We start from the raw sequence: 894798 nt of genomic DNA on the forward strand, positions 1-894798 counted from the left end.
TTGCCAATCTGATCTCCGTCAGCGCCGCAAACGGAGAGGAGATGGAGCGGCAGATCAACTGGCTGCTGATCCAGAATCCGTCCTTCATTCACATCGCCGTCGCACCGGATTTCATCATCGACAACATTTATCCCAGGCTACCCGGCAATGAGCAGATCGGCCGCGACGTGCGCGCAACGCTGTTTTCACGCCAGGCAATGACGCCGGCGGCCGGCGATCAGTCGGCGCGCTTCTATGGCCCTGTCAGCATCGACGGCCGGGACGGCTTTGCCATATTCTTCCCGGTTTTCGTCAAGGAGAACGGCCAACGGCGGCTCTGGGGGGCGGTCGAGCTCGTCATCGACCAGCAGATGTTCTACGAGGCGACCGGGCTGATGCCGGCGCGCGACCGCGAGAACCGGGAACGTTTTCCGCATCTCAACCATCTTTCGATCGCCATCCGGGATATCGGCTCACCGGCGAGGGCCGCGACAACAGCGCCCTTCTTCGGGTCGTCCGAGATCGACGACAAGGATCCGATGCGCCAGAAGATCGGCTTTGCCGGCGGCAAGTGGGAACTCTCCGTCGTCCCCAACAGCGGCTGGAACGCGATACCGGAAAACCGAACCGAGCTGCGACTGATCGTCCTTGCCGCCGGCTGCATCATCATCATCCCGATCTTCTTCGCGACCCTCCTGCTCGGCGAGCGCAATCGCAACATCACCGAGCTGGAGATGCGCGAGACGAAACTCAAGGAACTGTCGCAGCGGCTCGATCTGGCGCTGGAATCCTCGAATATCGGTATCTGGGAACTGCAGGATCATTCGAGCAGCCTGCTCTGGGATGCGCGCGCCGCGGCCCTGCACGGCAAGCCGGCGCAGGAGGGCAGCCGGGCGCTCGACGAATGGCTGGCGGCCATCCTGCCCGAGGACCGCGACATCGCCGAAGTGCATTTCTTCAGCTGCAGCATTGCCGGCACTACCTGCACGGCGCAATACCGCATCCTGCTTGCCGATGGCGGGATCCGGCATCTCCGCTCGGTCGGCGCCTTCTATACGGATGCCGGCGGCGTCAGCAAGACGATCGGCATCGTCTGGGACGTGACCGCCGATGCCGAGACGACCGACACGCTGCGCAAGGCGAAAGACATGAGCGAGGTCAAGAATGCCGAGCTGGAGCTGGCGCTTGAAGAGCTTTCCAGCCGCGAGGGGCAGCTCGCCGAACTGTCGAGCCGGCTCGATCTGGCGCTCAATTCCTATCAATGCGGCATCTGGGAAGCGCGGCCCGACCGGGGCGGCTCGATCTGGAACGAGCGCATGCACGAGCTCTACGGGCTTGCGCCGCGCAACGGCTTCATGACCGAGGAGACCTGGCTTGGCTGCATCCACCCCGAGGATCGGGGGCTGGCGCTCGAAAGCGCGCGCCACTTCAAGAAGAACGGCGATACCCACACCCTCGTCTGCCGGGTGATCGTCGATAACGGCACGGTGCGTTATGTCCGCTCGGTCGGCAAGGTCCACCAGACGGGGGCCGGCGAGATGAAGATCATGGGCATCGCCTTCGATGCCACCGAAGACGTGCTGATGACGATCCGGCTGAAGGCGGCCAAGGACGAGGCGGTCGCCAAGAATATCGAGCTCGAGCTTGCCAAGAACCGGATCGAGCACAATTCGCTGCACGACCCGCTGACCGCGCTCGCCAATCGCCGCAAACTCGACATCGCCCTCGAAGAGCTGACCAATGACGGCCGCCGGCAGCGGCAGAAATTCTCAATCCTGCACATCGACCTCGACCGCTTCAAGGAGATCAACGACACGCTCGGCCACGCCGCCGGCGATGCGATGCTGGTGCATGCCTCGAAGGTACTCGCCAAGAATGTCCGCGGCAGCGATATCGTCGCGCGCATCGGCGGCGACGAATTCGTCATCCTCGCCGTCGATGTCGGCGACGCGGAAATGGCGGAGCTTTCGACGCGGATCATCGAGGAGATGCGCCAGCCGATCGATTTCCAGGGGTTTGCCTGCCGCTGCGGCGTGTCGATCGGCATCGCGCTTGCCAACGGCATTCATGTCGATGCGCGCAAGGTGCTGATCAATGCCGATATCGCCCTCTACCGCGCCAAGAGCATGGGCCGCAACCGCTTCGAATTCTTCAACCACAATCTCCAGGCCGATATCATCAACACCAAACGCACCGCCGACGAGATCCTCGCCGGCATCGACAATGGCGAATTCACCGCCTGGTATCAGCCGCAATTCTCCGCCCGGACGATGGAGCTGACCGGGGTGGAGGCTCTGGTGCGCTGGAAGCATCCGTCCAAGGGGTGGCTGGCGCCCGATAAGTTCCTGCGCATCGCCGACGAGATCAATGTCGTGCAGATGCTCGACCGGATCGTGCTGGAAACGGCGCTGCGCGACAGGATGCGCTGGACGGCGCTGGGCATTGCCGTGCCCAAGGTCTCGGTCAATGTCTCGGCGCGGCGGCTGCATGACGGCAGCCTGTTGGAATCGCTCGCCGATCTGCATATCCGTCCCGGCGAACTTTCCTTCGAACTGGTGGAATCGATCTTCCTCGATGAGAGCGAGGATGTCGCGTCGCACAATCTCGAGCGCATCAAGGCGCTCGGTATCGATATCGAGATCGACGATTTCGGCACCGGCCATACGTCGATCGTCAGCCTGTTGAAGCTGAAGCCGAAGCGGCTGAAGATCGATCGCCAACTGGTGCAGCCGATCGTCGGCGCCACGCAGGAGCGGGCGCTGGTCCGCTCGATCATCGACATTGCCCGCTCGCTCGGCGTCGAGACGGTGGCCGAAGGCGTGGAGACGGCGGCCCATGCCGAACTGCTGCGCGATCTCGGCTGCGATATCCTGCAGGGCTATGCCTTCTCGCGGCCGCTCTCCTTCGAGGATTTCACCACCGAGGCCACAGGAACGGGATGGCGGCTGGCGTCCTGACCGCCTTCCTTCGATATGGACGGAACAGCATTTCGGCCGCTGCCGGTTTGACGCAAAGAAAGGCTTTTGCCTCGATGGCTTTTTGGCCTATGAGTGTCGCGCCTTTTCAAGCAATGGCGCGACCGGCTTTAGCGCGCCACCGTGGGAACACATGTCGCACAATACATTCGGTCACCTCTTCCGCGTAACCACCTGGGGCGAAAGCCATGGTCCGGCGCTCGGCTGCGTCGTCGACGGCTGCCCTCCGGGGCTGCGCTTCAAGCTCGAGGACCTGCAGGTCTGGCTCGACAAGCGCAAGCCCGGGCAGTCGCGCTTCGTGACGCAGCGGCGCGAGGACGACTTGGTGAAGGTGCTCTCCGGCGTCATGCTCGACGCCGACGGCGAGACGATGACGACGACAGGCACGCCGATCTCGATGCTGATCGAAAACACCGACCAGCGCTCCAAGGATTACGGCGAGATCGCCCGGCAATATCGCCCCGGCCATGCCGACTTTACCTATGACCTGAAATACGGCATCCGCGATTATCGCGGCGGCGGCCGTTCCTCGGCGCGCGAGACCGCAGCACGGGTTGCCGCCGGCGGCATCGCCCGCCTCGTCGTGCCCGGTGTGACCGTGCGCGGCGCCCTGGTGCAGATCGGCAAACACAAGATCGACCGGCGCAACTGGGATTGGGATCAGGTCGAGCAGAACCCGTTCTTCTCCCCCGATGCCGCGATCGTGCCGGTCTGGGAGGAATATCTCGACGGCATCCGCAAGACGGGCTCGTCGATCGGCGCCGTCGTCGAAGTGGTCGCAGAAGGCGTGCCCGCCGGCATCGGCGCGCCGATCTATGCCAAGCTCGACCAGGACATCGCCTCGCTGCTGATGTCGATCAACGCCGTCAAGGGCGTCGAGATCGGCAATGGTTTTGCCGCCGCCGAAACCTCGGGCGAAGACAATGCCGATGAGATGCGCATGGGCAATGACGGCGTGCCGATCTTCCTTTCCAACAATGCCGGCGGTATTCTCGGCGGGATATCGACCGGACAGCCTGTTGTGGCGCGTTTCGCCGTCAAGCCGACCTCGTCGATCCTGACCGAACGCCAGTCGATCGATGCCGACGGCAAGAATGTCGATGTCCGCACCAAGGGCCGGCACGACCCCTGCGTCGGCATCCGCGCCGTGCCGATCGGCGAAGCGATGGTCGCCTGCGCCGTCGCCGACCATTATCTTCGCGACCGCGGCCAGACCGGCCGTCTGAAATAGGAGCGCCCCATGTCTTATGATCAGAAGCGCGTCGTCGACGCCATCCGGGCCTTCGAGGCCGGCGAGATCGTTGTCGTCATGGATGACAATGACCGCGAGAACGAGGGCGATCTGATCGTCGCCGCCGTCCATACCACGCCTGAAAAAATGGCCTTCATCGTGCGCCACACCTCCGGCATCGTCTGCGCGCCGATGCCGAAGGAGGAGGCCAAGCGCCTCAACCTCAACGCCATGGTGGCGGAAAACGATTCGGCCCACACGACGGCCTTCACCGTCTCGGTCGATTTCAAGCACGGCACGACGACCGGCATCTCCGCCGACGACCGGACGCTGACGGTGCGCAACCTCGCCAATCCGAATGTCGGTGCGGCCGATTTCGTCCGTCCCGGCCATATCTTCCCGCTGGTTTCGCGCGAAGGCGGCGTGCTGATGCGCTCCGGCCATACGGAAGCGGCCGTCGATCTCTGCAAGCTTGCCGGCCTGCCGCCGATCGGCGTCATCTCCGAACTGGTCAATGATGACGGCACGGTCACGCGTGGCCCGCAGGTGGTCGATTTCGCCGCGCAGCACGGGCTGAAGCTCGTCTCCGTCGCCGATCTCATCGCTTATCGCCAGCGCAAGGAAACGCTGGTCGAGCACGGCACCAGCTTCGACATCGACACACCCTTCGGCAAGGCCAAGGCCCATACCTATGCCCTGCCCTGGGACCCGATGCAGCATCTTGCCGTCGTCTTCGGCGATATCCGCGACGGCGTCGACATTCCGGTGCGCCTGCATCCGGAGAATGTCGCCGAGGATCTCTTCGGCAAGAACAGCCCGGTCGATTTCTACATGAAGAAGATTTCCGAGGAAGGCCGTGGCGTCATCGTCTATCTGCGCGAGGGCTCGGTCGGCGTCGGCCACCACGACAACGGCCGCAAGGCCCGCAACCAGGGCCGCGAAGCCCATGCCGAAGCGCAGACGCGCGACAGCGAATGGCTGGAAATCGGCCTCGGCGCCCAGATCCTCAAGGACCTCGGCGTCAGCTCGATCAAGCTGCTCACCAGCCGCGAGCGCCACTATGTCGGGCTGGAAGGTTTCGGGATCAAGATCAGCAAGACGGAGATTTGCTGAGGGGAGACTTCCCTTCTCCCCAGCGGGGAGAAGCGGAATTGTGGCGCCGTCTCGGTCCCTTTCTCGTCGGTACGAGCAGATATATCGAACGAAGTTCGACTACCCTCTCCACCCCTCCAGCAACACCACCTTCTCCACGCCCGCAAACCGCGCCACCCGATCCAACTCCGCTTCCAGCCGCTCCAGCCGCCCCACTGCTGCCTTCACGCCCGGTTCCAGCCAGAGCCGCCTGACGTCGAGCGTCGATTTCTTCCGGTCGGCCTTCATGTCGATGCGGCCGATCAGCCGGTCGCCTTCGAGCAGCGGGAAGACGTAATAGCCATATTCGCGCTTCGGCTCGGGCACGAAAATCTCGATGCGGTAGAAGAAGCCGAACAGGCGTTCGGTGCGGTTGCGGTCGCGGATCATCGGGTCGAAGGGGCTGAGCACGCGGATGCGCGGCGGGGCGCCGGGGTAATTGTCGAGCGTCGAGAGGAAATCGGCAAAGGCCCAGGAGGGGCGCGGCTTGACCCCGAGCGCCGGTTCGATCAGCACCTCGATCAGTTCGTCGCGATGGGCGGCGACCCAGGCTTTGGCCTCGTCAGGCGAGACGAGGTTCCAGAAGGCCGATATCTCGCCATGGGTGGCAAAGCCGAGGCGGCTGAGCGCGCTGCGGCAGGCCCAGTCGATAAATTCCTCGCGGCTCACCTCCGGCTCGCGGAATTCGGCCGGAATGACGCGCTCGGTGAGATCATAGATCTTCTGGAAGTTCGAGCGGCCGGCGATGGCGAACTTGCCGGTGTGCCAGAAATATTCGAGCGCCGTCTTGTTCGGATGCCAGTTCCACCAGCCGCCGGAAACATGGCCGTCGGCCTTGATGTCACGCGCCAGGATCGCGCCGTCGCGCTCCACGCGCTCATAAGTCTCCGCGAAGGCCGCCTCGAAGCCTTCGCCGCGCCATTTGCGCCAGCGCTCGACGATGACCTTCTCCTGATGGCGGAACTTGTGTTTCCAATAGACGAAGAAGGCGCTCGGCAGGATCGAGGCGTCATGGGTCCAGTGCTCGAACAGCGTGCCGTCCTTTTCGAGCAGCGCGGTCAGGTGCTCGCGCCTGTAGGTTTGATTGCGCGAAAATAGGATCTGGTGATGCGCCCGCTCGACCGTCTGGATGCTGTCCACCTGGACGAAACCCAACTCACGGATGAGCTGCAGCAGGCCTGATTTGGTCAGGGCGCGGTTCGGCGGCGCGCTCAATCCCTGCTTGGCAAGGAAGACACGGCGAGCGTCGGCATTGGAGAGCAGATTCGTCATGGATGCATGATAGCGCGGAAAATCTTCCTAGCCACCCGATATAGCGATTTGCTCTTCATCACCCTCGCTTACCCGTATAGAAGCGCTGCTGTCGGGTTGCGCCAGCGGCTGCCCCTCACCCTAACCCTCTCCCCGCTCGCGGGGAGAGGGGACGTGCCCTGCGAGAGGCTGGTGGGGAATGGAGAGGTCGCGGCATGGTCCCTTCGCCCCGTTTACGGGGGTCCGAAGGACGGGTCGAGACGCGTGGCTCGACCCCGGTGGGGTGCCGGCAGGCGGATGAGGGGCCGGCATCGGCAATCTCCTCCGATGAAAGATGCGAGGGATTGGGTTGGACATAGAATTCGAAGGTGCCGGGGTCAGATTCGGAACGCGGGTGGCGCTGGAGCCGCTGACGCTCGGCATCAGCGGCAAACGCATCGGCGTCATCGGGCTCAATGGCTCGGGCAAGACCACGTTTGCGCGGCTGATCAACGGGCTGACCAAGCCGACGGTCGGTCGCGTCACCGTCAACGGTCGCGACACGGCCGATGAGAAGGCTGCCGCAGTCGACGTCGGCTTCATCTTCCAGTCGCCGCAGAACCAGATCATCCTGCCGATCGTCCGGGACGACATCGCCTTCGGGCTGAAGCGGCACGGTTTCAGCAAGGCGGAGATCGAGGCGAAGGTCGATGGCGTGCTCGCCCGCTTCGGGGCCGAAGCGCTCGCCGACCGCCGGGCGCACGAGCTTTCCGGCGGCGAGCTGCAGGTGGCGGCCCTCTGCTCGGTGCTGGTGACGGGGCCCGGCATTCTCATTCTCGACGAGCCGACCAACCAGCTCGACCTGAAGAACCGGGCGCTGGTCGAGCGGATTATCGCCGGGCTGCCGGAAAGCGCCATCGTCATCACCCATGATCTGGATCTGATCGCCGATTTCGAACGGGTGCTGCTGTTTCATGAAGGGCGGCTCGCCGCCGATGCGCCGGCGGCTGAGGCGATCGCCCGCTACAGGGAGATCGCCGCCTGATGCAGTCGCTCTATGTCGAAGGCAACAGCCCGATGCACCGGCTTTCGCCGCGGGTCAAGCTCGTGTCGCTTGCGGTCTTCGGCATCGTGCTGTTCATCAGCCAGAACATCGCCCTGCTTTCCGGCTTGGTGGTGCTGACGGCGGTTCTCTACCGCACCACCGGCCTGCCGCTCGGCGAGGGCCTGCGGCGGCTGCGGCCGGTCTTCCTGACGATTGCGGTCGTGGCGCTCTTCAATCTCCTCTTCAATCCCTGGCAGGCGGCACTCGTGCCGGTGCTGCGGCTGACGGCGTTGATGCTGCTTGCCGCCACCGTGACGGCGACGACGTCGATCACCGAGTTCATCGACGAGGTGACGGCGCTTGCCCGCCCGCTCGAACGCACCGGCTGGGTGCAGGCCGACGATATCGGCCTGGCGCTGGGGCTGGTGCTGCGTTTCGTGCCGGAGATCGTCGGCCGTTATCAGGCGATCCGCGAGGCGCATAAGGCACGTGGGCTGAAGGTCCGGCCGACGACGCTGCTTGCGCCGCTGATCATCCTGACCCTTAAGGATGCGGATAATATCGCCGCGGCGATTGACGCGCGCGGAATTCGGCGGCATGTGAGTTAACGATTGATAAACACGGAATTCATGATGAGCACTCGCGACCTCGTTCTTACCGCCCTCTTTGCCGCGATCATCGTGGCGCTTGGCCTGCTGCCGCCGATCTCGCTCGGCTTCATTCCGGTGCCGATCACCGCCCAATCCCTCGGCGTCATGATGGCCGGCGTCGTGCTCGGCGCCCGGCGCGGCGCGATTGCCGTGCTGATCGTGCTGGTTCTGGTCGCGATCGGCCTGCCGGTGCTTTCCGGCGGCCGCGGCGGGCTTGCCATCTTCGCGTCGCCAACGGCCGGCTTCCTGATCGGCTGGATCTTTGCCGCCTTCGTCACCGGCTATCTCAGCGAACGGCTGGTCAACGAACAGCAATCCGGCCTAGTGCAGACGGTGAGCTTCTTCCTCACCGCCATGGCCGGCGGCATCGTCGTGCTCTACGCTTTCGGCATCACCTATCTCGCCACCGTCGCCGGCTTCGGCTTCACGAAAGCCTTCGTCGGCTCGATGGCCTTCATTCCCGGCGACGTGATCAAGGCCTTCGTCGCAGCCCTGCTTGGCCGCGCCGTCATGGTCGGCTATCCCCTGCTGCCGTCGCGCGCCTGACGCATAGACCGGCCTTGTCTGGTGAATACCCCAACGGCCCCTTCGGGGGCCGTTGCGCTTAAAGACATGGAGCCCTTCACCAGAAGTCGCTTCCGGTCCGGATGAATGCGGGAACTTCCAAACCTTCTTTTCATTTGTCGCAACGAACATCCGTGAAGGAGAAATCATGCGAGGCGACCAGCAGGAGGAGATGACTGCCTGGTTCCGGTCGCTGGATCCTGTCCAGCCGAAGGACATGGTCGGCCTCTGGAGCGGCGTCGGCATTCCGTCGGATCATCCACTGGACGGCGTGCTCGAGAATCTTAACTGGTTTGGCAAGCGCTTCCATTCCGACATGCGGGCGGACGCCCTGCTCTTCACGTGGAGACCGGGCCGACTGGTGGCGCTGGAGCCAAGCTTGTTACCCATCAGGCTGGCGATCAAGATGGCGCCCTTTGGCCGGACATTCGTCGCGCGCAGCTGGTTCTCCTACCTGCAGAAGATGCTTCGAGCGAGAGGCACGACCGCTTCGTTACGGCTTCAGGCCTTTGACGGTATCGAAACGGCTGCGATGATCTACGACAAACAGCCGATCGTGGACTACTTCCGGAGGATTGACGATGACGAGATTGCCGGAATGATGTGTGTGCGCGACGACCCTCGGCGATTCTTCTTCAAGCTCCGGAAAGTGACGGACTGAGGTATGCAGCAAACGCCTGGCGCCTGGATAATCTTTCCTCAATCCAAAACAGGCTGAACATGCTATGAAAGCAGGGAAGAGGACGAGATGACCGTCATCGATCGAAATCATGTTCAAGTCCGGGGCGATGGCCAGCGTGCGATGATCTTTTCGCATGGATTCGGGTGCGACCAGAATATGTGGCGCTTCGTAGCTCCGGCTTTTGAAGGCGACTTCAAGACAGTACTGTTCGATCATGTTGGCGCGGGACGATCCGATCTCACGGCTTATGATGCCGGAAAGTATTCTTCATTGTTTGGTTATGCGGATGACCTCGTGGAAATTTGCCGCGCGCTTGGCCTGACGCAAACAGTCTTCGTCGGGCACTCCGTCAGCGCGATGATTGGCGTCATCGCGTCGCTGGAGGCACCGGACCTGTTTGAAAGCCTGATCCTTGTCGGGCCGTCGCCGCGCTATATCAACGACGATGACTATATCGGCGGCTTCAGCGCGGCCGAGATAGACGAACTCCTGACATCGTTGGACGACAATCACTTGGGGTGGTCTGCCGCCATGGCGCCCGCCATCATGGGCAATCCGGATCGACCGGAACTTAGCGAAGAGCTGACAAATAGTTTTTGCCGCACCGATCCTGAGATCGCCAAGGCATTCGCGCGGGTGACCTTCACCTCAGACAATCGCCGCGACCTTGCCCGGGTCACCGCCAGAACGCTGGTCCTTCAATGCCGCGATGATATCATCGCCTCCGAAGAGGTCGGCGAATTCGTCCATCAGCAGGTCCCGAATAGTCAATTGGTCGTGCTCAACGCAAGTGGCCACTGCCCTAACCTCAGCGCTCCCGACGAGGTCATCTCTGCAATCCGGCGGTTCGTCTAATGAGCGGTCCCGACACGCAGATCTCCATGCCGGCGGAAGACCTTGAGGACTTATACGAAAACGCGCCATGCGGCTATCTCTCGCTGCAGCCGGACGGGCGCATCGTCAAGGTGAACAAAACGCTGTCGACCTGGATCGGCATCCCTGCCGAGCAACTCCTCGGCAAACGACTTCACGACCTCCTCAACACCTCGGGCCGTATATTCTACGAAACCCATTTTGCGCCTTTGCTGCGCATGCAAGGGTTTTTCAACGAGGTTGCCCTCGATCTTGTGGCGGCGGACGGCAGAAAACTGCCTGTGCTCGCCAATGCCATGGAAAGACGTGCAGAAGACGGTGCCCTGCTTTTCACCCGTGTGACGATGTTCCAGGCTGCCGAGCGTCGCCGTTATGAACGGGAGCTGGTCGAAGCGCGCGCGGCGGCAGACACGGCCGGTGCCATCGTCAAATCCCAGCTCAACTTCGAACAGCAAACCGCCGAGTTGCGGGAGCAGTTCATCGCCATCCTTGGGCATGACCTGCGCAACCCGCTTGCCTCGATTGCCGCTGCGGGGCGTATGTTGCGAAAGGAAGAGCAGACCGATCGCTCGACTAAAGTTCTCGATTTGATGCAGGGCAGCGTCGTTCGCATGTCTGGTCTGATCGACAATGTCCTCGACTTCGCGCGTGCACGATTGGGTGGCGGCATCGTGCTCGACAGGCGAGCGGAGGAGCTCGAGCCGATCCTGCGGCAGGTCATCGAAGAACTCCGCTATAGTCACCTCGACCGCAGGATTGAGGTGAGCATCGAATTAGACGGCCCTATAAGTTGCGACAGCAGCCGGATTGGCCAGCTGGTGTCCAATCTCTTGGGAAATGCCCTGACCCATGGGACGCCGGACGAACCGGTGCGGCTATCTGCGGCAACCGTCGACGGAAGACTGGAGCTCTGGATCGCCAACGGCGGCGCTCCTATTTCCAGCGATGCGATGGCACGGCTTTTCCAGCCTTTCTTCAAAGGCGAAGCCGGCACAATTCAAAGAGGATTGGGGCTGGGTTTGTATATCGCTTCGGAAATCGCCCGCGCCCATGGCGGGGCGATCACGGTCAGTTCCGGTGACAACGAGACACGCTTCACCTTTGTGATGCCCTTGGATTGACCGGGGCACAGCCGCGCCGGAATCCGGGCAACAAAAAACCGCCTTGAGGCGGTCGGGCATTCTATCGATTTCAGTTTGATTTAGTCTCCTCCTCCACCATCTCCGCCACCGCCGTCACAGTCGCCTGAGGCGTCGAACCAGCCTCCACCTCCATCGCCGGAGCTTCCTGAACTGCCCGACCTACGCTTGGTGTTTGCGGTGGTCTGAGCAGTGCGCCCTCGTGCTGCCCCGGTGATCAGGGCAAACAGGACAAAGCCTGCGATAAGCATGGTAGTCATAAGAAATATACTCAATCAGTCTCCTTCGTTTGTTTCAGGAAATCTTGTTTCCCGATTAAAATAGTAGATTATTTTCTCGCTCTCGAAAATAGCCTGAATATGAAACTTTCATGACATCCTGGGGCACGTCAAGCGTGGGCTGTTGCATCAGCGGGCAAGGACCGCATTCACCGAATCGTCCGTCGACTGATCAATGAGAACATGGAGAGGCCGTTCGATGTGCGTTTCGATGACCCTGGATCATCGCCGGGATGGACCGGGCATTGAGCCGATGGGAAGGGCGATCACGATGGCAGCAAGCAGCGCTGCGACGAGGATGCCGACACAGGCTGGCCAGCCCATGTGATCATAGATCTGGCCGAGGATGAGGCTGCCTGCGAGACCCCCGGTGTAATAGGACGCGAGGTAAATTCCGCTGGCGCCTGCCTTGTCCGTGACCGCACGTCGGCCAACCAATCCGGTGGCGATCGCCTGGGCGAGAAATGTCCCTATTGCCACAAACGCCAGTCCGGCCAACACCAAAGTCAAGCTGACACTCAGAAGCGCCGCGAGGCCGACAATGGCGAGCCCAAGCGTCGAGATGATCCCGAGTTTTGCTCCGATTCGGACCGCGAGCTTGCCTGCCATCGGCGTGGTCAGCATCGACGGCAGGAATACCAGATAAACGAGGCCGAGCGTCATCGGCGACAGGCCGAGAGCCACGAGTTGGAAATTCACATAGGTGAAGGTTCCGATGAAGACGAAAAGGATGAGGAAGCCGATCGCGAAGACGCGGCGCAACTCACCATCGGCGAAATGATAAGTCCAGCGGCGCATATCGAATGACCCGTCATCGCTGGTCCGCATCACGGCCGACGTCTTTTTGAGGGTGAGCCGGACAAGCAGCGCGCCCGCGATGTTGAGGGCCGCGAAGGTGAGGAAGTTGATTTCAAGCCCACCGAAACCGGCTACGACGGCGGAGAGGATGCGGCCAAAGAAGTTACTCGCAACATTGCCGGTGACATAGGCTCCCAAGGCGCCTGCCGCCTGGGCTGGCGAGAAGTGTTCCGATAGATAGGCAATGGTCAGCGTGAAGGCTGCCGACATGCAAAGGCCCTGGACGATACGGAGGACGGCAAAAACCGTCAGATCATCGGTAAAGGCGAGAGCTGTCGTGGGAAGTGAAAGCAGCGCAAGGCTGATCCAGATACCGCTACGGCGATCGATCCTACGACCGAAGAAGGCTATGGCAAGCCCGGCGACGGCCATGCCGAAAGTGCTGGCATTGACGGCAAAGCCCATGGCGGCGCGGCTGACCTGGAATTTCTCGACAAGCGCGGGCAGGATCGCCTGAGCCGCAAAGAGATCAACCAATGTCAGGAAGGAAATCAGCGCGATGACGGCAAAGCGCCAGCCATTAGCCGCTGCTCCGAAATTCGTGCGCGAAGGATTGAGGACATGCTCGATGCCGGTCATGGCGATCGCTCCAACGGTTGGATGAACTGTTGCGGCATCTCCGCTCTGGCGTGACCGGAGACGCCTTTCAGTGAGCCGGGAAGCGACTCACATGGATTCGTGCTTTTGCTCTTCCGAGGTCAGGATGTCGGCGGAGTAGAGGATAGCCGGCTCGCTGCCATTGTTCTTCCACCAGTGAGACAGCATGCCGAATTCCGCAGTCACGTCGCCGGCCTTGTGCTCGATCGGCACTTTGCAGGTGCTGCGGTATTCGGTGATCGAGCCCGAAACGATCAGGATGTTGGCTGGGCGAGCCTCATGCGAATGCCACGGCACGACGCCGCCGGGCTGCACAACCAGCTTGCGCATCCGCAGCGCACTGTTCTTCCAGGCATCGCCCTTGGAGGCGAGATCGATCGACGAGATGACCTCGTCGGTCACGTCCTTCGGCATCATTTCGCCGGGCTGCATACCATTTTCGGCGACCTGGTCGGCCGGGCATTCGCCGGCATAGGCTTGGCCGGTCGAAATGGTGGTGAAGGATGCGAGGGCGAGGACGGTGGCGAGCGTCACGCGCTTGGCATTGAGTTCGAATTTCATCAGAGTTCTCCTTGTTGGGCCCGGATGAAGCGTTCGCGCCGGGCATGACAAGGAGCATGGCGAACTCGATGGCGAATGAGAAATACCGCCTAATTCTGAATTCCATAGCCACAGCCTATCGTGAAACGCAGGATGTGTGGAAGCCTCCGCATCACTGGGATACGGACCACAATTCATTGGATTTTTTATGCTTTCAATGCATCCGAGCAGGTAGCGTCGCCCAACCATAGGATTTGACGGCGCTGACAAAGGCGGCGACGGCGGGTGAGAAGCGACGGCCGGCGACAGTCACCAGGCAGACCTCTCGCGTCACCTCTGGATCGGTCACGGGGCGGACCTGGAGGCCTGGCACCACGGCACTGTATTCGGGAATAAAACAGATGCCGAGGCCGCCGGCGACAAGGTTCTGAATCCAGTCCTCGCGCTCGCTCGAATAAGAATCCTGCGTCTTCACACCCTGCGCGTCGCAGAGATCCGAAAGGTAATCCCAGTATTCGCAGTTCACGCGCCTGAGATAGACTTCGCCGTCAATCGCCGAGATGGGGATCGCATCATATTGAGCCAGCCTGTGCCCGGTCGGGAAGGCGAGCATGAAGCGCTCGCGGAAGAGCGGCGTGATGTCGAAGCGATCGGGGAATTTCTCGGCCGTCGACATCAGCGTCACATCGATGTCGCCCTGTTCGAGCAGTTCAGACAACTTAGACGGGATACCTTCGACGAGCTGCAACTGGATTCCCTTGTGGCGCATGTTGAAGTCGGTCAGCAGGCCTGTGAAGCGGCGCGGTCCGATTGTGCACATGATACCGACCTTGAGATGGGCATTGTTGAGACACAGAAATTTCGAGGCCTCGGATTTGACGCCCAGAAGTTCATCCTGCACTTGCTGGAAACGTGGACGTAATAGATTGCCGAGATCGGTGATGTGGGTGAGGTTCCGTTCGCGACGAAAAAGCAGACCGCCGACCTCGTCTTCGAGCTGCTGGATTGCGCGGCTCAGCGCGGGTTGGGTGACGTTACAGTTTTGCGCGGCGCGCGTGAAATTGCGCGTTTCGCAAACAGCCAGAAAATACCGGATGTGATGGATATCCATATCCGCCCCCAAGTGATTAAGATAAATGCCGATGCATCTATTCTGGTCCCGCGCGCCATCTTCTGCCAATGCCACTGAATTATCAATTCCATTAGACAGCGGCATTTCTCTTTCGATGACGGCCGCGCCATTTTGAACGGAAAGCCACAACTCGTGGCGCCCAAGAAATGGAGAATGCGATGCTCAAATTGCTTGATAGCGAAACCGAAGCCCTGGCCGGCCGCAAGATGCTCGAGGGCCGCACCGCGATCGTGACAGGCTCCACCAGCGGCATCGGCCTCGGCATAGCCCATGCGCTGGCAAGGGCGGGCGCCTCCGTCATGCTCAATGGTTTCGGCAATCCGGTCGAGATCGAGACACTGCGCGCCGAGATGGCCGAGGGCAATGATGTCGATGTCGCCTATGACAGCGCCGACATGTCGAAGCGCGATGCGATCCTGATGATGGTGGAGCGAGCGCACGCCCGGTTCGGTCAAGTCGACATTATTGTCAACAATGCCGGCATCCAGCATGTCTCTCCCATCGGCGAATTTCCGCCCGAGAAATGGGAGGCGATCATGGCGATCAATCTGTCTGCCGCGTTCCATCTTGTCCAGGCCACGTTTGACGGCATGTGCGAGCGCGGTTATGGCCGCATCATCAATGTCGCCTCCGCTCACGGCCTTGTCGCTTCGCCTTTCAAGTCGGCATATGTCGCCGCCAAGCATGGCCTTGTTGGCTTTACAAAGTCGATTGCGCTGGAGGGTGCCGAGTTCGGTGTGACATCGAATGCGATCTGCCCCGGCTATGTCTGGACGCCGCTTGTGGAGCAGCAGCTCGACGCCCAGGCGAAGTCGCACAATATCGCGCGCGACGCGGTGATCCGCGACGTGTTTCTCAAGAACCAGCCAACCAAACGGTTCGCGACGGTCGAGGAAATGGGCGCACTCAGCGTCTTCCTCTGCTGCGATCTCGCAGGCTCCATCACCGGCACGACCATTCCCGTCGATGGTGGCTGGACGGCGCATTGAAAATCTCAACACGAACAAATCGGGGAACGAGAACCATGAACAAGCACGCAGGTGTGAAGACAATAATCGCCGACAGCGCGGTTGTCGCCTCCTCTGAGCGAGAGCCGCGTATGCTCAATCTGGCGCTCCAGGGCGGAGGCGCGCATGGCGCGTTCACCTGGGGCGTGCTCGACCGGCTGCTCGACGAACCGAACCTCTCCTTCGAAGGCATTGTCGCAACCAGCGCCGGCGCGATGAATGCCGCTGTGCTGGCCTATGGCCTGGCTGAAGGCGGGCGAAGTGGGGCGCAGACCGCGCTCGCCAATTTCTGGCGGCGCGTCAGCCATGCATCGGCATCCGGGCCTTTGCAGCCGACGATCTTCGACAAGATAACCGGATCTCGGGCGCTGGAATTCTCGCCGGCCTTCATGATGTTCGACATCGTAACGCGGCTGATGTCGCCTTACCAGTTCAACCCGTTCAACTTCAATCCGCTCAGGCAGGTGCTGGAACAATCGGTCGACATGAATGCGATCCGGATGGCGCGCTGCCCGGTGAAGCTCAGCATCTGCGCCACCAATGTCCGGACCGGCAAGGTCAAAGTGTTCGGCAATGACGAGCTGTCGATCGATGCCATCATGGCTTCGGCCTGTCTGCCTTTCCTGTTTCAGGCGGTCGAGATCGAGGGCGAATCCTATTGGGATGGCGGCTACATGGGCAATCCGGCGATCTTTCCGCTGATCTATGGCTGCGACACGCCGGATGTGCTGGTGGTCCATATCAATCCGATCGAGCGGGCCGAAGTGCCGCGCACGGCCTCCGAGATCCTGAACCGCATCAACGAGATCAGCTTCAATTCGTCGCTGCTGCGGGAAATGCGGGCGGTGGCATTCGTCACCGATCTGGTCGATGCCGCCCCGGAAAATTCCAGGAACCTGAAACGCATCTTCGTGCATGGCATTTCCGATGACGAGACGATGAAGAGCCTTTCCGTGTCGAGCAAGCTCAATGCCGATTGGGGGGCGTTGGTCGATCTGCGCGACCGCGGCCGGGAATGCACCGACATGTGGCTGCTCGCCAACTACCAGGACATCGGCAAACGATCGACAGTCGACATTCGCGAACGATATCTCTGATTCTACGAGGAGTTCCCTCCGCGTCGCCGGTTCCGGTCCGCGCTCGTTCCCTCGCGGTACGCCACCTCCCCCCGTCGTCCGCGGGGGTTATTTTTTGCCTTCTCGCCAGCCGCCGCCGCGCATAGCGCCAGCCTATGAAAACCATGCCGCAACAGCATTTCAAACATCGCCGGCAATGCGGGAAAGTAATTCCAGTCAAGCCGGAAACCGGTTTGATCTAACTCAACCAGGAGACATTTCCATGAACTCGACCCGCATCCTCATCGGCTCCGCCCTTGCCGCCATCACCTCCATGGCTTCCTCCAGCGCCTTTGCCGGCCCTGCCGCACAGCCCGAATTCTCGTTCGAGAAGTGCTACGGCGTCGTCAAGGCCGGCCTCAACGATTGCCAGACGGCCACCCATTCCTGCGCTGGCACCTCGACGGCCGACAACCAGGGTGATGCCTGGGTCTACGTGCCGGCCGGCACCTGCGCCAAGATTTCAGGCGGCGCGATCGAACCCAAGGTCTGAGGCCCTTCCGAGCTTCATTCAACCCATATGAAGGAGTGACCAATGTCCAAGATATTTCCCAATCTTCCAGTACCGGATGCCGCGGGCATTGGTCTGCGCTCCCCGCATATTTCCGATATGATCTCCCGCCGGCCTTCGGCGGGATGGCTGGAGGTCCATGCTGAAAACTACATGGGCGATTCCGCCGCCGTCGATGCTTTGGAAAACTTACGCGAGACCTATCCGTTGTCGGTGCACGGCGTCGGTCTCTCACTGGGCAGCGCTTCGGGCCTTGATCGGGACCATCTGGAACGGTTGCGGAGCGTGTGCATCCGGTTTCAGCCAGGATTGGTCTCGGAACATCTGGCCTGGAGCGTTGCCGACGGCGCCTATCTCAACGATCTCCTGCCGCTCCGTTATGACGACGATGCGCTCGATATCGTCGCGGCCAATGTCGACCAGTTGCAGGACAGGCTGCAGCGCCGCGTCTTCATCGAAAACCTATCGGCCTATATCGCCTTCGCCAATTCCACGATGACCGAGGCGCAATTCCTCGCCGAACTTGTCAAGCGCACCGGTTGCGGCCTGCTGCTCGACGTCAATAATGTCTATGTCTCGGCCTGCAATCTCGATTTCGACGCCAAGGCCTTCATCGACAACCTGCCCGCCGATGCCATCGGCGAAATCCATCTCGCCGGCCACGCGGTCAACGAGGTCGAAGGCGACATCGTGCTGATCGACGATCACGGCTCGCGCGTGCCACCGGCCGTCTGGTCGCTCTATGCGCATGTGCTGCGCAAGATCGGCCCGCGCCCGACGCTGATTGAATGGGACACGGAGGTTCCCGCGCTCGATGTGCTGCTCGGCGAAGCAATGTGGGCCGACATGATGGCCGCCTCGATCGGTTTCGAGAAGCGTGGCGCGCCGCAGATCGCCCAGCAGCCGGACCGCCGGTTCCACGGCATCGAGCTGCCCTCCACGAGCAATCTCGCACGCGGCGCCATGCCTGCGATCTCGGCCTTGACCACGATCACACCGTCGGTTTTCGCGAGCAACTCCGTCACACGGAGGGCGCGTTATGCTGTCTGAACTCGAACTGCAGCACGCCGTCGCGGATGCTATTCTTAACCGTCGAGGGCCGGATCTCGGCCCCTCATTCGATACGGGCGGCCGCTTCGATCCGATGCGCCGCTTCAACATCTACCGCAACAACACATTCGCATCGCTGAGCGCCACGCTCGTGTCCGTCTTCCCTGTTGGCGTCAGCCTGATTGGAGAGCGGTATTTCCGCCATATTGCCGCGAGCTTCATTCGCGTGAGCCCGCCGTCCGAAGCGCGGCTGGTACGCTATGGCAGCGACTTCGCCGACTTCCTCGGCCGGCTCGAAGACCTCAAGCCTATGGCGTTCATCGCCGATACGGCGCGGCTTGAATGGCTGATCGCCGAGGCGCTCGATGCGCCGGCGCTGCCGCCTGCGAATATGGCTGAACTCTTCCGGAGTGGCGAAGACACCATGCCCGACCTGATCCTCCAGCCGTCTTTGCGACTGCTCTTTTCCCGCTGGCCGGCGCTCGACATCTGGTCGGCGCACCAGGCAAGCGGCGATCTCGAACAGCTTAGCGACATCAGAAGGCAACCGCAGCGGATGGCGTTGTGGCGGAACCGGGACAGCGTTCGTTTTCTCCGCCTCAACGGTGCCCATTACGCCTTTCTGCAGGCGCTGAAGAGCGGCCGCGGACTTGAACATGCCGTCAAGAAAGCCGCCGCGCGCGATCCGAATTTCGACCTCGTCGCCTCGCTCGGCGGTCTATTTGCCGACGGACTCGTCACGCGCGTCCGCCACCTACCTGCAAACATCAACTGACAAGGAATGGATCGATGACCATGATGACCCCGACATCCATGCCCGAACGAGGCGGTTTCGCCGGCCTTTATTCGCAGGCACTCCAGCTAGCCTCATCCGTGCCGCTTTCGACGGTGCAGCTCGTCTCGCGGCTCGCCGTGGCGAACGTGTTCTGGCAATCATCGCAAAGCAAGCTCGCCTCCTGGCCCGTCACGGTCCAGCTCTTCGCCTTCGAATACCGCCTGCCGGTGCTCGATCCCGGTGTCGCAGCCCTGCTTGCCACGGCCGCCGAACTGTCGGGTGCAATCCTGATCTTCTTCGGCCTCTGCTCGCGTCTCGCGGCACTAATGCTGCTCGGCGTTGTCGCTACAATCCAGATCTTCGTCTATCCCACCCATTGGGGCGAACATCTGACCTGGGCGGCTCCGCTGCTGCTGATTTTCGCGCGTGGCGCGGGCATCATCTCGCTCGACCATCTCGCCGGCCGCTTTTTCTCGCGGGAGCGCTGAGCCATGCGGATCGAAGCCGAGGGCGCGATGACGGGCGGTGCGCCGAACTTGGTCCGCCCAATGCCCGGGAATGGCCGCCCGCGCGTGGTCATTCTCGGCGCCGGCTTCGGCGGGCTTGCCGCAGCGATGACGCTCAAGGGCATCCAGGTCGACATCACCGTCATCGACCGTCGCAATTATCACCTCTTCCAGCCGCTGCTCTACCAAGTGGCGACTGCAGGCCTATCCCCCGCGCAAGTCGCGATGCCGATCCGCCGCATCCTGTCGCGCCAGAAGAATGTGACGGTATTGATGCAAAGGGTGGAGCGGATCGAGAAAGCCACGCAGGTTGTTCACACCACCGAGCGCGCCATCCCCTACGACTATCTTGTTGTCGCCACGGGCGCCCGTCATGCCTATTTCGGACATGAGGAGTGGGCCGAATGCGCGCCGGGCCTGAAGACAATCGGCGACGCGACGGAGATCCGCGCCCGGATTCTCTCCGCTTTCGAACGCGCCGAAGTCACCCGGGATGATCAGAGGCGCGAGGCGTCACTGACCTTCGTTGTGGTCGGCGGCGGCCCGACAGGCGTCGAAATGGCCGGTGCGATTGCCGAACTTGCCCGCAAGGTCGTGGTTCGCGACTTCCGTCACATCAATGCCGCTTCCGCACGCGTCGTCTTGGTCGAAGCTGGCAGCCGTATCCTACCCACCATGCCGGCCTGCCTTTCGGCAAAGGCGCAGCGTCAGCTTGAAGGCCTGGGCGTCGAAGTGTTGGTCACGGCTGCCGTCACCCATTGCGATGGCGAAGGCGTCATCCTCGCCGACGGCCGCCACATCGGCTCGGCATGCGTGCTTTGGGCCGCAGGTGTCATGGCATCCAAAGCGGCCAAATGGCTCGACGCCGTGGCCGACCGCGCCGGCCGGACCGTGGTCGACGAACGGCTGAATCTTCCCGGCCACGACAACGTCTTCGTCATCGGCGATACCGCGGCGGCGAAGAACGAAGATGGCCGCCCCGTGCCAGGCATAGCGCCAGCTGCCAAGCAGATGGGCGAGCATGCCGCGCATGCCATCCGGGCGCTCATCGCGGGCAATCCAGTCGAGCCATTCCGCTACCGGCATTTCGGCAATCTCGCCACGATCGGCCGCAAGGCGGCGGTCGCCGATTTCGGACGGATCAGGCTTTCCGGCGTTTCGGCTTGGCTGGTCTGGAACCTCGCCCATCTCTGGTTCCTCGTCGGTTTCCGCAATCGCCTCGTGGTTTTCATGGATTGGGGCCTGGCCTACCTTCGCTACGAGCGGAGCGCCCGCCTCATCACCGACCGCCATGAGCGCTGATTTCCTTCCCCGCGTGAAGATGGGCCGCGCAGTCACCATGCTGCTGCTGCTTGCCGTCATCTCGACGGCGGTCCTGGTACATCTGATCTGGCAACGCACGGCGAGTGCCAATGTCGACAATGTCGTGGCGGCCCTGGATGCGCAGAGCACTGGGGCCGTTCGCAATGAACTCGCCTCGCAACTCGCACTCGTATCGAGCACGGCGGAAATAATCCGCTCCGTCTTCTTCCAGGGCGCCATCAAGCCCGATGACGAGGTCAAGCGCGAGTTCTTATTTCTCTCGCTGCTGCGTGAGCAGCCGGCGATCGCCTGGATTGGGTTCGGTTTCACCGATGGGCGCTTCTTCGGCTCACATGCCGCCCCCGATGGCCGGATCGAGATGGTCGAAATCGGCAAAGCCGCGCCCGGCAAACCTCGAACATTGCGCCGTGACCGATACAAGCCGATCCCCGGTGACATATTCTTCGAAGAGCGCGTCAAGACAGAGAGCGCCTATGTGACGGAGGGCGCGTCCTGGTATCGTAAGGGCAAAGACAGCACCGGTCCTGCATGGACCGTCGTGGACATATTGCCAAGCGGTTTCGAGCCTTCGATCGTTCTTTCAAAACGGGTCGAAGCCTTTGGGCGGCTTGAAGGTGTCGTCATGGTAGCGGTCAGCCTGCGACAGCTGTCGCTGACGCTGCGGGATCTCAACATTCCTTCCGAGAGCAAAGTCTATGTGCTCGCGAAGGACGATGTGGTCCTCGCCACGTCTGAACCGTCGGACGGCGTCATGGCCGCCCATCTCGCCGATTTTCCGAAGACCGACGCGCTTTCTGCTGCCGTCGCAGCCGCGCGCCGAACGCATCCTCAAAGCGTCTTCCGCACGCTGCAAAAGAGTGCCGCCCTCGGGCCAGTCTTCATTTCATCCAGCGCGTTGCCTTTTGAAGACTGGCGGCTGCTGACGGCCATTCCACGCTCCACCTTTGCCGGCGATATCGATGAAAACACCAAGCGCGTGCTCTTCATCGTCGCTGGCATCGCGCTACTCGCCGCTGTCACCGCGATTATTTTCGCCCGCCTGCTTTTCGCCCGGCCGCTCGCCCGCCTTGCCCAACAGCTGCATGCGGTCGAACGCTTCGAACTCGGTGCCGTCAGTCACACGCCCACCGTGCTGGTTGAACTCAATGACTTCTCCGTCGCGCTGAAACGGATGTCTTCGGGGCTATCGGCCTTCGCCCGCTTCATGCCGCTCGATGTCGTCAGGCCGCTCGTCAACGGCGGCATCGAGCCCAGGCCCGGCGGCAAGCTCACCGAGATCACCGTTCTCTTCGCCGACCTGCCGGGCTTTACGGAGATGACTGAGGAACTCGGCGCCGGTGTCGAACCACATCTCACCCGCTTCCTCACGCTTTCCATCGCCGCGATCCACGCCGAGGGCGGCACGGTCGACAAATTCATCGGCGACGCTGTGATGGCGATCTGGAATGCCCCGAACGACGAGCCCGATCACGCGTCGCGTGCCTGCCGTGCCGCTGCCGCGATCCGTGACGCGATGCATGCCATCCCGCCGCTCGCGCCCCAGCATGACGCAGTGCGGGTCAGGATCGGCATCAACAGCGGGACGGCACTCGTCGGCAATATCGGCTCGGCCGAACGCCTGAGCTACACAGCGATTGGCGATGCCGTTAACCTCGCAAGCCGCCTGGTCGGCGTCGCCAAAGACAAAGACGTTGAAATCGTGTTGAGTGGCGAGACGTGGGAACGGGCCGACAGGCGGCTCGATGCCCGCTCGCTGGGAGAGACGGTGGTGCGCGGCAAATCGCAACCGGTGCCGATCTTTACGCTGGACCGGAAATCGCCCCCGATTTGAGGGAGGAGGGATCATGGAAAGTGCATCTTCCCTTATTGGCCTACTCGCCTGGCTGCAGGTCAAGCATTTCGCCGCCGACTATCTCTTGCAGCCGACCTGGATTCTGCAGGGCAAGGGCGACATCCGCCATCCGGGCGGCTATTTCCATGCAGCGATCCACGTCGCAGGCACCCTTCCGGGATTGTTTTTGTTCGGGCTGGATAGCGTGACGGTCGCGGTCTTGGCGCTAGGCGAATTTCTAATTCACTTCATCATCGATCACTCAAAGGCCGTTCACTCGCGCCGCCATCCGGCTGCCATGACAACCCGTCCTTACTGGGCCGCGCACGGAGCGGATCAGTTGTTGCATCATTTGACCTACACTGGGATCTTGGCTGCTGCGATGTGACACAGAGTTTTGGTCGATCCTACAGATCATTCAAATGTCTGCTGTCAGTGCGATCCGGACGAGGATGAATACCCTCTCTTACCGCCGCCAGGCTCGAACCCTGCGCTGCCTAAAGTTGCAGCGCAGGGTCTCGGGCTGCCTCTTCAAGCCGCCGTACTTTGCGGAAAGAGCACGGCTTGTGGAGTTGCTTTGACTCCAGCCACGATCACGGGGTCCCGATAGAGGCGAGGTAACGGTATTCCAAGCCTGGAATGTAGCTTTGCGGCCGAACTTGGCAGGAACGGCAGGAGGCAGCGGGCAATGATCGCAAGGCCATAGACCTGCTCGGCCAGGCAAGCGCCGAGACGAGCAGTGGTCGCCTTCCGATCTTCGGCCGTGAGATCGGCAAGCAGGGCTTTCGCATCCGCCCACGGCGCGCGTTGTGTAAACCGCCTGTTCGCCTCGCCGATAAAAGCAAAAATATCCGCGAGGCCGACATGGAGCTCGTAGACATCGAAGGCTTCAGCCACCTTCCCCGGAAGGCGGGCAGCCTCGTCCACGAATGCGCTGTCCGGCACGAGCGGAACGATGCCGTCGAACGCAGTGGAGAGAAGGGCAAGCACCCGGTTGGCAAGATTTCCGAGCTGCCCGGCGAGCTCGCCCGACCACGCGGCTTGGAGACGCTCGGTCGAGAAGTCGCCATCGTCTCCCGAGCGTATATGGCGGAGCAGGTAATATCGCAGCGCATCCGGCGTTGCGTAGGATTGAATGATGCGTTCCGGATCGATGCCGTTGCCGGCCGACTTGCCGATCTTCCGGCCGTCCACCGTGACGTAGCCGTGTACGAGGATCGACGATGGCGGCGGCAGACCTGCGGACAAGAGGATGGCCGGCCAGTAGATAGCGTGGAACTTGGAGATGCCCTTGCCGACCACGTGGATGCGTTGGCCGCCGTTCCAATAGCGCTGCAAGAGGGTTTGATCGGACCCGTGGCCGAGACCAGTGAGATAGTTCGCCAGGGCATCGAACCAGACGTAGACGACCTCATCTCCATCGGGGACGGGTACACCCCAACCTCGCGCCCGCTCCGAACTGCGCGACACGCTGATGTCGGTCAGGCCACGCCGCAGCAGGGCAAGGATTTCGTTGCGCCGATGAGCCGGGACGATGCGAAGCTCGCCGGTCTCGACCAGCTCGATGAGCCGGTCGCCGTAACGGGAAAGACGGAAGAACCAGTTCTCCTCGCGGACGACCTCGAGGGCAATGCCATGTTCCGGGCAGCGCCCGTCATTGAGTTCCGATGGCTCGTAGAATTGCTCGCAGCCGACGCAGTAGAGGCCCTCATAGGCCTTGCGATAGAGATCGCCATTTCCCGCGCATGCCCGCCACAAGGCGTGGACGCAGGCAGCATGCCTTGGATCACGGGAGGTGCGGACGAATTCCTGGTTGGAGATATCGAGCCGGCCGCCAAGGCGCTCGAACCTGTCGGCGTTGGCATTGACGAAGTCCCTCACCTGCAGTCCCGCGGCCTCCGCCGCCCTGACATTCTTCAGGCTGTTGTCGTCGGTTCCGCACTGGAACCTGACGTCATGGCCGAGAAGCCTGAAATGACGGGCATAGGCATCGGCCTGGACGAGTTCGAGGGCAAAGCCCACATGCGGCGCGGCATTGACGTAGGGGATGGAGGAGGTGATGTAAATCTCGTTCATCGGCGTTTCCTTTCGAAGGCTGTTGTTGCCGGCGAGACGGATCGACCCATGAAAAAACCGCCTCGAGGGCGGTCGCTGGTGCATTATGGACGCACGAAACCCGCCACGCTATGAGCGCGGCATCATCATCACGAAAGTGCTGATCGCGTTGTTGTCCATGCCATTTTCTAGCATCACGGGCGATTTCGAACAAGCGCTCCGTTTGAGCCGCGGCACTTTGCAACCCGCCTGTTGAACGCCCGGTTTGGCGGCGCTCATTCGACGATCGGCGAACCCGCGGATCCGCATTCCTTCACGAACCATTCGGTAAAACGGCGCACCGGCTTTTTCGCCCATGAGCTGGTGATCAGGTAATATCCCTGGGTTTCTGCCGTCGAGATGTCCGAGAGAACGACGAGGTCGCCGCGATCGATCTCTCGCCGAAACACTTCGACCGGGCATAATGCCACCCCATGCCCGGCGATCACCGCCGTGGCAAGAATGTTGAAGTCCTGAAATATCGGCCCCCGAACCGGCTCGGGCGCCTTTACGTCGGTCTTTCGGAACCATTCTTTCCAGCCGTCCACGGATTCGTCGTGCAGCAGGTCGGCCGCAGCGAAGGGAACGCTGTCGACAGCCCAATTCCGCTTGGCCAGATAATGAGGGCTGGCCACCGGCTGGTTGCGGCGGGAGAACAGCAGGCGGCTCTCCCGTCCTCCCGACAGGTCCTCTCCCATGGTAATGAGAACATCCAGGCTTTCGTCGTCGAAGCGCTCTTCCGCTTTTGCATAGACGATCCTGACGTCGAGGTCGGGATCGCTCTCCCGGAAGGACGGAAGTGCCGGCACCAGCCAGCGTGACGCGATCGAAGGAATGCATCCGACGGTGATCGAACGCATATTGTGGTCCCGGCGCATATTGCCCGTTGCGTGGGCGATAGCGGCCAAGGAGCCCGAGATCGCCAGATAATATTCGCTGCCCGCCGGGGTCAGCGCAACGCCGCGCCCGGATTTCTGCAGCAGCTTGCGTCCCAGCCATGCCTCCAGATGTTTCAGCTGATGACTGATCGCCGCATGGGTCACATGCAGTTCGTCTCCGGCCTTTGAGAGACTCATGAGCCGGGCAGTCGCTTCGAAGGCTCTCAAGGCGTTCAGCGGCGGCAACTGCATATGTTCGAATTCCTCACATCACCGGCAGAATTTATCATCCGGAAAAAATGTCAAATCTATTCAGATCTATCCCAGGGGAGCGCAACGAATTCAAACGCTACATGTAACTTATTCTAACAGATTTCGCAATTTTGATCATTTGAAGCAAACGGCGATTTCGATGCCTAATGGATCATGGAGATCGGAAACCTCCATCATTGACGAGGAGAAAGAACATGTTTGTGAGAAGCCTGAAAGACGTGGAGCAGACCGAGCGCTTCGTCGATTGGGGCAATGGCACGAGCCATCGCCTGCTGACGAACGATGACGGGATGGGATTTACGGTCTGTCACACCGTCGTTCGCGCCAATACGCAAGCCCTGCTGCAGTATCGCAACCACCTGGAGGCCTGCTATTGCATCCAGGGAGAAGGCGAGGTCGAGGATATGGACGGGAACGTCTTTCCCATCCGCGTCGGCGACATCTACGTCCTCGATCAACATGATCGCCACTATCTCAGGGGCGGCAAGGACAAGGACCTCATTCTCGTCAGCGTCTTCAATCCGCCATTGAAAGGGACGGAACGTCACGATCTGAACAACAGAAGCGGTTCCGAATACTGAGGCCCGGCGACGCGGCTGGGCGCTGCGATTTCCTGAGCGGTTTCAAGACCTTCACCATCATTGCCGTATTGGTCTATCCTTGGCGAACGGTTCGGCGATGTGATAGCAAAGGGTGGGAATTGCACGCTTCCGCTGCGGCGTGCCCACATTGGATGGAAGGGCGTGCTGCCGTGATCCGCACAAAGATCGATGCGCTGTGGTTCAAGCGCTGCTGCGCCTTTCACCTGCAGTTTCTTCCCGGTCGCGAGACGCTGTCAAAGCTTTGTGTCTTGCAAGACGGCATCGAGCGGGACAGCGCCGCCTCACTCTCACGCGTCCCGGCCACAAGCCTGCACATGACGGTCGTCACCCTGATCAACGCGGCGGCCCAATTCAGCATTCCAAACGACGAGGTCTGGAAGCGCAACGGAGGAAGATGGAAGGAGATCGTCGCGAAACTGATCGAAGAGACCCCATCGTTTGATCTTCATTTTGATAAGGTGGCGGTTTCGGAAGCCGCTGTCTTCGTCAAAGCGGAAGAACCGGCGGAATTGCGCCGGCTTCGTTCGGCCATTTCACAGGCCATCGGCTTCGAAGAGTGGCATCCAAGCCCGCCTAATATAGCGCATATGACACTGTTCCGGTTTTTTGCCGAAGAGCCGGTGCCGACGGTCAGCTTCGACGCCGGTTGTTTGCCCATAGGCGTGCGGGCTGGATCCCTCACCTTGCTGGAAGAGCGCGTTTATCCAAATGTCGAAACCAATATACTCAGCGCACCGCTCCTCCGCGGCAAAAGCGCGGAATGACAGGCTTTAATCCAGAAACCCATAGAGCCAGTCCCGCGTCTCCTCCGGCAGAGACACCGGCTGCTGATCCTCGCGAGCGCGGGCCTGCCAGATGATCTCCACCTCGGCGGCGCGTTCCTCCCCGGTATCGATCGAGACGATGAAGCCGATGGAGCGCACGCCGATCTTGTCGACGGCGGCGATAAAAAGGGCCGGCTCGTCGTAATGCAGCGGGCGATGGAGAACGCAGGTAATCTTGCTGGCGCTGTAGACCGGTTCGTCCTCGACCTCGGGCCGCGACGACCAGAAGCTTGCAATGACGGATTCGGCATAAGAAATATAGGAGGCCAGGAACATCCGGCCGGTCATATCGACATCGCGAAACGGCACATGTATTTCCGTCACACCCGGGCGTTTAGACTGACTCATCAACAACTCTGCCTACAAAATTCCCCGTCTATGACAGTAGCACGCGGTTTTTCGAAGTAAACGGCTGAGATGACAGGAATTTATAATGCCGCCGGCGGCGAGATGGCGCCGCAGGAGCGCTTGTTGAAATCGTCGGGCGACGCCCCATCTGCTGTGGAACATGACATAAGCGACCGATAGAGTGTCTCCATGAGCACCCGTCTTTATGAACATCCGATCTTCCTGGAACATGTGACGCCCGCCGGCCATCCGGAGCGATCGGACAGGATCCGCGCCATCAATGTCGCGCTCGAACATCCGAACTTCGAGCGGCTGGAGCGTCGGCAGGCGCCCGAAGCGAGCGAGGATGCGGTGCTGCTGGCGCATCCGGAGGAACATCTGAAAGCCGTCATGCGTGAGATCCCCGACGAGGAGGATCGGATCAACCAGCTCGAAGCCGATACCTATGCCAGCCCCAAAAGCCTGCAGGCGGCGCTGACCGGCATCGGCGGAGCGATGGCGGCGGTGGACGACGTCTTTTCCGGCGCCGCCGACAATGTCTTCGTCGCCGCCCGTCCGCCGGGCCACCATGCCGAGAAGATGACGGCGATGGGCTTCTGCTTCTTCAACAATGCAGCGATCGCCGCCCGTCATGCGCAGAAGCGGCATGGCGCCGAGCGCGTCGCCATCATCGACTGGGACGTGCACCACGGCAACGGCACCCAGGATATCTTCTGGGACGACCCCTCGGTGCTGTTCTGCTCGACGCATCAGATGCCGCTTTATCCCGGCAGCGGCGCCAAGGACGAGAAGGGCAAACACAACACCATCGTCAATGCGCCGCTTTCGCCGAATGTCGGCAGCGACCATTTCCGCGAGGCGTTCAAATCGCGCGTGCTGCCGGCCGTCGCCGATTTCAGGCCGGATCTTATCATCATCTCCGCCGGCTTCGACGCGCATCACCGCGATCCTCTGGCGCAAATAAACCTGACGGGCGAGGATTTCGACTGGGCAACCGGCCGCGTGCTCGAACTGGCCGACCGGCACGCGAAGAACCGGGTCGTCAGCCTGCTCGAAGGCGGTTATGATCTCGAGGGGCTCGCCGAATCGGCGGGCATGCATATTCTGCGAATGATGAAGGGTTGAGAATGACTGACAGCGCCAAGCCGGAGGTATCCGGCCTTTCCTTCGAAAAGGCGGTCGCCGAACTCGAAAGCATCGTCGCCCGGCTGGAACGCGGCGACGTGGCGCTGGATGAATCTATCGAGATCTATGAGCGCGGCGAAGCGCTGAAGAAACATTGCGAGACGCTGCTTTCGGCCGCCGAAAACCGCATCGAGAAGATCAGGCTCGACCGCGCCGGCAAGCCGCAGGGCGTCGAACCGCTCGATGGGGCCTGAGGGTCAGAGCAAAGCTTCCTTTTGGCGCTTGGCGATCGGCTCGCGGCCGATCTATGATCCCCTTTCGATATTAAGGGGACAGAAACATGACGGACAGATTGAAGGGCAAGGTCGCCATCATCTCAGGCGGCGCGACCGGCATGGGCGGTGCCGCCTCGAAGCTGTTTGCGGCGGAAGGCGCGCGTGTCGCGATCATCGACCGCAATGGAGAGGCGGCAGCCGAGACCGTCAAGCAGATCCGTGATGCCGGCGGCGAGGCCGACTGCTGGACGGCCGACGTCTCCGATGAAGCTGCGGTCAATTCAGCCGTCGCGGGCGTCGAGGAACGCTACGGCGCCGTCACCGTACTTTTCAACCATGCCGGCACGATCGTCATCAAACCCTTCCTGGAAACGACGCTTCAGGAATGGGACTGGCTGCACGCCGTCAATGTGCGTTCGATGTTCCTGATGACCAAGGCGGTGCTGCCGAAGATGATTGCGGCGGGCGGCGGGTCGATCGTCTGCACCTCGTCGATCTCGGCCGTCGCCGCCACGCCGATGGAAGTGCTTTACGACACGACCAAGGGCGCCGTGCATATGTTTGCCCGCGCCATCGCGGTGGAATTTCGCGACCGCAACATCCGCTGCAACGCCGTCTGCCCAGGCTTCATCCGCACGCCGCACGGATTGCGCGAAGTCGCCGACCTGCAGGCGCTCGGCGTCGACGTTTCTGATGCCGCTATCGCCGCGCAACAGGGTCGGATCGGCGAGCCCGAAGACGTGGCGCGCGCCGCGCTTTATCTCGCCAGCGACGAGTCGAATTTCGTCAACGGCGCCCATCTGTTCGTCGACAACGGCTTTACGGCAATCTGAGACGGGCCGGCTCAGCGCGTGATTGGACGCGCGGCGCTCCAAGCGCTATCTGTGGGCAGTGCAAAGCTGCATCATTCAAACTGCTGCTGCGGCGCCTCAGATCGGAGAGTTCCATCATGTCCTTCTTTCCCGGTAAAGATCCCCTGCCCGGCGATGCCTTCGCCTGTGATGCGATCGAGAATCTGATCATTCCGCGCACCAGCGATATCGGCGGCTTCCAGGTGCGCCGCGCCCTGCCGACGCGGCAGCGGCGCCTCGTCGGGCCGTTCATCTTCTTCGACCGCATGGGGCCGGCGATCCTGAAGCCCAACGAGGCGCTCGATGTGAAGCCGCATCCGCATATCGGGCTGTCGACGGTCACCTATCTCTTCGACGGCGAGATCCGTCATCGCGACAGCCTCGGCACCGAAAAGGTCATCCGTCCCGGCGATATCAACCTGATGACGGCAGGCCGCGGCATCGTGCATTCGGAACGCACGCCCGACAATCTGCGCGGCCATCCGCTGCTGATGTCGGGGCTGCAGACCTGGCTGGCGCTGCCCGACGACAAGGAGGAGATCGATCCTTCCTTCGCCCATACGGAAAAGACCGACATGCCGCTGATCGAGACGCCAGGCGTGCGCGGACGCGTCGTCATCGGCTCGTTCGAAGGCATGACATCGCCGGTCGGGGTTTTCTCCGACACGCTCTATGTCGATCTCAGCCTGCAGACGGGCGCAAAGTTTCCCTTCGGCGCCGCGCATGAAGAGCGCGCCGCCTACGTGCTGTCAGGCGAGGTCGTCATCTCGGGCGACCGCTTCGCCGCCGACCAGCTGCTGGTTTTCCGGCCCGGCGATCCGATCACGCTGGAAGCCGGTACCGACGGCTGTCACCTGATGCTGTTCGGCGGCGCGGCGCTGAATTCGAAACGCTATATCTGGTGGAATTTCGTCTCCTCCTCGAAGGAGCGGATCGAAAAGGCCAAGGAGGAATGGCGCACCGGCCGTTTCGATATCGTTCCCGGCGATGAAGAGGAATTCGTGCCTTTGCCGGAAGGCTGACGGCACTCGGGCCCATCGCAAGGAGACTCCGGGGCTTGTAGCGCCGGCGACTGCCCGAATCAGCCCGCCGCGAAATACCGCGTCAGCGCGCCCTTGGTGCGGTTCACGTAGCCATCCTGCCAGTTGTCGTCGACGTTGAGAAAGCCCGACCAGCCCTTCTTGCCCTGGCGCTTCAATTCCGCCTCGACGGCGCGGAAGCGATAGTGGTCATAGACGTCGAGAATGTGGACGGAATAGGCCTCGGCGAGCGCCCGGTCGCCTTTGACGATCAGCATGTTCTCGTCATTGGCGTAGGAGGCCTTGAAGCCGAGATTGTGGCTGCCGAGGACGACGACGCATTCGTCCGACAAGGGATCGATCACCAGCACCTTGTCGTGAATGATGGCGCCGACCTTCTTGGCCGTCAGTTCTTCGGCGCCGAAATCCACCAAGAGCTGCCGGTCGTCGATACGCGAGGCCCGGACGATCGAGACATTGGCCTCGTCGAACGTATGCGGCGAGACGGCGTCGGTATCGTCGTCCTCATCGTCGGGATCGTTCTCCTTGCCGGGGACGTAATTGGGCATGGCCTGCGGGCTGGAAACGGCGCCGGTGATGATCAGCTTCTGATCCTTGAGGCCGATATCGATCGCCTCGCCGACAATGCAATCCCTGCCCGACTGGCCGGGATAGAAGGCAAGAAACAGCACCGCGTGCTCGGCCCGGCGCATCAGGCGGTAAACCTCACGAAGATCGGGCGGAATTGCCTTGCCCTTTCTGCGGCCCTGCATGTTCGGCGAGAACCAGGTTTCAACCGAAGTCCCGCTGCCTGTGGGCACAATGGAAGGTGTCTCGTTCGAGCGCCGGAATTCCTTGCTCTGCTGGTTGTCGGGCATGCCGTCATCGAATTCGACGGGCGCTTCCAGCGTCGCATTGTCTTTCAGCATCCGCTCCCAATAGCCGACATAGGCCGCGGCGACCGCATCGTTGCGGACGATCAAGGCGTTGTTGGACTGGCCGGCAAGCCCGGTCGCAGTCCAGTTGGTGCTGCCGGTGAAGACGCTGCGCGGAGCGCCATTCGGAGGCATGTGCACGACGAATTTGTTGTGGCCGATCTGGCTCGAATTGTTGAACATCCGGTGGTGGATCTCGACGCCGGCCTCGATCAGCGCCTTGCGTGCGTGGGCATTGCGCACATCCCAATCGTCTCCGACCTTTCCCGTATTGGCGAGGATGATGCGCAGCTTGTGCTTGTTGGCAAGCAGCAGGTCGAGCAGTTCCAGGTCCTCCAGCTCATAGAGGGCGACAAGGAAGCGGCCTGGCGCATTCATGAAGTCCCTCAGCATCGGAATGACATCGCCGGCCAGATATTTGCGGATGCCGTTTTCAGGATTGGAAATCATGTCGATCAGCTCGTTCGGCCGTTTCACGCCGTCCTCCAGCAGGACGTTGCGCAGCCACTGCGCGGCGAGAATGCCATTGGTGAAGGTCGACTCGAACTGGCCGCGCTTGCGCGTTACATGAACCGGGTTGGTTGAGAAGGCCGGCCCGAGATAACCGAGCGGCCGCGGCGGTCCCTCATAGGCCTTGACCGCAATCTTCTCATAAGTGCCGTTCTTCTTGATCGGCTTGCCTTTGTCGTCCCGTTTGTTGATCTCGACGAGCGCAGGCGTCGGATCGGGGGCGGCCTGCATGCCCGGCTTCAGGTCGCCGAGCGGGCGGATCTCGTAACGCACGCGGACCTCGTCCGGCCGCCGTTTCATTTCGTTGCGCCGCTTGCGCAGCGTCAGGTCGCGCCAGGACAGCTTCTGCACCGGCCAGAGCGACGTCGTCTGCGGCAGCCAGTGCGGATTGCGCTGGCCCTTGAAGGCGACCCAGGCGGCGCAGGTCACCCGATCCTCGCTGCCGTCGGCTTTTTTCGCCACGTTTCCCTGCTCGTCGAGATAGACGCGGACGACTTCGAAGCCAAGGCATCCGTCGATCTTGGCGTCGATGTCCCAGGCCACGAAAGCGACCTCGTTGTTCACATAGGCATGCGCTGCAACAATCGTTCCCATGGCCCGTCTCCCCAGTGAGCGCGGCAAGATTGCTACCATTCCGTGTCATATTCAAGCCGCTCGCCGGCGCTTCGCGCATTCGCTCGGCGGGGCGGAAAATCAGGCCGGGAGCAGGTCAGGATCAGGCGAATGCAACTCACAGAAATAGAATGTGATATCTCCCGAAACCGCTCACACATTTTTCCGCCATGCTCTAAGGTGAAAACCTTCGGTTCCTGAAATCACTTGTTTTGCCTCGTTCTAATCGAATAAAGCGGTACAAGGAAAAGTAAGAAAGAGCGCCCGCCCGTGACACAACTGCCGAAGACCCCCCTGCTCGACCAGGTCATTTACCCCGCCGACCTGCGCAAGCTCGAGGATCGCGAGCTGCCGCAGCTTGCCCGCGAAGTCCGGGACGAAATGATCGATGCGGTATCGCGCACCGGCGGCCATCTCGGCGCCGGCCTCGGCGTGGTCGAGCTGACGATCGCCATCCACAGCGTCTTCGACACGCCCAATGATCGGCTGATCTTCGACGTCGGCCATCAATGTTATCCGCACAAGATCCTGACCGGCCGGCGCGACCGCATCCGCACGCTGCGCCAGGAAGACGGGCTGTCCGGTTTCACCCGCCGGGCCGAGAGCGAATATGATCCTTTCGGGGCGGCGCATTCCTCGACCTCGATCTCGGCCGGCCTCGGCATGGCGATCGCCGCCGATCTCGACAAGAACGACCGGCGCGTCATCGCCGTCATCGGCGACGGCGCGATGTCGGCCGGCATGGCCTATGAGGCGTTGAACAATGCCGGCGCGCTCGATGCCCGCCTCATCGTCATCCTCAACGACAACGACATGTCGATCGCGCCGCCGACAGGCGCAATGAGCGCCTATCTCGCCCGCCTCGCCTCGGGGCGCACCTATATGGGCTTCCGCGATTTCGGCAAGAAGCTGACGGCCTATCTCGGCAAGAACATCGATCGCGCCATCACCCGTGCCGTCGAGCATGCGCGCGGCTACGTCACCGGCGGCACCATGTTCGAGGAGATGGGCTTCTATCATATCGGCCCGATCGACGGGCATTCCTTCGATCACCTGCTGCCGGTGCTGCGCAATGTGCGCGACAATGGCCGCGGGCCGGTGCTGATCCATGTCGTCACCCAGAAGGGGAAGGGCTATCCGCCGGCCGAAGCCGCGGCCGACAAATATCACGGCGTCAACAAGTTCGACGTCATCACCGGCGCCCAGGCCAGGGTCAAGCCGAATGCGCCGAGCTATACCAGCGTCTTTGCCGAAGCCCTGGTTAAGGAAGCCGCCCTCGACGACAAGATCGTCGGCATCACCGCCGCCATGCCGAATGGTACCGGCCTCGACAAGCTCGCCGACGCCTTTCCGTCGCGCTGTTTCGATGTCGGCATTGCCGAGCAGCATGCCGTGACCTTCGCCGCCGGCCTGGCGGCCGAGGGCTACAAGCCGTTCGCGGCGCTCTACTCCACCTTCCTGCAGCGCGCCTATGACCAGGTCGTGCACGATGTGGCGATCCAGGGACTGCCGGTGCGCTTCCCGATCGACCGCGCCGGCTTCGTCGGCGCCGACGGGCCGACCCATGCCGGTTCCTTCGACACCGCCTTCCTGACCACCCTGCCCGGCTTCGTGGTGATGGCGGCGGCCGACGAGGCCGAACTCAAGCATATGGTGCGCACGGCCGTCGCCTATGACGCCGGGCCGATCTCCTTCCGTTATCCGCGCGGCGAAGGTGTCGGCGTCGACATGCCGGCGCGCGGCGAAATCCTGCAGATCGGCAAGGGCCGTATCGTCAAGGAAGGCACCAAGGTAGCGCTGCTCTCCTTCGGCAGCCGGCTTGCCGATTGCCTGCTTGCCGCCGAAGATCTCGATGCCGCCGGGCTTTCGACGACGGTCGCCGATGCGCGCTTCGCCAAGCCGCTCGACCACGACCTGATCCGCCAGCTCGCCCGCCACCACGAGATGGTGATCACCGTCGAAGAAGGCTCCGTCGGCGGCTTCGGCAGCCAGGTGATGCAGTATCTCTCAAGCGAGGGCCTGCTCGACAACGGGCTGAAGATCCGCTCGCTCGTGATGCCCGACATCTGGATGGAACAGGCCAAACCCGAAGCGATGATCGCCCATGCCGGGCTGGACCGCGCCGGGATTGTTTCGACGGTGTTCAGGGCGCTCGGGCGCGGGGTTGCGGTTGGGGTTGCTGGATAATGATTAGTGAGGGTGTGCCGTGAGGCCCCCTCATCCGCCCTACGGGCACCGACCGGGGTTGAGCCACTGGTCTCAATCCCGGTCGGTGCCCGTAGGGTCGGATGAGGGGGCCGCGGGCCGCACCATGGCTATCTCATCATCAAAAAAGGCAGCGCATCTCTGCGCCGCCCTCAGCATTTTTACGCCCCTTCCGAGAGCCGCGCTCTCAGAACTCCGTCCAGTCTTCCTGAACCGCAACCGCAGCAGCCGCTTGCCGGCCGCCGAAGGCCTTGGTGACCTTGTTGGCGAGCGCGCGGGCCGGAGAAGCGACCGGGCGGGCGTTCGCAACGGCCGCGCGTGGTGCGGCATCCGGCCTCGCCTGGCCGAGCTTGAACTGGCGCAGCAGCTCGTCCAGCGCGCTTGCCTCCTGGGCGAGCGCATGGCTTGCCGCCGTCTGTTCCTCTACCATGGCGGCATTCTGCTGGGTGCCCTGGTCCATGTTGTTGACAGCGGTGTTGATCTCCTGCAGGCCGATCGACTGTTCGCGGGTGGCGGTGACGATCGCGCCGACGTGGTGATTGATCTCCTGCACCTCGGCGACGATGGCCTCCAGCGCCTTGCCGGTCTCGCCGACGAGGGAGACGCCGGCAACGACCTGTTCGCCCGATGTGGTGATCAGCGCCTTGATCTCCTTGGCCGCCTTGGCGGAGCGCTGAGCAAGCTCGCGCACTTCCTGAGCGACGACGGCAAAACCCTTGCCGGCTTCGCCGGCGCGCGCCGCTTCGACGCCGGCATTCAAGGCCAGAAGGTTGGTCTGGAAGGCGATGTCGTCGATGACGCCGATAATGTTGGAGATTTCGCCCGAGGATTTTTCGATCTGCTGCATGGCGGAGACGGCCTTGCGGACGACTTCGCCGGATTTTTCGGCGCCGAGGCGGGTGCGCTCGACGAGATTGCCGGCATCCTCGGCGCGCTTGGCGCTGTCGCGGACGGTGGTCGTCACCTGCTCGAGCGCTGCGGCGGTCTGTTCGACGGCGGCAGCCTGCTGTTCGGTGCGGTGGGCGAGATCGTCGGCGGCCGAGCGGATTTCGCCGGCGCCGGCATTGATCGCCGAGGCGTTGTGGCCGACCGATTGCAGGGCTGCCTGCAGCTTTTCGACGGCATGGTTGAAGTCATTGCGCAGGCTGTCATATTGCGGCGCGAACGGCGTCTGGATACGGCCGGCCATATCGCCATTGGCAAGCTCGGCAAGGCCGCCGGCCAGGGCGTCGATGGCATGGCGGATCTCGCCTTCCTCGCGGGCTTTCTGCTCGTCGCCTGCCCGGCGCTGGCGCTCAGCGTCGCCACGCATGCGATCGGTTTCGCCGGCAAGGCGCAGCTTCTCGATCGCCGCCTGCTTGAAGACCAGCACCGACTGGGCCATGCGGCCGACTTCGTCTCCGCGCTCGGTCGCCGGGACCTCGATATCGTTCTCACCGCCGGCGAGGCGATCCATGGCCCCGGTCATGCCGACGATCGGGCGGACGATGGTGCGCGACATCAGCCAGGCGAGCACGGCGGCGGCAAGCGAGGCGACGATACCGCCGGCCAGCAGCGTCGTCTTCAGATCGCTGTTGGCATCGGCGCGGATTTCAGCGAGCGCTTCGGACTTCTCGCGGGCGCTGGCCTTGATCTTGGCCGAGGCCTGGCGGAAGCCGTCGAGCTGGCCCTTGGTGGCGTTGACGCCGATCTTGACGACCTCTTCGATCGGCATGTCGGTTTCCTTGCGCGCCTTGGTCTGCGGCTCGGCCAGTTCATGGAAGTAGAGATCGGCGGCCTTCTGCATGCCGTCGATCATCTCAACCAGCTGCGGCTCTGCCGCGGCCGTCTGCCTGGCGGCGGCGATCGCCTTCAGCATGCGCTCGCGGTTGGCGAAGACATCGCCATAGGTGCTGTCGCTGCGGAAAAGGATGAAACCGCGCAGGTTGACGGCCTGCTCGAGCATTGCCTGCAGCGCATCGTCGATCTGGTTGACGAGCAGCTCCGATTTTTCCTGCTCGGCGGAGGCGGCCGCCGATGCCGTCGCCTTGGAATAGACGAAGGCGGAAACGGCGACGAAAATAAGAATGAGGGCTGCGAAGGTGGCCGCGAGCTTCCCGTTCAAGGATATGTTTTTAGCGGACATCGGTGAATTTCTCCTGACGACAGTCGACGCGGTGAAGACGGGTCGCGCGTGAGGCGCAACCGCAAGACCTTCTGAATTGAGACCATGATCGGCGTTGAAACGCTTGCGCCGTCATGGCGCCGAGCGGTCCGGACGAACCGCTGCAATCCAAGCGAAGCTATGCGGGCGAGCTTTAGATTTGCTTAAATTAGGCGTCGCCGCAGCGGCGCGAACCATGATTAAAGTTGCTTAAATCAAGGCTGCTTCGGTTCCGCTTCCGGCGGATTGAGGATGAGGATGTCGAAATCCTTTGCCGGATCGAAATCCTCTGCGGTCATCCGGAAGGTCGTCGGGCCGATCTTCTCGACATTGCTGCCGCAGAAGCTGATGAGACTGCCGGGCTTGCCCTTGTCGACCGTCAGCTGGAAGCGCCGGATCGGTCCCGCCCAGTTGGCGCCGGTCGACAGCACGTAGGAGATCCAGCTTTCGGTATAGTTGGCGCCGCCGGCCTCGGCTTCGCCGGCACGCTGCTGGGCGACCCTGACGAAGTCCGCGTCCAGGCAGTATTTGCGGGAATATTCCTCGAAGCGCTCACCCTTCGGCTGGCCACCTTCGAGAAAGCTGATGGCGACGGTGCCGCCGACCGCCGGCTGATAGCGGTGTTCGACGCTGACCTTCTTCCTGGCGGGAAAGGTGGTGCGCCACCAATAGGTCGAGCGCAGCGTCCAGAGCGGCACGAGATCGGCGTTCGTCATCGGATAGATCAGCCCGCGGGCGATCCAGTCCTTCCGGACGGTCTGGGGAAGCTTGGCGAGCGCGTCGCGGGTCTTCTGGCTGTAAGGCAGGACGGGAATCTTGTTTTTGGCGAACTCGTCGGTGACGTCGATACCGAGCGAGACGACACGCTGCTGCAGCTTTGCGGTGATCGGCCTGCCGTCCTGCACAGTGGAGAAATGCAGGAAATTGTCGCTGTCATAGTCTGAAATGGCGGAGTTGCTGTCGACCTGACCTGATATATCGGGCATCGGGAAGGCGACCAGGCTTTCGACATCCTTGTCCGATGTGTTCTCGAAGATATAGTCGACACGCACCTGCGAAGCGGAGATGAAGAGATCCTCTTGCACCATGCTGACATCGTCGGACTGGGCAAAGATCAGCCCGCCGGTCTTGACCTCGGCCATGGTGTCGTTCGCCAGCGCCGGCGATGCGATCCCCGCGGCGACAAGAAGAGTGAAGAGCTTCAGCATAAAACACCCCCGTGTCCGCGGCCCGCCCCGTCATCGCCGCCGCAGGATTATCGCCGAAAGCTTTCGAGGGTCAATGACGCGGTCTGGAACAAAATGCTTGCAACCGGCGGCTTTGCCGGTCATTCACAGCCGATGTCCGATCAAAACAGCCAACGCCTCGACCAACTTCTCGTCTCCCGCGGTCTCTTCGCCAGCCGCTCGCGGGCCCGCGACGCCGTGCAGCGCGGCACCGTCCGGATCGCCGGCCAGGTGGTGACGAAGGCCGGTGCGCTCGTCGGCGACGACGCTGCCATCGAGATAGACGACCCGGCGCAGGACTATGTCTCGCGTGCGGCGCTGAAGCTTGCCAGCGCCCTCGAGCATTTCCGGCTCGATCCGGCCGGCCATCACTGTCTCGATATCGGCGCGTCCACCGGCGGCTTCACCGAGGTGCTGCTGCAGCGCGGTGCCCGGCATGTCACGGCGATCGATGTCGGCCATGGGCAGATGCATCCGCGCATTGCAGCCGATCGGCGCGTGACCAACAAGGAAGGCCTCAACGCCCGCAACCTGACGGCTGACGATATCGGCGAGCCCGCCACATTCATTGTCTCCGACGTCTCCTTCATCTCGCTGAAGCTGGCGCTTGCGCCGGCTCTCGATCTTGCGAAAGCGGGTGCGGTCGCCGTGCTGCTGGTCAAGCCGCAGTTCGAGGCGGGGCGCGAGGCGATCGGCAAAGGCGGGCTGCTGAAGGATCCCTCGTCGGCGCCCGCCGTCGCTGCGGAACTCGCGCGCTGGTTCACCGAGGACAGGGGCTGGAACAGCCTCGGCCTCATCCCCTCCCCGATTGCCGGCGGCGACGGCAATCAGGAATATCTTCTGGCAGGATTGAAACCGTGAGCACCGAAACCGTCACGATCGAAAAGCTCGGCGCCCAGGGCGACGGCATTGCCGGCAGCGCCGGCGGGCCTGTCTATGTGCCCTTCTCGCTCCCGGGAGAAACCGTCGCCATCGCCCGCGTCAAAAGCCAGGGCACGATCATGTCGATCACGACAGCCTCGCCCGACCGGCGGGAGCCGCCCTGCCGGCATTTCGGCCCGGATGGCGTCAACGGCACCTGCGGCGGCTGCACGCTGCAGCATATGGCAGATAGCCCCTACCGCGCCTTCAAGCGCCAGCTGGTCGTCGATGCGCTGAGATCGAAGGGGCTGACGCCTGAGGTCGGCGCGATCGTGCCGGCCCGGCCGGGCGAGCGCCGGCGCGTGGTGTTTGCGGCGCGCAGGACTGAGAAGGACATGCTGATCGGCTTCAACCAGGCGGAAAGCCATCATATCGTCGCGATCGAGGAATGTCCGATCTCGTCGGCAGGGCTCGTCGCCCGGCTGCCGGCGATCCGGGCGATCGCTTCAGCACTCGCGACCAATGCCGAACCTTTCCGCGTCTCCGTGCTGGAAACGCTGTCCGGCCTCGACATCGCGGTCGACGAGGTGAAAAAACTCTCCGATGCGCAGCGGCGCAAGGCGGTCGAGGTCGTGCTCAGCCTGCGCGGCATCGCCCGTGTTTCTCTGAACGGCGAAATCCTTATCGAGCCGTCGAAGCCGCTGATCGATTTCGGCGGCGTCCAGGTTTCACCGCCGCCGGGCGGCTTTGCCCAGGCGACCAAGCCGGCGGAAGAGGCGATGGCCGAGCTGGTGCTTGCCCATGCCGGCAAGGCCAAGCGGATCGCCGATCTCTTTGCCGGCGCCGGCACGTTTTCGCTGCGGCTGGCGCGGATCGGCCGCGTGCATGCCGTCGAAGCCGAGGCAAAGGCGCTCGCCGCCCTCGATCACGCCGCCCGCAACACGCAGGGGCTGAAGCCGGTCAGCATCGAAAAGCGCGATCTCTTCCGCCGCCCGCTGATGACGCAGGAGTTCAAGCCCTATGACGCCGTCGTCTTCGACCCGCCGCGCGCCGGTGCGGAGTTCCAGTGCAAGGAGCTTGCCCGCTCCGGCGTGAAGAAGATCGCCGCCGTCAGCTGCAACCCGCTGACGCTGGCGCGCGACCTGGCGATCCTCGTCGAGGGCGGTTATCGGATCACCGGCGTGACGCCGATCGATCAGTTCCTCTGGACCTCGCATGTCGAGGTGGTGGCGACGCTGGAGAAATAGGGGTGCCCGTCGGAAAAACCAAACGACGCAACCCTTACTATACCGGCCCGGTGTCCGATCACTTCGACGGCACATACTTCTTCAATCCCGACGGTATTGAGCCGCTTGGTTTCCGCGATTTGCTGCGGTGGCAATTCGGTGGTGGCCGTGCGCGTTGGCCGAACTCGGTCCCAAGCCCATATGCGGCGGCCAAGCCCGATCCACGCGTCGACGGTGGCGATCTGCGGGTGACGATGGTTGGGCATGCGACCATGCTGGTACAGGTCGCCGGGCTCAATATCCTCACCGACCCGGTGTGGTCGGAGCGCGTCAGCCCCTTCACCTTTGCCGGGCCGAAACGCGTCGTCCGACCGGGCATCGCATTCGATGATCTGCCGCCGATCGATCTCGTGCTGATCTCGCACAATCATTATGATCATCTCGATCTCGCAACGCTCAAGCGGCTGCATGCGAAGCATCGGCCGCGTGTCGTGACGCCACTCGGTAACGACACGATCATCCGCCGTGCCGTGCCCGATATGGAGACGATATCGATGGACTGGGGCGAACGCATCTCGCACGCCGGCATCAGCATCGATGCGGAACCGGCGCATCATTGGTCCGCCCGCGGCGGCACCGATCGCCGCATGGCGCTCTGGGCGTCGTTCGTTTTGTCGACTCCGGCCGGAAAGATCTATCACGTCGGCGATACGGGCTTTCACCACGGCATCAATTATAAAGCCGCACAGCAGAAGCATGGCGGCTTTCGCCTCGCCATTCTACCCTTCGGCGCCTATGAGCCGCGATGGTTCATGAAAGGCCAGCACCAGAATCCTGAGGAGGCGGTGATCGGGATGACGTTGGCCAATGCGGCCTATGTGGCGGGGCATCACTTCGCGACGTTCCAACTGACGAATGAAGCGGTCGACGCGCCGACGAGGGCATTGCAAGACGCAATGCGCGAGCATGACATTCCGCCGGAACGGTTCCGGCCGCTCAGGGCCGGCGAGGTCTTCGATGTGCCGGCGGTCTAAAGCCCGTCGCGCCAAGCCTGATTCATCTGACGCGGTTTAGCGGCGCATGAAGGCCTCGAAGGCGGCCCGGGCCTCGGCGCTTTTGAGACGGGCGGAGAAATGACGGGCCTCTTCGTCGATGCGGGCGATGATTTCGTCCCTGTCGCCGCGGACGAGATCGCGGGCGATGCGCAGCGCCTGCGGCGGCTTGGCGGCAAGGCGGGCGGCGGTCGTCAGCGTCACAGTATCGACCTCGCCGGGTTCGACCACCTTCCAGATGAGACCGGCGTCCTTCGCGTCGGCGGCCGAGAAGGCCTCTCCGGCCGCCAGCAGGGCGAAGGCGCGCTGATGGCCCATCAGGCGCGGCGCAACCAGGCTGGAGCCCGCCTCCGGCACCAGCGCCAGATCGACGAAGGGTGTACGGAACTGGCTGCGGTTCGAGGCGATCGTCAGGTCGCAATGGAGATGGATGGTCGTGCCGATGCCGATCGCCAGACCGTCGACGCCGGAGACCACCGGTTTTTCGGCCTTCACCAGCGCATAGAGGAAATCGAGGATTTCCTGCTCCAGGCCGCCGCCGCCGACCGCGGCGGCAAGGAAGTCGTTCAGATCATTGCCTGAGGAAAAGCAGCCCTCGGTGCCGAGAAAGGCTATGGCGCGGATGGCGGGATCGGCATCGGCCGCCTTCAGCGCATCGGCCATTGTCCGGTACATGGCACGGGTGATGGCGTTCTTCTTCTCCGGCCGGTTGAAGCGGATGAGCTGGACGCCTGGATGGGCGGACGGCTGCTCGACGATGATGTGATCGGTCATTGGATGTCCTCAGAGGTCTTGGGGTCGCCTCAGGCGAGCAGGATGCGGGCGGCGGCTAGGCTTGCCGCGCCATTGACCACGCGGTCGCCAAGGGCTGCGGTCTCGGCCAGCAGGTTTTCGGCGGCGAAGCGGCAGAGCGCGACGCGGCCCTCGCCCCTGCCATCGCTGCTTTCGGCGAGAGCGCCCTTGGCGAGATAGCAGCCGGTGAGCACGAGGCCGAACAGGCGCTGATAGGGTGTCGCACCCGAGAGCGCCTCGACCGCCTTGCCATCGGCCAACATCTTGATGAGCCAGGCGGTCGCCGTTTCGAGATCGGCAATACCGGCGTCGAGCCTGACGGCGGTCTCGCCGAAACCATCGAGATTGGAGCGGCGGACGCTGTCGGCGATCCCCTTCAGTTCAGCGATGAAACCCTCGACCTGATCGCCGCCCGAAAGCGGCAGCTTGCGGGTGACGAGGTCGATCGCCTGGATGCCGTTGGTGCCTTCATAGATCGGCGCGATGCGGGCGTCGCGGAGGTAACGCGCCGCACCCGTCTCCTCGATGAAACCCATGCCGCCATGCACCTGAATGCCGAGCGAGGCGACGTCGACGCCGGCATCGGTCGAAAAAGATTTGGCGATCGGGGTCAAAAGCGCGGCGCGCTCCTGCCAGTGGCGGCTGACGTCGCCGGCCCGGTGGGACATGTCGATCGCGTGGGCGCAGGCATAGGAAATGGCGCGCGCGCCTTGCGTCAGCGCTTTCATCGTCAGCAGCATCCTGATGACATCGGGATGTTCGACGATCGGGCTCATGCCGGCCCCGCTCCAGCCGGGCGCCTTGCCCTGGGTGCGCTCCTTGGCATAGGCGAGCGCCTTCTGGGTGGCGGCCTCGGCGATCGCCACACCCTGCATGCCGACGGCGAGACGGGCATTGTTCATCATCGTGAACATGCAGGCGAGCCCCTTGTTCTCCTCGCCGACCAGCCATCCGACAGCACCCTTTTCGTCGCCGAACCGGCCGTCGCCGTAGATCATCGTACAGGTCGGTGAGCCGTGGATGCCGAGCTTGTGTTCCAGCGAGTGGCAGAACAGATCGTTGCGGGGCCCAAGCGAGCCGTCGTCCTTCACCAGGAATTTCGGCACGAGAAAGAGCGAGATGCCGCGTGTGCCGGCCGGCGCATCCGGCAAGCGGGCCAGCACCAGATGGATGATGTTGTCGGCCGCGTCGTGCTCGCCCCAGGTGATGAAGATCTTCTGGCCGAAGAGGCGGTAGCTGCCATCGGCGCGCCGCTCGGCGCGGGCTTTGAGCACGCCGAGATCGGAGCCGGCATGCGGCTCCGTCAGGTTCATGGTGCCGGTCCATTCGCCGGATACCATCCTTGCCAGATATGTCTCCTTCAGCGCCGCACTGCCATGGGTGCTGACCGCTTCGATGGCGCCCATCGTCAGCGTCGGGGCGAGCGCGAAGGCCATGGAGCCGGAATTCCACATTTCCAGCGCGGCGACGTTCAGCATATGCGGCAGGGCCTGGCCGCCGAAAGCTTCGGGCGCCGTCAGACCGTTCCAGCCGCCGGCGATCCAGCTGCGGTAGAGATCGCGCCAGCCATCCGGTAGCCTGACCTCGCCGCCTTCCATACGGGCGCCCTGGCGGTCGCCGATGTCGGCGAGCGGCGCCACTTCCTCTGTGGCAAAACGTCCCGCCTCGGAGAGGACGGCATCGACCAGATCTTCGCCGAGATCGCCGAGAAGCCCTAGTGAAATCGCTTCGCCCATGCCGGCTACATGCTTCAACGTGAACGCGATTTCCTCGACGGGCGCCTTGTACATTGTTTCCTCCGCAGGACCGGCCTGCATCCCGCGCAAAGCCCTCCGGGGCAAAGGGCTAATTGATTTTTACGTAAACGTCAATTTCGATTTGCCGATCTGCCATGCCATAATTCCACTGAAACGGCGCCGAGCTCTTGCACCGTCGCACAAATAGCCGTCATGAAGACTCATTAGGGGGAAACCTCAGAAAACGACATCGCCTTCGCAAAGGATCGGCGACCAATGGATACATTGCCCGTCAACATCCCAGGTTTCGTCTGGGCCTATCGCTTCTCGCCGGGTGAAAAGACCGCAGTGCGGCTGAACAACAGCGCGACGGTGGTGGATCTGACCGCCGACAATTGTTTCTACTGGCTGCACCTCAACCTTGTCGACGCGCGTGTGCCGGCATTGCTCGACACACTCACCGGGCTGACGGAGGACGCGAAATCGGCGCTGACGACGCGCGACACGCATGCGACCATCACCGTCGACGAGCAGATGCTCTACGGCACGCTCGTCGACTGCCAGCGCGATTTCGCTGAGGATACCAGCAATCTCGGCTGGCTGCATTTCGCCATGTCCGACCGCTTCATCATCACCACCAGGCTGCAGCCGCTGCGCAGCGTCGAGCGGGCGCGGGCGCTGATCGAGAAGAACCCGGGCAAATTCTCGCGGCCGGTCGATCTCTTCGAACTGCTGGTGATCGAGTTTCAGCGCACGCTGATCGCCATTGTCATCGAGCTTACCGATGAGCTGAACCTGATCGAGGATTTCGTCTACGACAATGCGCCGCGCGACGAACGCCGGCGGCTGGCGCCGGTGCGGCGCACCGTGGTCAGGCTGCACCGGCATCTGCGCACGGTGCTGGCGCTGATGCGCCGCGCCGCGGCGGCCGACGAGGACGAGATGCCCTTCGGCTTCGACGACGTGGCGCGGCGGCTGACGAGCCGGCTGGAAACGGTCGACCACGATATCTATGCGCTGCAGGATAGGGCGCGCCTGCTGCACGAAGAAATCGATTCGAAACAATCCTCCGAGACCAATCGCCACCTCTATCTGCTGTCGATCATGACCGCTTTCCTGCTGCCGCCGACCCTGGTGACCGGTTTCTTCGGCATGAACACCGCCAACCTGCCCTTCGCCGTCGGCGACTACGGCACCGAATACGCCGTCGCCCTCATCGTCGCCTCGATCGCCTTTGCCTGGTGGCTGCTGCGGCGGGTGGATATTCTTTGAATCTGAGAGGTGGGGTGGGCGCTGCTGCCCCTCATCCGCCTGCCGGCACCTTCTCCCCGCTTGCGGGGCGAAGGGAATATGCCGCGCCCTCTCCGTCCCTCGTCAACGTCTAGCAGGGCACGTCCCCTCGCCCCGTCAGAACGGGGAGAGGGTTAGGGTGAGGGGCAGCTTTCGCGGCTTCGTCCATCCGATGTCTGGCCTCGGCGATGGCGGGCAATCTCAGCGATCGACGCTCGGGTGATCCCGGAACGGTTCTTGCACGGTTACTAATACATTTACCGTGGGGAGGCCTAATGTCATGAAATGGTGCATATCCGAAGAGTTCGTCCCTCTGATGTTCGTTGTGAGTGGGCCGGAAAAATACAAGCTCGTCGCAAGCCTTGTGCAGGCCGCCGAGATGCTGACGGTTGGCTGGCCGATCGACGATGGAGACGAATATCTCATTGCGATCAGGGCGTGCCGGGATGCGATTCGTGGGGAAATTCCGGCTCAGGACGCGCGAGCAGCGCTTATCCGTGCCGCCGACGAAGCTGGCATGTCGGTCATCACCGCCGTTCACTGACCGGCGGGCGTGGGGACTCGGCTTGGTCGACCTTGCGGATAGTCGCGCTCTTAAAAAACGGAGCCGGTTGACGGAAGCGTCCAACGACATAGTCGCGGCGCAATCGTGTCTCCCGCCACAGGCGCTGCTAACCAGGATATCTCACGGAATTAGGCGCAGGGCTCCCCCACCCTCCGTCATCCTCGGACACGTTGGCCTCCATCAGCAGCGGGCATGGATCCTCGGCTCAAGGCCGAAGATGACGGAGGGTGGGGTGATGTTCCGGCCAACTCCTCCGCCGAAGCAACTCGCGTCGCGCTTCCCTTACCTCACCTCAATACGGCGAATAGCACTGCTGGCGGGGGCCGTTATAGGGCTGGAAGGTGTTGTCGTAGGCGCGATAGGACCGGTAGCGGTTGGCGCACCAGGCGACGTGGCTTGAACCCATGCGGGGCGCGGGCTCGACGTAGCGCGGCTGGGCGACGATGGCGCCGCCGATGACCGCGCCGGCGCCGAAGGCGGCGAGCGGATACCAGTAGCCGTTATAATGGCGATATCCCGGGCGGTAGTAGGAATATCCGCGATAGCCGCCGTAATAGCCGGGCCGGTAATAAGCACCGGGGCGATAGCCTGGCCGGTAATAATCGCGGCGATAGTAGCGGCGGTATTGGACGCTCTCGACCGCGGAGGATTTTTCCACCTGCGGGGCGGTCGGCATCTGGATTGCCTGCGACGGCACGAAGCCCGTCAGAACGACGGTGGCAGCCAGAACTGCGGTCGCGATCTTGTTACTCAAACCGAACATTCTTCTCTCCCATTCCACAGCGATAACCGCCTGCTCAGCAACGCTTTCGTGCCGGAATGGTTCCGAAAGCGGCCGGGGGCCGGCTGCTTTCGTATTTTTAAAGAAATCGATCTGAACCGGGCATTAACCGGGAGGTCGCCCGGAACGGGCGACATGCCTCAGGCGACGGCGGAGATTTTCGCCTGGTCGCCCTGCAGGCGGTTCACCATGAAGTTCGAATACCATTCGAGGAACTGCATGACGCCGCCCTCATGCAGCGAGGAATAGGGGCCGGGCTCATAGGCCGGCGAGTGAATGCCGAAAGCATTCTCCTCGACGATGCGGCGATCCTGGTCGTTGGTCTCGGTCCAGACGTGGGTCAGTTCCTCGAGGTTGTAATCCACGCCTTCGACAGCGTCCTTGTGGACGAGCCACTTGGTCGTCACCGCCGTCTCGTTGGCGCTGAGCGGCAGCACCCGGAAGGAGATGGCGTGGTCGCCGAGCAGGTGGTTCCACGTCGTCGGGTAGTGGAAGAGCAGCATGGTGCCGATATGGCTGATCGAGATATCGTCGGCGAGCGGACGCTTGACGGCGCGCTTGCCCGACATGGTGTAGCTCTCGGCATCTTCGATCAGCGGCATGCGGGCGGTGCGGAACTGACCGTCCGGCGAAATCTGGAACCTGCTCGGCAGGCCGGCGGCCTCGCAGCGCGCCCAGTGGCCGGCAATCTCCGGATCGTCGGCGCCGCCATCCGTGCCGGTGACGCTCGGGGCTTCGGGATAGGTGCGGCAGAGTTCGGGGTGATTGGCGGCGCAGTGATAGCACTCGCGGTTGTTTTCCCAGACGAGCTTCCAGTTGCCCTTCTCGATGATCGTGCTCTGGAAGGCGACCTTGCTCTCGCTGATCCGGTGCGGCGCGACATAGGGCTCGATCTTGTTGCGCACCGGCTGGAAGTCCGGGGCGGTGTCGGCAAGGCAGATGAAGACATAGCCTGCGACGACTTCGCAATGGACGGGTTTCAGATTGAAGCCGGTCTTGTCGAAATCATCGCCCATATGGCGGGCGAAGGCGAGCTTGCCTTCGAGATCGTAGGTCCACTGGTGATAGGGGCAGACCAGGCGCACGGAGGAGCCGTGCTCCTTGGTGCAGACGCGCGAGCCGCGATGACGACAGCTGTTGTGGAAGGCGCGGATGACATTGTCTTTGCCGCGGACGATGACGACGGGATAGCTGCCGATCTGGACGGTGAAATAGGCGCCCGGCTTCGGCAGCTCGCAATCATGACCGATGAACAGCCAGTCGCGATAATAGATCATCGCCATATCGAGCTGGAAATAGTCCTCGTCGATGTAGAATGGCCGTTCGAGGCTGAAGCCCTCACGGCGGTTCTTGAGCTGACGCAAAACGTTGCTGCGAATATCCATCTTCATGTCCTCGTGCACCCGGTGGAAGCGCGCCCGCTTCCTTCTCCTTCGGGAGAATTGTTCATGGCAACCATTTAATCATCTGGCATCTCTGCCGCTCGGTTGTAATGCGACATCGGCTTCGAAATTGACGACAGGATGCGGCAGGGCTTAAATCCGCCCATCCGGTCGATCGCATCGGCCGACTCTGCAGGCAATTATCGTCAATTGCGACATGGCGTAAAGAGCCGATCCACAAAGAGGCCGGCGGCCCAATAGCGACCGCCATCGCGTTTGCGACATCGGCCGATATCCGCCCTCCACGTGAGCGGCACCCCGCACCATTTTAACACCGCCTTAAGCATACGGTCCTATCCTCATCATGATCCGAGACCGACGAAGCACGCGAACCATGGCCAAACTCCGTTATTTCGACGCTAGAGATGCAAGCAGATTGCCGGAGCGGCAGCCGATAGCCGCGCATTCCGAATTTCTGCGCACCGGCCGCATCCCCCGCGAGCGGCGGCACTGGCTGGCCGAGGAAAAGCGCTATTTCACCCATGACGAGGTCGCCGCCAAGACCGGCCGCAAGCTGCAGGTCGCCGGCGAGAAGACGCATCAGCACATCAACGGCTTTCACCACTCGATCCAGTTTCCGAAGATGATCTTTCACCGGACGCTGGAGGACAGCCCGCATCTCGGCTATTGCCACGTCACCGCGGCACGGACGAAGTTCGCCCGTTACGAAGAGGTAAGCTGGGCCTTCTACATCGCCAATTTCTATTCCGACATCGGCGAGAACGACAATTTCTTCGAACGGATCGATGTCGGCTATTCCCGCATGTATTTCGCCGTCGCCATCAAGGCGGGCGAGAACTCCCAGGAAAAGATGACCATCGACCGGTCGGTGCGCGGCAACGGCCTGCTGTTCCGCACCGATGACCCGCAGGCGGCGATCCGCAACATCCTGCTGCTCGGCGCCCGCAACGAACAGCTGCGCGAAATCATCCGCCAGCTGTGACGCGCACGCATGCGTGAGGCCAACAACGCGATTGATCGCAAGCAGCGGAAAGCCTAAGGACTGCCGGGACCAAAGCATCGGGCAGCACATGGCACGCATCATCGACATAGAGGCAGACAGGCGGGCAGCACTTGAGGCGGCCTCAGCCGCTCTTGCCGACGGCTTTGCCATCGCCATCCCGACCGAGACCGTCTACGGCCTTGCCGCCGACGCCACCAATCCTGCGGCGATCACCCGCATCTACGAGACCAAGGGACGGCCGCGCTTCAACCCGCTGATCTGCCATATGGCCGATCTTGCCATGGCCGAGCAACACGCCGAATTCGACCCCGTCTCGCGGGCGCTCGCCACGGCCTTCTGGCCCGGACCGCTGACCCTGGTGCTGCCGCTGAAACCGCAAAGCCCGATCCATTCGCTGGCGACCGCCGGGCTCGACAGCGTCGGGGTGCGTGTGCCGAAGGGTTTTGCCGGCGCCCTGATCGGCGCCTTCGGGCGGCCGCTCGCCGCCCCCAGCGCCAATACTTCAGGCGCGATCAGCGCGACGAGTGCGGCCCATGTCGAGGCCGATCTCGGGGCGAAGCTCCCGTTGATCCTCGATGCGGGCCCAAGCACCGTCGGCGTCGAATCGACGATCGTCAAGGTGGAGGGCGACCGGGTGAGGCTGCTGCGGCCCGGCGGCCTGGCGGCGCGCGAGATCGAGCGCGTCGCAGGCCGGCCGCTGCTGAGGGCGAAGACGGCATCGGCGGCGATCGAAGCGCCGGGCATGCTTGCCTCACACTACGCGCCCGGCGCTTCGGTGCGTCTCAATGCGACGACGGTCGAACCCGGCGAAGCGCTGATCGCTTTCGGCAGTGCCGCGGTCTCCGGCGCGGAGGCTGCGCGGATCGTCCTCGATCTCAGCCCGGACGGCGATCTGGCGGAGGCTGCGGCCAATCTTTTCGACTATATGAAGCGGGCCGATGCCAGCGGGGCGTCGAGCATCGCCTTCTCAGCCATTCCCGACGAGGGGCTCGGCGAAGCGATCAACGACCGCCTGCAGCGGGCGGCGGCTCCGCGCGACTGACAGATCCGATCCGATCGACGAAGGACCGACCCGATGAGCAGCACCGGCATTTCCACCGAACTTCTCGACCGCTTCGCAGCCATCGTCGGCGACAAATACGCGCTTGCCGGCGAAGCCGATCTCGCACCGCATCTGATCGAGAACCGCGGGCTCTATCATGGCGCCTCCCCTCTCCTGCTCAAGCCCGGCTCGGTCGAAGAAGTCTCCGATATCATGAAGCTGGCGACGGAGACCGGGACGGCGATCGTGCCGCAGACCGGCAATACCGGTCTCGTCGGCGGCCAGACGCCGCGTGCCGGCAAGTCCGATATCATCCTGTCGCTCGAGCGCATGAACCGGATCCGCGATGTCGATCCGGTGGCGAACGTGCTGGTGGCCGACGGCGGCGCCATTCTGGCCGAGGTGCAGAAGGCGGCCGAGGCGCATGGGCGGCTGTTTCCGCTGTCGCTCGGCTCGGAGGGCTCCTGCCGCATCGGCGGCAATCTGTCCACCAATGCCGGCGGCACGGCGGTGCTGGCCTACGGCAATATGCGCCAGCTCTGCCTCGGTCTCGAAGTGGTGCTGCCGACCGGTGAGATCTGGGATGGCCTGCGCCGCCTGAAGAAGGACAATACCGGCTACGACCTGCGCGACCTTTTCATCGGCGCCGAAGGCACGCTCGGCATCATCACCGGCGCGGTGCTGAAACTGTTTCCCCAGCCGCTCGGCCATCAGGTGGCATTCGCCGGGCTGAATTCGGTGGCGGATGCGCTTGCTCTCTTCAACCTTGCCTCCAGCCTCTGCGGCACTTCGCTCACCGGGTTCGAGCTGATGCCGCGTTTCGGCGTCGAGATCACCACCCGCCACATCGACGGCGTGCGCGATCCGCTTGAGGCGGCCTATCCCTGGTACGTGCTGATCGACATTTCGACGTCGGATTCGGCGGAGACGGCCGAGCGGATGATGAACGGCGTGCTCGAACAGGGTTTTGAGGCCGGGCTGGTGCTCGATGCGGTGATTGCCGCATCGGTGGCGCAGCAGAAGGCGATCTGGCACATGCGCGAGAGCATGTCGGATGCCCAGAAGCCGGAAGGCGGCTCGATCAAGCACGATGTTTCCGTGCCGGTGTCGCGGATCCCGCATTTCATGGCCGAGGCCGAAGAAGCCGTCATGGCGGCGATGCCCGGCGCCCGCATCTGCGCCTTCGGCCATATGGGCGACGGCAATATCCATTACAATATTTCCCAGCCGCTCAGTGCCGACAAGGCCGCCTTCATCGCCCGCTGGCGCGAAATGAACCACATCGTGCATGGGCTGGTGCTGGCCCATGGCGGCTCGATCTCGGCAGAGCACGGCATTGGCCAGCTGAAGCGCGACGAATTGGCGGCAATCCGCCCGGCCATCGAAATCGAGCTGATGCGCCGCATCAAGCGCGCCTTCGATCCGGCTGGTATCATGAACCCTGGGAAGGTGGTCAGCCTCGACGTGTGAGGGTAGTGGTCGGGGTCGCCCCTCATCCGCCTGCCGGCACCGACCGGGGTCGAGCCACGGGTCTCGACCCGTCCTTCGGACCCCCCGCGCGCGCGGGGCAAAGGGGCGAGCCGCGACCTCTCCGCTCCCATCAACCTCGCGCGGGGCACGTCCCCTCTCCCCGTTTTTACGGGGGTCCGAAGGACGGGGCGAGACGTGTGGCTCGACCCCGGTTGCGTTAGGGTGAGGGGCAAACTATTGAAACTGAAGAGCAATTAAGACGACTGCGTGCCGCCGCCGGTCAGGATCTGCAGGGCAGGCGATTGCTGGGTGCTGTTCTGGACGTCGTACATCGCGGTGAAGCGGCGCAGCAGCTTGTCGACCTTCTTCGGGTCCTGGAGATCCTCGAGCTTGACGAAGCGGTTGAGGAGGTCGGCCTGTTTGGTGACGTCCATGCCCGACATCTGCGAAGGCAGGCTGTAGGCCGTCGTGATGACCTGATAGAGCGCCTTGTCGCCGAGGATCGAATAGATCGAGGTGATGCTCGGGGCCTTGCGGCTGAAATAGAGCGCCAGGCGCACACCATCGTTGCTTTCGCCCTGCTGGGCTTCCAGCGTCTGCTGGACGTAGAGCTCCTGGGTGTGGTCCTCGGCCGCCTTGTTCTGGATGGTGCCTATCTTGGCGCGGGTGAGATTGCCGTCCTTGTCGAAGTTGAAGGCAGCGACGATATCCTGGAAGCGTGCATCGGCCTTGGCGTTCAGGTAGCTCTTCTTGTCGTCGGGATCGGAGGTGAAGATCTTCTTCAGCGTCGCCTTGTCGTAATCCTTCGGGTCGAGATTGTTCGCCTTCAGCACCAGATCGGTCAGACGGCTGTCGTCGAGGAAATCGTCGAGCGATTTCACCTTCGCCATGCCCTTGGCGAAATAATCCACCTCGGCCGTCGCGTCCTTCGATGCCTTGTCCTTTACCGGGCCGGCCTTCAGCAGCATGGTCATATGCGCCTTGTAGTCGGTGGCGTATTTGGCCATGGTCGCGTCGGGCAGCGCCTGGAAGGGTGACGCCGCCTTGCCGTCGGGGCCGAAATTGAAGGCGCGGGCAAGGTTGGTGATGCGCTCATCCTTCAAGGAGGCGATATAGCCGTCCGGGTCGTAGGCATCGCTCGTCAGGATCTTGCGCATCATCGAGCGCGGCACTTCCTGGTCGGTCAGGCCGAAGGCCTGCAGCGCCACATGATAGGGATCCGGCAGATTGTCGTTGCTCTTCTTGAAATCGGCCGCGGAATTGGTGCGCAGGAAATCGTTGACGGACTTGATCTCGGCAGTATCGAGCAGACTGGTGCTGTCGGCCATCATACTCGAATAGTTGGAGGCAACCTCGTCGATCGCCTCGTCGCGCTCGTCATCATAGCGCGCCATATAATTGTCGTTGGTGGTCTGCGCCTGATCGGCCGTCTGGACCGAGCTTACGACCGGCAGCGATCCATCGGCGGCGAAGTTGAAATCGGCGTTGAGATCGGCATAACCGGCGGCTGAAGCGGCAGTCGCATCGGTCAGGAAGCTCTTCAGATCGGCGTCCGAGATATTCAGCGGTAGATTATAGGTGCTCTTCAGGAAATTGGTGATGGCGGGATCGGCGATGAGATCATCGACATTGGCGATCGTCGCCATCCGGGCGGAATAGTCGTCGGTGCGGGCACCGGCAGCAATTTTCGTGTTGGTGATCTGTGCCGCCGTCTGCGCCGACATGCCGTCCTCGAGCGTGCCGTCCGCCTTGAAATTGAAGGCGGCGGCGACGTCGGCATAGGTGCCGGTGCCGCTCTGATCGGTCAGGATGGCGCGAAGAGCGACATCGGTGACGGTGGACGGGATGCCGTAGGCATTGCGCACGAAGTTGTTGAGCTTCTGGTCCGACAGCAGCTGATCGACGTTCGAGATCCCGGCGATGGTCGACTGGTAATAGACGGCGGCACTGTCGGCCTTGCTTGATGTGCTGGCGCTTTGCGCGGCCGTCTGCGAGGCATAGAGGGTGGCGACCGAACCGTCCGTCTTGAAATTGAACAGATCGTGGACGTCGCTGTAGCCCTGGGCGCTGGCGGCGGCGGGATCGACGAGGAAGGTCCGCAGCGTCGCATCGGAAACGCTGTCGGCGATCTGCATGCTGGTTCTGAGATAGCTGACCGCAACGGGATCGGACATGATGTCGTCGACATTGGTGACATTGTCGATCATGGCGTTGAAGTGGGTCGCGTTCGCCGCCGATTTGTCGGTGGTCGATTTGCGCTGCGTGTCCGTCTGGATCACCGAACCGTTGATCGATCCATCCGCCTGGAAGTTGAAATCGGCATTGAGATCGGCATGGCCTTGGGCGGCGGCATAGGCGGAGTCGGTCAGGATGTTCTTCAGATCGGCATTGCTGAAATCCGTGCCGAGACCATAGGCATCCTTGATGTAGCGCGCCATGTTTGCGTCGGCGAGCAGGTCGTCGACATTGGTGATGCCGCTCGATTGCGAAGTCACCTTATAGTAGTTGGCGGTCTGCGACGCCGCCGACGACAGCTTGTTCGCCTGGTCGACCGTCCGGACGCGCGCCGTGTTCGAGGTCGAACCATCCGACTTGAAGTTGAAGGCGTTGTAGACATTGGTGAAGCCCATCAGCTGGGCATAGCCCGGGTCGGTCAGGACCGTCCGGAGTGCCGCCGCAGTGAAGTCGGCGCCCATGCTGTAGGCCGTCGTGATGTAGGAGGTCAGGCGTTTGTCGGCGACCAGGTCGTCGACATTGGTGATCGTGCCGATCTTGGCGGTGTAATAGGCCTTGTTGTAGTCGGCCGCCGTCTTGTTGACGTAGACGACATCCGAACCGACCGAATTGTCGATGATGACGGACTGGGAATTCAGCGTGTAGGCCTCGATGACCGAAGCTTTCTGCGCCGCGGTCTGGGCCGTGCCGGTGACCGTGCCGTCGGCGTTGAAGCTGAACTGGGCGGCAAGCGCCTTGTACTTGTCGCCGCCCTGCGTGTTGACGACGCTCGTGGGGTCGCTGAGATCGCTCGTCAGCACCTGACGCAGAAAATCCTTCGACGCATAAGTGGGATCGATGTTGAAGGTCTTCAGCACATAGGTGCGAAGCCTTGTGTTGTTGACCAGATCGTCGACGGTCTGCACGCTGTCGATATTGTTGCCGTAATAGGTGCTCTCGGCGGTCGCCGCCTTATCGGCGTCGACGAAGGACTGCTTGTAGAGGCCGATGAGATCGTCCTCCTGCGCGTCCGTCTGCACGTCCTTGTCAGGCGCGTTGAAATTGAAGGCGGCGGCGAATTCGCGGTAGCGCGTATCGGACAGCTTGTTGGCGTAGCTGTTGGGGTCGGTGAGATCGCTTTCCAGCACCTTCTTCATGAAGGCCTTGGCGTAGGTCATATCTTCAAGGCCATAGGCCTTCATCGCATAGCTGTAGAGCTTGTAATCGCCGAGGAAGTCGTCAACATCGGTGACCTTGTTGATATGGTCGGCGTAATACTGAGCGTCCTTCTTGACCGTCGCCTGGGACGCGACCTTGTTCAGGCTCGACGTCATGTCCTTCGACAGGATCGTGTAAGCGAGGGAAGCCGTGATCATCAAACGCGCCCTTTTCGGCAAAATCTCTAAAAGAACGAACTGCTGGTAAGCATATTTTGCCACAGAAAGCTTACCTGAGACTTACCTCGGGATGCACCACTTCAGCACACCATCACGTTCACCTTCCGGAAACCCTGCCGGATTCGGTTTTGATAACCATCAGAGGAGGCAAAGTTTTCTTAACCGCAATTTTTAAGCTGTACGGAAGGGCGGGTGCCTATTGTCGGCCATAGAGGACGAAAAGTCCCAAGGAGAAGAGCGGAAATCGGCTCTCAGGTAAGACAAGGGTAGAATGACATGAACAATCCGGTAATGAAGCCCGCCTGGGCTGGCACGACGTTACGCCTCGATCCGTCCCGCTTTCCGCAGCAGGTCAGCTACGCCATCCATGATTGTTCGGATGACGTCAACATCACCATAGACGAACGCGGCGCGGTCCTGCGCAAGGTCCTGCCCTCCAGCGGCCTGCCGCTCTCGATTGCGCTGCCGAAGCGCGTCTTCCAAGGTGTCGCCGCCCGCGCCATCGACCATGGCGACGGCGAGGTTACCGTCACGCTCGAGCTTCACCACGCCGATCCGGAACTCTGCATTCCGCTGCTCGTCGCCCATGATCTCAGCGATATCGCCGCCGACTGGCGCGGCTGGTCGGAAGCCTTCCGCATTCCGATGCTGATGGTCGAGGCCGACGGCGTCGCCCGGCCGCTGGAAGACCATATCGGCGCCTTGCGCACCAGCGATCTCAAGCCGCGCCGCCGCCATTCCTACTTCGCCAACCGCCGCCCGCGCTTCCTCGTGCGCCGCACCACCGGCCAGTTGGGCGTCGCCATGCGGATCGAAGGTAAGGAAATCATCGCCCGCAACTGAACGAAATCGCGACACTTCGTCTTCGCAAGCATTTGAAACCCGGCGCCCGCGCCGGGTTTGCCGTTTTACCATCGCCCCAATCAGGGGCCCCAATCAAGGGCCCAATCAGGGAATGGCGAAGAGCAGCGAGATGAAGAGGCCGAAGAAGATGATCAGGCCGACACGATTGTTCGACTTGAAGAGCGCCAGGCATTGGGCGGCATCGTCGATATCGAGCCGGACGATCTGCCAGGCGAACATGCCGGCGGCGCCGAGCAAGGCCAGGAAGGCGATGAGATTGGCGCCGGCGAGCGCGAAAGCGGCAAACATCAGCACCAGCGTCAGCCCGTAAAGGCCGATCAGCCATGCCCTCGTCCTGTCGCCGAAGAGGCGCGCGGTCGAACGGACGCCGATCAGCTCGTCGTCCTCCTTGTCCTGATGGGCGTAGATCGTGTCGTAACCGATCGTCCAGGCGACCGAGGCGGCGTAGAGCAGGACGGAAGCAAAGGAAAGCCCGCCCAAAATGCCGGCCCAGCCCATCAGCGCGCCCCAGGAAAAGGCAAGCCCCAGGTAAAATTGCGGCCAGTCGGTGAAGCGTTTGGCATAGGGATAAAGCGCGACGATGCCGAGCGACAGCAGGCCGAGGAAGACGGTGAACCAGTTGAACTGCAAGAGCACGAAAAGCCCGACCAGCGCCTGCAGGCCGATGAAGATCTTCGCATGGGCACGCGTAACGCGGCCGGAGGGCAGCGGACGCGAGCGCGTGCGCGCCACTTCCATGTCGATCTCGTGGTCGACGAGATCGTTATAGGTGCAGCCGGCGCCGCGCATGGCGACCGCGCCGATGAAATAGAGCAAAAGGTGAGACACCAGCAGGCTGCCGGAATAAAGCCCCTCACCGATCGCCGCGTTGGCGGCAAGGGTCGCCGACCAGAAACACGGCCACATCAGCAGCTGCCAGCCGATCGGGCGATCCCAGCGCGCGAGCTGCGCATAGGGCCAGAGCCATGGCGGCAGAATCCGGTAGACCCAGTTGTCGGAAGGTGCGTCGGAGACGCGGTCGTTGAAATCGCCGGAATCTTGCATGCCGCCATCTAGCGACCGGCCGGCGATCCGGTCAAGAAGCGATCTCTTTGTCTTATGCATGTCGTTATCCCGGAACCGCTACGCACTTCCGGGCGACATGCACTGGATGTTTAATGCATGTCGTTACCCCGGAACCGCGGCACACTTCCGGGCGACATGCATTGGATCACTGCAGGGAGAAATTGAACTTGTAGGTCGCCGAGACGCCGATCACGATCTGGTTCTTCGAGCCGCGGTCACGCACCAGGCTGCTGTCGGCGGCGGGACCGGCCAGCCGCTTATATTCGAGGAAAGAGCTTGCCGAGAGATTTTCGGTCGCCTTCCATGTCAGCGCTGCGCCGGCGCCATAAGACTGCATGCCCGCCGACGGCTTGTAAGGATCGAGGCCGCTTGCGGCGGCGTGCTTGGCGCTGACGCCGTAATAGGCGTCGTAATAGCCCCTTGTCGCAAATGTCGCGCGCGGGCCGCCCGACAGCTGCAGGTCGGGCGCGATATCGGTGAAGGCATCGACGGCGAGATCGGCGACGACGCCGTCATGGGAGCGGATACCCTGGCGAACCTCGGCGCGGGCGCGCAGGAAATCGGTCGGGTAGACTTCGACGAAGCCGCCGGCCTCGGCACCCCACTTGACCTTCCTCAAGCCCTTCAGGTCACTGTCGTCACCGGCATCGCGCGACGGCACGAACTTGCCGACGATGCCGGCACGGAAGGCGCCCTTGTCGATGAGGGAGAAAGAGGGGTTGTCGTTGCGCGAGGAAAAGCGCGGGCCGGCGCCCTGGCGGCCGACCGAAATCAGCGGGCTGAACTTGAATTCATTATGCGACGAGCCTTCGAATTTCGGCGCCGAGAAGCCGGCGACGCCGACGTTCAGATACCAGTCGCCCGACCAGAAATGCTGGCCGCTTTCCTGCGCCGCCGCTGAACCAAAGGATAAAAGGGCAATAGCCAAAGAGATCGATACGACTGATCGATGAGACACGTCCGCACTCCAGAAAACGCAAAAACAAAGCCGCGGAGAGCGGCGTTGGCTACATTTATCGTGAGGTCGTTACCCCAATGTTAACCACGGCGAAGGGCGCTCATGAAAGTCGTGCCGTGCGGCCCCCTCTTCCGACCCTTCGGGCCACCTTCTCCCCGCTGGGGAGAAGAGGGAGATTGTTGCTTCGTCATCGACTCCGATTGGAATCCTGTGCCTTGAGGAGACGGTTCATTTAGCCAGTGCCGGCGCGCCTTGCTCCCTCTTCTCCCCTGCGGGGAGAAGGTGGCCCGAAGGGTCGGATGAGGGGCCACACGGCTGATGGCATCCTATCTCTGGTTCCACCGGCGGATGACCGGCTCCGTCAGATCATGTTCGTAGCCGAGCACGCTGATGCTGGCCGTATCCAGCACGAAATGCGCACCGCCTTGCGGCGGCAGGCCGAGCCAGCGGGCGGCGAGCACGCGCAGGAAATGCGAACTCGAGAAGATCAGGATGGTGCCGGTGGCCTCGCGAAGCGCATGAATGACGGCGTCGGCGCGGGCGCCGACATCGGCGGCGAACTCCCCGTTCGGGCAGCCGTCGCGAAAGAGCTGCCAGCCGGGGCGCTCCGCCAGGATCGCCTTGGTGGTGATGCCTTCATAGGTGCCATAGTCCCATTCGGCGAGATCGTCGCGGATCACCGCACCCGATCCGAAGCCGGCGAGCGTGCAGGTTTTGCGGGCACGCGCCGACGGGCTCGACCAGACGGCGGAGAAGGCGTGGCCGGAAAGCCGCTCGGCGAGCTCGCGGGCGGCGGCCTCGCCATTCGCCGTCAGGGGAATATCGCTGCGGCCGGTATGGCGGCCGGACAGGCTCCATTCGGTTTCACCGTGGCGCACCAGATAGATTTCGGGAAACGCGGTGCTCATCGGCATGTCCTTTCATCACATCCAGCTTCTGCGCTCAGAACGTCACCTTCTCAAGCGGCGGGCGCCTTGCCTCGAACTCCTTCAGCCTGGCTTCGTTGCGGGCGATGTAACTGCGATTGTCGGGAACGGTGAACTGGTTCTTGGCGATCTGGATCTGCAGGATGAAGAGCTCGTCCCAGCGGAAGCCCATTTCCGAGCCGGCCAGGTAGAATTCCCACATGCGGAAGAACTGCTCGTCGTAAAGCGCCACCGCTTCGGCCTTGCGCGCCACGAAACGCTCGCGCCAATGGCGCAGCGTATAGGCATAATGCATCGGCAGGATTTCGACGTCCCTGACCAGCAACCCGGCCTTTTCGAGCGGCGGCACGACTTCGCCGACGGAGGGGATGTAGCCGCCGGGGAAAATATACTTCTCGATGAAGGCGTTGGTGCCGAAGCTCGGCTTCGGGCGGGCGATCGAATGCAGCACCATGACGCCGTTGTCGTCGAGCAGATCGGCTACCTTGCGGAAGAAATTGGGGTAATTCCCGATCCCGACATGCTCGAACATGCCGACCGAGACGATGCGGTCGAACTTCCTGCCGGTCATGCTGCGGTAATCCTGCAGCTCGAAGCGCAGGCGCTCGGCAAGGCCGCGCTTTTCGGCGCGGCTGCGGGAAACCTTGAGCTGCTCTTCGCTGAGCGTAATGCCGGTGAAATCGGCGCCCTCGGTCGCCTCCGTCAGATACATGCCCATGCCGCCCCAGCCGGAGCCGATTTCCAGGATGCGCTGGTTCGGCTCGAGCAGCAGCTTGGCGGCGATATGGCGTTTCTTGGCGAGCTGCGCCTCGTCGAGACCGATGCCGGCCGGTTCGAAATAGCCGCAGGAATATTGCCAGTCCTCGTCGAGGAACAGATCGAAGAGCTTGGCCGACAGGTCGTAATGATGGGCGACATTGTGCTTGTTGCGATTGACCGGCACGCGGCTCTTCAGCTGCTGCCAGGCAATACGGCCGACGAGCAGTGCCGCCATTTTGAAATCGAAGATTTCATTGGTGGTGTTCTGCTTCACCAGCGACAGGAAATCATAAATATTGCCCTGTTCGAGAATGAACCGTCCCTGCATGTACATTTCGCCGAGCTTCATCGTCGGGTCGCGGCGGATGGCGTCCTCGGCCTCCTGATCGGCAAGCCGGGCGACCACCATGTCGCCGGTGCCGTCGCCGATCATATAGGTATCGCCATTGGCAAGGGTAAGTTCCAACGAACCCTTGCGGATGATTTGCTGGACGATCGAAAGGAAAGCCGACGCCATGGACGCCTCGCAAATGTGACAGGATGGTCACATCAACTTAGGCGATCTCTTTCGCCTTACAAGCGCCGGATTTAGCACTCTCGAAATAACGCTGCCAAATTGTTGCATTTTTGCCGATATGGCGGCTAAACCCTTATTTTCGCTTCATGGCTTCGGCAAGGGCGGCGCCGAAGGCACCCTGACTCTCCGGCTTGGGAGCAGTCGGCCGGCGCTCGTTCTGCGGCCGTGAGCCCTGGTTTCCGTGAGAATCACCACGCGGCGGTGCGGCAGAACCGTCGTCGCGCTTCATCGACAGAGCGATGCGCTTGCGCTTGGCGTCGACCTCGACGACCCGCACCTTGACGACATCGCCGGCCTTCACGACCTCATGCGGATCCTTGACGAAGCGATCGGCCAGCTGCGACACATGCACTAGGCCATCCTGGTGCACGCCGATATCGACGAAGGCGCCGAAGGCGGCGACGTTGGTCACCGTGCCCTCCAGCATCATGCCGGGCTTGAGGTCGGAAATTTCGTTGACGCCCTCGGCGAATGTCGCGGTCTTGAAGCTCGGGCGCGGATCGCGGCCGGGCTTTTCCAGTTCCGAGATGATGTCCCTGACGGTCGGCAGACCGAATTTCTCGTCGATAAACTGGCGCGGATCGACCGATTTCAGCATGGCGCTGTCGCCCATCAGCGCGCGCAGATCCCGGCCGCAGGCGGCGACGATCTTCTTGGCGACGCCATAGGCTTCGGGGTGGACCGAGGAGGCATCGAGCGGCTCCTTGCCGTTCGGGATGCGCAGGAAGCCGGCGCATTGCTCGAAGGTGCGGCCGCCGAGCCGGGCGACCTTCAACAGATCACGGCGCGTCTCGAAACGGCCCTCGCTGTCGCGGTGGCGGACGATGGCGTCGGCGATCGAGGGCCCAAGGCCGGAGACACGGGCGAGCAGCGGCGCCGACGCCGTGTTGAGATCGACGCCGACGGCATTCACCGCGTCTTCGACCACCGCATCGAGCGAACGCGACAGCTTCTGCTGGTCGACGTCGTGCTGATACTGGCCGACGCCGATCGACTTCGGCTCGATCTTGACGAGTTCGGCGAGCGGATCCTGCAGACGCCGCGCAATCGAGACGGCGCCGCGCAGCGACACGTCGAGATCGGGAAACTCGGCCGCTGCGGTTGCCGAAGCGGAATAGACCGAGGCGCCGGCTTCCGAGACGATGACCTTGGTGGGCTTCGGCGCCGGCAGTTCGGCCAGCATGTCGGCCACCAGCTTTTCGGTCTCGCGGCTGCCGGTGCCGTTGCCGATCGAAATCAGCTCGACATTGTGCTTGCGGATCAGCGAGGCGACCTCGACCTGCGCGCCGCGCACGTCGTTCCGCGGCTGGAAGGGATAGACCGTCGATGTCGCCACCACCTTGCCGGTGCCGTCGACGACGGCGACCTTGACGCCGGTGCGGATGCCGGGGTCGAGGCCCATCGTGGCGCGCGAGCCGGCGGGTGCGGCGAGCAGCAGGTCCTTGAGATTGCGGGCAAAGACATGGATCGCCTCCTCTTCCGCCCTTTCGCGCAGCTCCCGCATCAGGTCGAGCGATAGCGACATGGAAAGCTTGACGCGCCAGGTCCAGCTGGCGACCTCCATCAGCCAGCGGTCGCCGGGGCGGCTTGTCCCGATCTCATAGGCCGTGGCGATCATGCGTTCGACCGGCTTGTTCGGCGAGGCGGTCTCGGCGTCGGCCTCGATCGTCAGCGTCAGCACCTCCTCGTTCCAGCCGCGCAGCATGGCGAGCGCGCGGTGGCCGGGGGCACTCGCCCAGCGTTCGGAATGGTCGAAATAATCTGAAAATTTTTCGCCCGCCGCCTGTTTGCCGTCGACGACCTTGGCTTTCAGCAGCGACGCCTGGCGCATATGGGCGCGCAATCTGCCGAGCAGGTCGGCATTTTCGGCAATGCCTTCGGCGATAATGTCACGCGCGCCTTCGAGCGCCGTCTTCACATCGACGACATCAGCGGTGATGAAGCCTTCGGCGAGCACCGCCGGCTCCCTGATGCGCTCGGCAAGGATCGCCTCGGCAAGCGGGCCGAGGCCGCGTTCGCGGGCAATTTCAGCGCGGGTGCGCCGCTTCGGCTTATAGGGCAGATAAAGGTCTTCGAGCTCGGCCTTGGTTTCGGCGCCGGCCACTTTGCCCATCAGCTCGTCGGTCATCTTGCCCTGGCCGGTGATCGATTCGACGATCGCGGCGCGCCGGGCTTCGAGTTCACGCAGATAGACCAGCCGTTCGGCCAGATTGCGCAGCTGCGTATCATCAAGCCCGCCCGTCACTTCCTTGCGGTAGCGGGCGATGAAAGGCACGGTGGCGCCTTCGTCGAGCAGCTCGATGGCGGCTTTGGCCTGTTCGGGCCGGGCATTGATTTCGGCCGAGATGCGGGCTGCGAGAAAACGGAGGTCAGCGGCCATAGGGTTTCCTGGGGATTTCCTGTTTCGACGAAAGTTGCGGGACCATAGCGGCGAAAAGCGGCAAGGCAATGCCCGACTGTGGTTTTCACAGCGGAAGTTGAAGGATGGAGGATCATCGCCATTGTGCCGCGTGGCCCCCTCATCCGACCCGACGGGCCACCTTCTCCCCGCTGGGGAGAAAAGGGGAGCAAGCGCTTGCCTCTCTTTCCACTGCAGACGTTTCTAGGAAAAGAGACGTTGCCACGATTCCCCTTCTCCCCAGCGGGGAGAAGATGCCGGCAGGCAGATGAGGGGGCCATGCGGCAACACGCCTGCCAGGTCGCCCCACCCCATCGCCCTCTTCCGTTTTTGCGGTTGTGCAGATGCGGCATTCTTTGATAGCAGAAGCAACGTTTTGGATCGCCCTGCCCGCGGGCGCAAGGAAAAGAGTGACATGCCAAACCTTCTTCTCGAACTCCGCTCCGAAGAGATTCCGGCCCGCATGCAGCGCAAGGCTGCCGGCGACCTGAAGAAGCTCGTCACCGATGCGCTTGTCGAAGCGGGTCTGTCCTATGAAGGCGCGCGCGAATATTGGACGCCGCGGCGGCTGGCGCTCGACATTCATGGCCTGACGGCGCGCTCGGCCGATGTGCGCGAGGAGCGCAAGGGGCCGCGCACCGACGCCAACGAGAAGGCGATCGAAGGTTTTCTGCGCGGCGCCGGCCTTTCGTCGGTTTCCGAGGCGCAGGTGGTCAGCGATCCGAAGAAGGGCGATTTCTACGTCGCGGTCATTTCGAAGCCCGGCCGCGCGGCCGAAGAAATCGTCGCCGAGGTAATGCCCGGCATCATCCGCGATTTTCCCTGGCCGAAGTCGATGCGCTGGGGCAAGGCCTCCTCCGCGCCGGGGGCGCTGCGCTGGGTGCGGCCGCTGCAGTCGATCGTCTGCACCTTCGGGCCCGAGCATGAGGAAACCGTCGTCATCCCCTTCGAGATCGACGGCATCACCGCCTCAAACGTCACCTACGGCCATCGCTTCCATGCGCCCGAGGCGATCACCGTCCGCCGGTTCGACGATTATGCCGCGAGCCTGGAAAAGGCAAAGGTCATCCTCGATGCCGAGCGGCGCAAGGACATCATCCTGCATGACGCCCGCGACATCGCCTTCGCCAACGGGCTGGAGCTTGTCGAAGACGAGGGCCTGCTGGAGGAAGTCTCCGGCCTCGTCGAATGGCCGCAGGTGCTGATGGGGTCCTTCGAGGAGGATTACCTGTCGATCCCCTCCGAGATCATCCGGCTGACCATCAAAACCAATCAGAAGTGCTTCGTCACGCGCAAGCAGGGCGAGGACACGCTGTCGAACCGGTTCATCCTCGTCTCCAACATCCAGGCGCATGACGGCGGCAAGGAAATCGTCCACGGCAACGGCAAGGTGGTGCGGGCCCGGCTTTCGGACGCGCTGCATTTCTGGAAGCGCGATCAGGGCGACCTGCCGGATCTGGAGACGCTGACGGCGTCGGCCGCAAAATTCGGCCTCGACCTGCAGAAACCGCTCGACCAGCGTATGGCCAAGCTCGATGCGCTCGACGTGACCTTCCATGCCAAGCTCGGCACGCAGGGCGCACGCGTCGCCCGCATCCGCGTGCTGGCGGAGGAACTGGCAAGGACCACCGGCGCGGATGCGGCCCTCACCGATCGTGCCGCCGTGCTCGCCAAGGCCGATCTGCGCACCGAAGCGGTCGGCGAATTCCCGGAGCTGCAGGGCTTGATGGGCCGCAAATATGCGGCGCTGCAGGGTGAAAACGCCTCTGTCGCCGCAGCGGTCGAGGACCACTACAAGCCGCAGGGCCCGTCCGACCGGGTGCCGGAGGACAAGGTGGCGATCACGCTGGCGCTTGCCGACAAGCTGGATACGCTGACAGGCTTCTGGGCGATCGACGAAAAGCCGACCGGCTCCAAGGACCCGTTTGCGCTGCGGCGGGCAGCCCTCGGCGTCGTCCGGATCCTGCTGGAGCGAAGGGTCCGCCTGCCGCTTCTGGCGACCACCAGGGATGGCGATCTGCTCTCCTTCTTCCACGACCGTCTCAAGGTCTATCTGCGCGATCAGGGCGCTCGCCACGATCTGATCGACGCTGTGCTGACGCCGGATGCCGACGACCTGCTGATGGTGGCGCGCCGCGTCGAAGCGCTGACGGCCTTCATCACCTCCGAGGACGGCAAGAACCTGCTTGCCGGCACCAAGCGCGCAACGCAGCTGCTCGCCGCCGAGGAAAAGAAGGGCACGGTCATCGCCGACGGCGTTTCGCCGGCACTCCTGAAGCTCGACGCCGAGAAGGAGCTGTTTGCCGCCATCTCAAGCGCCTCGAAGGATGCTGCGGAGGCTGTCGCCGGAGAAGATTTCCGCTCGGCGATGGAAGCGCTCTCCAAGCTGCGCGGCCCGGTCGACCGCTTCTTCGAAGACGTGCTCGTCAACGACGAAGACGCCGCCATCCGCGCCAACCGCCTCGCTTTGCTGCGGCTGATCCGCGAAGCGACGGGAACGGTGGCGGATTTCTCGAAGATTTCGGGGTGAGAGCCGGGTTTCGGCTGGGTGCTTGAGGGTGACGCAGCGCTTGCGGCCGTGGGTCCTCGGGTCAAGCCCGAGGACGACGGAGGGTGGGGAAGCCTCTGTGGCAAGGGCTGCAAGCGCGTGGTGATTTTGTAGAAATTGCCGCCTATTATTTTACGCGATCCCCACGCAAAGCCGCCTACGCATTTTGCTGGAATCGATCCAGGCGTCTCGCCTCCTGCCGATCGCGCGCCCCACTCTCCGTCATACTCGGGCTTGACCCGAGTATCCATGCCGCACGCGCTCCGCATGACTTTTGGCTGGGGTCGCCTTTCAAAACAACACGGCCGCCGGAGAACCGACGGCCGTGTTGTTGCATACGAATGCCTGTCATCCCCGCGCCGTTTAAGCAGCGCGGCGACCCTGATGCGTGGCCGGGGCAGCGCCGCTGACGCGGAAGCCGCGGATGAGGTCGATCAGTTCGTCGGTGTCGCTGGCGAGCGTTTCGGCCGATGCCGTGGTTTCCTCGGCCATGGCGGCGTTCTGCTGGGTGGCAGCGTCGAGCTGGTTCATCGACGATGAGATCGAGCGCAGCGTCGTGTCCTGTTCCGAGGCGCTGTGGGCGATCTTGGCGACGATTTCGTTGGCGGCCTTGATCTGGTCGGAGATGCGCTTCAGCGCCTCGCCGGCCTCGCCGACCAGGCGGACGCCATGGTCGACCTGGCTGGAGGAGCGGGCGATCTGGTCCTTGATCTCCTTGGCGGCAGCGGCGGAGCGCTGGGCAAGCTCGCGCACCTCCTGGGCGACGACCGCAAACCCCTTGCCGGATTCGCCGGCGCGGGCCGCCTCGACGCCGGCATTCAGCGCCAGCAGGTTGGTCTGGAAGGCGATCTCGTCGATGACGCCGATGATCTTGGTGATCTCCGACGACGACTTCTCGATGCCGCTCATCGCTTCGATCGCCTGGCCGACGATCGCATCGCTGTGGGTGGCCTCGGTGCTGACGGAGTGGACGCGCTTGCTCGCCTCATGGGCGCCATCAGCCGTCTGGCGGACGGCGACGGTGAGTTCGTCGAGTGCGGCGGAAGTTTCCTCCAGGCTCGCGGCCTGGCGCTCGGTGCGCTGCGACAGCTCGTTGGAGGCGCGGCGGATCTCTTCCTTGCTGGTGCCGATATCGCTGCCCTTGGCGCTGACCTTGGCCATGGCGGCTTCGAGATGCGACAATGCATCGTTGAAGTTGTCGCGCAGGGCGGCATATTTCTGGCCGAGATCGGCGCAGCGCACGGTGAGGTCGCCGCGGGCGATCATCTCCAGCGCCTGGCCGATCGTCGCCACCACACGGGCCTGCAGGGCTGTCTCGTCCTGCTGCTGGCGCTGATTGTTTTCGCGCTCGTTTTCCAGCGCCAGCTGCTGGGCCGCCTCGCGATCGGACATCTGATGGCGTTCGCGGATCTTTTCCTGCAGCGACTGCGTGGCTTTCGCCATCATGCCGACTTCATTGTTCATGGTCGTATGCGGGATGGCAATGGAAACGTCCTCTTCGGCGACAGCCTTCAGCGCGGCGTGGACGTTGTTGAGAGGCCCCGATATGCCGCGGATGACGACGTAGGCGGCCGCCATGGCAAGGAAGAACAGAACGATGCTGCCGGAGAGCGCGGTCAGGATCGTGCTGTCTATCTGCGCATCGAGATCGTCCATGTAGACGCCGGTGACGACGACGACTTTCCAGGGGTCGAAGGCCTGCCCATAGGCCGTTTTGCGGTAATCGCCGGCCGGCTGGCCCGGTTTGCTGGTGGAATAAAATTCGACGAGACCGCCGCCCTGCTGGCCGAGCTTGACCAGTTCTTCGCGATAGAGCTTGCCCTTGCTGTCCGCCTGCCCCTTCAGGTTCTGCCCGACTTTCGCGGCGTCGTAGTGAAACATCATCTGGACATCGTAGCTATAGCCGAAGAAATAGCCGTCCGGATCGTATTTCATTCCGTTGACGGTGGCATAGGCCTGCTTCTGGGCATCCTCCAGAGTCATTTCGCCCGCGGTGACCTTGGCCTGGTAAAGCTTGAGAACGGAGACGGCCGACTGAACCTCGGCGCGGAGCATGTCATAACGCTCCTTGTAGATCGCATCGACCGAGGAGCGGATCTGCAGGGAGGTGGCGACCGCAAAGGCGATCATCAGGCCGACGACCAGCAATACAAGCTGCTTCGATATTTTCAGATTTTTCATGACGCCTCGCAACGGGAATGGTGGGTGCATTCCGGCGCGGTCTTCTACCGCCTGTGCGAGCGCGCCAAACAAGACGACGCGTCTACCGCTGCTAAAAACAACATGCTGCGACCGGGTAAGTAACCATTAACGCTCACCCCATAAGAAATCTTTAATTTAGCTGTTCTCGACGGGGCTTTCCCTAAAAATCCAGGGGTAAAATTGCATTCGATTTTACCTGCCGTCAAAACGTGAATGCACCCTCGCTGCTCATCGAGGGTGCATTCGGTCCACCGGTGGTGGAACCCCAAACGATCGAAACCTTGATCAGGCGGGGGCAGGGAACTTTGTCTTCAAGCCGGACGCAAAACGGGAATTGTTTCAGAAACGCAGCTCGAATTCGGAAACGTTCAGCGCTGCCGGTTGTTCCGCCATGCCGGCCACAACAGGCTTGGCATCGCCGCCGATGACGGCCGCGGTGGTCGCGCTCATATCGATGCCATCCGCGGAAGGGGCTGAAGGCGTGGCGGCGATCATTGCTTCCGGGGTCGCCTTGCTGACGAAGACGACGGGCGAGCCGCCCATCCAGCCTTCGGTGCGATAGATCTTCTTTTCGCCGCCGACATCGCGGACTTCGCTCGCCTGGAGGACGCCGGGCTTCAACTCCGGCACCGTATAATCCTTCTTGACGAGTTCGGCCTGGAGCGGCGGGCAATCGGCACAGCGTTCGGTGACGATGCTGCCGTCAGTCCGCGGCGCGGTCTTGCCGACCACCTCGATCGAGGATGCCATTGCCGACCCTGCCATCAGCAGGATTGCCGCACCGAGGAAAATCTGACGCATCAACGCACCTCCGTCTTACCGTAGGAGCGGTATAGCGCAGCTTTGTTTCCATCCCGTCAGGGGAAAAGGTAAAATTTTAAAGAACGCGGCAATTTATACTCTACAGCGCCGCGCGTCTTTTCAGACGCGCAAAGGACGCTGTAGCACTCTGAATGCTGCATAATTTTGTCCTTAAATCGATTCCGATTTAAGGAATTATGCAGTGCCTGCGGCCGTTTCGCGCTCGATCGCCCGCCAGCCGATGTCGCGCCTGGAGAAGCCGTTTTCCCACGTCACCCTGTCGAGCAGCGCATAGGCGCGGTCCTTGGCCTCGGCGACCGTGCCGCCTGACGCGGTGACGTTCAGCACGCGGCCGCCGGTCGCAACCAGTGCGCCATCCTTCAAACCCGTGCCGGCATGAAACACCTTCTCACCCTCGCCTGCCTCAGGCAGCGAGAGGATCGGCGTGTTCTTTTCATAGGCGGCGGGATAGCCCTTCGAGGCCATGACGACGGTGAGGGCCGGATCGTCGCTCCATTCGGCGCTCACCTGGTCGAGCGTGCCGTTGGCGGTGGCCAGCAGCAGCGGCAGCAGATCGCTCTTCAGCCGCATCATCATCACCTGGCATTCGGGATCGCCGAAGCGGACATTGTATTCGATGAGTTCCGGCCCCTTCTCCGTAATCATCAGCCCGGCGAAGAACACGCCGGAGAAGGGATGACCGCTCTCGGCCATGCCGCGGATCGTCGGCTCGATGATTTCCTTCATGGTGCGCTCGACCATTTCGGCGGTCATGACCGGCGCCGGCGAATAGGCGCCCATGCCGCCGGTGTTGACGCCGGTATCGCCCTCGCCCACCCGTTTGTGATCCTGGGCGGTTGCGAGCGGCAGCGCGTTCTTCCCGTCGCAGAGGCAGAAGAAACTCGCCTCCTCGCCGTCGAGATAGGCTTCGACGACGACTTCGGCGCCGGCGGCGCCAAAGGCGCCCTCGAAGCAGTCGTCGACCGCGGCCAAGGCTTCATCCAGCGTCATCGCCACCGTCACGCCCTTGCCGGCGGCAAGCCCGTCGGCCTTGACGACGATCGGCGCGCCCTGATCGCGAATATAGGCTTTGGCCTTCGGCGCATTGTTGAAGCGCTGATAGGCGCCTGTGGGAATGCCGTAGCGGGCGCAGATATCCTTGGTGAAGCCCTTGGAGCCCTCGAGCTGGGCGGCAGCGGCGGAGGGACCGAAGACCGTCAGGCCATCGGCGCGCAAGCGGTCGGCAAGGCCGGCGACCAGCGGCGCTTCCGGGCCGACGACGACGAAATCGATCGCCTTCTCCTTGCAGAAAGCGGCGACCGCTTCATGATCCTCGGTATTGATGGGCACGAGGACGGCGTGTTCGCCAATGCCGGGATTGCCGGGTGCGGCATAGAATTCGCTCAGCAACGGCGATTGCGCCAGCTTCCAGGCGAGCGCATGCTCGCGTCCGCCCGATCCGATCAACAGAACCTTCATGCGCCACCCTTTCCTTTTGCCTCTGGCGGTTAAGGGCCAAGGGCCGAAAGGTCAAGCGGGAAAGCTTACCAGCCCCCGCCTCCCCCGCCGCCGCCGCCCCCGCCGGACGAGCCGCCGCCGGAAAAACCGGAGGATGAACTCGACGGCGGCGGCGAGGGAATGGTCGAAGCGATGGTCGAGGCCATCGACGAGGAGAAGCCGCCGACACGGTCGGAAAAGCTGCCGCTGTTGAAATCGCCGGAATACCAGGCCGGCGCATAGGCCGCGGCGGCACCGGCGGCAGCGGCCGCAAGCCAGGTTTCGAAGGTGCGCGACCAGGGTTTTTCGACGCCGAGCGCCACCGCGTAGGGCAGCAGCGTCTCGAAATGCTGCGGCGACATCTCAGGTGCACCAGCCGTGTTCATCCGGTCTTTCTCGGCCAGTGTCAGATATTGGCGCAGGCCGTCTATACCGTCCATCATCCTGGCGCCGAGCGGCGTCGGTGCGCCCATGATGAAGAAATACAGGATGTTGAGCAGCACGATACCGCCGACGGCAAAGAGCATCGGCGTTTCGTGCAGCTTCACCAGCGAGGAGGCCAGCGCCAGGACCATCGCCGACAGGATGCCGATGCCGACGAAAACGCCGATCGCCGCAGCGATGATGGCAATGATCTTGCCGAACAGCGAACTGCCGCGATGCAGCGACCGGACGAAGCCGGCAACGAAAACCGCAACGAAGACCGAGATGGCGGTTGGGATCAGTATCAGCGCGATCGTGTCCGGCTCCAGCGACCCAAAGACGAACAGCGTCACCAGGGCGGCGGCGCTGAGCGCGATGCCGCCTATGGTATAGCCGAGGTTGGCATTGTAATATTTGCCGCGGTGTTCCTTCTCGATCGCCGAACGGAAGGACTGGCCGACGGATTTCACCCGCTCGCCATTGGCCTTGTCGATCGTCAGCGTTCTGCCTTCGCCGCCGGCGACCCTCAGCAGCTCGATCTCGCCGGCCTGGAATTTCTCCTTGCCGAGCGCTTTGCCGCTGCCGCGGATGACGATCGAATTCTTCAGGTCTTCGAGTTTGACGTAACCACGGACCGCCAGATTGAGCGCCGTGGCGGAAAGCGCCGTCCAGCCCCCGCCGGAGAAGCCCTTATTGTCGATGTAGTTGACCAGCGCCGGCGAGATGCCCTCGGGCGCGTCCCAGCGCGGCACGACGACGCCGCGGGCGGGATCGCGGCCGACCTTCAGCCATGATCTGAGATAATAGGCGAAGACCAGGATCAGGCCGCCGAAGCCGATGAAATAATTGCGGTTGTCCTTCAGCCACCAGGTGCTTTCCATATCGGCGCTCGGCGGATCGATCGACCCCTTCGGCATGCGGATCGCAAAGGTCAGCCCTTCGTTGGCATCGAGCGGCGCGGTGGTGGAAAAGACGAGGCCGGCCCCGGCTTCGCTGACGCGGGCATTCTTTCCCGTCGCCCCCTGCCGACCGGTGAAAAAGGTCGTCTCGGTGGCAGTGACACCGGGCGGCAGCTGCACCGTTGCCGTCGCCGAGCGGATCGGGAAGATCCAGCCGTTGCCGGTGACGTTCCAATAGAGTTCGTCATGATCGTCGAAATAGCGGATCTGACGATTTGTCTTGTAGGTGAAGACATAGCGGTGGCGGCCCGGCGTTACCGTCACCTCGGCGGAGCCGGCATAGATGCGGATGCCGCCGTCAATCGATTCCGTGTGCCAGGGCTCGTCTGCGCCGTCGCGGATGACCGCCACCATGTCGAAATCGACGCTGCGGCGATGGCCCCCGGCATCGGTGAAATAGAGCGGGAAATCCCGGAAGATGCCGTGATTGATCCGATTGCCCTCGGCATTGACGGTGATCGTTTCCGTCACCGTCATCGCGCCGCTCTTTTCGAGCGTGATGGCGGAGGCGAAGCTGTCGATCACCTCGGCGGCAAAGGCCGCCGGAGCGGCGAGCATCAGCAGCAGTGCAAAACAAAACCCGAAAAACCGACGACCCATCCCTGTCTCCCCGCCGGCAGCCTCGGCTGCTTCTAGTCAATCCTTGTCCCGATAGGTCACGCCGAGGGCGGCGAGCGTCCGCCAATAGGCGGGGAAGGTCTTGCCGACACAATCGGGATCGAGAATGGTGATGCCGTCGATCTTCAACCCGGCAAGCGCGAAGCTCATGGCGATGCGATGATCGGCGAAGCTGTCGATCTCGGCCGGCAGGCGTTTTCCCGCAAGGGCCGGATCGGACCTTACGATCAGATCGTCGCCCTCTTCACGGGCAAGGCCGGGAAGGATGCGGTTGAGGCCGGAGGAAAGCGCCCGGATGCGGTCGCATTCCTTGACGCGCAGATTGGCGATGCCGACGAAGCGGACCGGCGTCTCGTTGAAGGCGGCGAGCACGGCCAGCGTCGGAACCGCATCCTGCATCTGCGAACCGTCGATTTCGGCGGGCAGCTGCGGAAAACGGGCAATCATGTCGTAGGCGCGGGCATCCGGTTGCGAAAAGGCGTCGGCGGGAACACCGAGATCGATCGCGCCGCCGGTCAGCACTTCGGCGGCCCAGAGATAGGTCGCAGCCGAAGCATCGGGCTCAACGATGAAGTCGGCGGCGCTGTAGCCGGTCGGCTCGACGCGCCAGGTGACGGGGCTGGTCTTTTCGACCTTGGCGCCGAAGGCCTTCATCGCCGCCGTGGTCAGATCGATATAACCGAGCGCGCCGATATCCTCGCCGACGAGTTCGATATCGACCGGCCGGTCGCCGCCGGCCGCCATCATCAGCAGCGCCGAGACATACTGGCTGGAGAGGCCGCCATCGATGCGGATGCGGTCGGCCTGGAAGCGGCCGGTGCCTTTGACGGTGACCGGCGGGCAGCCGGTTTCCGATGTCGCGTCGACGCCGAGCGTGCGCATTGCCTCGACCAGCGGGCCGATCGGGCGCTTGCGCATATGTTCGTCGCCATCGACGATCACCGTGCCATCGACCAAGGCGGCGGCCGCCGTCAGGAAGCGCGTCGCCGTGCCGGCATTGCCGAGGAAGAGCGGCGCCTTCGGCGGCTGGAGCCTGCCGCTGCCGGTGACGACGAAGGTTGTGTCGTCGGGTTCGTCGATCGAAACGCCCATGGCGCGCAACGCATCGGCCATATAGCGCGTATCGTCGCTCTTCAGCGCCCCGGTCAGCCGGCTCGTGCCCTTGGCAAGGCCGGCGAGTAGCAGCGCCCGATTGGTGATCGACTTGGACCCCGGCGGCATGGCGCGGCCCGAAAGCGGCCCGCCCGGCGGGATGATCGTGAGTTTGGCTGTGGGTGTCATGCTGTTCTTCCGTCCATGGGGCAAGCCTTATCGGCCGCTATCTGCCTTTGCTCTTAATCGCTTTCTTGCAAAGGCAAAATGCCGGATCGTCAGAATTTCACGCTGGGAACGGCGCGATCGGCCTCGTTGGTGATTTCGAAATAGTCCCGCTTGGCAAAACCGAACTGGCCGGCGACGAGATTAGAGGGGAAGCTTTCGACCTTGACGTTCAGGTCGCGGGCCGCACCATTGTAATAACGCCGCGCCATCTGCAGCTCGCCTTCCATGGTTTCGAGCGAGGCCTGCAGCTCGGCGAAATTCTGGTTGGCCTTGAGATCGGGATAGGCTTCGGCGAGCGCGATGACCCGGCCGAGCGCCTGGCCGAGCAGCCCTTCCGCCTGCGCCCTACCGGCGACATCGCCTGATGGCACCGCCTGCGCCTTGTTGCGGAGCGCAACCACCTCTTCGAGCGTCGACTTCTCATGGGCGGCATAACCCTTGACCGTCTCGATCAGGTTCGGGATCAGATCGGCGCGGCGCTTCAACTGTACATCGATGCCCGACCAGGCTTCTTCAGCCATCTGCCGGGAGCGAACCAGGCCGTTGTAGATGAAGACGATGTAGAGTGCGATGACGACGATGATAGCGAGTATCACATACATGCAGATGGGCTCCCCGATTTGATGATTGCACGTTAGTGATTCGGCATGACAAAGTCATCTTGGCGAAACAAGTCTTTGCAGCTTCGGCGAGACTTCGATGAATACCCTTAAGGGGTTATCAGCCAATCAGGAGCATAAGCATCCATTTTCTGGCTTTCTCGCCAGAGATTGAAGCGTTCAGTCCAACGATGTTCGATGTCGAGCGCAATGGCGAAAGGCAGATAATGCTCGTAGCATTCGGCCGACATTGCAGGGCCATCTATCTCGCCGCGCAAATAACGGTTCAAAACGAACATGTTATTGCGGATCTGCCGCTGCTTCGCCGTCGGTATGCGCAGCATCGCCAAGACGGCGATCACGCCGACAATGTGCAGCAAGATCGCCATTAGATATGGCCACTGCTCGCTGATCACCTCAGTCGTGCCGATATAGACAAGTGCAACAATGACCATCATCGGAAGACCCACTATCAAACTCATCGCCTGTTTGAACTGTTCGAAGGTGCCGGTGGCCACCGGAAACCGCTCTGGATGGCGGAACATCGCAACCACGAGAAAAACAGTGAGCAATAACCCTGAGATGGCCGCGGAAAAAAGAAAAAGGCCCGAGAAAGAGGCGACGGCAATGCCGAGAGCCAAAATGGAGGCTGCAGCCGCCAAGCTCCACCGATCTATGCCTCTGATCTTCTGATATTCCTCAGTGATTGTTCTGTGCAATTCATCTCTCACATCAGGCCGGGCATTTTTAACTCTGCGCCGATCGCCGACATACGGTTCCTTTGCAATGCCGCCGAATACCAAGCGCGTCGCAGCTGGAAGATCATACCATTTGGCGCGACCCGCCTTGCCCTTCCTTCGGTCTTGCTTTGGCAATAAGTCCGAGGCCTCGGCATCCTCACCCAGGCTGGAAATGCGAAGCGTCCGCTTGACTGCGAGATGGCAGACAGACGCCATGAAAGCCGCTTTTGCCGCATCTGCTTTCCAGTCTCGAAACAAATAGGCTGCCAGAGCGGGAGATATGCTTTCCGTCACTTTGGTGTCGACGGTTATCAATGGTGCAGGCACAAGCCATGACGGTCGAAATTTGAGGATAACGACCAGACCGACGATCAGCGGCCCTAAAATACTTAGGAATGGGAGAAAGTGATCGGAAAGCCACCACTGTACCCGCTTGCCGCTCGTTAGGGTCACAAAGGTCCCTGCGGGATAGTCAATCTCGATATCAGGCAGGACACGATCCCCTTTACCTGCTGGAATAGACACCAAGATCTCATTCGGTGTGCTGCGCCTGACGTCATAGGCCGCCGCCCGATTCTGTTGCGCGGGCCGTACCGTTCCGCCCGGCGGCAGCCTCAAGGTAAGCGTTTTTTTCGCTCCCTGGCCGTGCACGCGGCCCATATAGGCCGGCAGGAAGAGAACCTCGCGGTCGCCCTCCTGACGAACGAGGCGCCCGAGCCAATAAGCGATCTGGATCTTTGTAAGGCCGGTGGGCAGATCTGCAGAGCAGCCTTTGCAGTGCTCCGCTCCGATATAAATCGAGTGGCCCGGCACATTATTTTCCCGGAAATAGTATTCGTCGTCTCCGTCACGCCGGGCTGCGGCCAGTTTGAAATCTCGCCAGTGAGCACCACCTGACGCATCGGTGAAACGTTGAGGGATATCAACATAAACGCCGCCGTAATTTGCCGCCCTCTTGACCAGGATGTCGAAACTTTCGGACACGAAGGCGGTGCCGTCAGTGGAGACTTCGATCGTGGTGTTTGCCGACTGGACTGTGAACTCGTTGTCAAAATCGCTGCATGATGTCAGCAGGACAAGAATTGCGCATGAGACAAGCCACGAGAAAAAGCGCAGCATCCTGGCTGCGCGGTTTTCAAACGCGATTTTAAAATAAAGAATACCGCTCTTCAAAAGACAGACCGAATCTATACCTGATCGAAACGGCGATAAGATAGTGGTCGAGCGGTTCACGCAAAAGAAGCATGGTCTCGGAAGCAGCGAAATTTTTCGAGGCGGCTTTTACGCCGCCTCTTTCGAGAGATTGACGCCGCCGGCGTCGGTCAGCAGGAAGGCTTCGCCGCAGGCCTTGGCGAGCGTGCGCACCCGCAGGATATAGCTCTGGCGCTCGGTGACCGAGATGACGCCGCGGGCATCCAGCAGATTGAAGACGTGGCTGGCCTTGATGCATTGGTCATAGGCCGGGAAGACGCATTTGTGCAGGCGCTGGTTGGCGTTGTCGGCAGGCGCGCCGGCATCGAGCAGCGCCCGGCATTCCTTCTCGGCATCGACGAAGTGGCGATGCAGCATCTCGGTATTGGCGAATTCGAAATTGTGGCGCGAATATTCCTGCTCGGCCTGCAGGAAGACGTCGCCATATCTGATCTTCTCGTCGCCCTCGCGGCCGTTGAAGTTCAGGTCGTAGACATTGTCGACGCCCTGGACATACATGGCGAGGCGTTCAAGGCCATAGGTCAGTTCGCCGGCGACCGGCGCGCATTCGATGCCGCAGACCTGCTGGAAATAGGTGAATTGCGAGACTTCCATGCCGTCGCACCAGCATTCCCAGCCAAGGCCCCAGGCGCCGAGCGTCGGGCTTTCCCAGTCGTCCTCGACGAAACGGATGTCGTGCAGCAGCGGATCGAGGCCGATCGCCGCCAGCGAACTGAGATAAAGCTCCTGCAGGTTGGGCGGGTTCGGCTTCAGGATGACCTGGTACTGGTAATAATGCTGCAGGCGGTTCGGGTTTTCGCCATAGCGGCCGTCGGACGGGCGCCGCGACGGCTGCACATAGGCTGCCTTCCACGGCTTCGGCCCGAGGGCGCGCAGCGTGGTGGCCGGGTGGAAGGTGCCGGCACCGACTTCCATGTCGTAGGGCTGCAGCACCGCGCAACCCTTGTCCGCCCAGTAGCTATGCAGGGTCAGGATCAGCGCCTGGAACGAGCGCGTCGGGTTCATATGGTCTGGGATGGCTGACATGGGATGGCACCGCTGGCTTGATAGATCGGCGCGACAGGTGCCATGGAGGGCGGCAGGGGTCAAGGGTTTTGCGAGAGTGGGGGCGCTGTGTGGAGAGAGCCTCTGCCCCTCACCCTAACCCTCTCCCCGTAAGGACGGGGAGAGGGGACTTGCCATACGAGAGGTTGGCGTAGAACGGAGAGCGTGCGGCACACCACCTTCTCCCCGCATGCGGGGAGAAGGTGCCGGCAGGCGGATGAGGGGCCGCGCCGAACGCGTGGCAAGCGGAACCGAGACCTATTCCTCATCCCGCTTCAGCCGGTATTCCCCGGTCACGGGATCCTTGACCAGCGTGCCGATCGCGCCGGTCTGGCGTTCCTTTTCGGCGCGGCGGGATTTTTCGGCGAGCTTGCGGGCATCGGAGACGAAGCGGCGGTAGAGCCACCAGGCCGAGAAGACCAGGACCAGGATCGTGATAAGCTGCGCCATTCCCCTCTTCCGCCTTCCTCAAAGCCCGAAACGGCTCCACAATGCTCTTTCTTCGGCCGCTTCGACAAGCCCTGTCGCAAGACCCGATGCTGCCCCTTCGAACGAAACCGGCGACACACCCGGAATTCTGCGGCCGAACAGGCCGCGGCCGGCGGTGACGAGCTCCAGCTTGGTCTTCTGGCCGTAGCGCCGCTTCAATTCCTGACGCATGTCGCCGAGGCCGTCGACGAGGCCGAGCTCGAGGCCGCGGGTGCCGCTCCAGAACAGGCCCGAGAAGACCGCCGCATCGTCCCTCAGCTTGCCGGCGCGGCGCTCGCGCACCATCGAGATGAAGACCTGGTGGATTTCGAGCTGCAGGCTCTTCAGGTACTCGATGTCCTTTTCCTTTTCCGGCTGGAACGGATCGAGGATCACCTTGTTTTCGCCGGCGGTATAAACACGGCGCTCGACGCCGATCTTTTTCAGGAGTTCGGGAAAACCGAAACCGCCGGAGACGACGCCGATCGAGCCGACGATCGACGTGGCATCGGCAATGATCTCGTCGCCGGCGAGCGCAATCATATAACCGCCTGAGGCGGCGACGTCCTCGACGAAGACCAGCACCTTCTTCTGCTTCTCGCGGGCGAGCTCGCGAATGCGGGTGAAGATCAGGCGGGACTGGACGGGCGAGCCGCCCGGCGAATTGATCGAGATGGCGACCGCCGGCGCGTCCTTGACGGCGAAGGCCTTTTCCAGAACCGGAGCGATATTGGCGAGATTGAGGGCCGGCCGAAACGGGCCGCCGCCGCTGACGATCGCGCCCTGCAGCCGGACGACCGGGATGGTGATGCCGTCCTTGCGGAACCGTTTCGGCAGCAGCTTTCTCAACAATCCGGCCATTTCCAATCCTTCGCTTCGGGTCGCACGATCGTCAATCCGCGATCGGCATCCATGTATGCGCTGGAACGACAAACGCAATGGCCGCGTTCTCGAAAACATCGGATTGATTTTCTTGTTGCGAATGACTTGCATTATCATTCTAATCCGGCATAGTGCAATCGAGATAAACAGGTGGAAATCGCATGGACGCCCTGAATCCGAATGCAACACGCGGCTGGCGGCACGAACGCGGCGAGGCGTCGCTATCGGATGTCTACCGCACCGTCGGAACCGGGCGTCACAGTTCCAGATGGCGGCGGGCGGCGGCTTTCGCCGGGCCGGGCTATATGGTCGCGGTCGGCTACATGGACCCCGGCAACTGGGCGACTTCGCTCGCCGGCGGCTCGAAGTTCGGTTATGCGCTGCTGACCGTCGCGCTGCTTTCCAACCTGATGGCGATCGTGCTGCAATCGCTCTGCGCCCGTCTGGCGATCGCGTCGGGCCGCGACCTCGCGCAGGCTTGCCGCGACGCCTTTCCGAAATGGGTTTCGGTGCCGCTCTGGGCTTTTGCCGAGATCGCCATCATCGCCACCGACATTGCCGAGGTGATCGGCACGGCGATCGGCCTCAACCTCTTGATGGGCATCCCGCTCGAACTCGGCGTGCTGATCACAGCGCTCGACGTCTTCGTCATTCTCTTCCTGCAGAAGCTCGGCTTCCGCTGGGTGGAGGCCTTCATCATCGCCCTGCTCGGCGTCATTGCGATCTGCTTCGGCGTGCAGATCCTGCTGGCCGACCCGCAATGGGGCGCCGTCGTCACCGGCTTCTTCCCGACGACCGAGATCGTCACCAATCCGGAGATGCTCTATCTGGCGCTCGGCATTCTCGGCGCGACCGTCATGCCGCACAATCTCTACCTTCATTCCGGCATCGTCCAGACGCGGGCCTATGGCCATACCATTCCCGAAAAGAAGGAGGCGCTGACCTATGCGACGATCGACTCGACGGTGGCGCTGTGTTTCGCGCTGCTGATCAACGCTTCGATCCTGATCCTGGCGGCGGCCGCCTTCAATGCGCATGGCAAGACCGATGTCGTCGAACTCGGCGAGGCCCATTCACTGCTGTCGCCACTGCTGGGCCTCGCCATCGCGCCGACGCTGTTCGGCATCGCGCTTCTGTGCTGCGGCCTCAACTCGACGGTGACGGCAACACTTGCCGGCCAGATCGTCATGGAAGGCTTCCTCAAGATCAGGCTGCCGCCATGGATGCGCCGGCTGATCACCCGGGCGATCGCCATCGTCCCGGCGGCAATCGTCACCATCTGGTATGGCGACCAGGGCACGGCGCAGCTTTTGATCCTCACGCAGGTGGTGCTCAGCCTGCAGCTTTCCTTCGCCGTCTTCCCGCTCGTGATGTTCACTGCCAGCAAGGCCAAGATGGGCGAACTCGTAGCACCGCGCTGGCTGAGCGGCATCGCCTATGTCATCGCGGTCGTCATCGCCGGGCTGAACGTCAAGCTGCTTCTCGACTTCGTCACCGGCTAGCTGCTAAGGATCGAAGCCGGGCATAGGCGGCCCGGCCATTGTTGAAATCGTCGACGAGAGGGGAGAACTTGTGGCTCCCCTCTTCGTGCATGATGAGGGCCGCGCGCAGCGACAGCCGCGCCCGCGAGCCCTTGATACCAGTCACCAGGATCCGCACGGCGTTTTCGCCGGGGCGCGGATGGATGGCGGTGATTTCGATGCCGCCGAAGCGCCGTCCGCAGGCAGTAACGATCTCGGCGATCGATTCGGGTCTGGCGATCAGCGACAACTGCCCGCCTGGGATCATGATCGCGCCCGCCGTGCGGATCCAGCGTTCGAATAGGCCGTCGGTCATCGCATGGGCTTCGGCCTTCAGCGCATCCGGCGTGCGCCGGTCACCGGCGTGGTTGAAGGGCGGGTTCATGATGACGTGGTGGAAGCTCTCATCGAGGAGGCCGGCATCGTTGCGCGCCTTGGCCGTCAGCGTCACATCGGCCTCGACGACGCTGACGCGGGCGGCAAGATGGGCATTTTCGGGCAGGAGGATGCTGCGGCGGGCATAATCGGCCATTTCGGCCGAACGCTCGAAGAGCACCACCTCAGCATCGGCAAGCCGCGAGGCGACGGCAAGGCCGGCCGCACCGGCGCCGGCGCCGAGATCGGCGACCCTGACCGGCCGGTCGTCGGCGACGAGGGCGGCAAGCAGCATCGCGTCCATGCCGGCACGATGGCCCCTGCCCTTCGGCTGCACCAGATGGAAGGCGCCGCGATGGAAGGCATCGATGGTTTGGGCAGGCTCGCCGGTCATCGCCTGCTCACGTCCTGTCGCGCAATTCGCCGCCGAGACCGGCGTCGATCAGGATGCGGCGCGCCTGATCGGCCATCTCCTCATCCACCAGCAGACGGCGCGGCAGCATGCCGAGCGAACCTTCCAGCACGCTCATGCCCTGATCGGCAATGAAGCAGTGAATTCCGGCATCCTTCATCAAGCTCTCGGCAAAGGACAGCAGAACGGGGTCGTTGGCGCGGATAAGTTCATGCATTTGCCGTCGTTTTCCTTCCAATTTCGCCCTGCGCGACAATTCACCCCTTGCCGCGTCCATCGCCCCTTTCTATTGTCAGATGCAAAGAATGAACAGGAGTCCGGGTCGTTGGGCGTGGTCATACCGCTTGAAGAAAGCAAAAACAAACTGGCATCCATCAAGCCATTGGTCGATCTCACCAGGGCGGATATGGAGCGGGTGAACCAGCTCATTCTGTCCAAGGCCGGCTCCGACGTGCAGATGATCCCCGAAGTGGCGAACCATCTGATCTCCTCGGGCGGCAAGCGGCTGCGGCCGATGCTGACGCTGGCGTCCGCCTCGCTGTTCGACTACCGGGGCGAAAACCACGTCAAGCTCGCCACCTCGGTCGAGTTCATGCACACCGCAACGCTGCTGCATGACGATGTCGTCGACGAAAGCGACCTGCGCCGCGGCAAATCGACGGCGCGGATGATTTGGGGCAACCAGGCAAGCGTGCTGGTCGGCGACTTCCTGCTCGGCCAGGCCTTCCGCATGATGGTCGATGTCGGCTCGCTCGATGCGCTCGACGTCCTGTCTTCCGCCGCCTGCATCATTGCCGAAGGCGAAGTGCTGCAGCTTTCCGTCGCCAAGAACATGGAGACGACCGAGGACGATTATCTTTCCGTCATCCGCGCCAAGACGGCGGCCCTCTTTGCCGCCGCCGCCGAAGTCGGGCCGATCGTCGCCGAGGCAGGCAAATCCGGCCGCAACGCGCTGAAATCCTACGGCATGAATCTGGGGCTCGCCTTCCAGCTCGTCGACGACGCGCTCGACTACGGCGGCAAGGCGGCCGATCTCGGCAAGAATGTCGGCGACGATTTCCGCGAGGGCAAGATCACTCTGCCGGTCATTCTCGCCTATCGCCGCGGCACCGAGGACGAGCGCGCCTTCTGGCGCGATGCGATCGAAGCCGGCAACAGCACCGACGCCAACCTCGAAAAAGCGCTGGGACTGATCACCAAATACGGGACACTCGCCGACACGATCGGCCGGGCCGTCCATTACGGCACGATCGCAAGGGACGCGCTTGCGCCGCTTCCCGATACGGTATGGAAATCCTCCCTGATGGAAGTGATCGACTTCTGCATCGAGCGCGTCAATTGATCAAACGTCCTTGATCGCAGGCTGAATTTCTTGCGGCGCCGCTTCAAAAAAGCCATCCTGTTGTGAATCAGTGAGCACAACTGATTTTTGCGGCCGGCACATTGTCGGGACGCTGTCGAAGAAAGGTTTCCTAATGCGGCAGAGATTTGCCATCCGTCTTCTTACGAGCGCAGCGCTTGCCGCTGTTCTTTCGCTCAGCGGTGTCGGCGGCGTGAGTGCCGAGGATGCAGCCAAGCCGGGCGATGCGGAGAAGACCGATAGCTTCAATGCCGACAGCGTCACCACTTTCTCCGGCGCCTTCCTTGCGGCGCGCACGGCCGATGTCGATCATGACTATGAAACGGCGATCGAACTCTACAAGAAAGCGCTGCAGATCGAGCCCGGCAATCCCGAGATTCGCCAGCGGCTGATGATCTCGCTGCTGCTCAACGGCGACATCAAGGAAGGCGTCAAATATGCCAACGACCTGAAGGCAGACCCTTCCGTCGAGCGCATCACCACGATCGTGCGCGGCATGGATGCCGTGCGCCGCGACGACTACAAGACCGCCGAGGCCATCCTCAAATATAAGGGGCCGAACGATCTCGACCGGATGATGAACGACCTGCTGCTCGCCTGGGCCCGGGTCGGTGCCGGCCGCGGCAAGGAAGCGCTCGCCATGGTCGAGAAGATGAAGGGGCCGGACTGGGTCCGCATCTTCCAGAATTACAATGCCGGCGCGATCGCCATCGCCACCGGCGACGTCAAATCCGCCCGCAAGCATCTGAACGATGCCGTGCTCGACAAGGAAGGGGGTGCGACGGCGCCCGATACCTTCATGCGCGCGGTGATGGCGCTTGCCCGTCTCGAAGCGACACAAGGCAACAAGCAGAAGGCGCTCGACGCCGTGTCCGTCGGCGACAATCTGCTGCCGAACTATGCGCCGCTGAACGCGCTGCGCGACAGTATCGAAAAGGATGAGAAGCAGGAGCAGCAGGTCAAGACGGCTGAAGAAGGCGCTGCCGGCGTGCTGTTTTCGGTCGGCGGGGCGCTGAACCGCGACGGCGCCGAGGATATCGTCTCGCTTTATCTGCAGACCGCCAATGCGCTCGACCCGAACAGCGCCGATACGCTGGTGCTGCTCGGCGGCATCGCCGAGAAGCAGAACCAGATGGACCGCGCCATCGCGCTCTACAAGAAGGTGCCGGAGAATTCGCCGATGCGGCGCATCTCCGAGCTGCAGCTCGGCCTCGCCCTTGCCCAGGGCGGCAAGGTGGACGAGGCGCGCAAGCACCTGCAGGCGTTGATCGCCTCCGACCCGAAGGACATCCGCAGCTATCTCGCCTATGGCAGCGTGCTCTCCGACGCCAAGGACTATGAGGCGATGGCCGCCAATTACGACAAGGCCGTCGAAGTGATCGGCCCCTTTCCCGGCCGCCCCAACTGGAGCGTCTTCTTCCAGCGCGGCATCGCCTATGAGCGGCTGAAGAAGTGGGACCAGGCGGAGCCGAATTTCCGCAAGGCGCTGGAGCTCAATCCCGATCAGCCGCAGGTGCTGAACTATCTCGGCTATTCCTGGATCGACATGAACCGCAACCTCGATGAAGGTCTCGGCATGATCAAGAAGGCCGTCGAGCTTCGCCCGGACGATGGCTACATCATCGATTCGCTCGGCTGGGCCTATTTCCGCCTCAACCGTTTCGACGATGCCGTCGACGAATTGGAGCGGGCAGCCCAGATCAAGGCCGGCGACGCGACGATCAACGACCATCTCGGCGACGCCTACTGGCGCGTCGGCCGCAAGCTCGAGGCCGTCTATCAGTGGAACCGGGCGCTTGCCTCCGAGCCTGAGGCCGCCGAAATTCCGAAGATCAAGGACAAGGTCGCCAACGGCCTGCCTCCTGTCAGCGACGATGCCAAGGCGGCCGACAAGAAGCAGCCGGATCCGGCTCCGGTTACCCCGCCGCCGGTCGACAAGAAATCCTGACGGGCGGCAAACATGCCTGAAGAGGGCCTGGCCGAGGCTTTCGGCGTCACCGAAGCGGCGCGCGCGAAAATCAACCTCGCTTTGCATGTGACGGGCCAGCGGCCGGATGGCTACCATCTGCTCGATATGCTGGTGACCTTCGCCGATTGCGGCGACCGGCTGGGCTTCCTGCCCTCACAGGCAGACGCCTTCACCCTGTCGGGCCGTTTCGGCGAGACGCTTGCCGGCGACGGCGGCACCAATCTGGTGCTGCGGGCCCGCGATCTCCTGCGCGAGGAACTCGGCGCCCTCGCCTTCCCTGTCCATATCCACCTGGAAAAGAACCTGCCTGTTGCCTCCGGCATCGGCGGCGGCTCGGCCGATGCGGCCGCAACGTTGCGCGGGCTGATGCGGCTGTGGGGCATGACCCTGCCGGTGGAGACGCTTGCCGGCCTGGCGCTGAAGCTCGGCGCCGATGTGCCGATGTGTTTTGAAAGCCGGCCGCTGGTCGCCCGCGGCATCGGCGAACAGATCGAAGCCGTGCCTGGTCTGCCGGCCTTTGCCATGGTGCTCGCCAATCCGCTGAAGGGCGTTTCGACGCCCGAGGTCTTCCGCCGGCTGGCGGCAAAGAACAATCCGGCTCTGAGCCTCGCTCCGGCTCTTGCCGGCAGTGCCGACTGGCTTGACGTGATTGCTGCTGCCCGCAACGACCTGGAGCCGCCGGCGCGCGAAATCCTGCCGGAGATTTCGGAGATCGCGGCGATACTGCAGGCGCGCGGCGCCCTGCTCACCCGCATGTCCGGCTCCGGCGCCACCTGTTTCGGCATCTTTGCCACCATGGCGGCGGCGCAAGAGGCGGCGGCCGCTCTTCACGGCGAGCGGCCCGGCTGGTATGTCCAGGCGACGGAAACCGTTTCGGGAGGCAGGTGATGGCAGGTCTGGACGAAAAGCGGCCCTTCATCGCCGTCGGCATTGCGATTCTCACCGTCTCGGATACGCGCACGCAGGAGACGGACAAGTCAGGCGATACGCTGGCGGCACGGATCGCCGAAGCCGGTCACCGGCTGGTCGACCGGGCGATCGTACCTGACGACCGGGACACAATCGCCGCGCAGGTGAAGGCCTGGACCGAACGAGACGACATCGACGTCGTTATCACCACAGGCGGCACCGGCTTTACCGGCCGCGATGTGACGCCCGAGGCGCTGGAACCTTTGTTCGAAAAGCGCATGGACGGCTTTTCCGCCGTTTTCCACCGCATTTCCTATGAGAAGATCGGCACGGCGACGATCCAGTCGCGCGCCACGGCGGGCGTTGCCAACGCCACCTTCATCTTCGCCCTGCCGGGCTCGCCCGGCGCCTGCCGGGATGCCTGGGACGGCATTCTGAAAGGGCAGCTCGATTACCGCAGCGTTCCCTGCAATTTCGTCGAGATCATGCCGCGTCTGGACGAGCACCTGAAACGCGGCGCCAAGACATAAAGCATGTCGCGCAAAAGTGTGCCGCGGTTTTGCTGCAACGACATGCGAGAAAATAAAGAGCTAAAGCGCGGCGAGCGAATCTGAAAGATCGCGACGCGCTTTAGGCTGCTTGCTGCCGGCATTGGCTATGTGGCAAGCCCCGGCAGAGCGGGCATCGTTTCCCAGCTGTCACCCGACAGCAGGATACAGCTGATGCCGTGAACATCCGTGACCACGAGCGTCCAGGTTCCGCTTTCGGCGGCATAGACCTCGAGTACGGCGTTCTGGTTGACCAGTCCGACCGCTGTCAGCTTTTCAGCGAAGTTCCTGTCGAGGAAATTGACGACATCGGATCGGCCTGCGCAACTGAGCATCGTCTGAGATGCTGCCGAATGCGGATGCGCGATCACCAATGTCGGCAATATGACGGCCAGCAGGCCGTAGACCATATTGCGTACGCCGTAGATCCTACCGCGTGGCATGACGCACCTCCTTTCGCCGGGCCCCCGGCAGAAGAGGAGATTGTCGCCGACCTGTTCTGCCGTCCACCGGCACCCATGGCGATCCGATACGAAGCGAGGCGCTTCGGCGGCGCCATGGGCGAATTATAGCGCGAAATCCTATTGGGCGCCATCTTTGTGCGATGGAGACCGGCGACTCACATCTTGGAGAAAACCCCTCCCCAACCCCTCCCCACAAGGGGGAGGGACTAAGCTGTGGTGTCCGGCAGCGATGAAAAGGCGAGGTCTTGCTGGGCTGCTGCCGTTCGACAGACGGTTACGGGAAGCGGTGCGGCAGGTAGCCCCTCCCCCTTTGTGGCGAGGGGTTGGGGAGGGGTTTTTGGGCGGTGGAAACCGGCCAGCCGTGGGATGGCCGAGACCTTACCGCGCCGCGCGCGCCACCCAGGAGGGAATCAGTTCGCTGGCGAGCTTGCGCGGCTTCTGGCCCTTGGCGAATTCGGTAAGAGCCATGCCGCTTCTGGCAGTGGCCAGCGCCTGGTTCTTCGGCATCAGCAGACCGAGCTCCAGCGGCGGCACGGCGCGGCCGACGCGCTTGAGAAACGGGCGCCGGTAGCCGCGCGAGGCGGTGAAGCGGGCCGGCAGCTTGTTCAGTGCGATATATTCGGCGATCTCGTCGATCCAGCCGGCCTGAGGCCGGGCGCCCGGCTCGACGAAGAGCAGCCATTCGCCGCGGGCGGAGCGGACGATGTCCTTGATATCCCATTGCGAATGAAAGCGGCAGCCGGCGGCGTCGGCGACCCGCGAGGTGCCGTCGCGCGAGCCGTGATCGAGCACGATCACATCGCTGACGAGTCCCTCCACGGCACCTGCCACCAATACCGACAACGTCTGGGCCAGCTCAGTTTCCTGATCCCGGCATTCGAGAATAACCGTCAACATTGCTCATTCATAATGCGCCGCACAAATTTTTGCCAGCGGCGTTTTCCGCATTTTGTTCTTGCATTGTTCTTGTTTTGCGGATAGGAATTTAATCATCAAAACGGGCGGAAGCGATGGCTTTTGCCGCGGGAGAATCCGATGAGAGAGCAGTCCCTGGCAGGGCAGGCCGCATTCGCGCCTGCCAATACGGCAGATATTGCCGATGCGATGATCGTGTCTTCAGGACTGAGGATCGAGGTCGACCGGCGCCGCGGGCGTGGGGCGGGACTGAACCCGACGGGACGGTTCGAGGCGCTGCAGCGCGAGACCTTCGACGATGGCTGGCAGACGCTGGAAGAGCTTCCGCCGTTCAAGACCGACGTGCAGATCGAGAAGCCGCGCACCGCCATCACCCGCAACGAATCGCCGGACATTGGCTTCGACCGCTCGATCAACCCGTATCGCGGCTGCGAGCATGGCTGCATCTATTGCTTCGCCCGGCCGACGCACGCCTATATGGGGCTTTCGGCGGGGCTCGATTTCGAGACGAAGCTGTTTGCCAAGCCGGATGCGGCAAAGCTGCTGGAGCGTGAGCTTGCCAAGCCGGGCTACAAGGTGCGGGCGATCGCGATCGGCACCAATACCGACCCCTATCAGCCGGTCGAGAAGGAGTGGCGCATCATGCGCGGCATTCTCGAAGTGTTGAACAAGGCGAACCATCCGGTCTCGATCGTCACCAAGTCGGCGATGATCCTGAGGGATCTCGACATTCTGCAGGAGATGGCGGCGAAGAACCTGGTGCGCGTCGGCATCTCCGTGACCACGCTCGACCGCAAGCTTGCCCGGACGATGGAGCCGCGCGCCGCCACGCCGCCGCGGCGGCTGGAGACCATTCACACGCTGTCGGAAGCAGGCATCCAGACGGCTGTGATGGCCGCACCGCTGATCCCGGCGCTGAACGATCACGAGCTGGAGCGCATCCTCGAATCGGCCAAGGCTGCCGGCGCGGCCGAGGCGAGCTATGTCATCCTGAGGCTGCCGCTCGAGGTCAGCCCGCTCTTCCGCGACTGGCTGCTGCAGCATTATCCCGATCGCTACCGGCATGTGATGTCGCTGGTGCGCTCGATGCGCGGCGGCAAGGATTACGATGCCGAATTCGGCAAGCGCATGAAGGGCGCCGGTCCCTATGCCTGGCAGATCGCCCGCCGTTTCGAAATGGCTGCAAGACGTTTCGGCCTGACGCGACGCGGCATGCCGCTGCGCGACGATCTGTTCGTGCCACCGGATGGCAGCGGCGTGCAGCTGTCACTGCTCTAGACTTTGTTTTTACGCAATTCTTGGCAAAAGCGCTTCGCGCTTTGCCTGGGGAAAACCGCGGCGCACTTTTCCTGGAATTGCTTGAAGCTTGCGCATCGGCCCATCGAAAAACCGCCCTGTTTTCGAGCTCCGAGCGCAATTCCCGCGGATGGCATTGACCGCCACCATCCGCCGGACCCGGTCCCCGAGCGCCGCCCTGATCGGGGACTTGCGGGCAATCGGGTTGGCGTGCGAGGTTCAGCCGCATGAGACCTCGCACGCCACCCGATTCTCCCCAGCTTTTCCAAGCGGTTCCCCTGGTGCCGGACTTCCGGCTGGAGCTCAAAGCCCGCAAAGCCGGCCACTGGCCGGTCGCCGGCGCCGACGAGGCGGGCCGCGGGCCGCTGGCAGGGCCTGTTGTCGCCGCCGCTGTCATCCTTGATCCGAAGCGCATCCCGGAGGGTCTGAACGACTCCAAGCAGCTTTCGGCGCAACGGCGCGAGGAACTGTTCGTGCAGATCCTGGCGACCGCCACGGTCTCCATCGCCTCCTCCAGCTCGACGCGGATCGACGAGACGGATATCCGCAAGGCAAGCCTCGACGCCATGCGCCGCGCCATCTGCAGCCTCGCCGTTCCGGCAAACTACGTGCTGACCGACGGGCTCGACGTGCCGCCCGGCCTCGATTGCCCCGGACAGGCGGTGGTCAAGGGCGACGCCCGCTCGGTCTCGATCGCCGCCGCCTCGATCGTCGCCAAGGTGACGCGCGACCGGATGATGGCGCGGGCGCATCATGTCTTTCCGGATTACGGCTTTGCCGCCCATGTCGGCTACGGCACGGCGCAACACCGCGCCGGCATCGAAAAGCTCGGCCCCTGCTCCCTGCACCGGATGAGTTTTCGGCCGCTGCGCAAGGTCGAGGATGGTCCTGAGATGGACGAGCTAATTTCGGAATAGTGCGCTTTCAGTAGAAAACCGGGCATGCCGAACACAACGGGCTAAAGCGCGTCGCGATCTTTCAGATTCGCTCCTTGCGCTTTAGCTCTTTATTTCCTCGCATGTCGTTGCCGCGAGAACCGCTGCACACTTTTGCGCGACATGCTTTAGGTTAAGGAAGTCGGCGCGTCTCGATTCCCTCTTCTCCCCAGCGGGGAGAAGAGGGAATCGAGACGTCGCGGCATATCTCCTTCGCCCCGTTTACGGGATCCGAAGGACGGGTCTCAAGACCCGTCGACCCTGGGGCAGTCGGTTTATCTGCAGCTGATCCTCGGCACGAGACCGCGTCATCTGCAAAAGAAAAGGCCGGGACATGCCCGGCCTTTTCCTATTCCATGCGATACCGCTCAGTTGAGCCGTGTCTTGACCTGGCCGACGGCGTTGCCGAAGAGTTCGGACTGGACCTTGCCGTCCGCCTGCTTGGCGAGCACCGTTTCGGCGGCAGCGATTGCGAGATCGACGGCGGCGGAACGGACCGCCTTCATCGCCTCGGCCTCGGCCTGCTTGATCTTCTGCTCGGAAAGCGCCGTGCGGTTGGCGACGAATTCTTCCGTCTTCTTCTTCGCCTCAGTGGTCAGCATTTCGGCTTCGCGCTCGGCGGCGGCAACGATATGGGCGGCTTCCGCTTCCGCTTCCTTGCGCTTGCGCTGGTATTCGGCGAGCAGGTGCTGGGCCTCTTCGCGCAGACGCTTGGCTTCGGCCAATTCGTTACGGATCTGGTCGGCGCGGTCGTCGAGGGAGCGCGCCATCATGCCCGGAACCTTCAGGTAAACGACCAGCGCCAGGAAGAGGACGAGGCCGACAAAGGCGAAGAAAGTGGCGTCAAGGTGAAAAATATCCATCGATCAAGCCTCCTTCTTGGCGGCCGCGACGGCGGCGGCGACATCTGCCTGGGCAGCGGTGCCGCCGATCAGCTGTTCGACGACCGCAGCCGCCGTTTCCTCGGCAATGGTGCCGACGTCGGCGAAGGCCTTGGCCTTGATCTCACCGATGCGGAGCTCGGCAGCCTTGATCTTTTCCGACAGGCTCGCCTCGACAGCGCGGCGGTCCTCCTCGGCCTTGGCCTTGGCGGCGTCGCGTGCGGCGGAGCCGATCGCGTTGGATTTGGCGCGGGCAGCAGCCAGTTCACCTTCATAGGTCTGGACAGCGGCGTCGGCTTCCGCCTTCAGGCGGCCAGCTTCTTCCAGATCCTGGGAAATGCGCGTGTGACGCTGATCGAGGATCGCCCCGATGCGCGGCGCGATGACCTTTTGCATGAGCAAATAGAAAACGCCGAACGTGATCACCAGCCACAGCAGCTGGGATGCGTAGGTCGTCGAATCGAAAGGCGGGAACGGGCCGCGGGCGTGTTCGCCTTCGGCAACACCGGTCTCGGTATGGACCTCGCCTGCGGCCGGAGCGGCGTGCGCATCCGTGCCGGTCGCTGCCGCCGGTGCTTCTTCAGCGTAAGCCGGGGTCACAAAAAACATGCTCACCTCCAGGTGGACTGCAAATGCAAAGGATCACGGCGTGCGATCGCAGGCCGTGATCCATCTATTCGCCGATATCAGACGGCGAAGAGGAGGAGGAGAGCAACGAGCAGCGAGAAGATGCCCAGAGCTTCCGTAACGGCGAAGCCGAATACCAGACGGCCGAACTGGCTGTCAGCGGCAGACGGATTGCGCAGAGCGCCGGAGAGGTAGCTGCCGAAGATGTTGCCGAGGCCGAGAGCCGTACCGGCCATACCAAAGCAAGCCAGGCCTGCACCGATGAACTTTGCTGCTTCCGCTTCCATGTTGAACTCCTTTGAAATGGTTGTTGCGGCGAATGACTGACGCCCTGGAGACGTCGTTGTCGTTATCCTTAGTGCCCGCCCGGATGGATTGCGTCGTTGAGGTACATGCAAGTCAGCACCGCAAAGACGTAAGCCTGAAGGAAGGCGACGAGGAACTCGAGACCGGTCAGGGCGACGGTCATGATGAGGGGAAGAACTGCGCCGCCGACACCGACTGCACCGAGGGCTCCAAGCGAGGCGACGAAGCCTGCGAACACCTTCAGCGTGATGTGACCGGCGAGCATGTTGGCGAAAAGACGAACGGAGAGCGAAATCGGACGGGACAGGAAGGAAATGATTTCGATCGAGACGACCAGCGGCAGCAATATGCCCGGCACGCCCGAGGGCACGAAGACATTCAGGAAGTGGAAACCGTGCTTATAGAAGCCGTAGACGAGAACCGTGCCGATGACGAGGATCGCCAGCGCGAAGGTGACGATGATCTGGCTGGTGATCGTGAAGAAATAGGGGAACATGCCGAGCAGGTTCGCCGTCAGCACGAACATGAAGAGCGAGAAGACCAGCGGGAAGAATTTCATTCCCTGCTTGCCGGCGCCTTCCTTCAGCATGTTGGCGATGAATTCATAGGACATTTCCGCGACCGACTGCGAACGGCCCGGCACGATGGCGCGGTTCGAGGTGGCGAAATAGAGGAAGCCGGCGGCAACGGCTGCCGAAGCGGCCATGAAGAGCGATGCATTGGTGAACGAAAAATCAATTCCGCCGATTTCGATCGGCACAATCTTCTGGATCAGGAACTGATGAGTCGGATCGTTAGACACCGCTTGTTCTCTCTCTTTGGCCCGCAGGACGCGGGATCATTGCACTGGACCGGGAACCGGTCCTTATTTCTTGTCGTCCTTGTCGTCCAGGGGATGGGCCACCACCCCCGCAGAACGCAGCACGTTCAGAACGCCGGCACAGAATCCGAGAAGCAGAAGAACGATCATCCCCCAAGGCGCCGTGCCAACAAAACGGTCGAAGACATAGCCAAGGACGGCACCGACGACGATCGCGGAAATGAACTCGCTGGAAAGCTTCATCGCCTGGGCATAACCTTTGCGGCTTACCTCGGAACGAGCTTCGTTTGCCTCTTCCACTTTCGCCTCGACGCGCTTGGTCGCGAGTTTCGCTTCCAGTTGCGCACGGCGCTTCTCAAGACTTTCCTCGCGGTCATCCGCCATGGATCTCTCCTCGCCTGCCCGTCGCCCGCACTCCCGCTACCCCGGTCATTCGGACCCCGGACGCGAAGGTTGAAACCCTTCCGGCCCGTTCTGAAGTCGCGCGCAACATAGTTTTAGGGATTGGTATAGTCAAGGCGTAGACAGTTTCTGTCCAGCCAGAAAATAATCGTGTCAAATCAAAGAGATAATCTGAATTTCGGCCGATCTCTTAAATTCGATGGAAAGAATCCGCTTTTAAGCCCGGCAAATCGGCTTGCCCAAGCGATTTATCTCAGCTCCAGCCGCCGCCATAGGTGCGATAGAAGACGTGAAGACCGATGCGGCCGACCTTTTCCATGGTCTTTGCCCATTTCGGCCTGACATAGACGGCATGGTAATGAGTCGCCGAGCCCACCTGCGGCAGCCAGATCTTGCCTGATGTCACCGCCATCGCCACATCGCGGGCCATCCGCCAGTGATATTGTGAGTTCACCCTGTCCTTGATGCTGTCGCAGGCGAAGGAAAACTGGCAGCGGTTGCGCCAATCCTCGTTCTGGTAGACGACGCCGCAGATGGTTTTCGGATAGGACGGGTTGCGGACGCGGTTGAGGATCACCTGGGCGACGGCCGCCTGGCCCTTCACCGATTCTCCCCGCGCCTCGAAATAGATGCCGGAGGCAAGGCACTGCTGTTCGCGGGCGGAAAAGACGCTCGGCGCCAATATGCTGGCGGCCCAGGCATGGTCGCGCGGGCCGATCTCCGGAACGAAGCGGCCGTTGTCCTGATCGGTGAGGATCGAATCGAAGGGCGATTGGCGGGAATAGTCGGGTGCGGCCGGCCCGTAGGCAGTCGCCAGGACATCGGCCTTGTCGCTGGTGACGAGGCTTGCCAGCATTGCCGGCACGCCATTATCGGTCACCACAGGCTGCTTTTTATAGAAAGATGTGGCGATCTCGATTTCCTTGCCCTGGATCTTCGGCTTGACGAAGGCCGACCTGTCCTTGAGATCGAAGCTCGGGGTGAAGAGCATCTTCGTGCGCTCGAGGATCGAGCCGGCGGAAAAATCCTTCGGCGGCTGCATCTTCTCGACGGCGACGACCCGGCCTTTCTTCGTGCCGCGGTTGACGCGATCCTCGTCCGGCGTGTCCTCGTGGCCCTTGTCCTTGGCGGCGTCCTTGTCCTTGGCAGTGCCCTTGTCCACGGCAGAGAAAGCCACCTTGCGGCCATCCGGCAGCACCATGCCGGCGCCTGACGAGATCGAGCCCGTCACTCCAGGATCGGCGAAGGCCAGTTCGGCCTGATGGATGGAGCCGGCCGGCGAATTGGTCAGCACCATGCGCCAGTTCTCCCCTTCCCGATCGAGACCGGCCAGCATGGCGGCGAGATCGGCATGAGAGGCGACGCTCGGGAAGATCAGCCAGCCGGCGAGCCCGAAGATAGCGGGCGACACCCAGTTCTCGGGAAGAAGACGCAGCTTGCTACGGGAAGAGCTCTTTCGACGCAACACCAACTCCGGGCATGGAACGCGGGAACATTCCATCGAAAATCTCTCATTAACCTTGACGTCGGGTTAACGGGGCGTGCCGGAATGTGGCTATGCGAAGTTTTGGATGTTCTAATGTGGCTGAAATTTTGTGGGGATGGAGTGTATCTGTGCCCTTGCAAAGGCCCCTCCCCAACCCTCCCCACAAGGGGGAGGGACTAACCCGGGGCACCGCCTCGCTCCTCCCGAAACGTCGAAGAGGTGGAAAGCCCGTGCTACAAGTTAAGCCCTCCCCGTTGTGGGGAGGGGTCTTAAAGGGCGGTGCAACCGCTCCCTCTTCCCACCCGTCAAATAATCACATGCGACCCCAGTTCCACCACGCGGTTGGCCGGCAGGCGGAAGTAGTCCGAGGGGTTGGCGGCGGCGTTGGCAAGCGCGATGTAAAGCCGGTCCTGCCAGTAGGGCATGCCTGATTTGGCGTCCGGCACCAGCTTGCGGCGGCCGAGATAGAAGGAGGTCGACATGATGTCGAACTTCAGTCCCGTCTTGCGCAGCGTCGCGAGCGCCTGCGAGACATTCTGCGATTCCATGAAGCCGAACAGCAGTTCGACGCGGGCGAAGCGCTCGGAAATCTGCTCGACCTTGTAGCGGTCGTGGCTCGGCACGCGCGGCTTGTTGACGGTGCGGATCGTCAGGATGACGTTGCGGTCGTGAAGCACATGGTTGTGCTTGAGATTGTGCAGCAAGGCGGCGGGGGCCGATTCCGGATCGCTGGTCAGGAAGATCGCGGTGCCCGGAACCTGGGCCGGCGAATGATCGCTCTTGCGCTCGATCGCGCTGACGAAGGAAGGCAGCGGAATATCGGTGTGGCGGGTCTTCTCCATCAGGATCGCGCTGCCGCGGCGCCAGGTCCACATGACGACGGTAAAGGCCGTGGCGATCAGGATCGGGATATAGCCGCCGTCGTGGATCTTCAAAAGATTGGCGCCGAGGAAGATCAGTTCGAGCATGACCAGCGGCGCGAGCGCGATCACCGCCACCGGAAGCGACCAGTTCCAGCGGGCGCGAACGAATTCGAAGGCCATGATCGAGGTGACGACCATCGCACCGGTAACTGAGATGCCATAGGCGGTCGCCAGCGCGTCCGAGGTCTTGAAGCTCAGGACCAGGAAGATGACGCCGATGAACAGCACGGCATTGACCGAAGGCACGAAGATCTGCCCGGTATTGGTTTCCGAGGTGAAGAGGATTTCCATGCGCGGCAGGAAGCCGAGGTTGATGCCCTGGCGCACCATCGAGAAAGCGCCGGTGATGACCGCCTGGCTGGCGATGATCGTTGCGGCGGTCGCCAGGATGACGACCGGCAGCAGCGCCCATTTCGGGTACATCAGATAGAAGGGATCCGACATCGTCGCCGGATTGCCGAGAACGAGGGCGCCCTGCCCGAGATAGTTCAGCGTCAGCGCCGGGAAGACCAGCAGGAACCAGGCCCATTGGATCGGGCGGCGGCCGAAATGGCCGAGATCGGCATAGAGCGCCTCCGCACCCGTCACCGTCAGGAAGACGGCGCCAAGCACGACGACGCCGTAAAAGCCCTCATGCAGCAGGAAGCTGACGGCATAATAGGGATTGAAGGCGGCAAGGATGCCGTAATCATCCGAAATATGGGAAATGCCGGCGGCGGCCATGACGAGGAACCAGACGGCGGTGATCGGGCCGAAGAACCTGGCGACGGCGCCGGTGCCGCGCGATTGCACGACGAAGAGCAGCGCCAGGATCACCACCGAAATCGGCACGATATATTCCGAGAGCCTCGGTGTGACGAGCTTCAGGCCCTCGACGGCCGAGAGCACCGACAGCGCCGGCGTGATCATCGCATCGCCGAGGAAGAGGGCAGCCCCCATCAGGCCGAGCAGCATCAGGATCGCGGTATGGCCGTTGGCGGTCTTCATCAGAAGGGCAAGCAGCGACAGCGTGCCGCCCTCCCCTTCGTTGTCGGCGCGCAGCAGGAAGAGCACATATTTGATGGTGACGATGATCGTCAGCGCCCAGATCATCAGCGAGATTAGGCTGATGACCTCGAAGCGGGTGAGGCCGTCATGGGCCACGGGCTTCAGCGCCTCGCGAAAGGCATAGAGCGGGCTGGTGCCGATATCGCCGTAGACGACGCCGACGGAACCGAGCGCAAGATAGAACAGCTTTTTCGGCGTCATCTGGGATTCGTTCGGATGGCTCTCTTCGGACATGAAGTTGCAACAGGCTCCTCAGAGCCAGCCTTTCCAGCGGAAAAAGAAAAAGGGGATGACGGCTGATATTACCATCAGGGCCAGCGAATAGGGATAACCCGCGGCCCAGGCCAGCTCCGGCATGACCTGAAAATTCATGCCATAGACGGAAGCGACCAGTGTCGGCGGCAAGAACACCACCGAAGCGATCGAGAAGATCTTGATGATCGAATTCTGCTCGATGTTGATCAGACCGAGCGAAGCGTCGAGCAGGAAGGTGATGTTGCCTGCAACGAAGGCGGCATGCTCCGACAGCGACTGGATATCGCGCGAGACGGTGCGGCAGAGTTCCTTCGTCTCGCGGTCCTGCTGGACCGCGGGGATCGTGTGAAAGAAGGTCAGCAGACGGGACAGCGAGCCGAGACTGTCGCGCACCTTGCTGATCATCCGGTGATAGCCGGCGATATCGCGCAGCTTCTCTTCAAGATAGTTCGAGGGCTTGCGCACCTTTTTTGCCCGGTCGCCGAAGACATGCATCGACAAGATGTCGATGCGCGAGACGGAGACTTCGAGGATCTCGGCGGTGCGGTCGACGATCGTCTCCAGCAGCTTGGCGAGAAGGGCAGCGCCGCTGCGCCAGTTTTCCGGCAGCCGGTGCAGGGCGGCGATGAACAGCGCAAAGGATTTGGGATGGGCGTAGCGGATGGTGACCAGCCGGTTTCCGGCCAGGATGAAGGCGACATCGGTCAGCGTCGGTGCGTCGGTATCGGCCTTCCAGAGGAGCGAGGCGGTCATGAAGACGGCATCGTTTTCGACGTAGAGACGAGCAGAGGGCTCGATATCCTTGAGATCATCACGGGTCGGCACTTCGATGCCGAGAACCTTCTCGACATAGAGCTCCTCGTCGCGGCTCGGCTCGATCATATCGATCCAGACGACATCCTCAGGGAAGGATGCGGCATGCGACAGATCGCGGATCTCGACCGACCTGCAATTGGAACAATAAGCGGTGATCACCGGCAGCCCTTCCATGCGGCCGAAAGCGCGGCAGTGCGAGGCTCGCTCGTCCCAGGTCCCAACGGAAACGGATCAAAAAAGCTCATAGAACTCCGGCTGCATCCAACCTCAAAGGCCGGCATGCGCATTGTGCTCCACCGCATCGCAGCGACCAATCCTTCGATCGACAAGACAACTCCGAACTTGCAGGCGGGCCGAAATCTTCCAAACGAGGACGGCCGTCATTGAGCATCTGCAGCAAACGCCATCATGGCGCCGCGGCATATGCAGCAAAGCCGTGAAATAATCAAGACATCTTCCGTGAAGCGCGGCTTTTCACCACGTTTCCCCCACAATTTGGGGCGTCGGCAATCGTGATTCGGCGGCTGCGTGCACCAACCGGAACTGCCGCACAGTTCCGGGTCACGCGCCTTATTCGAAGACGATCGTCGGTGCCGGACGCTGGGTTTGGCCGCCGACCTGCTCCCAGACCTTGGCGGCGATGCCGCGATAGATGCCGGCGACGACGCCGTTCGGCTCGGAGGCGACGAGCGGCGTGCCGGCGTCGGAGGTTTCGCGGATGTTCATCGTCAGCGGCACTTCGCCGAGGAAGGGCACGCCGATGCGCTCTGCCTCCTTGCGGGCGCCGCCATGGCCGAAGATATCGTAGCGGGTGCCGGTGTCCGGCGCGATGAAATAGCTCATATTCTCGACGATGCCGAGCACCGGCACCTCGACCTTGCGGAACATGTTGAGGCCCTTGCGGGCATCGATCAAAGCGAGGTCCTGCGGCGTCGAGACGATGACGGCGCCGGCAAGCGGCACCTGCTGGGCCATGGTCAGCTGCGCATCGCCGGTGCCGGGCGGCATGTCGACGACCAGTACGTCGAGCTCACCCCAGGCGACTTCGCGCAGCATCTGCAGAAGCGCCGACTGGACCATCGGCCCGCGCCAGATCATCGCCGTCTCCTCGTCGACGAGGAAGCCCATCGACATGACCTTGAGGCCGTAATTCTCCATCGGATTGATGATGCGGCCGTCGATCTGGGTCGGACGGCCGGAAATTTTCAACAGCCGCGGCATCGAGGGACCATAGATATCGGCATCGAGAATGCCGACGCGAAGGCCGTTGGCAAGCAGGCCGAGCGCCAGGTTGACGGCGGTGGTCGACTTGCCGACCCCGCCCTTGCCCGAGGCAACGGCGATGATGGCGCCGATGCCGGGAACGCCGATCTTGCCGGCCCGCGGCGGCTGTTGCTGCGGCGCATGGGCGTGGCCCCGGTGATCATGCCCATCATGATCGTGGCCGGCATGATCGTGGCCGGCATGGCCGTGCGGCGGGTTCGGCATGGGGCGGGCAGCCGGAGCGGCCGTGGCGGCTTTCTTGTCTGCGGTCAGTGCGACGAGCGCGCCCTTGACGCCGGGCATGGCCTTGACGACGCGCTCGGCGGCGAGCCGCATCGGCTCGAGCTCTTTGGCGCGATCGGCCGGAACGGTGATGGAGAAATAGACCTTGCCGTCGGAGATGAAGACATCGGAAACCATGCCGAGCTCGACGATATCGTGCTCGAGATCCGGTCCGCGCACGGTCTTCAGCGTTTCGAGAACCTGTTCCTTGGTGACGTCGGTCATTCCACCCTCACTGCTTCTTCTTGCAGACCAGAGCGCCGCGCGTCTTTCAAGACGCGCAAAGAGCGCTGTAGCACTTTGAATTGCTGCATGATTTCAGCCTTCATCGAACCCGATCAAGACTGAAATCATGCAGTAGAGATAGTGGAGACGGGCGCCTTCGCCAAACAAAATCATCGGCGGGAAAATCGTTTTGGCGGCTTGCAAAAGGCGCCGGGGAGAATGGGCAATCCGTTGCGGCCATCAAGTCCGCCGGGCTTTCGCCCTGATGGCCGCAACGGCCTCCCCGAGAACCGGCGCAATCCGGGGCGAACTAGCGCAAGCCGACAAAAAGGCCAGCGAAAAATGAAGGGGAAAGGCCAAATCGCGCGCAGCCGTGCAAGAGGCGGTGCCAAAACGCAACAGCCGCCGCCGACGCCGAAGGCTTGGGAAAGCGGCATCGGCGTCGGGCAGCGGAGCGCGGCCGCGCCATTTCCTGGCGCTGGTCCAAGTCCCCTCTGGGCCTTTGTCAAAAGAGAAGCAGAAAGCGTGCCAGACGGAAAATCGGCGGAAATGGCACAAATGCGGGCTGGGACGGCCGCCAGCGGGTCAGCATATGCCCAAGCGCTGGGCGGCCGGCGAAAACCCGCCGCGCCTTTTGCATTTTATTTGATCAGGCCGATCCGCAGCGCCTTGGCCACCGCCTGAGTCCGATTGACCGTATCGAGCTTCTTGGTGGCGCGGTTGAGGTAATGGTTGACCGTGTGCTCGGAAAGAGTGAGGATTTCGGCGATTTCGGCACTGGTCTTGCCGGCCGCCGTCCAGTTGAGGCAATCGATTTCCCGGTCGGTCAGCGTGTCCGTCATGCGGGTATCGAGATTGCGGATCTCGGCGAGCCTGTCATAGACATGGATGGAGATATAGCAGAGTTCGCGCATCTCCGCCGGGCTGAAGGGCTCGCGGTCGCCGGCGAAAGAGATGGCGCCGCGCAGGCCGGATGGCTCATGCGTCGGGAAATAGGCGCCGCGCATCATCCTGAAACGTTCGAACAGCGAGGCGACGAGCACCGACTTGCCGTCGTCGCGCGACCAGTTCTCGCGCGACATGTCATAGAAGAAGGGCCGTGCGGAGGTTCTAAGCCGCCTCAGAACCGGGCTGTTCACCAGCAGGCTCTCCTGGTCGTAGAGCGCCAGAAGCTCCGCCGGCCAGCTGGTGATGACGGTGCTGCCCTGGATATCTAGAGAGGTGACCGGCGGCAGGTTGAGAACCAGGAAGGCGCGGCTGCGATAGGCTTCCGTCACGCGTTTCAGGAAGCGGAAAATATCGAACTGGGTCTTCAGGCCGGCTATTTCCTGGATATAGTCGTCGTCTTCCGGGGATGTTTGCGACAAGGGTGCCATCACATTTCTTCATCTTCGGCACAGCGGCCGGCTCGATTGCATCGGGGAATGACGATCGCTGGTTGGATCAAACGGAGTCGGCCAGCGCATGCAGCGTTCGGCCGGCAAGTGGTTAATCGATTTCGCGGACTATTTGCAGTTGTCGTGATTCGCCGGCAAATCTCAATATCGCCCTCATCATAAGCATGCTCCCTGATTGCATTAGCGCCGCGGGCCCAGCCGGATGCGCATGCCTTCCATGATCCTCCCAGCTGCCAGCTGAACTGGAACGGCCCATTGGCGTAGAAGTTCCATCGACAGACGATAGGCGGGGCCGGTAATCGAAATGCCACCAATAAAGGTCCGATCCTGCGACCAGACGGGGGCGGCGACGCAGCGGATGCCGGCCTCATGCTCCTCGCGGTCGAAGGCATAGCCCTGATCGGCGATCTCGCGGATTTCGGCAAGCAGCGATTCGGCCGAGACATGGGTCGAAGCGGTAAAGCTGGTGAAGCGCAGCCCGGCGAGGAGATCGGCGAGGAGATCAGCCGGAAGCAGCGAAAGGGCGGCCTTGCCGACGCCGGTGCAGTAACAGGGCGAGGCATTGCCGATCTGCGAATACATCCGCACCGGCTGACGGCCGTCGACCTTGTCGAGATAGATGATCGACTGGCCCCTCAAGACACCGAGATGCACCGTCTCGCCGGTCGCCTGCTGTAGCTCGGCGAGGTGCGGCTCGGCAATCAGCCGGAATTCGTTGCGTGCCCAGCTGCGCGCGGCGAAATCGAGCAGGCGCAGGCCCGGCGCATAACGGCCGTCGCCATCAAGCTCAAGCAGCCCTTCCTCCACCAGATGGCTCAGCTGGCGATGCAATGTGCCGCGCGGCTGGCCGGCAAGGGCCAGTATATCAGTGAAACGCAGCGGCGCATCCGCATGGGTGACGAGATCGAGCAGAACCATCAGTTTGCCGAGCGTGCCGGTCTCGCGCGTCTGCGCCATGCTTTCGCTATTTGAAGTCATCGTCTCGTCCGCCCTTGACAGCATGGTCAGCATAATTCGATAATTCCACATAGTCAAATTAAGTTCCAAATAATGGAACATATAGAATATCAAAGGGCGATCGCGATGCCGGCACAATTTCCGGAGTTCAGAGACCGAACCGTGCTGGTGACCGGCGGCGGATCGGGCATCGGCGCTGCGATCGTCGAAGGCTTTGCGCGCCAGGGCGCCAAGGTCTCGTTCATCGACATCGCCGAGGCGGCCGGCGGCGCGTTCGCCGAAAGGCTGTCGCGGGAGACGGCGCATCCGGTCTCCTTCCACCATGCCGACCTGCGCGACATCGAGGCGATCCGGCGCACGGTCGATACCGTCGTCGCCAGCTCCGGGCCGATCCGGGTGCTGGTCAACAATGCCGCCTGGGACGACCGCCATGAATTCGACGCGGTGACCGAGGCCTATTGGGACAACAACCAGGCGGTCAACCTGCGGCATGTGTTCTTCACCTCGCAGGCGGCAGCACCCTCGATGCGGGCGGCCGGGGGCGGAGCGATCATCAATATGTCGTCGATCGCTTTCAAGCTGAACATGGGCGGTTTTCCCGCCTATGCGGCGGCGAAGGCGGCGGTCGTCGGGCTGACCAAGAGCATGGCGGGCCGGCTCGGCCCGGAGAATATCCGCGTCAACTGCATCCTGCCCGGCATGGTCGTCACCGAACGGCAGATGCAGCTCTGGCTGACCGAGGAGAGCATCGCGCGCTCGGTGGAGCAGCAGTGCCTGAAGGTCGCGCTCAAGCCCGACGCGATCGTCGGTCCCTGCCTGTTTCTTGCATCCGACTGCGCGGCCGGAATGACCGCCCAGTCCCTGATTGTCGATGGAGGCATTCTATAATGGCTAATCCCGCTTATGTCGCGGTGGACTGGGGCACCAGCAGCTTTCGGCTCTGGCTGATCGGCCGGGACGGCGGCATTCTTGCCGAACGCCGCAGCGGCGAAGGCATGACGAGTGCCGCAAAAACCGGCTTTTCCCAAGTGCTGTCGGGCCATCTCGCCGCCGTCGAGGCGCCTGAGAACCTGCCGGTGATCGTCTGCGGCATGGCCGGCGCCCGGCAGGGCTGGGTCGAGGCCGGTTATATCGACGTGCCGGCGCCCCTCACCTCGGTCCTGACGGCGGCGGTCTCCGTGCCGGGAGAAAGCCGCGATATCCGCATTCTGCCGGGCCTTGCCCAGCGGAATGCCGCGACACCCGACGTCATGCGCGGCGAGGAAACCCAGCTTCTCGGCGCGCTCGGCACCGCAAGCTCGGGCGCCCAGGCGGTCTGCATGCCCGGCACCCATTCGAAGTGGGTGCATGTGGGCGACGGCAAGGTCACTGGCTTTTCGACCTTCATGACCGGCGAACTCTTCGACGTCATCAGCAAACACACGATCCTGTCGCATGCCGTTGCCGGCGCCGAGGCGCAGCCGGCTGATGCAGCGGCCTTCGAGGCGGCGGTATCGGCCGCTTTCGCGCGGCCCGCGCTTGCCTCCAATCTGCTGTTTACCGCCCGCTCGGGCCAGCTCCTGCACGGGATCTCCGCCGCATCAGCGCAAGCCCGGCTCTCCGGTACGCTGATCGGCCTCGAAATCGCCGGCGCACTGCAGAATGCCGCCAACTCAGGCATCACCCTGGTCGCCTCGGGGCGCCTGCAGGCGCTCTACGAACAGGCCTTCAGAACACTCTCCCTGACCTTCACCGCCATCGATGCGGACGCCGCCGTGCGCCGCGGGCTTTCGGCCGCCGCCGAAGCCATCTGGCCGAATTGAGAAAGCCGACACGATGAACCGTATCCCCTTCCCCGACATGAAACGCCCGCTGATCGCCATCCTTCGCGGCATCCGGCCCGACGAGACCGAAAGCGTCGTCGGCGCCTTGATCGACAACGGCCTGACGGCAATCGAGATCCCGCTGAATTCGCCGGAACCGTTCAAATCGATCGAGATCGCCGCCAAGATGGCGCCGGCCGAGGTGCTGATCGGCGCCGGCACGGTGCTGACGGTCGAGGCGGTCGACAGCCTGCATGCGGCCGGCGGCACGCTGCTCGTCACGCCGAATGTCGAGCCCGAGGTGATCATCCGGGCGCGCCAATACGGCATGGTGACGATGCCCGGCGTCTTTACGCCGACAGAGGCGCTCGCCGCAGCGCGGGCCGGCGCCACCGGTCTCAAATTCTTTCCGGCAAGCGTGCTCGGGCCCTCGGGCATCACGGCGATCCGGGCGATCCTGCCGCCGGAGCTGACGATTGCCGCCGTCGGCGGTGTGTCGGACAAGAATTTCGGCGATTATACCAAGGCCGGCATCTTCGCCTTCGGCCTCGGCACCAGCCTCTACAAGCCGGGAATGACCGCGGCAGAGGTTGCCGAGCGCGCCAAGGCGACCATTTACGCCTATGATGCAGCCATTGGGAGCGTGAGCGTATGACCGATATCTACGAGTTCGAGGGCAAGACCCTCTGCAACACCAATTCCGTTCTCGGCGAAGGTCCGACCTATGATCCGGACAGCAACACTGTCTGGTGGTTCAACATCCTCGGCAAGGAGCTGCACGAGCTCAATCTTTCCAGCGGCGCCAAAAAGGTGCATCCGCTGCCTGCCATGGCGAGCGTGCTTGCCCGTATCGACGCCGGACGGCAGTTGATCGCGACGGAGGAAGGGCTTTTCGTTCGCGATGTGGCCAGCGGCAATCTCACCTTCTACGCCGCGCTCGAAAACGACAAGCCGGAAAACCGCTCCAATGACGGCCGTACCCATCCTTCCGGTGCGCTGTGGATCGGCACGATGAGCAAGCGGGCGGAAAACCAGGCCGGCGCCATCTATCATGTCGCCGGCGGCAAGGTGACGAAGATCTTCAACGGCATCAGCATCCCGAATTCGATCTGCTTCTCGCCCGACGGCACCTTCGGCTATTATACCGACTCCCGCCTCAACCGGCTGATGCGCGTCATGGTCGATCCGCAGACCGGCCTGCCCACAGGCGAGCCGATCGTGCTGGTCGACAGCGCCAACGAGCCCGGCGACATCGACGGCTCGGTGGTCGATGCCGACGGTTATATCTGGAATTCGCGCTGGGGCGCCGGCGTCGTCGACCGTTACAATCCCGACGGGCTGCGCATCTCGCGCTACAAGGTTCCCGCCGTCCAGCCCTCCTGCCCCGCTTTCATCGGCGTCAATGCCGACCGGCTGGCGGTGACGACGGCCTGGGAGGGCCTCGACGAGGATGCGCGTTCTGCGCAGCCCAGCGCCGGCGCGCTGCTGGAACTCGGCATCGACGTCAAAGGCGTGTTCGATCCGGTCTATGTGATCTGACCGGGCGATCCGCGCCTGCCCGTCCGCGGCCATCAGAGGCGTTCCCGACCGGGAGCGCCTTTTTTCGTTCTGGCGGGGTTTCGCGATAAAAGTTCCGTGAAAATCGAGAAATTTTCCGTGTTTTCAACCGGAACCAATCGGCGCACCAGTCATTGTCCTTTCGAACCGGCGCGGCAATAAACATCAACATTGCCGGGTCAGCGACCACTCTAGGACATGAAGGTAGGTTCGAAATGACACGCAAACTCTTGACGACCGTTGCCGCTGGCGCGCTGTTTGCCACGGCTTTCGCACCGGCGGCATTCTCGCAGGCGGCGCCGCAGCCGGCGGATCCGGCCGCGCCGACGCAGGCCGCTCCCGCCGATCCGGCAGCCCCGAAGCCGCCGGTCACCCCTGACGTCACCAAGCCCGCAGGCGATGCCGCACAGGCTCCGGCTCCGGCACCGACGGCAGACACGGCACAGGCCGGCTATATCACGGAGCAGGCTCCGGACCAGGTCAGCGCCAACACCTATATCGGCCAGTCGGTCTATAACGGCAACAATGAAAGCATCGGCAGCGTCAACGACCTGATCATGAAGAAGGATGGCGGCCTGGTTGCTGCGATCGTTGGCGTCGGCGGCTTCCTCGGCATCGGCGAAAAGAACGTCGCCGTGCCGATGGACAAGATCACCATCGCCCAGAATACCCAGGACGGCAGCGTCAAGCTGACGACCAGCGAAACGGCTGAGTCGCTGAAGGCCGCCCCTGAGTTCAAGACGCTGGCCATGCAGTCGGCCGAAAAGGCTCCGGCTGCGCCCGGCACCGATACCACGGCAACCGGCTCGACTACGCCCAAGTAGGCAGGGCTGACGCAAATTGGCGCCAACCAGGCTGGGGCCCAGCAAACCGCGCGCGCGGTAGTATAGCGTAGGTGATGGCGCTCCTAGGGGCGCCATCGCTTTATGCCGCGCCATTCGTGAAAGCGTGATGTCATCCGAAAACCGCTCACACTTTTCGGCATCATGCTCCAATGCATGTCGCCCGGAAGTGTGCAGCGGTTCCGGGATAACGACATGCATCAAAACAAAGAGCTAAAGCGCGTCGCATGCGACGCGCTTTATGCGCTGACACGCTCCACCATGGCCGAATCGTAGTAATTCTCGTGCAGGAAACGCAGCGTGGCGATGCCATCGGCCGGGCGGCCGAAGTGATAGCCCTGGCCCATGCCGCAGCCGAGCGTGCGCAGTTTCACCGCCTCGGCATAATCCTCGATGCCCTCGGCCACGACTTCCAGTTCCAGGCCGTCGCACATGGTCAGGATCGCCTTGATGATGTGTTCGGAGGCGCGGTCGGAATTGATGCGGGAGACGAAGGCGCGGTCGATCTTGATCTTGTCGAAGATGAAGTCGCGCAGGCGCCCGAGGCTCGACTGGCCGGTGCCGAAATCGTCGAGCGAAATGCGCACGCCGGCGGCGCGCAGATCGGCGATGATGCGGTGGGCGGTATCGGCCGAGCTCATCACCGCCGTCTCGGTAATCTCGAGCTCCAGGCGATGCGGATCGAAGCCGACGCGGCCGAGGATCGACAGCACGCTGCCGCTCGTGCCCGGATCCATCAGCTGGGCCGAGGAGAGATTGAAGGACAGGAAGAGTTCACGCGGCCAGGAGAGCGCTGCTTCCGCCGCCTTGCGCAGCAGCGCTTCCGACAGCGCATCGATGAAGCCGCGCTCCTCGGCGAGCGGCACGAAGACGCCTGGAGAGACGAAGCCGAGATCGGGATCGTTCCAGCGGGCAAGCGCCTCGAAGCCGACGACCTGATTGTTGGAGAGCGAGACGATCGGCTGGAAATGCACGTCGATCGCGTCCGATATGATGGCGTTTCTGAGCGCCTGCTCGAGCTGCGTCGCGCGCTTCATTTCCTGGGCGATCTCGCGCGAATAGACGGTGATCTGGCCGCGGCCGCGGCGCTTGGAACGGTAGAGCGCGGTTTCGGCACTCTTCAGCAGCTCCTCGCAATCTTCTCCGGCGAACGGGTAGATGGCAAAGCCGAGGGAAGCGGAGAGACGGACGTTGCGGTCGCCGAGATCATAGGGGGCCGACAGCACCTCGCGGATCATCTGGCCGAATTTCTCGGCACTCGCCCGCTCGAAGATCAGCGGCAGCACGAAGGCGAATTCATCGCCGTCATGGCGGGTGACCAGCGCGCCATCGGGAATGCAGGCCCTAAGGCGATGGGCGACCTGGCAAAGGATTTCATCGCCGGCGGCCGAGCCGAAGAGATCGTTGATCGGCTTGAAACTGTCGAGATTGGCGATGCCGATGGTGAAGGGGGCCGGATCGCTGGCCCGCTCGGAAGAGATCTGCAAGACCTTCTCCCGCATGCGATTGCGGTTCCCCAATCCGGTCAGCGGATCGGTATAGGCCATCGCCTGAAGCTCATTCTGACCGACGGTCGAGAAAGCCATGTCCGCCGATTTCATCATCCACCCGAGCTTTCCCGCGCCATGCAAAGAATGACCGGCATGTCTTAACAATTTGATAGTAAATCAGCAGGCATTGACGCTGAATCACCCCAGAATCCGGGAGTTGACGGCTGGTCCGGCCAAAGTTCTTGGTTTTTTGGCATGCCGTTAGCCCGGAACCGCTGCACACGTCCTGATGACAGGCATCAGCCGCGCGCCCGCATCACCTCTTCCATCAGATGCCTCTGGAAGACGGCCTCGAGCATATCCGGGCTGACCGGTTTCATGATGACATCGTCCATGCCTGCTTTGACGCATTCGGCGCGGTCTCGTTCGAAGGCCTGGGTGAGCACGCCGATGATCGGGGTGTGGCTTCCGCCGCCGGTTTCCTCCATCTGCCGGATCAGGCGGGCGGCTTCGAAGCCGTTGAAGCCCGGCAGCGAAATATCCATCAGCACGATCTGCGGCCGGTGCTCGGCCCAGAGGCGCACGGCCTCGTCACCGGTCGCCGCGATCATATGGCGATAACCGAGGCCTTCGAGGATCTGCGAAAAAACGATCTGGTTGATGTCATTGTCTTCGGCAACGAGAACCTGCAGGCCGACGACCTCGTCGGAAATGCTGATTTCCCAGTCCGTATCCGCGCCAGTGCTGCTGTTGCGGCTGTTGCGGTTGAAGTGGCGGGCGATCTGAAAGGTGAGCTCGTTGGCAATCTGGAAACCGTCCATGACCAGCGCCGGGATGCCGTATTGCTCGGCGAGTTCGAGGCAGCGCATGCCCATCTGGTTGTCGATGATCAAGAGATCGAGCGAGATGCCGGAGGAGGTGGCAATTTCCAGGAACCGCTCCTCCTCGTCCTCGCCGCGGACCGAGCAGGATTCGAAACCGTATTTCGACAGCGTCCGCAGCGCGGCGGTCTCGGCGGCGAGGTCGGCGGTGACGACGAGAACCTTGCGGCCGGAGAAATTCTCCGGAACGATCGCTTCCATCGCCGCCGGCTCACGGCGCTCGACGGCGCTCGGCACCGGCACATAGGCGCGGCGATAGCTTTGATTGCTGGAGGTGGTGATCGCCGATGCCCGGCCGAACTCGTCGAGATCGGCGCCGTCGCGCGGCAGATCCTGCATGGTCGACACCAGGAAATAGCGGCCCGGCTTGCCGATGCGGTGTTTGCGGCTGACAATGTCGCGCTCGATGCCGTCGCGGGAGATCTGCCGCTGGCGGGAGACGGACATCTCGCCGGTCTCCAGCACATGACGGTCGCTCTCTTCGAAGCGCTTGGCGATCTCTTCCGAAAAAAGATCGCTGCTCTTGCGCCCGAGCACTTCGTCGGCGGTCGTCTGATATTTCTCGCAGAAGGCGAGGTTGACCGCGACATAGGTGAGGTTGCGGTCCTTGACGAAAAGCGGGAAGGGCAGATTGTCGAGAATGTCCTCGGTGAGCTGCACCCGCTCCAGATCCGAGCGCCATTGCTCTTCGCGCTTCTTATCCTCGGAAATATCGGAAATGATGGTGACGCCGTAGCCGCCGGGCAGCCTGCGTTTGACGAACCGCACCCAGCTGTCGGCGCCATGGCGCTCGACGGCTTCGAAGCGCTCGCGCCAATGCGAGGCGATTTTCTGCGACAGCCAGTCCTCGCGGCTCAGCGAGCCGCGCTGCTTCACGTCATATTGCTGGCGAATGCCGGTGTCGTAGACCGCCCCGAGGAAATCGCGAAGCCGCGTGCCTGATTTCAGCATCTCCAGCGGCAGCGGGAAGAATTCCAGCGTCTGGCGGCTGGCGAAAATCAGATGATCGTTCTTGTCGTAGATGATGAAAGCTGCCGAGAGGCTGTCGCACACCACATCGAAAAGCGCCGTCTGCAGATCGGCCCCGGCGGAAATCCCGTCGGTTTCCGATGATGGGTCCGCCTTTTCGAAGCCGGCACTCATGCAATTGCGTCCCACATCTGTTCGATTTCGAAAACTTCCGGAGGTATATGAATAGAAATGCCATTTTTATGTTAAAACCGGCTTAACATTACCTATCCCCGAATTTGGCGAAGGCCGGAACTACGCTTTGGGAAAGTATATCGAAAGCCCTTCCCTCCGCCCCACGAATCCTCGAAAATAGCCCATGGCCATCAGACAGCTTTCCGAAACGCTCATCAACCAGATCGCCGCCGGCGAAGTCATCGAACGGCCGGCGAGCGCGGCCAAGGAACTGATCGAAAACGCGCTCGATGCGGGTGCCACGCGCATCGAGATCGCCACGGCGGGCGGCGGCAAGGCGCTGCTGCGGGTCAGCGACAACGGCTCGGGCATGGACGCGGCCGATCTGGAGCTGGCGGTCCGGCGCCACTGCACCTCGAAACTATCGGACACGCTCGATAATATCCGCACGCTCGGCTTCCGCGGCGAGGCGCTGCCCTCGATCGGCTCGGTCGCCAGGCTCAGCATCGCCAGCCGCAGGCGCGACAGCGCCGGCGGCCACGAGATCGCCGTCAACGCCGGCAAGATCGCGCATTTGCGCCCGGCCGCCGCCAATCCCGGGACGATCGTCGAAGTGCGCGATCTTTTCTTCGCGACCCCCGCGCGGCTCAAATTCCTGAAGACCGAGAAGGCCGAGGCCGGCGCCATTACCGAGATCGTCAAGCGCATGGCGATCGCCTTCCCGGCCGTGCGCTTCGTGCTGTCCGGCTCCGACCGCACGACGCTGGAATTTCCGGCGACCGGCGACGACCATCTGGCGCGCATGGCGCAGGTGCTCGGCAAGGACTTCCGCGACAACGCCATCGCCCTCGACGCCGTGCGCGAAGAGATTTCGCTGACCGGCTTTGCCGGCGTGCCGACCTTCAATCGCGGCAACTCCGCCCATCAATATGCCTTCGTCAACGGCCGGCCGGTGCAGGACAAGCTGATCCTGTCGGCAATCCGCGGCGCCTATGCCGAGACGATTCCCTCCGGGCGCCATCCGGTGGTGGTGCTGTCGATCACCCTCGATCCCGCACTCGTCGACGTCAACGTGCATCCGGCCAAATCCGACGTGCGCTTCCGCGACCCCGGCCTGGTGCGCGGCCTGATCGTCGGCGCCGTCCGCGAGGCCCTGGCACGCGACGGCAGCCGAGCGGCAACGACCGGGGCGAGCGACATGCTGCGCGCCTTCCGTCCCGGTTTTCAGTCCTACGCCCAGCGGCCGCAGACGGCATGGTCGGCCGAGACCTCGCCCTCCCGGCCCTACCAGCCGGCAAGCGGCCTCGGTGAACGGCCGCAGGCCTCTTTCGACGGGCTGTCGATGCCGACGGCGCGGGCCGAGCCGCAATTTTCGCCGCAGCCGGCAGCAGCCGACACTATAGCCCGTTACCCGCTCGGCGCCGCGCGGGCACAGATCCACGCCAATTACATCGTCGCCCAGACCGAGGACGGGCTTGTCATCGTCGACCAGCATGCCGCCCATGAGCGGCTGGTGTTCGAGGCGATGCGCAAGGCGCTGCATTCGAAGCGGCTGGCCTCGCAGGTGCTGCTCATTCCGGAGATCGTCGACATTCCGGAAGAGGATTGCGACCGGCTGATGCAGCATGCGGGCGAGCTTTCCGAGCTTGGCCTGGCGATCGAACGTTTCGGCCCCGGGGCGATCGCCGTGCGCGAGACACCGGCCATGCTCGGCGAGGTCGATGCACATGGCCTGATCCGCCAGCTTGCCGACGAGATCGCCGAATGGGACACGGCGTCGGGCCTGTCGGCCAAGCTCGAATATGTGGCGGCGACCATGGCCTGCCACGGATCGGTGCGCTCCGGCCGGCGGCTGCGGCCGGAGGAAATGAACGCGCTGCTCAGGGAAATGGAAGTGACGCCCGGCTCCGGCCAGTGCAATCACGGCCGGCCGACCTATATCGAATTGAAGCTCAGCGATATCGAGCGGCTTTTCGGCAGAAGCTAAAAAAGCTGGAAAAGCCGCCTCTGCCGGAGTATGGCAAACGCATGAGAGGCTGCAGGGAACGGAGCGCATGAATTTGTTCGAAGGGCACGGAAACCGCGAGGCGAAGATCCGCTATCTCGATGGCGATTTCCAGATTCTCTCGCCCGGTTCCTATGTCGTCTGCGCAATGACGGGAAAACAGATCCCGCTCGACGAACTGCGCTATTGGAGCGTCGCCCGCCAGGAGCCCTATGCCGACGTGATCTCGGCGATCGAAGCCGACAAACGCGCTGGCGTGCTGCCGAACCAGCGGCGCTGAAGCGCGGCCGCGTGCGAGAGGCCGCAGGTCCGGCCCGCCCCACGAAGCACGGGCCGTTTGCTAGGCAACAGCAAGGTCGATATGCGCTCTCTGCAAATTGCACAGAGCGGCAACGGTTTACTTGAATTGCGCCATATTCTCGGGCGTCACGAGCGCGGCGCCGGAATCGATCAAAGACTCCACCGTCTCTCCGCGAATCGATTTTACCAGCGCTTCCACACCGAGTTCAGCCATCTTCGTGGGGAATTGCGCCACCGAAGCATCCTCGACTCCGCTCTTCAGCGCTTCCTCTTCACCACAGCAGAAGTCGAAACCGACCAGCACAATCTTGTCATTGGCAGTGCCGGCGTTCTTGATGGCGCGCGCAGCGCCAGCAGCGGGCGGGCCGCAAGCGGCATAAATGGCCTTGAGGTCCGGGTTCTTCGTCAGCAGGTCTTCGGCGACACTGATCCCGAGTTCCTCAGTGCAGTTTGTTGCGCCTTTCCCGACGATCTTGACGTCAAGGCCCTGCAGCCCTTCAAGCATGCCCTTCACACGGTCATCAAGCGCTGGCACACCGGGCACACCCTCGAGAATCCCGAGCGTATCGCCCGCTTTGAGAACCGTTTTGAGATATTCGCCCGCGATTTTGCCCGCGGCAAAATTATTGGTCGTGGCAAGCGCCGTTCTGCCTTTCCAATCCGGAATATTGTTATCCATCAGGACGACCTTGACGCCGGCGGCCACCGCCTTGTCCAGAGCCGTGGACACGGTAGGATCGACGGGCGTGAGGGCGATGCCCTGCACGCCTCGTGTCACCATCGACTCGATCTGTGCAATCTGGCCCTCGATGTCAGTTGCGGACGTCCCCTGGCCGTAGATGATCTCGACGCCGGGATTTCTTTTTGCATAATCTTTGGCTGCGTTCTCCATTGTGGCGAAGAACGGTACCGGGAATTTGGTTATAAAGCCGAGCTTGACCGGCTCCTGCGCCAAGGATGGGACTACAGCGACAGCCAGAAGCGCAAGAGCTCCCAGCAGGGATTGCGGTTTCATCATAACACCTCCCATGTTTCGATCGCCCTCCTCTAGAGCGATCTCGTTGTCCACTGCCCTATCGAAGCAGTGATCTCCCTTAAGCCTCGGCGCCTACAATCATCGCGACAAGGTCCTGCTTGTTCGCTTCGGCTGGCTTCAGTTCACCCACCTTGCGACCCTGCCGCAGCACCACGGCCCGATCGGCGATTTCGACGACATGTTCCATATTGTGCGTGATTATGATCACGGCATTGCCTTCGGCTTTGAGCTGATTGACAAGGTCAAGAACTTGGCGAGATTCTCGCACGCCGAGGGCGGCCGTTGGCTCGTCAAGGATCACAAGCTTGCGCGCAAAAACAATGGCGCGCGCGACCGCGATCGCCTGTCGCTGTCCACCAGACATCAGCGCGACCGGCGCGTCGAACCGCGGCAGCTTGACCTTCAGGCGATCGATCACACGCGCTGCTTCCCGCTTCATCACGCCGGTATTGAGGAAGCGGAGCGGGCGCGGCAGCCAGGAAGGGAAAGAGATTTCTCGCCCGCAATAGAAATTCTGCACAGGGGTCAGATTGTCGAAAAGCGCCAGATCCTGATAGACGGTTTCAATGCCGGCGCGGCGGGCCGCCGCCGTTGAATGGAGCAATACGGGAGCACCATCCACGAGGATCTCTCCTTCGTCGAGGCTATGAAGCCCACTAATGCATTTGACGAGCGTCGACTTGCCGGCGCCGTTGTCACCCAGAAGAGCGGTTACCTCGCCTGCATATGCATCAAAGCTTACATTTTTCAGGGCATGAATGGCGCCAAAGCGCTTCTGCGCATTTCGAACCGAAAGGACCGGTGGAGCGGATGCAGCGTTCATTGCACTCTCGCCGATTGAAGCACACGCGCGCGCGCCTCGAGATGGTTACGAAGCACATCGGCCTCAACGGCGATGACGATGACGAGACCGATCGCGATCATTTGAAAGAACACGTCGACGCCGAGAAGGTTAAGGGCGTTGCGGATGACGCCGATTAGCACGGCGCCGATCAGAGCGTGGCCGAGATGGCCTCGTCCGCCGAGGAAGCTGGCACCGCCGATTATCACCGCCGCAATCGTATCGAGCTCCAAGAGATTGCCGTAGATCGGCGAGGCGGCGCCGGTTCGTCCCGCCAGCAGCACCGCGCCGGCGCCGGCACAAAAGCCTGAGATAATGTAGGTCGAGAGCAGAACGCCCTTTACCGGTATACCCATGCTTCTGGCGGCATTCGGCGAGCCGCCGACTGCATAGATCCATCGGCCACAGACCATTGACTTCGTCAAAATCAGAAAAAGAAGCCCGAAGATCCCGACGGCAAGGAAGGAATTGGGCACACCAAACGTCGTACCGCCGCCGATCGCAGTAACTGCATTGGGCATCCCGCGCATGGTGGTGTGGCCAGGGGCCAGTGCAAGTGCAAGGCCACGGCAGATACTCAAGGTCGCGAGGGTAATAATGAAGGGGTGTGGCAGCCTGCCATAGACAAATACCACGCCGTTTACCGCCCCGATTGCAGCACCCGAAAGCAGCATGGCCATAATGACGGCGATCGAGGCATCAACCTGCTGGTAGACCAGTCCGCCGATGACTGTCGCGAGCGCGAGATTCGAGCCGACAGACAGGTCGACACCGCGGGTCAGGATAACGAGCTGCTGCCCCATCGCCACCAGAGCAATCACCGCCGTCTGCGCCAGGATGTTCCCCAGGTTGCCGGGCTTTAGAAAAGCCGGCGTGATCAGACTGACGACGGCGATGAGGATGATGAGGATCAACAATGGGCCTAAGCCCAAAAGCTTCAGTCCTAATGTGATGCCAGATTGTCTCGGGTGGAAGGTTGCACCTTGCGAACCTCCAGGTCGGGACGAATTCTGAGGCAGAATCCCAGAGTCTTCCAAATTTCCCGAGCCTCCCTGGTTTTTTATACATAAGAAACATATGATACACGTACGTCAAATTGTTTCTTATGGATATCTAAACATGCCGGGAGTTGTGCGATGAGGACGGATACGACCTTTAAGCGGGCCTTCAATGATATGATCGATATCATTCGGACATCCGGTCTTGGGGAGGAATTGCCGTCCGAAAACGCACTGCGCGCCCAGCTTTGCGTGAGCAGAACGACGGTGCGGAAGGTGCTGGCGGCGATGTCCGCACGTGGGATCATCATATCCGAAGCGCATAGGCGGATCATACGGGAGCGGCCGCGGCAGATAGAGCGTTATCCGAAGGAAGAGACCTTAGCCATTTCGGAACAGGTCGAGACGAGTTTCATGGAATGGATGCTGCGCGGCGATGCCTGTCCGGGCACAGAAATCAATGAGGCTGAATTAGCTCGGAAATTCGGCGTCGCGACAACCATAGTCCGTGAATTTCTCAATCGATTTCAGAAATATGGGCTGATCGAGAGGCGTCAGAATGCAGGCTGGGTTTTTAAAGGGTTCACCGCGAGTTTCGCACTCGAACTGTTCGAAATCAGAGAAATGTTCGAAATGCGCTCCGCACGTCTCTTCGCTACCCTGCCCGACAGCTCACCCATCTGGAAGCAGGTGCGTGCAATACGAGCGGCGCATTTGGAACTGCTCGCGGACATCGATGCCCGGTTTCAGGATTTCTCGGAACTGGACAGCCGCTTCCATCGCCTGATTGTGGCTGTCGCGCCAAACCGCTTTATCGAAAGCTTCCAAGACGTGATCGCCATGGTCTTCCACTATCACTATCAGTGGAACAAGCGGGATGAACGCGCTCGGAATGAGGTCGCCATTGGGGAACATCTCGCGCTGATCGATGCCCTCGAAAGCCGCAATATCGCGTTGATCAATCACGCTTGTCGGTCGCATCTGACCTCCGCCCGCGAAACTTTGCTTCATTCGATCGTGTAACACATTGCGATTGGGGGTAGCAGAAAGCCCGACGAACCGGCGAACGAGAGGCCGGCGATCCATAGCCTCCGCAAACCAACGCGAGTTCGCGGCAGTCCTTTAGAGCGGCCCAGCCTTTCCGGGCATCGCTTTAACGCCGGCCTTCATCTCCCTTAGGCGCCGCTCGCGGCAGGCAACGATCGCCCGGTCGATGATCAGGCTCGGGGCGAGGTGATCCTCGAACACCATGTCGACCTCGATCACCCGGCACTTTTCCGCGAGCTGTGCCGCCTTGCCGGGATGGCCGGAAAGGCGGACGAAATCCTTTGAAGTGGTGACGATCAACAAGCCCTGACGCTCGGCGGTCGTCAGGATGTCGTCGATCTCGTCCTCGGTCAGGTGCTCGTGGTCGCCGAAGGACTTGGCGACGGCGATTTCGGCGCCGCGCGATTCGACCGTGCGGAAGAATTTGGCGGGATCGGCGATGCCGGCAAAGGCGAGCACCTTCATGCCGGCGAGCGTGTTGTCGCCGCGCACTTTCAGCGATGCGGTGAAATAGGGCTTTGCGGCGCGCGCCGCCATGCGGACGATCCTGTCGGCGGCATTGCCGCCGCCGACCTTCAACAGCGCCGTTGCCGAACGCAGCTGCTGGCGGATCGGTGCGCGCACTGGGCCGCCGGGCACGATATGGCCGTTGCCGAGGCCGCGGGTCGCGTCGATGACCAGCAAGGCATAGTCGATCGCCAGCCGGGCGCTCTGGAAACCGTCATCCATGATGATGAGATCGGCGCCCTCCGCCACCAGACGCTGTGCCCCGTCGACGCGCCGGCGGGAGATCACCGTCAGCGCCTCCCGGGCAAGCAGCAGCGGCTCATCGCCGACGGCGACCGCCCGGTGATGATCGGGATCGACCACCGTCGTCACATCGAGCGAGCCGCCGTAGCCGCGGCTGAGAAAACCCGGTTTCAGCCCTTTCGCCTTGGCGGCGCGGGCGATGGTCAGCGCCGTCGGCGTCTTGCCGGCGCCGCCGACGGTGAAATTGCCGACGCAGATGACCGGAATGGCAACGGAGGCGCGGCGCGCATGGGCCATGCGATGGCCGGCGATACGACCGTAGAGAAAGGAAACCGGCAGCAGCAGCCAGGCCCGCCAATCGGCTTTCCTCCACCAGAACGGCGGCGCTTCGGATATCATCTTGCCGTCCCGCTCCCCTGCCCGCCTTTATCGCGGCCAGACCCCTGCTTTTCTCGACAGGCCGGATTGAGAAGCCAAAACCGATGAAAATGCAAGTCTTTACCGACCGAAGCATGTCGCGCAAAAGTGTGCGCGGTTTTGCGATCACGACATGCGTAAACAAAACCTGAAGCGCGACGCGCTTCAGGCGGGCTGCAGATCCGGCAGCAGCGTCTCGATGGCGGTGATATCGTCGAGCACATGATGGGCGGCCGCGGCAAGGGAATCGCGCGAACCGGTGCCGGTCAGCACCGCAATCCGCAGTCCGGTGCCGGCATTCAGGCCCATGTGCAGATCGTGATTGTTGTCGCCGACCATCGCCACTTCCTCAGGCGAAAGACCGGTCGCGGCGCAGAAGCCGAGCACCATGCCCGGCTCCGGCTTGACGCCGAAACCACTGTCGTAGCCGGCGATGTAATCGACATAGCGGGCGAAACCGAAACGTTCCGCCGTCTGGCGGATCGACCGTTCATTGTCGCTGGAAGCGACGCCGAGCTTGAAGCCGCGGCGATGCAGCCTTGCGAAGAAGCCGGCGAGGTCGGTCACCGGCACGGAAAATTCGGCAGCGCTGGAAAACAGCTCATCGAGGCGGACCGTCAGTTCGCCGACATCGACCATCGAGCCCGCGGCAACCAGGCCCTCGGCGATCTGGCGGGTATTGCCGGCGGCCAGCAGGCTGTCGGGAACGATATGGCCGGTCACAGGATCCATGCCGCAGGCCGACAGCAGCCGGTCGGCGAGAAGCGGGTCCCCTTCGGCGGCGATGCGGGCCAGCTCGCGGTTCACAGGCAGCCAGCTCTCGTCATAGTCGAGCAGCGTGCCGTCCTTGTCGAAGAGAATGCCTTTGATAACGGATGCTGCCGCCATGCTTTATCCTCAGACCTGGGCCACGGCCTTGGGCAGCAGCCGCGCCTTCACCGTCAGCGGATTGATATAGGGTTCCAGCCCCTTGACGGTAGCGGTCAGCGCACCGCGCATCTCGTGCACGGCGGTGATGCCGGCCTCGATCATGTTGCGGCGGGCTTCGTCATTGGTCAAAAGGTAATGCACGCCCTTGGCCAGCATTTCGGTGTCGCGCACCATGCGGGCGCTGCCGCTGCGGGCAAGCTTCTGATAGGCGTCGCGGAAATTCTGCACATGGCCGCCGGAGAGAACGGCGCAGCCGAGCATGGCGGGCTCCAGCGGGTTCTGGCCACCTTCGGCAAAGAGCGAACGGCCGACGAAAGCGATTTCCGTCAGCCGCAAATAGAGGCCCATTTCGCCGATCGTATCGCCGAGGAAAATATCGACATCGGCCGACAGGACGTCGTCACGGGTGCGGCGGGCGACCTTCAGCCCCTGCTTGACCAGGGCCGCCTCAATCTCGTCGCAGCGCTCGGGGTGACGCGGCACGATGATCGTCAATTGACGATCGCGCTCCCTCAGCGCCCGATGGACGATGGCGGCGGCATTCTCCTCGCCGTCGAAGGTCGAGATCGCCGCCCAGGTCTTGCGGTCGCCGATCTGCTTCTTGTAGCGGGCAAGGACCGCGCCGTCATAAGGGGGTGCGTCGGTATCGACCTTCAGATTACCCGAGGTGATGACGGGAACGGCGCCGAGATCGCGGAAACGTTCGGCATCGATATCCGACTGGGCGATGACGAGGGCGAGATTCTCGAACAAGGCTTCGGCGATGGCCGGGCGGCGGCGCCAGCGGGCAAAGGAACGGTCCGACATGCGGGCATTGATCAGGATCTGCGGAATGCGGCGGCGGCCGAGTTCCAGCACCGTTGCCGGCCAGATCTCGGATTCGGCGATGATGGCGCAATCGGGCTGCCAGTAATCGAGGAAGCGGCTGACCGAGGGCTTCAGGTCGAGCGGCACATATTGGTGGATCGCTTCGCTGCCGAGCCGCTCGGCGGCGAGCCTGGCGGAGGTGATGGTACCGGTGGTCAAAATGACATGGATGTCGCGGCGGCGGATTTCACGGATCAGCGGGATGACGGCATTGGTTTCACCGACACTTGCGGCATGGAACCAGACGAGCGGGCCCTGCGGCCGGTTGGCGCTCGGATAGCCGAAGCGCTCCAGCCGGCGCGCCCGGTCTTCCTTGCCCTTGGCCGTGCGGTAGGTGATATAGAGGCCGACGACAGGAGAGGCCACGGTTCCCGCCAGACGGTATGCGCTCAGACCGAAGCGCGCCATCCGGGAGCTCATCGCGCCAGTCTCCGATCCAAGATCGACATCAAACCCATTCCCTCATTATCGTTGCGGCCGCAATGGCCGATCAATTTGTTCAGAATGCGTCAAACAATCCGATCGACGGGCGCCCGATGCACGAAGGCCGCCCGCCGAGCGTCGATCGGCCGGCCGCCCTGCCAGGGTCGGTTGCTTCAGGCCTTTTCCTGCGGATCGAGCAGACGATGCATATGGACGATGAAGTAGCGCATATGCGCATTGTCGACCGTCTGCTGCGCCTTCGACTTCCAGGCCGTCAGCGCCGTGGCATAATCCGGGAAAATCCCGACGATATCGAGGCCCTTCAGATCGCGGAACTGGACGTCATCGAGGCTTTCCAGTTCGCCGCCAAAAACGAGATGCAAAAGCTGCTTCTTGTCACCGGAGTCAGTCATTTTTTGTTCTCTTTCTGCTATTCTCCTCCGCCACCCCATCTGCGGGATTTTGACGGAAACGTCAACTGTCTCGTCGTCCCGCAAAGGCCGCGAGAAACTCGCCGATGCGGGGCGTGGGCGCTGCGCAGAGGACGTTGTGGGTCACGTCGGCGCTGTTGTAGACGATCGGCCTGTCTTCGAGGTCGACGAGGCCACCGCCGGCGCGGCTGAGGATCAGATCGGCGGCGGCCAGATCCCAATCATGCGAATTGCCCTTGACGAAGGTGCCTTCGAGACGCCCGTCCGCCACCATGGCGATGCGATAGGCAAGCGAGGGAATGTGTTTCTGGCGGCTGACCCGGTCGCGAAATTCCGGCGGAAAGGTCTTCAACAGGTCCTCGCCGACTGCCAGGCGGCTCGTCTCCTCCGGTCCGGCGGCGGAGACGGTGACGGGCACGCCATTTTTCGTCGCCAAGCCGCCGTCGACCGCCTCATAAAGCTCCTCAAGCGCCGGCGCATAGAGCACGCCGGCGACCGGCCGGCCGCGATGAACGACCGCCACGCTGACGCACCAGACCTTCTGCCCGCCGAGAAAGGCGCGCGTGCCGTCGATCGGGTCGACGATGAACAGCGTCTCATGCGAGAGGCGGCCGGCATCATCGTCGGTTTCCTCGGACAGCCAGCCATAATCCGGCCGGGCCTTGCGCAGAATGGTTTCGAGCGTCTTGTTGGCGGCAAAATCGGCGGCGCTGACGGGGGAGCGGTCGCCGTTTTTCCACCAGACCTCGGGAGACTGGTTGAAGAAGCCGAACGCAACCGCACCGGCCTCTTTGGCAGCATCGGCAATCAGCGTGAGATCGCTCTGCCAACGGGCCTTATCCCTATCATTCATCCCGTCAATCCGTTTCCTGCCGTCCGTTTCTCACTGACCATTTCTTATTGGCCAGCCAGCGTCATGCCTTCGATGGCGAAGGTCGGGGCCGCGACGCCGAACTTGCGGTCGATGTCGTTTGCCGGCGTCAGGCGCATGAACATCTCCTTGAGGTTCGAGGCGATCGTCACCTCGGAGACCGGGAAGGTCAGTTCTCCGTTCTCGATCCAGAAACCGGTGGCGCCGCGGCTGTATTCGCCGGTGATCATGTTGACGCCGTGGCCGATCAATTCGGTGACATAAAAGCCATTGCCGACGCTGCGGATCAGGTCCTCCGGCGTGACGTCGCCGGGTTCGAGCGCAAGGTTGGTGGAGGACGGCGAGACGGCGGTGCCGCCGCGCACGCCGCGGCCGTTGGTCTGAAGACCGAGTTCGCGCCCGGTCGAGGTCGACAGGAACCAGTGCTTGAGGACACCGTCCTCGATCATCACCAGCCGCTCGCCCGATACGCCCTCGCCGTCGAAGGGCCGTGAGGAGGGGCCGCGCACGACCAGCGGATCGTCGGTGATCGACAGGCCCGATTTCAGCACCTGCTGACCCATCCTGTCGCGCAGGAAGCTCGACTTGCGGGCGACGGCGGCGCCATTGATCGCGCCGGCGATATGGCCGACGAAACCGCGGGCGACGCGCGGGTCGAAGATGACGGTGACGTCCTTGCCGGTCGGCACCTGGCGCGGATTGATGCGCTTGACCACCCGTTCGCCGGCGCGGCGGCCGATTTCGGCGGGATCGTCGAGCTCTGCATAATAGAGGCGGCTGTCGTAGTCATAGTCGCGCTCCATGCCGGTGCCTTCGCCGGCGATGACGCTGACGGAATGGCCGAAACGCGAGGCCATGTAGCTGCCTTCGAAACCGTGCGAGGTGGCCAGAACCAGGCCGCCCATGCCGGCCGAGGCGCCGGCGCCGGAGGAATTGGTGACACCCTTGACCGCAAGGGCAGCCGTCTCGGCGGCAAGAGCCGCCTCGCGCAGCATCTCGGAGGAGACCGCGGTGGTATCGAGCAATTGCAGGTCGGGATAGGATTTCGAAAGATTCGCCTCATCCGCCAAGCAAGCGAAAGGGTCTTCCGGCGAGACTTTGGCCATGGCGACGGCGCGTTCGGCAAGCGCCTGGAGATCGAAGCCCGGATTGGCCGAAACGCTGGCGACGCGCTTGCCGATGAAGACGCGCAGCGAAAAATCGTCGCTTTCGGAGGATTCCGTGCCCTCGACCTTGCCGAGGCGAACGCTGACCGATTGCGAGCGTGACCGGACGACGACGGCATCGGCGGCATCGGCCCCCGCCTTCCTGGCCAGATCGATCAATTGACTTGCGCGGGAAAGAAGTGTCGAGGAATCGATTTCTGAGGACATGATTTGGCCTTTCCTTCGGCTTCCATTTATTGTGCACTCTTCCAAGCATCAAGGCCGCCGCCGCCGATTCTTTGTCGGGGCTGCCGGCCTGTTCCCGCCACCCGAAAGAAATCGCCCTGATGTCCGCGCCCAATGCCTTTTTTTCCGAAACGATCCTGTTGCTCGGCGGAGCGGTGGTCGCCGCGCCGATCTTCAAGAAGCTCGGGCTCGGCACGGTGCTCGGCTATCTCGCCGCCGGCATCGTCATCGGCCCGGTTTTCCACGGCATCACCGACGGCGAACAGATCCTTGCCGTCGCCGAGCTCGGGGTCGTCTTCCTGCTGTTCATCATCGGGCTGGAATTGAAACCCAGCCGCCTCTGGCAGATGCGGCGCGATATTTTCGGCCTCGGCACGGCGCAGGTGGTGGTGACCGGCCTGGCGCTGACTGCGCTCGCCTGGTTTTCTGAAGTGCTCGACTGGCGCGGCAGCATCGTCGCCGGCTTCGGCCTGGCGCTGTCTTCGACGGCCTTCGCCATGCAGATCCTCGAGGGCGACGCCGACGTCAACACCAGATATGGGCAGCGCTCCTTCTCGATGCTGCTGTTCCAGGACCTGGCGATCGTGCCGCTCTTGGCGCTGATCACCGTGCTCGACGGCGGCGGCAAGGGCAACCATGCGCCGCTTGCCGATTTCGCGGTCGCCGTCGGCGCGGTCGCGGCGATGGTCGTCGCCGGGCGCTACCTGCTGACGCCGCTCTTCCAGGTCATCGCCCGCACCGGCGCCCGTGAGGCGATGATCGCCGCCGCCCTTTTCGTCGTCATGGGATCGGCGAGCCTGATGCAGCTTGCCGGGCTTTCGATGGCGATGGGCGCCTTCCTCTCCGGCGTGATGCTGGCCGAATCCTCCTATCGGCACGAGTTGGAGGCCGACATCGAGCCTTTCCGCGGCGTGCTGCTCGCCATCTTCTTCATCGCCGTCGGCCTGTCGCTGCAGCTCGACGTTCTCGCCGACAATGCCCTCTTCGTCATCCTCACCGTGCCGATCGTCATGGCGGTCAAGGCGATCATCATCTACGGGCTCTGCCGGATTTCGGGGTCTCCGCATGACGATGCGATCCGCATCGCCTTCCTGCTGCCGCAGGGTGGCGAATTCGGTTTCGTGCTGTTTACCGCGGCTGATGTCACCGGGCTGATGTCGACGAGCACGGCCTCGCTGCTGGTGGCGATCGTGACGCTGTCCATGGCGCTGACGCCGATCGGCGCGGCCCTTTCGAAGCGGCTGCTCAGCGGCGACGAGCATGAGGAGCTGGACGAGGATTTCGAGGGCGCCGGCGCCGACGTGCTGATGGTCGGCTTCTCCCGTTTCGGCCAGATCGCCGCGCAGATTCTGCTTGCCGGCGGGCGCAGCGTCACCGTCATCGAATTTTCGGCGGACCGCATCCGCCAAGCCTCCTCTTTCGGCTTCCGCATCTATTTCGGCGACGGCACCCGCAAGGACGTGCTGCGCTCGGCCGGCATCGACCGGGCAAAGATCGTGCTCGTCTGCACGCAGAAGAAGGAGGTCACCGACAAGGTGGTGGAGCTGGTGCAGGCGGACTATCCGCACACTAGGCTCTACGTGCGCTCCTACGACCGCATCCATTCGATCGAACTGCGCAACAAGGGCGTCGATTACGAGCTGCGCGAAACGCTGGAATCCGGCCTGCTGTTCGGGCGGCGGACGCTGGAGGCGCTCGGCGTTTCCGAAGTCGACGCCTATGAGATCGGCGAGGATATCCGCAAGCGCGACGAAGCGCGGCTGGTGCTGCAGGTGTCCGAGGGGTTGCAGGCCGGGCGCGACATGCTGTTTTCCCATCCCGTCCGCCCCGAACCGCTGGTCAAGCCGAAACGCGCCGCCGATCCCTTCGAGGACGATCCGCTGGCGGGAACGGTCGATGCGACGGCGGAGGCCTGATCGCCGCCTAGCGGTCGGCGAAATTGACGCATTGAATATGAACCCGGCGGCGTTTATCAGCGGGCGATCGGAGAGGGACAGTTGATCAGACGGGCGAGACAGATCGAGCAATGGGCACTGCGCATCCTGTGCGCGGCCGCGCTCGTTCTTGTCGGATTCGCCCATCAGGCTCCCAACGCCGCCGCCGGCGATCCCGGTCCGGCTGAATTCGCTGAATATGTGCTGCCCGATGGAACGCTGCCGACGCTTTGCGTCACCGTCAGCGACAAGGCCGACCAAGGCCAGCACGACAAAACCCATTCGCATGGTTGCGAGGCCTGCCGGATCGGCGCCTCGACGCTGCTGCCGGCGCCGATGGATGTGGCGGGCGCTCCCATAGGCTTTGCGGTCGCGGTCGAATTGCCGATCCGGGCCGAGGTCTTTCATCGCCGGCTTTTCCCGCCCAACTCAGGTCCTCGCGCTCCCCCTTCCGATCCGCTCCTGACCTGAACCTCGTGTTGCGGCAGGCGCCGTGACGCGCCTTCAACGCCGGCTGAACTGCGCTCCCGCAGTCGGCCACGGATACGGATCCATCTTCATGTCGACTATCACTGCCGCCGAACCGGCGCAGCACGCCGCCAGCGGCGTTTCGCTCTACCGCGCCATCTGGCGCTGGCATTTCTTTGCCGGGCTTCTGGTCATACCCTTCATGCTCAATCTGGCCGTGACCGGATCGCTCTATCTCTTCAAGGACGAGATCAACAACAGCTTCTTCGGCTACCGTTATACCGTCCAGCCCTCCGGCCAGGCGCTGCCGGCCGAGCGGATCGTGGAAATCGCCGCTGCCGCGGTGCCGGGCGCGGCCGCAACCTCCTACAAGGAGCCGGCCGGACCTGAGCGATCGGCCATCGTCACCGTCGCCGGCGATGCCGGCGCGACGCTGGTCTTCGTCAACCCTTACGACGGCAAGGTGCTCGATGTGGTCGGATCGACCGAGGAGTTCAATTACGTCGTCAAGCGCATCCACAGCCTGGCTTATTTCGGCGGTATAACGAACCGGCTGATCGAGATCACCGGCGGCTTTGCCATGGTGCTCGTCGTCACCGGCATCTATCTCTGGTGGCCGCGCCGGCAGACGGGCGGCGTCGTCAGCGTGCGGGGAACGCCGGGCCGCCGGGTTTTCTGGCGTGACCTGCATGCGGTGACGGGCGCCTTCGCCGGTGTGCTGATCTTCTTCCTGGCGATAACAGGCATGCCGTGGTCGGGCTATTGGGGGGCGAACGCCAATGCCTGGCTGACCGAACACGGACTCGGCTATCCCGTCCAGCTCTGGGACGACGTGCCGAAATCGCAGAAGGTCACCGAGGACATCCTGCCGAAGAGCGGCTGGATCGTCGAGAAGGCGCCGGTTCCGCTTTCCGATATCGCTAGAGCGCAATCGGCCAAGCCGATCGGCCTCGACAAAGCCGTGGAGATTGCCAAGCGGCTGGGCATGGCGCCGGGCTTCGATGTGGCCATTCCCTCCGACGAGACGGGCGTCTATACCGCCTCGCTCTATCCCGACGATCTCACCGACGAACGCACCATCCATATCGACCAGTATTCGGGCAAACCGCTGATCGATATCGGCTTCGATCAGTATCCGTTCCTCGGCAAGGCGATCGAGTGGGGCATCAATGTCCACCAGGGACAGGAATGGGGGCGCTTCAACCAGCTGCTGATGCTCGCAACCTGCCTGGCAATTATTCTGAGCTGCGTGACCGGTGTCATCATGTGGTGGAAACGGCGCCCGGCGGGCCGGCTCGGCGTGCCGCCCATGCCGCCAAAGCGCTCGGTCTATTACGGCCTGTGGCTGATTACCGGGATCTTTGCCATCGCCTTCCCGATGAGCGGGCTCGCCATCGTCGCCATGATCGCCTTCGACCAGATCGTCGTGCGCTTCGTGCCCGTGCTGAAACGCGTTCTCGCCTGAGGAGACCAAAAGATGAAGACGATCATTGCTCTTCTTGCCTGCGTGTTGCTCGCATCCATGGCCTCCGCAGACGACGATCCGCAGCAGGCGATCCCGGCCAGGCTGAAGCTGATGTTCGAAACGGCGGACAAGCCCCTGGACCTCACGCCGGTCGTCGCCGTTCAGGCCGATTGGGCGATCGTCGGCTGGCGCCAGGACGGGCGCGGCGGACGCGCCCTGATGAAAAAGGCGCATCATGGCTGGAACATCTATCTCTGCAGCGGCGACAGTCTGAAGGATGCCGGTACGCTGGAGAAGATCGGGCTTTCCGCAAATGACGCGGCCGCGCTGGCTGCGAAACTGCGGGATGCCGAGGCGAACATCGATTCCTCCACGCTTGCACTGCTCTCTAGCTTCGAGGGCACGGTCATGCTGATGAACGAGGCATCGAATGACGCGGGCGGCGGCCATGAGGGCCACGCCCAGTAGCGCTTCAGCGCTTCAGCCGCGCTTCGATTTCCCGGTCGAGGGCGAATTTCAGCTCGTCCTTGACGCCGGCGGACATGGCCAGGACCTCGCGGGCCTTGAGAAAATCCATGACGCCGGTGCGGCCGACGGCCGGGCGCAGGAAGATATGCGGCTGGCAGAGCTTCAGCTTCAGCGTGATCGCCGTCTGCATCATCAGCTGGCCGGAGCCGAAGATGCTCTCCATGCGGTTCGGAATATGGGTGCCGTCGCCTTCCGGCGCGCCGACGACATCGATGCCGACGACGATATCGGCAAGATCCATCAGCGGTTCATAGGGCACCGGATTGCTGATACCGCCGTCGATCATCACCCGGCCGCGCAGGCGCACCGGCATGAAGACGGCAGGGATAGCGGAAGAAGCGGCAAGCGCCGGAAACAGCTCGCCTTCTTCGATGATGACTTCGTTCTGCCCGTAATAATCCGTGGTGATGACCTTCATCGGCACCAGCAGATCCTCGAAGCGGGCCGGCAACTCGGCCGGCAGAAAGGCTTTCAGGATCCGCTCCAGATTGAACTGGCCGATGCGGATGCCCTTGGCCACCGCATCGCGCACCGTCGCCGGCCGCAGGCCCCAGATGCGGGCGACGACCGCCGTCTTGTTGCCGACGGTCGTCAGCGCATGTTCGCGGATTTCGGCCCCCGACATGCCGGCAGCCATGCCGGCCCCCATGATCGCGCCCATCGACGAACCCGATATCGCCACCGGGCGGATGCCGAGTTCGTCGAGCGTCTCGATGATATGGATGTGGGCAAGTCCGCGCGCGCCACCGCCGCCGAAAGCGACGGCGACCGTCGGAAGGTCGCTGATCGCAGGCAGTTTCGGGCTGATAATCTCTGCCTGCTGCACGCCCGCCCCCGCTTATTGCGGCTGATACCGGAAGAAATGCACCCTCGTATCGCCAAAGATGCGGCTTTCCAGGAAAACATAAGAAGGATGCACGGAAACGACAATATCGGCGCGTTCTTCGAGCACCGCGATCGCGCCGGGCCTGAGCCAGCCGCCCTGGGCGGCCGCCGCCATCGCCTTTTCGCCGAGGCCCTTGCCATAGGGCGGGTCGGCAAACAGCACATCGAAAGCTTCGAGATTGCCGACGCTGCCGAGATCGGTCGCATCGCGGCGCAGGATGCGGGTGCGGCCGTGCAGGCCGAGCGCATCGATGTTTTCCCAGAGCAGCGCCCTGCCCTCGACGCTGTTTTCGACGAAGAGCGCATGACGACAGCCGCGCGACACGGCTTCGAGGCCGACGGCGCCGGTTCCGGCAAAAAGGTCGAGAATCCGGGTGCCATCGACGCACTCAGGATAGGCATGGCTCAATATATTGAACAGGCTCTCGCGCGTCCGGTCGGCAGTCGGCCGGATCTCGTTGGATTTTGGCACGGCGAGAGGCCGTCCGCGAAATTCACCGCCGACGATCCGCACCGCGCGTCATTCCCTTTCCTTTTCCACCACCTCTGGACGGCCCGCCCGCGGGCCTGTCGCCGCCCGGTCTGTCGCCGCCTGATTTGGCGTCCTTCGGCTTACCGGAAAAATTCTTGGCCGCGCCCGGCTTGGCGCCAAAGCCCTTGCCGCGCGGCTTATCGCCCGAAGGCCGGCCGCCCGCAGATTTGTCGCCGAAGGATTTCTCGCCACGCGGACGCTCGGAGCGGCCTTCGCCGGCAAAACTTCTGGCTGCGCGCGGACGTTCATCACCGTCGTCGCGCGGCCTGCGTTGACCCCGCGGCTTATCGCCGAAGGAGCGGTCGCCACGCGAAGGACGATCCCCGAAAGGCCGGTCACCGCGCGGACGCTCCGAACGGGCCTCACCGGTGGAGGATCTGGCGGCACGAGGGCGTTCGTCACCATCGCCACGCGGTTTGCGATCCCCGCGCGGCTTGTCGCCGAAGGGCCGGTCGCCACGCGAGGGACGATCACCGAAAGGCCGATCGCCGCGCGGACGCTCGGGACGGCCTTCACCGGCAGAGCTTCTGCTACGCGGACGTTCGTCACCCCCTTCACGGGGTCTGCGGTCGCCGCGGGCCGCGCGGTCACCAAAACCGCGCTCTTCACGGCCCGGACGATCCCCGAACGGACGCTTGCGGCCGCGGCCTTCGCCTTCATCCTTGCGATTGGGCTGCTCGCTCGAGCGGATCCATTCGCCGTCCTCTTCGCGCACCCGATTGATCTGTGTGCGCGGGCGATCCTCGATATGGTGGGAACCGGTGCTTTTTGCCGGCACCTGCTCGCCGCGCCGGCGCGCGGTCTGCTCATTCTTGGCAGCTTTCGCCGCAGCTTTTTCGCCGAGCGGCCGGGCGCCCGGCGCCATCCAGACATTGGCGCTGCGGCGCTGGCCGAGCGGCTGGGGACGTTTCGGCTTGTCGTCGTCGAAGCGGCCGCCATCGCGGCGGTCGTCATCTCTACGCCCGCCACCGCGGCGATCGTCGCGCTTGGTATCGAGGCGGCTCAGCGCCCGTTCGCGCTTGTCCTCGTCGCGGCGCGGACGCTGCTCGCGCCTTTCCGGTACTGGGGCTTCAGCCTCTTCCTCGGCGGCAACCGCCGGCGCGTTATAGATCGGCGCATCGAAATTCGCCTTGGCTTCCTCGATCAGGCGCGGGCCGAGCTGGTCGCGAAGCGTGCGGCCGCGCACTTCGATGACATGGCCTTCCGGTAAGTCGCCGAGCTGGAACGGGCCGTAGGAGATGCGGATCAGACGATTGACGTCGAGGCCGAGCGCGCCCATCACGTTCTTGATTTCGCGGTTCTTGCCTTCGCGAAGACCCATGGTGATCCAGACGTTCGAGCCCTGCGTGCGGTCGAGCGTCGCCTCGATCGAACCGTAGAGCACGCCGTCGACGGCAATGCCGTCCTTCAGCTTGTCGAGAGCGTCCTGATCGATGTCGCCATGGGCGCGGACACGGTAGCGGCGCAGCCAGCCGGTCGCCGGCAGCTCGAGCGCACGGGCAAGACCGCCGTCATTGGTCAGCAGCAGCAGGCCTTCGGTGTTGATATCGAGACGGCCGATCGACATGACGCGCGGCAGTTCTTCCGGCAGGTTGTCGAAGACGGTCGCGCGGCCTTCCGGATCGGCATTGGTGGTCACCAGCCCGGCCGGCTTGTGATAGAGCCACAGCCTGGTGCGCTCAATGCCGCGGATCGGCACGCCGTCGACCTCGATGCGATCGGCCAGCGTGACGTTGACGACCGGAGTGTCGAGAACCGCGCCGTTCAGCGTCACGCGGCCTTCCATGATCATGCGCTCGATGTCGCGGCGGGAGGCGACGCCGGCGCGCGCCATCACCTTGGAAATGCGTTCGGCCTTGGCCTCGCCTTCGGTCTCGGCCGCGATCGCAGCCTTTGCCGGCTTCACGCCGCCCGACTTCGCGCCGGCCTTCGGCCTGTCGTCGCGTGAAAAGGGCTTTGCGCCCGGGCGTTTTGGCTTGTCTTTGGGTGTCATTTGTTGTTTGCCTGCCTTTTGGGCCTGTCTATCAGGTCACGCATCTGCGGTTAAGTGGAAATTCGTGCGATCGTGAAGACAAATCGTTTCATGGAAATGGCGCTCGAAGAGGCGCGTGCCGCCGGAGAACGCGGCGAGGTGCCGATCGGCGCCGTCGTAGTCATCGACGATATCGCCGTTTCACGCTCGGGAAACCGCACACGCGAGCTCAATGACGTGACCGCACATGCCGAAATCGCCGCAATCCGGCTGGCCTGCGAAGCGCTCGGACAGGAGCGCCTTGTTGGCGCCGATCTCTATGTGACGCTCGAGCCTTGCACCATGTGCGCGGCAGCCATCTCGTTTGCGCGTATCCGCAGGCTCTATTACGGCGCCGAAGACCCGAAGGGCGGCGGCGTCGACAATGGCGTGCGATTTTACGCGCAGCCGACCTGTCACCACGCCCCGGAGGTCTATTCCGGCTTCAACGAGGTGCAATCGGCGGAGATAATGCGGACGTTTTTTTCGCAGAAAAGAGAAGTGCCGTAGCCTGAGGCGCGTCGCCATCTTCGACTGTCGCGCTCGTAACTGCCCCTCACCCTAACCCTTGCCGGGTCGAGCCATGGGTCTCGACCCGTCCTGCGGACCCCCGTAAACGGGGCGAGGGGACGTGCCCTGCGAGATGGTGGCGAGGGACGGAGAGGTTGCGGCATATCCCCTTCGCCCCGCAAGCGGGGAGAAGGTGCCGGCAGGCGGATGAGGGGCTGGCCTCGCCGGTCTCCTGGGGCGGCGCCTCAGCGGCTAGACAAGCCGCTATTGCAGGAAGTTCCACCACTGCTTGCCGCTATTGGCGATCGCCGCGTCCTTCTTGCGCTTCTTCTGCTTCTTCAGCTCGGGCTCGCCGACATCGTCGAGCTTTGCCGGGTCGTCGACGGTGCGGTAGCCGGGCGGCGGGTCGGAAATATAACGGCGCTGATCGACGTAGGAGCCCTTCTGCAGGGCGCGGGCTTCGCGATAGGCCTTGGTCTGGGCTTCCGTCGTGCGCCGGCCGCCTTCGATGGCGGAGCTTGCCAGCGGCGAGCGGTAGTTCGGATTGTCGGAATTGGCGTCGGCCTCGGAAACCAGGCGGGCGCGGGTTTCCTCGGGCGATTCAATCCATTGCGGATTGTCCTTGTTGGCGACCGTCGGCTGCGGCGCCACAAGGGTCTCCCTCTGCGCCTGGGCCGGCAGCACGAGCGTCGGGCGCGGCGTGTACTTGACACCCTTGTTCTTCGGGTCGGGCCCGGTCAGCGACACGGACTGGCCGAGGTCGTCGGTCAGCTGCTCCATGGCTGTTTTGTCGGTGCCGTAGGTCGGGCTGCTGGCGCAGCTGGACACCAGGGAGCATCCCGCCATGACAACAGACAGGCAGGCGCCCATACGGAACCAATGCGTTGCGAACATGAAAACCCTTCCAGCCACCGGTGCAATCGTTGCCCAACCGGACAACCGTCCCCCTGACGCAAAAATCCGGCCATTTTCAGGCAGCTTTTACCGGATGAACCGCGAAAGCGCAATTCACCCGGCAATATTCTTCACTTGTGCAGCGCAAGCTCGCGAAGGGCGGCAGCGTCACGGGCCGAGACATCGGGATATTCGGGATCGGAACCGACATCCCTGGTGATGCGCCAGGAGCGGGCGCATTTCTCGCCCTCGGCAAGCTTCGGCACGACGCTGACCAAGGGCACCTCGGCAAGGCGGAAAGCCTCCGCCGGGCCTTCGCCGGCCGCAATCTCGATGGCCGAGGTGATGCAGACTTCGGTGAAGTCCTGCCCCTCGAGCGCCTTGATGAGCTCCGGATCGGCGATGTGGACGACGGGAGCAGCTTCCAGCGAGGAGCCGATGCGCTTGTCCTTGCGCTCGATTTCCAGAGCGCCGGTGACGACCGAGCGGACGGCGCGGATCTTCTTCCACTTCTCGGCCAGGGCATCGTTGCGCCATTCCTTGGCAACCGGGGCAAACTGCTCCAGATGCACGGAAACGGCGGCGGGGTTGCGCGACAGCCAGGCTTCCTCGGTGGTGAAGGGCAGCATCGGGGCAAGCCAGGTCACCATGCAGTCGAAGATCCGGCGGATGACGTGCAGGCTGGCGCGCCGGCGCAGGCTCGACGGCGCGTCGCAATAGAGCGCGTCCTTGCGAACATCGAAATAGAAGGCCGAAAGCTCGACATTGGCGAAATCGATCAGCGCGCGGGCGATCTTCTTGAAGTCGAAGGCATCGTAATTCTCGCGCACCAGCTCGTCGAGTTCGGCAAGCCGGTGCAGCATCAGCTGCTCCAGCTCCGGAAGATCGGCAAAGGCGATCTCCTCACCCTTGTCATGAGCAAGCGTGCCGAGCATCCAGCGGATGGTGTTGCGGAGCTTGCGATAGGCGTCGACATTGGTCTGGATGATCGTCTTGCCGACGCGCAGGTCGTCGGCATAATCCGAGGTCATCACCCAGAGGCGCAGGATGTCGGCGCCGGCATCCTTCATCACTTCCTGCGGCGCGGTGACGTTGCCCTTCGACTTCGACATCTTCTCGCCCTTCTCGTCCATGGTGAAGCCATGGGTGAGGACGGCGTTGTAAGGCGCGCGGCCGCGGGTGGCAGCCGATTCCAGGAGCGAGGAATGGAACCAGCCGCGATGCTGGTCGGAGCCTTCGAGATAAAGATCGGCCGGCCACTTCAGGTCAGGGCGGTCTTCGAGCGTGAAGGTGTGCGTCGAGCCGGAATCGAACCAGACGTCGAGGATATCCATGACCTGCTTCCAGCGGGAATGGTCATGATCGTTGCCGAGGAAACGTTCCTTGGCGCCATCGGCGAACCAGGCGTCGGCGCCCTCCTGTTCGAAGGCTTCGAGGATGCGGGCGTTGACGGCGTCATCGACCAGGACCTCGCCCTCATCGTCGGCAAAGACGGCGATCGGCACGCCCCATGCTCTTTGACGGGAAAGAACCCAGTCCGGGCGGCCCTCGATCATGGCGCGCAAGCGGTTCTGGCCGGCGGCGGGCACGAAGCGCGTGTCGTCGATCGCACCCAGCGCGCGCGAACGCAGCGTCGTGCCGTCGGCAAGGGTCTTGTCCATATAGACGAACCATTGCGGCGTGTTGCGGAAGATCACCGGCTTCTTCGAGCGCCAGGAATGCGGATACTGATGTTTCAGCCGGCCGCGGGCAAAGAGCGCGCCGCGGGCGATCAGCGCCTTGATGACGCGGTCGTTGGCATCGCCCTTCTTGCCGTTGTCGTCGATGACGCGGGCGCCCTCGAAGCCGGGGGCGTCCGACGTGTAGAAGCCGCCGTCATCGACCGGGAACGGGATTTTGGAGTCGATGCCACGCGCCTCAAGCGTGCGGACGGCCGACATCCAGGCATCGAAGTCTTCGCGGCCGTGGCTGGGTGCCGTGTGCACGAAACCGGTACCGGCATCGTCGGTGACGTGATCGCCATCGAGCAATGGCACGGCGAATTCATAGCCGCCGTCCAGACCCTTGAAGGGATGCGCGCAGGCCATCGCTGCGAAGTCGGCCGCAGAGACATCGCTCAGGCGCTTGTACTGCAGCTTTGACTTGGCGAAGGATTCCTCAGCCAGTTTGTCGGCAAAGATCAGCTTTTCGCCGGGACGCGGACCAAAATCGTTCTCGGCAGCCGTTACCTCGTAGAGACCGTAGGAGACACGCGCGGAAAAGGAGACCGCGCGGTTGCCGGGGATCGTCCAGGGCGTCGTCGTCCAGATGACCACGAAGGCATCTTTCAACGCAGCCGGGCCCTCGACGACGGGGAATTTCACCCAGATCGTGTCGCTCTCGTAGTCCTGATACTCGACTTCGGCCTCGGCCAGTGCCGTGCGCTCGACGACCGACCACATGATCGGCTTGGAGCCGCGATAAAGCTGGCCGCTGGCGGCGATCTTCAAAAGTTCGCCGGCGATGCGCGATTCCGCGTGGAAGTTCATCGTCGTGTAGGGATTGTCGAAGTCGCCCTCGATGCCGAGACGCTTGAACTCTTCCGCCTGGGTCTTGATCCAGCCGGTGGCGAATTCACGGCATTCCCGGCGGAATTCGTTGACCGGGACCTCGTCCTTGTTCCTGCCCTTCTCGCGATACTTCTCTTCGATCTTCCATTCGATCGGCAGGCCGTGGCAATCCCAGCCGGGCACGTAATTGGCGTCGTAGCCGCGCATCTGGAACGAGCGGTTGATGACGTCCTTGAGGATCTTGTTCAGCGCGTGGCCGATATGGATGTTGCCGTTGGCATAGGGCGGGCCGTCATGCAGCACGAACTTTTCGCGGCCGGCGGCCGAGGCGCGCAGTTTCTTGTAGAGCCCCATCTCCTGCCAGCGCTTGACGAGCTCCGGCTCCTTTTGCGGCAGGCCGGCGCGCATCGGGAAATCGGTTTCGGGCAAATAGAGGGTTTTCGAATAGTCGATCTTTTCGGCGGTGTCGGTCATATCGGGACAATCGTTTCTGGCGGCCCAGGAAGGGGCGCAACGGCGTGAAAAAGCTGGTGACGGAAGCGCTCGTAAGCAAGCGCCAAAAACCCGGACCTCCCGGCCGCTTAGCGCGCGCGGAAGGCCGGGCCGATAATTCGCATCGTCATCGCCAGCCGAAATTTCGTCATAGCGCCGGTTCATAGGCGTTTTTGCCCGGAAAAGGAAGAGCAGAATTCGTGGGGCCGCAATCGGCACCGATGGCTGGAATTGCCGGCGATTGACCTCTCAAGAAAGTGGAGAGGCTGGAAAACCCTTGTCGCCTGCAGTATGATCTGACTATCTGACCAGCAGGCGGAGACGCATGAAAAAAATCACGAAACAAAGCTGGAAGCTCGAAGAGGCGAAAGCGCGGTTCAGCGAGGTGGTTCGCCGGGCCCACAGCGAAGGACCGCAGCGGGTGACGGTTCGCGGCCGCGACAGCGTCGTTGTCATCAGCGTCGAAGAGCTCGACCGGCTGACCAAGGCCGAACCGAAAATGCCTTTCGTCACTTTCATGGAGAGCCTCGATCTCAAGGATCTCGATCTCGAGCGGGAGGCCGATTATGGACGGGATGCCGAGCTGTGATCGGCTGGCTGCTGGATACGAATGTCATATCGGCGCTGATCAATCCGAACGGCGCCCCCTCCGTCAAATCCTGGGCTGCGGCTCAAGACGAAGAGCGGATGTTCATCAGCATCCTCACGCTGGCGGAATATGACAAGGGCATCGAGAACCTGCCCGAGGATGACCAGAACCGCTATCGGTATGTTGCTGCACGCGATGCGCTGGAAGAGAGGTTTTCTCGACGCGTTCTTTCGCTCAGCGACGCAACCGTCAGACATTGGGGCGTCATTTCGGGACGCGTGAAGCTGCGGACCGGGCATGCGCCGTCGGTGGTCGACACGATGCTCGCTGCCACCGCCATCGAGCACAATCTCTATCTGGTGACGCGAAACGTCAGGGATACGCGCTTCTCCGGCGCCGATGTCTTCGATCCGTGGACGAGCGATCCCGCTCAATTTCCCTTGAGCCGGAGATAGCCGATCACAGCCACGCTGACGGCGACCTCAGGAAAAACAAAGCTTCCGGTCGAGTTCGCCGAGCGGCGCCACACCCGACAGCAGCGTCCTCGCCTCCTCCTCGTCGCGCTTGATCTGGGCGACGAGCGGATCGAGGCCGTCGAATTTCAGCTCGGGCCTGAGATAACCGAAGAAGGAGACGGCGCAGCGCTGGCCGTAGAGATCGCCGCTGAAATCGAAAAGATAGGTTTCGAGCAGCGGCGCACCGTTTTCCGTCACCGTCGGGCGGCGGCCGTAGCTCGCGACGGCGTCGTGCAGCGTGCCCTCCTGGCGGCGGAAGCGGACGGCGTAGATGCCGGCGGCGAGTTCCACCTCCGGCGGCAGGCGCATGTTGGCAGTGGGAAAGCCGAGCTGCCGGCCGAGCTTCTCGCCGTCGATCACCTCGGCCTCGACCGTATAGCGGTAGCCGAGCATGCCGGCGACTTCGCTGACGCTGCCTTCCTTCAACAGCGCGCGGATATGGCTCGAAGAGACGACATCGGCGTTTTCGTCGCGGAAGGCATCGATCAGGGTGACGCCGAAACCATAGGTCTGGCCGGCATTCATCAGGAAGGCCGGACCGCCCTCGCGGCCGCGGCCGAAATGGAAGTCGAAGCCGGTGACGACCTCGGAGGCCCCGAGCCAGTCCTTGAGGATCGAATGGATGAAATCATCGGCCGAGCGCTGCGAGAACTCGTAATCGAAGGGATATTCGATGACCGCGTTGAAGCCCAGCGTTTCCAGGATGCGGGCCTTCAGCGGCGCGGGCGTCAGGCGGAAGACCGGGGTCTCGGGCCGGAAGACCGTGCGCGGATGCGGCTCGAAGGTCAGCACCAACGCGGGGATGCCGCGCGCCTTGGAGATTTCGAGCGCGCGGCTGAGCACCGACTGGTGGCCCCGATGCACGCCGTCGAAATTGCCGATGGCGATGACGCCGCCCTTGAGATGGGCGGGCAAGGGTTCCCGGGTTTCATTGCGGTGGAAGACGGTCATCGGCTGGCTTCTCTTTATGCGAGGCGTGGCATCCACCACTTCGGCGCGGCTTTTTCCCGATCGAGATAGGCGTTGAGGATCGCCTCGTCGGTCTCGCCGTTCAAGGTGTATTCCTTGGCGTGGATACCGCCGCTGATGTAAAGAAGGTCGAGGCCGTAATTCAAGGCGCCGCGCACATCGGTCGGCATGCCGTCGCCGATTGCCAGCACCCGCTCGGTGGGGAAATCGCCGCGAAGCTCGCGGGCCGCGGCGAGCGTCGCCTCATAGATCGGCCGGTGTGGCTTGCCGGCGATGCGGGTTTTGCCACCGAGCTGCTCGTAATAGGCGGCCATGGCGCCGGCGCAGGGGATGATGCGATGGCCGCGCTCGACGACGAGGTCGGGGTTGGCGCAGATCATCGGCACCTCGCGGGATTTGAATTCCAGAAGCATGTCGGTGTAATCTTCCGGCTTCTCGGTCTCGTCGTCGAAAAAGCCGGTGCAGACGAGCGATTGCGCTTCGCCTGATGGCACCCGCTCGACGCCGATGCCTTCGAGAAGCGCCTTGTCGCGCTCGGGGCCGAGCAGAAAGACCGTCTTCGGCCCTTCGGCGATCAGCCGGCGCGTGACGTCGCCTGAGGTGACGATACGGTCATAGGCGCTGTCGGGAACGCCGATCTGACGCAATTGCTCGACCACCTGCCAGGAAAGACGCGGCGAATTGGTGATCAGGACGACGGCGACGCCGCTTGCGCGCGCCGCTTCAAGGGCAGCAGCGGCCTTCGGAAACGGCTCGACGCCGTTGTGAACGACGCCCCAGACATCGCAGAGCACCACGTCATAATGACCTGTTATCTCCGAGAAGTTTTCTATCCGCCTGGCCATTCCGATTTCCCGATTTGCTTCAGTCACCGGTGACATTGCAAAGGCGCAAGGCGATGGCAAGGCATTTTCTTCGCGGCCGGCCCGTGGCAGCGGGTTTCGGCGGCAATCTCAGCAATTCTCCGGCCTCTTCACAATTCCGGCACAAAAATTCGTGATTGCTCTCATTGACTCCTCTTGGAGCCATCCCTAAATGCTCGTCGCTAGCACTCGCCGCAAGGGAGTGCTAACATCTATCCATGTGGGCCGCTCCGGCCCGCGAATGTCATTCGATCGAGGGATTAGACAATGGCAAGCACCAACTTCCGCCCCCTTCACGACCGCGTCGTTGTTCGCCGCGTTGAGTCCGAAGCCAAGACCAAGGGTGGCATCATCATTCCCGATACCGCCAAGGAAAAGCCGCAGGAAGGCGAAATCGTCGCCGTCGGTTCCGGCGCTCGTGACGAGTCCGGCAAGGTCGTCGCACTCGACGTCAAGGCTGGCGACCGCATCCTGTTCGGCAAGTGGTCCGGCACCGAAGTCAAGATCGACGGCGAAGACCTTCTGATCATGAAGGAAGCCGACATTATGGGCATCATCGGCTGATCAGCCGCTGGCCTTTCCGACGTAGCCGACGGGTCCCAAAACCCGGACACTCGAATTGAGGAGTTTCAATCATGGCATCTAAAGAAATCAAGTTTGGTCGTACCGCGCGCGAAAAGATGCTGCGTGGCGTCGACATTCTCGCCGATGCAGTCAAGGTAACGCTCGGCCCGAAGGGCCGTAACGTCATCATCGACAAGTCCTTCGGCGCTCCGCGCATCACCAAGGACGGCGTTTCCGTCGCCAAGGAAATCGAACTCGAAGACAAGTTCGAAAACATGGGCGCCCAGATGGTCCGCGAAGTTGCTTCGAAGACCAACGACATCGCCGGCGACGGCACCACGACTGCAACCGTTCTTGCCCAGGCGATCGTTCGCGAAGGCAACAAGGCCGTTGCAGCCGGCATGAACCCGATGGACCTGAAGCGCGGTATCGACCTCGCTGTCGCTGACGTCGTGAAGGATCTCCAGGCCAAGGCCAAGAAGATCTCCACCTCTGAAGAAGTTGCACAGGTCGGCACGATCTCGGCAAACGGCGACAAGCAGGTCGGTCTCGACATTGCTGAAGCCATGCAGAAGGTCGGCAACGAAGGCGTCATCACGGTTGAAGAAGCCAAGACCGCCGAAACCGAACTCGAAGTCGTCGAAGGCATGCAGTTCGACCGCGGCTACCTCAGCCCCTACTTCGTGACCAACCCGGAAAAGATGATCGCCGACCTCGAAGACGTCTTCATTCTCCTTCACGAGAAGAAGCTCTCGAACCTTCAGTCGATGCTTCCGGTTCTCGAAGCTGTCGTCCAGACCGGCAAGCCGCTCCTGATCATCGCTGAAGACGTCGAAGGCGAAGCTCTTGCTACGCTCGTCGTCAACAAGCTGCGCGGCGGTCTCAAGATCGCTGCCGTCAAGGCTCCTGGCTTCGGCGACCGCCGCAAGGCCATGCTCGAAGACATCGCCATCCTGACCGGCGGCACCGTGATCTCCGAAGACCTCGGCATCAAGCTCGAGAGCGTCACGCTCGACATGCTCGGCCGTGCGAAGAAGGTTTCGATCTCCAAGGAAAACACCACGATCGTCGACGGTTCGGGCGCCAAGTCCGACATCGAAGGCCGTGTTGCCCAGATCAAGGCCCAGATCGAAGAAACCACCTCCGACTACGACCGCGAGAAGCTGCAGGAACGCCTTGCCAAGCTCGCTGGCGGCGTTGCCGTCATCCGCGTCGGCGGCTCGACTGAAGTCGAAGTGAAGGAAAAGAAGGACCGCATCGACGACGCCCTCAATGCGACGCGCGCTGCCGTTCAGGAAGGCATCGTCCCCGGCGGCGGTATCGCTCTGCTGCGCTCCTCCACGAAGATCACCGTCAAGGGTGCAAACGACGACCAGGAAGCCGGCATCAACATCGTTCGCCGCGCCCTGCAGTCGCTGGTTCGCCAGATCGCTGAAAACGCAGGCGACGAAGCCTCGATCGTTGTCGGCAAGGTCTTGGACAAGAATGAAGACAACTACGGCTACAACGCCCAGACGTCCGAATTCGGCGACATGATCTCCATGGGTATCGTCGACCCGCTCAAGGTCGTTCGCACCGCGCTGCAGAACGCTGCTTCTGTCGCATCGCTGCTGATCACCACCGAAGCCATGATCGCCGAACTGCCGAAGAAGGATGCCCCTGCCGGCATGCCTGGCGGCATGGGCGGCATGGGCGGAATGGACATGATGTGATAGGTGAAAGGCCTTTCACAGCATCGTTCATGAATCCGCCCATCATCTAAGATGGTTCAGCGCGTCAAGCGCGCTGAACTGGCGGAATGGACATGATGTGATAGGCCAAAGCCGTGACTGACATCCATTCCGGCATCCGGAATAGGAAGGGCGGCCCTCGGGTCGCCCTTTTCTTTTGCGCTCAAAGCGATTCGGTCCGTTGCGCGCAATTTTATGGCGCGTTGCCGGCTCCTGCCCCGGAAGCTTGCGCGAAGCTTGCCTTGCCGCGCTTTTTCGGGCCGCCGGTCTCCGCGGGAAGTTGCATCGTTGCGGCACCATTCCCCCCCTCATATCGCGCGGAACCGCATCCAAAACCCGCAAAATTGATGTGTCGGCGCGGCTTTCCCGCTGGATAATGCGAGAATGGCGGCATCCCAGGAAAAACTCCGATCCGAACACCCCTTAAAAAGCCGTTGCCGTTTGTTCAAAAGCTCCTATAAATCCGCGCTGCAATTGAAGCGCGCCTACTAAACGGGCGCGAAAGACAATCCTTGACGTTCCGCGGGCCCGATGGCCGTGGCAACGATTGCCTGCAAAAGCACGGGCATCATGCCTGCTGCTGCGTGATCCTGTTTTTGTGTTTACCGAGCGTGCGGCGGAGGAGCTGCATGCAAACGGGGGAACGCCTTGTTTAAGATCGCCAAAGCCAATGCAGCCGTACCTTTGACACCCGGCTCGCTGGAGCACCACAATCAAAATGACGAGATGGTGGCTCAGTTTTCGATTTCCGAAACCTGGACCGGAGATTTGTCGAGCGGCATGCTCCGCCTCGGCGAATGGAGCGCGATGCTGCACGGCCTTTCCGCACGGGACTGCGGGCTCTTGAGCCTGATCCGCTGCTATGACAGCAAGGACCGCGCCCATGTCCTGGAGCTGTTCGAGCAGGCGGCCACGCTCTGCTCCTCCTTCTGTTTTTCGACGACGATCATCATGCCGAACGGCCTGCGCCAGCCGCTCTTCTGCATGGGCGAGTCGAACGGGCTCGAGGAAAAGTACAGCGGCAGCATGGTCGGCGTCTTTATCTTTCCGCGCTTCAAGCTTGAGGGTGCACGCCAGGTCACAAGCCGGCTATAGAGGCTGGAACTGCCCCTCACCCTAACCCTCTCCCCGTTTTACAGGGAGGGGACGTGCCCTGCGAGAGGTTTGTGGGGAACGGAGAGCTTGCGGCTAGCTTCCTTCGCCCCGTTTACGGGGAGAAGGTGGCGGCAGCCGGATGAGGGGCCGGCATCGGCGATCTCCTGGCGGTCAGCTATTCGGGCTTGACCGGAATGTTCAGCCCCGTCTGGCTGGCCGGGCGGGCGATGCAGCGCTGCAGCCAGTCCATGACGGCGGGGAATTTTGCATAGTCGAGAAGCTCGCGGCCGCCATAGAAGATGTCGGCGCCGCGAACCCAGGTGAAGGTGGTGATGTCGGCAATCGTATATTGATCGCCCATGATCCACTGCCGGCCCTTCAGCCGGTCGTCGAGCACGCCGAGCAGCCGCTTGGATTCATCGCGATAGCGATCCACCGGATAGGAATTGTTGGCGACCTTGTCGGCGGCGAATTTGTGGAAATGTCCGAACTGGCCGAACATCGGGCCGATGCCGGCCATCTGGAAGAACACCCATTGAATGCATTCGTAGCGGCCGGCGGCATCCTCAGGAATGAGCCTGCCGGTCTTTTCCGCGAGATAAAGCAGGATGGCGCCGGATTCGAAAAGGCCGATCGGCTTCCCGCCCGGGCCGTTCGGATCGATGATCGCCGGAATGCGGCCGTTCGGGTTGAGAGATTCGAATTCCGGCGATTTCTGCTCGTTGGCGGCGAAGGAAATATAGTGCGGCTCATAGGCGAGCCCGAGCTCTTCGAGCGCGACGGACACTTTCAAGCCGTTCGGCGTCTGCAGAGAGTAGAGCTGGATGATGTCGGAATTTCTAGCCGGCCAGCGCGCCGTGATCGGAAATGCGGACAGATCTGCCATCGGATTCTCCTTGTTATCAGCCGACCATAAGAGACCGGGCGCGCCAAAGGCAAGCGGCGGCCGGCAGCGCATCGTTCCATATTATTGAACGAACTGTCCGCATCTGTTTATCTTTCCATAACGCGGGAAAAGAGCGACATAGGAGGCATCCGAGGTCCACACGGTGCCGGGGCACCAAGATCTCCAGAGCCATTCAACGGAGGCAGCATCCATGTCGAACGCCATTATCCTGATTGCCCGCATTCTTCTTTCCTTCATGTTCATCCTTTCCGGCTTCATGAAGCTCACCGATCCTGCCGGTACTGCGGGCATGATCGCTGGTGCCGGCCTGCCGGCAGCAACCCTGTTGGCCTATGTCGCAGGTCTTTTCGAACTGCTGGCCGGCCTTGCGGTTCTCACAGGTTTCCAGGTGCGCATCGCCGGCTGGCTGCTCGCCGCCTTCTGTGTCTTCACGGGCGTTGCCTTCCACCTGCCCTACGCAAGCGGCACGGAACTCGTGAACATTCTCAATCAGATCATGGTCATGAAGAACATCACGCTGGCCGGCGCGTACATTCTGCTCGCCACCGTCGGTGCCGGTGCCTATTCGATTGACGCCCGCCGCGGCGCCTATGCGGCCGCCTGATCCAGCAGACATCCTCCCAAACATGCAAAACCCGCCGTCTTCCGACGGCGGGTTTTTGCTTGTGGCCTGATGGCCGAAATCAGAGGGCGGCGCGCACCGCTTCGATAATCGCCTGCACGACGGGTTCGTCGGCATGGCTCTCCTTGCGGGCGCGCACCAGGCAGGCCTGCGAATGCAGGATGACGCCGTCCTGGAGCACCTTCAGATGGTTGGCACGCAGGGTCGAGCCGGTGGAGGTGATGTCGACGATGATATCGGCCGAGCCGGAGGCCGGCGCCCCCTCGGTGGCGCCGAGGCTCTCGACGATGCGATAGAGCTGGATGCCGTGCTGGCTCGAAAAGAACTGCTGAGTCAGCCGCCAATATTTGGTGGCGATGGCGAGGCGCCGGCCGTGCCGGGCGCGGAAATCGGCGGCGACGTCGCCGAGATCGGCCATGGTCTCGACATCCAGCCAGATCTCCGGCACGGCGACGACGACATCGGCATGGCCGAAACCGAGGCGGGCGCAGAATTCGACGCGCTTGTCGACCTCGGCAAAACCTTCCCGCATCAGATCCTCGCCGGTGACGCCGAAATCGACGGTGCCGTTGCCGAGTTCCCGGGAAATCTCGGAAGCCGAAAGGAAGGCCACCTCGACATCGTCCCAGCCTTCAACGCGGCCGCGATAGGAGCGGTCGTTGCCGACGGCCGTGATCGTCATGCCGGCCCGCTCGAAGATCGCCGAAGCGTCGTCCTTCATCCGGCCTTTGGAAGGAAGCGCGATGGTGATGGTCATGCGGCTGCCCTTTCGGTTTCGATGCGGTCGAGCCAGAAGGAGAAGCCGACGGCCGGAATGCGGTCGGTTGCGCCGAGGAAAGTCAGGAGCTTATCGAAGCGGCCGCCGCCGGCCAGAACCGCGCTCGAGCCCTCCGCCGTCACCTCGAAGACGAGACCGGTGTAATAATCGAGCGGCCGGCCGAAGGCGGCGCGATAATCCAGGCAGGACAGATCGACGCCGGCATCAGCAAGGGCGCCGACGCGACCGTTGAAACGGGAGAGTGCATTGCCGAGCTTCAGGCCGGCAGCATCGGCAAAACCAGCGAGCGCCGCCGACGCGTTGACGAGCGGCACGTGCAGCGACAGGAACTCTTCCAGCACATGGAAGGCCGCATCGTCGAGACGCGTCTCGGACAGGATGAGCTTTTCCTTGAGCCGCCGGGCAATCTCCAGCGGCGAGCGGCTGGCATTGGTGGAATAACCCGTCGCCTGCATTTCTTGCTCAAGATGGGCGACCAGCGCCTGCTCGTCGCCTAAGGCAACAAGCCTCGCGATATCGTCGTCGAGGCCGGTGACGAATTGCGGGCTGACCAGGCCGGCCAGCAGCGCTTCCAGCTGCGTCATGTTGCCGAAGGCATGGATCAGACGCTTCTGCCAGCCGAGCGGCAGGCCGAGCGCCTGGACGACCGCTTCGAACACCGCCTGGTCGCCCAGCGTCACCGACAGGCGCCGGCCGGGCAGCAGGCGCGCAAGAATGGCGGTGGCGTCACCGATGGCGCGGGCGTCGGCGCTCGGTATGTTGATATCGCCGAGATCCTCTATGCCTGCCTGATAGAATTCGTTGGCGCCGTCGCGGCGCTGGCGGAAGACTTCGCCGAGATAGGCATAACGCTTCGGCGTGCCGGTCGCCGTCTCGATGTGGCGCAGACAGACGGGGATGGTGAACTCAGGACGCAGGCAGAGGCTGGCGCCGGTTTCGCTCTCGGTCATGAAGATGCGCCGGCGCAGATCCTCGCCGGCGATATCGAGAAACGGCTCGGCCGGCTGAATCACCGGCGTATCGATGCGCTCGGCATTGCGGGCGGTAAATTCGGCCAGCAGGTCGGCCGAGAATTCGGGGAGGTTGATCAGGGGCATAGGCTGAACTTCCCTCTTCTCCCCAGCGGGGAGAAGATGCCCGACAGGGCAGATGAGGGGGATGAGGAGTGTAAACGACGAACGTCCTGAGCGGCGAGCGAAGGACAGCTTCTGCCATGCCGCCCCCTCATCCGACCCTTCGGGCCACCTTCTCCCCGAGGGGAGAAGGGGAGATTCTGCTCAAACGTCGTCATCAGTGTCACCGGCTTGGGGCGGGATCATAGGGAACTTCGAGGCCGAGGGCAGCCCTCTTCCGATCCTCAGCCTGCGCCGCAAGGATCTCCCTCACCTTGGCGACCAAGTCGGCTTCCGGCACCGTTTCCTGTGCCACACGCGCTTCGCGCCAGCTGGCATTGTCCTCGATCTCGCCGGAGAGCCGCTTGCCCTCGATCAGATCCTTGATCTGCACCACGCCGGTTGCGCGTTCGTCGCCGCCCTGGATGATGGCGACGGGGCAGCCGCGGCGGTCGGCATATTTCAGCTGGTTACCGAATTTCTTCCAGTTGCCCTGGAACATCTCGGCGCGGATGCCTGCGGCGCGCAGCGCTTGCGTCATCTTCTGATAACGGCCCATCGCCTCGACATCACCGTCCATGACGGTCACCAGCACCGGCTCGATCACGTCGCTCGCGCCGAGCTTGCCGAGGTTCTTCAGCGCCGTCATCAGCCGGGAGACGCCGATCGAAAAGCCCGTCGCCGGCACCGGCTGGCCCATGAAACGGGAGACGAGGCCATCATAACGACCGCCGCCGGCGACCGAGCCGAAGACGACCTTCTCGCCCTTTTCGTTGGTGACGTCGAAGAGAAGCTCGGCCTCATAGACCGGGCCGGTATAATATTCGAGGCCGCGCACGACGGAGGGATCGATCTTGATGCGATCGGAGCCATAGCCGGCGCTCGCAACCAGCGCGCCGATAAAATTCAGTTCTTCGACGCCTTCGCCGCCCTTCGACGTTCCGGCAACGAGTTCGGCGAGTTGGGCAGCACTTTCGGCATAATCCTTGATGCCGACGAAGAACAGCACCTTGTCGATCTGCGCCTGGTCGAGGCCGGCGCCCTTGGTGAAGTCGCCGGATTCATCCTTGCGGCCGGGACCGAGCAGCAGGGCAACGCCCTCAGGCCCGAACTTGTCGAGCTTGTCGATGGCGCGCAGCACGTTCAGCCGCTGGCCGGCCTTGTCGTCGCCGCCGAGGCCGATCGCCTCCAGCACGCCGTCCAGGACCTTGCGGTTGTTGACGCGGATGACATAGTCGCCGCGCTTGATGCCGAGCGCTTCAAGCGTATCGGCCATCATCATGCACATTTCGGCATCGGCCTGAACACCCGGCGCGCCGACGGTATCGGCATCGAACTGCATGAACTGGCGGAAGCGGCCCGGGCCCGGCTTTTCGTTGCGGAAAACGTAGCCGGCGCGATAGGTGCGGTAGGGAAGCTGGATCTCGTTGAAATTCTCGGCGACGTGGCGGGCGAGCGGCGCCGTCAGGTCGTAACGCAGCGACATCCACTGCTCGTCGTCATCCTGCAGCGAGAAGACGCCCTCGTTCGGCCGGTCGCTGTCGGGTAGGAACTTGCCGAGCGCATCGGTATATTCGAACAGCGGCGTTTCCACGGGGTCGAAACCATAATGCTCATAGACTTCCCGGATCTTTGCCGTCATCTCGTTGACGGCGCGGATATCGCCGGCCGTGCGGTCGACGAAGCCGCGCGGCAGGCGGGCCTTGAGCTTTTGCGGTTTCTTCTGCTTGTCGTTCATTTCCGGGAATTCCGCTCACTGTGACAGTGGCGGTGTCCTAGCGGATTGGGCGAAGAGCGGCAAGGGCGAAGGGCCTTGATGTCGCTGCCAGAATCGATTGAACAGGGTATCCATCCGAAACGCGGGATATGCATCATGATCGCTGAAGCGCTTCTTTATGCCGCGACATGGCCGCTGACCGGCAAGGCGCATCGAAAGTTCATCCGCTATTCCGTCAATCTCTGGTCGCGGGCCGGGCGCTGCGCCCGGGATTGGGCCGAACATGAGACGATGAGCCGGAACGCGATCCGCGCGGCGACAGCCGGTCTCAGGCAGAAGCGGACCGCCGTCGTGCTCGGCTCCGGCCTGCTGCGCGACGTGCCGATCGAGGCTTTAGCGCACGAGTTCGACACCGTCGTGCTGGTCGATCTCGTTCATCTCGCCTCGGTGCGCCTATGGCTTGCGGCCAAGGGCTATCGCAATGTCAGGCTGATCGAGCGCGATCTCTCCGGCTATGACGATCTCGCCGCCGGCAGAACGCCCGAACCGCTCGGCTTCCTGCGCACTGTGCCCTATCTCGATTTCGTGGTTTCGGCCAATCTCCTGTCGCAGATCGGCCGCGGCGTGAAACGGCGCTACGAAGCCGAGGCCACCGGAATGCCTGTCGACACGGTGGAAAGACTGATTGCGGCGCATCTGGCCAGGCTTTCGGGGCTCTCCTGCCGCCATTGCCTGGTGAGCGATATCGCCTATGCCGTCATCGACCGCAACGGCCGGACGCATGAAGAGGCCGACCTGCTGCACGGCGTCCCGCCGCCGCCGTCAAAAGCAGCCTGGACATGGCCAGTGGCGCCGCTCGGCGAGGAGAGCCGGGATTACCGGATCGAGCACAAGGTGATGGCCGCCTGGTGACAGGCAATGACGATGCGGTCACCGAATGTTCACGGTCAGCCGGATTGGCTTCCGGCCGGCATTCCCCTATATGAAGGACCATGCGCACGCTCGCCCTCGTCACGATGGTTCTCAGCTGGCTGGTCTACAGCGCCATGTCCGCTTGGGCGGGCTGTCCGACCTGTGCGTCGATGAATGCGCCCGTTGCCGCTGAAGCCACGATGCACCACCAAACGGCCAGCATGCATAGGCCTGATGCGGCGGGCAAGGCCGATCCCGCGAAAGACCCCTGCTCTACCGGCAACGCCGCGCATATACCGCTTTGCAGCGCCTGTCTGCTGCTGCCGACGGCCATCATGGTCGTCGACAGCGCAAAGCCTGTTTTCGCCTATCCTATCCCGGCGCTTGCCCGCGCCCTGGATGACGATCGGCCCGCTCCGCAGGCTCCCCCTCCCCGACTGTCCTGACGCCACGCTTAAATCACGCAGAAACGAGCGGCTTTAGCCGGCCCCAAACCTATTGTCAGACAGAGGAAGGAACTCTCATGTCTCTGAAAATCGTCGCACTCGCCGCAATGCTCGCTATCCCGACCATCCCCGTCCTGGCCGAAGACATGTCCATGGACATGAGCAAGCCGATGGGCAGCCACGATGCATCCAGCCATGCCTTCACCGAGGCGAACGACAAGATGCATAAGGATATGATGATCGAGTATAGCGGCGACGCCGACGCGGATTTCGTCCGCGGCATGATCCCGCACCATCAAGGCGCGATCGACATGGCGAAGATCGAGCTTCAATACGGCAAGGATCCTGATATCCGCAAGCTGGCCGAAGGGGTGATCAAGGCGCAGGAGGCCGAGATCGCCGATATGAACGCCTGGCTCAAGGCCCACGGCAAGTAACCGATCATTGCTGGAGGGGAGCGCCTGATATCAGGCGTTCCCAGAGGCTGCTAACAACCACTGCAACACCCACGACGTCATCCTCGGCCTTGTGCCGAGGATCTGCTGCGATCGAATTAAACGATTGGAAAATATATGTTTTCCCGTCAAACGATTGCCGTGCTCAGATGCTCGGCACAAGGCCGAGCATGACGGAGGAGAGGTTGTCAACAAAGTAGGGAACACCTGATATAAGGCGTTCCCTAGTGGTTCGGGCGATCTCAATCCTTCGGCTCGAAATCCGCCGGCCGGCGGCCGGCGCTCTGTCGCGACAGCATCCAGCCCGGATATTCCGGAGCAAGCGCGCTCACCTCGTCGAGCTTCGTCATATCGTCGCCATCGAGCTTCAGCTTGACGGCGGCAAGATTCTGGTCGAGCTGGTCGACATGCTTGGCACCGATGATGACGGTGGTGACGAAAGGCTTGGCGAGGATATAGGCGAGCGCCACGGTGGCGACGCCCACACCGTGCTTTTCGGCGACCTCACGCATGACGGCGACACAGGCCCAGGCCTTGTCCTTGTCAACAGGCGGGAAGTCGAAGCTGGCGCGGCGGCCCTCGCCGTTGCCGGGCGCGCCGGGACCGTATTTGCCGGACAGGAGACCGCCGGCGAGCGGCGACCAGACCATCAGCCCGAGCTTTTCCTCCTGCATCATCGGCACGATGTCGCGTTCGAGATCGCGGCCGGCGATGGAATAATAAGCCTGCACCGTCTCGAAGCGGGCAAAGCCGCGGCGCTCGGAGAGGCCGAGCGCCTTGGAAATGCGCCAGGCCTGCCAGTTGGAGACGCCGATATAGCGCACGAGGCCGCGGGAAACGAGATCGTCAAGAGCGCGCAGCGTCTCCTCGATCGGCGTCACCGTGTCGGTCGCGTGGATCTGATAGAGGTCGATATGATCGGTCTGCAGGCGCTTAAGACTCGCCTCGACGGAATCCATGATATGGCCGCGCGAGGCGCCGCGGTCGTTCGGCTTGTCGCCCATGACGCCATAGACCTTGGTGGCGATGACGACGTCCTTGCGGGGGATGTCTAGGTTCTTCAGCGCCTGGCCGAGCAGCCTTTCGGATTCGCCGGATGAGTAGACGTCGGCCGTGTCGATGAAGTTGACGCCTGAGGCAAGCGAGCGCTCGACGATCCGGTCGGCCGCATTCTGGTCGACATCGGCGATGGCGCCCCACATGGTGCCCTGTTTGGCTTCGCCGAAGGTCATGGTGCCCAGGCAGATTTCCGAGACGAAAAGCCCCGTATTACCGAGTTGATTGTAACGCATGGTCGAAAAAATCCTTTGTGTCTGCCGCAAGAGGGGCTTGCGAACTGAAGAACTTCATTTTTTGATTATTGGCCTGCGCGTGACAGGCACAGCCGTGGCTGGCTGCAAGGTGAGGCACACTCGATGTAGTGCAGCGGCGGCGCTTTTCAACGCCGCGCCCTGCCGCGGCGGAGATGAGCGCCCTTGTCTCGACACAGCCCTTGTCTCGACGCAGGCGAGCGATAGATTGCCGGCCATATCTCGATTAAAGAGTTAGAGCATGATGTCATCCGAAAACCGCTCACACTTTTCGGCATCATGCTCAAAGGTACGCATATGACGACGCGACCACTGACCACGATCGGCTTCGATGCCGACGACACGCTCTGGCAGAACGAACAATATTACCGGCTGACGGAAGCGCATTTCACCGGGCTTCTTGCCGATTTCGCCGAAGGGCCGAAGATTTCCGAACGGCTGCTGGAAGCCGAAAAGCGCAACCTTCGCCATTACGGCTTCGGCATCAAGGGTTTTACGCTGTCGATGATCGAAACGGCGATCGAGATCACCGAAGGCAAGGTGCCCGCCGGCGTGATCGCCAAGATCCTCGATACCGGCCGCGATCTTCTTTCCCATCCGGTCGAAACCATGCCGCATGTGCGCGACACGCTGGAAGCGCTTTCCGGCAAATATCTGCTTGTGATGATCACCAAGGGCGATCTGTTCGACCAGGAGCGCAAGCTTGCCCAATCCGGGCTCGGCGACTTCTTCGATGCCGTCGAGATCGTTTCCGACAAGACCGCCGTCACCTATCGCCGCATCTTCGCCAAGGTCGGCGACGGACCGGAACGGGCGATGATGGTCGGCAATTCGCTGAAATCGGACATCGTGCCGGCGATCGCCGCCGGCAGCTACGGCGTCTTCGTGCCGCACGAACTGACCTGGGTGCTGGAACATGTGGACGAGCCGACGGAGGCGCCGCGCTTCCGCAAGATCGGCCATCTCGGCGAATTGCGCGACCTGATCGACCGGCTGGCATAGCCGGACGCTCCCCCTATTGCTGTTTGGCAGGCGCCTTCGGAAAGAGCGACGGCGGCTGCGGTTCGGCCGGCGGCTGCGGCTGCTTCGGGGCAGCGGCCAAGGGCTCGATCAGGATGCTGAAGGGAGCGCCGAGACCGCGGCGCGGCGAGACCTTGGAATAATAGGGACGCAGCAGCCAGGTGGTATTTTCCTTGACCGTCGTCTCGAAGCTCATGCCGTCCTCGTCGGTGCCGAAGAAGGCCTCGTCATCCGGTTTCGACAGGTCGAAGATCGCCAGGAAGGCAAATTTGCTCTTGGTGGCAAAGCCGATCTTCACATGCTGGCCGGCGCGCACCGGCAGCGTGTAGACATGGCCGTTGCCGAACTTCGTCCAGCCTTTCAGCTGCATGGTGACGGCCGGGAACTGCAGCTTCTCCAGCTTTTCGCCCGGGTCGAGCTGCGGCGTCTGCGCCAGCGCGGGGATCGTCAGGAAGAAAAGGGCAGCGGCTGCGATCAATGTTCTCACGGATGCATCTTCTTTCATGGTCGGACCAGCACGGCGCGCATCGCCTCGACCTCGGGCCGGCAGAAGCAGCCCTCCAGATGATCGTTGACGAGACCCATCGCCTGCATGAAAGCATAAACTGTGGTCGGGCCGACAAAGGTCCAGCCGCGTTTCTTCAGATCCTTGGAAATGATCACCGATGTCGGCGTCGTCGGATTGGCGACGATATGCTCGCGGTCGACCACGCCGGGCCGCTCGTTATGCCCCGGTTCGTAACGCCAGAAATAATGGGCGAGCGAGCCGAACTCGTCCCTCAGCGCAATGGCGCGCCTGGCATTGTTGATGGTGGAGACGATCTTGCCGCGATGGCGGATGATGCCGGCATCGGCAAGGCAGCGAGCGACGTCCTCGTCGCCGAACAGCGCGACCTTGTCGAAATCGAAGCCTGAGAAGGCGGCGCGGAAATTCTCGCGCTTGCGCAGGATCGTCAGCCAGGAAAGACCGGACTGGAAACCTTCAAGGCAGATCTTCTCGAAGAGGCGGATGTCGTTCGTAACAGGGCGGCCCCATTCCTCGTCATGATAGCGGAGATAGTCGGGCAGATTGGCGTGCCAGTGGCAGCGGCTCCTGCCGTCCTCGCCGATGATGATGCCTGTCTCGCTCATGTCCGCTTCATTCCCGGGTCCGTCTGTTCGCCGGTCCGCTTGGTTTTCCGGTCATGATTCCGGCTTTACCATTTGCAAACCGTCTTTCCAAACCGAACGGTAACCCTGACGAAAAGTTTATCCGGCCGGTCGGGTTTTCATGAATCGATCTTTACCATTCGCTGGCGGATTGGGTGGCAGCGTCTTTCCCGGGCGGGGACATCTCCGCCCGGGCGGAACATCTCCGCCAGCGCATTTTCGGCCATTTGTAGAGAGTCCGTCCGATGATGAAACAGCTTGTTCTTGCCGCAGCCGTCTTCGGCATTTTCTCCGCGGCCGCCCTTGCAGACGACCGCTACGCCACGCGCCCGCCCGTCGTGCTCAGCCCCGACCTGACCGCGCCCTGGATCAACCAGCTCGGCGGCGGCGCGGTTCGTCCCGTCGTCTATCAGCGGCCGGTCGTCCGGCAGCCGCAGCGCGGGCTTTTCCAGCGCCGCGTGCTGCGCCAGGCGCCGCAAGTCGCACCGCAGACCGTCTCGGCGATCAATCCTGGTATACCGTCGATCCGCCATCCGATCGAGCCGCAATTCCTGCCGCAGATGGTCGATTACGACACTGAGGAAAAACCCGGCACGATCGTCATCGATACCAACAACCGCTTCCTCTATCTGGTGATGGACGGCGGCAAGGCGCGCCGTTACGGCGTCGGCGTCGGCAAGCCCGGTTTCGAATGGGCGGGCGCCCACAAGATCACCCGCAAGCAGGAATGGCCGGACTGGACGCCGCCTTCCGAAATGATCAGCCGTGAAGCCGCCAAAGGCCACTACCTGCCGGCGCGGATGGATGGCGGCGCGGAAAACCCGCTCGGCGCCCGCGCCATGTATCTCGGCTCGACGCTTTACCGCATCCACGGCACCAACGCGCCCTGGTCGATCGGCAGCGCCGTCTCCTCCGGTTGTATCCGGTTGCGCAACGAGGATGTCGTCGATCTCTATGACCGCGTCAGCGTCGGAACCCGTGTCGTCGTCATGTAACGGCACATACGATATCTTGGAAGCCGCAAGAACAGGCGGCTTCCTTTCCCGAAAATGCTTTATCCGGCCGAGCCGATCTTGAATCGGGCAGAAGTTCATGTAGCTTCAGGCGGATTTGCTTGAGGGGAATCGATCATGATCAAATTGATGCCAGGTCTGGCCGCGGCCGGACTTGTCCTGTCCTTGATGTCCACATCCGCCTTTGCCGCGCCTGCCGGCTCCGACAATACGCAGCGCCCGGCGCAAGCCGTGCGTGTGGCGCAGATGCCGAAATATGTGAAGCCGCAGTTCAAGCGCAAGAAAGTGCGGCTGGTGACGACGGAAGCGGCCGGCACCGTGATCATCGATACCAACAACAAATATCTCTATCTCGTCGAAGGCAGCAACCGCGCCACCCGCTACGGCATCGGCGTCGGCCGCGACGGCTTCGGCTGGTCGGGTATCGTCAAGATCGGCCGCAAGGCCGAATGGCCGAGCTGGACGCCGCCGGCCGAAATGCGCCGCCGCGAAGCCGCCAAGGGCCACATCATTCCCGCTTTCCAGGAAGGTGGCGAGGACAATCCGCTCGGTGCGCGGGCCATGTATCTCTATCAGGGCGGCCGCGACACCATCTTCCGCATCCACGGCACCAACCAGCCCTGGACGATCGGCCTCAACATGTCTTCCGGCTGCATCCGGATGATGAACCAGGACGTGACGCATCTCTATGATCGCGCCCCCGTCGGCACCAAGGTAATCGTCATCGGCCCCGGCAACAGGCAGGGTAAGGTGGCATTCGAGGACCGGGGCATCGACGTGCTGCGGACGATGTTCGGCGGCTGAGCAACACTGACGAAAAAAACGAAGGGCGCTTTTTGACGCGCCTTTTGTTTTGCTTAGACTTTGCGGCGGAAAACTGGCAAAGCTGCCCAAGAGTCGACTTATTTAAATATTGGGGCCATTCAATGACATATGCGCTGCGTTCCTCAGCATCCCTGCTTGCGGGCATTGCGTTTTTCACGATCTGTTCGGCAGCCTCCGCTTCGGCGGAAGACCTGCAATTTTCTGTCTATGGCGGCTATCAGACCGCACCGCACAGCGGCGTCGATCTCTCCGACGGCACGCATTTCACCGCCGGCTGGGAAGGCAAATCCTTCGGCGCCCCGCCTTATTACGGCGGTCGCGTCACCTGGTGGCTGGAGAATTTCAACAAGCCGAACTGGGGTATCTCGCTCGATTATACCCATGACAAGGTCTATGCCGACGACGATACGCTCGCCAAGACCGGCTGGTCGCATTTCGAATTCACCGACGGCCTGAACCTGCTGACGGTGAACGGCCTCTATCGCTTCCAGGATCCGAGCCGCCGCTGGACCCCCTATCTCGGCGCCGGTGTCGGCGTGAACATTCCGCATGTCGAAGTGATTCGCCCCGAAGGCAAGACCTGGGCTTATGAATTCGGCGGCGTGACGCTGCAGGCCCAGGCCGGCGTCGACTTCAAGGTGACCGACCGCTGGTCGACCTTCGTCGAATACAAGGGCACCTATTCGCGCGTCGACGTTCCGATCGACAGCGGCGTGGACCTGAAGACCAACATCTTCACCAACGCCGTCAATGTCGGCGTGTCATTCCACTGGTAATCGCCACTGGTAATCGAGAATTCCGGCTGCGGCGCTATTTCGTGCCGCAGCTGACCTTACCCTCGGCGGCATAGGGTTTGTCCCCGCCTTCGATCTTCAGGGCATAGGTGCCGGTAAAATTTGCAGCCGGCTTGCCGCGTTCGCCGGCAACCACCACCAGATCCAGCGTTGCACCGCCTGTGTCGTCCTCGCCGCCGTCGACGACCTCCAGCAGCAGCTCGCCGTCACGCGACCAATGGTTGGTCAAGTGCTGCGATTCGAACACGCGTTTTCCGAACACGCTCGATTGCGCCTGATCCTTGACGACAAGCGCGCCGCGGAAATGGTTGAGCTTGTGGCCGGCATCGCTGGCGAAACCGCTTTCGAGCGTGAAGCGCGCCTGCGCGTCATCGGCAGAACAGAAATAGCGGCTGTCGGCATGGGCAGCGCCCGCCGCACCGAGCAGTCCGGCAAATACGATCATTCCCCGCCACATCGTCTAAACTCCCGAGACAGGCCCGACAGGCCTTTCACGTCAGCCTAACGGCAAATCTCTTAATTTTTCCGGCACAGCGCCGCCATAAGCCCAATCGAGCAGCTCGACCGTATGCAGGATCGGCATGCCGGTGCCGGTGGCGATCTGGGTGATGCAGCCGATATTGCCGGTGGCGATGATATCGGCCTTGGTGGCTTCGATGTTCTTGACCTTGCGTGCCTTCAGGGCCGCCGAGATCTCCGGCTGCATGATGTTGTAAGTGCCGGCAGAGCCGCAGCAGAGATGGCCTTCGGCGGGATCACGCACGGTAAAGCCCGCCGCTTTCAGCAATTGCTTCGGCGTCAGCGTGATGCGCTGGCCGTGCTGCATGGAACAGGCGGAGTGATAGGCGACCGTGATGCTCTTCGGCATGTGCGCCGGCAGGTCGAGGGTTGCGAGATATTCGGTGATGTCTTTCGCGAGGCCCGAGACCCTCGCCGCCTTGGCGGCATAGGCGGGATCGAGGCGTAGCATATGGCCGTAATCCTTGATCGTCGTGCCGCAGCCCGAGGCGGTGATGATGATCGCGTCGAGCCCCTGCCCGTCGATCTCGCGCATCCAGAGATCGACATTGGCCCGCGCACTGGCGAGCGCCTGTTCGGCGCGGCCCATGTGATGAACGAGCGACCCGCAGCAGACCTCGCCTTCCGGCAGCACCACCTCGACGCCGAGCCGGGTCAACAGCCGGATCGCCGCCGCATTGATGCCGGGATCGAGCACCGGCTGGGCGCAGCCGGAAAGCATCGCCACCCGGCCGCGCCGTTCCGTTTCGGGCAGGTAACTGCCGGGCTTTGCCAAGGCCGACGCTGCCGGAATGTGGCGCGGCGCAAGCGCCAGCATGGCGGCAAAGGGTTTGAGTGCCGCCCCCCGCATCAGCCCGGCAAAGGGCCGACCGAGGCGGGCGAGATTGAGCGCCAGGCGGAACCGGCCGGGATAGGGCAGCACGGCGGCAAGGATGGCGCGCGTCAGCCGGTTCATCAATGGGCGCTTATAGGTCTTTTCGATATGGGCGCGGGCGTGATCGACCAGATGCATGTAATCGACGCCGGAGGGACAGGTGGTGACGCAGGCAAGGCAGGAGAGACAGCGGTCGATATGGGTGACGACCTCGGCATCGGCCGGCCGGCCGTTTTCCAGCATGTCCTTGATCAGGTAGATGCGGCCGCGCGGGCTGTCGAGCTCATTGCCGAGCGTCACATAGGTGGGACAGGTCGCGGTGCAGAAACCGCAATGGACACATTTACGCAGAATCTGCTCGGATTCGGCGACATCGGGGTCGGAAAGTTGGGCGGGGGTGAAGTTGGTTTGCATCTAGCGGGGCCTCCGCTCCAGGGGCGTTGTGCTTGGGGCACCCCCCTCTGTCCTGCCGGACATCTCCCCCACAAGTGGGGAGATTGGCTGGGATTGACGGCCTCCCCAAACAACGAAAGCGCTGTGACTGCGATACGCCAGATAGGAAGCGATCGTCCAACCTCTTGCCGATCTCCCCCCTTGTGGGGGAGATGTCCGGCAGGACAGAGGGGGGTACTCCGCGCACAGACTCATCTTCTCACCCCATCTTCCCCGGATTAAAAATCCCCGCCGGATCGAATTTCTCCTTCACCCGCTGCGACAGCATCGCCACCGCCTCGGGCTCCGGATGAAACGCCGCGGTTGCCGCCCTCGCCTGCCCCGTTGCGCGGATCAGCGTCGCATGGCCGCCGCCGAGCGCCTTGATGTAGCGGCGGACCAGCTCGCCCTCGGGACCGGCCTCCATGCGCATCCAGACGAGACCGCCCTGCCAATCATAGAAGGCATCGACGCCGGCTTCGAGGCGGAGCGCGGCGACCAGCTGATGGCCGGTGCCGGGGGCGACCGAGACGCGCCAAACCGGCCGCGCCGTGCCGTCGGCATAGGGCAGCACCTCGCGGATTTCCCGCCAGAGCCTGCGGCTTTCCGGTTCATCCAGCCGTGTCACCGCTGCGAAGACCGACATTGCCGCCGCAAGCTTTTCGATGCGCACATCGACCGAACCGGCGAGGCCTTCGATGCGCAGAACCGTCGCCTCGCCTTCCGGCAGCTTGCCGGCAAGGAATTTCCAGGTCACCGTCAGCGGCAGATGCGCGGCACCCGAGACTTCGACCGGCAGCGCCATCGCCGCCGCCATGGCGTTTGCTGCCTCTGCGTCGTTGAGGCCTGACAGAAGCAGCGTTCGCTCGGTTTTCGGACGGGGCGGCACGCGGAAGGTGACTTCCGTCAGAAAACCGAGTGTTCCGTACGAGCCGGCGATCAGCTTGACCAGGTCGAGGCCGGTGACGTTCTTCATCACGCGGCCGCCGGCCTTGATGATCTCGCCTTTGCCGTTGACGAAGCGCACACCGAGCAGGCTGTCGCGGGCAGCCCCCGCAATGATGCGACGCGGGCCAGAGACATTGGCGGCAAAGACGCCGCCAATCGTCGGCTCGCCTGACCTCGCCATAATCGGGCGATGATCCATCGGCTCGAAGGCAAGCATCTGGCTACTTTCCGACAGCGCCGACTCGACCTCGGCAAGCGGCGTACCTGAACGGGCTGTCATGACCATCTCGCCGGGATTGTAGGCGACGATGCCGGAAAGCCTGGTCGATCGCAGCCGGTCTTCGGCTGCAACGGCATTGCCGAAGCCCGAGCGCGTATCGCCGCCGCAGATCGCAAGCGGCCGGTTCATCTCCTGATGTGCGCGGACGATCGCCGCCGCCTGTTCCTCGCTCGTCGGCATCAGATCGATCATGCCGCGGGGCGTCCTTCCAGCGGAAAGACTTTCGAAGGATTGAGAAGCCAGCCGGGATCGAAGGCGGCGCGCGCCGCCATCTGCTGGGCGAGATCGACTTCCGAATATTGATGCCGCATCAGGTCGCGTTTCTCGATGCCGACGCCATGTTCGCCGGTGAGGCAGCCGCCGGCATCGACGCAGAGCTTGAGGATATCGTTGCCTGCCGCCTCGGCGCGGGCGGCATCCTCGGGATCGTTGGCGTTAAAGAGGATCAGCGGATGCATGTTGCCGTCGCCGGCATGGAAGACATTGGCGACCCGCAACCCGTAGTGATCGATGATCTCCGCGGTTCTCTTCAGCACATGGGACAGCTGGCTGAGCGGCACGGTGCCGTCCATGCAGATATAGTCAGCAATGCGGCCGGTGGCGCCGAAGGCGGATTTGCGGCCCTTCCAGATCAGCGCCGCCTCGGTCGCCGACTGGCATTCGCGCACCGTCTTGACGCCGTGCCGGCGGGCGATCTCGACAATGTCCTTCAAGGTCGCGTCCATTTCCGCTTCCGAGCCTTCGACCTCGACGATCAGGAGCGCGCCGACATCGAGGGGATAACCGGCATGGGCAAAGGCCTCGCAGATCTCGATCGCCGGCTTGTCCATGAATTCGATCGCAACCGGGATGATGCCGGCGGCGATGACATCGGCGACACAGGCGCCGGCCTCTTCCGACGCTTCGAAGCCGAAGAGCACCGGGCGCGCGCCCTCCGGCTTGGCGATCAGCCGCACGGTCGCCTCGGTGACGATGCCGAGCTGGCCTTCATGGCCGCAGACGAGACCGAGCAGGTCGTAGCCGGCCGCATCCAGCGCCTTGCCGCCGAGTTCGATCACCGTGCCGTCGACCAGCACCATCCTGACGCCGAGCAGATTGTTGGTGGTGACGCCGTATTTCAGGCAATGGGCGCCGCCGGAATTCATGCCGATATTGCCGCCGATGGTGCAGGCGAGCTGCGAACTCGGATCGGGTGCGTAGAAAAATCCGTCCGCCGAGACGGATTCCGAGATATTGAGATTGGTGACGCCGGCCTGCACCACGGCAGCGCGATTGGGCAGATCGATTTCGAGGATACGGTTCATCTTCGACAGGCCGAGCACGACGGCATCTTCCTGCGGAATGGCGCCGCCGGAAAGCGAGGTGCCGGCGCCGCGCGGCACGACGGGAATGCCGTAGCGGTGGCAATAACGCATGATGGCCGAAACCTCGGCCGTGGTGCGCGGCAAAGCGACGGCGAGCGGCAGGCGGCGGTAGGACACGAAAGCATCGGTCTCGAAGGGAACCAGCTCACGCGCCTCATGCACCAGGCATTCCGGCGGCAGAAGATCTGTGAGATCGGCGACGATCTGAGCACGGCGGGCCAGGACGTCTGCGCGGGGTTTGAGAAACGGAATGGCGTCGGACATGGCGCTCTCAGGCCTCTGACATCGTGACGACGGGAAATGACGGCCGCAAACCTCCTGCCGCCGATAAATCGGCTTAGCACTTTCCCGAAAGGGGCGCAAATGCTAAGCACTTATGCCAAAAGGGGAAAAAATCGAAAACCGCATGACCAATCTCGGCGATCTCGAAATCTTTGCCAAGGTCGTTTCGACGGGCAGCATGTCGCTTGCCGGGCGGGCGCTCGGCTTCTCCCCGGCCGTCGTCTCCAAGCGGATCAAGCGGCTGGAGGACCGGCTCGGAACCCGGCTATTGCAGCGCACGACGCGGCAGATCTCGCTGACGGAAGCCGGCCAGGGTTTCTACGACCGCGTTCTCGGCATTCTCGCCGGTCTGGAAGAGGCGGAATTCTATATTTCCGGCCGCTCGGCGCAGATGCACGGCACGCTGAAGATCTCGGCGCCGACCTCCTTCGGGCGCATGCACATCGCGCCGCATCTGAAGGCGTTCATGCAGGCGCATCCGGAGCTGGCGATCAATCTGGTGCTGACCGACGAATTCAGCGACATCGTCGGCGGCGGCTTCGATCTGGCGATCCGCATCGCCGAACTTACCGATTCGAGCCTTGTCGCCCGCCGGCTGGCGCCGGTGCGCCGGCTGCTCTGCGCCTCGCCGGATTATCTCGCGGCACACGGCAAGCCGAGGCACATCGACGAACTGAAACACCATCGCTGCCTGCCGGCGCATAATGGCGATACCTGGCGGCTGAACGGGCCGGACGGGATGCTCAGCCTGCGGCCGGAGGGCATGCTGATCAGCAATTCCAGCGAGGTGATCCGCGAGGCGGTCATCTCAGGTCTCGGGATCGCGCTGCGGTCCACCTGGGATATCGGCGAAGAGCTGAAGGCCGGCCGGCTGGTGCAGGTGCTGCCGGCCTATGAGGGCTCGCACAATGTCGCGCTTTCGGCCGTCTATCCGAGCCGGCAGTTCCTGCCGGCCAAGGTGCGGCTGTTCATCGACTATCTCGCCGAGCTTTACGGGCCTGTGCCCTATTGGGAGCGCTGACGGCAGGCGCCCGTTTCAGCGCGAGAGATCGAGATAGGCGTTCGCCACCATCGCGTCGATATCGCCGGGCACAGGCACGACGCAGGATTCGGGGCCGACCTTGCCCCTGGCGATGCGTTCCAGGCAGCGGGCCTGCAGGGTGAAGCCGAGATCCATCGATTCGACCGTGTTGCCGAGCGGCCGCGGGCCGGCGAGATTGACCATGTGACCGCCGCCGAGCACATGGAAAGAGCGGCCGTCGCTGAGATGGAAGGTCTCGATGTGATCGGCCTCGTAACGATCGATGCCGATGACATCGGGATGGCGGCGGAAGGCTTCGACCTCGATTTCATGCGGGAAATGACCGCCATTCATCAGGATCGCGCCGTCCTTCAAAAGCGGCAGGTCGGCTGCCGTGATGATATCGGCAAAACCGGTTACGGTGACGAGAATATCGGCCGAGCGGATCGCCGCCTCGCGCAGCGGCGTCGCGAAACCGTCGAGATGCGCTTCGAGCGCCGTTACCGGATCGATATCGACGACGCTGACGGTCGAAAAGGCATTGCGGAAACAGGCGGCCGTGCCCTTGCCGCAGGCGCCGTAGCCGAACACCGTCACACGTTTGCCGTTGGTCGAGCGGTTGGTGAAGCGCAGATAGCTTTCGAACAGGCTCTGTCCGACGGCATGCCTGTTTTCGGCGAACTGCTTGATTGGGCTGTCGTTGATGACGAGGATCGGCATGGCGAGGCGCTCGCGCAGCGGCAACAGGCGGGTGCGGCCCGAGGTGGTTTCCTCGGTGCCGCCGCGCAGATCGGCATAGGGGTTTTCCGCCGCGATGGCGAAGAGATCGCCGCCATTGTCGAGCAGCAGATCCGGCCTTTCGGCTATCACCGCTTCGAGGCTGCCATGGTGGGCGGCCGGATCGGTCGTCTGCGTGGCGAAGACCGTAAAACCCTGCGAACGCAGAAACTCGACCGTCGAAGGCTGGGTGCTGTTGAGATTGCCGGTGCAGACGAGGCGCGCCCCGCCGGCGCGAAGCGTCATCAGCAGCGCCACCGTCTTCGGCTCCAGATGAATGCCGGTGCCGATCGACAGTCCCGCGAAGGGCCGCGTCCGCTCGAATTCGGCTGCCGTCGCCTTCAGCAGCCGGCAGCTGCCGCCGATCCAGTCGATGCGCGTCGCGGTCTTTTCCATTATCTCATCCCTGTTGCCGATATCCCGCTATTTCTAGCGATGCCGCAGGGCGGCAAACATGGAGGTTATTCTGATGTTGGAGCAGAAAAACTGCCCTTTCCGCGCCCGGATTGGCGCAGCCAGCCGGACAAAGCGGCGAAAGCCGGACGTTTTGCGTCCGGCGTGCGGCAGCAGAGGCTGTAGCCGGACGGACGGGCGATGAAACCATAGGGCGCGACCAGTTGCCCGCGCTGAAGATCGTCCTCGATCGAGGCGCGCGGCGCAAGGGCGATGCCGAGCCCGGAGCGGGCGGCAGCGAGCGCCAGCAGCAGATCCTCGAATTCTTGGACGCGGGAAAAGACGACCGGCTGGGTGCCGCTTTCGGCAAACCATTCGTCCCAGAGTTTTGGAACGCTGCGGCTCGCAAGCATGGTCAGCCGACCCATCGCCGCCGGGCTCTCCGATAGGGTCGCTGCAAGTGCCGGCGTTGCGACCGGACCGAACTCGTCTTCCATGAAACGCACCGCAGTCACGCCGGCAGCCGGCCGGTATTCGCCGCCCATGATCACCGCGTCCAGTTCCGGGTGCATCTGCAATGGTTCGACGACGGTCATCGGTACGATATCGACCGCCGTATCGCCGAGGTTCGCCTGCATGTCGGCAACGCGCGGCATCAGCCACCAGACCGCGAAAGCGGAGGGCACGCCGAGCCGGATGCGACCCGGCACGATGCCCGAGAGCTCGTAAGCGGCGCGTTGCAGAATGTCGAAAGCCGCGCTCGATGCTGCGGCGAAAGCGCTCGCCTCTGCGGTCGGGACCAGCCTGCGGCCGTCACGAACAAAGAGCTTGCGGCCGAAGTGACCCTCCAGCGTGGCAATCTGCTGGCGCACGGCGCCGCGCACCACCTTCAGCTCTTCGGCGGCCTTCAGAATGCTGCCGTGGCGGCAGACGGCCTCGAAGGCGCGGACGGCATTGAGCGGTGGAAGACGCATGAGGACCACGATCAGAAATGATAGTGGATCACTTGATCTTGCCATTGAAGGAAAGGCAAGACCACGCCATATTGTACAGCTGTGCAATGTGACGCATTCGAGACAGGACGTGACGGATTTCTGAGCCTGCCCCAGCTCGATTTCCCTTATTGAACGCCGATCAAATCCCGTTTCGGAACGTCCGCGGCTTTGGATTGTGTAAGCTTTTCGTGATACACGTTTATGAGTGATTCCTAACAACCACTGCGAAGGTGACCCGACAATTGACTCTTCTCGCCCGATTGGCATCCGATGTGCAACTGATGTTCCGGCGTCCGCCGCGACAGCAATATGGTGCGATCTGCTATCGGGTGAAAAAGAAGAGTGACGATGTCGAGGTGATGCTAATGACCAGCCGCGACACCGGCCGCTGGGTCATTCCCAAGGGCTGGCCGATGACGGGTAAATGCGCTCATGAGGTCGCAGCACAGGAAGCCTTCGAGGAAGCCGGCGTCCGCGGCGCGGTCGAGACGGAGACGCTCGGCGCTTACAGCTATTCGAAAGTCCTGCGCGACGGCGTGCAGGTGGCCTGCAAGGTGCAGGTCTATGCGCTCGAAGTCACCGACATGGCGAAGAATTTCAAGGAAAAGGGCGAACGCCGCATCGAATGGGTCTCGTTCGACGAGGCGGCCGGGCGCGTGCGCGAGCCGGAACTGCGCGGCCTTTTGCTGGCCTTCAAGCGAAAGATGACCGAGAGGCTTTCGGCCAAAGCGGTAAAGCAGGGACCGGCAGGAAAGCAAATTCCGGCGGAATGAATCCTGCCATCTTGCGCTGCTAGAAAAGTGGCGTAGAAGCAGATTTCATCGCCTGGGAAAAGAATGCCGCCACGTCCCACAGTCCTCACGAAACGCACGCTCGACAAGGACCTCGCCAAGATCACCCATGCCGAGGACGCGGCGAAGCATGTCCTGCGGCGGCTGGTGGCGCCTGGTCTCGGGCTGATCTTCGTCGGTCTCGCCATGCTTTTCGCCGGCGTCTACGTGTTCGACCGGCCGGGAGCGGTGCTCGTCGTGGCGGCGGCAGCCCTTGCCGGCTACATGGCGATGAACATCGGCGCCAATGACGTGACCAACAATGTCGGCGCGGCCGTCGGCGCGCGCGCCATGACGATGGGTCAGGCGCTGGTCATTGCCGCGATTTTCGAGGTTCTCGGCGCGACGATCGCCGGCGGCGAGGTCGTCAAGACGATTTCCTCCAATATCGTCGACGCCGTCCAGGTGCCGCAGGCAGCGCTCGGCTGGATCATGATGGCGGCGCTGATGGCCGCCGCCCTCTGGATCAACCTCGCGACCTGGATGAACGCGCCGGTTTCGACCACCCATGCGATCGTCGGCGCGGTGATCGGCGCCGGCATCGCAGCCGTCGGGCCGGAACCAGTGAACTGGCAGGTGATGCTGGAGATCACCTCGAGCTGGATCACCTCGCCGCTGATCGGCGGGCTGATCGCGGCCGGACTGCTCTATCTCGTCAAGACCCTGATCATCTATCGCGACGACAAGATCGCGGCGGCTCGGCGCTGGGTGCCGGTGCTGGTCGCGGTCATGGCCGGCGGCTTCATGGCCTATATGGTGCTGCAGCTGTCGCCCAGCGGGAAATTTCCGTCTCTCACCATCATCCTCATCGGCATCGGGATCGGGCTGGTCAGCTGGCTTATCGCCCGGCCGCTCGTGCTCGCCCAGGCGCACAATCTCGAAAACCGCAACAGCTCGCTGCGGGTGCTGTTCCGGCTGCCGCTCATCGGCTCGGCGGCGCTGCTTTCCTTCGCGCATGGCGCAAACGATGTTTCGAACGCGGTCGGGCCGCTTTCGGCGATCGTCCACTCGGTCGGCATCGGCGGCGGTGACGGCATTGGCCATCCGCCGCTCTGGGTCATGCTGATCGGCGCCTTCGGCATCTCCGTCGGCCTGCTGCTGTTCGGGCCCCGCCTCATCCGCCTCGTCGGCGAGGAGATCACCAAGCTCAATCCGATGCGCGCCTATTGCGTCGCGCTGTCGACCGCCTTCACCGTCATCGTCGCCTCCTGGCTCGGCCTGCCGGTCAGCACCACGCATATCGCCGTCGGCTCCGTCTTCGGCGTCGGCTTCTTCCGTGAATGGTATACGCGCCATTCGAAGCGCCGCATCGCCTATATCAGGCGCAGGGTCGAGAGCTTCGATATCGACGAACCGGAGGAGCCGAACGTCCACGAGACGCGGCGGCGCTATCTCGTGCGCCGCTCGCATTTCATGACGATCATCGCCGCCTGGATCGTCACCGTGCCGGTTTCGGCAGCGCTTGCGGCGGGGATTTATTGGGTTATGTTCGCGCTCTTCGTCTAGAACAGGATGCCGTCCGAAAACCACTCACAGTTTTCGGCATCATGCTCTGAAACCCGCGAGTTTTAAATGCGCGCCAATTTCCGCATGCAACGGCTTTTCGTCGACGCGCCGCTTTCTGCCGGCGCCACCCTTGAGGCGAGCGCCGACCAGTTCAACTATCTCGCCAATGTGCTGAGGATGGAGGAAGGTCACGAGCTCCTACTCTTCAACGGCCGTGACGGCGAGTGGAAGGCGACCCTCACCTTCCCCACGCGCAAACGCATTCATCTGAGAGCAATCGAAGAGACGCGGCAGCAGCCGGCGCCCTGCGATCTCTATTATCTCTTCGCCCCGCTCAAGGTCGGCCGCATGGATTATCTGGTGCAGAAGGCGGTGGAAATGGGCGCCGGTCGGCTGTTGCCTGTCATGACCCAGCACGTGCAGGGCAAGATCACCAATCTCGACAAGCTGCGCGCCAATGTCGTCGAAGCGGCCGAGCAATGCGGCGTTCTCGGCATTCCCGAGGTGGCCGAGCCGGTGAAACTCTCCGACCTGCTCGACCGCTGGCCGAAGGAGCGCCGCATCATCTATTGCGACGAGGGCGATGCCGGGCAAAACCCGCTGCCGGTGCTGTCGGCGATCCGGGAAAAGCATCTCGCGCTGCTCGTCGGGCCGGAAGGCGGCTTTTCCGAGGAAGAACGGACGCGGCTTCGAAGCCTCGATTTCGTCACCGCCATTCCGCTCGGACCGCGCATCCTGCGGGCCGATACGGCAGCCGTTGCGGCACTCGCCGTGGTCCAGGCGGCGATAGGCGACTGGAGCTGACGAGAAAAACGGGTGGACATGGAAATTGCTGTTATTTTTTTGATGCGTCATTGAAAGAATTTCACTTGCAACATACGTGGCTTGGGTCCTAATCACCCTTCCAGCTGCCCGGCCCCCTGGGCGCCTTTTCGAATGCAGGTACCCCGCATGGCCCGCGACACCACCGACCAGACGCCGCTCTCTTCGGTTCAGGATCTGACCGATTATATCGCCGCCGGCAACAAGCCGCGGGAGCGCTTCCGGATCGGCACCGAACACGAGAAATTCGCCTTCTTCCGCGCCGACAACAGCCCGGTTCCCTATTTCGGCGATGCCAGCATTTCGGCCCTTTTGACCGGCCTGCAGGCGAAAAGCGGCTGGGAGCCGATCATCGACGGCGGCAACATCATCGGCCTTGCCGAGCAGAACGGCATGGGCGCGATCTCGATCGAGCCCGGCGGCCAGTTCGAACTCTCAGGCGCGCCGCTGGAAACGATCCACGAAACCTGCAGGGAATCGAACCAGCACCTGGCGACGGTGCGCGAAATCGCCGAGCCGATGGGCATCCGCTTCCTCGGCATCGGCGGCAGTCCGAAATGGACCTATGCTGAAACCCCGCAAATGCCGAAATCGCGCTACGAGATCATGACCCGCTATATGCCGAAGGTCGGCAGCCAGGGTCTCGACATGATGTACCGCACCTGCACGATCCAGGTGAACCTCGATTTCTCCTCCGAAGCCGATATGCGCCAGAAGATGCGCGTCTCGATGAAGCTGCAATCGCTGGCGACCGCCCTCTTCGCATCCTCGCCCTTCACCGAGGGCAAGCCGAACGGGCTACTCTCCTGGCGCGGCGATATCTGGCGCGATGTCGATAACCGGCGCGCCGGCCTGCTCGATTTCACCTTCCGCGACGACTTCGGTTTCCGCGACTATGCCGAATGGGCGCTCGACGCGCCGATGTATTTCATCGTCCGCGACGGCCACTATCACGACTGTACCCACGTCACCTTCCGCCAGTTCATGAACGGCGCGCTGAAGGGCGAGGTCGCCGATCCGGCGCCGACGATGGGCGACTGGACCAACCATCTTTCGACGCTCTTCCCTGATGTCAGGCTGAAGCGTTTCCTCGAAATGCGCGGCGCCGACGGCGGCCCATGGCGGCGCATCTGTGCCTTGCCGGCCTTCTGGGTCGGCCTCCTCTACGACGATGCCGCGCTCGACGCCGCCGACGAACTGACGAAAGACTGGAGCTTTGCGGAGGTCGAGGCCCTGCGCAATGCCGTTCCGGCGCAAGGGCTGAAGGCCGAGTTCCGCGGGCATCCGCTCTTCGACACGGCGCGCGACGTGATCGGCATATCAAAGGCCGGCCTCAAGGCGCGCGGCAAGCTCAATCGCGAAGGCCAGGACGAGACGATCTTCCTGGCGCCGCTCGACGAGGTGCTTGCCAAGAAGGCGACGCTCGCCGAGGATCTGCTGTCGCTCTATCACGGCCGCTGGAACGGCTCCGTCGAGCCGGTGTTCGAGGACTATCAGTACTGAGCCTGCGCCGATTTCGCTCCAATTCGGAAAACCGCACGGCGCTTTTGCCGGAAGGGCTTTAAGTTCTTATGGCAAAAAGCCGTTTGCACATTATCGTTTCCGGATATAGTGGCGTTACACGCGTCACGACTCGGGGAAAGGGACCTCCATGCTGCCACTCTTCGACATGATGATGCAGGCGCAGAACGGCGCGGCGATGGAGGCGATCGCCCGCCAGTTCAACCTCGCGCAGGAACAGGCGACCAAAGCGATGGCGGCACTGATGCCGGCCTTCTCAGCCGGCCTGAAACGCAGCACCAGCAACCCTTACGATTTCGTCGGGCTGATGCAGGCCGTCTCCTCCGGCAATTATGCGCGCTATTTCGAGGATATGAACAGGGCCTTCACGCCGGAGGGCATTTCCGACGGCAACAATATCCTTGCCCAGCTTTTCGGCTCGAAGGAGGTTTCGCGCGCGGTCGCCGCCCAGGCCGCACAGATGACCGGCATCGGCCAGGATATTTACAAGCGGATGCTGCCGGTGCTGGCCGATACGCTGATGGGCGGGCTCTTCAAGCAGACGACCGGCCAGATGGCTTCGCCGGTCAACCCCTTCGTCAACACGGCGATGGGCGAGACCATCCAGCAATGGCTCGAAAGTACCGGCTTCGCGCCGAAGCCGAAAGCCGCGCAGCCGAGCATCTTCGACAATCCCTTCACGCAGGCGATGCAGCAGATGTTTTCGATGCCGAAGGCCGAACCGGCACCGCAGCCGAACCCCTTCCTCGACAATCCCTTCGCCAAGGCCTTCCAGGAGATGATGGCCGGGCTTGGTCAGCCGCCGGCAGCCAAGCAACCGGCTGCCAAGACGCAAGAGGCGCCGAAGGAGGAGGCGAAGGTCGCTGCCGACAGCTATAGCGAGATATTGAACGCGATGTTCGACAGCGGGCTGGAAGTGCAGAAGACCTACCAGAGGAACCTGGAAGCGATCTTCGAAACCTATCGGCCGAAGCCGCCTGAAACCAAGGCATAAAAAAACCCGGAGATGGCTTGGGAAAGCCGATCACCGGGTCAAGCGGCAGGGCTATTGGCTATCACCCTGCGGGGAAACTCGACGCTCCTATTCGTTGTAGGAGCGGAAGAGCTGCAGGCGCCAGCGATTGCGCGCCGAGCGCGTCAGATGTTCCGAAGGGTCCTCGAAAAAGGTCGAGGCCAGGAACGCGGAGGTCAGGTCGGCCCTGCTCAGGCCGATATCCCTCAGCTGACTGTCGTTCAGATCGTGCAGCGTGTTGATCTCCATGCGATTGCGGAACCCGCGAAAGAGTGAGACCAGCGGAGTGAGGCCTGCGACCAGACGCTGGAAAAGCGTCGGGGCGAGCTTGCCGCAGTCGAGTTCTGTTGTCCGGTTTGTCATAAGCATCGAACTCTCCTTTCTCGAGGGCACGCAACAACCCACCCCTCCCGCGAGGTCGTGCGGGAAGGGATAAGGCTGAATTCTGCTTGGACAGGCAGGGCGTCTGTCCTTCACTTTGCTTGATTTGCATCCCGAAGATGCCAAAGAGCTATTGATCAGTCCAACGAATGTTTCTAATGATTATCATCAGCTATCTTTATGGGTGACACCATGTCCGCGCCTCTTGATCTCGACCAGTTGCAGACTTTCATCGCCATCGTCGATTCCGGCAGCTTCACCAAGGCCGCCGACCGGGTCTACAAGACCCAATCCGCCGTCTCCATGCAGATGCGCCGTCTCGAAGAGCGCATCGGCAAGCAGCTGTTCATCAAGGATGGACGCGGCAACCGGCTGACGGTCGAGGGTGAAAAACTGCTCAATTATGCCCGACGCATCATCCGTCTCAACAATGAGGCGATCGCGGCCTTCGACGACAACAGGCTGGAGGGGACGTTGCGCATCGGCACGCCCGATGATTACGCCGACCGCTACATGCCCGAAATCATCGGCCGCTTCGCCAAGACGCATCCGAATGTCGAGCTCTACATCGTCTGCGAGCCCTCGGTGGATCTGGCCGAGCGCATGCACAAGGGCGAACTCGACATCGCCCTCGTCACCCACAATCCGCGCGAGCGCATGTCCGATGTGGTGAGAACCGAGCCGCTCTGCTGGGTGGGTTCGGCCAACCATCCGATCCGCGACGACGCGCCGGTGCCGCTTGCCGTCGGCCGGCGCGATTGCCAGTGGCGCCAGCTTGCCTGCTCGGCGCTCGATGCGGTGGGGCGCGAACACCAGATCCTGTTCACCAGCTGGTCCTGCACCGTCGTCGCCGCCGCCGTGCTTGCCGGCATGGCGGTCTCGGTGATGCCGGAATCGGCGCTGCGCACCGGCATGAAAGTGCTGAGCCAGGCGGACGGCTTTCCGGCGCTGCCGCCGGTGCAGATCGGCATCATGAAGCGGCCGGGGGTTTCGCTGTCGCTGATGAACGCGATCACCGCGCATATCACCGCCTGCCTCGACAACATCACGCCTGCCGTCGTCGACGACACGCTGGAGGCGGATGTCAAATCCGCTCAGGCCCGCCTTTATCCGCGGCTGAAGGCCGCCAATATGGTGCCGAGCTGGTAAGAAGGAAGAGGTAAGAGCCCTCAGGCGGCGCGCTTCGCGGTCGCGGCGAAAAGGGAGGCGCGGATGACGCGTTTCCACTCATCGAGCATGCGCCGCGCCAGGGCCTTGTCACTGACGGCGGCAAGCCGGATGACGGCGCCGATCAGGTGGCTGACCAGGTAAGTGCGCGCATACATTTCTTCGTCGCAAAGATCGGGAGCCAGCTTGCGCACGGCCTCCTGAAAGATGCCGGCGACGCGGCCGCTATGCTCGATGTTCAACTGCAGCAGATCCTGGTCGGTCTCCGTTCCCATCCAGACGCCGAGATAGACGGGATCATCGTGGTAGGACTCGTAATACCAATCGATCATGTCGCAGACGAGGTCGAGCGCCTGGTCGAGCGTCTGAACGTCGGCAAACATCGCCGCCGTCTTCGTCTGGATCGCCGAGGCGTGCTGGTCGAACAGGGCTTTGACGATCGCCGCCTTTTCGGGAAAATACTGGTAAACCGAGCCGATCGGCACTTTGGCGGCGACGGCAAGCTCCGTCATCCGCATGGCGCTGACGCCCTTTTCGGCAATGATCCTGGCGGCGGCAGCGAGAATGACATCCAGCCTCTGGATACTGCGCTCCTGCTTCGGCTGCCTGCGCAAGCCGATCCGATCCATGCTTTCCACGCCCATGTCGTTCCCATTCTTATCGTTCGCGCGGGGGCCAGGCATCATGCCAAATCAGCGCGTCGGGCGGGTATGACATTGCAGGTCTTCATCAGTCGTAAATGAAAACGCCCGCATTTTAACGACCGGCAAAAGCGTATAAAAAACGGGACTCTAGGCGTGCTCCATTGAGTTGCATTTACATCTTGAAGCGGTAAACGGTTGCGAAATTCCGGCTGGAAAGGTGCAGGCGTCGCCACCCTTCGTTGCGAAGGAATGACGGGTTCGGCGGATTTTAGAATTTCATCGACAAGGCCGCCCTGACCCCATGCTGCTGCGCATTATCGGCGACCTGGCCGGAATAGCCGATGCCAAGGGCAGAGCCCTCGCTGAGGTCGAAGTCAAGCCCGACGTCGAGAACGAAGGCGTTCTCCGCCAGCGCCACACCGGCGACGGTGAACGCCTCTCCACCTGCGAAAGCCTGCGTCGATACTGGAACGATGTCGCCGGCTGCATGCCGCCAGCCTGCCATGCCGCGCAGGGTGGCGTTCGTCCGGCCCAGGCGGATATCCATATCGGTACGCAGGCCAAGCGTTGTTATGGTGGTGCTGGTCGTGCGGCCGGCGCTGTCGAGCGCGGCGGCCCCGCCCTCTTCGGTAAAACCCGCCGTTCGAACACCGACATGAGCAAGATTGGCGAAGGGCTCGAAGGCGGCCGCCGCCGTCTCGAACCGATAGCCCAGCTCCGCAAAGGCCTGCAGCGTGCCGGCATCGTAGCTTGCTTCCAGCCTGTCCTCGAAGCTGCCGATGACGACGCGGCGGCTGGTGTCGATCTGATGCCAGGTGTGCGCCAGGCCGGAGCGGAAGGTGAGATCGCCCCATTGCGTGCCGGCGTAAAGACCGAGGTGATAATCGTCGCTCGATCCCGAGGACGCGCGGTGGCGCGGATCGAAGCCGGAATTGCTGTAACCGGCCATCAGGCCGAACCGGATGTCATCGAAGCTGGTGTCGACGCCGGCGAGAAAACCGCCGGTCTGGTGGTTGAGGGTGGCGGCATTGCCATCCGTGCGTATCTCGCTCCCGCCGCCGAAGGCCGTGCTCCAGAAAACCGGCGCGTCGGAAGCATCGGCAGCGGTCAGTTCCGGCGCGCCCGGCCAGAAGGCCTGGATCGGGACCGCGGTGGCGCCGGCATTGGCGAAAGCCGACCGCAGGCGTTCGTTGGCGGCCTCGCGGACAAACAGGCTCTGCGTGATCAGCGCCGTTTTGATCGAGGCGTGGATTTCGCCGGAAAGCGCGTCGAAGCTCGCTTGCACCTCGGAGTCGTCGTCGGGCAAGGTGACGATGGCATCGTAGATGTCATTGCCGGAGCCGAGCGACTCGGCGGCCTGCGCCGCGGCAAACTGGTTGCGGGTCGCCGCCATGTCGCTGAAGCGCACATCGTTGCGTGCGATTTCCAGATAGACATTGTTCGGATCGTAAGAGAGGTCGGCATCCAGAAAGGCATAATTGGAGGTGACGGCGCCGAATGTCCCGTTGATCCCACCGCTCGCGGTCAGGATCGTATAGGTGGAGAACGGCTTGTAGTCACCATTCATGCCGATGTGGCTAACGGTGGCGCCGTTCAGAAACGCGGTGCCGGTGACCGAGATCAAATCGCTGGCGGTGCCGGCTGGATCGACCTCGACCTCATAGGTGGCGCCCGCATCGAAAGTGAGGTTGCCGCCGACCGTCAAGGTCCCGATCGAGTTGCCGGGCGCAATGGTGACGCCGGCGCCGGCAGTCAGCGCACCAACATCACCAGACCCGCCCAGCCTGCCGCCGGTCATCGTGAGGATGCCGCCAAGGCTGCCGTTGACGATGAGGCGGCCACCCGAAACCGTGGTCGTGCCTGTAAAGGCCGAACTGTTGCCGGTCAGGCGCAAGGTGCCGCTGCCGAGCTTGGTCAGGTCGCCGCTGCCGGAGAATATGCCGCCATAGATGCTGTCGCTCGCCTGGTCGATGGTCAAGTCGGCGCTGCCGATCGCGATCTCGCCACCGCTTCCCGAAAGCTGCCCCATGGTCAGGTCGAAGCCACCGAGATCGAGGATACCGCCGTTGACCGCATAGGCGCGGTTCTGCACAAAGGCGCCGGCGCTGCCCGCCAGCAGGGTGCCGGCCTCGACCGTGGTCACGCCGGTGTAGATGTTGGTGCCGGACAGCGTCAGGGTGCCGGCGCCCTGCTTGGTGAGGCCGCCGGTCCCCTGCAGATCCGTCGATATGCCGATGGCAAAGCCGTTGGTGTCGATAAAGGCGCCGCCGGCATCGAAGATGACCTCGCCGGCGCTGAAACCGCCGAGGAAATTTGCCTCATTGCCCGTTGCGCGCAGAATACCGCCGTCGAAGACGAGGCTGGCATCACCGGCGCCGCTGTCGATATAACCGGTCTCCAGGACGCCACGCCCGTTTCCGGCGCTTCCGGCGATGTTCACCGTTCCCGTCGCACCCGAATCGTCGGCGATGACGACCCCGGAAGCCGAAATCAGGCCGCCGTTATCGATCGTCACGCTGCCGGAGCCGAATTCGCCCACATACAGCTCATTGGAATTGATCCAGCTCGATCCCGTACCGGTCACGCTGACCACGCCGCTGCCGTTCGTACTGAAGCCGACATAGCCAAAGCTGCTGGTGACCGAGCCGCCGTTCGAAATGGTCAGCGATCCCGCGCCGGCCTCGCCTACCGAGACATCGTTGATATTGCTCCAGAGCGAGTTCGCGCCCGTGACGATGACCTCGCCGACGGCGCTGGAATCATTGCTGATAAAACCGGATGCGCTGCTGACCGTCCCGCCATTGGAAATGATCAGAGTGCCGGTGCCGCTGTCGCCGATAGTGAGATTCTGGGAATTGGTCCAGGTCGAGCCGCTACCGGTGACCGTCACCGTGCCGCTCGCGCCGGAGAAATAGCCGATATGGCCGAATACGTTGTCGGCCGCGGCGCCGTCTTCGATGGTCAGCGCCCCGGTGCCCTGATGGCCGACATAAAGGTCGTCGGAATTGCTCCAGGTCGAGCCTGCCCCCGTGACCGTCACCGTACCGCTGGCGCCGGGATCGGCACCGAGCACGCCGGCATCGTTGCTGACTTCGCCGCCATTGCGGATGATCAGGGCTGCATCGTCACCATTCTGATCGCCAATGACAAGGGTGTCATTGATCGTCCAAGGAGCCGGCTGCGTGCCCGTGCCGGTGCCGCCCGGATCGTTGCCGTCGACGATCTCCGTGTCGCTGCCGGTAATGACCTGCTGCGCCCGTCCCGGCTCTGCTGCCAGCATCAGCGCCAGCGCCGCGGTGCTCGCCGATCCCGCAAGCCGCAGCATGGCCATTCGATGGAGCGCCGCCCCGCCTATCCTCTCGTCCATCTTCGCTCGCAAATCGTCCCTGCCACTATTCGCTCGCGTAGAAATAGGTCAATTGATTTAAATATTGGTAACCATGTTTCTGAATTGTTCTTCGGCCGCTGAAGAATAGCGGTTTCCCATCCAGTCCACCCTTGGAAACCGGCGCAGGTGCGCATGACTATATTGTCGGCAGACGACAGCACCGCCGGTCTTTTCAGACGCGTGAGGGATGCTGTAACATTTTGAATTGCTGAATAATTCTGACCTTGAACCGATTCCGATCCGCGGTTGGCCGGTAGCGCGGGGGGCACTATCCCATTGCCATCCAGGCGGCGAGCCAGACCCACATGGCGGCGAGCGAGAGGCAGCCTGCGGCAAAGAGCGGGCTGCGGTAGCGGAGGTCGTTGCTGCTGACATGCACGGCGGCATGGGCGTACCGCAGGGCGACGAAGAGCCAGGCGAGGCCGACGGCGACGATATTATCCGCCTCGGTGACATAGAGAAGAATGCAGCAGGCGTAGAACAGCACCGGCAGTTCGAACTGATTGGCGAGGCAGTTCTTGACGACGAGGCTTTCGGCCGGCTCGTCACGATTTTCGCGGTAATCCGATTTCGCGATGCTGCCGGCGCGGACCATTTTTGCGCGCCGCAGTCCGAGAAGGGCATAAAGACCATAGACCAGGGCCACATGGGCAAGGAGTGGCCAGAAGATTTGATAGCCGGTCATATGGGCGCCCGAGTCCTTTTCCGCGTCAGCATTCGCAGCGAGCAGTAGCCGAAAGGGAAGCCGGATACCAGCGCCCGCGAAAGCGCGCTCAGTCCCGGCGCGCGGAGAGCCAGCGGAGAATGGCAAGCCGGGCGATAAGGATGAAGCAGATGGCGAGGCTTGCGAATTTCAGCCTTGTCATCCACGGCAGCATTTGCGCTGCGAGATTTGCGGATCCACTGTCGCCGAAGGCGATCAGGCTGGCAATATTCTCGCCGTAGTCGGCAATGCCGTAGAGGAACGGCAGCAGGTAGACCGCCTTGGCGGCGAGCGGATGTTCCGATCGGCCGAACCACGCGCCTGCGGGACCAAGCTTGACGAAGGCGAGGAACAGCAGCGCCGTCAGCAGGGCCGGAAAGATCAGTTCCGGCCCGAAATACATGGCTCTGAGCAGCCGGGTCGCCGTCTCGTTCTCATCGAGCAGCTTCTGCATGTGGAAGACGGCCGCTTCGTCGTAACCGGCGAAATAGGTATCGAGCACCGCCTGCCCGGTTTCGTGCTTGAAGGGCACGACAAAGCCGAAGGTCGTCCAGGCGAGCACGGCAAGGCAGAGGGCTGCGAGCAGCGCGACGATCCAGAGAGGAATCCCGCTGCCCGCTTTCATAATCAGAGGCCGGCGCCCGGATAGTTCGGGCTTTCGCGGGTGATCGTCACGTCGTGGGCGTGGCTCTCGCGAAGGCCGGCGCCGGAGATGCGAACGAACGTCGCCCGCTCCTGGAAATCCTTCAGATCCTTGCCGCCGACATAACCCATGGCCGCCTTGAGACCGCCGGCAAGCTGGTGGACGACGGCCGAGACCGGCCCCTTGTAGGGCACCTGGCCCTCGATACCTTCAGGCACGAGCTTCAGCGTGTCGCGCACTTCCGCCTGGAAATAGCGGTCGGCCGAGCCGCGGGCCATGGCGCCGACGGAGCCCATGCCGCGATAGGCCTTGAAGGAACGGCCCTGGTAGAGATAGACCTCGCCCGGGCTCTCATCGGTGCCGGCCAGCAGCGAGCCGATCATGACGGCGGAAGCGCCGGCGGCGATCGCCTTGGCAAGATCGCCGGAGAATTTGATGCCGCCATCGGCAATCACGGGCACATCCTGAGCCTGTGCTGCCTGAACCGCCGACATGATGGCGGCGAGCTGGGGAACGCCGACGCCGGCGACGATGCGCGTCGTGCAGATCGAGCCCGGGCCGATGCCGACCTTGACGGCATCCGCACCGGCATCGATCAGCGCTTTCGTGCCGTCATAGGTGGCGACGTTGCCGGCCATGATGCGCACCGAGTTGGAGAGCTTCTTGACCCGGGTGACGGCATCCAGCACGCGCTGCGAATGGCCGTGAGCGGTATCGACGACCAGCAGGTCGACGCCGGCATCGATCAGCCGCTCGGCGCGCTCGAAGCCGTCATCGCCGACGCTGATGGCGGCGGCGGCGCGAAGCCTGCCCTGCGCATCCTTGGAGGCGTTCGGGTTCAGCTGCGACTTCTCGATGTCCTTGACGGTGATCAGGCCGACGCAGCGGCCTTCGGTATCGACGACCAGCAGCTTCTCGATGCGATGCGAGTGAAGCAGGCGCTTGGCCTCCTGCTGATCGACGCTCTCCTTGACGGTGACCAGATTATCCTTGGTCATCAGCTCGTGGATCTTCTGCTCCGGATCGGAGGCGAAGCGGACGTCGCGGTTGGTCAGGATGCCGACGAGGCGGCCCGACTTCTCGACGACGGGAATGCCGGAGATGCCGTGCGACTTCATCAGCGCGAGCGCTTCGGCAAGCTTTGCCTCCGGGCCGATGGTGACCGGATTGACGACCATGCCGCTTTCGAACTTCTTCACCTGGCGGACTTCTTCGGCCTGCTCGACCGGCGTCAGGTTGCGGTGGATGACGCCGAGGCCGCCGGCCTGGGCCATGGCGATCGCCAGACGGCTTTCGGTGACGGTATCCATGGCCGAAGACAGGATCGGGATGTTGAGATCGAAATCCCGGGCGATGCGGGTCGCGATGTTCGTCTGGCCGGGCATGACCTCGGAGTGGCCGGGCTGCAGCAGCACGTCGTCGAAGGTAAGCGCGTCCGCGCCGGTTGCCGTTTCTATGATGCGTGCCATGGCCAAATTCCTTCATTTAAGAAAATGCAACCTGGCCCGGAAACGAATCGTCCGCCCCGGCGGTGTGCATGAGATTGCTTGGAAGTTGGCGAGGGCTGGTAACACGTCTATGACAAGAAGGAAATAGCAAAAAGCCCGGCCTGTCCGCCGGGCTCGTCATGGGTGCCATGCATCTAAAGCGCATCGCGTCAAAATTGGTTGATGCGACGCGCTTTAGCTCTTTGTTTGCGCATGTCGTAATCCCGGAACCGCCGCACACTTCCGGGCGACATGCGGTAGATCAGATGTCGAACTGATAGGTCTTCGGCACGAAGCGATAGCCGCCATCCTGCCTCTCGGCAAAACCGACCGCCGGGAACGGCATGTGATAGCCGAGGAAGGCGATCTTCTCGGTCGCGATCATGTCGAAGACCTTGCGGCGGGCGACCGCGGCCTGCGCCTTGTCCATGTCGAAGCGCACTTCCCAATCCGGGCGCAGCAGCGACAGGATATAGTGATTGGCCGTATCGCCGGTGAGAACCAGGTGCTTTCGTTCCGATTCGACGTGGAACACCATGTGCCCCGGGCTGTGACCGGCCGCCAGCATCGCCGTCATGCCGGGCGCGACGCTGTCGCCGTCCTTGATGAAGGTGGTCTTTTCGGCAAGCGGCGCCACATTGGCGAGCACGGCCTTGTGGCCGCCCTCGGCCGGCGTGCCCTCGCGCGCCTTGCTCGACCAGAAATCATATTCAGCCTGACCGACGACATAACGGGCATTCTTGAAGGCGGGCGCGCCGTTTTCCATCAGCCCGCCGATATGGTCGCCATGCAGATGGGTGAGCGCGACGACGGTGACGTCGTCGGCCGAGTATCCCGCCGCCTTCAGGCCGTCAACGAGCTTTCCGAGACCGCGTGCGCGGCCGGCGGCGCCAAAGCCGGTATCGACGAGAATGACGTCCGAACCGGTATCGATGAGAACAGGCGCATAGCCGTTCACCAGCTTGTCGGTCGGCAGGAAGTTTGCGCTCAGCAATGCCCTTACGGTTTCGGGGTCCTGATCGGTGCCATAGGTTTCATGCGGGTTTTCGGAGATGTTGATGCCATCACTGATGACGGTGAACTTATAGGAACCGAGCTTGAATTGATTGATCTGCGGCGCAGGCGTTAAATCCATTTTATTCGTTTCTCCCGTCGCGGCCGCTTCGGCCCTCTCTCTTAAAATAACCGGCGCCGCGAGCAGGCCGAGGCCTGCGGCAAAAAGGGTGCGCCGCTTTATTCCCGACGACATTGCCATATGTCCATCCTTCCATGACGTGCGGTGCGTCGCCGCACGGCCCCCGATGTCGATTCCAGCCGGATTTCTTCTTTCGGCGGAACAGACATATCTCAATCTTGCCACCCGACGTTGTCGGACAAGCCGTCTCACGCAGACGTGAAGCAAACGTGTCTCCGAGGCGGATTGAGGGATTGGCAGGCTTGTGAAGTGGGACTAAACAGCACGGGCCTTCCCAGCTCCCATCCGCAGCCCATCAAGGCCTCCCGCCTATGAACCGCATCGTTCCGCTGATCCTCGCCGTCGCTCTCTTCATGGAACAGATGGACTCCACCGTCATTGCGACGGCGCTGCCGGCGATCGCGGCGGATCTGAATGTCGGGCCGATCACGCTGAAGCTGGCGCTGACCTCCTATATGGTGGCGCTGGCGGTCTTCATCCCGGTCAGCGGCTGGATGGCCGACAGGTTCGGCGCCAAGAAGATCTTCCGCCTTGCCATCGCGGTCTTCGTCATCGGCTCGATCTTCTGCGCCATCTCGTCCAATCTCGTCGAATTCGTTTTCGCCCGCTTCCTGCAGGGCATGGGCGGGGCGATGATGACGCCGGTCGGCCGTCTCGTGCTGGTGCGCACGACGAAGCGCAGCGATCTGGTTTCGGCCATGGCGCTGCTGACCATCCCGGCGCTGGTCGGCCCGCTCACCGGCCCGCCGCTCGGCGGCTTCATCACCACCTATTTCAGCTGGCACTGGATCTTCCTGATCAACGTGCCGGTCGGCATCATCGGCATCTGGCTGGCGACGATCTTCCTGCCGGAGGTCGAGGCGACGGCGCCGCCGAAGCTTGATTTCACCGGTTTCGTGCTCACTTCGTTTTCGGCCGCGGGCGTCGTCTTCGGCCTGTCGGTGGTCAGCCTGCCGGCCCTGCCGCCGATCATCGGCGTCACCGCCACCGTGATCGGCCTCGTCTGCGGCGTCCTGTATGTGCGTCATGCGAAGCGCCACCCGGCACCGATCCTCAACCTCGACCTGTTCAAGAACCCAACTTTCCGGGCCTCGACGCTCGGCGGCACGCTCTTTCGCATCTGCGTCGGCGCCATGCCCTTCCTGACGCCGCTGATGCTGCAGCTCGGTTTCGGGCTGACGCCGTTCCAATCCGGCCTGATCACCTTTGCAGGCGCCATCGGGGCGATCACCACCAAGTTCATGGCAAAGCGCGTCTTCGCCGCCATCGGCTTCCGCACGACGCTGCTTTGCGCCGCCATGGTGACGACGCTCGTGACCGTCGTCACCGGCCTGTTCACGCCGGCAACGCCGCATCTCGTCATCATCGGCGTGCTGCTCATCGGCGGCTTCTCGCGCTCCTTCATGTTCACCGGCGTCAATGCGCTTGCCTTCGCCGATATCGACGATGCCGAAGCGAGCCAAGCGACATCGATGAGTTCGGTGATGCAGCAGGTCAGCCTGGCACTCGGGGTTGCGGTTGCCGCCGCGATCCTGGAAAGCTCGATCTATATCAGGGGAGAAGCATTGCAGGTCGCCGACTTCCATCTCGCCTTCTACATCATCTCAGGACTGACCGTCATCGCCACCATTCCCTTCGTCAGAATGGACCGCAATGCCGGCGCACTGGTTTCCGGCCACCGCTCCAAGGTGGTGACGGTATCGACTGTTGAAGCCGAGCAGCCGGTCAAATAGGTTCAAGTTGCTACAATGTCCCTTGCGCCTCAAAAGGACGCGCGGCGCTGTCGTTTTATTCCGGATTTTCGCAAACGGCAGAGAGCTTGTTGCCGTCGAGATCGCGCACATAAGCGGCATAGAAATGGGCGTGGTAGGGGCGAAGGCCCGGCCCACCTTCATCGACGCCGCCTGCCGCAATCGCAGCCGCATGGAAAGCATCGACGGACGCCCGGGTTTCGGCCGCGAGCGCGACCATGGCGCCGTTGCCTGATGTCGCCCGGCGGCGATTGAAGGGCGTCACCACCCAGAAGCGGCAGCGCGTATCGCTGTCGGCGGAATAGCCGATTTCCTCTTCCGAATAGTGCTGGCGGCGATAGCCGAGCAGAGGCAGCACGGCATCATAAAACTGTCCTGCGCGATAAAGGTCGTTGGTTCCGAGCGTGATGTACAGAAGCATGGGATCAGCAGTTCAACTCTTGAGACCGTCATCATCGGTCCGGACCGGCTGAAGATCAAGCTTTCTCAGCGTCGCCTTCGACCTTGCGCCCCTTGAAGCCCTTGGCCAGCAAAAACATCTCGACCGATTCGGCGCGTGAGGCATTCGGCTTGACATGAACGACCTGGCGGAAGTTCTGCTTCAGCATAGCGAGCAGCTCACGCTCGGTGCCGCCCTGGAAGGTCTTGGTGAGGAAATGTCCGCCCTCCCCCAATACCTCGACGGCAAATTGCGCCGCGACTTCGCAGAGATGCATGGTGCGCAAATGGTCGGTGCGGTGGTGGCCGGTGGTCGGTGCTGCCATGTCGGAGATGACGAGATCGGGCGTGCCGCCGACGGCCTCCAGCAGCTTTTTCGGCGCAGTCGGATCGAGGAAATCGAGCTGCAGGATCTTGACGCCGGGCAGCTGGGCCATTTCGAGAAAATCGATCGCCGCCACGCGGATATCCTCATCCGTCGAGCCGGTGACCTTGGCGGCGATCTGCGACCAGCTGCCGGGGGCAGCACCCAGATCGATGATGCGCTTGGCGCCGCGCAGGATATGGTGCTTCTCGTCGATCTCCAAAAGCTTGAAGGCGGCGCGGGCACGATAGCCTTCCAGCTGGGCGCGCTGGACATAGGGATCGTTGATGTGGCGCTGCAGCCATTGCCGGGAAGAGGCCTTCATCTTCTTGTTCTTGACGCGCTGGCCGAGCTTGCGGCCGGTGCGGTTTCCCGCGATCGGTGCTTTGGTCATGCCTTTTTCCCTATCTGGCTCGCTGGCCGCGGCGGTTGCGGTTGCGCCGCCACACGCCGTCATCGGCCATCATGTCGGTGAGCAGCCCTTCCCTCAAGCCGCGATCGGCGACGCGCATGCGCGGGCTCGGCCAGCGGCGGCGGATCGCCTCGAGGATGGCGCAGCCGGCGAGCACCAGATCGGCCCGATCCGGCCCGATGCAGGGATTGGCGGCGCGGCTTTCGAAATTCCAGGAGAGCAGTTTTGCCTGCATGGCGGAAACCTCGTCGTCGGACAGCCAGATGCCGTCGACCTTGCGCCGGTCATATCGCGGCAGGTCGAGATGAACGCCGGCAAGCGTCGTCACCGTGCCCGATGTGCCGATCAGATGGAAGTCGCCGGTCTGGGCGACCTCGATTTCCGGGCAATCGAAGCCTTCGAGCATGCCGCCGACTTCCCGCACCATGCCTTCGAAAGCTTCCGGCGTGACATCGCGCCCGCCATGACGTTCCGACAGCGTCACGACACCGACCGGCAGCGAGGTCCAGTGGGTGATGTGATTGGCGAGGCGACTGTAACGATTGTCGCCGATGCGGATGACGGCGATCTCCGACGAGCCGCCGCCGATATCGAAGAGCACGACAGAGCGGGTCTCGCGCCCGACCAGCGAGGAGCAGCCGGAGACGGCGAGCCGCGCTTCGGTCTCCCGATCGATGATCTCGAGCGCCAGGCCGGTTTCGGCGACGACGCGGGCGAGGAACTCCTCCCCATTGATCGCCTGGCGGCAGGCTTCGGTGGCGATCAGCCGCATGCGGCGGATCTCGCGGTTTCTGAGCTTGGAGGCGCAGATCCTCAGCGCTTCGATCGCCCGCTCCATCGCCTCGTCGGACAGACGGCCGCTGGCCGCCAGGCCTTCGCCAAGGCGCACGATGCGGGAAAAGGCGTCGACCACCCGGAATTGCCCCGGGCGGGTCGGCTGGGCGATCAGGAGACGGCAATTGTTGGTGCCGAGGTCGAGAGCGGCATAGAGTTCGTCCGGCCACGCATGGTCGCCGGCCTGGCGATCGCCCTGATGACCGGCGCCCTGATAACCGGAATGGGCATGGCCGTCCTGGCGCCCCCTGCGGCCGGTATTTGCGCTGTTCTGTGCCTCGCGCGGCTCGGCGCGCTGCACCGTCTCTTCGGCGCGGCGTTCCTGCTGCGGCGGGGAAGGTTTTGCCGTCGTCAGCGGCCGGCCCTGAAGACCGCGCTTACCGCGATGTTTTCGGCGGTTGCGCCGGCTCGGCGCGGATTCACCTTCGGCCCGGGCAGCACTGCCCGCCGCCTGGGTCTGCTCCATTGCATGGGTATTAGATGAACCGTCCTGCGCAGCGCCCTGGCCGCCACGACGGCGACGCTTTCGCTTGCGGGCCGGATTTCCGGCCGCATCTTCCATCGGGCGCGCAGACTGCCCGGCATTGCCGGAAAGCTCATGCGAAGCGGGATGAGCCGCGTTGCGGGATTGCCCGCCACGCTTGCCCTTGCGGCGCCTGGACTTCTTGCCGTCCTTGCGCCCTGCCGCCGACGCCCCGTCAAATTGCGGCTTTGCGCCGCCTTCGGGGTCTTCCACGTTGTTTTTCCATCGCGCCGCGCAAGTCCTGAGGTATGCAGCAGGCGCTCATTCGATTTTTGCGTTGCGGCAAGAATATCAGCGCCCGCCGAAATCGCCAAATTCTTTTTTGGGAGAGGGATTTGCCGCGGCTTCACCTCTTCCACGACAGCACTGAATTTTTTCAAAACGGGTATTTGCAATCCGCCCGCTTTTGGTTATAAGCGCCGCACAGCAGCCAAGCCATGCTTCGGCGGCAACTGCTGGGGAATAGTTCAATGGTAGAACGACGGACTCTGACTCCGTTAATCTTGGTTCGAGTCCAGGTTCCCCAGCCAATCGCTTTTTATCACCAAATGCAAATCTTTGACGAGCATGAGCGGATGCTGGCCGCAACAGCTTGCGGAATTTCAGGAAGCTAGGGGCGTAGCGAACGACGACCGGACAGCCGCCGTTTCGATAATCCCACCCCTGGTTCATGGACAGCAATCGGCGCGCGCCTGACATCAACAGTGGTGAAGTGCTCGTAGAGACCGGGCAGGTCGCCCACGTGAATGCGAAACTGTCCCCGACGCCTCACCCGGCACCGCAGATCATCAGCACCCACAAGACTGAGGCTGGGATCGTAAGAAATTCTGCCGGCTGCGAGCATGTCCAGGAACAGGTGAAAATCGGTGCCTTCGCCGATCTGGACAAGATGACCGTAGTGGAAGGCACGGCAACCATGCCAACCACCGCGCACATAAGGCACATAGGCCGCCCGGGCATGCTTATGGCCCCAGTGCTCCGCCAGCTTGGTAAAGTGCCAGATCGCCGCCGGCAAGCCATCATCCGCCGACAAAACCAGCGCGCCCAACGGATCGAACCAACGAGCGATATGCCGACGATTCCGAATAAGATGTAACGTCAGTCCGGTCTTTGTATTCCGCTGTCCGACGAAATGATCGGTATAGAGATTGAGTTTGCCTGGATACCCGTTCGACGCAGCGTAGCCGAAGCGCCGGATAAATGCTTCTGGCCCCTCTTCGCGATAGAAGCCGCCGGTCGGCCCGACGGACAGAAGACTAAGGAGTGCATTGCCAGGCTTGGAAAAGTCCCGAACGCCATGCGCCTTAATCTCCCAGCCCTCGAAATCGGGCGCGGGTCGCCCGTTGGGCCGTATGCGCAGCAAGGCTTCAAGTGCATACCCGCCGGCATTCGTTCCGTGGTGATGGATCGATTGGCCGTCGTTCCCCAGGCGCATTCCTGCGATCGGACCAAGCCGGTGGATGCGATGCAGTTCGCCAAACAGTCTCTCGGAAAGAATCTCGTCGATTGTTCGCGATCTTAAATCACTCAGTCCTGCGCACACGGTGAAGTCGGAGGAAACGGTGTCCCATTGGTCTATCGTAAGGGTGTGCATAGGCTAGCTTTAGCCTATTGGGACAACGAGAACAAGAACATAATAAGAACATTTGGATTTTGCGGTGCCCACTCGATCAAGCAGTTCGAGAACCTCGCTAAGTTCGGCAAGTCTATAAGGAAAGCAATGCCATTGTGCGCAGGGCATGGGCGCCCGGTTGAGAGACCGACGGGCGAGCTTAACGAGTGTCCGTCGCCGGAGCTATTCGCTGGAATGGCCATTTGGGCCGACGGCGAAAATATACCTTAGGAATGGTCCTCTGTGGCCTGAATTAGACCGCGGGATCGGATCTGCTTTCGAACTCCAGAAACCAGGCGTAAGTGGCTGCAATGCCATCCTCGAGCGAGATGCGCGGCTTCCAGCCCATATCCTGCAGTTTCTGATTGCTCATCAACTTGCGCGGCGTGCCATCGGGCTTGGAAAGATCATGAATGATCTCACCCTCGTAACCGACAACGCGGCAGACCAAGCGCGTCAACTCGATAATTTCGAGATCTGTCCCCGAGCCGACATTGACGTGCTGCGCACCGGAATATGTCTTGAGAAGAAATACCAGTGCGTCGGCGCAGTCGTCGACGTGCAGAAACTCGCGGCGCGGGGTTCCGGTGCCCCAGACCACCATATGCGGGTCTTTGCGAAGTTTCGCGGCGTGCGCCTTGCGGATAAGCGCCGGCAGCACATGGCTGGAATTCAGGTCGAAATTATCGCCCGGGCCATAAAGATTGGTCGGCATGGCCGAAATATAATCGCGGCCGTATTGCTTACGATAGGCCTCGGCGAGCTTGATACCGGCGATCTTGGCGATCGCGTACCATTCGTTGGTCGGCTCCAGCGCACCGGTCAACAGAGCCTCTTCAGGAATCGGCTGCGGGGCAAGCTTGGGATAAATGCAGCTTGAACCCAGAAACAAAAGCCGGTCCACTCCCCCCCGATGGGCGGCTTCGAAGATGTTCGCTTCGATAATCAGATTGTCATAGATGAATTCTGCGGGATAGCTGTCATTGGCGAGGATACCGCCAACCTTGGCAGCGGCGAGAATGATCGCGTCGGGTCGGTTTGCTTCAACAAATTTCTCGACCTCGTCCTGCCGCTTCAAATCGACCTCGCGACGCGTGGCCGTGATGACGTTGCAATCTTCGGATTGAAGCCTGCGCACAAGAGCACTGCCGACCATACCGCGATGACCGGCAACCCAGATCTTCTTGTTGGACAAGTCGTACACCTAGATCTCTTTCCGGCTGTTTTGCGCCTTCCAGTGCTTGACATCCTCGCGCACCATTTCGGCGGCGAGCTCCCGAACCGGGGTCTTGTGCTGCCAGCCCAGCTTCTGACGGGCCTTGGTCGGATCACCCAGCAGAAGATCGACTTCCGTCGGGCGGAAATACCGCGGATCGATTTCCACGAGGCACACGCCGGACGCCGAGTCATAGCCCTTTTCGTCTACGCCGGAGCCCTTCCATTCCAAAGCGATGCCCACGTCGGCAAACGCCCACTCGACAAACTGGCGGACACTCGTCGTCTCGCCGGTCGCCAAGACGTAGTCATCCGGCTTGTCCTGCTGCAGCATGCGCCACATGCCCTCGACATATTCACGTGCATGGCCCCAGTCGCGCTTGGCGTCGAGATTGCCGAGGAAAAGCTTATCCTGCCGCCCCAGATGGATGGCAGCCACCGCCATCGTGATCTTGCGCGTGACGAAGGTTTCGCCGCGAAGCGGGCTTTCGTGATTGAATAGAATGCCGTTCGACGCGTGCATCCCATAGGCCTCGCGATAATTCACGACGATCCAGTAGGCATAGAGCTTGGCTGCGGCATAGGGAGAACGCGGGTAGAAGGGCGTTTTTTCGCTCTGCGGCACTTCCTGCACAAGACCGTAAAGTTCCGAGGTCGATGCCTGGTAAAATCGGGTCTTTTCCTCGAGCCCCAGGATGCGGATCGCTTCGAGCAGCCGCAACGTCCCGATACCGTCGGCATCCGCGGTATATTCCGGCGTTTCGAAACTGACACCCACATGGCTCTGGGCGGCGAGATTGTAGATTTCATCGGGCTGCGTCTGCTGCACGATCCGCAGGAGGTTGGTCGAGTCGATCATATCGCCGTAGTGGAGGATGAAGCGCGGATGTGCTTCGTGCGGATCCTGGTAGATATGCTCGATGCGGCCGGTATTGAAAGACGATGACCGGCGCTTGATACCATGCACCGTATAGCCCTTGCTCAGAAGCAATTCGGCCAGATAGGCACCATCCTGACCAGTCACCCCAGTAATCAGTGCGGTTTTTGTCATTTTCACATCGTCTTTCGATACAATCTTCGGGACGTGTTTATGGAAACGGCCGAACTAGCGCAACCCCCATGACCGACAGCTAGGCCGGCGAAATGAGCATCGTCGCTCTCTTTTGTTGACGTGGGACTGGCACAATGAGACTAGAACTCTCCAAACTGTCAGATCTCCAAGGGGGAAAATATGATCCTGGTGACGGGGGGAGCGGGTTTTATCGGTGCAAACTTCGTGCTCGATTGGCTTGCGCTTCATGATGAGCCGATCGTCAACCTCGATGTGCTGACATATGCCGGCAATCTGGAGAATCTGGCCTCCGTCTGGAACAACCCGCGCCTTCTCTTCGTCAAAGGCAGCATCTCGGATTACGACCTCGTTGCGGAACTGCTCCGGTCCCATCGTCCCCGTGCGATCCTGAATTTCGCGGCCGAAAGTCACGTCGACCGATCGATCCATGGCCCCGAAGAATTTATCCAGACGAATATCGTCGGCACTTTCCGCCTGTTGGAGGCTACACGTGGATTTCTTGCCGCACAGGATGAAGCCTTCCGAGAGAGCTTTCGTTTTCTTCATATATCGACGGACGAAGTCTATGGTTCGCTTGCTCCCGCGGAAGCGGCCTTCAGCGAAGATCGCAAATACGAACCCAACAGTCCTTATTCCGCGAGCAAGGCAGCCAGCGATCATCTGGTTCGCGCCTATCATCACACCTACGGCCTGCCGGTTCTGACGACGAATTGTTCGAACAACTATGGCCCCTATCATTTTCCAGAGAAGCTGATTCCCCTGGTCATCCACAATGCCCTCGCGGGCAAACAGATTCCGATCTACGGAGACGGAATGCAGGTGCGCGACTGGCTCTTCGTCAAGGACCATTGCAGCGCGATCCGACGTGTGCTGGAGAATGGAAAAGCCGGGGAAACCTACAATGTCGGCGGCAGGAACGAGCTGACCAACCTGTCGGTGGTCAATACGCTCTGCGAGATCCTCGACGAATTGAGGCCGCTGCCCGACCGGGCAAGCTACAAGTCTCAGATCACTTTCGTGCGTGACCGCCCCGGCCATGATCGCCGTTACGCCATTGATGCGGCCAAAATCGAGCAGCAACTGAACTGGCGCCCAAGTGAAACGTTCGATACGGGCATTCGCAAGACTGTCGAATGGTATCTTGCGAACAGTGCCTGGATAGAAAACGTCACGAGCGGCAACTACCGCCAATGGATCGATCGTCAGTATCGATAGGCTGGAGGACGAGACTCACCCGTCGCGAAGGCGAGTCCTCAATACCTGATAAAACGATGCAGGAACCGTTTAATGGGCAGGGGTACATAACGCTGCACCCATCTGCGGATCGCCACAGCACGAACAGGACGAAGGCCGCCGGAAAAGCCGGGGGAAATCGCCCTGATCGCATCCAATGCCCGCATCAGGGCGCGCTCGTAAGCTTCGTAGGCAGCGACCGGTTCCTCGCATACGGAGGTGTAGAAAGTCGACAGTCGATTGAAGTCGCCATTGGCCAGCAGTTGGAACTGGTGGAAGTGATAGAAGATCAGCGGTGAGCCGTCGACCTCGATCTGGCCGGACGCATCCTGCGTAAAATGCATCTTTTCGTAATTCCAGGGAGCAACGCCGGCGCCCGGATGCTCAATTATATGGCAGTGCGGATAGAGATCCGGCCATTCGTCCAAATATTTCTGGTCGCCCATTTTGCCGTCTTCGAGGCGGTAGTAGCACCATTCGATGCATTGCTCGCGCCAGCGGTCCAGGCAGCGCATTCCCTCCTCGTCGCGTCGGAAACTCACCCATTCCACGCAAAAGCGGCCGTTCACCTCCCTATCCTGCAGCCTCGGGGCAAAACGATGTTCAATAATCGCGATGGAATTATCGCCGATTTCATCGAAGATGGGTTGGATCGGGGAGTAGAACAGCAGATCGGAGTCGAGATAGGTGATGAAATCGATCTCCGGATGATGCTGCAGCACGAAGGTCGGGAGGCAAGGAGACAAGGTCCAGCAATATTCGGCGACGCCACGCGATTTCTTGGCCTCCAGGAGTTCCGGCGTCTCCAGATCGGCAAGTGGAATGCAGGTGATATAGCGCCTCTTGGAGGCCGTCAGTATCTCCTGCGCCTGCGGATCCATGCAGAGCACAAAAATATGCGCGTCTGGGCACCATTGGACGAGGCTCTCCATCATGGCCATGCCCTTGATGAGATAGCCGCTGTCGAAAAGGGTACAGAAGTAGGTCGTCATGACTGGGATTGTTTCCTGCACAAATAGGTGCGGTTTGCATTGCCCTTGCTACTGTCACGCGGATCCGCGCTCTCGTTCAGCGTGAAGGTGGCCTGCACTTCCAGGCCGTGAACCCGAAAGCTGTCCAATAGCTCCTGCTCGGAAAAATGGATTTCCATGGTCTCGACACCATAGGCCTGCTTGCGGAAATACTTGGTCGGTTCACCATAGACGACGGGAGTGCGGTGAAAGATGACATAGTCTTTGGCGACACGGGCGCTTTCTGCGATCGCCGCGTCATAGTCGGCAATATGCAGCAGGCAGCATCCCGAAACCACGACATCAAAAGCATCGTCCTGATAGCTGAGCCGCGTTGCATCCTCCACATCGAACGACAGCGCCGGATAGATGCGGCGCGCCATGTCGATGAATGCATCGGAATAATCGCAGCCGTGGTACCGCAACGGCAGGCCATTTACTTCAAGGACCTCGGAGTAATATCCGCTGGAGCAACCGATTTCGAGCAATGAACCGGCGGCCGGGGGATTGTCGATCTTACGCAGCGCAGCGGTAAAGACATCGAATACATCGATAGAAGCGCCGCCGCGATAGTCCTTCAACTGGCGTTCGACGAGCGCTCTCTGGCGTGCAGGCAGATCACTCGCTTTCCACGATGCGGCAAGGCGCGAGCTTTCGCTGTCTCGCCGAGCTGAATCGATCTCTACATAGTGGGAGGATACCGATGCCGCCGGCAGCAGCTGTTCACGCAATCGCTTCAGCTGGCTCTTCAACACCGGAAAGCGGTTGAGCGTCGTACGAACAAATGACATCAGCCCTGTTTCTCCAGATGTCTCTCGAGGATCGGCATCAACTCTTTCATTCTCGACTTGTAGGTGTGATCCTTCAACGTCCTGGCCTGACCTGCCTTGGCGATGGCATCGGCCTCGTCAGGGTGGTCTATATAGTAGCGGATGAGTTCCACAGCTTCCTCAGGACTGGAATAGGCGACCACTTCCTTGCCTATGTCGAAAATCTCACTGAGATTATCTTTGCGGTCGGTGATGAGCAGCGATCCGACACCGGTCGCCTCGTAAAGCCGCATGTTGTTGGCATTGGTCTCGGCAACATTGATATGCCGGTTGATGGTGATCCGGCTGCGCGCCAGGGCGCGGTACATATCCGGGCCCCAGACTTCCCCGTTATGACGTTGTCGAATGGGAGATGAGCGCGGAAGCGTCGCTGCGCCATAGCCGAAAAACTGTATCGGCGTGGTCTCGGCAAGATGTTCGAGCAACGGGATCGCCTTGCCATGATGACGGCTTATGCCGCCGACGAAACTCACTGGCACATCGCGTGGAACATCGCCGAGGATATCAAGCACCCGAGTATCGAAGCCGATCCTGAAATATTCGGATTTAATGCCCATCTCATGAAAACGCGGCACGAAATGCGGGAAGGATGTCAGAATGAGATCATAGGGCCGCAGAAAGCCATCCGGGGGCAGCGGACAAGCGATCTGGCCGACGATCAATGGCACAGTCTTTTTCAACTCCATCAGAGCATGAGGCGGAAAAAAGCTGAGATCCTGACAATAGAGGACATCCGGCTTGAATGCTCGAACCCGCGCCATTGCGACCTCCAGCAAGCCGGGGAGCGCTGCCAGGCGTGCGCCGATATAAGGCAACCTGAAAAAGCGATGCGGCAATTTCATTGCCCATGGGCTGAATGGTTCGTTGTTCTCCCGCGCCCAAGCCGATTGCAGCGGAACGCAATTGCCGACGATATCGATGACATCGCAGCCAAGCTCTTTCAGGTGGCGCGAATAGAAATCTGATGTGCCGAACGCAGCCTCGAGCAGAGCGTCCGTCTGCTTTTGGGAAGAGGCCGACCTCAAATCCCGATTGCGACGATAGTGCATCGTCAGGAATCGGGAATAGTAGGTATCGAACACGGCAATCCGCATGACGCTAATCCTAGTTCTTTGTCGCGGAGAGCCGGAGTTCGACCAGGAGACTATCGCCCTGCCCCGTTGCATCCAGAGCCCGGTTGACAAGACCCATCATGGCGCCGGCAAGGCGTGCGCCACGCGTAACCGCGACATTGCGGAGCTTTCGAATAAAGCTCGGGGACTTCTGAGAGCTGCCGCTTTCCGACCATGTGCCGGACGCCCTACCCTCCTGCCGCTGTTCCCGAGAAGTCCTGAGCTGAAGCACCGACCAGAGGTTGGGCGTGATCGTCCTGATGCGCGCGACATCGTAACCGGACTTTCGAGCGAGCAGCGCAAAGGACGTTCGATTGAAATGATTCTGATGGTACGGAATGTGCCAGTTGATCCAGCGTTCCTTCCAGACCTTGCGATGAAAGGAACCGGTATTCGGGAAAGCCAGTATGACGCGTCCGCCACCGTTCAGACGATTCTTGAGAGCCTCTAGCATCGCAAGCGGATCGGGCACGTGTTCGATGACCTGGTTCAGCACGATAAGATCGAATTTCTGATCTGCGAACGGCACGTCATAGATATTGCCGATATGAACGCGCAAAGCATATTTTTCAGCAATTGTCCGAACGTTCGGGTCGGCCTCGACGCCCCAGCATTCCACGCCGAGCTTTTGCATCTCCAGAAGCGAGAGACAGGAACCACAGCCGATATCCAAGACCTTCTGCCCAGACCTGGCAAGATAGTGCCCCTGGTTGTCGGTTCCGGCCATCCACCGGCGGAGCCTGGCAAGGGGTCTCTCGACGAGGCCGGCCTCCTTTTCCAGCGCATCAAAGTCGATCTCCCGACGTGGATAATAATTGCTGTAGAGCGCGGGCAGGTCTTCTTCCGTCAGCCGCGGCGCGGTCGACATGTGACCGCAGGAAACGCAGCGGTCTATCGAATAGACGCCGGGGCAGCCGTATCGATCATCGCTGATGCGCTCGATAAAGGTTTGCATTTTCGATCCGCACGCGATGCACTGCTGATGCTGGCCGCCGCTCATATCGTTTTTTCCTTTCGTTTCGCCAATGACCTCCACGTTGAAAACGCGCGGCTGCAGGAGAAATACGCCATACGGATCGGCGCTGTCATGCGTTGCACCGGCGACCCGACAAGCGAGTAAAAAATAAGACGCTGAAACACGTTGTGCGCCGAACGTCTGCCAAACAACCGCTTTCGCCATGAAAGGCTGGACGCGTCGTTCCCATATACCGGAGGCGAATAGACGATTGCCTGGCTGCTGACAACCAAAGGCACTCCCGCACGCGCGAAGCGCATGGCAATTTCGTAGTCGGCCATGTAGTGCGGCAGAAGGTTCGGCCGCATTCCACCATGTCTGCGAAACAGGAGCGCCGGGTAAAGCGTTCCTCGGCCACTCAAAGCATCGACGCGATACTGGCTGGCGGGCGACTGTTTTTCCGTTTCGCTCAACTCCGAAAGCAGATCCCAGACGGCAAGCCGATTGATGTTGACCTTGGCCCCAATACTGACAAGAGGTGGATCCCGCCCCTCTTCATGGATGACGCTTCCGACCGCGGCTCCGCCGTTTTCTTTGGACGACCGCACCAGAGCTTCAACAAAATTACCGTCAAACCAGGTGTCATTGTTGAGAAACAGAACATAGTCGTCGGGTTGGCAGGCGGGAAGCACATGTTTTAGTCCTTCTTCGATGGCGCCGCCCCACCAGAGATTGCCGTCCCCTCGGATCTCGGTCACATCGCTCTGCGATTGCAGGTACTTTGCGGTTCCATCGGTCGAACCGTCGTTGACGATGACAATCGTCATGGCGTCAAAGATTGTCTGGCTCCTCAGAGCTTCCAACACCTTTCGGGTATGCTCGAGGCGATTGAAAACAGGGATAATAACGTTCACGCGCATTGCGAGACTTCCAGCTTCTCGAGAAACCAGCCAACATACGGCCATTCGTGCTGCTGAGGCGCTGGTGTAACGCCAATGCCCCAACGCTTCAATTCTTGCAAGGGCGGCGGCATCACTGAGCCAAATGTCCCGGCCGGCTGGAAACGATCCAGCACCTCATAACCATGCTTGGCAAAGCTGTCCTGCATTGCATTCGCGTTCAAGAACCAGACCGGGTAGCTCGCACTGTAGATCCACGTGGGCACATGCTGCACGAAAGGTGCGGCTGCGACATCGAACTGCGCCGCTGTCCTGTCGATGAGTATGAACTTGATGCCCTTCGACAGAAGACCTTCGAGATATTCAAGAGGATATTCAAGGTATTGGAGAACGCCGGAGAGCAGAACGACGTTGGGCTTCACACGATCAATCGCCTCATCCAGACTGTCGGAAAAACTCAACCCCTCATCTTCAAATTCCGTTCGACCCGCGCTCACAAAATGCGGCTGCTCGACGACACACCATTTCAGTTCCGCAAGATGCGCCAATGCCGAGCGGTGCTGAAAATAAGAACTTCCCAACGCACCCCCGAAATCAACGACCCTCAACTGGAGATCGGACCGGGATGCAACATAGAGAAGCCAGGCAAGCAACGGGTGCGAATAGCTTTTTTCCGTGAAAACGACAGTGTCTCGCTCATATGCGGCGCGGCCCTGAACAACGGCGCGTGTCGCCTCAACAACTTTGGCAAGAATGGCCGGCGCATCATATCCATCCGCAGCAGCCATTGCCGAGCGCCAATCTTTATGAGGCCCATCGAAAACGACGTTGTGACGCCGAAATTCGCTCCAAACATCCTGTTCGCGGGCTTGCGGCGATTCCCGCGTTACCTCAAGCAAACAATGAAGTCCCGGGAGCGAAAAATTAATCTGCCTCATTCTTCAAACCAGGCTTCGAAAGGCCGTCGATCAAATTCGTCCAGCGCCCCACCGGGCGTGGAATTGACGATGCGGATACCATTCGCTTTCGCTATGTTTGCGATGGCTCGATATTGTCGCCACAGCCGTGCCAGCGTTTGAAAGTCGTCGTGACGGTTCGTTCTCAAGGTGCCGTCCGCATTTGCGGTACTATCCATGCCCTTTTGGACCTTGAGGTCGAATGCGTATTGGTAGCTCGACGACAAGAAATGATCATGGTCGACGCCGAGCAGGATGATCTCTTTAAAACCAAGATACATCGCGATCATCAAGGCCATCACCGGCACCGACTCGACACCCGGCACCGGTCGAGAAATATCGACGATTTCGTCCGTTCGCTTATCGTCGAAGCTTTCGCCCAGCACCAGATAGCGAACCGTTCGCCCTGCAAACAGATTGTGTTTCCGAACGAGCTCCGCTTCAGTGGAGCTGAGGAACAATTCGGCAGCTCCCAGATGTGAATGCATCTCGTCAAACCAGCGGATCACGTCCTCTGACGTCATCAATCCGTAAGTAATCTGCGGAACACAATGATAACGAGATTGGAACTTGTCGAAATCGGAATGCAGGTAGCCGTTGGAAACGGTGACAACGTTTTGGCCTTGAAGCCGCGACAGATCCAAGCCCTTGACGCTCGGGCCATTTCCTAAGATGAAACAGCGTTGGCCGGCGTGCAGACCGGCAAGCTGTCGATTTCCCGCCAGGGATCTCGCAACATCAGCAGAGATTTTGTGACGACTATTGAGCCTGCGCCTTAACTCATGCACACCATAGGGAAGCAGCATGGAGCCAAAGGTCAAAACCTTTCTCAGGGCTGCAGCCACTTCACCACCTCAAACACTTCGGCATATTTCACGCCGATCCGCTGACCGGCATTCTCCGCTTCGTTCCGGAAGAAGCTCACCCATTTCCGCCCTGTGCGCTCCATTTCGGATTCATGGGCAAGGATCGCTTTTTCCTTCTGGTCCCAATGGGCGGTGATGTCGACGTAGAAATTCCCTCGGAAATCGACCGTCGAATGATACCAGTTGCTGCGATACATCAGAAGGCGCGGCACATGGCGGCAGCTGTGCAGCGACGCCCGCGACAAAGCAAGATGGTCATGGTGAATGTCTCCGACCCAGTGGGTGTAGACCATATCGATCTTCAGATCCTGCACGAGCTTCAGGATCTCGATATTCAGCGGATCGACGAATTCGATCTGCAGCGTCTTGAACTCGCCGCAATACATCTTGTGCACGCCGAGAATTTCCATCGCGGCATCCGCTTCGGCTCTGGCGACCTGGCTGCTGCGCACGGACTGGTCATACTGATTGGAAAAGCCGGATACGGTTGCAACATAGACGTAAACCGTGTCGCCGTTTGCCGCGTGGCGTGCCAGGGCACCGCCACAGCCGAGCTCCACGTCGTCAAAATGGGCACCGATCGCGAGAATATTCATTTGCAACTCCAGAGCAGATCACGCGTGCCTGCAATACCACAATTCAGCAGTGTGTCGAGGATACTGAGATAGGGCATGAATTCGCCGAAAGGCTGTGGATAAACCGGGTGGACGAAATGCTGCCATTCGATTTCGATTCCGGCTGCCTCGAATAGTTCCGGCTGCATGTAGCCGCGTGCCCCGAGACCCGAGAGATAACGTGTTGCTCCCACCTTACGCAGCAGTTCGATCAGCAATTCGTTCTTATGCCCCTCCGGGCTTAACGTACTCGACCGCACTGTCGGCATCGTGATCTCGAGCATGTCCAGGATGCCTTCCAGGAAATGCATGTTGAAATCGGCCAGCAGATCTAGCCGCTTGCCGTAGAGGGCCTCGATGCGCGGAGACACCTCACTCCAACCGGCGGACTTCCGATAGTTTTCACGAAGCAGGGAAAGGTTCTGGTCGATCCATCCGTTGCCCGGCGCCAATTCCACCTCGTTGATCGGCGTGCCGAGACTCGGTTTTTTGATCCCAACAGTGAGCCACCGATCACCTTGCGCCGTCTTGATCTTATCGCGGTGCGTCCAGCTTTTGCTCGTGCCATGGACGAACTGAACGTGATCCAGAACGATGTAGAGATCGGCGTTCAGAAAACGCTGAAAGAAGCCGAGATATGATGCGAAGTCCGGCTGATGAATAACCGCTGTCATGGTCATGCAGCCAAACTTTCGAGCAACGCGGCGACGCGACCGACCCCACCGAGGTCGACCTTGGTCATGGCAGTCTCGCTCATGCGTCTGATGGGAATCGCCTTTTCCAGGATGCCGAGATCGAATGCCGAGTGATGTCCGGCAAAGAACGCGGCGCCCAATTGTTCAAGAGCGCGGCCGACCGGGATTTCGAAAGGTTCATTGGCGATCACCACGCACGGCAAGCCAGCCGCACAGGCTTCGAAGGGCGTAACGCCGCCACCGGTAATGGCCAGGTCGTGCCGATACATCTCTGCCGCAAGCGACGGCACCTGGCTCAGCAGTTTGAACCGGTTCGGCACGGCGGCGGAGACGGCCTCTTCAAGCTCCGCCATGTGCTGGAAGCTCGGGCCTGTGACGATGGTGACGGGAAAAGGTTTGCTGCTCAGCCATTTGGCGACGCGGACCGTCACGCCATAGGTATCGGCGCCTCCGAGCGTCACAAGTACCGAGGCAAGGTTTTGCCGAACTCTGCGATATCTAGCGATTTCAGGATTGAGTATCATGTACTCTACCCCCAGCCTGATATCCTTGCCCTTCAGATCCTCCGTCTTTTCGAAGAGGAGAGCGCAGATATTCACGTCGGCGAGTTCCGCGCCATCGCCGCGATCATCAAAAGTGACGAGCTTGGCGCCCAAACGCTTGATCGTTTCGCTGTGAGACCGACGCGTATCGAGGCGGTCGTTGATCCAGATCGGGGACGGAACGCCGGGGTCTACGAAACCCTGCTCCCATCCCGTCACAGTGGCGAGATCGTAAAGAGCGACGTCGAAGCCGCGCTCCCGAATAATTGTCAGCGAACTCGGATGATCATTCGCCAAGAAACGGACAGAATGACCGCGCGAACGCACTTCGGCGGCGAGCGTCAACGACCGAAACAAATGCCCCATACCGCGTGCATGCGAACTCTCTATGCAGAAGACGAACATAGCCTGATCGCTTCCTCCGTCCCAAGCCAGTTCGCGCCCGCCTGCGCGGCGAGAGCACAGGCACGTCTCCAGTCTTCCTCGGTATCCACCGTCAGGCGCAGGTTCGGAGAAGTTTTGGCCGAGGGAATATCGAGCTGGCCGATCTTGAACAGCTCGGGCCGATCGGTGAAATACTCGTTCACGTGTTCGCGATGGTGCGGCAGCTTGCCCTCGCGATGACTGCGCGACAGGGCTTCGAACGTAAATATCTCGGCGCCGACGCCAATGGGCAGCTGGCCAAACGCGTGCGTGTAGTCGAATCCCTGCTTCTGATGCAGGTCGATCAGCCTTTCCAGCTCCTCGATATCGGTGAACGGATTGTCCGCGGTCAATCGCACGATATCCGACATTTCAAGCGATCTCGCACATTCGAAATAACGATCGAGAACATCGGCTTCATCGCCGCGAAAGCAGCTTACGCCCTGCTCGAGGCACCAAGTTTCGATAACATCGTTCTCGCCGGCCGATGATGTCGCGACGACAATCTTGGCCGGCCGCTTCAACATCTGAAGCCTGCCAAGGACATGTGCGAGCAGGGGCTTGCCGCAAATGTCACGAAGTACTTTTCCCGGTAGCCGCGTCGATCCCATCCGCGCCTGGATGATGATTCCAAGCGTCACGCCAGATCGCTCCACTGGAGGACGGCGTCGCCTTCGAGGTCCCTTATCAGCCGTCGCCCGGCAAGAGTTTCGATATGCTTAGGCTCGATTCCTGTCCCCGGCCGCTTCACCGAGATGTCGCCGGCGGAGATGACGTCACCGGCTTTGAGCGGTCGATTGAGAACGACGCTCTTGCGGTTGTTCAATCTGGTCGTCGCCTCACTCGCTGCCGGCTCTTTGCGACCACTGCCTTTCATGATCTCGAACGCGCGTATCGCATCGACAAGCCATTTCATCTCCGCAGGATCAGCCGAAAGCATGTGATCGGGACCGTCGGCGGCCTTGTCATAGGTGAAATGCCGCTCGATGACGCGGGCGCCCATTGCGACCGCACAAAGGCTTGCGACAGGGTTCAACGTATGGTCGGAATAGCCAACGTCGAGTTCCGGGAACGCCTCCATCATCGTTTGCATTGCGCCCAGGTTCACATTTTCCGGATGTGTCGGATAACTCGTGATGGCATGCAGCAGAATGAGCTTGTCGTTGCCCGCGTCCTTGATTGCGGCAACGGATTCCCGCACTTCTTCGAGCGTCGACATCCCGGTCGACAGGATGATCGGTTTACCCGTTTTTGCCAGATAGCGGAGAAAGGGAATGTTGACCGCGTCGTCGGAACCAACCTTGTGGGCTCCAACGCCACACCTCTCCAGCAGGTCGACATCCGTCTCATGCGAGGGAGAGGAAAACCAGTCCAGCCCATGCTCCTCGGCATAGCGGAAAACCGCTTCATGAAGCTCGTGTCCGATCTCATATTTACGGAAGAGTTCGAATTGCGAGGTAACGCCGGTGTTTTCCATATCGAACATGGCATTGCGGCTCGACAGCGTTTCCGCCCGATAGGTCTGGAGCTTGACGGCATCCACGCCTGACGCCTTTGCCTCGTCGATCAGGCGCTTCGCCTGATCAAACGTCGTAAAGTTGCCGCCGATCTCGGCTATGATATAGCAGCGATCAGGCCGGTAGTTGCGGAACATTCGTCACTCCCTGTAATTCACGAGCGGCAAAATTGCCTGGCGCCCTGGTGGGTGCCCTGGCCCAATCTGCCGCCTATCGCCCGATTTCCTGGTTCCGGTCGACGTAATTCCGGACAATGACCTGTCTGCCGCAAATCTGTGCGGTTTCGTCGTTGGTCTCTCTCGGCAGGTAGCACCTGCGGCAGACCTCGCTCTTCAGGAAGCCCTGCGGTTCCTTGTGCAGAGCACGGACGGCGTTCATTTTTTCGCCGTGCCATATCTGGTGCACGGTTTCGGTGTTCGCATTGCCGATAACCTCGCGGTTTTCTTCGTCGTTCGAGCACTTCATGACCAATCCATCGGCACCGATCACCAAACGCTGGTATTGCTGCGGGCAGGTGAAGTTGTCGAGATAGGCGATGTCTGAATCGTTGCCGAGGTAATCAATCAGCGGATTGAAGGCGACGAGATCCACGTGGGGCGCGAAGGTGTCGTAATAGAGATCGGGGTTTTCCCGGATCGCCGGCCAGATGCCCTGTACCTTGATGACAGGACGGTGGAGGCCGCGCTCGTCCTTGTACTTCTTTATGTCTTTGATCTTGTCGAGCAAGGCCTGAAACTTGATCGGCTTGCGTATCTTCTCGTAGGTCTCGCCGGTGCCGTCGATCGAGACGGTGATCCAGTCGATGCCGGCATCGACGAGCTGGGCGAAATAATCTCTGTTGAGCTTGAAGCCATGCGTGAGGGTCGAGACTTCCTTGATGCCATGATCCTTGGCATAACGCACGCAGTCGGCGAAGCGCTTGTGCAGCGTGGCTTCGCCGCGCAGCGACAGACGGATCGCCGGAACCTTGCCGCCGATCTCATCGATGATGCGGCAATAGAGGTCCCAGTCCATCCGGGTCGTGTTGACGCTCTTCTTGAATTCGTCGCTGATCGTATAGCACATCGGGCAGCGCAGATTGCAGATCGACGCCAATTCGAGATCGACCAGCAGCGGATAGTCCGAAACCTGCTGGTTCAGGGCATATTCCGACCACTTGCGACGGTAATCCGCGTATTCGGCTTCCCAACCCTCGCCACGGTATCTGTCGAACGCAGCTTCGCGCTCGTCCGTGTCCATCGAGTAGTTGCCTTTGTTGATCGGAACGTAACGCTCGTTCAATTTACGACTCCTTCATCATCACGCGGATGCCGGCGGACAGATCCCATTCCGGCCGCCATCCGAGAACGGCGCGAGCCCGCGTAATATCGGCCCGCACGTCAGCTATTTCATTCCGCCGAACGGCGCAAGACGACACTACTGGTAGATCAGTGCCGGCCGCTTGCTGCAAGATATCGATGATTTCTTGCACCGAATACGACGTTCCGGAGCCGATATTGATGCAGTGGTAACCTTCCAACACATCCATGGCCTTGGCAAAGGCGCTCAAGACATCGTCAACGAAGATATAATCTCGCCGCGGACTGAGGTCCATGACCTGTATGTCCTGCCTCGCCCGTATCCGGTTCAGAAGCGTCGGTATCAGGAACTCCGGGCGCTGCCCAGCCCCATATATATTGAAAAGCCGCAATACCACCACCGGTATTTGCTCGTGTGTGGCAGCGAACTCACAGAGTTGTTCGGCAAGATGCTTGGAAAGAGCGTAAGGGTTGTTCGGCTTGACCGGATCGCTTTCCTGGATCGGCAGCCGCTCCGGCACTCCGTACACATAGGCGCTTGCGAAGACGAGCTTGGCCTTGTGCCGCTTGCACCAGTTCAAAGCATGCTGTGTACCGAGAACATTGGCGGCCATGAAGCTCGGGCCTTGTGACCAGCTGTCGGGAACGAATGTCCTGCCGGCCAGATGAAACAGCGTACGCGCCGGAGGGAGCTCCTGCCACATCCCTTCCTCGCTTATGTCGCCATGCGTCCGGTCACGTGCAAGCACATCGAAGCCGTCCCGCCCAAGCCTTTCGACCAGACGCTTCCCGAGAAAACCGCCAGCTCCGGTGACGATCGCATCAACCATTCAAGAACCTGGACTGCATGGTTTCGAACTGCTCGATCGCCAAGGCATAATCGTCAGGACGTCCGATATCGAGCCAATAGCCTGCAAAATCGCGAACAGTGGCAGGCTTTCCTGCCGCTAGAAGATCGAGCATCAACTGGTCAAAGCCGTAGGCACCGCGTTGCGGTATGTGCTCGACCGCCCCCGACGACACCATATAGACGCCCATGCTGACCTTGTATTCGGCCGTCGGCTTCTCTCGAAAGCCGGTCAGCAGCCCGCTCTCGCTGGTGTCGAGCACGCCGTAATCGATGCGATGCTGGCGTGTCTTGGACGAAATCGTGAATATATTGCCGTCGCGGACATGCGCGTCATGAAAATCGGCATAGTTCAGGTCCGTCAGAATATCCCCGTTCATCACCAGGAAATTTTCCGGCAAATCCTTGATCAGCCGGAGCGGCCCCATGGTGCCAAGCGGTTCGTCCTCGAGCGAATAATCAATACGCACGCCCCATTTGTCGCCATCCTGGAAAAAAGCTTTGATCAGCTCGGCCTGATGGTTGACGGCAAGCGTTATGTGCTGGAATCCGCCTGATATCAGCTGGCGAATGATGACTTCAAGGATAGGATAATCGCCGATCGGCATTAGCGGCTTGGGAAGCACGACGGTATAGGGCCGCAGCCGCGTTCCCATTCCTCCTGCCAGAATGACTGCACGCCTAGACATTGAAGATATCCGCCTTATACCTCGTCAGATTATCAGGCTGACGCAGCCATTCGATCGTTGCTCTGAGACCATCTTCCAGGGTGAAACGCGGCGAAAATCCCGTCAGAGACTTGATCAGGCTGTTGTCGCAGCACAAACGTTCCACTTCGCTGTTTACAGGACGCAAACGCTGTTCGTCGCATTCGATCTCGATGCCGACGCCGATGATGTCGGCGATCAGCCGAACGGTATCGCCGATCGATATCTCGCTGCCGGAACCGATATTCACCGTCTGGCCGACCGCTTCATTGCTGGCTGCGAGGGCCAGAAAGCCGTCGCATGTATCCTGTACGAAATTGAAGTCCCGCGTGGGCGAAAGCGCACCAAGCTTCAGCGTCGTCCGCCCGCTCAGCAGCTGCGAAATTACGGTTGGAATAACCGCCCTTGCCGATTGTCTCGGGCCATAGGTGTTGAAAGGCCGTGCGATCGTCACCGGCAGATTGAAGCTCGAATGATAGCTGTAAGCGATCGCATCGGCGCCGATTTTGGACGCCGAATAGGGCGACTGCGCCTGCAGGGGATGGCTTTCGCTGATCGGCACAAAACGCGCCGTCCCATAGACTTCGCTTGTCGAGGTCTGGATCACTCTTCCGACACCGGCGTCGAGCGCGCCTTGAAGAACGTTCAGCGTCCCATGCACATTGGTGTCAACGTAGCTTGAGGGAGCCTGATAGGAATAGGGAATCGCGATCAGAGCGGCGAGGTGAAAGATCGTGTCGACACCTTTGGCGACGGAGCGCATCTGGGCCGGATCGCGAACGTCTCCGAGGACCACCTCGAACTTGCCGCGGTATTCGGACTGATCGAGCCAGCCCCAGCTGGAAAACGAGTTGTACTGGCAGAGCGCGCGGACTTCTACGCCCGATCTCACCAGCGTCTCGACAAGATGAGAGCCGATGAACCCATCTGCTCCGGTGACAAGGGCCTTCTTCATTTCAAAACACCTTCAGAATCGCGCTGGAAGACCTTCTCAACCTCCCAAGGCAACTGTATCGCCGAAATCGACGGCTTCCGCTGTTGACCGAGCATCTGGATAATTCCGACATTATCCTCCACGTCAAACCGAATACCCTCGGCGACGGAATATATCGAGAATCGACTCGATATGCCCAAGCGCACGTAAAACGTGCCGGTGTTGAGGAGATATCCGGGAAATTTCACCCGGGCTCGGTAATAACCGGCAGGCCGGGCGTCCAGGCGGCTGACGTCGAGCTCGGGATCGGAAAGGCTGACGAGGGGCGTATAGCCGTCCTCCATCATGATCTGCATCCCGACCGAGAGGCCGGAAAGGGGCTCTCTCAACTCGTATTCCACCTCGACAGAGAAGCCTTCAGACAGTTCCAGCGTTCCCGAAACCTCATCCTTCTCGTTCAGCACCGCAACCCGGCAAATGACCGCCTTTCCGTCGACGTCCTCGGGATTGACCGTGTAACTTGCCGTGCCGCCGAATTCCGGGCGATCGAGATAGGCTTTTATCACATCTGCGGTATCGCCCATTGCAGCGACCTTGCCGTCGGCCATCAAAATCGATTTCGGGCAGATGCTGCTGATCGCCGTCATGTTGTGGCTGACGAAGATAATCGTTCGGCCGGCCTTCGTGACCTCTTGCATCCGCCCCATGCATTTGTTCTGGAAATTGACGTCGCCGACGGCCAATACTTCGTCGACCAGGAGTATTTCCGGCTCGAGATGCGCCGCAACGGAGAAGGCCAGGCGTACATACATACCGGACGAATACCGCTTCACCGGTGTATCGATGAATTCACCGATCTCGGCAAACTCTACGATTTCATCGAATTTCGATCTAACCTCGGAACGGCTCATGCCGAGGATCGCGCCATTGAGATAGACGTTCTCCCGGCCGGTGAGTTCCGGATGAAATCCGGTGCCGACCTCAAGCAGGCTGGCAATTCTGCCTCGTATGCCGATGAAACCCGAATTGGGCATGGTGATACGCGACATCACCTTCAACAGCGTGGATTTTCCGGCCCCGTTCCTGCCGATAATCCCGACGATCTCGCCGTGCCCGACCTCGAAAGAGACATCATCCAGCGCATGGAAGATATCTCCCTTCAGCCGCGACTGCGCGCCGCGGTGGGACGTATGATCGGATACCGAAACGTTCGGATCCGGAAGGTTGCGCCACTTTGCCCACCAGCTCTGAAGGTCGCGATAGAGGGTGCCGTGATTGATCACGCCAAGACGATAGAGCTTGCTGACGTGCTCCGCTCGAATAACGATGTCGTTCATCAGACGGTATCCATCGCGTTGGCTTCCGCCCGCGAGAAAAGTGCCAGCCCGCATAGGGTGATTGCGATCGTCACCGCAAGATTGGCGAGGCAAAGACCGACGGGCAAGGCGGGAGCGTCGAATAGCGCCCAGCGGAAAGTTTGAACCGGCGTCGTCATTGGATTGAGGTAATAGAACCAATGATACCGTTCCGGGATCTGGCTGAAGGGGTACACGATCGGCGTACCATACATCCAGAGCTGCGTCATGAACCCGACGGCGTAGACAAGATCGCGGAAACGCACCGTCAGCGCCGAAACGACAAGCCCGGCACCAATGCCCAGCACGGCGATATAGAGCAGCACCAGAGGCGTCAGAAACAGGAACCAGTAGTTCAGGGCCAGATCGGGATTGGCAATTTTCAACCCGATGGAAACCGTCAACAGGAGAAGGAACTGGATCGCAAAGGCGACAAGGCCGCTCATCGCGACGGATAGCGGCACCACAAGTCTCGGAAAATAAACTTTTCCAAACAGATTGGCATTCTTCGAGAAGACCTCGGAGTTATTGGTCAGACAGGCAGAAAAATAGCTCCAGATGATCGTGCCCGACATGTAAAACAGGAAGGGCGGAAGGCCATCCGTGGAAAGATTGGCAATTTTTCCGAACACGACATAATAGGTCATCGCCGTCAACGACGGTTGGATAATGTACCAAACGGGCCCGAGAATGGTCTGTTTGTAAAATGTCGTGAAATCCCGCTTGAAGAACATCCAGACGAGATCGCGATATTGCCAGACAAGGCCGAGATCCGGCGTATTGCCCCTGGAAGGCTTGATCACGATATCCCAATCGTCGTCCGCACGTGCCGAGGCCGGTCCTTTCAGGTGCTCTGTCATGCCGCCAACTTCAGCTTTTCCGGGAGTGCCGCAAGAAGGCTGCAGACGCGCTCGATCTCGTCTCTGCTATGCCCGGCTGAGATGGGCAGGCTCAGCTCGGTGGCATGCAGCTCATCGGCAATAGGATAATCGCCGGAAAGAATGCCTTGCATTGCCTTTTGCCGATGCGGCGCGATCGGATAATGTATCTCGGTCTTGACCCCGTTATCGAGCAGCCACTGACGCAATTCATCACGGGCCGGGTGCCGTATCCCAAAGATATGAAACACGTCATACTCGGCAGGTCGACGAAGCGGCTGCGCGAGCCATTTGGGCAGATTGGCAAAATAGATTTCGGCCAGTGCCCGCTTATGTTCAGTCACCTGATCGAGGTGACGCAGCTTGACCCGCAGGAATGCCGCCTGCATCTCATCAAGCCTTGAATTTACACCGATGTAGGCGTTTTCATATTTTTTCTTCGAGCCGTAGTTGCGCGTGTATCGCAAGCGATCTGCAAATTCGTCATCATCCGTGACGATCGCGCCCGCATCTCCGAGAGCTCCAAGATTCTTGGTCGGATAGAAGCTGAAGCAGCCGGCAATTCCAAAGGTGCCCGTCAGCTTGCCGTCATAGCGCGCGCCGTGAGACTGCGCGCAATCCTCGATCACCTTGAGACCATGTTCGTTTGCAAACGAGGCGATCTCGGTCATGCGGCAGGCTTTGCCGAAAAGATGCGTCACACAGATTGCCTGCGTGTCGCGAGTGAGCGCCGCGGCAAGGCGCTCCGGATCGATATTGAAGGTTTCGCGTTCGGGCTCCACCAGAACGGGTTTGTGGCCGGCGCGAAGAATTGCCAGAATAGTGGCTATATAGGTATTGGAGGCAACCATGATCTCGCTGCCTTTCGGCAGGTCGAGCGCTTCGATCGACAGGATCAGCGCATCCAGACCATTAGCCACGCTGATGCAATGCTTGCTTTCCGCAAAGGCGGCGAACTCGGCCTCGAACGAGGAGACTTCATTGCCAAGTATGTACCACCCGGAACGAATGACGCGGGAAGCAACCGCTTCCAACTCTTCCATCAGCGCACGGTTGGCCTGCGCAAGACTTTCATACTCAATCATCTCAGAGCCGTTCATAGGGGGTGTCGATGTAGTCGTCCTTATCATATCCGCGAGAGGCAAAAACGAGCAGGATTGAACCTGGACCAAAGGTCATTTGGTGCCAATCCCTCGGCTCTACCAGCAGGCACTGGTCCGGTGACGACAAGGTGATCTCTTCCCGGGCCTTTCCATCGTCCATCAAAATCATCACGCTTCCCGAAAGCGCCACCAACGCCTGACGAGTCTGGTGATGACGATGGCCACCGCGTGTATGTCCGTCGGCTCCATAGATCCAGAAGCTCCGGACGACCGGAAATGGCAGTATTCCGTCCATGACGGTCAGCGCGCCTCGTCCGTCGGACATCGTCTTTAACGTAAGCAGGGTAAAAGCAGACAAGATTGGTTTTCCAGTTTTGCCGGTTCAGCCGGTTGGGAAATGCGGAGCTGGCTCCCTCACCAGGCTGATGAGGTATCGACCGTAAGAGCTCTTTTCAAGTGGAGCTGCCAGCCTTAGCAACTGCTCGGCATCTATGTATTCCAAATGAAAGGCGATTTCTTCGGGGCAGGCAATCTTCAGCCCCTGGCGCCGCTCGATGGTAGCAATAAACTGACTGGCTTCAAGAAGCGAATCGTGCGTGCCCGTATCAAGCCAGGCATGCCCCCGCCCGAGGACGGCAACATTAAGCCTGCCGGCCGACAAATAATGCCGATTGATATCGGTAATTTCGGTTTCACCGCGCGGTGAGGGTTTCAAACCGGCAGCAATGTCAACCACGTCATTGTCGTAGAAATACAAACCCGTCACCGCGTAAGAAGAGCGGGGTCTGGATGGCTTTTCCTCCAAAGTGAGGACTTTGCCCTGACCGTCAAATTCCACCACGCCATACCGTTCGGGATCGTGGACTTTATACGCGAAGATCGTCGCTTCATCCGATCTCGCGGAAGCCGCGGATAAATCATGAGTCAGGAGGTTGCCGTAAAAAATATTGTCTCCCAGCACGAGGGCAGTTGCCTCTCGCCCTATGAATTCCCTGCCGATCGAGAATGCCTGGGGAATTCCCTCCGGCGCGGCCTGCACGGCATATTGAAGGTTTAATCCCCATTGGGCGCCGTCACCCAGCAGCTGTTCAAAACGCGGCGTGTCCTGCGGCGTAGAAATAATCAGAATATCCCGGATACCTGCCAGCATCAGCGTTGACAGGGGATAGTAAATCATCGGCTTGTCAAAAACCGGAAGAAGTTGCTTGGAAATGGCGAGGGTCGCGGGATGGAGCCGAGTGCCCGAGCCACCGGCGAGCAAGATGCCCTTGCGCAGCTTTTTCTTCGAAGACAAGAGACCTCCTGCAACCTGGTAAATCCGCATTCACGAGCCTGTCGTGATGACGATCGCTGTTCGACACTGCTCACTACAGATAGATTGATCGGCATGCAATGCACTTACCGAGACGCGAAGTGGCCCAATCGCGCATCAATCCTGTCTTGATGGAGGATAATCTGCCGTACTGGATTGCGACGCGGCCTTTCCGTCTGCTACGGGTTGGCTAGATTTCGCCCCTTAGAATGTGAGCAAGACACCCGTCAAAATGGCTGCAGACACTGCCGATCCACGTCCTCCCCGGATAAGCCTCATCACTGTTTGCTGGAACGCCGAGCGGACCATTGCCGATACGCTGCGGTCCATCGACGCTCAAACCTACCGCGATTTCGAGCACATCATCGTCGACGGCGGCTCGAGCGATTCCACGCTCGCCATCATCGCTTCGGCGCCGGCGGAAAATCGCCGCGTACTTTCGGGACGGGATGGAGGTATCTATGAGGCCATGAACAAGGGGATTGGCCTTGCGAGCGGCGACATCATCGGGTTCCTGAATGCGGATGACACTTTCGAGAGCAGCGGCTCTCTCGAAACTGTGGCCGCCGCGCTGGACGATGAAGCCTATGACGGCTGCTATGGCGATCTCATATACGTTTCCAACCAGCATACCGATCGCAAAGTCCGTTATTGGAGATCCTGCGCGTTTGAACCCGGTTCTTTTGGACGCGGCTGGTGTCCGCCGCATCCGACATTCTATATACGGCGCCGCATCTATGACCGGTTTGGGACGTTCGATCTGCGTTATCGACTGGCGGCCGACGTCGAGCTTATGATGCGATTTCTGGAAGTCGCACGCATCAAAACCATTTATATCCCCCGCGTATTGGTCAGGATGCGCTTGGGGGGCGCGACAAACAAAAACGTCCAAAACATATCGCGTCAGAACAAGGAAGTGCTGCGCGCGCTTGCCGAGCACGGCTTCAGGGTCTCGACTCCAGTGTTCTGGGCATCGAAGCTTGTAAACCGCCTTGGCCAGTTCCTCACACGAAATCGATAGCAGGGCTCCATCAGCGTCAAGGCGCGTCGTGTTCCGGCGGCGGACGACACTTTTGCCCTCACCGGGGCATCGGAGGCCGCCTCGCGAACTGAATATCCACTTTGCGAATAATCCCGCCACGCAATCGACTTGCGGTGCAGAAGCGTTAACGCATTGGATGCTTAGTTTGGTCGTGGAAATCCAAACGCCCAACTGGCTGCCTGTGCCAGGGACTTCCGTCGACGGCACAGCTGAGCGGTCTGTCGAGAGGTCCGAATGCAATCGAATGAGTCGATTGTATCTTTTCAAACAATGATCCCAAAGCCGATGGGGACCGTCGTGGCAGGCTGGTCAGAGGACACCATGGCTTACACCAACGTCGAGCAGAGCAGGCAAACATGAAAGCAGATCCGATCCCGTCGACGAGCAGGCTCGCGAAGGTTCGGGCGTTCATGTCCATACCTCTGGAAAAGCCGGAATTGCTCAAGGCGCAATACCGGGCCTTTTCTTATCAGCTGCCGCTCATGTATGTGATCCTGCTGACCAATACATGGGTGCTGGCGGCGACCCATATGTCGGTCGCGCCAACCTGGTTGGCCGTCTATATCCCGATCGTGCTGACATTGGTCTGCGCGGTCCGCCTTATGGCCTGGTCGCGCTCCCTGCGGGTTACACCGACCCATGAGGTCGCCGCACGGGCGCTGGCACGCACCAATCGCCTCGCCAGTATTATTGCCGTCGCCTTCACCGGCTGGGCTCTGCTGTTATTTCCTTACGGCGACGCCTATGCCAAGAGCCATGTGGCCTTCTACATGGCGATCACCGTTATCGGCGTCATTTTCTGCCTGATGCATCTGCGCCCGGCAGCCTTTACCGTCGCGGCCATCGTCAACGGCGCGTTCTTCATCTTTTTCGCCCTGTCGGGCAACTCAGTCTTCATCGCCATCGCCATCAATACCGGGCTTGTTTCCGGCACCATGCTGGTCATCCTCCTCATTCAATACCGGGATTTCACCCGGCTGATCGAGGCGAAGATAGAGACCGAGGCGCTCAGCAACGAGAATTTTCGGCTTGCCAATCTCGACAGCCTCACCGAGCTTCCCAATCGTCGCGCGTTTTTCTCCCATCTCGGGGAAGCTTTTACCGAGGCCGAGACCACCGGGCAGACGCTTGCGGTCGGCATCATCGATCTCGATGGCTTCAAGCCGGTCAACGACCTCTACGGTCACGGCATCGGCGACAAATTGCTCTACGAAGTCGGACAGCGTCTGGCCGGGCTGTGCGCGCAGAATATCCATCTCGCGAGGCTCGGCGGCGACGAGTTCGCGCTGATCATCTCCAGGCCTTCAAGTGAGACCGAACTGCTGGCCCTTGGAGAGAGCCTGTGCACCGCGCTGCGGGTGCCATTCGTCTTTGCCGAAGCCGCCGTCCAGATTTCATGCTCTATCGGCTTTGCGGTTTATCCTGAAAACGCCAAGAGTGCTGCGGATCTTTTCGAGCGCGCCGACTACGCGCTCTATCACGGCAAGCGGAGCAAACGCGGCAAAGCCGTTCTCTTCTCCTCGGACCACGATGCGGAAATCCGCCGCGATGCACGGATCGAACAGGTGCTGCAGATGGCCAATCTGCAAGAGGAACTCAGCGTCGTGTTCCAGCCGATCGTCGATGTCCGATTGGACGAGACTATCGGCTTCGAGGCGCTGGCGCGCTGGACGAGCCCCGTCCTTGGAAGCGTCTCGCCGGTGCAGTTCATTCCAGTCGCCGAAAGGGCGGGCTTCATCAATCGCCTGACGCGGCCGCTGCTGGAAAAAGCGCTCACTGTCGCGGCCGATTGGCCGGCCGGCATTCGTCTTTCCTTCAATTTGTCGGCGCAGGACCTGACCTCGCCGGAAGGCTTGCTGCATCTCATCAGCATTATCCACGCCAGCCGTTTCGATCCCAAACGTCTCGATCTCGAGATTACCGAGACAGCCTTCGCCGCCGATTTCGGTCAGATTCAAAGCGCGATCACCACGTTGAAGGCGCTCGGCTGCGGCATATCGCTTGACGATTTCGGCATCGGCTATTCCAGCCTTTCTCGGCTTCACGCCCTGCCGCTCACCAAGATCAAGATCGATCGCACTTTCGTGACCGATCTGCATCGGAAGCCGGCCAGCTATAAAATCGTCAAATCGCTGCTGGCGCTCGGTCGCGACATGGGCCTCGACTGCGTCATCGAAGGCGTGGAAACCCAGGAAGAAGTGACAGCCCTCAGAGAGCTCGGCGGTTTCCTGATCCAGGGCTATTTCTATTCGCGGCCGATACGAGAGGCCGACATCCCTGCGTTTTTGAATTTACAGTCCAACCTGTCGGTCCCAAATCGCGCTCGCCTTCACTGACCCGGCCAGCCTGTCAGCTCCGACTGTACGTAAGACATAGCTTACGCATCAATCCTCCCCCGCACTCCATCGGCAATCGCCGTCATCCTATCGGCCGCCGCATGGCCGATCAGCATGAAGGCGTGCGTACCGTTCGACCAGTAGACGACGTTCATACCCTTGCGGCTTTCGACATCCGGCGCCTTGGGGCCGGCATCGGAGCGGACGATGCAGAGCGCCATCGGCCCGGTTTCCGGGTCGAGATAGGCGATCTGGGCGAGCGGCTTGCCGTCATATCGCAGGAGCAGGGCGCGTTTGAAATCGATGCCCGGAAGCGCGACGGCTTCGGGGGAAAGCGACAGGCCGAGTTTTTCGTCGAAGGCGCCGAGCTGGGCCGCCTGGACGTCTCCGCCGGGCACAGGGCCGGCCAGCGTTTCCGGCGTATAGAGCGAGATATAATCGGCGACCACGGCACGCCATTCGCTGTTTTCGTCCTTTGTCGAAAAGCCTTTGCCGATGCCGAGGACGGCGCGGTCGATCGCGATGCCGGCAACCAGCGAGGCGGCAAGCGCGCCGAGGAAACGGCGGCGGCCGGCCAAGGCCTGCGTCGAACCGGGTTTTGCGCCCTCACGCGGGATGGCGGCGAGCATCATCTCCAATTTTTCACGCGGGGCCTGCGACAGCAGGGGGGCGAAGGCTTGTTCGAACGGCAGGCTGGCGCGCGCCAGGAATTCCAGTCGTTCGGCGACAGCCTTGTCCTCGTTCGCCAGGGTTTCGATGCGCGCGGCCTCTTCAGCCGTCAGTTCGCCGTCGATGAAGGCGGTCAGTTCCTCGTCGGAGGGAATGGTGTATTTCGTGATCATTGCCGTCCCCTTTCCGTACCGTTGCCGGAGAGCCTGGCGCGGGCAGACGCCAGCCGGCTCATCACGGTCCCGATCGGAATATCCAGTATGCCCGCAACCTCGCGATAGGAAAGCCCTTCGACATAGGCGAGGAAAACCACGGTTCTCTGCGCCTCGGGCAGCGCACACACCCGTCTCAGCACCTGGCCCGCCATCACATGGGTCTCCGTGTCGTGCGCGCCGTCGAAGGTCAGTACCTCGCTGGCATCGACGAAACCCTGGCCTTCACGCACCCGACGGGAGCGGATTTCGTTGAGCCAGATCGAATGCAGGATCGAAAACAGCCAGCGGTCGAGCCGGGTGCCGGGAACGAACTGATCGGCACGTTCAAGCGCGCGCAGGCAGGTCGCCTGCACCAGGTCATCGGCGACATCGCGCTGATGCGAGAGAACGAGACCATAACGCCAGAGCCTTGCCAGATTCTCCGTCAGGCCGCTCCTGATATCCGCTGCGCTGGCGATGGCCGCCTCCGACGATCCTGCATTCTTCGAAACCGCCGGATGAACCGGCGATTCCGTTCTCGCGCGACTATAGGCAGGAAATGAGGTACGCGCGACCGACATTCTCACATGCCTTTCTGGCTCCATCTACCCGCCCACGCCGGCAATCAGATCTTCGACGGATCGAGGATGGCGGCGTTCAGATCCTGATACTCCTCGCAGGCCGTGCCGCAGATCGCCTTTATCGTCGTCAGCTGTTCCTTGGCGAGATCGAGCCGGCCCTTGATGACATAGGCTTCGCCGAGATATTCGCGGACCTTGGCGTATTTCGGATCCATCTTCACCGATTGGAGGTAATAGGAGATGCCTTCGTCGGTGCGGCCGAGTTTGCGGGTGGCATAACCGCGATAGTTCAGCACCTCGGCGCTGTTCTGATCCTTGACCGTGTCGAGCACGGCAAGCGCCTCCTCATAACGGCCGGCCTTGGCCAGCGAATAGGCATAATCGGTGCGGTTCTCGTCCGAGACGTTGGCGCTCTGCTGCTTGACGCATTTCTTGGTCTTCTGGTCGTAGATCTCGCCCTTTTTGCAGGTCGGCATCGTGCTGTTGTCATTGCCGACCGCAAAGACCGGGCCGGAGACGAGGGAAGCGGCAAGGCAGCCGCCGAGAAGGATGGAAGCGAAACGGGCTGTCATGATCGTCATGGGATAACTCCTGGAAAGTGACGTTGCGAGGAGAAAACACCGCTGCCCCGGGCTTTATTCGGCAGGCTCTCTATTTTCGTCATCACGGCTTCGTGAAGCCACCGAGGCCGAATAGATCGTCGAAACCGAGTGTTCTCAACGTTACGCCGGGAACGACAAGGAGAATTTCGTGACAGATAGCGTAAAACTCGTCAGCCTCGCCGTCGCCGCACCCGAACATGTCATTTTCCAGCAACAGGCGCTCGAAGCCTCCGCCCGGCTGTTTGCCAACCGCTTCGAGGATTTCAAGCACCTTGCCCGCGTCTTCGACAGTGCCGGCATCAAGAAGCGCCATGCTGCCCGGCCGCTTGCCTGGTTCGACGAAGCCCATGGCTGGCAAGACCGGATGGAGGCCTATGCGGAGGTGGCAGGCAAGCTCTTCGTCGAGACCGCCAGCTCGGCCCTTCATCAGGCAGGGCTCGAGGCCGGCGATGTCGACTGTGTCGTCACGGTCTCGTCCACCGGTTTTACGACGCCGAGCCTCGATGCGCAGATGGCCCGCCGGATGGGTTTCAGGGCCGATATCGAGCGGGTGCCAGTGTTCGGGCTCGGCTGTGCCGCCGGTGTGTCGGGCTTTGCGATCGCCTCGCGGCTGGCGCGAAGCCGGCCGGGCGCCGTCGTGCTCTTCATCTCGATCGAGCTCTGCACACTGGCCTTCCGGCTGGACGAGCTGACGCGGCCGAACATCATCGCGACGGCGCTGTTCGGCGATGGTGCCGCCGCCTGCGTGCTGCGATCGGGCGAAGGCGGGCTGGCGGAAGTGGAATCGACCGGCGAGCATCTCTTTCCCGACACCCTCGATATCATGGGCTGGAAGATCGACGACGGCGGCTTCGGCATCGTGCTGGCGCAAGCCCTACCGCCCTTTGCCGAAAAGGAACTCGGCCCGGCGGTGACGGCCATTCTGGCAAGAAACGGGCTGACACCCGACGATATCGGCCGCTTCATCTGCCATCCCGGCGGCACGAAAGTGCTGGCCGCGATGGAAAGCGCACTGTCGCTGACGCCTGGCTCCCTCGATCACGAGCGCGGCGTGCTTGCCGACTACGGCAATATGTCCTCGCCGACCATTCTCTTCGTGCTGGAGCGGGCGATCCGCGCCGGATTGCCGGAGCGCGCCGCGATGATCGCCATGGGGCCGGGTTTTTCGGCAAGCTGCGTGACGCTCAGGAGGCTGGCATGATGTGGCCGTCGATCGCGCTGCTTACCTTCGTGACGCTGCAGCGGTTTGGCGAGCTCGTGCTCGCCCGGCGCAACACCGCTGCCCTTCTTGCCAGAGGCGCCAGGGAAGTGGCGCCGGAGCACTATCCCGCCATGGTGGCGCTGCATGCCGGCTGGATCGTCGGCCTGTGGCTGCTGGCGCCCGGCAGGCCGGTCGAGCTCTTCTGGTTTGCCGTCTTCATCGGGCTGCAGGCGCTGCGGCTCTGGGTGCTGGCGACGCTGAAAGACCGCTGGACGACGCGCATCATCATCCTGCCCGGCGCGCCGCTCATAATGTCAGGCCCCTATCGCTTCCTCCGGCATCCGAACTACGCGATCGTCGTCGGCGAGATCGCCGCCCTTCCTCTCGCCTTCGATCTCCCCTTTTACGCGATCGGCTTTTCGCTGCTCAACGCGTGCGTTCTTTATGTCCGCATGAAGGCCGAAAATGCCGCACTGAAAAGCGCAGTGATTATGAAATGAATGCGATTTTTCGTTTGCGCCGCAGTATCGGCGGGAGCATTTTCACCCCGATAACGAAACGGAATGCAGGGGAATGACGAAAAACGCAATCGTGCTCGGCGCCGGCATCGTCGGGGTGTCGGCGGCCATCCATCTTCAGCGGCGCGGCCGGCAGGTGACGCTGATCGACCGCAAGGATCCGGGCAGCGAAACCTCCTTCGGCAATGCCGGCCTGATCCAGCGCGAAGGTGTTGCGCCCTACGGCTTTCCTCAGCAGCTCGGTCTTCTCATGCGCTATGCGCTGAATAACCGCATCGACGCGCATTACCACCTGCGCACGCTGCCGAGCCAGCTCGCCTTTCTCGCCCGCTACTGGTGGAATTCCAATACACGGCGCCACGCACTCATCACCCGGGCTTATGCGCCGCTGATCGAAAATTCGATTCCCGAACACAAGGATCTGATCAAGGCCTCGCATGCGGAAGCCCTGATCCGCAGGGATGGCTGGATGAAGATCTTTCGTACGGAAGCCAAGCGCGATCAGGCCTTAGCGGAGGCCGCACTCTGGCAGAGTGAATTCGGAGTGGAATATGACAACCTGACGTCGGCCGACATCGCCCGCATGGAGCCTGACATGACAGGCGATTTTGCCGGCGGCATCCGCTGGCGCGATCCCTGGTCGGTGCTCGACCCGCATGCGCTGACATCGGCCTATCGCGGCTATTTCGAAAGCCTCGGCGGAAGGTTCGTCACAGGTGACGCAGCCTCATTCGGCCCGTTCGGTTCCGGCTGGAAGATCATGACTGCGGAAGGCGCGCTCGAAGCCGACGATGCGGTGATCGCGCTCGGTCCCTGGGCGGCGCTCGCAACGCGACGGCTCGGCTATTCCTTGCCCCTCGGCGTCAAGCGGGGCTATCACATGCATTATGCCGCCAAGGGCAATGCCGTGCTCAACAACTGGATGCTCGATGCCGAACGCGGCTATCTCCTGGCGCCGATGCGTCGCGGCATCCGGCTGACGACGGGAGCGGAGTTCGCAACGCTCGACGCGCCGAAGACGCCGGTCCAGCTCGACCGGGCCGAAGCCGTGGCGCGGACGATCTTCCCGCTCGGCGACAGGCTCGACCCTGAACCCTGGATGGGCGCGCGTCCCTGCACGCCGGATATGATGCCTATTATTGGCAAGGCGCCGCGTCATCAGGGCCTGTGGTTCGCCTTCGGCCATGCTCATCATGGGCTGACGCTGGGACCGGTGACGGGCCGTGTGCTGGCCGAACTCATCACCGGCGAGACGCCGTTCATCGATATTGCGGCCTATTCGCCTGAGCGTTTCAACCCGTGACGCCGAGAGCAACGAGGCCTTCGAGGGCCGTTGCTTCGATACCTTCCACGGTGTCGTCGATATCGACGGTGACGACACCCTGTTCGCCTGTCGGCGCCTCAAGCGTCGCCAGCTGGCTTTCAAGCAGCGAGACCGGCATGAAATGACCTTTGCGCTCGCCCATGCGCCGCGTCAGCAACGCTTTTGAGCCTTCGAGATAGACGAAGACGAGATTGCCGCCGGCAGCAGCCCGCAGCCGATCGCGATAGATGCGTTTCAGCGCCGAGCAGGAGACGATGATGCCCTCGCCCTTCTCCAGCGAGGCCTTCATCTCTTCGCCGATGCGATCGAGCCAAGGCATCCGGTCCTCGTCGGTCAGCGGAATGCCCTTCGACATCTTCTCGACATTGGCGGTCGGATGCAGCGCATCGCCTTCGACGAAGGAGATGTGCAGGGCCTCGGCGAGCTTTTCGCCGACGGAGGATTTGCCGCAGCCGCTGACGCCCATGACGATGATCGCGTGGGGTTTGTTCATCCGCTCCGACATGATCCCTCCTTGGCGTTCCTTCCCGCTCAATCCAGCGGGAAATGACAGGCATATTGTTGCGCACCCTCTCCCCTTAATTCGGGCGAGACTTGGCGACAATGCTCCTGCGCCTTCCAGCAGCGCGGATTGAAGTGGCAGCCGGACGGCGGCTTCAGCGGCGACGGCAATTCGCCCTGCAGGCGGATGCGGTTCTTGGCGCGTTCCGGATCGGCGATCGGTGTGGCCGACAGCAGGGCGGCGGTATAGGGATGGCGCGGCCGGGCGAAAACCTCGGCGGCCGGACCGGTTTCGACGGGACGGCCGAGATACATCACCATCACCTCGTCGGCGATATGGTGGACGACGGAGAGGCCGTGCGAGATGAACAGATAGGCAAGCCCCATCTCCTTCTGCAGGTCCATCAACAGGTTCAGCACCTGCGCCTGGATCGACAGGTCGAGGGCCGACACCGGCTCGTCGAGCACCAGCACCTTCGGCCGCAGCATCAAAGCGCGGGCGATGGCGATGCGCTGGCGCTGGCCGCCGGAGAACATATGAGGATAACGGCCGTGATGCTCCGGACGCAGGCCGACGCGGGCCATCATCTCCTCCACCTTGCGGCGGCGGGCGGCGGCGTTGAGATCGGTGTTGATCTTCAGCGGCTCTTCGAGGATCGCGCCGACCTTCTGGCGCGGGTTGAGCGAGCCATAAGGATTCTGGAAGACGATCTGCACCTGGCTGCGCAGGCTGCGGTCACCGACATGGGCGGGCTTGCCGTCGATCAGCAACTCTCCCGCTGTCGGGTTCTCGATCATGGTGACCAGGCGGGCGAGCGTCGACTTGCCGCAGCCGGATTCGCCGACGACGGCGAGCGTCTTGCCGGACTGCAGGCTGAAGCTGACGCCGTTCAGCGCCTTGACCGTGGCATCGGCTTTGAAGAGGCCGCGGTTGACGGTGTAGAAGCGGGCGAGATCCCTGCCCTCGAGAACAGCGCCCGTCATACCAGGTCTCCTGCAGTTTCAACGGCCATGACACCGGGATGCCCGAGCGGCTTGCCGTCCTTCAAAGGATAGTTGCAGAGCGCCAGCCCGAGCTCCGGCCCCTGGCGGACGACGCCGCGTTCGCATTCGACCGTGGCGTAGCCACAGCGCGGCGCGAAAAGACAGCCCGTCGGGCGGCCGTGCTGACCGGGAACGACGCCGGCGATGGAAGGAAGCCGCTGACCGACTTCGGCGCGTTCCGGCAGAGCGGCGAGCAGCGCTGCGGTATAGGGGTGATGCGGGTCGCGGAACAGCGCCTTCACCGGCTGTTCCTCGACCTTCTGGCCGGCATATTGCACCTGCACGCGCTCGGCGGTTTCGGCGACGACACCCATGTCGTGGGTGATCAGCACCAGCGCCATGCCCTGCTCCTTCTGCAGGCGCACGAGCAGATCGAGGATCTGCGCCTGGATCGTCACGTCGAGCGCAGTCGTCGGCTCATCGGCGATCAAGAGCTTCGGATTGCAGGCGAGCGCCATGGCGATCATGACACGCTGGCTCATGCCACCCGACATCTGATGCGGGAAGTTCGACAGGCGGTCTTCCGGCGCCGGGATGCCGACGAGGTTCAAAAGTTCGATCGAGCGTTCGCGGCGCTCCTTGCGGTTGAGGCCCATATGGACGCGCAGGGTCTCGCCGAGCTGGAAACCGACGGTGAAGCACGGATTGAGGCTCGACATCGGCTCCTGGAAGATCATCGCCATGTCCTTGCCGACGATCCTGCGACGCTGTCGTCCGGAGATCCCCCGCAGATCCTGGCCGTCGAACTGCAGGCGGTCGGCGGTGATCTTCGCCGTCCAGGGCAGAAGCCCCATCAGCGCCAGCATGGCGACGGATTTGCCCGAGCCGGATTCACCGACGACCGACAGGATTTCGCCCTTGTCGCAGGCAAGCGAGACACGGTCGACGGCGCGGAAGAGACCGGACGAGGTCTGGAACTCGACGGTCAGATTTTCGATTTCGAGAAGTGGCATCACGACCTCTTCAGCTTGGGGTCAAGCGCATCGCGCAGGCCGTCGCCCATCAGGTTGATGGCAAGAACGGTGATGAGGATGGCAAGGCCCGGGAATGTTACGACCCACCACGCGCGCGAGATGAACTCGCGGGATTCGGCGAGCATCGTGCCCCATTCGGGTGTCGGCGGCTGGGCGCCCATGCCGAGGAAGCCGAGGGCGGCGGCATCGAGGATCGCCGCCGAGAAGGCGAGCGTCGCCTGGACGATCAGCGGCCCAAGACAGTTCGGCAGGATCGTCTTGAACATCAGGCGGAAAGTGCCGGCACCGGCGACACGCGAGGCGATCACATATTCCTTCTCGCGCTCCGATATGACCGAGGCCCGCGTCAGGCGGACGAAATGCGGCTGGTTGACCAGCGAAATCGCAATCATCGCATTGGTAAGGCCCGGGCCGAGCACCGCCACCAGCACGAGAGCGAGCAGCAGCGACGGGAAGGCCAGGATGATGTCCATCAGTCGCATGATCGCCGTATCGATCTTGCCGCGGAAATAGCCGGCGACGAGGCCGATCAGGACGCCGCATACGACCGAAAGCGTGACGACGACGACGCCGATGAAGAGCGAGAAGCGCGCGCCGTAGATAAGGCGCGAGAGGATATCGCGGCCGACGGCATCCGTTCCGAGCGGGAAGGCGATGCTGCCGCCCTCCATCCAGGATGGCACGGCCAGCAGCGCCTGGCGGTTCTGCTCGTTCGGCGCATGCGGCGCAAAGATCGGCGCGAAGACTGCGACGACCAGGATGAGGATGAAAACGACGAGGCCGATGACGGCGCCCTTGTTGCGGGAGAAATAGTGCCAGAATTCCGCAGCGGCGGATGGCTGGACTGATTTGACGGTGACGGTGCTCATGAACCGCTCCTAGTGACGAATGCGCGGGTTGATGAAGCCGTAGAGGACATCAACAATCAGGTTGACCATCATGATCACGCCGGCGATCAAGAGAAGCCCGCCCTGGACCACGGCGTAATCGCGCTTGAAGACCGAATCGACCATCCATTTGCCGATGCCCGGCCAGGAGAAGATCGTCTCGGTGAGGATGGCGCCGGCCAGAAGAACGCCGATCTGCAGACCGATGGTGGTGATAACAGGGATCATCGCATTGCGCAGCGCGTGCACGCCGACGACGCGCAGCGGCTTCAGGCCTTTCGAGCGCGCGGTACGGACATAATCTTCGCCGAGAACCTCGAGCATCGCCGAGCGCGTCTGGCGCGCGATGACGGCAAGCGGGATGGTCGCCAGCACGATGGTTGGCAGGATGAGGTAGCTGACGGCCGAGGAAAACGCCCCCTTCTGGCCCGACAGCAGGCTGTCGATCAGCATGAAGCCGGTGACCGGCTTGAAGAAATACATCAGCGAGATGCGCCCGGAAACCGGCGTCCAGCCGAGATAGCCGGAGAAGAAGATGATCAGCAGCAGGCCCCACCAGAAAATCGGCATGGAATAGCCGATCAGGGCAACACCCATCACGCTCTGATCGAACCAGGTGCCTCGCTTGACGGCGGCAAAGATGCCGGCGGGCACGCCAAGACAGACGGCGAGGATGATGGCACAGAAGGAAAGTTCCAGCGTCGCCGGAAACAACGTCAGGAATTCGCCGAGAACGGGCCGCTTGGTGACGATCGAAGTGCCGAGATCGCCGTGCAGCACTTTTACGATATAATCGAAATATTGCACATAGATGGGCCGGTCAAAACCGAGATCGTGCATGATCTGGGCGTGGCGTTCCGGCGCCATGACACGTTCACCCGACAGAAGCATAACCGGGTCGCCGGGAATGAGGCGGATGAACGAGAAGGCAATGAGTGAAACGCCGAGAAATGTCGGGATCAGCACCGCGAGGCGGCCGATGAAAAAACGCAACATAGCAGGTTTTCCAATAGTTTCCGGCGGTCAGGGGAGCCTGACCGCCGGCCGCACCCGGCGTTGACCGGGCAGTTTACAGATTTTTTATTATTCGGAAATGTCCACACCGTCGAAGCGGTGAATTCCGAGCGGGTCCATGAAGAAGCCCGAGACCTTCTTGCTCATCGGAACGAAGACCAATGAGTGGTTAATCGTATTCCAGGGAGCTTCCTTCTTGAAGATCAGCTGAGCCTGTTCATAGGCCTTCGTGCGCTCGGCGACGTCGGCCGTCTGCTTGGCCTTCGTCATCAGATCGTCGAATTCCTTGTTGCACCATTGAGCGCGGTTGTTGCCGCCGACAGCGTCGCAGCCAAGCAACGTATCCATGAAGTTGTCAGGGTCGCCGTTGTCGCCGGTCCAGCCGAGGATGACGGCACCGTCGCGGTTCTTGTCGGACGAGAGCTTCAGATATTCGGCCCATTCATGGGTGACGATTTCCGCATCGACGCCGACCTTGGCCAGGTCGGCCTGCATCAGTTCTGCGGCGCGGCGCGCGTTCAACATGTACGGACGCGAAACCGGCATCGCCCAGATCTTCATCTTCAGATCCTTGACGCCAGCATCTGCCAGCATCTTCTTCGATGCATCGGGATCATACTTGTCGTCCACGACGGCATCGTTATAGGACCACATCGTCGGCGGGATCGGGTTCTTGGCAACGGCCGCAGCACCCTGGAAGACGGCGTCGACGATCGCCTGCTTGTTGATCGCCATGTTCAGCGCCTTGCGGACTTCGGCCTTGTCGAAGGGAGCAATCAAGGTGTTGTAAGCGAGATACGAAACGTTCAGGCCGGCCTGCTCGAGCACGGTCAGGTTCTCGTCCTTCTTCAGTTCCGGCACGTCAGCCGCATTCGGATAGGGGATCAGGTGGCATTCGCCGGCCTTCAGCTTCTGCGCGCGGACGGCGGCGTCAGAGGTGATGGCGAACACCAGATCGTCGATCTTTTCCTTGCCCTTGAAATAGGTTTCGTTGGCCTTGTAGCGGATGACGGCATCCGGCTGGTAGGCGACGAAGGTGAACGGGCCGGTGCCGAGCGGCTGCTGGTTGAGCTGCGCCATCTTGCCGTCGGCGGCGAGCTTGTCGGCATATTCCTTGGAGACGATCGAGGCGAAGTCCATCGCAAGATCGGCGAGGAACGGCGCTTCGGGATGGTTGAGCGTGAACTTGACGGTGAGGTCGTCGACCTTCTCGATCGACTTGATCAGATCCGGGAAGCCCATGCCGGCGGCGTATTCGTAGGAACCGCCCTCGACATATTTGTTCCACGGATTGTCGGATTTCAGCTGGCGCTCGAAGGAGAACACGACGTCGTCGGCGTTGAAATCACGCGTCGGCGTGAAGAAGTCGGTGGTCTGATACTTGACGCCGGGATGAAGCTTGAAGGTGTATTCCGTGCCATCGGCCGAAACGCTCCAGCTGTCGGCGAGGCCGGGTTCGATCTCGGTGCCGCCATGCTTGAATTCGACCAGACGGCTATAGACCGTGCGCGACGAGGCGTCGAAGGTAGTGCCTGCCGTATAAAGGCTCGGGTCGAAGCCTTCCGGCGAGCCCTCGGAGCAATAGACAAGGGTCTTGGACCAGGCCGACGTTGCCATGACCGAAATCAGGGCCGTCGCTGCCAGCATGACAGAGATCTTTTTCATAATATTGTTTCCCGGTTGTTCTTTTTTGATGTCTGGAGACCGCAGATATGCATCCCGATCGACGGTCGATGGAACGACATTTATCTACTGAAAGCAACGGGCTACGGAGAAAATTTTTCCAGTTGGACAATTTTAGAAATTTTCAATCAAAAATCGGCCTCATTCGGACATATTCGGATAAAAACGACCGGAATTTCGTCGTATTTTGGATAATTGCGCCTCTTATGCGTGTCGCGATCGATCGGATTCGCCTGCCACGCTGGAGATATTTATCTCTTGCCGTGCCGGCGAAACGCGACAAACAAAAACCGCGATGGCCGGGGCCACCGCGGTTTTACAATTCTGTCCTGCTCGTTAAATTCAGGCGGCCGGCGCAACGATTTCGGGTTTGCGATAGGGCTGCTCGCCGGTAATTCCGAGAAGGAAATTGATCTGCGGACGGGCCTTGACCAGGTCGTCGATCGAATATTCCGAAAGCACGGCGAAGAAGGCGTTGAGCGCCTTGCGCAGCGCCGAATTCAGGCCGCAGCTGTCGACCAGCGGGCATTCCACCATGCCGTCATCCTCGAAGCATTCGGCCATGGCGAAACTGTCTTCCGTCACCCTGACGACGTCGAAGAGCGTGATGTCGGCGGCCGGTTTGCCCAGGCGCACGCCGCCATTGCGACCGCGCACGGTTTCCACCAGACCCGCCTTGTTCAGCGGCTGGAGGATCTTGAAAAGAAAGAGCTCGGAAACACCGTAAGCCTTGGCGATTTCCGGAATCCGGCTCAGGTGCCCGTCGTTGGCAGCACAATACATCAACATGCGAACCGCATAGTTGGTCTGCTTCGTCAACCGCATGCCATTCTCCTGACTCGTGCCTGTTCAGACCTATATAGGCGGTTTGGTAGTTTTGAACAATTCCAAAATATGAAATTCGCATTCAGCTTATGAGGCCAAATGCCGCGACGTCAATCCTGCTGCAGAATCCGGTCATATTCCAGAATTGCCTGCTTGCGTTCGGGGGTGCCTGGATGGGTGGAAAGCATGCTGGTGCGGGCATAATCGCCGAGCTTGGCTTCCAAGATCTCAAATAAAACGGGGGCCCAAAAGGCCCCCGAATTCTAGTCGTCAATCAGGCAGGTCACTTCATCGTCGGCATGACGAATTCAGCGCCGCTCTTGATGCCGGAGGGCCAGCGGGCGGTGACGGTCTTGGTCTTGGTCCAGAACTTGATCGAATCCGTGCCGTGCTGGTTGAGGTCGCCGAAGCTCGATGCCTTCCAGCCGCCGAAGGAGTGGTAGGCGAGCGGAACCGGGATCGGAACGTTGATGCCGATCATGCCGATATTGATGCGCGAGGCGAAATCGCGGGCGGCATCGCCGTCACGGGTGTAGATCGCAACGCCGTTGCCGTATTCGTGCTTCATCGGCAACGACAGTGCCTCTTCGTAATTGTGGGCGCGAACGACGGAGAGGACGGGCCCGAAGATTTCGGTCTTGTAGATATCCATCTCGGGCGTGACGTGATCGAACAGGCAGCCGCCGACGAAATAGCCGTCTTCATAGCCCTGGAGCTTGAAGTCGCGGCCGTCGACGAGCAGCTTGGCGCCTTCCTCGACGCCGCGGTCGATCAGACCACGAACGCGGGTATAGGCGTCCTTGGTGACCAGCGGGCCCATATCGGCCTGATCGTCGGTATAGGGGCCGATGCGCAGCGACTCGATCTTCGGGATCAGCTTTTCGACGAGGCGGTTGGCGGTTTCCTCGCCGACCGGAACGGCAACCGAGATCGCCATGCAGCGCTCGCCGGCCGAGCCGTAGCCCGCGCCCATCAGCGCGTTGACGGCCTGATCCATATCGGCATCCGGCATGATGATCATGTGGTTCTTGGCGCCGCCGAAGCACTGGGCGCGCTTGCCGTTCATCGCCGCCGTGCCGTAGACGTAGCGGGCGATCGGCGTCGAACCGACGAAGGAGACGGCGCCGATATCGGGATCGGTGAGGATCGCGTCGACGGCGCCCTTGTCGCCATTGACGACGTTGAGGATGCCGGCCGGAAGACCGGCCTCGATCATCAGTTCGGCAAGACGGATCGGCAGGGAAGGATCACGCTCGGAGGGCTTCAGGATGAAGGCGTTGCCGCAGGCGATTGCCGGCGCGAACATCCACATCGGGATCATGCCGGGGAAGTTGAAGGGGGTGATGCCGGCACCGATGCCGACCGGCTGGCGGATCGAATACATGTCGATCGCAGGACCCGCACCCTCGGTGAACTCGCCCTTGGCGAGATGCGGAATGCCGCAGACGAACTCGCAGACCTCGAGACCGCGGATGACGTCGCCCTTGGCGTCCTCGATCGTCTTGCCGTGCTCCCTGGAGAGCATTTCGGCAAGCTCGTCCATGTGCTTGTTCAGGAGTTCGACGAATTTGAAGAAGACGCGTGCGCGGCGCTGCGGATTGGTCGCAGCCCATTTCGGCTGCGCGGCCTTGGCGTTTTCGACTGCGGCGCGCAGTTCCTCGACGCTTGCGAGCGCGACCGTCGCCTGCACTTCGCCGGTCGCCGGATTGTAAACGTTGCTCACGCGGCCGCTGGTGCCGGCGACTTCCTTGCCGCCGATGAAATGACCGATCTCACGCATGGGATGCTCCTCCTGTTTTTGGGATGGCCTACGATCGCACTTCAATTTGCACAAATCAATGCGCTGATATAAGGAACCGTTGTGCGTAAATTATAGCGCTGCCGTTGCATCAGGCGCTGCTGCTGCCCCCAAACTTGGAACGGCACGCGGACAAGTCAAACCCTGAGGGGAGGTCAAACCGATGAGCTGCAAACCTGTCGTCAGAATGGCGGAGCTGGAGATCGATCCGGATAGGCTTGACGCCTATCGCGCATTGCTCACTGAGGAAATCGAGGCATCCGTCAGGCTGGAAGTCGGCGTCCTTTCCCTGAATGCCGTTGCCATCAGGGACGCCCCGAACCGGGTCCGTATTCTCGAGGTCTATGCCGACCAGGAGGCATACGAGGCTCATCTGCGGACGCCGCATTTCCTCAAATACAAGGCCGAGACGGCCGGCATGGTGACATCGCTGACGCTTCTCGACGTCGATCCGATCGCAATGCGGGCCAAGCCATGAACTGGGACGACGTCCGGATTTTCCTCGCCGTCGCCCGCACAGGGCAGATCCTTGCCGCCTCGAAGCGGCTGGGGCTCAATCACGCCACGCTCTCGCGCCGGCTGACCTCGCTGGAAGAGGCGCTGAAGACACGGCTTTTCATCCGCCGCACCAATGGCTGCGAGCTGACGGCCGAAGGCGAAGTGTTCCTGGCGTCCGCCGAGCGTATGGAAACGGAAATGCTCGCAGCACAGGCCAGCCTCGGCCACACCGATACGGCGATTGCCGGGACCGTGCGCGTCGGCGCGCCGGATGGATTCGGCGTTTCCTTTCTGGCGCCGCGCATAGGCCGGCTGATCGAGCGCCATCCGGCGCTGAAGATCCAGCTGGTGCCCGTGCCGCGCTCGTTTTCGCTGTCGCAACGCGAAGCCGATATTGCCATCACGCTGGAGCGGCCCGAACAGGGCCGGCTCGTCTCCTCGAAGCTCACCGATTACACGCTCGGCCTCTATGCCTCGCGCGACTATCTCACCTCCCGGGGCGCGCCCTGTGATATCGAGGCGCTGAAGGCGCATCCGCGCATCGGCTATGTCGAAGACCTGATCTTCACCGCCTCGCTGAACTTCTCCGGCGAAGTGATGCGCAGCTGGGACGCCGGCTTCGAAATCTCGACCGCGATCGGCCAGACGGAGGCGGTACGCTCCGGCGCCGGCATCGGCATCCTCCACGATTATATCGCCCGGCAATATCCCGAACTTCAGCGCATCCTGCCTGAGATTTCCATCCGCCGCGCCTATTGGACGACCTATCACGAAACGGCGCGCGACCTCGTGCGCGTCAGGAGCGTCGTCGATTTCCTGCAGGAACTCGTCGGTGCCGAACGCCACATCTTCCTCTAGGAGGTGGTGGACACGTGCTTGGCCGGGCCGTCGTTCTCATCCGGGTTCGGAACCGGCGCCTCGTCGGGCAGCCGATCCGGCTCCGGCTCCTTGATCGGCGGCACCGGCTTCCAGCCGGGCGCCGGCATCGGCGGCTGATCGGGAATGGGTTCGTTGGGCACGGACATGGCCGCCTCCCTTCTGATGTTTTATCGTGGATGATGTTCGGCCGGCTATTTGTCCGGCTTCAGCGATTCGGCAGCCCGCATCGGCATGCTGTCGATGATGGCGAAGAGCTCGCCATCGGTAATCGGCTCGCTGACCTTGAGCTTCACCGTGCCGTCCTTGCCGAGAAGGAAGGCCGCGAATTCACCGACCTCCGGCGCATCGAGATCCCGGCGGATCGCTTCGCCGTCGAGACCGTCGGCGGCGCCGAAGAGCGGTCGCACGCCTACGCCCGATATCTTCAACACCACTAGGTCACGCTCGTCGAGGGCCGAGCGGTCGGCCAGCAACTGATTTTCCTGCCGGGCGGCGCGGGAATTATCCCTGTCGGCAAAAACAACGAAGACGCGGTTCGTCCACTGGAAGGCAGCCAAGCTTTCGACCGGCGCATAAGCGCTGTTGGTCTCGTCGATTTTCGTCGCGCCGTAGAGAAGGGTTTTCGACATGCATATTCTCCCGTCAACTGAAGAACGGCGCGCGGCGGCATGGGTTCCATCGAAACGATAGGAGGCGGATTTTCGTTTGATCGTGTGGGGGAAATGGTACGGTTGGGGGGTCTCGAACCTCCGACCTCAGGTGCCACAAACCTGCGCTCTAACCAACTGAGCTACAACCGCATAAATCACGCTTGGCGCGACGGGGGTCACATACGAGGACTTGGCGATGAATTCAAGCCCCATTCCTCGTCAATATACAAAAAGGCTGGACGCGAGGTCCAGCCTTTTGTCTGCGATCGGTCAAGACCGATCAGGCGACCTTGAAGGAAGCCATGGCCTTTTCGGCGGCGTCCTTGGAGGGCTTTGCCAGCTTTTCGGCAACCTGCTTGGTGGTTTCCTGCATCGACTTCGCCTGCTCGACAGCCAGTTCGGCCTGCTTGCGCAGGAACGAGGTCTGCAGCTCGAAGAATTCGGCCGGGGACTTGACGCCGAGCAGCGCTTCCAGGTGCGAGAGCGAGCTCTCGGCGTTGACACGCAGAGCATCGATCGCCTTCAGGCCGATCTCGACAGTGCCGGCCTGTGCCGTCTGGACGGTGGCTTCAAGCGTCTTGCCGGCTTCCTCGCCGGCGGTCTTCAGCTTGGCATAGGCGTCCTTGGACTGCTGAGCGCCCTTTTCGGCGAAATCACGGAAGGATTCCGCGAACTTGGAGGGGTCGAAAGAAGCGATTGAAAAAACGTCGTCGGTCTTTATGGTAGCCATGGGTCGCATCCTTTGGGCTGAGGCAGTCGCTGCCTTCGGTAGTTGGGATGAAGCTTATATAAGACATTTCATTGTGCATTGCAACAATTATTGTGCGGCGCACAAGACGTTAACCTTGCCGGCCGAAAACACCCTGCACTTCTGGACCGGCATGCGCCCCGCAGTTATTAATAAGCCGTTAATTTAAGAAGGCCGACAGCGACAAGGTTCGATCATGCCCGCAGTCCAATATCCGTTCATCGATATCGCCGTGCATGCACGGGTGCGGGAACGCTTTTCACGCGGCGAGGCGATGGTGCTGTTTTCGGCCGACCTTGCCCGGCTGCTCTGGGCGAATGGTGCGGGTGCGGAGCTTTTCGGCCATTCGGCGGTCTATGACCTGCTCGATCAGGGCGTCGACCACACCGATATCACCTTCCGCCAGCTGGAAACGGCCGCGCGCCAGCTTGCCGATATCGGCGACACCAGAAGCCTGATGATCCGCGTCGCCAAGGGCTTTCAGCGGGCGCAGGTGCAGGCTGCAGCCGAACTGATCCGGCTTTCCCAGGGTGAAAAGGCGATCCTGTTTTCGGTGCCGGTCTCGGCAAAGCCGCTTGCTTCCGGCGCCTCGGCGGCGCAGATGCTGCAGGGGCTTGATGATCCCGACACGCATATGGCCGTCATCGGCGCCGACGGCGAAGTCATCGCCGCCTCGCCGGGTTTTGCCTCGCTCGGGATTTCCGAGCAGACCGCAAAGACCCTGATCAACCTTGCCGGCGCCCATCCCGACCGGCTGGTGAAACGACCGGTCGCCACCGGCAGAGGCAATCTCCCGGCCGCCGTCGGCAAGCTCAGCGACGAGCCGGCGCTCAACCTGCTCTTTGCCGTGGAGACGGCGATCGGCCATCTCGACCCGATCGACGCCGCCGCGGCGTCCGATCCGATCGATACGCCCAAGCTCGACTTGATCGATGCGCCCGCGCTCGACTCGCTCGATGCGCCCGCCCAGAAAGACGCCGTGCCGCCGGCCGAGGGGTTCGGCGACGAACCTGTTGCCGCCACGGGCTTCACCGAGATCATCGAGGCGGTCTCGGGGATCGAAGACGTCGAGGAGACGCTCGCGGACATCTCCGGCGAAAACGACCCGCCGGCGGAGACGGCAGCGGCATCCGCAGACGAGGTTGTCGAGGAAACCGGTCTCGCCGGATATGCGGAGCCGGAGAGCGACGGCGGCGTGCTCGACATCAGCACGCATGAGGCCAACGCGCCTGCCGCGATTATCGAGGACGACCTGCTCTCGATCACCGACACGGTAGAAACCGCGGCAGAAGAACCGCCTGCCGAGGCCAGCGAAGCGCCTGTCGAAGAGGCGCCGGCAGCGATACATGAAGAGCCCTTCGTCGCATCGCCTGCAGTCCCCGACGCCTCCCCTGCGCCTGAGCTTGCGGCTGCGCCCGGCTTCGTCTTCAGGCCGAACAGCCGCGCCACGCGCTTCGTCTGGAAGATCGATGCCGAGGGCCGCTTCAACGAGGTCAGCCACGAATTTGCCGAGGCCGTCGGTCCCCATGCATCCGAGATTATCGGCTCCGCCTTCGGCGATGTCGCCGCCCTCTTCAATCTCGATCCCGACGGCAAGCTTGCCGAGGCGCTCGCCCGCCGCGACACTTGGTCGGGCAAAACCATCCTCTGGCCGGTCGAAGGCACCAGCCTCGTCGTTCCGGTCGATCTGGCGGCGCTGCCGACCTATACCCGCAACCGCGACTTCGACGGCTTCCGCGGCTTCGGCGTCGTGCGGCTTTCCGATGCGCAGGAAGATCCGCTGGCGCTCGGCCTGACGCTCGGCCCGGATGGCGTCGGCCATGATGCGGCAAGCCTCGGCCCGGTGCCGGAAACTGTTGCCGAGGCAATACACGAGGTGCCGGCAGCGCATGACGGGACCGCGAGCGAGCCCGCCCTGATGGATGAGGTCGAGGACCAGGCGCCTGCGGCAAGCGAGCTGCCGACGGAGACGGAGACAGCGCCTGCGGCGATTGCCGCCGAGCAGGCGGACATTGAGCAGGAGCCAGGCGAGCAGGCATCCGTCGAGCCGCCGTTCCAGGAAAGCACTGCGGAGAAAGCAGACGATAGCGCCGATGTCGGCGATACCTCCGCCGTCGAACCAATAGCGGAAACGTCGAACGAGCCGCCGGCGCTTCGCATTTCGGAAACGCCCAATCGCCGTTTCTCCGACAAGATCGTTCAGCTCCATAACACCAGCGCCGGACTGACGGCCGCCGAGCAGGCGAATTTCCGCGAGATCGCCAAGCGGCTCGAAGCCTTCGGCGCCAGCAAGGACGAACCTGCCGCGCCGGCGCCGATCGAACCCTCCGTGACCGAAACGGCGAGCTTCGAAGAGGCTGCCGGACCCGAAGAGGTCGAGGCGGAAACACCCATTGCCGACGAGGCGGACCTGCCTTCGCCCGAGGACATCGCGCCGCAGGAGGCGATTTTCGAGAATGCCGCCGACGCGCAGCGCGAGGACGATGCCGCCGAGGAGCCCGATGTCATAGACGAGGACGAGGCGACGGAAGGACTGGAGGAGACGGTCAGCCAGATCGAGGTTCTGACAAGCTTCATCCCGCCGCGCGTCAAGATGACCGACGGGCTTTCGCTGGGAACGGTCGACCAGCTGCCTGTCGCCGTGCTCATCCATGTCGGCGATGCGCTGATCCATGCCAACCCGGAATTCATGCGGCTGACCGGCTACACTTCGCTCGACGCATTGCGCGAAGTCGGCGGCATCGAAGCCCTGCTGCAGCGCCGCGAACTCGAGGAGAAGGCCGCGGGTTCCGGCACCATGATGCTGGTCAAGGCCGACGACAGCCTCGTTCCGGTGACGGCGCGGCTGCAATCGGTGCGCTGGGAAGACGCCAATGCATTGATGCTGGCGCTGATGCCGGTGGAAGGCAAGGAAAGCAGCCGGTCGGAAGCGCGCCCAGAGCGCATGGTCGAAAAGGTCGCCAAGCTTCAGGTCGAAGTCGAGGAATTGCGCTCGATCCTGGAAACGGCGACCGACGGCGTCGTCGTCATCGGCACGGAGGGCGACATCCGCTCGATGAACCGGTCGGCCAGCGCGCTTTTCAATTACGACGAGCAGGAGACGCGCGGCAAACCCTTCGTCATGCTGTTTGCCCATGAGAGCCAGAAGGCGGTGCTCGACTATCTGAACGGCCTCTCCGGCCATGGCGTCGCCAGCGTGTTGAACGACGGACGCGAAGTGATCGGCCGCGAGGCCGCCGGCGGCTTCGTGCCGCTGTTCATGACGATGGGCCAGCTCACCTCCTCCAACGGCTATTGCGCCGTCATCCGCGATATCACCCAGTGGAAGCGCACCGAGGATGAGCTGCGCAACGCCAAGGGTGCGGCCGAAACCGCCAACGCCCACAAGACCGATTTCCTCGCCCGCGTCAGCCACGAGATCCGCACGCCGCTCAACGCCATCATCGGCTTTTCCGACATGATGGCCGGCGAACGCTTCGGGCCGATCGGCCATCCCCGTTATATCGAATATGCCAACGACATCGGCCGGTCCGGCCGGCACGTGCTGGATATCGTCAACGACCTGCTCGATATTTCGAAGATCGAGGCGGGCGAGATGGATCTCGATTTTGCCGCCGTCGGCCTCAACGAGGCGGTCTCGGAAGCCGTGGCACTCGTCCAGCCGCAGGCCAACGGCCAGCGCGTCATCATCCGCACGGCACTGTCGCATGCGGTGCCCGAGGTTGTGGCGGATCTGCGCTCGATCAAGCAGATCGCCCTCAACATCCTGTCGAACGCCATCCGCTTCACTCCGTCAGGCGGACAGATCGTCGTTTCCACCTCCTATGAGGCGAATGGCAGCGTCGTGCTGAGAGTGCGCGATACCGGCATCGGCATGACGCGCAGCGAACTCGACCAGGCGATGAAGCCGTTCCGGCAGGTCTCCTCGACTCAATCGCGCCATCGCGGCGACGGCACCGGGCTCGGCCTGCCGCTGACCAAGGCGATGGTCGATGCCAACCGGGCGGTGTTCTCGATCAATTCGGCGCCGAACGAGGGCACGCTCGTCGAGATCACCTTTCCGTCGCAGCGGGTGCTGGCCGGTTGAGCATAAAGAAAAGGCAGCCGAGGCTGCCTTGAATTTGGTGCTGTTCAACAAGAGCTCAGTCGATCACCATCATGTATCGAAAGCCCGCTGCATAATTCCTTAAATCGGAATCGATTTAAGGGCAAATTATGCAGCAACTTAAAGTTCTACAGCGTCCTTTGCGCGTCTGAAAAGACGCGCGGCGCTGTAGGGCTCCAGGCCGCCTCGTTCATACACGGCCCCCAAGTTAGCTTTTACATTTGACAAACCTTTCTTAACGAAAGGTTTCCATGACAGTGCATCGATAAGTGATTGAAGCTTGTAACGTCCGATCGGCGATCAATCCTTGAGTTCCTCCAGCCCGGCAAAGAGCCGCAGCGCCTCGGGATTGGCAAGTGCCTCCTGGTTCTTCACCGGCCTGTTGTGAACGACCTCGCGCACGGCGAGCTCGACGATCTTGCCGGATTTAGTGCGGGGAATATCGGCGACCGCGATGATCTTCGCCGGCACATGCCGCGGCGAGGCGCCGGTGCGAATGCGCGTCTTGATCGCCTTGATCAGATCCTCGCTCAGCGTCACACCGGCGGCAAGCCGGACGAAGAGGATGACCCGCACGTCGTCCTCCCACTCCTGGCCGATGCACAGCGCCTCGGCCACCTCCGCCATCTGCTCCACCTGATTGTAGATCTCCGCCGTGCCGATGCGCACGCCGCCGGGATTGAGCGTCGCATCCGAACGGCCGTGGATGATCAGGCCGCCATGCTCGGTCCATTCGGCGAAATCGCCGTGGCACCAGACATTGTCGAAGCGGTCGAAATAGGCGGCGCGGTATTTGGCGCCGTCGGGGTCGTTCCAGAACATCACCGGCATCGACGGGAAGGCCTTGGTGCAGACGAGTTCGCCCTTCTCGCCGCGCACCGGTCTGCCGTCATCGTTCCAGACATCGACCGCAAGGCCGAGGCCCGCCCCCTGGATCTCGCCGCGCCAGACCGGCTGCAGCGGATTGCCGAGCACGAAGCAGGAGACGATATCGGTGCCGCCGGAGATCGAGGCGAGCTGCACGTCTTGCTTGATGCCCTCATAGACGAAGCTGAACCCCTCGGGCGACAGCGGCGAGCCGGTCGAAGTCATCAGCCGCAGGCTGGAAAGATCGTGGCTGTTGCGCGGCGTCAGCCCGCTTTTGCGCACCGCATCGATATATTTCGCCGAGGTGCCGAAGATCGCGAAGTTCTCGGCCGCGGCATAATCGAACAGCACGTTGCCGTCAGGCGCAAAGGGCGAACCGTCGAACAGGCAGAGCGTGGCGCCGCTGGCAAGGCCGCTGACCAGCCAGTTCCACATCATCCAGCCGCAGGTGGTGAAGTAGAACAGCTTCTCGCCGGCCTCCAGGCCGCAATGCAGCCGCTGCTCCTTGAGATGCTGCAGCAGCGTGCCGCCGGCCGAATGCACGATGCATTTGGGCACGCCCGTCGTGCCTGAGGAAAACAGGATGTAGAGCGGGTGCGAGAAGGCGAGCGGCGTGAACGCGACCTCCTTTGCCGCATAGGGCGCGACGAAGGCTTCCAGCGTCGAAGCGCCGGGCGTTGTGCGCGCCACCGCTTCCGCATCGCCGGCGTAGTGGACGACGATCGTCGGCACACCCAAGCTCTTTGCGACGGTTGCGACCTTGGCGCCGACATCCTGCAGCTTGCCGGAATACCAATAGGCATCGCAGGCGATGAACAGCTTCGGGCCGATCTGGCCGAAACGGTCGAGCACGCCCTGCTCGCCGAAATCGGGAGAGCAGGACGACCAGATGGCGCCGATCGAGGCGGCGGCGAGCATGGCGGCGACGGTCTCCGGCATGTTCGGCATCATCGCGGCGATACGGTCGCCCTCGCCAATGCCCTGCGCCTTGAAGGCCTGCTGCAGCTTCGACACCAGCGCCCGCAGCCGGTCCCACGACCAGCGGTCCGCAGCCTTGTCCTCGCCACGGAAGATGATCGCATCACCCTCGCCGCGCCCCGAGAGCAGGTTCTCGGCGAAGTTCAGCGTCGCATCGGGAAAGAAGCGCGCCTCCAGCATGCGGTCGCCGTCGATCAGCACCTCTGCGCCGCGCTCTCCCTTCACGCCGCAGAAATCCCACACAGTCGACCAGAACTTCTCCCGCTCGGCCACCGACCAGGCATGCAGATCCGCAAAGCCGGAAAGCGAAAGCCCGAAATCGGCATTGCAGCGCGCCATGAAGGCATGGATCGGGCTTTTTGCAACGGCGTCCGCCGAGGGCACCCAAAGTGGTCTGTTATCCTGCATTCAATCCTCCTCCCCAATGCCGCCTTTATATCATGCTGCATTGCATTATAAAGTGCGGAACCGACGCGATCCCAGCCTCCGCATTCGCAAGCACGATGCATAGCTTCAAAGTGCCGCAGCGTCTTCGGCGCGTCTGAAACCATGGGCGTCACGGTGGGGGATTTGCATATGCCGGATATTTCCTATATCCGGCGAAATCAGCGCTTAACGGGATAACCGGCGGAATTGCCGGCGGAGATCATGAGCACGTCAAGACATCGCAGGTGGCGCAGGAAGATCGGACCCGTTTCGCGCTGGCTTCCGGCCTTCGCCCGCCTGTCGACGGTGTTCCTGCTGATCGCGCTGGCGCTTTTCGTGGCGCTCCGGGTCGCCGCACCCTATCTGATCACCACCGGTTTCGTGCGCTCGGGCATCGAGGACGCACTGTCGAAATGGACGGGCTACCACGCCGAGATCAAAGGCACGCCGGTTCTCGAATTCTGGCCGACGCCGCGCATCACGCTGAACCAGATCACCATCCGCCAGCCGCGCGACAGCGGCGACAAGCTGCTCGGCAGCATCGACAGCCTGTCGGCCGATTTCAGCCTCATCGATGCGCTGAGAGGCCGCACCAGCTTCCACGAGTTCCACCTGGTGCGCCCCAACCTGGCGCTGACGCGCGACGACAAAGGGCTGATCGACTGGAGTTATGCCGGCCTGCTCGCCCGCGCGATCAGCGGCGTGCGTTATGAAAACGGCGCCGAGGTGCTCGACCCCGATCTCGATGCCGAGATCGGCGCGGTGACGGTCGAAGACGGCACGCTTGCGGTAACCGACATCAAGACCGCCAAGACCTATCGTTTCGACAGCGTCACCGCGGATATCGCCTGGCCGAGACTTTCCGGCGCGATCTCGGCTGTTGTCATCGCCCGCATCAACGGCGAAGACCTGAAGGTCGATTTCGCCTCGCGCCAGCCGCTGCTCGTCTTTGCCGGCAGGAATGCCGAGACGCGGACGTCGCTCACATCGAACCTCTTGACGGCCCGCTTCCAGGGAATTGCCAACATTGCCAGCCTTTCGGCGCTTTCCGGCAATATCGCCGCCAGCATTCCCGATATGCCGGCACTTCTCAAATGGTCGGGCAAATCGATCCCCGGCATCGCAACGCTGAAGAGCGCCTCGCTGGAATCCGACATCATGTCGTCGGGCAACGGGCTGCGCTTCAACAATCTCAGCCTGTCGCTGAACGAAGCGAGCGCCACCGGGGTGATGGACCTTTTGACCCAACCCGGCAAACGGCCGAAGATCGGCGGCACGCTCGCCTTCGACCAGATGAACCTCAAGCCGTTCCTCGACGCCTTCGCGCTCAGGCTCGCCGCCGGCGAGGCGGAGGAAATCTCCGCCGGCATAAACGGGCCGCTGCGGCTGCTCGATGTCGACGTCAGGCTTTCGGCGCGGCGCGCGCAGATGGGTCTCTTTGCGCTTTCCGATGTCGGCGCCAGCATGATCGTTGCAGGCGGCGAAGCGAAATTCGACATCGGCGACAGCCGGTTCGAAGGCGGCGAGATGACCGCGCATCTGGAAGCAACCCAGCGCGACTTCGACGGCGGCGGCAAGCTGCAGTTGTCGATCCGCGATGCCGACTTCGCAGCCCTCGCCGAGCGCCTGCAGTTGAAGGGACCGTTGCCGCTGGCGACCGGATCGCTCGACCTCGACCTGCAGTCGCCGAAGGCAATCTGGACGACCGGTCTTGCCGACGTCACCGGCCGGCTGCACTTCTGGACGAGGGAGGGCACGATCCCCGGCATCGATGCCACGGCGCTGAGGGCGCAGGCAGCCGAAAAACCGTTCTTTCCGCTGAGCGCTGCGGCAGGCGGCGCCTTCGCTTTCAACCAGCTGAACCTGCAGGCCGACTTCGCCAACGGCTCCGCCGAGATGCACGACGCCCGGATCGCCGGCGCGGCCGAGACGCTGACGCTGTCCGGCGTCGTCACCTATCAGTCGAACGGGCTGGCGCTGTCCGGATCGCTGGAGTCGACCGATCCGGCCAAGGCGGCGGATCTGCCGCTTCTGCCGTTCTTCATCGGCGGCTCATGGCCGAACCCGGTGATCTCGCCGGTGCCGCTCTTCGGCACCACACCGCACGCGCAGTAGACCGTTTTCCTCGGTTCATCAGGCGCCAGCGGCGGCCGCACGCTCATCCCGCTGGCGCTGGATTTCGCGGCGCTTGGTGACGAGCGAAGCGCAGATGACGCCGACAGCGACGATGCCGATCAGGATGGTGCAGACCGCGTTGATCTCGGGCGTCACGCCGAGGCGGACCTGGCTGTAGATCCGCATCGGCAGCGTGGTGGCGCCCGGACCCGAGGTGAAGCTGGCGATCACCAGATCGTCGAGCGACAGGGTGAAGGCAAGGATCCAGCCTGAGATCACGGCCGGCGCGATGATCGGCAGGGTGATCTCGAAAAAGGTGCGCACCGGCGGCGCGCCGAGATCCTGCGCCGCTTCCTCGATCGACCGATCGAAGCTCAAGAGCCGCGACTGCACGACGACGGCGACGAAACACATGGTCAGCGTCGTATGCGCCAGCGCGATCGTCCAGAAGCCGCGGTCGAAGCCGATCGCGACGAAGAGCAGCAGCAGCGACAGGCCGGTGATGACGTCGGGCATGACGAGCGGCGCGTAGATCATGCCCGAAAACAGCATGCGGCCGCGAAAGCGGGTGTAGCGCACCAGCGTCAGCGCCGCCATCGTGCCGAGGATGGTGGCGAGTGTCGCCGACAGCAGGCCGACACGGATCGTCACCCAGGCGGCGTCGAGCAGGCCCTGGTTCGAGAGCAGCGACACATACCATTTGGTTGAGAAGCCGCCCCAGACGGTGACGAGCTTCGATTCGTTGAAGGAGAAGATCACCAGAAGCACGATCGGCAGGTAGAGGAAGGCAAAGCCAAGCGTGACCGAGACAATGTTGAAACGGGTCCATTTCAGCATGGCTTATTTCCCCCGCTCTTCGGCCTTGGCCTGGGCGTTCTGAAAGAAGACGATCGGGATCACCAGGATCATCAGCAGGATCGTCGCGACCGCCGAGGAGACCGGCCAGTCGCGGTTGGCGTTGAACTCGTTCCAGAGCGTCTTGCCGATCATCAGCGTCTGCGAACCGCCGAGCAGGTCGGGAATGACGAACTCACCGACAGCGGGAATGAAGACCAGCATGCAGCCGGCCACCACACCGGGGATCGACAGTGGAAAGGTGACGCGCCAGAAAGCCCGGATCGGCGTGCAACCGAGATCCTGTGCGGCCTCGATCAGCGTACCATCCATCTTTTCCAGCGCCGAATAGAGCGGCAGCACCATGAACGGCAGATAGGAATAGACGATGCCGATATAGACGGCGGTCGTGGTGTTGAGGATGATCAGCGGGCTGTCGATGATGTGCAGCGACTGGAGAAGCTGGTTGAGAAGCCCTTCCGGCTTCAGGATCGCGATCCAGGAATAAACCCGGATCAGGAAGCTCGTCCAGAACGGCAGGATGACCAGCATCACCAGCGTCGGGCGGATCGTCCGCGGCGCCTGCGCCATGCCATAGGCGATCGGATAGGCGATCAGCAATGTGAGGAAAGTGGCGATCCCGGCAATCACCACGCTTGAGATATAGGCATTGAAATAGAGCGCGTCGTCGGTGAGGTAGGCGTAATTGTCGAAGGACAGTTCTCCGATCTTGCTCCAGAGCCCGGCCCAGCCGTCGGCAAGCGAGAAGACCGGCTCGTAAGGCGGCATGGCGATTGCCGTCGTCGACAGCGAAATGCGGAAGACGATGAAGAACGGCGCCAGGAAGAAGAGCAGCAGCCAGGCATAAGGGATGGCGATGACGAGCCGATTGTAGAGGCCGGAGGTGAGCTTGCCCATGATCTCAATCCTTCAAGAGAACGCCGGCGTTCTCGTCGAACGAGATCCAGACTTCCTGGTCGTAGGTGAAGGGGTCGTCGACGGAGCGCTGCGCATTGAGGGACGAGGCTTTGACGATCTTGCCGCTCTGCAATTTCACATGGAAGACGGTCATATCGCCGAGATAGGCGATATCCCAGAGTTCCCCGCTGGCGGCGTTGACCGAAGCATTGGCGGGCGCTTGACGCAAGACCCGCATCTTTTCCGGCCGGATGGCGAAGCCGACGGCGCTGCCTGACGGCGGTGTCTCGGACGCGGCGACGCGCACGCTGAAGCCGCTGTCGACCGATATCTCGACGGTGCCGTTGCCGGATGAGGCGACCTTGCCGTCGAAGATGTTGACGTCGCCGATGAAATCCGCAACGAAACGGGAATTCGGCGCCTCGTAGATCTCGGCCGGTGTGGCCACCTGCACGACCTTGCCGTGGCTCATGACGGCGATGCGGTCTGCCATGGTCATCGCCTCTTCCTGGTCGTGGGTGACGACGACGAAGGTGAGGCCGAGGCTCTGCTGCAGATCCATCAGTTCGAACTGGGTTTCCTCGCGCAGCTTCTTGTCAAGCGCGCCGAGCGGTTCGTCGAGCAGCAGCACCTTCGGGCGCTTGGCGAGCGAGCGGGCCAGCGCCACGCGCTGGCGCTGGCCGCCGGAAAGCTGGTTCGGCTTGCGTGAAGCGAACTGCTCGAGCTTGACGAGCTTCAGCATCTGCGCGACGCGGTCGGTCATCTCATCCTTCGCCATGCCGTCCTGTTTCAGGCCGAAGGCGATATTCTTCTCGACCGTCATATGCGGGAAAAGCGCATAGGACTGGAACATCATGTTGACCGGCCGCTTGTAGGGCGGCGTCCCGGCCATGTCGGTGCCATCGAGAACGATCTCGCCCGCGGTCGGCTGCTCGAAGCCGGCGAGCATGCGCAGCAGCGTGGACTTGCCGCAGCCCGAAGCGCCGAGCAGCGCGAAGAACTCGCGGTGATAGATATTCAGCGACAGATCGTCGACGGCGGTAAAATCGCCGAAGCGCTTGGTGACATTCTTGAAAGCGATGAAGGGTTTTGCAGAGGGATCGGTCCAGGGCGCGAAAGCGCGGCGGATATTGCCGAGAGACTTCATATTATTCCCCGAATACAGGTTTTTCCGGCCTCCACCCGGGCCGGTAATTGAAAGGCCCGGACGTTTCCGTCCGGGCCCAAGGCTGCATTACTGGCCGGTGACGACCTTCGTCCAGAGGCGCGTCCCCAGGCGCTGCGTTTTCGGATCCCACGGCTTGACCGTGAAGAGGTTCTTCATCACCGCCTCTGTGGGATAGACGGCCGGATCTTCCAGAATGTCCTTGCTGACGAACTGCTGCGAGGCCTTGTTGCCGTTAGCATAGAAGGTGTGGTCGCTCGCCTTGGCGATGACCTCAGGCTTCATCATGTAGTTGAGGAATTCGTGGGCTTCGGCGACGTGGGGCGCATCGGCGGGGATGGCCATCATGTCGAACCACATCTGGGCGCCCTGCGGGGGAACCGAGTAATTGACCTCGACACCATTCTTGGCTTCGGCCGCGCGGTCGCGCGCTTGCAGCATGTCGCCGGAATAGCCGAAGGCGATGCAGATGTCGCCGTTGGCAAGCGCATTGATATATTCGGAGGAATGGAACTTGCGGACATAGGGGCGCATAGCCGTCAGCAGTTCTTCGGCCTTCTTGAAATCCTCAGCCTTGGTGGAGTTCGGGTCGAGGCCGAGATAACGAAACGCCGTGGTGATGACGTCCTTCGGCGTGTCGAGCACGTAGATGCCGCAATCCTTGAATTTTGCGGCGACCTTCGGATCGAAGATCACTTCGAGGCCGGGCTTGGCATCGGGACCGAGGATTTCGGCGACCTTCTTGACGTTATAGCCGATGCCGTCGGTGCCCCACATGTAATCGACCGCGTGTTCGTTGCCCGGGTCGTATTCGGCGGTGCGCTGTTGGATCACATCCCACATGTTGGACAGGTTCGGCAGTTTCGACTTGTCGAGCTTCTGGAAGACGCCGGCCTGGATCTGGCGCTGCAGGAAGTCGGCTGTGGGAACGACGACGTCATAACCGGTGCCGCCGGCAAGCAGCTTGGTTTCCACGGTCTCGTTGGAATCGAAGGTGTCGTAGACGACCTTGATGCCGGTTTCCTTGGTGAAGTCGGCAAGGATGCTGTCGTCGATATAATCCGACCAGTTGTAGACGTTGACGACGCGCTCCTGGGCAAAGGCCGGCGCGGCGGCAAGGAGCGCTGCAACGGCGGCGGCCGTCACGCTTGGAATGATTGACCTCATGACTTCTCCTGTTTGTTCAAAGAGCCCGCACCCCCGGACGTCTTTTCCCTCTGGTTTTGCATGCAGACTAAGAAGGAATTTCACAGCCCACAAGCGCAAAATCCTGCGCCTTCAATGATTTCACAATCACTGGAAATCGAAGGCGCTGAGCCCCGCCACCATCTCGTCGAGCCCGAGCGGCCGCGTCACCGGCGGCTCGGCCCGGGAAAGGCAGCCGCGCCGTTCGCAGAGGCGACAGGCGGGGCCGATCGCCACCGGCTCGAGCGCCGTCGCCTGGCCGTAGATCAGCGCCTCGCCAAGCGCGGCGTCGCAGCCGATCAGCAACGCGGTGCGCCGCAGCCTTTCACCGAATTCGACGCTAGGCCCCTCCAATGTGCGGGCGACCGTCAGGAACGAGGCGCCATCCGGCATGACCACGGTTTCAGCCAGGATCTGGCCCGGCTGCAGGAAGGCGGCGTGGAGATTGAGCTTCGGACAGCCGCCGCCGAAGCGGGCCTGCGGAAAACCCTGGGCGCCTGCCCGCCGCAGCCGGTGGCCCGCGGCATCGATCTCGATCAGGAAGAAGGGAATGGCGGCGGCACCGGGGCGCTGCAGCATCGTCAGGCGCGCGGCGGCATGGCTGAAGGAGACGCCGAAGCGGGCGCGCAGAATGTCGATATCGTAGCGCGTCGACTTCGCCGCGGACAGAAAGGCTTCGTAGGGCATGGCCAGCGCCAGGGCGGCGATGCGGGCAAGCTCGAAGCGGGCAATGCGGCGCGCCTCGGCCGAGGAGAGTGCGAGATCGTCGAGTTCGGCATCGATGGCCGGCGACAAAGCGAGGGTCGCCGCCTCGACTGATATCTCGTGCGCGCGGTCGGCCGGCGACAGACGCTCCGAGATGAAAAGCCGCATCGAGTGGCGATCGAAGCGGCGGCGCAGATCCGGCATGACGTGCACCGGCAGCACCCGCACCGCGATGCCGCGCTCGGCGCGCAGCCAATCTTTGAGACCGGCGGCCAGATCGAGGCCGCCGGGAAGTGTCGCGGCAAATGTCTCCGCCGCCGTCTCGATCCGTCCGAAATAGGCAGACCGGCGTTCCAGTGCTTCGCGTACCTCGTCAAGCGGCAAGCGGCCGGCGGCGACGGGCGCATGGCCCTCGGCGGCCATCAGCGCCGTCAGATCGGACAGTCTCGCCGCCTGCTCGCGATAGGCGCGGTAGAGCTTGATCATGCCGCTTGCGGCATTGGGCGCGGCCTCGGCCACCTCGACCAGTTCCTGGTCGCCGGGCAATTCGCCCGCAAGCAGCGGATCGGCAAAGACTTCCTTGAGCTGGCCGAGACTGCCGCCGGTCTGCCCGCGCAACTCCTCCAGGTCGACCCGGTAGACGGCCGCGAGCTTCAAGAGGAGCTGCACCGTCAGCGGCCGCTGGTTGCGCTCGATGAGGTTCAGATAGGAGGGCGAGATTTCAAGCGCCTCGGCCATGGCGGTCTGGGTCAGCGCCAGCGCATTGCGGATGCGCCGCAGTTTCGGGCCTGCGAATATCTTCCGTTCCGCCATGTGACACCCTTTGACAAGTCAGCGGCGCCAATCTTTACAAAATTTTACAAATTCACAGCGCCGCTCTGTCAATCCTCGTCATCTTAACCTCTTTCCCGCCAGCAAATCAAAGGTTTTTCTGGTCATGCCGGGAGATACTGTCAATCTTGTCATCAACACCCGCAATATCGTTTTTTCGTGAGGAGATCAGCATGACCGATTTTTACAAACTTGTTCCCAATGCATCGGCAGGCCGTTTCGACGGCATCGACAGGCCGTACTCGGCCGCTGACGTGCAGCGGCTCAGGGGCTCGGTGGCGCTCACCCATACGCTGGCCGAAATGGGGGCGGACCGGTTGTGGCGGCTCTTACACCAGGAGGATTTCGTCAATGCGCTCGGCGCGCTTTCCGGCAACCAGGCCATGCAGATGGTGCGCGCCGGGCTGAAGGCGATCTATCTCTCCGGCTGGCAGGTGGCGGCCGACGCCAATACGGCATCGGCGATGTATCCCGACCAGTCGCTTTACCCCGCCAATGCCGGGCCGGAGCTTGCCAAGCGCATCAACCGCACGCTGCAGCGCGCCGATCAGATCGAAACGTCAGAGGGCCAGGGGCTTGCCGTCGACACCTGGTTCGCGCCGATCGTCGCCGATGCCGAAGCCGGCTTCGGCGGGCCGCTCAACGCCTTCGAGATCATGAAGGCCTATATCGAGGCGGGTGCGGCCGGCGTCCATTTCGAGGATCAGCTCGCCTCGGAGAAGAAATGCGGCCATCTCGGCGGCAAGGTGCTGATCCCGACGGCCGCCCATATCCGCAATCTCGACGCCGCCCGGCTTGCCGCCGACGTCATGGGTGTTGCGACGCTGGTCATTGCCCGCACCGACGCGGAAGCGGCAAAACTGCTGACATCCGATATCGACGAGCGCGACCAGCCCTTCGTCGATTATGATGCCGGGCGCACGGTCGAAGGCTTCTATCAGGTCAGGAATGGCATCGAGCCCTGCATCGCCCGGGCTGTGGCCTATGCGCCGCATTGCGATCTCATCTGGTGCGAGACCTCGAAGCCGGATCTCGATCAGGCGCGCCGTTTTGCCGAGGGCGTGCACAAGGTCTACCCCGGCAAGCTGCTCGCCTATAATTGCTCGCCGTCCTTCAATTGGAAGAAAAACCTCGACGAGGCGACGATCGCAAAGTTCCAGCGCGAGCTCGGCGCGATGGGCTATAAGTTCCAGTTCATCACGCTCGCCGGCTTCCACCAGCTGAACTACGGCATGTACGAACTGGCGCGCGGCTACAAGCAGCGGCAGATGTCGGCCTATTCCGAGCTGCAGCAGGCGGAATTCGACGCCGAGGTCAACGGCTACACCGCCACCAAACATCAGCGCGAGGTCGGCACCGGCTATTTCGACGCCGTGTCGCTCGCCATCACCGGCGGCCGCTCGTCGACCACGGCGATGCACGATTCAACCGAACATGCGCAGTTCAAACCGGCTGCGGAATAACCTGAAGAGGAGGAGAAGACCATGGCATCCATTTCACGCGTCCGGGAACGGGCCGAGGAGCAGTCGACCAGCATGAGCGAGGATCAGCAGACGACGATCCGCATGCTCGCCAACGACCTGCATCGGCTGAACCAATCGGTCATGAAAGCCGTCGAGGCCGGCGTCTCGGTCGAGCTGGTGCGCTCGGCCCGCCATCACGGCGGCGACGGCAACTGGGGCGACCTGCTGATCCCCGTCGTTGTCACCAACCGGCATTGAAGAGAACGCCCGCGCATCCTAAGAAATGCGCGGGCGCTTCATCGTAATTTCAGCCGCGGCTCGGCCGTTTTCCGGCAAAGAGATCGGCATAACTTCTGATCAGCTTGGTCATGCGGTCGGCGACGGTGCGGATCTCCGGGCGATGGCGGTCCTCGGCATTCATGACGATCCATTGCGCGTGGCGCAATTCCGGGAGCTCGCCGCCAAGGCGCTGCAAATCGGGATGGAGATCGCCGACGAAACAGGGAAGCACGGCCTTGCCGGCGCCGGCGCGCACCAGATCCGGCAGCGACCGCGGCCGGTTGACGGTGGCGACGATATTCGTTGCGGCATGGGCATGCGGCCAGCGCAGATAGGCCGATATCGCCTCCTCCTCGGCAACCGCAATCCAGCGTTCATCCGTCTCGGCGGCGTTGCGTCTGATATAACAGGCATAGGCCACCTCGCCGAGCCGGCGGGCGGCAAGATTGGCCTCCTCAGGCTCGAAGGCGCGAATGCCGATATCGCTCTCGCGGTAGGCAAGGCTCGCCCGCGCCTCGCCGATGGTCAGCGAAATGGCAAAGCCATCGCCCGGCATGCGGATGGCGGCGAAATTCTCCGTCAGCAGCCAGGCGACCCAGGTGCCGGCGGTAATCCTGACGGTCGTACCGCCCTCGCCCGATTGCCGCCACGCCTCCACCTTGCGGGCAGCGGCCTCCATCTCCTGCAGGTGATCGAGCAGCGCCTGGCCGTCCTGCGTCAGGCGGTAGCCGGTCTGGCTGCGCGAAAACAAGGCGCGGCCGACCTCCTGTTCGAGATCGAGCATGCGCCGACCGACGGTCGCGGGGCTGAGCCCGCTTGCCGTGCTTGCCCCCGTCAGGCCGCCGAGGCGGGCGACCTGCAGGAAAAGTTGGTAGGAATCCCAATTTGCATTTTTCATGGATGAAAAACATAGCGGGATTTTCCCTGTTTATGAAGAGATATTCGATGCCTAAATCAGGAGATGTCTTCTACAGAAAGGACATCGCCATGATCGACTTGATCACCATCGCAGGCACCCAGGGATATCGGCACACTTGTAAGCCGGGCAGAAGCAAGAGCGACGAGGATCGCTTCTATGCCGAGTTCGGAGACAACGGCCTCGTCAACTTCGCCGCCTGGCTGACCTCGCTTGATCTCAATCTCAGACTACGCCGCAAGGCTGCGGCGCAATCCGGCGGCAGCTGCGGCTGCGCACCTCAGGCGACCTTCCTCGTCGCGAGGTGAGCGGCCGCGGGCTCCGCGACAATGCGGAAGCGCTCGATCAGGGCCATCAGCGTATCGGCTTCGCCGGCAAGCAGGCGGCTTGCCTGCGTCGTCTCGGCCACCATCGAGGCGTTCTTCTGGGTCATCTGGTCCATGGCGTTCACCGAACCGTTGACCTCCTGAAGTGCTGCCGACTGATCGCGGCTTGCGGTGGCGATGGTCTCGACATGGCCGCTGATCGCGATGATCTCATGGCTGATCGCGGCAAGGACGCTGCCGGTCTTCTGCACCAGTTCGGAGCCCACCGTCACCTCGCGGCTGGATGTCTCGATCAGCGACTTGATTTCGCGCGCCGCATCGGCCGAACGCTGGGCGAGCTCGCGGACCTCCTGGGCGACGACGGCAAAACCCTTGCCCGCCTCGCCGGCGCGGGCCGCCTCGATGCCGGCGTTCAGCGCCAGGAGGTTGGTCTGGAAGGCGATATCGTCGATCACCTCGATGATCTGCTCGATCCGCTGCGAAGCCTCTTCGATGCGCTCCATGGCGGCGACGGCATCGCCGACGACGGCGCCGGAATTGTCGGCCGTCTTCTTGGTCGCGGCCACGACATTGTTGGCTTCGCGCGCGCGCTCGGCGGAAGAGCGAACCGTCACGGTGATCTCCTCCACCGCGGCGGCCGTCTCCTCGAGGCTTGCCGCCTGCGCCTCGGTGCGTTTCGACAGCTCGCCAGTGGAAACCGAGACGGCGCCGCTGTTGCGCTGGATGGTCGAGGCGCTGTCGCGGATGCCGGAGAGCGTATCCTGAAGCCGCAGCAGCGAAGCGTTGAAATCGACACGCAGCTGCTCCAGCCGGCCGACGAAGGGCGTGCCGATCGTTTCCGAGACATCGCCCTGCGACAGGCGTCCGAGGCCGGCGGCAAGCTGGTTGACGGCAAAATCGATCTGGCTGTCGAACGAGCGCTTGTCCGCATCGTTCCTGGCGCGTTCGGCGTCGCTCAAGGCGCGCTGTTCGGCCGCCTGGGTTTCCAGGTCCCGCCTGGCGCGGGCGCTGTCGCGGAACAGCGCCAAGGCCCGGCCGATATCGCCGAACTCGTTCTTCTTGGCCACGCAGGGGATCGCGCCTTCGAGATCGCCCGAAGAAATCGCGTGAACGCTCGCGGTCAGCGCCTGCAACGGCTTCACCGACAGGCGGATTGCATAGAAGGCGAGAACGCCGACGATGAGCATGACGACGGCGCCGACACCGAGCACCAGCATCTGCAGCTCATACATGCGCTGGTAATAGACCTCCATCGGAATGCCGATGAAGAGAATGCCGACATTGGCGTTCGATGCGTTCTTGATCGGGAAATAACCGGTCATGAACTTGCGGCCGAAAAGCTCGGCCTGGCCGTAATAGGCTTGCCCCTTGGCGAGAACCGGCTGGGCGGGGTGCTCCGCCACAAGCTTGGTGCCGACGGCGCGCTCGCCGTTTTCCTTCTTGACGTTGGTGGATATGCGGACGTAGTCGCCGCCCTGTTTCTGGAAGATGGTCGCGACGCCGGCGATCGACTGCGCAGTGCGGTCGACCAGCGAATGATCGGCAAGGGCGGGGATGGCGTCTTCCGTGACGGTTGCGAGCTGGTTGTCCTTCAGCTCGACCTTTGCCGCCGGATCGGCCGCGCCATAGAGCACGGCCATGGCGCGGGTGGCATCCCTGGCGTCGGCAACCGCGCCGTCCATGACATGGCGGCTCAGATTGTAATAGGTCACGCCGACAATGGCAGCGGTGCTGACCGTCAGCAGGCACAGCGTGATCGCAACGATCTGGCGGACGATCGACGTAGAGAAAAGGCGCAGCATCAAAACCCCCGGCAGACAAACCAAGGCTAAATTAGAGGAAAAGCGTTAAGGAAAATTTTCCGTAAATCAGCGCCGAAAGCTGCCCCTCACCCTAACCCTCTCCCCGTAAAACGGGGAGAGGGGACGTGCCTTGCGAGGGCTTGACGAGGAACGGAGAGGTGCGGCGACTCACCTTCTCCCCGCGCGCGGGGAGAAGGTGCCGGCAGGCGGATGAGGGGCAGGCGGCATACTCCTGAGCCGGATGTCCACGACCCGGACAGCAAAAGAAACGACCCCGAAAGTCCGGGGCCGTTCGAATAAGACATGGTCGATGGACAATCAGGCGGCGCGGTAGACCGGCGCGGAGGACGCTTCGCCGTCGATCTTGAACTGCTGGATCAGCCTGCGCAGGGAATCGGCCTCGTCGGCCAGTTCGCGGCTGGCGGCGGTCGTCTCCTCGACCATGGCGGCATTCTGCTGCGTCATCTGGTCCATCTGATTGACCGTCGCATTGACGCTCTGCAGCGCATTGGACTGGTCGTGGCTGGCGCGGGCGATCATCTCGACATGCTGGCTGATCGTGACGATCTGGGCGCTGATCTTGGCAAGCACCGTGCCGGTCTCCTGGACGAATTGCGAGCCGGAGCTGACCTCGTTGGTCGACTTGTTGATCAGGCCCTTGATTTCCTGCGCCGCGGCTGCGGAGCGCTGGGCCAGTTCGCGGACTTCCATCGCCACCACCGCGAAGCCCTTGCCGGCTTCGCCGGCGCGGGCCGCCTCGATGCCGGCGTTCAACGCCAGGAGGTTGGTCTGGAAGGCGATCTCGTCGATGACGCCGATGATCTGCTCGATCTGGCGCGAGGCCTCCTCGATGCGGCCCATCGCGTCGATCGCATTGCTGACGACGACGGCGGAATCGTCGGCGCTGCGCTTGGCCTGGCGGACGATCTGGTCGGCATCCTTGGCGCGTTCGGCCGAGGAGCGGACGGTGACGGTGATCTCATCGACGGCGGCCGCGGTCTCTTCGAGCGAGGCGGCCTGCTGTTCGGTGCGCTTGGAGAGATCCTCGGCCGACTGGGCCATCTGGTTGCCGTTGCCCTGGATCAGTTCGACATTGTCGCGGATCTGACTCATCGTCGCCTGCAGGCGCATCATCGAGCCGTTGAAATCCTGGCGCAGCTGTTCGAGGCGGCCGATGAAGGGCGTTTCGATCGTCGTCGAGATATCGCCCTGCGACATGCGTTCGAGGCCGGCAGCGAGTGCATTGACGGCGAATTCGATCTGGCGATCCATCTCGCGCTTGTCGGCGTCGTTGCGCTGGCGTTCATGTTCGGCAGCGGCGCGTTCCTCGTCGCTCTGCTCCTCGATGCGGATCTTGGAGATGGCGTTTTCCTTGAAGATGCCGAGCGCGCGGGCCATGTCGCCGATTTCATCGTAGCGCTGCTCGCCGGAAATATTGGTCTCCAGCGCCCCTTCGGCGATGCGGCGCATGGCGGCGGTGATCTGGCTGATCGGGCGCTGCAGCGTCAGCACCAGCGCAATGCCGCCGAGGATCGAGAGCAGGATGCCGAGACCGGTGGTCATGACCGAGATGCTGTTTGCCTGGGTGCGCTCGGTGCCGGCCGTCTGCTTCTGCAGCTCGGCGAAATCGGTGAGCTTCGTCCAGATCTGGTCGAGCTCCTGGCGGGCCGCGGCATAGGCCGTGACGCGTTCGCCGATCGTATCGACGATCTTCGAGCCGCCGCCGGAGATGGCGTCGAGGGCCGGCTGGATCGCGCCGGAAATGCCTTCGGCAAAGCCCATGCCCTTGGCGCTGGTGGTCAGCACCTGCATGTCCTTGCCGAGCGTGCCGGCCTGCTGCTGCAGGCGCACGAGGTTGTCCTTGCTCGAATTGGAGAGGAAGTCCGACAGCACGATCTGCAGCGCATAGACGGAATTTTCCAGGCGCCGCGTATCCTGAAGGACGGAGTTGGTCTGGCCGATACGGCCCTCGAGATCGGCGAAACGCTGTGTCGCCTCGCGCATCTTCTGCGTCGCGGTCAGCTGCGTATAGGTCGAGGTCTGGCGGAAGCGCGAAACGAGACGACCGAGTTCGGTAATGTTCTCATCGGTCGGAGCGGGCATCGCGGCGATCGCCTTGATGCTGTCGATGGTCGCTGCCAATGCGTCGATGACGTTCTTCTGGTTGGTCGGAACCGAAATGGCGATCAGCCGCTGCGATTTGACGATCGCAGGCATCTGTTCGTTGATGTAGGCGATCTTCTCCTGCGGCGTCTGCGGCTTGCTGTAGCCGCTGGCGACGGTGCCGAGGAAGTCGCCGCCCTTCAGCAGACGGTCGGCCGTGCGCAGCGTGATGGTGGCGGCGCCCTCGTCCTGCTGAAGCGCGGTCTGCAATTCCTCGGCCTGGTAGGAAACCGTGAAGCGGGTGCTGATCAGGCTCTTTTGCGCCGCGTCGATCTGCTGATGCAGCGCCTGCTCCTGTTCATGCAGCGCCCAGAGCTTGTCGACGACGCCCGAAATGTCCTTGGTGCGGCTCGAAGCTTCTGCAAGGCTATCGCGGCCGGCAGCCTCCTCACCCACCTGATTCAGAGTCGCGTCGAGCACGCCCTGCTGGGTCTTCAGGTCCGTCAGCAGCTTGTCGCGCGCCTGCTGGCTGGTGATGCGCAGGAAATCGTCCATCGAACCGTAGAGATCCTTGAACCCGCTCAGAGACTGCAGCACGCTGTTGGATATTTCCATGCGGCCCTGCAGCAGTCCGGAAGCGTAAAGGCCCGTCAGGCCCACCGCAGAAATGGTGACGACGAAAGGCAGAACGAAGATCAGGACCTTCGTCTTGATCCTGAAGCGGGAAAGAATCTTGTCAATCAACATGGCGTTCCGGGCCTTTCATACACCACTCCTCCCGCAGGCGGCCATCTGGCGCCAGCCGGGTACACATCGAGCTGTTCTTTAATTTACATTGGGGAACCCGGAAGCCAGGCGGCAGTCATTGCCAGTTCATGTCCAAACAACTTGGAGACGCCCAAATAATCGCGGGCAATTGTGTCAGATTAGATATTAATTTTCGGATAAGCGGTTGCGGCGGATTGAGCCAAGGCGGTGAAATAGTTGCAATTTTGTAAGCCGTTACGCCGCGGGGCGGCAGGCGCGTGCGCAAACATTCGTTGCAGGCCTGAAGACAGGCTCAGAGGAAGTGCGAGGCGAGCAGCGCGAGGCTGGCGGCGGAGGCGCCGGCTGCGAGCATCAGATAACGCAGGGCGACCATGCGGGCGTCGGGCTTTGCCTCGGCGATTGCAATGGCGCGGGCGCGTCGTGTGTTTCCGGTCATGCTCGAAACCTCACTTCTGTCTGATACAACAATCCAACAAAACGGCTTGCTGGTAAAGCTTATTTAGGAAGAGCTTCGCAGACCGCCAATTGAGACAGGATGGCGCACCTCTCTTAAGAAGTCTTGAATCGGTATTACTAATATATAGCGCAGCGGTCCCGGGCGACATGCAGAAAACATAAACCTCAGGCGCATTCGCCGGCGGCAAATCCGGAGGCCCAAGCCCATTGGAAATTATAGCCGCCGAGCCAGCCGGTGACGTCGACGCATTCGCCGATGAAATAAAGCCCGGGCACGGCCTTGGCCTCCATGCTGCGGGAATCGAGCGCTGCGGTATCGATGCCGCCGAGCGTCACTTCGGCGGTGCGGTAGCCTTCAGAGCCGGAGGGTTTGACCGTAAAGTTCTGCGCCGCCGCGGCGAGGCGCAGCAGCGCCTTGTCAGGCAGGTCGGCCATGTTGCCGGAGATCTTTTCGCGTTCGACGAGAAACTGGGCCAGCCGCTTCGGCAGGAGGTCACTGAGCGCCGTCTGCGGCGACTGGCGGCCATTCACCTGCTTTGCCGCCTTCAGATGTGCTCCAATGTCGATATCCGGTTCGATCGCCAGGACGATCTCGTCGCCCTCGCGCCAATAGGAGGAGATCTGCAGGATGGCGGGTCCGCTGAGGCCGCGATGGGTAAACAGCAGCGCTTCGCGGAAGGCGGTCCTGCCATGGCGGATTTCGGCCGGGGCGGAAATGCCGGCGAGCGGAGCGATGGCTTCGAGCAGGCCGGGATCGAGGGTCAGCGGCACGAGGCCGGGGCGGGTTTCGAGCACGGGCAGACCGAACTGCTCGGCGAGGCGATAGGCAAAGCCGGTGGCGCCCATCTTCGGGATCGACTTGCCGCCGGTGGCGACGATCAACGACGACGCTTCAAAACGATCCTCACCGGTCGAGACGCGAAAACCCGCCTCCACTCTTTCGACGGCCGATATCCCGGTGCCGAGATGCAGCTGCGCGCCGGCGCTGCGCATCTCATCGAGCAGCATGCGGATGATGTCCTTGGCGCTATCGTCGCAGAAAAGCTGGCCGAGCGTCTTCTCGTGCCAGGCGATGCCGTGACCGTCGACCATGGCGATGAAATCGGCGGGCGTGAAACGTGCAAGCGCCGACTTGCAGAAATGCGGGTTGGCGGAGAGGAAATTCTTCGGCCCGGCATGGATATTGGTGAAATTGCAACGGCCGCCGCCTGATATGCGGATCTTCTCGCCAGGCGCCTTGGCATGGTCAAGGATGACGACCGAGCGGCCGCGTTTTCCGGCACGGATGGCCGCCATCATGCCCGCCGCTCCGGCGCCGATGACGATAACGTCGCTTTTGCGTTGCAAACCCGTTTCCCCGATCAAACCCGCGTCTTCTTTTTCCATCAAAGGGCGAAAGTCAACGTTCTCAACCCCTCGCCAATTGGCAAAGTCTGGTTATGATGGCGCCACGATCAACGCAAACCGGTGTGTCATGTCCCCAAAAAAGACGACGCTGAAGCCTGCCAGAAACGTACCCGCCTCGAAAAAAACTCCCCCGGAGCCCGGATCCCTGCGCGGCGTTGCGAACTGGAAGGAAGCAGCGCGGTGGCTGAGGGACAGGGGCATCGAAGACATCGAATGCATCACGCCGGACCTTGCCGGCGTTCCGCGCGGCAAGATGATGCCGAGCTCGAAATTCACCTCGAACACCTCGCTGGCGCTGCCGTCGGCGATCTACCGGCACACGATTTCGGGCGAATATCCCGAGGAGACCGAGAGCTTCCGCTACGAGCCGCGCGACAGCGACCTGAAGCTGATGCCCGATCTTTCGACGCTGTCGGTCGTGCCCTGGGAGACCGATCCGACGGCGCAGGTGATCTGCGACATCGTCGATTCGGACGGCGGCGAAGTGCCCTATACGCCGCGCAACGTGCTGAAGCGGATCATGAGCCTCTATCACGATCGCGGCTGGAAGCCGATCGTGGCGCCGGAGATCGAGTTCTACCTGGTCGCCAAGAATGACGACCCCGACTATCCGCTGCATCCGCCCAAGGGCCGGTCCGGCCGCTCGATCCTCGGCGGCCAGGGCTATTCGATTGCCGGGATCAACGAGTTCGACGAGTTGATCGACGACATCTATCATTTCTCCGAGAAGCAGGGCCTCGAGATCGATACGCTGATCCATGAAGAGGGACCGGCGCAGCTCGAGATCAACCTGCGCCACGGCAATCCGATCGAGCTTGCCGACCAGGTGTTCCTGTTCAAGCGGACGATCCGCGAGGCGGCGCTGAAACACGATATTTATGCGACCTTCATGGCCAAGCCGATGCAGGCCCAGCCGGGTTCGGCGATGCATATCCATCAGTCGGTGGTCAATATCGAAACGGGCAAGAACGTCTTCTCCAATCCGGACGGATCGGCCTCGAAGGAGTTCTTCCATTTCATCGGCGGCATGCAGAAATTCGTGCCGAGCGCCATGGCGATGCTGGCGCCCTATGTCAATTCCTACCGGCGCCTGCAGCCGGACATGTCCTGCCCTGTTAACAATGCCTGGGGTTACGACAACCGCACGACCGCCTTCCGCGTTCCGGTGTCCGATCCGCAGGCGCGTCGCGTCGAAAACCGGCTGCCGAGCTCGGACGCCAATCCTTATCTGGCGCTTGCCGCCTCGCTCGCCGCCGGCCTGCTCGGCATCATGAAAGAGATCGAGCCGACGGCGCCGACCGAGGATTCGGCCAATGAAGGCTCGATCGACCTGCCGCGCGGTTTGCTGGAAGCCGTGGCGCTGCTCGAGGACGAGCCGGCCTTCGAGGAGATGTTCGGCACGCAGTTCATCGGCCTTTATGCCGGCGTCAAACGCGGCGAGTTCGAGACCTTCATGCAGGTGATCAGCCCCTGGGAGCGGGAATTCCTTCTGCTCAACGTGTGAGGGACCGCCATGGCATCGCAGGAGACGTGGCAGAGCCCGATCTCGCCGGGCCTATCCTGGTATCAAGCAACAGTCGGGGAGCGGCCCACCTATGCCGCTCTCGACGGCTCAAGGACATGCGACGTCGCCATCATCGGCGGCGGCTATACCGGCCTGCAGGCCGCCTATCATCTGGCCAAATCAGGCGTCTCGGTGGTGCTGATCGAGGCCTGCCGCTTCGGCGACGGGGCGTCCGGGCGCAATGGCGGCCAGCTCGGCACCGGCCAGCGATGGTGGCCGGAAGAGCTCGAGCAGAAAATCGGCTACGAACGCTCGAAGGCGCTGTTCGATCTCGCCGAAGCGGCCAAGCGCCATCTCATCGATTTTGCCGGCGAGCACCAGATCGAGATCGATTATGTGCCCGGCCAGCTCAATGTCGCGCACAAGGCGAGCTACGAACGCGACTTTCGTGAGAATGCCGAGATCGCCGCGCTGCGCTACGACTATCCGCACATCAGCTTCATGGACGAGAAGGAAACGCAGGAGCGGCTCGGCTCGAAGCGCTTTTATTGCGGCGTGCGCGATGTCGGCACCGGCCATATCCATCCGCTGAAGCTGCTGATCGGCTTGGCGCGGGTTGCGGCCAATGCCGGTGCTGCGATCTTCGAGATGACAAAGGCAACGGCGATCCGTCAGGGCGGCGGCAAGGTGACGATCGAAACGGACAGGGGAACGATCACCGCCGAGCGCGCGCTGATCGCCTGCGACGGCCATATCGACGGCCTCGAACCGGTGACGGCAAGCCATGTCATGCCGATCCGCTCCTTCATCGGCGCCACGGTCCCGCTCGACCGGCATCCGCAAGTGCTGCCGGGCGGCGAGGCCGTCGCCGATTCGCGCTTCGTCGTGCGCTACTTCCGCAAATTCGGCGACGGCCGGCTGCTGTTCGGCGGGCGCGAGGCCTATACGGCCGACAATCCGCGAGACATTTCGCAGCATATCCGCCGGCAGATCGCCGAGATCTATCCAGCCCTCAAGGATATCGAGATCACCCATGCCTGGGGCGGCAGCGTCGGCATCACCATGCCGCGCCAGCCCTTCGTGCGCGAGGTCATGCCCGGCGTCATCTCGATCGGCGGTTATTCCGGCCATGGCGTCATGCTGTCAAACTACTGTGGCAAGCTCTATGCGGAAACGGTGCTTGGAAAATCCGGCGATCTCGACCTGTTCGAATCGCTCGATATTCCGGCCTTTCCCGGCGGTGCCAGCATGCGGGCGCCGCTGCTTTTTCTCGCCTTGTCGTGGTTTGCGCTTCGCGACAAGTTTTAGTCCGATTGCGGATTTCCTCTTCCGGAAATTCGCACTAAAACCGGTGCCTGACAAATTCATTGCACTGCACACTGGCTTTTTTAAATCGATTAGATTAAAAGGGCCGCCAACCAGCATGATTGAGAGACAAGCTCATGAGCAGCCAGATCATTCCCGTTGAGCCTTTTGATTACGTCGTCTTCGGCGGCAGCGGCGACCTTGCCGAACGCAAGCTTCTGCCCGCGCTCTACCATCGCCAGATCGAGGGCCAGTTCTCCGAACCGACTCGGGTGATCGGCGCTTCGCGCAGCCCGCTTTCCCATGAAGAATACCGCAAATTCGCCAAGGACGCGTTGAAGGAGCACCTGAAGAAGGGCGAGTATGACGAAGCCGAGGTGGAGAAGTTCTGCGCCCGTCTCTATTACGTCTCAGTCGACGCCCGCACGGACACCGGCTGGGATGAGCTGAAGAAGCTGCTCGACGAAGGAAAGGAGCGCGTGCGCGCCTTCTACCTCGCCGTCGCGCCCGGCATCTTCGGCGATATCTCGCAGAAGATCCACGACCACAAACTGATCACCAAGTCGACCCGCATCGTCGTCGAGAAGCCGATCGGCCGCGACCTCGCCTCGGCGCTGCAGCTCAACGACACGATCGGCCGCGCCTTCAAGGAAGAGCAGATCTTCCGCATCGACCACTATCTCGGCAAGGAGACGGTGCAGAACCTGATGGCGCTGCGCTTCGCCAATGCGCTCTACGAGCCGCTATGGAACGCCAACTATATCGATCACGTGCAGATCACCGTGGCTGAAGCCGTCGGCCTCGAGGGCCGTGCCGGCTATTACGATACGGCCGGTGCGCTGCGCGACATGGTGCAGAACCACATCCTGCAGCTGCTCTGCCTGACTGCGATGGAAGTGCCCTCGTCGATGGATTCGGAAGCCGTTCGCGACGAGAAGCTGAAGGTGCTGCGGGCGCTGAAGCCGCTCAACGCCTCCAATGTCGAGCAGGCGACGGTCCGCGGCCAGTATCGCGCCGGCGCCTCGGGCAGCGGCCCGGTCAAGGGCTATCTCGAAGAGCTCGAAGGCGGCGTCTCGAACACCGAGACCTTCGTCGCCATCAAGGCAGAGATCAACAACTGGCGCTGGGCCGGCGTTCCCTTCTATATCAGAACCGGCAAGCGCCTGACCGGACGCATGTCCGAGATCGTCATCACCTTCAAGCCGATCCCGCATGCGATCTTCGACCAGGCGGCCGGACGCATCGTCGCCAACCAGCTGATCATCCGGCTGCAGCCGGACGAGGGCGTCAAGCAGTCGCTGATGATCAAGGATCCGGGCCCGGGCGGCATGCGCCTGCGCAACGTCTCGCTCGACATGAGCTTCGCCCAGGCCTTCAACGTCCGCAATCCCGACGCCTACGAGCGTCTGCTGATGGACGTGATCCGCTCCAACCAGACATTGTTCATGCGCCGCGACGAAGTCGAGGCCGCTTGGAGATGGGTTGATCCGATCCTCAAGGGTTGGGAAACCACCGGCCAGCAGGTGCAGGGCTATACGGCCGGCACCTGGGGGCCGAGCCAGGCCATCGCGCTGATCGAGCGTGACGGCCGCACCTGGCATGACGATATCTAGGACGGAACCGATGGCATCAACCCTGCATTCCTTCGCCAGCCCCGCAGATCTCGCCGGCAGCCTCGCCGACAAGGTCGCCGACAGGCTTTCGGCGGCGATCTCAGCCCGCGGAACGGCATCCATCGCCGTTTCCGGCGGCTCGACGCCGAAGGCCTTCTTCCAGGCGCTGTCGACGCGCGCCATCGCCTGGGACAAGGTGACGATCACGCTTGTCGACGAACGCTTCGTGCCGGCCGACAACGCGCGCTCGAACCATATGCTGGTCGATGCCAATCTCTTGCAGAACAAGGCAAAGGCGGCGCGTTTCGTGCCGCTTTACCAGCCGGCTGCCTCCGTCGAGGAGGCCGCGCGGCTTGCGACTGAAAAGAGCGCCGAGATCGGCATTCCCTTCGACGTCGTCATCCTCGGCATGGGCGGCGACGGCCACACCGCCTCGTTCTTTCCCGGCGGCAGCAATCTTGCCGCGGCGCTGGACGCATCGACGCCGCGCGGCATCATTACCATGGAAGCGGAAGGGGCCGGCGAGCCGCGCCTGACCTTCACTTTCTCCAGTCTTCAGGATGCCGCACTCCTGGTTCTCCATATCGAGGGCGAAGGCAAAAAAGACGTTCTCGCCAAGGCGGAAGGCAGCGGTGACGAGGCAGACATGCCGATCCGCGCCATTCTGCGCCGGGCCACTTCCCCGGTCGAGATCTACTGGGCTCCCTGATCGGCCGTCAATCCGGATCGACTATCAGGCCAGAGCCGCCGAAACAGACAAGACAACGAACAAGGCAGGGATCTTCCATGTCCGCTCACGCACGCATATCTGCGATCACCGACCGCATTGTCGAACGCTCGAAACCAACCCGCGAGCGTTATCTGGAGCGCCTGCGCGCCGCCGCTTCCAAGGGCGTCCAGCGCTCGGTGCTCGGCTGCGCCAACCTTGCCCACGGCTTCGCGGTCTGTTCCCCCGCCGATAAGGATGCGCTCGCCGGCGACCGCATTCCCAATCTCGGCATCATCACCGCCTATAACGACATGCTCTCGGCTCACCAGCCGTTCGAGACCTATCCCGGTATCATCCGCGAGGCCGCCGCCGAGGCCGGCGGCGTGGCGCAGGTGGCGGGCGGCGTGCCGGCGATGTGCGACGGCGTCACCCAGGGCCAGCCGGGCATGGAGCTTTCGCTGTTCTCGCGCGACCTGATCGCCATGTCGGCAGGCGTCGGCCTGTCGCACAACATGTTCGATGCCGCCCTCTTTCTCGGCGTCTGCGACAAGATCGTGCCGGGCCTCGTCATCGCGGCATTGTCCTTCGGGCATCTGCCGTCGATCTTCGTTCCCGCCGGGCCGATGACGACCGGCCTGCCGAACGACGAGAAATCGCGCGTGCGCCAGCTCTTCGCCGAGGGCAAGGTCGGCCGCGCCGAGCTCTTGGAGGCGGAATCGAAATCCTATCACGGCCCCGGCACCTGCACCTTCTACGGCACCGCCAATTCCAACCAGATGCTGATGGAGATCATGGGCTTCCATATGCCCGGCTCCTCCTTCATCAATCCCGGCACGCCGCTGCGCGAAGCGCTGACTCGCGAAGCCGCCAAGCGGGCGCTGGCGATCACCGCGCTCGGCAATGAATTCACGCCGGCCGGCGAGATGATCGACGAGCGCTCGGTCGTCAACGGCGTCGTCGGCCTGCATGCGACCGGCGGCTCGACCAATCACACGCTGCACCTCGTCGCCATGGCGCGCGCGGCCGGCATCCAGCTTACCTGGCAGGACATTGCCGAACTTTCGGAAGTGGTGCCGCTGCTGGCCCGCGTCTATCCGAACGGGCTTGCCGACGTGAACCATTTCCAGGCGGCCGGCGGCATGGGCTTCCTGATCAAGGAACTGCTGAAGCACGGCCTGGTGCATGACGACGTGCGCACGGTCTTCGGCCAGGGCCTCCAAGCCTATACGGTCGATGCCCGGCTCGGCGAAAACCGCGGCGTGTTGCGCGAGCCGTCGCCGGAAAAGAGCCATGATCCGAAGGTGCTCTCCAGCATCGAGACGCCGTTCCAGGCGAATGGCGGGCTGAAGATGCTGCGCGGCAATCTCGGCAAGGCGGTGATCAAGATTTCGGCCGTCAAGCCGGAGCGTCACGTCATCGAGGCGCCGGCGATCATCTTCCACAGCCAGCAGGAGCTGCAGGACGCCTTCAAGGAAGGCAAGCTCAACCGCGATTTCATCGCCGTCGTGCGCTTCCAGGGGCCAAAGGCGAACGGCATGCCGGAGCTGCACAAGCTGACGCCGCCGCTCGGCGTGCTGCAGGATCGCGGTTTCCGCGTGGCGCTCCTGACCGACGGGCGCATGTCGGGGGCCTCAGGCAAGGTGCCGGCGGCAATCCACGTCACGCCCGAGGCGGTCGACGGCGGGCCGATCGCCCGCATCCGCGACGGCGACATCATTCGCCTGGACGCGATCAAGGGCACGCTCGAACTGCTCGTCGATGCGGCCGATCTGGCCGAGCGCGAGCCGGTGACCGTCGATCTCTCCGACAATGAATTCGGCATGGGCCGCGAGCTTTTCGCACCGTTCCGCCGCGCCGTCGGCGCTTCGGATCAGGGTGCGAGCGTGCTCTTCCACCACTGAGCGTGGTCGCTGCAGACAAAACAAAAACCCGCGGGCGCGCGAAGCACCCGCGGGTTTTTGTTATCCAGTCTTAAGTCCGTCAGGCGCGGATATCGAGCACGTAGTCGCGATGTGCCGGATGGGTGCTGTAAACGAAGATCTTGTTCAGTTCCTTCTGCGTCAGCAGGCGCAGGAACCGGACTTCGATCGTATTGTTGGCGTTGACCTTCATCAGTATGCAGCCGACCTTGGTGATGCGGGCATCCGGAATATCCAGATAGAACTGCTTCGGCAGATTGAACTGGGTGAGGATCGCGAGCGTCGCGCTGCTCATCGAGATCCGGACGATATCGCAGCGGCGCGAAGCCGCGTGCATGACGCCCTTTTCCGTATATTCGATGCGCGCGGCGTTCATCGTGTCCTCCATCTTGAACCGCTGCTCGCGGTCATACATGAAGGATTCTTCCTTGCTCAGGAAATGAGATTTTGGCTGTGACGGATTGGAAGCGGCCACTTGCTTATCCCCCTCATAAATTGACTGGGAAAAGGTAGCAGCCGATCTTTAACAGAAAGTGAGAATCCGATCCGCCAAGTATAATTCTCGGGATTATTACCCCAAAAATGGCCGCCTCATTTCCGGTAGCTATGGCCGGTCGCGTCAAACAGATGCAACTTCTGCCTGTCGGCGGCAAAACGCATCTTCTGGCCCTTCTTCACATCGTAGATGCCGGGCAGCTTGACGACGATCGGCTCGCCCGGAACCAGGCCTTCGATATAAAGCAGCGTGACTTCGCCGAGCGCTTCGACGATCGACACCTCGCCCTCGAAAAGATAATCGGCGCCGTCGGCAATCCTCAGATCCTCAGGACGAACGCCGAAGCTTGCCGGCTTGCCGGCTTCGGAAGCGCCGGTCGCCACATCGAGGGTCACCGACATGCCGCCGGTCAGCGTCACCGTCGTCTGATTTCCGGTTCCGGCGACCGTCGCCGGGATGATGTTCATGGCCGGCGAGCCGATGAATTTGGCGACGAAGAGGTTGGCCGGGCGCTCATAGAGCTCCAGTGGCGCGCCGACCTGCTCGATATTGCCGGCGGAGAGAACGACGATGCGGTCGGCGAGCGTCATCGCCTCGACCTGGTCGTGGGTCACGTAGATCATCGTCGTATCGGCCATCTGTTCGTTCAGCCGGGCGATCTCGATGCGGGTGGCGACACGCAGCGCGGCATCGAGGTTGGAGAGCGGCTCGTCGAACAGGAAGACCTTCGGATCGCGGCAGATGGCGCGGCCGATCGCCACGCGCTGGCGCTGGCCGCCGGAAAGCGCCTTCGGCAGGCGGTCGAGATATTTGGTCAGCTGCAGGCTCTCGGCCGCCGCCCGGACGCGGCGTTCGATCTCCTGCTTGCTTTCGCCGGCGATCTTCATGCCGAAAGCCATATTGTCGAAGACGGTCATGTGCGGGTAGAGCGCATAGGACTGGAAGACCATGGCGATACCTCGCTTGGAAGGCGGCACGTCATTGACGAGATGGCCGTCGATATACATCTCGCCGCCGGTGATCGCCTCCAGACCGGCGATCATGCGCAGAAGCGTGGATTTGCCGCAGCCGGACGGACCGACGAAGACGATGAATTCGCCCTGCTTGATATCGAGGTCGATGCCGTGGAGAACGTCCACGGAACCGTAGGATTTGCGGATATCCTTCAGCGTCAGTCCAGTCATGTCTCTCTCCCCTGCTGATCTTTACGCGAGACGGGCGAAATACGCCCCCCAGGCCGGAATATCGATCTTGTCGCCATAGTTGTTGCTGATAAAGCCATGCCCCGTCAACGCCTGCCATTCTCCCGCGGGCAAAGTGACGCCGGTTTCGGCCGGGCTCATGTTGAAGATGCAGAGCAGCTGCTCATTGCCGTATTCACGGGTGAAGACCAGGGCGTCGCCCTGCGGCTCCTCGAATTCGATCTCACCCTTGGCAAAGGCCGGGTGCAATTTGCGGAAGGCGATGAAGCGGCGATAGTGCTCGAGCACCGAGGCCTCGTCGCCCTGCTGGACGTTGACGGCGCGCAGAATATGCTCGACCGGCACCGGCAGCCAGGGCTTGACTGTGGAAAAGCCGCCTTGGGCGACGTGACTGTCCCAGACCATCGGCGTGCGGCAGCCGTCACGGCCCTTGAATTCCGGCCAGAACTGGATGCCGTAGGGATCCTGCAGATCCTGATAGGCGAGATCGGCCTCGGTCAGCGCCAGTTCCTCCCCCTGATAGAGGCAGACGGAGCCGCGCAGGCTCAGCAGCAGCGAGGCGTAGAGCTTGGCGAAGGCGTCGTGATCGGCGACCAGCCCGCCCCAGCGACTGACATGGCGCACGACGTCGTGATTGGAGAAAGCCCAGCAGGCCCAGCCGTCGGGTGCGGCGGCTTCGAAATCCTGCATCACCTCTTCGACGCGCTCGGCCGTCAGCGGATCGGGCGCCAGGAACTCGAAGGCGTAGCACATGTGCATCTTGTCGTTGCCGGAGGTATATTCGCCGACGATTTCAAGGCCGCGCTGGCTGTCGCCGACTTCGCCGACGGCGGCGATTGCCGGGAATTCTTCGAGAACGGCGCGAAAGCGCTTCAGGAAGGCAAGGTTCTCCGGCCGGTTCTTGTCGTAGATATGCTCCTGGAAATTATAGGGATTGACCGCCGGCGCCGTCGAGGCGTTGCGGCGCTCGGGGGCGAGCGCCGGATTGTCGCGCAACAGCGGGTCGTGGAAATAGAAGTTGATGGTATCGAGGCGGAAGCCGTCGACGCCACGATTGAGCCAGAAGCGCACGACATCGAGCAGACGGTCCTGCACCTCAGGATTATGCAGGTTCATATCCGGCTGCGAGGTCAGGAAGTTGTGCAGGTAATATTGCATGCGCGTCGGATCCCACGCCCATGCCGAGCCGCCGAAGATCGATAGCCAGTTGTTCGGCGGCGTACCATCCGGCTTGGCGTCGGCCCAGACATACCAGTCGGCCTTGGCGTTGGTTTTGCTGGAGCGGCTCTGCACGAACCAGGGGTGCTGATCGGAGCTGTGCGAGATGACGAGGTCGATCATCACCCGGATGCCGAGGCGGTGAGCCTCCGCGATCATCGTGTCGAAATCGACCAGCGTGCCGAAGATCGAATCGACATTCTCGTAGTCGGACACGTCATAACCGAAATCGCGCATCGGCGAGGTGAAGAAGGGCGAGATCCAGATCGCATCGACGCCGAGGCTTGCCACGTGCGGCAGGCGGGCGGTGATGCCCTTGAGGTCGCCGATGCCGTCACCGTTCGAATCCTGGTAGGAGCGCGGGTAGATCTGATAGATCACCGCGCCGCGCCACCAGTCCTTGTCGGGGGTCGAGATCGATTGGGGAGCCACGTTCATGGGATATCCTGTCTGAAGTCACGTTCGGAAATGGTCAGCCTCCCTTGACCGAACCCGCCAGCAGGCCGCGCACCAGATAACGCTGCAGCCCGAAGAAGACGAGCAGCGGCACGATGATGGTGACGAAGGCCGAGGCCGTCAAAATCTCCCAGTTGCCGCCGCGCGAGCCGAGCAGCGCGTTCAGGCTGCCTGTGAGAACGAGGTGGTCCTTGTCGGTGCCGAGGAAGACCATGGCGACGAGCAGGTCGTTCCACACCCACAGGAACTGGAAGATGGCGAAGGAGGCGAGTGCCGGGAAGGACAAAGGCAATACGATGCGGGTGAAGATCTCGAAGTCGCTGGCGCCGTCGACGCGGGCGGATTCGATGATCTCCTTCGGCAGGCCGGCGATATAGGCCCGCAGGAGATAGATGGCGAGCGGCATGCCGAAGGCGGTGTGGGCGAGCCAGATGCCGGGATAGGTCTTCGACGGCTGGCCGAGCATGGTGCCGATCTCGTTATAGAGGCGCAGCAGCGGGATCAGCGACATCTGCAGCGGCACGACGATGAGGCCGACGACGAGCGCGATCAACAGCGCACGGCCGGGGAACTCCATCCAGCTCAGCGCATAGGCGGCAAAGGCGGCGATCAGGATCGGGATGATCGTCGCCGGGATCGTCACGGTCAGCGAGTTGATGAAGGACTGGCCGATGCCCTCACCGGTCAGAACCGTGTTGTAGTTCTGCAGCGTAAACTCCGGCGGCGCGGAGACCGAGACATAGATGCGCCGCGGTCTTTCGTCGGGCGAGAAGGCGGCGTTCTTCATGTAGCGGTAGCTGCCGTCGCTGTTGATCAGCAGGCTTTCGCCGTCGCCGAGATCGGCGGTCTGACCGGCTTCGAAGGCCGCCGGCTGCTGCACGCGGTTGCCGAAGGCTTTTACCGAGCGGCCGGTCTGGCCCTCAAGCACGTTGCCTGCGATGACGTAGGTCGCACCTTCCTGCTGCTGCTGGTCCGGCGTGCCCAAGCGGACGGCGACGGTCTGGGTCGAGCCGACGAAGGACGTCCACCAGCCGGAGACGACGATCTGGTCCTTGTCGCGCAACGCGCTGACGAAGATGCCGAGCGTCGGGATCAGCCAGACGATGACGATCAGGAGAACGGCGGCGTGAACGAAAAGACGGGCGGGGCCGATCTTGAAGTAGCTTGCGGCAGCGGTCATCTCAGTGGCCCTTCAGTTCGCGATTGGCGCGGCGCACGTTCCACACCATGATCGGCGTGACGGCGAGCATGATGATGAGGGCGATGACAGCACTTCGGCCAGAATCGCCGCCGCCGCGGAACATCCAGTCGAACATCAGGTTGGCCAGCACCATCGTCTGCCACTGGCCGTTGGTCATGGTCAGCACGATGTCGAAGACCTTGAGGACGAGGATGGTGATCGTCGTCCATACCACCGCGATCGAGCCCCAGACTTGCGGCACCATGATGCGCCAGAAGATCTGCCAGCCATTGGCGCCGTCGATGACGGCGGCCTCGATCGTCTCCTCGGGAATGCCGCGAAGGGCGGCCGACAGGATGACCATGGCAAAACCGGTCTGGATCCAGATCAGGATGACCATCAGGAAGAAATTGTTCCAGAAGGGAACGGAGATCCACACCTCGGGCGTGCCGCCGAAGGTCTGGACGATGGCGTTCAGCAGGCCGATCTGGACGTCGTTGCCGCCGCGATATTCATAGATGAACTTCCAGATGACCGAGGCGCCGACGAAGGAGATCGCCATTGGCATGAAGACGATGCTTTTGGCGATATTGCCCCACCAGATACGGTCGGTCATTACGGCGATGACCAGGCCGAAGAAGGTGCAGGCGGCCGGCACGACGGCGAGCCAGAGGATGTTGTTGAAGATCGACTGGCGGAATTCGCGGTCGCCGAGCGCCCATTTGTAATTGGCGAGGCCGACGAATTGCTGCCCGGCGCGGTCGTGGAAGGAGAGGATGAAGGTCGCAACGACCGGATAGACGAGATAGACGACGAGCAGGAAGAGCGCCGGCCCGATGAACAGCCACGGCCGGATGAGGGCACGGCGGTTGAGATTGCGCGAGGCGGCGCGGATGTCGCCATCCTTGACCGGCAAAGCCAGATCCAAAATCTTGTTGGAAAAATAGAAATAGCCCGAGCATGCGAAAACGGCGACGACCACGACGCCCAAAGCGGACACTATCTGCAACAGCATTTCGTCCCTCCCCTGCTTCCCCTGATCTTATTGCGACCGGTTGCTGTTCTGACGGTTCAGCGCCGGTCATCGTCAATCTGTGTGTATTACCCAATCGCAATATATCCTGTGATGGCCGGGCTCTTTGCGAACCCGGCCAGTCATCCAGGCCATGCCGCCGGCAAGCCGGCGGCATAATTTTTGGGATTACTTGATGCCGTCCCAGGCGCTCTGGATTTCGCCAGCGGCATCTTGAGCCGACTTGCCGCCGACGAAATCGACCATGCCCGTCCAGAAGGCGCCGGCGCCGATCTTGCCCGGCATCAGGTCGGAACCGTCGAAGCGGAAGGTGGTGGCCGAGGTCAGGATCTCGCCTTCCTTCTTCATCTGCGGGTTGGCATAGGCCTCGGTGCTGACAGCCTTATACGGGGTCAGGAAGCTCGACTGCGCCATCCAGACCTCATGCGCGATCGGGGTCTTCAGGAAGTCGATGAAGGCGCGGGCCGTCTTCGAATCCTTGGCGATCGAGACGAGCGTGCCGGCGCCGAGAACCGGCTTGCCGAGTTCGGGATGCGAAGCATAGGTCGGCATGTAGAAGAAGTCGGCATCCTGGCCGAGCTTCGTGCCCTCAGGGAAGAAGGACGGAATGAACGAGGCCTGATGGTGCATGTAGCACTTCGGCGGAACGGAGAAGAGACCCTTCGGGCTGTCGCGGAAGTCGGTCGAGGCCACGGCCGCGACGCCGCCATTGACGTATTTCTCGTTCTTGGCGAACTTGCCGAATTCGTCGATCGCGGCAACGACGGCCGGATCGGTGAACTTCAGCTCGTTAGTCGTCCACTTGTCGTAGGCCTCAGGCGGCTGGGTGCGCAGCATGATGTCCTCGACCCAGTCCGTCGCCGGCCAGCCGGTGGCGCCGCCGGAACCGAGACCGATGCACCAGGGAACGCCGCCATCCTTGACGATCTGGTCGCTCAGAGCATGCAGCTCTTCCATGGTCGTCGGGATCTTGTAGCCGGCTTCCTCGAAGTTCTCAGGAACATACCAGACGAGCGACTTGACGTCGGCCTTATAAGGGAAGGCATAGAAGGCTTCCTTGCCGTCCTTGCCCTTATAGGTGCCGTAACCGACCCAGCTGTCGCCGGCGCCGTAATTATCCTTGATCCACTTGGAGTTTTCGTCGCCGAGCGGCGTCAGGAAGCCCTTGCTGGCAAGATCGGCAAGGAGGCCCGGCTGCGGCAGAACGGCGATATTCGGCGGCGAGCCTGCCTGGGTGTCGATGACGATCTGCTGTTCGTAGTTTTCCGAAGAGGAGTATTTGACATCGATGCCGGTCGCTTCGGTGAAATAGGCAAGAACGCTCTGGAAGAACGCCTCGTCCTCGCCGCGCCACGGCCCGAAGATCGTCAGCGGCTGACCCTTCAGATCGGCATGTGCGGCCTTGAATTCGTCATAGCTCTTCCAGTTGAATTTGGAATCCTGTCCCGGGGCAAATTTCAGATCGGCCGCGGACGCAGCACCGGCAAAAAGCGCTGCCACGGCAACGCCCATCAAAAATGTCTTTTTCATGTGATCAACCTCCCATCACAATCCCAACCCGCGCCGAATTCCCTTTAAAAGAAATTTCAAAGCGCTTTGACACCCAACTCATTCCACTTTCGGTGGAACGGAGTCAAGTCATTTCACGAAAACCGGCTGTAGACACCGCCGTTATCACGGCGTGAGCAGCGGCTATCGGGAAATATGGAGCGATTTTTCTTGAGTCAAGCGCGCCAGATGCTACATAATTGAAAGCGCTTTGGGTGCCACTGGGAGGCGGCAGACCTTTTCAACACGGCTGATGGGCGGGCCGGGAGGAAGCATAGCAGGTGAATCTCAAACAGCTATCGGAATTGCTGGGGCTGTCGCAGACGACGGTGAGCCGAGCGCTCAACGGCTATCCCGAGGTCAACGAGGCGACCCGGGAGCGCGTGCTGCAGGCCGTCAAGGAAACCGGATACCGGCCGAACAAAGCGGCGCAGCGGCTTGCGACCGGCAAGGCAGGCTCGATCGGCCTCGTCATGCCGACGGCGCCCGGCCACCAGTCCGACGTGCATTTCGGTGAATTCCTGGCCGGGCTCGGCGAAGAGGCGGTGCGCCACGACTTCCACTTCGTCATCATGCCGGCCGACCCGGACGACGAGGTTGCCGCACTCCGGCGCCTGGCGATCAGCGGCAATGTCGATGCGCTGTTCGTCGCCTATATGCGCGGCCACGATCCGCGGCTCGCCATGCTGAAGTCGCTGTCCATGCCCTATGTCGTCCACGGGCGTTCCTTCGGTGCGGAGCCCGATTATCCCTATCTCGACATCGACAATGAGGGCGCCTTTTACGATGCGACGCGGCTTCTGCTGCAGCTCGGCCATACGCGCTTTGCGCTGATGAACGGGCAGATGCATCTCGATTTCGCCATCCGCAGGAAGAACGGCGTCCTATCGGCCCTTGCCGAGCGCGGCCTGGCGCTCGACGAGGATTGCATCAGCCATACGTTGATGACGGACGAGCAAGGCCTGTTGGCGATGGAACATTTTTTGCAGCTGCCGCAGCGGCCGACGGCCATCCTCTGTTCCAGCACGGTGCTGGCGCTCGGCGCAATCCGCGCGGTCAACCAGGCGGGATTGCGGCTCGGCGAGGATATATCGCTAATTGCCCATGACGACGTGCTGCCGCTCTTGAAGCCTGAAAACTTCTCGGTGCCGCTGACGACGACGCGCTCCTCGCTGAGGGCCGCCGGCGTTCGCATCGCCCAGCGGCTGATCGGCACGGTGAAAGAGGCCGGCCCCTTTCCCGAACAGGAACTTTGGAAGACCGAACTGATCGTCCGGGCTTCGACCGGCCCTGCCCCGCAGTCCTAAAGCGCGTCGCGATCTTTCAGATTCGCTCCTTGCGCTTTAGCTCTTTGTTTTTACACATGTCGTTTGCGGCAAAATCGCTTAGCGCTTTGCCTGGCAAAACCGCTGCACACTTTTGCGCGACATGCTTTAACAATCAAAATTGTGGCGGTGTCTGCCCCGCGGCGCGATGCGCGGCGATGACCGTGTTGGCCATCAGCATGGCGATGGTCATCGGGCCGACGCCGCCGGGAACCGGGGTGATGGTGCTGGCGACTTCGGAGACCTCGCGGAAGGCGACGTCACCGACGAGCCGGGTCTTGCCCTCGCCCCTTTCGGGGGCTGCCACGCGGTTGATGCCAACGTCGATGACCGTCGCACCCGGCTTGACCCAATCGGCCTTGACCATCTCCGGCCGGCCAACGGCGGCCACCAGAATATCGGCGTTGCGGCAGACCTCGGCGAGGTTCCTGGTTCTCGAATGGGCGATCGTCACCGTCGCATTGGCGTTGAGCAGCAATTGCGCCATCGGCTTGCCGAACAGGTTGGAGCGGCCGATGACGACGGCGTTGAGGCCGGAGAGATCCTCGCCATGGGTGCGGCGGACGAAGACCATGGCGCCGGCCGGCGTGCAGGAGACCAACCCGGTCTTCAGGTCGCCGATGGCGAGCTTGCCGGCATTGGCGATGCTCAGGCCGTCGACATCCTTTTCCGGCAGGATCGCCTGGATGATCGGCTCGCTGTCGAGCGGCTTCGGCAGCGGCAGCTGCACCAGGATGCCGTGGATCGACGGATCGGCGTTGAGGGTGGCGACAAGGGCTGCCAGATCCTCCTGCTTCGTCTCGGCCGGCAGCGTGTGCTGGACGGATTTGAAGCCGCATTCCTTGGCCATGCGGCCCTTGGAGCCGACATAGGCGTGGCTTGCCGGATCGTCGCCGACGATGACGACCGCAAGGCCGGTGGTGACGCCGCTGCTCTTTTCCAGCGCTGCCGTCGCACTCTTGACCGTCTGAATGACCGATGCAGCTACATTCTTGCCGTCGATTACTGTCGTCACGCGTCTCTCCGCCCTGTTTCGCGCCAATCTATGGATAGTCGGCGAGCGTCAAATGCCCGCTAACGCCCTATCCTGTCGGAAAGCAGCAAGGCAATATCAAAAATGCAAGGAAATGATCGTTCAGCGCAGCGGCTGCCGCGCTTCGAGGCCATGAACAAGAAGCCGGTCGCGCAGGCCGGAGAGTTCGGAGCGCAGCACCTCCATCTCGTCGGCCGCGGTCGGGACCGGTTGCGGTGCCGGCGGCGGCGAAGACAGCGATGGGGATTCCTCTTCGGGAGCTGCCATGGGTTTACGCCGACGCAGCAGGAAGGCTGCAGCAAGACCGGCGGCGAGACCCGCGGCAGCGCCGGCCAGCGAGCGGCCGGTCAGGCCGTCGGGCGCCGATACCGCCGTTGCCCGAGCCGGGCTGATGAGAGAGATATGGCCGTCGGCAACCGTTCCCGTCGAGGCGGACGCTGCATCTTCCAGGCGCGAGCGTGCGGCGGTCGCCTTCTCGCTGAGCTCGGTCAGCCGGGCGAGATCGACGCCGGTATCCCGGCTTTGCGCGATCAGCGTGTTGCGGCGGTCGTTCAAGCCCTTGCGCGCATCGACGGCCGCCTTCGCGGCGGCGTTGGCGGCCTGGGCAAGACGGGCAAGCTCCTTGCCCATATTCTCCTTCAGACCATCGGTTTCGGCCTGCTGCTGCAGCAGGCGCGGATGGCGCGGGCCGAGCTCGGCCGACAGCTGCGCAAGCGCCGTCCTGGCAACCGCATATTTGTCGCGCCAGTCCTGCAGCGCCGGCGAGAGCATGTCGGAAGGCAGCGAACCGTCGAGCACGCCGGCAAGTTTTGCGGCTTTCAACCGGTCGGCCTGCGCCTTGGCGCTGAGGATAGTCTGGTCGGCTTCTTTCAGATCGGCATCGAGCCGGTCGATCTGGCGGCGAAGATCGACCGCCACCTTGACGTTGCCCTCGCCGCTCTTTGCCGTGAAGGCCGTCAGTTCCGCTTTCGCCTCGTCATAGGCCTTGCGCAAGGCCGCGTCGGTTTCGGCGCTGCCGCCGGGGCCGTCCGCCGGGGAAACCGCTTCGGCAAGCCTTGCGGCGATGCGCATGGATTTGCCGCTGTCGCCGGTCGTCACCCGCACGCGGATCGTGCCGGCGGCAGCATCGGGCAGGATCTCCACGGCATGTTTCAACGCCGCCTCGGCGCGCGAGGCCGGATCGGCGGCTGCCCCGGTCGCCGAGAGCAGATCGAGCGCAACGCCAAGCGCATTGGCCCTTTGGCCGGCAAATTCGGGATCGTGATCGAGTTTCAGGGCGGCGACCGCCGAAGCAACGACCCGCGCCGAGATCAGCCCTTTCGCCGCGGCCTGCGTGAAGGCGGCCCGGCTTGCGGCATCGGTCTTCACCGCAAGCGTCGCTTCGGCGCGGTAGAGGGTTGGCGAAGCCGGCATCAGCGCCGGCAGGCCGGCGCCGATCATCGTCGCAGCGGCGACCGTCACCGCAAGAGCACTGCCGCCGACGCGCCGCCGCGGCGCTGGCGGGCGGGGCTCGGCCGCTTCCTGCCGGATCGCGGCCAGCGGTTCGGGCGAGATTATCGGCTGGATGACCGGAGCAGCCGGTTCTTGACGGCGCGGCTGTTCGTGAGGAAGCGGATGGCCGATGTCGTTGGCGGCCCGTAGGCGATTGCCGAGGATGGTTTCGATACGATCAACCAGCGGCTCCGTGCGCGCCGCCTTCGCACGCTGCTCTTCCAGCGCGCGGCCGATGGCGCGCAGCAGTTCGGCCTCGGGCGGAGCGATATCAGGCCGGTTCGACCGGGGCAATCTGGGGGGCACACCATAACGATCGTCATGGGCGCGCACCGACGCGGGCGCCGCCGGCCGGGCGGCCGGGCGATCGTGAAAGCTGCTTCTGGCCCTGATATCGTACATTTGCGCCACATCTCATGCACATGATGGCCGAATTTAATCATCCGCACGGATGCAGATGATTAAGCCAGTCTAAATATTCATGGCAAAGAAATGGTTAATTGCAGCGTGTAAGAACTGAGCATAGCGCCTCGAATCGGAACCGATTTGAGGCTGTCTATCGCTTCAGCTTGCTTTCTTGTGGTCTGACCGCGGCTGCAGCGCGGTGGCGGGCTCTTCCGGATGGCTGAGGATCCTTTCACGCCGCTGGAAGCGATAGCGCAGCACATGGAAGAGAAAGACCGGGATACCGATGACGTAGCGGCGCCAGAGGCGCGTCGGCTCCTGCAACAGGCGATAGGCCCATTCCATACGCATCATCCGCACCGTCTTCGGTGCGCGGGGAACGGCGCCGGAAACGAAGTCGAAGAGGGCGCCGACCGTCAGCACCAGGCGCGCATGATCGGCACGGATATTGTCGTGGACCCATTTCTCCTGCAGCGGCGTTCCCATGCCGACGATCAGGATGTCGAGCTTCTGACGCTCGATCTCCTCGGTGACCTCAGTGGAATCGACCTTGTCGAAATAACCGTCGGAAACGACGACGAATTCATGCCAGGGCGTATGCCTGCGGAAATTTTCCGCCGCCGCCTCGACGACCGAACGCGTGCCGCCGATCAGGCCGATGCGGCGCGGAGCCTCCATGAAGGTCAGGAAGGCCGGCACGAAATCGGTGCCGTTCAGATTGGCGGGGAACGGCGAACCATGGGCGATCTGCGATGCGATGTTGAGGCCGATGCCATCCGGCAGCACCAGATTGTGCGACATGATCCGGTAATATTCGTCGTCGCGCAGCGCCGTCAGCATGTTGTGGGCGTTGACGAAGCAAACCACGGTCTGGCCGACGGGAATGGAGGCCAGCTCGTTGATGAAAACGAGGGCATCGTCCCAGCCGAGATCGCAGACCGGCAGATCGAAGATCGTCCGCCGCGATGCGAGCACCGCGAAGTTTGCAATCAGATTCATTCCTACCTCCTGCCGAGGGTGCTGCATGCGCCCGACATCCCGGAAAACAAGCCCATCATTGCGCAGCGCAGGTTCCTGGAAGAACCGGCCGCGTCACGCCCGGACGGCGTCGCTCCGATCTCGGAAGGCGGCACTGCCGGGCTGTGACACCTGTATAACAGGACGGCTTCAAACAACCCTTAGGAAAATCCCTTGAATTTCCATGCTCGTATAAGTGGTTTATTAACCACGTGCGCTAAAGCGCGTCGCGATCTTTTGGATTCGCTCCTTGCGCTTTAGTTCTTTGTTTTTACGCATGTCTTTGCGGCAAAAGCGCTTCGCGCTTTTGCGCGACATGCTTTAACGAAAAACGGCGCCTTGCGGCGCCGTTTTCGTCGATGCTATTCTGAATATTAGTGGGCGGCCGGCGCCGGCGCTTCGCCGGCCGGTGCGGTCTCGACGATCTTGACGGGTGTGCCCACTTTCTTCGGCTGCCCGGCGGAGCTTTCCTTGACGTCTTCCTTGGAGAGATAGTCGAGCTGCTCCAGCATCACCTCGGCGACATAGTCGCCGCCGAGACGCTCGTTCATGCCCTTCTTGATCTCTTCGCGGAAGACCTTCGGATCGAAGGATTTGATATGGGCGATATCGACCATCTTGTTGCCGACGAGCAGGCTGAAAAGCTCGTCCGTGGTCATCTCGGCCAGCGGCAGCGTGACGCCCTTCAGCATCTCCTTGTTCATCATGAAGGAAACGCGGCCGAGGAAGTAGCCGGTGATCGCGCCGTCACCGATGATGGGGACGGTGATCGTTTCGCCCTTCACCAGTTCGAGCGCGCTCTGCTTGGAATCAGTGGCCGCAGGCTCCGGCGCGGTCGCCAGATACACCGAGAAATAGACCGAAGCCAAGGTGATGGCGCAAACCCAGACACCGGTAAGGACGAGCTTGATCATCAGTTTCCACGCGCGGCGAATTGTTCCTGGGAATAGGTGCCGTCGGCATCGGCGTCCTGAACGGCGTTCTTCAGCAGGTCGGCGACAGCGCGAACCGCTTCGAGATGCGCCTCGACCCGACGGGCATTGAGAACCAGCTTCTTCTTCAGCCCATGCAGCTGATCGAGATGAGCAGCGGCAAGCTCGGCCGGATCGGTGTCGCGGAACAGCATCGACAGCTCATAGAGGCAGCGGCTCTTATGCGCATTGGAGACCTTGAGATCGAACTGCGGATCGCTGCCGATCCGGGTGTTCTCATTGTCGATGATCATTTCGAGGCGTCCGAGAACGGATTTGATCCTGTATTCGTTCGAAACTATTTCCATTGTACCCTCGGTTATGCGTCGCTTGGAGCATGATGCCGAAAACTGTGCGCGGTTTCGGATCGCAGCATGCTCTAACTCTTCAATTGAGAAGCGGATTCAGATTTCAGGCCAAGGGGCCTGAAATCATCCTGTTCTATCGGTCTTGGCTTCGGCGGTCGGCGTGCCGAATGTCTTGCGCTGGAAGTCGTCGATCATGCTGAGCGCAGTGTTGCGGTCATCGTTATCGGTCGAGGCATTGACGATCTTGCCTTCCTGCCGGCGCAGCTGCTCGCTGTACATCTGCTTGGCGATGCCGATGCCGTCGCCCTTGGCCATGGTGTTGCCGAGCTGTTCGGCCATCATGCCTTTCCAGATATCGCCGGTGGCGCCCTTGCCGTAGACGTCCTCGCTTTCGCTCGGCAGCATGGACTTGACGAAATTCTGCAGAACCATGGCCTCGAACTTCCGGTAGCTTTCCGGCACTTCCTCGGCCTTGGTGCGGTTCTGGATGTTGTTGAGGCCGCTTTTCTGGCCGATATGATCGAGAACATCGACCGTAGTGGAGAAGCCCTTGCCGTTCTCGGCGAGGCTCGTTGCGGCAAAGGCCGCACGATTTGCCTTCAATTTTTCCTGGGCCGCCTGAACCTCCATGGGGTCGGCAGCTTTGACAACGTCCAGGACCAGATCACTGGGGGGCGAAATAGCCACGTTACAATCCTCTAATTTAAGATCGTAACGACTATGGGTTTCGAAGCTTGCTGGAGGCTGGCGTTGCGAATTGCTGATCGATGACATCGTAGACGGCATTGTCGTCGGCCTCGCGGCGCTCGGCCTCGAGGGCTTCTTTCATGCCTTCTTCGAACCGGTCACCCTTGGCGCGCTCACGCGCCAGCCGCATTTCGTGGACCTGCTGCATGCCGGTCAGCTGCAGGTCCTTGATGGAGAGCCTGCCGAATCGGTCGGCGTAATTTTGCGAGAAAGCGTGATGGACCGGGTCCATGGAACCGAGCGCGACGATGACGTCGTCCATCTGCGCATTGACCTCGACGCGCTGGCGGCTGGTTTCGGCCAGATCGTTCTCGGCCATCCTTTCGATATGCCGCTGCACCGAGAGCAGTCGTTTGAGCTTCTGGGAGCGGTTCTTTTCGACCATCGTCTCAACGCCCGATATAGATTGAGCCGAAGGACTGGCCGAACTGGCTGACCAACGCCGCAATCGAGAAATAGATCAGGAAGAGCCCGCCCATCAGCAGATAGGGCGTGGAGATGAAGTAGACCGGGATCTGCGGCGCCAGCTTGTTGATGAAGCCGATCGAGACGTTGAAGATCAGGCCGTAGATCAAAAACGGACTCGACAGCCGCAGCATGATGTAGGTGGTCTGCTCCAGCGTGTCGGTAAAGGAGATCAGCGTCGCGCGCATCTGCATCAGGCCGCCGAAGGGCATGGTCGTGTAGGAATCGATCAGCGCGCGGAAGACGATGTGATGGAAATCCATGATGAAGAGGATCATGATGCCGGCAAAGGTGATAAAGGCGGAAAGGCTGGTCTCCGGCGAATCTTCGACGATGTCGGCCGAGCCCGGCTGGGTATAGCCGACCATCGTGGCAAGGATCGAGGCGGCGAACTGCATGCCGAGCGTGTAGATCCTCGCCAGCATGCCGTACATCACACCGATCAGCGATTCGCTGAAGATCAGGCCGATATAGGTTCCGGAACCGGTGTGAACGGCCGGATAGACAGTATCCCAGAGCAGCGGCACGACGGCGATCGAGAGTGCGACGGCGATGAAGACGCGCAACTGTTCGGGCACGCGCGCCGAGGAAAAACCCGGAAGAGCCAGCACACAGCCACCGATCCGGCAGAAAACCAGGAACAGCGCGAGAACGGTCCCTTGCGGGTCTGTTATCATGAAATAGAGCCCAAAATCTTTATCTCGATGCCCTTGGCCAGTTCGACATGCGACAGGACCGGCAGCGTGGCGAACAGCCGTTCGATGATCATGCGCACATAGGAGCGTGTTTCCGGCGAGGTGACAAGTGCGAATGGCAGGCCGCGATCCATGAACTCACGGATAACTTTGGTGGCCTGTTCGCTGAACTCCTCCAGGCTGCGCGGATCGATGTCGAATTCGATCACCTCGCCCTTGGTGTCACGCTTCAGCGCCTGGTGGAAAGCGAGATCCCATTTGCTGCCCAACCTCAGCACGCGCAACACGCCATTGTCGGCGAGGTCGCCGCAAAGCTGCTGGGCCATGCGGATGCGGACATGCTCGACGATCTGCTCGGTCTTCCTGACATGCGGGGCGAGTTCGGCCACCGCTTCGAGGATGAGGTGCAGGTTGCGGATCGAGACGCGTTCGGCCAACAGCAGCTTGAGCACCGCCTGCAGACCCGAATAGGACATGTGCGACGAGCAGATCTCGTCGGCGAGCTTCTTGTATTCCGGGTCGAGCCGGTCGATCAGCACCTTGACGTCCTTATAGGACAGAAGCTGCGGCAGGTTGTTGCGGATGACCTCGCTCATATGGGTCAGCACGACGGAAACATTGTCGATCGGCTGGAAGCCCTCGCGTTTCAGGTCGTCGGCGAAGTTTTCGAGGATCGAGACGGCCGGCATGCCGAAAGCGGGTTCGCGGATTTCGTCGCCGGGGATGCTCGGCCGGCGGCCGGCGCCGGTAACGACGAGAACTTCGCCGACGCGCAGCAGATTGGAGGCGACCGTCGTGCCGTGAATGCGGATCTGGTAGGACTTCTCGGCGATGGCGATATCGTCGGTGACCTTGATCTCGGGCACGACGAAACCGTATTGCGTGGCGAACTTCTTGCGCATCTTGCCGACGCGGAAGGCGAGTTCCTGGTGGGCGCCGAGCAGGCGGGTCGAGACCATCTTGCCGAGTGCGAGCTCGATCTCGGAGGTGCGCAGCACCGACTTGACCGAATCCTTTTCCAGCTCCTTGTTCTGGACGACCTTCTTTTCCTCCTGCTCGCGGCGAAGCTTGTTTTCAGCCTCGACCTGACGCGGGATGAACCAGGCGCCGAAGGCGAGAAGACTGCCGAGGATCACGAAGGGGACGAATGGCAGGCCCGGCATCAAGGCCAGGACGAACATCAGTACGGCCGAGACCGAGAGCGCGCGGGGATAACCGCTCAACTGGTTGACGACAGCCTGGTCGGTGGAGCCGGTGGTGCCGCCGCGCGAGACGAGGAGGCCGGCGGCGAGCGAGACGATGAGGGCCGGCATCTGCGAGACGAGGCCGTCGCCGACGGAGAGCTTGACGAAGACGTCGGCTGCTTCGCCGATCGGCATGCCGTGGCGGAAATAGCCGATGATGATGCCGCCGAAGACGTTGATGGCGGTGATGATCAGGCCGGCGACGGCATCGCCGCGCACGAATTTCGAGGCACCGTCCATCGCACCGAAGAAGGAGCTTTCCTCTTCGAGTTCCCGGCGCCGGCGCTGGGCTTCCCTTTCATCGATGATGCCGGCCGAAAGATCGGCGTCGATCGACATCTGCTTGCCGGGGATGGCATCGAGGGTGAAGCGCGCGCCGACTTCGGCGATACGCGTGGCGCCCTTGGTGATGACGATGAAGTTGATGGTGATGAGAATCAGGAAGACGATCAGACCGATGACGAAGTCGCCCGACATCACCAGGCTTGCGAAACCGGCGATGACGCCGCCGGCCGCATCGTGGCCTTCATTGCCGTGGGACAGGATGACGCGCGTCGTCGCGATGTTCAGCGCCAGCCGGGTCATCGTCGCGATCAGCAGAATGGTCGGGAAGGACGAGAAATCGAGCGGTTTCTGGATCCACAGCGCGACCATCAGGATCAGCACCGAGAAGGCGATCGAGAAGGCCAGTCCCATGTCGATCAGGAATGGCGGGATCGGCAGGAAGAGAATGCAGATGATGCCGATGATGCCGAGGGCAAAACCGATATCGCGCAGGCTCGGGGCGACTTTCGGAAGGGGGAGTGCAGGTGGTTGCGCCATAACAGTTCCGTCTCTTCATGAGAGGAGGCGGACTCGGTCCGCCCAATTCGGATCGAGAGTTAAATGGCGAAGCTTGCGCGAAGGTGGCTCAGAGTGGTTCAGCTTTTCATCGAAGCGCAGAACCGCTCTTAGCTTTGTTTCCACGCAATCCCCGGCAAAAGCGCTTTGCGCTTTGTCTGGCAAAACCGCTGCGCACTTTTGCTGGAATTGCTCTAGAAGCCGGACTGGATGCGCGAGAAGACCAGATTGGTGAAAATCGAGACCTGCGAGCCGACGAAGGGGGCGGTGACGCCGACGGTGATCAGCACCGCGACGATCTTCGGCACGAAGGTCAGCGTCGCTTCCTGCACCTGGGTCAGCGCCTGTATCAAGGCGATGATGAGACCCACCACCATCGCGGCGATGACGGCGGGACCGGCAGCAATCAGGACGGTCCAGATCGCGGCCTGGAACAGATCCAATGCATCAGCTTCATTCATCTGAAGGCAACCTCATATCGCCTTGAAGCAGCCCCGCCGAGGCCGGGCCGCTATTGATTGGTGTCACAGGCGCGTCGGCGCCGCGGTATCAGCTACTGCTGCTGTCGCTGGTCGTGGTCGGCGCCTTGTCAGCAACGGTGATTCCCGCCTGCACGAGTATCTTACCGCCATCCGTGGTCGTCGCAATGATGCCGTCGGAATAAACCTTGACGGATTCGATGGTGCCTTTGACGGTGCCGTCGGCGCTTTCCATGTATTTGCCGACGTAGCTGCTGGCCTGGGTGAGGCTCGAGCTTGACAGCAGCGTATCCAGCTTGGTGTTGGTCTGGATCGTCTGTTCGACCTGCGAGAAGCTTGCCAGCTGTGACATCTGCTCGCTGGCGTCGACCGGATCGGTCGGATCCTGGTTCTTCATCTGCGCGATGAGCAGCTGAAGGAAATTGTCGTAGTTCAGCGTCGCTTTCTGCTGGGCGGAACTTGTCGTGCTTGTCGTGCCCGTTGAGGTCACACTCGATGTTGCATCTACCGCCATGGTGCGATCTCCCTGCGAATCTGCTCGACCATCGTCGGCGGCATCTCGTGGTTGTTGAGGATATTGTCTTCGATCGCGTAGAGGCCGCGGATCGCCTTCAACGCATCGAAAGCACGGCCGGTCGAGACGAGCGCATCGATGCGCTTCAGTTCGGCGAGAATTTCCTCGTTTTTGAAGCAGGTGAGCAGCATGGTGATCGACTTGCGGAACATCGCCGTCGAGTGGTCCTTGCCCTCGGGATTGATGAGGATCATCTGCGCGATGAAATAGAGCTGACGCAGCGGCGTGGTGGCGCCTTCCGGCTGGAGGACGTGGTTTTCGAGAAGGAACGTCACATCATTCAGGAATTCCAGCGCGACCTTGCGGTCGACACGCAGGACGGCGCCGTTGATGAAGATTCTTTCTCCGGCTTTCAGAGAAATGCGAAGTGTACTTTTCATTTAAGTCCATCCCTGATGATGGTGGTAACGTCGATGATGCCCTGATAGTTATTCGACAGACGTTTTCGGATTCTGTCGCACTCCTTCAATATCCAGATCGCGATCGAGATGAGATTGGCCCTGAGCTCGATCTCCAGCTGGTTGTCGGGATGTTTCAGATCCTCGATGAAGCTGATCCACACCCGGCGCGTATAAAACAGGGCTTCGATGGCTTCCCGGCCGTATTTTTCCTTGTCGCGCGCCAACGACAGCAGATCTATGGACCGGTCAAGAACCTGCCATTCCCGCTCTTTCGCGTCGGCCACCGAGTCCTGCATGACTTCGGCATAAGAGAACTGATACATTCATGCATCCTTCTTAATCTTGCGCGCCTTTGCTCATCAAAGGTAGTTTACGAGACTCAACTGCTGGATCTTCGAGACGATCGTGTAAGCCGTTTCAAGCTGCGTTTCCAAAGTCTTGACGAGGGTCGATGCCTCGTAGGGATCGACGCCCTGGAGATCGACCAGCTTGTTCTTGATGATGTTCGACTGGGCGTCGAGGGCGTCGTTGGACTTCTTGACGCGCTCCTGGGAAAGGCCGAGCTGGCTTGCCTGGGTCACCAGGCCGCTGGTCGCCTTGGTGGTGTAGCTGATGGCCTGCTTGGACACCGCTGTCATTGCATCGCTGCTGAGGTTCTGGCCGAGCAGAGCCGAGGTCATCACCGAGGCGAGCGCCATGTAGCGCATGCCTTCGGAATTGGCGTTGGTCGAGGATTCGATCACTTCGGAATTGCTGATGCGGCTCGTCATGTTCTGGCTCGATGCCTGCGACCAGCCGGTCGTTGCATTGGTCCAGTTTGCCTGGCTGAACATCGGTTCCACCGTCCCCGTGATGAAGGTTTCCATCTCGGCGCCTGTGAGAGCGCTGACCGCCTTCGGGGGGGCGAGACCGGCTGCATAACTGTTCAGTGCCGTGACGATGGCAGCACTCGTCGCCGTTGTCTTGTCGGTCAGCGGCTGCACGTCGGTGTTGATGCCGGAGAACAGATATTCGCCGTTCACCATGGTATTGGCCGTGTCCATCATCGTGGACAGCGCGCTGGTCGCCGACTGGATGGCGACGGTGACGCTGCCGGGATCGTGGCTGCCCTGGAGCGCGGTCAGCTTCGAAACGAGGCCGTCGCCGACGTCCTTCATCTTCGAAAGGCCAAGCTGGGAGGATTCCATGCGGGCGGTGACGAGCGAATTGCTTGCTTTGATCGAGTCGATCCGGTCGGTCTCGCGGGTGAAGTCGACGCTTCTTGCGGCATTGCCGCCGAGTGAGACGCCGATATCCGCATAGACGCCCGTCGTTGCTTCCATCGTCGCCTTGGTCATCTGGTTCTGCCCCTGACGGATCGTCAGTCGCATCGCATTCTGAATGGCCGAACTTGAAATAAATGAGCTCTTCATGGCTTAACTCGCAATATCCAGCAATGACTTCAGCATTTCATCGACGGCATTCAGGATCTTCGTCGCCGCCTTGTAGGACTGCTCTATGTCAAGGAGCAGCGTCAGCTCCTCGTCGAGGTTGACGCCGGTTTCATTGGAATAGGCTTCGTCGGAGCGCGACAGCGCCGCCGAGCTATTTTCCGCCGCGGTCGTGGCATTGCTGCGGTACTGCTCGAGCCAGCCGAGGGAATTGGTGGCGTATTCCATGATGCTGACATTGGAATCGATGCCCGTCGTCGCGTCGAAGCCGGTCGTCGTTCCAACTGCGGGGTCGAAATCGATGTCGGAGCCCAGCGCCGTATAGAGGCGATCGAGGTCCGTCGTATAGCCGCTGAGGTGGGTAGGATTGTTGACCACCCCGCCGGCGTTGACGCCGCCATCGCGCAGGCGCATCGGATCGCCACCCTGCGCGGTGATCACGCGGCTGCTGACGGTGATGGTCGAGGCCATGCCGGCAACCGCGGTGGTACCGGTATCGACCGTGCCGCCGCTCCAGGTGAAGAGACCGGGCACATATGCCGGGGTGCCCGACGTGCTCTGCTCCTTGAAGAGCGAGACCAGGCCGCGGGCGATTTCGTCGAGCTGCTTCTGGAAGTTGGGAGCGATCTCGTCACGGACCTGCAGGAGCGACTGGAGGCTTCCCTGTGCCGTCGTCGTCGACCCGCTGCCGCGTGGCAGCGCCACACCGTCGATATAGACCGAATTGCCAGTTACCGTGGCGTTGTAAACATCCTGAGACTTGAACGTCACCTTGCGCGGAACCGTCTCGAAAAGGATCGTCCCGTCGGACGTGCTCAGCACCATGTCGTTGTTGTCACGCGTCGTCGCGTTGACGCCGACAATCTGCGAAATCTGCTTGAGAGCCTTCTCGCGTTCGTCGAGAGCACCTGAGGCATCCGCGCCCGAGGCCGTGGCGGTCTTCACGGCGTTGTTGGCCTTCTCGAAGTCGCTGAGGAGCGTATTCAGCTTATCGACGTCGGTGGCGATCTGCTTGTCGGCGGTGGCGCGAACGTCCTGAACGGAAGTCGATGCATTGTTCAGCGAATTCGCGACGTCCTGGGCGGCGGTGATGGCGCCCTGGGCAGCGACGGTGCTGCCCGGCGTCGTGCGGAAGGCCTGAAGCTTCTGCTGAAAAACACTGAGATAGGTGGATGGCGACGTTTCGTAGTCGTTGCCACCCATGATCGACTTGAGATCTTCGAGACCCCCCAGCAATGCCTGTTGGGCGCTGTCTTGCGAGGAGGTCTTCAGGTACTGGCGCAGCAGGGCATCTTCCTGTGCCCGGTCGATCTTGACGACCTGCGCGCCGTTCAAGGACGTGGTGAGCATCGCCTGCCGGCGCACGTAATCTTTATTGCCCGCATTCGAGATATTGTTCGATACGACGCTGCTCTGCGTGCCGGTATTGTTGAATATTCCCTGCGCGGTATTAAGTGCGGATGTGAGCGACATAGCTTACCCGTTACCCTGCTTATCTCTTGAGGTTGACGAGGACGTCCATGATGTCGGACCCCGTCTGGAAGACCTTGGAATTGGCGGTATAGCTGCGCTGTGATTCGATCATCTCGGTCAGCTCGCCGGCGAGATCGACATTCGAACCTTCGAGAGCGCCCGATTTGATCGTGCCGAGGCCGTTGGTCTGCGGAAAGCCGGTGACGGTGACGCCCGACTGGCCGTTGGCGCTGTAGACGTTGCCGCTCATCAGGGTCAGCTTGTCGGGGCTTGCGACATTGGCGAGTGGAATGCGGTAGAGCGGCTTGGTGCTGCCGTCTTCATACTTGGCGTAGACGATGCCGTCGCCGTCGATCGTGACGTCCTTGACCGGGCTGGCGGCCTGGCCGTTCGGCGTGCCGGTGCCGGCAAAGGCCGCGCCAAGCTGGGTGAAGCCTGAGAGATCCATGTCGATCGACAAGCCGGTCACCGGGTCGACGATAGTAGCGGAACCGGTAGAGTTGGTGATCTTGCCGGTGGAGTCAAAGTCCAGCGTGGTCGTGGCGACGGCGCCGCCGGCCGTGGTGTAGGGGAAAGAGGTCGTGCCGCCGGTCGCCGCATCGGCGTTGCGGAAGATCGCAACCTCCCAGGTGCTGGCGGTACCGGTTGCCGGCGGCGGTGTCGTAACCGAGGTCTTCGTGAAGTAGAAGTCGTACATCACCTTGTTGCCGAGCGTGTCGTAGGCGACCATCGAGAACTTCTTGGTATCGGTTGTCGGGGTGCCGGTAGCGCCGTTGTCGCTCGGAAGCGTCGCAGGAGCGACCGGAGCAACGTTAGCGTTGGAATCGAGGTTGCCCTTGAAGACGCCTGAGGTCGAGGCGATGGCGGTCAGGCCTTCCTGGTTGACGTTGACGGGAACGAGGCCGTCAAAGCCGTTTACGACGACAGCGGGAGAACCGGAGTTGTAGGAATAGCCCATCAGGCCGAAGCCGGCGGCGTTAACGAGATTACCTTCGTCGTCCTTCGTGAAGTCGCCGGCGCGGGTCAGGACCGGCGTGCCGTCGGCGCCCTGGACGATGAAGAAGCCGTCGCCCGAGATCGCGAGGTCGGTGGTCGAGGTAGTGTAGGAGATGTCGCCCTGATCGGAGACGGCCTGGCGGACGGAGGTCTGAACACCGCCGGAATTGTAGTTGCCGCCCGAGGAAGGCAGGACCAGCGACGAGAAGCTCGTCGACACGGCCTTGTAGCCGGTCGTGTTGACGTTGGCGATGTTGTCGGAAACGGTGCTGAGGCGGTTCGCCTGCGCGTTCATCCCCGAGACTGCCGTCTTCATGCTGCCGAAAATGCTCATCTGAAAACCTCGTTTTACCTGTTAAACTCGAGAGTATTTGTCGGGCCTTGCGTGAAGCTGTCTGTCATGGCGGGCTGCGAGGCCAATATCGAGGTTCAGCCGGGCGCCGCCGCCCGGCCGAGAAAATCAGGCCCAATCGATGCAGTAGCCAAGGAAGCGCTTGGAATCGACCGGATCGACGCCGAGCTTTTTGCGCAGCTTCTTGCGCAGCTTCGAGATATGGCTTTCGACGACGTTTTCCTCGACCTCTTCATCGAAGATGCCGTAGATGGCGTTGAAGATCTGGGTCTTGGTGACCCGGCGACCGCGATTGGCGATCAAATATTCGAGGATGCGGCGCTCGCGCCGGGGAAGCGCGAAGACTTCGCCGTTGATCTCGGGGTCACGACCGTCCGAGAAGACGCGGATCCCGCCGATTTCGGTGTAGTTGGCGATCGCCTTCAGCCGGCGCCGGATCGCAGCCGCCCTTGCAAGGATTTCGCGGGGATGCACCGGTTTGCGCACCACGTCGTCGACGCCGCAATCGAACAGTGCAAGGGTGTTTTCGAGCGAGGGCTGGTCGCTGACCGCAATCACCGGCGCCATCGACCGATCCCGGATCGCCCGGGGGAGTTCGAGGCTGCGCTGGCCCTGACCGATCAGGAAGGCCTCGACTGCCGCAATATCAGAATCGGCAGCGGTCTGGACCCACTCACCGAATTCCGTCGGATCAAAGCCGGTGGAGGGAATGCCCTCACGGCCAAACAGAGATGTGTATCCATCTTTCACGAGCTCACGCTCATCAACCACGACGATCATTCGTCCGCCTCCGAATCAGTGTGGCACTTCGATGATCTATGGGTACGAATCGCACGAATCGGCGACAACTCGTTAAAGTTAATGGCAGAAACTAATAATTGATTAAGATCTGGGTAGCGATTTGATCTATATCTAGTGGGTCCAGCTATTTATGCACACCAAAATTTCGTGGAAAAGTTAACGGACCCTTAATTATGACTTGCGCAGGGGATTTGTGCCGGATTCCTGCCATATTGTGACACAGTTTCGTCACAATAGACGACTTCCATCTTTGGTTGAATCATTTTTGGCAAAAGTTACTCGCATTGGGAGTCCACTTGCCGTAGCCGGTGGCGACCAGATTGGCGATGACGCGGCAGACATATTGCTTCTGCGCGGGGTCGTTGTTGGGGCCTGCATGGTATCTGGCTACCGCCATCGTCCATGTCTCGTGACGATCATGCAGGTTGCGGAGGAATTTTGCCGCATATTCGACGTTGCGATGCGGGTCGAACATATCCTCGGCCGAGCCGAAATTTTCGCCATGATAGTAGTGGTTGATCTGCATGCAGCCGATGTCGATGAGCTTGGCGCCGCTGCTGCGGGCGACATCGAACTGCCTCATGGCGTCCTGCTCGGAGGGCGGAAAGATCGCCTTGCCTTCGACGTTCATCGCATAGGGATAGAGCGAGCCCTTGCGGCCGGTCTCCGTCAGGCCGACCGAATAGAGGATGCCCTCAGGGATGCCGTATTTGGCAGCGGCCGACTGGATTTCGCGTTCGCAGGCGCCCGTGGAGGCTTTCGCCTCAGAGGTAAACACCGCCAGTGCCGCCGCTGCGGCCAGCAGAAACGTCTTCAATACCGGTCTCACCTGCGCCATTGAAGCCTCCATCCGCCCGCTGTGCCGTCTGATTGTGACGCTCGCGCGCCTCGCCGCCTTGCCCCTGCTGGGGCAGCGACTGCTGCTGGGAGGCCTGGCTTTGGCTGCCTGCCTGGTTGCCGGCATCGCTGCGCTCGACCGGCGCCATGCTGATGGTGACGTTGTCGACCGCATAGCCCTGGCTGCGCAGAGCTTCGAGAATCTTGCCGTGATCTTCCTTCATCTGACGATAGGCCGCGCCGGTTTCGACCTTGAGGTCGACGTTCAGGGCGTCGCCGGACAGACGCATGGTCGCCGTCACCATGCCGAGATCGAGCGGGTTCATCTGGATCTTCAGCGTATTGACCACCTTGCCGGTGCTCGTCCATTCCGCCGCGTTGGAGAGCGCCGAGCTCGGTTCCATGGCGCGCGCCCATTCAGAATCGCCAGAGAGAGCGGCGGTGACGGCGGCCGAATTCGAATTCTGCGCCAGGCCGATATAACGGCGTGATTCGAGCACCGAGATGTTTTCGACATTGGCCTTCTTCCCGCCGTCCTTAGGCCCGGCCTCTTCGGTGCCGAGATGAACATCCATCGACACGCCACGGCCATCGGCACGGCTGAGCCTGAATGTTCTACCCTCAGTGGCTTCGGCATTCTCCGATCCGGGAACCTTGACATCGTCGGTCTTGCCACTCTCGACGCCGGTGACGGCCGCCAGGGCGTCGGACGCATGGCCGCCTGCCTTGGCTTCGATGCCCTCGATCTTCTTGTCGGCCGGCTTGACCTCATCGGCTTTGGCGGATGAATGGGCGCCTGCTGCCGCTGACAAAGCGACCGCGCCGTCGGCGAGATCCTGCTTCAGCAGGCCCAGGACATCGGAAATGGCCCCGTCCTCATCGCCACTGTCCTTGCCGGTATCGGTTTCCAACGCCTCGGCCTTGGCGTGCTTGCCGCCTTTGGCTGCCTGAACGACCTCCTCGGCCGAGCGGTCTTTCGCATCGGGCTTGCTCAAGGCAAGATCCGCCGGCATTTTGACCGCAGCCTTTCCAGGCTTTGCCGCGGCTTTTTCTGTATTGGCGATGGTTTCCGGCTGCGCTTCAGCCTGCGCCTTCAACGCGGCGTCGCTGAGATCGATCAACGGCTTTGCGCCGCTGCGGCTGCGGATCGTCCGCGCCATGTTCTCGGCGCCGGCATCGACAACCACGTCCTGATCCGGCTGCGCATCGCTGGCCGCGTCATTGGCGTCCCCGCTGCTTGCCTTGGCAAGGGCGTCGGAGAAGCCGTTCTTTTGGCCGCCAGCGTCGTCCTTACCCATCGGCCGCGCAGATTTCGCAGCCGCGGCGGACTCCGCGCCGGCGGCGGCGCCCAAGACGCTCATATCCATCATTGTTCGTTGCCTTCCTGCGCCAGAAGACCGTCGATCTCGTCGAGCTTGGACCGATTGGTCGTCACAAATGCGTTGAATGAGGGGTCGGTATCCTGGCTCTGGCCAGTCGATGCCACACCTCCCGGAACAGGCTCGGGAAGCGCGCCTGGCGCTCCCGGTTGCGGAGCTATAGCCGCAGCCTTTTCAGAAGTGATTTCTTGATTGGAAGTGTTAGGGTCCGAGGCTTGCGTCAGGCTTGCCGGGTCGGGAGCGCGCAGGATCTGCTCGGCGACCGATCGCGCCGCTTCCTGCAGCGCCTGATCCCGCGGCGACAGCGCGTTGCCGGCGATGCCGCTGACATTCTTCGCCGCCCGGTCGATATCCTCTGTGGTAAGGCCGGCCATGCCGCCATAGAAATCCGCCAGCGGACCGAAGGCATTGTCGGTGCCGGCGCCAAGCGACTGCACACGCTCGACCGCCATGTGCGCCAGCTCGGTCTTGCCTGATATCGCGGCAGCGCGGGCGATGCGCAGATAGACCTCGCGCTGGCGCGGCGCGTCCATGAAGGACAGAATGTCGATGACTTCCTGCGGCTTCACCGCGTGATCATGGCCGACGACGAGCGTCACGAAAAGATCGGCGAACTGACTGGCATAGGGCGAATGCAGGAAACGCCTGACATAGCGCTGCGAATAGGCCATGCCCCTGTCGAGCATCCCCTTGTCGACGCAGATGGCGACCGAGCGGCGCAACGCGGCTTCCTCGACGATCGTGCCGGGTGCGGCAAGGCGCGCCTGGTCGTAGAGATCCAGCGCGTCCGTCGGTTTCGTCGCGATCAGCACGTTGCCGCCGATCAACGCAAGGTAGGGGCCGATCTTCTTGTCTCGGTATTCCCTGGCCGTCTCCTCCAGTGTCTTGGCGACGAGCAGTCCCTTGCCGCTCAGATATTTTCTAAGGACATCGGTGACACGATTGTCGAAATAGCCGTTGACGTCGTGAGCGATCAGATATTCGAGCGTCTGCGGATTGCCGCCGCTCATCGCGTAGATCAGCGCGGCATCGACATTGCGGTCGTCATCGAAGACCGACGTGTCGACGGTGCGCAGCCGCTCGTCGATCGTGCCCAGCATGAAGCGCTGCATCTCACCGGCCGAATGATCGCCGGAGACGACGGAATCCTGCACGAACTGCAGCGACCGCAGCATCTTGTACGGCGCAAGATCGTCCGGATCCTGCGCCTTGCCTGCGGCCGGCGACAGCATCGCCAGGCCGAGGGCCACAAATCCGACATAGCGATGCTGCCGACGCGCCATCCTGTTATCCTCGATCCGCCTGCACCAGAATCTCGATCCGACGGTTGGTCGCGTTGAACGGGTCGTCCGGCAGCTTCAGCCGACGGTCGGCAAAGCCCGAGACCTGGGAGATGCGCTTCTCGTCGAGTCCGCCGCGCACGAGCATGTAGTAGGCGCTCTGGGCGCGATCCATCGAAAGCCGCCAGTTCTCGTTCTGCGTGCCCTTATACTGGCGCCCGTCCGTGTGGCCGCGGATGGCGACCGCGCCACCCCTCTCCTTCAGAATGGCGCCGATCTTTTCCATGGCGAGCACCATCTCCTGGCGGGGAACCGCGGAACCGATATTGAACATCGAATCGTCGCTCTGGTCGGAGATGCTGACCAGCAATCCGCCTTCGGATGCCGTCACCGTCAGGCCTTCGGCAAGTTTGCCGGCAACGCCGCCGATCTGCTGGGCGATCTGCTCCTGCAGCTGTTCGGCTTGCTTCTGCTGCTGCTCGGTTTCCGATGCGTTCTTGTCCGCATCCTGCTGATGGTCGGCGTCCTTCTGCGCTTCGGCCTTCTTGTCGCCAGCCTTCCTGTCATCAGCCTTCTTGTCGCCGGACTTCTTGTCATCCGGCGCCTTGCCGTCCTTGGCCTCGGTCGCGCTCTTGTTTTCCTTGGTTTCCTGGGCAGCGGCCTTCTGATCGGTGGTCAGCGGTATCGGCTTCATATCCTCGACCTTGGCGACCTCGGTTGCCCCGCTCTCGGCCGCCTGCTCGTCGTTCTTGCCGGGAGGCGCGGACTTGCCGGCTGTCGTGACCTCCACCTGCTTCGTCCAGAAGTCCGGATCGAAGGGATCACGATAGGCCTCGCCGCCATCGGCGCCGGTGGCCGGACCGGAATCGGCGGCACCACCATCACCCTTGGCGCTGACATTGGCCTGCTGGCCGACTTCCTGGGCGATTTCGGCCAGAACCGAATAGGGATTTTCGAAGAAATCGGCCTCGGAATAATTGGTCTGGTCGCCTGATGTCGATGTCTGGTCGTCACCGTCCGCCGAGGCCTTGCCGTCGTTCGGATTTTCTTCCTTCTGTTTCGACTTCTCCTGCTTCTCCTCGCCTTCGGCGTTGTCGACGGGCTTCTTCAGCCCCTTCTCGGTCGGCTTTTCGTCGGAGAGCTTGATCGGATTGAAATAGGTCGCGACCGAGGCCTTGGTTTCCTCGTTGGCGGCATTGACCAGCCACATGACCAGGAAGAACGCCATCATCGCCGTCATGAAGTCGGCATAGGCAATTTTCCACGCACCGCCATGGGCGCCATCGTGATCGCCACCGCCATGTCTCTTGACGATGATGATCTCGTTCTTGCCGTGGTGGTGGTTTTCGCCTTCGCTCATTCGAGAACTTTCTTCAAGCTGGCTGCCCAGGCGGACATGCGGGTGACGATGACGGATTCGCCGATTTCGACGGCAAGATCGATATCGTCAGTCTCAATGTGTCGAACCGCCCCGGCATGTTCGCCGAGTTCGGCCGTCAATAGTTCGAAAAGCCGGGTCGGCCCGCGGACGACGATCGGTCCGGCGGCCCCCTCGATGATCGCGTCGCGCAGCAGGACGGCGAGGCTCTCGGTGGCCCTGGCAGCGAGCGCTTCGGCCATAACGGGCGCGATCGCCGCGGCGGCGCCGGCACTGACGAGCTGCGCGACCTCTTCGGCGATATCGCGGATGCGGGAGGCAATGACCGCCGCCGCCTCGACTTCGTAGCGAAGCTTCAGCTCCTCGAGCTCACGCGCATGAACCTCGGCCAGTGTCTGCGCCTCGAGTTCGTATTTCTCGGTCAGATCAGCGGTGGCTGCGGCATGCCCTTGCGCATAGGCATCGCGGCGCTCCTGCTCGACGTCGATTGCCGGTTCGCTCGGCATTTCGGGAAAACCGTCGCTGCCGAAATCGTCCATCTCGATGATCGGCGCTGAGGGTTCCGGTTCACCGAAATCCTTCAAATACCGGGAAAGCGTAATGCTCATAAAAAACCATCCAGTATTCGGGAGACATGCAGCATATCCACCCCCGCTCAAAATGACCTTGCGCACCGGCATGCCGCTTCGAACGGGCAAGGGCTTCACCTTGCGCCGGCACGAATTCGGACGATGCCTTCATGCCGGAAACTAGGAAGTCAAACTTGCGCGAGGATGAATGGCGCCGCCATCCGCGATCGCGCCCGCCTTTATTCCAGCAGAATCAGAATCTTGCTCGACGCCGTATTGAGGATCGAAATCGCTTCGACGGCCATCTGCTTCTGGGTTTCGATCGCCTTCTGCCGGATCGAAGCCTCGTCCATGTCGGTATCGACGAGCGCACCGACGCTCTTGTCGATCGAATCGGAGAGATCGGCCGTATAGTCTATCTGATCGTCGATGCGCGTCTTCATCACGCCGATGGATGCGGCTGTCGTCGTCAGCGTGGCGAGCAGCGATTCAGTCACATCAAGCATGTCTGTAAGTTGCGCATCGGTCGTGGTATTGCTGATCGCTATTTCCGTCCCCGTCGCCGGCGTGGTCGAGTTGGCGTTCAGCAGGTAGTAGTTGCGCGCCGTCGCGCCACTGTTGTTGACCGCATTGGCATCGACCGCCTTGGTGAACAGGCCGCCGCTCGCATTGTTCTTGTCGATGAGAATGGTCTGCGACGATGGGAAATCGATGGTCCGGGCCTGATACTCGCCGGTCGGGGCGCGCACGAAGCTTGAGATGACAGACCATGTCGGGGGTGCTGTTGTATTGCCGTTCAGCAGCCAGTTCTCACCGGCAAACGAGGTCGACTCGACGATCGTCTGCAGCTGCTCCTTGTATTCGCCGATCTCGGCATTGATCTTGTCCTTGTCGGTGCCCGGCTCTCTTGCGGCGACCAGCTTGGCGCGGATCTGGCCCATCAGATCGATCGCCGAATTCATCGCCGTATAGGTCGCGTCCACCTTGGCAGCCCCGAGACCGAGCGCATCACCGATCGTCCCGAGATTGGTGCTGTCCGAGCGCATGACGGTCGCGACCGACCAGTAGGACGCATCGTCGGCGGCCGTCTCGATACGGTATCCCGAGGACACTTGCTGCTGGGTCTGGCTGGCTTCTTTGTTGATGCTGCGCAGCACCGCAAGCGCATTCACCGCGGCCGCGCTGGTAATCTTAACGGTCATCGACAGGGTCTCGGAATAAGGTCAAGGGGCAGGCCGGAATGCCGGCGGCGACTGACGTGGCGTCATGCCTCCGGCAGAGTTTCTACCGGCGTGTCGCAAAAGCAAATCAACTGAAAGCGAGGTTAACTCGATATCAACCTGTTGGGCAAGAGCGCAGCACTGAAGGCGCCGCGCCGATGGTGATGGCGGGCAAGCCATTGATATAAAATAAAGAACCGCGCCGTTTCGGGCGCGGTCCGGGAGGCTTTCTGCTTGCTGCCTGACGATGGCGCAAGATTCGGTCCAGCTTCAGTGCCTGGTTTAGCTGCGGAACAGCGTGAGGATGTTCTGAGCGCTGGAGTTGGCGATCGACAGCGACTGGATCGCCAACTGTTGCTGTGTTTGCAACGCCGTCAGCTTGCTCGATTCCTCTTCCATATTTGCGTCAACGAGGCGGCCGACGCCCGAGTCGATCGAGTCGCTGAGTGCTCCGACGAAGTTTTCCTGCAGTTCAATGCGCGTGGAAATAGAGCCGAGCTGCGATGCAGCCTTGGTCATCGCTTCCAGGCCGGCCTCGATCGACGTCAGGGCCATGGAGATCTCAACAGAGCCGAAGGTGCTGATGTCCATCGAGTAGATCGAGCCGATCGTGCCGTATGAGGTGCCGATAATGCCGGAGCTCGTCTCGATCGTGCCAGTCGAGGTCATGCCGAAGAGAACGTTGCCCGTAGAGCTCGTGTCCAGGATATAGTCAGTCGTCTTGACCGAGACATTGCCGCTGCCATCGCGCACGAAGGTGGAAACCACGCTCTTGGTGCCATCGGCGCCGGCAACCCAGTTTTCACCGGAGAAGGAGGCCGATTGGGCGATGCTGAGCAGCTGCTGCTGCAGCTGGCCGATTTCTTCTTGGACCTTGGTCTTGTCGACGCCCTTTTCGGTCGCGGCAACGATCTTCGCCTTGATTTCGCTGATGATGTCGATGGCGCTGTCCATGGCGGAGTAGGCGGTGTCGACCTTGGCGGCGCCGAGACCGAGAGCGTCGGAGACGGCCGAAAGTGCCTTGTTATCAGAACGCATGGTCGTTGCGATCGACCAGTAGGCGGCGTTGTCGGCTGCCTTTTCGACGCGGTAGCCCGACGATACGCGGTTCTGCGTAGATTCGAGGCCGTCATTGATTCCGCGGAGTGTCTGAAGAGCGGCCATTGCCGCAACGTTCGTCAAAATGCTGGTCATGAAATGATTGCCCCTTGTCGGCAGTTGATAAAAAGGGACATTCCGGAAAGCTACCGGGAACGGGGACCAGCCTCATGCCTGTTAACCGGTTCTTAAATTTGGTTAACCCGCCGTCTCGTTGACCTGAGAAAACAGCATTATGGTTAATCAACCGTTAACGGACATTAGAAAAAGCCGCGCTCCATCGAAGCGCGGCTCGTTTCTGACGTGCCCGCCGGAGACCGGCGGGCCAATATTTCTGCGGGTTATTAGCCGCGGAACAGCGTGAGGATGGTCTGCGAAGAGGAGTTTGCAATCGACAGCGACTGGACGGCCAGCTGCTGCTGGGTCTGCAGGGCGCTGAGCTTGGAGGATTCTTCTTCCATGTCGGCATCGACGAGACGGCCGACACCCGAGTCGATCGAGTCGCTGAGAGCCGACACGAAATTTTCCTGCAGTTCGATGCGCTTGGAGATCGAGCCCAGAGCAGCGCCGGCGCTGGTCATGGACTTCAGAGCCGCTTCGACGTTGGTCAGAGCCGTCTGGATCTGGCCGAGTGTGAAGTTGGTGATGTCCATCGCGTAGACAGAACCGGTCGCACCATTCGACGTGCCGAGGATACCCGTGGAGGTTTCGACCGCACCGCCGCTCATGCCGAACAGAACGTTGCCTGCAGAGCCGTCGTCGAGAACATAGTCGGTCATGACGACCGAAACAGCGTTGGAGCCGTCACGGACGAAGGAGGCAACGACGTTCTTGGTGCCGTCAGCGCCGGCAACCCAGTTTTCACCGGAGAAGGAAGCCGACTGAGCGACGCTCAGAAGCTGCTGCTGCAGCTGGCTGATTTCTTCCTGGACCTTGGCCTTGTCGACGCCGTTTTCAGTGGCGGCAACCAGCTTGGCCTTGATGTCGCCGACGACGTCGATGGCGCTGTCCATGGCGGAGTAAGCGGTGTCTACCTTGGCAGCGCCGAGGCCGAGAGCGTCGGAAACGGCGGAAAGTGCCTTGTTGTCCGAACGCATGGTCGTTGCGATCGACCAGTAAGCAGCATTGTCGGAAGCCTGGCCGACGCGATAGCCTGAGGAAACGTGAGCCTGGGTTGTCTGGAGACCCTGGTTGATGCCACGGAGAGTCTGGAGGGCTGCCATTGCAGCGTTATTGGTGTTGATGCTCGTCATAGTTTGTTTGCCCCTTGTTGGCAGATTTTAAAAAGGGACATTCCGGATTTTCGGCCGGCCCACAGCGATCAGCATCATGCCTGTTAACCATTCTCGTTAAGGTTAACTCGCCGTTTCGATGGGCCTAGAAAACAGCAAGATGGTTAAGGAAAGCTAAATTCAAAATGGAAATAGCGTAAAAATATCTGACACTTAGAGGGATTTTCATTAACCTTATGTTAAAACATTTCGCGGCCGGGGATGACCCGGCCGCGAAACTTCAAAGCCTCTTGCCGACCGCTCTTAGCGGAAGAGCGACAGGATGTTCTGCGAAGAGGAATTCGCGATCGACAGCGACTGGATCGCTAGCTGCTGCTGGGTCTGCAGGGCGCTGAGCTTGGAGGATTCTTCTTCCATGTCGGCATCGACGAGACGGCCGACACCCGAGTCGATCGAGTCGCTGAGCGCGGACACGAATTCGTCCTGGTTGTCGATACGCTTGGAGAGCGAACCGAGAGCAGCACCGGCGCTGGTCATGGACTTCAGAGCCGCTTCGACGTTGGTCAGAGCCGTCTGGATCTGGCCGGCGGTGAAGTTGGTGATGTCCATCCCGTAGATCGAACCGGTCGCACCATTCGACGTGCCGAGGATACCCGTGGAGGTTTCGACCGAGCCGCCGCTCATGCCGAACAGAACGTTGCCTGCAGAGCCGTCGTCGAGAACGTAGTCGGTCGTGGTGACCGAAACGGCGTTGGAGCCGTCGCGGACGAAGGACGAAACGACGCTCTTGGTGCCGTCGGCGCCGGCAACCCAGTTTTCACCGTTGAAGGAAGCCGACTGAGCGATGCTCTTCAGCTGTTCCTGCAGCTGGCTGATTTCTTCCTGGACCTTGGCCTTGTCAACGCCGTTTTCAGTGGCGGCAACCAGCTTGGCCTTGATGTCGCCGACGACGTCAATGGCGCTGTCCATGGCGGTGTAAGCGGTGTCGACCTTTGCAGCACCCATGCCGAGAGCGTCGGAAACGGCGGAAAGTGCCTTGTTGTCCGAACGCATGGTCGTTGCAATCGACCAGTAGGCAGCATTGTCGGAAGCCTTTTCGACGCGGTAGCCCGACGAAACGTGGTTCTGCGTCTGATTGAGACCCTGGTTGACGTTGCGCAGCGTCTGGAGAGCGGCCTGTGCGGAAGAATTGGTGTTAATGCTTGTCATAAATCTGTCCCCTGGAAACTAGATACAAAAAGGAGGACATACCGGACTATAGTACCGGCGATGACGGACCAGCTTCATGCTACTCGGCGCCTTTTTTTGTTTGGCCCAAACCCGTCATGTCCAGGGCAATCTCGCAGCCAATGCTTGCCAACTTCTTAAAAATGGAGGCCTCGTGCCGGCTCCTTACATCGCATAGTTAATGCCGGCTGAATCCATTCCTTCGCATGCTAACATACCGGGAAAGAAACCGTTTTCTCTCATTACGGGAGGCGCCTTCATGAGGCGCACCGGTTTCAAGCAAGCTTCGAATGGCAGTGTGGCAGGTGCCGGGATAGCATCATCGGATCGATCCCCCGTTTTCGGGAGGACGGCTCGTGCGTGCGTCGGCGATCGACAGCCATGCCAGAACATTTCCTTCACGGAGTTGGGTTTTGAACAGCAAAGTTTCGTTCTCTGCGGCATCCAGAGATTACCAGGCGGGCCGCTACACACAGTCCTTGGCGACGCTCAACCAGCTCATGGATATCCAGCAGGACGCCAAGACCTACGCGCTGCTGGCCAAGAACCTCGTGCAGCTCGGCTTCAAGGCTGATGCCGCGAAAGCCTATGGCCTGGCCGGCAACTGCGAAGGGCCGAACGCCTACGAATACCAGAAACAGGCTGCCAAGCTGCACTATGAGATCGGCAACGAGGATGATGCTCTGCTGATCGCCATGCGAAACCTCGCCAAGGCACAGGACGACGCGGAACTCGCTTTCATCATCACCGCGATCTATCTGAAGCGCCAGCAGCGGGATATCATTCGCCCGTTCAAGACGGTGCTGTCACAGAGTTCCAATCCCGATCATATGCGCCTGGCAGCCCTGCAGCTGAGCGACGATCTGAACGACGCAACCAACCAGAGCCTCTCGCGCAACCTCTTCAAGCGGTTTCCAGGCAATCTCGCATTCCGTTTCCTGCATCTGGTTTTCGCCCGCGAATTCAATGAGTTCGAAGAGGCCAGCAAACATCAGGCGGTGATCGACGCTGCACTGGCAAAGGGCGATGTCGAGATCCTGCGCAAGGACAACCCGTTCTATCATCTGCACTGGTGCGGCAACGAGGATTTCAACCGCTATGCCACGATCGGCACCACCCCTCTCAACCCGGAACGGGTGGCCTTCCGCCGCAACCAGCCGCACACATGGTCGAACAAGATCCGGATCGGCTACATGTCGTCGGACTTCTGGGATCGCCACGCGACGATGAAACTCCTGCAGCGCATCCTCGAACTGCACGACAAGGACCGGTTCGAGGTGACGCTGTTCTGCCATACGGGTCCGGAATACCTGAAGCATAATGTTACCGATCGCAGCCGCTGGGGCCGGATCGTCGACGTTCACGGCTTCTCCGACCAGGCGGTTCTGGCAGTCGTGCGTGAGCATAATATCGACATCATGGTCGACCTGAAGGGCCATACGTCAGGCAGCCGCGCGGCGGCCTTCAACATGCCGCTGGCACCGGTACATGTCGGCTGGCTCGGTTTCCCCGGCAGCACGGTCAATGTCGATCTCGACTACGTCATCGGCGACCATTCGGTATTGCCCGAGGCGGCCAAGCCCTTCTACCACGAGAAATTCTGCCGGCTGCCGGAGAGCTATCAGCCGAACGACCCGATGCACCGCCCGACGCCGCGCCCCGTCACCCGCGAGCAGCTCGGCCTGCCGGAAGAGGCCTTCATCTTCGCCTCGTTCAACGGCAACCGCAAGATCACGCCTGAGGTCGTCAACAGTTGGTGCCGGATCCTCAAACGGGCGCCGAACAGCGTGCTCTGGCTGATGGCGAACACGCCGCGCAACCAGGCGAACCTGTTGAAGCACTTCCAGACGGCAGGCATTTCGCCCAAGCGCATCATCTTCTGCCCGCGCGCGCCCTACGAACAACATATCGACCGTCAGCAGGCGGCCGACCTCGGCATCGATACCTTCCCCGTCAACGGCCACACGACCACCTCGGAGCAGCTCTGGGGCGGCCTGCCGGTTCTGACCGTCAAGGGCACCAACTTCGCCTCACGCGTCAGCGAGAGCCTGCTGCGGGCCATCGACCTGCCCGACCTCGTCGCAAGCGACCTGCAGGCCTACGAGGATCTCGCCGTCGAACTGGCGCAGAATCCCGGACGGATCGCGCAGTACAAGGCGCATCTGAAAGAGAAGCGCTATATCGCGCCGCTCTTCGACGCCGAACGTTTCTGCAATCATCTGGAACAGGCCTACGAAATCATGGCCGAGCGCGCCAAACAGCATCTCGAACCCGAGCACATGGACATTGCGGCGCTGCCGCCGCGCACGGCGCCGTTCGCGGCTGAGTGAGCTTTTCAATCGCCATGAAAACCCCGCCGGAGCGATCCGGCGGGGTTTTCTCGTTGGCGAACAGAGGCGAATAAATGCGCGGCGGCCGGTCAGTTGAACGAGCGCACCAGACTGCCGACGAGCAGGTTCCAGCCGTCGATCAGCACGAAGAAGAGAATCTTGAAAGGCAGCGAGATCGAGGTGGGCGGCAGCATCATCATGCCCATCGCCATGGTAATCGTGGCGACGATGAGGTCGATAACGAGGAACGGCAGCACGACGAGGAAGCCGATCTCGAAGCCGCGGCGGATCTCGGAAATCATGAAGGCCGGGATCAGCACGCGGTAGTCGATCGGACCTGATGTCTGGATATTCTGCCCGCGTTCGCGCGCCAGATCGACGAAAAGCGCCAGATCCTTGTCGCGGGTATTGGCCGCCATGAAGGTTCGGAAGGGTTCGGCGATGCGCTGGACGGCCTCGGTCTCGTTGATCTGGTTTGCCAGCAGCGGCTGCACACCGTTCTGCCAGGACTGATCGAAGGTCGGCGACATGACGTAGAAGGTCATGAACAGCGACAGCGACAGGAGGATCATGTTGGAGGGAGTCGAGGAGAGGCCCATGCCCGAACGCAGGATCGAGAAGGCGATGACGAAGCGCGGGAAGCTCGTCACCATGATCAGGATGCCCGGCGCGACCGAAAGAATGGTCAGCAGGCCGAATGTGCGGATGATCCAGGCGGCGACGGAGCCATCGACCGGCACGTTCAACAAGTCAGTCGGCAGCTGCTGTGCCACCGCCAGTTCCGGTACCGCCATCATGGCGGCAAGGAAAACTATGAGACGAATCATTCGATGACAAATGTCCTGAACATGACCTTCGATACCCGCCCTTGCGAGCGAAGGTCAACACGTTCCTGTATGTCATCCTTGAGATATTGAAAGCCCCGCGGCCCCTCGATCTGCTGAAGGGAAACGGTCCTGATATAAGCGAGGATATCCTGGTGAATATCCTCGGAAACCTTGACATCCGGCGGCCCGTTGAACAGCAGCGCGACCTCGAGTCGGACCCAGTTTTCCGAGGGGTAAGCGAGGTTCGAGGTGATCGGCTCGAGCTGGACGACGTTGTTGGCCTCGGTCGAGATATGGGCCAGGCCCTCCTCGGCCTTTTTCTTGGCCTCGGCGTCCTTGGCCTGCTCGGCCTCCTTGGCGCCCTTGATGTTGGGCGCGACGATCGTACCGACCGCCCAGCCGCCGCCGGCGCCGAGCAGCGTCAGGACGGCGATGCCGATGATCGTCATCAGCGTGGCGGATTTCTTCTTCGGTTGACCTGCGCTTGCGTCTGACTCTGCCATCGTCGTTCAGCCTCAAAGCGGCGAGAAAAGATCGACGGCCTGTTGGCCGCGCGGAGGCTGCTGCACTTCCATCAGGCGGCCGCGGCCACCGTAGGAGATGCGGGCTTCGGCGATCTTGTCGTAAGAGATCTGGTTGTCGGCATTGACGTCCTGCGGACGAACGATACCGGCGACGTTCAGGATACGCAGTTCCTGGTTCAGTCGAACTTCCTGCGAGCCCGATATCACGAGGTTGCCGTTTTCGAGAATGCCGGTGACGACGGCGGCGACCAGAAGGGTGATCTTGTCGGTGCGCTCGATCTTGCCCTTGCCGTCGGTGCTGGTGTCGGAGCCGTAGGTCAGGTCGGTCTTGGACTCCGGCGTCCAGCCGAAGATCTGGGCGTTGACGTCCCAGTTCATGCCGCTCGAATTCGTGCGGCTGCGGTTGGTCTCGTTGTCGAAGGAGGCCTTGTCGTTGATCTGGATGTCGACGGTCAGGATGTCGCCGACGTTGAGCGCGCGCGCGTCCTTGAAGAGGGCCGCCTGCGAATCGCTCCACAGCGAATACCCCTGCGCCACCGCGCGCGGCTGCTTCGGATAAAGCGCCATCTGCGGCGTCTGGCCATAGGCCAGGCCGCTGCCGATCGGGCTCATGGCGGGCGCGCGGCCGATCTCGCTGACTGCCGTCGGAGACTGGCAGCCTGCAAGGAGTGCGAGGGCGGCGATCGCGGCCGGGAAACGCATATTCATGAAGGATCCTTCGACGTATTGGGATCGGACGCACTGGCGATGACGCTGGCGATGGCCGCGGCCTTCTTCGCGTCCATTTCGTTGAGGATGAGGCTCGACTGACGCGGTCCGAGCCGCATGATCACGGCGGAGGCCACCTCGATGTTCATATCCTGCAACTGGAGTGCCGCGGCATCCGGCTTCATCTTCTTGTAGATCTCGGTGAGGCCGGCTTCGGCCTGCTTCAGGAAATCGTCGCGCCGCTTTAGCCAGTCCTGGTATTCGGCCTTACGCTTGTCCATCTCCGCCACGCGGGCGTCGATGTCGGCGCGAAGCTTTTCCAGTTCCTGCTTCTGCAGCAGGTAGCGCTGGTCGCGGGCGGGGTCGGCGATGTTGGTGCAGAACTGCTTGACCTCGTCCTCAGAGGTAATGTCGCCCGCCGGCGCATGCTCCTGCGCAAAGGCGCCCGGGATCGACAGAAGGACCAGGCCTGCTGCCGGCAGCGCCAGCCGGCGCAGCAATTGCAGGACCGTCATGTCTTTGATGATCTTTATCATTGCAGCACAAGCTCCGCCTGCAGGGCGCCCGCCGACTTGATGCCCTGGAGAATGGCGATGATGCCATCCGGTTTCACGCCGATATTGTTGAGGCCGGCGACGAGGGTCCTGAGGTCGGGACCGTCGATGATCGCGACGCGCCCGCCGGTCTGCTCGGCCGCGATGTCGGTCTGCGGCTGGACCGCGGTCCGGCCGCGCGAGAAGGGTTCGGGCTGGATGATCTGCGGCGTCTCGGTGACCTGCACCGTCAGGGTGCCGTAGCTGACGGCGACTGGCGAGACGCGGACATCCGAGCCGATGACGATCGTTCCGGTGCGCTCGTTGATGACGACCTTGGCCGGCGTATCGGTTTCGACGATGAGATTTTCGATGTCGGCCATCAGCCGGGTGAGATCGGCCTGGCGCGGCTTCTGGATCACCACTTCCTGCGAATCCTTGGCTTCGGCGACCGGGCCGCCGAAACGGGCCGAGGCATAACCGTTGACGATGTCGGCGATGCGGATCGCCGTCGAGAAGTCAGGGTTGCGCAGCTGCAGGACGAGATTGACCGAGTCCTTGAAGCGGGACGGCAGTTCCCGTTCGATGATGGCGCCGCCGGGCACGCGGCCGGCGGTGGTCACACCTTCGGTCACGGTCGCAGCCTGGCCCTGGGCCTGGAAGCCGGTGACGATGGCCGCGCCTTGCGCGACGGCGTAGATCTGGCCGTCGGCGCCGGAAAGCGAGGTCATGACGAGCGTGCCGCCGCGCAGCGACGTCGCGTCGCCGAGCGAGCTCACCGTCACGTCGATGCGGCTGCCGGGGCTTGCGAAGGGCGGCAGGTTGGCGGTGACCATGACGGCCGCCGTGTTCTTGGCGTTGGACTGACCGCCCTGCGTCGAGATGCCGAGATTCTGCAGCATCGCCCGCATCGACTGCTCGGTGAAAGGCGAGGCGCGGAAGCCGTCGCCGGTTCCCTGCAGGCCGACGATCAGGCCATAACCGATCAACTGGTTGTCGCGGCCGGCCTGAAGGGAGGCGATATCCTTGATGCGGGAGGTCAGCGCCCAGGCGGGCGCGACGTCGGCCAGGCTCATGGCGAGAACCGCGACAAGGGTCAAGAACCGGAAGAACAATTTCATTTTGCCCTCACATGGACCGTGCCGTCCGCAAGCACCGTGCCGCTGACGATGACGCCGGAATCCATATTGCGCGCGCGGATCAGCTGGCCGGTGGCACCGTCTTCGAGCGGCGAGCCGGCGGCTGATATGGTCATCGCACCGAGCGAGAAGACGAGGCGGATCGAAGATCCGCGTGTTACCGTATAGGGCTCACGCAGACCTGAAACCGAAATCGTGCGGCCCGGCAGCAAGGTGCGCTTGGAGACCAGGCCTTCGACCTGGGAAATGGATTTGGCGAAATCGCCGGCGAGGTTGGGGTTGGTGACCTCGACCTCCTGAAGCTGGCTGGCCGACAATGTGTCGCCGGGGTAGATGATCGTCGTCGGGACGACGGCATAACCCATGCCGGCGTCCACGTCCGCGGGCGAGAAAATGCCCGCGACTGCGATCGTGGCTGCCGCCACCCATCCTGGGATGTGTCCTGCCCGGCAAAACATCATGTTTCGGCCCTTCCCTTTACTTCAGGTTCTTGCTGACGATGGAGGCCATTTCATCAGCGGTGGTGATCACCTTGGAATTCATTTCGTAAGCGCGCTGGGCCGAGATCAGCTCGGTGATTTCCTTCACCGGGTCGACGTTCGAGGCTTCCAGATAACCCTGCTTCATATAGGCGAAACCTTCCTCGTCAGGATTGCCGACGACGGCTTCGCCGGAGGCAGCCGTTTCCTGGAAGAGATTGTCGCCGATCGGCTGGAGGCCGGCCTCGTTGACGAAGTCGGCAAGGGTCAGCTGGCCGAGCACGGTCGCGTCCGTCGCACCCGGCAATTTGGCCGAAACCTGGCCGGAGCGGCTGATCGTCAGCTCGGTCGAGCCCGTCGGAATGGTGATGCCGGGCATGACCTCGTAGCCGTCGATGGTGACGAGCTGGCCCTGGTCGTTTTTGTTGAAGGCGCCGGCACGGCTGTAGAGCGTCGTCCCGTCGGTCGACTGGATCTGGAAAAAGCCCTTGCCGATCAGCGCCACGTCGAGATCGTTGCCCGTCTGGGTCAGTTCGCCCTGCAGATGCAGGTTGCGGACCGCCGACGTCTGGACGCCGAGGCCGATATTGGCACCTTCGGGAACGACGGCCTGGTTGGCGCGGTTGGCGACACCCTTGGCGCGTTCGGTCTGATAGAGAAGATCGGAGAATTCGGCGCGCGCGCGCTTGAAACCCGTCGTATTGATGTTGGCGATGTTGTTCGCGATGACTTCCAGATTGGTCTGCTGGGCATCCATGCCCGTTGCTGCAATGGCGAGCGCTCTCATGTGTTCGTCCTCAAATCAGTTACATCTGCATCTTGGTGACTTCGAGAAAGGCCGAAACGACCTTGTCGCGGATGGCGATCGCCGTCTGCAGCGTCTGCTCGGCCTGGAGCATGGAATCGACGACTTCACGCGTCGTCGCCGTGCCCTTGATCCCGGCAAAGGACATGCTTTCCGCACCCTTCAGGCTGGTGACCGCGTCGTTTGCCATATTGCCCATGACGGAGGCGAAGCTCACGCCGTTGGCCGCACCTGCAGTACCCGGCATGGTGGCCGCGGACGACGAGGCGGAATTTTCGGTGTCGACGGCGCCGAGCGCGCGGGTCATCGAAAGATTGCTGACATTCTGGACGCTGTTGATCATTATTATTGGCTCTTCAGGAGATCGATCGTGGAGGAGATGAGATCGCGGGTCTGCTTGATGGTCTGCAGATTGGCGTCATAGGAGCGGTTGGCTTCGCGCATGTCGGCCATCTCGACCAGAATGTTGACGTTCGGCAGCTTGACGACGCCCTTCTGATCCGCAGCCGGATTGCTGGGGTCGAATTCGGTGCTGAAGTCACCGTCGTCGACGCCGACCTTCTTGACGTCGACGGTCTCGACGCCGCTGACGCGATCCATCTGCTGGCCGAAAGTGATCGTCTTGCGGCGATAGGGGTCGGCACCAGGTGTGTCGCCGGTCGAGCGGGCGTTGGCGATGTTTTCCGAAACGATGCGCAGGCGCGTCGACTGCGCCTCGAGCCCGGAACCGGCGATTTTCATTGCTGCAGAAAGCGGATCCATGGCTTTTACTTCCTGACGGTCATCAGCATCATGCGGTTGAAGGAACTGACCAGCGAGGTGTTCAGATCGTACTGGCGCTTGATATCGCCGGACTTGGAGAGCTCCTCGGCCAGGCCGACCGTGTTGCCGGATTCCTGGACGCCGATTTCCTGGTCGAGTGCGGCATCCTTGACGTCGATATCGCCGCTGGCGCTGAAATCATTGCCGCTTAGATGGGCCGGATTGGTGCGCGTCATGGTGATGTCGGATTTGTCGAGCACCGCGTCGAAGGGCGTGACGTCCTTGGCGCGGAACTTCGGGGTATTGGCATTCGCGATGTTGCCGGCAACGACCTGCTGACGGATCGTCAGCCATTCCGCCTGTCGCGAAGCCAAGTCGAAAAGTTGGATCGGTTGCATGAGACTCTCCGTTTTTACTGTCCCGAACCTAGTGCGGTAATCTTGCGTGGGACTTACGGGAAATCAGGTTTAGAGGCGCTCTTCAGGGGTAGGCCCCGCGCACAAAAAACCGGGGCCCCGGCCGGTTTTCGGCGGAGCCCCTGTTGCCTTCCGGTCTGGCCGGCAGGTTCAGTTGTTCTGGTAGGTTTCACCCTTGGAGGTGACGATCATCCACTTGCCCTCGCGCTGTTCGATTGTCGCAAGGCGGCTCTGGTCCGGCAGGATCGAGCCGACGCGTACCACATACATGCCGGAGGTATCCTCGATCAGCGCCCGGCCGTTGGAAACGTGCAGCAGGCGGAAGGACGACTTGCCGGGGAAGGGCTGATCCTCGAGGATGGGGCGGCCCTCACGCTCCTTGCCGAGGTCGGAGACCGTCGCCGTCGTCAGCGGATCGATCGGCGGCGCCTTCTTGTCCGGCTCGTTCTTGTTGACCATGGCAAGCGGCGAGACGCTGAAGACGTTGCGGGCCGGCCAATCCGGCAGTTCGCGCGAATTGTCGCTGGCGGCGACGTTGATGCCGAATTTGTCTTCGTTGAAGAACACGTACCAGGGGAAGAAGGCGGAGGCGCCGGCCAGCGCCAGGCCCGCAAAGGTCAGAAACCGATCCAGGCCGGCGGCCTTTCTGCGCTGCTTCGGGGAAGCGATGCGTTCATCGTCGAATTCAGCCACGTCTATCTCCTCTGGATGGCTCCGCCCTGATTGCCGATGCCGGCGGCAGCCTTGAGGGCGCCGGCGAGATCGGCAAAGGCATCGGGCGAGTCGCGATCGCCCGGCGACTGTTTCAGGACGTCGTAAATGATCGGCACCTGCTTGACCGCCATATCGAGATCGGGATCGGCGCCCTGGCGGTAACCGCCGATCAGGCGCAGGTCGCGCGTTTCCTCGAAACGGTGGATCAGCACCTTCAGCCGCGACACCAGCTTTTCCTGATCCGGCGTCCAGGCCTTGCGGGCAAGACGCGAGATCGAGGCGAGCGGATCAATCGGCGGATAGCGCCCTTCTTCGGCGAGGCTGCGCTGCAGGACGATATGGCCGTCGAGGATGCCGCGCGTCGAATCGGCGATCGGGTCGTTGTGGTTGTCGCCGTCGACGAGGATCGAGATGATCGCCGTGATGGTGCCGGCGCCTTCGGGGCCGGGACCGGCGCGCTCCAACAGGCGCGGCAACTCGGTGAAGACGGAAGCCGGGTAACCGCGGGCGATCGGCGGCTCGCCGGAGGCCGTTGCCACCTCGCGGATCGCATGGGCGAAACGCGTGACGCTGTCGACGATGAAGAGGACGTTCTCGCCCTTGTCGCGAAAATGCTCGGCGATGGTGACCGCCGTCAGCGGCGCCATCTTGCGCAGCATCGGGCTCTCGTCGCTGGTCGCGACGACGGCGATCGCCTTCTTCATATTGCTGCCGAGCGTATCCTCGATGAATTCGCGCACCTCGCGGCCGCGTTCGCCGACCAGCGCAATGACGACCTTGTCGAAGGCATCGGCGCGGGCGAGCATGGACAGAAGCGTCGACTTGCCGACGCCGGAGCCGGCGAAGATGCCGAGACGCTGCCCGAGGCAGAGCGGCGAGAAGATGTCGATGGCGCGCACGCCGGTCTTGAAACCGGCCTCGACCCGCTTGCGGGTCATCGAGGGCGGGGCGGTATTGGAGATCGAGCGGCGGTCGAGGCCCTCGGCGAGCGGCCCCAGCCCGTCGATCGGCTCGCAGAGCGAATTGACGGTGCGCCCGCACCAGCTGTCCGACGGCGAGATGCGGAAGGCGCCCTTGCGGATGACCGTATCGTGGATGCCGATCGGCTCGCCCGGCTCGATCGGGCAGACATAGATCAGATCAGGCTCGACGCGAACGACCTCGCCGAGATGGATGCCGGTCGCCGATTTATGGGCGACGAACTCGCCGAGGCGAACATGGCGGGAGAGACCGCGAACCGTATAGTGGCCGGCGGCGATGGTCTGCACCCGGCCGCCATGGGCAACCGAGAACTCCGGCGATGCGTATCGCTCGACGAGGCCCGCCAGATGCGCCAGCTTCGGGGAAAGGCCGTCCTCGGACAGTAGCGTAGCGCTCATGCTTAGCGACTACCCCCAAGCGTCTGGACGGCTTCCTTGAAGGAATCCTCGCTGTCACGCATCAGCGACGAGACGCTTTCGAAAGCGCGGTTGACTTCGATCAGCTGGGTGATCTCGCGCATGGCGTTGACGTTGGAGTTTTCGAGATAACCCTGCTCGACACCGACATTGAAGCGGTCGACGACGGCGCGCGGCTGGTCGGTGGTCATGATGCCGCTGTTTTCGTAGCGCAGATAACCCTTGCTGATATCGGCCTCGAACAGCCCGAGCGAACCGACCTGGCGGTCGCCCTGATAGATGATGCCATCGGTGCCGACTGCCGGCTCGCCGCCTTTGGAGTTGAGCTGGATCGGCGCGCCGCCGGCGTCGAGAACGGGATATCCGCGGATCGAGACCAGTTCGCCGGTATCCTTGAGCGTGAAGCGGCCGTCCCTCGTCAGCACGCGGCCGGCCGGTGTATCGAGCGAGAACCAGGCATCGCCCTTGATGGCAAAATCAAGCATGTTGCCGGTGTGCTGCAGCTCGCCGTTCGACTCGTTCAGATAGTCGTTGCCCTGAGAAACGAAGGCGACCTTGGTGTTCAGCTTGTTCTTGGTCGCCGCCACCATCTCGTCGAACTTCACCTCGGTGGCGCGAAAACCGGTCGTGTTCACGTTCGCCATGTTGTCCGCAATGGTGGTCAGGCGCTTTTCGAGGGCCATCTGCGACGACAGAGAAACATAAAGACCGGATTGCATGTCGGTAGGCTCCAAGCATTGGCGATGAACGGAACGAAAAGCCGGGCGTCGTCTCATGGGGTTCGGCCGGGATTTCGCTGAGGCGGCATCTCAGAAACGGGTGCGGGCACCCATTCGTCTCCTTTAGACTGACGGCAGATGCTTGCGCGAAGCTGGCACGCGGAAATGCCTTGAGCGGGCCCCGTTCATCAGCCTCACGCAAGGCAGAAACCCTAACCCTCTTAGAGAAAAGTAACGTTCAGATTGGGCTGACGATGAATATCATTATCGGATTTATAGTGACTTGCGGCTGTGTCATCGGCAGCTTCATGGCTATGGGCGGCCACGTGGACGCGCTGTTCCAGCCCTTCGAATTCGTGATCATCGGCGGCGCCGGTCTCGGCAGCTTCATCATGGCGAACCCGATGAAGGTGGTGAAGGATTCCGGCAAGGCGCTCGGCGAAGCCTTCAAGCACGCCGTGCCGAAGGAGCGCAACTATCTCGATACGCTCGGCGTGCTCTATTCCTTGATGCGCGACCTGCGCACCAAGTCGCGAAATGAAATCGAAGCCCATATCGACAATCCGGCAGAATCGACGATTTTCCAGTCGGCCCCCACCGTTCTGAAGAACAAGGAACTGACGGCGTTCATCTGCGACTACGTGCGCCTGATCATCATCGGCAATGCCCGCAGCCACGAGATCGAAGCGCTGATGGATGAAGAACTCAACACCATCATGCACGACAAGATGAAGCCCTACCATGCGATCCAGATCATGGGCGATTCCTTCCCGGCGATCGGTATCGTCGCGGCGGTTCTCGGCGTCATCAAGGCGATGGCCCACATCAACGATTCGCCCGAAGTGCTCGGTCACCTGATCGGCTCGGCGCTGGTCGGCACCTTCCTCGGCATTCTCCTGTCCTACTGCGTCTGCTCGCCGCTGGTCTCCCAGATCAAGATCGTCCGCAACAAGCAGCACCGCCTCTACGTCATCGTCAAGCAGACGTTGCTTGCCTACATGAACGGCTCGGTGCCGCAGGTCGCTCTCGAATACGGCCGCAAGACGATCTCGGCTTACGAGCGCCCGTCCATCGATGCGGTCGAACAGGAAATGATGAACCCAGGCGGCGAGAACAAGGCGGCTTAAATGACCATGAGCAATGCTTCGCACGACAAACCGGCAATGGATCCTGCCCTTCTCGCCAAGCTGACGGGCGGGCTTGGCGACAGAGGCAGGGTCGCCAAGATCTGCAGCTCCTTCGGGGAAATCTACAGCGAATTCTTTCCCGACGTCATCAAGAGCGAGACCGGCCTCGACGTGACGGTCAATTATCTCGGCTGCGAGATCGGCTATAAGAACCATCTGATCGACGACCTGAACTCGAACGTCACGCTCGCCGACGTGACGCTGCGCAACTGGTCGCAGAACGTCACGCTTGCCTGCGGCAACGGTTTCGTCATCACGCTGATGGAGCACCTGCTGGGCGCCACCGCCGATACGATCGAGGAGCCGGCCGACCGGCTGCTGTCGATCATCGAAATGGACCTGGCGGTGATGGTTTTCGACAAGATCGCCAAGGTGCTGCGCTCGGCCGTCAACGCGCCCGGCGGTTTCGAACCGAGCCTTTCGGTCCCGTACGCCCTCGAGATGCGCGCCCGGCCGCCGGAGGACCGCCCGGACGAATTCGCCGCCGCCATCAATATGTCGATCACGCTTGCCGGAATCACTTCCGAATTTTCGCTGATGGTTCCGCAGACGGCGCTGCTCAAGACCAAGGTGACGCCGCCGAAGCCGAAGCGCCAGTCCGGCGGCAGCTCGGCGGAATGGACCGAACAGCTCGGCGACCAGGTCCGCCGCTCGCATGTCACGCTCGAGGCCAAGATCAGGCTGCAGGACCTGACCTTGCGCACGATCTCGAAGCTGATGGTCGGCGATGTCATTCCCTTCCGCGATCACGGCGACGTGCGCGTCGAGGTCAGCGCCAACAGCAAGGAATTGTATGTGTGCGAGTTCGGGCGTTCAGGCGAAAACTACATGGTCCGCGTCAAGGACACGATGAACTCGGATGACGAACTCATCCGTCATTTAATGAATTAATCGGTTCTCTGGCTTCTGGGCTGCAAAGGCAGTTTGAGGCAAGTTTCAACTGGAATAGTGATTTCATGGCTACGAAGAAAACACAGCAGAACAGCGACCTCTCCCTGGATATGCCGGGCAGCGAAGCGGATCTCGACCAGGCGATCGACGATCTGCGCGGCGTGCTGAAGCAGGATGCCGATGGCGACCTGCCGCAGTTTGGCGACGACCTGCAGAACGACGCCTTCGCAGCAGGAACCGATCTGGCGGCTTTCGGCGGCGAGATTTCGGACAGCCCGTTCGGCGGCGACGATTTCGGCGGCGATTTCGGTGCCGGCAATGCCGGCGCGGCTGCCGGCATGGATTTCGGCAGCAGCCCTTCCTTCGAGGCGTCGCCGGCTCCGCTCGGCAGCGCTTTGAATTCCAATTTCGAACTGATCATGGACATTCCGATCGATGTCCAGATCATGCTCGGCACCAGCCGCATGCAGGTCTCCGGCCTGATGAACCTCAATGAAGGGGCGACGATCGCCCTCGACAAGAAAATCGGCGAGCCGGTCGAGATCATGGTGAACGGCCGCAGGATTGCCCGCGGCGAGATTACGGTGCTTGATAACGACGACACCCGATTCGGTGTGAAACTGATAGAAGTTTTGAGTACGAAAAAAGCCTGATCCCTGTGTGGGACGGAGAGGTTAGACCATGATGGACTTTGACGATTTCGGCGGCGCGCTAGCCGGGAAACCGTTGACCCAGGCTGAAAAGGCGGCGGCAGTTCTTCTCGCTATGGGAAAGGGCGTCGCCGGCCGGTTGTTGAAATATTTCACCCAGGCCGAACTGCAGACCATTATCGCATCCGCCCAGTCGCTGCGCGCCATTCCGCCGGACGAGCTCCTGATGCTCGTCTCCGAGTTCGAAGACCTCTTCACCGAGGGCGCCGGACTGATGGACAACGCCAAGGCGATCGAAGCCATTCTGGAAGAAGGCCTGACGCCCGACGAGGTCGACAGCCTGCTCGGCCGCCGCACGGCGTTCCAGGCCTACGAAACCTCGATCTGGGATCGCCTCAGCGAGGCGGAGCCGACATTCGTCGCCCAGTTCCTACTGCGCGAACATCCGCAGACCGTTGCCTATATTCTTTCGATGATGCCTTCCAACTTCGGCGCCAAGGTGCTGCTGCAGCTCCCCGACAACCGCCGCGCCGACATCATGAACCGAACCGTCAACATGAAGACCGTCAGCCCGAAGGCTGCGCAGATCATCGAGAACCAGGTGATGACGCTGCTTGCCGAGGTCGAGGCAGAGCGCAATGCCGCCGGCTCGACGAAGGTCGCCGATCTGATGAACGAGCTCGACAAGCCGCAGGTCGACACGCTGCTCACCTCGCTTGAATCGATCAGCCGCGAATCCGTCAACAAGGTCCGCCCGAAGATCTTCCTGTTCGAGGACCTCATGTACATGCCGCAGCGCAGCCGCGTCTTGCTGCTCAACGACATTTCGACGGATGTGCTGACCGTCTCGCTGCGCGGTTCGCCGCCCGAGATCCGCGAATCGGTTCTCTCCGCCATCAGCCCGCGCCAGCGCCGCATGATCGAATCGGATCTGCAGAGCGGCATGGGCGGCGTCAATCCGCGCGAGATCGCCATTGCCCGGCGCGCCGTTGCGCAGGAAGCGATTCGCCTGGCCAATTCAGGCCAGATCGAGCTCAAGGAGAAGGAAGGCGACGCTTCGGCGGCCGCCTAATCCTCCGAGACTGTTGACAAATCCGGCGTGCGGCAAAGCGGCCGTTGATCGCCGTGTCGCACGCGACTACCCTTCAAGTGATTGGCTGCGCTTTAAAGCGCGTCGCGGAGAACCTCGGTTCCGGCGACGCGCTTTAGCGCTTGTGTTGATGCATGTCGTCATCCCAAAACCGCTGCACACTTTTGGGCGACATGCATTAGCTGCGGCCTATTTCTTTGACGGAGGGCCGCGTCTTGGCAGACGATGACAAGGACAGCAAAACAGAAGCCCCGACCGCGAAAAAGCAAACCGACGCGGCTGAGAAAGGCAACGTGCCGTTTTCGCGCGAGCTGTCGATCTTCGCGACCATCCTTGCCACCTATATCTATCTGGTGTTCTTCCTCCCCGACAGCGTCGGGCGCATGACGGAAACCCTGCGCGACATCTTCGAGCAGCCCGACCAGTGGAAGATCGAGACGGGGCCTGATGTCCTTTCGCTGTTCGTCAGGCTCGGCTGGGCCACTGCGGCGCTGCTGGCGCCGGCCTTCATTCTGTTCATGGTCTTCGGCATCGCCTCCTCCGTCTTCCAGAACCTGCCGACGCCGGTGCTCGAACGCATCCGGCCGCAGGCCTCGCGCATCTCCCCCGCCAAAGGCTGGGGACGGCTCTTCAGCCTGCCGGGCCTCGTCGAGTTCGGCAAATCGCTGTTCAAGGTCGTCGTCGTCGGGGTCATCCTGTTTTTCGTGCTGAGGAGCGAATATTTCAGCTCGATCGACGCGATGTTCTCCGACCCGCAGACGATCCTGGTGCGGATCTCGACGGCGATGCGCAAGATCATCATCGTCGTGCTGATCGCCACCGCGGTCGTGGCGATCGCCGACGTCTTCTGGACGCGCCATCACTGGTTCACCGAGCTGAAGATGACGCGGCACGAAATCAAGGAAGAAAACAAGCAGGCGCAGGGCGACCCCTTCGTCAAGGGCCGGCAGCGCTCGCTGATGCGCGACCGCGCGCGTCGGCGCATGATCTCCAATGTGCACCGGGCGACGCTCGTCATTGCCAACCCGACGCACTATGCGGTGGCGCTGCGCTACGCGCGCGAAGAAAACGACGCGCCGGTGGTGCTGGCCAAGGGCCAGGACCTCATTGCGCTCAAAATCAGGGAGATTGCCGAGAAAAACGGCATCCCGGTGTTCGAGGATCCGCCGCTTGCGCGCTCCATGTTTGCGCAAGTCTCGATCGATAGTGTCATACCGTCAGTCTTCTATAAGGCCGTTGCGGAGCTGATCCACCGGGTCTACGCCGCAGACGCCAAGAACAAACGGGTAAGATAAGCCTAATGAAAAAATGCCCCCACTCTACCCAGCGTGAAAAAATCCTCGCAGTCGCGATCAGCCCGGTCGCCACGGAACTGCGCCTTCTGGATGCTTCTGACCTTATTTCGCTGCTGCGCTTCGAGTATTACGGCAATCTTTCCGATCTCGTCGCTTCGGCGGCAGAGCTTTTCTTTCATCCGGGCACGGTGAATTTCGGCCTGGGCGGCAACTATACGCTGGAGTGGGGCGGCAAGCCCGAAGTCGTTCTCGATCTCGAAATCAAGCCGCGCGGCGTCACCGTCTATGCGCAGCTGACGCTTGCCGAAGATCACGCCGGCATCGAGATCAACCATATCGCGTTCCAGGATCCCTCGGCCGATCCCGACGAGAACACCCGCTTCCTGGAAAAGAGCCTTCGGGAATCGCGATACAACGTCAACCAGCCGCGGGCGCTGGCGAGCTGACCTTTCATCAAGACAAGAGAGCTTTCATCGGCCTTTTCGAGAGCAGATCCATCCGCTTCAGCTGAGCCGAGCGGAGCTCAGCTGAAATCGCAGAGCGGAGCTCAGCTGATATAGCCGAGCCGGATCGCCTTGGCGATCGCCTGGATGCGATTGACGGAATCGAGCTTGATTGTCGCCGAGCCGAGATAGGCGTTCACGGTGTGCACGGAGAGGCCGAGCTTGTCGGCAATCTCTTCGCTGATACGGCCGTCGCCGGCAAGCTGGAGACAGGCGATCTCGCGTTCGCTAAGGGCTTCAGCGGCGGCCGTGCGGCGTTCGTCGAGCGAGAGCAGATCCATCATGATATGGCAGCAGCGACCGTGCAGCTCGACGATGGTATCGCTCGAGGGATCGAGCTCATCGCCGGTGAAAACGATGAACCCGTTGCCGACGGCGCCGAGCCGCACCGGAAAGGCAAGGCCGGAAAAAGGCACGATACCGTCCTGCAGCCGCGTCATGAACGGCGCGAAGTCGGCAGGACCAGGTGCGGCACGGTCGTAACCGCCGGCCCATGAGAGCGGCAGCAACGACTTGTCGATATGGTCGAGAAGGATATCGCCGTAGGCATCCGTGAAGGCTTTGCCGAAACCGGCATTGGAAGACCCCCAGTTCTCGAGCTCGCAGACGAGGCGCTGCTTTGCCGGAAGACCTGCGCCGCTGACGCGGAAGATCGCGAAGCCCTGAGCATCGGCGAGCTTCTGCATCGCAATCAGCCGCGGAAAAAGATCGGACCGGCTGGAAATCCTGTTCACACGCACCATGCGTAGCTGCTCGGCGCTGCTCATCGTCCTGGCTGATGGATGCGCCATGGATTCCCCCTATACGAGATTGTTGCGGACGGCGAAGGCAATGGCCTCGGACCGGGTCTTGGTCGCCGTCTTGCGCATCACGCTGGTAATGTAGTTGTTGATGGTATTGCGGGAGATGCCGAGGATCATCGCGATCTCGTCGCTGGTCTTGCCCTCGGCGATCCAGAACAGGCATTCCAGCTCGCGGTCGGTCAATTCGAAATCGCGATCGACCCTCGTCCCGCCGCAGCGCAGGAAACTCGCGACATAACCGGCAAGCAGGCCCACATCCCGCAGGCGCTCCGGCGACAGGATGAAGCCCTCGCCGAACAGGAACATCAGGGCCAGCCGCGACCGGCCGACATTGAACGTTACCGAACAATATTGGCGGCTGGCGCCGTCCGGCACGTCGGCATTGTCAGGCATAAGAGCAAAATTCGGCTGGAAGACCTGCATGCATTTTTCCAGCTCCGTCGAACGGGCATAGCCGCGAACCAGGTCATTGGCGATATCCCTGACCAGGTCAAAAGGCCAATCCGACGAAACAATGAAATCGAGACCGCTTTCCTGGATGAGATCGCAGCGCGCCAGAAGATAGTGCGAAGCACCGACATACTCCGTCAGCGCGCGCAGTCCAGACTGCAACCTGCCAGTGTTGGCGACGCCGTGCAGGCGCTGGAGGAGTTGATCACGCGGCAACAGATCCGGCACTACCGCGCTCGCGAAATTCGACATTTGCCTCTCGCCTTTGCTCGCCTGAATTACATCCATATCCATTGGCAATGTCCTGCGGCTGAGGAACGATCAAACTCGGTGCAACAGCAATTTTTCTGCAAGGGATTCAATTCAAGTCCCGCTCGAATCCCATTTCGAATCACCCAAGGGTAAGCCAGCCGATGCAAATCACCATCTCCGACTTCTAGGGATTTACTTACGCTGCCGGCCATGCACTGATTCGATGATCATTTCCAGCCCTGAAGCTATTGGGAAGGCTACGGTGATTCTGGCTGTATCGCAACTTCATTCGCGTTTTACGCGAGTCCGGGAGCCAACAACTTTCCCGTTGGATGAAAGGACGCTGGATACCGATATGAAAAAGGCCGGTTGCCCGGCCTTTTGTCTTACGCTGCTTCGTCGATCGCCCATTTCCGGAGGATTTTCGCGGCGCGTTCCTCGTTGATCTCGACCATGCGGGAGAGCTTGCGTTCCGGGCCTTCCTTGACGCGGCGGTTGAAGTTCCCGTCGTCGTCGCCGAGGCTGAGCAGATCCTCGGTGCTGTCGAAGCCGAAGTCGGATCCGAAGCCGTCCATGAGGGCTCCTCCGGGGGCGCCGGCTGCCGGCGCGAAGTCCGGAAGCTCGAGGCCGGCCGCCTCCGGCGTGGCGTCGCCGAGAACCGAAGAGCTGCCGTTGCCGCTGACGCTGCGCACCAGAGGCCGCAGGCCCATCCAGACCACCACGAAGGCGACCGCGACGAAGGCGAGCGAGTTGATGATGCCGGCAAGGTTGCGGCTCAGCATGTCCATGACGCGGACACCGCCGGTGGCGTCTTCGAGCAGCTGGTTCTCGAGGAAGTCCATCGCCGTGACGGTGACGACGTCGCCGCGCTTGGCGTCGATACCGGCCGCCGAAGCGACGATCGTCTTCATTTCGGCAAGATAGGCATCGATCTTGGCCTGGTCGGCAGGCTCGCCGACCATCTTGGCAATGCGGCCCTTGTTGACCACCACGGCGATCGAAAGCTTCTCGACCTTGTAGCTGTTGCGGGTCGTCGCCGTCGTCCGGCTGTTGATTTCGTAGTTGGTCTGCTCTTCGCGCTTGTCGGACTTGTCCTGCGATTCAGGACCGGCCGAACCGCCGGCCTCGGGGGCCGCCTGCGGAATGTTCTGCTCGACGGTGGCCGCGCTGTCGGACTGCTTCTGCTGCGACTGCTGGGCTTCCTTGGTCGAGCGGACCGAGCGTTCGACCTTGGATTCGGGATCGTAGGTCGTTTCCTGGATCTGCTGGGCGTCGGTATTCAGGTCGGCGGTGACGCTGGAGCGGAAGTTGTCCATGCCGAGGAAGGGTGCGAGCGCCTTGTCGACGTTGGATTCGACTTCCTGCTGGACGTTCTGGACGATGTTGAGCGAGCGGTTCAGCGAGCTGTTGCTGGCTTCGTCGCCGGACGCGAGCAGCTGACCGGCGGAATCGAGGATCGTCACGTCATCGACGTCAAGCCCCGGCACGGCCGAGGCGACGAGATGGCGGATCGAGGTCGCAGCACTCCGCCCGGTGGTGGCGCTGGCGCGAATCATGACGGAGGCGGTCGGCTTCTGCTCCGCCTTCCGGAAGTTACCGACTTCAGGCATGACGATATGGACGCGCGCGGCCGTGATACCCGAGATCGACTGGATGGTGCGGGCGATTTCGCCTTCCAGCGCGCGAACCCGCGTCACTTCCTGCATGAAGGAGGTCAGGCCCAGCGAGCCGACATTGTCGAAGAGTTCGTAACCGGCATTGGCGCTGTTCGGCAGGCCGCGCTCGGCAAGCATCAGGCGGGCCTTGCCCGTCATCCCCGCGGGAACGCTGATGCTGGAACCATCCGTGCCGACCTGGAAATTGATGTTGGCTTCGGCAAGCGCCATGCTGATCTGGTTGAGATCGGGCGAATCCAGACCGACATAGAGCGTTTCCTGTGCCGGCTTGTTGACGAAAAGGGCGGCCGCAAGGACGATTGCGATGGAGACGGCACCGACGCCTCCGAGAATCATCAGGCGTGTTCGGCCAAGGGAACCGAAGTTCTTAAAGATCTGAACTAATTGATTTAACAGATTCATTCTGTTCTCGCACGATTCGTCAAAGACAAAGCAGGCTTATTGCCTCATCTGACGAATAATCGGCGAAACTTGCGCGAGCGTTTCGTGAAGGGGCGCGCGGCCCCTGAAGGGTTAGAAGAAATCGAAGTCGCCGGCCGCCTTGCTCAGGGGCTGGGAATGGCCGTGGCGTGTGGCGCCGCCCAGCGCCTTCTGCATCTCCGCCAGCTTGACGAGGCTGAGCGCGGTCGCGACGTCGACTGCCCAGCCATGCGGGATTTCGCCGGTGATGGTGTCGATGAACTCGGCAAGGCCGCGCGATTTCTGCACGGCGAGATCGATGCCCTGCATGACTTTCATGGCATCCGGCGAATTCAGGATTTCGGCGCCGCCGAGATCGAGAAGCTGCGGCTCGATGCGCTCGATGAGATAGGCGACGTCGTGCAGTTCGGAAACGATGCGCATCAGGATGTCGCTCAACGCTTCAACAGGCGCAGGCGGCTCCATCACCGGGTTAAATGTCATATGAAAATCCTCGCCATCAAAAAAATTCGATACTGGTTTCGACGGGCTTCGGCGGAGCGGCGGGGCGCTGCTCGAGGGCGACGGTTCTCTGCGTTTCGGCGCCGGTCAGGGGGTACTGCCGGGCACGACCGGAGACCGGCCAATATTCGAGCTTGCGTCCATGGTCTCCGCCTGTGGAGGAGCCGACCACCGGAATGCCTTCATCCCTCAGGAACTGCATGGCGAAGGCCGCGTTCTGCTCACCGACATTGGAGAATGTCGAGATCGTCTTCGCGCCGCCGAAGATCTTGGCCTCCAGCCGGTCGCGCCGGGCGCCCTGCTTCAGGAGACCGTTGATCAGCAGTTCCATCAGATGCACGCCGTAACGCGTGGCATCGCCGCCTGAGGTCGGCGACGTCGCCGAACCGGGCAGCAGGAAGTGGTTCATGCCGCCGATACCGGCGACAGGGTCTCTGAGGCACGCAGCCACGCACGAGCCGAGAATGGTCGAGAGGACCGCATTCGGATCGCTCAGAACCTTGTACTCGCCCTGAATGATGTGCACGCGGCGGGCTGCCCCCTCAGTGATCATTTCAGGGCTCCAAACACGGCTTCGATGGCCGCTTTCATCTTCTCGATCGTGAACGGCTTGGCGAGCACGTTGTTGGCGCCGAGCTGGGCTGCCTTCTGCACCAGTGCGCGGTCGCCCTGGGCGGTCAAGATGATGAAGGCCGCCTTCTTGGTGTTCGGGTTGGTGCGCACGGCCTGAAGGAAGCCGATGCCGTCCATCTTCGGCATGTTGAAGTCCGAGATCACCAGATGGTGCGGCTGCTCGGCCATGATCTTCATGCCCTGCTCGCCGTCGCCTGCGGACGTGATCTGCTTGAAACCAAGCTGGGTCAGCGCATCGCTGAGCAGCAACCGGCTCGTTACCTGATCATCGACGATCAGAACTTTGATTTTCTCCGCGATCGACATTTATTCGGTCCCTTCCTTTCGGGCGGCTGTCATTTTCAATATTTCTTCACCGATGGCAGACAGGGGCAACTGCTGCTCAACGGCGCCAAGTTCATGAGCAACCCTTGGCATTCCGTAAACGACACAGGTTTTTTCGTTCTGGCCGAGTGTTCTGGCGCCGGCGTGGCGCATTTTCAACAATCCGGCGGCGCCATCGCGGCCCATTCCGGTCAAGATCACGCCGACGGCGTTGCGGCCAGCCAGCTCGGCGACCGAATCGAACAGCACGTCGACCGATGGGCGGTGGCCGTTGACCGGCGCCCGGTCGACGAGACGGCAGCAGGGCGCCGAGGCGTTGCTGACCTGGAGATGACGCTCGCCGCCCGGCGCCAGATAGATCTTGCCGATTTCGAGACGGGCGCCATCGGTCGCTTCCTGCACCACCGGCGCACAGAGGCGGTTCAGCCGTTCGGCGAAGCTCTTGGTGAAGGTCGGCGGCATATGCTGGGTGATGACGGTCGGCGGGCAATTGGCCGGAAATTTCTGCAGCACGGCGATCAGCGCCTCGACACCACCGGTCGACGAGCCGATCGCGACGATCTTGCGGCCGACGCGGAAATCGGCGACGGAGGGCGGAGGCGCCGGGGCGGCAACCGGCTGGGAAAACTGGCGCTGCGTGCGCGCGGCTGCCTTGACCTTCTCGGCGAGGTCGCCGAAGGGCCGGGGTTCGCCCGGCGCCGGCTTGCCGACGCAGTCGAAGGCGCCGATCTCGAGCGCTGCCAGCGACGCCTCGGCGCCGCGATGGGTCATCGTCGATACCATGATCACAGGCATCGGACGCAGCGTCATGATCTTTTCGAGGAAATCGAGGCCGTTCATATTCGGCATCTCGATGTCGAGCGTCACAACGTCGGGGTTCAGCCGCTTGATCGCCTCGCGCGCTTCCAGCGCATCGCCGGCCTGGCCGATAACGTTGACCTCGGGATCGGAACTCAGGACGGCGGTGATCAGCCCCCGCATCGTCGGGGAGTCGTCAACGACGAGAACCCTTGCCGGAGCGCTCATGCCTTCCTCCCGTGACCTTTGGCGGTGTAGCGATAGGTCGTGATGCCGATATTGTCGAAGACGTGTTTCGCCTCGCCCGACACACGCTCGGAATGGCCGATATAGAGATGGCCGCCCTCCGGCAGCAGGCCAGCGAAACGCTGCCAGATCTTCATCTGCGTCGGCTCGTCGAAATAGATGACGACGTTGCGGCAGAAGATGACGTCGAACTTGCCCTTGAACGGCCATTGCGCCATCAGGTTGAGCTCATTGTAGGTGATCAGCCGCTTGACGCGGTCGTCGACCTGGAACTTCCTGCGGCCCTGCACCTCGACTTCGCTGAACCATTGCTTGCGCATGGCGGGCGAAACGGTTTCGAGCGCGTTTTCGTCATAGGCGCCGGCCCGGGCGATCGCCAGGATCTTCGGGTCGATGTCGGTTGCCAGGATCTTGAAGTCGTAATCGGCGACATTCGGCATCAGCGACAGCACGGTCAGCGCGATCGAATAGGGCTCCTGCCCGTCGGAGGAGGCGGCCGACCAGATGCGCACCCGGCCGCCCGATTTCGCCCGCTGCAGAAGTTCCGGCAGGACATGGTCGCGCAGGTGGTCGAAATGATGGTTTTCGCGAAAGAAGCGGGTAAAATTGGTCGTCAGATGCGACAGCATCTCGCGGCGCGGCGCAGCGCCCGCCGGCGAAGCGACGAGATCGCAATATTCCCGGAAGCCCGACAGGCCGAGATTGCGGATATGCTTCGACAGGCGCGAATAAACCAGCGACGCCTTCGTCTCGTTGAGGAAGATGCCGGCATCCGAATAGATCATCGCGGCGATCTCGGTGAGATCGCGGCGCGTCAGCGGATATTCTCCGCTTGCCAGAACTTCGTCGGCTCCCTGCCTCTGATCTTTTGCGCCCATTGCGTTCATGCGGCTTCGCTTTCGGTCTCGGAAAAGAGGGATTCGAGTTCGATCAGGCAGATCATGCGCTTCTCGATGGCGAGAATGCCGCGGGCAAATTGACGCTCGAGGTCGGAGGAGATCTCGGGCGTCGGCTGGACGGTTTCGTCGGTCACCGTCAGGATATCGGATACGGCGTCGACCAGCAGGCCGACGACCTTGCGCCGGACCTGGGCGACGATGATGACATGACGGGCGGTCGGGTCGGCCGGCTTCATGCCGAGCCGGGCGGCAAGATCGATGATCGGCAGCACCGCGCCGCGCAGGTTGATGACACCGAGCATATAGGCAGGCGAATGCGGCATCGCGGTCGCCGGGGTCCAGCCCCGGATCTCACGAACCGACATGATGTTCACGCAAAATTCCTGATCCCCGATGCGGAACGCGATCAGCTCGCGATCCCCCTCGTTCAGATTTTTTACGGCGTACGACATTCCCTTACCCTACCGCTGCTAACGACATTTCTGCTTTGAGCGACTGGCCGCGCGAGGCGCCGACAACCGCGTCGACATCGAGAATGAGAGCGACGCGCCCGTCACCGAGAATGGTGGCGGCGGCAATGCCCGGCACATGGGTGTAATTGGCTTCCAGGCTCTTGATGACCACCTGGCGCTGACCCTGGATGGCATCGACCATCAGGGCGCGCTGGCCGCCGCCTTCGGATTCCACCAGAAGCGCCACGCCCTCGACCGGGTTGGCCTGGGTCGCGCGGAAGTTCAGGATGCGGCCGACATCGACCAGCGGGCAGAAAGAGTTGCGGATCGAGATCAGCCGGTGGTTCGCACCGAAGGAGTGGATCGCGGAGGCTTCCGGCTGCAGGGTTTCGACGATTGCCGTCAGCGGCACGACCAGGGTCTGGCCGGCGACGGTGACCACCATGCCGTCGAGGACGGCGAGCGTCAGCGGCAGGCTCATGGTGAAGACCGAGCCGTGGCCAGGCTTGGAGGTGATGTTGATGCGGCCGCCGAGCGCCTGGATCGAACGCTTGACGACGTCCATACCGACGCCGCGGCCCGAAATGTCGGAAATCTTGTCGGCCGTCGAGAAGCCCGGCAGGAAGATCAGGTTGTCGATTTCCTCGTCCGACAGGTTGGAATCGGCCGGAATGAGGTCGTTGTCGATCGCCTTCTGGCGGACCTTCTCGCGGTTGATGCCGGCGCCGTCGTCGGCAAGCTCGATCAGGATGCGGCCCGAACGATGCTTGGCGGTCAGGCGGACGGTGCCTTCGGTGTTCTTGCCGGCGGCTGCGCGCTTTTCCGGCGTTTCGATGCCGTGGTCGACGGCATTGCGGATCATGTGGGTCAGCGGCTCGGCCAGCTTGTCGATGACCGTCTTGTCGACTTCGGTGTTCTCACCTTCAGTGATCAGACGGATCGACTTGCCGGTCATGTCGGCGATTTCGCGGACGATACGCGACATGCGCTGGAAGACCGGCTTCACCGGCTGCGCGCGGATCGCCATGACCGAGTCCTGGATCTCGCGGGTGAGCTGCTGCAGCTCTTCGAGGCCCATGTTGATCGAGGAGGTGCCGGTCGTGTCGTTCTCGATGACGCTCTGCGACAGCATCGCCTGGTTGATGACCAGTTCGCCGACGAGGTTGATCAGGCGGTCGACACGGTCGAGATCGACGCGGATCGTCTGGCCGGCGCCGGCGGCATTGTTCTGGGCGGCGGCAGCGCTGGCAGCGGCCGCTGCGGCGGCTGCCGATTCCTTCTTCTCGACGCGGGCGGCGGCTGCAGCCATCTGCGTCACATTGGAGGCAGTCTCGGCAGCGGCAACGGCGGCGGCGGTCTCGGCGGCGGCGCCGGAAACGTCTTCGGCTGCGCCCGATTCGTCCAGGATCGACAGGTCGAAGGGAACCGGCACCATCGGCAGTTCGTCGTTGCTGGTCGCCTCAGCCCGTGCTTCCTCGACCGCCTTCACCGTCAGTTCGCAGTCCCATTCGGCGAATTCGAAAACGGTGCGAATGGCGTCCTCGCCCTTGTCCGTCTTGATCGTGACGTTCCAGAAGAAATAAGCGCCTTCCGGATCGAGTTCATCGAGGCCCGGCAGAGCATCGCTGTTGCAATAGATGGTCATTTCGCCGAGGCGCGAGAGATCGCGCAGCAGCAGCGTGGCGTCATTGCCCTTGGAATAGAGTTCGTAGCGCGGCTTGAAGATGACTTCATAGGCCGGCATGGCCGAGCCCGCATCGCCTTCGCCGCCAAAATCGTCGAAGGAAAAGGGCACCGGCTGGAAGCCGCTGTCGTCGGTCGGTTTGGGAGCGTGCGCGGCAGCGGCCGGAGCGGCCTTGGCTACGGGTTTTGCGGCAGCCTTCGGCGCCGGCGCTTCGGCCAATGCCGAGGGAGACGGCAACTCACCATTGGCCAGCGCCTCGAGTTCCTTGACGAGGCCGCGGCTGCGGCTTTCATCGACGCTGCCGCCGTCGCGCGCGGCATTGGTCAGGTCGGCGAGCACGTCGGCCGACTTCAGCATCACCTTCAGGACGTCCTGGTTCGGCTCAAGCTTGTTGGATCGAACGCAATCGAGAGTAGTCTCGAAAACATGGGCGAAGGCAACCAGATCATCAAGGCCGAAGGCGCCGGCGCCACCCTTGATCGAATGCACGGCACGGAACACCGCATTGACGGTTTCCGGATCGCGATCGCCATCATTCATTTTCAGAAGACCGGATTCCAGCTCGGCGAGCTGTTCCTCGCACTCCTGGAAAAAGATCTCTTTGATTTCGTTCATATCCATAGGAGAAAATCCTGATTTAAGCGGTTACACGCTCAATGGCATCGATCAACTTGGCCGGGTCGAAAGGCTTGACGATCCAGCCCGTGGCGCCGGCCTGGCGGGCGCGATTCTTCTTTTCCGCGTCGCTTTCGGTGGTCAGGACCAGGATCGGGATCGCCCGATATTTCTCGTTGCGGCGGACACCTTCGATGAAGCCGAAACCGTCGAGGCGCGGCATGTTGATGTCGGTCACGATGACGTCAGGATTGGACTCTTCGAGAACCTCGAGACCCTCGACGCCGTCTTCCGCCTGGATCGTCTCGAAGCCGGCATTGTTGAGCGTCACGAGAAGCATGTTTCGGATGGTGCGGGAATCATCCACGGTAAGAACTTTTTTCTTCATTGCCGAATCTCCTTGGCAAGCAGGTGATCAATATTGACGCCCACCAGCTGCATGGTTTTCTGAAATGCGTCGGACACCTTGGAAAAGGTGAATGGCTGCTTGTCCTGCTCCCAGGTCTTCTCGGCGGACATCAGAACCTGGGCGCACAGAGCACCGATCCGCTCGACGCCTGAGGCGTCTATCGACAGACCGCTGCCCCTGAGGGAGAGGAGTTTATCGCGCAAGGCGGAAGCCTCATTGAGGTCGAGCACCGCTGTCAGATCCAGCGTCTTGCCACTCTTCTTTGCTACCATCAGCTTTTCCTTGTCCCCTTGTCCCCGGCTCGAGAAGACGAGCTGAGGCAATCATCCGATAGGTTAGTAAACATTCCGCCCACCTCCGACGCTTGCGAAGGGCTGCGGAAGGCTAAAATCATCATTTTCATATTCATCTTCGGCCACGTCAGGACGGGCGGCGGCTTCGATGGCGCGCCGCGGCGTCACACGAACCGCAGCCGGGCGCCCGGCATTGGCGTTTTCCCGGGCGATGCGGAATTCGCGAATCGTCTGGCCGAGCTCGAGAATGACGGTGTGGAGGTGGTCGGCGCCTTCGGCCGAGCGCTCCGCAAGGCCGGCGCTATCGGCCACCTCGCCGCCCAGACCCCTGACGTCCGACGTGACGCTGTCGAGGCTGGCGGCATGTTCGCCGGTCCGGGTGGCGATGCCTGATATGGCGGCATTGATGTCGGTGACCTGGCGCACGATGCTGCCGATCGAATCCTGTGTGCGGCCGACCATCTGCACGCCGGCGTCGACCTGCGCCTTGGTCGTCGTCACCAGCGTCTTGATCTCCCGGGCTGCTTCGGCGGACCGCTGGGCGAGCGCGCGGACCTCCTGGGCGACGACGGCAAAGCCGCGGCCGGAATCGCCGGCGCGGGCCGCCTCGATGCCGGCGTTCAGCGCCAGAAGATTGGTCTGGAAGGCGATCTCGTCGATCGCGCCGATGATCTGGCCGATCTTTTCGGCCGACTGCTCGATATCGGCCATGGCGCTGATCGCACGGCCGACGACCTCGCCGCTTTCCTCGACGGCGGCGCGCGTCGAGGCCGCGGCCTGTTCGGCGGCTCGGCTGTCGGCGGCGCCGTCGCGCACACTGCCGGCGATGCCGGCAAGGGCGGCGGCGGAAAGCTGCAGCCGGTCGGCCTGGCCGGACGCCGTGCCGGCGAACTGCCGGGACAGGCCGGCAAGCGAACCCGTCGCCGCTTCGGCCTTCAGCGTGCGCTCGGTGATGGCGGTGAACTCGGCCTGGAGCCCATCCAATGCGCCGTTCAACGCGGCGGCGATCGCGGCATGGGCGCCGTCGACGGGGGCGCGCCGCGTCAGGTCGCGGGCGGAAAGGCCTTCGACGACATCGCCGAAGATCCTGGCGATCTCGGCCTCGTTGTCGGCGCGCTGTTCGGCGAGCGCGCGGCTCTCAGCCGAGCGCTGGGCGTTGAAGCGCAGCGAGACGGCGATTTCCACATCGACCATGACGATGCGGATGATCGCGGTCATCAGATCGGAGATTTCGCGGGTGCGGCGCTTGGCGGACGGCAGCAGCGGGCGGCCGGCAATTTCCTCGGCGAGACCGGAAACGACATGCTCCAGCATGACGCCATGGCCGGCCACGTGCCAGCGCGGGTCGAGGCCGATCTTGCTTTCGGTGTCGGAGAGAACCTTGACACGTTCGGCATAGAGGCTGTCGAAGCGGGCATCCGTCAGCACGTCCCAGTGCGAGGACTGCAGATCATGCAGGCGCTCGACCTGGCGCTCGCTGTCGAAATTGCGCGCCGCGTCCGGGAATGACTGGAACCTGTGGAAGAGATCGCGCAGACCTGCCTTCAGATGCGCTTCGAGGGCCGGCCGGTTGCGGCGCACCAGCTCGCACTGGTCGGCATCGAGACCGGCAAAGCGCAGGCGGTCGCGCAAGCTGCCTGCCTGCGCTCCACGAGCCTGATCTGATGGCATGTCCTGCCTCAACGCCTGTCCCCAACCCACTGTCCAGGCGGATGCCCGGTTAAAAACTTTTGCAGCGTCCGGTAAACGCAAAGCCTGGAGACGGTTCTCACCACCGGTTACAACCGGCGGGTCGAAGCCCCCTGATCAGCTATAGTTCGGAGCTGTCTGAAGAGATGGATACCGGATCAACCCGGTACGGCGGGACGGCGTCATGCCTGGTGGGAACGAGTGCATCTTCCCATTCCGACGTGTAAACCAATGTTTATGGTTAATTCCTTGCTTGAAGGTTAATAAGCCCTTCGCAGTGCAGGCTTTTGACGCAATTCAAGGCCGCCCACAGCAAATACTGCGGCGGAGTTGCACGGCTGCTACAAGGCACACGCAAGCTCCGTGTTATAGGCCGGTCGATAACCAAGACATGACGTCGACAAGGACAGAGCAATGATTGTTCTCGGATTGGGTGCCTGCTTGATTGCAATGACGCTGCTTGCCGCCGTCGCCCGCCTCGATTTTCTCGCGGCAAACCGCGATATCCGCGCGCTGCGGGTGTTCTAAAACCCTCACCTGCCCGTTGGCAGCCCGGCACCTTTGGTGTATCGCACTGGCGCCTTTCATGTCAGCGGAACACTTGGTTCATGTCCCCCAGATCCGGTCTCCTCATCGTTCTCGGCTTCACGCTCTGGCGCGTTGTCACGCTGCTTTTCGATCGGACGGACCTTTTCGTCGACGAGGCGCAGTACTGGTTCTGGGCGCAGAATCTCGATCTCGGCTATTATTCCAAGCCGCCGATGATTGCCTGGGTGATCCGCGGCGTGACCGAGCTTTCCGGCTCCAACGCCATCTACTGGATCAGGCTCTCCGGACCGCTGATCCACATGGCGGCGGCACTGGTTTTGATGAAGGTCGCAAAGCGTTTCGTCGGTCCGGAGATCGAAGGCTGGACGGGCGCCACCTATATTACCCTCCCGGGTGTTGCGCTTTCCTCGGTGTTCTTCTCCACCGACGTGATACTCCTGTTTTTCATCGCGATCACCTTGCTTGCCTATTTCGGCCTGACGCAGCGGCGCTCGCTCGGGCTGGCGCTGGTCATGGGCCTTGGCGTCGGCCTCGCCTTCCTGACGAAATATGCCGTGCTGTTCGTCGTTCCGGGCGGCGCGCTTGCCCTTCTCCTCATTCCGGCGGCGCGCATCGCCATCCGGGATTTCATCATCGCGGTTGCGGTCGCGGCGGTCGTCGCCCTGCCGAACCTCTGGTGGAACCTGCAGCACAACAATACGACGGTGCGGCATACGCAGGACATCGCCCATTGGAGCGACCTCGGCATCAATCTCCGTCGCGGGCTTGAATTCTTCTCCGCGCAATTCGGCGTCGTCGGGCCGATCATCTTCTTTGCCATGCTCTGGGCGGTCTATCGCATGATCAGGGGCAGGTGCGACGATCGGGAAAAGATGTTGATCTGGCTGTCGATGCCGGTGGTGGTGCTGATCACGCTGCAGGCAACGGTCGCCAAGGCCTATGCCAACTGGGCCGTGACCGCCTATGTCGCCGGGACCATCCTCGCCGTCTGGCTGCTCTATCGGTTGTGGCCGAAGGGGCTGAGGCTGTCGCTCGCCATCAACGGCATCGCCAGCCTGCTCTTTCCGCTGGCGACGATCTTTCCGCAGCAATTGCTGCTGCCGAACGGCGACGCGTTGATGAAGCGCTATCTCGGCCGCGCCGAGGTCAGCCGCGAGGCCGCCGCACTCGCCGCCCAGGCCGGCACCGACATCATCGTCACCGACAATCGCGACATGGTCGCCGATCTTTTCTATACGCTGCGCGACGCATCCTACAGGATCTATGCGCGGGCGCCCGCCGGCCTTCCGGAGAGTTATTACGAACAGGAATTCGCGCTGCCCGCCGACATTACCGGCAAGGTGCTTTTCCTGACGGACGGTTCCCTCACCTGCGCCGCCGAGACGCCCGAAATGCTGAAGACCTGGCAGCCGACCGAAGGCTATTACAGGGGCAAGTCGCTCTCGGTCTACAAAGTCTCCGCCGCCTGCCTGGCGCCTTGAGCCCAGCGATTCGGATTTAGGGAATTATGCCGTGGGCAGGCAGAGGCCGGTGCCCGCCCCTTCGATCTCGACGAATCTGACGCCGCCTTCCTCGAAGGCGAGGCGCAGCTGCGCCTCGGTCGCGCGGTGGATGTCGTGGTGGCGCCCCTCGTAATCGCGGATGGTGCTGCGCGAGACGCCGGCTCTTTCGGCAAGATCGGTCTGAGTCCAGTCGAGCAGGCCGCGCGCCGCCCGGCAGAGAGCCGGGGTCAGAATTGTTTCCCTTGCGCCTTGACCCATGATTACAACTTGCCCATATTGGTCGATATAGACCATATATGTCATATTACAAACAGGATTTCCAGATCGGGAGACAGCAATGCCGCACGATACGCCCTTGATTTCGACAATCGTCGGCGGCCTCGTGCTGGCTTTCATCTTCGGCGCGTTTGCCCATCGGCTGCGCATGCCGCCGCTGGTGGGCTATTTGATTGCCGGCGTGCTGGTGGGACCGCATACGCCGGGTTATGTGGCGGATCAGAGCCTGGCACCGGAGCTTGCCGAAATCGGCGTCATCCTGCTGATGTTCGGCGTCGGGCTGCATTTCTCACTGAAAGACCTGCTGTCGGTGCGCGGCATCGCCGTGCCCGGCGCGATCGCCCAGATCGCCTTTGCGACCCTGCTCGGCTGGGGGCTTGGCGCCTTCCTGGGCTGGCCGACCGGCGGCAGCCTGGTGTTCGGCCTGGCGCTTTCGGTCGCTTCAACCGTGGTGCTGTTGAAGGCTCTGCAGGAGCGGCGCCTGGTCGAGACGGAGCGCGGCCGCATCGCCGTCGGCTGGCTGATCGTCGAGGACCTCGCCATGGTGCTGGCGCTGGTGCTGATCCCGGCCGCGGCCAGCATCGGCGGTGAGGGCCACGCGCCTGTCGAGCCGCTCTCGGCCGGGCTGAACCGGTTGTTCGGCCTCGATCTCGGTATCGGCGGCATGATCGCCATGACGCTGGTGAAGGTGGCGCTGTTCGTGGCGCTGATGCTGGTCTTCGGCCGCAAGCTCATTCCCTGGACCATGCACCGCATCGCCCATACCGGGTCGCGCGAGCTCTTCCGGCTCGGCGTGCTGGCGATCGCGCTCGGCGTCGCTTTCGGCGCGGCAAAGCTCTTCGGCGTGTCGCTGGCGCTCGGTGCCTTCTTTGCCGGCATGGTGCTTGCCGAAAGCGAGCTCAGCCATCGCGCCGCCCAGGAAAGCCTGCCGCTGCGCGACGCCTTCGCCGTGCTGTTCTTCGTCTCGGTCGGCATGCTGTTCGATCCGAACATCCTGATCGACAAGCCGCTGCCGATCCTCGCCACCATCTTCATCATCGTCATCGGCAAATCCGTCGCCGCCCTGCTGATCGTGCTCGCCTTCAAGAAGCCGCTCGGCACGGCGCTGACGATTTCGGCCAGTCTCGGCCAGATCGGCGAATTCTCCTTCATCCTCGCCGCCCTCGGCGTCGAACTCGGGCTGCTGCCGGAGGAAGGCCGCGATCTGATCCTTGCCGGCGCCATCATCTCGATCATCCTCAATCCGCTGCTGTTCTTCCTCTGCGACCGCCTGCGGCCGCTGCTCGAAGGTGCAAAACGAGAGGAAGCCGTGGTGGAATCCGCTCCCTCCGCGGATGCGGCGGCCGCTCACGAAGAGGTGCCGCCCGAAGACGACGAGGTGCATCCGACTGCTCTCAGCGGCCACGCCATTCTCGTCGGCTATGGGCGGGTCGGCAGCATCGTCGGACAGAATCTCAAATCGTCGGCCACACCTTTTCTCGTCATCGAGGATTCCGACAAGCGCATCGGCGAGCTGAAAGCTCAAGGTATCGAAACCCTGATGGGCAATGCTGTGATGCGGGAAACGCTCGACCTTGCCAATCTTTCCGGCGCCCGCAGCATTGCCATCGCCATCCCGAACGCCTTCGAGGCCTGCCGCATCGCCGAGCAGGCGCGCAGCGTCAATCCGTCGATTCTCATCGTTGCCCGCGCCCATTCCGACGCCGAGGTCGATGAATTGAAGCAATATGGCGCCGACACCGTCATCATGGGCGAGCGTGAAATCGCGCTTGGCATGGTTGACCGGCTCGCCCAAGTGCATCATGACAGTGTGCCCTATGAAGACGGGCATGGGCCTGATACAATTATCGTGGCGGATGAGCCTCCGCCGCCAAAAGAATGAGAGATTGGCGCGCTTTTGAGCCGATGCGGGAGTGACATAGCCGGGACGGAGAAGGTGGAGCTGGAGCAGCACCATCTGACCAGCCGTGTCGCCGTTTCCCTTGTTGTCGCCATGCTTGCCTATCTCGGCCTACTGTTCGGCGGCAATCTGGTCATTTCGCCGGCCGCCGCCGTCAATACGCTTTCCTCGTCCGGCCGCGATCCGCAATCGCCGCAGCTGACCGCGCGTGATGCCGTGCGCGGCGTGCTTGCCACCGAGCGCAGGCTTGCACCGAAGCAGGCCGCCCATGACGGCGGATCGGCCGCCCTTGCCGCGGCCCCGGTTGTCGATTTCGCCGGCTGGACCATGTCAGCCGCGTTTCCGGCATTTGAAGCTCCGCTTCATGCCGCGGTCTCCAGGACCCACCAGCCGCGCGCACCGCCGACTGCTGCCTGACGTTTGCGCCGAGGCGCTCCCGACATCTGACGACATGCCGCCAGCGCCCGCGCGCCGGCCACCGATTATCTAAGGAATACAACATGCGTACTTCACCATGGCTGGTGTTCACCTATACGGTGATCATCCTTCTCGGCATATTGATCGCTTTGCCGAACGTCCTGCCGCAATCCGTCCTTCAGCGCGTGCCGGCATGGCTGCCGCATGAACAGGTGTCGCTCGGTCTCGACCTTCGCGGCGGCTCGCATCTCGTTCTGGAAGTCGACGAAGCGGATCTGACCAAGGAGCGGCTGCAATCGCTGCTTCAGGACGCGCGCCGCGTGCTGCGCGAAAAGGGCATCCAGCCGAAGGCCGTCGTCCGCAGCCAGAACCAGATCGTCGTGACACTCGCCGACGCCACACAGAGCGATGCCGCCGTCACCGAACTCAAGACGCTGGCCAACCCGATCAGCACCGGTCTCAGCGCCGGCCAGGCGGATCTGGATGTCACGGCGAACGGAGCGACCATTACCGTCGGCTTCTCCCGGGCCGGCATCTCCGCCAATGTCGATAACGCCGTCCAGCAGAGCCTTGAAGTCATCCGCCAGCGCGTCGACCAGGTCGGCGTCTCCGAGCCGACGATCCAGCGCATCGGCGCCAACCGCGTGCTCGTGCAGCTGCCCGGCGCACAGGATCCGACGCGGCTGCGCCAACTTCTCGGCTCGACGGCGAAGATGTCGTTCCACATGGTGGCGCCGAACAACCAGCCCGGCCCTGGTATCACCATGATGCAGGACGAGGAAGGCCGGTCCTATGCTGTTCTCGACCGTGTCGAAATCTCCGGCGACCGCCTTTCGGATGCCCGCGTCAGCTTCGACCCGAACACGCATGAGCCGGTCGTCAGCTTCCGCTTCGACAGCGCCGGCGCCACCCGCTTTGCCGATATCACCCGTCAGAATGTCGGCAATCCCTTCGCCATCGTCCTCGACGACAAGGTGCTGAGCGCACCCAATATCCGCGAACCGATCACCGGCGGCTCCGGCCAGATCTCCGGCAACTTCTCAGCCGACAGCGCGACGACGCTTGCCGCCATGCTGCGCGCCGGCGCCCTGCCCGCCAAGCTGACGGTCATCGAAGAACGCACCGTCGGCGCCGACCTCGGGGCCGATGCCATCAAGATGGGCATCTATTCCGGCATCGTCGGCTTTGCTCTCGTCGCGCTCTTCATCTTCGTGCTCTATGGCACCTGGGGCGTGCTGGCGAATATCGCGCTGCTGATCCACACGATCCTGACCTTCTCGGCCCTGACGCTGGTCGGTGCGACGCTGACGCTGCCGGGCATTGCCGGTGTCGTTCTCGGCATCGGCCTTGCGGTCGATGCGAACGTCCTCATCAACGAGCGTATTCGTGAAGAGACCCGCAAGGGCAAGGGCGCCTTTGCCGCCATCGATACGGGCTTCAATCGTGCCTATTCGACAATCATCGACGGCAATATGACCGCCCTGATCGCTGCCGCCATCCTGTTCTTCTTCGGTTCCGGGCCGGTTCGCGGCTTTGCCGTGACCATGGCGCTCGGTCTGATCATCTCGATGTTCACCTCGGTCGCCTTCGTTCGCGTCGCGATGATCGAGATCACCCGCCGCCGCAAGTTCAAGGTGCTGAACATCCGGCCGTTGATCCCGTTCAGCCCCTATGACAAGCACATCGAGTTCATGAAGGCGCGCTTCTTCGGCCTCACCGTTTCGGCGCTGCTGTCGATCGCCTCCGTCGTGCTCTTCATTCATCCCGGTCTCAACTACGGCGTCGATTTCCGCGGCGGCATCCAGATGTCCGTCAAGACTCAAGGGGCGGCCGATCTTGCGAAGTTCCGCGAAGGTCTTGACAGTCTCGGCCTCGGCGAAATCACGCTGCAGTCCTTCGGCGACAACAGCAGCATTCTCGTTCGCGCCCAGCGGCAGGAGGGCGGCGAAGAGGCGCAGACGGCAGCGGTGACCAAGCTGAAGGCGGAAGTCACCAAGATCGATCCGACCGCCACCGTCGAAGGCACCGACGTCATCGGCCCGAAGGTCAGCGGCGAGCTTGCCTGGGCCGGCATCCTGTCGGTGGTGATCGCCAGCTTGGCGATGCTGATCTACATCTGGGTGCGGTTCGAATGGCCGTTTGCCGTCGGCGCCATCGTCACGCTGGTGCTCGACGTCACCAAGGCGATCGGCTTCTTCGCGATCACCGGCCTCGACTTCAACCTGACGGCCATCGCCGCCATCCTGACGCTCGTCGGCTACTCGGTGAACGACAAGGTCGTCGTCTATGACCGCATGCGCGAAAACATGCGGCTCTACAAGTCGATGCCGCTGCGCGAGATCATCGACAAGTCGATCAACGAGACCCTGGCGCGAAGCCTCTACACCAATGCGACGGCCTTCCTCGCCCTGGTGCCAATGGCGATCTGGGGCGGCAGCGCCGTCTCCAGCTTCGCGATCCCGATGGTCTTCGGCATTCTCGTGGCCGGCGCCTCGTCGATCTTCATCGCGGCACCGATCCTGCTCTTCCTCGGCGACTGGCGCCGCCGCCACGCCAAGGCGGCACCGGCAACCGATGGCGCCGTCGACATCATCCCGCCGGAACAGGGCCGCCCGCGCAAGTCGGCGAGCTAAAATCCGCGTGTTGACGCATCCTTGAAGAGGGCGCCGGTTGCAGAGCCGGCGCCCTCTTTCTATTGTCGATGATTGCAAGGATGAAATCTTGCAGCGATTCAAAGGATTACAGCGTCCTTGGCGCGTTGAAAAAGAAGCGCGGCGCTATAGCAGAGATCGGGAAACCGCCAGATGTCATCAAACCCGACGAGACGACCGGAAGAAAACGATAGCAGTGAGGAGCGCATCAGGCGTTTTCTCGCAACCGCCTCACACGATCTGCAATCGCCGCTGCGCCATATCGCCATGTATGCCGAGCTGCTGCTCGACGATCTCGAGGAAACGCTCGACGGCGAACAGCTTCAGAGCCTGCGGATGATCATGGAAAAGGCGCAAGCCGCACAGCGCCTGACCAAGGCATTGATGAACCTTGCCGGCGGAGCACCTCAGGTGACGCCCGAAGAGGTCGATCTGCAGGCGCTGGCCGAAAATATCTGGGGTGAGCTGATCGACGAAACCGCGGTCGGCGATGCGACGCTGGAAAGCCAGGGCCTGCCCTCCATCCGCACCGACCCGGCCCTGCTCGGCCTGGTGCTGCGGCATCTGCTGACCAATGCGCTGACCTGGCGCAGCGAAGCGCCGCCGCATGTGGCTATTGCAGCGGAGCGAATGGGAGCGGATTGGTTCATCCGGATTTCCGACAATGGGACGGGTATCGATCCGGCCTACCGGGAGCGGATCTTCGAGCCGTTCTGGAAATTGCCGAAGGCGGGAACGGTGCCGGGCGCCGGTCTCGGATTGACGACGGCGCGGGAGTTTCTGGCAGCGCTTGGCGGCGATCTCAGCCTCGAACATTCGGATCAAAGCGGCAGCCGCTTCCTCATCCGCCTTCCCGTCGCCTGAGCTTAACGCACGCGCGTTCTCTCAGATGCTGTAATCGTCCTTCCAGAAATCCGGGACGTCATAGGTCACATATTCGCGGATGATGTGCTGCAGCGTCTGGGCGTCGATTTCATCCTTGCCGATGCGGAAATCGACGCCGTAATCGGGGAATTCCTGGAAATAGCCGCCCGAAATGTCGGTCGAGACGACGCCGATCGGGCCGGTGTAGCCGATGCCGCGCAGTTCCGGCACGGTTTCGCGGAAATCGGCGTTCGGCAGAAGGCGATTGTCGAGCAGGATGAGATCGAAACGCGCCAAGCGGATCTTTTCCAGCGCGTCACCGATCGATGGCGAATATTCAACCTCGACGGCCGGCTCGGAGAGATCGGCGATCTTCTTCTTGAGCGCCCGGAATTCGATGAATTCGTCGTCGACGAAGAGAACCTTCACGGCATTCTTTCGCACAGTTTCGGTGGTCATCGACTTAATTTCCTCAATCCCGAAACCGGCTTCACGTGACCAAGCCGTTGCGCAACGCGATCGCCACCATATGAACGCGGTTCACTGCGTCAAGCTTCCGCGCAGCCGCAGTGATGTGCGAATTGACCGTATGCTCGGAAAGACCGAGGATGATGGCGATCTCAGCCGACGTCTTGCCTTCGCTCGTCCATTTGACGATTTCCTGCTCGCGCTGGGTCAGCCGCCCGGACATTTCCGGCGTCAGGATTTCCTCATAAAGCTTGTCGAAAATCCGCATGGCGTCGAGAAGCATGTCGGCGATCTCACTCTGATCCGGCTCCTGACGTTCGCCGCTGAGCACGAGGCAATAGCGCCGCCCTTCCGGGGTGAACAGCGGGATGAACAGAAAGACCCCGCTCAGGAACTCGTTGAAAACCAGATCGGAGCGAAAATCTTCCGGCCTTGCGCTCCTGCCATGAACCGGCGTTGCCAGAAACTGGGCGGACTTTGCCCGGACGGTCCCGAGCGCTTCCTTCAACGACGTGATGAAAAGGCCGACGCGCCGCTCGGCGACATTGGTGATGACGATATCGCGTTCCCCGAAAGGGGCCGAAGCCTCGGAAATGCGGGCAAGCGCGAAATTATCGAAGTTATAGTGCTGTGCTGCCGACTTCAGCAGCCGGAAAAAATCGGTGCGGTTGATGGCCCGGCTCAGCTCCGGTCCGGCATGAAAGGGAATTGCCGGGGCGTTGTTCATTCCCACTCTTCCTCTCCTCGATGCCTCCGATCCCGAAATCTTGGGATATACGTCTTAGACGCGAAGAGCTACAAAAATTGCGAGACGGTTGATGACGAATATCGAAACGGGGACTTTCGATGGTCAAAGGCGGAAATCATCAATTATCTCAACTACAGGTGATACACGGGCAGACTTTACTGAGGGGCAGTAGTTCTTACCTGGGTGTCGTATTCTTCCTGCATTCAACATCCATGAATGCAGGAAGGCAGTGCCAGACGTAAGCGCGAGAGAGCCGACAGACCCATTTGGCTAAGGGGTTGGCTGATGTTCGTGGCGGCGAACGCGGGTCGATCGGCTCTCTCAGCGCTTATTCTGCGTATCATTTCCTTCGCTTCGGTTGCATCTTGTGATGCGTCCTCGACCTTGTCAATTGCGGTTTGTCATATGGTTGGGACAGAGGAGGGGGAACAGGCTGGCGGGCTTTCGCCACTTCCTACATCTCAAGATTGAGAATAATCCTGGCGAGGTCAAGCGGCTTCTCCAGATAGGCATCGGCGCCGGCCTCAAGCGAGCGCGCGCGGTCCTCGGCAGCGTCCGAGCCGCTGCAGATGGCCAGCCGCATTGCCTTGAACCGATCGTCTAGGCGCAGCCTGCTCACCAGTGCGATGCCACTGTCGAGCGGCATGTAGAGATCGGCGACCAGCAGTTCCGGCAGCGCCCAGCCTTCGGCCGCGCGCTGCTCCAGCGCCGCCAGCGCCGTCTCGGCGGTCGAAAAACAGAATAGATCGACATCTATCTGCTGCTTCCTGCGGATATAGTCGAGATAGAAGAGATCATCCCTGCTGTCGTCGACGTAAATTATGGTAGGCATTCAGCACCGTGATTGGATATTGTTCGAATGAACCTCGTTGTCCTTCGACCTCACGATATCGCGATTTCGCGAAAATTCGATCCATCTTATCGAAAAATCATTTCGCAAAAAGCGCGGCACCGCCCTCGCCTACCTATTGAGTATTCCTCGATTTCGGAAAAAATGGCCGCGCGAACCGAGGAGGACATGACGGGTGCAGGATAAGGGCAACGTGGACCTGCAGGACCAGCGGAGGCGGCGGCGCTACCGTGGCTTTGCGATTGCGGTCGGCTGCCTGATGTTCCTTCTCGGAACGAGCGCCCTTGCCGGCTGGCTGCTGCAGATCGAGGCGATCATTTCCCTGGTTCCCGGCTTTCCGTCGATGGCCTTCAACACCGCGCTCTGCTTCGTGCTGTCCGGCCTGGGGCTTGCCGCCTCGACGCTGGCTGGCCGTCGCTTTCTGATAGCCGCAACGATCATGACAGGCTTTGCTGCGGCGATCGCGGCGGCCCGGCTCGTGGAAATCGTCACCATCGGCCGGACGTTCCACAATATCGACCTGTTGATCAACCGCTTCGTCGTTCCGCCGGATTTCATCGCGCAGATCGGCGGCGGCATGGGCCCGAACACGGCGCTGGTCTTCCTGATCGCCAATCTTTCGCTGCTGCTCTCTATCCACGTCGAGAGGAAAAGCCAGGTGGTGCAGGAACTGACGAGCTACGTCGTCATCACCCTCGGCATGATCGCGCTCGCCAGCTACGTCACTGACGCCGAACAGGGTTACCGCTGGGGATCCTATGCGGCGATGGCGCTGCATACGGCGGTCGGCATGGTGATCTTCGGCTCGGGGCTTCTCGCGCGCTCCTGGTGGATGCAGCCGGCAAACCGGGCGCAGATTCCGCTCTGGATCCCGGCCGCGGTCTGCTTCACCGGCCTTCTCGTCGATCTCTACACGCCGCTCGGCGTTGCCAACGGCATTCTCTATGTGCCGCTGGTGCTGACGGCGCTCTGGTTCGGCAACAGGAACGCACCGCTTTTCTTCGCCTTTGCCTGCACCGTGCTGTTGATGCTCGGCTTCTTCGCCGTCAGGCATGACGAGGCGGCATTCTGGCAGGAGATCGCCAACCGCACGATTACGGCTGCGACGCTCTGGCTGATCGCCATCCTCGTGTTTTATTTCATGCGCAACAACCACAACCTCGAAACCGAGCGCGTCCGCTTCGGCGCGCTGGTGCGCGGCACGCCCGATGCCGTCATCGTCATCGACGAGAGTGGAACTATCAGGAGCTTCAACCCGGCGGCCGAAAGCATGTTCGGTTACTCCCTGCAGGAGACGATCGGCCGGAATATCAAGATGCTGATGCCCGAACCCTACCATTCCGAGCATGACGGCTATCTCGCCCATTACCGGAAGACCGGCGAGGAGCGTATCATCGGCACGACGCGCATGGTTTCCGGGCGACGCAAGAACGGCATCGTCTTTCCGATCGATGTTTCCATCAGCGCCGTCTCCACCGGCGATGCGAAGATCTTCGTCGGCATCGTGCGCGATATCAGCGAGCGCGCCCGGCAGGAAGAGCGGATGAAAACCACGCTTGCCCAGCTCGAGGCCTATACGGCCGAACTCGAGCGCAGCAACCACGACCTCGACGAATTCGCCTATATCGCCTCGCATGATCTCAAGGAACCACTGCGCGGCCTGCACAACCACTCGCGATTCCTGCTGGAGGACTACGAAGACAAGCTCGACGACGACGGCGTGCGCCGGTTGAACCGGCTGGTGCGCCTCAGCCAGCGCATGGAAAAACTCGTCAACGACCTGCTGTATTTCTCCCGGCTCGGGCGGCAGCAGCTGGCGGTCAAACGCAGCGATATCGGCCTGATCGTCAAGGATGTCGTCGCGACGATGGAACTGCTGCTGGAGGAACGCCATGCCAAGGTCATCATCGACGGCCAGTTGCCGGATGTGGTCTGCGACGCGCCGCGGCTGACCGAAGTGTTCCGCAATCTCATCACCAATGCTATCAAATACAACGACAAGCCGGCGCCGCTGGTGTCGATCGGCTATCTCGAGCGCTACGTCGGCCAGGACGGCACGGTTGCCCGCAACGTGTTTTTCGTCCGGGATAATGGAAAAGGCATACCCCAGGAATTCCATGAGGATATTTTCCGCATTTTCAAACGGCTGGAAAAGTCGCAGGATTCCGACGACGGCACCGGAGCAGGCCTCACCTTCGTCCGCAAGATCATCGCGCGGCACAATGGCGATATCTGGCTGGAATCCGAGGTCGGCACCGGCACCACATTCTACTTCACCCTGGGAAAAAAGCGCGAGGGGCAGAATGCAGCAGCGTGACACGCAACCGATCCTGATCGTCGAGGACAGCGAAGACGATTTCGAAGCAACGATGCGCGCCTTCAAACGCACCAACCTGCGCAACTCGATCCGCTGGGCGGCCTCCGGCCAGGAAGCGCTCGACATGCTGACCGCCATGGTGCCGAAACCGGGGCTGATCCTGCTCGATCTCAACATGCCGGGCCTTGACGGCCGCAAGACGCTGGAGGCGATCAAGTCGAACGCCGGCTGGCGCAAGATCCCGGTGGTGATCCTGACGACCTCCGACGACGAGCGCGATATCGAAGGCTGCTACGCGCTCGGCGCCAATACCTATGTGCAGAAGCCGGTCGATCTCGACGGGCTGTTCGCGGCGATCCAGCGGCTGAAGGAATACTGGTTCGAAATCGCCATCCTGCCGCTCGAGGACTGACAGATTGGCGGAAGACTGCAGCATTCTCATCATCGACGACAATATCGACGATCGCGAGGTCTATCGCCGCATATTGAGCCGCGTCTCCAGCACCGTCTATAACGTCCTGGAGGCGGAGACGGGCGAAGAGGGTCTTGCGCTGAATGGCCGCAAACGGCCGAACTGCATCCTGCTCGACTATTCGCTGCCGGGTCGCAACGGCCTCGGCGTCCTTGCCGATATCCTGGAGAGCGATCCCGCCGCCAATGTCATCATGCTGACCGGCCAGGGCAGCGAAACCGTCGCCGTCGAGGTGATGAAGAGCGGCGCGCGCGACTATCTGACGAAGGATTCGCTGTCGCCCGAAACGCTGCATCGCTGCATCCAGAACGCCATCATGCACGGCATGCTGGAAGCGCGGCTGGAGCAGAAGCGGCAATCGCTCGAGATCTTCACGCGCGCCATGGCCCATGATCTGAAGGAGCCGCTGAGGACGATCAAATCCTTCAGCCGCATCCTGGCCGGTTCCGCAGCACTTCCGGCCGACGACCGCGAACTGCTCGACTATGTGCTCAGCGCCGCCGACCATATGGAAGACCTGATCGTCAAGGTCTCCGGTTTCACCAGGCTCGAGGCCTCCGGCGGACCGGAGCTCACGCCGGTCTCGCTCTCTGCCGTGCTCGATCAGGTGGAGGACAATCTGCGCCAGCAGACCGAAAGCCGCGGCGCCGTCATCATCCGCGGAGCGCTGCCGGAGGTCATGGGCGATGCGACGCTGCTGACCCAGCTCTTGCAGAACCTCGTGTCGAACGCCATCCGCTATTGCGAGCAGAAGGTTCCGGAGGTCACCATCTCGGGCGAAGCCCATGGCGAATTCTGCCGCCTCACCGTGCGTGACAACGGGCCCGGCATCGATCCTCAGCATCGCGAACTGATCTTCCAGCCGTTCAAGCGCCTCGTCGGCCGCGGCATCGAGGGCACCGGGCTCGGTCTCGCCATCTGCCGCCGCATCGCGCAGCTGCATGGCGGCTCGATCTGGTGCGAGGCGGAGAACGGGCCGGGCGCCACCTTCATTCTCGACGTGCCGCTCGCCGGGACGAGGCCCGAAGCCCCCGCGGCAGCGGCCGTCCCGCACAGCGGCAAAGCGGCGGAACAGCCGGGCGAAGGTGCGGGCAGGCTTGCCGAAGTGCTGTTGGTGGAGGACAGCCCGGCCGACATCCAGCTTCTGAAGATCAAGCTGATGCGGCGGGAGAAGGTGGATTTCAACCTGCATGTCGCCACCAACGGGCGCGAGGCGATGCGGCTGCTGGAAGAACGCGCCGGCATTGCCGATGTGCCGCAGATCGACCTGATGCTGCTCGACATTAACATGCCGATCATGGACGGCTTCGAGGTGCTGCGTGCGCTTTCCGCCGATATCCGCCTCAACCGGATTCCCGTCTGCGTTCTCAGCACCTCAAGCGATGAGACCGACAGGCAGCGGGCCAGAAATCTCGGTGCGCGCGCCTATATGGTCAAGCCGCCGACCCTGCAGCAACTCGAAGAGGCGCTCGAATATGTCGACCATTTGGAATTGCTGCAGCGCGGCGATTCGCTTGCACTTTGTGCGGAACAAAACTAAGCGATGGTCATTGGCAACGGTATGACCTTCGCAGCTTTCATACTCGCGCTCCTGACGACGCCGCTTCAATCAGGACAGCTCTCGATGGTATCAGGCATACATCACGTGACGGCCATCACCCGCAAGGTGCAGGCGAACGTGGACTTCTATGCCGGATTTCTCGGCATGCGGCTGGTCAAGCAGACGGCCGGCTACGAGGATGTGACGCAACTTCATCTCCTCTACGGCGATGCCGTGGGAACGCCGGGTTCCCTCCTCACCTTCCTCGCCTGGGAAGACGGCGCGCCCGGCCGGGCCGGCTACGGCCAGATCAGCGAAGTCTCGCTGTCGATCGACCCCGCCAGCATCGGCTACTGGCTGACGCGCGCCATGAGCTTCGGCCTGCGCTCGGAAGGACCGGCCGACGAATTCGGCGAGCCTGTGCTCCGGCTGAAGGACCCCGACAACATCATCCTCAAACTCGCCGGCGCAAAGCACCTCACATCGCCTGATGTCTGGGACGGCGCCTCGATCCCGGCCGAACACGCCATCCAGCGCGTGCGCGGCGCAACCATGCTGACGGAGAAACCGGCTGAGAGCCGCAGCTTCATCGAGAGCCATTTCGGTTACCGCTTCCAGGCCAATCGCGGCACGATCGACAGGCTGGTTTCGCAGTCCGGCGACGTCATCGACGTGCGCGATGCCCGCGGCTTCTGGTCCGGGGCGCCGGGCACGGGCACGGTCGATCACGTCGCCTTCCGCGCCGCCGACGAGGAGACGCTGCTTTCGTTGCGCAAGGCCCTGGAAGCCACCGACGCATCGCCGACCAACCTGCATGACCGCAAATATTTCCGCTCGCTCTATGCCCGCGAGCCCGGCGGCACGCTGATAGAGCTGGCCACCGACAAGCCGGGCATGACCGTGGATGAGGAGCAGGCGGCGCTTGGGACGAAGCTGTTCGCGCCGCCCGAAGCGATCACCAATCTCCACGACCTGAAGGTCGTGCTGCCGCAGTTTGCAATGCCCGGCCAGCCGCGCATCAATTACCGCGAGCTGCCATTCGTCCATCGCTTCTATACGCCGCCGGATCCCGACGGCAGCGTCTTCGTGCTGCTGCACGGCTCCGGCGGCAACGAGACGACACTGATGCCGCTCCTCAACAAGGCGGCACCGCGCGCGACGCTGCTCGGCGTGCGCGGCCGGGCGACGGAGGAAGGCTTTCCGCGCTGGTACAAGCGCATTACCCCCTTCTCCTTCGACCAGAACGACATCAAGACCGAGGCGGAGGCCTTCGCCGCCTTCATCGAGGGCGCCGTCAAATCCTACGGGCTCGATCCGCAGAAGACCGTCTATGTCGGCTATTCCAACGGCGCCAACCTGTTGAACTCACTGCTCTACCTGCACCCGAACCTGGTGCACAAGGCGGTGCTGCTGCGCTCCATGCCTGTTCTCAGCGACTATCCGCATGCCGACCTCAAAGGCACCGACCTGCTCGTCATCAGCGGCAAGACGGATGCCTACGGCAAATATGCGAGCGAGCTGGAAGAACGGCTGAAGAGTTCGGGCGCCACGGTCGATTCCGACGTCATTCCCGGCGGCCACGATCTCGGCGATGCCGATGTGCCGATCATCCAGAAATGGCTGCTGCAGGAAAACCGCTAAAGCATGTCGCGCAAAAGTGTGCCGCGGTTTTGCGGCAACGACATGCGTAAAAGCAAAAGCGAAAGCGCGTCGCATGAATCAAGTTTGACGCGGCGCGCTTTAACGATCAGCCTCGGCGGGCGACCATGATGCCGGCAAGCACGACCGCGCCTCCGAGCGCCTGCATGGTTCCGATCGCCTCGTTCAGCAGTGCCCAGGCAAGGATTGCCGCGACGACCGGCTGCAGCAGCAGCGTCAGCGACGAGAAAGCCGGCGGCAGATAGGCCAGCGCATAGGTGATCGCCACCTGCCCGCCGGCATGGCTGATAAAGGCGAGACCGAAGAGGATCGACCAGCCATAGAGACTTGCCGGCAGCATATGCCCCTCATGAATGAGAGCGACCGGGAAGATGAAGACGGCAGCCGAGGCGGTGCTCCACAGCATGATGCGGATCGTATCGAACCGGCTGCGCAGCCTGCCGATCGCCAGGATATAGCAGGCATAGAAGAAGGCGGCGATCATCGCGATACCGTCACCGCTAAGGTCGCCATTGCCGATGGCTGCCGGCCCGCCCTTCAGAATGACGACGCCCGCCAGCGCCAGGACAAGTCCGAGCAGGAAGACGCCGCTCGTCCGCGCCCGGAAAAAGACAAAGGCGATCATCGTCACGAAGACGGGCGCGAGGTTGGCAAGCAGCGTCGCATTGGCAACCGAGGTCATGGTCAGCGAAAGGTGCCAGGCGGCGAGATCGAGCGACAGCATGAGGCCGGGAAGGATCAGCATGCCATAGTCGGAAAGGCTCTGCGGCTTCGGGCCTGCATTCTTCTTCATCAGCGAGACGATAAAGATCGGGATCAGCGCCAGCGCCACGCGCCAGAAGGCCGTCGCCATCGGCCCGACCTCGGACAGCCGGACGAAAATCGGCGAGCCGCCGATCGCCGCCCCGCCGAGAATGAGGGCTGCAAGGGCGAGGCGATTGGAAGGCGAGGCTTCGGAAAGGGTGGAGGCAGCCTGCGACATGATCTCGATATTTCTGGTCGCCCAAAGGCGATGGAATTTTGGCTGGCGTGTGCGTATCAGAAGTCGATCACAAACGACAGCCGACAAGCGACATGGGAGCGCAAAATCAGGCCGGACGCGTCTTTGTCGCCAGCAGCTTTTCAGCAATCTCGGTGGCGACGAAGAAGGCATGCTCGGTCACCTGCGGCAGCCCCATCAGCTCGCCGAAAGTGCCGCGCGCCAGCGGGCCGGAGATCAGCAGCGACGGGTCCGCTTCTCCCGACTGGCCGATCGCTTGCGAATGCCCGGTGCAGGCAAGACCGAGGCCGGTGGGATCGAGCGACAGGTGCCCGTTTGCGGCAAGGGCTGCGAGCCAGGGCTGGGTATCGAGAATGCCGCCATGGGCCGGGCCGGTGGTGACGATGACGGCGTCATAACTCCGCTCCAAGGGCTGGTGCCGATGACGCGGCTGCAGGGTGCATAGGATAAGCTCGCCTTCGATACGCGCATCGGCGACCGAGCCGGCAAGGATTTCGAGGCGGCCGGCGGCAACCGCCGTGTCGAGCACGGCCTCGACCTGCGGCGCGATCCGGAACCGGTGCACGTCCCAATAGGGACGCAGATGGCGCACGAGACGGCGGCGCTCGGCAACCGGCAACGCCTGCCAGAGATCATATCCCTGCGCCCGTACCTGATCGAGCACGCCGTGCCAGCTTATGCCCTGCGCCTTCGCCGCCTCGATGGCGGCGCGGATCGCGGTCAGCAGGGACACGGCAGAATGGGCCGCATCGGAAATGAAATCGCCGAAGAGCGGCTGCGGCACCGGCGCATGCCCGCGCGAACGCAGGCCGCGGCGCGAAATCGCCGTCACGGGACCGTCGTGGCCGCGCTGGGCAAGCGAGGCGATGACATCGGCGGCCGTCAGGCCGTTGCCGATGACCAGCACCCGGTCATGCGGGCGGATGACGTCGAGCGCGCCTGATTTGGTGGTATCGGCGACAAAACGCGGATGGCCCGCAAGCCGGCTCGCCAGCCGGCCGGGGGCTGCCGGCGGCGGATGGCTGGTGGCGATTGCGACGATTTCGGCCTGCGTCACGCCGCCCTTATCGTCGCGGATCGACCAGCGGCCGGAACGGCGCTCGACGCCGGTCACCGCGGCGCGGCAATGACGCACGCGACCGTCTTCCAGCAATGGTTTCAGCAGAGAGGCGACATATTCGCCGAACAGCCGGCGCCTGGGGAACAGCAGGCCTTCCGGCCGTTTTGCCTCCGGATCGTCGGCAACGGCGTCGCGGGCTTCGATCCAGGCCTGGAATTCGCCCAGTTCGTCGGGCTGCAGGCTCATCTTGGCGGCTGGGACATTGATGCGGTGAGCCGGATCATCGGTATCATAAGCCAGGCCGCGGCCGAGCTCGGCGCGCGGCTCGAAGACCAGGATGACGGGATGCGCGTCGCGCGTCGCCCGGGCGAGATGATAGGCGACGCCCGCGCCGGAGACACCGCCGCCGATAATGGCGACGACGGGCGGTTCGGGCGTCGGAGAAGGCTTGGAATGCATGGCGGCCGGGATACTGCTTCGATACCCGAGCATAGAAGCCGGGCATGGGCCGCGCAATCCTCCGCCGGCAATTGTCTATAAATATTGTGCAGATTCAATCTAGAACAGGATGATTTTAGGCCCGGTCGGCCTAAAATCTGAATCCTGTTCTACATTAAAGGGTTAGAGCATGATGTCGTCCGAAAACCGCTCACACTTTTCGGCATCATGCTCTATGCCGATATCGTCATCGAAAAATCGGGATTGCCGCGGATCGTATTGCTCACCGTGCAGATCTCATCCTCGGCCGCATGGACGATCTTCTGCCGGGTTGCCTCGTCGATATCGCCCTTGATCGAGAAGGCGATGTTGAATCTGGCAACACGCGAAAGGCCCTCGGTCGCCTTCTCACCGGTGACCTCGGCGGTGATCTCGCTGATCCTGTCGAGAACACCCATCTGGCTGGCGGCCATGCGGGCGCTGAGCACGAGGCAGGCCGAGAGCGAGGCATAGAGCAGGTCGAGCGGATTGAAGCCCGGCTGCGACGGTGAGGTGACGATATCGATCTCGCCCCTGGTGGCGGAGGTGACATGCGGAAAACCGGTGCGGCCGAGAGCGGCGGTGGCGCCGGTCGGGCGGGGACGAGCCTTGAGATCGACCATGATGAAATCCTCTCGTGAACATTCTGCAGATGACAATGTCAGCCCGGCGCCGCACCGGGCAATGGCTGCCTGTCGGTTTCGGAACCTTTCCATCCGTCAGCAGTTGATTACACCTGAACGAAATCAGTGACAAAGGTGGATTGCGATGGCGCATGTCCGCAGAATGGATCGCCAGGGCGGGCGCATGGACGCCCGCGATCGGCTGATCGTCGCGCTCTATGCCCAGCTCAAGGCCGAGCGGGAAACACGCGAGACGCTGGAATGGGCGATCCGCAACGGCGCCGTCTCGCAGGAGGTGCTGGAGGCGATCGCTACCGATCCGGTTCCCGTCGTCACCAGCGAGGATATCGCTTCGGTGGAGAAAATCATCGCCCTCGACGAGGGGCGCAAAACCAATCGAAATTAGAGTATGATGCCCTCATGCTCCCTATCCAATTGAGAAGAGGAGATCCGAAATGGCCGATATCACCTATCAGGTTGTGCCGCATGACAATGGCTGGGCTTACAAGCTCGGCGATACGCTCTCGGAAACCTATGCCACTGCCGATGAAGCGATCGTCCATGCCAGGGACGCCGCATCACGCCAGAAGATCGGCGATGGCGACGCGCTGCTCGCCTATCCCGCGCCCGACGGCCGCGGCTGGGCATTTCAGGAACTCGAAACCGACAAGAGCAACAGTCGGCTCTGATTTGCGACGGAGGATGGAATGGCCGCGCGGGCAAGCTGGAAAGGTCATCTGAAAGTCGGCGACCTTGCCTGCGCCGTCGGGCTTTACACCGCCGTTTCCTCCTCCGACCGCGTCTCCTTCAACATCATCAACCGCAGGACCGGCCATCGGGTGGAACGGCAATTCATCGACAGCGAGACCGGCAAACCGGTCGAGCGGGACGATCAGGTCAAGGGCTACCAGATGGAGAACGGCGATTACATCCTCATCGAGGGCGACGAAATCGCGGCCCTCATGCCGGAAAGCGACAAGGTGCTGAATATCAAGGCTTTCATCGCCTATGATGGTATCGACAAGCTCTATTTCGACCGTCCTTACTATCTCGCGCCCGTGGACGAGCATGACGAAGAGGCGCTGGCGCTGATTGCCAGGGGCATGCGCGACGGCAAGGTCGCGGCGCTTGCCGAAGCCGTGCTTTTCCGGCGCAACCGGACGCTGCTGATCCGCCCGCATGACGACTATATCGTCGCGACGATGCTGAACTTCGACTACGAGGTGCGCTCGGCCGACAGCGTCTTCAACGACATTCCCGATATCAAGTTCGACAAGGAGATGCTGGAACTCGCAGGCCATATCCTCAAGACTAAGCAAGGCAGCTTCGAGCCGAGCGAATATGAGGATCGTTACGAGGCTGCCCTCGTCGAGCTGGTAAAGGCAAAAATCGAGGGCCGGGCACCGCCAAAGAAGAAACAGCGTCCGGAACGTAAGGTCGTCGACCTGATGGAGGCGCTGCGGCAGAGCGCCGGGATAAGCGGCAAGGACACCACAAAGAAGGTGCGGGCGAAGAAGGCGCCGGCGCGCAGCGACGGCCGCAGCAAGAAGGCGAGCTGAGATCGCTCTCGAAACCTATCGGGTCGAAATGCCCTCTTCGCCTAACGCGGCTTGCGCCCGTCTTCCGCGGCCAGGCTCTTCTTCAGCGCATCCATGATGTTGATGACGTTGCCGGTCGATTTCACCGGTGCGGGCTTTTTCGCGGGCGCAGCCTTCTTCAGGCTCTTCTGCTTGCCGCGAATCATCGACTTCAGGCGCTTCTGGATCGGATCCTGCACCATGGCGGGGCTCCAATCCTTGGTCTCTTCCTTCACCAGCTGTTTCATCAGCGCCAAAAGCTTGCTGTCGATCTCGGCCGCGCTGTCGAGTTCGGCCGTCGGTTCACGCACCTCGTCGCCATAACGCAGGGTCCAGAGAATAATGCCCTTGCCCTGCGGTTCCAGGAGCACGGCACGCTCGCGCCGATAGAGCACGAGGCGGGCGATGCCGACGACGTCGTTTGCCTTCATCGCTTCGCGGATGACACAGAAGGCTTCCACCCCGACCTTGTCCTCGGGCGCCAGAAAATGCGGCTTGTCGTACCAGATCCAGTCGATCGAGCCGCGCGGCACGAAACTGTCGATATCGATGGTGCGGGTGCTTTCGAGCCCGACCTCCTCGATCTCTTCGTCTTCGAGCAGGATATAGTCGTCCTCGCCGCGCGGATACCCTTTCACCTGGTCCCTGTCGGGGACCGGTTTATGGGTGACGCTGTCGACGTAGCGGCTTTCGACGCGGTTCCTGGTCTGGCGATTGAGAACGTGGAACCGCACCTTGTTGCTTTCGGTCGTCGCCGGCGTCAGCGAAACGGCGGCCGTCACCAGCGAAAGCTTGAGATAGCCCTTCCAGAATGTCTGACGTGCCATGTCTGTCTCCCCGGACACGGTTGGACATGCCATCAACGGCGGGTTCGGTGTTTGGTTCCGAAAATTGGGTTCGCCGTAAAATCGCCTGGGTAGTGCCAATAGTCCAGAGTCGATCGGACGGTTAACGGCGCGACATGATGACATGATTATATCGGCTGGATTCGCGGAATGAGTTCGCTTAAAGTCGCGCCGCATGGCGAAGTGAGACGTGCCGCCTCAAGAAGCTTGGGGCCACTGGTCAAATTGCCCTGGCCAAATCGCTCAGCGAAACGGGCAGTTTGGGAAACTAGGACGACGTTATCGAAACCGCCAAAAACGAATTCGTTCTTCGCGAGCGGAAGCCGAGGATGCGCAGATCAGTTCCCGCCTCCGTTCAATCGAATACCGGCATCGCCTTGATCGTGGCGAACAGCCGGGGTTCTGCAGATTGATTTATATGAGCCTTTGATGACGATAGAAAATGCAGCTTTGGCAAGACACCACTATCCGGCGGGCTACCACCGGCAGTCTGTGCCTCGGTGGCGCGTCCGGCGCGATGTGCTGGCAAAGCTGGTCCTTACGATAGCATTTTACGCGTCTCTATGGCGAGCGACAGGCATGTGGTACGGCCTGCCTGCAAACTTCGACGACGGCGCCGCGGTCGACCCGCTGCCGATGAAAATATTGCTCTACGGCCTTATCCCTTTGTCAGGATTATATTTTCTGTTGGAACAGAAACAGTTCCTACGGGTCTTTTCAAGGTTTTCGCCGTTCATCGTGGTTGTCGGCATTTCCTGCCTGACATCGATCGTCTTCTCCATCGACAAGACCGCATCCTTAAAGGGATTGGCTGCGGTCATCGTTCTCGCCATCCCGCCTCTTCTGTACCGCGCGCGCTACGGCAATGTCGAAGCCTTCCGAGTCCTCGGGCGCTTTGCGATTGCCGCCGCATTCATCAACGTTCTCTACACGGCAGCTTTCCCACAATTCGCCATCATGCGCGGCAGCTATGCGGGCATGGTCAAAGGCGCATTTTATCATAAGAACACGTTGGGGCAGTTTTGCTCGGTCAGTTTTGTCTGCCTGCTATCGACGGAGAAACTCGGCCGGCTTCGTTACAGTACCCTGGTACGCTGGGCTGCAATGCTCTGCCTTCTCGCCTTGATTGTGGCAACGAAGTCCTCGACGGCTGTCGTCTTGACGATGTTCGGCAGCATGATGCTGTATGGCATTCGCGTTATTCACATTTACCCGAACCGTCTTTTTCGTTCCTTCGTCGTTTTCCTGTTGTTCGTGATCGTCGGGTTCGGCGCCAGCTTCGTTTACCTCGGCGTGGCTTCAGCGGTTGCAGAAGCATTCGGCAAAGATATTACTTTCTCCGGTCGCACCAATATCTGGGAACAGCTATTGCCATTGATCTGGGATAGGCCCCTAACAGGTTATGGGTTTGCGATGTTTCGTCAGCCCGATGTCATGGAAGAGTACGTCAAGGTTACCTTCGATGCACGATCGACCCATAACACCTATCTTGAGCTAGCGCTCAATATCGGCATTCCAGGCGTTACCGCATGGACGTTGTTTGCGCTGACCCGCGTGTTCCGGAAGATGACAATCGTCGACCCCGATCCGGCAGAATCCGGCGCCAGGCGAAAGGAGATTGTTATCATCATCCTCATCATGCTTGGAGCCATGACCGAGGCAGGCATGATGCTGGCACCTTTCATTTGCTGGCCACATATGGTCATCGCACTCTCGGAACTGCGTCCCAGGTTGCGAACAAACCGGAATCAACGCCAGCCTTGAGGGAAGGTGTGCTCGACGTCTGGCGGTAGAGCGCCTCATTCCGTCGTTCTTGTCGCATCGGTCAATATCGTCGGCCGCCGGATGGGCATGCGAGCAGCCGTTCAAATCGAGAAATACCGCTTCTGCCAAGGCAGCATGTTTTCCTGCCATGCGCGCGGCGTGAAATCGTCATACGCGGTCTCAGCGATCGCCAACATCCAATTCTGCTCCTTGCGGGCCAGCAAGACGCAGGACAATTCCATGCCGGCTTCGACCGTAATGGAAGGCCGGTTGGCGCCCGGTATGTCGATCCCCTTGTCACGCCACTGGATGCGGATTTCGTCGGGCTCGGATGTCCATTCGCCCGAGGAAACGGAAGCCTTTCCGTCGGGCTTGACGCGAAGCGGCGGCGGCGTGACGTTCAGAAAGCTGCCGTCGTTGAAATAGTTGCCGTCAATTTCGCCGGCAGTCGCCTCGCCGTTTCCCTTCAAGAGAATGCCCTGCTTGCACCGCAGGAATATGTTGCGCCGAAAGCTTCCGGACCATGGTCGATTGGCGAAAAAGGCGATGTCACAATCGCTGATGACGTTGTCGTGGATATTCATATCTTTGCGAAATGCCTGATTTTGATCCGAATAACCGCTCAAACTCACGCCGCGATTGCTGTTCTCGATCCTGTTGTCATAAACATGGTGGCCGGCATGGCTGACTTGGTCGCCGACTCCGTAGCCGAAGGAATAATCGTTCATCCTGCCGTCGCGCATGATGTTGCTGCGCACCACCGCATCGTCGCCGATCGATGAAAATGAAAAATTCTTCCCGCCGATGAAATTATATTCAACCAGGTAGTTTCGGGTCCTGCCGCAAACCAACGCCCCCTTGTTCGAGGCGCTGCTCGGCCTCTGGAGAAAAAGGTTGCCCCGGACCACCACATTGGAACTTATGTTGCTATCTTTGTTTTGGTAGGCGAATTGGCAACAATCCGCTCCCTGGCCGGGCGCCGCACCGACGCGGTTGTTTTCCAGCAAAACATTCGACGTCATCGTCAGGTAGATGCCGTCGCCATTCACATTTTCCGTTTCGCAGCGCCTGACGACAAGATTCTTGCCGTTGTGAAATTTGAAGCCGCGGGGAGAATTCTTGACCACCACGTCTTCGACCACCGTATCGGAAAACACCTGATAGGCGACGCCGATATCCTCGGCACCGTCGATGACCTGCCGCCGTGTGGATGCTCCATGAATTTTCTTTCGCAAGATGGCGGGCATCAGATCTTCCTTCGATAGGCTTGCCGCCCACAATAGGGAGCGGTGGTGTGGCGGATGTTTGAATATCCGAAAATTATCTTAACCTGAACGGCCGCTGTCGCGTTCGGCCGGCCGGTACCGGGCTCGTCACACGTTCGCCCGATTTTTCCTGCATGGCGTTCTGGCAACGCCGCCGCTGCGTTTCAGCAGCCAATTTTAATCGCCCGTCAGGCCGCCCCTGCGCTCCCTCGCTGGGTCTTTCTCTCTGCGCCGAAAGCGCTTTTAAGGCGAGTAGTTTTCATTTTACCCTGACTGCGGTTGCATCTGGAGCGGTCTCGCGGTACGAAATTCCGGGAGGCCAAAAACCGAGGCCGAAAATGATTACGCATCGTCAAGATATCGACGGCCTGCGAGCCGTAGCCGTCATTTTTGTGATTCTTTATCACTGTGGATTTGATCGCATTCTCCCCGGCGGATTTATCGGGGTGGACATTTTCTTCGTGATCTCGGGGTATCTGATTACGAAAATCATTCTCGCTGAAGCGAGCGAAGGCCGATTTTCGATCGGCAACTTCTATAGCCGTCGAGCCAAACGAATTCTTCCCGCTGTCGTGGTCATGTATGCTGTTGTGATGGCGGTTTCGTATTTTACGATGCTGCCTGACGAAAGCCTGCGGGTCTTTAAATCAGTTACCTCTTCCGCACTTTTTGCTTCAAATGCCTACTTCTATCTGACGACTGGATATTTCGACGATTCCGCGGAATTCAATCCAGTCCTGCACACATGGTCGCTGTCGGTCGAAGAGCAGTTCTACGTCATCTTTCCGCTGATCGTCATGGCGGCGAGCCGGTATGGGCGCAGAGCAACCGGGATCGCCATAGCGGGGCTTTTCGCAGTCAGCATCATTGCTTCCATCATCACTGTTCCAATCAATCGCTCTGCAGCTTTCTATCTTGTGCAATATCGCGCGTGGGAACTGCTGGTAGGCTCTCTCATCGCAGCACCGGCATTGACGAAATTCGCCGATATGCGGATCAACAGCGCGCTTTCGGCAATCGGCGCCTTGGCGATCTGCCTTAGCGCACTGCTATTGTCGAAAACCTCCGAGTTTCCCGGGTTGCTGGCCTTACCGGCAACAGCAGGCACGGCCCTGATCATCTGGACGGGGCCAGGCACGTTGGTCAGCAGGCTTCTCTCATTGAGGGTCGCCACCTCTATAGGCTTGATCTCGTATTCCCTCTATCTGTGGCACTGGCCGATTTGGGTGTTTTCGAACCAATACGGGGCGTGGGAGCATGGCTGGCAGTTGGTGCCGGTCGCCTTGAGTTTTGTCGCCGCATATTTCTCGTGGCGATTTATCGAAACGCCCTTCCGAACGATGCGATACCGGCCTCTGGTGTCCGTCGCCGCCGGGGCTGCCTCGATTGCTTCAGTAGCAATGCTGGCATTCGTCGGGCAACTCGCCGCCGATCAAATGAAGGACGACAACAAGCTCGTCGAGCGCGTGGCGGAATTTGCCGATTACGACCCCTCGAAAGCCTTCCGCAGCGGAAAATGCTTCCTCACCTCAAACGACGGTATCGAAAAATACGATCGCGATGCCTGCCTGGCTCTCTCAAATACTCAGCAAAACATAGCGCTCATCGGTGATAGTCACGCCGCCCACCTGTATCCCGGCTTGAAGGCGCTGCCTGGGATCAACGTCCTTCAAGCGAACGCATCAGGATGCCGTCCGACTCTCGAGGCCGAGGGCGAAGAGCGCTGCCTGGAACTCATGAACTACGTATTCAAAGAGTTTTTGCCGAGCCACAAGGTCGATGTTCTGGTGTTGGCGGGACGCTGGACGGCAGATGACGCCAAACTCGTCAGAAAGACGGTGGACTACCTATCCCCCTTTGCCAAAAAGATCGTCGTCTTCGGACCGGTGGCAGAGTATAAATCTTCCTTGCCGCGGCTGCTCGCTCACAGTCTCTACGACAGGCAGCCATTCAAGGCCGCCGATCATTTGGCGCCTCGCCAGCACATCGGTATGGACATTCGGGACGCATTGGCCGGAAGCGGAGCACTCTACATCTCCACCTATAAGACGATGTGCAACCCAGACTGTGTCGTGTGGACACAAAGCGGGGACCCGGTGCAATTCGACTACGGGCACTTCACCGCTGATGGCTCCCGGCTGCTGATTTCGAAGGTTAAACAGGACCTCACCGTTCAACGGTAAGGTCCCAGCCGATATTGCGCGTTTTGAAACTGTCTCGATGAGGCAGGCCGTCTGTGTTCAGGCCATAAATCGCCCATCCCGCAGAAACGACAGGGCCTGGTTCCACATGGTCTTGTTGACGGGCAGGAAAGTGTGGGTGGCGGCAATGACGATATGCGCCGCCGCGCCGTCGAGACGCGTGCTCTCCACCGACACCTTGCCATCGTTCGGAACCCTGAGGCCGATAATGAGCGAAGAGACCGGGTCGATGGTCCGGTTCCCTGCGATGATACCAAGTTCGTAGTCGACCGTGCCGAACAGCTCGGTCATTGCGGTTTGATCGGTGATCAGCTGCTGCCCCGCCGGTCCATAGAACTTCCTGTAGAGCGGCCAGGCCTTGAGGAAATCGGCGATCTCACTGCCGTTGTTCGGCGTTCCGACCATGATCACTCTGCCAAGGTTGGGCGGGCGATCGTTCCTGAGAAAAGCGCGGATGATGAGCCCACCCATCGAATAGCCGACAAAATGCACACGGCCGTCGCCTGACTCCTTGGCAGCCGCGTCGATCTGCGGCCGAACGATATCGACGAGGTCGCCGATCGAAAACCTGGTGGAGGGGTAACCGACATTCACGACCCGATAACCGTTGCCGGACAGGAAGGCCGCGAGCTTCTCCATGCTTTTCTTCGTCCGGGCAATGCCGTGAAAAAGGATGACCGTGTCGTTCATCAGATGTCCATGCCGAATAGCCATAGATTCGAAAGCTTGGTTGTGGCGTAGGAATTCCTTAAATCGGAATCGATTTAAGGATAAGTTGTGCAGCATTCAAAGTGCTACAGCGTCTTTCGGTTGACGCTGCGCCAAGAAAGAAATGCGGGGCCTGTGACGACCAGCATCAGACATATCGCCAAGCTTGCAGGAACGTCGGTCTCTTCGGTCTCGCGGGTGCTCAACAACAGCGGTTACGCCTCGCCTGAGCTCAGGGACCGCGTCGAGGCGGCGATCCGAAAACTGAACTACACACCCAGCAAGGATGCCCGCATGCTGCGCGGGGCACCCAGCCGAATGATCGGACTGATGCTGCCGTCGATCGACGTGCCGTTCTTCGGCATCCTCGCCCACGCCATCGAACAGGAACTGTTTCAGCACGGCTATCAGACGCTGATCTGCAGCACGGCGGAAAATATGGATCACGAGGCGCGCTATATTTCCATGCTGCTCGCCCAGCGCGTCGACGGCGTCATCGTCGCCAGCGCTTTCGGCAGCATCGAGCATTTCGAAGTGCTGCGGGGCGCCGGCATTCCGATCATCGCCATCGACCGCGAGCTGAACGGCATCGCCGACGACGCTGTCATGGCCGATCACGAGGAAGGAGGACGGCTGATGGCGCGACATCTGATCGGCCTCGGCCACCGGGCGATCGCCATCGTCGCGGCGCCGGCCCACAGCCAGCCCATCCAGCTGCGCCTCCAGGGCATCACGGCGGAAATGGCAAAAGACGGCATCGCGCCTGCCGCCGTGGCGATGGCGGAAGAGCACAGCTTTGCCGAGGCCTACCGGCTGGCGCGTGAATTGCTGGCGTCTCGACCCGATATCACCGCGATCATCGGCACCACCGATATTTCCGCGATTGCCGCAATACATGCCGTCCAAGATCGCGGATTTTCCGTTCCGAACGACTATTCCGTCGTCGGATTCGACGACCTGCCGGAGGCGGCCTACGTCTTTCCACGGCTGACAACGGTCGCGCAGCCGATCCGCAATGTCGGGCAGCAGGCAGCACGACTGCTGGAGGTGCTGATTGAGGACCAGCAAACGGGGGATGGATCCCGACAGGCTGCGGTGGTCAAAGTGCCGGTCACGCTGATCGCGCGCGATTCCACCGGCCCCGTGCGCAGCGCAAAAAAACCGCTTTAAAAGCGGTTGCGCAATTCCCGGCAAAAGCGCTTCGCGCTTTGCCTGGGAAAAGCGCTTCGCGCTTTGCCTGGAATTGCTTTAGGGCCGGACGATCACCTTGATCTCGCCCGGCAACGGCGCGTTGCCCACCACGTCGGCGACCTCTTCGAGACCTATGGTTTTGGTGACCAATGCGTCCAGTTCCAATGCCCCGTTTGCCACCAGTGCCGCAGCGCGCGAATGGGTGAAGGGGTTGAGGTAGGCAGGCCTGATGTCGACTTCGTTGACGAGCAGATCGAAGGGTAGAACCGGCACCTCGACACCCGCCGGCGTCACGCCGAAAAGCACAAAGGTGCCACCGCGCCGCGCCATCCTCAGGCCGCTTTGAAGCGTGTCGCTCACGCCGGCGCACTCAATGACCACGTCCGCGCCGCCTCTGGTAACCTCCCGAACGGACGCGACCGTGTCCGAAGAATTCGGGTCGAAGGCGTGCGTCGCCCCCAGGCGCAGGGCGGCCTGGCGTCTCGATTGCTGCCGCGTGATCAAAATGATCTCGCCAGCCCCCGCCAGACGGGCCAACTGCACCATCAGCAGGCCGATCACGCCGCCGCCGAGGATCGCGACGCTGTCGCCCGGACGGATCCCTGCCTTGTCGATGGCGTGGATGCAGCAGGCCAGCGGTTCGGAGAAGGCGCCGTGGACGGGATCGAGGTCGGCCGGCAGGATGAAGGCCTGCGCATGCGGCACCACCACATATTCGGCAAAGCCGCCATCCCGCGTCACGCCGATGGCGGTCAGTCTCTCGCACAGGTTCGGCCGCGCCCGCGTGCAAGCAGGACAGGTGCCGCAGGCGATATTCGGGTCGACCGTCACCAGCTCGCCGCCGGCAAAGCGGGTGACGCCATCGCCGATCTCTTCGACGATGCCGCAGAATTCGTGGCCCAGCGTGACCGGGATCGCGGTCGGATATTCGCCCTTGTACATGTGGCGATCGGAGCCGCAGATGCCGGCGGCAGCAACCCGGACAAGCAGCTCGCCACGCCCGGCAACCGGTTTCTCAACGCTGCGCATGGTCAAAGACCCGATCGATTCCAAGCGTAGAGCTCTCATTCCACTCCTCCAGACCTCAAGCTCGATTGTCTATTCCTGCCTATGAAGCGAAGCGCTCAGCTCATGACATTGCCGCCATCGACATTGTAGCACTGGGCCACGATGTATGCTGCATCGGGCCCGGCCAGGAAGGCCGCCATGGCGGCTTGTTCCTCGGCGGCGCCAAATCGTCCGGCGGGAACGGCGGCGGCCACGCGGGCCTTCACCTCGCCGGGTCGCAAGCCCTCCCGGCTGCCGAGTTTTGCGTCGACGACGTCCCACATCGGCGTATCGACGACGCCGGGAGCGATGGCGTTGACGTTGATGCCGTAACGGATCAGCTCCAGGGCACAGCTTTGCGTGATGCTGATGACGGCCGCCTTGGAAGCGCAGTAAGCCACCGCCGGTCCTTCGCCGCGCCGGCCTGCCTGGGAGGAGAAGTTGATGATGCGTCCACCGGCCGCTCTTTCCACCATGTGCCGGGCGACGGCCTGCGTCATGAAGATCAGGCCTTCGATATTGACCTGAAACACCTTTGCGGTCCGTTCCCGGGATATTTCCAGGATAGACTCGACCTCGTAGATGCCGGCGGCGTTGACCAGGATGTCGATCTTGCCGGCAGCGGCAATGGAAAAACGCACGGCCTCTTCGATGCTGTCCTGGCTGGTCACATCGAGCGCCACACCCCAGGCATCAGCGCCGATCGCCTGCGCTACCCGCGCGCATTTCCCGCCATCGAGGTCCGCGACCACGACCCTGGCGCCTTCGGCGGCGAAGCGTTGGCAGACCGCCTTGCCGATGCCGCTGGCGCCGCCCGTGACCAATGCCACCTTGCCGGAGAGCCGCCCGTTTTCCGTAGATGTCATCGCGCTGTCTCCCCGGCTGCATGCAAACCGGCAAAGCCGCCGTGCGCGGCTGCCATGGTGAATAGCGTCATCTGCTCCTCCCTTTTGACTGCCTGGCATCGGCTAGGCGGGGTTCGTCTCCTTCGCCTCCCGGAGGAGGACAGACATGTCGGGAATGCCGTCGGTGGCCGTCGCGCCCGTCAGGCAATACGCAGCCGCAGCATGGGCGACAGTGCAGATATGCTCGACCGGCCAGTTCTCATGCAGGCCGTAAAGCACCGCGGCACAGAAGGCGTCTCCGGCCCCGACCGTGCTGACGATGTCACCGGGATCGACGGGTCGTGAACGCGTCATGATCGGGACGGCGCCAGGCGCGAACCAGAAACAGATCTCCGGCGCGTGGATGATCGCTCCCTTGGTGACGCCTGCGGCCAGCAGCCGCTCGCCGGCTTTCAAAAGCTCCGCCTCGATCAAATCTCCGTTCGCATCGCGAACGGCAACGCCGGTTGCCCGGCCCGCCTCCATTTCGTTGATGATCAGGAAATCGCAGAAGGGCAGAGCGACGCCGACCTTGGCCGCAAATTCCGGGTCTTCGCTCGAGACGAAATCCACGCAGGTCGTCAGCCCCGCGCGGCGTGCGGCGTCGAGCAAGCGCGAGGCTCCCGACAGACCGTCGGGGCCTATCCGGTCGAGACCCGGCAACAGCATGAGATAACCGAGATAGAACAGCCGATATCCGGCTTCGGCGAAGGCCGCGGGTGAGACGCGTTTGTCCGTGACCGCATCGTTGGCGCCGCCATGATAAAAGAAGGTCCGGTTCTCACCGGGCACATTCATCACATGCGTATGCGCCGTCACCCGGTCGGCAAGCGCGGTGAGACCGCCGATATCGACGCCGGCCGCCGCAAGCCGGGCCTTGACGATCTCTCCATCCGGATCGGCGCCGATGCATCCCGCCGCCGCCAGCCTTCCGGGAAATCCAAGCGAGGCCAGATCGGTGACGACATTGGCGGCCCCGCCTCCGACGCCGAGATCCTGATGCAGGATATGGGCGAGATTGCCCTGTTCGGGCCAATAGGACAGGGTGTGGACGCGATCGACGATGAAGTTTCCAGCACAAACGATACCGCCCTGCTTCAGCCCGCCCTGATGGTGAACCTCCTCCCCGGTTCGCATCAGCGGCCTCCCTCGTTCCACAACGGCCTGAGCGGCGGCTCGTCTTCCTCGATCGCGGCAAAGCGGCCGATCGGCTCCAGAAAGAAATTATCGCTGTTGTCGTCGTTGACCTGGCTGACTTCGCCGACGAGGACGGGTCCGCCGCCTTTCCGGCCGTAGAAGCGATGGTAAAGCCCGGTGCGGATCGTTACGCTCCGGCCGGGCTCAAGGACCAGCGGCTCCCATGCGGCGAGCCGGCGCGGCAGCCCGTCGACCGGAACCGTCACGTCATCCTTCAGCACATGGCCATCGGCATCGGTGGCGGCGAATTCGATGACGAGATCGCCCCCGGCGCGATTGATGATGTCTTCCATCTTGGCCGCATGCCGGTGTGTCGGCGTGACCTGTCCTTCCTCGACGAAGAGCAGCTTTTCGGCATAGGTCCGTTCACCCTCGACGCCGACGATGCCATTGCGCAGGCAGAACAGCACGAGGCCGCATTCGGCAAACCGGTTCGAGCCGAAATCGGTGACATCCCACCCGAGTTGGTGAGCGCGCAGATAGGCCGAGGCTTCGGGATGCGCGGCAAAGTCCGCCGCCGTCCAATAGCCCCATGCCGGTAGGGACCAGTGCCAACGATCGAGGATCGCGTTTGCCCGCTGCAATGCCGCGTTGATCTCGGAGCGCTGCATCAGACTGGCGCCCCGGCATACTCCACCGGCACCACGATGTCCTCGCGACCGGATTTGAGGGCTGCGGTCAGGACCGCATGATGCGCTTGCGCTTCCGCCGGCGTCGCGCAGCCGAAGCCGTTCGCATTGCCTCCGGCAAGCTCATCGACGAAGGCCGCCCACATCTGCTGGATGGCATCGGCAAAACCGAATTCGAAGATCTTGCCCGTGATGGCGGGAAACAGCGAGCCATAACCGAGATCCTCGGTGCTCCAAGCCTGTGCGCCGCCATTATAATCCATCCACTGCCACTGACGCGGCGACTTCGTGCTGAAGAATGCGCTCTTCTTCATGCCGAGAACGCGGATGTACCAAGTGTTGGATTCGCCGGGCGCGATGCGCCAGGTTTTCAGCACCATCGGAAAATCCTGATCCCCGGTGCGCACGCGGCTGCTGATCGTGGCATTGTCCCAGGTGGTGCAAGGCAGCATGCCGTCTTTGCCGTCAGGACGTTCGGTGACCTTCTTGACCAGTTGCGCGTGCAAGGTCGTCGGGCGCCAGCCGAGACGCAGCGGCACATGCAGCACATGCATGCCGAGATCCCCCATGCAGCCATAGTCGCCGTTGATCTCGGCCATGCGCTTCCAGTTGATCGGCTTTTGCCGGTCGATGTCCGAAGAGTGCAGGAAACCCGCCTCGACTTCGAGGATCTCCCCCATCTCACCGCTTTTTGCGAGCGCGATGACCTTCTGTGCCCCGGGGAAGAACGGCATTTCCGACGAGCAGCGGACCAGGAGTTCGGGATGCTCGGCGAGAACCGCCATGATTTCCCGGTTCTGAGCGGCGTCCATGCCGAAGGGCTTTTCGCCGAGAAGATGCTTTCCGGCCTTTATGACGTCGATATAGAATTGCTGGTGCAGCACATGCGGCACAGCGCAATAGACGGCATCGATTTCGGGATTGGCCAGAAGCTCCTTATAGTCGGCAGTGAACTGGCGAACACTCGGCACATGATCCCTGAACCAGTCGAGCAGCGCCGTGTTGGTATCGCAGACGGCGACGATTTCCGGCCGCGCCTTGATATCGGCCAGATGCAGCCAGCGCGCCGCGGCGCTGGCGAATTCGCGCCCCATCAGACCGCAGCCGATGACGCCGAAGCGGAATATTTTCGCCATGATATGTCCTCCCCGGACGCGCGTCAGCCAAAATGCAGAGCGGCCTGCTCGACGGAAGCCTTGTCATGGACGATCGCCATCAAGGCCCGCGTCATGCCGCCGGGATTGTGATGCTGAATGACGTTGCGGCCATAGACGATGCCACGGGCGCCCTGCTCCATCAACTGCTTGGTACGGATCAGGATTTCCTGATCGGAAACGCGACCGCCGCCGCGCACCAGCACCGGCAGGCCCTGGGCGATCTCGACCACGCGGTGATATTCCTCGACATTGTCGCATGGGTCGGCCTTGATGATGTCGGCCCCGAGTTCGGCCGCCTGGCGCACGAGCGGCAGGATCTTGTCGATCGCGCCATCGACCATATAGGCGCCCTTGGAATTGTCCTGCATGACGAGCGGCTCGACCATCAGCGGCATGCCATAGATCTCGCATTCGCGCTTCAGGCTGTTTACGTTGCGCACGCAGGCCCGATAGACGTCCGGCTGGTCCGGCAGCATCAGAAGGTTGACGACGACACAGGCGGCGTCCAGCGCAACGCCCTGTTCCACCGGTCTGTCGATCATTTCGGAAAACAATTGAGACGGCAGGGGATTGCCGTAGATATTGGCGATGTCGGTGCGCAGCACCAGCGCGGGGCGATGCTTGCCGGGAATGGCCTGCAGGATGGGCGCGGTTCCCGGCGGAAGCTGAATGGCATCCGGGCCGGCCTCAGCGATCACCTCGATGGCCGTCTTCATATTCTCGATGCCGGCGAGGAAGGTCCGTTCATTGAACATGCCGTGATCGATGGCAACGTCAAAGCAATTTCCGGACACGCCGAAAAGTCGGTTCAACCGCGCGAATTTCATCAAGCTCCTCCCAGATGTGGCAACGTTTCCATATTCGAATAAACGGCACGGAATTACGAGTCAAGAAAATGTGGTAACGTTTCCATATTCGTTCTTCCCGAAGAACTACCAGCAGGTGAACCCCGCATCGACGTTGACGATCGCTCCGGTCATCAGGCTGGCGGCGCCTGAAGCGAGGAAGAGGACCGCGCTTGCCACCTCCTCCGGCGTTCCCATCCGCCCCATCGGCGTGTCGGCAAGCCAGAGCGGAATGCGCTCGCGATTGGCTTCGACGGCCACCACCATCGGTGTCTCGATGTAGGTGGGCGCAACGGCGTTTACCCTGATGCCGTGCTGCGCCCATTCGGCGGCCAGCGAGCGCGTGAGGTGATGGACCGCCGCCTTCGAGACATTGTAGGCCGTCTGAGGCTGTGGCCGGTTGCAGATGTGCCCCGACATCGAGCCGAGATTGACGATGGCGCCGCGCTTCATCGAGACCATGTGGCGGCCGAAAGCGCGTGAGCACCAGAAGACGCCGTTGAGATTGACGTCCATCATGCGCAGCCAATCCGCGTCGCTGAGATCCTCTGCCGGGATGCCGCTCTGGCCAATCCCGGCATTGTTGACGAGGATCGTCGCCGGCCGGCCGGCGTCGACAAGCTCGGCGGCGATCGCGTCCATGCGGGCCGCGTCGGTAACGTCGCCCAGCCGGACGTCGATATCGTAGCCCTTGTCGCGCAACGCCAGCGCTTGCCGGGCGTCGGCCTCGCTGCGTTCGATGACGACGACGGCAGCGCCCGCCTCCGCCAGCGCCTCGGTGCAGCAGAGCCCGATCGCGCGCCCTCCGCCGGTCACCACCGCACGCTCGCCATCGAGGCGAAATTTCTGCAGGTAACTCATATCAGGCTCCTTCAGATGTCGAATGCGCTGGGAAGCACCACGATATCGCGGATGGTGACGTTGCGCGGCCTGGTCAGCATGAAGATGATCGCGTCGGCGACTTCCTTCGGCTCGATCAGAGCGCCGGCCTCCTTGGCCTTGCGAAGGTTTTCCTCCGGCCAGTCCGCAAGCAGAGCACTGATCACCGGCCCTGGAGACACCGAGCCGACGCGAATGCCGTTTTTCAGAAGCTGGCGCCGCATCGTCTGGACGAAGCAGGTCATCGCCCATTTCGACGACGAATAGACCGGCTCCCATGGAATTGCCGAATGCCCGGCGACGGAGCTTGTGACGACGATGTCGCCGGTGCCGCGCTCGATCATGTGCGGAATGACATTGTGAACGTTCTTGATGACGACATTCACGTTGAGATTGAGCATCCGATCGATCGTGTCGAGGTCGGTTTCAACAAGGTCGCCGCCGATATAGGTGCCTGCATTGGCATGCAGGATATCGAGCCTGCCCGTCTTCGACAGGACGCCCTCGAGCAATCCCGCGCACTCGTTCGGATTCAGCAGGTTGATCACCAGCGGAATAGCGCGCTCGCCGAGCCGGCGGCAGGCAGTCTGGAGCGCCTTTTCATCCCGGTCCACCAGCACGACCGTTGCGCCGGCGGCAAGCATTGCCTCGGTCGAGGCCAATCCTATGCCTGAGGCCGCACCCGTGACCGCCGCGATCTTCCCATTCAATTCCGTCATCGTTTTCTCCTCCTATCTTGATCCCGATTGCTCAATTCTTCCCGACGCCGCAGGCCGCGTGATAGTCGGCGAGGCTCTTCGTCACTCTCCAGATCAGAACCTCTTCCGGATCGAGCGGCGCGTCTGCGAAGTGCTGCGCGGCCGGCATATGCTGCCAAAGCAATGGCAGCGGCACCGATTGCCCCCGAAGGGCCTCGCACAGGCGCCGGACGGCATCCTGCGCTTCAGCTGACGCCCAGTAGTAACGGATGCGGTCGGAGAGCGAGTAATGCCGCAGCCAGCGCATCCCGGCCTCTGTGCCGTGGTAGTGACGGCGCCAATTGCCCGGCTGATCGAGCATCAGCGCTTCCATCGCCGCATAGACCGGACGCTGGCCGTAATCGGGCAACAGGTCGGAAGCGATCGCATCGAGCGCATAGAGCGCCTCGCGCAAGACGAAGGTCAGTTCGGGACCGACTTTCAGGATGGGAAACCCGTCCTTCACCAGCGCGGCCAAAGGCTGGGTGCCCTGATAATCCGTCGAGTGGGCCTCGAAAACGAATTGCGGCTCCTCGGTCAGCACCGATTGCAGCGCCTCTATCTTGCTGCTGTCGTAAAGGATGACGTTGTGATTGCCGAACTCGACACCCGGCTGAACGACCAGGCCGATGGCGCGTCCGAACGCTTGCCCGAGTCCGGCCTCCGCAAAGATCCGGCGGTGGACGTCGATCGTCTTCAGCGCTGCCGCGGCAGCGGTCGGTTCGATCGTCGTCAGCGCATGATCGGCCCCGCCCGGCGGCGGCACCTCGGTGCCGATGACGTAAACCGGCATTGCGCCGCCGGTCTTCCCGGCCGAAGCCTCGGCGACTGCGGCAAGCCGGGCGGCGCGATGGGCGGTGGTTTCGTCGTCGAGCGCCATCGGCTCGCCCAGGCAACCCATCGAGGCGTCGAGGTGAATCTTGCGGAATCCGGCGTCGACATAGGCGGCAACCATTTTCTCCGCCTCGGCCATGGCCTCCTCCGCCGGGCGATCCCGCCACGGATTGGGGCCGAGATGGTCGCCGCCGAGAACGATGAATTCTTCGGGGCAGCCCTCCTCCGCCGCTATCGTCATGACGAGGGACGCGAAATCGCTCGGCGTCATCCCGGTATAGCCGCCGAGGTGATTGACCTGGTTGCAGGTTGCCTCGATCAGCACGGTGCTTTGCTGTTGCCGCCCGTGCCGGAGTGCTGCGCGCAGCACGATCGGATGGGCAGAGCATACCGAGGTCACGCCCCGGGGATGGCCTTCGATCCTGCGCCTCGCCAGTTCGTCGAGATGCACCCGCATCACGGCCGCCTTTCCGTTGACGCGATAAACGCATCGAGTTCCGCACGGGTGCCCGCGCCTTCCATCGGGCCCAGCAGCGTCACGTTGCGGGCGCCGGCGGCCGAGGCATAGGTCAGCGCCTGCTGCGGAGACATTCCGAGCCGCCGGCAGGTGAGATAGGCGCCGCCGAAGCAGTCGCCGGCGCCGGTGGGATCGACTTCCTGAACTAGAAATGCCGAGGCGTCGATGCGCTCTCCCTGGTGGGCGAAATAGGTTGCGCCGCCGGCGCCGCGCTTCAGCACGATCTCCTTGACGCCAAGCTCGAACAAGCGGCGGATCGCTGCCGCTTCGCCTTCGACACCTGCGGCACGCTCAAGCTCCTCTCCGGACGGCAGAAGCAGATCGGCGGCGGCGACAAGCTCGGCAAAGCGGCGCTCGGTATCCTCGTCCAGCTTCAACTCCTTGCGAATGTTCGGATCGACCGAGAGCGTTCCGCCGCGCGCCTTGACGATGTCGACCGCCTTGTCGATCACCGCGCGGGCACTCGGAACCGACAGCGCGGAGCCCATCACGTGAAGATGTCCGCTCCGGTCGATCAGATCGCCGACCACTTGGGACCAGCCGAAGCGCGCGGCTGCCGAGGTGGCGATGTTGTAGACGAAATCTCTGGAGCCATCCTTCCGGTAGCGAACGAAAGCGCTTCCCGAGGGATAGTCGGGATCGATCGAGATCGCCGAGATATCGACGCCGTCGCGTTTGAGGCGATCGGTATTGACCCGGCCGAAATCGTCGTCGCCAACGGCGCCCACCATTGCCGCCTTGCCGCCGAGCCGGCCGCATTGCGAAATGAAAATCGCCGGCGCGCCGCTCGCAAACGGACCGACGAGCGGCTGGGCTTCGCGGAACCCGTCTCCAACCGTCGTCGCGACGATCTCGACGAGGATTTCCCCGACGCAAACCGTCGGACCAAGCGCGTCCGGAGCCAATATTGATGCCATGTGCAATCCTGCTTTCGATCCCTGTTGTCTTTAACTCAGCGCCGATTGGGCCGGCGCACCGTCCTCGCTGCCGAACTCCTCGTTCTCAAGCGACAGAAAGCGCTGGTGCAGCATGCATGCCGCCCCGAAGGCGGAACCGAACTCCGCATCATCGTCCACGACGATCTCCGGCGTGGGGAAAGCGATGTTCTGGCCTTCCGACATGTGGACCGCCACGCGGGCGGCCACCATCGGATAGAGGGATGCCACCGAGCCGCCCAGCACGATCCTGTCCGGGTCGAGCAGACGACAGGCCTGCAGCAATGCATAGGCGAGATGGCGCGACCAGGTTTCGGCGATATTGACCGCGGCCGGGACACGATCGCGAACGTCGCCAAGGAAGTCCTGCAGATCGGCGCCCTCGCGCCCGACGGCCTCGCGATACTGCCTGATCAGCACCTCGCGACCGATCAGCTGTTCGAACTTCTGGCCGCCGCTTCCCGGCACCAGCGTGTGGCCGATTTCTCCCGCCAGGCCGTGACCGCCGCGAAACAGCTTGCCATCGATCATGATACCGCCGCCGACGCCCGTTTCCATCAGCAGGAACAGAGTCACCCCTGCGGCGCCGTGGCGATAGCTGTCGCCGATCGCAAAGGCGTTGGCGTCGTTTTCGACCGCGATCGGGACGGCGGCCGGAAAGGCGGCCAGGAAGGCGGATCGGCCGATCTCCTTCAACGGCACATCCCGCCAGCCGATGATCGGCGCCAGGGTGACGAATCCATCGGGCCGGATATGGGCCGGCGTCGATATGCCGAGACCTTTGCACCTTTCGATCATGCTTTTCGCCATGGCGCCGATGATGAGCTCGATACCCTGCGCCACCGCCTCCTCCACCGTCGAAGAGGGCGTGTCGAACGCCATTTTCCGGCACACCCGAACGTCGGCGGAGAGATCGACGACGGCTGCCGATATATGCTCGACGCCGATCTCGATGCCGACGAAGAAGGCGGCGTCGGGAACCAGTTCGAGCATGATGCCGGGACGGCCGGCACGGGAATGTTCCAGGCGCGGCTTGCCGCTCTCTTCCGACTCCCGGACGAATCCGCCTTCCGTCAGTTCGCCGACGATCTCCCCGGAGGATGAGCGGTTCATGCCGAGCTTGCGGGCGAGATCGGCCCGGCTGAGGCTTCGGTGGGCGTAGATCGTCTGCAAGGCGGCGACGATGTTGTTCTGCCGGATCCTGCGCGGCGAACTTCCGATGGAGACGGTGTCGTTCATATGTCAATTCCCTTCAAGCCGCCCACCCTTACACGACTGGAACAGGCTGTCAGAAGGATAATCAGGGCCGCGCGTTTGTGGCGCGGCGACGCTTGGCCTCGTCATATTTCAGCTCGATGTAGCGCTTCGCGTGGGCGGCAAGCGGATCATTATCCTCCCAGGTATCGCGCCAGATCGCGCAGGCGAGCGACAGGCCTTCATCGACGACCGCCGTCGAGAAGCTTTCGAACACGACGTCTCTGTCGTAGCCGATGTCGAGCAGGGCGTCGAAGATCCGATCGAAGTCGATGACGCCGTCGCCGAGATAGCCGCGGTTGCTTTCGCCGATGTGGAAGTAACCGATCTTGTCGCCGGCAAGACGGATCGCGGCGGCCGGATTGGCTTCTTCGATGTTCATGTGGAACGTGTCGAGATGGAGACGAACATGCGCCGATCCCGTCTCGGAGATGAATTTGAGCCCCTGGGCCGTGGTGTTCAGCAGGTTGGTCTCGAAGCGGTTGACCACCTCCAGCACGAGATCGACATTCGCCTGCCTGGCGACCTCGCCGGTCGCGGCGATCGCGGCGACGCTGTTGTCCCAGCCCTTCTTCGTCGGCTGACGATTGTACTTGGTGTGCGCGGAATAAAGAATCCCGCCGAGCTTGTTGCCGCCGATATCGCGGACCGCGCGAACGGCATCGGCCAGCGTCTGCCTTCCCGCGGTCACCGCTGCAGCGTCCTCGCTCGATACGTCCTTGTCGAGCGGCAGCCCCATGGTCACGCCGATTTCCACGTCGAGAGACCGGGCCAGTTTTGCCAGCCGGTCGAGATCGAACCTCTCGGGGCGCAGATAGGCAAATTCGATGGTGCGATATCCGTGTTCGGCGGTCTTGTTGAGGGCCATCTCCAGCCCTTCCTGCGTTTGGCCGCCTGTCCATACAAATGAATGGATACCCAATCGACGCATAGGTCCTTCCTCCGCGATATGCCCTGTGAATGCGCACAGTGCTATGCCATTTAGTTTGGTAACACAACAAATAATTTTGAAGGCCCCTTTTTGTTGCCGCGCAAAAAATCTTTGCAATGCAGCATTTTATCCCGACTACCCTTGCGCTTCGACCTTTAAGGGAGATTACTTCTGCGAAAATCAAAGGGATAGGCCTATAATTTGCATGTTTAGACAACAAATATTGCGCTGCTGGTTTTTTTGTCCTACACAAGCACCGGCGAAATCATCTCGCTGCTATCTGGGAGGATTGGAAAATGCATTATGCTTTGAAGGCTAGCGCGCTTGCGCTGACGCTCGGCCTCGCCACGACGGCTTCGCCGGCCCGGGCTGATTTCTGGTCCGACGCCGGGGCCAAATACAAGGGCGTAACGCTGCACGGCGTCACCGAAAGCACCCCGCCGTCGAACTACATCAAGAACGTGCTCGCTCCGGAATTCGAAAAGAAGACCGGCATCAAGGTCGAAATCGAGACGACGTCCTGGGATCAGATGTACGACAAGGCCATCAAGGACATGGAAGCCAAGACCGGCATCTACGACATGGTCTATATCGAGCAGGACATCATCTATTCCTATCTGGCCAGGAATTTCCTCGTCGACATCACCAAGACGCTGAAGGACCAGCCGGATCTGAAGGCGCCGACCTATGACGATACGAACTTCACCAGCTTCGCCGATTACTTCAAGGACGCGAACGGCGATCTCTTCGGCACGCCGATGGAAGCTTTCCTGAAGACCTATCTCTATCGCAAGGACCTCTTCGACGATCCGAAGATCAAGGAGGCCTTCAAGAAGGAAACCGGCAAGGACCTGAAGCCGGCGACCACCCACGAGGAATACACTGAGATCGCCGAATTCTTCACCAAGTACGGCAAGGACAACGGCCTGGAACTCTGGGGCACGACCGCTCAGGCCCATACCGGCCATCCGGCATCCTGGTACGAATTCTTCGAATCCATCGTGCCGACGTTCGGCGTCTATAATTGGGGCATCGACGCCAAGAACTATTATGCGGCGACGGTCGAACACGGCGGCACGATGAACGGCGACAAGGCAAAGGCCGCACTGAAATATTGGCTGCACCTGCGCGACATCGCTCCGCCAGAATCGACGCAATCGACCTGGACGGAAACGGCGACGACCTTCGCCGCGGGCCGCGTCGCCCAGGGGCTGATCTATGGTGAGAATGCAGCGTGGATTGCAAGCGATGCCGCGCAGTCGAAGGTGGTGGGAAAGGTCGGGTTCGCCCTGCCGCCGCTCGAGCCGGGCGTGCTGGACGATGCGAAAGCCGGAAAGGGCTATATCGGCTATTACGACGGCGGCGCCTTCGGCGTGCCGGTCACATCGAAGAACAAGGAAGCGTCGCTGCTGTTTCTCGAATTCATCGGCCAGAACGAAGTACAGCCCGACTGGGCCATCGCCGCGCCGCGTATCACCAACAAGGCGACCTTCGACGATCCCAAGGTGAAGGAGATGGATACCAAGCTCGGCGGCTTCTACACGATGCTGAAGGACGAGGGCAAACTCTTCGCCGGCGCCCCTCCCTACCCCTTCCATGCGCAGGTGCGTGAAGCCACCGCGCCGATCTTCTACGACATCCTGACCGGCAAGATCGCTCCCGATGAGGGCCTCGACCAGATGGCGGCCAAGGCCGAAGAGGAGCTCACCTCGCTCGGCTATCGCAAATAAACATCCTCCCCAACTGACGGGTCGTTTCGACGACCCGTCATCTTTCGCTCCCTGGATGGGGCGGACGTCCACATAGCGTTCAACGGGGGATAGCAATGCATTCGCAGAAGCTCGGGTGGCTATTGCTGTCACCGACCATAGTGATCCTCGGGCTGTTCGGGATCTTTCCGTTCATCTACGTCCTCTGGGTCTCGTTCCATGCATGGAACCCGTTCGCGGCCAACCCCGGCATGGTCTTCAACTGGGCCGACAATTATCGACGGCTCGTCTTCGACGCCCAATTCCTGGCATCGCTCGGCATCACCCTGGCATTCGTCTTCTTCGCGGTCGTGTCGGAGCTGGTCCTCGGCTACATCCTCGCCCAGGCGCTGCTCAAGGATTTTCCTGGAAAAGCGGTGTTTCGCACGATCCACACCCTGCCGCTGATCATGGCGCCGATCATCGTCGGCTCCGTCTGGAAGCTGATGACCACACCGTCGATCGGCATCATCCCCCATCTTCTCAGGAGCTGGTTCGGCTACGATCTGAATATCGGCCAGAGTGCTGCCGCGGCCTTCACCGTCACTGTCATCATGGACATCTGGCACTGGACGCCGCTCGTCACCCTTTCGCTGATTGCCGCGCTGGTCTCGCTGCCGCCGGATCCGTTCGAGCAGGCGCAGATCGACGGCGCGGGCAAGAGCCAGATCTTCTGGCACATCACGCTTCCGCTGATCCGCCCGGCGCTCATCGCCACGGTGTTCATCCGGCTGATGGATGCGCTGCGCACCGTCGACGAGGTCCTGATGCTGACCGGCGGCGGCCCGGGTTCATCGACCCGCTACATCGGCGTCCATATTTTCAGGGAGGTCTTCCCCAAGACGAACTACGGCTACGGTTCGGCGATCTCGGTCATCGTCCTCTACCTCACCATCGTCGTCTGCTGGCTGCTCTATGTCGGCCTGATTGCGCCCCGCGTGAAGAGAGGCTGACGCGATGAAGACGCAGAACCCCTGGCTGCCGGTCGTGCTGTGGATCCTGATCAGCCTCGCGACCCTTTTCCCGATCTACTGGCTGTTCGTCATATCGGTGAAACAGCCCTTCGACCTGTTCTCGACGCCCGACGTCGTTCTCCGCAGCTTCTTCTGGAAGAACTACCAGGATGTGCTGACCAATCCGACCTTGCGCCGATACATGCTCAACTCGATGATCATTTCGTCGGGCAATGCGCTGCTCGTCACGACGCTCGGCTTTTTTGCCTGCTACGCGCTGACGCGCTTCGACCTCGCAGGCAAGGAAAGCATCTTCTTCTGGACGATCACCAACCGCATGGCGCCTCCGGCGGTCTTCCTGCTGCCACTTTTCCTGCTGCTGACGCAGGTCTACAAGATCGGCGATTTCTCGCTCGCCGATTCCCGGCTGGGCATGATCCTGGTCTACTGCTCCTTCAACCTTCCCTTCGCCATCTGGACGCTGCGCCCGACGGTCGAAGGAATTCCGAAGGAGTTGGACGAGGCGGCCTATATGGATGGCGCCAGCCCATGGACCGTCCTCTACGACATCGTCTTTCCCCTGGCGCGGCCCGGACTGGCGGTGACGCTGATCCTGACCTGGGTGTTTGCGTGGAACGAATATCTGCTGGCCGCGACGCTCACCAACTTCAATGCGCGAACCCTGACCACCGGCCTGTCGGAATATGTCACGACCACAGGCACGGCCTGGGGCATCATGGCCGCGATCTCGATGCTGACATTGGTCCCGGCGCTCATCGTCTTTTCGGTGGTGCAGCGCCACATCGTGGCCGGCCTGACCTTCGGCGCGGTGAAAGGGTGAAGCCATGACCTCTCCATCAGAAAACAACCCACGCAAGCCGGGATTTCTGCCGATCGAAACGAACTGGTTCGACCGGCTGTTCATCTCGGTGGTGATCTGGGTGGCGCTGTCGCTGTTCTGGATGCGGTTCATCGAGCCGTACGGGCTTTCGGTATGGTGCGCCGCGGCCATCTCGGCGGTCCTCGGCGCCTATATCGTCTGGAAGGGATGAGCCGATGGCTTCCGTCAACACACACGCCGCGCTGTTTTAGGGAGGAACGACATTGGCAAACGTACAGGTTAGCGACGTCACCAAGAGATATGGCGCGCTTCAGGTCATGCACGGCGTCAGCGTCGACATCGAGGACGGCGAATTCGTCGTGCTGGTCGGCCCCTCCGGATGCGGCAAGTCCACCCTGCTGCGGATGATTGCCGGTCTTGAGACCGTCAGCGGCGGCGACATCCGCATCGGCGGCCGCGTCGTCACCAACGCTCCGCCGAAGGAACGCGACATTGCGATGGTCTTTCAGAGCTACGCGCTCTACCCCCATAAGACGGTGGCCGAAAACATGGGCTTTCCGCTGAAGATGGCCAGGCGCCCCAAGGCGGAGATCGACGAGAAGGTCGGCAGGGCGGCAGAGATCCTCGACCTGACGCGCTATCTCGACCGCTATCCGAAGCAATTGTCGGGCGGGCAGCGTCAACGCGTGGCGATGGGCCGCGCCATCGTCCGCGATCCGCAGGTCTTCCTGTTCGACGAGCCGCTGTCCAATCTGGACGCCAAACTTCGCGTCACCATGCGCGTCGAAATCAAGGAGCTTCACCAGCGGCTGAAGACCACTACCGTCTACGTCACCCACGATCAGATCGAGGCCATGACGATGGCGAGCAAGATCGTGGTGATGCGCGACGGCAGGGTCGAGCAGGTCGGCAAGCCGCTCGATCTCTACGATTTCCCGGTCAACCTCTTCGTCGCCGGCTTCATCGGCAGCCCATCGATGAACTTCCTTCAGGGCCGCGTTACCTCACGCGACGGCCGGAAGGTCGTCGTCACCGACCAGGGCGTCGCCCTGCCCCTGGACAATACCAATGCCGATGACGGACGGGCCGTGACCTACGGCATAAGACCGGAGCATATCACCATCGGCGACGATGGCGTTCCCGTCGAGGTATCGGTGTTCGAGCCGACGGGTTCGGAGACATTGATCTTCGGCCGTACGCAAGGTGTACCGATCGACGCCTTGATCCGCGAGCGTATCGAGGTCGATCCCGGACGGACGGTGTATTTCCACATCGATCCCCGGCGAGCACATATCTTCGATCGGGAAACGGGCCAGAGACTGTAAGGGAGACGACCATGGACTTTAACGGAAAGACGGTCATCGTGACCGGTGCCGGCAAAGGCATCGGACGCGAAATTGCAAGGATGGTCGCCGAACGGGGTGCGCAGGTCGTCGCGCTGACCCGCGGTGCCGCCGACGTCGACGCGCTGCGTGGGGAAACCGGCTGCCGCGCCATCCAGGTCGATCTCGCCGACGCCGAGGCGACGAGGACGGCGGCGATCGCGGCCCTGCCCGCGGATTTCCTCGTCAACTGCGCCGGCACGACCGAATTGCAGCCGTTCCTGGAGACGACAGTCGAAGCGTTCGACCGTCTTGTCGCGGTCAACACCCGTGCGCCGATGATCTTGGCGCAGGAATATGCCCGTTTCCTGATCAAGCAGGGCCGCAAGGGCGCCATCGTTAACGTCTCGTCCGTCGCCTCCTTCATCGGCATCCCCGACCACGCCGCCTATTGTGCCTCGAAGGGCGGATTGGACGGCCTGACGCGGGTCATGGCAAAGGAACTCGGGCCGCACGGCATCCGCGCGAACGGCGTCCACCCGACAGTGACGCTGACGCCGATGGCGGTGAAGGCATGGAGCGATCCGGAGAAGGCCGCCGGGATGAAACAGCGCATTCCGGTCGGCCGCTTCGCCGAGCCGACCGATGTTGCCGAGGTTGTTCTGTTCCTGCTCTCGGATGAGGCGGCGATGGTGAACGGCATATCGATGCCGGTAGACGGCGGTTACATGATTGCTTGAGATCAACAGCGCTGCGTAAACGCGCAAAAGATCTACTGCACCAAGCGGCGCAACTGATCCTGATCGACGAAATGATCCGTCACGCCGGCCTCTTTATCAGGATGGCTGAAAACAAGACCATCGGCATCCTCAAGCTCCAGCGCTTGCTCAGCATTCATGATCCCGAGCGGCTGGCGCTCATACTCGGACTCAAGCGCCGCCTCGACGATGGCTTTTTTCTTGCGCATGTCCATGTCCTCCGTTCCTCCAGAGGTAACGGACGGCCGGACTCGCGGTTCCCATCGGGGTTTCACGATATGAGACCAGCTGAAACGAACACCCGACGGGCCGACATATCCAGGCCTGCCGCCGAGCCGCGCAGCCGACAGAGCAGCTGTTTGATCCGGATTTTCCCGTTCTATCCAAATTACGCAGGCAATATCGGCGGCCCTTCGGCACAAGCATTCTTTGTTAACTTGTGAACTGCACTTAATGGCTCCGGTCCATCGAGCAATGTCTCGATGCGCTGAATGCGCTTCGGCGCCGCTGCCGAACTCGTCACGCCACGAATGAATCATGGCGCTTTCCCCCGATGCCCATAAATGCACGACGTCTGGATGCTGCTCTCGAGGGGCAGCCGGACAGGCTTGCTTCCAACGACTGAGGTAAATGCATGATCTCGAGCCGCCTGCTGGTTATTGGCATGCGAGCGGTCGACGCAATCGGGTTGTCGATCATCCAGGCCGGATCGCCCAAATGAGCGGCACCGGGATGAGCGCGTTGTTAAGGATCGTCTTCAGACCAAAGGGGAAGCGGAAAACACGCCATACTCTCGCGTCGCGGGCGTTGCGGATGGCGGCACTGCGCATCGCGCTGGTCTGCGCCTGTGCGGGCGGCGTATCTTATTTTATCAATCATTCCGCGCTTGAGCGGTCGGTGCGCTCGCAGCTCTCTCTTTCGACGGAACAGGCTCTGCAGCGCGAGTCTCTGCCATTTCGCGAAGTGAAGGATCTTCAGAAGAATTTCCTCGCCGAGTTCGAGAGGATCTACGCGATACCGGAAGCCCGGCAATCCTTGGCCCGGGATTTCGACGATATTTTCTATCGCCATGAGGATGGATCCTACACCCAGCGTCCGGGATTGTTCGAAGGCGGGCCTTTGCCTGACGGGCGCAGATTTCCCGACATGTCGGCAACCTACGCGCCTGACGTGACGCCTGAGGCGGACGTGAAGACGCGGTTTGCGCTGTCCTATCTGCTCTCCTATCAATTCGGCTCTGCCGCCAAGGGCCGCCTCTTCAATTTCTATGGCGTGGTTCCGGAAAAAGGCTTCCCGATCTATCAGGCGGCCGACATCGCCAAGGTTTTCAAATATGAAGGCCCGGATGCGCTGAAGCTCGAAACCTTCGAATTTTACTCCCGCGGTTTCGGCGGGCCTCAAAACGATACTTTCTTTACGCGCATCTATTGGGACCCGTCCAATAGTGCATGGATGACGACGATCGCGACACCCGATGCGCCTGACGCTTCGGGCAAACATCGCATCATGGCCTGTGTCGACGTGCTGCTCGACGATCTGATGAAACGAACCGCCAATCCGACGCTGCCGGGGGCGCGGGCGACGATCTTTACGGCCGATGATCAGGGAACTCTGATCTTCGACGGCAAATACGCCGATGCGATCACTACCAGCGCCGGCGAAGCCTCGATTTCCTCGCTTGAAATCGCCGACTACCAGCCCTTGCTAAAGGCAAGCCAGTCGATCGAAGCGGGTTCGGTGTCGCTCATCGAGAGCACCAGCGAAATTACCGCCGTCGGCCGGATCCCGGATACGCCCTGGGCGCTTGCCGTCCATTATCCGAAATCCCTGATGCGGCCCGCCATCCTCACCAATCTCGGGATCGTCATCGCGGTCGGGCTGCTCACCCTGTTCGTCGAACTCTTCATCCTCCGTTCGATCCTGCAAAAGCAGGTCGCCGAACCGCTGGTGAGATTGATCCACGCCACGCAGCTGGTCGGCCGTTCCGGCGTTACCGTTGCCAACGACGCCCTGCCCACGCACTCCGACGACGAGATCGGCGAGCTTGCCCGCGATTTTGCGTCGATGGCCGCGCGCGTTCACGCAGCCCATGAAGCGCTTGAGGGAAAGATACGGGATCGAACCTCCGAGCTGGAGCGGCTCAATCAGAAGCTCCTGACGATCAGCCAGACGGACGAGATGACTGGTGTGGCCAACCGCCGTCGCTTCGACGAGGTTCTCGCAAGCGAGCTCGCCGGGCTTGGGCAAGGTCAGGACCTGCTGATGCTTGCCATGGTGGATGCCGATTGGTTCAAAGGCTACAACGACCGATACGGCCATCCGGCGGGAGACGCCTGCCTGAAGGAAATCGCCGGGGTGCTGGAACGCAATACGCGAAGCAAACAGGATCTGGTCGCCCGCTACGGCGGCGAGGAATTCGCCATCATTGCGCGGATCGCCTCGGCCGGCAACGCGCCCGTCATCGGACAGGCTCTCTGTTCGGCGATGGCGACCGTCAAGCTGGCGCATGAGGGATCGCCTTTCGGGCACGTGACACTCAGCGTCGGCATTGCGCTGGCGGCGGCGGATCAGAACATCTCTCCTGAGGCGCTGTTGCTCGAAGCCGATCGAGCGCTTTATCGTGCCAAGCAGGCAGGGCGAAATCAAGCCGTCGTTGCCGAGCCTTCCGCTGACACGCAGATACAGCAGATAGGCGCCTAAAAACTCTAGCTCGGGGAGGCGTCGGGGCCACCGGCGGCTCTTTGAATCAAGCGGGCAACCACTTCAGTGCGGTTCTGCGCCTGCAGCTTGCGCATGATGTGTTGCAGATGCATCTTCACCGTATGTCCCGACAAATTGAGTTTTCCGGCAATGACCTTGTTTGAACAGCCGGATTGCAACTCCGCGAGGACATCGGCCTCCCGGGGCGTGAAATCGGCAAGCGCCAGGTACTGCGTCCGATCATCCAAGCTTTTTTCGGCCTCGTTTCTGGTCGGACCATGCTCGTTTGAGCCGTTTGCGGCAGTTCCCAAAAGCTGCGGGAAAAATGTTCCTCCTGCCAGAACGAGACGAAGACCGGCAAGGGCGATGTCGATGGGAAGTGACGTCGAGAAAAAGCCGCGGATGCCGATCTTCAGCGCCTGACGGGCTATGATGGCGTCATCCGTACCTGAGAGCAACGTGATAGGAACCTCAGGAAAACGTGCAGCAATCGCGGCGAGATCATCCCGCAGGCTGGCGCTCTCGACATCTCTGCCGGCCAGATCCAATGCGATCAAACGCACCTCGGCTCCGAGCGCTCGATCGAGACTCTCGGTCGAGATCAAATCGATAAAGTTCCACCCGGCGAGCTCACGCTCAAGAAGCTTCACCACGGTCGTGCGCGCCAGTGTAGAATGCTCAATAATGATCACAGTTGGTGCATTGCGCCGGCGCTTTATTCCAGCACTGTCGGACACTTGCGTGCTCCCCAGAATATGTGCAACCCAACAGTTATTCATCCTATTCCAGTTCTCACGACATGTCATGATAAAAAGCGAGTGTATTCTCGTGATCAACCGTCGAATCTCTCATGATAATTCTTATAGTCTATAAGATTTCATCGATAGATAACTGGGATCGCAGAACACATTTAAAAGCTTGTTCATCGATATCTTCTGGTTTCACTTGTTGCCTAAGATTTTCCGGCTTTCGCCGCATTCACGTACGGCGAGCATGTCAACAAAACTTCCAAAGGCACTGAAAAGGCAACCGATCCGCTAGAAATCTGTCCAGCAAAGAGCTGCCGGATATACCGATCCGTCGATCGGCATGGCTTTATCTTCCTATCTCAATTCAAAGCAATCGCAGACCTCGACAGCAAAACGGCAAAAGCGAAAAGCAACAAAAGCCTGAGATCGCCTATGACCCGTTATGATTACTGAAAACTGCGCCCTGAAGACGCATTAATGCCAGTTAGCATCGGTCGGCAGCACCGCGCCGGCGCCGACCGATGCGATTGCACGCCATGTCGGCCCAGGAGACGAAAGCCGGGCAGAGGAGGTGATTCAACATATGGCTTGAAAAAGGCACGAAGAACAATCTCGTGCGGTTGGGTCTGCGCAATACAGATGGGGAGACTATCCCTAGCTATGCATGAAACTCAGAATGTCGTCTACGAGAGCCGAATGGGCGTCCGTGAGGTTACCCTCTCCGCCATGGCCTGCGATGCCGGCCAGCTGAAGCGCGTGCTGGTCGTAGAGAACATGATCGGTCTGCTGGGCGTCCGCCGTCCCGCCGGCGGGAACGGCAATATTGATGGGATGGAAATAGCCGACATTGACGTCGACCATGCTGCCGGTTGACGATCCAACGCCGCCGCCACCGCCGGCATGATTGCCGGTAAAAATCGTGTCCGACGAAAGGTTGAAGCCGCCGCCATTGCCGCCGATGCCTGCGATCTGCACGGTGCCCTGATCGAAAATGACATTGTTTGTCTGATGGGCCTCCGCCGAGCCGCCTGCGGCGCCGATGGCGATGTTGATCGGCGAGAAGATGGCAATACTCACGTCGACCATGCTGCCGACGAAATATCCATCGCCGCCGTGGCCGGCATAAAAATCGCCGGTCAATGTCAGCGCCGTTCCCGGGCTCATCGACGAGCCATGGCCCGCGACATTATGGTCTCCGCCCGAACCGCCCATGCCGCCGATCTGGGTTGCGCCCTGCAGGAACATTGCGTTGTTCGATTGCTCGGCGTGAGCCTCCGCGCCGGGGCCTGCAGCCACGGCAGTATTCACGGGGGCAAACAGCGCGACTTCGGTGCTGACCAGCCCACCGTAGAAGACCCCGTTGCCCCCGGTGCCGGCATGATTGCCGCCATCGCCGCTGCCGATGGCGACATTGCCGCTGCCGCCATTGCCGCCGATCCCGGCCATTTCGGTGGGATGCTGATTAATGAGCGCATCGTTGCCCTGGAAAGCACCGGCACCCGAATGAGGTCCCGCAATAGCCGCATTGGACGGCATGAAGACGGCCAGCGCATTGCTGCTGATCACGCCTTCGCTGATCCCGTCACCCCCGCTGCCGGCTGAATTGTGACTTGAACCGGAAGCGACATCCAATGGAAGCCAGGTCGGCACCAGTGCCAGATGCCCCGCGGCCACATTGGAGGCGAGGTGTTGATCGGTGCCCGTCTTGGGCAGGTCTTCCAATAAGGGCCGAGTTTCCGCCATTGCCGTCTCCATTCGCGGCCGACCGCACGTCCACCGAGCATGCGGCGCTATGCAGCCTGAATTGTTCCGGCATTGTGCCTCCGAACGTGGGAAAAGCAGAGCCTGCAATTCGTCTACATCCTGTCGGCTAGCTCTATAGCCATTTGGCTGTCATATCAGCAGCGCCGGTTGTGCGCGTTTGCGAGCCTAAATTCGCCTTTGAATGAGAGGCGCTGGCGTCGCTTCGACGAGGTCACAGACATGACCATGACACCCTGCACCAAATCACCAAGCATCAATCAAAATAACGCTCCGCCATTCCAAGTATACATCCGAAGGAATGCCGCCGAATATCTAGATAGGCCACAGATTAAATCGCGGGCAATATTCGCCGGCGGTTGTATTGGCTGCGGTGACATGCTGGACGCAGGCCGCAGGGGGACGCCGTCAAACGAAATCAGACGCAACGAAGTAGAAGGAGTGACATCAATGCCTATTCCACAAGTATCCGACACGATTCACCTCAATCACCCAGATGCAGGTGACGCCAATGCCGGCAACGGCGGTGAGGGCCACAATGATGGAAACATCAACTACAACCCGGTTGCCTATGTCACGCCCGTGCAGACGGTCTCCGGAGCAACGACCGATCTGCACAACGGCGATCACGTTTGGCAGACGGCAGCTTGGGACGCCGGCCATGGCGGACCCGGTGGCTTTACCCAGGCCCAGAACGGCTTCCTGGCGGCAATCTCGAACAGCGGCGCCGGCGGCGCGGGCGGAGATTCCAACTCCAACGGCAGTCAAGGAAACGCAAGCGGCGGCGACACGGCTGCGGTAGCCGCGGCAACGACCGCGACCCAATATACGCAGCTTGTGGCCGATCAGCATGCCACCATCCTCGCAGGCGTCGGCGGCAACGGCGGCAATGGGAACAATGCTCTGGGCGGCGACATCTCGTCAGCTCTGGTTCACACCAATCCCGACACGACGACGGTGAACAATTCCCTCGATCACTTCATCAATGCCTTCGGCCATATCGACGTCGACCATCTCGGCTCCTAACCTCAGGCCCTGAAGGTCGCCGGTTTCGGCCGGCGACCCTCCTCAATTGCCGAACCTGCAAGCAGCCTCCTTTTGTCAGTATCAAGTGCAGCAGCGAGATCTGATAATGACAACGATTTCCATAAAGCCACCGCGGCCGCCGACACAGCTCGTTGTTGCGCTTCGGGCTTGTGCCGGAGCCTTCGGGTTGGTCTTCCTTTATAGCTGCGGCTACAATCTCTTTCTTCTCGCGCCTTCCCTCTATCTTCTGCAGATCTATGACAGGGTCATGTCGAGCCGAAGTGTCGACACGCTCGTGATGCTGACGATCATCATCGCCGCCGCCGTGTTGGTCGGGTCCACGCTGGATATCGTGCGCAGGGCAGCTCTTTCGCGCATCGGCAGCTGGCTGGACCACAGGCTCCGGCCCATGGTGCTCACCGCATCGTTCGAATATGCCGCCCGCGCCGATACGGGAGCCGCCACGGAGTGCTACAGGGATCTCGCCGCATTGCGCCAGTTCCTCGATTCACCGGCCAGCTCGCTGTTTTTTGACGTTCCCTGGGCGCCGGTATTCCTGCTTCTGCTCTTTCTTGTTCACCCGCTGCTTGGGACCATCGGTCTTCTGTGCGCAGTTGCGCTGCTGCTGTTTGCGTTGCTGACGGAACTGGCGACGCGAGAGCCGCTTGCCCACGCCAATCTTGCCCTTTCGAGGAGCTATCTGCGATTTGCGACGGCGCTGAAAAACCTCGAGGTGATCCGGGCCATGGGCATGCAGGACGGCGCAGCGCTGATCGTCTACCGCGATGCGGAATTGGCAAGAAGGGCCCAGGACATCGCGATGCATCGCACGGAGATCATAATAGGTTGCTCCAAATCGATCCGCACACTGGCGCAGATCCTGATGATGGGATCGGCGACATGGCTGGTGCTCGCAAACAGCGGCAGTCCCGGGATCATCTTCGTCTCAAGCCTGCTGCTCGGGCGCGGGCTTGCCCCTATCGAGGGCGCAATAGGGGCATGGCGCTCTTTTGCCTTTGCGCGCAACGCCTTCAATCGCTTGAACAGAATGCTGATAACAGTCGCATCGGAACGCGATGACCGCATCGTGCCGCTGCCGGAACCCAATGGCCTCCTTCTCGACAATGTCAGCTATATCAAGCCATTCGCCGATCGGCCGATATTGAGTGATATCACCTTGCGCCTGGCACCGGGCGATTGCATAGCGCTCATCGGTCCGTCGGGATCGGGAAAATCGACACTGGGTCGCGTCATGGCAGGCGTTGTGCCGGCAACGAGCGGATATGCGCTTCTCGGTGGGGTCGATATCTCGGCTCTGCGCCTTTGCGGGGGGGCCGGCCACGTCGGATACCTGCCGCAGGACATCGAACTCTTCGGCGGCGCAATCAAGGATGTGATCGGCCGGCTGGATGGCGCAGATCCCGGCAAAGCGATCGACGCCGCAAAGCTGGTTGGATTGCACGAGGCGATCATGCGGCTGCCGCAGGGCTACGAGACCGATATCGGCGAAGGTGGAAGCCTGCTCCTTCGGGCGCAGCGCCAACAGCTCGGACTGGCACGGGCGGCCTATGGAAATCCGTCTCTGATCGTCCTCGACGATCCGAATTCCAGCCTGGACTACGACGGCGAACGCATGCTGTTTACGGCCATCGAGCGCATGAGATCCCGGGGGATGACCGTCGTTATCATCACGCACCGGATGGGGATCCTGCCGGTCACCAACAAGATCGCCATCATGCGCAACGGGACGGTGGCTGCCTTCGGCGACAGCGAGCGGATCTATGAAACCTATCTTCAACCGCCGTCTCGAACGGGAACCTAGGGAGGAGGGACGCTGCCATGACCCTTGTTCCACTGGACGCCACACCGGCGAGATCTTCGAATTCGTCAAGGATGGGCGAGTTGTTCCCTCGACGCTCGACAGCCAGGCAGCAGGCCGCCTATGCGCCGGTGATCGAACAGAAACGGCGCGGACCCGCCGCCCCTTCGCCCATGCCGGGGCTCAGAGGCGTTGTCTGGACGGGCAACCTGCTGATCCTGGTTTTCATTGTCGGATTGGGAATCTGGTCGGTTCTGGCGCCGCTGAAAAGTGCCGCGATCGCATCGGGCGTTATCGAACCGGAGTTCAGCCGCAAGACCATTCAGCATTTGGAAGGCGGAATTGTGCGGCGGATTCTCGTCAGAAACGGCGATGCGGTGATGGCCGGGCAAATCGTGATAGAACTCGACGACACGAAGTTCCGCTCGGAGCGCGACAGCATTCAAGGGCAGCTTTGGGACGCCGAAGGAAGCCGCGCCCGCCTGTCCGCGGAGCAGACGGGCGGCGATCATGTCGCCTATCCCCAAGATCTCAGGGCAGCAATCGACAAATATCCTTCGGTCAGCGCTATCCTGATCGGGCAACAGAAAATCTTCGAAGCCCGTCGCCGGGTCGTGCAGGCGGAAATTCAGATCGCCGATGAAAAAATCGCGCAGGTGCGGCAGGAAATCGTCGGACTTGGCGCGCAGAAAGCGGCTCTGGCCGACAGAGCCGCAATCTCGAGCCAGGAACTGGAGCAGGTGACCGCCCTCAACGCCAAAGGGCTGGAAACAAGGAGCAGGCTTCTCAACCTCCAGCGGGAAAAAGCAGACATCGATGGCCAGCAAGGTCAAATCGAGGCACAGATCTCTCGCGCCTACCAGGTGATCAGCGAGACGCAGGCCGATCTCGCAAAGCTCGAAAGCGACCGGCTGAGCGAAGTCGCCCAGGGTATGCGCGCTGCGGAAAGCCAGATCATGCAATTGCGCGAGCGCTTGCGGGCGATCGACGATCAGCTATCGAGGACCGATATCCGGGCTCCCGAAGACGGAACGATCATGAACCTGCGCATCCACACATCAGGCGGAGTGATCGGCGCGGGCGAACCGCTCGTCGATCTTCTGCCACGCGCCGATCGCCTGATCGTGTCCGCCCATGTCAGACCCGAGGACATCAATCTCGTCCATGCGGGGCTGGAGGCACAGGTTCACCTCCTTCCATACAATCAGCGGCGCGTTCCACTGCTGAAAGGGCGGGTCGAGTATGTGTCAGCCGACCGCCTCACCGACACGCAGAGCGGCCAGCCCTATTTTGCCGCGACGATCCGCGTGACGGACGAGCGGCTGGCGAAAATGCGTGATGTCGAACTGGTGGCCGGCATGCCCGTACAGACATTGATCGAAACCGGCAAAAGCAGCGTCGCGCTCTATGCTGTCAGGCCACTGCTCGACAGTTTCAACAGAGCATTTCGTGAGGACTGAAGCGGTGATGGGCAAGAGAAAATTCGACGACGATCAGATTACGGGCATTCTGAAGGAGCACCAGGCCGGGGTGACGGTGGCAGATGTCTGCCACAGATATGGCATCAGCGAGCCGACTTTCTATCGGTGGCAATCCCTGCAGCACGGAAATGTCGGCCTTCATGCCAGAAGGCTGAGAGCCCTGGAGGAGGAGAACCAGAAGCTCAAGAAGCTTCTGGCCGAATCCATGCTCTCGGCGGCAACGCTGAGCGAGATGCTGGCGAAGACATCGAAGGGGCGAAACTAGAGCCTTTCCTGGTCAGATTGAAGCATTCTGTTGGCTCAAACGGAGTCGGATGGTCGACCGGCCGGCGCGCGTCGTAGCCCGGCTCTACGGCCAAGCCGGCCGGTCGATCAGCCGGCCCGTTTCAGCCAACCCGAAGGGGCGGGCATCTTTTCGCCAGGATCAGAGGCGATCGGCTCGGACGTACCTGGAGGTATGCCCTTCGCCAATCGCCTCTGCCCTGACGAAAACCTGCTCCGGCAGAATGCTTCAATCTGACCAGGAAAGGCTCTAACCTCAGAGGTTGGTCACCTTCCGGCCCTCTCAGGAACGCAGTAGGATATTTTTGGGCGAGAGCGCCTTGATGGGATCTGAACCTATGGGCCGTTCCCGAACAGGCGTTTGGAATCAGCGCCCCTGACCATCCCGAACGGCAGCACGTTATCATTTTCAAACTGAGCTGCCGGCGCGGGGCGTCCGATGTAATATCCCTGCAGCTGGTTGATTCCGTACTGCTGCATCAGTCTCTGATGCTCAATGGTCTCGACGCCTTCGATGAGGATTCGCACGCCGCGATTGCGCAGCAGGCTGATGATGTCGAGCAGCATCCTCTTGCCTCTTTCGGTGCTGCAGTCATGGAGGAAGGAGCGATCGATCTTGATGGTGTCGAATTCTATGAGGCGAAGCCAGGAGAGACCGGCGAACCCCGTGCCGAAGTCGTCGAGCCAGACCTGAGCGCCCAGCTTTCTCAGGTCGCTGATGCAGCGAACCACATCCTGGTCGATTTCCAGCTCCATTCCTTCGGTAATTTCGAAAGCAAGCCGAGCGCCCGTCACGCCGAATTCTGCGAGTGTGGCTGCGACATAGCTGGCGAAACCCGGCATCTTGAGTTCAATCGGCGAAACGTTGACGCTGGCGACTTGCACCAGGTCGGTTGCCAACAGGTCCCGGCAAACAGTGCGAATTGCCCATCGGCCGAGTTCGATGATCGACCCTGTCCTTTCCGCAACCGGTATGAAGATGGCAGGCGCCACGGGCGTTCCATCCAGCATCCTCAAACGCATCAAAGCTTCAACAGCGTCGGTCTTGCCTGTCTGGACGTTGCGGATCGGCTGATAGACGAGGGAGACAAGACCGTGTTCAAGCGCGATCTTCAGGGTCGTGGCGATGTCCTCGCTGTCGTCGCTGCAATGCGGATCATCAGGATCGAAGACCACGAGGCTGTTGCGACCCGTCGCCTTGGCGGCATAAAGCGCCCGATCCGCTTCATGAATGACCTTGTCGACCTGCTTGGTCTGGTCCCGCGTATAGGATAGGCCGACACTCACGGTGATGACAGTCGTCCCGTCTCGCCTGTGCTCGTGGGGCCAGGCCAATGCTCGGACGGCAGCACACATTGCTTCTGCGAGTTCGGTCGCTCTTTCCAAACTTGGCATTGGTGTGACGACCAGGAATTCCTCACCACCGTATCGCCCGATGACCGCGCCCCAGGACGAGGCCACGCTCTGGAGAAGCTCGGAGACAGCCACAAGGCACCGGTCGCCTTCCTGATGGCCGTAACAATCGTTATAGCGTTTGAAATAATCGACATCGATAAGCAGAACGGCAAAGCGCGCCCTATGATCCTGCCAGCGCTGCCAATGATCACGCAGACGTTGATCGATTGCCCGGCGATTTTCGAGGCCCGTCAACGAGTCCGTGTTTGAGAGGTGCAAAAGTGCCTTGCCCCTCTCGTCGGCAGCGGCTTGCTGCAAACTGGCTTCAAGCGCATTCAGGAAGACTTTGTAGCGCTCCCTATTGAGCTGAAGGTTCACGTACGAGGTAAAAATAAAGCAGGAAATACAGAACGCGCCGAGGATCAGCTTGTGGAGAAGCAACATCGGCACGAACAAATAGAGGGCGCCGATGAAGATGAGCACGTTCGTTGCGGAGGCGGCAAGCGCAACCGGAAAACGGAAACTGAAGAACAAGTTGACGCTCATCATAAAGATCGCGCCAAAAACCATATAGTAGGAGAACGCGTCCCTGATCGTGGTCATCTGGCCGGTCAGAAGCCAGACAAGATAGGCTGCCAGCACGGACACCGCCGCGGCCATGTCGATCGTATCGGCCTTTGCTTTGCAGTAGAGCAAGAGTTCCAGCATGCAGAGCGCAGTGACGCCAACCGCCAACCGGCCAGCGATCGTGTACCGGACGACATCGCCGATAAAAAGATAGTCCGTGAAAGAGTAGGCAAGGTAAGTTGCTACCGCGATCCAGAGGCCCTTGCGCGTCGCGCTCGTTCGGCCGCTCTCGCTCTCCTGCTTATAAAGGAGACGCAACTGTTCTGGCGACAGTGCCGGCCGCGCGGCGGCGACTGCGGTCTCGGCTAACACGTGCATCATGCCCCTGCCACCCAAAATCTTCCAGCAGTTGCCCCACGCAAACCGCTAGCTGAAGCTGGGATAGCCCTACACAGACCCCTCATCAACCGATAACGCTCGAACGATCCCAAAGCGGGCAGAGTATCTCTTCGGTTCACTAATATTTTCTAAAGCTGAGACGTGCATTGGGGACAGTGCAACCTTGACGCTTGACTTCATGAGAATGCTTAAGATTTTATGCAATCTTTTAAATCTCCATTCACCGATGAGGTTTTCGTGGCTCAGCCCCTCTTTTCCCTTGATGGCCAAAGCTTGATTACACCGCAGTCCGTCAGCAATAGGTTCGCCTCCCCCAGCAAGGATAATGAAACAGACCGCCTGCGAATTGTGGAGGCTGAGTTTGTCATTGTCATCAACATTGCAATGCAGCGGTTCGCCGCGGGCAAGGACCTGCCTGAAGCAGTCAGGTGGCTGATCGGTCAGCTCCACGACATCCGGCATAAATGCGGCGCTGCGGTGTGGCAGCAGCTCATCCCGCTTATTCAGGCCCATCCCTCGGCAGAGATTCTGCAGCAGTGCCCGTTCACGCGTTGGTCTTTTGAAAAACCTCGCGGCTATTCCGGTGATGCCAGTCTTATAGACTTTATCTATGGGCACCCGGCAGTGGCCGAAGAAGTGGCCAGATCCACCCCTCTCGGTCTGAATATCTTCGAATACACGATCAACGCTCCCGGCCCGGTCGCCGTGAGGGAACGCCGCGACACCCTGACCCGCTACGTCGATGAGACCGCTGCGCGGACGGGTTCGGATACCGAGATTCTGGCCATCGCCGCCGGTCACCTTCGCGAAGCGGAGGCATCGAAAGCACTTGCAGAAGGCCGCCTCAAACGCTGGGTTGCTCTTGATCAGGACCCCGAAAGTATCGGCTCGATCTCCAGCCAATTCCACGGAACGTCTGTCGAGCCTATCCATGGATCTGTGCGCGGCCTACTGGCGCGAAAGCATCAGATCGGCACCTTCGATCTGATCTACGCAGCAGGGCTGTACGATTACCTCACGGATAAAGTGGCAATCCGACTCACGCAGATTTCCATGGAAATGCTGAAACCGGGTGGCGTCTTTCTATTTGCCAACTTCTCCGACGAGATGGCCGATGACGGATACATGGAATCCTACATGAACTGGGAGCTCCTCCAGCGCTCCGAGGCCAACATGTGGCATATTGCCAACAGTAGTGCGGCGGCAAACGCGGTCGATAACACGGTCTGGTTCGGTGCCAACCGCAACATCATCTACAGCGCCATCAGGAAACTGTCGTAAGCCTCGATGGGCCGGGCCGTTCAACTGTCACGTGAACGCGACGCCAATGCCGCCCGGTAACTGGCCCCCGCCGCCTCGCTTTATATCGGCCCGCCATTGAGCGGGCCGTTTGCTTTTAAGGCCCTCGCTACCACATTCCGCTTTGCTACCAGTATGCGACCACGGACCACAAAACGGAGCATTCGCCGGCCCAAAAAATCAGCTAATTGCAAGGAAATCAAAGTGGTGCCCAGGACCGGAATCGAACCAGTGACACGCGGATTTTCAATCCGCTGCTCTACCAACTGAGCTACCTGGGCAACCTGCTTCCGATGGTTCTTTTTAGAAAAAGAACCGCGGAGCCTTGGTGCGCCCCGGAAGCGAGCGGGGTTATAGCATCTTGTTCGGCCATGGCAAGCGGTCAAACGACACTTTTTTGACGGTCTTGCGCATTTTGCGGATTCATGAGGAAAAATAAGAGCTTCGCTGGCCGAATTCTCTAGTTTTCCTCATCGGGATATTCGGCCTTCGTTTCGTCGTCGGCAACGGGAATCGCGTAGGCGCCGGCCAGCCAGCGGGAGAGATCGACCTCGCGGCAGCGGTTGGAGCAGAAAGGGTAATGTTCGCGGTGTGAGGGTTTGCCGCATTCGGGGCAAGGGCGCGCCTTGCGCAGCGGTTCGACCTTGGCGGCGGCTTTCTTGTCTTCGGGCATGATCGGTCCGTCCTAATTCAGGAGTCGGCCTTCGGGCTTCAGCCCTCCGGCCACCGGCTATGCACGTCGAAGCCTTCGCCGGTCAGAAGCACAATGGTTTCATAAAGCGGCAGGCCGACGACGTTGGTGTAGGAGCCGACCATCTTCTGCACGAAAGTGCCGGCGAGGCCCTGGATGCCATAGGCGCCCGCCTTGCCGCGCCACTGGCCGGAGGCCAGGTAGTTTTCGATCTCGAAACCGGAGAGCCGCTTGAAGCGCACCTTGGTCTCGACGATCTTCTGGCGGATCTTGCGATCCGGCGTCACCAGGCAAACGCCGGTATAGACGAGATGGTTGCGTCCCGACAAAAGATGCAGCGAGTTCAACGCCTCGTCGGCGAACTCGGCCTTGCCGAGAATGCGCCGGCCGACGGCGACCACCGTATCGGCAGACAGGATATAGCTGCCCTTCCAGGTGATATCGCCCTTGATGGCGGCAAGGGCCGCTTCCGCCTTCTCGGCCGAAAGCCGGCGCGCCAGCGAACGCGGATGCTCCGACTTCTTCGGCGTCTCGTCGATATCCATCGGCATCAGGCGCGAAGGCTCGATGCCGGCCTGGTTGAGCAGGTCGACACGGCGGGGCGAGCCCGAGGCCAGAATGAGCTTGTATTTCAGCGCCATGGAACCTCGACCATCGGCAGACGGGGGGAGCCCCCTTGCAAAACCTTGGGCAAGCTTACTTGAAACGGTAGGTGATGCGGCCCTTGGTCAGATCGTAGGGCGTCATTTCCACGAGCACCTTGTCGCCGGCAAGAACACGGATACGGTTCTTGCGCATGCGGCCGGCGGTGTGGGCGATGATCTCATGTTCGTTTTCGAGCTTCACGCGGAACGTCGCATTCGGCAGAAGTTCGGTGACGATTCCAGGGAATTCGAGGACTTCTTCTTTCGGCATATAGTGGTTTTCTTCCTGTGGGTTGAAGAGGCAGCGCAGCGCGCGCCCTTAAAATTTGGGCGGAAACTACACAATCAACGAAGGTTTGTGAACCTTGTTGATCAGGCTTTCCTTTATTTGTTTTCATGCCGATTGCGCGGCAATGCCATTTCGTTTGAGCAGCCGGCTTTCGATGAGGCCGGCCAGGTGATCGCGGACCTCGCGGTAGCTCTCCAGAATCTGCTCGCGCGTGCCGCTGACGACGGTCGGATCCATGGTCGGCCAGTAGACGACATCGATCGCATTCGAGCGGGTCAGCTCGAGGGCGGCATGATGAGCCTGCGGCGACAGCGTGATGATCAGATCGAAATAATCGTCCTCGAGTTCCTCAAGCGTCTGCGGCAGGCGGCGCCCGAGGGAAAGCCCGATCTCATCGAGCACGACATCGACGAAGGGATCGCGCTCGCCGGCGCGAACGCCGGCGGACCTTATATAGGTATTACTCGGCAGAATGCTGCGGGCGATGGCTTCGGCCATCGGCGAGCGGATGGCGTTCATCCCGCACATGAAGAGGATGGCGCCCGGCCTCTTTCCCTCCTCGATGTCGGCGGCGCGATCCATGGCCGTCATCCGCGCCAGTAGAGCACGCAGACCAGGGTGAACAGGCGCCGGGCGGTGTCGAAATCGACCTCTATCTTGCCGGCCAGCCTGTCCTTCAGCGTCTGCGAACCCTCGTTGTGGATACCGCGCCGGCCCATGTCGATCGCCTCGATGCGGCTTGGCGTCGCCGAACGGATCGCTTCGTAATAGCTCTCGCAGATCATGAAGTAATCCTTGACGATCCGCCGGAAGGGGGTGAGCGACAGGATATGGGTGGCGACATTGCCGCCTTCCTCGGTGGTGATGGCAAAGACCAGCTTGGAATCGACCAGCGAGATGTTCAGCCGGTAAGGCCCGCCGGCATGGCCGATCGGCGCAAAGCTGTTTTCCTCGATCAGATCGAAGATGGCGACGGCGCGCTCATGCTCGACATCGGGCGTCGAACGGCCGATGGTATCGTCGAGGACGACGTCGCAAAGCCGGAAATCGCCCACCGCCATCCCTTCACCTTTCGAGGTTGAGGCGGATCGCGACCGATCGCGCATGGGCATCGAGGCCTTCGGAGACGGCCAGCGCGATCGCCGCGGGGCCGAGGGTGCGCAGCTCGCCCGGCCCGAGCCGCAGGATCGAGGTGCGCTTGACGAAATCGAGCACCGAAAGGCCGGAGGAGAAGCGCGCCGAACGCGCCGTCGGCAGCACATGGTTCGACCCGCCGACATAATCGCCGATCACTTCGGGCGTATGGGCGCCGATGAAGATCGCGCCGGCATTGCGGATGCCGTCAAGCAGCCGGTCGGGATCGGCGACGGCAAGCTCCAGATGCTCGGCGGCGATGCGGTTCGCCAGCGAGATGGCCTGCTGCAGATCGGAAACGAGGATGACCGCGCCGAAATCGCGCCAGCTTATCGCCGCCGTCTCGGCGCGGTTCAGCGTCTTCAACTGGCGTTCGACCGCCTGCTCCACCGCCTTGCCGAATTCGGCATTGTCGGTGATCAGGATCGCCTGGGCGCTGACATCGTGCTCGGCCTGCGCCAGGAGATCGGCGGCGATCCAATCCGGATTGTTGTCCTTATCGGCAATGACAAGCACTTCGGAGGGGCCGGCGATCATATCGATGCCGACGGTGCCGAAGACATGGCGCTTGGCGGCAGCGACATAGGCATTGCCGGGGCCGGTGATCTTGGCGACCGGGGCGATGGTCTCGGTGCCATAGGCAAGAGCGGCGATCGCCTGGGCGCCGCCGACACGATAGACTTCGGTCACACCGACAAGCTTGGCGGCGGCAAGCACCGCCGGATTGACCGCCCCGCCGGTGGCGGGAACGGCGATGACGATGCGATCGACGCCGGCAACCTTGGCCGGCACGGCATTCATCAGCACCGAGCTCGGATAGCTCGCGGTGCCTCCCGGAACGTAGAGACCGACCGCTTCGATCGCCGTCCAGCGCGAACCGAGGCCGACGCCGAGATCGTCCTCGTAGATATCGTCCTTCGGCAGCTGCCGGCGATGATGAGATTCGATGCGCAGCGCCGCGAGCTTCAGCGCCCCCAGCACTTCCGCAGGCACCGCCTCGACGGCCGCGTCGAACTCCTCAGGCGTGACGCGCATCGGCACGGTGGCGAAATCGATACCGTCGAACTTGCGCGAATATTCGGCAAGCGCCACATCGCCGCGGGCCCTGACATCATCGATGATGGCGCGAACGACGGTGTTCACATCCTCGGAGACTTCACGCTTCGTCGTCAGAAAGGCGGCGAAACGCTGCTCGAAACCTTCCGATGCCTGATCCAGCCAGATTGCCAAGGCCGATATTCCTTCTCAACTCGAAACTGCGATGTTCAAACGTCAAGCGTCAAACACTCATTGTTTTATGCATGTCGTTATCCCGGAACCGCAGCACACTTCCGGGCGACATGCATTAGCGGTGACGAGGCTTGGAGGAAGCCTCCCAGGCACCGCCGATATCGGCGAGCTGCACCTCGATGCATTCGACATCGAGCGCAATCGAGGCGGTGCCGGACAGCGACAGCTCGATCGTGCCCTCCGGCCCCTCGCCCTTCTGCTCGAAACGCAGCGCCAGCAGCGACAGCACCTCGTCGCGTTTGCCGCGGTCGATGCCGAGCGAGCGCACGGCCAGCACCCGCTTGAACACCAGGGCGGCGCGGCGACGCTCGAAACCCCGGCGCTTGCGCTCGGCACCTTCCCAGACGAAACGATTGACGGCAAGGGCGAACTGCGCGTCGCGCGGCGACCAGTCGATATCACCGACCTTGAAGACGCTGTCCTGCATATGCGCGGAAATGATCGCGAGGTCCTCGTCATCGAGCGCAACAAGCTTCAGGTCGGTCATTCAGGCTTAATCCCCAGCAGGCACCGCCGGAATGGCGATGCATAGACAAGGGAAATAAGATGCTGCGGGCAATTACGCAACCGGGATGAGCGCTGCTTACTCGCTGATGCGCTCGACGACGGCGCCGCAGCGGGTCAGCTTTTCCTCGAGCCGCTCGAAACCGCGGTCGAGGTGATAGACGCGGGAGACCGTGGTTTCGCCCTCGGCGGCAAGGCCGGCGATGACGAGCGAAACGGAAGCGCGCAGATCGGTCGCCATGACGGGCGCGCCGCGCAGGCGCTGGACACCCTCGATCTTCGCCGTCTGGCCGGACAGCGTGATCCTGGCGCCGAGGCGGGCAAGCTCCTGCACGTGCATGAAGCGGTTTTCGAAGATGGTCTCGGTGACGTGCGAGATGCCGGAGGAGCGGGTCATCAGCGCCATGAACTGCGCCTGCAGGTCGGTCGGGAAGCCCGGAAAGGGATCGGTGACGATATCGACCGGCTTGATGCCGGCGCCGTTGCGCCTGACGCGCATGCCGTTGTTGGTCGACGAGATGTCGGCGCCGGCGCGGCGGAGCGTCTCCAGCGCGGTGTCGAGCAGCGCCACATCGGTATTTTCGAGCACGACGTCGCCGCCGGCCATGGCAACCGCCATGGCATAGGTGCCGGTCTCGATGCGATCCGGCAGCACGCGGTGGCGGGCGCCGGAGAGCGAGGTGACACCTTCGATGGTGATGGTCGCGGTGCCGGCGCCCGAGATCTTGGCGCCCATGGCGTTCAGGCAGTTGGCGAGATCGACGACCTCAGGCTCGCGGGCGGCATTGCCGATGACCGTCGTGCCGCGGGCAAGCGTTGCCGCCATCATCAGCACATGGGTGGCGCCGACGGAGACTTTCGGGAAGGTGTAGCGCGCACCGATCAGGCCGCCATTCGGCGCCTTGGCGTTGATGTAACCGGCGTCGATTTCCATGGTGGCGCCGAGCGCCGTCAGGCCCTCGATGAAGAGATCGACGGGACGCGTGCCGATGGCGCAGCCGCCCGGCAGCGACACGCGGCAGTGGCCCTCGCGCGCCAGCAGCGGGCCGATGACCCAGAAGGAGGCGCGCATCTTCGAGACCAGCTCGTAGGAAGCGGTGGTATCGACGATGGTGCGGCAGGTGAAATGGATCGTGCGGGCGTAGGAATCCTCCTGGCGCTCGCGGCGGCCGTTGACGGCGACATCGACGCCGTGATTGCCGAGGATGCGCATCAGCAGTTCGACATCGGCCAGATGCGGCACGTTTTCCAACGTCAGCGTATCGCTGGTCAGAAGCGAGGCGATCATCAGCGGCAGTGCGGCATTCTTGGCGCCGGAAATCGGAATGATGCCATTCAGCTCATTACCGCCGACGATTCTGATACGATCCATGTGCGCTTACGGGCCGCGCCCGCCTTTCCTGAAAATACTGCCTTGGAATAGGAGTGGGGTGTTTAGGGGATTTTTCGAGACGCTTCAATTCGCGACGGACGGAACATTACGATTCGTCCATTTTTGCGGCGGGCAGTCCACTTGTTTCGTCGGCCTGGCCCGAACGGCGGGCGCGCACCTGCTGTTTACGCCTTGAAAGATTTTCCCGCAGTTTTTCGGCGGCGCGCTCGCGGCGCAGTTTCGCCTGTGCCTCGATTGCCTCTTTGCGGCTCTGCTGGCCGGTTTCGGTCTTGTCGTTCATGTCACAGGATTAGCCGAATTCGCGCCGATCCAAAAGGCCCTTGCATCCCAATCCACGCGAAGTTGGAATTTGCTGCTTGCGCTTGCCGCCAAGCTGTGGCAATAGCCGCCCCGTTCCCGCGATTTGAGCCACCCGGCTCGCACGGGTCCTGGTCCTGCTGCCGTAGCTCAGTGGTAGAGCACACCCTTGGTAAGGGTGAGGTCGGTGGTTCAATCCCACTCGGCAGCACCAGTTTTCTCTCTCAGGTACCGACATCATTTCTCGCGCGCTGGGCTCGCCCCTCATCCGGCTGCCGCCACCTTCTCCCCGCTCGCGGGGCGAAGGGACCATGCCGCGACTTCTCAGTACCTCTCCAGCGTCTAGCAGGGCACGTCCCCTCTCCCCGTTTTTTACGGGGAGAGGGTTAGGGTGAGGGGCAGCCTTCGGCGCGAACCGGACGGCGTTGCAGCAAAATTCTCTGCACGCCCGCAACCGCGATCCGTGCTGCCCCCGCTGACATTTCGCCTCAGCAGCAACAGACGATTCACCATTGTTGGCCGTGAAAATCACGCTAGAATGGCTGTTATGGCGGCGGCTCCGCGGAGGAATAGGGAGGCGCTGCACCCTTTGTTTCTGTCGACAATCGTGGAGGAGCATTGATGGCAACTGAAAAATGGGACAGCCCGGTCAAGGTCGGTTTCGAAGATGCCGACGCGCGAACGGTCAGCGGGCCGTTCGATGCGCTGAAATGCCTGGCGGATTTCTGGCCGAACTCGCGGGGGCTGCGTTATATCAAGGCGCGCAGCACCTGCCGGGCAGCACTCGATGGGCGCAAGAGCGTGGAGGAAGCACGAGCCGAATTCCTGGCTGCGGCCGAAGAGGCGAAGCTGAAGTTGCATTAGAGCGCCCAAGCGTCCGACAGGACGCGGAAGCACGCTCCGCCACGATGAACTGGGTCCTTCGGCCGGCATTTCCGTAAACGGAGTGTGCCGGAACGGTGCGACGCTTTAATTTACTTAACCCTGCATCGAACCTATGGCGGGTTTTGGTGCAACGGGCGTTGTGCCCGGGATAAGTCTATTCATAAAAGACACGCAGCCATCATGATGATGGTCAGAGGCTCGTCACCTCTGCGGGAACGCAGGCGAGCCTCGTTTGGGCAGGACTATTTTCAGCAGTCCGCGCCACCCTCACTTTCCACCTCGATATAACCGACGCCGATGATCGTGCCATCGCCGGCGCGGATGAAGGAGGGGAGATACTGCGGTTCTGCCGGCGTGCAGGCGATGGCGCCGGTATATTCATTGAGGGCGACCTGGTCCTTCGGCAGCGCCGAATAATTTGTGCCGGTTTCCAGCGAGGCATAAGCGGAACCGGCAAAAACGCCGGCCGATATCATGGTGATGACTGCCAAGAGGCGAGGAAGCGACTGCATGAGGGGTCTCCAGCGTTTCGATCCGGCATTTCAACCCGCGGAAGGGCACTTGGTTCCCTCAGCGCCGCAACAGGCGACTATGGACATAACTTCGGCCGACGATGCTCTCGGCGATCGCGACCGCCCGCTCGACATCGCCGCGCCGGCGCACGAAACCGTCGAGAATGACATAGGAACCGAGCATGCCGACGGTAATCTCCTCAGCGTCGAGATCTGCGGCGGCATGAAGAGCGCTCTCCACCGAAGCGCGTGTCGCCGCATCGCCATGGCCCTGCCGGCCGGGTTCGTCATGGTCGGGGAATACAGGAAACCCGGTCACTGAAGCGTCTCCTGAAGTTGGTATGTCAGGTTAACGCCGCAACAGCGCTTTCGTTGCGGTCCGCCGGTCTCGACCGGATATTCGCGCGCATTTCTACAGGACCCGGTGTGGCCTGCCCTTGGCGGAAGGTGCCGCGCTTTCCATATTTAGTCGCAGCCGAAAGAGGGATGACGACAATGAAAGTGCTGCTGCCCGCTTTGTTTGCCGGGGTCTTGCTCGCCGGTTGCACGTCAGCCGATACGCCGGCGCTGGATCCCATTCCCGGCAGCATCACCTATGGCGGCCAGCCGCGGACGAAGCTCACCAAATCGCCGGTCGGCAGCGCCGTCCACCACCAGTTCTACGACGGGACCGGCCAGCGCGTCGAGGAAACCTACATTCTTCAGCCGGATCGCAGCCTGAAGCTGGTGCGGCGCGTGGTAGGGCCGGATTTCCCCGATTGAGGCACCCCTCCTGCGCCAGAATGCTTGACAGCGGCTGAAATCGCGAACATTCAAGGAACATCTAATCTTTCCGCAGTGATTCTGCGGAAGCCCGACCGGACGGCTGGATGTATCTCGAAAAGCTCAATCCCCAGCAGCGCATGGCCGTCGAGCATGGCACGCTCACCGACGGCAGCCATATTGCCGGGCCGCTGCTGGTCATTGCCGGCGCCGGTTCGGGCAAGACGAATACGCTGGCGCATCGGGTCGCCCATCTGATCGTCAAGGGCGCCGATCCGCGCCGCATCCTGCTGATGACCTTCTCGCGGCGGGCCGCCGCCGAGATGGCGCGCCGCGTCGAGCGCATCTGCCGCGATGTGCTGGGTGCAAATGCCGGTATCATGGCCGATGCGCTCAACTGGTCCGGCACCTTCCACGGCATCGGCGCGCGGCTGTTGCGCGATTATGCCCAGCAGATCGGCCTCGATGCCGATTTCACCATTCACGACCGCGAAGACAGCGCCGACCTGATGAACCTCATCCGGCACGATCTCGGTTTCTCCAAAACGGAAAGCCGGTTTCCAGCCAAGGGCACCTGCCTTGCCATCTATAGCAGGGCGGTGAATTCGGAGACGGCGCTCGACCAGGTGCTGCGCGACGCTTTTCCCTGGTGCGCGGCCTGGGAGAAACAGCTGCGCGAGCTTTTCGCCTGCTACGTCGAGGCCAAGCAGAGCCAGAACGTGCTCGATTACGACGACCTGCTGCTCTACTGGGCGCAAATGGTCGGCGAGAGCGTGATCGCCGAGGATATAAGCAGCCGCTTCGACCATGTGCTCGTCGACGAATATCAGGACACCAACCGGTTGCAGGCCTCGATCCTGATGGCGCTGAAGCCCCAAGGCCAGGGGCTGACGGTCGTCGGCGACGATGCGCAGTCGATCTATTCCTTCCGGGCAGCGACGGTGCGCAACATTCTCGACTTTCCCGCCGCCTTCAGCCCGCCCGCCAATATCGTCACGCTCGACCGCAACTATCGCTCGACGCAGCCGATCCTGACAGCCGCCAACGCCGTCATCGATCTTGCCTCCGAGCGCTTCACCAAAAATCTGTGGACCGAGCGGCAATCCTCCGAGCGGCCGCGCCTGGTCACGGTACGCGACGAGGCCGAGCAGGCACGTTATGTCGCCGACATGGTGCTCGACAATCGCGAGGAAGGCCTCAAGCTCAAGCAGCAGGCGGTGTTGTTCCGCGCCTCGCATCACAGCGGGCCGCTGGAGGTCGAGCTGACCCGGCGCAACATTCCCTTCGTCAAATTCGGGGGGCTGAAATTTCTCGACAGCGCCCATGTCAAGGACATGCTGGCCGCCCTTCGCTTCGCGCAGAACCCGCGCGACCGGGTGGCGGGCTTCCGGCTGATGCAGATCCTGCCGGGTGTTGGGCCGTCGACGGCGCAGAAGGCGCTCGACCTGATGGCCGAGGACGCGAGCCCGATAACGGCGCTGGCCGAAATGCCGGCGCCGCCGCGCTCCGGCGAGGACTGGACGGCATTCGTTTCCATGCTGCAGGAGATGAAGGCGGGCAAGGCCGGCTGGCCGGCGGAAATAGAGCTGGCACGGCAATGGTATGCGCCGCATCTGGAACGGCTGCACGAGGATGCGGCGACCCGGCAGGCCGATCTCCTGCAGCTCGAGCAGATTGCCGGCGGTTATGCCTCGCGCGAACGTTTCCTCACCGAGCTGACGCTCGATCCGCCGGATGCGACCAGCGACCAGGCCGGCGTGCCGCTGCTCGACGAGGACTATCTCATCCTCTCGACCATTCATTCGGCCAAGGGCCAGGAATGGACGAGGGTCTTCATGCTGAATGTCGTCGACGGCTGCATTCCGAGCGATCTCGCCGTCGGCGCCAGCGCCGAAATCGAGGAGGAGCGCCGGCTGCTCTACGTGGCGATGACCCGTGCCCGCGACAGCCTCGACCTCGTCGTGCCGCAACGCTTCTTCACCTACGGGCAGAATGCGCAGGGCGACCGGCACGTCTATGCCTCGCGCAGCCGCTTCATTCCGGCAACACTGCTGCAATTCTTCGAGGCCTGCAGCTGGCCGCAGGTGAAATCGGAGACCGCCGCGCAAGCGCATGTGCGGCAGATGCGCATCGATGTCGGCGCCCGCATGCGCGGCATGTGGCGATAAATCGAGTATCGTCTCAGAGAGATAGTGGCGGTTCGGCCGGTTTCAGGAAACGCTCGACCATTGCCGCCTCGACGGCCTCGACACTTGCCGGCGACCATTTCGGATTGCGGTCCTTGTCGATGACGGCGGCGCGGATGCCTTCGAAGAAATCCGGATTATCCAGCATCTGCAGGCAGGCGCCGAGTTCGCGGCCGAGGCACTCGGCAAGCGAGGCGCTGCGGCGGCCGGCTCTCAGCAGCGCCAAAGCGAGTTTCAGGCTGGTCGGCGAACGTGTCAGCAGCACCCGGCGGGTCTCGGCGGCGAAGTCGCCCTCCTCCCCGGCAAGGGCTGCCAGGATCTGCTCGACGCTGTCGAAACGAAAGGCGCGATCGATCATCGCCGCATTCTGCCTGAGCCGGCTTTCTCCGGCAGGCTCCGCAAGCCCCCGCAAGAGGGTATCGACATCGCTGGACGCGCTGCCGCGCGGCAGGGCCGACAGCGCCTCGATCACCGCGCCGAGCCGCGACGAGGCGATCTGCAGATCGGCAAGCCCGGCATGGATCGCGTCGGCGGCACCGATATCGAGCCCGGTCAGGCCGAGCCATGTTCCGGCCTCGCCGGGCGCCTTCGGCAGCAGCCAGGTGGCGCCGACATCGGGGACATAGCCGATGCCGCTTTCGGGCATGGCAAGCCGAGTGCGCTCGGTGACGATGCGGTGGCGGCCGTGCGAGGAGAGGCCGACGCCACCGCCCATGGTGATGCCGTCCATCAGCGCGACATAGGGTTTGGGATAGACGGCGATCAGGTGGTTGAGGCGGAATTCTTCCCGCCAGAAGGTTCCGGCGAGGCCGTCGCCGGCGCGGGCGCTCTCATGCAGGGCGCGGATATCGCCGCCGGCGCAGAAGCCGCGTTCGCCCTCGCCCGTCGCCACGACACTCGCCACTGCGGCATCATCGGCAAAGCCATCAAGCGCGTCGGTGATCATCCGGATCATCGGCAGCGTCAGGCTGTTCAACGCCCGCGGCCGGTTGAGCCGGATGATGCCGGCAGTGCCCTGCCGCTCGATAATGACTTCGCCGTCCTGCATGGTTCACCTCATCTGTTACGACTAGGAATAGCCGACGATGCGGCATGGCTCCAGTCGATTTAAGGTCGATTCAGGCAGACAGCGAATCCCGGGCGGAGGCCGCGGCCTCGCAGCGGGCGGCGTAATCGATGGCAAGCTCCAGCGGCAGCGGCCGCGAGAAGTGATAGCCCTGCGCCAGGCGAACGCCCATCGCCTTCAAGCCCTCGGCGATCGCCTCGCTTTCGACGCCTTCGGCGACGGAGGCAATGCCGAGATTCTGGCAGAGACTGGCGACCGAACGGGTGATGTTCATGCAGCGGGCGTCGCGATCGAAATTCATCACGAAGGCCTTGTCGATCTTCAGCTTGTCGAAGCCGAGACGGTGGATATGGCTGAGGCTCGAATAGCCGGTGCCGAAATCGTCGAGCGCGATCGAGATGCCGGCAGCGCGCAGCATTGAGATGACCTGGTCGGCGGTGTCGAAATCGGAAAGCAGCGCCGTCTCGGTGATCTCGAACTCGATGCGCCGGGGATCGATGCCGGAGCGGTTGATCATGCCAAGCAGCGCCATCGAGGTCTCGTGGTCGCAGATATCGCGCGCCGAAAGATTGAAGGAGAGTTTGAGGTGGCGGGGAATGATCGCCAGCGCTTCGAGAGCCTTGGCAAAGAGGATGCGCGTCATCCGGCCGATCACGGCGGTGCGCTCGGCGGCGGGAATGAAAGCTTCGGGGCTGATGCGGCCGAAGCGGGCGCTGTCCCAGCGAGCGAGCGCCTCGTAACCGACGACACGGCCGCTCTTCAATTCGACGATCGGCTGATAGTCGAGTTTCAATTCCCGGGCGAAATCGCCTGCCTGCAGCTCGAGTTCGATCAGGTAGCGCTGCGTCAGGATCTTCTCGTGCTCGGCTGAAAAGAATTCGACGCCGCTGCTGCGCTTGCTCTTGACCTGGTAGAGGGCAAAATCGGCTTTCTCGTAGAGATCTTCGGCGGTGTATTGGCCGGCGTCGGGATAGACGATGCCGCAGGAACCGAAAACGCGAACCGAGCCATCGGGGATTTCGAAAGGATCGCGGACGGCGGCGCAGAGCGCCTGGCCGAGATCGGCGATTGCCTGGCGTGTCATCGAACAGGGGAAGATGATGCCGAATTCATCGCCGCCGAGACGGGAGACGATGCCCTCTTCGCCGACCAGCGCGCTGAAACGGCGGGCGGTCTCCTTGAGCACGAGATCGCCGGCGGCATGGCCGAAGACATCGTTGACGGGCTTGAAGCCATCGAGATCGAGAATGCCGATGACGGGTGGCCGAGACGGGTGCTTCTGCAGCCGCTGTTCCAGCGAGAGAAAGAAACTGCGGCGGTTGGCAAGGCCGGTCAGCTGGTCGTGCAGGGCGTTGCGGCTGTTGACGAGGTTCAGCTCTTCGGCTTCCGCCCGCTTCTGCTTCAACTCCTCGGTCATTCGCACGAGGCCGACGAAGTTCTGGAAATAGCTGTCGATCACCCGGAGAAAGGGCAGGATCAGGAAAAGACCGCTGACGGCGGTCGCGACGAAAACCGGATTGCCCGAGAACATGAAGGTCACGACCATGGCCGAGAAGGTGATAACAGTGGTCAGCACCGCCGCCAGCGGCAGATGCATCAGGCAGAAGATGCAGGAAATCCCGGTGACGACCAGGAAATAGGCGATCTGGCCCTGCTGGTACGCATCGCCATATTGATAGAGCGCGATCGCCCAGCCGCCGAAGGCAACGCACAGGATGCAGGCGCCCGCTATGGTGACCTTCATCAGCCGGTAGGCCCGCTCGGCAGTGATGTCCTTGCCCCTGGTCTCCCACCAGCAGAGCCGGAAAATACAGACGATGCTCAAGCCGACCGGAATATAACAGGAGAGCCAGAGAGGCGCGGATTGGAGATGGGTGATCGCCACCGCAAGGGCATTGATGATCAAGAGAACATAGAGAATGGGGATCTGCGACGACAGGGCCTGGAACTGCGCCGTCAGAAAAGTCGGATTGTCTTTTTGCAGCCTCAGCGAGGCTAGAAAGTTCCTCATCTTCTCTTGTTTCCGTTGGCCGGGGCCAGGAGATGCTCGATTTTTCCCTATTCACGTCATGTCATGCAGGTCCCGCAGGCACGGGGATGGTCAACGGGCCGATGCGCGCTCTCGCCGGAAGCGCTTCAGAAGGAAGCGGCTGCGAGTGCCCGGTGGATGCTGTGCAGGTCGTCGACATTTCTGTTCGCCAGGAAGAGTTCCCAGTCGAGCGAGCTTTGCACGATGGTTTCCAGCGAATCGTGCCTGGGCTTCCAGCCGAGCACCTGCCGGGCGAGCGAAGCGTCGGCGACGACGCTCGCCGAATCGCCGGCGCGGCGCGGCGCCATGTGGATCTTGAAGGAATGGCCGTGCAGGCGGGTGACCATGTTCAAGACGTCGAGCACGGAATAGCCGCTGCCATAACCGCAATTGGCGACGAGCGAACCCTTGTCCCTGCGCAGGTGCTGCAGCGCTTTCAGATGGGCATCGACAAGATCGGTGACATGGATGTAGTCGCGCACGCCGGTGCCGTCATGGGTGGGATAATCGATACCATAGACGCTGACGCTGTCGCGCCTGCCGAGCGCTGCCTCGCAGGCAACCTTGATCAGGTGGGTGGCGCCTGAGGTCGACTGGCCGGCGCGGTGATCGGGATCGGCGCCGGCGACGTTGAAGTAGCGAAGCGCGACATAGTTGAAATCATAGGCGGCGGCGGCATCGCGCAGCATGAATTCGGTCATCAGCTTCGACTGGCCGTAAGGATTTTCCGGATTGAGGACGGCCGTCTCCTTCACCGGCAGGTCGCTCTTCTGCTGACCGTAGACGGCCGCCGTCGAGGAGAAGACGAAGTTGCGGATGCCGGCCTTGATCGAGGAGCTCAGCAGCGCGCGGGTCTTTCCCGAGTTGTTGTCGTAATAGGAGAGCGGATCGGCGACCGAGACCGGGACGACGGCGGAGCCGGCAAAGTGGATGATCGCCTCGATGTCGTTCTCGATGAAGATCTTCTTCAAGATGTCGGGATCGGCGACGTCGCCGAGATAGAAACGCGCCGCCGGCGCCACGGCCCAGCGAAAGCCCGTGGAGAGGCGGTCGAGCACGACCACATCCTCACCCGCATCGAGCAGCGCCCAAACCATGTGACTGCCGATATATCCGGCGCCGCCCGTCACCAAAACCGCCATGTCCCGCATCCCTGCCTTGTTTTATAGCAGGGGCATCAGGCCCGGTTTTTCTTTCCAATTTTCTTATCGAATGGCCGTTCGAGGCCCTTTGAACCGGTATGTTTGGACTTGTGGTTAGAGGCGGATTTCAGGCTTTGCTCAAGTTTTATCGATCGGGCGATTCCGGCACGAAATCGCGGCATTCGCGCCTGATGGCTGCCCCTCACCCTAACCCTCTCCCCGCTTGCGGGGCGAGGGGACGTGTCCTGCGAGAGGCTGGCGGGGGACGGAGAGGTTGCGGCACATCCCCTTCGCCCCGCGAGCGGGGAGAAGGTGGCGGCAGCCGGATGAGGGGCAGCCCTCACCTATCTCCTGGACCGTGGATGACGCTCCTTTTCGCAACAGGCCGGACCGATGTCAGCGCTTGAGGATATAATCGCAGAGACGCTCGGCGGCGACCGCCACCTGGGCGGGGTCGCGCAGAAAACAGGCGCGCAGGAAGAGTTCGCCGCCGGCACCGAACGCGGTTCCGGGGGCAAGGCCGACGCCTGTCTTGTCGACGATGTCGATGGCAGCGCTGCGGCTGTCGGTGACGCCGTCGATCTTCAGGAAGGCGTAAAGCGCGCCGTCCGGCTTCAGCGTTTCGACACGGTTGGTGGCGACAAGCGCATCGCAGAGGATATCGCGGGAACGGGCCGCCTTGGCGATATTGGCGCGCACGAAATCGTCGCCCTGATCAAGGGCTGCGACGGCGCCCTTCTGCATGAACTGGGCGACACCTGATGTCGAATACTGGATCAGGTTTTCGAGCACCTGCCCCATCTCGGGCGGGGCGACGATCCAGCCGACGCGCCAGCCGGTCATCGACCAGTTCTTCGAAAAGGAATTGACGAAGACGATCTTATCGTCGGGCTCCATCACATCGAGGAAAGAGGGCGCCCGGCCGCCGGCAAAATAATAGAGGGCGTAGATTTCATCCGCCATGATCCAGAGGTCGTGCCGGCGGGCCAGCGCCAGCATATCGGCCAGATCCTTTTTCGTCGCCGTCCAGCCCGTCGGGTTCGACGGCGTGTTGACGAAGATGCCCCTGGTCTTCGGCGTGATGGCGGCTTCGACGCGGTCGAGATCGACCGCCCATTTGCCGCCTTCGAACTGCAGTTCGACGCCGACGGAGCGCGCACCCGCGATCTCCAGGGCTGCGGCGATATTCGGCCAGGCGGGGGTGAGATAGACGAATTCGTCACCCGGCGAGGTCATCGTCTGCACGGCGATCTGGATCGCCTGCATGCCGGAGCCGGTGACATAGAAATGCTCGACCGGAAGCCAGTGTCCGAAATGCCTGAAGTAATAATCCGAAAGCGCCTGGCGAAGCTCGGGAATGCCGCGCTGCCAGGTGTAGAAGGTCTCGCCTGAAGCAAGCGCGTCCATCGCCGCCCGGCTGATGAAATCCGGCGTTGGCAGGTCGCCTTCCCCCACCCAGAGAGGCAGCAGGCCTTCGCGGCCGCGGGCATAATTGACGACTTCGACGATCCCGCTTTCTGGCGCCGCCAAGGCGCGCGGGCTGAGGCTCTTCACAATCGACATGCATATCTCCGGTTTCCGCCTTCATAGAGGATTTGCGCCGGCAAATCCCATGATATCCAGTGATGGCACATCGATTTTCGTGATGAATGAGTCCGGCCGGAACGGATGGGCTCCAGCTCGGATCAAGCCGTCGGGCGTGTGGCCAGAAGATCGCGGATTTCCGTGAGCAGCTGAACGTCTGCCGGCGGCGGGGGCAGTTCCTCCGGTGCGGCCTTTTCCTTGCGCTCGACCTGGGCACGCAGGGTGTTCACGCCCTTGACCATCAGGAAGATGATCCAGGCAAGGATCAGGAAGTTGATGAGCACGGTGAGGAAGCTGCCATAGGCAAACACCGCCCCTTGCGCGCGGGCGGCTGCCAGTGTCGGCGCGTTGACGGCCGAGGAGAGCGGCAGGAAATAATTCGAAAAATCGAAGCCGCCGAAAATGGCGCCGACGATCGGCATGATGAGGTCGTCGACCAGAGATTTGACAATGCCACCGAAGGCGCCGCCGATGATGACGCCGACCGCCAAATCCATGACATTGCCGCGGGCGATAAAGGCTTTGAATTCGTTGAGCATCGGATCCGTCTCCCTTCGATCCATTTCAGAGAGTATGCGATGGATTTCATTAGCTACATCTTCATTGCGATTAATCAATCGGCAATCGCAATTATTTGGCAATACCCCCGGTGGTCTTTGACTTAAGGCCTAGACGGGCGGGAATTTTCAACGCCTCTGAAATGACTTAAGCTGAAAGGGTTGCGGGAGGTCCCGGCGGGTTTTCCGCCGGCGGAGGGTCAATGCTTCCAGGCTGGGTCATATTCGCGTCTGCCTTCGGCTATCTGCTCCTGCTTTTCGCCGTGGCAAGCTATGGCGACCGCAAGAAGCGCGGCCCGGGTGCGCTCGAAGGCGGATGGCCGGTGGTCTATGCGCTGAGCCTGGCGATCTACTGCACCTCCTGGACCTATTTCGGCAGCGTCGGGCTTGCGGCACAGCGCGGCCTGGAATTTGCCGGCATCTATATCGGCCCCATCTTGGTCTTCACGCTCGGCATGCCGCTGCTTCGCCGGATCATCGAGCTCGCCAAGGCCGAAAAGCTCACCTCGGTCGCCGATTTCGTCGCCGCCCGCTACGGCAAGAATCCGACGGTCGCCACCATCGTGGCGCTGATCTCGCTGATCGGCACCATTCCATATATCGCGCTGCAGCTGAAGGCGATCTCCAGCACCGTCAGCGCCATGGTCAATCCGTCCGATTACGGCATCGGCAGCGGCAATCTCTACTTCCTCGACCTCCCGCTCGTGGCAACGCTGGTGCTCGCCTGCTTCGCCATCATGTTCGGGACCCGGCATACGGATGCGACGGAGCATCAGGACGGGCTGATCCTGGCCGTCTCGATGGAATCCGTGGTCAAGCTCGTCGCCTTCCTGACGGCCGGCGTCTGCGTCATCTGGTTTCTCTTCGACGGCCCGAGCGATCTCTGGCAAAAGACCGTCGACAACAGCCTCGTCATGTCGGCGCTCAGCTACCACACGCCGATCAGCCGCTGGATCACCCTGATCGCCCTGTCGGCCTTCGCAATCATCCTGCTGCCGCGGCAATTCCACGTGACGGTCGTCGAAAACCGGACGCCGAAACAGCTGAAACTCGCGGGCTTCCTGTTTCCCAGCTATCTGATCGCGATCAATCTCTTCGTGCTGCCGGTGGCGATCGGCGGCCTGCTGACCTTCGGCGGCACGGGTAACGCCGACTTCTACATGCTGTCGCTGCCGCTGGCCGGCGAGATGCCCGTGGTGTCGCTGATCACCTTCATCGGCGGTTTCTCGGCCGCAACGGCGATGGTCATCGTCGATTCCGTGGCGCTGTCGATCATGGTGTCGAACGACATCATCATGCCGATCTTCCTGAGGCGCAAACTCGCCGGCCGCGCCAGCCAGCGCGACAATTTCGCCAAGACGCTGCTCAACATCCGCCGCAGCGCCATCTTCGCCGTGCTGCTGTTCGGCTATGCCTATTACCGCTCGACCGACAGCACAGCCGGCCTTGCCTCGATCGGCCTGCTTTCCTTTGCGGCGATCGCGCAGATCGCCCCAGCGCTGTTCGGCGGGCTGATCTGGCGGCGGGCCAATGCACGCGGCGCGATCCTCGGGCTGACCTCGGGCTTCGTCATCTGGGTCTACCTCTTGTTCCTGCCTTCGCTCGGCGGCCCCGATTATTCCTATGTGGCGAGTGCCGTGCTCGGCTTCATCTTCCCGGGCACCACGCTGTTTGCCGCGCCCGACGCCGATCCGCTGGTCAATGCGACGGTCATGAGCCTGCTCGTCAACACCGCCTTCTTCATCGTCGGCTCGCTCACCCGCAATGCGAGGCCGCTGGAACGCATCCAGGCCGGCATCTTCGTCAAGCGGCATTCACGCTCGCAATTCGCCACGCGCGGCTGGAAGACCCGCATCAGCGTCGGCGATCTCAAGGCGGCGATCTCGCGCTATCTCGGCGAGGAGCGCATGCAGCGCTCGTTCACCACTTACGAACAAAGCTCCGGCCGCAAGCTGGAGGACGAACAGCCGGCCGACATGGCGCTCATCCATTTCAGCGAGCAGCTGCTCGGCAGCGCCATCGGCTCGTCCTCGGCCCGGCTGGTGCTGTCCTTGATCCTGCAGAAGACCGAGGACGCCTCTTCCGACACCGCCTGGCTGCTCGACCAGGCGAGCGAGGCGCTGCAATATAACCAGGATATGCTGCAGACCGCCCTTTCGCAGATGGACCAGGGCATTGCGGTGTTCGACAGCTCCAACCGGCTGACGATCTGGAACCGGCGCTTCCGGCAATTGCTGGATCTGCCGGAAAGTGCCGGCCAGGTCGGCTTCCCCTTGGCCGATATTGTCAAAACACTCAGCGAGCGCGGCGACATCGCGCCCGGCGATCTCAGCCAGACGGTTCGGCATTTCCTGACGCTCGACAAGCCCTTCGCGCTGGTGCTTGGTGGCGGTGAGCGGATCATCGAGGTGCGCTCCAACGCCATGCCCGACAAGGGCATTGTCGCCACCTTCACCGATATCACCCAGCGCGTAAACGCCGATCAGGCGCTGAAACAGGCAAATGAGACGCTGGAGCAGCGCGTCGCCGAACGCACGGCCGAGCTGACCCGCGTCAACCACGAACTCGGCGAGGCGCGGGCCGCTGCCGACGAGGCGAATATCGGCAAGACCCGTTTCTTCGCCGCCGCCGGCCACGACATCCTGCAGCCGCTGAACGCCGCCAGGCTCTATTCCTCGGCGCTGGTCGAGCGCATGGCGCAATCCGACAACAGCCCGATCGTGCGCAACATCGATTCGGCGCTGGAATCGGTCGAGACCATTCTCGGCGCCGTGCTCGACATCTCCAGGCTCGATACCGGCGCCATGCGGCCGCGGCTTGCTGCCGTCGCACTTTCCGACCTGCTGAAACGGATCGAAACCGATTTCGCGCCGATCGCCCGGGAAAAACAGCTGAAGCTGGTGGTCATGCCGACCTCGCTGCGCGTGCGCTCCGACCCCAACCTGCTGCGCCGCCTCGTGCAGAATCTCGTTTCCAACGCCATCAAATATACGATCACCGGCAAGGTGCTGGTGGGCGCGCGGCGGCGCGGCAATCAGGTGATCATCCAGGTGATCGATTCCGGCATCGGTATTCCGCCATCGAAATTCCGCACCGTGTTCAAGGAATTCGCCCGGCTGGATGAAGGCGCGAAAACCGCCTCCGGCCTCGGGCTCGGCCTTTCGATCGTCGACCGCATCGCCCGCGTGCTCAACCATCCTGTGGAGTTACACTCGACGCATGGCAGGGGCACGGAGTTCCGCATCGCCATGCCGCTCGACGTCTCGCGCCCGGCCGAGGCGGCAGCGGCCATTGCCCCCACCGAGCGGCCGGTGCAGCCGCTGAAGGGGCTGAAGATCCTCTGCATCGATAACGAGCCGAAGATCCTCGAAGGCATGCGGCTGCTGCTCAGCGGCTGGGGCTGTGAGGTCGCGGCGCTCGATTGCCTCGCCGACGTGATCGCAAGCGACGGCCGTGACGGGCCGCCGGATCTTATCATCGCCGATTATCATCTCGACGACGGCACCGGCATTGCCGCGATCCTGCATCTGCGCCGGCAGTTCGGCGCCGACATCCCCGCTTTGCTGGTTACCGCCGACCGCACGCCTGAAGTGCGCAGCGAGGCCGAGCGGCAAGACATCGCCGTTCAGCACAAACCGGTGCGGCCGGCGGCGCTGCGCGCCTATATCACCCAGATTTCCGGTCTCAAGCGCGCCGCCGCCGAGTAAGATCAGCCCGCGCGCATGACGCGCGCGACCAGATCACGCACCCGCGCGCCATCCGGCACGTCGCCGAACAGGATGCGGTACATGATCGGCGCCACGACCCGATCCATGACGTCGTCGACATCCGGGAAACCCTCGCCGCGGGCCTTTGCCCTCTCGGCGATGACGACGATCTGCTGGCGGGTATATTCTGAGCATTTGCAGGCATTGGCGCCGGCTTGGGCCGCGAGCACGTCGCGGATCATTTCGCGGCCCGGCCCGGAGGACATTTCCTCGGCATATTGCTCGGCCCAGGCTTGAAGATCGGCCCTGCCGCTGCCGGCGTCGACCGGCTGCATATCCGGCCGCAGCCGTTCGACGGCGACATCGGCAAGAAGCTGTTGCAGGTCGCCCCAGCGGCGATAGATGGTCGAGGGCGTCACACCGGCGCTGGCGGCGATCAGCGGGATCGTCACCTCGGCGCGGTTCATCTCGGCCAGCAGCTCGCGGACCGCCTTGTGCACCGATGCCTGAACCCGGGCGCTTCTGCCGCCCGGACGGAGATTCTCTTTAACTGCCATGCCTGCAACTCGAACCTTCTATCCCGGAACCTTCCGGGCGACACGCATTACACACTCATGGTTCAAAATCTTTGACAGAACCATAAACGCAAAGAATTTGCCTTTAGCATGCATTCGCCCTACATGGAGCTAACGCAACGGCTTAGCTTTAAGAGGGCTTATATATGGTCGCCGCCGCCAAATCCACCGAGAATGCGCCGCACCCCTCGATCGGTTTTCATGCGCTGACGCTCGCCACCTTCTTCGGTGCTTCCGCGGCGCCGACGCCGCTTTACCGGATCTATCAGCAGAATTTCGCGCTCTCGCCGGTGCTGATCACAGTCGTCTTCGCCGTCTACGCCTTCGCGCTGCTGGCAGCACTGCTGACGGCTGGTTCCATCTCCGATCATCTCGGCCGCAAGCCGGTGATCTTCTTCGCGCTCCTGCTCGAAATTGTCGCCATGGCGCTCTTCGTCGTCGCCAGCGGCCCGGGCTGGCTGATCGCGGCGCGGGTCGTCCAGGGTGTTGCGACGGGCATCGCCGGCGCCTCGCTCGGCGCCGCTCTCGTCGATGTCGACCGGGCAAAGGGACAGATCGTCAATTCGATCGCGCCGCTCTGCGGCATGGCGGTGGGCGCGGTCGGCACCAGCGCCCTGATCCAATACGGCCCCTTCCCGATGCATCTCACCTATGCGCTGCTGCTTCTCGCCTTCACGCTGCTGGCGGCCGGCATCTGGCTGACGCACGAGACCGGTGGCACACGGCCGGGCGCTTTCGGCTCGCTGATCCCCAGGATCACAGTTCCCCAGCAAGTGAAGCGGCCGCTGTCGCTGGTGACGCCGATCAACATTGCCAACTGGACGCTTGCCGGCTTCTATCTCTCGCTGGTCCCGTCACTGGTCGCCAGCACGACCGGCAGCGGCGCGCCGCTGACCGGCGGAGCCGTTGTGACTGCACTGATGGTGAGCGGCGCGATCGCCGTCTATCTCAGGCGCAGCAGGTCGGCTTCGGCCAATCTCGGCTTCGGCGTGTCGGCCAAGACGCTCGGCATTCTGATGGTCGTTGCCGGCGTGCATCTCGCCAATGTGCCGCTGCTGCTGATCGGCACGGTCTTCACCGGCGCCGGTTTCGGCACCAATTTCCTCGGTTCGATCGGCACCATCATGCCGCTCGCCAAGGCGGATGAGCGGGCCGGGCTGCTATCGGCCTTCTACGTGCAGAGCTATCTCGCCTTCAGCCTGCCGGCGATCCTTGCCGGGTTCCTGGCGAAATCGGCCGGTTATGCGCTGACGACGGACATCTATGCGACTGTAATTCTGCTGCTGATGGGCGCCGGGCTGCTGGGGCTTCGCGCCGGATGGCGGAAGGCGGCCGTCTGAGGACGGCCGCCGTAATCATCCATGGATCCGTCCCCGTTCCGTTGGACGGATCGGATCAGAAATCCTCCCAGCCAGGGTCGGCGGGAGCTGCCGCCTTCGAACCGCCGCCAAGCGCGGCCGCCAGCGTCTTCTTCAACGCACGGGCCGGCGAGGGAACGGGGATCGTCGCATGCGACGATACGATTTTCGGAGCGGCGAGCGGACGCGGCGCGTTCGAACGCGACATTGCCGTCATGCCCGTGCCCGCATCGAGGCGAAACTGACCCAACCGTCCGGAGAGAGCCGAGACCTCGGTCGCAAGCGTGTGGGCTGCCGCATTCGACTCCTCGACCATGGCGGCATTTTTCTGCGTCGCCTGGTCCATCTGATTGACGGCGGTGTTGATTTCCTGAAGGCCGGTCGACTGCTCGCGGGCGGATTGGACGATCGCGTGGACATTGCGGTCGATCTGCTGCACCTCCTGAACAATCCCCTCCAGGGCATCGCCGGTCTCACGCACCAGGGCAACGCCATGGCGCACCTGGCCGCCCGAGGCGCCGATCAGCGCCTTGATCTCCTTGGCCGCGCCGGCCGACCGCTGCGCCAGCTCCCGGACCTCCTGAGCGACGACGGCAAAGCCCTTGCCGGCTTCACCGGCACGGGCCGCCTCGACGCCGGCATTCAGCGCCAGCAGGTTGGTCTGGAAGGCGATCTCGTCGATGACGCCGATGATATTCGAGATCGACTTGGAGGACTGTTCGATGTCGTTCATCGCTTCGACGGCCCGTTGCACGATCTGGCCGGAGCGTTCGGCATTTTCCTTCGTGCGAACGACCATCGATCCGGCTTCTTCGGCACGCGCCGTGGAATCCTTGACGGATGTGGTGATCTGCTCGAGCGCTGCGGCCGTTTGCTCGACGGAGGCAGCCTGCTGTTCCGTCCGGCGCGCAAGATCGTCGGCAGCAGAACGGATTTCCTCGGTGCCGCTTTGGATGACCTCGGCATTTTGCGAGAACGACACCAGCGCCGAACGCAGTTTGACGACCGACTCGTTGAAATTGATGCGGGTCTCGTCAAGCGTCGCGGCGAAAGGATGCTCGAGCGCGCTCGTCATATCGCCTTCGGCAAGTTTGGCCAGGCCAAGCGCCAATTCACCGACGGCGAATTTGACGTCCGCTTCCTGGGCCTGGTCGATCCGGGCGCGCTCGGCACGCTCCCTTTCCTGCAGCGCGCGGTTTTCTTCCGCCTCGGCCTCCAGCCGCGCCCTGTCGCGATTGCTCTCCATCAGCGCCTTCAGCGAGCGCGCGAGATCGCCGATTTCGTCCTTGGCGTCGCCGTCCTTCAGGGGCACATCGAGTTTGCCTGCGGCAATCTCGGCAGTCTCGGCGATGACGCCGGAAATCCGGCCGACGAAGCGGCGGGCGATAAGCCACACGGCAAGGCCGAGCAGCACCGCCGCCAGGCTCGTCGCGACGATGGCATCCCGCACCACCGCATAGAGCGGCCCGAAGAGTGTTGCCTTCGGGACCGACACGATCGCATACCAATTGGGGCTCTCGGCAAGCTTGACGGCGATGGCGATCGCCAGCGAGACGCTGCCGTCCTCGTTGATCACCTCATGCTCAACACCGGGCTTGGCGATCAGGCGGTCCCAATCCGCCGTCTTTGCCCCCGTCTCGGAAAGGCTTTTGCCGATGAGGCCCGCATCCGGATGACTGACGATCTTGCCGGCGCTGGTCACCAGGCCAAGGAAGCCCGCCCCCATCGGGCGGCTGGCCGACAGCGCCTTGGCGGTGTCCTGCAGCGAAAGATCGAGGCCGGCAACGCCGACCGCTTTGCCGTCGATGACAATCGGCTTCGTGACGGAGGTCATCAACACGTCTTTTCCATCGATCGCATAAGAATAAGGCTCGATGACAAGGGTTTTGCGCTGCGTGAACGGCAGCTGATAATAGTCGCCCGGCCCCGCCGTTGCGTAATCGGTCAGCGCGGTATGGGTGATCTTGCCGCCGCTGCGCACCCAGTAGGGCACATAGCGGCCCGTCGCGTCGTATCCTTCCTTGCCGACATAATCCTTGTCCTTGCCGTCGAAAGCATTCGGCTCCCACCCGGTCCAGGTCGCCAGGATTGCAGGGTTGGCCTGCAGCATGTTGAGCAGGACCTTGTCCGCCTTGGCGCGATCGGTGTCTCCAAGCTCCTTCATCGTCGTCAGCACGGCGTCAAGTCCGTTGACGATATGCACGGTGCCGCCGATATCCCGTTCGACTTTCAGCGCCTCGGCTGTCGCGATCTGGCGCATCTGTTCGATGCTGCCGCTGCGGATTTCGGTATAGGACCGATAGAAAATGACGCTGGAAGCGACAATAACGGCAATGACGCCGCAGGCCGCCACAGAGAAAAGATTGCGACTTGTCGTAGACTTGAAAAGCATGTTCCCGCTCGCCCCGCGCTGTACTGACGCACGCCTTAAGTCCAATTCGCCGGCGCGTTTAGACAATCGTCATCCAGCAAAAACTGAAGGCCCCCGATATTCATGCTGGCAAAATTTGATTAAAAGAAAGTTCTTATGCTCTGAAGCACCGCCGCGCTCCTTCAGATCCGCGCCCCGCGCCTTAAGTCTTTATTTTCTCGTATGTCTTTGCCGCAAAATCGCTGCAGGGTCTGCCCGAGATGCTTGAGCGGCGGCAGAATTATTCGACGGAGCCCGCAGTTTGCGGCTTGAGATCAAGCAGCGCGCGGCCGCTGCCGTCCATGGCGAAGGGCACCGAGGCGTGCTGATGGGCGACCAGCCAGCGGCCATCCCGCTTGACGAGGCCGAGCGTCTGGCGGAACCAGAGATCGACCTCGGCGCCATCGGTCTTGGTCCCGGTCATGCGCATCAGACCACTCCAGAAGGCGACATCGCCGCCGAGCGTCAATCTGGCATCGCGCACTTCGCCGCCGATCGGGCCTTCCCAGCTATCGAACCATGCCTGCAGGCCGACCGCGTCCCTGCCATTGCTGACGAGCGGCGGCGCCAGCGAAAACTCGACGGAATCCTCGGCCTCATAGGAAAGCGCCTCCTCGGCATTTTTTTCGCCGATCGCCTTGGCCCGCATCATCAGCATGGCGATGACCGCCTCTTCTTCGTGCCTGAGATTGGCTTCGTCTTTCACGATCATTCTCCTTTTCCACTACGGCCAGAGGACGAACGAGAGGAGGATGATCCGACAACCGCCGCACAATTTGCTGATTGCTTCAGAGATAACTCGTCACTTCAGGCTCGTTCCACCAGGCATCGTGCCTGCCGTCGTAATAACGGACTGGTAAGGCTGCCAGTTCCTCAGGGGTGAGATCGTCGAGGCAGGCGATGTTGATCGAGACATAGGCGCCACCGATCGCCTCGACATAGCCGTCGCCGAAGGCGGGCACACCGCAGGTGCGGCAGAAGCGGTGGTGACCGCTCATCGTGTTGAACTGGTAGTCCGATGTCTCGGCCTCGTCGCACATCAGCCGGAAATCCTCCGGCTTGACGTTGGCGCCCCAGTAGCGCCGCTTCGTGCAGATCGAGCAATTGCAGCGGCCGGTTCCCTCTTCGAGGTCGATATCCACCTCGTAGTGCACTTTGCCGCAATGGCAGCTTCCCTTGTAGGTCTTCTTCATGATGCGCTCCTCCTTGCCGTTGCATCCGCTTCCTGCATATGACAATATGTTGTCACTATGGATGAGATACAAAATAGACAACATGTTGTCAAACAAAATCGACCGGAGCGGACAATGGAGGGGAATGCCTTTTCCGCTTTCGCAATCACCGCCCTTCGCCTCGCCGGCCATCTGACGGCGGCCGGCGACCGGCTGGCAAAGCCCGCAGGACAGACGAGCGCGCGCTGGCAGGTGCTGGCCGCGGCAAGGCGCGGCGACATGTCGGTGGCGCAGATCGCCCGCGCGCTCGGCCTCGCCCGCCAGGGCGTGCAGCGGCTTGCCGATGTGCTGGAGGATGAAGGGCTGATCGCCTATGCCGACAACCCGCAGCACCAGCGCGCCAAGCTGGTGCGGCTGACGGCGGAAGGCGCCGCCCGGCTCGGCGTTATCGAGGTGGCGCAGGCCGGATGGGCGAATGGGCTGGGTGCTGCGTTTACGTCAGCCGAACTCGATGCGGCGCGGGCGGTGATGACGCGGGTGATGGAGATGCTGGAGAGTGGTGAGGCGGCTGGCGGCTGAGATCGCACTATGAGCGCGAGCATAGCGACCAGCCAGATACGAAAAAAGGTCGGGTTAACCCGACCTTCCCTTCCATCTCAACGAACCGTGCCAGTACATCCGTGGTCACGATCCGGAGATGATATTCAAAAAGCCTTAGAGGCTTAGGCCGCCTGGAGGCGGTCTGCCGACATCTTGCCGGACTTGTTGTCGCGGACGAGCTCGTAAGACAGCTTCTGGCCATCCTTGAGATCGCGCATGCCGGCGCGTTCAACGGCCGAGATGTGGACGAAAACGTCGGCAGCGCCGTCATCCGGCTGAATGAAGCCGAAGCCCTTGGTTGCGTTGAACCACTTTACGGTACCAGTGCTCATGACGATATCCTTTTCGAATCGCTCATAGAAGATTGCCGCGCGAACCGAAGCACGAGCGACGATGAAAACCGATTTTGGAGGAAGTTCGCCAGGAACGACGCGAGCGCCGTTTCAAAGTTCATCTAGCAAGATCGATGCGAGAACGTTTAATCGGGAATTGTGTCCGTGACAAGGCGCACGCCAAGGGAAAGTCGAATTCAGCTTGGTGGAGCATTTTTTGCACGTCGTGCCGTGTAAGCCCCCCTCTGCCCTGCCGGGCATCTCCCCCACAGGTGGGGAGATTGGCAAGTTGCCAAACCTTCCCGCCTCTCTTCCGTTTCGCCGGGCTGGACGCCAGTTGTTTGGGGAAGCGGGTACACCCAGCCGATCTCCCCACCTGTGGGGGAGATGCCCGGCAGGGCAGAGGGGGCCCCGCACGGCACGACAGTAAAGGTAGCCCGCCCTAAAACGACTTACGCCGCCGCCCCCATCTTCGCATAGGGATCAAACCGCCCATAAAACGTCTCGCCCTTGGCAGCCATGTCCTTCAGCAGCGGTGTCGGCTTGAAGTGATCTCCGTAAGCCGCCGCTAACTTCTCCGCCAACTCGACGAAAGCCTTCGCGCCCATCCCGTCGATATAGCTGAGTGCCCCGCCGGTATAGGGGGCGAAGCCGAAGCCGAGGATGGAGCCGACGTCGGCTTCGCGCGGGTCGGTGACGATGCCTTCCTCGACGGTGCGGGCGGCTTCCAGCGCGATGGTGACGAGGAAGCGTTGCTTGAGGACGGCGATGTCGACGTCATCCGCCTTCTTCTGCGGGTAGAGGCTCTTCAATTCGGGCCAGAGCGACTTCTTCGCCGGTTTCGGCGGGTAGTCGTAGAAGCCCTTGGAATTCTTGCGGCCGAAGCGGCCCTCCTTTTCCACCATGCGGGAGATCAGCTCCATATGCCTGGGGTCGATGGCCTTTTCGCCGAGATCGGCGGCCGTGGCCTTGAGGATCTTCAGCGAGAGGTCGATCGCGACCTCGTCGTTGAGCGCCAAGGGACCCACAGGCATGCCGGCCATCTTGGCGGCATTTTCGATCATCACAGGCGGCACGCCCTCGATCAGCATGTCGTAACTCTCAGACATGTAGCGCAGCACACAGCGATTGACGAAGAAGCCGCGGGTGTCGTTGACGACGATCGGCGTCTTCTTGATCGCCGCGACATAATCGAGCGCGACGGCCAGCGCCTTGTCGCCGGTTTCTTTGCCGAGGATGACCTCGGTCAGCATCATCTTCTCGACGGGCGAGAAGAAGTGGATGCCGATGAAATCGGCCGGGCGCCTGGAATTCTTCGCCAGGCCCGTGATCGGTAGGGTCGAGGTATTGGAGGCGAAGATCGCGCCTTCGGGCAGCACCGCTTCAACAGCTTCGATGACCGTTTTCTTCACCTCGCGATCCTCGAACACCGCCTCGATGACGAGGTCGGCGGTGGCGAGATCGGCATAGTCGGCCGAGGGCGTGATGCGGGAGAGCAGCGCTGCGGCCTCGTCCTGTGTAAACCGCCCCTTACCGACGGAATCCTTGACGAGGCCTTCGCAGACGGATTTGCCCTTGGTGGCAGCTTCCATGTCGCGGTCGATCAGCGTCACCGGGAGACCGGCGGCGGCGGTGACATAAGCGATCGAAGCGCCCATGAAGCCGGCGCCGACGACGCCGACATGTTTCAGTTCCGTCTTGGGAATGCCGGCGGGGCGGCGGGCGCCCTTGCCGAGTTCCTGCATGGAGATGAACAGCGAACGGATCATCGAGAAGGCTTCGCGGGTCTGCAGCACCTCGGTGAAATAGCGCTGCTCGATCTTCAGGCCGGTATCGAAGGGCACCTGCAGGCCTTCATAGACGCATTTCAGGATGGCAAGCGCGGCCGGGTAGTTGCCGGAGGTTTCGCGGCGCAGGATCGCGGGTGCGGCCGGCCAGAGCTGGGCGGAGGCCGGCGTCCAGATGCCGCCGCCCGGCAGCTTGAAGCCCTTCTCGTCCCAGGGGGCGACCGGCTTCAGCCCGTCCTTGATCATCTGCTTGGCGGCGGGGATCAGCTGATCAGGCTCGACCACCTGATGCACGAGGTTCATCGCTTTGGCGCGGGAGCCGCTCAGCGACTGGCCCGTCGTCATCATCTGCAGCGCATCCTGGGCGTTGGCGAGCCGCGGCACGCGCTGGGTGCCGCCGGCGCCGGGGAAGATGCCGACCTTGACCTCGGGCAGCGCGATCTTGACGCTCTTGGCATTGGAGGCGACGCGGCCATGGCAGGCGAGCGACAGCTCGAAAGCCCCGCCCATGCAGGTGCCGTTGATCGCCGACACCCAGGGCTTGCCTGAGGTTTCGAGCTTGCGGAACAGGCCGGACATGCGGCCGACGAGACCGAAAAGCGTCTGCACCGCCGTTTGCGGGCTCTTGGCCTTCTCGTCCTGATAAGAGCTGAACATCGACTTGATCATCGAGAGGTCGGCGCCGCCGGAGAAGGAGGATTTGCCCGAGGTGAAGACGACACCCTTGACGGCAGCGTCGGCGGTCGTGGCGTCGATGATGGCATTGAGCTCTTGCATCACCTCTGATGTGAAGACGTTCATCGATTTGCCGGGCATGTCCCAGGTGACGAGAGCGATGCCGTCGGCGTCGGTTTCGAGCGTGAAATTGGTATAGGTGCTCATCTTGGGGATTCCTCTCCCTGAATTCTCTTGCGGTGAAACCCTCCCCGAGAAGGGAGGGTTCATATCCGATCAAACGCGTTCGATAACCGTTGCCGTGCCCATGCCGGCGCCGATGCAGAGCGTCACGAGCGCGGTGTTCAAGTCGCGGCGTTCGAGCTCGTCCAGCACCGTGCCGAGGATCATCGCGCCGGTGGCGCCGAGCGGATGGCCCATGGCGATGGCGCCGCCATTGACGTTGATCCTGTCGTGGTCGATGTCGAAGGCCTGCATGTAGCGCAGCACCACGGCGGCGAAGGCCTCGTTCAGCTCGAAGAGGTCGATATCGGCAAGGCGCATGCCGGTCCGCTTCAACAGCTTCTCGGTGACATCAACAGGCCCGGTCAGCATCAGCGCCGGGTCGGAGCCGATATTGGCAAAGGCCTTGATGCGGGCGCGCGGCTTGATCCCCATGCTCTCGCCGCCCGCCTTCGAGCCGAGCAGGACGACGCCGGCGCCGTCAACGATGCCGGAGGAATTACCGGCATGGTGGACATAGTTGATGCGCTCGATCTCGGGATGGGCCTGGATGCCGACGGCTTCGAAGCCGCCCATCTCACCCGGCATCTGGAAGGACGGGTTGAGCGAGGCGAGCGCCTGCATGTCGGTGCCCGGGCGCATATGCTCGTCCTTTTCGAGGATCGTCAGGCCGTTCTGATCCCTGACCGGGACGACCGACTTGTCGAACCAGCCGTTTTCCCAGGCGTTGGCGGCGCGCTTCTGGCTCTCGACCGCGTAGGCGTCGACATCGGTTCTGGAGAAACCGTATTTGGTGGCGATGAGATCGGCCGAGACGCCTTGCGGCATGAAATAGGCCGGGAAATTCACCGAAGGGTCCATGAACCAGGCGCCGCCGGACATGCCGAGGCCGACGCGCGACATGCTCTCGACGCCGCCCGCGATGACGATGTCGTCGGCGCCCTGGGCGATCTTGCCCGCGCCGAAATTGACGGCGTCGAGGCCGGAAGCGCAGAATCTGGAAATCTGCATGCCCGGCGCCCGGGTGGAGTAACCGGCTTCGAAGGCGGCGGCCTTGGGGATGACGGCGCCGGCATCCATCACAGGATCGACGCAGCCCATGATGATGTCGTCGACGGTTTTGGTGTCGAGCCCGTTGCGGTCACGGATCGCTTCCAGCGTCTTGGCCGCCAGGCGGACAGACGGCACCTCATGCAGGGCGCCGTCCTTCTTGCCGCGGCCGCGCGGCGTGCGGACGTGATCGTAAATGAAAACCTCGGTCATTGTCTCGTCTCCCTGGCGGCGCGGCGGCGCCGGTGAATTTCAACTCCCCTTCTCCCCAGCGGGGAGAAGGTGGCCGAAGGTCGGATGAGGGGGCGCTCGCGGCAAACTCGGCCTTGCTTGCGCGCGGCCGTTCGCTCCTTCGTCGCTCACCCCCTCATCTGTCCTTCGGACATCTTCTCCCCCCTGGGGAGAAGGGGACACAATCAAAACGCTTCCGCGGCCAGCTCCATCATCGTGTCGGCGCCGGCTTCGATGCGGGTCTTGCGCAGTGCGGTTTCCGGCATGATGCGTTCCATGAAGAAGCGGGCGGTCACTAGCTTGTTCTTCAGGAAATCCTCGCGGGCTCCATCGCCTGAAGCAAGGCCGTCCTCGGCGGCTTTCGCCATCTTTGCCCACATATAGCCGAGAACGACAAGGCCGAAGAGATGCATGTAATCGGTCGAGCCGGCACCGGCATTATCGGGCTTGGCCATGGCGTTCTGCATGAACCACATGGTCGCGGCCTGGACATCGTTCAAGCCCTTCTTCAGATGCTTGGTGAAGAAGGAGAGCTTCTCGTTGCCGCGGTTCTCCTCGCAGAAATCGCCGATCTCCTTGAAGAGCGCCATGGCGGCGCGGCCGCCGTTCAAAGCGAGCTTGCGGCCGACGAGATCGAGCGCCTGAATGCCGTTGGCGCCTTCATAGATCATGGCGATGCGGGCATCGCGGACATACTGGCTCATGCCGTGTTCTTCGATATAGCCGTGACCGCCGAAGACCTGCTGGGCCATGACGGCATGATCGAAGCCCTTGTCGGTCATCACGCCCTTGAGGATCGGGGTGACGAGGCCGAGAATATCGTCGGCCGTCTGGCGCTCCTTCTCGTCGGTGGCGCGGTGGGCGATATCGGACTTCAGCGCGGTCCACAGCAGAAAGGCGCGGCCGGCTTCGTTGAAGGCGCGGATGGTCATCAAGGTCCGGCGAATATCCGGATGGACGATGATCGGATCGGCCTTCTTGTCCGGCGCCTTGGGGCCGGACAGCGAACGGCCCTGAATGCGGTCGCGGGCGTAGGCGGCGGCGTTCTGATAGGCGATCTCGGAAATGGCGATGCCCTGCAGGCCGACCATCAGGCGGGCCTCGTTCATCATCACGAACATGGCGTTGAGGCCGCGGTTCTCGGCGCCGATCAGGAAACCGGTCGCCTCGTCGTAATTCATGACGCAGGTTGCGTTGGCGTGAATGCCCATCTTGTGCTCGATCGCGCCGCAGGTGACGGCGTTGCGGGCGCCGAGCGCGCCGTCCGTGCCGACGAGGAATTTCGGAACGATGAAGAGCGAGATGCCCTTGGTGCCCTCGGGCGCGCCCTCGATGCGGGCAAGCACCAGATGGACGATATTGTCGGCGAGATCATGCTCGCCGGCGGAGATGAAGATCTTCTGGCCGGATATTCTATAGCTGCCGTCGGCCTGCGGCACCGCCTTGGTGCGCAGCATGCCGAGATCGGTGCCGCAATGCGGCTCGGTCAGGTTCATGGTGCCGGTCCAGGCGCCGTCCACCATCTTCGGCAGATAGGTGGCTTTCTGCTCGGCCGAACCGTGAACGAGGATCGCGGCGATCGCGCCCTGCGTCAGGCCCGGATACATCATCAACGACATGTTGGCGGCGGACGTATATTCGCCGACGGCGGTATGCAGCGTATAGGGAAGCCCCTGCCCGCCGAATTCCTCCGGCACCGCAAGACCGATCCAGCCGCCATCGCGATAGGCTTTGTAGGCATCCTGGAAACCCTTCGGCGTCGAGACGCTGGCATCGTCGTGGCGCGTGCAGCCTTCCTGGTCGCCGGAATAATTCACGGGAAAGAGAACTTCTTCGGCGACCTTTCCAGCCTCGCCGAGGATCGCCTCGATCATGTCAGGCGTCGCATCGGCAAAACCCGGCAGATTGTTATAACGTTCGAGGCCCAGTACGTCGTTCAGGACGAAGAGCGTATCGTTCACCGGGGCCTTGTAGACTGGCATCTCTCAAATTCCTCCCATTCGGCTGCCGGGTCGTGCCGGCCTTGGGAACCGTCTTACAAAATATTGACGTTTGCGTAAACGTCAAAATCGACATCTTTGCCGCCTTTCGCGAAAAAAATTGTAAGTGCCAATCTGCGGCTGCTGAAGAGGCTGACAGGACGTCATCTCCCCTTCCTTGTCCATCGTGGTACAGCGTATAAGCAGAAGTGTCTTTCAATCCGCAATTCAGGATGGCTTGAGATGATCAGTTTCGAGGCGATAAGGCAGCGTGCAGAGCAGCGGAAGGGCGGCGCGGCAGCGCTGCAGGCAATGCTCGACAAGCATCGGCCGGATCACGAGAAACTGCGCGCCATGCCCGACGACCGTATCCTCGCCGATATGACCCGGCGTATCTTCTACAGCGGCTTCGTCCAGAAGGTGATCGATGCGAAATGGCCGGGTTTCGAAGCGGCGTTTTCCGGTTTCGATCCGGCAACGCTCAATATCGCGCCCGACGACTATTGGCATGAGCTGACCTCGGACGAACGGATCATCCGCAACGGCGCGAAGATCATGTCGGTGCGCGCCAATGCCGCTTTCGTCAGGGAGCTGGCGAAGGAACATGGCAGCGCCGGCGCCTTTCTCGCCGACTGGCCGCGGGAGGACCAGATCGGCCTTCTCGACCTGTTGAGCAAACGCGGCAGCCGGCTCGGCGGCATGACCGGGCAATATTTCCTGCGCGGCATCGGCCGCGACAGCTTCGTCGCCACGATGGATGTGCTCGCCTGCCTGAGATCGGCCGGCGTGCCGCTGTCTGCCACCGGCACGGCGAAGAAGGACCAGCCGCTGATCCAGCAGGCCTTCAACGACTGGGCCGAGGAGACCGGCCTTTGCTTCATTCATCTGTCGCGCATCAGCGCCTATTCGATCGATGCAGGCGGGCCGCACTGAGATTCAGCCGGAAGTGAGCGCCTGAGGCCAAACAACTTTCGCGGCGGAGGCGAACAGGATAGGCTTCGGATCGTCGGAACCGAGAGGAGGACAGCGATGCCGCGCCTGGACCACGTCACGATCGAAACACGCGATGCGCCTCGCATGATCGGCTTCTTCAAGACCGTGCTCGGCGTCGAGGAAGGCTACCGGCCGCCCTTCCCCTCGCCCGGCCACTGGCTCTATCTGGACGACCGCCCGGTCATCCATCTCAGCCTGACATCGCGCGGCAGCGATTTTCCGCTGGGGATTTTCAACCATGTCGCCTTCAGCCTTTACGAATTCGCCCCGGCACTGGAGCGCATCAAGGCGAGCGGCTATCGCTACGAATATTACGATATCCCCGACACCGATCTCGGCCAGGTCTTCGTTTACGGCCCCGAAGGCGTGAAGATCGAGCTGCAATATAAGCGGCCGAGCTGAACGCGCCGGCGCCCGCCGATCCGGCGAATTGGCCGGCAATTGCCGGCAAAAACGGCGTTCGCAACACAAACGTTAAAAAATTCCCATCGATATTAACGGCTTGTTTACCACGTTTCGTGAAAGGTGCGGATTGAGCAGTAGCAATCCGCACTCCTTCTCCCAGTCTCGCGTTTGTCAGGGATGCCGCTACATCGTTCAGCTTGAGGAAAGTCTAATTGACTAACTTCTGATGAAGGATGCTCCGGCCGGCGTGAAGACGCGGGCCACAGACGGAAAAGCCAAGGATCGAGCTCTGACGAGAGGTCGAGCAGTCGAAGCGAGCAAGAAGATGAACGGATCGCGATCAAATCCTTCCCGGCAGTCCGACAGGACCTCGCTCGATGCGCTGAACCGCACGATCGAAGGTCTGGAGGCGCGCATCGAAGGGCTGATGGGCAGCGGGCGCGAACAGCGGCCGCGCACGGCACCAGCCGAGCGCGATCCCTATGCCGGCTCCAATGCTCAGCGCCCGGCAAGGGCGCCGCTCGAACAGCGGCCGGATCCGCTCGCCGAAATCCGCCAGCGCCAGCGCGCCCTTGAAGCCGGCCGCGAGCGGCCCTACACACGCGAGCCGGCCCCGCAATTGCGCGAACCCGCGCCGCGCGCCGCCGCCCCGCAGCCGGCAGCAGCCTTCCGCGCCGGCGACGATACGATGACGGAGATCGCCCAGGCGCTCGTCAATCTGCGCCAGGACCTGAAGCGCGACATTTCCGAAGGCGTCACCCGCGAGATGAGCGCGCTGCGCGCCGAACTGCGCGAGATCAAGACCAATGCCGGAGACGGCCGCTTCGCCGACGACATGCGCGCCGATATGGGCCGTCTTGCCCAGAGCATCACTCAACTGACCGGCCGTTCGAGCGCCCCGGAGGCCGCCGGCCTGCGCGAGGATTTCGAGGAGCTGCGCTCGCTGATGGACGGGCTGGCGCGCGAGGATTCGCTGCGCCATATGGAAAACCGCTGGGACGGCTTCGAAAGCCGGCTTGCCGCACTCGATACCGAGGGGCTGCAGGAAGAGCTGGTTTCGCTCGCCTACCGGCTCGACGACATCAAGCGGCATATCGGCGGCATGGGCGAGAGCCCGGCGGTCAGGGCGCTCGAGGACAAGCTCATTGCCATCGCCACGGCGATGGAGCAGTTCGGCAACATGATCCAGCCGCACGACCGGGTGATGTCGGAACAGTTCGCCGCCATGGACATGCGACTCGACGAGATCAGCCGGGCGATCGCCGCCAGCGGACGCGCGGCCGCCACCAACGATCCGGCGCTGATGCAGCGGCTGGAGGGCCGGCTTTCGGCGCTGGCCGATCAGATCGACCTGATGAGCCACGATGCGGCCAACCGCGTGAACCCTGATGACGAGCTGGCGATGCGGCTGGAGGCGCTGACATCCCGCGTCGAGGAGCTGACCAAGGCGGAAGCGACGTCGCGGCTCGACGAACGGCTGGAACATCTGTCCTATCTGCTGGAGCACACGCAGAAGGCCGCGCCGCAGCCCGATCTCACCGGACCGCTTTCCGACATTTCCCGCAAGATCGACGCGCTCGAGAACGGCGCCGTCAACGACGTGCTGGCGCAGCGGCTCGATCATCTCGCCCGACGCATCGACGAGATGGCCTATCAGCAGCCGGCGCCCGTGGCGGCGGTCGACGACGGCGCCTTCCGGCGTCTCGAAGGACGGCTGAGCGACATCGCCGCCCGGCTGGAAGAGAGCACGGCGGCAGCTCCGACCGATCCGCACGCGCTGAAGAACCTCGAAGACCAGATCGCCAATCTTTCGGCGCTGATGAGCGAGCCGCGCGAAAGCGCTGCGATCCCCGCCGATCTCGACCGGCGGATGGGCGCGATCGAAGATTATATGGCGACCAGCGACGAATATATCATCGAGGCGGCGCGCCAGGCGGCTGAGGCCGTCGTCGAGGCCTATTCGCGCAATGGCGCCGCCCAGGGCGGCGTGCCCGCCGCCGACATGTCGGCGCTGACGGCGCTGGCCGAGGATCTGCGTCACCTCGAGGATATCAGCCGCGACAGCGAGGAACGCACCCACAAGACTTTCAAGGCGCTGCACGAAACGCTGGTGCATATCGCCGACCGTCTCGACGGCATGGAAGAGCGTGGCGGGCGGATGAGTGCCCAGATGCCGGTGGCCGATGTCGATTTCGATGTCGATCCCTATGCGCTGATGGTAGCCGAGGCCGAGATGAACAGCGCGCCGGCCGCTGCCGTGACAGCGAAAGCCTCTCCTGTCATCCGCACCGCCGAGGTCGCCGAACCTGCCGCCCCGGCGCAAGCCACCGCCATGAGCGGAACGAGCGCGATCGCCATCGAGGCCGCGACCAGGACGCCGGAGGCTGCCGCGCCAACCCAGGCCCTGGCTCAGGCGCCGGCAAAGGCCGGCCTGCTTGCCAGTCTCGGCAAGCGGCTGCGGCCGGGCAAGAAGGCTGAGAACCGGGCAGCCGAACGCCCGATGATCGACCCCGCGCCGTCGATCGACCCCGCCGACGTGGTGCCGACGGATGCGGCCAACGAACTGCTCGAGCCGGGCTCCGGCGCACCCGACGTGAAGAAGATCCTCGAGCGCGTCCGCGCCAGCCAGAGTGCCGCACGCGGCAAACCTGCCGCCGAAACCGATCGCGCCGATTATATCGCCGCCGCCCGCCGTGCGGCGCAGGCTGCCGCGATGGAGGTGGACGCCAATCCGAAGCAGGCTGGCAAGGCCGAGAAGAAGGCAGCCGACAAGGCCGGCAAGATTTCCGACAAGACGGATAAGACAGGCAAGACCAGCGCCTTTTCGCGCTACCGGCGGCCGATCCTGCTGGCGGTCGGCGCCGTGCTGCTCGCGATCATGGCCTTTCCGCTCGCGAGAACGCTGACGAGCGGCGAGCGCGCGCCGCAGCCGCCGGCCGAGGTCTCGGCCCTGACCGGCGCGACTGAGAACCCGCAGCCGGCCTTGCCTGAAGCGCCATCCGCCCAGCCGGACAGCAATGCGGCAGAAACGGCCGCCCCCGCAGCGGAGGTGACGCCGCCCGCCGGCGAACAGGCACAGCCGGAGGCAGCCCCGCCGGTTGCCGGCGATCATCTGACCGACGCGACGCCGCTCGACGGCGAAGGGGCCGCGACGCTTACCCCCGGCGCACCGCAGGAGACGTCGGGCTTCGTTGCCAATACGCCGGCGGCAAGCGCGCCGCAGGCGGCGATCACCGTTCCCGACACCATCCAGCCGAAATCGCTTGCCGATGCGGCACAGGGCGGCGATGCGCTGGCGCTGTTTGAAATCGGCGCGCGCTATTCGGACGGGCGCAACGGCATCACCGTCGATCAGAAGCAGGCCGCAGGCTGGTACCAGCTTTCGGCCGACAAGGGCTTTGCGCCGGCACAATACCGGCTCGGCAGCATGTACGAGAAGGGCAACGGCGTCGAACGCGACATCGCCAAGGCCAAGGGCTTCTATGAAGAGGCGGCAAACCAGGGCAATGCCAGCGCCATGCACAATCTCGCCGTGCTCTACGCCTCCGGCGCGCTCGGCCAGCAGGATTATGCGACGGCCGCCTCATGGTTCACCAAGGCCGCCAACCTCGGCATCACCGACAGCCAGTTCAACCTGGCGATCCTCTGTGCGAGGGGCAACGGCGTTCCGGCGGATCTCGAGGAATCCTACAAATGGTTTGCGATCGCCGCCAAGGCCGGCGACAAGGACGCGGCGCAGAAGCGCGACGAAGTGGCAAACGCCATGAAGCCCGACCAGCTCGAACGCGCCCGCGCCAAGGCCGATCTCTGGAAGCCGGAGCCGCTCGACCACCGCAGCAATACCATCGACATTCCCGACGAATGGGCGGGAACGGGCCTGAAGACGGCAAGCGTCGACATGAAGAAGGCGATCCGCAACATCCAGGCGATCCTCAACAATAACGGCTTCGACGCCGGAACGCCGGATGGCGAAATGGGCGCCAAGACGGTCACCGCGATCAAAAACTTCCAGAAGTCGATCGGCCAGGAGCCGGACGGCAAGGTGACCGACGCGACCGTCAAGGCGCTGCTCGAACACAACAAGCAGGGAGCCAAGGCGATCTGAGAGGCGCCGCGGCGTCTGGTTTCCCTATTCTTCTCTCGGCATCCGAAGGACGGGGCGGTGCCCTTTGGGCGGATGGGCTTTCTCCGCCTTGGCAGAAAGTTGGGTGAAACGGCTACTACAATCTCCCTCATTCCTGTGCTCGTCACAGGAATCCAGTGCGCCCAAGTCCTTGGGCGCGAAAGACTTTTCCCCTTAGGATAGTGATTCATTCACGGCGCGGACGCGCCGTGGCTGGATTCCTGTGACGAGCACAGGAATGAGGGAAGAGAGTGTGGGACCGGCACCTTCTCCCGCACGCGGGGGAAGGGACGTGAGCTCTCCCTCCCTCACTGGCATCTCGCGAGGCACGCCCCTTGCCCCCGGGGGCAGCCGTCGTGTGCGAACCCCAAGACTCGGGCCGACTTTGTCCGCAATCCGAGCCTGGCGGCACTATGCCGCAAGGCTTTTTCCACTTTTTGCCCCTGCCCGTCATGCAATCTGAAAAAAGCCGGATTATGCGGGACATATCCATCCGCGCATCCGGCGAATCTTCTGCCACCGATCTCCATCGCTCGATCCAGGGCCGATCGAAAGCCTCTGGCAACGATTTCACAGTATGGTGCGCATTCGAACGGGGACGTGACAAAAACCGCCCGGCAGGAGCGGTCATCATTCGGGGTCGGCTGTGACAATCTATCTGCCCATCGCAGAATTGTCGGTGAACATCTTCATCATTCTCGGCATGGGAGCGGCCGTCGGATTCCTGTCTGGAATGTTCGGCGTCGGCGGCGGCTTTCTGATCACGCCGCTGCTGATCTTCTACAATATTCCCCCGGTCGTTGCCGTCGCCACCGGCGCCAACCAGGTCGTGGCGTCGTCGATCTCGGGCGCGATCACCCATTTCCGGCGCGGCACGCTCGACGTCAAGCTCGGCACGGTGCTGTTGATCGGCGGCCTCACCGGGGCCACGGTCGGCATCTGGATCTTCTCGCTGCTGCGCGCCGTCGGCCAGCTCGATCTGATCATCTCGCTGATGTATGTCATCTTCCTCGGCACGGTCGGCGGGCTGATGCTGCTCGAAAGCATCAATGCCATGCGGCGGGCGGCGCGCAACGAGCCGCCGGCGCCGCGCAAGCCCGGTCACCAGCACTGGGTGCACAGACTGCCGCTGAAGGTGCGCTTCAAGAAATCGAAGATCTTTCTCAGCGTCATTCCGATCGTCGCGCTCGGTTTTGCGATCGGCATCCTCACCTCGATCATGGGCGTCGGCGGCGGCTTCATCATGGTGCCGGCGATGATCTATCTCTTACGCATCCCGACCAATGTCGTCGTCGGCACCTCGCTGTTCCAGATCATCTTCGTGACCGCCTATACGACGATCGTCCAGGCGGCGACGAACTTTTCCGTCGACATCGTGCTCGCCTTCATCCTGATGGTGGCGGGCGTCGTCGGCGCGCAATACGGCGTGCGCGTCGGCCAGAAACTGCGCGGCGAACAGCTGCGTGCCCTGCTCGGCCTGCTGGTGCTCGCAGTCGGCCTGCGTCTGGCGATCGCCCTGGTGGTGACGCCGGCCGACGTCTATTCGGTGGTGATGGGGGCCGGCAACTGATGCGCCTGCTGGTCGCCATCATGACATTGCTTTGCCTGCTGCCGGCGGTTGCCGGGGCGCAATGGCTGCCGGGGCAGTCAACCGAAGCGGTCCGTGAAGGGCTGGAGATCGGCACGTCGACCAGCGAAATCGCCATCACCTCGGACTTCCACGGCGCCGATCTGACCATCTTCGGGGCACTGTCGAATACCGACCAGCTGCTGCTCGCCATCGGCCAGTATGACGTGGTCGTGGTGCTGGAGGGCCCGCGCCAGGATGCGACGGTGCGCAAGAAGGAGCGCGTCTTCGGCATCTGGGTGAATACCCGCTCGATGACCTTCGAATCCGTGCCGCACTCCTATTCGATGTCGAGTTCGCGGATGATCGACGACCTGACGACGCCACTCGAGCTGACCGACCAGGGGATCGGCATCGATCACATTCCGCTGACGCCGGTCGGCTTCGTCGGCGACGGCAGCAATCTCGGCGAATTCCGCGATGCCTTCCGGCGGCTGCAGCAGGGCGGCGGCTTCTACGACCGCAACCCGAGCGGCGTGCGCTTCGTTTCCTCCAACCTCTTCAAGGCGAGCCTGCGCCTGCCGGCAAACATTCCGAACGGCGTCCATACGGTGCGCGCCTATCTCTTCAAGAGCGGCATTCTGGTGACCGAGGAATCGCTGCCGCTGCGCGTCATCAAAACCGGCATCGAGCAGATGATCACCGACGCCGCCCATGGTCAGCCGATCCTCTACGGCTGCGCCTCCGTGCTGCTCGCCCTCATCACCGGCTGGGGCGCCAGCCTGATCTTCCGCAAGGATTGATCCGTCGGCTCCTGGGCTGAAGACCCCTCCCCACAAGGGGGAGGGACTTGGATGCCGCGCCGACATTATTCCTTTCGCCGTCTCATCCGTGGAAGCGTTGATGTTTTCGTTGGCGGTGCCGCGCATAGCCCTCCCCCTTGTGGGGAGGGGTGGCGGCGGCTCCTCAGAAAACTTCGTATTCGACTAAAAACCGGTCTTTAACATTTACGAGTTAGTAATCTCTCGGAAACGAGAGGTTTTGTCATGCGTACTCGTGTCATTCTGACCGCCATGGGTCTCGCGCTGCTTGCCGGCTGCGCGACGGCGCCGAAGCAGACGCGGAACATTTGCGCCGTCTTCGATCAGCGCGACGGGCTTTTCTCCAGCTGGCAGAGTGCGGCCGAGCGGACGGAGAAGAAATACGGCGTGCCGGTGCCGATCCTGATGGCGACGATGTACACCGAATCCGGCTTCCAGCCCTATGCGCGGCCGCCGCGCACCAAGCTGTTCGGCTTCATTCCCTGGACCCGGCCTTCGACCGCCTATGGCTATTCGCAGGCGCTCGACGGGACATGGGACCATTATCAGTCGCAGACGGGGAACTGGACGGCACGGCGGGCGAACTTCGCCGACGCGATCGATTTCATCGGCTGGTACCACGCCCAGAACAGCGCCGAGACCGGCATTCCGCTGAACGATGCCTATAATCTCTATCTTGCCTATTATTCCGGTCCGACGGGATACAAACGCGGCGACTGGCGCTCGAACGGGCAATTACAGCAGACGGCGCAGAAGTTCGCGCGGATGGCCGGGACGTATCAGCAGCAGTTGCGGGGATGTGATTAGCGATGATTGGGGGCGTGCCGTGGCTACCCCCCTCTGCCCTGCCGGGCATCTCCCTCACAAGGGGGGAGATCGGCAAAAGGCCAGCTCGCCGGTCCCTCTCCGACGTCGCGCGGAACGCCAGTTCGTCTTTACTTGGGGAAACCATCGCGCCCAGCCAATCTCCCCACTTGTGGGGGAGATGCCCGGCAGGACAGAGGGGGGTAGCCACGGCACGCCCTACCCGAATAGCGATCGCTACCCCCGCAAATTCCCATACCTGACCGAATAAATCCGATCGCGCCCCAGCAGGTGGGCGATCAGCGCCTCCCTGTCGAACAGGCCTTTCATCGCCTGATGGCCGAGATCCAGGCCGCCGCTCATGACGCCGAAGGCCGGCATCAGCAGGCGGGCGCCGTCGGTGGCGAAACAGGGGCGGCGGATGGATCTGTCGCGGCGGCGCACCGTTGCCGACGGGTGCAGGTGACCGGCGATTTCGCCGCTCTGCAGGCCGGTCCTCGGCTCGTGGCGGAAGGTCAACCCGGCATAATGCATCTCGTCGGTGCAGCTACCCGGCAGACCGACGACGCCGTCGGGATCATGATTGCCGTTGATCCAGATCCATTCGCGGCCGCGCGCCATCGCGACGATCAAGGCGCGGAAATTCTCCGGCAGATGCGCGGAGCCGATGCGGTCGTGGAAATTGTCGCCGAGCGAGACGACGAGCTTCGGATCATACCGCGAGATGACGGCGGCCAGCACGGTCAGGGTCGCCAGCGTATCATAGGGCGGCAGCATCATGCCGCGGCGGGCGAAGGCGGCGCCCTTTTCCAGATGCAGATCGGAGACGACGAGCAGGCCGGCATCGGGCAGATAGAGGGCGCCGAGCGGATCGCAGACGGCGGCAATGCCGTGGATCGATGTCTCGATGCCCGGCACCGCGGCCAATCCTGAAATGTCGCGCGCGAGCGCCAGGCGGTTCATCACGGTCGTTATTCCCAAACAGGTCTCAGGCCAGCGCTTCGGCGATCAGATCGTCCGCCGCTTCGGCGAGCAATGCGTCATGGGCCTCGCCCGGCACCGCCTCGCGTCCGATCTCCAGCATCACCGGCACGGCGAGCGGAGAAATATGATCGAGCGGGCGATGGGTGATGTGGCCCCTGATTCGCATCAGCATATCGCCAAGTCGGCTTATATCCAAAAGTCCGGTCGCCGCATCCTGCCGCGTCGCCTGCAAGAGGATGTGATCCGGCTCGTGGCTGCGCAGCACGTCATAGATCAGATCGGCCGACACGGTAATCTGGCGGCCGCTCTTTTCCTTGCCGGGATGGCGGCGTTCGATCAAGCCTGCAATCACGGCGCAATTGCGGAAGGTGCGTTTCAACAGGAAGGATTCGTTGAGCCAGGCCTCGAGATCATCACCCAGCATGTCGGCGTCGAAGAGGTCGGAAAGGTTGAGCCGGCCGTTGCCGATCATCAGGCCCATATCCTCCAGGCCCCAGATGGCGAGCGAATAATCGGTGGCAACGAAACCGAGCGGCTTGGTGCCCGCCCGGTCCAGCCGGCGCGTCAGCAGCATGCCGAGCGTCTGATGGGCGAGACGGCCCTCGAAGGGATAGGCGACCATATAGAAGCGGCTGCCGCGCGGGAAGGTTTCGATCAGGAACTCGTCGCGCTTCGGCAGCATCGACTTGTCCTGTTGCAGCGACAGCCAGTCGCGCACCTGATCCGGCAGTTGGCGCCAGCGGTCGGGATCGGCAATCATCGCCCGCACCTGTTCGGCGAGATAAGTCGACAGCGGGAATTTGCCGCCGGCATAGGAGGGGATCTTCGCATCGAGGGAAAAGGCCTGCGAGGCCAGGCATTCATTTTCGCGGATGCCCTCGAAGCGCAGCACCTTGCCTGAAAAAATGAAGGTATCGCCCGGCGACAATTGCTCGAGGAAATATTCCTCGACCTTCCCCAGCGTCGCGCCGCCGCGGCCGATCCGGCCGCCCTCGCCGCGCTTGACCATGCGGATATTCAGCATCGGGCTTTCGACGATGGTGCCGAGGTTGAGGCGATATTGCTGGGCGACCGCGGGATTGGAAACGCGCCAGCGACCCTCCTTCGTCTTGCGGATGCGGGCATAACGCTCATAGGTCCTGAGCGCATAGCCGCCGGTTGCGACGAAATCGACGACGCGCTCGAAGGTCTCCCAGGTGAGATCGGCATAGGGCGAGGCGCTGGTGATCTCGTCATAAAGTTCCAGCATGTCGAAGGGTTCGGCGCAAGCCATGCCGAGCACGTGCTGGGCGAGCACGTCGAGCGCGCCGCGGCCGACCGGCGGGGTATCCTGGGCGCCGAGATAATTGGCGTCGAGGGCGGCCTGGCACTCCATGACCTCGAAACGGTTGGCCGGCACGAGGATCGCCTTCGACGGCTCGTCCATACGGTGATTGGCACGGCCGATGCGTTGGGCAAGACGCGACGCCCCCTTCGGCGCGCCGACATGGATGACGAGATCGACATCGCCCCAGTCGATACCGAGATCGAGTGTCGAAGTGGCGACGACGGCGCGAAGCCGGTTTTCGGCCATCGCCGCCTCGACCTTGCGGCGCTGGGCGACATCGAGCGAACCGTGGTGGAGGGCGATCGGCAGGTTGTCGTCATTGATCGTCCAGAGTTCCCGGAAGAGCATCTCGGCCTGGCTGCGGGTATTGACGAAGAGCAGTGTCGTCTGGTGGTCGAGGAGCTTGGTGTAGACATCGGGAATGGCATATTTGGCGGAATGGCCGGCCCAGGGAATGCGCTCTTCGGTGGACAGGATCGAGATATTGGGCTTGGCGCCGCCTTCGACGACGACGAGGCCGGCATGATGCTCCCTGCCCTCCTGCCCGCTACCCTCCTGTTGGGCGACCAGCCATTTCTGCAGATCCATCGGTTCGGCGACGGTCGCCGACAGGCCGATGGTCTGGAGGCCGGGGGCAAGCCTGCGCAGGCGGGCAAGGCCGAGCGACAGCATATGGCCGCGCTTGGAGGTGACGAGCGAATGCAGCTCGTCGAGCACCACATATTTCAGATCCTTGAAGAAGCGCTCGGCCTCGCGGTTGGCGAGAAGCAGCGCGACCTGCTCGGGCGTCGTCAGCAGAATATCCGGCGGATTGAGCTTCTGGCGCTGGCGCTTGGCGTTCGGCGTATCGCCGGTGCGGTTTTCGACGGTGACCGGCAGGCCCATTTCCGCGACCGGCTTCATCAGATTGCGCTCGATGTCGATCGCCAGCGCCTTCAGCGGCGAGACATAGAGCGTATGAATGCCGGTGAAGGCGGAGCCCGGCGGAATGCGGCCGCGGCGGGTGAGATCGGTGAGCGACGGCAGAAAACCGGCAAGCGTCTTGCCGGCGCCGGTCGGCGCAATCAGCAGCGTGCTTTCGCCGGCCTCGGCGCGGGCAAGCAGCTCCAGCTGATGGGCACGCGGCCGCCAGCCCTTTTCCGCAAACCAGCGGGCAAAGGCGGCAGGCAGCAAAGGGCGGGCTTCGGAATCGATCTGGTCCACGCCCTGAAGGTAGTGAAAGCTCAGGGAAAGAGAAGAGCGGCCCTCTCCTCAGACTGCGATATACCGGTCCTTGCGGTGGTTGATGGCGAGCGTGAGGTTGAACACGATGGCGCCGAGCACGGAGCAGGCGATGATCGAGGGGCTGGCGACCAGGAAGGAGAGCGCCAGGATGATGCAGTCGAAGCCGAGCTGGACGAGGCCGGCGCGCCAGCCGAGACGATCCTGGATATAGAGGGCGAGAATGCCGATGCCGCCGAGGCTGGCACGGTGGCGGAAGAGCGCCAGCATGCCGGCGCCGATGACAAGGCCGCCGAAGAGCGCCCCGGCAATAGGATTGACGTGCCCGATGCCGATGAAGCCCGGCACGAATTCGGACAGCACCGAGGTCAGCGCGATGGCGGCGAAGGTCTTGATGGTGAAGGCAGGCCCCATGCGGCGGAAGGCGAGATAATAGAAGGGCAGGTTCACGGCAAAGAAGCAGAGGCCGAAGCTGAAGCCGGTCGCGTAATGGGCGAGGAAGGCGAGACCGGCCGTGCCGCCGGCAAGCAGCCCCGCGCCGGAGAGCAGCGATACGCCGAGCACGGCGAGCATGCTGCCGGCGACGATGCCCTGGGCGTCGTCGAACAGCGAGTGGCGGTCGGCGCTGGAGTTCAGAAGGCCTGTGAAGGCGTTGGCTGCCATGATCTTCCCCTGTCGTTTTTCCCGTTTCTATCCGCCGTCGGGAGAAAGGCAAGCCGCCAGCCGTAAGGTCTGCTCTTGACAGCCGATATAATCATGGATATCTTTTATCCACGATTAGGAGATTGCCTCGATGAAGATGAGCGATGGCGTCGAGCAGGCCATTCACAGCGTTGCGATGCTTTCCGGCCTTTCCGAGGGCGGCGTGCTGTCGGCCGCAGCCCTGGCGGAATTCCACGGTGTGTCGACGAGCTATCTGCTGAAACATCTGCAGGCGCTGTCCGGCGCCGGCATCCTCGATACCGTGCCGGGGCCGAAAGGCGGATATCGGCTGGCGAAGGCAGCGGAAGAGATTTCGCTGCTCGATATCCTGCTCGCGGTCGAAGGACCGGCACCGGCGTTCCGCTGCGCCGAAATCCGCCAGCGCGGGCCGAACCCGGTTTCCGACCGCTTCTTCGCCAAGCCCTGCAACATCAGCGCGGCGATGCTGCGGGCCGAACGGGTCTACCGGGCCGAACTCGCCAAGACCAGCATTGCCGATCTCGGCATCGAATTGAATGCCCTCGACGATGGATCGATCGCAGCCCGAGGCTGCGCCTTCCTTGAAATCCACGAACGCAAGACGGCTCGCTGAGCCCTATCAAAGGAGAAAGACATGCAACCGCGTTTCAATTTCGCCAAAGCCGCCCCCGATGCCTACAAGGCGGTCGCCGCACTCGAGCAATATGTCCAGACCAGCGGGCTGGAGCGCCGCTTCATCCACCTGATCAAACTGCGCGCCTCGCAGATCAACGGCTGCGCCTATTGCGTCGACATGCATGTGAAGGAAGCCCGCCATGACGGGCTCAGCGAGCAGTGGATCAACCTGATGTGCGTCTGGCGGGAATCGCCGATCTATGACGCCCGCGAACGCGCGCTGCTCGGCTGGGTCGATGCGGTGACCAACCTTGCCAAGTCAGGCGCACCGGATGCCGATTATGAGGCGCTGAAGGCGCATTTCTCCGAGGAGGAAATGACCAAGATCACCGTGGCGATCGGCGCGATCAACATCTGGAACCGTCTTGCCGTCGGCTTCCGCTCGCAGCATCCGATCGATGCGGCGGTGAAAGCGGCTTGAGGCCGTCGAGGCCACACGGCACCGCGTAGAACCAGGAAGTGTGACGTGTCATCCGCTGCATCGACGGCGAGTTTGGCAAAACAGGCCCCCACTCTCCGTCATCCCAGGCCTTGAGCCTGGGATCCATGGCCCCGTCTGACGGCGGCCGGCGTGGATCCTCGGGTCAAGCCCGAGGATGACGGAGTGTGGGGTGGTTTGTGGCGCAGGACAGCGAGGAATCGGGGCGGGGTAGCGATTTTTACGTGGGGCTTCACAGATCTATCTGCCCTACGGGCGCCTTTATGATGGCATCCCCAACAACCGACCCGATAAATTCGGGTCGGTTGAATATACGGTCACTCGTAATTCGGAGTGGCTCTCACGGCAACGGCGTCAGGCGATGAGCCCGAAAGGTCGATGCTGTTGAAGAGGTCGCGGACGACTTTCGCGATTTCCTCTGCGGAAGCGCCCTTGGCGTATTCTTCCTGCATGCGGCGTCTCACAAGCTTTTCCAAATCTGACATAACTCACCTCATCAAATCCGGCGCAGGAAGAAGTATCGCGCCGGGACTGGTCACAGGCAAGTTACGTTTTGTTTAGAATGGGTTACGGATTTGTAATGTCAGAGCTTGGCGTGTGTCGCGGGCCCTGAGAGAACTGCCATTTATCCGGTTCGGGCAGGGCGATTAGCGATGGCGTGCCGTGTGGTTTGCCCCTCACCCTAACCCTCTCCCCGTAAAACGGGGAGAGGGGACGTGCCCTACGAGATGTGTGCGAGGGACGGAGAGGTTGCGGCCATCCTCCTTCGCCCCGTTTACGGGGAGAAGGTGCCGGCAGGCGGATGAGGGGCAAATCACACGCGGATACGGGGCTTGGGACACCACCCTACAGCGCAATGTACCTGTCGGCGCGGTGGTTGATGGCGACGAAGAGGTTGAGGACGACGGCGCCGAGGACGGAATAGAAGACGGTGGGCGGCGTGGTGACGAGGAAAGCGGCGGCGAGGACGCAGAGGTCGATGGCGAGCTGGACGAGGCCGGCGCGGATGCCGAAGCGCTCCTGCAGATAGACGCCGAGAATGCCGACGCCGCCGAGGCTGGCGCGGTGGCGATAGAGCGCCAGCGCCCCGAAGCCGAGCAGCAGGCCGCCAAGAAGGGCCGCCCAGGCCGGATGGATGCTGGAAATGGAGAAGAAGCGCGACTGCACATCAGATAGCACCGAGGTCAGGCCGATGGCGATGAAGGTCTTGATGGTGAAAGCCATGCCGAGTCGCTTCCACGACAGCCAGAAGAACGGCAGGTTGAGCAGGAAGAAGGCAAGGCCGAAATTGACGCCGAAAGCATAATGCAGAAGGAAGGCCACACCGGCGGTGCTGCCTGTCAGAAGCCCGGCGCTGGCGAGTACGTAGAGGCCAAGGGCCGCGACGAGGCTGCCGGAGAAGATGCCCTGCACGTCTTCGGCCGGGGCATGGCGCGTGGCGCTGGTATTCCAGAAGCCGAGGGCATTGATGAGCTGTGTCATGTCGCCAGTCTCCAACAGCAGACGCGTTCGGGAACACGCCCGGGAAAAACCGGACGCGGTGGATTTTCGAATGTGAAATGAACAGGATCGCCCGGCGTCTTATCGCCGCGCTCTCTGCGGATATCCGCGCAATATCAGTCTTTTCGTGCGCCGATCAAGCGGAATAGGTAAGCAATGCTGTCCTATTTAAAAATCGCAAGAAACATTCGCTCAGGCCGGCTTGCGCGTAAGGAACAGAATGCCGGCAACCGGTTTGCCGCCATCTTTGCGAATGACCGTCTTGACGATGTCGAGAATTTCGAAGCCGTGGCGGGCAAGCAGCATCTTCACATAGGCTTCCGAATGGGCATACCGCAGCGACGGCGCCAGGTGGAAACCCCCGCTGTCGCCTGCATCCTCGACGGAAAAGGCGATGTCGGCGCCTGATGCGGCGAGGTCTTCGATGATGGCAAAGACGCTTTCGAGATTGCCGAGATACATCAGTACGTCGGCTGCCGTCACCAGGTCGGCGCGATGGCGCGCGGCATCGGAAAACAGGCCGGAGAGATCTGGCGCAAGCGAGAGATCGGCCTGGGCGAGGTGATCATACACCCCCTTCTCGGCGGCTTTGGCCAGCATGTTCTGCGAGAGGTCGAAGCCTTCGAGGCGGTCGACGCCGGCGCGTATTTCCGGGCCGAGCAGGCCGGTGCCGCAGCCGAGATCGACGGCGCATGCGTAATGCCTGCCGGTGGAAGCGACGAGGGCTGCGAGCTTTTGCGGGACGGTGTAGTCGAGTTTTTCGACGAGCGCCGATTCGAAACGGTCGGCATAGTCGTCGAACAGGCGCTCGACATAGCGGCTCGGCGGCCGGTCGGGTGTCGCGGCGTCGCCGAGAAGGGCAAGCTTGAGGGCAGCGCCGAAAATGTCTTCAGGATCGAGGGCAAGCGTGTTGCGATAGGCTTCGATCGCGGCTTCGCCCCTGCCCGCCTTTTCGCGATAGCTGGCAAGGCGATACCAGCCGGCCGCCCAGCCGGGCACGAGTTCGAGGGCCTGCTCCATCAGCTCGGCCGCGGCTTCCGGCTCGCCGCCCTCGTCGAGCATGCGGGCATAATCGGCGCGGCGGTCGGCAATGACGTCGCCTGAGGAAAGCTGGTGGGGCTGCATAATTAGACCTTGGTTTGCCCGCATTTGGCGGCGGCCACAAAAAAACTCAAGTCCTATTTCAGAGGCGAAGCGGCCAATTCCGGAAAGGGCTTGCGGGCAGAACGCGGCAACCTTATTCCAAGGGCAAACAGGAGATGGCGCATGTCCGATCAGGTGAACAGGTTCCTCGGCGATTCCTTCGCCCGCACAGTGATAAAGCTTGTCGTCGTGTCGCTGATCGTCGGTTTCGTCATGACCGTCTTCGGCCTGACGCCGTGGAACATCATCTATGGATTCCGGGATTTCATCCTGGAAATCTGGCATCGGGGTTTTTCGGCGCTCGGGCGCGTCGGCGACTATCTCCTGCTCGGGGCGACGATCGTCATCCCGCTCTTCGTCATCCTTCGCCTTTTCAGCTATCGCCGGTAACATGACATCGATCGACCTTTCCAGGCGCAGCCTGCTCATCCTTTCCGGACTTTCGCTTGCCGCCGGCATTGCCGGCTGCACCACCACCCCGCGCCTTGCCGGCACGCCCTCGAACGGCGAGGACGAGACGGCGAGCGTGCTGCCGCTCGTCAACCAGCTGCGGGCGAAGAACGGCCTGCCGCCGCTTAGCTCCGATCCGGCGGCGAGCACGGCCGCGCTCTTCCAGGCCAAACGCATGGCGAGCGCGGGCAAGATGGCGCATCTGATGGGGCTGACCGACAGTTTCGGCGCCCGCGTCAAGGCGAGCGGCGTGCGGCTGCCGGCGGCTGAGAATATCGCCTCCGGCCAGCAGAGCGTCGATGCGGTGGTGACCGCCTGGATCAACTCGCCGCATCATCTGGAAAACATGCTCGGGCGTTATGACGGCCTCGGCGTCGCCGTCGCCCATAATGCATCTTCCCGCAACCTGCCCTATTGGGCCATGGTGCTTTCCAGCTGAGGCGATTCGGCCTCGAGATCAGGCCGTCATGGACACGCGCGGTAACGACAACAGGTTCGCTTTCGAGGTGACGCACCGGCTGGTGCTGTCGATCGCAATACCGATGACGCTCGGCTTCATGACGACGCCGATGCTCGGGCTGACGAATACTGCCGTCGTCGGTCATATGGGCGACCCGCAAGCGCTGGCGGGACTGGCGATCGGCGCCATGCTGTTCGATCTCATCCTGGGCAGTTTCAACTTCCTGCGCGCCTCGACCACCGGGCTGACGGCGCAGGCCTACGGCCGGCGCGATCAGCACGAGCAGCAGGCGGTCTTCTCCCGGGCGATGATTTCGGCGCTCGGCAGCGGGCTGGCGCTGCTCTGTCTTTCGCCGCTGCTGATGGCGGCCGGCTTGCGGCTGATGGGCGCGCACGGAGCGATCGCGGAGGCGACCAGCACCTATTTCTCGATCCGCATCCTCGCCGCGCCGGCAGCGCTCGCCAATTACGCCATCCTCGGCTTCGTGCTCGGGCGCGGACAAGGCAAGATCGGGCTGCTGCTGCAGGCGATCATCAACGGCATCAACATCCTGCTGTCGATCTATCTCGGCCTGACGCTCGGCTGGGGCGTGGCCGGCGTCGCCTGGGGAACGATGGCCGGCGAGACGGCCGGCGCGCTCACCGGGCTGTTCATCGTGCTCAGCGGCTTTGCCAAGGCCGATCGGCCGGCATGGGCGGAGATCTTTTCGCGGCACCGGCTGGCGGAGCTTTTCGCGCTCAACCGCGACATCCTGATCCGCACCTTCGTGCTGATCGGCGCCTTCACCATCATGACGCGGATCGGCACCAGCTTCGGCGCGGTGACGCTTGCCGCCAATGCGGTGCTGATGAATTTCGTGCTGCTCTCCAGCTATTATCTCGACGGGCTGGCCAATGCCGCCGAGCAGATCACCGGCCGGGCGGTCGGCGCGCGCTACCGGCCGGCCTTCGACCGCGGGCTGAAGCTGACGATCCTGTGGTCCTTCGGACTGGCGGCGATCGTTTCCGCCTTCTTCTTCCTCGCCGGATCCTGGCTGATCTCGGTGCTGACGACTTCGCCCGAGGTGCGGCAGGCGGCAGCAACCTATCTGCCCTGGGCGGCGGTGACCGGGCTGACCGGCGCGCTCGCCTTCCTGATGGACGGGGTCTTCATCGGCGCCACATGGTCGGCCGAGATGCGCAACCGGATGCTGATGTCCTTTGCCGGCTATCTCCTGATGCTCGCCATCTTCGTGCCGCTCTTTAACAATCACGGCCTGTGGCTTGCGATGAACGCCTTCCTGCTCTTCCGCGGCTTTTTCCTCGCAGTGCTGGTCAAGCCGCGCGCCGATCAGACTTTTCGCGCTGCCCAGTAATCGAGCCTGCTGTCGCGCAGCTCGCGGATCGAGCCGGCCTTTTCGCGATCCAACAGTTTCGAGAGGCCGCGAACGATATCGCCGGGCAGGCCCGGGCCTTCATAGACCATGCAGGAATAGAGCTGGACGAGATCGGCGCCCGCCCTGATCTTCTCCAGCGCGGTTTCGGCCGAGGAAACGCCGCCGACGCCGATGATCGGCAGCGCGGGGCCGACGCGCTTGCGCATCCTGGCAAGCACCGCCGTCGATTTTTCGAACAGCGGCACGCCGGAGAGGCCACCCGCCTCCTTCGCCTGGCGCTGATCCTTGAGGCCGTCGCGCGACAGCGTGGTGTTGGAGACCATCAGCCCATCCAGCGCATGCGACAGCGCTTCCGCCGCGATATCGTCCATGCCTTCCTCGGTCAGATCGGGGGCGATCTTCAGGAAGACCGGCACCTTGCGGCCTGAGGTCGCCGCCATTTCGTCGCGCGCCGCCAGCACTGATGACAGCAGTGCGGCAAGGCTTTCGCGCGCCTGCAGGTCGCGCAGACCAGGCGTGTTCGGCGAGGAGATGTTGGCGGTGAAGTAACGCGCGACCGAATGGAAGCGGCGGATGCCGGCGACGTAGTCGGCGATGCGATCCTCGCTGTCCTTGTTGGCGCCGATATTGACGCCGACCATGCCCTTGCCGCTCAGCGCCGCAAGGCGCGCGAAAGCAGCCTCATGGCCTTCATTGTTGAAGCCGAGGCGGTTGATGACCGCCTCATCCTCGACCAGCCGGAAGATGCGCGGGCGCGGATTGCCGGATTGCGGCTTCGGTGTCACCGTGCCGATCTCGGTAAAACCGAAACCGAGCTTCAACAGCGCCTCCGGCACCTCGGCATTCTTATCGTAGCCTGCCGCCATGCCGAGCGGATTTTCGAAGGTGAGGCCGGCGACGGTCTGGCTGAGGCGCGGATCGGGCGTGATCTGGCAGGCCGGCACCAGGCCGGATTTCAGCGCCGCGATCGACATGCCGTGCGCCGTCTCAGGATCGAACAGGAAGAGACCCTTGCGGGCGAGACGCTTGAAGGGATCGATCATGGCTGCAGCTCCGGAAAGACATGGGCGCCGGTCTCGTCGAGCGGCAACGGCGCTTCCCAGCGCACGGCCGCCAGCGGCAGGTCGGCATAGAGATGCGGGAAGAGATCGCCGCCGCGCGAGGCTTCGAACACCAGCTTGTCGCCGAAGCCCCCGCCATCGACGGCAATCAGCAACAGGCCGGCCTGGCCGGCAAAATGCAGCGCCGCGGTCTGCTTGACCTGGCCTGCCGTCGAGAAATGGATGAAACCATCCTTGAGATCGATGCCGGCGCCATGAAAAATGCCGGTTTGTCTGGCTTGCTGCCAGAGCGTTTCCGTCACGATCTTGTAAAGGGTCGGTGTCACGCTCATCATGGCCTCGCCATTGCTGGTCCTCGATCACCAGCGCTTTGCCGGAAAGAGGCGGCGATGTCCACGCCCCGGCAGTTAAAAACAGAGCTACCACAGGCAAAATCAGGAGGATGAGACGATGAAGATTTCGGTTCTGACACTTGGCGTTCTTCTCCTGCCGCTTGGCGCCGCGGCGGCCGAGGCCGATGCAAGCCGGTTCCAGCTGGAAAGGAGCGGCGACCATTTCGTCCGGCTCGACCGGCAGACCGGGGCGATGTCGATCTGCCAGGACAAGGACGGCGCCCTCGTCTGCCGGATGGCGGCCGACGAGCGGGCGGCCTATGAGGACGAACTCGACCGGCTTTCCGAGCGGGTGACGAAGCTGGAACAGGGCGGCCTCATCCAGCGGGCGCTGCCGAGCGATGCCGAGGTCGACCGGTCGATCAGCATTATGGAAAAGATGATGAAGAGTTTCATGGGGATGGTGAAGGAGTTTCAGACCGAGGAAAACGCCAATCCCCTTCCGCAGAAGACCTGATCTGATATAGTCGCATTACTAGGCATGCATGAGAACGCCGAGGGGACGGCGGCGCATGCGGGCACGATCGGGCTCTTGGGAGGGAGTTTTCGATGCAGGAACAGACCATCATCATTGCGGACGATCATCCGCTGTTCCGCGATGCGTTGCGCCAGGCCGTCATCGGCATGGAAGGCCGCCAAGCGATCGTCGAGGCCGGCGATTTCGCGGCCGCCCGCAAGGCGGCAGGCGCCCATGCGGAGGCCGACCTGATGCTGCTCGACCTCGCCATGCCCGGCGTCAGCGGCTTTTCCGGCCTGATGGCGCTGCGCTCGGAATTCGCCAGCCTGCCGATCATCATCGTCTCGGCAACCGACGACGCGACGACGATCCGCCGGGCGCTGGAACTCGGCGCCTCCGGCTTCATTTCCAAATCCGCCGGCATCGACGACATTCGCCGCAGCATCCAGACGGTGCTTGCCGGCGATATCGCCACGCCGGAAAACTACCGCGACGGCCAGGAACAGGATCCCGATGTCGCCGACCTGATCCACCGCCTGCATACGCTGACGCCGCAGCAGAGCCGGGTGCTGACCATGCTCGGCGAAGGGCTTTTGAACAAGCAGATCGCCTATGAGCTCGGCGTCTCCGAGGCGACGATCAAGGCGCATGTCTCGGCGATCCTCTTGAAACTCGACGTCGACAGCCGGACGCAGGCGGTCATCCAGCTCGGCAAGATCAACATGGCGATGGTTGCCTGAAGCGCTTGCGATAACAGGACTTTATTCCTCCCTTGCCTTTACTCGGGCGGCACGGTCGGCTAATATTCCGGCCGGCTGACGCGCGGATGAGCCGCGCACGGAATCGGGCGCCTATGCTGTCACACGACCAGATCTGGGGAGCGATCGACAGGCTTGCCGAGCGGCACGAGCTGACGCCATCCGGTCTTGCGCGGCGCGCCGGGCTCGACCCCACCTCCTTCAACAAATCGAAACGGCTTTCCGCCGACGGGCGGCTGCGCTGGCCTTCGACGGAATCGATCGCCAAGGTGCTCGACGCCACAGGGGCGAGCGTCGAGCAATTCCTTGCCTTCCTGCAACCGGATGCCGGTTTTTCCAGGAAGCCGGCCGGGCAGCTGGCCGGGCAGCCCGACGGCGCGGTTTCGCCGGAAGGCAGCTCTATTCCGCTGCTCGGCTTTGCCCAGGCCGGCGCCGGCGGCTTCTTCGACGATGGCGGTTTTCCGGCCGGCCAGGGCTGGGACGTGGTGGAATTCCCGGTGGCCCCGTCGCAGAAATCAGCCGTCTATGCGCTGGAGGTGCAGGGCGAGAGCATGATGCCGCTCTACCGCGACGGCGATGTGCTGATCGTCGAGCCCGGCGCGCAGGTGCGCCGCAACGACCGCGTCGTGGTGCGCACATGCGCGGGCGAGGTGATGGCCAAGGTGCTGCTGCGCCAAAGCCCGCGCTCGATCGAGCTGATGTCGCTCAATCCCGAACATCCCAACCGCACCCTCGAGCTGTCCGATGTCGATTGGATCGCCCGCATCATCTGGGCCAGCCAATAGGAAGATATTCCATGCGCCCTGCCGCCGTCTTCACAGGTCTCATAGGGATGGCGGTGGTGGCCGGTCTGCTGATGGCTGGGGAAGCAAGGCTGCGGGGCGGCACGGCCGGGGACGAGACCATGTCTGCCGAGGAGACGGCGACTGCTGTGGATCCTGCCGCTACCGCCGGCGAACCGGCTGTGATTTCGGACGACCGTGCCGAAGTGCTCGCCCAATCTGCGGAATCGGCGGCGCAACCGCCGGCGCCGCCCTCCCCGGGACCTGCCGACGGCACGGCGCCCCAACCCGCAGAGAGCGAGCCGCGGACCGAGACGGCCGCCGGACAGCCGGCAAGTCCCGCCGTGAAAAAGCCGATGGAGCTGGCGCGGCCGGCAGTCGAAAATGCCGGCCTTCTCTCCTTCGGCGAGCGCAAGCTGCAGCTTGCCGGCGTGGTGCCGACGCCGGCCGACCGGATATGCGGGCCGGCTGGCCGGCAATGGCCCTGCGGCATGATGGCCAAGACCGCGCTGCGCCAGCTGTTGCGCAACCGCAGCATTGCCTGCGATCTTGATGCGGCCGAATGGAAGGAAACGGCGACCGCCGCCTGCCGGCTCGGCACGCAGGATCTCGGCACATGGCTTGCCGAAAACGGCTGGGCCGAGGCAGAGGCGGGTTCGCCGCTTGTGTCAGCCGCAGAAAAGGCCAGGCAGGCGGGAAAGGGTCTTTACGGCGAGGATCCGCGCCGGAGATGACCGGCGGCCTTGACAGGGAGCCGATCCCTTGCAATGCCGGCTGCCAATTCCCACTCTGGGCTGATCGAAAAAGGAATCAGAGATGAACAAGCCGCTTTCCGCCCATGATGCGCTGATCTACGTGATGGTGATGGCCTCAGCCGTCGACAGCACGATGAACGACCGGGAGATGACGAGGATCGGCCAACTGATCGGATTCCTGCCGGTTTTCAAGGATTTCGATGATGACAGGCTGATATCGATCGCACGCGACTGCGCCTCGCTGCTGGCAGGGCCTGAGGGCCTCGACGTCGTTCTCGAAACCGTGCGCGACACCCTGCCGGCAAAACTCTACGACACGGCCTATGCGCTGGCCGTCGAGGTGGCCTCCGCCGATCTCTCCGTGAAAGCCGAGGAACTGCGGCTGCTCAGCTTGCTGCGCGACCGGCTCGGCCTCGACAAGCTCACCTGCGCGGCGATCGAGCGCAGCGCGATTGCCCGCTTCCGCAAGGGCTGACCTTCAAGAACGCTCTGTTTTATGCATGTCGTTATCCAAAACCGCTGCACCGTTTTGGGCGACATGCACGTCAGTAAAGCCCGTAGGGAAAATAGCGCAGATAGATTTCCTGGAGACGGCCGTTGCGCGACAGCGTGGCGAGCGCGTGGTCGATCGCTGCCGTCAGCACGCTGTCCTTCTGCCGCAGCATGATCGTCATGCCCTCGCCGAGGAAATGCTCGGAAAGATAGGGACCGTCGAACAGGGCGCAGCATTTGACCGAGGCCGGCGAGGAGACCCAGAAGGAAAGCTGCAGCGCATCGGCAAAGGCGGCATCGACCTTGCGCTCCTTCAGCGCCGCAAGCAGGGCATCCTTGGTGTCGAAGGCTTGGGCCTTGATCGCCGGGAAGAAGGCGGCCAGCATCGCCTCGTGCACCGTGCCCTTGACCACGCCGACCGGATGATTGGAAAGCGCGGCAGCCGTCTTGCCGTCGAACGGCACGGCGAGATTGCGCACGAAGCGGGCCGGCAGCATCAGATACGGCCGGGAGAAAACGAACCGCCGGCGCAGCTCCGGCGTCACGGCAAGACCGGCGATCACGGCATCGCCCTGCGAGGCGGCGAGCGCATCCTTGAGGTCGGCAAAGGGGATCGCCTGAATCTGGCACTTGTCCGAAATCTCCAGCTCGCTGCAGATTTCGCGAGCGAGATCGACGTTGAAACCGGAAAGCTTGCCGTTCTGATCGGTGAAATTGAACGGCGGAAAATCGACCGAGGTCAGGAAGCGCAAGCGGACCAGCGAGGAGAGATCGGGCTTCGCCAGGCGCTCGCGGGCGTCGAAAAGCAGCGGCAACGACGGTGCTGCCTGCTGGGCGGAGGCGGCAAGGCCGGAGAACAATGCGCCCAGAAACAGGCCGAACGCGAGAAGAGCCCTCAGAATCGGAAATGCCTGTTTGGATTCGATCATCGTGGTCTCGGAGTTAAGCGCGAAGCGTTGCCGCGAGATGTAACAGAGTCAGGCCGGACGGGGAATATCCATGGGACGGATCGTGCGCATCCGCCCCTCATCCGCCTGCCGGCACCTTCTCCCCGTTTTACGGGGAGAAGGGGATTTGCCGCGACCTCTCCGTCCCTCGCTAACGTCCCGCGGGGCACGTCCCCTCGCCCCGTTTTTACGGGGGTCCGAAGGACGGGGCGAGACCAGCGGCTCGACCCCGGTTGGGTTAGGGTGAGGGGCAGCCAGCCTTCGGTGCGGTGGCAACCGTGGCCCTCCTTATCCCCAAAAATCACCGCGGCGCCGCCCGGCCGTTAGCGCGGAATTAAAGAATATCGCCTCTATTTGTGACGACGACACGGACCCGCCGGCCGATTGCATGATGCATGCGTCAATCCCGCAATAATCCCTGAGCCGCGACACCGACGCAGCGCTCCGTTTGCAACAATTGATTTCAAAGAACCGGGCATCGACGCCCGGTCAACCGGGTGACATTTCCATGTTGAAGCATCTGAAAATTCGCACGAAAATCATATCGGTCGTGGCGCTGCTCGGGCTGATCACGATGGCCGGGGTGGTCTATGTCATCGCCGAGTTCCGCCATGCGGATGCCGCCTACAGCGCCTTCATCGATCATGAAGCGCTGGCCTCGATGCAGAGCGCGCGCGCCAGCGCCTCGGTGGTGGCCTCGGTGCTGCAGGTGAGCCTGCTTGCCGACATGAAGCCCGATACGCCGGCGTTCCAGACGACGCTCGCCACGCCGAGCAAGCTGCCGCAGGCCCGTGACCGGATGAAGGAGGCGCTGGCGCTGGTGCCGAGCCGCAAGCCGGCGATCGACGAAATCCAGGCCGGCATCGACGAGATCGAAACGCTGGCGAACAAGATCATCGAGCAGAGCAAAGCCAAGGACAGCGCCGGGGCGCTTGCCAATGTTGCCCTGATCAATGCCAAGCTCAATGCGCTGACGCCGAAGATGATCGCCAACAATGATGCGATGATGGCGATGCTCAACGACGGCGGCGACGCGCTCTCGGCTTCGGTCAACGGGCGGATCGTCTTCTGCCTCATTCTGATCGGCATCGCCGTTCTCGGCGCCATCGGCTTCAGCGTCGTGGTGGCCCAGATGGGCATTGCCGGCCCGATGACGCGGCTCAACCTGCGCATGACGCGGCTTGCCGAGGGCGATACCGCAAGCGATGTCGGCGGGCTCGACCGCGGCGACGAAGTCGGCCAGATGGCGAAGGCCGTCTCGATCTTCCGCGACAACGCGATCGAACGTGCCCGGATCGAGGCGCGCGCCGAAGCCGACCGCAGCCTCGGCGACGGCGAGCGCCGCGAACGCGAGGCGCAGCGGACGCGTGAGGCATCCGAACTCGAAGGCGCGGTGACCGCGCTCGGCGACGGCCTACGCCGCCTTGCCGCCGGCGACCTCGCCTCGCATATCGACCAGCCCTTCGTCGCCCATCTCGATGCGCTGCGCGAGGATTTCAACAATTCGGTCGAGAAGCTCAACGAGGCCCTGCATACGGTCGGCGCCAATGCCCGGGCGATCGGCGCCGGCGCCAACGAGATCCGGTCTTCCGCAGACGAGCTCTCCCGGCGGACGGAACAGCAGTCGGCCTCCGTCGAAGAGACGGCGGCAGCACTGGAGGAGATCACCACGACGGTGCGCGACGCCGCCAAGCGTGCCGAGGAGGCGAGCCAGCTCGTCGCCCGCACCCGCCTCGGCGCCGAAAAATCCGGCGAGATCGTCCGCAAGGCCGTCTCCGCCATGCAGCAGATCGAAAAGTCCTCGGGCGAGATCTCCAACATCATCGGCGTCATCGACGACATCGCCTTCCAGACCAATCTTCTGGCCTTGAATGCCGGCGTCGAAGCCGCGCGCGCCGGCGAAGCCGGCAAGGGTTTTGCGGTCGTCGCCCAGGAAGTGCGCGAGCTTGCCCAGCGCTCGGCCAAGGCGGCAAAGGAAATCAAGGACCTGATCACCAATTCCGGCACACATGTGCAGACCGGCGTCTCGCTGGTCGGCGAAACCGGCAAGGCGCTCGATTCGATCGTCCAGGAAGTTCAGGAAATCAACCAGCACGTCCACGCCATCGCCGAAGCCTCGCGCGAACAGTCGATCGGGCTGCAGGAGATCAACACCGCCGTCAACACCATGGACCAGGGCACGCAGCAGAACGCGGCGATGGTCGAGCAGTCCACGGCCGCCAGCCACAGCCTCGCCACGGAAGCGGCAGCGCTGAACAGCCTGCTCGGCCAATTCAGGCTGACCGGCACCGGCAGCGCTGCCGCCGCCGCCCCGATCGCCTCGACCCGGCCGTCGGCCACAGCCCCCCGCGCCGCCGCGCGCCCAGTCGCCAAGGCACCCGCAATCCGCGTCGCCCGGGAAGGTGCGGCCCGCCCGACCGCCTCGCCCGCCCGCGCCCTCGGCCAGACCCTCGCCAACGCCTTCGGCGCAACCAACAGCGCGCCGAAAGGCCAGGATGGAGACTGGACGGAGTTCTGAGGTAACAATACCCTCAGCGTTCGGCGCCTGCCCCTCATCCGGCTGCCGCCACCTTCTCCCCGCTTGCGGGGCGAAGGGGGGTGTGCCGCGACCTCTCCTTTCCTCGCCAAAGTCTCGCAGGGCACGTCCCCTCTCCCCGTTTTACGGGGAGAGGTTTAGGGTGAGGGGCAGCCAACTCGGGCGCAAGCCGAAGTCCATCCTCTTCTCTCAAGCTTCCCCCTAACCCGGCCGCCAACCCACCTCGACGAGGATATTCCCCGGCGCCGTGCAATAAAACAGCCAGCCGCCGCGCATGGCGGCCGGCGGGCCGGAGAGTGCCGCGCCGGCGGCGACGAGCCCGGCATGGACCGCATCGACATCCGCCCTTTCGGGCAGGATGAAACCGATATGATAGGTCTGTCGCCCTATCTCCACCTGATCGGCGGTGCCGAACTTGGCGACGGCGTGGCTGAGGACGATTTCGAGGCCGGCATCGTCCTCCAGGATCGCCAGGCCGTGGTTGCCGCGCATATCCTTCAGCGTCAGGCCGAAATGGCGGATGAAGAAATCCGCCGTTTTAGCAATATCGGGTATGTGAAAATCGAGATGGTTCAGGCGCATGACAGTCTCCGTTCAAAAAAATCCCGGGACTGCCTTTTGCCGTCTCCGCACGCCGCCGGGATCCCGCATCTGATGCGGATCACGTCGCGGGTTCTCGTGCCATAGGCCACGGAGCAGAGCTTCTTGAGAGCGCTGATGACGCTCCGACGGAAGGGATCGGGCTTACCTCAACCGATCCTGCCTTTTTCGACCATGCCGATCTAGCAGACGGCGCAGGTTTCGGCAATGGAAGCGCTGACGCGATCACGCCTTTCCAAGCGGTGCTTCTCGAAGGATTGCAACTGGCCATGCCGTTTGCATGATGCGCCTGCGCCAACAGAGAGTAAGATCGCATCGCTCGGCGCATCGGAAGGGATGGACATGAAACCCGCACTCATCGGCCTGATCGGCATCCTCATTCTCAGCGGGTGCAACAGCGTTTCCTATTATGGCGGCCCCGGCCTGGAACCGATCCCGGGAAGCATCACCTATAATGGCCAGCCACGCAGCAAGCTCACCAAATCACCTGTCGGTTCGGCCTTCCCGCATGATTTCATCGACCAATACGGCCAGCAGGTGGAGGAAACCTACATCATCCAGCCCGATCGCAGCCTGATCATCGCGCATCGGAGATACAAGCCGATCCGGTTCTTTGGGGATTAGAAGAAGGCAGCTGGAGCGGGTGAAGGGAATCGAACCCTCGTATTCAGCTTGGGAAGCTGCTGCTCTACCATTGAGCTACACCCGCGATGCGCTGAGATTTCCAACAGATGGGGGCCGCTGTCAAGTCGCGTCGAGTGCTGCCTGTCAGATGCGGAAGTGCTTCGAGAGTTTGAGGCCCTGGGCCTGGTAGTTGGAGCCGAGGCCGGAGCCGTAGAGGCTGGTCGGTTTTTCCTGCATGTGTTCGTAGACCAGCCGGCCGACGATCTGGCCGTCTTCTAGGATGAAGGGTACTTCGTGGCTGCGCACTTCGAGCACGGCGCGGCTGCCGCGGCCGCCGGCCGGCGCGTGGCCGAAGCCGGGGTCGAAGAAGCCGGCATAATGGACGCGGAATTCGCCGACCAGCGGGTCGAAGGGGGTCATCTCGGCGGCATAATCCGGCGGCACGTGCACGGCCTCGCGCGAGACGAGGATATAGAACTCGTCGGGATCGAGGATCAGTTCGTTGCGGCCGCGGCTATAGAGCGGTTCCCAGAAATCGAAGATATCGTGCTGATCTTTCTCGTCGACATCGACGACGGCGGTGTGGTGCTTGCCGCGATAACCGATCAGGCCGTCCTTGTCTCCGCTGAGATCGATCGACAGCGCGATGCCGCCGCCGGATACGTTCGGCTGTTTGCTGGCAACCAGCGTCTCGCTTTCATGCAGCTTCAACAGTTCCGGCTCGCCGAGCAGCGAATGGCCGACGCGGAAGCGGATCTGCGACAGGCGCGAGCCGCGGCGCACGACGATCGGGAAGGTGCGCGGGCTTATTTCCAGATAGAGCGGGCCGGCATAGCCCGCCGGGATCTTGTCGAATTCCTGGGCGTAATCGGTGATGACGCGGGTAAAGATATCGAGGCGGCCGGTCGAGCTCTTCGGGTTGGCCGAGGCGGACATGTCGGCCGGCAGTGCCAAGCTCTCCATCAGCGGCACGATGTAGACGCAGCCGGTTTCGAGCACCGCGCCTTCGGAAAGATCGATCACATGCAGGCTCAGCCGGTCGAGCTTGTCCGAGACCAGATGCGAGGGGCCGGGCATGAAGGAGGCGCGCACCCGAAAAGCCTTGGCGCCCAAGCGCAGGTCGAGGCTTGCCGGCTGGATCTGGTCGCGGTCCAGCTCCCGTTCGGAGATCAGACGCCCCGTTTCGAACAGCGCCGAGATCGCGCGGTCCGCCAGAATTCCCGTTTCACGAGCCATCATGCCTCATCCATCATTTTGCCGCCGACAAAACCAAATACGGGGAATTGACGCAAGCCGCCAACAGCAGTATTGCAGAATTATCCCGTGGTGATTTGGCCGGTCGGCTTGCAGCCACGTTAAACAAGTGGCTAAAAAGACCGGGTTGAAACCGGTCTGCTTTTGCGGCCGGTTTTTTTGTTATGTGAAGGTGATGGCATGAGCAAGACCTGGCGCCCGGCAACCCAACTCGTCCACGGCGGAACCTTGCGTTCGCAATATGGCGAGACGTCCGAGGCAATCTATCTCACGCAGGGCTTCGTCTATGACACGTCGGAAGCGGCCGAAGCCCGCTTCAAGGGCGAGACGGACGGCTACATCTACGCCCGCTACGGCAGCCCGACCAACGACATGTTCGAAAAGCGCATGTGCATGCTCGAAGGCGCCGAAGACGCCCGCGCCACCGCTTCCGGCATGGCGGCCGTCAGCGCGGCCATCCTCTGCCAGGTCAAAGCCGGTGACCATATCGTTGCCGCGCGCGCCCTCTTCGGCTCCTGCCGCTGGGTGGTGGAAACATTGGCGCCGAAATACGGCGTCGAATGCACGCTGGTTGACGGCCGGGATCTTGCCAACTGGGAAAAGGCGATCCGGCCGAACACCAAAGTGTTCTTCCTGGAAAGCCCGACCAACCCGACGCTCGAGGTGGTCGATATCGCAGGCGTCGCCAAGCTTGCCAACCAGATCGGCGCCAAGGTGGTCGTCGACAATGTCTTTGCGACGCCGCTCTTCCAGAAGCCGCTGGAACTCGGCGCCCATATCGTCGTCTATTCCGCCACCAAGCATATCGACGGCCAGGGCCGGTGCCTCGGCGGCGTCGTTCTGGCCGACAAGGCGTGGATCGACGAGAACCTGCACGACTATTTCCGCCATACCGGCCCGGCCATGTCGCCGTTCAATGCCTGGACGCTGCTGAAGGGCATCGAGACGCTGCCGCTGCGCGTCAGGCAGCAGACGCAGAATGCGGCGAAGATCGCCGATTTCCTGGCCGAGCAAGGCAAGGTCGCCAAAGTGATCTATCCCGGCCGCAAGGACCATCCGCAGGCCGATATCATCGCCAAGCAGATGACCGGCGGCTCGACCCTCGTCGCTTTCGAGCTGAAGGGCGGCAAGGAGGCGGCCTTCGCGCTGCAGAACGCGCTCGAGATCATCAAGATTTCCAACAATCTCGGCGACAGCAAGAGCCTGATCACCCATCCGGCGACGACGACCCACAAGAACCTGTCGGAGGAGGCGCGCGCCGAACTCGGCATTTCCCCGGGCACCGTCCGCCTTTCGGCCGGCATCGAGGATACCGACGACCTGATCGAGGATTTCACCAAGGCGCTTGCCAAGGTTTCGGCCTGATCACACCAATGGCGGCCGGACCTCGTTTGGGGTTCGGCCGTGCCGGCGTTCGGAAGTGAAATTAACGCTGACAATTAGGCTTAACGATCGAAACACCTTCGATCATGACCGTTTTATTCACGATCATCGTTCCGTTTCTTGACGGACAGGCCCTCTTATAAGATACGGGTAACATATCTTGACTAAGGTGCAAGGCATGTATCGCGCCCTCACAAAAGATATCGAAGTCGTCGTCGAGCCATTTTATCTGGAGGAGCAATCCGATCCGGACGACGATCGTTACGTCTGGGGTTACCGGATTGTCATCAGCAACAATTCCGGCATCGCCGTGCGCCTGGTCAACCGCTACTGGAACATCACCGACCAGAACGGCGTGGTGGACGAGGTGACCGGCCCCGGCGTCGTCGGCGAACAGCCGCGGCTCAGCCCCGGCGACACCTACGAATATTCCTCCGGCTGCCCGCTCGACACGCCCTCCGGCCTGATGTTCGGCCATTACCAGATGGAGACGGATGAAGGCGAAATGTTCGATGTCGACATCCCTGCCTTCTCGCTGGATTCACCGGGGCTGCTGCGCGTGCTCAACTGACGGGTTGCTTTGTCAATTCGAACACGAACGCCGTGCTTGCCGCATGGGTCCTCGGGCTTGCCCAGTCATCAATCTGCTAAAGGTCAAAAGGATCCGAGGCCTGGGTGCCTGGCTTTGCTTCGAACGGATCTTTTGATTGTGGCGGCGCCGGCTGTTTCATGACCGCATCGTTTACCGCCTTTTGGCAGGCGAGCAACTCATCCGCTGCCCTCTCGGAATCTTTCAGACCGAGGGCAACAATCTCTTTTCCGTTAAAGCGGGCGCGGAAACTCAGTTTACCAGAGAACTCCTCAATCAAGTCGGCATCGTCGGTATCGATCCACAATGATTTGAGGCCGTCGAGATCCAGGCCTCTCGCATCAGCCGTCCATTGAGTCTGGTCTAACGAGAGTTCGATGGGATAATGCTTACCTTTCTCCAAGGATTTCCAGTTCGGATTTCCGAGCAGAATGTACAGAGGTTTGTCCTTTTTTCGGAAATTGAAGCCAAGACGAAAAATGGTGTCGTCATCAAAGGACGTCAGAACAAAACAGCCATTGTCTAAAGTCGGGTCGACGGCCACGGGATCGTGTCCCAGGGAGTGGTGTAGCTTAGACGGCCACGGCTCATCCCAGAGGGCCGGATGAGTGTCAGCTTGCTGCTGGCAGGCTGATGAGTGGATCATCGCTCATCGTAGCGATTGTCTCAAGGGTCATATAGCGAGATCGCTGGACGGCCCATTCATCATTCTGTTCGAGCAGCAGCGCACCGACCAGGCGCACGATGGCGTCGTCGTTGGGGAAGATGCCGACGACCTCTGTCCGCCGCTTGATCTCGCCGTTCAATCGCTCAATCGGGTTGGTCGAGTGAAGTTTGGCCCAATGCTGCTTGGGAAAGGTCATGTAGGCGAGTACGTCTTGCTCAGCGTTGTCCATCAAACTGGCAAGCTTCGGGACCTTTGGCCTGATCTGGTCGGCGACGTTGCGCCACTGAGTGCTTGCCGCCTCCGGCGTGTCTTGAGCGAAGGCCGTGGCAATGAAGGCGGAGACGACGCGCCGTCCGCTCTTTCCAGCATGGGCCAAAGCATTGCGCATGAAGTGGACCCTGCAGCGCTGCCAGGTGGCGCAGAGCACCTTCGATACTGCGGCTTTGATGCCCTCATGGGCATCGGAGACGACGAGCTTGACGCCACGCAGACCCCGCCTGGTCAGCTTGCGCAGGAATTCCGTCCAGATCGCCTCGGCCTCGGACGTGCCGATCTCCATGCCGAGCACTTCGCGTCGGCCGTCGGTGTTGACGCCGACGGCGATGATGACTGCAACAGAGACGATGCGCCCGCCACGCCGGACCTTCAGGTAGGTAGCATCGATCCACAGATAGGGCCATTCGCCCTCGATAGGCCGGTCGAGAAAGGCCTTCACCTTCTCGTCGATCTCCTCGCACAGCCGGGAGACCTGGCTCTTGGAAATGCCCGACATGCCCATCGCCTTGACGAGGTCATCAACCGAGCGGGTCGAAACGCCCTGGATATAGGCCTCCTGAATAACCGCCGTCAGAGCCTTCTCGGCCATACGGCGTGGTTCAAGGAAGCTCGGGAAATAGCTGCCGGTACGAAGCTTGGGAATGCGCAGCTCGACGGTGCCCGCCCGCGTCTCCCAGTCTCGGTCGCGGTAGCCGTTGCGCTGGGCAAGTCGAAAGCCATTCTTCTCGCCATAGCCCGCACCGGTCTTCGTGCCGACTTCCAGCGCCATCAGTTTCTCGGCAGCAAAGCCGATCATCTCGCGCAGCAAATCGGCGTCAGCGCTCTTCTCAACGAGTGAGCGTAGGTTCATCATGTCGTCGGTCATCGGTGGAGTCCTTCAGGTTGGCTCTAAGCAACCCGACCCTACCGGAAATCACCGATGGCTATGAAATCCAGCTACACCACTCCCTGGGACACGATCGGCCACGGTCCAGCCCCCGACCTCTTTCCATTGGATTGCCTTATCATCAGCCAAGCCAATTTGTGGCATCGCAGCCATGAATGCGACTACGAAATAAAAAATGCGCATGAAGTCCCATCCCCGAACCAGTTGGATAAATGGTGCACAGTGACTACCAAAAGTCGAGTCACCGTGCTGCATCATCGCTAATCTTTTGTATTTGTTCTGTGCGTGCTCAACCGAGCCTACTCAGCCGGCTGAAGTTCGACCGGCTCGAAGCGGTAGGTGGTCGAGCAGAATTCGCAGGTGACGGCGATCTCGCCGTTTTCCTGGCTGGCCTCGATCTCCTCGGCCGTGAAGCCCTTCAGCACGCCCTTGATCTTGTCGCGCGAACAGCTGCAGCGGTCGAAAACGGCGCGCGGTTCGTAGACGCGCACGCCGCGTTCGTGGAACAGGCGAAACAGCAGCCGCTCGGTGCCGACAAGCGGGTCGGTGAGTTCATCGGCGTCGATGGTCTCGACCAGCGAGCGCGCTTCGGTCCACGCGTCGTCCTCGCCATGCGGGCGGTCGCCGTTATCGCCGTCGCCGCCGTGGAGGTCGGGGTGGCGCATGCGCTCCGGCGCCTCAGGCAGGAACTGGGCGACAAGGCCGCCGGCCCGCCAGCGGTGGCGCGGCTTGCCGGCCTCGTCGCGATCGAGCAGTTCGGCGGCGGCCAGCCGCACGCGCGTCGGGATCTGCTCCGACTGGCGAAAATAGACGCCGGCAATCTCCTCCAGCGAGGTGCCGTCGAGCGCGACGATGCCCTGGTAGGGCTGGCCGAACTTGCCTTGGTCGATGGTGAAGGCGAGCACGCCCCGGCCGAGCAATTGCTCCGGCTCGGTTTCCCCAGCTTCAATGGCCTTGTTGAGCAGCGCCTGGTCGAAACGGGCATAGGCGCGGACATTTTCCGGCGTCGAGAAATCGGCGACGAGAAGATCGACCGGGCCATCGCCCTTGGTCTGCACGGTGAACTTGCCGTCGAACTTCAGCGATGTGCCGAGCAGCACCGTCAGCACCACGACTTCGGCAAGCAGCCGGGCGACGGGTGCGGGATAATGATGGCGCTCGAGGATGGCGTCGAGCATCGGGCCGAGCTGGACGGCGCGGCCGCGCACATCCAGACCCTCCACCTGAAAGGGGACGACATGGTCATCGCCGGCGAAATCGAACTGGCCGAGGGCGGCTGCAGCTTCTGCCATGGATTCACTCCTAGTTTTCAAGCGAAAGGACAGGGTGCCCTTCGCTCGCGCGGCCGCGCGTTGTTCACACGCGGCGTCCGATTATGGTTCAGATCGCGCCCAGGCACCAAGCAAGAATCGACTTCTGCGCATGAAGACGGTTTTCCGCCTCATCGAAGACCACGGATTGCGGGCCGTCGATCACCTCATCCGTCACTTCCTCACCGCGATGCGCGGGCAGGCAATGCATGAACAATGCATCGCTGCCGGCCTTCGCCATCAAGGCCGCGTTGACCTGGTAAGGCTGGAAGACGTTGTGACCCCGGGCCCGATGTTCCTGATTCATGGAGACCCAGGTATCGGTCACCACGCAATCGACGCCTTCGACCGCACGGTCGGCATCATGGCAAAGCATGATTTCGGCGCCCTCATTGCGGGCCCAGTTCAGATAGTGATCCTTGGGCTCAGAACCAAGGGGCACGGCCATGTTCATGCGGTAGCCGAAACGCGCGGCACCCTCGACCAGCGAATGCAGCACATTGTTGCCGTCGCCGGTCCAGGCGATGGTCTTGCCCTTGATCGGGCCGCGATGCTCTTCGAAGGTCATGATATCGGCCATGATCTGGCAGGGATGGGTATCATCCGTCAGCGCATTGATGACAGGCACCGTCGCATGCTCGGCAAGCTCCTGGAGCCTGGAATGCTCGGTGGTGCGGATCATGATCGCATCGACATAACGCGACAGCACCTTGGCGGTGTCGCCGATCGTCTCGGCGCGGCCGAGCTGCATCTCAGTGCCTGATAGAAACAGCGTTTCGCCGCCGAGCTGGCGCATGCCGACGTCGAAGGAGACGCGGGTGCGCGTCGACGGCTTTTCGAAGATCATCGCCAGCATCTTGCCGGCGAGCGGCTTGTCGCCCTTGCCAGCCTTGAAGGCCTGCTTGCGGGCGAGCGCATCGTTCATGATGGTTCTGAGGTCGGCCGAGGTGACGGCCGATAGATCGAGGAAATGTTTAGGAGCCATGTTCTTACCTGTCGTGCGCCCGCGGGCGCAATCCTTTCAAGCCGTCTTCTTGACCTTGGAGGCGCGGATGCTCTCGGCGGCGCGCTCGATGCGGGCAAGGCCCTCGCGGGCTTCCTCGGCGGTGACGACGAGGGGCGGGAGAAGGCGGATGACGTTGTCGCCGGCGGGCACGCCGAGCAGATGCGCGGCGCGGATCGCCTGCAGCAGTTCGGCCGAGGGAATAGCAGCCTTGACGCCGAGCAGCAGCCCCTCGCCTCGGATATCCTCGATCACATCGGGATACCGATCCTTCAGCGAGGCCAGCCCCTGACGGAAAACGAGGGCGACGTCACGCACCTGCTGGAGGAAGCCATCGGCTAGGATGATGTCGAGCACGGCGCCGCCGACGGCCATGGCCAGCGGATTGCCGCCATAGGTCGAGCCGTGCGTGCCGGCCTTCATGCCCGAGGCGGCCTCCGAAGTGGCCAGGCAGGCGCCGAGCGGGAAACCGCCGCCGATGCCCTTGGCGACCGCCATGATGTCGGGGGTGACGCCCGACCACTCATGGGCGAAAAGCTTGCCGGTGCGGCCGACGCCGGTCTGGACCTCGTCGAGGATCAGCAGCAGGCCGTTTTCGTCGCAGATCTGTCGCAGCGCCCTCATGAATTCGGGGGTGGCGGGGCGCACACCGCCCTCGCCCTGCACCGGCTCGATGAGGATTGCCGCGGTGGCGTCGGTGATGGCGGCCCGGACCGCGTCGATGTCGCCGAATGCCACCTGATCGAAGCCCGGCGCCTTGGGGCCGAAGCCTTCGAGATATTTCTCCTGGCCGCCGGCGGCGATCGTCGCCAGCGTGCGCCCATGGAAGGCGCCTTCGAAGGTGATGATATGGAAGCGCTCGGGATGGCCCTTGGAAAACTGATAGCGGCGCGCCGTCTTGATCGCGCATTCGAGCGCCTCGGCGCCCGAATTGGTGAAGAACACCTTGTCGGCGAAGGTCGCGTCCGTCAGCCGCTTGGCCAGGCGTTCCTGGCCGGGGATCTCATAGATGTTGGAGAGGTGCCAGACCTTGTCGGCCTGTTCCTTCAAGGCGCCGACCACGTGCGGGTTGCTGTGGCCGACCGAGGTGACGGCAACACCGGCGCCGAAATCGAGATAACGCTCGCCGCCTTCGGTGATCAGCCATACGCCCTCGCCTCGCTCGAACCGCAGCGGGGCACGAGAATAGGTGTCATAAAGCGGCGCGGCTTCGGCCATGGCGCGGGTCTCCCGATCAGCGTTATCTAGCAACGGACTCCGGCTAAGAAAACCAGGCCCGAAAAATCAAAAATGCCGCCTTGCGGCGGCCAGCGGTACTATTTCCTTTTCGCGCTGCAATGTCAACAAAACTGCGGCCTTAGCGCATGCAGCAAGCTTGTGCAGCGGTGTTTTCGACCTTCAACAGGCAATATTGCAGAAATGACACGCCGGGGCAGCAAGTTGGGGAAAACTCCGAATTCGATTCATCCGGATTCATGCGACTCTTGTCACGGAGTCAGGCTCACACTAGGTTAAAGTTCAATTACTAGACTGCATGCGGCGGAACTAGTCACCAAAATTGATCAGGCGTTTCTTGTTTCGGAGGCTTCCGGGACAACGGTGAGGGATTCTGCCATCACCAACGCGAAAGGTGGAGACAGGGCATGAACTGGACAGACGAGCGGGTCGAGAAACTCAAGAAGCTTTGGGCCGAAGGACTGAGCGCCAGCCAGATCGCGGCACAACTTGGCGGTGTCAGCAGAAACGCTGTGATCGGCAAGGTACACAGGCTGAGCCTTCCCGGCCGCGCCAAGGCCGGCGGCACGGCCGCCACGGCGCGGACGCCGAAACGCAATACATCTGCGCCGCGCGCGCCGAACTACGCCTCCCGGATCGCCACCCGCACCGTCACCCGCCAGCAGGGCGCGACGATGCTGAAGGAAGAGATCGAGATCGAAACGGTCGAGGAAATGGAATACGTGCCGAAGGGCAACGTGGTCGTGCCGATCTCGCGCCGCCTCGGCCTGACGGAACTGACCGAACGCACCTGCAAATGGCCGGTCGGCGATCCGCTGAAGGACGACTTCCACTTCTGCGGCTGCGAGTCCCCTGATAATTCGCCCTATTGCAGCTATCACCAGAAACTCGCCTACCAGCCAATCAACGAACGCCGCCGGGCGGCAGCGCGGGCCAGCTGAGCGGGTAAGGCATTGCCGGAATACGAAAACGGGCTGAAAAGCCCGTTTTTTTGTGTGAGTGTGTTGGGTGTGGCTGCCCCTCATCCGCCTGCCGGCACCGACCGGGGGGGCGAGCCACATGTCTCGACCCGTCCTTCGGACCCCGCTTGCGGGGAAAAGGGATATGCCGCAGCGTCTCGATTCCCTCTTCTCCCCAGCGGGGAGAAGGTGCCCGTAGGGCGGATGAGGGGGCCGGCGAAGCCGGTCTTTCCCAACAACGCCCGTGCGGGTTTCGACCGTGCTTAGGGCGTTCGCCGTTGATATGATGGGATAGGTGATGACGGGAGGGGGTGCCGTGTGGGCCCCCTCATCCGCCCCTTCGGGCCACCTTCTCCCCGCTGGGGAGAAGAGGGAGCAAGCGGCAATCTCTCCGTTCCCGGCAACCTCTCGCGGGGCACGTCCCCTCACCCCCGTTTGCGAGGCTCAGGCTTCCATCGAATAGCCGGCGCCGCGGACGGTGCGGATGACGTCTTGCATGTTGGAGAAGTTCAGCGCCTTGCGCAGGCGGCCGACATGGACGTCGACGGTGCGTTCGTCGACGTAGATGTCGTGGCCCCAGACGCCGTCCAAGAGCTGCGAGCGGGAAAAGACCCGGCCGGGCGACGACATCAGGAATTCCAAGAGGCGGAATTCGGTGGGACCGAGGCGGACTTCGCGGCTCTTGCGGTGGACGCGGTGGGTTTCGCGGTCGAGTTCGATATCGCCGCATTTCAGCACGGTCGACAGTACCTCGGGGCGGGCGCGGCGCAGCATCGCCTTGACGCGGGCGACGAGTTCCGGGGTCGAGAAAGGCTTGACGACATAATCGTCGGCGCCCGTCGACAATCCGCGGACGCGCTCGCTCTCCTCGCCGCGCGCCGTCAGCATGATGATCGGCAGGCGCTCGGTTTCCGGCCGCATGCGCAGGCGCCGGCAAAGCTCGATGCCGGAGACGCCGGGCAGCATCCAGTCGAGGATGAGAAGGTCGGGCGTGCGCTCCTGAAGCCTGATTTCGGCCTCGTCGCCACGAAGGATGGTATCGACCTCGAAGCCCTCAGCTTCGAGATTGTAGCGGAGAAGCACGCTCAGGGCTTCCTCGTCTTCAACAACTGCAACTCTCGGGATCATGCGTGTCGGTCTCCTCGCGCTTGATCCTTAAACCGGGGGTGATTTAAGCAATGCATCCTGCGCAAATTCACAAAAAATGGCTGCGACCTCTTTGCGCGCCCCAGATGGGCGCGCACGCAATGGTCTGGTTTAGGCGGTTATTCGGTGACCGCGCCGACGGTGTTGGCGCTGTCGTCCTTCGGACGGTCACCTTCCGGCTGCGCGCCGGTCGCCATGTAATAGATGGTCTCGGCAATGTTGGTGGCGTGGTCGCCGATGCGCTCGATATTCTTGGCGCAGAAGAGAAGATGCGTGCAGCTGGTGATGTTGCGCGGATCTTCCATCATGTAGGTCAGGAGCTCGCGGAACAGCGAGGTGTACATCGCGTCGATCTCGTTGTCGCGCTCGCGGATCGCACTCGCCTTGTCGGCGGCGCGCGTCGTGTAGACGTCGAGCACTTCCTTGAGCTGGACGAGCGCCAGTTCGGACAGATGCTCGAGGCCGCGGGCGAGCTTGCGGGGAACGCCGGTGCTCTGCACGGCGATAACACGCTTGGCGGTGTTCTTGCCGAGGTCGCCGACGCGTTCGAGATCGGCGGCGATGCGGATCGAACCCATGATTTCGCGCAGGTCGGCGGCCATCGGCTGGCGGCGGGCGATGGTGATGATCGCCTTGTCGCCGATCTCGCGCTCGGCGTGATCGAGGATCACGTCGTCGGAGATGACCTTCTGGGCGAGCGCCGTGTCGCCGTTGACCAGGGCGCGAACGGATTCGGCGACCATCTGCTCGGCCAGGCCGCCCATTTCGGAAATCCGTCTGGACAGGAACTTCAGATCATCATCATAGGCAGAATAAATATGTGTCGATGCCATGGGGCTTTGTCCTCGAATAACGGGAAGGCTTCGGATGACCGCAATCAGCCGAAGCGACCCATGATGTAGTCCTGGGTGCGCGGATCGTCGGGATTGGTGAACATCTTGTCGGTGTCGTTCTCCTCGACGAGATTGCCGAGGTGGAACATGGCGGTGCGCTGCGAGACGCGCGCGGCCTGCTGCATGGAGTGGGTGACGATGACGATCGTGTAGTTCTCGCGCAGCTCGTGGATCAGCTCCTCGACCTTGGCGGTGGCGATCGGGTCGAGCGCCGAGCAGGGCTCGTCCATCAGGATGACTTCGGGGCTGACGGCGACGGCACGCGCAATGCAGAGGCGCTGCTGCTGACCGCCGGAGAGGCCGGTGCCGGATTCGTGCACGCGGTCCTTGACCTCGTTCCAGAGGCCGGCGCGCTGCAGGCTGGTCTCGACGATCTGGTCGAGATCGGCCTTCGACTTGGCAAGGCCATGGATGCGCGGGCCGTAGGAGACGTTTTCATAGATCGTCTTCGGGAACGGGTTCGGCTTCTGGAAGACCATGCCGACGCGGGCGCGCAGTTCGACGACGTCGATATCGGGATCATAGATGTCGTCGCCGTCCAGCGTGATCTTGCCGGCGACGCGGCAGCCGTCGATCGTGTCGTTCATGCGGTTCAGGCTCCGCAGGAAGGTCGACTTGCCGCAGCCCGACGGGCCGATCAGCGCGGTTACGGTGTTTTCGCGGATGTTCAGGTTCACATCGAAAAGCGCGCGCTTCTCGCCGTAGTAAACCGAGACATCCTGGCCGATCATCTTATACGGGACGTTGCTCATCTTCTGATCCAGCGCCTTTTCAACTGCAGCTTCCGTCAACATGTTCATGATCTGTAACTCCGTTTACCAGCGGCGCTCGAAGCGACGACGCAAGAGGATGGCGCCCATGTTCATGACGATCAGGAACAGGAGCAGGACGATGATGGCACCCGAAGTACGCTCGACGAAGGCCCGTTCGGCCTCGTTGGCCCACATATAGACCTGCACCGGCAGGGCCGTCGAGGGATCGAGCGGTGTCGTCGGCGCGTTGGCGACGAAGGCGACCATGCCGATCAGGAGCAGCGGCGCGGTTTCGCCGAGCGCATGCGCCAAGCCGATGATCGTGCCTGTGAGGATGCCGGGCATGGCGAGCGGCAGAACATGGTGGAACACCATCTGCATCTTCGAAGCGCCGAGGCCGAGCGCTGCGGCGCGGATCGACGGCGGCACGGCGCGCAGAGCCGCGCGCGTCGCGATGATGATCGTCGGCAGGGTCATCAGCGTCAGCACCAGGCCGCCGACCAGCGACGCCGAACGCGGCAGGCCGACGAAATTGATGAAGACGGAAAGGCCGAGCAGACCGTAGACGATCGACGGGACGGCGGCGAGGTTGTTGATGTTGACCTCGATCAGATCCGTCAGCCGGTTCTTCGGGGCAAACTCCTCGAGATAGATCGAGGCGGCGACACCGATCGGCAGGGAGAGCACCAGCACGATCAGCATCAGGTAGAGCGAGCCGATGAGGGCGACGCCAAGGCCTGCAGCCTCCGGACGGCTGGAATTGCCGTTGACGAAGAGGCCGGTGTTGAACTGCTTGTGCAGAGCGCCGCTCGCCTTCAGCTCGTTCATCCAGCCAACCTGCTTGTCGTTGACTTTGCGGTTCTTCTCATCGACCGAAAGGTCGATCTGGCCCTTGTTGGCGCTATCGACATTGGCGTCGGCAAGCACGGTGACATTGACCGTCTTGCCGATGATCGACGGGTCGGCGACGACCATGTCGCGCAGCTGGATCGGCGCGCCCTTGGAGAGCATGGCGGCTGCATCGCGCACGTCGGGCTTGCTCGAGGCATTGATATTCAGCTGCTTGACGATCGCATCGCGCAGCAGAACCGGGTAATTGGCGGCGATCAGCACCGAAGGGTCAGTCGCACGCTTGTTGCTGGGGTCGATCGTCTTCTCGGAGAATTCGATCGGCAGGGTGATCGCCGTCTGCTGGAAGGCGGTGTAGCCTTTGCCGATCACCGTCCACAACAGAATGAACAGGAAAACGAGACCGAAGGCGATGGCGGCGATGCCATAGGCCTGGAACCGGCGCTCGGCGGCGTAGCGGCGCTTGATGCCGATATCGCGGCGCGCCGGCGCCTTGGAGATGGTGACGCCTGATGTGGGAGAAACAATATCCGTCATTCGTACTGCTCCCGGTATTTGCGCACGATGTAGAGCGCATAGATGTTGAGGCAAAGCGTGATGCAGAACAGGGTGATGCCCAGAGCGAAAGCAACCAGCGTCTGCGGCGAGGTGAACTCGAGGTCGCCGGTCAGCTGATTGACGATCTTGACGGTCACCGTCGTCATCGGCTCGAAGGGATTGATCTGGATGCGGGCGGCGACACCGGCGGCCAGCACGACGATCATGGTTTCGCCGATGGCGCGCGAGGCGGTCATCAGAAGCGCGCCGACGATGCCGGGAAGAGCGGCCGGCAGAACCACCTTCTTGATGGTTTCGGAGCGGGTGGCGCCGAGACCGAGCGAACCGTCGCGCAGTGCCCGCGGCACGGCGGTGATGATGTCGTCCGACAGCGAGGAAACGTAAGGGATCAGCATGATGCCCATGACGATGCCGGCGGTCAGAACGCTCTGCGCCTGGATGAAGTTGGTGTAGCTGCCGGAGAGCAGGCCGCTGATCTGAGCCGAGAAATCGCGCAGGAACGGGCCGACGGTGACGAGCGCGAAGAAGCCGTAGACGATGGTCGGAATGCCGGCGAGCACTTCGAGCAGCGGCTTGGCGATCCCGCGCAGCTTCGGCGAGGCGTATTCGGCCATGTAAATAGCGGCGAACAGGCCGACCGGCACGGCAACCAGCATGGCGACCAGGCCAATATAAAGCGTGCCGAGCAAGAGCGGGATCAGGCCGAACTGGCCGAAGGATGAGCTGCCGGCGCCGGCGAAACGCGGATCCCAGACGGTGCCGAAGAAGAAATCGGCGGCGGGTACGGCGGCAAAGAAGCGCGCGGCTTCCGACAGCATCGAAAGCACGATGCCGATCGTCGTCAGGATGGCGATCGACGAGGCAAGCAGCAGGCCCCAGAGCATGACGCGCTCGACCCGGTTGCGGGCGCGGAAGCGGGGCGCGATGGCGCGCAGCGCATAGAAGGCGCCGGCAACGGCGAGAATGAAGACCACCGCCGTCATGGCGAGGCGGCTCGTTGCGCTCATGGCGTTGAGCGTCTTGGCGGCGCCGAGCATGTAAGGCAGCGGCTGGCCGGCAAGCGGCACGCCCTTTTCGCTGAGCTTGGCCTGCAGTGCCGCCGGATCGGTGCCGACGGCTGCGGTCTCCTCAGCGGTCAGCATCGTCAGGCCGCGGGCGAGCGTCGCTACCATGGAATAACCGAGATCCTGCTCGACGGCGGCCTGCGCCTTGACCTCTTCAGGGAAGTGGCTGCGAACCGAGGACTGGATGATGCCGGGGCTGACCGAGAGCCAGACGCAGATGACGATGAGAGCGGGAAGAACCGCCCAGATCGCCGCATAGGCGCCGTAATAGGCCGGCCGTGAATGCAAGGCAGAGGATTTGCCGCCGGCAAGTGCCGAGGCCCGGCTGCGCGCGACCAGATAGGCGGCGGCACCGATCACCACAAGGCACAAAAGTATGATGGATGTGCTCATTCGTTACGTCCCCAGGCCCGCAGCCCCAAAAAGCCCAATCATGCGGAATGAATTTACCCTGCAGCACCGGAAACGCCGGCACGCAAAGGGATAAGGCAATGCCGGCGCGGGCTTTGCAGCGCCGCGCCGGCAAAGTGATTACATGGACTTGCCGGCTTCGACGTCCTTGCGGATCGCGTCGCGCTCGGCATCCGGAGCGGCAACCAGGCCGTATTCGACGAGCGGGCTGTCGGGGCCGATCATCTGGTCGGATACGAAGAAGTTGACATATTCCTTCAGGCCCGGAACGGCGCCGAGATGTGCCTTCTTGACGTAGAAGAACAGCGGGCGGGAAACCGGATAGGTGCCGTTGGCGATCGTTTCCGTCGACGGAACGATGCCGCTCATGGTCGCAACCTTGAGCTTGTCGGCATTGTTTTCGTAGAAGGAGAGGCCGAATACGCCGACGCCGGTCTTGTTGGCAGCGATGCGGGCGAGCGTTTCCGGATAGTCGCCGTCGATGTCGACAGCAGCGCCGTCCTTGCGGACTGCGACGCAGGCCTTCGTCTGAGCGGCCTTGTCGGAGATTTCCTTGGCGATGACGTCGAGAGCACCCGAAGCCTTGCAGCCGGCAGCGAGAACGTTCTGTTCGAAGACTTCGCGGGTGCCGTGCTTTTCGCCCGGGATATAGGCAGCGATATCAACAGCCGGAAGCTTCGGGTTGACGTCCGACCACTTCTTGTAGGGGTTGGCGACGAGCTTGCCGTCGACGACGACCTGGGCTGCGAGGGCCTTGTAGATGTCTGCGGGAACGTAGGCAACGTCCGGGTTGGACGAGTCGGTTGCGAAGACGATGCCGTCATAACCGATCTTGACTTCCTGAATGTCGGTCACGCCGGCAGCCTTGCAGGCCTCGGCTTCGTTCTTGTTGATCGGACGCGAAGCGTTGGCAATGTCGATGGTGTCTTCGCCAACGCCCTTGCAGAATTCCTTCAGACCAGCGCCGGTGCCGCCGGATTCAACGACCGGCGTCTTGAAGTTGGTGAAGGTTTCGCCGAAGGACTCGGCAACGATCTTTGCGTAAGGCAGGACGGTGGACGAACCGGCAACCTGAATCTGGTCACGGGCGACGGCAGCGCCAGCGAAAGCGGCGGTTGCAGCGAGCGCGGCAACGGTGAGCTTGAAGGTGTTCATTAGAAATCTCCCGCATTGGGCTTGTGTGAGTGCGGCCTTTCGAGAGGCCCTCGCAGTGCCTTTTTTCATCGGCGGGACTCTCTTAGCGCTGTAAGCACCGTCCTTTTATGTCAAATCGGTGAAACATTTGTGACAGGTTAAGTTGTTGATATTAAATAATTAATTTAATACACGTCGAGCGGATGCGTCCGCAAGGATCTGAACTTTGGCCGCAGATCTACTTTTCATTGTAAATCCATTAAGCACACCATAAAGTGAAGGGCTCTTGCATCCTTTCATTCAGATCATACCGTGTGTCTGCCCCTCATCCGCCTGCCGGCACCTTCTCCCCGCGCGCGGGGCGAAGGGGATATGCCGCAACCTCTCGGCCCTCACCCACCTCTCGTAGGGCACGTCCCCTCTCCCCGTCAGAACGGGGAGAGGGTTAGGGTGAGGGGCACTTTCCTATCCGTTTCTCAGAACCGCACCGTAAAATCGGTGCCCTTGCCGACCTCGGATTTGACGATCAGCCGCGCCCGGTGGCGGGTGAGGATGTGCTTGACGATGGCGAGGCCGAGGCCGGTGCCTTTTTTCGAGCGGCTGTCCTCGATGCTGACGCGATAGAAGCGCTCGGTCAGGCGCGGCACATGCTCGGCCGGAATGCCCGGTCCCTTATCGACGATGCTGACCTCGACGGGCTCACCGGCGCCGTTCTTCAGCCAGACATCGACGATCTTGCCCTCCTGGCCGTATTTGCAGGCGTTTTCCATCAGGTTCTCGAACACCTGGACGAGCTCGTCGCGGTCTCCCAGCACCTCGACCTTGCCGTCGGGCAGATGCAGGTCGATATCGACGCCGACATCTTTTGCCAGCGGCACCAGCGAATCCCGGACATGGCCGAGCAGCGGCACCAGATCGACCTTCTCATCCGGCGCGATATGCGATTTCAGCTCGAGGCGCGAGAGCGACAGCAGGTCGTCGACCAGCCGGCTCATGCGCGTCGCCTGATCGAACATGATGGCGAGGAAACGCGCCTGCGCCTTCAGATCGTTTTTCGCCGGTCCCTGGATGGTCTCGATGAAGCCGCGGAGCGACGCCAGCGGCGTGCGCAGCTCATGGCTGGCATTGGCGACGAAGTCCGAGCGCATGCGATCGATGCGGCGGACCTCTGAAATATCGCGGAAGGAGAGGATGAAATAGCGCTCATGCGGCCCGCCTTCGGCCGAAAATTCAATGGGCGCGCTGCGGACGATATAGACGCGCTCGGAGGGCAGCCGCTCGGCATGCTCGATCTGGTTCGGGGCGTTGGTAGCGATGGTTTCGCGCACCATGTCGAGCACACCGGGCGAGCGCATGCGGCCCGATATATGGGCGCCGAGCGCCACCTCGCCGAAGGCCTTTTCGGCCGCCCGGTTCTGGAAGAGCACCGAGGCATCGTCCGACAGCACCATGACCGGGATATCGAGGCCGGCGAGCGTGGCGGACACTTCAGGCAGGCGGCTCGGCGGCACCTCCGGCGCAATCTCCACCGGCTCAGCGGGTTCGTCCTTGATGACGGGCGCCTCGTTGAAAAGCGCGGTGACGATCATGATAAGCAGGAGGCCAAGCACAACCCACTTGTTCATGCCGGCGGCAAGCGCGGCGAGCGCGCTGACGATCGCCGCCAGCAGCACCGGCCGCTCGCGCCGGATGCGCGCCAACAGGCTTTTTCTCCACGGAGTTTCGTCTTGCAAGTGCCCTCGCGGCGTCGATTCGTGTTTCTTATATTGAACTCTGCCTGATAGCGGCAATTCATGACAGAAATTTTCGGTCGGCCGCGTCTCAAGCGAAAGGCCGCAGCCGAAACCCGCGAAAAATGATCGGCGAATGCGAGAGATTTGATTTTCAACGGTAAATATGTTCGCCTGCAGGAAAGAAGCGATCGGGCTTAAGGAGGAGCATATGGCCGAGACCGTCGAAAGCAGGGCCGTGGAGCTGGAGATCCGCGGAAAGCAACGTATCTTCGATGTCGACGATCCCATCCTGCCGGACTGGGTGGAGGAACACGCGCTTGCCTCCGGCGACTTTCCCCACAAGAAGAAGCTGAAGGAAGAGGACTATGTCGAGCAGCTGGAAAAGCTGCAGATCGAGCTCGTCAAGGTGCAGTTCTGGCTGCAGGCATCAGGCAAGCGGGTGATGGCGCTGTTCGAAGGGCGCGATGCGGCCGGCAAGGGCGGCGCGATCTCGGCCTCCTCGGAGAATATGAACCCCCGCCTTGCGCGCGTCGTGGCGCTGACGAAGCCCACCGATCGCGAACAGGGACAATGGTATTTCCAGCGTTATATCGCGCAGTTCCCGACCGCAGGCGAATTCGTGCTGTTCGACCGCTCCTGGTACAACCGCGCCGGCGTCGAGCCGGTCATGGGTTTCTGCACGCCGCAGCAATATGAGGATTTTCTCAAGCAGGCGCCGCAGCTCGAAAAGATCATCGCCCATGAGGGCATCTTCTTCTTCAAATTCTATCTCGATATCGGCCGCGAAATGCAGCTCAAGCGCTTCCACGACCGCAGGCACGATCCGCTGAAAGTCTGGAAACTGTCGTCGATGGACATCGCCGCACTGACGAAGTGGGGCGATTACAGCGAAAAGCGCAATCGCATGCTGAAGGAAACCCATACGGATTTCGCGCCCTGGACGGTGATCCGCGCCAACGACAAGCGGCGCACGCGCCTCGAACTCATCCGCCACATGCTGAACAGGATGGATTATGACGGCAAGGACGAGAAGGCGCTCGGCACGGTCGATAAGGAGATCATCGGCTCAGGGCCCGGCTTCCTGAAGTAGGCGGCGAGCCGGCGCCGGGCCGCCAGTTACTGGGACCGAGGCCATCGGCTTCGCCGAGGCTGGGGCCACCGGCTTTGCCGGGGCCGGGGCTACCGGCTTCGCCGGAGCCGGATTATTGCCCCGGCAGGATGCGGACGGCGAAGAGGTTGATGCCGCGCGCCTTGCCGTCGAGATCGCTGTTGATCGTCAGCGTGCCCGGCGCATTCGGCGCCAGCGAGCGGTCGAATTTCACCTGCAGCAGCGCATCCGATTTTTCGCGGGTGACGTTGAAGCGGTGGCGGGCGCAATTGCCGAGCGACTGGAAATTGCACTCGACGGTGACCTGCGTCGGCTCGTCGGTGGTCGATTGCAGCGTCAGCGCGATGGTCGAGGATTTGCCGGCAAGCTGCTGCAGCACCGAGGCGGGCACGCTGATCGAGATATTGCCGTCGGCCGCACCGCTTTCGGAAATCAGGCGGACGGCGGGGCCGTCATTCTCGGCGATCTTTTCGGTGCGCGCCCGCGGGCCGCTCTGGATCTTGTCGGCATCGTCGGGCTTGAACAGCGGTATCCAATCGGCCGAAAAGCTGTTCTGCGGATCGATGGTCACCGGCTCGTCGGTGTGAGGGGCCACATTGCCGGCGCTGTCGTCATTGCCGGTGAAATCCTCGGGCTGGGTGCTCGCCGGCGGATTGGCGACGCTGGTGTCGCGCTCCGCAGCCGTCATCAGCAGACCGGATGTATGCGCCCACCAGGCGCCGATGCCGATGAAGGCAAGCAGCACGCACCAGACGAGAAGCCTGGAAAAGAATTTGCGCGGCTTGCGGCGGCCTGCCGCCCGCTCCGGGCGAAAATCCATGTTGGTGGCGCGCTGACCGCGGGCAAGCCGCTCCTCGCCGACCGGGGCGGCAGCCAGATGGTCGGCACTGCCGGCACGCACGTCGTCGAGGCTGAAATCGTCGCCGCGGCCGTGGGTCACCTCGGGAGCGCGGGTCTCGCCTGCGGCCGCAGGGCTGTCGATGAGGTTGTCGATATCGCCGACATCCCCCTTTTGAACCGGCGGCGTCGGCATTTCCACGACGGGCGGCACGGGCACTTCAGGCGGCCTCTGGCGCGGGTGCAGCCGATCGCGCTCCTCGCTTTCGATGGCGTGGATGGTGGTTTCCAGGCGATGGCGATGATGGGCAACGACCTCGGTCTCGGTGATATCCTGCTTGCGCAAGCCGGCTTCAAGCGCCTGGCGGGCCGACTGATAGATCCTCGCTCGAACCTCCGGATTGTCGCGATCGGAATTATCGAGCGCTGTTCTGATGGCCGTTTCTAATCCGCTCACCTCAAGTCCTTCACCTTGAACCCGGCATCGGACTGCAATCCCCGCCGTTCTCCATCGAAATTCGGTAGCGGCAAGCGCGGCAAACCGCAAGCCTTGCAGGCCCGGTTGCAGCGGATCGGCGGGGATAATCGCCAGGTTTCGCCGCTTGCGGACCTTATTCTACCAGCTTTGTCAGCCGCATATATTCGGGCAGAAATCGACGAAGGCGTGGCGGCCGCTCTTTTATCGGCTTTTCTTCTCTGTTATGAGATTGACGTTTTCGTAAACGTCAATGGATGCATGAACCATGGCCCTGCCCCCGATCCTCCGGGATAAATTGAGACTGCCGGTCATCGGCTCGCCGCTGTTCATCATCTCGCATCCGGCGCTGACGCTGGCGCAATGCAAGGCGGGTGTCATCGGGGCGTTTCCGGCGCTGAACGCCCGGCCGGAGAGCCAGCTCGACGAATGGCTGGCCGAGATCACCGAAGAACTCGCCCGTCATGACGCCGCCCATCCCGATCGGCCGGCGGCCCCCTTTGCCGTCAACCAGATCGTCCACATGTCGAACAAGCGGCTGGAGCACGACCTGTCGCTCTGCGTCAAATACAAAGTGCCTGTCGTCATCTCCTCGCTCGGCGCCGTGCCGGAGGTCAATGCCGCCGTGCATTCCTATGGCGGCATCGTGCTGCACGACATTATCAACAACCGCCACGCCCATTCGGCCATCCGCAAGGGTGCGGACGGACTGATCGCGGTGGCGGCCGGCGCCGGCGGCCATGCCGGCACGCTCTCGCCCTTCGCGCTCGTCCAGGAAATCCGCGAATGGTTCGACGGGCCGCTGCTGCTCGCCGGCGCGATCTCGACCGGCGGCGCCATCCTTGCCGCGGAAGCGATGGGCGCCGATATGGCCTATATCGGCTCGCCCTTCATCGCCACTGAAGAAGCGCGCGCCACTGAGCCCTACAAGCAGGCGATCGTCGAAGGCGCTGCCGGCGATATCGTCTATTCCAACTATTTCACCGGCGTGCACGGCAACTATCTCAAACCCTCGATCGTCGCCGCCGGCATGGACCCGGACAACCTGCCTGCCGCCGATGTCTCGAAGATGGATTTCGAACAGGCGGTCGGCGGCGCCAAGGCCTGGAAGGACATCTGGGGCAGCGGCCAGGGCATCAGCGCCATCAAGGCCGTCGAACCGGTTGCCAAACTCGTCGACCGGCTGGAGGCCGAATATAAGGCCGCCCGCGCCCGGCTAGCACTCTGAGGGCAGTCTTCCACACCCCGCCCTCTTTTTTGCCAAAGCCATGACAGGGCGCTTGAAATCTTCGGACAATGGCTGTATCAGCGCCATGCAAATCGCGGGCCGCATGCTTCGGCCGTGAAATGCCGCTTTAGCTCAGGTGGTAGAGCACATCATTCGTAATGATGGGGTCGCAGGTTCGAGTCCTGCAAGCGGCACCATTTTTTCCTCAATCGCGTGCTAACAACCTCCATTATAAGCCCCATTTAATATCCTGCGTCCACCTTTAGCTACGTTTGGGCGCTCGGCAGGCAAGCTTCGACAGGTGGTGGGCATCTTCTCTCAACGCGGTCGGGCTGCCCTTCAGTTCGCATGAGCGGCTGGATGTCGATCGAGCGCGTGCAGGCCAGCAATTAGGAGGATTTATGCGGATATCGCTTTTGAGTATGGTAGTTTTCACCTTTGCTATGTCCTCGGCACAGGCCGAGGATTTCCCTCTCGCCTCATGTGCTGGGTGGGACGGAACGCTGGTCAGCAGGACCGGCACCGATTCACGCGCTGCGGTTATGGAAGGGAACGTCAATCAGGCCAACTTTCAGGAATATTGCGAGCGAGATCCGGGATACGAGACGGTCGCACATGGCGGGAAACTGACTGTTGAGCAGTGCGTGGCGATGTATCTGCAGGAAAATGGCAAAGACACCTACCGTTCCACCGCCGATTGCCGCAAGGGCACCCTGTCCTTCGTTCCTCCTGGCGGAGAACCGCTGCGGGCCACTTTCCCATTACCGGAGGATGCAGATGTGTCGTGCTCCTCAGGCATGCTGCCGCTGATCAAGCAGTTCACGATGCTTTGCCCTAAGGCGGCGCGAAAGTTTAAAATGCTGGAGGGCGAATGAGTGTCCTGCGTAGGCTATAAGTTCATCGAGCTGCCGGGTAGGCATAGACGGTCGGGATGGTCACGATCAGCGCCCCTAGTATGATGAGCAGGTGAAGCGGCCGCGCGACCAATTCCGCTCGGAACAATGCCGCCGCCGAGCCGGTTCTCCCCTTGAGACAAACGAGCATGGAGAACATCATGTCCTGCAAACTCATCGCAATATCCCTCCTTTCCATCGGCCTTGCCGGCTCGACCATGGCGCAGACGGCTGGTGGTGCAAATTCCAGCGGGCGGCTTTCGGTGGCGCCTGTTATCGGCGGCTCGGGAAGTTCCGGCTCAGGCTCGGCGGGCACCGGATCCACCGGCCCTGGTTCGGCGGGCAGCGGTTCCGTCGGCACGGATCCCGGCACCACCGGCAGCACGAGCGGCAATGGCGGCGTCGAACTCAATAGCGGCCGCAGCACGATCAATCCCGGCGGGGTCAATCCTGATCTCAAGCCGACGCCGGGTTGCACCGCCGGCTCCGGGGATACCGGCTCGGGCGGCGAGGCCTGCCCGCAGTGAGGATAGGGCGGATGTCCGCCTGATTGGATAAGGGCCTGGGGCTGGGCGCCGGGCCTTCGTTTCGCTGCCGTCAAACCGCATAAGACAACGGTTGCCGTGAGAACTGCTTTACCGGCCGGTTTCCAGGACGTAATAGTACCGCATCCCTCCGCAAGCGGCGATCGCCCTGCCCAGCCTGCCGTTTTCCGGCATCTGCGGAGCACCCGAAGAGGATCGTCATGTCGAATGCAGCGCATCGCTCGAACCGCGTGCTTGTCGTCGCCACCATCATGCTCGCCACTTTCATGGTGGCGATCGAGGCGACGATCGTGGCGACCGCGATGCCGCGCATCGTCGGGGAACTCGGCGGCTTTTCCTATTACAGCTGGGTGTTTTCGGCCTTTCTGCTGGCGCAGTCGACGACGACAGTCATCTACGGCAAGCTTTCCGACATCTTTGGGCGCAAGCCGGTGCTGATCGGCGGCATCCTGATCTTCCTCGTCGGCTCTTTGCTCTGCGGGCTTGCCTGGTCGATGATGTCGCTGGTGCTGTTCCGGCTGCTGCAGGGGCTCGGCGCCGGCGCCATCCAGCCGGTGACGACGACGATCATCGGCGATCTCTTCAAGCTCGAGGAGCGCGGCCGCGTGCAGGGCTTCATGGCGACCGTGTGGGCGACCTCGGCCGTCGTCGGGCCGCTGGCCGGCGGCATCATCGTCGACAATATCTCCTGGGCCTGGATCTTCTGGATCAACCTGCCGATCGGCATCATCTCGATCATCGCCTTCATGCTCTTCCTCAAGGAGGACGTGGCGCACAAGCAGGCAAAGATCGATTACCTCGGATCGGTGCTGTTTTCGATCTCGATCGTGGCACTTCTCGTCATGCTGACGGAAACCGATGCCAGCGCCTGGATCCTGCTGTCGCTTTTCGCCGTCTTCGTGGTCTCGGGCATCCTTTTCCTGGCCCAGGAGAGGCGGGCGCCGGAGCCGATCATCTCGATCCCGCTGTGGAGCCGAAGGCTGATTGCGACCAGCAATGCGGCGACGCTGCTGGCCGGCATGGCGCTGATCGGGCTTTCGACAATCCTGCCGCTCTATGTGCAAGGCGTGCTCGGCCGCTCGCCTCTTGTCGCGGGGTTCACGCTCACCATGCTCGTCGTCGGCTGGCCCTTGGCGGTGATGCTCTCCGGCCGTTTCTACAGTGTCTTCGGCATCCAGCGCACCTTGCGCGTCGGCAGCCTGATGTTTCCCTTCGGCGCCTGTTTCCTGTTGTTCCTGACCCCTGACAGTTCGCCGATCGTTGCCGGTGCCGGCTCCTTCTTCATGGGCTTCGGCATGGGTCTGATCAGCCTCACCAGCATCGTGCTGGTGCAGGACAGCGTCGAATGGTCGATGCGCGGCAGCGCCACCGCCTCGATCATCTTTGCCCGCAGCCTCGGCAACACGCTCGGCGCCACCGTGCTCGGCGCCATCCTCAATGCCGGCATCAATCACTATGCGAGCGGCGAGGCGGCGGCCGGTCTGCATGAGGCGCTGAACCAGCCGACCGGGCTTTCGGCGCTTGCCGCCGACCCGGCAATCCGCGCCGTCTTCAACGCGGCGCTGCATTGGAGCTTCTGGGGCGTGGTGGTCGTCGCGGTGCTGACCTTCTTCACCACCTGGCTGATCCCGGTCGGGCACGGCCGGAAAAGCGAGGGCGCGGCCGTCGCAAGCGAGGCGGCCTCGCATTAGGCGGTTCAGCCGATGCCCGGACGCGTGACCCGGCTGACGGGCGCAGCAGCCGGATCCTCGGCGCAGGTTTAAAGGCAATATTGGACTTACGAGAGGAACGCTCATGCACAAAGGATCCTGTCTGTGCGGCGCTGTAACTTTTGAGATCGAAGGCGATCTGCAAGCGCCGGACGCATGCCACTGCTCCAAATGCCGAAAACAATCCGGGCACTTTTTCGCTTCAACCGACGTGCCTCGACGTCAGATCACGATCCGGGGAGGCGAAAGTGTCACCTGGTATCAATCCTCGGAAAAGGTGAGGCGTGGATTTTGCGCGGTATGTGGATCATCGCTGTTTTGGGATCCACCGCATCGAGACTGGATTGCTGTCGCGATGGGTGCATTTGATAGCCCGACCGAAACCCAACTTAAAATGCATATCTTTGTCGCGGATAAAGGCGACTACTACGACATTGCAGACGACCTCCCCCGGAATCAGCAATAGAAGCGTGAAGCTGCGTATCCGACAAGCGGGGGCACTCCGCGCACCCGACCAAGCCGACGTCAGTGTCTGTTCCGCGGCTCCCCCGTCTTGTTCGAGGCCGTGCCGGCCTTCGGCACGGCGCGGCGCTTCTCCAGAACGCGTGACAGCAAGTTCCGTTTTCTCTTGCGCTTGATGAGGTCGATATCGCTGACGAGCTTTGCGCCGCCCTCGCGCCGTTCCAGGGTGATCTTGCGGCTATGGAAGACTTCGAGCTCGGCGCGATGCGCGACGCTGATGATGGTCACCTCCGGCAATTCATGGATCACCATCTGCATCATCTTATCCTGGCTCTTTTCGTCGAGTGCCGAGGTCGCTTCATCGAGCACGATGATATCGGGCGTATGCAGCAGCAGGCGCGCAAAGGCGAGCCGCTGCTTTTCGCCGCCCGACAGGGTCTGGTCCCATGGCGCGTCTTCCTCGATCTTGTCGTTCAGGTAAGCCAGTCCCACCTTGTCGAGGGCCGCCTTGATCTCATCGGACGTCCAGCTATCGGCAGCGCCGGGATAGGCGACTGCGCGGCGCAGCGTCCCGGAAGGAATGTAGGGTCGTTGCGGCAGCATGAACAAGCGGCGGTCGGCGTGGAAATTGACGCTGCCGTCACCCCAGGGCCAAAGACCGGATATGGCCCGCACCAGCGTGCTCTTGCCAGAACCGGATTCTCCGGAGACGAGCACCCGCTCGCCGGGCTCGATCGCCACCCGGGTTTCCGTGACCACGGCGGTGCCGTCGTCGAGCGACACGGAGAGATCGTTCAGGCTGAGCATCGCCTCGCCTTCCGTTTCGCCGCGCTTGATGCGGCCGAGCGCGTCGCTCTGTTCGGCCCGCTCCAGCCCGTCGAGCGACATCATCAGCGAAGCGACGCGCCGGGCACAGGCGTTCCAATCGGCAAGACGGGGATAGTTGTCGACCAGCCATCCGAACGCGCCCTGGACGATGGCGAAAGCAGAGGCTGCCTGCATGACCTGTCCGAGCGTCATGCTGCCTTCGAGAAACTTCGGCGCGCAGAGCAGGACCGGCACGACCGGGGCAATCAGCATGGAGCCATGCGACACCAGCGTCGTGCGCATGTGCTGGCGGGCAAGCAGCGCCCATTGCCCGAGCACGTTGGCGAAGGTTTTGTCGAGGTCGTTGCGCTCCTCCTCCTCGCCGCCGAGCAATGCGATGCTCTCGCCGTTTTCCCGCACATGCGTCAGCGTGTAGCGAAATTCGGCCTCCGTCTGGTTTTTGGTCTCGGAGACCTGGACGAAATGGCGGCCGATCACCGCCATTGAGCTGGAGGTGATCGCGGCATAGAGGACCGCGGTGACGACGAGAAAGCCGGGAATGGTGACGGTGAAACCGGCGATCGGCAGCGTCAATGCGCCGCCGATCGTCCAGAGCACGACGATGAAGGTCGAGGCCGCCAGGAATGCGGAAATGACGCCGGCGATGAAATCGACGGGGGCCTCTGTGGCAATGCGCAAATCCTCGGAAATGCGCGCCTCGGGGTTCTTGTGGTCGCCGCCGATCAGGTTCAGCTGATAGTAACGGCCGTTTGCCAGCCAGCGCCCGATGACCGCGGTCGTCAGCCAGGAACGCCAGCGCCGCTGGATCATCATGCGAAGCGCAACCTGTGTGGTGACGACAGCGACGGTGCCGAGCACCAGCGGCACGAAGACGGCGCTGAGGAAATAGACGGTGCCGGCATCGCGTTTCTCGATGGCGTCGAAAATCGATCGATTCCAAAGATTGATTCCATATTGGAAGCCGACATTGATGCCGATCAGGGCCAGCAGCCCAAGTGTGCACGGCCAGGCGAGCCTGTCGCCACTGCGGCCCCAATAATGGCGGGCGCTGATCCAGAAACGCTTGAGCAGATACTTCTTGCGCGCCTGCTCGGCCTCCTCGGGCGTCAGCTCCAGACCGGGCTCAACGACATCTGGCGGGGGGACTTCTGGCGGTGGGACATCTGGCGGCGGCACGGCCTCGGCAGTCGATGGCTTCTCCTCGGCCGCCGTCTCGGAACCCTGCGGTTCGGTATCGTCGACCGATTTCGGTTTAAGTTTTGCGCCGCTCATAAGCACGATAACGGCTTATGGATCAGAAGGTTTCATGATGCGTGTGTGGAAGGCGGTGTTTGGCGTTGTGCCGTGCGGCCCCCTCATGCGCCCTCTGTCGCCATCTGCGGCAGGGATTGCAGCAGGGTCTGGCGGGCGGAGCGCAGGTGGATGCGGCAGGCTTTCTCGATTGCGGCCTGGTCGCCGGATTCGAGGGCGGCGATATAATCCAGATGCTCGTGGATGGCGCGCTCGTTGCGTTCGCGGGCGGCGGTCTTGTTCCACTGGTAGTGATAGTGGAAGACGATGGCGATGGCGTCGTAGAAGTCGGCGATGAAGCGGTTCTTCGAGGCGCGGTGGATCAGCAGATGGAAGCGTTCGTCGAGGACGGAGAAATCCTTGAAGCGCTGATTGATATCGGCAAGCATGGCGTGATGTTCGTCGCGGATGGCGGCGAGATCGGTCCAGGCCTGGCTGTCCCGGGCAAGCCGGCCGAATTCGGCGGCGGAATGCAGCTCGAACATCTCGCGCACATCGGCCAGTTCGAGGGCGAATTCGCGGGTGAAGCCTTTCAGCGTCCAGTGGCTGTTCGGCCGTTTCTCGATCAGACCGAAGCGGGAGAAGCGGATCAGGAATTCGCGCACGCTCGTCGTGCCGGTGCCGATCTCGCGGGCAAGCTCCAGCTCGTTGATCTGCATGCCGGGGGCGGCATCATCGGCGAGGATGCGCTGCATGAAGCTGCGCTCGATGATATCGTGCAGGGAGTCGGTTTCTTCGGAGGGAAAGAGGTCGCGATCGGTGGGCTGGCGCAGCACGATCTTCTGGCGCTTGTTCCAGCGAATGATGCCTTCCTCGCTGAGACGGGTGAGGATGGCGCGGGCCGTCGAGCGGCTGACGCCGAGCTGGGCGGCGATCTCCGGTTCCGAGGGCAGTGCCGTATCCGTGCGCAGGGCGACGGCATACCTGTTGTAGGCTTCCTTGAAGACCGTATTCTGCCTTGCCACCAGACCCCGCTTTCCGCCCTCGTGCCCGCTGCCCGGCTCTAAAGCAGGGCAAACCGACCGGGGCTTGTTCAAACGACCTTAACTGATTTCCGGCCGCCTGCGGCTCATTGCCTCCCTCGTCCACAGGATCAATATTCCCGTTGACTTGAAAATGTTTATTGTAGATAAAAAACAAAATCAATGCACATCCGAAAACCGTTTACACTTTTCGGCATCACGCTCTGGGAGAAGAGACTTGGACAAACTGCCTTGGATCATCCTGTCGGCCGGTGACAATGTCGCGGTCGCAACGGCGGCCATCGCACCGGGTTCGACGGTTGCCGGCATCAAGACCTCCGAGAAAATCGACCCCGGCCACAAGGTGGCGATTGCGGATATTCCGCTTGGGGCTCCCGTGGTGAAATACGGACAGGCGATCGGCCGCACCACGGCCGAGGTCAAGGCCGGCCAGCACGTGCACAGCCACAACCTGCATTTCGAAAACGACCGGCTGGCGGCGACCGCCAATTCGGCGCCGGAAACGGCGACTGATGAAGACAAGGCGCGCACCTTCATGGGCTACCGCCGCGCCGACGGGCGGGCGGCGACGCGCAATTATATCGGCATCATCGCCAGCGTGAACTGTTCCACCACCGTCTGCCGGGCGATCGCCGACGAGGCGAACCGGACGATCCTGCCGCATTACGAAGGCATCGACGGTTTCGTGCCGATCGTGCACGACCAGGGCTGCGGCATGAGCTCGACCGGCGACGGCATGAACGTGCTGCACCGGACCCTTGCCGGCTACACCAGGCATGTCAATTTCGGCGGCGTGCTGATGATCGGCCTCGGCTGCGAGGTCAACCAGTTGACGCTTTACGGCCAGAGCGGTGCCGGCGCTTCCAAGCGGCATTTCAACATTCAGGATGCCGGCGGCTCGCGCCGCGCGGTCGAGCGCGCCATGGGCATGCTGCGCGAAATCGCCGCCGATGTCGGCAAGGAAAAACGCGTGCCGATGTCGGTCGGCGAAATCATCATCGGCCTGCAATGCGGCGGCTCGGACGGCTTTTCCGGCATCACCGCCAATCCGGCGCTGGGTGTCGCGGCCGATCTCTTGGCAGCGGCCGGCGGCACGGCGATCCTGTCGGAAACCTCGGAAATCTACGGCGCCGAGCATCTGCTGCGCAGCCGCGCCGTCAGCGATGACGTGGCCAGGAAGCTCGACGAGAAAATCGCCTGGTGGGAGGATTACGTCGCCCTGCATGGCGCCTCGCTCGACAACAACCCCTCGCCCGGCAACAAGCGCGGCGGCCTCACCACCATCCTGGAAAAATCGCTCGGCGCGGTTGCCAAGGGTGGGCGCTCGCCGCTGACGGCGGTCTATGGTTATGCCGAGCGGGTCACCGCCCCCGGCCTCGTCTTCATGGATACTCCAGGCTACGACCCGGTCTCGGCAACCGGCCAGGTGGCCGGCGGGGCGAATATGATTGCCTTCACCACCGGCCGCGGCAGCTGCTTCGGCTGCCGGCCGGCGCCGTCGCTGAAGCTTTCCAGCAATTCGGCGCTCTATGCCTCGATGGAAGAGGACATGGACATCGATTGCGGCACCATCGCCACCGGCGATGCGACGATCAGCGGCAAGGGCCGCGAGATCTTCGAGCTGATCGTCGACACGGCGTCGGGCAAGAAGACCAAGAGCGAACTCTTCGGCTACGGCGACAATGAATTCGTGCCCTGGCATCTCGGCGCAACGCTCTGATCTGAAATAGAAAATCCCAAGGCTTGACGAGGAAGCATGATGAAGACGAGACGCATCGGCAAGACCAAGCTCGAGGTGACCGAAATCAGCTTCGGCGCGGCAGCGCTCGGCGGTCTTTACCGCGCCTGCCCGCGCGAGGTGGCGATGGACACGCTGCAGGCGGCCTGGGACAGCGGCATCCGCTATTTCGACGTGGCGCCCTGGTACGGCCTCGGCCTTGCCGAACGCCGGGTCGGCGATTTCCTGCGCGACCAGCCTGATGGTTCCTACGTGCTGTCGACCAAGGTCGGCCGGCTGCTTCGGCCGGTGCCGACCGGCACCGTGCCCGATTACAGCTATGTCGATCCGCTCTCCTTCGATGCCGATTATGACTATTCCTATGACGGCATCATGCGCTCGGTCGAATTCAGCTATGCCCGCCTCGGCCTCAACCGCATCGACATTCTCTACGTGCACGATATCGGCGGCTATACGCATGGCGCGGCGAAGAATGCGGTCTATCAGAAGCAGCTGCTCGATTCCGGTGTGAAAGCGCTCGAGGAACTGAAATCCTCAGGCGCGATCGCCGCCTTCGGCCTCGGCGTCAACGAAGTGCCCGTCTGCCTCGACGTCATGCGCAACGCCGATCTCGACTGCATCCTGATGGCCGGCCGCTACACGCTGCTCGACCGGTCGGCAGTCGCCGAGCTTCTGCCGCTCTGCCAGCAGAGGGGCACGTCGCTCGTCGTCGGCGGCGTCTTCAACTCCGGCATTCTCGCCACCGGGCCGGTGCCGGGATCGCATTTCGACTATATGCCGGCCGATGACGAGGTGCTGGCCAAGGTCGGCGCCATGGAGGCGATCGCCAAACGCCACGGCGTGCCGCTGGCCGCACCCGCCCTGCAGTTTCCGCTGCGCGAACCGATCGTCGCATCGGTGCTGATCGGCACCGCCAAGCCGTCGAGCCTGATCCGCAACATGGAGATCGTCGAGCCACGGCTTGCCGATGAGATCTATGCCGAATTCGAGCCCTATACGCTGGTCGCGCCGCCGCTCGGCGCCGAAGCTGTCCGGGTCTGAGGAGACACTATGCTCAAAGGTATTCATCCGCTGCTCGGCCCCGATCTGCTCCACGCGCTGAAGACGATGGGACATGGCGACGACATCGTCATCGCGGACGCCAATTTCCCCTCTGGTTCGATGGGCCCGCCGGTCATTCGCGCCGACGGCGTCAGCGCCACCGACATGGCCGAGGCGATCCTCGCCCACATGCCGCTCGACACTTTCGTGCCGGAGACAGCCTGGCGGATGGAGGTGGTCGGCGACCCGCACGCCGTGCCGGAGGTCTGCGCCGAGTTCCAAAAGATCGTTTCCCGGCGCGCCGGCAAGTTTGCGATTGTGCCGGTCGAGCGTTTTGCCTTCTACGCGATGGCTCGCAAGGCTGCCTATATCGTCGCGACGACGGAATTCCGGCTGTACGGCAACCTGATTTTGAAAAAGGGCGTCGTGCATCCGCATGAGGTCGATCTCGGCCGGTAGCTATTTTAGGCTATCGTTGTATTGGAATAAAATCAGTTGCTTGGGAGGAGTTTGCCAAAGCAAAAAAGCCGGATCGGCACTCTTGCAATTTGATTGCGCCTCGGCTAGCTTCTCCCTGCAAATGTTTTTTATCGATAAAAATCGTCCGCCTGCGTTCAGCGGCCGATTTATTCGGAGGAGAACGCATCCTGAGAGGAGAACCCTTATGACCATCGTGAAATCCCTTCTGTCGCGCCGCGCCTTTACCGCGCTCGCCGGCGCTGCCGTCATCGCCACGGCGATGCCGGTCACGTCCTTTGCCGCCGACGTGACGATCCCGATCATCGTCAAGGACACGACGTCCTTCTACTGGCAGATCGTTCTGGCCGGCGCCCGCAAGGCCGGCAAGGATCTCGGCGTCAACGTGCCGGAACTCGGCGCCCAGGCGGAATCGGACATCAACGGCCAGATCAGCATTCTGGAGAACGCCGTTGCCGGCAAGCCGGCCGCCGTCGTCATTTCGCCGACCGAATTCAAGGCGCTCGGCAAGCCGATCGATGAAGCTGCCAAGTCTGTTCCGATCATCGGCATCGACTCGGCCGCCGACTCCAAGGCGTTCAGCTCGTTCCTGACGACCGACAACGTCCAGGGCGGCCGCATCGCCGCCGACGGTCTGGCCGCCGCCATCAAGGAGATGACGGGCAAGGAAGAGGGCGAAATCGTCATCCTGACCAATCTTCCCGGCGTCGGCTCGCTGGAGCAGCGCCGTGAAGGCTTCCTGGATCAGATCAAGACCAAGCATCCCGGTCTGAAGGTCATCGCCGACAAGTATGGCGACGGCCAGGCAACGACCGGCCTCAACATGATGACCGACCTGATCACCGCCAACCCGAAGCTCGTCGGCGTCTTCGCCTCGAACCTGATCCTGGCACAGGGTGTCGGTCAGGCGATCGCCGAAAACAAGCTTGGCGACAAGATCAAGGTCATCGGCTTCGACAGCGACGACAAGACGGTCGGCTTCCTCAAGGACGGCGCCATTGCCGGCCTCGTCGTCCAGGACCCCTACCGCATGGGTTATGACGGCATCAAGACCGCGCTTGCCGTCTCGAAGGGCGAGAAGGTCGAAGCCAATGTCGACACCGGCGCCAACCTCGTCACCAAGGCGAATATGGCCGATCCGAAGATCGACGCACTGCTGAACCCGAAGATCAAGTAAGTACGACAGAGAGGCCGCGCCGGTTTTTAAAAACCGGCGCGGCTTTTTCCATCATGCTATGGTTTGCACGGGTGGAAATGAGGCGACCAAGAGGAGGAGAGGTCCATGATCGGACTGGAAGAGGTCAGTCATCGCCATGATGACAGCGCCACGCTGAAAGAGGCCAATCGCATCCCCACCGGATCGCCCATCCTCGAGCTCAAAGGCCTGCAGAAGAATTACGGTCATGTGCAGGCGCTGAAGCCGGCGACGCTGACCTTCCTCGCCGGCGAAATCCACGCCATCGTCGGTGAAAACGGCGCCGGCAAATCCACTTTGATCAAATTGCTGACCGGCGTCATCACCCGCACGGCCGGCGAGGTGCTGTGGTGCGGCCAGCCGGTGGGACTGTCGACGCCGAACGAGGCGATCGCCCGCGGCATCAACGCCGTGCACCAGGAGGTCGTGCTCTGCCGACACCTGACGGTTGCCGCCAACCTCTTTCTCGGCGACGAAGTCAACCGCTACGGCCTGATGCGCAAGAAGCAGATGGAGAAGCTGGCGCAGGCCGTGCTCGACGATCTCGGCTTCGGCCTGCCGGCCGGCGCGCTGCTCAGCTCGCTGACGATCGGCCAGCAGCAGCTGGTGGCTACGGCGCGGGCGGCGATGCGCGGCACCCAATTCCTGATCTTCGACGAACCCACAGCCTATCTCACCCGCCAGGAATCGGCGCAGCTCTTCAAGCTGATCCGCCGGCTGCAGGGCGAAGGCGTCACCATCGTCTATATCAGCCACCGCATGGAAGAAGTCTTCGAGCTTGCCGACCGCGTCTCGGTGCTGCGCGACGGCACCCATGTCGGCACGCGGCTGATCGGCGAGACCAATGACGCCGAGCTGATCGCGCTGATGATCAACCGCTCGATCGAACAGATCTACCACAAGGAAGAGATTGCCATCGGCGAAACGATCGTCGAGGTCCGCGGCCTTTCGGGCCCGGGCTTCGAAGACGTGTCGCTGAGCGTCAAGGCTGGACAGATCGTCGGCCTCTACGGGCTGATCGGCGCCGGGCGCAGCGAATTCGCGCTCGGGCTCTACGGGCGCCAGCCGACGACGGCAGGCGACATCCAGTGGATGGGCAAGCCTGTCGATATCAAGAACGAACGCACCGCGATGGAGCTCGGCATTGCGCTGGCGCCGGAAAGCCGCCGCGACCAGGGGCTTTGCCTCAACCTGCCGATCGGCCTCAACATCAACCTGCCGGTGTTCGGGCGCCTCAGCCATGGGCCGGTCATCAACCACGCGCGGGAATCGGCCAATGCCGACAGGCAGATCCGCGATCTCAGCATCAAGACGCCGAGCCGGCGTGTGCCGGCCTCCAGCATGTCGGGCGGCAACCAGCAGAAGATCGTCATCGGCAAGTGGCTGAGCCATGGCGCCAGGCTGTTCATCTTCGACGAGCCGACCGTCGGCGTCGACGTCGGCACCAAGGCGGAAATCTATAGGCTGTTCGCCAAGCTGCTGAAGGAGGGCGCCGGCATCATCCTGATCTCCTCCTACCTGCCCGAGGTCTACGAACTGGCCGACCGGCTGCACGTCTTCCGCGGCGGCAGGATCGTCGCGAGCCATGATTTCCACGCGGCGACGCATGAGGAAGTGCTCAGCGAAGCGATCGGCGTCTGAGCACAAGCAATTCCAGCAAAAGTGCGTAGCGGTTTTGCGTCCGGAAATTGCGTGAGAACAAAGAGATAGAGAATTTCCGCCATTCGGAAAAACGAAAATTCTCTAAGAGGGAGAAAATTCATGACTGCCACCCCCACCGAAATCGCAGCACCGCCGCCGCGCCGGAAAATGAACATCCTGTTCGGCCTGACCCTGATCGGCCTGCTGGTCTTCCTCTGGGTCGTGCTCGGTCTTGTCACGCCCAGCTTCTGGACGCCGCTCAACATTTCGAACCTGCTGCGTCAGGGCGCGATGACGGCGATCCTGGCGCTCGGCCAGACCTTCGTCATCATCACAGCCGGCATCGACCTTTCGGTCGGCGCGATCGTCGGCTTCTGCACCGTCATCATCGCCTGGCTGCTGCAGGCGGGCGTGCCGCTCTGGGGAGCGATCGCGCTGACGCTGCTGATCGGTGTGGCGATCGGCGCCTTCCACGGCTTCGGCATCGTCCATATGGGCCTGCCGCCGTTCATCATCACGCTCGCTACGCTGACATCGCTGCGCGGCATCGGCTTGCTGATCACCAACGGCTCGACGATCAGCATCACCGACGAGAGCTTCAGCAATTTCGCGCGGGCCGATTTTCTCAGTATTCCGAGCCTGTTCTGGATGGTCATCCTGGTGGCGGTGCCCTCCTTCGTCTTCCTGCATCTCAGCCGCTGGGGCCGCTATCTCTTCGCCGTCGGTTCGAATGCGGAAGCCGCGCGCCTTTCCGGCGTCAACGTCAAGGGCATGATCTACCTTGCCTATATCCTCTCGGCCGGCTTTGCCGCCTTCGTCGGCGTGCTGCTCGCTTCGCGCATCGCCATCGGCAATGCGACGCAGGCCGACGGCTGGGAACTGCAGGCGATCGCCTCCTCCGTCATCGGCGGCACCAGCCTGTTCGGCGCGGTCGGCTCGGTGCACGGGCCGCTGATCGGCGCCTTCATCCTCGCCACCATCAACAACGGCGCCAACCTTCTGAACGTCAACTCCTTCTGGCAGCGCATCATCACCGGTCTCTTGATCATCGTGATCGTCTTCTTCGACCAGCTGCGCCGCCGCAAGAGCAATTGAGCGGCGAGCAGAAGATCGCCGCCTACCCGCCCCTCATCCGCCTGCCGGCACCTTCTCCCGGCTCGCGGGGAGAAGGGACCAGGCCGCAACCTCTCGGTCCCTCGCCAACGTCTCGCTGGGCACGTCCCCTCGCCCCGCAAGCGGGGAGAGGGTTAGGGTGAGGGGCAAATCTCGCGACACAGAGTAAAAACGAAGAATCGAGATCCGTCATGAAAGCAGTCGTTTGCCGGGAGCCCGGCGTGCTCGAGATCGCCGAACGCCCTTCGCCCGCCGCACCGGCGCCCGGCTGGGTGCGGTTGGCCGTCAGCCATGTCGGCATCTGCGGCACGGATTATCACATCTTCGAGGGCAAACATCCTTTCCTCGAATATCCCCGGGTGATGGGGCATGAGGTCTCGGCGACGGTGCTGGAAGCCGGCGACGGCGTTGCCATGGCGGTGGGAACACCCGTCATCGTCAATCCCTATCTCTCCTGCGGCCAATGCGTCGCCTGCATCAAGGGCAAGCCGAATTGCTGCACCAATATCAAGGTGCTCGGCGTCCATACGGACGGCGCCTTCTGCGAGGAGATCTCGGTTCCCGCAGGCAACCTCTACGCCGCCGAGGGCCTGAGCCTCGAAGCGGCGGCAACCGTCGAGTTCCTGGCGATCGGCGCTCATGCCGTGCGCCGATCGATGACCGGCGCCGGTGCCAGGGCGCTCGTCATCGGCGCCGGCCCGATCGGGCTCGGGGCGGCGATCTTCTCGCGCATTGCAGGCCATGACGTGACGCTGCTCGATACCAGTGCCGAGCGGCTGCAGATGGCCTCGGACCGTTTCGGCTTCATCTCCGGCATCGTCGCCAACGAGCAAACGGCGGACGCCGTGCGGGAAAAAACCGATGGCGATGGTTTCGACGTGGTCTTCGATGCGACGGGTTACGGCCCTTCGATGGAAAAAGCCTTCTCCTTCGTCGCCCATGGCGGCGCACTGGTGCTGGTCAGCGTCGTCAAGGACGAGATCCGCTTCTCCGACCCCGAATTCCACAAACGCGAAATGACGCTGATCGGCAGCCGCAACGCCACCCGCGCCGATTTCGAGCACGTGGCCGCTTCGATCGCCAAAGGCCTGGTGCCGGTGGACAAGCTGATCACCCATCGGACGACGCTTGCCGATGCACCGCGCGATCTCGCCCGCTGGGCGCATGAGAAGAGCGGGCTGATCAAGGCGGTGATCAGGGTTGGTTAGGGAGGGTTAGCGCCCCGTTTCGCCGAGTTGGATCGGCGGGACAAGCCCCTCATCCGCCTGCCGGCACCTTCTCCCCGCTTACGGGGCGAAGGGGGCGAGCCGCGACCTCTCCGTACCCCACTAACCTCGCGCAGGGCACGTCCCCTCTCCCCGTCAGAACGGGGAGAGGGTTAGGGTGAGGGGCAGCTGTTGAGCGCTGTGTTTGCGTCGGCGGCGCTCGCTAACCCACCGCCGCAATCACCCTGCACATCTCCCTGACCACCGCGACATCCGTCCTATTGCTGCTTTTCGCCTCGAAACCGAAGGCAACCGCACGGGGGTCCGCGCTTTCCACAGGCGAGCTGCAGGATCCATGGATCTCGCGGGCACCGGTTGCCTGCAAGATCGCCCTGGCATTGGCGGGGCGGATGCCGCTGCCGGGCATGATGGATATGCGGCCGGCCGCCTTGGCCGAGAGGCGTTTCAGGGTTTCGATTCCGTCGGGCGCCTTCAGCGCGCAGCCGGAAGTCAGGATGCGTTCGCAGCCGAGTTCGACCGCCTGTTCCAGCGCCTGATCGGCATCCGGCACCAGATCGAAAGCCCGATGCAGCGTCGAGCCGAGGCCTGAGGCATGCGTCCTCAGGCGATGGATCAGTGGCATGTCGAGCGTCCCGTCCGACCGGTTGGCGCCGATGACGACGCCGGTGAGGCCTGCGGCGCGCACGGCATCGATATCGAGCAGCATCGCTTCCTCATCTTTCCTGCCGAAGATGAAGGGACCGGCATGCGGGCGGATCATTGCGTAGACGGGAATGGGGGCGCGAGCGGCAATCCGCATCAGGCTCGGCAGCGGTGTCAGGCCGCCGAGCTCCAGCGCCGAGCAGAGTTCGATGCGGCCGGCGCCGCCTTCAATCGCGGCAGCGAGGCCGTCGGCGCTATCCACACACACTTCCAGCAGGACGGTCACGCGGCGCTCTCCCTGGCTTCGGCGCGCGCCATGGTCTGCGCGACGGCTTCCGATGTAAGTCTCGCCGCCGCTTCGATGATGACGGCGCAGGCATCGGCGGCGGCTTTGCGATGGTTGAAGGCGACGTGATAGGACATCGGCAGATGTTCGTCGAGATCGACGATGCGCACCTTATCGGCGATCGGCATGGCGCTGACCCGGCCGAGGAAGGAGACGTAACCGTGATTGGCGACGAGGTCGACGATGACGGGCAGCGAATCCGCCGCGGTGATATCCCGGCTGCGCCAGCGCCGGTTGGGCGCCCGCTCGTCGCTGAAGGCCATCGCCGCGTGGCCGAGGCCGGTGCGCGGGCTCGGCATGCAGATGGCGTGGCCGGCGACGAGGTCGGCGACTGTGGTTCCGGTACTATCAGGTGGCGCGATCACCACCATATCGGTCTGCAGCAATTCGCGATGGCGAAAGCTCTCCAGGCCGAAGACCGAATCCAGGATTGCCACATCGATGCGGCCGCTCTTCAGCGCCTCGCGCAGATCGTCGGCGGTCATAGAAACGAGCGAGATCGCATTGTTGCTGCGCCGCGCATTCCACTCGGAGACCAGCGAGCCCAGGCAGCGCGCCACCCAGCTTTCCGAGCCGGTGGGGATGATCGAGCCGATGCGCAGCGAGCGGGCGGCACGGCGATACCGCTCGTCGGCCGACGACTTCAGATCGTTCCACGCCTGGCTGATCGCCGTGAAAATCTGGTAGGCGCCCCTGCCCTCCTCCGTCAGCACCGAGCCCTGCGCCTGCCGCTCGAACAGGCGGTGACCCAGAAATTTCTCCAGATTGGCAAGCTGAAGCGAAAGCTGCGGCTGACCCAGGCGAAGGCGGCGGGCGGCACGGTTGATGCTACCCTGATCGGCGACTTCGAGAAAACGCTCGATGGTGACGATCTTGACGGGGATGCGGGCTGCCCAGGCCGCAGAGACGTCGGCGGCCGCGGCGGCCTGACCGGTGAATTGACCGAGTTCGCCGACCGCAGCGGTGATCGGCGTCAGGCCTTCCAGCACCCCGCCGCTGGCAAGCAGCGTCACCAGTTCACCGGAGGCGCGTTCCGTCAGCTTGATCGCCAGCGCGGTCTCGAGATGGCGGATCGCCGTCGAGACGGTGGAAGGCGACAGCTCGAAGCGGCGCGCGATCTCGCGGACCGAGCCTGACGTCAGGACATGGTGGCTTATGAACAGGGCGCCGAGATGCAAATCTCTCCCTCCGGAAAGCGCTGGAAAAACCGGACGATATGATGTGTTCACGAAAAAAGATATCCCTGCATCGGCAGAGCCGGATTATCGTTTCCGTCATAAGAAATCCGGGCGGCGGAAATTCCGCGGAAGAGCCAGGGAATACCGTGGAAACACGCAAGGGGACAAAAACAAATCGCGCCGGCCCTGGAAAAGGGAATGCGTTTCCGCGCCTGGACACGTATTCGCCGCCATAATCGTGCCGCGACGGCAAATACTGGAGGGGGCTTGCATCGATTTTTCGAGCGCGCACGCTATTTCCATGACGCACGCAATTCCGGCATGGCGGCCCAAGGGGTCCACGGTGCCGGCGGATTTTCTGCGCGCGCAGGCCTCCCGCCGAGGTTTGCGCCATATTCAACGGTGTCAACGAAGGGGACTTTCCATGCTGAAGAAACTCGCACTCGCCGTCTCGCTCTCCGCCTTCGCGGCGGGTGCGGCCCATGCCGCGGATGTCGTCGTCTCGTCGAAGATCGACACTGAGGGCACGCTGCTCGGCAATGTCATTGCGCTTGCGCTCGAAGCCAACGGCATCAAGACGCAGGACCGCATCGCGCTCGGGGCCACGCCGGTCGTGCGCAAGGCGATCACTGCAGGTGAAATCGACATCTATCCCGAATATACCGGCAATGCCGGCTTCTTCTTCAACAAGGCCGACGATGCCGCCTGGAAGAATATCGACCAAGGTTACGAGTTGGCGAAGAAACTCGATTACGACGCCAACAAGATCGTCTGGCTGACGCCGTCACCGGCCAACAACACCTGGGCGCTCGCCGTGCGCAACGACGTCGCCGAGCCGAACAAGCTGAAGAGCCTCACGGACTTCGGCAAATGGGTTGCCGGCGGCGGTGCCGCCAAGCTTGCGGCGTCTTCCGAATTCGTCAATTCGGCCGGCGCGCTTCCCGCCTTCCAGACGACCTACAGTTTCCAGCTGAAGCCCGACCAGATGGTAGTGCTCTCCGGCGGCGACACGGCGGCGACGATCAAGGCGGCGGCCGACCAGACGAACGGCGTCAACACCGCCATGGTCTACGGCACGGATGGTGCGATCGAAGCGGCCGAACTGACGGTTCTCGAAGACGACAAGAACGTGCAGCAGGTCTATGCGCCGACGCCGATCATCCGCGAAGAGGTGCTGAAGGCCAATCCGAAGATCGAGGAAGTGCTTTCGCCGATCTTCAAGAGCCTGACCGCCGACGAGCTGCGCAAGCTCAACGCCAAGATCCAGGTGGACGGCGAGCCGGCAAAGTCCGTCGCCGAAGCCTATCTCAAGGAAAAAGGCTTCCTGAAGTAATCATCGCTCGCTCCGCCCGATTGCGGGCGGAGCCTCCCTTTGCTGATAGGGTTGGCCGGACGGGACTGGTCAGACAGGGTTCGATTGATGGAAGAAACCTCAGCGGTCCGCAGGCTGGACCGGCTCGGCGTGGTTCTGGTGGCGGGCGGCATTGCGGCGACGGCACTGATGCCCTTCATCTACGTCAAGGCGAACCGCATCGCCGCCGGCAAGCCGATGCTGCTGACGCAGCTTCTTCCCCAGCCCTCCGTCGTCATCCTGACCGCGCTTCTCATTCTCACCGCCTTCGCCGCGCTGTTTCTCCGCAGCGCAATGGCGCGGCTCGTCATCGCCACAATCTGCCTCGCGGCGCTGGTCGTTGCGATCGGCCTCACCTCGACTGCGGCGACGCCGCCCGGCAGCACCGTGGCGCGCATGACGCCCGGCGGCGGTTTCTGGGTGCTGTTTGCGGTGATCGGGCTCGTCATCTCCGATGCGCTGGTGAAGATAAGGCTGGCGCCGTGGATGCGGGTCGCAGCGCTTGCGGCCTATACGGCGCTGCTCTTCATCTCGCTTTCCTCCGGCCTGCTCGACAGCCTGTCGATCATGAAGGAGTTCTCGACGCGGGCGCCGCAATTCGAGACGGAGGCGATTTCGCATCTGCTGCTCGCCTTCGGTTCGCTTGCCATCGCCATCATTCTCGGCCTGCCGCTCGGCATCCTCTGCTTCTGGGTGCCACGGCTGCGGGCCGTCGTGCTGCAGGGCCTCAGCCTCATCCAGACGATCCCCAGTCTTGCCCTCTTCGGCCTGTTGATGCTGCCGCTCGGTTATCTCGCCACCCATGTGGCACTGGCCGCCGCTATCGGCATTCGCGGCATCGGCACGGCGCCGGCGCTGATTGCGCTGGTGCTCTATTCGCTGCTGCCGATCGTCGCCAACACCGTCGTCGGCCTGCAGGGCGTCGACCCCTCGGTGCGCGATGCTGCGGCCGGCATGGGGCTGACGCGCCGGCAGATCCTTGTCCGTATCGACATGCCGCTCGCCTTTCCGGTCATCCTCACCGGCATCCGCATCGTGCTGGTGCAGGCAATCGGCATGGTGACGATCGCCGCGCTGATCGGCGGCGGCGGCTTCGGCATCTTCATCTTCCAGGGCCTCGGCCAGACGGCCATGGACCTCGTGCTGCTCGGCGCCGTGCCGACCGTCTTCTTCGCCTTCTCATCGGCCGTCATCCTCGATGCGGTCATCGACAGCATCCGGGGGCCTGCCGCATGAGCATGATCGAAATCCGCAACGTCACCAAGCGTTATGGTGCCGCCACCGTCGTCGACAATGTCTCGATGCAGGTCGAAAAGGGCTCGATCACCGTCATCGTCGGCACGTCGGGTTCCGGCAAATCGACACTGATGCGGATGATCAACCGGCTGGTGCCGATCACCGAAGGCGAGATCTTCGTCGGCGGCCAGAATGTCATGGACGTCGAGGTGACCGAGCTTCGCCGCCGGATCGGCTACGCCATCCAGGGGCACGGCCTTTTCCCGCATCGCACCGTGGCGCAGAATATCGCCACCGTGCCGCAGCTTCTCGATTGGGATTCCACACGTATTGCCAGGCGCGTCGAGGAACTGCTCGGGCTGTTCAATCTCGATCCGGCGACCTTTGCCGAGAAATATCCGCATCAGCTTTCCGGCGGCCAGCAGCAGCGCGTCGGCGTCGCCCGGGCGCTCGCCGCCGAGCCGGAACTGCTGCTGATGGACGAGCCGTTCGGCGCGCTCGACCCTGTTATTCGCGGCAAGGCGCAGGACGACCTCCTGGCGATCCAGAAGCAGTTCGGCACCACGATCATTCTCGTCACCCACGACATGGACGAGGCCTTCCATCTCGGTAACCAGATCGCCGTCATGAGCGAGGGCCGGCTGCTGCAATGCTCGACGCCGGAAAAGATCCTCACCGAACCCGCCGATCCCTTCGTCCAGCAATTGACCGGCACCTCCGACCGGGCGCTGAAGCTGATGTCGCTGCTGCCGCTGAAGGAGAGCATGGAGCCGGCCAAGAGCGGGCTTACCTATACCCTGCCGCAGTCGCTCAGTCTGCGCGACGCGCTCGCCGAAATGATCTGGCAGGGGGTCGACGAGGCGGCCGTGCAGGACGGCGAAAAAGCGCCGGTGGGATCGATTTCGATGACGCGGCTGCTCGAACTGGGCCGCAAGGCATGAAACTCGTTGTCGCCAATCTCTTCCGGCTGGCCGCACTCGCCCTGCTGCTCATCCTGCTGTTCAGGACCGAGTGGCTTTCCTTCCTCCTGATGCCGCTGACCAGCAACAATGCGCCGGCCGTCTATACGCAGAACAGCCTTGCGTCGCTGGCCGCCGGCCATCTGCAGCTCGTCGTCGGATCGATCGCCTGCAGCGCCGTACTCGCCGTGCTCGGCGGCATCTTCGTCACCCGCGAAAGCGGCGCCGACTTCCTGCCGCTGTCGCGGGCGATTGCCAATGCCGGGCAGACCTTTCCGCCGGTCGCGGTGCTGGCGCTCGCCGTCCCCGCCACCGGCTTCGGCGCCATGCCGACGCTGATCGCACTGTTTCTCTACGGCCTGCTGCCGATCTTCGAAAATACCGTCGCCGGCCTGAAGCAGGTGTCGCCGCAGGTGCTCGATGCGGCCGACGGCATGGGCATGAGTGCCACCCAGCGGCTGTTGCGCGTCGAGCTGCCGCTCGCTTTGCCGCTGATCCTCGAAGGGCTGAAAGTCGCGACCGTCATCAATATCGGTACGGCGACGATCGGCTCGACGGTGGCGGCAAAGGGCCTCGGCGAGGTGATCATTGCCGGGCTGATTTCCGACAATACCGCCTTCATTTTGCAGGGCGGGCTGATCGTCGGGCTGATGGCGGTGCTGATCTATGACGCCATGGGTCTTGTCGAAGCGGCGATCACGCGAAGAATCGGCTTGTGCGCGGCGTGAAAGGACCGCTACCACAGGCGTGACCGAAAGAATGGGAGGCAGAATTGGCGAAGATGATCCACTCCATGATCCGCGTTCTCGACGAGACGCGTTCGGTCGATTTCTATCGCAAGGCTTTTGGCCTTTCGGTTGCCGATCGCGTCGATTTCGAAACCTTCACGCTGATTTATCTCAGCAATGCCGAGACCGGCTTCGAACTGGAGCTGACCGTCAACAAGGGCCGCACCGAACCCTACGATCTCGGCAATGCCTATGGCCATCTCGCCGTGTCCGTCGAAGAGGTGGCGATCGAGCGTGAACGGCTGACGAAGCTGGGGCTGAAACCGGGTGAGTTGGTGGAGCTCAACCGCGACGGCAAGCTCTTCGGCCTGTTCTTCTTCATCAGCGACCCAGACGGCTACAAGATCGAAGTGCTGCAGCGCCACGGCCGGTTTCTCTGACGCGCCGCGGCGCCCCTCCTAAAGCCACCCCACCACAATTTCGAGCGGCATAAATCAGGAGCCTGCCATGATCGAGAAGACCGCGCTCAATTCCGGCTGGACGCTCACCTGCAACGATACAGGAAGGCCCGGCCTGCCGGAAACAATCGCCGCGACGGTGCCGGGCTGCGTGCATCTCGACCTTCTCGCCAACAGGCTGATCCCCGATCCCTATATCGACATCAACGAGATCACCAATGACTGGATCGGCAAAACCGACTGGACTTATCGCTGCACATTCGAGGCCGCGCCTGACGACGACAGGGTGCAGGAGCTCGTCTTCGACGGGCTCGATACGGTCGCGGTGATCGCGCTGAACGGCGAAGAGATCGGCCGCAGCTTCAACATGCACCGCACCTATCGTTTCGATGTTTCCGGGCTGCTGAAGGTGGGGGCCAACGACCTCGCGGTCAGCTTCCGCTCCGCCTATGCCTATGGCGCCGAGATGGAGAAGCATTACGGCTACCGTCCCAACAACTATCCGGGACCGGGCAATCTGATGCGCAAGATGGCCTGCAATTTCGGCTGGGACTGGGGTCCGACGCTGGTGACAGCGGGCCTCTGGAAACCAGTCAGGCTGGAAAGCTGGCGTCGGGCGCGGCTTGCCGAAACACGGGTGTCGGCCACGCTTGCCGGCGGTGACGGGCTGGTGAAGATCCATGCGAAGGTGGCGCGTCATGGCGACAGGGCGGCGTGCCGGCTGGTCGCGACGATCGGCGGCGTGACGACGGCGGTGGCGATCGGCGCCGGAGAAGACACCGCCGCCCTCGAGCTTCGCCTGCCCTCGCCTAAACTCTGGTGGCCGCATCATCTCGGCGCGCAGCCGCTCTATCCCCTGACACTCGAACTGATCGACGATGCCGGCGGCGATCTGCTCGACACCTATCAGCGGGAGCTCGGTTTCCGTTCGCTGAGGCTCGACACCTCGGCCGATGCGCATGGTTCGGCCTTCACCTTCGTCATCAACGACGTGTCGCTGTTCATCGCCGGCGCGAACTGGATTCCGGACGATTGTTTCCCCTCGCGGGTGACGGCCGAGCGCTATGCCGCCCGGATCGAGGAGGCGAAGGCCGCCAATATCCACATGCTGCGCGTCTGGGGCGGAGGCATCTTCGAGCGCGACGAATTCTACGAGGCCTGCGACCGCATGGGCATGCTGGTCTGGCAGGACTTCCTCTTTGCCTGCGCCGCCTATCCGGAGGAGGAACCGCTTCGAAGCGAAGTCGAGGCCGAGGTGCGCGACAATGTCGTGCGGCTGATGCCGCATGCCTCACTGATCCTCTGGAACGGCAACAACGAAAATATCTGGGGCTTCGACGAATGGGGCTGGCGGCCGATCATCAAAGCAGGCGAGAGCTGGGGGCTGGGCTATTATCTCGACCTGCTGCCGAGGCTCTGCGCCGAACTCGACCCAGACCGGCCCTATTATCCCGGCAGCCCCTATTCCGGCTCGATGGAGATCGAGCCCAATGCCGACGCGCATGGCTGCAAACATATCTGGGACGTGTGGAACGATGTCGGCTACGAGGTCTACCGCAACTATATCCCGCGCTTCTGCTCCGAATTCGGCTGGCAGGCGCCGGCCGCTTGGGCGACGATCGAAGAAAGCGTGCATGACGCGCCGCTGACGCCGCAATCGAACGGCGTCTTCCATCACCAGAAGGCGACGCAGGGCAATGACAAGCTGATCCGCGGCCTCGCCGGCCACCTGCCGGAACCGAAGACGATGGATGACTGGCACTTCGCCACCCAGCTCAACCAGGCCCGCGCCATCCGCTTCGGCATCGAGCACATGCGCTCGCATCGGGCGATCTGCAAGGGTGCAGTGGTCTGGCAGTTCAACGATTGCTGGCCGGTGACCTCTTGGGCTTCCCTCGATTCGGCCGGGCGCCGCAAGCCGCTCTGGTATGCACTGAAGGCCGCCTATGATCCCCGCCTGCTGACCATCCAGCCGCGCGGCGACGGGCTTTCGGCTGTGGCGGTCAACGAGAGAACGCTGTTCTGGCGGGCAAAGATCGCCGGCAAACGCCTGAGGCTCGACGGTACGGTGCTGGCCGAATTCGAATTCTGGCGCCTGCTCTGCGACCGCTTCGAGGCCAGGGAATTTCCGCTGCCCGAAAATATCGTCAGGCCTGGCTTACCGAAAGACGAGGTTGTTGTCGTCGAGATGCTCGACAGGCGGGCTTTCCATTATTTCGTCGAGGATATCGAACTCGCTTTGCCGGCGCCGCGGCTGAGCGTCGATGTCGCGGCGATCGAGGGCGGATTTGCGGTTACGGTGACGGCTCAGAACTTCCTCAAGGATCTCTGCCTGATGACGGACCGGCTGGATCCGGATTCCGTGGTCGATTCGATGCTGGTGACGCTGCTGCCGGGAGAGAGCCATGTGTTTGCGGTAAGGACGGCGAAGGTGATTCGGGCCGAAGACATCGTCCTCGGCACGGTACTGCGGTCCGCCAATGATCTTGTCGCAGGTCCGCAATAAACGCGGCCGCAACGTCTCGACTCCCTCTTCTCCCCTCGGGGAGAAGGTGCCCGTAGGGCGGATGACGGGGCCGAAGACACCGGCCTATCGAAGATAGGAGCCATGCGGACAGCGGCTGCATCGTGAACGTGATAAAGGTGCTGGAAAACGGCGTTGGCATTGGCGTGCCAGAATGGGTTCTACGTGAGGGGTGCGCCGTGTGGCCCCCTCATCCGCCTGCCGGCACCTTCTCCCCGAGGGAAGAAGAGGACATGACGTGAGCTCCCAGTTCCTCGCAACCTTTGTAAGATACGGCTACCACGCACCAAAAGGCCCCGCATCGCACGGGGCCCTTCCAGTTCCGCCTATCGGACGACGTTACATCCAGTAGGGCGGCACGCCGTAATAGTCATACACTCGGCGGCCATTATCGTTGTACCAGGTGTCGTCATCGTCCGCATAGCTCGGGGCGCCTTCGATCTGTTCCTTGGTCAGGTCGATGCGATAGCCGTCCAGCTGGGTGTCGTAGTTCAGCTTTTCCCAGGGCAGCGGGTAGTGGTCGTGGCCGATGCCCAGGAAGCCGCCGAAGCTCAGCACGGCATAGGCGACGCGGCCGTCGAGCTTGCCGATGATCAGGCGTTCGATCGAGCCGATATGCCTACCATCGGGGCCATAGACACGGGTGCCTTCGACACGGTCGCTGGCGATCAGCGAGTGGGTATCCTTGGCATTCGGGTCACGGCTGGTGGCGCCGGTATCCTGATTCAGCATTGTGCATCTCCTTTTGGTTTTCTCGGATTGGGTATGGAAGATCAACGTCATGGCGGGTTCAAAGTTCCCCATCTCCGGCAGGATTGCGCGACCGGTGAATGTTGACGTTTACGTCAAGGTTAGTATAGCTTCAATTCGGCTTGAACCATTCGAGCAATGGCATAAGCTGCCGGACTGGAAGATGGAGGATCTTTCGGTCGATCTGCCGACCGATCGTCGGCGCGGCGGCCGCAAGGGAGAGAGACACGATGAACAGCATTTCCGTCCATCCGAACGGAGCCAAGCCCGAGAAACCCTGGCTTGCCGCCTATCCGGAGATGGTTCCGGCCGAGCTTCCGCCGCTGGAACATGCCTCGCTGGCGGAACTGCTCGAAAAATCCTGCGCCCGTTACGCTGACCGGACCGCCTTTTCCAGCATGGGCAAGGCGATGAGCTACCGCGAGCTGGAAAGCCAGACGCGCAAGGTCGCCGCCTGGCTGCAGAGCATCGGCCTCAAGAAGGGCGACCGCGTCGCGGTGATGATGCCGAACGTGCTGCAGAACCCGGTCGCCACCTACGCCATCCTGAGAGCCGGTCTCGTTGTCGTCAACGTCAACCCGCTCTATACGCCGCGTGAACTCGAACATCAGCTGCGCGATTCCGGCGCTAAGGCGATCTTCGTCCTGGAAAATTTTGCCCGCACGGTGGAGCAGGTCCTGAACAAGACCGACCTCAAGCATGTCGTCATCACCTCGCTCGGCGAAATGCTGGGGCTGAAGGGGCTGATCGTCAATTTCGCCGTGCGCAAGGTGAAGAAGCTCGTTCCCTCCTGGTCGATCCCGCAGCACAAGAGCTTCGGCCAGGTGCTGCGCGAAGGGACGAAAAAGACGCTGCAGCCGGTGACGCTTGCCGGCAGCGACATCGCCTTCCTGCAATATACCGGCGGCACGACCGGCGTTGCCAAGGGCGCGGTGCTGACGCATGCCAATCTGCTTGCCAACAAACTGCAGCTGTCGCTCTGGCTGCGGTCGGCCTTCGAGCGCAAGAAACAGCCGGAGGTGCTGAATTTCCTTTGCGCCCTGCCGCTCTACCACATCTTCGCGCTGACGGTGAATTCGCTGATGGGCATGTCGCTCGGCGCCCGCAATATCCTGATCGCCAATCCGCGCGACATTCCCGGCCTCGTCAAGGAATTCGGCAAGTCCGATGTCCACATCTTCCCCGGGCTCAACACGCTGTTCAATGCGCTGATGAACAATGCCGATTTCGCCAAGCTCGACTTCTCCCCGCTGATCATGTCGCTCGGCGGCGGCATGGCCGTGCAGCGCCCGGTCGCCGAACGCTGGCTGAAGATGACGGGCATGGCGATAACCGAGGGCTACGGCCTTTCCGAAACATCGCCCGTCGCCACCGCCAACCGCTTCGATTCGCCCGAATTCACCGGCTCGATCGGCCTGCCGATGCCTTCCACCGATCTCGATATCCGCGACGAGGACGGAAAATCGCTGCCGCTCGGCGAGGTCGGCGAGATCTGCATCCGCGGGCCGCAGGTGATGGCCGGCTATTGGCAGAAGCCGGAGGAGACGGCGCGGGTGATGACCGACGACGGCTATTTCCGCTCGGGCGACATGGGTTTCATGGACGCACGCGGCTATACCAAGATCGTCGACCGCAAGAAGGATATGATCCTGGTGTCCGGCTTCAACGTCTATCCGAACGAGATCGAGGAAGTCGCCGCCATGCATGCCGGCATTCTCGAGGCGGCGGCGATCGGCGTGCCGGACGGGCATTCCGGCGAGGCGGTCAAACTCTTCGTCGTCAGGAAGGATCCGAAGCTGACGGAAGCCGAGGTGAAGGCCCATTGCATCGCCAATCTCACCAATTACAAGCGCCCGCGCTTCATCGAATTCCGTACCGAACTGCCGAAGTCGCCGGTCGGCAAGATCCTGCGCAAGGATCTGCGCGGCTGAATTTGACGAATTCAAAGTGTTATAGCCTCCTTCGTCTTTCAGACGTGCGGCGCCCTGTAATGAAATCAGCAGCCATCCGCTTCCTGCAGATGGCTCAGGCTGCGGGCAAACCATAAAACCCGCGACGTCATCCTCGGCCTTGTGCCGAGGATCTCGCCGGCCCCCATTAAGCCTCTGAAAATAAACGTTTTCCTGTCAAGCAATGATTGTGCTCAGATGCTCGGCACAAGGCCGAGCATGACGGAGGAGACTTTTTTCCCGCAGGTGGCTTTTTTCATATTAGAGGGGCGGCTGAACTTGATTTGGCCCCGATAAAGCGAATAGTTTCCGCAACCCTTTCCGCCTCCAAAGGAGCCTCCCCATGAACGCCATCGTCGAACAGCTGAAAAGCACTGCCGCCGCCACCAAGGCGACCGATCTCCGTGCGGCCTTCGCCGCCGATGCGCAGCGCTTCTCGCGTTTTTCCGTTTCGCTTGACGATCTGCTGATGGATTTTTCCAAGACGGCGGTGAATGACGACATCCTCAAGCTGCTGGTCAAGCTCGCCGAAGACGGCGGCGTCGAGAAGAAGCGCGAGGAGATGTTCTCCGGCAAGGCAATCAATTTCACCGAGGATCGCGCCGTCCTGCACACCGCCCTGCGCAACCGCTCCAACACGCCGGTCCTGGTCGACGGCAAGGACGTGATGCCCGATGTCAATGCGGTGCTCGCCGCCATGGGCAAGTTCGCCGACGACGTCCGCTCCGGCGCGCTGAAGGGTGCCACCGGCAAGGCGATCACCGATGTCGTCAATATCGGCATCGGCGGCTCGGATCTCGGTCCTGTCATGGCGACGCTGGCGCTTGCCCCCTTCCATGACGGTCCGCGTGCGCATTTCGTTTCCAATATCGACGGCGCCCATATCGCCGATATCCTGAAGCTGGTGCAGCCGGAGACGACGCTGTTCATCGTCGCCTCGAAGACCTTCACCACCGTGGAGACGATGACCAATGCGCAGACGGCGCGCAAATTCATCGCCAAGGCGCTCGGTGAAGCGGCCGTGCAGCATCACTTCGCCGCCGTCTCGACGGCGCTCGACAAGGTTGCCGCCTTCGGCATCGACAGCGCCCGCGTCTTCGGCTTCTGGGACTGGGTCGGCGGCCGCTACTCGATCTGGTCGGCGATCGGCCTGCCGCTGATGATCGCCGTCGGCCCGGAGAGTTTCGGCAAGTTCCTCGATGGCGCCCATGCCGTCGACAACCACTTCCGTCAGGCGCCGATTACCGAGAACCTGCCGATGCTGCTCGGCCTGATCGGCTTCTACCATCGCAATGTGCTGGGCTATCCCACCCGCGCCATCCTGCCCTACGACCAGCGCCTGTCGCGCTTCCCGGCCTATCTGCAGCAGCTCGACATGGAATCGAACGGCAAGGGTGTGACCATCGACGGCACGCCGGTCGAAGGCAATTCCGGCCCGGTCGTCTGGGGCGAGCCCGGCACCAACGGCCAGCACGCCTTCTACCAGCTGATCCACCAGGGCACGAGCATCATCCCGGCCGAGTTCATGATCGCCGCCAATGCCTTCGAGCCGGAGCTGCGCCATCAGCACCAGTTGCTGATCTCCAATGTGCTCGCCCAGTCGGAAGCGCTGATGAAGGGCCGCACCTTCGCGGAAGCCAAGAAGCAGCTGACCGACAAGGGCATGGACGACAAGAAGGCCGAATTCATCGCCCCGCACCGCGTCTTCACCGGCAACCGCCCGTCGATCACCTTCGTCTACGACAAGCTCACCCCTTACGCGCTCGGCCGCCTCATCGCGCTTTACGAGCACCGCGTCTTCGTCGAAGGCGTGCTCTTCCGCATCAACTCCTTCGACCAGTGGGGCGTCGAGCTCGGCAAGGAACTGGCGACGGGCCTGCTGCCGGTTGTCGAAGGCAAGGAGAGCGCGGCAGGCCATGATTCCTCGACGCAAGGGCTGGTCGCGGCGCTGTCGAAGCTGGCGAAGTAAGCGCTCGATATTGCCCCTCACCCTAACCCTCTCCCCGTTCTGACGGGGAGAGGGGACGTGCCATGCGAGAGGTGAGTGGGGAACGGAGAGGTTGCGGCATTGTCCCTTCGCCCCGTTTACGGGGAGAAGGTGGCGGCAGCCGGATGAGGGGCGAAGCGCGCTCCGGCCTTACAAACCAAGCTCATGCACCAGAGCGGATTGGCGCCAACATGGTCATTGCGGCCCGCAAATGATGAACTGAAAGCGGCCGGCCTGGGTGTATTCCTGGCGATAGGCCCTGCGGCACGAACCGGATTGAACGTTCTTCTAATAGAAAATTTTAGAAAGAATTCTTTCAATCTGATGGAATCGCCCTAGATTTAAGCAAATTCTGTGCGGAAATTCTCCGTTGTCCCCGTTGGCATCTGCACCGGCCCGCTCGCGTCCGGGTCGGCTCTGTCGATGTCGGCGCCTTCACCGTATGGTCCCTGCCCAAGTTCAGGAGATGCCTCAAGACGCTCGTCACACAGCGTTTTCATGTCCCATCTTCACAAAAGGAACCCCATGAGCCGTCTTATCGTCGTTTCCAATCGCGTTCCCGTGCCGAGCAAAGATGGCGGTGCGGCGGCCGGCGGCCTCGCCGTCGCGCTGCAGGCAGCCCTGCAGGAGCGCGGCGGCATCTGGATGGGATGGTCGGGAGAGTCGAGCGGCGACAGGGAACCCGGCGCGCTGTCGCTGCAGCAGAGGGGCAACATCACCTATGCCCTGACCGATCTCACCGACACCGACGTCGAGGAATATTATCGCGGCTTTGCAAACCGCGTTCTCTGGCCGATCTGCCACTACCGCCTGGATCTCGCCGAATATGGCCGCAAGGAAATGGCCGGCTATTTCCGCGTCAACCGTTTCTTTGCGCACCGGCTGGCGCCGCTGATCGAGCCTGATGATATTATCTGGGTTCACGATTACCACCTCATTCCGCTCGCCGCCGAACTGCGGCAGATGGGGCTGAAGAACCGGATCGGCTTCTTTCTGCACATTCCCTGGCCGCCGGCCGACATTCTCGTCACCATGCCGGTGCACGAAGAGATCATGCGTGGGCTCTCGCATTACGATCTCGTCGGCTTCCAGACGGACTATGATCTCCAGAACTTCGCCGGCTATCTCAGACGGGAGGGCATCGGCGACGACCTCGGCAATGGATTGTTCGATTCGCACGGGCGGATCTTCAAGGCCGGCGCCTATCCGATCGGCATCGAGACCGCAGCGTTTGCCGCATTCGCCGAAAGAGCGGCAGACAACGTGATGGTCCAGAAGACCCGGCGCAGCATCGAAGGCCGTGACATGATCATCGGCGTCGATCGCCTCGATTATTCGAAGGGCATCATTCAGCGGCTGGAAGCGTTCGAGCGCTTCATCACCGGCAATCCGGCCTACCAGAACAAGGTGACGTTTCTGCAGGTCACGCCGAAATCGCGATCGGAAGTGCCCGAATACGAGCAGATGCAGAAGATGGTCGCCGAACAGGCCGGCCGCGTCAACGGCGCCATCGGCACGGTCGACTGGGTGCCGATCCGCTACGTCAACCGATCGATCAGCCGCAACGTGCTCGCCGGGCTTTTTCGGCTGGCGACGATCGGGCTGGTCACGCCGTTGCGCGACGGCATGAACCTCGTCGCCAAGGAATATGTCGCCGCCCAGGATCCGGATCGCCCTGGTGTCTTGGTGCTATCGCGTTTCGCCGGCGCCGCACGCGAGCTGAAGGGCGCGCTGCTGGTCAACCCCTACGATGTCGAAGGTACCGCCAATGCGATTGCGCGGGGGCTCGCCATGTCGCTTGAGGAGCGCCGCGACCGCTGGAGCATGATGATGGAACATCTGCTCTCGCACGACGTCTCGCTCTGGTGCGAAAATTTCCTGCGGGACCTCGTGGCTGGTCCCGAACTTCGGCCGTAGCGTGGGTCCCCTTCTCCCCGCGGGGGAGAAGAGGGAACCTAGACGTCGCGGCATTCCTCCTTCGCCCCGCAAGCGGGGAGAAGGTGCCGGCAGGCGGATGAGGGGCCTGGAGCTCACGGCCGGGGCCGACGCTGGCCTATTCCTTAAAGCCCGATCTCATGCGCCCAGGGCGGGTTGGCGCCAGCGCGGGAGACGGTGACGGCGGCGGCTTTGGCGCCGAGTGTCAGGGCGTTGCGCACCGCCTGTTCGTCGAGCGAGGCGACCTGCGGCTTGGTCAGCAGGCCATCCCTCTTCAAGGACGCCAGCACTCCGGCATCGAAAGTATCGCCGGCGCCGACCGTGTCGACGACCGTGACGCGTTCGCTCGGCACCGTCACCTTGCGATCCTTGGTGTAACCGGAAGCGCCTTCCGCACCCTTGGTGATGACGACGAGCTTGGCGCCCTCGGCGATCCAATGGGCGGCGAGCGCGTCGTGATCGCCTGCAAGACCGAACCAGTCGAGGTCTTCGTCGGAGAATTTGACGATGTCGGATTTGGCGGCCATGCGCTTGATGCGGGCCATATGCGCCGGCTTGTCCTTGATGAAGCCGGGGCGGATGTTCGGATCAAGCGAGATGACGCGTTTGCCAGCCTCGCGGTCGAGTAGCGCTTCATAGGTTTCGCCACAGGGGCTCGGGATCAGGCTGATCGCGCCGAAATGCAGCGCTTCGCAATCATCGCCGAGGGTTGGCAGGTCAGCCTCGGTGATCATGCGGCCGGCCGTGCCCTCATCGTAGAAGGCATAGGTCGCCTGGCCGTTGACGAGCTTGACGAAGGCGATCGTCGAGGGGCGCTGCGTGATGGCGCAGGGGCTGTAATCGACATTGGCGGCCTTCAGCGTCGCAAGCAGGATTTCGCCCATCATGTCGTCGGCAATGCCGGTGAAGAAGGCCGTGGGGATGCCGAGGCGGCCGAGCGCGATCGCGGTATTGAAGATCGCGCCGCCGGCATAGGGGGCAAAGCCCTTTTCGCCAAGGGTCGTGTCCCTCGGCAGCATGTCGATCAAGGCTTCGCCGCAGCACAAAATCATCATATTCCTCCCAACAGCACTGATAGGTTCATCAACCGATTAAGCGAGCTTTTGTCAACTGGCTAGAGCGAAAGCTCACTGACGCCACCATTCCGTCCCGACCAAGCGAGCGGCGCATCGAGGAAGGCCTCGACTTCGTCAAGCGTCTTGGCGTCGAACAGCTTCTGCGCCTTGGCGACTTCAAGCATATTGCGCCAGGTGGCGATGTGATGCAGCCTGACCTTGCCGTCGGTAAAGCGCTGCTGGCCGAAGATGTCGTAGAAAAACAGCGCGATGCCGTGATCGACGATGCCGCCGGCGGCGCGGACGGCATCGATGAACTTGAACATGCTGGTTCCGGCCGTCGTCAGGTCCTCGATGACCAGCACGCGCGACCCTTCCGGCATATTGCCTTCGATCTGCGCATTGCGGCCATGGCCCTTCGGCTGTTTGCGGACATAGATCATCGGCAGACCGAGGCGATCGGCAAGCAGGGCGGCGAAGGGGATCCCGGCGGTCTCGCCGCCGGCGATGCAATCGAACTGCTCGAAACCGGCATCGCGCAGCAGCGTGCTGGCGGCGAAATCCATCACCGTCGAGCGGATGCGCGGGAAGGAAAGCAGCTTGCGGCAATCGATATAAACAGGGCTCGCCATGCCGGAGGCGAGTTTGTAAGGCTGGGCGGCATTGAAATGCACCGCCTTGATCTCCCAGAGCATCTTGGCCACCAGTTCGGCCATGACGGCGCGGTCGGGAAATGTCGTCTGGATCATGCGGCTCTCCTTCAGCTTTGCGTCTCCGGCAATAGCAGCAAGAGCCCATCGTTTCCAGACGCAAGGCGAGCCTTACAGCAAGAGACGGCCGATATCGGGCCCCTGCATCTTCTTGAAGAGCGCAATCGCCGCATCGCCCGCTTCCGCATCCAGCGAAACGGCATAACGCACGGCGGCGGCAAGCAGCTGCATCGTCAGCCGGGCGATCGCAAGAAGCTCGCCACGGTCACGCTCCGGCCACAGGCGGGCGAGCACGGCGAGCAATGCCTGGGCATGGAATTCCATATCCTCTGCATCGACCTGCTGCAGCAGCTTGTCGGTATGGGTCGCATGCCAGATGTCGCGCATGACAGGCTCGCGCCGGAAAAAGGCATAATATTCGTCGGCGATCGTGGCGAGCGCGCCGGCGAGCGCCGCCGGATCAGTGACCTTCGCCAGTTCCGCTTCCACGCAGCGCCTGCCCTCCTCGTTGAAGCGCTCGGCCAATGTCCGGATGATCGAACTCTTATCGGGGAAATATTGGTAGAGCGCGCCGAAGGAAAGACCGGCCTTTTCGACGATCTCGCTCATCTTCAAGCCGTCGCTGCCACGGCTTTCGATCAGCTCGGAGGCGACGGCGAGGATCTTTTCGAAGCGTTCGCGGCCGCGCTGCTGGCTGGGAATGCGGCGCGGCTGGCCGGTATGCTGCTGGCGCCTGCGTGTTGCGACCGGCTGTTGCGACATCGTCTCTCCTTCGACGGTTGACAAGGAAAATAAGAGAGTTTATCTGATTTTGCAAATGGGAGAGTTTCTCTTATTTTAAACCCTCGGAAGGAGCTTCGACATGCAGATCGTCCTCATCCTTTCCCTCGTCGCCGCGGCGATCGGCAGCGGCCTCGTCGCCGGCATCTTCTTCGCCTTCTCGACCTTCATCATGACCGCCTTCTCCCGCATCCCGCCGGAACAGGGCATCGCCGCGATGAACTCGATCAACGTGACGATCGTCCGCTCGCCCTTCATGGCGCTCTTCGTGCCGACGGCAATCCTCTGCCTCGTCATCGCGGTGCTGGCGCTGATGAACTGGCGCGGCGGGGCATCAACGCTGATGCTGGCGGGTGCGGCCCTCTATGTCTTCGCCTCGTTCCTCTCGACCATCGTCTTCAACGTGCCGATGAACGATGCGCTGACGAAGGTCAGCGGCAGCGGGGCGGAGGCGGCCACGCTCTGGGCGACTTATCTGAGGGACTGGACGTGGTGGAACCATGTTCGGACCCTGGCCTCGCTGCTCGCCTCGATGGCCTTCGTCCGGGTGTTGATGATGGTGTGAGAAAGCGGCGCCGGTGGCTGCCCCTCATCCGCCTGCCGGCACCTTCTCCCCGCTCGCGGGGCGAAGGGGGATAACCGCAACGTCTCCGTCCCTCGCCAACGTCTCGCGTGGCACGTCCCCTCGCCCCGTTTACGGGGAGAGGGTTAGGGTGAGGGGCAGCCACTGGTACAAACCCTACAATGCTACGCCTGCTCGCAAAAAACGATGCGGTTGCTGAACGGGTCGATGACGGTCATCTCCAGTCCCCAGGGCGCCTCTTCCAGGCCGGGCTTCATGTAGCGGTAGTCCTTGCCGGCGAGTTCGGCGTGGTAGGCGCGCACATGGGCGACGCGGACGAAGGCCTTGGCGCCGGGGCTGGCGTCGCCGGAATGTTCGCTGAGGTGCAGCGCCATTCCGTCACGCGAGACCTGGCAATAGAGCGGGGAGTTTTCCTCGAAGCGGTGCTCCCAGTCGAGATGGAAGCCGAGGAAGCCGCAATAGAATTCCATGGCCTTCTCGACCGAGAAGATGCGGAAGATCGGCATTGGCGGTTCGATGCCGACAGCCGAGCGGGAAGCACTCGCCGCATCGATCTTGGCCGAGAGGATATTCCATTGATCGAGCCCGAACTGGCGGGCGACGATTTCGAGGGTCTCGCTATGGGTCAGCGTAATGTCGCGGTCGGCAAGCGCCTGCCGCAAAGTCTTTGCCATGAGTTTGGCATCGCGAAAATCGCGCATATCTCATCCTTCCGTTGGCGGCAAACAGGACGATCAGTGCCCGCGTCTGCTGACCCGTTCGCCATCGATCGCCAAACGGCAAGGGATGTGAAGGACGGTAACTGGATGCATTCACCATAACGCCAGAGTGTCAAACGTCGGGCGTCGCGGGGCGGCTGGCCGCATCCGGCCAGGGGCGACATTATGAGAGGAGCCGTCAGGAATCAAGACGCCGTGCGCGCCACCTCGAGCGGAACCGCCTGCAGGTGGCCGGCCAGCTCGACCCGGTTGCGGCCGCCCCGCTTGGCGGCGTAAAGCGCCTTGTCGGCGGCACTCAACATGGCATCGAAATCCAGGCTCTTGGCGCGTCCGGGCGCAACGCCGACGCTGACGGTGCATTTCAGCACCTGGTCATCGATCGGGATCTCGCGCGCCTCGAAATCCCTGCGGATGCGCTCGGCCGCCAGTTCCGCCCGGCCGGGCATGGTCTCCTTCAACACCAGCGCGAACTCCTCGCCGCCCAACCGTGCGGCAGTATCGCCGGGGCGGCGATTGGCTGAGAGTTCGGCGGCGAAGACCTTGATCACGCGATCGCCGGCCGCATGGCCGAAGCGGTCGTTGACGGATTTGAAATGGTCGATATCGAAGACGATGACGGCGGTGGTCGAGCCCATCGGGCGCGTGCCGTATTGATCGAACAGGGCGCGGCGGTTGAGCAGCCCGGTCAGCGGATCGGTGATCGCCTCGAGCCGATGGCGGGCGGCAAGCCGCCACTGATGCAGCGCCAGCGACAGCGCGCCGATCCCGGTCATGCCGGCGATGCAGACGGCAAGGCTCAGATCCTCGGCCCAGTTGCTCGGCGCCTTGCCGAGCACCAGCTTGCCGTCGGAAATCAGCACGGCGGCGCAGAGCACGAAGGAGATCGCCGTCAGCGTATAAAGTGCCGAGATGCCGAGGATCGGCGCCGGCGCTTCGGCGCGGGCGAGCCAATATTGCCGAGCGGTGGCAAAGAGCAGCAGGGCAATGGCGAGATTGTCAGCGATGAAGGCCAGGCCGTCATAACCCGACACCAGCGGCACGATGGAGAAGACCATCGCCGCCAGGGCGCGGATCGCAATGCCCGGCAAGGGCAGGCGGCCGGTGAGAAACTGCCGGCCGGCACCCCAGATAGTGGCGAAACCGGCATGAAACAGCACGAAATTGGCAATGCCGAAGCCTATCTCCGGCCTGTCCACATAGGCGCTGTAGACAAAAATGCCGCTGACGACGAAGACTAGGCCGACGGTGGCGGTGAGCAGCACGGTTTCGGCCCGGCGGACAAGCCAGCCGCCCATCAAGGTCACGGCAAGGCACGCCGTGGACACGCCGAGCGCCAGCAAGAGGGAGTTATAGTCAAGCATCATGCTTTTTCAGTCTCCGCGACCGCGGCCACGCCGGATAATATTGGCAACCTATGCGATCGGAAGTGAGGAATGTCTTACGCATTCCGTTAAAAAATGATGCACTGCACAGGGAAATGTTAGGGCGGTAACTTCGAGGCGAAGCTCGCGCATGAGGCGCCCCTCATCCGGCTGCCGCCACCTTCTCCCCGTAAACGGGGCGAAGACCAACCTCTCGCGGGGCACGTCCCCTCGCCCCGTTTTTACGGGGAGAGGGTTAGGGTGAGGGGCACTTGAGGCTTGGCGCTTACGCCACCACCCGCCAATGCAGCGGAAACATCGGATCGAACACCGTCACCGTACCAGCGCCGGTTTCGATCCTGGCGGGGAAGACGACCGGCTCGGCCTGCTTTGCCAGCGTGATGCGTTCCTCGTTCGGTTGCAGCCCGTACCAGGCCGGGCCGTTCAGCGAGGTGAAGGCTTCGAGCTTGTCCAGCGCGGCCTCCTGCTCGAACACATGGGCAAGGCAGCTCATCGTGTTGATCGAGGTGTAGATGCCGGCGCAGCCGCAGGCGCATTCTTTCAGCGGGTCGACATGCGGGGCGGAATCGGTGCCGAGGAAGAAGCGGGCGTCACCGCTGACGGCGGCGGCGCGCAGCGCCAGCCGATGGTTCTCGCGCTTGGCGACCGGCAGGCAGTAATAATGCGGGCGGATGCCGCCGACGAGGATGGCGTTGCGATTGATGATCAGGTGATGGGTGGTGATCGAGCCGGCGAGATTTGATTTGGCCGCCTTGATGTAGTCGATGCCATCCGCTGTCGTCACATGCTCCATCGTCACCTTCAGCTCCGGCAGGCGGCGGCGCAACGGATCGAGCACGGTGTCGATAAAGACCGCTTCGCGGTCGAAAATATCGACCTCAGGCGTCGTCACCTCGCCATGGACGCAGAGCGGCAGGCCGATCCTGGCCATGCGCTCCAGCACCGGCATCGCCTTTTCCATGTCGCGCACGCCGCCATGCGAATTGGTGGTGGCGCCGGCCGGATAAAGCTTGACGGCGGTGATCAGGCCGCTTTTGGCGCCCGCCTCGACATCGTCGGGGCTGGTATGCTCGGTGAGATAGAGCGTCATCAGCGGCTGAAAGCGATGACCGGCCGGCATGGCTTTCAGGATGCGCTCGCGATAGGCCGTCGCGTCCGCTGTGGTGACCACCGGCGGCACCAGATTGGGCATGATGATGGCGCGGGCGAAGGTGCGGCTCGTATCGGCGATCACGCCTTCCAGCATGGCGCCGTCGCGCAGATGCAGGTGCCAGTCGTCAGGGCGGCGGATGGTGATCGATTGCATGGCAGGCCTCCGAAGCGATGCGTCTGCGGCCTCGAATAACACTAAAGCGCGTTGCATTGAAATCGATTCATGCAACGCGCTTCAGCTCTTTGTTCATGCATGTCGTCGTCGCGGCATCATGCCAGCGCGATCTCCAGCGTCACATCGGCCGGGCGGCGGTTTTCGAGGATCAGCCGGCCGTTCGGCAGGTCGTTGTCGTAAACCTTGGCGCTGGCGGCCTCTTCGCTGAGATTATATCCGCGCCAGCGCGCCCAGAGCCGCTCCTCGAGCACTTCGATCGGCGGCGCCAGCATGATTGAAAAGTCGAAGACGCCATCGAGTTCGGCCCATTTTCCCTGCGTAAACAGCAGGTAGTTTCCCTCGACGATGATGAAGCGGTCCTTCGGGTCGATCGGCCGGGCCGAGGCGATGGCGAGTTCGCGCGAGCGGTCGAAGACCGGCGCCAGAACCTCCTGGTCGGCCCGCCGGACGGCGGCGATGATATCGAGGAAGCCGCGGACATCGAAGGTTTCAGGAATGCCCTTGCGGGCCAAAAGGCCGCGCTCGATCAGGATGGCGTTATCCATGTGGAAGCCGTCCATCGGCAGGACCGCAGCACTTTCGCCTCTGGCTTTCAACGCCGCCGCCAGATTGTCGGCCATGGTCGACTTGCCGGAACCCGGCGGGCCGGCAATGCCGATGAGGAAGCGTCTGCTATCGCCGGCGCGGCTGAGAACCTCGCCGGCGATTTCCTCGGTGCTGACCGTCATGCCGGAACCGGCTCCGTCGGCACCGCCTTGGCGCCGGTCATGAAGGCGACGGCGTCGGACATGGTGTATTCCTTCGGGTCGATCACCGTCAGGCGGCGGCCGAGACGGTGGATATGGATCCGGTCGGCCACCTCGAAGACATGCGGCATATTGTGCGAGATCAGCACGATCGGCAGGCCGCGGGCGCGCACGTCGAGGATCAGCTCCAGCACGCGGCGGCTTTCCTTGACGCCGAGGGCGGCCGTCGGTTCGTCCATGATGATCACCTTGGAGCCGAAGGCGGCGGCGCGGGCGACCGCGACGCCCTGGCGCTGGCCGCCGGAGAGGGTTTCCACCGCCTGGTTGATGTTCTGGATGGTCATCAGGCCGAGCTCGGAGAGCTTGTTGCGCGCCAGCTTTTCCATCGCCGGCCGGTCGAGCATGCGCAACATCGAGCCGAGCACGCCCGGTTTGCGGATCTCGCGGCCGAGGAACATGTTGTCGGCGATCGACAGCGCCGGCGACAGAGCCAGGTTCTGATAGACGGTTTCGATACCGGCCTCGCGCGCTTCCATCGGCGAGCGGAACTGCACCTGCTTGCCTTCGAGGGTGATCACCCCCTCGTCGGGGGTGACGGCGCCTGAAATCGCCTTGATCAGCGAAGACTTGCCGGCGCCGTTATCGCCGATGACGGCGAGGATTTCGCCCGGGTAAAGATCGAAATCGGCATTGTCGAGCGCGGTCACGCGGCCGTAGCGCTTGACGAGACCGCGGGCGGTGAGAAGGGGTTCGCGAGCCATGATTACACCGAAACCTTTCTGATCCACTGGTCGATGGCGACGGCGGCGATGATCAGCACGCCTGTCAAAAGGACTTTCCATTGCGGGTCGGCGCCGAGCATATTGAGGCCCATCGAGACGACGCCGACGATCATCGCACCGAACAGCGTGCCGAGGATGGAGCCGCGGCCGCCGAAGAGCGAGATGCCGCCGATCACCGTCGCGGTGATCGCCTGCAGGTTATAGTCGGTGACCGCCGAGGACGGCGAGATCGAGCCGTTGCGGCCGATCGAAACCCAGGCGGCGAAGGCGGCGATGACACCCGAGATGGTGTAGACGGTGAGCAGCACCTTCTTGGTCTGGATGCCGGAGAGCTTGGCGGCTTCAGGATCGTCGCCGACCGCATAGACGTGCCGGCCCCAGGCGGTGTGATTGAGCACATACCAGAGCAAGAGGACGAGCAGCACCATGGCGATGACGCCGAGGGTGAGCACGGCGCTGCCGAGCCTGAAGCTCGCAGCGAAAAGATGCAGCAGCGGCGCCTGTTCGTCGACATCGGTGTCGCGGATCGTCTCATTGGCGGAATAGATGAAATTCGTCGCCATGACGATATTCCAGGTGCCGAGCGTGACGATGAAGGGCGGCAGTTTCATGAAGGCGACGAGGAAGCCGTTCAGCAAACCGCAGAGGCCGCCGACGAGGAGGCCGCCGATCACGGCGATCGGCGTCGGTACGCCGTAGGTGATGGCGACATTGCCCATGATGACAGCCGAGATCACCATGATGACGCCGATCGAAAGGTCGATGCCGGCGGTCAGGATGACCAGTGTCTGGGCGGCGCCGAGAATACCGACGATGGCGATTTGCTGCAGGATCAGCGTCAGCGTATAGGACGAGAAGAACCGTCCGCCGATCGTTGCCCCGAAGATGATGATCGCCAGCACCAGCACGATCAGCGGCACGGCGGCCGGCGTCGAGTGCAGAAAATGCTGGGCGCGCTTGATCAGCGAGACATCCTGGTGCTCGAAGGAGGCGACATTCTTGTCGCTGCCATCGAGGACGCGTTCGAATTCCTGAGTTCCGGTCATGGTTCCTCCTCCGCATCCGCGCGCCGAACCCGCGCGGAGGCCGTCACCCTATTCATCCGTTCGTTGCTTAGCCGGGGGGCGACGGCACATCGTCCGTCGAAAACGGCCGGGGATCAAGCCCCGGCCGTTTCTCTTTCAAGAGATCGGGCTCAGCCCCAGCACTTGTCGGTGCCTTCCTTGGTGTCGATCGACTTGACGCCGGAAACCGGCTTGTCGGTGACGAGCGAGACGCCGGTGTCGAAGAAGGACTTGCCTTCGGTCGGCTTCGGCTTTTCACCCGAGTCGGCGAACTTCTTGATCGCCTCGATACCGAGCGACGCCATCAGCAGCGGGTACTGCTGCGAGGTGGCGCCGATGACGCCTTCCTTGACCGACTTGACGCCCGGGCAACCGCCGTCGACCGAGACGATCAGCACGTTCTTTTCCATGCCGACGGCCTTCAGCGCCTGATAGGCGCCGACAGCGGCCGGCTCGTTGATCGTGTGGATGACGTTGATACCAGGATCCTTCTGCAGAAGGTTTTCCATGGCCTTGCGGCCGCCTTCTTCATTGCCGTTGGTCACGTCATGGCCGACGATGCGCTTGTCGTCTTCGTCGCCGATCTTGTCCGGGTTCTTCGGATCGATGCCGAAGCCGATCATGAAGCCCTGGTCACGGAGAACGTCGACCGTCGGCTGCGACGGTGTCAGGTCGAGGAAGCCGACCTTGGCGTCCTTGGCCTTGTCGCCCATGGTTTCCTTGGCCCACTGGCCGATCAGCTTGCCGGCGAGCAGGTTGTCGGTGGCGAAGGTGGCGTCGGCGGCATCGGCCGGCTCGAGCGGCGTGTCGAGCGCGATGACCAGCAGGCCGGCGTCGCGGGCCTTCTTGACCGCGGGCACGATGCCCTTGGTGTCCGAAGCCGTCAGCAGGATGCCCTTGGCGCCATCGGCGATGCAGCTTTCGATCGCGGCCACCTGGCTTTCGCTGTCACCGTCGATCTTGCCGGCATAGGACTTCAGCGAAACGCCGAGTTCCTTGGCTTTGGCCGTCGCACCTTCCTTCATCTTGACGAAGAAGGGGTTGGTGTCGGTCTTGGTGATCAGGCAGGCGGAAACATCCGCCGCCATGACAGGAGCGGAAAAGGCGACACCAAGCGCCAGCGCGCCGAAAGCGAGAACAGATTTCTTCATGGAACTCCTCCCAGAGTTTGCCGGCGCCGCCCCTGCGGGCCGGAATTTTAAGATATGGCACTTCGCCGTGGAGTGTTAAGCTTCCAAAGCCGTCCCGTGCCCTTGACGAGGGCAATTAAGAGCGAAAAGAAATCGCCTTGTCAATAAATAAATCCAATTGAATTATTAATTCGATGTGGCATGCTCCGTTCAAATCGGGCATAGGCCAACGATCGGGAGGAGCGGCCATGTCGACCTTGGATGGACCGGAACACACGCCGGTCCCGCCGCCAATTCTAAATCCGGCCGGAGGTGCGAACCAGGTCAGGGTCCGGGCCTATAATGAACGGCTCGTGCTGTCGCTGGTGCGCCTTTACGGCGCGCTGTCGAAGGCCGATATCGCGCGCCGCAGCGGCCTGTCGGCGCAGACCGTCTCGGTCATCATGCGGGTGCTCGAGAAGGAAGGGCTGCTGTCGCGCGGGGCGCCGGTGCGCGGCCGCGTCGGACAGCCGTCGATCCCGATGCACCTCAACCCCGACGCCGTCTATTCCTTCGGCCTGAAGATGGGCCGGCGCAGCGCCGATCTGGTGCTGATGGATTTCGTCGGCCGCATCCGCATGCAGCTGCACCGCACCTATGCCTATCCGCTGCCGCATGAAATCCTCGCCTTCGTCACGGCAGGCATCGAGGAGATCGAAAGCCGGCTCGACGACAAGCAGCGCGGCCGCATTGCCGGCCTCGGCATCGCCGCCCCCTTCGAGCTGTGGAACTGGGCCGAAGAGGTGGGCGCGCCGCCCGGCGCCATGGAGGTCTGGCGCGAGGTCGACCTGCAGGCCGACATCGTCGCGCGCGTCTCCCATCCGGTCTTCATGCAGAACGACGCGACCAGTGCCTGCGGGGCCGAACTGGTGTTCGGCGTCGGCCCGTCCTACCCGGATTTCGTCTATTTCTTCATCGGCTCCTTCATCGGCGGCGGCATCGTGCTGAACTCGGCGATCTTCTCCGGCCGCACCGGCACGGCGGGCGCGATCGGGCCGCTGCCGGTGCGGGGCAAGAACGGCGAGACGATGCAGCTGCTCGAAATCGCCTCGATCTTCGTGCTCGAAAACATGCTGCGCGAACGCGGCATCGATCCCGAGCCGCTGTGGTATTCGGCCGACGACTGGGTGGATTTCGGCGAGCCGATGGAAACCTGGATCCAGGACAGCGCCAAGGCGCTGGCGCAGGCGATCGTCGCGGCCGCCTCGATCGTCGATTTCAGCGCCGCCGTCATCGACGGCGGTTTTCCCCATTGGGTGCGCAGCCGCGTGGTGCAGGCGACGATCGACGAAGCCGCCAAGCTCGACCTGCAGGGCGTCGTCATGCCCGAAATCATCGAGGGCGCGGTCGGCGCCCAGGCCCGCGCCATCGGCGGCGCCAGCCTGCCGATCTTTGCGCGTTACCTCACAGACCAGAACGTACTCTTCAAGGAGGTAGACCATGCTGAAGGGACTTGATCCGCTGTTGAGCCCGGAATTGCTTTTCACGCTGCGCGCCATGGGCCACGGCGACGAAATCGCCATTGTCGACGGCAATTATCCGGGTGTCGAACATGCCCGCCGGCTGATCCGGCTCGACGGCCATCATCTCGTGCCCGTCCTCAACGCCGTGCTCAGCGTGCTGCCGATCGACGATTTCGTGCCGGAAGCCATCTTCCGCTCGACCGTCAAGGCCGAGCGCGACAAGCTCGATCCGGTGCACGAGGAAATGATCGACTGCTGCGCCCGCCACGAGCCGCACCGCCAGGTGGTGCCGCTGATCGGCCCGGATTTCTACACCAGGGTGAAGGCTGCCCATGCGGTGATCCAGACCAGCGAGCCCCGGCTCTACGCCAACATCATCCTGCGCAAGGGCGTGATCTATCCGAAAGAGCCGGGCGCCCAGGCGGCCGCCGGGGTGGATCCGTTCGTCTATTAGGATGGATGCATCCGGGCACGGATGACCATCCAAGAAACAGGCGCTAAGAAAGCCTCATCCTGAGGCACCCCGCAGTGACCTCGAAGGACGAGGCGGATGTGCCGGCGTTCGAGGCATGCAAGGAGCAGCGTTGGAAGGTGTCCTTCGAGGCTTCGGCCTTTGGCCTACGCACCTTCAGGATGAGGGACGTAGGAGGATGCCGCGGCTCCATCGCGAGCGGCCTGCCCGTCAAGCGCGACATTCCAGAGAGCCTTATCCTGAGGTGCCCCGCAGGGGCCTCGAAGGGTGAGGCGGGTGCGCCCACGTCCCAATTGCGGACAAGCTATCCGTTTTGCGCAGCGAAACGCCTGTCGTCTGATCAGGACAACGCGCCATTAACCTTGGAAGCTCACAACGATCTTGCGGACTTGTCGGCGCTGCGCGTTTCGGCAATTTCTGCAATGCTTGAAAGCATATCGGGGACGATGCGGTTCTGCGAGCTGGCCATGAGGGCTCTTCACACAACAGGAGCCTGTTCTATGCCTCGCATCCAAGCAACCAGACCCCAGATGGAGATACTGGCCTGGCTCTCGATCTTCCTGCTTCTCTTCTGCCTATCCTGGCGCTTCGATTGGCATGAGGGGCTCGATGGGTTCATCGAGCGGCATCACGACTATCCGCTGGATCACGCGCTTCTTGCCCTCAATATCTCCGGGTTTCTGGGGCTCGTTTATTCCGCGCTGCGAATCCGGGATCTTTCCAGCGAGGTCAATCGCAGACTGCAGGCCGAAAAGAACGTCGACTGGATTGCCTGCCACGACACGCTGACCGAGCTGCCCAACCGCAGATTTCTGGATTCGATATGCGCGCAGGCGATGGCCGAGCAAAGAGCGCACGAAAGCTATGCCGTGTTCAGCATCGATCTCGACGGCTTCAAGAAGGTCAATGACCTGCTGGGACACGATCACGGCGATGCGGTGCTGAAGACGGTTGCGCAGCGGCTTTCCGCCCTCTTTCCCCGCGAGCATGTTTTCCGCCTTGGCGGAGACGAGTTCGTCATTCTCTCGCGGCGAACCGGAAATCCCGATCTTGCCGCTTTGGCGGACCGCATCGTCAGCGTGATCGGCAAACCGTTCACCTTCAATGGTGTCGCCGTCGACCTCGGCGCCAGTGTCGGTTTCGCAGTTTATCCGGAGGATGGCAACGACCTCGCTCAAGTCATCCGGCATTCGGACTGTGCGATGTATGTGGCGAAAAAGCAGGGGCGCAATCTGGTGAAGTCCTTCCTGCCTTCGATGCAGGACGAGTTGGCGAAACGGATTCGAATAGAAAGGGATCTGCGCGCGGCGATCAGGAAGGCGGAGATCGTTCCCTATTACCAGCCGCTGGTGGACCTGAAGGCGAACAAGATTATCGGCTTCGAGGCGCTGGCACGCTGGAAGACGGCTTCCGGCGCATTCATCCCGCCGAGCGAATTTATTCCGGTGGCGGAGGAAGCCGGCCTGATCGTCGAACTGACGGATCAGCTGCTTCGCAGCGCCTGCACCGATGCGCTTTCCTGGCCAAGCGAACTCGTCCTGTCCTTCAATCTTTCTCCGATCCAGCTGAGCGACCGGTTGCTGGGCCTCAGAATTCTCAAAATACTGGGCGAGGTCGGGCTTCCCGCGCACAGGGTCGAGCTCGAGGTGACGGAGAGCGCCATCATCCAGGACGCCGTCACGGCGCGAATCGTTCTCGACGATCTGGTGAATGCCGGGGTCAGGATTGCGCTCGACGACTTCGGAACGGGCTATTCCAGCCTCTCGCAGCTCTCCAACTACCGCTTCGACAAGATCAAGATCGACAGGAGTTTCGTCGCCTCGTTCGAGACCAACGACAAGCAGGACAAGGTGATCAAGGCCATTATCGCTCTCGGCGCCGGACTTGGCGTGACGATCACGGCCGAAGGCATCGAAGAGGAAAGCCAGCTTCAGCGGCTTCAGGATCTCGGCTGCGACATCGGCCAGGGATATCTGCTCGGCAGACCGGCGCCGATCGAGGAAATCACCGCGGATCAGATCGGCACCAGGATTTTGCAGCGCGGTTGATGGGGCAGGCACGCCGCCCTCTCTCCGGGTGGTTGCTGAGCGGCCGAGCGGGTTGCCGTTGATCGGTGCCATGCAGAGTGGCCGTTGGCACAGCACCTTCCGGCGACACAAGCGCGACCTCCCTCCGCTCTCATCCTGAGGTGCCCCGCAGGGGCCTCGAAGGACGAGGGCGGCCACCGGCGTCTTCTCGGCAAGCCTCCGGCCTGCGCACCTCATCAGGATGAGGGCTGAACGCTCAAATCTCCCCCGCCGATGGTCCCCAGACATCCGTCAGCGCAAAGCCTGCGGGATGCGGGTCGAAGGGGTCGAGAGCCACCTGGGTCAGGCCGAAGGTGAAGCCGCGGCCGGTGATCGTCGGGATGACGGCGGGGCGGCCCGCCACCTCGGTCACCGCCTGCAGCCCGACCTCGAACTCGGAGCCGATGATCGATTTCGAGGTGAAGACATCGCCGACCTTGGCCCTACCGCGGGCATGGAGCGCGGCGAGATTGGCGGAATTGCCGGTGCCGCAGGGTGAGCGGTCGGCCCGGCCCGGCCACATGGTGGTGCAGGTGCGCACCGTGCCGTCGGTCTCGGTATCGCGGAACATCACATAGGCGACGCCTGAGATCGCCGGGATCTCGGGATGGACGACCTTGATGTCGCGGTTGATCAGTTCTTTCAGGATCATGCCGGCCTGGACGAGGCCGGCGGCATTGGCCTTCTCGATCGTCAACCCGATCTGGCCGACATCGACCAGCGCATAGAAGATGCCGCCATAGCAGAGATCGGCTTTGATCCTGCCCCAATGCGGCGTGTCGATCTCGACATCAAGCTGATGCACGAAGGACGGCACCATGGTGAGCCTGACCTTCTCGCAGCGGCCGTCGCGGCAGGTTGCCGTCGCCTTGACGAGGCCGGCGGCGGTTTCGAGCGTCACGATCGTCTCCGGCTCCTGCATCTCGACGATGCCGGATTCGAGCAGCGCCGTCGTCACGCAGATCGAGTTCGAGCCGGAGCTCGCATGCGCCTGGTCGGGCTGCAGGATGATGAAGGCGGCGTCCGCTTCCGGATGCCTTGCCGGCAGCAGCAGGTTGACCGAGCCGATCGGCGCGCCGCGCGGCTCCAGGCAGAGGAAGCGGCGCAGCTCGTCGCCCTTCGGATCGGTGTTCAGCCAGTGCAGCTGGGCGGCGATGGTTTCACCGGGAATTTTCGGGACGCCGCCGATCGCGACGCGGCCGATTTCGCCTTCGGCATGGACATCCAGCAGCTGGATCGTGCGCTTCCATCTCATAGAAGAAACTCCGGTTCAGAGGTGACGGGCGACGCCGCCATCGACAGTAAATCCTAATATCGGTCTATGCGGAACGGGGTGATGTCGAGGGACGGTTTGAGCCCGGTCACCATATCGCCGATCAGCCGCGCTGTCGTTGCGGCATAAGTCAGGCCGAGATGGCCGTGGCCGGTCGCATAGAAGACACCCGGCATCTTCGACGACGGCGAGATGATCGGGATGGTATCGGGCAGCGCCGGGCGATGGCCCATCCAGTCCGTCGCCTCTTCGAGCTTCAGGCCGGGCAGCGCGCGCTGGGCATGGCGCACCAGCACCCGCGGGCGGCGGAAATCCGGCGCCGCGTCGAGGCCGGCGAGTTCGACATTGCCGCCGACGCGAATACCGCCCGCCGTCGGCGTCACCATGAAGGCGCGCGCCGGCCAGATTACCGAATAGCGCATGGAGATGCCCGGCTTCATGATCTGGGTGTGATAGCCGCGCTCGGTTTCGAGCGGGATCGGCTCGCCGAGCTTTTCGGCGAGGAAGCGGGTGTGGACGCCGGCGGCAAGCACGACGGAACCGGCCTCGATGCGGCCGCCATCTTCGAGGAGAACGACGGCGGTGCCATCGCCCTTGCGCTCGATATTCCGCACGGTGCCGGAGACGAAGGCCGCACCCGCAGCTTTGGCCGCCTCGGCGAGTTTGACCACCAGCTGATAGGGATCGCGGATCGACTTGTTGTCGGGCAGCAGCACGGCCTTGGCGATCGAAGGCGAAAGGGCCGGCTCACAATATTGGATGGCGCCGTCGCTCAACACTTCGAATTCGAGACCGTAGCGCTGCATCATGGCGATATGGCCGCGATCGGCGGCAAATTCCGCCTCGGTCTCATAGATCGCCAGACACCCCTCCTCGGTCATCAGCTCGGGCGCGCCGATTGCCTCGAGCATCTGCCTGAAATCGCCGAGCGCCTGTTGCGACAGGCTCATGCCGGCATCCTCGATCGCTCGGAGGCGCGACGGGCGGCCGGCGGCAAGGAAGCGCAGGAACCAGGGCAGCATCTTCGCCGCATAGGAGGGCCGCAGCCAGACCGGACCTTCCGGATCGAGCAGCCAGCCTGGCATTTTCCTCCAGGTCGAAGGGCCGGAACCGGCGGCGAAATCGAGCGCGATGCTTGCCATATTGCCGAATGAGGTGCCGCGCCCCGGCTCGCCCTTGTCGACCAGCGTCACCGCAAGCCCGCGCCGCTGCAGTTCGAAGGCGATCGAGGCGCCGATCACGCCTGCGCCGACGACAACCACGCTTTTCTTCGTCTCATCCACCATGCATCAACCCACCCAGACGGCAGACAGAATTGCCGCTCGCCACTCTGATATATCAGATCCGTGGTGATGCCTATGGAATTTTTACTGGCTTTCCGGCAGGCCGGCGCCGACGCTGTCGCCGACCGAGCCGACGGTATTGTCGACCGACCGGCCGAGGCGCTTCAGCTGGGCATCGTAATTGCGGCGGGTGCGCGGATCGAAGATGGCGATCGGCGTGCTGACGGCGACGCTGACGGCACTTCCGGCCGTCTGGGCAGCGCCCATCGCTACCGCGCCGACGGCTTCGCCGAGGCCGACATTGGAATCGGTGATCGTCTGGCCGGCGATCAGCCGGTCGCCGATCAGCTTCACCACTTCGGGGCTCTCGGCGAATTTGCCGTGGTTCAGCCGGTCGCCGCCCTTGAGCTTGGTGAGATCGAGCACGGTGATGCCGGCCGCCTCGAGCTTGCTGCGATAGGGTTCGGCGGAAGGATCGATCTGGCCGAGGCGATCGACATTGCCGGAGATGCGCCGCGACAGCGCCAGCGCCCGGTCGTCCCTGGAGACGAAGATGGTGAAGTGCGGCTTGTCCTTGCCGAGGCTGACGAACTGGCGGCCGAAGACGTCGACATCGAGATCCGGCGAGGCGAGGATGACATTATTGATCTTCGACGCGACGTGGCCGTTGCGGATCGCCATTTGTCTCAGCGCTTCGACGGTGAGCCAGGTGCCCATCGAATGCGCCATGATGGTGACGTCGCTGACGGCGGGATTGGCGGCGGTGCGGGTCAGCAGTTCTTCCAGCGCATCGCGGGAATAATTGGTGCTTTCCTTGTCGTAATTGTAATCGAAGATGCTGGCGCGCGAGGGCCAGGTGAAGACGACGGGCGCGACGTCGGCATGCGAATCATGGACGATCTGCGCGAAGCGGTAGACGGCATCCTCATAACGATTGTTGAAACCGTGCACGAAGATCAGCACCCGGCGGCTTTTCGGCATATGGCCCTTCAGCCAGCTCTCGCCCGCCCGCTCGCCTTGGAGCGGATCGACGGACACGGTGACGAAATCGCGTAAGGGATCGGCCGGCAGCCGCTTTGGCCATTGCACCTGGCCGACCTTGCGATTGGCCTCCGGCGGGATCGAGACATCGACGGCATTGACGGTGAGCCCGGTGCCGCGTTCGCCTGAAAAAAGCACGGCGGGATTGTCGTCGGCCGCGCGCGTCGTAGCGACGAGAAGATCGACCTTCGAGGTGCCGGGCGGCACGCTGCCGGCCGCCTGCATGACGCCCACCGGCCTGCCGCCGCAGCCGGCAAGCGTAAACGCCGCCAGCAGAAGACCTGTCAGAGCCGCCCGCGGGCCGCGCCATTTGCCGATCATGATCAAACTCCAACCGGTTCGCGCACCGACAGGCGGCGCCCGTTCAAATAGGCTGACGACGGCTGCGGAGTCAAATTGCGTAGAAGGAAGAGCTTGATTGGGAAAACGAAAAGAGCCTGGCGCGGGAGGAGGTGCGCCAGGCTCTTGATCCTGACTGACAACTGGGAGGAGGAGTGTTGTCAGTCCGATGTAAGAGCGCTGGGAGGAGGAGTGCGCTGCTTACGAAGATAGTGATACCCCATTCATTTGATCGGGAATAGCGAAAATACCGCAATGCAGCAATGCGCTGGATGCAAGGCTTGCCCTGAAATTAACAGGTAGTCGCCTTATTTTTTAGCATGTTTGACCAGGTGGTCAAAATTGTGCGGAAAGTTTAGCCTGCGAGGAGGTTGCCGCCCGCCCCTCATCCGCCTGCCGGCACCTTCTCCCCACGCGCGGGGGAGAAGGGGATATGCCGCGACCTCTCGGTCCCTCGCTAACGTCTCGTGTGGCAGGTCCCCTCGCCCCGTTTACGGGGAGAGGGTTAGGGTGAGGGGCAGCGCTGAGCACTACCAGCGATTACCAATTCGCCCCGCTCAAGCCGCCTTGAACACCTTCCGGCCCTCGGCATCGAGCGCCGAGAATTCCTCGTCCGACAGGGTGATATCGACGGCCGCGACGTTTTCTTCGAGGTGCTTGACCTTGGAGGTGCCGGGGATCGGCAGCATGACGGGGCTGCGCTTCAGCACCCAGGCGAGCGCGATCTGGCTCGGCGCGGCATTGTGTTTCTTGGCGATCGTATCGAGCAAGGAGCCTGGCTTGGCGAGATCGCCGGCGGCGAGCGGGAACCAGGGGATGAAGCCGATATTGTGTTGGGCGCAATAATCGAGCACATCCTCGCTGGTGCGGTCGACGAGATTGTAGCGGTTCTGGACGGTCGCCACCTTGAAGTGTTTCGAGGCCGCCTCGATGTCGGCAACCGAGACTTCGCTTAAGCCCGCATGGCGGATGAGACCGGCATCGAGCAGCGATTTGATCGCATCGAATTGCTCCTTGGCCGGCACCTTCGGATCGATGCGGTGCAGCTGCCAGAGGTCGATCTGTTCGAGCCCGAGATTGCGCAGGCTCTTATGCGCCTGCTGGATCAGATATTCCGGGCGGCCGACCGGCAACCAGATATCGGGGCCGTGCCGCGTCAGGCCGCCCTTGGTGGCGATGACGGATTTGCCGCCATAGGGATGCAGTGCCTCCTTGATCAGCCATTCGGAAATATCGGGGCCATAGGAATCGGCGGTATCGATGAAGTTGACGCCAAGTTCCGGCAGGCGTTTCAGCGTGCGGATGGATTCGGCGTGATCGTCGGGCTCGCCCCAGATGCCTTTGCCGGTGACGCGCATGGCGCCGAAACCGAGGCGGTTGACCGCGATCTCGCCGCCGATCTTGAAGGTGCCTGACTTGGCTGCGTTATGACTGGACATGATCTTTCCTCTCCTGGTCAATGAAATCGTTAAAGTCGGTGGAGCGGTCAGGTGCCGCCCGGTTCACCTGCCATGGCGGGCGCCTGGCCGAAAGCGATGCGGGCATGGTGATGATCCGCTCATCATCATGGGGATGTTGAGAATGTGGCCGTTGTGACGCTTGCACATATAGGAGGACGCCGCGGGGCCGGACAGGGATGGCGCTGAAAATGCCGCAGGGCGCGCGGATTCATCGATACGCATCAATGCCCGGTCTTCGCCGCGTCGCCGAATTCCGCCAGGATCGTCCACAGCTCGGCGAAGATCTCACGGGCGAGATCCTGCGGTGCTGCGCCCGGCGGGCGCTGCTGCCAGAGTTCGCCCCCGACGCGCAGCGCGCCGATGACGACCGCCGCCAGCACGCGCATGCGCGACCGCTCCCGCGGATCATTTCCCTTGCGCAGAAGCAGCGCCTCGGCGAGCTTCTGCTCCAGCCTGGCATATTTCAGCTGGTCGCGGGCCTTCAGCGCCGGCGTGCGATGGATGAGTTCGCCAAGCGCCAGGCCGCGTTCGTCGACGGAGGCGACGACGGTGGCGGTGATCGCCGCCTCGACCACGGCCACCGAGGATTCTTCTGCCGGTCTTGCGGCGATCGCCGCCATCAGCCGATCGGCGAAGCCATCCTGCCAGGCGAACACCACCTCTTCCTTGGAGGGGAAATAATCGAAGAAACTGCGCTTGGAGACGTCGGCCGCCTCGGTGATGTCCTCGATGGTCGTGGCCTCGAAACCGCGCTGGAGAAAGAGGGTCATAGCCGCCTGCTCGATGCGCTCGCGGGTCTGCCGCCGCTTGCGTTGCCGCCTGCCTTCCGTCGCTGCCGTCCGCTTGCTGTCAGCCATTTCAGCCCGGCATCATCGTTCGGCCGCCGGTTTCGTTGGAAAAGGCGGCGATATCGTCGAGTTCGGCTTCGCTCTCACGATAGCTGAAGCGCTCGCGCGACAGCTCAAGCGGTTTGCGGCGGGAAATCCTGTAGACGGAGGCCGGCGGCAGGTTGCGCACCGTGCCGCCGATGCGCACCGCCTTCAGGCCGAGACGGTCGAGGATCGGCCGCGGCACCGGGCAGCGCGGCCCATAGGTAAATTGATAGACAGCCCCGCCCGGCCGCATATAGGCGAAGGCGCCGGCCAGGATCGAGGCGATCTTGCGCGGCGACATGGACAAAAGCGGCAGGCCGCTGACAACGGCGCCGACCGGCTCACCCTCGAAAATATCGGCATGGGCGAGTTGGGCCGCATCCATCTGCAACACGCGCGCCATCGGGAAACGCGCCTGCAGCGCGGTGATGAATTCCGGGCCGTACTCGATCAGGGTCAGATCCGCCTCGCTGACGCCGCGCGCCAGCAGCGCCCGGGTGAAGACGCCGGTGCCGGGACCGAGCTCGATGATCGGCCCGTCAAGCGCGGCAATTTCACTGGTCATGATCCTGGCAAGCGAATCGCCCGACGGTGCGATGGCCGCGACGCGAAGCGGGTTGCTGATCCAGGAGCGGAAAAAATGCAGGAAATCGGAGCATGCGGCCTTTGCGGTCATGACTATCCCACCTGTCTGAAATTCGATTGATTATGAAAAGCGACCATCGCGGCGAGCATGGCAATTCCAAGGCAGGCGCATCAAACACCCGCCCGACCAGGCGATCGACGCGAATTTTTCGGTTGAAACTCGATGTTTGCTTGTACTTATTGCATCTTTGCATTTGATGCGAGATTTAAGAGGCGATGCCAAGCAGAGATGACAACTTCTTTCGCCCTTCGGCGCCGCAGGCCCCTCACCCTGACCCTCTCCCCGTAAACGGGGCGAGGGAACGTGCCGTGCGAGGCGCTGGTGAGGGACGGAGAGCTTGCGGCATATCCCCTTCGCCCCGTTTACGGGGAGAAGGTGCCGGCAGGCGGATGAGGGGCTCTCCCCTTGACCATCACCCTCGCACATTGAGGCTGACGACCTTTCCCGCGTTCATGAATCGGCGGGATCGAAGGCGAACCGTCACAGCGCGGCCGCTCGCGATTGCGAACGGCCGAGCGCCTCGTCAATAATTGCAGCCGGAGCTGCTCGTCGGGTTGAAGCCGAGCTTGCAATCCATGTTGAGGGGCTTCTTCGGGTTCGTCATATAAGGTGTCGAGCGCGTGCTGTCCGCGCGCTCGCCGATCGAACCGGTCGTGCGCCTGTCATGTTCAACCTTGGTTTCCTGGGCAACCCGGCGCGCAGTTGCGCCGTGCTCCGTCGCGCTCGACTGGGAGGGGGCTGCCGCGGCTGGAAAGGCCGCGAGGCCGAGGATCGCACCGAGGGCCGCGGCGGTCAGGCCGGTCTTGAAGGTGGTGGTCATAATCGTCTCCTTGGGAGGATTCAGGGACTTTACGCCCCGGAGTTAGGAAGGCGATCTGTCACAATCCACGGCGCCAAAGCGGAGGTCACGGATATATGAGCGGCCCCATGACCGAGAAAAAGGCGGCTCGTCGCCGCCTCTTTCATTTGCCGGCTCAATAGCCGTTATCGCAGGGCATGCTGCCGGGACCGATCGATCCCGAAAACGTGGGGTTGCACATTTCCGGGGCCGCCGGTCTGTTCACCGGCTGGCGGACGATGGAGCCCGTGGTGCCGGGCTCGACGCCGAAGGCGGCAAGCGGATACCAGTAGCCGTCGGAATGGCGGCGGGTGCCGGGGCGTTCGGTGCGGAAGCCCTGATAGCCATGCCAGGACCCGGCATGTGGTTTATATTGCATCATTTTTACGACTTGGACATCGGGCGGTCGGACCGCCTGGACGGGGGCCGCCTGCACTGGAGCAATCGAAGCGAGGGCGAGAAAGGCGCCGAGCGCTGTGGTGGAAGAGGTAAGTCTGGGCATCTTCATGATAAACCCTCCTTCGTGGATTTACCTGATGAAAATGCCTTTCCCAACGGCGGAGTTCCCCGTTCACATGCAACTTCCAAAACTCGTGATTGCAGGCGATCCGGCGTGAGAAAATCGCCGAAAAACGTGAAAAGTCGCGATCGGCGGAAGGGCTCAAGCGGCGCTCGGGCGGAATTACGAATTCTCTGTTCTCAATTCGCGTATAATGTCCGGTAGCCCTGGCCGGAGAGGCAGGCGACATATTGCCGGTGGGCCGCGGCGCGCGCTATCGTTTCCGCCTCCAGCTCGTCGGCCCCGGCATAGCCCGTCAGCTGGGCGCGCAGCTCATACCGTCTCCTCGCCTCACGATACATGGCGTTGCCGTCAGTCATGCAAATGCCATGCGCAACAGCAGGCGGATTGACCGGCACGCCGATTGCCAGGAGCACCGGATCATTGGCATGGTCGATGCAGCCGGCAAGCGCCGTCATCATCGTCAGGACTGCCAGGGCCCGAAAAATTCCCACCATCATGCATTCCTCCGGCCGCAGCGCCTCTGAGATCATCAGACCTGCGGGTACATCAGCAAGGTTGCGCGAAACTAGAATTACAGCTGCATTTTTGATTTGAGGTGTGCTGCCTTGCTGCGGCTTGGTGTGCCCGTCGCCAAAACGACCGTGTGACGCATGAAGGTTCAATTCGCCGTCGTACAAGGCGGGTTTGCGATCCGGCGAATTTCCTGGATCGACCACCGGATCAATTGCTGATGTCGGGCTCTGAGCGCGGCCTCTTTTTTAGGGGTCGCATATCAACTGGAATTCTATGGACTGCGCTTTTAGATTTCGAACGAAATCTAATGTTGACTTAGATGACAAAAGACCTCTAAGTAGGTCCAGTTGCGAACGCTATTCGCGGGGCCTAGCCATGAATCGTCCCTCTTCTTCGAACATAATTCCGGTCCAGCAGCAAGAGGTTCGACTTGGCGTGCTGGATGGCCCAATCATCCCAACCATTCTCAGTCTTGCAACACCAACGATCCTAGTCCTCGTGATCCAGACACTCGTGGGCGTGGCAGAGACCTATTTCATTAGTTTCCTGGGCACTGACGCACTTGCCGGTGTCAGTTTGGTCTTCCCGATACTGATGCTCATGCAAATGATGTCGAACGGTGGGATCGGAGGCGGGACGGCTGCAGCCATTGCACGCGCTCTAGGGGCAGGTCGTCGAGGAGATGCCGACGCGCTGGTTTGGCATTCTATCGTCCTTGCCTGTGCTCTTGGGGGGATTTTTACTGCGCTTGCGCTTCTATTTGGATCGACCCTTTTCCGATCCATGGGAGGGGAAGGCCAAACGCTCACTGCGGCGGTCACCTACTCATCCGTGGTATTTTCGGGCTCCGTTCCGATCTGGATCACAGCGCTCCTCTCATCCGCTTTGCGTGGAGCGGGCAATCCAAGAATCCCGGCCTTGGTGATTTTTGGGGGGACGATTGTGCTTCTTCCTCTGTCTCCAGCCCTTATATTTGGCTGGGGCCCCTTCCCGATACTTGGTATAGCCGGTGGCGGGCTTGCCATCGTGGTCTATTATTTGATCGCAGCTGTAGCCCTTGTATTGTATCTAAGATCGCCAAACACATTTCTGAAATTGAAGGTTGTTCCTCTGGAACGACGACTGTTCGGCGAGATACTCGGCGTAGGCCTGCTCTCCGCGATTGGAACCGTCCAGGTCAATTTGACCGTAACCTTCGTCACCGCCGCCGTTGGCCATTTTGGAGTTGACGCATTGGCCGGTTACGGCATTGCCTCCCGTCTCGACTACCTCCAAATTCCTGTGATCTTCGGGCTCGGGACTGCGATAGTAACGATGGTAGGCCTCAACATCGGCGCCAACCAAATCGAGCGGGCTCGCCGTATCGCATGGATCGGCGCTTTTCTCGCGTTCGGATTTTCGGGGATAATTGGCATTATTGGGGCGCTTTGGCCGGCGGTCTGGATGAGAATCTTCAGTGATGACCCCGACGTTTTGAACCAGGGTTCCCTATATCTGAAGACGGTAGCGCCTTTCTATGGGTCCGTCGGTCTGGGTCTCGCCCTTTATTTCGCCAGCCAAGGTGCAAAGAGCGTCCTGTTGCCGGTGCTTGCCGGAACCGTTCGAATGGTAATTGCAGCCTTCGTAGGATGGTCTGCCGTCCAATGGTTAGGTGTTGACCTTGTCTCACTCTACGGCATCGTCGCGTTTGCTGCGCTCGTATACGGGGCACTCACCGCTGCGGCCATTTACTGGGGAAAATGGACGCGTGACGCGGTATCCCTACTCGAGCACGGTAAATCGCCTTGAACGGCAGGATCCACCAAGATAAGGGCGATCAATGAACGAGCTTCGGAGCCTTGCCGCTTGGATCATCGACAAGGGCATTTGCAGCAGCAGCATCGAGGAAATTCTCCTGGGCTCAAGCAAACGACTTGTCGCACTCGGATATCCCGTTATGCGCCTGTCGATTTTGATGCCGTCACTTGATCCAACGCAACGCGGATTTTCTATATCGTGGTCATCGTCCACAGGTGTTTCCACCGAAATAACAACTCATGGAACTGCCGGCCAAGAGTCGTTTGAACGGTCCCCCGTCTTTTATTTGCTTTCGAATGAACTCCAATTCGCTCGGTGGAAGCTATCCGAGGGTGCAGATAAGCACCCTTACCCAATTCTTTCCGAGTTGCGTGAACAAGGTGCAACCGACTACGTGCTGAAATTGATCTCATTCCCCGGCGAGGCGGTGCTCGTTGGCATGGGTTTTTCGATGGCAGCAGACGGTCCCCAGGGGTTCTCACAAAAGCAGATCGACGACCTCGATATGTTTTTACCCGCGTTGGGTCTGGCATGTTACCGCATTGCTGCAACCCGAACCGCTACAGAAATGCTTGCTGTCTATACGGGTCCACGAACGAGTGGCAGGATTTTGAGCGGTCAGACCGCGCGCGGTGAGGGCACTGCTATCTACGCCGCAATTCTCCTGGCTGACCTCAAGAACTTTTCCGCATTGAGCGAGGTCTACGGTGCCAACCGGATCGTGGCATGGCTTAACGAACACTTCGAGGCAATAGGCGGTGCCGTCGAAGCTAATGGCGGCGAGATATTAAAATTTATGGGCGACAGCGTCCTATCCATTTTCCCGGCCGATCTCGATATGCCGGCAAACGCGTGTAAAAAGGCCTTTGTCGCGGCTCAGATGGCCCATACCGCCAACGACAATCTCAACCGGAGGCGATTGGCAGCAGGCGGCCCGGAGCTCTTGGTCGATGTGGTTTTGCATGTGGGTGAAATCTTTTATGGAAACGTTGGATCGCCTCGACGTCTCGATTTCACAGCCATCGGGAAAGCCGTTAACGAAGCCGCACGGATCGAGAGACTGTGTGACGCGGTAGGGCGAAGACTTTTGGTCTCAGAGAGCTTCGCAAACCATTTCGAGGACGTCTTCGAGAAAGTAGGAACGTTCACTCTGCGGGGCATCGCCGCAGCCGCCGATGTATACGGAATAATGCCTCACCTGGCCGATGGACGTTCGCTTTCAGCTTCGGAAGCCGATGTTGAATCTTGACCGGGCAACTTTTCGTAGGCTGTGAGCGAGCGATATTTGCGGCGAGCTGTTTGCTAAATGACTCGCTCCCGCTGCTTTCAACAATATGAACTAGCCCCCGAGTCTATCTTCCGTCCCCATCTGCCGGCACCGCCTCGGCGGCGCCGGCAGCACCGATCGAGCCGAAGATCGTTGATCTGGTACACGGGGGCAAGATCGAGATCGATTGGATTATTACCCAGGAGAAGGGCGAGCATCGGAGAGAGGTTGTCCTGGCCATCCCCTCCGGTGCCAGCTTCTCCTACCGTGCGCATGTCCTCGTCCGTATTCTCAGACCAGCCGTGGACAGCGCGGATGTAGTTCGCTTTCGGTTCAGTTACCATGAAAGACAGGGGGACGACCTTCCGATTGCGCGGCCAGGCCTTCGATGAAGTCCTTGGTACGATAGAGTGCAGCATACTGAGCGCCGAGCTGCGAGAACGCCTCGGCATCACCAGAATCAACGGCCAAATGCGCTGAAGTCAGAGTCGCCGCCACGCCGAGCGGCGCATTGGCTGCAATATTGGTGGCGATCTCAATCGCGCGATCGAGGGCACCTTGGGGCGTCTTGACCATCTCCTGCAGGGTGCCCATCCGGTACGCCTCTTCGGCGGTCCAATGATCTCCACTGAGCATGTATCGCATCGCATTGCCCCAGCCAGCTTCACGGACGAAGCGTACGGTCGAGCCGCCACCAGGGAAGCGACCATGCGCGTTTTCGTCCTGACCGAAATTGGTTTCGGCTGCGGCGACCCGGATATCCGCCGAGAGGAACAATTCGTGGGCTAAATTCCAGGTATCACCGTGAACGGCGGCAATCAGCGGCTTCTTGCGCTGTGTTGGGCCGTAGTTGAGAGGATTGATGACGTGGGTCAGGCCGGCGAGGGGGCCCTCGCCGTTCGCGACGGCTCTGTATGCTTCCACGTCGATGCCGCGTGAAAACCGCTCGCCGTGGCCAAACAAGATCGCTGCTCGCAACGACGGATCGTGGTCATAATCATAAAGGGCTCTCGCCAATGCCTGAAAGGTTTCCGGATCGACCCGATTTTCGATGGCGGGGCGATTGAGGCCGAACAAGGCCACTTGGCCGCGGCGTTCGATGGTTAATTTGGCGCCAGAGCCAAGGCGCACCTCCACCAGCGTCGTAGCTTGTGCCGGCTGCACGGCCGCAGTCGATTGCGTGGGTTGAGTTTGCTGGGTCCGCTCTGCACCGAGGACAGACGTGGCCGCTGTGGTCACGGGGACAATGGCAGCTATCGTTGCGGTCGCCTTGATGAGATCGCGACGCGCGATGATCGGCTCGTTCTTCATTCTCGATTCTCCGTATTTCGTGGCCATACGGCCTGTGTGCCTGTTGGTCGCTTGTTGGCCGGCTACCCGCCGACGGAGGGGCACGCTCAAGGAGGCGGCGCGTGGGAGGCGGCGCGTGGGAGGCGGCGCGTGGGAGGCGGCGCGTGGGAGGCGCAAGAGAACAGGGCCTGGAAGGGCAAAGTCTGTAAGGACCGCATTCGCTATCCCGCGCCCTGGTCTCACCAGACGAGTGCCGAGTGGTTCGCACCAGGGCTCTTCAATCGCAGAGGAAATGGGTGGGCGGCTTCAGGCCGCCCACCGGACAATGCCACTGCCGACATATTGGCCTGGCGCTCCGCAAGCAGGCTTAGTTCGGTCCGTCAAGAAACGTATCCACTTGCGAGACGAAGAGCGTGTCGTGCTGAAACAGCGACCCGTGACCGGAGTCTGGATACAGGCTAAGCTGAGCGTTCGGGATGCGCTGAAACAGCGTAACGGACTCAAGCGTCGGGGCAATGAGATCCTTGCTTCCGTTCACGATCAGCACAGGTTGTTTGATTTGCGCAAGCTGCTCGGAGTTCTCCGGCATGCTGCCCCAGGTAACGAGAGCTTTGGCTTGCGCGCCCATGGTCTGTTCAGACGCTGGAGCCTCGGGGTCAACTGAGTGGTTGTTGATGTTCTTCAAGTACTCGTCGGCTTCTGCCCTACCCAGTTCAGTGTCGGTGAAGAACAGAAGGGCACGTAGCGGACGTCCGGTCTCCCCGCTGGTTTTGATTGCCGTTGCAATCACCTTGGGAAGCTGCCTGAAGCCTGCCGAACCTTGTGGTGCCGAACCGACCAGGACTGCCTTTCTGATCAGTGATGGCTTTTCTATCAGAAGCTGTTGAACTATGGAGCCCCCGAGAGAAAAGCCGAGTGCGTCGACCTTCTGCAGCTTTAGGGCCTCTATCAGTTGCACAGCGATCTCGGCCATGCCCGCCACACTGTCCGGAGATTGTCCTTCGGACGCTCCGACGCCCGCATTGTCGAATATGATGAGCTCCCGCCCCTTCGCCAGACCTTCTACAGTTCGTCGGTCCCAATCATCCATGGTGCCGGTAAAGTGCTGGAAGAGAACAAGGGGTGGCTTGGCACCGCGGTTGCCGATCGTTCGATAGGCGTAGCGCGTACCACCGACTTCGACATATTTGTTTTCGGTCGTAGTGTAGTCAGAGGCTAGAACGGGTTGGGCGGAAGCGACGCTGCCGATGACGGTCGCCGAGAGGAGCATCGCGGATAATATTAAGCGCTTGATCATTTCGCACCTTACTTTTGTTTTACCGACGCGGGCGCGTTAGCGAAGAAACTCGAGAGCTTGCTGCACGAACAACTTGTGGTGCTGGAAGATTCCGCCGTGACCCGTGCTCGGGAAAATGCTCAGGCGGGCATTGGGCAGGCGCTTCGCGAGATCGAAGGAATTTACCGTGGGCACCATGATATCCTCGTCTCCGTTTGCGACGAAAACCGGATGTTCGACGGTGCTCAGATCGGTTGCTTCACTCCCGCCCCAATTGTCGATGGCGGCGATCTGTGCGCCGATCGTCTCATCCCGGGCGGGTGCATCCCGATTCTCCGTGCGCTCTTCCAGGCGCGACAAGAATTCGTCGCCGGCTGCCTGCCCTTCGGCTGTTTCTGTGAAGAACAGAAAGTGCTTCGGATGTTTCCCGGTAGCTCCAGCCTTCTGAAATGCATTTTGGATCAGGGCCCCGACACCCGAGATGCCCTCGCCTCCGGCCGGCCCCGTTCCGGCAAGAATGATCTTACGAACGAGCCCCGGCTCGCGTTGGACGAAGGCCTGCGCAACGAAACCTCCAAGCGAAAAGCCGAAGAGGTCAACCTTTTCAATCCCTAACGCATTCACAAAGGCAACCGCGTCCACCGCCATCTCGTCAACAGTTGCCGGTGCAATGCCGTCAGTCCCACCCAGGCCGCGGTTGTCGAAAAGAATAACCGGGTGGCTGGCTGCAATTCCGTCAATCAACCGGGGGTCCCAGTCATCCATCACGCCAGTCAGATGATGCAGGAAAAGAACGGGCACACCGTCCTTCGGGCCAAGCGTGCGGTAAACGAACTTCGTTCCATTTACATCAGCGTCCTTGGTTTCGGCAGTAGCAAAGGTCGTCATCGGCATGGCCTCTTTCAAAACACGTCGGCGCCAACGGATGTTGGCTTAAGATAACGATCGTGATATAACGATCGTTATGCTATCAGCGTGCAGCATGTCAAGATGTGATTGGAGCAAGCAATGAGATACCCACCCGACCAGAAGGCGAAAGCACGGGCCGCGATGGTGGAGGCTGGAGCAAAAGCTCTTCGACGCAAGGGATTCAACGGGATCGGAGTCGACGGACTTGCGTCTGCCGCAGGTGTGACATCAGGTGCGTTCTACTCAAATTTTCCCAATAAGGAGGCACTGCTGCAGGAGGTCATTGAGACTTCTCTCGGAGAACCATTTGTCGCCTCGCAGGGAACGGTCCTGGAGCGTCGACAGAAGCTGAAAGAATGGATGGCGTTGTATTTCAGCGTTGATCATCGAGACAGTCCGGACACGGGATGTGTAATGCCCGCCCTGAGCGTGGATGTGGCCCGTGCGAGCCACGATGTCCGCGTCGCCTATACGGAACGGATCAATTTCCTTGTTGCGAAAATCGCCGAAGTTGTGGAAGGCGACACCCGCGAACGCGAACGGAAGGCGTGGAATATCATCGCATTGATGATCGGTTCCGTTTCCGCTGCACGCGCTATGTCCAACCAACAATCTGCGGAGACCGTTCTTGGCTTCGCTCTTGCATCGGCGATGGCTCAGATCGAGTGAGCCGTGGACATGACGGGGTCCAAAATCCCGCAGATGCTCTGCCGATTGGCGTGCGGCTCTCGGAGGGACAGTTCGGGACAAGGCAAACCGACGTCGAATGTTTAAATATTGCTTAAATATTATATTAATGCTTACTTATGGTCACAGACGCTAATCTCTCCGGGGGAGGAAGATTATGGCTTCGCCTTGGGTAAACGACGCGCTGTCGCATGCGCAATCGGCGTTTTCCAACAAGATCAGCACTGACATTCTCGAAGTTGGCGGCGGCTCCCGCACGCATATCCCATTGCAGGGAGCGAGATATACGGTCCTCGATATCTCGAAGGAGCAGCTCGAGAAGAACCGGGACGCTTCCGAGCGGATCCTTGGCGATGCGCAAACCATAGACTACGGAGATCGCCACTTCGACGCCTGTGTCTTCTGGGACGTCCTCGAGCATCTGGAAAGCCCGCGGGCCGCCTTGCTCAGAGCCCATGACACCCTGTCTCCCGGCGGCCTGGTGTTCGTCAAGGGCCCGATCCTGAGCTCGGCCAAAGGGATCTTCACCGACCTCACGCCCTGGTGGACCCACGTCCTGTTCTATCGCTATGTGCTGCGGCAGAAAAATGCGGGAAAGCCGGGTTATGCCCCCTTTCGCGTCGAGCACGCCGCGGAGGCATCGCATTCGGAGATTGCCGGGACATTGAAGGAGCTCGGCATGGATATCGTCTTCGTCGGCGAATATGTGTCCACGCAGGTGCATGCGCTCAAGGACCGGATTCCCCCGCTTTATTGGCTTTATGAGGCTTTCGGCCTTCTGCTTCGCACAGTTTCGGCCGGAAGGATCGGCGGGCGGGAGACGGAGTTTCTGATCGTGGCGAAGTGCCTGCGTTAAATCACTCCCACCAAACTCTATATAGCACTTCGGAATCCCGAAATTGGCTGCGGCATTGAAATCCTTCACTCTTTCCTGAGGGTCACAGCTCACGAAGCGCGGCGGATTTCGGAATCCCGAAGCGGTGGGATTTCGGGATTCCGAAGTGGCGTTTTTTTCTTCCGGCCGACGCGCCCGCGTTTGTCGGCGGCAAGCTTGCGGTCGGTCTCCGACCATTTCCGGCACCTTTCCACCGTGCATTGTTTCCACTCGTCGGTGGCCGGCGCGCCTTCATGATCGCCGACGAATGTCAGCGTGAACCGGTTGGGATGCGCCACCCCGCTGCCTGCCCGGCCGCGGCGAACTTTGATCAGCCCCTTATATGCCAGTTCATCAAGCGCATCGGCGACATATTCGCCGGTGACGCCGTAGGACACGAACTGGGGATGGGTCACGACAAGCTTGCCGTTTTCCCAGGCGGCATGGGCGGTGTGTTCGATGACGATGCGGAAGAAGGCGCGGCAGGCATTGGCGCTCAATGTCGTGAATGCCGGCGATTCCAGCAACTGGATCGTCAGCCATTGCCAGCGAAGGCTGCCGTCATCGCTCCCGCCTGGCGGAGCGGTATGCTTGCGCACCATCGCCCGCGTCTTCCCGGCATTGGTTCGGCTTTTGTCGCGCGGGTTGAATTCCACCATCAGCCCCTCGCCCTCGTTGCCGGCCGATCCTTCGACAAGACGCCCACCTTGCGAGGCCGGGAATTCTGCAGGCGGCGGCCGAAGCGCGTCCGGACGATCATTTCGCCAACGGGAAAAAATTTGCTCGACATTCAGCATTCCATGGTTGCAATTGCGTGCAACCTATCGCAAGCACGATCCACAGGCTAGGAAAATATTCTTAGTTTTGATCTTATGTCACCGAGGCCTTCCTGCTAGGATCTCGGCAGGAATGTCAGGGGCCAGCCAGCATGAAATCGCCGCACTGGAAAAGACTTGTCTGGTTTTATGTCTGCGCCGCGCTCTCCGGTCCGGCATGGTCCGAGGATGGCGTCACGATCACCGGTTATGCGCCGGCGACCGGCGTCGAGCATGGCTACAGCGTTCAAAAGGCGACTGAAAGCGACATGTCGTTCTGGTTCGACAAGCCAGGCGCCTCGGTCACGGCGCGCGGCGCATTTCACCCACGCATGACGGTTCTATCGCGGGATGAAAACGGCATGCGGGCCCGCTGGTCCCTCAACGCGGCGCTGCCGGAAGACACCGCCGGCCCCGCCGACAGCTATCAGATGAACCTGCTCTATCAGAATTCCCTGGCGGCCTATGGCACCAGCACGCTCGACCTTGAAACTGATTTGAACGGCTTTCCCAGCAATCTGTTCGGCGTCGATCGGATCCTGGCGCATATGCGGGAGATGGCCGCCAACGGACCGGGCGGGGCCGCCGCGCCCGCGGAGAACGGGGTCCCAGGGAACGCGGCCAATGGCATCATCGGCAAGATAGAGCAAAACCCGCTGCTGATCGTCACCGCCTTGGCGCCGGAGGCGCAGCTGCTTGCGACAGGGCAATTCTATCAGGATCAGGTCATGCAGATAGGCCAGGCCGCGGCAGCGTCGCGGACCGAGGATTATGGCGGCGTCGATGTTCCCGTGACGTCGACCTGGACACTTGAGTCCACCGACGCGGCCGCGCGCATGGCGACCCTTTCCCTGTCGGAGGACGTCGATCCAGCGGCATTCAGCCAGTCGCAGGAGCCGGCGATCGCAAAGATGATGGCGGCCTTTCCCGAGCGGGTAAAGAACCTTACCGCCGATCAGATGGCGTCCATCCAACGTGCCGGCAAGACCCGAAACGCCAAATTCGTCGTGTCGCTGGACGATGGCTCGGCGGTCGAAGCCACCGAGATCGTCAGCGTGACGACCGGTGGGTTCACGCTCAGCACCTACACTCACATATTGCGAGACGATATGCCGGCACGCTTGCCGCTCCCCGCCGTGCTGACGGCCAAGGTCTTGCAGACGCCCGATCTGCATGTCGAGCCGCTGCCATCTGAAAAGGCCGGGCCGGGCATCCTCGATGAGCTTTCCACGCCGCCTTCACCGCCGGCATCGCAGGAGACGGCGGTAGCGACGGGCAATGACGGGGCCGAGGCGATCGCGCCTGTCTCGCTCGAGGTGAAGAGCGCCGAGGTCGGCCGGTCCCCCGTGTCTTACGACCGGGGGCTGAATATCGTGCTCACTCCTGAGAGCACCGCCAAATTCCGCGATTTCACGCAAGCCGCATTGGGGCGGCAAACGCAGTTGCTGGTCAACGACAAGGTCGTCATGGAACCCTGGATGCGGGAGCCGATCATGGATGGCCGCATTGTTCTGGCGGGAACGGATGGGGAAGATCTGGAGGCGATGGCCGAACAGTTGAGGGCTCCGGGCGCTTCGATCGTCGTCCGGCTGCGCCCATGAGGGTGCGCCACCCCATGTCATGGCCTATCCCATATCATGGATTGACCCATCGACAGGCTGCAAGCGCGCCCGTCTCGTCATAGGTCAACAGCGCCCTTCGATTGCCCTGCCGGCGCAACTCGAACCAGTCCAGTGTCCGAGCACGAAAGATCAACAGGCCGAAGTGCGGTTTTCCCTCGGCTTGATCCGCAGGCTTCGGCAGAACCGCCTCATCGATGACATCAGAGGCACACTCGTCCCCGGGGGGACCGCCTGTGTAGGTTGTCCGCGTCCAGGTGGAGAGCCTGTCCCAGGCGGCGTTCGCCAGATCGCTGCCTGCGGCGTGCAGTTCGACCATCCCCTGCAGCCGAAACTGCAGCCGCGTCTGCGTGGAGAAGCCGAGGATGGTGACATTCGGATTTGCCGAAAGCTCAAGCCATTTCGGGCTGCGGCTATCGGTGTGAAATTCCAGAACCCGTGATGGACCGTCGGCGCGCCGCAAGACCACCATGCGCGCCTGCGGCCTCGCCTCTGAATCCACGGAGCAGAGGTTCAAGAACCGGAAACCCGACTGCGGGCTTGCCGCCGCCGTTTCAAGCTCCCGCCATGCGGAAGCGTCTATAGCCGCGAGGTTCGGCGGGATGGCGTCATGATCTGCTTCCATGGCCTGGCTCAGACGGAACGGGTAATGCCGCCGTCGACGCGGATGTTCTGGCCGGTGATGTAGCCGGCGCCGTCGGAGAGCAGGAAGGCAACGGTCGCGGCGATTTCCTCGGCAGTGCCGTAGCGGCCCATCGGCACGCTGTCGCGCCGCTCCTCGGTGGCGGGCAGGCTGTCGATCCAGCCGGGCAGGACGTTGTTCATGCGGATGTTCTTCGCCGCATAGGTGTCGGCGAAAATCTTGGTGAAGCTTGCCAGCCCCGCCCTGGCGAAGGCCGAAGTGGGAAACATCGCCGACGGTTCGAAGGCCCATGCCGTCGAGATGTTGACGATGGCGCCGCCGCCCTGGGCCTCCATGATCGGCGTGACCAACCGGATCGGCCGCACGGCGCTGAGGAAATAGACCTCCATGCCCTTGTGCCAGTCTTCGTCGGTAATTTCGAGGATCGGCGCGCGCGGGCCGTGGCCGGCGGAATTGACCAGCGCATCGATCCGCCCCCATCTCTCCATCGCCAGGTCGACGAGCCGCTTCACATCGTCATTCACCAGGTTCGAGCCGGTGACGCCGACACCGCCCAATTCCTTGGCGAGCGCCTCGCCCTTGCCCGACGAGGAAAGCACCGCAATGCGATAGCCGTCCGCAGCCAGCTTCTTTGCGGCGGCAGCACCCATGCCGGAACCGCCTGCGGTGATGAGAGCGACTTTTTCTTTAGACATCGGAACCTCCAACGATTGATTTGCCTGGCACTATGCCAGAGATAAGGCCGAGTTTCGCGCCAGAAAGAAACATGCCAGACTGTAGAAAATCTACTGGGAATGCGCCGATGATCCCGCCCCGCCACAAGCTGCCGCCGCTGAATGCGCTTCGCGCCTTCGAAGTCTCAGGCCGCAGATTGAATTTCCGCGCCGCCGCCGAGGAGCTGGGAGTGTCTCAGGGTGCGGTGGCGCAGCAGGTGCGCGCGCTCGAAGATCAACTCGGGCTGATGTTGTTTCAGCGCCTGCCGCGCGGCCTGGCGCTGACCTCGCAGGGCACGACCTATCTGGCGGATGTGACCCGCGCCTTCGATACGCTCGGTGAGGCGACCGGGCGGCTTCTCGCCCGGCCGGACGCCGTGACGATCAGCGTCACACCGACGGTCGCCGCCAAGCTGCTGATCCCCCGTCTCGCCGAGTTCAAGGCGGCCCTTCCCGACGTGGAATTGCGAACGGTCGCCACCGAGGCGCTGTCCGACTTCGACCGCGATCAGGTGGACATTGCGGTGCGACTGACCCGCGGGCCTTTTCCGACCTCGCTGGAAACGCGGCTGCTGTTCCGCCAGCAACTGGTCGCCGTCGCCAGCCCGCACTTGGTCAAGCACCTGCCCCTTCCGCTGACGGCCGATGAGCTTCGCAAGCTGCCGCTTCTGCATGACGCGGTCAGTCCCTGGCCGCTCGTGCTGCGATCGCGCGAGAAGCTGCCGGGCGCCGTGTTCAACCACACCACGCTGGCGCTGGATGCGGCGCTGGCCGGCCAGGGCGTCGCCTTGGCCTGCCGGGCGTTCGTGGCGGCGGATCTCGAGGCCGGGCGGCTGGTGCAGGTGATCGATGAGACGACGCTGATCGAACCGGACTATTTCCTTATCCGCAAACGCTCGTCATCGCCACGAAGGGCGGTCGATGCGGTGTGGCATTGGTGCGCGGCGCGGCTGTCGCTGGGTTAAACCCATAAACCGACGCCAAGTCGGATTTCAATCATTGGGTTCAGGGATCAGGCGTATCAGCGTTCCGTTAGACGCCGCGCCGCTGATTGTCGTTGATATCTGCCGAAGCGGTCCGCGAGCGATGAGCATCTCTGGCGCAAGGTGTTTTCCAGGCCCCGGATCGGCAAAGGCTGAAAACGCGTGATCCGAGTCGAGCATCGCCATGAATGATGTCGCGACGATTGCTTCGCCGCAGGCGGCGCATCGAAGAATGTACGAACCGAGGTGCACGATCGATTCTGTTTCGTCCAATCCGCACGATGGGCAAGCCAACATATTGTTCATTGGTTCACTCCAGTCCTATGACGCGGCGGCCAGAACGATGGCGATGACGAGCAGCATGGGGCCCATCCACTTGAAGTGACGAACCAGAGGCGGTTTGGCCGAGTAGCCGGGCAGCGGCAGATAACCAAGGCCCACCGAGGTCATCCACAGGCCGGCGCAAAACATGATGATTTCATCGATATAGGCTGCGATCATGGCTCTCCCGCCGTCGTAAGAACACTGTGACGCTCTGCCTCGACAAGCGGAGCCGCTCTATCCTAGCCGGACGGCGACCTCCAATTAAACATTTGGCGGCGCCTTCGAAAAGACCAAGGGCTAAACTCAAGGTGGTACAGCCTCTGCGAATCCCGTAAGCATCTGAAACTCGCGACGAATGCGACCAAGCCAATTCGGGAATAACACATGCGCAACGCCCAATTCATTCGCTTCACTGCCTTCTCGCTCAGCATCGCTTTTGCGACATTCCAGACTGAAAACCTCATGGCCGGGCCGGCCAATGAAAAGTTCTTCGATGCCGCCCTGTGCAAACCGCCCTATTCGATGACATCGGCAACGGAAATTTATGATGCCGCGGAAGCTCTGGCCAAGCCGGACACCTCGTCGCTCGGTGCGGCGATCTACAAGATCCCGAGCCAGATCGGCCGCGACGGCTTCAAGTCGACGGAGGTTTTCTTTGCGAGCAATGCGGTCGGAATTCTGGTCGAAGGCCAACGCGCTGACGATCTGGCGAAAAAATACGGGTTGAAGCCGGAGAGTTCGGACCTGCTTGGAACATCCACCAAGGGCTATTCGCGCGAGCTTCCAGCCGATCAGCAGCCCGAACCGGGACTTGCCGGTCCCGGAAAAGTCCGGATTGTCGCCCGCCAAGGGGACGCCTTGCCGGGCAAGACATTGCTGGCGTGCGAATTCGCCCAAGATTTTTGAAAGGCGCCGCATAGGCCTGCAATCGGCTTTGCTCGAAAAAAGCAGCTCGTTCAAGCCGTCGTCTCGCCACGCGGGATAAACCGCCTTATGTGAGGATGCGGCAGAGGGCACGCAGCGGAGATCCTGAGACAATGCAAACCATTTGGAAGAAGCCGGTGACGTTAGCCCTTGAAGGCCCGGATCAGTGGGTGGTCATCCAGACGACCCAGGCCGCAACATGGGCGTTGGTCGAAGACTGGCCGACCGAAGAGGGTCCGGCGCTCGATCGGGCTTGCGCGGTTTGCGCGGATGTCATGTCGGGCAAACGAAACCGGGAAGAGGCGCGGCAGGCCTTCATCGAGGCTGCGATCGAAGCCGGAATCCCGATCAAGGAGTAGGGCCAGGCATTTGGACGCTGTTGGGCTTGATGCCTCCACCGAGAGGCGCGAGCCGGCGGCTTCCGGCACTGGGGCGGCTTTTGTCCTGCGGGTTGAACTCCCCTATCAGCCCCTCAGCTTGGCTGCCAGCGCCGCCTTCCGAGAAACGACAGAAGAACTCGTTTTTCACAGATGCGGAGGGAAAGACCGACCCAAGCGCCGACATCGCCAATCGCCACAATATTCTTCGGAATTCAACATTCCATGGTTGCAACGGCAAGCAATCTAGCGTAAGAACATTCCATGAACTAGGAAAAAAATCTTAGGGCATTTTTGAGGTCACCTGATCCCGTCAGACGGTGGCAGGTAATTGAACGTGGTGGAGGGCAGGATGCGAAAGGTCGGCATGAGGAAGAAGGGCGCGATGGTCTATGGCCAGCGGCTGCTGGCATTGGTTTCGATCCTGCTGGGAAGCGCCGTCCAGGCCTTTCCCTGCGATCAGCCGGTCGTGATTTCCAACTGGTCGTTCTGTGCGACCGGCAATGTGAGCGCTGAGGGCGGCGCCGCTGATTGGAAAGTCGTTCCCGCATGGACTCGCGAGGACGCCATAAGCGCGTATTTCGGAAACGACCCGCGGCTCTTGGCAAACCACGGACTTTGCAACGCCAAATTCCGTCGGGTCGTCCTCTGCCAGCCGGGATGGCAAACGGGCAACCCGGATGAGTGCTCATATCTGGTTTGCAGCGGCTATTACTCATCCTTGATCGGAAAGGAAGAAAGGGAAGCTTATGAAAGAGACTTCCCAGCCGAGCAATAGTTTGTCGCTTCGCTGCCTTGGGGGCACAGACTGTAACGGCTATCGCGGCGACCTTTTCATCCGCCTGTATTCTTGAACACGAGGCATTGGGTGAAGCGGTTGCCGCTTTCCACTGCATCAGACCAATTCACCATAATTTCCCCCTCGAGCGTCATGACCTCAGACAAAGCTCGTCCGAGATCCCAGACAAGGGGAGAGAATTGTTCGTTGGTCAGATTGTCGGCCTGAACGACAAGATAGGCATTCGTCCTCATGCGCTGGCAGATCCGGCCGTATATTTCCTGCATGCGTTTCAGATAAACGTCATAGCCGTCATAATCGGGATCGCCGTTGTAAAGCGGGTTCCATTTATGCCAATGGGGCATGTATGGCGGCGATGTGATGCAAAAATCCATTTCGGGAAGGCCGAAGGCTGCCAGCTGCGCGCTATCACCGCAGAAGAGATGATCTTTTGCCGTGATGCGTTCCCTGACCCATTCATATCGCTGCCGATCGGCTTCTATCCCATAAGGCAGCCTACCCCTCTGCTCGCAGACGAAGAACGTCGTTCCCAAGCCGACAAAGGGGTCGAAGACCGCGTCTCCTGGTTTTGTAAACCGATCAAGCAATGCCGACACCAAAGCGCCGGGGAACCTGATTTCATCGCCGTTCTGAAAGTCCGGCAAGGGAAATTGATGTTGGTTGGAGACCGTCAATAATTCTGAAATTGCCACGGCAAACTCCCTCTCCGCAGACAACTGCCACTGGGCAAAGTTCGTCCGCTGGAACTATGGGAAAAACTGCTGGTCAGCTACGCACAGTATCAGAGGCACACGTCAGATGACGTTCCCTTTCGGGAGCCAAGCGGAGTTAAGGCTGATAAAAAGGAAATGGCGCACCCGAAGAGATTCGAACTCCTGACCCCCAGATTCGTAGTCTGGTGCTCTATCCAGCTGAGCTACGGGTGCGTGCAAGTGCGGCGGTGCCGCTTGCGTGGGCGATCCTCTAAAGCGTCCTTCGGGACAATGCAAGAGCATTTCGGAAAAAATCGCGCGTTTCATAATTTGCGGCCACGGCTTTTGAAATCCTGTCACTTTTCGATATGCGTCCGGCTGCGGTAATCCTCCAGCGAAACCGGGCGATCGGGGATCTCGATGCGGAACTGGGTTCCAACCGTCGGCTTTTCCACAAGCGCGATCGTGCCGCCATGAGCGAGCACCAGCTCGCGGGCGATCGTCAGGCCGAGGCCGGTGCCGCCGGAGCGGGCGGAGCCGCGGAAAGCGGCAAAGAGGTTCTGGCGCGCCTTCAGCGGCATGCCGGGGCCGGTATCATCCACGGTGATGCTGACGACGCTGCCGACCCGCTGGGCGGCGACGGTGATGCGCCTGACCGCGCCTGGGGCACCCTCGCCCGGCGCCGTCAGCGCCTGCAGCGCGTTTCGGCAGAGATTGTGGATGACCCGGAACAGCTGCTCGCCATCGGCATCGACCTTGAGATCGGCGGCGATCTGCTCCGAGAATTCGATGCCGCTTTGCGGATCGATCGCCAGCATGTCCTTGACGTCCTGGGTGAGCTCCAAAAGCGGGATATGGCGGCGGCGCGGGGCGGATTCGCTCGCCTTGCCATAGGACAACACCTCGGTGGTATAGCCGACGGCGCGGTCGATGGTGCGCAACAGCTTCGGGGCGAAGCTTTTCACCATCGGATCGTCGACGTCGACCAGCCGGTCCGACATCAGCTGCGCCGAGGCCAGGATATTGCGCATGTCGTGATTGATCTTGGAGACGGCGAGGCCGAGGGCGGCGAGGTTTTTCTGCTGCTTCAGCGTCTTTTGCAGCTCCATCTGCATCGAGGTGAGGTTGCGGCCGGCGACCGCCAGTTCGTCGCGGCCACCGTCACCGATATAGATATGGGCGGGGTTCTCGGGATCGGAGGAGAATTGCTGCATGCTGCCGGTCAGCCGGCGGATAGGGCCGATGAGGATGCGGTTGATCGCAAAGAAGATCAGCGTCGCGGTGAAGAGCGCGATCAGCACCGACAGCAGGAGAACGTTGCGGGAATAGGCAAACATCGCCGTGCGCAGCTGCCTGTCCTTCATCACCACCTCGACACCGGTATTGGTGTCGCCGACAGGGCCATAGACGCGGATCATCCTGCCGCCGCCAAAGATCAAGGTGTCGAGCGCATCACGTATCGCCGTTGCCGGCGGCACGTCGGTGAGATCATAGGCTTCATCGACCGAGGTCGGCATATCGGTCGTCGCCAAGAGCCGCGAGGTGCCGTCCTTGCGCAGCACGATCGCCTTGGTGCCGGTCGCCTCCAGCGTTTCCTTCTGGAGCGCGCGCGGCAGCTCGACCGGCTGCAGCCCATCGATGACGATGGCCGCGGCAGCGGCCGTGTTCAGCCTGTCCTGCAGCCAGCGTATGCGCATGCTGGCGACCGAGGGAAAGAAGATCAGGATTTCGGCGAGCATGATAAAGACGACGGTGAGCCAGAGCAGCTTGCCCGACAATCCGCCGAACATGCCGCCGAACATGCCGGCAGACGGGCATGGCGCCCTGGCGGTCTCGCCGGCCGCGGGGGTTTCCGCCGAAGGATTGTCGCCCTGATCTTGTACCGGCATTCTCGTCTCGCCCGATCGGCAGCACTGCAGCCGCCCTCACCGTTGGGTCTCTATATTAGACCAAAAGGCTCCGCTTTCAAATCTTTGCGAGCAGCGTCATGTCGTCACAAAGAAACGCCGCCCGAGAGGCGGACACGGCGGTTTCATTTATTCTCTTCGGTTCGTGCTGGGGGCCAGCCCCTCATCCGCCTGCCGGCACCTTCTCCCCGTAAACGGGGCGAAGGGGATATGCCGCGACCTCTCCGTTCCTCACAAGCGTCTCGTGTGGCACGTCCCCTCGCCCCGTTTTTACGGGGAGAGGGTTAGGGTGAGGGGCAGCTTTCGGCATTCGAGGCGATGGTCAATAACAGATCAGAACTCTTCCCAGCTCTGCTCTGCCACAGCCGCATTGCCGCCGAAGGCGCGGGCGACCTTGGCGATCGCGCGGCGGGCGGGAGAGGCGACCGGCCGTTGCGGTTCGTTGCGGACAAGCGCCACCGGCGCCGGCGCATGATCCGGCAATTTGAAGCGGGCAATGAGGCTGACCAGCGCGCCGGCTTCGGCCGACAGCCTGTGCGTGGCGGCGGAGGTCTCTTCCACCATGGCGGCATTCTGCTGGGTCACCTGATCCATCTGGTTGACGGCGGTATTGACTTCCTTGAGGCCGGTCGACTGCTCGGTCGCAGCCGTGGCGATCGAATGGATATGGTCGTTGATGGCGATGACCCGGGTGCCGATTTCCGCCAGCGCCTCGCCGGTCGCTTGCACCAGCTTGACGCCGACCTGCACTTCGTCGCCCGACTTGGTGATCAGCGCCTTGATGTCCTTGGCGGCGGTTGCCGAGCGCTGGGCAAGTTCGCGCACTTCCTGGGCGACGACCGCAAAGCCCTTTCCGGCCTCGCCGGCGCGCGCCGCCTCGACGCCGGCGTTCAGCGCCAGCAAATTGGTCTGGAAGGCGATCTCGTCGATGACGTTGATGATCTGGCTGATCTCGCGCGAGGCCTGCTCGATGCGGCCCATCGCCTCGACGGCGTTGCGCACGACGACGCCTGATGCGCCCGACTTGTCCTTGGCTTCGGAGACCATGACGGTCGCTTCATGCGCCCGCTCGGTCGAGTTCTGGACGACGGCGGTGATCTGATCGAGCGCTGCCGAGGTCTGTTCGAGGGCGGCCGCCTGCTGCTCGGTGCGCTTCGACAGGTCGTCGCTGGCATTGCGCAGCTCGGCGGTGTTGCCGTTCATCGCCTCAGTCGTCTCGCGCACTTCGCGCATCGTCGCCTGCAGGGTCACGAATGTATTGTTGACGTTCTGCTGCAGCTCGGCGAAGGCGCCCTGGAAACTGCCGCGCATCGTCTGGGTAAGGTCGCCTTCGGCAAGGCTCGCGATGACGCGGCGGGTCTCGCCGATGCCGGCATCGACGCTCGACAGCAGCGTGTTGATGTTGCCGGCGAACTGGTTGAGGTTCTCGTCCTCATAGTCCTTGCTGATGCGGTGGCTGAAATCGCCGGCCGCAGCCGCGGCGACGACGACCGACATGCTCGACTGCAGGTCGTCGCTCTTGGCGCGCATGGCCGCCTCCTGGGCGTTCAGGCGCTTGACGGCAAGGCCGTTCTGCTTGAAGACCGCGACCGCTGCGGCCATCTCGCCGATTTCGTCCTGGCGCCCGGCAAAGGGAACTTCGGCTTCGAAATTGCCGTCGGCGACCGCCTTGATCGCATGGGTGACGCGCTTAATCGGGCGGCTCAGATGGCTCGTGCCGATATAAAAGCCCATGCCGATGCCGGCGGCGATGCCGATGCCGGTGATGCTGAGGACGAGCATCAGCACCCAGGAGCGGAAACTTTCGATCTCGGCGTTGACGGTCTGCAGCGCGGCCTTGTCGATGGCGACGACCGCGTCGATCTCCGCCTGGAACGCCTTGCGGTTGGCGCGGTTGGCTTCATTGTTGCCCTGGGCGCTGGCGGCCTCGGGGCCGACTTCGGTGCCGAGGCGGGCCGTTTCGGCGCGGAAGGTGCGGAATTCCGCGGCGCGGGCGGCAAGCTTGGCGAAATCGCCCTTCTCCTCCTCCGGCACCAGCGGCGTCCAGCCCGCGATGACCTTGTCGATCTCGTCGAGGCCGGCCAGCAGGCCCTTGGCGAAGTTCGGCGTATCCTTGATCGTCTTGGCCGCATAGATGCCGCGCGATTCCATCACCACGGCGGTGACGAAACGGTTGAGGCGTTCGCCGGCATAGGCGCGGGCGGCAGCCTGCTCGTAAGCCGTCAGGTTGCGGCTATATTCGTGCATGGCCGACAATGCCGTTGCGCCGATCAGAAGCGCGACGGAGCCCATCACGCATACCAGCAGATTAATTTTGCCGCGGATCTTCAATGCACTGTCTCCTACCTACGCCACTGCCTGGAAAGCAAATTGCCAGCCGACGGTCTGAATATCGGCGAAATTTATTAAAGTTCGATTGCCAATATTTACGATTATGGCTGGGGAATATTATCCATGCCGCTCCTGGCGAGGGCGCGAAAAGCCCGGAAAACCGGGCAACCGATCCGCAGCGGCGACCAAGCACAACCACTCGGCGCAGGTCGAATTTCTTAACACCAGAATGCGAAAATACTTGTCAAGCCGGGGCGCCAAGTGAAATTATCCGGTATAATTGACTTTCACCGGCTTCATCCGTATAAGCCGCCGCACGTCCGGTCACTCAGGCCTTTCATGGCCCGCCCGTTCGAAAAACAACGCTCCTTGCATTATGCAAATTCAAGAAGGGCCGCACTCCGCGGTGTTTAAATAAATGAAGCGTACCTACCAACCATCCAAGCTTGTTCGCAAGCGTCGCCACGGCTTCCGTGCGCGCATGTCCACGAAGGGTGGCCGCAAGGTCATCGCCGGCCGCCGCGCGCAGGGCCGCAAGCGTCTTTCGGCTTAAGGCCGGGTTGCCCGAGAAGAGATGGCGGGCGAATTGACGACCAATGAAGAAAAACACACTGTCGGGCGGCTGAAAAGCCGCCCGCAGTTTCTTGCCGTGCGCGAGGGCGAAAAACGCCGCGGCGGCCTCTTCCTTCTCGAAGTCCTCGACCGGAAGGAACCCGACAGCCAAGCCCGCGTCGGTTTCACAGTCACCAAAAAACATGGCAACGCAGTCGAACGCAACCGTATGCGCCGCCGCCTGAAAGAGGCGGTGCGGCTTCATGCGGGGTTTGCAATGCAGCCCGGACACGACTATGTGGTTGTCGCGCGCAGGGACGTGCTTGAGGCGTCCTTCAAAGAATTGGCCGCGGAACTGAAATTTCGCGTGGAAACCAGGCCGAAACCCCGGCGCTCCGGAGACGGACGCCCCAGGAACGTATGATGGAAAAAAACCGCAATTACTTCATTGCGATCGCTCTCTCGGTGCTGATCGTCCTCGGCTGGCAGTTTCTCTATATGAATCCGCGCATCGAGGCCCAGCGCAAGGCGCAGGAAGCCCAGAAGGCGCAGCAGAAGACCGAACAGGTGCAGCAGCCCGCGGCCGACGGCGCGACGCCGGCTCCGACGAGCGGCACGGCGCCCTCCGGTCAGGCCGTCGCCACGGCGACGCTCGAACAGGCGCTCGCAAAGAACCCGCGCGTTGTCATCGATACCCCTGCACTTTCCGGCTCGATCAACCTTGCCGGCGCCCGGCTCGACGACCTGAAGCTCAAGGGCTATCACGAGACCGTCGACGACTCGAGCCCGACCATCACCCTGTTCAGCCCGGCGGAAACCAAGGACGGCTACTTCACCGAACTCGGCTATATCGGCAGCGATGCGACGGGCAGCGTTCCCGGCGCCTCGACGCTCTGGACCGCGCCCGAGGGCGCCAAGCTTACCGACAAGACGCCGGTGACGCTTTCCTACACCAATGACAAGGGCCTGACCTTCACCCGGACGATTTCCGTCGACGAGCGCTACATGTTCACCGTCGCCGACAAGATCGAAAATACCGGCCAGGCTCCTGTATCGCTGTCTTCCTACGGCCGTGTCACGCGTTACAACAAGCCGACGACGCCCTCGGTCTACGTGCTGCATGAAGGCTTCATCGGCGTCATCGGCGACGACGGCCTCGTCGAAACCAAATATACCGCCGTCGAGAAGGAAGCCGTCATGCCGGCGAAATCCACCGGCGGCTGGCTTGGCATTACCGACAAATACTGGGCCGCGACGATCGTTCCGCCGCAGACGTCAGCCTATGAAGCGCGCTTCTCGCATTTTGCCGATGGCCAGCCACGCTATCAGGCCGACTACAAGGACGATGCCTTCACCGTCGCGCCGGGCCAATCGATCGAGCTCAAGAACCTCGTCTTCGCCGGCGCCAAGGAAGTGCCTGTCATCGACGGCTACGAGGCCAGCTATTCGATCCCGAAGTTCGACCGGCTGATCGACTGGGGCTGGTTCTATTTCATCACCAAGCCGATGTTCAAGCTGATGGACTTCTTCTATCGCTTCTTCGGCAATTTCGGCGTGGCGATCCTGTGCACCACCATCGTCGTCAAGGCGGCGTTCTTTCCGCTCGCCAGCAAGCAATATGCGTCGATGGCGAACATGAAGCGCATGCAGCCGAAGATGGAGGAGTTGAAGGCGAAATTCGCCGACGACCGCATGGGCCTGCAGCAGGCGACGATGCAGCTCTACAAGGAAGAGAAGATCAATCCGATCGCCGGCTGCTGGCCGGTGGCGCTGCAGATCCCGATCTTCTTCTCGCTCTACAAGGTGATCTACATCACCATCGAAATGCGGCACGCGCCGTTCTTCGGCTGGATCAAGGACCTTTCCGCCCCCGATCCGACGACGATCGTCAATCTGTTCGGCTTGCTGCCCTTCGAAGCGCCGACCATTCTGCATCTCGGCGTCTGGCCGCTGATCATGGGCGTCACCATGTTCGTGCAGATGCGCATGAACCCGACGCCGCCCGATCCGACGCAGGCGATGATCTTCAACTGGATGCCGCTGGTGTTCATGTTCATGCTGGCAAGCTTCCCGGCCGGCCTCGTCATCTACTGGGCCTGGAACAACACGCTCTCGGTCGCGCAGCAGTCGGTGATCATGAAGCGCCAAGGCGTCAAGGTCGAGCTCTTCGACAATCTGAAGGGCCTGTTCCGACGAAAAACGGCGCCGTCGAAATGACGCAGCTGCCTATTGCAGCAGGTTAATGTGCTACAGAAAAGCCCCGCTCCGGCGGGGCTTTTCTGTTCGTATCGGTGAGCAATCACCCTGCACCGACGCGGCTTCAGGCAGCGCGCATGGAAAGCTCGATATCTTCGGAAAACGGCGTCGACATGTAACCGCGGCCAGGCGCGCGCACGTGGCCGAGGTATTCCGGGCAGGCGTCGGCATCGTCGGCGATGACAATCGCTCCCTGCCGGAGGCGACCTTCCAGGATGTGCAAAATCTCCAGATAGAGCGGCTTTGCGCCGTCCATTAGGACCAGATCTATGCTGCCGGGAAGATCGGCGCCGAGGGTTTCAAGCGCATCGCCCTGCCGAAACTCGACGAGATCGGCAAGCCCGGCCGCCGCAAGGTTATGCCGTGCTCTGGAGATCTTGTCGGGCTCGAACTCGGTGGTGATCAGCCGGCCGCCGCCGTTATCGCGTAATGCGGCGGCGAGATAGAGCGTGGAAATGCCGAACGACGTGCCGAACTCGACGATCTCACGTGCTCCACTGGCGCGTGCCAGCATATAGAGCAACTCGCCGGTCCGGCGCGACACGGGCAGCCACAGGTCCTTTATCAGGCCGTAGAAATTGCGGTATTCCGTCTTGCTGTGGAAGAGGCGATCCCGCTCCTCCTGCGACAGTGCCGCCAGGCCGGGGCTCGTCGCCTTGTCGGCCTCTTCGAACAAATGCTCGAGCAGCGGCGCGAGCGGTGCGGTCGTTAACGTGGTCATGGCAAATCCTTTGTCGAGAGCGTTGTTGTGCCGATCGAAAAAATACGATTAATTCGTCGCATTCGCTAATCGCATCCGGGAGCCTGGAAATGGCCGATCGCCCAAGCTCTGAAATTTCCTCACGAAAACAGCCCAAACAGGCGCGGTCGAACGAGCTCGTTTCGGCCATTCTGCAGGCTGCTGTTCAGGTTTTGGCGCAGCAAGGCGCGCACCGCTTCACCACCGCGCGCGTGGCTGAGAAAGCAGGTGTCAGCATTGGGTCGCTCTACCAATATTTTCCGAACAAGGCGGCGATCCTGTTTCGGCTGCAGAGCGACGAGTGGCGCGAGACCACCGGTCTTCTGAGTGAGATCCTCAACGACCGATCGGAGCCGCCGCTTCGCCGGGTGCGCAGATTGGTTCAGGCTTTTATTCGCTCGGAGTGCGAAGAGGCCGCCGTCCGTGTGGCGCTCGGCGACGCCGCTCCGCTCTACAGGGATGCGCCGGAGGCCCGGGACGCGCGACAGGCTGGCGATCCGGTGATCGAGGCGTTCCTGAGGGAGGTGCTTCCCGCCCTCCCCGAGGCAGCCCGCGTGCTCGCCGGCGACGTTATGATGACAACGCTGACGACCGTCGGAAAGGATTTCTCCGAAAGACCGCGGAAGAGCGAAGATGTGGAAGCCTATTCGAAGGCAATGGCCGATATGCTGTGCGCCTACCTTGTCAGCCTGGGCGCACGATGAGACGCAGAGCCGTCGGCCGCAGGGACCGCAATGGGCTCTGTTAACCGCCTCAAAGCTTGACATCTCCCCTCAAAACCACGAAGCCCGGTGAAGAGACAGAACCCGGAGATTGCAGAGCCCGCATGCCCGAAACCGAAAAGCCGCTCTTCGGCCACCCATGGATCTTCATCCGCGGCGTACCCTCGCTCAATTTCCTGCCGCCGGAAGGGCCGCTTGAGGTGGCCTTCGCCGGCCGTTCCAATGTCGGCAAATCGTCGCTGATCAATGCGCTGGTCGGCCAGAAGGGGCTGGCGCGCACGTCGAACACGCCGGGGCGAACCCAGGAGCTCAATTATTTCGTCCCGGACGGCTATTCCGGCGAAAGCGGCGACATGCCGCCGATGGCGATCGTCGACATGCCGGGCTACGGTTATGCGCAAGCGCCGAAGGAGCAGGTCGACAAGTGGACCAAGCTGGTTTTCGACTATCTGCGCGGCCGCGCGACGCTGAAGCGCGTCTATGTGCTGATCGACAGCCGCCACGGCATCAAGAAGAACGACGACGACGTGCTCGATCTGCTCGACAAGGCGGCCGTCTCCTATCAGATCGTGCTGACCAAGACCGACAAGATCAAGGCGCCGGCCGTGCCGAAGCTGCTTGCCGAGACCGCGGAAAAGATCCGCAAGCGCCCGGCCGCCTATCCCGGCGTGCTGTCCACCTCCTCGGAAAAGGGCGACGGGCTGGACGATCTGCGCCAGGCGATCGGCGAAACCGTCGGCGTCGCCCGCTGGAAATAGAGCGGCGCTAGATGCGCTCAGCGCTCGCCGATAGCTGCGGCAATGTTCGGCGACGCGCGAATCCGGCCAGTTCCGAAGCTCCTTCCCACATTTTCGGATCCGCGGCTTTTCAGTCGGCCGAGTCCCATTTGGTGCAAAGGCCACCGACGCATCCGAAGGTTGAATCGACCAGCCATGAAAAACTAACGGTTGACGACGCGGGTCCTTTGCGCTACATGACAACTATCGAATTTTGCTTGCTGGCTTGGTTATCGCGCGATTAGCACCGCGGCCTGAACGAACTTCCTTTCAAAAATCGCTATCACCATCCGTATCGCCCTGGCGCTGCGGTTCTTCAATATTGCTATGAAAGGGTTCATCATGACCACTGGCACCGTTAAATGGTTCAATTCCACCAAGGGCTTCGGCTTCATTCAGCCTGACAATGGCGGCGCTGACGCGTTCGTTCACATCTCCGCCGTCGAGCGCGCCGGAATGCGCGAACTCGTCGAAGGCCAGAAGATCGGCTTCGATCTCGAGCGTGACAACAAGTCGGGCAAGATGTCCGCTTGCAATCTCCAGAACGCTTAACTCGATATCTGCTTTCCTTTGACCACGGATGTACTGGCACTGCCGGAAGCACGTTATCCATGCAAGGCCAGGCGAACTGCCTGGCCTTTTTGTTTTCTCTCGCCCATCGAACTCTTAGTATCGGACCCGACATGACAGAGACATACAGCAAATCCCGCCAGCGGGCGGAGATTGCCTTCGGCAACGTCCAGAGCCAGTTCTTTGCAAAGAACAAGGCGGCCGAGGAACTCGAATCCGACGTCCAATCGCAACAGGCAAAGACCTTGCGGCTTCGCGAGGCGCGGCTTTCCAGGGAACGCAACGACCGGGCAGCAACAACGGCCGCGCTCGTTGCAAAACGCACCCGGGCCGGCTGACCTCACACTGCGCTCACCGTGAACTCATCCTGAAGGAAGCTTGAATGGCGGACGATATCAAGGAACTCCAGTCGATCAATACGGCTTGGCAGATCGCCATTCAGGAGATTCTCCGAATGGTTATCAGGGACATGTATCATGGTGGCGGCGAGGCTTCGTTCAGGACGCACATCAAGCGTATCGAAGAGGCAGCGGTGGACAGCATCTACACGGACTTGCGGCTGCGCGGCACGGATGAATGGACGGAGGTCCTGGTCAAGGAACGGGCGAGCAATTTCGTGACGACGCTGCTGACCTCGTTTACCTATGACCGGGCATAGCCTTGCCGGGTTTGGCCCCACGGGTTCGGATGCTTATCATCGCATAATGAAACTGCTTGCGTAAGCGGATCAGCGGCGATTGCACTTGCGTCCCCGCAGTATTTGAAGCAACCCTCCATCCCAGGCGGTGCAATAGCAGTCCGCGTGCGCGAGTAATGAGATGACCGATAGCAAAGACCAGCCGCTGTCGCCGGAAGGCGTCGGCAACCTGCCCCATCTGGCCGAAGCCCTTGACGACGATCGGTTTCGACACTTTCTCGATCACGTCCCTTTTGCCGTGGCCGTCTCCGAACTCGGCGACCGCGAGGCGCTGATCTATGTCAATCTCGAATTCGAACGGCTGACGGCGCTGAGCGCAAAGCAGGTCGAGGGAAAGACCTGGTCCGAGATCGAATTGAATTCCACCGCCATTTCGGGAGGAGCGACGCTCACGGCCGCCGTGACCTCTGCCGAGGAGTATATTGGCGCGTTCTCGCTGGTGGCCGAACCCGAGAGCACTGCCATTATCGATGTCTGGTCGAATACCATCGTCAACGATGATGATACCCCGCTGTTCCGATTGGTGGCCTTTGCGGCGCGCAATGAGGCGGCGGCCGATCAAAGCTTCGGTGAACTGCTGACGGAGAAGGATGTCCTTCTGCGCGAACTTCAGCATCGCGTGAAGAACAATCTTCAGATGATCACAGCGCTGATCCGGATGGAGGCACGCAATGCGCAACAGAGCGAGGAAAGCGAAAGGTTTGCACGGCTTGCCGGGCGGATTGAGGCCCTGGCGCTGCTGTATCGCTCGCTGTCGGACGAAGAGAAAGGTGCCACAGTCGATCTTGGAACCTATGTGAGCCAGATTGCCGCCTCGGTGATGGCGGCTCACGCCGTGGAAGGGATCCGGCTGGACATGAAGGTCGACACCTGGCCGGTTTCGGTCGATGTCGCGATGCCCGCCGGCTTGGTCATCAACGAACTGCTCACCAATACGCTCAAACATGCCTTTGTGGGACGTGATGGCGGAGAAATCACGCTCCGTTGTGTCGTCAGCGATACAGGGTGCAGGATCACCGTCGCCGATAACGGGGTCGGGCTTCCTCAAGATGTGACTTGGCCGCACCCGGGTAAACTAAGCGCAATGATCGTACAGTCGCTGAAACAGAACGCCCGCGCCAAGGTCGAAGTCACCTCGTCTCCCGACGCCGGCGTGAGTGTCTCGCTCGTTTTCCCAATAGCCGAAGCGAGCCGATAGCCTCATCGCGGGAAAACTGGTCGGAAATCACAAGGCAAGTCATTCTCATCTACTTTCGGGGCGCCCCGAGGAGCGCCCCGGGCCCTGCCAAGATGGGCGGGCTTACATCTTCGGCAGCAGCACCTTGTCGACGACGTGAATGACGCCGTTCGACTGTTTGACGTCGGCGATCGTCACATGCGAGACGCCGCCGTTTTCGTCGGTCAGGGTGATCTTGCCCATGCTTTCCTTGGCTTTCAGCACGCAGCCGCCGACGGTCTTGATGTCGTGCTCACCGCCGTCATCCTTGATCATCTTGGCAACCGTCTTGGCCATCGCGTCGGCGGCAACGACATGGCAGGTCAGAACCTTGGTGAGCGTCGCCTTGTTTTCCGGCTTCAGCAGCGTCTCGACGGTGCCCTTCGGCAAGGCGGCGAAAGCTTCGTTGGTCGGCGCAAAGACGGTGAAGGGGCCCTTGCCCTCGAGCGTGCCGACCAGGCCCGCCGCCTTGACGGCTGCGACCAGCGTCGTGTGATCCTTGGAATTCACGGCGTTTTCGATGATGTTCTTGGTGGCGAACATCGCCGCACCGCCGACATCAGGGTTCTTGGCGGCGGCAAAGGCGACGGCGGACAGGGCGGTGGCGAGCGCGAAGCCGCGCAATAGGGACTTGATCATGATTTTCTCCTCACCGGACACCATCCGCGGGCCTTATGCCTGAGCGTCGTCCGGACATTTCGAACTACGGAGGTTCGCGCCGAAGAGTTTCAGGCGGGAGAATGATTTTATGCGGCGCCGATTACGACCGGCGCCCGATCATGGCCGGCGTAAAGCGCCGCTTGCGATCACCGGACCGGTCGCCTGGCCGGTCGGCGAGCCGCCGAAGGGTTCGAGGCTGACGGCAAGCGTTGCGCCGTCGGCGAGATGGCCGCGCAGATCGGCGGGAATGACGAGTTCGCCGCTCTCGCCCGGCTGGAAGACGCCGAGCGATTTCGGCAGGCCGCTGCCGGGCACCAGCCAGAGTTCCAGCGACTTCTCTTCCGGCTTGCCGGCGGCGACCGGCACGATCTTCAGCCGGCCGCTCTGCAGTTCATAAGAGGCAAGAAGATTGATGGCGCTGTTCTGGCCGGAAAGTGAGGCGACGAGCGGTGTCGGCCCCTGCGGCTCAGGCACCACGCCGGAGGCGAAGATGACGGCGCTGACGGCGACGACGATGCAGGCAAAGCTCAGCGAGCGCCAGAAAACCGCCGAATTCCAGAGCCCTTGCGAAAAGGATGCAGGTTTTTCAGCATCGCCGAACAGCCGCGCCTCGATCCGCTTGAAGGTTTCCCGGCTTGGCGCGGCGGTTTCATACTCGTCATTGAAGGCGGAAAGGTTGGTTTCCCAGCGGCTGACGATGGCGGCGAAGGGCCGATCGTGGCGCATGCGCTCTTCCACCACCCGCCGGTCCTGCAGCGACAGGACGCCAAGCACATATTCGCCGGCGAGAACCTCGTCGCGGGAGCGGTCTCCCTTGCTTTTGTCGGGCGATGTCATCGTTCCAAGCACTCTCTCAGTTTCAACAGGCTGCGCCTGAGCCAGGTCCGCATCGTGTTCAGCGGCACACCAAACTGATCGGCCAGTTCCTGATAGCTCAGCCCTTCGACATAAGCCCGTTTCACCGCGACCGCACGATCAGCTTCCAACTCTTCCATGCAGGTGTCAATCCGCCTTCCTTCATCCTTCGTCACCGTCTGCATTTCCGGGTCGGGTGCGGCGTCGGCAAGATCGTAGGCGCTGTCCAATTCGTCGGCGACAGGCTTGCGCGTCCTCAAGATATCGATCGACCGGTTGCGGGCAATCGCCGAAAGCCAGGCCGAGGACGAACCGGTGGCTGCCTGGAAACTTCCGGCCCTTTGCCAGATGCTGATATAGACTTCCTGCAGGGCTTCTTCGGCTTCCGTGCGATCCTTCAAGATACGCAGGCAGATGGCGAAAAGTTTCGGTCCGGTCTGATTGTAAAGGGCAACAAAGGCCCTGCGGTCGCCGAGCGCGACGCGGCCGATCAGGTCTGCAATCTCATCGCCTTGCATGCCGTTCCTCATATCACGCTTGCATGCGCCGGACGCGAAACACCACCGGCTCCGGGCCAGATACGAAAAACTATTGCCCTCTGGATTATTCCCTCTGTCGGAAACTTGCGATAAAAGGCCGCGAACAATTCCGCGGGGTCCCCATGAACGAGTCCGAAAGCGAACTGCAGGCACGGCTGCTGGCCAAGGCACTGCCCTTCATGCAGCGTTACGAGAACAAGACGATCGTCGTGAAATATGGCGGCCACGCCATGGGCAATCCCGAGCTCGGCAAGGCCTTTGCCAGCGACATCGCGCTGCTGAAGCAATCGGGCGTCAACCCGATCGTCGTCCACGGCGGCGGCCCGCAGATCGGCGCCATGCTGAACAAGATGGGCATCGAATCGAAATTCGAGGGCGGGCTGCGCGTTACCGACCAGAAGACGGTCGAGATCGTCGAGATGGTGCTCGCCGGCTCGATCAACAAGGAAATCGTCGCGCTGATCAACCAGACCGGCGAATGGGCGATCGGCCTGTGCGGCAAGGACGGCAACATGGTCTTCGCCGAAAAGGCACGCAAGACCGTCAAGGATCCGGATTCCAACATCGAGCGGGTGCTCGATCTCGGCTTCGTCGGCGAAGTGGTCGAGGTCGACCGCACGCTGCTCGATCTGCTCGCCCGCTCCGAGATGATCCCGGTGATCGCACCGGTCGCGCCCGGCCGCGACGGCGCCACCTACAACATCAACGCCGATACTTTCGCCGGCGCCATTGCCGGCGCGCTGAACGCCACCCGGCTGCTGTTCCTGACCGATGTGGCCGGCGTGCTCGACAAGAACGGCCAATTGATCAAGGAGCTTTCGGTCGCCGAAGCCCATGCGCTGATCGCCGACGGCACGATCTCGGGCGGCATGATCCCGAAGGTCGAGACCTGCATCGACGCGATCAAGGCCGGCGTCCAGGGCGTCGTCATCCTGAACGGCAAGACCGCCCATTCCGTCCTGCTGGAGATCTTCACCGAGCACGGCATCGGAACGCTGATCGTTCCCTGATCGAGGCTGCGCCCGGCCACGAAGGGCGCATCTTCCTTAAGTCAGCGTATCGGCCCGAAATCGAATGCGATTTACTCTGCGCTCGAAATGCCTAAGCAAACAGTGTCGGAACAGGATAAGACAGCGCTAGGGACGGCATGTCGTCCTTGGCAAAATATCGAACCGATTTTGTCTCGGTGTCCGTCCAAGCGCCGCCGCCTTTTAGCACTTGGCATTTGAACAGTGTCACCACGTACTCGACTTGATGACCATTCGGGTAGATGTACCTAAATCCACGTCCGCCGAAAACGCCGAGAATGCTGGTCAAGGAGACAACAAGACCAGTCTCTTCCATAACCTCGCGAATGACGGCTTCCTGCGGCGTCTCGCCAGGCTCGATTGCACCAGCCGGTAGGCTCCATCCTTCTCCTGAAGCCTTCTCTTGCAGGAGAAGATTGCCTGCATCGTCATGGATGACGGCGGCCACGGAAGGGACCAGAAGTAAGCGGTTTCCAATCAAACCGCGAAGTTCCATGATATGGGATGTCATTCAAGGTGCTCTCTTTCAAAGAGTTCCAGCGTCCTTCACGACCCGAAAAGACAAGCGCGCTGTAGAACATTTCTGATTTCTCTCCAGTCACGGAAATGCTCTTGCCCTCAAAGCTGGCTCTAAATCGCCGCCCGATGCTCAAGGCAATTCTTTCGCCCGGGCGCGCGCCTGGCTTTCCTTCTTGATCGGTCGGCCGACCGGGCAGACCTCCTGCACGAAGCCGTTGAGCGTATTGACGAGATTGTTCTCGATCAGGGAATAGTGGACGAACTGGCCCTGCTTCTCCCGTTTGATCAGCCCCGCCGTTTCGAGGATGGAAAGATGCTGCGAAACGGCCGGCTTGGACATGCTGAAGCGGTCGGCGATCTCGCCGGCGGTCAGGCCCGATGCCGAGAGATAGGCGAGAATCTTCCGCCGTGGCGCACTGGAAAGCGCGTGGAATACCCGCTGGGCAGCGCTGACGGAGCTGCCTTCTGCAGTGTCGTCGAGAGTGTCGTCTTCCAAGTCCGGTCTCCGTGCCTGTGACATTATCGCGTCGATCCGTCAATGAATTAAGCAATTAATGTATTGCTTAATTATTTCGATCGGTGCAAAGTAATTAGGTAATTGCTTAATTAATGAATTGGCGGGCGATGTTCAAGTGGAGAATGCGCCCGATAGGAAGGAGTTTGCCATGAGCAGCATTTCCACCGGGCGCATGATCGACGATAGCAGCGATGCCGTGACGGGCAGAGTGGTCTGGATGCCGGCAAAGTCGATCTGGATCACCGCCATGACCCTGATCGCCATTATCGGCGGACCGCTGACCTTCACCTGGAGCGCCTTTGCCGTCTTCATCCTGCTGACCGCCATCACCATCTGCCTCGGTCATTCGGTCGGCATGCACCGGCTGCTGATCCACCGCTCCTTCAGCACTCCTCTGTGGATCGAGCATTTTCTCGTCTATCTCGGTGTGCTGGTCGGCATGGCCGGCCCCTTCGGCATGATCTACGCACACGATATTCGCGACTGGGCGCAACGGCAGAGAGACTGCCATGACCTCTATGCCCATCGGCGGTCTTTCTTCACCGACGCCTTCTGGCAGATGCATTGCGCAGTGGCGCTCGATCATCCGCCACGCTTCGTTCTCGATGAGCGCGAGCGGCGCGACCGCTTCTATCGCTTCCTGGAGGCGACATGGATGGCGCAGCAGATCCCCTTGGCACTCGCGCTCCTGGCGCTTGGCGGACTGCCGTGGGTGGTCTGGGGTATTGCCGTGCGGGTATCGGTATCGCTGACCGGACACTGGCTGATCGGTCATTTCGCGCATCGGGCTGGTCATCAGGGCTGGAGCGTCGATGACGTCGCGGTGCAGGGTTATAACCTGCCGCATTTCGGGCTGGTCACCTTCGGCGAGAGCTTCCACGGCAACCATCACGCCTTTCCGGAATCGGCGCGGCTCGGCATCGAGCCGGGGCAGTTGGATCTCGGCTGGTATTTCATCCGACTGCTGGCGGGGATCGGCCTTGCTTCGGCGATCAAGCTCCCGCACATGATCGTACCAAGACGCGGGTTGAGACGTGTTGAAATCGCCGGAGACGCTGGTGGGGCTCATTCTGCGGACAGCTTGAGCGGTACCGCAGAATATAGCGCGGCGTTCAAGAGAACCTCGCCCTGAGGTGCCCCGGAGGGGCCTCGAAGGGCGGGGCGGGCGCGCTGCTGGGCGATGCATGCAAGGAGCAGCGCTGCAGCGTGTCCTTCGAGGCTTCGCCCTGCGGGCTACGCGCCTCAGAGCCTGTGAATGTTTTGTGGCGGTGTCGATGGGATTGTGATTCTGTTGGGTGGTTGATTTGCTTGGGGGATGATGGTGAGCGACGAGCTGTTCGAAGGATTGCCGGTGCATGGATCGCAGCGCAGTGCTCAGGCGGGGCGCGGGGCGGCGCGCATGCGCGAGCCGGTGCGCGATCAGATCGAGTTGCGTGCCGTGGATATCGACAGCTTGATCGGCCAGGATCACGCGGTGCGCGTGATTTGGAGCTATGTCGAGGGACTGGATCTGAGCGCGCTTGAAGATCGGATCAAAGCGCGTGAGCAGCGGCCGGGCCATCCGCCGATTTCGCCACGGCTTTTGCTGGCGCTGTGGCTCTATGCCAGCAGCGATGGCGTCGGCAGTGCGCGGGCGCTGGAACGGCTGTGCGGGAGCCACGACGTCTATCGCTGGCTGTGCGGCGGCGTCTCGGTGAACTATCACACGCTGTCGGATTTTCGGGTTGGTTGCGCCGATCTGCTCGACCGGCTGCTGGCCGAGCATCTGGCGGCGCTTGCCGATGCCGGCCTCGTCGCTTTCGATAATTTGGCGCAGGATGGCGTGCGGGTCCGGGCGAGCGCGGGTGCCGCCTCGTTCGGCCGCAAGGCGACGCTTGATCGGCATCTTTCCATTGCCGAGGCGGTTGTGGATCAGCTCAAGCGCGAGGTCGATGCGCGTTCGGATGCCAGCACTCGGCGCATCGAGGCTGCCAGGCAACGAGCGGCGCGTGAGCGCGGCGAGCGGCTCAGAGCAGCCAAGGCCGCTCTTGACGAGATTCAGCGCCATCGCCAAGCGCGCGAAGAAAAGCGCGGCAATGGCAAAAAGCCGAAGGAGCCGCGCGCCTCCAGCACGGATGCGCAGGCGCGGGTGATGAAGATGGCCGACGGCGGCTTCCGTCCGGCTTATAATGTGCAGGTTGCGAGCACCGCCGGCGAGCAGTTCGTGGTCGGGCTCGAGGTGACCAATGCCGGCTCCGATCGCGGCCTCATGCGGCCGATGCTGGAGCGGTTGCGCGCGCTGAGCGGCCATCTGCCGCGCCGCTATCTCGCCGATGGCGGCTTTTGCAGCGCTGAAGATATCGAGTGGGCGCACGGCGAAGGGGTCGAGGTCTTTTGTCCGCCCACGCAGTCCAAACACGGAACCGATCCCTTCTTGCCGCGGCGCGGCGACGGTGCGGGTGTGTCAACCTGGCGGACCCGCATGGGAAGCGAGACGGGCAAGGCTCAGTACAAACCCCGCTCGATCTGCGAATGCATCCATGCCCGCTGGCGCAACTGGAATCTGCGACAATTGACGGTGCGCGGCATCGAAAAGGTCCAGGCCGTCGTGCTCTGCTACGCACTCACCAACAATATCCTGCAAGGCCATCGGCTTGCCAATGGCTAAACCAGGGCAATCACCCTGACGCCAACACGCGACCATCAAAACGCACCGCGTAATCGGCTAACGCTCGATGGCATCAGCCAGCCAAGACCAGCCAACACTGGCCTGAAACGCACAAGATTCAAAAGCTTCACAAGCTCTCAGGATGAGGGAGGTTGGAGGGTGCCGCGCCGAGGCACAGGCGGGGGAGAGACGGCTCAGCTTCTGCATGAGAGGCACCCCGCGGATCATCGTCAGCCTGCAAACCCTCCCAAGCAGCAATATCCATGCGACAGGTCGCAAATCGTACGATCTAGCCTTGGCAAGGTTTCGAATCGTGCTTTAGGTTGCGCCCCGAAAACTTAACGGGTCGAGCAAACAGATGCGCCTTACAGACTGCTATAATTTTCACGACTTCCGGCGCATGGCCAAAAAGCGGCTTCCCGGGCCGATCTTCGATTATATCGACGGCGCTGCCGATGACGAGGTGACGTATCGGCGCAATACCGCCGCCTTCGAGGCCTGCGATCTGGTGCCCGACGTCTTGCGCGGGGTGGCCGAGGTCGACATGTCGGTAACCGTCATGGGGCAGAAGCTGGCCATGCCGGTCTATTGCTCGCCGACGGCGCTGCAGCGGCTGTTTCACCATCAGGGGGAGCGGGCAGTCGCGGCAGCGGCGGCCAAACACGGCACGATGTTCGGCGTCTCCTCGCTCGGCACGATCAGCCTTGAGGAAGCCAGACAGCTCAGCGCCGGGCCGCAGGTCTATCAATTCTATTTCCACAAGGATCGCGGCCTCAATCACGAGATGATGGCGCGGGCGAAGAATGCCGGCGTGCAGGCAATGATGCTGACGGTCGACAGCATCACCGGCGGCAACCGCGAGCGCGACAAGCGCACCGGCTTTGCCATTCCCTTCAAGCTCAATCTCGCCGGCATGATGCAGTTTGCGATCAAGCCGTCCTGGGCGATCGACTGGATGACGCATGAGGCGTTCCGGCTGCCGCAGCTCGAAAACCACGTCAAGATGGATGGCGGCGCCCTGTCGATCAGCCGCTACTTCACCGAAATGCTCGACCCCTCCATGTCGTGGAACGACGTGGCTGACATGGTACAGGCCTGGGGCGGGCAATTCTGCCTGAAAGGCATCATGTCGGTCGAAGACGCCAAGCGCGCGGTCGAGATCGGCTGCACCGGCATCGTGCTGTCCAATCATGGCGGCCGCCAGCTCGACGGTTCGCGCAGCGCCTTCGACCAGTTGGCCGAAATCGTCGATGCGGTCGGCGACCGAATCGACGTGATGATGGATGGCGGCGTGCAGCGGGGAACACATGTTCTGAAAGCCCTGTCGCTGGGCGCCAAGGCCGTCGGGCTCGGCCGCTACTATCTCTTCCCGCTTGCCGCCGCCGGACAGCCCGGCGTCGAACGGGCGCTGGAGACGATCCGCACCGAGATCGAACGCGACATGAAGCTGATGGGCTGCACTTCGGTCGACCAGCTGACGCGGCGCAATCTGCGCTTCCGTTCCTGAGCGGAGTGGGATGTCATTTTCGGGCCGCAGTCTTTCATCTGAGAGCTGCGGCCCGCGCACATCTCGGCCTCAGAGCGTGCTGTAAATCGCCGCCGCCTCCTGTTTCAGCTTTTCCATCATCGACCGGTAAGGCCCCGGTCCATAGCTGATGCGGCCGACACCGAGCTTTGCCAGGGTTTTCACATCGGGAGCGCCCGCCCGCATCATGATATTGACCGGCAGCGACGATGCGGCGCAGATCTTTTCGATCAAGGCGGGATCGATCAGGCCGGGAACGAAGAAGCCGTTGCCGCCGGCGGCCGCATAGGCCCTGCCGCGCTCGATCGCCTCGTCCACCAGACCGGCATGTTTGGCAAGATCGCCTTCGGCGAGGAAGAGATCGGTGCGGGCGTTGATGAAGAAAGGGATGTCTCTGCCGTCGGCCATGGCGCGAATGGCGCGGATGCGGGCCGCCTGGCTCTCGGCGGGATAGAGCCCCTCGCCGGCGACCACCCGATCTTCGAAATTGATGCCGATGGCGCCGACATCCACCAGCCTGGCGGCATTGGCCGCCGCCCCCTCGGGCTCCGCCGAATAGGCGCCTTCGAAATCGACCGACAGCGGCAGGTCGACAGCATCGGTGATGGATTTCGCCGTCTCCACCAGCACCGCCATCGGCAGTTTTTCGCCATCGGCAAACCCGTGGGCGGCGGCGACCGACCAGCTTCCCGTCGCAAGCGCCTTGGCGCCGGCTTCCGCCACCGCCTTCGCGGTGCCGGCATCCCAGATATTGTAGAGGACGATCGGATCGCCCTTCCGGTGAAGCGCGGCGAATGCCTTGGCCTTTTCAATCTGGTTCATGTTGTCTCCTCCATCCTTGCTTGCATCCTGATCTTTTCTTCATGCCGCAGCAGCCATTGCTTGCGCCAGAGCCCGCCGCCGTAACCGGTCAGCGAGCCATCGGCGCCGAGGATGCGGTGGCAGGGCACGATGATCGCCAGCTGGTTGGCGCCGTTGGCGCGGCCGACGGCACGTACCACCTCCGGCCTTTGCATCTCCCTGGCAAGATCGCCATAGGCGCGCGTCTTGCCGACAGGGATCTCCATCAGCTTTGCCCAGACATGTTTTTCGAAGGGCGTGCCGCCGAGCGCCAATGGCGTCGTGAAAACGGTGAGCCGCCCCTCGAAATAATCCCGGATTTCCGCCTCGATCTGGTCGATGACAGGCGTGCGGCCGATCGCGACCGAGGAGCGGACGCGCTTCTGCAATGCTTCGAGCTCGGCCGGCAGCGCCTTGCGATCGTGAAATTCGAGGAGATGCAGATGGGTCTTGTCGGCAACCGCGATCATCGGTCCGAGCGGGGTGTCGAACCAATCGGCAAAGAGCAGTTCGCGGTTCTGCGAGAGCGCCGGCGCCTTGCCGACGAGCCGCTGGAAAGCCGCCCGGAAACCGCTCGGCGAACCGTATCCGGCGTCGAGCTGCGCATCGATGACGCGCGCCCCGTCGGCGAGCTGCCGGGCCGCTTCGCCGAGCCTGATGTAACGGACGATATCGTGGAAGGTCATGCCGAGCGCCCGCTTGAAGGCGCGGCGCACCGTCGAGGGATCATGGCCGCGACGCAGAAGCTCGTCTTCGCTCCAGCGAACCTCCGGCTCGCTGTCAAGCGCGGCAAGCAGCGCGTCGACGACCGGCTCCCGGCCCGGCTGCTCCAGCGGCCGGCAGCGCCGGCAGGGGCGAAAGCCGGAATGCATGCAGGCGGCGATCGTCTCGAAGAACAGGGTATTTTCCCGCTTCGGCTTGCGCGCCGGGCAGGTCAGACGGCAGAAGATGCCTGTCGTCTTGACGCAGACATAGGCCTGGCCCTCATAATCGGCGCTGCGGGCGATCAGGGCGTCATAGAGCGTGTCATCGTCGGGGCGTTCGAACAGCATAGCCGTTTCTAGCATCCCGCGCCTCCAACGTCCGCCGAAAATCGGGCGTCTATTTTATTCCGCCGCGTCGAGGCTTTTCATATGCCGCTGCGGGCGCAGCATCGACTCCTCCTCGGCATCCTGCGGCGCGCCCCAGAAATTCTGAAGCGTCGGGCCATCCTTCAGATGGCGGCGGCGGAAAAGGAATTCGAGGATCTCGTGAAACCAGACGCGCCGGCCCATCTGCGTATACCAGCGCATGGAATGGCGCTGCTCGCGGTCGCGATGGAAGAGGATGCGCATCAGTGCCTTCGGTCGCGCCTGGACCGCAACCTCGATGAGCTTGACGCAGGCGACCAGCACGAAGGGGTTCAGGTATCGCATCTTCAAGACCTGATGTTTGTAATCCCATTTGCGGATATCGGTCTCGATCACCTGCCGGTCGCGGGCGATGCGGAAGAAGGGCGTCCAGCGGTGCGGGGTGACATAGAGCGCCTGGATCTGGTCGGGGTCATAGGAAATCAACTGGCGGAAGCCGCGCCAGAGATCGCTCAGCTTCTCCTCCTCGAAACCGACGACCCAGGTCGCCATCGAGAGAATATCGTGCTGGCGCAGCAAGCGGATCGCCTCCCTGTCGGTTGTCTTGCCTCCACCCTTCTTGATCAGCGCCAGGGTCGCCTCATCGGTGTTTTCCATGCCGAGCAGCCAGCGCACGACACCGGCCTTGCGATAAAGATGCAGAATATCGGCATCGCGGACGATATCATCGGCCCGCGTCGAACCGACGATCTGCACCGGCACATTCTCGGCGATCATCGCTTCGAGAAATGCCAGCCAGGCCTTGCGCGACGAAGTCGGGTTCTCGTCGGCCAGATTGATGAGTTCGACACCCTGTTCGCGGTAGAGCCGGGCGATTTCCTGGGCAAACAGTTCCGGCGAGCGGTGACGCCAGCGGGTCCAGAAGCCGCGCTGGCCGCAGTAATTGCAAAGATGCGGACAGCCGCGGGAGAACTGCATCACGACGGCGCGCTTGCCACCCCAATAGCTGTAGCTGGCGTGATCGATCAGTTCCCAGCCGATGCGATAGGCATCGAGATCGGCGATCGCCTGCGCCGGCTGGGTCGCCTGGATTTCGCCATCGCCGTCCCGATAAGCGATGCCGGGAATGGTTGCGAGCGGGCGGCCCGTCGCCAGGCAATCGGCAAGGCGGCGCATCGTTTCCTCGCCCTCGCCGCGCACGAGGATATCGAATGCCTCCGTCTCGGCCAGCACCTCCCGCCAGTGGTACGTGGGGAAGACGCCGCCATAGACGATGCGGATTGCAGGATCCTTGCGTTTGACCGCCTCTGCGATCAGTCTCGCGGTGGGATGGGCTGACGTCGAGCCGGAATGGCCGATCAGCACCAGATCGGGCTCGATCGCCGCCACTCGGTTGACAATTTCCGCTATCGCCATCGGTCCGAACTCGGCATCGACAAGGCTGACACGGTGACCGCCGTCGATCAGCGGGCCGCCGACCGAGAGCAGGCCAAGCGGCGGAAGGTGATCATCGGGAATGCGACTGCCGATCGCCGTATGCGGCGGATTGATCAGAACGATCTTCATGCGACTTTACCCTTGCGGGTCCCCCTGTCTGACGCAGGCAGAAGGTCACCAGCGATCAAGGCGATATTCAGCCAAAATCTTCTTAAAGTTGTGAAAATCTGGCGGCGTTTTTGCGAAAATCGACAGAGGCGAATCCGGAAGCAAAAACCTTTGGTTTCAGACCGCAGCCATGCCATAAGTCCGCCATGACAAAGATCGACCGCACGCCTGATAAAGCCGATTTCGCGCACGTCACCGACTGGGTCTTCGACCTCGACAACACGCTCTATCCGCATCACGTCAATCTCTTCGCGCAGATCGACAAGAACATGACCGCCTATGTCGCCGCGCTCTTACAGATGGAGCGGGACGAGGCGCGCAAGCTTCAGAAGCAGTATTATCTCGAACATGGCACGACGCTGCAGGGGCTGATGATCCATCACGGCATCGACCCGAACGATTTCCTCGAAAAGGCGCATGCGATCGACTATTCGGCGCTGACGCCGCAGCCGGAACTCGGCCAGGCGATCAAGGCGCTGCCGGGGCGCAAGTTCATCTTCACCAATGGCAGCGTCAAACATGCGGAAATGACGGCGGAGGCGCTCGGCATTCTCGAGCATTTCGACGACATCTTCGATATCGTCGCCGCCGACTACGTGCCGAAGCCGGCGCAGGCGACCTACGACAAGTTCACGGCGTTAAAACGCGTCGAAACGAGCAAGGCGGCGATGTTCGAGGATCTGCCGCGCAATCTGACGGTGCCGAAGGCGCTCGGCATGCAGACCGTGCTCTTGGTGCCGCGCAATCTCGAAGAGACACTCGTGGAATGGTGGGAAAAGACCAGCGGCGAAGAGGATCATATCGATTTCGTCACCGACGACCTCGCCGCCTTTCTCGGCAAGATTACCGGTCCGGGCTGATTGGTCCCTGGCTGACGGTACGGACGGATTACCAAAGTTTCATTCAGCTTACCGATGTTTAACTGGGTCTTTCCGCCCTGCTGCCGTAGCTTTCTTCGTGAGGGGACACCTCACGAAAGGCAAATACGATGTACCGCAACAAGCTGATACTGGCAGCGCTTTCCTCCACTCTGATCTTCGGCGCAGCCGCCGGAGCAGGCTATGCCGCACCCGGTGACGGGCCGCGTCAGCACGCCGGCATGCACGGTCCACACGGTCCAGGATCTGCCGCCTTCCGCGAAATCACCTATGTCAGGATGCTCAAGCAGTTCGACGCGAACAAGGACGGCAAGGTCACCAAGGAAGAGGCGACCGCCGGCCTCGACAAGGTTTTCGCTGCGATCGACACCAATAATGACGGCTCGCTGACGCCCGGCGAAATCCAAGCCTATCAGAAGACGCAGATGCAGGCGATGCGAGACCAGCGCAAGCAGGAAGCCGGCGAAAACAAGGATACGGATACCGCAGCCGCCACACCGGACAATGACGACCAGGGACGGCCGCCCCGCGACGGGCACGATGGTCGTGACGGGCATCGCTGGATGCGCCATGGCGGCAACATCATGCGCGCCTCGTTGATGATGCATCGGATCGATACCGACCAGAACGGCCAGATCTCCAAACAGGAAGCCGTCGCCGCCTTCGACAAGCTGTTTGCGCGGATGGACCGCAACAAGGACGGCGTCATCTCGATCGACGACATGCCGGACCGGCCGCTGCTGTAAGCCCGTTTCTGTAAGGCTGGGCGAACCATCCTCCGCTCTTTCCCCGCCCGGCGGGGAAAGAGACACGTCTCACGGTCGAGACGCTGAGCCGCTATTCGCGATGCTCATAGAAATCCTGGATGATCTTCCACGCGGCTTCGGCCGTATCGACGAAGCTGATCAGCTTGACGTCGTCGGGCGCGATCGTGCCGAATTCGGCCAAAGCGTCGAAATTGATGATACTGCGCCAGAAGGCCTCGCCGAAAAGGATCAGCGGCAGGCGCTCCATGCGGCCGGTCTGGATCAGCGTCAGGCATTCGAAGAATTCGTCGAGCGTTCCGAAGCCGCCGGGAAAGACGGCGATTGCCTTGGCGCGCACCATGAAATGCATCTTGCGAATGGCGAAATAGTGGAAGTTGAAGCTGAGTTCCGGCGTCACATAGGCGTTCGGCGCCTGCTCGTGCGGCAGCACGATGTTGAGGCCGATCGACGGGGCGCCCTCGTCGGACGCGCCGCGATTGCCGGCCTCCATGACGCCCGGACCGCCGCCGGTGACGATGACATATTCCTGGAAACCGAGGGTCGCCGAATATTTCGAGCAGAGCCGGGCGAATTTGCGCGCCTCGTCATAATAGACGGAGGCCGCCTCGAGATTGGCGCGCTGGACATCGTTGCGCGCCGCCCAGGCGCTCTGGCCGGGGGCGGGAATACGGGCGCCGCCGAACATGACGACGGTCGAGCGGATGCCGCGCTCCGTCAGCATCATCTCCGTCTTCAGCAGCTCCAGCTGCAGGCGGATCGGCCGCAGCTCCTCACGGCAGAGGAAATCCTCGTCGACATAGGCAAGGCGGTAGGCGGGCGACATCGTCTGCGGCGTCTTCGGCACAGCCTCGGCACGCTGCCTGTCGGTCGAGCTGCTCTTCAGCGGGTCCCATACGCCATCCTTGCGCCGCGATCCGCCGTTTCGTCCCTTCGCCATGTCGAAATGCCTTTCAGTACTGCCGGTCGTAGTGCCGGATATGTCGCTATAACGCCTTGAATCCAAGTATGATCTTGTTGGAAAAATCATTCCGTTCTACGGCTGCATGCTGTAGAGCAGGTTAAACCCCTGCCAACCGCATTCCGGAGACTCCGCCGTCTCCACGATAAAGATCGAAGTTTAAGGAATTCTCATGAGCGCCACCGACCTCACATCCCTCGAAAAGACCATCGAAGCCGCCTTCGACAATCGCGACAATGTGAACACGTCGACCAAGGGCGAGGTTCGCGATGCGGTCGAAGCCGCGCTCGACCTGCTCGATGCCGGCAAGGTTCGTGTCGCAACGCGCGGCGCCGACGGCGCCTGGACGGTCAATCAGTGGCTGAAGAAGGCCGTGCTCCTGTCCTTCCGCCTCAACGACATGGACGTGGTCAAGGGCGGCTCGGGCAATTCCACCTGGTGGGACAAGGTGCCCTCGAAATTCGAGAACTGGGGCGAGAACCAGTTCCGCGCCGCCGGCTTCCGCGCCGTGCCGAACTGCGTCGTGCGCCGCTCGGCCTATATCGCCCCGAACGCCATCCTGATGCCCTCCTTCGTCAATCTCGGCGCCTATGTCGGCGAAGGCACGATGGTCGATACCTGGGCGACGGTCGGCTCCTGCGCACAGATCGGCAAACATGTGCATCTCTCCGGCGGCGTCGGCATCGGTGGCGTGCTGGAGCCGATGCAGGCCGGCCCGACGATCATCGAAGACAATTGCTTCATCGGCGCCCGTTCGGAAGTGGTCGAAGGCTGTATCGTCCGCGAAGGCTCGGTGCTCGGCATGGGCGTCTTTATCGGCAAGTCGACCAAGATCGTCGACCGTGCCACTGGCGAAGTGAGCTACGGCGAAGTGCCGCCCTATTCCGTCGTCGTCGCCGGCTCGATGCCGTCAGGCAGTGCGACCATGGGCAACGGCAAGCCGGCGCCGCATCTCTACTGCGCCGTCATCGTCAAGCGCGTCGATGAACAGACCCGATCCAAGACCGGCATCAACGAGCTGCTCAGAGATTGATGACACCAGGACTTTGATCCGGTAAACAGGCGGCGTCTTTTGCGCGAGGCGCCGCCGCCTTGCCATGTCTTTGCCATTCCCGCCGGATAGTTCGACGCCATGACCGCTACCGATCCCGTCGCCAATCTTCAGACGCTGATTCGCTGCCCCTCGGTGACACCGGCCGAAGGCGGCGCGCTGTCGGCGCTCGACGCCATGCTTGCGCCGCTCGGCTTCACCGTCGACAAGGTGAAAGCGAGCGAAGCGGGAACCGCCGATATTGAAAACCTCTATGCCCGGCTTGGCAAGGACGGCCCGCATCTGATGTTTGCCGGCCATACCGATGTCGTGCCGGTCGGCGACGCGGCCGCCTGGACGCATCCGCCCTTTGCCGCCGAGATTGCCAAGGGCGAACTGTTCGGCCGCGGCGCCGTCGACATGAAGGGCGGCATCGCCTGTTTCGTCGCCGCCGTCGCCCGCCATATCGAGAAGAGCGGACCGCCCAAGGGCTCGATTTCCTTCCTGATCACCGGCGACGAGGAAGGCCCGGCGATCAACGGCACGATCAAGCTGCTGCAATGGGCGGCCGAACGCGGCGAGCGCTGGGATGCCTGCCTGGTCGGCGAGCCCACCAATCCCGACAGGCTGGGCGACATGATCAAGATCGGCCGGCGCGGCTCGCTGTCGGGCAGGATCACCGTGCACGGCGTCCAGGGCCACGCCGCCTATCCGCATCTTGCCGACAATCCGGTGCGCGGCATGCTGCAGCTGACGCAGGCGCTGATGGACCCGCCCTTCGACGGCGGCACCGACGATTTTCAGCCCTCGAACCTTGAGGTGACCACGGTCGATGTCGGCAATCCGGCGACCAACGTCATTCCGGCCAAGGCCTCGGCCAGCTTCAACATCCGCTTCAACGACAGCTGGACGGCCGAGACGCTGCGCGCCGAAATCCTGCGGCGCCTCGACGCCGCCGCCGGGGATGGTCGGCTGCGGCCGGGCCGCGAACCGGTGAAATACGATATCGTCTGGGCCGACCGGCCGAGCCATGTCTTCCTGACCCGCAACAATGGCCTGATCGCCTCGCTGTCATCGGCCGTCGAAAGTGTCACCGGCCGCTCGCCGAAGCTTTCGACCACCGGCGGCACATCGGATGCGCGCTTCATCAAGGATTATTGCCCGGTCGTCGAGTTCGGCCTCGTCGGCCAGACGATGCATATGGTCGACGAGCGCGTCGCCGTTGCCGATCTGGAGATGCTGACGGCGATCTACGAAACCTTTATCGCCCATTGGTTCGCCAATGCCGGGGCTTAGGGAGGTCCAGTATTATCTGGCCGGCCTCTGGCTGCTTATCCGGCTGGATCCGCGCGGCTTCCGCTACCTCGACATGTCCGAGCGCGGCGTGAACCGCTCGTTCTGGGCGATCGCCTGGTGCCTGCCGCCGATGGGCATTTCCTGGCTCTGGTGGCGGCAGGTCTTTCTGCGGTCGATGCCGACGGAAGCCGATGTCGGCTTTGCCTTCTATCTCAGGCTCGGCTTCGTCGAACTCGCCAACTGGTTCGTACCGCTGGTTTTTGCCGGGCTGCTGCTGCTTGCCTTCCGCATGGGCGAGCGTTTCGCCCCCGTCGTCGTCAGCGTCAACTGGCTCGGCGTGCCGCTCTCCTATATCAACGGGCTGCTGCTGGCGATGGTGGTCTTCTTTCCCGGCTCCGTCGGCCTCGTCTCGCTGCTGCTGCTTGCCTTCATGCTGGCGCAGGTCTTCGTGCTGGCGCGCATTCTCCGGATGATCTGCCACGGCCACGCACTGATGGTCGGGGCAATGACGCTGGTGCTGCTGGTGCCGTCGATGATCCTTTCGGAATATCTGCAGCACTTCCTCGGCATCTATCCGGTCTGATCAAGCCTAGAGCCTTTCCTGGTTAGATTGAAGCATTCTGCCGGAGCAGGTTTTCGTCAGGGCAGAGGCGATTGGCGGTGGGCATACCCCTTGGTACGTCCGAGCCGATCGCCTTTGATCCTGGCGGAAAGATGCCCGGCCCACCGGCCGCACCGCTTCGCCGTGGCGAAGCGATAAGTGCGTCCGGCGATTCCTAAGTCTTGCAGATTTGCCAGGCAAATCTGCGGGAGGGTTGGCTGAAACGGGCCGGCTGATCGACCGGCCGGCTTGGCCGTAGAGCTGGGCTACGACGCGCGCCGGCCGGTCGACCATCCGACTCCGTTTGAGCCAACAGAATGCTTCAATCTAACCAGGAAAGGCTCTAGGATTGATCGTCATCGGTCTCGCTGACCGGCCTGCGCCGATCGATGATCACGTCGGGATAATCCACCTGCAGGAAATAGAGCCCGTCGGGCGGCGCCACCGGGCCGCAGGCCTTGCGGTCGCGCGCTTCCAGTGCCGCCTCGACATCGTCAGGCGTCCATTTGCCTTCGCCGGCGAGCTTCAGCGTGCCGGCGAAGGAGCGGATCTGGTTGTGGAGAAAACTCTGCGCCGTGGCGCGGATCTCGATCAACTCGCCGCTGCGCGTCACATCCAGCCGGTCGAGCGTGCGCACCGGACTGTTTGCCTGGCACTGGGCGGCGCGGAAGGTGGAGAAATCGTGCCGGCCGACCAGCCGCTGGGCAGCGGCGTGCATGACCTCGTGATCGAGCGCCTTCGGCACCCACCAGGCCTTGCCGGCCTCGATCGCCAGCGGCGCCCGACGGCTGACGATGCGATAGAGGTAATGGCGGCGCAGCGCGGAGAAGCGGGCATCGAAAAAGTCGGGAACCGCCGCGACATCGAGAATGGAAACACGTTCGCCGGCAAGCCTCAGATGCGCGTTCAGGGCATTCTGCAGCTGGTAAGGCGACCAGTCCTTGGAAAGATCGGCATGGATCACCTGCCCCATGGCGTGGACGCCGGAGTCGGTGCGGCCGGCGCCGCGGATCGAGACGGTCTCGCCGGTCAGCGACAGCACCGCGGCTTCGATCGCGCCCTGCACCGAGGGGCCGTTCTCCTGCCGCTGCCAGCCAACATAGGGGCCGCCATCATATTCGACGGTCATGCGGAAACGCGGCATCAGGAAAGCCTCGTGCCGGCGGCAAGCGGCGTGCCCCTGAGGAAATCGGCTGCTGCCAGCGGCTTGCCGCCTGCCTTCTGCAGCCTGGTCAGCCGCACCGCGCCGGAAGCGCAGGCGACCACGAGGTCGTCACTCAGCAATTGCCCGGCAGCCCCCTCGCCTTCAGCCAGCTCGGATCCCAGCACTTTCACCCGCTCCGGCTTGCCGCCGATCTCGAGCTCGAACCAGGCGCCCGGAAACGGCGCCAGGCCGCGGATATGATTGTGCACATCCCGCGCATTCCTGGCGAAATCGATGCGGGTCTCCGCCTTGTCGATCTTGGCGGCATAGAGCACGCCCGCTTCCGGCTGCGGCGTCAGCGGCAGATCGTTCATTTCAAGCTTGACCATGGCTTCCGCCATCGCCTTGGCGCCGACCTGCATCAGCCGGTCGTGCAGCTCGCCAGCCGTCATGTTCGGGTCGATCTCGACCTCGCGGGTGAGTGCGACGGCACCGGTGTCGAGACCCTTGTCCATCTTCATTACCATCATGCCGGTCTTATCGTCACCGGCCATGATCGCCCGCTGGATGGGGGCGGCGCCGCGCCAGCGCGGCAGCAGCGAGGCATGGCCGTTATAGCAGCCGTCGCGGGTGCCGTTCAAAATCCTCTCCGGCAGCAGCAATCCATAGGCAACGACCACGGCGACATCGGCGTTGAAGGCGGCGAACCTCTCGCGCTCGTCGGCATCCCTGAAATTGACCGGTGTGAAGACCGGAAGACCGAGCAGTTCGGCCGCCTGATGAACCGGCGATTTCTGCAGATCCAGCCCGCGCCGCCCGCCCGGCCGCGGCGGCTGGGTATAGACGGCGACGATCCTGTGGCCGGCATCGACGAGCAGGCGCAGGGTCGGAACCGAGAACTCAGGGGTTCCCATGAAAATGATGCTAAGAGACATTCTATCTCGCCAATTGAGGATCAGCCGTCTTCAAACGGGTTTACGAGCTTGAGATCAAGCCCCTCGAAATCTCTGGTGTCGCGGGTGGCGAGCGTGGCGCCGTTGGCAAGGCAGATGGCGGCAATCATCGCATCCTTCGTTTCCATCGGTCTCCCGGCCTTTCTGCGCTCCGCAGCCAGCAGGCCGTAGCGGTTCGCCGCACTGAGGGAAAACCCGAGGATACGGCCTGAAAATTCCGATTCGATCCGATTGAAGTCGGAAATCAACGCTGTCCTTCGCCTGCCATCGTCGAGGAGTTCAAGCCCATAGCGCATTTCGGCGACGGCGATCGTCGTCAGGAAAAGCGCCTCAACATCGTAGCCATCCAGCCAGTTCAATATCCGCTCGCAGTGGGTCCTCCCCTGCATTTCGGAAATCACATTCGTATCGAGGACGATCATCTGTCGAAACGCGGCGGTTCACGGTCGGGTTCGTGGCGAGAGGCGGCAATGGCGTCCACCTCATCATCGCTCAATCTTTCGTCCCCCATCAGCGCACGCAGGCGCTGCCCGGCCGAAACGCCCGAGCGCTCCGTAGCGATCTGCCGGCGGAGGATTTCGATCGCCTCTTCCGAAAGGCTGCGGCCATTGCGCTGCGCACTTTCCTGAAGCTGCCGTTTCATTGCCTCAGGAACATCGCGAATAAGCAGGTCACCCATTCGGCACCTCCACTATGATATCGCTGATATCATAGTGCCTCGCCGGCGAATTTTCAACGCGGCGCTCAGAGCGCCTTCGACTTCGCCGCCTTGGTGAACTTCTTGATCACCATCTCCCGCTTCAACCTCGAGATATAATCGATGAACAGCACGCCGTTCAGATGGTCGATCTCGTGCTGCAGGCAGGTGGCGAGCAGGCCGTCGGCCTCCACCGTCTGTTCCTTGCCGTTGCGGTCGAGATATTTGACCGAGACGACAGCCGGGCGCTCGACCTCGGCATAATAGTCCGGGATCGACAGGCAGCCTTCCTCATAGACTGAGCGCTCGTCGGAGGAGGTGACGATCTCCGGGTTGATGAAGACCTGCGGCTGTTTTTCCTCGCCCTCGCGCGACACGTCGATGACCAGCATGCGGCGCGACACGCCGATCTGGATCGCCGCAAGACCGATGCCCGGCGCGTCGTACATGGTTTCCAGCATATCATCGGCCAGACGCTGCAGGTCGGCATCGACCCGCTCGATCGGTTTGGAGATCTGGCGGAGAAGGGGATCGGGAAGAATGATGAGTGGCTTGATGGTCATGGCGTTCCCATAACCCATCTTTTCCGACTATGGAATTATCCGGCGGGCGGGGAAGACGCTTTTTTGCATCTCCGCCCGGAATTTCGCCATATTCGCCTTGGGCCGCAGGGTGGCAGCAGTGCCGGAACGACCGCATAGGCCGGGAGGAGCCTCGGCGTGCAAGCATATTGGGGGCGCTATATCCGTTCACGTTTTGATCTATATATTGCCGCCTCTTCTGTTATGGTTGCGGCATGACCGCCCATTCCGATTCGTTCACTTTGTCGCTTGCCTCGATCAGCCCGGCCATGCTGGCGCTTGCCGGCGGGGTTCTGCTGGCTCTTGTCCTGCTGGTGATCGTGCTGCTGCTGCGCGGCGCAAACCTTCGCCGCGAGCAGGCGGAGGAGGCAAGCTTTCGCGCTGGAGAAAGCGACGCGCGCATGGCCGAGCTTCTGAAGATCCAGGCGGAGATGCAGGGCCGCATCGCGGCAATGACCGAGGTCTTCGGCGCGCGGCAGAGCGAGCTCAACCAGGCGATCAGCCAGCGCCTCGACGGCATGTCGCAGCGCGTCAGCTCGACGATCACCGAGCAGACCAAATCGACGCATGAGAACCTGCAGCGGCTGCAGGAGCGGCTCGCGGTGATCGATGCGGCGCAGAACAATATCCAGACGCTCGCCAAGGATGTCGTCGGGCTGCAGGCCATTCTGTCCAACAAGCAGACGCGCGGCGCCTTCGGCCAGTCCCGGATGGAAACGATCGTCGCCGACGGCCTGCCGATGGGCGCCTATGCCTTTCAGCAGACGCTGACCAACGGTTCGCGGCCGGACTGCACGATCCGCATGCCGAACGGCGCGCCGCCGCTGGTGATCGATGCGAAATTTCCGCTCGAAGCCTGGAACGCGATCCGCGAGGCCGGCAGCCCGGAGGCCGGCAAGATCGCCGGCCAGCAGTTTCGCCGCGACATGGAGATCCATATCAGGGACATTTCCGAGAAATATCTGATCCAGGGGGAAACCCAGGATACGGCCTTTCTCTTCGTGCCGTCGGAATCGATCTTCGCCGAGCTCCACGAGAATTTCGAGCCGGTGGTGCAGAAGGCGCACCGGGCGCGTGTTGTCATCGTCTCGCCGTCGCTGCTGATGCTGTCGATCCAGGTCATCCAGGCCGTGCTCAAGGACCAGCGCATGCGGGCGCAGGCGCATCTGATCCAGGGCGAGGTGGCGATCCTGATGGACGATCTAGGCCGCCTCGACGAGCGGGTGCGCAAGCTGCAGGGCCACTTCGCCCTGGCGCAGAAAGACATCGACATGGTCGTCACCTCGGCCGACAAACTCACCAAACGCGGCGCCAGGATCGAAGCGCTGGAATTCGAGGCGGGCGGCAGCGAGGCCAAGCCGGCCCGCGATGGCGAACCCGCTGCCAAATCGGTGGAAAGCCGCACCGGCCTTCTCAAGCTCCGGGTGGTTGACGAGGAGTGACCGCTTCGGGCAGTGTCTCGCCCGCATGAAACAGCAGGAGCATGACGTCGCCCGCATGCGCCAGAGGACGGGACACCCCTGATGATTACAGTTTTCGGGTCCATCAACATGGACCTCATCGCCACCACCGAGCGCCTGCCGAAGCCCGGCGAGACGGTGGCCGGCAACGGCTTTGCCACCGCCGCCGGCGGCAAGGGCGCCAACCAGGCGCTGGCCGCACGGCGTGCCGGCCGCTACGTGCATATGGCCGGCGCCGTCGGCAAGGATAGCTTCGCCGCCGATGCCCTTTCCCTGCTCGATGATGCCGGAACCGATCTTTCCCTCGTCAGGCATGTCGACGGTCCGACGGGCACGGCGCTGATCCTGGTCGGCGCCGACGGCGAAAACATGATCGCCGTCGTTCCCGGCGCCAACGGCTTGGTCACGCCTGACGATGCCGACGCCGCGATCGGCGGCATGCAGGAAGGCGATATCCTGATGCTGCAGCTCGAAGTGCCGACTGATGCCGTCGAACGCGCCCTGTCGGCCGCCCGCACCAAGGGCGTCACCAGCATCCTCAACCTTGCTCCCCTGATTCCCGATGCGCCGCGTCTCGGCCGGCTTGCCGATATCGTCATCGCCAACGAGACCGAATTCGAACGGCTCGCCGGACAGGACGGCATGGACGCGCAAGCGCGCGAAGCGGCCCTGACGCGCCTGCATGCCGAAACCGGCCAGACGCTGATCGTGACGCTCGGCGGCGACGGCGTCGTCGCCATCCGCGACGGGGCGATCGCGAGGGCTAAGGGCCTGAAGATCGAACCGGTCGATACGGTCGGCGCCGGCGATACGTTCTGCGGCTATTTCGCTGCGAGCCTCGACGAGGGGCTCGATTTTGCCTCGGCGCTGCGCCGGGCGGCCGTTGCCGGGTCGCTCGCCTGCCTTAAATCAGGGGCACAGCCGTCGATCCCTTCGGGTGAAGACGTCGCAGCCAGGATATAGCGGGGTTTCGTTGCGAAGCCGCCGGCCAAACTCCTGCTGATTCAGGGAATTCCGGCGGTTTCCTGCCTGACGCGCATCGCATGATCGCAAGGCTGCTGCACAGTTTTAGAGGCCTGTTCAGGCGGCGTTCGACGTCTGCTCTTCATTGAGGAAGGCGTAGATCGCCGAAGCAGAATCGGTGGCGCGCAGCTTGGCGACCAGATCGTGATCGCGCAGCACGCGGGCAATCCGCGACAGGGCCTTGAGGTGATCAGCGCCCGCGCCTTCCGGCGCCAGCAGCAGGAAGACGAGATCGACAGGCTGGTCGTCCAGGGCCTCGAAATCGACCGGCTGCTCCAGCCGGGCGAAGATGCCGACGATCGAATGGATGTTGACCAGCTTGCCGTGGGGAATGGCGATGCCGTTGCCGACGCCGGTCGAGCCAAGCCGTTCGCGCTGCAGGATGACGTCGAAGATCTCCCGTTCGGAGAGCCCGGTGATCCTGGCGGCTCTTGCGGCCAATTCCTGAAGCAGCTGTTTCTTGGAATTTACTCTGAGGGCGGGAATGATCGCATCCTGATGGAGCAAATCTGCCAATGCCATTTCTTTTTCCTTCTGTCGCCGGGATCAAATGCAAGGAGCGGCGGCACTACCGCCGCTCACCGCCCTGACCTCAGCCTTTGATATTAGCCGAATCGATCCAGCCAATATTTCCGTCGTGCCGACGGTAAACGATATTCAAATGTTCCTTGCCGGGGCTGCGGAACAGGAGAAGCGGCTCGTCGGTCATGTCGAGTGCCATCACGGCGGTGGCGACCGACATGGTCTTCAGCTGCTTCGTGCTTTCGGCGACGATTGCCGGGGCGAAATCGTCGGGAATTTCATCTTCGTGATCAGGAACAGAGTCCATCACCGTGTAGGAGACTTCTGCAAAACCGTTCAGATGGTTTCCGGCATGATGGTCCTTCAGCTTGCGCTTATAGCGGCGCAGGCGCTTTTCGATGCGCTCCGAAGCGGCGTCAAAAGCAAGCTGGGGATCGGTCGCTTCACCGGCCGCATGCAGCACTACTCCACTGTCGAGATGAAGCTTGCAGTCTGCGGAGAAACGAGAACTCGCCTTTTCCACGGTCACCTGGCCGGAATACCCCCCGTCGAAGTATTTCGTGATGGCCATACCAATTTGGTCCTCGATCTTTTGACGGAACGATTCACCAATTTCCATATGTTTACCGGACACACGCACACTCATGGAGTTTCCCTTCTTCTGTCGTTTGCGGGTATCAGTTTACGCCAAGCCTCAGGTTCATCCAAGCACTTCGCGCAATCTCAAGCAAGATCGGCGTCAGCCTGCTGGTCCTTGGTACCCTTCTGATGCTGGGGATAACTCCAGACGCCGTTTGCGGCATCGATTGCGGCGGGCTTCTAGCCAGAGGTTACCAAAAAGTCAATAGGGCGGAAAATTGCCTGCGGCGATGCGCGGAAAACGTGCAGAGAATTCCCTGCCGACAAACGCCTCCCATGATCGCGGCTTTGATGACCTTCAATCCTTCGCGCTTAAGCTGTGCCGCCCTCACGGGTATCATCATTACCGCAACATCACTGCCCTGTAAGACGTCGGCGAGGGCCGGAGAGGTTGCAGCATATTCCCTTCACCCCGCGCGCGGGGTCCGAAGGACGGGTCGAGACGCGTGGCTCGACCCCGGTTGGCGGCGGCAGCCGGATCATGCGCAGGCGGCGATCTCTCAAGGTGACAATTGAATTGCCTCAGACGCTGAGAAACGTCTGACACCCAATCGAATCAACACCGTGGAGCAGGTCCACCAAATTTAAGCCCGACATCGGCGCAGTGACACCTGAGATGGCTTGCGAGGCCGTTCCGACAGAACCCGGCATCCGGACAAGGCTCGCGTCAGAAGCCGGCCACCTTGGCAAGCGCCCGCTTTTCGCGGCGGCGCTGCACCGAGGAGGCGATGTTCATGGCTTCGCGGTATTTGGCAACCGTGCGGCGGGCGAGATCGATGCCGCCCTTCTTCAGCATGTCGACGATATCGTCGTCGGAGAGCACCGCATCAGGGCTCTCCTGCATGATCAGCGCGCGGATCTTGTGACGCACGGCCTCCGCCGAATGGCTGTCGCCGCCGGCAACGGCGCTGATCGAAACGGTGAAGAAGTATTTGAGCTCGAAGAGGCCGCGCGGCGTCAGCATATATTTGTTCGAGGTGACGCGGCTGACGGTGGATTCGTGCATCTTGATCGCCTCGGCGACCGTCTTCAGGTTCAGCGGGCGCAGGTGGTCGACGCCGTTCAGCAGGAAGGCGTCCTGCTGGCGGACGATCTCGCTTGCCACCTTCATGATGGTCTTCGCCCGCTGGTCGAGGCTGCGTGTCAGCCAATTGGCGCTCTGCAGGCATTCGGAAAGGAAGGCGTGATCCTCGCCATTCCTGGTCACACGGGAAAAATAGGATTGGTTGACCAGCACGCGCGGCAGCGTATCCGGATTGAGCTCGACCAGCCAGCCGCCCTCCGAAGAGGGCCTGACGACGACATCGGGCATGATCGCTTCCGAGACGCCGGTCTCGAAGCCGCTGCCGGGTTTGGGATTGAGCTGACGGATTTCGCCGAGCATATCGAGGAGATCTTCCTCGTCGACGCCGCAGAGCCGCTTCAGCGTGGCGAAATCGCGCCGCGCCAGCAGTTCGAGGTTTTCGACCAGCGCCTGCATGGCGGGATCGTATCGGTCCTTCTGCCTGAGCTGGATCGCCAGGCATTCGGCGAGGCTGCGGGCGAAAACTCCCGGCGGATCGAGCGTCTGGAGGGCGGCAAGCACACGCTCGGCCGCAGTCAGGCTCGTGCCCAGCCGCTCGCCGGTCTCGACGAGATCGACCTGCAGATAACCGGCATCGTCGAGCTGATCGACGAAATTCTGCGCGATCAGCCGATCGGCCATGTCGGGCAGGACGAAGGGGATCTGCTGGGCGAGATGATCGCGCAGCGACACCTGGCCGGCGACGAAATCGTCGAGATCGTAATCGGCGCCCTCGCCGCCGCTGCCCGGCATCGATTTCCACTGGCCGACGAGCTCCGGCGCGTCGAGGCGCTGCGGCGCGCTGTCATCGGGAAAGACATTGGTATAATTGGCGTCGAGTTCGTCGTTCAGCCGGCTGGTGCTGGCGCTGCCGCCATTGTCGTACCAGTCGCTGGAGAGCGCGTCGGTGCGGTTGTCGTAGCCGTCGTCCGAGCCCGCATCCTCCGGCGGATGACCATAGGGCTCATCTTCGGCTTCGCCGCGTTCGGCCCCTGCTTCGCCGTCATTCGACGGAAATTCGAGCAGCGGGTTCTTCTCCACTTCCTGGGCAATGAACTGGGTGAGCTCGACATGCGTCATCTGCAGCAGCTGGATGGATTGCATCAGCTGCGGTGTCATCACCAGGGATTGGTTCTGGCGCAGGAAAAGACTGGCGGACAGTGCCATGACGGACGCGAAACTCCCTCGATTCCTCCGGGAAACCGCGTCCGATCACACTTCAGGCGACGGAAATCCAACTGGCCCAAAAATTGCTTTTTTATCTCATTTGGTCAAGCGGAACTATGTCGGCGCAGTTAATTTCTGCGGTGGGACAGGTGTCGGCGAAAGGTCTGCGCCGTTTCAGGACGACTGAGACGGCGTCCCCGTCTTTGGCGTCATCAGCCGCTCAGAGGCTGAAATTGTCGCCGAGATAAAGCCGGCGCACTTCCGGATTGTTGACGATGTCGTTCGCCCGGCCATGGGTGAGCACTTCACCGGCATGGATGATGTAGGCGCGGTCGATCAGGCCCAGCGTCTCGCGCACATTATGGTCGGTGATGAGAACGCCGATGCCGCGCGCCGTCAGGTGGTGGACGAGATTCTGGATGTCGGCGACCGAGATCGGGTCGACGCCGGCGAAGGGTTCGTCGAGCAGCATGAAGGTCGGGTCGGTCGCCAGCGCGCGAGCGATTTCGAGGCGGCGGCGCTCACCGCCCGACAGGGCGACGGCGGCACTCTTGCGCAGCTTCTGGATATGGAATTCCTCCAGCAGCTCGTTCAGCTTCTGCTCGCGCTCGGCCTTGTCCTTGACATGCACTTCGAGGACGGCGCGGATATTTTCTTCCACCGTCAGGCCGCGGAAGATCGAGGCTTCCTGCGGCAGGTAACCGACGCCGAGACGCGAGCGGCGGTACATCGGCATGGTCGTGACGTCGTTGCCGTCGATCTCGATCGTGCCTTCATCCACCGGCACGAGGCCGGTGATCATGTAAAAACAGGTGGTCTTGCCGGCGCCGTTCGGGCCGAGCAGGCCGACGGCCTCGCCACGGCGCACCACCAGCGAGACGCCGTTGACGACGCGACGCGTCGCATAGGTCTTCGTCAGACCGCGTGCGATCAGCGTTCCCTGATAACGGCTTTTGTCGGCGGCGCCCGCAGCTTGTGGCCCGGGCTGGCCGAACATGGTGGATAGCGATGATAATTTCACGTGGGAGGCCGGCTTCTCAGTTCTGCTTCTGCTGCGCATTCGGCTGCGATTTTGGATCGAGCTGAATCTGGACACGCCCGCCGCAGCTTTCAAGCTCCGCCTGACCGGTTTGCATGTGAACGGTCAGTTTGCAGCCGGTAAAGACGTTCGGCCCATCCGACAGAATAACCTTGTTGCCCTGATCCGCCGTGAGGATGAATGTCTGCGAGGCCATATCGAAAGCGCCGTCATCGGCAGTCGCCGTCTGCGTGCCCGATGTCAGCAGGACCTTATCGGTCACCAGGATCTTGTCGATATCGGCACTGCCCGATGCCAGCGAGGCCGACTGCTGCGGCTGGGCCGCGGGTTGGGTTCCGTCAGCGGCCGGCTTTGCCGCCTTGTCCTTGTAATAGACGGTCATCTTGCCGGACTGCATCGTCGTCGTCCCCTGGACGACCTTGACCTTGCCGGTGAAGAGGGCGGTGTGTTCCTGATCGTGAATCTCCAGCTTGTCGCTTTCGATCTGGATCGGCTGGTCGTTGGAAAGCTTCATGCCCGACATCGTGGCCGCCTGTTGCGCGCCTGCGCCCGGGGCCATCAGAATAAGGGCAAATGCGCCGGCAATGAATGCCATGCCAGTCTTGCAAGTGGAAAAACGACAATCTTTTGTCATGGATGACCCGGCTGGTTAAGTGCCCTGTTTATGGATGGTGGATGGATCGACATTCATGCGAACATTCCCCTCGAATGTGATCACCCGCCCCTTATCGGTTATCTCCATCGTCTTCGCAACAATGGAGGCATTATCCTTGGTGATGGTGACGGGGTCGTCGCTCTTCATGTTTCCGCCCTTGATGTCGAGCCGGGCGGACTGGAAATTCGCGTTGAGGCCGCTGCTCAGCACCAGGGTGAAGGGGGCCGTCATATGCAGATTGTCGGTGGCGCGATTGTAATCGGCCGTCGAGGCGACGACACGGGCGATCAGCCCATCATTCATCGGCACGGCGGCCTTGATGGTCTCGAGCGTGATCAGATCGGGATTGCGGATATCCTGCAGCGCCCTTTCGGCAAGCATCGAATAATTGACGCCGTCGGAATTGCGGCCCGCGATCGCCGGCTTTTCCATCACGACCTTGCCGTTCTCGATCTTGGCGCCTTCCATCTTGATGTTCTCGGGCAGATAGATCTTGACCAGCGCCACCGCCGTCAGGCCGGCCGCGACGACGAGGGCTGCCACCGGCAGCAAAATCTTCAGCCGCCGCACGCGGGCGGAATGGAACAACGCATCGCCATAGGCACTCCTGCCGGAGCCCGCATAGGCGGCATTTCCGTTGTTCTTCAGGGTATCGAGCATAGGTCTCGTTCCAGGTGCGGTGATCGCCAGGCCTTCATAACAAAGCCCGCCGCCAATCACAGTTCGTTTCGCATTATTACATTGGCTTGCCAATATGGAATTTTTTCTGCAACAAGCAACAAAACGGAAAAACATCAAAAAGTGGCATTCGTACGCGCCGCTGCCACCTATTTCACCGGATCGATCGGCCGTATGCCGAAGCCGGGGCCAGCGCTGGAGGTATCTCATGGACAGTTCGATGATCGCGGATCGCCGGCGGCTGCGCCGCAAGCTCTGGTTCTGGCGTCTCGCGGCGGTGGCCCTCTTCGTGGCGCTGGGTTTTGCCTTCTACAGCTTCGCCGTCGGCGACACCAAGAGGAGCCGCCCGCATATCGCCCATGTGACGATATCGGGACTGATCGTCGACGACGACGAGCTTCTGGAGCGGCTGAAGAAGGTCGAAACCAACGACCAGGTGAAGGCCGCGGTGATTTCGATCTCCTCGCCCGGCGGCACGACCTATGGCGGCGAAAAAATCTTCAAGGCGATCCGGGCGATTTCGGCCAAGAAGCCCGTCGTCTCCGACGTGCGCACGCTTGCCGCCTCCGCCGGCTACATGGTCGCCACCGCCGGCGATACGATCGTTGCCGGCGACAGCTCGATCACCGGCTCGATCGGCGTCATCTTCCAGTATCCGCAGATCCAGCCGCTGCTCGACAAGATCGGCGTCTCCCTGCAGGAGATCAAATCCTCGCCGCTGAAGGCCGAGCCCTCGCCTTTCCACGAGGCGAGCGAGGAGGCCAAGGCGATGATCCGCAACATGGTGGTCGACAGCTATAACTGGTTCGTCGACCTGGTCGCCGACCGGCGCAAGCTGCCGCGCGACGAGGTGCTGAAGCTCGCCGACGGCACCATCTATACCGGCCGCCAGGCGCTCAAGGTGAAACTCGTCGACACGATCGGCGGCGAGCCGGAAATCCGGGCCTATCTCAAGTCGCGCGGCGTCGACGCCGACCTGCCGATGGTCGACTGGGACAAGAAGAGCAACACGCCGTTTCTGCTCGCTGGGGCTGTTTCGCGGTTGATTACGATCTTCGGTTATGATGATCTCATGAAAGGCCAGGATATCAATGGAATCCTGCCCCCAAAGTTGCTTCTTGACGGGCTGCTTTCAGTTTGGCAGGTTGGCCACGATTGATAAGAAATCAATAATTTAAGGGGGCGACTGTGATCAAGTCCGAATTGGTGCAGATTGTTGCGGCACGCAACCCGCATCTCTATCATCGCGACGTCGAGAATATCGTCAATGCGGTTCTCGACGAGATCACGGATGCACTGGCTGCGGGCAACCGCGTCGAATTGCGCGGCTTTGGCGCGTTTTCAGTCAAGAACCGCCCGTCCCGCTCCGGCCGCAACCCGCGCACCGGCGATACCGTCTTCGTCGAGGAGAAGTGGGTTCCCTTCTTCAAAACAGGCAAGGAGCTGCGCGAGCGGCTCAATCCCGGCCAGGCGGACGAAGAGGATTGAGCGGCGCAAGCCGCCTGCGGCGAATCCGCACTTGAACTCGTAGGCCATTTTCCTATTCTGCTCACACATCGGCCCCGAAAATCGGAATCGATTTTCGGGGCCGATGCGCAGATACAACGCGCTGCTCGAAGAGGGCGGCGCCATCCGACGCATGGAGAGCTCAAATGGCCAAGAAGATCGTCAACCTGTTGATTCTGCTGCCGCTCGGCGTCGTCCTTATCGTCTTCTGCGTCGCCAACCGGCAAAGCGTCACGCTCGCCTTCAATCCGTTTCGGCCGGAGGATCAGGTGCTTGCGGTTTCGGCGCCCTTCTTCGTCTTCCTGGTCGTTGCGCTGATCGCAGGCATGCTGATCGGCTCGGCCGCCACCTGGTTCAGCCAGGGCAAACACCGCAAGCGCGCCCGCACCGAAGCCAAGGAAGCCATCCGCTGGCAGGGCGAGGCCGACCGCCACAAGAGCCGCGCCGAGGAAATCGCCGGGCAGCTTCCGGCACGGTAAAACCGGCTCGGTTTCGACGACGCTTCCGCACCGGTCAGACCGGAAAAAAGCTCAGCTCCTCATAATCGCCCTCCGGCGACGCGCCGTTGCCGGTCACGCGGAAACCGTGGGCGAGGTAAAAGGCCTTCGCCCGCCGGTTCTTCACCAGGCACTTCAGCCGGTAGCGGTGTTGCGGCCATTCCGGCAGCGCCTGCAGCAGCGCCGTACCGGCGCCAGAGCCCTGGAAGTCCCGGCTGATATAGAGCATGTGAATGAAATCATCGGCCGGCCACAGCGACAGGAAGCCGGCTATTCCACCGTTTTCATGCTCGCAGACGAAGACCGTCTCGCCATTGGTATGAGCTGCAAAATCCTCGCGGTGGAACTTGCCGGGGTCGACCCAGACGAATGTTTCGCGGCGCACGGAAAGATAAATCTCCGCAAGCATGTCCCGGTCTTCCGCCCGCGGCGGCCTGATTGTCCACGTCATGACGTCGATTTAACCCATGCCCCCACTCCGCGCCAAGCCCAAAGCACGTGGTGCCGGGCCGGGATCAGCCGGCCGCCATCTTCGCGACGACGGCGGCATTGAAATCCGAAAAGAACCCTTCGGCGAGCCTCTGCGAGGTCGAATCGAGCAGGCGTGCGCCGAGCTGGGCAAGCCTGCCGCCGAGTTCAGCCTTTGCCCGATAATGCAGGATTGTCTCGGCGCCGTTTTGCTCGAGCACGATATCGGCGCTGCCCCTGGCGAAGCCGGCAAGACCACCCTTGCCTTCGGCCGACAGCGTATAGCTTTTCGGCGCATCGACATTGGAAAGCGTCAACAGCCCATGAAAGGTCGCCGACAGCAGGCTGAACTTGACCTTGATCGCCGCCTCGAACCTGTCGGGCGACAGCCGCTCGATGCTCTGGCAGCCCGGAATGCAGCCGCGCATGATCTCGGGATCGTTGAGCGCTGCCCAGACGACATCCCGCGGCGCGGCGATGCATTCTTCGCCGGTAAAATCCATTCGACAGCCCCATCTCCGATTCGTTCACCTTATCCCAGCGGGAAAGGCTTTTGCCAGGCGGAGAGGAATGTTATCCCGCTCGTTCCGGAGCAAGGAATTGGCGATGAGTGATGAATTGAAGCCCTGGAGGGTGACGGCAAGCCGCATCACCTATGAGGACCGCTGGATCCGGCTGCGAAGCGACGATTGCGTCACCGCCGACGGAATTGTCGTCGCGCCCTTCCATGTGCTCGACTATCCCGACTGGATCAATGTCGTGCCTGTGATGCCCGACGGGCGCGTGCTGCTGACGCGGGAATACCGGCACGGCCGCGGCGAGATCATCCACGGTCTCGTCGCCGGCGGCGTCGAGCGCAGCGACAGCGGGAGCGGCGATGCGGCGTTGGCGGCAGCCCGGCGCGAACTCCGGGAGGAGACCGGCTATGAAGCCTCGACCTTCGTCAAGCTGCTGACCTCCTATCCGAATGCCGCGAGCCACAGCAACGCGGTGACGAGCTGGCTGGCGCTCGGCCTCAGCCGGGCCGGCGAACCGCGTTTCGACCCCGGCGAGAAGATCGAACTGCTGTTTGCGGATCTTGCCGCCATCCTTGGCGACCTGCAGTCCGGCGCGTTCGTCATGCAGTCGATGCATGTCGCAGCCCTTTATGCGGCAGAAAGCTGGCTTCGCCGGCGGACATCCGAGACCTGAAATACATGCCGGGCCGGCGCGCAGTTGATCCGGCACGCTTTTCTGGGCTACTGCATAATTCAAAGGGCGCTGTGCCCGACAGAGACGCGGAAGAGCACGTTGAAACAGAAAGAACGCCGGCCGGGCCAGAAGAAGACATCAGGTCCTTCCGGTGAAAGCCGCAGAGACGATCGGGCCGGCCGGCCGCCGAAGCCGGTCGCGCGGCCACCGGCTGCCCGTGAGACGGTGCGCGAGGCTGCCGTGCCCGCCGCCACCGAACGGCCGCTGACGACGCGCAGCGGTGAGCGTCCGACCGAGCGCGTGCCTGTCATCCTCGAATCGCTCGGGGCCGGCGACTTCCACCTGATCGACAGCGGCAACGGCGAAAAGCTGGAACAATACGGGCCTTATCGCATCATCCGTCCCGAGGCCCAAGCGCTGTGGCGGCCGTCGCTGCCGGCCCATGTCTGGGAAAAGGTCGATGCCGTCTTCACCGGCGATACCGACGAGGAAGGCAGCGGCCGCTGGCGCTTCCCGAAGGCGGCGCTCGGCGAGACCTGGCCGCTGAACCTGCTCGGCGTCGATTTCCACGGCCGTTTCACCTCCTTCCGTCATGTCGGCGTCTTCCCGGAGCAGATCGTGCACTGGAGCTGGATGAAGGAGCAGGTCGAAAAGGCCGGCCGGCCGCTGAGGGTGCTGAACCTTTTCGGCTATACCGGCGTCGCCTCGCTGGTTGCCGCCGCGGCCGGCGCCGAAGTCACCCATGTCGATGCCTCGAAGAAGGCGATCGGCTGGGCGCGGGAAAACCAGGCGCTCGGGCGCATGGAGAAACTGCCGATCCGCTGGATCTGCGAGGATGCGATGAAATTCATCCTGCGCGAGGAACGCCGCGGCAGCCAGTACGACATCATCCTCACCGATCCGCCGAAATTCGGCCGCGGCCCGAACGGCGAAGTCTGGCATCTCTTCGAACATTTGCCCTTGATGCTCGACATCTGCCGCGAGATCCTGTCGCCGAAGGCCGTGGGCTTGGTGCTGACGGCCTATTCGATCCGCGCCAGCTTCTATTCGATCCACGAGCTGATGCGCGAGACGATGCGGGGCGCCGGCGGCGCGGTCGAATCCGGCGAGCTGGTCATCCGCGAAGCCGGCCTCGACGGCAAGACGCCGGGCCGCGCACTTTCCACCTCCCTCTTTTCCCGCTGGGTGCCGAAATGAGCAAGGACTTCCACGATCAGGGACCGCGCAGGGTCGGACAGGTGAAGGAAGTCACCTCGCTTGCCAATCCCATCATCAAGGACATCAAGGCGCTGACGAACAAGAAGTCGCGCGAGGAGAGCGGGACTTTCCTCGCCGAGGGGCTGAAGCTCGTCATCGATGCGATCGAACTCGGCTGGACGATCCGCACGCTGGTCTATGCCAAGGCGGCCAAGGGCAAGCCGCTGGTCGAGCAGATGGCGGCAAGGACCGTCGCCTCGGGCGGGCTGGTGCTCGAAGTCAGCGAAAAGGTGATCGGCTCGATCACCCGCCGCGACAATCCGCAGATGGTCGTCGGCATCTTCGACCAGCGCTGGATGCCGCTCAAAGACATCCGGCCGAGAGAGGGAGAGACCTGGGTGGCGCTCGACCGCGTGCGCGATCCCGGCAATCTCGGCACCATCATCCGCACAGCGGATGCGGCCGGGGCCTCCGGCGTCATTCTGGTCGGAGAGGCAACCGATCCGTTCTCGCTCGAGACCGTGCGCGCCACCATGGGCTCGGTCTTCGCCGTTCCGGTCGCACGCGCGACGCCGGAGGAATTCCTCGCCTGGCGGAAATCGGCCGGCGTTTGCGTGGTCGCGACGCATCTTGCCGGCGCGGTCGATTACCGCACCATCGACTACCGGAAGAAGCCCGTCGTGCTCTTGATGGGCAACGAGCAATCCGGCCTGCCCGATCAGCTGGCCGGGCGAGCCGACGCGCTTGCCCGCATTCCGCAGCAAGGCCGCGCCGATTCCCTGAACCTCGCCGTCGCCACCGCTGTCATGCTTTTCGAGGCGCGCCGCCATCTCCTCTCACTTGCCGAGGGCAAATGACCGAACAGACTTTTGCCCGCCCCGCGCTGTTTTCGCGGCCGGCGCCGATCCTCTTCTTCATCGTCGTCGCCGTGCTCATCGATCAGGCCGTCAAGATCGCGGTCGATCATTACCTGCCGCTGCAGGAGGCCGTGCCGGTTATTCCGATGCTGGCGCTCTACCGTACCTACAATCTCGGCGTTGCCTTTTCGATGCTGGAGGGCATGGACGGCTGGTTCATCGTCGGCATGCGGCTCGTCATCGTCGCCTTCGTCATGTGGCTGTGGTATCGCACGGCGAAGGACCGCTGGCTCGCCCATCTCGGTTATGCGCTGATCATCGCCGGCGCGATCGGCAATCTCGTCGACCGCTTCGCCTACGGCCATGTGATCGATTACATTCTTTTTCACACCGACAACTGGTCCTTCGCGGTGTTCAATCTCGCCGACAGCTTTATCACCATCGGCGCGGCCTGCGTCATTCTCGACGAGCTGATGCTGCCGAAAACGGCCGGCCGCTAAAATCTTATCGAATTCCTGAAGGCATTCGGAAGAGGCCTCATGTTAGCCAGATAGCATGCACAACCTGGGACAATTGCAGGAAAGATTGTCCGCCGCCTTCGGCGGACCCGCCGCCAAGCCGCATGAAGAGCGGATGGCGGGCTCCTTCTCGCGGCCGGTCGCATCGGCGCTTGAGGCAGCAGATGACGGCAGGATGGGGCCTGCAGCGACACGCCGCCTGCTGGTCTACTGGCTTGGCGGCGCCGGCCTGCTGGCCGCAATGATCCTGACGCTGCTTGCCCATGCCGGCGATCCTCTGCTGCTTTCGGGCGGTCTCGTCGTTCTCGGCCTCGCCGTCATCGCCAGTTATGCCGTCCTGATGGCTCGGCGGCGCAAGCCCCCGCGCGGCGGCAAATCGCTGCCGGATTGGAACGATGGCGCCAAGCTGTTTGCCGACGTGCACGACGTGCTCGGCGACATCACCGTCAGCCGCAGCATGGACCGGCGCATCATTTCGGCCAACGACACGTTTCGCCGCCTGACCGGGCGGCTGCGTCCGGAGGGGCGGAGCTGCGAGGAGATCGGGCTTGCCTTCCGCCCCGGCCCGATCCCGCACTGCTTCGACGTCGAGATCTCGACGCCGGACGGCCAGCGCATCTTTCTCTGGCGCGACGTCGTCACCCGCGACCCGGCAAACGGCCGCCTGCTGCTGCAGAGTGTCGCGCGTGATGTGACCGATGAGCGGCTGATCGCACAGGGCCGCGAAGAGGCCCGCCAGAAGGCGGAATATAACAGCGCCGCCAAATCGCGGCTGCTTGCCACCGTCAGCCACGAGGTGCGCACGCCGCTTTCCGGCCTCCTCGGCATGACGCATCTGCTCGCCGAGACACGGCTGACGCAGGAGCAGCAGGATTATCTCGCCAATATCCGCCAGTCCGGCCACGCGCTGACGCAGCTCGTCGAGGATCTGCTCGATTTCTCCACCATCGAGGTCGGCCGCTTCGCACTGCACCCGCGCTCGGAATCGCTGCGCAAGCTCTTGGAAAGCGTCGTCGAGATGCTCGCTCACCGGGCGCATGAAAAAGGCATCGAGATCGGCGCCACCGTGTCTTCAGACGTGCCGGAGAATATGAGCTTCGACCCGGCGCGGCTGCGCCAGGTTCTGTTCAACGTCATCGGCAATGCCGTGAAGTTCACCCAGGCCGGCGGCGTCTTCATTCGCGTGTCGCTCGACGCCGACGACCTGTCGATCACCGTCACCGATAGTGGTCCCGGCATGACGGCGGAAGAGCAGGCGCGTGTCTTCGGCGAGTTCGAGCAGGGCGGGACCGTCGCCGACAGGAGCAGCGGCACCGGGCTCGGCCTTGCCATCTCCGCCCGCATCATGCGCGAATTCAACGGCGCGCTGACGGTTGCCAGCGAAAAGGGCAAAGGCAGCGAATTCACCATCCGTTTCCCGGTCGATATCGGCAGCGAGCGCCCCGACAGGCGCAATACGCTGCTTGCCGGCAACAGCGTCGTGCTCCTGGCGCCGGCGGGCGCGGCGCGCACCGCCATCGCCGAGACGATTACCGCGCTTGGCGGCCTCTGCCATCTCGTCGCCGACGGCGAGAGCGCGCGGGCAACGCTGCTCGGCTTGGCAAACAGCGGAAAGCGGCCGACCGATATCATCATCGATCATCGCATGTCGGCCGAATTTTCCGCCCACCTTGCCGATCGAGCCGAAATTGCCGCCCTTGGCCTGCGCAAGGTCCTGCTCGTCAATCCGGAGGAGCGCAGCGCCCATCCGCTCGATCTCTTCGATGCCTGGCTCATCCGGCCGCTGCGCGAACAGTCGCTGATCGACGTGCTGCGCGGGCGCATGCGCGGCATGGAGAAGCGCGACGCGCTGAACGACAACCAGCCGGGCTTCGGCCTTTCGGTTGCGGAGACGATGGTGGCCGCCAGCGGGCTCAACATCCTGCTTGGCGAGGACGATCCGATCAATGCCATGCTGGTGCGCGTCGTGCTGGAGAAGGGCGGGCATAAGGTGCGCCATGTCGAGGATTTCGAGGCGCTGCTCGATTGCGCCCTTTGCGAGGCGAATGCCCGGCCCGACATCATCATCAGCGACCTGTCGATGCCCGGCGGCAACGGCATCGATATGCTCGGGCGCCTGCGCGGCCACGAAAGGCGGCTCGATCTTGCCTCGGTGCCGGTGATCGTGCTCACGGCCGACAAGAGCGACGAATCGCGCCGCCAGGTCCTGCTGAACGGCGCCAACCGCGTCATGGTCAAGCCGGTCGACCCGGTGCGGCTGCTGACCGAAGTTCAGGCCGTCGCCGCACTTTCCGCCCGCCGGGCGGAGGCGCGATAACGTGCCGCGGGGCCGGCATGCGTCTTGCGCTGGGAAATCCAATATGTCACTTTCCTGTCGCAGAGAAGTGTTTTATGGCGTCGATAAGCCGGCAACGGGAGAATCGCCATGTCCGCCATCGACATCCTGAATCGTGACACCATTGCCGAGGCTGCACCGCCCTCGACGGCGGCAGTCCAGAAGGACGGCGATATCCTCGGCCGCATCGGCAATCTGGAAACCCGCCTTGCCCGCACGGCGCGCGAGATCGATGCCGCCCAGGCCGTGCGCTACCGCGTCTTCGTCGACGAAATGAAGGCGCAATTGCCGCTGGACGCCATGCGCCGCCAGCGCGATGTCGACGCCTATGATGCTTTTTGCGACCATCTTCTCGTTCTCGACCGCACGATCGAGGGTGACCCGGAAGACCAGATCGTCGGCACCTACCGGCTGCTGCGCCAGGATGTCGCCATGGCCAATGGCGGTTTTTACTCGGCTTCCGAATTCGAGATCGACGGCCTCCTTGCCAAACATCCGGACAAACGCTTCATGGAACTCGGCCGTTCCTGCGTACTGCCGGAATACCGCACCAAACGCACCGTCGAGCTTCTGTGGCAGGGCAATTGGGCCTATGCGCTGAAGCATGGTGTCAGCGCCATGTTCGGCTGCGCCTCTTTCCCAGGCGTCTATCTCGAAAGCCACGCGCTGGCGCTGTCCTTCCTCTACCACAATGTGCTGGCGAAGAATGAATGGGCCGTCAGCGCATTGCCGCATCTCGCCCGCAACATGGACCTGATGCCGGCCGAGGCCGTCAACCCGAAGCGGGCGCTGATGGCTCTGCCGCCGTTGATCAAGGGTTATATGCGCCTCGGCGCGATGGTCGGCTCCAGTGCGGTCATCGATCATGCCTTCAACACGACCGACGTGCTGATCGTGCTGCCGATCTCCAGCATTTCCGACCGCTACCTGAATTATTACGGCGCCGACGCCGGCCGCTTCTCGAGCTAGAATCTGAAAGATCGCGGAGCGCTTCAGGCTCTCCGGTGGCGCACCCTCACATATCGAACCGCCTTCTCGTATCCGACGGGTTCTCTCCATACGCCGCCCGATAGGTTGCCGCAAAACGGCCAAGGTGAAAGAACCCCCACTTCAAACAGATGTCCCGCAACGGCTGCCGGTTTGAAGGATCGCGCAGATCCTCGCGGACCGCTTGCAAGCGGATCGTCCTGAGGTAGGCAGACGGCGTGGTTCCCTTGAAGGCACGAAAACCGACTTCGAGAGCGCGAATGGAAATGCCCGCCGCCTCCGCGACATTCTGCATCGTCATCGGCTGCGCGATGTTTGCATGCATGAATTCGATGGCCCGGCGGACATGCCGCGGTGCGATCAGATGGATTTTCTTGTCGAGGAGATGCGAGAGCCGATGAGGAACCAGGCGCACCACCAGATCGGCAAATGCCTGGATCAGGTTGGACATGGCAATGGGCGAGTGGAGGAGCGGCCCGTTGTTGCGCATGCCGATGATCATCGTTTGGGCGAGACCGCCGATCAACTGTCCCGCCGCGGTGGACCGATCGACGACCGGCGCCAGATCCATTGACCCGGTCAGCGGGGTCTCCAATACGGCGGCGACGGTCTGCGCTATGATCGCCCAGCTCAGGCTGAGTGTGTCCGACCGATGAGGCGCTGCCCTCACGGAAACCCGTTCCGGTTCAAGATTGTTCGTCAGCAACAGCCGCCCGGGTGTCGCTTCGGCCACGGTCCGACCAAAGCCTACGTCGAGAGCACCCGTGCGCGGAACGATGATTGCCAGAGTTTCCGGCGTTCCATGTGCCGTTCTTGCCCCCCAGCCGCCGGAATCCTGGTTGCTGACCAGCGACAACCGCTCATCGCCCCAAAACCCGACCTTCCAGTCGAGGGGTTTCTCTCGGCCATTGCGCCATGCGTCGAACGAACCGAACCCCTTGGTCAGGGCCTCGACCATATCGTCGAAAGTTGCCCCCTGAAATCGGGCGATGAAATTGGGGGATGCATTTTCCGGCATGGGAACCCAAACGGCTGATGAAATTAAATTATGCCCCGCGTTTTGCATCAAAAGTATGACTTATCAGATCAACCCTTTCAACCGCGGCCTCGGTGCGTAAGCCACAAAAAGCCGTGCCCGGCCGACATGTTGTCGGCCGGGCACGGAATGCCGTCTCATATGGGAGGCAGAGCGCGTTTACGAACCCGCGCCATAAGCGGCGATCGCCGCCATGTTGACGATGTCGCTGTCCTTGGCGCCCATCGAGGTGATCTGCACCGGCTTGTCGAGACCGACGAGGATCGGGCCGATCACCGTGGAGCCGCCGAGTTCCTGCAGCATCTTGGTCGAGATCGAAGCCGAGTGGAAGGCCGGCATGACGAGCACGTTGGCCGGACCCGAGAGGCGGCAGAAGGGATATTGCTCCATCACCTTGCGGTTCAGCGCGACATCGGCCGCCATCTCGCCGTCATATTCGAAATCGACACGGCGCTTGTCGAGGATCTTCACCGCCTCGCGCACCCGCTCCGAGCGTTCGCCCGAGGGATGGCCGAAGGTGGAATAGGCGAGCAGCGCGACACGCGGCGAATAACCCATGCGCCGCGCCAGACCGGCGGCCTCCTCGGCGATATCGGCAAGCTGCTCGGCGGTCGGCATGTCGTGCACGGCGGTATCGGCCACGAAGACCGTGCGGCCGCGGCAGAGCGCCAGCGAGACGCCGATGACGCGGTGGCCGGGTTTCTCGTCGATGCAGCGGCGCACGTCCTCGAGCGCCGTCGAATAGTTTCGGGTGATGCCCGTCACCATGCCGTCGGCATCGCCGAGCGCCACCATCGTGGCGGCGAAGTGGTTGCGGTCGTTGTGGATCAGCCGCTGGACGTCGCGGTGCAGGTAACCGTGCCGCTGGAGCCTCGCATAGAGATAGTCGATATAGGCCTCGACCCGGGTGGAAATACGGGCATTGACGATCTCCAGGCCCGGCCGGTTGAGATCGATACCGGCGCGTTCGGCCGTCGACCGGATCAGGTCCTCGCGGCCGAGCAGGATGGCGGTGCCGAGCTGCTGGTTGGCGTAGGACAAGGCGGCGCGCAGCACCTGTTCTTCCTCGGCCTCGGCAAAGACGATCCGCTTCGGGCGGCGGCGTACCCGCTCATAGAGGCTGGCGAGCGTCGAGGCGATCGGATCGCGGCGCGCCGAAAGCTCGCGGGCATAGCCGGCCATATCGGTGATGACCTTGCGGGCGACGCCGGTCTCGATCGCGGCTTCAGCGACCGCGACGGGGATCGCCGAGATCAGCCGCGGATCGAAAGGAACCGGGATGATGTACTGCGAGCCGAAACGCGGCCGGTTGCCCTGATAGGCGGCGACCACGTCATCGGGCACATCCTCGCGGGCAAGGTTCGCCAGCGCCTTGACGGCAGCGATCTTCATCGCGTCGTTGATGGTGGAGGCACGGACATCGAGAGCGCCGCGGAAGATATAGGGAAAGCCGAGGACATTGTTGACCTGGTTCGGGTAATCCGAGCGGCCGGTCGCCATGATGGCGTCGTCGCGGATGCGGGCGACCTCCTCCGGGGTGATCTCGGGATCGGGATTGGCCATGGCGAAGATGATCGGCCGATCCGCCATCGAGCGGATCATCTTGGCCGAGAAGGCGCCCTTCTGCGACAGGCCGAAGATGACATCGGCGCCCTCCATCGCCTCCTCGAGCGTGCGCGCGTCGGTCTTTGCCGCATGCGCCGATTTCCACTGGTTCATGCCCTCGGTGCGGCCCTGGTAGATGACGCCCTTGGTGTCGCAGAGGATAACGTTCTCGGGCGCAAAGCCCATCGCCTTGATAAGCTCGATGCAGGCGATCGCCGCAGCGCCGGCGCCGTTGCAGACGAGCTTCGTCGTCTTCAGGTCGCGGCCGGTCAGTTCCAGCGCGTTGATCAGGCCGGCGGCGGCGATGATCGCCGTTCCGTGCTGGTCGTCATGGAAGACGGGAATGTCCATCAGCTCGCGCAGCCGGCTTTCGATGACGAAACAATCCGGCGCCTTGATATCCTCGAGGTTGATGCCGCCGAAGGAGGGGCCGAGGAAGCGCACGCAGTTGATGAATTCGTCGACATTTTCCGTATCGATTTCGAGGTCGATGGAATCGACGTCGGCGAAGCGCTTGAACAGCACCGCCTTGCCTTCCATGACCGGCTTGGAGGCGAGTGCGCCGAGATTGCCGAGACCGAGGATCGCCGTGCCGTTGGAAATGACCGCGACCATGTTGCCGCGCGCCGTGTAGTCGTAGGCCGTCTGCGGATCGGCGGCGATCGCCTTGACGGGCACGGCGACACCCGGCGAATAGGCAAGCGACAGGTCGCGCTGCGTCGCCATCGGCTTGGTCGGGACGACTTCCAGCTTGCCGGGCCGGCCCGTGGCGTGAAAATCGAGCGCCTCCTGGTCGGTAACTGATGTCGCCGGCCGGTCCTTCTTATCGATATCGGGCATAAATCCTCCAACGTCCTGTGGGCGACGCTTCGCTCTTCCTCAAATGCTGTTGTCATCTATAGCGGCGCGCGGATAGGGTTGGCACCTGTTTTTTTGGGAAAAACTGCACCTCCGTGAACGCACGAATAGACACAGAGAACGAAGCCTTTTCGGCTGCCGAGCTTGCCACGGCGGAAAGCCGTGCCTCGGCCACGCCGATGATGGAGCAATATATCGAGATCAAGGCGAACAATCCGGGTTCGCTGCTCTTCTATCGCATGGGCGATTTCTACGAGCTGTTCTTCGAGGATGCGCTGGAGGCTTCGCGCGCGCTCGGCATCACGCTGACGAAGCGCGGCCAGCACATGGGCCAGGATATCCCGATGTGCGGCGTGCCGGTGCATGCGGCCGACGATTACCTGCAGAAGCTGATCTCGCTCGGCTTCCGCGTCGCCGTCTGCGAACAGGTCGAGGATCCGGCCGAAGCGAAAAAACGCGGCGGCAAATCCGTCGTCAAGCGCGATGTCGTCCGCCTGGTCACGCCGGGCACGATCACCGAGGAAAAGCTGCTTTCGCCCTCGGAATCCAACTATCTGATGGCACTGACCCGCATTCGCGGCGGCGCCGAGCCCTTGCTGGCGCTTGCCTGGATCGATATTTCCACCGGCGTCTTCCGGCTGGCCGAGACCGAAGCCTCGCGGCTGCTTGCCGATATCCTGCGCATCGATCCGCGCGAACTCATCCTGCCCGACACGATCTTCCACGATCCGGAACTGAAACCGGTCTTCGACGTGCTCGGCCGCACCGCGGTGCCGCAGCCTTCCGTGCTCTTCGACAGCGCCAGCGCCGAGGGCCGGATCGCCCGTTATTTCGGCGTCGCGACGCTCGACGGCTTCGGCAGCTTTTCGCGCGCCGAGCTGGCGGCTGCGGCCGCCGCCGTCGCCTATGTCGAGAAGACGCAGATCGCCGAGCGGCCGCCGCTTGGAAAGCCGGAGCGGGAAAGTGCGGCGTCGACGCTGTTCATCGATCCCGCCACCCGCGCCAATCTGGAACTGGCCCGCACGCTGTCGGGCGATCGCAACGGCTCGCTGTTGAAGGCGATCGACCGCACCGTCACCGGCGGCGGCGCGCGGCTTCTGGCCGAGCGGCTGATGTCGCCGCTGACCGACCCCGCCCGCATCAATGCGCGGCTCGATTCGATCGGCTTTCTGATCGACGAACCCTCGCTCTCCGGCAAGCTGCGCGACACGCTGATACATGTGCCCGACATGCCGCGCGCGCTATCGCGCCTGGCGCTCGACCGCGGCGGCCCGCGCGATCTCGCGGCCATCCGCCAGGGTCTTCAGGCGGCGAGCGACGTTGCGACCATGCTGGCAAGCGCGATGCTGCCGGAAGAGCTTGGTCAGGCGCTGTCCGGGCTGCAAGCCCTTCCCGAAGCACTCGAAAGCCTGCTGGCCGAGACGCTCGCCGAGGAACTGCCGCTGCTGAAACGCGATGGCGGCTTCCTGCGCGACGGCGCCAGCCCCGAGCTCGACGAGGTGCGGGCGCTGCGCGACCAGTCGCGCCGGGTCATCGCCGGCCTGCAATTGCAATATGCCGAGGAAACCGGCATCCGGTCGCTGAAGATCAAGCACAACAACATCCTCGGCTATTTCATCGAGGTCACGGCCGGCAATGCCTCCCCGATGACGGACACGGCTGAGGCCAAGGCCCGCTTCATCCACCGCCAGACGATGGCGAGCGCGATGCGCTTCACCACCACCGAACTTGCCGATCTCGAAAGCCGCATCGCCAATGCCGCCGACCGGGCGCTGACGATCGAGCTCGCCGCCTTCGAGAAGATGACGGCGGCAGTGGTTAAGGAAGCCGAGGCGATCAAATCCGGCGCGAGGGCGCTTGCCGTCATCGACGTTGCAGCTAGCCTGGCGCTGCTCGCCGATGAGCAGGCCTATTGCCGGCCGCAGGTCGACGGCTCGAAGATGTTTGCCATCGAGGGCGGCCGTCATCCTGTGGTCGAGCAGGCGCTGCGGCGGCAGGCGGGCGGCCCCTTTGTCGCCAACCATTGCGATCTGTCGCCGAAAACAAGCGACAAGGACGGCGCGATCTGGCTGCTGACCGGCCCCAACATGGGCGGTAAGTCGACCTTCCTCAGGCAGAACGCGCTGATCGCGATCCTGGCGCAGATGGGTTCCTTCGTGCCGGCGACCTCAGCTCATATCGGCATCGTCGACCGGCTGTTCTCGCGCGTCGGCGCCTCCGACGATCTGGCGCGCGGGCGCTCCACCTTCATGGTCGAGATGGTCGAAACCGCTGCGATCCTCAACCAGGCGAGCGACCGCTCGCTCGTCATCCTCGACGAGATCGGCCGCGGCACCGCCACCTTCGACGGGTTGTCGATCGCCTGGGCCGCCGTCGAGCACCTGCATGAGGCCAATCGCTGCCGCGGCCTGTTCGCCACGCATTTCCACGAGCTGACCGTGCTTTCGGAAAAGCTTGGCCGGCTATCGAACGCCACGATGCGGGTCAAGGAATGGGACGGCGATGTCATCTTCCTGCACGAGGTCGGGCCGGGTGCGGCCGACCGCTCCTACGGCATCCAGGTTGCCCGCCTGGCCGGGCTTCCGGCTTCGGTGGTGGCGCGGGCCCGCGATGTGCTCACCCGCCTGGAGGATGCCGACCGCAAGAACCCGGCGAGCCAGCTGATCGACGACCTGCCCCTCTTCCAGGTGGCTGTGCGCCGTGAGGACACGGCCCGCGGACCGTCCAAGGTCGAGGAGGCGCTGAAGGCGATGAGCCTTGACGACATGACGCCGCGCGAGGCAATGGACGCGCTTTACGACCTCAAGAAGAAGCTGAAATAGGGCAGCGGCACGCGATGTTCATGGAAAAGCTGGTTCGCGAAACGGAGCGTCTGTCGCTCATCTGCTCGATGCTCGACACGATGCGGCGCGCCGACAAGGATCGGAATGCGCGCGGCTGGACGTCGCCGATCGGCATGCTGAAAATCACCCGCTGTTGCGCTATGATCTCAGAACTCGGCACCTCGATCGCCAAGGCCGGCTATCGCGAATGCGACCGGCAGTCGCTCGAGGAGATCATGAGAGAGACGCGGCAGGTGCTGCATTTGCTGAACGCGCGGGCCGCCCTCTGAATTTTTCGGGAAAGCCGCCGCGCAGCCTACCAACACCATTTCGCCAAATTTAAAGGTTCTTGCAGTATGAGGGCGCGTGTCGATCGCCTGACGAAGGGGTTATAGCGCATGCAGACGAAACACGAGGCGAGCCCGGATCCGGTCGCCCGGCATGAACAGGAAGCCGCCCCGGCGACAGTGATGCGCGCGCTTGATTTTTCCCAGATCCTCGACGTCGAGCTGTTGCAGAAGCAGTGCGACGCGGTTGCCGAGGCCAATCGCAACCGGCCTGACCTGCTGCGCGCCGACCTTCTCGCCGTCCTGAAAAAGGCCAGCACGGAAGGCCGGCAGAAGGCGCGGGCCGCGCTGATGGCCGATGGCGGCGGGCTGAATTGCGCCTACAGGATTTCCTGGCTGCAGGACCAGATCATCACCGTCCTCTACAATTTCGCCACCGCCCATATCTTTCCGCAGCAGAAGGACAAGTTCGCGGTCACCGCCGTCGGCGGCTACGGCCGCGACACGCTGGCGCCGGGCTCCGATATCGACCTGCTCTTCCTCTTCCCGCCGCGGCCGACGGAGGAGACGCACAAGGCGGTCGAGTTCATGCTCTACGTCCTCTGGGACATGGGCTTCAAGGTCGGCCACGCCACCCGCACGGTGGAGGAATGCATCGCGCTTTCCAAATCCGACATGACGATCCGTACCGCTATCCTGGAGATGCGCTATATCTGCGGCCTGCAGCGGCTGGAAACCGAGCTCGAGACCCGCTTCGACAAGGAAATCGTCACCGGCACCGGCCCTGAATTCATCGCCGCCAAGCTTGCCGAGCGCGACGAGCGCCACCGCAAGGCCGGTGATACACGTTATCTCGTCGAGCCCAACGTCAAGGAAGGCAAGGGCGGGCTTCGCGACCTGCACACGCTGTTCTGGATCTCGAAATATTATTATCACGTGCGCGATCAGGCCGAACTGGTCAAGCTCGGCGTCTTGTCCAGGCACGAATACCGTCTGCTCGAGAAAGCCGACGATTTTCTCTGGGCGGTGCGCTGCCATATGCATTTCCTCACCGGCAAGGCCGAGGAACGGCTGTCCTTCGACATCCAGCGCGAGATCGCCGAAGCCTTCGGCTATCACACCCGCCCGGGCCTTTCGGCCGTCGAGCGCTTCATGAAGCATTATTTCCTCGTCGCCAAGGATGTCGGCGATTTGACGCGTATCCTCTGCGCCGCGCTCGAAGACCAGCAGGCGAAGTCGATCCCCGGCCTTACCGGCGTCATCAGCCGTTTCACCCATCGCACCCGCAAGATCGCCGGCAGCGTCGAATTCGTCGAGGACCGCGGCCGCATCGCGCTCGCCGACGCTGACGTGTTCAAGCGCGATCCCGTCAGCATCCTCCGGCTCTTCCACGTCGCCGACATCAACGGGCTGGAATTCCATCCGGATGCGCTGAAACGCGTCACCCGCTCACTGGCGCTGATCGATAACCGGCTCAGGGAAAACGACGAGGCCAACCGCCTGTTCATGTCGATCCTGACATCGAAGCGCGACCCGGCGCTGATCTTGCGGCGGATGAACGAGGCCGGCGTGCTCGGCCGTTTCATTCCCGAATTCGGCAAGATCGTCGCGATGATGCAGTTCAACATGTATCACCACTATACGGTCGACGAACATCTGATCCGCACTGTCGACGTGCTCTCCGAGATCGACAAGTCACGGTCCGAGGATCTGCACCCGCTCGCCAACAAGCTGATCGCTAACATCGAGGACCGCGAGGCGCTCTACGTCGCCGTTCTTCTCCACGATATTGCCAAGGGCCGGCTGGAGGATCACTCGATCGCCGGCGCCCGCGTTGCCCGCAAGCTCTGCGCCCGCTTCGGCCTGTCGCAGAAGCAGACGGAAATCGTCGTCTGGCTGATCGAGGAACATCTGACCATGTCGATGGTGGCGCAGACCCGCGACCTCACCGACCGCAAGACGATCACCGATTTCGCCGACCGGGTGCAGTCGCTCGACCGGCTGAAGATGCTGCTGATCCTGACGATCTGCGATATCCGCGCTGTCGGCCCCGGCGTCTGGAACGGCTGGAAGGGCCAGCTTCTGCGGACGCTCTATTATGAAACCGAGCTGCTCTTGGCCGGCGGTTTCTCGGAAGTCTCGCGCAAGGAGCGGGCGAACGCCGCCGCCGAGGCGCTGCGCGGCGCGCTCTCCGACTGGAGCCAGAAGGACCGCAACACCTATACCAAGCTGCACTACCAGCCCTATCTGCTCTCCGTGCCGCTGGAGGACCAGCTCCGCCACGCCCATTTCATCCGCCAGGCCGACAAGGCGGGCCAGGCGCTCGCCACCACGGTGCGCACCGACAGTTTCCATGCGATCACCGAGATCACCGTGCTGTCGCCCGACCATCCGCGCCTGCTCGCCGTCATCGCCGGCGCCTGTGCTGCGGCCGGCGCCAACATCGTCGACGCGCAGATCTTCACGACCTCGGACGGGCGGGCGCTCGATACGATCCATGTCAGCCGCGAATTTGCCGACGATGCCGACGAGCTGCGCCGGGCCGCGACGATCGGACGGATGATCGAGGACGTGCTGTCGGGGCGCAAGCGGCTGCCCGAGGTGATCGCCACGCGGGCGCGCAACCGCAAGAAAAACAAGGCCTTCGTCATTCCGCCGTCGGTCAACATAACCAACAGCCTGTCGAACAAATTCACCGTCATCGAGGTCGAATGCCTCGACCGACCGGGACTTCTGTCGGAGATCACCGCCGTGCTCTCCGATCTGTCGCTCGACATCCAGTCGGCCCGCATCACCACCTTCGGCGAGAAGGTGATCGACACCTTCTACGTCACCGATCTGGTCGGCCAGAAAATATCCGGCGACAGCAAGCGCGCCAACATCACCGCCCGGATGAAAGCCGTCATGGCCGAGGAGGAAGACGAACTGCGCGAGCGCATGCCCTCCGGCATCATCGCGCCGGCCGCCACCGCCCGGACATCGCCCTCAGCCGACAAGAAAGCCGATTCGCCCGCATGAGCCCCACACGCATGAGCCTATACGCATGAGCCTCGTCAAGAAATTCGCAACCGTCGGCGGCGCCACCCTCGGCAGCCGCATCTTCGGCTTCGCCCGCGAAACGCTGATGGCCGCCGCACTCGGCACCGGACCGATGGCCGACGTCTTCTATGCCGCCTTCCGTTTTCCGAACCTGTTCCGCCGGCTGTTTGCCGAGGGCGCCTTCAACGCCGCCTTCGTGCCGCTTTTTGCCAAGGAGATCGAGGCGAACGGCACGGAAGGCGCCAAGCGCTTTTCGGAGGAAGTCTTCGGCGTGCTGTTTTCGGTGCTGCTCCTCATCACCATCGTGATGGAGCTGGCCATGCCGCTCCTGGTGCGCTTCGTCATCGCGCCGGGCTTTGCCGACGATCCGGAGAAATTCTCGATCACCATCCGCATGGCGGCGGTGATGTTTCCCTATCTGATGTGCATGTCGCTGACGGCGATGATGAGCGGCATGCTGAACTCGCTGCATCATTTCTTCGCCGCGGCCATCGCGCCGGTTTTCCTCAACGTGGTGATGATCGGGGCGCTGTTTTATGCGCTCTATACCGGTGCGGATCCGCTGGCCACGGCCTGGTATCTCTCCTGGGGCGTGCTTGCCGCCGGCGTGCTGCAGCTCGCCGTCGTCTATATCGGCGTGCTGGCAGCCGGCATGAGCATCGGTTTCCGCTTCCCGAAGATGACGCCGAACGTCAAGCGGCTGCTGATCCTGGCGGTGCCGGCGGCGGTGACCGGCGGCATCACCCAGATCAACCAGCTGATCGGCCAGGCGATCGCCTCCTCGCGCGACGGCGCGATCGCAGCGCTGCAATATGCCGACCGCATCTACCAGCTGCCGCTCGGTGTCGTCGGCGTCGCCGTCGGCGTGGTGCTGCTGCCGGAGCTTGCCCGGGCGCTGAAAGGCGGCAACCTGCGCGAGGCCGGCAACCTGCAGAACCGCTCGATCGAATTCGTGCTGTTCCTGACGATCCCCGCCGCCTTCGCGCTGTGGATCCTCTCCGACGAGATCATCCGCGTGCTCTATGAGCGCGGCGCCTTCCATCAGGAAAACACCGCCGTCGTCGGCTCGATCCTGGCGATCTACGGCATCGGCCTGCCGGCCTTCGTGCTGATCAAGGCGCTGCAGCCGGGCTTCTATGCGCGTGAGGACACCAAGACGCCGATGCGTTTTTCGGCGATCGCGGTTGCCACCAACTGCGCCACGGCACTCACCCTGTTTCCCTATATGGGCGCGCCCGGCATCGCCGTTGCCGAAGCCACTGCCGGCTGGATCAGCACCGTGCTGCTGTTCACCACGCTTCTGCGCCGTGGCCATCTGACATGGGAATGGGCGCTGGCAAAACGCACCGTCCTGCTGATCGTCGCCGCAGCCGTGATGGGCGGCGCCATCATCTTCCTCAAGCAGCAGTTTGCGCCCTGGCTTGCCTCCGGCGCGCCGCTTCTCACCAAGATCGGTACGCTCGGATTGCTGATTGCCATTTCCATGCTGGTCTATTTCGCCGCCGCCTTCCTGATCGGCGGCGCCGATCTCGGCATGATCCGGCGTAACCTGAACCGCAAGCCGGTGCCGGCGAAGGACGGGTGAGGCTAGGGTGATTGCCGAAACCGCCCCTCATCCGCCTGCCGGCACCTTCTCCCCGCAAAAGGGGCGAAGGGGATATAAGGCGACCTCTCCGTCCCTCACCAGCGCCTCGTGGGGCACGTCCCCTCGCCCCGTTTTTACGGGGAGAGGGTTAGGGTGAGGGGCAAATCCGCACAAACCGGACCAACAGACACATAGCCGAGCAGCACTTGCCTTAACAATCCACCCACCGCCGCTGCGGCCCGACATCGACATGGACGATGCCGTTGCAATAGGTGCCGATGCCGCCGATGCCGGGGGCGCTTTTGGCGGCTGCGACGATGGTGCGCTCCGAGAGGCCCGGCATCCTGATATCGGCCGCCAGGCATTTGCCGTGCAGGGACCCATGGCGGCGGGGATGCGACCTGAGGCCGGAGGTGATCATCGGCCGGCGTCCGGTTTTTGCGGCGATATGCGACAGCACCGCCTGAAGACGCGCGGGAAAACAGCCGGTGCGGACACTGACGGTCTGGACGGTGTAGGCTGGGCGTGCCTCCTGCTTGGGAAGATGAATGACCGGCCGTTTGCTGTCTTGACCGACGGCGCTGGTTGCGGATTGTAGGGCGAAAAGGCCTGCCATGGCGAGCAAACTGGCGGTCTGCATGGTTCCTCCTGGCGGTTGACAGGGCGGCCATCGCACGCCCCTGCGCGGTCGAGGATTTTCAGTTCAATAAAAGCTTTTCTGTGAAATTTTATACTCAATTGTGAGTAAGCAGCTTGATCACTTTGGCTTAAAACAACGGAAATCGTCGATGCAAATTGGAATAAACATCTCAACCGGAGATATGACATGACGATCCAGTCGCTTTTCCTCGTCACCCTCGTCGTCGACGACTACGACCGCGCCAAGGCTTTCTACTGCGACGCCCTTGGTTTCGATTGCCTTCAGGACGAGAAACAGCCGGAGGGCAAGCGCTGGGTGGTGGTGAAGCCCAGGGGCGGAGATGGCGCAGCCTTTCTGCTGGCGCAGGCGGCAAACGAGGCGCAGCGGGCGGCGATCGGCAACCAGACCGGCGGCCGTGTCGGCTTCTTCCTGAAGACCGACGATTTCGCCCGCGACCACGCCGCCATGCTTGCAGCCGGCGTGCGCTTTCTCGAAGAGCCGCGGCATGAGGTTTACGGCACGGTCGCGGTGTTTTGCGATCCCTACGGCAACAGCTTCGATCTGATCCAGCATGCCGCGGCCTGAACCCCTTGATTGCGGCCGGTTGCCCGTGCATAAGCCGCGGCGTTAGCAACATGGGCGAACAGCCACTGCTTTACTCCTCAAGTCGGAATCGACTTGAGGAGTAAAGCAGCAATTTAGAATGTTACAGCGTCCTTTGCGCGTCTGAAAGACGCGCGGCGCTGCAGGCCCTCCACCAGCCTATTGAGGACGACATGAGCGAATTCAAGAAACTCGTATTCTCCGGCGTGCAGCCGACCGGCAATCTGCATCTCGGCAACTATCTCGGCGCGATCCGCCGTTTCGTGGCGCTGCAGGAAGGCAATGACTGCATCTATTGCGTCGTCGACATGCATGCGCTCACCGCCCAGCTGGTGCATGAGGACATGCCGAGCCAGACGCGCTCGATCGCCGCCGCCTTCATCGCCGCCGGCATCGATCCGGAAAAACATATCGTCTTCAACCAGTCGGCCGTGCCGCAGCACGCCGAACTTGCCTGGATCTTCAACTGCGTCGCCCGCATCGGCTGGATGAACCGCATGACGCAGTTCAAGGACAAGGCCGGCAAGGACCGCGAGCAGGCCTCGCTCGGCCTTTACGCCTATCCGAGCCTCATGGCCGCCGACATTCTCGTCTATCGCGCCACCCATGTGCCGGTCGGTGAGGACCAGAAGCAGCATCTGGAGCTTGCCCGCGACATCGCGATGAAGTTCAACCTCGATTATGCCGAGCATATCGGCAGGACCGGTTACGGCGTCGACATCACCGTCGGCAACGAGCCGGTGCATGCCTATTTCCCGATGGTCGAGCCGCTGATCGGCGGGCCGGCGCCGCGGGTCATGTCGCTGCGCGACGGCACCAAGAAAATGTCGAAATCCGACCCTTCCGACCTCTCGCGCATCAACCTGATGGACGACGAGGACGCGATCTCGAAGAAGATCCGCAAGGCCAAGACCGATCCGGACGGCTTGCCGAGCGAGGTGGACGGGCTGCAGGGCCGGCCGGAAGCCGACAATCTGGTGGCGATCTATGCGGCGCTCGCCGACAAATCCAAGGCCGAGGTGCTTGGCGAATTCGGCGGCCAGCAGTTCTCCGTCTTCAAGCCGGCGCTGGTCGATCTCGCCATCCATGTGCTGGCGCCGATCACCGGCGAGATGCGCCGGCTGATGGACGATACCAGCCATATCGACGCGATCCTGCGCAAGGGCGGCGAACGCGCCAGGGCCCGCGCCGAGGTGACGATGCGCCAGGTCCGCGACGTCATCGGCTTCCTCTATTGAGGCACATCTCCTCTTCTCCCGGTTGGGGGAGAGGGGAACTTCTCCCGGGGGGAGAAGAGCAAAAACTGAGCTTGCAATTTTTCTGCTTCGGGTGTCAGAGTCCGCGCCATGGTATCGAAGCGACTCTCACGGCTCGAAGGTCATCGCCGCAAATTCATGGCGGTGATCGACGGTACACCCGAATGCCAGCGCGCCGTTCATTATGCCGGCCGGCGCGCGAAGAATTCCAATGGCGGGCTGGTGCTGCTCTACGTCATCCCCGACGGGGATTTCCAGCAATGGCTGGGCGTCGAGGCGATCATGCGGGCCGAGGCGCGCGAGGAGGCCGAGGCGGTCGTTGCCAAGATCGCCCAGATCGTGCGCGAGACGATCGGCATCGAGCCGGAGATCGTCATCCGCGAAGGCGGCGCGGCCGAACAGATCAACGCCGTGATCGAGGACGACCGCGATGTGGCGATCCTCGTTCTGGCCGCTGGGTCGGCGAAGGAGGGCCCGGGACCGCTGGTCTCGTCGATCGCCGGCCGCGCAGCAGCCTTTCCGATCCCGGTCACCGTGCTGCCGGATACGCTGACCAATGAGGAAATCGACGCCCTCTGCTGACAATTTCTTGAGTAAAAATCTCTTGAATGGCGCCGGCAATCGGCTTATCTTCTTTTGAAGAATTCTAAAGACGGCGAAGCCATGGGCAGCCGCATGGAGACCCAGATGTTCATTCAGACCGAAGCCACGCCGAACCCCGCCACGCAGAAGTTCCTGCCGGGCAAGGTGGTGATGGAAAACGGCACGGCCGAGTTCCGCAGCGCCGAGGAAGCCGAAGCTTCGCCGCTTGCCGCCCGCCTGTTCGAAATCCCTGGCGTCACCGGCGTCTATTTCGGCTATGATTTCATTTCCGTCTCCAAGGACGATGCCGAGTGGCAGCATCTTAAGCCGGCTATCTTAGGCTCGATCATGGAGCATTTCATGTCCGGCAAGCCTGTTATGGGCGATGCCTCGATCCTTTCCGAGGACGCCGATGCCGGCGACGAGTTTTTCGACGAAGGCGATGAATCGATCGTGCTGACCATCAAGGAGCTGCTGGAGACCCGCGTGCGGCCGGCCGTTGCCCAGGACGGCGGCGACATCACCTTTCGCGGTTTCAAGGACGGCAAGGTCTATCTGAACATGAAGGGTTCCTGCGCCGGCTGCCCGTCTTCGACGGCGACGCTGAAGCACGGCGTCCAGAACCTGCTGCGCCATTTCGTCCCGGAAGTGCAGGAAGTGATCGCCGCTTAAAAACGTGAATTGGTCCGGCCGTTCATCTCCCGTTCGGCCGGATGAATTTATCATCGGGCGACAATAGATTTTTCGGAAATTGATGGCATGATTGTTCTGGCGCTCGACACGGCAGGTGTAGACTGCGCTGCCGCCGTTTACGACAGCGGCAGGAATACGATGCTGGGGGAGGCATCGGACATGATCGGCAAGGGGCATGCTGAACATCTGATCGGTATCGTCGATCGCGCGCTGGATCAGGCCGATATGACACTCTCCGATATCGACCGGATTGCCGTCACCGTCGGTCCCGGCTCGTTTACCGGCATCCGCGTCGGGGTTGCCGCCGCCCGTGGTTTTGCGCTTTCGCTCAATGTACCCGCCGTCGGCGTCACCACGCTCGAGGTCATGGCATCGGCCCAGCGCGAGAAGACGCCTCATCGCGCCGTGCTGGCCGCGATGGATGCCAAGCGGGACGAAATCTACCTCCAGTCCTTTTCATCGGACGGTTCGCCCCTCGACGCGCCGCGGGCGTTGAGCGTTGCGCAAGCGCAGGCTTTTGCGAGAGGCTTCGACGGCGAGATCACCGGTTCGGCGGCGCCGCTCTTGAAGGCCGACGCCGGCGGCGATCACACCAACAATTTCCCGATCTCTATCGTGGCGCGCCTCGGTGCTGCCGCCTCCTCCGATGCCGGAAAGCCGAAGCCCCTTTATCTGCGCGGACCCGATGCCAAGCCGCAGGCCGGGTATGCGATTGCCCGACGAGTATGACGATGCTGGAAGCCTATCTGACGCTAAAGCCGGAATTCGAGATCATCGCCATGGAGCGCGAGGATTGCCGCGATGTCGCCGTCCTGCACGGCGAGCGCTTCGCCCGGCCCTGGGGCGACGGCGAATTTCACGGGCTGCTGATGCAGGAGACCGTGTTCGGCTTCGTCGCGCGCCAGACCAACGCCATCCTGAAAAAGCCGCTTCCCGGCTTCATCCTGGCCCGCCATGTCGCCGGCGAAGCTGAGATCCTGACGATCGCCGTCCAGGCCAAGGCCGCCCGCGCCGGGCTCGGCTGGCGGCTGATGCAGGCGGCGATGCGGGAAGCGCGCGCCCGCGGCGGCGAGAGCATGTTTCTCGAGGTCGACGACGGCAATACGGCAGCGCTTGGCCTCTATCGCAAGCTCGGCTTCGAAAAGGTCGGGGAACGCAAGGGTTATTACAAGCAGGAAAACGGCGCCCTCTCCACGGCGCTTGTCATGAAGCGCGTTCTTCGGTAGTTCCCTGCCAGAGAGATGACATGCTGATCGGCGCCAAAGCCCTTCGGCATTGTCGCAAGACGAATATCTTTTGAAGGCGGGCCATGTCTGATGTAGCCAAGACCCTTGAGGAGCTTTGCACCGAACGCGGCATGCGCATGACCGAGCAGCGCCGCGTGATCGCGCGCATCCTGGAAGACTCCGAAGACCATCCCGATGTCGAGGAACTCTACCGCCGCTCGGTGAAGGTCGATGCGAAGATCTCGATCTCGACCGTCTACCGCACCGTGAAACTGTTCGAGGATGCCGGCATCATCGCCCGCCACGACTTCCGCGACGGGCGCTCGCGCTACGAAACGGTGCCGGAAGAGCATCACGACCACCTGATCGATCTGAAAACCGGCACGGTCATCGAATTCCGCTCGCCGGAGATCGAGGCGCTGCAGGAGCGCATCGCCCGCGAGCACGGCTTCCAACTCGTCGACCACCGGCTGGAGCTCTACGGCATCCCGCTGAAGAAGGACGATCTCTGAAGCGATGGCCGCCCGGGGGACCAGCCTTTGATCGCCTGGCTGCGCATTGCCTGTGCTGCGGTCGTCATCCTGGCCGTCAGCATCGTGCTCGTACCGCTGCAGCTGCTCGCCCTGCGTTTCGACTGGCGGCTGCGGCGCCGGCTGCCGCGCGTCTGGCACCGCATCGTCTGCTCTTGTCTCGGCATCCGCGTTCGCGTCACCGGCCGGCTGGAAGAGCGCCGGCCGCTGATGCTCTGCTCCAACCATTCCTCCTGGATGGATATCATGGTGATGTCGGCGGTTGCCGACGTCGCCTTCATCGCCAAGATCGAGGTGGCCGAATGGCCGATCTTCGGCACGCTCGCCAAGCTGCAGAAGAGCGTCTTCGTCGTACGCGAGGAGAGGCGCAAGACCGGCCATCAGGCAAACGAGATCGCCGGGCGGATGGCCGATGGCGAAATCGTCGTGCTCTTCCCAGAGGGCACGACCTCGGACGGCAACCGGCTGCTGGAGGTCAAGTCCTCGCTGTTCGGCGCCGCCGCCATGGCCGTGCCCGCTTCGCCCACAGGAACCGTGGTGGTGCAGCCGGTGGCGGTCGCCTATACAAGAGTGCACGGCATCGCCATGGGCCGCTATCACCGGCCGCTCGCCGCCTGGCCGGGGGATATCGAGCTCTTGCCGCACCTGATCGATATCGTAAAATGCGGCGCGATCGACGCCGAGGTTTCCTTCGGCGAGGCGGTGGAATACCGCGCCGACACCAATCGCAAGGAAGTGAGCGCGACCATCGCCTCACGCATCCGCAACCTGTTGAACAGCCGCCTGCGCGGGCGCGACATTGCCTGAAACAAGATTTCGATTTTCTCGGGCGTGAAAAACCACTAAATAGCCCGCCATGACACAGGACAGCGCCCTCCTCCAGGCCCCGGAGCAGACACTCCGCGACGGCTCCAACAGCCGCAAGGTCTTCATCAAGACCTATGGCTGCCAGATGAACGTCTATGATTCCACGCGGATGAGCGATGCGCTCGCCCGCGACGGTTACGAACCGACCGAGGATATGGAAGAGGCCGACCTCGTTCTGCTCAATACCTGCCATATCAGAGAGAAGGCGGCCGAGAAGGTCTATTCGGCGCTTGGCCGGCTGCGCGACATGAAAAAGAGGAAGGCGGCCGACGGCCGGGAGATGATGATCGGCGTTGCCGGCTGCGTCGCCCAGGCCGAAGGCGAGGAGATCCTGCGCCGGGCCCCCGCCGTCGACGTCGTCATCGGCCCGCAGACCTATCACCGTCTGCCGGAAGCCTTGCGCCAGGCCAAGCAGGGGCGCCGCGTCGTCGATACCGAATATGCGATCGAGGACAAGTTCGAGCATCTACCGATCGCCGAGAGCCGGAAGATTCGTGCCCGCGGCGTCACCGCCTTCCTGACGGTGCAGGAGGGCTGCGACAAGTTCTGCACCTTCTGCGTCGTGCCCTATACACGCGGCTCGGAAGTGTCGCGGCCGGTTTCTCAGATCGTCGAGGAAGCCGAAAAGCTGGTCGAGGGCGGCGTGCGCGAGATCACCCTGCTCGGGCAGAACGTCAATGCCTGGCACGGCGCCGGGTCGCGGGGCGAGGCATGGAGCCTCGGCGACCTGCTCTACCGGCTTGCCGAGATCCCCGGCCTTGCGCGGCTGCGCTACACCACCAGCCATCCGCGCGACATGGACGACCGGCTGATCGACGCCCACCGCGATCTCCGGGCGCTGATGCCCTATCTGCACCTGCCGGTGCAATCGGGCTCCGACCGTATCCTCAAAGCGATGAACCGGCGCCACACGGCGGCCGAATATCTCTCGCTGATCGAACGCATCCGCACGGTGCGGCCCGATATCGCCCTGTCCGGCGATTTCATTACCGGCTTTCCGGGGGAGACAGACGAAGATTTTGAGGATACATTAGAACTTGTGAAGAAGGTGCGCTATGCGCAGGCCTTCTCGTTCAAATACTCGACACGGCCGGGCACCCCCGGCGCGGAACTGAAGGACCAGGTGCCGGAAGAGATCAAGGCAGAACGGCTGGAACGCCTGCAAGCGCTTCTCGTGAAGCAGCAGCAGGAATTTGCCGAATCCTGCATCGGCAAGGAGATCGACCTGTTGCTGGAAAAGCCCGGTCGCATGCCGGAACAGCTGATCGGCCGTTCTCCCTGGCTTCAATCCGTGAATGTTGATGCAAAAGCATCGCAAATCGGTGACATTATTAAAGTGCGAATCACCGGAACCGGAAACAACAGCCTGTTTGCCGAACGTGCAGAGGCTGCGGTTTAACCCAAGGAGCCCGACCGCTTGAACGGACAAGAATTGGTTTCTTCTTCACCGCGCCACCCCCGCACGCCGAGCGACACCAATCACTTCGTCCTGACGTTCGAGAACAACCGCTTCGCCAGCGAGCTCTTCGGTCAATTCGACCAGAACCTCAAGCTGCTCGAGGAACGGCTCAACATCGATGCGCGGGCCCGCGGCAATTCGGTCGTCATTACAGGCGATGTCGTGACCACCAACCAGGCGCGGCGCACCCTCGATTATCTCTATGAAAAGCTTCAGAAAGGCGGCAGCGTGGAACGATCCGACGTCGAGGGCGCAATCCGCATGGCGGTCGCCGCCGACGACCAGCTCAGCCTTCCCACCATGGAGCGCAAGGCCAAGCTGACGATGGCGCAGGTTTCCACCCGCAAGAAGACGATCATCGCCCGCACGCCGACCCAGGACGCCTATATAAGGGCGCTTGAGCGTGCCGAGCTGGTCTTCGGTGTCGGCCCGGCCGGCACCGGCAAGACCTATCTCGCCGTCGCCCATGCCGCCCAGCTGCTGGAGCGCGGCGCGGTCGAAAAGATCATCCTGTCGCGCCCGGCCGTCGAAGCCGGCGAACGCCTCGGCTTCCTGCCCGGCGACATGAAGGAAAAGGTCGACCCCTATCTTCGCCCGCTCTATGACGCCCTCTACGACATGATCCCCGCCGACAAGGTCGACCGGGCGATCACCGCCGGCGTCATCGAAATCGCGCCGCTCGCCTTCATGCGCGGCCGCACGCTTGCCAACGCCGCCATCATCCTCGACGAGGCGCAGAACACGACGTCGATGCAGATGAAGATGTTCCTGACGCGTCTCGGCGAAAACGCGCGCATGATCGTGACCGGCGACCCGAGCCAGATCGACCTGCCGCGCGGCGTCAAATCCGGCCTCGTCGAGGCCCTGCAACTGCTGAACGGCGTCGAGGGCATCTCGATCGTGCGCTTCAAGGATACCGACGTCGTCCGCCATCCGCTGGTCGGGCGCATCGTCAGGGCCTATGATTCCACCTATGCCGCCGAAGCCGAAGCGGTCAGCCGGCAGGACTGATGGCAGACCTCGACATCCAGATCAGCGTCGACGACATCGGCTGGCCGGGCGAGGAGACCCTGCTGTCCTTTTGCGAGCGCGTGCTCGGCGCAGCCGTGGTCTATCTCCGCGACAGCGAGAAGCAGCCCTTCCCGGCCATGCCGCCCGAGGTGTCGCTTGTCTTCACCGACGACGCCTCGATCCAGGACATCAACGCCGAATGGCGCGGCAAGGACAAGGCGACAAACGTGCTTTCCTTTCCGGCCTTTCCGGTTCAGCCCGGCAAGATGCCCGGTCCGATGCTCGGCGACATCATCATCGCCCGGGAGACGGTGGAGCGGGAAACCGAGGAGCTCGAAAAGAGTTTCGACGACCATTTGACCCATCTTCTGGTGCACGGTTTCTTGCATCTTCTCGGCTACGACCATATGAATAGTGCCGAAGCCGAAATTATGGAGGGGCTGGAGACTCGCATTTTGGCGCAGCTCGGCCTATCTGATCCCTACGAGGGTCAAGACCTTAAAATGGAACCATGAGCGACTTTACGACGAAGCCGGCGGCAGACGCCAAGGACTCCGAGCCATCCTCCTCTTCCGAGGAGGCGGGCAGTAGTAGTCGGCCATCCGGCCGATCCCAATCCTTCTGGTCGCGCGCCGCGCGCATCCTTCGCCCGCAGCAGGGTTCTCGGCTGCGCGAGGATCTTGCCGATGCGCTGATGACCGATGCGGCCGGCGACGACGCCTTTTCGCCCGACGAACGGGCAATGCTGCACAACATCCTGCGCTTTCGCGAGGTGCGCGTCGCCGACGTCATGGTGCCCCGCGCCGATATCGAGGCGGTCGACCAGAACATCACCATCGGCGAGCTGATGATCCTGTTCGAGGAATCCGGCCGTTCGCGCATGCCGGTCTATGCCGATACGCTCGACGATCCGCGCGGCATGGTGCATATCCGCGACCTGCTCTCCTATGTCGCCAAGCAGGCGCGCAACAAACGCCGCGGCCCGGCGAAACCGGCCGTTGCCCTGCCGGCGATCGAGGTTGCACCCGAAAACATCCAGAAGCCGACGCGTTCGGCCAAGCCGAATCTGGATCTCGCCCGCGTCGACTTGCAGAAGACGCTGACGGAAGCCGGCATCATCCGCAAGATCCTGTTCGTGCCGCCGTCGATGCTGGCCTCCGACCTGCTTCGCCGCATGCAGGTCAACCGCACACAGATGGCGCTGGTGATCGACGAATATGGCGGCACCGACGGGCTCGCCTCGCATGAGGATATCGTCGAAATGGTAGTCGGCGATATCGACGACGAACATGACGACGAAGAGGTAATGTTCAAGCGGGTCGCCGAAGACGTCTTCATCGCCGACGCCCGCGTCGAACTGGAAGAGATCGCCGCGGCGATCGGGCCGGATTTCGACATCAGCGAGCAGGTCGACGAGGTCGATACGCTCGGCGGCCTGATCTTCTCCGCGCTCGGCCGCATTCCGGTGCGCGGCGAGGTCGTTCAGGCGCTGCCCGGTTTCGAATTCCACATCCTCGACGCCGATCCGCGCCGCATCAAGCGGCTGCGCATCACCCGCAAGCGCCATGCGATCCGCCGCCGCGCCAAGGTGGATGGCGATATCCCGCCCGGCTCCGACACCGGCGACGACCGGCCGGCGGAATCGACCGCCAACTAAAGCTGTTTGTTTTAAGCATATCGCCCGGAACCGCTGTGCGGTTCCGGGCGATATGCATTAACGGGACAAAGAGCCGCTTTTTTGAAAGACTGCGAACGGGTTGATTCGCGGTTTGATGGGAGTGGGCATGGAGCGGCTTGCGGACAGGGTTATCCTCGTCTGGGGTTTCAAACGGTCGCTGCTGGCCATCGCTGCCGGAGCATTCGGCGTGCTGGCGCTGCCGCCCTTCGGCTTTTTCGCGGCGATGTTCGTCTCCTTCCCGCTGCTCGTCTGGCTGATCGACGGGGCGGCGGCTTCGCCTGAAAGCGGCCTCGCCGGCCGGCTGTGGCCGGCCTTTGCCACCGGCTGGCTGTTCGGCTTCGGCTATTTCGTCGCCGGTCTCTGGTGGCTCGGCCATGCGCTGCTGGTCGATCAGGAGGAATTCGCCTGGGCGCTGCCGCTCGCCATTCTCGGGCTGCCGGCCTGTCTGGCGATTTTCTACGGGCTGGCGGCGGCCCTTGCCCGCATCTTCTGGTCCGACGGCATGGGACGGATCGCCGCACTTGCGGCCAGCTTCGGGCTGATGGAATGGCTGCGAAGCGTTGTTCTCACCGGCTTTCCCTGGAACGCCATCGGCTACGGCATGATGCCGGTTCCGCTGATGATGCAGTCGGCGCATGTGATCGGGGCGATGGGGGTGACGGCGCTTGCCGTCTTCATCTTCTCCGCGCCTGCCCTTGCCGGCACCCGGCAAGGCGCGCGGGCGGGTCTCGCGCTCGCCGCCCTGCTGTTTGCCGCCCATCTCGGTTACGGCGCTTATGCGCTCCATCTCGCGCCGCGGGCGGCCGCCTTGCCTGAAGATAAGCGGCCGGTGGTGCGGCTGGTGCAGCCTGATATCGACCAGGCGGCGAAGATGGACAATGACGCCGACCGCAATGCGATCTTCGAGACGCATCTGAAGCTGTCGGCCGAAACGCCGAAAAACGGCGGGCGCAAGCCCGACATCATCGTCTGGCCGGAAACCTCGATCCCCTTCATCCTGACCGACAACCAGGATGCGCTGACGCGGATCGCCGATACGCTCGACGACAACCAGATCCTGATCGCCGGCGCGGTGCGCGCCGAGGAGATGGGGCCGGGCACACCGGCGCGCTACTATAATTCCATCTATGTCATCGATGGACGCGGTCAGATCATCGCCGCCTCCGACAAGGTGCATCTGGTGCCTTTCGGCGAATACCTGCCCTTCGAGGATCTGCTCACCGAATTCGGCATCCAGAACGTCGTCGAGATGCCGGGAGGGTTTTCAGCGGCGGCGAGCCGGCACTTGCTGGCGCTGCCCGGCGGGCTCAATCTCTATCCGCTGATCTGCTATGAGATCATCTTCCCCGACGAAATGACCGGCGACATCAAGGACGCCAATGCGATCCTCAATATCACCAATGATGCCTGGTTCGGGGCAACGCCCGGCCCCTATCAGCACTTCCAGCAGGCGCGGGTGCGGGCTGTTGAAACCGGGCTGCCGCTGATTCGCGACGCCAATAGCGGTATTTCAGCAATTGTGAATGCACGAGGGGAAATTGTTGCCGGCCTCGATCTCGAACAAACCGGCTATATTGATGCAACTCTTGATAGGCCAGGCGTAGAAGCCGGAACGACATTCCCCCGGCAAACATACTTCTGGTTGACCGAGGCCCTGCTCATTTTGATTGCGCTGGTTTCTCGTAGAGGTTTTATTTCCGGGTTGAATTGACCAAAAACCCCTAAAATTGCATAGTGATGACAATCGGCGTTCCGAACGTATGTTCAAGGGCGGGTTCTCACCGCTTGCAACGTGGCGTTTGGGATGGATCAGGGGCATGCCGGTTAAACAGGTTGAAATTCTTAGCTAGGGCACGACCATGATTGAAAACAAAAAGAAGCCGAATCCGATCGACATCCATGTTGGCAGCCGTATTCGCCTTCGCCGAACAATGCTGGGCATGAGCCAGGAAAAACTCGGCGAAAGCCTCGGCATCACATTCCAGCAGATCCAGAAATACGAAAAGGGCACCAACCGCGTCGGCGCAAGCCGCCTGCAGAACATTTCGAACATTCTCAATGTTCCGGTTTCCTTTTTCTTCGAGGACGCGCCCGGCGAACATTCCGGCGCCGGCGGCGGCATGGCCGAAGCCTCCAGCTCGAATTACGTCGTCGATTTCCTCTCCTCTTCCGAAGGCCTGCAGCTCAACCGCGCCTTCGTCAAGATTTCCGATCCGAAGGTTCGCCGCAAGGTCGTGGAGCTGGTGAAGGCTCTGGCAGCCGAGGCCGACTCCGACTGAGCCACACCCATCGCAGAATCCGAAAGGCGGTCGGAAGGCCGCTTTTTTGCGTTTTTAGGGCAAAATTTGTCACTTTGCCGCAGATATAAAGATATATTTATGTCCTTCTGCGCTTGTCATCGGGCCTCGAACTGAGTACCTACTAGCGAGCTTTTGTTCTTTGAGGGGAATCCCGGAATGCGCGCGAATTATCTCTTTACCAGCGAATCTGTTGCCGAAGGTCACCCTGACAAGGTCTGTGACCGCATCTCCGACGAGATCGTCGATCTGGTCTACCGCGAAGCGGCCAAGACCGGCGTCAATCCGTGGGGCGTGCGCATTGCCTGCGAAACGCTGGCGACCACCAACCGCGTCGTCATCGCCGGCGAAGTCCGCCTGCCCCCGAGCCTGATGAAGAAGGACAAGGACGGCAAGGACGTCATCAATCCTTCGAAGTTCAAGGCCGCCGCCCGCCGCGCCATCAAGGATATCGGCTATGAGCAGGACGGCTTCCACTGGAAGAAGGCCAAGATCGACGTGCTCCTGCACTCGCAGTCGGCCGACATTGCACAGGGCGTCGACAGCGCCGCCGACCAGCAGGGCGACGAGGGCGCCGGCGACCAGGGCATCATGTTCGGTTACGCCTGCAAGGAAACGCCGGATCTGATGCCGGCGCCGATCTATTATTCCCACAAGATCCTGCAGCTGCTCGCAGTTGCCCGCAAGAAGGGCGACGGCGAAGTCGCCAAGCTCGGCCCCGACGCCAAGAGCCAGGTGACCGTGCGCTACGTCGACGGCAAGCCGTCGGAAGCGACTTCGATCGTGCTTTCGACCCAGCATCTCGACGATAGCTGGGATTCGAAGAAGGTCCGCGCCGTCGTCGAGCCCTATATCCGCGAAGCGCTCGGCGAACTGAAGATCGCCGACGATTGCAAGTGGTACATCAACCCGACCGGCAAGTTCGTCATCGGCGGACCGGACGGCGATGCGGGCCTCACCGGCCGCAAGATCATCGTCGACACCTACGGCGGTGCCGCTCCGCATGGCGGCGGCGCATTCTCCGGCAAGGACACGACGAAGGTCGACCGTTCGGCCGCCTATGCCGCCCGCTATCTGGCCAAGAACGTCGTTGCCGCCGGCCTTGCCGACCGTTGCACGATCCAGATCTCCTATGCGATCGGCGTCGCCCAGCCGCTGTCGATCTATGTCGACCTGCATGGCACCGGCAAGGTCAGCGAAGATCAGGTCGAAGCGGCGATCCGCAAGAACATGGACCTGTCTCCGTCGGGCATCCGCCGCCATCTCGACCTCAACAAGCCGATCTACGCCAAGACCTCCGCCTACGGCCATTTCGGCCGCAAGGCCGGCCGTGACGGCTCGTTCTCCTGGGAGCGCACCGATCTGGTGAAGGCGCTCAAGGAAAGCCTGAAGGCCTGAGATAAAGCATGACGGATATGGAACGCCGCGGCCGGGCGACCGAAGCCTTTTTCGGTCGCCGCAAGGGCAAGGCCCTGCGTGAACACCAGGCCGAGACGCTGAACAGTCTGCTGCCGGCATTCCTTATCGATCTCTCAGCGGCTCCACCGGAGCCGCTGACATCTCTCTTTCCAGTTCCTGTCGAGAGATTGCGGCTGGAAATCGGTTTCGGCGGCGGCGAACATCTGATCCACCGCGCCCTGGAGAGACCGTCCACCGGCTTTATCGGCGTCGAACCTTTCGTCAATTCGATGCAGAAGCTGCTGTCGCGCATCGGCGAGACGGGGGCGCGCAATATCCGCGTCTATAATGACGACGCGACGCAGCTGCTCGACTGGCTGCCGGACGCGTCGCTCGACCAGATCGACCTGCTCTATCCCGACCCCTGGCCGAAGCGGAAGCACTGGAAACGGCGCTTCGTCTCGAAGACCAATCTCGACCGCTTCCACCGCGTGCTGAAACCCGGCGGCCGGTTCTGCTTCGCCTCCGATATCGACACCTATGTCAACTGGACGCTCATCAAATGCCGCGACCACGGCGGCTTCGACTGGATGGCCGACAATGCGGCGGATTGGCTGACGCCCTATGAGGGCTGGCCGAGCACGCGCTACGAGGCCAAGGCGCGCCGTGAAGGCCGGTCCTCGGCCTATCTGACGTTTAGGAAAGTCTGAGTTTTAGGGAACGTCGGTGAACGCAACGCAATGTTCGTCGGCGCGAACCGGAAGCAGTTAAAGGGCGTGCCGTGCGGCCCCCTCATCCGACCCTGCGGGCCACCTTCTCCCCGCTGGGGAGAAGAGGGAGCAAGGTGCGCCGACACAGCCCAAATGAACCCACCTGCTCAAAGGCACTCCGTTCAATAGGATCGATGCCGAAACGGCATTCTCCCCTCTTCTCCCCAGCGGGGAGAAGGCGGCCCGCAGGGTCGGATGAGGGGCTCCACGGCACAGCGTCAACGACGATCAGTTAGTCCCAAAGCAGCATCGCTGCCGTAGCCCTGAAGGCGCCACATCAGCCGCGAGCGCAGCCAAATCGAATAGAATGACCACGCACCGCAACAGCGGCGAAACGCGGCAGGCGCTGTCTGACGGTCAGTGCAGGCTGACCGTCTTCAGTTCATCTTCGGCAGCCTTGAAGAAGGTGCTGGAGCGGTTGTCCGTCAAGAGGATCGGCGTGCCGTCGGCGCCGAAGAGTGCCCAGAGATCGACGTTCGGATCGATATCCGGGGCCTCGGGAAAGCACTTGGCGACCTCTTCGGTGCGCATTTTTCTGATATAGGCGACCTCGCCGCTGCCGATGTGGGCAAGCTCGGATTTGGTCAAGTGAGACGTGGCTTCTTTCATCAACATTCCTGTTCCTCCGGAAGAAGGGACCAACGGTTCGACAAACCGTTGTGCTACTGTGAGACCGAAATGTTAATTTTCTTGACCATGCGCGCCGGCTCGGGTCGAATTAGATCGACGGAGAGCAGACCGTTCTTCAGACCGGCGCCGAGCACCTGCATGCCGTCGGCAAGAACGAAGGTGCGCTGGAACTGGCGGGCGGCGATGCCGCGATAGAGATAGTCCCGTTCTCCCTGCTCGACCTGGCGGCCGCGAATCAGAAGCTGGTTCTCCTCGATGGAAACATCGAGTTCCTCCTCGCCGAAGCCGGCGACAGCGAGCGTGATGCGCAGACGTTCCGGCGCGCCGCTATCGGCGCCGATGCGTTCGATATTGTAAGGCGGATATCCGTCGCTCGCCTTGGAAATGCGCTCCAGCGTCTTTTCCATGGCATCGAAGCCCAGAAGCAGCGGGCTGGCGAAAGGGGTAATGCGGCTCATCTCTTTTCAAGTCCTTGATGCAAGCGACCATCCCGGACCTTAAGGGCAGCATCCGGATGCCGCTAATATGGGGACAGCACCCCGGCGCTGCAAGACGCGGGCGACGTCTCGGCGCCACCCCGCAATTTTAAGGTGGCGGCCGGGGGCTGCTTGACAAAGCGCCTGCTGCCTCGCATCAAAACGTGCCGGCGCGCAATGTGCCGATTTGCGACGAGAAATGAAGAAAACGGTGCATCGGATGGCAAGCGCAAGAAAGATCATCATCGACACGGATCCCGGCCAGGACGACGCGGCCGCCATCATGCTGGCCTTCGGCAGCCCCGACGAGCTGGAGGTTCTGGGGATCACCACGGTCGCCGGCAATGTGCCGCTTGCGCTGACCAGCCGCAATGCCCGCATCGTCTGCGAGCTCTGCGGCCGGACGGAGACGAAGGTTTTCGCCGGCGCCGACGCGCCGATCGCCCGCAAGCTGGTGACTGCCGAACATGTGCACGGCAAGACCGGTCTCGACGGTCCTGAGCTCAGCGAGCCGACGATGGCGCTGCAGCAAGGCCATGCCGTCGATTTCATCATCGAGACGCTGCGGCGCGAGGGCGAAGGCACCGTGACGCTCTGCACGCTCGGGCCGCTGACCAATATCGGCCTGGCCCTGCAGAAGGCGCCCGATATTGCCCCGCGCATCCGCGAACTGGTGATGATGGGCGGCGGCTTTTTCGAAGGCGGCAACATCACGCCGGCTGCCGAATTCAATATCTATGTCGACCCCGAGGCCGCCGATATCGTCTTCCGCTCAGGCGTGCCGATCGTGATGATGCCGCTTGACGTGACGCACCAATTGCTGACCCGCAAGGACCGGGTGAAGCGCATGGCCGAGATCGGCACCGCGCCGGCAAAGGCGATGGTCGAGATGCTGGAATTTTTCGAGCGCTTCGATATCGAGAAATACGGCTCGGACGGCGGGCCGCTGCATGACCCGACAGTCGTCGCCTACCTGCTGAAGCCGGAGCTTTTCGAAGGCCGGGACTGCAATGTCGAGATCGAGGTCCGGTCCGAACTCACCGTCGGCATGACTGTTGTCGACTGGTGGCATGTCACCGAGCGCCCGCGCAATGCGAAAGTCATGCGCCAGGTCGATGCGGACGGTTTCTTCGATCTTTTGATCGAACGCTTCGCCCGCATCTGATTTCAGCATCCTTCTCCATGGGGGAGAAGGAGCGGTTCAGGCGTCTTTCTCGTCGAAGACCGAATTGGTTTCGGCTTCGGCCTTCGGGCCGCCCTTGGCGACGCCGACCATGGCCGGGCGCAGCACGCGCTCGCCGATGGAAAAACCTGCCTGCACGACCTGGACGACCGTGTTGTTCGGCACATCAGGGTTCGGCACTTCGAACATCGCCTGATGGAAATTCGGATCGAACTTCTGGCCGACCGGTTCCAGTTTGCGAACGCCGTGACGCTCGAGCGCCGAGAGCATGGCGCGCTCGGTCATCTCCACACCCTCGATCAGCGTCGTCAGGCCGGCATCGGCCGCATCCTTGGCCTCCGGAGAGATGGCATCCAGCGCCCGGCGCAGATTGTCCGAGACGGCGAGCATGTCACGCGCAAAACCGGCGACGGAATAGGACTTGGCGTCCTTGACCTCACGCTCGGTGCGGCGGCGCAGATTGTCCATTTCGGCGGCAAGGCGCAGATAGCGGTCGCGCAGCTCGCTGTTTTCGGCTTTCAGAAGCTCGAGCGGGTCTGGCTGGGCGGTCTCTTCCTGCACGGTATCATTCTCGACGTAGGCGGCAGCGTCGGCTGCGGCATCGGCCGCAGTTGCGTCAGGTCCGTTTTTCGTCGTGTCATCGGTCATGACGGTCTCCGGTTGGTGTCTTCAGATGCGCCCGATATCGAGGTTTGACCGAAAAAAATCAAGTCTGCGTGACAAAGAAGCGAAAATTCCGCGGTCTTCGTCAAAGTGGCGTCAATGCGGATTGCGCGAAAGCCGGGAGACGAGCTGGGCGGTGTAATCAACCATCGGCACGATGCGGGAATAATTGAGCCGCGTCGGGCCGATGACGCCGACGGCGCCGACGATTCGATCGTCATCGTCACGATAGGGCGCGACGATGAGCGACGAGCCGGACAGCGAGAAGAGCTTGTTTTCCGAGCCGATGAAAATGCGCACGCCCGAACCGGTTTCGGCGAGGTTGAGGATCTCGATCAGGCTGTCCTTCTTTTCGAGATCGTCGAACAGCAGGCGCAGCCGGTCGAGATCCTCGGCGCCGGCAAGGCCTTCGAGCAGGTTGGCGCGGCCGCGGATGATCAGCTGCGCCGGCTTGCCCTCGTCCGGGCTGCCGGCCCAGACGGCGATGCCGCGCTCGACGAGATCACGCGATAGGGCGTCGAGCTCGTGACGGACATCATCCTTCAGCTGGCTTAGTTGTTTGCGCAGCTCCGGCAGGGTCTGGCCGGACATGTGGGCATTGAGAAAATTCGCCGCCTCGGTCAGCTGCGAGGAGGTGACGCCCGCCGGCAGTTCGATGATGCGGTTTTCCACCTGATCGTGATCGCCGACGAGCACGGCCAGCGCCTTTGTCGGCTCCAGCCGGATGAACTCGACATGTTTGAGCACCGGATCGCTTTTCGAGGTTATGACCAGGCCGGCGCCGCGCGAAATGCCCGACAGCATGCGGCTGGCCTCGTTCATCATCGATTCCACCGGATTGCCGCCGCTTTCGGCCCGCACCTGGCGGTCGATGCTGGCGCGATCCTCGGCCGAGAGGTCGCCGACCTGCATGAAGGCATCGACGAAGAAGCGCAAGCCGATCTGGGTCGGCAGCCGGCCGGCGCTGATATGCGGCGAATAGATCAGGCCGAGATCTTCGAGATCGCTCATGACGTTGCGCACCGAGGCCGGCGACAGCGACATCGGCAGCAGCCGGGACAGGTTGCGCGAACCGAGCGGCTCGCCGCTCTCCAGATAGCCTTCGACGATACGGCGAAAAATTTCCCTGGAGCGCTCGTCCAGCGCAGCAACGGCATCCGAAACCGATGTCGACCTGATGCCCATGAAGCTTACGAACCCGCGCTGATGATACTTCCCGAAAAGTAAGTCAAACTCGCAGCCGTGGCAAAAGGGAATTTGCAAATGGGCGCCGCCAATCGTAGAAGCGGTCAACAAACCCCAGGAGATAAGAATGCGGCCTTCAGGCAGAAAAATCGACCAGATGCGCAAGGTCTCGTTCGAGCGCAATTTTTCCAAGCATGCGGAAGGCTCCTGCCTGGTGAAATTCGGCGATACGCATGTGCTCTGCACGGCCAGCCTCGAAGAAAAGACGCCGCCATGGCTGCGCAATACCGGCAAGGGCTGGGTCACGGCCGAATACGGCATGCTGCCGCGGGCGACCGGCGAGCGCATGAAGCGTGAGGCGGCCGCCGGCAAGCAGGGCGGCCGCACCCAGGAGATCCAGCGGCTGATCGGCCGGTCGCTGCGCGCCGTCGTCGACCTGCAGGCGCTCGGCGAACGGCAGATCACCCTTGATTGCGATGTCATCCAGGCCGATGGCGGCACGCGGACCGCGTCGATCACCGGCGGCTGGATCGCGCTTTACGACTGCCTGAAATGGATGGAAAGCCGCAACATGATCAAGGTCGACCGGGTCCTGAAGGATCATGTCGCCGCCATTTCCTGCGGTGTTTTCGCCAGCCAACCGGTGATCGACCTCGATTATCTCGAGGATTCCTCGGCCGAGACCGACGCCAATTTCGTCATGACCGGTGCCGGCGGCATCGTCGAGATCCAGGGCACGGCCGAAGGCACGCCGTTTTCCGAAGAGGAATTCACCTCGCTGATGGGTCTTGCCAAGAACGGCATCGGCGAACTCGTCGCCCTGCAGAAACAGGCAATTGCGGGATGAACCCCATGCTGGAAGGCATGTTGGAAACGGCGCTCTATGCGCGCGATCTCGATGAGGCCGAGGCGTTCTACGAGAGCGTTCTCGGGCTCGAAAAGATCACCCGCGCCGCCAACCGGCATGTCTTCTTCCGCTGCGGCCCCGGCGTTCTGTTGATCTTCAATCCCGAGGAAACGGTCAAACCGCCGGCGCCAGGCGCCCTGCAGGTGCCGCCGCACGGCACATCAGGAGCGGGCCATGCCTGCTTCAGGGTCTCCGGCCGCAATATCGATGCGATGGCCGAGCGGCTGAGAGCGGCCGGCGTGGCGATCGAATCCGAGGTGCATTGGCCGAATGGCGGCCGCTCGATCTATTTCCGCGACCCTGAGGGTAACAGCCTGGAATGCGCGGAGGCTAAAATCTGGGGCATCGAACAGGATATCTGAATGCGCAAGCTCGAAACGAAGACCATCGTCGTCGCCAGCCACAATGCCGGCAAGATCCGCGAGATCCAGGAATTGATCGGGCCGCTCGGCTTCACCGCCAAATCGGCCGCCGAGCTGAACTTCGTCGAGCCCGACGAAACCGGCACGAGCTTTGAGGAGAATGCGACGATCAAGGCGATAGCCTCCGCCAAATCAGCCGGCATGCCGGCGCTTTCGGACGATTCCGGACTGGTGGTCGACGCGCTTGACGGCGATCCCGGCGTCTACACCGCCAATTGGGCAGAGACATCGGACGGCACGCGCGATTTCGACATGGCGATGGCGAAGGTGGAAAAGGCGCTGCAGGATGCCGGCGCGACCAAGCCTGACCAGCGCACCGCGCGTTTCGTCAGCGTGCTCTGCCTCGCCTGGCCGGACGGCCATACCGAGCTCTTCCGCGGCGAAGTGGAAGGCAATGTGGTCTGGCCGCCGCGCGGCACCCAGGGCTTCGGCTATGATCCGGTCTTCCAGCCCGAGGGTTACGGCGTCACCTTCGGCGAGATGAGCGGCGAGGAAAAACACGGCTGGAACATCGGCAAGCCGCAGGCGCTGTCGCACCGGGCCCGCGCCTTCAAACTCTTTGTCGAAACCTGCCTGGAGGCATAAGGTCGCCACGTGGACAATTTCGACACGCCAAGCCCCTCGCGCGACGCGGCGCTGCTGCCCGATACCGGCGAGCCCGGCTTCGGCGTCTATGTCCATTGGCCCTTCTGCGCGGCGAAGTGTCCCTATTGCGATTTCAACAGCCATGTGCGCCACCAGCCGGTGGATCAGGAACGCTTTACGGCAGCCTTCCTGAAGGAGATGGCGGCGATCCGGGCGATGAGCGGGCCGAAGACGGTGACGAGCATCTTCCTCGGCGGCGGCACGCCCTCGCTGATGAAGCCGGAAACGGTGTCTTCAATTCTCGACGGCATTGCGCGGCACTGGCACGTGCCCGATGGTATCGAGATCACCATGGAGGCCAATCCTTCGAGCGTCGAGGCCGAGCGCTTCCGCGGCTACCGGGCGGCCGGCGTCAACCGCGTGTCGCTCGGCGTGCAGGCGTTGAACGACCGGGATCTGAAATTCCTCGGCCGGCTGCATGATGTCGCCGACGCGCTGAAGGCGATCCGGCTGGCGCGTGACATTTTTCCACGCATGTCCTTCGATCTCATCTATGCCCGGCCGGACCAGACGGTCGAGGAATGGGAAAAGGAGCTTAAGGAGGCGATCTCCTACGCGGTCGACCATCTTTCGCTCTATCAGCTGACAATCGAGGAAGGCACGCCCTTCTACGGCCTGCACAAATCAGGCAAGCTGATCGTGCCGGATGGCGAGCAATCGGCCGTGCTCTACGAGGCGACGCAGGAGATCACCGCGCGCGAGGGCATGCCCGCCTATGAGGTTTCCAACCATGCCCGGCCGGGTGCGGAAAGCCGGCATAACCTGACCTACTGGCGTTACGGCGATTATGCCGGCATCGGCCCCGGCGCGCATGGCCGGCTGACGCGCGGCCCGGAGAAGATCGCGACGGCGACCGAGCGCAAGCCGGAAGCCTGGCTCGATATGGTCGAGCGCGACGGCCATGGCATTCTCGACGAGGAGCGGCTCGGCTACGAGGAACAGTCCGACGAATTGCTGCTGATGGGACTGCGGCTCCGGGAAGGCGTCGATCTTGCCCGCTGGCAGCAGCTTTCCGGCCGCGAGCTCGACCCGAAGCGCGAAGAATTCCTGCTCGAACACAAATTCATCGAGCGGATCGGCAATTCGCGCCTGCGCTGCACGCCCTCCGGCATGCTGATCCTCGATTCCGTCGTCGCCGACCTCGCCTGCTGACATCAGGACAACGGATTGTTTCCAGCGCGGCAACGATATCGCCATCCGCGCCGGAAACCATTCTCACCTGTGGCTGGTGGCGCCGGCCTTGAACAGGCTGCCGGTCGGCGTCTTCAGGAACATCTCCAACGGAATATGCTCCTGGTGCAGGAAGCCGGTGGCCGGCAACAACCCGTCGCGGACCATTTCGATGACGGCGACGACGGAGGCCGACGTCGTCCAGGCGATCGCCGTGCGGCGTGCACCGGCAATCTCGATCGGATAATAGGCGCGCACGAATTCCTTGCGGCGCAAGCTGCCGTTCTCCGTGCCCTCGGCGGCGACATGGACATAGACGACATCGTCTTCGACAGGCGGCTTGGCATTGGTCAGGATCTCGCCGGCGAGCTTGCGCTTGTCGCGCATCAAGAGCTCGTGGAAGAAGAAGTTCATCAGCTCCATGTGACCGGGATAACGCATGGTCTTGTAGTCGAGATTGTCGATCTTGCCGAGCATGGTGTCGCACATGGTGCCAAGGCCGCCCGAGGTGGTGAAGGCTTCGAGCTTGACGCCGCCGACATAGACGGTCTCGTGCCATTCCATCGGCGAGACGAGCTTGCGCACCCCACCCTCGATGACCTCGCAATCGTTCAGATATTCGTTGACGACCCCTTCAGGCGACCAGTTGAAGGCGTAGCCGAGAAGGCCCGTCGGATGCTGCGGCAGGGCGCCGACGCGCATGCGGATCGAGCGGCAGCGCTCGAAGCCGTCGGCAAGGCTTGACCCGACGATGCCGACGAAACCCGGCGCCAGGCCGCATTGCGGCGCCATCAGGCCGCGGGCGGTCTTGGACAGTTCGATGATGAAATTGGTGGTGGGAACGTCTTCGGTCAGGTCGAAATAATGAATGCCGGCGAGATGGGCGGCGCGCGCCAATTCGATGTTCAGATGGTAAGGAAGGCAGGAGAGCACCGCCTCGACATTCGACAGCAGCTCGCCGACCACTTGGACGTCGGCAATATCGCCGGCGCGGCACTTGAAGGGGACGTCGCTCAACGGCAGCTGCGCATCGACGCCGATGACCTCGAAACCGCCTTCATGCAACAGCGTGGCCGCCAGCCGTCCGACCTTGCCGAGGCCGAGAACGGCGATCTTTCTAAAACTCATTCATTATCCTCCCATGCGCCCTCTCGGCGCTTCAGTCTTGTCCGACGCATGCCGCTCCAAATCGGACATGCGCGGGATGGCCGGAGGTATAGAATAAAACGCTCATAAAGCAAAACGGCCGGAATCGCTTCCAGCCGTCTAAGTTTTCCGAAAATTGGGTGATTATTCGTTGATCAGCCGCTTCAGGAGCTCGACTTCGTGCGACAGCTTGGTGTCTCCTGATATCAGCTCTTCGATCTTGCGCACGGCGTGCAGCACGGTCGTGTGATCGCGCCCGCCGAAACGGCGGCCAATCTCGGGGAAGGAGCGCGGCGTCAGCGTCTTCGACAGATACATGGCGATCTGGCGCGGCTTGACGATGACGCGGGTGCGGCGGTTCGAAACCAGTTCCTGGCGCGAGACATTGTAGTGCCTGGCGACGATGCGCTGGATATCCTCGATGCGCACCCGGCGGGGCTCGCCTGAGCCGACCAGATGGGCCAGAAGTTCGTCGACGCGCTCAATCGACAGGTTCGGCTCGAAGGAGCGGCGGAAGACCAGCTGGTTGAAGGCGCCTTCGAGTTCGCGGCCGCTGGCCGTGATGTTGCGGGCGACGTGCTGCAGCAGGTCGGCCGGAATTTCGAGCGACGGATCTTCGAGCCGGGCGGCCGCCAGGCGGCGCTTGAGGATTTCGAGACGCATCTCGTAATCCGGCGCGTCGAATTCGATCGCCACGCCGCCCTGCAGGCGCGAGCGGACGCGGGGATCGAGCGATTCCAGCTCCCAGGGGGCGCGATCGGCGGCGACAACCACCTGCTTGGCGCTGTCGAGCAGCATGTTGAGGAGATGGCAGAATTCATGCTGGATCATCTTGCCCTGCAGGAACTGCATGTCGTCGATGATCAGGAGATCGATGTTGCGCAGCGAATCCTTCAGCGTCAGCGCGTCATTGTCGCGGATCGCCGTGGCGAAGCGCCACATGAAATATTCGGCTGTGAGATAGACGACGCGCAGCGCCCGCGGGTTCTGCACCGCCGCATTGGCGATTGCCTGCAGCAGGTGGGTCTTGCCGAGGCCGACCGCCGAATGGATGAACAGCGGATTGAAGCGCACGGCGCCGGAACCGGCTTCGGCGATCGTCTTCGCCGCCGCAAGTGCGACACGGTTCGAGCTGCCTTCGACGAAGGTGTCGAAGGTGAAGCGGCTGTCGAGCGGCGAACCAAAGAGCGGCGAGCCAAAGCTTGCGGGCCTTGCCGCAGCAACTGACGAAACCGCCTGCTGGACGGCCTGGCCGGCCGGCTGGGCGCTTGCCGGGCGGCGCGCCTGGGGGGCAACGACCGGCTCGGGCTGGACCGCCTCATCGAGCGCCTTCGTGCCGCTGCGCGTCGCCGTGCGCACCAGGACTTCGATCTTCAGAATTTCCGGATCTTCGGCCTGGAACAGACCGGTGATGAGATCGAGATAACGATTGTTGATCCACGACTTCAGGAAGGTGGTGGGTACCGACAGGCGTACCACGCTCTTCGATACCGAATGCAGCTTCAGCCGGGCGAACCAGCTGGCATAGACGTCAGGACCGACCTGAGCCTTCAAGCGCGCGCTGACGCGCTCAAACAAGATGCTGTGCTTCATTTCCGCCTTTGCTTCTCCCACTTCGAGGCGCATGGAGCCAAACGCCTGCGGTGCCACATCCCCATTGTCGAGCCCGCCCGTCGTCATCGTATTCATCTGCATAATGCCGCCTTTCAATTCCACCGGGCGGCTTCCGCTAAAATAGCCGCCCGATTATTCCCCGCTTTGGCGAGCTGACGGCATCCTCATGAAGCCGCTTACCTGCCGGTTCACTCAAACACTGCCCCCGAAGGGACCGGCATAGAATTCCGTTGCAGGAACCGCATTCATGCGGCAACCTTCATCGGCTTTCCGTGCCAGGCCGGCGGTCGATCCTCGTTTTCGACCGATCAGCCCGAACGCAATATCACTTTAACCTTCTCCGGCGGCCTCGCCTTAAACGTGTGGCCACTGAAGACACAAAACATCCCTGCCCGTAACAGCCACGTTACGGCCCAAATCCGTCGAGTGCTTGAAAAAACGGAAGCGCAAGGCTCCGTAACAAATGGCACAAACTTATCGCCCTGCCGACGTGGCAGTTAAGACCGAGCCTCTGCAGGTGATGTCCGCGCCCTTTGTTGGAAGCCATTTAGGCAGGATCAAAAGGCAATATCAACGATGAATTTTACGCAAAATTAAGAAGCGGGCATTGACTCCGCCGGCCGTTTTCGGGCGTCACACCAGCGTCAAAAAAGAATCGCTTTTGAATCAAGGAGATTCCCCGTTCGGGCTATTTTGACACGCATGGAAAGAAAAAAAATAAAAATCTTCTTGACTCCCCCCTGGTCCCGGAAGCTCGGGGCAGAGTCGCGCGGCATGAAAGCATCCTTGCGCAAGTCTTTGTTTTTAAACAATTTTTCCTGTCATGGCACTGACACGAAACAGTCGCAGGATTAACCATAGAAGGGCTGATCGGCGGAATCGAAAAAGCCCGGTAAAATTACCGGGCTAATCATAAAGAGGAAGACCTTAACGGAAGATTACGCGGTCGCGGTGACCGAGAGAGCCTTCACACGAGCGGCCAGGCGCGAGACCTTGCGGGATGCCGTGTTGGAGTGCAGCACGCCCTTGCTGGCGGCGCGGGCAAGCTCGGGCTGAGCGGCCAGGAAAGCGGCCTTCGCCTTGTCGGCGTCACCGGATGCGATGGCCTCTTCGACCTGGCGAACGAAAGTACGAACGCGCGAGCGACGAGCCTTATTGACGTCGGTACGGCGGGCGATCTTGCGGGTCGCTTTTTTCGCCGAAGTTGTATTGGCCATGGATGCCTCTCTCAAGAATTCGAACAAACTCCGCCATTACCGCGGGCCCTGCGGCCACAAAATCCAGCAATGCGGGAGCAATCGCGGAAAACCAGACCGGCTTTCCGAACCGTGGGCGGGCATATAACTCTAAAGCCGGCCCACGTCAACGCGGTTTTTCAAGCTTTGCCGCCCGAACAGCCTAAAAGCGTTCAACGGTGCTTAAAAGCCGGTTTGCGCTTCTCGACGAAGGCCGCCATGCCTTCCTTCTGGTCGTCTGTGGCAAAGAGACTGTGAAACAGCCGGCGCTCGAAGCGGAGCCCCTCCTCCAGCGTCGTCTCGAAGGCGCGGTTGACCGCCTCCTTGGCCATCATCACCGAGGGCTGCGAAAGCGAGGCGATCTTTTCGGCCGCGGCAAGAGCCTCCTCGAGCAGACGCTCGGGCGCCACCACACGCGATACGAGTCCCGATCGCTCGGCTTCCGCCGCATCCATCATCCGGCCGGTCAGGATGAGATCCATCGCCTTCGCCTTGCCGACGGCGCGCGTCAGCCGCTGCGAGCCGCCCATGCCGGGAATGACGCCGAGGGTGATTTCCGGCTGGCCGAACTTCGCCGTCTCCGCGGCGATAATGAAATCGCACATCATGGCGAGCTCGCAGCCGCCGCCGAGCGCAAAGCCGCTGACGGCGGCGATGACCGGCTTACGCGCCTTGGCGACCTCATCCCAGCCGCTGATGAAATCGCTCTTATAGATATCGGCGAACTGGAGCGGCTGCATCTCCTTGATATCGGCGCCGGCGGCAAAGGCGCGCTCGGAACCGGTGATGACGATGGCGCCGACCGCCGCGTCGGCATGGAAGGCGGCATAGGCCTCCTTCAATTCCTTCAGCACGGTGGAGTTCAGGGCGTTCAGCGCCTGCGGGCGGTTCAGCGTGACGAGGCCGACATTGCCTCGGGTTTCGACGATCAGGGTCTCATAGGCCATGCTGTTCTCCCGGTTCTCTCTTATTTCTGGCAGGTGGCGCAATAGAAGGTGGAGCGGCCCGCCTGGACGATACGGGCGACCGTACCGCCGCAGCCGGGCGTGCGGCAAGCCTGACCTTCGCGATCATAGACGGAGAAGGAGTGCTGGAAATAGCCGAGCGATCCGTCGGTCTGGATATGATCGCGCAGCGAGGATCCGCCGGCGGCAATCGCATCGGCGATGACATCGCGGATCGAGGCGACCAGCAGGTCGAGCTGCTGCTTCGGCCGGCCGCCTGCGGTCACCAGCGTGCCGGCGGCGCGGAGCGGCGAAAGATGCGCGCGCCAGAGCGCTTCGCAGACATATATATTGCCGAGACCGGCAATGTTCTTCTGGTCGAGCAGCGCACTCTTCAAGGGCTGCGCCTTGTCGCGGAAGCGTTCGGCGAGATAGGCGGCGCCAAGCTCGTTTCCGGTCGGCTCCGGGCCGAGATCGCGGAAGAAGGGATGGGCGGCGAGATCGGCGCGCTCCACCATATCCATGAAGCCAAAACGGCGCGGGTCGTTATAGACGACGCGGCGGGGGCCGCCCGGAGCGTCGAGATGAAAGACGACGTGATCGTGCTTCTCGTCCTTCGAGCGGGCATGATGGAATTCGCCGGGTGTCCCCGAGGCGACGCCCTCCTCGATGCGAAAAGAGCCGGACATGCCGAGATGGGAAATCAGCGTGTTGCCGTCGTCGAGATCGACCAGCAGATATTTGGCGCGGCGGCCAAGCCCGACGATGGTGCGGCCGGACACCCTGTCGGCGAAGGCCTCGGGAAAGGGAAAGCGCAGATCGCCGCGGCGCAGCTCGAGCCGGGCGACGCGAGCCCCCTCCATCGCCGGCGCCAGGCCGCGTTTCACCGTTTCGACTTCTGGCAATTCCGGCATCTTAACCCATCTGTATCTAACGTGTTTCAACCGAGGACGATGTGCGCTATAGCGCCAGTGGTCCGCGGAGAGCGCGGCCCAGTGATAACGTCGCGCGCGGTCTTTCGCTATGGCTTGCGCGGCTGAATATCAAGGAACGGAGCAGTCTGATGTCAGAAAGCCGCACTTCCGCCGATGGCGGCATGGAGACCTCCTACGGCTTCCGCGAGGTGTCTGACGGCGAGAAGCAGGGCCTCGTCAACCAAGTGTTCCACAAGGTCGCCAAACGCTACGACATCATGAACGACGTCATGTCGATGGGCATGCACCGCGCCTGGAAGGATGCGATGATTGCGGCGCTGAACCCGCGCAAGGAGCCGGGCTACAAGGTGCTCGACGTTGCCGGCGGCACCGGCGACATCGCCTTCCGCATCGTCGAGGCTTCGGGCCGGCAGGCGCATGCGACCGTGCTCGACATCAACGGCTCGATGCTCGGCGTCGGCGCCGAGCGGGCGGAAAAGAAGAAACTGTCAGGCAATCTGACCTTCGTCGAGGCCAATGCCGAGGAGCTGCCCTTCGAGGCCGCGAGCTTCGACGCCTATACGATCGCCTTCGGCATCCGCAACGTGCCGCGGATCGATGTCGCGCTGTCGGAGGCCTATCGCGTCCTGAAGCGCGGCGGACGGCTGCTGGTCTTGGAATTTTCCGAAGTCGACATGCCGCTTCTCGACAAGATCTACGACACATGGTCGTTCAATGCCATTCCGCAATTCGGCAAGGCGATCACCGGCGATGCCGAACCCTATCAGTATCTGGTGGAATCGATCCGCAAATTCCCCAACCAGGAGAATTTCGCGGCAATGATCCGCCAAGCCGGCTTTTCGCGCGTCAGCTACACCAATTATACCGGCGGCATCGCCGCGCTGCATTCCGGCTGGAAGCTCTGAGGGAATGAGGGAAGAAAAGACAAACCTCCCTCGGCGGGGCACTGTGGCATGAGCACATTCGGGGCCTATTTCCGCCTTTGGCGCGTCGGCTGGGTGCTCGTGCGCGAAGGCGTCGTCTCGGCGCTGCCGTCCGAGGGCCTGCCGCCTCCGGTGGCGCTCGCCAAATCCTTCGTGACGATTTTCGAGCGCAGCAAGGCGCGGCACCAGAAGCGCAGCGACCGGTTGGCGCAGGCCGTCGAGCGGCTCGGTCCCTCCTATGTGAAAATCGGGCAGTTCCTGGCGACGCGGCCGGATGTCGTCGGCGTCGAATTCGCCAATGACCTGTCGCAACTGCAGGACCGGATGGCCTTCTTTCCCTCGGCTGCCGCCAAGGCCAATATCGAAGGCTCGCTCGGGCGGCCGATCGGCGAACTCTATGCGAACTTCGACGAGCCGATTGCCGCCGCCTCGATCGCCCAGGTGCATCCGGCCGAAGTCGAGACATCGGCGGGGCGCAAGAAGGTCGCCGTCAAGATCGTGCGGCCCGGGGTACGCCAGCGTTTTGCCCATGACATCGAGGCGATGTATCTCGTCGCCCGTATGCAGGAGCGTTTCCTGCCTTCGAGCCGGCGGCTGCGGCCGGTCGAGGTGACGAAGACGCTGGAACAGACGACGAAGATGGAGATGGATCTTCGCCTGGAGGCGGCCGCTCTTTCCGAAATCGCCGAGAATACCGAGAGAGATCCCGGCTTCCGCGTGCCGAAGGTCGACTGGGAGCGAACGGGGCGCGACGTCATCACCATGGAGTGGATCGACGGCACGAGGATGTCCGATGTCGAGGGACTGCGCGCGGCCGGCCACGATCTCAACCTGCTTGCCGATACGCTGATCCAGTCCTTCCTGCGCCATACGCTGCGCGACGGCTTCTTCCATGCCGACATGCATCCGGGCAACCTCTTCGTCGATGCGGGTGGCATGATCGTCGCCGTCGACATGGGCATTGTCGGGCGGCTCGGCAAAAAGGAACGGCGGTTCCTCGCCGAAATCCTCTATGGCTTCATCACCCGCGACTATATCCGCGTCGCCGAGGTGCATTTCGAGGCCGGCTATGTGCCCGGCCACCACAATGTCGAGAGCTTCGCCCAGGCGATCCGGGCGATCGGCGAGCCGATCCATGGGCAGCCGGCCGAAACGATTTCGATGGGCAAGCTCCTGACGCTGCTTTTCGAAGTGACCGAACTCTTCGACATGGCGACGCGGCCGGAGCTGGTGATGCTGCAGAAGACCATGGTCGTGGTCGAAGGCGTGTCGCGCATGCTCAATCCGCGCTTCAACATGTGGAAGGCCTCCGAGCCCGTCGTCGGCGACTGGATCCGCACCAATCTCGGGCCGAAGCGGATCGCCACCGATCTCAAGGACGGGCTGAAGGCCGCGGTGAAGCTCGCCGAAGCCGTGCCGGAAATTGCGGCGAAGACCGAAAAATTCCACCACCAGCTTCTGCATATGAGCGAACACGGCTTACGTTTCGACGAACAGACGGCGGAGGCGATCGGCAAGGCCGAGGCTCGGCACAACCGTTCGGCCAGGATCGCGCTGTGGATCATCGCATTGACGCTTCTCTATATTGCCTGGATGCTGAGCTGATCCGTCCTAAACATGCTGTGTTCGGCATTTGGGATATCCCATATGACGGAGGAGGCGCTTAGTCTCACCGTTGGAGCATGATGCCGAAAAGTGTAAGCGGTTTTCGGGCGACATCATGCTCTAGCTCTTTAATTTAGAACAGGATTCAGATTTTCGGCCGGACCGGCCTAAAATCATCCTGTTCTAGGAGATATGGCACATGCAGCACGAACGCCTTGGCATCGAACTTTCCGGACGGCCGCTCGGTTTTGCCGAGATGGCGGCGATCGGTGCGGGCAAGGCGACGATATCGGCTTCGGCGACCGGCATGGCCCGCATCGCCATTGCCCGCGAGATCGTCGAGGATGCGATTGCCTCAGGCATGCCGGTCTACGGCTCGACGACGGGCGTCGGCGCCATGAAGGATGTGGAGTGGTCGGCCGACGAACTCGACACCTTCAACCTCGGCCTGGTGCGCGCCCATCATTTCGGCACCGGCACGCCCTTTTCCTGCAATGTCGTGCGCAACGCCATGGCGATCCGCGTCAATACGGCGCTGACCGGCCAGGTCGGCTGCACGCCGGAGCTGATCGAAGCCTATATCACCATGCTGAAAGCCGATCTGATCCCGGTGGTGCGCCGCACCGGCTCGATCGGCTGTGCCGATATCGGCCTGATGGGGCAGATCGGCGCGGTGCTGACCGGCGTCGGCGAAGCGGTCTATCGCGGCAGCCGCATGCAGGCAGCCGACGCCTTCCGGGCAGCGGGACTGGAGCCGGTGCGGATGGCGCCGCGCGACAGCCTCGCCTCGCTCAGCATCAATGCGGTGAGCTTTGCCGCGGCTGCGGAAACGACGCGCAATGCCGCCGCCTCGATCCGCATCCTGCTGGCGACGGCGATGATGGCGGCCGGCGCGCTCGGCGCCTCCCGCGATCCCTGGAAGGCGGTGCGCCATGTCGGCACGGCGCGCGAGGCGCTGATCGGCGCCTGGCTCTGCAATGCCTCCGACGACTGGAACTGGCCGGTCGCGACGCATGTGCAGGATCCGCTCAGCCTGCGCATGATCGCCCAAGTGTTCGGCGCGGTCATCGAAAACCTGCTGTCGACAGGCCATAAAATCCTTGCCGCCACCGGGCGTTCGGACGACAATCCCGTCGTAGTCGAAGGCCGGGTGATGACCTCGGGCGGTTCGCTGCCGCTCGATGTGACGATCCTCTTGGAATCGGCCGCACTCTGCATGGCGCATGCGGCGCGCAACGCCTTCAACCGCTGCGTCATTCTCGGCAACGGCCAGCGGCGCGACCTGCCGGTCAATCTCGTGCCGCCAGGGCGGATCGCCACAGGTTTCGGGCCGATCATCAAGCTTGCCGGCGAGATTTTTTCGCGCGTGCTGTCGATGTCCAATCCGGTGTCGGCGCAGTCGCTGGTGGTGGCCGCCGGGCTGGAGGACGAGGCGGCCTTCCTGCCCCTGGTCATCGAGCGCTTCGAGCGCCAGATGCAGGCGCTGAAGCGTCTGGCAGCACTGGAGGCGCTGCTGTCTGCCCAGGCGATCGACATTCTCGGCGACGAACCGAAGGGGGTTGCCGCCATGCTCTACGAGGTCGTGCGCAAACATGCGGATTTCTATACTGTCGACCGGCCGCTTTCGGCCGAGGTGGAGGCAATCGAGGAGGAGCTCGGCTCGGACGACTTCCTCTCGAGGCTGACCGAGCAGGTTCCGATCGCCTCCTTCGACGATTTCTTTGCCCTCGGGTCACTGGAGCATATCGAGGAGCGCCTGACCCACCACGAGGCGCAGGCACTCTGATCTCAGCCTGGGAGGAAGCGTCATGGACTTCGATCTCGTTCTGCAGGGCACGGTGGTGTTGCCCGACCGCATTCTCGAAGAAGGCTATGTTGCCGCCCGCGACGGCAGGATCGCCGAGGTCGGCCTCGGCGTGCCGCCTGCGGCGCGTGAACGGCATCTGCTCGGCAAAGCGCTGATCCTGCCCGGTGCGATCGACGCCCAGGTGCACTCGCTTTCCCAGAAGGATCAGGAGGATTTCATCTGGTCGACGCGTTCGGCGGCGGCCGGCGGCGTAACAACGATCGTCGACATGCCCTATGACGAGGGCGATCTCGTCTGCTCGGCGGCGGCGGTCAAACGCAAGATCGACCATGCTGGCCCGCAGGCGCGTGTCGACTTCGCGCTTTACGGCACGGTCGATCCGGAAGAAGGCCCGGCGCGGATCGGCGAGATGGTCGAGGCAGGCGTTGCCGCCTTCAAATTCTCGACTTTCGGCACCGACCCCAAGCGTTTTCCGCGTATTCCACCGGCCCTGCTCGACGCCTGCTTTGCCGCGATCGCGCCGACGGGGCTGACGGCAGGCGTGCACAATGAGGATGACGAGGCGGTGCGCAGCTATATGGCTGCGGTGAAGGCGAGCGGCATCACCGACTGGCGGGCACACGGCCTGTCGCGGCCGCCGATTACCGAACTCTTGGCGATGCATACGATCTTCGAGACGGGGGCCGCCACCGGCTGCCCGGCGCATGTGGTGCACTGCTCGCTCGGGCGCGGCTACGATATCGCCCGTGCCTATCGCCGCGACGGTTTTGCCGCGACCGTCGAATGCTGCGTCCATTACCTGACGCTCGACGAAGAGAACGACGTCAAGCGCCTCGGCGGCAAGGCGAAGATCAATCCGCCGCTGCGGCCGCGCGCCGAGGTGGAGAAGCTCTGGCGGAAGGTGGCCGAGGGCGATGTCTGGCTGGTCTCGACCGATCATGTCAGCTGGTCGGAGAACCGCAAGACCAATCCCGATATGCTCGCCAATGCCTCCGGCGTGCCGGGCCTCGAGGTGATGGTGCCGCTGTTCGTCAAAGGCGCCAGCGAACGCGGCATTCCGCTGACATGGGCGGCCCGGTTGATGGCGGAGAACCCGGCCAGGCATTTCCGCCTCGACCATATCAAGGGGGCGCTGAAGCCCGGCAAGGATGCCGATATCATCGTGCTGGAGCCGCGGGACGGCATCTATGACGCGTCTGCCAGCGGCAACAACGTCGTCGGCTGGAGCCCCTATAACGGCATTCGCCTGCCGTGGAGCGTTGCGGCCACCTATCTCAGGGGCGAAAAGATCGCCGAAGGCGGCAAGGTGCTGGCCGAGCCCGGCACCGGCCGGTTCGTCCGGCCGCTGTCGCGCCAGGTCGTTGCCGGAGCGCTCGCATGAGCCGCAATCTTCCCGTCGATGCCGGCCGGATCGCCGGGGATATCGAGGCGCTCGCCGCGATTACCGAGCCCGGCCATCCCTGGACGCGGCGGGCTTTCACGCCGCTCTTTCTCGAAGGCCGGGCCTATATCGAAGCGCAGATGAAGGCGGCGGGGCTGGAAACGCGGATCGATGCCGCCGGCAATCTGATCGGCCGGCGCACGGGCCGCAAACCCTGGCTCGGCACGATCATGCTCGGCTCGCATTCCGACACGGTGCCGGATGGCGGCCGCTTCGACGGCATTGCCGGGGTGATCTCGGCGCTTGAGGTGGCGCGTGCGCTCAGCGACCGGGCGATCGAGCTCGACCACGATCTCGAGATCGTCGACTTCCTTGCCGAGGAGGTGAGTATCTTCGGCGTCTCCTGTATCGGCAGCCGGGGGATGACCGGGCAATTGCCGGAGGCCTGGCTTTCGCGCGTCAGCGACGGGCGCGACCTGGCCGAAGCCATCGCCGAGGTGGGTGGCACGCCAGGCGTGCTGGCGCAGCAGAAGCGGCCGGATATCGCAGGCTTTCTCGAACTGCATATCGAGCAGGGACCGGTGCTCGAAGCCGAACGGGAGGATATCGGCATCGTCACCGCCATCTCCGGCATCACCCGCATCGAAATTGCCGTCGAGGGGCGAGCCGACCATGCCGGCACGACGCCGATGGACCGGAGGGCGGATGCGCTGGTGGCGGCCGCCCAACTGGTGCTCGACATCCGCAACGCCGCCGCCGAGCTTGCCAAGATGCCGGGCCACTTCGCCGCAACCGTCGGCGAATTCAGGATCGAGCCGAATGCCGCCAATGTCGTGCCGTCGAAGGTAGCGCTGCTGATCGATGGCCGCGCCGAAATCCGCGCCGATATGGAAGCCTTCTGCCGCTGGCTCGACGGTCATGTCGAAAAGCTCGCCGACGCTTATGGCGTGACGATCAAGCCGCCGAGCCGGGTGTCCGACAATCTGCCGACGCCGGGCGATGCCGGGCTGCTTTCGACGCTGGAGGCCGCCTGCATCCGTGTCGGCGCCAAACACCGGCGCATGGCGTCGGGCGCCGGGCACGATACCGCCTGGATCGCCAAGGTGGCGCCGGCGGCGATGATCTTCGTGCCCTGCCGGGAGGGCCGCAGCCACTCCGCCGACGAATGGGCCGACAATGACGACATCGCGCTCGGCGCCGCCGTGCTGTTCGAGGCGGTGCGCGAGATGGACAAGGATTTGACGCGGGAGAAGGCCGATGGGACGCATACTGGTTGAGAAGGACGTGGAAGCCGCGGTCAAGGGCGGCTCCGTCTATGCCGCCGGCGGCGGCGGCTGGGCCGATCACGGAAGGATGCTTGGGCTTGCAGCCGTCAATGTCGGTAAGCCGGAGCTGGTCTCGATCGAGGAGCTGAGGGACGACGACTGGATCGCCACCGCAGCCGCGATCGGCGCGCCCGCCTCCACCACGCCCTGGGAAATGCAGGGCATCGATTACGTGAAGGCGGTGCAGCTCTTGCAGGAGGCGCTCGGCGAAAAGCTGTCCGGGCTGATCATCGGCCAGAACGGCAAATCCTCGACCCTGAACGGCTGGCTGCCCTCGGCGATCCTCGGCACCAAGGTGGTCGACGCGGTCGGCGATATCCGCGCCCATCCCACCGGCGACATGGGCTCGATCGGCATGGCCGGCTCGCCGGAGCAGATGATCCAGACGGCCGTCGGCGGCAATCGAGCCGAGAACCGGTACATCGAACTGGTGGTGAAGGGCGCGACGGCGAAGATCTCGCCGGTGCTGCGCGCCGCCGCCGATCAATCCGGCGGCTTCATCGCCAGCTGCCGCAACCCGCTGCGCGCTTCCTATGTCCGTGGTCACGCCGCACTCGGCGGCATCTCGATGGCGCTTGCGCTCGGAGAGGCGATCATCGCGGCGGAGAAACGCGGCGGAGCCGCCGTCATCGACGCGATCTGCAAAACGACGGGCGGGCATATCCTCGCCGAGGGCGTCATATCTGGAAAGGACGTCGTCTACACCAGGGAAGCTTTCGACATCGGCACGGTCAGCGTCGGTTCGGGCGCAAAATCGGTGACGCTGCATGTGATGAACGAATATATGGCCGTGGACGATGCCGATGGCGGCCGGCTTGCCACCTTCCCCGCCGTGATCAGCACGCTGTCCCAGGAGGGCGAGCCACTCAGCGTCGGCCAGCTTAGGGAAGGCATGCAGGTCTTCATCCTGCATGTGCCGAAGGATATCATCCCGCTGTCGGCAAGCGTGCTCGATCCCACCGTCTATCCCGTCGTCGAGAAGGCGATGGGGATCGAGATCGCCCGCTATGCGCTAGCGGCGAGGGCCTGAGCCATGGCGCGCGATCGGGGACTGGAAGACCTGCTGCGCGAGGCACTCGGCGATCGGCCTGGCCTTGCCGAAAAATCCATGTTCGGCGGCTGGGCCTTCCTGCTGAACGGCAACCTTCTCTGCGGCGCGCGCAGTGACGGCATGTTGATCCGTCTCGGCAAGGGCAATGACGGCTGGGCGCTGATGCTGCCGGGCGTGATCCAGATGTCGATGGGTGAGCGGGTCATGCATGGCTGGGTGCGCGCCAATGCCGAGGCCTACGGCGACGATGCGCTGAGACGGCGTCTGCTCGATGCGGCGCTCGCCTATGTGGAATCGCTGCCGGGCAAGTGACGACTGCGCTTTCCCCCTTCTCCCCAGCGGGAGAAGATGTCCTAGGGATAGATGAGGGGGTGAGCGGCAAGGCCGCGAGTGCCTGAGCGCAAGCGAAGGGCAATGAATGTTATGCCGTGTGGCCCCCTCATCCGACCCTTCGGGCCACCTTCTCCCCGGCAGGGAGAAGGGGAAACAGAGACCAAGCGAGGAACAACCATGCCGAAGGCCAATCCGCGTCATCCGAAATTTCCCATCCCCGGCGGGCCGGAGCTGCGGGCCAGGGGCTGGCGGCAGGAAGCGCTGCTGCGCCTGCTCGAAAACGTGCTTTCCGTTGGCGAGGATCCCGAAAACCTGATCGTCTATGCCGCGCTCGGCAAGGCGGCCCGCAGCTGGGCGGCGCATAAGGGCATCGTCAAGGCGCTGACCGAGATGGAGGAGGATCAGACGCTGCTGATCCAGTCGGGCAAGCCGATCGGGCTGGTGCGGACGCATGCCAAGGCGCCGCTCGTCATCATGGCGAACTGCAATATCGTCGGGCAATGGGCGAAAGCCGAGGTGTTTTATGAGCTGCAGCGCAAGGGACTGATCTGCTGGGGCGGCCTGACGGCCGGCGCCTGGCAGTATATCGGCAGCCAGGGCGTCATCCAGGGCACTTACGAGATCTTCATGCGCATTGCCGAGCGGCGCTTCGGCGGCGATCTCGCCGGCCGGTTCGTGCTGACGGCCGGCCTCGGCGGCATGGGTGGGGCGCAGCCGCTCGCCGGCCGCATGGCGGGGGCGGCGATCCTCTGCGTCGACATCGATCCGGAGCGCGCCCGCAAGCGCCAGGAGATCGGTTATCTCCAGGAGATCGCCCCCGATCTCGATACCGCCCTTCAGATGATCGACGCGGCGGTCAAGGAGAAGCGGGCGCTATCCGTCGGGCTCGTCGGCAATGCGGCGGAGGTCTATCCCGAAATCGCCCGGCGCGGCATCGTGCCCGATATCGTCACCGACCAGACTTCGGCGCACGACCTCGTCTATGGCTATGTGCCGAAGGGCATGGACCTCGATCAGGTGAGAGGATTGCGCGACGACGGCCAGGGGCAGTTGATGGCGGCAAGCCGCGCCTCGATCGTCGAGCATGTGACGGCGATGCTGCACTTCCAGAAGCGCGGCGCGGAAGTCTTCGACAACGGCAACCTCATCCGCACCCAGGCGAAAGAAGGCGGCGTCGCCGATGCCTTCGACATTCCGATCTTCACCGAAGCCTATCTGAGGCCGCTGTTCGCCCGGGCGATCGGCCCGTTCCGCTGGATGGCTCTGTCGGGCGAGGAGAGCGATATCGCCCGCATCGACGATCTGCTGCTCGAACTCTTCCCCGACAACAGGATCATCACCAACTGGATCCGGCTGGCGCGCGAGCACGTTCCCTTCGAGGGGCTGCCGGCCCGTATCGCCTGGCTCGGCCACGGCGAACGCACGATGCTGGCGCGGCACGTCAATGCGCTGGTCGCAGGCGGCGAGCTCAAAGGCCCCATAGCCTTTTCCCGCGACCATCTCGATGCCGGCGCCATGGCGCATCCCAACATCATGACCGAGCGGATGAAGGACGGATCGGATGCGATCGCCGACTGGCCGCTGATCGACGCGATGATGCTCTGCTCGTCGATGGCCGATCTCGTCGTCGTCCATTCCGGCGGCGGCGGTTATGCCGGCTACATGACGAGCTGCGGCGTCACCGTCGTCGCCGACGGCACCGATGCCGCCGACGAGCGGCTCGACCACGCGCTGACCAACGACACTGCCCTCGGCGTCATGCGTTACGCCGATGCGGGCTACGAGGAGGCGCTGGATGAGGTGGCGAAGAAGGACGTGCCCTATATCCGGCTGGATTGAGCCCGGAGGCGGATATCGGCCTATCGAGCGTCAGTCGATCAGGTTCGAAACTTCGATGAGATTGCCGTCTGGGTCTCGGAAATAAACCGAACGCAACCGTCCGGTCGCGCCGGTGCGTTCGACCGGACCTTCCTCAATCACAATGCCTGATGCCTGCAGGTGGGCAATGACGTCGGCAATCGGCGTTTCGGCGATGAAGCAGAGGTCGCCGGAGCCGGGGGCGGCATGTCTCGCCTTGGGTTCGAATTCGTGGCCGGCCCGATGCAGATTGATCTTCTGGCGGCCGAATTTCAGCGCCTTGCGGCCTTCCGCGAAGGTTTCGACCGACATGCCGAGGATGCGGGAATAAAAATCGCAGGTGGCTGCGATATCGGCGACGGTCAGCACGAGATGATCGAGACGGTCGATGCGGATCATGTTTTTCTCCTGGCGAGACGCTGCGCGACACAGGCGGAGATAAAGGCGAGCGCCAGCATGACAAGGGTGAAGGCGACGACGGCGGCCCAGCCGTCGATTGCCCAGAACCAGCCACCCGCCGACCCCATGAGGCTGGAGCCGACGTAATAGGCCAGCATATAGAGCGACGAGGCGTGGCCCTTGGTGCCATGCGCCAGCCTGCCGACGAGGCCGCTGGCGATGGAATGGCTCATGAAGAAACCTGATGTCAGCACCACGATGCCGAGAATGATGGAGGGCAGCGGGGCGAAGAGCGTCAGCGCGCTGCCGGCGGCGGTCAGCGCAAGACCGAAGAGAAGAACGCGGAAGTGCCCGATCCGGTCTCCGATCAGGCCGCCGATCGAGGCGGCGCCGATGCCGAAGAGATAGACGGTGAAGATCAGGCCGAGTTCGGTCTGGTTGAGGCCATAGGGCGGCGCCACGAGACGGAAGCCGGCGTAATTGTAGATGGTCACGAAGGAGCCCATCGCCAGGAAGGCGATGGCGAAGATGAAGGGCAGCGCCGGATTTTTGAGATGGCCGAGCCAGGCCTTCGCGTGGAAACGCGGATCGAAGCCGGGCCGGCGGACGAAGTTCTTCGACGGCGGCAGCAGGGCGATGAAGCCGAGCGCGGCGGCAAGGCCGATGGCGCCGATGAGGAACAGCGCCGGCCGCCAGCCGAGATATTCGGCGAAGATGCCGGTGAGAACGCGGCCGGACATGCCGCCGAAGGCCGTGCCGCCGACATAAAGGCCCATGGTGGCGCCAAGGCCGCGCGGATCGATTTCCTCGGCGAGATAGGCCATGGCGACGGCGGGCACGCCGCCGAGAACGAAGCCCTGCAGGGCGCGGATGACAAGCAGCAGCTGCCAGTTCGGGGCAAAGGCGGTGGCCACCGTCAGCAAGGCGGCGCCGACCAGCGATATCGACATCAGGCTGCGGCGGCCAAGGCCTTCCGAGACGGCGGCGGCGCAGACGATGGCGAGTGCGAGGAAGCCGGTGGAGAGCGAGAGCGACAGCGAGCTTCCGGCCGGGCTGACGGCAAATTCCTGCGAGAAGATCGGCAGCAGCGGCTGCACGCAATAAAGCAGCGAGAAGGTGGAGAAACCGGAGAGGAAAAGCGCCAGGCTGGCGCGTCGATAAGCGCCGGCGCCGCGTGTCAGGTAGTGCTTTTCCCCTGCGATCATAGTCTTCGCGCCATGCGCTGGCAGCGCCATATCTTCATCCTGACGAACCTTCGAATTCATGGGTTAGAACAGGATGATTTTAGGCCGGTTGGCCTAAAATCTGAATCCTGTTCTACATTAAAGAGTTAGAGCATGATGTCGCCCGAAAACCGCTCACACTTTTCGGCATCATGCTCTATCCGCAATATCCCAATAGGGCGGATCGCCAAAACTCTTCTTCAGATGATCGGCGATGGCGCGCAGCTTGGCGGAAGGATTTCGTCCCTCGGGATGGGCCATATAGATGAATTCGGCCTCCGGCCTGTGACCGACATCGATTTCGGCAAGCAGTCCCTCGCGGATGGCCGGGCCGGCAATGAAGGCGGGCAGCAGCGCGATACCGAGACCGGCGATCGCGGCGTCGCGCAGCATGTCGCCGTTGTTGATGCCGAGCGCCGGTTTTGCACGGACGAGGATCGCCCCCTCCGGCGTCTGGAAGCGCCAGTCGGCGACGCCGCGATTGGTGTAGAAGATACCGCGATGGCTGTTGAGATCATCAAGCGACAGCGGCATTCCCTCCCGCGCGAGATAATCCGGCGACGCGCAGAGCAGGCGGCGGCTCGGCGCAAGCTTCCAGGCAACCAGCCGGCTATCGGCGATCGGGCCGTTGCGGATGATGGCGTCATAGCCGTCCGAGGCGGCATCGACACGCCGGTCGTCGATATCGAGCGTCAGTTCGATATCGGGATGGTCGGCAAGAAAGGGATAGAGCGCCGGGCCGAGATGCATGCGGCCGAAGGTGACCGGGGCGGCGATGCGGATCGGCCCCGACAGCGTGCCGCGCCGCTCGGCCATATCGGCGGCAGCCTCCTCGATCTCGCGCACGATACGCCCGGCCCGCTCCAGGAAGACCTCACCGTCCTCGGTCAAGGTGAGCTTGCGCGTCGTTCGGTGCAGCAGCGTGCCGCCCAGCGATTTCTCCAGCTCGGCCAGCCTTTCGCTGACGACGGATTTGGAGAGCCTGAGCCGCCGGGCCGCCTCGCTGACCGAGCCTGCCTCGACGACGGCGACGAAAGCCGCAATGCCTTCGATCCTGATCATCGTTCGGTCTTTCCGAATTCGAATTCCTCTATTTGAAGACTAATCCGAACGAAGGGAAAATGCCATCTTCCTGTCAACGAAAGGGACGGCAGGGGCCGCCTCGCTTCCAACACAGGAGATGGAACCATGAACCGCTTGGACAACAAGGTCGCGATCGTCACCGGCGCAAGCTCCGGCATCGGCCGCGTCACGGCAAAGCTCTTTGCCGCCGAAGGCGCCAAGGTCGTCGTCGGTGCCCGACGTCGGGCTGAGCTCGCCAGTCTCGTCGCGGAGATCAAAGCAGAGGGCGGCGACGCCGTCGCCATTGCCGGCGACGTCCGGTCGGAAGACTATCACAAGGCGCTGGTCGCGGCTGCCGTGACCCATTACGGCAAGCTCGACATCGCCTTCAACAATGCCGGCATCATCGGCGAGGCCGGCCCGAGCACCGGTGTCTCGGAAGTAGGCTTCAGCGAGGCGCTTGATGTCAACCTCACGGCATCCTTCCTCGCCGCCAAACATCAGATCGGCGCGATGGCGGAAAAAGGCGGCGGCTCGGTGATCTTCACTTCGACCTTCGTCGGCTACAGCTTCGCCTTTCCGGGCGTTGCCGCCTATGCCGCCAGCAAATCCGGCCTGATCGGCCTGACGCAGGCGCTCGCCGCCGAATTCGGAGCGCAGGGCGTGCGCGTCAACGCCGTCCTGCCGGGCGCCGTCGATACCGAGATGTACCGGGACATGAACGATACGGCCGACAAGCGGGCCGCCGTCACCAATATGCATGCGCTGAAGCGCGTCGCGACACCTGACGAAGTCGCCCGCTCGGTTCTCTACCTCGCCTCCGACGATGCGAGCTTCGTCACCGGTACGGCTTCGCTGGTTGACGGCGGCATTTCGATCACCCGCAGCTAAGACGGCGCGGCGCGATTTCCGGGTTGGAGACCCTCCGATTGCCGACGCCGGCCCCTCATCCGCCTGCCGGCACCTTCTCCCCGTTTTACGGGGAGAAGGGGATATGCCGCGACCTCTCCGTCCCTTGCTAACGTCTCGCGGGGCAAGTCCCCTCTCCCCGTTTTACGGGGAGAGGGTTAGGGTGAGGGGCAGGCATGGGCGCCGATCAGACAGCAGTACCTCGAGCAAGCTCCATAGCTTCACCGGCGCGATTGCATGTTCTCCGCCAAAGGCTTAGGGTCGGGGCCGGTCAATAAGGCGACGGGAAGAAAGCCATGGCTCTCAGCGGAAAACGCATCCTCCTCATCATCTCCGGCGGCATCGCCGCCTATAAGAGCCTGGATCTGATCCGCCGGCTGCGAGAGCGCGGCGCGAGCGTGCGCCCGATCATGACCAAGGGCGCCCAGGAATTCGTCACGCCGCTGGCCGTCGGCGCGCTGGCGGCGGATCACGTCTTCCTCGATCTGTTTTCGCGTGAAGACGAACAGGATGTCGGCCATATCAGGCTGGCGCGCGACTGCGATCTCGTGCTCATCGCCCCTGCCACCGCCGACCTGATGGCGAAGATGGCGAACGGGCTTGCCGACGATCTCGCCTCGACCGTGCTGCTGGCGACTGAGAGGCCGGTGCTGGCGGCACCGGCGATGAACCCCAGAATGTGGGCGCATCCGGCGACGCGGCGCAATGCGGCGCTGCTCCGGGCAGACGGCATCCGCTTCGTCGGGCCGATGGCCGGCGAGATGGCGGAGAGCCGGGAAGCCGGGCTCGGCCGGATGGCGGAGCCGCTGGAGATCGTGGCGGCGGCCGAAACCATGCTCGACGACGGAGAAAAGCCGCTGAAGGGGCGCAAGGCGATCGTCACCTCAGGACCGACGCACGAGCCGATCGACCCGGTGCGCTACATCGCCAACCGCTCTTCCGGCCGGCAGGGCCATGCGATCGCCGCCGCCCTTGCCAGGCTTGGAGCCGAGGTGACGCTGGTCTCAGGGCCGGTGACGATCGCCGACCCCGTCGGCGTCAGCACCGTGCATGTCGAGCGGGCGGAGGAAATGCGCGACGCGGTGCTTTCGGCGCTGCCGGCCGACATCGCCGTGATGGTCGCGGCGGTGGCGGACTGGCGTGTCGCCTCGGCCGCCGACCAGAAGCTGAAGAAACATCCGGGCGAATCCATCCCGACGCTGGCGCTGACCGAAAACCCCGACATCCTCAAAACCGTCGGCCATCATACGATGCGGCCGAAGCTGGTGATCGGCTTTGCCGCCGAAACGCAGGACGTGGAAAGCAATGCGCGGGTCAAACTCGAGCGCAAGGGCGCCGACATGATCGTCGCCAACGATGTCTCGCCGGCCACCGGCATCATGGGCGGCAGCCGCAACAGCGTCAAACTCATCCGCCGCGACGGCGTCGAGCAATGGCCCGACCTGGCAAAGGAAGAGGTTGCTGAAAGGCTGGCAGCGCTGATCGCCGCGCAGTTCAGCTAAGGCGTTTCAGGCAGGGATAGCCATGCGCTGCGGCCGGGCGGCACTTCGCTTTCCCGGCCGGAAGTCCGCGACGTCGATCCCGTTTTCGCCGACGGTGACGGCGCTGCCATCGGGAATTTCAGCCCAGGCGTCGACATCGTCGTTCAACGGCTCGGAGACGAGGCAATAGCCGGCGCTGGCAGGGGATGCATAAAGCGTCGGCGCCTTGCGATCGGTGGCATAGCGGATCGCATAGAGCGTCTTGCCGTCGGAGAAGGCGGCGGTGAAGCGCAGCAGGATCGAGCCGAGGAGACTTTCGGCCAGATCCTCGACGAAACCGACCATATCGGCCATTGCGGCGATCGGCGCCTCGCGCAGGCCGAATTGCAGCGCCAGCAGAAACATCAGCTCGGAATCGGTCGTGCCGCCGCGGGCGTTGAACAATTCGTCGTCGAGCATCGCTTCCATCGGCCGGCGCAGCCGCTCGAAGCCGGAGATCTGGCCGTTGTGCATGAAGGACCAGGTGTCATGGGTGAAGGGGTGGCAATTGTCGCGGCGCGTGCCGCCGCCGGTAGCGGCGCGGACATGGGCGAGGAAAAGCGGCGAGCGGATCTGCCGCGCCAGGCTCTTCAGATTGCAATCCGACCAGGCCGGCAGGATATCGCGGTAGCGGCCGGGCTCCGGCCTGTCGCCATACCAGGCGATGCCGAAACCATCGCCATTGGTCGCCGTCTTGGCGCGGGTGGCGCAATGGGACTGCTCGATCAGCGAATGGGCGGGCGAGGACACCAGCTCCTCGAGATAGAGGGGATCTCCGCGATAGGCTGCCCAGCGACACATGGCTTTCTTGCTCCGGGACCCGCCGCCGCATCGGCGGGCATGCTAGATTGTCTGCCGTCGCGGCTAATAACAGCTTAATGCGCGGCCGGTTTGCAAGCACAAGGTGACGGATTCGTGGCGTCCTGGATGTTCAAATTCAGCGAAACGCTGTGTTCTTTCGTGAATGCCGGTCTTCCTCCAGGCGGGAAATCCTGCAGATTTCTGCTTGCATCTGAAAAGAATCAGCCTACCTTCGACTTATCAGCAACAGAACGAAAGGAAGGTGATCCAATGTCTAATGAGATTTCGGACCTCGTAACGGGCATGGGAGAGGTGAAGAAAGCGAGGCAGCCCTCGCTGTAATCCCGCCTTCCTGGGGCTGCGTAGACAGCCCAGGCCAGTTTGAGGCCAAACTCATGGAAAGGGTCGCCGAGGCGGCCCTTTTTATTGCCCTGATATAAGATCGTTGACGGACCATCGAAATCCCACTACTCATAAAGTCATCAGATGACTTTATGAGTAGTGGGATGCGCGCGATCAGCAGGACCAATCTCGCCGATGAGGCAATCGAGGCGATCCGCAGCGATATTCTCGGCAAACGCTGGGCGGTCGGCGAGAAACTGCCGAATGAAGCCTCGCTGTCGGCCATGCTCTCGGTGAGCCGCGGCACGGTGCGCGAGGCGGTGCGGGTTCTGGTCTCCCAGGGCTATCTCGAAACCCGGCAGGGGTCCGGAACCTATGTGCGCTCGACCAGCGATACCGGCCGGCCGCTCACCATGGCCCGCCGCGCCAGCCTGCGCGACCAGTTCGAAGCGCGCCTGGCGCTCGATGTCGAGGCCGCCCGGCTGACGGCAGTCCGCAAGACGCCGGCGACGGTTGCCGGGCTTCGCCGGCTGCTTGCCGAACGCGGCAGTTATGATGGCCGCGACAAGGCCGCCTTCATCGAACGCGACCTCGCCTTCCACAAGGCCGTCATCGCCGCTTCCGGCAACCGGGCGATGATCGAGATCTACGATTTCTTCTCGACCTCGATCGCCGATACGATCGCCGCGACGCTCGGCAAGGATATTCCCGAACCGGATATGCAGGCGCATGCCGATATTGTCGACGCAATCGAAACCGGCGATCCCGACCAGGCGGATTTGGCTGTGCGCCGCTTCATGGCGCCGGTTCTTGCCGCCCTCGACCGGATGATCCTGTCATGACCACATCTTCCGCCGATGCCGTCACGACATTCGACGCATCCGATGAATTGCTTGTAGACGTCGAGGCCGGCAGCCTGCCGCCGCCGCAGGCAACACCGGTGCGCGGAGCCGCGGATCGTTTCCTGCTTGGCGCCAGCCTCGTGTTGATCGCCTTCAACCTGCGCCCGGTCTTTTCGAGCGCTTCGGCGCTGCTGCCGGAAATCCGCTCCGAACTCGGTCTTACCGCGCTCGGCGCCAGCCTGCTGACGACGCTGCCGGTCGTCTGCCTCGGCGCCTTCTCGCCGCTGGCGCCGCGTCTTGCCCAGCGCCTCGGCGCGGAACGCACGCTGCTCGGCGTTCTCCTGCTTCTGGCCCTTGGCACCGGTTTGCGTGGGCTCTCCTCCGTGCCGCTGCTTTTCATCGGCACCGCGCTCGCCGGTGCCTGCATCGCCGTCGGCAACGTGTTGCTGCCGGGGCTGGTGAAGCGGGATTTCGCCGGGCGCGCGGCATTGATGACCGGCTTCTACACCATGGCGCTCTGCGCCGGTGCGGCCAGTGCGGCAGGGCTGACGCTGCCGATCGAACAGGCGCTCGGCGGCTCTCTCCAAGGCGCGCTCGCCATCTGGGCACTGCCGGCGCTCGTCGTCGCCTTGCTCTGGCTGCCGCAGATTCTGCGCAGCGGAGGCCAGGCAAGGCGAAACGGATTTCATGTCAAGGGCCTCTGGCGGGACCGGCTGGCCTGGCAGGTGACGCTGTTCATGGGGCTGCAATCCGCACTTGCCTATTGCGTCTTCGGCTGGCTGGTTCCGATCCTGCGCGAACGCGGCCTCGACGGCGTCACTGCCGGGGCGATCGTTTCGCTCTCGGTGATGGTGCAGGCCGCATCCTGCCTCATCGTGCCGCATATCGCCGTGCGGGGGAAAGACCAGCGGCTGATCAATGCGAGCCTTTGCGGCGTCGCCGTCACCGCCCTGCTCGGCCTGCTCTTTGCGCCGCTGTCGACCGTCTGGCTCTGGGCTGTGCTGCAGGGCATCGGCCAGGGCGGGCTGATCGCGGCGGCGATGACGACGATCGTGCTGCGCTCGCGCGATCCCGATGTTGCCGCCCATCTCTCCGGCATGGCGCAATGCGTCGGTTACCTGCTTGCATCAATCGGCCCGCTCATCGTCGGCCTCATCCGCGGCTGGACCGGCAGCTTTTCCTGGTGCGCCGTCCTCTTCGTCGCACTCGGACTGGGCGCGGCGATCAACGGCTGGAGGGCCGGGCGGGCGGTGGAGATCAATGTCCATGCGGTCGAAAAGGACGGCTGAGCCCTCGCTCACCTATCCATCACCATCTCTTGATGCCGGTCGCCGGCTGCGGATGCTACGCTATTTCAGCCTGCACGACCCACCGCCGGAGAAGATATCTTGCGCCTACGAACCCTGTTTCTGCTCGCTGCGCTTGCGACATCGCTGTCCCCGGCCCTTTCTCTGGCGCAGGAAAGCGGAGAAGGCCGGGCCAATGTCCAGAGCGGCGCACGCGACGGCGTGCTGAGGCTGCTGCCAGCCGATTCCGTCACCGAACATGACCTGACCGCCGGCGATCGCAAGATCGCCTATACCGCCACCGCCGGCACGCTTAATCTCTTCGGCCAGGACGGCGCGCAGACCGGCGCGATCTTTTATACCGCCTATGTCGCCAGGGATGGCGGGCCGAACCGGCCGCTGACCTTTGCCTTCAACGGCGGGCCGGGTGCGGCTTCCGCCTTTCTGCATCTCGGGCTGGTGGGGCCGAAGGTGCTCGATTTCGGACCGGACGGACGCGACGGCGCCAATGCCAAACTCGTCGACAACCCGCAAAGCTGGCTCGATTTCACCGATCTGGTGATGATCGACCCGATCGGCACCGGCTGGAGCCGGACAGCAAAGGCCGACGATGCCTCGAACTACTACAACGTCAACGCCGATGCCCAGAGCATCGCCAAGGCAATCGCGCTCTACGTCACGCATAATGGCCGCTCCAACTCGCCGAAATATCTTCTCGGCGAAAGCTACGGCGGCTTCCGTGCCGCCAAGGTCGCTTCGGCACTCAAGGAAAGCCAGGGCATCATCATTGCCGGCGCGGTGATGCTCTCGCCGCTGCTCGAGGGCCAGCTGATGTTCAACGCCGACCAGTTCGCGCTCGGCGCGGCCCTGGAATTGCCGTCGCTGGCTGCCGCCGAACTCGACCGGCACAACGCCTTTGACGAGGAGAAGCAGAGGCAAGCCGAGACCTTTGCGCTCGGCGACTATCTGACCACGCTTGCCGGACCGCCGCCGACGGGAACGGATGCCGCGGCCTTCTACGGGAGGGTTGCCGGGCTGACCGGCATTCCGCAGGATATCGTCACCCGCAATCGCGGCTTCCTCGGCAGTGCCTTCGTCAAACATTCCGACACCGGCGAGGTGATGAGTTCCTATGATGCCGCTTTTGCCGCGCCCGATCCCTATCCGGAATCGGATTACGATCGCGGCGACGACGCCATCCTCGATGGTTTCACCCGCGCCTATGGCGGCGCCTTTGCCGACTATGCCCGCAACGAACTCGGCTTCAAGACCGATATGACCTACACCCTGCTCGAAGGCGATATCAGCCGGCGCTGGGAATGGGGCGGCGGGCGCGGCGGCGGATCGCGCTTCCAGGCCAGCGCCACCGACGACATCAGGCAGCTGCTCGCCTCGAACCCGGCATTCCACCTGCTGATCGCCCATGGCTACAGCGATCTGGTGACGCCTTACGGCGTCAGCCGCTACGTCGTCGACCACCTGCCGCCCTCGCTCACCGGCGGCCGGGTCGGGCTCAAGCTTTATCGCGGCGGCCATATGTTCTATACCAGAGCCGAACAGCGGGCCGCCTTCACGGCGGATGCGAAGATCTTCTACGCCACCCACCCGGCCGCGCAGCCGGCGGATTGAGGGATTATCGATGCACATCACCGGCGGATGCCACTGCGGCGCGATCCGCTATCAGGCCGAGATCGTTCCGGAGCGGGTGTCGATCTGCCATTGCACCGATTGCCAGCGGCTGACGGGCTCCGCCTATCGCATCACCGCACCGGCGCGGCCGGGAAGTTTCACGCTTACTTCAGGCGAGCCGCGCGGCTACACGAAATATGGCGACAGCGGTGGTCTCAGCCGGCAATTCTTCTGCCCGAATTGCGGATCGCCGCTGTACCGCACGGATGGTGACGGCAAAGCGATCGGCATCCGCGTCGGCAGCATCGACCAGCGGCGGGAGCTGACGCCCAGGAAACAGATATGGTGCCGCTCGGCTTTGCCCGGGGTGGAAAATATCGAGCCGCTGCCGCGATTTGATCGAGAGGATTAGCAGGCCGGTAAGCTTACTTCAGGTGGCACGCACAACGACCAGCCCTCATCTGAGGTGCCCCACAAGGGGCCTCGAAGGAGGGGCGGGTGGCTGGATACCGCTCAGCATCTGCATTTGCCGAGACCGGTGGCCAGCCCCCTCCTTCGAGGCTCCGGCCTTTGGCCTACGCGCCTCAGAGCCTGTGAATGTTTTGTGGCGGTGTCGATGGGATTGTGATTCTGTTGGGTGGTTGATTTGCTTGGGGGATGATGGTGAGCGACGAGCTGTTCGAAGGATTGCCGGTGCATGGATCGCAGCGCAGTGCTCAGGCGGGGCGCGGGGCGGCGCGCATGCGCGAGCCGGTGCGCGATCAGATCGAGTTGCGTGCCGTGGATATCGACAGCTTGATCGGCCAGGATCACGCGGTGCGCGTGATTTGGAGCTATGTCGAGGGACTGGATCTGAGCGCGCTTGAAGATCGGATCAAAGCGCGTGAGCAGCGGCCGGGCCATCCGCCGATTTCGCCACGGCTTTTGCTGGCGCTGTGGCTCTATGCCAGCAGCGATGGCGTCGGCAGTGCGCGGGCGCTGGAACGGCTGTGCGGGAGCCACGACGTCTATCGCTGGCTGTGCGGCGGCGTCTCGGTGAACTATCACACGCTGTCGGATTTTCGGGTTGGTTGCGCCGATCTGCTCGACCGGCTGCTGGCCGAGCATCTGGCGGCGCTTGCCGATGCCGGCCTCGTCGCTTTCGATAATTTGGCGCAGGATGGCGTGCGGGTCCGGGCGAGCGCGGGTGCCGCCTCGTTCGGCCGCAAGGCGACGCTTGATCGGCATCTTTCCATTGCCGAGGCGGTTGTGGATCAGCTCAAGCGCGAGGTCGATGCGCGTTCGGATGCCAGCACTCGGCGCATCGAGGCTGCCAGGCAACGAGCGGCGCGTGAGCGCGGCGAGCGGCTCAGAGCAGCCAAGGCCGCTCTTGACGAGATTCAGCGCCATCGCCAAGCGCGCGAAGAAAAGCGCGGCAATGGCAAAAAGCCGAAGGAGCCGCGCGCCTCCAGCACGGATGCGCAGGCGCGGGTGATGAAGATGGCCGACGGCGGCTTCCGTCCGGCTTATAATGTGCAGGTTGCGAGCACCGCCGGCGAGCAGTTCGTGGTCGGGCTCGAGGTGACCAATGCCGGCTCCGATCGCGGCCTCATGCGGCCGATGCTGGAGCGGTTGCGCGCGCTGAGCGGCCATCTGCCGCGCCGCTATCTCGCCGATGGCGGCTTTTGCAGCGCTGAAGATATCGAGTGGGCGCACGGCGAAGGGGTCGAGGTCTTTTGTCCGCCCACGCAGTCCAAACACGGAACCGATCCCTTCTTGCCGCGGCGCGGCGACGGTGCGGGTGTGTCAACCTGGCGGACCCGCATGGGAAGCGAGACGGGCAAGGCTCAGTACAAACCCCGCTCGATCTGCGAATGCATCCATGCCCGCTGGCGCAACTGGAATCTGCGACAATTGACGGTGCGCGGCATCGAAAAGGTCCAGGCCGTCGTGCTCTGCTACGCACTCACCAACAATATCCTGCAAGGCCATCGGCTTGCCAATGGCTAAACCAGGGCAATCACCCTGACGCCAACACGCGACCATCAAAACGCACCGCGTAATCGGCTAACGCTCGATGGCATCGGCCAGCCAAGACCAGCCAACACTGGCCTGAAACGCACAAGATTCAAAAGCTTCACAAGCTCTCAGGATGAGGCTGGAGAGAGGGGGCGCCAACCATTGCCCCGGGATCACGCCGCCTTGGCGGCGTGATATTCCTTGATGGCGACCATTTTGATCGCCGGATGGCGCTCGGACTCGTAACGCAGCGAAAAACCGTCCTGGGCGAGGAAAACCGGATCGCCGTCGAGATCGCGGGCGATATCGCCGCGCTTGACAGTGAGGAATTTCTCCAGATCGGCCGGCTGCTCGGCCGAGATCCAGCGGCAGACGGAGAAACGCGACATTTCGAAGGAGACCGGCAGGCCGTATTCGGCCATCAGCCGCTCCTTCAAGACGTCGAGCTGCAGGGCGCCGACGACGCCGACGATCGCCGGCGAGCCGTCCTCAGGCGAAAACAGCTGGACGACGCCTTCCTCGGCCATCTGCTGCAGCGCTTCCTTCAGCTTCTTCGCCTTCATTGCGTCTTCCAGCCGCACGCGGCGCAGAATTTCGGGCGAGAAGTTCGGCACGCCCTGGAAGACGAGGGCTTCGCCTTCGGTCAGCGTATCGCCGATGCGCAGCGTGCCGTGATTGGGAATGCCGACGACATCGCCGGCATAGGCGGTGTCGGCAAGCTGGCGCTGCGAGGCGAAGAAGAATTGCGGCGCCGTCAGGCCGAGCTGTTTGCCGGTGCGGGCAAGCCTCGCCTTCATGCCGCGTTCGAGCTTGCCGGAGCAGATGCGGGCAAAGGCGATGCGGTCGCGGTGGTTGGGGTCCATATTGGCCTGGATCTTGAAGACGAAGGCCGTCATCTTGTCGTCGGTCGCATGGACCGTCCTGGTGTCGGCGACCTGGTCGCGCGGCGGCGGCGCAAATTCGCCAAGCGCGTTGATCAAATCGCGAACGCCGAAATTGCGCAGCGCCGAGCCGAAGAAGACCGGCGTCATATGCCCTTCGAGGAAAGAGTCGCGGTCGAACGGCCGGCAGGCTTCGATCGCCAGTTCCGTCTCCTCGACGAAGGCCCGGCGCTCGTTTTCCGGCAGCCGGTCGGCAACAGCCTGCGGACCGTTGACCGGCGTTCCCTCGATCTCGGTATCCGAGCCGCGCACCGTGTTGGCGGCAATATTGTAGGAGCCGCAGAAGGTCTTCGAGCGGCCGATCGGCCAGGTGATCGGCGCCGTATCCAGCGCCAGCTTCTCTTCCACCTCGTCGAGGATCTCGAAGGGATCGCGGCTTTCGCGGTCCATCTTGTTGATGAAGGTGATGATCGGGATATCGCGCATGCGGCAGACTTCGAAGAGTTTTAGCGTGCGCGGCTCGATGCCCTTGGCGGCGTCGATGACCATGACGGCGGCGTCGACAGCGGTCAGCGTGCGGTAGGTATCGTCGGCGAAATCCTCGTGGCCCGGCGTGTCGAGGATGTTGAAGACGTTGTCGTTATATTCGAAGGTCATCACCGAGGTGACGACGGAGATGCCGCGCTCGCGCTCGATCTTCATCCAGTCGGAACGCGTCTGCATGCGATCCTTCTTCGCCTTGACTTCGCCGGCAAGCTGAATGGCGCCGCCGAACAGCAGCAGCTTTTCGGTGAGCGTCGTCTTGCCCGCGTCCGGGTGGGCGATAATAGCGAATGTGCGGCGGCGGGAGACCGCCTCGGCGAGACTTTCGGCCATACTATGAATCCTGTGGAATTGCCGCGTATCTACCGATTAAAGCCCGGCTTTGCAATTGACCTCGGCGCTCAGGGCGCAAAGTAATGGGCCATGACCATTCATCACGACACGCGCCCGACGCTGAACCTCATCCGCCTGGCCAATGGCGAAGGCCTCGACCTGCCCGCCTATGAAAGCAAAGGAGCGGCCGGCATGGACCTGCGCGCCGCCGTCGACGCGGATGCGCCGCTGACGCTGCTGCCCGGCAAAAGGGCGCTGGTGCCGACCGGCTTCATTTTCGAGATCCCCGAGGGGTTCGAAGGCCAGGTGCGGCCGCGCTCCGGCCTTGCCTTCAAGCACGGCATCACCTGCCTGAATTCACCCGGCACCGTCGACAGCGACTATCGCGGCGAAGTGAAGGTGCTGCTCGCCAATCTCGGCGAAGAGGCTTTTGTTATCGAGCGCGGCATGCGCATCGCCCAGATGGTGATCGCGCCGGTGACCCAGGCGCGGGTGGCCGAGATCACCGCGGCAAGCGAAACCGCGCGCGGCGCAGGCGGCTTCGGCTCCACCGGCGTGTGATGGCAAAGGGCCTCGACAGCGCAGGCCTGACCTTCCGGCAGGAGTATTTCGGCGACGCTGCAGGATGGGCGGCGCTTGTCCGCCTGCTCCGGGATATTTTCGGCATCGATATCGGTCCGCTGCAGCAGCTTGGCGGCCCCGATGCCTCAAGCATGCCATTCGGCTGGTTCGATGCCGAGGGCGGACTTGCGGCCAATCTCTCGGCCTTTGCACTGCCCTTCGTTCTCAATGGCAGAATCGTCTATGCCGCCGGGCTGCAATCGGGCGCGGTGCGGCCGCAGTGGCGCGGCCGCGGGCTCTATCGCGATCTGACGGTGAAGGCACTCGACTGGTGCGAGCGGCAGGGCTTCGAGGCCGTCATCCTCTATACCGACAAGCCGTCGCTCTACGAAGCCTACGGTTTTCGGGTGATCGCGCAGCATCGATACGAAGGAGCGGCCCCCGCCCCCTCTCCTTTCGCCGGCCCCGCTCGGCTGCTTGCGCCGACCGACGCGGATGATCTTGCCCTGCTGCAATCGCTGCTGGAAAGACGGAGCCCGGTTTCGACATCGCTCGCGGTAACAGCCAATGCGGCAATGTTTCTCATCAACACGCAGCTCGATCCCGATGTGCGCGTCAGCTTCCTGGAAGACCAGGCAGCAGCCATCGCCTGGAAGACGGATGCGGCGGGCCGCTTCAGTCTTCTCGACATCGTGGCGGCGGAGATGCCGACACTGGCAGAAATCCTCGGCGAGCTCGACATCGCCTCCGCCGCCGTCGACGTGTTTTTTCGTCCCGATAAACTCGATTGGACGGGCGCTCCACAGCCGCTGGAAAGCGGCACGGTGCTGATGCTGCGCGGGCTCGGAGACGACGTCCCGCACTTTCCGGCGATGCTGTCGCCGATGGCGGATTTCTAAAGCTCTTTGTTTTGATGCATGTCGTTGGGAATCGCTGCACACTTCCGGGCGACATGCACTCATTCGCCGGCTTTACTTTTTCCGTGACAGCGGCGGCAGGCGGCGTTTGACGGGCGAGGCTTTGATCATCGCGGTGTTGGTCTCCGCCCGTTCGGCGACCCTATCCAGCAGGCCGTCGAGTTCCGCCATCGAGCGGATCACCAGGCGGGCGATAAAACAATCCTCGCCGGTCACCTTGTCGCATTCGACGATTTCGGGAATCTCCTGAATGAGCCGCTCGACCATGTGCAACTGTCCCGGCAAAGGCCGCACACGGACGATCGCCTGCAGGGGATAACCGACGGCGGCGGGGTCGAGATCGATGGTGAAGGCCTTGATGACGCCGCGCTCCTCCAGCCGCCGCAGACGCTCGGCGGCACTCGGCGAGGAGAGCCCCACCTGCTGCGCCAGCTCCTTCAGCGAGATGCGGGCATTACCGGCCAATGCTTCGAGAATGGCCTGATCGGTTTCGTCGAGCGATTGCACATCATTAGGCATGACGTCAATATTTCCTCATATTATTAGGCGATGCCGTTCATAATCCGTTCCAACATTATATAAAATCGCGCGCCGCCGCAATATTATGATGCCATCGAAAACGGAGGCGATCATGAGCAGCGACATCAAAAGAGGCACGGCTGAGATGACGGCAGCGATGCTGATCTCGGGGACGATCGGCTGGTTCGTCGTCATGTCGGGCCAGCCGGTCAGCGGCGTGGTTTTCTGGCGCTGCCTGTTCGGCGCGCTCACCCTGCTCGTCATCTGCGGCGTGCTCGGGCTGCTGCGGCCCGGCATCCTCACGCTGCGCACCTTCGCCATCGCCGTGTTCGGCGGCATCGCCATCGTGTTGAACTGGCTGCTGCTGTTTGCCTCCTACTCGCATGCGACGATCTCGATTGCCACGACCGTCTACAACACCCAGCCCTTCATGCTGCTGGTGCTCGGCGCGCTGTTTCTCGGCGAAAAGATCACCGCGACCAAGCTGTTCTGGCTGGTGCTCGCCTTTGCCGGCATGATGGCGATCGTCCAGGCGAAACCGGGCGGGAGCAGCGGTACATCAGACGGTTACGGCCTCGGCATCCTGATGGCGCTGGGCGCGGCCTTTTTCTATGCGCTGGCAGCGCTTGCCGCGAAATGGCTGAAAGGCACGCCGCCGCATCTGATCGCGCTGATCCAGGTCGCGACCGGCATGCTGATGCTGGCGCCGATGACCGATTTTTCGCATCCGCCCGTGGATCTCGGGACATGGGCGATCCTCATCACCGTCGGCGTCGTCCATACCGGGCTGATGTATGTGCTGCTCTATGGCGCCATCCAGAGGCTGCCGACGCATCTGACCGGCGCGCTGTCCTTCCTCTATCCGATCGCGGCGATCCTCGTCGACCGGCTGGCCTTCGGCCACGCGCTGCAGCCGCTGCAGATCGCAGGCGCCGCAATCATCCTCATCGCCGCCGCCGGCATGAACCTCGGCTGGAGCCCGAGATGGCTGCGGCCGCGGGCACTCCAGAGCTGAAGCCAGCACGCCGGCACGCCGGTTTGCCGGCCCTACCTCTGCGGGCGCGTCGTTTCGAACAGGAACCAGGTGCGGCGCTCTCCCTCGTCGATCCAGTTCTCGATCAGGCTGGCGGTCGCGACATCATTGTGCTCGTCGCAGAGATCGTGCACCTCGCGCAGCAGCGAAACGAGCTGGCCATTGTCCTCACCCAGTTCCGACAGCATGTCCTCGGCCGTGACGAAATCCGCGTCATTGTCGGCAATGCGCTGCTGGCGGGCGATCTGGCCGATGGAGCGCAGCGTCACGCCGCCGATCTTGCGGGCGCGCTCGGCGATGTCGTCGGTCATGGCGAAGATCTGCTCGGCCTGTTCGTCGAGCAGCAGGTGGTAGTCGCGGAAATGCGGGCCGGACATGTGCCAGTGGAAGTTCTTGGTTTTCAGATAAAGCGCGAAGACATCGGCAAGCAGCGCGGTCAGCGCCGCCGAAATATCGGTGACGGCATTGGTCGGCAGGGTCGAAGGCGTCTTGAGCGGCGAGAGCCTGCGGGTTTCGGCTGAGGTCCGGGACATCAATTCTCTCCTTGGTGATCAAATCTCGAGCGCGCCGCGCGCCTTTTCGCGAGGCGCAAAGGGTGCTGATGGCGCGCGTGCAGAGGGAGAACTAGCAAGGCCGGATCGCTTTCCAAGTGGATCATGGTGCCGCAGACCTATTCCTGATGGTGATGGACCGATCAGCGCCGAAGCATTGATGGCGCCGCAACACACGCCTATAGAGAGGTCACCCAATCTCATGGATATCAAAGATGAGCCTTACCGCCCTGATCGCCTATGCCGGAGCGCTGTTCATCGCCGCCGCCATTCCCGGGCCGGGGATCACCGCGATCGTCGCCCGCGCGCTCGGCTCGAATTTCCGTGAGACCTTCTTCATGGGCCTCGGCCTGGTGCTCGGCGACATGACCTATCTGACAGCGGTCATTCTCGGCCTGGCCTTCGTGGCGCAGACCTTCACCGAGGTGTTCATCGCGATCAAGATCGCCGGCGCCCTCTATCTCGGCTATATCGCCTGGAAGCTCTGGACGACGGGACTGCTGCCGCAGGATATCGCGGCGAAGAAATCCAGCAATATCGGCCTCTCCTTCCTCTCCGGCCTGCTGGTGACGCTCGGCAATCCGAAGACGATGCTGTTCTATGTCGCGCTGGCGCCGACGCTGATCGATATCGGCCATATCAGCTTGCGCGACTATGCGATGCTGCTTGCGGTGACCTTCGTGGTGCTGATCGTCGTGCTGGTGCCCTATATGCTGCTGGCCTCGCGGGCCCGGACGATGCTGAAAAAGCCGCGCGCGCTGCAGGCGCTGAACCGGGTTGCTTCAGGCATCCTGGCCGGCACGGCCGCCTTCATCGCCACGCGGGCGGCCTGAAATAAACATCCGGCAGACAACGGTTTTCAAAGCTTTTTTTCTCCGCGTCCCGCTCTCCCGGCATCAACGCGGGCTGGCCTCTTCAGGCCTTTGACCCTATTCTCCTCCTCGATTTCAGACGCATGATTTCAAAGGGAGGCACTCATGTCGCACAAGCCCGGCCGCGGCCGCATCTATTCCTCGATCACCGAGACCATCGGCAACACGCCGCTCGTGCGCTTCGACAAGCTGGCGCGGGAAAAGGGCGTGGTGGCGAACCTGATCGGCAAGCTCGAATTCTTCAACCCGATCGCCTCCGTCAAGGACCGCATCGGCGTGGCGATGATCGAAAGCCTGGAAGCGCAGGGCAAGATCACCCCCGGGAAGACCGTGCTGATCGAGCCGACCTCCGGCAACACCGGCATCGCGCTGGCCTTCGCCGCCGCCGCCAAGGGTTACCGGCTGATCCTCACCATGCCGGAAACCATGTCGGTCGAGCGCCGCAAGATGCTGGCGCTGCTCGGCGCCGAGCTGGTGCTGACCGAAGGGCCGAAGGGCATGAAGGGCGCGATCGCCAAGGCCGAGGAGCTGGCGTCCTCCCTTCCCGATGCCGTCATTCCGCAGCAGTTCGAAAACCCGGCCAATCCCGAAATCCACCGCAAGACGACGGCCGAGGAAATCTGGAACGACACCGAAGGCACGGTCGACATCCTCGTCTCCGGCATCGGCACCGGCGGCACGATCACCGGCGTCGGCCAGGTGCTGAAAAGCCGCAAGCCCGAGATCCAGATCATCGCCGTCGAGCCCGCCGATTCCCCCATCCTCTCCGGCGGCAATCCCGGCCCGCACAAGATCCAGGGCATCGGCGCCGGCTTCGCCCCCAAGATCCTCGATACCGGCATCTACGACGAGGTCGTCACCGTGACCAATGACGAGGCCTTCGAACAGGCACGCCTTGTCGCCAGGCTCGAAGGCGTGCCGGTCGGCATCTCCTCGGGCGCGGCGCTAGCGGCGGCCATCAAGGTCGGCAGCCGTCCGGAGAATGCGGGGAAGAACATCGTCGTGATCATTCCGTCCTTTGCGGAGCGTTATTTGTCGACGGCGCTGTTTGAGGGGTTGGGGAGCTGAGGTAAGGCTTTATCTCCCGGTTTCCCATTCTTAATCCCCGCGGGAATATTGGGGGGCGCTGCGGCGCCCCTAGGAGTCGTGGACTCTTGGGATTCCCAAAGGTGAGCAAATCAGATTCAAGACTGTCTTTTGGAGGCAGTCATGGGTGTTTTAGATCGTCTCATTCTTCGAGATGACCAGTGGGAGCGGATGTCTCGCCATATCATTGGCGACGATCGCACGCGCGGTTCGTCTGGACGTGACAATCGCATGTTTGTGGAAGCGGTCTTGTGGATCGTGCGGACGGGTTCGCCCTGGCGCGATCTGCCGGAGGTGTTCGGTGATTGGAACAGCGTGTTTCGCCGCTTCAGCCGCTGGAGCCAAAAGGGTGTCTGGTGGCGTGTCTTTGAGGCGATGTCGGAGGATACCGACTTCGAATATCTGATCGTCGACAGCACTATTATTCGCGCCCACCAGCACGCCTCCGGCGCAAAAAAGGGGCTGAAGATCAGGCCCTTGGCCGTTCCCGCGGCGGCTTGAGCACCAAAATCCATATGGCCGTGCGTGGCCTTGGATGTCCCGTTCGTTTCATCCTGACCGCCGGTCAGAAAGGCGATGCACCGCAAGCCGATCTCCTGATCGAAGACCTGCCAGCCGAGGTCGTCATGGCCGATACGGCCTACGACAGCGACCGGCTACGCAAACTCATTGCCGACAAGGGCGCGCAAGCGGTCATCCCGAACAATCCCTCGCGTGCCAAGAAGTATCCGCTCGACAAGCAACTCTATGCTCAGCGTTATCTCATCGAATGCTGCTTCTCGAAGCTCAAGCAGTTTCGACGCATCGCCACACGATATGAGAAAACCGTTCGAAACTACAAAGCCATGATCGCTCTGGCCGCCACAATCCTATGGCTCAGATAAGTGTCCACAGCTCCTAGCTCTTGCTGATGTGATCCGCTGGGGTGAACTTAAAATTGGGTAAAACTTGGGGGCAAAGTCACGGTCTATACAGTTAAGCGGGGATTTGCGTTCATCCTTTTCGGCTCGATGAAAGCTAATTGCACTGGTGTGGGAAGGAAAGAATGTTGAACGCGCAGGCGCGATTATTATGTACAGCGGTTTTGGTTCTATCGGCTATTGGTCTGCGGCAGACCGCGGCAATGGCGCCGTGTCCTAGCCAGAAAGTACTGCTTGCGAAGGCAGAGATCGTCGTGGAGGCGAGGGTCAGATCACTCTCCATCAGCCCTTCTGGTTTGATACCGACCGACAAAGATTTCCCAGGGCAGCTGGTAAGAGCAGAGTTGGAGATCAAGAAGGTCGTCAAAGGAAAGTTCGCTGCAAAGGAGGCGATAGTGTACGGCATCCCATTTCCTCCCGGGCCGTTCACTGAGTTGACTACCATGGCACTAATCTACGGGTACGAGGGCCATGACACATTCGAGTGGGAACTTTCGCAGGCCGACATGGACCATGGTATAGGGTGGTTCAGGATCAATGACTGCATCTATCACAAATTCCCCGAATTAGACGTCGGTCCCCGCTGACGAAGGTGACCCGCCCTGCATTACGCAGAGCTAGTTGCAGACGTTCGTCCCATCGAATTCGGTCTAGACCCAAATTTGTCGTTGATTGAAAGCATGGCTTGTTCCAGATGTGGCGCGAGCAGGGCATTGCTGTCATAGGCCTTATCGCCGAGCACCGCCGTGCCTACCTGACCAACGAGAAGAGCAGGACGTCAGCGCGCCCGCGGTCCTCATCTCGCTATGCCGCCGCCGTCAACCTCTCCCCGGCAATCCTGTAGGAAATCGCTTCGGCGAGATGCAAACGGCCGACGGTCGTCTTATCGTCGAGATCGGCCAGCGTGCGGGCGACCTTGAGGACGCGGTGGTAGCCGCGGGCGGAGAATTTCATTTTTTCGGCGGCGTCGCGCAGGAGCTGCAGGCCGCCGGCGTCGGGTTCGGCGAGTTTTTCGATCATCGCGGTGGAGCAGCGGGCATTGGTGCCGATGCCCTTGGCGTCGGCGGCCTCGAAGCGCTGCTGCTGGAGTTCGCGGGCGCGGGCGACGCGGCGGGCGACGTCGGCGCTGGTTTCCGCGGCCATCGGGCGGATCAGATCGGCGGCGGAGACGGCCGGCACGTCGATGCGGATATCGATGCGGTCCATCAGCGGGCCGGAGATGCGGGCCTGGTAATCGCTCATGCAGCGCGGGCCGCGGGCGCAGGTGTGGCCGGGCTCGCCGGCCATGCCGCAGCGGCAGGGATTCATCGCCGCGATCAGCTGGAATTTGGCCGGATAGGAGACACGGTGATTGGCCCGCGCAATAACGCATTCGCCGCCTTCGAGCGGCTGGCGAAGCGCATCGAGCGCCTGCGGCGTGAATTCCGGAAACTCGTCGAGGAAGAGCACGCCGTGATGGGCAAGCGAAGCTTCGCCGGGACGGGCGCGGATGCCGCCGCCGACAAGTGCGGCCATGGTGGCGGAATGATGCGGGGTGCGGAAGGGCCGGCGGTCCGACAGCTTGCCGCCGGTGAGCTGGCCGGCGATCGAATGGACCATCGAAACCTCCAGCAGCTCGGCGGCCGAGAGCGGCGGCAGGATCGACGGCAGCCGCGACGCGAGCATCGACTTGCCGGAGCCGGGCGGGCCGACCATCAGCAGATTATGGCCGCCGGCGGCCGCGACTTCGAGCGCCCGCTTGGCGCTTTCCTGGCCCTTGATCTCGGCGAGATCCGGCAGGTTGGCGGCATTGGCGCGGATCGATGCCTCAGGCCGGGTGAGCACCTGCGTGCCGCGGAAATGATTGGCAAGGGCAATCAGGCTGCGCGGGGCGAGAATATTGACCTCGGCGCCGGCCCAGGCGGCCTCGGCGCCGCTTTCGGCCGGGCAGATCAGCCCCTTGCCGAGCGCATTGGCGCCGATCGCCGCCGGCAGCGCGCCTGAAATGGCGGCGATCGTGCCGTCGAGGTTAAGTTCGCCGACGACGACATAATCCGACAGCGCATCGGCGGGGATGGCGCCCAGCGCGGCCATCAGGGCAAGCGCGATCGGCAGGTCGAAATGCGAGCCTTCTTTCGGCAAATCGGCTGGCGCCAGATTGACGGTCACCCGCTTGCCCGGCAGCGACAGGCCGGAGGCGTGAAGGGCGGCCTGCACCCGCTCGCGGCTTTCGGCCACCGCCTTGTCGGGCAGGCCGACGATCTGCATGCCGATCTTGCCGGGCGCGACCATGACCTGGACCTCGACTGGCACACCTTCGATGCCCTGAAATGCCACCGTACTGACACGCGCGACCATAAACCCATCCCCCAGCCCGCCAACTCTTATAGCGCCTGCAACCCGTCAGGGCCAGCGGTTGCAATCTGGCATGGAAGCATGAATAAAACAAGAACAATAAAGGAACGTAGTCGGATATACACTGTGACCGGGGTTGTACCCGGTCAGCAGGTGCTTGGGGTCAGGAGGCGAGATCAGCCGCGCTTGCGCTCGATCGCATCCCAAAGCAGGCTTGCGATATCGGCGCCGCCGAACTTTTTGACCTCGCGGATGCCTGTGGGCGACGTCACGTTGATCTCGGTCATGTAATCGCCGATCACATCGATGCCGACGAGCAGGAAGCCGCGTTCCCGCAGCGCCGGGCCGATGCGCTCGCAGATCTCCTTTTCGCGCGCCGTCAGCTCGGTCGCCTCGGCGCGGCCGCCGACATGCATGTTGGAGCGGCTGTCGTGCTCGGCCGGCACGCGGTTGATGGCGCCGGCGAATTCGCCGTCGACCAGGATGATGCGTTTGTCGCCCTTGCGCACATCGGGCAGATATTGCTGGGCGATGAAGGGCTCGCGGAAAAGCTGGCCGAACATTTCCAGCAGCGAAGAGAGGTTGCGGTCGTCGCGGGTCGAATGGAAGACGCCGGCGCCGCCATTGCCATAGAGCGGCTTCAGGATGATATCGCCCATCTCGTCGCGGAAGCGGCGGATTTCGGCGGGATCCTTGGTGATCAGCGTCTTCGGCATCAGGTCGGCAAATTCGGTGACGAAGATTTTCTCCGGCGAATTGCGCACCCAGGCCGGATCGTTGACGACCAGCGTCTTCGGATGGATGCGCTCGAGCAGATGCGTCGAGGTGATATAGGCCATGTCGAAGGGCGGATCCTGGCGCAGCAGGACGACATCCATGGTGGAGAGATCGACGCGCTCCGGCGCGCCGAGCTCGAAGTGATCGCCCTTGACGTCCTTCAGCAGCATCGGCTCGACGCTGGCATAGAGCTTGCCGTCGCGGAAGCTCAGCCGCTCAGGCGTGTAATGGAACAGCCGGTAGCCGCGCGCCTGGGCTTCCAGGCTCATGGCGAAGGTGGAGTCGCCCGCAATATTGATGCCGGCGACATGATCCATCTGGACCGCTACATTGGTGATCTTGGCCATTTCCGTCCCTCGCTGAATGCCGGACAGATGTAGGTCGGCCGAGTATCAAACGCAACGGTCAATCAAGGCTTGCCGCCGCCACCCGATTACCGTGTTTCGAGGATCCGCATCAGCCGGCCGCGATAGCTGTCGAGGATGACGGCGAGCACGATGACGGCGCCGATGACGATCGGCTTGATGTTGTCGTCGGCGCCCAAGAGCTGCAATCCGGTCGACAGCACCTGCAGAATGCAGGCGCCGACCAGCGTGCCGATGATCGAACCCTTGCCGCCCGAGAGGCTGGTGCCGCCGATGATGACCGCGGCGATGGCATTCAGCTCGTAGCCGATGCCGGCGACCGGGCTGCCGACATTGAGGCGGAGCAGATAGACCATGGCGGCAATGCCGGCCGTCAGCCCTGAGATGGTGAAGACGGCGATCTTGTATCGTTTCGGCTGGTGCCCCGACAGGCGGACGGCCTCTTCATTGGTGCCGATGGCGAAGACGAAGCGGCCGAAGACGGTGTAGCGCAGCACGAACCAGCCGATGAGCACGACGACGATCGCAATGAGGAAGATCGACGGAAAAATGCCCCAGAAGATCAGGTTGCCGAAATCGACGAAGGGCTGCGGCAGACCGGTGATCGTCGAATTGTCGCTGACGACGCGGGCCAGGCCGCTGGCGACGTTCAGCATGCCGAGGGTGACGATGAAGGAGGGAAGCTTCCACTTCTCGCAGATCCAGCCATTGACGGCGCCAAGCAGAGCACCGGTGCCCATCGAGGCCAGGCAGGCGAGAACGATCGCCTGCCAGGGTGAAAACGCCGGATTGATCATGATCGTGGCGCCGATCACCGTGCAAAGGGCAAGCAGGGATCCGACGGAGAGATCGATGCCGCCGACCAGGATGACGAAGGTCATGCCCGCGGCCAGCACGGTGTTGATGGCGATCTGCACGAAGATCTTCAGGAAATTCTCCGGCGTGGCGAAATAGGGCGCCGTCGCCGAGAAAAACGCCAGGATCAGGACGAGGGCGATGGCGACGCCCGCCTCCTTCATCGAGATCCGGATGAGCTTGTCCCAGAAGCGCGCTTCTTTTGCCTCGGTCTGTTTTTCAATGCTGGCGGACACGGCTGTACTCCTTGTAAGCGAGCGACAGGATCCTGCTCTCGTCAAATTGTTCGCGGGCGATTTCGCCCGATATCTTGCCGTCGGAGAAAACGATGATGCGATGGCAAATGCCCATCAGCTCCGGCAGATCCGAAGATACGACCAGAACACCTTTTCCCTCGGCGGCAAATTTCCACAAAAGCTCATAGATCTCGGCCTTGGCGCCGACATCGATGCCGCGGGTCGGCTCGTCGAAAATCAGCACTTTGGGGCCGCGGAACAGCCATTTGGCAATGACCACCTTCTGCTGGTTGCCGCCGGAAAAAGTTCTGACCGCCTGATGGATGGACGGGGTCTTGATCCGCAGCTCGCGCACCAGGCGCTGCGAATGATGGTCCTCCGCTCGCCGGTTGATCAGCCCGTTGCGGGAGATCCTGGCGAGATCGGTGATGGTGGAATTCTGGGCGCAGCTCATGTCGAGCATCAGGCCCTGCATCTTGCGGTCTTCGGTCGCCAGGCACAGCCCGGCCGCAACCGCATCCTTCGGCGAGTTGATCTCGACCGGCTGGCCGTTCAGGCGGATCTCGCCTGATGCCTTCAGGTCGGCGCCGAAGAGGGCGCGCACCGCCTCGGTGCGGCCGCTGCCGACAAGGCCGGCAATGCCGACGATTTCCCCTTTTGCAACGGAAAAGGACAGTTCCGGGCTGCTGCGCGTCACTTTCAGGCCGGAGACACCGAGCGCCTCGCCGGATACTGCGCTGTCGCCTTTAAAAATGCCGTGATCGGCAAGCTTGCGTCCGACCATCAGCTCGACGATATCGGGGATAGCAAGCCCTGCCAGCGGCCGGGTGATCACGTGCTGGCCGTCGCGCAGCACCGTCACATCGTCGCCGACGTCGAAGATTTCCTCCAGCCGGTGCGAGATATAGAGCGTGGTGACGCCGCGGCCCTTCAGCCGCTTCAGGATTTCGAACAGGCGGTCGACCTCCTTGGAGGTCAGGGTCGCCGTCGGTTCGTCGAGAACGAGAAGCTTGCTTTCGTAACACAGCGCCTTGGCGATCTCGACCAGCTGCAGCTGGGCGACGCTGAGGCGGCTTGCCAGCGTCGTCGGGGCGACGTCGAGGCCGACCTCTTCGAGCAGTTCGGCCGCCCTGGCGTTCATCGCTTTGTAGTTCACCAGGCCGTAGCGGCGCGGCAGATGTTCGAAGAGCAGGTTTTCGGCCACCGTCAGGTTGGAGAGGGGATGCAATTCCTGGTGAATGACGCGTATGCCGGCCCTGAATGCCTCGAGCGGCGAGGCCGGGTGATACGGCTTGCCGTCGAACAGGATGTGGCCGTCATCCGGCCTGAAGACACCGCCGAGCAGGTTGATCAGGGTCGATTTTCCGGCGCCGTTTTCGCCAAGGAGAATATGTCCCTTGCCGCGGCCGATCCGCATCGAGACATCCTTGAGCGCCACGACGCCCGGGAAGCGCTTGCCGATGCCTTCCAGCCTCAGGATATCGTCATCTGCTGCGTCTGACACGTCGACCTCATGCACGCTTATACGATCCTTCGCGAAGGCGCATCGGAGAGGCTCGAAAACGAGCCTCATCCGGAGCGATCGACGCGTCAATCGTTTGTGAGCGGTTGGCGCCGGCCAGCAGCCGGCGCTCCTTTGGTTTTACAACCGGCGATCCCGACTATTTCAGATCGGCAGCGGTGACGAGCTTGACGTCGGTCTTGACCCAGCCGGTGAATTTTTCGCCGGCAAGTTCGCGCATGCCATAGTCGATGCCCATGACCGCCATCTGCGCGCCGTACTGCTCGACGGTGGCAAGCATCTTGCCATCCTTGATCAGCGGCTGAACCGGCGGGATGTTGTCGAAGCCGACAACCTTGATTTTGCCGGCCTGGCCGGCCGCATCGAGAGCCTTGACGACGCCGAGGGCCATGGAGTCGTTGGCGGCCATCACGCCTTGAATATCCTTATACTTCGTCAGGAAATTCGTCATGACGGTGTTGGCTTCCTCGGTCTCCCAATGGGCGGTCTTGCTGTCGAGAAGCTCGAGCTTGCCCGATTTGACCGAGTCCATGAAGCCTTGCTTGCGCTCCTTGGCGTTGTCGGCCTCGGGATTGCCTTCGAGGATGACCACTTTGGCACCGGCTCCGAGATCCTTGGCCAGCGCATCGCCCGCGAGCTTTGCCCCTTCCTTGTTGTCAGGCCCGAAGAAAGCCAGATCGATGCCGGCCTTCTTCTTGGCATCGGCATCAAGGGGTACGTCGATGTTGATGACCTTGACGCCTGCCTTGACCGCCTTTGCCAGCGGCGTTGCCATTGCCTTTGAATCGGCGGGTGCGACGACGATGATATCGTATTTCTGGGTGACGAAGTTCTCGACGGCGTCGACCTGCGAGGCGAAGTCCCGTTCGTCCTTCATGCCGACGGCTTTGAATTCGAACTTGTCCTTGTTCTCGGCCGCATATTTGTCGGCGCCGGCCTTCATCTGCTTGAAGAACTCATTCGACAAGGATTTCATGATCAGTCCGACCTTCGGCTTCTCGGCCGCAAAGGCCGGCGACACGCTGCAGGTCAGCGCCAGCACGGCACCGGCAAGGCCGAGCTTCAGGGCCGCACGACGCGGTGCATTGATCAAGACGGATTCACGCTTAAAATTGGACATTTTTTCCTCCCGAACGGCCCTGGGCTCAGCTCCATCTGAGTTGCCCGCGGCAAATGAACCGTTTCCAACGCCAAATGGGTAACACGCCTCCAAAAATTGTCAAGCGGCCAAAACTGCGCCACGAAGCGCGCTGCATCACCACGTTCGAGGCATATTGACATGCGCACGATGAACCGTTTCCATGCCTTCGGGCAGGCGCTACTCTGATGTTCAGCCGCCGGAATCGAGACACGGCCCTTTGACTAGGGGCCTGAAGACCATTAGCTGGAAGCCAGGATCGGGCGCCCTCGGGTGTCTTGCGCAGGCGAAGATGAAGGGCATCTATTTCTGTCATGTCAAAGGTCGGGATCAGGGATGTTGCCAAGCTTGCGGGTGTTTCCACCGGCACCGTTTCCAGGGTTTTGAACGATCACCCCTCCGTGACCAAGGACGTACGGGCGCGCGTCGAAGGGATCATCAGGGAGCTGGGTTATCTGCCCGACCCATCGGCAAGAAGCATGCGCAGCAAGGTCAGCCGCCTGATCGGCATCGTCATCCCGGATCTGACCAATCCCTTCTTCTCCGAACTCGTGCAATCGGCGGAACAGGCGGCGGCCAATCACGGCTATAACATCATCGTCATGACCTCGCTCGATCACGCGGCCAAGGAAGCCGATCGGATCAAGCAGCTGACGAGCCGGAAGGTCGACGGCATCATTCTCGTTCCCAGCAATGATTTTCATACGCTCAAGCTGCCGAAAGGATTGCCGATCGTCGTCGTCGACCGCCTGATGCCGGGATATTCCGGCATTGCCGCCGATCACCGCGCGGGCGTTCGCCTCGGCGTCGAGCACCTTCTGAAGCTCGGCCATCGCCGGATCGGCTTCATCTCCGGGCCCGGACACTCCGTCCCCGCCAACGACCGCCTCAGGGGTTATCTCGATGCAATCGAGCAGGCGGGGGAACAGGCGGAGGGCGGCGCGAAAATGGCGGGACCGCCGCTGATTGCCGAGGCGGCCTTCGATTACGAGAGCGGCCGTTCGGCGGGAAATTATCTTCTGGCCCGCGCCCGCAATGAGCGGCCGACGGCAATCTTTGCCAGTTCGGACCAGCAGGCGATCGGCTGCATGCGGGCGGCGCATGATCTCGGTATTCCGGTTCCTGCAGCCCTTTCCATCGTCGGTTTCGACGGCATCCCGCTCGCCAGCATGACGACACCGCGCCTGACGACGGTGAAGCAGCCGATCCAGGACGTCGCCGCCGCCGCGGTCGCCGTCCTGTTGAACAAGCAGACCGCGCCTGAGCTCGACAATCCGATCCTGTTTGCCTGCGAGGTTTTAGAGGGGGAAACGACCGCCCCACCGCAGCCGGACTAGCACCTAACCGGCTGCGCTGTTCAGGCGGCGATGCCCTGATTGCCGCCATTGCGCAGCATGTTGCGGAGGCGATAGGCGATCGCCAGCGGCTTGGGGAAGGGCTTGCGCAGGAAGGCGACCTTGCGGACGTAATTGTCGACCCGCCAGCTTGCCCAGGTGCCGCCGGCGAAAAAGGCGACGTCGCCGGCGCACAAGGTTCGTTCGGTGCCGTCCTCGGCGGTGATATGGACCTCGCCTTCGAGGATCATCACGGTCTCGTCCCAGCCGAAATACCAGCGGAATTCGCCTGCCGTGCAGTCCCAGATCGCCGTCAGCGAGGCCTCGTCATGACCGCGCGAATGTTCGGCGGTGCGGGCCTGCGGATTGCCGCTGATAATCCAGTCCGGATTGATCGGCGTCGATTTCAGCGGCAAGAGATCGCTCGCATGCGCGACGAAGGATTTGCCGGCCGGCTTCGCCACGGCATAAGGCACCGAGCGCGCGGCCATGGCGACCGCACTTGCAAGCATCAGCTTCCAGGCCATGAAACAACCCCCAAATCTTTATCCCTACCGAGATTTGGGTAACAGACAGTCGTAAGAACCTGGTTCACGCGGGGACTAAAAGTTTAACGATCGGGAAAGCGATCGGTTGAAGAGAGGTCAGAAAGCATCCGGAAAGTGCCGCGGCAGCCGGCCGGGCGTGACCGCGACGATATCGTAGCGCTGGGACAGACGGGCCTGATCCGCCTGGCGGGCGAGCCAGAGATCGCTTGCCGCCCTTATGCGCTTCTGGGCGACGGCGGAGACGGCGTCGACGGCCGCCGCCTCGCCATGGCGGGCCTTGACCTCGACGAAGACGGCGAGATCGCCCTTGCGGGCAATAATATCGATCTCGCCGAGCCGGGTGCGGTGGCGCAGCGCCAGGATGCGGTAACCCTTCAGCATCAGAAAGACGGCGGCGACATATTCCGACATCAGGCCCCGGCGCAGCGCCTTCCTTTTCAGGGCGGTGAGATCCCTATCGCCCATCGGCGCCCTTCAGCTCCAGCAGGCGCTGGTAGAGCACCTTGCGCGGCAGGCCGGTGAGACGGGCCGCCTCGGTCGCGGCCTTGGCCGTCGGCATGGTTTTTGCGAGATCGGCCAGCACGGCTTCGACATCGGCCTCCGGCGTTTCCACCGGCTCCGGCGGGCCGACGACGAGGACGATCTCGCCCTTGACGTTTTCCACCTGCTGATAGTGTGCGGCAAGCTCGCCAAGCGTGCCGCGGCGGAACTCTTCATAGGTCTTGGTCAGTTCACGGCAGACGGAGGCGGGCCGCGCACTGCCCAGCACGTCGGCGGCCGCAAGCAGCGTGGCGCCGATGCGATGCGGCGATTCAAAGAAGATCAATGTCGCGGGGGCCGCGACCAGTTCGCCGAGACGGTCGCGGCGGGCCTTGTCCTTGACCGGCAGGAAACCGGCAAAGAGAAAGGCATCGTTCGGCAGTCCGGAGCCGACAAGGGCTGCGAGCGGCGCCGAGGCGCCGGGAATGGGAATGACGCGGTAACCTGCCGCAATCGCCTGCTGCGCCAGCCGATAGCCGGGATCGGAGACCAGCGGCGTGCCGGCATCGGAGACGAGCGCCACCGAGCGGCCGGCTTCGAGCGCCTGGAGGAGCCGCGGGCCGGCCTCGTCGGCATTGTATTCGTGATAGGCGAAGGGGCGGTTCTGGATGCCGTAGCGGTCGAGCAGGACGCGGGTGACACGCGTATCCTCGCAGGCGAGCACATCGGCGCCGGCCAGCGTTTCCAGCGCCCGCAGGGTGATATCGCCGAGATTGCCGATCGGGGTGGCGACCAGATAAAGCGCCGGTTCCAGCGGCCGCGCCGGCACCGCCATATTGTGCAGGCGGAAGCTTCGCCGGGTGGCGGCCTGCTCTGTTGTTTCCTCATTCATGCCATTTGCTTTCGTCCCGCCGTCGTCGCGCCTTTATGGGCGAGCGGCACGGCTTCGGCAAGGGTTCGGATTTCTGTGAGAATTGCCCGGGAAAACCGCAAATGCAGGCGCTTGGCCCTGCATGCCTCTTGCAATCCGATGCTGAAGTCTGCCATTTTGCCCGTCCACTCCCCCGGTCCCAGATCGGGAAAGCATTCCTCGGGTGCTCGATGCGCCCGGACAGTCACGGTCGAAAGCGGTAGCATTCCATGCGTATTACTATTGAGCGGTCAAACCTGTTGAAATCGCTGAACCACGTGCACCGCGTGGTCGAACGTCGCAACACGATCCCGATCCTGTCCAACGTATTGCTCAAGGCCGACGGCCAGAACCTCGACATGAAGGCGACCGACCTCGACCTCGAAATCACCGAGGCGACGCCGGCAAGCGTCGAACAATCAGGCGCCACCACCGTTCCGGCCCATCTTCTCTACGATATCGTTCGCAAGCTTCCCGACGGCTCGGAAGTGCTGCTCGCCACCAGCACCGACGGCGGCTCGATGACCGTGCAGTCCGGCCGCTCGAAATTCTCGCTGCAGTGCCTGCCGGAATCCGACTTTCCCGATCTGACCGCCGGCACCTTCACGCATTCCTTCAAGCTGAAGGCGACCGATCTGAAGATGCTGATCGACCGCACGCAGTTTGCGATCTCGACCGAGGAGACGCGCTATTATCTCAACGGCATCTTCTTCCACACGATCGAGAGCAAGGGCGACCTGAAGCTGAGGGCCGTCGCCACCGACGGCCACCGGCTGGCGCGCGCCGATGTCGATGCGCCTTCCGGCTCGGAAGGCATGCCCGGCATCATCATTCCGCGCAAGACGGTCGGCGAGTTGCAGAAGCTGGTCGACAATCCGGAAGCGATCGTCACCGTCGAAGTCTCCGATGCCAAGATCCGCCTGACCATCGGCTCGATCGTCATGACCTCGAAGCTGATCGACGGCACCTTCCCGGATTACCAGCGCGTCATCCCGACCGGCAACGACAAGGAAATGCGCGTCGATTGCACGACCTTCGCCCAGGCCGTCGACCGTGTCTCGACCATCTCCTCCGAGCGCGGCCGCGCCGTGAAACTGGCGCTGTCCGAGGGGCAGCTGATGCTGACGGTCAACAATCCGGATTCCGGCAGCGCGACTGAGGAAGTCGCCGTCGGCTACGACACGGATGCGATGGAAATCGGCTTCAACGCCAAATACCTGCTCGACATCACCGCGCAGCTTTCCGGCGAGGAAGCGATCTTCCTGCTGGCCGATGCCGGCTCGCCGACGCTGATCCGCGACACCGCCGGCGACGATGCGCTCTACGTGCTGATGCCGATGCGCGTTTGACGGGAACGAAGGCCGCTCGCCTCCGTTTTTCCTCCTGTGAAGTGGAGGATTGCTCCTCCTGTGAAAGCGGAGGATCCGATGACGAAAAAGGCAGGGACGGTGCGCATCGGCGTATCCGGCTGGACCTATGCGCCCTGGCGCGGCCAATTCTACCCGAAGGACCTGCCGCAGAAGCAGGAGCTTTCCTACGCCGCCCGGCGCTTCCCCTCGATCGAGATCAACGGCACCTTCTACAGCCTGCAGCGCTCGACAAGCTTCGGCCGCTGGCGCGACGAAACGCCCGAGGATTTCGTCTTCGCCGTCAAGGGGCCGCGCTTCATCACCCATATGCTGCGGCTGCGCGAGATCGAGACGGCGCTCGCCAATTTTCTCGCCTCCGGCCTGCTGCGGCTTGGCCCCAAACTTGGGCCGATCCTCTGGCAATTCCCGCCAAACATGGCATTCGATGCCGATCTTTTCGAAAATTTCCTAGCGCTGCTGCCGCGGGACCGCGATGCGGCTAAAGCACTCGCCAAGCGGCATGACGGGCATGTCAAGGGACGGGCCTGGCTTCGAAGCGACGGCGATCAGCCGATCCGCCACGCGCTCGAAATCCGCCACGGCAGCTTCCGCTCTCCTGCCTTCATCGAGATGCTCCGGCGACATAATGTCGCTCTCGTCTGCGCCGACACGGTGGAATGGCCATTGCTGATGGATATCACCGCCGATTTCATCTATTGCCGCCTGCATGGTTCCGAACAACTCTATGTCAGCGGCTATGAGGACGAGGCACTCGACCTATGGGCCGAACGCATTCGCGCCTGGGCAACCGGCGGGGAACCGAAAAATGCGACGCGAGTGCTGGCGCCGCTTGCAGCGTCCGACAAGGGCCGCGACGTCTATCTCTATTTCGACAATACCGACAAGAAGCTGCGCGCGCCCGTTGACGCCGATCATCTCAGCCAAAGGCTTGCCGATTTCATGCCGCGTTCCGCGCCGAAAGCCGCATGAGCTGTTGATGCCGGTATCCTCGTTGCGAAAATCCTTGTCCCGACAGCGACAAGCGGCATATTAAGACAGTCGATCAACATGCGGATGGGTGGAGAATGCGCTTAAGGGTCAAGGTCAAGGAACAGCTCGGGAAGAGATTCGATGAAGAAATCCGTTTCTTCCGGGGCATGATGCAGGGGCCGAAGACGGTCGGCTCGATCGTGCCGACCTCCTCGATCACCGCCAAGCGCATGGCAAGCGTCATCGACATGCATTCCGGACTGCCGGTGCTCGAGCTTGGACCGGGCACCGGCGCGATCACCAAGGCGATCCTTGGCCGCGGTGTGAAGCCCGACAATCTGGTCGCGATCGAATATTCGACGGATTTCCACCAGCATCTGCTGCGCGCCTATCCCGGCGTCCACTTCATCAACGGCGATGCCTTCGATCTCCAGACGACGCTGGGTGAATTCGGCGATCGGACGTTCGATTGCGTCATTTCCTGCATTCCGCTCTTGAACTTCCCGATGGCGATGCGCGTCTCGCTGCTCGAAAGCCTGCTCGACCGCCTGCCGCCAGGCCGGCCGGTGGTGCAGATCTCCTATGGCGCAATTTCGCCGATCGCCGCCAATCCCGACCGCTACCATATTCAGCATTTCGACTTCGTCATGCGCAACATCCCGCCGGCGCAGCTCTGGATCTACCGGCGCGGCTGAAATGTTCGGGCTCTATATCACCCATCCGCAAGTCAGGATCGATGCCAACGTGCCGGTGCCGAAATGGGGGCTTTCCGATCTCGGCGCGGCGCGGGCGCGCAAGGCGGCCGAGAGCGGCTGGGCGAAGCAATTGCGGCGCATCGTCTCCAGCGACGAGACGAAGGCGATCGAGACGGCCGAAATTCTGGCGGCAGCTTCCGGCGTGACGATCGAGATCGTCCACGCCATGCATGAAAACGACCGTTCGGCCACCGGCTTCCTGCCGCCGCCGCAATTCGAGGAAGCGGCCGACTGGTTCTTCGCCCATCCTGAGGAAAGCTTCAAAGGCTGGGAGCGCGCCGTCGATGCGCAGGCCCGCATCGTTACGGCGGTGAAGGCCGTTCTCGCCACCCATGATGCGACAGCGCCGATCGCCTTCGTCGGTCATGGCGGCGTCGGCACGCTGCTCAAATGCCATCTGGCCGGCCGGCCGATCGACCGCGACCGCGACCAGCCGGGCGGCGGCGGCAATCTCTATGCTTTCGGCCTTGCGGATCTGGCCCTGACATGCGACTGGACACCCATCGAAGACTGGCAGGGGTGACTTGAAATGGACGCACGCGAGCGGCTGATCGTCGGCTTGGATGTTGCAACGATCGGCGAGGCGGAAAAACTGGTCTCCACGCTCGGCGACGACATTCTCTTCTATAAGATCGGCTATCAGCTGGTCTTTGCCGGCGGCCTCGAATTCGCCCGCGATCTCGCCGCAAGCGGCAAGAAAATCTTTCTCGACATGAAGCTGCTCGACATCGACAACACGGTTGCGTCGGGCGTCGAGAACATCGCCAAGATGGGCATGTCGATGCTGACGCTGCATGCCTATCCCAAAGCGATGAAGGCCGCGGTCGAGGCTGCGGCCGGCTCCGGCCTCTGCCTGCTCGGCGTCACCGTGCTGACCTCGATGGATGCCGAAGACCTTGCCGACGCCGGCTACAGCCAGGATCCGCACAGCCTGGTGCTGCGCCGCGCCGGACAGGCGCGCGCCGCCGGCATGGGCGGTATCGTCTGCTCGGCGGCTGAGGCGGCCGAGGTGCGCGAGATCGTCGGACCCGACATGGCGATCGTCACACCCGGCATTCGCCCGACGGGCAGCGACCATGGCGACCAGAAGCGGGTGATGACGCCGTTCGACGCGCTGAAGGCGGGGGCGACGCATCTCGTCGTTGCCCGGCCGATCGTCAAGGCGCCCGATCCCCGGCATGCCGCTCGCGCCGTGCTCAACGAAATGGTTGCTGCGCGCTGGCCGGCAAACCGCTGACAGACACGAACGCAAAAGGGAGAAGATCATGGCCAAGGGATATTGGATCGCCCGCGTCGACGTTCGCGATGCCGAGCGCTATAAGGATTACGTGGCGGCGGCCAAGCCCGCCTTCGAAAAATACGGCGCGAATTTCCTGGCGCGCGGCGGCTCCTTCACCGAACTCGAAGGCAAGGCGCGCGCTCGCAATGTCGTGATCGAATTCCCCTCGATGCAGCATGCCGTCGACTGCTATAATTCACCGGAATACCAGATCGCCGCGAAAATCCGCCAGGAAGCGGCGGATGCGGAAATGGTCGTCGTCGAAGGTATCTGAACGAGTTCGCATCCGCACAAACTGACGGTGCGAGAGGCCTTTCCGTCGCGCCGGGATTGGGCTAAGACGGAGCCGTTACAGCATCCCGCCAAGCCTTTCGAGGAGCCTGCCATGACCCTTGCCAACCTGCCGCCGCTCGTCACCGTGTTCGGAGGGTCCGGCTTCGTCGGCAGGCACGTCGTTCGAGCGCTCGCCAAGCGCGGCTATCGCATCCGTGTCGCCGTGCGCCGTCCCGATCTCGCCGGCTTCCTGCAGCCGCTCGGTAATGTCGGCCAGATCTCCTTCGTCCAGGCAAACCTGCGTTATCGCAGCTCGATCGACCGCGCCGTCGACGGTGCTGATCATGTCGTCAACTGCGTCGGCATTCTGCACGAGACCGGCCGCAACACCTTCGACGCGGTGCAGGAATTCGGTGCGCGCGCGGTCGCAGAAGCGGCGCGCAACGCCGGCGCCACGCTCGCCCATATTTCGGCGATCGGCGCCAGCGCGAATTCCGAGTCCGGCTATGGCCGCACCAAGGGCCGCGCCGAAACCGCAATCCTCTCCGTCAAGCCCGATGCGGTGATCTTCCGCCCGTCGATCGTCTTCGGCCCGGAGGACAGCTTCTTCAACAAGTTTGCCGACATGGCCCGCATGTCGCCGGTTCTGCCGCTGATCGGCGGCGGCAAGACGAAATTCCAGCCCGTCTATGTCGAGGATGTCGCCGAGGCCGTCGCCCGCGCCGTCGACGGCAAGGTCGCCGGCGGCAAGATCTATGAGCTTGGCGGGCCGGAGGTGCTGAGCTTCCGCGAATGTCTCGAGATGATGCTGAAGGTGACGACCCGCAAGAACCCGCTGGTCTCCCTGCCCTTCGGCATTGCGTCGATGATCGGCAGCATCGCCTCGCTCATCCCTTTCATAACCCCGCCGATCACGCCGGATCAGGTGCGCATGCTGAAGCATGACAACATCGTTTCCCGGGAAGCTGGGGCGGAGGGCCGCACGCTGAAGGGCCTCGGCATTGCGCCCACCATGGCCGCATCGGTGCTCGGCTCCTATCTCGTGCATTATCGTCCGCACGGCCAGTATACCGGCACCGGCAAGGCCGCCTGAACAATTTCGAAGCTTCCGGAGAACGCCGTTCGCGCATGCCGCGGACGGCGTTTTCCTTTGCCGGCTCAAGCAAAGCTGGCGCAAGTTTGAAATGTTGTTGTGCCGCCCATCTCAGGCGCAGTTGCATAAAAGACGCATCGGAAAATTTGTGGAATTAACGCCAAATTTAGCAGGAACATTTATTGCTATTTGCCATTCCACTGACTACCAAACCCGCGCGTCTTCCAACGGACTCAACGCTTGGGATCACGTGCGGCAATCACTGTGAAAGGCATTACTCGATGGGCAAGTCAATCGCGCTTCTGTTTGCGAGTGCGGCGCTGGTTATCCTTGCAGGCTCCTTCGTTGCGTCCGGCTCGGTCGCAGCAGTGAAGGGCGGCTGTTCGCCGGCCTACGGCGTCGATCCTTGCTCGACGGCTTCGATCAGCCATTGACGAAAGACCGGCCCCGCCGCCGGCATCTTTCATAAAGACACGTCGCGGTCGGAGCGCCTGAAGCAGGACGCTCCATAATGAACGCCCGGTCTTGCCCGCTTCCAAACAGCAGCAGGCACCTATCTTTTTATATTGCTCTCTGAAAACACGGCCCTCGGCCGGCGATCGCATGTCTGCCCGCAAGCTCGACGCGGCACCTTGCATTCGCGCCCGGGAGTCGCGCGAATGCAATGCGTTGGGATGCCTCAGCCGATCAGGCCGGTTGCGGCCATGCCGAGCAGCAGGGCGCCGAGAATGATGCGGTAGACGGCAAACAGCGTGAACCGGTTGCTTCTGATATAGGCGAGCAGCCATTTGACGGCGATGAACGCGACGAAGGTGGAGACGACGAAGGCGATGCCTAGCGCCGTCCAGTCTTCATTTGCCGCGCCGCCGTCCTTGAAGGTCTTCAGCAATTCATAGCCGCTTGCGGCATACATTGTGGGGATGCCGACGAGAAACGCGAATTCGGTCGCTGCGGCGCGGTTACCGGTGCCGGCCAGCATGGCGACGAAGATCGTGGCGCCGGAGCGCGACGTCCCCGGGAAGACGCCGGCAACGATCTGGGCGATGCCGACCAGGATGGCGACGAGCCAGGTGATTTCCTTATGGGGGGCTTTGCGCGCCGCGGCCCATTCGGCAAAGATCATCCAGAAACCGCCGATGATCAACGCCCAGGCAATCGGTGTGGCCGTCTCCGGCAGCTCGAAGCCGAGCTTCTTGACGACAAGCCCGAGGATTGCGGTGATGAGAAAGGCGACGATCAGCTTGGCGGCATAATCGCGATTGGCCGGCTCCCGCCAGCCAAGCACCAGATCCAGCAGCCGACGCCAGTAAATGATGGTGACGGCGAGGATGGCGCCGGCCTGGATGACGATGTTGAACATGTCCGACCGGTGGCCGAGCCATTGTTCCGCAATGATCAGATGGCCGGTGCTCGAGATCGGCAGAAATTCGGTAACCCCCTCGATGACACCGAGAAGCGCAGCATTGATATAATCCATACATTGTCTCCGTTTAAAGGTCGGTCGGGCCTGACCGCTTGGGTCGATCAGGCCGCCGCTTCCATTCGTTCGTTAGACCGTATCTCGCCATTGTCAGATGGCGTAAAATCCGATTCGCTTGTATTGGCGGGGCCAAGCTCCTATAGCTTCAACCAATGAGTCATGACTAGGGCGCTATAACTGAGCTGCCACACAGTCCTGTAACAGCAATCACGAAGCTCGAGTATCGATGCCCACGCTTTATCATCATCCCATGTCATCCGCATCTCGCTTCGTCCGGCTGATCCTGGCCGAGTACGGCTATCAGGCGGATCTGATCGAGGAGCAGACATGGGAGAAGCGCCGGGATTTCCTGGCGCTCAACCCGGCCGGCACGCTGCCTGTTTATGTCGACGACAGCATGCGGGCGCTCTGCGGCGCCACCGTCATTTCCGAATATCTTGACGAGACGCACGGCGTGCTGAAGCGCGACCGGCGGCTGCTCGCCGAGGACCCTTTCCAGCGGGCGGAAATCCGCCGGCTGAGCGAGTGGTTCATGCAGAAGATGGAAAACGACGTGACCAAGCCGCTCGCCCGCGAGCGTGTCTACAAGCTACAGATGACCGCCGATCAGGGCGGCGGAGCCCCGGATTCGAAGATTTTGCGCACGGCCCGCGCGAATATCCGCCAGCATATGCGCTATCTCACCTGGCTTGCCGGCTCGCGCCAATGGCTGGCGGGCGAGCGGATGAGCTATGCCGACCTTGCCGCCGCGGCCTCGATCTCGATCCTCGATTATCTCGGCGAGATCGACTGGGCTGATGCGCCCGTCGTCAAGGACTGGTACCAGCGGCTGAAATCGCGCCCCTCCTTCCGGCCGATGCTGACCGAGCGGGTGCGCGGCCTGACGCCGGTTTCGCATTATGCCGATCTGGATTTCTGACGAGGGCTCTCCATGCCCGAAGCCGATAAAGATGACAAAGAGCGCCGCCGCCGCGACAATTTGACCCTGTTCGTGCGGGCGGAATCTGCCGCCAAGGGCTTCGATCTCTGCCGCATCACACGACCCGACGCGATTCCGCAAGCCAAAGAGCGCCTCGGCCAGTTCATCGATGCCGGGCGCCATGGGACGATGGAGTGGATGGCGGAGACGCGTGAGCGGCGCGGCGATCCGCGCACCCTTTGGAGCGAGGTGCGGTCCGTCGTGGTCTTCGGCCTCAACTACGCCCCTGAAGAAGATCCGCGCGGCATTCTCGCCAAGGCCGATAAGGCGGCGATCTCGGTCTATGCCCGCAACCGCGATTATCACGACATCATCAAGGGCCGGCTGAAAGAGATCGCCACGCGTTTTGCGGCACGGGCCGGCGCCGACGTCAAGGTCTTCGTCGATACCGCGCCTGTGATGGAAAAGCCGCTGGCGGCGGCAGCCGGGCTCGGCTGGCAGGGCAAGCATACCAACCTCGTCAGCCGCACGCACGGCTCCTGGCTGTTTCTCGGCAGCATGTTCACCACCGCCGATCTTGCCGTCGACGCCGAAGAGGCCGATCATTGCGGCTCCTGCCGCGCCTGCCTCGACGCCTGTCCGACGGCCGCCTTTCCCGCACCTTACCAGATCGATGCGCGGCGCTGCATCTCCTATCTCACCATCGAGCACAAGGGGCCGATCGACCCCGATCTCAGGCCGCTGATCGGAAATCGCATCTATGGCTGCGACGACTGTCTTGCCGCCTGCCCGTGGAACAAGTTCGCAAGTGCGGCCTCCGAGATGAAGCTGAAGGCGCGGGACGATCTGCAGGAGCCGTCGATCGCCTTTCTGCTGACGCTCGACGATGCCGCCTTCCGCGCCTTCTTCAGCGGCTCGCCGGTAAAGCGGATCGGCCGCGATCGCTTTATCCGCAATGTGCTGATCGCCGCCGGCAATTCCGGCGAGACGGCTCTTATCGCCCAATGTCGGCGGCTCGCCGACGATGCCTCGCCGGTGGTGCGGGGAATGGCGGTGTGGGCGCTGTCGCGGCTGATGGAGGCTGGCGAATTTTCAGGCTTTGCGACACAAAAGGCCGATGAGACTGACGACGACGTGCTGAATGAATGGCGGCTGGCGGGAGTGGGCTGATGCATGTGATGATTTTTGGCTGCGGTTATTCCGGCACGGCGATCGCCAAGGCCTTCGCCGGCGACGGCGTGCGCATTTCCGGCACCACGCGCTCTGCCGACAAGATCGAGGCGCTGCGGCGAAACGGCGTCGAAGCCTTCCTTTTCGACGGCGAGACCATGGACGACGGGTTGCGCCGGGCTCTGGCCGATATCACCCATCTCGTGCAGTCGATCGCACCTGGAAAAGCCGACCCGCTGCTGCGGCTGCTCGGCGAAGACGGCGCAAGCCCGCCGCCCGGCCTCGAATGGATCGGTTATCTCTCCACCGTCGGCGTCTATGGCGACCACAAGGGCGCTTGGATCAACGAGGAAACGCCGTGCGTGCCTGTGTCGGGGCGCTCGAAGGAGCGGCTCGAGGCGGAAGCGGGCTGGCTGGCCATGGGCGAGAGATGCGGCGTGCCGGCGGCGGTGCTTCGCCTTTCCGGTATTTACGGGCCGGGGCGCAATGCCTTCTGCAATTTGGACAAGGGCACGGCACGGCGGCTGATCAAGAAGGACCAGGTGTTCAACCGCATCCGCGTCGAGGATATCGGTGCGGCGAGCCGTTTCCTGTCGGACCATCGCCTCGGCGGCATCTATAATATCACCGACGACCGGCCTGGCCCGCCGCAGGACGTGATCGTCGAGGCGGCGCGGCTGATGGGCGTCGAACCGCCGCCGGAGCAGGCCTTCGAGACCGCCGAGCTGACGCCGATGGCGCGCTCCTTCTACGGCGAGAACAAGCGGGTTTCGAATGCGAAACTCAAGGCGGCCGGCTTCGAATTCTCCTTCCCCGACTACCCGATGTCACTTGCGCAATTGTGGCAGGACGGACGCTGGCGCGGTTAGACCAGGCCCGCTTGAGGCGACCAGGTTATCACCCGAAATGAGTAGGAAATTCCTACTTTCTGCATTTGGCAGAACAATTCTCGCCGCATATCATGGTTAACGGCCTTTGAATTTGCGCAAATGTGGCAGCAAATATGGCGAAGCTCGAAAAAATATTTCGTGATTTTTGTGAAGGCTGGGAAGTTTAAAACTTCTTCGGAAAAATCATTTGAATTTTAGCTGATTTCATTGCGTTTTTTCCACATTTTTCCGCACGCGGCAAATTCTCATATTTTATCAATGACCTCACGAATGTTACGGATTGCAATATTCCGTGAATGGACGCGGCACTTTTTCGCCACTTTTTAACAGATTTAAGCCCCGCCGCCTGCAGAGGCGTTGAGTTCAATAGTTGAGGGATACTCTGTTTTGAAGAAAATACGTCGTTCTATTATCGCTGCCGTAACTATTGCAGCATGCTCTTGCCTGCTTCCGGCGGAGAGTTTTGCTGGAAATGGATGCGGCGGTGCTTCATGGTACGCACTTCGCTCCAAAACTGCTTCCGGGGAACGTATGAACCCTGCCATCTTGACTGCCGCGCATCGTTCGCTTGCCTTCGGCACCAAGGTCAAGGTCACCAACCGCAACAACGGCCGCACCGTCGTCGTTCGCATCAACGATCGCGGTCCGTTCATCCGCGGCCGCGTGATCGACCTGTCGCGCGCTGCGGCACAAAACATCGGCATGGTGAGCTCCGGCACCGCGAAGGTCTGCTACCAGGTGATCAGCTAAGCTGACAGCCGAGGTGATCAGCTAAGCTGACAGCCGAGGTGATCAGCTAAAGCTGACAGCCGAGCCTGACAACCAGCTGCGCCGTCAGCGGCGCTTGCTCTTGCCGTCAATCGCGGTTACCACGCGCTTGAGACTTGCGAACAATCCCGCGCGGAACGAGCGCATGCCACGGCAACAGGAGACTTGTGAATGCGTCTGGGCGGCCGCCTCGAAGGGGCGATTTCTGTGCTCGCGGATATCGATGCCCGCAAGCGGCCTGTCGCCGACGCGCTGAAGGACTGGGGCCTTGCGCACCGCTTCGCCGGCTCCGGCGATCGTGCCGCGATCGGCAACATCGTCTATGACGCGCTGCGCATGCGGCTTTCCCATGCCTGGCTGATGGATGACGACAGTGCTGCTGCCATTGCCCACGCCGTCATGTTCCGCCAATGGGGTTTCACACCGGACAGTCTTGCCGCCGAACTGGCGGACGACAAATTCGCGCCGGCGCCGCTGAGCGCCGATGCCGTGGCCGCCTTTGCAAGCCGCCGTCTCGACGACGCGCCGCCGCATATCCGCGGCGATATTCCTGAATGGGTCCAACCCTCCTTCGAACAGGCCTTCGGCGCCGACTGGCTTGCCGAGGCACAGGCGCTCGCGGCGCGACCGACGCTCGATCTGCGCGCCAACATTTTGAAGTCCTCCCGCGACAAGGCCGTCAAGGCGCTCGAAAGAGCCGGCGCGCAGGCGGCGAAGATCGCCCGCTACGGCATCCGCATTGCCGCCGGCGAAGGCGCCTCGCGTCTTCCCAACGTGACGGCCGAGCTTTCGTTCCAAAAAGGCTGGTTCGAAGTTCAGGACGAGGGATCGCAGATCGTCGCCGACCTGGTGCTCGCCAAAGACGGCGACCAGGTTCTCGACTATTGTGCCGGCGGTGGCGGCAAGACGCTCGCCATGGCGGCCGCCATGCAGAACAAGGGACAGGTTCACGCCTACGACGCCGACCGCAAACGGCTGGCGCCGATCATCGAGCGGCTGAAGCGGGCGGGCACCCGCAATGTTCAGGTGCATGACGACCCCAGAGGCCTTTCCGGCCTTGCCGGGCGCTGCGACAAGGTGCTGGTCGATGCGCCCTGCACCGGCACCGGCACATGGCGCCGCCGTCCCGACACGAAATGGCGGCTGACGGCGAAGAACCTCGACGAGCGCACCGCCCAGCAGCAGGACGCGCTGGCGCAGGCAGGCGGCTTCGTCAAACCGGGCGGCGAGCTGATCTATGTCACCTGCTCGGTGCTGCCCCAGGAGAACGAGGAACAGGTACGCCGTTTCACGGCCGACAATCCCGATTTCCAGATCGTCAGCGCCCTGCCCGCCTGGGATGGCCTCTTCGGCAAAGACGCCCCGCGGCCACACTCTTCCGACGGGCTGACGGTGACGCTGACCCCTGCTTCCACCGACACGGACGGTTTCTTCTTCTGCCGCATGCAGCGCAAGGGCTGAGCCCGCGGCGAAAGAGCGCGCGGCCGCCGATTTTCCGGGCGAATGCCTGGCAAAACAAGCGCCTTCGCAGCCCCTCTCCATCCTTAAAACCATTCCAAACTAGAGCATTTGACACCAGTTTGCTTTTGCGCGAAGAGACGGAGCCCGATTTAGGCGGAATATCCGTCACAGGAGAGGATCATGAAGCTCAATAAATTCCGCGCAGCCGTGCTGGCGATTGCCCCCGCCGCCCTGCTCGCCCTTCCCGCGCATGCCGAAACCGATGCGGCTGCCGTGGTGAAACATTATGCCGACGTGGCGTATGCGAAATACGAAGACTCGCTGACCACGGCGAAGGCGCTCGACGCCGCGATCGACGCCTTCCTGAAGGCGCCTGATGACGCGACGCTGAAGGCCGCCCGGGACGCCTGGATCAAGGCGCGCGTTCCCTACCAGCAGACGGAAGTCTATCGCTTCGGCAATCCTGTTGTCGACGACTGGGAAGGCAAGGTTAATGCATGGCCTCTCGATGAAGGTCTGATCGACTATGTCGATCCCTCCTACGGCACCGAGAGCGACGAAAATTCGCTGTATGTCGCCAATGTCATCGCCAACAAGACGATCAAGATCGACGGCAAGGACGTCGACGCCTCCAAGCTGACGCCGGAATTCCTCTCCGGCACGCTGGCCGAGGCCGGCGGCATCGAAGCCAACGTCGCGACCGGCTACCACGCCATCGAATTCCTCCTCTGGGGCCAGGATCTGAACGGCACGGGACCCGGCGCCGGCAACCGCCCGGCAACCGATTACGACCTGAAGAACTGCACGCACGGCAATTGCGACCGCCGCGCCGAATATCTGAAATCCGCCTCCACGCTGCTGGTTTCCGACCTGCAGGAAATGACCGACAACTGGAAGCCGGACGGCGCCGCGACGAAGAACGTCGAAGCCGACCCGAAGGCCGGCCTCGTCGCCATCCTGACGGGCATGGGTTCGCTCTCCTATGGCGAGCTTGCCGGCGAGCGCATGAAGCTCGGCCTGCTGCTGCACGATCCTGAGGAAGAGCATGATTGCTTCTCCGACAATACCTACAACTCGCATCTCAACGACGCGATCGGCATCGCCGCCGCCTATACCGGCAACTATACCCGCGTCGACGGCACCAAGCTCAGCGGCCCGTCGCTGCACGATCTGGTGGCCGCCAAGGACAAGGCGCTCGATGCCGAGATGGAAGGCAAGCTCAACAAGACGCTCGACGCGATGAACGCCATGGCAAAGCGCGGCGAGACGGTCGAGAAGTACGACCAGATGATCGGCGAGGGCAACAAGGAAGGCAATGCCGTCGTCCAGGCCGCCATCGACGGGCTGATCGACCAGACGAAATCGGTACAGCGCGTTATTGCCGCACTCGATCTCGGCACGGTTCAGCTTGAAGGTTCCGACAGCTTGGATAATCCTAACGCCGTCTTCAAATAAGCAAAAAGGCGGGCCGCTTCGACAGCCGGAGCGGCCCGGACTCTGAAATGTCGCATGCCCCGGCCCGCCGATTGATCGCCCGCGCAGTGCTCTGCGCCACGCTAGCCGGCTTTACCGCAACGATCGCCGCCGGTTTCGATCTGCCGACGACACGCAGCGACCTCTCCGAGGCCGATCTGAAACGCGTCGCCGACGTCACCCGTCCGACCAGGGATTTTTCCAAGGCCGAGCAATATGAGGCGATGCAGGCGGGTGCGACGACCTCGATCGATCCGGTGACCGAAGACAGTTTCTCGCATATTTCGGCCAATATCCCCTTCGAGGAAGAGCAGAATTTCAAGCTCGGCAATGCGCTTTTCCGCAAGCTCTGGGTTTCCTCGCCGTCTTCGACGCAGGCCTCCGATGGGCTCGGGCCGCTCTTCAACGCCCGCTCCTGTATGAGCTGTCACGTCAATGACGGCCGCGGCAAACCGCCGGAGGGAGGCCCAAGCGCCGTCTCGATGTTCCTGCGGCTCTCCCGTGCGCCCAAGACAGCAGAGGAGGAAAAGGCGATCGCGGGCGCTGATGTCCTCAATTTCCCCGATCCGATCTATGGCCATCAGCTGCAGGATCTTGCCGTTCCCGGCCTTGCCGCCGAGGGCCGGATGACGATCCGCTATGATGAGGAGACGGTCACACTTGGCGACGGCGAGACCGTGTCGCTGCGCCGGCCGCATTATGCGGCCACGAACCTTGCCTACGGGCCGCTCGACGCCGCGACGACGATCTCGGCGCGTGTCGCCCCGGCGATGATCGGCCTCGGGCTGATCGAGGCCATTCCCGAGGCCGATATCCTTGGCCATGCCGACCCTGAGGATGCCGATGGCGACGGCATTTCGGGAAAGGCGGCGATCGTCCGCGACCACCGCAGCGGCAAGATCGCGCTCGGCCGCTTCGGCTGGAAGGCGCAGAACGCCACGGTGCGCGACCAGAATGCCGACGCCTTCGCCAATGATATCGGCATCTCGACACCCGACCATCCGGACGCGCATGGCGATTGCACCAAGGCGGAAAAAAAATGCCTCGATATGCCGACCGGCGTGCAAAAGCGGCTGGGCGAAGAAGAGGCGCCGGGGCCCATTCTCGACCTCGTGACCTTCTATTCCGAAAACCTTGCCGTTCCCGCGCGCCGCAAGGCGAGCTTTCCCGAGACGCTGCGGGGCAAGCAAATCTTCTACGAAAGCGGCTGCATTTCCTGCCATGTGCCGAAATTCGTCACCCGCCGGGATTCGCCCGACAAGACGCAGTCCTTCCAGCTGATCTGGCCCTATTCCGACTTTCTTCTGCACGATATGGGCGACGGGCTTGCCGACGGGCAACAGGTCGGCCTTGCAAGCGGACGTGAATGGCGCACGCCGCCGCTATGGGGTATAGGACTGACCCGGACTGTCAGCGGACACAGCTTTTTCCTGCATGACGGCCGTGCGCGGAATCTCACCGAGGCGATCCTCTGGCACGGCGGCGAAGCTGAAAAGGCCCGCAACGCTTTCTCCTCCCTGTCGAAAGACGACAGGGAGGCCCTGATTACATTCCTGGAGTCACTTTGATGCGCCTTTGGCACCCCCTGCTCTGCCTCACTCTGATCGGCCTCGCCACATCAGCGGCCGCCCAGACCGCCGCTCCTCCGGCAGGGTTGAACGAGGATGCCGTTCCCGCCGTCATGCAGCGCGCCGTCGACGAGGTGATCCGTCCCGGCTATCGCAACATGCAGCAATCGGCCGCCCGGCTGACGACGGCGATGAAGGATCTCTGCGACGGCGGCACGCAGCAGACGCTGGATAAGGCGAAATCGGCCTTCGACGATACGATCCGCTACTGGTCGGTCATCGAAATCGTCCAGACCGGGCCTGTCATCCAGGACAATCTCTTCGAGCACATCCTGTTCTACCCGGACCGCAAGGGCGTCGGCCTGAAGCAGGTGCAGGCGCTGATCGCCAAGGCCGATCCCAAGGATGCAACGGTCGATGCGATCGCCGGCAAGAGCGTGGCGCTGCAGGGCCTGACGGCGCTGGAATACGTGCTTTACGGCAACGGCTCGGACGATCTGATCAAGCAGAAGGGCGGCTTCCGCTGCCTTTACGGCGCCGCGGTCGCCGGCAATATCCAGCGTGAGGCCGGCGAAGTCGTCGCCGCCTGGGAAAAGCCCGACGGCGTGCAGGCGAGCTGGAAACATCCAGGCCCTCAGAGCGACGATTTCATGGATAATAAGGAAGCCGTGACCGCACTGCTCGGCATTCTCGTGCACGGCGCGGAGAATGTCCGCGACCAGCGGCTCGAACAATTCTACAAGGGCAAGGACTCGGCGCCGCGCCCGCGCATGGCGATCTACTGGCGCTCCAAGAATACCTGGAAATCGATGGCCGCCAATCTGGAGGGGCTGCGCACGCTCTGGCAGAAGGCCGGCATGGCCGAGCTTCTGCCGCCGGACAAACAGGCGATCGCCGCTTCGATCGACGAGGATTTCAAATCGCTGCTCGACAGCGTGCCGAAACTCAATCCCGATATAGACGCCGCCACCAGCGATGCCGAAAAAGCCAAGCTCGACACGCTTTTGGCCGAAAGCCGTGATCTGATCACCCGGATCAGCGACGACTATGGTGCGGCCATCGGACTTTCGGCCGGCTTTTCCTTTTCGGACGGAGACTGAAGCGATGATGCGGAGCGCCGCGATCGACCGACGCAATTTCGTCAAGGCGGCCGGACTGGGCTTCCTCGCCACCTTGGCGCCGAGGTCGCTGTTGGCGCTTGAACGGGCCGATGCGGTCTACGCCTCGGGCATTCGCACGGCAAACGGCTCCTTTGCCATCGCGACCGTGACCGAGCGCGGCGAGATCATCGATCGGGTGGCGCTTCCCGCCCGCGCCCACGGCATGGCCTTCAGCGCCGCCACCGGCAAGACCGTCGCCTTCGCGCGCCGGCCAGGCACCTATGCGATGATCTTCGACCCCTGGAATAAAAGCGAGCCGATCGTCATCAGCGCCAGGGAAGACCGGCATTTCTACGGTCACGGCGCTTTTTCTCCCGACGGTCGTTTGCTCTATGCCAGCGAGAACGACTTCGACGGCAATCGCGGCATGATCGGTATCTACGACGCCAGCAACCGCTTCACCCGCATCGGCGAATTCGAGACCTACGGCATCGGCCCGCACGATATGACGGTTTCCGACGACGGACGCCTTCTGATCGTCGCCAATGGCGGCATCGAGACGCATCCGGATTTCGGCCGCACCAAGCTCAATCTCGGGGAGATGCAGCCGTCGCTGGTGCTGGTCGACGCGGCGACCGGGGCGCTCATCGAAAAACATGTGCTGCCGGCGCAATGGGCGGAGCTTTCCACCCGCCACGTCGATCTCGACGACAAGGGCCGCATCTGGTTTGCCTGCCAGTACGAAGGCCACCGCAAGGATTTGCCGCCGCTCGTCGGCCATTTCGCCAAGGGCGAGGATCTTTCCTTCATCAACCTGCCGGAGCAGACGACGCGCAGGCTTGCCAATTACGTCGGAGCGATTGCCGTCAATCGCAGCGAGGGCATCGTCGGCATTACCTCGCCGAAGGGCGGCGCCTCGGTGACCATCGACGCAAGGACGGGCAAGGTGCTGGCCGAGACCAGCGTTCCGGACGCCGCCGGCATCGCGCCGGCAAAAAGCGGCTTTGCCGTCTCCTCCTATGACGGCGATTTCCTGTCGACGCGCAGCGACGTCGCCTGGGATCAGCACATCGTGCGGATCTAGAGCATGTCTCGCAAAAGTGTGCTGCGGTTTTGCCAGGCAAAGCGCAAAGCGCTTTTGCCGCAAAGACATGCGTAAGAACAAAGACCTAAAGCGTGACAAGCGAATCTGAAAGATCGCGACACGCTTTAGCCGGCGCGAGAATAGGCCTTCTGCTCGGCACTGACGCATGAGGCCGCGGCTCTTGCCGCCTCATGCAGCCATTCGTTTCCCCGTGCCTTGATATCGCGGAGGATCACGGCGACCGCCGCCGCATTGTTGGAATGGCAATTGGCGATCTCGAACCCCATCAGCTCGAGCATCGTCGGCGAAAGCAGGATTTCGGGGTGCCGGTCGATTTCGATCTTACAGCTGTTCGGCGAGAGCCGGCGAACGAGGATGCGGCCGGAAACCTGGTAGTGCGGATCGACGCACCGCGCCCGCCCATTGGCGATCTCTCCCGCATGGATCGCCACGTCCTCAGGTCTGTGGCGAAGCGACCAGGCGGACGGCAGCAGCGCCTTGGCCTCACGCAGCACCGGCCCGCCCTGCCATTCCGCATAGGCGACGAAACGCGGCCGGCCGAGGCTGCCGGTGCCGCCGCTGCGCGGCTTCGCCACGAAAGGTCCCGAGCCGGGCGGCAGTGCAGCCGCAAGCGCCTTGGCATAAGCGGATGGCGGCGGCTCCTTGCCAGGAGGCAGCATTTCGTATTTCTCCCAGAATTCCCGGCGTTCGGAATTCGGCAGCATCAGCGCCTTGCGCAGCCATTTGTGATCGCGCTCGAGGATGACGGGCAGTGGATTTTCAAGGCCTCTGCGATAGCCGGCGAGGATCAGCTCGCCGATCATCCGCACCGAGGGACCATCGCCGTTGCGCGCCAGGATGGCGCTTGCCGCAAGGCGAACGAGATCCAGCGCATAGGGCATCACCGCCGCATCGTCGAAATCATTGACGCCCCAGACGAGCCGGCCCTCGGCATCGCGCCAGGTGCCGAAATTCTCCAGATGCGTATCGCCGATCGCCAGCACCTCGGGCGCGCGGCCGAGCTCCGGGCAGATATCGAGGATGGTCTCGCACCAGCGCCAATAGGTGGCGCGCAGGAAGACGAAGCCGCCGCTTCGCATCTTCTCGTGTTTCTCCAGGAGATCGTCCGCGACGAGATCGGCCCCGAGTTCGCCGGCCAGCCAGGTCTCGAAATTCCGGACCGATTGCGATATCGTCGTCATGCGCCGGCGCTCCGTTCTTTCGAGGCATGACGCGGAGAATACGCGCTGGACGCGAAGCTGCAATCGTCTTTGCACCGGCCTGTGTCACCGGCTTGCATGGCGACGGAAAGGCGAAAGGTTGCCCCGGCGACACGGCCGCAGCTTTCCATCGGCGCCGAGACCGATTTCAGCAATGTGCAGCTTGTCGAATCCGGCCCGCCATGCCACTTTCCCGGCTGCAAGAGGGGCAGACATGAGCGAGACTGACAGGGGCGATTTCCGCGCGCGAATCCGCCGCAATTTTGCGCGGCAGGCGGCGATGGAGACGATCGGCGCGGAGCTGACGCGCGTCGAGCACGGCGTCGTCGAGATCGAGCTTCCCTTCGACGTCAAACTGACACAGCAGCACGGCATCCTGCACGCAGGCATCATTTCCGCAGCGCTCGATTCGGCCTGCGGCTTTGCCGCCTACAGCGTCATCGACCCCGAAGCCTCGATCCTGACGATCGAGTTCAAGGTCAATCTCATGTCGCCGGGGCGTGGCGATCGTTTCCTGTTTCGCGGGGAAATCACCAAACCCGGCTCCACCATCATCGTTGCCGACGGGCGAGGCTACGCGATCAGCGACGGGCCGGCGAAACTCATCGCCTCCATGACCGGAACGATGATGGTGATCCGCGGCAGAGAAGGAATTACGGGATGAAGTTTGAGCTGAAGTCGGTCGCGGGTAAATCCATGCTGTTCGTCATGGCGGCGGAGGCCGAATACGGCCCCTTCCTGCGGTCGCGCATCGAACCTTTGATGACCGGCGTCGGCCCGGTCGAGGCGGCGGTGGCGCTGACCAAGACGCTGGCGCGGCTGGACGCCGCCGACGATCTGCCGGATCTCGTGGTTTCGCTCGGCTCGGCCGGCTCCGCCAAACTGGAGCAGACCGAAATCTATCAGGTAACCTCGGTTTCCTACCGCGACATGGACGCCTCGCCGCTCGGTTTCGAAAAAGGCAGGACACCGTTTCTCGACCTGCCGGCGACACTCGAACTGCCGCTACGCATTCCCGGCATTGCCGAAGCCAGCCTTTCGACAGGCGGCAACGTCATTTCGGGCGCTGCCTATAGCGACATCGACGCCGACATGGTCGACATGGAGACCTATGCGGTGCTGCGCGCCTGCCAGGGTTACAAACTGCCATTGATCGGCCTGCGCGGCATTTCCGACGGCGCCGTCGAGCTGCAGCACATTTCGGGCTGGACCGAATATCTGCACATCGTCGACCGCAAGCTCTCCTACGGCGTCGACAGCCTGTTCACGGCGCTGGAGGACGGGGTTTTCTGGTTCTAGGCCCTAAAAGCCGCGCGCCTTTCCCGGCGCGCGAGGGACAATCGGAACAATAAAAACCCGATGCCGCCGATTTCCCGGATTGCCAGGCGAAGCGCTTTTCATTAAAGCCTCGCCATGACCCAGACAGCACATCCCGACTCCGTTCTCATCGTCGATTTCGGCAGCCAGGTGACCCAGCTCATCGCACGACGCGTGCGCGAGGCCGGCGTCTATTGCGAAATCGTTCCGTTCCAATCGGCCGAAGAGGGCTTCAAGCGCCTCCAGCCGAAAGCCGTGATCCTGTCCGGCAGCCCGGCTTCGACGGTGGACGAGGGATCGCCGCGAGCGCCGCAGATCATCTTCGACAGCGGCCTGCCGGTCTTCGGCATCTGCTATGGCCAGCAGACGATGTGCATGCAGCTCGGCGGCAAGGTCGAAAGCGGCCATCACCGCGAGTTCGGCCGCGCCTTCCTCGACGTCGACAAGGACTGCCAGCTGTTCGAGGGCCTCTGGTCCTCCGGCTCGCGCCATCAGGTGTGGATGAGCCATGGCGACCGTGTCACGGCGCTGCCTGACGGTTTCGAGGTGGTCGCCACCTCCTCCAACGCGCCCTACGCCTTCATCGCCGACGAGAAGCGCAAATATTACGGCGTGCAGTTCCATCCCGAGGTCGTGCACACGCCCGACGGCGCCAAGCTGATCGGCAACTTCATCCACAACATCGCCGGCATCAAGGGCGACTGGTCGATGTCGGCCTATCGGCAGAAGGCGGTCGACGAGATCCGCAAGCAGGTGGGCGACAAGCGCGTCATCTGTGCGCTTTCCGGCGGCGTCGACAGCTCGGTCGCGGCACTGCTGATCCACGAGGCGGTCGGCGATCAGCTGACCTGCATCCTGGTCGACCACGGCCTGATGCGCAAGGACGAGGCGGCAAACGTCGTCGCCATGTTCCGCGAGCATTACAATCTGCATCTGCTGCATGTCGATGCCTCGGACCGCTTCATCGGCGAGCTCGAAGGCGTCAGCGACCCGGAAACCAAGCGCAAGATCATCGGCCGGCTGTTCATCGAAACCTTCGAGGAAGAGGCAAAGAAGCTCGGCGGCGCCGATTTCCTCGGCCAGGGCACGCTCTATCCCGACGTGATCGAGAGCGTTTCCTTCACCGGCGGCCCGTCGGTGACGATCAAATCGCATCACAATGTCGGCGGCCTGCCGGAGCGCATGAAGATGCAGCTCGTCGAGCCGCTGCGCGAACTCTTCAAGGACGAGGTGCGCGCGCTCGGCCGCGAACTCGGCCTGCCCGACAGCTTCATCGGCCGCCACCCCTTCCCCGGCCCCGGCCTCGCAATCCGCTGCCCGGGCGGCATCAGCCGCGAAAAGCTGGAAATCCTGCGCGAAGCCGATGCGATCTATCTCGACGAAATCCGCAAGGCCGGCCTCTACGACGCCATCTGGCAGGCCTTCGCCGTGCTGCTCCCCGTCCAGACCGTCGGCGTCATGGGCGACGGGCGCACCTACGAATTCGTCTGCGCGCTGCGCGCCGTCACCTCCGTCGACGGCATGACGGCGGATTTCTACCACTACGACATGGAATTCCTCGGCCGCGCCGCAACCCGCATCATCAACGAGGTGCGCGGCATCAACCGGGTGGTCTACGACGTCACGTCGAAGCCGCCCGGCACGATCGAGTGGGAGTGATTTTGGCCTATCAGAACGCCGCCGATAGCGCGCCAAAACCCTTAATAACGCACTGAGAAAACAATAAATCATCTGCCGTCTATCGCCGGGCAAGCCTCGGGATAGACGGTCGATGGCAGGCCGCCGAACTCGTGACTCTGCTCCACAAGGCGACAGGCCTGAACGACCGTCAGAGAAGACCCTTGCCCTTGAGATCAGCGGCGAAGGTGGCGAGCGGCATGACAAGCGTAAGCGGCTGGCTCTCCAGCGGCTCGGCCCCATAGGTGACGTACCATTGGGCCGCTCGCTCGTCCTTTGCGTCGATAATCAGCAGAACGCCGCCGGCTTCGGACGCGATCCGCAGGCAGCGAAGCGCCGCGGCCGCGAGGAGCTGTCCACCTAAACTAGGCTCGGATCGCAACCGATATCTCTGTAGCGGGCCATCTGCCCCGGCGGCTCCCGGCGATCAGTGGTCGGACCGGGAGGGCTGCTCGTCGCGCCACCGCTCCCAGCGGCGACGCAAGTCGCCTTTCCTTAGGCCGTTGCTCGCCTCCAGCACTTCGATCTTAAGCATGCGATCGGTTCGGAAATGACGGAAGTCCTGCCGTAATTCTCACCACGCGACAATCAGTCACGTTGCTTCACTGTAGCCGAGGATGACCGGCCACACGACCCGCTCGGTCTCCTCCCCAGTATCGGATCGATACCGCAGGCGAAGCTTCCGATCTTCACGGATCGCATGGCGCAGTTCGTTCGTATCGACCGTGTGTGTCGGGGTGATCGTGCCAGGCTTTGCTCCAACGCTTGGCTCGGCGATGTATGGACGTAGCCTTTCGGGGATAACGGCTGCGATCTTGCTCACTACGTCCCGTGCCGCTGCGGATAACGCCTTATCGCCGCGTCCTGCGACCCATTGTGCACCCAGCACGATCGCCTCGATCTCGTCGGGCGTCAGCATCAGAGGCGGCATGTCATAGGTAGGGTCGAGCAAATAACCGAAGCCGGCCTCTCCGACGATAGGGACCCCTTGGCCGATCAGGTCGGCGATATCGCGGTACACCGAGCGCCTGGACACTTCGATCTCTTCGGCGATTGCCGCGGCAGTCACCGGCCGGTTCGTACGGCGCAGGATCTGAATGATCTGAAACAGACGATCGGCTTTTCGCATAACTGCTGACTCCTGTTGCCATAATGCTGGCAACAGGCCTGTGCGACAAGGCCTGAGCGACGCGGCGCGCGTTTGCGGTCTTCTGGAAGGAAAAGTCATGAAATTTGCCTCAACCCGGCTGATTGCCGGCAATATCAAGGCTGTGGTCGGCTTCTACGAAATGGTCACCGGACAATCGGCCGAGTGGTTGGCGCCGGTTTTCGCCGAGATCGTCACCCCTTCGGCGGCACTCGCCATTGGCAGCATGGAAACCGTACCGCTGTTCAAAGAAGGCAGCGCCGAGGCCGGCGCCAACCGAACGGCGATCATCGAGTTCATGGTGGATGACGTCGACGCAGAATATGCACGGCTGAAGGATAGGGTCGAAGTTGTTCATGAGCCTAAACTGATGCCGTGGGGCAATCGGTCGGTGCAGTTCCGCGATCCGGAAGGCACGCTTGTCGCGTTGTTCATGCCGTTCACGGATTCGGCAAAGCAGCGCTTTGCGTCGCGATAGGCGCGGCCCTGACACTTAATATGATCGGGTAATGTCGGATCTTCCCGGTCCGGTTCGTCCTTGGGCCAAAGCCAAACGAGGAGAACGCCATGAGAGACCTGATCCTGAAAATGTCCATATCGGTCGATGGTTTCGTCAGTGATCTGGATGGCCGGAACCACATGGATGTTCGGCGCCGATCAGGAGGCGAAGGATTGGAGCGTGGATTATATAGGGAAAGCCGGCCTGCACATTATGGGCAGCCGCAGCTTCCTCGCCATGGCCCCCTTCTGGCCGACTTCCACCCTGGCCTTCGCGCCGCCGCTGAACCAGATCCCCAAGGCCGTCTTCTCACGACAGGGGCCGGCGATCCTCGGCAAGGTGGTGGCGACGCTCGATGACATCGGCGCCAAGGCGGGGACCGGACAATCTCCAGGGCTGCAGCCCGGCGCGGAAAGCTGGGCGGAGGCCCATGTGGCAGGCGGAGACCTCGCGGAAGAAATCGCGACGCTGAAAGCCGAGGAGGGCAAACCGATCATCGCCCATGGCGGCGTGAGCTTTGGCCGCAGCCTGATCGCCGAGGGACTGGTCGATCAGTTCGCCCTGCTTGTGATCCCCGTGGCGCTCGGCAAAGGCCTGCCGTTATTCTCCGAGCTCACCGCGCCGAAGCCTCTCAAGCTGATGAGCTCGAAGGCTTTTCCAGGCGGCGCGGTGGCGCAGATCTATCGGCCAGCCTGAACTGGTCGCCGGAGGTCAGCCGGCTTCAGCGGCCGTAGGTGACCTCGATGGAGGCCTTGGCGAGCGTATTTGCCCTGACATAGAAACCAACCATGGCCCCGGGCGCGGTCTCGGGAAGCGGCAGCTTGTCGACCGAGAGCGCGTAGATGGTGAACTGGTAGTGGTGCGGCGCATCGCCGGCCGGCGGGCATGCGCCGCCATATCCTGACGTAGCGAAGTCGGTGTGGCCTTCCACGGCACCCGCTGGAAGTTTTTTCTCACCGCTGGCGCCAGTGGCGATTTTCGAGACATTTGCGGGAATGTTGAAGACAGACCAGTGCCACCAGCCCGAGCCGGTGGGAGCATCCGGATCGTAAGCCATGACCGCAAAGCTCTTGGTTCCCTCGGGTGCAGCCGACCAAACGAGTTCCGGCGAGATGTTGCTGCCCGCGCAACCAAAGCTGTTGAAGACCTGCGCATCAGCCATGGACTTGCCTGAAGTCAGATCTTTCGAGGTGAGTTTCATTTCGGCCTGGGCGGCCGTGGCGCCAAAGACGGACGCGGCGAGAAGGACTGCTGTTATGAGACGCATGCTGTTTTCCTGCGGTTGATGACGCCGGAAAACTACCGTCAGCGAGTCAGTGCATCTGCCCCGCTATGCTCAACTTCTGCCCCGATCCGTTCAAAATGCTCGGAACCACTGCGCACGTGGCGCGGACTGACGCCGAACCGCTCTTTGAAACGCGCCGAAAATTGAGAGGGTGAATCGTAGCCGACCTCAAGCGCGACCTGCGCCATCGGCAGCGTCGTCGTATGAATGAGCCCCAGCGCCCGGTTCATTCTCGTATCACTCAGGATCTCGCTGAAGCCGGTATTCTCCGCGGCCAGCCTGCGCCTCAGTGTCGCTTCGCTCATGTTGAACGAACGCGCCGCATGCGCCAATGTCCAATCAAAGGCCGGATCGCTTTCGATCATCTGCCGCAGCCGATCCTCAAGCCGAGGACTCTGGCCTTCACCCAGCACCGCACCGCAGAGCGCAAACCAGGTGACGAGTTCCATCAGCCTGGCCTTGGCAATGGCGCCAGGAAGCCTCGCCAGGTTGCCGGGCTGACAGCAATAGTCAAACAATACGGCGGCTTCTTCCGGGAAGCTCGAGGTGCTTGCCGGAAGCGGCCGCGAGGGAACGGCGATTGGCCCCATCCTCGCATAGGCATCCTCGAACAACTGTCTCGGAACAGGAAGTGCTACGGTCTGATAGTTTCGCGGCGCCTTCGGAATGTTCTCCATCGTCAATGGCTGATAGTCGGGCAGCAAGCCGTATGCGCCGGCCTCAAGGCGCAAAGGCCTGTCATCCGCCATGATGATCTTAGTTCCCGATTGCACTTGGAACAAAATGGGGCTCGTATTGACGAGACGATAAAAACAGGCTCGCCCACCCTGCCGGATCAAGGCCCTGGTCGGAACGGGAAAGACTTCGTCCAGCATAGCTTCTCCAGCAAAAGGGCGCGCGCCTCGCCCGGATCGTGATCCTTGGGTATCGCGGCCCACCTGTCTATCTTATGTTCGTCTTCCAAACGGGACCAAACCGATGACCCGCGCTGAAAACCTCATTACCACCGTATCGACCAAAGGACAGGTCATACTTCCCAAAACCGTGTGCCAACGGCGGGAATGGAAGGCGGGAACTCGTCTCATTGTCGAGAAAACCCCGGACGGTGTGCTGCTAAGGCAAGCGCCCGCCTTCGCGCTGACGCAGGCAGACGACGTGTTCAGCACGCTTCCCTTCAATGGCGAGCCGAAAACCCTGGAAGAGATGGAAGCCGGCATCCTGGCCGAAGCCCGACGTTCCCATGATCGCGATTGATACGATCTCATCGCCCGATACCTGACAGACGATCACAGCCTTGATCGCGCCGTGCTCGGCGGGCTTTCATGCAAGCGGTTCCAGGCGCGGCGTAGCTGCCGCGCCGAGCCGAAGCCGGCGCGCATTGCGACCGCCTCCATGTCCAGCCGCGAACCGGCGAGCATCTCGCGGGCGAGCGCCACGCGCATACGATTGACGAAATCCGTGACGCTCATGCCTGTCTGTTCGTTGAACAGCCGCGAGAGGTTGCGCGGGCTGGCGCCGCTGAGGCGGGCAAGTGCTGCGACCGACCAGTCCTGAGTCGGATCGGCCACCACTGCGTCCTGCGCACGATGAATGACCGGATGGATATGGTTTCGGCCTTCAAGCCAGGGTGAAAGCTGCGGGTCCGAGCCGCCGCGCCTGAGATAGACGACGAGGTATCGCGCCACCGCGACAGCGCAAGCGTGGCCCGCCGCTTCGGCGACGATATGCAACATGAGGTCGATGCCGGCGGTGATGCCGGCGCTCGTCAGGCGCTCTCCGTCCTCGACATAAAGCCGATTCTCCCGGACACGCGCCGTGGGCGCGAGCCTGATCAGATCTTCCATGCAGCCGTGATGAGTGGTGCAGTCGCAATCGTCGAGCATTCCCGCCTCGGCGGCGAGCAATGCGCCCGAACAGATCGAGGCCAGGCGAATTCCCGGACGAATGGCACGTCTCAGCCATTCGACGATGGCAGCCTCATCGGCGCATTCCCGTTCGCTATGCTCGAGGCCGTTTTCCATCGGGGCGTCGGCGCTGCCGGCAATGACGACAAGCGCGCCATCCGGCAATCGCTCCGGCAGCGGAGCAACGCCGGTAACGGCAAGAGCTATCGAGCTGCCGACCGTCGACGACGGACCGATATAGGTGACGGTAAAGCGCACCCTGTTCTGTTCGAGGTTGGCCTTACGCAGCACCTCGATCGGGCCGGCCACGTCGAGCAGCAGAACGCGCGGCGGGACGACGACGAAAACCGGGATATCGAGGGGCTGCGCAGGGTCGGTCATGCGGCGAGCAGCTCCCCACGGCCTGTCAGTGCCTGTTCGACGGTCGCGATCCGCGCGAAGCGACCGGAGAGAACAAGTTCGGTTCGGTCCCGGATTTCCCTGGCGCTCCAGCTGCGTCCGATACCGTCGGTCATCGGGAATGTCAGGGTCGCTTCGCCGACATAATCGACCTGATAGCCGAGATCCGAGGCGTGACGCGTCGTGGTCTCGCAGCATTGTTCGGTGCGGATGCCGGAGACGAGGAGACGGCGGACGCCATTCTCGGTCAGCCACACGTCGAGCCCCGAACCGACGAGAGCGCTATGGCGGCTCTTCCTGAAGGTCGCCTTCGGGGCGATCCGGAGTGGGGCAAGCGTTCTGACGAGCCCGGAGCTTTCGGAGAACGGCCCGTTTCCATCGACATGAAAGATCTGAATGACAGTTATGCCGCGGGCTTCCGCGCCGTCGATCAAAGCCTGCTGGCGATCGATATAGGCGGAGGCGAGGTCTTCATCCCAATAATCACGGTGCCTGAAGGATTCCTGGGCATCGATGACGAGAAGAACGGTATCATGATCGGACATTTTTTGCTCCTTCGAGATTGATCATGACGCCATACTCCGCGATTTGAAAGCGGAGCGAAATGCACGCCGCGGACAAAGAGCGGACAATTCACGCCAATAGCTGCTTTCAGCGGCAGGCGACTAACGCCTGCCGGAGGCGCGGATATGGTCCACCAGCGCCCGCAGCTTCAGCGGCTGCCGCTGACGCCTGGGAAAATAGAGATAAAAGCCCGGAAAGGGCGGACAGAAATCTTCGAGCAGCGGCACAAGGTCACCTCGTTCGAGATAGGGCTGAAAGGTTTCCACCATGCCGAAGGTGATGCCGGCGCCGGCGCAGGCCATGTGGATCATCATGCCCATGTCGTTGGTCGTGACGGCGGGATCGACGGAGACGTCGAAATCGCGATCATTCTCGGTGAATTCCCAGCGATAGGGCGCGGTATCCGGGCGCGGCCGCCAGCCGATGCAGGTATGGTCCTGGAGTTCGCTTGGATGGCGGGGACGGCTGCGGCGCTCGAGGTAGGCGGGGGATGCGGCGGCGCATTGCCGCTGCGGCTCGGAGACGGAGATCGCGATCATATCCTGCTCGATGACTTCCCCGAGCCGGACACCGGCGTCGAAGCCCGCCTCGACGATATCGAATTCGTCATCGGTGACGGTGATATCGAGTTTGATCTCAGGACAGGCCTCGATGAAGCCGGCCAACAAGGTGCCGGATAGAAAATTCTCGGCGATCGAGGAAACGGTGATCCTGAGCAGGCCGCTCGGGCGCGCCTGCATGTCCCGCACCGTCTGCATCGCATCCCTGACCTGCCGCACCGATGGGCGAACCGCGTCGAAGAAGACTTCGCCGGCTTCGGTCAGGCTGACGCTGCGTGTCGTGCGCTGGACGAGCGCGGCGCCAAGGCGATCCTCCAGGCGCTGCAAGGCCTGGCTGACGGCGGAACGGGTGACGCCGAGCCGCTCGCCGGCAAGACGAAAGTTGCGCGCCTCCGCCACCGCGAGAAAGACCGAAATGCCTTCGAGATCATCGCTCATTGGTTAGTATTTCTAACCAAGGCATCCTGCATTGGCAACTTAATCACGTCGACCAAGGAGACTATCTTCCTCTCGAGGCCAGGCAAGGCAGGGCTCATGGACAGGCCTCTTTCGAAGGGAAGACCGATGCGAAATATTTCGGCGAGACCTGTTCTGCATATTTTCGCCGCAACCACCTTGGCCGGCACGGCGATCGGCTCGTCAGCCGCGGATGCCGTCCGCGACCGGCAATCCGTGCGTCAACAAACAAGCGAGAACATCATGCAGCACCATCCTTATGTCGGCATGTGGGTCACGGATGACGGCCGTGTGCGCCACGGACTTCTGGCCAACGGCCGTTACGACGAAGCCCGCGGCAGCCGGGAAAGCGCCTATCGCGGCCGCTACGAAGTCACCGGAAGCCATATCGAATACTGGGACGACACCGGCTTCACCGCCGACGGCGATTTTGTCGACGGCGATACTCTCCATCATGGCGGTATGGTGCTTCGCCGCAAATAACCCATCACTCGGGATAAGGGCCGTTTCCGGCCGGAAAGGATGACGATCATGTCTTCCACCACACCCATCTGGTTCATAACAGGCGCTTCGTCCGGCCTCGGCCGGGCGCTTGCCGAAGCGGTTCTCGCCCGTGGCCGGCGCGCCGCCATAACCGCGCGCAGACCCGAGGCCTTGAGCGATCTCACGGCAGAGCATGGAAACCGCGCACTTGCTCTCGCACTCGATGTGACGGACAGCCGCTCCGTCGCCCGCGCGGTTCATGATGCCGAGGCGCATTTCGGGGCGATCGACGTGCTCGTCAACAATGCCGGCTACGGCTACCTCGCGGCGATCGAAGAGGGCGAGGATGCCGAGATTCGCGCCCAGTTCGAGACCAACGTCTTTGGCTTGATAGATGTTACCAGGCAGGTTCTGCCGGGCATGCGGGCACGCCGGCGGGGTCACATCTTCAACGTCTCCTCGCTCGGCGGGCTCGTCGCCTTCGCGGCCACCGGTTATTACCACGCCACCAAATTCGCGGTCGAAGCCCTGTCGGAATCGCTTTCCCATGAGGTCAAGCCATTCGGCATCGATGTGACGATCCTCGAGCCCGGCGCCTTCCGCACGGACTGGGCCGGCCGATCGATGGTCGAATCCAGGACTGTTATCGACGACTATGCCGAGACATCGGGCAAGCGGCGCCAGGCCACCCGTTCGGTCTCCGGCAAACAGCCGGGCGATCCGGCGCGTGCCGCAGTCGCGATCATATCGGCATTCGAGGCGGAGGAGCCGCCGCTGCGGCTGCTCCTCGGCGCACCCGCCCTGAAGATCGCCCGCGAGCGGCTCGATGCGCTGCGGGCAAATTTCGACGCCTGGGCGGAGACGACGCTGAGCGCCGATTTCCCCAGTTGATCGCACACCCGAGGAAACCTCAGCCTGAAAAGGAGCTTGAAATGTCTGGTATCGAAGGAAAAGTCATTGCCATCACCGGCGCCAGCAGCGGCATCGGAGAGGCTGCGGCAAGGGTGCTGGCTGCCGCGGGCGCCCATATCGTGATCGGCGCACGCCGCAGCGAGCGGCTGCAGGCGCTTGCCGGCGAAATCGAAGCCAGGGGCGGCAGCGTGCGCCTGAGAAAACTTGACGTCACCGACCGTTCCGAAGTTGAGGCCTTTGCAGGTTTTGCGAGATCGGAATTCGGCCGCCTGGACGTCATCGTCAACAATGCAGGCGTCATGCCGCTCTCGCCGCTCGAGGCCCTCAAGGTGGACGAATGGGACCGGATGGTCGATGTCAACATCAAGGGCGTGCTCTACGGCATCGCCGCAGCGCTGCCGATCATGAAGGCGCAGGGATCGGGGCAGATCATCAACCTGTGTTCGATCGGCGGTCACAGCGTCTCGCCAACGGCCGCCGTCTATTGCGCCACGAAATTCGCAGTCCGGGCGATTTCGGACGGGCTGCGGCAGGAGACCGATCGCATCCGCGTGACCGTCATTTCTCCCGGCACGACGACATCGGAACTGGCCGACACGATCACCGATGCGACCGCACGCGACGCCATGAAAGCTTTCAGGGCGGTGACGATCAGCCCCGAGGCCGTCGCCAAGTCGATCCTCTATGCCGTCAGCCAGCCTGACGACGTCGATGTCAGCGAGATCATCATCCGGCCAACGGCCAGCCCGCATTGAGTTGCCGTCACGCCTAAAAGCCCAGCGACTGCTGGGCGGGCGGCGGCGGGGCGAGGTTGACGCCTTCGAGCTCCAGCATGCGGGTCTTCGACGACGAGCCGCCGGGAGCGGAGAAGCCGCCGATCTTGCCGCCAGCCGCCAGCACCCGGTGGCAGGGAATGATCAGTGCGACAGGGTTCTTCGCCATCGCCTGGCCGACATCGCGGGCGGCTTCCGGCCCGGCGCCAAGCTCCTTCGCCAGCGCGCCGTAGGTGGTCGTGCGGCCCCAGCCGACACGCCGTGCCGCCGCGTAAATATCCCTGAAGAAGGCATCCTGCCCGGCAAGATCGAGTTCGACGCCGGAAAAGTCCGTTTCCTCACCCTGGAAATAGCGCTTCACGGCGGCGACCGTTTCGAGCACATCAGGTGCCGGCGCGCCGGGTTCGGCCTCCGGCAGGCGTCGCAGCAGCAGGCGTTCGGTCGCTTCCGCTGACTTCGTCGGCAGCTGGAAACGGGTGATGCCGGCGTCGCTCCAGGCGATGCCGCAGAAACCGCCCGCGGTTTCGAAGATGTGATAGTGATGGATCGTCTCGGCCATGACACAGCCTCCGCGTTGTCGATTACCACCAAAATCGTACGGGACCGCCGCCGTTTCAACCCGATTCTTGCGCATCTCGTTCTTTTTTTGTTCTTGATATTCTCCCTTGCCGGCGTATCTTTCACCCGTTTTGGGAGCGCGAGGCGGTCATGACGACCTGACAGGCCATGGACCAGATTTCCTTCGATTTCGACCATGGTCAAAATCGGCGCGGGCGGGCGGGTGAAAGCCGGAACGGCGGCCACAGGCTTTTCTTTGCGCTCCGCCCGGCTACGACCGTCGAACGGCAAGCGGCTTCGATCGCCGATGACTATGGCAAGACCTTCTGCCTTTCCGCAACGCCGCGGCTGACGACCCTGCATGTGAGCGTTATCGGCATCGGCGACTATGACGTGTTGCCGGAGGACGTGATCTTTGCGGCCCGGCAGGCCGGCGCCACAGGATCATGAGCTTCAAGCGGGAAGGCAAGGTGCGGCCTCTAGTGCTCTGCAGCAAAGGCGGGTCGATGCCGCTCATGCGCCTGCATGTCCAGTTGGGCGTCGGCATGCACAATACCGGCTTGCATCACAATATCGATCGCAATTTCACGCCGCATATGACGCTGCTCTATGACCGCAAAGCGGTGCCGCCGACGAGCCTCGACCAACCGGTTTCATGGACGGCGCGGGAATTCCTGCTGATCCACAGCCTTCTCGGCAAGAGCGAACACCACATCATCGATCGCTGGCCGCTGCTCGGCTGAGGGCACCGTGCCCGGTGAGGCTTGCGCTTGCCGGACATCCGCGCATAAAGCTGGAGGAACCGTTCGGATGGCAAATGCGGAGCGACGACAGCATGGATGTTTCAGAGATCCTCATCCCCGGCGATACGCCGGGAACGGAGTGGCGGCTGCCGGTGCTGCATTTTGCCGGCCGCGATCCGAAAGCGCCGACGATCTATATCCAGGCGGCACTGCATGCCGGCGAACTGCCGGGAACGGCGCTCCTGCATTTCCTCTGCGAGCGGCTGCGGCAGGCGGAAAGCGAAGGCGGGATCGCTGGCGACATCACCATCGTGCCGCAGGCCAATCCGATCGGGGCGGCGCAGTCGCATTTCGGTGATTTGCAGGGCCGTTTCGACCTCGGCTCCCGCACCAATTTCAACCGGGATTTTCCGCTGATCTCCCTTGCCGATCGAGCAACGCTGATCGAAGAACTCGACGATTACCCGGCTACCGACAGACTGAAGCGGCAACTCCTGCATATGGCGCTCGGCGCCGATCTCGTCCTCGACCTGCATTGCGACGACGAATCCCTGCAATATGCCTATATCGACGAGGCTTTCTGGCCTGAAGCGGCCGATCTTGCCGGCGCGCTCGACATGCAGGCCGTGCTGCTTTCGGATGGCGAAAGCTCGGCCTTCGAAGAGGCCGTCGGCTTTGCCTGGAAATACGAGGTTCCCGGCGAGCGCCGGTCCCGGCTGCCGGGCAGGCTTTCCGTCACCGTCGAGCTGCGCGGCAAGCGCGACGTCGATCCGCTGCTGGCGAAGCAGGATGCCGACGGGCTCTGGCGTTTCCTTGCGGCGCGCGGGATCGTCAGCGGCGGGACGACGCCGACGGCATTTTCCGGTCCCGCCGTGCCGCTCGACAATGTCGAGATCCTCAGGGCGCCCGAAGGCGGGGCGGTGCTTTTCCATCGCAAGATCGGCGACAGGGTTGCTGAGGGCGAGCTTCTGGCGACGATCGTCACCCGGCCGGGGCAGCCGGGCGGCAGCCTCGACCTGCATGCGCCGCAGGATGGGCTGATCCTGACCCGGACATCCGACCGGCTGGTGCGGCGGCGCGGCGATCTGATGAAGATCGCCTGCGGCGGTCCCAGCAACGCCTCCCGCAAGGCCGGCGCACTGGAGAATTGAGCAGGCGCTGCCGGGGATAAATGCCGCACGGCGTTTGCGCCGCCCTTTGCGCATGTTATCCCGCTGTCATCACAGGGAGATCGATCGGCATGACTGTCACCATTTATGGCATCAAGAATTGCGACACGATGAAGAAGGCCCGCAGCTGGCTGGAAGACCACGGCGTCGCCTATGAATTTCACGATTACAAGGCATCGGGCATCGACCGCGCCCATCTCGAATCCTGGATCGATCAGGCCGGCCTCGATACCGTGCTCAACCGCGCCGGCACCACTTTCCGCAAACTGCCCGATGCCGAGCGCGAGAACCTGACCCGGGAAAAGGCGATCGCGCTGATGCTCGAGCAGCCGTCGATGATCAAGCGTCCGGTGTTGGCGGCGAAGGGCAAGCTGCTGGTCGGGTTCAAGCCGGAGGTTTACGCCGGCACATTCGCGGGATGATCGGCGGCCAATGTCCAAGACCACACGCGCGACACAGCTTCTTTCCCAGGCAGGCGTCGCCTTCACCATCCACACCTATGATTACGATCCCGGCGCCGAGCGCGTCGGGCTGCAGGCGGCCGAGGCCCTAGGCGAAGCGCCGCATCGGGTGCTGAAGACGCTGATGGCCGAGGTGGACGGCAAGCCGGTCTGCGTCGTCGTGCCGTCGGATCGCGAGGTCAGCATGAAGAAGCTTGCCAGTGCCTTTGGCGGCAAATCGGCCAATATGATGAAGCCTGCCGATGCCGAACGGCTGACGGGTTATCATGTCGGCGGCATCAGCCCCTTCGGCCAGAAGAAGACCGTGCCGACGGCAATCGAGGAAGCCGCCCTTGCCGAACCGCTCGTCTATATCAATGGCGGGCAGCGCGGGCTGCAGGTGCGGCTCGATCCCAAGGAGGCGCTGAAGGCCTTGAAGGCGGTCGCTGCATCGTTGGTCGCCTGATCCTAGAGAAAACGGTCGAGCAGGCCGGCAAGCGTCTTCGCCTCGTTTTCGGCAAGCTTGCAGCCGATATGGGTCTCGATCGCGCCGGCATAGACGGCCCACATACGCTCGCGGAGCTGCCGGCCAGCCTCGGTGATCACAACCCAGCGGCCGCGTCCATCCTCGGCGAAGACTTCGCGGCGGACGAAGCCCTCCCTTTCCAGCCGGTCGATCAGGCGGGAAAGATTATATTGCGCAAGCAGCGTCCGCTCTTCGATCTCATAGGGGCGCAGCCTGCCATCTCCGGCGCGCACCAGTTCCCACAGCACGTCATACCAGGCAAGCGGCGGCATGCCGGCCGCCTTCAGCTCGGCTTCGATTGCGCCGAGCAGACGCTCGCGAGCGCGCATGATGCTCGTCCAGGCAAGGGTGGAGGCTTCGCTCGGTTTCGGCATTTTCTCCGACATAAATGCAATTACATCTATCTTGAATTCCGCCGCAAGCGCTATTAGATGCATTTGCATAGATTGTGACAGGAGATTTCCATGAGCAGGCTTACCCTCATCAGCCATCACCTCTGCCCCTATGTGCAGCGCGCGGCGATCGCGCTTCTCGAAAAGGGCGTGCCGTTCGAGCGCATCAACATCGATCTTGCCGACAAGCCGGATTGGTTCCTGAAAATTTCGCCGCTCGGCAAGGTGCCACTGCTCAGGATCGAGGAGGAGGATAGCAGCGAGGCCGTCCTGTTCGAAAGCAGCGTCATCTGCGAATATCTGGAGGAAACGCAGCCGGGCGTCGCGCTGCATCCCAAAGACGCGCTGACGCGCGCCTTCAATCGAGGCTGGATGGAATTCGGTTCGTCCGTGCTGTCCGATCTCTGGGGTTATGAAACGGCACAGGATGAACTGCAGCTGGAGGCCAAGCGCAAGGCGCTCATTGCAAAATTCGCGACGCTGGAAGGGGTGTTGGGCGACGGACCTTATTTTTCCGGCAGCAGCTTCAGCCTGGTCGATGCCGTCTTCGCGCCGGTCTTCCGCTATTTCGATCTCTTCGATACGCTCAGTGACAGCGGCATCTTCGAAGGGCTCGCGCGGGTGAAGCGCTGGCGCAAGGCGCTGTCCGAACGCGCGAGCGTGAAGGCCGCCGTTGGCGAGGATTACCCGCAGCGGCTGATGGAATTCCTGCAGAAGCATAACTCGATCCTGCTCAGGCTGCCTGCCGCCGCCTGAAGCGCAACCTGGCGGCCGGACATCCATCCGGCCGCCAGCAATTCGGCGACACGACGCTTCATTTTCGCCGCAAACGGGTCTAAGTCTGCCAGCCTCTTGGAGTGGTTCAGCTTTTCACGGAAGCGCAGAACCGCTCCAATCTTTTGGATTTACGCAATTCCGGACGGAAAACCGCTTCGCACTTTTCCTGGAATTGCTCTAGCGTCGACGACAGAAGGCAGGTTGAACCATGACTTTCATGCCCCAGAGCCAGAACACCATTGATCCCGTCAAGCTGGAGAAGCTTGCTGAGGTCGCCGTCAAGGTCGGGCTGCAGCTGCGCAAGGGTCAGGATCTGGTGATCACCGCGCCTGTGGTCGCGCTGCCGCTCGTTCGGCTGATCACCAAGCACGCCTATCAGGCCGGCGCCGGCCTCGTCACCGCCTTCTATTCCGACGAGGAAACGACGCTGGCACGCTATCAGCACGGCAGCGACGAGAGCTTCGACCGCGCCTCCGACTGGCTCTATGAGGGCATGGCCAAGGCCTATGCCAACGGGGCGGCGCGCCTTGCGGTCGCCGGCGACAATCCGCTGCTCCTGTCCGAGCAGGATGCCGGCAAGGTCGGCCGCGCCAACCGCGCCACATCGACCGCCTACAAGCCGGCGCTGGAAAAGATCTCGAATTTCGACATCAACTGGAACATCGTCTCCTATCCCAATCCGTCCTGGGCCAAGGTGGTCTTCCCCGGCGATCCTGAACCGATCGCCATCGCCAAGCTCGCCAAGGCGATCTTTGCCGCATCGCGCGTCGATGTCAGCGATCCCGTCGCCGCCTGGGCCGAGCACAATGCCAATCTGGCCAAGCGCTCCGCCTGGCTGAACGGCGAGCGCTTCGCTTCGCTGCATTTCCAGGGACCGGGCACCGACCTGACGGTCGGGCTTGCCGACGGGCATGAATGGCATGGCGGCGCTTCCACCGCCAAGAACGGCATTACCTGCAACCCGAACATTCCGACCGAGGAAGTTTTCACCACGCCGCATGCGCTGCGCGTCGAAGGCCATGTTTCCAGCACCAAGCCGCTGTCGCACCAAGGCACGCTGATCGACAATATCCAGGTGCGCTTCGAGGCCGGGCGCATCGTCGAGGCCAAGGCATCGCGCGGCGAAGAGGTCCTGAACAAGGTGCTCGATACCGACGAGGGCGCGCGCCGGCTCGGCGAAGTGGCACTGGTGCCGCATTCCTCGCCGATCTCGGCGAGCGGCATCCTGTTCTACAACACGCTGTTCGATGAAAACGCCTCGTGCCACATCGCGCTCGGCCAGTGCTATTCCAAATGCTTCCTGAACGGCGCGACGCTGAGCCAGGAAGAGATCAAGGCGCAGGGCGGCAATTCCAGCCTGATCCATATCGACTGGATGATCGGCTCGGATAAGGTCGATATCGACGGCGTCACGCCGGATGGTTCGCGGGTTCCGGTGATGCGGCAGGGCGAATGGGCCTGACCGGCATCGTCGCGCGCTGACTGAGCCAGACGCTGGCAAGCACCATGGCGAAGCCGGCGATCTGCGCCGGCGCCAGGCTCTGGCCGAGCGCCAGCCAGCCGAGCAGGGTGGCGACGACGGGGCTTAGAAAGCCGAGCGAGGCGACCGCCGAGGGCTCGATGCGCGACAGGCCGCGAAACCACAGAAGATAGGTGAAGGCCGCGCCGATCAGGCCGAGATAGGCGATGCCGGCGATATTTGCGACGGTCGGTTCCGGCAGCGCCGGTTCGAGGAAAAGCGCAAAAGGCACCAGCAGGATGCCGCCTGCCGTCAATTGCCAGGCGGTGAAGGTGAGGTTTGACACCGGCGGTGCCCAGCGCCGCGTCAGCACCGTGCCGAAGGCCATCGAGACGGCGCCGGCAAGACCGGCGGCAACGCCCGCAGGATCGAGCCCCGCCTTCGGCGTCAATACCAGCAATCCCACGCCGGCCATGCCGGTAAGACCCGCCAGCACGGCAAGCGGCCGGATCGCCTTGCCGAGGAAAAGCCGCGACAGCGCGATGACGATCAGCGGCTGCACCGCGCCGACCGTTGCGGCAACGCCGCCCGGCAGCCTGTAGGCCGAGACGAAGAGCATCGCCCAGAAGAACGCGAAGTTCAACGCGCCGAGAATGAAGGCCCTTGCCCACCAGATGCCGTAGGGCAGTTTTCTCACCAGGAGCAGAAGCAGCAGCCCGGCCGGCAGCGCGCGCAGCATCACCACCGTCAGCGGATATCCGGCCGGGAGAAATGCGGTGGTGACGATATAGGTGCTGCCCCAGATGGCGGGTGCAAGGGCGGTCACCGCAAGATCGGCGGTATAGCGGCTATTTATCTTCATCTCAAGAATCTCTATTTCAAGATAAATTCATCTTACCCGGTTTTATCTTGACGTCAAGATAATGGATGTTATCGATGGATGATGAGCAAAGACAGCAGGATGGATCACGTCGACAAGATCCTGGCGCAATGGCGCCAGGAACGGCCGGATCTCGACGTCGAACCGATGGGCATCCTCGGACGCCTCAAACGCCTCGGCACTCATCTCGGCCGCGAAGTGGAGGCGGTGCTGCTGAAACACGGGCTTTCCACCTCGGCCTTCGATGTGCTGGCAACGCTTCGCCGCTCTGGCCCGCCCCACCGGCTCTCGCCGGGCGAGCTTCTTGATATGACGATGGTCAGTTCCGGCACGATGACGAACCGCATCGACCAGCTCGAAAAGGCGGGCCTCGTCGAGCGCATCGTCAACCCGGATGACAGGCGCAGCGTGTTGATCGCTCTGACGGAAAAAGGGCTGACGACGGTGGAAACCGCCGTCGACGCCCATGTCGCCAATCAGCACCGGCTGACGGGGAACCTGAGCGCTGCCGATAAGGCGGAACTCGACCGGTTGCTCAGGAAGTTTCTTTCGGATTTCGAGTAGTTTCCACCATCTGGCGGAGTGCTTGCGGCATGGGTCCTCGGGTCAAGCCCGAGGACCCATGCCGCAACCACCACGTTTGGCGTTCACGCTGTCCGCCGTCACGGAACCGCTCTAAAACAGACTTCCCTGCTTCGACGGATCGCCGGCTTCCCTGGCAGGCCGCTTCTTCAGCGAGGCAGGCGGTGCCCCGCCCTCCGTGGTCACCGCGCCGATGCGGCCGTCGGAAAATTCGATCGAGACGGCGGCACCCGTCGAAAGAGCTGAAGCCTGCGACACCGGCCTGTCCTCTTCGTCGCGGATCACTGCGTAGCCGCGCTTCAGCACATTCTTGTAGGAGAGCGACTGCAGCACGCGATCCTGCGCCGCAAGCGCGGCTTTTGCGCGGATCAGCCGATGGGATGTCGCGGTGTCGGCGTGCCTGATGAGATTGGCGAGGTGGTCGCGGGCGCGGCCGGTCTGCGCCTGCAGGCGGGCGGGCAGTGTGGCGAAGACCGCCTCGGCGCGGCCGACGCGAGATTTCGAGCGGTCGATCAGCCGCTCGACCATGCGCTCGGCCCGCACCATCCGCTCGTTCAGCGTCTGCCGCCGCTCGGCGATGCGGTTGGCCAGCACATCAGGGCGCAGATGCGCGGCGACGCGCTCGAAGCCGCGGCGCTTGTTGATGGTGTTGAGTTCGAGCCCGCGGCCAAGGCCGGCCGCCGCCTCGTCGAAACGCCGGCGCGGCAGGGCGAGGAGCTGATCGAGCGACGGCAATGCCCGCATCAGAGCCCGCACCGACTGGCGGCGCTGATCCATCTGCCGGTTCATGCAGCCCTGCAGCCGGGCGGCAAGGGCGGCGGCCTGGGCCTCAAGCTCCGCCTTCACAGGCACGGCCATCTCGGCAGCCCCCGTCGGTGTCGGCGCACGGACATCGGCGGCATAGTCGATCAGCGTCCAATCGGTTTCGTGTCCGACCGCAGAGATCAGCGGGATCCGGCTTTCGGCCGCAGCCCGCACGACGATCTCATCGTTGAAACTCCAGAGATCTTCCAGGCTGCCGCCGCCGCGCGCGACGATCAGCACATCCGGGCGCGGAATGGCGCCTGTCGGCTCCAGCGCATTGAAGCCGCGAATGGCGTTCGCCACCTCCTCGCCTGATCCCTCCCCCTGCACCTTTACCGGCCAGACGAGGACATGCACGGGGAAACGATCGGAGATGCGGTGCAGAATATCGCGGATCACGGCGCCGGTCGGCGAGGTGATGACGCCGATCACATCAGGCATGAAGGGCAGCCGCTTCTTGCGGGCGGCATCGAACAGGCCTTCAGCGCCGAGCCTGCGCTTGCGTTCCTCGATCAGCGCCATCAGCGCGCCGGCGCCCGCCGGCTCCAGCGTCTCGATGACGATCTGATATTTCGAGGAGCCGGGAAAGGTGGTGACCTTGCCTGTGGCAATCACCTCCATGCCCTCCTCAGGACGGAACTTCAGCCGCGAGAAGGTGCCCTTCCAGATGACGGCGTCGATGCGGGCGCGATCGTCCTTCAGGGCGAAATAGGCATGACCCGATGAGTGTGGCCCGCGATAGCCTGATATTTCGCCGCGCACGCGAACCTGGTCGAAGGCCGTCTCGACGGTGCGCTTGATCGAGCCGGAAAGTTCCGAAACCGAATATTCGGCAAGGTTGGTCGGCGAATCGCTGTCGAAAAGGTTGCTCATCCCTTCTTTCTATGTCGATCGGCGGCAAACGGGAAGGCCGGCATCGGCGCAGCGAGCTGTTTCCCCGGCTGTTGAAGTCGGCGGCGGCGGGCGGATGCGGTCGCGGCAGCTTGGCGGATGGACAGCGAAATCGGGTAAATCCGTTTGGTTGCGGAACGCATCGTTAGAATGCGCGTTATAGACGAAAGGGATTGCTAACCACCGCAATACAAAGGCTTTTCGGCGGAGCCTGCCGGTAAATCTTTGTTAGCTGGCGCTTCCTATGCTTCCCCTCGTTATCACTGGGAAGGTGCTGAAATGATTATTCTCACAGCAGCAGCATTGGGCATCACCGCCGGGCAAACGCGCTCGGCTGCCGCGATCGCGTTGGTTGCCGCGCTGATCGGAATAACCTTTGCGGTGGCGGCGATCACCTCGCCCGGGCCGGTCTCCATCCTGGCCTTCGTCTATGCCGTTCTCGGCTATAATGGCGGCCTCATGCTCTTCGTTCTCGGGCTCTATGCCAAAACGCTTCTTCGCCCCGCGACGCGCGCTTCCCACTAAAGATTAGCCGAAAACTGCCGGCGTCAATTCGCCGCCGGCCGATAGCGAAAGAATTGAACGCCCGCCCCGGCCGCCTTCGGAAGCGGCTCCAGATAAGGCGGAATATTGCCCTTGCCGAGCTCCGCATAGAGCCCATCCGGCTTCAGCTTGGCAATCTCCCGCGTCTGCAGGTCACCGGGGCAGAAGCCAAGCACGGTCACATCAGCGCCCTTCAGGAAGGCTTCCGCCTCCTGCGGCTCCGCCAATCCGATATGCAGCTCCGTCAGCATGCCGCCCTGATTGCGGTGATAGGGCGCGGAGAGAACCCGGTTTTGGGTGAAACGGAGAATCGGCACGCCCATTTCCGAGGGTGCGGAGACCAGTCCGGCCGGAAGCCCGGCGAGTGGCGCCAGCGCCGCTTTCGATGTGCAGGAAAGCCCCTTTTCCGCCGTCTGCTTCTGGGCGCCATTCTCCATCTGCAGCGAGGCAAGTCCGCCGCCGAGTGCCCAGGCGGCCGGAACGCTGGCCAGCACCGTCACGATATAGACGAAGGCGGCGGCAACGTTCTCGCTGTCGCTGTTGGATATCCGCCTGATATCGATGATCAGCAAGGCAAGCGGCAGAATGGAGAGCAGGTTCGAGAAAGTGCTGCCGCGCACCTGGACAAGCGCGATCGCCCAGCTGGTGATAAGCAGGAAGAGCAGAACCAGATGGATCTGCATGCGGTCGCGCCGAACGATACGGAAAATGCAGACCGCGATGGCGAACAGGCCGGCCGCATAGAAGCCACCGATAGAGAAGGGATCGGTGCGAAGAAGAACGAATGCCGACTGCGCTTCCGACACATTCCTCAGCCAGAGCTCGACCAGCATCGGATCGAGACCGGCGAGCGGGTCGCTCAGGCATTGCGGCGCAATCACCATTGCCGAACCGAGAACGCCGGCACCGACGAGGCCAAGTGCGGCAAAGCGCAACGGCCGGCGCAGGCGGCTCGCAAAAACCGCCGAAAACAGCAGCAGCCCGCCGCCGATCGCCGCCAGGCTGTAATAACCGAGCGAGAGATTGTCGCAAGTGACCGTCGAATAGAGCCGGGGCGGCACCGTTGCGACAAAGAGAATGCTGATCGCAATCGCCAGCGCCAGGCCGAAAGCCTTCGCGGCGGCGGCGAATTTTTCCCCTTCCCAGGCCCAGAGCAAAGCGATGGTCACGCAGACGGCGGCGACGAAAGGCGTCGTCTCGGCGCCGATGGCGATGGCGACCGCTGCGGCGATGCCGGCAACCGCATAACTCCAGCCGCGCCGCTCCGGATCCAGCAGCATCGCCACCATCGTCGCAACCAGCGCCAGCTGCGCATTGTGATGATCGATGGCTCCAGGCGCAAAACGGTTGCCGGTGTAGATCGCAAGACCGGTCATACCGAGACAGATATGCATGCCGGCAATACCGCCGATACGCCGCCCCGCAACGGCCATGGCGAGCATGGCGGGCAGAACCAGTGAAACCGGCCAGACGGCAAGCGCCAGCGCCTCGGCCGTCTCGTGCGGTGCAAACAGGCCGAAGAACCAGATCAGCGAAGCGATCGGCAGATCGATCAGCCGCGACCAGTGCATCAGCGTGCCGCTGCCGAGGCCGAGGCGATATTGCATCAGATCGAACCAGCCCTGGCCGGCGAGGAAATCGCGAACCTCGATGAGACGCATTCCGTCGTCATTGTCGGGACCGACATAATCGGTGGCGGTAAAAAGCTTGGCGACGAGGAGGATAGTGGCGAGAACGACGCTATAGGCGATGACGGTTGGCCACAGACGCATCATCAATCCGCCCAGCCCGCCCCTTTGGGCGGAGGTCACGGATGCGGCATTGGCGATCGGCTGCACGGCATTCATCGTGGTTAGCGCTTCGTTTCCAGATGGCCGAAGCTTAGCCGTCGCCGATCAAGAAAGTGTAAAGCCGCTTGCGCAGCTGCCGATTTTGCCTGCGTCATAGGGTCTTATTAACGGCGGGTGATTTAGGCTGCGTGCGGCTTTCAGTGTAACGAGTAGAGTCATGGCCCGATCGCGTACCGATAATCCGAATATTGCCGTCCTGCTTCCCTGCTATAACGAGGCAGCGACAATCGGCCCCGTGGTGCGGGGTTTCCGCGCGACGCTGCCGGATGCTACGATCCACGTCTACGACAATAATTCCACCGACGGCACCGCGCTGCAGGCCATGCTTGCCGGCGCGCATGTCGTGCGCGAGCGGCGGCAAGGCAAGGGCCACGTCGTGCGCCGCATGTTCGCCGACATCGACGCCGACATCTACATCATCGCCGATGGCGACGGCACCTATACGCCAGCCGATGCCGAAGAACTGGTGCGCACACTGCTGACCGAGCGGGCCGACATGGTGGTGGGAACCCGGCGCGGCGTTCATGCCGATGCCGGCCGCCAGGGCCATGCGCTCGGCAACCGGCTTTTCAACCTGCTCTACCGGACGATCTTCGGCCCAGACTTCACCGACATCTTTTCCGGCTACCGCGCTTTCTCGCGCCGCTTCGTCAAGAGCTTCCCGGCTGTATCGGGCGGCTTCGAGATCGAAACCGAAATGTCCGTGCACGCCTCGCGGCTGAAACTGCCGGTCAGCGAACTGGAACTCGATTATGGCCGCCGGCCGGAAGGCTCGCATTCCAAGCTCTCGACCTTCCGCGACGGCGGCAGGATCCTCTGGATGTTCGCGATGCTGATGAAGGAAACCCGGCCCTTCGCCTTCTTCAGCACGATCAGCGCCACCTTCATGCTGGCGAGTCTCGGCTTCATGGCGCCGGTGCTGGCGGAATATTTCGCAACGGGTCTCGTCAGCCGCATGCCGACCTGGGTGCTGTCGATGGCGCTGATGATGATCTCCTTCATGCTGTTTACCGCCGGCGTCATCCTGGATTCGGTGGCCCGCGCCCGCGCCGAACAGCTTCGAATCCATTATATGAACCTGGAGACGCCGAGCGCGGCCAATGCTCCGCTCAGCGAAGCAGCGTCCGCATCTCACGCGCGTCCCGGCAAGGCGGATGCGGCATGAGAAAGCTCATCCGCTTCGCCATTGCCGGCGGCATCGGCTTTCTCGTCGATGCCGGCGTGCTGTCGGCGCTGCTGCATCTGACGCCGCTCGGGCCTTTCCTGGCACGGCTCGTCGCGATCGCGCTGGCAATGGCGGCGACCTGGGTTTTCAACCGGAACTTCACCTTCGATCGCTCCGGCCGTTCGCTCGCCGCCGAAGGCTTCCGCTACGGCTCGGTCGGCGTCACGGCGGCGCTCGTCAATTACGGGCTTTATTCCGCGCTGCTGCTTTCGCTGCCTGGGCTCCAGCCGCTTGGCGCGATGATGGTTGCCAGTATCGCGGCAATGGTCTTCAGCTTCTTCGGCTATTCGCGCTTCGTCTTCCGCGCCGAGTGATTAGAGCGCCGCGCGTCCAAAAGGACGCGCTAAGGACGCTCTAACACTTTGAAGTGGCGCATAATCCTTTCCGAAAATCGATTCCGATTTTCGGGGTTATGCACTAGACCGCTTCCCAGCCGTCCTTCTCGCTGGCGCGGTAGATCGCGTCGATCACCTTCTGGTTCAGCTTCGAATTTTCGAGCGTGACGAGTTCTTCCTTGCCGTCCTTCACCGCCCGCGCGAAGGCTTCGACCTCACGCTTGTACTGGCGGCTGTCCTGGAAGCGGAAGATGCGCGATTCATTGTGGCTGCGGTCGGCAAGCTCGATCTCCTCAGGCCCAAAGCGATTGGCGTTGAATGGCGACTTCACCTCGATGTAACCGTCGGTGCCGTGGAAGACCATGACCTGGCGGTTGGCCATCTGCGTCGAGATATAGAAGCTCAGCTCGAAATCGCCGAAATCGGCTTTGACGCTCGAATAGATATCCGTACCGAATTCGGGATCGCGCTCGGTGACCGCCTGGATCCGCAGCGGTTCCTTGCCGGTGGAAAAACGCGTGCCCATGACGGGATAGACGCCGATATCGGGAAGGCCGCCGCCGCCAAGCTCGGGGACGTTGCGCATGTTGGCGGGATCGCGGTTGAAATAGGTGAAGGCGCCCTGCACATGCCGCAGCTTGCCGATCGCGCCCTCATCGATCAGCGCGCGCACCTTCTGCCAGACCGGGGAATAGGTGATCATATAGGCTTCGGTGACCACCACGCGGTTGCGGTCGCGGGCGGCGATCACATCGTCGATATCGCCGGCCTTCAAGGCGAGCGGTTTTTCACAGAGCACGTGCTTGCCGGCATCGGCTGCTTTGATCGACCATTCGATATGCTGCGAGGTCGGCAGCGGGATGTAGACCGCGTCGATGAGATCGGAGGCCAGCATCTCCTCATAGGAGCCGAAGGCATGCGGCACGGAGAAACGGTCGGCCATCTCCCTGGCACGGGCGAGATCACGGCTGGCAATCGCCGTGACGACGCAATTTTCCGCGTCCTGGATTGCGGGAACGACATTGTCGCGGCCGATCTTCGCCGTTGAAATAATACCGAAGCGCAGCATATCCAAACCTCCCAAACAGATTTCCGCGAACCATATTCAGGCCTCAGCTGCGGCGCAATGGCGCGGGCTGAAATCACGGAAGTTTGCCTTCCCGGATGCCCGCAATGCGCTAAGTTCTTCCAGATCGTCAGAGCATGATGTCGTCCGAAAACCGCTTACCCCTCTCGGCATCATGCTGCGGGACGGCGTTCTGCCGTATCCGCGATTTCAATCATTGCAGAATTTTGGAGAGCGTCATGGAAATGCGCCGGCTTGGAAAAACAGGTCTTTCGGTCGCGCCGATCGTCATCGGCGGCAATGTCTTCGGCTGGACGGCCGACGAGAAAACATCCTTCGCCATTCTCGACGCCTTCTTCGATGCGGGCCTGAATACGATCGACACGGCCGATGTCTATTCCGCCTGGGTTCCGGGCAACAAGGGCGGCGATTCCGAGGAAATCATCGGGCGCTGGCTGAAACAGGCAAGCCTCTCCCGCGACAAGGCCGTGATCGTTACCAAGGTCGGCTCGGACATGGGACAGGGAAAAACGCTGAAGGAGAGCTATATTCTGAAAGCGGTCGAGGATTCGCTCACCCGGCTGCAGACCGATTATATCGACCTCTATCTCTCGCATTGGCCGGATGCAGATACGCCGCACGAGGAAACGCTCGGCGCCTATGCCAAGCTGAAGCAGCAGGGCAAGATCCGCGCCCTCGGCTGCTCGAATTATGATGCGGCGCTGCTCCAGGCTTCCTTCGACGCTGCCGAAAAGGCCGGGCTGCCGCGTTACGATGTGGTACAGCCGGAATATAACCTCTATGAGCGCGCAAGCTTCGAGGGGCCGCTCGCCGAGCTCTGCATCGAGGAAGATATCGGCGTCATCACCTATTTCAGCCTCGCCGCCGGCTTCCTCACCGGCAAATACCGCAGCAAGGCCGATACCCAGGGGCGCGCCCGCGAGGGCCGGGTCTCGCAATATCTCGACGCCAAGGGGCTGCGCATCCTTGCAGCACTCGACAAGGTTTCCGCCGAAACCGGCGCCAAGCCCGCGGAAATTTCGCTCGCCTGGCTCTTGCGCAAACCGGGCGTGACGGCGCCGATTGCCAGCGCGACCAGCCTTTCGCAGCTTGAAAGCCTGGCGAAATCGGCGACACTTGCCCTTTCCGACGAGGCGATGGCGCTGCTCGACGAAGCCGGGAACTGAAAGAGGGAGAGCCGATGACCGTGACGATCCGCGATGCCCGCCCCGAGGATGAAACCCGCTGGCGCGAACTCTGGGCTGATTATCTCACCTTTTACGAGGTCACGGTCGATGCCGATATCACCGATTCCACCTGGCGCCGGGTTTTCGATCCGGCGTCGGCGATCGCCATGCGGGTCGCCGAGGGCGACGGCAGGATCATGGGCTTTGCGCTCTATCTCACCCATGAGGGCAGCTGGATCCGCGGCAGGGACTGCTATCTCGAAGACCTGTTCGTCGATCCCGAGGCACGCGGCAAAGGCGTCGGGCGAGCGCTGATGGACGATCTCGTCGAACTCGGCAAGGCGCAAGGCTGGTCGCGGCTCTATTGGCATACGAGCGAGCAGAACAAGACGGCCCGGGCGCTCTACGACAGCTATGTCGAGAGCGACGGTCATATCCGCTATCGCATCAGCTTCTGAGGGCAGGAAAACCTTCGTACCATTCGCAATGCTTCCCCTCCCAATTCGCCATGCCCGGCTTGGTGAGGATGCCGCGCGGGCTGACGTAACTCTGAATCACCCGTTTCGGCCGCTCGTGCCACTGGATATTGAAGGCCCAGAGCTTGGGGAAGAAGCAGAGCGAGGCATAAGGCAGGTGATCGTGGATCCACCAGGCGAGCCGCTGCCAGTCGCTTTCGTCGCTGTAGCGGTCGATCATCCATGGCACGGCAATGCAGACCGCAGCGCCCATGCAGCCGTCGAAGTCCCGCATGTCCCAGATGTGATGGGCTGCGGTGGCGGCATTGGTCGAGCAGTTCAGATTGTTGTCGTTGCCAAATCTGTTGACATCGGGCGAGCGATAGCCGGAGCGGATATGCAGGCGCCCGAAGGTCGCTTCCAGCGGCTCCAGCAATTCCTGGCAAAGCCTCCTGCCCGCCTCGATCGCCAGATCGGGGTCCTCGGGAATATTGGGAATTCGGTGGAAATCGGCAATTTCGGAGTGCAGGAAATCGCGGAAGAAGAAGTTCTGCGACAGCCTTATCCGGCCAAGATCCTCCAGACCCTTCATCGAACCCGGCTTGCGCATGACGTTCTCTTCCTTCCACATCGACGGCGGGAATCATCGCCCGGAGCAGATTTCCAGTCCACCCGAAATCGATCGGGAACAATTTGCGCAATCCTTGCTTCTTAATGTGTCGCCGCATTCGCGGCCTTCCCCAGAACAAGGATCGAGAAAATGGCCAAGGAAAAGACGTTGGAAGATCTCTTCTACGACACGCTGAAGGATATCTATTTTGCCGAACGGCAGATCCTGCGCGCCCTGCCGAAGATGGCGCGCGCCGCCCAGTCCGCCGAACTGAAGGCGGGGTTCCAGAAGCATCTGGAGCAGACCGAAGGCCAGGTCGAGCGGCTGCAGCAGGTTTTCGAGAAGATCGGCAAACGCGCCCAGGGCAAAACCTGCGAGGCGATCCAGGGCATTATCGCCGAGGGCGAGGAAATTATGGAGGAATTCAAGGGCACGCCGGCGCTGGATGCCGGGCTGATTTCCGCGGCCCAGGCCGTCGAGCATTATGAAATCGCCCGTTACGGCACGCTGAAGACCTGGGCTGCGACGCTTGGCCTCAAGGATGTCGTCAGCCTGCTCGACCAGACGCTGCAGGAGGAAACAGCGACCGACAAGACCCTCTCGCAGCTCGCCACCACGGCGGCGAACCAGAAGGCAAAGGCTGCCTGACCCAGTGAAGAGAACGGGCGGCTGGTCTTACCGGCCGCCCGGATCTTCCTAGACATATTTGAAGAAATCGATGAAGGCCCGCAGTGCCGGGCGCATCTGCCGCCGGCTCGGGTAATAGAGAAACGCCCCGGAATAGGGCGCGCACCAATCCTCCAGCACCCGCACCAGCTTGCCGCTCGCCAGTTCGGCATCGACCCGCATATCGAAGAGATAGGCAAGGCCGGCGCCGTTCAGCGCCGCAAGCAGGGCCAGCCGATCCTCGCTGACAACAAGCGGCCCCTCGACTGCGACGACCAACTCCTGCCCGTCCTTTTCGAATTCCCAGCGATAGATGGAGCCGTTGGTAAAGCGCCGCTTGATGCAGCGGTGATGGACGAGATCGCGCGGGTGTTCAGGCTTCGGATAGCGCTCGAAATAGTCGGGCGAGGCGGCGATGACGGTCGTCAGATCGGGCGAAACCTTGACCGCGATCATATCGGCCTCCAGGCTCTCCTCCAGCCGTATGCCGGCATCGAAACCCTCCTTGACGATATCGGTGAAACCGTCCTCATTGGCGATCTCCAGGGTGATATCGGGATAGAGGTTGAGAAAATCGCCAAGGCGCGGGGCGAGCAGGAGATCGGAGGCGAAGCGCGGCGCAGTGATGCGCAGATTGCCGGCCGGCCTGGCGCGTGTATCGCGGACCGCCTCCAGGGCAATATCTATCTCTTCAAGCGCCGGACGCAGCCTGTCGAGAAGCAGGCGCCCCTCCTCCGTCGGCGCGACGCTGCGGGTGGTGCGCGCCAGAAGCCTGACACCCAGGCTTTCCTCCAGGCTCGATATGGCATGGCTGATCGCTGACGGCGCGACGAGGAGTTCCTTGGCTGCGGCGCGGAAGCTGCGATGCTCCGAAACGGCGGCGAGAACGGCGAGTTGCGAGAGCTGGGTTCTGTTCATTGATCGAAATGATAGAACAAGCCGTTATGATTTGCATATATTTTCTGACCGATGTGGCAAGGATATGGTCTGCCCGTACCGCAACGACCTCTTTGAGAGCATGAGGTTGTCCGAAAGCCGCTCAGACTTTTCGGTATCATGCTCCAGCGGTCCCAGCTCAGAAAAGGAGCGCATCATGAAAACCCGGAAACTCGGAAACGATCTGACCGTCTCAGCCGTCGGCCTCGGCTGCATGGGCATGAGCTTTGCCTATGGCGCCAGCGACGAAGCGGAATCGGTGAGGACGCTCCATCGCGCCGTCGATCTCGGCGTCACCTTTTTCGACACCGCCGAAGTCTATGGTCCCTTTACCAACGAGATCCTTCTCGGCAAGGCGCTGAAACCACTCCGCGATCGGGTGGTGATCGCCACCAAATTCGGTTTCAAGATCGATGCCAGCCAGGCGGGCGCCGCCGCCATCACCGGCGTCAACAGCCGCCCCGAGCATGTCAGAGCGGTCGCCGAGGCCTCGCTGAAGCGCCTGGGGATCGAGACCATCGACCTGTTCTACCAGCACCGGGTCGATCCTGATGTGCCGATCGAGGAGACGGTCGGCGTGATGGCCGAGCTGGTGAGGGAAGGCAAGGTCCGCGCTCTCGGCCTCTCGGAAGCCGGCAGCGCCACCATCCGCCGCGCCCATGCGGTGCATCCGATCGCCGCACTGCAGAGCGAATATTCGCTGTGGACGCGCGATCCCGAGGCGGAGGTGCTCGCCACCTGCCGCGAACTCGGCATCGGTTTCGTGCCCTACAGCCCGCTCGGCCGCGGTTTCCTCACCGGCGCGATCCGCAAGGTCGAAGATCTCGCCGAGGACGATTTCCGCCGGCAGGTGCCGCGCTTCCAGGCGGAGAATTTCGACGCCAATGCCGCCCTCGTCGCAACGCTCGAACAGCTTGCCGCCGAGAAGGGCGTGACGGCCGCGCAGCTGGCGCTCGCCTGGGTGCTGAGCCAGGGCGACGACATCGTGCCGATCCCCGGCGCGCGCAAGCTTCACCATCTCGAACAGAACGCCGCCGCCGCCGATATCGGGCTCAGCGCAGCGGAGCTCCAGCAGCTCGACGAGGCGATCCCGGCCGCGCAGGTGGCGGGAAAACGCTATTCGGATACCTCGCTTGCAATGACGAACCTGTAAGCGACAAAAGCCCGGCCTGATGCAACCGGCCGGGCTTGCCTTCGCGGCCGGCGAAACTATCTAACGCCATCTCGGAGAACGGGATGAAAACATGTCGGACAGGCAGGCAGTCGAACAGACGGTTCATCTCTATGTCGAAGGCATGGCCTTCGGCAATGAGGCGGCCTTGAAAAAGGCCTTTCACCCGAAAAGCTCGATCATCGGCTATTACCAGAATGCCGTCGAATGGCTGACGCGGGACGAATTCATCGCCGCCATCCTGGCGGAGGAGCCGGCGCCGCCCGGCACGCAGCCCTACATGGATATCCAGAACGTCGATGTCGAGGGCGATGCGGCGAGCGTCAAGGTCACCGACGATTTCGCCGGGATGCGTTTCACCGACTATCTCTCATTGCTGAAAATCGATGGCCGGTGGACGATCGTCAGCAAGCTCTACCATCTTCACACGTGAAAGACCGGCCGCCTTGGCAGCCGGTCCGTTGTTTCTGGTGAAGGTCGACCGGATCAGCTTCTGAGAACGCCGCCGGTAAATTTTGTCACGCTGGCGACGATCTTCTGCGTCAGCGCCTCGAAATCCTCATCCGTCAGCGTGCGCTCGGCCGGCTGGATCTGAACCTCGATCGCCACCGACTTCTTGCCTTCGCCGACGGAAGCGCCTTCGAAGATGTCGAAGACATTGACGCCGGTGACCAGCTTGCGGTCGGCGCTTGTCGCGGCCTTGATGATGGCGCCCGCTTCCACCGTCTTGTCGACGACGAAGGCGAAGTCGCGCTTGACCGCCTGGAAGGGCGAAAGATCGAGCGCCGGCTTGGTGCGGGTCGCCTTCTTCTTCGGCTCGGCCATGGCATCGAGATAGACCTCGAAACCGCAGAGCGCGCCGGAGACATCGAGCGCCTCAAGCGTCAGCGGATGGAACTCACCGAAATAGCCGAGTATGACCTTCGGCCCCATCTTGATCGTGCCGGAGCGGCCGGGATGATACCATTCCGGCCCGCCCTGCTCGATCTGGATATTGCCCATCGGCAGGCCGCAGGCTTCGATGACGGCGAGCGCATCGGCCTTGGCGTCGAAGACGTCGACCGGCTTGCCGCCGCCCTTGGCGGCGTTCGACCAGGCGCGGCCAGCGCCGGCAAGCGAGGCCGTGCCGCGGCGAATGCCGCCGGCAACGCGGCGCTGGCCGTCCGGCCGGTCGTTCTCATAGGTGCCGGAGACCTCGAAGAGGGCGACGTCGGCATAACCCTTGTCGGCATTGCGCTGGGCAGCCGTCAGCAGGCCCGGCAGCAGCGAGGGGCGCATATCCGACATCTCGGCGGCGATCGGATTGGCAAGCTTGAGGGCGGGCGAACCGCCGCCGAAAAGCTTGGCCTGATCCTCCGCAATGAAGGACCAGGTGACGGCTTCGAGCATGCCGCGCGAAGCGAGCGCCCGCTTGGCGAGGCGGGTGCGGATCTGCAGCGTCGTCAGGATCTTGCCGTTGACGACGGCATGGCTTTCGAGCGGCGCCGGCTTGATATTGTCGACGCCATGGATGCGCATGACCTCCTCGACGAGATCGGCCTTGCCGTCGACATCCGGACGCCAGGAAGGAACGGCGACGGAGACACGCTCGCCCGAACCGGAGACGGTGAAGCCGAGGCGGGTCAGGATGACGTTGCTTTCCTCATCCGAGACCTCGAGCCCCGTCAGGCGCTTGACCTCGGAATAGGGGAAATCGACGATCTTCGGTTCGTAACCCTTGTAGCCGACGACCTCGGCCCGGGCGGCCGTGCCGCCGCAGAGTTCCAGCACCAGTTCCGTCGTGCGTTCGAGACCGGGCACCATATAGTCCGGATCGACGCCGCGCTCGAAGCGGTAGCGGGCATCGGTGATGATGCCGAGGCTGCGGCCTGATTTGGCGATGTTCATCGGGTCCCAGAGGGCCGATTCGATCAGTACGTCGACGGTGTTCTCGTCGCAGCCGGAATGTTCGCCGCCCATGATGCCGCCGATCGATTCGATGCCGTCCTCATCGGAGATGACGACGTTGTTGGGGCCGAGCTTATATTCACGCTGATCGAGCGCCAGCACGGTCTCGCCCTCAGTGGCGCGCCGGACGGTGAGGTTGCCGTTGATCTTGGCGGCATCGAAGACGTGGATCGGCCGGCCCTGGTCGAAGGTCATGTAATTGGTGACATCGACCAGCGCGTTGATCGGGCGCAGGCCGATGGCGATCAGCCGCTGCTGCATCCAGCGCGGGCTCGGGCCGTTCTTGACGCCGCGCACCAGGCGCAGCGCAAAACCCGGGCAGAGCTTGGCATCGTCGAGATCGAGCGTCAGCTTCACCGGCGTCTCGCCTTCGACGGCGAAAGACGGTGCCGGCCGGGTCTTCAGCGTACCGAGGCCGGAAGCGGCGAGATCGCGGGCGATACCGTGGATCGAGGTGCAGTCCGGCCGGTTCGGCGTCAGGTTGATCTCGATGACCGGGTCGTCGAGATGAGCGTAGGTCGCGTAGCTCGTGCCGACAGGCGCATCGTCGGGCAGATCGATGATGCCGTCGTGGCTGTCGGAGATCTGCAGCTCCTTTTCGGAGCACATCATGCCACGGCTTTCGACGCCGCGAATATTGCCGACGGCAAGCGTCACATCGATGCCGGGAACATAGGTTCCGGGTGCCGCGAAGGCGCCGACGAGGCCGGCGCGCGCATTCGGCGCGCCGCAGACGACCTGGACCGGCGCGCCGGCGCCGGTGTCGACCATCAGCACCTTCAGGCGGTCGGCCTGCGGATGTTTGTCCGCCGAGACAACTTTGGCGATGACGAAGGGCTTGAACGCCGCCTTGTCGTCGACATCCTCGACCTCCAGACCGATCTCAGTGAGGCGCGTGCAGATTTCATCGAGGCCGGCATCCGTTTCCAGATGCTCTTTCAGCCAGGAGAGCGTGAATTTCATCGTCCCAATTCTCCGTTCAAGCGCTGAGGCCGCCGAACAGCGTCGGCATGTCGAGCGGGCGGAAGCCGTAATGCGTCATCCAGCGGACGTCGGCGTTGAAGAAGTCGCGCAGGTCGGGCATGCCGTATTTCAGCATGGCGATGCGGTCGAGGCCCATGCCCCAGGCAAAACCCTGATATTCATCCGGATCGAGGCCGCCGTAGCGCAGCACATTCGGGTGGACCATGCCGCAGCCGAGGATCTCCATCCAGTCGGTGCCTTCGCCGAACTTGACGATCGGACCGGAGCGGTCGCACTGGATATCGACCTCGAAAGAGGGTTCGGTGAAGGGGAAGAAGGACGGGCGAAAGCGCATCGTCACGCTGTCGACCTCGAAGAAGGTCTTGCAGAATTCCTCGAGCACCCAGCGGATATTGGCGACATTGGCCTTCTTGTCGATGACCAGGCCCTCGACCTGATGGAACATCGGCGAATGCGTGGCGTCCGAGTCCTGGCGGTAGGTCTTGCCGGGAATGATGATGCGGATCGGCGGCTTCTGCGCTTCCATGGTGCGCACCTGCACCGGCGAGGTATGGGTGCGCAGCACCTTGCGCTCGCCATTCTCGTCCGGATGGAAGAAGAAGGTGTCGTGCATCTCGCGGGCCGGGTGGCCCTCGGGGAAATTCAGCGCGGTGAAATTGTAATAATCCGTCTCGATATCAGGACCTTCGGCGATCGAGAAGCCCATGTCGGCGAAGATCGCGGTGATCTCGTCGACGATCTGGCTGATCGGATGGATACGGCCACGCTCGGCGGGCGAAGAGCGCACCGGCAGGCTGACGTCGACCGTCTCGGCCTTCAGCCGCGCATTGATTGCCTCTTGGCGGAGCGTCGCCTTGCGGGCGGCGAGCGCCTCGGTCACGGCATTCTTCAGAACGTTGATTGCAGCGCCCCTGGTCTGGCGTTCGTCCGGCGTCATCGCGCCGAGCGTCTTCAACAGTTCGGAGACGGAGCCCTTCTTGCCGAGGGCGGAAACGCGTACGGCTTCCAGGGCCGCCTCGTCGTTGGCGGCGACGATTTCGGCGAGCAGCGATGCGTTGAGCTGGTCGATATCTGACATTGTCACTTCTTTCCGTCCAGTATCAGGCGGGCGATCGGGAGGCAGGAGGCGCCGGCCGGCGCAAGGAATATAAAGAAAGAAAAACCCGCGCTAGCCCAAACCAGCGCGGGTTTCCCAAAATCATAAATTCAAAGCTTGGGAAGCGCTGGTTACTTGACCGCGCCTTCAAACTCGTTGGCCGTACCGGCTTCCTTGAGGTACTCAAGAGCCTTCTTGGCAGCATTGACGAGCGCGCCGAATGCTTCCGGCTCGTGGATCGCCATGTCGGAGAGAACCTTGCGGTCGACTTCGATGCCGGCCTTGTTCAGGCCATCGATGAAGCGGCCGTAGGTCAGGCCGAATTCGCGGACAGCGGCGTTGATGCGCTGGATCCAGAGCGCACGGAAGTTGCGCTTGTTGACCTTGCGGTCGCGGTAAGCGTACTGCTTCGAACGATCGACCGCAGCCTTGGCGGTGCGGATGGTGTTCTTGCGGCGGCCGTAAAAGCCCTTGGCGGCCTTCAGAACCTTCTTATGCTTGGCGTGGGCGGTGACGCCTCTTTTTACACGTGCCATATCATGATCTCCTTAAATCTAGCGTTCGCGGACGAGTCTCAGAGACCGTTCGGCAGGTAATTCTTGATAACCTTGCGGCCATCCGGTTCTGCGAGAACCATGGTGCCACGTGCATCGCGAATGAACTTGTTGGTACGCTTGATCATGCCATGGCGTTTGCCGGCGGCGGCAGCCTTGACCTTGCCGGTCGCGGTGATCTTGAACCGCTTCTTGGCAGAGGACTTCGTCTTCATCTTGGGCATTTTGCTACTCCTTCTGTCCTCCCTGCGCGCTTCATCAAAAGCCCTTCTCGCGAAGTCCGGTTCTCCGGCCGTCGCAACAAGGTGCGGGAGCGTTTGTTGTTGAACTGCGGCTTCAGTGACGAACCGTTCCGCAAGCATTCGAAACTGCCACGGCATGCCCTGCCGGTCAGTTCGGACGCGCGCTTATAACCGCAGCGTCCTGAAAGTGCAACGGGGCCACGGAGGAATCTTCGCACCCTTCAAATACAGGGCCGAAAGTCCCGGGGCCGGAAGCACAAAAGCCGCCCTTGCGGACGGCCTTGGGGCGAAAAAGTGCCTGGCGCTTACTTCGGCGCCAGCACCATCATCATCTGGCGGCCTTCGAGCTTGGGCTCGGCTTCGACCTTGGCGAACTCGGTCGTATCGGCCTTGACCTGCTGCAGCAGCTTCATGCCGAGTTCCTGGTGGGCCATTTCACGGCCGCGGAACTTCAGCGTCACCTTGACCTTGTCGCCCTCGTCGAAGAAGCGACCCATCGCCTTCATCTTCACCTCATAATCATGGGTGTCGATATTAGGGCGCATCTTGATTTCTTTGACTTCGACGATCTTTTGCTTCTTGCGCGCCTCGGCAGCCTTCTTCTGGTTGGCATATTTCAGCTTGCCCAGATCGAGAATCTTGCACACAGGCGGTTCGACATTCGGGGAAATTTCGACGAGATCGAGGCCGGCTTCCTCAGCCATTCTCAAGGCCTGGTCGGTAGGCACGACGCCCATATTCTCGCCGTCAGCCCCGATCAGCTGAACTTTGGGAATGCGGATTTCACGGTTCGAGCGCGGTCCGTCCTTCACGGGCGCGTCGGTTTTAAAAGGTCTGCGAATGGTCGTATTCTCCTCGCGTTGTTTCGGAATGTTGCAGCCTCGCGCTCCCATATCGGGGTGCACAAACGTATCGCGTCATCGCTGCAACGGAGTCAATATCATCCTTTAGCGGAAAAATCACCCGCTGTCAGCCTGCCAAGAATCTGTTTTATAGGCCAAAATAACAGGAGTTTCGCCGATGTTCGATCACATGCCCAATGCTCAGCCGCAGTTCCTGAGTGTCGGCGAAGGTGAGGCTGCGCGTGATATCGCTATCATCGTCCGCCCGGCGCAAGCCGGCAGCGACGCACCGGCACTCGTCTGGTTATCCGGCTATCGCTCCGATATGAGCGGCACCAAGGCCGTGGAACTCGACGGCCTGGCGGCGCAACTCGGGCTTGCCTGCATTCGTCTCGACTATTCCGGCCACGGACTTTCCGGCGGCAGCTTCAGCGACGGCACGATCTCACGCTGGCTCGAGGAGGCGCTTGCCGTCATCCGTCATGTCGCCCCAGAACGGATGATCCTTGTCGGCTCCTCGATGGGCGGCTGGATCGCGCTCAGGCTGGCGCAGGAGCTTGCGCGGCAGGGCGGCCCGAAGCTTGAAGGGCCAAAACTCGAAGGAATGGTGCTGATCGCGCCGGCCCCCGATTTCACCTCCGAGCTGATCGAGCCGAACCTGAAGGCGAAGGAGCGCAAGTCGCTTGCCGAGCGCGGCTATTTCGAAGAACGGTCGCAATATAGTCCCGAGCCGAACATCTATACCAGGGCGCTGATCGAGGACGGCCGCGACAACCGGGTGCTCGACGGCATCATCGAAACGGGCTGCCCGGTGCATATCCTTCAGGGCATGAAAGACGCCGACGTGCCGCATGCGCATGCGATGAAACTTATGGAGCATCTTCCCGCCGACGACGTGGTGCTGACCTTCATCCGCGACGGCGACCACCGCCTTTCCCGCCCAGGCGATATCGCGCTTCTCCTCAGCGCCGTCAAAGGCATCATCGGTTCATCGACGAGCAGGCAGATGCCCGTTTGAACGGCACCGGCCAGGAAATTCCGCTGAAGCAGGTGCTCAACCCGTTGCATTTTAACCATGTCGGCGAGTCGCAAGGCGCTCCCAAGAAGTAACGATTGACTCTTCTCGGCCCTCTCCATTAACACTTTGTTAATAAATAAGGGGCGATGCGAGGAAGATCGGGCGTGCGGATGAAGGGTATTTTTGTGGCCATGATGGCCATGTTTGCGATGGCGACGGCCGCCATACCGGCCCCCAGCAGAAATGCTTCCATGGTAACGGGCAATGCCACATCCCAGCCGATCGGCCACTATGATTTCTGTCAGATCCACCGCAGCGAATGCGGGGCGAACCGCAATTCCGGCCCGGTCGAGATGACGCCGGCAAAGTGGTCGCTGGTGCGTTCGGTCAACGCCACGGTCAACCGCACCATCACGCCGATGACCGACAAGGAAATCTACGGCAAGGATGAGGTCTGGGCCTATCCGACCACTGCCGGCGACTGCGAGGATTTCGCACTGCTGAAGCGCCGCATGCTGATCCAGCGCGGCTTTTCGGCAGCCGATCTGCTGATGACCGTCGTGCGCAAGCCGGATGGCGAAGGCCATGCCGTGCTGACGCTGCGCACCGCCGAAGGCGATTTCGTGCTCGACAACCTCGCTTCCGATGTCAAGCCGTGGTACGGAACGCCCTATTCCTTCGTCAAGCGCCAGTCGAGCTACAATTCCGGCCGCTGGGTCACCATCGAGAACGGCCGCGACGTTCTGGTCGGCGCACTGCGATAAGGATTTCCGGGGGATGTGGGGAAAAAGGCCGGCGAAAGCCGGCCTTTTGCTTTTTGGGTGGAACGCATCCACTGCTACCTTTCGCTTCCGCTCAAGGTGTTCGTCGCTGACGCTCCTAACCCCCCTCATCTGCCCTGACGGGCATCCTCTCCCCGCTGGGGAGAAGGGGGAGCGCACAGCACGATCATCACTCCTGCATCAAAGATCTCAAGAGGAGTGAGACGCCGCCACGAGTCCCTTCTCCCCATCGGGGAGAAGATGCCGGCAGGCAGATGAGGGGGGAGCGGCAAAGCCGCGAATGCGCTGAGCGTAAGCGAAGGGCAAAGAGACCGGCACGCCCTCTCTCCAGCCTCATCCAGAGGTGCGTAGCCCGCAGGGCGAAGCCTCGAAGGACGGGGCTGGCCACCGGCCTCGGCAGATGTACATGCCGTGGGGCGGCATTCCCCCAACCGCCCTCGTGGTTCGAGACGGCCCTGCGGGCCTCCTCACCATGAGGGCTAATCGTTGTGCGCGTCCGAGATCAGCCTTCCTCGCCGAAACATTCGACGCGACCGGCAAAGCTGATCGTTGGGCGGAGCGCCCGAAATAAAGGCTTCGGCATGCTCCACTGCTGCCCGGCCCTCCGCATGGCTCCGGGCGTTCGCTGCTGCAATCGATTCACCGGATCGATTGCTCGGGCTACGCCCGACCGCAGCTCACCCATTCCCAATCAAAATTCCGGCGCCGAGCACAAGGCCGCCGCCGAGGACCACCTGGAAGGCGGCGCGCAGGAAGGGGGTTTCCATGTAACGGTTCTGGATGAAGGCGATTGCCCAAAGTTCGAAGAAGACGATGATCGCAGCGGTGATCGTCGCCGTCCAGAAGTGCGGGATCAGATAAGGCAGTGCGTGGCCGAGGCCGCCGAGTGCCGTCATGATGCCGCAGGCAAGGCCGCGTTTGACGGGCGAGCCCCTGCCGGAGATCTTGCCGTCGTCATGGGCGGCTTCGGTGAAGCCCATCGAGATGCCGGCGCCGACGGAGGCGGACAGGCCGACAAGGAAGGTCTGCCACGTATCCTGCGTGGCGAAGGCGGCGGCGAAGATCGGCGCCAGCGTCGAGACCGAGCCGTCCATCAGCCCGGCAAGACCCGGCTGTACATAGGTCAGCACGAATTGCCGATGCACCGTCGCGTTCTCGTCGCGCTTGACATCTTCCGGCGTATGTTTGTCGCCCAGCATGCGGGCGATATCCTCATGCCCTTGTTCGGCAAGTGCCAGATCGCCGAGAAGCTCGCGCGTCGAGGCGTCCGAGGTGCGTTTTGCCGCCTCGACATAGAAACGATAGGCCTGCTCCTCCATCGCCTCGGTTTCCCGCCGCATCGCATCCAGGGTAAGATTTGCCCTGAGCCAGTCGGGCTTGCGCTCGTAGAAGCCCTCGACATGCTCGCGCCGGATCAGCGGAATGCGCTCGCCGAAACGCTGGCGATGGATCTCGAACAGCGACTTGCGATGGGTGTCCTCGACCTCGGCCATATCTTCGAAGACTTTGGCGGAGGCCGGAAATTCGCGGCGCAGCCTGTCGGCATAGGCGAGATAGATGCGGGCATCGTCTTCCTCGGAAGCGATCGCCAGGGCGAGGATCTCCTGCTCGGACAGCGATTCGAAAGATCGTTTCGAGGATCTGAAAAACCGCGCCAGCATGACTTTCTCCAAATTTAGAATTATTCTAAATCTAAAGAAGGCGGCGATGACGGTCAAGGGCGTGGGGAGTGATTGAAGCGCCTGGGCTGACAGATTGCCGCAAGCGGGCACGGATGACTTTGGCTCGCTGTGTTAAACACCTATATGAGAGGGCGCCGCATCACGCGGCGCCGGGGTTTTGCAATGGACAATGAGATTCAGGGGCGCCCTGCCCATATCGCGGCGATCCGCGAAAGGGCGGAGGCCGAGATGCGGGAAATGGGCGTCGACGAGGCCTTTATCTGCAGGCTGGTCGAGACCTTCTACGCCCGCGTGCTTGCGGATCCCGATCTCGGCCCGGTGTTCGACGCCAGGCTCTCCGGCCGCTGGCCGGCGCATATGGCGAAGATGAAGAGCTTCTGGTCGGCGGTCGCCTTCCGCAGCGGCGCCTATGGCGGCAAGCCGGTGCAGGCGCATACCGGTGTGCAGAGCCTGACGCCCGATCTCTTTCCGAAGTGGCTGTCGCTGTTTGCCGCAACACTCGACGATATCGCGCCAACGCCGGAGGCAAAGGCCTGGTTCATGGCGACGGCGGAGCGGATCGCCAAGAGCCTGGTGCTCTCGCTGTTCTACAATCCCGCCCTCGACGATCCCAAGCGCAAACCCGCCTGATCTCAGGCCCTTTCCGCGGAGGCGGTGGCGCCGGCGCTGGCCGCCACCACGAGCGCCGTACCCAGCATCTGCAACGCGGTCATCGGCTGGGCGAGGATCAGAAAGCCGGCGAGCGCGCCGAGCGCCGGTTCGAGGCTCATCAGGATGCCGAAGGATGCCGCCGGCATGCGCCGCAGCGCCACCATCTCCAGCGCATAGGGCAAGAGCGGCACGAGGATGGCAAGGCCGAGAACCTCGACCAGTCCCTTCAGCGTGAAGGCGCCCCCTGTCTCGGCAAGGCCGAAGGGTGTCGCGACCAGGCCGGCGACGATCAGCGACATCGAGAGACCTTCCAGCCCCTTGAAGGCAGCGCCGACCTTCTTCGTTAGCAGGATATAGACCGCCCATCCCACGGCAGAGCCGAGGGCAAAGAGGACGCCCGGGAGATTACCGACCCAGCCTTCGCCGTCATGGGCGAGGAAGAGAATGCCGGCCGCAGCGATCAGCGGCCAGGCGAGCCGCCAGGTCAGGCCATAGCCGAAGACGGCGACCGAGAGCGGCCCGAGGAAATCGATGGCGATCGCCAGGCCGAGCGGCAGCCGCTGGATCGCAGCGAAGAAGCAGAGTGTCATGGCGGCCGTCGTCGTACCGAGCAGCAATGTCGCCCGCCATTGGGCACCGCTATAACGCAGCAGAGAAGGTCTGACGACGACGGCAAGGATGATCGCCGCGAAAGCAAGCCGCAGCCAGGTGGCGCCGGCAACGCCATAGGTCGCAATGGCTGACGAAGACAGTGCCGCGCCGAACTGGATCGAAGACATCGACATCAGGCACATCACGACACCGGCCGCCAAGCCGCCAGAAGTCGGCGATACGCCCGGCTGCGCAATCAAGGCTGCGCCGTCTGTCCCGGTCTCGATGTTCTTGATGTCCATGTGGCCCCCGATCCTGGCGCGGTTCTAGGCCGAAGACGGGTGAGAACCAAATTCAAACTTTTCATGCCGGGATCAAGAGCGCTGATGCTGAGGCGCCAAAGATCGGCGGCGAGCCCCTCATCCGCCTGCCGGCACCTTCTCCCCGCAGGCGGGGCGAAGGGGGATTGCCGCAACCTCTCCGTTCCTCTCCCGCCTCTCGCAGGGCACGTCCCCTCTCCCCGTTTTTTACGGGGAGAGGGTTAGGGTGAGGGGCAGCCATCGGCGCGAACCGGCCAAGCAAAAGCTCGTATGCGATATCAGCGACGGCCAGCAAGGATGACCTGTTCGGCGTCTTCGAAGCTCATGTCGAAGACCTTCCTGCCGATGTCGAAGCTGAAGCCGTTGCGGGCGAAGGCCGAAAGCTCTTTCGCCTTTCGCTTTTCGTCGAGCTCGACCCGGCGGAAGGGGCCGAAGGCGCGTTTGCGGGCGAAAACCGCTGCAGCATAGAGATCGTCAGCCTCCTCAAGTGCCACCTCGACCTTGTCGCTGGAGACGCCCTTGGCGGCAAGTTTCTGGGCGATCGCGCGCTTCGATTTACCGCCGCGCACCGCCGAGCGGGTGCTGGCCTCCGCATAGGCGTGATCGTCGAGCACCTTGTTGTCATAGGCAAATTTGACCGCAAAATCGGCAACGGCCTTGAGTTGCGCCGCGCTGATATCCTCGAATTTCTCCTTCGCCTTGCGGGTGATGGCGTCAAAGAGCTGCTTTTCCGTCATCATCCGCCGCTCGAGGCGATAGACGGTGGAGTTGCGCGCCCAGCTCAGCATGCGTGATGTCGGAATGTCGGATGGAACGGTCTCGTCGGTCATCGGCAGGGATCAGGCTTCCAGGCCCTTGAGGACATTGGCGACGTTCAAGCCGATCTCCGGCACACCGTAGCCGCCCTCCATGCAGGCGAGCACCGGCAGGCCGGCGGAAGCGATCATCGCGCCCATGCGGGTGAAATCGTCGGAGGTGAGGCTGAAGAAGGAGATCGGGTCGCGCTCGAAGGTATCGACGCCGAGCGCCACGACGATCGCCTCGGCGCCGAAGGTCTTGATGCGGGCAAGCGCATCGGCAAGGGCCGACGACCAGACCTCCCAGGGCGTGCCCGGCGGCATCGGATAGTTGCGGTTGGCGCCCGCCCCCGCCCCCTCGCCCTCCTCGTCGGCATGGCCGAGGAAATAGGGAAAGGCCTGCATCGGATCGCCATGCAGCGAGGCGGTGAAGACATCGCCTCTGTGATAGAAGAGATCCTGGGTGCCGTTGCCATGGTGGAAATCGACATCGAGCACGGCGACCTTTTTCGCACCGCGATCAAGCAGCCGCTGCGCCGCCACACCCGAATTGTTGATGAAGCAATAACCGCCGAAAAGATCGATGCCGGCATGGTGGCCGGGCGGGCGGCAGAGCGCGAAGGCGAAACGATTGCCCTCCCCCAGCCAGTCGGCGCCCGTCACCGCGCAGCGCATCGAGGCGATCGCCGCCTCATAGGAGCCTTTGGTGATCGAGGTGTCGGCGGCATTGGCATAATGGCCGATCGCGCCGACGATATTGTCGGGCACGCGCTGGCTGGTGCGGCGCACCGGAAAGGAATTGGCGATCGCCTCACCTGTAAAACCGGCCGCCACCCAGCGATCCCAGACGGTGGCGAGGAAATCCAGATAGGCCGGATCATGCACCTTTTTAGCCGTTTCCAGCCCGTGGAAATCGGGCGCCACGACATCGGCAAAGCCCGCCTCCTTGACCGCCGTCAGGATCCATTCGGCCCGGAACGGCGCTTCGAAAGGCGTCACCAGTTGGCCGGCATAGAGCTCGGTCCTGGCGTCACGCAGCTTGTGGTCTTCGGAATAGATGACGCGCATTTCAGATCCTGCCTTTGATTGAAGATCGAGATTTACACGGGGTTGCCGCGACAAAAAAGCGGTGTGGCGAGCTCTTGATCATCCAGAGCAACAACGCCACCTTCGCCGCTGTCTTGAGAACGAGGAATTTCCGCATGAAAGTGCTGATGGTCGATGTCGACGGCGTGCTCATTCATGGCCGGCCGGCCGACGGCCTGCCGCATTTCACTTTTCTCGAGCGCGATCTCGGGCTGCGACCCGAGCTGCTGCAGCAGGAATTCTTCCAGACCTGCTGGGGCGATATCATTGTCGGCCGCGCGGCGTTGGAGCCCAGCCTTGCCGAAGTGCTGGCAACGATCGCGCCCCATCTCAGCGCCGCGACGCTGATCGATTACTGGTTCGAAAACGATTCCCGCCTTGATCTCACCCTGCTGGAAGAGCTCGCCGCCCTCAGGCAAAGCGGTGTCACGCTGTTCCTGGCGACCAACCAGGAGCACAGGCGGGCGCGCTATCTGATGGAACAGGCCGGCCTTGGCGCGCATGTCGACGGTATCTTCTATTCCGCCGCACTCGGACACAGCAAACCTTCGCCCGACTTTTTCCGGCTGGCGACCGAGCGGGCCAGCGCCCTGCCCGGCGAAATCGCCTTCATCGACGATATGGTGGTGAATGTCGAAGCGGCGCGACAGTTCGGCTGGCATGCTGCGCAATGGACCGCGGGCGCGAGGCTGCACGAGACGCTTTCCGCCTTCGGCCGTCCGAAATGAGCCCAGCCGGCGCAATCAGGCAAGCCGCTTGTAGAACAGCGTGGTGTCGCAGAAGCCGCCTTGCGGCCACAGCGCATAATCCGGGATGACGCCGACGCGCTGCCAGCCCAGGCGCGGATAGATCGCCTCCGCATCGCTGCCGGTCGCCGTGTCGAGCACCAGCAGGGTCTTGCCCCGCCGTGCCGCCTCGCGTTCGGCGGCCTCCATCAGCAACCGGGCGAGGCCGCGCCCGCGGGCGGAGCGATGCACCAGGAGCTTCTTCAGATCGCCGCGGTGCGGCTGATTCGGCATCTGCGCGGCGCCCACCTGCACCGTGCCGACAATGCTGCCCTCTAGTTCGGCGACCAGCAGCAGATTGCCGCCGGTGGCGACGGCATCGGCGACATCGCGCCAATAGAGCTCGGCCTCTTCAGGCCCATAGGGCTGCATGAAGCCGACGGAGGCGCCGCCGGCTACGCAATCGGCAAGCACTTGCGCAAGCCCCGGAATGGCGGCGCGCGCCTCCTCGGCGGAAAGGATACGGATATCGGGCATGGTCTTCTCCTGAACTGAAGCTGTTAGCGGCCGCCGCGATCGAGCACGACGCAATAGCGCGCCGGCGCGTTGCCGGGATTGTGGAAGACATGGCCTTCGCCGACCGGCATGAAGAGGCAATCGCCGGGGCGCAGCCGGTAGACCACCTCGCCCGCCGTCATCTCCAGCTCGCCGTCGAACAGCCAGATATGCTGCGTCATGCCATGCGATGCCGCATGCGGGGGAAAGCTGACGCGGGCGCCGGAGGGGAATTCGACCTCGACGATATCGACATCGGAAGCGGTACCGGGCGCCGAGACCGCACGCCTGAGATAACCGGTCTCCGGATCACGCCAGACCTGCTGCTCCTGCCGGCGGGCAAGCGGCGAGGCCTGCTCTCCCTCCTCCGCGAAGAAGGCCGAGAGAGACAGCCCGAGCGCAGCACAGATTCTTGCCAGCAGCGAGGCGGTGGGGCTCGCCTCCGCCCGCTCGATGCGCGAGATCATCGCCCGGCTGACGCCGGAGGCCGTGGCGAGATCGTCGAGCGTCAATCCTTTATCCAGCCGCAGCTTGCGGATACGGATGCCGATTGCCTGTTCCAGTTGCTCTTCCATATTCCAATCCATGATTCCACTATAAGAGAAATACATGATCCGATGATGGAATCAAGCCTCAGCAAAGAGGGACAGACCAATCTTGCTTTCGCCTCGGCGGCACCGATATATGGCAGCGCAATTCAGATGGGAGAGATTGATGGACGCCAGCACGCAGAGCACGCAACTGCCGGAAAGCTTCACCGCCGCCGCCTGGGACAGGATCGCGCCCATCATGGCCGAGATCGAGGTCTTGCCGCTGCTCACGCGCCTTTCGGACGGCACGCTGCCGCCTGAGGTTTTCCGGCACTACATTCTGCAGGATGCGCTTTACCTCAAGCATTATGCGCGCTGCCTGGCAATCGTCGCGGCCAAGGCGCCTGACAATGCGCAGGTGCTGCGTTTCCTCGGTTCGGCGCAGAAGGCGATCACCGTCGAGCAGGGCCTGCATGCCGGCTTCCTCACCCAGTTCGGCATCACGTCTGTTGATGTGACGGCGGCCGAACCCTCGCCTGCCTGTTTCGCCTATACGAATTTTCTGCTCGCCACCGCCTATCACCGCTCCTACGCGGTGGCGCTTTCTTCCATCCTGCCCTGCTTCTGGATCTACTGGCATGTCGGCGAGGCGATCAAGAGCCGGCCTGTTATCGAGGGCAATGCCCTCCAGGCCTGGATCAATACCTATGGCGATCCGCAATTTGCCGCCGGCGCCCGCGAAGTGATCGCCCTGACCGATATCGCCGCCCGCGCCGCATCGCCGGCGGAGCGTGCTCAGATGATGGATGTGTTCGTGCGCGCCTCGCAATATGAATGGATGTTCTGGGACTCGGCCTGGCGGCTGGAGACCTGGCCGGTCTGAGACGCGCCCGACCGGCTCGCAAAATAGCGTAAACAGCGGGATAATTACCGCTTTGCGGCAGGGGACGGCGCTGCTATATGGCGCGCATGAGCACCAATTCGACCACTCCGCTATCCCATATCCGCAACTTTTCGATCGTGGCCCACATCGACCACGGCAAATCGACGCTGGCCGACCGCCTGATCCAGACGACAGGCGGCCTCGCCGAGCGCGAAATGTCGGAGCAGGTGCTCGACAATATGGATATCGAGCGCGAGCGCGGCATCACCATCAAGGCCCAGACGGTGCGCCTGCACTACCAGGCCAACAATGGCGAGAAATACATTCTCAACCTGATCGACACGCCCGGCCACGTCGACTTCGCCTATGAAGTCTCGCGGTCGCTGTCGGCCTGCGAGGGCTCGCTGCTCGTCGTCGACGCTTCGCAGGGTGTGGAAGCGCAGACGCTCGCCAATGTCTATCAGGCGATCGACAACAATCACGAGCTCGTCACCGTGCTCAACAAGATCGACCTGCCGGCCGCCGAACCCGATCGCATCAAGGAACAGATCGAGGAAGTGATCGGAATCGACGCTTCGGAGGCCGTGCTGATTTCGGCCAAGACTGGCCTCGGCATTCCCGATGTGCTCGAGGCGATCGTCCACAAGCTGCCGGCGCCGAAGAGCCCCGGCGGCGAGAAGGCGCCGCTGAAGGCGCTGCTGGTCGACAGCTGGTACGACACCTATCTCGGCGTCATGGTTCTCGTGCGCATCATCGACGGCGTGCTGACCAAGGGTCAGACGATCCGCATGATGGGCACGGATGCGAAATACCAGGTGGAGCGTGTCGGCGTGCTGACGCCGAAGATGGTCAATGTCGAAAGCCTCGGCCCGGGCGAGATCGGCTTCATCACCGCCTCGATCAAGGAAGTGGCCGATACCCGCGTCGGCGATACGATCACCGAGGACAAGCGGCCGACGGCCCAGGCGCTGCCGGGCTTCAAGCCGGCGCAGCCGGTGGTGTTCTGCGGCCTCTTCCCGGTCGATGCCGCCGATTTCGAAGATCTGCGTGCCGCCATGGGCAAGCTTCGCCTCAACGACGCCTCCTTCTCCTTCGAAATGGAATCGTCGGCGGCGCTCGGCTTCGGCTTCCGCTGCGGCTTCCTCGGCCTCCTGCATCTCGAAATCATCCAGGAACGGCTGGAGCGTGAGTTCGACCTCGACCTGATCGCCACCGCCCCCTCCGTCGTCTACAAGATGTACATGACCGATGGCTCCGAGCGCGAGCTGCACAACCCGGCCGACATGCCTGATGTCGTCAAGATCTCCGAAATCCACGAGCCGTGGATCCGTGCGACGATCCTCACACCGGACGATTATCTCGGCGGCATTCTGAAACTTTGCCAGGACCGCCGCGGCATCCAGATCGAGCTCACCTATGTCGGCACGCGCGCGATGCTGACCTACGACCTGCCGCTCAACGAAGTCGTGTTCGATTTTTACGACCGGCTGAAGTCGATCTCGAAGGGCTATGCCTCCTTCGATTATACGCTGACCGACCACCGCGAGGGCAACCTCGTGAAGATGTCGATCCTCGTCAACGGCGAGCCGGTCGACGCGCTGTCGATGATGGTGCACCGCACCGCCGCCGAAAAGCGCGGTCGCGACATGTGCGAAAAGCTCAAGGAGTTGATCCCGAAGCACATGTTCAAGATCCCGATCCAGGCGGCGATCGGCGGCAACGTCATCGCCCGCGAGACGATCTCGGCCCTGCGCAAGGACGTAACCGCGAAATGCTACGGCGGCGACGCCACCCGCAAGCGCAAGCTGCTCGACAAGCAGAAGGCCGGCAAAAAGCGCATGCGCCAGTTCGGCAAGGTGGAGATTCCGCAGGAGGCCTTCATCGCAGCGCTGAAGATGGGCGACGAATAACGCTTCTCAATGGCACCTTATGCGCATATGATCTGCGCATAGGAGATCGTTATGGCACAGCAGGCAAGGAAAGCGGCAAACCTCTCTCTCGATGAGGGACTCGTATCGCAGGCGCGTGAGCTGAAGATCAACATATCCCGGGCGGCGGAAGATGGGATCGCGAAGGCCATAAAGGCGGAACGCGAACGGCTGTGGCGTATCGAGAACGCGGAGGCAATTGCCGCTTCCAATGCCTATGTCGAAAAGCACGGCCTGCCGTTTCAGAAATATCGACAGTTCTGATGGCTCGGTTTCATGTCTACAATTTGATCCATACGAATGCGCTTGCGCTTGATCTGCAGTCAGACCTGCATGGCGACCTCACGACGCGGATCATGGCGCCAATGCTTCCGCTGGAAGCTCTTCCCAAAATCATGCGTCAGCTCAACCCGCAATTCGTGATCAACGGCGTGCCATACGTTATGGCGACCCAATTTATCGGTGCGATTTCCGTTAAAGAGATAGGCGTCGCAGCCGCCGATCTCACGGCCGACAGCGATCGTATCATCAGCGCCCTGGACTTCCTCTTCCAAGGCTTCTGAGATCAACCTCGCGCCATATACTCCTTCACCAACCCCTCATAGGCCGCCATTTCCGGCAGCGCCGCGTAGCTGTGCACCGCACCGGTCTCGGCAAAGGCCAGCTTCTCGCTCGTCCATGTCTCGATGAACGGCGTGAACCAGCTGGGGTCATCGAGCATGGTGACGCGCAGATTGACGAACCAGTCCATGCCTTCCGGGCGGGTGAACATCCAGCTCATGCAATGCGGACAGAAATAATGTTTCGTCGTGCCGTGCAGGCCGCCGATGACGGCCTCGCCTTTCGTCACCTCGAAGCCTTCGCTGGGGATGGCGGCACTCAGCGAATAGGCGCTCGCAGTCATCCTCTGGCAGCCCGTGCAGTGGCAGGCCATTGTCAGCAGCGGCGGCGCGCTGATCTTCAACCGCACCCGGCCGCAACGGCAGCCGCCTTCCATCGGTAAGTTCTGTGCCGTCATGATATCCTCCCCTTCCGCCACGTGATTTAGCGGAGCCGGCGACGTTGTCGAGAGAGCCCGCCGGCGTAAATCTCAGAGACGGTTCATCGGGCGGGCCGGATTGCCGACCACGGTGGTCCCCGCCGGCACGTCCCTGGTCACGACGGCGCCGGCGCCGACGATCGCGCCATCGCCGATGGTGACGCCACCAAGGATGACGGCAGCGCCGCCAATCCAGACATCGCTGCCGATCGAAACCGGCCGGGCGATCTCGATACCCTGGCTGCGAAGTGCGGGATCCTTGTGATGTTCGGCACAATAGATCTGCACGCCCGGTCCGAACATGGTGCGGTCGCCGACCGTCACGCGACCGGAATCGAGGATGGTGCAGCCGGCATTGAAATAGATGCGCTCGCCGAGAACAATATTGATGCCGTAGGAGCAGTGAAACGGCGCTTCGATGAAGATATCGGGCGTCGCATCGGCAAAGAGCGCTCTGAGCGCCGAGGCGACGGCCCCGCGCTCATCCGGCGGCAGCGTGTTATGGGCGTGAACGGCACGGCGCGCCCGCCGACGCAGGCGATCCAGTTCGTCGTCGAGGCAGCAATACCACTCACCCGCCGCCATCTTTTCATATTCGCTCGGCGGCATCGCTCCGCCTCTCAAGCCGAGGCCTCCGACAATATTCCGATCTCTGCCGGCTCGATCAGGCTGACCCAGGCACGCGCGATGGCAAGGCCGGCGGCATCGGCGGCGGCGCCATGCCGCGTCGCCAGTTCGGCATGGTTCTCCAGCCAACCGGGGGCGATGCGGGCGATCGTATCAGGGAATTCCGCCTTCCATTGCTCAACGACCGCCCGATCGGCCTCGAAATGGAACTGGGTGCCATAGACGGCGCGGCCGATGCGGAAGGCCTGGTTCTCGGCGACCGGGCTCGTCGCCAGACGCACCGCACCTTCGGGCAGGGAAAACGTGTCGGCATGCCATTCGAAAATGGTGAATTCGCCGCCAAGCGCCGACAGCAGCGGATCGGCCCGGCCCTTGGCCGTGACGTCGATCCTGTGCCAGCCGAATTCGCGAGCCGTCCCTAAGAGATTGTCGGCGCCATAGGCGCGGGCGAGGATCTGGCTGCCGAGGCAGATGCCGAGCACGGCCTTGCCGGCATCACCGAAGCGGCGCGTCAGCTGTACGAGGTCCGGCAGGTAAGGATGCGTCTCGTCATCCAGCGCGCTCTGCTCGCCGCCGAGAACGACAAGTGCATCATGGCCGGCTATATCCGGCGGCAGGATGCCGTCCCGCCACACGCGGAACCACTCGATATGAGCTCCCGCCTCGTCGAGCGCTCTGGCAAGCGCGCCGAGACCGGTATTGCGCATATTTTCGACGACTGCGACTCGCATGGGTTCTCCCCGGTGTGACCGACGATGGAAGAGACCATGCCGGCGAACGACGCGCAAGATGTGTGCGCGCCATTGCGTGAGCACGCCGCAAGGGCTTAAATCCACGCGAACGAAAGGAAACACAATGACCGACAAAGCCCGCGTCTCGATCCTCTACTGCACCCAGTGCAACTGGCTGCTGCGCGCCGCCTGGATGGCGCAGGAGCTGCTGCACACCTTTTCCGACAGCCTTGGCGAGGTGGCGCTGATCCCCGGCACCGGCGGCAATTTCGAGATCCGCGTCAACGGCGACCTCATCTGGGAGCGCAAGCGCGACGGCGGCTTTCCCGGGCCGAAGGAACTGAAGCAGCGCGTCCGCGACATCGTCGAGCCCGGCCGCGATCTCGGCCATGTCGACCGCGCCTCGCTGGAAAGCTGACCTCAGCGATAGGGCGAGCGGCAGACCCTGTAGACACCCTCATAGGTGAGGAAGTGATCCGTCCTGGGATTGTAGGAGCGGTATTCATTGGTGCACCAGGCGATATGCTTGTTCGGAGCGTTCGGCTGCACCCGGCGCACCGGCGGCGGATCATAGGTCAGCTGCGGCCGCCCGGCGGCACCCGGTAGGTAATAGGTCGGCCCCGCGCCGCGCGGCCGGTAATTCGGCTGGACATAAGCGGGGCGATGCCATTGCTGCGGCCCGAAACCGAAGCAGCCGCGAAAATCGCAGAGCGTCGATCCGGTGTTGAGCGGGCCGACCCCCGGCTTGCCCAGCTTCAGCGAATCAGCGCCTGCCATGGCTGGCGCGAGAACGGCGAGAAGACCGGCAAACAGAAGCGTGCGGGCGACGGGCATGGGGCATTCCTTTCGATATTTCCTCTATATAGGGCGTACCAAGCGAAACGCTATGCCTGCCCTCCGGCCACTCCCTCGCATGTGACCGACTGTTTTTCGCCAACTGTCAGAAAAACTTCAAAAACCCGGTTGACAGTCAGGAGCCGCCCCCTTACATCGCTCTCCGTCGCCCAGATGGCGGAATTGGTAGACGCGCCAGCTTCAGGTGCTGGTACCCGAAAGGGTGTGGAGGTTCGAGTCCTCTTCTGGGCACCATTCCCGTTTCAGGCCGCCCCAAGCGGTCCGGAAACAACGCAAAGAAGCCCGGTTTTCCCGGGTTTTTTTATTGCCTGATGTCCACCGCGCCGCCAGCCTTTGCGGATCGCTCAACATCATGGCATCCGCAATTTCAACGCGACTGCCGGCGGCGAAACCGGACGAATTTCCCAGAGTGGACTCGTGTCCTTGTTTCCATCGTACGATCTTCAGCCGAAGCCGATGTCGGCGACCTCGGTGTAACTGACCCGTCGCGTCGGCAGCATCACGTCCGATCTCCAAAACATCAGGCAGCCCTCATGCCGACGATGCGTCGAAGACGAATATCGCTGAGATGATCGACTTTTGGGCGAAATCAGTGCTGTAACCCCGTTCGGATCGGAAAAACTTCGTTGCATTGCCGTCGTCCGTTCAATAGTTAGTACACCGATTTCGCAAACCCCTGATCAATTGAATCCAGCGGTCTGCTGTCAAATAAGTGCATCGCCGGTTGGGTTTCGGACTACAGGAAATAAAGGGATATCACCCATGAATTGTCGTATGTGCGGCAGCACCAAGTTGCATAAATTTCTCGACTTGGGTTTTACACCTCCAGCCGACCAATTCCGGCGCAAGGATCAATCGCGCGAGCCGGACGTTCATTATCCCTTGCAGGTTATGATGTGTGACGACTGCGGTTTGGCTCAGTTGAGTCATGTCGTGTCTCCAGAAGTTCTGTATCGGAACGACTACCCCTACGAATCGTCCACCACCCGCACCGGCCAAGCCCACTGGTCCGAGTTCGCCGCCAGTGTGGTTGCACGCCTGAAATTGGGACCAAAAGACTTGGCGGTGGATATCGGCAGCAATGTGGGTGTGCTGCTGGGAGCTTTCCAAAGCCAAGGTTTGCGAGTGCAGGGAGTCGATCCTGCGGCAAACATCGTCATGATCGCGCAGGCCAACGGCATCGACACGATCTGCGATTTTTTCAATGAAGATACCGCTCGCACGATCGTTGCTGACAAGGGTCATGCCTCGGTGGTGACGGCGACCAACGTATTTGCTCATGTGGATGACCTTGATCGCTTCATATCGAGCGTCAAGGAATTGCTCAGCGAACGCGGCGTGTTCATTTTCGAAGCGCCGTATTTCGTCAATCTGCTCAAGCACAACGAATACGACACTATCTACCACGAGCATCTCTCGTACCTGTCGGTCAAACCTTTGCTGGCCTTTTTCCGCAAACACGGCCTGGAGATATTTCATATCGAGGAGCGCGATATTCATGGCGGCTCTTTCCGTGTGCATGTCGGCAGGATCGGCATGTGGCCTGCCTCGTCGGACGCCGAACGGATGGCGCAGGAAGAAGTGGACATGGGCATCTACAGCCATGACAAACTGGCCGAGTTTGCCGCGGCTGTGCGGCGCAACAAGGACGAACTGACCTGGCTGCTTCATTCGCTCAAGCACGAAGGCAAACGAATCGCAGCCGTCAGCGCTCCCGCCAAGGGCATGACGTTGCTCAATTATTGCGGGCTTGACGCCGACATACTTGATTTCGTCACTGAGAAATCAAAGCTGAAAATTGGTCGCTATACCCCGGGGGCGCACATTCCCGTGGTATCTGACGAAGAACTGCTCAACCATCAGCCTGACTATGCTCTGCTCCTGGCTTGGAATTTCGCCGACGAAATCATCGGGAACCTGCACGAATTTCGGCGCCGGGGAGGCAAATTCATTATCCCGATTCCCTTCCCCAAAATCGTCGACTGATTACGCTTAAGGAGCACGCAATGGAGAAAATCTCGCTGGTCCCCGCATTCAAGGATGCTCGTGGCGAAATTACCGATCTTCTCGAAAACGAAAATATCAACGCGATTACCCGCATCACCTTTTCCAAAGGCGCTGTACGCGGCAACCACTACCACAAGGAAACCACCCAGTGGAATTATGTGATATCGGGCCGCATCAAGCTGGTCAGTCAGATACCCGGCGAGCCAGTGGTCGAGACGGTGATGAATCCGGGCGATTTCACCGTTACGAAGCCGCATGTGCGCCATGCTCTTGTCGGCTTGGATGAGGCAGATCTGCTGGTCTTTACCAGTGGGCCGCGTGGCGGCAAGGAATACGAAAGCGATACGTTCCGTCTCGACGTTCCTTTGGCAGCCGGTGTTTAAATCATGTCGATAGACCCTTTACGTCAGGATTCATCCGTGTCCACACGTCGCGTGCCGGTCTCGCAGCCATTGCTGGGGGCAGAAGAAACTCATCACGTCAACAATGCCTTGGCTCAAGGCGCTATCTCGGGTTTCTTTGGCGACTACCTGCCGATGTTCGAGCAGGAATTCGCGGCTTATTGCGATTGTGCCCATGGCGTATCGGTGTCCAGCGGAACCACTGCCCTTCACCTGGCACTGGCGACCCTGTCGATCGGTCCCGGCGATGAGGTGCTGGTGGCCTCGCTGACCAATATGGCGACGTTTTTCGCTGTGCTGTACCAGGGCGCACATCCTGTGCCGATCGACTCCGAAGCTGATACTCTGAATCTTGATCCAACGCTGTTGCGGGCAAAGATCACGCCCAGGACCAAAGCGATCCTGGTGGTGCACCTGTTTGGTCACCCGGTCGACATGGATCCTGTGATGGAGATTGCCCGCGAGCACAATCTTTACGTCATCGAAGACTGTGCCGAGGCGCATGGCGCTCTGTATAAAGGCCGCAAGGTCGGCGGCATCGGCGACATCGGCTGCTTCAGTTTCTACGCCAATAAGGTTATCACAACAGGTGAAGGCGGGATGCTGACACTGAACAACGCCGAGTGGGCTGCTCGCGCACGCAATCTCAAGGGATTGGCGTTCGGCGACAAGAACAAGTTCATGCATAAGGACATCGGATATAATTTCCGGATGACAAATCTGCAGGCGGCGATCGGGCATGCCCAGTTCGGCAAGATCGAACAGATCATCGACGCCAAACGGACCATCGCGAACGCGTACACGCAACGGCTGGGCGGGCGCGACGACCTGCAGTTGCCGGTGGAAAAGCCGTATGCCCGCAACGTTCACTGGATGTACATGGTGCTCGTCAGCGGACGTAACGCCGGTCGGCGCGCAGAGGTGATGCATGCGCTGGCGCAAAAGGGCATCGAAAGCCGCGAGAATTTCCTGCCTTACAACATGCAGGAGATTTTTATCAATCGCGGCTGGACCAGTGCCGATGAATGCCCGGTTGCGAACGACCTTGGCCTGCGCGGCTTCTACCTGCCGAGTGGTCCTGCGATCTCTGATGATGACATTGATTACGTCTGTCAGAGCCTGATCGAAGCGTTGGACCAATGAGTGCTGGTGCGCCCGTGACAGGTAAAGAGCAGGAACTGATTCCGTTCGGCGAATACTCCGCGATCTATGACCTGATATACCGCGACAAGGACTATGCCGGCGAGGCCGGTTTTGTCGCGGCTCTGATAGAGCAGCATGCGCCGCGTCGAAACGATGCGCCGATTCGGGTTCTGGATCTGGCCTGTGGGACCGGGCGCCACGCCATGGAGTTGGCGGCCAGGGGATATGTCGTCGAAGGCAGTGACATCTCAACGGGGATGGTGGCGGTGGCGCGCAGTAGCGCGGCAGAACGCGGGCTGGATGTGCGATTTCATGAGTGCTCGTTTCAGACGGCCGACGCAATCCAGGGTTCTTTCGACGTCGTGCTGGCCATGTTCGCGGCGCTCGGCTACCTCGCGAATTTTGCCGATTTTGAACTGACCTTGAAGAATGTCGCGGAGAAAATGGCGCCGGGCGGCATTTTCATTTTCGATGTGTGGAACGGCACGGCAGTGCTGCCGCAGTATTCACCCCACAAGGTGAGGCATGAAGCGGACGACAAACGCAAAGTCGAGCGCGTTTCCCGTACGAGCCTGGATGCGGTCGCACAGCAAGCCGTCGTCAATTTCGAATTCAAGGTCGAGTATGCCGACGGGGCGGTGAAGCATTTCAGCGAGAACCATCATGTGCGTTTTTATTTCCCGCAGGAAATGAGCGACTTGCTGACGGCGCTCGGTTTTGAGGTTCTTCTGCGTTGCCCGTTTTTGCAGCCGGAAAAGGCCTTGTCCAGCGACGACTGGAACATGACCTACGTCGTGCGGAAAATGCCGGGCAGGCCTACGGCTCTTGATCAGGGCCAGCAACGGAGCGCAGTTTGAAGGTCGGTTTTTTCTTCAATGACCCTTCTCCGCACTCTGGCGGCGTGTTTACCTATCAGCAGGATATATTCAGGTCCTTTCTGGAACTGGCAGCGAAGTCGCATCACGAATTCCACGTGATTTGCGAACACCACAAGCAAGAGGATTTTTCCGCCCTTCCAGGTCGTCCCGCCAACGTCCATATTTCTGCCATGGATGCTCCCGAGCCGCCGCTGACCCCACGCCGGCGCGTCAAGCTTTTCCTCCGGCGCTTGTTGGGAAAGAGCAACAGGGCGCTCGAAAAGGGACCCAAAATCAGTCGGCCCGCTGCGGTGTTGGTTCGCAATGAAATCGAATTCACCTGGTCGATCGGGCATTATGAGCATGAAGCTTTCGACGTGCCCTACATCACGACGGTGTTTGACCTCCAGCACAGGCTGCAGCCCTGGTTTCCCGAAGTCAGCCTGGGCAGCCTGTGGAATGTCCGCGAAGAGTTCTTCAGCCGTTATGTCAGACGTGCTGCCTATGTGATCACAGGCACCGAAGAGGGCCGTCGCGAAATCGAAAACTTCTATCGCGTTCCCGCAAAGCGTATCCGTGTCCTTCCCTTGCCGACCCCGAGCTTTTGCTTCAACCCACCTGCGGCCGACAATGCATCGCGGCTCCAGGCGCTGGGAATTACCGGCCGATATCTGTACTATCCGGCACAGTTTTGGGCGCACAAAAACCACGCTAATTTGCTGCATGCGCTACGCCTGATCAATGACGGAGAGACTGAGCCGTTCCAGCTTGCCCTGGTCGGGTCCGATCACGGCAATCTCGACCACTTGCGCTCGCTGGCGCGCACCCTTGGTGTAGAGCAGCAGGTGCTGTTCCTCGGTTTTGTGACCCGGGAAGACCTGACTGCGCTTTATCAGGGAGCGTTCGCGCTGACTTATCCAAGCCTGTTCGGGCCGGATAATTTGCCGCCTCTGGAAGCCTTTGCCCTTGGCTGCCCGGTGATTGCATCGAACTATGACGGTGCCCAGGAACAATTGGAGAATGCGGCCTTATACGTCGACGCATTGGCGCCGGAATCAATCGCCGCTGCGGTTCGGCAATTGCTGGTAAATCCCGAGCTGCGCCAGCAAATGATCGAACTGGGTCATATACGTGCTCGCAAATGGACCGCCACGGATTACGTGCAAGAGATTTTCTCCATACTTGACGAATTCGAAGCGGTACGTCGCTGCTGGCATTAAACTGAAATAGTGCGCCGCCTTCCTTATATTTCCCCTGGTTTCTGAATCGCCAGCCTGAGATCGCCGAACCGGAAGGCACCCCACTTCAGCTTGATCCAGATGCCTGGGCGTCGATCGGCTAGGTTGACGACCTTCATGCGGCCATATGGGTCTTCCCGCTGCCAGGAATAACGGTCAGAACCCCCATACCGGCTTCTCTGGCGGCGCTCAGAAGCAATTCCCTGAGTTCGTTCATCCCAGCCTGTCCCATGACGGCGTCGGCGCAAGCCTTCACGGCCGCGACATATTCCTCTCCATCTTCAAACGGCCAGTCCACCATCAGAACTTCAGCTGCGTCCCGGAGCGTCCTGACGATCCTGCGCCGGTGCCGGGCTCCGACAAAGAGAACAAGAGGCGCAAAATCCGCCGATGTGTTCCATTGCATGTCACTTTCTCCCCAAAAGTTAGAATATTAGTAACAATGCAATAAGCGTGCCGGGGAAGGCAGGAGGCGACCCGCCGAAGCGCGGCCGCCTGGTCCTGCAGCCCCCGCAAGCCTCGCACAAGAACGAAATCGGATACCGGGATCAGGACGACCATACGGCCGTCCCGCCTGTGAGCGCCCCCGCATGCCGGGCGGCCTCGCCGGGCACCGGCCGAAAACCATAACTGCTTCCAAAGACTCTGGAGTTCGCTTGGGATGAAAGTCGTAATTCTCGCCGGTGGTCTCGGATCGCGCCTTGCCGAGGAGACCAGCGTGCGGCCTAAGCCCCTGGTCGAAATCGGCGGCATGCCGATCCTCTGGCACATCATGAACATCTATGCCCATCACGGGCTCAATGATTTCATCATCTGCGCCGGCTACAAGGGCTATATGATCAAGGAATATTTCGTAAACCTTGTTCTCCACCACAGCGACATCACCGTCGATCTCGGCGCCAACAGCATCAACTATCACGGCGGCAAACGACCGAACTGGCGTGTGACCGTGGTCGATACCGGCATGCATTCGATGACCGGCGGCCGTCTCGGGCGCATTCGCGACCACCTGACACCAGGCGAACCCTTCTGCATGACTTATGGCGACGGCGTCGGCGACATCGACATTGCCGCCGAAGTCGCCTTCCATCGCGATCACGGCCTGAAGGCGACGATGTGCGCGGTAACCCCGCCCGGACGGTACGGCGCCACGAATATCGAAGGCCAGTACATCACCTCCTTCGTGGAGAAACCGAGAGGCGACGGCCAGCGTATCAATGGCGGCTTCTTCGTGCTCGACCCTTCCGTGGTCGATCTCATCCCAAGCGACGACACGATTTGGGAAGCCGGGCCGCTGGAGTGGCTTGCCGCCAACAACCAGCTTGCCGCCTTCAAGCATGACGGCTTCTGGCAGCCGATGGATACGTTGCGCGAGCGCACCCATCTGGAAGAACTCTGGAATTCCGGAAAGGCACCGTGGAAACTATGGGCCTGAAGGATTTCTGGAAAGGGCGGCAGGTTTTCCTGACAGGGCACACCGGCTTCAAAGGTTCCTGGCTTTCCCTGTGGCTGGAGCGGCTCGGCGCAGAGGTCACCGCGGTGTCGCTGGCGCCGGAGACCCAACCGTCGCTCTACCGGAAGCTTGCTCCCTGGGATGATCGCGGCCATCACATCGTCGATATCCGCGATGCCGAGGCGCTTCTTGCTCTCTCCAAGCGTTTCGAGCCGGAGATCGTCATCCATATGGCGGCACAGGCGCTGGTGCGGCGCTCCTATGAAAACCCGGCGGAGACCTTCTCGACCAACGTCCTCGGAACGGCCAATGTCCTCGACGCAGTCAGGCAGACGCCCTCCGTCAAGACGGTGCTGGTCATCACCTCGGACAAGGTCTACGCCAACAACGGCAGCGGCATCCCCTTCGTCGAGACCGATACACTCGGCGGCAAGGATCCCTACAGCAATTCCAAAGCCTGCACCGAACTCGTCTGCCAGAGCTACCGCGACAGTTTCTTCAAGGGGCGCGAGCTCAGGCTCGCCACGGTGCGCGCCGGCAATGTCATCGGCGGCGGCGACTGGTCCAGGGATCGGCTGATCCCGGATTTCATCCGCGCCTTCGAAGGCGGCGAGCCGATCATGCTGCGCTATCCCGAGGCGATCCGCCCCTGGCAGCATGTGCTGGAGCCGCTTGGCGGCTATCTCCGCTTCGCCCAAGTGCTGACCGAGGAGCGTGGCAGGGATCTGCCGGATGCCTTGAATTTCGGTCCGCACCCCGAGAGCTTCGCCACCGTTTGCGAACTTGCCGAGGCGCTCGGACGCGCGCACGGCGTCGAAGACGTGTGGCGGCCGGCGCCGGGCGAACATCTGCCGGAAGCGCCGGCGCTGACGCTGAGTTCGGCCTTGGCACTCGACACGATCGGCTGGCGTCCGCGCCTCAGCCTGCAGCAGACTATCGACTGGACAGCCGCCTGGTACAGGGCCAACCGCGAGGGAGCCGACATGCGCGCCTTCTCGCTCGGCCAGATCGCGGCCTATGAGGAAACAGTATCATGACAGCGCATAATTGCCGGTTCTGCAACACTCCGCTGACGCACCGTTTTGTCGACCTTGGCTCGACGCCGCTCGCCAATGCCTATCTGACTGAAGAGCAGCTCAAGCAGCCGGAACCATCCTATCCGCTGCGCGCTTTCGTCTGCTCGCAATGCTGGCTGGTGCAGGCCGACGCCTTCGTTCCACCGGAGGATATCTTCAGCCACTACGCCTATTTCTCCTCCTACAGCGACAGCTGGGTGGAACATGCGCGCCAGTTCACCGTCACGGCCCGCGAGCGTTTCGGCCTCGGCCCGACATCGCAGGTCATCGAGGTGGCAAGCAATGACGGCTATCTGCTGAAGCATTTCGTCGAGGCCGGCGTGCCGGTGCTGGGCATCGAGCCGGCTGAGAATGTCGCTGAGGTGGCGCGGCAGATCGGCGTTCCCACGGAAGCGCGCTTCTTCGGCAAGGAAACGGCTGCCGACCTCGTCTCGCGCGGCCTTGCCGCCGACATCGTCATCGGCAACAACGTGCTGGCGCATGTGCCCGATATCAACGACTTCGTCGGTGGGCTCTCTGCCGTTCTGAAGCCGGATGGCGTCGTCAGCGTCGAATTCCCGCATCTGCTGCGGCTGATGGAAAACATCCAGTTCGACACTGTCTATCACGAGCATTTCTACTATCTCTCGCTGCTCGCCGTCGAAAAGGTCTTCGCAGCGCACGGTCTCACGGTATTCGACGTGGAAGAACTGCCGACCCATGGCGGCAGTCTGCGCGTGCTTGCCTGCCGCTCAACATCCACAGCGCACCCAACCAGCCACGGCCTTGCCAAAGTGCGCGCCGATGAGACCTCCGCCGGCTTCGACAGGACAGAGACCTACGAGGCCTTCCAGAGCCGTGTGGCGCCGATCAAGGACGGGCTGCTTGCCTTCCTCAACGAAGCCAAGCAGAACGGCAAGAGTGTCGCTGCCTATGGCGCTGCTGCCAAGGGCAACACGCTGCTGAACTTCTGCGGCGTCGGCACCGAACTCATCGACTATGTCGTCGACCGCAACCCGCACAAGCAGGGCCATTACCTGCCGGGCAGCAAGCTGCCGATCTACGCGCCGGAGAAGATGGACGAGACGCAGCCGGATTACGTGCTCATCCTGCCCTGGAACATCAAGAACGAAGTCGTCGCGGCCAATGGCAGGGTCGGTGCCTGGGGCGGACGCTTCGCCGTGGCCGTGCCGGAACTGACGGTGCTCGGATGAAATTTCTTCCGACCGCGGTTTCGGGCGCCTTTATCGTGGAAGTCGACGCGCGCACCGACGACCGGGGAATGTTCGCACGAACTTTCGACGCGCAGACCTTTGCGGGCAGCGGTCTCGTGCCGGTCTACCCACAGTGCAACGTCTCGCAGAACCACAGGCGCGGGACGCTGCGCGGCATGCATTACCAAGCTCAGCCGCGGCCGGAGATCAAGCTGGTGCGAGCCACGCGCGGCAGAGTCTTCGACGTGGCGCTCGATCTGAGGCCGGATTCGCCGAGTTATCTCCAATGGGCTTCCGTCGAGCTCGATGCTGCCAGTTGCAACGCTTTCTACATACCTGCCGGATGCGCGCACGGCTTCCTGACGCTCGAGGACGACTGCGAACTCTTCTACCAGATGTCGGAAGCCTACGTGCCGGAACTTGCCCGTGGCGTCCGCTGGGACGATCCCGCCTTTTCCATCACTTGGCCGTTCACGCCGAGCGTCATCAGCGAGCGCGACGCCGCGCTTGAAAGCTATAGCCAGGAAACAAGCGTTTGAACGGCATCAAACTCAGCATCTGCATCCCGACCTACAATCGTGAAGCCTATCTCAGAAACTCGCTGACCTATTGCGAGAACGACTACAAGTTCGACTTTCCCTTCGAAGTGGTCATCTGCGACAATGCCTCCACGGACGGCACGCAACAGGTGGTCGAGGAATTCATCGGCCGCGGGCTGCCGATCCGCTACTACAAGCGTGAAACCAACGCCGGCGCCGCGGCGAACGTCACGAGCGCTCTGCGCCTCGGCAAGGGCGAATATCTCATCTACCTGGCCGACGACGATATCCTGATTGCCGATGCGGTGGCCGACACGATCAGGTATCTCGACAACAATCGCGAGGTGACCTGCGCCCATGCGCCGTGGTTCCTTTACGACGAAGTCGCTAAAACCGACATCATGAAGTTCTACAATGTCGAGGAAGATCGGAAGTTTCCACACGGCAGCTTCGGCGACGTTTTCCAATTTATCTGCCAACGACACATCTTTCCGGAAATCGCGATCTACCGCTCATCAACCCTGCGGTCGGCCTGGGTCCCGCGGGATTTCTGCTTCTACCCGTTCCCGTTCCTTGCGCATTTTCTCGATCAGGGCGCGATTGCTTTCCTGCAACGGCCGTTCTACCGCTCGATCGCCAATTCGGCGATCGCCCGCGATCGCCCGCAGGAAGGCACCAATGACGTCATGACGAGCTGGGATCGCTATCGTGGCGGGCTTGAATATTTCCTCTATACCGGCGTCAAGCGGGGGGCGCTGACCCTCACACCCGAGACGCATCTCAAATATGAGGGGATGTGCAAGATCTTCACGCTCAATCGCATGGCGGTCGCCTTCCGCTTCTGGGCAGAGCGCAAGAATTTCATCAAGGCCTATGAGCTCTATACCCGTATCATGTGGGGCGGGATGCTCGACCACCCGGAAATCCGCCCCTTCCGTGAAAGGCTGCCCCTCATGGTCGTCTTCCAGACGCTGGTGAGCGAAGTGAATTCGGCAATCGGCATCGATACGCTGCTTCTCGGCGGCTTCTCGGAAATCGCGGCGCTCGAAGGCCTGATGCGCGAACTCGGCCTCAGCGAAAAGGTGAGGGTGACGACAGAACTCAGCGACAGTGCACTCGACAGCACTGCCGTCTTCGTCAGCGTCAACAGCGACCGCGAATATTTCGTAGCCCTCGGCTACCTGCCCAATCTGGTGTTCCACGAGCACGATCTTGCCCGGCACATCATCATGTGAGCCTCGCGCCAGTTTCAAAAACTAGCGTCGTGGCGGGCGCCTGCGTCTTGATTTCAATTCAACAGAAATTAGCGGCATGACAAACAGGATCTTCTACACCAAGCCTTCCATCACCCAGCTTGAAACCGATTATGCCACGGATGCGGCAGCGACCGGCTGGGGTGCACGCTGCTACGACTACATCAACCGCTTCGAACGCGACTTCAAGACCTATCTCGGCAGCGACTTCGCCATCGCGACATCGAGCTGCACCGGCGCCATGCACATGGGCCTGGCCGCGCTCGGCGTCGGCGAAGGCGACGAAGTCATCCTAGCCGACACCAACTGGGTCGCCACCGTTTCGCCGATCGTCCATCTCGGCGCCAATCCGGTCTTCGTCGATGTGCTGCCGGATTCCTGGTGCATCGATCCTGAAGAGGTCGAGCGGCACATCACTCCGAAGACCAGGGCGATCATCGCGACTCACATCTACGGCAATCTTTGCGACATGGATGCGCTGCTCAAGATCGGCAAGCGCACGGGCATCCCGGTGATCGAGGACGCGGCGGAAGCGGTCGGCTCCGTCTGGAACGGCCGCCGGGCCGGCTCGATGGGCGCCTTCGGCACCTTCTCTTTCCACGGCACGAAGACGTTGACGACAGGCGAAGGCGGTATGTTCGTCACCAGCGACGCCGCGCTTTACGAGCGGGTGCTGACGCTCAGCAACCACGGTCGGGCTCGCGGCCAGACCAAGCAATTCTGGCCCGACGCAATCGGCTTCAAATACAAGATGTCCAACATCCAGGCGGCCATCGGTTGCGCACAGCTCGAACGCATCGAAGAGCTCGTCGCCCGCAAGCGGGAGATCCTCGCCGCCTACATGGTCCGGCTTTCCGCCCTGCCCGGCATCTCGATGAACCCGGAATACAGCGGCACGATCAACGGCGCTTGGATGCCGACCGCGGTCTTTCACCCGTCGACGGGTACTACCCGCGAGATGATGCAGCAGGCCTTCGAGATCGCCAATATCGACGCGCGCGTCTTCTTCTATCCCCTGTCCAGCCTCGACATGTTCGAGGATCGGCCACAGAACGTGAACGCCTGGAGCATTCCGGGCCGCGCGATCAACCTGCCCAGCTATCACGACATGAGCGAAGCCGATATCGATCGGGTGTCAGCAACGTTGCTCGATGTCGCGGCCGGACGGATTTACCACAACAGCACGGCATTGCGGCAGTCGGTCTAAGACAGCCTACAGCGAAGGACAAAGAACAGTCATGACCACAAAGGACGATCGTCTCGAATTCGAAGCCCACAAGCGGGAAATGTCACTTGCGCTCGGCAAGGACGAGGCAAGTTTCCAACAATCGCTGAACACGCTGATCGGGCTCGACAAATTCGACTACTTCTATCTGTGGTCGTGGATGGGGGTGCCGATCATCCAGCTTCCGGTTGATATCCTGGCGACTCAGGAGGTCATCTGGGCGACCAAGCCCGATGTCATCATCGAGACCGGCATCGCGCGCGGCGGCTCGCTGATCTTCATGGCGTCGATCCTCGCCGCCATGGGCAACGACGCGGCCAAAGTTGTCGGCGTCGACATCGACATCCGCGCCCATAATCGCGAGTCGATCGAATCCCATCCGATGTCGAGCCGGATCAAGATGATCCAGGGCGGTTCCGTCGACGACGAGGTGCTTGCTGCCGTCAAGGCCGAGATTCCGCCGGGCGCCCGGGTGATGGTGGTGCTCGACAGCGACCATTCCTACGAGCACGTTCTGGCCGAATGCCGTGCCTACGGTCCTCTGGTAACGGAAGGCTGCTACCTCGTCGTCGCCGACACGCTCATCGGCCACCTGACCGAGGAACAAGCCTTCACAAAGCGCTCCAAGGTCTGGCTGCGCGGCAATGAGCCGTTGAAGGCCGTCACCGACTATCTGGCGGAAACCGACCGTTTCGAAGTCGATCCCGTTCTGAACGGCAAGCTCGTGCTGTCTTCCTCGCCGGGTGGCTACTGCGTCTGCCGCAAGGCGTGAGCGGACAATCAGGGATCGTCGTTCATGGCGCAGGTCGATATCGTCAGCCTCAAGGACAATGCGGATCCGGCCAGACGGCTCCGACTGCCGATCAGGGACAATAGCGGCAGGCATCTGGGCGACCTGCAATGCATCGACAGGTCGATGCTCGACGCGCCCGGCCTGATCGACGACCTGACGCAGTGGCGCAACCAGTCGATGCCGTTTTTCCTCACCCAGTTCAGCGGCACCGAGGAACGCACGCGGCGCTGGCTCGAAACCATCTCGCTGCCCGCCGCCGACCGAATCCTATTCGTCATTTGCGATCCCGGCGGAAACCGACTCGGCAATTTCGGCCTCTGCAACATCCGGCCCGGCGCCGCCGAATTCGACAACGTCATCCGCGGCCGGGCGAGCGGTATCGGCAACCTGATGTTCCATTGCGGCATGACAATGCTGGAGTGGATGTTCTCAGGACTTAGGGCCGAAACCGCCGAGTTGCACGTCTTCTCCCACAATGAAAAAGCAATCGGCCTCTATAAGCGGCTGGGTTTTGCGACTGCCGAAAGCCTGCCGCTGCGGCGCGCCGAAGAAGAGGGCATGGTCAAATATTCGGTCGTCGGTCGACCGGACGCCAATGCCGGCTTCGACTATCTGAGGATGGAGCTTCCGAGAGCATATTTCCGGCAGGCGCATCCGGCGGCTTTGCCGACCGGCTGAGGAACCTACCGCACCGGCTGATAGTGGCCGCGCAGCGGGACCTTGTCGTCCATCGAAATGAAACCGTCGCGTTCGCAGACATACATCAGCGTCGGCATGCCGCCCGAGCGGAAGATCTCGTCATAACGGCGGCGGATCTGGACGGTTTCGGTGCGGCAATTATAGGATTCCTCCTCCTTCTTGTCCGGCTGCGCCTTGACGCCGGGCAGACCCTTGTAGGGGTAGAGGGGCTGAACGCCGGAATCGAGTGACTTCGTCCAGTCGACGGCAAAGGCGGATGCGGGCGCAAGGCTGGACATGGCGACGAGCGATATCAGAAGCATCATCATAGGCCGCATGGGAATTCTCCGCCGGCGACAAACCGCCTTCCCGGATGTAGGAAACCCGACGACCGCCATCAAGCGGCCGCAGCCGGCGATTTCCTGAAATAGCTTCTGACGACGGGGTGGCCGAAGAGGCTGGCGAGGATCGCAAAACCGGCGCCGACGACAAAACCGGCGAGAAGACCGCCGATGATGCCGGCGACCAGCAGGATCTTCTTTCCCGGGCCGTCGGCCTTCACAGGCGGCTCGGCCGGCGAGATGACGCGAATGTTGCTCTGGTTGAGGTTCTGCTCCTCGCTCGTCTGGCTGGAGCGCTTCAGCACCGTCTCGTAGATATCGCGCGCCGCCGTCGCCTTGCGCTGCAATTCGTTCAATTCCACCTGCTTGTCCGAGGTACTCGCCTGCAGCGCCTTCTGGACGGCAAGTTCCTTGGCGATACTGTCCTCGGCGGCCTTGGCCTGCTCGTATTCGCCTCTTGCCGACGTCGCGAGCCGCTGCAACTCGCCCTTGATTTCGCCTGATATGCTCTGCAGCGAGGAGCGGGCCGCCTGCAGGCGGGGGTGGCGCGTGCCCATCTGGCTTTCTAGGCTGCCGACGGCAGCGGCCTGGGTGGCATATTGCTGGCGCAGGCTGACGAGCGGCGAGGTGACGCCGCCTTCCGCCTGATTGCCGGCGACGATGTCCTCGACGCGCAGATTGGCGACGGCGTCGGCGCGGGCCTTGGCCTGGATGGTCTTTTCCTGGGCCGTCACCAGCATCGTGTTCAGCGAGACGAGCCGCTGATCGGAAATCAGATTGCCTTCGGTGGCGGCCATGTCGTTGTCGGCGCGGAAGGTTTCGACCGCCTGCTCGGCCTCCAGCACCTTCTGGCGCAGATCGTCGAGGCGTCCGTCGAGCGTCGAGGAGGTATTTTCATAGATGCCGTTCGAGGCGCTGTTCTCTTCCTCGGTGAAGGAGGTGACGACCTGATTGGCAAGCCTTGCGGATTTCTCGGGATCGTTGGTCGTCGCGGCAAGCGAAACGACATAGGTGCTGGCCTGGCGGGTAATGACCAATGCCTTCTGCAGGGTGCCGATTACGGCGGCGCCGTCGGTGCGGCCGCCGGTGAATTCCGGATCCTGATCGAGCTTCATGGTCTCGACGACGCGGCGCAGCACATTGCCCGAGGTCAGGATCTGCACCTGGCTGTCGATCAGCGTCGAGATCATTTCCGGCGAAGGCCCCGAAGATTGCCCGCCCGCATCGGCAAGGCCGATCTGGCGCGGATCGAAATAGAGGCTGCTGACGGCGGTGAATTTCTGCCCGATCGTGGGCGCCACCACCCCGCCGGCAACGGCGCCGATGAGCGCCAGACCCAGCACGACCAAGCGCCGGCTCCAGATCGCGGCGACGCTGGAGCGGAGGTCGAGAAGCGGTGCGGCAGGCACGGAGGCTACGGTCGGCGGCGCCTCGACGACAGGCTGTTTCATGGGCGCAGCCGGGGGCGCAATCGCGGGCGGAGGCGCCGGGCGCTCGGATCGGCGGGTTTGCGCAACACTTGCCGGCGGCGGCACAAAGGCGGGAGGGGCGGGGGCAGGAGGGGCGGGCTCGGGCGCCGGAGGGACGAAATCGTCCGGACGGACCACAGGACTGCGCGTACGCACACCTTCCGGCGCAGTCTGAGGCGACTCATAACTGCGCCAGCCAGGGAGCCGGCTTACCCTGTTCCTGTCATACTGGTTCATACGCGCACTCATGTCCCGCCCAGCATCAAAGACTGAAGCCGAGGTGCTGAGACTTTAGAAATTCTTAGCTAACGGACCGTTAAAATAATTCGAGCGACGCCGATGTCGCGATTTGCCGGGATTACGAGGGTAGCGATGAGGACGAGACGACATCTGACGGCGCTGCTGCTTGCGGCCGCTCTCGTCCCCTCGCCGACCCTTGCGGCCGACGCGCCCTGTTATCGCGGCGTCAATCTTTCCGGCGGCGAATATGGCGATCGCGACGGCATCTACGGCACGAACTATACCTATCCCAGTGAAGACACGATCGGCTATTTTGCCAAAAAGGGCATGTCGATCATCCGGCTGCCCTTCCGCTGGGAGCGGCTGCAGCCGGCACTCGGCGGACGGCTCGACGAGGACGAACTCAAACGGATCAACGATACGGTCGGCCTGATCCGCAAGCACGGCATGGCCGTGCTGCTCGACCCGCATAATTTCGGCTATTACGACAAGACGCAGGTCGGCACGGCGCCGGCGACGGACGCCGCCTTCGGTGATTTCTGGGCAAGGCTTGCGGTCGAATTCGCCAATCAGGACGGCGTTCTCTTCGGCCTGATGAACGAGCCGCACGATATCAAGGCGACGGACTGGCTCGATGCCGCCAATGCGGCGATCCGCAGCATCCGCGCCGTCGGCGCCCGCAACCTCATCCTGGTGCCGGGCACCGCCTGGAGCGGCGCTCACAGCTGGGAGAAGGATGTGATCGGCGGCGCCAACGGCACGGTGATGCTCGGCGTGCGCGATCCGCTCGACTTCTACGCCTATGAGGTCCACCAGTATCTCGACATCGATTCTTCCGGAACCCATCCGACCTGCGAGGGTGCCCCCGCCGCTGCCGAAGCGATCGCCGGCGTCACCGCCTGGCTGAAGAAGAACCACAAGCGCGGCTTTCTCGGCGAATTCGGCGCCGCTGCCGACAAGGACTGCATGAGCGGACTGACCGAGATCTATGCCACCATGTCCGATAATGGCGACGCCTGGCTCGGCTGGTCCTATTGGGCCGCGGGCGAATGGTGGCCCGCCGACGAGCCGTTCAACGTCCAGCCGCAAAAGGGCACTGAGCGGCCGCAGATGCGGCTCCTCGCCAGTTCGGCAAAAGCCAGAGCCGGCGCCTGCGCCAGCGTCAAGCCGGCGGGGAAGTGACGGTGGCGGCCGTCGACCAGAAGGCAGCTTTCTCTGTAGCCGGCAGTGCAGCCGGCGCAGGGTCGCGGACCGATTATCCCCTGCTCTGGCTCGGCCTGCTGTCGGTGCTCTACAACGGCATTCTCGCCTTCATCAACCACAACATCATGCCGCTCTCGATGACGCATGTCGCCGCCAGCGAAGGGCTGATCATGGCGAGCGCCCTCATCTACATCCTGCACAAGGGGATCTACGAGACCGATCTGCCGGCTTTCCTGTTCCTGCTGTTCACGCTTGTGGTGACCATCTATGTCAGCGCGCTCAACCGCATGCTGTTCGTCGATCATTTCCGCAACGTGCTGATCATCTTCTGCTTTACCGGCCTCGGCGGCTGGAGCAACGAGAAAACGATGAAGCTCGCCTTCCGCTGGGCGAGCCTTGCCGTGATGATCTTCCTGATCTTCGAGATCGTCAGCGTGCCGTTTTTTGTCAGCATCGTGCATCCGTCCGATTATTTCGCCAATACGCGCGGGCTGCTGCCGCTGAGCTACAACACGACGGGCCTGTTCCAGAACGCGCTCGGTTTTCCCGAGCGTTTCTCCTTCGGCATCATCGACCACCGATCATCCTCGATCTTCCTCGAGCAGGTGTCGCTCGCCAATTTCTGCGGCGTGATCGCGATCTATCTGATTTCCATGTGGGAAAGAATAGGCCGCTGGGACCGGCTGCTGTTCGTCGGCACGGCGGTGCTGATCCTGGTGACGAACGATACGCGCACGATGCTGATCTTCTGCTTTGCCTGCATCGTCGGCTATTTCGTCTTTCCGAAGATCCCGAGGAATTTCAATCTGGCGCTGATGCCGCTGATCGTCGCTGCCGGCTTCCTCGTCTACACCCTGAAGCCCAATGCGACCGGCGACAATTTCACCGGCCGTATCAACCTGACGATGAAGAAGATCATGGAGCTTGATCCGCTCGCCGTCCTCGGGCTTTCGGTCGACCGGGTCGCCGAATTCGCCGACAGCGGCTATGTCTACCTGATCTACGCGGCGACGATCTTCGGCGTCATCGCCCTCTGGCTGTTCGTCTGCCTCTTTCCCGCCGGGCGCACGGCGGCGCAGCGGCGTTGCGCCCATTCACTTTCTCTTTTCATTTTTCTGAATATGATGATCGGGGGAACCGCCGTTTTCTCGATGAAGATCGCCGGGCTCCTGTGGTTCGTCGTCGGATATATGCGCTTCCACGACAGCCCGCGCCTCCGGCAGGATCGTGCGGCGGATGTAGAGAGTTGACCGCAGCGGCACGGCGCCCGCGCGACCCGAGGAGCAAGACGCCAGATGCTTGTCCAGCTTCAATATCTGCGCGCTATCGCGGCGCTGATGGTCGTCTATTTCCACGCGATCCTGCAGCTTGCCAAGGTCAATCCGGCGGTCGACGCCACTGCCTTCGTCTACGGTGAGACCGGTGTCGACATCTTCTTCGTGCTCAGCGGTCTCGTCATGTGGCTGACGACGAGCGGACGGGCGGTGAGCCCCATCGATTTCGCCCGCCGGCGCATCAAACGCATCGTCCCACTCTATTGGCTGGCAACGCTGTTTTCGGCTGTCGTGGCGCTGGTGGCCCCTTCACTGCTGAAATCGACAGTGTTCGACCTGCCGCATGCGATCGCCTCGCTGTTCTTTCTGCCATGGGCCAATGCCGCCGATCCGAGCACGATCACCCCCGTCGTCGTGCCGGGCTGGACGCTGAACTACGAGATGTTTTTCTATCTTGTCTTCGCGCTGCTGCTGCCGCTCTCGGAAGCCCGCCGCATCCCGGCCATGTTTGCCGTCTTCGCCGCCATCCTGATCGCCTGCCGGCTGCTGCCGGAAACGACGGCCACCCGGTTCTACGGCGAGCCGATCATCCTGGAATTCCTTGCCGGCGCCGTGCTCGGCTGGCTCTACCGGCAGAAGGTGCTTCTGCCGAACCGCTGGGCATGGGCCGCACTGGCCATCGGCTTTGCGTTCCTCCTCATCAACGAGGCGCTGATGCCGCCGGCAAGCCGGTTCTACGCCTGGGGGATCCCGGCGATCTTCATCGTCTATGGCGCGGTCTCCATCGATTTTTCCAGGCTGCCGGTCCTCACATGGCTGAACTATCTCGGCGACTGCTCCTACAGCATCTATATCACCCACGCCTTCACGCTTGCATTCCTGAGGGTCGCCGCCGACCGCCTGCCGATCGGTATCCTGCAGCAGCCGGTGCTGTTCGTGATCCTGTCGCTGGTGCTCTCGTCGATCGGCGGCGCCATCATCCACGAAATCACCACGCCCCGCCGTAAGGTCGCGATGGCGGGCCGCCCGCCGGCCTAAAATCGACAGCTGAGGCGAGAATACGCATCCCGGCGGCGCTGGCGGCACAGTTTTCCGCGTAACTTCTCCTAAGCTAGGCCCAGCGTGAGAGAATTTGCAGAAGCATGATGGTTTGCCTTGCAATTTGTCGCATGAATGAAAGCGCACCGGCCTGTTCGCGGCCCGGGCTTTGATCTAAGCACGGCGGCGGCCTTGAAGAGGGAAGAGGGAGAGACATGAGAAGCTATGTATTGACGGTATCCTGTACATCGACGCGCGGCATCGTTGCGGCGATTTCGAGCTATCTGGCGCAGAAGGGCTGCAACATCATCGACAGCTCGCAGTTCGACGATCTCGATACCGGCAAGTTCTTCATGCGCGTCTCCTTCATTTCGGAAGAGGGACTTTCCGGCACGGAGATCGGCGCCGATTTTGCCGCCGTCGCCGCACCATTCGAGATGGACTACGAATTTCACGACAGCGAGAAGCGCATGAAGGTGCTGCTGATGGTGTCGCGCTTCGGCCATTGTCTCAACGACCTGCTCTACCGCTGGAAGATCGGCGCCCTGCCGATCGACATCGTCGGCGTCGTCTCCAACCATTTCGACTACCAGAAGGTCGTCGTCAACCACGACATCCCCTTCCACCATATTCCGGTCACCAAGGCCAACAAGGTGCAGGCCGAAGCCCATATCATGGAGGTGGCCGAGCAGACCGGCACCGAGCTGATCGTGCTTGCCCGCTACATGCAGATCCTGTCGGACGAGATGTGCCAGAAGATGTCGGGCAAGATCATCAACATCCACCATTCCTTCCTGCCGAGCTTCAAGGGCGCCAATCCCTACAAGCAGGCCTATGGCCGCGGCGTCAAGCTGATCGGGGCCACCGCCCATTACGTCACCGCCGATCTCGACGAAGGCCCGATCATCGAGCAGGACACGGCCCGCATCACCCATGCGCAGTCGCCCGACGACTACGTCTCGATCGGCCGCGACGTCGAAAGCCAGGTGCTGGCCCGCGCCATCCACGCCCATATCCACCATCGCACCTTCATCAACGGCAACCGCACCGTCGTCTTCCCGGCAAGCCCGGGCAGCTACGCTTCCGAACGCATGGGTTGAACGCGGTCGAGACCCACATCTGTTTTGCTGGCAAACGACAATCTCCCGTTGCCTGCCAGCAGCAAGTATTTGATTATCGCCTTCAATAGGTAATCGAATCATGCTGCGGGAGGGGTGTCATGACCGACGAGGCGCTTGTTGATCGCATGTCGCTGCCGCGTCCCAACGTGACCGTTGCCGACGCGGAAGAGATCCTTCTTGCCCATTACAGCCTGTCAGGCACCATCACCGAACTCGGCAGTCAGCAGGATCGGAACTACCGCGTCGATAGCGATCGCGGCCGCTACGTCCTGAAGATCTGCCATGCCGCTTACGAGACCCGCGAACTCGAAGCGCAGAATGCAGCGATCCATCACCTCAAGGGCAAGCAGGATGCGCCACGCGTTCCCAATGTGATTGCCAGCAATGAGGGGCGGGAGATCGTCGTGCTGACGGTGCGCGGGCAGGGCTACCAAGTCCGGCTGCTGGAATATCTGGAAGGCCAGGGGCTGACGGAACTGACCTACCTGGCGCCGGCTTCCGTTGCGGCGCTCGGCGCGCTCTGCGCCAAGCTGGCGCAGGCGCTTGCCGATTTCAACCATCCCGGCCTCGACCGCAGCCTGCAATGGGATCTGAGGCGGGCCGGGCCGGTCGCGGTGCAACTGCTTTCCGCCATCACCGACAGTGCCGCGCGCGACCGGATCGCCAAGACCATGGTGATGGCCGTTCGCCGCATCCAGCCCTTGGCGCCGTCGCTTCGGCTGCAGGCGGTGCATCACGACGTCACCGGCGATAATGTCGTCGGTCATCGCAGTGCCCATGGCCAAATCATTCCCGACGGAGTGATCGATTTCGGCGACATCATCCGCGGCTGGCTGGTCGGCGACCTCGCCGTCACCTGCGCCTCGCTGCTGCATCATGCCGAGGGCGACCCTTTTCATATCCTGCCTGCCGTCACCGCCTATCAAGCGATCTATCCGCTGACCGAGGAGGAATTGAAGGCGCTCTGGCCATTGATCGTCGCCCGCGCGGTCATTCTCGTCGCCAGCAGCGAGCAGCAGATTTCGGTCGATCCCGACAACGACTATGTCCGCGGCAATCTCGATCGCGAGCGGGCGATCTTCGATACGGCGATGTCGGTTCCCTTCGAATTGATGGAAGCAGCAATCCTCCAGGCCGCCGGCGGCGATGTCGCCGCCCCGGAAACATCGGAATGGCTGCCGCTGCTGCCCGACATCGATCCCGCCGGGATCGCCTATGTCGATCTCGGGGTGCGGAGCCCGCATTTTTCCGCCGGCAACTGGCTGAATGCCGATATGGACTGGCGGCTGCTTGCCCGGGCTGCGACCGAAAACGGCACGGCGGCGACGCGCTACGGCGAATATCGGCTGTCCCGGGCGGGAACCGCCGGCAGACAGGCGACCTGCGCCCTGCATATCGATATATGCCTTGCCGCCGGCAGCGCGGTTGCCGCGCCCTTTGCCGGCCGCATCGGCTGGAAGGACCAGCATCTGACACTGACCGGCGACGGAACGACCCTGCACCTCGACGGGCTCGACCCCTCGGTCGAGGATGGCGCCGAGCTTGCCGGCGGCGACCCGCTCGGCACGGTCGTCGGCGAGGCTTCGTCGCTCGGCGGACTGCGCGTCCAGCTTTGCAGCCTCGCGGGGCTGGAGCCGCCGCTCTTTGCCACGCCGCGCGAGACGGCGGCCTGGTCGATGCTCTGCCCTTCGCCCTCGCCGCTTCTCGGCCCTGGAGCCGATGCACCGAAACCTGAAACCGCTGCGCTGCTCGCCAGGCGGCAGGCGCATCTGGCAGGGGCGCAGAAGAATTATTACGCGGCGCCGCCGCAGATCGAGCGCGGCTGGAAGGAGCATCTGTTCGATGTCGAGGGCCGCGCCTATCTCGATATGGTCAACAATGTCTCCATTCTCGGCCATGGCCATCCCAAGCTTGCGGCGGCGATCAATGCCCAATGGCTGCGGCTCAACACCAACTCACGCTTCCACTATGCCGCGATCACGGAATTTTCCGAACGGCTCGCAGCACTTTTACCGGACGGGCTCGACGCGGTCTTCCTGGTCAACAGCGGCTCGGAGGCGAACGATCTGGCGATCCGGCTGGCGCAGGCTCACAGCGGCGCGCGCAACATGCTCTGCCTGCTCGAAGCCTATCATGGCTGGTCGTCGGTAAGCGACGCCGTTTCCACCTCGATCGCCGACAATCCTGAGGCGCTGACCACCCGGCCGGACTGGGTGCATGCGGTCGTGTCGCCGAATACCTATCGCGGCGCATTCCGCGGCCCCGATACGGCCGCCGGCTATCTCGGCGCGATAACGCCGGTGCTGGAGGCGATCGACGCCGGCGGCGAGGGCCTTGCCGGCTTCATCTGCGAATCGGTCTACGGCAATGCCGGCGGCATCCCGCTGCCGGACGGGTATCTCACCCAGGTCTATGCTGAGGTGCGCGCCCGCGGCGGCCTCTGCATCGCCGATGAGGTGCAGGTCGGTTATTCCAGGCTTGGGCATTATTTCTGGGGCTTCGAGCAGCAAGGGGTCGTGCCCGACATCGTCACCGTCGCCAAGGGCATGGGCAACGGCCATCCGCTCGGCGCCGTCATCACCACCCGGGAAATCGCTCGGTCGCTGGAGAAGGAGGGCACGTTCTTTTCCTCCACCGGCGGCAGCCCGGTCAGCTGCGTCGCCGGCATGACGGTTCTCGACATCATGGCCGAGGAGAAACTGCAGGAAAATGCGCGAGAGGTCGGCGATCATCTGAAGGCGCGGCTTGCCGCACTGATCGACCGCCACCCGATCGCCGGCGCCGTGCACGGCATGGGCCTCTATCTCGGCCTCGAATTCGTCCGCGACAGAACGACGCTGGAGCCGGCGACCGAAGAGACGGCGGCCATCTGCGACCGGCTGCTGAGCCTCGGTGTCATCATGCAGCCGACCGGCGATCACCAAAATGTGCTGAAGATCAAACCGCCGCTCTGCCTCAGCATCGACAGCGCGGATTTCTTTGCGGACATGCTGGAAAAGGTGCTCGACGAAGGCTGGTGACAAGGGCTTGCGGTCTTAACCAAATCGGTCATTTCGAGGCATTCCGATTTTTAATGAAACGGCCCATTGCCTGAATCAGCCGGGCTTCCTATCTCTGCTGCGGCGATCGAAAGAGTTTCGATTCTGTCATGCGAATTTTACGAAGAGCTGATATGTTTCTTTCCGTAAACTTCGGCTGGGATGGAATGAATTTTTTCCGATCGTCGATATTTTGACACGTTTCGGAATATGTTTCTGACAGGCTACAGGTTAATCTCTACCAAGTTAGTAGATTATCAATGGCAGCCATCGCCGGCCCCGGGCTCTTCCGGGACCTCTCAAGTGCAACGCCAACGCAAGGAACGAGCATGATAGACATCGATATTCTCGCCGACCTTGGGCGATCTGTGCTTGGCAATGACCGTCCGGGCGCCCTCTCCCGCCCGAACTGTCGAATGTGACGTTCGTCCTCCTTTCAACGGTACCAGACAAGTCAATTCGCCATGGCTGCGCATGTCGCGCGGCAGGAGTTCTATCTATGAAGAAGCAAGTTATCGAATATGCAGGCGTTCCCGTCGGGATCGTCATTCCCGATGAAGACCGGCTGAAATTCATCGCCGTGAAGTTTCATGTCCACGACCTCGACGAGCAGCGTTTCGGCTCGCCTGACGAGGTGCGGCTGGCCATCCACGATCTGATGACCCGCCGTCATCCGAAGCCGCTTCATGCCTGAGGGCATGAGGCCGGCATCGCATTCACGGCTTTTCCCGATGTCCGACCGGTCCCGCCATTTGGGGCCGGTCTTGTTTTTTGAGGACAATTGCAGTCCTATCGGCGGCCTATCCGCATAAGGATCCGCCCTTGCCCGATCTTCTCAACCTCATCACCGATATCGACGGCGTTTCCGTCGGCCATGCGACCGACCTTGCGCTCGGTTCCGGTGTCACGGTCATCGTCTTCGATGCGCCGGCCGTCGCCTCCGGCACGGTGCTCGGCGGCGCGCCGGGCGGGCGCGACACCGGCCTGCTCGATCCGTCGATGACCGTCAACGCCGTCGATGCCTTCGTGCTCTCCGGCGGCTCCGCTTTCGGGCTGGATGCCGCTGGCGGCGTGCAGGCCGGATTGCGCGAACTCGGCCGCGGCTTCGCGGTCGGGCCGGTGCGCATACCGATCGTGCCGCAGGCGATCCTGATGGACCTGCTGAATGGCGGGAATAAGGATTGGGGGCTGCACTCACCCTATCGCGACATGGGCTATGCGGCACTGAAAGCCGCCGCCAAGGGCGCCTTCGCGCTCGGCACCGCGGGCGCCGGGACAGGGGCGACGACGGCCACCGTCAAGGGCGGGCTCGGCTCGGCGAGCGCCGTCAGCAGCGCCGGGCATCGCGTCGCGGCAATCGTCGCCGTCAATGCGCTCGGCTCGGCAACGATCGGCGACGGGCCGCATTTCTGGGCAGCCCCCTTCGAGAAAGACGCAGAATTCGGCGGGCTCGGCATGCCTGCGGTGGCCGATCACAGGATGCGGCTCAAGGGGATGAATACGCCGGCAACGACGATCGGCGCAGTGGTGACCGACGCACAGCTGACCAAGGCCGAGGCGCACCGGCTTTCGGTGGCCGGCCACGACGGTCTTGCCCGGGCGCTGCTGCCGGCGCACCTGCCGCTCGACGGCGATACGATTTTTGCCGCTTCGACGGCCAGATATCGCCGAGACGACATGGCGAGCCTGATGGAGCTTTGCCATCTTGCCACCATCGTCATGGCGCGGGCGATCGCCCGCGGCGTCTACGCGGCCACCGCGCTGCCGGCCGGGGGCGCGCAAAAGGCATGGCGCGACCGCTATGCCGACGGTCAATGATTGAATAGGGTCCGACCCGGACAGAATGGCGGAGAGACGTGAATGCAGATCCGGGCGCTGATGTATTTCGACGAGCTGGTCAGGACCAATTCGATGCGCCAGGCGGCCGAAAATCTCAATGTGGCGCCGACGGCGATCAGCCGGCAGATCGAAAACCTCGAATCTCATTTCGGCGCGCCGCTGGTCGAGCGCAGCTCCCGCGGTGTCAAGCTGACGGCTGCCGGCGAACTGCTTGCCGCCCGCGCCGGCCGGACGCTGCGCGAACTCGATCACGTGCAGCAGCTGATCGAAGACTTGAAGGGTCTGCAACACGGCCATGTCAGCATCTATGCCAATGGCGCCACACTCACCAGCCTGCTGGCGCCGGTGCTTGCGGAATTCAGCCTGAAATATCCAAAGCTGCGCTTTACGGTGACGATCAGCAGTGCACGGCAGGCCGTCGACGCCGTCAGCAGCGCTGCGGCGGATATCGCCGTGACGCTGTTTGCGCCGGTCATGTCAGGCACCAAGGTCCGGCTGCGTTCCGAGATCGCCTATGATCTTATCGTCGCGCCGCAGCATCCGGCTGCGGCGCTGCCCGATATCCCCTTGAAGAGACTTGCCGACTACCCGCTGGCGCTGCCGGAGCATTCCTTTGGCTTCCGTCAGGCCTTCGACGCGCTGATCGAAAAGGAGGGAGTGGATCTCGATCCCGTTTTCGTCACGAGTTCGATCGAGATGCTGAAGGAGCTGGTCCTCAGCGGGGCTGCCGCCACGTTACTGCCGGCGCTTGCCGTTCGCCGCGAGATCGAAACCAACCAGCTGCGCGCCATCCCGCTTGCCGGCAAGACCGGCATTCGCACCCATGTCGACCTCTGCGTCGCGCCGGACCGGCAGCTGTCTTTTGCGGCGGCGACCCTGGTCGACTTCATAGAAAACTTCATGCGCCAACGCATGGACGTCAAAGACTGACGCTTGCATTTGCAGCGGATTTATTGTGTAGCTGTTTTGGCTACACCGGCCATCAGAAATCATCATAATGTGTGCGCTGGGTAGGCTACAGCCTATTGGTGAAAGGCTTCGCCTCGAGCGCAGCCAGACAGGGACATGATGATCAAGGTTTTCTTCGCGCCTTCGGCGCGCTTCGCTCGGCAGATCTCCCTCAGGGCTGCGCTCACGGCCGGACTGGTGATGGCGGCGATGGCGCCGGCCGAGGCGGCCAAGACCACCCTCACCCTCGGCATGAGCGTCGAGCCGACCGGCCTCGACCCGACGATCGCGGCGCCGGTGGCGATCGGCCAGGTGACCTGGCAGAATGTGTTCGAGGGACTGGTGACGATCGACCAGGCCGGCAAGATCCGGCCGCAGCTGGCGAAAAACTGGGAGATTTCGCCCGATGGCCTGACCTATACGCTCAAGCTGCAGAGCGGCGTCAGATTCCATGACGGCGAGGCCTTCGATGCGGCGAGCGCCAAATTTTCGCTCGACCGCGCCCGCGGCGCGGATTCGGTCAATCCGCAGAAGCGCTTCTTCGCCTCGATCGCCTCGATCGATACGCCCGATGCCGAAACGCTGGTGCTGCATCTCTCGACGCCGACCGGCAGCCTGATCTACTGGCTCGGCTGGCCGGCTTCGGTGATGGTCGCGCCGAAGACGGCCGCCGGCGACAAGGTGACGCCGGTCGGCACCGGCCCCTTCAAATTCGTCGGCTGGGCGAAGGGCGACAAGGTCGAGTTGGAAAAGAATGCCGATTACTGGAACAAGGCTGCGGCCGCCAAGCTCGACAAGGTGACCTTCCGTTTCATCGCCGATCCGCAGGCGCAGGCGGCTGCGCTGAAATCCGGCGATCTCGATGCCTTTCCGGAATTTGCAGCACCCGAGCTGATGAGCTCCTTCGACGGTGATACCAGGCTCGTCACCCGGATCGGCAATACCGAGCTCAAGGTCGTCGCCGGCATGAACAATGCCAGGAAGCCGTTCGACGACAAGCGCGTGCGCCAGGCGCTGATGATGGCGATCGACCGCAAGACGGTGATCGACGGTGCATGGTCCGGCCTCGGCACGCCGATCGGCAGCCATTACACGCCGAACGATCCCGGCTATCAGGATATGACCGGCGTGCTTCCCTATGACGTCGAGAAGGCGAAAGCGCTGCTTGCCGAAGCCGGCTATCCCAACGGCTTCACCTTCACGATCAAATCGCCGCAGATGGCCTATGCGCCGCGCAGCGCCGAGGTGATGCAGGCGATGTTTGCCGAGATCGGCGTGACGATGAATATCGAGCCGACCGAATTTCCGGCGAAATGGGTCCAGGACATCATGAAGGACCGCAACTTCGACATGACCATCGTCGCCCATGCCGAGCCGCTCGACATCGACATCTACGGGCGCGATCCCTATTATTTCAATTACAAAAACCCAGTCTTCAACGCGCTGATGAAGAAGGTCCAGGAGACGACCGATCCCGCCGCGCAGAATGCGATCTATGGCGAGGCGCAGAAGATTCTCGCCGAAGACGTGCCGGCGCTCTACCTCTTCGTCATGCCGAAACTCGGGGTCTGGGATAGGAAGCTGAAGGGGCTGTGGGAGAACGAGCCGATCCCGTCCAATGTGTTGTCCGGGGTTTCGTGGGAGGAGTGAGGCGGCCCTGATGGGGATGCAGAAGACCTTGGAGAGATCCGGCATGTATTTGGCCGATATAGGGCACAGCCTTTCCCCTATCTCGCAAAGTCAGTTCAACCTGCGTTGGCATTGTTTGATTTCGCAGGCGGATGGCGCTCCTAGTACCGGCGCCTCGGAGAGCTCCTTCCGCCCGCCCCACCCTCCGTCATGCTCGGCCTTGAGCCGAGCATCCACACGGCACCCACGAGCAGCCGCGGCATGGATCCTCGGCTCAAGGCCGAGGAGGACGGAGAGTGGGGTTGGCCTTCTCGCCAAACCCACCGCCAGCGCATCGGAGAGCCGCAGCGCCATCCCGCCAGCGTGGCCCGCATGATCGCACTCCTCGCCCGCCGCTTCGCCGGCCTCCTCGTCACGCTCGTCATCGTCTCACTGCTGATCTTCGCCGTCATGGATCTCCTGCCCGGCGATCCCGCCTCGATCATGCTCGGCACCTCGGCAAGCCCGGAGACCTTGGCGGCGCTGCGGCATGATCTCGGGCTCGATCAGCCGCTCATCCTGCGTTACGGGCGATGGCTGGCCGGCCTATTCTCCGGCGATATCGGCAATTCCTACACCTATGGCGTTCCGGTCGCCGGGCTGATTGTCGAGAGGCTGGCGGTGACGCTGCCGCTGGCGCTAATGGCGGTCGTGCTTTCGGTGGCGATTGCCCTGCCGCTCGGGGCGCTGGCTGCGTCGCGTCGCGGCGGTCTCTTCGGCATCATCGCAACGCTGTTTTCGCAGGTCAGCATTGCCGTGCCCGCCTTCTGGGGGGCGCTGCTGCTGATCATCCTGTTTTCGACGATGCTCGGGCTGATGCCGGCCGGCGGCTTTCCGGGCTGGAGTGCCGGCCTTCTGCCGGCGTTGCAGGCGCTTGTCATGCCGGCCGTCGCGCTGGCGATGCCGCAGGCCGGCGTGTTGACGCGGGTGGCGCGCTCGGCAGTGCTCGAGACGCTGCATGAGGATTTTGCCCGCACAGCCGTCGCCAAGGGGCTTTCGCGCGGTGCCGTGCTGTGGCGGCATATCGTGCCGAACGCGCTGATCCCGATCCTCACCATGATCGGGCTGCAATTCACCTTTCTCGTCGCCGGCGCGGTGCTGGTGGAAAACGTCTTCAACCTGCCCGGCCTCGGGCGGTTGGCGCTGCAGGCGCTCTCCCAGCGCGACATCATCGTCATGCAGGACGTCGTGCTGTTCTTCGCCGCCCTCGTCATCCTGGTGAATTTCATCGTCGATCTCTCTTACCTCACGATCGATCCCAGGATGAGAAAGGCGGTTTGAGACATGGCTCCCGTCGTTTCCACCGCCGTTGCCGGCCGCCGCGACCTTAAACTTAGCCGGAGAATGAACCTGGTTTCCGGAGCCGTGATTATCGGCCTGCTGTTTGCCGTTGCGCTTCTATCGCTCGTCTGGACGCCGCTACCGCCGGCGAAAATGCAGATCATCCATAAGCTGCAGCCGCCGCTTGCCTTCGGCCTGCTCGGCACCGATCAGTTCGGCCGCGACGTGCTGTCGATGCTGATGGCGGGATGCTGGAATTCGCTGTCGATCACCGTCACGGCGGTTGCGGTCGGCGGGACGCTCGGCTCGATCGCCGGCATTTCCGCGGCGGCAATTCGCGGCCCTTTCGAAGCGCTGCTGACGCGCATCTGCGACGTCATCTTCGCACTGCCGCCGATCCTGTCGGCCATGGTGCTCGGCGCCTTTCTCGGGCCCGGGCGTTTCACGGCAATCACCGCGATCGCCGTCTTCATGATCCCGGTCTTTGCACGGGTGACACTGGCAACCTCGCTGCAGGCGTGGAGCCGCGACTATGTTATGGCGGCGCGCGCACTCGGCAATACGCGCCTGACCATTTCGCTGCGCCACGTGCTGCCGAACATCATCAGCCAGATTATCGTGCACGGCGCCATCCAGCTGGGGCTGGCGATCCTGACCGAAGCCGGTCTCAGTTTCCTCGGGCTCGGCATGGCGCCGCCGGCGCCGAGCTGGGGACGGATGCTGGCCGAGGCGCAAACCTATCTGGCGCTCGCGCCCTGGCTGGCGATCCTGCCCGGTCTTGCCATCGCGCTCGCAGTCTTCGGTTTCAACATGCTTGGCGACGGCTTGCGCGACCTTCTCGACCCGCGCGAGACGCGACCCTGATCAGCCGATCGGACGGCGGTAACCGGTCGGCTGCTCGTAAAGCCAGCCGATGCGCTTGACGGCAGCCTCGAAATTCTCGCGCGCCACCGTCATGCTGTGGCCGTTGGCGTGGAGGATGGTTTCCGGATCCTCGAAGACGGCGACATGGCCCTTCCAGAACACCAGGTCGCCGCGGCGGATTTCGGAACGGTCGATCGGCCGGCCGAGGCCGGCTGCCTGCATGTCGGTATCGCGCGGCGCGTCTCTGCCCGTCATCAGCATCGCCAGCTGGACGAGACCGGAGCAATCGATGCCAAGGCCGGAGCGTCCGCCCCAGAGATAGGGCGTCTCCAGGAAACGGGCTGCAATCTCGACGTAATCGGCGGCATCGAGCGCGCCGATCGGCTGGACGTGCCTGGCGAAGATCGCGGTTCCATCCTCGAGCACGACATAGCGATTGCCGCGCGCTTCGGCCTCGCCGGCGACATGGACGCGGCTTCCCATCGACAGGATGGCCTGGTGGGGTTTGCGCAGCTCCGGTTCCGGATAGAGGAAGGTGCGCTGGACGGTGACGATATGGGTCGGCACCGGACGGCCTTGCGACAGCGCCTCTGCAGGGAGATATCCGACGTAGCCGTCCGAAGCGGCTTTCACCCAGCACCAGCCGGCGGCGCGATCGAAAACCGTCACATCCTCGCCGAGAAGCAGCTCGGTATCGATGCCACGCGCAAGATCGGGTTCGGGGCGCAAGGCCGCGACCGGAATGGCGACGCGGGCCGGGGCGCCTTCGACGAAGCGCGACGCCTCCACCTTGCCTTCGAGCCGCGCTTCGGCGAGATCGGGCCGATAGGCATGCAGGCGGCGGTCGAGCATCGTCATTGAGTTTCCTTTCAGATGGCCTTTCAAATGGCCTCTCAGAGCGGCAGCCGGCGGGCCTGATCACGGACGAGGTCGCCGAGCTTTTCCAGGTATAGCGCGCCGCCGACGGTGCGCTTGATGATCACGCTGCGCCGGTCGGCATCGTCGCGCACACGATCGACCAGGCCCATCTCACCCATCGTGTCCAAGGCGCGGGTAATGACCGGCTTGGTGACCTCGAGTGTCGCGGCAAGCCCGCGCACCGTATGCGGCGGCGGCACCAGATAAATATGCAGCAGGATCGCCATCTGGCGCAACGTCAAATCGCGGTCATCGTGGCGGACCTGATCGAGCGCCACGCCATGCCAGAGCCCCAGCGCCTGCGAGGCGGTCAGTTCGATCGGCACGGCCCCTCCGGAAAATCGTTACGCTAACGTTTCATTTTCCGGCAGTTGCCATGGACATGCAAGAGGCGGCAGGAATTGCCGCCCGGCAGGGTGAATAAAATTTTAACGATCGGCAGCGCGGGCAATATGCGACCGCCCCTCAGCCCTCGTTTGCACCGTCAGCGGAGGCTCTCGCGGATATGATGGAAGAGCGCGCGGATTGCCTGTGCTTCGCCGCCGCCCGGCGAATGCGGCCGCTCGGACTGCGCCCAGCCGTAAATGTCGAAATGCGCCCAGCTCTTCGCCTTGCCGACGAAACGCTTGAGGAAAAGTGCGGCGGTGATCGCCCCCGCCATGCCGCCGGCCGGCGCGTTGGTGAGATCGGCGAATTTGGCGCGGATATCCTTTTCGTAGCCGGCATAGAGCGGCAGCCGCCAGATCGGATCGTCGGTTTCCAGGCTCGCTTCGGTCAGGTCGTGCGCCAGATTGGCGTCATCGGTGAAGAAGGGCGGGAGATCCGGACCCAGCGCAACGCGGGCAGCGCCCGTCAGCGTCGCCATGTCGATCAGGAGATCGGGCTCTTCCTCGTCGGCATAGGCAAGCGCATCGGCAAGGATCAGACGGCCTTCGGCGTCGGTATTGTCGATCTGGACGGTCAGGCCCTTGCGGCTCTTATAGATGTCGCCGGGGCGGAAGGCATTGGAGGAGATGGCGTTTTCGACGACGGGGACGATGACGCGCAGGTCGACCCTCAGCTTGGCGTCCATGATCATCAGAGCAAGCCCCATGACATTGGCGGCACCACCCATGTCCTTCTTCATCAGCAGCATGGAGGCGGCGGGCTTGATATCGAGGCCGCCGGTATCGAAGCAGACGCCCTTGCCGACGAGCGTCACCTTGCGATGACCCTTCTTGCCCCAGCGCAGTTCGAGAAGGCGTGGCGCATCGGCGCTGGCGCGGCCGACGGTATGAACCAGCGGGAAATTCTGCTCGAGCAGCTCGTCGCCCGTGATAACCGATACCTCTGCCTTGTAATGTGCAGCCAAACCACGGAACACGGTTTCGAGCTGGTTCGGCCCCATGTCATTGGTCGGCGTATTGATGAGGTCGCGGGCGAGAAAGACGCCGGCGAGCTGGCGCTTGATGTCGGCACTGTCGGCATCGCGGGGGATCATCAGTGTCGCCGCCGGCGATTTTTCGGATTTGTAGCGGTCGAAACGATAGCTGCCGAGACCAAAGCCGAGCGCCAGGCGATTTGCCGTCAACGGTGCGGTTTCGATGTGCCAGTCGCCGGCGGGCAGCGCCCGGGCGAGCCTGCCGGTGATGTAAGGCTGCTCGGACGGATTGGTGCCGACGCCAAAAAGCGCGCCGCCGAGATGGCCTTCGGCCGTCGGGATCAGCAGCAGCGACCCGCTTTCGGCTTTGTAGCCCGCCTTCTGCGCCCAATCGAGCGCGATCGGATCGATCGTGCCGGTCTCGATATGGGCAGGGGTGACGGCAAAGATCGGCAGCGTCGAACCGCCCTTCGTGTTGAAAGGGGTCGGTCTCTCGATGAACTGATAGGGGGCCATGATTGTCCTTCGGCGGTCGTAAGGAATCACTCCTTAACGGTCTGTTAGGGTTAACAGACTATTGCTGGAGCGAAGATTGCGTCAAACCTTTCCCTGTTCCGCGTTCGAGGTCAGGCGCCGATTTCGGAATCCAGGGAACGCGTCATGCCGGCCTCGCTCACCACCACATTAACCCATCGTATCCTGAGGCGCGCTGCCGCATCGCTGATCGTCCTGGCACTTGCCGGCTGCTCGACGACCAAGGATCGGATGACGACCGGCTCGGTGCCGAAGCTCACCAAGCCGGTTGAAGAGATGGACGCGACCGAGCTGCGCTCGGCAACCGACCGGCTCGGCCAGGCCTACGAAAAGAACCCGCGCGATCCGGTCACCGGCGTCAACTATGCCAATCTGCTGCGCATGAACGGCCGTGACGCGCAGGCGCTCGCCGTCATGCAGCAGGTGGCGATCAGCAATCCCGCCGACCGCAACGTGCTCGCCGCCTACGGCAAGGCGCAGGCGGCGGCCGGCCAGTTCCAGCAGGCGCTCGACACGATCGGCCGCGCCCAGACACCGGATCGTCCGGACTGGAAGCTGATCTCGGCCGAAGGCGCGATCCTCGATCAGATGGGTCGGGCAAGCGATGCCCGGCAGCGCTACCGCGACGCGCTCGACATCCAGCCGAACGAGCCCTCGATCCTTTCCAACCTCGGCATGTCCTATGTGCTGACCGGCGATCTGCGCACCGCCGAAACCTATCTGCGCTCCGCCGCCAGTCAGCCCACCGCCGACAGCCGCGTCAGACAGAACCTTGCCCTCGTCGTCGGCCTGCAGGGACGTTTCCCGGAGGCCGAGCAGATCGCCCGGCGCGAACTTTCGCCACAGCAGGCCGATGCCAATGTCGCCTATCTCCGCGGCATGCTCTCGCAGCAGAATTCCTGGCAGAAGCTTGCCGCCAAGGACAAGACGCCGGGTGCCGCGGACGCCAGCAACACCAACTGACGATGGTTTAGCGGACACTCAGGCCCGACAGAATGAGACGAAGTCCGAGGCCGCCCATGACGGCACCGGCGGCCCGGTCGATCCAGCTCTTCGCCGCGAAATAGAGCCGCCGCGGATGGCGGGCCGAAAAGGCCAGCGCCACGATCGAATACCACCCCGCTTCCACCGCAAAGACGCCGAGCGGCAGCGCAATCATCAGATCGAGCGGCACCGTCCTTGGCAGAAGTGCTGCAAAGAGGCTGGCATAGACGATGATGGTCTTCGGGTTGCTGAGCTGGGTCAGCAGCGCGGTCGTGAAGCTCAGCCTCGGCGCGCGGCGGTCATCGCCGGCGTCGGAAACCTCCAGCGGCTGCGCAGCACCTCTCCAGATATTGACGGCGATATAGATGAGATAGGCGCCGCCTGCGACCTTGAGCAAGATATAGAGCCATTCGAACTGCGACAGCAGCGCGGTCAGACCGGCGAGCGCCAATACGGCAAAAACCACCCCGCCGGCGCCCATGCCGAGTGCGGCGGCGAGACCGTCCAGCCGGGACCGCGAAATGGCAATCCTGGAGACGACGACGAAGCTCGGGCCGGGGCTCATCGCGCCGACCGCCAGCGCTGCCATGATGCTGATGAAAACGCCTGCAGAAGACATTCGAAAACCCTCGTTCGAGATCGAAGGCTACTGCATTCTTCCTCAAATCGGAACCGGTTTGGACGGCGGCGAGCTCAGAACTTGTCCGACACCTGGATGCCGGCCGGACCGAGAATGACGGCGATCAGCACCGGCAGGAAGAACAGGATCATCGGCACCGTCAGTTTCGGCGGCAGGGCGGCCGCCTTCTTTTCCGCTTCGTTCATGCGCTCGTCGCGTCCTTCCTGGGCGAGGACGCGCAACGCCTGCGCCACCGGCGTGCCGTAGCGGTCGGCCTGGATCAGCGCTTGAGTGACCGAGCGCACCAGCTCGATCTGGGTGCGCGTGGCAAGATTGTCGAGCGCCACGCGGCGATCCGGCAGGAAGGAGAGTTCGGCCGTGGTCAACACCATCTCCTCGGCGAGCGGCGGCGACTGCTCGCCGAGTTCTTCCGACACGCGACGCATCGCCGCCTCGATCGAGATTCCGGATTCGACGCAGATCAGCATCAGGTCGAGCGCATCCGGCCAGGCGCGTTTGATCGAGTGCTGACGCTTGCCCATACGGTTCGAGATATAGATGTTCGGCGCGTAGAAGCCGAGATAGCCGATGCCGATGACGGCAAACAGGCGGATGGGCGTGCCCCTGTCAGCGAGATTGCCGAGGCCGAAGACCCAGAAGGCGGCAAGCGCCAGGAAGAGGAAGGGCAGCAGGAAACGCGCCACAAGGAAAGTATTCAGCGCATTCTCCGAGCGAAACCCGGCAGCACGCAGCTTGTTGACCGTATTCTCATCGACGAGCGCCTTGCGCAGGTTGAAGCGCTCGACGATCTGGCGGACCGAGCGATTGTTCTGGCTCCTGAGCGATGCCTTGCCGGCGCCGGTTTCGGTGTTCATGCGGGCGCGTTCGCGCGCGCGGATCTGCTCGCGCTCGGTCGAAACGGCTTTCATACGCTTGTTGAGATCGCCCCGTTCGAAGAAGGGGACGGCGATCGTATAAAACGTGGCGAAGACCGCGATCGCCACGAGGAGCGCGATCAGCATGCTTGGATTGGTCAGGGTTGCGGCAAGGTCCTGCGACATGGTGCGTCCTTCCGGCTAAATGTCAAAATTGACCATGTTCCGCATGACGAAGATGCCGATCGACATCCAGATCGCCGAGATACCCATGATGAGGTGTCCGCGCGGATCGGTGAAAAGGATCATCATGTAGCTTGGCGACGTCAGATAGACGAGGGTCGCGACGATGAAGGGCAGCGCACCGATGATGACCGCCGACGCCTTGGCTTCCATCGAAAGCGCCGAGACCTTGGCCTTCATCTTCCGGCGCTCGCGCAGCACCTTGGAGAGGTTGCCGATCGCTTCCGACAAATTGCCGCCGGCCTGTGACTGGATGGCGATGACGATAGCGAAGAAGTTGACCTCCTGGAGCGGCATATGGAGCGTCATGCGGGCGCAGGCGTCGGGAATGCTGAGGCCGACCTGCTGTGCCTCGATCACCCGCCGGAACTCGCTCTTGACCGGCTCTGTGCCTTCGGTGGCGATTAGGCGGATCGCATCGTTGAGCGGCAGACCCGATTTGATCGAGCGGGTGATGACGTCAAGCGCATTGGGGAGCTCGTTGAGGAACTTGTTCTGGCGGCGCTTGATCAGGAAACCGACGATCCAGCGCGGCAGGCCGAGACCGGCGACGACGGCAATACCGATCATCACCATCGGCGACATGCCGATGATGAAGGCCATGAGCAGCAGCACGCAGGCGAAGACGGCACTGATCAGATAGAATCTCCCGACCGTGACCGCCAGACCGGCCTGCTCCAGCCGGGATTTCATCGACAGGGTCTTCTTGGTCTTTTCGTGCTGGCGCTTTTCCAGATCCTTGAGATTGTCCTGCACCGATTTCCGGCGCTTCGACATTTCCTGCACCCGGTCTCGGGCAGCCTTGACCTTCACCCGGTCGCTTTCGGCCGATTTGACGCGGTCGATGCGGCTTGCCGATTTCTTGTCGGCCTCGATCCGGGAATACATCAGCGCATAGGCGACCGCCGCCGCGGCGACGGCGGCGAGGACGACAATTGCCAGCACTATCGGATCGAACCCGAACATCTCGCTAATCCTTCGTTTTCGCTTCCATCGCGTCGAGGGCGGCGGCCAGACGCTTTTCCTCGTTGAAGTAGCGGGCGCGATCCCAGAAATGCGGCTTGCCGACGCCGGTCGACATATGCCGGCCGATCAGGCGGCCGCCGGCATCCTCGCCTTCGATCTCGTAACGCATCAGGTCCTGGGTGATGATGACGTCGCCTTCCATGCCGATCACCTCGGTGATCTGAGTGATGCGGCGCGAACCGTCGCGAAGGCGCGCCGCCTGGACGATCACATCAACCGAGCTGGAGATGATCTCGCGCACCGTCTTTGCCGGCAGGGTGAAGCCGCCCATGGCAATCATCGATTCGATACGGCTCAGGCATTCGCGCGGCGTGTTGGCGTGGATGGTGCCCATCGAGCCGTCGTGACCGGTATTCATCGCCTGCAGCAGGTCGAAAACTTCAGGTCCGCGCACTTCGCCGACGATGATGCGCTCGGGGCGCATACGCAGGCAGTTCTTGACGAGATCGCGCATGGTAATCTCGCCCTCGCCTTCGATATTCGGCGGGCGTGTTTCCAAGCGTACGACATGCGGCTGCTGCAGCTGCAGTTCTGCCGTATCCTCGCAGGTGATGACGCGTTCGTCCCTGTCGATATAGTTTGTGAGGCAGTTCAGCAGCGTCGTCTTGCCCGAGCCGGTGCCGCCCGAAATGACGACATTGCAGCGCACGCGGCCGATGATCTGCAGCACGGTCGCACCTTCAGCCGTGATCGCGCCGAAACGGACGAGCTGATCAAGCGTCAGCTTGTCCTTCTTGAATTTGCGGATGGTGAGTGCCGGCCCGTCGATCGACAGCGGCGGCGCGATGACGTTGACGCGGGAGCCATCGGGCAGGCGGGCGTCGCAGATCGGGCTCGATTCGTCGACGCGGCGGCCGACCTGGCTGACGATGCGCTGGCAGATCGAGAGAAGCTGCGCATTGTCGCGGAACCGGATCTCCGATTCGATCGTCTTACCGCCGACTTCGATGAACGTCTGGCCGGCGCCGTTGACCATGATGTCGGCGATATCGTCGCGCGCCAGCAACGGCTCCAGCGGACCGTAGCCGAGCACATCGTTGCAGATATCCTCGAGCAGCTCTTCCTGCTCGGAGATCGACATCGCAAAGTTCTTGATGGTGATGATGTCGTTGACGATGTCGCGGATTTCCTCGCGCGCGCTTTCGCCGTCTAGCTTGGAAAGCTGGGAGAGATCGATCGTATCGATCAGTGCGGAAAAGACCTGCGCCTTGGTGTCGTAATATTCGTCGGTGCGAACAGGGCGCTTGCGCTGCGGCGTCTGCATCGGCGGTGGCGTCACCTGCTGGCGTGCGGGCTCACGCGAGGGTTCGACCAGAATGGAGGGAGCAGCGGCCGCAGGGGCGGCAGCCGGAGCCGGCGGCGGGGGAGCAATTGCCCCTCCGACCTTTCCGGAACCTTCATTTCCGCGTTTTCCAAACATGCCGCTTAATCCAATCTGCTTGTTCTGCTTGCTACTTGCGCTTCAGGAGGCCCAGCAGGCCGCCCTTCTTCGCCTTCCTTATCGCGACACGGCCGGTGACGACGTGCGATATCTGCGAAAAGGTCTCCGCCGTCGGCGATTTCGGGTCGACCTCAGAGATCATCCGGCCGCTGTTGGCAGCGTTGCCGAAAAGATTGATGTCGAAGGGGATGATCGCGATCGGATCGATCTCCAGAGGCTCACAGAAATCCGACGGTGAAATCTCCGGGCGTTTCGGCATGCCGACCTGGTTGAGGACGAGATGCGGCGGCTTGTCGTTCGGCCGCATCTTGCGCAACGCATCCAGCATGTTCTTGGCATTGCGCAGGTTGGCGAGATCGGGAACCGCGGTGATGACCACTTCGTCGACGCTCGACAGCACCGAGCGTGTCCATTCCGACCATGCATGCGGAACGTCGAGCACGGTGACGGGCGCGCTGCGCTGCAGGACATCGAGCACCGGCTGGAAAGCCTGGCCGTCGAAATCATAGGCGCGGTCGAGCAGCGAGGGTGCCGCCAGCAGGGAGAGATGCGCGGAGCATTTCGTCAGCAGACGGTCGAGGAAGACCTCGTCGAGACGATCGGGCGCGAAGACCGCTTCGGCGATGCCGAGCGCCGGATCCTGATCGAAGTCGATGTTCGCCGTGCCATAGGGCAGGTCGAGATCGGCCAGGATCGTCTCGGTGGAGAAGAGATTGGAAATGCCGAAGGCGCAATTATGCGCGATGGTCGAAGCGCCGGTGCCGCCTTTCGAGCCGATAAAGGCGATACTGCGGCCGAGCGGCTCGGCTTCGGGATCGACGAAGATCGAAGCCATCGACGCCAGAATATCGGGCATCGCGACGGGCTGGACCATATATTCGGAAATACCGTTGCGGATGAGTTCGCGATAGAGCCCGATATCATTGTAATAGCCGACGATCACCACCTTGGTTGTCGGATCGCAGACGGCGGCGAGCGGCGCCAGTTCGCCGAGCAGGCTCCCGGAATTCGCCTTGGTCTCCAGGATGATCAGGTTCGGCGTCGGGGCGCCTGAGAACATGTTGGCGGCAGCGGCGATGCCGCCGCTGGTGATGCGCATGCTGACCTTGGCCATGCGCCGGTCATTGGCGCAGCGTTCCATGACCTGCTGCAGCGCTTCGCTCTCGCAAAAGGCATGCACGGAAATACGCGGCAGCGGCCGCATGTTTTCCAGATCCGCCATGCGCACCGCCTCTTCGGCGTGGCGAAGCTCGCTCGGATTTTTGATTTCGTATTCGATCGCGCTCATCGTGCGGTTCCGTCTCAGAAGCTGCTGTCGCTGCCGGCGACATCCTCGATCGTCGATGTCGTCGTGCGGTATTCCTGGATCGCATTGTTGCGCCGTTGCGCGTCGATCGGGGTCATGCCGCGCGGCGCCACCAGATCCTCAGGATTGGCGATCTGGGCCGCGAGGTTGTTCTGCGAGGCGCAGCCGAAATTATAGTAATTCTGATTGGTGAAATCGTTCGAGATGTCCTTCGGCCACTGGCCGCACTGCGTGGTCACCGCAGTGGTGCCGGTAAAGCTCAGCCGAATCGGCGCCGCGTCGCCGGGGCCGACCGCGGCATAGGAGGTGTTGACGATTTTCGAGCTTGCAATTCCCCTCCTCGCCAGCTCGGCCCGGACCTGATTGCGCAGCTGATAGGCGGCGGCCGAATTCGGCGAACCCTGCGGCGACAGCACGTAAACCGGACCCGAGGCGCGGGCGATGTAGTTTGCGGCAAAACCGCGGATGAGATCACGCTGGGCAATGGTCAGGCGGCGATCGGTGGAGGCGACGGGTATATCGACCGTCTGCTCCGCTTCGGTCACGATGATCGGGTGGCGGGCGCGATAGTCGTCGGGAATGCCGCCTGTTGTCAGCTGGTCGTGCGGACCGGCGCATCCGGAAAGGATCACCGCCGAAACGCCGGCTGCGGCCAGCAGCGCCTTCGAGATTCCGAGGCGGGGTGTCGTCGAATTGATATGGGTCATCGCCTGATCTCTGTTCTCTTCCATTGCTGCCGACCGTGCCCCGCTCATTTGTAGATGAACCCGATCGAGCCGTGGAACTGCGCATCGGCCACGGGCGCCTCGCGGCGGCCATAGACCTTGTTGACACGGTTGAGGAAGAAGGTCGCACCGTCGTTTTCAGGGCTGAAATTATCGTCCGGCCGGTTGAGCTGATTGCGCGCCACCGGACGCACCAGATAGGGCGTCGCGATGATAACGAGCTCGGTTTCCTGACGCTCGAAACCCTTCTGGCGGAAGAGCGTGCCGAGCAGCGGTATTTTCGAAACACCGGGTGTGCCGCCCATCGTCTGCGAGACGTTGTCGCGGATCAGGCCGGCCAGCGCGATCGAGCCGCCCGAGGGCAGTTCCACCGAGGTTTCCGCCGAGCGGCGCTGATAGGTGGCGTTGCCGCTGCCGGCGACCGGTTCGGAGACATTCGTCTTGATCTCAAGGCTGATGCGTCCCGATGAGAGCACGACCGGCTTGAAGGCGAGGTTGATACCGTAGTTGAACGGCACGACGGTGACGTTGCCGTCGTTGTCGGTCGTCGAATACAGCTGTTGCCCGCCGGAATTGAAGGTCGCCGCCTGGCCCGATATCGCCGTCAGCGTCGGCTCGGCAAGCGTCTTGACGACCTTGGCCTGCTCCAGCGCGTTGAGGTAGGTCGAAATGTCGTATTTGCCGATCGAGCTCTTGAAAAGCGCCGCCAGCCCGCCGCCAACCGTCGAAGCGGCGCTGTCGGCGCTGGGGGTCCCGAGTTGGGCAACCGTCATGCCGGAAGAATTGGAAACCAGATTGTCGAAGCCGAGCTGTTTCAGCACTTCTCGACGGACTTCGGCGATCGTCACCTTGAGGGTAACCTGGTCCTCGCCCTCGATCTGCAGCAGGTTGACGACCTGCGAGGCTTGACGGCCTTCGGCAAAGAGCGCCACCGAACTGTCGCCCCCGGTACCGGATGCCGTCTCGGTTCTGGTCGTCGCTTCGCCGCCCTTCAGGAAGACCTGCGCCAGATCGGCCGCCTGTGTGGCATCCTGCGGCGTGCGCACGGTGCCAGTCAGCACGATGTTGTCGGAGACGATTTCGACGTTGATGTTGGAGTCTGGAATGAAGCGGCGGAGATTGACTTCGAGGCCGGACACGTCACGCTCGATCTCGATATCGAGATTGACGATCTCCTGTCCGCCGGCGCCGAAAACGAAGATATTCGTCTGGCCGACCTTCTTGCCGAACAGGTAGATGCGCCGCGAGGTGCGGGTGACGGCGTCGGCCATGGTCGGATCGGAGACGAGGATATCATGCGCATCCTCGGGCAGATCGACGACGACGGCCTTGTTCAGCCCGAGCTTCAGCCGGCGGTGGGCATCGCGGCCAGTCTGCGAGATGCGGACCAGGTTTTCGGATTCGGCACGCGCCTCGCCTGAGCCTAGAAGCGGCGCGAAAGAGGCCGGCGCAATACCGGAGACGCCGACTGCCAGCGAGAGGCAACCTTTCAGGAGAAGCCTGGCGCGCCGCTTTGAATTGCCCATTTGCACGTCCTCTTACTCCGCCTTCGGCGCTGCGCCGGCATCGGTAACGATGGCGCCCGATTTGATAACCTGGATGATCGCACTGCCGTTGTCGCCGCTCAGCAGATAGTCGGCGGCGCTGGTATCCTGCTCCTGCGCATCGGCGACCGAACGCAGCGCCAACGACAGCCGGTCCGCCATCTGCTGGGCGACGGCGAGAACCTTCGTCTGATCCGGCGTGAGCTCAAGCGTGGCGGTGGTGCCGACCACTGATTTCGAGCCGTCGTCTTTTTCCTGGATCTGCTGGTCGATGGCGAGGACGCGGACATTGCTCAGTACGGTTTCGGTGATGAGCTTGTTGGCCTCGGCGCCCTTGCGGACCATGATGACGTCGACGCGGTCGTTCGGCAGGATGAAACCACCGGCGCCCGTCGCCACCGATATTTCGGTCGCGACGGCGCGCTTGCCGGCCGGCAGCAGCGAGGAAAGGATGCGGCTATTGGAATCGGCGACCTTTTCCGGCCGGATCGGCTCACCTTCGAAGATCGGCAGGCGCACGACGGCACCCTGCAGATCCTTGATGGCGTCCGGCTTCTCGGCTTCCGTGATGAGGCCCGGGACGACGCCGCCCTGCGGCCAGGGCATCCAATGAACCGTCTGGTCGCTCAACCTTTCGCCGACCGCCAGATTGGCGCTCGAGACGAGGATGTTGACGGTCGGTTCCTTCTCGATGACCGACTGAACCTGGGTGACCACACCGCCACTGCCCGCCATTTGCATCGCCAGGAAGCCGGCGAGGCCGGCTGCCACCAGGGCGACAGCTAGGATTATAAGGCGGGCCGGTTTCATCGATCATTCCTCAGGGCACGATATGTTCGCCCCGTAGAATGCTCAGCAATTGGTATAATTATGGTTAATGGAACGCTTACATTTTAAGTTAACGGTCATTTAAAATGCCGTTATTTCAGGCTTTCCAGCGTGGTGAGGAAGAGCGGCGAGGACGGGAAGGCCATGAAGCCGCCGATCGCGATGGCGATGCCGTAGGGGATCTTCTTGGCGAACAGGACCGAATTCGGCACCGGCAGGCCGATGGCGAGGATCGTGTTCGATTGCGCTCTGACCAGCAGAATCAGCAAGGTGATGAAGCCGCCGATGATGGCAACATCGGTCATCAGGAAAAGAAGGGATTCGTTCAAGCCAAACCAGAGCGCCGTGGCGCTCAACAGCTTGGCGTCGCCGCCGCCCATCACATTGAAGGCAAAAAGAGCGAAACAGGCGGAAAAGACGATGGCGGCTGCGGCGATATGCATGCCGATCGCTTGCAAGCCAAGGCCGGAAAGGGGCGCGAGAACGAAGAAGGAGGCGATGAGGATCAAGGAAACGCGATTCGGGATCGTCATTGTGAACAGATCCGAGAAGGCCGCCATGGCCAGGCAGAGTGGCAGTATCACGAAGACTGCAGCTGCGATCATGCGTATACCCGATCCTGACTTGATGCGAAAAGGCTCACGGCCGTTCAGCCTGTGAGCCCGCTCGATAGTTCGGCCGAAGCAAATTCGGCCGGTATTAGGCAGATGCCGCGTCGGCAGCGCTTATCTTAGTTGGCCGCCGAAGTGGCGCCGTCCATCTTGGTGCTCAAGCCGTTGAACGTGTTGCCGATCTTGCCACCGAGGGCCGTTGCGCCGGTGATGAGCGCTACGGAAATGAGAGCGGCGATCAGGCCGTATTCGATTGCGGTCGCGCCGGATTCGTCCTTCAGAAAACGGCTAAAAAGCTTGGTCATGGTAACTCCTAACTCCAGTTGATGTTCAGCACGTCCGCCAACTGTTGCCGTTGATCGGATGACTGCAACCTAGCGAATGGGCGTTTCTATCGACTTAAGGAAAAGAGTTAACGAGATTTGAACGAGACAACATGCCTTTGTAGAGTAAGTATTTTCTTACGGGCTTACCTCTATATTTAACAATATTCCCGCTATACCACCTGCATTCATCCGAAAATAGCACATAGCACGATGTCCAACCGCCGCGTGCGCCTCAGAGGCCGTGCCATATCGGATCATCGCGCCTCATTCCGGAACAAGGCTGCTGGCTTAAGGCTTCGTTCACCATTTTTTTCCATTCTATGTCGATATTGCGCTGTGATCGTGAAAGAGGACCAAATGTCATCGAGCGGCAAAACCATTTTCTTTGCCGGCATGATCGCCGCTTTCGGTGTTTCGCGAGTTTCCGCGGCCGCAGACGATGACATGCTGCGTGTCTATATGGATCACGCGCGCGTATTGAAGCTCGATCGCCCTGTCAGCAAGGTCATCGTCGGCAATGCGAAGGTCGCCGATGCGACCGTCGCCGACGCCAAGACCATCGTGCTGACAGGACGCAGCTTCGGCACCACCAATCTGGTGCTGCTTGATGCCGACGGCAATGCCATCCTCGACGAGCGCATTCTGGTGTCGATCGATGAGGGCAATACGGTGCGCGTTTACCGGCAGACCGAACGCTCCGTGCTGTCCTGCACGCCGAACTGCGAGCAGCACGCCCAGCAGGCGGCGACCGGCACCACCTCCCCCTGATCGGCTTTCCCTCACTTCTTCGGCCATTCGTTAAAATCGTCGCGTCAGACTGAAACGGAAAATCAACGAACGGACCCTAGTGTGGCGGACAGAGAATGTCGCTCGGGTCCAGGCAATGACGGCAATTGATCAGAAGACGGATAAGGCGCACTCCCCAGCGCCGTTCCGATTCTTGCGGTTTCGCGCTCTCGCCCGCTCGCGCGAGGGGGCTGCGGCGATCGAATTCGCCTTGCTCGCCATTCCCTATTTCCTGGTGATCTTCGCCATCCTCGAAACCTTTGTCGCCTTTGCTGCCGAGGAACTCGTCTCCAACGCCGTCGATACGATGAGCCGCAAGATGCGAACCGGGCAGATCACCTATAATCTCGGCCGCACGACCGATATGAACCAGACGCAGTTCCGTCAGGCTTTCTGCGATGAGATTTCGATCCTGATCCGCTGCTCGACGAGCGAAGCGGCTACGCCGAGCAAGCTCTACGTGGATGTGCAGACGTTCAGCACCTTCTCGGCCATTCCGACGACAATTCCCAAGCTCTCCACCGCCAAATATGCCGACATCAACACGGCGGCCTTCAAATATACGCCGGGCGGCGCCGGCACGATCAACATGGTCCGCGCCTACTACCGCTGGGAAATCATCACGGATCTGGTCCGGCCTTATATCACGACGATACGGCCCTCCGACGGTTCGATGCCGAATTATTATCTGATCGTCGCCACTGCGGCCTTCCAGAACGAGCAGTATCCATAATGGCGCTGCGCAACCCGTTCACCAGGCTGGTATTGACGGCGCGGCGGCTGGCCCGAGACCGCAAGGGCGCCGGAGCGATCGAATTCGCGATCCTCTTTCCCGTGCTCGTCATGCTCTATATCGGCGCTTTCGAGATCACCATCGGCCTCAGCGTCAGCAAGCGGGCGACACGCGCGGCAGGCACGGTGGCCGACCTCGTCACCCAGCAGCAATCCGTCACCAAGAGCGCGCTCGCGCAGATGCCGTCGGTCGCAAACTCGATCTTCGTGCCCTACAACACGACGTCGCTGACGCTGAAGATCACCGGGATCACCGTCGACGCCGGCGCCAATGCGAAGGTGCTCTGGTCCTGGGCGCAGGACGGGACGGTGCCCTATGCCAAGAACACCGCCGTGTCCAACGTGCCGTCCGATATGAAGACGGCGAACAGCTTCCTGGTTCGCACCGAGCTCAGCATCCCCTATACGATGTTCCTGTTTGCGCCGAACTTCATGCCGGACGGCATGCGCACGATCACCATCAGCCGCAGCTATTTCTACCGCCAGCGGCAAGGCGACTCGATCCCCTGCGGCGACTGCTGACGCCGCTTTTGCCTCGTCCCGAATTTGCCAAGCCGGCCGCAGCATTATATGCGTGAGGCTCTGCCGCCTCTGACATTTCCAGAGGCTGGCGATCGGCTCTCTCGGGTGTAAAATGGCACGTGCCTTTCTTTTCGTTCTGGATTCCTTCGGCGTCGGCGGCGCGCCGGATGCGGCGGCCTATGGCGACGAGGGCGCCGATACGCTCGGCCATATCGCCGAGTTCTGCGCGGCGGGTGCCGGAGACCGCGCCGGATTGCGCAGCGGGCCGCTTTCCCTGCCCAATATGTCCGAACTCGGGCTGATGCAGATCGCCCGCTCCGCCTCCGGCCGGTTTCCAGCCGGCATGCCGATCCCGGAGAAGGTCTACGGCATTTACGGCGCCGCCAGCGAAATCTCCCGCGGCAAGGATACGCCGTCAGGCCATTGGGAAATCGCAGGAACACCCGTCAGTTTCGATTGGGGTTATTTCCCGACAGAGGGCGACGCCTTTCCCGAGGAGCTCATCGAGGCGCTCTGTAGGGAGACAGGCGTGCCGGGCATTCTCGGCAACTGCCATGCCTCCGGAACCGAGATCATTGCCCGGCTCGGCGAAGAGCATATCCGCACCGGCAAGCCGATCTGCTACACCTCCTCGGATTCGGTCTTCCAGGTGGCGGCGCATGAGCTGCATTTCGGCCTCGATCGGCTGCTCGCCTTCTGCGGCACAGCGCGCGGACTGCTCGATCGCTATAATATCGGCCGCGTCATCGCCCGGCCCTTTGTCGGTCATTCCAGCTCTACCTTTCAGCGCACCGGAAACCGGCGCGACTTCTCGGTGCTGCCGCCGGAGCCGACGCTGCTCGACCGGCTGATCGAACACAACAGGCACGTGCACGCTGTGGGAAAGATCGGCGACATCTTCGCGCATCAAGGGGTTTCCAGGGTCATCAAGGCGAACGGCAACGAAGCGCTGATGGATGCCTCGCTCTCCACCATCGACGAGGCCCAAGACGGCGATCTCGTATTCACCAATTTTGTCGATTTCGACATGATTTACGGCCATCGCCGCGATGTCCCGGGTTATGCCGCGGCGCTCGAAGCCTTCGACGCGCGCCTGGCCGACGTCCATAAGAAATTGAAGCCGGGCGATCTCGTCGTGCTCACCGCCGACCACGGCTGCGACCCGACCTGGCGCGGCACGGACCATACGCGCGAGCGCGTGCCCGTCATTGCCTACGGCCCCGGCATCCGATCGCGTTCGATCGGCGTGCGCCGCAGCTATGCCGATATCGGCGAGAGCATCGCCCGCCATCTCGGCATTCCGGCCGGACCGCATGGAAGGAGCTTTCTGTGACATCGCATTTGAAGAAGGTCGAGCTGCATTGCCATCTGGAGGGTGCGGCACCTCCTGAACTGACCGAGGCGCAGGCACGTAAATACGGCGTCGATATCAGCAGCGAGCTTCGCGGCGGCGCCTATGTCTGGCATGATTTCGCGAGCTTCCTCGAATGTTACGACAAGGTTTCCGAGGTCTACAGGACCGAGGAGGACTATGCGCTTCTGACCGAGACCTATCTCGACGAACTCGCCGGCATCAATACGATCTACAGCGAACTGATCGTTTCGCCCGACCATGGCAAACGCATCGGGCTCGGCGCCGACGCCTATATCGCGGGTGTCTGCGAAGGCATCCGGCGGGCCAGGGAAAAGAGCGGCATCGAGGCGCGGCTGATCGTCACCGGCGAGCGGCATTTCGGTCCGGAGAGTGTGATTGGTGCTGCCGAATACGCGGCAAAGGCCGGCAACCCTTTGATAACAGGCTTCAACCTTGCCGGCGAGGAGCGGATGGGGCGCGTCGCCGACTATATCAGGGCCTTCGACATCGCCCGCGATGCCGGACTGGGGCTCACCATCCATGCCGGCGAGGTCTGCGGCGCCTTCAGCGTCGCCGACGCGCTCGATGCGGTGCGCCCCGCGCGCATCGGCCATGGCGTGCGCGCCATCGAGGATCTCGATCTGGTGAAGCGGCTTGCCGATCTCGGTACCGTGCTCGAGATCTGCCCAGGCTCCAATATCGCGCTCGGGGTCTTTTCCGATTTCACGTCCCATCCGCTGCGCCAGCTGAAGGAAGCCGGCGTGCGGGTGACGATCAGCTCGGACGATCCGCCTTTCTTTCATACCTCGCTTGCGCGGGAATACGAACTGGCCGCCGAGGCTTTCGGATTCAGCGACGCCGAGATCGATGCCATGACGCGAACGGCGATCGAAGCCGCCTTCGTCGACGGAGACACACGCAAGGTCCTGCTCGCCCGGCTTTGAGAGCCAAATGTTGAGCGAGGCTGGGGAAGATCGGTGCAAATTTGCCGCCACTCTTGCGGTCGGGCCGATTTCCGTGAAAGAAACATTCGACAGAAAGAATGAAAGGCTTCCCCATGGACGGCGTCACGGTCATCGATCATCCGCTGGTGCAGCACAAGCTCACCATCATGCGGCGCAAGGAAACATCGACGGGCAGTTTCCGCCGGTTGCTGCGCGAAATCTCGACACTCCTCTGTTACGAAGTGACCCGCGATCTCGAACTGACGATGGCAACGATCGAGACGCCGCTGCAGACGATGGAATCGCCGATCCTCGAAGGCAAGAAGCTGGTCTTCGCCTCGATCCTGCGCGCCGGCAACGGGCTGCTCGAAGGCATGCTCGATCTCGTCCCGTCCGCCCGCGTCTCGCATATCGGCGTCTACCGCGACCATGAGACGCTGCAGCCGGTCGAATATTACTTCAAGGCGCCTGAAGATGTGGCCGAGCGCCTGATCATCGTCGTCGACCCGATGCTGGCGACCGGCAATTCCTCGATCGCGGCGATCGACAAGCTCAAGGAACGCGGCGCCCACAACATCCGCTTCCTCTGCCTGCTCGCCGCCCCTGAGGGCATACAGAACTTCCGCGCCGCCCATCCCGATGTTCCGGTTTTCACCGCCTCGATCGACAGTCATCTCAACGAGAAGGGCTATATCATGCCCGGCCTCGGCGATGCCGGCGACCGTATGTACGGCACCAAATAACTTCAGCCTTCTTTTACCAAATCGAAAGACTTTATGGCCCGGACGGTTCGTTCCGGGCCTTTTCCTTGTCGATATTAGCAACTTGTCAGCACTTGAGGTTTAGCAATCTCGAAGCATGGAGCCCCGCATGAAGCGGGGTTTATACAGGAAGGATTTCTGTTTCATGCTCGTGCGTACCGTCATATTCGCCAGCATCGCCGCGGTGCTGGCCACACAGGCACCTTCCTTCTTCGGAAGCACCGGCCAGCAGCCTGCCGACGCTCTTTCCGCCAATTACATCTCGACCGAAAGCGACAAGCCCGCCGCACCCGCGCCGGTGTCCGCCGGCAATGCTATCCGCCTGCAGGCGGATGCGCAGGGCCATTATACCGGCAGCTTCAAGATCAACGGCAAGCCGGTGCAGGGCCTGATCGATACCGGCGCCACCTATGTCGCGCTTAACGAGACGCTCGCCCGCCGCCTCGGTTACACGGCCAACCAGCTCGATTTCCGCTACGGCGTCAACACCGCAAACGGCCAGACCAAGGCGGCGCATGTGATGCTCGACCGGGTCGAAATCGGCGGTATTCGCGTGCGTGAGGTCGAAGCCTTCGTGCTCAAGGACAACGCGCTGACGACGACGCTGGTCGGCATGAGCTTTCTGCAGAAACTCGCCTCCTATTCCGTCGCCGACGGTTCGCTCAGCCTGAAGCAGTAAACCGCGTCAGATCCGGGTCGAAATCACCGGCGACAGCTCCGGCTGTTCCTCGGTGATGCGGTAGTGCGCGGCAAGTGCGGCGGCTGCCCTTTGCGCGGCAGCATCGTCGGCGGCATGAACCAGTGCGATCGGTTCGCCCGCGCTGACGCGGGTGCCGAGCGGCAGGAGTTCGGAGAAGCCGACGCGATGGTCGATCCGGTCGGCCGGATGGCGTCTTCCGCCGCCGAGATCGATGACGCTGACGCCGATACCGCGCGCATCGCAGCCAGCAAGCCAGCCGGACCGGGCGGCCGGGACAGGTTTTTCCACCGGCGCCCTGGCGAGGTACCTGTCTGGGTTTTCGATGAGATCGGCCGGGCCGCCGAGCATGGATACCATGCGCGCGAAAACCTCGGCCGCCCTCCCCGATGACAGCGCCCGACGCGCCATCCCCTCGCCTTCCTCAGAGGAAGGGGCAATGCCCGATGTCACCAGCATCTCGGCGGCGAAGGCCAGAACGACGGTTTCGAGCCGCGTGTCCGCCTTCCCACCGGCCAGGAAATCCAAACAATTGCGCATTTCAACGGCATTGCCGGCGGCATCGGCGAGCGGTTGGTTCATGTCGGTGATCAGCGCCGATGTCGTGACACCCGCACCATTGGCCACCTCGACCAGCGACTGCGCCAGGATCTCCGCCTGGGCGCGGTCGGCCATGAAGGCGCCATTGCCGACCTTGACGTCGAGCACCAGGGTCTGAAGCCCGGCCGCCAGTTTCTTCGACAGGATGGAGGCGGTGATAAGGGGAATGGAATCGACGGTCGCGGTCACGTCGCGCACGGCATAGAGCCTGCCATCGGCCGGCGCCAGGGCGCCGGTCTGGCCGATGATGGCACATCCCGCCTGCTTCACGACTTTGTGGAACAGGCGGGCATCCGGGGTGATCATATAGCCGGGAATGGACTCGAGCTTATCGAGCGTGCCGCCGGTATGGCCGAGGCCACGCCCTGATATCATCGGAACGGCGAGACCGCAGGCGGCCGCAATCGGCGCCAGCATCAGCGAAACATTGTCGCCGACGCCGCCGGTCGAATGTTTGTCGGCGATCGGGCGGTCGATATCCGCCCATTGCAGCCGATCGCCGGAATCGGCCATCGCCAGCGTCAAGGCAACGATTTCCTCGCGCGACATGCCCTTGAACCAGACGGCCATGGCGAAGGCGCCGATCTGGCCTTCCGACAGGTGACCGGCCGCGAGGGCCGCGATGAAGGACCGGATATCGGCGGGGTCGAGCTCGTCGCCGTCGCGTTTGCGCCGGATGATCTCCTGCGGGATCATTTCAATAGCTCGATGCCGCAGCAGGTGCAGACTGTGTTCCGCTCAGAACCGCCAGGATATCGTCGAGCAGGCCGGAGGCGCCGAAGCGGAAGGTCGACGGCATCGCCCAGTCGGGCGCCATGATGGTTTCGGCCAGGCTCAGATAGAGCGCGGCATCCGCCACCGAGCCGATGCCGCCGGCCGGCTTGAAGCCGACCTTGCGGCCGCTCTCGCGAATGGCGCGGATCATGATGTCGGCGGCTTCGAGCGTCGCGTTGACGGCGACCTTGCCGGTGGAGGTCTTGATGAAATCGGCGCCGGCTTCGATGGCGAGCTCGGAGGCGCGGCGGATCAATGCCGCATCCTTCAGCTCGCCGGTCTCGATGATGACTTTCAGCAGGACGGGACCGGTGCATTCGGCGCGCACCGCCTTGACCATGTCGGTCACCGCCTTCTCATTGCCTGATATGAGCTTGCGGTAGGGGATGACCAGATCGATCTCGTCGGCGCCGTCGGCAATCGCCTCACGGGTTTCGGCGGCGACATCGGCGACTTCCATATCGCCGGAGGGGAAATTGACGACGGTGGCGATCCGCACGGCGTGGCCAGTGCCGAGGATATTGCGGGCCTGGGCGACAAAGCGCGGCCAGATGCAGATCGCGGCGCTGTTGCCGTAGGGCGTCTGCGCGCGCGTGCAGAGCGCATCGATCTGCGCCTCGGTGCAATCGTCCTTGAGATTGGTCAGATCGAGAAGGGAAAGGGCGACCGCCGCCGTTTCCCGGATGGAGTGGCTATTCATCTTTACTTCCTCTAGAGCATGATGCCGAAAAGTGTGAGCGGTTTTCTCATGACATCATGCTCTCGCTATTTAATGTAGAACAGGATTCAGACTTTAGGCCGACCCGGCCTAAAATCATCCTGTTCTGGCCGCAATCATCTCTTTCAGTATGGCGGCGAGACGGGCGCCGCCGATGGGCGCCATGTCCTTGGTTTCTTCATGGCTGAGCTCATTGCCGGTCATGCCTGCCCCATAGTTGGTGATAACCGAAGCGGCGGCAACCCTGAGGCCGAGCATTCTTGCGATGATGACCTCAGGCACCGTCGACATACCGACCGCATCGGCGCCGAGGATGCGCGCCATGCGGATTTCGGCCGGCGTTTCGAAGCTCGGGCCGGAGAACCACATGTACACACCTTGCGCCAGCTCGATCTTGAGCTTTGCCGCTGCCTTCTGCATCGCCGCAGCGAGGCCGGCATCGTAAGCGTTGGTCATGCCGACGAAACGATGATCGCTTTCCTCACCGATCAGCGGGTTCATGCCGGAATAGTTGATATGGTCGGTGATCTGCATCACCGAGCCCGGCGGCATGTCGTCGCGCAGCGATCCGGCCGAATTGGTGAGGATCAGCGCTTCGACGCCGAGCGCCTTCAGCACCTCGATCGGCAGGCGCATGGCATTGGCATCGCCCTTCTCGTAATAATGGACGCGGCCGGAGAGCATGACGACGGGCTCGCCGCCAAGACGGCCGGCGACGATCTCGCCCGCATGACCGGAGACGGCGCTGACGGGAAAGCCCGGCAGGTCGCGATAGGGAATGCGGACGGCGCCTTCCAGCTGCCCAACCAGGGAGCCGAGACCGGAGCCGAGCACGATGCCGTGGCGCGGCTTGATGGCGCCGAGCAATGCGGCGAGCAGATCGACCGTCGCCTTCATCCGAGTTCGGTCTCGAAGCTGAAGGGAAGAAGCTCTTCCATCGTCATGGTCTTCCGCACGCCCGCCTCATCGCACAGATAGATCTTCGTATCCTTGGAGGCGAATTCGGAGATCTTCTGGCGGCAGCCGCCGCAGGGCGGGCAGAGCGGCAGCTTCTCGGCAATCACAGCCATTTCGACGATCTTCCTGGCGCCGCCCATGATCATGGCGCCGATCGCCGTCGGCTCGGCGCACCATCCTTGCGGAAAGGAGAGGTTTTCGATGTTGGCGCCGGTATAGACCTTGCCGTCCTCAGCGCGGATCGCCGCGCCGACCGGGAATTTCGAATAGGGCGCATGGGCAAAGGCCATGGCGCCGCGGGCGGCTTCGAACAGATCGTGGGACATGATCAACGTTCCTTCGTATAGGGCACCCCGCCGGCCTTCGGCGGGATCGCTACGCCGATGAAGCCGGCAAGCAGGACGCAGGTGAGGATATAGGGCAGCGCCTGGAAGACCTGAACCGGCACCTCGCCGATCAACGGCACCTGCTTGCCCTGCATGAAATTGGCCAGTGCGTCGAGGAAGCCGAAGAGCAGGCAGGCAAACATCACGGGCACCGGCTTCCACTTGGCGAAGACGAGGGCGGCGAGCGCGATATAGCCCTTGCCGGCCGACATGTCCTTGATGAAGGCGGCGGACTGGGCAATCGCCAGATAAGTGCCGGAAAAGCCGCAGAGGATGCCGGCGCACATGACCGCGCGATAGCGCAGCCAGGCGACCGAGATGCCTGCCGTATCGACCGCACCCGGATTTTCGCCGACGGCGCGCATCCTGAGGCCGAAGCGCGTGCGGTAAAGCACCCACCAGGAGAAGGGCACGGCGAGGAAGGCAAGATAGGTCAGGATATTGTTGCCGGAGATGACGTTGGCGTAGAGCGGGCCGAGGACCGGTATGTCGCGGGCGGCATCGGCACCCGGCAGGATGATCGGCGCGAAACGCGACTCTGGCGACAGCTGCGGCGTGCGCCCGCCCTGGCCGAACCAGGCCTGGCCGAGCACGATGGTGATGCCGGCGATGAAGAAGTTGATCGCCACACCCGAGACGATCTGGTTGCCGCGATTGGTGATCGACGCAAAGCCGTGCACCAGGCTGAGCGCCACGGAGCAGACGATGCCGGCGCCGAGACCCAGCCAGGCGGAATCGGTGAGATAGGCGATACAGGCGGCGGCGAAGGCCGAGCCCAGCATCTTGCCCTCCAGGCCGATATCGAAGATGCCGGCGCGCTCCGAAAACAGACCGGCGAGAGCGGTAAAAATCAGCGGGATCGACAGGCGGATCGTCGAGCTCAGAACGCTGATGAAGATGTCGTAATAATCCATCGTCCGCTCCTCAGGCCCGCTTGAATTGTTGATAGAGGTGCACCATCGCCGGCCGGAACATATATTCCAGCGCGCCGGCGAACAGGATCACCAGACCCTGGATGACCAGGATCATCTCGCGGGTGATGTTCGGCATTTCGAAGGAGATCCAGTCGCCGCCCTGGTAAAGGATGCCGAAGAGGATCGCGGCGAAGATGATGCCGAGCGGATGATTGCGGCCCATCAGCGAGACCGCGATGCCGACGAAGCCGGCGCCGCCGACGAATTCCACCTGCAGGCGGGCGGAAGAGCCCATGACCGGATTGAGCGCCATCATGCCGGCGAGTGCGCCGGAGATGAGCATGGCGATGATGACGATACGCGCGTAGGGAATGCCGGCATAGTCGGCCGCCGTCGGGCTGACGCCGAGCGTGCGCATTTCAAAGCCAAGCTTGGTACGCCAGATGAGTATCCAGACAAACCAGGCGGCGAGCAGGGCGATGATGAAGGAGATGTTGAAGGGAGCGGCGCCGAGTTTGGCGCCGAACAGCTGCATGATCCAGCCGAGCTTCGGCAATTGCCCGCCTTCAAGGAAAGTGCGGGTTTCCGGCGCCATCTTGCCGGGCACGATCAGCACGTGCACCAGCAGGTACACCATCAGCGCCGCGCCGATATAGTTGAACATGATCGTCGTAATGACGATATGGCTGCCGCGTTTTGCCTGCAGGAAGGCCGGAATGAAGGCCCAGGCTGCGCCGAAGATACCGGCGCCGACGATCGCCACCGGCATCGTCACATACCATGGCACGTAACGATCGAGCGAAAGCGCCACCAGGGCGCAGCCGAGACCGCCGAGATAGGCCTGACCCTCCGAGCCGATGTTGAAGAGACCGGCATGGATCGCCACGGCGACCGAAAGGCCGGTGAAGATGAAGCTCGTCGCGTAGTACAGCGTGAAGCCGATGCCTTCGCCATTGCCGAGCGCGCCTTCAAGCAGCAGCGACAGAGCAGCAAGCGGGCTCTCGCCGATCAGCCAGACGACGAAGCCGGAGATCAGGAAAGCGACGAGGAGGTTCAAAAGCGGGATCAGGCCGTAACTGATCCAGTTTGGCAGCGGAACTGATGCAGTGCTCATATAGGCCTCACGCGGCAATGCCGGCCATCATCAGGCCGAGGGTCTGTTCACCGGCATCGGGCGTCTTTTCGCCGACCACGTGGCCGGCAAACATGACAAGGATACGGTCTGAAAGGGCGCGGATTTCATCGAGCTCGACGGAAACGAGCAGGATCGCCTTGCCCGCATCGCGCATTTCGATGATCCGGCGGTGGATGAATTCGATGGCGCCGATATCGACGCCGCGTGTCGGCTGGCCGATGATCAGCATCTTCGGATCACGCTCGATTTCGCGGGCGACGACGATCTTCTGCTGGTTGCCGCCGGAGAAGTTCGCCGTCTTCAGCCGCGGGTTCGGCGGGCGGATGTCGTATTTTTCGATCTTTTCCATCGCGTCCTTGCGGATCGCGTCGAGATCGAGCAGCGGGCCTTTGCTGTAGCCCGGGCGGCGGTGATAGCCGAGCACGGAATTCTCATACTCCTCGAATTTCAGCACCAGGCCCATGTGATGGCGGTCCTCGGGAATATGAGCGAGGCCGAGCTCACGCAGACGGGCGGGATCGGCCTTGTCGATCGTCTGGCCGTCGAGAAGGATTTCCCCGGAGGCCGGTTTGCGGATGCCGGCAATCGCCTCCAGCAATTCGGACTGGCCATTGCCGGCAACCCCGGCTATGCCGACGATCTCGCCGGCGCGCACGTCGAAGGAGACATTGTCGACCATGGTGACGCCGCGATTGTCCTTGACCGTCAGGTTGCGGACGGAGAGCACGGCAGCCCCGGGATTTGCCTCGCCCTTCTGCACGCGCAGCAGCACGCGGCGGCCGACCATCAGCTCGGCAAGCTCCTCCACCGTGGTTTCCGCCGTCTTGCGGGTCGCGACCATCTCGCCGCGGCGCATGACCGAGACCGTGTCGGTGATCGCCATGATCTCGCGCAGCTTGTGGGTGATGAGGATGATCGTCTTGCCCTGATCGCGCAGCACCTTCAGGATGCGGAAAAGGTGATCGGCTTCTGCCGGCGTCAACACGCCCGTCGGCTCGTCGAGGATCAGGATCTCGGCGCCGCGATACATGGCTTTCAGAATTTCGACGCGCTGCTGCAGGCCGACCGGCAGCTCTTCGATCAAGGCGTCCGGATCGACCTCGAGGCCGTATTCCGTTTCCAGCCGCTTGAGCTCGGCGCGGGCCGATGCGACGCCTCTCGCCAGCAGCATGCCGCCTTCGGCGCCGAGCATGATATTCTCGAGCACCGTGAAATTGTCGACCAGCATGAAATGCTGGTGCACCATGCCGATGCCGGTGGCGATCGCCGCCTGGCTGTCCCGGATGGTGACGGGATTGCCGTTGACGCGGATCTCGCCGCTGTCGGCATGGTAAAAACCGTAGATGATCGACATCAGCGTCGATTTGCCGGCGCCGTTTTCACCGATGATGCCGTGGATCGTCCCCTTGGCAACGGTGAGGTTGATGTCCTTGTTGGCATGGACGGCACCGAATTTCTTGTCGATGCCGACAAGCTCGATAGCGGGCTTATCTGTCACTGCAGGCTCCAAATAAGAAAAGGGCGCATGGCGAAAATCCCCTCCGCCATACGCCCGATCTCAATCGTCGATTACATCAGGGCGCGGATCACTTCGGGCAAGCGTTGTCCGAGGTATAGTCGTGAACCTTGATGGTGCCTGCGATGATATCGGCCTTGGCCTTGTCGACGGCCGCCTGCATTTCCGGCGTGATCAGCGATTTGTTGTTGTCGTCGATCGCGGCGCCAACACCGTCTTCCTTGACGCCGAGCGCCTGTACGCCACCGGTGAACTTGTCGTTCTTGGTGTCGGTATAGGCGTTGTAGACGGCGAGGTCGACCCGCTTGACCATCGAGGTCAGGACGGAGCCCGGATGCAGATGGTTCTGGTTGGAATCGACGCCGATCGACAACTTCTTGTTGTCGGCGGCGGTCTGCAGAACGCCGAGACCGGTGGCACCGGCTGCGGCGTAGATCACGTCGGCGCCCTGATCGATCTGGTTCTTGGTGAGTTCGCCGCCGCGAACCGGGTCGTTCCAGGCCGCACCCGTGGTGCCGGTCATGTTCTGGAAAACTTCGACATCGGCCTTGGCGGCACGTGCGCCCTGCTCATAGCCGCATTCGAACTTGCGGATCAGCGGGATGTCCATACCGCCGACGAAACCGACCTTGCCGGTCTTGGAGGCCATGCCGGCGAGAATGCCGACGAGATAGGAGCCTTCCTCTTCCTTGTAGACGACCGAACGGACGTTCGGCTTGTCGACGACGGAGTCGACGATGATGAACTTGGTGTCGGGGAATTCGGCTGCGACCTTCTCGATGGCCGAAGTCCAGGCGAAGGAAACGGCAACCACCGGATTGAATCCGCGGCTTGCGAAGTTGCGGATGGCCTGCTCGCCCTGGGTGTCGCCGGTCGGTTCGAAGTCGCGATAGGCAATGCCGGTCTCGGCCTTGAACTTCTCGGCACCGTTGTAGGCCGCCTCATTGAAGGACTTATCGAACTTCCCGCCGGTGCCGTAAACCAGGGCCGGCTTGACATCGGCGGCAAGCGCCGTCGTCGACATGGCAGCCACGGCAAGGAGAGTGAGAAGGGATTTTTTCATTGTGCAGCCCTGTTGTTGCTATTCGTTAGGGGTCCTCCCGCAAGTCCTTTCCGGACATGTCTGCGGAACCACCGACCTCCCCCCGGAGGCCTGGCTGGGCGCATCCTTGCATGGCTCACGGAAAAATTCACCAGAAATTTTTCAGGCGGTAAAGATTTGCAGCAATTGCCGAAAATCCGTTCCCAGGGGCTGTTTTTTAGACATTTCCGCCGCCGGGATGCGAAATTTCCAGCCAATCCGACAGCCCTGCCGGGCTGAGGGAAACATTGCGGCCGATCGGAGTCCCGACCGGCCGTTGTGCCAAAACGGCTTGCCTATGCGGTGAAGCGACCGGCCACCGGCGGCTTCTTATAGCCGATCATCCAGAGAAGCAGCGCGATCACCAGGAAAACGGCAAAAGCCGGCTGCAGCATCAGCCATTGGAAAATGAAAGCGTAGAAGCGCGGGTGGATATAATAGGAAAGGGAGGATTGCAGCGATGTGAGAGTTGCCGGGCTGACATCCTGCCAGGCATCGGAGATCGGCGTCACCACCACTGAGGACGCCGCAACCGACTGGATCGAATCGATGGTCCCGGCAATAACGGCCGCCGCAAGCGCGACAAGGCTGGCCAGACGCAACAGGAAACGCATCAATTCCTCCGACGCTCGTTATGCCGGACAATCCCGGCCGGCCGCGCCATTCTCCACCTTGAGAATTACATAGTCGTCGATGGGGTGAAGCACAATGGACGGGCGCAGGCGAGTTTTATCTGAAGAAGTCAAAAAACTGTTAGATTTCGGTTGATCGACAAAAATTCATCGGTATATATCGCGCCGTTCCGACGATTTGCTCCTATCCAGGCGCGAACGCCCAAGAAGGACAGGTGGCCGAGTGGTTTAAGGCGCACGCCTGGAACGCGTGTGTACGTGAAAGCGTACCGTGGGTTCGAATCCCACCCTGTCCGCCATGGTGCATTTCCGCATCCTATGTCTCCCACTGCCTGACGTCGTTTGACAAAGACCAGTTCGCATCGAAATGCGAGGATCAATTTCAGCATCCAGGCGTTGCGACGAGAGAAGCTCCGATCGCCCAGCTTGATCGAGAGATCTTCGCACTGCGCCTCGCGAACGATTTTCTTCCAGCCCGCCTATTCTCAAGGACGCTGCAGCAGGGCGCGTCCGATCGGCTTCGGAGTCTCGCTGCGCAACACCAGAGATGTCGTCACGGGGCCAAAACGGGCGATCGTGTCCACGATCGTTTCCAATTCTCCCGGCGACGGAACCAGCACCTTCAAGAGGAAACAATCCTCTCCGGTGAGGCGCAGGACTTCCATGACTTGCGGCATTTCGGCAAACTGCTTCAGACAGGCTTTGATATGTTCGTGCGTCGTGCGCAGGCGGAGCACCGCCGTCATCCCGATGCCCAAAGCGGTGTGATCGATGCGAGCGGAGTAACCGACAATGATGCCGCGATCTTCCAGCCGCTTGACCCGCTCGGATGCCGCCGGCTGAGAGAGACCGACCCGCCGACCGAGTTCGGAAATCGCAATGCGGCCATTTTCCTGCATCGCTTCGATGATAGCGAGATCGGTCGGATCGAGCATGACACGATTGTTTTCCTGAAAAGCCACGGGACCACCTTTAAATCATCGGACAGCAACGCTGTTTTCCGATGATCATCCATTCCGACGCAAATGAAAATGCATCATTTTCACATGCGTGGGCATCAGAGGAAAACACATGAAGGATATCATTATATTGCCGGGGATTGGCGGTTCAGGCGAAGCTCATTGGCAAACCCGATGGGAATCAACGAACCCGGAAATGCGGCGTTTTCAACCCGCCGATTGGGATAGGCCCGACTTGGCGAACTGGATTTCAGCCCTGGACCGCACCGTCGCCGCATCGGCGACCCCGCCCCTGCTGGTCGCCCATAGCCTTGCCTGCCTGTTGGTCGCTCATTGGCAGCAGGTTTCGTCACTCGCCGTCGCCGGAGCTTTTCTCGTGGCGGTCCCGGATCCGCAATCTGCTGCATTCCCTGAGGAAGCCGCTGGATTCGCAGATCCGCCATTGCAAGAGATGCGCTTCCCCACTCTGATTATCGCAAGCGCCGACGACCCTTTCGGCACGCTCGACTATGTCCGGGCGCGAGCCGTTCTATGGGGCAGCGGTCTTGTCGAGATCGGTCCATTCGGCCATATCAACGGGCAAAGCGGTCTTGAGAACTGGGGTCAGGGGAAGGCCTTGCTGACGGCCTTCTCCGCCGGATTGGCAAGATCGCACGGGGGCTTGAACTGGTTCGCAAGCGCGGGTTCGAGGCTCTCGAACCCGTTGCTCCGATAGCGCTGCGAGTATCGCCTGCGGCGCTATAGGCTCTATTCGAAAATTTCCGAGACGCTCGTCGCTGCGCCCGCATTCCCTTGACGTCCTCCGATAGGAGACCGCGGAGCCTCGGAACTCAGCAGTTTGCGAGCCAGGACGATCGAAACGTAGCACAGGCCGACTATCGACACCCATTGGCCAATCACCAGTATTGCCAAAGCGATGAGGTTCAGTTTTCCGTCCGAAAAGATGCTATCGGCTTCGTATGACATCGATGTTGCTGCCGTCATCAATATCATAGCACAGATTAAGGGCAGAAAAAGTCCGGCAAACAGCCGTAAAAAGGTGGGAAGCAAACCACATTTCCCCCTGTTGAAAGCAGCTGAAAGCCCGCTTTTGGAGCCCGCAATTCCGGCAATAGGCCAGGTTCCGACAAGGGCAAGGAGCAGCGGAAGGATAATTGCGATCACCGCAAGACATAAGAGTAGAAATACATTCCTTGATAGAGAAGCGGCGCCGAATGCGACAGGGCCACCAATCCCGATTCCAAACACGACGAGCACGATAAGCAAGTTCTTCCAGATGTAGCCACCAAACCCACGCATGCCGCCGGTCAGGTTTGAAACTTTCCCGTCTCCATTCAATATTGCATTCTGAATGAAGAATGCAAAAGACAAGGAAACGAAAAATTGCGCTGAATTGCTTTTGTTTCCGCCGCTGTAATCATCAAAAGCGACCAGTGCGCAATTGGCTGCAACAACAACACACACAAAAGACAGATTACGTCTTATAAAGGAAATCGCTTCACCTAGCATTGCACCCCTGCCATCCTTCGCCTTCGGATGGAAGATATCGTCATTAAATTATGGCGCTGTCAAACGTCGATCTTTCTTCTCTGCAAGTGCCTGTACCGCGACGCCGCAGAAGCCAGCAATCGGTAGTATCGAGGTGTGGCGACGGTACCCGATTGACGTCCTGACAGGCTGGGCAAGATTCCTGATTTTTTACCATGCGGCTTCACCGCGTCTTTGCACGTTTGGGTTTATCTTCCGCCAAACTAAAAAAACGGAGATTAAACAGGTGGAAGAACTTTTGGTAAAGTCGAAGATCATCAAATCCGTCTATTTCAGCCAGGAAGACGGGCGGCTCAGGATTTGTTTCAAGAATGGCGAAGAGCGGCTGTTCGAAGGCGTTCCGTCCTCGGAAGCGCATGCAATGACGGTGGCGCCGTCTCCCGGCCATTATTACCTCGACCGGATCAGACCCCGGTTTCGGCGACTGGCTGCCTGACAAGCCGAGGAAGGCTGCCGGCCTACGGCCGGGATTGCGTGGGATCGGGACAGATCCGGTGGATATTAACCGCCCTTTAACCCTTCCCATCATCTCGGTTGGATCGCATCGGCCGGAAGGCGGCAACGTGTCGGTGCTGCCGGCTTGTTCAAGGCCGGCTAGCCGGGAGGCTCGGCGGCGGACCCCAGCCAGGAAGCCGGGCCTCCCCGTTACGCTATTTTGGTTGAATGGGATCGCATGATCGCGAGCCGTTCCGGTCTTCACTATCCTCTGAAATAGCGATTTGGGGCTAATCCTGTGAAAAACCCCAATTGTCGAATTCGGACTCGACAATGCTTTATTAGGATGATTGCATAAACAATCGGATAAAGACCGGGGGATGACGATGTTCGAGACTCTGCTTGAGATGCAGGAGCGTGGCGTACGGGACCGTGCGCGTGGCCGCAGCCTCGCCGACAATCCGATGTCGAAGCCGGATATCCTGCCGATCACCGATTTCCAGGAATGGTACTCGATGTTCGACGCCTGGCGTTTCGGCTGGTCGATCGAGGATGCGATGGCCGGGCATAACAATGCGCCGCGGGATGGCGGCGCGATCCCCCTTGCCTACACCAGAACGGTCTGATCGATCCTGTCCTCGGCGCCGAAGAATTTCAGGTAGCGCTCGACTTCTACAGGATCGCCCGTCGCCTTCTGCGGATTGTCGGAGAGCTTTACCGCCGGACGGCCGTTGGCGTCGCTGACCTTGCAGACGACCGAGATCGGGTTGAGGCCGGAGATTTCGGTCGGCGCGCAGCCGGAAAAATCGTTCGTCAGGTTGGTGCCCCAGCCGAAGCTCATGCGCACACGGCCTTCGAAATGCCGGTAGGTATCGATGATGGCGTCGACATCGAGACCGTCGGAGAAGATCAAGAGCTTCTGGCGCGGATCGCGGCCCATCTTCTTCCACCAGTCGATGATCTTCTCGCCGCCTTCGATCGGCGGGGCGCTGTCCGGGCGGAAGCCTGTCCAGTCGGCCACCCATTCCGGCGCGTCGCGCAGGAATGCCGCGGTGCCGAAAGCATCCGGCAGGACGATCAGAAGGTTGCCGCCATAGAGCTTGTTCCAGTCGCGCAGGATCTTATAGGGCGCGTTGCGCAACTGCTCGTCGGTTTGCGCCAGGGCGGCAGCCACCATCGGCAATTCGTGGGCATTGGTGCCGACGGCTTCGAGATCGGAATCCATCGCCAGCAAGACGTTGCTGGTGCCGGTAAAGGCCGGGCCGATGCCTTCCTTCAGCGCCTCGACGCACCAGCGCTGCCAAAGGAAACTGTGGCGGCGGCGGGTGCCGAAATCGGAGATGCGCAGGCCCGGCAATTCCTTCAGCCGTTCGACCTTCGACCACATCTTCGCCTTGGCGCGGGCATAGAGCACATCGAGGGTGAAGGGGCCGAGCGCCTTCATCGCCGAGCGCGACCGCAGCTCGTTGACGATGGCAAGCGCCGGGATTTCCCACATGGTGGTTTCCTTCCAGGCCCCATGAAAATCCAGGACATATTGCCCGTCCTTCTTCGACAGCTCGTATTCGGGGAGCTGGAAGTTGGAAAGCCAGGCGAGGAATTCCGGCTCGAAGATCTGGGCGCGGCCGTAGAAGCTGTTACCCGCCAGCCAGATCATTTCCTTCTTGGAGAGTTTCAGCGTGCGGGCATGGTCGAGCTGTTCGCGCAATTCGCCTTCGTCGATCTCATCGGCGAGCCGCACGCGCTTGGTGCGGTTGATGAGCGTAAAGGACGCGTTCACGTCGGGGTAGAGCTTCCAGATCATCTGCAGCATCAGCAGCTTGTAGAAGTCGGTATCGATCAGGCTGCGGACGATCGGATCGAGCTTCCAAGCGTGATTGTAGACGCGTCTTGCGATATCGGTCCTGGCCATGAAATTCCTGCCCCTGTCCACTCCGGTCAGGTGCTGCCAAGTTCCCGAGTGCTGCCAAGTGCGGGGTTGGCGCACGAAACCGGCTCGTGCGCCTTCTTATCGAAAAATCGGCAGAGAAAGTCCAGACAAAACAACAAGCATCCCGCAGCGTGCATGGCGGCGGGATGCAAGGGGCGATCTGCGCTTACTGGGCCGGCGCCGCCGGTTGGGCCGGTACTGCGGGCGCAACACCCGGGGCTGCCGGCGCCGTGTTCGGCGTCTCGGTCGGAACGGCAGCGCCGTTTTGCAGCGTGGGCGCAGGTGCCGTGCCGGGCTGCTGCGACTGCAACTGCTGGCCGGGCTGCTGCGGCGCCACCTCGTTTGCTTCGCGCTTGCCCCAGATCTCGACGGGGATCCAGACCACGAAGGCGAGCACCAGCGCGGCGAGCAGCACCAGCAGAATGCGATAACCCATGCGCCCCTGACGTGCCTTCACCGGCGGGATCTGCTCTTCCCTATGAAGCTTGCCGTCAGACTTTTCCCAGCGTGTTTCCGTCTGATGCGCCATCATCGTCTCCTTCCGCTGTCTTGACGGGCCGATCCGGCCCGAAGAACTTCCGCAGAGAAAACGGGTGGCCGTATGGAAGGTTCCCGACGCCTAATAACCGACGGCGCGGTCGACCACGAATTGCAGCGGCTCGCCGCGTTCGAACCGGGCGATCTGCGTCTCGACATGACGGAACAGCGCGTTTTCTTCCGAAACCGCCGCGTCGTGCGGCGTGATGAAGACGTTTTCCAGGTCCCATAACGGGTTGTCCGGGCCAAGCGGCTCCACGGCGAAGACATCGAGCGAAGCGCCGCCGAGGGTGCCGTCGCCGATTGAAGAAACGATATCGGCTTCGACCTGGCTCCTGCCGCGGCCGGCATTGATGAAGACCGGGCGCCCGAGCGCGCCGTTGCGGCGCAGCCTTTTAAATAGCCCGCTATCATAGAACCCTGTCGTCTCAGGGGTCAGCGGCAACAGACCGACGAGGATGTCGGTCTTTCCGAGGAACCCGTCCAATTCGCGCGCGTCGAAGGTCTCGACGCCGTCGATCTCCTTGCGGGAGCGCGACCAGCCGATGACGTTAAAACCAATCACCTTCAGCTTGGCGACCGCATCCAGCCCGAGAATGCCGAGGCCCATGACGCCGACCGTGACCTCCGCCGCTTCTGGCGCGATCAGCTTGGCCCATTGGCGCTGCCGCTGGCTGATATCATGGGCATATTGCCCCCGCAGATGCATCAGGCATTGCATGACCACCCATTCGCTCATGCGGGTCGTCAGGCTGCGATCGACGAAACGCACGATCGGGATCTCGGGCAGGCCGTCCATGCCGATGATATGGTCGACGCCGGCGCCGCCCGAAAAGATCACCTTGAGGTTCGGCGCGCGAGCAAAAAGGTCGGCATCCGGCTTCCAGAGCAGCGCATATTCGGCCTCGCGGAGATCACGCGCCCGATCGGCCGGATCGGCGAGATTGATGCTGCCGCGATCGGCAAAGGCCGTCTCCAGCACCCTGGCGACGCCTTCGGGATTGAACTTGATATCAACGAGAATGGGAGGACGTGCGGACATGATCTTCTTTACTGCTGGACGGCTGATGTCGGCACCGCCTCGATGTTGAAGGCGGCGGCCATCAGCGCCTTGGTGTAATCGTCCTTCGGCGCGCGGAAGATTTCCGATGACGGCCCCTGCTCCACCACCTTGCCGAAACGCATGACGATGACGTCGTTGGCGAGCGCCTTCACCACCTTCAGGTCGTGGCTGATGAAGAGATAGGCGAGATCGTGTTTCTTCTGCAGATCGCGCAGAAGATCGACCACCTGGGCCTGTACGCTCATGTCGAGCGCGGAGGTCGGCTCATCGAGCATGACGAAGCGCGGCTTCAGCACCATGGCGCGGGCAATGGCGATGCGCTGGCGCTGGCCACCGGAGAATTCGTGCGGATAACGCCAGCGGGTCAGGGGATCGAGACCGACTTCCTCCAGTGCCCAGCAGACGCGCTGGTCACGCTCTTCCGATGTCAACGAGCGCTCATGCACCTTCAGCCCTTCGGCGACGATATCGCCGACCGACATGCGGGGGCTGAGCGACCCGTAAGGATCCTGGAAAACCACCTGCAGCTGGTTGCGCAGCGGCCGCATCTCGCTGAACGAATAGCCGGCTATATCCTTGCCGACAAAGGCGATCCGCCCTTCCGAGGAAATCAGCCGGGTGAGCGCCAGGCCGAGCGTGGTCTTGCCGGAACCGGACTCGCCGACGACGCCGAGCGTCTGCCCGGCGCGCAGCGCAAGATCGATGCCGTCGACCGCCTTCACGTGATCGACGACGCGGCGCATCAGCCCCGCCTTGATCGGGAACCAGACGCGAATGTCGGAACCTTCCATCACCATCGGCTTTGCTGGGTCGGCAAGCGGCGGCTCGCCGCGCGGTTCGGAGGCAAGCAGATGGCGGGTATAGTCGTGTTTCGGATCGGCGAAGACCTCCTCGACCGTTCCGGTTTCGACGATCCTGCCCTTGGTCATGACGCAGACCCGATCGGCGAATTTCCGCACGATGCCGAGATCATGGGTGATGAACAGCATCGACATGCCGTGTTCGGCCTTCAGCTGCCGCAACAGCTCGAGGATCTGCGCCTGCACGGTGACGTCGAGGGCGGTGGTCGGCTCGTCGGCGATCAGCAGTTCCGGCCGGTTGGCGAGCGCCATGGCGATCATGACGCGCTGGCGCTGGCCGCCTGACAGTTCGTGCGGATAGGCCTTCAATCGCTTTTCCGGCTCGCGGATACCGACCTGGTTCAACAATTCGAGGATGCGCTGGCGCGCCGGCTGACCGGTGAGGCCCTGGTGCAGCGCCAGGATCTCGGCAATCTGCTTCTCGATCGTATGCAGCGGATTGAGCGAGGTCATCGGCTCCTGGAAGATCATGGTGATGTCGTTGCCGCGCACCTCGCGCAGCGCCCGCTCCGACGCCTTCAGAAGGTCCTTGCCCTTGAACAGGATTTCGCCGGAGGGATGGCTTGCCGAGGGATAAGGCAGAAGCCGCAGGATCGAGTTGGCCGAGACCGACTTGCCGGAGCCGGATTCGCCGACGAGCGCCACGACCTCACCCTTGGCGATATCGAAGGAGATGTGGTCGACGGCAAGCGAAGTCTGGCCGCCCTGGTGAAAGGCAACCGAGAGATCGCGGACGGAAAGCAGCGGTTCTGTCATCTCACTCATTGAAACGTCTTCCTCGGATCGAAGGCATCGCGCACGGCTTCACCGATGAAGATCAGCAGTGACAGCATGATCGACATGGCGAAGAAGGCCGTGAGCCCGAGCCACGGCGCCTGCAGGTTGCTCTTGCCCTGGGCGATCATCTCGCCGAGCGAGGGGGAGCCAGGCGGCATGCCGAAGCCGAGGAAATCGAGCGAGGTCAGCGTCGTGATCGAGCCGGAGAGGATGAAGGGCAGGAAGGTCAGCGTCGCCACCATGGCGTTCGGCAGCAGGTGGCGCCACATGATGGTGCGGTTGTTGACGCCGAGCGCGCGGGCGGCGCGGACATATTCGAAATTGCGGGCGCGCAGGAATTCGGCGCGCACGATGCCGACGAAGCCGACCCAGGAAAAGAGCAGCATGATGCCGAGCAGCACGAAGAAGCCGGGCGGCAGGATGGCGGCGATGATCAGCAGGATGTAAAGCACCGGCATCGACGACCAGATCTCGATGAAGCGCTGCAGCAGGAGATCCGTCCAGCCGCCGAAATAGCCCTGCACGGCGCCTGCCGTCACGCCGATGATCGCCGAGCAGATGGTCAGCGCCAGGCCGAAGAGCACGGATATGCGGAAACCGTAGATGACCCGCGCCAGCACGTCGCGGGCCTGGTCGTCGGTGCCGAGCCAGTTGAGATTGCCGAGCGTGCAGGCGGGATCGTTCACCCCTTCAGGATAACCGGAGCAGCGCTCCTCCTTGCTCATCAGCCAGAAGGGGGCGGTCGGCGCCGAATGCGGAATGTTCGAGTTGACCGAACGGTAGGAATAGCGGATCGGCGGCCAGACCATCCAGCCATTGGCATTGATCTCGTCCGATATCACCGCGGAACGGTAATCGGTCTCAGCGAGGAAGCCGCCGAACTTCTCCTCCGGATAGTCGATCAGCACGGGAAACAGGATCTCGCCTTTGTAGGAGGCGACGATCGGCCGGTCGTTGGCGAGGAATTCGGCAAACAGGCTGAGGATGAACAGCAGCAGGAACAGCCACAGCGACCAATAACCGCGGCCGTTCGCCCGGAAATTCTGCCAGCGGCGAATGTTGGTCGGTGACAGCAGGCCCTTGCGCGGCGGCTTGACGGGTGTGGCGACAGCAGGATTTGCGGCGGCGTCCATCAGACATCCCTCCGCTCGAAATCGATGCGCGGATCGATCCAGGTGTAGATCAGGTCGGAAACCAGGCTGACGACGAGGCCGAGCAGCGAGAAGATGTAGAGCGTGGCGAAGACGATCGGATAGTCCCGATTGACCACCGAGAGGTAGCCGAGGCGGCCGAGGCCATCCAGCGAGAAGATGTTTTCGATCAGCAGCGAACCGGTGAAGAAGGCGGAGATGAAGGCGCCGGGAAAACCGGCGATGATGATCAGCATGGCATTGCGGAACACATGGCCATAAAGCACCTGCCGCTCGTTCAGGCCTTTGGCGCGGGCGGTGACCACATACTGCTTCTTGATCTCCTCGATGAAGGAGTTCTTCGTCAAGAGCGTCGTCGTGGCGAAGGCGGCCAGCGACAGCGAGATCAGCGGCAAAGTGAGGTGCCAGAAATAATCGAGCGGCTTCTGCCACCAGGCAAGCTGGTCGAAATTGTCGGAGACGAGGCCGCGCAGTGGGAACCAGTCGTAGAAGGAACCGCCGGCGAAAAGCACGATCAGGAGAATGCCGAAGAGGAAGCTCGGCACGGCGTAACCGACGACGATGATACCCGATGTCCAGACGTCGAAGGTCGATCCATCCTTGATCGCCTTGCGGATGCCGAGCGGGATGGAGATGGCGTAGGAGAAGATCAGGATCCAGATGCCGAGCGAGATCGACACCGGCAGCTTCTCCTTGATGAGATCGAGCACGGAAGTATTGCGGAAGAAGCTCTCGCCGAAATCGAAGCGGATGTAGTTCCACATCATCTCGCCGAAACGCGTCAGCGGCGGCTTGTCGAAGCCGAACTGCTTTTCGAGCTTGGCGATCAGCTCCGGATCGAGGCCCTGGGCGCCGCGATATTTGGAACCTTCGTCGCTGCCGCCGCCGCCGAGAAGATCGCCGCCGCCGGACAGGCGCTGGTCGGCACTATCGGCCTGACCGGTCAATTGGGCGATCACCTGCTCGACCGGGCCGCCGGGGGCGAACTGAATGACGATGAAGGAAATCGCCATGATGCCGACGATGGTCGGGATCATCAAAAGCAGGCGGCGAATGACATAGGCGCCCATCAGCCTTCAGCCTCCGGGAATGTTTTTCTTGTCTGCCCGCCGTCCAGTCCAATGCCGCTCAATCCGCCAGCCTTCCCTTGCCGGCCCTGCCGGCGTGTCGTGATTCGTTCGTGCCATTTGGAGCCGAGGGCCCCTGCATTGCAAGCCCGCTCATTTTGCCGAGCCTGACCACCAGGCTTCCGGGAAGCCGAGGCTATAGGCCGGAAATTCGGCTGGATGGGTGATGGTGTTCCAGTAGGCGAGGTTATAGGTGCCGCGATAAAACAGCGGAATGACGTAGTGGTTTGCCAGCAGGACCCGGTCCATCGCCTTGATCGCCGCAACCTGTTCATCGCGGTTCGGCGCGAAGATGATCATGTGGATGAGTTCGTCGACCGCCGGATTGGCGATGCCGGCATAATTCTGGGAGCCCTGCTGGTCGACCGAACCCGATCCCCAATAATCTGCTTGCTCGTTGCCCGGGTTCATCGTCTCCGCCCAGACATTCCAGATCATGTCGTAGTCGAAGCTGCGTTCGCGATTGACAGCTTGCGAGGCGTCGACTGTCCGCACGCGCGCGTCTATGCCGATTTTCTTCAGGTTGTTGGTATAGGGCACCGCCCAGCGCTCCAGTGCGGGGCTCGACAACAGGATCTCAAAACTCATCGGCTGGCCGGTCTTGGTATTGACCATGCGATTGTTCTTGATCTCCCACCCGGCTTCTTTCAGCAGCGCAATCGCCTTGCGGAGGTTGTCGCGGCTTTTCTGCGGATCGCCGCCGACAGGATTGGCATAGGGCGTCGTGAAGACCTCGGGCGGAACCTTGTCTTTAAGGCCCTGCAATATTTCCAGTTCACGCCCCTGCGGCAGGCCGGAGGAGGCGAGTTCGGTGTTCCAGAAGTAGCTGTCGATACGCTTGTAGCTGTTGAAGGCGACCGTGCGGTTCAACTCCTCGAAGTCGAAACCATAGTTCAGTGCCTCGCGGACCCTGACGTCCTTGAAAAGGTCACGCCGCATATTGGGCACCAGAGCCTGCAGGATGCCGGTGGAGCGCAGCGGATTTGCAACCTCCTGCTTCTTGACGCGCCCTTCCTTCACCGCGGGAAAATCATATCCCGTCGCCCAGCGGGAAGCCGTCGTCTCCTGCCAATAATCGCTGTTACCGGCGCGAAAGGCTTCGAACTCGACATCCCGATCGCCGAAATAGGTGTAGATGACGTTGCGGAAGTTGTTCTGGCCGACATTCACATTGAGGTCCTTGCCCCAATAGTCGTCACGCAGCTCATAACGAATCGTCGAACCGGGCGAGAAGGATGCGATCTTATACGGTCCGGACCCCATCACCGGCTCGAGCGTCGTCTTCGAAATATCGCGGGGCTTGCCGTCCGGGCCCTGCCCTTCCCACCAGTGTTTCGGCACGACCACCAGCTGGCCGAGAATATTGGGGAGCTCGCGATTGTTCTTCTCGTCGAAGGTGAAGGTGACGTCGCGATCACCGGTTTTTTCGGCCTTCACCACGTGGCGGTAATAGTTCGCGGTGACAGGACTGAGTTCCTTGGCCTTATCAAGGCTGAAGATGACGTCCTCGGGCGTCACCGGCTGGCCATCCGCCCATTTTGCCTCCTTGCGCAGGCGAAAGGTCGCGCTCGAGACGTCAGCGGGAAAGGACAGCCCTTCGGCAAGCAGGCCGTAGGAGACGAGGAGCTCGTCATCGGCCGACTTCATCAACGTGTCGTAGACGAGCGTCAGACCCACCGCCGTCTGGCCTTTGGCAAGCAGCGGATTGAAGGTGTCGAAGGCGCCGCTGGCGGAAAGGCGCAGATCCCCGCCCTTCGGGGCATCGGGATTGACGTAGTCGAAATGCGCAAAGCCCGGCTTGTACTTCATCTCGCTGATGACGGAGCTGCCGATCTGGAAGGGCTGGTCCTGACCCGTTGCCGTCATGGGCACCAGCGCACCCGTCAGCGATACAAACAAACCGATCTTCGACCACAAAGCCGCCATTCACGCTTTCCCCTCATTATTGGTGGGTTCGACAATACGAAAAATACGGGCGAAAAACAGGTGAGAGTTTGGTTTTTGCCGGACTCGCGAAAAATTGAGCCGTTGGCGTCACCACCCTCGCGCTCCTTCTATCCCCGCCCGCCAAAACATCGATTCACCAAAATCACTTTTCACGATAGATTCGAACGCAAATCACTTCTCAAGGAAACAGCATGGCTTTCGGCTTCGCTCAGGCTTTCAGGACATTCGGCAAACTGGCGCTTGCCGGCGCAATCGGCGCAAGCCTTGCCGCCGGCGATGTCGGGGCGGAGCAGAAGGCGCCGAGCCCGGGCAGCGCCAAGGGCCAATTCGGCGCCGTCAGCCTGCCGACGCAGGGCCCGGCGCAGCCGATCGGCTTTTACGCCAAGGGCTGTATGACGGGTGCGGTGGCGCTTCCCACAGACGGGCCGACCTGGCAGGCGATGCGGCTTTCGCGCAACCGCCGCTGGGGCAATCCGGCGATGATCGCGCTTCTGGAGCGGTTTTCGCAGGACGCGGTTGGATATGCCGGCTGGCCGGGCATCCTCGTCGGCGACATTGCGCAACCGCGCGGCGGGCCAATGCTCAACGGCCATTCCTCGCACCAGATCGGCCTCGATGCCGATATCTGGTTCACGCCGATGCCGGCACGCCACATGACGGCCAAGGAGCGTGAGGACCTGCCGTTCACGACGATGCTGCAGAAGGACAAGTTCCTCACCGTCGACCCCAAGGTCTGGACGCAATCGCGGGCGCGGCTCTTGATGCTGGCGGCAAGCTATCCCGAGGTGGAGCGCATCTTCGTCAACCCGGCGATCAAGAAGAAGATGTGCGACACCTGGACGGGCGACCGCACCAACCTCGGCAAGCTTCGGCCGATATACGGCCACGACTCGCATTTCCACATCCGCATCAAGTGCCCGCCGGGTGCTGCGGGATGTACGCCGCAGGCGCCTGTTGCCGCCGGCGACGGCTGCGACAAGTCGCTCGCCTATTGGTTCACGCCGGCCCCCTGGGCGCCGCCGAAACCGCCGAAGCCCGGCGCCAAGCCGCCGAAGCCGCCGCGCGAAATGATGGTTTCCGACCTGCCGAAGGCCTGTGCCGCCGTGCTCGACGCCGCCTCCGTCGCCTCGATGCAGGCCGCCACCTACGGCGGATCTTCCGCCGCGGGCGGATCTTCCGCCGCAAGCGCGCTCACCGCCGCTCCGGCAGCAGCGCCGGCCGCCGATGACGAAGGAGACTTGCCCGATGTCGGCCCGGTTCCGAACGACAAGCCGGCGATCCAATGAGGAGTGCCGGCGCCTTGTCTTTCAAATCGCAAACTCTTGGTATAGAAGCGGTCAAATCGATTGAATTGCTTGGGCGGAGATTGGGTTCATGGCCGGCGGCAAATGCCTTGCATTGATTGCGCATGACCAGAAGAAAGACGACATGGCGGCGTTCGCCCGCGCCAACAGGGATATTCTCTCCGGCTGGAAGATCGTCGCCACCGGCACGACCGGCGGGCGGGTGCTCGACGCCGCCCCGGATCTCGACGTCACCAGATTGAAAAGCGGACCGCTCGGCGGCGACCAGCAGATCGGCGCGCTGATTTCGACCGGCGAGGTCGACGCCCTGATCTTCTTCGTCGACCCCTTGACGCCGATGCCGCACGATGTCGACGTCAAGGCGCTGATGCGGCTTGCCATCGTTTACGATATTCCGATGGCGCTCAACCACGCGACCGCTATAAAACTTCTTCCCACACTCGAAGCCTGATCAGCACGGAACCGGCCATGCCCAAACCCAACCACAGCACCGCTCCGCTGCCTTTCCCGATCCTGATCGGCGATATCGGCGGCACCAATGCCCGTTTTTCCATCCTGACCGACGCCTATGCCGAGCCGAAGCAGTTTCCGAACGTGCGCACGGCGGATTTCGCCACGATCGACGAAGCGATCCAGAAGGGCGTGCTCGACAAAACAGCGGTGCAGCCGCGTTCGGCGATCCTTGCCGTCGCCGGCCCGATCAACGACGACGAGATCCCGCTGACCAATTGCGACTGGGTGGTGCGGCCAAAGACGATGATCGAGGGCCTCGGCATCGAGGACGTGCTCGTCGTCAACGATTTCGAGGCGCAGGCGCTGGCAGTCGCCGCCCTTTCGGATGAGAACCGCGAACGCATCGGCGACGCCACCGGCGACATGATCGCGTCCCGCGTCGTGCTCGGACCCGGCACCGGGCTCGGCGTCGGCGGCCTGGTGCATGCGCAGCACAGCTGGATCCCGGTTCCCGGCGAAGGCGGCCATATCGATCTCGGACCGCGCAGCAAACGCGACTATCAACTCTTCCCGCATATCGAGACGATCGAAGGCCGCGTCTCGGCCGAGCAGATCCTCTGCGGACGCGGCCTCGTCAATCTCTACAACGCCATCTGCGTGGTCGACGGCATCCAGCCGACGATGAAGGATCCGGCCGACATCACCTCGCATGCGCTTGCCGGCAGCGACAAGGCGGCGATCGAGACCGTGTCGCTGTTTGCCACCTATCTCGGCCGCGTGGCGGGCGACATGGCGATGGTGTTCATGGCGCGCGGCGGCGTCTATCTCTCCGGCGGCATTTCGCAGAAGATCCTCCCGGCGCTGAAAAGACCGGAATTCCGATTGGCCTTCGAGGACAAGGCGCCGCATTCGGCGCTGCTTCGCACCATCCCGACTTACGTGGTGACGCATCCGCTGGCAGCGCTTGCCGGGCTTTCTTCCTATGCGCGCATGCCGGCGAATTTCGGCGTCTCGACGGAAGGCCGCCGCTGGCGGCGCTGACCCTGGCGTGCGCCACCCGGGCGCGGCGCTCTAGCCAAACCAATCCCAACTCTTTATAGAGCCGGCAAAAGCACGCGTCGCCCCTGCGCCGCGTTCGGCGCGAGACAGGAAACCCGATTTTTGGAAGCGGCGGAAAGCAGAACGCAGAGCGTCAGCAGCGATACCGTAACCGGCATCCTGAAGCGCATCATCGCTGAAAACGGCCGCGACCATCTCTGGGGCTATGTCTTTGCGATCGTCTGTCTCATCGTGGTGGCGCTTTCGACGGCGTTTACCGCCTGGATCATGCGGGCGATCATCGACGAGGCCTTCGCCAACCGCCGTGCCGACGTCGTCTGGATCATCTGTCTTTCGATCTTCATTGCCTTCGTGCTGCGCGGTTTTGCGAGCTACGGCCAGGCGGTGGCGCTTTCGAAAGTCGGCAACAATATCGTCGCGCGTTACCAGCGCCGGCTCTATTCGCATCTGATGACGCTTTCGGTCGGCTTCTTCAGCGAGGCGCGCTCGGCCCATATCGCCGCACAGGTGAGCCAGAACGTCAGCGGCATCCGCGACGTGCTCAACCTGACGATCACCTCGACAGTGCGTGATCTCCTGACCTTTATCTCGCTGATCGGCGTGATGGTTCTCCAGGACCCGCTGCTCAGCCTCGCCGTGTTCATCATGGCGCCGCCGCTGCTTTATGCGCTGCGCTATGTTTCCAAGCGGCTGCGCTCGGCGACCCGCGAGGCGGTGCATTTGAACAGCCATGTCCTCGGCGCCATGCAGGAGACGATCCAGGGTATTGCCATCGTCAAAGCCTTCACGATGGAAGACGAACTGGAGCGCAAGGTCAACAAACTCATCACCGGCGCCGAAAGCCGCGCGAACCGGATTGCCCGGCTTTCCGAACGCACCTCGCCGCTGACCGAGAGTTTCGCAGGCTTTGCCGTCGCCAGCGTGCTCGCCTATGCCGCCTACCGCTCGATCTATTACAATGTGCCGCCGGGCGCCTTCTTCTCCTTCGTCACGGCGCTGCTGCTTGCCTATGACCCGGCCCGCCGGCTTGCCCGCCTGCAGGTGCAGATGGAGCGTGCCGTCGTCAATGCGCGGATGATCTACGAACTGCTCGACATGGAACCGCGCCAGCGCGACCTGCCGGACGCAAAGCCGCTGGCGGTGACGCAGGCGAGGATCGAATTCCGCAATGTTTCCTTCGGCTACGGCAATGACAGCGTGCTCAGCGGCGTCAGCTTCATCGCCGAGGGCGGCGCGACCACGGCGCTGGTCGGTCCCTCGGGCGCCGGTAAATCGACGGTCATCAACCTCATTCCGCGCTTTTACGATCCGCGCGAGGGCGAGATTCTTATCGACGGACAGGACATCGCCCACATCACCAAGAAGTCGCTGCGCCATCAGCTCGCCTATGTCTCGCAGCAGCCTTACCTGTTCGAGGGCACAATCCGCGACAATATCCGCTACGGCCGGCCGGAAGCAACGGATGCCGAAGTGGAAGACGCAGCCCGGCTTGCCTATGCGCATGACTTCATCTCGGCGCAGCCGCAAGGATACGACACGCCGGTCGGCGAAAACGGCGTGACGCTGTCGGGCGGCCAGCGCCAGCGGCTGTCGATTGCGCGTGCACTGGTACGCAATGCGCCGATCCTGCTGCTCGACGAGGCGACCTCGGCGCTGGACACCGAATCCGAAGCGGCCGTGCAGAAGGCGCTCGACGAGGCGATGACCGGACGCACCGTCGTCGTCATCGCCCACCGGCTTTCGACCGTGGTGCGCGCCGACAAGATCGTCGTCATGCAGCAGGGCCGGGTCGTCGAGGAAGGCAATCACGAGACGCTTGCGAAGGTCAGCGACGGTCTTTACGCTCGCCTCAACAATCTGCAGAGGCCTTCGGCCTCCGATTCAAACTGACCTGGTGAGACTGACATGAGCGATGCTGCGATGAAACTGGTGGTGGTTGGCGCGGCAGGGCGCATGGGCCAGACACTGATCCGGCTCATCCATTCCATCGAGGGCGCCACGCTGCATGCGGCGGTCGAGCGTAGCGGTTCGCCCTTTATCGGCAAGGATGCCGGCGAGATCGCCGGCCTCGGCCCGAGCGGCGTCATCATTGGCGACGACCCGCTCCAGGCCTTCCTGCATGCCGAGGGCGTGCTCGACTTCACCTCGCCGGCCGCGACAGTGGAATTCTCGGGGCTCGCCGCGCAGGCCCGCATCGTCCATGTCATCGGCACCACAGGCTGCTCGGACGACGACAATGCCAGGATCGCGGCGGCGGCCCGCCATGCCCGCATCGTCAAATCAGGCAATATGAGCCTCGGGGTCAATCTGCTCAGCGTGCTCGCCGAACAGGCTGCACGGGCGCTCGAGCCTGAGGATTGGGACATCGAAATCCTGGAAATGCACCACAAGCACAAGGTGGATGCGCCTTCCGGCACCGCCCTTCTTCTCGGCGAGGCAGCGGCCAAGGGGCGCGGCATCGATCTCGCCGCCCAGTCGGTCCGGGTGCGCGACGGCCATACCGGGGCTCGGCAAGCCGGCACCATCGGCTTTGCGACGCTGCGCGGCGGCTCCGTCATCGGCGAGCATTCGGTGCTTTTCGCCGGCGAAGGCGAGATCGTCACCCTGTCGCACAGTGCCGCCGACCGGTCGATCTTTGCGCGCGGCGCCATCAAGGCGGCGCTCTGGGCGCGCGACAAGAAGCCGGGTCTCTATTCCATGCTCGACGTGCTCGGGCTTTCTTCCCAATAACGACATATCGGAGGCATATTCATGAGCGGTACCCTCGTCCTCGTTCGCCACGGCCAGAGTGACTGGAACCTGAAGAATCTCTTCACCGGCTGGAAGGATCCCGATCTGACAGCGCTCGGCATCGAGGAAGCCAATGCCGGCGGCAAGGCACTGGCAGAATACGGGATCAAATTCGACGTCGCCTATACCTCGGTGCTGGTGCGCGCGCAGCACACGCTGAAGCTCATCCTCGACAAGGTCGGCCAGCCCGATCTGCCGACGATCCGCGACCAGGCGCTGAACGAGCGCGACTACGGCGATCTCTCCGGCCTCAACAAGGACGATGCGCGCGCCAAATGGGGCGAGGAGCAGGTGCATATCTGGCGCCGCTCCTACGACGTGCCGCCGCCCGGCGGCGAAAGCCTGCGCGACACCGGCGCCCGCGTCTGGCCCTATTACCTGACCGAAATCCTGCCGCGCGTGCTCAGGGGCGAGAAGGTGCTGGTTGCCGCGCACGGCAATTCGCTGCGCTCGCTGGTGATGGTGCTCGACAAGCTGACCAAGGAAGGCGTGCTCGCCCTTAACCTCGCGACAGGCGTCCCGATGGTCTACACGCTGAAGGCGGATTCGACCGTCGCTTCGAAGGAAGTGCTCGGCGACATGTCCGGCGCACACTGATACCAGTGGCCTTCCCTGTTCCGGCAGGGAAGGCTGACCTCAATTCTCGATCGTGAACTGCACCCGGTCGGCCGCGAAGCGGCTGATCGAATATTGCACCGGCACGCCGTCGAGATCGGTATTCATCGCCTTGGCGATCAGAAGAATCGCACCGGGGGTGAGTTCGAGATCGGCCAGATCAGCCGTGTCGGCATGCGCCGCAGTCACCTCGGTCGTTGCGCGGACATAGTCCGGCAGGCCAAGCTCGGCGAAAGCCTTGGTGATCGATTCGTGCTTGCGATAGGCCTCGCCGATGCCGGCGAAACGCTCGGCGGGAAACCAGCTCGTCGCTTTTGACACCGGCCGCTTGTCGGCCTGACGCAATGTTTCCAGCCGGATCACCTGCTCTCCCTGCTTCAGACCCAGCCAGCGGGCGACCTCGGCGCTCGCCGCCTCCTGCACCTCATCAAGCAGCAGACTGCGCATCTCGCGCGCCTGGTCGCCGATGCCTGAAGTGAAGCGGGTGCGTCGGGTGATCGGGAAATTCAGCCGCTCCTTGCGCTCGATCAGTGTGCCGCGACCTTGCACCGCCCGGACGATGCCTTCCTGCGCCAAGGCCGCCAAGGCGCTGCGCACCGTGTGGCGGTTGACGCCGAATTGCAGCGCCAGCACGGTTTCGGGCGGCACCATTCCGGTCTCGTCATAGGCGCCGTTGCCGATCGCCTCGCGAATCCGATCGGCGATCTGGCGCCAGAGCGCCACGCCGGTCTGCCTTTGCACCTGCTTCAATCCCGCCATTCCGTCCCCATTTCCCGCGCCCGATGTCACACGCTTGTCACGACATCGATTTAAGCGTAGGTTTATCTTGTATAGTTGTCTATATCAATAGACATTTTAAGGGAAGCGGCGATGATATCAGCGGACAGGACAGACGCTGCGTCACAGACGGCATCCGGGCGCAAGCGCGCCGCCGATCTGCTGGCGCGCGCAGAACGCAGCGAACTCACGGCGGCCTGGAATGCCTTGCCGGAAAAGCCTGCGGCGCATCCGGTGCGCGGGCCGGAGACCGGACTGGTGATGGTCCGCGGCCGCATCGGCGGCGGCGGCGCGCCCTTCAATCTCGGCGAAGTGACGATGACGCGGGCCACGGTCCGGCTCGACTCCGGCTCGGTCGGTCATGCCCAGGCGCTCGGCACTGATCGTGAGAAGGCGCGGCTCGCGGCGATTTTCGACGCGCTCTGGCAGGAGGAGGCGACCAAGGATTTCGTCGAACAGGCGCTGCTTTTGCCGATCACTGAGCGGATCGCCGCTGCCGAGTGCCGCAAGGCGGAGGAGACGGCGGCCACCCGTGTCGACTTCTTCACCATGGTCAGGGGAGACAACTGATGAGCCTGAAGACGGAAGCCCTGACCGGCGGCTTTGCCGAGCCGGTCTTCCATGCCCAGAGCGTCTTCAAGATGCTGATGGACGGCATGGCCCGACCCGGCACAATCCAGACCGTTCAGCCCGATGTCGCGCCGCCTGTGCCGCTCGGCATTGCCGCCGGCGCGATCGCTCTCACACTTTGTGACCACGACACGCCGGTCTGGCTGCCCCAAGGGCTGGCGAAATCCGCCGTGTCGGAGTGGCTCGGCTTCCACACCGGCGCACCGCTGACGACGGAGAAGGCCGAGGCGCGCTTCGCTTTCACCGAGGCCGGCACCGCGCTTTGCCCCTTCAGCCTCTTCGCCTCGGGCACGCAGGAATATCCCGACCGCTCGACGACGCTCATTATTCAGCTCCCCGAACTCGAGGGTGGGCGCAGGCTGGCGCTGATGGGTCCCGGCATCCAGAGTGTGACGGAGGTCGCGCCTGTCGGCCTGCCGGAGACCTTCCTGCGGCTCTGGACCGAGAACCGCGCGCTCTTTCCACGCGGAATCGACATCGTGCTGACATCGGCGACACGCTTCCTCTGCCTGCCGCGCACCACCAAGATCACCGCAACGGAGATTTGAGCTCATGTATGTTGCCGTCAAGGGTGGCGAGGCCGCCATCGCCAATGCCCATCGCCTGCTGGCCGACCGCCGCCGCGGCGACCGTTCGCTGCCTGCAATCGGCATCGACCAGATCGTCGCGCAGCTGGCGCTCGCCGTCGACCGGGTCATGGCCGAAGCCTCGCTTTTCGACCGCACCCTCGCCGCCCTTGCCGTGCGCCAGTCGCGCGGCGACATGATCGAGGCGATCTTCCTGCTGCGCGCCTACCGCACGACGCTGCCGCGCTTCGGTTATTCCAGGCCGCTCGACACGGCTGATATGACGATCGAACGCCGGATTTCGGCGACCTACAAGGATCTGCCGGGCGGCCAGCTTCTCGGGCCCACTTTCGATTATACCCACCGCCTGCTCGATCCCTCGCTGCTTGAGGACGAAACGGTCGAGGCGCCTGCCCAGCGCGCCGCCGAAACCGGCCGCGTCATGCGGGTCTCCGAGATCCTCGACGAGGAAGGCCTGATCGAGGCCGACGGCGACATGCCCGAAGATCACGAGATCGGCGACCTGACCCGCGAGCCGATGGAATTCCCGATGACCCGCGACCTGCGCCTGCAGGCACTGGCCCGCGGCGACGAAGGTTTCCTGCTGGCGCTCGGTTATTCCACCCAGCGCGGCTATGGCCGCAATCACCCCTTCACCGGGGAAATTCGCATCGGCGAGGTCGAGGTGGAATTCGACGTGCCGGAACTCGGCTTCGCCGTCTCGCTCGGCGTGATCCAGGTCACCGAATGCCAGATGGTCAACCAGTTCAAGGGCTCCGCCAAGGCGCCGCCGCAGTTTACCCGCGGCTACGGCCTGGTCTTCGGCCAGAGCGAGCGCAAGGCGATGGCGATGTCGCTGGTCGATCGCGCGCTTCGCGCCGAAGAGCTCGGCGAGGATATCACCGCGCCGGCGCAGGACGAGGAATTCGTCATCTCCCATTCCGACAACGTCCAGGCGACCGGCTTCGTCGAGCACCTGAAGCTTCCGCATTATGTGGACTTCCAGGCCGAACTCGATCTCGTTCGCCGCATGCGCCGCGAATTCGAAGCCGCCCGCGATGCCGGCGAAGACATGAAGGAAGCCGCCGAATGAGCGATCTGGCCAGCTACAACTTCGCCTATCTCGACGAACAGACCAAGCGGATGATCCGCCGCGCCATCCTGAAGGCGATCACCATTCCGGGCTATCAGGTTCCTTTCGCCTCGCGTGAAATGCCCATGCCCTATGGCTGGGGCACCGGCGGCGTGCAGGTGACGGCCTCGATCATCGGGCCCGACGACGTGCTGAAGGTCATCGACCAGGGCGCCGACGACACGACCAACGCCGTTTCGATCCGCGCCTTCTTCCAGAAAGTCGCCAATGTCGCGGTGACGACGCATACCGGCGAGGCTACGATCATCCAGACGCGCCACCGCATTCCCGAGGAAAAGCTCAAGGCCGGCCAGGTGCTCGTCTACCAGGTGCCGATCCCCGAGCCGCTGCGCTTCCTCGAGCCGCGCGAGACCGAGACGCGCAAAATGCATGCGCTGGAAGAATACGGCCTCATGCATGTGAAGCTCTACGAGGATATCGCCCATAACGGCCGGATCTCCAGGACCTACGCCTATCCGGTGAAGGTGCACGGCCGCTACGTGATGGACCCGTCGCCGACGCCGAAATTCGACAATCCGAAGATGCACATGTCGGAGGCGCTGCAGCTCTTCGGCGCCGGACGCGAGAAGCGCATCTATGCGGTTCCGCCCTATACCGATGTCGTCAGCCTGGATTTCGAGGACTATCCCTTCGATATCCAGCGCTTCGACAAGCCCTGCGCCCTCTGCAGCGCTGAGGATGTCTATCTCGACGAAGTCATCCTCGACGACAAAGGCGGGCGAATGTTCGTCTGCTCCGACACCGATCATTGCGAAGACCGCCGCGCCCACGGGCATGCCGGCGAGATGCTGGCCCGGGAGGCTGCAGAATGAGCGATATCCCGCTTCTCAAAGTCCATGACCTCTCGAAGTTCTACGGCAACCGCATCGGCTGCCGCGACGTCTCCTTCGATCTCTGGCCGGGCGAAGTGCTTGCCATCGTCGGCGAGTCCGGCTCCGGCAAGACGACGCTGCTGAACTGCCTCTCCACCCGTCTGCTGCCGAGCACCGGCAGCGTCGAGTATCACATGCGCGACGGCAGCTACCGCGATCTCTACCGCATGAACGAGGCCGAGCGGCGTTTCCTGATGCGCACCGACTGGGGCTTCGTGCATCAAAACCCGGCCGACGGCCTGCGCATGGCGGTGTCGGCGGGCGCCAACGTCGGCGAACGGCTGATGGCGATCGGCGACCGGCACTACGGCAAGATCCGCGCCTCGGCGATCGACTGGCTGGAACGTGTCGAGATCGATGCCGACCGCATCGACGACCAGCCGCGCGCCTTTTCCGGCGGCATGCGCCAGCGCCTGCAGATCGCCCGCAATCTCGTCACCGGCCCGCGCCTCGTCTTCATGGACGAACCCACCGGCGGCCTCGACGTCTCGGTGCAAGCGCGCCTGCTCGATCTGGTGCGCGGCCTCGTCAACGATCTCGGGCTCTCGGCGATCGTCGTCACCCACGATCTCGCCGTCGCCCGGCTTCTGTCGCACCGGATGATGGTGATGAAGGACGGCTACGTCATCGAACACGGGCTCACCGACCGGGTGCTCGACGACCCGCGCGAGCCCTACACGCAGCTGCTGGTCTCCTCGATCCTGCAGGTCTGAGCAGTTCAAAGTTCGACAGTGTCCTTTGCGCGTCTTTCCAGACGCGCGGCGCCGTCGGTCCGAAACCAGGAAAGAAGACATCATGCCAACGCCCCTCGTCGTTTCCGAAGTCTCGAAAAGCTTCACCATGCACCTGCGCGACGGCATCCGGCTGCCCGTCGTCTCCAATGTCGCCTTCTCGGTCGCCTCAGGCGAATGCGTCGTGCTCGGCGGCCCATCGGGCGTCGGCAAGAGCTCGCTGCTGAAGATGATCTACGGCAATTACGCCGTCGACACCGGTCAGATCCTCATCCGCCACGATGAGCGCATCGTCGATCTCGCCGCCGCCGACCCGCGTACCGTGCTCCACGTCCGGCGCCATACGCTCGGTTACGTCAGCCAGTTCCTGCGCACCGTGCCGCGCGTGGCGGCAATCGACGTGGTCGCCGAACCGCTCGTTGCGCGCGGCGAAGACGCCGGCGCGGCACGGGAGAAAGCAAGCGCCCTGCTTGCCAGGCTCAACCTGCCGGAAGCGCTCTGGCAGCTTCCGCCCGCCACCTTCTCCGGCGGCGAGCAGCAGCGCGTCAACATCGCCCGCGGCTTCATCACCGAGCACACGATCCTGCTTCTCGACGAACCCACCGCCTCGCTCGACGCCCGCAACCGCGCCGTCGTCGTCGGCATGATCGAGGAGAAGAAGCGGGCGGGTGTCGCGCTTCTCGGCATCTTCCACGACGAGGAAGTGCGCGAAGCCGTCGCCGACCGCATCCTCGACGTCCAGCTCTTCTCTCCCGGAAAGATCGCCGCATGAGCCGCAGGCTGGGTATCGAGCCCTATGTCCATGAGACGGCCTCCGTCAGCGATTCCAGCTTCGGGCGCTATACGGAGGTTTCCGAGCGCTGCCGCATCAGCGAAGCGACCTTCGGCGACTATTCCTACATCATGCAGGACGGCTCCGTCTGGTGCGCGACGATCGGCAAGTTCGTCAATATCGCCGCCGCCGTGCGCATCAACGCCACCAACCATCCGACCTGGCGGGCGACGCTGCACCATTTCACCTATCGCGCCGCCGACTACTGGCCGGACGGCGACATGGAGGAGGACTTCTTCGCTTGGCGGCGTGCAAACCGCGTGATGATCGGCAACGACGTCTGGATCGGCCATGGAGCAACGATCCTGCCGGGCGTCAGCGTCGGCAACGGCGCGGTAATCGGCGCCGGTGCCGTCGTGTCAAAGGACGTCGCGGCTTACTCGATCGTCGGCGGCGTGCCGGCCAAACTCATCCGCGAGCGGTTTTCGAAAACGGTCGGCGAACGTATGGACCGGCTCGCCTGGTGGGACTGGGAGCACGACCGGCTGCGCCTGGCGCTGCAGGATTTTCGCAACCTGAGCGCGGAAGATTTCCTGGTCCGCTACGACGGTTAAACCTCCGATATAAGCGCGGCGATTTGTGACACGAACTACACAAATATGACATTTGAGGTTCATCAAGCGGGACTAATGCGATGCTGACCGAGGCCTGGAGCGCAAGGGAAAAGCATGATGTTCGAGCTGAAGGATGTCACCCGCCGTTTCGGAAATAAACTCGCCGTCGATACCGTCACGCTCGCCATTCCCCAGGGCCAGATGGTCGGCATCATCGGCCGCTCCGGCGCCGGCAAGTCGACGCTGCTGCGGATGATCAACCGTTTGCAGGAGCCGAGCTCCGGCTCCATTCATTTCGCCGGCGTCGAGGTCTCCGGGCTGCGCGGCCGGGCGTTGCGCAACTGGCAGCGCGACTGCGCGATGATCTTCCAGCAGTTCAACCTGGTGCCGCGCCTCGATGTTCTCACCAATGTCATGCTCGGCCGCCTCAATCACCGCTCGACGTTTCTGAGCCTGCTCAACATCTTCACCCGCGAGGAACGCGTGCACGCGATCGCAGCGCTCGAGCGCCTCGGCATCGAGCAGACGGCGCTGCAGGCGGCCGGCACGCTTTCCGGCGGCCAGCAGCAGCGCGTGGCGATCGCCCGCGCACTGATGCAGAACCCGAAGATGGTTCTCGCCGACGAGCCGATCGCCTCGCTCGATCCGCTCAATGCCAAGATCGTCATGGATGCGCTGCGCGATATCAACGAGCGCGAGGGCATCACCGTCATCACCAACCTCCACACGCTCGATACCGCCCGCAACTATTGTGAGCGCATCGTCGGCATGGCCGGCGGCCGCGTCGTCTTCGACGGCAAGCCTTCGGAGCTGACCGCGGAAGTGGTGAGGGCAATCTACGGGACAGGCAAGGATGGCGCCGGCATCGACGAAACGATGACCTCCACATCGATCAATCCAGCTCCCGAGCGGGCAGGCAATCAATCCGCCGGCACCCAGCCGCTGGCGCTGGCCGGTCTCTGAGCGAGGCGGCCGCGATCGACGCCCGCGTCAAGGGCACACTTCTTCGTAACGGAAGGCCGGGGACACCGGTCGATAGGAGAGAACGCATGTTGAAGAAAGCACTCTTTGCGGCAACGGCGCTGTTTGCGCTCGCCGGCGCCGCCAATGCCGCAGACCTCAAGGAATTCCGCATCGGCATTCTCGGCGGCGAAAACGAAACCGACCGCCTGCGCAACTATGCCTGCCTCGCCGACCATCTGAAGCAGGAATTCGGCTTCGAGAAGGTGTCGCTGTTCCCGGCCGCAGATTATGACGGCGTCATCCAGGGCCTGCTCGGCGGCACGCTCGACTTCGCCGAACTCGGCGCTTCCGGCTACGCAGCCGTCCACATCAAGGATCCAAAGGCGGTTACGCCGATCCTGACGACGCAGCAGAAGGACGGCTCGACCGGCTACTACTCGATCGGCCTGGCGCTGAAATCATCAGGCATCAAGTCCATCAAGGACGCTAAGGGCAAGAAGCTCGGCTACGCCGACCCGGATTCCACCTCGGGCTATCTCGTGCCGCTGACGCAGATCCCGAAGGATACGGGCATGCCGAACGAAAAGTTCTTCGCCTCGACGCAGTTCAACGGCGGCCACGAGAACAACCTTCTCGCCGCTTACGACGGCAAGGTCGACGTTGCCGTCGACGACAGCTCGGGCATCGGCGATTTCAAGGACGGCTACACCTCCGGCACCTTCCGCAAGGAAGTCGACAAGGGCGCCGTCGACCCGAACAAGCTGGTCGAAGTCTGGCGTTCGCCGCTGATCCCGAACGGCCCGCTCGTCGTTCGCAACGCTCTCGGCCAGGAGTGGCAGAAGAAGCTCGCAGCTTTCTTCGCGGCCCTGCCTGAGAAGGATCACAAGTGCTTCGCCGCTATCGAAGGCGGCGACTACAAGGGCTACTCCCCCGTCAAGCACGACTTCTACAACGCCGTCGTCGAAGTCCGCAAAGCTGCCATCGGCGGCTGATCGGCTTTCTTGAATGCGGGGCGGCTGGAAACGGCCGCCCTTTCTTTGTAACCGGGCGAGGCGTCCATGACTGTTGCCGAGATACAGCCGCACATGCAGAGTACGCAGGAGATCCGCACAGCCTGGGAGCGGATGGTCGCCAGGCGCCGTTTCTACACCGTGCTCGGCCTGGTGATCCTGATTGCGGCCTTCGTCAGTTCCGTCCGCTTCGCCGACGAGAGCAATGCCGGCCATTTCTTCGACCGCCTGCCGCATCTCTTCGACTTTTTGAGCTGGCTCATCCCCAAGGACTGGAACGATGTCTGGCGCGCGCTGTTCGACATTGCGAGCGTCAACGACAGGGGCGGCGAGGAATTCAATTTCGACAAGGGCCGCGTCTATATCTCGGGCGCCTTCTACATTCCCGAATATTTCGAGCTGATGATCGTCACGATCAACGTGGCGCTGCTTTCGACGCTCATCGCCTTCGTGTTTGCCGTTCCCTTGAGCTTCTTTGCCGCCCGCAACCTGACGGCTTCGTGGCCGCTGCGCGTCTTCACCAAGCGCCTGATGGAATTCCTGCGCGCCTTTCCCGAGATCGTCATTGCCGGCCTGTTTTCGGCGATCCTGTCGATCGGACCCGTCGCCGCCATCATCGCCATCACCCTGCATACGATCGGCGCGCTCGGTAAACTTTTCTACGAAGTGGCCGAGAATATCGACATGAAGCCGCATGAGGGCATGAAGGCCGTCGGTGCCAACTGGTGGGAGCGCGTGCGTTTCGCCGCCCTGCCGCAGGTGCTGCCGAATTTCACCTCCTATGCGCTGCTGCGGCTCGAGATCAACGTGCGCGCCTCGACCATTATCGGCGCCGTCGGCGGCGGCGGCATCGGCGAGGAACTGAAGCTTTCGATCTCGCGCGGCTTCGGCGCCAAGACGATGGCGCTCGTTCTGCTGCTGTTCGTGACGATCGTCGCCGTCGACCAGTTCTCCGCATGGCTGCGCCGCCGCCTCGTCGGCGAGCATGCCTTCCTCCTGCAACATTGAGGCTGCCATGACGGTGATCGATGCAAACCGCATGAACGAAATCGAAGCGCGCTATCCGGAATATTTCCACCGGTCGTTCCGCCAGCGTTTCGGCGGGCTGATGATCCTGATCGCGACGCTGCTCTACAGCCTCTATGCCGTCTGGTTCTTCGACCTGCCCAAGCTATTCGCCGAAGCCCATTGGGAGCGCGTCGGCATCTATCTCAGCCAATGGGTGAGCTACGACGTTCAGCCGGACTTCCGCATCCAGGACGACGGCTCGATCGAGGTGCGGTATCCGCGTTTCTCGCCGCTCGGCGACAATCCGCATCCGGACTGGCTGGTCGACAATCCCGACGGCAGCATCACCGTTTCGATCAGCGGCGCCAGCCGCTCCGTCACCGTCTCGAAGAGCCGGACGATCGTCACCGCGCATGGCATCAGCGTCCCCGTCGACGTCACGAGCGGTGCGCCGAAGGTGGTCGGGCCGGTGCCCGGCTGGATGACCGTCTATGACGACAATGTGCTTGCCGATCTCGGCTTTGCCGGCAATGTCAGCATCTCCGTCGACCGGGTGAAAATCCGCAAGCGTTTCATCGGCTGGGCGAATTTCATCTTCGACACGCAGTCCTCCTTCTTCGACAAGCCGGTTGGCGAGGTCGTCAGCCTCATCGTCTCCAGGCCGCGCATCAAGCCCGACCAGTCCAACCTGTCGCTCGCCTTCGACGACATCTGGAACAACAGCGAATGGCAGCACGGCGATGTCTGGACCAAGCTTTTCCAGACGATCGTCATGGCATTCCTCGGAACGCTGCTGGGGTCGCTTGCCGCTTTCCCGCTCGCCTTCCTGGCGGCGCGCAACATCACACCGAACCGGCTGCTCAATCAGATCCTCAAGCGCTTCTTCGATTTCCTGCGCTCGGTCGACATGCTGATATGGGCGCTGTTCCTGACGCGCGCCTTCGGTCCCGGCCCGCTTGCCGGTTCCGGCGCAATCTTCCTCACCGAGACCGGCACGCTCGGCAAGCTCTATTCCGAAGGGCTGGAGAATATCGACAACAAGCCGCGGGAAGGCATCCAATCGACCGGCGCCCAGACCGTGCTCGTCCATCGTTACGGCATTATGCCGCAGATCGTCCCTGTTATCGTCAGCCAGACCCTCTACCAGTGGGAATCGAACGTGCGTGGCGCCACCATCATCGGCGCCGTCGGCGCGGGCGGCATCGGCCTGAAACTCTGGGAGGCGATGCGCACCAACGCCAACTGGGAAAACGTCGCCTATATGGTCATCCTGATCCTGATCGTCGTCTTCATTTTCGACGCCGCTTCGAACGCGCTGCGCCACCGACTGATGGGCACGAAAACCCACTGATCCATCCGCTGGAAAGGTCGCGGCGGCGGTCGCCATCATCATTTTGTCACGGAAATCTTTTAGCCGGGAACCTGCTTGCGGTTCGCCGCCAAATCACTGCACATTGCGCTCCCCGTTTCGACGATCCCCAGGATAAAAGCCTTGCGCTACGCTCTCTATTTCTCGCCGCCGAAGGATGATCCCCTGACCGGCGCGGCCTCGCTCTGGCTCGGCCGCGATGCCTTTGCCGGCGAGACCTATGCTGCACCTGACGATGCGCAGCTCGGTGCGGCAGAGCAGTTCGAGCTGACCGCCGACCCGCGCCGCTACGGCTTTCACGCGACGATCAAGGCGCCGTTTTCGCTTGCCGCCTCGGTCACCGAGAAGGATCTCATGGCTGTCGTCGAGGAGTTTGCCGCGCGCACTGAAGCCTTCGAGGTTCCCGAGCTCGTGCTCGGTCAGCTCGGCCGTTTTTTTGCCCTCGTTCCCGGTTCTCTTCATCAACCTCTTCAGGATTTCGCCTCGAAGGTGGTAAAGTCCTTCGAACCGTTCCGCGCAGCGCTTACCGAGGCCGATATGGCGCGGCGCAACCCGGAGAAGCTCAGCGACAGCCAGCGCGCCAATCTGCAGCGCTGGGGTTATCCTTACGTGATGGAGGATTTCGGCTTCCACATGACGCTCACCGGCCAGGTGCCCGAGACACGCGCCGCAGTGATGAAAGCCATTCTGACCGAGCGTTTTGCCGATTTCATCGGCCGGCCGCTGTCGATTTCCGGCCTTGCCGTCTTCACCGAGGAGACGCGCGGCGCCCCGTTCAAAGTTCATTCCTGGCTGCCGCTTTCCGGCGCCAAAAGCTGAAAGACCCGACGAGATGAGCAGAGAGACCGTGTTTTCCAACGCCCGCATCGTTCTCGAGGATGATATCCTCGCTGGCTCGATTGTCATTCGCGACGGCAAGATCGCCGATATTTCCGAAGGCAACTCGGTAGCCGGCGAAGATTTCGAAGGCGACTATGTCATTCCCGGCCTCGTCGAGCTACATACCGATCACCTCGAAGGCCATTATCAGCCGCGGCCCGGCATCCGCTGGAACAAGACAGCCGCGGTCCAGGCGCATGACGCCCAGATCGTCACATCGGGCATTACCACGGTGTTCGACTGCCTGCGCATGGGCGCGGACGAGGACGGCGGCTTCGAACATGGCGAGATGCGCGAGATGGCCGACGCCATCCAGTCGGCGGAGAAGGAAGGCAGGCTGCGCGCCGAGCATCTCCTCCACCTGCGCTGCGAGGTTTCGGCCGACAATGTGCTCGAACATTTCGCCGATTTCGAAAAGGACCGGCATGTGCGCCTGGTCTCGCTGATGGATCATGCGCCCGGCCAGCGGCAGTTCCAGACGATGGATCAATATATCTTCTACTATCAGAAGAAGCGCGGCCTGAGCGACGAGGCCTTCGCCCGTTTCGTCGCCAAGCGCCAGGCGGAATCGGCGCGCAACTCGACGCCGCATCGCAACGCCATCGCCAAGGTCTGCGCCGAGCGCGGCATCACAGTCGCAAGCCATGACGATGCGACACTCTCGCATGTCGACGAGGCGATCGACAACGGCGTGCGGCTTGCCGAATTCCCGACCAGCTTCGATGCCGCCCGCGCCTCGCACGACCATGGCATGAGCGTGCTGATGGGCGCGCCGAACATCGTGCGCGGCAAGTCCCATTCCGGCAATATCGCCGCCCGCGACCTTGCCGAGATGGGCGTGCTCGACGTGCTGTCCTCCGATTACGTGCCGCTCAGCCTGCTGCATGCGCCCTTCATCCTGGCCGATGAAGTCGAGAGCATCACCCTGCCGAAGGCGATCGCCATGGTGACCTCGACGCCGGCGCGCACCGTCAGCCTCGACGATCGCGGCCGGATCGCCACCGGGCTGCGCGCCGATCTCGTCCGCGTCCACCGTTCGCATGGCGTGCCGGTGACACGCTCCGTCTGGCGCCAAGGACGCCGTGTCGCATGAGCCCGTACGAACCCCATCCAGGAGCCGGAGCCGAGCGCGGCATTATGGTCGTCGTCGTCGGGCCGAGCGGCGCCGGCAAGGACACGCTGATGAACCTTGCCGCGCGGCATTTCGCCGGCCGCGCCGACGTTCATTTCACCCGCCGCGTCATCACCCGCCACCGCGACGCCGGCGGCGAAGACCATCTTTCCGTCTCCCTCCAAGGGTTTGCCGCCATGGAGCAGTCGGGCTCCTTCGCCGTCTGGTGGGAGGCGCACGGCTTGAAATACGGTATTCCGGCCGAGGTCTCGGTGGCATTGTCGCGCGGCCATGTCGTCGTCGCCAACGGTTCCCGCTCGGCGCTTCACCGTTTCCAGGCGGCTTTCCCGCGGCTCAAGGTGATCAACGTCACCGCTCGCCCGGAAGTGCTCGCCAGCCGGCTGGAGGCGCGCGGGCGTGAGACGCATGAGGATATCATGGCCAGGCTTGCCCGCGGGCCGCTGACCGTGCGCGGCGACTACGACGTCGCGGAGCTCGACAATAGCGGCTCGCTCGAAGAGGCCAAGCAGAAGATGGTCACGATCCTCGACGGGCTGCTCGCCGAAGTCCATTGACCGCAATTGAGAGGAAGGGCATGCGCGCCATCAAAGTGGTCGATTACGATCCATCCTGGCCGCGGCTCTTTGCTGAAATCAGCGCCGAGATCTCCATCCTGCTCGGCAATCTCGTGCTGTCCGTCGACCATATCGGCAGTACTTCGGTGCCTGGCCTGCCGGCCAAGCCGAAGATCGACCTCGATGTCGTGACGATCTCCGACGACGTTCTGCCGATGGCGATCGAAATGGTGCGCGCTGCCGATTTTGTCTTTCACGGCGATAGGGGAGAGAAACGCTGGGCCTTCACCCGCGATCATGAAGCCTATGGCTTCAAGCTCTATCTTTGCGGCCGCGGTAATCGCGCCCATCGGGAGCGCATCCTGTTTCGCGACTATCTCCGGCATCACTCCGAAAGGGCCACGGCCTATGCCGATCTGAAACGCCGGCTGGCTGCGGAAGCAGGCGGCGATTGGGATTTCTACACCGGCGGCAAGACCGCGTTCGTCGGCGAGACGCTGCGATTGGCAAGCCTGAAGACGTGAGATCGGAGCACACGCTTATCGACTCGGATGACCGTTTTCATAAGAGGCGTGACCTCCGGTGGTTTCAGCGATCGACTGCTGCACCCATGCTCGGAAACGGGCCGATGTCACCTCATTCCAGCGCTCCCGCGGCCCGACCAAATAATAGCCGCCGAGCCGGACGTCGGTTTCCAGCAATTCGACGAGCCGCCCGGCGCGCAAATCATCTGCGGCGATCAGGCGGGTGGCCAGCGCTATTCCTTGCCCTGCCACCGCCGCGTCGACGGTCAGATTGGCTGACCACAGCCGCGGACCGTTCAACGTCACTTCATGCTCGAAGCCAGCCTTGCGAAACCATTGCCGCCACTGATCGCGGCTTTCCTCGTGGATCAGCGGCTGACGCACCAGATCGTCAAGGGTCCGTATCGGAGCGTTTCGGCTGATCCATTCGGGGCTGGTGACCGGGAACATGCGCGGCCTTTCCAGCAGGATCCAGCGGACATTCCCCCTTGGCTCCTCGGAATAGCGGATGTCGATATCGGCCTCATAGCGGGTGAAATCCGGCTCGAGATCGGTCGCGCGCATCACGAAATCGATGCCGGGCAAGGCAAGCTGGAGCTGGTTGAAGCGCGGCGTCAGCCACCGTGTCGCGAAACCGGGCACGCACCAGATGCGCAAGACCGTGCGGTTGACCGCCGGACGCAGCTCCGCCGTCGATTGGGCAATGAGGTCGAAAGCCGCCCCCACCGTCTCGGCAAAAACTCTGCCTTCCGCCGTCAGCCTGATGCCGCGCGGGCCGGCATCGACAAGCCGCGTGCCAAACCAGGCTTCAAGATTGCGGACGTGACGGGATATGACGGTATGACTGAGATTGAGATCGTCCGCGGCTCTGCGCATCGATCCCAGACGGCTGACCGCCTCGAAGGCACGCACCATGGAAAGCGGCGGTAAACGTCCGCGTTTCGGAACGCCTTCCTGTTCATCTGGCGATGATTTCCCTCTGCGCAATCCTGTCTCCCAGAACGGAAATTGGTTCCGCCGAACCAAGATCGGAATGCCGTATTCCCTTCATATGCCATGGAATTGGCGATTTCGGCGTAACGAAGAGTGGTGCACGGTGGTGCATAAGATGCACCACTTGCCTACCAGCTGACAATTGCGGTTTTCGCCTTTCGCAAGCGAAACCATCAAATTTGCGGGGCGGCGCGACCACTTGCCCGAGAAGACTGGTCGGCAGCGGTGCATGCAGGTGTCCACCGCGGTCAACAAAAAGCGCCTTCCCGCCCTACCGGACATCCGCCAGCATTGCCCGCAACACGCCGCTCCGCCTCGGAGACGACACCAAGTAAAGTCTGCAGACGCCGGCTTTGCCCATCCTTTGCGAGCGGCCGCGATTGCCAACGATCTCAAGGATCGTGGCTGTCACCGGCGTCAGACGGACGCTCAACAAACAGGGGAACGCGAATGAAATTCAAGAACACTTCGACGATGACGGCTCTCGGCCTGCTATCGCTGGCGCTCACCACGGTGCCGGGCGCGACCCGGGATCTTACCATCGCGTCCTGGGGCGGGAATTTTCAGGATGCGCAGCGGGAGATCTATTTCAAGCCATTCTCCAAGGTGACCGGCAAGCCTCTGCTCGACGAAGGCTGGGACGGCGGTATCGGCGTCCTTCAGGCAAAGGTCAAGGCGGGGAATCCCGCCTGGGATGCCGTCGAGGTCGAAGCCGACGAACTCTCGCTCGGCTGCGCCGACGGACTTTTCGAGAAGGTGGACTGGAGCAAGCTTGGCGGCAAGGATGCATTTCTGCCTTCCGCGGTGAGCGATTGCGGCGTCGGCGCCATCGTCTGGTCGACCGCCATCGCCTATGATGGTGCGAGGATTGCCGATGGCCCCAAGTCCTGGGCCGATTTTTGGGACGTGAAGAAATTCCTCGGCAAGCGCGCCCTGCGCAAGGGACCGAAATACACGCTCGAATTCGCGCTGATGGCCGACGGCGTGCCGGCGGACAAAGTTTATGACGTCCTGGCGACGCCTGAGGGCATCGACCGCGCCTTCGCCAAGCTTGACGCGTTGAAACCGCACCTTGTCTGGTGGACCTCTGGCGCCCAGCCGCTGCAACTGCTGGCTTCCGGCGAAGTGGCCATGACCAGTGCCTATAATGGCCGCATCACCGGCATCAACCGCTCCGAAGGCCGTCAGTTCAAAGTTGTCTGGCCGGGCAGCATCTATGCCGTGGATAGTTGGGTCGTTCTGAAGGGCGCCGAAAACAAGGATGCGGCCTTCGACTTCATCGCCTTCGCCAGCAAAGCGGAAAACCAGGCGAAACTGCCGCAATATATCGCCTACGGCCTGCCGAACAAGGAAGCCGGCAAGAGCGTGCCGCCGGACCAGCTGGCCGACTTGCCCACCACCCAGGCCAACATGCAGGAATCAGTCAGCCTTGATACGGACTTCTGGATCGACAATTCGGAAGCGCTGACCAAGAGATTCGACGCCTGGCTGGCACAATAACGGACGGAATATCGCCCCCGCGGATCGCTTCTGCCGATCGACCCGTGGGGGCTTCCGCACATCTTCGTCACTTCGTCTGCCCAAGAGCCGACTATCCGAACGGAGGGCCGCCATGGCTGCGCCGCGCATACGCTTTGAAAGAATCTCCAAATCCTTTGGCCTGCATCAGGTCGTCAAAGACCTGTCGCTCGACATCGAGAGGGGCGAATTCGTCAGCCTTCTGGGACCTTCGGGTTCAGGCAAGACGACTTTGCTGATGATGCTGGCGGGATTCGAAAACCCGACCGCCGGCGGCATTTTTCTCGACGGCCGCCGCATCGATCATCTGCCTCCGCATCGGCGTGAAATGGGTGTCGTCTTCCAGAACTATGCGCTCTTTCCGCATATGTCGATCGCCGACAACATCGCCTTTCCTCTCAGGATGCGCGGTGTCGGTCGCAGCGAGATCGAAGAACGCGTGAAACGCGCCCTTGAGATGGTGCAGCTGTCGGCCATGAGTGGCCGCAAGCCCGCCCAGCTTTCCGGCGGACAGCAGCAGCGCGTGGCGCTTGCCCGGTCCCTGGTGTTCGAGCCGACGGTGGTGCTGATGGACGAGCCGCTTGGGGCACTCGACAAACAATTGCGCGAACAGATGCAACTCGACATCCGCGCCCTTCACAAGCGCCTGGAACTGACCGTGGTATTCGTGACCCATGATCAATCCGAGGCGCTGACCATGTCGGACCGGATTGCGGTCTTCAACCGCGGCAATATCGAGCAGATCGGTACGCCGCGCGACATCTACGACCGCCCGCAGACACGCGCCGTCGCCGAATTCATCGGCGAAACCAATCTGATAGAAGGAACGGTCAAGGCAACGGGCACGACCGGCACCTCGGTCGAGATCGCCGATGGACGGCATGTGATCGTGCCTGGCAGTAATTCGCTGGCCGTCGGCAGCCGCGTCCATATTTCCGTTCGCCCAGAGCGCATTTCCTTGGCGGCTCGCGGCATCGGCGCGGCGGCAAACGCCCTGCCGGCAAAAATACTCGATAGCGTCTATCAGGGCGACCATTTGCGGGTGCAGCTCGATGAGGATGCCTTCCGCTTCGTGGTGCGGACCGACATGCGATCGGCGGAATGGCCGGTCGGAGCCGATGTGGTGGCGCACTTCACGCCTGAAGACTGCTGGGTGATTGCAGCATGAATGCTTTCCGTCGACACACCGGCACCTTTGCCCTCGTCTTTCCGCTGACCTTGTTCCTGGGTGTCTTCTTCATCTGGCCGCTTCTGACCGTCCTGCAACAGGCGGTGTCCGATCCGGTCGTCAGCAAAAACCTGCCGCGGACGACAGCTGCGGTCTCGGCCTGGAACATTACCTCCGAACCCTCGGACGAAATGCGGACAGCTCTTGTCGACGACCTGAAATCGCTCGACGACGACCAGAAACTCGGAGAGGTGGTTCGAAGACTGAACAGCGCCCAGCCGGGCTTCCGCACACTGATGCGAAAGACCGTCGCGGCCGTGAGAGACAGCACCGGGCCGATAAGCCTCGCAGAGATCGACGCCCGATGGAACGACGTTGCCTTCTGGCGGGCAATCGCCGAAGCCACCGAGCCTTACACCGATCGCAACCTGCTTGCCGCCGTCGATCTTCAGCATGACGCGTCGGGGGCGATCGTGGCGATGCCGGCCGGAGAGTCCGCCAATCAGGCGATTCTGCTGAGAACATTCGCCGTGGCCGCCGTCGTGACCCTGGCGACCTGTCTCATCGGCCTGCCCTACGCGATGCTGGCCGCCGCCGCGAGCGGCTGGCGGCGACAGCTCCTCCTTGCCGCGGTGCTGCTGCCCCTGTGGACATCGCTGCTGGTGCGCACCGCGGCATGGTACATCCTCCTTCAGGACAAGGGGCTCATCAACTCCCTCCTCGTGTCGCTCGGCCTTCTCGATAGCCCCTTGCCGCTTCTTTTCAACCGGACGGGTGTCGTCATCGCCATGACGCATGTGTTGCTGCCGTTCATGGTTCTGCCGATCTACAGCGTCCTCATCGCAATCCCGCGAAATCTGATGCCGGCGGCAGCCTCTCTCGGCGCGAGGCCGATCCGGGCCTTTCTGCATATCCTGCTGCCCCTGGCGCTCCGCGGCATCGCCTCCGGCGGACTGCTCGTCTTCATGGCAGCGCTCGGTTACTACATCACACCGGCGCTCATCGGCGGGCCGAAGGACCAGATGATCAGTTCGGTGATTGCCTTCTACGCCACCGGCTCCGCCAATTGGGGCATGGCCGGTGCGCTCGGTATGGTGCTGCTCGCCGTGACGATCGTGCTCTACGGCCTTTATGGCCGGCTATCCATGAAGACGACGGGGGCGTGACATGACAATTCGATTGCTAAAATTTCTGTTCGGTGCGGCAACGGTCATTTTTCTGCTGGCTCCGCTTTTGGCGATCCTTCCGATCGCATTTACCTCCAGCAGCTTCCTGGCCTATCCCATTCCTTCTTTTTCGGATCGCTGGTTTGCGGAACTGGCAACCGAGGACGCCTGGCGACGGTCGATCGTCAACAGCTTGCTGATCGGAGCGGGGACGACCTTGCTTTCCACCGTGCTCGGCATTCTGGCCGCACTGGCATTGCGCAGGCGCGTTGTTTTTGCCGCGGCGCTGAGGACGATATTCCTCCTGCCGATGGTCGTTCCAGCTGTCGTGCTCGGCGTCGGGCTGCAGATCCTGTTTGCCGGCCTCGGATTTCCAAACACATTTGCGGCGGTCATCGTGGCGCATACGGTTGTCGCCGTGCCTTTTGTGCTGGTCAGCATCACCGCCTCGCTTGAGGGCATCGACTATCGGACCGAGCGTGCGGCCGCGAGCCTCGGGGCTTCTCCAGCAAAAGTCTTCTGGAAAGTCACGCTGCCGCTTGCCATGCCCGGCGTCCTTTCCGGCGCGGTGCTTGCCTTTGCGACATCGCTGGATGAAGTCGTGCTGACGCTGTTTGTCGCCGGGCCAAACCAGTTGACGCTGGCGCGCCAGATGTTCTCGTCGATTCGCGAAAACATCAGCCCGGCCATCGTGGCGGCAGCATTTCTGTTTATCGTCGGGACGATCTTTCTCGGAGGCCTGCTCGCGGTGGTGCACAAACGCGCCGCCCGGTCTGCGGCCCCGGCCTGAGGCCAGGGCCGTTCGTCCTTCGGGGAACCGACGGCTCCCGTTACTCGCTGTCACCCCGACCGGACACGATCTCGCGCTTGCCGACATGGTTGGCCGGCCCGACCAGGCCTTCCTTTTCCATGCGCTCGACCAATGAGGCGGCTCTGTTGTAGCCGATGCCGAGGCGGCGCTGGATGTAGGAGGTCGAGCACTTCTTGTCGCGCATGACGACTTTCACCGCCTGCTCGTAGAGCTCGTTGCCATCCTCGGAGGCCATGGCGCTCTTGTCGAAGACGGCGCCGGCCTCTTCCTCTTCGGGCTCTTCCTCTTCGTCAGCGGTGACGGTGTCGAGATATTCGGGGCGGCCCTGGGTCTTCAGATGGGCAACGACCTTTTCGACCTCGGCATCCGAGACGAAGGGACCGTGGACGCGGGAAATCCGCCCGCCGCCCTGCATATGCAGCATATCGCCCTGGCCGAGCAGCTGCTCGGCGCCCTGCTCACCGAGGATGGTGCGGCTATCGATCTTCGAGGTCACCTGGAAGGAGATGCGGGTCGGGAAGTTCGCCTTGATCGTGCCGGTGATGACGTCGACCGACGGACGCTGCGTCGCCATGATCAGATGGATGCCGGCGGCACGCGCCATCTGCGCCAGACGCTGGATCGCGCCTTCGATCTCCTTGCCGGCGACCATCATCAGGTCGGCCATTTCGTCGACGATGACGACGATATAGGGCATCGGCGTCAGGTCGAGCGCCTGGTTTTCCTCGATCGGGGCGCCGGTGCCCTTGTCGAAGCCGACCTGGACCATGACATGAATGGTCTCGCCCTTGTCGCGGGCCTGCGCCACGCGGTCGTTGTAACCGTCGATATTGCGCACGCCGAGGCGCGACATCTTGCGGTAACGCTCCTCCATCTCGCGCACCGCCCATTTCAGCGCCATCACCGCCTTCTTCGGATCGGTGACGACGGGCGTCAGGAGATGCGGGATGCCGTCATAGACGGAGAGCTCGAGCATCTTCGGATCGACCATGATCAGTCGGCACTGTTCCGGCGTCATGCGGTAGAGCAGCGACAGGATCATCGTGTTGATGGCCACCGACTTGCCGGAGCCGGTGGTGCCGGCGACGAGCAGATGCGGCATCTTGGCGAGCTCGGCAATAACCGGCTCGCCGCCAATGGTCTTGCCGAGGCCGAGCGCCAGCTTATAGCCGCTCTTCTCGAAATCCTGGCTCTCGATCATCTCACGGAAATAGACGGTTTCACGGGTGACGTTCGGCAGTTCGATGCCGATGACGTTGCGGCCGGGCACGACGGCGACACGGGCCGACAGCGCCGACATCGAGCGGGCGATATCGTCGGCCAGGCCGATGACGCGCGACGATTTCACGCCCGGCGCCGGCTCGAATTCATAAAGGGTGACGACCGGGCCGGGGCGGACATGGATGATCTCGCCCTTGATGCCGAAATCCTCGAGCACACTTTCCAGAAGCCCGGCATTCTGCTCCAGCGTCTCCTGCGACATGATCTCGCCGAGCCGTTCCGGCGGCTCCTGCAGCAGGGCACGCGGCGGGAATTCATAACCGGAGGCGTCGATCCTTTCCGGCCTTGCCGCCAGGCGCGGCGACGGCAGAACCGCGGCGACAGGCGGCGTGCGCTGGGGCACCGGGGCGGCCTGAGGGGCTGGGGCGACATGAAGAGCGGGCGTCACGTGAAGAGCAGGCGCCGCCTGAGGCGCGGGCGCAATCGGCGAGGTCGGTACAGGCGGAGGGGCCGGCACAACAGGGATCTCGACGGGCAGGCGCCTCGGCCGTTCCAGGGATATGGCGGCCGGAGGGCGCGGGGCGGGCTTTGCGGGGGTCGCAGCGGCCGGCGGAACCGGGCGGGAGGCGATGGGAACGGGAGGCCGGCCGGGGCGCCATTCCATGATGCGGAACAGCGACGTGATCGATTCGGGCGCAGTCTCGGCCTTGGGGAACGAGATCACGGCAGGCGCGCGAACCGGTTCGGCCTCTTCGAAGGCCATGACTTCCCAGAAGGCGAAATCGGAAATGGAGGAAAGCTCGGCGGTGGCGCGGAAAGCAGGCGCGGCCGGCTCGTCGGGAACGGGTGACGGCTGCAGTTCGATCCTGTCAGGTGCTGCGGGAAGTTCGTCCGGCTCCGGCAGATAGATATCGAAGGGCACATCGACGGCGACCGGCTCGATCCGTATCGCCTGCTGTTCAATCTGCGAATCATCGCGGACGGGTTCTTCCGGCGCGCGGCGCCTGCTGATCAGCGTTTCCGGCGTGCGGGTGAAACGGACGTTCGGCGCGAGGGAAAAATTGCTCTGCCAGATCGGCGCCGCCGGCTTTTCTCCCGGCTCTACCGCCGGAAGTTCCGTTTCAATCCCGCTGGAAAAGTCCCCGGCGTCCGTCAAATTGGTTCTGGGAAAACGCATGCGTCCGCTACTCACTCATGCCTAACAAATTACGACCCTACCGGGATAGAAAAGGAAGGTTAATAAGTTCCTTCCCGCCGTATCGTTCCGATACGGCTCCCTCCGCTAAACCGCTGCGATTTCAGTGAGTTGAATTAAACGGAAAAATCTTTGCCGATTTTGTGGAGACGGGGCTAATGCGCCTCGTCCCAATTGCTGGCAGCGCGCGCATCGACCCTCAGCGGCACGCGCATTTCGAGCGCCGGCATGGTGGCGTTTTCCATGACCGAGACGATGATGGGCATCGCCTTTTCGACGTCCTCGTTCTCGACCTCGAAAATGAGCTCGTCATGCACCTGCAGCAGCATGCGGACGCGCTCGGCAAGGCCGGCTTCGGCGAGCGCCGGCTCCATCCTGATCATCGCCCGGCGGATGACGTCGGCGGCCGACCCCTGGATCGGCGCGTTGATCGCGGCGCGCTCGTTGAAGGCGCGCACCGACGGGTTGGAAGAGCGGATTTCGGGGTAGTTGATTCGCCGGCCAAAGATGGTTTCGACATAGCCCTTGTCGCGCGCCATGGCCTTGCGGCTTTCCATATAGTCGCGGATTCCGGGGAAACGCTCGAAATACTTCTTGATGTAGTCGCCGGCTTCCGAACGCTCGATCGACAGCTGGTTGGCAAGGCCGAAGGCCGAGATGCCGTAGATGATGCCGAAATTGATCGCCTTGGCGCGGCGGCGCACCTCGCCCGGCATGCCTTCGACGGGCACGCCGAACATTTCCGACGCGGTCATGGCATGGATGTCGACGCCATCCTCGAAGGCCTTGGTCAGCTGCGGGATCTCGGCCACATGGGCAAGCACGCGCAGTTCGATCTGGCTGTAGTCGGCGGAGATCAGCTTGTGGCCCGGCGTCGAGATGAAGGCGGTGCGGATCTTGCGGCCTTCGGCGGTGCGCACCGGAATGTTCTGCAGGTTCGGCTCGGAGGAGGACAGGCGTCCGGTCGTCGTCGATGCCAGCGAATAGGAAGTATGGACCCGCTTGGTCTCCGCGTGCACATAGCCGGGGAGCGCGTCGGTGTAGGTCGATTTCAGCTTGGTGAGCTGGCGCCAGTCGACGATCTTGCGCGGCAGCTCGAACCCGGCGGCGGCGAGATCCTCGAGTACCTGCGCGGAGGTGGACCATTGGCCGGTCTTCGTCTTGCTGCCGCCGGCAAGGCCCATCTTGCCGAACAGGATATCGCCGAGCTGCTTCGGCGAGCCGATATTGAACCGCTCGCCGGCCAGCACATAGATCTCGTCTTCCAGGCGCGCGGCACCCTGGGCCAGCTCACCGGACAGGCGCGACAGGATCTGCCGGTCGACGGTGATCCCCCGCGCTTCCATGCGCGCCAGCACCGGCAGCAGCGGCCGCTCCAGCCGTTCATAGACGCTGGTCAGCCCTGCCGCCGCCAGCCGCGGCTTCAGCACCAGCCAGAGCCGCAGCGTCACGTCGGCATCTTCGGCGGCATAATGGGTGGCGCGGTCGATATCGACGAGATCGAAGGTGACGTTCGCCTTGCCGCTGCCCGCCACATCCTTGTAGGGGATCGGCGTATGGCCAAGAAATTTTTCCGAGAGCGGGTCCATGCCATGGGCGCCGGTGCCGGCGTCGAGCACGTAGGAGATCAGCATCGTGTCGTCGAAACTCCTGGTCTCGATGCCGTAGCGCTGCATCAGCAGGTAGTCGTATTTGAGGTTCTGCGCGACCTTGAGAACCGCGCCGTCCTCCAGCAGGGCCTTCAGCCGCGGCAAGGCATCGCGCATGGGGATCTGGTTGTCGGCAAGGCCGCCGCCGAGCAGATCGCCGACGCCGTTCTTGTGGGCGAGCGGTATATAGGCGGCGCGGATCTTCGTGCCGGTGGGATCGGCCGTATTGTCGGCGATCGCCAGCGAGAAGCCGACAAGCTCGGCCTGCATCGCATCCAGCGACGTCGTCTCTGTGTCGAAAGCAACGAGGCCGGTATCGCGTGCATCGGCGATCCACCGGTCGAGCGTGGCGAGATCCCGGATCGTCACATAGGCCGAATGATCGAAGGGCAGCGTCGCAAAGGCTTCGGCCCGCGCCTTGGCCAGATCGGCGGGCGAAAAGGCGCCTTCGACTGAAGCCTTGGCCTTCGCGCGCGGCGGCACCGGCACCGATTCGCCCGAGACCTCGGGGATGCCGCCGGCAACAGGGGCCGGTTCGGCCGCGTCGAGATCGGGGCCATGGGCAGCCTTGCCCCATTCGATGTTGACGATCGCCGGTTCGATGGCGTTGGCATCGCAATCGCAGACTTCGGCGACGCGACGCGTCAGCGTCGTGAATTCCATCGTCTTCAGGAAGCCGATCAGCTTCGGGCCGTTCTGCGGCTCCAGCACCAGCGCGTCGAGATCGAGGTCGAGCGGCACATCGGTGCGCAGCCGCACGAGGTCGCGCGAGAGCCTGGCCATATCGATATTGGCAAGGATCGTCTCGCGACGCTTGACCTGCTTGATCTCGGTGGCGCGGTCGAGCAGCGTGTCGAGATCGCCGTATTCCTCGAGCAGCTGGGCGGCGGTCTTCGGGCCGATGCCGGGAATGCCGGGAACATTGTCGACGGAATCGCCGGTCATCGCCTGCAGGTCGATCATCTTTTCCGGCGGCACGCCCCATTTCTCGATGACATCGGGAATGCCGATCTGCTTGTCCTTCATGCTGTCATACATATGGACATTCGGGCTGACGAGCTGCATCAGGTCCTTGTCCGATGAGACGATGGTGACATCGGCGCCCGATGCCTCGGCCAGGCGGGCATAGGTGGCGATGATATCGTCGGCCTCGAAACCTTCGGTCTCGATGCAGGGCAGGTTGAAGGCGCGGGTCGCCTCGCGGATCAGGCCGAACTGGGGAACGAGCTCTTCCGGCGGGGCGGAGCGGTTCGCCTTATAGGCGTCGTAGAGATCCTTGCGGAATGTCTTGGCGGAATAATCGAAGATGACGGCAAGATGTGTCGGGGTCACGCCGACATCGGTGTTGCGCGCATCCCTCAACAGCTTCCACAGCATGTTGCAGAAACCGGAAACGGCGCCGATCGGCAGGCCGTCGGTCTTGCGGGTCAGCGGTGGCAGTGCATGAAACGCCCGGAAGATGAAACCGGAACCGTCGACTAGGAAGAGGTGATCGCCTTTTTTCATGGGTGCATGGATAGCGCGGGCACGGGACGAGGTCCATATAAAGTTCGGCGGGCGGCGCGGAAGATTCTGCTCACCAAACTGTTACCGATTTGTAACGATCGCCCTCCCTTGAAAAACCACATTCTCAGGCACAAATCCATGTCACCGGCGCTTGATCGCGCCGCGGGTCTGATCACCGGCTTGTCCCCCGCCGCGTCAGGCTTGGACAAAGGCCTTATCCCCCTCTCCGGGCCTTTGTCCCCACTTTAAGGTCGCCATGGCCAACCTCCAGGCCATGGCGACTTTTGTTTTTCCAGGCCCTCGAAATTATCGTCGCCCCTCGCATATTTTGAAGTATCGCATGCGATTTGCTGCATTGTCTCCGGGATGGTTTTGAGCCTAACTTGCAATCATGGGATTTAACCGCATGGATTCGGGAGCTTACCTTGCCAGCCAGCTGGCGAAGGGTTTTGCCCGCTCGCTGCACCAGCGCGCGGTCGGGCTCGGTTTTTCTCCGGGCCAGTTTCCCATTCTGCTGGAATTATGGGCCGAGGACGGGCTGACCCAGAAACAGCTTCTCGAGCGGGTCGATATCGAACAGGCGACCATGGCCAACACGCTGTCGCGCATGGTCCGCGACGGGCTGATCGAGCGCCGGCCGCATCCATCCGACAAGCGCGCGCAACTGCTCTTCCTGACACCGAAGGCCCGCGCCATGGAGGCCGAGGCGATCGAAACCGCCCGCGAGGCCGACCTTGCGCTGTTTAAAGGTTTTCGGGTTTTCGAGCGCGAGTTGACGCTCGAATATATCCGCCGGCTTCTGGAAAACGCCAAGGCGCTCTGAGCGGGATCATTCGCCCAAGATTATTCGCTGACGAGGCGTGTGCGCTGTCGCGGCGGCATGCCGGTTCCGGCCTGCTCCGGCAGGATGCTTGTGCGAACGGCCGGCTTCATGCTCGGCTCGATATCCGGCTTGCCGAGCAACAGGCCCTGCACCTGCGCGCAGCCTTCCTCGACGACGATCCGGCGCTGCATTTCCGTTTCCACGCCCTCGGTGACGACGGGCATGCCGAGGCTGTGGCCGAGACCGATGATAGCGCGCACGATCGATCGCGCCGCCGCATCATGCTCCAGCACGCCGGTGAAGCTGCGGTCGACCTTGATTTTGTCGAAGGGAAACGAGCGCAGATTCGACAGCGAGGAGTAGCCGGTGCCGAAATCGTCCATGACGATGTGCACCCCCAACTTACGCAGGCGCTGCAGCGTTGCAATCACCCGGTCGCGGTCGCGGATCAGGGCTGTCTCGGTGATCTCAAGCTCCAGCCGATCGGCTGCGAGCCCCGTCTCGGCGAGAATAGCCTCGACCCGTTCGCACAGGTTGGGCAGCATGAACTGCACCGGCGAGACATTGACCGCAATCCTCAGCGGCTGCGGCCAGCGCGCGGCCTCCCTGCAGGCCTGCTGCAATATCCATTCGCCGAGCTGGACGATCGATCCGCTTTCCTCGGCGATCGGGATAAAAATGTCGGGCTCGGTCATGCCGTGGCCCGGCCGGTGCCAGCGCATCAAGGCCTCGTAGCCGCCGATCTCGCCGTTCTGCGCGTTGAGGATCGGCTGATAACTGACATGGAGTTGGTTGCGGATGATCGCGTGGCGCAGGTCGCTTTCGATCTGGCGGCGGTTGCGCGCCGCTTCGTCCATTTCCGCATCGAAGAAACAGGCCCTGCCGCGGCCATCATGCTTGACGCGGTAGAGCGCGGTATCGGCGTTGTTGCAGAGTTCTTCGGCCGTGCGCCCGTCCCTTGGATAGAGCGCGATGCCGAGGCTGACGCCGACGGCCGTGGGGTCACGGGCCGTGTCCATTTCGGCCGCGAATTCGTCGATGATATCATCCGCAAGCTTTTGCGCCGATGCCGGCTGCTGCCCGGCGGACTGGATGATGGCGAATTCGTCGCCGCCGAGCCGGGCGATCGTATCGCTCTCACCGGCCACCCGGCGCAGGATAGCGGCAACCTTGCGGAGAATGCGGTCGCCTTCGGCGTGGCCGAAAATATCATTGACGGCCTTGAACCGGTCGAGGTCGAGACAGAACAGCGCAACCTCGGTGTTCTTGCGTTCCGCCACCTGCAGCGCCTGCCGGATGCGTGTGTCGAACAGCGACCTGTTCGGCAGATCGGTGAGCACGTCGTGATGGGCGAGATGCTCGATCATCTCCTCGGCCTGCTTGCGCTCGGTGAGATCGCGCACCGCCAGCACCTCGCAATTGCGGCCGCGATAAACGATCCTGCTGGAGTTTGCTTCCACGGCAATCTCTCTGCCGGCGCGGGTGTTCAGCAGCGTCTCGCCCGGCCTGTTCTCCCGGGATCCCTGAACGACCGTCAGCACATCCGAGGGCGCCTTGCCCGAGAGATCGGCAAGCTTCCAGCCCGACAAGGCCTGGAACCGCTCGTTGACATCGATGATCCGGCCCTCGCGCAGGATCAGCAGCCCCTCCTGCGAGGCATTGGCAAGTCCGCGCAGATCGGTCAGATGGCTTTGGACGAAGACCACGGCAAGGACGACCAGGATAAGAGCCGTTGCCGCCACCACGACGATCGCGGCGAGCACCCTGGTGTCGAGCACCAATGTGGGAACCTCCTTGCCGGGGTCCGGCACGAGGGTAATGCTGCCCATCGAGATGAAGTGAAGGGTGCAGATGGCGAGGACGAAGACCAGCGATGAGCTGAAGAGACGCCTCATGCCTTTCAGATTGAAAAAGATATGGAAGGCGGCGCTCGACAGAAGCATTCCGGCGACGACCGCCGTCAGTGTCATGACGGGATCGTAGAGGATGACCGCCTGTGTTTCGATCGCCTGCATGCCGGTCAGGTGCATGGAGGCGATGCCGAGCGCCATCAGGACTCCGCCGCGGATACGGGAAAACCGTCCGTCACGTTGCGAGGCGGCGAAGATCGCCACCCATGAGCCCGCGACCGACAGCAAAAAGGAAAGCAGCGTCAGGTCGAGCGCGTAGCTGATCGGCGTGCCGCCATCATAAGCAAGCATGGCGATGAAATGCGTTGCCCATACGCCGGTGCCGAAAGCAAAGCCCGACGCGCCGATCCAGAGCTTGCGCTGCCCGGCGTCGCACTCCTGGGCCCGGGAAAGCAGCAGCATCGCCGCCATGGCGCCAACCAGGCAGACCGCGGCCGCTACAATGACCAGGCGCCAGTCGTGATTGTCGCGAATACATGCAATGACCGAAAACATCTGCGCGCGCCCCCCGAACAGCTGATTTTCGGCCGATGCTATTTAGGTTGTGCTAATTAACTGTAAATTGAATTAGATTTTTCTTTATTATCATGAGGCGCCCCTCCACGAGACTCCATCCATGTCGTTTCCGCCGCTTTGCACCCTGCTGATTTTTGCTTTTTCCGCCTCGCCTGCTTTCCTGGATTGGTCTATCGTCCCGCCAAATTTCGAAAAGGAGTCGAAAATGGCCGACATACAACCGGTTCTTTCGCGTGCGGACCAGAATCTTTCATCGAGCCTCGAAAAGCTGTTCGAACTGCTGCGCATCCAGTCGATTTCCACCGATCCCGCCTACAAAGCCGAATGCCGCAAGGCTGCCGAATGGCTCGTCAGCTATCTCGAAACGCTCGGCTTCGAAGCCTCCGTTCGCGACACGCCCGGCCATCCGATGGTCGTCGCCCATCATGCCGGCGCGTCCACCGGCGCGCCGCACGTTCTGTTCTACGGCCATTACGACGTTCAGCCGGTCGACCCGATCGAGCTTTGGGAAAACGATCCCTTCGAGCCGACGATCAAGGATGTCGGCGACGGCCGCAAGATCCTGACCGGTCGCGGCACCTCCGACGACAAGGGCCAGTTGATGACTTTCCTCGAGGCCTGCCGCGCCTATAAGGAGATCAACGGCGCGCTTCCCTGCCGCGTCACCATCCTCTTCGAAGGCGAGGAAGAATCCGGCTCGCCGTCGCTGAAGCCCTTCCTCGAAGCCAATGCCGCCGAGCTCAAGGCTGATTATGCGCTGGTCTGCGATACCGGCATGTGGGACCGCGACACGCCGGCGATCGCCGCCGCGCTGCGCGGCCTTGTCGGGGAGGAAGTCACCGTGACGGCCGCCGACCGCGACCTGCATTCCGGTCTCTTCGGGGGCGCTGCGGCCAATCCGATCCACATCCTCGTCGAGGCTCTCGCCGGCCTGCATGACGAGACGGGCCGCATCACGCTCGACGGCTTCTACAATGGCGTCGAGGAAACCCCTGAGAACATCAAGGCCTCATGGGAGACGCTCGGGAAGACCGCCGAGACGTTCCTCGGCGAAGTCGGCCTTTCCATTCCCTCAGGCGAAAAGGGCCGCTCGGTGCTGGAACTCACCTGGGCGCGGCCGACCGCCGAAATCAACGGCATCTGGGGCGGATATACCGGTGAAGGCTTCAAGACGGTGATCGCCGCCAAGGCTTCGGCGAAGATCTCGTTCCGGCTTGTCGGCACGCAGGATCCGGCCGCCATCCGCGAGGTCTTCCGCGCCTATATGCGTTCGAAGATTCCGGCCGACTGCTCGGTCGAGTTCCATCCGCATGGCGGCTCGCCGGCGATCCACCTCTCCTATGATTCACCGGTTCTGACCAAGGCGAAGGGTGCGCTCTCCGACGAGTGGCCGAAACCCGCCATCGTCATCGGCATGGGCGGGTCGATCCCGATCGTCGGGGATTTCCAGAAAATGCTCGGCATGGAATCGCTGCTCGTCGGCTTCGGCCTCAGCGATGACCGCATCCATTCGCCGAACGAGAAATACGAGCTTGTCTCCTACCACAAGGGTATCCGCTCCTGGGTGCGGATTCTTCAGGCTCTTGCCGCCTGAACGAAACGGCGTGCCAGATCGTAGTAACAAAAAGGCCGGTTGAAACCGGCCTTTCGTCATCCGCTCGCTCAATGCCAGTTCATCCGTGGTCAAGGAGAAGCGGGTATTGCAATGAGACTGCCTCCGAAAGGTTAACGGATCGTTAACGGCGCGCGGGATCGCCGGGTTATCGGAAGCATTGCACGGCCTCAAGGTATTGCCAGCCATTTCCGCGTTCAAGCTGCGTTCATCGCGGGTCGCATATAAGTCATTGAAAGACAAGGTGAATGATAACGCTCTCGCAAGTGCGGGCGGTCGCTCGACCTTTTCGTTTTCAGACTGAAGATGCCAGGCAAGTGCAGCCGGGCGCTGCCCAAATGCGCCTACGAGGAGTGAGAAAACGTGAAAAAACTGTTTGCTAAAATCGCCGTGGCCGGCCTGTTCATGCTGACACCTGTGATCGCGCAGGCTGCCGAAGGCTATTCGACGGCGAACGTCAACATGCGCGCGGGTCCGAGCACCCGCTATCCCGCCGTCGCGGTCATACCCGCCGGCTCTTCCGTCGAGATCCGTGGCTGCCTTTCCGATCTCAACTGGTGCGACGTGGAGTTCTATGGCGGCCGCGGCTGGGTTTCCGGCCAATATGTGCAGGCGCTCTATCAGCAGCGCCGCATCTATGTCGGTCCGCAATATTACCGTCCGCTCGGCATTCCGGTCATCCGCTTCAGCGTCGACAACTACTGGGATCGTTACTACCGCAACCGCGATTTCTATCGTGAGCGCGACCGCTGGAGCCGCGGCCCGGACTACTATTATCGCGACCGCGACAATCGGGATCGTGACAGAAATCGCGATAATGATCGGGATGGGCGGGATCGCGATCGGAACTGGCGCGACGGGGATCGCAACCGCGACGGCGACCGAGATTGGCGCGATCGGGATCGCGACAGAGACTGGCGCAACCGAAATGGCGACCAGGACGGCCGCGACGGCAATCGACGCGGCGACCGGAGAGAGGGGGATCGCAGACCCGATCGCAGGAATTTCGATTGCCGGCCCGGCGACCCCTCCTGCGACCAATGAGATAGGAAGGGGCGGCGGCGGCGCCGTCCCTTTCGGCTTGCCCGGCCACCGGCGGGCAGTCAAGAAAAAGCCCGGCGCTCCCATGAGGGGATGCACCGGGCCTGATGTTGATCGGCGCGTGTTGAGGGGAGACGGCCGATCCGGGCGCGGGACGTGAGGGGCTGTCCCGCTTCATCCTAAACCAACGCGGAGCCTATTGGTTCCACCGACCGACAGAAGATGTGCGGCGGGGTGCCGACAGCGGCTCGCGCATGTCGGCGCAACGCATCTTCAGCCAGCCTCCTCGCCTCTCCCGGAGATCCCCGACAATTTGATGTGAAGGCATCGTGATGCCCTTGTGCTGCGGGATGCTTTGTTGCACTTTCGAGACGTTGCGGATCGATTTTGACCCGTTCGAGGCTGGACCCTGATGACGCAAGACTACCTGGCTTTCCCAAGGCTTTTCGGCGCTCGGGCAGCCGCCATGGATGTTACCGTCTGGCACAAACACAACCCACTCCTTCCTGTGCGACTGATCGATGGAGCAAGCCTCAACCCTTCCGGCCAGATCTGGCGCCGCTTTCATCTGGGCGCATGGGAATATAAGCAGGACCCGGAAACGCTCGAGGATTACGAGGCCCGCCAGTTCTGAGCGCACCCGACGTGCCTCCTTTCCATCATTAACACCCCGTTAAATCGCCGCATTTACAGTTCAGTCGGGTGACGGCGCCTGCAAAGTGCCGTTGTGCGAAGTTGCGCTTCGCGATCGAACATGGGGTGTGACCGGTCGGCGATGGCAGGCAGAGGCAGATCAAGCGACAGAATAGAACCGTCCTTCAGCGGCCGTACGGCACGCGACGATGACGAATTTTCGCTCGATGCCGATGACCGCGTCGTCGGGAGCCGATCCGCGCGGCGCGGCGGCTCCAAGCCGCCGGAGCGCCGCGCCCCGCGGCGGCGGCGCGAGCCGCGGGAGCGCGAAGGCGGCGGGCTTTTCGGCTTCCTGCGCCGGGTGATCTACTGGTGCGTCGTGCTGTTCATCTGGGCCGGCATCGGCATTGCCGGGCTTGTCGTCTATTATGGCTCGCGCATGCCGAGCGCCAGCACATGGGCGATCCCGGAACGGCCGCCGAACGTCAAGATCACCGCCGTCGACGGCAGCGTCATCGCCAATCGCGGCGCCACCGGCGGCGAGGCGCTGTCGCTCGAAAACATGTCGCCCTACATTCCGGAAGCCGTCATCGCCATCGAGGATCGGCGTTTCTATTCGCATTTCGGCGTCGACCCGCTCGGCCTCGGCCGGGCGATCGTGACCAACTTCACGGCCGGCCACATGGTGCAGGGCGGTTCGACGTTGACGCAGCAGCTCGCCAAGAACCTCTTCCTGTCGCCCGAAAGGACGCTGGAACGCAAGGTGCAGGAGGTGCTGCTCTCGCTCTGGCTGGAGCAGAAATACACCAAGGACCAGATCCTTGCCATGTATCTCAACCGGGTGTTCTTCGGATCGAACGCCTATGGCGTCGAGGCGGCGTCGCGCCGCTATTTCAACAAATCGGCGCGCGACGTGAACCTCGGCGAGGCCGCGGTGCTGGCCGGCCTGCTCAAGGCGCCGTCGCGGCTTTCGCCGGCCCGCGACCCCGATGCCGCCAATGCGCGCGCCCAGCTCGTGCTTGCGGCAATGCGCGAACAGGGTTTCATCACCGATTCCGAAGTCAAGACCGCGATGTCGCAGACCCCGGCTTCGGCCAAGAGCTATTGGTCGGGCGCCGGGCACTATGTCGCCGACATGGTGATGGACGAGCTGCCGGGCCTGATCGGCGACGTCAAGGAAGACGTCATCGTCGATACGACCATCGACAAGTCGCTGGAAAAGAAGGCCGAGCAATCGCTGGTCGACGTGCTCGACAAGGAGGGCGGAAAGCTCGACGCCTCGCAGGCGGCGCTCGTCTCGATCGACGGCACCGGGGCAATCCGGGCGCTCGTCGGCGGCAGGGATTATGCGACGAGCCAGTTCAACCGCGCCGTCAAGGCCAAACGCCAGCCGGGCTCCTCGTTCAAGCCCTTCGTCTATGCCGCCGCACTCGAAAAGGGACTGACGCCCTTTTCGGTGTTCAACGACGCGCCGATCCGCATCGGCGACTGGACGCCTGAAAATTACGAGAAGAAATACAATGGCGAGGTGACGCTGGCGACCGCACTCGCCAAGTCGCTGAACACGGTGGCCGCCCAGCTGGTGATGTATGACGGGCCGGATCAGGTGATCAAGCTTGCCCACCGGCTCGGCATCGAAAGCGAACTGCAGCCGAACGCCTCGATCGCGCTCGGCACCTCAGAGGTGTCGCTGATGGAACTCACCGCCTCCTATGCCGCCTTCATGAATGGCGGCTACAAGGCGACCCCGCACGTCATCCGCCGGGTAACGACAGCCGAGGGCAAGGTTCTCTACGAAAATACCTATGACAGCCCGCCGCGCGTGCTGTCCGAGCAGATCGCTGCCCAGATGGACACGATGATGATGGGCGTCATTGAGAACGGCACCGGCAAGAGCGCCAAGATCCCCGGCTGGCAGGCAGCGGGAAAGACCGGCACGACGCAGAATTCGCGCGACGCGCTTTTCGTCGGCTTCACCAGCAACCTCACCACCGGCGTCTGGTTCGGCAATGACGACGGCAAGCCGATGAAGAAGGTGACCGGCGGCGGTCTTCCGGCCAAAGCCTGGAAGGAATTCATGATCGCCGCCCATAAGGGTCTTTCGCCGGCGCCACTGTTCGGCAACGGCCAGTTGATCGCCGATCCGAACAATGGCCAGCCGATGGCGCAGGCAGCACCCGGCGATGGGCAGCCGGCCAACGGGCAACCGATGACGGCCGAGGCGCCGCCTTCGACGATCGGCGGCATTATTTCCGGCGTCTTCGGCGGCGACGACAATGCAAACCGCTATCCGCAGGCGCCTGTCCGGCAACCGAGCGCGACCTCGGGCAACGGGCCGGTTCCTCCAGGCGACATTGCCGAAGGCGGCGGTTCCGGCTACGACGGCATGGTGCCGCCCGGCGATGTCGGAGGGCCGCAGTCGACCTCTTCCGTCCAGCCGCGGCGCACCACCCTGCTCGATCTGATCATGGGCCAGTGAGATCTTTTGCTGCATGGCCTGCGCAAGCCGGATGCGCTAGAAATCTTCCGCTCTCAGGACGGCGGGCGAGCTCGTTCGCGGCTGCTGTAAAAATTGAATGCAACACATTCGTTTTGCTGGATTCCGGGCCATTTCCCGCCTTGCAGTCCAGAAAACCGCTCCTTATATACGCCGCATCACCGCAATCACGATTGCGTAATCTTAAGTAGACCCATCCCGTAAGGGGCTGTCAGGGAATGCCTTCTCGGGGTTCAGACAGCTTGCTTCAAGGAGAGAATGACATGGCAAAAGTAATTGGTATCGACCTTGGAACGACGAATTCCTGCGTCGCAGTCATGGACGGCAAGGACGCGAAGGTCATCGAGAATGCGGAAGGTGCGCGCACGACCCCTTCCATGGTGGCCTTTTCCGAGGATGGCGAACGCCTCGTCGGCCAGCCGGCCAAGCGCCAGGCGGTCACCAACCCGACGAACACGCTCTTTGCAGTCAAGCGCCTGATCGGCCGCCGCTATGAAGACCCGACCGTCGAGAAGGACAAGCACCTCGTTCCCTTCACCATCGTCAAGGGCGACAATGGCGACGCCTGGGTCGAAGCCAATGGCAAGGGCTACTCGCCCGCGCAGATTTCCGCGATGATCCTTCAGAAAATGAAGGAAACCGCCGAATCCTATCTCGGCGAAAAGGTCGAGAAGGCCGTCATCACCGTTCCCGCCTATTTCAACGACGCGCAGCGCCAGGCAACCAAGGATGCCGGCCGCATCGCCGGTCTTGAAGTTCTGCGCATCATCAACGAGCCGACCGCTGCCGCGCTCGCCTACGGCCTCGACAAAAAAGAAGGCAAGACGATTGCCGTCTACGACCTTGGCGGCGGCACCTTCGATATTTCGATCCTCGAGATCGGCGACGGCGTCTTCGAAGTGAAGTCCACCAACGGCGATACGTTCCTCGGCGGTGAAGACTTCGACATGCGTCTCGTCGAATATCTCGTCGGCGAATTCAAGCGGGACAACGGTATCGATCTGAAGAACGACAAGCTGGCCCTGCAGCGCCTCAAGGAAGCTGCCGAAAAGGCCAAGATCGAGCTTTCCTCGTCGCAGCAGACCGAAATCAACCTGCCGTTCATCACCGCCGATGCCTCCGGCCCGAAGCACCTGACGCTGAAGCTGACCCGCGCCAAGCTCGAAAGCCTGGTCGACGATCTCGTTCAGCGCACGATCGCACCGTGCAAGGCTGCCCTCAAGGATGCCGGCGTCACGGCGGCCGAAATCGACGAAGTGGTTCTCGTCGGCGGCATGAGCCGCATGCCGAAGGTCCAGGAAGTCGTCAAGCAGCTGTTCGGCAAGGAGCCGCACAAGGGCGTCAACCCGGATGAAGTCGTCGCACTCGGCGCCGCCATCCAGGCCGGCGTTCTGCAGGGCGACGTCAAGGACGTGCTGCTGCTCGACGTCACGCCGCTGTCGCTCGGCATCGAGACGCTTGGCGGTGTCTTCACCCGTCTGATCGAACGCAACACGACGATCCCGACGAAGAAGAGCCAGACCTTCTCGACCGCCGAAGACAACCAGCAGGCCGTGACCATCCGCGTTTCGCAGGGCGAGCGTGAAATGGCTGCCGACAACAAGCTGCTCGGCCAGTTCGACCTCGTCGGCCTGCCGCCGTCGCCGCGCGGCATGCCGCAGATCGAAGTCACCTTCGACATCGACGCCAACGGCATCGTGCAGGTTTCGGCCAAGGACAAGGGCACCGGCAAGGAACAGCAGATCCGCATCCAGGCTTCCGGCGGTCTTTCCGACGCCGACATCGAAAAGATGGTGAAGGATGCCGAAGCCCATGCCACCGAGGACAAGAAGCGCCGCGAGGCCGTCGAAGCCCGGAACCAGGCCGAAAGCCTGATCCACTCCACGGAAAAGTCGCTGAAGGATTACGGCGACAAGGTTTCCGAGGCCGACCGCACCGCGATCTCGGATGCGATCGCCGCGCTGAAGACGGCTTCGGAAGCGACCGAGCCGGATGCCGACGACATCAAGGCCAAGACCCAGACGCTGATGGAAGTGTCGATGAAGCTCGGCCAGGCGATCTATGAAGCGCAGCAGGCCGAAGGCGGCGCAGCCGGCGATGCCTCCGCGGAAGGCGGCGACAATGTCGTCGATGCCGACTACGAGGAAATCAAGGACGACGACCGCAAAAAGTCCGCGTAATCCGCGACGGCGTGGTTATGCTTCAACACCTGATCCGGCTGCTCACCATGGCAGCCGGAAATCCATTTCCGGGGTTTAATCCTTAATGGCAAAAGCGGACTTTTACGAAACTCTGGGTGTAGCCAAGACGGCGGACGAGAAAGAGCTGAAGAGCGCCTTCCGCAAGCTGGCGATGAAATTCCATCCGGATAAAAACCCGGATGACAAGGACGCCGAACGCAAGTTCAAGGAAATCAACGAAGCCTACGAGATGCTCAAGGACCCGCAGAAGCGGGCGGCCTATGATCGCTACGGCCATGCGGCTTTCGAGCATGGCGGCATGGGCGGCGGTGGCGGCGGCGGATTTGCCGGCGGCGGCTTCTCCGACATCTTCGAGGATATCTTCGGCGAGATGATGGGCGGCGGACGGGCGCGCCAACGCTCGTCGGGCGGCCGCGAACGCGGCGCCGACCTTCGCTACAATATGGAAATCACGCTGGAAGAGGCTTTCTCCGGCAAGACGGCGCAGATCCGCGTTCCCACCTCGATCACCTGCGACGTCTGTTCGGGGTCGGGCGCCAAGCCCGGCACGCAGCCGAAGAATTGCGGCACCTGCCAGGGAAGCGGGCGCGTGCGCGCCGCACAGGGCTTCTTCTCGATCGAGCGGACCTGCCCGACCTGCCACGGCCGCGGCCAGATCATTCCCGATCCCTGCCCGAAATGCCACGGCCAGGGCCGGGTGACGGAGGAGCGTTCGCTCTCGGTCAACATTCCCGCCGGCATCGAGGACGGCACACGCATCCGCCTGCAGGGCGAGGGCGAAGCCGGCGCCCGCGGCGGACCGGCAGGCGACCTCTATATCTTCCTGTCGGTGAAGCCGCATGAATTCTATCAGCGCGATGGCGCCGATCTCTATTGCGCCGTTCCGATCTCGATGACGACGGCCGCTCTCGGCGGCACCTTCGACGTGGCGACGCTCGACGGCACCAAGTCGCGCGTCAGCGTGCCGGAGGGCACGCAGGCCGGCAAACAGTTCCGCCTGAAGAGCAAGGGCATGCCGGTGCTGCGTTCGGCACAGACAGGCGATCTCTACATCCAGATCCAGATCGAGACACCGCAAAAGCTGACCAAGCGCCAGCGCGAGCTGCTGCAGGAATTCGAACAGCTTTCCTCCAAGGAGAACAATCCCGAATCGACGGGCTTCTTCGCCCGGATGAAGGAATTCTTCGAAGGCTGAGCCGCGATCGATAGATCCATCTCGAAAGCCGGGGACGGAAACGTCTCCGGCTTTTTCGGTTCCAACAGTCCCCTTTCGGCACACCCACCATTCACATCGAGGAATCTGTCCCGGATCGGCACGACGGCGGAGCGGAACATGACTTGCATTAACGCAGCCCAATGATGCCGCTTGCAAGTTTTCCAAATGAATTCAGTCTCTGCCGTCAGCGCATAACCCCGAAGATCGGAATCGATATCCGGAAAGGATTATGCGGGCAATCAAAGTGATAAAGCGTCCTGAGACGCGCGGGAACAACCAAACCAAGGGTATCTGCCATGGCGCCAGCCTTTACCTCCCAGTCCGAAGACGTCGACGTTCTCGCCGGCGCCATCTACACATGGTGCGCCGAGCGCAACATCAAGCTTCGCAGCCAGCAGGGGCTTTCCATCGCCAGTATCGCGATCGATCTTTATCATGCCGGCCACCAGACGCAGGACGACCTGCTGATGGCGCTGCACGAATGCGAGATTCACTAAGACGCGTCGCGATCTTTCAGATTCGCTGCTTGCGCTTCAGCTCTTTATTTTCTCGCATGTCGTTGCGGCAAAAGCGCTTCGCGCTTTGCCTGGGAAAACCGCTGCAGACTTTGTGCGACATGCTCTAAAGGGCAGCGCCGACCGTGAACATGCTGCGGAGCTTGAACAGGCGCCTATCCGGCTCCGGCGAGATCAGGCGGCACTTTCGGCCGTTTCGCCACTCATGATCGTCAGGATGGTCTTGACCGCTTCCTTGCCTGCCGTCGAGTTCAGTCTGTCGTAGGTCAGTGCAAGCGCGTAGGCGTCGGGGCTGAGTTCGATACGGCTGCCGAATTGCGATATGCCGGTTCCCTCGAAAAGAGCGGCGATGTCGACGTCGAGAAACATCGCGATCTGGTGCAGCTTGCTGGCGGAAACGCGGTTCGTCCCTTTTTCGTATTTCTGGATCTGCTGGAAAGTCAGTCCGAGTGCTTCGCCAAGCTCGAGCTGGGACACACGGCGAAGGGCGCGAAACTGTCTTACGTTGCGACCAACGATAATATCAACCGGATCTGGCACTTCATCACTCTCTGATACCTAAACACTTCGTTTACCATATCGTTTTTGCAGGATAACTCAACCCTACAGTTGCAAAATTCAACCGGCTTTTTTGGAGCTTTACGTAACGTCAGTCACCCGGGACAATTGTGGCAAAACCTAGATATGCGGGGCTCGCAGGCACTGGAAAAGGCCGCCGGCCACAGCGCCCCTGAAACATTGGAGCATCCGTCTCCAGGTTGTATTTTTATCGAGAATTCAGTCCCCCGCGGTATCGTGCCTGGAGCTGATCCCGACCGGCCGGCGGCACCAGCGATCACGGCGGCAAAGCTGCGAGCCTTGCCATCAACGCCGCTTAGGCTTAGCTGTCACGCTTCACGATTCCGGACATTCGATGCCGCACAAGGTTTCTCTTTCCCGTCTGAAGCTGACAGACTTCCGCAATTATGCGGCGGCGGCCCTTGCCCTTGACGGCCGGCATGCCGTGCTGACGGGAGACAACGGCGCCGGCAAGACCAATCTGATGGAGGCGGTCTCGCTGCTGTCGCCGGGCCGCGGCTTACGCCGGGCCGCCTATGGCGACATTACCCGCGTCGGCGCGGCCGGCGGTTTTTCGATCTTTGCCGCGCTCGACGGCATGGAAGGCGAAGTCGAAATCGGCACCGGCGTCGAAACCGGCGAGGAGGCCACCGCCCGCAGGCTGCGGATCAACGGCACTGCGGCCAAGACCGCCGACGAGCTGACCGACCATCTGCGGCTTCTCTGGCTGACACCGGCGATGGACGGCCTCTTTACCGGCGCCTCCTCCGACCGGCGCCGCTTTCTCGACCGGCTGGTGCTGTCGCTCGATCCCGCCCATGGCCGCCGCGCCAGCGATTTCGAGCGCGCCATGCGCAGCCGCAACAAATTGCTGGATGAGGGCCGTTTCGACCCCTCCTGGCTTGCCGGCATCGAGGAACAGATGGCCAGCCTCGGCATCGCTATGGCGCTCGCCCGGCAGGAAATGCTCGGCCTGCTGACCCGGCTGATCGAGGAGACGCGCGAAAGCTCGCCCTTCCCTTCGGCATCGCTGCAGCTCTCGGGCTTCATGGATGGCCAGTTTTCGCGCCCCTCGGTCGATCTCGAAGACGACTACGCGGCCATGCTTTCCGAGAGCCGCTACCGCGACGCCGGCGCAGGGCGGACGCTGGAGGGGCCGCACCGGGCCGATCTCATCGTGCACCACCAGGAAAAGGCGATGGAGGCGGAACGCTGCTCCACCGGCGAGCAGAAAGCGCTGCTTGTCGGCATGGTGCTTGCGCATGCGCGCCTCGTCGGCAATCTCACCGGCCATGCGCCGATCCTGCTGCTCGACGAGATCGCCGCCCATCTCGACGAGGGCCGCCGCGCCGCGCTGTTCGACCTGATCGACGGGCTCGGCGGCCAGGCCTTCATGACCGGAACCGATCGCGCGATGTTTTCGGCGTTGGGCGATAGGGCGCAGTTCTTCACGGTGGCCGAGGGAAGGGTGTTCGAATGAGCGAGGCGGCTTTTCCCGGCGCCGGGCGCCATGATAATGTCGGCGCCATGGAACCGCTCAGCCCCGATGAAATCGCCCGCTATCACCGCCACATCCTGCTTCCCGAGATCGGCGGCGCCGGCCAGCAGAGACTGAAAGCCGCCCGTGTGCTGGTGATCGGTGCAGGCGGTCTCGGCGCGCCCATCCTGCAATATCTGGCCGCGGCCGGGATCGGCACGCTCGGTATCGTCGACGACGACCGGGTGTCGCTGTCGAACCTGCAGCGCCAGGTGATCCATGATTCCGGCACGATCGGCGAATTGAAGACGGAAAGTGCCGCCGTCGCCATCGCCAGGCTCAATCCGCATGTCCGGCTGATCCGCTTCGAGGAACGCTTTTCCGCGGAGACCGCCTCCCGGCAACTGTCCGGCTTCGATCTGCTGATCGACGGCTCCGACAATTTCGACACGCGCTATGCCGCCGCCGATGCGGCCGAGGAAGCACGTATTCCGCTCGTCAGCGGCGCCGTCGGGCGTTTCGATGGCTCGCTGACGGTTCTCAAGCCCTATGAGAGCGCCGAGGACGGGACGCCCAACCCGAGATATCGCGACCTGTTTCCGGAGGCGCCGCCGGCAGGGCTTATTCCGGCCTGCGCCGAGGCCGGAATCATCGGCGCGCTGACCGGCGTCATCGGCACGATGATGGCGATGGAGGCGATCAAGCTCGTCACCGGCAGCGGCGAACCGCTGATCGGGCGGCTGCTGCTCTATGACGCGCTCAAGGCCCGGTTCGACACAGTCCGCTACAAAAGACGCCGCACGACACAAAGGCAGGCCGGATGACGATTATACCTCTTGATCGGAGTTTCACGCGCTGGGACGAGCTGCTCGCGCTCATCCTCGCCTCCTTCGCTTCGATGAACGGCAGGATCGATCCGCCGTCCTCGGCGCTCACGCTGACGGCGGAGTCACTGGCCGAAAAGGCCAGGGCTGAGATCGGCCATGTCGCCATCGACGGCGAAAAGCTGATCGGCTGCCTGTTCCTGCGACCGGAGGCCGACTGTCTCTATGTCGGCAAGCTAGCCGTTCTGCCCGGGCTGCAGGGCAAGGGCCTCGGCAAGCGGCTATTGGCGATTGCCGAGCAGACGGCCGCAAGGCTCGGTCTGCCCGCTTTGCGGCTGGAAACGCGCATCGAGCTTACCGACAATCACGCCGTCTTTGCCGCCTGGGGATTTTTGAGAACCGCCGAAAAGGCGCATCCCGGCTTTGCCAGAACGACCTTCGTCGAGATGCGCAAGATCCTTGCGCCTCGCATCCAGGCCGTCTGACTCCAGCTCGGCTTCATCGGCCGGGCAGCACCCGATTCGGCGGCCTGTGGCCGTCGATAAAGGTGCGGATGTTGATGATCACCTTGTCGCCCATGTCGATGCGGCCTTCGATCGTCGCCGAGCTCATATGCGGCAGCAGCACGACCTTGCCCTCATTGGCGAGCTTGACGAGCTTCGGATTGACGGCGGGCTCGTTTTCGAAGACGTCGAGTCCGGCGCCGGCGATCCGGCCCTCCCTCAGAGATTTGATCAGCGCAGCTTCATCGACCACGTCGCCGCGCGCGGTGTTGACGAGATAGGCGGTCGGCTGCAGCAGCGCCAGCCGGCGCGCCGAGATCAGGTGGAAGGTCGCCGGCGTCGACGGACAATTGACCGAGACGATGTCGACGCGGGCGAGCATCTGGTCGAGGCTTTCCCAATAGGTCGCCTCCAGCTCGTCCTCGACGGCCGGATTGACGCGCTTGCGGTTGTGGTAGTGGATCGACAGGCCGAACGCCTTGGCGCGGCGGGCGACCGCCGTGCCGATGCGGCCCATGCCGACGATGCCGATGCGCTTGCCGTGAATGCGCCGGCCGAGCATCCAGGTCGGAGACCAGCCGGCCCATTCGCCCGGCTTGTCGGTCAGCACGCGCGCGCCTTCGCCGAGCCTTCTCGGAACCGCGAGAATGAGCGCCATGGTCATATCGGCGGTATCCTCGGTGAGGACATTCGGCGTGTTGGTGACGGTGATGCCCTTGCGCGCGGCCGCCTCGACGTCGATATGGTCGGTACCGTTGGAGAAGCTCGCAATCAGCTTCATCTGCGGTCCGGCCTCTTCGATCAGCGCCGCGTCGATGCGATCGGTGACGGTCGGCACCAGCACGTCGGCGGTCCTGACCGCGGCGACGAGCTCGGGAACGGAACGCGGCGCGTCGTCGATGTTCAGCTCGGCGTCGAAGAGCTCGCGCATGCGGGTTTCAACGGCATCGGGCAGCTTGCGGGTGATGTAGACCTTCGGTTTTTTCTTCGCTGTCATGGCTGGCTGTGGTGCCTTGTTCAGAGGTCTTTAACCAAGAGGGGTGATAATTTTCCCATCCGGGCATTTTCTACCAGACCCGCACGCGAAGACAAACAAAACTCGCGGTGCAGCCGTGGGAATGTCAGAGCCCGGACCGCAAGCAGGCCGTGCCTGCCTGCGAATTCGAGCAAACGGAAACTTCCATGCGCAGCAAAGTCCTGAAGTCCTGCCTTGCCCTTGCCATCGCTCTGGCCGCATCCATGGGAACCGTCGAACTGGCCCATGCGCAGGCCGCCAAGGGGCCAAGCGGGCTGCCATTGCCGCGTTTCGTCACGCTGAAATCCAAGCGCGTCAACCTGCGCATCGGCCCGGGAACGGATTATGCCGTTTCGTGGATGTACCTGAAATCCGGCCTGCCGGTGGAGATCATCCAGGAATACGACAACTGGCGGCGCATCCGCGATGCCGACGGCACCGAAGGCTGGGTCAACCAATCACTGCTGTCGGGCCAGCGCGCGGCGATCGCCGCCCCGTGGATGAAGACGAAGGCCAAGGGCGTCTTCGTCAATCTGCGCCGCGAGGCGCAGCCCTCCGCATCGATCGTTGCCAAGCTGGAACCCGGCGTGATGCTGACGATCGGCGAGTGCAACGGCGACTGGTGCCGCGCCGAAACCGACGGCGCCTCCGGCTGGGTGGCGCAGTCGGAAATCTGGGGCGCCTATCCCGGCGAAGCCTTTAAATAAGCCCCGCCTGCCTGGCAGCGTCGGACAGCGAGGTCATCGGGCGCGGGCCGATCTGCTGGATGACGATGCCGGCGGCGAGGCAGCCGAGCTTGCCGCAATCCTCCAGAGAGCGTCCCTGCGTGTAGCCGTAGAGGAAGCCGGAAGCGAAGAGATCGCCGGCACCCGTCGTGTCCACGACTTCCCTGATCCTGATCGCATCGACGTAATAACGCTCGCGGCCCTTCAGGATAACGGCGCCATCCTCGCTCATCGTCACCGCGGCGATCTTGCAATCGGCGGCGATCCTGTTCAGCGCCTCTTCGAAATCGTCGGTTTCGTAAAGCGACAGTGCCTCCTGGCGATTGGCGAAGACGATATCGATCTTGCCGGAGCGCATCAGATCGAGAAATTCACCGCGATAACGGCCGACGCAGAAGCTGTCGGACAGCGTCATCGACACTTCCCGGCCGTTGTCATGGGCGATGCGGGCACAATCGAGGATCGCTTCCTTGGCGCGCGGCGGATCCCAGAGATAACCTTCGAAATAAGTGACCTTGGCGTCGGCCACGACATCGGCCTCGACGTCCTCGGGCCCGAGCTCGACGCAGGCGCCGAGATAGGTGTTCATCGAGCGCTCGCCGTCCTCGGTGACGAAGATCATCGAACGCGCCGTCGGCGGGAAGGTGCCCTTGGGCTTCGTCTGGTAGTGGACGCCCTGGGCGCGAATGTCGTGGGTGAAGATGTCGCCGAGCTGATCGGCGGCGACATTGCCGAAATAGGCGGCCTTGCCGCCGAGGTTCGCAACGCCGGCCGCCGTATTGCCGGCGCTGCCGCCGGAGGCTTCGAGCGCCGGCCCCATGCGTGAATACAAGAGTTCGGCGCGCTCGGCATCGATGAGGTTCATCGCCGCCTTGGTGATCTGGTTGTCAATGAGGAACTGGTCGTTGCAACGGGCAATAATATCCACGATTGCGTTGCCGACTGTCAGAACATCGAATCTTGTCATGAAATGGGGAGTCCCGGATTTGTGATAGCCGGGGTTCGGTCTTAGCGAAATTTCCGCGGTTTGGAAGGATAAATGGTGGATGGCACGGCTATTTCTTCGCAAAACTGCCGCCTATTCGTCATGCCCCTGTCATTTTCCAAATCTAGAAATAGTCGCAAGAAGACCGGCATGAGCACCTTTCAGTTGCGGCCGGACGCACGAGGGATGATCCCCTCGATCTTACCGGCGCGATGCTGACCACGGATGAACTGGCAGCTTTGCGATCGGATATCCGGCAAGGCCGGAGCGGAAAAGCGGGCTGTGCCCGCTTTTTTTGTTTCCCGAATGCCGCCGGATCGGTGGGGATTGCCTTTTCAATCCAAGCCGTTTGCTGCTACTGCATAAGGAATTCAAAGTGCTGCTGCGTCCTTACGCGTCTCACGAGAGGCGCGGCGCCGTAGTCGTCTATTCCCCCGCGCAAAGCAGCCTCCCCATGTCAGCCATCATTCTCGACGTTCTTCCCATCTTCATCCTGATCCTCATCGGCTGGGTGATCGTCCGCAGCGGCTTGATGGCAGCGAATGTCGGCGAAGCGCTCAGCGAATTCGTCTTCAAGATCGCCGTGCCGCTCTTACTCTTCCGCACCATCGCCGAGGCGGATTTTCACGGCGCCTCGCCTTTCCGGCTGTGGATCGTCTATTTCTCAGGCGTTGCCATCACCTGGGCGACCGGCCATATCGCCGCCACACGCCTCTTCGGCCGCGATGAGCGGATCGGCGTGCTGGCCGGCGTTTCCTCGGCTTTCGCCAATAATATCTTTATCGGGCTGCCACTCGTCGAGCGCACCGTCGGCGACGAAGGGCTGGTGGCGCTGTCGATCCTGCTTGCCGTGCATCTGCCGGTGATGATGGTCGCCGGCACGGTTCTGATGGAGCATGCCGAGCGCAAGATCGCCGGCAAAAGCGATCGCAGCATGGTGCTGGTGCTTCGCCAGATCGCCGTCAATCTCGTGCGCAATCCGCTGGTCATCGGGCTTGCGGCCGGCATGGCCATGCATCTTTCCGGTCTCGCCATGCCGGTAACGCTGGAAACTGTCGTCAAGCAGATCGCCGGCATTGCCGGTCCGGCGGCGCTGATCTCGCTCGGCATGGCACTGGAGAAATACGGCATCTCAGGCAATCTCGGCATCGCCAGCGTCACATCGAGCTTGAAGCTGCTGCTGCTGCCCGGCTGCGTGTGGGCGGCGAGCCATCTCCTCGGCCTCAGCCCCGAATGGACGGCGGCGATCGTGCTGACCTCCTCAGTGCCCACAGGCGTCAACGCCTGGCTGATCGCCAACCGATTCGGCGTCGGCCACAGCATTGCTGCCTCGACGATCACCGTGACCACGGCGCTCGGCGCCATCACGGTCTCGCTCTGGGCCTATTTCCTCGGGGCCTGAACGCTCTCCGCACAGCAAAAGCCCGGCTTCGCGGGCCGGGCTCTTTATGAGGTACGATTGTTCCGTCGGCGTTACTGCGTCGCGGTCTTCGGGTCCGGCAGCGGCACCGGCGAATCGGCCAGCGTGTGCAGGTAGAGAATGACGTTGGCGCGGTCCTGATCCTTCGCCAGACCGGCAAAGCCCATGGCGGTGCCGGGAACGTCCTTCTTCGGCGCCAGCAGGAACTTGTTGAGGAATTCGAAGGTCCACTTCTCGCTGCCGCCCTTGGAGAAATCCTTCATGGGGGCGGAATAGGCAAAGCCTTCATGCGAGGCGATCGGGCGATCTACGACACCAAAGAGGTTGGGACCGACCTTGTTCGGTCCCCCTTTGGTGCCGTCATGACAGGCCTGACACTTCTTGAAGACCGTTTCACCGGCCTTGGCATCGGCAGAAGCGAGCAATTGCGCGATCGGAACGGCAGCAGCGGCAGGCGCAGCTTCGCCACCAGCGGCGGGCGCCTCTTCGGCAACGATCGCGAAACCTTCCTTTTCCGGCGCTTCGGAATGGAAGATTCCTTCGGACGCGATGGAGACCGACATCAGAACGAAAATCGTTCCGAGCAGCGCCCCCACGGCCGTATTGACGTATGAATTCATCTGCAATGCTCCCCTTGCAGCCGGCAGACCATAACCGGACCATCTTGAAATCGCGCGGAACCTATGTCTTTTGGCTGATCGTTGCAACTGTCTAAATGGTCTTGTGCGTGAGACTTTTTGACACTTTTCAGCCCGGAATAGAAGGCCCGACCAATGAGTGATTCAAATTTAGACGGCGTGCTCGTATTGATCCCGGCGCGGATGGCCTCCACCCGGCTTCCGGGCAAGCCGCTCGCCGATATTTGCGGGCTGCCGATGATCGTTCAGGTGGCGCTGCGCGCCAAGGAAGCAGCCATCGGCCGCGTCGTCGTCGCCGTCGACGACAGCAGGGTGTTCGATGCAGTTTCTGCCGCCGGCTTCGAAGTCGTCATGACCAGCAGCGATCATCAATCGGGTTCCGACCGGATCTTCGAGGCGCTGCAGAAAGTCGATCCTGCCGGCAAGGCGAAATTCATCGTCAACGTCCAGGGCGATCTGCCGACGATCGATCCGGAAACCGTGCGCGCGGCCTTGCGCCCTCTCGAGAACGAGGCGGTCGATATCGGCACGCTGACGACCGAAATCGACAATGAAGCGGATAAAACCGCGCCGCACATCGTCAAGGTCGTCGGTTCGCCGGTTTCCGACACCCGGCTGCGCGGGCTCTATTTCACGCGGGCGACCGCACCTTACGGCAAGGGTCCGCTCTACCACCATATCGGCCTTTACGCCTATCGGCGCGCAGCCCTGGAACGCTTCGTCTCGCTCGGGCCCTCGACACTCGAAAGGCGCGAATCGCTGGAGCAGCTGCGGGCGCTGGAGGCCGGCATGCGCATCGACGCCGAGATCGTTGACACGGTTCCGCTCGGTGTCGATACTCCCGCCGACCTTGAAAAAGCGCGGCGCATCCTCTCCGCCAGAACAGGATGATTTTAGGCTCGGTTGGCCTAAAATCTGAATCCTGTTCTCAATTAAAGAGTTAGAGCATGATGTCATCCGAAAACCGCTCACACTTTTCGGCATCATGCTCTAAGTCGAACTGACGGAACTATCATGAATATCAAGACCAACAGGATCGCCTTCCAGGGCGAATTCGGCGCCAATTCCGACATGGCCAGCCGCGACATGTTTCCGACCATGGAGCCGCTGCCCTGCCAGACTTTCGAGGACGCGTTCACGGCGGTCGACAATGGCGACGCCGATATCGGCATGATCCCGATCGAGAATACGATCGCCGGGCGCGTCGCCGACATCCACCATCTGCTGCCCGAATCGCGCCTGCACATCATCGGCGAGTATTTCATGCCGATCCGCTTCCAGCTGATGGTGCTGCCGGGGGTGACCAAGGACGAGATCCGCACGGTGCACAGCCATATCCACGCGCTTGGCCAGTGCCGCAAGATCGTTCGCGCCAATGGCTGGAAGCCCGTCATCGCCGGCGATACGGCCGGTGCGGCAAAGCTCGTGAAGGAAACCGGCGATCGTTCGATGGCAGCGCTCGCGCCACGCCTTGCCGCCGATCTCTACGGGCTCGAGATCATCGCCGAAAATGTCGAGGATACGGAAAACAACGTCACCCGTTTCGTCGTGCTGTCGCGCGACGAGGAATGGGCGCAACGGACTTCGGCTGAGGAAAAGGTCGTCACCACCTTCGTCTTCAACGTCCGCAACATTCCGGCCGCGCTCTACAAGGCGCTTGGCGGGTTCGCCACCAACAATATCAACATGACGAAGCTGGAAAGCTATCAGCTCGGCGGAAAATTCGTGGCGACGCAATTCTACGCCGATATCGAAGGCCATCCGAACGATCCGAACGTGCGCCGGGCTTTGGAGGAATTGCGGTTCTTCTCCGAGAAGGTGCGCATCCTCGGCGTCTACAAGGGACATCCGATGCGAGGCCTGCTTTAAGCAGACCTCGTCATTCAGCTATTATTTATCCGGCTCACAGACACGCAGCCGATGCCCGTCCGGATCGAGCACGACGAAAGTCGGGCCGAAATCCAGTTCGGTCAGTTCCTGGGCGATCGGCAGGCCGCGGCCGCGCCAATCGTCATAATGCCGGGCGACGGCATTTTCCCCCGCCACCATGAAGGCCACTTCGCCGCGGTTGCCGATGGCGGAGGGCTGCGGCTCGACCTTGCTGCGCCGCCAGAGGCCGAGGGTGAAGCCGCCGTCGAGCGGAAAGGCAACGAAATTCGGCGCCTCGACGGCCGGTTCGCGGTTCAGGAGGTTGCGATAGAAGCCGGCGCTTTCGCCCGGGTCCTTGACGTAGAGGATAATCAGATTGGGGCTGGTCATTTCGGTTCTTCCGTTTATGTGAAATGGTGAGGGCGAGGCCGCCCCTACTGCCACTGAATGGCAGCAGGACGTGGGAGGCTCGGCGACTGCGGCGCCTCGTTTCCGTCGGGCCGAAGATCAATGGTGATGACGTAATTCAGAGCGGAAAACGATCCTCGCGGCGTGGGCCGCGCCCGTCCATGAAGCCGAGATCACGCTTCCAGGAGTCCGGTGTCGATTCAAGATCAAGTTTCGAACGGCTTCCCCTGGGATTCCCGAGAAAGCCCATGACCAAACGCAGCAAGCCGGAGCGCGCCGATTGGCGGACGTCGGCAAAAGTTTCGGCCGAAATCACATCGGCGAAGGTCTCATTAGTCAAACGGTCGTTGGCGAAATGGATGGCGGGAGGCGTTGCCATGATCAGTACTCCTTCCTGGTGGATTGGTCCTGATCATAGTCCTGGCTGCTGACAGTTTATGGCAGCAGCGTTTCAGTTTTCGAGCGGCACGTCCTGCTCGCGCCATTCCTTGAGAAGAACCGTGCGGCGGCGCGGATAACGCACCTCATGCAGCGTCATGTCGATGATGCGGTCGGTGCGGAAATGGCGGAAGTCCTGGCGCAACTCGCACCAGGCCATGAGGACGCGGACATGCTCGAAATAGCCGAGGGCGAAAGGCCAGACCTTGCGGCGCGAAATCCGGCCCTGCTCGTCGCCATAATGCAGTTCGAGAATACGCTCCAGACGGATCGCCCGGCGGATGGCCGAAACGTCGGCCTTGTCCTCGTCCCGGCGTTTCGGGCCGACGAAAAGGGCGGCCGAATCGATCATCTCCCGCATATCGGCCGGCAGCACGGCGGCAATCTTGGCCAGCGCATCGGCGCCGGCGCCGGCCAGGCGCGGCTCGGCGGCGCGGGCGACCCAGCGCGAGCCGAGAACCAGCGCCTCCAGCTCCTCTTCGGAAAACATCATCGGCGGCAGCATGAAGCCGGGCTTCAGCACGTAGCCGATCCCGGCTTCGCCTTCGATCATCGCCCCCTGGGCCTGCAGGCTGGCGATATCGCGATAGAGCGTGCGCAGGCTGACGCCGGTCTCCTCGGCAAGCACAGTACCGGTCACCGGCCGCCGGTAACGCCGAAGCGTCTGGAGCAGCGTCAGCAGCCGTTCCGAGCGCGCCACCGGCATGGCGTTACCGCTTCCACTCCACCCAGTCGCGCATCAGGCGGTGGGCGATCGCGCCTTTCGGCGGCGAGGCCTTGCCTGTCGCGCTCGGGCGTTCCAGCATCTCGATCGTTTCCTCGCGGGTGAACCAGCGGCAATCTTCCAGCTCCGTCTCGTCGCGGGTGATTTCGGTGGATTTGGCCTCGGCGTAACAGCCGATCATCAGCGAATGCGGCATCGGCCAGGGCTGCGAGGCGTGGTAGCGGATGCGACCGGTGCGGATGCCCGATTCCTCCAGCGTTTCGCGGCGCACGGCGTTTTCGATGGTCTCGCCGGGTTCGAGGAAGCCGGCAAGACAGGAATACATGCCGGGGGCAAAATGCGGACTGCGGCCGAGCAGGCAGAGGTCGCGGCTCTCGTCGATGGTCAGCATGATGACGACGGGGTCTGTACGGGGGAAAATCATGTGCTCGCAGGCGGCGCAGACCCGCTTGTAGCCGCCGATGTGGATCTCCATCGCCGAGCCGCAGCGGCCGCAGAAGCGGTTGTCGCCATTCCAGCGGATGAGGCTTGCGGCCTGGGCGAATTCGCCAAGCAGCACCTCGTCGATCAGCATTTCGCGAAACAAAGTGCGGCCGTCGGCAGGCTTGTAATGGCTGGCGAGATCGTCGACGTCGATGCCGACGGGGACGGCAAGCCGCGGCTCGCCCGATTTGCGGTAGCCGAGAAGCACGGTCTCGTCCCAATCCGGCTGCAATTCCTGCAACTCGTAGCGGGCAAAGAGCGGATCGAGCACCTGGCCGTCATGCTTCAGCACCAGCCTGTCTCTGGCGAAGGCGAAGATATGGGTGCCGTCCCTTGCCAGCGCCTTTTCGACGGAGCGTTCGTCGCGATGCTCGGAATCGCGATTGAGGTCATTGGCGGCAAAAGCCGTGAGATTGCTGGGTTCGGGATGCGGCACATCCGAATCGAAAAGCGAATGACTCATGATGAAAGGGCTTCCCGCAGCTTCGCTATGAATTCGTCTCTCTTTCCGTCTTCGTAGGGCTCCGCGCGCCCGAATCCCCAGACGGGACCCGGCCAATTGGCGTCGCCTTCGAAGCGGGCAATGACATGAACATGAAGCTGGCGGACGATATTGCCAAGAGCCCCGACATTGATTTTTGCAGCACCGGTAATCTCTTTGAGCGCTTTGGCGACGAGGTCCGTCTCGAAGGCGAGCAGCACCTGGTCGAGCGGCGTCAGCTCGAAGATTTCGGTGATGTCGGCCCGGCGCGGCACCAGAATGAGCCAGGGCCAGCGGGCATCCCTCGACAATCTGAGATCACAGAGGCCGGTGATCATGACGCTGGTGCTGTCGTTGTCCAGCCGGGGGTCGAGCATGAAACCGTCCAAAGGGCATTCCTCCCATGTTTTCCAACGACTAGCAGTTTTTTCGCATGTTGGCTTGCTTTTGATGACGATATTGCCGATATGTGCATCCGGGAGGTTGGTGGTGGACGAGCCACTCGCCAACCGGGTCAGGTCCGGAAGGAAGCAGCCCTAACGAGCCCGGCACGGGTCATCGTGCCAGCCTCCCACCTTCTCTCCACGAAGTGCCCGACGATCCGGGCGACAAGCAGGGCGATGAGCGACACCGAGCGACAATCAAAAGATGCCGCCTCGACGGGCACCGGATACCGGGTGCTGGCTCGCAAATACCGCCCCAAGGATTTCACGGACCTGATGGTCGGCCAGGAGCCGATGGTCCGCACGCTCACCAACGCCTTCGAGACAGGCCGCATCGCGCAGGCCTATATGCTGACCGGCGTGCGCGGCGTCGGCAAGACGACGACGGCGCGGATCCTGGCGCGGGCGCTGAACTACAAGACGCCGGATATCGACAAGCCGACGATCGACCTTCGCATTCCCGGCGAACATTGCCAGGCCATCATGGAAGGCCGGCATGTCGACGTGATCGAGATGGATGCCGCCTCCCATACCGGTATCGACGATATAAGAGAGATCATCGAGCAGGTGCGCTACCGGCCGGTTTCGGCGCGCTACAAGGTCTATATCATCGACGAAGTGCACATGCTGTCGACGCAGGCCTTCAACGGGTTGTTGAAGACGCTGGAAGAGCCGCCGGAGCATGTGAAGTTCATCTTCGCCACCACCGAAATCCGCAAGGTGCCGATCACCGTGCTGTCGCGCTGCCAGCGTTTCGACCTGCGCCGCATCAGCGCGTCGGATCTCGTCGGACTGTTTTCGACGATCGCCGCCAAGGAAGGCATCGAGGCGGAACCGGATGCGCTGGCGATGATCGCACGTGCCGCCGAAGGCTCGGCGCGCGACGGCCTATCGCTGCTCGACCAGGCAATCGCCCATGGTGCCGGCGCCGTCCAGGCGGAAGCCGTGCGCGGGATGCTCGGCCTTGCCGACCGCGCCCGGATCGTCGATCTCTTCCAGCATGTCGTCAAGGGCGACGTCGCCGCAGCCCTCGGCGAATTCCAGAGCCAGTACGAGGCCGGCGCCAATCCTGTGGTGGTGCTGACCGATCTTGCCGATTTCACCCATCTGGTGACGCGGCTGAAATATGTGCCGGATGCGGCGAACGACCCGTCGCTCAGCGAAGTCGAGCGCACCAAGGCGGCGGAATTCGCCAAGGGCGTCGCGGTCACGACGCTGTCGCGCATCTGGCAGATGCTGCTGAAGGGCATTCCGGAAACGGAAGGCTCGTCGCGGACGGCGGGTGCGGCCGAAATGGTGCTGATCCGACTCGCCCATGCCGCGCATCTGCCGGCACCGGAGGATGCGGCGCGGCGGCTTGCCGAATTTTCCGGTGACAATGCCGGCCCGCGGCCCGCCTCCCCGCCATCAGGCAATGGCGGCGGCAGCGGCACGCGCGTTCCCTATCAAAGCAGTGTCGCGGCACGTGCGCCGGAAATCGCACCCGGCAAGCCGCAAGCGTCCGCGCCGGTGGCGATGCTGCGCGCCGTGCCGAGCAGCCAGCCGGAGACGATGCCTGTCGGGCGGATCGAGACGAAATCGGTCGAGACACCGAAGCCGCTCGTCCTGGTCAATTCGGTCAGCGATATCGTCGACCTCGCCGCCGAGAAGCGGGACGTCAAGCTGAAGGCACTGGTGCGCAACTTCGTGCGGCCCGTCCGCATCGAACCCGGCCGGCTGGATGTGAACCTCACCGAGGGCGCACCGGGCACGCTGCTGAACGAGCTTGCCGTCAAGCTCAAGGAATGGACGGGCATCCACTGGATCGTCAGCACCAGCCGCGAAGAGGGCGGACCGACGATGGTGGAAGCGGAGGCCAGGGCGCAACAACAGCGCGTCAGCGATGCCCGCCAGGACCCCGATGTCGCGGCGATCCTGGCGCAGTTTCCGGGCGCCAAGATCATCGACGTGCGCGTAAGGGCGCCGACGCCGGAGGAAGAAGCGGAAGAGGCGACACCGCCTGCCGCCGCCGAATCGGAAGACGGTGATATCCTGCCCGGCGACGACATAGAATTCTGATTTCAAGAAGGAGCGAGACGATGCGCGACATCATGGGCATGATGGGCAAAGTCAAGGAAATGCAGGCCAAGATGGAGCAGATGCAGGCGGAGATCGCCGAGCTCGCGGCCGAGGGCAAGGCCGGCGGCGGCCTCGTCACCGTCGTCATCTCGGGCAAGGGCGAGTTGAAGAGCCTGAAGATCGACCCGTCGCTGTTCAAGGAAGACGATGTCGAGATCCTCGAGGACCTGATCGTCGCCGCCCACAAGGACGCCAAGGACAAGGCCGAGGCGCTCGCCGCCGAAAAGACCAAGGCACTGACCGCCGGCCTGCCGATCCCGCCCGGCTTCAAGCTGCCGTTCTGAGAGCAGGCAATTCGGTCTTTAGTATTTTTCAGCGAGGCTTAGCGCTGAGCTCCCAACGTCGCTCGCAGTTTGTAGTGAATAGGGGCGGCGAGATATCGCGCCCGGTCCACCTCCGAAAGCCGCCGGCCGAAGGTTTCCATTAGCTCCGGCATCGTCACCCTTTCTCCGGAAAAAGGCTGATATTCCACCGGCGTCCCGGCTTCGGTCACGCCACCCGTAACAACCCGGCAATAGATGCCGGGGCGGGCAGCATCGATATAACGCTTGACGAATTTCGGATCGTTCATCCTGGCGGCGAAGGTGGCGCAGGGGATACGGCAGGCGCTGACTTCGAGGACGAGATCGCCCGATAGGAACCGGTCGCCAACGGCAACGTCGCGATTGTCGAGGCCTGAGATCACCATGTTTTCGCCGAAGGTGCCGGGCTCATAGGGCCGGCCGAGTTGCTGCGCCCACCAGTCGAGCGTCAGCGATCCCTCGATATAGACGGCCTGGTCGACGCCGCCATGGTGTTTGCGGTTGCAGATGGCATCGCCGACCAGCCCTTCGGCATCGATCATCACCGCGCCGTTGACGGCATGTTTGAAGATGCCGGTCTTGTAGCTCTTGCCCGGCAGCCTTTCCGGATTGCCGATGCACAGCGCCAGGATTTTCATGGGACGGCCGATCCTTCCGCGATTCCGTTTCCGCTGCATATCAGTTAAGAACGGCGTATGGCAAAACGAGTCACCGGCCCCGAAATCGAAAAACTCATCCAGCTTCTGGCGAAGGTGCCGGGCCTCGGGCCGCGCTCGGCGCGCCGGGCGGCACTGCATCTGATCAAGAAGAAGGACCAGCTGCTGGGGCCTCTGTCGAATGCGATGGGCGAGGCTTACGACAAGGTGAAGATCTGCTCGCGCTGCGGCAATGTCGATACGGTCGATCCCTGCACCGTCTGCACCGACACGCAGCGCGATCAATCCATCATCATCGTCGTCGAGGACGTCTCCGACCTCTGGGCGCTGGAGCGGGCAGGCGCGATGAACGCCGCCTATCATGTGCTCGGCGGCACGCTGTCGCCGCTCGACGGGATCGGCCCCGACGATCTCAATATTCGCGGGCTGATCGACCGGATCGGCGAAGGCGGCATCCGCGAACTGATCATCGCCGTCAACGCCACCGTCGAGGGGCAGACGACAGCGCATTACATCACCGACCAGCTGCAGGGGCTTAACGTGAAGATCACCCGGCTGGCGCATGGCGTGCCGGTCGGCGGCGAACTCGATTATCTCGACGAGGGTACGCTAGCGGCGGCTCTTCGGGCACGGACGGTGATATGAAGGGCTTGCGTATGCCGAAAGATACCCCCCTCTGCCCTGCCGGGCCCGGGGTCGAGCCGCGGGTCTCGACCCGTCCTTCGGACCCCCACAAGGGGGGAGATCGGCAAGTTTCACCGGCGTCGCGAAATCTTGACCGTGTGCCAGGCGGCGGCGATCTGCAGCGTTTGGTTCGGACGAGAGTGTGCCCCCAGCCGATCTCCCCCCTTGTGGGGGAGATGTCCGGCAGGACAGAGGGGGGTGTTCCACGACGGCTGCGGATACTCGCGTTGGCGATAATGACCGCCCTCCTCCCTCTCCCCTCATATGCAGCCCCTTCGAAAGCCGACGTCGAGGCACAATTCGAGACCTGGGTGCAGAAGGATCTCTGGCCCGAGGCGAAGGCGAACGGCATTTCAGAGAAGACTTTCAAGGCCGCCTTCTCTGGCGTCGCGCTAAATTGGAACCTGCCGGATCTCGCGCCGCCCGGTTTTCCGCCGCCGAAGGAGCAGAAGCAGACGCAGGCGGAGTTTTCCTCGCCCGCCCCCTATTTCAACGAGGACCATCTGAAGAGGCTTGCCGCAACCGGGCGCGGCTTTGCCGCGCAATATGGCTCGACGCTGAAGCGGATCGAGAAGACCTATGGCGTGCCGGGCTCGATCGTGCTGGCCATCTGGGGCCGGGAGACCGGCTTCGGCGCGGCGAAGATCCCGAATTCGGCGGTCGAGGTGCTGGCGACCAAGGCCTTCATGTCGACGCGCAAGGAGATGTTCCGCACCGAACTGATGGCGGCGCTGCATATTCTCGACGGCGGCGACGTGACGCCCGCCGAGTTCAAGGGTTCGTGGGCCGGGGCGCTCGGCCAGCCGCAGTTCATGCCGACGAGCTATCTGAAATATGCCGTCGATTTCGACGGCGACGGTCACCGCAACATCTGGACCTCGGTGCCGGATACGCTTGCCTCGATCGCCAACTATCTGGTCAAGAAGGGCTGGCAGCGCGATCGTGATTGGGGCTTCGAGGTCTCGATCCCGGAGGCAGTCTCCTGCGCGCAGGAGGGTCCCGACCTCGCAAAGCCGCTGTCGCACTGGGCTTCGCTCGGCATCGACCGCATCTCCGGCAAAGGCTTTCCCCAGGGCGAGATGAAAGCGCAAGGCATGATGCTGGTCCCGGCCGGCCGGGACGGGCCTGAGTTCATCGTCACGCCGAATTTCTACGTCATCAAGGAATACAACAACTCCGATCTCTACGCGCTCTATATCGGCAATCTCGCCGACCGGATCGCCTATAATGCCGGTGCCTTCCAGGGTCGATGGGGCGATGTCGGCAAGATGCTGCGTTCCGATGTCGCCGCCATGCAGAAGGCGCTGGAGCGGCAGGGCTACGATGTCGGCGGCTCCGACGGCCTGCCTGGTTACAAGACCCGGCGTTCGATCGGCCAGTGGCAGGCGAAGAACGGCATGACGCCGACCTGCTTTCCCGAAGCGACGATGAAGGGCAAGCTGAAGTAGCCGTTCAGAGACTGCGCTTCAGCCCTTCATGGCTCGCGACGAAATCGAGCTGCTCGTAGAAGCGGATCGAATCCGCCCGCGTCTTGTCCGATGTCAGCTGCACGAGGCCGCAGCCGCGCGCGGCGCATTGGCCGATCGCCCATTCGATGAAGGCTGAGCCGAGGCCCGAACCGCGAATATCGCTTGCGACACGCACGCTTTCGATCTGGCCGCGCCACATGCCCATTCTCGACAGGCCGGGAAGAAAACTCAGCTGCAGGCAGCCGACGACCTTATCGGAAGCGTCGATTGCGACGGCCAGCAACTGATTGGCATCCGCCTCGATCGCGGCAAAGGCCGAGAGATAAGCCGCATCGACGGGATCGGAGACGACCTCCCTGGTAGCGCCGAGATCGTCATCGGCGAGAAGCCGGACGATGGCGGCGAGATCGGACTGACGGGCGAGCCTGAATTGATACATGGCTGCTCTCAATGATGCAGATCGATCGGCGCCTTGTGGAAGACGTCGTCGCCAGGCGGAATGGCCTGGCGTTCGATCATGCGGTGGACATGCGGCAGAGTTTCGCCGCGGTGAAGGGCGCGAAGCCTGTCGATGTTTTCGGCGTCGGCATGCGTGCGCCGCTGGTTGTGTCTTATATATTCGACCCAGGTCGGCGTGTGGTAGGTTTCCGTCCAGAGCCCGGGATTTTCGAGATCGCGCATCAGCGCCCAGTTGCGGGCGCCGTCGCGGATGCGGATACGGCGGCGTTCTCCCATCAGCTGCATGAATTCGGCAAGGTCGTCATCTCCGATCTCGTAATCGACCTGGATGACGATCGGGCCGCTGCGCGGGGTAATGTCGAGACTGAGCGCCGGCTCGGTGAAGCGGTTCAGCGGATCGAGGTTGAGCGAGGCGAAGGCCGGCATGGAAAACCGCAGGCCGGTCACGATGCCGAGCAGCATGACGGCCGACGACATAAGCAGCGCATCGGCGACACCGTAGCGATCGGCGGCCACGCCCCAGAGCCAGCTGCCGCCGGCGATGCCGCCGAAGGTGACGGTCTGGTAGAGCGACAGCGCACGCCCGACCACCCAGCGCGGCGTCGACAGCTGGACGATGGTGTTGAAGAGCGAGAGCGCGGAGACCCAGCAGGCGCCGGAGACGAGCAGCCCGGCCGAGGTGAGCACGGCGCTTGGGCTGAAGGCGGCGATGACGGCGCTGAGCGCAAAGCCTGTAAAGGCCAGGCGGATGATCATCTCGCTCGACAGCATCTGGCGCAGCCGCGCATTCAGCACCGCGCCGCCGATCGCGCCGATGCCGAAGGCGCCGAGCATGAAACCATAGGTCAGCGGGCCGCCGCCGACGAGATCGAGGGCCACGACCGGCAGCAGCGCCAGGATCGAGCTGGCGCCGATGCCGAAGAGCAGCCCCCGGAGGAGCACCTTTTCGAGATTGGGCGACATCGAGACATAACGCAGGCCGGCGAAGATGGCGCTGCCGAGCGCCTCGCGCGGCAGGGTCGAGACCGGCGTGCTCGGGCGCCAGCGCAGCAGGGCATAGATCAAAGCGAGGTAGCTCACGGTGTTCACCGCGAAGGCTGCGGCCGCGCCGGCTGCCGCGACGATGACGCCGCCGATCGCCGGGCCGACGCTGCGGGTGATGTTGAAGCCCATGCTGTTCAGCGTGACGGCGCCCGGCAGATCGGCGCGCGGCACCATGTCGCCGACCGAGGCCTGCCAGGAAGGATTGTTGAGCGCGGTGCCGCAGCCGATCAGGAAGGTGAAAAAGAGCAGCAGCCAGGGGGTGATCCAGCCGAGAAGGGCCGAGATCGTCAGCAGCGCCGAGACCACCAGCATCATGCACTGCGCCGTCAGCATCACCCGGCGGCGATCGTAATTGTCGGCGAGCGCGCCCGAAATCAGCGAAAACAGCATGATCGGCAGCGCCGTCGAGGTCTGCACCAGCGCGACCATGTCCTCCGAGGCGGTGATCGTCGTCATCATCCAGGCGGCACCCACCGCCTGGATCAGGCCGCCGAAATTCGAGGACAGGCTGGCGAACCAGATGGTGCGGTAGGTCTCGTGCCGCAAAGGCGCCAATGTCGACGAAGTGTAGGCCACGATTTCTCCGCTTTTGTTGTTGCGCCCCACGGCAATATATGCGCAAGACCGGCGCTGGCCATAGGGTCTCGTCACCTCGCCGGAAGCGAATTGGCCGAATCGGTCGCAGACCTTGCAATTTCGGAAAAACCCGACTATATGGCTCTCAAATTCTTGATCGCTTGATGAAGAGTGGGCCGCAAGGACCCGCTCTTTTTTATTAGCGCGATCCCTAAACAGCATGAAATTGCGAGGAGCGCACCGCTTGTCGGACATGACAAACGCAGACAACGAACTTGAGCCGCGGCTGATTACCGAAACCGGGCTTGACCAGCGTCTTGCCGATATCATCGAACCCGTCCTCGTCGGCCTGGGCTTTCGGCTGATCCGCGTCCGTATGCTGAACCAGAACGGCGCGACGATGCAGGTCATGGCCGAGCGTAACGACGGGACGATGACGGTTCAGGACTGCGAAGAAATCTCGATGGCGATTTCTCCGGTCCTCGATGTGGAAGATCCGATCGATAAAGAGTATCATCTCGAGGTGTCTTCGCCCGGCATCGACCGTCCGATGGTTCGGAAATCCGATTTCGTCCGCTGGCAGGGCCACCTTGTGAAATGCGAGACGTCGATCCTGATCGACAATCGCAAGCGCTTCCGCGGCAAGATCGTCGAAGCAGGCGTAGATGGTTTCACGCTCGAGCGTGACCAGGTCGCTTACGGGGAAGAGCAAAAGGTCACCATTCCCTTCACGGCGCTTAGCGATGCGAAGCTCATTCTGACCGACGACCTGATCCGCGACGCGTTGCGCGCCGACAAGCTGGCAAAAGCCCAGGCCGCCAACCAGAACGAAGCGGACGACCAGGAATAACCGATCAACAGACCGCTCCAGGGACGGGAACCCGGGGTTAAGACGGAGAAACAAGACAATGGCAGTCAGTGCGAACCGGCTCGAACTTCTGCAGATCGCAGATGCAGTGGCGCGCGAAAAGGTCATCGACCGCGAGATCGTGCTGGCCGCAATGGCCGATGCCATCCAGAAGGCGGCACGCTCCCGTTACGGCACCGAGTCCAACATCCGGGCCGATATCAATCCGAAGACCGGCGAAATCCGTCTGCAGCGCCTGCTCGAAGTCGTCGACAAGGCCGAGGATTATTCGACGCAGATCCCGCTGGAGCTTGCCCGCGACCGCAACCCGGACGCCGCCCTCGGCGATTTCATCGCCGACCCGCTGCCGCCGATGGATTTCGGCCGCATCGCCGCACAGTCCGCCAAGCAGGTGATCGTGCAGAAGGTGCGTGAAGCCGAGCGCGACCGCCAGTTCGACGAATTCAAGGATCGCACCGGCGAAATCGTCAACGGCACCGTCAAGCGCGTCGAATACGGCAATGTCATCGTCGATCTCGGCCGTGGCGAAGGCATCATCCGCCGCGACGAAATGATCCCGCGCGAGAACGTGCGCTATGGCGATCGCGTCCGTGCCTATGTCTATGATGTCCGTCGCGAACAGCGCGGCCCGCAGATCTTCCTGTCGCGCACCCATCCGCAGTTCATGGTGAAGCTGTTCACCATGGAAGTGCCCGAAATCTACGACGGCATCATCCAGGTGAAGTCGGTCGCCCGCGATCCGGGTTCGCGCGCCAAGATCGCCGTGATCTCGAACGACAGTTCGATCGATCCGGTCGGTGCCTGCGTCGGTATGCGCGGTTCGCGCGTCCAGGCCGTCGTCGGCGAACTCCAGGGCGAAAAGATCGACATCATTCCCTGGAGCCAGGACCCGGCGACCTTCGTCGTCAACGCTCTGCAGCCGGCCGAAGTCGCCAAGGTGGTTCTCGACGAGGATGCCGAGCGCATCGAAGTCGTCGTTCCCGACGAGCAGCTGTCGCTTGCGATCGGCCGCCGCGGCCAGAACGTCCGCCTGGCGTCGCAGCTGACCGGCTGGGATATCGACATCATGACGGAGGCCGAGGAATCGGAACGCCGCCAGAAGGAATTCAACGAACGCACCAACCTGTTCATGGATTCGCTCGACGTCGACGAAATGGTCGGCCAGGTTCTGGCCTCCGAAGGCTTTGCCGCCGTCGAGGAACTGGCCTATGTCGATCTCGACGAAATCTCCTCGATCGACGGTTTCGACGAAGAGACGGCGCAGGAAATCCAGCAGCGCGCCCGCGAATTCCTCGAGCGTCTCGAAGCCGAGATGGACGAGAAGCGCAAGGCGCTCGGCGTTCAGGACGAGCTGCGCGAAATCGACGGCATGACCGCCCAGATGATGGTGGCGCTCGGCGAAGACGGCATCAAGACGATCGAGGATTTTGCCGGTTGCGCCGCTGACGATCTCGTCGGCTGGACGGAACGCAAGAACGGCGAAACGAAGAAGTTCGAAGGCCTGTTCTCGAAGTTCGACGTCTCGCGCGTCGAAGCCGAGCAGATGATCGTCCAGGCCCGCCTGTCGGCCGGCTGGATCACGCAAGAGGATCTGGCGAAGGGGACCGAAGAAGAGGTCACCGAAGCCGAAGCCGAACAAGAAGCATGATGACCGCGCATGAGCCGGACGCTCTCCCTGACGAGGACGACGATCTTGCGGGTTATGACGTGAACGGACGCATGTGCATCGTGACGCGCGAAAGCGGATCGCCGGAAGAGCTGATCCGCTTCGTCGCCGCTCCCGATGGAACTGTTGTCGCCGACCTGAAGCGCGAGCTTCCGGGACGCGGATGCTGGGTGAAGATCGACCGCTCGCTGGTCGACAGGGCGGTGGCGAAGAAACTCTTCGCCCGCGCGCTGAAAATGGATGTGAAGGCGGCAGACGATCTCGGCGCAAGCGTCGACCGGCTGCTCGCGGCGCAATTGATGCAGATGATGAACATGGCGCGGAAAGCCGGCCAGTTCGTCAGCGGTTCCTCGAAAGTGGATGCCGCGGTCAGAAGCGGGGCAGCCCTTGCGGTGTTCCATGCGACCGATGCAGCCGATGACGGTGTCCGGAAAATCGACCAGGCCCGCAAGGCCTGGCACCTCGGAATGGAGACCGAGGAGGAGATACCTTCCTTCCGTCTCTTCTCGGAGAGCGAAATGGAAGGCCTGATGGGCCAGAATGCTTTTATCCATGCCGCAGTGCTTGCAGGGCAGGCGGGTGAGGGTGTAGTGAAGCGCGCAAAGATGCTCGAACAGTACCGTATTGGCGGTCAGTCCCGGGCAGCGGGCGGCGCTGGCCGGCAAAAACAATGAGGCGGTCACCGGCATCGGCCGGTCGCATTCTCATTGATCGACAGTATTGAACGACAGGGTCTGATCTAGTCATCGCTCCCTGTCCGAAGGAACGGGAACGAATGACCGATAGTAACGACGACAAGACAATCAGCGTGACGGGCAAAAAGACGCTTACCCTGAAACCATCGGGGATGAGCCAGGGCACCGTTCGCCAGGATATGGGTCGGGGCCGCACCAAGGCGGTCGTCGTCGAGACCCGTAAGCGGCGCCCGATGCGCCCGGAAGACGAAAAGCCGATCACACCTGTGGCTCCGGCGGCTCCCGTCCGTGCCGCCGAACCGGCGCCAGCACCCGTGCAGGCGCGTCCGCAGCAGGCCGCACCGGCACCGCGGATCCAGCAGGGTAACAACAACCAGACGAACCAGCGTCCGCAGCAGTCCCACCAGGCGCCGCGCCAGAACGATCGTCCGCGGCCCGTGGTGCTGAACCATCTGTCGCCCGAGGAAATGGACGCCCGTCGCCGGGCGCTTGCCGACGCCCAGGCGCGTGACGCCCAGGATGCGATCCGCCGCGCCGAGGAAGAAAAGCGCCGCGCCGCCGAAGAGATTATCCGCAAGGCAGCCGAAGCCGAAGAAGCTGCCCGCAGGGCCGCTGAAGAGGCCATCCGCCAGGCTGAGGCGCCCGCTCCAGTTGCTGAACCGGCAGCCGCAGCACCGGCTCCGGCCGAAGCACGCGCCGATGCCCCGCGGCCGCAGCAGCCGGCATCGTCGGCGCCTGCCGCGCGCCGGCCCGATGCGGCCGGAGCAGCAACTGCTGCCCGTCCGGCAGCAGGCGCTGCCGCCCCCGGCGCCGTTCGCGGCCGCCGCGACGAAAAGGAAGACGACGATCGTGGTGCTGCGCGCGGCGGCCCGGTCCGTGGCCGCGTCGTTCGCCCGGAACCGGCAAAGCCGGTCACGACACGCCCGAAGACGGATGAAGAGCGCCGTCGCGGCAAGCTGACGATCTCCACCGCCAACGTCGACGGCGAAGACAATGCCCGCGGCCGTTCGCTCTCGGCCATGCGCCGCCGGCAGGAGAAATTCCGCCGCGGTCAGATGCAGGAAACCCGCGAGAAGATCTCCCGCGAGGTGGTTCTGCCGGAGACCATCACCATTCAGGAACTGTCGCAGCGCATGTCCGAACGCGCCGTCGACGTCATCAAGTACCTGATGAAGGAAGGCCAGATGATGAAGCCGGGCGACGTCATCGACGCCGACCTCGCCGAACTCATCGCCGGCGAATTCGGCCATACGGTCCGGCGCGTGTCGGAATCCGACGTTGAACTCGGCATCTTCAACGTCTCCGACGAGGACGGCGAACTGGTTTCGCGCCCGCCCGTCGTCACCATCATGGGCCATGTCGACCACGGCAAGACCTCGCTGCTCGACGCCATCCGCCATGCCAACGTGGTCTCCGGCGAAGCCGGCGGTATCACGCAGCATATCGGCGCCTATCAGGTGGAGCAGAGCGGCCAGAAGATCACCTTCATCGACACCCCCGGCCACGCCGCCTTCACGGCGATGCGTGCCCGCGGTGCGCAGGCGACCGACATCGCGATCCTGGTCGTCGCAGCCGACGACAGCGTGATGCCGCAGACGATCGAATCGATCAACCACGCCAAGGCGGCCGGTGTTCCGATCATCGTTGCGATCAACAAGGTCGACAAGCACGAGGCCGATCCGCAGAAGGTCCGCAACCAGCTGCTGCAGCATGAAGTCTTCGTGGAATCCATGGGCGGTGAAGTGCTCGACGTCGAGGTTTCGGCCAAAACCGGCAAGAACCTCGACAAGCTGCTCGAGGCGATCCTGCTGCAGGCGGAAATTCTCGATCTCAAGGCCAACCCGAACCGGACTGCCGAAGGTACCGTCATCGAAGCCCAGCTCGATCGTGGCCGCGGTTCGGTCGCCACCGTGCTCGTCCAGAAGGGTACGCTGCGTCCGGGCCAGATCATCGTCGCCGGCGACGTCTGGGGCCGCGTGCGCGCGCTCGTCACCGACAAGGGCGACCATGTGAAGGAAGCCGGTCCCGCGACCCCGGTCGAGGTTCTCGGTCTTTCCGGCACGCCGCAGGCGGGCGACAAGTTCGCCGTCGTCGAAAGCGAAAGCCGCGCCCGCGAAATCTCCGAATATCGTCAGCGTCTTGCCCGCGACAAGGCGGCTGCCCGCCAGTCGGGACAGCGCGGTTCGCTGGAACAGATGATGATGCAGCGCCAGAACGCCGGCATCAAGGAGTTTCCGCTTGTTATCAAGGGTGACGTGCAGGGCTCGATCGAAGCGATCGCCGGCGCCCTTGAGAAGCTCGGCACCGACGAGGTCCGCGCCCGTATCGTCCATTCGGGCGCCGGCGGCATCACCGAGTCGGATATCTCGCTCGCCGAAGCGTCGAACGCGGCCATCATCGGCTTCAACGTTCGTGCCAATACGCAGGCACGCCAGTTCGCCGAGCGCGAAGGCATCGAAATCCGCTACTACAACATCATCTACGACCTGGTGGATGACGTGAAGGCGGCGATGTCGGGCCTGCTGTCTCCGGAACGGCGCGAGACCTTCATCGGCAATGCCGAAATCCTCGAGGTGTTCAACATCACCAAGGTCGGCAAGGTCGCAGGCTGCCGTGTCGTCGAAGGCAAGGTCGAGCGCGGTGCGGGCGTCCGCCTCATCCGCAACGACGTCGTCGTTCACGAAGGCAAGCTCAAGACCCTCAAGCGCTTCAAGGACGAAGTCTCCGAGGTACCGATGGGCCAGGAATGCGGCATGGCCTTCGAAAATTACGAGGATATGCGCGCCGGCGACGTCATCGAGTGCTTCCGCGTCGAGCATATCACGCGCACGCTCTAAACCGCCGCGCGCTTTAAGCGCAGCATCAGCTTTCCGAAAGCCATTCGCCAGCCCGGCGGATGGCTTTCGGGCATCCAGCGACTTGACCTTTTCGGCCAAAAGAGTCATGGACGCTCTCCTTTGACGGGTTCGATTCCCAGCCGCATCGGCAAATAGAGATAACAATGACCAGAGCAACTTCTTCCGCGCCTTCGCAGCGCATGCTGCGCGTTGGCGAACAGGTCCGCGCCGCGATCACCCAGGTACTGCAGCGCGGCGAAGTGCGCGACGACGTCATCGAAGCGACCGTGATCTCGATCTCGGAAGTGCGCATGTCGCCCGACCTCAAGATCGCCACCGCCTATGTGACGCCGCTCGGCGTTTCCGACCACAGCATCGTCATCGGGGCGTTGAACCGTCATGCGAAATATATTCGCGGCCGGCTCGGGCAGCAGCTTCGGCAGATGAAATACATGCCGGAGGTGCGCTTTCGCGACGATACCAGCTTCGACAACTACAAGAAAATCGACGAGCTGCTGCGCTCGCCCGAGGTGAGCCGCGATCTCGACGGCGATAATGACGAACAATAAACAGAAGAGACGCATGTCCAAACCACGCAAACCCAAAGGCCGGCCGATTTCCGGCTGGCTGATCCTCGACAAGCCGGTGGATTTCGGCTCGACGGAAGCCGTTTCCAAGATCAAGTGGCTCTACAAGGCGCAGAAGGCCGGTCATGCCGGCACGCTCGATCCGCTCGCCTCCGGCATGCTGCCGATCGCGCTCGGCGATGCGACGAAGACCGTTCCCTATGTGATGGACGGCCGCAAGATCTATGAATTCACGGTCAGCTGGGGCGAAGAGCGGGCGACCGACGATCTCGAAGGCGAAGTGACCGTAAGCTCGGACAAGCGTCCGAGCGAACAGCAGATCCGCGATATCCTGCCTGGCTATATCGGCACCATCAGCCAGGTGCCGCCGCAGTTTTCGGCCATCAAGATATCGGGTGAACGCGCCTATGATCTGGCGCGCGAAGGCGAAACCGTCGAAATCCCCTCGCGCGAAGTCGATATCTTCCGGCTGACATTGCTCGCCTGCCCGGATGCCAATACCGCGCATTTCGAAGTCGAATGCGGCAAGGGCACATATGTCAGGGCGCTCGCCCGCGATTTCGGCCGGGAGCTCGGCTGCTACGGCCACGTGTCCGGGCTGCGGCGCACCTTCGTCGCGCCCTTCGCGGAAGAGGCCATGGTGCCGCTTGCCAACCTCGTGGCGCTTGAGGCGATCGAAGATATGGACGAGCGGCTTGCAGCCCTCGACGCGCTGCTGATCGACACCTGCGAGGCGCTGTCGGCGCTGCCCCATCTCGTCATCAACGACGACCAGGCGCACCGGCTGAAGATGGGCAACCCGATCCTCGTGCGCGGCCGCGATGCGCCGGTTGCCGAAAGCGAAGCCTATGCGACGGCCCGCGGCAGGCTGATTGCGATCGGCGAGATCGGCCAGGGCGAGTTTCGCCCGAAGCGGGTTTTCGGCTGAGTCCGTACAGCTGACGATTGTCAGGCATCAGCGATGCGATATCTTCCTTTCGGGCGATAACCGCCCGAGGGGCCGTGGCGGCCCGACAACGGGGATGATGATGCGCGTGATCGCTATCGGCATACTGACGTTCTTTTCCATGTTCCTGACCATTGCCGGCGCCCAATCCGCCGAGCGCTGGGCCGAGCTCCCGGCCTTTCCTGACATGCCCGTGCCGAAGACCAGCGGCATGGCCGATGTGAACGACATCAAGATGTATTATGCCGAATATGGTGAAGGCGAGCCGATGCTCTTCATCCATGGCGGGCTTGGCAATGCCGAGGTCTGGGGTCACCAGGTCGCCGAATTCGCCAAAGACCACCTGGTCATCGTCGCCGACAGCCGCGGGCATGGGCGCTCGACGCGCAGCCGGCAGCCCTTCGGCTACGATCTGATGACATCGGATTATGCCGCCCTTCTCGACCATTTGAAGATCGGCAAGGTGACGCTGGTGGGATGGTCGGACGGCGGCATCATCGGCATCGACATGGCGATGAGATATCCGGAAAAGCTGACCCGCGTCATTGCCCAGGCCGCCAATGTCACCACCGACGGCGTCAAGCCTGACGTCCTGAGCAACAAGACCTTCAACGACTATATCAACGTTGCCGGCGAACAGTACCGCAAGCTGTCGCCGACGCCGAACGAGTACGACGCCTTCGTCACCCAGATCTCCGAGATGTGGGTGACGCAGCCGGCCTGGACGGCGGCGGATCTCGGAAAGATCACGGTGCCTGTCACGCTCGCCATCGGCGATCACGATGAAGCCGTGAAGCTCGACCATACTCAGATGATGGCGAAAGAGATTCCGGGCGCAAAGCTCGTCATCCTGAAAGAGGCCAGCCATTTCGCCATGCTGCAGGATCCCGAGGGCTACGATGCGATGATCCGGGACGCCATGGCGGGCCGCTGAAAACCGCTGCGGGAGCTCCCCTCTTTCCATCGCTGCTTATTTGGTTTATAGGCAGCGCCAGCGTCAGGTTCGCCTGCTCGCATTCACGGCCAAAGCTGGACGGCATCCCGGCTTTTGGCGACCTTTATCTCCTCTCTTAGAAAGGATCACCCGATGTCGATCACTGCTGAGCGCAAGTCTGCGCTGATCAAGGAATACGCAACCGCCGAAGGCGACACCGGTTCTCCTGAGGTTCAGGTCGCGATCCTGACCGAACGCATCAACAACCTGACCGAACACTTCAAGGACCACAAGAAGGATAACCATTCCCGCCGTGGCCTGTTGACGATGGTTTCGAGCCGCCGCTCGCTTCTTGATTATCTCAAGAAGAAGGATGAAGGCCGCTATTCCAAGCTGATTTCCAGCCTGGGTATCCGCCGCTAAGATTGTCCGGCGGGCGCTTTTCGAGCGCCCGCCGGATCCTATTTCGGGACATGGTTCCCGATGAAATGTTCCAGCCGCGCCCTATCTTCAAGCGGTGGAACGACCGGCGGACCCGGATGGGCCGGTTCTGCCAAACCAACCGTTGACCTGTCATGGGGCAGGATTGCCGGATGCTTTCGGCCAAGGCTTGTCAGAGCTTTGGCCCAGTTTCCCGGGAACTAGGTTCCCTGGGGAAGCTGAGATAAAAGCCTCTCGTTGTCTTGCCCGTGATACGTCACATTGTTTGCGGTCGACTGTGCGCTGCGCCTTGATATCGGCGATGGCGCGTGCTCCCGCATTGAAGGACAAGTCATGTTTGATACACACACAGTCGAAATCGAGTGGGCCGGCCGCCCGCTGAAGCTCGAAACCGGCAAGATCGCCCGTCAGGCCGACGGCGCCGTTCTCGCCACCTACGGCGAAACCGTCGTTCTCGCCACCGTCGTTTCGGCCAAGGCGCCGAAGCCCGGCCAGGACTTCTTCCCGCTCACCGTCAACTACCAGGAAAAGACCTACGCAGCCGGCAAGATCCCCGGCGGCTATTTCAAGCGCGAGGGACGCCCGAGCGAGAACGAGACGCTCGTTTCCCGCCTGATCGACCGTCCGATCCGCCCGCTTTTCCCTGAGGGCTACAAGAACGACACGCAGGTCGTCGTCACCGTCATCCAGCACGACCTCGAAAACAATCCCGACATCCTGTCCATGGTCGCGACCTCGGCAGCGCTGACGCTCTCCGGCGTTCCCTTCATGGGCCCGGTCGGCGGTGCGCGCGTCGGCTACATCAACGGCGAATACGTTCTCAACCCGCATCTCGACGAGATGGACGAATCGAGCCTCGACCTCGTCGTCGCCGGCACCTACGACGCCGTGCTGATGGTTGAATCCGAAGCCAAGGAACTCAACGAAGAAGTCATGCTCGGCGCCGTCATGTTCGGCCACAAGGGCTTCCAGCCCGTTCTCGACGCGATCATCAAGCTCGCCGAAGTCGCCGCCAAGGAGCCGCGCGACTTCCAGCCGGAAGACTATTCCGCTCTCGAAACCGAGATGCTCGGCCTTGCCGAAGGCGAACTTCGTCAAGCCTACAAGATCACCCAGAAGGCTGATCGCTACGCCGCCGTCGACGCCGTCAAGGCGAAGGTGAAGGCTCACTTCCTCCCCGAGGAAGGCGAAGCCCGCTACACCGCCGAGGAAGTCGGCGCGATCTTCAAGCACCTGCAGGCGAAAATCGTCCGCTGGAACATCCTCGACACCAAGAGCCGCATCGATGGCCGCGACCTCGAAACCGTTCGTCCGATCGTTTCGGAAGTCGGCCTCCTGCCGCGCACCCATGGTTCGGCGCTGTTCACCCGCGGTGAAACCCAGGCGATCGTCGTTGCCACGCTCGGCACCGGCGAAGACGAGCAGTATGTCGACAGCCTGACGGGCATGTACAAGGAGCGCTTCCTGCTCCACTACAACTTCCCTCCCTACTCGGTTGGCGAAACCGGCCGCATGGGCTCCCCGGGCCGTCGTGAAATCGGTCACGGCAAGCTCGCATGGCGCGCGATCCGTCCGATGCTGCCGACACCTGAGCAGTTCCCCTACACGCTGCGCGTCGTCTCCGAGATCACCGAGTCGAACGGCTCGTCCTCGATGGCCACCGTCTGCGGCACTTCGCTCGCACTGATGGATGCCGGCGTTCCGCTCGCCAAGCCGGTTGCCGGTATCGCCATGGGTCTGATCCTGGAAGGCGATCGCTTCGCCGTTCTCTCCGACATTCTCGGTGACGAAGACCACCTCGGCGACATGGACTTCAAGGTTGCAGGGACCGCCGACGGCATCACCTCGCTGCAGATGGACATCAAGATCGCCGGTATCACCGAAGAGATCATGAAGGTCGCCCTTGGCCAGGCTCAGGGCGGTCGCGCCCACATTCTCGGCGAAATGGCGAAAGCCATCACCGAAAGCCGCGGCCAGCTCGGCGAATTCGCTCCGCGCATCGAAGTCATGAACATCCCGGTCGACAAGATCCGTGAAGTCATCGGCTCCGGCGGCAAGGTCATCCGCGAAATCGTCGAAAAGACCGGCGCGAAGATCAACATCGAAGACGACGGCACCGTCAAGATCGCCTCCTCCTCCGGCAAGGAAATCGAAGCGGCCCGCAAGTGGATCCACTCGATCGTCGCCGAGCCTGAAATCGGCCAGATCTACGAAGGCACGGTTGTCAAGACCGCCGACTTCGGCGCCTTCGTCAACTTCTTCGGCGCCCGCGACGGCCTCGTCCACATCTCGCAGCTCGCCTCCGAGCGCGTTGCCAAGACGCAGGACGTCGTCAAGGAAGGCGACAAGGTCTGGGTCAAGCTGCTCGGCTTCGACGAACGCGGCAAGGTTCGCCTGTCGATGAAGGTCGTCGACCAGGCCACCGGCCAGGAGATCGCGAACGAGAAGAAGAAGGAAGAAGCGGCCGAATAAGCCGCGTCTCCCTGATTGAAATCCGGGCGCGGGAATCTTCCGCGCCCTTTTTGTATCCTGGTTTTGCGCATGTCGTGGCCGCACAACCGCTCAACACTTTGCGCGACATGCTTTTAACGAGACGAGATCCATGAGCCGCGAGACGCTGAAGACCCTGTTCCATCCCTTTGCCAGCGACACAGTCCAGGCGCCCGGCGAGGGCGAGCGCGTGCTCTTCCTCGGCGCCGAGGCAGGCTTTGCGCTGCCGGAAGGTTTCGCCGCCTCGCTCAGCGCCGTCCAGGGCTTCCGGCCGCTCTACCGGCAGCTGCTGGCCCAGCGGATCGACGCCAAACCCGAGATCGACGGCGAGGACTACGATGCCGCCCTGGTGCTCTGCACCAAGCACAAGGGCGAGAACGAGGCCAATCTCGCCGCGGCCATCGCCCGCACGCGTATGGGCGGCCTGATCGTCGTTGCCGGCGCCAAGGAAGACGGCATTCAGCCGCTGCGCAAGCGCCTGGAAGGCTTCGGTCTCGCCATCGACCATATGCCGAAATATCACGGCGTCGCCTTCTGGTTCGGCCGCCCTGCCGATGCCGGCGAGATCGTCTCCAGGCTGGCAAAGGCGCCGGTGCGCGTCGACGGCCGATTCAATGCCACCGCCGGCATGTTCTCGCATGACCGGATCGATGCCGGGTCGGAACTGCTCGCCTCGCGCCTGCCGCAGGATTTTACCGGCGACGTTGCCGATTTCGGCGCCGGATGGGGTTATCTCTCCGTCGAGCTGGCACAGAGGTCGCGCGGACTGACCCGTCTCGACCTCTACGAGGCCGACCACGCGGCTCTCGAGGCTGCGAGGGATAATCTGGCGGAGAACTGCCCGAACGCGCCCGCGCGCTTCTTCTGGCACGATCTGGCGGGCGAACCGGTCAAGGACAAATACGACCTCGTCATCATGAACCCGCCCTTCCACGAAGGGCACGCCGCTGAGCCGGCGCTCGGCCAGGCGATGATCAAGACTGCCGCATCCGCGCTTCGCGGCGGCGGCCGCCTGATGCTGGTCGCCAATCGCGGCCTGCCCTACGAGCCGGTTCTGGCGGCAAACTTCAGGGAAAGCGGCGAAACCTGCCGCAACGCCCGCTTCAAGGTTCTCTGGGCGAAGAAGTAAGCCTTATGCAGCCTCGATTTCCTTGCGGGCCGCACTCGCAAGGAAAGCCGTACGGGTGAGGCCGCGCTCTTTCGCAACCTTGTCGATTGCCTCAAGCATGCCTTTGTCGAAAGTGACATTGCAGCGCCGCGCGTCTGAAAAGACGCGCAAAGGACGCTGTAACACTTTGAGTTGCTGCATAATTTTGTCCTTAAATCGTTTCCGATTTAAGGAATTATGCAGTAGCTCGAACGGTGCGCGTTGCGTCTTCGATAAAAGGAACGCGCGTCAGAAAAGCACCCTCGGCCAGCTGCGCGCGGATATCCTGCCGGGAGCTGATCTCGTCATATGAAGAAGGCAGCGGCAGAGTTTCGTCTTCCGCCCAAAGGCGAAGGGCTTCTATGGCGTTCGCAGTAAGGTCTTCTTCCTCGTCAGCAGCGGAGAATACCGAGGGCAGATCCGGAAAGCTGATCCCGAAAGCGCTGTCGCTGTCCTTATGCACGAGAGCAATGAAATATTTCATGACTAGTCACTCACACTCCATTCTGCGCGTTCCGCGGATCGAGGCCATTCCTCCTCCAAGATAACTCTTCCAGACAAAACAACAAAGGCCATGCGCATTATGATGCGCATGGCCTTTTAGAAGCTTCTGAATAAGGGCTCTCTACTCGACGTCGGCCCTGCGCAGCGTGTCCAGGGTCGGCATGGAGGTGACGTTGAAACCGGCGTCGACGAAGTGGATTTCGCCGGTGACGCCGGCGGAAAGGTCGGAGAGCAGGTAGAGAGCCGAATTGCCGACCTGATCGATGGTGACTGTCTTGCGCAGCGGCGCGTTGCGCTGGTTCCAGGAGAGGATCGCGCGCGCATCGGAGATACCGGCGCCGGCGAGCGTGCGGATCGGGCCGGCCGATATGGCGTTGACGCGGATGCCGCGCGGGCCGTAATCGGCGGCGAGATAGCGCACCGAAGCCTCGAGCGCTGCCTTGGCGACACCCATGACGTTGTAATTCGGGATGACGCGCGTCGAGCCGTTATAGGTCAAGGTCAGCATCGCACCGCCATCTTCCATCAGCGGCGCGCAGCGCCTGGCGATCTCGGTGAAGGAGAAACAGGAAATGACCATGGTGCGGCTGAAATTCTCGCGCGTCGTATCGGCGTAGAGACCCTTCAGCTCGTTCTTGTCGGAAAAACCGATGGCGTGGACGATGAAATCCAGCTTGCCCCAGCGCCCTTCGATCGCGTCGACCAAGGCATCGACCGAAGCGATGTCCTCGACGTCGCAGGGCAGCACGAAATCCGAGCCGACTTCGGCCGCAAGCGGCTTGACGCGCTTGCCGAGCGCATCGCCCTGATAGGTGAAGGCGAGGTCCGCACCCTGTGCGGCGAGAGCCTTCGAAATTCCCCAGGCGATCGAGTGGTTGTTGGCGACGCCCATGATGAGGCCGCGCTTACCCTGCATGATTCCAGTCATATTATTATCCGTTATGGCGCTGGAAGACGAGCGTGGCGTTCGTCCCGCCGAAGCCGAAGGAGTTGGAGAGGGCGATATCGATCTTCGCATTGTCGATACGCTTGCGCACGATCGGCACGCCTTCGAATTCGGGATCGAGCTCGCTGATATGGGCGCTTTCGCCGATGAAGCCATTCTGCATCATCAGCAGGGAATAGATCGATTCCTGCACGCCGGCCGCACCCAGCGAATGGCCGGTCAGCGACTTGGTCGACTGGATATGCGGGATCTTGGCGCCGAATACCTCGCGGATGGCGCCGATTTCCTTGCTGTCGCCGACCGGCGTCGAAGTGCCGTGGGTGTTGACGTAGTCGACGTCGCCTTTGACGGTAGAAAGCGCCTGGCGCATGCAGCGGATGGCGCCCTCGCCCGAGGGGGCGACCATGTCGTAACCGTCCGACGTTGCGCCGTAGCCGACGATTTCGGCGTAGATCTTGGCGCCGCGGGCCTTGGCGCGCTCCAGCTCTTCGAGCACCAGCACGCCGGCGCCGCCGGCGATGACGAAGCCGTCGCGGTTGACGTCATAGGCGCGCGAGGCGCTGTCCGGCGTCTCGTTGTACTTGGAGGACATGGCGCCCATGGCGTCGAACAGATTGGACATGGTCCAGTCGAGATCTTCGTGGCCGCCGGCGAACATCACGTCCTGCTTGCCCCACTGGATCATTTCGGCGGCATTGCCGATGCAATGCGCCGATGTCGAGCAGGCCGACGAGATCGAGTAATTGACGCCGTGGATCTTGAACCAGGTGGCGAGTGTGGCCGATGCGGTCGAGGACATTGCCTTCGGCACGGCAAAGGGGCCGATGCGCTTCGGGCTGTTGTTCTTGACGGTGATGTCGGCCGCCTCGATGAGGGTGCGGGTGGACGGGCCGCCCGAGCCCATGATGATGCCGGTGCGCTCGTTCTGAGCGTAGTCCTTCTCTTCCAGCCCGGAATCGGCAAGTGCCTGCTTCATGGCGACATGGTTCCAGGCGCCGCCCTGCGACAGGAAGCGCATGGCGCGGCGATCGACCAGTTCGGCGAGCTCCGCGGCGCCGAGCTTGGGGCTGCCCCAAACCTGGCATTTGAAGCCGTGCTCTGCGAAATCGCTGGAGAAAGAGATACCCGACTTTGCCTGCCGCAAGGATTCGGTGACTTCGGCGGCGTCGTTTCCGATCGAGGACACGATACCCAGACCCGTGACAACTACCCGTCTCATCTGATCAAACCTTTTTTGTTTCGTGAACCGCTTAATATGATGCGGTTCAGGCCGTCTTGTCCTTCGAGAGACCGACGCGAAGATCGGCCGCCTGGTATATGGTCTCGCCGTCCGCCTTCAGCCAGCCGTCGGCCGTGCCGAGGACCAGACGGCCGCGCATGACACGCTTGAAGTCGATGCCATATTCGATCAGCTTCGTATGCGGGCGGACCATGCCCTTGAATTTCACTTCGCCCGTCGACAGCGCCATGCCGCGGCCTTCCTCGCCGAGCCAGCCCAGGAAGAAGCCGGTCAGCTGCCACATGCCGTCAAGGCCGAGGCAGCCCGGCATGATCGGATTGCCTTCGAAATGGCAGGGGAAATACCAGTCGTCGGGACGTACGTCGTATGCGGCTCGGAGATAACCCTTGTCGAAGGCCCCGCCGGTTTCGGAAATTTCGGTGATGCGGTGAACCATCAGCATGGGCGGCAGAGGAAGCTGCGCATTGCCGGGCCCGAACAGCTCGCCATGTGCGCAGGCGATGAGTTCGTCGTACGAGAAGCTGGACTGTCTGGTCGTCATAAAGTTTCTTTTTCCCCCCGCGTGAGCCCGTGGATGTGAACATGTAGTCCAAGTTCTTCAGAAAATGAAGCACGAGCAAGGCAGCTTCATTCATGGTCCCGGACCAAGCTTGCGCTATTATTTGGTGGTCGCATACAGGAAGGCCAGGGCTGCGACCAGACCTATTTGCGTTAAAAGCCGGTTTTGGCCGCGTTTATCAGGCTCTTGTCCCCATTGAACTATTGAAAGGCTCCTGTGCAAAAGTTATACCGCTTGAAGAAACATGATTGATTTATGCAGGAATAACCGGAGTTGGTTTTGATGACGGGTGCACTCCCGATCGCCATAGAGGTCAGGCTGCGCGGTGCGGGCCTGCGTCCCACCCGCCAGCGTGTCGCGCTCGGCGACCTCCTGTTTGCCAAGGGCGACCGGCATTTGACCGTCGAGGAACTGCATGAGGAGGCGGTTGCCGCCGGCGTGCCGGTGTCGCTGGCAACCGTCTACAACACGCTGCACCAGTTCACCGAAGCCGGTCTTATCCGCGTTCTCGCCGTCGAGAGCGCCAAGACCTATTTCGACACCAATGTTTCCGACCACCATCATTTCTTCGTCGAAGGCGACAACGAGGTGCTCGACATTCCCGTCAGCAACCTGACGATCGCCAATCTGCCGGAGCCGCCTGAGGGCATGGAAATCTCCCATGTCGACGTGGTGATCCGCCTGCGGGCAAAGCAAGGTTGACGACACGGCGGCGTCACATGACATCGTCGGGATGCCGTCCGGGCTTGTGCTTGTAAATCGGAAAAGTCCAGCCGAACCACAGGGCGCCGCCGCGCACCGCAAAGGCCGCGACGACGCCGCAGGCAGACGCCAGATAAAGCGGCATTCCGAGCGCATTGGCAAACGTGAACACGCCGGCGCCGACGAGGGCCGCGGTCACGTAGATTTCCGGCCTGAGCAGCACCGAAGGCTCGTTTGCCATCAGATCGCGCAGAATGCCGCCGAAGGTGGCGGTCAGCGTGCCGGTGACGATCGCGATGGTCGGCGAGCCGGTGGCCGCCAGCCCCTTGGCAGCACCCAGCACGCAATAGGCGGCAAGGCCGATCGCATCCAGCCAGATCAGCAGCCGATAGCGCGATTCCAAGAGATGGGCGGTGAAGAAGACGATGACGCCCATGATGCAGCAGATAAGGATATAGGCGGGGTTCAACACCCAGAAGACCGGCACACGGCCGAGCACGATATCGCGCACGGTGCCGCCGCCCGTTCCCGTCACCATGGCGAAAAACAGAAAGCCGATCAGATCCAGCTGCTTGCGCGAGGCGGCGAGCGCGCCCGTGGCGGCAAACAGCGCAATGCCGGCATAATCGAGATAGACGAGCAGAGACATGCGAGCCCCGGAACCGCGGAATATCTCACCAAAAACCACGGCGGCAAGGGCGGCGCAAGGCGGTGCGGCCATAAAGGTAGAGTCTTTATTTGATGCATGTCGTTGACCCAAAACCGCTGCACACTTTGTGGGCGACATGCATCGGGCTGCAGAGCCTTATCCAAAAGAGGAAAGCCGTGAAAACGCTGGTGCTCGCCGTTCTGAACATTCTCCTGCTGGTGATCATGCCGGTCGTGGCCTTCGGCCAGCAATCGCTGATCTCCGATCCGGAGATCTACGAGAAGAAACATTTCCAGGAGCAGTGCAAGGCGGCCGAATTCGCCGATGGCTTCGTTACCCGGCAGGACATCAACAATGACGGCCTGATCGATGCGGTGGTCAACGAGGGCGAACTCACCTGCGACGGGCAGAAGGGTCCGCAATGCAACGACGACGGCTGCACCTATAATTTCTATCTGCAGGTGGCCGAAGGCGGTTATTTCATGATCGCGACGGCGCAGATCTACGGCTATGACTTCGTCCAGCGCTTCGGCAACATGGTGCTGGCGATGAAGATGCACCCGCGTTTCTGCGACCGAACCGAGGGTGACCCCTGCATCGTGACGGCCCGCGTGCGCGGCACGAAATTCGTCACCATTTCAAAAAAGTAACTCAGCCCGGATAGAGCTCCGACGTCCGGCCGGCGAGATAATAGCCGACCAGGCCATACCATTCGCGGATCGCCGTCGCCATGTTCTGCGCATTGAGGTTCGGCTGGGTGAAATCCAGCCCCGGCCTGACCTGCCCATCGGTGCGATAATCGGTCGGCCAGGGCACGACCTCGATACCGAGCTTGCGGAAGATGCCGACGGAGCGCGGCATATGGAAACCCGAGGTGATCAGCAGGCAATGGGAAAGCCCCTGGCTTGCCAGAAATTCCTTGGTGTTGACGGCATTTTCGAATGTGGTGCGCGACTGCGTCTCCTCGATCAGGCGATCCCTGCCGACGCCGAAGAGCGGGAAGAAGCGCTCGGATGCCGCCGCATCGCCTTCATAGATGCCCGAAAGCGAGCCGTCACCGCCCGACACCAGAATGCGCGACTGCGGAAATTTCTGCGCAAGCCGCAGGGCTTCGACGAAGCGGTCGGCCGCGGCGTTGAATTCGATGCCGTGGCGCGCCGTGTTCACCTCGTTTTCGAAGGCGCCGCCGAGCACGATCATGCATTGCAGGTTCTCCGGATCGGCGGCAGGCTTGGCGAAGCGCTGCTCGAGCCCCTGCATCATGAGGTTGCCGGCCGTGGTGTAGAGCGTGACGAAGAGGATCGAGGCCGAACCGGCCGCGCCGAGGATACTCAAGGTGCGCCAGCGCAGCAGGCCGGCAATGAGGGCAAGGAAGACCAGGAAGAATGCCAGCGACAGCGGCTGCGCGAAAATCCAGACAAGCTTCGAAATCAGGAACAAGACGCTACTCCTTGAGGACGGACGGCGATCCTTCCTATCCGATTCGGGGGTAACAGGAATGCGATGGTTCTATTTGCGGGACGCAACGGCCGAGTGATGCGGCGCAAGCTTCTGGTTGAAGCGCCGCTGAAGCGGCCGGGGAATGAACATGGCGGCAAGCGCCAGCGCCATGGCGAAGATGGCGACCAGCCACAAGGCATGGGCCCCGGTCAGCCGCGTCAGAATGGCGCCGGCGATCGCGCCGAGCACCATGCCGCCCCAGGGCACGATCTGGATCGTCCATTCGATCCGACGGTCGCCGATGATCCAGCGGCCGATGCCGCGGCCGAAGCGCGACAAGGCGCCGGTCACATAAGTCAGCCCGATCGGCAGGCCTTCGATGTGTTCGACGGCGGCATTCACCATGCCCATGGAAAAAACGATCATGTAAAAGCGCGCGAGCAGCAGCCCCGGTACCGTCGTCGCCGAGGCGAGCGCCAGGACGAGACCGACGCAGCCAAGCACCACGAAAATCCGACGCTCGGAGATATGGGCGATGACGATCCCTGCCGCATTGCCGAGCACGAAAACGAGAATGGCGGAGATCAGCACCGCCGCGTGGTAGAGATTGCCCTCGCTCAGGGCGAGGGCTGCCCGCGTCGTATTGCCGGTCATGAAGGAAACGAAATCGCCGGTCAGCAGCAGGCCGGTCGCATCGGTCAGGCCGGCCAGAAACGAGATCGCGCCGACAAGGGCAACCCCCGTCAGGGTGCGTCGGGTACGGATAAGACGGCGGCGTCTTGCTCTGGTCATGGCGTGTCCTGAAGCCGAATCGCTGAGATTGCCACAGCAAAGATACATCCTCTTCATTGAGGAATTGGCAAAGAGGAGCGGAAGGGATTTCACCGAGGCCGGAGCGGCTCGCTCGGGCGGGATCGGACCTCGATGACCGACCATCCCGATCGCTTGAAGCCACAGATATTACGTGATGCTACAGGCGCCGCTATAGCCCGGCTGCTAGTATCCAGCCTCGGAAAGCTCCTCCTGAGCGATTGCTGGATGCGTGCATGGCAAGACGTAGCGTGGCTCTTTTTCTTCTTCTGGCAAGTTGCGGGCATCCGGGCGGGGTAATGACGCCGGTTTCGACTTCAGCGCCGATACCGCCGACCTCAAGGATCGACATGCTGGTTGCGACCACGCGCGCGCCTTCCGGGAGCCCGGCGACGCTCTTCAACGGCGAGCGCAGCTCCAAGCCGCATCTGACGCAGATCTCGATTTCGATTCCGGCAAAGCGCGAAGCCGGCACCGTGCAGTGGCCGAAGCGCCTTCCGCCCGATCCGGCCACCGACTTTGCCGTGACCCATGTCCAGCAGATCGACACGGTGGCAGAGGGCCGCGTCTGGTTCCGGCAGCATGTGCACGGCGGGCATGCGCTCGTCTTCATTCACGGCTTCAACAACACCTATGAGGATTCCGTCTTCCGGCTGGCGCAGATCGTGCACGACAGCAAGATGCAGGCGACGCCGGTCCTGTTCACCTGGCCGTCGCGAGCGGAGATCACCGCCTATCAATACGACAAGGAAAGCACGAACTATTCGCGCACGGCGCTGGAGCAGGCGCTGCGCACGCTGGCAGCTGACCCTAACGTCAAGGACATCACCATCATGGCCCACTCGATGGGAACCTGGCTTGCCATGGAATCGCTGCGGCAAATGGGGATACGCGACGGCCACGTCAATTCGAAGATCCACAATGTCATCCTGGCCTCGCCCGACATCGATATCCAGGTCTTCGCCAAACAATATGTGGAGATGGGCGAGCCGCATCCGAAATTCACGATTTTCGTCTCCCAGGACGACAAGGCTCTTGCGGTCTCCAGTTTCATCACCGGGCGCGTCTCCCGTCTCGGCGCGATCAATCCGGCCGAAGAGCCTTATCGTTCGAAACTGGAAAAAGCCGGCATCACCGCCATCGACCTGACGAAGGTGAAGACCAATGACAGGCTCAACCATGGCAAATTCGCCGAAAGCCCGGAGATCGTCCAACTCATCGGCCAGCGCCTGATGACCGGCCAGACGCTCACCGATTCCAAGGTCACGCTGGGCCAGGGCATTACCGCCGTCGTCGGCGGAACGGTGACGAATATCGGCACCGTTGCAGCTACCGCCGTGGCGGCACCGGTTGCGATCATCGAGCAGCCCGTCACCCGCACGAGGCCGCCACGACCCGCCGAGGCGACGCTCGAGGGCGACCTGAAGAAACAGACGCTGACGCAGTGAGGAGTTCCAGTTTGAAATGGCTTCTTTCCTTCACCGCCGTTTTTTTCTTCGCGTTGAGCGCTTCGGCGCAAACCCCGCCGGCCGCCCCGCAGCAGAAGATCGACGAACTCGTGCGCCTGCTGCAGGATCCAGAGGTGAAGGCCTGGCTCGATAGCCGCAAGCAGGAGAGCGGGGCCGCGACGCCCGCCTCGCCGGCGGGCAATTCGACCTTAGCCAACTGGGAGACGGGCGCACGGGCGCGCGTGCACGCAATTCTGGCGGCGATCCCGGCAATTCCGACTGAGGTGACGGCAGCGGCGACAAGAGCCAGGCGTGAAGCCGCCAGCAGAGGTTATGCGCCTGTTTTCCTGATATTCGGCGGCCTCGTCGCTTTCGGTCTCGCCGCCGAGGCGGTGTATCGCCGGTTTGCCGCGCGCCGCGAGTCGTTGCTCGGCCGGCTTATCCCGGTCGGCATTTTCGCAGGTGCAATGGGCATCGTCTTTTTCGCTGTGGAATGGCCGCCGCTCGCGCGCGTGACGCTGCTTGCCTATCTCTCGGCATTCATCTTGTTTCGATTGGCGGCAGGATTCCTGTCCGCGGCGGCGATGGGGTCATCCCTGCGGCGGAGGCTATTGATCCTGTTCGGCGTCGTTTGTTTTGCCGTCGCCACCGCGGCCCTGGGCGAGCCGCTTGGCGTTTCCCCCGAGGTCCGCAAGGCCATCAGCTACTGCTTCTCCATGGCCGGGCTGCTGCTTGCCATCGAGGCGGTGTGGTCGGTCTGGGAGGGAAGCCGCGCCAGGAAAGCGGCGGTCACGGCCTTCCTCGTCGCCCTGTGGTTCGTCTGGTGCCTCAATATGCGGGGCTTGTTCTGGATCGGCATCTATGCGCTGGTGCTGCCTGGGATCCTGAATGCCGTCGGCCGGATGGCGCTGTCCCTCACCAGCGATCCCGGCAGCCTGCGCGGTATCCTCATCGCCCGAGGCGCACGCGCCGCGGTTATCGCGCTTGCTGTGGGATGGCTGGCGCTCGTCTGGCGCCTCAATCCCGATACGCTCGGTCAGCGCGACCCGATGATCGCTGCCTTGTTCTATGGCGGCCTGAAGAGCGTCCTGATCCTCGTGGTTGCCGACCTTCTCTGGCAGGTGGCGCGCGGCTGGATCGACCGAACCTTGCGCATATCGACCAGCACGACATCGCTTGTGCCGGCCGACGCCGCCCGCCGCGCCCGGTTCCGCACGCTTCTGCCGATCTTTCGCAATGCGCTCGCCGTCGTTGTCGCCGTGATGGCAGGGCTGATCGTGCTGGCGCAGCTCGGCGTGCAGATCGGCCCGCTGATCGCGGGAGCCGGCATTTTCGGCGTGGCGATCGGTTTCGGCTCGCAGACCCTGGTCAAGGACGTCATCAACGGGGTGTTCTACATGCTCGACGATGCCTTCCGCGTCGGCGAATACATCCAGGCCAAGGACTACAAGGGAACGGTGGAGAGCTTCAGCCTGCGCTCGGTGCGCCTGCGCCATCATCGCGGCCCGGTGTTCACGGTGCCGTTCAGCGAGCTTGGCGCCGTCGAGAACATGAGCCGGGACTGGGTAATCGACAAATTCAGGATCACCGTCGGCTTCGATACCGACATCGACAAGGCGCGCAAGCTGACCAAGAAGATCGGGGCCGAGCTGATGGAGGATCCCGAACTCGGCCAGCACTTCCTCGAACCGCTGAAAATGAAGGGGGTGGAGCAGTTCGGCGACTACGGCATCGTGCTCAGCTTCGCCATGACCACGGTTCCGGGCATGCAGACCTACATCCGCCGCAAGGCCTATGCCAGGATTCGCGAGGTGTTCCTGGCCAACGGCATCGCATTCGCGCAGCCAACGGTGCAGGTCGGAGGCGACGACAAGAGCGGCGGCGCGGCGGCGGCCGCTCAGGCGATCCGCGCGCAACAGGCAAATGCGGCAACGCCGGCAAAGTGACCTTACCGGCAAAGACAGATCAAGGGCGTTACGGTTTCAAATCATAAGCCTGCTGCGATGCGCGAAGCTCCACCAGAGTCTTGCCGACACAGCTGCCGCCGCCTGCACCGCCGATCGCCTTTGCCTGTCCATCGAGCGTGATCGTGCCGGCGATCCGATCGGATGCCACATAGGTCGCGACACCGTCCTGCGAGACACGCGATATGTAAAAGGCATGATAGGTTTCGTTGTACTTGCAATGGATGACCAACGGAAACTGGGAGAAGGGATCGTCCTGCGCATCGGCGGCGGCGAGTGGAAAAACTGCCAGCAGAGCCTGAGCGCCGACCAGGCCGGCAAAAACTCTTTTGGTCAATCCGATCGATCTTCGGCGGGACACATGGGCCATGATTCAATCCCTCTAATGACAAAAGCGTGTCGCGATCTTTCAGATTCGCTTGTCATGCTTTAAGCCTTTGTTTGTGCATGTCTTTATCATAAAACCGCTACACACTTTTGCGAGACATGCTCTAAACCGTCAGGGCGACGAGCGCGTCGCGATCGAGAAGCCGGACAATTCGCTGCGATTTTCCGGCAAGACGAAGGATGCGTTTTTCCCGGAGCTTCGTGAAAGAGCGGGCAACCGTTTCGACCGTCAGCCCAAGATAATCGGCGATATCGCTGCGAGACATCACCATATCGAATTCCGGATCCTCGGGATGGCGGTCGGCCATCTCCTGAACGAAGGCCGCAAGACGCTTCAAGGCGCTCTGCTCGCTGATGATGAGTTGTTTGCATTGCGCCTTTGCCAGGTTCGTCAGGGCAATGTGCAAAAGATCGATCGAAATGACGGCGTCCTGATTGGCGCGAACCGGCCTTACGCGGGTCTCGCAGATGGCTTCCGCAAAATCGGTCCGCACATCGCCGTTTTCGAGCCCGAACCACTCGCCCTTGCCGCAGAAGGACAAGATGTGCCGCTGGCCGTTCGATGTCAGGCGGTAGATCCGCACGGCGCCATCTTCGACCTGATAGATCGCAAAAGCGTGTTCACCTTCGCTATAGATCGTTTCGTCGGCGCTGAGTTTGATCGATTGATCCCTTGATGTCGCCGAAGCCGTTCCATGGTGGCGGCCGGGAACCGTGGCGTATTTTCCGATCGCTTGATCCTGAAACATGTGCGTCGCCCCCATCCACCTCCAGCATAAGCAATCGTCGCACGGCTCGGTATTCGAAAAACCCCTTACGTATTGCTACGGAAGCACGCGATTACCGGCAGGTGTATAAAGCTACCACCCCTTGAGGGCGATATGGCGGTATCGCGGGAGGTCGAGATGGTACCGGAAGAGGGAGGGATCAACCCGCCACGTCAAGAACCCGAAAACGTGCGGGCGCAGCTTGATCGTATCCTCGCAAGCCCGGAATTTCTTGCTCCTGAACGCGGGCGCCGCTTTCTGCAATATATCGTCGAAGAGGCGCTTGAGGGCCATGGCGACCAACTCAAGGCCTTTACGATTGCACAAGCGGTCTTCGGACGCGATGCCTCCTTCGATGCACAGAACGATCCGGTTGTCCGTATCGAAGCGGGGCGTATCCGCCGTGCCCTCGAACGATATTATCTCGTATGCGGAAGCAGCGATCCGATAGAGATAACCATTCCCAAAGGGGGCTATGCGCCGCATTTTTCGAGCGGTGAAGGCGGCTCGAACGCCGGGGCCGCTGCTGCGCCAAATCGCCAGGCCAAGCCGGGCCAGCCGGGGCATGAGCTGCGTCGGCCCGGGCATGAGCGTCAGCCCGGGCATGAGCGGCCGATGCGCTATCGCGATCTCCTGCTGCCGATCGGCATTCCCGCCCTGTTCGGCACAATGGCGGTGCTCGCCCTCATCCGTCCGCTCGAATCCTACCTCTCGCCATCGAAACCGCCGCCGGCTCCTGCCGCCTCGACATCGAAGAGCACGACCAGGATCGTCGTCGAACCCTTCGCTGCCCTCGGCGGCACCGCGCGAGGCTCGGATTTTGCCAAGGGACTGGCCGATCAGCTGATCGCCAAACTGATGAAAGTGGACAGCATCGTCGTGCTTGCGCCCGGCCGTTTCGACATGAAGACGATCGGCTCGCTGCTCACCCTACAGGGAAGCACCCTTGTCGAGGGCACGGTCCTGCACCTGCAGGTCCGCCTGATCAACAGCGCCGACGGCGCGGTCGTCTGGGCAAATCAATATGATCGCGATCTCAGCGATCAAACCATCCTCGACGTCGAGGACGAAATCGCCGCCAAGATCACCATGGAAATTTCAAACAGCCGCAAACTGAGCGGCGCAGGCCCAGCTCCATAGCCGCACGACCAGTGGCCGCGCTTCCGATCGCCCGCCCATCCGGCTCGTTCGTTCCATCATCCCCCCGGGGGCAGCTCAACGGCAACACCTGCGGCGCGCAGGCCGTCGAAGAATTTTTCCTGATCCTCCTGGCGCTGCAGGCGCAGGGAAATCTCCTGGCGGATGTTCGTCATCAATGCCGGGGCGTGGGTATGGAGCCAATCCCGCTCCAGCTTGGCCTCGTCCATCTTGCCGGCGGCTCCGAGAATCGACAGCAAGGCAAGATGGCGCATAGGGTTACCGTCGAGATCGGATATTCGCGACCATTGTTCCGCCGCTTCGGTATCGCCCCTCATCAATGCGCACATCGCCATGCCGCCCTCGTAATAGCCTGTGGGACCGGCATTTTTGTCAAGCGCGATCGATATCAGCTCGCAACCCGATTGCCATTTTCCAGACATCGCCAATCGCAGGCCATATTCGCCCGCAACTTCCACATCGCCGGGATTTGCGGCATAGGCTGCCGTCCCGGCCGCAAGTGCCTTGTCGATATCTCCCTGGAAGAAACTCACCAGCATAACGGCGCGAAGCACGCGGGGATTGTCCGGCGCCAGCGATGCGGCCCGCTGCGCCGAAGCGGCGGCCAATGAAAGCGCCTCGGTTGAAGACGGCGTGCCGAGCCTGTAGCGAAATCTCACTTCGTCAAGATAGACCAGAGACAAGAGCGCCCAGGACGTCGCGTTGTCGGGGATATGCCGGGTTGCCTGTTGCAGGCACTCGCGCACTGCGCTGTGGCTTTGCGCGGTCATCGTCTGGAGATAGCCGTAATAGGCAAGGGTACAAGCCTGGATATCCTGGCCCGGGTTCTGCGCCGGCTGCGCAATCACAGCCGTTTCTGTTTGAAAGATGGCGCCATGGGGTTGCGCGATCGCGCCGGCGATTTGCCGGGCCACGCCCGTTTGAATCTCGAGCTTGTTCTGAGCGCGAAGGTCGGCGTCGAAACTATTGGCCCAGATCACGGCGCCGTCGGTCTGGCGCACCAGCATGGCAACGGAGCGCCACCTGTTTCCGTCCGTCTGGATATTGCCCTGAAGCGCATAGTCGGCAGCAGCGCCATTATCACGTGTCGATGGATCGGCGACCACGACGATGTCATCGAACTGGGCAAGCTGACCGATAACGTCGTCCCTCAGGCCGCGGGCGATATCCGCGCTGGAATCGACGGAGCTGCTCTGTGCAAACAGCTCAACCGCGACCGTGGGCGCGGAGACTGCTGACGGCGGCGGCGGGCTCGGGACACCTCGCGCAACAAAAATTGCCGAGACAAGGGCGACGAGAGGAAGAATGAGGACGGCCAGCAGGCCGGCTGCACGGCCGCGAGCGGTCGGCAGCGCCGGGCGGTGTGTTTCCCGAGGCGAATGGCTTTGATGCGCAAGTTCCGGGATTTCAGCGTTTTCGGGGTCGGATTGAGGCGGCGGCGCCTCGCAGAGATATTCGAAATGCGGTACGTATCCGCCTTTCGGCACCGTAATAACGACCTCGTCCGCCTGGCCTGCGACGAGATAATAACGTTCCAGCGCCTTTCGTATACGGCCGGCCTCGATCCGGACGACCGGATCATTCTGCGGATCGAATGACGCTTCCCGACCAAAAACCACGTTTGCGATGGTAAAGGCCTTCAGGAAACCTGATCGACCGGCGAGCGTCTCGTTGACGACAAATTCCAAAAAATTTCGGCCGCGCTGCGGCGCGTGAAATTCTTCGCTTGCGAGAATCCGCTCGACTTGCTGGCAGATTTCCTCAGCCGTCGGTCCAAGACTGCTGAATAGATTGACCTGTGTTGCGTTTCTCATGATCGCCCCTACGACTAGATTACGCAATTATGTAAGCATATTCTAAATTATCATATCGCACGAGCCTGAAGTTGCAAGCATCCCTCTTCGAATTATCGGGCGCAGGCTGGCCAGGCGTCGGCCGATGAGATCCGCCAGGGTTCGG

858 protein-coding genes, 9 tRNA genes, 1 other RNA gene, 6 pseudogenes and 1 riboswitch (2 of these 875 running past the window's edge) are annotated in these 894798 nt (G+C 62.2%); of the genes and pseudogenes, 420 read left to right on the top strand and 454 right to left on the bottom strand.

Annotated features, from left to right (window positions below):
- From QMO80_RS08145 to ribB, 3 genes are all read left to right on the top strand, one after another.
- Nucleotides 1-2936: the 3' portion of an EAL domain-containing protein gene (locus QMO80_RS08145; RefSeq protein ID WP_283199612.1), read on the top strand. It extends 238 nt beyond the left edge of the window; only the last 2936 of its 3174 coding nucleotides appear in the window; its start codon lies beyond the left edge, outside the window; it ends in the stop codon at nt 2934-2936.
- 151 nt (nt 2937-3087) lie between these two features.
- Entirely contained in the window at nt 3088-4185 is a 1098-nt protein-coding gene (gene aroC, locus QMO80_RS08150; RefSeq protein ID WP_283199613.1) for a chorismate synthase, read from the top strand.
- Nucleotides 4186-4194: 9 nt separating this feature from the next.
- The gene (ribB, locus tag QMO80_RS08155; RefSeq protein WP_283199614.1) at nt 4195-5298 is read left to right on the top strand and encodes a 3,4-dihydroxy-2-butanone-4-phosphate synthase; all 1104 of its coding nucleotides are present in this window, start codon (nt 4195-4197) and stop codon (nt 5296-5298) included.
- 99 nt (nt 5299-5397) lie between these two features.
- Here the strand turns inward: ribB and QMO80_RS08160 are convergent, their stop codons facing one another.
- Nucleotides 5398-6588, bottom strand: coding sequence for a winged helix-turn-helix domain-containing protein (locus QMO80_RS08160; protein WP_283199615.1), 1191 nt, complete (start codon nt 6586-6588; stop codon nt 5398-5400).
- Nucleotides 6589-6916: 328 nt separating this feature from the next.
- Here QMO80_RS08160 and QMO80_RS08165 point away from each other — a divergent pair, with 328 nt between their 5' ends.
- The 6 genes from QMO80_RS08165 (at nt 6917) to QMO80_RS08190 (ending at nt 11481) form a co-directional block, all read left to right on the top strand.
- Nucleotides 6917-7591, top strand: a complete 675-nt coding sequence (locus tag QMO80_RS08165; protein WP_283199616.1) for an energy-coupling factor ABC transporter ATP-binding protein — start codon at nt 6917-6919, stop codon at nt 7589-7591.
- Entirely contained in the window at nt 7591-8199 is a 609-nt protein-coding gene (locus QMO80_RS08170) for an energy-coupling factor transporter transmembrane protein EcfT (protein WP_283199617.1), read from the top strand. Before QMO80_RS08165 ends, QMO80_RS08170 begins: the two co-directional genes overlap by 1 nt.
- Nucleotides 8200-8223: 24 nt before the next feature.
- A complete protein-coding gene (locus QMO80_RS08175; RefSeq protein WP_018245071.1) occupies nt 8224-8787 on the top strand; it encodes a biotin transporter BioY in 564 nt (187 codons plus the stop codon).
- A 166-nt stretch (nt 8788-8953) separates the two neighbouring features.
- Entirely contained in the window at nt 8954-9466 is a 513-nt protein-coding gene (locus QMO80_RS08180; RefSeq protein ID WP_283199618.1) for a GXWXG domain-containing protein, read from the top strand.
- Between the two features lie 87 nt (nt 9467-9553).
- Entirely contained in the window at nt 9554-10342 is a 789-nt protein-coding gene (locus QMO80_RS08185; protein WP_283199619.1) for an alpha/beta fold hydrolase, read from the top strand.
- Nucleotides 10342-11481: a PAS domain-containing sensor histidine kinase gene (locus tag QMO80_RS08190; protein ID WP_283199620.1), complete on the top strand. Its 1140-nt coding sequence runs from the start codon at nt 10342-10344 to the stop codon at nt 11479-11481. The genes QMO80_RS08185 and QMO80_RS08190 overlap by 1 nt, the downstream gene beginning before the upstream one ends.
- Nucleotides 11482-11999: 518 nt before the next feature.
- Here the strand turns inward: QMO80_RS08190 and QMO80_RS08195 are convergent.
- From QMO80_RS08195 to QMO80_RS08205, 3 genes are all read right to left on the bottom strand, one after another.
- Nucleotides 12000-13214: an MFS transporter gene (locus tag QMO80_RS08195; RefSeq protein ID WP_283199621.1), complete on the bottom strand. Its 1215-nt coding sequence runs from the start codon at nt 13212-13214 to the stop codon at nt 12000-12002.
- Between the two features lie 87 nt (nt 13215-13301).
- The gene (locus QMO80_RS08200) at nt 13302-13793 is read right to left on the bottom strand and encodes a cupin domain-containing protein (RefSeq protein ID WP_283199622.1); all 492 of its coding nucleotides are present in this window, start codon (nt 13791-13793) and stop codon (nt 13302-13304) included.
- Nucleotides 13794-13986: 193 nt separating this feature from the next.
- Complete coding sequence (locus QMO80_RS08205) at nt 13987-14883, bottom strand: LysR family transcriptional regulator (protein ID WP_283200142.1); 897 nt, start codon at nt 14881-14883, stop codon at nt 13987-13989.
- Nucleotides 14884-15062: 179 nt separating this feature from the next.
- Between QMO80_RS08205 and QMO80_RS08210 the strand changes: the two genes are divergently transcribed.
- From QMO80_RS08210 to QMO80_RS08250, 9 genes are all read left to right on the top strand, one after another.
- Entirely contained in the window at nt 15063-15893 is an 831-nt protein-coding gene (locus QMO80_RS08210) for a 3-hydroxybutyrate dehydrogenase (protein ID WP_283199623.1), read from the top strand.
- Nucleotides 15894-15928: 35 nt separating this feature from the next.
- Nucleotides 15929-17008, top strand: coding sequence for a patatin-like phospholipase family protein (locus QMO80_RS08215; RefSeq protein ID WP_283199624.1), 1080 nt, complete (start codon nt 15929-15931; stop codon nt 17006-17008).
- Nucleotides 17009-17249: 241 nt separating this feature from the next.
- Nucleotides 17250-17519 carry a DUF2282 domain-containing protein gene (locus tag QMO80_RS08220; RefSeq protein WP_283199625.1) on the top strand — a complete coding sequence of 90 codons (270 nt, stop codon included), beginning with the start codon at nt 17250-17252 and terminating at the stop codon, nt 17517-17519.
- Between the two features lie 42 nt (nt 17520-17561).
- Complete coding sequence (locus QMO80_RS08225) at nt 17562-18587, top strand: DUF692 domain-containing protein (protein WP_283199626.1); 1026 nt, start codon at nt 17562-17564, stop codon at nt 18585-18587.
- Nucleotides 18577-19362: a DNA-binding domain-containing protein gene (locus QMO80_RS08230; RefSeq protein ID WP_283199627.1), complete on the top strand. Its 786-nt coding sequence runs from the start codon at nt 18577-18579 to the stop codon at nt 19360-19362. Before QMO80_RS08225 ends, QMO80_RS08230 begins: the two co-directional genes overlap by 11 nt.
- A gap of 14 nt (nt 19363-19376) precedes the next feature.
- Nucleotides 19377-19850, top strand: a complete 474-nt coding sequence (locus tag QMO80_RS08235) for a DoxX family protein (RefSeq protein WP_283199628.1) — start codon at nt 19377-19379, stop codon at nt 19848-19850.
- A 3-nt stretch (nt 19851-19853) separates the two neighbouring features.
- Nucleotides 19854-21170 (top strand): NAD(P)/FAD-dependent oxidoreductase, encoded by a 1317-nt coding sequence (locus QMO80_RS08240; protein ID WP_283199629.1) that lies wholly within the window; start codon nt 19854-19856, stop codon nt 21168-21170.
- Nucleotides 21160-23022 (top strand): adenylate/guanylate cyclase domain-containing protein, encoded by a 1863-nt coding sequence (locus QMO80_RS08245; protein WP_283199630.1) that lies wholly within the window; start codon nt 21160-21162, stop codon nt 23020-23022. Before QMO80_RS08240 ends, QMO80_RS08245 begins: the two co-directional genes overlap by 11 nt.
- A 13-nt stretch (nt 23023-23035) precedes the next feature.
- Nucleotides 23036-23410: a DUF3307 domain-containing protein gene (locus QMO80_RS08250; protein WP_283199631.1), complete on the top strand. Its 375-nt coding sequence runs from the start codon at nt 23036-23038 to the stop codon at nt 23408-23410.
- A gap of 143 nt (nt 23411-23553) precedes the next feature.
- Here QMO80_RS08250 and QMO80_RS08255 read toward each other — a convergent pair whose 3' ends face one another.
- Together QMO80_RS08255 and QMO80_RS08260 are read right to left on the bottom strand one after the other, a co-directional pair.
- Nucleotides 23554-25098 (bottom strand): methionine--tRNA ligase, encoded by a 1545-nt coding sequence (locus QMO80_RS08255; protein WP_283199632.1) that lies wholly within the window; start codon nt 25096-25098, stop codon nt 23554-23556.
- Nucleotides 25099-25352: 254 nt separating this feature from the next.
- Nucleotides 25353-26246: a LysR substrate-binding domain-containing protein gene (locus QMO80_RS08260; RefSeq protein WP_283199633.1), complete on the bottom strand. Its 894-nt coding sequence runs from the start codon at nt 26244-26246 to the stop codon at nt 25353-25355.
- Nucleotides 26247-26461: 215 nt separating this feature from the next.
- Between QMO80_RS08260 and QMO80_RS08265 the strand changes: the two genes are divergently transcribed.
- Together QMO80_RS08265 and QMO80_RS08270 are read left to right on the top strand one after the other, a co-directional pair.
- Nucleotides 26462-26848: an ectoine synthase gene (locus QMO80_RS08265; protein ID WP_049736015.1), complete on the top strand. Its 387-nt coding sequence runs from the start codon at nt 26462-26464 to the stop codon at nt 26846-26848.
- A 170-nt stretch (nt 26849-27018) separates the two neighbouring features.
- Nucleotides 27019-27633 (top strand): 2'-5' RNA ligase family protein, encoded by a 615-nt coding sequence (locus QMO80_RS08270; RefSeq protein WP_283199634.1) that lies wholly within the window; start codon nt 27019-27021, stop codon nt 27631-27633.
- Between the two features lie 6 nt (nt 27634-27639).
- On the opposite strand, the gene QMO80_RS08275 is transcribed toward QMO80_RS08270, so the two are convergent.
- Nucleotides 27640-28041, bottom strand: coding sequence for a thioesterase family protein (locus tag QMO80_RS08275; RefSeq protein ID WP_283199635.1), 402 nt, complete (start codon nt 28039-28041; stop codon nt 27640-27642).
- 189 nt (nt 28042-28230) lie between these two features.
- Between QMO80_RS08275 and QMO80_RS08280 the strand changes: the two genes are divergently transcribed.
- The 4 genes from QMO80_RS08280 (at nt 28231) to QMO80_RS08295 (ending at nt 31314) form a co-directional block, all read left to right on the top strand.
- Nucleotides 28231-29166 carry a histone deacetylase family protein gene (locus tag QMO80_RS08280; protein ID WP_283199636.1) on the top strand — a complete coding sequence of 312 codons (936 nt, stop codon included), beginning with the start codon at nt 28231-28233 and terminating at the stop codon, nt 29164-29166.
- A 2-nt stretch (nt 29167-29168) separates the two neighbouring features.
- Complete coding sequence (locus QMO80_RS08285) at nt 29169-29420, top strand: exodeoxyribonuclease VII small subunit (protein ID WP_003545921.1); 252 nt, start codon at nt 29169-29171, stop codon at nt 29418-29420.
- Nucleotides 29421-29506: 86 nt separating this feature from the next.
- Complete coding sequence (locus QMO80_RS08290; protein WP_183777283.1) at nt 29507-30274, top strand: SDR family NAD(P)-dependent oxidoreductase; 768 nt, start codon at nt 29507-29509, stop codon at nt 30272-30274.
- A 116-nt stretch (nt 30275-30390) separates the two neighbouring features.
- Nucleotides 30391-31314: a pirin family protein gene (locus QMO80_RS08295; protein WP_283199637.1), complete on the top strand. Its 924-nt coding sequence runs from the start codon at nt 30391-30393 to the stop codon at nt 31312-31314.
- A 59-nt stretch (nt 31315-31373) separates the two neighbouring features.
- Here QMO80_RS08295 and QMO80_RS08300 read toward each other — a convergent pair whose 3' ends face one another.
- Entirely contained in the window at nt 31374-33350 is a 1977-nt protein-coding gene (locus tag QMO80_RS08300; protein ID WP_283199638.1) for a phospholipase D-like domain-containing protein, read from the bottom strand.
- 288 nt (nt 33351-33638) lie between these two features.
- Between QMO80_RS08300 and dxs the strand changes: the two genes are divergently transcribed.
- Nucleotides 33639-35555, top strand: a complete 1917-nt coding sequence (dxs, locus tag QMO80_RS08305) for a 1-deoxy-D-xylulose-5-phosphate synthase (RefSeq protein WP_283199639.1) — start codon at nt 33639-33641, stop codon at nt 35553-35555.
- 205 nt (nt 35556-35760) lie between these two features.
- Here the strand turns inward: dxs and QMO80_RS08310 are convergent, their stop codons facing one another.
- Nucleotides 35761-37698, bottom strand: a complete 1938-nt coding sequence (locus tag QMO80_RS08310; protein ID WP_283199640.1) for a methyl-accepting chemotaxis protein — start codon at nt 37696-37698, stop codon at nt 35761-35763.
- 233 nt (nt 37699-37931) lie between these two features.
- The gene (locus tag QMO80_RS08315) at nt 37932-38924 is read right to left on the bottom strand and encodes a DUF4424 domain-containing protein (RefSeq protein ID WP_283199641.1); all 993 of its coding nucleotides are present in this window, start codon (nt 38922-38924) and stop codon (nt 37932-37934) included.
- A gap of 132 nt (nt 38925-39056) precedes the next feature.
- Between QMO80_RS08315 and QMO80_RS08320 the strand changes: the two genes are divergently transcribed.
- Genes QMO80_RS08320 through QMO80_RS08330 form a run of 3 tightly spaced genes read left to right on the top strand, consistent with a single transcriptional unit; the run spans nt 39057 to nt 42063 of the window.
- Nucleotides 39057-39803, top strand: coding sequence for a TlyA family RNA methyltransferase (locus QMO80_RS08320; protein WP_283200143.1), 747 nt, complete (start codon nt 39057-39059; stop codon nt 39801-39803).
- Nucleotides 39800-41050 carry a class I SAM-dependent RNA methyltransferase gene (locus QMO80_RS08325; RefSeq protein WP_283199642.1) on the top strand — a complete coding sequence of 417 codons (1251 nt, stop codon included), beginning with the start codon at nt 39800-39802 and terminating at the stop codon, nt 41048-41050. The genes QMO80_RS08320 and QMO80_RS08325 overlap by 4 nt, the downstream gene beginning before the upstream one ends.
- A 2-nt stretch (nt 41051-41052) precedes the next feature.
- Entirely contained in the window at nt 41053-42063 is a 1011-nt protein-coding gene (locus QMO80_RS08330) for an MBL fold metallo-hydrolase (protein ID WP_283199643.1), read from the top strand.
- A gap of 36 nt (nt 42064-42099) precedes the next feature.
- On the opposite strand, the gene QMO80_RS08335 is transcribed toward QMO80_RS08330, so the two are convergent.
- Entirely contained in the window at nt 42100-42855 is a 756-nt protein-coding gene (locus QMO80_RS08335; protein WP_283199644.1) for a crotonase/enoyl-CoA hydratase family protein, read from the bottom strand.
- A 29-nt stretch (nt 42856-42884) separates the two neighbouring features.
- Nucleotides 42885-44663, bottom strand: coding sequence for an acyl-CoA dehydrogenase (locus QMO80_RS08340; RefSeq protein WP_283199645.1), 1779 nt, complete (start codon nt 44661-44663; stop codon nt 42885-42887).
- A 222-nt stretch (nt 44664-44885) separates the two neighbouring features.
- Between QMO80_RS08340 and QMO80_RS08345 the strand changes: the two genes are divergently transcribed.
- Nucleotides 44886-45881, top strand: coding sequence for a transporter (locus QMO80_RS08345; protein WP_283199646.1), 996 nt, complete (start codon nt 44886-44888; stop codon nt 45879-45881).
- Between the two features lie 298 nt (nt 45882-46179).
- Nucleotides 46180-46443 carry a DUF982 domain-containing protein gene (locus tag QMO80_RS08350; RefSeq protein WP_283199647.1) on the top strand — a complete coding sequence of 88 codons (264 nt, stop codon included), beginning with the start codon at nt 46180-46182 and terminating at the stop codon, nt 46441-46443.
- A gap of 313 nt (nt 46444-46756) precedes the next feature.
- Here the strand turns inward: QMO80_RS08350 and QMO80_RS08355 are convergent, their stop codons facing one another.
- Nucleotides 46757-47227: a BA14K family protein gene (locus QMO80_RS08355; RefSeq protein ID WP_283199648.1), complete on the bottom strand. Its 471-nt coding sequence runs from the start codon at nt 47225-47227 to the stop codon at nt 46757-46759.
- A 158-nt stretch (nt 47228-47385) separates the two neighbouring features.
- Complete coding sequence (locus QMO80_RS08360) at nt 47386-48630, bottom strand: aromatic ring-hydroxylating dioxygenase subunit alpha (protein WP_283199649.1); 1245 nt, start codon at nt 48628-48630, stop codon at nt 47386-47388.
- A gap of 391 nt (nt 48631-49021) precedes the next feature.
- Here QMO80_RS08360 and QMO80_RS08365 point away from each other — a divergent pair, with 391 nt between their 5' ends.
- The 3 genes from QMO80_RS08365 to QMO80_RS08375 all read left to right on the top strand — a co-directional run bounded on the left by QMO80_RS08365 (nt 49022) and on the right by QMO80_RS08375 (nt 52163).
- Nucleotides 49022-49630, top strand: coding sequence for a DUF6656 family protein (locus tag QMO80_RS08365; RefSeq protein WP_283199650.1), 609 nt, complete (start codon nt 49022-49024; stop codon nt 49628-49630).
- A gap of 88 nt (nt 49631-49718) precedes the next feature.
- On the top strand, nt 49719-50693 hold the full coding sequence (locus QMO80_RS08370) for an L-threonylcarbamoyladenylate synthase (RefSeq protein ID WP_283199651.1): 975 nt from the start codon (nt 49719-49721) through the stop codon (nt 50691-50693).
- Between the two features lie 33 nt (nt 50694-50726).
- Nucleotides 50727-52163, top strand: a complete 1437-nt coding sequence (locus QMO80_RS08375; RefSeq protein WP_283199652.1) for an FAD-binding oxidoreductase — start codon at nt 50727-50729, stop codon at nt 52161-52163.
- Nucleotides 52164-52417: 254 nt separating this feature from the next.
- Here the strand turns inward: QMO80_RS08375 and QMO80_RS08380 are convergent, their stop codons facing one another.
- The gene (locus QMO80_RS08380) at nt 52418-55753 is read right to left on the bottom strand and encodes a DUF1217 domain-containing protein (protein ID WP_283199653.1); all 3336 of its coding nucleotides are present in this window, start codon (nt 55751-55753) and stop codon (nt 52418-52420) included.
- A gap of 297 nt (nt 55754-56050) precedes the next feature.
- On the opposite strand from QMO80_RS08380, the gene QMO80_RS08385 reads away from it, so the two are divergent.
- Nucleotides 56051-56617, top strand: coding sequence for a DUF6101 family protein (locus QMO80_RS08385; RefSeq protein WP_064837041.1), 567 nt, complete (start codon nt 56051-56053; stop codon nt 56615-56617).
- A 105-nt stretch (nt 56618-56722) separates the two neighbouring features.
- Here QMO80_RS08385 and ubiA read toward each other — a convergent pair whose 3' ends face one another.
- The 5 genes from ubiA to QMO80_RS08410 form a co-directional block, all read right to left on the bottom strand.
- Nucleotides 56723-57682, bottom strand: coding sequence for a 4-hydroxybenzoate octaprenyltransferase (gene ubiA / locus QMO80_RS08390; protein ID WP_184345105.1), 960 nt, complete (start codon nt 57680-57682; stop codon nt 56723-56725).
- Nucleotides 57683-57848: 166 nt separating this feature from the next.
- On the bottom strand, nt 57849-58661 hold the full coding sequence (locus QMO80_RS08395) for a MipA/OmpV family protein (protein WP_283199654.1): 813 nt from the start codon (nt 58659-58661) through the stop codon (nt 57849-57851).
- A 326-nt stretch (nt 58662-58987) separates the two neighbouring features.
- Nucleotides 58988-59569 carry a histidine phosphatase family protein gene (locus QMO80_RS08400; protein WP_283199655.1) on the bottom strand — a complete coding sequence of 194 codons (582 nt, stop codon included), beginning with the start codon at nt 59567-59569 and terminating at the stop codon, nt 58988-58990.
- A gap of 34 nt (nt 59570-59603) precedes the next feature.
- On the bottom strand, nt 59604-60863 hold the full coding sequence (locus QMO80_RS08405) for a cyclopropane-fatty-acyl-phospholipid synthase family protein (RefSeq protein ID WP_283199656.1): 1260 nt from the start codon (nt 60861-60863) through the stop codon (nt 59604-59606).
- 133 nt (nt 60864-60996) lie between these two features.
- Nucleotides 60997-63303, bottom strand: coding sequence for a Tex family protein (locus QMO80_RS08410; protein WP_283199657.1), 2307 nt, complete (start codon nt 63301-63303; stop codon nt 60997-60999).
- A 433-nt stretch (nt 63304-63736) separates the two neighbouring features.
- On the opposite strand from QMO80_RS08410, the gene glyS reads away from it, so the two are divergent.
- Entirely contained in the window at nt 63737-65851 is a 2115-nt protein-coding gene (glyS, locus tag QMO80_RS08415) for a glycine--tRNA ligase subunit beta (RefSeq protein WP_283199658.1), read from the top strand.
- A gap of 381 nt (nt 65852-66232) precedes the next feature.
- On the opposite strand, the gene QMO80_RS08420 is transcribed toward glyS, so the two are convergent.
- The 10 genes from QMO80_RS08420 to QMO80_RS08465 form a co-directional block, all read right to left on the bottom strand.
- Nucleotides 66233-68050, bottom strand: a complete 1818-nt coding sequence (locus QMO80_RS08420; RefSeq protein ID WP_283199659.1) for a methyl-accepting chemotaxis protein — start codon at nt 68048-68050, stop codon at nt 66233-66235.
- 360 nt (nt 68051-68410) lie between these two features.
- Nucleotides 68411-68872, bottom strand: coding sequence for a plant virulence effector HPE1-like domain-containing protein (locus QMO80_RS08425; RefSeq protein ID WP_283199660.1), 462 nt, complete (start codon nt 68870-68872; stop codon nt 68411-68413).
- Between the two features lie 195 nt (nt 68873-69067).
- Nucleotides 69068-70351 carry a phosphoribosylamine--glycine ligase gene (gene purD, locus QMO80_RS08430; RefSeq protein WP_283199661.1) on the bottom strand — a complete coding sequence of 428 codons (1284 nt, stop codon included), beginning with the start codon at nt 70349-70351 and terminating at the stop codon, nt 69068-69070.
- A 65-nt stretch (nt 70352-70416) separates the two neighbouring features.
- On the bottom strand, nt 70417-72351 hold the full coding sequence (locus QMO80_RS08435) for a DUF2207 domain-containing protein (protein ID WP_283199662.1): 1935 nt from the start codon (nt 72349-72351) through the stop codon (nt 70417-70419).
- Nucleotides 72352-72387: 36 nt separating this feature from the next.
- On the bottom strand, nt 72388-73650 hold the full coding sequence (aroA, locus tag QMO80_RS08440; RefSeq protein WP_283199663.1) for a 3-phosphoshikimate 1-carboxyvinyltransferase: 1263 nt from the start codon (nt 73648-73650) through the stop codon (nt 72388-72390).
- Between the two features lie 89 nt (nt 73651-73739).
- Entirely contained in the window at nt 73740-74291 is a 552-nt protein-coding gene (locus QMO80_RS08445; RefSeq protein WP_283199664.1) for a LemA family protein, read from the bottom strand.
- Between the two features lie 107 nt (nt 74292-74398).
- Nucleotides 74399-76147 carry a DUF2207 domain-containing protein gene (locus tag QMO80_RS08450; RefSeq protein ID WP_283200144.1) on the bottom strand — a complete coding sequence of 583 codons (1749 nt, stop codon included), beginning with the start codon at nt 76145-76147 and terminating at the stop codon, nt 74399-74401.
- 162 nt (nt 76148-76309) lie between these two features.
- Entirely contained in the window at nt 76310-77266 is a 957-nt protein-coding gene (locus tag QMO80_RS08455; protein WP_283199665.1) for a glycine--tRNA ligase subunit alpha, read from the bottom strand.
- A 276-nt stretch (nt 77267-77542) separates the two neighbouring features.
- Entirely contained in the window at nt 77543-77734 is a 192-nt protein-coding gene (locus QMO80_RS08460) for a hypothetical protein (protein WP_003584596.1), read from the bottom strand.
- A gap of 18 nt (nt 77735-77752) precedes the next feature.
- Nucleotides 77753-78613, bottom strand: coding sequence for a S49 family peptidase (locus QMO80_RS08465; protein WP_283199666.1), 861 nt, complete (start codon nt 78611-78613; stop codon nt 77753-77755).
- Between the two features lie 182 nt (nt 78614-78795).
- Here QMO80_RS08465 and QMO80_RS08470 point away from each other — a divergent pair, with 182 nt between their 5' ends.
- On the top strand, nt 78796-80136 hold the full coding sequence (locus QMO80_RS08470) for an Nramp family divalent metal transporter (RefSeq protein WP_283199667.1): 1341 nt from the start codon (nt 78796-78798) through the stop codon (nt 80134-80136).
- On the opposite strand, the gene QMO80_RS08475 is transcribed toward QMO80_RS08470, so the two are convergent.
- Nucleotides 80126-80923, bottom strand: a complete 798-nt coding sequence (locus tag QMO80_RS08475; protein ID WP_283199668.1) for a tRNA1(Val) (adenine(37)-N6)-methyltransferase — start codon at nt 80921-80923, stop codon at nt 80126-80128. The two genes, QMO80_RS08470 and QMO80_RS08475, sit on opposite strands and share 11 nt — an antisense overlap.
- Nucleotides 80924-80930: 7 nt before the next feature.
- Nucleotides 80931-81158: a DUF2007 domain-containing protein gene (locus QMO80_RS08480; RefSeq protein WP_003569978.1), complete on the bottom strand. Its 228-nt coding sequence runs from the start codon at nt 81156-81158 to the stop codon at nt 80931-80933.
- Nucleotides 81159-81266: 108 nt separating this feature from the next.
- Here QMO80_RS08480 and QMO80_RS08485 point away from each other — a divergent pair, with 108 nt between their 5' ends.
- From QMO80_RS08485 to moaB, 4 genes are all read left to right on the top strand, one after another.
- Nucleotides 81267-82283, top strand: coding sequence for a polyprenyl synthetase family protein (locus tag QMO80_RS08485; protein WP_049735978.1), 1017 nt, complete (start codon nt 81267-81269; stop codon nt 82281-82283).
- 133 nt (nt 82284-82416) lie between these two features.
- Complete coding sequence (locus QMO80_RS08490) at nt 82417-84249, top strand: tetratricopeptide repeat protein (RefSeq protein WP_283199669.1); 1833 nt, start codon at nt 82417-82419, stop codon at nt 84247-84249.
- A gap of 12 nt (nt 84250-84261) precedes the next feature.
- Complete coding sequence (locus tag QMO80_RS08495; protein WP_283199670.1) at nt 84262-85158, top strand: 4-(cytidine 5'-diphospho)-2-C-methyl-D-erythritol kinase; 897 nt, start codon at nt 84262-84264, stop codon at nt 85156-85158.
- Complete coding sequence (gene moaB / locus QMO80_RS08500; RefSeq protein WP_283199671.1) at nt 85158-85709, top strand: molybdenum cofactor biosynthesis protein B; 552 nt, start codon at nt 85158-85160, stop codon at nt 85707-85709. The genes QMO80_RS08495 and moaB overlap by 1 nt, the downstream gene beginning before the upstream one ends.
- Before the next feature lie 125 nt (nt 85710-85834).
- Here the strand turns inward: moaB and QMO80_RS08505 are convergent, their stop codons facing one another.
- Nucleotides 85835-86170 carry a hypothetical protein gene (locus QMO80_RS08505; RefSeq protein ID WP_283199672.1) on the bottom strand — a complete coding sequence of 112 codons (336 nt, stop codon included), beginning with the start codon at nt 86168-86170 and terminating at the stop codon, nt 85835-85837.
- A gap of 399 nt (nt 86171-86569) precedes the next feature.
- Nucleotides 86570-87088 carry a glycosyl transferase gene (locus tag QMO80_RS08510; RefSeq protein ID WP_283199673.1) on the bottom strand — a complete coding sequence of 173 codons (519 nt, stop codon included), beginning with the start codon at nt 87086-87088 and terminating at the stop codon, nt 86570-86572.
- A gap of 138 nt (nt 87089-87226) precedes the next feature.
- On the opposite strand from QMO80_RS08510, the gene QMO80_RS08515 reads away from it, so the two are divergent.
- Entirely contained in the window at nt 87227-88384 is a 1158-nt protein-coding gene (locus QMO80_RS08515) for a PA0069 family radical SAM protein (protein WP_184345324.1), read from the top strand.
- A 245-nt stretch (nt 88385-88629) separates the two neighbouring features.
- Entirely contained in the window at nt 88630-89319 is a 690-nt protein-coding gene (locus QMO80_RS08520; RefSeq protein ID WP_283199674.1) for a ribonuclease HII, read from the top strand.
- 386 nt (nt 89320-89705) lie between these two features.
- Here the strand turns inward: QMO80_RS08520 and QMO80_RS08525 are convergent, their stop codons facing one another.
- The 11 genes from QMO80_RS08525 to QMO80_RS08575 form a co-directional block, all read right to left on the bottom strand.
- Nucleotides 89706-90200 (bottom strand): F0F1 ATP synthase subunit B, encoded by a 495-nt coding sequence (locus QMO80_RS08525; RefSeq protein WP_283199675.1) that lies wholly within the window; start codon nt 90198-90200, stop codon nt 89706-89708.
- Nucleotides 90201-90203: 3 nt separating this feature from the next.
- Nucleotides 90204-90827, bottom strand: a complete 624-nt coding sequence (locus tag QMO80_RS08530; protein ID WP_283199676.1) for a F0F1 ATP synthase subunit B — start codon at nt 90825-90827, stop codon at nt 90204-90206.
- A gap of 77 nt (nt 90828-90904) precedes the next feature.
- Complete coding sequence (locus QMO80_RS08535) at nt 90905-91132, bottom strand: F0F1 ATP synthase subunit C (RefSeq protein ID WP_003588243.1); 228 nt, start codon at nt 91130-91132, stop codon at nt 90905-90907.
- 68 nt (nt 91133-91200) lie between these two features.
- Nucleotides 91201-91953, bottom strand: a complete 753-nt coding sequence (locus tag QMO80_RS08540) for a F0F1 ATP synthase subunit A (RefSeq protein ID WP_283199677.1) — start codon at nt 91951-91953, stop codon at nt 91201-91203.
- A 63-nt stretch (nt 91954-92016) separates the two neighbouring features.
- Complete coding sequence (locus QMO80_RS08545) at nt 92017-92355, bottom strand: AtpZ/AtpI family protein (RefSeq protein WP_283199678.1); 339 nt, start codon at nt 92353-92355, stop codon at nt 92017-92019.
- Nucleotides 92356-92626: 271 nt separating this feature from the next.
- The gene (locus QMO80_RS08550; protein ID WP_283199679.1) at nt 92627-93874 is read right to left on the bottom strand and encodes a cell wall hydrolase; all 1248 of its coding nucleotides are present in this window, start codon (nt 93872-93874) and stop codon (nt 92627-92629) included.
- Nucleotides 93875-94164: 290 nt separating this feature from the next.
- Nucleotides 94165-96063 (bottom strand): potassium transporter Kup, encoded by a 1899-nt coding sequence (locus QMO80_RS08555; protein WP_283199680.1) that lies wholly within the window; start codon nt 96061-96063, stop codon nt 94165-94167.
- An 18-nt stretch (nt 96064-96081) separates the two neighbouring features.
- Nucleotides 96082-97059, bottom strand: coding sequence for a magnesium transporter CorA family protein (locus tag QMO80_RS08560; protein WP_283199681.1), 978 nt, complete (start codon nt 97057-97059; stop codon nt 96082-96084).
- Between the two features lie 411 nt (nt 97060-97470).
- Nucleotides 97471-98670, bottom strand: coding sequence for an Mrp/NBP35 family ATP-binding protein (locus tag QMO80_RS08565; RefSeq protein WP_283199682.1), 1200 nt, complete (start codon nt 98668-98670; stop codon nt 97471-97473).
- A gap of 641 nt (nt 98671-99311) precedes the next feature.
- Complete coding sequence (locus QMO80_RS08570) at nt 99312-100046, bottom strand: LuxR family transcriptional regulator (protein ID WP_283199683.1); 735 nt, start codon at nt 100044-100046, stop codon at nt 99312-99314.
- 201 nt (nt 100047-100247) lie between these two features.
- Entirely contained in the window at nt 100248-101045 is a 798-nt protein-coding gene (locus QMO80_RS08575; protein ID WP_283199684.1) for an IclR family transcriptional regulator, read from the bottom strand.
- Nucleotides 101046-101150: 105 nt separating this feature from the next.
- Between QMO80_RS08575 and QMO80_RS08580 the strand changes: the two genes are divergently transcribed.
- From QMO80_RS08580 to QMO80_RS08600, 5 genes are all read left to right on the top strand, one after another.
- The gene (locus QMO80_RS08580; RefSeq protein ID WP_283199685.1) at nt 101151-101912 is read left to right on the top strand and encodes an SDR family NAD(P)-dependent oxidoreductase; all 762 of its coding nucleotides are present in this window, start codon (nt 101151-101153) and stop codon (nt 101910-101912) included.
- The gene (locus QMO80_RS08585) at nt 101912-102826 is read left to right on the top strand and encodes a 2-dehydro-3-deoxygalactonokinase (protein WP_283199686.1); all 915 of its coding nucleotides are present in this window, start codon (nt 101912-101914) and stop codon (nt 102824-102826) included. Before QMO80_RS08580 ends, QMO80_RS08585 begins: the two co-directional genes overlap by 1 nt.
- A 13-nt stretch (nt 102827-102839) precedes the next feature.
- Nucleotides 102840-103481: a 2-dehydro-3-deoxy-6-phosphogalactonate aldolase gene (locus tag QMO80_RS08590; protein ID WP_283199687.1), complete on the top strand. Its 642-nt coding sequence runs from the start codon at nt 102840-102842 to the stop codon at nt 103479-103481.
- The gene (locus QMO80_RS08595) at nt 103478-104365 is read left to right on the top strand and encodes an SMP-30/gluconolactonase/LRE family protein (protein WP_283199688.1); all 888 of its coding nucleotides are present in this window, start codon (nt 103478-103480) and stop codon (nt 104363-104365) included. The genes QMO80_RS08590 and QMO80_RS08595 overlap by 4 nt, the downstream gene beginning before the upstream one ends.
- Nucleotides 104366-104598: 233 nt before the next feature.
- The gene (locus QMO80_RS08600) at nt 104599-105207 is read left to right on the top strand and encodes a PRC-barrel domain-containing protein (protein ID WP_283199689.1); all 609 of its coding nucleotides are present in this window, start codon (nt 104599-104601) and stop codon (nt 105205-105207) included.
- A gap of 257 nt (nt 105208-105464) precedes the next feature.
- Here the strand turns inward: QMO80_RS08600 and QMO80_RS08605 are convergent, their stop codons facing one another.
- On the bottom strand, nt 105465-106829 hold the full coding sequence (locus tag QMO80_RS08605) for a bifunctional diguanylate cyclase/phosphodiesterase (protein ID WP_283199690.1): 1365 nt from the start codon (nt 106827-106829) through the stop codon (nt 105465-105467).
- A gap of 185 nt (nt 106830-107014) precedes the next feature.
- Nucleotides 107015-108739 carry a response regulator gene (locus QMO80_RS08610; protein ID WP_283199691.1) on the bottom strand — a complete coding sequence of 575 codons (1725 nt, stop codon included), beginning with the start codon at nt 108737-108739 and terminating at the stop codon, nt 107015-107017.
- Between the two features lie 184 nt (nt 108740-108923).
- On the opposite strand from QMO80_RS08610, the gene mutL reads away from it, so the two are divergent.
- Both mutL and QMO80_RS08620 read left to right on the top strand, forming a co-directional pair.
- Nucleotides 108924-110726, top strand: a complete 1803-nt coding sequence (gene mutL, locus QMO80_RS08615) for a DNA mismatch repair endonuclease MutL (RefSeq protein WP_283199692.1) — start codon at nt 108924-108926, stop codon at nt 110724-110726.
- A gap of 67 nt (nt 110727-110793) precedes the next feature.
- Entirely contained in the window at nt 110794-111024 is a 231-nt protein-coding gene (locus QMO80_RS08620; protein ID WP_003588271.1) for a DUF2093 domain-containing protein, read from the top strand.
- A 117-nt stretch (nt 111025-111141) separates the two neighbouring features.
- Here the strand turns inward: QMO80_RS08620 and QMO80_RS08625 are convergent, their stop codons facing one another.
- The 3 genes from QMO80_RS08625 to QMO80_RS08635 all read right to left on the bottom strand — a co-directional run bounded on the left by QMO80_RS08625 (nt 111142) and on the right by QMO80_RS08635 (nt 113958).
- Entirely contained in the window at nt 111142-112059 is a 918-nt protein-coding gene (locus QMO80_RS08625) for a sugar ABC transporter substrate-binding protein (RefSeq protein WP_283200145.1), read from the bottom strand.
- A gap of 79 nt (nt 112060-112138) precedes the next feature.
- The gene (locus tag QMO80_RS08630) at nt 112139-112903 is read right to left on the bottom strand and encodes an ATP-binding cassette domain-containing protein (protein WP_283199693.1); all 765 of its coding nucleotides are present in this window, start codon (nt 112901-112903) and stop codon (nt 112139-112141) included.
- Entirely contained in the window at nt 112900-113958 is a 1059-nt protein-coding gene (locus tag QMO80_RS08635) for an ABC transporter permease (protein ID WP_283199694.1), read from the bottom strand. The genes QMO80_RS08630 and QMO80_RS08635 overlap by 4 nt, the downstream gene beginning before the upstream one ends.
- A gap of 99 nt (nt 113959-114057) precedes the next feature.
- Between QMO80_RS08635 and QMO80_RS08640 the strand changes: the two genes are divergently transcribed.
- Nucleotides 114058-114942: a GntR family transcriptional regulator gene (locus QMO80_RS08640; RefSeq protein ID WP_283199695.1), complete on the top strand. Its 885-nt coding sequence runs from the start codon at nt 114058-114060 to the stop codon at nt 114940-114942.
- A gap of 99 nt (nt 114943-115041) precedes the next feature.
- Here the strand turns inward: QMO80_RS08640 and lpxK are convergent, their stop codons facing one another.
- The 6 genes from lpxK to QMO80_RS08670 form a co-directional block, all read right to left on the bottom strand.
- The gene (gene lpxK, locus QMO80_RS08645; protein ID WP_283199696.1) at nt 115042-116115 is read right to left on the bottom strand and encodes a tetraacyldisaccharide 4'-kinase; all 1074 of its coding nucleotides are present in this window, start codon (nt 116113-116115) and stop codon (nt 115042-115044) included.
- Nucleotides 116116-116298: 183 nt separating this feature from the next.
- Nucleotides 116299-117021, bottom strand: coding sequence for an HAD family hydrolase (locus tag QMO80_RS08650; RefSeq protein WP_283199697.1), 723 nt, complete (start codon nt 117019-117021; stop codon nt 116299-116301).
- Nucleotides 117022-117030: 9 nt separating this feature from the next.
- Nucleotides 117031-118350: a lipid IV(A) 3-deoxy-D-manno-octulosonic acid transferase gene (waaA, locus tag QMO80_RS08655; protein ID WP_283199698.1), complete on the bottom strand. Its 1320-nt coding sequence runs from the start codon at nt 118348-118350 to the stop codon at nt 117031-117033.
- Between the two features lie 176 nt (nt 118351-118526).
- Nucleotides 118527-118766 carry a DUF4170 domain-containing protein gene (locus QMO80_RS08660; RefSeq protein ID WP_283199699.1) on the bottom strand — a complete coding sequence of 80 codons (240 nt, stop codon included), beginning with the start codon at nt 118764-118766 and terminating at the stop codon, nt 118527-118529.
- Between the two features lie 61 nt (nt 118767-118827).
- A complete protein-coding gene (locus tag QMO80_RS08665; protein ID WP_283199700.1) occupies nt 118828-119637 on the bottom strand; it encodes a 3'(2'),5'-bisphosphate nucleotidase CysQ in 810 nt (269 codons plus the stop codon).
- 44 nt (nt 119638-119681) lie between these two features.
- The gene (locus QMO80_RS08670; protein WP_283199701.1) at nt 119682-121028 is read right to left on the bottom strand and encodes a TldD/PmbA family protein; all 1347 of its coding nucleotides are present in this window, start codon (nt 121026-121028) and stop codon (nt 119682-119684) included.
- A 119-nt stretch (nt 121029-121147) separates the two neighbouring features.
- Here QMO80_RS08670 and QMO80_RS08675 point away from each other — a divergent pair, with 119 nt between their 5' ends.
- From QMO80_RS08675 to QMO80_RS08690, 4 genes are all read left to right on the top strand, one after another.
- Complete coding sequence (locus QMO80_RS08675; RefSeq protein WP_283199702.1) at nt 121148-122962, top strand: monovalent cation:proton antiporter-2 (CPA2) family protein; 1815 nt, start codon at nt 121148-121150, stop codon at nt 122960-122962.
- Between the two features lie 81 nt (nt 122963-123043).
- Complete coding sequence (locus tag QMO80_RS08680) at nt 123044-123451, top strand: hypothetical protein (protein ID WP_283199703.1); 408 nt, start codon at nt 123044-123046, stop codon at nt 123449-123451.
- Nucleotides 123452-123539: 88 nt separating this feature from the next.
- Nucleotides 123540-124913, top strand: coding sequence for a PepSY domain-containing protein (locus QMO80_RS08685; protein WP_283199704.1), 1374 nt, complete (start codon nt 123540-123542; stop codon nt 124911-124913).
- A gap of 12 nt (nt 124914-124925) precedes the next feature.
- Nucleotides 124926-125381: a copper uptake system-associated protein gene (locus QMO80_RS08690; protein WP_283199705.1), complete on the top strand. Its 456-nt coding sequence runs from the start codon at nt 124926-124928 to the stop codon at nt 125379-125381.
- A gap of 4 nt (nt 125382-125385) precedes the next feature.
- On the opposite strand, the gene QMO80_RS08695 is transcribed toward QMO80_RS08690, so the two are convergent.
- The 3 genes from QMO80_RS08695 to QMO80_RS08705 are packed head-to-tail and all read right to left on the bottom strand — an operon-like array spanning nt 125386 to nt 128851.
- The gene (locus tag QMO80_RS08695; protein ID WP_064836943.1) at nt 125386-126267 is read right to left on the bottom strand and encodes a patatin-like phospholipase family protein; all 882 of its coding nucleotides are present in this window, start codon (nt 126265-126267) and stop codon (nt 125386-125388) included.
- 12 nt (nt 126268-126279) lie between these two features.
- Nucleotides 126280-126840: a 16S rRNA (guanine(966)-N(2))-methyltransferase RsmD gene (gene rsmD, locus QMO80_RS08700; RefSeq protein WP_283199706.1), complete on the bottom strand. Its 561-nt coding sequence runs from the start codon at nt 126838-126840 to the stop codon at nt 126280-126282.
- Nucleotides 126821-128851: a pseudouridine synthase gene (locus tag QMO80_RS08705; RefSeq protein ID WP_283199707.1), complete on the bottom strand. Its 2031-nt coding sequence runs from the start codon at nt 128849-128851 to the stop codon at nt 126821-126823. The genes rsmD and QMO80_RS08705 overlap by 20 nt, the downstream gene beginning before the upstream one ends.
- A gap of 90 nt (nt 128852-128941) precedes the next feature.
- Here QMO80_RS08705 and QMO80_RS08710 point away from each other — a divergent pair, with 90 nt between their 5' ends.
- Complete coding sequence (locus QMO80_RS08710) at nt 128942-129379, top strand: nucleoside deaminase (RefSeq protein ID WP_283200146.1); 438 nt, start codon at nt 128942-128944, stop codon at nt 129377-129379.
- Between the two features lie 264 nt (nt 129380-129643).
- Here QMO80_RS08710 and QMO80_RS08715 read toward each other — a convergent pair whose 3' ends face one another.
- Complete coding sequence (locus QMO80_RS08715) at nt 129644-130273, bottom strand: hypothetical protein (RefSeq protein WP_283199708.1); 630 nt, start codon at nt 130271-130273, stop codon at nt 129644-129646.
- Between the two features lie 131 nt (nt 130274-130404).
- Entirely contained in the window at nt 130405-133296 is a 2892-nt protein-coding gene (ileS, locus tag QMO80_RS08720) for an isoleucine--tRNA ligase (protein ID WP_283199709.1), read from the bottom strand.
- Nucleotides 133297-133639: 343 nt separating this feature from the next.
- On the opposite strand from ileS, the gene QMO80_RS08725 reads away from it, so the two are divergent.
- Together QMO80_RS08725 and QMO80_RS08730 are read left to right on the top strand one after the other, a co-directional pair.
- The gene (locus QMO80_RS08725; RefSeq protein ID WP_283199710.1) at nt 133640-133903 is read left to right on the top strand and encodes a type II toxin-antitoxin system Phd/YefM family antitoxin; all 264 of its coding nucleotides are present in this window, start codon (nt 133640-133642) and stop codon (nt 133901-133903) included.
- Nucleotides 133900-134358, top strand: a complete 459-nt coding sequence (locus QMO80_RS08730; RefSeq protein ID WP_283199711.1) for a type II toxin-antitoxin system VapC family toxin — start codon at nt 133900-133902, stop codon at nt 134356-134358. Before QMO80_RS08725 ends, QMO80_RS08730 begins: the two co-directional genes overlap by 4 nt.
- 27 nt (nt 134359-134385) lie before the next feature.
- Here the strand turns inward: QMO80_RS08730 and QMO80_RS08735 are convergent, their stop codons facing one another.
- Nucleotides 134386-135369, bottom strand: a complete 984-nt coding sequence (locus QMO80_RS08735) for a bifunctional riboflavin kinase/FAD synthetase (protein ID WP_283199712.1) — start codon at nt 135367-135369, stop codon at nt 134386-134388.
- A gap of 14 nt (nt 135370-135383) precedes the next feature.
- Nucleotides 135384-136232 (bottom strand): TIGR01459 family HAD-type hydrolase, encoded by an 849-nt coding sequence (locus QMO80_RS08740; protein ID WP_283199713.1) that lies wholly within the window; start codon nt 136230-136232, stop codon nt 135384-135386.
- A gap of 285 nt (nt 136233-136517) precedes the next feature.
- Between QMO80_RS08740 and groES the strand changes: the two genes are divergently transcribed.
- The 3 genes from groES (at nt 136518) to QMO80_RS08755 (ending at nt 139639) form a co-directional block, all read left to right on the top strand.
- A complete protein-coding gene (gene groES, locus QMO80_RS08745) occupies nt 136518-136814 on the top strand; it encodes a co-chaperone GroES (RefSeq protein WP_003545797.1) in 297 nt (98 codons plus the stop codon).
- A 71-nt stretch (nt 136815-136885) separates the two neighbouring features.
- Entirely contained in the window at nt 136886-138526 is a 1641-nt protein-coding gene (gene groL / locus QMO80_RS08750) for a chaperonin GroEL (protein WP_097623993.1), read from the top strand.
- A 666-nt stretch (nt 138527-139192) separates the two neighbouring features.
- Nucleotides 139193-139639, top strand: coding sequence for a hypothetical protein (locus QMO80_RS08755; RefSeq protein WP_283199714.1), 447 nt, complete (start codon nt 139193-139195; stop codon nt 139637-139639).
- A gap of 175 nt (nt 139640-139814) precedes the next feature.
- Here QMO80_RS08755 and QMO80_RS08760 read toward each other — a convergent pair whose 3' ends face one another.
- Nucleotides 139815-140525, bottom strand: coding sequence for a glutathione binding-like protein (locus tag QMO80_RS08760; protein WP_283199715.1), 711 nt, complete (start codon nt 140523-140525; stop codon nt 139815-139817).
- 211 nt (nt 140526-140736) lie between these two features.
- On the opposite strand from QMO80_RS08760, the gene QMO80_RS08765 reads away from it, so the two are divergent.
- Nucleotides 140737-141150, top strand: a complete 414-nt coding sequence (locus QMO80_RS08765) for a DoxX family protein (RefSeq protein WP_003588305.1) — start codon at nt 140737-140739, stop codon at nt 141148-141150.
- Between the two features lie 79 nt (nt 141151-141229).
- Here QMO80_RS08765 and hisG read toward each other — a convergent pair whose 3' ends face one another.
- The 3 genes from hisG to hisS all read right to left on the bottom strand — a co-directional run bounded on the left by hisG (nt 141230) and on the right by hisS (nt 144796).
- Complete coding sequence (hisG, locus tag QMO80_RS08770) at nt 141230-141925, bottom strand: ATP phosphoribosyltransferase (RefSeq protein ID WP_283199716.1); 696 nt, start codon at nt 141923-141925, stop codon at nt 141230-141232.
- Entirely contained in the window at nt 141922-143097 is a 1176-nt protein-coding gene (locus tag QMO80_RS08775) for an ATP phosphoribosyltransferase regulatory subunit (RefSeq protein WP_369685940.1), read from the bottom strand. The genes hisG and QMO80_RS08775 overlap by 4 nt, the downstream gene beginning before the upstream one ends.
- Before the next feature lie 145 nt (nt 143098-143242).
- Nucleotides 143243-144796 carry a histidine--tRNA ligase gene (gene hisS, locus QMO80_RS08780; protein ID WP_283199718.1) on the bottom strand — a complete coding sequence of 518 codons (1554 nt, stop codon included), beginning with the start codon at nt 144794-144796 and terminating at the stop codon, nt 143243-143245.
- A gap of 135 nt (nt 144797-144931) precedes the next feature.
- On the opposite strand from hisS, the gene QMO80_RS08785 reads away from it, so the two are divergent.
- The 3 genes from QMO80_RS08785 (at nt 144932) to QMO80_RS08795 (ending at nt 146570) form a co-directional block, all read left to right on the top strand.
- On the top strand, nt 144932-145687 hold the full coding sequence (locus QMO80_RS08785) for a hypothetical protein (RefSeq protein ID WP_283199719.1): 756 nt from the start codon (nt 144932-144934) through the stop codon (nt 145685-145687).
- Between the two features lie 80 nt (nt 145688-145767).
- Complete coding sequence (locus QMO80_RS08790; RefSeq protein ID WP_283199720.1) at nt 145768-146133, top strand: hypothetical protein; 366 nt, start codon at nt 145768-145770, stop codon at nt 146131-146133.
- A 77-nt stretch (nt 146134-146210) separates the two neighbouring features.
- A complete protein-coding gene (locus tag QMO80_RS08795; RefSeq protein WP_283199721.1) occupies nt 146211-146570 on the top strand; it encodes a DUF305 domain-containing protein in 360 nt (119 codons plus the stop codon).
- A 260-nt stretch (nt 146571-146830) separates the two neighbouring features.
- On the opposite strand, the gene QMO80_RS08800 is transcribed toward QMO80_RS08795, so the two are convergent.
- Entirely contained in the window at nt 146831-147880 is a 1050-nt protein-coding gene (locus QMO80_RS08800; RefSeq protein ID WP_283199722.1) for an aldo/keto reductase, read from the bottom strand.
- Nucleotides 147881-148195: 315 nt separating this feature from the next.
- Here QMO80_RS08800 and QMO80_RS08805 point away from each other — a divergent pair, with 315 nt between their 5' ends.
- On the top strand, nt 148196-148900 hold the full coding sequence (locus QMO80_RS08805) for an HAD family hydrolase (RefSeq protein WP_003588314.1): 705 nt from the start codon (nt 148196-148198) through the stop codon (nt 148898-148900).
- Between the two features lie 13 nt (nt 148901-148913).
- Here QMO80_RS08805 and QMO80_RS08810 read toward each other — a convergent pair whose 3' ends face one another.
- Nucleotides 148914-149423, bottom strand: a complete 510-nt coding sequence (locus QMO80_RS08810; RefSeq protein ID WP_283199723.1) for a hypothetical protein — start codon at nt 149421-149423, stop codon at nt 148914-148916.
- Nucleotides 149420-150049: a DNA-3-methyladenine glycosylase I gene (locus QMO80_RS08815; protein WP_283199724.1), complete on the bottom strand. Its 630-nt coding sequence runs from the start codon at nt 150047-150049 to the stop codon at nt 149420-149422. Before QMO80_RS08815 ends, QMO80_RS08810 begins: the two co-directional genes overlap by 4 nt.
- Nucleotides 150050-150312: 263 nt before the next feature.
- Between QMO80_RS08815 and QMO80_RS08820 the strand changes: the two genes are divergently transcribed.
- From QMO80_RS08820 to QMO80_RS08830, 3 genes are all read left to right on the top strand, one after another.
- Nucleotides 150313-151062, top strand: coding sequence for a L,D-transpeptidase (locus QMO80_RS08820; protein WP_283199725.1), 750 nt, complete (start codon nt 150313-150315; stop codon nt 151060-151062).
- Nucleotides 151063-151197: 135 nt separating this feature from the next.
- Nucleotides 151198-151884: a L,D-transpeptidase gene (locus QMO80_RS08825; protein WP_283199726.1), complete on the top strand. Its 687-nt coding sequence runs from the start codon at nt 151198-151200 to the stop codon at nt 151882-151884.
- A 122-nt stretch (nt 151885-152006) separates the two neighbouring features.
- Nucleotides 152007-152681: an outer membrane protein gene (locus tag QMO80_RS08830; RefSeq protein WP_283199727.1), complete on the top strand. Its 675-nt coding sequence runs from the start codon at nt 152007-152009 to the stop codon at nt 152679-152681.
- 34 nt (nt 152682-152715) lie between these two features.
- On the opposite strand, the gene QMO80_RS08835 is transcribed toward QMO80_RS08830, so the two are convergent.
- The 4 genes from QMO80_RS08835 to QMO80_RS08850 all read right to left on the bottom strand — a co-directional run bounded on the left by QMO80_RS08835 (nt 152716) and on the right by QMO80_RS08850 (nt 157380).
- Nucleotides 152716-153156, bottom strand: a complete 441-nt coding sequence (locus QMO80_RS08835) for a hypothetical protein (RefSeq protein WP_283199728.1) — start codon at nt 153154-153156, stop codon at nt 152716-152718.
- 39 nt (nt 153157-153195) lie between these two features.
- The gene (gene glcF / locus QMO80_RS08840; protein ID WP_283199729.1) at nt 153196-154506 is read right to left on the bottom strand and encodes a glycolate oxidase subunit GlcF; all 1311 of its coding nucleotides are present in this window, start codon (nt 154504-154506) and stop codon (nt 153196-153198) included.
- A gap of 238 nt (nt 154507-154744) precedes the next feature.
- Nucleotides 154745-155944: a glycolate oxidase subunit GlcE gene (glcE, locus tag QMO80_RS08845; protein WP_283199730.1), complete on the bottom strand. Its 1200-nt coding sequence runs from the start codon at nt 155942-155944 to the stop codon at nt 154745-154747.
- Entirely contained in the window at nt 155941-157380 is a 1440-nt protein-coding gene (locus tag QMO80_RS08850) for an FAD-linked oxidase C-terminal domain-containing protein (protein WP_283199731.1), read from the bottom strand. The genes glcE and QMO80_RS08850 overlap by 4 nt, the downstream gene beginning before the upstream one ends.
- Nucleotides 157381-157522: 142 nt before the next feature.
- Between QMO80_RS08850 and QMO80_RS08855 the strand changes: the two genes are divergently transcribed.
- Nucleotides 157523-158419: a LysR family transcriptional regulator gene (locus tag QMO80_RS08855; protein ID WP_049735913.1), complete on the top strand. Its 897-nt coding sequence runs from the start codon at nt 157523-157525 to the stop codon at nt 158417-158419.
- Nucleotides 158420-158434: 15 nt separating this feature from the next.
- On the opposite strand, the gene QMO80_RS08860 is transcribed toward QMO80_RS08855, so the two are convergent.
- Nucleotides 158435-159592: an adenosylhomocysteinase gene (locus QMO80_RS08860; RefSeq protein WP_283199732.1), complete on the bottom strand. Its 1158-nt coding sequence runs from the start codon at nt 159590-159592 to the stop codon at nt 158435-158437.
- A 65-nt stretch (nt 159593-159657) separates the two neighbouring features.
- Nucleotides 159658-160563: a LysR substrate-binding domain-containing protein gene (locus tag QMO80_RS08865; protein WP_283199733.1), complete on the bottom strand. Its 906-nt coding sequence runs from the start codon at nt 160561-160563 to the stop codon at nt 159658-159660.
- A 263-nt stretch (nt 160564-160826) separates the two neighbouring features.
- Between QMO80_RS08865 and QMO80_RS08870 the strand changes: the two genes are divergently transcribed.
- From QMO80_RS08870 to QMO80_RS08890, 5 genes are all read left to right on the top strand, one after another.
- Nucleotides 160827-161357, top strand: coding sequence for an NUDIX hydrolase (locus QMO80_RS08870; RefSeq protein WP_283199734.1), 531 nt, complete (start codon nt 160827-160829; stop codon nt 161355-161357).
- A gap of 63 nt (nt 161358-161420) precedes the next feature.
- Nucleotides 161421-162920, top strand: coding sequence for an inorganic phosphate transporter (locus tag QMO80_RS08875; RefSeq protein ID WP_283199735.1), 1500 nt, complete (start codon nt 161421-161423; stop codon nt 162918-162920).
- A 66-nt stretch (nt 162921-162986) separates the two neighbouring features.
- On the top strand, nt 162987-163724 hold the full coding sequence (locus tag QMO80_RS08880) for a 16S rRNA (uracil(1498)-N(3))-methyltransferase (protein WP_283199736.1): 738 nt from the start codon (nt 162987-162989) through the stop codon (nt 163722-163724).
- 147 nt (nt 163725-163871) lie between these two features.
- Nucleotides 163872-165245: a glutamate--cysteine ligase gene (locus QMO80_RS08885; protein ID WP_283200147.1), complete on the top strand. Its 1374-nt coding sequence runs from the start codon at nt 163872-163874 to the stop codon at nt 165243-165245.
- A 148-nt stretch (nt 165246-165393) separates the two neighbouring features.
- Nucleotides 165394-166257, top strand: a complete 864-nt coding sequence (locus tag QMO80_RS08890) for a DUF937 domain-containing protein (protein WP_283199737.1) — start codon at nt 165394-165396, stop codon at nt 166255-166257.
- A gap of 87 nt (nt 166258-166344) precedes the next feature.
- Here the strand turns inward: QMO80_RS08890 and QMO80_RS08895 are convergent, their stop codons facing one another.
- Complete coding sequence (locus tag QMO80_RS08895) at nt 166345-166644, bottom strand: DUF1127 domain-containing protein (protein ID WP_003588349.1); 300 nt, start codon at nt 166642-166644, stop codon at nt 166345-166347.
- Nucleotides 166645-166848: 204 nt separating this feature from the next.
- Here QMO80_RS08895 and QMO80_RS08900 point away from each other — a divergent pair, with 204 nt between their 5' ends.
- The gene (locus QMO80_RS08900) at nt 166849-167805 is read left to right on the top strand and encodes a LysR substrate-binding domain-containing protein (RefSeq protein ID WP_003588350.1); all 957 of its coding nucleotides are present in this window, start codon (nt 166849-166851) and stop codon (nt 167803-167805) included.
- A 20-nt stretch (nt 167806-167825) separates the two neighbouring features.
- On the opposite strand, the gene QMO80_RS08905 is transcribed toward QMO80_RS08900, so the two are convergent.
- The 6 genes from QMO80_RS08905 to QMO80_RS08930 form a co-directional block, all read right to left on the bottom strand.
- Complete coding sequence (locus QMO80_RS08905) at nt 167826-168467, bottom strand: TetR/AcrR family transcriptional regulator (protein WP_283199738.1); 642 nt, start codon at nt 168465-168467, stop codon at nt 167826-167828.
- Between the two features lie 268 nt (nt 168468-168735).
- The gene (locus tag QMO80_RS08910; protein ID WP_283199739.1) at nt 168736-171834 is read right to left on the bottom strand and encodes an autotransporter domain-containing protein; all 3099 of its coding nucleotides are present in this window, start codon (nt 171832-171834) and stop codon (nt 168736-168738) included.
- Nucleotides 171835-172123: 289 nt separating this feature from the next.
- A complete protein-coding gene (locus QMO80_RS08915) occupies nt 172124-172540 on the bottom strand; it encodes an MAPEG family protein (RefSeq protein ID WP_283199740.1) in 417 nt (138 codons plus the stop codon).
- 88 nt (nt 172541-172628) lie between these two features.
- Nucleotides 172629-173183, bottom strand: coding sequence for a hypothetical protein (locus tag QMO80_RS08920; RefSeq protein ID WP_283199741.1), 555 nt, complete (start codon nt 173181-173183; stop codon nt 172629-172631).
- Between the two features lie 2 nt (nt 173184-173185).
- The gene (gene guaB / locus QMO80_RS08925) at nt 173186-174670 is read right to left on the bottom strand and encodes an IMP dehydrogenase (protein WP_283199742.1); all 1485 of its coding nucleotides are present in this window, start codon (nt 174668-174670) and stop codon (nt 173186-173188) included.
- A 280-nt stretch (nt 174671-174950) separates the two neighbouring features.
- Nucleotides 174951-175943 (bottom strand): MBL fold metallo-hydrolase, encoded by a 993-nt coding sequence (locus QMO80_RS08930; RefSeq protein WP_283199743.1) that lies wholly within the window; start codon nt 175941-175943, stop codon nt 174951-174953.
- Nucleotides 175944-176194: 251 nt separating this feature from the next.
- Here QMO80_RS08930 and QMO80_RS08935 point away from each other — a divergent pair, with 251 nt between their 5' ends.
- Nucleotides 176195-177616 (top strand): DHA2 family efflux MFS transporter permease subunit, encoded by a 1422-nt coding sequence (locus tag QMO80_RS08935; RefSeq protein ID WP_283199744.1) that lies wholly within the window; start codon nt 176195-176197, stop codon nt 177614-177616.
- A 55-nt stretch (nt 177617-177671) separates the two neighbouring features.
- On the opposite strand, the gene QMO80_RS08940 is transcribed toward QMO80_RS08935, so the two are convergent.
- The 3 genes from QMO80_RS08940 to QMO80_RS08950 are packed head-to-tail and all read right to left on the bottom strand — an operon-like array spanning nt 177672 to nt 180418.
- Nucleotides 177672-178055: a VOC family protein gene (locus QMO80_RS08940; protein WP_097623957.1), complete on the bottom strand. Its 384-nt coding sequence runs from the start codon at nt 178053-178055 to the stop codon at nt 177672-177674.
- A gap of 55 nt (nt 178056-178110) precedes the next feature.
- Nucleotides 178111-178830, bottom strand: coding sequence for an RlmE family RNA methyltransferase (locus QMO80_RS08945; RefSeq protein ID WP_283199745.1), 720 nt, complete (start codon nt 178828-178830; stop codon nt 178111-178113).
- A 10-nt stretch (nt 178831-178840) separates the two neighbouring features.
- The gene (locus tag QMO80_RS08950) at nt 178841-180418 is read right to left on the bottom strand and encodes an exopolyphosphatase (protein ID WP_283199746.1); all 1578 of its coding nucleotides are present in this window, start codon (nt 180416-180418) and stop codon (nt 178841-178843) included.
- A gap of 243 nt (nt 180419-180661) precedes the next feature.
- On the opposite strand from QMO80_RS08950, the gene QMO80_RS08955 reads away from it, so the two are divergent.
- Nucleotides 180662-180735, top strand: a tRNA-Gln gene (locus QMO80_RS08955).
- An 80-nt stretch (nt 180736-180815) separates the two neighbouring features.
- On the opposite strand, the gene QMO80_RS08960 is transcribed toward QMO80_RS08955, so the two are convergent.
- The 3 genes from QMO80_RS08960 to gmd all read right to left on the bottom strand — a co-directional run bounded on the left by QMO80_RS08960 (nt 180816) and on the right by gmd (nt 184083).
- The gene (locus QMO80_RS08960; protein ID WP_283199747.1) at nt 180816-181799 is read right to left on the bottom strand and encodes an MvaI/BcnI family restriction endonuclease; all 984 of its coding nucleotides are present in this window, start codon (nt 181797-181799) and stop codon (nt 180816-180818) included.
- A 271-nt stretch (nt 181800-182070) separates the two neighbouring features.
- Nucleotides 182071-183021 (bottom strand): GDP-L-fucose synthase, encoded by a 951-nt coding sequence (locus QMO80_RS08965; protein WP_283199748.1) that lies wholly within the window; start codon nt 183019-183021, stop codon nt 182071-182073.
- Entirely contained in the window at nt 183022-184083 is a 1062-nt protein-coding gene (gmd, locus tag QMO80_RS08970) for a GDP-mannose 4,6-dehydratase (RefSeq protein ID WP_283199749.1), read from the bottom strand.
- A 180-nt stretch (nt 184084-184263) separates the two neighbouring features.
- Here gmd and rfbB point away from each other — a divergent pair, with 180 nt between their 5' ends.
- Nucleotides 184264-185319: a dTDP-glucose 4,6-dehydratase gene (gene rfbB / locus QMO80_RS08975; protein ID WP_283199750.1), complete on the top strand. Its 1056-nt coding sequence runs from the start codon at nt 184264-184266 to the stop codon at nt 185317-185319.
- A gap of 38 nt (nt 185320-185357) precedes the next feature.
- Here rfbB and QMO80_RS08980 read toward each other — a convergent pair whose 3' ends face one another.
- The 21 genes from QMO80_RS08980 to rfbA all read right to left on the bottom strand — a co-directional run bounded on the left by QMO80_RS08980 (nt 185358) and on the right by rfbA (nt 204172).
- Nucleotides 185358-186329 (bottom strand): hypothetical protein, encoded by a 972-nt coding sequence (locus tag QMO80_RS08980; RefSeq protein ID WP_283199751.1) that lies wholly within the window; start codon nt 186327-186329, stop codon nt 185358-185360.
- Nucleotides 186326-187138: a class I SAM-dependent methyltransferase gene (locus QMO80_RS08985; protein ID WP_283199752.1), complete on the bottom strand. Its 813-nt coding sequence runs from the start codon at nt 187136-187138 to the stop codon at nt 186326-186328. The genes QMO80_RS08980 and QMO80_RS08985 overlap by 4 nt, the downstream gene beginning before the upstream one ends.
- A complete protein-coding gene (locus QMO80_RS08990; RefSeq protein ID WP_283199753.1) occupies nt 187138-188271 on the bottom strand; it encodes a glycosyltransferase in 1134 nt (377 codons plus the stop codon). The genes QMO80_RS08985 and QMO80_RS08990 overlap by 1 nt, the downstream gene beginning before the upstream one ends.
- A gap of 10 nt (nt 188272-188281) precedes the next feature.
- Nucleotides 188282-189289: a bifunctional 2-polyprenyl-6-hydroxyphenol methylase/3-demethylubiquinol 3-O-methyltransferase UbiG gene (locus QMO80_RS08995; protein ID WP_283199754.1), complete on the bottom strand. Its 1008-nt coding sequence runs from the start codon at nt 189287-189289 to the stop codon at nt 188282-188284.
- Complete coding sequence (locus tag QMO80_RS09000; RefSeq protein ID WP_283199755.1) at nt 189286-190164, bottom strand: glycosyltransferase family 2 protein; 879 nt, start codon at nt 190162-190164, stop codon at nt 189286-189288. Before QMO80_RS09000 ends, QMO80_RS08995 begins: the two co-directional genes overlap by 4 nt.
- Entirely contained in the window at nt 190155-191081 is a 927-nt protein-coding gene (locus tag QMO80_RS09005; RefSeq protein ID WP_283199756.1) for a TIGR04325 family methyltransferase, read from the bottom strand. The genes QMO80_RS09000 and QMO80_RS09005 overlap by 10 nt, the downstream gene beginning before the upstream one ends.
- The gene (locus QMO80_RS09010; RefSeq protein ID WP_283199757.1) at nt 191078-191944 is read right to left on the bottom strand and encodes a hypothetical protein; all 867 of its coding nucleotides are present in this window, start codon (nt 191942-191944) and stop codon (nt 191078-191080) included. The genes QMO80_RS09005 and QMO80_RS09010 overlap by 4 nt, the downstream gene beginning before the upstream one ends.
- The gene (locus QMO80_RS09015) at nt 191929-192561 is read right to left on the bottom strand and encodes a PIG-L deacetylase family protein (protein WP_283199758.1); all 633 of its coding nucleotides are present in this window, start codon (nt 192559-192561) and stop codon (nt 191929-191931) included. The genes QMO80_RS09010 and QMO80_RS09015 overlap by 16 nt, the downstream gene beginning before the upstream one ends.
- Nucleotides 192558-193259 (bottom strand): WbqC family protein, encoded by a 702-nt coding sequence (locus tag QMO80_RS09020; protein ID WP_283199759.1) that lies wholly within the window; start codon nt 193257-193259, stop codon nt 192558-192560. Before QMO80_RS09020 ends, QMO80_RS09015 begins: the two co-directional genes overlap by 4 nt.
- Complete coding sequence (locus QMO80_RS09025) at nt 193256-194221, bottom strand: PseG/SpsG family protein (protein ID WP_283199760.1); 966 nt, start codon at nt 194219-194221, stop codon at nt 193256-193258. Before QMO80_RS09025 ends, QMO80_RS09020 begins: the two co-directional genes overlap by 4 nt.
- Nucleotides 194203-194880, bottom strand: coding sequence for a glycosyltransferase family protein (locus tag QMO80_RS09030; RefSeq protein WP_283199761.1), 678 nt, complete (start codon nt 194878-194880; stop codon nt 194203-194205). The genes QMO80_RS09025 and QMO80_RS09030 overlap by 19 nt, the downstream gene beginning before the upstream one ends.
- On the bottom strand, nt 194877-195893 hold the full coding sequence (locus QMO80_RS09035) for an N-acetylneuraminate synthase family protein (RefSeq protein WP_283199762.1): 1017 nt from the start codon (nt 195891-195893) through the stop codon (nt 194877-194879). Before QMO80_RS09035 ends, QMO80_RS09030 begins: the two co-directional genes overlap by 4 nt.
- 73 nt (nt 195894-195966) lie before the next feature.
- A complete protein-coding gene (locus tag QMO80_RS09040; RefSeq protein WP_097623943.1) occupies nt 195967-197037 on the bottom strand; it encodes a radical SAM/SPASM domain-containing protein in 1071 nt (356 codons plus the stop codon).
- A gap of 1 nt (nt 197038) precedes the next feature.
- Nucleotides 197039-197884 carry an NAD(P)-dependent oxidoreductase gene (locus QMO80_RS09045; RefSeq protein WP_283199763.1) on the bottom strand — a complete coding sequence of 282 codons (846 nt, stop codon included), beginning with the start codon at nt 197882-197884 and terminating at the stop codon, nt 197039-197041.
- Complete coding sequence (locus tag QMO80_RS09050) at nt 197877-198590, bottom strand: nucleotidyltransferase family protein (protein ID WP_283199764.1); 714 nt, start codon at nt 198588-198590, stop codon at nt 197877-197879. The genes QMO80_RS09045 and QMO80_RS09050 overlap by 8 nt, the downstream gene beginning before the upstream one ends.
- Nucleotides 198583-199563: an NAD-dependent 4,6-dehydratase LegB gene (locus tag QMO80_RS09055; RefSeq protein WP_283199765.1), complete on the bottom strand. Its 981-nt coding sequence runs from the start codon at nt 199561-199563 to the stop codon at nt 198583-198585. Before QMO80_RS09055 ends, QMO80_RS09050 begins: the two co-directional genes overlap by 8 nt.
- A complete protein-coding gene (locus tag QMO80_RS09060) occupies nt 199560-200879 on the bottom strand; it encodes an ABC transporter ATP-binding protein (RefSeq protein ID WP_283200148.1) in 1320 nt (439 codons plus the stop codon). Before QMO80_RS09060 ends, QMO80_RS09055 begins: the two co-directional genes overlap by 4 nt.
- Entirely contained in the window at nt 200879-201757 is an 879-nt protein-coding gene (locus QMO80_RS09065; protein ID WP_283199766.1) for an ABC transporter permease, read from the bottom strand. The genes QMO80_RS09060 and QMO80_RS09065 overlap by 1 nt, the downstream gene beginning before the upstream one ends.
- On the bottom strand, nt 201754-202860 hold the full coding sequence (locus QMO80_RS09070) for a DegT/DnrJ/EryC1/StrS aminotransferase family protein (protein WP_283200149.1): 1107 nt from the start codon (nt 202858-202860) through the stop codon (nt 201754-201756). Before QMO80_RS09070 ends, QMO80_RS09065 begins: the two co-directional genes overlap by 4 nt.
- A gap of 1 nt (nt 202861) precedes the next feature.
- Nucleotides 202862-203236: an FdtA/QdtA family cupin domain-containing protein gene (locus QMO80_RS09075; RefSeq protein ID WP_138385042.1), complete on the bottom strand. Its 375-nt coding sequence runs from the start codon at nt 203234-203236 to the stop codon at nt 202862-202864.
- A 24-nt stretch (nt 203237-203260) separates the two neighbouring features.
- The gene (gene rfbA, locus QMO80_RS09080; protein ID WP_369685935.1) at nt 203261-204172 is read right to left on the bottom strand and encodes a glucose-1-phosphate thymidylyltransferase RfbA; all 912 of its coding nucleotides are present in this window, start codon (nt 204170-204172) and stop codon (nt 203261-203263) included.
- A 250-nt stretch (nt 204173-204422) separates the two neighbouring features.
- On the opposite strand from rfbA, the gene QMO80_RS09085 reads away from it, so the two are divergent.
- Both QMO80_RS09085 and QMO80_RS09090 read left to right on the top strand, forming a co-directional pair.
- A complete protein-coding gene (locus QMO80_RS09085; RefSeq protein ID WP_283199768.1) occupies nt 204423-205211 on the top strand; it encodes a glycosyltransferase family 2 protein in 789 nt (262 codons plus the stop codon).
- A gap of 431 nt (nt 205212-205642) precedes the next feature.
- The gene (locus tag QMO80_RS09090; RefSeq protein WP_283199769.1) at nt 205643-207568 is read left to right on the top strand and encodes a bifunctional diguanylate cyclase/phosphodiesterase; all 1926 of its coding nucleotides are present in this window, start codon (nt 205643-205645) and stop codon (nt 207566-207568) included.
- Between the two features lie 41 nt (nt 207569-207609).
- On the opposite strand, the gene QMO80_RS09095 is transcribed toward QMO80_RS09090, so the two are convergent.
- The 3 genes from QMO80_RS09095 to QMO80_RS09105 are packed head-to-tail and all read right to left on the bottom strand — an operon-like array spanning nt 207610 to nt 209593.
- On the bottom strand, nt 207610-208410 hold the full coding sequence (locus tag QMO80_RS09095) for an anti-sigma factor (RefSeq protein WP_283199770.1): 801 nt from the start codon (nt 208408-208410) through the stop codon (nt 207610-207612).
- Nucleotides 208407-209012: an RNA polymerase sigma factor gene (locus tag QMO80_RS09100; RefSeq protein ID WP_283199771.1), complete on the bottom strand. Its 606-nt coding sequence runs from the start codon at nt 209010-209012 to the stop codon at nt 208407-208409. The genes QMO80_RS09095 and QMO80_RS09100 overlap by 4 nt, the downstream gene beginning before the upstream one ends.
- 44 nt (nt 209013-209056) lie before the next feature.
- On the bottom strand, nt 209057-209593 hold the full coding sequence (locus tag QMO80_RS09105; RefSeq protein WP_283199772.1) for a tetratricopeptide repeat protein: 537 nt from the start codon (nt 209591-209593) through the stop codon (nt 209057-209059).
- A gap of 169 nt (nt 209594-209762) precedes the next feature.
- Here QMO80_RS09105 and QMO80_RS09110 point away from each other — a divergent pair, with 169 nt between their 5' ends.
- From QMO80_RS09110 to QMO80_RS09120, 3 genes are all read left to right on the top strand, one after another.
- On the top strand, nt 209763-210815 hold the full coding sequence (locus tag QMO80_RS09110; protein ID WP_283199773.1) for a type III polyketide synthase: 1053 nt from the start codon (nt 209763-209765) through the stop codon (nt 210813-210815).
- A complete protein-coding gene (locus QMO80_RS09115) occupies nt 210812-211315 on the top strand; it encodes an isoprenylcysteine carboxyl methyltransferase family protein (protein ID WP_283199774.1) in 504 nt (167 codons plus the stop codon). Before QMO80_RS09110 ends, QMO80_RS09115 begins: the two co-directional genes overlap by 4 nt.
- 73 nt (nt 211316-211388) lie before the next feature.
- Nucleotides 211389-212636: an FAD-binding oxidoreductase gene (locus QMO80_RS09120; protein ID WP_283199775.1), complete on the top strand. Its 1248-nt coding sequence runs from the start codon at nt 211389-211391 to the stop codon at nt 212634-212636.
- Here the strand turns inward: QMO80_RS09120 and QMO80_RS09125 are convergent.
- The 9 genes and pseudogenes from QMO80_RS09125 to QMO80_RS09165 all read right to left on the bottom strand — a co-directional run bounded on the left by QMO80_RS09125 (nt 212626) and on the right by QMO80_RS09165 (nt 221365).
- Complete coding sequence (locus QMO80_RS09125) at nt 212626-213165, bottom strand: gluconokinase (RefSeq protein ID WP_283200150.1); 540 nt, start codon at nt 213163-213165, stop codon at nt 212626-212628. The genes QMO80_RS09120 and QMO80_RS09125 overlap by 11 nt on opposite strands.
- 23 nt (nt 213166-213188) lie before the next feature.
- Nucleotides 213189-214142, bottom strand: a complete 954-nt coding sequence (locus QMO80_RS09130; protein WP_283199776.1) for a peptide ABC transporter ATP-binding protein — start codon at nt 214140-214142, stop codon at nt 213189-213191.
- Nucleotides 214139-215155: an ABC transporter ATP-binding protein gene (locus tag QMO80_RS09135; RefSeq protein ID WP_283199777.1), complete on the bottom strand. Its 1017-nt coding sequence runs from the start codon at nt 215153-215155 to the stop codon at nt 214139-214141. Before QMO80_RS09135 ends, QMO80_RS09130 begins: the two co-directional genes overlap by 4 nt.
- The gene (locus QMO80_RS09140) at nt 215155-216045 is read right to left on the bottom strand and encodes an ABC transporter permease subunit (RefSeq protein ID WP_283199778.1); all 891 of its coding nucleotides are present in this window, start codon (nt 216043-216045) and stop codon (nt 215155-215157) included. The genes QMO80_RS09135 and QMO80_RS09140 overlap by 1 nt, the downstream gene beginning before the upstream one ends.
- A 9-nt stretch (nt 216046-216054) precedes the next feature.
- The gene (locus tag QMO80_RS09145) at nt 216055-217059 is read right to left on the bottom strand and encodes an ABC transporter permease subunit (protein WP_283199779.1); all 1005 of its coding nucleotides are present in this window, start codon (nt 217057-217059) and stop codon (nt 216055-216057) included.
- An 87-nt stretch (nt 217060-217146) separates the two neighbouring features.
- Nucleotides 217147-218742 carry an ABC transporter substrate-binding protein gene (locus QMO80_RS09150; protein ID WP_283199780.1) on the bottom strand — a complete coding sequence of 532 codons (1596 nt, stop codon included), beginning with the start codon at nt 218740-218742 and terminating at the stop codon, nt 217147-217149.
- A 360-nt stretch (nt 218743-219102) separates the two neighbouring features.
- Complete coding sequence (gene rirA, locus QMO80_RS09155) at nt 219103-219585, bottom strand: iron-responsive transcriptional regulator RirA (protein WP_065092105.1); 483 nt, start codon at nt 219583-219585, stop codon at nt 219103-219105.
- Between the two features lie 110 nt (nt 219586-219695).
- Nucleotides 219696-219818: pseudogene (locus QMO80_RS09160) on the bottom strand (metalloprotease); the annotation flags it as partial.
- Nucleotides 219819-219868: 50 nt separating this feature from the next.
- Nucleotides 219869-221365 carry a CoA-acylating methylmalonate-semialdehyde dehydrogenase gene (locus tag QMO80_RS09165; RefSeq protein ID WP_283199781.1) on the bottom strand — a complete coding sequence of 499 codons (1497 nt, stop codon included), beginning with the start codon at nt 221363-221365 and terminating at the stop codon, nt 219869-219871.
- Nucleotides 221366-221546: 181 nt separating this feature from the next.
- Here QMO80_RS09165 and QMO80_RS09170 point away from each other — a divergent pair, with 181 nt between their 5' ends.
- Entirely contained in the window at nt 221547-221861 is a 315-nt protein-coding gene (locus QMO80_RS09170) for a putative quinol monooxygenase (RefSeq protein WP_283199782.1), read from the top strand.
- Complete coding sequence (locus QMO80_RS09175) at nt 221858-222739, top strand: LysR family transcriptional regulator (RefSeq protein ID WP_283199783.1); 882 nt, start codon at nt 221858-221860, stop codon at nt 222737-222739. Before QMO80_RS09170 ends, QMO80_RS09175 begins: the two co-directional genes overlap by 4 nt.
- On the opposite strand, the gene QMO80_RS09180 is transcribed toward QMO80_RS09175, so the two are convergent.
- The 4 genes from QMO80_RS09180 to QMO80_RS09195 all read right to left on the bottom strand — a co-directional run bounded on the left by QMO80_RS09180 (nt 222736) and on the right by QMO80_RS09195 (nt 224140).
- Entirely contained in the window at nt 222736-222906 is a 171-nt protein-coding gene (locus QMO80_RS09180) for a hypothetical protein (protein WP_010065010.1), read from the bottom strand. The two genes, QMO80_RS09175 and QMO80_RS09180, sit on opposite strands and share 4 nt — an antisense overlap.
- 45 nt (nt 222907-222951) lie before the next feature.
- Nucleotides 222952-223389, bottom strand: coding sequence for a DUF4174 domain-containing protein (locus tag QMO80_RS09185; RefSeq protein WP_283199784.1), 438 nt, complete (start codon nt 223387-223389; stop codon nt 222952-222954).
- Between the two features lie 94 nt (nt 223390-223483).
- A tRNA-His gene (locus tag QMO80_RS09190) sits at nt 223484-223560 on the bottom strand.
- A 130-nt stretch (nt 223561-223690) separates the two neighbouring features.
- Nucleotides 223691-224140: a phasin gene (locus tag QMO80_RS09195; protein WP_283199785.1), complete on the bottom strand. Its 450-nt coding sequence runs from the start codon at nt 224138-224140 to the stop codon at nt 223691-223693.
- Between the two features lie 214 nt (nt 224141-224354).
- Here QMO80_RS09195 and QMO80_RS09200 point away from each other — a divergent pair, with 214 nt between their 5' ends.
- Nucleotides 224355-228245 (top strand): ATP-binding protein, encoded by a 3891-nt coding sequence (locus QMO80_RS09200; RefSeq protein ID WP_283199786.1) that lies wholly within the window; start codon nt 224355-224357, stop codon nt 228243-228245.
- A 318-nt stretch (nt 228246-228563) separates the two neighbouring features.
- Here the strand turns inward: QMO80_RS09200 and QMO80_RS09205 are convergent, their stop codons facing one another.
- The gene (locus QMO80_RS09205) at nt 228564-230516 is read right to left on the bottom strand and encodes an acetoacetate--CoA ligase (protein ID WP_283199787.1); all 1953 of its coding nucleotides are present in this window, start codon (nt 230514-230516) and stop codon (nt 228564-228566) included.
- 240 nt (nt 230517-230756) lie between these two features.
- On the opposite strand from QMO80_RS09205, the gene QMO80_RS09210 reads away from it, so the two are divergent.
- Nucleotides 230757-232649, top strand: coding sequence for an AsmA-like C-terminal region-containing protein (locus tag QMO80_RS09210; RefSeq protein ID WP_283199788.1), 1893 nt, complete (start codon nt 230757-230759; stop codon nt 232647-232649).
- Between the two features lie 18 nt (nt 232650-232667).
- On the opposite strand, the gene QMO80_RS09215 is transcribed toward QMO80_RS09210, so the two are convergent.
- The 5 genes from QMO80_RS09215 to QMO80_RS09235 all read right to left on the bottom strand — a co-directional run bounded on the left by QMO80_RS09215 (nt 232668) and on the right by QMO80_RS09235 (nt 238269).
- A complete protein-coding gene (locus QMO80_RS09215; protein WP_283199789.1) occupies nt 232668-233486 on the bottom strand; it encodes an ABC transporter permease in 819 nt (272 codons plus the stop codon).
- Between the two features lie 3 nt (nt 233487-233489).
- The gene (locus tag QMO80_RS09220; RefSeq protein ID WP_097623914.1) at nt 233490-234401 is read right to left on the bottom strand and encodes an ABC transporter permease subunit; all 912 of its coding nucleotides are present in this window, start codon (nt 234399-234401) and stop codon (nt 233490-233492) included.
- A gap of 4 nt (nt 234402-234405) precedes the next feature.
- On the bottom strand, nt 234406-235548 hold the full coding sequence (locus QMO80_RS09225; protein WP_283199790.1) for an ABC transporter ATP-binding protein: 1143 nt from the start codon (nt 235546-235548) through the stop codon (nt 234406-234408).
- An 87-nt stretch (nt 235549-235635) separates the two neighbouring features.
- A complete protein-coding gene (locus QMO80_RS09230; protein ID WP_049733040.1) occupies nt 235636-236733 on the bottom strand; it encodes a polyamine ABC transporter substrate-binding protein in 1098 nt (365 codons plus the stop codon).
- Between the two features lie 126 nt (nt 236734-236859).
- Nucleotides 236860-238269, bottom strand: a complete 1410-nt coding sequence (locus tag QMO80_RS09235; RefSeq protein ID WP_283199791.1) for a short-chain fatty acyl-CoA regulator family protein — start codon at nt 238267-238269, stop codon at nt 236860-236862.
- A gap of 191 nt (nt 238270-238460) precedes the next feature.
- On the opposite strand from QMO80_RS09235, the gene aceA reads away from it, so the two are divergent.
- Both aceA and QMO80_RS09245 read left to right on the top strand, forming a co-directional pair.
- Complete coding sequence (aceA, locus tag QMO80_RS09240; RefSeq protein WP_283199792.1) at nt 238461-239750, top strand: isocitrate lyase; 1290 nt, start codon at nt 238461-238463, stop codon at nt 239748-239750.
- Between the two features lie 21 nt (nt 239751-239771).
- Complete coding sequence (locus tag QMO80_RS09245) at nt 239772-240008, top strand: hypothetical protein (RefSeq protein ID WP_003584324.1); 237 nt, start codon at nt 239772-239774, stop codon at nt 240006-240008.
- 49 nt (nt 240009-240057) lie between these two features.
- Here QMO80_RS09245 and QMO80_RS09250 read toward each other — a convergent pair whose 3' ends face one another.
- Nucleotides 240058-240927, bottom strand: coding sequence for a LysR family transcriptional regulator (locus QMO80_RS09250; protein ID WP_283199793.1), 870 nt, complete (start codon nt 240925-240927; stop codon nt 240058-240060).
- Nucleotides 240928-241016: 89 nt separating this feature from the next.
- Between QMO80_RS09250 and QMO80_RS09255 the strand changes: the two genes are divergently transcribed.
- The gene (locus QMO80_RS09255; protein WP_283200151.1) at nt 241017-241253 is read left to right on the top strand and encodes a hypothetical protein; all 237 of its coding nucleotides are present in this window, start codon (nt 241017-241019) and stop codon (nt 241251-241253) included.
- On the opposite strand, the gene QMO80_RS09260 is transcribed toward QMO80_RS09255, so the two are convergent.
- From QMO80_RS09260 to QMO80_RS09275, 4 genes are all read right to left on the bottom strand, one after another.
- Nucleotides 241226-243073 carry a methyl-accepting chemotaxis protein gene (locus QMO80_RS09260; protein ID WP_283199794.1) on the bottom strand — a complete coding sequence of 616 codons (1848 nt, stop codon included), beginning with the start codon at nt 243071-243073 and terminating at the stop codon, nt 241226-241228. The two genes, QMO80_RS09255 and QMO80_RS09260, sit on opposite strands and share 28 nt — an antisense overlap.
- Before the next feature lie 318 nt (nt 243074-243391).
- Nucleotides 243392-245923 (bottom strand): HAMP domain-containing methyl-accepting chemotaxis protein, encoded by a 2532-nt coding sequence (locus QMO80_RS09265; protein ID WP_283199795.1) that lies wholly within the window; start codon nt 245921-245923, stop codon nt 243392-243394.
- A 313-nt stretch (nt 245924-246236) separates the two neighbouring features.
- Nucleotides 246237-246380 (bottom strand): hypothetical protein, encoded by a 144-nt coding sequence (locus tag QMO80_RS09270; RefSeq protein WP_283199796.1) that lies wholly within the window; start codon nt 246378-246380, stop codon nt 246237-246239.
- Nucleotides 246381-246565: 185 nt separating this feature from the next.
- Nucleotides 246566-247786 (bottom strand): NAD(P)/FAD-dependent oxidoreductase, encoded by a 1221-nt coding sequence (locus QMO80_RS09275; protein WP_283199797.1) that lies wholly within the window; start codon nt 247784-247786, stop codon nt 246566-246568.
- Nucleotides 247787-247874: 88 nt separating this feature from the next.
- Here QMO80_RS09275 and QMO80_RS09280 point away from each other — a divergent pair, with 88 nt between their 5' ends.
- The 5 genes from QMO80_RS09280 (at nt 247875) to edd (ending at nt 254839) form a co-directional block, all read left to right on the top strand.
- Entirely contained in the window at nt 247875-249311 is a 1437-nt protein-coding gene (locus QMO80_RS09280) for a glutamine synthetase family protein (protein ID WP_283199798.1), read from the top strand.
- A gap of 9 nt (nt 249312-249320) precedes the next feature.
- Nucleotides 249321-250619, top strand: coding sequence for an FAD-binding oxidoreductase (locus QMO80_RS09285; protein WP_283199799.1), 1299 nt, complete (start codon nt 249321-249323; stop codon nt 250617-250619).
- Nucleotides 250620-250753: 134 nt separating this feature from the next.
- A complete protein-coding gene (gene zwf, locus QMO80_RS09290) occupies nt 250754-252229 on the top strand; it encodes a glucose-6-phosphate dehydrogenase (protein WP_283199800.1) in 1476 nt (491 codons plus the stop codon).
- 10 nt (nt 252230-252239) lie between these two features.
- Nucleotides 252240-252938: a 6-phosphogluconolactonase gene (pgl, locus tag QMO80_RS09295; RefSeq protein WP_283199801.1), complete on the top strand. Its 699-nt coding sequence runs from the start codon at nt 252240-252242 to the stop codon at nt 252936-252938.
- A 77-nt stretch (nt 252939-253015) separates the two neighbouring features.
- Nucleotides 253016-254839 (top strand): phosphogluconate dehydratase, encoded by a 1824-nt coding sequence (gene edd / locus QMO80_RS09300; protein ID WP_283199802.1) that lies wholly within the window; start codon nt 253016-253018, stop codon nt 254837-254839.
- Nucleotides 254840-254918: 79 nt separating this feature from the next.
- Here the strand turns inward: edd and QMO80_RS09305 are convergent, their stop codons facing one another.
- The 6 genes from QMO80_RS09305 to QMO80_RS09330 form a co-directional block, all read right to left on the bottom strand.
- The gene (locus QMO80_RS09305) at nt 254919-255272 is read right to left on the bottom strand and encodes a hypothetical protein (RefSeq protein WP_003588490.1); all 354 of its coding nucleotides are present in this window, start codon (nt 255270-255272) and stop codon (nt 254919-254921) included.
- A 176-nt stretch (nt 255273-255448) separates the two neighbouring features.
- Nucleotides 255449-256537, bottom strand: coding sequence for an ABC transporter ATP-binding protein (locus QMO80_RS09310; RefSeq protein WP_283199803.1), 1089 nt, complete (start codon nt 256535-256537; stop codon nt 255449-255451).
- A 21-nt stretch (nt 256538-256558) separates the two neighbouring features.
- Nucleotides 256559-258211, bottom strand: a complete 1653-nt coding sequence (locus QMO80_RS09315; RefSeq protein ID WP_283199804.1) for an alpha-glucosidase — start codon at nt 258209-258211, stop codon at nt 256559-256561.
- Between the two features lie 34 nt (nt 258212-258245).
- Nucleotides 258246-259409, bottom strand: a complete 1164-nt coding sequence (locus QMO80_RS09320; protein ID WP_283199805.1) for a carbohydrate ABC transporter permease — start codon at nt 259407-259409, stop codon at nt 258246-258248.
- A gap of 1 nt (nt 259410) precedes the next feature.
- The gene (locus QMO80_RS09325) at nt 259411-260424 is read right to left on the bottom strand and encodes a carbohydrate ABC transporter permease (RefSeq protein WP_283199806.1); all 1014 of its coding nucleotides are present in this window, start codon (nt 260422-260424) and stop codon (nt 259411-259413) included.
- A 186-nt stretch (nt 260425-260610) separates the two neighbouring features.
- Nucleotides 260611-261972, bottom strand: a complete 1362-nt coding sequence (locus tag QMO80_RS09330) for an ABC transporter substrate-binding protein (RefSeq protein ID WP_283199807.1) — start codon at nt 261970-261972, stop codon at nt 260611-260613.
- Nucleotides 261973-262271: 299 nt separating this feature from the next.
- On the opposite strand from QMO80_RS09330, the gene QMO80_RS09335 reads away from it, so the two are divergent.
- Entirely contained in the window at nt 262272-263297 is a 1026-nt protein-coding gene (locus QMO80_RS09335; RefSeq protein WP_283199808.1) for a LacI family DNA-binding transcriptional regulator, read from the top strand.
- Between the two features lie 133 nt (nt 263298-263430).
- Here QMO80_RS09335 and folD read toward each other — a convergent pair whose 3' ends face one another.
- The 26 genes from folD to QMO80_RS09465 form a co-directional block, all read right to left on the bottom strand.
- Nucleotides 263431-264330 carry a bifunctional methylenetetrahydrofolate dehydrogenase/methenyltetrahydrofolate cyclohydrolase FolD gene (gene folD / locus QMO80_RS09340; protein WP_283199809.1) on the bottom strand — a complete coding sequence of 300 codons (900 nt, stop codon included), beginning with the start codon at nt 264328-264330 and terminating at the stop codon, nt 263431-263433.
- A 120-nt stretch (nt 264331-264450) separates the two neighbouring features.
- The gene (locus QMO80_RS09345) at nt 264451-266241 is read right to left on the bottom strand and encodes a succinoglycan biosynthesis protein exop (protein WP_283199810.1); all 1791 of its coding nucleotides are present in this window, start codon (nt 266239-266241) and stop codon (nt 264451-264453) included.
- 162 nt (nt 266242-266403) lie between these two features.
- On the bottom strand, nt 266404-267243 hold the full coding sequence (locus QMO80_RS09350; RefSeq protein ID WP_283199811.1) for a WecB/TagA/CpsF family glycosyltransferase: 840 nt from the start codon (nt 267241-267243) through the stop codon (nt 266404-266406).
- A 392-nt stretch (nt 267244-267635) separates the two neighbouring features.
- Nucleotides 267636-268175, bottom strand: coding sequence for a hypothetical protein (locus QMO80_RS09355; protein ID WP_283199812.1), 540 nt, complete (start codon nt 268173-268175; stop codon nt 267636-267638).
- Nucleotides 268175-268540, bottom strand: a complete 366-nt coding sequence (locus tag QMO80_RS09360; protein WP_003570277.1) for a hypothetical protein — start codon at nt 268538-268540, stop codon at nt 268175-268177. Before QMO80_RS09360 ends, QMO80_RS09355 begins: the two co-directional genes overlap by 1 nt.
- A gap of 123 nt (nt 268541-268663) precedes the next feature.
- A complete protein-coding gene (locus QMO80_RS09365) occupies nt 268664-269227 on the bottom strand; it encodes a rod-binding protein (protein WP_283199813.1) in 564 nt (187 codons plus the stop codon).
- A gap of 31 nt (nt 269228-269258) precedes the next feature.
- Complete coding sequence (locus QMO80_RS09370; protein ID WP_283199814.1) at nt 269259-269672, bottom strand: hypothetical protein; 414 nt, start codon at nt 269670-269672, stop codon at nt 269259-269261.
- A 4-nt stretch (nt 269673-269676) separates the two neighbouring features.
- On the bottom strand, nt 269677-270429 hold the full coding sequence (locus QMO80_RS09375; RefSeq protein ID WP_283199815.1) for a flagellar biosynthetic protein FliR: 753 nt from the start codon (nt 270427-270429) through the stop codon (nt 269677-269679).
- A complete protein-coding gene (gene flhA / locus QMO80_RS09380) occupies nt 270426-272513 on the bottom strand; it encodes a flagellar biosynthesis protein FlhA (protein WP_283199816.1) in 2088 nt (695 codons plus the stop codon). Before flhA ends, QMO80_RS09375 begins: the two co-directional genes overlap by 4 nt.
- 212 nt (nt 272514-272725) lie before the next feature.
- Nucleotides 272726-272992, bottom strand: coding sequence for a flagellar biosynthesis protein FliQ (fliQ, locus tag QMO80_RS09385; RefSeq protein WP_012556617.1), 267 nt, complete (start codon nt 272990-272992; stop codon nt 272726-272728).
- A gap of 88 nt (nt 272993-273080) precedes the next feature.
- The gene (gene flgD, locus QMO80_RS09390; RefSeq protein ID WP_283199817.1) at nt 273081-273524 is read right to left on the bottom strand and encodes a flagellar hook assembly protein FlgD; all 444 of its coding nucleotides are present in this window, start codon (nt 273522-273524) and stop codon (nt 273081-273083) included.
- Nucleotides 273515-273964, bottom strand: coding sequence for a flagellar biosynthesis repressor FlbT (gene flbT / locus QMO80_RS09395; RefSeq protein WP_003570292.1), 450 nt, complete (start codon nt 273962-273964; stop codon nt 273515-273517). Before flbT ends, flgD begins: the two co-directional genes overlap by 10 nt.
- Entirely contained in the window at nt 273961-274308 is a 348-nt protein-coding gene (gene flaF, locus QMO80_RS09400; RefSeq protein ID WP_003570294.1) for a flagellar biosynthesis regulator FlaF, read from the bottom strand. Before flaF ends, flbT begins: the two co-directional genes overlap by 4 nt.
- Before the next feature lie 36 nt (nt 274309-274344).
- Complete coding sequence (locus QMO80_RS09405) at nt 274345-275397, bottom strand: flagellar hook-associated family protein (protein WP_283199818.1); 1053 nt, start codon at nt 275395-275397, stop codon at nt 274345-274347.
- Nucleotides 275398-275400: 3 nt separating this feature from the next.
- Nucleotides 275401-276888 carry a flagellar hook-associated protein FlgK gene (gene flgK / locus QMO80_RS09410; protein WP_283199819.1) on the bottom strand — a complete coding sequence of 496 codons (1488 nt, stop codon included), beginning with the start codon at nt 276886-276888 and terminating at the stop codon, nt 275401-275403.
- 19 nt (nt 276889-276907) lie between these two features.
- Nucleotides 276908-278218, bottom strand: a complete 1311-nt coding sequence (locus QMO80_RS09415) for a flagellar hook protein FlgE (RefSeq protein ID WP_283199820.1) — start codon at nt 278216-278218, stop codon at nt 276908-276910.
- A 126-nt stretch (nt 278219-278344) separates the two neighbouring features.
- A complete protein-coding gene (locus QMO80_RS09420) occupies nt 278345-279016 on the bottom strand; it encodes a transcriptional activator Rem (RefSeq protein WP_049733072.1) in 672 nt (223 codons plus the stop codon).
- 280 nt (nt 279017-279296) lie between these two features.
- A complete protein-coding gene (locus tag QMO80_RS09425; RefSeq protein WP_283200152.1) occupies nt 279297-279854 on the bottom strand; it encodes a lytic transglycosylase domain-containing protein in 558 nt (185 codons plus the stop codon).
- Entirely contained in the window at nt 279802-281244 is a 1443-nt protein-coding gene (locus tag QMO80_RS09430; RefSeq protein WP_283199821.1) for a flagellar hook-length control protein FliK, read from the bottom strand. Before QMO80_RS09430 ends, QMO80_RS09425 begins: the two co-directional genes overlap by 53 nt.
- A complete protein-coding gene (gene motC / locus QMO80_RS09435; RefSeq protein WP_283199822.1) occupies nt 281241-282536 on the bottom strand; it encodes a chemotaxis protein MotC in 1296 nt (431 codons plus the stop codon). Before motC ends, QMO80_RS09430 begins: the two co-directional genes overlap by 4 nt.
- Nucleotides 282537-282540: 4 nt before the next feature.
- Nucleotides 282541-283893: a MotB family protein gene (locus QMO80_RS09440; RefSeq protein ID WP_283199823.1), complete on the bottom strand. Its 1353-nt coding sequence runs from the start codon at nt 283891-283893 to the stop codon at nt 282541-282543.
- Nucleotides 283890-284519 (bottom strand): hypothetical protein, encoded by a 630-nt coding sequence (locus QMO80_RS09445; RefSeq protein WP_283199824.1) that lies wholly within the window; start codon nt 284517-284519, stop codon nt 283890-283892. The genes QMO80_RS09440 and QMO80_RS09445 overlap by 4 nt, the downstream gene beginning before the upstream one ends.
- A gap of 200 nt (nt 284520-284719) precedes the next feature.
- Nucleotides 284720-285682, bottom strand: a complete 963-nt coding sequence (locus tag QMO80_RS09450) for a flagellin (protein ID WP_283199825.1) — start codon at nt 285680-285682, stop codon at nt 284720-284722.
- Nucleotides 285683-285982: 300 nt separating this feature from the next.
- A complete protein-coding gene (locus QMO80_RS09455) occupies nt 285983-286894 on the bottom strand; it encodes a flagellin (RefSeq protein ID WP_283199826.1) in 912 nt (303 codons plus the stop codon).
- Nucleotides 286895-287142: 248 nt separating this feature from the next.
- Nucleotides 287143-288051, bottom strand: coding sequence for a flagellin (locus tag QMO80_RS09460; RefSeq protein ID WP_283199827.1), 909 nt, complete (start codon nt 288049-288051; stop codon nt 287143-287145).
- A gap of 282 nt (nt 288052-288333) precedes the next feature.
- Nucleotides 288334-289239: a flagellin gene (locus QMO80_RS09465; RefSeq protein WP_283199828.1), complete on the bottom strand. Its 906-nt coding sequence runs from the start codon at nt 289237-289239 to the stop codon at nt 288334-288336.
- Between the two features lie 374 nt (nt 289240-289613).
- Between QMO80_RS09465 and QMO80_RS09470 the strand changes: the two genes are divergently transcribed.
- Nucleotides 289614-291587, top strand: coding sequence for a glycosyl transferase (locus QMO80_RS09470; protein WP_283199829.1), 1974 nt, complete (start codon nt 289614-289616; stop codon nt 291585-291587).
- 89 nt (nt 291588-291676) lie between these two features.
- Here the strand turns inward: QMO80_RS09470 and fliP are convergent, their stop codons facing one another.
- The 13 genes from fliP to flgF all read right to left on the bottom strand — a co-directional run bounded on the left by fliP (nt 291677) and on the right by flgF (nt 300610).
- Nucleotides 291677-292414, bottom strand: coding sequence for a flagellar type III secretion system pore protein FliP (gene fliP, locus QMO80_RS09475; protein WP_283199830.1), 738 nt, complete (start codon nt 292412-292414; stop codon nt 291677-291679).
- A complete protein-coding gene (locus QMO80_RS09480; RefSeq protein WP_283199831.1) occupies nt 292411-292917 on the bottom strand; it encodes a flagellar basal body-associated FliL family protein in 507 nt (168 codons plus the stop codon). Before QMO80_RS09480 ends, fliP begins: the two co-directional genes overlap by 4 nt.
- Before the next feature lie 12 nt (nt 292918-292929).
- Nucleotides 292930-293646: a flagellar basal body L-ring protein FlgH gene (flgH, locus tag QMO80_RS09485; RefSeq protein WP_097623875.1), complete on the bottom strand. Its 717-nt coding sequence runs from the start codon at nt 293644-293646 to the stop codon at nt 292930-292932.
- Nucleotides 293643-294182, bottom strand: coding sequence for a MotE family protein (locus tag QMO80_RS09490; protein WP_283199832.1), 540 nt, complete (start codon nt 294180-294182; stop codon nt 293643-293645). The genes flgH and QMO80_RS09490 overlap by 4 nt, the downstream gene beginning before the upstream one ends.
- The gene (locus tag QMO80_RS09495; RefSeq protein WP_116404851.1) at nt 294179-295300 is read right to left on the bottom strand and encodes a flagellar basal body P-ring protein FlgI; all 1122 of its coding nucleotides are present in this window, start codon (nt 295298-295300) and stop codon (nt 294179-294181) included. Before QMO80_RS09495 ends, QMO80_RS09490 begins: the two co-directional genes overlap by 4 nt.
- A complete protein-coding gene (gene flgA, locus QMO80_RS09500) occupies nt 295297-295779 on the bottom strand; it encodes a flagellar basal body P-ring formation chaperone FlgA (protein ID WP_283199833.1) in 483 nt (160 codons plus the stop codon). Before flgA ends, QMO80_RS09495 begins: the two co-directional genes overlap by 4 nt.
- A gap of 16 nt (nt 295780-295795) precedes the next feature.
- Nucleotides 295796-296584 carry a flagellar basal-body rod protein FlgG gene (gene flgG, locus QMO80_RS09505; protein WP_049733089.1) on the bottom strand — a complete coding sequence of 263 codons (789 nt, stop codon included), beginning with the start codon at nt 296582-296584 and terminating at the stop codon, nt 295796-295798.
- 19 nt (nt 296585-296603) lie between these two features.
- Complete coding sequence (locus QMO80_RS09510; protein ID WP_283199834.1) at nt 296604-296945, bottom strand: flagellar hook-basal body complex protein FliE; 342 nt, start codon at nt 296943-296945, stop codon at nt 296604-296606.
- A 2-nt stretch (nt 296946-296947) separates the two neighbouring features.
- Nucleotides 296948-297364, bottom strand: coding sequence for a flagellar basal body rod protein FlgC (flgC, locus tag QMO80_RS09515; protein WP_283199835.1), 417 nt, complete (start codon nt 297362-297364; stop codon nt 296948-296950).
- Nucleotides 297365-297369: 5 nt separating this feature from the next.
- Complete coding sequence (flgB, locus tag QMO80_RS09520; protein ID WP_283199836.1) at nt 297370-297762, bottom strand: flagellar basal body rod protein FlgB; 393 nt, start codon at nt 297760-297762, stop codon at nt 297370-297372.
- A gap of 168 nt (nt 297763-297930) precedes the next feature.
- A complete protein-coding gene (locus tag QMO80_RS09525) occupies nt 297931-298473 on the bottom strand; it encodes a hypothetical protein (protein ID WP_049733092.1) in 543 nt (180 codons plus the stop codon).
- Nucleotides 298474-298475: 2 nt separating this feature from the next.
- Nucleotides 298476-299873 carry a flagellar protein export ATPase FliI gene (gene fliI / locus QMO80_RS09530; protein WP_283199837.1) on the bottom strand — a complete coding sequence of 466 codons (1398 nt, stop codon included), beginning with the start codon at nt 299871-299873 and terminating at the stop codon, nt 298476-298478.
- Nucleotides 299874-299875: 2 nt separating this feature from the next.
- The gene (gene flgF, locus QMO80_RS09535) at nt 299876-300610 is read right to left on the bottom strand and encodes a flagellar basal-body rod protein FlgF (protein ID WP_283199838.1); all 735 of its coding nucleotides are present in this window, start codon (nt 300608-300610) and stop codon (nt 299876-299878) included.
- 254 nt (nt 300611-300864) lie between these two features.
- Between flgF and motA the strand changes: the two genes are divergently transcribed.
- From motA to QMO80_RS09565, 6 genes are all read left to right on the top strand, one after another.
- Nucleotides 300865-301737 (top strand): flagellar motor stator protein MotA, encoded by an 873-nt coding sequence (gene motA / locus QMO80_RS09540; protein WP_012556597.1) that lies wholly within the window; start codon nt 300865-300867, stop codon nt 301735-301737.
- The gene (locus QMO80_RS09545) at nt 301738-302688 is read left to right on the top strand and encodes a FliM/FliN family flagellar motor switch protein (protein ID WP_283199839.1); all 951 of its coding nucleotides are present in this window, start codon (nt 301738-301740) and stop codon (nt 302686-302688) included.
- Nucleotides 302689-302753: 65 nt separating this feature from the next.
- On the top strand, nt 302754-303341 hold the full coding sequence (gene fliN / locus QMO80_RS09550; RefSeq protein WP_097623868.1) for a flagellar motor switch protein FliN: 588 nt from the start codon (nt 302754-302756) through the stop codon (nt 303339-303341).
- A 28-nt stretch (nt 303342-303369) separates the two neighbouring features.
- Nucleotides 303370-304410, top strand: a complete 1041-nt coding sequence (gene fliG, locus QMO80_RS09555; protein ID WP_283199840.1) for a flagellar motor switch protein FliG — start codon at nt 303370-303372, stop codon at nt 304408-304410.
- Nucleotides 304411-304643: 233 nt separating this feature from the next.
- Nucleotides 304644-305723 carry a flagellar biosynthesis protein FlhB gene (flhB, locus tag QMO80_RS09560; RefSeq protein ID WP_283199841.1) on the top strand — a complete coding sequence of 360 codons (1080 nt, stop codon included), beginning with the start codon at nt 304644-304646 and terminating at the stop codon, nt 305721-305723.
- Between the two features lie 5 nt (nt 305724-305728).
- Nucleotides 305729-306169: a hypothetical protein gene (locus QMO80_RS09565; protein WP_283199842.1), complete on the top strand. Its 441-nt coding sequence runs from the start codon at nt 305729-305731 to the stop codon at nt 306167-306169.
- Nucleotides 306170-306270: 101 nt separating this feature from the next.
- Here the strand turns inward: QMO80_RS09565 and QMO80_RS09570 are convergent, their stop codons facing one another.
- The 13 genes from QMO80_RS09570 to QMO80_RS09630 form a co-directional block, all read right to left on the bottom strand.
- Nucleotides 306271-307017 carry a transcriptional regulator VisR gene (locus QMO80_RS09570; protein ID WP_049733101.1) on the bottom strand — a complete coding sequence of 249 codons (747 nt, stop codon included), beginning with the start codon at nt 307015-307017 and terminating at the stop codon, nt 306271-306273.
- 9 nt (nt 307018-307026) lie between these two features.
- Nucleotides 307027-307773: a transcriptional regulator VisN gene (locus QMO80_RS09575; RefSeq protein ID WP_049733102.1), complete on the bottom strand. Its 747-nt coding sequence runs from the start codon at nt 307771-307773 to the stop codon at nt 307027-307029.
- A gap of 344 nt (nt 307774-308117) precedes the next feature.
- Nucleotides 308118-309809: a flagellar basal-body MS-ring/collar protein FliF gene (gene fliF / locus QMO80_RS09580; protein ID WP_283199843.1), complete on the bottom strand. Its 1692-nt coding sequence runs from the start codon at nt 309807-309809 to the stop codon at nt 308118-308120.
- Nucleotides 309810-309920: 111 nt separating this feature from the next.
- The gene (locus QMO80_RS09585; RefSeq protein WP_003584234.1) at nt 309921-310310 is read right to left on the bottom strand and encodes a hypothetical protein; all 390 of its coding nucleotides are present in this window, start codon (nt 310308-310310) and stop codon (nt 309921-309923) included.
- A gap of 16 nt (nt 310311-310326) precedes the next feature.
- Nucleotides 310327-310881, bottom strand: coding sequence for a chemoreceptor glutamine deamidase CheD (gene cheD, locus QMO80_RS09590; protein ID WP_283199844.1), 555 nt, complete (start codon nt 310879-310881; stop codon nt 310327-310329).
- Nucleotides 310878-311267, bottom strand: coding sequence for a response regulator (locus QMO80_RS09595; protein WP_003556488.1), 390 nt, complete (start codon nt 311265-311267; stop codon nt 310878-310880). The genes cheD and QMO80_RS09595 overlap by 4 nt, the downstream gene beginning before the upstream one ends.
- The gene (gene cheB, locus QMO80_RS09600) at nt 311268-312311 is read right to left on the bottom strand and encodes a protein-glutamate O-methylesterase CheB (RefSeq protein ID WP_283199845.1); all 1044 of its coding nucleotides are present in this window, start codon (nt 312309-312311) and stop codon (nt 311268-311270) included.
- A complete protein-coding gene (cheR, locus tag QMO80_RS09605; RefSeq protein ID WP_283199846.1) occupies nt 312308-313216 on the bottom strand; it encodes a protein-glutamate O-methyltransferase CheR in 909 nt (302 codons plus the stop codon). Before cheR ends, cheB begins: the two co-directional genes overlap by 4 nt.
- Nucleotides 313213-313680, bottom strand: a complete 468-nt coding sequence (locus QMO80_RS09610) for a chemotaxis protein CheW (RefSeq protein ID WP_283199847.1) — start codon at nt 313678-313680, stop codon at nt 313213-313215. The genes cheR and QMO80_RS09610 overlap by 4 nt, the downstream gene beginning before the upstream one ends.
- A gap of 4 nt (nt 313681-313684) precedes the next feature.
- Nucleotides 313685-315985: a chemotaxis protein CheA gene (locus tag QMO80_RS09615; RefSeq protein WP_283199848.1), complete on the bottom strand. Its 2301-nt coding sequence runs from the start codon at nt 315983-315985 to the stop codon at nt 313685-313687.
- Between the two features lie 16 nt (nt 315986-316001).
- Nucleotides 316002-316367, bottom strand: coding sequence for a chemotaxis response regulator CheY1 (gene cheY1 / locus QMO80_RS09620; protein ID WP_003570362.1), 366 nt, complete (start codon nt 316365-316367; stop codon nt 316002-316004).
- Nucleotides 316364-316660 carry an STAS domain-containing protein gene (locus QMO80_RS09625; RefSeq protein WP_003588585.1) on the bottom strand — a complete coding sequence of 99 codons (297 nt, stop codon included), beginning with the start codon at nt 316658-316660 and terminating at the stop codon, nt 316364-316366. The genes cheY1 and QMO80_RS09625 overlap by 4 nt, the downstream gene beginning before the upstream one ends.
- A 63-nt stretch (nt 316661-316723) precedes the next feature.
- On the bottom strand, nt 316724-318352 hold the full coding sequence (locus QMO80_RS09630) for a globin-coupled sensor protein (protein ID WP_283199849.1): 1629 nt from the start codon (nt 318350-318352) through the stop codon (nt 316724-316726).
- A gap of 626 nt (nt 318353-318978) precedes the next feature.
- Here QMO80_RS09630 and QMO80_RS09635 point away from each other — a divergent pair.
- Nucleotides 318979-320400 (top strand): glycosyltransferase family 39 protein, encoded by a 1422-nt coding sequence (locus tag QMO80_RS09635; protein WP_283199850.1) that lies wholly within the window; start codon nt 318979-318981, stop codon nt 320398-320400.
- A gap of 24 nt (nt 320401-320424) precedes the next feature.
- Here the strand turns inward: QMO80_RS09635 and QMO80_RS09640 are convergent, their stop codons facing one another.
- Nucleotides 320425-320724, bottom strand: a complete 300-nt coding sequence (locus QMO80_RS09640) for a helix-turn-helix transcriptional regulator (protein ID WP_283199851.1) — start codon at nt 320722-320724, stop codon at nt 320425-320427.
- A 34-nt stretch (nt 320725-320758) separates the two neighbouring features.
- Between QMO80_RS09640 and ybaL the strand changes: the two genes are divergently transcribed.
- The 4 genes from ybaL to QMO80_RS09660 all read left to right on the top strand — a co-directional run bounded on the left by ybaL (nt 320759) and on the right by QMO80_RS09660 (nt 326529).
- On the top strand, nt 320759-322579 hold the full coding sequence (gene ybaL / locus QMO80_RS09645) for a YbaL family putative K(+) efflux transporter (protein ID WP_283199852.1): 1821 nt from the start codon (nt 320759-320761) through the stop codon (nt 322577-322579).
- A 54-nt stretch (nt 322580-322633) separates the two neighbouring features.
- On the top strand, nt 322634-323014 hold the full coding sequence (locus tag QMO80_RS09650; protein WP_283199853.1) for a hypothetical protein: 381 nt from the start codon (nt 322634-322636) through the stop codon (nt 323012-323014).
- A gap of 83 nt (nt 323015-323097) precedes the next feature.
- Nucleotides 323098-325647, top strand: coding sequence for a protein translocase subunit SecD (secD, locus tag QMO80_RS09655; protein ID WP_283199854.1), 2550 nt, complete (start codon nt 323098-323100; stop codon nt 325645-325647).
- A gap of 171 nt (nt 325648-325818) precedes the next feature.
- A complete protein-coding gene (locus QMO80_RS09660) occupies nt 325819-326529 on the top strand; it encodes an ATP-binding protein (protein WP_283199855.1) in 711 nt (236 codons plus the stop codon).
- 21 nt (nt 326530-326550) lie between these two features.
- On the opposite strand, the gene QMO80_RS09665 is transcribed toward QMO80_RS09660, so the two are convergent.
- The 3 genes from QMO80_RS09665 to QMO80_RS09675 all read right to left on the bottom strand — a co-directional run bounded on the left by QMO80_RS09665 (nt 326551) and on the right by QMO80_RS09675 (nt 328577).
- Nucleotides 326551-326988 (bottom strand): response regulator, encoded by a 438-nt coding sequence (locus QMO80_RS09665; RefSeq protein WP_071085159.1) that lies wholly within the window; start codon nt 326986-326988, stop codon nt 326551-326553.
- A gap of 31 nt (nt 326989-327019) precedes the next feature.
- A complete protein-coding gene (locus QMO80_RS09670; RefSeq protein WP_283199856.1) occupies nt 327020-327724 on the bottom strand; it encodes a helix-turn-helix transcriptional regulator in 705 nt (234 codons plus the stop codon).
- A 475-nt stretch (nt 327725-328199) separates the two neighbouring features.
- Complete coding sequence (locus QMO80_RS09675) at nt 328200-328577, bottom strand: response regulator (protein WP_116404832.1); 378 nt, start codon at nt 328575-328577, stop codon at nt 328200-328202.
- Nucleotides 328578-328770: 193 nt separating this feature from the next.
- Here QMO80_RS09675 and QMO80_RS09680 point away from each other — a divergent pair, with 193 nt between their 5' ends.
- From QMO80_RS09680 to QMO80_RS09695, 4 genes are read left to right on the top strand one after another with little or no spacing between them, the layout of a single operon-like run.
- Nucleotides 328771-330912, top strand: a complete 2142-nt coding sequence (locus QMO80_RS09680; RefSeq protein ID WP_369685936.1) for a PAS domain S-box protein — start codon at nt 328771-328773, stop codon at nt 330910-330912.
- Nucleotides 330899-331324 (top strand): response regulator, encoded by a 426-nt coding sequence (locus QMO80_RS09685; RefSeq protein ID WP_064836501.1) that lies wholly within the window; start codon nt 330899-330901, stop codon nt 331322-331324. Before QMO80_RS09680 ends, QMO80_RS09685 begins: the two co-directional genes overlap by 14 nt.
- A 4-nt stretch (nt 331325-331328) precedes the next feature.
- Nucleotides 331329-332924 (top strand): response regulator, encoded by a 1596-nt coding sequence (locus tag QMO80_RS09690; protein WP_283199858.1) that lies wholly within the window; start codon nt 331329-331331, stop codon nt 332922-332924.
- A gap of 21 nt (nt 332925-332945) precedes the next feature.
- Entirely contained in the window at nt 332946-334565 is a 1620-nt protein-coding gene (locus QMO80_RS09695; protein ID WP_283200153.1) for a VOC family protein, read from the top strand.
- Between the two features lie 106 nt (nt 334566-334671).
- Here QMO80_RS09695 and QMO80_RS09700 read toward each other — a convergent pair whose 3' ends face one another.
- From QMO80_RS09700 to QMO80_RS09710, 3 genes and pseudogenes are all read right to left on the bottom strand, one after another.
- Nucleotides 334672-335565, bottom strand: coding sequence for a DMT family transporter (locus tag QMO80_RS09700; RefSeq protein ID WP_283199859.1), 894 nt, complete (start codon nt 335563-335565; stop codon nt 334672-334674).
- 106 nt (nt 335566-335671) lie between these two features.
- Nucleotides 335672-337148 (bottom strand): annotated as a pseudogene (locus QMO80_RS09705) (FAD/NAD(P)-binding protein).
- A gap of 166 nt (nt 337149-337314) precedes the next feature.
- Nucleotides 337315-337743: an OsmC family protein gene (locus QMO80_RS09710; RefSeq protein WP_283199861.1), complete on the bottom strand. Its 429-nt coding sequence runs from the start codon at nt 337741-337743 to the stop codon at nt 337315-337317.
- Between the two features lie 145 nt (nt 337744-337888).
- Between QMO80_RS09710 and QMO80_RS09715 the strand changes: the two genes are divergently transcribed.
- From QMO80_RS09715 to QMO80_RS09725, 3 genes are read left to right on the top strand one after another with little or no spacing between them, the layout of a single operon-like run.
- Entirely contained in the window at nt 337889-338149 is a 261-nt protein-coding gene (locus tag QMO80_RS09715; RefSeq protein WP_049733122.1) for a hypothetical protein, read from the top strand.
- A 49-nt stretch (nt 338150-338198) separates the two neighbouring features.
- Nucleotides 338199-338432: a DUF2188 domain-containing protein gene (locus QMO80_RS09720; RefSeq protein ID WP_003570400.1), complete on the top strand. Its 234-nt coding sequence runs from the start codon at nt 338199-338201 to the stop codon at nt 338430-338432.
- An 18-nt stretch (nt 338433-338450) separates the two neighbouring features.
- Nucleotides 338451-339302 carry a Ku protein gene (locus QMO80_RS09725; protein WP_283199862.1) on the top strand — a complete coding sequence of 284 codons (852 nt, stop codon included), beginning with the start codon at nt 338451-338453 and terminating at the stop codon, nt 339300-339302.
- A 41-nt stretch (nt 339303-339343) separates the two neighbouring features.
- On the opposite strand, the gene QMO80_RS09730 is transcribed toward QMO80_RS09725, so the two are convergent.
- Complete coding sequence (locus tag QMO80_RS09730; protein WP_283199863.1) at nt 339344-340147, bottom strand: Ku protein; 804 nt, start codon at nt 340145-340147, stop codon at nt 339344-339346.
- 447 nt (nt 340148-340594) lie between these two features.
- Here QMO80_RS09730 and QMO80_RS09735 point away from each other — a divergent pair, with 447 nt between their 5' ends.
- The gene (locus QMO80_RS09735) at nt 340595-341929 is read left to right on the top strand and encodes an O-antigen ligase (RefSeq protein WP_283199864.1); all 1335 of its coding nucleotides are present in this window, start codon (nt 340595-340597) and stop codon (nt 341927-341929) included.
- A 101-nt stretch (nt 341930-342030) separates the two neighbouring features.
- Here QMO80_RS09735 and QMO80_RS09740 read toward each other — a convergent pair whose 3' ends face one another.
- Nucleotides 342031-343176, bottom strand: coding sequence for a right-handed parallel beta-helix repeat-containing protein (locus tag QMO80_RS09740; RefSeq protein WP_283199865.1), 1146 nt, complete (start codon nt 343174-343176; stop codon nt 342031-342033).
- 356 nt (nt 343177-343532) lie between these two features.
- On the opposite strand from QMO80_RS09740, the gene QMO80_RS09745 reads away from it, so the two are divergent.
- Nucleotides 343533-345377: an acyltransferase family protein gene (locus tag QMO80_RS09745; RefSeq protein ID WP_283199866.1), complete on the top strand. Its 1845-nt coding sequence runs from the start codon at nt 343533-343535 to the stop codon at nt 345375-345377.
- 57 nt (nt 345378-345434) lie between these two features.
- On the opposite strand, the gene QMO80_RS09750 is transcribed toward QMO80_RS09745, so the two are convergent.
- Nucleotides 345435-346085, bottom strand: a complete 651-nt coding sequence (locus tag QMO80_RS09750) for a triacylglycerol lipase (protein ID WP_283199867.1) — start codon at nt 346083-346085, stop codon at nt 345435-345437.
- Between the two features lie 153 nt (nt 346086-346238).
- Between QMO80_RS09750 and QMO80_RS09755 the strand changes: the two genes are divergently transcribed.
- A complete protein-coding gene (locus QMO80_RS09755; protein WP_283199868.1) occupies nt 346239-347273 on the top strand; it encodes a LacI family DNA-binding transcriptional regulator in 1035 nt (344 codons plus the stop codon).
- A 78-nt stretch (nt 347274-347351) separates the two neighbouring features.
- On the opposite strand, the gene QMO80_RS09760 is transcribed toward QMO80_RS09755, so the two are convergent.
- From QMO80_RS09760 to QMO80_RS09815, 12 genes are all read right to left on the bottom strand, one after another.
- Entirely contained in the window at nt 347352-348362 is a 1011-nt protein-coding gene (locus tag QMO80_RS09760; protein WP_283199869.1) for a zinc-dependent alcohol dehydrogenase family protein, read from the bottom strand.
- 56 nt (nt 348363-348418) lie between these two features.
- Nucleotides 348419-349207 (bottom strand): L-iditol 2-dehydrogenase, encoded by a 789-nt coding sequence (locus QMO80_RS09765; protein WP_283199870.1) that lies wholly within the window; start codon nt 349205-349207, stop codon nt 348419-348421.
- Between the two features lie 102 nt (nt 349208-349309).
- On the bottom strand, nt 349310-350362 hold the full coding sequence (locus tag QMO80_RS09770) for a carbohydrate kinase family protein (RefSeq protein ID WP_283199871.1): 1053 nt from the start codon (nt 350360-350362) through the stop codon (nt 349310-349312).
- Nucleotides 350362-351033 carry a D-lyxose/D-mannose family sugar isomerase gene (locus QMO80_RS09775; protein WP_283199872.1) on the bottom strand — a complete coding sequence of 224 codons (672 nt, stop codon included), beginning with the start codon at nt 351031-351033 and terminating at the stop codon, nt 350362-350364. Before QMO80_RS09775 ends, QMO80_RS09770 begins: the two co-directional genes overlap by 1 nt.
- On the bottom strand, nt 351033-352187 hold the full coding sequence (locus QMO80_RS09780; RefSeq protein ID WP_283199873.1) for a Gfo/Idh/MocA family protein: 1155 nt from the start codon (nt 352185-352187) through the stop codon (nt 351033-351035). The genes QMO80_RS09775 and QMO80_RS09780 overlap by 1 nt, the downstream gene beginning before the upstream one ends.
- A 23-nt stretch (nt 352188-352210) precedes the next feature.
- Nucleotides 352211-353035 carry a class I fructose-bisphosphate aldolase gene (locus QMO80_RS09785; RefSeq protein ID WP_283199874.1) on the bottom strand — a complete coding sequence of 275 codons (825 nt, stop codon included), beginning with the start codon at nt 353033-353035 and terminating at the stop codon, nt 352211-352213.
- 105 nt (nt 353036-353140) lie between these two features.
- Nucleotides 353141-353914: an SDR family NAD(P)-dependent oxidoreductase gene (locus QMO80_RS09790; protein WP_283199875.1), complete on the bottom strand. Its 774-nt coding sequence runs from the start codon at nt 353912-353914 to the stop codon at nt 353141-353143.
- Between the two features lie 11 nt (nt 353915-353925).
- On the bottom strand, nt 353926-354651 hold the full coding sequence (locus QMO80_RS09795; protein WP_283199876.1) for an SDR family oxidoreductase: 726 nt from the start codon (nt 354649-354651) through the stop codon (nt 353926-353928).
- A 31-nt stretch (nt 354652-354682) separates the two neighbouring features.
- Nucleotides 354683-355960 carry a D-tagatose-bisphosphate aldolase, class II, non-catalytic subunit gene (locus QMO80_RS09800; RefSeq protein ID WP_283200154.1) on the bottom strand — a complete coding sequence of 426 codons (1278 nt, stop codon included), beginning with the start codon at nt 355958-355960 and terminating at the stop codon, nt 354683-354685.
- Complete coding sequence (locus QMO80_RS09805) at nt 355960-356937, bottom strand: sugar kinase (protein ID WP_283199877.1); 978 nt, start codon at nt 356935-356937, stop codon at nt 355960-355962. Before QMO80_RS09805 ends, QMO80_RS09800 begins: the two co-directional genes overlap by 1 nt.
- Before the next feature lie 30 nt (nt 356938-356967).
- Nucleotides 356968-358194 (bottom strand): ROK family transcriptional regulator, encoded by a 1227-nt coding sequence (locus QMO80_RS09810; RefSeq protein WP_283199878.1) that lies wholly within the window; start codon nt 358192-358194, stop codon nt 356968-356970.
- A 61-nt stretch (nt 358195-358255) separates the two neighbouring features.
- Nucleotides 358256-359140, bottom strand: a complete 885-nt coding sequence (locus tag QMO80_RS09815) for a sugar phosphate isomerase/epimerase (protein ID WP_283199879.1) — start codon at nt 359138-359140, stop codon at nt 358256-358258.
- Between the two features lie 296 nt (nt 359141-359436).
- Between QMO80_RS09815 and QMO80_RS09820 the strand changes: the two genes are divergently transcribed.
- From QMO80_RS09820 to QMO80_RS09845, 6 genes are all read left to right on the top strand, one after another.
- Complete coding sequence (locus QMO80_RS09820) at nt 359437-360870, top strand: extracellular solute-binding protein (RefSeq protein WP_283199880.1); 1434 nt, start codon at nt 359437-359439, stop codon at nt 360868-360870.
- 95 nt (nt 360871-360965) lie between these two features.
- Nucleotides 360966-361841: a carbohydrate ABC transporter permease gene (locus tag QMO80_RS09825; protein ID WP_283199881.1), complete on the top strand. Its 876-nt coding sequence runs from the start codon at nt 360966-360968 to the stop codon at nt 361839-361841.
- Nucleotides 361842-361845: 4 nt separating this feature from the next.
- Entirely contained in the window at nt 361846-362682 is an 837-nt protein-coding gene (locus QMO80_RS09830; RefSeq protein ID WP_283199882.1) for a carbohydrate ABC transporter permease, read from the top strand.
- A gap of 4 nt (nt 362683-362686) precedes the next feature.
- Nucleotides 362687-362893, top strand: a complete 207-nt coding sequence (locus QMO80_RS09835; protein WP_283199883.1) for a DUF2160 family membrane protein — start codon at nt 362687-362689, stop codon at nt 362891-362893.
- A 52-nt stretch (nt 362894-362945) separates the two neighbouring features.
- Entirely contained in the window at nt 362946-364007 is a 1062-nt protein-coding gene (locus QMO80_RS09840; protein ID WP_283199884.1) for an ABC transporter ATP-binding protein, read from the top strand.
- Nucleotides 364008-364018: 11 nt separating this feature from the next.
- Nucleotides 364019-364744, top strand: a complete 726-nt coding sequence (locus QMO80_RS09845) for an SDR family oxidoreductase (RefSeq protein ID WP_283199885.1) — start codon at nt 364019-364021, stop codon at nt 364742-364744.
- Between the two features lie 32 nt (nt 364745-364776).
- On the opposite strand, the gene QMO80_RS09850 is transcribed toward QMO80_RS09845, so the two are convergent.
- Entirely contained in the window at nt 364777-364977 is a 201-nt protein-coding gene (locus QMO80_RS09850; RefSeq protein ID WP_283199886.1) for a hypothetical protein, read from the bottom strand.
- 598 nt (nt 364978-365575) lie between these two features.
- Here QMO80_RS09850 and QMO80_RS09855 point away from each other — a divergent pair.
- On the top strand, nt 365576-367462 hold the full coding sequence (locus tag QMO80_RS09855; protein WP_283199887.1) for a diguanylate cyclase: 1887 nt from the start codon (nt 365576-365578) through the stop codon (nt 367460-367462).
- Nucleotides 367463-367467: 5 nt separating this feature from the next.
- Here the strand turns inward: QMO80_RS09855 and QMO80_RS09860 are convergent, their stop codons facing one another.
- Both QMO80_RS09860 and QMO80_RS09865 read right to left on the bottom strand, forming a co-directional pair.
- On the bottom strand, nt 367468-368241 hold the full coding sequence (locus tag QMO80_RS09860; protein WP_283200155.1) for a response regulator transcription factor: 774 nt from the start codon (nt 368239-368241) through the stop codon (nt 367468-367470).
- Between the two features lie 624 nt (nt 368242-368865).
- Nucleotides 368866-369954, bottom strand: coding sequence for a hypothetical protein (locus QMO80_RS09865; protein WP_283199888.1), 1089 nt, complete (start codon nt 369952-369954; stop codon nt 368866-368868).
- A 468-nt stretch (nt 369955-370422) separates the two neighbouring features.
- Here QMO80_RS09865 and QMO80_RS09870 point away from each other — a divergent pair, with 468 nt between their 5' ends.
- The 5 genes and pseudogenes from QMO80_RS09870 (at nt 370423) to QMO80_RS33035 (ending at nt 374818) form a co-directional block, all read left to right on the top strand.
- Nucleotides 370423-370998 (top strand): PE-PGRS family protein, encoded by a 576-nt coding sequence (locus QMO80_RS09870; RefSeq protein WP_283200156.1) that lies wholly within the window; start codon nt 370423-370425, stop codon nt 370996-370998.
- A gap of 106 nt (nt 370999-371104) precedes the next feature.
- On the top strand, nt 371105-372820 hold the full coding sequence (locus QMO80_RS09875) for a type I secretion system permease/ATPase (RefSeq protein ID WP_283199889.1): 1716 nt from the start codon (nt 371105-371107) through the stop codon (nt 372818-372820).
- Nucleotides 372821-372837: 17 nt separating this feature from the next.
- Nucleotides 372838-374277, top strand: coding sequence for an HlyD family type I secretion periplasmic adaptor subunit (locus QMO80_RS09880; protein WP_283199890.1), 1440 nt, complete (start codon nt 372838-372840; stop codon nt 374275-374277).
- Between the two features lie 7 nt (nt 374278-374284).
- Nucleotides 374285-374563, top strand: coding sequence for a transposase (locus QMO80_RS09885; RefSeq protein ID WP_049733154.1), 279 nt, complete (start codon nt 374285-374287; stop codon nt 374561-374563).
- A gap of 49 nt (nt 374564-374612) precedes the next feature.
- Nucleotides 374613-374818 (top strand): annotated as a pseudogene (locus QMO80_RS33035) (hypothetical protein).
- 98 nt (nt 374819-374916) lie between these two features.
- On the opposite strand, the gene QMO80_RS09890 reads toward QMO80_RS33035, so the two are convergent.
- Nucleotides 374917-376920, bottom strand: a complete 2004-nt coding sequence (locus QMO80_RS09890; protein ID WP_283200157.1) for a bifunctional diguanylate cyclase/phosphodiesterase — start codon at nt 376918-376920, stop codon at nt 374917-374919.
- Nucleotides 376921-377178: 258 nt separating this feature from the next.
- Between QMO80_RS09890 and QMO80_RS09895 the strand changes: the two genes are divergently transcribed.
- On the top strand, nt 377179-378222 hold the full coding sequence (locus tag QMO80_RS09895) for a class I SAM-dependent methyltransferase (RefSeq protein ID WP_283199891.1): 1044 nt from the start codon (nt 377179-377181) through the stop codon (nt 378220-378222).
- A gap of 223 nt (nt 378223-378445) precedes the next feature.
- On the opposite strand, the gene QMO80_RS09900 is transcribed toward QMO80_RS09895, so the two are convergent.
- The 10 genes from QMO80_RS09900 to QMO80_RS09945 form a co-directional block, all read right to left on the bottom strand.
- A tRNA-Phe gene (locus QMO80_RS09900) sits at nt 378446-378521 on the bottom strand.
- A 179-nt stretch (nt 378522-378700) separates the two neighbouring features.
- Nucleotides 378701-378913: a DNA gyrase inhibitor YacG gene (gene yacG / locus QMO80_RS09905; protein ID WP_283199892.1), complete on the bottom strand. Its 213-nt coding sequence runs from the start codon at nt 378911-378913 to the stop codon at nt 378701-378703.
- A 38-nt stretch (nt 378914-378951) separates the two neighbouring features.
- Complete coding sequence (locus QMO80_RS09910) at nt 378952-379572, bottom strand: Maf-like protein (protein ID WP_283199893.1); 621 nt, start codon at nt 379570-379572, stop codon at nt 378952-378954.
- A 55-nt stretch (nt 379573-379627) separates the two neighbouring features.
- A complete protein-coding gene (gene infA / locus QMO80_RS09915) occupies nt 379628-379846 on the bottom strand; it encodes a translation initiation factor IF-1 (protein ID WP_003545338.1) in 219 nt (72 codons plus the stop codon).
- Nucleotides 379847-379969: 123 nt separating this feature from the next.
- Nucleotides 379970-380455 (bottom strand): low molecular weight phosphatase family protein, encoded by a 486-nt coding sequence (locus QMO80_RS09920; protein ID WP_283199894.1) that lies wholly within the window; start codon nt 380453-380455, stop codon nt 379970-379972.
- The gene (locus tag QMO80_RS09925) at nt 380452-380925 is read right to left on the bottom strand and encodes a UPF0262 family protein (protein WP_283199895.1); all 474 of its coding nucleotides are present in this window, start codon (nt 380923-380925) and stop codon (nt 380452-380454) included. Before QMO80_RS09925 ends, QMO80_RS09920 begins: the two co-directional genes overlap by 4 nt.
- 4 nt (nt 380926-380929) lie before the next feature.
- Complete coding sequence (hisD, locus tag QMO80_RS09930) at nt 380930-382228, bottom strand: histidinol dehydrogenase (RefSeq protein WP_283199896.1); 1299 nt, start codon at nt 382226-382228, stop codon at nt 380930-380932.
- A 115-nt stretch (nt 382229-382343) separates the two neighbouring features.
- The gene (locus QMO80_RS09935; RefSeq protein WP_049732879.1) at nt 382344-382775 is read right to left on the bottom strand and encodes a DUF2948 family protein; all 432 of its coding nucleotides are present in this window, start codon (nt 382773-382775) and stop codon (nt 382344-382346) included.
- Nucleotides 382776-382871: 96 nt separating this feature from the next.
- The gene (gene murA, locus QMO80_RS09940; RefSeq protein WP_088939387.1) at nt 382872-384164 is read right to left on the bottom strand and encodes a UDP-N-acetylglucosamine 1-carboxyvinyltransferase; all 1293 of its coding nucleotides are present in this window, start codon (nt 384162-384164) and stop codon (nt 382872-382874) included.
- A 106-nt stretch (nt 384165-384270) separates the two neighbouring features.
- Entirely contained in the window at nt 384271-384465 is a 195-nt protein-coding gene (locus QMO80_RS09945) for a hypothetical protein (protein ID WP_049732877.1), read from the bottom strand.
- Between the two features lie 156 nt (nt 384466-384621).
- Here QMO80_RS09945 and QMO80_RS09950 point away from each other — a divergent pair.
- Both QMO80_RS09950 and QMO80_RS09955 read left to right on the top strand, forming a co-directional pair.
- Nucleotides 384622-384696, top strand: a tRNA-Thr gene (locus tag QMO80_RS09950).
- 407 nt (nt 384697-385103) lie between these two features.
- On the top strand, nt 385104-385346 hold the full coding sequence (locus QMO80_RS09955; protein ID WP_003588688.1) for a DUF982 domain-containing protein: 243 nt from the start codon (nt 385104-385106) through the stop codon (nt 385344-385346).
- A 269-nt stretch (nt 385347-385615) separates the two neighbouring features.
- Here the strand turns inward: QMO80_RS09955 and QMO80_RS09960 are convergent, their stop codons facing one another.
- Both QMO80_RS09960 and QMO80_RS09965 read right to left on the bottom strand, forming a co-directional pair.
- On the bottom strand, nt 385616-385879 hold the full coding sequence (locus tag QMO80_RS09960) for a hypothetical protein (RefSeq protein ID WP_283199897.1): 264 nt from the start codon (nt 385877-385879) through the stop codon (nt 385616-385618).
- 58 nt (nt 385880-385937) lie between these two features.
- The gene (locus tag QMO80_RS09965; protein WP_283199898.1) at nt 385938-386198 is read right to left on the bottom strand and encodes a BON domain-containing protein; all 261 of its coding nucleotides are present in this window, start codon (nt 386196-386198) and stop codon (nt 385938-385940) included.
- Between the two features lie 176 nt (nt 386199-386374).
- Between QMO80_RS09965 and QMO80_RS09970 the strand changes: the two genes are divergently transcribed.
- Together QMO80_RS09970 and QMO80_RS09975 are read left to right on the top strand one after the other, a co-directional pair.
- Entirely contained in the window at nt 386375-386641 is a 267-nt protein-coding gene (locus tag QMO80_RS09970) for a hypothetical protein (protein WP_283200158.1), read from the top strand.
- A 107-nt stretch (nt 386642-386748) separates the two neighbouring features.
- Entirely contained in the window at nt 386749-388809 is a 2061-nt protein-coding gene (locus QMO80_RS09975; protein ID WP_283199899.1) for an ATP-dependent helicase, read from the top strand.
- A gap of 13 nt (nt 388810-388822) precedes the next feature.
- On the opposite strand, the gene QMO80_RS09980 is transcribed toward QMO80_RS09975, so the two are convergent.
- The 5 genes from QMO80_RS09980 to mscL form a co-directional block, all read right to left on the bottom strand.
- Nucleotides 388823-389875 carry an enoyl-CoA hydratase/isomerase family protein gene (locus QMO80_RS09980; protein WP_283199900.1) on the bottom strand — a complete coding sequence of 351 codons (1053 nt, stop codon included), beginning with the start codon at nt 389873-389875 and terminating at the stop codon, nt 388823-388825.
- A 70-nt stretch (nt 389876-389945) separates the two neighbouring features.
- Nucleotides 389946-391904, bottom strand: coding sequence for a bifunctional diguanylate cyclase/phosphodiesterase (locus QMO80_RS09985; RefSeq protein ID WP_283199901.1), 1959 nt, complete (start codon nt 391902-391904; stop codon nt 389946-389948).
- Nucleotides 391905-392029: 125 nt separating this feature from the next.
- Nucleotides 392030-393064 carry a UDP-glucose 4-epimerase GalE gene (gene galE, locus QMO80_RS09990; protein ID WP_283199902.1) on the bottom strand — a complete coding sequence of 345 codons (1035 nt, stop codon included), beginning with the start codon at nt 393062-393064 and terminating at the stop codon, nt 392030-392032.
- A gap of 396 nt (nt 393065-393460) precedes the next feature.
- On the bottom strand, nt 393461-394627 hold the full coding sequence (locus QMO80_RS09995) for a pyridoxal phosphate-dependent aminotransferase (protein ID WP_283199903.1): 1167 nt from the start codon (nt 394625-394627) through the stop codon (nt 393461-393463).
- A gap of 122 nt (nt 394628-394749) precedes the next feature.
- Entirely contained in the window at nt 394750-395187 is a 438-nt protein-coding gene (gene mscL / locus QMO80_RS10000) for a large conductance mechanosensitive channel protein MscL (protein ID WP_097624861.1), read from the bottom strand.
- 221 nt (nt 395188-395408) lie between these two features.
- Here mscL and QMO80_RS10005 point away from each other — a divergent pair, with 221 nt between their 5' ends.
- Nucleotides 395409-398912: a PAS domain-containing hybrid sensor histidine kinase/response regulator gene (locus tag QMO80_RS10005; RefSeq protein WP_283199904.1), complete on the top strand. Its 3504-nt coding sequence runs from the start codon at nt 395409-395411 to the stop codon at nt 398910-398912.
- Between the two features lie 2 nt (nt 398913-398914).
- On the opposite strand, the gene QMO80_RS10010 is transcribed toward QMO80_RS10005, so the two are convergent.
- A complete protein-coding gene (locus tag QMO80_RS10010; protein ID WP_283199905.1) occupies nt 398915-399469 on the bottom strand; it encodes a TetR/AcrR family transcriptional regulator in 555 nt (184 codons plus the stop codon).
- A 164-nt stretch (nt 399470-399633) separates the two neighbouring features.
- Here QMO80_RS10010 and QMO80_RS10015 point away from each other — a divergent pair, with 164 nt between their 5' ends.
- The gene (locus tag QMO80_RS10015) at nt 399634-400827 is read left to right on the top strand and encodes an MFS transporter (protein WP_283199906.1); all 1194 of its coding nucleotides are present in this window, start codon (nt 399634-399636) and stop codon (nt 400825-400827) included.
- A 55-nt stretch (nt 400828-400882) separates the two neighbouring features.
- Here QMO80_RS10015 and QMO80_RS10020 read toward each other — a convergent pair whose 3' ends face one another.
- The 3 genes from QMO80_RS10020 to QMO80_RS10030 all read right to left on the bottom strand — a co-directional run bounded on the left by QMO80_RS10020 (nt 400883) and on the right by QMO80_RS10030 (nt 404448).
- The gene (locus tag QMO80_RS10020; RefSeq protein WP_283199907.1) at nt 400883-403237 is read right to left on the bottom strand and encodes a methyl-accepting chemotaxis protein; all 2355 of its coding nucleotides are present in this window, start codon (nt 403235-403237) and stop codon (nt 400883-400885) included.
- A gap of 259 nt (nt 403238-403496) precedes the next feature.
- Nucleotides 403497-403961, bottom strand: coding sequence for a nuclear transport factor 2 family protein (locus QMO80_RS10025; RefSeq protein WP_283200159.1), 465 nt, complete (start codon nt 403959-403961; stop codon nt 403497-403499).
- An 82-nt stretch (nt 403962-404043) separates the two neighbouring features.
- The gene (locus QMO80_RS10030; protein ID WP_283199908.1) at nt 404044-404448 is read right to left on the bottom strand and encodes a GFA family protein; all 405 of its coding nucleotides are present in this window, start codon (nt 404446-404448) and stop codon (nt 404044-404046) included.
- Nucleotides 404449-404562: 114 nt separating this feature from the next.
- Between QMO80_RS10030 and QMO80_RS10035 the strand changes: the two genes are divergently transcribed.
- Entirely contained in the window at nt 404563-405006 is a 444-nt protein-coding gene (locus tag QMO80_RS10035; protein ID WP_283199909.1) for a MarR family winged helix-turn-helix transcriptional regulator, read from the top strand.
- A gap of 143 nt (nt 405007-405149) precedes the next feature.
- On the opposite strand, the gene QMO80_RS10040 is transcribed toward QMO80_RS10035, so the two are convergent.
- From QMO80_RS10040 to QMO80_RS10055, 4 genes are all read right to left on the bottom strand, one after another.
- Nucleotides 405150-405359 carry a cold-shock protein gene (locus QMO80_RS10040; protein WP_003545273.1) on the bottom strand — a complete coding sequence of 70 codons (210 nt, stop codon included), beginning with the start codon at nt 405357-405359 and terminating at the stop codon, nt 405150-405152.
- Between the two features lie 452 nt (nt 405360-405811).
- Nucleotides 405812-408028, bottom strand: a complete 2217-nt coding sequence (locus QMO80_RS10045) for an FAD-dependent oxidoreductase (protein WP_283199910.1) — start codon at nt 408026-408028, stop codon at nt 405812-405814.
- Nucleotides 408029-408097: 69 nt separating this feature from the next.
- On the bottom strand, nt 408098-409306 hold the full coding sequence (locus QMO80_RS10050; protein WP_283199911.1) for an acetyl-CoA C-acetyltransferase: 1209 nt from the start codon (nt 409304-409306) through the stop codon (nt 408098-408100).
- Between the two features lie 203 nt (nt 409307-409509).
- Nucleotides 409510-411306 (bottom strand): acyl-CoA dehydrogenase C-terminal domain-containing protein, encoded by a 1797-nt coding sequence (locus QMO80_RS10055; protein WP_283199912.1) that lies wholly within the window; start codon nt 411304-411306, stop codon nt 409510-409512.
- Between the two features lie 240 nt (nt 411307-411546).
- Between QMO80_RS10055 and QMO80_RS10060 the strand changes: the two genes are divergently transcribed.
- The 6 genes from QMO80_RS10060 (at nt 411547) to QMO80_RS10085 (ending at nt 420019) form a co-directional block, all read left to right on the top strand.
- Nucleotides 411547-412236: a DNA-3-methyladenine glycosylase I gene (locus QMO80_RS10060; protein ID WP_283199913.1), complete on the top strand. Its 690-nt coding sequence runs from the start codon at nt 411547-411549 to the stop codon at nt 412234-412236.
- Between the two features lie 96 nt (nt 412237-412332).
- The gene (locus QMO80_RS10065) at nt 412333-412698 is read left to right on the top strand and encodes a VOC family protein (protein WP_283199914.1); all 366 of its coding nucleotides are present in this window, start codon (nt 412333-412335) and stop codon (nt 412696-412698) included.
- A gap of 328 nt (nt 412699-413026) precedes the next feature.
- The gene (locus tag QMO80_RS10070; protein WP_283199915.1) at nt 413027-416806 is read left to right on the top strand and encodes a peptidoglycan-binding protein; all 3780 of its coding nucleotides are present in this window, start codon (nt 413027-413029) and stop codon (nt 416804-416806) included.
- A gap of 664 nt (nt 416807-417470) precedes the next feature.
- A complete protein-coding gene (locus QMO80_RS10075; protein ID WP_283199916.1) occupies nt 417471-418394 on the top strand; it encodes a sulfite exporter TauE/SafE family protein in 924 nt (307 codons plus the stop codon).
- Nucleotides 418394-419194, top strand: coding sequence for a TIGR02186 family protein (locus tag QMO80_RS10080; protein WP_283199917.1), 801 nt, complete (start codon nt 418394-418396; stop codon nt 419192-419194). Before QMO80_RS10075 ends, QMO80_RS10080 begins: the two co-directional genes overlap by 1 nt.
- 243 nt (nt 419195-419437) lie before the next feature.
- The gene (locus tag QMO80_RS10085; protein WP_283199918.1) at nt 419438-420019 is read left to right on the top strand and encodes a transglycosylase SLT domain-containing protein; all 582 of its coding nucleotides are present in this window, start codon (nt 419438-419440) and stop codon (nt 420017-420019) included.
- Between the two features lie 234 nt (nt 420020-420253).
- On the opposite strand, the gene pdeM is transcribed toward QMO80_RS10085, so the two are convergent.
- Genes pdeM through QMO80_RS10100 form a run of 3 tightly spaced genes read right to left on the bottom strand, consistent with a single transcriptional unit; the run spans nt 420254 to nt 424211 of the window.
- Nucleotides 420254-420979: a ligase-associated DNA damage response endonuclease PdeM gene (pdeM, locus tag QMO80_RS10090; RefSeq protein WP_283200160.1), complete on the bottom strand. Its 726-nt coding sequence runs from the start codon at nt 420977-420979 to the stop codon at nt 420254-420256.
- A 25-nt stretch (nt 420980-421004) separates the two neighbouring features.
- Nucleotides 421005-423530 carry a ligase-associated DNA damage response DEXH box helicase gene (locus QMO80_RS10095; RefSeq protein WP_283199919.1) on the bottom strand — a complete coding sequence of 842 codons (2526 nt, stop codon included), beginning with the start codon at nt 423528-423530 and terminating at the stop codon, nt 421005-421007.
- Between the two features lie 48 nt (nt 423531-423578).
- The gene (locus QMO80_RS10100; RefSeq protein ID WP_283199920.1) at nt 423579-424211 is read right to left on the bottom strand and encodes a YitT family protein; all 633 of its coding nucleotides are present in this window, start codon (nt 424209-424211) and stop codon (nt 423579-423581) included.
- A gap of 130 nt (nt 424212-424341) precedes the next feature.
- Between QMO80_RS10100 and QMO80_RS10105 the strand changes: the two genes are divergently transcribed.
- The gene (locus QMO80_RS10105; protein ID WP_010002061.1) at nt 424342-424842 is read left to right on the top strand and encodes an Rrf2 family transcriptional regulator; all 501 of its coding nucleotides are present in this window, start codon (nt 424342-424344) and stop codon (nt 424840-424842) included.
- A 21-nt stretch (nt 424843-424863) separates the two neighbouring features.
- On the top strand, nt 424864-425325 hold the full coding sequence (locus tag QMO80_RS10110) for a carboxymuconolactone decarboxylase family protein (RefSeq protein ID WP_283199921.1): 462 nt from the start codon (nt 424864-424866) through the stop codon (nt 425323-425325).
- Nucleotides 425326-425660: 335 nt separating this feature from the next.
- On the opposite strand, the gene QMO80_RS10115 is transcribed toward QMO80_RS10110, so the two are convergent.
- From QMO80_RS10115 to QMO80_RS10125, 3 genes are all read right to left on the bottom strand, one after another.
- On the bottom strand, nt 425661-425795 hold the full coding sequence (locus QMO80_RS10115) for a hypothetical protein (protein WP_281025588.1): 135 nt from the start codon (nt 425793-425795) through the stop codon (nt 425661-425663).
- A gap of 394 nt (nt 425796-426189) precedes the next feature.
- Nucleotides 426190-426825, bottom strand: a complete 636-nt coding sequence (locus QMO80_RS10120) for a YitT family protein (protein ID WP_283199922.1) — start codon at nt 426823-426825, stop codon at nt 426190-426192.
- 210 nt (nt 426826-427035) lie between these two features.
- A complete protein-coding gene (locus tag QMO80_RS10125) occupies nt 427036-427968 on the bottom strand; it encodes a class I SAM-dependent methyltransferase (RefSeq protein ID WP_283199923.1) in 933 nt (310 codons plus the stop codon).
- A gap of 141 nt (nt 427969-428109) precedes the next feature.
- Between QMO80_RS10125 and QMO80_RS10130 the strand changes: the two genes are divergently transcribed.
- Genes QMO80_RS10130 through QMO80_RS10140 form a run of 3 tightly spaced genes read left to right on the top strand, consistent with a single transcriptional unit; the run spans nt 428110 to nt 430250 of the window.
- Nucleotides 428110-428376: a DUF6460 domain-containing protein gene (locus QMO80_RS10130; protein ID WP_283199924.1), complete on the top strand. Its 267-nt coding sequence runs from the start codon at nt 428110-428112 to the stop codon at nt 428374-428376.
- A gap of 1 nt (nt 428377) precedes the next feature.
- The gene (locus tag QMO80_RS10135; RefSeq protein WP_283199925.1) at nt 428378-428875 is read left to right on the top strand and encodes a CAP domain-containing protein; all 498 of its coding nucleotides are present in this window, start codon (nt 428378-428380) and stop codon (nt 428873-428875) included.
- 28 nt (nt 428876-428903) lie between these two features.
- Nucleotides 428904-430250 carry an MATE family efflux transporter gene (locus tag QMO80_RS10140; RefSeq protein ID WP_283199926.1) on the top strand — a complete coding sequence of 449 codons (1347 nt, stop codon included), beginning with the start codon at nt 428904-428906 and terminating at the stop codon, nt 430248-430250.
- Here QMO80_RS10140 and QMO80_RS10145 read toward each other — a convergent pair.
- Together QMO80_RS10145 and QMO80_RS10150 are read right to left on the bottom strand one after the other, a co-directional pair.
- Complete coding sequence (locus tag QMO80_RS10145; protein WP_283199927.1) at nt 430226-431314, bottom strand: quinone-dependent dihydroorotate dehydrogenase; 1089 nt, start codon at nt 431312-431314, stop codon at nt 430226-430228. The two genes, QMO80_RS10140 and QMO80_RS10145, sit on opposite strands and share 25 nt — an antisense overlap.
- Nucleotides 431311-431664: a DUF952 domain-containing protein gene (locus QMO80_RS10150; RefSeq protein ID WP_283200161.1), complete on the bottom strand. Its 354-nt coding sequence runs from the start codon at nt 431662-431664 to the stop codon at nt 431311-431313. The genes QMO80_RS10145 and QMO80_RS10150 overlap by 4 nt, the downstream gene beginning before the upstream one ends.
- Before the next feature lie 118 nt (nt 431665-431782).
- Here QMO80_RS10150 and QMO80_RS10155 point away from each other — a divergent pair, with 118 nt between their 5' ends.
- The 5 genes from QMO80_RS10155 (at nt 431783) to QMO80_RS10175 (ending at nt 434951) form a co-directional block, all read left to right on the top strand.
- Nucleotides 431783-432181 carry a hypothetical protein gene (locus tag QMO80_RS10155; protein WP_283199928.1) on the top strand — a complete coding sequence of 133 codons (399 nt, stop codon included), beginning with the start codon at nt 431783-431785 and terminating at the stop codon, nt 432179-432181.
- A 92-nt stretch (nt 432182-432273) separates the two neighbouring features.
- Nucleotides 432274-432921, top strand: a complete 648-nt coding sequence (locus QMO80_RS10160; protein WP_049734385.1) for a response regulator transcription factor — start codon at nt 432274-432276, stop codon at nt 432919-432921.
- Between the two features lie 113 nt (nt 432922-433034).
- Entirely contained in the window at nt 433035-433724 is a 690-nt protein-coding gene (locus QMO80_RS10165; protein WP_283199929.1) for a helix-turn-helix transcriptional regulator, read from the top strand.
- A gap of 11 nt (nt 433725-433735) precedes the next feature.
- Nucleotides 433736-434455 carry a thermonuclease family protein gene (locus QMO80_RS10170; RefSeq protein WP_283199930.1) on the top strand — a complete coding sequence of 240 codons (720 nt, stop codon included), beginning with the start codon at nt 433736-433738 and terminating at the stop codon, nt 434453-434455.
- Nucleotides 434456-434537: 82 nt separating this feature from the next.
- The gene (locus tag QMO80_RS10175) at nt 434538-434951 is read left to right on the top strand and encodes a tellurite resistance TerB family protein (protein ID WP_283199931.1); all 414 of its coding nucleotides are present in this window, start codon (nt 434538-434540) and stop codon (nt 434949-434951) included.
- A 70-nt stretch (nt 434952-435021) separates the two neighbouring features.
- On the opposite strand, the gene QMO80_RS10180 is transcribed toward QMO80_RS10175, so the two are convergent.
- Nucleotides 435022-435897 carry a transporter substrate-binding domain-containing protein gene (locus QMO80_RS10180; RefSeq protein WP_283199932.1) on the bottom strand — a complete coding sequence of 292 codons (876 nt, stop codon included), beginning with the start codon at nt 435895-435897 and terminating at the stop codon, nt 435022-435024.
- Between the two features lie 526 nt (nt 435898-436423).
- Between QMO80_RS10180 and QMO80_RS10185 the strand changes: the two genes are divergently transcribed.
- Nucleotides 436424-438433 carry a methyl-accepting chemotaxis protein gene (locus tag QMO80_RS10185; protein WP_283199933.1) on the top strand — a complete coding sequence of 670 codons (2010 nt, stop codon included), beginning with the start codon at nt 436424-436426 and terminating at the stop codon, nt 438431-438433.
- Between the two features lie 219 nt (nt 438434-438652).
- On the opposite strand, the gene QMO80_RS10190 is transcribed toward QMO80_RS10185, so the two are convergent.
- Entirely contained in the window at nt 438653-439033 is a 381-nt protein-coding gene (locus QMO80_RS10190) for a VOC family protein (RefSeq protein ID WP_283199934.1), read from the bottom strand.
- A gap of 360 nt (nt 439034-439393) precedes the next feature.
- Here QMO80_RS10190 and QMO80_RS10195 point away from each other — a divergent pair, with 360 nt between their 5' ends.
- Nucleotides 439394-439675 carry a hypothetical protein gene (locus QMO80_RS10195; protein WP_283199935.1) on the top strand — a complete coding sequence of 94 codons (282 nt, stop codon included), beginning with the start codon at nt 439394-439396 and terminating at the stop codon, nt 439673-439675.
- An 11-nt stretch (nt 439676-439686) separates the two neighbouring features.
- On the opposite strand, the gene QMO80_RS10200 is transcribed toward QMO80_RS10195, so the two are convergent.
- Both QMO80_RS10200 and QMO80_RS10205 read right to left on the bottom strand, forming a co-directional pair.
- Nucleotides 439687-439760, bottom strand: a tRNA-Gly gene (locus tag QMO80_RS10200).
- Between the two features lie 59 nt (nt 439761-439819).
- The gene (locus QMO80_RS10205) at nt 439820-440914 is read right to left on the bottom strand and encodes a 2'-deoxycytidine 5'-triphosphate deaminase (RefSeq protein WP_283199936.1); all 1095 of its coding nucleotides are present in this window, start codon (nt 440912-440914) and stop codon (nt 439820-439822) included.
- A gap of 74 nt (nt 440915-440988) precedes the next feature.
- Nucleotides 440989-441067: riboswitch (SAM riboswitch) on the top strand.
- Between the two features lie 42 nt (nt 441068-441109).
- On the opposite strand from QMO80_RS10205, the gene QMO80_RS10210 reads away from it, so the two are divergent.
- Both QMO80_RS10210 and apaG read left to right on the top strand, forming a co-directional pair.
- Nucleotides 441110-442294, top strand: a complete 1185-nt coding sequence (locus tag QMO80_RS10210; protein WP_283199937.1) for an O-succinylhomoserine sulfhydrylase — start codon at nt 441110-441112, stop codon at nt 442292-442294.
- 196 nt (nt 442295-442490) lie between these two features.
- On the top strand, nt 442491-442883 hold the full coding sequence (gene apaG, locus QMO80_RS10215; protein ID WP_283200162.1) for a Co2+/Mg2+ efflux protein ApaG: 393 nt from the start codon (nt 442491-442493) through the stop codon (nt 442881-442883).
- 76 nt (nt 442884-442959) lie between these two features.
- On the opposite strand, the gene QMO80_RS10220 is transcribed toward apaG, so the two are convergent.
- The 5 genes from QMO80_RS10220 to QMO80_RS10240 form a co-directional block, all read right to left on the bottom strand.
- Nucleotides 442960-443445, bottom strand: coding sequence for a hypothetical protein (locus tag QMO80_RS10220; protein ID WP_283199938.1), 486 nt, complete (start codon nt 443443-443445; stop codon nt 442960-442962).
- A 67-nt stretch (nt 443446-443512) separates the two neighbouring features.
- Nucleotides 443513-444709 (bottom strand): IS256 family transposase, encoded by a 1197-nt coding sequence (locus QMO80_RS10225; RefSeq protein WP_283197540.1) that lies wholly within the window; start codon nt 444707-444709, stop codon nt 443513-443515.
- Nucleotides 444710-445029: 320 nt separating this feature from the next.
- Entirely contained in the window at nt 445030-446022 is a 993-nt protein-coding gene (locus tag QMO80_RS10230) for an Hsp33 family molecular chaperone (protein ID WP_283199939.1), read from the bottom strand.
- Between the two features lie 88 nt (nt 446023-446110).
- Complete coding sequence (argF, locus tag QMO80_RS10235; protein WP_064836337.1) at nt 446111-447025, bottom strand: ornithine carbamoyltransferase; 915 nt, start codon at nt 447023-447025, stop codon at nt 446111-446113.
- A gap of 36 nt (nt 447026-447061) precedes the next feature.
- Entirely contained in the window at nt 447062-448261 is a 1200-nt protein-coding gene (locus tag QMO80_RS10240) for an aspartate aminotransferase family protein (protein WP_283199940.1), read from the bottom strand.
- Between the two features lie 425 nt (nt 448262-448686).
- On the opposite strand from QMO80_RS10240, the gene QMO80_RS10245 reads away from it, so the two are divergent.
- Nucleotides 448687-449220: a GcrA family cell cycle regulator gene (locus tag QMO80_RS10245; RefSeq protein WP_071084806.1), complete on the top strand. Its 534-nt coding sequence runs from the start codon at nt 448687-448689 to the stop codon at nt 449218-449220.
- A gap of 462 nt (nt 449221-449682) precedes the next feature.
- Here QMO80_RS10245 and phoB read toward each other — a convergent pair whose 3' ends face one another.
- The 7 genes from phoB to phoR all read right to left on the bottom strand — a co-directional run bounded on the left by phoB (nt 449683) and on the right by phoR (nt 457745).
- Nucleotides 449683-450366, bottom strand: a complete 684-nt coding sequence (gene phoB / locus QMO80_RS10250) for a phosphate regulon transcriptional regulator PhoB (RefSeq protein ID WP_003570612.1) — start codon at nt 450364-450366, stop codon at nt 449683-449685.
- 137 nt (nt 450367-450503) lie between these two features.
- Nucleotides 450504-451217: a phosphate signaling complex protein PhoU gene (gene phoU / locus QMO80_RS10255; RefSeq protein WP_283199941.1), complete on the bottom strand. Its 714-nt coding sequence runs from the start codon at nt 451215-451217 to the stop codon at nt 450504-450506.
- 44 nt (nt 451218-451261) lie between these two features.
- On the bottom strand, nt 451262-452077 hold the full coding sequence (gene pstB / locus QMO80_RS10260; protein ID WP_049732262.1) for a phosphate ABC transporter ATP-binding protein PstB: 816 nt from the start codon (nt 452075-452077) through the stop codon (nt 451262-451264).
- 15 nt (nt 452078-452092) lie between these two features.
- The gene (gene pstA, locus QMO80_RS10265) at nt 452093-453415 is read right to left on the bottom strand and encodes a phosphate ABC transporter permease PstA (protein WP_283199942.1); all 1323 of its coding nucleotides are present in this window, start codon (nt 453413-453415) and stop codon (nt 452093-452095) included.
- Nucleotides 453412-454893, bottom strand: coding sequence for a phosphate ABC transporter permease subunit PstC (gene pstC / locus QMO80_RS10270; protein WP_283199943.1), 1482 nt, complete (start codon nt 454891-454893; stop codon nt 453412-453414). The genes pstA and pstC overlap by 4 nt, the downstream gene beginning before the upstream one ends.
- Nucleotides 454894-455031: 138 nt before the next feature.
- Entirely contained in the window at nt 455032-456066 is a 1035-nt protein-coding gene (locus QMO80_RS10275; protein ID WP_283199944.1) for a substrate-binding domain-containing protein, read from the bottom strand.
- Nucleotides 456067-456521: 455 nt separating this feature from the next.
- A complete protein-coding gene (phoR, locus tag QMO80_RS10280) occupies nt 456522-457745 on the bottom strand; it encodes a phosphate regulon sensor histidine kinase PhoR (protein ID WP_283199945.1) in 1224 nt (407 codons plus the stop codon).
- Between the two features lie 241 nt (nt 457746-457986).
- On the opposite strand from phoR, the gene ppk2 reads away from it, so the two are divergent.
- Nucleotides 457987-458868, top strand: coding sequence for a polyphosphate kinase 2 (gene ppk2, locus QMO80_RS10285; protein ID WP_283199946.1), 882 nt, complete (start codon nt 457987-457989; stop codon nt 458866-458868).
- Between the two features lie 112 nt (nt 458869-458980).
- Here the strand turns inward: ppk2 and QMO80_RS10290 are convergent, their stop codons facing one another.
- Entirely contained in the window at nt 458981-460180 is a 1200-nt protein-coding gene (locus tag QMO80_RS10290; RefSeq protein ID WP_283199947.1) for a regulator, read from the bottom strand.
- A 286-nt stretch (nt 460181-460466) separates the two neighbouring features.
- Here QMO80_RS10290 and QMO80_RS10295 point away from each other — a divergent pair, with 286 nt between their 5' ends.
- From QMO80_RS10295 to QMO80_RS10305, 3 genes are all read left to right on the top strand, one after another.
- Nucleotides 460467-461426, top strand: a complete 960-nt coding sequence (locus QMO80_RS10295; RefSeq protein ID WP_283199948.1) for a nitronate monooxygenase family protein — start codon at nt 460467-460469, stop codon at nt 461424-461426.
- Between the two features lie 121 nt (nt 461427-461547).
- A tRNA-Thr gene (locus QMO80_RS10300) sits at nt 461548-461623 on the top strand.
- Nucleotides 461624-461827: 204 nt separating this feature from the next.
- Complete coding sequence (locus tag QMO80_RS10305; protein WP_283199949.1) at nt 461828-462301, top strand: hypothetical protein; 474 nt, start codon at nt 461828-461830, stop codon at nt 462299-462301.
- A gap of 22 nt (nt 462302-462323) precedes the next feature.
- On the opposite strand, the gene QMO80_RS10310 is transcribed toward QMO80_RS10305, so the two are convergent.
- Nucleotides 462324-462497, bottom strand: coding sequence for a hypothetical protein (locus QMO80_RS10310; RefSeq protein WP_283199950.1), 174 nt, complete (start codon nt 462495-462497; stop codon nt 462324-462326).
- Between QMO80_RS10310 and QMO80_RS10315 the strand changes: the two genes are divergently transcribed.
- The 3 genes from QMO80_RS10315 (at nt 462481) to QMO80_RS10325 (ending at nt 465039) form a co-directional block, all read left to right on the top strand.
- The gene (locus QMO80_RS10315) at nt 462481-462846 is read left to right on the top strand and encodes a hypothetical protein (RefSeq protein ID WP_283199951.1); all 366 of its coding nucleotides are present in this window, start codon (nt 462481-462483) and stop codon (nt 462844-462846) included. The genes QMO80_RS10310 and QMO80_RS10315 overlap by 17 nt on opposite strands.
- Before the next feature lie 218 nt (nt 462847-463064).
- Nucleotides 463065-464555 carry an MDR family MFS transporter gene (locus tag QMO80_RS10320; protein WP_283199952.1) on the top strand — a complete coding sequence of 497 codons (1491 nt, stop codon included), beginning with the start codon at nt 463065-463067 and terminating at the stop codon, nt 464553-464555.
- Nucleotides 464556-464658: 103 nt separating this feature from the next.
- Complete coding sequence (locus QMO80_RS10325; protein WP_283199953.1) at nt 464659-465039, top strand: GFA family protein; 381 nt, start codon at nt 464659-464661, stop codon at nt 465037-465039.
- 59 nt (nt 465040-465098) lie between these two features.
- Here QMO80_RS10325 and QMO80_RS10330 read toward each other — a convergent pair whose 3' ends face one another.
- Both QMO80_RS10330 and QMO80_RS10335 read right to left on the bottom strand, forming a co-directional pair.
- Nucleotides 465099-467135, bottom strand: a complete 2037-nt coding sequence (locus QMO80_RS10330) for an ABC transporter ATP-binding protein/permease (RefSeq protein WP_283200163.1) — start codon at nt 467133-467135, stop codon at nt 465099-465101.
- A gap of 83 nt (nt 467136-467218) precedes the next feature.
- Nucleotides 467219-468118, bottom strand: a complete 900-nt coding sequence (locus QMO80_RS10335; RefSeq protein WP_283199954.1) for a GntR family transcriptional regulator — start codon at nt 468116-468118, stop codon at nt 467219-467221.
- Between the two features lie 235 nt (nt 468119-468353).
- Here QMO80_RS10335 and QMO80_RS10340 point away from each other — a divergent pair, with 235 nt between their 5' ends.
- The 7 genes from QMO80_RS10340 (at nt 468354) to QMO80_RS10370 (ending at nt 476549) form a co-directional block, all read left to right on the top strand.
- Nucleotides 468354-469856, top strand: a complete 1503-nt coding sequence (locus tag QMO80_RS10340; protein WP_283199955.1) for a UxaA family hydrolase — start codon at nt 468354-468356, stop codon at nt 469854-469856.
- A 39-nt stretch (nt 469857-469895) separates the two neighbouring features.
- On the top strand, nt 469896-470915 hold the full coding sequence (locus QMO80_RS10345) for an aldo/keto reductase (RefSeq protein ID WP_283200164.1): 1020 nt from the start codon (nt 469896-469898) through the stop codon (nt 470913-470915).
- Nucleotides 470916-470924: 9 nt separating this feature from the next.
- Entirely contained in the window at nt 470925-471374 is a 450-nt protein-coding gene (locus QMO80_RS10350) for an RbsD/FucU family protein (RefSeq protein ID WP_283199956.1), read from the top strand.
- Nucleotides 471375-471579: 205 nt separating this feature from the next.
- The gene (locus QMO80_RS10355) at nt 471580-472569 is read left to right on the top strand and encodes an ABC transporter substrate-binding protein (RefSeq protein WP_283199957.1); all 990 of its coding nucleotides are present in this window, start codon (nt 471580-471582) and stop codon (nt 472567-472569) included.
- A 105-nt stretch (nt 472570-472674) separates the two neighbouring features.
- Nucleotides 472675-474228: a sugar ABC transporter ATP-binding protein gene (locus tag QMO80_RS10360; RefSeq protein ID WP_012556484.1), complete on the top strand. Its 1554-nt coding sequence runs from the start codon at nt 472675-472677 to the stop codon at nt 474226-474228.
- Nucleotides 474229-474348: 120 nt separating this feature from the next.
- On the top strand, nt 474349-475323 hold the full coding sequence (locus QMO80_RS10365; protein WP_283199958.1) for an ABC transporter permease: 975 nt from the start codon (nt 474349-474351) through the stop codon (nt 475321-475323).
- A 209-nt stretch (nt 475324-475532) separates the two neighbouring features.
- Nucleotides 475533-476549: a zinc-binding alcohol dehydrogenase family protein gene (locus QMO80_RS10370; RefSeq protein WP_283199959.1), complete on the top strand. Its 1017-nt coding sequence runs from the start codon at nt 475533-475535 to the stop codon at nt 476547-476549.
- A gap of 220 nt (nt 476550-476769) precedes the next feature.
- Here the strand turns inward: QMO80_RS10370 and QMO80_RS10375 are convergent, their stop codons facing one another.
- Complete coding sequence (locus tag QMO80_RS10375; protein ID WP_283199960.1) at nt 476770-477495, bottom strand: copper homeostasis protein CutC; 726 nt, start codon at nt 477493-477495, stop codon at nt 476770-476772.
- On the bottom strand, nt 477492-478733 hold the full coding sequence (locus QMO80_RS10380; RefSeq protein WP_283199961.1) for a LysR family transcriptional regulator: 1242 nt from the start codon (nt 478731-478733) through the stop codon (nt 477492-477494). The genes QMO80_RS10375 and QMO80_RS10380 overlap by 4 nt, the downstream gene beginning before the upstream one ends.
- A gap of 424 nt (nt 478734-479157) precedes the next feature.
- Here QMO80_RS10380 and QMO80_RS10385 point away from each other — a divergent pair, with 424 nt between their 5' ends.
- From QMO80_RS10385 to QMO80_RS10410, 6 genes are all read left to right on the top strand, one after another.
- The gene (locus QMO80_RS10385; RefSeq protein ID WP_283199962.1) at nt 479158-480066 is read left to right on the top strand and encodes an ABC transporter substrate-binding protein; all 909 of its coding nucleotides are present in this window, start codon (nt 479158-479160) and stop codon (nt 480064-480066) included.
- Nucleotides 480067-480153: 87 nt separating this feature from the next.
- Nucleotides 480154-481320, top strand: a complete 1167-nt coding sequence (locus QMO80_RS10390; RefSeq protein ID WP_283199963.1) for an ABC transporter permease — start codon at nt 480154-480156, stop codon at nt 481318-481320.
- Nucleotides 481317-482261 (top strand): ABC transporter ATP-binding protein, encoded by a 945-nt coding sequence (locus QMO80_RS10395; RefSeq protein ID WP_283199964.1) that lies wholly within the window; start codon nt 481317-481319, stop codon nt 482259-482261. Before QMO80_RS10390 ends, QMO80_RS10395 begins: the two co-directional genes overlap by 4 nt.
- Complete coding sequence (locus QMO80_RS10400) at nt 482258-483007, top strand: ABC transporter permease (RefSeq protein ID WP_283199965.1); 750 nt, start codon at nt 482258-482260, stop codon at nt 483005-483007. The genes QMO80_RS10395 and QMO80_RS10400 overlap by 4 nt, the downstream gene beginning before the upstream one ends.
- Before the next feature lie 44 nt (nt 483008-483051).
- Complete coding sequence (locus tag QMO80_RS10405; RefSeq protein ID WP_283199966.1) at nt 483052-483447, top strand: VOC family protein; 396 nt, start codon at nt 483052-483054, stop codon at nt 483445-483447.
- A gap of 67 nt (nt 483448-483514) precedes the next feature.
- Nucleotides 483515-485971 (top strand): glycoside hydrolase family 2 protein, encoded by a 2457-nt coding sequence (locus QMO80_RS10410; protein ID WP_283199967.1) that lies wholly within the window; start codon nt 483515-483517, stop codon nt 485969-485971.
- A 357-nt stretch (nt 485972-486328) separates the two neighbouring features.
- On the opposite strand, the gene QMO80_RS10415 is transcribed toward QMO80_RS10410, so the two are convergent.
- Nucleotides 486329-486721: a PRC-barrel domain-containing protein gene (locus QMO80_RS10415; RefSeq protein ID WP_283199968.1), complete on the bottom strand. Its 393-nt coding sequence runs from the start codon at nt 486719-486721 to the stop codon at nt 486329-486331.
- Nucleotides 486722-486851: 130 nt separating this feature from the next.
- Nucleotides 486852-486980, bottom strand: coding sequence for a hypothetical protein (locus QMO80_RS10420; RefSeq protein WP_283199969.1), 129 nt, complete (start codon nt 486978-486980; stop codon nt 486852-486854).
- Between QMO80_RS10420 and QMO80_RS10425 the strand changes: the two genes are divergently transcribed.
- The 3 genes from QMO80_RS10425 to otsA all read left to right on the top strand — a co-directional run bounded on the left by QMO80_RS10425 (nt 486970) and on the right by otsA (nt 492592).
- Nucleotides 486970-488670 (top strand): long-chain fatty acid--CoA ligase, encoded by a 1701-nt coding sequence (locus QMO80_RS10425; RefSeq protein WP_283199970.1) that lies wholly within the window; start codon nt 486970-486972, stop codon nt 488668-488670. The genes QMO80_RS10420 and QMO80_RS10425 overlap by 11 nt on opposite strands.
- 361 nt (nt 488671-489031) lie before the next feature.
- Entirely contained in the window at nt 489032-490657 is a 1626-nt protein-coding gene (gene pgi / locus QMO80_RS10430) for a glucose-6-phosphate isomerase (protein WP_283199971.1), read from the top strand.
- A 543-nt stretch (nt 490658-491200) separates the two neighbouring features.
- Nucleotides 491201-492592, top strand: a complete 1392-nt coding sequence (gene otsA / locus QMO80_RS10435) for an alpha,alpha-trehalose-phosphate synthase (UDP-forming) (protein ID WP_283199972.1) — start codon at nt 491201-491203, stop codon at nt 492590-492592.
- Between the two features lie 143 nt (nt 492593-492735).
- Here the strand turns inward: otsA and QMO80_RS10440 are convergent, their stop codons facing one another.
- The 3 genes from QMO80_RS10440 to QMO80_RS10450 form a co-directional block, all read right to left on the bottom strand.
- Nucleotides 492736-493662, bottom strand: coding sequence for a carbohydrate kinase (locus tag QMO80_RS10440; protein ID WP_283200165.1), 927 nt, complete (start codon nt 493660-493662; stop codon nt 492736-492738).
- Nucleotides 493663-493724: 62 nt separating this feature from the next.
- On the bottom strand, nt 493725-494414 hold the full coding sequence (locus tag QMO80_RS10445) for an orotate phosphoribosyltransferase (protein WP_283199973.1): 690 nt from the start codon (nt 494412-494414) through the stop codon (nt 493725-493727).
- A 72-nt stretch (nt 494415-494486) separates the two neighbouring features.
- On the bottom strand, nt 494487-495137 hold the full coding sequence (locus QMO80_RS10450; protein ID WP_283199974.1) for a TetR/AcrR family transcriptional regulator: 651 nt from the start codon (nt 495135-495137) through the stop codon (nt 494487-494489).
- A 100-nt stretch (nt 495138-495237) separates the two neighbouring features.
- Here QMO80_RS10450 and QMO80_RS10455 point away from each other — a divergent pair, with 100 nt between their 5' ends.
- Nucleotides 495238-495720, top strand: a complete 483-nt coding sequence (locus tag QMO80_RS10455) for a DUF1772 domain-containing protein (RefSeq protein WP_283199975.1) — start codon at nt 495238-495240, stop codon at nt 495718-495720.
- A 182-nt stretch (nt 495721-495902) separates the two neighbouring features.
- On the opposite strand, the gene QMO80_RS10460 is transcribed toward QMO80_RS10455, so the two are convergent.
- From QMO80_RS10460 to QMO80_RS10490, 7 genes are all read right to left on the bottom strand, one after another.
- The gene (locus QMO80_RS10460) at nt 495903-496439 is read right to left on the bottom strand and encodes a glyoxalase superfamily protein (protein WP_283199976.1); all 537 of its coding nucleotides are present in this window, start codon (nt 496437-496439) and stop codon (nt 495903-495905) included.
- A gap of 203 nt (nt 496440-496642) precedes the next feature.
- Nucleotides 496643-497821 (bottom strand): GGDEF domain-containing protein, encoded by a 1179-nt coding sequence (locus tag QMO80_RS10465; protein ID WP_283199977.1) that lies wholly within the window; start codon nt 497819-497821, stop codon nt 496643-496645.
- Nucleotides 497822-498104: 283 nt separating this feature from the next.
- Nucleotides 498105-499145 carry a dihydroorotase gene (gene pyrC / locus QMO80_RS10470; RefSeq protein WP_283199978.1) on the bottom strand — a complete coding sequence of 347 codons (1041 nt, stop codon included), beginning with the start codon at nt 499143-499145 and terminating at the stop codon, nt 498105-498107.
- Nucleotides 499146-499261: 116 nt separating this feature from the next.
- Nucleotides 499262-499894, bottom strand: coding sequence for a nucleoside triphosphate hydrolase (locus tag QMO80_RS10475; protein WP_283199979.1), 633 nt, complete (start codon nt 499892-499894; stop codon nt 499262-499264).
- Nucleotides 499891-500673, bottom strand: a complete 783-nt coding sequence (locus tag QMO80_RS10480; RefSeq protein ID WP_283199980.1) for an ATP-binding cassette domain-containing protein — start codon at nt 500671-500673, stop codon at nt 499891-499893. Before QMO80_RS10480 ends, QMO80_RS10475 begins: the two co-directional genes overlap by 4 nt.
- 2 nt (nt 500674-500675) lie before the next feature.
- Nucleotides 500676-501740: an ABC transporter permease gene (locus tag QMO80_RS10485; RefSeq protein ID WP_283199981.1), complete on the bottom strand. Its 1065-nt coding sequence runs from the start codon at nt 501738-501740 to the stop codon at nt 500676-500678.
- 149 nt (nt 501741-501889) lie between these two features.
- Nucleotides 501890-502909 carry a sugar ABC transporter substrate-binding protein gene (locus tag QMO80_RS10490; protein WP_283199982.1) on the bottom strand — a complete coding sequence of 340 codons (1020 nt, stop codon included), beginning with the start codon at nt 502907-502909 and terminating at the stop codon, nt 501890-501892.
- Between the two features lie 227 nt (nt 502910-503136).
- Between QMO80_RS10490 and QMO80_RS10495 the strand changes: the two genes are divergently transcribed.
- From QMO80_RS10495 to QMO80_RS10505, 3 genes are all read left to right on the top strand, one after another.
- Complete coding sequence (locus tag QMO80_RS10495) at nt 503137-504384, top strand: ROK family transcriptional regulator (RefSeq protein WP_283199983.1); 1248 nt, start codon at nt 503137-503139, stop codon at nt 504382-504384.
- The gene (locus tag QMO80_RS10500; RefSeq protein WP_283199984.1) at nt 504368-504844 is read left to right on the top strand and encodes an RbsD/FucU family protein; all 477 of its coding nucleotides are present in this window, start codon (nt 504368-504370) and stop codon (nt 504842-504844) included. The genes QMO80_RS10495 and QMO80_RS10500 overlap by 17 nt, the downstream gene beginning before the upstream one ends.
- A 518-nt stretch (nt 504845-505362) precedes the next feature.
- Entirely contained in the window at nt 505363-506910 is a 1548-nt protein-coding gene (locus tag QMO80_RS10505) for a bifunctional diguanylate cyclase/phosphodiesterase (protein WP_283199985.1), read from the top strand.
- A gap of 235 nt (nt 506911-507145) precedes the next feature.
- Here the strand turns inward: QMO80_RS10505 and QMO80_RS10510 are convergent, their stop codons facing one another.
- The 9 genes from QMO80_RS10510 to QMO80_RS10550 all read right to left on the bottom strand — a co-directional run bounded on the left by QMO80_RS10510 (nt 507146) and on the right by QMO80_RS10550 (nt 515700).
- Nucleotides 507146-508183: a 4-hydroxyproline epimerase gene (locus QMO80_RS10510; protein WP_283199986.1), complete on the bottom strand. Its 1038-nt coding sequence runs from the start codon at nt 508181-508183 to the stop codon at nt 507146-507148.
- A gap of 53 nt (nt 508184-508236) precedes the next feature.
- Nucleotides 508237-509487 carry an FAD-binding oxidoreductase gene (locus QMO80_RS10515; protein ID WP_283199987.1) on the bottom strand — a complete coding sequence of 417 codons (1251 nt, stop codon included), beginning with the start codon at nt 509485-509487 and terminating at the stop codon, nt 508237-508239.
- An 81-nt stretch (nt 509488-509568) separates the two neighbouring features.
- Nucleotides 509569-510846, bottom strand: a complete 1278-nt coding sequence (locus QMO80_RS10520; RefSeq protein ID WP_283199988.1) for an alpha/beta hydrolase — start codon at nt 510844-510846, stop codon at nt 509569-509571.
- A gap of 575 nt (nt 510847-511421) precedes the next feature.
- Nucleotides 511422-512303, bottom strand: a complete 882-nt coding sequence (locus QMO80_RS10525; RefSeq protein WP_283199989.1) for an aldo/keto reductase — start codon at nt 512301-512303, stop codon at nt 511422-511424.
- A gap of 242 nt (nt 512304-512545) precedes the next feature.
- On the bottom strand, nt 512546-513181 hold the full coding sequence (locus QMO80_RS10530; protein ID WP_283199990.1) for a TetR family transcriptional regulator: 636 nt from the start codon (nt 513179-513181) through the stop codon (nt 512546-512548).
- Nucleotide 513182: 1 nt separating this feature from the next.
- A complete protein-coding gene (locus QMO80_RS10535) occupies nt 513183-513872 on the bottom strand; it encodes a class I SAM-dependent methyltransferase (protein ID WP_283199991.1) in 690 nt (229 codons plus the stop codon).
- A gap of 493 nt (nt 513873-514365) precedes the next feature.
- Nucleotides 514366-514662 carry a hypothetical protein gene (locus QMO80_RS10540; protein WP_283199992.1) on the bottom strand — a complete coding sequence of 99 codons (297 nt, stop codon included), beginning with the start codon at nt 514660-514662 and terminating at the stop codon, nt 514366-514368.
- A 154-nt stretch (nt 514663-514816) separates the two neighbouring features.
- A complete protein-coding gene (locus QMO80_RS10545; RefSeq protein WP_283199993.1) occupies nt 514817-515188 on the bottom strand; it encodes a cell surface protein in 372 nt (123 codons plus the stop codon).
- A gap of 191 nt (nt 515189-515379) precedes the next feature.
- Nucleotides 515380-515700, bottom strand: coding sequence for a hypothetical protein (locus tag QMO80_RS10550; protein ID WP_283200166.1), 321 nt, complete (start codon nt 515698-515700; stop codon nt 515380-515382).
- Nucleotides 515701-516091: 391 nt separating this feature from the next.
- On the opposite strand from QMO80_RS10550, the gene QMO80_RS10555 reads away from it, so the two are divergent.
- On the top strand, nt 516092-517504 hold the full coding sequence (locus QMO80_RS10555; protein WP_283199994.1) for an MATE family efflux transporter: 1413 nt from the start codon (nt 516092-516094) through the stop codon (nt 517502-517504).
- A 31-nt stretch (nt 517505-517535) separates the two neighbouring features.
- Nucleotides 517536-518762, top strand: a complete 1227-nt coding sequence (locus QMO80_RS10560; protein ID WP_283199995.1) for an adenylate/guanylate cyclase domain-containing protein — start codon at nt 517536-517538, stop codon at nt 518760-518762.
- A gap of 351 nt (nt 518763-519113) precedes the next feature.
- Here QMO80_RS10560 and QMO80_RS10565 read toward each other — a convergent pair whose 3' ends face one another.
- The 3 genes from QMO80_RS10565 to QMO80_RS10575 form a co-directional block, all read right to left on the bottom strand.
- Complete coding sequence (locus tag QMO80_RS10565; RefSeq protein WP_283199996.1) at nt 519114-520091, bottom strand: enoyl-CoA hydratase-related protein; 978 nt, start codon at nt 520089-520091, stop codon at nt 519114-519116.
- A gap of 346 nt (nt 520092-520437) precedes the next feature.
- Entirely contained in the window at nt 520438-521367 is a 930-nt protein-coding gene (locus QMO80_RS10570; RefSeq protein WP_283199997.1) for an alpha/beta fold hydrolase, read from the bottom strand.
- A gap of 36 nt (nt 521368-521403) precedes the next feature.
- Nucleotides 521404-522240, bottom strand: a complete 837-nt coding sequence (locus QMO80_RS10575; RefSeq protein ID WP_283199998.1) for an alpha/beta fold hydrolase — start codon at nt 522238-522240, stop codon at nt 521404-521406.
- 114 nt (nt 522241-522354) lie between these two features.
- Between QMO80_RS10575 and QMO80_RS10580 the strand changes: the two genes are divergently transcribed.
- Both QMO80_RS10580 and QMO80_RS10585 read left to right on the top strand, forming a co-directional pair.
- Nucleotides 522355-522924, top strand: coding sequence for a TetR/AcrR family transcriptional regulator (locus QMO80_RS10580; protein WP_283199999.1), 570 nt, complete (start codon nt 522355-522357; stop codon nt 522922-522924).
- Nucleotides 522925-523099: 175 nt separating this feature from the next.
- Nucleotides 523100-523798, top strand: coding sequence for a bifunctional 2-polyprenyl-6-hydroxyphenol methylase/3-demethylubiquinol 3-O-methyltransferase UbiG (locus QMO80_RS10585; protein ID WP_283200000.1), 699 nt, complete (start codon nt 523100-523102; stop codon nt 523796-523798).
- Nucleotides 523799-523887: 89 nt separating this feature from the next.
- Here the strand turns inward: QMO80_RS10585 and QMO80_RS10590 are convergent, their stop codons facing one another.
- Nucleotides 523888-524475, bottom strand: coding sequence for a hypothetical protein (locus QMO80_RS10590; RefSeq protein ID WP_283200001.1), 588 nt, complete (start codon nt 524473-524475; stop codon nt 523888-523890).
- 269 nt (nt 524476-524744) lie between these two features.
- Between QMO80_RS10590 and QMO80_RS10595 the strand changes: the two genes are divergently transcribed.
- Nucleotides 524745-526232, top strand: coding sequence for a hypothetical protein (locus QMO80_RS10595; protein WP_283200002.1), 1488 nt, complete (start codon nt 524745-524747; stop codon nt 526230-526232).
- Between the two features lie 34 nt (nt 526233-526266).
- Here QMO80_RS10595 and QMO80_RS10600 read toward each other — a convergent pair whose 3' ends face one another.
- Nucleotides 526267-526875: a pyridoxamine 5'-phosphate oxidase family protein gene (locus tag QMO80_RS10600; protein ID WP_283200003.1), complete on the bottom strand. Its 609-nt coding sequence runs from the start codon at nt 526873-526875 to the stop codon at nt 526267-526269.
- 8 nt (nt 526876-526883) lie between these two features.
- Nucleotides 526884-527588 carry an SDR family oxidoreductase gene (locus QMO80_RS10605; RefSeq protein ID WP_283200004.1) on the bottom strand — a complete coding sequence of 235 codons (705 nt, stop codon included), beginning with the start codon at nt 527586-527588 and terminating at the stop codon, nt 526884-526886.
- 107 nt (nt 527589-527695) lie between these two features.
- On the opposite strand from QMO80_RS10605, the gene QMO80_RS10610 reads away from it, so the two are divergent.
- Nucleotides 527696-528571 (top strand): LysR substrate-binding domain-containing protein, encoded by an 876-nt coding sequence (locus QMO80_RS10610; RefSeq protein WP_283200005.1) that lies wholly within the window; start codon nt 527696-527698, stop codon nt 528569-528571.
- Nucleotides 528572-528598: 27 nt separating this feature from the next.
- On the opposite strand, the gene QMO80_RS10615 is transcribed toward QMO80_RS10610, so the two are convergent.
- Together QMO80_RS10615 and QMO80_RS10620 are read right to left on the bottom strand one after the other, a co-directional pair.
- On the bottom strand, nt 528599-528895 hold the full coding sequence (locus QMO80_RS10615; protein WP_283200006.1) for a hypothetical protein: 297 nt from the start codon (nt 528893-528895) through the stop codon (nt 528599-528601).
- A 15-nt stretch (nt 528896-528910) separates the two neighbouring features.
- Entirely contained in the window at nt 528911-529090 is a 180-nt protein-coding gene (locus QMO80_RS10620; RefSeq protein ID WP_283200007.1) for a hypothetical protein, read from the bottom strand.
- Between the two features lie 207 nt (nt 529091-529297).
- Between QMO80_RS10620 and QMO80_RS10625 the strand changes: the two genes are divergently transcribed.
- The 3 genes from QMO80_RS10625 to QMO80_RS10635 all read left to right on the top strand — a co-directional run bounded on the left by QMO80_RS10625 (nt 529298) and on the right by QMO80_RS10635 (nt 530992).
- Entirely contained in the window at nt 529298-529819 is a 522-nt protein-coding gene (locus QMO80_RS10625) for a hypothetical protein (RefSeq protein ID WP_283200008.1), read from the top strand.
- Nucleotides 529820-529950: 131 nt separating this feature from the next.
- A complete protein-coding gene (locus tag QMO80_RS10630; RefSeq protein WP_003588894.1) occupies nt 529951-530196 on the top strand; it encodes a DUF982 domain-containing protein in 246 nt (81 codons plus the stop codon).
- 370 nt (nt 530197-530566) lie between these two features.
- The gene (locus QMO80_RS10635; protein ID WP_283200009.1) at nt 530567-530992 is read left to right on the top strand and encodes a hypothetical protein; all 426 of its coding nucleotides are present in this window, start codon (nt 530567-530569) and stop codon (nt 530990-530992) included.
- 56 nt (nt 530993-531048) lie between these two features.
- Here QMO80_RS10635 and QMO80_RS10640 read toward each other — a convergent pair whose 3' ends face one another.
- The 4 genes from QMO80_RS10640 to QMO80_RS10655 all read right to left on the bottom strand — a co-directional run bounded on the left by QMO80_RS10640 (nt 531049) and on the right by QMO80_RS10655 (nt 535943).
- Nucleotides 531049-531705, bottom strand: a complete 657-nt coding sequence (locus QMO80_RS10640) for a DNA methyltransferase (RefSeq protein ID WP_283200010.1) — start codon at nt 531703-531705, stop codon at nt 531049-531051.
- A 157-nt stretch (nt 531706-531862) separates the two neighbouring features.
- Nucleotides 531863-531939, bottom strand: a tRNA-Arg gene (locus QMO80_RS10645).
- Nucleotides 531940-532061: 122 nt separating this feature from the next.
- Entirely contained in the window at nt 532062-533594 is a 1533-nt protein-coding gene (locus QMO80_RS10650) for a HAMP domain-containing sensor histidine kinase (RefSeq protein WP_283200011.1), read from the bottom strand.
- 351 nt (nt 533595-533945) lie between these two features.
- Nucleotides 533946-535943: a methyl-accepting chemotaxis protein gene (locus QMO80_RS10655; RefSeq protein WP_283200012.1), complete on the bottom strand. Its 1998-nt coding sequence runs from the start codon at nt 535941-535943 to the stop codon at nt 533946-533948.
- Nucleotides 535944-536361: 418 nt separating this feature from the next.
- On the opposite strand from QMO80_RS10655, the gene rpmH reads away from it, so the two are divergent.
- The 3 genes from rpmH to yidC are packed head-to-tail and all read left to right on the top strand — an operon-like array spanning nt 536362 to nt 538712.
- Complete coding sequence (rpmH, locus tag QMO80_RS10660; protein WP_003570740.1) at nt 536362-536496, top strand: 50S ribosomal protein L34; 135 nt, start codon at nt 536362-536364, stop codon at nt 536494-536496.
- 21 nt (nt 536497-536517) lie between these two features.
- Nucleotides 536518-536919 (top strand): ribonuclease P protein component, encoded by a 402-nt coding sequence (rnpA, locus tag QMO80_RS10665; protein ID WP_064836191.1) that lies wholly within the window; start codon nt 536518-536520, stop codon nt 536917-536919.
- Nucleotides 536919-538712: a membrane protein insertase YidC gene (gene yidC, locus QMO80_RS10670; protein ID WP_283200167.1), complete on the top strand. Its 1794-nt coding sequence runs from the start codon at nt 536919-536921 to the stop codon at nt 538710-538712. Before rnpA ends, yidC begins: the two co-directional genes overlap by 1 nt.
- A 103-nt stretch (nt 538713-538815) precedes the next feature.
- Here yidC and QMO80_RS10675 read toward each other — a convergent pair whose 3' ends face one another.
- On the bottom strand, nt 538816-539472 hold the full coding sequence (locus QMO80_RS10675; RefSeq protein ID WP_283200013.1) for an O-methyltransferase: 657 nt from the start codon (nt 539470-539472) through the stop codon (nt 538816-538818).
- A gap of 89 nt (nt 539473-539561) precedes the next feature.
- Here QMO80_RS10675 and QMO80_RS10680 point away from each other — a divergent pair, with 89 nt between their 5' ends.
- The 6 genes from QMO80_RS10680 (at nt 539562) to QMO80_RS10705 (ending at nt 543453) form a co-directional block, all read left to right on the top strand.
- Nucleotides 539562-540194, top strand: a complete 633-nt coding sequence (locus tag QMO80_RS10680) for a TetR family transcriptional regulator (protein ID WP_283200014.1) — start codon at nt 539562-539564, stop codon at nt 540192-540194.
- A 122-nt stretch (nt 540195-540316) separates the two neighbouring features.
- Nucleotides 540317-540970: a ribosome biogenesis GTP-binding protein YihA/YsxC gene (gene yihA / locus QMO80_RS10685; RefSeq protein WP_003588913.1), complete on the top strand. Its 654-nt coding sequence runs from the start codon at nt 540317-540319 to the stop codon at nt 540968-540970.
- A 360-nt stretch (nt 540971-541330) separates the two neighbouring features.
- Complete coding sequence (locus QMO80_RS10690) at nt 541331-541540, top strand: cold-shock protein (RefSeq protein ID WP_003588915.1); 210 nt, start codon at nt 541331-541333, stop codon at nt 541538-541540.
- A 131-nt stretch (nt 541541-541671) separates the two neighbouring features.
- On the top strand, nt 541672-541896 hold the full coding sequence (locus QMO80_RS10695; protein WP_283200015.1) for a hypothetical protein: 225 nt from the start codon (nt 541672-541674) through the stop codon (nt 541894-541896).
- A gap of 44 nt (nt 541897-541940) precedes the next feature.
- Nucleotides 541941-542216: a hypothetical protein gene (locus QMO80_RS10700; protein WP_097624691.1), complete on the top strand. Its 276-nt coding sequence runs from the start codon at nt 541941-541943 to the stop codon at nt 542214-542216.
- Between the two features lie 160 nt (nt 542217-542376).
- Nucleotides 542377-543453, top strand: coding sequence for a sensor histidine kinase (locus QMO80_RS10705; protein WP_283200016.1), 1077 nt, complete (start codon nt 542377-542379; stop codon nt 543451-543453).
- Between the two features lie 102 nt (nt 543454-543555).
- Here QMO80_RS10705 and QMO80_RS10710 read toward each other — a convergent pair whose 3' ends face one another.
- From QMO80_RS10710 to QMO80_RS10720, 3 genes are all read right to left on the bottom strand, one after another.
- Nucleotides 543556-544110 (bottom strand): fasciclin domain-containing protein, encoded by a 555-nt coding sequence (locus QMO80_RS10710; protein ID WP_283200017.1) that lies wholly within the window; start codon nt 544108-544110, stop codon nt 543556-543558.
- A gap of 138 nt (nt 544111-544248) precedes the next feature.
- On the bottom strand, nt 544249-544968 hold the full coding sequence (locus tag QMO80_RS10715; protein WP_283200018.1) for an anti-sigma factor: 720 nt from the start codon (nt 544966-544968) through the stop codon (nt 544249-544251).
- Nucleotides 544965-545504 carry a sigma-70 family RNA polymerase sigma factor gene (locus tag QMO80_RS10720; protein WP_283200019.1) on the bottom strand — a complete coding sequence of 180 codons (540 nt, stop codon included), beginning with the start codon at nt 545502-545504 and terminating at the stop codon, nt 544965-544967. The genes QMO80_RS10715 and QMO80_RS10720 overlap by 4 nt, the downstream gene beginning before the upstream one ends.
- A 143-nt stretch (nt 545505-545647) precedes the next feature.
- On the opposite strand from QMO80_RS10720, the gene argB reads away from it, so the two are divergent.
- The gene (gene argB, locus QMO80_RS10725) at nt 545648-546535 is read left to right on the top strand and encodes an acetylglutamate kinase (RefSeq protein ID WP_003570750.1); all 888 of its coding nucleotides are present in this window, start codon (nt 545648-545650) and stop codon (nt 546533-546535) included.
- 91 nt (nt 546536-546626) lie between these two features.
- Here argB and QMO80_RS10730 read toward each other — a convergent pair whose 3' ends face one another.
- Both QMO80_RS10730 and QMO80_RS10735 read right to left on the bottom strand, forming a co-directional pair.
- Entirely contained in the window at nt 546627-547064 is a 438-nt protein-coding gene (locus tag QMO80_RS10730) for an NUDIX domain-containing protein (protein WP_283200020.1), read from the bottom strand.
- 138 nt (nt 547065-547202) lie between these two features.
- Nucleotides 547203-547568, bottom strand: coding sequence for a metalloregulator ArsR/SmtB family transcription factor (locus tag QMO80_RS10735; protein ID WP_283200021.1), 366 nt, complete (start codon nt 547566-547568; stop codon nt 547203-547205).
- A 169-nt stretch (nt 547569-547737) separates the two neighbouring features.
- Here QMO80_RS10735 and QMO80_RS10740 point away from each other — a divergent pair, with 169 nt between their 5' ends.
- The 3 genes from QMO80_RS10740 (at nt 547738) to QMO80_RS10750 (ending at nt 551743) form a co-directional block, all read left to right on the top strand.
- Nucleotides 547738-548721 (top strand): acyl-CoA desaturase, encoded by a 984-nt coding sequence (locus QMO80_RS10740; protein ID WP_283200022.1) that lies wholly within the window; start codon nt 547738-547740, stop codon nt 548719-548721.
- Between the two features lie 183 nt (nt 548722-548904).
- A complete protein-coding gene (locus tag QMO80_RS10745; RefSeq protein ID WP_283196684.1) occupies nt 548905-550236 on the top strand; it encodes an IS1182 family transposase in 1332 nt (443 codons plus the stop codon).
- Nucleotides 550237-550594: 358 nt separating this feature from the next.
- Entirely contained in the window at nt 550595-551743 is a 1149-nt protein-coding gene (locus QMO80_RS10750; RefSeq protein WP_283200023.1) for an alpha-hydroxy acid oxidase, read from the top strand.
- A gap of 69 nt (nt 551744-551812) precedes the next feature.
- Here QMO80_RS10750 and QMO80_RS10755 read toward each other — a convergent pair whose 3' ends face one another.
- From QMO80_RS10755 to bchE, 3 genes are read right to left on the bottom strand one after another with little or no spacing between them, the layout of a single operon-like run.
- Nucleotides 551813-552583 carry an isocitrate lyase/phosphoenolpyruvate mutase family protein gene (locus tag QMO80_RS10755; RefSeq protein WP_283200024.1) on the bottom strand — a complete coding sequence of 257 codons (771 nt, stop codon included), beginning with the start codon at nt 552581-552583 and terminating at the stop codon, nt 551813-551815.
- The gene (locus QMO80_RS10760) at nt 552580-553653 is read right to left on the bottom strand and encodes a bifunctional transcriptional activator/DNA repair enzyme AdaA (RefSeq protein WP_283200168.1); all 1074 of its coding nucleotides are present in this window, start codon (nt 553651-553653) and stop codon (nt 552580-552582) included. The genes QMO80_RS10755 and QMO80_RS10760 overlap by 4 nt, the downstream gene beginning before the upstream one ends.
- Nucleotides 553654-553707: 54 nt before the next feature.
- Nucleotides 553708-555237, bottom strand: a complete 1530-nt coding sequence (gene bchE / locus QMO80_RS10765; protein ID WP_283200025.1) for a magnesium-protoporphyrin IX monomethyl ester anaerobic oxidative cyclase — start codon at nt 555235-555237, stop codon at nt 553708-553710.
- 185 nt (nt 555238-555422) lie between these two features.
- On the opposite strand from bchE, the gene QMO80_RS10770 reads away from it, so the two are divergent.
- Nucleotides 555423-556136, top strand: coding sequence for a pyrimidine 5'-nucleotidase (locus tag QMO80_RS10770; RefSeq protein WP_283200026.1), 714 nt, complete (start codon nt 555423-555425; stop codon nt 556134-556136).
- A 128-nt stretch (nt 556137-556264) separates the two neighbouring features.
- Nucleotides 556265-556900 (top strand): EF-hand domain-containing protein, encoded by a 636-nt coding sequence (locus QMO80_RS10775; RefSeq protein ID WP_283200027.1) that lies wholly within the window; start codon nt 556265-556267, stop codon nt 556898-556900.
- Between the two features lie 91 nt (nt 556901-556991).
- On the opposite strand, the gene QMO80_RS10780 is transcribed toward QMO80_RS10775, so the two are convergent.
- On the bottom strand, nt 556992-557858 hold the full coding sequence (locus tag QMO80_RS10780) for an LOG family protein (RefSeq protein WP_283200028.1): 867 nt from the start codon (nt 557856-557858) through the stop codon (nt 556992-556994).
- Between the two features lie 193 nt (nt 557859-558051).
- On the opposite strand from QMO80_RS10780, the gene dapD reads away from it, so the two are divergent.
- The 3 genes from dapD to QMO80_RS10795 all read left to right on the top strand — a co-directional run bounded on the left by dapD (nt 558052) and on the right by QMO80_RS10795 (nt 560788).
- Nucleotides 558052-558912 carry a 2,3,4,5-tetrahydropyridine-2,6-dicarboxylate N-succinyltransferase gene (gene dapD / locus QMO80_RS10785; protein WP_283200029.1) on the top strand — a complete coding sequence of 287 codons (861 nt, stop codon included), beginning with the start codon at nt 558052-558054 and terminating at the stop codon, nt 558910-558912.
- A 99-nt stretch (nt 558913-559011) separates the two neighbouring features.
- Nucleotides 559012-560205 (top strand): succinyl-diaminopimelate desuccinylase, encoded by a 1194-nt coding sequence (dapE, locus tag QMO80_RS10790; RefSeq protein WP_283200030.1) that lies wholly within the window; start codon nt 559012-559014, stop codon nt 560203-560205.
- Nucleotides 560192-560788, top strand: coding sequence for a hypothetical protein (locus QMO80_RS10795; protein WP_283200031.1), 597 nt, complete (start codon nt 560192-560194; stop codon nt 560786-560788). Before dapE ends, QMO80_RS10795 begins: the two co-directional genes overlap by 14 nt.
- Before the next feature lie 361 nt (nt 560789-561149).
- Here the strand turns inward: QMO80_RS10795 and truA are convergent, their stop codons facing one another.
- From truA to def, 5 genes are all read right to left on the bottom strand, one after another.
- The gene (gene truA, locus QMO80_RS10800) at nt 561150-561950 is read right to left on the bottom strand and encodes a tRNA pseudouridine(38-40) synthase TruA (protein ID WP_283200032.1); all 801 of its coding nucleotides are present in this window, start codon (nt 561948-561950) and stop codon (nt 561150-561152) included.
- Complete coding sequence (fmt, locus tag QMO80_RS10805; protein ID WP_283200033.1) at nt 561950-562885, bottom strand: methionyl-tRNA formyltransferase; 936 nt, start codon at nt 562883-562885, stop codon at nt 561950-561952. The genes truA and fmt overlap by 1 nt, the downstream gene beginning before the upstream one ends.
- 20 nt (nt 562886-562905) lie before the next feature.
- The gene (locus QMO80_RS10810; RefSeq protein ID WP_283200034.1) at nt 562906-563325 is read right to left on the bottom strand and encodes a type II toxin-antitoxin system VapC family toxin; all 420 of its coding nucleotides are present in this window, start codon (nt 563323-563325) and stop codon (nt 562906-562908) included.
- Entirely contained in the window at nt 563322-563582 is a 261-nt protein-coding gene (locus QMO80_RS10815; protein ID WP_283200035.1) for a plasmid stabilization protein, read from the bottom strand. Before QMO80_RS10815 ends, QMO80_RS10810 begins: the two co-directional genes overlap by 4 nt.
- A gap of 65 nt (nt 563583-563647) precedes the next feature.
- Complete coding sequence (gene def, locus QMO80_RS10820) at nt 563648-564163, bottom strand: peptide deformylase (protein WP_283200036.1); 516 nt, start codon at nt 564161-564163, stop codon at nt 563648-563650.
- Between the two features lie 233 nt (nt 564164-564396).
- Between def and QMO80_RS10825 the strand changes: the two genes are divergently transcribed.
- Entirely contained in the window at nt 564397-565623 is a 1227-nt protein-coding gene (locus QMO80_RS10825) for a DNA recombination protein RmuC (RefSeq protein ID WP_283200037.1), read from the top strand.
- An 81-nt stretch (nt 565624-565704) separates the two neighbouring features.
- Nucleotides 565705-566604 (top strand): ribokinase, encoded by a 900-nt coding sequence (locus QMO80_RS10830; RefSeq protein WP_283200038.1) that lies wholly within the window; start codon nt 565705-565707, stop codon nt 566602-566604.
- 117 nt (nt 566605-566721) lie between these two features.
- On the opposite strand, the gene ptsN is transcribed toward QMO80_RS10830, so the two are convergent.
- The 6 genes from ptsN to lptC form a co-directional block, all read right to left on the bottom strand.
- Nucleotides 566722-567186: a PTS IIA-like nitrogen regulatory protein PtsN gene (ptsN, locus tag QMO80_RS10835; RefSeq protein ID WP_003570770.1), complete on the bottom strand. Its 465-nt coding sequence runs from the start codon at nt 567184-567186 to the stop codon at nt 566722-566724.
- 70 nt (nt 567187-567256) lie between these two features.
- Nucleotides 567257-567832 (bottom strand): ribosome-associated translation inhibitor RaiA, encoded by a 576-nt coding sequence (gene raiA / locus QMO80_RS10840; RefSeq protein WP_003570772.1) that lies wholly within the window; start codon nt 567830-567832, stop codon nt 567257-567259.
- A 660-nt stretch (nt 567833-568492) separates the two neighbouring features.
- Entirely contained in the window at nt 568493-570055 is a 1563-nt protein-coding gene (rpoN, locus tag QMO80_RS10845; protein WP_283200039.1) for an RNA polymerase factor sigma-54, read from the bottom strand.
- Between the two features lie 220 nt (nt 570056-570275).
- Entirely contained in the window at nt 570276-571052 is a 777-nt protein-coding gene (lptB, locus tag QMO80_RS10850) for an LPS export ABC transporter ATP-binding protein (RefSeq protein ID WP_003583867.1), read from the bottom strand.
- A 40-nt stretch (nt 571053-571092) separates the two neighbouring features.
- Nucleotides 571093-571728 carry an LptA/OstA family protein gene (locus tag QMO80_RS10855; RefSeq protein ID WP_283200040.1) on the bottom strand — a complete coding sequence of 212 codons (636 nt, stop codon included), beginning with the start codon at nt 571726-571728 and terminating at the stop codon, nt 571093-571095.
- A 15-nt stretch (nt 571729-571743) separates the two neighbouring features.
- Nucleotides 571744-572409: an LPS export ABC transporter periplasmic protein LptC gene (lptC, locus tag QMO80_RS10860; protein ID WP_283200041.1), complete on the bottom strand. Its 666-nt coding sequence runs from the start codon at nt 572407-572409 to the stop codon at nt 571744-571746.
- Between the two features lie 226 nt (nt 572410-572635).
- On the opposite strand from lptC, the gene sppA reads away from it, so the two are divergent.
- From sppA to QMO80_RS10875, 3 genes are all read left to right on the top strand, one after another.
- Nucleotides 572636-573586 carry a signal peptide peptidase SppA gene (gene sppA / locus QMO80_RS10865; RefSeq protein ID WP_283200042.1) on the top strand — a complete coding sequence of 317 codons (951 nt, stop codon included), beginning with the start codon at nt 572636-572638 and terminating at the stop codon, nt 573584-573586.
- A gap of 29 nt (nt 573587-573615) precedes the next feature.
- Nucleotides 573616-573915 carry an integration host factor subunit beta gene (locus QMO80_RS10870; protein ID WP_003544934.1) on the top strand — a complete coding sequence of 100 codons (300 nt, stop codon included), beginning with the start codon at nt 573616-573618 and terminating at the stop codon, nt 573913-573915.
- Nucleotides 573916-574079: 164 nt separating this feature from the next.
- Nucleotides 574080-574412, top strand: a complete 333-nt coding sequence (locus QMO80_RS10875; protein WP_283200043.1) for a LapA family protein — start codon at nt 574080-574082, stop codon at nt 574410-574412.
- Between the two features lie 34 nt (nt 574413-574446).
- Here QMO80_RS10875 and QMO80_RS10880 read toward each other — a convergent pair whose 3' ends face one another.
- Together QMO80_RS10880 and QMO80_RS10885 are read right to left on the bottom strand one after the other, a co-directional pair.
- Nucleotides 574447-574881: a GNAT family N-acetyltransferase gene (locus tag QMO80_RS10880; protein WP_283200044.1), complete on the bottom strand. Its 435-nt coding sequence runs from the start codon at nt 574879-574881 to the stop codon at nt 574447-574449.
- Between the two features lie 64 nt (nt 574882-574945).
- A complete protein-coding gene (locus QMO80_RS10885) occupies nt 574946-575401 on the bottom strand; it encodes a carbon monoxide dehydrogenase subunit G (protein WP_283200045.1) in 456 nt (151 codons plus the stop codon).
- 103 nt (nt 575402-575504) lie between these two features.
- Here QMO80_RS10885 and QMO80_RS10890 point away from each other — a divergent pair, with 103 nt between their 5' ends.
- The 6 genes from QMO80_RS10890 to QMO80_RS10915 all read left to right on the top strand — a co-directional run bounded on the left by QMO80_RS10890 (nt 575505) and on the right by QMO80_RS10915 (nt 581965).
- Complete coding sequence (locus QMO80_RS10890; RefSeq protein WP_283200046.1) at nt 575505-576089, top strand: NUDIX hydrolase; 585 nt, start codon at nt 575505-575507, stop codon at nt 576087-576089.
- A gap of 99 nt (nt 576090-576188) precedes the next feature.
- On the top strand, nt 576189-577286 hold the full coding sequence (locus QMO80_RS10895; protein ID WP_283200047.1) for a class I SAM-dependent methyltransferase: 1098 nt from the start codon (nt 576189-576191) through the stop codon (nt 577284-577286).
- On the top strand, nt 577283-578143 hold the full coding sequence (locus tag QMO80_RS10900) for an RNA methyltransferase (RefSeq protein ID WP_283200048.1): 861 nt from the start codon (nt 577283-577285) through the stop codon (nt 578141-578143). Before QMO80_RS10895 ends, QMO80_RS10900 begins: the two co-directional genes overlap by 4 nt.
- Nucleotides 578140-578643 (top strand): signal peptidase II, encoded by a 504-nt coding sequence (gene lspA, locus QMO80_RS10905; RefSeq protein WP_283200049.1) that lies wholly within the window; start codon nt 578140-578142, stop codon nt 578641-578643. Before QMO80_RS10900 ends, lspA begins: the two co-directional genes overlap by 4 nt.
- A gap of 55 nt (nt 578644-578698) precedes the next feature.
- On the top strand, nt 578699-580978 hold the full coding sequence (locus tag QMO80_RS10910; RefSeq protein ID WP_283200050.1) for an ATP-binding protein: 2280 nt from the start codon (nt 578699-578701) through the stop codon (nt 580976-580978).
- A 108-nt stretch (nt 580979-581086) separates the two neighbouring features.
- Nucleotides 581087-581965, top strand: coding sequence for a GNAT family N-acetyltransferase (locus QMO80_RS10915; RefSeq protein WP_283200051.1), 879 nt, complete (start codon nt 581087-581089; stop codon nt 581963-581965).
- A 46-nt stretch (nt 581966-582011) separates the two neighbouring features.
- On the opposite strand, the gene QMO80_RS10920 is transcribed toward QMO80_RS10915, so the two are convergent.
- Together QMO80_RS10920 and QMO80_RS10925 are read right to left on the bottom strand one after the other, a co-directional pair.
- The gene (locus tag QMO80_RS10920; RefSeq protein WP_283200052.1) at nt 582012-583001 is read right to left on the bottom strand and encodes a helix-turn-helix transcriptional regulator; all 990 of its coding nucleotides are present in this window, start codon (nt 582999-583001) and stop codon (nt 582012-582014) included.
- 177 nt (nt 583002-583178) lie between these two features.
- Nucleotides 583179-585464, bottom strand: coding sequence for an NADP-dependent malic enzyme (locus QMO80_RS10925; RefSeq protein WP_283200053.1), 2286 nt, complete (start codon nt 585462-585464; stop codon nt 583179-583181).
- Nucleotides 585465-585577: 113 nt separating this feature from the next.
- Here QMO80_RS10925 and mutS point away from each other — a divergent pair, with 113 nt between their 5' ends.
- The 4 genes from mutS to murJ all read left to right on the top strand — a co-directional run bounded on the left by mutS (nt 585578) and on the right by murJ (nt 593215).
- Nucleotides 585578-588304, top strand: coding sequence for a DNA mismatch repair protein MutS (gene mutS / locus QMO80_RS10930; RefSeq protein ID WP_283200054.1), 2727 nt, complete (start codon nt 585578-585580; stop codon nt 588302-588304).
- A 14-nt stretch (nt 588305-588318) separates the two neighbouring features.
- Nucleotides 588319-588594: a hypothetical protein gene (locus QMO80_RS10935; protein ID WP_116404629.1), complete on the top strand. Its 276-nt coding sequence runs from the start codon at nt 588319-588321 to the stop codon at nt 588592-588594.
- Between the two features lie 108 nt (nt 588595-588702).
- On the top strand, nt 588703-591609 hold the full coding sequence (locus tag QMO80_RS10940) for a [protein-PII] uridylyltransferase (protein WP_283200055.1): 2907 nt from the start codon (nt 588703-588705) through the stop codon (nt 591607-591609).
- A 25-nt stretch (nt 591610-591634) separates the two neighbouring features.
- Nucleotides 591635-593215: a murein biosynthesis integral membrane protein MurJ gene (gene murJ / locus QMO80_RS10945; protein WP_283200056.1), complete on the top strand. Its 1581-nt coding sequence runs from the start codon at nt 591635-591637 to the stop codon at nt 593213-593215.
- Nucleotides 593216-593426: 211 nt separating this feature from the next.
- On the opposite strand, the gene QMO80_RS10950 is transcribed toward murJ, so the two are convergent.
- Nucleotides 593427-593855, bottom strand: a complete 429-nt coding sequence (locus QMO80_RS10950) for a D-Ala-D-Ala carboxypeptidase family metallohydrolase (protein ID WP_283200057.1) — start codon at nt 593853-593855, stop codon at nt 593427-593429.
- Between the two features lie 186 nt (nt 593856-594041).
- On the opposite strand from QMO80_RS10950, the gene QMO80_RS10955 reads away from it, so the two are divergent.
- From QMO80_RS10955 to QMO80_RS11030, 16 genes are all read left to right on the top strand, one after another.
- Nucleotides 594042-594440, top strand: coding sequence for a VOC family protein (locus QMO80_RS10955; protein WP_283200058.1), 399 nt, complete (start codon nt 594042-594044; stop codon nt 594438-594440).
- Nucleotides 594441-594631: 191 nt separating this feature from the next.
- Complete coding sequence (gene trpS, locus QMO80_RS10960; protein WP_283200059.1) at nt 594632-595696, top strand: tryptophan--tRNA ligase; 1065 nt, start codon at nt 594632-594634, stop codon at nt 595694-595696.
- A gap of 108 nt (nt 595697-595804) precedes the next feature.
- Nucleotides 595805-596296, top strand: coding sequence for a universal stress protein (locus tag QMO80_RS10965; protein ID WP_003583845.1), 492 nt, complete (start codon nt 595805-595807; stop codon nt 596294-596296).
- 105 nt (nt 596297-596401) lie between these two features.
- A complete protein-coding gene (locus QMO80_RS10970; RefSeq protein ID WP_116406922.1) occupies nt 596402-596968 on the top strand; it encodes a NifU family protein in 567 nt (188 codons plus the stop codon).
- A gap of 87 nt (nt 596969-597055) precedes the next feature.
- The gene (gene tsaB, locus QMO80_RS10975) at nt 597056-597718 is read left to right on the top strand and encodes a tRNA (adenosine(37)-N6)-threonylcarbamoyltransferase complex dimerization subunit type 1 TsaB (protein ID WP_283200060.1); all 663 of its coding nucleotides are present in this window, start codon (nt 597056-597058) and stop codon (nt 597716-597718) included.
- Nucleotides 597715-598215, top strand: coding sequence for a GNAT family N-acetyltransferase (locus QMO80_RS10980; RefSeq protein ID WP_283200061.1), 501 nt, complete (start codon nt 597715-597717; stop codon nt 598213-598215). Before tsaB ends, QMO80_RS10980 begins: the two co-directional genes overlap by 4 nt.
- 83 nt (nt 598216-598298) lie before the next feature.
- On the top strand, nt 598299-598727 hold the full coding sequence (locus QMO80_RS10985) for a Fur family transcriptional regulator (RefSeq protein WP_049730701.1): 429 nt from the start codon (nt 598299-598301) through the stop codon (nt 598725-598727).
- 27 nt (nt 598728-598754) lie between these two features.
- A complete protein-coding gene (locus QMO80_RS10990) occupies nt 598755-599552 on the top strand; it encodes a 1-acyl-sn-glycerol-3-phosphate acyltransferase (RefSeq protein WP_283200062.1) in 798 nt (265 codons plus the stop codon).
- A 49-nt stretch (nt 599553-599601) separates the two neighbouring features.
- Nucleotides 599602-601011: a tRNA (N6-isopentenyl adenosine(37)-C2)-methylthiotransferase MiaB gene (gene miaB, locus QMO80_RS10995; protein WP_283200063.1), complete on the top strand. Its 1410-nt coding sequence runs from the start codon at nt 599602-599604 to the stop codon at nt 601009-601011.
- Nucleotides 601012-601029: 18 nt separating this feature from the next.
- Complete coding sequence (locus QMO80_RS11000) at nt 601030-602082, top strand: PhoH family protein (protein WP_283200064.1); 1053 nt, start codon at nt 601030-601032, stop codon at nt 602080-602082.
- Nucleotides 602082-602597 carry an rRNA maturation RNase YbeY gene (ybeY, locus tag QMO80_RS11005; RefSeq protein ID WP_283200065.1) on the top strand — a complete coding sequence of 172 codons (516 nt, stop codon included), beginning with the start codon at nt 602082-602084 and terminating at the stop codon, nt 602595-602597. Before QMO80_RS11000 ends, ybeY begins: the two co-directional genes overlap by 1 nt.
- Entirely contained in the window at nt 602594-603739 is a 1146-nt protein-coding gene (locus QMO80_RS11010) for a hemolysin family protein (protein ID WP_283200066.1), read from the top strand. The genes ybeY and QMO80_RS11010 overlap by 4 nt, the downstream gene beginning before the upstream one ends.
- 127 nt (nt 603740-603866) lie before the next feature.
- A complete protein-coding gene (gene lnt, locus QMO80_RS11015) occupies nt 603867-605471 on the top strand; it encodes an apolipoprotein N-acyltransferase (protein WP_283200067.1) in 1605 nt (534 codons plus the stop codon).
- 148 nt (nt 605472-605619) lie between these two features.
- A complete protein-coding gene (locus QMO80_RS11020; protein ID WP_064836083.1) occupies nt 605620-606039 on the top strand; it encodes a helix-turn-helix domain-containing protein in 420 nt (139 codons plus the stop codon).
- A 177-nt stretch (nt 606040-606216) separates the two neighbouring features.
- Complete coding sequence (gene metK / locus QMO80_RS11025) at nt 606217-607455, top strand: methionine adenosyltransferase (protein WP_283200068.1); 1239 nt, start codon at nt 606217-606219, stop codon at nt 607453-607455.
- Between the two features lie 8 nt (nt 607456-607463).
- A complete protein-coding gene (locus tag QMO80_RS11030; protein WP_283200069.1) occupies nt 607464-608165 on the top strand; it encodes a tRNA (guanosine(46)-N(7))-methyltransferase TrmB in 702 nt (233 codons plus the stop codon).
- Between the two features lie 417 nt (nt 608166-608582).
- Here the strand turns inward: QMO80_RS11030 and QMO80_RS11035 are convergent, their stop codons facing one another.
- A complete protein-coding gene (locus tag QMO80_RS11035; RefSeq protein ID WP_003570822.1) occupies nt 608583-608840 on the bottom strand; it encodes a DUF1150 family protein in 258 nt (85 codons plus the stop codon).
- A 47-nt stretch (nt 608841-608887) separates the two neighbouring features.
- The gene (locus QMO80_RS11040; protein WP_003570823.1) at nt 608888-609313 is read right to left on the bottom strand and encodes an Hsp20 family protein; all 426 of its coding nucleotides are present in this window, start codon (nt 609311-609313) and stop codon (nt 608888-608890) included.
- A 238-nt stretch (nt 609314-609551) separates the two neighbouring features.
- Between QMO80_RS11040 and QMO80_RS11045 the strand changes: the two genes are divergently transcribed.
- Complete coding sequence (locus QMO80_RS11045) at nt 609552-610496, top strand: nucleoside hydrolase (protein ID WP_283200070.1); 945 nt, start codon at nt 609552-609554, stop codon at nt 610494-610496.
- A 36-nt stretch (nt 610497-610532) separates the two neighbouring features.
- Here the strand turns inward: QMO80_RS11045 and grpE are convergent, their stop codons facing one another.
- Nucleotides 610533-611162 (bottom strand): nucleotide exchange factor GrpE, encoded by a 630-nt coding sequence (gene grpE, locus QMO80_RS11050; RefSeq protein WP_283200071.1) that lies wholly within the window; start codon nt 611160-611162, stop codon nt 610533-610535.
- A gap of 111 nt (nt 611163-611273) precedes the next feature.
- The gene (gene hrcA, locus QMO80_RS11055; RefSeq protein WP_283200072.1) at nt 611274-612362 is read right to left on the bottom strand and encodes a heat-inducible transcriptional repressor HrcA; all 1089 of its coding nucleotides are present in this window, start codon (nt 612360-612362) and stop codon (nt 611274-611276) included.
- 127 nt (nt 612363-612489) lie between these two features.
- Here hrcA and rph point away from each other — a divergent pair, with 127 nt between their 5' ends.
- Genes rph through hemW form a run of 4 tightly spaced genes read left to right on the top strand, consistent with a single transcriptional unit; the run spans nt 612490 to nt 615488 of the window.
- The gene (rph, locus tag QMO80_RS11060; RefSeq protein ID WP_003570827.1) at nt 612490-613209 is read left to right on the top strand and encodes a ribonuclease PH; all 720 of its coding nucleotides are present in this window, start codon (nt 612490-612492) and stop codon (nt 613207-613209) included.
- On the top strand, nt 613206-613631 hold the full coding sequence (locus QMO80_RS11065; protein ID WP_283200073.1) for a VOC family protein: 426 nt from the start codon (nt 613206-613208) through the stop codon (nt 613629-613631). Before rph ends, QMO80_RS11065 begins: the two co-directional genes overlap by 4 nt.
- Nucleotides 613632-614276, top strand: coding sequence for an RdgB/HAM1 family non-canonical purine NTP pyrophosphatase (gene rdgB, locus QMO80_RS11070; protein WP_283200074.1), 645 nt, complete (start codon nt 613632-613634; stop codon nt 614274-614276).
- 9 nt (nt 614277-614285) lie between these two features.
- Complete coding sequence (gene hemW, locus QMO80_RS11075; RefSeq protein WP_283200075.1) at nt 614286-615488, top strand: radical SAM family heme chaperone HemW; 1203 nt, start codon at nt 614286-614288, stop codon at nt 615486-615488.
- 63 nt (nt 615489-615551) lie between these two features.
- Here hemW and QMO80_RS11080 read toward each other — a convergent pair whose 3' ends face one another.
- The 5 genes from QMO80_RS11080 to mutM all read right to left on the bottom strand — a co-directional run bounded on the left by QMO80_RS11080 (nt 615552) and on the right by mutM (nt 621359).
- On the bottom strand, nt 615552-616634 hold the full coding sequence (locus QMO80_RS11080) for a saccharopine dehydrogenase family protein (RefSeq protein WP_283200076.1): 1083 nt from the start codon (nt 616632-616634) through the stop codon (nt 615552-615554).
- A gap of 162 nt (nt 616635-616796) precedes the next feature.
- Nucleotides 616797-618347, bottom strand: a complete 1551-nt coding sequence (gene dnaA, locus QMO80_RS11085) for a chromosomal replication initiator protein DnaA (RefSeq protein ID WP_283200077.1) — start codon at nt 618345-618347, stop codon at nt 616797-616799.
- Nucleotides 618348-619204: 857 nt separating this feature from the next.
- Nucleotides 619205-619483, bottom strand: coding sequence for a 30S ribosomal protein S20 (rpsT, locus tag QMO80_RS11090; protein ID WP_064693542.1), 279 nt, complete (start codon nt 619481-619483; stop codon nt 619205-619207).
- A gap of 191 nt (nt 619484-619674) precedes the next feature.
- Entirely contained in the window at nt 619675-620448 is a 774-nt protein-coding gene (locus QMO80_RS11095; protein ID WP_283196664.1) for an enoyl-CoA hydratase, read from the bottom strand.
- A gap of 20 nt (nt 620449-620468) precedes the next feature.
- Nucleotides 620469-621359 carry a bifunctional DNA-formamidopyrimidine glycosylase/DNA-(apurinic or apyrimidinic site) lyase gene (mutM, locus tag QMO80_RS11100; RefSeq protein WP_283196665.1) on the bottom strand — a complete coding sequence of 297 codons (891 nt, stop codon included), beginning with the start codon at nt 621357-621359 and terminating at the stop codon, nt 620469-620471.
- Nucleotides 621360-621508: 149 nt separating this feature from the next.
- Here mutM and ubiE point away from each other — a divergent pair, with 149 nt between their 5' ends.
- The 8 genes from ubiE to QMO80_RS11140 all read left to right on the top strand — a co-directional run bounded on the left by ubiE (nt 621509) and on the right by QMO80_RS11140 (nt 631644).
- The gene (ubiE, locus tag QMO80_RS11105) at nt 621509-622285 is read left to right on the top strand and encodes a bifunctional demethylmenaquinone methyltransferase/2-methoxy-6-polyprenyl-1,4-benzoquinol methylase UbiE (protein WP_283196666.1); all 777 of its coding nucleotides are present in this window, start codon (nt 621509-621511) and stop codon (nt 622283-622285) included.
- A 48-nt stretch (nt 622286-622333) separates the two neighbouring features.
- Nucleotides 622334-623908: a 2-polyprenylphenol 6-hydroxylase gene (ubiB, locus tag QMO80_RS11110; protein ID WP_283196667.1), complete on the top strand. Its 1575-nt coding sequence runs from the start codon at nt 622334-622336 to the stop codon at nt 623906-623908.
- Between the two features lie 199 nt (nt 623909-624107).
- Nucleotides 624108-625694 carry an aromatic amino acid lyase gene (locus tag QMO80_RS11115; RefSeq protein ID WP_283196668.1) on the top strand — a complete coding sequence of 529 codons (1587 nt, stop codon included), beginning with the start codon at nt 624108-624110 and terminating at the stop codon, nt 625692-625694.
- Nucleotides 625695-625716: 22 nt separating this feature from the next.
- Entirely contained in the window at nt 625717-627096 is a 1380-nt protein-coding gene (locus tag QMO80_RS11120; protein WP_283196669.1) for a dihydroorotase family protein, read from the top strand.
- Nucleotides 627093-628373, top strand: a complete 1281-nt coding sequence (locus QMO80_RS11125; protein ID WP_283196670.1) for a Zn-dependent hydrolase — start codon at nt 627093-627095, stop codon at nt 628371-628373. Before QMO80_RS11120 ends, QMO80_RS11125 begins: the two co-directional genes overlap by 4 nt.
- Nucleotides 628354-629451, top strand: a complete 1098-nt coding sequence (locus tag QMO80_RS11130; RefSeq protein WP_283196671.1) for a DUF917 domain-containing protein — start codon at nt 628354-628356, stop codon at nt 629449-629451. Before QMO80_RS11125 ends, QMO80_RS11130 begins: the two co-directional genes overlap by 20 nt.
- 3 nt (nt 629452-629454) lie before the next feature.
- Complete coding sequence (locus tag QMO80_RS11135) at nt 629455-629784, top strand: TfoX/Sxy family protein (RefSeq protein WP_283196672.1); 330 nt, start codon at nt 629455-629457, stop codon at nt 629782-629784.
- Nucleotides 629785-629982: 198 nt separating this feature from the next.
- The gene (locus QMO80_RS11140; RefSeq protein WP_283196673.1) at nt 629983-631644 is read left to right on the top strand and encodes a urocanate hydratase; all 1662 of its coding nucleotides are present in this window, start codon (nt 629983-629985) and stop codon (nt 631642-631644) included.
- 30 nt (nt 631645-631674) lie between these two features.
- Here QMO80_RS11140 and QMO80_RS11145 read toward each other — a convergent pair whose 3' ends face one another.
- The 3 genes from QMO80_RS11145 to QMO80_RS11155 all read right to left on the bottom strand — a co-directional run bounded on the left by QMO80_RS11145 (nt 631675) and on the right by QMO80_RS11155 (nt 634346).
- On the bottom strand, nt 631675-632061 hold the full coding sequence (locus QMO80_RS11145; RefSeq protein ID WP_283196674.1) for a VOC family protein: 387 nt from the start codon (nt 632059-632061) through the stop codon (nt 631675-631677).
- On the bottom strand, nt 632058-633296 hold the full coding sequence (locus QMO80_RS11150) for an MFS transporter (protein WP_283196675.1): 1239 nt from the start codon (nt 633294-633296) through the stop codon (nt 632058-632060). Before QMO80_RS11150 ends, QMO80_RS11145 begins: the two co-directional genes overlap by 4 nt.
- A 138-nt stretch (nt 633297-633434) precedes the next feature.
- Entirely contained in the window at nt 633435-634346 is a 912-nt protein-coding gene (locus QMO80_RS11155; RefSeq protein ID WP_283196676.1) for a LysR family transcriptional regulator, read from the bottom strand.
- Between the two features lie 126 nt (nt 634347-634472).
- Between QMO80_RS11155 and QMO80_RS11160 the strand changes: the two genes are divergently transcribed.
- Nucleotides 634473-635237, top strand: coding sequence for an SDR family oxidoreductase (locus QMO80_RS11160; RefSeq protein ID WP_283196677.1), 765 nt, complete (start codon nt 634473-634475; stop codon nt 635235-635237).
- A 314-nt stretch (nt 635238-635551) separates the two neighbouring features.
- Nucleotides 635552-636757 (top strand): bifunctional phosphopantothenoylcysteine decarboxylase/phosphopantothenate--cysteine ligase CoaBC, encoded by a 1206-nt coding sequence (coaBC, locus tag QMO80_RS11165; protein WP_283196678.1) that lies wholly within the window; start codon nt 635552-635554, stop codon nt 636755-636757.
- A gap of 6 nt (nt 636758-636763) precedes the next feature.
- On the opposite strand, the gene QMO80_RS11170 is transcribed toward coaBC, so the two are convergent.
- Nucleotides 636764-637576 (bottom strand): class II glutamine amidotransferase, encoded by an 813-nt coding sequence (locus QMO80_RS11170; protein ID WP_283196679.1) that lies wholly within the window; start codon nt 637574-637576, stop codon nt 636764-636766.
- A gap of 506 nt (nt 637577-638082) precedes the next feature.
- Here QMO80_RS11170 and QMO80_RS11175 point away from each other — a divergent pair.
- The 5 genes from QMO80_RS11175 to QMO80_RS11195 all read left to right on the top strand — a co-directional run bounded on the left by QMO80_RS11175 (nt 638083) and on the right by QMO80_RS11195 (nt 643664).
- Nucleotides 638083-638760 (top strand): FadR/GntR family transcriptional regulator, encoded by a 678-nt coding sequence (locus tag QMO80_RS11175; protein WP_283196680.1) that lies wholly within the window; start codon nt 638083-638085, stop codon nt 638758-638760.
- Complete coding sequence (locus QMO80_RS11180; protein WP_283196681.1) at nt 638757-640049, top strand: MFS transporter; 1293 nt, start codon at nt 638757-638759, stop codon at nt 640047-640049. Before QMO80_RS11175 ends, QMO80_RS11180 begins: the two co-directional genes overlap by 4 nt.
- 99 nt (nt 640050-640148) lie before the next feature.
- On the top strand, nt 640149-641675 hold the full coding sequence (locus QMO80_RS11185; protein WP_283196682.1) for a S10 family peptidase: 1527 nt from the start codon (nt 640149-640151) through the stop codon (nt 641673-641675).
- A 10-nt stretch (nt 641676-641685) separates the two neighbouring features.
- Entirely contained in the window at nt 641686-642087 is a 402-nt protein-coding gene (locus QMO80_RS11190; RefSeq protein WP_283196683.1) for a GFA family protein, read from the top strand.
- Between the two features lie 245 nt (nt 642088-642332).
- On the top strand, nt 642333-643664 hold the full coding sequence (locus tag QMO80_RS11195; RefSeq protein ID WP_283196684.1) for an IS1182 family transposase: 1332 nt from the start codon (nt 642333-642335) through the stop codon (nt 643662-643664).
- 182 nt (nt 643665-643846) lie between these two features.
- Here the strand turns inward: QMO80_RS11195 and QMO80_RS11200 are convergent, their stop codons facing one another.
- A complete protein-coding gene (locus QMO80_RS11200) occupies nt 643847-645430 on the bottom strand; it encodes a peptide chain release factor 3 (protein ID WP_283196685.1) in 1584 nt (527 codons plus the stop codon).
- Between the two features lie 90 nt (nt 645431-645520).
- On the opposite strand from QMO80_RS11200, the gene dut reads away from it, so the two are divergent.
- Together dut and QMO80_RS11210 are read left to right on the top strand one after the other, a co-directional pair.
- Nucleotides 645521-645991 carry a dUTP diphosphatase gene (gene dut / locus QMO80_RS11205; protein WP_283196686.1) on the top strand — a complete coding sequence of 157 codons (471 nt, stop codon included), beginning with the start codon at nt 645521-645523 and terminating at the stop codon, nt 645989-645991.
- The gene (locus QMO80_RS11210) at nt 645991-646890 is read left to right on the top strand and encodes a GNAT family N-acetyltransferase (protein ID WP_283196687.1); all 900 of its coding nucleotides are present in this window, start codon (nt 645991-645993) and stop codon (nt 646888-646890) included. Before dut ends, QMO80_RS11210 begins: the two co-directional genes overlap by 1 nt.
- A gap of 72 nt (nt 646891-646962) precedes the next feature.
- Here QMO80_RS11210 and QMO80_RS11215 read toward each other — a convergent pair whose 3' ends face one another.
- Nucleotides 646963-647427 carry an Lrp/AsnC family transcriptional regulator gene (locus QMO80_RS11215; RefSeq protein WP_088940036.1) on the bottom strand — a complete coding sequence of 155 codons (465 nt, stop codon included), beginning with the start codon at nt 647425-647427 and terminating at the stop codon, nt 646963-646965.
- A 112-nt stretch (nt 647428-647539) separates the two neighbouring features.
- Between QMO80_RS11215 and QMO80_RS11220 the strand changes: the two genes are divergently transcribed.
- Nucleotides 647540-648442, top strand: coding sequence for a DMT family transporter (locus QMO80_RS11220; RefSeq protein WP_283196688.1), 903 nt, complete (start codon nt 647540-647542; stop codon nt 648440-648442).
- 32 nt (nt 648443-648474) lie between these two features.
- On the opposite strand, the gene QMO80_RS11225 is transcribed toward QMO80_RS11220, so the two are convergent.
- Nucleotides 648475-648993, bottom strand: a complete 519-nt coding sequence (locus QMO80_RS11225) for a Dps family protein (RefSeq protein WP_283196689.1) — start codon at nt 648991-648993, stop codon at nt 648475-648477.
- 233 nt (nt 648994-649226) lie between these two features.
- Here QMO80_RS11225 and QMO80_RS11230 point away from each other — a divergent pair, with 233 nt between their 5' ends.
- The 4 genes from QMO80_RS11230 (at nt 649227) to QMO80_RS11245 (ending at nt 652476) form a co-directional block, all read left to right on the top strand.
- The gene (locus QMO80_RS11230) at nt 649227-649844 is read left to right on the top strand and encodes a LysE family translocator (protein WP_283196690.1); all 618 of its coding nucleotides are present in this window, start codon (nt 649227-649229) and stop codon (nt 649842-649844) included.
- 144 nt (nt 649845-649988) lie between these two features.
- Nucleotides 649989-650951 (top strand): cysteine synthase A, encoded by a 963-nt coding sequence (cysK, locus tag QMO80_RS11235; protein WP_283196691.1) that lies wholly within the window; start codon nt 649989-649991, stop codon nt 650949-650951.
- A gap of 141 nt (nt 650952-651092) precedes the next feature.
- Nucleotides 651093-651853 (top strand): IS5 family transposase gene (locus tag QMO80_RS11240; RefSeq protein ID WP_283200169.1). Its coding sequence is split into 2 segments (ribosomal slippage): nt 651093-651420 and nt 651420-651853, totalling 762 coding nucleotides; the frame shifts between segments, so codons are not numbered across the junction.
- 161 nt (nt 651854-652014) lie between these two features.
- A complete protein-coding gene (locus QMO80_RS11245; RefSeq protein ID WP_283196692.1) occupies nt 652015-652476 on the top strand; it encodes a hypothetical protein in 462 nt (153 codons plus the stop codon).
- A 217-nt stretch (nt 652477-652693) separates the two neighbouring features.
- Here the strand turns inward: QMO80_RS11245 and QMO80_RS11250 are convergent, their stop codons facing one another.
- The 5 genes from QMO80_RS11250 to QMO80_RS11270 form a co-directional block, all read right to left on the bottom strand.
- Complete coding sequence (locus tag QMO80_RS11250) at nt 652694-654226, bottom strand: YifB family Mg chelatase-like AAA ATPase (RefSeq protein ID WP_283196693.1); 1533 nt, start codon at nt 654224-654226, stop codon at nt 652694-652696.
- A 173-nt stretch (nt 654227-654399) separates the two neighbouring features.
- On the bottom strand, nt 654400-655347 hold the full coding sequence (gene gshB, locus QMO80_RS11255; protein WP_283196694.1) for a glutathione synthase: 948 nt from the start codon (nt 655345-655347) through the stop codon (nt 654400-654402).
- 86 nt (nt 655348-655433) lie between these two features.
- On the bottom strand, nt 655434-656456 hold the full coding sequence (locus QMO80_RS11260; protein WP_283196695.1) for an ABC transporter permease: 1023 nt from the start codon (nt 656454-656456) through the stop codon (nt 655434-655436).
- Nucleotides 656440-657960 carry a sugar ABC transporter ATP-binding protein gene (locus QMO80_RS11265; RefSeq protein WP_283196696.1) on the bottom strand — a complete coding sequence of 507 codons (1521 nt, stop codon included), beginning with the start codon at nt 657958-657960 and terminating at the stop codon, nt 656440-656442. Before QMO80_RS11265 ends, QMO80_RS11260 begins: the two co-directional genes overlap by 17 nt.
- 157 nt (nt 657961-658117) lie before the next feature.
- Nucleotides 658118-659098 (bottom strand): sugar ABC transporter substrate-binding protein, encoded by a 981-nt coding sequence (locus QMO80_RS11270; protein ID WP_283196697.1) that lies wholly within the window; start codon nt 659096-659098, stop codon nt 658118-658120.
- A gap of 332 nt (nt 659099-659430) precedes the next feature.
- Here QMO80_RS11270 and QMO80_RS11275 point away from each other — a divergent pair, with 332 nt between their 5' ends.
- Nucleotides 659431-660453 (top strand): LacI family DNA-binding transcriptional regulator, encoded by a 1023-nt coding sequence (locus QMO80_RS11275; RefSeq protein ID WP_283196698.1) that lies wholly within the window; start codon nt 659431-659433, stop codon nt 660451-660453.
- 20 nt (nt 660454-660473) lie between these two features.
- On the opposite strand, the gene QMO80_RS11280 is transcribed toward QMO80_RS11275, so the two are convergent.
- The 4 genes from QMO80_RS11280 to QMO80_RS11295 form a co-directional block, all read right to left on the bottom strand.
- On the bottom strand, nt 660474-660977 hold the full coding sequence (locus QMO80_RS11280; protein WP_283196699.1) for a cupin domain-containing protein: 504 nt from the start codon (nt 660975-660977) through the stop codon (nt 660474-660476).
- 117 nt (nt 660978-661094) lie between these two features.
- Complete coding sequence (locus QMO80_RS11285) at nt 661095-661463, bottom strand: YraN family protein (protein ID WP_283196700.1); 369 nt, start codon at nt 661461-661463, stop codon at nt 661095-661097.
- Entirely contained in the window at nt 661453-662370 is a 918-nt protein-coding gene (rsmI, locus tag QMO80_RS11290; RefSeq protein ID WP_049730764.1) for a 16S rRNA (cytidine(1402)-2'-O)-methyltransferase, read from the bottom strand. Before rsmI ends, QMO80_RS11285 begins: the two co-directional genes overlap by 11 nt.
- Nucleotides 662367-662525: a methyltransferase gene (locus QMO80_RS11295; RefSeq protein ID WP_283196701.1), complete on the bottom strand. Its 159-nt coding sequence runs from the start codon at nt 662523-662525 to the stop codon at nt 662367-662369. The genes rsmI and QMO80_RS11295 overlap by 4 nt, the downstream gene beginning before the upstream one ends.
- A 93-nt stretch (nt 662526-662618) precedes the next feature.
- On the opposite strand from QMO80_RS11295, the gene dnaN reads away from it, so the two are divergent.
- The 8 genes from dnaN (at nt 662619) to QMO80_RS11335 (ending at nt 668561) form a co-directional block, all read left to right on the top strand.
- On the top strand, nt 662619-663737 hold the full coding sequence (gene dnaN, locus QMO80_RS11300; RefSeq protein WP_283196702.1) for a DNA polymerase III subunit beta: 1119 nt from the start codon (nt 662619-662621) through the stop codon (nt 663735-663737).
- Nucleotides 663738-663815: 78 nt separating this feature from the next.
- Nucleotides 663816-664727: a DUF72 domain-containing protein gene (locus tag QMO80_RS11305; protein WP_283196703.1), complete on the top strand. Its 912-nt coding sequence runs from the start codon at nt 663816-663818 to the stop codon at nt 664725-664727.
- A gap of 95 nt (nt 664728-664822) precedes the next feature.
- Entirely contained in the window at nt 664823-665422 is a 600-nt protein-coding gene (pmtA, locus tag QMO80_RS11310; RefSeq protein ID WP_283196704.1) for a phospholipid N-methyltransferase PmtA, read from the top strand.
- 1 nt (nt 665423) lies between these two features.
- On the top strand, nt 665424-666005 hold the full coding sequence (locus tag QMO80_RS11315; protein WP_283196705.1) for a histidine phosphatase family protein: 582 nt from the start codon (nt 665424-665426) through the stop codon (nt 666003-666005).
- A 6-nt stretch (nt 666006-666011) separates the two neighbouring features.
- Complete coding sequence (gene pyrF / locus QMO80_RS11320; RefSeq protein ID WP_283196706.1) at nt 666012-666719, top strand: orotidine-5'-phosphate decarboxylase; 708 nt, start codon at nt 666012-666014, stop codon at nt 666717-666719.
- Nucleotides 666720-666747: 28 nt separating this feature from the next.
- Nucleotides 666748-667035 (top strand): DUF1330 domain-containing protein, encoded by a 288-nt coding sequence (locus QMO80_RS11325; RefSeq protein WP_283196707.1) that lies wholly within the window; start codon nt 666748-666750, stop codon nt 667033-667035.
- Nucleotides 667036-667146: 111 nt separating this feature from the next.
- On the top strand, nt 667147-668127 hold the full coding sequence (locus QMO80_RS11330; RefSeq protein WP_283196708.1) for a complex I NDUFA9 subunit family protein: 981 nt from the start codon (nt 667147-667149) through the stop codon (nt 668125-668127).
- A gap of 281 nt (nt 668128-668408) precedes the next feature.
- Nucleotides 668409-668561: a hypothetical protein gene (locus QMO80_RS11335; protein ID WP_003589084.1), complete on the top strand. Its 153-nt coding sequence runs from the start codon at nt 668409-668411 to the stop codon at nt 668559-668561.
- 245 nt (nt 668562-668806) lie between these two features.
- Here QMO80_RS11335 and QMO80_RS11340 read toward each other — a convergent pair whose 3' ends face one another.
- Nucleotides 668807-669604 (bottom strand): undecaprenyl-diphosphate phosphatase, encoded by a 798-nt coding sequence (locus QMO80_RS11340; protein ID WP_283196709.1) that lies wholly within the window; start codon nt 669602-669604, stop codon nt 668807-668809.
- A 229-nt stretch (nt 669605-669833) separates the two neighbouring features.
- On the opposite strand from QMO80_RS11340, the gene QMO80_RS11345 reads away from it, so the two are divergent.
- The 9 genes from QMO80_RS11345 to QMO80_RS11385 all read left to right on the top strand — a co-directional run bounded on the left by QMO80_RS11345 (nt 669834) and on the right by QMO80_RS11385 (nt 680040).
- Nucleotides 669834-670526 carry a glutathione S-transferase family protein gene (locus QMO80_RS11345; protein WP_049730772.1) on the top strand — a complete coding sequence of 231 codons (693 nt, stop codon included), beginning with the start codon at nt 669834-669836 and terminating at the stop codon, nt 670524-670526.
- A gap of 12 nt (nt 670527-670538) precedes the next feature.
- Nucleotides 670539-671696 (top strand): tRNA epoxyqueuosine(34) reductase QueG, encoded by a 1158-nt coding sequence (gene queG / locus QMO80_RS11350; RefSeq protein WP_283196710.1) that lies wholly within the window; start codon nt 670539-670541, stop codon nt 671694-671696.
- Nucleotides 671696-672565, top strand: coding sequence for an SDR family oxidoreductase (locus QMO80_RS11355; RefSeq protein ID WP_283196711.1), 870 nt, complete (start codon nt 671696-671698; stop codon nt 672563-672565). Before queG ends, QMO80_RS11355 begins: the two co-directional genes overlap by 1 nt.
- A gap of 408 nt (nt 672566-672973) precedes the next feature.
- Nucleotides 672974-673336, top strand: a complete 363-nt coding sequence (locus QMO80_RS11360; protein ID WP_116272053.1) for a septal ring lytic transglycosylase RlpA family protein — start codon at nt 672974-672976, stop codon at nt 673334-673336.
- A 189-nt stretch (nt 673337-673525) separates the two neighbouring features.
- Nucleotides 673526-674815: an RsmB/NOP family class I SAM-dependent RNA methyltransferase gene (locus tag QMO80_RS11365; RefSeq protein WP_283196712.1), complete on the top strand. Its 1290-nt coding sequence runs from the start codon at nt 673526-673528 to the stop codon at nt 674813-674815.
- Nucleotides 674816-674995: 180 nt separating this feature from the next.
- Entirely contained in the window at nt 674996-676270 is a 1275-nt protein-coding gene (locus tag QMO80_RS11370) for an imelysin family protein (protein WP_283196713.1), read from the top strand.
- Nucleotides 676271-676317: 47 nt separating this feature from the next.
- Nucleotides 676318-677856, top strand: a complete 1539-nt coding sequence (locus QMO80_RS11375; protein ID WP_283196714.1) for a di-heme oxidoredictase family protein — start codon at nt 676318-676320, stop codon at nt 677854-677856.
- The gene (locus tag QMO80_RS11380; RefSeq protein WP_283196715.1) at nt 677856-678956 is read left to right on the top strand and encodes an imelysin family protein; all 1101 of its coding nucleotides are present in this window, start codon (nt 677856-677858) and stop codon (nt 678954-678956) included. The genes QMO80_RS11375 and QMO80_RS11380 overlap by 1 nt, the downstream gene beginning before the upstream one ends.
- 4 nt (nt 678957-678960) lie before the next feature.
- The gene (locus tag QMO80_RS11385; protein WP_283196716.1) at nt 678961-680040 is read left to right on the top strand and encodes a DUF1513 domain-containing protein; all 1080 of its coding nucleotides are present in this window, start codon (nt 678961-678963) and stop codon (nt 680038-680040) included.
- Nucleotides 680041-680165: 125 nt separating this feature from the next.
- Here the strand turns inward: QMO80_RS11385 and QMO80_RS11390 are convergent, their stop codons facing one another.
- Nucleotides 680166-681242 carry a DUF2252 family protein gene (locus QMO80_RS11390; protein WP_283196717.1) on the bottom strand — a complete coding sequence of 359 codons (1077 nt, stop codon included), beginning with the start codon at nt 681240-681242 and terminating at the stop codon, nt 680166-680168.
- Nucleotides 681243-681474: 232 nt separating this feature from the next.
- On the opposite strand from QMO80_RS11390, the gene QMO80_RS11395 reads away from it, so the two are divergent.
- The 3 genes from QMO80_RS11395 to guaA all read left to right on the top strand — a co-directional run bounded on the left by QMO80_RS11395 (nt 681475) and on the right by guaA (nt 684236).
- Nucleotides 681475-681924, top strand: a complete 450-nt coding sequence (locus QMO80_RS11395) for a PaaI family thioesterase (RefSeq protein WP_003544704.1) — start codon at nt 681475-681477, stop codon at nt 681922-681924.
- Entirely contained in the window at nt 681921-682559 is a 639-nt protein-coding gene (locus QMO80_RS11400; RefSeq protein ID WP_004673906.1) for a 5'-methylthioadenosine/S-adenosylhomocysteine nucleosidase, read from the top strand. Before QMO80_RS11395 ends, QMO80_RS11400 begins: the two co-directional genes overlap by 4 nt.
- 114 nt (nt 682560-682673) lie before the next feature.
- Complete coding sequence (gene guaA / locus QMO80_RS11405; RefSeq protein WP_038686329.1) at nt 682674-684236, top strand: glutamine-hydrolyzing GMP synthase; 1563 nt, start codon at nt 682674-682676, stop codon at nt 684234-684236.
- A gap of 169 nt (nt 684237-684405) precedes the next feature.
- Here the strand turns inward: guaA and QMO80_RS11410 are convergent.
- Nucleotides 684406-684618, bottom strand: a pseudogene (locus tag QMO80_RS11410) (GNAT family N-acetyltransferase); the annotation flags it as partial.
- Nucleotides 684619-684681: 63 nt separating this feature from the next.
- A pseudogene (locus tag QMO80_RS11415) lies at nt 684682-685383 on the bottom strand (helix-turn-helix transcriptional regulator).
- A 97-nt stretch (nt 685384-685480) separates the two neighbouring features.
- On the opposite strand from QMO80_RS11415, the gene QMO80_RS11420 reads away from it, so the two are divergent.
- Together QMO80_RS11420 and QMO80_RS11425 are read left to right on the top strand one after the other, a co-directional pair.
- Nucleotides 685481-685879 carry a VOC family protein gene (locus QMO80_RS11420; RefSeq protein WP_097624579.1) on the top strand — a complete coding sequence of 133 codons (399 nt, stop codon included), beginning with the start codon at nt 685481-685483 and terminating at the stop codon, nt 685877-685879.
- Nucleotides 685880-686026: 147 nt separating this feature from the next.
- Nucleotides 686027-686596, top strand: a complete 570-nt coding sequence (locus QMO80_RS11425) for a dihydrofolate reductase family protein (RefSeq protein WP_283196718.1) — start codon at nt 686027-686029, stop codon at nt 686594-686596.
- A gap of 25 nt (nt 686597-686621) precedes the next feature.
- Here QMO80_RS11425 and QMO80_RS11430 read toward each other — a convergent pair whose 3' ends face one another.
- Both QMO80_RS11430 and QMO80_RS11435 read right to left on the bottom strand, forming a co-directional pair.
- Entirely contained in the window at nt 686622-687167 is a 546-nt protein-coding gene (locus tag QMO80_RS11430; RefSeq protein ID WP_283196719.1) for a YbhB/YbcL family Raf kinase inhibitor-like protein, read from the bottom strand.
- A 38-nt stretch (nt 687168-687205) separates the two neighbouring features.
- Nucleotides 687206-688060, bottom strand: a complete 855-nt coding sequence (locus QMO80_RS11435) for a helix-turn-helix transcriptional regulator (RefSeq protein WP_283196720.1) — start codon at nt 688058-688060, stop codon at nt 687206-687208.
- A 103-nt stretch (nt 688061-688163) separates the two neighbouring features.
- Here QMO80_RS11435 and QMO80_RS11440 point away from each other — a divergent pair, with 103 nt between their 5' ends.
- A complete protein-coding gene (locus QMO80_RS11440; protein WP_283196721.1) occupies nt 688164-688439 on the top strand; it encodes an AbrB family transcriptional regulator in 276 nt (91 codons plus the stop codon).
- 32 nt (nt 688440-688471) lie between these two features.
- Here QMO80_RS11440 and QMO80_RS11445 read toward each other — a convergent pair whose 3' ends face one another.
- The 3 genes from QMO80_RS11445 to QMO80_RS11455 form a co-directional block, all read right to left on the bottom strand.
- Nucleotides 688472-689470 carry a GlxA family transcriptional regulator gene (locus QMO80_RS11445; RefSeq protein WP_283196722.1) on the bottom strand — a complete coding sequence of 333 codons (999 nt, stop codon included), beginning with the start codon at nt 689468-689470 and terminating at the stop codon, nt 688472-688474.
- The gene (locus QMO80_RS11450; protein WP_283196723.1) at nt 689467-690033 is read right to left on the bottom strand and encodes an isochorismatase family protein; all 567 of its coding nucleotides are present in this window, start codon (nt 690031-690033) and stop codon (nt 689467-689469) included. The genes QMO80_RS11445 and QMO80_RS11450 overlap by 4 nt, the downstream gene beginning before the upstream one ends.
- Nucleotides 690034-690153: 120 nt before the next feature.
- Nucleotides 690154-691050 carry a LysR family transcriptional regulator gene (locus tag QMO80_RS11455; protein WP_283196724.1) on the bottom strand — a complete coding sequence of 299 codons (897 nt, stop codon included), beginning with the start codon at nt 691048-691050 and terminating at the stop codon, nt 690154-690156.
- Nucleotides 691051-691176: 126 nt separating this feature from the next.
- Here QMO80_RS11455 and QMO80_RS11460 point away from each other — a divergent pair, with 126 nt between their 5' ends.
- Genes QMO80_RS11460 through QMO80_RS11470 form a run of 3 tightly spaced genes read left to right on the top strand, consistent with a single transcriptional unit; the run spans nt 691177 to nt 693218 of the window.
- Nucleotides 691177-691551: an Atu4866 domain-containing protein gene (locus tag QMO80_RS11460; RefSeq protein WP_283196725.1), complete on the top strand. Its 375-nt coding sequence runs from the start codon at nt 691177-691179 to the stop codon at nt 691549-691551.
- Between the two features lie 39 nt (nt 691552-691590).
- Nucleotides 691591-692442 carry an oxidoreductase gene (locus tag QMO80_RS11465; protein ID WP_283196726.1) on the top strand — a complete coding sequence of 284 codons (852 nt, stop codon included), beginning with the start codon at nt 691591-691593 and terminating at the stop codon, nt 692440-692442.
- 41 nt (nt 692443-692483) lie between these two features.
- Nucleotides 692484-693218, top strand: coding sequence for an SDR family oxidoreductase (locus tag QMO80_RS11470; RefSeq protein WP_283196727.1), 735 nt, complete (start codon nt 692484-692486; stop codon nt 693216-693218).
- A gap of 13 nt (nt 693219-693231) precedes the next feature.
- Here the strand turns inward: QMO80_RS11470 and QMO80_RS11475 are convergent, their stop codons facing one another.
- Nucleotides 693232-693795: a methylated-DNA--[protein]-cysteine S-methyltransferase gene (locus QMO80_RS11475; RefSeq protein ID WP_283196728.1), complete on the bottom strand. Its 564-nt coding sequence runs from the start codon at nt 693793-693795 to the stop codon at nt 693232-693234.
- Nucleotides 693796-693962: 167 nt separating this feature from the next.
- Between QMO80_RS11475 and QMO80_RS11480 the strand changes: the two genes are divergently transcribed.
- The 5 genes from QMO80_RS11480 to ybaK all read left to right on the top strand — a co-directional run bounded on the left by QMO80_RS11480 (nt 693963) and on the right by ybaK (nt 696612).
- Nucleotides 693963-694244, top strand: coding sequence for a hypothetical protein (locus QMO80_RS11480; RefSeq protein ID WP_283196729.1), 282 nt, complete (start codon nt 693963-693965; stop codon nt 694242-694244).
- 56 nt (nt 694245-694300) lie between these two features.
- Complete coding sequence (locus tag QMO80_RS11485) at nt 694301-694537, top strand: 2'-5' RNA ligase family protein (protein ID WP_283196730.1); 237 nt, start codon at nt 694301-694303, stop codon at nt 694535-694537.
- Between the two features lie 92 nt (nt 694538-694629).
- Nucleotides 694630-695688: a succinylglutamate desuccinylase/aspartoacylase family protein gene (locus QMO80_RS11490; RefSeq protein ID WP_283196731.1), complete on the top strand. Its 1059-nt coding sequence runs from the start codon at nt 694630-694632 to the stop codon at nt 695686-695688.
- A gap of 89 nt (nt 695689-695777) precedes the next feature.
- Nucleotides 695778-696128, top strand: a complete 351-nt coding sequence (locus QMO80_RS11495) for an ArsC family reductase (protein WP_283196732.1) — start codon at nt 695778-695780, stop codon at nt 696126-696128.
- A gap of 10 nt (nt 696129-696138) precedes the next feature.
- On the top strand, nt 696139-696612 hold the full coding sequence (ybaK, locus tag QMO80_RS11500) for a Cys-tRNA(Pro) deacylase (RefSeq protein WP_283196733.1): 474 nt from the start codon (nt 696139-696141) through the stop codon (nt 696610-696612).
- A gap of 2 nt (nt 696613-696614) precedes the next feature.
- Here ybaK and QMO80_RS11505 read toward each other — a convergent pair whose 3' ends face one another.
- Entirely contained in the window at nt 696615-697058 is a 444-nt protein-coding gene (locus QMO80_RS11505; protein WP_283196734.1) for a MarR family winged helix-turn-helix transcriptional regulator, read from the bottom strand.
- 78 nt (nt 697059-697136) lie between these two features.
- Between QMO80_RS11505 and QMO80_RS11510 the strand changes: the two genes are divergently transcribed.
- A complete protein-coding gene (locus QMO80_RS11510; RefSeq protein WP_283196735.1) occupies nt 697137-697820 on the top strand; it encodes a glutathione S-transferase family protein in 684 nt (227 codons plus the stop codon).
- Between the two features lie 229 nt (nt 697821-698049).
- Nucleotides 698050-699303, top strand: coding sequence for an aminopeptidase (locus QMO80_RS11515; RefSeq protein ID WP_283196736.1), 1254 nt, complete (start codon nt 698050-698052; stop codon nt 699301-699303).
- Here QMO80_RS11515 and QMO80_RS11520 read toward each other — a convergent pair.
- Nucleotides 699251-700162, bottom strand: coding sequence for an EamA family transporter (locus tag QMO80_RS11520; RefSeq protein WP_283196737.1), 912 nt, complete (start codon nt 700160-700162; stop codon nt 699251-699253). The genes QMO80_RS11515 and QMO80_RS11520 overlap by 53 nt on opposite strands.
- Before the next feature lie 81 nt (nt 700163-700243).
- Here QMO80_RS11520 and QMO80_RS11525 point away from each other — a divergent pair, with 81 nt between their 5' ends.
- The gene (locus tag QMO80_RS11525) at nt 700244-700744 is read left to right on the top strand and encodes a MarR family winged helix-turn-helix transcriptional regulator (RefSeq protein WP_283200170.1); all 501 of its coding nucleotides are present in this window, start codon (nt 700244-700246) and stop codon (nt 700742-700744) included.
- 111 nt (nt 700745-700855) lie between these two features.
- Here the strand turns inward: QMO80_RS11525 and xseA are convergent, their stop codons facing one another.
- Nucleotides 700856-702439 carry an exodeoxyribonuclease VII large subunit gene (gene xseA / locus QMO80_RS11530; RefSeq protein WP_283196738.1) on the bottom strand — a complete coding sequence of 528 codons (1584 nt, stop codon included), beginning with the start codon at nt 702437-702439 and terminating at the stop codon, nt 700856-700858.
- A gap of 297 nt (nt 702440-702736) precedes the next feature.
- On the opposite strand from xseA, the gene QMO80_RS11535 reads away from it, so the two are divergent.
- Complete coding sequence (locus tag QMO80_RS11535) at nt 702737-702982, top strand: hypothetical protein (protein ID WP_283196739.1); 246 nt, start codon at nt 702737-702739, stop codon at nt 702980-702982.
- 23 nt (nt 702983-703005) lie between these two features.
- Here QMO80_RS11535 and QMO80_RS11540 read toward each other — a convergent pair whose 3' ends face one another.
- Nucleotides 703006-704847 (bottom strand): hypothetical protein, encoded by a 1842-nt coding sequence (locus QMO80_RS11540; protein ID WP_283196740.1) that lies wholly within the window; start codon nt 704845-704847, stop codon nt 703006-703008.
- Nucleotides 704848-705007: 160 nt separating this feature from the next.
- On the opposite strand from QMO80_RS11540, the gene QMO80_RS11545 reads away from it, so the two are divergent.
- Both QMO80_RS11545 and QMO80_RS11550 read left to right on the top strand, forming a co-directional pair.
- Nucleotides 705008-706015: a glycosyltransferase gene (locus QMO80_RS11545; RefSeq protein ID WP_283196741.1), complete on the top strand. Its 1008-nt coding sequence runs from the start codon at nt 705008-705010 to the stop codon at nt 706013-706015.
- Entirely contained in the window at nt 706012-706389 is a 378-nt protein-coding gene (locus tag QMO80_RS11550; protein WP_283196742.1) for a GtrA family protein, read from the top strand. The genes QMO80_RS11545 and QMO80_RS11550 overlap by 4 nt, the downstream gene beginning before the upstream one ends.
- Before the next feature lie 103 nt (nt 706390-706492).
- Here QMO80_RS11550 and QMO80_RS11555 read toward each other — a convergent pair whose 3' ends face one another.
- Nucleotides 706493-707479 (bottom strand): Gfo/Idh/MocA family protein, encoded by a 987-nt coding sequence (locus QMO80_RS11555; RefSeq protein ID WP_283196743.1) that lies wholly within the window; start codon nt 707477-707479, stop codon nt 706493-706495.
- A 236-nt stretch (nt 707480-707715) separates the two neighbouring features.
- On the opposite strand from QMO80_RS11555, the gene QMO80_RS11560 reads away from it, so the two are divergent.
- Nucleotides 707716-708663 (top strand): aldo/keto reductase, encoded by a 948-nt coding sequence (locus QMO80_RS11560; RefSeq protein ID WP_283196744.1) that lies wholly within the window; start codon nt 707716-707718, stop codon nt 708661-708663.
- A gap of 14 nt (nt 708664-708677) precedes the next feature.
- Entirely contained in the window at nt 708678-709121 is a 444-nt protein-coding gene (locus QMO80_RS11565; RefSeq protein WP_283196745.1) for a GNAT family N-acetyltransferase, read from the top strand.
- On the opposite strand, the gene QMO80_RS11570 is transcribed toward QMO80_RS11565, so the two are convergent.
- A complete protein-coding gene (locus QMO80_RS11570) occupies nt 709111-709728 on the bottom strand; it encodes a hypothetical protein (RefSeq protein WP_283196746.1) in 618 nt (205 codons plus the stop codon). The genes QMO80_RS11565 and QMO80_RS11570 overlap by 11 nt on opposite strands.
- A 150-nt stretch (nt 709729-709878) precedes the next feature.
- Between QMO80_RS11570 and QMO80_RS11575 the strand changes: the two genes are divergently transcribed.
- Nucleotides 709879-710376, top strand: a complete 498-nt coding sequence (locus QMO80_RS11575) for a ferritin-like domain-containing protein (RefSeq protein ID WP_283196747.1) — start codon at nt 709879-709881, stop codon at nt 710374-710376.
- A 48-nt stretch (nt 710377-710424) separates the two neighbouring features.
- On the opposite strand, the gene QMO80_RS11580 is transcribed toward QMO80_RS11575, so the two are convergent.
- Nucleotides 710425-711312, bottom strand: a complete 888-nt coding sequence (locus tag QMO80_RS11580) for a LysR family transcriptional regulator (RefSeq protein WP_283196748.1) — start codon at nt 711310-711312, stop codon at nt 710425-710427.
- Between the two features lie 175 nt (nt 711313-711487).
- On the opposite strand from QMO80_RS11580, the gene QMO80_RS11585 reads away from it, so the two are divergent.
- Both QMO80_RS11585 and QMO80_RS11590 read left to right on the top strand, forming a co-directional pair.
- Nucleotides 711488-712483 carry an aldo/keto reductase gene (locus QMO80_RS11585; RefSeq protein WP_283196749.1) on the top strand — a complete coding sequence of 332 codons (996 nt, stop codon included), beginning with the start codon at nt 711488-711490 and terminating at the stop codon, nt 712481-712483.
- A gap of 91 nt (nt 712484-712574) precedes the next feature.
- Nucleotides 712575-712934: a nuclear transport factor 2 family protein gene (locus QMO80_RS11590; RefSeq protein WP_065092024.1), complete on the top strand. Its 360-nt coding sequence runs from the start codon at nt 712575-712577 to the stop codon at nt 712932-712934.
- 53 nt (nt 712935-712987) lie between these two features.
- Here the strand turns inward: QMO80_RS11590 and pheT are convergent, their stop codons facing one another.
- From pheT to infC, 5 genes are all read right to left on the bottom strand, one after another.
- Nucleotides 712988-715411 (bottom strand): phenylalanine--tRNA ligase subunit beta, encoded by a 2424-nt coding sequence (gene pheT, locus QMO80_RS11595; RefSeq protein ID WP_283196750.1) that lies wholly within the window; start codon nt 715409-715411, stop codon nt 712988-712990.
- A gap of 16 nt (nt 715412-715427) precedes the next feature.
- The gene (gene pheS / locus QMO80_RS11600; RefSeq protein WP_283196751.1) at nt 715428-716510 is read right to left on the bottom strand and encodes a phenylalanine--tRNA ligase subunit alpha; all 1083 of its coding nucleotides are present in this window, start codon (nt 716508-716510) and stop codon (nt 715428-715430) included.
- Between the two features lie 149 nt (nt 716511-716659).
- The gene (gene rplT / locus QMO80_RS11605; RefSeq protein WP_003589162.1) at nt 716660-717064 is read right to left on the bottom strand and encodes a 50S ribosomal protein L20; all 405 of its coding nucleotides are present in this window, start codon (nt 717062-717064) and stop codon (nt 716660-716662) included.
- A gap of 38 nt (nt 717065-717102) precedes the next feature.
- Nucleotides 717103-717306 carry a 50S ribosomal protein L35 gene (gene rpmI / locus QMO80_RS11610; RefSeq protein ID WP_003570998.1) on the bottom strand — a complete coding sequence of 68 codons (204 nt, stop codon included), beginning with the start codon at nt 717304-717306 and terminating at the stop codon, nt 717103-717105.
- 323 nt (nt 717307-717629) lie between these two features.
- Nucleotides 717630-718166: a translation initiation factor IF-3 gene (gene infC / locus QMO80_RS11615; protein ID WP_012559640.1), complete on the bottom strand. Its 537-nt coding sequence runs from the start codon at nt 718164-718166 to the stop codon at nt 717630-717632.
- Between the two features lie 178 nt (nt 718167-718344).
- Between infC and QMO80_RS11620 the strand changes: the two genes are divergently transcribed.
- Both QMO80_RS11620 and QMO80_RS11625 read left to right on the top strand, forming a co-directional pair.
- Nucleotides 718345-719184: a carboxylesterase gene (locus QMO80_RS11620; RefSeq protein WP_283196752.1), complete on the top strand. Its 840-nt coding sequence runs from the start codon at nt 718345-718347 to the stop codon at nt 719182-719184.
- 164 nt (nt 719185-719348) lie between these two features.
- Entirely contained in the window at nt 719349-719948 is a 600-nt protein-coding gene (locus QMO80_RS11625; RefSeq protein ID WP_283196753.1) for a transglutaminase-like cysteine peptidase, read from the top strand.
- 695 nt (nt 719949-720643) lie between these two features.
- Here QMO80_RS11625 and mbfA read toward each other — a convergent pair.
- Nucleotides 720644-721627, bottom strand: a complete 984-nt coding sequence (gene mbfA, locus QMO80_RS11630) for an iron exporter MbfA (RefSeq protein ID WP_283196754.1) — start codon at nt 721625-721627, stop codon at nt 720644-720646.
- A 183-nt stretch (nt 721628-721810) separates the two neighbouring features.
- On the opposite strand from mbfA, the gene QMO80_RS11635 reads away from it, so the two are divergent.
- Nucleotides 721811-722278, top strand: coding sequence for a group III truncated hemoglobin (locus tag QMO80_RS11635; RefSeq protein ID WP_283196755.1), 468 nt, complete (start codon nt 721811-721813; stop codon nt 722276-722278).
- Nucleotides 722279-722280: 2 nt separating this feature from the next.
- On the opposite strand, the gene QMO80_RS11640 is transcribed toward QMO80_RS11635, so the two are convergent.
- The 3 genes from QMO80_RS11640 to QMO80_RS11650 form a co-directional block, all read right to left on the bottom strand.
- Nucleotides 722281-723192, bottom strand: coding sequence for a DMT family transporter (locus tag QMO80_RS11640; RefSeq protein WP_283196756.1), 912 nt, complete (start codon nt 723190-723192; stop codon nt 722281-722283).
- A 296-nt stretch (nt 723193-723488) separates the two neighbouring features.
- Nucleotides 723489-724040 (bottom strand): recombination regulator RecX, encoded by a 552-nt coding sequence (gene recX / locus QMO80_RS11645; RefSeq protein ID WP_283196757.1) that lies wholly within the window; start codon nt 724038-724040, stop codon nt 723489-723491.
- Nucleotides 724041-724049: 9 nt separating this feature from the next.
- Nucleotides 724050-725075 carry a histone deacetylase family protein gene (locus QMO80_RS11650; protein ID WP_283196758.1) on the bottom strand — a complete coding sequence of 342 codons (1026 nt, stop codon included), beginning with the start codon at nt 725073-725075 and terminating at the stop codon, nt 724050-724052.
- 134 nt (nt 725076-725209) lie between these two features.
- Between QMO80_RS11650 and QMO80_RS11655 the strand changes: the two genes are divergently transcribed.
- Nucleotides 725210-725821 carry an HAD-IA family hydrolase gene (locus QMO80_RS11655; RefSeq protein WP_283196759.1) on the top strand — a complete coding sequence of 204 codons (612 nt, stop codon included), beginning with the start codon at nt 725210-725212 and terminating at the stop codon, nt 725819-725821.
- Between the two features lie 15 nt (nt 725822-725836).
- Here the strand turns inward: QMO80_RS11655 and QMO80_RS11660 are convergent, their stop codons facing one another.
- Entirely contained in the window at nt 725837-726355 is a 519-nt protein-coding gene (locus tag QMO80_RS11660; protein WP_283196760.1) for a GNAT family N-acetyltransferase, read from the bottom strand.
- 23 nt (nt 726356-726378) lie between these two features.
- Nucleotides 726379-726948 (bottom strand): XRE family transcriptional regulator, encoded by a 570-nt coding sequence (locus QMO80_RS11665; RefSeq protein ID WP_184342592.1) that lies wholly within the window; start codon nt 726946-726948, stop codon nt 726379-726381.
- 139 nt (nt 726949-727087) lie between these two features.
- Between QMO80_RS11665 and tenA the strand changes: the two genes are divergently transcribed.
- The 4 genes from tenA to QMO80_RS11685 all read left to right on the top strand — a co-directional run bounded on the left by tenA (nt 727088) and on the right by QMO80_RS11685 (nt 730277).
- The gene (gene tenA, locus QMO80_RS11670) at nt 727088-727786 is read left to right on the top strand and encodes a thiaminase II (protein ID WP_283196761.1); all 699 of its coding nucleotides are present in this window, start codon (nt 727088-727090) and stop codon (nt 727784-727786) included.
- 77 nt (nt 727787-727863) lie between these two features.
- On the top strand, nt 727864-729696 hold the full coding sequence (gene lepA / locus QMO80_RS11675) for a translation elongation factor 4 (RefSeq protein WP_283196762.1): 1833 nt from the start codon (nt 727864-727866) through the stop codon (nt 729694-729696).
- 51 nt (nt 729697-729747) lie between these two features.
- Entirely contained in the window at nt 729748-729978 is a 231-nt protein-coding gene (locus QMO80_RS11680) for a type II toxin-antitoxin system CcdA family antitoxin (RefSeq protein ID WP_003583594.1), read from the top strand.
- Nucleotides 729978-730277, top strand: coding sequence for a CcdB family protein (locus QMO80_RS11685; protein WP_097624538.1), 300 nt, complete (start codon nt 729978-729980; stop codon nt 730275-730277). The genes QMO80_RS11680 and QMO80_RS11685 overlap by 1 nt, the downstream gene beginning before the upstream one ends.
- A 2-nt stretch (nt 730278-730279) precedes the next feature.
- Here the strand turns inward: QMO80_RS11685 and QMO80_RS11690 are convergent, their stop codons facing one another.
- The 3 genes from QMO80_RS11690 to QMO80_RS11700 all read right to left on the bottom strand — a co-directional run bounded on the left by QMO80_RS11690 (nt 730280) and on the right by QMO80_RS11700 (nt 732111).
- Nucleotides 730280-730732, bottom strand: coding sequence for a GFA family protein (locus QMO80_RS11690; RefSeq protein WP_283196763.1), 453 nt, complete (start codon nt 730730-730732; stop codon nt 730280-730282).
- Between the two features lie 72 nt (nt 730733-730804).
- On the bottom strand, nt 730805-731362 hold the full coding sequence (locus QMO80_RS11695; RefSeq protein WP_283196764.1) for a sugar O-acetyltransferase: 558 nt from the start codon (nt 731360-731362) through the stop codon (nt 730805-730807).
- Nucleotides 731363-731373: 11 nt separating this feature from the next.
- Entirely contained in the window at nt 731374-732111 is a 738-nt protein-coding gene (locus QMO80_RS11700) for a type 1 glutamine amidotransferase (RefSeq protein ID WP_283196765.1), read from the bottom strand.
- 124 nt (nt 732112-732235) lie between these two features.
- On the opposite strand from QMO80_RS11700, the gene QMO80_RS11705 reads away from it, so the two are divergent.
- Nucleotides 732236-732529 carry a SelT/SelW/SelH family protein gene (locus QMO80_RS11705; protein ID WP_085735686.1) on the top strand — a complete coding sequence of 98 codons (294 nt, stop codon included), beginning with the start codon at nt 732236-732238 and terminating at the stop codon, nt 732527-732529.
- Nucleotides 732530-732531: 2 nt separating this feature from the next.
- Here the strand turns inward: QMO80_RS11705 and QMO80_RS11710 are convergent, their stop codons facing one another.
- The gene (locus tag QMO80_RS11710; protein WP_283196766.1) at nt 732532-732945 is read right to left on the bottom strand and encodes a BA14K family protein; all 414 of its coding nucleotides are present in this window, start codon (nt 732943-732945) and stop codon (nt 732532-732534) included.
- Between the two features lie 168 nt (nt 732946-733113).
- On the opposite strand from QMO80_RS11710, the gene QMO80_RS11715 reads away from it, so the two are divergent.
- The 6 genes from QMO80_RS11715 (at nt 733114) to QMO80_RS11740 (ending at nt 738594) form a co-directional block, all read left to right on the top strand.
- Nucleotides 733114-733200: transfer RNA gene (locus tag QMO80_RS11715), tRNA-Leu, on the top strand.
- Between the two features lie 540 nt (nt 733201-733740).
- A complete protein-coding gene (locus QMO80_RS11720; RefSeq protein WP_283196767.1) occupies nt 733741-734952 on the top strand; it encodes a class I SAM-dependent methyltransferase in 1212 nt (403 codons plus the stop codon).
- A gap of 20 nt (nt 734953-734972) precedes the next feature.
- Nucleotides 734973-735356 (top strand): cupin domain-containing protein, encoded by a 384-nt coding sequence (locus QMO80_RS11725; protein WP_283196768.1) that lies wholly within the window; start codon nt 734973-734975, stop codon nt 735354-735356.
- Nucleotides 735357-735392: 36 nt separating this feature from the next.
- The gene (locus tag QMO80_RS11730) at nt 735393-736517 is read left to right on the top strand and encodes a DegT/DnrJ/EryC1/StrS aminotransferase family protein (protein ID WP_283196769.1); all 1125 of its coding nucleotides are present in this window, start codon (nt 735393-735395) and stop codon (nt 736515-736517) included.
- Nucleotides 736514-737374, top strand: a complete 861-nt coding sequence (locus QMO80_RS11735; RefSeq protein WP_283196770.1) for a class I SAM-dependent methyltransferase — start codon at nt 736514-736516, stop codon at nt 737372-737374. The genes QMO80_RS11730 and QMO80_RS11735 overlap by 4 nt, the downstream gene beginning before the upstream one ends.
- Nucleotides 737371-738594, top strand: a complete 1224-nt coding sequence (locus QMO80_RS11740; RefSeq protein ID WP_283196771.1) for a glycosyltransferase family 1 protein — start codon at nt 737371-737373, stop codon at nt 738592-738594. The genes QMO80_RS11735 and QMO80_RS11740 overlap by 4 nt, the downstream gene beginning before the upstream one ends.
- Nucleotides 738595-738727: 133 nt before the next feature.
- Here QMO80_RS11740 and QMO80_RS11745 read toward each other — a convergent pair whose 3' ends face one another.
- Nucleotides 738728-739018 (bottom strand): DUF982 domain-containing protein, encoded by a 291-nt coding sequence (locus QMO80_RS11745; RefSeq protein ID WP_283196772.1) that lies wholly within the window; start codon nt 739016-739018, stop codon nt 738728-738730.
- Nucleotides 739019-739273: 255 nt separating this feature from the next.
- Here QMO80_RS11745 and rfbF point away from each other — a divergent pair, with 255 nt between their 5' ends.
- From rfbF to QMO80_RS11785, 8 genes are all read left to right on the top strand, one after another.
- Nucleotides 739274-740047, top strand: a complete 774-nt coding sequence (gene rfbF / locus QMO80_RS11750; protein ID WP_283196773.1) for a glucose-1-phosphate cytidylyltransferase — start codon at nt 739274-739276, stop codon at nt 740045-740047.
- On the top strand, nt 740038-741102 hold the full coding sequence (gene rfbG / locus QMO80_RS11755) for a CDP-glucose 4,6-dehydratase (RefSeq protein WP_283200171.1): 1065 nt from the start codon (nt 740038-740040) through the stop codon (nt 741100-741102). Before rfbF ends, rfbG begins: the two co-directional genes overlap by 10 nt.
- A complete protein-coding gene (locus QMO80_RS11760) occupies nt 741099-742334 on the top strand; it encodes a class I SAM-dependent methyltransferase (RefSeq protein WP_283196774.1) in 1236 nt (411 codons plus the stop codon). The genes rfbG and QMO80_RS11760 overlap by 4 nt, the downstream gene beginning before the upstream one ends.
- Nucleotides 742331-742873, top strand: a complete 543-nt coding sequence (gene rfbC, locus QMO80_RS11765; RefSeq protein ID WP_283196775.1) for a dTDP-4-dehydrorhamnose 3,5-epimerase — start codon at nt 742331-742333, stop codon at nt 742871-742873. Before QMO80_RS11760 ends, rfbC begins: the two co-directional genes overlap by 4 nt.
- Entirely contained in the window at nt 742870-744108 is a 1239-nt protein-coding gene (locus QMO80_RS11770; RefSeq protein WP_283196776.1) for a glycosyltransferase family A protein, read from the top strand. Before rfbC ends, QMO80_RS11770 begins: the two co-directional genes overlap by 4 nt.
- Before the next feature lie 76 nt (nt 744109-744184).
- Nucleotides 744185-745333: a DegT/DnrJ/EryC1/StrS family aminotransferase gene (locus tag QMO80_RS11775; RefSeq protein WP_283196777.1), complete on the top strand. Its 1149-nt coding sequence runs from the start codon at nt 744185-744187 to the stop codon at nt 745331-745333.
- Between the two features lie 31 nt (nt 745334-745364).
- Nucleotides 745365-746123, top strand: a complete 759-nt coding sequence (locus QMO80_RS11780; protein ID WP_283196778.1) for a cephalosporin hydroxylase family protein — start codon at nt 745365-745367, stop codon at nt 746121-746123.
- A 24-nt stretch (nt 746124-746147) separates the two neighbouring features.
- The gene (locus tag QMO80_RS11785; protein ID WP_283196779.1) at nt 746148-746822 is read left to right on the top strand and encodes a GNAT family N-acetyltransferase; all 675 of its coding nucleotides are present in this window, start codon (nt 746148-746150) and stop codon (nt 746820-746822) included.
- 5 nt (nt 746823-746827) lie between these two features.
- Here QMO80_RS11785 and QMO80_RS11790 read toward each other — a convergent pair whose 3' ends face one another.
- Together QMO80_RS11790 and QMO80_RS11795 are read right to left on the bottom strand one after the other, a co-directional pair.
- Nucleotides 746828-747160 carry a hypothetical protein gene (locus tag QMO80_RS11790; RefSeq protein WP_283196780.1) on the bottom strand — a complete coding sequence of 111 codons (333 nt, stop codon included), beginning with the start codon at nt 747158-747160 and terminating at the stop codon, nt 746828-746830.
- Nucleotides 747161-747219: 59 nt separating this feature from the next.
- Complete coding sequence (locus tag QMO80_RS11795; protein ID WP_283200172.1) at nt 747220-748869, bottom strand: GumC family protein; 1650 nt, start codon at nt 748867-748869, stop codon at nt 747220-747222.
- 135 nt (nt 748870-749004) lie between these two features.
- Between QMO80_RS11795 and QMO80_RS11800 the strand changes: the two genes are divergently transcribed.
- The 11 genes from QMO80_RS11800 (at nt 749005) to QMO80_RS11850 (ending at nt 763146) form a co-directional block, all read left to right on the top strand.
- Nucleotides 749005-750054, top strand: a complete 1050-nt coding sequence (locus QMO80_RS11800; protein ID WP_283196781.1) for a glycoside hydrolase family 5 protein — start codon at nt 749005-749007, stop codon at nt 750052-750054.
- A gap of 2 nt (nt 750055-750056) precedes the next feature.
- Nucleotides 750057-751325, top strand: a complete 1269-nt coding sequence (locus tag QMO80_RS11805; RefSeq protein ID WP_283196782.1) for a hypothetical protein — start codon at nt 750057-750059, stop codon at nt 751323-751325.
- A 45-nt stretch (nt 751326-751370) separates the two neighbouring features.
- Entirely contained in the window at nt 751371-752387 is a 1017-nt protein-coding gene (locus QMO80_RS11810) for an acyltransferase (protein WP_283196783.1), read from the top strand.
- Nucleotides 752388-752602: 215 nt separating this feature from the next.
- Nucleotides 752603-753487, top strand: a complete 885-nt coding sequence (gene purU / locus QMO80_RS11815) for a formyltetrahydrofolate deformylase (protein ID WP_283196784.1) — start codon at nt 752603-752605, stop codon at nt 753485-753487.
- A gap of 119 nt (nt 753488-753606) precedes the next feature.
- The gene (locus QMO80_RS11820) at nt 753607-756528 is read left to right on the top strand and encodes an aminotransferase (protein WP_283196785.1); all 2922 of its coding nucleotides are present in this window, start codon (nt 753607-753609) and stop codon (nt 756526-756528) included.
- Between the two features lie 517 nt (nt 756529-757045).
- Nucleotides 757046-757240: a hypothetical protein gene (locus QMO80_RS11825; protein ID WP_003544544.1), complete on the top strand. Its 195-nt coding sequence runs from the start codon at nt 757046-757048 to the stop codon at nt 757238-757240.
- Nucleotides 757241-757368: 128 nt separating this feature from the next.
- On the top strand, nt 757369-758364 hold the full coding sequence (locus tag QMO80_RS11830) for a P1 family peptidase (RefSeq protein WP_283196786.1): 996 nt from the start codon (nt 757369-757371) through the stop codon (nt 758362-758364).
- 42 nt (nt 758365-758406) lie between these two features.
- Nucleotides 758407-759315: a LysR family transcriptional regulator gene (locus QMO80_RS11835; protein WP_283196787.1), complete on the top strand. Its 909-nt coding sequence runs from the start codon at nt 758407-758409 to the stop codon at nt 759313-759315.
- A 138-nt stretch (nt 759316-759453) separates the two neighbouring features.
- Complete coding sequence (locus QMO80_RS11840; RefSeq protein ID WP_283200173.1) at nt 759454-760983, top strand: ABC transporter substrate-binding protein; 1530 nt, start codon at nt 759454-759456, stop codon at nt 760981-760983.
- 351 nt (nt 760984-761334) lie between these two features.
- A complete protein-coding gene (locus tag QMO80_RS11845) occupies nt 761335-762282 on the top strand; it encodes an ABC transporter permease (RefSeq protein ID WP_283200174.1) in 948 nt (315 codons plus the stop codon).
- A 3-nt stretch (nt 762283-762285) separates the two neighbouring features.
- Nucleotides 762286-763146 carry an ABC transporter permease gene (locus QMO80_RS11850; protein WP_283196788.1) on the top strand — a complete coding sequence of 287 codons (861 nt, stop codon included), beginning with the start codon at nt 762286-762288 and terminating at the stop codon, nt 763144-763146.
- Here the strand turns inward: QMO80_RS11850 and QMO80_RS11855 are convergent, their stop codons facing one another.
- The 3 genes from QMO80_RS11855 to QMO80_RS11865 all read right to left on the bottom strand — a co-directional run bounded on the left by QMO80_RS11855 (nt 763147) and on the right by QMO80_RS11865 (nt 765940).
- On the bottom strand, nt 763147-764004 hold the full coding sequence (locus QMO80_RS11855) for an NlpC/P60 family protein (RefSeq protein ID WP_283196789.1): 858 nt from the start codon (nt 764002-764004) through the stop codon (nt 763147-763149). It lies immediately after the preceding gene.
- A gap of 35 nt (nt 764005-764039) precedes the next feature.
- A complete protein-coding gene (locus tag QMO80_RS11860; protein ID WP_007634042.1) occupies nt 764040-764390 on the bottom strand; it encodes a MarR family transcriptional regulator in 351 nt (116 codons plus the stop codon).
- A gap of 158 nt (nt 764391-764548) precedes the next feature.
- Entirely contained in the window at nt 764549-765940 is a 1392-nt protein-coding gene (locus QMO80_RS11865) for a M17 family metallopeptidase (RefSeq protein WP_283196790.1), read from the bottom strand.
- Between the two features lie 144 nt (nt 765941-766084).
- Here QMO80_RS11865 and QMO80_RS11870 point away from each other — a divergent pair, with 144 nt between their 5' ends.
- A complete protein-coding gene (locus QMO80_RS11870; protein ID WP_283196791.1) occupies nt 766085-766921 on the top strand; it encodes a tetratricopeptide repeat protein in 837 nt (278 codons plus the stop codon).
- Between the two features lie 7 nt (nt 766922-766928).
- Here the strand turns inward: QMO80_RS11870 and QMO80_RS11875 are convergent, their stop codons facing one another.
- The 10 genes from QMO80_RS11875 to QMO80_RS11920 all read right to left on the bottom strand — a co-directional run bounded on the left by QMO80_RS11875 (nt 766929) and on the right by QMO80_RS11920 (nt 776465).
- Nucleotides 766929-767561: a LysE family translocator gene (locus tag QMO80_RS11875; protein WP_283196792.1), complete on the bottom strand. Its 633-nt coding sequence runs from the start codon at nt 767559-767561 to the stop codon at nt 766929-766931.
- Between the two features lie 74 nt (nt 767562-767635).
- Nucleotides 767636-768622, bottom strand: a complete 987-nt coding sequence (locus QMO80_RS11880) for a type II secretion system F family protein (RefSeq protein WP_283196793.1) — start codon at nt 768620-768622, stop codon at nt 767636-767638.
- Between the two features lie 15 nt (nt 768623-768637).
- Complete coding sequence (locus QMO80_RS11885; RefSeq protein ID WP_283196794.1) at nt 768638-769645, bottom strand: type II secretion system F family protein; 1008 nt, start codon at nt 769643-769645, stop codon at nt 768638-768640.
- Between the two features lie 4 nt (nt 769646-769649).
- On the bottom strand, nt 769650-771125 hold the full coding sequence (locus QMO80_RS11890) for a CpaF family protein (protein WP_064835829.1): 1476 nt from the start codon (nt 771123-771125) through the stop codon (nt 769650-769652).
- A gap of 31 nt (nt 771126-771156) precedes the next feature.
- Complete coding sequence (locus tag QMO80_RS11895; RefSeq protein WP_283196795.1) at nt 771157-772434, bottom strand: CpaE family protein; 1278 nt, start codon at nt 772432-772434, stop codon at nt 771157-771159.
- A 14-nt stretch (nt 772435-772448) separates the two neighbouring features.
- A complete protein-coding gene (locus tag QMO80_RS11900; protein ID WP_283196796.1) occupies nt 772449-773207 on the bottom strand; it encodes a CpaD family pilus assembly protein in 759 nt (252 codons plus the stop codon).
- A complete protein-coding gene (locus QMO80_RS11905) occupies nt 773204-774703 on the bottom strand; it encodes a type II and III secretion system protein family protein (protein ID WP_283196797.1) in 1500 nt (499 codons plus the stop codon). Before QMO80_RS11905 ends, QMO80_RS11900 begins: the two co-directional genes overlap by 4 nt.
- 12 nt (nt 774704-774715) lie before the next feature.
- A complete protein-coding gene (cpaB, locus tag QMO80_RS11910) occupies nt 774716-775531 on the bottom strand; it encodes a Flp pilus assembly protein CpaB (RefSeq protein WP_283196798.1) in 816 nt (271 codons plus the stop codon).
- 110 nt (nt 775532-775641) lie between these two features.
- Nucleotides 775642-776154, bottom strand: a complete 513-nt coding sequence (locus QMO80_RS11915; protein ID WP_283196799.1) for a prepilin peptidase — start codon at nt 776152-776154, stop codon at nt 775642-775644.
- Nucleotides 776155-776279: 125 nt separating this feature from the next.
- Nucleotides 776280-776465, bottom strand: a complete 186-nt coding sequence (locus QMO80_RS11920; RefSeq protein WP_012559574.1) for a Flp family type IVb pilin — start codon at nt 776463-776465, stop codon at nt 776280-776282.
- Between the two features lie 378 nt (nt 776466-776843).
- On the opposite strand from QMO80_RS11920, the gene QMO80_RS11925 reads away from it, so the two are divergent.
- The 7 genes from QMO80_RS11925 (at nt 776844) to QMO80_RS11955 (ending at nt 782324) form a co-directional block, all read left to right on the top strand.
- Nucleotides 776844-777254, top strand: coding sequence for a pilus assembly protein N-terminal domain-containing protein (locus QMO80_RS11925; protein ID WP_283196800.1), 411 nt, complete (start codon nt 776844-776846; stop codon nt 777252-777254).
- 115 nt (nt 777255-777369) lie between these two features.
- A complete protein-coding gene (locus tag QMO80_RS11930) occupies nt 777370-778005 on the top strand; it encodes a TadE/TadG family type IV pilus assembly protein (RefSeq protein ID WP_283196801.1) in 636 nt (211 codons plus the stop codon).
- A complete protein-coding gene (locus QMO80_RS11935; protein ID WP_283196802.1) occupies nt 778005-778586 on the top strand; it encodes a TadE/TadG family type IV pilus assembly protein in 582 nt (193 codons plus the stop codon). Before QMO80_RS11930 ends, QMO80_RS11935 begins: the two co-directional genes overlap by 1 nt.
- Before the next feature lie 112 nt (nt 778587-778698).
- Nucleotides 778699-779919: a phosphopentomutase gene (locus tag QMO80_RS11940; RefSeq protein WP_283196803.1), complete on the top strand. Its 1221-nt coding sequence runs from the start codon at nt 778699-778701 to the stop codon at nt 779917-779919.
- Entirely contained in the window at nt 779916-780884 is a 969-nt protein-coding gene (locus tag QMO80_RS11945; protein ID WP_283196804.1) for an adenosine deaminase, read from the top strand. Before QMO80_RS11940 ends, QMO80_RS11945 begins: the two co-directional genes overlap by 4 nt.
- A gap of 113 nt (nt 780885-780997) precedes the next feature.
- Entirely contained in the window at nt 780998-781627 is a 630-nt protein-coding gene (gene upp / locus QMO80_RS11950; RefSeq protein ID WP_049734167.1) for a uracil phosphoribosyltransferase, read from the top strand.
- 127 nt (nt 781628-781754) lie between these two features.
- Nucleotides 781755-782324, top strand: a complete 570-nt coding sequence (locus tag QMO80_RS11955; protein ID WP_283196805.1) for a TIGR02281 family clan AA aspartic protease — start codon at nt 781755-781757, stop codon at nt 782322-782324.
- 6 nt (nt 782325-782330) lie between these two features.
- Here the strand turns inward: QMO80_RS11955 and deoA are convergent, their stop codons facing one another.
- The 9 genes from deoA to QMO80_RS12000 all read right to left on the bottom strand — a co-directional run bounded on the left by deoA (nt 782331) and on the right by QMO80_RS12000 (nt 791037).
- Nucleotides 782331-783638 carry a thymidine phosphorylase gene (deoA, locus tag QMO80_RS11960; RefSeq protein ID WP_283196806.1) on the bottom strand — a complete coding sequence of 436 codons (1308 nt, stop codon included), beginning with the start codon at nt 783636-783638 and terminating at the stop codon, nt 782331-782333.
- A gap of 1 nt (nt 783639) precedes the next feature.
- Nucleotides 783640-784416 (bottom strand): deoxyribose-phosphate aldolase, encoded by a 777-nt coding sequence (gene deoC, locus QMO80_RS11965; RefSeq protein WP_283196807.1) that lies wholly within the window; start codon nt 784414-784416, stop codon nt 783640-783642.
- A gap of 114 nt (nt 784417-784530) precedes the next feature.
- Nucleotides 784531-785331 (bottom strand): purine-nucleoside phosphorylase, encoded by an 801-nt coding sequence (locus QMO80_RS11970; RefSeq protein WP_283196808.1) that lies wholly within the window; start codon nt 785329-785331, stop codon nt 784531-784533.
- A complete protein-coding gene (locus tag QMO80_RS11975; RefSeq protein WP_283196809.1) occupies nt 785328-785717 on the bottom strand; it encodes a cytidine deaminase in 390 nt (129 codons plus the stop codon). Before QMO80_RS11975 ends, QMO80_RS11970 begins: the two co-directional genes overlap by 4 nt.
- 2 nt (nt 785718-785719) lie before the next feature.
- On the bottom strand, nt 785720-786691 hold the full coding sequence (locus tag QMO80_RS11980; protein WP_283196810.1) for an ABC transporter permease: 972 nt from the start codon (nt 786689-786691) through the stop codon (nt 785720-785722).
- Between the two features lie 10 nt (nt 786692-786701).
- A complete protein-coding gene (locus QMO80_RS11985; RefSeq protein ID WP_283196811.1) occupies nt 786702-787805 on the bottom strand; it encodes an ABC transporter permease in 1104 nt (367 codons plus the stop codon).
- Between the two features lie 7 nt (nt 787806-787812).
- On the bottom strand, nt 787813-789324 hold the full coding sequence (locus QMO80_RS11990) for an ABC transporter ATP-binding protein (protein WP_283196812.1): 1512 nt from the start codon (nt 789322-789324) through the stop codon (nt 787813-787815).
- An 88-nt stretch (nt 789325-789412) separates the two neighbouring features.
- Nucleotides 789413-790405, bottom strand: a complete 993-nt coding sequence (locus tag QMO80_RS11995; protein WP_064835792.1) for a BMP family protein — start codon at nt 790403-790405, stop codon at nt 789413-789415.
- Nucleotides 790406-790719: 314 nt separating this feature from the next.
- Nucleotides 790720-791037 carry a hypothetical protein gene (locus tag QMO80_RS12000; protein ID WP_003589247.1) on the bottom strand — a complete coding sequence of 106 codons (318 nt, stop codon included), beginning with the start codon at nt 791035-791037 and terminating at the stop codon, nt 790720-790722.
- Between the two features lie 227 nt (nt 791038-791264).
- Between QMO80_RS12000 and QMO80_RS12005 the strand changes: the two genes are divergently transcribed.
- A tRNA-Ser gene (locus QMO80_RS12005) sits at nt 791265-791354 on the top strand.
- A 186-nt stretch (nt 791355-791540) separates the two neighbouring features.
- Here the strand turns inward: QMO80_RS12005 and QMO80_RS12010 are convergent.
- Nucleotides 791541-792017 carry an Lrp/AsnC family transcriptional regulator gene (locus tag QMO80_RS12010; protein WP_283196813.1) on the bottom strand — a complete coding sequence of 159 codons (477 nt, stop codon included), beginning with the start codon at nt 792015-792017 and terminating at the stop codon, nt 791541-791543.
- Between the two features lie 109 nt (nt 792018-792126).
- Here QMO80_RS12010 and QMO80_RS12015 point away from each other — a divergent pair, with 109 nt between their 5' ends.
- The gene (locus QMO80_RS12015; protein ID WP_283196814.1) at nt 792127-792729 is read left to right on the top strand and encodes an alpha/beta hydrolase; all 603 of its coding nucleotides are present in this window, start codon (nt 792127-792129) and stop codon (nt 792727-792729) included.
- Nucleotides 792730-792761: 32 nt separating this feature from the next.
- Here the strand turns inward: QMO80_RS12015 and QMO80_RS12020 are convergent, their stop codons facing one another.
- Nucleotides 792762-793523, bottom strand: a complete 762-nt coding sequence (locus QMO80_RS12020) for a hypothetical protein (protein WP_283196815.1) — start codon at nt 793521-793523, stop codon at nt 792762-792764.
- Between the two features lie 265 nt (nt 793524-793788).
- Here QMO80_RS12020 and QMO80_RS12025 point away from each other — a divergent pair, with 265 nt between their 5' ends.
- Both QMO80_RS12025 and QMO80_RS12030 read left to right on the top strand, forming a co-directional pair.
- On the top strand, nt 793789-793998 hold the full coding sequence (locus QMO80_RS12025) for a KTSC domain-containing protein (RefSeq protein WP_283196816.1): 210 nt from the start codon (nt 793789-793791) through the stop codon (nt 793996-793998).
- A 385-nt stretch (nt 793999-794383) separates the two neighbouring features.
- Entirely contained in the window at nt 794384-794623 is a 240-nt protein-coding gene (locus QMO80_RS12030) for a CrpP-related protein (RefSeq protein WP_283196817.1), read from the top strand.
- On the opposite strand, the gene pncB is transcribed toward QMO80_RS12030, so the two are convergent.
- The 7 genes from pncB to QMO80_RS12065 form a co-directional block, all read right to left on the bottom strand.
- Nucleotides 794605-795909 (bottom strand): nicotinate phosphoribosyltransferase, encoded by a 1305-nt coding sequence (pncB, locus tag QMO80_RS12035; protein ID WP_283196818.1) that lies wholly within the window; start codon nt 795907-795909, stop codon nt 794605-794607. The two genes, QMO80_RS12030 and pncB, sit on opposite strands and share 19 nt — an antisense overlap.
- Before the next feature lie 184 nt (nt 795910-796093).
- Nucleotides 796094-796459, bottom strand: coding sequence for a hypothetical protein (locus tag QMO80_RS12040; RefSeq protein ID WP_283196819.1), 366 nt, complete (start codon nt 796457-796459; stop codon nt 796094-796096).
- Between the two features lie 87 nt (nt 796460-796546).
- Entirely contained in the window at nt 796547-797506 is a 960-nt protein-coding gene (locus tag QMO80_RS12045) for a glyoxylate/hydroxypyruvate reductase A (RefSeq protein ID WP_283196820.1), read from the bottom strand.
- Nucleotides 797507-797514: 8 nt separating this feature from the next.
- A complete protein-coding gene (locus tag QMO80_RS12050) occupies nt 797515-799152 on the bottom strand; it encodes an ABC transporter ATP-binding protein (protein WP_283196821.1) in 1638 nt (545 codons plus the stop codon).
- Nucleotides 799149-800297, bottom strand: coding sequence for an ABC transporter permease (locus QMO80_RS12055; protein ID WP_283196822.1), 1149 nt, complete (start codon nt 800295-800297; stop codon nt 799149-799151). Before QMO80_RS12055 ends, QMO80_RS12050 begins: the two co-directional genes overlap by 4 nt.
- Complete coding sequence (locus QMO80_RS12060) at nt 800297-801385, bottom strand: microcin C ABC transporter permease YejB (protein ID WP_116404484.1); 1089 nt, start codon at nt 801383-801385, stop codon at nt 800297-800299. Before QMO80_RS12060 ends, QMO80_RS12055 begins: the two co-directional genes overlap by 1 nt.
- Nucleotides 801386-801535: 150 nt before the next feature.
- Nucleotides 801536-803368, bottom strand: a complete 1833-nt coding sequence (locus QMO80_RS12065; RefSeq protein WP_283196823.1) for an extracellular solute-binding protein — start codon at nt 803366-803368, stop codon at nt 801536-801538.
- Between the two features lie 212 nt (nt 803369-803580).
- On the opposite strand from QMO80_RS12065, the gene mepA reads away from it, so the two are divergent.
- From mepA to QMO80_RS12095, 6 genes are all read left to right on the top strand, one after another.
- Entirely contained in the window at nt 803581-804675 is a 1095-nt protein-coding gene (mepA, locus tag QMO80_RS12070; RefSeq protein ID WP_283196824.1) for a penicillin-insensitive murein endopeptidase, read from the top strand.
- An 88-nt stretch (nt 804676-804763) separates the two neighbouring features.
- A complete protein-coding gene (locus tag QMO80_RS12075; protein WP_049731213.1) occupies nt 804764-805144 on the top strand; it encodes a methylglyoxal synthase in 381 nt (126 codons plus the stop codon).
- 17 nt (nt 805145-805161) lie between these two features.
- Nucleotides 805162-806187 carry a glucokinase gene (locus tag QMO80_RS12080; RefSeq protein WP_283196825.1) on the top strand — a complete coding sequence of 342 codons (1026 nt, stop codon included), beginning with the start codon at nt 805162-805164 and terminating at the stop codon, nt 806185-806187.
- A 120-nt stretch (nt 806188-806307) separates the two neighbouring features.
- The gene (locus QMO80_RS12085; RefSeq protein WP_283196826.1) at nt 806308-808095 is read left to right on the top strand and encodes an ABC transporter ATP-binding protein; all 1788 of its coding nucleotides are present in this window, start codon (nt 806308-806310) and stop codon (nt 808093-808095) included.
- Between the two features lie 15 nt (nt 808096-808110).
- Nucleotides 808111-808935 carry a 4-hydroxy-tetrahydrodipicolinate reductase gene (gene dapB, locus QMO80_RS12090; protein WP_283196827.1) on the top strand — a complete coding sequence of 275 codons (825 nt, stop codon included), beginning with the start codon at nt 808111-808113 and terminating at the stop codon, nt 808933-808935.
- 21 nt (nt 808936-808956) lie between these two features.
- Entirely contained in the window at nt 808957-809592 is a 636-nt protein-coding gene (locus QMO80_RS12095; protein WP_283196828.1) for a 2,3-bisphosphoglycerate-dependent phosphoglycerate mutase, read from the top strand.
- Between the two features lie 39 nt (nt 809593-809631).
- On the opposite strand, the gene phnF is transcribed toward QMO80_RS12095, so the two are convergent.
- On the bottom strand, nt 809632-810369 hold the full coding sequence (gene phnF / locus QMO80_RS12100; protein WP_283196829.1) for a phosphonate metabolism transcriptional regulator PhnF: 738 nt from the start codon (nt 810367-810369) through the stop codon (nt 809632-809634).
- A 111-nt stretch (nt 810370-810480) separates the two neighbouring features.
- Here phnF and phnG point away from each other — a divergent pair, with 111 nt between their 5' ends.
- The 15 genes from phnG to QMO80_RS12175 all read left to right on the top strand — a co-directional run bounded on the left by phnG (nt 810481) and on the right by QMO80_RS12175 (nt 823164).
- Nucleotides 810481-810957 (top strand): phosphonate C-P lyase system protein PhnG, encoded by a 477-nt coding sequence (gene phnG, locus QMO80_RS12105; RefSeq protein ID WP_283196830.1) that lies wholly within the window; start codon nt 810481-810483, stop codon nt 810955-810957.
- Nucleotides 810957-811565, top strand: a complete 609-nt coding sequence (gene phnH / locus QMO80_RS12110) for a phosphonate C-P lyase system protein PhnH (protein WP_283196831.1) — start codon at nt 810957-810959, stop codon at nt 811563-811565. The genes phnG and phnH overlap by 1 nt, the downstream gene beginning before the upstream one ends.
- 4 nt (nt 811566-811569) lie before the next feature.
- Nucleotides 811570-812676 carry a carbon-phosphorus lyase complex subunit PhnI gene (locus QMO80_RS12115; RefSeq protein WP_283196832.1) on the top strand — a complete coding sequence of 369 codons (1107 nt, stop codon included), beginning with the start codon at nt 811570-811572 and terminating at the stop codon, nt 812674-812676.
- Complete coding sequence (locus tag QMO80_RS12120; RefSeq protein ID WP_283196833.1) at nt 812673-813548, top strand: alpha-D-ribose 1-methylphosphonate 5-phosphate C-P-lyase PhnJ; 876 nt, start codon at nt 812673-812675, stop codon at nt 813546-813548. The genes QMO80_RS12115 and QMO80_RS12120 overlap by 4 nt, the downstream gene beginning before the upstream one ends.
- Entirely contained in the window at nt 813545-814321 is a 777-nt protein-coding gene (gene phnK, locus QMO80_RS12125; RefSeq protein ID WP_283196834.1) for a phosphonate C-P lyase system protein PhnK, read from the top strand. The genes QMO80_RS12120 and phnK overlap by 4 nt, the downstream gene beginning before the upstream one ends.
- A gap of 82 nt (nt 814322-814403) precedes the next feature.
- Nucleotides 814404-815111, top strand: coding sequence for a phosphonate C-P lyase system protein PhnL (phnL, locus tag QMO80_RS12130; RefSeq protein WP_283196835.1), 708 nt, complete (start codon nt 814404-814406; stop codon nt 815109-815111).
- The gene (locus QMO80_RS12135; RefSeq protein WP_283196836.1) at nt 815108-815725 is read left to right on the top strand and encodes a DapH/DapD/GlmU-related protein; all 618 of its coding nucleotides are present in this window, start codon (nt 815108-815110) and stop codon (nt 815723-815725) included. The genes phnL and QMO80_RS12135 overlap by 4 nt, the downstream gene beginning before the upstream one ends.
- A gap of 117 nt (nt 815726-815842) precedes the next feature.
- Complete coding sequence (gene phnC, locus QMO80_RS12140) at nt 815843-816688, top strand: phosphonate ABC transporter ATP-binding protein (RefSeq protein WP_283200175.1); 846 nt, start codon at nt 815843-815845, stop codon at nt 816686-816688.
- Between the two features lie 86 nt (nt 816689-816774).
- Nucleotides 816775-817680: a phosphonate ABC transporter substrate-binding protein gene (gene phnD / locus QMO80_RS12145; protein ID WP_283196837.1), complete on the top strand. Its 906-nt coding sequence runs from the start codon at nt 816775-816777 to the stop codon at nt 817678-817680.
- Between the two features lie 66 nt (nt 817681-817746).
- Nucleotides 817747-818706, top strand: a complete 960-nt coding sequence (gene phnE / locus QMO80_RS12150; RefSeq protein WP_283196838.1) for a phosphonate ABC transporter, permease protein PhnE — start codon at nt 817747-817749, stop codon at nt 818704-818706.
- Nucleotides 818707-818713: 7 nt separating this feature from the next.
- Nucleotides 818714-820057 carry a phosphonate ABC transporter, permease protein PhnE gene (gene phnE, locus QMO80_RS12155; protein ID WP_283196839.1) on the top strand — a complete coding sequence of 448 codons (1344 nt, stop codon included), beginning with the start codon at nt 818714-818716 and terminating at the stop codon, nt 820055-820057.
- Between the two features lie 141 nt (nt 820058-820198).
- Complete coding sequence (locus tag QMO80_RS12160) at nt 820199-820894, top strand: DUF1045 domain-containing protein (RefSeq protein WP_283196840.1); 696 nt, start codon at nt 820199-820201, stop codon at nt 820892-820894.
- Nucleotides 820895-820907: 13 nt separating this feature from the next.
- The gene (locus QMO80_RS12165) at nt 820908-822047 is read left to right on the top strand and encodes an alpha-D-ribose 1-methylphosphonate 5-triphosphate diphosphatase (protein WP_283196841.1); all 1140 of its coding nucleotides are present in this window, start codon (nt 820908-820910) and stop codon (nt 822045-822047) included.
- The gene (phnN, locus tag QMO80_RS12170; RefSeq protein WP_049731232.1) at nt 822044-822640 is read left to right on the top strand and encodes a phosphonate metabolism protein/1,5-bisphosphokinase (PRPP-forming) PhnN; all 597 of its coding nucleotides are present in this window, start codon (nt 822044-822046) and stop codon (nt 822638-822640) included. The genes QMO80_RS12165 and phnN overlap by 4 nt, the downstream gene beginning before the upstream one ends.
- 20 nt (nt 822641-822660) lie before the next feature.
- The gene (locus tag QMO80_RS12175; protein WP_283196842.1) at nt 822661-823164 is read left to right on the top strand and encodes a GrpB family protein; all 504 of its coding nucleotides are present in this window, start codon (nt 822661-822663) and stop codon (nt 823162-823164) included.
- A 15-nt stretch (nt 823165-823179) separates the two neighbouring features.
- On the opposite strand, the gene QMO80_RS12180 is transcribed toward QMO80_RS12175, so the two are convergent.
- Nucleotides 823180-824151 (bottom strand): LysR substrate-binding domain-containing protein, encoded by a 972-nt coding sequence (locus QMO80_RS12180; RefSeq protein ID WP_283196843.1) that lies wholly within the window; start codon nt 824149-824151, stop codon nt 823180-823182.
- A 480-nt stretch (nt 824152-824631) separates the two neighbouring features.
- On the opposite strand from QMO80_RS12180, the gene QMO80_RS12185 reads away from it, so the two are divergent.
- The 4 genes from QMO80_RS12185 (at nt 824632) to QMO80_RS12200 (ending at nt 828799) form a co-directional block, all read left to right on the top strand.
- Nucleotides 824632-825657, top strand: a complete 1026-nt coding sequence (locus tag QMO80_RS12185; protein WP_283200176.1) for an ABC transporter substrate-binding protein — start codon at nt 824632-824634, stop codon at nt 825655-825657.
- 112 nt (nt 825658-825769) lie between these two features.
- A complete protein-coding gene (locus QMO80_RS12190) occupies nt 825770-826843 on the top strand; it encodes an ABC transporter ATP-binding protein (RefSeq protein ID WP_283196844.1) in 1074 nt (357 codons plus the stop codon).
- On the top strand, nt 826840-828009 hold the full coding sequence (locus QMO80_RS12195; protein ID WP_283196845.1) for an ABC transporter permease: 1170 nt from the start codon (nt 826840-826842) through the stop codon (nt 828007-828009). The genes QMO80_RS12190 and QMO80_RS12195 overlap by 4 nt, the downstream gene beginning before the upstream one ends.
- Before the next feature lies 1 nt (nt 828010).
- Complete coding sequence (locus tag QMO80_RS12200) at nt 828011-828799, top strand: ABC transporter permease (RefSeq protein WP_283196846.1); 789 nt, start codon at nt 828011-828013, stop codon at nt 828797-828799.
- A 40-nt stretch (nt 828800-828839) separates the two neighbouring features.
- On the opposite strand, the gene QMO80_RS12205 is transcribed toward QMO80_RS12200, so the two are convergent.
- Together QMO80_RS12205 and polA are read right to left on the bottom strand one after the other, a co-directional pair.
- On the bottom strand, nt 828840-831218 hold the full coding sequence (locus QMO80_RS12205) for a DNA translocase FtsK (RefSeq protein ID WP_283196847.1): 2379 nt from the start codon (nt 831216-831218) through the stop codon (nt 828840-828842).
- 173 nt (nt 831219-831391) lie between these two features.
- On the bottom strand, nt 831392-834391 hold the full coding sequence (gene polA / locus QMO80_RS12210) for a DNA polymerase I (RefSeq protein ID WP_283196848.1): 3000 nt from the start codon (nt 834389-834391) through the stop codon (nt 831392-831394).
- Nucleotides 834392-834797: 406 nt separating this feature from the next.
- Between polA and QMO80_RS12215 the strand changes: the two genes are divergently transcribed.
- A complete protein-coding gene (locus QMO80_RS12215) occupies nt 834798-835214 on the top strand; it encodes a MarR family winged helix-turn-helix transcriptional regulator (RefSeq protein ID WP_003583451.1) in 417 nt (138 codons plus the stop codon).
- Between the two features lie 20 nt (nt 835215-835234).
- Here QMO80_RS12215 and QMO80_RS12220 read toward each other — a convergent pair whose 3' ends face one another.
- Nucleotides 835235-837619 carry an EAL domain-containing protein gene (locus tag QMO80_RS12220; RefSeq protein ID WP_283196849.1) on the bottom strand — a complete coding sequence of 795 codons (2385 nt, stop codon included), beginning with the start codon at nt 837617-837619 and terminating at the stop codon, nt 835235-835237.
- A 226-nt stretch (nt 837620-837845) separates the two neighbouring features.
- Here QMO80_RS12220 and QMO80_RS12225 point away from each other — a divergent pair, with 226 nt between their 5' ends.
- The 7 genes from QMO80_RS12225 to QMO80_RS12255 all read left to right on the top strand — a co-directional run bounded on the left by QMO80_RS12225 (nt 837846) and on the right by QMO80_RS12255 (nt 847337).
- Nucleotides 837846-839234, top strand: a complete 1389-nt coding sequence (locus tag QMO80_RS12225; RefSeq protein WP_283196850.1) for a dipeptidase — start codon at nt 837846-837848, stop codon at nt 839232-839234.
- 381 nt (nt 839235-839615) lie between these two features.
- Complete coding sequence (locus QMO80_RS12230; RefSeq protein ID WP_283196851.1) at nt 839616-840296, top strand: SH3 domain-containing protein; 681 nt, start codon at nt 839616-839618, stop codon at nt 840294-840296.
- A gap of 409 nt (nt 840297-840705) precedes the next feature.
- Nucleotides 840706-840927 carry a hypothetical protein gene (locus QMO80_RS12235; RefSeq protein ID WP_283196852.1) on the top strand — a complete coding sequence of 74 codons (222 nt, stop codon included), beginning with the start codon at nt 840706-840708 and terminating at the stop codon, nt 840925-840927.
- A 141-nt stretch (nt 840928-841068) separates the two neighbouring features.
- A complete protein-coding gene (locus tag QMO80_RS12240) occupies nt 841069-843405 on the top strand; it encodes a transglycosylase domain-containing protein (RefSeq protein ID WP_283196853.1) in 2337 nt (778 codons plus the stop codon).
- A 281-nt stretch (nt 843406-843686) separates the two neighbouring features.
- Nucleotides 843687-845603, top strand: coding sequence for a molecular chaperone DnaK (gene dnaK / locus QMO80_RS12245; RefSeq protein WP_071084160.1), 1917 nt, complete (start codon nt 843687-843689; stop codon nt 845601-845603).
- 85 nt (nt 845604-845688) lie between these two features.
- Nucleotides 845689-846819, top strand: a complete 1131-nt coding sequence (dnaJ, locus tag QMO80_RS12250; RefSeq protein ID WP_012559503.1) for a molecular chaperone DnaJ — start codon at nt 845689-845691, stop codon at nt 846817-846819.
- Between the two features lie 317 nt (nt 846820-847136).
- Nucleotides 847137-847337, top strand: coding sequence for a hypothetical protein (locus tag QMO80_RS12255; protein ID WP_049731246.1), 201 nt, complete (start codon nt 847137-847139; stop codon nt 847335-847337).
- A gap of 192 nt (nt 847338-847529) precedes the next feature.
- Here the strand turns inward: QMO80_RS12255 and QMO80_RS12260 are convergent, their stop codons facing one another.
- The gene (locus QMO80_RS12260) at nt 847530-847895 is read right to left on the bottom strand and encodes a helix-turn-helix domain-containing protein (protein ID WP_283196854.1); all 366 of its coding nucleotides are present in this window, start codon (nt 847893-847895) and stop codon (nt 847530-847532) included.
- A 373-nt stretch (nt 847896-848268) separates the two neighbouring features.
- Here QMO80_RS12260 and recF point away from each other — a divergent pair, with 373 nt between their 5' ends.
- Genes recF through QMO80_RS12275 form a run of 3 tightly spaced genes read left to right on the top strand, consistent with a single transcriptional unit; the run spans nt 848269 to nt 850699 of the window.
- Nucleotides 848269-849393, top strand: a complete 1125-nt coding sequence (recF, locus tag QMO80_RS12265; RefSeq protein ID WP_283196855.1) for a DNA replication/repair protein RecF — start codon at nt 848269-848271, stop codon at nt 849391-849393.
- Nucleotides 849390-850214, top strand: coding sequence for a molybdopterin-synthase adenylyltransferase MoeB (locus QMO80_RS12270; protein ID WP_283196856.1), 825 nt, complete (start codon nt 849390-849392; stop codon nt 850212-850214). The genes recF and QMO80_RS12270 overlap by 4 nt, the downstream gene beginning before the upstream one ends.
- Nucleotides 850211-850699, top strand: coding sequence for a GNAT family N-acetyltransferase (locus QMO80_RS12275; RefSeq protein WP_283196857.1), 489 nt, complete (start codon nt 850211-850213; stop codon nt 850697-850699). The genes QMO80_RS12270 and QMO80_RS12275 overlap by 4 nt, the downstream gene beginning before the upstream one ends.
- A 13-nt stretch (nt 850700-850712) precedes the next feature.
- Here the strand turns inward: QMO80_RS12275 and QMO80_RS12280 are convergent, their stop codons facing one another.
- Nucleotides 850713-851714, bottom strand: a complete 1002-nt coding sequence (locus QMO80_RS12280; RefSeq protein ID WP_283196858.1) for a D-glycerate dehydrogenase — start codon at nt 851712-851714, stop codon at nt 850713-850715.
- 185 nt (nt 851715-851899) lie between these two features.
- Between QMO80_RS12280 and QMO80_RS12285 the strand changes: the two genes are divergently transcribed.
- Complete coding sequence (locus tag QMO80_RS12285; RefSeq protein ID WP_283196859.1) at nt 851900-852439, top strand: SH3 domain-containing protein; 540 nt, start codon at nt 851900-851902, stop codon at nt 852437-852439.
- Here QMO80_RS12285 and QMO80_RS12290 read toward each other — a convergent pair.
- The gene (locus QMO80_RS12290) at nt 852432-853424 is read right to left on the bottom strand and encodes an adenosine kinase (protein WP_283196860.1); all 993 of its coding nucleotides are present in this window, start codon (nt 853422-853424) and stop codon (nt 852432-852434) included. The two genes, QMO80_RS12285 and QMO80_RS12290, sit on opposite strands and share 8 nt — an antisense overlap.
- Nucleotides 853425-853896: 472 nt before the next feature.
- Between QMO80_RS12290 and QMO80_RS12295 the strand changes: the two genes are divergently transcribed.
- Nucleotides 853897-854844, top strand: coding sequence for an AEC family transporter (locus tag QMO80_RS12295; RefSeq protein ID WP_283196861.1), 948 nt, complete (start codon nt 853897-853899; stop codon nt 854842-854844).
- A gap of 71 nt (nt 854845-854915) precedes the next feature.
- Here QMO80_RS12295 and QMO80_RS12300 read toward each other — a convergent pair whose 3' ends face one another.
- Nucleotides 854916-855482, bottom strand: a complete 567-nt coding sequence (locus QMO80_RS12300; RefSeq protein ID WP_283196862.1) for a cytochrome c family protein — start codon at nt 855480-855482, stop codon at nt 854916-854918.
- A gap of 153 nt (nt 855483-855635) precedes the next feature.
- Here QMO80_RS12300 and QMO80_RS12305 point away from each other — a divergent pair, with 153 nt between their 5' ends.
- The gene (locus QMO80_RS12305) at nt 855636-856391 is read left to right on the top strand and encodes a 3-deoxy-manno-octulosonate cytidylyltransferase (RefSeq protein WP_283196863.1); all 756 of its coding nucleotides are present in this window, start codon (nt 855636-855638) and stop codon (nt 856389-856391) included.
- Between the two features lie 123 nt (nt 856392-856514).
- Nucleotides 856515-857369, top strand: a complete 855-nt coding sequence (locus QMO80_RS12310; RefSeq protein ID WP_283196864.1) for a prephenate dehydratase — start codon at nt 856515-856517, stop codon at nt 857367-857369.
- Nucleotides 857370-857390: 21 nt separating this feature from the next.
- Here the strand turns inward: QMO80_RS12310 and QMO80_RS12315 are convergent, their stop codons facing one another.
- The 5 genes from QMO80_RS12315 to QMO80_RS12335 all read right to left on the bottom strand — a co-directional run bounded on the left by QMO80_RS12315 (nt 857391) and on the right by QMO80_RS12335 (nt 860292).
- Nucleotides 857391-857759 carry a VOC family protein gene (locus QMO80_RS12315; protein ID WP_283196865.1) on the bottom strand — a complete coding sequence of 123 codons (369 nt, stop codon included), beginning with the start codon at nt 857757-857759 and terminating at the stop codon, nt 857391-857393.
- Between the two features lie 136 nt (nt 857760-857895).
- Entirely contained in the window at nt 857896-858156 is a 261-nt protein-coding gene (locus QMO80_RS12320) for a hypothetical protein (protein ID WP_283196866.1), read from the bottom strand.
- Nucleotides 858157-858228: 72 nt separating this feature from the next.
- Nucleotides 858229-858921, bottom strand: a complete 693-nt coding sequence (locus tag QMO80_RS12325) for a YafY family protein (protein ID WP_116271941.1) — start codon at nt 858919-858921, stop codon at nt 858229-858231.
- 4 nt (nt 858922-858925) lie between these two features.
- Nucleotides 858926-859885 (bottom strand): NAD(+) diphosphatase, encoded by a 960-nt coding sequence (gene nudC, locus QMO80_RS12330; protein WP_283196867.1) that lies wholly within the window; start codon nt 859883-859885, stop codon nt 858926-858928.
- Nucleotides 859882-860292: an HIT domain-containing protein gene (locus QMO80_RS12335; RefSeq protein WP_283196868.1), complete on the bottom strand. Its 411-nt coding sequence runs from the start codon at nt 860290-860292 to the stop codon at nt 859882-859884. The genes nudC and QMO80_RS12335 overlap by 4 nt, the downstream gene beginning before the upstream one ends.
- Before the next feature lie 89 nt (nt 860293-860381).
- Between QMO80_RS12335 and ffs the strand changes: the two genes are divergently transcribed.
- The 3 genes from ffs to QMO80_RS12350 all read left to right on the top strand — a co-directional run bounded on the left by ffs (nt 860382) and on the right by QMO80_RS12350 (nt 862748).
- Nucleotides 860382-860478, top strand: an RNA gene (gene ffs, locus QMO80_RS12340) — signal recognition particle sRNA small type.
- Between the two features lie 45 nt (nt 860479-860523).
- Nucleotides 860524-862404, top strand: a complete 1881-nt coding sequence (locus QMO80_RS12345; RefSeq protein ID WP_283196869.1) for a DNA polymerase III subunit gamma/tau — start codon at nt 860524-860526, stop codon at nt 862402-862404.
- A gap of 20 nt (nt 862405-862424) precedes the next feature.
- The gene (locus QMO80_RS12350; RefSeq protein ID WP_049731263.1) at nt 862425-862748 is read left to right on the top strand and encodes a YbaB/EbfC family nucleoid-associated protein; all 324 of its coding nucleotides are present in this window, start codon (nt 862425-862427) and stop codon (nt 862746-862748) included.
- A 38-nt stretch (nt 862749-862786) separates the two neighbouring features.
- Here the strand turns inward: QMO80_RS12350 and QMO80_RS12355 are convergent, their stop codons facing one another.
- Nucleotides 862787-863404 carry an MOSC domain-containing protein gene (locus tag QMO80_RS12355; protein WP_283196870.1) on the bottom strand — a complete coding sequence of 206 codons (618 nt, stop codon included), beginning with the start codon at nt 863402-863404 and terminating at the stop codon, nt 862787-862789.
- A 57-nt stretch (nt 863405-863461) separates the two neighbouring features.
- Here QMO80_RS12355 and recR point away from each other — a divergent pair, with 57 nt between their 5' ends.
- Both recR and QMO80_RS12365 read left to right on the top strand, forming a co-directional pair.
- Nucleotides 863462-864067 carry a recombination mediator RecR gene (gene recR, locus QMO80_RS12360; RefSeq protein WP_012559493.1) on the top strand — a complete coding sequence of 202 codons (606 nt, stop codon included), beginning with the start codon at nt 863462-863464 and terminating at the stop codon, nt 864065-864067.
- Between the two features lie 215 nt (nt 864068-864282).
- On the top strand, nt 864283-865554 hold the full coding sequence (locus QMO80_RS12365) for a lytic murein transglycosylase (RefSeq protein WP_283196871.1): 1272 nt from the start codon (nt 864283-864285) through the stop codon (nt 865552-865554).
- A gap of 4 nt (nt 865555-865558) precedes the next feature.
- Here QMO80_RS12365 and QMO80_RS12370 read toward each other — a convergent pair whose 3' ends face one another.
- Both QMO80_RS12370 and QMO80_RS12375 read right to left on the bottom strand, forming a co-directional pair.
- The gene (locus QMO80_RS12370; protein ID WP_283196872.1) at nt 865559-866014 is read right to left on the bottom strand and encodes a GNAT family N-acetyltransferase; all 456 of its coding nucleotides are present in this window, start codon (nt 866012-866014) and stop codon (nt 865559-865561) included.
- 8 nt (nt 866015-866022) lie between these two features.
- Nucleotides 866023-867654, bottom strand: a complete 1632-nt coding sequence (locus QMO80_RS12375) for an MFS transporter (protein ID WP_283196873.1) — start codon at nt 867652-867654, stop codon at nt 866023-866025.
- Between the two features lie 244 nt (nt 867655-867898).
- Here QMO80_RS12375 and rimP point away from each other — a divergent pair, with 244 nt between their 5' ends.
- From rimP to QMO80_RS12425, 10 genes are all read left to right on the top strand, one after another.
- Nucleotides 867899-868504, top strand: a complete 606-nt coding sequence (gene rimP / locus QMO80_RS12380) for a ribosome maturation factor RimP (RefSeq protein ID WP_283196874.1) — start codon at nt 867899-867901, stop codon at nt 868502-868504.
- A gap of 58 nt (nt 868505-868562) precedes the next feature.
- Nucleotides 868563-870170: a transcription termination factor NusA gene (nusA, locus tag QMO80_RS12385; RefSeq protein WP_283196875.1), complete on the top strand. Its 1608-nt coding sequence runs from the start codon at nt 868563-868565 to the stop codon at nt 870168-870170.
- The gene (locus QMO80_RS12390; RefSeq protein ID WP_184342664.1) at nt 870167-870862 is read left to right on the top strand and encodes an RNA-binding protein; all 696 of its coding nucleotides are present in this window, start codon (nt 870167-870169) and stop codon (nt 870860-870862) included. The genes nusA and QMO80_RS12390 overlap by 4 nt, the downstream gene beginning before the upstream one ends.
- A 101-nt stretch (nt 870863-870963) precedes the next feature.
- Nucleotides 870964-873720, top strand: a complete 2757-nt coding sequence (gene infB / locus QMO80_RS12395) for a translation initiation factor IF-2 (RefSeq protein ID WP_283196876.1) — start codon at nt 870964-870966, stop codon at nt 873718-873720.
- Nucleotides 873721-873884: 164 nt separating this feature from the next.
- Nucleotides 873885-874289, top strand: coding sequence for a 30S ribosome-binding factor RbfA (gene rbfA, locus QMO80_RS12400; RefSeq protein WP_283196877.1), 405 nt, complete (start codon nt 873885-873887; stop codon nt 874287-874289).
- Between the two features lie 13 nt (nt 874290-874302).
- Complete coding sequence (gene truB, locus QMO80_RS12405) at nt 874303-875235, top strand: tRNA pseudouridine(55) synthase TruB (RefSeq protein ID WP_283196878.1); 933 nt, start codon at nt 874303-874305, stop codon at nt 875233-875235.
- A gap of 100 nt (nt 875236-875335) precedes the next feature.
- Nucleotides 875336-876187 carry an alpha/beta fold hydrolase gene (locus QMO80_RS12410; protein ID WP_283200177.1) on the top strand — a complete coding sequence of 284 codons (852 nt, stop codon included), beginning with the start codon at nt 875336-875338 and terminating at the stop codon, nt 876185-876187.
- A gap of 153 nt (nt 876188-876340) precedes the next feature.
- On the top strand, nt 876341-876610 hold the full coding sequence (gene rpsO / locus QMO80_RS12415) for a 30S ribosomal protein S15 (protein ID WP_025417456.1): 270 nt from the start codon (nt 876341-876343) through the stop codon (nt 876608-876610).
- Between the two features lie 351 nt (nt 876611-876961).
- A complete protein-coding gene (gene pnp, locus QMO80_RS12420; RefSeq protein WP_283196879.1) occupies nt 876962-879100 on the top strand; it encodes a polyribonucleotide nucleotidyltransferase in 2139 nt (712 codons plus the stop codon).
- 130 nt (nt 879101-879230) lie between these two features.
- Complete coding sequence (locus QMO80_RS12425) at nt 879231-880247, top strand: class I SAM-dependent methyltransferase (RefSeq protein WP_283196880.1); 1017 nt, start codon at nt 879231-879233, stop codon at nt 880245-880247.
- A gap of 3 nt (nt 880248-880250) precedes the next feature.
- Here the strand turns inward: QMO80_RS12425 and QMO80_RS12430 are convergent.
- From QMO80_RS12430 to fabA, 4 genes and pseudogenes are all read right to left on the bottom strand, one after another.
- A pseudogene (locus QMO80_RS12430) lies at nt 880251-880749 on the bottom strand (type II toxin-antitoxin system HicB family antitoxin).
- A gap of 141 nt (nt 880750-880890) precedes the next feature.
- The gene (gene fabI / locus QMO80_RS12435; protein ID WP_283196881.1) at nt 880891-881697 is read right to left on the bottom strand and encodes an enoyl-ACP reductase FabI; all 807 of its coding nucleotides are present in this window, start codon (nt 881695-881697) and stop codon (nt 880891-880893) included.
- A 4-nt stretch (nt 881698-881701) separates the two neighbouring features.
- The gene (fabB, locus tag QMO80_RS12440) at nt 881702-882934 is read right to left on the bottom strand and encodes a beta-ketoacyl-ACP synthase I (RefSeq protein WP_283196882.1); all 1233 of its coding nucleotides are present in this window, start codon (nt 882932-882934) and stop codon (nt 881702-881704) included.
- 46 nt (nt 882935-882980) lie between these two features.
- Complete coding sequence (fabA, locus tag QMO80_RS12445; RefSeq protein ID WP_283196883.1) at nt 882981-883496, bottom strand: 3-hydroxyacyl-[acyl-carrier-protein] dehydratase FabA; 516 nt, start codon at nt 883494-883496, stop codon at nt 882981-882983.
- A 300-nt stretch (nt 883497-883796) separates the two neighbouring features.
- Here fabA and irrA point away from each other — a divergent pair, with 300 nt between their 5' ends.
- Nucleotides 883797-884216, top strand: a complete 420-nt coding sequence (gene irrA, locus QMO80_RS12450) for an iron response transcriptional regulator IrrA (RefSeq protein ID WP_283196884.1) — start codon at nt 883797-883799, stop codon at nt 884214-884216.
- Between the two features lie 13 nt (nt 884217-884229).
- Here irrA and QMO80_RS12455 read toward each other — a convergent pair whose 3' ends face one another.
- Entirely contained in the window at nt 884230-884865 is a 636-nt protein-coding gene (locus QMO80_RS12455; RefSeq protein ID WP_283196885.1) for a trimeric intracellular cation channel family protein, read from the bottom strand.
- Nucleotides 884866-885041: 176 nt separating this feature from the next.
- On the opposite strand from QMO80_RS12455, the gene QMO80_RS12460 reads away from it, so the two are divergent.
- On the top strand, nt 885042-885515 hold the full coding sequence (locus tag QMO80_RS12460) for a hypothetical protein (protein ID WP_283196886.1): 474 nt from the start codon (nt 885042-885044) through the stop codon (nt 885513-885515).
- A gap of 1 nt (nt 885516) precedes the next feature.
- Here QMO80_RS12460 and QMO80_RS12465 read toward each other — a convergent pair whose 3' ends face one another.
- Both QMO80_RS12465 and QMO80_RS12470 read right to left on the bottom strand, forming a co-directional pair.
- Nucleotides 885517-886305 carry a YdcF family protein gene (locus QMO80_RS12465; RefSeq protein WP_096477112.1) on the bottom strand — a complete coding sequence of 263 codons (789 nt, stop codon included), beginning with the start codon at nt 886303-886305 and terminating at the stop codon, nt 885517-885519.
- A gap of 69 nt (nt 886306-886374) precedes the next feature.
- A complete protein-coding gene (locus QMO80_RS12470) occupies nt 886375-887097 on the bottom strand; it encodes a YoaK family protein (protein WP_096477331.1) in 723 nt (240 codons plus the stop codon).
- Between the two features lie 254 nt (nt 887098-887351).
- On the opposite strand from QMO80_RS12470, the gene QMO80_RS12475 reads away from it, so the two are divergent.
- Both QMO80_RS12475 and QMO80_RS12480 read left to right on the top strand, forming a co-directional pair.
- A complete protein-coding gene (locus tag QMO80_RS12475; RefSeq protein WP_096477111.1) occupies nt 887352-888563 on the top strand; it encodes an alpha/beta hydrolase in 1212 nt (403 codons plus the stop codon).
- 11 nt (nt 888564-888574) lie between these two features.
- The gene (locus QMO80_RS12480; protein WP_283196887.1) at nt 888575-890509 is read left to right on the top strand and encodes a mechanosensitive ion channel family protein; all 1935 of its coding nucleotides are present in this window, start codon (nt 888575-888577) and stop codon (nt 890507-890509) included.
- A gap of 28 nt (nt 890510-890537) precedes the next feature.
- Here QMO80_RS12480 and QMO80_RS12485 read toward each other — a convergent pair whose 3' ends face one another.
- Complete coding sequence (locus tag QMO80_RS12485; RefSeq protein WP_096477109.1) at nt 890538-890897, bottom strand: hypothetical protein; 360 nt, start codon at nt 890895-890897, stop codon at nt 890538-890540.
- Nucleotides 890898-891018: 121 nt separating this feature from the next.
- Complete coding sequence (locus QMO80_RS12490) at nt 891019-891663, bottom strand: helix-turn-helix domain-containing protein (protein WP_245441384.1); 645 nt, start codon at nt 891661-891663, stop codon at nt 891019-891021.
- A gap of 156 nt (nt 891664-891819) precedes the next feature.
- Here QMO80_RS12490 and QMO80_RS12495 point away from each other — a divergent pair, with 156 nt between their 5' ends.
- Entirely contained in the window at nt 891820-892821 is a 1002-nt protein-coding gene (locus QMO80_RS12495) for a hypothetical protein (RefSeq protein WP_283200178.1), read from the top strand.
- A 56-nt stretch (nt 892822-892877) separates the two neighbouring features.
- Here the strand turns inward: QMO80_RS12495 and QMO80_RS12500 are convergent, their stop codons facing one another.
- Nucleotides 892878-894653 (bottom strand): hypothetical protein, encoded by a 1776-nt coding sequence (locus QMO80_RS12500; RefSeq protein ID WP_283196888.1) that lies wholly within the window; start codon nt 894651-894653, stop codon nt 892878-892880.
- A gap of 92 nt (nt 894654-894745) precedes the next feature.
- A protein-coding gene (locus tag QMO80_RS12505; protein WP_096477106.1) for a response regulator transcription factor crosses the window boundary here: on the bottom strand, nt 894746-894798 show its end. It continues 616 nt past the right edge of the window; only the last 53 of its 669 coding nucleotides appear in the window; the start codon falls outside the window, past its right edge; its stop codon occupies nt 894746-894748.

This window comes from Rhizobium sp. BT03 (assembly GCF_030053155.1).
GTDB lineage: Bacteria > Pseudomonadota > Alphaproteobacteria > Rhizobiales > Rhizobiaceae > Rhizobium.

What these genes read in the sequence shown, in the direction of transcription:
- aroC (WP_283199613.1), top strand. Translation starts at nt 3,088, where the DNA reads ATGTCGCACAATACATTCGGTCACCTCTTCCGCGTAACCACCTGGGGC.
- ribB (WP_283199614.1), top strand. Translation starts at nt 4,195, where the DNA reads ATGTCTTATGATCAGAAGCGCGTCGTCGACGCCATCCGGGCCTTCGAG.
- QMO80_RS08160 (WP_283199615.1), bottom strand. Translation starts at nt 6,588, where the DNA reads ATGACGAATCTGCTCTCCAATGCCGACGCTCGCCGTGTCTTCCTTGCC.
- QMO80_RS08170 (WP_283199617.1), top strand. Translation starts at nt 7,591, where the DNA reads ATGCAGTCGCTCTATGTCGAAGGCAACAGCCCGATGCACCGGCTTTCG.
- QMO80_RS08175 (WP_018245071.1), top strand. Translation starts at nt 8,224, where the DNA reads ATGAGCACTCGCGACCTCGTTCTTACCGCCCTCTTTGCCGCGATCATC.
- QMO80_RS08180 (WP_283199618.1), top strand. Translation starts at nt 8,954, where the DNA reads ATGCGAGGCGACCAGCAGGAGGAGATGACTGCCTGGTTCCGGTCGCTG.
- QMO80_RS08185 (WP_283199619.1), top strand. Translation starts at nt 9,554, where the DNA reads ATGACCGTCATCGATCGAAATCATGTTCAAGTCCGGGGCGATGGCCAG.
- QMO80_RS08190 (WP_283199620.1), top strand. Translation starts at nt 10,342, where the DNA reads ATGAGCGGTCCCGACACGCAGATCTCCATGCCGGCGGAAGACCTTGAG.
- QMO80_RS08195 (WP_283199621.1), bottom strand. Translation starts at nt 13,214, where the DNA reads ATGACCGGCATCGAGCATGTCCTCAATCCTTCGCGCACGAATTTCGGA.
- QMO80_RS08200 (WP_283199622.1), bottom strand. Translation starts at nt 13,793, where the DNA reads ATGAAATTCGAACTCAATGCCAAGCGCGTGACGCTCGCCACCGTCCTC.
- QMO80_RS08205 (WP_283200142.1), bottom strand. Translation starts at nt 14,883, where the DNA reads ATGGATATCCATCACATCCGGTATTTTCTGGCTGTTTGCGAAACGCGC.
- QMO80_RS08210 (WP_283199623.1), top strand. Translation starts at nt 15,063, where the DNA reads ATGCTCAAATTGCTTGATAGCGAAACCGAAGCCCTGGCCGGCCGCAAG.
- QMO80_RS08215 (WP_283199624.1), top strand. Translation starts at nt 15,929, where the DNA reads ATGAACAAGCACGCAGGTGTGAAGACAATAATCGCCGACAGCGCGGTT.
- QMO80_RS08220 (WP_283199625.1), top strand. Translation starts at nt 17,250, where the DNA reads ATGAACTCGACCCGCATCCTCATCGGCTCCGCCCTTGCCGCCATCACC.
- QMO80_RS08225 (WP_283199626.1), top strand. Translation starts at nt 17,562, where the DNA reads ATGTCCAAGATATTTCCCAATCTTCCAGTACCGGATGCCGCGGGCATT.
- QMO80_RS08230 (WP_283199627.1), top strand. Translation starts at nt 18,577, where the DNA reads ATGCTGTCTGAACTCGAACTGCAGCACGCCGTCGCGGATGCTATTCTT.
- QMO80_RS08235 (WP_283199628.1), top strand. Translation starts at nt 19,377, where the DNA reads ATGACCATGATGACCCCGACATCCATGCCCGAACGAGGCGGTTTCGCC.
- QMO80_RS08240 (WP_283199629.1), top strand. Translation starts at nt 19,854, where the DNA reads ATGCGGATCGAAGCCGAGGGCGCGATGACGGGCGGTGCGCCGAACTTG.
- QMO80_RS08245 (WP_283199630.1), top strand. Translation starts at nt 21,160, where the DNA reads ATGAGCGCTGATTTCCTTCCCCGCGTGAAGATGGGCCGCGCAGTCACC.
- QMO80_RS08250 (WP_283199631.1), top strand. Translation starts at nt 23,036, where the DNA reads ATGGAAAGTGCATCTTCCCTTATTGGCCTACTCGCCTGGCTGCAGGTC.
- QMO80_RS08255 (WP_283199632.1), bottom strand. Translation starts at nt 25,098, where the DNA reads ATGAACGAGATTTACATCACCTCCTCCATCCCCTACGTCAATGCCGCG.
- QMO80_RS08260 (WP_283199633.1), bottom strand. Translation starts at nt 26,246, where the DNA reads ATGCAGTTGCCGCCGCTGAACGCCTTGAGAGCCTTCGAAGCGACTGCC.
- QMO80_RS08265 (WP_049736015.1), top strand. Translation starts at nt 26,462, where the DNA reads ATGTTTGTGAGAAGCCTGAAAGACGTGGAGCAGACCGAGCGCTTCGTC.
- QMO80_RS08275 (WP_283199635.1), bottom strand. Translation starts at nt 28,041, where the DNA reads ATGAGTCAGTCTAAACGCCCGGGTGTGACGGAAATACATGTGCCGTTT.
- QMO80_RS08280 (WP_283199636.1), top strand. Translation starts at nt 28,231, where the DNA reads ATGAGCACCCGTCTTTATGAACATCCGATCTTCCTGGAACATGTGACG.
- QMO80_RS08285 (WP_003545921.1), top strand. Translation starts at nt 29,169, where the DNA reads ATGACTGACAGCGCCAAGCCGGAGGTATCCGGCCTTTCCTTCGAAAAG.
- QMO80_RS08290 (WP_183777283.1), top strand. Translation starts at nt 29,507, where the DNA reads ATGACGGACAGATTGAAGGGCAAGGTCGCCATCATCTCAGGCGGCGCG.
- QMO80_RS08295 (WP_283199637.1), top strand. Translation starts at nt 30,391, where the DNA reads ATGTCCTTCTTTCCCGGTAAAGATCCCCTGCCCGGCGATGCCTTCGCC.
- QMO80_RS08300 (WP_283199638.1), bottom strand. Translation starts at nt 33,350, where the DNA reads ATGGGAACGATTGTTGCAGCGCATGCCTATGTGAACAACGAGGTCGCT.
- QMO80_RS08310 (WP_283199640.1), bottom strand. Translation starts at nt 37,698, where the DNA reads ATGTCCGCTAAAAACATATCCTTGAACGGGAAGCTCGCGGCCACCTTC.
- QMO80_RS08315 (WP_283199641.1), bottom strand. Translation starts at nt 38,924, where the DNA reads ATGCTGAAGCTCTTCACTCTTCTTGTCGCCGCGGGGATCGCATCGCCG.
- QMO80_RS08320 (WP_283200143.1), top strand. Translation starts at nt 39,057, where the DNA reads ATGTCCGATCAAAACAGCCAACGCCTCGACCAACTTCTCGTCTCCCGC.
- QMO80_RS08335 (WP_283199644.1), bottom strand. Translation starts at nt 42,855, where the DNA reads ATGACCGATCACATCATCGTCGAGCAGCCGTCCGCCCATCCAGGCGTC.
- QMO80_RS08340 (WP_283199645.1), bottom strand. Translation starts at nt 44,663, where the DNA reads ATGTACAAGGCGCCCGTCGAGGAAATCGCGTTCACGTTGAAGCATGTA.
- QMO80_RS08345 (WP_283199646.1), top strand. Translation starts at nt 44,886, where the DNA reads ATGGATACATTGCCCGTCAACATCCCAGGTTTCGTCTGGGCCTATCGC.
- QMO80_RS08350 (WP_283199647.1), top strand. Translation starts at nt 46,180, where the DNA reads ATGAAATGGTGCATATCCGAAGAGTTCGTCCCTCTGATGTTCGTTGTG.
- QMO80_RS08355 (WP_283199648.1), bottom strand. Translation starts at nt 47,227, where the DNA reads ATGTTCGGTTTGAGTAACAAGATCGCGACCGCAGTTCTGGCTGCCACC.
- QMO80_RS08360 (WP_283199649.1), bottom strand. Translation starts at nt 48,630, where the DNA reads ATGGATATTCGCAGCAACGTTTTGCGTCAGCTCAAGAACCGCCGTGAG.
- QMO80_RS08365 (WP_283199650.1), top strand. Translation starts at nt 49,022, where the DNA reads ATGGCCAAACTCCGTTATTTCGACGCTAGAGATGCAAGCAGATTGCCG.
- QMO80_RS08370 (WP_283199651.1), top strand. Translation starts at nt 49,719, where the DNA reads ATGGCACGCATCATCGACATAGAGGCAGACAGGCGGGCAGCACTTGAG.
- QMO80_RS08375 (WP_283199652.1), top strand. Translation starts at nt 50,727, where the DNA reads ATGAGCAGCACCGGCATTTCCACCGAACTTCTCGACCGCTTCGCAGCC.
- QMO80_RS08380 (WP_283199653.1), bottom strand. Translation starts at nt 55,753, where the DNA reads ATGATCACGGCTTCCCTCGCTTACACGATCCTGTCGAAGGACATGACG.
- QMO80_RS08385 (WP_064837041.1), top strand. Translation starts at nt 56,051, where the DNA reads ATGAACAATCCGGTAATGAAGCCCGCCTGGGCTGGCACGACGTTACGC.
- ubiA (WP_184345105.1), bottom strand. Translation starts at nt 57,682, where the DNA reads ATGCAAGATTCCGGCGATTTCAACGACCGCGTCTCCGACGCACCTTCC.
- QMO80_RS08400 (WP_283199655.1), bottom strand. Translation starts at nt 59,569, where the DNA reads ATGAGCACCGCGTTTCCCGAAATCTATCTGGTGCGCCACGGTGAAACC.
- QMO80_RS08405 (WP_283199656.1), bottom strand. Translation starts at nt 60,863, where the DNA reads ATGGCGTCGGCTTTCCTTTCGATCGTCCAGCAAATCATCCGCAAGGGT.
- QMO80_RS08410 (WP_283199657.1), bottom strand. Translation starts at nt 63,303, where the DNA reads ATGGCCGCTGACCTCCGTTTTCTCGCAGCCCGCATCTCGGCCGAAATC.
- glyS (WP_283199658.1), top strand. Translation starts at nt 63,737, where the DNA reads ATGCCAAACCTTCTTCTCGAACTCCGCTCCGAAGAGATTCCGGCCCGC.
- QMO80_RS08420 (WP_283199659.1), bottom strand. Translation starts at nt 68,050, where the DNA reads ATGAAAAATCTGAAAATATCGAAGCAGCTTGTATTGCTGGTCGTCGGC.
- QMO80_RS08425 (WP_283199660.1), bottom strand. Translation starts at nt 68,872, where the DNA reads ATGCGTCAGATTTTCCTCGGTGCGGCAATCCTGCTGATGGCAGGGTCG.
- purD (WP_283199661.1), bottom strand. Translation starts at nt 70,351, where the DNA reads ATGAAGGTTCTGTTGATCGGATCGGGCGGACGCGAGCATGCGCTCGCC.
- QMO80_RS08435 (WP_283199662.1), bottom strand. Translation starts at nt 72,351, where the DNA reads ATGGGTCGTCGGTTTTTCGGGTTTTGTTTTGCACTGCTGCTGATGCTC.
- aroA (WP_283199663.1), bottom strand. Translation starts at nt 73,650, where the DNA reads ATGACACCCACAGCCAAACTCACGATCATCCCGCCGGGCGGGCCGCTT.
- QMO80_RS08445 (WP_283199664.1), bottom strand. Translation starts at nt 74,291, where the DNA reads ATGTATGTGATACTCGCTATCATCGTCGTCATCGCACTCTACATCGTC.
- QMO80_RS08450 (WP_283200144.1), bottom strand. Translation starts at nt 76,147, where the DNA reads ATGCTGCGCTTTTTCTCGTGGCTTGTCTCATGCGCAATTCTTGTCCTG.
- QMO80_RS08455 (WP_283199665.1), bottom strand. Translation starts at nt 77,266, where the DNA reads ATGTCAGCCATCCCAGACCATATGAACCCGACGCGCTCGTTCCAGGCG.
- QMO80_RS08460 (WP_003584596.1), bottom strand. Translation starts at nt 77,734, where the DNA reads ATGGCGCAGCTTATCACGATCCTGGTCCTGGTCTTCTCGGCCTGGTGG.
- QMO80_RS08465 (WP_283199666.1), bottom strand. Translation starts at nt 78,613, where the DNA reads ATGGCCGGATTGTTGAGAAAGCTGCTGCCGAAACGGTTCCGCAAGGAC.
- QMO80_RS08470 (WP_283199667.1), top strand. Translation starts at nt 78,796, where the DNA reads ATGGACGCCCTGAATCCGAATGCAACACGCGGCTGGCGGCACGAACGC.
- QMO80_RS08475 (WP_283199668.1), bottom strand. Translation starts at nt 80,923, where the DNA reads ATGACCGGCGAGCCTGCCCAAACCATCGATGCCTTCCATCGCGGCGCC.
- QMO80_RS08480 (WP_003569978.1), bottom strand. Translation starts at nt 81,158, where the DNA reads ATGCATGAACTTATCCGCGCCAACGACCCCGTTCTGCTGTCCTTTGCC.
- QMO80_RS08490 (WP_283199669.1), top strand. Translation starts at nt 82,417, where the DNA reads ATGCGGCAGAGATTTGCCATCCGTCTTCTTACGAGCGCAGCGCTTGCC.
- QMO80_RS08495 (WP_283199670.1), top strand. Translation starts at nt 84,262, where the DNA reads ATGCCTGAAGAGGGCCTGGCCGAGGCTTTCGGCGTCACCGAAGCGGCG.
- moaB (WP_283199671.1), top strand. Translation starts at nt 85,158, where the DNA reads ATGGCAGGTCTGGACGAAAAGCGGCCCTTCATCGCCGTCGGCATTGCG.
- QMO80_RS08505 (WP_283199672.1), bottom strand. Translation starts at nt 86,170, where the DNA reads ATGCCACGCGGTAGGATCTACGGCGTACGCAATATGGTCTACGGCCTG.
- QMO80_RS08510 (WP_283199673.1), bottom strand. Translation starts at nt 87,088, where the DNA reads ATGTTGACGGTTATTCTCGAATGCCGGGATCAGGAAACTGAGCTGGCC.
- QMO80_RS08515 (WP_184345324.1), top strand. Translation starts at nt 87,227, where the DNA reads ATGAGAGAGCAGTCCCTGGCAGGGCAGGCCGCATTCGCGCCTGCCAAT.
- QMO80_RS08520 (WP_283199674.1), top strand. Translation starts at nt 88,630, where the DNA reads ATGAGACCTCGCACGCCACCCGATTCTCCCCAGCTTTTCCAAGCGGTT.
- QMO80_RS08525 (WP_283199675.1), bottom strand. Translation starts at nt 90,200, where the DNA reads ATGGATATTTTTCACCTTGACGCCACTTTCTTCGCCTTTGTCGGCCTC.
- QMO80_RS08530 (WP_283199676.1), bottom strand. Translation starts at nt 90,827, where the DNA reads ATGTTTTTTGTGACCCCGGCTTACGCTGAAGAAGCACCGGCGGCAGCG.
- QMO80_RS08535 (WP_003588243.1), bottom strand. Translation starts at nt 91,132, where the DNA reads ATGGAAGCGGAAGCAGCAAAGTTCATCGGTGCAGGCCTGGCTTGCTTT.
- QMO80_RS08545 (WP_283199678.1), bottom strand. Translation starts at nt 92,355, where the DNA reads ATGGCGGATGACCGCGAGGAAAGTCTTGAGAAGCGCCGTGCGCAACTG.
- QMO80_RS08550 (WP_283199679.1), bottom strand. Translation starts at nt 93,874, where the DNA reads ATGGAATGTTCCCGCGTTCCATGCCCGGAGTTGGTGTTGCGTCGAAAG.
- QMO80_RS08555 (WP_283199680.1), bottom strand. Translation starts at nt 96,063, where the DNA reads ATGTCCGAAGAGAGCCATCCGAACGAATCCCAGATGACGCCGAAAAAG.
- QMO80_RS08565 (WP_283199682.1), bottom strand. Translation starts at nt 98,670, where the DNA reads ATGACCGACGTCACCAAGGAACAGGTTCTCGAAACGCTGAAGACCGTG.
- QMO80_RS08570 (WP_283199683.1), bottom strand. Translation starts at nt 100,046, where the DNA reads ATGGCACCCTTGTCGCAAACATCCCCGGAAGACGACGACTATATCCAG.
- QMO80_RS08575 (WP_283199684.1), bottom strand. Translation starts at nt 101,045, where the DNA reads ATGACTTCAAATAGCGAAAGCATGGCGCAGACGCGCGAGACCGGCACG.
- QMO80_RS08580 (WP_283199685.1), top strand. Translation starts at nt 101,151, where the DNA reads ATGCCGGCACAATTTCCGGAGTTCAGAGACCGAACCGTGCTGGTGACC.
- QMO80_RS08585 (WP_283199686.1), top strand. Translation starts at nt 101,912, where the DNA reads ATGGCTAATCCCGCTTATGTCGCGGTGGACTGGGGCACCAGCAGCTTT.
- QMO80_RS08590 (WP_283199687.1), top strand. Translation starts at nt 102,840, where the DNA reads ATGAACCGTATCCCCTTCCCCGACATGAAACGCCCGCTGATCGCCATC.
- QMO80_RS08595 (WP_283199688.1), top strand. Translation starts at nt 103,478, where the DNA reads ATGACCGATATCTACGAGTTCGAGGGCAAGACCCTCTGCAACACCAAT.
- QMO80_RS08600 (WP_283199689.1), top strand. Translation starts at nt 104,599, where the DNA reads ATGACACGCAAACTCTTGACGACCGTTGCCGCTGGCGCGCTGTTTGCC.
- QMO80_RS08605 (WP_283199690.1), bottom strand. Translation starts at nt 106,829, where the DNA reads ATGATGAAATCGGCGGACATGGCTTTCTCGACCGTCGGTCAGAATGAG.
- QMO80_RS08610 (WP_283199691.1), bottom strand. Translation starts at nt 108,739, where the DNA reads ATGAGTGCCGGCTTCGAAAAGGCGGACCCATCATCGGAAACCGACGGG.
- mutL (WP_283199692.1), top strand. Translation starts at nt 108,924, where the DNA reads ATGGCCATCAGACAGCTTTCCGAAACGCTCATCAACCAGATCGCCGCC.
- QMO80_RS08620 (WP_003588271.1), top strand. Translation starts at nt 110,794, where the DNA reads ATGAATTTGTTCGAAGGGCACGGAAACCGCGAGGCGAAGATCCGCTAT.
- QMO80_RS08625 (WP_283200145.1), bottom strand. Translation starts at nt 112,059, where the DNA reads ATGAAACCGCAATCCCTGCTGGGAGCTCTTGCGCTTCTGGCTGTCGCT.
- QMO80_RS08630 (WP_283199693.1), bottom strand. Translation starts at nt 112,903, where the DNA reads ATGAACGCTGCATCCGCTCCACCGGTCCTTTCGGTTCGAAATGCGCAG.
- QMO80_RS08640 (WP_283199695.1), top strand. Translation starts at nt 114,058, where the DNA reads ATGAGGACGGATACGACCTTTAAGCGGGCCTTCAATGATATGATCGAT.
- lpxK (WP_283199696.1), bottom strand. Translation starts at nt 116,115, where the DNA reads ATGATATCCGAAGCGCCGCCGTTCTGGTGGAGGAAAGCCGATTGGCGG.
- QMO80_RS08650 (WP_283199697.1), bottom strand. Translation starts at nt 117,021, where the DNA reads ATGGCGGCAGCATCCGTTATCAAAGGCATTCTCTTCGACAAGGACGGC.
- waaA (WP_283199698.1), bottom strand. Translation starts at nt 118,350, where the DNA reads ATGAGCTCCCGGATGGCGCGCTTCGGTCTGAGCGCATACCGTCTGGCG.
- QMO80_RS08660 (WP_283199699.1), bottom strand. Translation starts at nt 118,766, where the DNA reads ATGACTGACTCCGGTGACAAGAAGCAGCTTTTGCATCTCGTTTTTGGC.
- QMO80_RS08665 (WP_283199700.1), bottom strand. Translation starts at nt 119,637, where the DNA reads ATGAATGATAGGGATAAGGCCCGTTGGCAGAGCGATCTCACGCTGATT.
- QMO80_RS08670 (WP_283199701.1), bottom strand. Translation starts at nt 121,028, where the DNA reads ATGTCCTCAGAAATCGATTCCTCGACACTTCTTTCCCGCGCAAGTCAA.
- QMO80_RS08675 (WP_283199702.1), top strand. Translation starts at nt 121,148, where the DNA reads ATGTCCGCGCCCAATGCCTTTTTTTCCGAAACGATCCTGTTGCTCGGC.
- QMO80_RS08685 (WP_283199704.1), top strand. Translation starts at nt 123,540, where the DNA reads ATGTCGACTATCACTGCCGCCGAACCGGCGCAGCACGCCGCCAGCGGC.
- QMO80_RS08690 (WP_283199705.1), top strand. Translation starts at nt 124,926, where the DNA reads ATGAAGACGATCATTGCTCTTCTTGCCTGCGTGTTGCTCGCATCCATG.
- QMO80_RS08705 (WP_283199707.1), bottom strand. Translation starts at nt 128,851, where the DNA reads ATGACACCCAAAGACAAGCCAAAACGCCCGGGCGCAAAGCCCTTTTCA.
- QMO80_RS08710 (WP_283200146.1), top strand. Translation starts at nt 128,942, where the DNA reads ATGGAAATGGCGCTCGAAGAGGCGCGTGCCGCCGGAGAACGCGGCGAG.
- QMO80_RS08715 (WP_283199708.1), bottom strand. Translation starts at nt 130,273, where the DNA reads ATGTTCGCAACGCATTGGTTCCGTATGGGCGCCTGCCTGTCTGTTGTC.
- ileS (WP_283199709.1), bottom strand. Translation starts at nt 133,296, where the DNA reads ATGACCGACACCGCCGAAAAGATCGACTATTCGAAAACCCTCTATTTG.
- QMO80_RS08725 (WP_283199710.1), top strand. Translation starts at nt 133,640, where the DNA reads ATGAAAAAAATCACGAAACAAAGCTGGAAGCTCGAAGAGGCGAAAGCG.
- QMO80_RS08735 (WP_283199712.1), bottom strand. Translation starts at nt 135,369, where the DNA reads ATGACCGTCTTCCACCGCAATGAAACCCGGGAACCCTTGCCCGCCCAT.
- QMO80_RS08740 (WP_283199713.1), bottom strand. Translation starts at nt 136,232, where the DNA reads ATGGCCAGGCGGATAGAAAACTTCTCGGAGATAACAGGTCATTATGAC.
- groES (WP_003545797.1), top strand. Translation starts at nt 136,518, where the DNA reads ATGGCAAGCACCAACTTCCGCCCCCTTCACGACCGCGTCGTTGTTCGC.
- groL (WP_097623993.1), top strand. Translation starts at nt 136,886, where the DNA reads ATGGCATCTAAAGAAATCAAGTTTGGTCGTACCGCGCGCGAAAAGATG.
- QMO80_RS08760 (WP_283199715.1), bottom strand. Translation starts at nt 140,525, where the DNA reads ATGGCAGATCTGTCCGCATTTCCGATCACGGCGCGCTGGCCGGCTAGA.
- QMO80_RS08765 (WP_003588305.1), top strand. Translation starts at nt 140,737, where the DNA reads ATGTCGAACGCCATTATCCTGATTGCCCGCATTCTTCTTTCCTTCATG.
- hisG (WP_283199716.1), bottom strand. Translation starts at nt 141,925, where the DNA reads ATGACCATCACCATCGCGCTTCCTTCCAAAGGCCGGATGAAGGACGAC.
- hisS (WP_283199718.1), bottom strand. Translation starts at nt 144,796, where the DNA reads ATGAACGACAAGCAGAAGAAACCGCAAAAGCTCAAGGCCCGCCTGCCG.
- QMO80_RS08785 (WP_283199719.1), top strand. Translation starts at nt 144,932, where the DNA reads ATGATCGCTGAAGCGCTTCTTTATGCCGCGACATGGCCGCTGACCGGC.
- QMO80_RS08790 (WP_283199720.1), top strand. Translation starts at nt 145,768, where the DNA reads ATGCGCACGCTCGCCCTCGTCACGATGGTTCTCAGCTGGCTGGTCTAC.
- QMO80_RS08795 (WP_283199721.1), top strand. Translation starts at nt 146,211, where the DNA reads ATGTCTCTGAAAATCGTCGCACTCGCCGCAATGCTCGCTATCCCGACC.
- QMO80_RS08800 (WP_283199722.1), bottom strand. Translation starts at nt 147,880, where the DNA reads ATGCGTTACAATCAACTCGGTAATACGGGGCTTTTCGTCTCGGAAATC.
- QMO80_RS08805 (WP_003588314.1), top strand. Translation starts at nt 148,196, where the DNA reads ATGACGACGCGACCACTGACCACGATCGGCTTCGATGCCGACGACACG.
- QMO80_RS08810 (WP_283199723.1), bottom strand. Translation starts at nt 149,423, where the DNA reads ATGAAAGAAGATGCATCCGTGAGAACATTGATCGCAGCCGCTGCCCTT.
- QMO80_RS08815 (WP_283199724.1), bottom strand. Translation starts at nt 150,049, where the DNA reads ATGAGCGAGACAGGCATCATCATCGGCGAGGACGGCAGGAGCCGCTGC.
- QMO80_RS08820 (WP_283199725.1), top strand. Translation starts at nt 150,313, where the DNA reads ATGATGAAACAGCTTGTTCTTGCCGCAGCCGTCTTCGGCATTTTCTCC.
- QMO80_RS08825 (WP_283199726.1), top strand. Translation starts at nt 151,198, where the DNA reads ATGATCAAATTGATGCCAGGTCTGGCCGCGGCCGGACTTGTCCTGTCC.
- QMO80_RS08830 (WP_283199727.1), top strand. Translation starts at nt 152,007, where the DNA reads ATGACATATGCGCTGCGTTCCTCAGCATCCCTGCTTGCGGGCATTGCG.
- QMO80_RS08835 (WP_283199728.1), bottom strand. Translation starts at nt 153,156, where the DNA reads ATGTGGCGGGGAATGATCGTATTTGCCGGACTGCTCGGTGCGGCGGGC.
- glcF (WP_283199729.1), bottom strand. Translation starts at nt 154,506, where the DNA reads ATGCAAACCAACTTCACCCCCGCCCAACTTTCCGACCCCGATGTCGCC.
- glcE (WP_283199730.1), bottom strand. Translation starts at nt 155,944, where the DNA reads ATGATCGATCTGATGCCGACGAGCGAGGAACAGGCGGCGGCGATCGTC.
- QMO80_RS08850 (WP_283199731.1), bottom strand. Translation starts at nt 157,380, where the DNA reads ATGTCCGACGCCATTCCGTTTCTCAAACCCCGCGCAGACGTCCTGGCC.
- QMO80_RS08855 (WP_049735913.1), top strand. Translation starts at nt 157,523, where the DNA reads ATGACCAATCTCGGCGATCTCGAAATCTTTGCCAAGGTCGTTTCGACG.
- QMO80_RS08860 (WP_283199732.1), bottom strand. Translation starts at nt 159,592, where the DNA reads ATGGAAAAGACCGCGACGCGCATCGACTGGATCGGCGGCAGCTGCCGG.
- QMO80_RS08865 (WP_283199733.1), bottom strand. Translation starts at nt 160,563, where the DNA reads ATGCGTCTTCCACCGCTCAATGCCGTCCGCGCCTTCGAGGCCGTCTGC.
- QMO80_RS08875 (WP_283199735.1), top strand. Translation starts at nt 161,421, where the DNA reads ATGCCGCCACGTCCCACAGTCCTCACGAAACGCACGCTCGACAAGGAC.
- QMO80_RS08880 (WP_283199736.1), top strand. Translation starts at nt 162,987, where the DNA reads ATGCGCGCCAATTTCCGCATGCAACGGCTTTTCGTCGACGCGCCGCTT.
- QMO80_RS08885 (WP_283200147.1), top strand. Translation starts at nt 163,872, where the DNA reads ATGGCCCGCGACACCACCGACCAGACGCCGCTCTCTTCGGTTCAGGAT.
- QMO80_RS08890 (WP_283199737.1), top strand. Translation starts at nt 165,394, where the DNA reads ATGCTGCCACTCTTCGACATGATGATGCAGGCGCAGAACGGCGCGGCG.
- QMO80_RS08895 (WP_003588349.1), bottom strand. Translation starts at nt 166,644, where the DNA reads ATGCTTATGACAAACCGGACAACAGAACTCGACTGCGGCAAGCTCGCC.
- QMO80_RS08900 (WP_003588350.1), top strand. Translation starts at nt 166,849, where the DNA reads ATGTCCGCGCCTCTTGATCTCGACCAGTTGCAGACTTTCATCGCCATC.
- QMO80_RS08905 (WP_283199738.1), bottom strand. Translation starts at nt 168,467, where the DNA reads ATGGGCGTGGAAAGCATGGATCGGATCGGCTTGCGCAGGCAGCCGAAG.
- QMO80_RS08910 (WP_283199739.1), bottom strand. Translation starts at nt 171,834, where the DNA reads ATGGACGAGAGGATAGGCGGGGCGGCGCTCCATCGAATGGCCATGCTG.
- QMO80_RS08915 (WP_283199740.1), bottom strand. Translation starts at nt 172,540, where the DNA reads ATGACCGGCTATCAAATCTTCTGGCCACTCCTTGCCCATGTGGCCCTG.
- QMO80_RS08920 (WP_283199741.1), bottom strand. Translation starts at nt 173,183, where the DNA reads ATGAAAGCGGGCAGCGGGATTCCTCTCTGGATCGTCGCGCTGCTCGCA.
- guaB (WP_283199742.1), bottom strand. Translation starts at nt 174,670, where the DNA reads ATGGCACGCATCATAGAAACGGCAACCGGCGCGGACGCGCTTACCTTC.
- QMO80_RS08930 (WP_283199743.1), bottom strand. Translation starts at nt 175,943, where the DNA reads ATGGCAATGTCGTCGGGAATAAAGCGGCGCACCCTTTTTGCCGCAGGC.
- QMO80_RS08935 (WP_283199744.1), top strand. Translation starts at nt 176,195, where the DNA reads ATGAACCGCATCGTTCCGCTGATCCTCGCCGTCGCTCTCTTCATGGAA.
- QMO80_RS08940 (WP_097623957.1), bottom strand. Translation starts at nt 178,055, where the DNA reads ATGCTTCTGTACATCACGCTCGGAACCAACGACCTTTATCGCGCAGGA.
- QMO80_RS08945 (WP_283199745.1), bottom strand. Translation starts at nt 178,830, where the DNA reads ATGACCAAAGCACCGATCGCGGGAAACCGCACCGGCCGCAAGCTCGGC.
- QMO80_RS08960 (WP_283199747.1), bottom strand. Translation starts at nt 181,799, where the DNA reads ATGCACACCCTTACGATAGACCAATGGGACACCGTTTCCTCCGACTTC.
- gmd (WP_283199749.1), bottom strand. Translation starts at nt 184,083, where the DNA reads ATGACAAAAACCGCACTGATTACTGGGGTGACTGGTCAGGATGGTGCC.
- rfbB (WP_283199750.1), top strand. Translation starts at nt 184,264, where the DNA reads ATGATCCTGGTGACGGGGGGAGCGGGTTTTATCGGTGCAAACTTCGTG.
- QMO80_RS08980 (WP_283199751.1), bottom strand. Translation starts at nt 186,329, where the DNA reads ATGACGACCTACTTCTGTACCCTTTTCGACAGCGGCTATCTCATCAAG.
- QMO80_RS08985 (WP_283199752.1), bottom strand. Translation starts at nt 187,138, where the DNA reads ATGTCATTTGTTCGTACGACGCTCAACCGCTTTCCGGTGTTGAAGAGC.
- QMO80_RS08990 (WP_283199753.1), bottom strand. Translation starts at nt 188,271, where the DNA reads ATGCGGATTGCCGTGTTCGATACCTACTATTCCCGATTCCTGACGATG.
- QMO80_RS08995 (WP_283199754.1), bottom strand. Translation starts at nt 189,289, where the DNA reads ATGAGCGGCGGCCAGCATCAGCAGTGCATCGCGTGCGGATCGAAAATG.
- QMO80_RS09000 (WP_283199755.1), bottom strand. Translation starts at nt 190,164, where the DNA reads ATGCGCGTGAACGTTATTATCCCTGTTTTCAATCGCCTCGAGCATACC.
- QMO80_RS09005 (WP_283199756.1), bottom strand. Translation starts at nt 191,081, where the DNA reads ATGAGGCAGATTAATTTTTCGCTCCCGGGACTTCATTGTTTGCTTGAG.
- QMO80_RS09015 (WP_283199758.1), bottom strand. Translation starts at nt 192,561, where the DNA reads ATGAATATTCTCGCGATCGGTGCCCATTTTGACGACGTGGAGCTCGGC.
- QMO80_RS09020 (WP_283199759.1), bottom strand. Translation starts at nt 193,259, where the DNA reads ATGACCATGACAGCGGTTATTCATCAGCCGGACTTCGCATCATATCTC.
- QMO80_RS09025 (WP_283199760.1), bottom strand. Translation starts at nt 194,221, where the DNA reads ATGTTCGTCTTCTGCATAGAGAGTTCGCATGCACGCGGTATGGGGCAT.
- QMO80_RS09035 (WP_283199762.1), bottom strand. Translation starts at nt 195,893, where the DNA reads ATGTTCCGCAACTACCGGCCTGATCGCTGCTATATCATAGCCGAGATC.
- QMO80_RS09045 (WP_283199763.1), bottom strand. Translation starts at nt 197,884, where the DNA reads ATGGTTGATGCGATCGTCACCGGAGCTGGCGGTTTTCTCGGGAAGCGT.
- QMO80_RS09050 (WP_283199764.1), bottom strand. Translation starts at nt 198,590, where the DNA reads ATGTCTAGGCGTGCAGTCATTCTGGCAGGAGGAATGGGAACGCGGCTG.
- QMO80_RS09055 (WP_283199765.1), bottom strand. Translation starts at nt 199,563, where the DNA reads ATGAAGAAGGCCCTTGTCACCGGAGCAGATGGGTTCATCGGCTCTCAT.
- QMO80_RS09060 (WP_283200148.1), bottom strand. Translation starts at nt 200,879, where the DNA reads ATGAACGACATCGTTATTCGAGCGGAGCACGTCAGCAAGCTCTATCGT.
- QMO80_RS09065 (WP_283199766.1), bottom strand. Translation starts at nt 201,757, where the DNA reads ATGACAGAGCACCTGAAAGGACCGGCCTCGGCACGTGCGGACGACGAT.
- QMO80_RS09070 (WP_283200149.1), bottom strand. Translation starts at nt 202,860, where the DNA reads ATGATTGAGTATGAAAGTCTTGCGCAGGCCAACCGTGCGCTGATGGAA.
- QMO80_RS09085 (WP_283199768.1), top strand. Translation starts at nt 204,423, where the DNA reads ATGGCTGCAGACACTGCCGATCCACGTCCTCCCCGGATAAGCCTCATC.
- QMO80_RS09090 (WP_283199769.1), top strand. Translation starts at nt 205,643, where the DNA reads ATGTCCATACCTCTGGAAAAGCCGGAATTGCTCAAGGCGCAATACCGG.
- QMO80_RS09095 (WP_283199770.1), bottom strand. Translation starts at nt 208,410, where the DNA reads ATGATCACGAAATACACCATTCCCTCCGACGAGGAACTGACCGCCTTC.
- QMO80_RS09100 (WP_283199771.1), bottom strand. Translation starts at nt 209,012, where the DNA reads ATGTCGGTCGCGCGTACCTCATTTCCTGCCTATAGTCGCGCGAGAACG.
- QMO80_RS09105 (WP_283199772.1), bottom strand. Translation starts at nt 209,593, where the DNA reads ATGACGATCATGACAGCCCGTTTCGCTTCCATCCTTCTCGGCGGCTGC.
- QMO80_RS09115 (WP_283199774.1), top strand. Translation starts at nt 210,812, where the DNA reads ATGATGTGGCCGTCGATCGCGCTGCTTACCTTCGTGACGCTGCAGCGG.
- QMO80_RS09120 (WP_283199775.1), top strand. Translation starts at nt 211,389, where the DNA reads ATGACGAAAAACGCAATCGTGCTCGGCGCCGGCATCGTCGGGGTGTCG.
- QMO80_RS09130 (WP_283199776.1), bottom strand. Translation starts at nt 214,142, where the DNA reads ATGACGGGCGCTGTTCTCGAGGGCAGGGATCTCGCCCGCTTCTACACC.
- QMO80_RS09135 (WP_283199777.1), bottom strand. Translation starts at nt 215,155, where the DNA reads ATGCCACTTCTCGAAATCGAAAATCTGACCGTCGAGTTCCAGACCTCG.
- QMO80_RS09140 (WP_283199778.1), bottom strand. Translation starts at nt 216,045, where the DNA reads ATGAGCACCGTCACCGTCAAATCAGTCCAGCCATCCGCCGCTGCGGAA.
- QMO80_RS09145 (WP_283199779.1), bottom strand. Translation starts at nt 217,059, where the DNA reads ATGTTGCGTTTTTTCATCGGCCGCCTCGCGGTGCTGATCCCGACATTT.
- QMO80_RS09150 (WP_283199780.1), bottom strand. Translation starts at nt 218,742, where the DNA reads ATGAAAAAGATCTCTGTCATGCTGGCAGCGACGGCCCTGATTTCGGTC.
- rirA (WP_065092105.1), bottom strand. Translation starts at nt 219,585, where the DNA reads ATGCGGTTGACGAAGCAGACCAACTATGCGGTTCGCATGTTGATGTAT.
- QMO80_RS09165 (WP_283199781.1), bottom strand. Translation starts at nt 221,365, where the DNA reads ATGCGTGAGATCGGTCATTTCATCGGCGGCAAGGAAGTCGCCGGCACC.
- QMO80_RS09170 (WP_283199782.1), top strand. Translation starts at nt 221,547, where the DNA reads ATGAGCTGCAAACCTGTCGTCAGAATGGCGGAGCTGGAGATCGATCCG.
- QMO80_RS09175 (WP_283199783.1), top strand. Translation starts at nt 221,858, where the DNA reads ATGAACTGGGACGACGTCCGGATTTTCCTCGCCGTCGCCCGCACAGGG.
- QMO80_RS09180 (WP_010065010.1), bottom strand. Translation starts at nt 222,906, where the DNA reads ATGTCCGTGCCCAACGAACCCATTCCCGATCAGCCGCCGATGCCGGCG.
- QMO80_RS09185 (WP_283199784.1), bottom strand. Translation starts at nt 223,389, where the DNA reads ATGTCGAAAACCCTTCTCTACGGCGCGACGAAAATCGACGAGACCAAC.
- QMO80_RS09195 (WP_283199785.1), bottom strand. Translation starts at nt 224,140, where the DNA reads ATGGCTACCATAAAGACCGACGACGTTTTTTCAATCGCTTCTTTCGAC.
- QMO80_RS09200 (WP_283199786.1), top strand. Translation starts at nt 224,355, where the DNA reads ATGCCCGCAGTCCAATATCCGTTCATCGATATCGCCGTGCATGCACGG.
- QMO80_RS09205 (WP_283199787.1), bottom strand. Translation starts at nt 230,516, where the DNA reads ATGCAGGATAACAGACCACTTTGGGTGCCCTCGGCGGACGCCGTTGCA.
- QMO80_RS09210 (WP_283199788.1), top strand. Translation starts at nt 230,757, where the DNA reads ATGAGCACGTCAAGACATCGCAGGTGGCGCAGGAAGATCGGACCCGTT.
- QMO80_RS09215 (WP_283199789.1), bottom strand. Translation starts at nt 233,486, where the DNA reads ATGCTGAAATGGACCCGTTTCAACATTGTCTCGGTCACGCTTGGCTTT.
- QMO80_RS09220 (WP_097623914.1), bottom strand. Translation starts at nt 234,401, where the DNA reads ATGGGCAAGCTCACCTCCGGCCTCTACAATCGGCTCGTCATCGCCATC.
- QMO80_RS09225 (WP_283199790.1), bottom strand. Translation starts at nt 235,548, where the DNA reads ATGAAGTCTCTCGGCAATATCCGCCGCGCTTTCGCGCCCTGGACCGAT.
- QMO80_RS09230 (WP_049733040.1), bottom strand. Translation starts at nt 236,733, where the DNA reads ATGAGGTCAATCATTCCAAGCGTGACGGCCGCCGCCGTTGCAGCGCTC.
- QMO80_RS09235 (WP_283199791.1), bottom strand. Translation starts at nt 238,269, where the DNA reads ATGGCGGAACGGAAGATATTCGCAGGCCCGAAACTGCGGCGCATCCGC.
- aceA (WP_283199792.1), top strand. Translation starts at nt 238,461, where the DNA reads ATGACCGATTTTTACAAACTTGTTCCCAATGCATCGGCAGGCCGTTTC.
- QMO80_RS09245 (WP_003584324.1), top strand. Translation starts at nt 239,772, where the DNA reads ATGGCATCCATTTCACGCGTCCGGGAACGGGCCGAGGAGCAGTCGACC.
- QMO80_RS09250 (WP_283199793.1), bottom strand. Translation starts at nt 240,927, where the DNA reads ATGAAAAATGCAAATTGGGATTCCTACCAACTTTTCCTGCAGGTCGCC.
- QMO80_RS09255 (WP_283200151.1), top strand. Translation starts at nt 241,017, where the DNA reads ATGATCGACTTGATCACCATCGCAGGCACCCAGGGATATCGGCACACT.
- QMO80_RS09260 (WP_283199794.1), bottom strand. Translation starts at nt 243,073, where the DNA reads ATGCTGCGCCTTTTCTCTACGTCGATCGTCCGCCAGATCGTTGCGATC.
- QMO80_RS09265 (WP_283199795.1), bottom strand. Translation starts at nt 245,923, where the DNA reads ATGTTGATTGACAAGATTCTTTCCCGCTTCAGGATCAAGACGAAGGTC.
- QMO80_RS09270 (WP_283199796.1), bottom strand. Translation starts at nt 246,380, where the DNA reads ATGACCGGAAACACACGACGCGCCCGCGCCATTGCAATCGCCGAGGCA.
- QMO80_RS09275 (WP_283199797.1), bottom strand. Translation starts at nt 247,786, where the DNA reads ATGGAAAAAGAAGACGCGGGTTTGATCGGGGAAACGGGTTTGCAACGC.
- QMO80_RS09280 (WP_283199798.1), top strand. Translation starts at nt 247,875, where the DNA reads ATGTCCCCAAAAAAGACGACGCTGAAGCCTGCCAGAAACGTACCCGCC.
- QMO80_RS09285 (WP_283199799.1), top strand. Translation starts at nt 249,321, where the DNA reads ATGGCATCGCAGGAGACGTGGCAGAGCCCGATCTCGCCGGGCCTATCC.
- zwf (WP_283199800.1), top strand. Translation starts at nt 250,754, where the DNA reads ATGAGCAGCCAGATCATTCCCGTTGAGCCTTTTGATTACGTCGTCTTC.
- pgl (WP_283199801.1), top strand. Translation starts at nt 252,240, where the DNA reads ATGGCATCAACCCTGCATTCCTTCGCCAGCCCCGCAGATCTCGCCGGC.
- edd (WP_283199802.1), top strand. Translation starts at nt 253,016, where the DNA reads ATGTCCGCTCACGCACGCATATCTGCGATCACCGACCGCATTGTCGAA.
- QMO80_RS09305 (WP_003588490.1), bottom strand. Translation starts at nt 255,272, where the DNA reads ATGTATGACCGCGAGCAGCGGTTCAAGATGGAGGACACGATGAACGCC.
- QMO80_RS09310 (WP_283199803.1), bottom strand. Translation starts at nt 256,537, where the DNA reads ATGACTGGACTGACGCTGAAGGATATCCGCAAATCCTACGGTTCCGTG.
- QMO80_RS09315 (WP_283199804.1), bottom strand. Translation starts at nt 258,211, where the DNA reads ATGAACGTGGCTCCCCAATCGATCTCGACCCCCGACAAGGACTGGTGG.
- QMO80_RS09320 (WP_283199805.1), bottom strand. Translation starts at nt 259,409, where the DNA reads ATGACCGCTGCCGCAAGCTACTTCAAGATCGGCCCCGCCCGTCTTTTC.
- QMO80_RS09325 (WP_283199806.1), bottom strand. Translation starts at nt 260,424, where the DNA reads ATGCTGTTGCAGATAGTGTCCGCTTTGGGCGTCGTGGTCGTCGCCGTT.
- QMO80_RS09330 (WP_283199807.1), bottom strand. Translation starts at nt 261,972, where the DNA reads ATGAAAAAGACATTTTTGATGGGCGTTGCCGTGGCAGCGCTTTTTGCC.
- QMO80_RS09345 (WP_283199810.1), bottom strand. Translation starts at nt 266,241, where the DNA reads ATGTACGATATCAGGGCCAGAAGCAGCTTTCACGATCGCCCGGCCGCC.
- QMO80_RS09350 (WP_283199811.1), bottom strand. Translation starts at nt 267,243, where the DNA reads ATGAATCTGATTGCAAACTTCGCGGTGCTCGCATCGCGGCGGACGATC.
- QMO80_RS09355 (WP_283199812.1), bottom strand. Translation starts at nt 268,175, where the DNA reads ATGATCAAGCTCGTCCTTACCGGTGTCTGGGTTTGCGCCATCACCTTG.
- QMO80_RS09360 (WP_003570277.1), bottom strand. Translation starts at nt 268,540, where the DNA reads ATGGAAATAGTTTCGAACGAATACAGGATCAAATCCGTTCTCGGACGC.
- QMO80_RS09370 (WP_283199814.1), bottom strand. Translation starts at nt 269,672, where the DNA reads ATGGTCGAAAAGAACCGCTCCCAGAAGCTCAAACGACTGCTCTCGGTG.
- QMO80_RS09375 (WP_283199815.1), bottom strand. Translation starts at nt 270,429, where the DNA reads ATGATAACAGACCCGCAAGGGACCGTTCTCGCGCTGTTCCTGGTTTTC.
- flhA (WP_283199816.1), bottom strand. Translation starts at nt 272,513, where the DNA reads ATGGCGCAACCACCTGCACTCCCCCTTCCGAAAGTCGCCCCGAGCCTG.
- fliQ (WP_012556617.1), bottom strand. Translation starts at nt 272,992, where the DNA reads ATGAATGAAGCTGATGCATTGGATCTGTTCCAGGCCGCGATCTGGACC.
- flgD (WP_283199817.1), bottom strand. Translation starts at nt 273,524, where the DNA reads ATGGCGGTAGATGCAACATCGAGTGTGACCTCAACGGGCACGACAAGC.
- flbT (WP_003570292.1), bottom strand. Translation starts at nt 273,964, where the DNA reads ATGAAAAGTACACTTCGCATTTCTCTGAAAGCCGGAGAAAGAATCTTC.
- flaF (WP_003570294.1), bottom strand. Translation starts at nt 274,308, where the DNA reads ATGTATCAGTTCTCTTATGCCGAAGTCATGCAGGACTCGGTGGCCGAC.
- QMO80_RS09405 (WP_283199818.1), bottom strand. Translation starts at nt 275,397, where the DNA reads ATGAAGAGCTCATTTATTTCAAGTTCGGCCATTCAGAATGCGATGCGA.
- flgK (WP_283199819.1), bottom strand. Translation starts at nt 276,888, where the DNA reads ATGTCGCTCACATCCGCACTTAATACCGCGCAGGGAATATTCAACAAT.
- QMO80_RS09415 (WP_283199820.1), bottom strand. Translation starts at nt 278,218, where the DNA reads ATGAGCATTTTCGGCAGCATGAAGACGGCAGTCTCGGGGATGAACGCG.
- QMO80_RS09420 (WP_049733072.1), bottom strand. Translation starts at nt 279,016, where the DNA reads ATGATCGTCGTGGTTGATGAGCGTGAGCTCGTGAAAGATGGATACACA.
- QMO80_RS09430 (WP_283199821.1), bottom strand. Translation starts at nt 281,244, where the DNA reads ATGATGGATATGAGCGTCTTGGGCGCCGCCGCCGGCGCGGAGTCCGCC.
- motC (WP_283199822.1), bottom strand. Translation starts at nt 282,536, where the DNA reads ATGGCGCGTCGGCAGCATCGCTATGTCGGATTTGTGGCCCTCGGCCTG.
- QMO80_RS09440 (WP_283199823.1), bottom strand. Translation starts at nt 283,893, where the DNA reads ATGAGCGAAGGCGAAAACCACCACCACGGCAAGAACGAGATCATCATC.
- QMO80_RS09445 (WP_283199824.1), bottom strand. Translation starts at nt 284,519, where the DNA reads ATGAGCATTACGCTTTCCCGGTATTTGAAGGATTTCGGTGAACCGGAA.
- QMO80_RS09450 (WP_283199825.1), bottom strand. Translation starts at nt 285,682, where the DNA reads ATGACCGTTAAGATTACCAGCGCGGCCGCGGTGAATGCGCTTGCGGTG.
- QMO80_RS09455 (WP_283199826.1), bottom strand. Translation starts at nt 286,894, where the DNA reads ATGACCAGCATTTTGACGAACGTTGCGGCAATGGCCGCTCTTCAGACA.
- QMO80_RS09460 (WP_283199827.1), bottom strand. Translation starts at nt 288,051, where the DNA reads ATGACGAGCATCAACACCAATAACGCTGCAATGGCAGCCCTCCAGACT.
- QMO80_RS09465 (WP_283199828.1), bottom strand. Translation starts at nt 289,239, where the DNA reads ATGACAAGCATTAACACCAATTCTTCCGCACAGGCCGCTCTCCAGACG.
- fliP (WP_283199830.1), bottom strand. Translation starts at nt 292,414, where the DNA reads ATGATTCGTCTCATAGTTTTCCTTGCCGCCATGATGGCGGTACCGGAA.
- QMO80_RS09480 (WP_283199831.1), bottom strand. Translation starts at nt 292,917, where the DNA reads ATGGCAGAGTCAGACGCAAGCGCAGGTCAACCGAAGAAGAAATCCGCC.
- flgH (WP_097623875.1), bottom strand. Translation starts at nt 293,646, where the DNA reads ATGAATATGCGTTTCCCGGCCGCGATCGCCGCCCTCGCACTCCTTGCA.
- QMO80_RS09490 (WP_283199832.1), bottom strand. Translation starts at nt 294,182, where the DNA reads ATGATAAAGATCATCAAAGACATGACGGTCCTGCAATTGCTGCGCCGG.
- QMO80_RS09495 (WP_116404851.1), bottom strand. Translation starts at nt 295,300, where the DNA reads ATGAAATTGTTCTTCCGGTTCTTGACCCTTGTCGCGGTTCTCGCCATG.
- flgA (WP_283199833.1), bottom strand. Translation starts at nt 295,779, where the DNA reads ATGATGTTTTGCCGGGCAGGACACATCCCAGGATGGGTGGCGGCAGCC.
- flgG (WP_049733089.1), bottom strand. Translation starts at nt 296,584, where the DNA reads ATGAGAGCGCTCGCCATTGCAGCAACGGGCATGGATGCCCAGCAGACC.
- QMO80_RS09510 (WP_283199834.1), bottom strand. Translation starts at nt 296,945, where the DNA reads ATGATCAACAGCGTCCAGAATGTCAGCAATCTTTCGATGACCCGCGCG.
- flgC (WP_283199835.1), bottom strand. Translation starts at nt 297,364, where the DNA reads ATGGATCCGCTTTCTGCAGCAATGAAAATCGCCGGTTCCGGGCTCGAG.
- flgB (WP_283199836.1), bottom strand. Translation starts at nt 297,762, where the DNA reads ATGCAACCGATCCAACTTTTCGACTTGGCTTCGCGACAGGCGGAATGG.
- fliI (WP_283199837.1), bottom strand. Translation starts at nt 299,873, where the DNA reads ATGAGCGCTACGCTACTGTCCGAGGACGGCCTTTCCCCGAAGCTGGCG.
- flgF (WP_283199838.1), bottom strand. Translation starts at nt 300,610, where the DNA reads ATGCAATCCGGTCTTTATGTTTCTCTGTCGTCGCAGATGGCCCTCGAA.
- motA (WP_012556597.1), top strand. Translation starts at nt 300,865, where the DNA reads ATGAATATCATTATCGGATTTATAGTGACTTGCGGCTGTGTCATCGGC.
- QMO80_RS09545 (WP_283199839.1), top strand. Translation starts at nt 301,738, where the DNA reads ATGACCATGAGCAATGCTTCGCACGACAAACCGGCAATGGATCCTGCC.
- fliN (WP_097623868.1), top strand. Translation starts at nt 302,754, where the DNA reads ATGGCTACGAAGAAAACACAGCAGAACAGCGACCTCTCCCTGGATATG.
- fliG (WP_283199840.1), top strand. Translation starts at nt 303,370, where the DNA reads ATGATGGACTTTGACGATTTCGGCGGCGCGCTAGCCGGGAAACCGTTG.
- QMO80_RS09565 (WP_283199842.1), top strand. Translation starts at nt 305,729, where the DNA reads ATGAAAAAATGCCCCCACTCTACCCAGCGTGAAAAAATCCTCGCAGTC.
- QMO80_RS09570 (WP_049733101.1), bottom strand. Translation starts at nt 307,017, where the DNA reads ATGGCGCATCCATCAGCCAGGACGATGAGCAGCGCCGAGCAGCTACGC.
- QMO80_RS09575 (WP_049733102.1), bottom strand. Translation starts at nt 307,773, where the DNA reads ATGGATATGGATGTAATTCAGGCGAGCAAAGGCGAGAGGCAAATGTCG.
- fliF (WP_283199843.1), bottom strand. Translation starts at nt 309,809, where the DNA reads ATGAATCTGTTAAATCAATTAGTTCAGATCTTTAAGAACTTCGGTTCC.
- QMO80_RS09585 (WP_003584234.1), bottom strand. Translation starts at nt 310,310, where the DNA reads ATGACATTTAACCCGGTGATGGAGCCGCCTGCGCCTGTTGAAGCGTTG.
- cheD (WP_283199844.1), bottom strand. Translation starts at nt 310,881, where the DNA reads ATGATCACTGAGGGGGCAGCCCGCCGCGTGCACATCATTCAGGGCGAG.
- QMO80_RS09595 (WP_003556488.1), bottom strand. Translation starts at nt 311,267, where the DNA reads ATGTCGATCGCGGAGAAAATCAAAGTTCTGATCGTCGATGATCAGGTA.
- cheB (WP_283199845.1), bottom strand. Translation starts at nt 312,311, where the DNA reads ATGAGCGCTCCGGCAAGGGTTCTCGTCGTTGACGACTCCCCGACGATG.
- cheR (WP_283199846.1), bottom strand. Translation starts at nt 313,216, where the DNA reads ATGAACGCAATGGGCGCAAAAGATCAGAGGCAGGGAGCCGACGAAGTT.
- QMO80_RS09610 (WP_283199847.1), bottom strand. Translation starts at nt 313,680, where the DNA reads ATGTCGTACGCCGTAAAAAATCTGAACGAGGGGGATCGCGAGCTGATC.
- QMO80_RS09615 (WP_283199848.1), bottom strand. Translation starts at nt 315,985, where the DNA reads ATGGATATGAACGAAATCAAAGAGATCTTTTTCCAGGAGTGCGAGGAA.
- cheY1 (WP_003570362.1), bottom strand. Translation starts at nt 316,367, where the DNA reads ATGAAGAAAAAAGTTCTTACCGTGGATGATTCCCGCACCATCCGAAAC.
- QMO80_RS09625 (WP_003588585.1), bottom strand. Translation starts at nt 316,660, where the DNA reads ATGGTAGCAAAGAAGAGTGGCAAGACGCTGGATCTGACAGCGGTGCTC.
- QMO80_RS09630 (WP_283199849.1), bottom strand. Translation starts at nt 318,352, where the DNA reads ATGCCATCAGATCAGGCTCGTGGAGCGCAGGCAGGCAGCTTGCGCGAC.
- QMO80_RS09635 (WP_283199850.1), top strand. Translation starts at nt 318,979, where the DNA reads ATGTCCCCCAGATCCGGTCTCCTCATCGTTCTCGGCTTCACGCTCTGG.
- QMO80_RS09640 (WP_283199851.1), bottom strand. Translation starts at nt 320,724, where the DNA reads ATGACATATATGGTCTATATCGACCAATATGGGCAAGTTGTAATCATG.
- ybaL (WP_283199852.1), top strand. Translation starts at nt 320,759, where the DNA reads ATGCCGCACGATACGCCCTTGATTTCGACAATCGTCGGCGGCCTCGTG.
- secD (WP_283199854.1), top strand. Translation starts at nt 323,098, where the DNA reads ATGCGTACTTCACCATGGCTGGTGTTCACCTATACGGTGATCATCCTT.
- QMO80_RS09660 (WP_283199855.1), top strand. Translation starts at nt 325,819, where the DNA reads ATGTCATCAAACCCGACGAGACGACCGGAAGAAAACGATAGCAGTGAG.
- QMO80_RS09665 (WP_071085159.1), bottom strand. Translation starts at nt 326,988, where the DNA reads ATGACCACCGAAACTGTGCGAAAGAATGCCGTGAAGGTTCTCTTCGTC.
- QMO80_RS09670 (WP_283199856.1), bottom strand. Translation starts at nt 327,724, where the DNA reads ATGAACAACGCCCCGGCAATTCCCTTTCATGCCGGACCGGAGCTGAGC.
- QMO80_RS09675 (WP_116404832.1), bottom strand. Translation starts at nt 328,577, where the DNA reads ATGCCTACCATAATTTACGTCGACGACAGCAGGGATGATCTCTTCTAT.
- QMO80_RS09685 (WP_064836501.1), top strand. Translation starts at nt 330,899, where the DNA reads ATGCAGCAGCGTGACACGCAACCGATCCTGATCGTCGAGGACAGCGAA.
- QMO80_RS09695 (WP_283200153.1), top strand. Translation starts at nt 332,946, where the DNA reads ATGACCTTCGCAGCTTTCATACTCGCGCTCCTGACGACGCCGCTTCAA.
- QMO80_RS09700 (WP_283199859.1), bottom strand. Translation starts at nt 335,565, where the DNA reads ATGTCGCAGGCTGCCTCCACCCTTTCCGAAGCCTCGCCTTCCAATCGC.
- QMO80_RS09710 (WP_283199861.1), bottom strand. Translation starts at nt 337,743, where the DNA reads ATGGTCGATCTCAAGGCTCGTCCCCGCCCGACCGGCGCCACCGCCGCT.
- QMO80_RS09715 (WP_049733122.1), top strand. Translation starts at nt 337,889, where the DNA reads ATGGCGCATGTCCGCAGAATGGATCGCCAGGGCGGGCGCATGGACGCC.
- QMO80_RS09720 (WP_003570400.1), top strand. Translation starts at nt 338,199, where the DNA reads ATGGCCGATATCACCTATCAGGTTGTGCCGCATGACAATGGCTGGGCT.
- QMO80_RS09725 (WP_283199862.1), top strand. Translation starts at nt 338,451, where the DNA reads ATGGCCGCGCGGGCAAGCTGGAAAGGTCATCTGAAAGTCGGCGACCTT.
- QMO80_RS09730 (WP_283199863.1), bottom strand. Translation starts at nt 340,147, where the DNA reads ATGGCACGTCAGACATTCTGGAAGGGCTATCTCAAGCTTTCGCTGGTG.
- QMO80_RS09735 (WP_283199864.1), top strand. Translation starts at nt 340,595, where the DNA reads ATGACGATAGAAAATGCAGCTTTGGCAAGACACCACTATCCGGCGGGC.
- QMO80_RS09740 (WP_283199865.1), bottom strand. Translation starts at nt 343,176, where the DNA reads ATGCCCGCCATCTTGCGAAAGAAAATTCATGGAGCATCCACACGGCGG.
- QMO80_RS09745 (WP_283199866.1), top strand. Translation starts at nt 343,533, where the DNA reads ATGATTACGCATCGTCAAGATATCGACGGCCTGCGAGCCGTAGCCGTC.
- QMO80_RS09750 (WP_283199867.1), bottom strand. Translation starts at nt 346,085, where the DNA reads ATGAACGACACGGTCATCCTTTTTCACGGCATTGCCCGGACGAAGAAA.
- QMO80_RS09760 (WP_283199869.1), bottom strand. Translation starts at nt 348,362, where the DNA reads ATGAGAGCTCTACGCTTGGAATCGATCGGGTCTTTGACCATGCGCAGC.
- QMO80_RS09765 (WP_283199870.1), bottom strand. Translation starts at nt 349,207, where the DNA reads ATGACATCTACGGAAAACGGGCGGCTCTCCGGCAAGGTGGCATTGGTC.
- QMO80_RS09770 (WP_283199871.1), bottom strand. Translation starts at nt 350,362, where the DNA reads ATGCGAACCGGGGAGGAGGTTCACCATCAGGGCGGGCTGAAGCAGGGC.
- QMO80_RS09775 (WP_283199872.1), bottom strand. Translation starts at nt 351,033, where the DNA reads ATGCAGCGCTCCGAGATCAACGCGGCATTGCAGCGGGCAAACGCGATC.
- QMO80_RS09780 (WP_283199873.1), bottom strand. Translation starts at nt 352,187, where the DNA reads ATGGCGAAAATATTCCGCTTCGGCGTCATCGGCTGCGGTCTGATGGGG.
- QMO80_RS09785 (WP_283199874.1), bottom strand. Translation starts at nt 353,035, where the DNA reads ATGAAATTCGCGCGGTTGAACCGACTTTTCGGCGTGTCCGGAAATTGC.
- QMO80_RS09790 (WP_283199875.1), bottom strand. Translation starts at nt 353,914, where the DNA reads ATGAGTTACCTGCAGAAATTTCGCCTCGATGGCGAGCGTGCGGTGGTG.
- QMO80_RS09795 (WP_283199876.1), bottom strand. Translation starts at nt 354,651, where the DNA reads ATGACGGAATTGAATGGGAAGATCGCGGCGGTCACGGGTGCGGCCTCA.
- QMO80_RS09800 (WP_283200154.1), bottom strand. Translation starts at nt 355,960, where the DNA reads ATGCGGGTGCATCTCGACGAACTGGCGAGGCGCAGGATCGAAGGCCAT.
- QMO80_RS09805 (WP_283199877.1), bottom strand. Translation starts at nt 356,937, where the DNA reads ATGGCATCAATATTGGCTCCGGACGCGCTTGGTCCGACGGTTTGCGTC.
- QMO80_RS09810 (WP_283199878.1), bottom strand. Translation starts at nt 358,194, where the DNA reads ATGAACGACACCGTCTCCATCGGAAGTTCGCCGCGCAGGATCCGGCAG.
- QMO80_RS09815 (WP_283199879.1), bottom strand. Translation starts at nt 359,140, where the DNA reads ATGCGTCGATTGGGTATCCATTCATTTGTATGGACAGGCGGCCAAACG.
- QMO80_RS09820 (WP_283199880.1), top strand. Translation starts at nt 359,437, where the DNA reads ATGCATTATGCTTTGAAGGCTAGCGCGCTTGCGCTGACGCTCGGCCTC.
- QMO80_RS09825 (WP_283199881.1), top strand. Translation starts at nt 360,966, where the DNA reads ATGCATTCGCAGAAGCTCGGGTGGCTATTGCTGTCACCGACCATAGTG.
- QMO80_RS09830 (WP_283199882.1), top strand. Translation starts at nt 361,846, where the DNA reads ATGAAGACGCAGAACCCCTGGCTGCCGGTCGTGCTGTGGATCCTGATC.
- QMO80_RS09835 (WP_283199883.1), top strand. Translation starts at nt 362,687, where the DNA reads ATGACCTCTCCATCAGAAAACAACCCACGCAAGCCGGGATTTCTGCCG.
- QMO80_RS09845 (WP_283199885.1), top strand. Translation starts at nt 364,019, where the DNA reads ATGGACTTTAACGGAAAGACGGTCATCGTGACCGGTGCCGGCAAAGGC.
- QMO80_RS09850 (WP_283199886.1), bottom strand. Translation starts at nt 364,977, where the DNA reads ATGGACATGCGCAAGAAAAAAGCCATCGTCGAGGCGGCGCTTGAGTCC.
- QMO80_RS09855 (WP_283199887.1), top strand. Translation starts at nt 365,576, where the DNA reads ATGGCGGCACTGCGCATCGCGCTGGTCTGCGCCTGTGCGGGCGGCGTA.
- QMO80_RS09860 (WP_283200155.1), bottom strand. Translation starts at nt 368,241, where the DNA reads ATGAATAACTGTTGGGTTGCACATATTCTGGGGAGCACGCAAGTGTCC.
- QMO80_RS09865 (WP_283199888.1), bottom strand. Translation starts at nt 369,954, where the DNA reads ATGGCGGAAACTCGGCCCTTATTGGAAGACCTGCCCAAGACGGGCACC.
- QMO80_RS09870 (WP_283200156.1), top strand. Translation starts at nt 370,423, where the DNA reads ATGCCTATTCCACAAGTATCCGACACGATTCACCTCAATCACCCAGAT.
- QMO80_RS09875 (WP_283199889.1), top strand. Translation starts at nt 371,105, where the DNA reads ATGACAACGATTTCCATAAAGCCACCGCGGCCGCCGACACAGCTCGTT.
- QMO80_RS09880 (WP_283199890.1), top strand. Translation starts at nt 372,838, where the DNA reads ATGACCCTTGTTCCACTGGACGCCACACCGGCGAGATCTTCGAATTCG.
- QMO80_RS09885 (WP_049733154.1), top strand. Translation starts at nt 374,285, where the DNA reads ATGGGCAAGAGAAAATTCGACGACGATCAGATTACGGGCATTCTGAAG.
- QMO80_RS09890 (WP_283200157.1), bottom strand. Translation starts at nt 376,920, where the DNA reads ATGCACGTGTTAGCCGAGACCGCAGTCGCCGCCGCGCGGCCGGCACTG.
- yacG (WP_283199892.1), bottom strand. Translation starts at nt 378,913, where the DNA reads ATGCCCGAAGACAAGAAAGCCGCCGCCAAGGTCGAACCGCTGCGCAAG.
- QMO80_RS09910 (WP_283199893.1), bottom strand. Translation starts at nt 379,572, where the DNA reads ATGGCGCTGAAATACAAGCTCATTCTGGCCTCGGGCTCGCCCCGCCGT.
- infA (WP_003545338.1), bottom strand. Translation starts at nt 379,846, where the DNA reads ATGCCGAAAGAAGAAGTCCTCGAATTCCCTGGAATCGTCACCGAACTT.
- QMO80_RS09920 (WP_283199894.1), bottom strand. Translation starts at nt 380,455, where the DNA reads ATGACGGCCATGGATCGCGCCGCCGACATCGAGGAGGGAAAGAGGCCG.
- QMO80_RS09925 (WP_283199895.1), bottom strand. Translation starts at nt 380,925, where the DNA reads ATGGCGGTGGGCGATTTCCGGCTTTGCGACGTCGTCCTCGACGATACC.
- QMO80_RS09935 (WP_049732879.1), bottom strand. Translation starts at nt 382,775, where the DNA reads ATGACCGACCTGAAGCTTGTTGCGCTCGATGACGAGGACCTCGCGATC.
- murA (WP_088939387.1), bottom strand. Translation starts at nt 384,164, where the DNA reads ATGGATCGTATCAGAATCGTCGGCGGTAATGAGCTGAATGGCATCATT.
- QMO80_RS09945 (WP_049732877.1), bottom strand. Translation starts at nt 384,465, where the DNA reads ATGAACGACAAGACCGAAACCGGCCAGCAGAGCCGCAAAGAGGCAATC.
- QMO80_RS09955 (WP_003588688.1), top strand. Translation starts at nt 385,104, where the DNA reads ATGGCAACTGAAAAATGGGACAGCCCGGTCAAGGTCGGTTTCGAAGAT.
- QMO80_RS09960 (WP_283199897.1), bottom strand. Translation starts at nt 385,879, where the DNA reads ATGCAGTCGCTTCCTCGCCTCTTGGCAGTCATCACCATGATATCGGCC.
- QMO80_RS09970 (WP_283200158.1), top strand. Translation starts at nt 386,375, where the DNA reads ATGAAAGTGCTGCTGCCCGCTTTGTTTGCCGGGGTCTTGCTCGCCGGT.
- QMO80_RS09975 (WP_283199899.1), top strand. Translation starts at nt 386,749, where the DNA reads ATGTATCTCGAAAAGCTCAATCCCCAGCAGCGCATGGCCGTCGAGCAT.
- QMO80_RS09980 (WP_283199900.1), bottom strand. Translation starts at nt 389,875, where the DNA reads ATGCAGGACGGCGAAGTCATTATCGAGCGGCAGGGCACTGCCGGCATC.
- QMO80_RS09985 (WP_283199901.1), bottom strand. Translation starts at nt 391,904, where the DNA reads ATGAGGAACTTTCTAGCCTCGCTGAGGCTGCAAAAAGACAATCCGACT.
- galE (WP_283199902.1), bottom strand. Translation starts at nt 393,064, where the DNA reads ATGGCGGTTTTGGTGACGGGCGGCGCCGGATATATCGGCAGTCACATG.
- QMO80_RS09995 (WP_283199903.1), bottom strand. Translation starts at nt 394,627, where the DNA reads ATGTCGATTGTGAAGAGCCTCAGCCCGCGCGCCTTGGCGGCGCCAGAA.
- mscL (WP_097624861.1), bottom strand. Translation starts at nt 395,187, where the DNA reads ATGCTCAACGAATTCAAAGCCTTTATCGCCCGCGGCAATGTCATGGAT.
- QMO80_RS10005 (WP_283199904.1), top strand. Translation starts at nt 395,409, where the DNA reads ATGCTTCCAGGCTGGGTCATATTCGCGTCTGCCTTCGGCTATCTGCTC.
- QMO80_RS10010 (WP_283199905.1), bottom strand. Translation starts at nt 399,469, where the DNA reads ATGGCAGTTAAAGAGAATCTCCGTCCGGGCGGCAGAAGCGCCCGGGTT.
- QMO80_RS10015 (WP_283199906.1), top strand. Translation starts at nt 399,634, where the DNA reads ATGGTCGCCGCCGCCAAATCCACCGAGAATGCGCCGCACCCCTCGATC.
- QMO80_RS10020 (WP_283199907.1), bottom strand. Translation starts at nt 403,237, where the DNA reads ATGCTTTTCAAGTCTACGACAAGTCGCAATCTTTTCTCTGTGGCGGCC.
- QMO80_RS10030 (WP_283199908.1), bottom strand. Translation starts at nt 404,448, where the DNA reads ATGAAGAAGACCTACAAGGGAAGCTGCCATTGCGGCAAAGTGCACTAC.
- QMO80_RS10035 (WP_283199909.1), top strand. Translation starts at nt 404,563, where the DNA reads ATGGAGGGGAATGCCTTTTCCGCTTTCGCAATCACCGCCCTTCGCCTC.
- QMO80_RS10040 (WP_003545273.1), bottom strand. Translation starts at nt 405,359, where the DNA reads ATGAGCACTGGTACCGTAAAGTGGTTCAACGCAACCAAGGGCTTCGGC.
- QMO80_RS10045 (WP_283199910.1), bottom strand. Translation starts at nt 408,028, where the DNA reads ATGAGCACCTATACCAATTTCACGCTCGAAACCGACGCCGACGGCATC.
- QMO80_RS10050 (WP_283199911.1), bottom strand. Translation starts at nt 409,306, where the DNA reads ATGACCGAGGTTTTCATTTACGATCACGTCCGCACGCCGCGCGGCCGC.
- QMO80_RS10055 (WP_283199912.1), bottom strand. Translation starts at nt 411,306, where the DNA reads ATGCCAGTCTACAAGGCCCCGGTGAACGATACGCTCTTCGTCCTGAAC.
- QMO80_RS10060 (WP_283199913.1), top strand. Translation starts at nt 411,547, where the DNA reads ATGATCAGTTTCGAGGCGATAAGGCAGCGTGCAGAGCAGCGGAAGGGC.
- QMO80_RS10065 (WP_283199914.1), top strand. Translation starts at nt 412,333, where the DNA reads ATGCCGCGCCTGGACCACGTCACGATCGAAACACGCGATGCGCCTCGC.
- QMO80_RS10070 (WP_283199915.1), top strand. Translation starts at nt 413,027, where the DNA reads ATGAACGGATCGCGATCAAATCCTTCCCGGCAGTCCGACAGGACCTCG.
- QMO80_RS10080 (WP_283199917.1), top strand. Translation starts at nt 418,394, where the DNA reads ATGCGCCTGCTGGTCGCCATCATGACATTGCTTTGCCTGCTGCCGGCG.
- QMO80_RS10085 (WP_283199918.1), top strand. Translation starts at nt 419,438, where the DNA reads ATGCGTACTCGTGTCATTCTGACCGCCATGGGTCTCGCGCTGCTTGCC.
- pdeM (WP_283200160.1), bottom strand. Translation starts at nt 420,979, where the DNA reads ATGAACCGCCTGGCGCTCGCGCGCGACATTTCAGGATTGGCCGCGGTG.
- QMO80_RS10100 (WP_283199920.1), bottom strand. Translation starts at nt 424,211, where the DNA reads ATGGCAGCCAACGCCTTCACAGGCCTTCTGAACTCCAGCGCCGACCGC.
- QMO80_RS10105 (WP_010002061.1), top strand. Translation starts at nt 424,342, where the DNA reads ATGAAGATGAGCGATGGCGTCGAGCAGGCCATTCACAGCGTTGCGATG.
- QMO80_RS10110 (WP_283199921.1), top strand. Translation starts at nt 424,864, where the DNA reads ATGCAACCGCGTTTCAATTTCGCCAAAGCCGCCCCCGATGCCTACAAG.
- QMO80_RS10115 (WP_281025588.1), bottom strand. Translation starts at nt 425,795, where the DNA reads ATGCAGGAAGAATACGCCAAGGGCGCTTCCGCAGAGGAAATCGCGAAA.
- QMO80_RS10120 (WP_283199922.1), bottom strand. Translation starts at nt 426,825, where the DNA reads ATGACACAGCTCATCAATGCCCTCGGCTTCTGGAATACCAGCGCCACG.
- QMO80_RS10125 (WP_283199923.1), bottom strand. Translation starts at nt 427,968, where the DNA reads ATGCAGCCCCACCAGCTTTCCTCAGGCGACGTCATTGCCGACCGCCGC.
- QMO80_RS10130 (WP_283199924.1), top strand. Translation starts at nt 428,110, where the DNA reads ATGTCCGATCAGGTGAACAGGTTCCTCGGCGATTCCTTCGCCCGCACA.
- QMO80_RS10135 (WP_283199925.1), top strand. Translation starts at nt 428,378, where the DNA reads ATGACATCGATCGACCTTTCCAGGCGCAGCCTGCTCATCCTTTCCGGA.
- QMO80_RS10140 (WP_283199926.1), top strand. Translation starts at nt 428,904, where the DNA reads ATGGACACGCGCGGTAACGACAACAGGTTCGCTTTCGAGGTGACGCAC.
- QMO80_RS10145 (WP_283199927.1), bottom strand. Translation starts at nt 431,314, where the DNA reads ATGATCGATCCCTTCAAGCGTCTCGCCCGCAAGGGTCTCTTCCTGTTC.
- QMO80_RS10150 (WP_283200161.1), bottom strand. Translation starts at nt 431,664, where the DNA reads ATGAGCGTGACACCGACCCTTTACAAGATCGTGACGGAAACGCTCTGG.
- QMO80_RS10155 (WP_283199928.1), top strand. Translation starts at nt 431,783, where the DNA reads ATGAAGATTTCGGTTCTGACACTTGGCGTTCTTCTCCTGCCGCTTGGC.
- QMO80_RS10160 (WP_049734385.1), top strand. Translation starts at nt 432,274, where the DNA reads ATGCAGGAACAGACCATCATCATTGCGGACGATCATCCGCTGTTCCGC.
- QMO80_RS10165 (WP_283199929.1), top strand. Translation starts at nt 433,035, where the DNA reads ATGCTGTCACACGACCAGATCTGGGGAGCGATCGACAGGCTTGCCGAG.
- QMO80_RS10170 (WP_283199930.1), top strand. Translation starts at nt 433,736, where the DNA reads ATGCGCCCTGCCGCCGTCTTCACAGGTCTCATAGGGATGGCGGTGGTG.
- QMO80_RS10175 (WP_283199931.1), top strand. Translation starts at nt 434,538, where the DNA reads ATGAACAAGCCGCTTTCCGCCCATGATGCGCTGATCTACGTGATGGTG.
- QMO80_RS10180 (WP_283199932.1), bottom strand. Translation starts at nt 435,897, where the DNA reads ATGATCGAATCCAAACAGGCATTTCCGATTCTGAGGGCTCTTCTCGCG.
- QMO80_RS10185 (WP_283199933.1), top strand. Translation starts at nt 436,424, where the DNA reads ATGTTGAAGCATCTGAAAATTCGCACGAAAATCATATCGGTCGTGGCG.
- QMO80_RS10190 (WP_283199934.1), bottom strand. Translation starts at nt 439,033, where the DNA reads ATGCGCCTGAACCATCTCGATTTTCACATACCCGATATTGCTAAAACG.
- QMO80_RS10195 (WP_283199935.1), top strand. Translation starts at nt 439,394, where the DNA reads ATGAAACCCGCACTCATCGGCCTGATCGGCATCCTCATTCTCAGCGGG.
- QMO80_RS10205 (WP_283199936.1), bottom strand. Translation starts at nt 440,914, where the DNA reads ATGATGGCTCGTGAAACGGGAATTCTGGCGGACCGCGCGATCTCGGCG.
- QMO80_RS10210 (WP_283199937.1), top strand. Translation starts at nt 441,110, where the DNA reads ATGAGCAAGACCTGGCGCCCGGCAACCCAACTCGTCCACGGCGGAACC.
- apaG (WP_283200162.1), top strand. Translation starts at nt 442,491, where the DNA reads ATGTATCGCGCCCTCACAAAAGATATCGAAGTCGTCGTCGAGCCATTT.
- QMO80_RS10225 (WP_283197540.1), bottom strand. Translation starts at nt 444,709, where the DNA reads ATGACCGACGACATGATGAACCTACGCTCACTCGTTGAGAAGAGCGCT.
- QMO80_RS10230 (WP_283199939.1), bottom strand. Translation starts at nt 446,022, where the DNA reads ATGGCAGAAGCTGCAGCCGCCCTCGGCCAGTTCGATTTCGCCGGCGAT.
- argF (WP_064836337.1), bottom strand. Translation starts at nt 447,025, where the DNA reads ATGGCTCCTAAACATTTCCTCGATCTATCGGCCGTCACCTCGGCCGAC.
- QMO80_RS10240 (WP_283199940.1), bottom strand. Translation starts at nt 448,261, where the DNA reads ATGGCCGAAGCCGCGCCGCTTTATGACACCTATTCTCGTGCCCCGCTG.
- QMO80_RS10245 (WP_071084806.1), top strand. Translation starts at nt 448,687, where the DNA reads ATGAACTGGACAGACGAGCGGGTCGAGAAACTCAAGAAGCTTTGGGCC.
- phoB (WP_003570612.1), bottom strand. Translation starts at nt 450,366, where the DNA reads ATGATCCCGAGAGTTGCAGTTGTTGAAGACGAGGAAGCCCTGAGCGTG.
- phoU (WP_283199941.1), bottom strand. Translation starts at nt 451,217, where the DNA reads ATGGCATCGACACATATTTATTCTGCCTATGATGATGATCTGAAGTTC.
- pstB (WP_049732262.1), bottom strand. Translation starts at nt 452,077, where the DNA reads ATGAACATGTTGACGGAAGCTGCAGTTGAAAAGGCGCTGGATCAGAAG.
- pstA (WP_283199942.1), bottom strand. Translation starts at nt 453,415, where the DNA reads ATGACGGATATTGTTTCTCCCACATCAGGCGTCACCATCTCCAAGGCG.
- pstC (WP_283199943.1), bottom strand. Translation starts at nt 454,893, where the DNA reads ATGAGCACATCCATCATACTTTTGTGCCTTGTGGTGATCGGTGCCGCC.
- QMO80_RS10275 (WP_283199944.1), bottom strand. Translation starts at nt 456,066, where the DNA reads ATGAACACCTTCAAGCTCACCGTTGCCGCGCTCGCTGCAACCGCCGCT.
- ppk2 (WP_283199946.1), top strand. Translation starts at nt 457,987, where the DNA reads ATGGCCGAGACCGTCGAAAGCAGGGCCGTGGAGCTGGAGATCCGCGGA.
- QMO80_RS10295 (WP_283199948.1), top strand. Translation starts at nt 460,467, where the DNA reads ATGGCCCTGCCCCCGATCCTCCGGGATAAATTGAGACTGCCGGTCATC.
- QMO80_RS10305 (WP_283199949.1), top strand. Translation starts at nt 461,828, where the DNA reads ATGCGGATATCGCTTTTGAGTATGGTAGTTTTCACCTTTGCTATGTCC.
- QMO80_RS10315 (WP_283199951.1), top strand. Translation starts at nt 462,481, where the DNA reads ATGTCCTGCAAACTCATCGCAATATCCCTCCTTTCCATCGGCCTTGCC.
- QMO80_RS10310 (WP_283199950.1), bottom strand. Translation starts at nt 462,497, where the DNA reads ATGAGTTTGCAGGACATGATGTTCTCCATGCTCGTTTGTCTCAAGGGG.
- QMO80_RS10320 (WP_283199952.1), top strand. Translation starts at nt 463,065, where the DNA reads ATGTCGAATGCAGCGCATCGCTCGAACCGCGTGCTTGTCGTCGCCACC.
- QMO80_RS10325 (WP_283199953.1), top strand. Translation starts at nt 464,659, where the DNA reads ATGCACAAAGGATCCTGTCTGTGCGGCGCTGTAACTTTTGAGATCGAA.
- QMO80_RS10330 (WP_283200163.1), bottom strand. Translation starts at nt 467,135, where the DNA reads ATGAGCGGCGCAAAACTTAAACCGAAATCGGTCGACGATACCGAACCG.
- QMO80_RS10345 (WP_283200164.1), top strand. Translation starts at nt 469,896, where the DNA reads ATGAAGACGAGACGCATCGGCAAGACCAAGCTCGAGGTGACCGAAATC.
- QMO80_RS10350 (WP_283199956.1), top strand. Translation starts at nt 470,925, where the DNA reads ATGCTCAAAGGTATTCATCCGCTGCTCGGCCCCGATCTGCTCCACGCG.
- QMO80_RS10355 (WP_283199957.1), top strand. Translation starts at nt 471,580, where the DNA reads ATGACCATCGTGAAATCCCTTCTGTCGCGCCGCGCCTTTACCGCGCTC.
- QMO80_RS10360 (WP_012556484.1), top strand. Translation starts at nt 472,675, where the DNA reads ATGATCGGACTGGAAGAGGTCAGTCATCGCCATGATGACAGCGCCACG.
- QMO80_RS10365 (WP_283199958.1), top strand. Translation starts at nt 474,349, where the DNA reads ATGACTGCCACCCCCACCGAAATCGCAGCACCGCCGCCGCGCCGGAAA.
- QMO80_RS10370 (WP_283199959.1), top strand. Translation starts at nt 475,533, where the DNA reads ATGAAAGCAGTCGTTTGCCGGGAGCCCGGCGTGCTCGAGATCGCCGAA.
- QMO80_RS10385 (WP_283199962.1), top strand. Translation starts at nt 479,158, where the DNA reads ATGCTGAAGAAACTCGCACTCGCCGTCTCGCTCTCCGCCTTCGCGGCG.
- QMO80_RS10390 (WP_283199963.1), top strand. Translation starts at nt 480,154, where the DNA reads ATGGAAGAAACCTCAGCGGTCCGCAGGCTGGACCGGCTCGGCGTGGTT.
- QMO80_RS10395 (WP_283199964.1), top strand. Translation starts at nt 481,317, where the DNA reads ATGAGCATGATCGAAATCCGCAACGTCACCAAGCGTTATGGTGCCGCC.
- QMO80_RS10400 (WP_283199965.1), top strand. Translation starts at nt 482,258, where the DNA reads ATGAAACTCGTTGTCGCCAATCTCTTCCGGCTGGCCGCACTCGCCCTG.
- QMO80_RS10410 (WP_283199967.1), top strand. Translation starts at nt 483,515, where the DNA reads ATGATCGAGAAGACCGCGCTCAATTCCGGCTGGACGCTCACCTGCAAC.
- QMO80_RS10415 (WP_283199968.1), bottom strand. Translation starts at nt 486,721, where the DNA reads ATGCTGAATCAGGATACCGGCGCCACCAGCCGTGACCCGAATGCCAAG.
- QMO80_RS10425 (WP_283199970.1), top strand. Translation starts at nt 486,970, where the DNA reads ATGAACAGCATTTCCGTCCATCCGAACGGAGCCAAGCCCGAGAAACCC.
- QMO80_RS10420 (WP_283199969.1), bottom strand. Translation starts at nt 486,980, where the DNA reads ATGCTGTTCATCGTGTCTCTCTCCCTTGCGGCCGCCGCGCCGACGATC.
- pgi (WP_283199971.1), top strand. Translation starts at nt 489,032, where the DNA reads ATGAACGCCATCGTCGAACAGCTGAAAAGCACTGCCGCCGCCACCAAG.
- otsA (WP_283199972.1), top strand. Translation starts at nt 491,201, where the DNA reads ATGAGCCGTCTTATCGTCGTTTCCAATCGCGTTCCCGTGCCGAGCAAA.
- QMO80_RS10440 (WP_283200165.1), bottom strand. Translation starts at nt 493,662, where the DNA reads ATGATTTTGTGCTGCGGCGAAGCCTTGATCGACATGCTGCCGAGGGAC.
- QMO80_RS10445 (WP_283199973.1), bottom strand. Translation starts at nt 494,414, where the DNA reads ATGATCCAGACGACATTTCCCGACCGCGCCGTCATGGCCGAACTGGTG.
- QMO80_RS10450 (WP_283199974.1), bottom strand. Translation starts at nt 495,137, where the DNA reads ATGTCGCAACAGCCGGTCGCAACACGCAGGCGCCAGCAGCATACCGGC.
- QMO80_RS10455 (WP_283199975.1), top strand. Translation starts at nt 495,238, where the DNA reads ATGCAGATCGTCCTCATCCTTTCCCTCGTCGCCGCGGCGATCGGCAGC.
- QMO80_RS10460 (WP_283199976.1), bottom strand. Translation starts at nt 496,439, where the DNA reads ATGCGCGATTTTCGCGATGCCAAACTCATGGCAAAGACTTTGCGGCAG.
- QMO80_RS10465 (WP_283199977.1), bottom strand. Translation starts at nt 497,821, where the DNA reads ATGATGCTTGACTATAACTCCCTCTTGCTGGCGCTCGGCGTGTCCACG.
- pyrC (WP_283199978.1), bottom strand. Translation starts at nt 499,145, where the DNA reads ATGCAATCGATCACCATCCGCCGCCCTGACGACTGGCACCTGCATCTG.
- QMO80_RS10475 (WP_283199979.1), bottom strand. Translation starts at nt 499,894, where the DNA reads ATGACGGTCAGCACCGAGGAAATCGCCGGCGAGGTTCTCAGCCGCGCC.
- QMO80_RS10480 (WP_283199980.1), bottom strand. Translation starts at nt 500,673, where the DNA reads ATGGCTCGCGAACCCCTTCTCACCGCCCGCGGTCTCGTCAAGCGCTAC.
- QMO80_RS10485 (WP_283199981.1), bottom strand. Translation starts at nt 501,740, where the DNA reads ATGACCGGAACTCAGGAATTCGAACGCGTCCTCGATGGCAGCGACAAG.
- QMO80_RS10490 (WP_283199982.1), bottom strand. Translation starts at nt 502,909, where the DNA reads ATGAAGAAATCTGTTCTCGCTTTCGGCGCGCTGGCGCTTGGTGTCGCC.
- QMO80_RS10495 (WP_283199983.1), top strand. Translation starts at nt 503,137, where the DNA reads ATGTCGACCTTGGATGGACCGGAACACACGCCGGTCCCGCCGCCAATT.
- QMO80_RS10500 (WP_283199984.1), top strand. Translation starts at nt 504,368, where the DNA reads ATGCTGAAGGGACTTGATCCGCTGTTGAGCCCGGAATTGCTTTTCACG.
- QMO80_RS10505 (WP_283199985.1), top strand. Translation starts at nt 505,363, where the DNA reads ATGCCTCGCATCCAAGCAACCAGACCCCAGATGGAGATACTGGCCTGG.
- QMO80_RS10510 (WP_283199986.1), bottom strand. Translation starts at nt 508,183, where the DNA reads ATGAGATGGAAGCGCACGATCCAGCTGCTGGATGTCCATGCCGAAGGC.
- QMO80_RS10515 (WP_283199987.1), bottom strand. Translation starts at nt 509,487, where the DNA reads ATGGTGGATGAGACGAAGAAAAGCGTGGTTGTCGTCGGCGCAGGCGTG.
- QMO80_RS10520 (WP_283199988.1), bottom strand. Translation starts at nt 510,846, where the DNA reads ATGATCGGCAAATGGCGCGGCCCGCGGGCGGCTCTGACAGGTCTTCTG.
- QMO80_RS10525 (WP_283199989.1), bottom strand. Translation starts at nt 512,303, where the DNA reads ATGTCCAGTCATAACGCAGCCAAGTCAGGCACCTTCAAGATCGGCGGC.
- QMO80_RS10530 (WP_283199990.1), bottom strand. Translation starts at nt 513,181, where the DNA reads ATGGCTGACAGCAAGCGGACGGCAGCGACGGAAGGCAGGCGGCAACGC.
- QMO80_RS10535 (WP_283199991.1), bottom strand. Translation starts at nt 513,872, where the DNA reads ATGACCGCAAAGGCCGCATGCTCCGATTTCCTGCATTTTTTCCGCTCC.
- QMO80_RS10540 (WP_283199992.1), bottom strand. Translation starts at nt 514,662, where the DNA reads ATGACCACCACCTTCAAGACCGGCCTGACCGCCGCGGCCCTCGGTGCG.
- QMO80_RS10545 (WP_283199993.1), bottom strand. Translation starts at nt 515,188, where the DNA reads ATGAAGATGCCCAGACTTACCTCTTCCACCACAGCGCTCGGCGCCTTT.
- QMO80_RS10550 (WP_283200166.1), bottom strand. Translation starts at nt 515,700, where the DNA reads ATGATGGTGGGAATTTTTCGGGCCCTGGCAGTCCTGACGATGATGACG.
- QMO80_RS10555 (WP_283199994.1), top strand. Translation starts at nt 516,092, where the DNA reads ATGAATCGTCCCTCTTCTTCGAACATAATTCCGGTCCAGCAGCAAGAG.
- QMO80_RS10560 (WP_283199995.1), top strand. Translation starts at nt 517,536, where the DNA reads ATGAACGAGCTTCGGAGCCTTGCCGCTTGGATCATCGACAAGGGCATT.
- QMO80_RS10565 (WP_283199996.1), bottom strand. Translation starts at nt 520,091, where the DNA reads ATGAAGAACGAGCCGATCATCGCGCGTCGCGATCTCATCAAGGCGACC.
- QMO80_RS10570 (WP_283199997.1), bottom strand. Translation starts at nt 521,367, where the DNA reads ATGATCAAGCGCTTAATATTATCCGCGATGCTCCTCTCGGCGACCGTC.
- QMO80_RS10575 (WP_283199998.1), bottom strand. Translation starts at nt 522,240, where the DNA reads ATGCCGATGACGACCTTTGCTACTGCCGAAACCAAGGACGCTGATGTA.
- QMO80_RS10580 (WP_283199999.1), top strand. Translation starts at nt 522,355, where the DNA reads ATGAGATACCCACCCGACCAGAAGGCGAAAGCACGGGCCGCGATGGTG.
- QMO80_RS10585 (WP_283200000.1), top strand. Translation starts at nt 523,100, where the DNA reads ATGGCTTCGCCTTGGGTAAACGACGCGCTGTCGCATGCGCAATCGGCG.
- QMO80_RS10590 (WP_283200001.1), bottom strand. Translation starts at nt 524,475, where the DNA reads ATGGTGGAATTCAACCCGCGCGACAAAAGCCGAACCAATGCCGGGAAG.
- QMO80_RS10595 (WP_283200002.1), top strand. Translation starts at nt 524,745, where the DNA reads ATGAAATCGCCGCACTGGAAAAGACTTGTCTGGTTTTATGTCTGCGCC.
- QMO80_RS10600 (WP_283200003.1), bottom strand. Translation starts at nt 526,875, where the DNA reads ATGGAAGCAGATCATGACGCCATCCCGCCGAACCTCGCGGCTATAGAC.
- QMO80_RS10605 (WP_283200004.1), bottom strand. Translation starts at nt 527,588, where the DNA reads ATGTCTAAAGAAAAAGTCGCTCTCATCACCGCAGGCGGTTCCGGCATG.
- QMO80_RS10610 (WP_283200005.1), top strand. Translation starts at nt 527,696, where the DNA reads ATGATCCCGCCCCGCCACAAGCTGCCGCCGCTGAATGCGCTTCGCGCC.
- QMO80_RS10615 (WP_283200006.1), bottom strand. Translation starts at nt 528,895, where the DNA reads ATGAACAATATGTTGGCTTGCCCATCGTGCGGATTGGACGAAACAGAA.
- QMO80_RS10620 (WP_283200007.1), bottom strand. Translation starts at nt 529,090, where the DNA reads ATGATCGCAGCCTATATCGATGAAATCATCATGTTTTGCGCCGGCCTG.
- QMO80_RS10625 (WP_283200008.1), top strand. Translation starts at nt 529,298, where the DNA reads ATGCGCAACGCCCAATTCATTCGCTTCACTGCCTTCTCGCTCAGCATC.
- QMO80_RS10630 (WP_003588894.1), top strand. Translation starts at nt 529,951, where the DNA reads ATGCAAACCATTTGGAAGAAGCCGGTGACGTTAGCCCTTGAAGGCCCG.
- QMO80_RS10635 (WP_283200009.1), top strand. Translation starts at nt 530,567, where the DNA reads ATGCGAAAGGTCGGCATGAGGAAGAAGGGCGCGATGGTCTATGGCCAG.
- QMO80_RS10650 (WP_283200011.1), bottom strand. Translation starts at nt 533,594, where the DNA reads ATGCCGGTACAAGATCAGGGCGACAATCCTTCGGCGGAAACCCCCGCG.
- rpmH (WP_003570740.1), top strand. Translation starts at nt 536,362, where the DNA reads ATGAAGCGTACCTACCAACCATCCAAGCTTGTTCGCAAGCGTCGCCAC.
- rnpA (WP_064836191.1), top strand. Translation starts at nt 536,518, where the DNA reads ATGGCGGGCGAATTGACGACCAATGAAGAAAAACACACTGTCGGGCGG.
- yidC (WP_283200167.1), top strand. Translation starts at nt 536,919, where the DNA reads ATGGAAAAAAACCGCAATTACTTCATTGCGATCGCTCTCTCGGTGCTG.
- QMO80_RS10675 (WP_283200013.1), bottom strand. Translation starts at nt 539,472, where the DNA reads ATGACCACGTTAACGACCGCACCGCTCGCGCCGCTGCTCGAGCATTTG.
- QMO80_RS10680 (WP_283200014.1), top strand. Translation starts at nt 539,562, where the DNA reads ATGGCCGATCGCCCAAGCTCTGAAATTTCCTCACGAAAACAGCCCAAA.
- yihA (WP_003588913.1), top strand. Translation starts at nt 540,317, where the DNA reads ATGCCCGAAACCGAAAAGCCGCTCTTCGGCCACCCATGGATCTTCATC.
- QMO80_RS10690 (WP_003588915.1), top strand. Translation starts at nt 541,331, where the DNA reads ATGACCACTGGCACCGTTAAATGGTTCAATTCCACCAAGGGCTTCGGC.
- QMO80_RS10695 (WP_283200015.1), top strand. Translation starts at nt 541,672, where the DNA reads ATGACAGAGACATACAGCAAATCCCGCCAGCGGGCGGAGATTGCCTTC.
- QMO80_RS10700 (WP_097624691.1), top strand. Translation starts at nt 541,941, where the DNA reads ATGGCGGACGATATCAAGGAACTCCAGTCGATCAATACGGCTTGGCAG.
- QMO80_RS10705 (WP_283200016.1), top strand. Translation starts at nt 542,377, where the DNA reads ATGACCGATAGCAAAGACCAGCCGCTGTCGCCGGAAGGCGTCGGCAAC.
- QMO80_RS10710 (WP_283200017.1), bottom strand. Translation starts at nt 544,110, where the DNA reads ATGATCAAGTCCCTATTGCGCGGCTTCGCGCTCGCCACCGCCCTGTCC.
- QMO80_RS10715 (WP_283200018.1), bottom strand. Translation starts at nt 544,968, where the DNA reads ATGACATCGCCCGACAAAAGCAAGGGAGACCGCTCCCGCGACGAGGTT.
- QMO80_RS10720 (WP_283200019.1), bottom strand. Translation starts at nt 545,504, where the DNA reads ATGCAAGGCGATGAGATTGCAGACCTGATCGGCCGCGTCGCGCTCGGC.
- argB (WP_003570750.1), top strand. Translation starts at nt 545,648, where the DNA reads ATGAACGAGTCCGAAAGCGAACTGCAGGCACGGCTGCTGGCCAAGGCA.
- QMO80_RS10730 (WP_283200020.1), bottom strand. Translation starts at nt 547,064, where the DNA reads ATGACATCCCATATCATGGAACTTCGCGGTTTGATTGGAAACCGCTTA.
- QMO80_RS10740 (WP_283200022.1), top strand. Translation starts at nt 547,738, where the DNA reads ATGAGCAGCATTTCCACCGGGCGCATGATCGACGATAGCAGCGATGCC.
- QMO80_RS10745 (WP_283196684.1), top strand. Translation starts at nt 548,905, where the DNA reads ATGATGGTGAGCGACGAGCTGTTCGAAGGATTGCCGGTGCATGGATCG.
- QMO80_RS10750 (WP_283200023.1), top strand. Translation starts at nt 550,595, where the DNA reads ATGCGCCTTACAGACTGCTATAATTTTCACGACTTCCGGCGCATGGCC.
- QMO80_RS10755 (WP_283200024.1), bottom strand. Translation starts at nt 552,583, where the DNA reads ATGAACCAGATTGAAAAGGCCAAGGCATTCGCCGCGCTTCACCGGAAG.
- QMO80_RS10760 (WP_283200168.1), bottom strand. Translation starts at nt 553,653, where the DNA reads ATGCTGTTCGAACGCCCCGACGATGACACGCTCTATGACGCCCTGATC.
- bchE (WP_283200025.1), bottom strand. Translation starts at nt 555,237, where the DNA reads ATGAAGATCGTTCTGATCAATCCGCCGCATACGGCGATCGGCAGTCGC.
- QMO80_RS10770 (WP_283200026.1), top strand. Translation starts at nt 555,423, where the DNA reads ATGACAAAGATCGACCGCACGCCTGATAAAGCCGATTTCGCGCACGTC.
- QMO80_RS10775 (WP_283200027.1), top strand. Translation starts at nt 556,265, where the DNA reads ATGTACCGCAACAAGCTGATACTGGCAGCGCTTTCCTCCACTCTGATC.
- QMO80_RS10780 (WP_283200028.1), bottom strand. Translation starts at nt 557,858, where the DNA reads ATGGCGAAGGGACGAAACGGCGGATCGCGGCGCAAGGATGGCGTATGG.
- dapD (WP_283200029.1), top strand. Translation starts at nt 558,052, where the DNA reads ATGAGCGCCACCGACCTCACATCCCTCGAAAAGACCATCGAAGCCGCC.
- dapE (WP_283200030.1), top strand. Translation starts at nt 559,012, where the DNA reads ATGACCGCTACCGATCCCGTCGCCAATCTTCAGACGCTGATTCGCTGC.
- QMO80_RS10795 (WP_283200031.1), top strand. Translation starts at nt 560,192, where the DNA reads ATGCCGGGGCTTAGGGAGGTCCAGTATTATCTGGCCGGCCTCTGGCTG.
- truA (WP_283200032.1), bottom strand. Translation starts at nt 561,950, where the DNA reads ATGCCGCGTTTCCGCATGACCGTCGAATATGATGGCGGCCCCTATGTT.
- fmt (WP_283200033.1), bottom strand. Translation starts at nt 562,885, where the DNA reads ATGTCTCTTAGCATCATTTTCATGGGAACCCCTGAGTTCTCGGTTCCG.
- QMO80_RS10810 (WP_283200034.1), bottom strand. Translation starts at nt 563,325, where the DNA reads ATGATCGTCCTCGATACGAATGTGATTTCCGAAATGCAGGGGAGGACC.
- QMO80_RS10815 (WP_283200035.1), bottom strand. Translation starts at nt 563,582, where the DNA reads ATGGGTGACCTGCTTATTCGCGATGTTCCTGAGGCAATGAAACGGCAG.
- def (WP_283200036.1), bottom strand. Translation starts at nt 564,163, where the DNA reads ATGACCATCAAGCCACTCATCATTCTTCCCGATCCCCTTCTCCGCCAG.
- QMO80_RS10825 (WP_283200037.1), top strand. Translation starts at nt 564,397, where the DNA reads ATGACCGCCCATTCCGATTCGTTCACTTTGTCGCTTGCCTCGATCAGC.
- QMO80_RS10830 (WP_283200038.1), top strand. Translation starts at nt 565,705, where the DNA reads ATGATTACAGTTTTCGGGTCCATCAACATGGACCTCATCGCCACCACC.
- ptsN (WP_003570770.1), bottom strand. Translation starts at nt 567,186, where the DNA reads ATGGCATTGGCAGATTTGCTCCATCAGGATGCGATCATTCCCGCCCTC.
- raiA (WP_003570772.1), bottom strand. Translation starts at nt 567,832, where the DNA reads ATGAGTGTGCGTGTGTCCGGTAAACATATGGAAATTGGTGAATCGTTC.
- rpoN (WP_283200039.1), bottom strand. Translation starts at nt 570,055, where the DNA reads ATGGCACTGTCCGCCAGTCTTTTCCTGCGCCAGAACCAATCCCTGGTG.
- lptB (WP_003583867.1), bottom strand. Translation starts at nt 571,052, where the DNA reads ATGTTCGGCCAGCCCGGGCCACAAGCTGCGGGCGCCGCCGACAAAAGC.
- QMO80_RS10855 (WP_283200040.1), bottom strand. Translation starts at nt 571,728, where the DNA reads ATGACAAAAGATTGTCGTTTTTCCACTTGCAAGACTGGCATGGCATTC.
- lptC (WP_283200041.1), bottom strand. Translation starts at nt 572,409, where the DNA reads ATGCTCGATACCCTGAAGAACAACGGAAATGCCGCCTATGCGGGCTCC.
- sppA (WP_283200042.1), top strand. Translation starts at nt 572,636, where the DNA reads ATGGACAGTTCGATGATCGCGGATCGCCGGCGGCTGCGCCGCAAGCTC.
- QMO80_RS10875 (WP_283200043.1), top strand. Translation starts at nt 574,080, where the DNA reads ATGGCCAAGAAGATCGTCAACCTGTTGATTCTGCTGCCGCTCGGCGTC.
- QMO80_RS10880 (WP_283200044.1), bottom strand. Translation starts at nt 574,881, where the DNA reads ATGACGTGGACAATCAGGCCGCCGCGGGCGGAAGACCGGGACATGCTT.
- QMO80_RS10885 (WP_283200045.1), bottom strand. Translation starts at nt 575,401, where the DNA reads ATGGATTTTACCGGCGAAGAATGCATCGCCGCGCCGCGGGATGTCGTC.
- QMO80_RS10890 (WP_283200046.1), top strand. Translation starts at nt 575,505, where the DNA reads ATGAGTGATGAATTGAAGCCCTGGAGGGTGACGGCAAGCCGCATCACC.
- QMO80_RS10900 (WP_283200048.1), top strand. Translation starts at nt 577,283, where the DNA reads ATGAGCAAGGACTTCCACGATCAGGGACCGCGCAGGGTCGGACAGGTG.
- lspA (WP_283200049.1), top strand. Translation starts at nt 578,140, where the DNA reads ATGACCGAACAGACTTTTGCCCGCCCCGCGCTGTTTTCGCGGCCGGCG.
- QMO80_RS10910 (WP_283200050.1), top strand. Translation starts at nt 578,699, where the DNA reads ATGCACAACCTGGGACAATTGCAGGAAAGATTGTCCGCCGCCTTCGGC.
- QMO80_RS10915 (WP_283200051.1), top strand. Translation starts at nt 581,087, where the DNA reads ATGTCCGCCATCGACATCCTGAATCGTGACACCATTGCCGAGGCTGCA.
- QMO80_RS10920 (WP_283200052.1), bottom strand. Translation starts at nt 583,001, where the DNA reads ATGCCGGAAAATGCATCCCCCAATTTCATCGCCCGATTTCAGGGGGCA.
- QMO80_RS10925 (WP_283200053.1), bottom strand. Translation starts at nt 585,464, where the DNA reads ATGCCCGATATCGATAAGAAGGACCGGCCGGCGACATCAGTTACCGAC.
- QMO80_RS10935 (WP_116404629.1), top strand. Translation starts at nt 588,319, where the DNA reads ATGTTCATGGAAAAGCTGGTTCGCGAAACGGAGCGTCTGTCGCTCATC.
- QMO80_RS10940 (WP_283200055.1), top strand. Translation starts at nt 588,703, where the DNA reads ATGCAGACGAAACACGAGGCGAGCCCGGATCCGGTCGCCCGGCATGAA.
- murJ (WP_283200056.1), top strand. Translation starts at nt 591,635, where the DNA reads ATGAGCCTCGTCAAGAAATTCGCAACCGTCGGCGGCGCCACCCTCGGC.
- QMO80_RS10950 (WP_283200057.1), bottom strand. Translation starts at nt 593,855, where the DNA reads ATGCAGACCGCCAGTTTGCTCGCCATGGCAGGCCTTTTCGCCCTACAA.
- QMO80_RS10955 (WP_283200058.1), top strand. Translation starts at nt 594,042, where the DNA reads ATGACGATCCAGTCGCTTTTCCTCGTCACCCTCGTCGTCGACGACTAC.
- trpS (WP_283200059.1), top strand. Translation starts at nt 594,632, where the DNA reads ATGAGCGAATTCAAGAAACTCGTATTCTCCGGCGTGCAGCCGACCGGC.
- QMO80_RS10965 (WP_003583845.1), top strand. Translation starts at nt 595,805, where the DNA reads ATGGTATCGAAGCGACTCTCACGGCTCGAAGGTCATCGCCGCAAATTC.
- QMO80_RS10970 (WP_116406922.1), top strand. Translation starts at nt 596,402, where the DNA reads ATGTTCATTCAGACCGAAGCCACGCCGAACCCCGCCACGCAGAAGTTC.
- tsaB (WP_283200060.1), top strand. Translation starts at nt 597,056, where the DNA reads ATGATTGTTCTGGCGCTCGACACGGCAGGTGTAGACTGCGCTGCCGCC.
- QMO80_RS10980 (WP_283200061.1), top strand. Translation starts at nt 597,715, where the DNA reads ATGACGATGCTGGAAGCCTATCTGACGCTAAAGCCGGAATTCGAGATC.
- QMO80_RS10985 (WP_049730701.1), top strand. Translation starts at nt 598,299, where the DNA reads ATGTCTGATGTAGCCAAGACCCTTGAGGAGCTTTGCACCGAACGCGGC.
- miaB (WP_283200063.1), top strand. Translation starts at nt 599,602, where the DNA reads ATGACACAGGACAGCGCCCTCCTCCAGGCCCCGGAGCAGACACTCCGC.
- ybeY (WP_283200065.1), top strand. Translation starts at nt 602,082, where the DNA reads ATGGCAGACCTCGACATCCAGATCAGCGTCGACGACATCGGCTGGCCG.
- QMO80_RS11010 (WP_283200066.1), top strand. Translation starts at nt 602,594, where the DNA reads ATGAGCGACTTTACGACGAAGCCGGCGGCAGACGCCAAGGACTCCGAG.
- lnt (WP_283200067.1), top strand. Translation starts at nt 603,867, where the DNA reads ATGGAGCGGCTTGCGGACAGGGTTATCCTCGTCTGGGGTTTCAAACGG.
- QMO80_RS11020 (WP_064836083.1), top strand. Translation starts at nt 605,620, where the DNA reads ATGATTGAAAACAAAAAGAAGCCGAATCCGATCGACATCCATGTTGGC.
- metK (WP_283200068.1), top strand. Translation starts at nt 606,217, where the DNA reads ATGCGCGCGAATTATCTCTTTACCAGCGAATCTGTTGCCGAAGGTCAC.
- QMO80_RS11030 (WP_283200069.1), top strand. Translation starts at nt 607,464, where the DNA reads ATGACGGATATGGAACGCCGCGGCCGGGCGACCGAAGCCTTTTTCGGT.
- QMO80_RS11035 (WP_003570822.1), bottom strand. Translation starts at nt 608,840, where the DNA reads ATGTTGATGAAAGAAGCCACGTCTCACTTGACCAAATCCGAGCTTGCC.
- QMO80_RS11040 (WP_003570823.1), bottom strand. Translation starts at nt 609,313, where the DNA reads ATGAGCCGCATTACCCCTTTCGCCAGCCCGCTGCTTCTGGGCTTCGAT.
- QMO80_RS11045 (WP_283200070.1), top strand. Translation starts at nt 609,552, where the DNA reads ATGGCAAGCGCAAGAAAGATCATCATCGACACGGATCCCGGCCAGGAC.
- grpE (WP_283200071.1), bottom strand. Translation starts at nt 611,162, where the DNA reads ATGACCGATGACACGACGAAAAACGGACCTGACGCAACTGCGGCCGAT.
- hrcA (WP_283200072.1), bottom strand. Translation starts at nt 612,362, where the DNA reads ATGGGCATCAGGTCGACATCGGTTTCGGATGCCGTTGCTGCGCTGGAC.
- rph (WP_003570827.1), top strand. Translation starts at nt 612,490, where the DNA reads ATGCGGCCTTCAGGCAGAAAAATCGACCAGATGCGCAAGGTCTCGTTC.
- QMO80_RS11065 (WP_283200073.1), top strand. Translation starts at nt 613,206, where the DNA reads ATGAACCCCATGCTGGAAGGCATGTTGGAAACGGCGCTCTATGCGCGC.
- rdgB (WP_283200074.1), top strand. Translation starts at nt 613,632, where the DNA reads ATGCGCAAGCTCGAAACGAAGACCATCGTCGTCGCCAGCCACAATGCC.
- QMO80_RS11080 (WP_283200076.1), bottom strand. Translation starts at nt 616,634, where the DNA reads ATGAGTTTTAGAAAGATCGCCGTTCTCGGCCTCGGCAAGGTCGGACGG.
- dnaA (WP_283200077.1), bottom strand. Translation starts at nt 618,347, where the DNA reads ATGCAGATGAATACGATGACGACGGGCGGGCTCGACAATGGGGATGTG.
- rpsT (WP_064693542.1), bottom strand. Translation starts at nt 619,483, where the DNA reads ATGGCCAATACAACTTCGGCGAAAAAAGCGACCCGCAAGATCGCCCGC.
- QMO80_RS11095 (WP_283196664.1), bottom strand. Translation starts at nt 620,448, where the DNA reads ATGGCCTATGAGACCCTGATCGTCGAAACCCGAGGCAATGTCGGCCTC.
- mutM (WP_283196665.1), bottom strand. Translation starts at nt 621,359, where the DNA reads ATGCCGGAATTGCCAGAAGTCGAAACGGTGAAACGCGGCCTGGCGCCG.
- ubiE (WP_283196666.1), top strand. Translation starts at nt 621,509, where the DNA reads ATGTCAGAAAGCCGCACTTCCGCCGATGGCGGCATGGAGACCTCCTAC.
- ubiB (WP_283196667.1), top strand. Translation starts at nt 622,334, where the DNA reads ATGAGCACATTCGGGGCCTATTTCCGCCTTTGGCGCGTCGGCTGGGTG.
- QMO80_RS11115 (WP_283196668.1), top strand. Translation starts at nt 624,108, where the DNA reads ATGCAGCACGAACGCCTTGGCATCGAACTTTCCGGACGGCCGCTCGGT.
- QMO80_RS11120 (WP_283196669.1), top strand. Translation starts at nt 625,717, where the DNA reads ATGGACTTCGATCTCGTTCTGCAGGGCACGGTGGTGTTGCCCGACCGC.
- QMO80_RS11125 (WP_283196670.1), top strand. Translation starts at nt 627,093, where the DNA reads ATGAGCCGCAATCTTCCCGTCGATGCCGGCCGGATCGCCGGGGATATC.
- QMO80_RS11130 (WP_283196671.1), top strand. Translation starts at nt 628,354, where the DNA reads ATGGGACGCATACTGGTTGAGAAGGACGTGGAAGCCGCGGTCAAGGGC.
- QMO80_RS11135 (WP_283196672.1), top strand. Translation starts at nt 629,455, where the DNA reads ATGGCGCGCGATCGGGGACTGGAAGACCTGCTGCGCGAGGCACTCGGC.
- QMO80_RS11140 (WP_283196673.1), top strand. Translation starts at nt 629,983, where the DNA reads ATGCCGAAGGCCAATCCGCGTCATCCGAAATTTCCCATCCCCGGCGGG.
- QMO80_RS11145 (WP_283196674.1), bottom strand. Translation starts at nt 632,061, where the DNA reads ATGATCCGCATCGACCGTCTCGATCATCTCGTGCTGACCGTCGCCGAT.
- QMO80_RS11150 (WP_283196675.1), bottom strand. Translation starts at nt 633,296, where the DNA reads ATGGCGCTGCCAGCGCATGGCGCGAAGACTATGATCGCAGGGGAAAAG.
- QMO80_RS11155 (WP_283196676.1), bottom strand. Translation starts at nt 634,346, where the DNA reads ATGATCAGGATCGAAGGCATTGCGGCTTTCGTCGCCGTCGTCGAGGCA.
- QMO80_RS11160 (WP_283196677.1), top strand. Translation starts at nt 634,473, where the DNA reads ATGAACCGCTTGGACAACAAGGTCGCGATCGTCACCGGCGCAAGCTCC.
- coaBC (WP_283196678.1), top strand. Translation starts at nt 635,552, where the DNA reads ATGGCTCTCAGCGGAAAACGCATCCTCCTCATCATCTCCGGCGGCATC.
- QMO80_RS11170 (WP_283196679.1), bottom strand. Translation starts at nt 637,576, where the DNA reads ATGTGTCGCTGGGCAGCCTATCGCGGAGATCCCCTCTATCTCGAGGAG.
- QMO80_RS11175 (WP_283196680.1), top strand. Translation starts at nt 638,083, where the DNA reads ATGCGCGCGATCAGCAGGACCAATCTCGCCGATGAGGCAATCGAGGCG.
- QMO80_RS11180 (WP_283196681.1), top strand. Translation starts at nt 638,757, where the DNA reads ATGACCACATCTTCCGCCGATGCCGTCACGACATTCGACGCATCCGAT.
- QMO80_RS11190 (WP_283196683.1), top strand. Translation starts at nt 641,686, where the DNA reads ATGCACATCACCGGCGGATGCCACTGCGGCGCGATCCGCTATCAGGCC.
- QMO80_RS11195 (WP_283196684.1), top strand. Translation starts at nt 642,333, where the DNA reads ATGATGGTGAGCGACGAGCTGTTCGAAGGATTGCCGGTGCATGGATCG.
- QMO80_RS11200 (WP_283196685.1), bottom strand. Translation starts at nt 645,430, where the DNA reads ATGGCCGAAAGTCTCGCCGAGGCGGTCTCCCGCCGCCGCACATTCGCT.
- dut (WP_283196686.1), top strand. Translation starts at nt 645,521, where the DNA reads ATGACCATTCATCACGACACGCGCCCGACGCTGAACCTCATCCGCCTG.
- QMO80_RS11210 (WP_283196687.1), top strand. Translation starts at nt 645,991, where the DNA reads ATGGCAAAGGGCCTCGACAGCGCAGGCCTGACCTTCCGGCAGGAGTAT.
- QMO80_RS11215 (WP_088940036.1), bottom strand. Translation starts at nt 647,427, where the DNA reads ATGCCTAATGATGTGCAATCGCTCGACGAAACCGATCAGGCCATTCTC.
- QMO80_RS11220 (WP_283196688.1), top strand. Translation starts at nt 647,540, where the DNA reads ATGAGCAGCGACATCAAAAGAGGCACGGCTGAGATGACGGCAGCGATG.
- QMO80_RS11225 (WP_283196689.1), bottom strand. Translation starts at nt 648,993, where the DNA reads ATGTCCCGGACCTCAGCCGAAACCCGCAGGCTCTCGCCGCTCAAGACG.
- QMO80_RS11230 (WP_283196690.1), top strand. Translation starts at nt 649,227, where the DNA reads ATGAGCCTTACCGCCCTGATCGCCTATGCCGGAGCGCTGTTCATCGCC.
- cysK (WP_283196691.1), top strand. Translation starts at nt 649,989, where the DNA reads ATGTCGCACAAGCCCGGCCGCGGCCGCATCTATTCCTCGATCACCGAG.
- QMO80_RS11245 (WP_283196692.1), top strand. Translation starts at nt 652,015, where the DNA reads ATGTTGAACGCGCAGGCGCGATTATTATGTACAGCGGTTTTGGTTCTA.
- QMO80_RS11250 (WP_283196693.1), bottom strand. Translation starts at nt 654,226, where the DNA reads ATGGTCGCGCGTGTCAGTACGGTGGCATTTCAGGGCATCGAAGGTGTG.
- gshB (WP_283196694.1), bottom strand. Translation starts at nt 655,347, where the DNA reads ATGGCCAAGATCACCAATGTAGCGGTCCAGATGGATCATGTCGCCGGC.
- QMO80_RS11270 (WP_283196697.1), bottom strand. Translation starts at nt 659,098, where the DNA reads ATGTCCAATTTTAAGCGTGAATCCGTCTTGATCAATGCACCGCGTCGT.
- QMO80_RS11275 (WP_283196698.1), top strand. Translation starts at nt 659,431, where the DNA reads ATGTCAAAGGTCGGGATCAGGGATGTTGCCAAGCTTGCGGGTGTTTCC.
- QMO80_RS11280 (WP_283196699.1), bottom strand. Translation starts at nt 660,977, where the DNA reads ATGGCCTGGAAGCTGATGCTTGCAAGTGCGGTCGCCATGGCCGCGCGC.
- QMO80_RS11285 (WP_283196700.1), bottom strand. Translation starts at nt 661,463, where the DNA reads ATGGGCGATAGGGATCTCACCGCCCTGAAAAGGAAGGCGCTGCGCCGG.
- rsmI (WP_049730764.1), bottom strand. Translation starts at nt 662,370, where the DNA reads ATGAATGAGGAAACAACAGAGCAGGCCGCCACCCGGCGAAGCTTCCGC.
- QMO80_RS11295 (WP_283196701.1), bottom strand. Translation starts at nt 662,525, where the DNA reads ATGGCAGACTTCAGCATCGGATTGCAAGAGGCATGCAGGGCCAAGCGC.
- dnaN (WP_283196702.1), top strand. Translation starts at nt 662,619, where the DNA reads ATGCGTATTACTATTGAGCGGTCAAACCTGTTGAAATCGCTGAACCAC.
- QMO80_RS11305 (WP_283196703.1), top strand. Translation starts at nt 663,816, where the DNA reads ATGACGAAAAAGGCAGGGACGGTGCGCATCGGCGTATCCGGCTGGACC.
- pmtA (WP_283196704.1), top strand. Translation starts at nt 664,823, where the DNA reads ATGCGCTTAAGGGTCAAGGTCAAGGAACAGCTCGGGAAGAGATTCGAT.
- QMO80_RS11315 (WP_283196705.1), top strand. Translation starts at nt 665,424, where the DNA reads ATGTTCGGGCTCTATATCACCCATCCGCAAGTCAGGATCGATGCCAAC.
- pyrF (WP_283196706.1), top strand. Translation starts at nt 666,012, where the DNA reads ATGGACGCACGCGAGCGGCTGATCGTCGGCTTGGATGTTGCAACGATC.
- QMO80_RS11325 (WP_283196707.1), top strand. Translation starts at nt 666,748, where the DNA reads ATGGCCAAGGGATATTGGATCGCCCGCGTCGACGTTCGCGATGCCGAG.
- QMO80_RS11330 (WP_283196708.1), top strand. Translation starts at nt 667,147, where the DNA reads ATGACCCTTGCCAACCTGCCGCCGCTCGTCACCGTGTTCGGAGGGTCC.
- QMO80_RS11335 (WP_003589084.1), top strand. Translation starts at nt 668,409, where the DNA reads ATGGGCAAGTCAATCGCGCTTCTGTTTGCGAGTGCGGCGCTGGTTATC.
- QMO80_RS11340 (WP_283196709.1), bottom strand. Translation starts at nt 669,604, where the DNA reads ATGGATTATATCAATGCTGCGCTTCTCGGTGTCATCGAGGGGGTTACC.
- QMO80_RS11345 (WP_049730772.1), top strand. Translation starts at nt 669,834, where the DNA reads ATGCCCACGCTTTATCATCATCCCATGTCATCCGCATCTCGCTTCGTC.
- queG (WP_283196710.1), top strand. Translation starts at nt 670,539, where the DNA reads ATGCCCGAAGCCGATAAAGATGACAAAGAGCGCCGCCGCCGCGACAAT.
- QMO80_RS11355 (WP_283196711.1), top strand. Translation starts at nt 671,696, where the DNA reads ATGCATGTGATGATTTTTGGCTGCGGTTATTCCGGCACGGCGATCGCC.
- QMO80_RS11365 (WP_283196712.1), top strand. Translation starts at nt 673,526, where the DNA reads ATGCGTCTGGGCGGCCGCCTCGAAGGGGCGATTTCTGTGCTCGCGGAT.
- QMO80_RS11370 (WP_283196713.1), top strand. Translation starts at nt 674,996, where the DNA reads ATGAAGCTCAATAAATTCCGCGCAGCCGTGCTGGCGATTGCCCCCGCC.
- QMO80_RS11375 (WP_283196714.1), top strand. Translation starts at nt 676,318, where the DNA reads ATGTCGCATGCCCCGGCCCGCCGATTGATCGCCCGCGCAGTGCTCTGC.
- QMO80_RS11380 (WP_283196715.1), top strand. Translation starts at nt 677,856, where the DNA reads ATGCGCCTTTGGCACCCCCTGCTCTGCCTCACTCTGATCGGCCTCGCC.
- QMO80_RS11385 (WP_283196716.1), top strand. Translation starts at nt 678,961, where the DNA reads ATGATGCGGAGCGCCGCGATCGACCGACGCAATTTCGTCAAGGCGGCC.
- QMO80_RS11390 (WP_283196717.1), bottom strand. Translation starts at nt 681,242, where the DNA reads ATGACGACGATATCGCAATCGGTCCGGAATTTCGAGACCTGGCTGGCC.
- QMO80_RS11395 (WP_003544704.1), top strand. Translation starts at nt 681,475, where the DNA reads ATGAGCGAGACTGACAGGGGCGATTTCCGCGCGCGAATCCGCCGCAAT.
- QMO80_RS11400 (WP_004673906.1), top strand. Translation starts at nt 681,921, where the DNA reads ATGAAGTTTGAGCTGAAGTCGGTCGCGGGTAAATCCATGCTGTTCGTC.
- guaA (WP_038686329.1), top strand. Translation starts at nt 682,674, where the DNA reads ATGACCCAGACAGCACATCCCGACTCCGTTCTCATCGTCGATTTCGGC.
- QMO80_RS11420 (WP_097624579.1), top strand. Translation starts at nt 685,481, where the DNA reads ATGAAATTTGCCTCAACCCGGCTGATTGCCGGCAATATCAAGGCTGTG.
- QMO80_RS11425 (WP_283196718.1), top strand. Translation starts at nt 686,027, where the DNA reads ATGGCCGGAACCACATGGATGTTCGGCGCCGATCAGGAGGCGAAGGAT.
- QMO80_RS11430 (WP_283196719.1), bottom strand. Translation starts at nt 687,167, where the DNA reads ATGCGTCTCATAACAGCAGTCCTTCTCGCCGCGTCCGTCTTTGGCGCC.
- QMO80_RS11435 (WP_283196720.1), bottom strand. Translation starts at nt 688,060, where the DNA reads ATGCTGGACGAAGTCTTTCCCGTTCCGACCAGGGCCTTGATCCGGCAG.
- QMO80_RS11440 (WP_283196721.1), top strand. Translation starts at nt 688,164, where the DNA reads ATGACCCGCGCTGAAAACCTCATTACCACCGTATCGACCAAAGGACAG.
- QMO80_RS11445 (WP_283196722.1), bottom strand. Translation starts at nt 689,470, where the DNA reads ATGACCGACCCTGCGCAGCCCCTCGATATCCCGGTTTTCGTCGTCGTC.
- QMO80_RS11450 (WP_283196723.1), bottom strand. Translation starts at nt 690,033, where the DNA reads ATGTCCGATCATGATACCGTTCTTCTCGTCATCGATGCCCAGGAATCC.
- QMO80_RS11455 (WP_283196724.1), bottom strand. Translation starts at nt 691,050, where the DNA reads ATGAGCGATGATCTCGAAGGCATTTCGGTCTTTCTCGCGGTGGCGGAG.
- QMO80_RS11460 (WP_283196725.1), top strand. Translation starts at nt 691,177, where the DNA reads ATGCGAAATATTTCGGCGAGACCTGTTCTGCATATTTTCGCCGCAACC.
- QMO80_RS11465 (WP_283196726.1), top strand. Translation starts at nt 691,591, where the DNA reads ATGACGATCATGTCTTCCACCACACCCATCTGGTTCATAACAGGCGCT.
- QMO80_RS11470 (WP_283196727.1), top strand. Translation starts at nt 692,484, where the DNA reads ATGTCTGGTATCGAAGGAAAAGTCATTGCCATCACCGGCGCCAGCAGC.
- QMO80_RS11475 (WP_283196728.1), bottom strand. Translation starts at nt 693,795, where the DNA reads ATGGCCGAGACGATCCATCACTATCACATCTTCGAAACCGCGGGCGGT.
- QMO80_RS11480 (WP_283196729.1), top strand. Translation starts at nt 693,963, where the DNA reads ATGGACCAGATTTCCTTCGATTTCGACCATGGTCAAAATCGGCGCGGG.
- QMO80_RS11485 (WP_283196730.1), top strand. Translation starts at nt 694,301, where the DNA reads ATGCCGCTCATGCGCCTGCATGTCCAGTTGGGCGTCGGCATGCACAAT.
- QMO80_RS11490 (WP_283196731.1), top strand. Translation starts at nt 694,630, where the DNA reads ATGGATGTTTCAGAGATCCTCATCCCCGGCGATACGCCGGGAACGGAG.
- QMO80_RS11495 (WP_283196732.1), top strand. Translation starts at nt 695,778, where the DNA reads ATGACTGTCACCATTTATGGCATCAAGAATTGCGACACGATGAAGAAG.
- ybaK (WP_283196733.1), top strand. Translation starts at nt 696,139, where the DNA reads ATGTCCAAGACCACACGCGCGACACAGCTTCTTTCCCAGGCAGGCGTC.
- QMO80_RS11505 (WP_283196734.1), bottom strand. Translation starts at nt 697,058, where the DNA reads ATGTCGGAGAAAATGCCGAAACCGAGCGAAGCCTCCACCCTTGCCTGG.
- QMO80_RS11510 (WP_283196735.1), top strand. Translation starts at nt 697,137, where the DNA reads ATGAGCAGGCTTACCCTCATCAGCCATCACCTCTGCCCCTATGTGCAG.
- QMO80_RS11515 (WP_283196736.1), top strand. Translation starts at nt 698,050, where the DNA reads ATGACTTTCATGCCCCAGAGCCAGAACACCATTGATCCCGTCAAGCTG.
- QMO80_RS11520 (WP_283196737.1), bottom strand. Translation starts at nt 700,162, where the DNA reads ATGAAGATAAATAGCCGCTATACCGCCGATCTTGCGGTGACCGCCCTT.
- QMO80_RS11525 (WP_283200170.1), top strand. Translation starts at nt 700,244, where the DNA reads ATGAGCAAAGACAGCAGGATGGATCACGTCGACAAGATCCTGGCGCAA.
- xseA (WP_283196738.1), bottom strand. Translation starts at nt 702,439, where the DNA reads ATGAGCAACCTTTTCGACAGCGATTCGCCGACCAACCTTGCCGAATAT.
- QMO80_RS11535 (WP_283196739.1), top strand. Translation starts at nt 702,737, where the DNA reads ATGATTATTCTCACAGCAGCAGCATTGGGCATCACCGCCGGGCAAACG.
- QMO80_RS11540 (WP_283196740.1), bottom strand. Translation starts at nt 704,847, where the DNA reads ATGAATGCCGTGCAGCCGATCGCCAATGCCGCATCCGTGACCTCCGCC.
- QMO80_RS11545 (WP_283196741.1), top strand. Translation starts at nt 705,008, where the DNA reads ATGGCCCGATCGCGTACCGATAATCCGAATATTGCCGTCCTGCTTCCC.
- QMO80_RS11550 (WP_283196742.1), top strand. Translation starts at nt 706,012, where the DNA reads ATGAGAAAGCTCATCCGCTTCGCCATTGCCGGCGGCATCGGCTTTCTC.
- QMO80_RS11555 (WP_283196743.1), bottom strand. Translation starts at nt 707,479, where the DNA reads ATGCTGCGCTTCGGTATTATTTCAACGGCGAAGATCGGCCGCGACAAT.
- QMO80_RS11560 (WP_283196744.1), top strand. Translation starts at nt 707,716, where the DNA reads ATGGAAATGCGCCGGCTTGGAAAAACAGGTCTTTCGGTCGCGCCGATC.
- QMO80_RS11565 (WP_283196745.1), top strand. Translation starts at nt 708,678, where the DNA reads ATGACCGTGACGATCCGCGATGCCCGCCCCGAGGATGAAACCCGCTGG.
- QMO80_RS11570 (WP_283196746.1), bottom strand. Translation starts at nt 709,728, where the DNA reads ATGCGCAAGCCGGGTTCGATGAAGGGTCTGGAGGATCTTGGCCGGATA.
- QMO80_RS11575 (WP_283196747.1), top strand. Translation starts at nt 709,879, where the DNA reads ATGGCCAAGGAAAAGACGTTGGAAGATCTCTTCTACGACACGCTGAAG.
- QMO80_RS11580 (WP_283196748.1), bottom strand. Translation starts at nt 711,312, where the DNA reads ATGAACAGAACCCAGCTCTCGCAACTCGCCGTTCTCGCCGCCGTTTCG.
- QMO80_RS11585 (WP_283196749.1), top strand. Translation starts at nt 711,488, where the DNA reads ATGAAAACCCGGAAACTCGGAAACGATCTGACCGTCTCAGCCGTCGGC.
- QMO80_RS11590 (WP_065092024.1), top strand. Translation starts at nt 712,575, where the DNA reads ATGTCGGACAGGCAGGCAGTCGAACAGACGGTTCATCTCTATGTCGAA.
- pheT (WP_283196750.1), bottom strand. Translation starts at nt 715,411, where the DNA reads ATGAAATTCACGCTCTCCTGGCTGAAAGAGCATCTGGAAACGGATGCC.
- pheS (WP_283196751.1), bottom strand. Translation starts at nt 716,510, where the DNA reads ATGTCAGATATCGACCAGCTCAACGCATCGCTGCTCGCCGAAATCGTC.
- rplT (WP_003589162.1), bottom strand. Translation starts at nt 717,064, where the DNA reads ATGGCACGTGTAAAAAGAGGCGTCACCGCCCACGCCAAGCATAAGAAG.
- rpmI (WP_003570998.1), bottom strand. Translation starts at nt 717,306, where the DNA reads ATGCCCAAGATGAAGACGAAGTCCTCTGCCAAGAAGCGGTTCAAGATC.
- QMO80_RS11620 (WP_283196752.1), top strand. Translation starts at nt 718,345, where the DNA reads ATGTTCGATCACATGCCCAATGCTCAGCCGCAGTTCCTGAGTGTCGGC.
- mbfA (WP_283196754.1), bottom strand. Translation starts at nt 721,627, where the DNA reads ATGCTGGCGCGGTTTTTCAGATCCTCGAAACGATCTTTCGAATCGCTG.
- QMO80_RS11635 (WP_283196755.1), top strand. Translation starts at nt 721,811, where the DNA reads ATGGACAATGAGATTCAGGGGCGCCCTGCCCATATCGCGGCGATCCGC.
- QMO80_RS11640 (WP_283196756.1), bottom strand. Translation starts at nt 723,192, where the DNA reads ATGGACATCAAGAACATCGAGACCGGGACAGACGGCGCAGCCTTGATT.
- recX (WP_283196757.1), bottom strand. Translation starts at nt 724,040, where the DNA reads ATGACCGACGAGACCGTTCCATCCGACATTCCGACATCACGCATGCTG.
- QMO80_RS11650 (WP_283196758.1), bottom strand. Translation starts at nt 725,075, where the DNA reads ATGCGCGTCATCTATTCCGAAGACCACAAGCTGCGTGACGCCAGGACC.
- QMO80_RS11655 (WP_283196759.1), top strand. Translation starts at nt 725,210, where the DNA reads ATGAAAGTGCTGATGGTCGATGTCGACGGCGTGCTCATTCATGGCCGG.
- QMO80_RS11660 (WP_283196760.1), bottom strand. Translation starts at nt 726,355, where the DNA reads ATGCCCGATATCCGTATCCTTTCCGCCGAGGAGGCGCGCGCCGCCATT.
- QMO80_RS11665 (WP_184342592.1), bottom strand. Translation starts at nt 726,948, where the DNA reads ATGGAAGAGCAACTGGAACAGGCAATCGGCATCCGTATCCGCAAGCTG.
- tenA (WP_283196761.1), top strand. Translation starts at nt 727,088, where the DNA reads ATGGACGCCAGCACGCAGAGCACGCAACTGCCGGAAAGCTTCACCGCC.
- lepA (WP_283196762.1), top strand. Translation starts at nt 727,864, where the DNA reads ATGGCGCGCATGAGCACCAATTCGACCACTCCGCTATCCCATATCCGC.
- QMO80_RS11680 (WP_003583594.1), top strand. Translation starts at nt 729,748, where the DNA reads ATGGCACAGCAGGCAAGGAAAGCGGCAAACCTCTCTCTCGATGAGGGA.
- QMO80_RS11685 (WP_097624538.1), top strand. Translation starts at nt 729,978, where the DNA reads ATGGCTCGGTTTCATGTCTACAATTTGATCCATACGAATGCGCTTGCG.
- QMO80_RS11690 (WP_283196763.1), bottom strand. Translation starts at nt 730,732, where the DNA reads ATGACGGCACAGAACTTACCGATGGAAGGCGGCTGCCGTTGCGGCCGG.
- QMO80_RS11695 (WP_283196764.1), bottom strand. Translation starts at nt 731,362, where the DNA reads ATGCCGCCGAGCGAATATGAAAAGATGGCGGCGGGTGAGTGGTATTGC.
- QMO80_RS11700 (WP_283196765.1), bottom strand. Translation starts at nt 732,111, where the DNA reads ATGCGAGTCGCAGTCGTCGAAAATATGCGCAATACCGGTCTCGGCGCG.
- QMO80_RS11705 (WP_085735686.1), top strand. Translation starts at nt 732,236, where the DNA reads ATGACCGACAAAGCCCGCGTCTCGATCCTCTACTGCACCCAGTGCAAC.
- QMO80_RS11710 (WP_283196766.1), bottom strand. Translation starts at nt 732,945, where the DNA reads ATGCCCGTCGCCCGCACGCTTCTGTTTGCCGGTCTTCTCGCCGTTCTC.
- QMO80_RS11720 (WP_283196767.1), top strand. Translation starts at nt 733,741, where the DNA reads ATGTGCGGCAGCACCAAGTTGCATAAATTTCTCGACTTGGGTTTTACA.
- QMO80_RS11725 (WP_283196768.1), top strand. Translation starts at nt 734,973, where the DNA reads ATGGAGAAAATCTCGCTGGTCCCCGCATTCAAGGATGCTCGTGGCGAA.
- QMO80_RS11735 (WP_283196770.1), top strand. Translation starts at nt 736,514, where the DNA reads ATGAGTGCTGGTGCGCCCGTGACAGGTAAAGAGCAGGAACTGATTCCG.
- QMO80_RS11745 (WP_283196772.1), bottom strand. Translation starts at nt 739,018, where the DNA reads ATGCAATGGAACACATCGGCGGATTTTGCGCCTCTTGTTCTCTTTGTC.
- rfbF (WP_283196773.1), top strand. Translation starts at nt 739,274, where the DNA reads ATGAAAGTCGTAATTCTCGCCGGTGGTCTCGGATCGCGCCTTGCCGAG.
- rfbG (WP_283200171.1), top strand. Translation starts at nt 740,038, where the DNA reads ATGGGCCTGAAGGATTTCTGGAAAGGGCGGCAGGTTTTCCTGACAGGG.
- QMO80_RS11760 (WP_283196774.1), top strand. Translation starts at nt 741,099, where the DNA reads ATGACAGCGCATAATTGCCGGTTCTGCAACACTCCGCTGACGCACCGT.
- rfbC (WP_283196775.1), top strand. Translation starts at nt 742,331, where the DNA reads ATGAAATTTCTTCCGACCGCGGTTTCGGGCGCCTTTATCGTGGAAGTC.
- QMO80_RS11775 (WP_283196777.1), top strand. Translation starts at nt 744,185, where the DNA reads ATGACAAACAGGATCTTCTACACCAAGCCTTCCATCACCCAGCTTGAA.
- QMO80_RS11780 (WP_283196778.1), top strand. Translation starts at nt 745,365, where the DNA reads ATGACCACAAAGGACGATCGTCTCGAATTCGAAGCCCACAAGCGGGAA.
- QMO80_RS11785 (WP_283196779.1), top strand. Translation starts at nt 746,148, where the DNA reads ATGGCGCAGGTCGATATCGTCAGCCTCAAGGACAATGCGGATCCGGCC.
- QMO80_RS11790 (WP_283196780.1), bottom strand. Translation starts at nt 747,160, where the DNA reads ATGCGGCCTATGATGATGCTTCTGATATCGCTCGTCGCCATGTCCAGC.
- QMO80_RS11795 (WP_283200172.1), bottom strand. Translation starts at nt 748,869, where the DNA reads ATGAACCAGTATGACAGGAACAGGGTAAGCCGGCTCCCTGGCTGGCGC.
- QMO80_RS11800 (WP_283196781.1), top strand. Translation starts at nt 749,005, where the DNA reads ATGAGGACGAGACGACATCTGACGGCGCTGCTGCTTGCGGCCGCTCTC.
- QMO80_RS11810 (WP_283196783.1), top strand. Translation starts at nt 751,371, where the DNA reads ATGCTTGTCCAGCTTCAATATCTGCGCGCTATCGCGGCGCTGATGGTC.
- purU (WP_283196784.1), top strand. Translation starts at nt 752,603, where the DNA reads ATGAGAAGCTATGTATTGACGGTATCCTGTACATCGACGCGCGGCATC.
- QMO80_RS11820 (WP_283196785.1), top strand. Translation starts at nt 753,607, where the DNA reads ATGACCGACGAGGCGCTTGTTGATCGCATGTCGCTGCCGCGTCCCAAC.
- QMO80_RS11825 (WP_003544544.1), top strand. Translation starts at nt 757,046, where the DNA reads ATGAAGAAGCAAGTTATCGAATATGCAGGCGTTCCCGTCGGGATCGTC.
- QMO80_RS11835 (WP_283196787.1), top strand. Translation starts at nt 758,407, where the DNA reads ATGCAGATCCGGGCGCTGATGTATTTCGACGAGCTGGTCAGGACCAAT.
- QMO80_RS11840 (WP_283200173.1), top strand. Translation starts at nt 759,454, where the DNA reads ATGATCAAGGTTTTCTTCGCGCCTTCGGCGCGCTTCGCTCGGCAGATC.
- QMO80_RS11845 (WP_283200174.1), top strand. Translation starts at nt 761,335, where the DNA reads ATGATCGCACTCCTCGCCCGCCGCTTCGCCGGCCTCCTCGTCACGCTC.
- QMO80_RS11850 (WP_283196788.1), top strand. Translation starts at nt 762,286, where the DNA reads ATGGCTCCCGTCGTTTCCACCGCCGTTGCCGGCCGCCGCGACCTTAAA.
- QMO80_RS11855 (WP_283196789.1), bottom strand. Translation starts at nt 764,004, where the DNA reads ATGACGATGCTCGACCGCCGCCTGCATGCCTATCGGCCCGATCTCGCC.
- QMO80_RS11865 (WP_283196790.1), bottom strand. Translation starts at nt 765,940, where the DNA reads ATGGCCCCCTATCAGTTCATCGAGAGACCGACCCCTTTCAACACGAAG.
- QMO80_RS11870 (WP_283196791.1), top strand. Translation starts at nt 766,085, where the DNA reads ATGCCGGCCTCGCTCACCACCACATTAACCCATCGTATCCTGAGGCGC.
- QMO80_RS11875 (WP_283196792.1), bottom strand. Translation starts at nt 767,561, where the DNA reads ATGTCTTCTGCAGGCGTTTTCATCAGCATCATGGCAGCGCTGGCGGTC.
- QMO80_RS11880 (WP_283196793.1), bottom strand. Translation starts at nt 768,622, where the DNA reads ATGTCGCAGGACCTTGCCGCAACCCTGACCAATCCAAGCATGCTGATC.
- QMO80_RS11885 (WP_283196794.1), bottom strand. Translation starts at nt 769,645, where the DNA reads ATGTTCGGGTTCGATCCGATAGTGCTGGCAATTGTCGTCCTCGCCGCC.
- QMO80_RS11890 (WP_064835829.1), bottom strand. Translation starts at nt 771,125, where the DNA reads ATGTTTGGAAAACGCGGAAATGAAGGTTCCGGAAAGGTCGGAGGGGCA.
- QMO80_RS11895 (WP_283196795.1), bottom strand. Translation starts at nt 772,434, where the DNA reads ATGAGCGCGATCGAATACGAAATCAAAAATCCGAGCGAGCTTCGCCAC.
- QMO80_RS11900 (WP_283196796.1), bottom strand. Translation starts at nt 773,207, where the DNA reads ATGAGCGGGGCACGGTCGGCAGCAATGGAAGAGAACAGAGATCAGGCG.
- QMO80_RS11905 (WP_283196797.1), bottom strand. Translation starts at nt 774,703, where the DNA reads ATGGGCAATTCAAAGCGGCGCGCCAGGCTTCTCCTGAAAGGTTGCCTC.
- cpaB (WP_283196798.1), bottom strand. Translation starts at nt 775,531, where the DNA reads ATGAAACCGGCCCGCCTTATAATCCTAGCTGTCGCCCTGGTGGCAGCC.
- QMO80_RS11915 (WP_283196799.1), bottom strand. Translation starts at nt 776,154, where the DNA reads ATGATCGCAGCTGCAGTCTTCGTGATACTGCCACTCTGCCTGGCCATG.
- QMO80_RS11920 (WP_012559574.1), bottom strand. Translation starts at nt 776,465, where the DNA reads ATGACCAAGCTTTTTAGCCGTTTTCTGAAGGACGAATCCGGCGCGACC.
- QMO80_RS11925 (WP_283196800.1), top strand. Translation starts at nt 776,844, where the DNA reads ATGTCATCGAGCGGCAAAACCATTTTCTTTGCCGGCATGATCGCCGCT.
- QMO80_RS11930 (WP_283196801.1), top strand. Translation starts at nt 777,370, where the DNA reads ATGACGGCAATTGATCAGAAGACGGATAAGGCGCACTCCCCAGCGCCG.
- QMO80_RS11935 (WP_283196802.1), top strand. Translation starts at nt 778,005, where the DNA reads ATGGCGCTGCGCAACCCGTTCACCAGGCTGGTATTGACGGCGCGGCGG.
- QMO80_RS11940 (WP_283196803.1), top strand. Translation starts at nt 778,699, where the DNA reads ATGGCACGTGCCTTTCTTTTCGTTCTGGATTCCTTCGGCGTCGGCGGC.
- upp (WP_049734167.1), top strand. Translation starts at nt 780,998, where the DNA reads ATGGACGGCGTCACGGTCATCGATCATCCGCTGGTGCAGCACAAGCTC.
- QMO80_RS11955 (WP_283196805.1), top strand. Translation starts at nt 781,755, where the DNA reads ATGAAGCGGGGTTTATACAGGAAGGATTTCTGTTTCATGCTCGTGCGT.
- deoA (WP_283196806.1), bottom strand. Translation starts at nt 783,638, where the DNA reads ATGATCCCGCAGGAGATCATCCGGCGCAAACGCGACGGCGACGAGCTC.
- deoC (WP_283196807.1), bottom strand. Translation starts at nt 784,416, where the DNA reads ATGAATAGCCACTCCATCCGGGAAACGGCGGCGGTCGCCCTTTCCCTT.
- QMO80_RS11970 (WP_283196808.1), bottom strand. Translation starts at nt 785,331, where the DNA reads ATGAAGGCGACGGTCGATCTGCTCGCCGCATTGCTCGGCGCCATCAAG.
- QMO80_RS11975 (WP_283196809.1), bottom strand. Translation starts at nt 785,717, where the DNA reads ATGTCCCACGATCTGTTCGAAGCCGCCCGCGGCGCCATGGCCTTTGCC.
- QMO80_RS11980 (WP_283196810.1), bottom strand. Translation starts at nt 786,691, where the DNA reads ATGGATTATTACGACATCTTCATCAGCGTTCTGAGCTCGACGATCCGC.
- QMO80_RS11985 (WP_283196811.1), bottom strand. Translation starts at nt 787,805, where the DNA reads ATGAGCACTGCATCAGTTCCGCTGCCAAACTGGATCAGTTACGGCCTG.
- QMO80_RS11995 (WP_064835792.1), bottom strand. Translation starts at nt 790,405, where the DNA reads ATGAAAAAATCCCTTCTCACTCTCCTTGCCGTGGCTGCCATGTCGACG.
- QMO80_RS12000 (WP_003589247.1), bottom strand. Translation starts at nt 791,037, where the DNA reads ATGCGTTTCCTGTTGCGTCTGGCCAGCCTTGTCGCGCTTGCGGCGGCC.
- QMO80_RS12015 (WP_283196814.1), top strand. Translation starts at nt 792,127, where the DNA reads ATGAAGGATATCATTATATTGCCGGGGATTGGCGGTTCAGGCGAAGCT.
- QMO80_RS12020 (WP_283196815.1), bottom strand. Translation starts at nt 793,523, where the DNA reads ATGCTAGGTGAAGCGATTTCCTTTATAAGACGTAATCTGTCTTTTGTG.
- QMO80_RS12030 (WP_283196817.1), top strand. Translation starts at nt 794,384, where the DNA reads ATGTTCGAGACTCTGCTTGAGATGCAGGAGCGTGGCGTACGGGACCGT.
- pncB (WP_283196818.1), bottom strand. Translation starts at nt 795,909, where the DNA reads ATGGCCAGGACCGATATCGCAAGACGCGTCTACAATCACGCTTGGAAG.
- QMO80_RS12040 (WP_283196819.1), bottom strand. Translation starts at nt 796,459, where the DNA reads ATGATGGCGCATCAGACGGAAACACGCTGGGAAAAGTCTGACGGCAAG.
- QMO80_RS12045 (WP_283196820.1), bottom strand. Translation starts at nt 797,506, where the DNA reads ATGTCCGCACGTCCTCCCATTCTCGTTGATATCAAGTTCAATCCCGAA.
- QMO80_RS12050 (WP_283196821.1), bottom strand. Translation starts at nt 799,152, where the DNA reads ATGAGTGAGATGACAGAACCGCTGCTTTCCGTCCGCGATCTCTCGGTT.
- QMO80_RS12055 (WP_283196822.1), bottom strand. Translation starts at nt 800,297, where the DNA reads ATGGACGCCGCCGCAAATCCTGCTGTCGCCACACCCGTCAAGCCGCCG.
- QMO80_RS12060 (WP_116404484.1), bottom strand. Translation starts at nt 801,385, where the DNA reads ATGGGCGCCTATGTCATTCGCCGCCTGCTTTTGATGATCCCGACCATC.
- QMO80_RS12065 (WP_283196823.1), bottom strand. Translation starts at nt 803,368, where the DNA reads ATGGCGGCTTTGTGGTCGAAGATCGGTTTGTTTGTATCGCTGACGGGT.
- mepA (WP_283196824.1), top strand. Translation starts at nt 803,581, where the DNA reads ATGGCTTTCGGCTTCGCTCAGGCTTTCAGGACATTCGGCAAACTGGCG.
- QMO80_RS12075 (WP_049731213.1), top strand. Translation starts at nt 804,764, where the DNA reads ATGGCCGGCGGCAAATGCCTTGCATTGATTGCGCATGACCAGAAGAAA.
- QMO80_RS12080 (WP_283196825.1), top strand. Translation starts at nt 805,162, where the DNA reads ATGCCCAAACCCAACCACAGCACCGCTCCGCTGCCTTTCCCGATCCTG.
- dapB (WP_283196827.1), top strand. Translation starts at nt 808,111, where the DNA reads ATGAGCGATGCTGCGATGAAACTGGTGGTGGTTGGCGCGGCAGGGCGC.
- QMO80_RS12095 (WP_283196828.1), top strand. Translation starts at nt 808,957, where the DNA reads ATGAGCGGTACCCTCGTCCTCGTTCGCCACGGCCAGAGTGACTGGAAC.
- phnF (WP_283196829.1), bottom strand. Translation starts at nt 810,369, where the DNA reads ATGGCGGGATTGAAGCAGGTGCAAAGGCAGACCGGCGTGGCGCTCTGG.
- phnG (WP_283196830.1), top strand. Translation starts at nt 810,481, where the DNA reads ATGATATCAGCGGACAGGACAGACGCTGCGTCACAGACGGCATCCGGG.
- phnH (WP_283196831.1), top strand. Translation starts at nt 810,957, where the DNA reads ATGAGCCTGAAGACGGAAGCCCTGACCGGCGGCTTTGCCGAGCCGGTC.
- QMO80_RS12115 (WP_283196832.1), top strand. Translation starts at nt 811,570, where the DNA reads ATGTATGTTGCCGTCAAGGGTGGCGAGGCCGCCATCGCCAATGCCCAT.
- QMO80_RS12120 (WP_283196833.1), top strand. Translation starts at nt 812,673, where the DNA reads ATGAGCGATCTGGCCAGCTACAACTTCGCCTATCTCGACGAACAGACC.
- phnK (WP_283196834.1), top strand. Translation starts at nt 813,545, where the DNA reads ATGAGCGATATCCCGCTTCTCAAAGTCCATGACCTCTCGAAGTTCTAC.
- phnL (WP_283196835.1), top strand. Translation starts at nt 814,404, where the DNA reads ATGCCAACGCCCCTCGTCGTTTCCGAAGTCTCGAAAAGCTTCACCATG.
- QMO80_RS12135 (WP_283196836.1), top strand. Translation starts at nt 815,108, where the DNA reads ATGAGCCGCAGGCTGGGTATCGAGCCCTATGTCCATGAGACGGCCTCC.
- phnC (WP_283200175.1), top strand. Translation starts at nt 815,843, where the DNA reads ATGTTCGAGCTGAAGGATGTCACCCGCCGTTTCGGAAATAAACTCGCC.
- phnD (WP_283196837.1), top strand. Translation starts at nt 816,775, where the DNA reads ATGTTGAAGAAAGCACTCTTTGCGGCAACGGCGCTGTTTGCGCTCGCC.
- phnE (WP_283196838.1), top strand. Translation starts at nt 817,747, where the DNA reads ATGACTGTTGCCGAGATACAGCCGCACATGCAGAGTACGCAGGAGATC.
- phnE (WP_283196839.1), top strand. Translation starts at nt 818,714, where the DNA reads ATGACGGTGATCGATGCAAACCGCATGAACGAAATCGAAGCGCGCTAT.
- QMO80_RS12165 (WP_283196841.1), top strand. Translation starts at nt 820,908, where the DNA reads ATGAGCAGAGAGACCGTGTTTTCCAACGCCCGCATCGTTCTCGAGGAT.
- phnN (WP_049731232.1), top strand. Translation starts at nt 822,044, where the DNA reads ATGAGCCCGTACGAACCCCATCCAGGAGCCGGAGCCGAGCGCGGCATT.
- QMO80_RS12175 (WP_283196842.1), top strand. Translation starts at nt 822,661, where the DNA reads ATGCGCGCCATCAAAGTGGTCGATTACGATCCATCCTGGCCGCGGCTC.
- QMO80_RS12185 (WP_283200176.1), top strand. Translation starts at nt 824,632, where the DNA reads ATGACGGCTCTCGGCCTGCTATCGCTGGCGCTCACCACGGTGCCGGGC.
- QMO80_RS12190 (WP_283196844.1), top strand. Translation starts at nt 825,770, where the DNA reads ATGGCTGCGCCGCGCATACGCTTTGAAAGAATCTCCAAATCCTTTGGC.
- QMO80_RS12195 (WP_283196845.1), top strand. Translation starts at nt 826,840, where the DNA reads ATGAATGCTTTCCGTCGACACACCGGCACCTTTGCCCTCGTCTTTCCG.
- QMO80_RS12200 (WP_283196846.1), top strand. Translation starts at nt 828,011, where the DNA reads ATGACAATTCGATTGCTAAAATTTCTGTTCGGTGCGGCAACGGTCATT.
- QMO80_RS12205 (WP_283196847.1), bottom strand. Translation starts at nt 831,218, where the DNA reads ATGCGTTTTCCCAGAACCAATTTGACGGACGCCGGGGACTTTTCCAGC.
- polA (WP_283196848.1), bottom strand. Translation starts at nt 834,391, where the DNA reads ATGAAAAAAGGCGATCACCTCTTCCTAGTCGACGGTTCCGGTTTCATC.
- QMO80_RS12215 (WP_003583451.1), top strand. Translation starts at nt 834,798, where the DNA reads ATGGATTCGGGAGCTTACCTTGCCAGCCAGCTGGCGAAGGGTTTTGCC.
- QMO80_RS12220 (WP_283196849.1), bottom strand. Translation starts at nt 837,619, where the DNA reads ATGTTTTCGGTCATTGCATGTATTCGCGACAATCACGACTGGCGCCTG.
- QMO80_RS12225 (WP_283196850.1), top strand. Translation starts at nt 837,846, where the DNA reads ATGGCCGACATACAACCGGTTCTTTCGCGTGCGGACCAGAATCTTTCA.
- QMO80_RS12235 (WP_283196852.1), top strand. Translation starts at nt 840,706, where the DNA reads ATGACGCAAGACTACCTGGCTTTCCCAAGGCTTTTCGGCGCTCGGGCA.
- QMO80_RS12240 (WP_283196853.1), top strand. Translation starts at nt 841,069, where the DNA reads ATGGCAGGCAGAGGCAGATCAAGCGACAGAATAGAACCGTCCTTCAGC.
- dnaK (WP_071084160.1), top strand. Translation starts at nt 843,687, where the DNA reads ATGGCAAAAGTAATTGGTATCGACCTTGGAACGACGAATTCCTGCGTC.
- dnaJ (WP_012559503.1), top strand. Translation starts at nt 845,689, where the DNA reads ATGGCAAAAGCGGACTTTTACGAAACTCTGGGTGTAGCCAAGACGGCG.
- QMO80_RS12255 (WP_049731246.1), top strand. Translation starts at nt 847,137, where the DNA reads ATGGCGCCAGCCTTTACCTCCCAGTCCGAAGACGTCGACGTTCTCGCC.
- recF (WP_283196855.1), top strand. Translation starts at nt 848,269, where the DNA reads ATGCCGCACAAGGTTTCTCTTTCCCGTCTGAAGCTGACAGACTTCCGC.
- QMO80_RS12270 (WP_283196856.1), top strand. Translation starts at nt 849,390, where the DNA reads ATGAGCGAGGCGGCTTTTCCCGGCGCCGGGCGCCATGATAATGTCGGC.
- QMO80_RS12275 (WP_283196857.1), top strand. Translation starts at nt 850,211, where the DNA reads ATGACGATTATACCTCTTGATCGGAGTTTCACGCGCTGGGACGAGCTG.
- QMO80_RS12280 (WP_283196858.1), bottom strand. Translation starts at nt 851,714, where the DNA reads ATGACAGCGAAGAAAAAACCGAAGGTCTACATCACCCGCAAGCTGCCC.
- QMO80_RS12285 (WP_283196859.1), top strand. Translation starts at nt 851,900, where the DNA reads ATGCGCAGCAAAGTCCTGAAGTCCTGCCTTGCCCTTGCCATCGCTCTG.
- QMO80_RS12290 (WP_283196860.1), bottom strand. Translation starts at nt 853,424, where the DNA reads ATGACAAGATTCGATGTTCTGACAGTCGGCAACGCAATCGTGGATATT.
- QMO80_RS12295 (WP_283196861.1), top strand. Translation starts at nt 853,897, where the DNA reads ATGTCAGCCATCATTCTCGACGTTCTTCCCATCTTCATCCTGATCCTC.
- QMO80_RS12300 (WP_283196862.1), bottom strand. Translation starts at nt 855,482, where the DNA reads ATGAATTCATACGTCAATACGGCCGTGGGGGCGCTGCTCGGAACGATT.
- QMO80_RS12305 (WP_283196863.1), top strand. Translation starts at nt 855,636, where the DNA reads ATGAGTGATTCAAATTTAGACGGCGTGCTCGTATTGATCCCGGCGCGG.
- QMO80_RS12310 (WP_283196864.1), top strand. Translation starts at nt 856,515, where the DNA reads ATGAATATCAAGACCAACAGGATCGCCTTCCAGGGCGAATTCGGCGCC.
- QMO80_RS12315 (WP_283196865.1), bottom strand. Translation starts at nt 857,759, where the DNA reads ATGACCAGCCCCAATCTGATTATCCTCTACGTCAAGGACCCGGGCGAA.
- QMO80_RS12320 (WP_283196866.1), bottom strand. Translation starts at nt 858,156, where the DNA reads ATGGCAACGCCTCCCGCCATCCATTTCGCCAACGACCGTTTGACTAAT.
- QMO80_RS12325 (WP_116271941.1), bottom strand. Translation starts at nt 858,921, where the DNA reads ATGCCGGTGGCGCGCTCGGAACGGCTGCTGACGCTGCTCCAGACGCTT.
- nudC (WP_283196867.1), bottom strand. Translation starts at nt 859,885, where the DNA reads ATGAGTCATTCGCTTTTCGATTCGGATGTGCCGCATCCCGAACCCAGC.
- QMO80_RS12345 (WP_283196869.1), top strand. Translation starts at nt 860,524, where the DNA reads ATGAGCGACACCGAGCGACAATCAAAAGATGCCGCCTCGACGGGCACC.
- QMO80_RS12350 (WP_049731263.1), top strand. Translation starts at nt 862,425, where the DNA reads ATGCGCGACATCATGGGCATGATGGGCAAAGTCAAGGAAATGCAGGCC.
- QMO80_RS12355 (WP_283196870.1), bottom strand. Translation starts at nt 863,404, where the DNA reads ATGAAAATCCTGGCGCTGTGCATCGGCAATCCGGAAAGGCTGCCGGGC.
- recR (WP_012559493.1), top strand. Translation starts at nt 863,462, where the DNA reads ATGGCAAAACGAGTCACCGGCCCCGAAATCGAAAAACTCATCCAGCTT.
- QMO80_RS12365 (WP_283196871.1), top strand. Translation starts at nt 864,283, where the DNA reads ATGTCCGGCAGGACAGAGGGGGGTGTTCCACGACGGCTGCGGATACTC.
- QMO80_RS12370 (WP_283196872.1), bottom strand. Translation starts at nt 866,014, where the DNA reads ATGTATCAATTCAGGCTCGCCCGTCAGTCCGATCTCGCCGCCATCGTC.
- nusA (WP_283196875.1), top strand. Translation starts at nt 868,563, where the DNA reads ATGGCAGTCAGTGCGAACCGGCTCGAACTTCTGCAGATCGCAGATGCA.
- QMO80_RS12390 (WP_184342664.1), top strand. Translation starts at nt 870,167, where the DNA reads ATGATGACCGCGCATGAGCCGGACGCTCTCCCTGACGAGGACGACGAT.
- infB (WP_283196876.1), top strand. Translation starts at nt 870,964, where the DNA reads ATGACCGATAGTAACGACGACAAGACAATCAGCGTGACGGGCAAAAAG.
- rbfA (WP_283196877.1), top strand. Translation starts at nt 873,885, where the DNA reads ATGACCAGAGCAACTTCTTCCGCGCCTTCGCAGCGCATGCTGCGCGTT.
- truB (WP_283196878.1), top strand. Translation starts at nt 874,303, where the DNA reads ATGTCCAAACCACGCAAACCCAAAGGCCGGCCGATTTCCGGCTGGCTG.
- QMO80_RS12410 (WP_283200177.1), top strand. Translation starts at nt 875,336, where the DNA reads ATGCGCGTGATCGCTATCGGCATACTGACGTTCTTTTCCATGTTCCTG.
- rpsO (WP_025417456.1), top strand. Translation starts at nt 876,341, where the DNA reads ATGTCGATCACTGCTGAGCGCAAGTCTGCGCTGATCAAGGAATACGCA.
- pnp (WP_283196879.1), top strand. Translation starts at nt 876,962, where the DNA reads ATGTTTGATACACACACAGTCGAAATCGAGTGGGCCGGCCGCCCGCTG.
- QMO80_RS12425 (WP_283196880.1), top strand. Translation starts at nt 879,231, where the DNA reads ATGAGCCGCGAGACGCTGAAGACCCTGTTCCATCCCTTTGCCAGCGAC.
- fabI (WP_283196881.1), bottom strand. Translation starts at nt 881,697, where the DNA reads ATGACTGGAATCATGCAGGGTAAGCGCGGCCTCATCATGGGCGTCGCC.
- fabB (WP_283196882.1), bottom strand. Translation starts at nt 882,934, where the DNA reads ATGAGACGGGTAGTTGTCACGGGTCTGGGTATCGTGTCCTCGATCGGA.
- fabA (WP_283196883.1), bottom strand. Translation starts at nt 883,496, where the DNA reads ATGACGACCAGACAGTCCAGCTTCTCGTACGACGAACTCATCGCCTGC.
- irrA (WP_283196884.1), top strand. Translation starts at nt 883,797, where the DNA reads ATGACGGGTGCACTCCCGATCGCCATAGAGGTCAGGCTGCGCGGTGCG.
- QMO80_RS12455 (WP_283196885.1), bottom strand. Translation starts at nt 884,865, where the DNA reads ATGTCTCTGCTCGTCTATCTCGATTATGCCGGCATTGCGCTGTTTGCC.
- QMO80_RS12470 (WP_096477331.1), bottom strand. Translation starts at nt 887,097, where the DNA reads ATGACCAGAGCAAGACGCCGCCGTCTTATCCGTACCCGACGCACCCTG.
- QMO80_RS12475 (WP_096477111.1), top strand. Translation starts at nt 887,352, where the DNA reads ATGGCAAGACGTAGCGTGGCTCTTTTTCTTCTTCTGGCAAGTTGCGGG.
- QMO80_RS12485 (WP_096477109.1), bottom strand. Translation starts at nt 890,897, where the DNA reads ATGGCCCATGTGTCCCGCCGAAGATCGATCGGATTGACCAAAAGAGTT.
- QMO80_RS12490 (WP_245441384.1), bottom strand. Translation starts at nt 891,663, where the DNA reads ATGTTTCAGGATCAAGCGATCGGAAAATACGCCACGGTTCCCGGCCGC.
- QMO80_RS12495 (WP_283200178.1), top strand. Translation starts at nt 891,820, where the DNA reads ATGGTACCGGAAGAGGGAGGGATCAACCCGCCACGTCAAGAACCCGAA.
- QMO80_RS12500 (WP_283196888.1), bottom strand. Translation starts at nt 894,653, where the DNA reads ATGAGAAACGCAACACAGGTCAATCTATTCAGCAGTCTTGGACCGACG.